The organism is Streptomyces sp. NBC_01233, from assembly GCF_035989305.1.
Lineage (GTDB): Bacteria > Actinomycetota > Actinomycetes > Streptomycetales > Streptomycetaceae > Streptomyces.
This window is the reverse complement of sequence record NZ_CP108514.1, coordinates 4,317,501-5,223,713: the sequence shown is the minus strand read 5'-3', so window position 1 is coordinate 5,223,713 and position 906,213 is coordinate 4,317,501. Positions and strand designations below refer to the sequence as shown.

Annotated in this window: 869 protein-coding genes, 20 tRNA genes, 1 other RNA gene and 32 pseudogenes (2 of these 922 running past the window's edge); 478 read left to right on the top strand and 444 right to left on the bottom strand. The window is 70.9% G+C overall.

Annotated features, from left to right (window positions below):
- Positions 1-369, bottom strand: the 5' end (the start) of a protein-coding gene (gene dacB / locus OG332_RS24865; RefSeq protein WP_327415558.1) for a D-alanyl-D-alanine carboxypeptidase/D-alanyl-D-alanine endopeptidase. The gene continues 1,116 nt to the left of window position 1, outside the view; the window shows 369 of its 1,485 coding nt (coding positions 1-369); the start codon lies at positions 367-369; the stop codon falls past the left edge of the window.
- Between the two features lie 180 nt (positions 370-549).
- Between dacB and OG332_RS24860 the strand changes: the two genes are divergently transcribed.
- Both OG332_RS24860 and OG332_RS24855 read left to right on the top strand, forming a co-directional pair.
- Positions 550-1,044: an inorganic diphosphatase gene (locus OG332_RS24860; RefSeq protein WP_215011464.1), complete on the top strand. Its 495-nt coding sequence runs from the start codon at positions 550-552 to the stop codon at positions 1,042-1,044.
- A gap of 248 nt (positions 1,045-1,292) precedes the next feature.
- A complete protein-coding gene (locus OG332_RS24855) occupies positions 1,293-2,933 on the top strand; it encodes a threonine/serine ThrE exporter family protein (protein ID WP_327415557.1) in 1,641 nt (546 codons plus the stop codon).
- Between the two features lie 184 nt (positions 2,934-3,117).
- Here the strand turns inward: OG332_RS24855 and OG332_RS24850 are convergent, their stop codons facing one another.
- The 9 genes and pseudogenes from OG332_RS24850 to OG332_RS24810 all read right to left on the bottom strand — a co-directional run bounded on the left by OG332_RS24850 (position 3,118) and on the right by OG332_RS24810 (position 12,443).
- Entirely contained in the window at positions 3,118-3,828 is a 711-nt protein-coding gene (locus tag OG332_RS24850; protein WP_327415556.1) for a DedA family protein, read from the bottom strand.
- Positions 3,829-3,969: 141 nt separating this feature from the next.
- Positions 3,970-4,728, bottom strand: a complete 759-nt coding sequence (locus tag OG332_RS24845) for a MerR family transcriptional regulator (protein WP_327415555.1) — start codon at positions 4,726-4,728, stop codon at positions 3,970-3,972.
- Between the two features lie 82 nt (positions 4,729-4,810).
- The gene (locus OG332_RS24840) at positions 4,811-5,611 is read right to left on the bottom strand and encodes an ABC transporter permease (protein WP_327415554.1); all 801 of its coding nucleotides are present in this window, start codon (positions 5,609-5,611) and stop codon (positions 4,811-4,813) included.
- Complete coding sequence (locus OG332_RS24835) at positions 5,608-6,549, bottom strand: ATP-binding cassette domain-containing protein (protein ID WP_327419359.1); 942 nt, start codon at positions 6,547-6,549, stop codon at positions 5,608-5,610. The genes OG332_RS24840 and OG332_RS24835 overlap by 4 nt, the downstream gene beginning before the upstream one ends.
- An 87-nt stretch (positions 6,550-6,636) precedes the next feature.
- On the bottom strand, positions 6,637-7,251 hold the full coding sequence (locus OG332_RS24830) for a PadR family transcriptional regulator (RefSeq protein WP_327415553.1): 615 nt from the start codon (positions 7,249-7,251) through the stop codon (positions 6,637-6,639).
- A gap of 24 nt (positions 7,252-7,275) precedes the next feature.
- Positions 7,276-7,788: a DinB family protein gene (locus OG332_RS24825; RefSeq protein WP_327415552.1), complete on the bottom strand. Its 513-nt coding sequence runs from the start codon at positions 7,786-7,788 to the stop codon at positions 7,276-7,278.
- 111 nt (positions 7,789-7,899) lie between these two features.
- Positions 7,900-9,975, bottom strand: a pseudogene (gene mrdA / locus OG332_RS24820) (penicillin-binding protein 2); the annotation flags it as partial.
- A gap of 42 nt (positions 9,976-10,017) precedes the next feature.
- A complete protein-coding gene (locus OG332_RS24815) occupies positions 10,018-11,475 on the bottom strand; it encodes an aldehyde dehydrogenase family protein (protein WP_327415551.1) in 1,458 nt (485 codons plus the stop codon).
- Positions 11,476-11,564: 89 nt separating this feature from the next.
- On the bottom strand, positions 11,565-12,443 hold the full coding sequence (locus tag OG332_RS24810) for a helix-turn-helix domain-containing protein (protein WP_327415550.1): 879 nt from the start codon (positions 12,441-12,443) through the stop codon (positions 11,565-11,567).
- A gap of 361 nt (positions 12,444-12,804) precedes the next feature.
- Here OG332_RS24810 and OG332_RS24805 point away from each other — a divergent pair, with 361 nt between their 5' ends.
- Positions 12,805-13,293, top strand: a complete 489-nt coding sequence (locus tag OG332_RS24805; RefSeq protein WP_401257332.1) for an ATP-binding protein — start codon at positions 12,805-12,807, stop codon at positions 13,291-13,293.
- A 94-nt stretch (positions 13,294-13,387) separates the two neighbouring features.
- On the opposite strand, the gene OG332_RS24800 is transcribed toward OG332_RS24805, so the two are convergent.
- The 3 genes from OG332_RS24800 to OG332_RS24790 all read right to left on the bottom strand — a co-directional run bounded on the left by OG332_RS24800 (position 13,388) and on the right by OG332_RS24790 (position 15,644).
- Entirely contained in the window at positions 13,388-13,633 is a 246-nt protein-coding gene (locus tag OG332_RS24800; protein WP_030656519.1) for a DUF397 domain-containing protein, read from the bottom strand.
- Positions 13,634-13,752: 119 nt separating this feature from the next.
- On the bottom strand, positions 13,753-14,076 hold the full coding sequence (locus tag OG332_RS24795) for a hypothetical protein (protein WP_327415548.1): 324 nt from the start codon (positions 14,074-14,076) through the stop codon (positions 13,753-13,755).
- Positions 14,077-14,465: 389 nt separating this feature from the next.
- A complete protein-coding gene (locus OG332_RS24790) occupies positions 14,466-15,644 on the bottom strand; it encodes a DUF2786 domain-containing protein (RefSeq protein WP_327415547.1) in 1,179 nt (392 codons plus the stop codon).
- A 346-nt stretch (positions 15,645-15,990) separates the two neighbouring features.
- Here OG332_RS24790 and OG332_RS24785 point away from each other — a divergent pair, with 346 nt between their 5' ends.
- Positions 15,991-17,634: a bifunctional 3'-5' exonuclease/DNA polymerase gene (locus OG332_RS24785; protein ID WP_327415546.1), complete on the top strand. Its 1,644-nt coding sequence runs from the start codon at positions 15,991-15,993 to the stop codon at positions 17,632-17,634.
- A 35-nt stretch (positions 17,635-17,669) separates the two neighbouring features.
- Here OG332_RS24785 and OG332_RS24780 read toward each other — a convergent pair whose 3' ends face one another.
- The 4 genes from OG332_RS24780 to OG332_RS24765 form a co-directional block, all read right to left on the bottom strand.
- Positions 17,670-18,926: a hypothetical protein gene (locus tag OG332_RS24780; RefSeq protein WP_327415545.1), complete on the bottom strand. Its 1,257-nt coding sequence runs from the start codon at positions 18,924-18,926 to the stop codon at positions 17,670-17,672.
- A gap of 147 nt (positions 18,927-19,073) precedes the next feature.
- Complete coding sequence (locus OG332_RS24775) at positions 19,074-19,592, bottom strand: SigE family RNA polymerase sigma factor (protein WP_327415544.1); 519 nt, start codon at positions 19,590-19,592, stop codon at positions 19,074-19,076.
- Between the two features lie 77 nt (positions 19,593-19,669).
- Entirely contained in the window at positions 19,670-20,179 is a 510-nt protein-coding gene (locus OG332_RS24770) for a GNAT family N-acetyltransferase (RefSeq protein ID WP_327415543.1), read from the bottom strand.
- A gap of 94 nt (positions 20,180-20,273) precedes the next feature.
- Positions 20,274-21,539 (bottom strand): serine hydrolase domain-containing protein, encoded by a 1,266-nt coding sequence (locus tag OG332_RS24765; protein WP_327415542.1) that lies wholly within the window; start codon positions 21,537-21,539, stop codon positions 20,274-20,276.
- Positions 21,540-21,681: 142 nt separating this feature from the next.
- On the opposite strand from OG332_RS24765, the gene OG332_RS24760 reads away from it, so the two are divergent.
- Complete coding sequence (locus OG332_RS24760; protein ID WP_327415541.1) at positions 21,682-23,244, top strand: outer membrane protein assembly factor BamB family protein; 1,563 nt, start codon at positions 21,682-21,684, stop codon at positions 23,242-23,244.
- A 24-nt stretch (positions 23,245-23,268) separates the two neighbouring features.
- Positions 23,269-24,588 carry a hypothetical protein gene (locus OG332_RS24755; RefSeq protein ID WP_327415540.1) on the top strand — a complete coding sequence of 440 codons (1,320 nt, stop codon included), beginning with the start codon at positions 23,269-23,271 and terminating at the stop codon, positions 24,586-24,588.
- Here OG332_RS24755 and OG332_RS24750 read toward each other — a convergent pair.
- Positions 24,576-25,154 carry a restriction endonuclease fold toxin-2 domain-containing protein gene (locus OG332_RS24750; RefSeq protein WP_327415539.1) on the bottom strand — a complete coding sequence of 193 codons (579 nt, stop codon included), beginning with the start codon at positions 25,152-25,154 and terminating at the stop codon, positions 24,576-24,578. The genes OG332_RS24755 and OG332_RS24750 overlap by 13 nt on opposite strands.
- Positions 25,155-25,379: 225 nt before the next feature.
- Between OG332_RS24750 and OG332_RS24745 the strand changes: the two genes are divergently transcribed.
- From OG332_RS24745 to OG332_RS24730, 4 genes are all read left to right on the top strand, one after another.
- Positions 25,380-25,844 (top strand): hypothetical protein, encoded by a 465-nt coding sequence (locus OG332_RS24745; protein ID WP_327415538.1) that lies wholly within the window; start codon positions 25,380-25,382, stop codon positions 25,842-25,844.
- 7 nt (positions 25,845-25,851) lie between these two features.
- A complete protein-coding gene (locus tag OG332_RS24740) occupies positions 25,852-26,070 on the top strand; it encodes a hypothetical protein (protein ID WP_327415537.1) in 219 nt (72 codons plus the stop codon).
- A gap of 200 nt (positions 26,071-26,270) precedes the next feature.
- Positions 26,271-26,726: a helix-turn-helix domain-containing protein gene (locus OG332_RS24735; RefSeq protein WP_327415536.1), complete on the top strand. Its 456-nt coding sequence runs from the start codon at positions 26,271-26,273 to the stop codon at positions 26,724-26,726.
- Between the two features lie 4 nt (positions 26,727-26,730).
- Positions 26,731-26,853: a hypothetical protein gene (locus tag OG332_RS24730; RefSeq protein ID WP_327415535.1), complete on the top strand. Its 123-nt coding sequence runs from the start codon at positions 26,731-26,733 to the stop codon at positions 26,851-26,853.
- A 136-nt stretch (positions 26,854-26,989) separates the two neighbouring features.
- Here OG332_RS24730 and OG332_RS24725 read toward each other — a convergent pair whose 3' ends face one another.
- The gene (locus OG332_RS24725) at positions 26,990-28,387 is read right to left on the bottom strand and encodes an IS1380 family transposase (RefSeq protein WP_327415534.1); all 1,398 of its coding nucleotides are present in this window, start codon (positions 28,385-28,387) and stop codon (positions 26,990-26,992) included.
- On the opposite strand from OG332_RS24725, the gene OG332_RS24720 reads away from it, so the two are divergent.
- Both OG332_RS24720 and OG332_RS24715 read left to right on the top strand, forming a co-directional pair.
- Entirely contained in the window at positions 28,322-28,969 is a 648-nt protein-coding gene (locus OG332_RS24720; protein ID WP_327415533.1) for a PIN domain-containing protein, read from the top strand. The two genes, OG332_RS24725 and OG332_RS24720, sit on opposite strands and share 66 nt — an antisense overlap.
- Positions 28,970-29,368: 399 nt before the next feature.
- Positions 29,369-30,295 (top strand): glycosyltransferase family 2 protein, encoded by a 927-nt coding sequence (locus OG332_RS24715; protein WP_327415532.1) that lies wholly within the window; start codon positions 29,369-29,371, stop codon positions 30,293-30,295.
- A gap of 101 nt (positions 30,296-30,396) precedes the next feature.
- Here the strand turns inward: OG332_RS24715 and OG332_RS24710 are convergent, their stop codons facing one another.
- Positions 30,397-33,030, bottom strand: coding sequence for a valine--tRNA ligase (locus OG332_RS24710; protein ID WP_442816200.1), 2,634 nt, complete (start codon positions 33,028-33,030; stop codon positions 30,397-30,399).
- Positions 33,031-33,215: 185 nt separating this feature from the next.
- Here OG332_RS24710 and OG332_RS24705 point away from each other — a divergent pair, with 185 nt between their 5' ends.
- From OG332_RS24705 to OG332_RS24695, 3 genes are all read left to right on the top strand, one after another.
- Complete coding sequence (locus OG332_RS24705; protein WP_327415530.1) at positions 33,216-33,389, top strand: hypothetical protein; 174 nt, start codon at positions 33,216-33,218, stop codon at positions 33,387-33,389.
- A gap of 539 nt (positions 33,390-33,928) precedes the next feature.
- On the top strand, positions 33,929-34,183 hold the full coding sequence (locus OG332_RS24700; protein ID WP_327415529.1) for a type II toxin-antitoxin system VapB family antitoxin: 255 nt from the start codon (positions 33,929-33,931) through the stop codon (positions 34,181-34,183).
- The gene (locus OG332_RS24695; protein ID WP_013001762.1) at positions 34,183-34,602 is read left to right on the top strand and encodes a PIN domain nuclease; all 420 of its coding nucleotides are present in this window, start codon (positions 34,183-34,185) and stop codon (positions 34,600-34,602) included. The genes OG332_RS24700 and OG332_RS24695 overlap by 1 nt, the downstream gene beginning before the upstream one ends.
- 497 nt (positions 34,603-35,099) lie before the next feature.
- Here the strand turns inward: OG332_RS24695 and OG332_RS24690 are convergent, their stop codons facing one another.
- Together OG332_RS24690 and OG332_RS24685 are read right to left on the bottom strand one after the other, a co-directional pair.
- Positions 35,100-39,710, bottom strand: a complete 4,611-nt coding sequence (locus tag OG332_RS24690) for an AAA domain-containing protein (protein WP_327415528.1) — start codon at positions 39,708-39,710, stop codon at positions 35,100-35,102.
- A gap of 66 nt (positions 39,711-39,776) precedes the next feature.
- Positions 39,777-40,640, bottom strand: coding sequence for a hypothetical protein (locus tag OG332_RS24685; RefSeq protein ID WP_327415527.1), 864 nt, complete (start codon positions 40,638-40,640; stop codon positions 39,777-39,779).
- A 555-nt stretch (positions 40,641-41,195) separates the two neighbouring features.
- Between OG332_RS24685 and OG332_RS24680 the strand changes: the two genes are divergently transcribed.
- Positions 41,196-42,014, top strand: a complete 819-nt coding sequence (locus OG332_RS24680) for a hypothetical protein (RefSeq protein ID WP_327415526.1) — start codon at positions 41,196-41,198, stop codon at positions 42,012-42,014.
- Between the two features lie 138 nt (positions 42,015-42,152).
- Here OG332_RS24680 and OG332_RS24675 read toward each other — a convergent pair.
- From OG332_RS24675 to OG332_RS24660, 4 genes and pseudogenes are all read right to left on the bottom strand, one after another.
- Positions 42,153-42,344 (bottom strand): annotated as a pseudogene (locus OG332_RS24675) (8-oxoguanine DNA glycosylase OGG fold protein); the annotation flags it as partial.
- Positions 42,345-42,426: 82 nt separating this feature from the next.
- On the bottom strand, positions 42,427-43,764 hold the full coding sequence (locus tag OG332_RS24670) for an endonuclease domain-containing protein (protein ID WP_327415525.1): 1,338 nt from the start codon (positions 43,762-43,764) through the stop codon (positions 42,427-42,429).
- A 136-nt stretch (positions 43,765-43,900) separates the two neighbouring features.
- Complete coding sequence (locus OG332_RS24665; RefSeq protein ID WP_327415524.1) at positions 43,901-44,221, bottom strand: 8-oxoguanine DNA glycosylase OGG fold protein; 321 nt, start codon at positions 44,219-44,221, stop codon at positions 43,901-43,903.
- Positions 44,222-44,276: 55 nt separating this feature from the next.
- Positions 44,277-44,552 carry a hypothetical protein gene (locus tag OG332_RS24660; protein WP_327415523.1) on the bottom strand — a complete coding sequence of 92 codons (276 nt, stop codon included), beginning with the start codon at positions 44,550-44,552 and terminating at the stop codon, positions 44,277-44,279.
- A 139-nt stretch (positions 44,553-44,691) separates the two neighbouring features.
- Here OG332_RS24660 and OG332_RS24655 point away from each other — a divergent pair, with 139 nt between their 5' ends.
- A complete protein-coding gene (locus tag OG332_RS24655; protein ID WP_327414171.1) occupies positions 44,692-46,311 on the top strand; it encodes an IS1634 family transposase in 1,620 nt (539 codons plus the stop codon).
- Positions 46,312-46,858: 547 nt separating this feature from the next.
- Here the strand turns inward: OG332_RS24655 and OG332_RS24650 are convergent.
- Positions 46,859-46,932, bottom strand: a tRNA-Thr gene (locus tag OG332_RS24650).
- A gap of 175 nt (positions 46,933-47,107) precedes the next feature.
- On the opposite strand from OG332_RS24650, the pseudogene OG332_RS24645 reads away from it, so the two are divergent.
- Positions 47,108-47,392: pseudogene (locus OG332_RS24645) on the top strand (MFS transporter); the annotation flags it as partial.
- Between the two features lie 270 nt (positions 47,393-47,662).
- On the opposite strand, the gene OG332_RS24640 reads toward OG332_RS24645, so the two are convergent.
- From OG332_RS24640 to bldG, 12 genes are all read right to left on the bottom strand, one after another.
- The gene (locus OG332_RS24640; RefSeq protein ID WP_327415522.1) at positions 47,663-47,917 is read right to left on the bottom strand and encodes a hypothetical protein; all 255 of its coding nucleotides are present in this window, start codon (positions 47,915-47,917) and stop codon (positions 47,663-47,665) included.
- 128 nt (positions 47,918-48,045) lie between these two features.
- Positions 48,046-48,486, bottom strand: coding sequence for a hypothetical protein (locus OG332_RS24635; RefSeq protein ID WP_327415521.1), 441 nt, complete (start codon positions 48,484-48,486; stop codon positions 48,046-48,048).
- Positions 48,487-48,544: 58 nt separating this feature from the next.
- On the bottom strand, positions 48,545-50,146 hold the full coding sequence (locus OG332_RS24630) for an alpha/beta hydrolase (RefSeq protein WP_327415520.1): 1,602 nt from the start codon (positions 50,144-50,146) through the stop codon (positions 48,545-48,547).
- A 203-nt stretch (positions 50,147-50,349) separates the two neighbouring features.
- On the bottom strand, positions 50,350-51,561 hold the full coding sequence (locus tag OG332_RS24625) for a DNA polymerase III subunit delta' (protein ID WP_327415519.1): 1,212 nt from the start codon (positions 51,559-51,561) through the stop codon (positions 50,350-50,352).
- A gap of 72 nt (positions 51,562-51,633) precedes the next feature.
- Positions 51,634-54,828: a dTMP kinase gene (gene tmk / locus OG332_RS24620; RefSeq protein WP_327415518.1), complete on the bottom strand. Its 3,195-nt coding sequence runs from the start codon at positions 54,826-54,828 to the stop codon at positions 51,634-51,636.
- A 316-nt stretch (positions 54,829-55,144) separates the two neighbouring features.
- A complete protein-coding gene (gene topA, locus OG332_RS24615; RefSeq protein ID WP_327415517.1) occupies positions 55,145-57,958 on the bottom strand; it encodes a type I DNA topoisomerase in 2,814 nt (937 codons plus the stop codon).
- Positions 57,959-58,246: 288 nt separating this feature from the next.
- Positions 58,247-58,444 carry a hypothetical protein gene (locus OG332_RS24610; protein ID WP_327415516.1) on the bottom strand — a complete coding sequence of 66 codons (198 nt, stop codon included), beginning with the start codon at positions 58,442-58,444 and terminating at the stop codon, positions 58,247-58,249.
- Positions 58,445-58,557: 113 nt separating this feature from the next.
- Positions 58,558-60,072, bottom strand: a complete 1,515-nt coding sequence (locus OG332_RS24605) for a DUF7059 domain-containing protein (RefSeq protein WP_327415515.1) — start codon at positions 60,070-60,072, stop codon at positions 58,558-58,560.
- Between the two features lie 108 nt (positions 60,073-60,180).
- Positions 60,181-60,747, bottom strand: a complete 567-nt coding sequence (locus OG332_RS24600) for a small secreted protein (RefSeq protein WP_327415514.1) — start codon at positions 60,745-60,747, stop codon at positions 60,181-60,183.
- A 163-nt stretch (positions 60,748-60,910) separates the two neighbouring features.
- Complete coding sequence (locus tag OG332_RS24595) at positions 60,911-63,313, bottom strand: sodium-translocating pyrophosphatase (RefSeq protein WP_327415513.1); 2,403 nt, start codon at positions 63,311-63,313, stop codon at positions 60,911-60,913.
- A gap of 257 nt (positions 63,314-63,570) precedes the next feature.
- The gene (locus tag OG332_RS24590) at positions 63,571-64,008 is read right to left on the bottom strand and encodes an ATP-binding protein (protein ID WP_327415512.1); all 438 of its coding nucleotides are present in this window, start codon (positions 64,006-64,008) and stop codon (positions 63,571-63,573) included.
- A 122-nt stretch (positions 64,009-64,130) separates the two neighbouring features.
- Entirely contained in the window at positions 64,131-64,472 is a 342-nt protein-coding gene (gene bldG, locus OG332_RS24585; RefSeq protein ID WP_008743037.1) for an anti-sigma factor antagonist BldG, read from the bottom strand.
- An 81-nt stretch (positions 64,473-64,553) separates the two neighbouring features.
- On the opposite strand from bldG, the gene OG332_RS24580 reads away from it, so the two are divergent.
- Entirely contained in the window at positions 64,554-67,046 is a 2,493-nt protein-coding gene (locus OG332_RS24580) for a DEAD/DEAH box helicase (protein ID WP_327415511.1), read from the top strand.
- A 27-nt stretch (positions 67,047-67,073) separates the two neighbouring features.
- On the opposite strand, the gene OG332_RS24575 is transcribed toward OG332_RS24580, so the two are convergent.
- The 7 genes from OG332_RS24575 to ssd form a co-directional block, all read right to left on the bottom strand.
- Positions 67,074-67,415 carry an Rv3654c family TadE-like protein gene (locus tag OG332_RS24575; RefSeq protein WP_327415510.1) on the bottom strand — a complete coding sequence of 114 codons (342 nt, stop codon included), beginning with the start codon at positions 67,413-67,415 and terminating at the stop codon, positions 67,074-67,076.
- Positions 67,412-67,759: a TadE family type IV pilus minor pilin gene (locus OG332_RS24570; protein ID WP_442816199.1), complete on the bottom strand. Its 348-nt coding sequence runs from the start codon at positions 67,757-67,759 to the stop codon at positions 67,412-67,414. The genes OG332_RS24575 and OG332_RS24570 overlap by 4 nt, the downstream gene beginning before the upstream one ends.
- A gap of 25 nt (positions 67,760-67,784) precedes the next feature.
- Positions 67,785-67,982 carry a DUF4244 domain-containing protein gene (locus OG332_RS24565; RefSeq protein WP_319729372.1) on the bottom strand — a complete coding sequence of 66 codons (198 nt, stop codon included), beginning with the start codon at positions 67,980-67,982 and terminating at the stop codon, positions 67,785-67,787.
- 50 nt (positions 67,983-68,032) lie between these two features.
- Positions 68,033-68,809, bottom strand: a complete 777-nt coding sequence (locus OG332_RS24560; RefSeq protein WP_327415508.1) for a type II secretion system F family protein — start codon at positions 68,807-68,809, stop codon at positions 68,033-68,035.
- The gene (locus OG332_RS24555) at positions 68,809-69,603 is read right to left on the bottom strand and encodes a type II secretion system F family protein (protein WP_327419358.1); all 795 of its coding nucleotides are present in this window, start codon (positions 69,601-69,603) and stop codon (positions 68,809-68,811) included. Before OG332_RS24555 ends, OG332_RS24560 begins: the two co-directional genes overlap by 1 nt.
- Positions 69,604-69,689: 86 nt before the next feature.
- Positions 69,690-70,838 carry a TadA family conjugal transfer-associated ATPase gene (locus tag OG332_RS24550; RefSeq protein ID WP_327415507.1) on the bottom strand — a complete coding sequence of 383 codons (1,149 nt, stop codon included), beginning with the start codon at positions 70,836-70,838 and terminating at the stop codon, positions 69,690-69,692.
- Positions 70,835-71,995, bottom strand: coding sequence for a septum site-determining protein Ssd (ssd, locus tag OG332_RS24545; protein ID WP_442816370.1), 1,161 nt, complete (start codon positions 71,993-71,995; stop codon positions 70,835-70,837). The genes OG332_RS24550 and ssd overlap by 4 nt, the downstream gene beginning before the upstream one ends.
- Positions 71,996-72,484: 489 nt before the next feature.
- Here ssd and OG332_RS24540 point away from each other — a divergent pair, with 489 nt between their 5' ends.
- Positions 72,485-73,360: an HAD family hydrolase gene (locus OG332_RS24540; protein ID WP_327415506.1), complete on the top strand. Its 876-nt coding sequence runs from the start codon at positions 72,485-72,487 to the stop codon at positions 73,358-73,360.
- A 406-nt stretch (positions 73,361-73,766) separates the two neighbouring features.
- Here OG332_RS24540 and OG332_RS24535 read toward each other — a convergent pair whose 3' ends face one another.
- Entirely contained in the window at positions 73,767-74,588 is an 822-nt protein-coding gene (locus tag OG332_RS24535; RefSeq protein WP_327415505.1) for an oxidoreductase, read from the bottom strand.
- A 109-nt stretch (positions 74,589-74,697) separates the two neighbouring features.
- Between OG332_RS24535 and OG332_RS24530 the strand changes: the two genes are divergently transcribed.
- Entirely contained in the window at positions 74,698-75,738 is a 1,041-nt protein-coding gene (locus OG332_RS24530; RefSeq protein WP_327415504.1) for an ATP-binding protein, read from the top strand.
- Here the strand turns inward: OG332_RS24530 and OG332_RS24525 are convergent.
- Positions 75,692-76,996 (bottom strand): hypothetical protein, encoded by a 1,305-nt coding sequence (locus tag OG332_RS24525; RefSeq protein WP_327415503.1) that lies wholly within the window; start codon positions 76,994-76,996, stop codon positions 75,692-75,694. The genes OG332_RS24530 and OG332_RS24525 overlap by 47 nt on opposite strands.
- A gap of 236 nt (positions 76,997-77,232) precedes the next feature.
- On the opposite strand from OG332_RS24525, the gene OG332_RS24520 reads away from it, so the two are divergent.
- The 6 genes from OG332_RS24520 (at position 77,233) to OG332_RS24495 (ending at position 85,418) form a co-directional block, all read left to right on the top strand.
- On the top strand, positions 77,233-79,650 hold the full coding sequence (locus OG332_RS24520; RefSeq protein ID WP_327415502.1) for a SulP family inorganic anion transporter: 2,418 nt from the start codon (positions 77,233-77,235) through the stop codon (positions 79,648-79,650).
- A gap of 238 nt (positions 79,651-79,888) precedes the next feature.
- Positions 79,889-81,889, top strand: a complete 2,001-nt coding sequence (gene acs, locus OG332_RS24515; protein ID WP_327415501.1) for an acetate--CoA ligase — start codon at positions 79,889-79,891, stop codon at positions 81,887-81,889.
- A gap of 231 nt (positions 81,890-82,120) precedes the next feature.
- Positions 82,121-83,554 carry a Na+/H+ antiporter NhaA gene (gene nhaA, locus OG332_RS24510; RefSeq protein WP_327415500.1) on the top strand — a complete coding sequence of 478 codons (1,434 nt, stop codon included), beginning with the start codon at positions 82,121-82,123 and terminating at the stop codon, positions 83,552-83,554.
- 55 nt (positions 83,555-83,609) lie between these two features.
- Positions 83,610-84,068 carry a phage holin family protein gene (locus OG332_RS24505; RefSeq protein WP_327415499.1) on the top strand — a complete coding sequence of 153 codons (459 nt, stop codon included), beginning with the start codon at positions 83,610-83,612 and terminating at the stop codon, positions 84,066-84,068.
- Positions 84,065-85,024, top strand: a complete 960-nt coding sequence (locus tag OG332_RS24500) for an alpha/beta fold hydrolase (RefSeq protein WP_327415498.1) — start codon at positions 84,065-84,067, stop codon at positions 85,022-85,024. The genes OG332_RS24505 and OG332_RS24500 overlap by 4 nt, the downstream gene beginning before the upstream one ends.
- 220 nt (positions 85,025-85,244) lie before the next feature.
- A complete protein-coding gene (locus OG332_RS24495; protein WP_327415497.1) occupies positions 85,245-85,418 on the top strand; it encodes a hypothetical protein in 174 nt (57 codons plus the stop codon).
- Between the two features lie 21 nt (positions 85,419-85,439).
- On the opposite strand, the gene OG332_RS24490 is transcribed toward OG332_RS24495, so the two are convergent.
- The 3 genes from OG332_RS24490 to nth all read right to left on the bottom strand — a co-directional run bounded on the left by OG332_RS24490 (position 85,440) and on the right by nth (position 88,348).
- Complete coding sequence (locus OG332_RS24490; protein ID WP_327415496.1) at positions 85,440-86,642, bottom strand: MarP family serine protease; 1,203 nt, start codon at positions 86,640-86,642, stop codon at positions 85,440-85,442.
- A 13-nt stretch (positions 86,643-86,655) separates the two neighbouring features.
- The gene (locus OG332_RS24485) at positions 86,656-87,390 is read right to left on the bottom strand and encodes an NUDIX hydrolase (RefSeq protein ID WP_442816198.1); all 735 of its coding nucleotides are present in this window, start codon (positions 87,388-87,390) and stop codon (positions 86,656-86,658) included.
- Between the two features lie 91 nt (positions 87,391-87,481).
- Positions 87,482-88,348 (bottom strand): endonuclease III, encoded by an 867-nt coding sequence (nth, locus tag OG332_RS24480; RefSeq protein WP_442816197.1) that lies wholly within the window; start codon positions 88,346-88,348, stop codon positions 87,482-87,484.
- Between the two features lie 252 nt (positions 88,349-88,600).
- Here nth and OG332_RS24475 point away from each other — a divergent pair, with 252 nt between their 5' ends.
- Together OG332_RS24475 and OG332_RS24470 are read left to right on the top strand one after the other, a co-directional pair.
- Positions 88,601-89,275, top strand: coding sequence for a Crp/Fnr family transcriptional regulator (locus OG332_RS24475; protein ID WP_003981529.1), 675 nt, complete (start codon positions 88,601-88,603; stop codon positions 89,273-89,275).
- 118 nt (positions 89,276-89,393) lie between these two features.
- Complete coding sequence (locus OG332_RS24470) at positions 89,394-90,203, top strand: nucleotidyltransferase domain-containing protein (protein WP_327415493.1); 810 nt, start codon at positions 89,394-89,396, stop codon at positions 90,201-90,203.
- Here the strand turns inward: OG332_RS24470 and OG332_RS24465 are convergent.
- The 5 genes from OG332_RS24465 to OG332_RS24445 form a co-directional block, all read right to left on the bottom strand.
- The gene (locus tag OG332_RS24465; protein ID WP_327415492.1) at positions 90,200-90,499 is read right to left on the bottom strand and encodes a hypothetical protein; all 300 of its coding nucleotides are present in this window, start codon (positions 90,497-90,499) and stop codon (positions 90,200-90,202) included. The two genes, OG332_RS24470 and OG332_RS24465, sit on opposite strands and share 4 nt — an antisense overlap.
- Positions 90,496-91,341, bottom strand: coding sequence for an MBL fold metallo-hydrolase (locus OG332_RS24460; protein ID WP_327415491.1), 846 nt, complete (start codon positions 91,339-91,341; stop codon positions 90,496-90,498). The genes OG332_RS24465 and OG332_RS24460 overlap by 4 nt, the downstream gene beginning before the upstream one ends.
- The gene (locus tag OG332_RS24455; protein WP_327415490.1) at positions 91,338-92,246 is read right to left on the bottom strand and encodes an NUDIX hydrolase; all 909 of its coding nucleotides are present in this window, start codon (positions 92,244-92,246) and stop codon (positions 91,338-91,340) included. Before OG332_RS24455 ends, OG332_RS24460 begins: the two co-directional genes overlap by 4 nt.
- A 233-nt stretch (positions 92,247-92,479) precedes the next feature.
- A complete protein-coding gene (locus OG332_RS24450) occupies positions 92,480-92,953 on the bottom strand; it encodes a RidA family protein (protein ID WP_327415489.1) in 474 nt (157 codons plus the stop codon).
- On the bottom strand, positions 92,950-93,111 hold the full coding sequence (locus OG332_RS24445; RefSeq protein ID WP_007264966.1) for a DUF4177 domain-containing protein: 162 nt from the start codon (positions 93,109-93,111) through the stop codon (positions 92,950-92,952). The genes OG332_RS24450 and OG332_RS24445 overlap by 4 nt, the downstream gene beginning before the upstream one ends.
- Positions 93,112-93,212: 101 nt before the next feature.
- Between OG332_RS24445 and OG332_RS24440 the strand changes: the two genes are divergently transcribed.
- Both OG332_RS24440 and OG332_RS24435 read left to right on the top strand, forming a co-directional pair.
- Complete coding sequence (locus OG332_RS24440) at positions 93,213-94,196, top strand: ArsA family ATPase (RefSeq protein WP_327415488.1); 984 nt, start codon at positions 93,213-93,215, stop codon at positions 94,194-94,196.
- On the top strand, positions 94,193-95,554 hold the full coding sequence (locus tag OG332_RS24435; protein WP_327415487.1) for an ArsA family ATPase: 1,362 nt from the start codon (positions 94,193-94,195) through the stop codon (positions 95,552-95,554). The genes OG332_RS24440 and OG332_RS24435 overlap by 4 nt, the downstream gene beginning before the upstream one ends.
- Before the next feature lie 29 nt (positions 95,555-95,583).
- On the opposite strand, the gene OG332_RS24430 is transcribed toward OG332_RS24435, so the two are convergent.
- Positions 95,584-95,934 carry a WhiB family transcriptional regulator gene (locus tag OG332_RS24430; RefSeq protein ID WP_319722166.1) on the bottom strand — a complete coding sequence of 117 codons (351 nt, stop codon included), beginning with the start codon at positions 95,932-95,934 and terminating at the stop codon, positions 95,584-95,586.
- 385 nt (positions 95,935-96,319) lie between these two features.
- On the opposite strand from OG332_RS24430, the gene OG332_RS24425 reads away from it, so the two are divergent.
- Positions 96,320-98,611: a transglycosylase domain-containing protein gene (locus OG332_RS24425; RefSeq protein WP_327415486.1), complete on the top strand. Its 2,292-nt coding sequence runs from the start codon at positions 96,320-96,322 to the stop codon at positions 98,609-98,611.
- A gap of 83 nt (positions 98,612-98,694) precedes the next feature.
- On the opposite strand, the gene OG332_RS24420 is transcribed toward OG332_RS24425, so the two are convergent.
- On the bottom strand, positions 98,695-99,156 hold the full coding sequence (locus OG332_RS24420; protein WP_319722136.1) for a GatB/YqeY domain-containing protein: 462 nt from the start codon (positions 99,154-99,156) through the stop codon (positions 98,695-98,697).
- A gap of 68 nt (positions 99,157-99,224) precedes the next feature.
- On the opposite strand from OG332_RS24420, the gene OG332_RS24415 reads away from it, so the two are divergent.
- Together OG332_RS24415 and OG332_RS24410 are read left to right on the top strand one after the other, a co-directional pair.
- Positions 99,225-100,163 (top strand): metallophosphoesterase, encoded by a 939-nt coding sequence (locus tag OG332_RS24415; RefSeq protein ID WP_327415485.1) that lies wholly within the window; start codon positions 99,225-99,227, stop codon positions 100,161-100,163.
- Positions 100,164-100,264: 101 nt separating this feature from the next.
- Positions 100,265-100,338: transfer RNA gene (locus OG332_RS24410), tRNA-Pro, on the top strand.
- A gap of 106 nt (positions 100,339-100,444) precedes the next feature.
- On the opposite strand, the gene OG332_RS24405 is transcribed toward OG332_RS24410, so the two are convergent.
- Together OG332_RS24405 and OG332_RS24400 are read right to left on the bottom strand one after the other, a co-directional pair.
- Complete coding sequence (locus tag OG332_RS24405; RefSeq protein ID WP_327415484.1) at positions 100,445-101,998, bottom strand: LacI family DNA-binding transcriptional regulator; 1,554 nt, start codon at positions 101,996-101,998, stop codon at positions 100,445-100,447.
- 370 nt (positions 101,999-102,368) lie between these two features.
- On the bottom strand, positions 102,369-102,926 hold the full coding sequence (locus OG332_RS24400; protein ID WP_327415483.1) for a helix-turn-helix transcriptional regulator: 558 nt from the start codon (positions 102,924-102,926) through the stop codon (positions 102,369-102,371).
- Positions 102,927-103,041: 115 nt separating this feature from the next.
- Between OG332_RS24400 and OG332_RS24395 the strand changes: the two genes are divergently transcribed.
- The 34 genes from OG332_RS24395 (at position 103,042) to OG332_RS24230 (ending at position 120,058) form a co-directional block, all read left to right on the top strand.
- Positions 103,042-103,563 (top strand): helix-turn-helix domain-containing protein, encoded by a 522-nt coding sequence (locus OG332_RS24395; RefSeq protein ID WP_327415482.1) that lies wholly within the window; start codon positions 103,042-103,044, stop codon positions 103,561-103,563.
- Positions 103,564-103,660: 97 nt separating this feature from the next.
- On the top strand, positions 103,661-103,807 hold the full coding sequence (locus OG332_RS24390; RefSeq protein WP_327415481.1) for a hypothetical protein: 147 nt from the start codon (positions 103,661-103,663) through the stop codon (positions 103,805-103,807).
- Entirely contained in the window at positions 103,804-104,022 is a 219-nt protein-coding gene (locus tag OG332_RS24385) for a hypothetical protein (protein ID WP_327415480.1), read from the top strand. The genes OG332_RS24390 and OG332_RS24385 overlap by 4 nt, the downstream gene beginning before the upstream one ends.
- A 77-nt stretch (positions 104,023-104,099) precedes the next feature.
- Entirely contained in the window at positions 104,100-104,783 is a 684-nt protein-coding gene (locus tag OG332_RS24380; RefSeq protein ID WP_327415479.1) for a hypothetical protein, read from the top strand.
- Positions 104,780-105,073, top strand: coding sequence for a hypothetical protein (locus OG332_RS24375; protein ID WP_327415478.1), 294 nt, complete (start codon positions 104,780-104,782; stop codon positions 105,071-105,073). Before OG332_RS24380 ends, OG332_RS24375 begins: the two co-directional genes overlap by 4 nt.
- A complete protein-coding gene (locus OG332_RS24370; protein WP_327415477.1) occupies positions 105,070-106,152 on the top strand; it encodes a YqaJ viral recombinase family nuclease in 1,083 nt (360 codons plus the stop codon). Before OG332_RS24375 ends, OG332_RS24370 begins: the two co-directional genes overlap by 4 nt.
- A 2-nt stretch (positions 106,153-106,154) precedes the next feature.
- Positions 106,155-107,153: a recombinase RecT gene (locus OG332_RS24365; RefSeq protein WP_327415476.1), complete on the top strand. Its 999-nt coding sequence runs from the start codon at positions 106,155-106,157 to the stop codon at positions 107,151-107,153.
- Between the two features lie 85 nt (positions 107,154-107,238).
- Positions 107,239-107,958 carry an exonuclease domain-containing protein gene (locus tag OG332_RS24360; RefSeq protein WP_327415475.1) on the top strand — a complete coding sequence of 240 codons (720 nt, stop codon included), beginning with the start codon at positions 107,239-107,241 and terminating at the stop codon, positions 107,956-107,958.
- A complete protein-coding gene (locus OG332_RS24355) occupies positions 107,955-108,197 on the top strand; it encodes a hypothetical protein (protein ID WP_327415474.1) in 243 nt (80 codons plus the stop codon). The genes OG332_RS24360 and OG332_RS24355 overlap by 4 nt, the downstream gene beginning before the upstream one ends.
- Positions 108,194-109,054, top strand: coding sequence for a hypothetical protein (locus OG332_RS24350; RefSeq protein WP_327415473.1), 861 nt, complete (start codon positions 108,194-108,196; stop codon positions 109,052-109,054). The genes OG332_RS24355 and OG332_RS24350 overlap by 4 nt, the downstream gene beginning before the upstream one ends.
- Entirely contained in the window at positions 109,051-109,677 is a 627-nt protein-coding gene (locus OG332_RS24345) for a RusA family crossover junction endodeoxyribonuclease (RefSeq protein ID WP_327415472.1), read from the top strand. The genes OG332_RS24350 and OG332_RS24345 overlap by 4 nt, the downstream gene beginning before the upstream one ends.
- On the top strand, positions 109,674-110,321 hold the full coding sequence (locus OG332_RS24340) for a hypothetical protein (protein WP_327415471.1): 648 nt from the start codon (positions 109,674-109,676) through the stop codon (positions 110,319-110,321). The genes OG332_RS24345 and OG332_RS24340 overlap by 4 nt, the downstream gene beginning before the upstream one ends.
- A complete protein-coding gene (locus OG332_RS24335; RefSeq protein ID WP_327415470.1) occupies positions 110,308-110,631 on the top strand; it encodes a hypothetical protein in 324 nt (107 codons plus the stop codon). The genes OG332_RS24340 and OG332_RS24335 overlap by 14 nt, the downstream gene beginning before the upstream one ends.
- Positions 110,631-110,978 carry a WhiB family transcriptional regulator gene (locus tag OG332_RS24330; protein ID WP_327415469.1) on the top strand — a complete coding sequence of 116 codons (348 nt, stop codon included), beginning with the start codon at positions 110,631-110,633 and terminating at the stop codon, positions 110,976-110,978. Before OG332_RS24335 ends, OG332_RS24330 begins: the two co-directional genes overlap by 1 nt.
- The gene (locus tag OG332_RS24325) at positions 110,947-111,177 is read left to right on the top strand and encodes a hypothetical protein (RefSeq protein ID WP_327415468.1); all 231 of its coding nucleotides are present in this window, start codon (positions 110,947-110,949) and stop codon (positions 111,175-111,177) included. The genes OG332_RS24330 and OG332_RS24325 overlap by 32 nt, the downstream gene beginning before the upstream one ends.
- A 17-nt stretch (positions 111,178-111,194) precedes the next feature.
- Positions 111,195-111,428, top strand: coding sequence for a helix-turn-helix domain-containing protein (locus tag OG332_RS24320; protein ID WP_327415467.1), 234 nt, complete (start codon positions 111,195-111,197; stop codon positions 111,426-111,428).
- A complete protein-coding gene (locus OG332_RS24315) occupies positions 111,425-111,751 on the top strand; it encodes a hypothetical protein (RefSeq protein WP_327415466.1) in 327 nt (108 codons plus the stop codon). The genes OG332_RS24320 and OG332_RS24315 overlap by 4 nt, the downstream gene beginning before the upstream one ends.
- Positions 111,752-111,810: 59 nt before the next feature.
- The gene (locus OG332_RS24310) at positions 111,811-112,281 is read left to right on the top strand and encodes a hypothetical protein (protein WP_327415465.1); all 471 of its coding nucleotides are present in this window, start codon (positions 111,811-111,813) and stop codon (positions 112,279-112,281) included.
- 53 nt (positions 112,282-112,334) lie between these two features.
- Positions 112,335-112,502 carry a hypothetical protein gene (locus OG332_RS24305; RefSeq protein ID WP_327415464.1) on the top strand — a complete coding sequence of 56 codons (168 nt, stop codon included), beginning with the start codon at positions 112,335-112,337 and terminating at the stop codon, positions 112,500-112,502.
- Between the two features lie 188 nt (positions 112,503-112,690).
- Positions 112,691-114,295, top strand: coding sequence for a hypothetical protein (locus tag OG332_RS24300; RefSeq protein WP_327415463.1), 1,605 nt, complete (start codon positions 112,691-112,693; stop codon positions 114,293-114,295).
- Positions 114,292-114,717 (top strand): hypothetical protein, encoded by a 426-nt coding sequence (locus tag OG332_RS24295; RefSeq protein ID WP_327415462.1) that lies wholly within the window; start codon positions 114,292-114,294, stop codon positions 114,715-114,717. The genes OG332_RS24300 and OG332_RS24295 overlap by 4 nt, the downstream gene beginning before the upstream one ends.
- Complete coding sequence (locus OG332_RS24290) at positions 114,714-114,929, top strand: hypothetical protein (protein WP_327415461.1); 216 nt, start codon at positions 114,714-114,716, stop codon at positions 114,927-114,929. Before OG332_RS24295 ends, OG332_RS24290 begins: the two co-directional genes overlap by 4 nt.
- Positions 114,926-115,159: a hypothetical protein gene (locus OG332_RS24285; RefSeq protein ID WP_327415460.1), complete on the top strand. Its 234-nt coding sequence runs from the start codon at positions 114,926-114,928 to the stop codon at positions 115,157-115,159. The genes OG332_RS24290 and OG332_RS24285 overlap by 4 nt, the downstream gene beginning before the upstream one ends.
- Positions 115,156-115,344, top strand: a complete 189-nt coding sequence (locus OG332_RS24280) for a hypothetical protein (protein ID WP_327415459.1) — start codon at positions 115,156-115,158, stop codon at positions 115,342-115,344. The genes OG332_RS24285 and OG332_RS24280 overlap by 4 nt, the downstream gene beginning before the upstream one ends.
- A gap of 15 nt (positions 115,345-115,359) precedes the next feature.
- A complete protein-coding gene (locus OG332_RS24275; RefSeq protein ID WP_327415458.1) occupies positions 115,360-115,632 on the top strand; it encodes a hypothetical protein in 273 nt (90 codons plus the stop codon).
- Entirely contained in the window at positions 115,629-116,075 is a 447-nt protein-coding gene (locus OG332_RS24270) for a hypothetical protein (protein WP_327415457.1), read from the top strand. The genes OG332_RS24275 and OG332_RS24270 overlap by 4 nt, the downstream gene beginning before the upstream one ends.
- Positions 116,072-116,431: a hypothetical protein gene (locus OG332_RS24265; protein WP_327415456.1), complete on the top strand. Its 360-nt coding sequence runs from the start codon at positions 116,072-116,074 to the stop codon at positions 116,429-116,431. The genes OG332_RS24270 and OG332_RS24265 overlap by 4 nt, the downstream gene beginning before the upstream one ends.
- 3 nt (positions 116,432-116,434) lie before the next feature.
- Positions 116,435-116,662, top strand: a complete 228-nt coding sequence (locus OG332_RS24260; RefSeq protein WP_327415455.1) for a hypothetical protein — start codon at positions 116,435-116,437, stop codon at positions 116,660-116,662.
- A 109-nt stretch (positions 116,663-116,771) separates the two neighbouring features.
- The gene (locus tag OG332_RS24255) at positions 116,772-117,074 is read left to right on the top strand and encodes a hypothetical protein (protein WP_327415454.1); all 303 of its coding nucleotides are present in this window, start codon (positions 116,772-116,774) and stop codon (positions 117,072-117,074) included.
- Positions 117,067-117,699, top strand: a complete 633-nt coding sequence (locus OG332_RS24250) for a hypothetical protein (RefSeq protein ID WP_327415453.1) — start codon at positions 117,067-117,069, stop codon at positions 117,697-117,699. The genes OG332_RS24255 and OG332_RS24250 overlap by 8 nt, the downstream gene beginning before the upstream one ends.
- Positions 117,696-118,109, top strand: a complete 414-nt coding sequence (locus tag OG332_RS24245) for a hypothetical protein (protein WP_327415452.1) — start codon at positions 117,696-117,698, stop codon at positions 118,107-118,109. The genes OG332_RS24250 and OG332_RS24245 overlap by 4 nt, the downstream gene beginning before the upstream one ends.
- Positions 118,099-119,094: a hypothetical protein gene (locus OG332_RS24240; RefSeq protein WP_327415451.1), complete on the top strand. Its 996-nt coding sequence runs from the start codon at positions 118,099-118,101 to the stop codon at positions 119,092-119,094. The genes OG332_RS24245 and OG332_RS24240 overlap by 11 nt, the downstream gene beginning before the upstream one ends.
- Entirely contained in the window at positions 119,091-119,693 is a 603-nt protein-coding gene (locus tag OG332_RS24235; RefSeq protein WP_327415450.1) for a hypothetical protein, read from the top strand. The genes OG332_RS24240 and OG332_RS24235 overlap by 4 nt, the downstream gene beginning before the upstream one ends.
- Positions 119,690-120,058 carry a hypothetical protein gene (locus OG332_RS24230; protein ID WP_327415449.1) on the top strand — a complete coding sequence of 123 codons (369 nt, stop codon included), beginning with the start codon at positions 119,690-119,692 and terminating at the stop codon, positions 120,056-120,058. The genes OG332_RS24235 and OG332_RS24230 overlap by 4 nt, the downstream gene beginning before the upstream one ends.
- Positions 120,059-120,298: 240 nt before the next feature.
- Here the strand turns inward: OG332_RS24230 and OG332_RS24225 are convergent, their stop codons facing one another.
- The gene (locus OG332_RS24225) at positions 120,299-120,652 is read right to left on the bottom strand and encodes a hypothetical protein (protein WP_327415448.1); all 354 of its coding nucleotides are present in this window, start codon (positions 120,650-120,652) and stop codon (positions 120,299-120,301) included.
- A 153-nt stretch (positions 120,653-120,805) separates the two neighbouring features.
- Between OG332_RS24225 and OG332_RS24220 the strand changes: the two genes are divergently transcribed.
- From OG332_RS24220 to OG332_RS24180, 9 genes are all read left to right on the top strand, one after another.
- The gene (locus tag OG332_RS24220) at positions 120,806-121,360 is read left to right on the top strand and encodes a hypothetical protein (RefSeq protein WP_327415447.1); all 555 of its coding nucleotides are present in this window, start codon (positions 120,806-120,808) and stop codon (positions 121,358-121,360) included.
- Between the two features lie 115 nt (positions 121,361-121,475).
- Positions 121,476-121,673 carry a hypothetical protein gene (locus OG332_RS24215; protein ID WP_327415446.1) on the top strand — a complete coding sequence of 66 codons (198 nt, stop codon included), beginning with the start codon at positions 121,476-121,478 and terminating at the stop codon, positions 121,671-121,673.
- A gap of 79 nt (positions 121,674-121,752) precedes the next feature.
- On the top strand, positions 121,753-122,931 hold the full coding sequence (locus tag OG332_RS24210; RefSeq protein WP_327415445.1) for a hypothetical protein: 1,179 nt from the start codon (positions 121,753-121,755) through the stop codon (positions 122,929-122,931).
- Positions 122,928-123,068, top strand: a complete 141-nt coding sequence (locus tag OG332_RS24205) for a hypothetical protein (protein ID WP_327415444.1) — start codon at positions 122,928-122,930, stop codon at positions 123,066-123,068. The genes OG332_RS24210 and OG332_RS24205 overlap by 4 nt, the downstream gene beginning before the upstream one ends.
- Positions 123,065-124,141, top strand: a complete 1,077-nt coding sequence (locus tag OG332_RS24200; protein ID WP_327415443.1) for a hypothetical protein — start codon at positions 123,065-123,067, stop codon at positions 124,139-124,141. The genes OG332_RS24205 and OG332_RS24200 overlap by 4 nt, the downstream gene beginning before the upstream one ends.
- Positions 124,142-124,168: 27 nt before the next feature.
- Positions 124,169-124,576, top strand: a complete 408-nt coding sequence (locus OG332_RS24195) for a hypothetical protein (RefSeq protein WP_327415442.1) — start codon at positions 124,169-124,171, stop codon at positions 124,574-124,576.
- On the top strand, positions 124,576-126,021 hold the full coding sequence (locus tag OG332_RS24190) for a hypothetical protein (protein WP_327415441.1): 1,446 nt from the start codon (positions 124,576-124,578) through the stop codon (positions 126,019-126,021). The genes OG332_RS24195 and OG332_RS24190 overlap by 1 nt, the downstream gene beginning before the upstream one ends.
- Before the next feature lie 89 nt (positions 126,022-126,110).
- On the top strand, positions 126,111-126,293 hold the full coding sequence (locus tag OG332_RS24185; RefSeq protein WP_327415440.1) for a hypothetical protein: 183 nt from the start codon (positions 126,111-126,113) through the stop codon (positions 126,291-126,293).
- A gap of 107 nt (positions 126,294-126,400) precedes the next feature.
- Positions 126,401-126,553, top strand: a complete 153-nt coding sequence (locus tag OG332_RS24180) for a hypothetical protein (protein ID WP_327415439.1) — start codon at positions 126,401-126,403, stop codon at positions 126,551-126,553.
- A 70-nt stretch (positions 126,554-126,623) separates the two neighbouring features.
- On the opposite strand, the gene OG332_RS24175 is transcribed toward OG332_RS24180, so the two are convergent.
- The gene (locus OG332_RS24175; protein WP_327415438.1) at positions 126,624-127,136 is read right to left on the bottom strand and encodes a hypothetical protein; all 513 of its coding nucleotides are present in this window, start codon (positions 127,134-127,136) and stop codon (positions 126,624-126,626) included.
- 150 nt (positions 127,137-127,286) lie between these two features.
- On the opposite strand from OG332_RS24175, the gene OG332_RS24170 reads away from it, so the two are divergent.
- The 28 genes from OG332_RS24170 to OG332_RS24035 all read left to right on the top strand — a co-directional run bounded on the left by OG332_RS24170 (position 127,287) and on the right by OG332_RS24035 (position 152,625).
- Entirely contained in the window at positions 127,287-129,941 is a 2,655-nt protein-coding gene (locus tag OG332_RS24170) for a hypothetical protein (RefSeq protein WP_327415437.1), read from the top strand.
- 203 nt (positions 129,942-130,144) lie between these two features.
- A complete protein-coding gene (locus OG332_RS24165) occupies positions 130,145-131,323 on the top strand; it encodes a hypothetical protein (protein WP_327415436.1) in 1,179 nt (392 codons plus the stop codon).
- A 305-nt stretch (positions 131,324-131,628) separates the two neighbouring features.
- Positions 131,629-132,372 (top strand): hypothetical protein, encoded by a 744-nt coding sequence (locus tag OG332_RS24160; protein ID WP_327415435.1) that lies wholly within the window; start codon positions 131,629-131,631, stop codon positions 132,370-132,372.
- A 66-nt stretch (positions 132,373-132,438) separates the two neighbouring features.
- The gene (locus tag OG332_RS24155; protein WP_327415434.1) at positions 132,439-132,795 is read left to right on the top strand and encodes a hypothetical protein; all 357 of its coding nucleotides are present in this window, start codon (positions 132,439-132,441) and stop codon (positions 132,793-132,795) included.
- A 70-nt stretch (positions 132,796-132,865) separates the two neighbouring features.
- Positions 132,866-133,426 (top strand): hypothetical protein, encoded by a 561-nt coding sequence (locus OG332_RS24150; RefSeq protein ID WP_327415433.1) that lies wholly within the window; start codon positions 132,866-132,868, stop codon positions 133,424-133,426.
- Positions 133,427-133,469: 43 nt separating this feature from the next.
- Positions 133,470-133,652, top strand: coding sequence for a hypothetical protein (locus OG332_RS24145; protein ID WP_327415432.1), 183 nt, complete (start codon positions 133,470-133,472; stop codon positions 133,650-133,652).
- A gap of 137 nt (positions 133,653-133,789) precedes the next feature.
- Positions 133,790-135,220 carry an LPD29 domain-containing protein gene (locus tag OG332_RS24140; RefSeq protein ID WP_327415431.1) on the top strand — a complete coding sequence of 477 codons (1,431 nt, stop codon included), beginning with the start codon at positions 133,790-133,792 and terminating at the stop codon, positions 135,218-135,220.
- 122 nt (positions 135,221-135,342) lie between these two features.
- Positions 135,343-138,057 carry a DUF6884 domain-containing protein gene (locus tag OG332_RS24135; RefSeq protein WP_327419356.1) on the top strand — a complete coding sequence of 905 codons (2,715 nt, stop codon included), beginning with the start codon at positions 135,343-135,345 and terminating at the stop codon, positions 138,055-138,057.
- Positions 137,997-138,506, top strand: a complete 510-nt coding sequence (locus OG332_RS24130; RefSeq protein ID WP_327415430.1) for a hypothetical protein — start codon at positions 137,997-137,999, stop codon at positions 138,504-138,506. The genes OG332_RS24135 and OG332_RS24130 overlap by 61 nt, the downstream gene beginning before the upstream one ends.
- Before the next feature lie 74 nt (positions 138,507-138,580).
- A complete protein-coding gene (locus OG332_RS24125) occupies positions 138,581-139,288 on the top strand; it encodes a hypothetical protein (RefSeq protein ID WP_327415429.1) in 708 nt (235 codons plus the stop codon).
- Between the two features lie 139 nt (positions 139,289-139,427).
- Entirely contained in the window at positions 139,428-139,964 is a 537-nt protein-coding gene (locus OG332_RS24120; protein ID WP_327415428.1) for a hypothetical protein, read from the top strand.
- Positions 139,965-140,038: 74 nt separating this feature from the next.
- Positions 140,039-140,773, top strand: coding sequence for a mucin-2 (locus OG332_RS24115; protein WP_327415427.1), 735 nt, complete (start codon positions 140,039-140,041; stop codon positions 140,771-140,773).
- Positions 140,774-140,870: 97 nt separating this feature from the next.
- Positions 140,871-141,806, top strand: coding sequence for a DUF3560 domain-containing protein (locus OG332_RS24110; RefSeq protein WP_327415426.1), 936 nt, complete (start codon positions 140,871-140,873; stop codon positions 141,804-141,806).
- A 203-nt stretch (positions 141,807-142,009) separates the two neighbouring features.
- Entirely contained in the window at positions 142,010-142,705 is a 696-nt protein-coding gene (locus OG332_RS24105) for a nuclease-related domain-containing protein (protein ID WP_327415425.1), read from the top strand.
- Positions 142,706-142,728: 23 nt separating this feature from the next.
- Positions 142,729-142,911: a hypothetical protein gene (locus OG332_RS24100; protein ID WP_327415424.1), complete on the top strand. Its 183-nt coding sequence runs from the start codon at positions 142,729-142,731 to the stop codon at positions 142,909-142,911.
- A 151-nt stretch (positions 142,912-143,062) separates the two neighbouring features.
- The gene (locus OG332_RS24095) at positions 143,063-143,632 is read left to right on the top strand and encodes a hypothetical protein (protein WP_327415423.1); all 570 of its coding nucleotides are present in this window, start codon (positions 143,063-143,065) and stop codon (positions 143,630-143,632) included.
- Between the two features lie 159 nt (positions 143,633-143,791).
- Complete coding sequence (locus OG332_RS24090) at positions 143,792-143,947, top strand: hypothetical protein (RefSeq protein ID WP_327415422.1); 156 nt, start codon at positions 143,792-143,794, stop codon at positions 143,945-143,947.
- A 159-nt stretch (positions 143,948-144,106) separates the two neighbouring features.
- Complete coding sequence (locus OG332_RS24085) at positions 144,107-144,955, top strand: ParB/Srx family N-terminal domain-containing protein (RefSeq protein ID WP_327415421.1); 849 nt, start codon at positions 144,107-144,109, stop codon at positions 144,953-144,955.
- Positions 144,952-145,704: a GP88 family protein gene (locus OG332_RS24080; RefSeq protein ID WP_327415420.1), complete on the top strand. Its 753-nt coding sequence runs from the start codon at positions 144,952-144,954 to the stop codon at positions 145,702-145,704. Before OG332_RS24085 ends, OG332_RS24080 begins: the two co-directional genes overlap by 4 nt.
- Before the next feature lie 162 nt (positions 145,705-145,866).
- Complete coding sequence (locus tag OG332_RS24075; protein ID WP_327415419.1) at positions 145,867-146,556, top strand: hypothetical protein; 690 nt, start codon at positions 145,867-145,869, stop codon at positions 146,554-146,556.
- Entirely contained in the window at positions 146,553-147,254 is a 702-nt protein-coding gene (locus tag OG332_RS24070) for a ParB/Srx family N-terminal domain-containing protein (protein ID WP_327415418.1), read from the top strand. Before OG332_RS24075 ends, OG332_RS24070 begins: the two co-directional genes overlap by 4 nt.
- Positions 147,251-148,192 (top strand): hypothetical protein, encoded by a 942-nt coding sequence (locus tag OG332_RS24065; RefSeq protein ID WP_327415417.1) that lies wholly within the window; start codon positions 147,251-147,253, stop codon positions 148,190-148,192. Before OG332_RS24070 ends, OG332_RS24065 begins: the two co-directional genes overlap by 4 nt.
- Positions 148,189-148,632, top strand: coding sequence for a hypothetical protein (locus OG332_RS24060; protein ID WP_327415416.1), 444 nt, complete (start codon positions 148,189-148,191; stop codon positions 148,630-148,632). Before OG332_RS24065 ends, OG332_RS24060 begins: the two co-directional genes overlap by 4 nt.
- A complete protein-coding gene (locus OG332_RS24055) occupies positions 148,629-149,057 on the top strand; it encodes a 6-pyruvoyl trahydropterin synthase family protein (RefSeq protein ID WP_327415415.1) in 429 nt (142 codons plus the stop codon). Before OG332_RS24060 ends, OG332_RS24055 begins: the two co-directional genes overlap by 4 nt.
- Positions 149,054-149,779: a 7-carboxy-7-deazaguanine synthase QueE gene (locus tag OG332_RS24050; protein ID WP_327415414.1), complete on the top strand. Its 726-nt coding sequence runs from the start codon at positions 149,054-149,056 to the stop codon at positions 149,777-149,779. The genes OG332_RS24055 and OG332_RS24050 overlap by 4 nt, the downstream gene beginning before the upstream one ends.
- Positions 149,780-149,781: 2 nt before the next feature.
- Positions 149,782-150,483 (top strand): GTP cyclohydrolase I, encoded by a 702-nt coding sequence (folE, locus tag OG332_RS24045; protein WP_327415413.1) that lies wholly within the window; start codon positions 149,782-149,784, stop codon positions 150,481-150,483.
- A 47-nt stretch (positions 150,484-150,530) separates the two neighbouring features.
- Positions 150,531-150,965 carry a hypothetical protein gene (locus OG332_RS24040; RefSeq protein WP_327415412.1) on the top strand — a complete coding sequence of 145 codons (435 nt, stop codon included), beginning with the start codon at positions 150,531-150,533 and terminating at the stop codon, positions 150,963-150,965.
- A complete protein-coding gene (locus tag OG332_RS24035) occupies positions 150,952-152,625 on the top strand; it encodes a hypothetical protein (RefSeq protein ID WP_327415411.1) in 1,674 nt (557 codons plus the stop codon). The genes OG332_RS24040 and OG332_RS24035 overlap by 14 nt, the downstream gene beginning before the upstream one ends.
- On the opposite strand, the gene OG332_RS24030 is transcribed toward OG332_RS24035, so the two are convergent.
- Entirely contained in the window at positions 152,622-152,780 is a 159-nt protein-coding gene (locus tag OG332_RS24030) for a hypothetical protein (RefSeq protein ID WP_327415410.1), read from the bottom strand. The genes OG332_RS24035 and OG332_RS24030 overlap by 4 nt on opposite strands.
- A gap of 368 nt (positions 152,781-153,148) precedes the next feature.
- Between OG332_RS24030 and OG332_RS24025 the strand changes: the two genes are divergently transcribed.
- Positions 153,149-153,487, top strand: coding sequence for a DUF1360 domain-containing protein (locus OG332_RS24025; protein WP_327415409.1), 339 nt, complete (start codon positions 153,149-153,151; stop codon positions 153,485-153,487).
- A complete protein-coding gene (locus OG332_RS24020) occupies positions 153,487-155,211 on the top strand; it encodes a hypothetical protein (protein ID WP_327415408.1) in 1,725 nt (574 codons plus the stop codon). The genes OG332_RS24025 and OG332_RS24020 overlap by 1 nt, the downstream gene beginning before the upstream one ends.
- Before the next feature lie 480 nt (positions 155,212-155,691).
- Here the strand turns inward: OG332_RS24020 and istB (OG332_RS24015) are convergent, their stop codons facing one another.
- Entirely contained in the window at positions 155,692-156,507 is an 816-nt protein-coding gene (istB, locus tag OG332_RS24015; protein WP_327411501.1) for an IS21-like element helper ATPase IstB, read from the bottom strand.
- Positions 156,504-158,134: pseudogene (gene istA, locus OG332_RS24010) on the bottom strand (IS21 family transposase). Before istA (OG332_RS24010) ends, istB (OG332_RS24015) begins: the two are co-directional and overlap by 4 nt.
- Before the next feature lie 338 nt (positions 158,135-158,472).
- On the opposite strand from istA (OG332_RS24010), the gene OG332_RS24005 reads away from it, so the two are divergent.
- The 26 genes from OG332_RS24005 (at position 158,473) to OG332_RS23880 (ending at position 186,029) form a co-directional block, all read left to right on the top strand.
- A complete protein-coding gene (locus tag OG332_RS24005) occupies positions 158,473-158,664 on the top strand; it encodes a hypothetical protein (protein WP_327415407.1) in 192 nt (63 codons plus the stop codon).
- Entirely contained in the window at positions 158,657-158,860 is a 204-nt protein-coding gene (locus OG332_RS24000; protein ID WP_327415406.1) for a hypothetical protein, read from the top strand. Before OG332_RS24005 ends, OG332_RS24000 begins: the two co-directional genes overlap by 8 nt.
- Positions 158,861-159,072: 212 nt before the next feature.
- Positions 159,073-160,704 carry an IS21 family transposase gene (gene istA, locus OG332_RS23995; protein WP_327419057.1) on the top strand — a complete coding sequence of 544 codons (1,632 nt, stop codon included), beginning with the start codon at positions 159,073-159,075 and terminating at the stop codon, positions 160,702-160,704.
- Positions 160,701-161,516, top strand: a complete 816-nt coding sequence (gene istB / locus OG332_RS23990; protein WP_327411501.1) for an IS21-like element helper ATPase IstB — start codon at positions 160,701-160,703, stop codon at positions 161,514-161,516. The genes istA (OG332_RS23995) and istB (OG332_RS23990) overlap by 4 nt, the downstream gene beginning before the upstream one ends.
- 602 nt (positions 161,517-162,118) lie before the next feature.
- Positions 162,119-163,750 (top strand): IS21 family transposase, encoded by a 1,632-nt coding sequence (istA, locus tag OG332_RS23985; protein WP_327419057.1) that lies wholly within the window; start codon positions 162,119-162,121, stop codon positions 163,748-163,750.
- Positions 163,747-164,562, top strand: coding sequence for an IS21-like element helper ATPase IstB (gene istB / locus OG332_RS23980; RefSeq protein ID WP_327411501.1), 816 nt, complete (start codon positions 163,747-163,749; stop codon positions 164,560-164,562). The genes istA (OG332_RS23985) and istB (OG332_RS23980) overlap by 4 nt, the downstream gene beginning before the upstream one ends.
- Before the next feature lie 388 nt (positions 164,563-164,950).
- On the top strand, positions 164,951-168,343 hold the full coding sequence (locus tag OG332_RS23975; protein WP_327415405.1) for a phage minor head protein: 3,393 nt from the start codon (positions 164,951-164,953) through the stop codon (positions 168,341-168,343).
- Positions 168,343-168,510 (top strand): hypothetical protein, encoded by a 168-nt coding sequence (locus OG332_RS23970; protein WP_327415404.1) that lies wholly within the window; start codon positions 168,343-168,345, stop codon positions 168,508-168,510. Before OG332_RS23975 ends, OG332_RS23970 begins: the two co-directional genes overlap by 1 nt.
- 110 nt (positions 168,511-168,620) lie before the next feature.
- A complete protein-coding gene (locus OG332_RS23965) occupies positions 168,621-170,264 on the top strand; it encodes a major capsid protein (RefSeq protein WP_327415403.1) in 1,644 nt (547 codons plus the stop codon).
- Positions 170,265-170,346: 82 nt separating this feature from the next.
- Positions 170,347-171,198 (top strand): cupin, encoded by an 852-nt coding sequence (locus tag OG332_RS23960; protein WP_327415402.1) that lies wholly within the window; start codon positions 170,347-170,349, stop codon positions 171,196-171,198.
- Positions 171,191-171,718, top strand: coding sequence for a hypothetical protein (locus OG332_RS23955; protein ID WP_327415401.1), 528 nt, complete (start codon positions 171,191-171,193; stop codon positions 171,716-171,718). Before OG332_RS23960 ends, OG332_RS23955 begins: the two co-directional genes overlap by 8 nt.
- Positions 171,719-171,721: 3 nt before the next feature.
- Positions 171,722-174,769, top strand: a complete 3,048-nt coding sequence (locus tag OG332_RS23950) for a hypothetical protein (RefSeq protein WP_327415400.1) — start codon at positions 171,722-171,724, stop codon at positions 174,767-174,769.
- Positions 174,766-177,699, top strand: a complete 2,934-nt coding sequence (locus OG332_RS23945; RefSeq protein WP_327415399.1) for a hypothetical protein — start codon at positions 174,766-174,768, stop codon at positions 177,697-177,699. Before OG332_RS23950 ends, OG332_RS23945 begins: the two co-directional genes overlap by 4 nt.
- A 65-nt stretch (positions 177,700-177,764) precedes the next feature.
- Positions 177,765-177,941, top strand: coding sequence for a hypothetical protein (locus OG332_RS23940; RefSeq protein ID WP_327415398.1), 177 nt, complete (start codon positions 177,765-177,767; stop codon positions 177,939-177,941).
- Positions 177,941-178,624: a hypothetical protein gene (locus tag OG332_RS23935; protein WP_327415397.1), complete on the top strand. Its 684-nt coding sequence runs from the start codon at positions 177,941-177,943 to the stop codon at positions 178,622-178,624. The genes OG332_RS23940 and OG332_RS23935 overlap by 1 nt, the downstream gene beginning before the upstream one ends.
- Positions 178,624-179,100: a hypothetical protein gene (locus OG332_RS23930; RefSeq protein ID WP_327415396.1), complete on the top strand. Its 477-nt coding sequence runs from the start codon at positions 178,624-178,626 to the stop codon at positions 179,098-179,100. The genes OG332_RS23935 and OG332_RS23930 overlap by 1 nt, the downstream gene beginning before the upstream one ends.
- A complete protein-coding gene (locus OG332_RS23925) occupies positions 179,100-179,564 on the top strand; it encodes a hypothetical protein (RefSeq protein ID WP_327415395.1) in 465 nt (154 codons plus the stop codon). The genes OG332_RS23930 and OG332_RS23925 overlap by 1 nt, the downstream gene beginning before the upstream one ends.
- 15 nt (positions 179,565-179,579) lie before the next feature.
- Entirely contained in the window at positions 179,580-180,047 is a 468-nt protein-coding gene (locus tag OG332_RS23920; RefSeq protein WP_327415394.1) for a hypothetical protein, read from the top strand.
- 21 nt (positions 180,048-180,068) lie between these two features.
- Positions 180,069-180,374 (top strand): hypothetical protein, encoded by a 306-nt coding sequence (locus tag OG332_RS23915; protein WP_327415393.1) that lies wholly within the window; start codon positions 180,069-180,071, stop codon positions 180,372-180,374.
- A 79-nt stretch (positions 180,375-180,453) separates the two neighbouring features.
- Positions 180,454-182,457 carry a hypothetical protein gene (locus OG332_RS23910; protein ID WP_327415392.1) on the top strand — a complete coding sequence of 668 codons (2,004 nt, stop codon included), beginning with the start codon at positions 180,454-180,456 and terminating at the stop codon, positions 182,455-182,457.
- 11 nt (positions 182,458-182,468) lie between these two features.
- On the top strand, positions 182,469-182,666 hold the full coding sequence (locus tag OG332_RS23905; protein ID WP_327415391.1) for a hypothetical protein: 198 nt from the start codon (positions 182,469-182,471) through the stop codon (positions 182,664-182,666).
- Positions 182,667-182,832: 166 nt separating this feature from the next.
- Entirely contained in the window at positions 182,833-183,534 is a 702-nt protein-coding gene (locus OG332_RS23900; RefSeq protein WP_327415390.1) for a hypothetical protein, read from the top strand.
- On the top strand, positions 183,519-184,250 hold the full coding sequence (locus tag OG332_RS23895; protein WP_327415389.1) for a hypothetical protein: 732 nt from the start codon (positions 183,519-183,521) through the stop codon (positions 184,248-184,250). Before OG332_RS23900 ends, OG332_RS23895 begins: the two co-directional genes overlap by 16 nt.
- Complete coding sequence (locus OG332_RS23890) at positions 184,250-185,071, top strand: hypothetical protein (protein WP_327415388.1); 822 nt, start codon at positions 184,250-184,252, stop codon at positions 185,069-185,071. Before OG332_RS23895 ends, OG332_RS23890 begins: the two co-directional genes overlap by 1 nt.
- On the top strand, positions 185,062-185,655 hold the full coding sequence (locus OG332_RS23885) for a hypothetical protein (RefSeq protein WP_327415387.1): 594 nt from the start codon (positions 185,062-185,064) through the stop codon (positions 185,653-185,655). Before OG332_RS23890 ends, OG332_RS23885 begins: the two co-directional genes overlap by 10 nt.
- Positions 185,652-186,029, top strand: a complete 378-nt coding sequence (locus tag OG332_RS23880) for a hypothetical protein (RefSeq protein WP_327415386.1) — start codon at positions 185,652-185,654, stop codon at positions 186,027-186,029. Before OG332_RS23885 ends, OG332_RS23880 begins: the two co-directional genes overlap by 4 nt.
- Before the next feature lie 61 nt (positions 186,030-186,090).
- Here the strand turns inward: OG332_RS23880 and OG332_RS23875 are convergent, their stop codons facing one another.
- Positions 186,091-186,309, bottom strand: coding sequence for a hypothetical protein (locus tag OG332_RS23875; RefSeq protein ID WP_327415385.1), 219 nt, complete (start codon positions 186,307-186,309; stop codon positions 186,091-186,093).
- A 139-nt stretch (positions 186,310-186,448) separates the two neighbouring features.
- Between OG332_RS23875 and OG332_RS23870 the strand changes: the two genes are divergently transcribed.
- From OG332_RS23870 to OG332_RS23820, 11 genes are all read left to right on the top strand, one after another.
- Entirely contained in the window at positions 186,449-187,000 is a 552-nt protein-coding gene (locus OG332_RS23870) for a hypothetical protein (protein WP_327415384.1), read from the top strand.
- Between the two features lie 5 nt (positions 187,001-187,005).
- Positions 187,006-187,227: a hypothetical protein gene (locus OG332_RS23865; RefSeq protein WP_327415383.1), complete on the top strand. Its 222-nt coding sequence runs from the start codon at positions 187,006-187,008 to the stop codon at positions 187,225-187,227.
- Positions 187,228-187,284: 57 nt separating this feature from the next.
- A complete protein-coding gene (locus OG332_RS23860; protein ID WP_327415382.1) occupies positions 187,285-191,289 on the top strand; it encodes a hypothetical protein in 4,005 nt (1,334 codons plus the stop codon).
- 4 nt (positions 191,290-191,293) lie between these two features.
- A complete protein-coding gene (locus OG332_RS23855; protein WP_327415381.1) occupies positions 191,294-192,535 on the top strand; it encodes a hypothetical protein in 1,242 nt (413 codons plus the stop codon).
- Position 192,536: 1 nt separating this feature from the next.
- Positions 192,537-193,688 (top strand): hypothetical protein, encoded by a 1,152-nt coding sequence (locus tag OG332_RS23850; RefSeq protein WP_327415380.1) that lies wholly within the window; start codon positions 192,537-192,539, stop codon positions 193,686-193,688.
- On the top strand, positions 193,685-194,011 hold the full coding sequence (locus OG332_RS23845) for a hypothetical protein (RefSeq protein WP_327415379.1): 327 nt from the start codon (positions 193,685-193,687) through the stop codon (positions 194,009-194,011). The genes OG332_RS23850 and OG332_RS23845 overlap by 4 nt, the downstream gene beginning before the upstream one ends.
- A gap of 101 nt (positions 194,012-194,112) precedes the next feature.
- Positions 194,113-194,991 (top strand): hypothetical protein, encoded by an 879-nt coding sequence (locus tag OG332_RS23840; RefSeq protein WP_327415378.1) that lies wholly within the window; start codon positions 194,113-194,115, stop codon positions 194,989-194,991.
- 257 nt (positions 194,992-195,248) lie between these two features.
- Complete coding sequence (locus OG332_RS23835) at positions 195,249-195,515, top strand: hypothetical protein (RefSeq protein ID WP_327415377.1); 267 nt, start codon at positions 195,249-195,251, stop codon at positions 195,513-195,515.
- Positions 195,515-196,435 (top strand): N-acetylmuramoyl-L-alanine amidase, encoded by a 921-nt coding sequence (locus tag OG332_RS23830; RefSeq protein WP_327415376.1) that lies wholly within the window; start codon positions 195,515-195,517, stop codon positions 196,433-196,435. The genes OG332_RS23835 and OG332_RS23830 overlap by 1 nt, the downstream gene beginning before the upstream one ends.
- Positions 196,436-196,448: 13 nt before the next feature.
- Entirely contained in the window at positions 196,449-196,817 is a 369-nt protein-coding gene (locus OG332_RS23825; protein WP_327415375.1) for a hypothetical protein, read from the top strand.
- 403 nt (positions 196,818-197,220) lie between these two features.
- Entirely contained in the window at positions 197,221-198,414 is a 1,194-nt protein-coding gene (locus OG332_RS23820; protein WP_327419355.1) for an IS30 family transposase, read from the top strand.
- 66 nt (positions 198,415-198,480) lie between these two features.
- Here the strand turns inward: OG332_RS23820 and OG332_RS23815 are convergent, their stop codons facing one another.
- Positions 198,481-199,878, bottom strand: coding sequence for a helix-turn-helix domain-containing protein (locus OG332_RS23815; RefSeq protein WP_327415374.1), 1,398 nt, complete (start codon positions 199,876-199,878; stop codon positions 198,481-198,483).
- Positions 199,879-200,015: 137 nt separating this feature from the next.
- Here OG332_RS23815 and OG332_RS23810 point away from each other — a divergent pair, with 137 nt between their 5' ends.
- The 8 genes from OG332_RS23810 (at position 200,016) to OG332_RS23775 (ending at position 206,449) form a co-directional block, all read left to right on the top strand.
- Positions 200,016-200,573, top strand: coding sequence for a hypothetical protein (locus OG332_RS23810; protein WP_327415373.1), 558 nt, complete (start codon positions 200,016-200,018; stop codon positions 200,571-200,573).
- A gap of 85 nt (positions 200,574-200,658) precedes the next feature.
- Positions 200,659-201,087 carry an ATP-binding protein gene (locus OG332_RS23805; protein ID WP_327415372.1) on the top strand — a complete coding sequence of 143 codons (429 nt, stop codon included), beginning with the start codon at positions 200,659-200,661 and terminating at the stop codon, positions 201,085-201,087.
- A 75-nt stretch (positions 201,088-201,162) separates the two neighbouring features.
- Positions 201,163-201,357, top strand: coding sequence for a hypothetical protein (locus OG332_RS23800; RefSeq protein ID WP_327415371.1), 195 nt, complete (start codon positions 201,163-201,165; stop codon positions 201,355-201,357).
- A 78-nt stretch (positions 201,358-201,435) separates the two neighbouring features.
- Positions 201,436-202,551: a radical SAM protein gene (locus tag OG332_RS23795; protein ID WP_327415370.1), complete on the top strand. Its 1,116-nt coding sequence runs from the start codon at positions 201,436-201,438 to the stop codon at positions 202,549-202,551.
- Entirely contained in the window at positions 202,548-203,162 is a 615-nt protein-coding gene (gene tmk / locus OG332_RS23790; protein WP_327415369.1) for a dTMP kinase, read from the top strand. The genes OG332_RS23795 and tmk (OG332_RS23790) overlap by 4 nt, the downstream gene beginning before the upstream one ends.
- Entirely contained in the window at positions 203,159-203,986 is an 828-nt protein-coding gene (locus OG332_RS23785) for an endonuclease/exonuclease/phosphatase family protein (protein WP_327415368.1), read from the top strand. Before tmk (OG332_RS23790) ends, OG332_RS23785 begins: the two co-directional genes overlap by 4 nt.
- A 30-nt stretch (positions 203,987-204,016) precedes the next feature.
- On the top strand, positions 204,017-204,358 hold the full coding sequence (locus OG332_RS23780; protein WP_327415367.1) for a MazG-like family protein: 342 nt from the start codon (positions 204,017-204,019) through the stop codon (positions 204,356-204,358).
- A 576-nt stretch (positions 204,359-204,934) separates the two neighbouring features.
- Positions 204,935-206,449 (top strand): SulP family inorganic anion transporter, encoded by a 1,515-nt coding sequence (locus OG332_RS23775; protein WP_327415366.1) that lies wholly within the window; start codon positions 204,935-204,937, stop codon positions 206,447-206,449.
- Here the strand turns inward: OG332_RS23775 and OG332_RS23770 are convergent.
- A complete protein-coding gene (locus OG332_RS23770) occupies positions 206,421-206,663 on the bottom strand; it encodes a hypothetical protein (protein WP_327415365.1) in 243 nt (80 codons plus the stop codon). The genes OG332_RS23775 and OG332_RS23770 overlap by 29 nt on opposite strands.
- Positions 206,664-206,723: 60 nt before the next feature.
- On the opposite strand from OG332_RS23770, the gene OG332_RS23765 reads away from it, so the two are divergent.
- A complete protein-coding gene (locus OG332_RS23765) occupies positions 206,724-206,927 on the top strand; it encodes a hypothetical protein (protein ID WP_327415364.1) in 204 nt (67 codons plus the stop codon).
- A 376-nt stretch (positions 206,928-207,303) separates the two neighbouring features.
- On the opposite strand, the gene OG332_RS23760 is transcribed toward OG332_RS23765, so the two are convergent.
- The 6 genes and pseudogenes from OG332_RS23760 to OG332_RS23735 form a co-directional block, all read right to left on the bottom strand.
- Positions 207,304-207,579: a hypothetical protein gene (locus OG332_RS23760; RefSeq protein ID WP_327415363.1), complete on the bottom strand. Its 276-nt coding sequence runs from the start codon at positions 207,577-207,579 to the stop codon at positions 207,304-207,306.
- Between the two features lie 147 nt (positions 207,580-207,726).
- Positions 207,727-209,307: pseudogene (locus tag OG332_RS23755) on the bottom strand (IS1182 family transposase).
- Between the two features lie 62 nt (positions 209,308-209,369).
- Positions 209,370-209,885, bottom strand: a complete 516-nt coding sequence (locus OG332_RS23750) for a DUF5956 family protein (RefSeq protein WP_327415362.1) — start codon at positions 209,883-209,885, stop codon at positions 209,370-209,372.
- A gap of 118 nt (positions 209,886-210,003) precedes the next feature.
- Positions 210,004-210,588, bottom strand: coding sequence for an HD domain-containing protein (locus tag OG332_RS23745; RefSeq protein ID WP_327415361.1), 585 nt, complete (start codon positions 210,586-210,588; stop codon positions 210,004-210,006).
- A gap of 6 nt (positions 210,589-210,594) precedes the next feature.
- Positions 210,595-211,896 (bottom strand): cytosine deaminase, encoded by a 1,302-nt coding sequence (gene codA, locus OG332_RS23740; RefSeq protein WP_327415360.1) that lies wholly within the window; start codon positions 211,894-211,896, stop codon positions 210,595-210,597.
- Positions 211,897-211,931: 35 nt separating this feature from the next.
- A complete protein-coding gene (locus OG332_RS23735) occupies positions 211,932-212,099 on the bottom strand; it encodes a hypothetical protein (RefSeq protein ID WP_327415359.1) in 168 nt (55 codons plus the stop codon).
- An 88-nt stretch (positions 212,100-212,187) separates the two neighbouring features.
- On the opposite strand from OG332_RS23735, the gene OG332_RS23730 reads away from it, so the two are divergent.
- From OG332_RS23730 to OG332_RS23720, 3 genes are all read left to right on the top strand, one after another.
- Positions 212,188-213,993, top strand: a complete 1,806-nt coding sequence (locus OG332_RS23730; RefSeq protein ID WP_327415358.1) for a S9 family peptidase — start codon at positions 212,188-212,190, stop codon at positions 213,991-213,993.
- Between the two features lie 34 nt (positions 213,994-214,027).
- Positions 214,028-214,843: an SURF1 family protein gene (locus OG332_RS23725; protein ID WP_327415357.1), complete on the top strand. Its 816-nt coding sequence runs from the start codon at positions 214,028-214,030 to the stop codon at positions 214,841-214,843.
- A 162-nt stretch (positions 214,844-215,005) separates the two neighbouring features.
- Positions 215,006-215,482 carry a hypothetical protein gene (locus OG332_RS23720; RefSeq protein ID WP_327415356.1) on the top strand — a complete coding sequence of 159 codons (477 nt, stop codon included), beginning with the start codon at positions 215,006-215,008 and terminating at the stop codon, positions 215,480-215,482.
- Between the two features lie 81 nt (positions 215,483-215,563).
- Here OG332_RS23720 and OG332_RS23715 read toward each other — a convergent pair whose 3' ends face one another.
- From OG332_RS23715 to OG332_RS23685, 7 genes are all read right to left on the bottom strand, one after another.
- Complete coding sequence (locus OG332_RS23715; protein ID WP_327415355.1) at positions 215,564-216,658, bottom strand: hypothetical protein; 1,095 nt, start codon at positions 216,656-216,658, stop codon at positions 215,564-215,566.
- Entirely contained in the window at positions 216,655-217,197 is a 543-nt protein-coding gene (locus OG332_RS23710) for a SigE family RNA polymerase sigma factor (protein WP_327419354.1), read from the bottom strand. Before OG332_RS23710 ends, OG332_RS23715 begins: the two co-directional genes overlap by 4 nt.
- A 423-nt stretch (positions 217,198-217,620) precedes the next feature.
- Positions 217,621-218,694: an aspartate-semialdehyde dehydrogenase gene (locus OG332_RS23705; protein WP_327415354.1), complete on the bottom strand. Its 1,074-nt coding sequence runs from the start codon at positions 218,692-218,694 to the stop codon at positions 217,621-217,623.
- A complete protein-coding gene (locus OG332_RS23700) occupies positions 218,691-219,965 on the bottom strand; it encodes an aspartate kinase (RefSeq protein WP_319722162.1) in 1,275 nt (424 codons plus the stop codon). Before OG332_RS23700 ends, OG332_RS23705 begins: the two co-directional genes overlap by 4 nt.
- 120 nt (positions 219,966-220,085) lie before the next feature.
- On the bottom strand, positions 220,086-220,733 hold the full coding sequence (locus OG332_RS23695; RefSeq protein WP_327415353.1) for a DUF5063 domain-containing protein: 648 nt from the start codon (positions 220,731-220,733) through the stop codon (positions 220,086-220,088).
- Positions 220,726-221,325 (bottom strand): recombination mediator RecR, encoded by a 600-nt coding sequence (recR, locus tag OG332_RS23690; RefSeq protein ID WP_030709293.1) that lies wholly within the window; start codon positions 221,323-221,325, stop codon positions 220,726-220,728. The genes OG332_RS23695 and recR overlap by 8 nt, the downstream gene beginning before the upstream one ends.
- 45 nt (positions 221,326-221,370) lie before the next feature.
- On the bottom strand, positions 221,371-221,715 hold the full coding sequence (locus OG332_RS23685) for a YbaB/EbfC family nucleoid-associated protein (protein ID WP_327415352.1): 345 nt from the start codon (positions 221,713-221,715) through the stop codon (positions 221,371-221,373).
- A 279-nt stretch (positions 221,716-221,994) separates the two neighbouring features.
- Here OG332_RS23685 and OG332_RS23680 point away from each other — a divergent pair, with 279 nt between their 5' ends.
- Entirely contained in the window at positions 221,995-222,741 is a 747-nt protein-coding gene (locus OG332_RS23680; RefSeq protein WP_327415351.1) for an SLATT domain-containing protein, read from the top strand.
- 140 nt (positions 222,742-222,881) lie between these two features.
- Here OG332_RS23680 and OG332_RS23675 read toward each other — a convergent pair whose 3' ends face one another.
- From OG332_RS23675 to OG332_RS23665, 3 genes are all read right to left on the bottom strand, one after another.
- The gene (locus tag OG332_RS23675; RefSeq protein WP_327415350.1) at positions 222,882-223,532 is read right to left on the bottom strand and encodes a hypothetical protein; all 651 of its coding nucleotides are present in this window, start codon (positions 223,530-223,532) and stop codon (positions 222,882-222,884) included.
- A 108-nt stretch (positions 223,533-223,640) separates the two neighbouring features.
- Entirely contained in the window at positions 223,641-224,306 is a 666-nt protein-coding gene (locus OG332_RS23670) for a GntR family transcriptional regulator (RefSeq protein WP_327415349.1), read from the bottom strand.
- A 97-nt stretch (positions 224,307-224,403) separates the two neighbouring features.
- Positions 224,404-225,759 carry an aspartate aminotransferase family protein gene (locus tag OG332_RS23665; RefSeq protein ID WP_327415348.1) on the bottom strand — a complete coding sequence of 452 codons (1,356 nt, stop codon included), beginning with the start codon at positions 225,757-225,759 and terminating at the stop codon, positions 224,404-224,406.
- A gap of 212 nt (positions 225,760-225,971) precedes the next feature.
- On the opposite strand from OG332_RS23665, the gene OG332_RS23660 reads away from it, so the two are divergent.
- Together OG332_RS23660 and OG332_RS23655 are read left to right on the top strand one after the other, a co-directional pair.
- Positions 225,972-226,601, top strand: coding sequence for a DJ-1/PfpI family protein (locus OG332_RS23660; protein WP_327415347.1), 630 nt, complete (start codon positions 225,972-225,974; stop codon positions 226,599-226,601).
- Positions 226,594-227,076 (top strand): MarR family winged helix-turn-helix transcriptional regulator, encoded by a 483-nt coding sequence (locus OG332_RS23655; RefSeq protein WP_327415346.1) that lies wholly within the window; start codon positions 226,594-226,596, stop codon positions 227,074-227,076. The genes OG332_RS23660 and OG332_RS23655 overlap by 8 nt, the downstream gene beginning before the upstream one ends.
- A gap of 34 nt (positions 227,077-227,110) precedes the next feature.
- Here OG332_RS23655 and OG332_RS23650 read toward each other — a convergent pair whose 3' ends face one another.
- On the bottom strand, positions 227,111-228,172 hold the full coding sequence (locus OG332_RS23650; protein WP_327411887.1) for an IS630 family transposase: 1,062 nt from the start codon (positions 228,170-228,172) through the stop codon (positions 227,111-227,113).
- A gap of 65 nt (positions 228,173-228,237) precedes the next feature.
- Between OG332_RS23650 and OG332_RS23645 the strand changes: the two genes are divergently transcribed.
- From OG332_RS23645 to OG332_RS23635, 3 genes are all read left to right on the top strand, one after another.
- On the top strand, positions 228,238-228,564 hold the full coding sequence (locus OG332_RS23645) for a hypothetical protein (RefSeq protein WP_327411886.1): 327 nt from the start codon (positions 228,238-228,240) through the stop codon (positions 228,562-228,564).
- Positions 228,565-228,876: 312 nt separating this feature from the next.
- Positions 228,877-230,433, top strand: a complete 1,557-nt coding sequence (locus OG332_RS23640; RefSeq protein ID WP_327415345.1) for a serine/threonine-protein kinase — start codon at positions 228,877-228,879, stop codon at positions 230,431-230,433.
- 82 nt (positions 230,434-230,515) lie between these two features.
- Complete coding sequence (locus OG332_RS23635) at positions 230,516-230,839, top strand: nuclear transport factor 2 family protein (protein ID WP_327415344.1); 324 nt, start codon at positions 230,516-230,518, stop codon at positions 230,837-230,839.
- Positions 230,840-230,844: 5 nt separating this feature from the next.
- On the opposite strand, the gene OG332_RS23630 is transcribed toward OG332_RS23635, so the two are convergent.
- Positions 230,845-231,177 (bottom strand): hypothetical protein, encoded by a 333-nt coding sequence (locus OG332_RS23630; RefSeq protein WP_327415343.1) that lies wholly within the window; start codon positions 231,175-231,177, stop codon positions 230,845-230,847.
- Positions 231,178-231,327: 150 nt separating this feature from the next.
- Between OG332_RS23630 and OG332_RS23625 the strand changes: the two genes are divergently transcribed.
- The 4 genes from OG332_RS23625 to OG332_RS23610 all read left to right on the top strand — a co-directional run bounded on the left by OG332_RS23625 (position 231,328) and on the right by OG332_RS23610 (position 233,221).
- Complete coding sequence (locus OG332_RS23625; protein WP_327415342.1) at positions 231,328-231,456, top strand: hypothetical protein; 129 nt, start codon at positions 231,328-231,330, stop codon at positions 231,454-231,456.
- 78 nt (positions 231,457-231,534) lie between these two features.
- Positions 231,535-232,416, top strand: coding sequence for a hypothetical protein (locus OG332_RS23620; RefSeq protein ID WP_327415341.1), 882 nt, complete (start codon positions 231,535-231,537; stop codon positions 232,414-232,416).
- Positions 232,417-232,520: 104 nt separating this feature from the next.
- Positions 232,521-232,895, top strand: coding sequence for a hypothetical protein (locus OG332_RS23615; protein WP_327415340.1), 375 nt, complete (start codon positions 232,521-232,523; stop codon positions 232,893-232,895).
- Positions 232,892-233,221, top strand: coding sequence for a hypothetical protein (locus OG332_RS23610; protein ID WP_327415339.1), 330 nt, complete (start codon positions 232,892-232,894; stop codon positions 233,219-233,221). The genes OG332_RS23615 and OG332_RS23610 overlap by 4 nt, the downstream gene beginning before the upstream one ends.
- Before the next feature lie 349 nt (positions 233,222-233,570).
- Here the strand turns inward: OG332_RS23610 and OG332_RS23605 are convergent, their stop codons facing one another.
- From OG332_RS23605 to OG332_RS23585, 4 genes and pseudogenes are all read right to left on the bottom strand, one after another.
- Positions 233,571-234,710, bottom strand: coding sequence for a site-specific integrase (locus OG332_RS23605; RefSeq protein ID WP_327415338.1), 1,140 nt, complete (start codon positions 234,708-234,710; stop codon positions 233,571-233,573).
- A gap of 170 nt (positions 234,711-234,880) precedes the next feature.
- On the bottom strand, positions 234,881-235,213 hold the full coding sequence (locus OG332_RS23600) for a helix-turn-helix domain-containing protein (protein WP_327415337.1): 333 nt from the start codon (positions 235,211-235,213) through the stop codon (positions 234,881-234,883).
- Positions 235,210-236,235, bottom strand: coding sequence for a tyrosine-type recombinase/integrase (locus OG332_RS23595; protein ID WP_327415336.1), 1,026 nt, complete (start codon positions 236,233-236,235; stop codon positions 235,210-235,212). Before OG332_RS23595 ends, OG332_RS23600 begins: the two co-directional genes overlap by 4 nt.
- A gap of 441 nt (positions 236,236-236,676) precedes the next feature.
- Positions 236,677-237,154 (bottom strand): annotated as a pseudogene (locus tag OG332_RS23585) (HIT family protein).
- Between the two features lie 194 nt (positions 237,155-237,348).
- Between OG332_RS23585 and OG332_RS23580 the strand changes: the two are divergent.
- From OG332_RS23580 to OG332_RS23550, 7 genes and pseudogenes are all read left to right on the top strand, one after another.
- Positions 237,349-238,371: an alpha/beta hydrolase gene (locus OG332_RS23580; protein WP_327415335.1), complete on the top strand. Its 1,023-nt coding sequence runs from the start codon at positions 237,349-237,351 to the stop codon at positions 238,369-238,371.
- Entirely contained in the window at positions 238,364-239,560 is a 1,197-nt protein-coding gene (locus tag OG332_RS23575; RefSeq protein WP_327415334.1) for an acyltransferase family protein, read from the top strand. The genes OG332_RS23580 and OG332_RS23575 overlap by 8 nt, the downstream gene beginning before the upstream one ends.
- Positions 239,561-239,570: 10 nt before the next feature.
- On the top strand, positions 239,571-240,905 hold the full coding sequence (locus OG332_RS23570) for a sensor histidine kinase (protein ID WP_327415333.1): 1,335 nt from the start codon (positions 239,571-239,573) through the stop codon (positions 240,903-240,905).
- Positions 240,902-241,573: a response regulator transcription factor gene (locus tag OG332_RS23565; protein WP_327415332.1), complete on the top strand. Its 672-nt coding sequence runs from the start codon at positions 240,902-240,904 to the stop codon at positions 241,571-241,573. The genes OG332_RS23570 and OG332_RS23565 overlap by 4 nt, the downstream gene beginning before the upstream one ends.
- A 106-nt stretch (positions 241,574-241,679) precedes the next feature.
- Complete coding sequence (locus OG332_RS23560) at positions 241,680-243,017, top strand: sensor histidine kinase (protein WP_327415331.1); 1,338 nt, start codon at positions 241,680-241,682, stop codon at positions 243,015-243,017.
- Entirely contained in the window at positions 243,014-243,673 is a 660-nt protein-coding gene (locus OG332_RS23555) for a response regulator transcription factor (protein WP_327415330.1), read from the top strand. Before OG332_RS23560 ends, OG332_RS23555 begins: the two co-directional genes overlap by 4 nt.
- Before the next feature lie 53 nt (positions 243,674-243,726).
- Positions 243,727-244,941: pseudogene (locus OG332_RS23550) on the top strand (cytochrome P450).
- Positions 244,942-244,950: 9 nt separating this feature from the next.
- Here the strand turns inward: OG332_RS23550 and OG332_RS23545 are convergent.
- Together OG332_RS23545 and OG332_RS23540 are read right to left on the bottom strand one after the other, a co-directional pair.
- Positions 244,951-246,555, bottom strand: a complete 1,605-nt coding sequence (locus tag OG332_RS23545) for an ABC transporter permease (protein ID WP_327415329.1) — start codon at positions 246,553-246,555, stop codon at positions 244,951-244,953.
- On the bottom strand, positions 246,552-247,448 hold the full coding sequence (locus tag OG332_RS23540; RefSeq protein ID WP_327415328.1) for an ABC transporter ATP-binding protein: 897 nt from the start codon (positions 247,446-247,448) through the stop codon (positions 246,552-246,554). Before OG332_RS23540 ends, OG332_RS23545 begins: the two co-directional genes overlap by 4 nt.
- 84 nt (positions 247,449-247,532) lie before the next feature.
- On the opposite strand from OG332_RS23540, the gene OG332_RS23535 reads away from it, so the two are divergent.
- Positions 247,533-248,057 (top strand): GbsR/MarR family transcriptional regulator, encoded by a 525-nt coding sequence (locus OG332_RS23535; RefSeq protein WP_327419353.1) that lies wholly within the window; start codon positions 247,533-247,535, stop codon positions 248,055-248,057.
- Here the strand turns inward: OG332_RS23535 and OG332_RS23530 are convergent.
- Together OG332_RS23530 and OG332_RS23525 are read right to left on the bottom strand one after the other, a co-directional pair.
- Positions 248,054-248,605 (bottom strand): hypothetical protein, encoded by a 552-nt coding sequence (locus OG332_RS23530; protein WP_327415327.1) that lies wholly within the window; start codon positions 248,603-248,605, stop codon positions 248,054-248,056. The two genes, OG332_RS23535 and OG332_RS23530, sit on opposite strands and share 4 nt — an antisense overlap.
- Complete coding sequence (locus OG332_RS23525) at positions 248,602-249,444, bottom strand: diacylglycerol kinase (RefSeq protein WP_327419352.1); 843 nt, start codon at positions 249,442-249,444, stop codon at positions 248,602-248,604. Before OG332_RS23525 ends, OG332_RS23530 begins: the two co-directional genes overlap by 4 nt.
- A 182-nt stretch (positions 249,445-249,626) precedes the next feature.
- On the opposite strand from OG332_RS23525, the gene OG332_RS23520 reads away from it, so the two are divergent.
- The 5 genes from OG332_RS23520 (at position 249,627) to OG332_RS23500 (ending at position 257,156) form a co-directional block, all read left to right on the top strand.
- Positions 249,627-250,910, top strand: coding sequence for an adenylosuccinate synthase (locus tag OG332_RS23520; RefSeq protein ID WP_327415326.1), 1,284 nt, complete (start codon positions 249,627-249,629; stop codon positions 250,908-250,910).
- A gap of 140 nt (positions 250,911-251,050) precedes the next feature.
- Positions 251,051-255,001: a hypothetical protein gene (locus OG332_RS23515; RefSeq protein WP_327415325.1), complete on the top strand. Its 3,951-nt coding sequence runs from the start codon at positions 251,051-251,053 to the stop codon at positions 254,999-255,001.
- Between the two features lie 7 nt (positions 255,002-255,008).
- The gene (locus OG332_RS23510) at positions 255,009-255,212 is read left to right on the top strand and encodes a hypothetical protein (RefSeq protein ID WP_327415324.1); all 204 of its coding nucleotides are present in this window, start codon (positions 255,009-255,011) and stop codon (positions 255,210-255,212) included.
- Between the two features lie 134 nt (positions 255,213-255,346).
- Complete coding sequence (locus tag OG332_RS23505; RefSeq protein WP_327415323.1) at positions 255,347-256,195, top strand: PP2C family protein-serine/threonine phosphatase; 849 nt, start codon at positions 255,347-255,349, stop codon at positions 256,193-256,195.
- Between the two features lie 4 nt (positions 256,196-256,199).
- On the top strand, positions 256,200-257,156 hold the full coding sequence (locus OG332_RS23500) for an MASE1 domain-containing protein (RefSeq protein ID WP_327419351.1): 957 nt from the start codon (positions 256,200-256,202) through the stop codon (positions 257,154-257,156).
- Between the two features lie 54 nt (positions 257,157-257,210).
- Here OG332_RS23500 and OG332_RS23495 read toward each other — a convergent pair whose 3' ends face one another.
- The 12 genes from OG332_RS23495 to OG332_RS23440 all read right to left on the bottom strand — a co-directional run bounded on the left by OG332_RS23495 (position 257,211) and on the right by OG332_RS23440 (position 269,404).
- On the bottom strand, positions 257,211-258,890 hold the full coding sequence (locus tag OG332_RS23495) for a PKD domain-containing protein (protein ID WP_327415322.1): 1,680 nt from the start codon (positions 258,888-258,890) through the stop codon (positions 257,211-257,213).
- A 122-nt stretch (positions 258,891-259,012) separates the two neighbouring features.
- Positions 259,013-259,291, bottom strand: coding sequence for a hypothetical protein (locus OG332_RS23490; protein ID WP_327415321.1), 279 nt, complete (start codon positions 259,289-259,291; stop codon positions 259,013-259,015).
- A 175-nt stretch (positions 259,292-259,466) separates the two neighbouring features.
- Positions 259,467-260,348, bottom strand: coding sequence for an alpha/beta hydrolase (locus tag OG332_RS23485; protein WP_327415320.1), 882 nt, complete (start codon positions 260,346-260,348; stop codon positions 259,467-259,469).
- Positions 260,349-260,519: 171 nt separating this feature from the next.
- A complete protein-coding gene (gene kynU / locus OG332_RS23480; RefSeq protein WP_327415319.1) occupies positions 260,520-261,725 on the bottom strand; it encodes a kynureninase in 1,206 nt (401 codons plus the stop codon).
- Positions 261,718-262,566 (bottom strand): tryptophan 2,3-dioxygenase family protein, encoded by an 849-nt coding sequence (locus tag OG332_RS23475; protein WP_327415318.1) that lies wholly within the window; start codon positions 262,564-262,566, stop codon positions 261,718-261,720. The genes kynU and OG332_RS23475 overlap by 8 nt, the downstream gene beginning before the upstream one ends.
- Before the next feature lie 166 nt (positions 262,567-262,732).
- A complete protein-coding gene (locus tag OG332_RS23470) occupies positions 262,733-263,146 on the bottom strand; it encodes a DUF3151 domain-containing protein (protein ID WP_150258495.1) in 414 nt (137 codons plus the stop codon).
- Positions 263,147-263,454: 308 nt separating this feature from the next.
- The gene (gene fbaA / locus OG332_RS23465) at positions 263,455-264,477 is read right to left on the bottom strand and encodes a class II fructose-bisphosphate aldolase (RefSeq protein ID WP_327415317.1); all 1,023 of its coding nucleotides are present in this window, start codon (positions 264,475-264,477) and stop codon (positions 263,455-263,457) included.
- Positions 264,478-264,822: 345 nt separating this feature from the next.
- Complete coding sequence (pyrE, locus tag OG332_RS23460; RefSeq protein ID WP_327415316.1) at positions 264,823-265,362, bottom strand: orotate phosphoribosyltransferase; 540 nt, start codon at positions 265,360-265,362, stop codon at positions 264,823-264,825.
- Between the two features lie 21 nt (positions 265,363-265,383).
- Positions 265,384-266,172 (bottom strand): aldose epimerase family protein, encoded by a 789-nt coding sequence (locus OG332_RS23455; protein ID WP_327415315.1) that lies wholly within the window; start codon positions 266,170-266,172, stop codon positions 265,384-265,386.
- Between the two features lie 33 nt (positions 266,173-266,205).
- Entirely contained in the window at positions 266,206-267,018 is an 813-nt protein-coding gene (locus OG332_RS23450; RefSeq protein ID WP_327415314.1) for an SRPBCC family protein, read from the bottom strand.
- A 32-nt stretch (positions 267,019-267,050) separates the two neighbouring features.
- Positions 267,051-268,694, bottom strand: coding sequence for a polyamine aminopropyltransferase (locus tag OG332_RS23445; protein WP_327415313.1), 1,644 nt, complete (start codon positions 268,692-268,694; stop codon positions 267,051-267,053).
- A 161-nt stretch (positions 268,695-268,855) separates the two neighbouring features.
- Complete coding sequence (locus OG332_RS23440) at positions 268,856-269,404, bottom strand: DUF2617 family protein (RefSeq protein WP_327415312.1); 549 nt, start codon at positions 269,402-269,404, stop codon at positions 268,856-268,858.
- A 697-nt stretch (positions 269,405-270,101) separates the two neighbouring features.
- Here OG332_RS23440 and OG332_RS23435 point away from each other — a divergent pair.
- Positions 270,102-270,872 (top strand): annotated as a pseudogene (locus OG332_RS23435) (aminotransferase class I/II-fold pyridoxal phosphate-dependent enzyme); the annotation flags it as partial.
- A 110-nt stretch (positions 270,873-270,982) separates the two neighbouring features.
- Positions 270,983-272,152: a pyridoxal phosphate-dependent aminotransferase gene (locus OG332_RS23430; RefSeq protein WP_327415311.1), complete on the top strand. Its 1,170-nt coding sequence runs from the start codon at positions 270,983-270,985 to the stop codon at positions 272,150-272,152.
- Positions 272,153-272,322: 170 nt separating this feature from the next.
- Here the strand turns inward: OG332_RS23430 and OG332_RS23425 are convergent, their stop codons facing one another.
- On the bottom strand, positions 272,323-273,579 hold the full coding sequence (locus OG332_RS23425) for a phospholipase D family protein (protein WP_327415310.1): 1,257 nt from the start codon (positions 273,577-273,579) through the stop codon (positions 272,323-272,325).
- 89 nt (positions 273,580-273,668) lie between these two features.
- Between OG332_RS23425 and OG332_RS23420 the strand changes: the two genes are divergently transcribed.
- The 3 genes from OG332_RS23420 (at position 273,669) to OG332_RS23410 (ending at position 278,231) form a co-directional block, all read left to right on the top strand.
- Positions 273,669-275,300: an Eco57I restriction-modification methylase domain-containing protein gene (locus OG332_RS23420; RefSeq protein WP_327415309.1), complete on the top strand. Its 1,632-nt coding sequence runs from the start codon at positions 273,669-273,671 to the stop codon at positions 275,298-275,300.
- A gap of 988 nt (positions 275,301-276,288) precedes the next feature.
- Entirely contained in the window at positions 276,289-277,479 is a 1,191-nt protein-coding gene (locus tag OG332_RS23415; protein WP_327415308.1) for an IS110 family transposase, read from the top strand.
- 98 nt (positions 277,480-277,577) lie between these two features.
- Positions 277,578-278,231, top strand: a complete 654-nt coding sequence (locus OG332_RS23410; protein WP_327415307.1) for a hypothetical protein — start codon at positions 277,578-277,580, stop codon at positions 278,229-278,231.
- Positions 278,232-278,456: 225 nt separating this feature from the next.
- On the opposite strand, the gene OG332_RS23405 is transcribed toward OG332_RS23410, so the two are convergent.
- The 4 genes from OG332_RS23405 to OG332_RS23390 form a co-directional block, all read right to left on the bottom strand.
- Entirely contained in the window at positions 278,457-279,413 is a 957-nt protein-coding gene (locus OG332_RS23405; RefSeq protein ID WP_327415306.1) for a recombination directionality factor, read from the bottom strand.
- Positions 279,414-279,489: 76 nt separating this feature from the next.
- Positions 279,490-279,915 (bottom strand): hypothetical protein, encoded by a 426-nt coding sequence (locus OG332_RS23400; RefSeq protein WP_327415305.1) that lies wholly within the window; start codon positions 279,913-279,915, stop codon positions 279,490-279,492.
- A 932-nt stretch (positions 279,916-280,847) separates the two neighbouring features.
- Positions 280,848-281,075 (bottom strand): YozE family protein, encoded by a 228-nt coding sequence (locus tag OG332_RS23395; protein ID WP_327415304.1) that lies wholly within the window; start codon positions 281,073-281,075, stop codon positions 280,848-280,850.
- Positions 281,076-281,276: 201 nt separating this feature from the next.
- Positions 281,277-281,990 carry a creatininase family protein gene (locus OG332_RS23390; protein WP_327415303.1) on the bottom strand — a complete coding sequence of 238 codons (714 nt, stop codon included), beginning with the start codon at positions 281,988-281,990 and terminating at the stop codon, positions 281,277-281,279.
- Between the two features lie 181 nt (positions 281,991-282,171).
- On the opposite strand from OG332_RS23390, the gene OG332_RS23385 reads away from it, so the two are divergent.
- Positions 282,172-282,876 carry a restriction endonuclease gene (locus tag OG332_RS23385; RefSeq protein ID WP_327415302.1) on the top strand — a complete coding sequence of 235 codons (705 nt, stop codon included), beginning with the start codon at positions 282,172-282,174 and terminating at the stop codon, positions 282,874-282,876.
- Positions 282,877-282,915: 39 nt separating this feature from the next.
- Here the strand turns inward: OG332_RS23385 and OG332_RS23380 are convergent, their stop codons facing one another.
- Genes OG332_RS23380 through OG332_RS23345 form a run of 8 tightly spaced genes read right to left on the bottom strand, consistent with a single transcriptional unit; the run spans position 282,916 to position 290,066 of the window.
- Entirely contained in the window at positions 282,916-283,509 is a 594-nt protein-coding gene (locus OG332_RS23380) for a histidine phosphatase family protein (protein ID WP_327415301.1), read from the bottom strand.
- A complete protein-coding gene (locus OG332_RS23375) occupies positions 283,502-284,263 on the bottom strand; it encodes an SDR family NAD(P)-dependent oxidoreductase (protein ID WP_327415300.1) in 762 nt (253 codons plus the stop codon). The genes OG332_RS23380 and OG332_RS23375 overlap by 8 nt, the downstream gene beginning before the upstream one ends.
- Positions 284,248-285,384, bottom strand: a complete 1,137-nt coding sequence (locus tag OG332_RS23370; protein ID WP_327415299.1) for a hypothetical protein — start codon at positions 285,382-285,384, stop codon at positions 284,248-284,250. Before OG332_RS23370 ends, OG332_RS23375 begins: the two co-directional genes overlap by 16 nt.
- Positions 285,381-286,538 (bottom strand): glycosyltransferase family 9 protein, encoded by a 1,158-nt coding sequence (locus OG332_RS23365; RefSeq protein ID WP_327415298.1) that lies wholly within the window; start codon positions 286,536-286,538, stop codon positions 285,381-285,383. The genes OG332_RS23370 and OG332_RS23365 overlap by 4 nt, the downstream gene beginning before the upstream one ends.
- Entirely contained in the window at positions 286,535-287,110 is a 576-nt protein-coding gene (locus tag OG332_RS23360; protein WP_327415297.1) for a phosphoribosyltransferase family protein, read from the bottom strand. Before OG332_RS23360 ends, OG332_RS23365 begins: the two co-directional genes overlap by 4 nt.
- Positions 287,111-287,151: 41 nt before the next feature.
- Positions 287,152-288,951 carry a DUF4254 domain-containing protein gene (locus tag OG332_RS23355; RefSeq protein WP_327415296.1) on the bottom strand — a complete coding sequence of 600 codons (1,800 nt, stop codon included), beginning with the start codon at positions 288,949-288,951 and terminating at the stop codon, positions 287,152-287,154.
- Positions 288,948-289,595: a hypothetical protein gene (locus tag OG332_RS23350; protein WP_327415295.1), complete on the bottom strand. Its 648-nt coding sequence runs from the start codon at positions 289,593-289,595 to the stop codon at positions 288,948-288,950. The genes OG332_RS23355 and OG332_RS23350 overlap by 4 nt, the downstream gene beginning before the upstream one ends.
- Before the next feature lie 3 nt (positions 289,596-289,598).
- Positions 289,599-290,066: an NUDIX hydrolase gene (locus OG332_RS23345; protein WP_327415294.1), complete on the bottom strand. Its 468-nt coding sequence runs from the start codon at positions 290,064-290,066 to the stop codon at positions 289,599-289,601.
- 215 nt (positions 290,067-290,281) lie between these two features.
- Between OG332_RS23345 and OG332_RS23340 the strand changes: the two genes are divergently transcribed.
- From OG332_RS23340 to OG332_RS23320, 5 genes are all read left to right on the top strand, one after another.
- Positions 290,282-291,415: a helix-turn-helix domain-containing protein gene (locus OG332_RS23340; protein WP_327415293.1), complete on the top strand. Its 1,134-nt coding sequence runs from the start codon at positions 290,282-290,284 to the stop codon at positions 291,413-291,415.
- Positions 291,416-291,440: 25 nt separating this feature from the next.
- A complete protein-coding gene (locus tag OG332_RS23335) occupies positions 291,441-292,010 on the top strand; it encodes an isochorismatase family cysteine hydrolase (RefSeq protein ID WP_327415292.1) in 570 nt (189 codons plus the stop codon).
- A 4-nt stretch (positions 292,011-292,014) separates the two neighbouring features.
- A complete protein-coding gene (locus OG332_RS23330) occupies positions 292,015-292,917 on the top strand; it encodes an FAD-dependent oxidoreductase (RefSeq protein WP_327415291.1) in 903 nt (300 codons plus the stop codon).
- Between the two features lie 39 nt (positions 292,918-292,956).
- Positions 292,957-293,361, top strand: a complete 405-nt coding sequence (locus OG332_RS23325; protein ID WP_327415290.1) for an NUDIX hydrolase — start codon at positions 292,957-292,959, stop codon at positions 293,359-293,361.
- Positions 293,362-293,561: 200 nt separating this feature from the next.
- Positions 293,562-294,131: a DUF4240 domain-containing protein gene (locus OG332_RS23320; protein ID WP_327415289.1), complete on the top strand. Its 570-nt coding sequence runs from the start codon at positions 293,562-293,564 to the stop codon at positions 294,129-294,131.
- Here OG332_RS23320 and OG332_RS23315 read toward each other — a convergent pair.
- From OG332_RS23315 to OG332_RS23275, 9 genes are all read right to left on the bottom strand, one after another.
- Entirely contained in the window at positions 294,128-294,628 is a 501-nt protein-coding gene (locus tag OG332_RS23315; RefSeq protein ID WP_327415288.1) for a hypothetical protein, read from the bottom strand. The genes OG332_RS23320 and OG332_RS23315 overlap by 4 nt on opposite strands.
- 125 nt (positions 294,629-294,753) lie before the next feature.
- A complete protein-coding gene (locus OG332_RS23310; protein ID WP_327415287.1) occupies positions 294,754-295,107 on the bottom strand; it encodes a hypothetical protein in 354 nt (117 codons plus the stop codon).
- A gap of 114 nt (positions 295,108-295,221) precedes the next feature.
- Positions 295,222-296,940 carry a relaxase/mobilization nuclease domain-containing protein gene (locus OG332_RS23305; protein ID WP_327415286.1) on the bottom strand — a complete coding sequence of 573 codons (1,719 nt, stop codon included), beginning with the start codon at positions 296,938-296,940 and terminating at the stop codon, positions 295,222-295,224.
- The gene (locus OG332_RS23300; protein ID WP_327419350.1) at positions 296,937-297,278 is read right to left on the bottom strand and encodes a plasmid mobilization relaxosome protein MobC; all 342 of its coding nucleotides are present in this window, start codon (positions 297,276-297,278) and stop codon (positions 296,937-296,939) included. The genes OG332_RS23305 and OG332_RS23300 overlap by 4 nt, the downstream gene beginning before the upstream one ends.
- Before the next feature lie 336 nt (positions 297,279-297,614).
- On the bottom strand, positions 297,615-298,925 hold the full coding sequence (locus OG332_RS23295) for a hypothetical protein (protein ID WP_327415285.1): 1,311 nt from the start codon (positions 298,923-298,925) through the stop codon (positions 297,615-297,617).
- The gene (locus OG332_RS23290; RefSeq protein ID WP_327415284.1) at positions 298,922-299,611 is read right to left on the bottom strand and encodes a zinc finger domain-containing protein; all 690 of its coding nucleotides are present in this window, start codon (positions 299,609-299,611) and stop codon (positions 298,922-298,924) included. The genes OG332_RS23295 and OG332_RS23290 overlap by 4 nt, the downstream gene beginning before the upstream one ends.
- Before the next feature lie 9 nt (positions 299,612-299,620).
- Positions 299,621-300,463, bottom strand: a complete 843-nt coding sequence (locus OG332_RS23285) for a helix-turn-helix domain-containing protein (RefSeq protein WP_327415283.1) — start codon at positions 300,461-300,463, stop codon at positions 299,621-299,623.
- A gap of 412 nt (positions 300,464-300,875) precedes the next feature.
- Positions 300,876-301,073 (bottom strand): hypothetical protein, encoded by a 198-nt coding sequence (locus OG332_RS23280; protein ID WP_327415282.1) that lies wholly within the window; start codon positions 301,071-301,073, stop codon positions 300,876-300,878.
- Positions 301,074-301,248: 175 nt separating this feature from the next.
- The gene (locus OG332_RS23275; protein ID WP_327415281.1) at positions 301,249-302,697 is read right to left on the bottom strand and encodes a recombinase family protein; all 1,449 of its coding nucleotides are present in this window, start codon (positions 302,695-302,697) and stop codon (positions 301,249-301,251) included.
- Between the two features lie 23 nt (positions 302,698-302,720).
- Between OG332_RS23275 and OG332_RS23270 the strand changes: the two are divergent.
- Positions 302,721-303,158: pseudogene (locus tag OG332_RS23270) on the top strand (aminotransferase class I/II-fold pyridoxal phosphate-dependent enzyme); the annotation flags it as partial.
- 73 nt (positions 303,159-303,231) lie between these two features.
- On the opposite strand, the gene OG332_RS23265 reads toward OG332_RS23270, so the two are convergent.
- Complete coding sequence (locus OG332_RS23265) at positions 303,232-303,582, bottom strand: hypothetical protein (RefSeq protein ID WP_327415280.1); 351 nt, start codon at positions 303,580-303,582, stop codon at positions 303,232-303,234.
- The gene (locus OG332_RS23260; RefSeq protein WP_266499082.1) at positions 303,579-304,064 is read right to left on the bottom strand and encodes a prevent-host-death family protein; all 486 of its coding nucleotides are present in this window, start codon (positions 304,062-304,064) and stop codon (positions 303,579-303,581) included. Before OG332_RS23260 ends, OG332_RS23265 begins: the two co-directional genes overlap by 4 nt.
- A 325-nt stretch (positions 304,065-304,389) precedes the next feature.
- Between OG332_RS23260 and OG332_RS23255 the strand changes: the two genes are divergently transcribed.
- A complete protein-coding gene (locus OG332_RS23255) occupies positions 304,390-305,580 on the top strand; it encodes a hypothetical protein (RefSeq protein ID WP_327415279.1) in 1,191 nt (396 codons plus the stop codon).
- Here OG332_RS23255 and OG332_RS23250 read toward each other — a convergent pair whose 3' ends face one another.
- Together OG332_RS23250 and clpB are read right to left on the bottom strand one after the other, a co-directional pair.
- Positions 305,581-306,126: a YbjN domain-containing protein gene (locus OG332_RS23250; protein ID WP_327415278.1), complete on the bottom strand. Its 546-nt coding sequence runs from the start codon at positions 306,124-306,126 to the stop codon at positions 305,581-305,583.
- Positions 306,127-306,237: 111 nt separating this feature from the next.
- On the bottom strand, positions 306,238-308,823 hold the full coding sequence (clpB, locus tag OG332_RS23245) for an ATP-dependent chaperone ClpB (RefSeq protein ID WP_327415277.1): 2,586 nt from the start codon (positions 308,821-308,823) through the stop codon (positions 306,238-306,240).
- A 120-nt stretch (positions 308,824-308,943) separates the two neighbouring features.
- On the opposite strand from clpB, the gene OG332_RS23240 reads away from it, so the two are divergent.
- Positions 308,944-309,357, top strand: a complete 414-nt coding sequence (locus OG332_RS23240) for a pyridoxamine 5'-phosphate oxidase family protein (protein ID WP_327415276.1) — start codon at positions 308,944-308,946, stop codon at positions 309,355-309,357.
- 134 nt (positions 309,358-309,491) lie between these two features.
- Here OG332_RS23240 and OG332_RS23235 read toward each other — a convergent pair whose 3' ends face one another.
- Both OG332_RS23235 and OG332_RS23230 read right to left on the bottom strand, forming a co-directional pair.
- Positions 309,492-309,773: a (2Fe-2S)-binding protein gene (locus OG332_RS23235; protein ID WP_327419349.1), complete on the bottom strand. Its 282-nt coding sequence runs from the start codon at positions 309,771-309,773 to the stop codon at positions 309,492-309,494.
- A 29-nt stretch (positions 309,774-309,802) separates the two neighbouring features.
- On the bottom strand, positions 309,803-310,063 hold the full coding sequence (locus OG332_RS23230) for a hypothetical protein (RefSeq protein WP_327415275.1): 261 nt from the start codon (positions 310,061-310,063) through the stop codon (positions 309,803-309,805).
- A gap of 102 nt (positions 310,064-310,165) precedes the next feature.
- Between OG332_RS23230 and OG332_RS23225 the strand changes: the two genes are divergently transcribed.
- Complete coding sequence (locus OG332_RS23225) at positions 310,166-311,212, top strand: helix-turn-helix transcriptional regulator (RefSeq protein WP_327415274.1); 1,047 nt, start codon at positions 310,166-310,168, stop codon at positions 311,210-311,212.
- Positions 311,213-311,300: 88 nt separating this feature from the next.
- On the opposite strand, the gene OG332_RS23220 is transcribed toward OG332_RS23225, so the two are convergent.
- From OG332_RS23220 to dnaK, 4 genes are read right to left on the bottom strand one after another with little or no spacing between them, the layout of a single operon-like run.
- On the bottom strand, positions 311,301-311,771 hold the full coding sequence (locus tag OG332_RS23220) for a heat shock protein transcriptional repressor HspR (RefSeq protein ID WP_319725175.1): 471 nt from the start codon (positions 311,769-311,771) through the stop codon (positions 311,301-311,303).
- An 8-nt stretch (positions 311,772-311,779) separates the two neighbouring features.
- The gene (gene dnaJ / locus OG332_RS23215) at positions 311,780-312,964 is read right to left on the bottom strand and encodes a molecular chaperone DnaJ (protein ID WP_327415273.1); all 1,185 of its coding nucleotides are present in this window, start codon (positions 312,962-312,964) and stop codon (positions 311,780-311,782) included.
- Positions 312,965-313,003: 39 nt separating this feature from the next.
- A complete protein-coding gene (gene grpE, locus OG332_RS23210) occupies positions 313,004-313,666 on the bottom strand; it encodes a nucleotide exchange factor GrpE (protein WP_327415272.1) in 663 nt (220 codons plus the stop codon).
- Positions 313,666-315,513 (bottom strand): molecular chaperone DnaK, encoded by a 1,848-nt coding sequence (gene dnaK / locus OG332_RS23205; protein WP_327415271.1) that lies wholly within the window; start codon positions 315,511-315,513, stop codon positions 313,666-313,668. Before dnaK ends, grpE begins: the two co-directional genes overlap by 1 nt.
- A 274-nt stretch (positions 315,514-315,787) precedes the next feature.
- On the opposite strand from dnaK, the gene OG332_RS23200 reads away from it, so the two are divergent.
- Positions 315,788-316,324 carry a sugar transferase gene (locus tag OG332_RS23200; protein ID WP_327415270.1) on the top strand — a complete coding sequence of 179 codons (537 nt, stop codon included), beginning with the start codon at positions 315,788-315,790 and terminating at the stop codon, positions 316,322-316,324.
- Positions 316,325-316,434: 110 nt separating this feature from the next.
- Positions 316,435-318,642: pseudogene (locus OG332_RS23195) on the top strand ((Fe-S)-binding protein); the annotation flags it as partial.
- A 646-nt stretch (positions 318,643-319,288) separates the two neighbouring features.
- Here the strand turns inward: OG332_RS23195 and OG332_RS23190 are convergent.
- Complete coding sequence (locus OG332_RS23190) at positions 319,289-320,302, bottom strand: hypothetical protein (RefSeq protein ID WP_327415269.1); 1,014 nt, start codon at positions 320,300-320,302, stop codon at positions 319,289-319,291.
- 246 nt (positions 320,303-320,548) lie between these two features.
- On the opposite strand from OG332_RS23190, the gene OG332_RS23185 reads away from it, so the two are divergent.
- Together OG332_RS23185 and OG332_RS23180 are read left to right on the top strand one after the other, a co-directional pair.
- On the top strand, positions 320,549-321,478 hold the full coding sequence (locus tag OG332_RS23185; RefSeq protein ID WP_327415268.1) for a Yip1 family protein: 930 nt from the start codon (positions 320,549-320,551) through the stop codon (positions 321,476-321,478).
- 215 nt (positions 321,479-321,693) lie between these two features.
- Positions 321,694-323,127, top strand: coding sequence for a recombinase family protein (locus OG332_RS23180; RefSeq protein WP_327415267.1), 1,434 nt, complete (start codon positions 321,694-321,696; stop codon positions 323,125-323,127).
- A gap of 72 nt (positions 323,128-323,199) precedes the next feature.
- On the opposite strand, the gene OG332_RS23175 is transcribed toward OG332_RS23180, so the two are convergent.
- From OG332_RS23175 to OG332_RS23145, 7 genes are all read right to left on the bottom strand, one after another.
- A complete protein-coding gene (locus tag OG332_RS23175; RefSeq protein WP_327415266.1) occupies positions 323,200-323,820 on the bottom strand; it encodes a hypothetical protein in 621 nt (206 codons plus the stop codon).
- Between the two features lie 215 nt (positions 323,821-324,035).
- Entirely contained in the window at positions 324,036-325,583 is a 1,548-nt protein-coding gene (locus tag OG332_RS23170) for an AAA family ATPase (RefSeq protein WP_327415265.1), read from the bottom strand.
- 613 nt (positions 325,584-326,196) lie between these two features.
- Positions 326,197-327,066 carry a GNAT family N-acetyltransferase gene (locus OG332_RS23165; protein WP_327415264.1) on the bottom strand — a complete coding sequence of 290 codons (870 nt, stop codon included), beginning with the start codon at positions 327,064-327,066 and terminating at the stop codon, positions 326,197-326,199.
- A gap of 88 nt (positions 327,067-327,154) precedes the next feature.
- Positions 327,155-327,301 carry a hypothetical protein gene (locus OG332_RS23160; RefSeq protein WP_327415263.1) on the bottom strand — a complete coding sequence of 49 codons (147 nt, stop codon included), beginning with the start codon at positions 327,299-327,301 and terminating at the stop codon, positions 327,155-327,157.
- Positions 327,298-328,440 (bottom strand): radical SAM protein, encoded by a 1,143-nt coding sequence (locus OG332_RS23155; protein ID WP_327415262.1) that lies wholly within the window; start codon positions 328,438-328,440, stop codon positions 327,298-327,300. The genes OG332_RS23160 and OG332_RS23155 overlap by 4 nt, the downstream gene beginning before the upstream one ends.
- Positions 328,441-328,670: 230 nt before the next feature.
- On the bottom strand, positions 328,671-328,928 hold the full coding sequence (locus tag OG332_RS23150; protein WP_327415261.1) for a hypothetical protein: 258 nt from the start codon (positions 328,926-328,928) through the stop codon (positions 328,671-328,673).
- A 186-nt stretch (positions 328,929-329,114) separates the two neighbouring features.
- Complete coding sequence (locus OG332_RS23145) at positions 329,115-329,357, bottom strand: hypothetical protein (protein ID WP_327419348.1); 243 nt, start codon at positions 329,355-329,357, stop codon at positions 329,115-329,117.
- A gap of 105 nt (positions 329,358-329,462) precedes the next feature.
- Here OG332_RS23145 and OG332_RS23140 point away from each other — a divergent pair, with 105 nt between their 5' ends.
- The 3 genes from OG332_RS23140 to OG332_RS23130 all read left to right on the top strand — a co-directional run bounded on the left by OG332_RS23140 (position 329,463) and on the right by OG332_RS23130 (position 332,413).
- Positions 329,463-330,209, top strand: a complete 747-nt coding sequence (locus tag OG332_RS23140; protein ID WP_327415260.1) for an XRE family transcriptional regulator — start codon at positions 329,463-329,465, stop codon at positions 330,207-330,209.
- Between the two features lie 2 nt (positions 330,210-330,211).
- On the top strand, positions 330,212-330,682 hold the full coding sequence (locus OG332_RS23135) for an NUDIX domain-containing protein (protein WP_327415259.1): 471 nt from the start codon (positions 330,212-330,214) through the stop codon (positions 330,680-330,682).
- A gap of 486 nt (positions 330,683-331,168) precedes the next feature.
- The gene (locus tag OG332_RS23130) at positions 331,169-332,413 is read left to right on the top strand and encodes an IS110 family transposase (RefSeq protein ID WP_327415029.1); all 1,245 of its coding nucleotides are present in this window, start codon (positions 331,169-331,171) and stop codon (positions 332,411-332,413) included.
- 659 nt (positions 332,414-333,072) lie between these two features.
- Here OG332_RS23130 and OG332_RS23125 read toward each other — a convergent pair.
- Together OG332_RS23125 and dcd are read right to left on the bottom strand one after the other, a co-directional pair.
- Complete coding sequence (locus tag OG332_RS23125) at positions 333,073-333,585, bottom strand: phosphoribosyltransferase (RefSeq protein WP_327415258.1); 513 nt, start codon at positions 333,583-333,585, stop codon at positions 333,073-333,075.
- Positions 333,582-334,169, bottom strand: coding sequence for a dCTP deaminase (gene dcd / locus OG332_RS23120; RefSeq protein ID WP_327415257.1), 588 nt, complete (start codon positions 334,167-334,169; stop codon positions 333,582-333,584). The genes OG332_RS23125 and dcd overlap by 4 nt, the downstream gene beginning before the upstream one ends.
- A 454-nt stretch (positions 334,170-334,623) precedes the next feature.
- On the opposite strand from dcd, the gene OG332_RS23115 reads away from it, so the two are divergent.
- The 5 genes and pseudogenes from OG332_RS23115 to OG332_RS23100 all read left to right on the top strand — a co-directional run bounded on the left by OG332_RS23115 (position 334,624) and on the right by OG332_RS23100 (position 337,817).
- A tRNA-Gly gene (locus tag OG332_RS23115) sits at positions 334,624-334,694 on the top strand.
- A gap of 220 nt (positions 334,695-334,914) precedes the next feature.
- Positions 334,915-335,640 carry a hypothetical protein gene (locus tag OG332_RS23110; protein ID WP_327415256.1) on the top strand — a complete coding sequence of 242 codons (726 nt, stop codon included), beginning with the start codon at positions 334,915-334,917 and terminating at the stop codon, positions 335,638-335,640.
- Positions 335,641-335,817: 177 nt separating this feature from the next.
- Complete coding sequence (locus OG332_RS23105) at positions 335,818-336,462, top strand: uracil-DNA glycosylase (protein ID WP_327415255.1); 645 nt, start codon at positions 335,818-335,820, stop codon at positions 336,460-336,462.
- Between the two features lie 154 nt (positions 336,463-336,616).
- Positions 336,617-336,838, top strand: a pseudogene (locus OG332_RS47880) (transposase); the annotation flags it as partial.
- 82 nt (positions 336,839-336,920) lie between these two features.
- Positions 336,921-337,817, top strand: a complete 897-nt coding sequence (locus OG332_RS23100; protein ID WP_327411458.1) for an IS3 family transposase — start codon at positions 336,921-336,923, stop codon at positions 337,815-337,817.
- On the opposite strand, the gene OG332_RS23095 is transcribed toward OG332_RS23100, so the two are convergent.
- The 3 genes from OG332_RS23095 to OG332_RS23085 form a co-directional block, all read right to left on the bottom strand.
- Positions 337,762-339,126 (bottom strand): IS4 family transposase, encoded by a 1,365-nt coding sequence (locus OG332_RS23095; protein ID WP_327415254.1) that lies wholly within the window; start codon positions 339,124-339,126, stop codon positions 337,762-337,764. The genes OG332_RS23100 and OG332_RS23095 overlap by 56 nt on opposite strands.
- Before the next feature lie 102 nt (positions 339,127-339,228).
- Positions 339,229-340,071, bottom strand: coding sequence for a hypothetical protein (locus OG332_RS23090; protein ID WP_327415253.1), 843 nt, complete (start codon positions 340,069-340,071; stop codon positions 339,229-339,231).
- Between the two features lie 2 nt (positions 340,072-340,073).
- On the bottom strand, positions 340,074-341,975 hold the full coding sequence (locus OG332_RS23085) for a nucleotidyltransferase domain-containing protein (protein WP_327415252.1): 1,902 nt from the start codon (positions 341,973-341,975) through the stop codon (positions 340,074-340,076).
- Between the two features lie 860 nt (positions 341,976-342,835).
- On the opposite strand from OG332_RS23085, the gene OG332_RS23080 reads away from it, so the two are divergent.
- Positions 342,836-343,861, top strand: coding sequence for a tetratricopeptide repeat protein (locus OG332_RS23080; RefSeq protein ID WP_327415251.1), 1,026 nt, complete (start codon positions 342,836-342,838; stop codon positions 343,859-343,861).
- A 121-nt stretch (positions 343,862-343,982) separates the two neighbouring features.
- Here OG332_RS23080 and OG332_RS23075 read toward each other — a convergent pair whose 3' ends face one another.
- Positions 343,983-345,206, bottom strand: coding sequence for a HEPN-associated N-terminal domain-containing protein (locus OG332_RS23075; RefSeq protein ID WP_327415250.1), 1,224 nt, complete (start codon positions 345,204-345,206; stop codon positions 343,983-343,985).
- Between the two features lie 27 nt (positions 345,207-345,233).
- Positions 345,234-345,851, bottom strand: a complete 618-nt coding sequence (locus OG332_RS23070) for a hypothetical protein (protein ID WP_327415249.1) — start codon at positions 345,849-345,851, stop codon at positions 345,234-345,236.
- A gap of 292 nt (positions 345,852-346,143) precedes the next feature.
- On the opposite strand from OG332_RS23070, the gene OG332_RS23065 reads away from it, so the two are divergent.
- Both OG332_RS23065 and OG332_RS23060 read left to right on the top strand, forming a co-directional pair.
- Positions 346,144-346,479, top strand: a complete 336-nt coding sequence (locus OG332_RS23065; protein WP_327415248.1) for a hypothetical protein — start codon at positions 346,144-346,146, stop codon at positions 346,477-346,479.
- 313 nt (positions 346,480-346,792) lie between these two features.
- Entirely contained in the window at positions 346,793-347,212 is a 420-nt protein-coding gene (locus OG332_RS23060) for an SAV_6107 family HEPN domain-containing protein (protein ID WP_327415247.1), read from the top strand.
- Between the two features lie 315 nt (positions 347,213-347,527).
- Here the strand turns inward: OG332_RS23060 and OG332_RS23055 are convergent, their stop codons facing one another.
- From OG332_RS23055 to OG332_RS23040, 4 genes are all read right to left on the bottom strand, one after another.
- On the bottom strand, positions 347,528-348,103 hold the full coding sequence (locus tag OG332_RS23055) for a PIN domain-containing protein (RefSeq protein WP_327415246.1): 576 nt from the start codon (positions 348,101-348,103) through the stop codon (positions 347,528-347,530).
- A gap of 42 nt (positions 348,104-348,145) precedes the next feature.
- Entirely contained in the window at positions 348,146-348,595 is a 450-nt protein-coding gene (locus OG332_RS23050) for a helix-turn-helix domain-containing protein (protein WP_327415245.1), read from the bottom strand.
- A gap of 575 nt (positions 348,596-349,170) precedes the next feature.
- Positions 349,171-349,710 (bottom strand): SixA phosphatase family protein, encoded by a 540-nt coding sequence (locus OG332_RS23045; RefSeq protein WP_327415244.1) that lies wholly within the window; start codon positions 349,708-349,710, stop codon positions 349,171-349,173.
- Positions 349,707-350,537, bottom strand: coding sequence for a hypothetical protein (locus tag OG332_RS23040; RefSeq protein ID WP_327415243.1), 831 nt, complete (start codon positions 350,535-350,537; stop codon positions 349,707-349,709). The genes OG332_RS23045 and OG332_RS23040 overlap by 4 nt, the downstream gene beginning before the upstream one ends.
- Positions 350,538-350,870: 333 nt before the next feature.
- Here OG332_RS23040 and OG332_RS23035 point away from each other — a divergent pair, with 333 nt between their 5' ends.
- Positions 350,871-351,227, top strand: coding sequence for a PRC-barrel domain-containing protein (locus OG332_RS23035; RefSeq protein WP_327415242.1), 357 nt, complete (start codon positions 350,871-350,873; stop codon positions 351,225-351,227).
- Positions 351,228-351,262: 35 nt separating this feature from the next.
- Positions 351,263-351,433 carry a hypothetical protein gene (locus OG332_RS23030; protein WP_327415241.1) on the top strand — a complete coding sequence of 57 codons (171 nt, stop codon included), beginning with the start codon at positions 351,263-351,265 and terminating at the stop codon, positions 351,431-351,433.
- A gap of 385 nt (positions 351,434-351,818) precedes the next feature.
- On the opposite strand, the gene istB (OG332_RS23025) is transcribed toward OG332_RS23030, so the two are convergent.
- Positions 351,819-352,655: an IS21-like element helper ATPase IstB gene (gene istB, locus OG332_RS23025; protein ID WP_327415240.1), complete on the bottom strand. Its 837-nt coding sequence runs from the start codon at positions 352,653-352,655 to the stop codon at positions 351,819-351,821.
- Entirely contained in the window at positions 352,655-353,923 is a 1,269-nt protein-coding gene (istA, locus tag OG332_RS23020) for an IS21 family transposase (RefSeq protein ID WP_327414335.1), read from the bottom strand. Before istA (OG332_RS23020) ends, istB (OG332_RS23025) begins: the two co-directional genes overlap by 1 nt.
- Before the next feature lie 211 nt (positions 353,924-354,134).
- Between istA (OG332_RS23020) and OG332_RS23015 the strand changes: the two genes are divergently transcribed.
- A complete protein-coding gene (locus OG332_RS23015; RefSeq protein ID WP_327415239.1) occupies positions 354,135-355,379 on the top strand; it encodes an IS110 family transposase in 1,245 nt (414 codons plus the stop codon).
- Between the two features lie 285 nt (positions 355,380-355,664).
- Here OG332_RS23015 and OG332_RS23010 read toward each other — a convergent pair whose 3' ends face one another.
- The 8 genes from OG332_RS23010 to OG332_RS22980 all read right to left on the bottom strand — a co-directional run bounded on the left by OG332_RS23010 (position 355,665) and on the right by OG332_RS22980 (position 363,864).
- Positions 355,665-356,435: a hypothetical protein gene (locus OG332_RS23010; protein WP_327415238.1), complete on the bottom strand. Its 771-nt coding sequence runs from the start codon at positions 356,433-356,435 to the stop codon at positions 355,665-355,667.
- A 2-nt stretch (positions 356,436-356,437) separates the two neighbouring features.
- The gene (locus tag OG332_RS23005; RefSeq protein WP_327415237.1) at positions 356,438-357,178 is read right to left on the bottom strand and encodes a helix-turn-helix domain-containing protein; all 741 of its coding nucleotides are present in this window, start codon (positions 357,176-357,178) and stop codon (positions 356,438-356,440) included.
- 1,143 nt (positions 357,179-358,321) lie between these two features.
- Entirely contained in the window at positions 358,322-359,032 is a 711-nt protein-coding gene (locus tag OG332_RS23000) for a hypothetical protein (RefSeq protein ID WP_327415236.1), read from the bottom strand.
- Between the two features lie 75 nt (positions 359,033-359,107).
- Entirely contained in the window at positions 359,108-360,649 is a 1,542-nt protein-coding gene (locus OG332_RS22995; RefSeq protein ID WP_327415235.1) for a DUF1254 domain-containing protein, read from the bottom strand.
- 229 nt (positions 360,650-360,878) lie between these two features.
- Positions 360,879-361,232 (bottom strand): hypothetical protein, encoded by a 354-nt coding sequence (locus OG332_RS22990; protein ID WP_327415234.1) that lies wholly within the window; start codon positions 361,230-361,232, stop codon positions 360,879-360,881.
- A gap of 119 nt (positions 361,233-361,351) precedes the next feature.
- The gene (locus tag OG332_RS22985) at positions 361,352-362,272 is read right to left on the bottom strand and encodes a hypothetical protein (RefSeq protein ID WP_327415233.1); all 921 of its coding nucleotides are present in this window, start codon (positions 362,270-362,272) and stop codon (positions 361,352-361,354) included.
- Between the two features lie 288 nt (positions 362,273-362,560).
- Positions 362,561-362,896 carry a transposase gene (locus OG332_RS47875; protein ID WP_442816369.1) on the bottom strand — a complete coding sequence of 112 codons (336 nt, stop codon included), beginning with the start codon at positions 362,894-362,896 and terminating at the stop codon, positions 362,561-362,563.
- Between the two features lie 698 nt (positions 362,897-363,594).
- A complete protein-coding gene (locus tag OG332_RS22980; RefSeq protein ID WP_327415232.1) occupies positions 363,595-363,864 on the bottom strand; it encodes a hypothetical protein in 270 nt (89 codons plus the stop codon).
- 133 nt (positions 363,865-363,997) lie between these two features.
- Between OG332_RS22980 and OG332_RS22975 the strand changes: the two genes are divergently transcribed.
- The 7 genes from OG332_RS22975 to OG332_RS22950 all read left to right on the top strand — a co-directional run bounded on the left by OG332_RS22975 (position 363,998) and on the right by OG332_RS22950 (position 368,664).
- The gene (locus OG332_RS22975; protein WP_327415231.1) at positions 363,998-364,345 is read left to right on the top strand and encodes a GntR family transcriptional regulator; all 348 of its coding nucleotides are present in this window, start codon (positions 363,998-364,000) and stop codon (positions 364,343-364,345) included.
- A complete protein-coding gene (locus tag OG332_RS22970) occupies positions 364,342-365,319 on the top strand; it encodes a DUF1648 domain-containing protein (RefSeq protein WP_327415230.1) in 978 nt (325 codons plus the stop codon). The genes OG332_RS22975 and OG332_RS22970 overlap by 4 nt, the downstream gene beginning before the upstream one ends.
- Positions 365,258-365,716, top strand: coding sequence for a hypothetical protein (locus OG332_RS47870; protein WP_442816196.1), 459 nt, complete (start codon positions 365,258-365,260; stop codon positions 365,714-365,716). Before OG332_RS22970 ends, OG332_RS47870 begins: the two co-directional genes overlap by 62 nt.
- Complete coding sequence (locus OG332_RS22965) at positions 365,716-365,979, top strand: hypothetical protein (RefSeq protein WP_327415229.1); 264 nt, start codon at positions 365,716-365,718, stop codon at positions 365,977-365,979. Before OG332_RS47870 ends, OG332_RS22965 begins: the two co-directional genes overlap by 1 nt.
- Positions 365,980-366,072: 93 nt before the next feature.
- Entirely contained in the window at positions 366,073-367,491 is a 1,419-nt protein-coding gene (gene istA, locus OG332_RS22960; RefSeq protein WP_327411910.1) for an IS21 family transposase, read from the top strand.
- Positions 367,488-368,261, top strand: a complete 774-nt coding sequence (istB, locus tag OG332_RS22955; RefSeq protein WP_327411911.1) for an IS21-like element helper ATPase IstB — start codon at positions 367,488-367,490, stop codon at positions 368,259-368,261. Before istA (OG332_RS22960) ends, istB (OG332_RS22955) begins: the two co-directional genes overlap by 4 nt.
- A 160-nt stretch (positions 368,262-368,421) precedes the next feature.
- Positions 368,422-368,664, top strand: coding sequence for a hypothetical protein (locus OG332_RS22950; RefSeq protein WP_327415228.1), 243 nt, complete (start codon positions 368,422-368,424; stop codon positions 368,662-368,664).
- Positions 368,665-368,698: 34 nt separating this feature from the next.
- Here the strand turns inward: OG332_RS22950 and OG332_RS22945 are convergent, their stop codons facing one another.
- The 9 genes and pseudogenes from OG332_RS22945 to OG332_RS22905 all read right to left on the bottom strand — a co-directional run bounded on the left by OG332_RS22945 (position 368,699) and on the right by OG332_RS22905 (position 375,979).
- The gene (locus OG332_RS22945; protein WP_327415227.1) at positions 368,699-369,535 is read right to left on the bottom strand and encodes a transposase family protein; all 837 of its coding nucleotides are present in this window, start codon (positions 369,533-369,535) and stop codon (positions 368,699-368,701) included.
- Between the two features lie 72 nt (positions 369,536-369,607).
- Positions 369,608-369,778, bottom strand: a complete 171-nt coding sequence (locus OG332_RS22940; protein ID WP_327415226.1) for a hypothetical protein — start codon at positions 369,776-369,778, stop codon at positions 369,608-369,610.
- Between the two features lie 222 nt (positions 369,779-370,000).
- A pseudogene (locus OG332_RS22935) lies at positions 370,001-370,204 on the bottom strand (tyrosine-type recombinase/integrase); the annotation flags it as partial.
- A gap of 114 nt (positions 370,205-370,318) precedes the next feature.
- Complete coding sequence (locus OG332_RS22930; protein WP_327415225.1) at positions 370,319-372,121, bottom strand: multicopper oxidase family protein; 1,803 nt, start codon at positions 372,119-372,121, stop codon at positions 370,319-370,321.
- 834 nt (positions 372,122-372,955) lie between these two features.
- Positions 372,956-373,234: a hypothetical protein gene (locus OG332_RS22925; RefSeq protein WP_327415224.1), complete on the bottom strand. Its 279-nt coding sequence runs from the start codon at positions 373,232-373,234 to the stop codon at positions 372,956-372,958.
- Positions 373,231-373,599, bottom strand: a complete 369-nt coding sequence (locus OG332_RS22920) for a hypothetical protein (protein WP_327415223.1) — start codon at positions 373,597-373,599, stop codon at positions 373,231-373,233. Before OG332_RS22920 ends, OG332_RS22925 begins: the two co-directional genes overlap by 4 nt.
- Positions 373,596-373,862 (bottom strand): hypothetical protein, encoded by a 267-nt coding sequence (locus OG332_RS22915; protein ID WP_327415222.1) that lies wholly within the window; start codon positions 373,860-373,862, stop codon positions 373,596-373,598. Before OG332_RS22915 ends, OG332_RS22920 begins: the two co-directional genes overlap by 4 nt.
- Positions 373,863-374,324: 462 nt before the next feature.
- A pseudogene (locus tag OG332_RS22910) lies at positions 374,325-375,322 on the bottom strand (IS5 family transposase).
- Between the two features lie 393 nt (positions 375,323-375,715).
- Complete coding sequence (locus tag OG332_RS22905) at positions 375,716-375,979, bottom strand: hypothetical protein (RefSeq protein ID WP_327415221.1); 264 nt, start codon at positions 375,977-375,979, stop codon at positions 375,716-375,718.
- 520 nt (positions 375,980-376,499) lie between these two features.
- Between OG332_RS22905 and OG332_RS22900 the strand changes: the two genes are divergently transcribed.
- The 3 genes and pseudogenes from OG332_RS22900 to OG332_RS22890 all read left to right on the top strand — a co-directional run.
- A complete protein-coding gene (locus tag OG332_RS22900) occupies positions 376,500-376,703 on the top strand; it encodes a cold-shock protein (protein WP_030647895.1) in 204 nt (67 codons plus the stop codon).
- A gap of 312 nt (positions 376,704-377,015) precedes the next feature.
- Positions 377,016-378,529 (top strand): annotated as a pseudogene (locus OG332_RS22895) (DEAD/DEAH box helicase).
- Between the two features lie 46 nt (positions 378,530-378,575).
- Positions 378,576-378,734, top strand: a pseudogene (locus tag OG332_RS22890) (CBS domain-containing protein); the annotation flags it as partial.
- Positions 378,735-378,764: 30 nt separating this feature from the next.
- Here the strand turns inward: OG332_RS22890 and OG332_RS22885 are convergent.
- The 3 genes and pseudogenes from OG332_RS22885 to OG332_RS22875 form a co-directional block, all read right to left on the bottom strand.
- Positions 378,765-379,685 carry an IS3 family transposase gene (locus OG332_RS22885; RefSeq protein WP_327411594.1) on the bottom strand — a complete coding sequence of 307 codons (921 nt, stop codon included), beginning with the start codon at positions 379,683-379,685 and terminating at the stop codon, positions 378,765-378,767.
- On the bottom strand, positions 379,682-379,966 hold the full coding sequence (locus tag OG332_RS22880) for a transposase (RefSeq protein ID WP_327419347.1): 285 nt from the start codon (positions 379,964-379,966) through the stop codon (positions 379,682-379,684). Before OG332_RS22880 ends, OG332_RS22885 begins: the two co-directional genes overlap by 4 nt.
- 23 nt (positions 379,967-379,989) lie before the next feature.
- A pseudogene (locus tag OG332_RS22875) lies at positions 379,990-381,617 on the bottom strand (IS4 family transposase).
- A gap of 227 nt (positions 381,618-381,844) precedes the next feature.
- Here OG332_RS22875 and OG332_RS22870 point away from each other — a divergent pair.
- Both OG332_RS22870 and OG332_RS22865 read left to right on the top strand, forming a co-directional pair.
- Positions 381,845-382,093 (top strand): annotated as a pseudogene (locus tag OG332_RS22870) (CBS domain-containing protein); the annotation flags it as partial.
- Between the two features lie 51 nt (positions 382,094-382,144).
- Positions 382,145-382,456, top strand: a complete 312-nt coding sequence (locus tag OG332_RS22865; RefSeq protein ID WP_327415220.1) for an SCO5918 family protein — start codon at positions 382,145-382,147, stop codon at positions 382,454-382,456.
- Between the two features lie 108 nt (positions 382,457-382,564).
- Here the strand turns inward: OG332_RS22865 and OG332_RS22860 are convergent, their stop codons facing one another.
- The 3 genes from OG332_RS22860 to OG332_RS22850 are packed head-to-tail and all read right to left on the bottom strand — an operon-like array spanning position 382,565 to position 383,541.
- Complete coding sequence (locus OG332_RS22860) at positions 382,565-382,924, bottom strand: hypothetical protein (protein ID WP_327415219.1); 360 nt, start codon at positions 382,922-382,924, stop codon at positions 382,565-382,567.
- A 58-nt stretch (positions 382,925-382,982) separates the two neighbouring features.
- Positions 382,983-383,156, bottom strand: coding sequence for a hypothetical protein (locus OG332_RS22855; protein WP_327415218.1), 174 nt, complete (start codon positions 383,154-383,156; stop codon positions 382,983-382,985).
- Positions 383,157-383,184: 28 nt separating this feature from the next.
- Complete coding sequence (locus OG332_RS22850; protein WP_327415217.1) at positions 383,185-383,541, bottom strand: PRC-barrel domain-containing protein; 357 nt, start codon at positions 383,539-383,541, stop codon at positions 383,185-383,187.
- Between the two features lie 997 nt (positions 383,542-384,538).
- Here OG332_RS22850 and OG332_RS22845 point away from each other — a divergent pair.
- Positions 384,539-384,877 carry a MerR family transcriptional regulator gene (locus OG332_RS22845; protein WP_189738544.1) on the top strand — a complete coding sequence of 113 codons (339 nt, stop codon included), beginning with the start codon at positions 384,539-384,541 and terminating at the stop codon, positions 384,875-384,877.
- Positions 384,878-384,995: 118 nt separating this feature from the next.
- Here OG332_RS22845 and OG332_RS22840 read toward each other — a convergent pair whose 3' ends face one another.
- Positions 384,996-386,132, bottom strand: a complete 1,137-nt coding sequence (locus OG332_RS22840; RefSeq protein ID WP_442816195.1) for a PP2C family protein-serine/threonine phosphatase — start codon at positions 386,130-386,132, stop codon at positions 384,996-384,998.
- An 18-nt stretch (positions 386,133-386,150) separates the two neighbouring features.
- On the opposite strand from OG332_RS22840, the gene OG332_RS47865 reads away from it, so the two are divergent.
- The 4 genes from OG332_RS47865 (at position 386,151) to OG332_RS22820 (ending at position 390,057) form a co-directional block, all read left to right on the top strand.
- Positions 386,151-386,306 carry a hypothetical protein gene (locus OG332_RS47865; RefSeq protein WP_442816194.1) on the top strand — a complete coding sequence of 52 codons (156 nt, stop codon included), beginning with the start codon at positions 386,151-386,153 and terminating at the stop codon, positions 386,304-386,306.
- A 425-nt stretch (positions 386,307-386,731) separates the two neighbouring features.
- Complete coding sequence (locus tag OG332_RS22830; RefSeq protein ID WP_327415215.1) at positions 386,732-387,991, top strand: ice-binding family protein; 1,260 nt, start codon at positions 386,732-386,734, stop codon at positions 387,989-387,991.
- A gap of 241 nt (positions 387,992-388,232) precedes the next feature.
- A complete protein-coding gene (locus tag OG332_RS22825; RefSeq protein WP_327415214.1) occupies positions 388,233-388,844 on the top strand; it encodes a DUF5819 family protein in 612 nt (203 codons plus the stop codon).
- Entirely contained in the window at positions 388,834-390,057 is a 1,224-nt protein-coding gene (locus OG332_RS22820; RefSeq protein WP_327415213.1) for an HTTM domain-containing protein, read from the top strand. Before OG332_RS22825 ends, OG332_RS22820 begins: the two co-directional genes overlap by 11 nt.
- A gap of 199 nt (positions 390,058-390,256) precedes the next feature.
- On the opposite strand, the gene OG332_RS22815 is transcribed toward OG332_RS22820, so the two are convergent.
- Both OG332_RS22815 and OG332_RS22810 read right to left on the bottom strand, forming a co-directional pair.
- Complete coding sequence (locus OG332_RS22815; RefSeq protein WP_327411594.1) at positions 390,257-391,177, bottom strand: IS3 family transposase; 921 nt, start codon at positions 391,175-391,177, stop codon at positions 390,257-390,259.
- Positions 391,174-391,677, bottom strand: a complete 504-nt coding sequence (locus OG332_RS22810; protein WP_327411595.1) for a transposase — start codon at positions 391,675-391,677, stop codon at positions 391,174-391,176. The genes OG332_RS22815 and OG332_RS22810 overlap by 4 nt, the downstream gene beginning before the upstream one ends.
- Between OG332_RS22810 and OG332_RS22805 the strand changes: the two are divergent.
- Positions 391,603-393,230, top strand: a pseudogene (locus OG332_RS22805) (IS4 family transposase). The gene OG332_RS22810 and the pseudogene OG332_RS22805 overlap by 75 nt on opposite strands.
- A gap of 860 nt (positions 393,231-394,090) precedes the next feature.
- Complete coding sequence (locus OG332_RS22800; protein ID WP_327415212.1) at positions 394,091-395,686, top strand: ice-binding family protein; 1,596 nt, start codon at positions 394,091-394,093, stop codon at positions 395,684-395,686.
- Between the two features lie 193 nt (positions 395,687-395,879).
- On the opposite strand, the gene OG332_RS22795 is transcribed toward OG332_RS22800, so the two are convergent.
- Together OG332_RS22795 and OG332_RS22790 are read right to left on the bottom strand one after the other, a co-directional pair.
- Complete coding sequence (locus tag OG332_RS22795) at positions 395,880-396,782, bottom strand: helix-turn-helix domain-containing protein (protein ID WP_327415211.1); 903 nt, start codon at positions 396,780-396,782, stop codon at positions 395,880-395,882.
- 827 nt (positions 396,783-397,609) lie between these two features.
- Positions 397,610-398,119 carry a DUF5994 family protein gene (locus tag OG332_RS22790; protein WP_327415210.1) on the bottom strand — a complete coding sequence of 170 codons (510 nt, stop codon included), beginning with the start codon at positions 398,117-398,119 and terminating at the stop codon, positions 397,610-397,612.
- A gap of 293 nt (positions 398,120-398,412) precedes the next feature.
- Here OG332_RS22790 and OG332_RS22785 point away from each other — a divergent pair, with 293 nt between their 5' ends.
- The 5 genes from OG332_RS22785 (at position 398,413) to OG332_RS22765 (ending at position 400,985) form a co-directional block, all read left to right on the top strand.
- Entirely contained in the window at positions 398,413-398,982 is a 570-nt protein-coding gene (locus OG332_RS22785) for a DUF5994 family protein (protein WP_327415209.1), read from the top strand.
- 5 nt (positions 398,983-398,987) lie between these two features.
- The gene (locus OG332_RS22780; RefSeq protein ID WP_327415208.1) at positions 398,988-399,176 is read left to right on the top strand and encodes a hypothetical protein; all 189 of its coding nucleotides are present in this window, start codon (positions 398,988-398,990) and stop codon (positions 399,174-399,176) included.
- A 95-nt stretch (positions 399,177-399,271) separates the two neighbouring features.
- On the top strand, positions 399,272-399,538 hold the full coding sequence (locus tag OG332_RS22775; protein WP_327415207.1) for a hypothetical protein: 267 nt from the start codon (positions 399,272-399,274) through the stop codon (positions 399,536-399,538).
- Between the two features lie 40 nt (positions 399,539-399,578).
- The gene (locus OG332_RS22770; protein ID WP_327415206.1) at positions 399,579-399,851 is read left to right on the top strand and encodes a hypothetical protein; all 273 of its coding nucleotides are present in this window, start codon (positions 399,579-399,581) and stop codon (positions 399,849-399,851) included.
- 264 nt (positions 399,852-400,115) lie between these two features.
- Complete coding sequence (locus OG332_RS22765; protein WP_327415205.1) at positions 400,116-400,985, top strand: efflux RND transporter periplasmic adaptor subunit; 870 nt, start codon at positions 400,116-400,118, stop codon at positions 400,983-400,985.
- A gap of 449 nt (positions 400,986-401,434) precedes the next feature.
- Here the strand turns inward: OG332_RS22765 and OG332_RS22760 are convergent, their stop codons facing one another.
- The 3 genes from OG332_RS22760 to OG332_RS22750 form a co-directional block, all read right to left on the bottom strand.
- A complete protein-coding gene (locus tag OG332_RS22760) occupies positions 401,435-401,782 on the bottom strand; it encodes a hypothetical protein (RefSeq protein ID WP_327415204.1) in 348 nt (115 codons plus the stop codon).
- 336 nt (positions 401,783-402,118) lie between these two features.
- Positions 402,119-402,322: a DUF397 domain-containing protein gene (locus OG332_RS22755; RefSeq protein WP_327415203.1), complete on the bottom strand. Its 204-nt coding sequence runs from the start codon at positions 402,320-402,322 to the stop codon at positions 402,119-402,121.
- On the bottom strand, positions 402,319-403,188 hold the full coding sequence (locus OG332_RS22750) for a helix-turn-helix domain-containing protein (protein ID WP_327419346.1): 870 nt from the start codon (positions 403,186-403,188) through the stop codon (positions 402,319-402,321). The genes OG332_RS22755 and OG332_RS22750 overlap by 4 nt, the downstream gene beginning before the upstream one ends.
- Before the next feature lie 314 nt (positions 403,189-403,502).
- On the opposite strand from OG332_RS22750, the gene OG332_RS22745 reads away from it, so the two are divergent.
- The 9 genes from OG332_RS22745 (at position 403,503) to OG332_RS22705 (ending at position 409,680) form a co-directional block, all read left to right on the top strand.
- Positions 403,503-403,871 carry a hypothetical protein gene (locus OG332_RS22745; RefSeq protein WP_327415202.1) on the top strand — a complete coding sequence of 123 codons (369 nt, stop codon included), beginning with the start codon at positions 403,503-403,505 and terminating at the stop codon, positions 403,869-403,871.
- Positions 403,868-404,434 (top strand): ATP-binding protein, encoded by a 567-nt coding sequence (locus tag OG332_RS22740; RefSeq protein WP_327415201.1) that lies wholly within the window; start codon positions 403,868-403,870, stop codon positions 404,432-404,434. Before OG332_RS22745 ends, OG332_RS22740 begins: the two co-directional genes overlap by 4 nt.
- A 737-nt stretch (positions 404,435-405,171) precedes the next feature.
- Positions 405,172-405,468 carry a hypothetical protein gene (locus tag OG332_RS22735; RefSeq protein ID WP_327415200.1) on the top strand — a complete coding sequence of 99 codons (297 nt, stop codon included), beginning with the start codon at positions 405,172-405,174 and terminating at the stop codon, positions 405,466-405,468.
- Positions 405,465-406,151, top strand: coding sequence for an ABC transporter ATP-binding protein (locus OG332_RS22730; protein WP_327415199.1), 687 nt, complete (start codon positions 405,465-405,467; stop codon positions 406,149-406,151). Before OG332_RS22735 ends, OG332_RS22730 begins: the two co-directional genes overlap by 4 nt.
- Positions 406,148-407,404 carry an ABC transporter permease gene (locus OG332_RS22725; protein ID WP_327415198.1) on the top strand — a complete coding sequence of 419 codons (1,257 nt, stop codon included), beginning with the start codon at positions 406,148-406,150 and terminating at the stop codon, positions 407,402-407,404. The genes OG332_RS22730 and OG332_RS22725 overlap by 4 nt, the downstream gene beginning before the upstream one ends.
- Before the next feature lie 10 nt (positions 407,405-407,414).
- Entirely contained in the window at positions 407,415-407,864 is a 450-nt protein-coding gene (locus OG332_RS22720; RefSeq protein ID WP_327415197.1) for a hypothetical protein, read from the top strand.
- On the top strand, positions 407,861-408,271 hold the full coding sequence (locus OG332_RS22715) for a hypothetical protein (RefSeq protein WP_327415196.1): 411 nt from the start codon (positions 407,861-407,863) through the stop codon (positions 408,269-408,271). The genes OG332_RS22720 and OG332_RS22715 overlap by 4 nt, the downstream gene beginning before the upstream one ends.
- 3 nt (positions 408,272-408,274) lie before the next feature.
- Positions 408,275-409,147 (top strand): efflux RND transporter periplasmic adaptor subunit, encoded by an 873-nt coding sequence (locus tag OG332_RS22710; protein ID WP_327415195.1) that lies wholly within the window; start codon positions 408,275-408,277, stop codon positions 409,145-409,147.
- Positions 409,148-409,200: 53 nt separating this feature from the next.
- Positions 409,201-409,680, top strand: coding sequence for a hypothetical protein (locus tag OG332_RS22705; protein WP_327415194.1), 480 nt, complete (start codon positions 409,201-409,203; stop codon positions 409,678-409,680).
- 522 nt (positions 409,681-410,202) lie between these two features.
- On the opposite strand, the gene OG332_RS22700 is transcribed toward OG332_RS22705, so the two are convergent.
- From OG332_RS22700 to OG332_RS22685, 4 genes and pseudogenes are all read right to left on the bottom strand, one after another.
- Positions 410,203-410,679: a cupin domain-containing protein gene (locus OG332_RS22700; protein WP_327415193.1), complete on the bottom strand. Its 477-nt coding sequence runs from the start codon at positions 410,677-410,679 to the stop codon at positions 410,203-410,205.
- A gap of 357 nt (positions 410,680-411,036) precedes the next feature.
- Positions 411,037-411,192: pseudogene (locus OG332_RS22695) on the bottom strand (fluoride efflux transporter FluC); the annotation flags it as partial.
- Between the two features lie 205 nt (positions 411,193-411,397).
- Positions 411,398-412,060, bottom strand: a complete 663-nt coding sequence (locus OG332_RS22690) for a response regulator transcription factor (RefSeq protein ID WP_327415192.1) — start codon at positions 412,058-412,060, stop codon at positions 411,398-411,400.
- Positions 412,057-413,184 (bottom strand): sensor histidine kinase, encoded by a 1,128-nt coding sequence (locus OG332_RS22685; RefSeq protein WP_327415191.1) that lies wholly within the window; start codon positions 413,182-413,184, stop codon positions 412,057-412,059. The genes OG332_RS22690 and OG332_RS22685 overlap by 4 nt, the downstream gene beginning before the upstream one ends.
- A 196-nt stretch (positions 413,185-413,380) precedes the next feature.
- Here OG332_RS22685 and OG332_RS22680 point away from each other — a divergent pair, with 196 nt between their 5' ends.
- Positions 413,381-413,803 (top strand): DUF6223 family protein, encoded by a 423-nt coding sequence (locus OG332_RS22680; protein ID WP_327415190.1) that lies wholly within the window; start codon positions 413,381-413,383, stop codon positions 413,801-413,803.
- A gap of 36 nt (positions 413,804-413,839) precedes the next feature.
- Here the strand turns inward: OG332_RS22680 and OG332_RS22675 are convergent, their stop codons facing one another.
- The 6 genes from OG332_RS22675 to OG332_RS22650 all read right to left on the bottom strand — a co-directional run bounded on the left by OG332_RS22675 (position 413,840) and on the right by OG332_RS22650 (position 421,872).
- Complete coding sequence (locus OG332_RS22675) at positions 413,840-415,111, bottom strand: APC family permease (RefSeq protein WP_327415189.1); 1,272 nt, start codon at positions 415,109-415,111, stop codon at positions 413,840-413,842.
- Positions 415,112-415,277: 166 nt separating this feature from the next.
- Positions 415,278-415,919 carry a DUF305 domain-containing protein gene (locus OG332_RS22670; RefSeq protein WP_327415188.1) on the bottom strand — a complete coding sequence of 214 codons (642 nt, stop codon included), beginning with the start codon at positions 415,917-415,919 and terminating at the stop codon, positions 415,278-415,280.
- Between the two features lie 88 nt (positions 415,920-416,007).
- The gene (locus OG332_RS22665; RefSeq protein WP_327415187.1) at positions 416,008-416,502 is read right to left on the bottom strand and encodes a DUF6153 family protein; all 495 of its coding nucleotides are present in this window, start codon (positions 416,500-416,502) and stop codon (positions 416,008-416,010) included.
- The gene (locus OG332_RS22660) at positions 416,492-418,885 is read right to left on the bottom strand and encodes a heavy metal translocating P-type ATPase (protein WP_327415186.1); all 2,394 of its coding nucleotides are present in this window, start codon (positions 418,883-418,885) and stop codon (positions 416,492-416,494) included. The genes OG332_RS22665 and OG332_RS22660 overlap by 11 nt, the downstream gene beginning before the upstream one ends.
- Before the next feature lie 545 nt (positions 418,886-419,430).
- A complete protein-coding gene (locus OG332_RS22655; protein ID WP_327415185.1) occupies positions 419,431-420,699 on the bottom strand; it encodes an ATP-binding protein in 1,269 nt (422 codons plus the stop codon).
- Between the two features lie 237 nt (positions 420,700-420,936).
- Positions 420,937-421,872, bottom strand: coding sequence for an alcohol dehydrogenase catalytic domain-containing protein (locus OG332_RS22650; protein WP_327415184.1), 936 nt, complete (start codon positions 421,870-421,872; stop codon positions 420,937-420,939).
- Here OG332_RS22650 and OG332_RS22645 point away from each other — a divergent pair.
- Entirely contained in the window at positions 421,837-422,013 is a 177-nt protein-coding gene (locus tag OG332_RS22645; RefSeq protein WP_327415183.1) for a hypothetical protein, read from the top strand. The genes OG332_RS22650 and OG332_RS22645 overlap by 36 nt on opposite strands.
- Before the next feature lie 101 nt (positions 422,014-422,114).
- Here OG332_RS22645 and OG332_RS22640 read toward each other — a convergent pair whose 3' ends face one another.
- Positions 422,115-422,522, bottom strand: coding sequence for a hypothetical protein (locus OG332_RS22640; RefSeq protein ID WP_327415182.1), 408 nt, complete (start codon positions 422,520-422,522; stop codon positions 422,115-422,117).
- A 224-nt stretch (positions 422,523-422,746) separates the two neighbouring features.
- On the opposite strand from OG332_RS22640, the gene OG332_RS22635 reads away from it, so the two are divergent.
- Positions 422,747-423,274 carry a hypothetical protein gene (locus tag OG332_RS22635; RefSeq protein WP_327415181.1) on the top strand — a complete coding sequence of 176 codons (528 nt, stop codon included), beginning with the start codon at positions 422,747-422,749 and terminating at the stop codon, positions 423,272-423,274.
- Between the two features lie 180 nt (positions 423,275-423,454).
- Here the strand turns inward: OG332_RS22635 and OG332_RS22630 are convergent, their stop codons facing one another.
- Both OG332_RS22630 and OG332_RS22625 read right to left on the bottom strand, forming a co-directional pair.
- Entirely contained in the window at positions 423,455-423,730 is a 276-nt protein-coding gene (locus tag OG332_RS22630; protein WP_327415180.1) for a hypothetical protein, read from the bottom strand.
- A 5-nt stretch (positions 423,731-423,735) separates the two neighbouring features.
- The gene (locus tag OG332_RS22625; protein WP_327415179.1) at positions 423,736-423,918 is read right to left on the bottom strand and encodes a hypothetical protein; all 183 of its coding nucleotides are present in this window, start codon (positions 423,916-423,918) and stop codon (positions 423,736-423,738) included.
- 264 nt (positions 423,919-424,182) lie between these two features.
- Between OG332_RS22625 and OG332_RS22620 the strand changes: the two are divergent.
- Positions 424,183-425,169: pseudogene (locus OG332_RS22620) on the top strand (helix-turn-helix transcriptional regulator).
- Between the two features lie 89 nt (positions 425,170-425,258).
- Here OG332_RS22620 and OG332_RS22615 read toward each other — a convergent pair.
- Positions 425,259-426,182: a LysR family transcriptional regulator gene (locus OG332_RS22615; protein ID WP_327415178.1), complete on the bottom strand. Its 924-nt coding sequence runs from the start codon at positions 426,180-426,182 to the stop codon at positions 425,259-425,261.
- A 71-nt stretch (positions 426,183-426,253) separates the two neighbouring features.
- Here OG332_RS22615 and OG332_RS22610 point away from each other — a divergent pair, with 71 nt between their 5' ends.
- The gene (locus OG332_RS22610) at positions 426,254-426,907 is read left to right on the top strand and encodes a maleylpyruvate isomerase family mycothiol-dependent enzyme (RefSeq protein WP_327415177.1); all 654 of its coding nucleotides are present in this window, start codon (positions 426,254-426,256) and stop codon (positions 426,905-426,907) included.
- Between the two features lie 160 nt (positions 426,908-427,067).
- Positions 427,068-427,265, top strand: a complete 198-nt coding sequence (locus OG332_RS22605) for a hypothetical protein (protein ID WP_327415176.1) — start codon at positions 427,068-427,070, stop codon at positions 427,263-427,265.
- 138 nt (positions 427,266-427,403) lie between these two features.
- On the opposite strand, the gene OG332_RS22600 is transcribed toward OG332_RS22605, so the two are convergent.
- The gene (locus OG332_RS22600; RefSeq protein ID WP_327415175.1) at positions 427,404-428,609 is read right to left on the bottom strand and encodes an NAD(P)/FAD-dependent oxidoreductase; all 1,206 of its coding nucleotides are present in this window, start codon (positions 428,607-428,609) and stop codon (positions 427,404-427,406) included.
- Between the two features lie 109 nt (positions 428,610-428,718).
- Entirely contained in the window at positions 428,719-429,354 is a 636-nt protein-coding gene (locus OG332_RS22595; protein WP_327415174.1) for a TetR/AcrR family transcriptional regulator, read from the bottom strand.
- Positions 429,355-429,480: 126 nt separating this feature from the next.
- Here OG332_RS22595 and OG332_RS22590 point away from each other — a divergent pair, with 126 nt between their 5' ends.
- From OG332_RS22590 to OG332_RS22580, 3 genes and pseudogenes are all read left to right on the top strand, one after another.
- The gene (locus tag OG332_RS22590) at positions 429,481-430,506 is read left to right on the top strand and encodes an alpha/beta fold hydrolase (protein ID WP_327415173.1); all 1,026 of its coding nucleotides are present in this window, start codon (positions 429,481-429,483) and stop codon (positions 430,504-430,506) included.
- A gap of 147 nt (positions 430,507-430,653) precedes the next feature.
- Positions 430,654-431,136 (top strand): annotated as a pseudogene (locus tag OG332_RS22585) (serine hydrolase); the annotation flags it as partial.
- Positions 431,137-431,375: 239 nt separating this feature from the next.
- Entirely contained in the window at positions 431,376-432,134 is a 759-nt protein-coding gene (locus OG332_RS22580; RefSeq protein ID WP_327419345.1) for a VOC family protein, read from the top strand.
- Positions 432,135-432,184: 50 nt separating this feature from the next.
- Here OG332_RS22580 and OG332_RS22575 read toward each other — a convergent pair whose 3' ends face one another.
- Positions 432,185-432,790: an MmyB family transcriptional regulator gene (locus tag OG332_RS22575; RefSeq protein ID WP_327415172.1), complete on the bottom strand. Its 606-nt coding sequence runs from the start codon at positions 432,788-432,790 to the stop codon at positions 432,185-432,187.
- 65 nt (positions 432,791-432,855) lie between these two features.
- Positions 432,856-433,752, bottom strand: a complete 897-nt coding sequence (locus tag OG332_RS22570; RefSeq protein WP_327415171.1) for a YhjD/YihY/BrkB family envelope integrity protein — start codon at positions 433,750-433,752, stop codon at positions 432,856-432,858.
- Positions 433,753-433,917: 165 nt separating this feature from the next.
- On the opposite strand from OG332_RS22570, the gene OG332_RS22565 reads away from it, so the two are divergent.
- Positions 433,918-435,114, top strand: a complete 1,197-nt coding sequence (locus OG332_RS22565; RefSeq protein ID WP_327415170.1) for a DUF2254 family protein — start codon at positions 433,918-433,920, stop codon at positions 435,112-435,114.
- Positions 435,115-435,263: 149 nt separating this feature from the next.
- A complete protein-coding gene (locus tag OG332_RS22560; protein WP_327415169.1) occupies positions 435,264-435,869 on the top strand; it encodes a potassium channel family protein in 606 nt (201 codons plus the stop codon).
- A 218-nt stretch (positions 435,870-436,087) separates the two neighbouring features.
- Here the strand turns inward: OG332_RS22560 and OG332_RS22555 are convergent, their stop codons facing one another.
- Positions 436,088-437,458 carry an FAD-binding oxidoreductase gene (locus tag OG332_RS22555; RefSeq protein WP_327415168.1) on the bottom strand — a complete coding sequence of 457 codons (1,371 nt, stop codon included), beginning with the start codon at positions 437,456-437,458 and terminating at the stop codon, positions 436,088-436,090.
- A 67-nt stretch (positions 437,459-437,525) separates the two neighbouring features.
- Positions 437,526-437,771 carry a hypothetical protein gene (locus OG332_RS22550; protein ID WP_327415167.1) on the bottom strand — a complete coding sequence of 82 codons (246 nt, stop codon included), beginning with the start codon at positions 437,769-437,771 and terminating at the stop codon, positions 437,526-437,528.
- Positions 437,772-437,978: 207 nt separating this feature from the next.
- Between OG332_RS22550 and OG332_RS22545 the strand changes: the two genes are divergently transcribed.
- Positions 437,979-438,719, top strand: a complete 741-nt coding sequence (locus OG332_RS22545; protein ID WP_327415166.1) for a PP2C family protein-serine/threonine phosphatase — start codon at positions 437,979-437,981, stop codon at positions 438,717-438,719.
- 27 nt (positions 438,720-438,746) lie between these two features.
- Here OG332_RS22545 and OG332_RS22540 read toward each other — a convergent pair whose 3' ends face one another.
- The 3 genes from OG332_RS22540 to OG332_RS22530 are packed head-to-tail and all read right to left on the bottom strand — an operon-like array spanning position 438,747 to position 440,028.
- A complete protein-coding gene (locus tag OG332_RS22540) occupies positions 438,747-439,235 on the bottom strand; it encodes a hypothetical protein (protein ID WP_327415165.1) in 489 nt (162 codons plus the stop codon).
- The gene (locus tag OG332_RS22535; protein ID WP_327415164.1) at positions 439,223-439,732 is read right to left on the bottom strand and encodes an RNA polymerase sigma factor; all 510 of its coding nucleotides are present in this window, start codon (positions 439,730-439,732) and stop codon (positions 439,223-439,225) included. The genes OG332_RS22540 and OG332_RS22535 overlap by 13 nt, the downstream gene beginning before the upstream one ends.
- Positions 439,729-440,028, bottom strand: coding sequence for a hypothetical protein (locus OG332_RS22530; protein ID WP_327415163.1), 300 nt, complete (start codon positions 440,026-440,028; stop codon positions 439,729-439,731). The genes OG332_RS22535 and OG332_RS22530 overlap by 4 nt, the downstream gene beginning before the upstream one ends.
- Before the next feature lie 397 nt (positions 440,029-440,425).
- On the opposite strand from OG332_RS22530, the gene OG332_RS22525 reads away from it, so the two are divergent.
- From OG332_RS22525 to OG332_RS22510, 4 genes are all read left to right on the top strand, one after another.
- A complete protein-coding gene (locus OG332_RS22525) occupies positions 440,426-440,629 on the top strand; it encodes a cold-shock protein (RefSeq protein ID WP_030011983.1) in 204 nt (67 codons plus the stop codon).
- A gap of 367 nt (positions 440,630-440,996) precedes the next feature.
- On the top strand, positions 440,997-442,532 hold the full coding sequence (locus OG332_RS22520) for a DEAD/DEAH box helicase (protein ID WP_327415162.1): 1,536 nt from the start codon (positions 440,997-440,999) through the stop codon (positions 442,530-442,532).
- Between the two features lie 82 nt (positions 442,533-442,614).
- On the top strand, positions 442,615-442,923 hold the full coding sequence (locus OG332_RS22515) for an SCO5918 family protein (RefSeq protein WP_319723949.1): 309 nt from the start codon (positions 442,615-442,617) through the stop codon (positions 442,921-442,923).
- A 24-nt stretch (positions 442,924-442,947) separates the two neighbouring features.
- Positions 442,948-443,319: a hypothetical protein gene (locus tag OG332_RS22510; RefSeq protein WP_327415161.1), complete on the top strand. Its 372-nt coding sequence runs from the start codon at positions 442,948-442,950 to the stop codon at positions 443,317-443,319.
- A gap of 89 nt (positions 443,320-443,408) precedes the next feature.
- On the opposite strand, the gene OG332_RS22505 is transcribed toward OG332_RS22510, so the two are convergent.
- Positions 443,409-443,945 carry a hypothetical protein gene (locus tag OG332_RS22505; protein ID WP_327415160.1) on the bottom strand — a complete coding sequence of 179 codons (537 nt, stop codon included), beginning with the start codon at positions 443,943-443,945 and terminating at the stop codon, positions 443,409-443,411.
- 285 nt (positions 443,946-444,230) lie between these two features.
- The gene (locus OG332_RS22500; protein WP_327415159.1) at positions 444,231-445,259 is read right to left on the bottom strand and encodes an alpha/beta hydrolase family protein; all 1,029 of its coding nucleotides are present in this window, start codon (positions 445,257-445,259) and stop codon (positions 444,231-444,233) included.
- Positions 445,260-445,327: 68 nt separating this feature from the next.
- Here OG332_RS22500 and OG332_RS22495 point away from each other — a divergent pair, with 68 nt between their 5' ends.
- The 4 genes from OG332_RS22495 (at position 445,328) to pucL (ending at position 449,610) form a co-directional block, all read left to right on the top strand.
- Positions 445,328-445,918 (top strand): GNAT family N-acetyltransferase, encoded by a 591-nt coding sequence (locus OG332_RS22495; RefSeq protein ID WP_327415158.1) that lies wholly within the window; start codon positions 445,328-445,330, stop codon positions 445,916-445,918.
- Positions 445,919-445,950: 32 nt separating this feature from the next.
- Positions 445,951-446,919, top strand: a complete 969-nt coding sequence (locus OG332_RS22490) for a PaaX family transcriptional regulator C-terminal domain-containing protein (RefSeq protein ID WP_327419344.1) — start codon at positions 445,951-445,953, stop codon at positions 446,917-446,919.
- Positions 446,920-447,083: 164 nt separating this feature from the next.
- Positions 447,084-448,433 carry an aspartate aminotransferase family protein gene (locus tag OG332_RS22485; RefSeq protein ID WP_327415157.1) on the top strand — a complete coding sequence of 450 codons (1,350 nt, stop codon included), beginning with the start codon at positions 447,084-447,086 and terminating at the stop codon, positions 448,431-448,433.
- Positions 448,434-448,665: 232 nt separating this feature from the next.
- The gene (pucL, locus tag OG332_RS22480; protein ID WP_327415156.1) at positions 448,666-449,610 is read left to right on the top strand and encodes a factor-independent urate hydroxylase; all 945 of its coding nucleotides are present in this window, start codon (positions 448,666-448,668) and stop codon (positions 449,608-449,610) included.
- A gap of 94 nt (positions 449,611-449,704) precedes the next feature.
- On the opposite strand, the gene OG332_RS22475 is transcribed toward pucL, so the two are convergent.
- Positions 449,705-450,055 carry a histidine phosphatase family protein gene (locus tag OG332_RS22475; protein ID WP_327415155.1) on the bottom strand — a complete coding sequence of 117 codons (351 nt, stop codon included), beginning with the start codon at positions 450,053-450,055 and terminating at the stop codon, positions 449,705-449,707.
- Positions 450,056-450,348: 293 nt separating this feature from the next.
- On the opposite strand from OG332_RS22475, the gene OG332_RS22470 reads away from it, so the two are divergent.
- From OG332_RS22470 to OG332_RS22445, 6 genes are all read left to right on the top strand, one after another.
- Positions 450,349-450,564 (top strand): CbtB domain-containing protein, encoded by a 216-nt coding sequence (locus OG332_RS22470; protein ID WP_327415154.1) that lies wholly within the window; start codon positions 450,349-450,351, stop codon positions 450,562-450,564.
- Between the two features lie 57 nt (positions 450,565-450,621).
- Positions 450,622-451,371 (top strand): CbtA family protein, encoded by a 750-nt coding sequence (locus OG332_RS22465; protein WP_327415153.1) that lies wholly within the window; start codon positions 450,622-450,624, stop codon positions 451,369-451,371.
- Between the two features lie 21 nt (positions 451,372-451,392).
- Positions 451,393-451,635 (top strand): hypothetical protein, encoded by a 243-nt coding sequence (locus OG332_RS22460; RefSeq protein ID WP_327415152.1) that lies wholly within the window; start codon positions 451,393-451,395, stop codon positions 451,633-451,635.
- Between the two features lie 242 nt (positions 451,636-451,877).
- Positions 451,878-452,477 carry a class F sortase gene (locus OG332_RS22455; protein ID WP_327415151.1) on the top strand — a complete coding sequence of 200 codons (600 nt, stop codon included), beginning with the start codon at positions 451,878-451,880 and terminating at the stop codon, positions 452,475-452,477.
- Between the two features lie 156 nt (positions 452,478-452,633).
- The gene (locus OG332_RS22450; protein WP_327415150.1) at positions 452,634-452,993 is read left to right on the top strand and encodes a hypothetical protein; all 360 of its coding nucleotides are present in this window, start codon (positions 452,634-452,636) and stop codon (positions 452,991-452,993) included.
- A 100-nt stretch (positions 452,994-453,093) separates the two neighbouring features.
- Positions 453,094-453,282: a hypothetical protein gene (locus OG332_RS22445; protein ID WP_327415149.1), complete on the top strand. Its 189-nt coding sequence runs from the start codon at positions 453,094-453,096 to the stop codon at positions 453,280-453,282.
- 73 nt (positions 453,283-453,355) lie between these two features.
- Here the strand turns inward: OG332_RS22445 and OG332_RS22440 are convergent, their stop codons facing one another.
- From OG332_RS22440 to OG332_RS22430, 3 genes are all read right to left on the bottom strand, one after another.
- On the bottom strand, positions 453,356-453,763 hold the full coding sequence (locus tag OG332_RS22440; protein ID WP_327415148.1) for a hypothetical protein: 408 nt from the start codon (positions 453,761-453,763) through the stop codon (positions 453,356-453,358).
- Positions 453,764-453,829: 66 nt separating this feature from the next.
- Positions 453,830-454,228 carry a RidA family protein gene (locus tag OG332_RS22435; RefSeq protein WP_327415147.1) on the bottom strand — a complete coding sequence of 133 codons (399 nt, stop codon included), beginning with the start codon at positions 454,226-454,228 and terminating at the stop codon, positions 453,830-453,832.
- Between the two features lie 69 nt (positions 454,229-454,297).
- The gene (locus tag OG332_RS22430; protein WP_327415146.1) at positions 454,298-454,771 is read right to left on the bottom strand and encodes an RrF2 family transcriptional regulator; all 474 of its coding nucleotides are present in this window, start codon (positions 454,769-454,771) and stop codon (positions 454,298-454,300) included.
- A 128-nt stretch (positions 454,772-454,899) separates the two neighbouring features.
- On the opposite strand from OG332_RS22430, the gene OG332_RS22425 reads away from it, so the two are divergent.
- The 4 genes from OG332_RS22425 (at position 454,900) to OG332_RS22410 (ending at position 459,865) form a co-directional block, all read left to right on the top strand.
- Positions 454,900-455,727, top strand: coding sequence for a hypothetical protein (locus OG332_RS22425; protein ID WP_327415145.1), 828 nt, complete (start codon positions 454,900-454,902; stop codon positions 455,725-455,727).
- A gap of 81 nt (positions 455,728-455,808) precedes the next feature.
- On the top strand, positions 455,809-457,803 hold the full coding sequence (locus tag OG332_RS22420; protein ID WP_327415144.1) for an FUSC family protein: 1,995 nt from the start codon (positions 455,809-455,811) through the stop codon (positions 457,801-457,803).
- 104 nt (positions 457,804-457,907) lie between these two features.
- Positions 457,908-458,609: a hypothetical protein gene (locus tag OG332_RS22415; RefSeq protein ID WP_327415143.1), complete on the top strand. Its 702-nt coding sequence runs from the start codon at positions 457,908-457,910 to the stop codon at positions 458,607-458,609.
- Positions 458,597-459,865, top strand: coding sequence for a sensor histidine kinase (locus tag OG332_RS22410; RefSeq protein ID WP_327415142.1), 1,269 nt, complete (start codon positions 458,597-458,599; stop codon positions 459,863-459,865). Before OG332_RS22415 ends, OG332_RS22410 begins: the two co-directional genes overlap by 13 nt.
- 74 nt (positions 459,866-459,939) lie before the next feature.
- Here OG332_RS22410 and OG332_RS22405 read toward each other — a convergent pair whose 3' ends face one another.
- On the bottom strand, positions 459,940-462,027 hold the full coding sequence (locus OG332_RS22405) for a PhoX family protein (RefSeq protein WP_327415141.1): 2,088 nt from the start codon (positions 462,025-462,027) through the stop codon (positions 459,940-459,942).
- Positions 462,028-462,438: 411 nt separating this feature from the next.
- On the opposite strand from OG332_RS22405, the gene OG332_RS22400 reads away from it, so the two are divergent.
- Positions 462,439-464,136 carry a VWA domain-containing protein gene (locus OG332_RS22400; RefSeq protein WP_327415140.1) on the top strand — a complete coding sequence of 566 codons (1,698 nt, stop codon included), beginning with the start codon at positions 462,439-462,441 and terminating at the stop codon, positions 464,134-464,136.
- Between the two features lie 107 nt (positions 464,137-464,243).
- Here OG332_RS22400 and aspS read toward each other — a convergent pair whose 3' ends face one another.
- A complete protein-coding gene (gene aspS, locus OG332_RS22395; RefSeq protein ID WP_327415139.1) occupies positions 464,244-466,067 on the bottom strand; it encodes an aspartate--tRNA ligase in 1,824 nt (607 codons plus the stop codon).
- Between the two features lie 158 nt (positions 466,068-466,225).
- On the opposite strand from aspS, the gene OG332_RS22390 reads away from it, so the two are divergent.
- Together OG332_RS22390 and OG332_RS22385 are read left to right on the top strand one after the other, a co-directional pair.
- On the top strand, positions 466,226-468,472 hold the full coding sequence (locus OG332_RS22390; protein ID WP_327415138.1) for a SpoIIE family protein phosphatase: 2,247 nt from the start codon (positions 466,226-466,228) through the stop codon (positions 468,470-468,472).
- 23 nt (positions 468,473-468,495) lie between these two features.
- Positions 468,496-469,593 (top strand): AI-2E family transporter, encoded by a 1,098-nt coding sequence (locus OG332_RS22385; RefSeq protein ID WP_442816193.1) that lies wholly within the window; start codon positions 468,496-468,498, stop codon positions 469,591-469,593.
- 39 nt (positions 469,594-469,632) lie between these two features.
- Here OG332_RS22385 and OG332_RS22380 read toward each other — a convergent pair whose 3' ends face one another.
- The 4 genes from OG332_RS22380 to OG332_RS22365 form a co-directional block, all read right to left on the bottom strand.
- Entirely contained in the window at positions 469,633-470,625 is a 993-nt protein-coding gene (locus tag OG332_RS22380) for a pirin family protein (protein ID WP_327415137.1), read from the bottom strand.
- A 138-nt stretch (positions 470,626-470,763) separates the two neighbouring features.
- Entirely contained in the window at positions 470,764-471,210 is a 447-nt protein-coding gene (locus OG332_RS22375) for a hypothetical protein (RefSeq protein ID WP_327415136.1), read from the bottom strand.
- A 23-nt stretch (positions 471,211-471,233) separates the two neighbouring features.
- Entirely contained in the window at positions 471,234-471,614 is a 381-nt protein-coding gene (locus tag OG332_RS22370; RefSeq protein WP_327415135.1) for a hypothetical protein, read from the bottom strand.
- 130 nt (positions 471,615-471,744) lie between these two features.
- Entirely contained in the window at positions 471,745-472,164 is a 420-nt protein-coding gene (locus OG332_RS22365) for a hypothetical protein (protein WP_327415134.1), read from the bottom strand.
- Between the two features lie 286 nt (positions 472,165-472,450).
- Here OG332_RS22365 and OG332_RS22360 point away from each other — a divergent pair, with 286 nt between their 5' ends.
- Positions 472,451-474,058, top strand: a complete 1,608-nt coding sequence (locus OG332_RS22360; RefSeq protein WP_442816368.1) for a helix-turn-helix domain-containing protein — start codon at positions 472,451-472,453, stop codon at positions 474,056-474,058.
- Between the two features lie 63 nt (positions 474,059-474,121).
- On the opposite strand, the gene OG332_RS22355 is transcribed toward OG332_RS22360, so the two are convergent.
- From OG332_RS22355 to OG332_RS22340, 4 genes are read right to left on the bottom strand one after another with little or no spacing between them, the layout of a single operon-like run.
- Positions 474,122-475,081 carry a helix-turn-helix domain-containing protein gene (locus OG332_RS22355; protein ID WP_327415132.1) on the bottom strand — a complete coding sequence of 320 codons (960 nt, stop codon included), beginning with the start codon at positions 475,079-475,081 and terminating at the stop codon, positions 474,122-474,124.
- A 31-nt stretch (positions 475,082-475,112) separates the two neighbouring features.
- Complete coding sequence (locus OG332_RS22350) at positions 475,113-475,571, bottom strand: SseB family protein (protein WP_327415131.1); 459 nt, start codon at positions 475,569-475,571, stop codon at positions 475,113-475,115.
- 49 nt (positions 475,572-475,620) lie between these two features.
- Entirely contained in the window at positions 475,621-475,902 is a 282-nt protein-coding gene (locus tag OG332_RS22345; RefSeq protein WP_327415130.1) for a DUF397 domain-containing protein, read from the bottom strand.
- On the bottom strand, positions 475,883-476,734 hold the full coding sequence (locus OG332_RS22340) for a helix-turn-helix domain-containing protein (protein WP_327415129.1): 852 nt from the start codon (positions 476,732-476,734) through the stop codon (positions 475,883-475,885). Before OG332_RS22340 ends, OG332_RS22345 begins: the two co-directional genes overlap by 20 nt.
- A gap of 124 nt (positions 476,735-476,858) precedes the next feature.
- On the opposite strand from OG332_RS22340, the gene OG332_RS22335 reads away from it, so the two are divergent.
- The 5 genes from OG332_RS22335 (at position 476,859) to OG332_RS22315 (ending at position 481,654) form a co-directional block, all read left to right on the top strand.
- The gene (locus tag OG332_RS22335; protein WP_327415128.1) at positions 476,859-477,065 is read left to right on the top strand and encodes a hypothetical protein; all 207 of its coding nucleotides are present in this window, start codon (positions 476,859-476,861) and stop codon (positions 477,063-477,065) included.
- Positions 477,062-477,421, top strand: a complete 360-nt coding sequence (locus OG332_RS22330; RefSeq protein ID WP_327415127.1) for an ATP-binding protein — start codon at positions 477,062-477,064, stop codon at positions 477,419-477,421. Before OG332_RS22335 ends, OG332_RS22330 begins: the two co-directional genes overlap by 4 nt.
- A gap of 116 nt (positions 477,422-477,537) precedes the next feature.
- The gene (locus OG332_RS22325) at positions 477,538-479,364 is read left to right on the top strand and encodes an acyl-CoA dehydrogenase (RefSeq protein ID WP_327419342.1); all 1,827 of its coding nucleotides are present in this window, start codon (positions 477,538-477,540) and stop codon (positions 479,362-479,364) included.
- Positions 479,365-479,532: 168 nt separating this feature from the next.
- Complete coding sequence (locus tag OG332_RS22320) at positions 479,533-480,261, top strand: hypothetical protein (RefSeq protein WP_327415126.1); 729 nt, start codon at positions 479,533-479,535, stop codon at positions 480,259-480,261.
- A 100-nt stretch (positions 480,262-480,361) separates the two neighbouring features.
- On the top strand, positions 480,362-481,654 hold the full coding sequence (locus OG332_RS22315) for a M18 family aminopeptidase (RefSeq protein WP_327415125.1): 1,293 nt from the start codon (positions 480,362-480,364) through the stop codon (positions 481,652-481,654).
- A 23-nt stretch (positions 481,655-481,677) separates the two neighbouring features.
- On the opposite strand, the gene OG332_RS22310 is transcribed toward OG332_RS22315, so the two are convergent.
- Positions 481,678-483,522: an NHL domain-containing thioredoxin family protein gene (locus OG332_RS22310; protein WP_327415124.1), complete on the bottom strand. Its 1,845-nt coding sequence runs from the start codon at positions 483,520-483,522 to the stop codon at positions 481,678-481,680.
- A 123-nt stretch (positions 483,523-483,645) separates the two neighbouring features.
- On the opposite strand from OG332_RS22310, the gene OG332_RS22305 reads away from it, so the two are divergent.
- Positions 483,646-484,200 (top strand): Uma2 family endonuclease, encoded by a 555-nt coding sequence (locus tag OG332_RS22305; RefSeq protein ID WP_327415123.1) that lies wholly within the window; start codon positions 483,646-483,648, stop codon positions 484,198-484,200.
- A 29-nt stretch (positions 484,201-484,229) separates the two neighbouring features.
- Positions 484,230-484,871, top strand: a complete 642-nt coding sequence (locus OG332_RS22300; protein WP_327415122.1) for an MSMEG_1061 family FMN-dependent PPOX-type flavoprotein — start codon at positions 484,230-484,232, stop codon at positions 484,869-484,871.
- Here the strand turns inward: OG332_RS22300 and OG332_RS22295 are convergent.
- Both OG332_RS22295 and OG332_RS22290 read right to left on the bottom strand, forming a co-directional pair.
- On the bottom strand, positions 484,862-485,389 hold the full coding sequence (locus OG332_RS22295; protein WP_327415121.1) for a DUF4240 domain-containing protein: 528 nt from the start codon (positions 485,387-485,389) through the stop codon (positions 484,862-484,864). The genes OG332_RS22300 and OG332_RS22295 overlap by 10 nt on opposite strands.
- A 28-nt stretch (positions 485,390-485,417) precedes the next feature.
- Positions 485,418-486,221, bottom strand: a complete 804-nt coding sequence (locus OG332_RS22290; protein ID WP_327415120.1) for a hypothetical protein — start codon at positions 486,219-486,221, stop codon at positions 485,418-485,420.
- Between the two features lie 32 nt (positions 486,222-486,253).
- Between OG332_RS22290 and OG332_RS22285 the strand changes: the two genes are divergently transcribed.
- Positions 486,254-486,661, top strand: coding sequence for an LURP-one-related family protein (locus OG332_RS22285; protein ID WP_442816192.1), 408 nt, complete (start codon positions 486,254-486,256; stop codon positions 486,659-486,661).
- Positions 486,662-486,839: 178 nt separating this feature from the next.
- Positions 486,840-487,205, top strand: a complete 366-nt coding sequence (locus OG332_RS22280; protein WP_327415119.1) for a hypothetical protein — start codon at positions 486,840-486,842, stop codon at positions 487,203-487,205.
- 5 nt (positions 487,206-487,210) lie between these two features.
- On the opposite strand, the gene OG332_RS22275 is transcribed toward OG332_RS22280, so the two are convergent.
- Entirely contained in the window at positions 487,211-487,990 is a 780-nt protein-coding gene (locus tag OG332_RS22275) for a carbon-nitrogen family hydrolase (RefSeq protein WP_327415118.1), read from the bottom strand.
- A 150-nt stretch (positions 487,991-488,140) separates the two neighbouring features.
- Between OG332_RS22275 and OG332_RS22270 the strand changes: the two genes are divergently transcribed.
- Positions 488,141-488,965: a maleylpyruvate isomerase family mycothiol-dependent enzyme gene (locus tag OG332_RS22270; RefSeq protein ID WP_327415117.1), complete on the top strand. Its 825-nt coding sequence runs from the start codon at positions 488,141-488,143 to the stop codon at positions 488,963-488,965.
- Here OG332_RS22270 and OG332_RS22265 read toward each other — a convergent pair.
- The 3 genes from OG332_RS22265 to OG332_RS22255 form a co-directional block, all read right to left on the bottom strand.
- Positions 488,962-489,957, bottom strand: a complete 996-nt coding sequence (locus OG332_RS22265) for a helix-turn-helix domain-containing protein (RefSeq protein WP_327415116.1) — start codon at positions 489,955-489,957, stop codon at positions 488,962-488,964. The two genes, OG332_RS22270 and OG332_RS22265, sit on opposite strands and share 4 nt — an antisense overlap.
- Positions 489,958-490,076: 119 nt before the next feature.
- A complete protein-coding gene (locus OG332_RS22260) occupies positions 490,077-491,468 on the bottom strand; it encodes an MFS transporter (protein ID WP_327415115.1) in 1,392 nt (463 codons plus the stop codon).
- Positions 491,465-492,139: a GntR family transcriptional regulator gene (locus OG332_RS22255; protein WP_327415114.1), complete on the bottom strand. Its 675-nt coding sequence runs from the start codon at positions 492,137-492,139 to the stop codon at positions 491,465-491,467. Before OG332_RS22255 ends, OG332_RS22260 begins: the two co-directional genes overlap by 4 nt.
- Positions 492,140-492,300: 161 nt before the next feature.
- Here OG332_RS22255 and OG332_RS22250 point away from each other — a divergent pair, with 161 nt between their 5' ends.
- Entirely contained in the window at positions 492,301-493,485 is a 1,185-nt protein-coding gene (locus OG332_RS22250) for a DUF418 domain-containing protein (protein WP_327415113.1), read from the top strand.
- On the opposite strand, the gene OG332_RS22245 is transcribed toward OG332_RS22250, so the two are convergent.
- Both OG332_RS22245 and OG332_RS22240 read right to left on the bottom strand, forming a co-directional pair.
- Positions 493,457-493,774, bottom strand: coding sequence for a protease inhibitor I42 family protein (locus OG332_RS22245; protein ID WP_327419341.1), 318 nt, complete (start codon positions 493,772-493,774; stop codon positions 493,457-493,459). The two genes, OG332_RS22250 and OG332_RS22245, sit on opposite strands and share 29 nt — an antisense overlap.
- 35 nt (positions 493,775-493,809) lie before the next feature.
- A complete protein-coding gene (locus OG332_RS22240; RefSeq protein WP_327415112.1) occupies positions 493,810-495,732 on the bottom strand; it encodes a C1 family peptidase in 1,923 nt (640 codons plus the stop codon).
- A gap of 175 nt (positions 495,733-495,907) precedes the next feature.
- Here OG332_RS22240 and OG332_RS22235 point away from each other — a divergent pair, with 175 nt between their 5' ends.
- A complete protein-coding gene (locus tag OG332_RS22235; protein ID WP_327415111.1) occupies positions 495,908-496,159 on the top strand; it encodes a hypothetical protein in 252 nt (83 codons plus the stop codon).
- A gap of 34 nt (positions 496,160-496,193) precedes the next feature.
- On the opposite strand, the gene OG332_RS22230 is transcribed toward OG332_RS22235, so the two are convergent.
- A complete protein-coding gene (locus OG332_RS22230) occupies positions 496,194-496,433 on the bottom strand; it encodes a mycoredoxin (protein WP_327415110.1) in 240 nt (79 codons plus the stop codon).
- Between the two features lie 131 nt (positions 496,434-496,564).
- On the opposite strand from OG332_RS22230, the gene OG332_RS22225 reads away from it, so the two are divergent.
- Together OG332_RS22225 and OG332_RS22220 are read left to right on the top strand one after the other, a co-directional pair.
- Positions 496,565-497,770, top strand: coding sequence for a DUF1266 domain-containing protein (locus OG332_RS22225; protein WP_327415109.1), 1,206 nt, complete (start codon positions 496,565-496,567; stop codon positions 497,768-497,770).
- A 75-nt stretch (positions 497,771-497,845) separates the two neighbouring features.
- The gene (locus OG332_RS22220) at positions 497,846-498,265 is read left to right on the top strand and encodes a PPOX class F420-dependent oxidoreductase (RefSeq protein WP_327415108.1); all 420 of its coding nucleotides are present in this window, start codon (positions 497,846-497,848) and stop codon (positions 498,263-498,265) included.
- A 48-nt stretch (positions 498,266-498,313) separates the two neighbouring features.
- On the opposite strand, the gene OG332_RS22215 is transcribed toward OG332_RS22220, so the two are convergent.
- From OG332_RS22215 to pdhA (OG332_RS22180), 8 genes are all read right to left on the bottom strand, one after another.
- Positions 498,314-499,078: a hypothetical protein gene (locus tag OG332_RS22215; protein WP_327415107.1), complete on the bottom strand. Its 765-nt coding sequence runs from the start codon at positions 499,076-499,078 to the stop codon at positions 498,314-498,316.
- 25 nt (positions 499,079-499,103) lie between these two features.
- Positions 499,104-499,538: a hypothetical protein gene (locus OG332_RS22210; RefSeq protein WP_327415106.1), complete on the bottom strand. Its 435-nt coding sequence runs from the start codon at positions 499,536-499,538 to the stop codon at positions 499,104-499,106.
- 214 nt (positions 499,539-499,752) lie between these two features.
- A complete protein-coding gene (locus tag OG332_RS22205; RefSeq protein ID WP_327415105.1) occupies positions 499,753-500,478 on the bottom strand; it encodes a hypothetical protein in 726 nt (241 codons plus the stop codon).
- 162 nt (positions 500,479-500,640) lie between these two features.
- Positions 500,641-501,036, bottom strand: coding sequence for an SseB family protein (locus OG332_RS22200; protein ID WP_327415104.1), 396 nt, complete (start codon positions 501,034-501,036; stop codon positions 500,641-500,643).
- Between the two features lie 49 nt (positions 501,037-501,085).
- Complete coding sequence (locus OG332_RS22195) at positions 501,086-502,024, bottom strand: GNAT family N-acetyltransferase (RefSeq protein ID WP_327415103.1); 939 nt, start codon at positions 502,022-502,024, stop codon at positions 501,086-501,088.
- Positions 502,025-502,247: 223 nt separating this feature from the next.
- Complete coding sequence (locus OG332_RS22190) at positions 502,248-503,675, bottom strand: dihydrolipoamide acetyltransferase family protein (protein ID WP_327415102.1); 1,428 nt, start codon at positions 503,673-503,675, stop codon at positions 502,248-502,250.
- 12 nt (positions 503,676-503,687) lie between these two features.
- The gene (locus tag OG332_RS22185; RefSeq protein ID WP_327415101.1) at positions 503,688-504,668 is read right to left on the bottom strand and encodes an alpha-ketoacid dehydrogenase subunit beta; all 981 of its coding nucleotides are present in this window, start codon (positions 504,666-504,668) and stop codon (positions 503,688-503,690) included.
- Positions 504,668-505,879, bottom strand: coding sequence for a pyruvate dehydrogenase (acetyl-transferring) E1 component subunit alpha (gene pdhA / locus OG332_RS22180; protein WP_327415100.1), 1,212 nt, complete (start codon positions 505,877-505,879; stop codon positions 504,668-504,670). Before pdhA (OG332_RS22180) ends, OG332_RS22185 begins: the two co-directional genes overlap by 1 nt.
- Positions 505,880-506,203: 324 nt before the next feature.
- On the opposite strand from pdhA (OG332_RS22180), the gene OG332_RS22175 reads away from it, so the two are divergent.
- A complete protein-coding gene (locus OG332_RS22175; protein WP_327415099.1) occupies positions 506,204-506,863 on the top strand; it encodes a response regulator transcription factor in 660 nt (219 codons plus the stop codon).
- A 173-nt stretch (positions 506,864-507,036) separates the two neighbouring features.
- On the top strand, positions 507,037-507,453 hold the full coding sequence (locus OG332_RS22170) for a pyridoxamine 5'-phosphate oxidase family protein (RefSeq protein ID WP_327415098.1): 417 nt from the start codon (positions 507,037-507,039) through the stop codon (positions 507,451-507,453).
- A 76-nt stretch (positions 507,454-507,529) separates the two neighbouring features.
- On the opposite strand, the gene OG332_RS22165 is transcribed toward OG332_RS22170, so the two are convergent.
- Positions 507,530-509,098: a protein kinase domain-containing protein gene (locus OG332_RS22165; RefSeq protein WP_327415097.1), complete on the bottom strand. Its 1,569-nt coding sequence runs from the start codon at positions 509,096-509,098 to the stop codon at positions 507,530-507,532.
- A 230-nt stretch (positions 509,099-509,328) separates the two neighbouring features.
- Between OG332_RS22165 and OG332_RS22160 the strand changes: the two genes are divergently transcribed.
- The 10 genes from OG332_RS22160 to OG332_RS22115 all read left to right on the top strand — a co-directional run bounded on the left by OG332_RS22160 (position 509,329) and on the right by OG332_RS22115 (position 521,088).
- The gene (locus OG332_RS22160; protein WP_327415096.1) at positions 509,329-510,996 is read left to right on the top strand and encodes a protein kinase domain-containing protein; all 1,668 of its coding nucleotides are present in this window, start codon (positions 509,329-509,331) and stop codon (positions 510,994-510,996) included.
- Positions 510,997-511,204: 208 nt separating this feature from the next.
- Positions 511,205-511,690 carry a hypothetical protein gene (locus tag OG332_RS22155; protein ID WP_327415095.1) on the top strand — a complete coding sequence of 162 codons (486 nt, stop codon included), beginning with the start codon at positions 511,205-511,207 and terminating at the stop codon, positions 511,688-511,690.
- Between the two features lie 84 nt (positions 511,691-511,774).
- Positions 511,775-512,428 carry a PadR family transcriptional regulator gene (locus tag OG332_RS22150; RefSeq protein WP_327415094.1) on the top strand — a complete coding sequence of 218 codons (654 nt, stop codon included), beginning with the start codon at positions 511,775-511,777 and terminating at the stop codon, positions 512,426-512,428.
- A gap of 25 nt (positions 512,429-512,453) precedes the next feature.
- Positions 512,454-513,206: an ABC transporter ATP-binding protein gene (locus tag OG332_RS22145; protein WP_327415093.1), complete on the top strand. Its 753-nt coding sequence runs from the start codon at positions 512,454-512,456 to the stop codon at positions 513,204-513,206.
- 101 nt (positions 513,207-513,307) lie between these two features.
- Positions 513,308-516,067: an ABC transporter permease gene (locus OG332_RS22140; RefSeq protein ID WP_327419340.1), complete on the top strand. Its 2,760-nt coding sequence runs from the start codon at positions 513,308-513,310 to the stop codon at positions 516,065-516,067.
- An 82-nt stretch (positions 516,068-516,149) separates the two neighbouring features.
- Complete coding sequence (locus tag OG332_RS22135) at positions 516,150-516,689, top strand: bacterial proteasome activator family protein (protein ID WP_327415092.1); 540 nt, start codon at positions 516,150-516,152, stop codon at positions 516,687-516,689.
- 124 nt (positions 516,690-516,813) lie between these two features.
- Positions 516,814-517,704 (top strand): NTP transferase domain-containing protein, encoded by an 891-nt coding sequence (locus OG332_RS22130; RefSeq protein ID WP_327415091.1) that lies wholly within the window; start codon positions 516,814-516,816, stop codon positions 517,702-517,704.
- Positions 517,701-518,996 (top strand): molybdopterin molybdotransferase MoeA, encoded by a 1,296-nt coding sequence (locus OG332_RS22125; RefSeq protein ID WP_327415090.1) that lies wholly within the window; start codon positions 517,701-517,703, stop codon positions 518,994-518,996. The genes OG332_RS22130 and OG332_RS22125 overlap by 4 nt, the downstream gene beginning before the upstream one ends.
- Positions 518,984-520,084 (top strand): potassium channel family protein, encoded by a 1,101-nt coding sequence (locus OG332_RS22120; protein WP_327415089.1) that lies wholly within the window; start codon positions 518,984-518,986, stop codon positions 520,082-520,084. Before OG332_RS22125 ends, OG332_RS22120 begins: the two co-directional genes overlap by 13 nt.
- A gap of 26 nt (positions 520,085-520,110) precedes the next feature.
- Complete coding sequence (locus tag OG332_RS22115) at positions 520,111-521,088, top strand: NAD(P)H-quinone oxidoreductase (RefSeq protein WP_327415088.1); 978 nt, start codon at positions 520,111-520,113, stop codon at positions 521,086-521,088.
- Positions 521,089-521,182: 94 nt separating this feature from the next.
- Here OG332_RS22115 and OG332_RS22110 read toward each other — a convergent pair whose 3' ends face one another.
- Genes OG332_RS22110 through pdhA (OG332_RS22100) form a run of 3 tightly spaced genes read right to left on the bottom strand, consistent with a single transcriptional unit; the run spans position 521,183 to position 524,654 of the window.
- Positions 521,183-522,499 carry a dihydrolipoamide acetyltransferase family protein gene (locus OG332_RS22110; protein ID WP_327415087.1) on the bottom strand — a complete coding sequence of 439 codons (1,317 nt, stop codon included), beginning with the start codon at positions 522,497-522,499 and terminating at the stop codon, positions 521,183-521,185.
- Complete coding sequence (locus OG332_RS22105; protein ID WP_327419339.1) at positions 522,499-523,467, bottom strand: alpha-ketoacid dehydrogenase subunit beta; 969 nt, start codon at positions 523,465-523,467, stop codon at positions 522,499-522,501. The genes OG332_RS22110 and OG332_RS22105 overlap by 1 nt, the downstream gene beginning before the upstream one ends.
- 50 nt (positions 523,468-523,517) lie before the next feature.
- Positions 523,518-524,654 carry a pyruvate dehydrogenase (acetyl-transferring) E1 component subunit alpha gene (pdhA, locus tag OG332_RS22100; RefSeq protein WP_327415086.1) on the bottom strand — a complete coding sequence of 379 codons (1,137 nt, stop codon included), beginning with the start codon at positions 524,652-524,654 and terminating at the stop codon, positions 523,518-523,520.
- Between the two features lie 206 nt (positions 524,655-524,860).
- Here pdhA (OG332_RS22100) and OG332_RS22095 point away from each other — a divergent pair, with 206 nt between their 5' ends.
- On the top strand, positions 524,861-525,442 hold the full coding sequence (locus OG332_RS22095) for an Lrp/AsnC family transcriptional regulator (protein ID WP_327415085.1): 582 nt from the start codon (positions 524,861-524,863) through the stop codon (positions 525,440-525,442).
- Between the two features lie 65 nt (positions 525,443-525,507).
- Here OG332_RS22095 and OG332_RS22090 read toward each other — a convergent pair whose 3' ends face one another.
- The 3 genes from OG332_RS22090 to OG332_RS22080 form a co-directional block, all read right to left on the bottom strand.
- Positions 525,508-527,202 carry a hypothetical protein gene (locus OG332_RS22090; protein WP_327415084.1) on the bottom strand — a complete coding sequence of 565 codons (1,695 nt, stop codon included), beginning with the start codon at positions 527,200-527,202 and terminating at the stop codon, positions 525,508-525,510.
- A gap of 113 nt (positions 527,203-527,315) precedes the next feature.
- Positions 527,316-527,903, bottom strand: coding sequence for a TetR/AcrR family transcriptional regulator (locus tag OG332_RS22085; protein ID WP_030718777.1), 588 nt, complete (start codon positions 527,901-527,903; stop codon positions 527,316-527,318).
- Positions 527,900-529,411: a 3-hydroxyacyl-CoA dehydrogenase gene (locus OG332_RS22080; protein ID WP_327415083.1), complete on the bottom strand. Its 1,512-nt coding sequence runs from the start codon at positions 529,409-529,411 to the stop codon at positions 527,900-527,902. The genes OG332_RS22085 and OG332_RS22080 overlap by 4 nt, the downstream gene beginning before the upstream one ends.
- A gap of 124 nt (positions 529,412-529,535) precedes the next feature.
- On the opposite strand from OG332_RS22080, the gene paaN reads away from it, so the two are divergent.
- Positions 529,536-531,218, top strand: a complete 1,683-nt coding sequence (gene paaN, locus OG332_RS22075; RefSeq protein ID WP_327415082.1) for a phenylacetic acid degradation protein PaaN — start codon at positions 529,536-529,538, stop codon at positions 531,216-531,218.
- Between the two features lie 12 nt (positions 531,219-531,230).
- Here the strand turns inward: paaN and OG332_RS22070 are convergent, their stop codons facing one another.
- Positions 531,231-531,890 (bottom strand): MerR family transcriptional regulator, encoded by a 660-nt coding sequence (locus OG332_RS22070; protein WP_327415081.1) that lies wholly within the window; start codon positions 531,888-531,890, stop codon positions 531,231-531,233.
- 108 nt (positions 531,891-531,998) lie between these two features.
- Between OG332_RS22070 and OG332_RS22065 the strand changes: the two are divergent.
- A pseudogene (locus OG332_RS22065) lies at positions 531,999-532,943 on the top strand (hypothetical protein); the annotation flags it as partial.
- Here OG332_RS22065 and OG332_RS22060 read toward each other — a convergent pair.
- The 3 genes from OG332_RS22060 to OG332_RS22050 all read right to left on the bottom strand — a co-directional run bounded on the left by OG332_RS22060 (position 532,899) and on the right by OG332_RS22050 (position 535,764).
- The gene (locus OG332_RS22060; RefSeq protein WP_327415080.1) at positions 532,899-533,678 is read right to left on the bottom strand and encodes a TrmH family RNA methyltransferase; all 780 of its coding nucleotides are present in this window, start codon (positions 533,676-533,678) and stop codon (positions 532,899-532,901) included. The pseudogene OG332_RS22065 and the gene OG332_RS22060 overlap by 45 nt on opposite strands.
- A gap of 263 nt (positions 533,679-533,941) precedes the next feature.
- Positions 533,942-535,114 carry an HTTM domain-containing protein gene (locus tag OG332_RS22055; protein ID WP_442816191.1) on the bottom strand — a complete coding sequence of 391 codons (1,173 nt, stop codon included), beginning with the start codon at positions 535,112-535,114 and terminating at the stop codon, positions 533,942-533,944.
- A complete protein-coding gene (locus OG332_RS22050) occupies positions 535,102-535,764 on the bottom strand; it encodes a DUF5819 family protein (protein ID WP_327415079.1) in 663 nt (220 codons plus the stop codon). Before OG332_RS22050 ends, OG332_RS22055 begins: the two co-directional genes overlap by 13 nt.
- Positions 535,765-535,899: 135 nt before the next feature.
- Between OG332_RS22050 and paaA the strand changes: the two genes are divergently transcribed.
- From paaA to OG332_RS22020, 6 genes are all read left to right on the top strand, one after another.
- Positions 535,900-536,949, top strand: coding sequence for a 1,2-phenylacetyl-CoA epoxidase subunit PaaA (gene paaA / locus OG332_RS22045; RefSeq protein ID WP_442816190.1), 1,050 nt, complete (start codon positions 535,900-535,902; stop codon positions 536,947-536,949).
- Entirely contained in the window at positions 536,946-537,230 is a 285-nt protein-coding gene (paaB, locus tag OG332_RS22040; RefSeq protein WP_030009045.1) for a 1,2-phenylacetyl-CoA epoxidase subunit PaaB, read from the top strand. Before paaA ends, paaB begins: the two co-directional genes overlap by 4 nt.
- Positions 537,227-537,982 (top strand): 1,2-phenylacetyl-CoA epoxidase subunit PaaC, encoded by a 756-nt coding sequence (paaC, locus tag OG332_RS22035; RefSeq protein ID WP_327415077.1) that lies wholly within the window; start codon positions 537,227-537,229, stop codon positions 537,980-537,982. The genes paaB and paaC overlap by 4 nt, the downstream gene beginning before the upstream one ends.
- The gene (gene paaD, locus OG332_RS22030) at positions 537,976-538,482 is read left to right on the top strand and encodes a 1,2-phenylacetyl-CoA epoxidase subunit PaaD (protein WP_327415076.1); all 507 of its coding nucleotides are present in this window, start codon (positions 537,976-537,978) and stop codon (positions 538,480-538,482) included. The genes paaC and paaD overlap by 7 nt, the downstream gene beginning before the upstream one ends.
- Entirely contained in the window at positions 538,483-539,586 is a 1,104-nt protein-coding gene (locus OG332_RS22025) for a 2Fe-2S iron-sulfur cluster-binding protein (RefSeq protein ID WP_327415075.1), read from the top strand.
- A gap of 79 nt (positions 539,587-539,665) precedes the next feature.
- Positions 539,666-540,808, top strand: coding sequence for an acyl-CoA dehydrogenase family protein (locus OG332_RS22020; protein ID WP_327415074.1), 1,143 nt, complete (start codon positions 539,666-539,668; stop codon positions 540,806-540,808).
- A gap of 7 nt (positions 540,809-540,815) precedes the next feature.
- On the opposite strand, the gene OG332_RS22015 is transcribed toward OG332_RS22020, so the two are convergent.
- From OG332_RS22015 to OG332_RS21990, 6 genes are all read right to left on the bottom strand, one after another.
- On the bottom strand, positions 540,816-541,160 hold the full coding sequence (locus OG332_RS22015) for a rhodanese-like domain-containing protein (protein WP_327415073.1): 345 nt from the start codon (positions 541,158-541,160) through the stop codon (positions 540,816-540,818).
- Positions 541,161-541,271: 111 nt separating this feature from the next.
- Positions 541,272-542,033 carry a hypothetical protein gene (locus OG332_RS22010; RefSeq protein ID WP_327419337.1) on the bottom strand — a complete coding sequence of 254 codons (762 nt, stop codon included), beginning with the start codon at positions 542,031-542,033 and terminating at the stop codon, positions 541,272-541,274.
- Between the two features lie 259 nt (positions 542,034-542,292).
- Complete coding sequence (locus tag OG332_RS22005; RefSeq protein ID WP_327415072.1) at positions 542,293-543,693, bottom strand: DUF2252 domain-containing protein; 1,401 nt, start codon at positions 543,691-543,693, stop codon at positions 542,293-542,295.
- A 54-nt stretch (positions 543,694-543,747) separates the two neighbouring features.
- Complete coding sequence (locus OG332_RS22000) at positions 543,748-544,407, bottom strand: response regulator transcription factor (RefSeq protein WP_327415071.1); 660 nt, start codon at positions 544,405-544,407, stop codon at positions 543,748-543,750.
- Between the two features lie 8 nt (positions 544,408-544,415).
- Positions 544,416-546,122 (bottom strand): sensor histidine kinase, encoded by a 1,707-nt coding sequence (locus OG332_RS21995; RefSeq protein ID WP_327415070.1) that lies wholly within the window; start codon positions 546,120-546,122, stop codon positions 544,416-544,418.
- Between the two features lie 262 nt (positions 546,123-546,384).
- A tRNA-Leu gene (locus tag OG332_RS21990) sits at positions 546,385-546,467 on the bottom strand.
- Between the two features lie 294 nt (positions 546,468-546,761).
- On the opposite strand from OG332_RS21990, the gene OG332_RS21985 reads away from it, so the two are divergent.
- The 6 genes from OG332_RS21985 (at position 546,762) to pknB (ending at position 554,855) form a co-directional block, all read left to right on the top strand.
- Entirely contained in the window at positions 546,762-547,619 is an 858-nt protein-coding gene (locus OG332_RS21985; RefSeq protein WP_327415069.1) for a DUF3662 and FHA domain-containing protein, read from the top strand.
- A 10-nt stretch (positions 547,620-547,629) separates the two neighbouring features.
- Positions 547,630-548,127 carry an FHA domain-containing protein FhaB/FipA gene (locus OG332_RS21980; protein ID WP_327415068.1) on the top strand — a complete coding sequence of 166 codons (498 nt, stop codon included), beginning with the start codon at positions 547,630-547,632 and terminating at the stop codon, positions 548,125-548,127.
- A 138-nt stretch (positions 548,128-548,265) separates the two neighbouring features.
- Positions 548,266-549,726, top strand: a complete 1,461-nt coding sequence (locus OG332_RS21975; protein WP_327415067.1) for a PP2C family protein-serine/threonine phosphatase — start codon at positions 548,266-548,268, stop codon at positions 549,724-549,726.
- A 34-nt stretch (positions 549,727-549,760) separates the two neighbouring features.
- On the top strand, positions 549,761-551,185 hold the full coding sequence (locus tag OG332_RS21970; RefSeq protein WP_327415066.1) for an FtsW/RodA/SpoVE family cell cycle protein: 1,425 nt from the start codon (positions 549,761-549,763) through the stop codon (positions 551,183-551,185).
- Entirely contained in the window at positions 551,182-552,639 is a 1,458-nt protein-coding gene (locus tag OG332_RS21965; RefSeq protein WP_327415065.1) for a peptidoglycan D,D-transpeptidase FtsI family protein, read from the top strand. The genes OG332_RS21970 and OG332_RS21965 overlap by 4 nt, the downstream gene beginning before the upstream one ends.
- Positions 552,640-552,839: 200 nt before the next feature.
- Entirely contained in the window at positions 552,840-554,855 is a 2,016-nt protein-coding gene (gene pknB, locus OG332_RS21960) for a Stk1 family PASTA domain-containing Ser/Thr kinase (protein WP_327415064.1), read from the top strand.
- Between the two features lie 181 nt (positions 554,856-555,036).
- Here pknB and OG332_RS21955 read toward each other — a convergent pair whose 3' ends face one another.
- The 6 genes and pseudogenes from OG332_RS21955 to OG332_RS21930 all read right to left on the bottom strand — a co-directional run bounded on the left by OG332_RS21955 (position 555,037) and on the right by OG332_RS21930 (position 559,008).
- A complete protein-coding gene (locus tag OG332_RS21955; RefSeq protein ID WP_327415063.1) occupies positions 555,037-555,759 on the bottom strand; it encodes a class E sortase in 723 nt (240 codons plus the stop codon).
- A 14-nt stretch (positions 555,760-555,773) separates the two neighbouring features.
- Positions 555,774-556,451, bottom strand: a pseudogene (locus OG332_RS21950) (class E sortase); the annotation flags it as partial.
- Positions 556,452-556,594: 143 nt separating this feature from the next.
- A complete protein-coding gene (locus tag OG332_RS21945) occupies positions 556,595-557,233 on the bottom strand; it encodes an aminodeoxychorismate/anthranilate synthase component II (RefSeq protein ID WP_319721982.1) in 639 nt (212 codons plus the stop codon).
- Positions 557,230-557,406 carry a hypothetical protein gene (locus tag OG332_RS21940; RefSeq protein ID WP_030011120.1) on the bottom strand — a complete coding sequence of 59 codons (177 nt, stop codon included), beginning with the start codon at positions 557,404-557,406 and terminating at the stop codon, positions 557,230-557,232. The genes OG332_RS21945 and OG332_RS21940 overlap by 4 nt, the downstream gene beginning before the upstream one ends.
- An 89-nt stretch (positions 557,407-557,495) precedes the next feature.
- Positions 557,496-558,263 (bottom strand): class E sortase, encoded by a 768-nt coding sequence (locus OG332_RS21935; protein ID WP_327415062.1) that lies wholly within the window; start codon positions 558,261-558,263, stop codon positions 557,496-557,498.
- Positions 558,235-559,008: a DUF881 domain-containing protein gene (locus OG332_RS21930; RefSeq protein ID WP_327415061.1), complete on the bottom strand. Its 774-nt coding sequence runs from the start codon at positions 559,006-559,008 to the stop codon at positions 558,235-558,237. Before OG332_RS21930 ends, OG332_RS21935 begins: the two co-directional genes overlap by 29 nt.
- A gap of 91 nt (positions 559,009-559,099) precedes the next feature.
- On the opposite strand from OG332_RS21930, the gene crgA reads away from it, so the two are divergent.
- Positions 559,100-559,354, top strand: a complete 255-nt coding sequence (crgA, locus tag OG332_RS21925) for a cell division protein CrgA (RefSeq protein ID WP_030383881.1) — start codon at positions 559,100-559,102, stop codon at positions 559,352-559,354.
- A 115-nt stretch (positions 559,355-559,469) separates the two neighbouring features.
- On the opposite strand, the gene OG332_RS21920 is transcribed toward crgA, so the two are convergent.
- The gene (locus OG332_RS21920; RefSeq protein WP_327415060.1) at positions 559,470-560,348 is read right to left on the bottom strand and encodes a rhomboid family intramembrane serine protease; all 879 of its coding nucleotides are present in this window, start codon (positions 560,346-560,348) and stop codon (positions 559,470-559,472) included.
- 139 nt (positions 560,349-560,487) lie between these two features.
- On the bottom strand, positions 560,488-561,015 hold the full coding sequence (locus OG332_RS21915; protein WP_327419336.1) for a peptidylprolyl isomerase: 528 nt from the start codon (positions 561,013-561,015) through the stop codon (positions 560,488-560,490).
- Positions 561,016-561,189: 174 nt separating this feature from the next.
- On the opposite strand from OG332_RS21915, the gene OG332_RS21910 reads away from it, so the two are divergent.
- On the top strand, positions 561,190-561,882 hold the full coding sequence (locus tag OG332_RS21910) for a DUF5324 family protein (RefSeq protein ID WP_327419335.1): 693 nt from the start codon (positions 561,190-561,192) through the stop codon (positions 561,880-561,882).
- 62 nt (positions 561,883-561,944) lie between these two features.
- On the opposite strand, the gene OG332_RS21905 is transcribed toward OG332_RS21910, so the two are convergent.
- A complete protein-coding gene (locus tag OG332_RS21905) occupies positions 561,945-562,496 on the bottom strand; it encodes a LysM peptidoglycan-binding domain-containing protein (protein ID WP_327415059.1) in 552 nt (183 codons plus the stop codon).
- Between the two features lie 207 nt (positions 562,497-562,703).
- Here OG332_RS21905 and OG332_RS21900 point away from each other — a divergent pair, with 207 nt between their 5' ends.
- Together OG332_RS21900 and OG332_RS21895 are read left to right on the top strand one after the other, a co-directional pair.
- On the top strand, positions 562,704-563,609 hold the full coding sequence (locus OG332_RS21900) for a hypothetical protein (RefSeq protein WP_327415058.1): 906 nt from the start codon (positions 562,704-562,706) through the stop codon (positions 563,607-563,609).
- A gap of 88 nt (positions 563,610-563,697) precedes the next feature.
- Positions 563,698-563,862 carry a hypothetical protein gene (locus OG332_RS21895; RefSeq protein WP_327415057.1) on the top strand — a complete coding sequence of 55 codons (165 nt, stop codon included), beginning with the start codon at positions 563,698-563,700 and terminating at the stop codon, positions 563,860-563,862.
- Positions 563,863-563,951: 89 nt separating this feature from the next.
- Here OG332_RS21895 and OG332_RS21890 read toward each other — a convergent pair whose 3' ends face one another.
- Both OG332_RS21890 and OG332_RS21885 read right to left on the bottom strand, forming a co-directional pair.
- On the bottom strand, positions 563,952-565,145 hold the full coding sequence (locus tag OG332_RS21890) for an IS30 family transposase (RefSeq protein ID WP_327419148.1): 1,194 nt from the start codon (positions 565,143-565,145) through the stop codon (positions 563,952-563,954).
- Between the two features lie 273 nt (positions 565,146-565,418).
- Positions 565,419-568,649 carry an AfsR/SARP family transcriptional regulator gene (locus OG332_RS21885; RefSeq protein ID WP_327415056.1) on the bottom strand — a complete coding sequence of 1,077 codons (3,231 nt, stop codon included), beginning with the start codon at positions 568,647-568,649 and terminating at the stop codon, positions 565,419-565,421.
- Between the two features lie 176 nt (positions 568,650-568,825).
- Here OG332_RS21885 and OG332_RS21880 point away from each other — a divergent pair, with 176 nt between their 5' ends.
- A complete protein-coding gene (locus OG332_RS21880) occupies positions 568,826-570,268 on the top strand; it encodes an NB-ARC domain-containing protein (protein ID WP_327415055.1) in 1,443 nt (480 codons plus the stop codon).
- Positions 570,269-570,334: 66 nt separating this feature from the next.
- Here OG332_RS21880 and OG332_RS21875 read toward each other — a convergent pair whose 3' ends face one another.
- From OG332_RS21875 to OG332_RS21820, 12 genes are read right to left on the bottom strand one after another with little or no spacing between them, the layout of a single operon-like run.
- Positions 570,335-571,336, bottom strand: coding sequence for an MmcQ/YjbR family DNA-binding protein (locus tag OG332_RS21875; RefSeq protein WP_327415054.1), 1,002 nt, complete (start codon positions 571,334-571,336; stop codon positions 570,335-570,337).
- Between the two features lie 29 nt (positions 571,337-571,365).
- Positions 571,366-572,511 (bottom strand): NAD(P)/FAD-dependent oxidoreductase, encoded by a 1,146-nt coding sequence (locus OG332_RS21870; RefSeq protein ID WP_327415053.1) that lies wholly within the window; start codon positions 572,509-572,511, stop codon positions 571,366-571,368.
- A gap of 35 nt (positions 572,512-572,546) precedes the next feature.
- Positions 572,547-573,809, bottom strand: coding sequence for an ATP-grasp domain-containing protein (locus OG332_RS21865; RefSeq protein WP_327415052.1), 1,263 nt, complete (start codon positions 573,807-573,809; stop codon positions 572,547-572,549).
- A 5-nt stretch (positions 573,810-573,814) separates the two neighbouring features.
- Complete coding sequence (locus OG332_RS21860; protein WP_327415051.1) at positions 573,815-574,318, bottom strand: YbaK/EbsC family protein; 504 nt, start codon at positions 574,316-574,318, stop codon at positions 573,815-573,817.
- Complete coding sequence (locus tag OG332_RS21855; RefSeq protein WP_327415050.1) at positions 574,318-576,096, bottom strand: ABC transporter substrate-binding protein; 1,779 nt, start codon at positions 576,094-576,096, stop codon at positions 574,318-574,320. The genes OG332_RS21860 and OG332_RS21855 overlap by 1 nt, the downstream gene beginning before the upstream one ends.
- A complete protein-coding gene (locus tag OG332_RS21850) occupies positions 576,093-576,428 on the bottom strand; it encodes a hypothetical protein (protein WP_327415049.1) in 336 nt (111 codons plus the stop codon). The genes OG332_RS21855 and OG332_RS21850 overlap by 4 nt, the downstream gene beginning before the upstream one ends.
- On the bottom strand, positions 576,425-577,249 hold the full coding sequence (ddaH, locus tag OG332_RS21845; protein ID WP_327415048.1) for a dimethylargininase: 825 nt from the start codon (positions 577,247-577,249) through the stop codon (positions 576,425-576,427). The genes OG332_RS21850 and ddaH (OG332_RS21845) overlap by 4 nt, the downstream gene beginning before the upstream one ends.
- Positions 577,242-578,489: an ATP-grasp domain-containing protein gene (locus OG332_RS21840; protein WP_327415047.1), complete on the bottom strand. Its 1,248-nt coding sequence runs from the start codon at positions 578,487-578,489 to the stop codon at positions 577,242-577,244. The genes ddaH (OG332_RS21845) and OG332_RS21840 overlap by 8 nt, the downstream gene beginning before the upstream one ends.
- 14 nt (positions 578,490-578,503) lie before the next feature.
- Entirely contained in the window at positions 578,504-579,832 is a 1,329-nt protein-coding gene (locus OG332_RS21835; RefSeq protein ID WP_327415046.1) for an MFS transporter, read from the bottom strand.
- Between the two features lie 15 nt (positions 579,833-579,847).
- Positions 579,848-581,467 carry a class I tRNA ligase family protein gene (locus tag OG332_RS21830; RefSeq protein ID WP_327415045.1) on the bottom strand — a complete coding sequence of 540 codons (1,620 nt, stop codon included), beginning with the start codon at positions 581,465-581,467 and terminating at the stop codon, positions 579,848-579,850.
- On the bottom strand, positions 581,464-581,832 hold the full coding sequence (locus OG332_RS21825; protein ID WP_327415044.1) for a cupin domain-containing protein: 369 nt from the start codon (positions 581,830-581,832) through the stop codon (positions 581,464-581,466). Before OG332_RS21825 ends, OG332_RS21830 begins: the two co-directional genes overlap by 4 nt.
- A gap of 54 nt (positions 581,833-581,886) precedes the next feature.
- Positions 581,887-583,200 carry a SidA/IucD/PvdA family monooxygenase gene (locus tag OG332_RS21820; RefSeq protein ID WP_327415043.1) on the bottom strand — a complete coding sequence of 438 codons (1,314 nt, stop codon included), beginning with the start codon at positions 583,198-583,200 and terminating at the stop codon, positions 581,887-581,889.
- A 336-nt stretch (positions 583,201-583,536) separates the two neighbouring features.
- On the opposite strand from OG332_RS21820, the gene ddaH (OG332_RS21815) reads away from it, so the two are divergent.
- The gene (ddaH, locus tag OG332_RS21815; protein ID WP_442816189.1) at positions 583,537-584,403 is read left to right on the top strand and encodes a dimethylargininase; all 867 of its coding nucleotides are present in this window, start codon (positions 583,537-583,539) and stop codon (positions 584,401-584,403) included.
- A gap of 94 nt (positions 584,404-584,497) precedes the next feature.
- Here ddaH (OG332_RS21815) and OG332_RS21810 read toward each other — a convergent pair whose 3' ends face one another.
- Both OG332_RS21810 and OG332_RS21805 read right to left on the bottom strand, forming a co-directional pair.
- On the bottom strand, positions 584,498-585,274 hold the full coding sequence (locus OG332_RS21810; RefSeq protein ID WP_327415042.1) for an MGMT family protein: 777 nt from the start codon (positions 585,272-585,274) through the stop codon (positions 584,498-584,500).
- Entirely contained in the window at positions 585,271-585,876 is a 606-nt protein-coding gene (locus tag OG332_RS21805) for an RNA polymerase sigma factor (protein WP_327415041.1), read from the bottom strand. Before OG332_RS21805 ends, OG332_RS21810 begins: the two co-directional genes overlap by 4 nt.
- Positions 585,877-586,307: 431 nt before the next feature.
- Here OG332_RS21805 and OG332_RS21800 point away from each other — a divergent pair, with 431 nt between their 5' ends.
- Complete coding sequence (locus OG332_RS21800) at positions 586,308-588,494, top strand: BTAD domain-containing putative transcriptional regulator (protein ID WP_327415040.1); 2,187 nt, start codon at positions 586,308-586,310, stop codon at positions 588,492-588,494.
- 17 nt (positions 588,495-588,511) lie between these two features.
- Here the strand turns inward: OG332_RS21800 and OG332_RS21795 are convergent, their stop codons facing one another.
- The 10 genes from OG332_RS21795 to OG332_RS21750 form a co-directional block, all read right to left on the bottom strand.
- Entirely contained in the window at positions 588,512-589,147 is a 636-nt protein-coding gene (locus tag OG332_RS21795) for a LysE family translocator (RefSeq protein ID WP_327415039.1), read from the bottom strand.
- Positions 589,148-589,170: 23 nt separating this feature from the next.
- Entirely contained in the window at positions 589,171-590,448 is a 1,278-nt protein-coding gene (locus OG332_RS21790) for an ATP-grasp domain-containing protein (protein WP_327415038.1), read from the bottom strand.
- A complete protein-coding gene (locus OG332_RS21785) occupies positions 590,435-591,391 on the bottom strand; it encodes an alpha/beta hydrolase (protein ID WP_327415037.1) in 957 nt (318 codons plus the stop codon). The genes OG332_RS21790 and OG332_RS21785 overlap by 14 nt, the downstream gene beginning before the upstream one ends.
- A gap of 42 nt (positions 591,392-591,433) precedes the next feature.
- Positions 591,434-592,762, bottom strand: coding sequence for an MFS transporter (locus OG332_RS21780; protein WP_327415036.1), 1,329 nt, complete (start codon positions 592,760-592,762; stop codon positions 591,434-591,436).
- Positions 592,759-594,009, bottom strand: a complete 1,251-nt coding sequence (locus tag OG332_RS21775; protein ID WP_327415035.1) for an ATP-grasp domain-containing protein — start codon at positions 594,007-594,009, stop codon at positions 592,759-592,761. Before OG332_RS21775 ends, OG332_RS21780 begins: the two co-directional genes overlap by 4 nt.
- A gap of 141 nt (positions 594,010-594,150) precedes the next feature.
- Entirely contained in the window at positions 594,151-594,528 is a 378-nt protein-coding gene (locus tag OG332_RS21770; RefSeq protein WP_327415034.1) for a Rieske 2Fe-2S domain-containing protein, read from the bottom strand.
- The gene (locus OG332_RS21765) at positions 594,519-595,934 is read right to left on the bottom strand and encodes an iron-containing redox enzyme family protein (RefSeq protein WP_327415033.1); all 1,416 of its coding nucleotides are present in this window, start codon (positions 595,932-595,934) and stop codon (positions 594,519-594,521) included. Before OG332_RS21765 ends, OG332_RS21770 begins: the two co-directional genes overlap by 10 nt.
- Positions 595,935-595,998: 64 nt before the next feature.
- The gene (locus OG332_RS21760; RefSeq protein ID WP_327415032.1) at positions 595,999-597,087 is read right to left on the bottom strand and encodes a 50S ribosomal protein L11 methyltransferase; all 1,089 of its coding nucleotides are present in this window, start codon (positions 597,085-597,087) and stop codon (positions 595,999-596,001) included.
- Positions 597,088-597,337: 250 nt separating this feature from the next.
- Positions 597,338-598,141, bottom strand: coding sequence for a 2OG-Fe(II) oxygenase (locus OG332_RS21755; protein WP_327415031.1), 804 nt, complete (start codon positions 598,139-598,141; stop codon positions 597,338-597,340).
- Positions 598,142-598,169: 28 nt separating this feature from the next.
- The gene (locus OG332_RS21750) at positions 598,170-598,724 is read right to left on the bottom strand and encodes a methylated-DNA--[protein]-cysteine S-methyltransferase (protein WP_327415030.1); all 555 of its coding nucleotides are present in this window, start codon (positions 598,722-598,724) and stop codon (positions 598,170-598,172) included.
- 720 nt (positions 598,725-599,444) lie between these two features.
- Here OG332_RS21750 and OG332_RS21745 point away from each other — a divergent pair.
- Positions 599,445-600,689 (top strand): IS110 family transposase, encoded by a 1,245-nt coding sequence (locus OG332_RS21745; RefSeq protein ID WP_327415029.1) that lies wholly within the window; start codon positions 599,445-599,447, stop codon positions 600,687-600,689.
- A gap of 106 nt (positions 600,690-600,795) precedes the next feature.
- Here OG332_RS21745 and OG332_RS21740 read toward each other — a convergent pair.
- A tRNA-Ala gene (locus OG332_RS21740) sits at positions 600,796-600,868 on the bottom strand.
- Between the two features lie 162 nt (positions 600,869-601,030).
- On the opposite strand from OG332_RS21740, the gene OG332_RS21735 reads away from it, so the two are divergent.
- Positions 601,031-601,579 (top strand): helix-turn-helix domain-containing protein, encoded by a 549-nt coding sequence (locus tag OG332_RS21735; protein WP_030707692.1) that lies wholly within the window; start codon positions 601,031-601,033, stop codon positions 601,577-601,579.
- A 50-nt stretch (positions 601,580-601,629) separates the two neighbouring features.
- Positions 601,630-602,925, top strand: coding sequence for a serine/threonine-protein kinase (locus OG332_RS21730; protein ID WP_327415028.1), 1,296 nt, complete (start codon positions 601,630-601,632; stop codon positions 602,923-602,925).
- Here OG332_RS21730 and OG332_RS21725 read toward each other — a convergent pair.
- The 11 genes from OG332_RS21725 to dnaA all read right to left on the bottom strand — a co-directional run bounded on the left by OG332_RS21725 (position 602,912) and on the right by dnaA (position 617,240).
- A complete protein-coding gene (locus OG332_RS21725) occupies positions 602,912-604,243 on the bottom strand; it encodes a hypothetical protein (RefSeq protein WP_327419333.1) in 1,332 nt (443 codons plus the stop codon). The two genes, OG332_RS21730 and OG332_RS21725, sit on opposite strands and share 14 nt — an antisense overlap.
- Before the next feature lie 122 nt (positions 604,244-604,365).
- A complete protein-coding gene (locus OG332_RS21720; RefSeq protein ID WP_208809277.1) occupies positions 604,366-604,500 on the bottom strand; it encodes a DLW-39 family protein in 135 nt (44 codons plus the stop codon).
- Between the two features lie 144 nt (positions 604,501-604,644).
- Positions 604,645-604,718: transfer RNA gene (locus tag OG332_RS21715), tRNA-Ile, on the bottom strand.
- A 117-nt stretch (positions 604,719-604,835) separates the two neighbouring features.
- Positions 604,836-605,498 carry a DUF3566 domain-containing protein gene (locus tag OG332_RS21710; protein ID WP_327415027.1) on the bottom strand — a complete coding sequence of 221 codons (663 nt, stop codon included), beginning with the start codon at positions 605,496-605,498 and terminating at the stop codon, positions 604,836-604,838.
- 3 nt (positions 605,499-605,501) lie between these two features.
- Positions 605,502-608,117 carry a DNA gyrase subunit A gene (gyrA, locus tag OG332_RS21705; RefSeq protein ID WP_327415026.1) on the bottom strand — a complete coding sequence of 872 codons (2,616 nt, stop codon included), beginning with the start codon at positions 608,115-608,117 and terminating at the stop codon, positions 605,502-605,504.
- A gap of 43 nt (positions 608,118-608,160) precedes the next feature.
- Entirely contained in the window at positions 608,161-610,182 is a 2,022-nt protein-coding gene (gene gyrB, locus OG332_RS21700) for a DNA topoisomerase (ATP-hydrolyzing) subunit B (RefSeq protein ID WP_327419332.1), read from the bottom strand.
- Between the two features lie 399 nt (positions 610,183-610,581).
- A complete protein-coding gene (locus OG332_RS21695; RefSeq protein WP_327415025.1) occupies positions 610,582-611,115 on the bottom strand; it encodes a DUF721 domain-containing protein in 534 nt (177 codons plus the stop codon).
- Positions 611,112-612,248: a DNA replication/repair protein RecF gene (gene recF, locus OG332_RS21690; protein ID WP_327415024.1), complete on the bottom strand. Its 1,137-nt coding sequence runs from the start codon at positions 612,246-612,248 to the stop codon at positions 611,112-611,114. Before recF ends, OG332_RS21695 begins: the two co-directional genes overlap by 4 nt.
- 79 nt (positions 612,249-612,327) lie before the next feature.
- Positions 612,328-613,203 (bottom strand): phosphogluconate dehydrogenase (NAD(+)-dependent, decarboxylating), encoded by an 876-nt coding sequence (gene gnd, locus OG332_RS21685; protein WP_442816188.1) that lies wholly within the window; start codon positions 613,201-613,203, stop codon positions 612,328-612,330.
- Positions 613,204-613,446: 243 nt separating this feature from the next.
- Positions 613,447-614,577, bottom strand: coding sequence for a DNA polymerase III subunit beta (gene dnaN / locus OG332_RS21680; protein WP_327415023.1), 1,131 nt, complete (start codon positions 614,575-614,577; stop codon positions 613,447-613,449).
- Between the two features lie 875 nt (positions 614,578-615,452).
- Entirely contained in the window at positions 615,453-617,240 is a 1,788-nt protein-coding gene (gene dnaA, locus OG332_RS21675) for a chromosomal replication initiator protein DnaA (RefSeq protein WP_327415022.1), read from the bottom strand.
- 356 nt (positions 617,241-617,596) lie between these two features.
- Between dnaA and rpmH the strand changes: the two genes are divergently transcribed.
- The 9 genes from rpmH to OG332_RS21630 all read left to right on the top strand — a co-directional run bounded on the left by rpmH (position 617,597) and on the right by OG332_RS21630 (position 624,063).
- Positions 617,597-617,734, top strand: a complete 138-nt coding sequence (gene rpmH, locus OG332_RS21670) for a 50S ribosomal protein L34 (RefSeq protein ID WP_008741645.1) — start codon at positions 617,597-617,599, stop codon at positions 617,732-617,734.
- Between the two features lie 21 nt (positions 617,735-617,755).
- Positions 617,756-618,130: a ribonuclease P protein component gene (gene rnpA / locus OG332_RS21665; protein ID WP_078848045.1), complete on the top strand. Its 375-nt coding sequence runs from the start codon at positions 617,756-617,758 to the stop codon at positions 618,128-618,130.
- Positions 618,127-618,408 (top strand): membrane protein insertion efficiency factor YidD, encoded by a 282-nt coding sequence (gene yidD, locus OG332_RS21660; protein WP_076043740.1) that lies wholly within the window; start codon positions 618,127-618,129, stop codon positions 618,406-618,408. Before rnpA ends, yidD begins: the two co-directional genes overlap by 4 nt.
- A gap of 3 nt (positions 618,409-618,411) precedes the next feature.
- Entirely contained in the window at positions 618,412-619,515 is a 1,104-nt protein-coding gene (gene yidC / locus OG332_RS21655) for a membrane protein insertase YidC (RefSeq protein ID WP_327415021.1), read from the top strand.
- A 15-nt stretch (positions 619,516-619,530) separates the two neighbouring features.
- A complete protein-coding gene (locus tag OG332_RS21650; protein WP_030008408.1) occupies positions 619,531-620,043 on the top strand; it encodes a Jag family protein in 513 nt (170 codons plus the stop codon).
- 131 nt (positions 620,044-620,174) lie between these two features.
- Complete coding sequence (rsmG, locus tag OG332_RS21645) at positions 620,175-620,891, top strand: 16S rRNA (guanine(527)-N(7))-methyltransferase RsmG (RefSeq protein WP_030707721.1); 717 nt, start codon at positions 620,175-620,177, stop codon at positions 620,889-620,891.
- Between the two features lie 275 nt (positions 620,892-621,166).
- Positions 621,167-622,255, top strand: a complete 1,089-nt coding sequence (locus OG332_RS21640; RefSeq protein ID WP_327415020.1) for a ParA family protein — start codon at positions 621,167-621,169, stop codon at positions 622,253-622,255.
- A complete protein-coding gene (locus tag OG332_RS21635; RefSeq protein ID WP_327415019.1) occupies positions 622,252-623,343 on the top strand; it encodes a ParB/RepB/Spo0J family partition protein in 1,092 nt (363 codons plus the stop codon). Before OG332_RS21640 ends, OG332_RS21635 begins: the two co-directional genes overlap by 4 nt.
- A gap of 102 nt (positions 623,344-623,445) precedes the next feature.
- A complete protein-coding gene (locus OG332_RS21630; RefSeq protein ID WP_327415018.1) occupies positions 623,446-624,063 on the top strand; it encodes a GNAT family N-acetyltransferase in 618 nt (205 codons plus the stop codon).
- Positions 624,064-624,125: 62 nt separating this feature from the next.
- Here OG332_RS21630 and trxA read toward each other — a convergent pair whose 3' ends face one another.
- The 7 genes from trxA to OG332_RS21595 form a co-directional block, all read right to left on the bottom strand.
- Positions 624,126-624,467: a thioredoxin gene (trxA, locus tag OG332_RS21625; RefSeq protein ID WP_327415017.1), complete on the bottom strand. Its 342-nt coding sequence runs from the start codon at positions 624,465-624,467 to the stop codon at positions 624,126-624,128.
- 51 nt (positions 624,468-624,518) lie between these two features.
- On the bottom strand, positions 624,519-625,478 hold the full coding sequence (gene trxB / locus OG332_RS21620) for a thioredoxin-disulfide reductase (protein ID WP_327415016.1): 960 nt from the start codon (positions 625,476-625,478) through the stop codon (positions 624,519-624,521).
- A gap of 124 nt (positions 625,479-625,602) precedes the next feature.
- Positions 625,603-626,538: an anti-sigma factor family protein gene (locus tag OG332_RS21615; protein WP_327415015.1), complete on the bottom strand. Its 936-nt coding sequence runs from the start codon at positions 626,536-626,538 to the stop codon at positions 625,603-625,605.
- On the bottom strand, positions 626,535-627,230 hold the full coding sequence (gene sigM, locus OG332_RS21610; RefSeq protein ID WP_327415014.1) for an RNA polymerase sigma factor SigM: 696 nt from the start codon (positions 627,228-627,230) through the stop codon (positions 626,535-626,537). The genes OG332_RS21615 and sigM overlap by 4 nt, the downstream gene beginning before the upstream one ends.
- Positions 627,231-627,338: 108 nt before the next feature.
- Positions 627,339-629,054, bottom strand: a complete 1,716-nt coding sequence (locus OG332_RS21605; RefSeq protein ID WP_327415013.1) for a protein kinase family protein — start codon at positions 629,052-629,054, stop codon at positions 627,339-627,341.
- Positions 629,055-629,171: 117 nt separating this feature from the next.
- On the bottom strand, positions 629,172-631,346 hold the full coding sequence (gene murJ / locus OG332_RS21600; protein ID WP_327415012.1) for a murein biosynthesis integral membrane protein MurJ: 2,175 nt from the start codon (positions 631,344-631,346) through the stop codon (positions 629,172-629,174).
- A gap of 46 nt (positions 631,347-631,392) precedes the next feature.
- Positions 631,393-633,657, bottom strand: coding sequence for a DUF6049 family protein (locus OG332_RS21595; protein ID WP_327415011.1), 2,265 nt, complete (start codon positions 633,655-633,657; stop codon positions 631,393-631,395).
- Positions 633,658-633,842: 185 nt separating this feature from the next.
- Between OG332_RS21595 and OG332_RS21590 the strand changes: the two genes are divergently transcribed.
- Positions 633,843-635,309 (top strand): CCA tRNA nucleotidyltransferase, encoded by a 1,467-nt coding sequence (locus OG332_RS21590; RefSeq protein WP_327415010.1) that lies wholly within the window; start codon positions 633,843-633,845, stop codon positions 635,307-635,309.
- A 66-nt stretch (positions 635,310-635,375) separates the two neighbouring features.
- On the opposite strand, the gene OG332_RS21585 is transcribed toward OG332_RS21590, so the two are convergent.
- The 3 genes from OG332_RS21585 to OG332_RS21575 all read right to left on the bottom strand — a co-directional run bounded on the left by OG332_RS21585 (position 635,376) and on the right by OG332_RS21575 (position 638,485).
- A complete protein-coding gene (locus OG332_RS21585; protein ID WP_327415009.1) occupies positions 635,376-636,644 on the bottom strand; it encodes an MFS transporter in 1,269 nt (422 codons plus the stop codon).
- 106 nt (positions 636,645-636,750) lie between these two features.
- The gene (locus OG332_RS21580; RefSeq protein WP_327415008.1) at positions 636,751-637,833 is read right to left on the bottom strand and encodes an inositol-3-phosphate synthase; all 1,083 of its coding nucleotides are present in this window, start codon (positions 637,831-637,833) and stop codon (positions 636,751-636,753) included.
- A gap of 49 nt (positions 637,834-637,882) precedes the next feature.
- Positions 637,883-638,485: a PadR family transcriptional regulator gene (locus OG332_RS21575; protein ID WP_327415007.1), complete on the bottom strand. Its 603-nt coding sequence runs from the start codon at positions 638,483-638,485 to the stop codon at positions 637,883-637,885.
- Between the two features lie 274 nt (positions 638,486-638,759).
- Between OG332_RS21575 and OG332_RS21570 the strand changes: the two genes are divergently transcribed.
- Together OG332_RS21570 and OG332_RS21565 are read left to right on the top strand one after the other, a co-directional pair.
- Positions 638,760-641,363 carry a transglycosylase domain-containing protein gene (locus OG332_RS21570; protein ID WP_327415006.1) on the top strand — a complete coding sequence of 868 codons (2,604 nt, stop codon included), beginning with the start codon at positions 638,760-638,762 and terminating at the stop codon, positions 641,361-641,363.
- Positions 641,364-641,455: 92 nt separating this feature from the next.
- Positions 641,456-642,895: a glycosyltransferase family 87 protein gene (locus tag OG332_RS21565; protein WP_327415005.1), complete on the top strand. Its 1,440-nt coding sequence runs from the start codon at positions 641,456-641,458 to the stop codon at positions 642,893-642,895.
- A gap of 9 nt (positions 642,896-642,904) precedes the next feature.
- Here OG332_RS21565 and OG332_RS21560 read toward each other — a convergent pair whose 3' ends face one another.
- From OG332_RS21560 to OG332_RS21550, 3 genes are all read right to left on the bottom strand, one after another.
- Entirely contained in the window at positions 642,905-643,936 is a 1,032-nt protein-coding gene (locus OG332_RS21560) for an alanine racemase (RefSeq protein ID WP_327415004.1), read from the bottom strand.
- Between the two features lie 43 nt (positions 643,937-643,979).
- Positions 643,980-645,098: a lipid II:glycine glycyltransferase FemX gene (locus OG332_RS21555; protein WP_319721201.1), complete on the bottom strand. Its 1,119-nt coding sequence runs from the start codon at positions 645,096-645,098 to the stop codon at positions 643,980-643,982.
- A 142-nt stretch (positions 645,099-645,240) separates the two neighbouring features.
- Positions 645,241-645,546, bottom strand: a complete 306-nt coding sequence (locus OG332_RS21550) for a hypothetical protein (protein WP_327415003.1) — start codon at positions 645,544-645,546, stop codon at positions 645,241-645,243.
- Between the two features lie 248 nt (positions 645,547-645,794).
- On the opposite strand from OG332_RS21550, the gene rpsF reads away from it, so the two are divergent.
- The 4 genes from rpsF to rplI all read left to right on the top strand — a co-directional run bounded on the left by rpsF (position 645,795) and on the right by rplI (position 647,511).
- Complete coding sequence (rpsF, locus tag OG332_RS21545) at positions 645,795-646,085, top strand: 30S ribosomal protein S6 (RefSeq protein WP_004950685.1); 291 nt, start codon at positions 645,795-645,797, stop codon at positions 646,083-646,085.
- A gap of 72 nt (positions 646,086-646,157) precedes the next feature.
- Positions 646,158-646,766, top strand: coding sequence for a single-stranded DNA-binding protein (locus OG332_RS21540; protein ID WP_327415002.1), 609 nt, complete (start codon positions 646,158-646,160; stop codon positions 646,764-646,766).
- A 43-nt stretch (positions 646,767-646,809) separates the two neighbouring features.
- A complete protein-coding gene (gene rpsR, locus OG332_RS21535) occupies positions 646,810-647,046 on the top strand; it encodes a 30S ribosomal protein S18 (RefSeq protein WP_005315025.1) in 237 nt (78 codons plus the stop codon).
- Positions 647,047-647,064: 18 nt separating this feature from the next.
- Complete coding sequence (gene rplI, locus OG332_RS21530; RefSeq protein ID WP_327415001.1) at positions 647,065-647,511, top strand: 50S ribosomal protein L9; 447 nt, start codon at positions 647,065-647,067, stop codon at positions 647,509-647,511.
- 107 nt (positions 647,512-647,618) lie between these two features.
- Here rplI and OG332_RS21525 read toward each other — a convergent pair whose 3' ends face one another.
- On the bottom strand, positions 647,619-648,956 hold the full coding sequence (locus OG332_RS21525) for an MATE family efflux transporter (protein ID WP_327415000.1): 1,338 nt from the start codon (positions 648,954-648,956) through the stop codon (positions 647,619-647,621).
- Positions 648,957-649,408: 452 nt separating this feature from the next.
- On the opposite strand from OG332_RS21525, the gene dnaB reads away from it, so the two are divergent.
- A complete protein-coding gene (gene dnaB, locus OG332_RS21520) occupies positions 649,409-650,878 on the top strand; it encodes a replicative DNA helicase (RefSeq protein ID WP_327419330.1) in 1,470 nt (489 codons plus the stop codon).
- Positions 650,879-650,887: 9 nt separating this feature from the next.
- Positions 650,888-652,273 carry a serine hydrolase domain-containing protein gene (locus OG332_RS21515; protein WP_327414999.1) on the top strand — a complete coding sequence of 462 codons (1,386 nt, stop codon included), beginning with the start codon at positions 650,888-650,890 and terminating at the stop codon, positions 652,271-652,273.
- A gap of 39 nt (positions 652,274-652,312) precedes the next feature.
- Here the strand turns inward: OG332_RS21515 and OG332_RS21510 are convergent, their stop codons facing one another.
- Genes OG332_RS21510 through OG332_RS21500 form a run of 3 tightly spaced genes read right to left on the bottom strand, consistent with a single transcriptional unit; the run spans position 652,313 to position 654,936 of the window.
- Positions 652,313-653,488, bottom strand: a complete 1,176-nt coding sequence (locus OG332_RS21510; RefSeq protein ID WP_327414998.1) for a winged helix DNA-binding domain-containing protein — start codon at positions 653,486-653,488, stop codon at positions 652,313-652,315.
- Positions 653,489-653,545: 57 nt separating this feature from the next.
- Positions 653,546-654,007 (bottom strand): GNAT family N-acetyltransferase, encoded by a 462-nt coding sequence (locus tag OG332_RS21505; RefSeq protein ID WP_327414997.1) that lies wholly within the window; start codon positions 654,005-654,007, stop codon positions 653,546-653,548.
- A gap of 17 nt (positions 654,008-654,024) precedes the next feature.
- Positions 654,025-654,936 (bottom strand): GNAT family N-acetyltransferase, encoded by a 912-nt coding sequence (locus OG332_RS21500; RefSeq protein WP_442816187.1) that lies wholly within the window; start codon positions 654,934-654,936, stop codon positions 654,025-654,027.
- A 169-nt stretch (positions 654,937-655,105) separates the two neighbouring features.
- On the opposite strand from OG332_RS21500, the gene OG332_RS21495 reads away from it, so the two are divergent.
- Positions 655,106-655,756, top strand: a complete 651-nt coding sequence (locus OG332_RS21495) for an HAD family hydrolase (RefSeq protein WP_327414995.1) — start codon at positions 655,106-655,108, stop codon at positions 655,754-655,756.
- Between the two features lie 121 nt (positions 655,757-655,877).
- Positions 655,878-657,086, top strand: a complete 1,209-nt coding sequence (locus OG332_RS21490; RefSeq protein ID WP_327419329.1) for a globin domain-containing protein — start codon at positions 655,878-655,880, stop codon at positions 657,084-657,086.
- Between the two features lie 34 nt (positions 657,087-657,120).
- Here the strand turns inward: OG332_RS21490 and OG332_RS21485 are convergent, their stop codons facing one another.
- The 5 genes from OG332_RS21485 to OG332_RS21465 form a co-directional block, all read right to left on the bottom strand.
- Complete coding sequence (locus OG332_RS21485) at positions 657,121-657,600, bottom strand: NUDIX hydrolase (RefSeq protein ID WP_327414994.1); 480 nt, start codon at positions 657,598-657,600, stop codon at positions 657,121-657,123.
- A 60-nt stretch (positions 657,601-657,660) separates the two neighbouring features.
- A complete protein-coding gene (locus OG332_RS21480) occupies positions 657,661-658,566 on the bottom strand; it encodes a LysR family transcriptional regulator (protein ID WP_327414993.1) in 906 nt (301 codons plus the stop codon).
- A 175-nt stretch (positions 658,567-658,741) separates the two neighbouring features.
- Positions 658,742-659,899 (bottom strand): cystathionine gamma-lyase, encoded by a 1,158-nt coding sequence (locus tag OG332_RS21475; protein ID WP_327414992.1) that lies wholly within the window; start codon positions 659,897-659,899, stop codon positions 658,742-658,744.
- Positions 659,896-660,384 carry a low molecular weight protein-tyrosine-phosphatase gene (locus OG332_RS21470; RefSeq protein ID WP_442816367.1) on the bottom strand — a complete coding sequence of 163 codons (489 nt, stop codon included), beginning with the start codon at positions 660,382-660,384 and terminating at the stop codon, positions 659,896-659,898. Before OG332_RS21470 ends, OG332_RS21475 begins: the two co-directional genes overlap by 4 nt.
- A gap of 20 nt (positions 660,385-660,404) precedes the next feature.
- Positions 660,405-660,785, bottom strand: a complete 381-nt coding sequence (locus OG332_RS21465) for a phage holin family protein (RefSeq protein WP_327414990.1) — start codon at positions 660,783-660,785, stop codon at positions 660,405-660,407.
- An 89-nt stretch (positions 660,786-660,874) separates the two neighbouring features.
- Here OG332_RS21465 and OG332_RS21460 point away from each other — a divergent pair, with 89 nt between their 5' ends.
- From OG332_RS21460 to OG332_RS21445, 4 genes are all read left to right on the top strand, one after another.
- Positions 660,875-661,192 (top strand): cupin domain-containing protein, encoded by a 318-nt coding sequence (locus OG332_RS21460; protein WP_319721218.1) that lies wholly within the window; start codon positions 660,875-660,877, stop codon positions 661,190-661,192.
- Between the two features lie 152 nt (positions 661,193-661,344).
- Complete coding sequence (locus OG332_RS21455; RefSeq protein WP_327419328.1) at positions 661,345-661,563, top strand: DUF5326 family protein; 219 nt, start codon at positions 661,345-661,347, stop codon at positions 661,561-661,563.
- 297 nt (positions 661,564-661,860) lie between these two features.
- Positions 661,861-662,598, top strand: coding sequence for an IclR family transcriptional regulator (locus OG332_RS21450; RefSeq protein ID WP_442816366.1), 738 nt, complete (start codon positions 661,861-661,863; stop codon positions 662,596-662,598).
- A gap of 97 nt (positions 662,599-662,695) precedes the next feature.
- Complete coding sequence (locus tag OG332_RS21445) at positions 662,696-663,145, top strand: SsgA family sporulation/cell division regulator (protein ID WP_319721220.1); 450 nt, start codon at positions 662,696-662,698, stop codon at positions 663,143-663,145.
- Between the two features lie 105 nt (positions 663,146-663,250).
- On the opposite strand, the gene OG332_RS21440 is transcribed toward OG332_RS21445, so the two are convergent.
- Positions 663,251-664,663, bottom strand: coding sequence for a YibE/F family protein (locus OG332_RS21440; RefSeq protein WP_442816365.1), 1,413 nt, complete (start codon positions 664,661-664,663; stop codon positions 663,251-663,253).
- Positions 664,664-664,872: 209 nt separating this feature from the next.
- Here OG332_RS21440 and thiC point away from each other — a divergent pair, with 209 nt between their 5' ends.
- Positions 664,873-666,666, top strand: a complete 1,794-nt coding sequence (gene thiC / locus OG332_RS21435; RefSeq protein WP_327414987.1) for a phosphomethylpyrimidine synthase ThiC — start codon at positions 664,873-664,875, stop codon at positions 666,664-666,666.
- Positions 666,667-666,912: 246 nt separating this feature from the next.
- Here thiC and OG332_RS21430 read toward each other — a convergent pair whose 3' ends face one another.
- On the bottom strand, positions 666,913-667,077 hold the full coding sequence (locus OG332_RS21430) for a hypothetical protein (RefSeq protein ID WP_327414986.1): 165 nt from the start codon (positions 667,075-667,077) through the stop codon (positions 666,913-666,915).
- A gap of 525 nt (positions 667,078-667,602) precedes the next feature.
- On the opposite strand from OG332_RS21430, the gene OG332_RS21425 reads away from it, so the two are divergent.
- The 3 genes from OG332_RS21425 to OG332_RS21415 all read left to right on the top strand — a co-directional run bounded on the left by OG332_RS21425 (position 667,603) and on the right by OG332_RS21415 (position 670,466).
- Positions 667,603-668,412: a hypothetical protein gene (locus OG332_RS21425; protein WP_327414985.1), complete on the top strand. Its 810-nt coding sequence runs from the start codon at positions 667,603-667,605 to the stop codon at positions 668,410-668,412.
- 311 nt (positions 668,413-668,723) lie between these two features.
- Positions 668,724-669,566 (top strand): IS5 family transposase, encoded by an 843-nt coding sequence (locus tag OG332_RS21420; protein ID WP_327414200.1) that lies wholly within the window; start codon positions 668,724-668,726, stop codon positions 669,564-669,566.
- A gap of 117 nt (positions 669,567-669,683) precedes the next feature.
- Positions 669,684-670,466 carry a hypothetical protein gene (locus OG332_RS21415; RefSeq protein WP_327414984.1) on the top strand — a complete coding sequence of 261 codons (783 nt, stop codon included), beginning with the start codon at positions 669,684-669,686 and terminating at the stop codon, positions 670,464-670,466.
- A 20-nt stretch (positions 670,467-670,486) separates the two neighbouring features.
- Here the strand turns inward: OG332_RS21415 and OG332_RS21410 are convergent, their stop codons facing one another.
- From OG332_RS21410 to OG332_RS21400, 3 genes are all read right to left on the bottom strand, one after another.
- Positions 670,487-671,305 carry a hypothetical protein gene (locus tag OG332_RS21410; protein ID WP_327414983.1) on the bottom strand — a complete coding sequence of 273 codons (819 nt, stop codon included), beginning with the start codon at positions 671,303-671,305 and terminating at the stop codon, positions 670,487-670,489.
- Between the two features lie 149 nt (positions 671,306-671,454).
- Positions 671,455-672,693: a metallophosphoesterase gene (locus OG332_RS21405; protein WP_442816364.1), complete on the bottom strand. Its 1,239-nt coding sequence runs from the start codon at positions 672,691-672,693 to the stop codon at positions 671,455-671,457.
- 215 nt (positions 672,694-672,908) lie between these two features.
- Positions 672,909-674,024, bottom strand: a complete 1,116-nt coding sequence (locus OG332_RS21400; protein ID WP_327414982.1) for a LacI family DNA-binding transcriptional regulator — start codon at positions 674,022-674,024, stop codon at positions 672,909-672,911.
- 361 nt (positions 674,025-674,385) lie between these two features.
- Here OG332_RS21400 and hisC point away from each other — a divergent pair, with 361 nt between their 5' ends.
- On the top strand, positions 674,386-675,465 hold the full coding sequence (hisC, locus tag OG332_RS21395; protein ID WP_327414981.1) for a histidinol-phosphate transaminase: 1,080 nt from the start codon (positions 674,386-674,388) through the stop codon (positions 675,463-675,465).
- 42 nt (positions 675,466-675,507) lie between these two features.
- Here the strand turns inward: hisC and OG332_RS21390 are convergent, their stop codons facing one another.
- Positions 675,508-675,876 carry a cyclophilin-like fold protein gene (locus tag OG332_RS21390; RefSeq protein ID WP_327414980.1) on the bottom strand — a complete coding sequence of 123 codons (369 nt, stop codon included), beginning with the start codon at positions 675,874-675,876 and terminating at the stop codon, positions 675,508-675,510.
- Between the two features lie 167 nt (positions 675,877-676,043).
- Here OG332_RS21390 and OG332_RS21385 point away from each other — a divergent pair, with 167 nt between their 5' ends.
- From OG332_RS21385 to OG332_RS21360, 6 genes and pseudogenes are all read left to right on the top strand, one after another.
- Positions 676,044-677,663 carry an IS1634 family transposase gene (locus OG332_RS21385; RefSeq protein WP_327414171.1) on the top strand — a complete coding sequence of 540 codons (1,620 nt, stop codon included), beginning with the start codon at positions 676,044-676,046 and terminating at the stop codon, positions 677,661-677,663.
- 182 nt (positions 677,664-677,845) lie between these two features.
- Positions 677,846-679,351, top strand: coding sequence for a cytochrome ubiquinol oxidase subunit I (locus OG332_RS21380; RefSeq protein ID WP_327414979.1), 1,506 nt, complete (start codon positions 677,846-677,848; stop codon positions 679,349-679,351).
- Positions 679,352-679,369: 18 nt separating this feature from the next.
- Positions 679,370-680,371 (top strand): cytochrome d ubiquinol oxidase subunit II, encoded by a 1,002-nt coding sequence (gene cydB / locus OG332_RS21375; RefSeq protein ID WP_327414978.1) that lies wholly within the window; start codon positions 679,370-679,372, stop codon positions 680,369-680,371.
- 57 nt (positions 680,372-680,428) lie between these two features.
- On the top strand, positions 680,429-684,082 hold the full coding sequence (gene cydD / locus OG332_RS21370) for a thiol reductant ABC exporter subunit CydD (RefSeq protein WP_327414977.1): 3,654 nt from the start codon (positions 680,429-680,431) through the stop codon (positions 684,080-684,082).
- A gap of 54 nt (positions 684,083-684,136) precedes the next feature.
- Positions 684,137-685,823 (top strand): annotated as a pseudogene (locus OG332_RS21365) (ISAzo13 family transposase).
- 125 nt (positions 685,824-685,948) lie between these two features.
- Entirely contained in the window at positions 685,949-687,640 is a 1,692-nt protein-coding gene (locus OG332_RS21360; protein WP_327419326.1) for a sensor histidine kinase, read from the top strand.
- Here OG332_RS21360 and OG332_RS21355 read toward each other — a convergent pair whose 3' ends face one another.
- On the bottom strand, positions 687,641-688,528 hold the full coding sequence (locus OG332_RS21355) for a Cof-type HAD-IIB family hydrolase (protein WP_327419325.1): 888 nt from the start codon (positions 688,526-688,528) through the stop codon (positions 687,641-687,643). It lies immediately after the preceding gene.
- Positions 688,529-688,616: 88 nt separating this feature from the next.
- Here OG332_RS21355 and OG332_RS21350 point away from each other — a divergent pair, with 88 nt between their 5' ends.
- Complete coding sequence (locus OG332_RS21350) at positions 688,617-689,522, top strand: LLM class flavin-dependent oxidoreductase (protein WP_327414976.1); 906 nt, start codon at positions 688,617-688,619, stop codon at positions 689,520-689,522.
- A 54-nt stretch (positions 689,523-689,576) separates the two neighbouring features.
- On the opposite strand, the gene OG332_RS21345 is transcribed toward OG332_RS21350, so the two are convergent.
- The 3 genes from OG332_RS21345 to OG332_RS21335 all read right to left on the bottom strand — a co-directional run bounded on the left by OG332_RS21345 (position 689,577) and on the right by OG332_RS21335 (position 695,174).
- Entirely contained in the window at positions 689,577-692,615 is a 3,039-nt protein-coding gene (locus OG332_RS21345; protein WP_327414975.1) for a tetratricopeptide repeat protein, read from the bottom strand.
- Positions 692,612-694,468 (bottom strand): HSP90 family protein, encoded by a 1,857-nt coding sequence (locus tag OG332_RS21340; RefSeq protein ID WP_327414973.1) that lies wholly within the window; start codon positions 694,466-694,468, stop codon positions 692,612-692,614. Before OG332_RS21340 ends, OG332_RS21345 begins: the two co-directional genes overlap by 4 nt.
- A gap of 166 nt (positions 694,469-694,634) precedes the next feature.
- A complete protein-coding gene (locus OG332_RS21335; RefSeq protein ID WP_327414972.1) occupies positions 694,635-695,174 on the bottom strand; it encodes an RNA 2'-phosphotransferase in 540 nt (179 codons plus the stop codon).
- A 131-nt stretch (positions 695,175-695,305) separates the two neighbouring features.
- Here OG332_RS21335 and OG332_RS21330 point away from each other — a divergent pair, with 131 nt between their 5' ends.
- On the top strand, positions 695,306-696,157 hold the full coding sequence (locus OG332_RS21330; protein WP_327414971.1) for an aquaporin: 852 nt from the start codon (positions 695,306-695,308) through the stop codon (positions 696,155-696,157).
- 90 nt (positions 696,158-696,247) lie between these two features.
- On the opposite strand, the gene OG332_RS21325 is transcribed toward OG332_RS21330, so the two are convergent.
- The 3 genes from OG332_RS21325 to OG332_RS21315 form a co-directional block, all read right to left on the bottom strand.
- On the bottom strand, positions 696,248-697,168 hold the full coding sequence (locus OG332_RS21325; RefSeq protein ID WP_327414969.1) for a MerR family transcriptional regulator: 921 nt from the start codon (positions 697,166-697,168) through the stop codon (positions 696,248-696,250).
- 210 nt (positions 697,169-697,378) lie between these two features.
- Positions 697,379-699,160 (bottom strand): SDR family oxidoreductase, encoded by a 1,782-nt coding sequence (locus OG332_RS21320; RefSeq protein ID WP_327419324.1) that lies wholly within the window; start codon positions 699,158-699,160, stop codon positions 697,379-697,381.
- Between the two features lie 5 nt (positions 699,161-699,165).
- Complete coding sequence (locus tag OG332_RS21315; RefSeq protein ID WP_319725750.1) at positions 699,166-700,035, bottom strand: M24 family metallopeptidase; 870 nt, start codon at positions 700,033-700,035, stop codon at positions 699,166-699,168.
- A 217-nt stretch (positions 700,036-700,252) separates the two neighbouring features.
- On the opposite strand from OG332_RS21315, the gene OG332_RS21310 reads away from it, so the two are divergent.
- From OG332_RS21310 to OG332_RS21290, 5 genes are all read left to right on the top strand, one after another.
- Complete coding sequence (locus tag OG332_RS21310; RefSeq protein ID WP_327414968.1) at positions 700,253-701,242, top strand: ABC transporter ATP-binding protein; 990 nt, start codon at positions 700,253-700,255, stop codon at positions 701,240-701,242.
- Entirely contained in the window at positions 701,232-702,119 is an 888-nt protein-coding gene (locus OG332_RS21305) for an ABC transporter permease (RefSeq protein WP_327414967.1), read from the top strand. Before OG332_RS21310 ends, OG332_RS21305 begins: the two co-directional genes overlap by 11 nt.
- A complete protein-coding gene (locus OG332_RS21300; RefSeq protein WP_327414966.1) occupies positions 702,116-703,027 on the top strand; it encodes an ABC transporter ATP-binding protein in 912 nt (303 codons plus the stop codon). Before OG332_RS21305 ends, OG332_RS21300 begins: the two co-directional genes overlap by 4 nt.
- Positions 703,028-703,042: 15 nt before the next feature.
- Positions 703,043-703,762 (top strand): ABC transporter permease, encoded by a 720-nt coding sequence (locus tag OG332_RS21295; protein WP_327414965.1) that lies wholly within the window; start codon positions 703,043-703,045, stop codon positions 703,760-703,762.
- A gap of 287 nt (positions 703,763-704,049) precedes the next feature.
- Positions 704,050-705,276 carry an IS30 family transposase gene (locus OG332_RS21290; RefSeq protein ID WP_327419323.1) on the top strand — a complete coding sequence of 409 codons (1,227 nt, stop codon included), beginning with the start codon at positions 704,050-704,052 and terminating at the stop codon, positions 705,274-705,276.
- Here OG332_RS21290 and OG332_RS21285 read toward each other — a convergent pair.
- On the bottom strand, positions 705,221-706,117 hold the full coding sequence (locus OG332_RS21285) for an IS3 family transposase (protein WP_327414964.1): 897 nt from the start codon (positions 706,115-706,117) through the stop codon (positions 705,221-705,223). The genes OG332_RS21290 and OG332_RS21285 overlap by 56 nt on opposite strands.
- A gap of 82 nt (positions 706,118-706,199) precedes the next feature.
- Positions 706,200-706,421: pseudogene (locus OG332_RS47860) on the bottom strand (transposase); the annotation flags it as partial.
- A gap of 204 nt (positions 706,422-706,625) precedes the next feature.
- Here OG332_RS47860 and OG332_RS21280 point away from each other — a divergent pair.
- Both OG332_RS21280 and OG332_RS21275 read left to right on the top strand, forming a co-directional pair.
- Positions 706,626-707,276 carry a rhomboid-like protein gene (locus OG332_RS21280; RefSeq protein WP_327414963.1) on the top strand — a complete coding sequence of 217 codons (651 nt, stop codon included), beginning with the start codon at positions 706,626-706,628 and terminating at the stop codon, positions 707,274-707,276.
- A 108-nt stretch (positions 707,277-707,384) separates the two neighbouring features.
- Positions 707,385-708,382, top strand: a pseudogene (locus tag OG332_RS21275) (IS5 family transposase).
- A 19-nt stretch (positions 708,383-708,401) separates the two neighbouring features.
- On the opposite strand, the gene OG332_RS21270 reads toward OG332_RS21275, so the two are convergent.
- Both OG332_RS21270 and OG332_RS21265 read right to left on the bottom strand, forming a co-directional pair.
- Positions 708,402-709,043: a response regulator transcription factor gene (locus OG332_RS21270; RefSeq protein WP_327414962.1), complete on the bottom strand. Its 642-nt coding sequence runs from the start codon at positions 709,041-709,043 to the stop codon at positions 708,402-708,404.
- Between the two features lie 10 nt (positions 709,044-709,053).
- Positions 709,054-710,043, bottom strand: a complete 990-nt coding sequence (locus tag OG332_RS21265) for a sensor histidine kinase (RefSeq protein ID WP_327414961.1) — start codon at positions 710,041-710,043, stop codon at positions 709,054-709,056.
- A gap of 162 nt (positions 710,044-710,205) precedes the next feature.
- Between OG332_RS21265 and OG332_RS21260 the strand changes: the two genes are divergently transcribed.
- Complete coding sequence (locus OG332_RS21260) at positions 710,206-710,748, top strand: hypothetical protein (protein ID WP_327414960.1); 543 nt, start codon at positions 710,206-710,208, stop codon at positions 710,746-710,748.
- Between the two features lie 138 nt (positions 710,749-710,886).
- On the opposite strand, the gene OG332_RS21255 is transcribed toward OG332_RS21260, so the two are convergent.
- The 9 genes from OG332_RS21255 to OG332_RS21215 form a co-directional block, all read right to left on the bottom strand.
- Complete coding sequence (locus OG332_RS21255) at positions 710,887-711,699, bottom strand: HAD family hydrolase (RefSeq protein ID WP_327414959.1); 813 nt, start codon at positions 711,697-711,699, stop codon at positions 710,887-710,889.
- A complete protein-coding gene (gene serS / locus OG332_RS21250; RefSeq protein WP_327414958.1) occupies positions 711,696-712,973 on the bottom strand; it encodes a serine--tRNA ligase in 1,278 nt (425 codons plus the stop codon). Before serS ends, OG332_RS21255 begins: the two co-directional genes overlap by 4 nt.
- Positions 712,974-713,510: 537 nt before the next feature.
- Complete coding sequence (pheA, locus tag OG332_RS21245; protein ID WP_327414957.1) at positions 713,511-714,446, bottom strand: prephenate dehydratase; 936 nt, start codon at positions 714,444-714,446, stop codon at positions 713,511-713,513.
- Between the two features lie 42 nt (positions 714,447-714,488).
- Positions 714,489-715,766, bottom strand: a complete 1,278-nt coding sequence (gene efeB, locus OG332_RS21240; RefSeq protein ID WP_327414956.1) for an iron uptake transporter deferrochelatase/peroxidase subunit — start codon at positions 715,764-715,766, stop codon at positions 714,489-714,491.
- A 4-nt stretch (positions 715,767-715,770) separates the two neighbouring features.
- Positions 715,771-717,795, bottom strand: coding sequence for a copper resistance CopC/CopD family protein (locus tag OG332_RS21235; protein ID WP_327414954.1), 2,025 nt, complete (start codon positions 717,793-717,795; stop codon positions 715,771-715,773).
- A 22-nt stretch (positions 717,796-717,817) separates the two neighbouring features.
- The gene (locus OG332_RS21230; RefSeq protein WP_327414953.1) at positions 717,818-718,297 is read right to left on the bottom strand and encodes a copper chaperone PCu(A)C; all 480 of its coding nucleotides are present in this window, start codon (positions 718,295-718,297) and stop codon (positions 717,818-717,820) included.
- Entirely contained in the window at positions 718,294-718,947 is a 654-nt protein-coding gene (locus OG332_RS21225) for an SCO family protein (protein WP_327414952.1), read from the bottom strand. The genes OG332_RS21230 and OG332_RS21225 overlap by 4 nt, the downstream gene beginning before the upstream one ends.
- A 66-nt stretch (positions 718,948-719,013) precedes the next feature.
- The gene (locus OG332_RS21220; protein ID WP_327414951.1) at positions 719,014-719,736 is read right to left on the bottom strand and encodes a YcnI family copper-binding membrane protein; all 723 of its coding nucleotides are present in this window, start codon (positions 719,734-719,736) and stop codon (positions 719,014-719,016) included.
- Positions 719,737-719,844: 108 nt separating this feature from the next.
- A complete protein-coding gene (locus OG332_RS21215; RefSeq protein WP_327414949.1) occupies positions 719,845-720,687 on the bottom strand; it encodes a hypothetical protein in 843 nt (280 codons plus the stop codon).
- Positions 720,688-720,912: 225 nt separating this feature from the next.
- On the opposite strand from OG332_RS21215, the gene OG332_RS21210 reads away from it, so the two are divergent.
- On the top strand, positions 720,913-721,356 hold the full coding sequence (locus OG332_RS21210; protein WP_327414948.1) for an ATP-binding protein: 444 nt from the start codon (positions 720,913-720,915) through the stop codon (positions 721,354-721,356).
- Positions 721,357-721,418: 62 nt separating this feature from the next.
- Entirely contained in the window at positions 721,419-722,999 is a 1,581-nt protein-coding gene (locus OG332_RS21205) for an IS1182 family transposase (RefSeq protein WP_327412293.1), read from the top strand.
- A gap of 125 nt (positions 723,000-723,124) precedes the next feature.
- Here OG332_RS21205 and OG332_RS21200 read toward each other — a convergent pair whose 3' ends face one another.
- Positions 723,125-724,591: an aminopeptidase P family protein gene (locus OG332_RS21200; RefSeq protein ID WP_327414947.1), complete on the bottom strand. Its 1,467-nt coding sequence runs from the start codon at positions 724,589-724,591 to the stop codon at positions 723,125-723,127.
- A 153-nt stretch (positions 724,592-724,744) separates the two neighbouring features.
- Entirely contained in the window at positions 724,745-726,298 is a 1,554-nt protein-coding gene (locus tag OG332_RS21195; RefSeq protein ID WP_327414946.1) for a PP2C family protein-serine/threonine phosphatase, read from the bottom strand.
- Positions 726,299-726,698: 400 nt separating this feature from the next.
- Between OG332_RS21195 and OG332_RS21190 the strand changes: the two genes are divergently transcribed.
- Together OG332_RS21190 and OG332_RS21185 are read left to right on the top strand one after the other, a co-directional pair.
- The gene (locus tag OG332_RS21190) at positions 726,699-727,472 is read left to right on the top strand and encodes a bifunctional DNA primase/polymerase (protein WP_327414945.1); all 774 of its coding nucleotides are present in this window, start codon (positions 726,699-726,701) and stop codon (positions 727,470-727,472) included.
- Positions 727,473-727,581: 109 nt separating this feature from the next.
- The gene (locus OG332_RS21185) at positions 727,582-728,151 is read left to right on the top strand and encodes a hypothetical protein (protein WP_327414944.1); all 570 of its coding nucleotides are present in this window, start codon (positions 727,582-727,584) and stop codon (positions 728,149-728,151) included.
- Positions 728,152-728,331: 180 nt separating this feature from the next.
- Here OG332_RS21185 and OG332_RS21180 read toward each other — a convergent pair whose 3' ends face one another.
- The 3 genes from OG332_RS21180 to OG332_RS21170 form a co-directional block, all read right to left on the bottom strand.
- Positions 728,332-729,306, bottom strand: a complete 975-nt coding sequence (locus tag OG332_RS21180) for a DUF5926 family protein (protein ID WP_327414943.1) — start codon at positions 729,304-729,306, stop codon at positions 728,332-728,334.
- A gap of 215 nt (positions 729,307-729,521) precedes the next feature.
- A complete protein-coding gene (locus OG332_RS21175) occupies positions 729,522-729,995 on the bottom strand; it encodes an ATP-binding protein (protein WP_442816186.1) in 474 nt (157 codons plus the stop codon).
- Positions 729,996-730,208: 213 nt separating this feature from the next.
- Positions 730,209-730,997: a glycerophosphodiester phosphodiesterase gene (locus tag OG332_RS21170; protein ID WP_327419322.1), complete on the bottom strand. Its 789-nt coding sequence runs from the start codon at positions 730,995-730,997 to the stop codon at positions 730,209-730,211.
- A 237-nt stretch (positions 730,998-731,234) separates the two neighbouring features.
- Here OG332_RS21170 and OG332_RS21165 point away from each other — a divergent pair, with 237 nt between their 5' ends.
- The 5 genes from OG332_RS21165 (at position 731,235) to OG332_RS21145 (ending at position 736,676) form a co-directional block, all read left to right on the top strand.
- Positions 731,235-732,737 (top strand): S1C family serine protease, encoded by a 1,503-nt coding sequence (locus tag OG332_RS21165; RefSeq protein ID WP_327414942.1) that lies wholly within the window; start codon positions 731,235-731,237, stop codon positions 732,735-732,737.
- Positions 732,738-732,827: 90 nt separating this feature from the next.
- Positions 732,828-733,733, top strand: coding sequence for a LysR family transcriptional regulator (locus OG332_RS21160; RefSeq protein WP_327414941.1), 906 nt, complete (start codon positions 732,828-732,830; stop codon positions 733,731-733,733).
- Positions 733,734-733,834: 101 nt separating this feature from the next.
- Positions 733,835-734,383, top strand: coding sequence for a cysteine dioxygenase family protein (locus tag OG332_RS21155; protein WP_327414940.1), 549 nt, complete (start codon positions 733,835-733,837; stop codon positions 734,381-734,383).
- On the top strand, positions 734,383-735,429 hold the full coding sequence (locus tag OG332_RS21150; RefSeq protein WP_442816185.1) for a YeiH family protein: 1,047 nt from the start codon (positions 734,383-734,385) through the stop codon (positions 735,427-735,429). The genes OG332_RS21155 and OG332_RS21150 overlap by 1 nt, the downstream gene beginning before the upstream one ends.
- Before the next feature lie 299 nt (positions 735,430-735,728).
- Positions 735,729-736,676, top strand: coding sequence for a trypsin-like serine peptidase (locus OG332_RS21145; protein WP_327414938.1), 948 nt, complete (start codon positions 735,729-735,731; stop codon positions 736,674-736,676).
- A 29-nt stretch (positions 736,677-736,705) separates the two neighbouring features.
- Here OG332_RS21145 and OG332_RS21140 read toward each other — a convergent pair whose 3' ends face one another.
- A complete protein-coding gene (locus tag OG332_RS21140; protein WP_327414937.1) occupies positions 736,706-737,719 on the bottom strand; it encodes a hypothetical protein in 1,014 nt (337 codons plus the stop codon).
- Positions 737,720-737,883: 164 nt separating this feature from the next.
- On the opposite strand from OG332_RS21140, the gene OG332_RS21135 reads away from it, so the two are divergent.
- The 14 genes from OG332_RS21135 to OG332_RS21070 all read left to right on the top strand — a co-directional run bounded on the left by OG332_RS21135 (position 737,884) and on the right by OG332_RS21070 (position 750,478).
- A tRNA-Ser gene (locus OG332_RS21135) sits at positions 737,884-737,968 on the top strand.
- Positions 737,969-738,292: 324 nt separating this feature from the next.
- Positions 738,293-738,580, top strand: coding sequence for a lactococcin 972 family bacteriocin (locus OG332_RS21130; protein WP_327414936.1), 288 nt, complete (start codon positions 738,293-738,295; stop codon positions 738,578-738,580).
- Between the two features lie 116 nt (positions 738,581-738,696).
- On the top strand, positions 738,697-740,787 hold the full coding sequence (locus OG332_RS21125) for a bacteriocin-associated integral membrane family protein (RefSeq protein WP_327414935.1): 2,091 nt from the start codon (positions 738,697-738,699) through the stop codon (positions 740,785-740,787).
- A gap of 28 nt (positions 740,788-740,815) precedes the next feature.
- On the top strand, positions 740,816-741,484 hold the full coding sequence (locus tag OG332_RS21120; protein WP_327414934.1) for an ABC transporter ATP-binding protein: 669 nt from the start codon (positions 740,816-740,818) through the stop codon (positions 741,482-741,484).
- Positions 741,481-741,606, top strand: a complete 126-nt coding sequence (locus OG332_RS21115; RefSeq protein WP_327414933.1) for a hypothetical protein — start codon at positions 741,481-741,483, stop codon at positions 741,604-741,606. Before OG332_RS21120 ends, OG332_RS21115 begins: the two co-directional genes overlap by 4 nt.
- Before the next feature lie 213 nt (positions 741,607-741,819).
- Positions 741,820-742,272: a DUF6344 domain-containing protein gene (locus tag OG332_RS21110; RefSeq protein WP_327414932.1), complete on the top strand. Its 453-nt coding sequence runs from the start codon at positions 741,820-741,822 to the stop codon at positions 742,270-742,272.
- A gap of 496 nt (positions 742,273-742,768) precedes the next feature.
- Positions 742,769-743,080, top strand: coding sequence for a hypothetical protein (locus OG332_RS21105; RefSeq protein ID WP_327414931.1), 312 nt, complete (start codon positions 742,769-742,771; stop codon positions 743,078-743,080).
- A gap of 201 nt (positions 743,081-743,281) precedes the next feature.
- A complete protein-coding gene (locus OG332_RS21100) occupies positions 743,282-744,439 on the top strand; it encodes an acyl-CoA dehydrogenase family protein (RefSeq protein WP_327414930.1) in 1,158 nt (385 codons plus the stop codon).
- Positions 744,436-745,419: a bifunctional MaoC family dehydratase N-terminal/OB-fold nucleic acid binding domain-containing protein gene (locus OG332_RS21095; RefSeq protein WP_327414929.1), complete on the top strand. Its 984-nt coding sequence runs from the start codon at positions 744,436-744,438 to the stop codon at positions 745,417-745,419. Before OG332_RS21100 ends, OG332_RS21095 begins: the two co-directional genes overlap by 4 nt.
- Positions 745,419-746,462, top strand: a complete 1,044-nt coding sequence (locus tag OG332_RS21090) for an acyl-CoA dehydrogenase family protein (RefSeq protein ID WP_327414928.1) — start codon at positions 745,419-745,421, stop codon at positions 746,460-746,462. Before OG332_RS21095 ends, OG332_RS21090 begins: the two co-directional genes overlap by 1 nt.
- Positions 746,459-746,842 carry a MaoC family dehydratase gene (locus OG332_RS21085; RefSeq protein WP_327414927.1) on the top strand — a complete coding sequence of 128 codons (384 nt, stop codon included), beginning with the start codon at positions 746,459-746,461 and terminating at the stop codon, positions 746,840-746,842. The genes OG332_RS21090 and OG332_RS21085 overlap by 4 nt, the downstream gene beginning before the upstream one ends.
- On the top strand, positions 746,839-748,005 hold the full coding sequence (locus OG332_RS21080; protein ID WP_327414926.1) for a lipid-transfer protein: 1,167 nt from the start codon (positions 746,839-746,841) through the stop codon (positions 748,003-748,005). Before OG332_RS21085 ends, OG332_RS21080 begins: the two co-directional genes overlap by 4 nt.
- Positions 748,006-748,139: 134 nt before the next feature.
- A complete protein-coding gene (locus OG332_RS21075; protein ID WP_327414925.1) occupies positions 748,140-748,673 on the top strand; it encodes a SigE family RNA polymerase sigma factor in 534 nt (177 codons plus the stop codon).
- 152 nt (positions 748,674-748,825) lie between these two features.
- Complete coding sequence (locus OG332_RS21070; protein WP_327414924.1) at positions 748,826-750,478, top strand: long-chain fatty acid--CoA ligase; 1,653 nt, start codon at positions 748,826-748,828, stop codon at positions 750,476-750,478.
- Between the two features lie 14 nt (positions 750,479-750,492).
- On the opposite strand, the gene OG332_RS21065 is transcribed toward OG332_RS21070, so the two are convergent.
- The 3 genes from OG332_RS21065 to OG332_RS21055 all read right to left on the bottom strand — a co-directional run bounded on the left by OG332_RS21065 (position 750,493) and on the right by OG332_RS21055 (position 755,028).
- Positions 750,493-751,068 (bottom strand): antibiotic biosynthesis monooxygenase, encoded by a 576-nt coding sequence (locus OG332_RS21065; protein WP_327414923.1) that lies wholly within the window; start codon positions 751,066-751,068, stop codon positions 750,493-750,495.
- 13 nt (positions 751,069-751,081) lie between these two features.
- Positions 751,082-754,477 (bottom strand): PAS domain-containing protein, encoded by a 3,396-nt coding sequence (locus tag OG332_RS21060; RefSeq protein WP_327414922.1) that lies wholly within the window; start codon positions 754,475-754,477, stop codon positions 751,082-751,084.
- 119 nt (positions 754,478-754,596) lie between these two features.
- Complete coding sequence (locus tag OG332_RS21055; protein ID WP_327414921.1) at positions 754,597-755,028, bottom strand: SSI family serine proteinase inhibitor; 432 nt, start codon at positions 755,026-755,028, stop codon at positions 754,597-754,599.
- 187 nt (positions 755,029-755,215) lie between these two features.
- Here OG332_RS21055 and OG332_RS21050 point away from each other — a divergent pair.
- The 3 genes from OG332_RS21050 to OG332_RS21040 all read left to right on the top strand — a co-directional run bounded on the left by OG332_RS21050 (position 755,216) and on the right by OG332_RS21040 (position 756,156).
- A tRNA-Ser gene (locus tag OG332_RS21050) sits at positions 755,216-755,306 on the top strand.
- A 218-nt stretch (positions 755,307-755,524) separates the two neighbouring features.
- Positions 755,525-755,597: transfer RNA gene (locus tag OG332_RS21045), tRNA-Arg, on the top strand.
- A 193-nt stretch (positions 755,598-755,790) separates the two neighbouring features.
- Positions 755,791-756,156, top strand: coding sequence for a PH domain-containing protein (locus OG332_RS21040; RefSeq protein WP_327414920.1), 366 nt, complete (start codon positions 755,791-755,793; stop codon positions 756,154-756,156).
- Positions 756,157-756,209: 53 nt separating this feature from the next.
- Here OG332_RS21040 and OG332_RS21035 read toward each other — a convergent pair whose 3' ends face one another.
- Complete coding sequence (locus tag OG332_RS21035) at positions 756,210-757,121, bottom strand: SMP-30/gluconolactonase/LRE family protein (RefSeq protein WP_327414919.1); 912 nt, start codon at positions 757,119-757,121, stop codon at positions 756,210-756,212.
- Positions 757,122-757,228: 107 nt separating this feature from the next.
- Here OG332_RS21035 and OG332_RS21030 point away from each other — a divergent pair, with 107 nt between their 5' ends.
- The 9 genes from OG332_RS21030 (at position 757,229) to OG332_RS20990 (ending at position 766,636) form a co-directional block, all read left to right on the top strand.
- Entirely contained in the window at positions 757,229-757,663 is a 435-nt protein-coding gene (locus tag OG332_RS21030; RefSeq protein WP_327414918.1) for an Lrp/AsnC family transcriptional regulator, read from the top strand.
- Positions 757,660-758,544, top strand: coding sequence for a DUF2797 domain-containing protein (locus tag OG332_RS21025; protein ID WP_327414917.1), 885 nt, complete (start codon positions 757,660-757,662; stop codon positions 758,542-758,544). The genes OG332_RS21030 and OG332_RS21025 overlap by 4 nt, the downstream gene beginning before the upstream one ends.
- Positions 758,545-758,682: 138 nt before the next feature.
- Positions 758,683-759,021, top strand: coding sequence for an antibiotic biosynthesis monooxygenase family protein (locus tag OG332_RS21020; RefSeq protein ID WP_327414916.1), 339 nt, complete (start codon positions 758,683-758,685; stop codon positions 759,019-759,021).
- Positions 759,005-759,886 carry an amidohydrolase family protein gene (locus OG332_RS21015; protein ID WP_327414915.1) on the top strand — a complete coding sequence of 294 codons (882 nt, stop codon included), beginning with the start codon at positions 759,005-759,007 and terminating at the stop codon, positions 759,884-759,886. The genes OG332_RS21020 and OG332_RS21015 overlap by 17 nt, the downstream gene beginning before the upstream one ends.
- Positions 759,887-759,963: 77 nt before the next feature.
- Positions 759,964-760,731 carry a response regulator transcription factor gene (locus OG332_RS21010; RefSeq protein WP_327414914.1) on the top strand — a complete coding sequence of 256 codons (768 nt, stop codon included), beginning with the start codon at positions 759,964-759,966 and terminating at the stop codon, positions 760,729-760,731.
- A 23-nt stretch (positions 760,732-760,754) separates the two neighbouring features.
- The gene (locus OG332_RS21005; protein ID WP_327414913.1) at positions 760,755-762,347 is read left to right on the top strand and encodes a sensor histidine kinase; all 1,593 of its coding nucleotides are present in this window, start codon (positions 760,755-760,757) and stop codon (positions 762,345-762,347) included.
- A 25-nt stretch (positions 762,348-762,372) separates the two neighbouring features.
- On the top strand, positions 762,373-763,641 hold the full coding sequence (locus tag OG332_RS21000) for a bifunctional glycosyltransferase family 2/GtrA family protein (RefSeq protein ID WP_327414912.1): 1,269 nt from the start codon (positions 762,373-762,375) through the stop codon (positions 763,639-763,641).
- Positions 763,638-765,878, top strand: a complete 2,241-nt coding sequence (locus tag OG332_RS20995; RefSeq protein ID WP_327414911.1) for a glycosyltransferase family 39 protein — start codon at positions 763,638-763,640, stop codon at positions 765,876-765,878. Before OG332_RS21000 ends, OG332_RS20995 begins: the two co-directional genes overlap by 4 nt.
- Before the next feature lie 119 nt (positions 765,879-765,997).
- Positions 765,998-766,636 carry a TetR/AcrR family transcriptional regulator gene (locus OG332_RS20990; RefSeq protein ID WP_327414910.1) on the top strand — a complete coding sequence of 213 codons (639 nt, stop codon included), beginning with the start codon at positions 765,998-766,000 and terminating at the stop codon, positions 766,634-766,636.
- Positions 766,637-766,711: 75 nt separating this feature from the next.
- Here the strand turns inward: OG332_RS20990 and OG332_RS20985 are convergent, their stop codons facing one another.
- Both OG332_RS20985 and OG332_RS20980 read right to left on the bottom strand, forming a co-directional pair.
- Positions 766,712-768,274, bottom strand: coding sequence for an MDR family MFS transporter (locus OG332_RS20985; RefSeq protein WP_327419321.1), 1,563 nt, complete (start codon positions 768,272-768,274; stop codon positions 766,712-766,714).
- Between the two features lie 91 nt (positions 768,275-768,365).
- Positions 768,366-768,815: a MarR family winged helix-turn-helix transcriptional regulator gene (locus OG332_RS20980; RefSeq protein WP_327419320.1), complete on the bottom strand. Its 450-nt coding sequence runs from the start codon at positions 768,813-768,815 to the stop codon at positions 768,366-768,368.
- A gap of 122 nt (positions 768,816-768,937) precedes the next feature.
- Here OG332_RS20980 and OG332_RS20975 point away from each other — a divergent pair, with 122 nt between their 5' ends.
- Positions 768,938-769,180: a hypothetical protein gene (locus OG332_RS20975; RefSeq protein ID WP_327414909.1), complete on the top strand. Its 243-nt coding sequence runs from the start codon at positions 768,938-768,940 to the stop codon at positions 769,178-769,180.
- Positions 769,181-769,210: 30 nt separating this feature from the next.
- Here OG332_RS20975 and OG332_RS20970 read toward each other — a convergent pair whose 3' ends face one another.
- The 11 genes from OG332_RS20970 to OG332_RS20920 all read right to left on the bottom strand — a co-directional run bounded on the left by OG332_RS20970 (position 769,211) and on the right by OG332_RS20920 (position 777,501).
- On the bottom strand, positions 769,211-769,975 hold the full coding sequence (locus OG332_RS20970; protein ID WP_327414908.1) for a hypothetical protein: 765 nt from the start codon (positions 769,973-769,975) through the stop codon (positions 769,211-769,213).
- 50 nt (positions 769,976-770,025) lie between these two features.
- Complete coding sequence (locus OG332_RS20965) at positions 770,026-770,868, bottom strand: RNA polymerase sigma factor SigF (RefSeq protein WP_327414907.1); 843 nt, start codon at positions 770,866-770,868, stop codon at positions 770,026-770,028.
- A gap of 230 nt (positions 770,869-771,098) precedes the next feature.
- Positions 771,099-772,037, bottom strand: a complete 939-nt coding sequence (locus OG332_RS20960) for an RNA polymerase sigma factor SigF (protein WP_327414906.1) — start codon at positions 772,035-772,037, stop codon at positions 771,099-771,101.
- Positions 772,038-772,291: 254 nt separating this feature from the next.
- A complete protein-coding gene (locus OG332_RS20955) occupies positions 772,292-772,453 on the bottom strand; it encodes a hypothetical protein (RefSeq protein ID WP_199808029.1) in 162 nt (53 codons plus the stop codon).
- A 398-nt stretch (positions 772,454-772,851) separates the two neighbouring features.
- Positions 772,852-773,142: a hypothetical protein gene (locus tag OG332_RS20950; RefSeq protein WP_327414905.1), complete on the bottom strand. Its 291-nt coding sequence runs from the start codon at positions 773,140-773,142 to the stop codon at positions 772,852-772,854.
- A 108-nt stretch (positions 773,143-773,250) separates the two neighbouring features.
- Positions 773,251-773,337 (bottom strand) — tRNA-Ser (locus OG332_RS20945).
- 59 nt (positions 773,338-773,396) lie between these two features.
- Positions 773,397-773,876 carry a tRNA adenosine(34) deaminase TadA gene (tadA, locus tag OG332_RS20940; RefSeq protein WP_327414904.1) on the bottom strand — a complete coding sequence of 160 codons (480 nt, stop codon included), beginning with the start codon at positions 773,874-773,876 and terminating at the stop codon, positions 773,397-773,399.
- Between the two features lie 8 nt (positions 773,877-773,884).
- Positions 773,885-774,433: a tRNA adenosine deaminase-associated protein gene (locus OG332_RS20935; protein WP_327414903.1), complete on the bottom strand. Its 549-nt coding sequence runs from the start codon at positions 774,431-774,433 to the stop codon at positions 773,885-773,887.
- Positions 774,434-774,802: 369 nt separating this feature from the next.
- Positions 774,803-774,982 (bottom strand): hypothetical protein, encoded by a 180-nt coding sequence (locus OG332_RS20930; RefSeq protein WP_030027564.1) that lies wholly within the window; start codon positions 774,980-774,982, stop codon positions 774,803-774,805.
- A 108-nt stretch (positions 774,983-775,090) separates the two neighbouring features.
- Positions 775,091-776,317, bottom strand: a complete 1,227-nt coding sequence (locus OG332_RS20925; RefSeq protein WP_327419279.1) for an IS110 family transposase — start codon at positions 776,315-776,317, stop codon at positions 775,091-775,093.
- Positions 776,318-776,556: 239 nt separating this feature from the next.
- Positions 776,557-777,501 carry a universal stress protein gene (locus OG332_RS20920; protein ID WP_327414902.1) on the bottom strand — a complete coding sequence of 315 codons (945 nt, stop codon included), beginning with the start codon at positions 777,499-777,501 and terminating at the stop codon, positions 776,557-776,559.
- Between the two features lie 163 nt (positions 777,502-777,664).
- Here OG332_RS20920 and upp point away from each other — a divergent pair, with 163 nt between their 5' ends.
- Positions 777,665-778,300 carry a uracil phosphoribosyltransferase gene (gene upp, locus OG332_RS20915; protein ID WP_030010426.1) on the top strand — a complete coding sequence of 212 codons (636 nt, stop codon included), beginning with the start codon at positions 777,665-777,667 and terminating at the stop codon, positions 778,298-778,300.
- 77 nt (positions 778,301-778,377) lie between these two features.
- On the opposite strand, the gene OG332_RS20910 is transcribed toward upp, so the two are convergent.
- Both OG332_RS20910 and OG332_RS20905 read right to left on the bottom strand, forming a co-directional pair.
- Positions 778,378-779,049, bottom strand: a complete 672-nt coding sequence (locus OG332_RS20910) for a LytR C-terminal domain-containing protein (RefSeq protein ID WP_327414901.1) — start codon at positions 779,047-779,049, stop codon at positions 778,378-778,380.
- A 93-nt stretch (positions 779,050-779,142) separates the two neighbouring features.
- On the bottom strand, positions 779,143-779,439 hold the full coding sequence (locus OG332_RS20905) for a type II toxin-antitoxin system VapB family antitoxin (RefSeq protein WP_030010424.1): 297 nt from the start codon (positions 779,437-779,439) through the stop codon (positions 779,143-779,145).
- 88 nt (positions 779,440-779,527) lie between these two features.
- On the opposite strand from OG332_RS20905, the gene OG332_RS20900 reads away from it, so the two are divergent.
- Positions 779,528-780,001 carry a helicase HerA-like domain-containing protein gene (locus OG332_RS20900; RefSeq protein ID WP_327414900.1) on the top strand — a complete coding sequence of 158 codons (474 nt, stop codon included), beginning with the start codon at positions 779,528-779,530 and terminating at the stop codon, positions 779,999-780,001.
- A 21-nt stretch (positions 780,002-780,022) separates the two neighbouring features.
- The gene (gene opcA, locus OG332_RS20895; protein WP_327414899.1) at positions 780,023-780,955 is read left to right on the top strand and encodes a glucose-6-phosphate dehydrogenase assembly protein OpcA; all 933 of its coding nucleotides are present in this window, start codon (positions 780,023-780,025) and stop codon (positions 780,953-780,955) included.
- Here opcA and OG332_RS20890 read toward each other — a convergent pair.
- Positions 780,904-781,377, bottom strand: a complete 474-nt coding sequence (locus OG332_RS20890; protein WP_327414898.1) for a cupin domain-containing protein — start codon at positions 781,375-781,377, stop codon at positions 780,904-780,906. The two genes, opcA and OG332_RS20890, sit on opposite strands and share 52 nt — an antisense overlap.
- A gap of 145 nt (positions 781,378-781,522) precedes the next feature.
- Entirely contained in the window at positions 781,523-782,125 is a 603-nt protein-coding gene (locus tag OG332_RS20885; RefSeq protein WP_327414897.1) for an HhH-GPD-type base excision DNA repair protein, read from the bottom strand.
- Positions 782,126-782,239: 114 nt separating this feature from the next.
- Between OG332_RS20885 and OG332_RS20880 the strand changes: the two genes are divergently transcribed.
- From OG332_RS20880 to OG332_RS20865, 4 genes are all read left to right on the top strand, one after another.
- On the top strand, positions 782,240-783,052 hold the full coding sequence (locus tag OG332_RS20880) for a VOC family protein (protein WP_327414896.1): 813 nt from the start codon (positions 782,240-782,242) through the stop codon (positions 783,050-783,052).
- A gap of 784 nt (positions 783,053-783,836) precedes the next feature.
- Positions 783,837-784,943, top strand: a complete 1,107-nt coding sequence (locus OG332_RS20875) for an endonuclease NucS domain-containing protein (protein WP_327414895.1) — start codon at positions 783,837-783,839, stop codon at positions 784,941-784,943.
- A 160-nt stretch (positions 784,944-785,103) separates the two neighbouring features.
- The gene (locus tag OG332_RS20870) at positions 785,104-785,520 is read left to right on the top strand and encodes a prevent-host-death protein (RefSeq protein WP_327414894.1); all 417 of its coding nucleotides are present in this window, start codon (positions 785,104-785,106) and stop codon (positions 785,518-785,520) included.
- Between the two features lie 185 nt (positions 785,521-785,705).
- Complete coding sequence (locus OG332_RS20865; protein WP_327414893.1) at positions 785,706-785,942, top strand: hypothetical protein; 237 nt, start codon at positions 785,706-785,708, stop codon at positions 785,940-785,942.
- 464 nt (positions 785,943-786,406) lie between these two features.
- Here the strand turns inward: OG332_RS20865 and OG332_RS20860 are convergent.
- The 4 genes from OG332_RS20860 to OG332_RS20845 form a co-directional block, all read right to left on the bottom strand.
- Positions 786,407-787,611, bottom strand: a protein-coding gene (locus OG332_RS20860; RefSeq protein WP_327414892.1) for an IS3 family transposase whose coding sequence is annotated in 2 segments (ribosomal slippage) — positions 786,407-787,371 and positions 787,371-787,611 — 1,206 coding nt in all. Because the reading frame shifts where the segments join, the coding sequence is not laid out codon by codon here.
- 66 nt (positions 787,612-787,677) lie between these two features.
- Positions 787,678-788,682, bottom strand: coding sequence for a hypothetical protein (locus OG332_RS20855; RefSeq protein ID WP_327414891.1), 1,005 nt, complete (start codon positions 788,680-788,682; stop codon positions 787,678-787,680).
- A gap of 524 nt (positions 788,683-789,206) precedes the next feature.
- Positions 789,207-789,911, bottom strand: a complete 705-nt coding sequence (locus tag OG332_RS20850) for a hypothetical protein (protein WP_327414890.1) — start codon at positions 789,909-789,911, stop codon at positions 789,207-789,209.
- A gap of 248 nt (positions 789,912-790,159) precedes the next feature.
- Positions 790,160-790,933 (bottom strand): hypothetical protein, encoded by a 774-nt coding sequence (locus OG332_RS20845; protein WP_327414889.1) that lies wholly within the window; start codon positions 790,931-790,933, stop codon positions 790,160-790,162.
- A gap of 868 nt (positions 790,934-791,801) precedes the next feature.
- On the opposite strand from OG332_RS20845, the gene OG332_RS20840 reads away from it, so the two are divergent.
- The 4 genes from OG332_RS20840 (at position 791,802) to OG332_RS20825 (ending at position 795,317) form a co-directional block, all read left to right on the top strand.
- Complete coding sequence (locus OG332_RS20840) at positions 791,802-792,443, top strand: reverse transcriptase domain-containing protein (protein ID WP_327414888.1); 642 nt, start codon at positions 791,802-791,804, stop codon at positions 792,441-792,443.
- Positions 792,444-792,520: 77 nt separating this feature from the next.
- Complete coding sequence (locus tag OG332_RS20835; protein ID WP_327411920.1) at positions 792,521-792,868, top strand: hypothetical protein; 348 nt, start codon at positions 792,521-792,523, stop codon at positions 792,866-792,868.
- A 132-nt stretch (positions 792,869-793,000) separates the two neighbouring features.
- The gene (locus tag OG332_RS20830; RefSeq protein ID WP_327411919.1) at positions 793,001-794,755 is read left to right on the top strand and encodes a recombinase family protein; all 1,755 of its coding nucleotides are present in this window, start codon (positions 793,001-793,003) and stop codon (positions 794,753-794,755) included.
- Positions 794,655-795,317: a group II intron maturase-specific domain-containing protein gene (locus tag OG332_RS20825; protein WP_327411918.1), complete on the top strand. Its 663-nt coding sequence runs from the start codon at positions 794,655-794,657 to the stop codon at positions 795,315-795,317. The genes OG332_RS20830 and OG332_RS20825 overlap by 101 nt, the downstream gene beginning before the upstream one ends.
- A gap of 80 nt (positions 795,318-795,397) precedes the next feature.
- Here the strand turns inward: OG332_RS20825 and OG332_RS20820 are convergent, their stop codons facing one another.
- The 7 genes from OG332_RS20820 to OG332_RS20790 form a co-directional block, all read right to left on the bottom strand.
- On the bottom strand, positions 795,398-796,042 hold the full coding sequence (locus OG332_RS20820) for a creatininase family protein (protein ID WP_327414887.1): 645 nt from the start codon (positions 796,040-796,042) through the stop codon (positions 795,398-795,400).
- A 152-nt stretch (positions 796,043-796,194) separates the two neighbouring features.
- A complete protein-coding gene (locus OG332_RS20815) occupies positions 796,195-797,376 on the bottom strand; it encodes a serine hydrolase domain-containing protein (protein WP_327414886.1) in 1,182 nt (393 codons plus the stop codon).
- 54 nt (positions 797,377-797,430) lie between these two features.
- Positions 797,431-798,000 carry a 2OG-Fe(II) oxygenase gene (locus OG332_RS20810; RefSeq protein ID WP_327414885.1) on the bottom strand — a complete coding sequence of 190 codons (570 nt, stop codon included), beginning with the start codon at positions 797,998-798,000 and terminating at the stop codon, positions 797,431-797,433.
- Positions 797,997-799,376, bottom strand: a complete 1,380-nt coding sequence (cysS, locus tag OG332_RS20805; RefSeq protein ID WP_327414884.1) for a cysteine--tRNA ligase — start codon at positions 799,374-799,376, stop codon at positions 797,997-797,999. Before cysS ends, OG332_RS20810 begins: the two co-directional genes overlap by 4 nt.
- A 51-nt stretch (positions 799,377-799,427) precedes the next feature.
- Positions 799,428-800,357: a hypothetical protein gene (locus OG332_RS20800; RefSeq protein ID WP_327414883.1), complete on the bottom strand. Its 930-nt coding sequence runs from the start codon at positions 800,355-800,357 to the stop codon at positions 799,428-799,430.
- A gap of 12 nt (positions 800,358-800,369) precedes the next feature.
- Positions 800,370-801,491 (bottom strand): sugar-transfer associated ATP-grasp domain-containing protein, encoded by a 1,122-nt coding sequence (locus tag OG332_RS20795; protein ID WP_327414882.1) that lies wholly within the window; start codon positions 801,489-801,491, stop codon positions 800,370-800,372.
- A 106-nt stretch (positions 801,492-801,597) separates the two neighbouring features.
- Entirely contained in the window at positions 801,598-801,798 is a 201-nt protein-coding gene (locus OG332_RS20790) for a hypothetical protein (protein WP_327414881.1), read from the bottom strand.
- A 416-nt stretch (positions 801,799-802,214) separates the two neighbouring features.
- Between OG332_RS20790 and OG332_RS20785 the strand changes: the two genes are divergently transcribed.
- Complete coding sequence (locus tag OG332_RS20785; RefSeq protein ID WP_327414880.1) at positions 802,215-803,555, top strand: transcriptional regulator; 1,341 nt, start codon at positions 802,215-802,217, stop codon at positions 803,553-803,555.
- A 76-nt stretch (positions 803,556-803,631) separates the two neighbouring features.
- Here OG332_RS20785 and OG332_RS20780 read toward each other — a convergent pair whose 3' ends face one another.
- The 6 genes and pseudogenes from OG332_RS20780 to OG332_RS20755 all read right to left on the bottom strand — a co-directional run bounded on the left by OG332_RS20780 (position 803,632) and on the right by OG332_RS20755 (position 811,970).
- Entirely contained in the window at positions 803,632-805,359 is a 1,728-nt protein-coding gene (locus OG332_RS20780; RefSeq protein WP_327414879.1) for a relaxase/mobilization nuclease domain-containing protein, read from the bottom strand.
- The gene (locus OG332_RS20775) at positions 805,356-806,015 is read right to left on the bottom strand and encodes a plasmid mobilization protein (RefSeq protein ID WP_327414878.1); all 660 of its coding nucleotides are present in this window, start codon (positions 806,013-806,015) and stop codon (positions 805,356-805,358) included. Before OG332_RS20775 ends, OG332_RS20780 begins: the two co-directional genes overlap by 4 nt.
- A gap of 116 nt (positions 806,016-806,131) precedes the next feature.
- Positions 806,132-807,097: a DUF2637 domain-containing protein gene (locus OG332_RS20770; RefSeq protein WP_327414877.1), complete on the bottom strand. Its 966-nt coding sequence runs from the start codon at positions 807,095-807,097 to the stop codon at positions 806,132-806,134.
- Positions 807,098-807,497: 400 nt separating this feature from the next.
- On the bottom strand, positions 807,498-808,661 hold the full coding sequence (locus tag OG332_RS20765; RefSeq protein WP_327419319.1) for an IS701 family transposase: 1,164 nt from the start codon (positions 808,659-808,661) through the stop codon (positions 807,498-807,500).
- A gap of 347 nt (positions 808,662-809,008) precedes the next feature.
- Positions 809,009-810,214, bottom strand: a pseudogene (locus OG332_RS20760) (IS4 family transposase); the annotation flags it as partial.
- A 235-nt stretch (positions 810,215-810,449) separates the two neighbouring features.
- The gene (locus OG332_RS20755) at positions 810,450-811,970 is read right to left on the bottom strand and encodes a DnaB-like helicase N-terminal domain-containing protein (RefSeq protein ID WP_327414876.1); all 1,521 of its coding nucleotides are present in this window, start codon (positions 811,968-811,970) and stop codon (positions 810,450-810,452) included.
- A 283-nt stretch (positions 811,971-812,253) separates the two neighbouring features.
- On the opposite strand from OG332_RS20755, the gene OG332_RS20750 reads away from it, so the two are divergent.
- From OG332_RS20750 to OG332_RS20735, 4 genes and pseudogenes are all read left to right on the top strand, one after another.
- Positions 812,254-812,748: a helix-turn-helix transcriptional regulator gene (locus tag OG332_RS20750; RefSeq protein ID WP_327414875.1), complete on the top strand. Its 495-nt coding sequence runs from the start codon at positions 812,254-812,256 to the stop codon at positions 812,746-812,748.
- Positions 812,749-812,903: 155 nt separating this feature from the next.
- Positions 812,904-813,901: pseudogene (locus tag OG332_RS20745) on the top strand (IS5 family transposase).
- A gap of 145 nt (positions 813,902-814,046) precedes the next feature.
- Positions 814,047-814,346, top strand: a complete 300-nt coding sequence (locus OG332_RS20740; protein ID WP_327414874.1) for a helix-turn-helix domain-containing protein — start codon at positions 814,047-814,049, stop codon at positions 814,344-814,346.
- Positions 814,343-816,106 carry a tyrosine-type recombinase/integrase gene (locus OG332_RS20735; RefSeq protein ID WP_327414873.1) on the top strand — a complete coding sequence of 588 codons (1,764 nt, stop codon included), beginning with the start codon at positions 814,343-814,345 and terminating at the stop codon, positions 816,104-816,106. The genes OG332_RS20740 and OG332_RS20735 overlap by 4 nt, the downstream gene beginning before the upstream one ends.
- Positions 816,107-816,338: 232 nt before the next feature.
- Here OG332_RS20735 and OG332_RS20730 read toward each other — a convergent pair whose 3' ends face one another.
- The 3 genes from OG332_RS20730 to OG332_RS20720 all read right to left on the bottom strand — a co-directional run bounded on the left by OG332_RS20730 (position 816,339) and on the right by OG332_RS20720 (position 819,182).
- On the bottom strand, positions 816,339-817,088 hold the full coding sequence (locus tag OG332_RS20730; protein WP_327414872.1) for a PaeR7I family type II restriction endonuclease: 750 nt from the start codon (positions 817,086-817,088) through the stop codon (positions 816,339-816,341).
- 25 nt (positions 817,089-817,113) lie between these two features.
- On the bottom strand, positions 817,114-818,745 hold the full coding sequence (locus OG332_RS20725; RefSeq protein WP_327414871.1) for an Eco57I restriction-modification methylase domain-containing protein: 1,632 nt from the start codon (positions 818,743-818,745) through the stop codon (positions 817,114-817,116).
- A gap of 352 nt (positions 818,746-819,097) precedes the next feature.
- Positions 819,098-819,182, bottom strand: a tRNA-Ser gene (locus OG332_RS20720).
- 107 nt (positions 819,183-819,289) lie between these two features.
- Here OG332_RS20720 and ffs point away from each other — a divergent pair.
- The 6 genes from ffs (at position 819,290) to OG332_RS20690 (ending at position 827,855) form a co-directional block, all read left to right on the top strand.
- An RNA gene (gene ffs, locus OG332_RS20715) (signal recognition particle sRNA small type) lies at positions 819,290-819,388 on the top strand.
- Positions 819,389-819,451: 63 nt separating this feature from the next.
- Positions 819,452-821,650 (top strand): DNA polymerase III subunit gamma and tau, encoded by a 2,199-nt coding sequence (locus OG332_RS20710; protein ID WP_327414870.1) that lies wholly within the window; start codon positions 819,452-819,454, stop codon positions 821,648-821,650.
- A 60-nt stretch (positions 821,651-821,710) separates the two neighbouring features.
- Entirely contained in the window at positions 821,711-822,964 is a 1,254-nt protein-coding gene (gene purD, locus OG332_RS20705) for a phosphoribosylamine--glycine ligase (RefSeq protein ID WP_327414869.1), read from the top strand.
- A gap of 309 nt (positions 822,965-823,273) precedes the next feature.
- Positions 823,274-825,100, top strand: coding sequence for a hypothetical protein (locus OG332_RS20700; RefSeq protein WP_327414868.1), 1,827 nt, complete (start codon positions 823,274-823,276; stop codon positions 825,098-825,100).
- A gap of 263 nt (positions 825,101-825,363) precedes the next feature.
- Positions 825,364-826,851 (top strand): N,N-dimethylformamidase beta subunit family domain-containing protein, encoded by a 1,488-nt coding sequence (locus OG332_RS20695; RefSeq protein ID WP_327414867.1) that lies wholly within the window; start codon positions 825,364-825,366, stop codon positions 826,849-826,851.
- Between the two features lie 98 nt (positions 826,852-826,949).
- Complete coding sequence (locus tag OG332_RS20690; RefSeq protein ID WP_327414866.1) at positions 826,950-827,855, top strand: phosphoribosylaminoimidazolesuccinocarboxamide synthase; 906 nt, start codon at positions 826,950-826,952, stop codon at positions 827,853-827,855.
- Positions 827,856-827,903: 48 nt separating this feature from the next.
- On the opposite strand, the gene OG332_RS20685 is transcribed toward OG332_RS20690, so the two are convergent.
- The 8 genes from OG332_RS20685 to OG332_RS20650 all read right to left on the bottom strand — a co-directional run bounded on the left by OG332_RS20685 (position 827,904) and on the right by OG332_RS20650 (position 832,361).
- Positions 827,904-827,976: transfer RNA gene (locus OG332_RS20685), tRNA-Gly, on the bottom strand.
- Between the two features lie 24 nt (positions 827,977-828,000).
- A complete protein-coding gene (locus tag OG332_RS20680) occupies positions 828,001-828,612 on the bottom strand; it encodes a response regulator transcription factor (RefSeq protein WP_327414865.1) in 612 nt (203 codons plus the stop codon).
- Positions 828,609-829,847 (bottom strand): sensor histidine kinase, encoded by a 1,239-nt coding sequence (locus tag OG332_RS20675; protein ID WP_327414864.1) that lies wholly within the window; start codon positions 829,845-829,847, stop codon positions 828,609-828,611. The genes OG332_RS20680 and OG332_RS20675 overlap by 4 nt, the downstream gene beginning before the upstream one ends.
- 20 nt (positions 829,848-829,867) lie before the next feature.
- Positions 829,868-830,632 carry an ABC transporter permease gene (locus OG332_RS20670; protein ID WP_327414863.1) on the bottom strand — a complete coding sequence of 255 codons (765 nt, stop codon included), beginning with the start codon at positions 830,630-830,632 and terminating at the stop codon, positions 829,868-829,870.
- The gene (locus OG332_RS20665) at positions 830,629-831,573 is read right to left on the bottom strand and encodes an ABC transporter ATP-binding protein (protein WP_327414862.1); all 945 of its coding nucleotides are present in this window, start codon (positions 831,571-831,573) and stop codon (positions 830,629-830,631) included. The genes OG332_RS20670 and OG332_RS20665 overlap by 4 nt, the downstream gene beginning before the upstream one ends.
- 165 nt (positions 831,574-831,738) lie before the next feature.
- Positions 831,739-831,811: transfer RNA gene (locus OG332_RS20660), tRNA-Gly, on the bottom strand.
- 72 nt (positions 831,812-831,883) lie between these two features.
- Positions 831,884-831,955 (bottom strand) — tRNA-Gly (locus tag OG332_RS20655).
- An 88-nt stretch (positions 831,956-832,043) separates the two neighbouring features.
- Positions 832,044-832,361 carry a histone-like nucleoid-structuring protein Lsr2 gene (locus tag OG332_RS20650; protein ID WP_327414861.1) on the bottom strand — a complete coding sequence of 106 codons (318 nt, stop codon included), beginning with the start codon at positions 832,359-832,361 and terminating at the stop codon, positions 832,044-832,046.
- A gap of 351 nt (positions 832,362-832,712) precedes the next feature.
- On the opposite strand from OG332_RS20650, the gene purS reads away from it, so the two are divergent.
- The 6 genes from purS to OG332_RS20620 all read left to right on the top strand — a co-directional run bounded on the left by purS (position 832,713) and on the right by OG332_RS20620 (position 838,046).
- The gene (purS, locus tag OG332_RS20645) at positions 832,713-832,958 is read left to right on the top strand and encodes a phosphoribosylformylglycinamidine synthase subunit PurS (protein ID WP_030009438.1); all 246 of its coding nucleotides are present in this window, start codon (positions 832,713-832,715) and stop codon (positions 832,956-832,958) included.
- A 2-nt stretch (positions 832,959-832,960) separates the two neighbouring features.
- Complete coding sequence (purQ, locus tag OG332_RS20640; RefSeq protein ID WP_327414860.1) at positions 832,961-833,641, top strand: phosphoribosylformylglycinamidine synthase subunit PurQ; 681 nt, start codon at positions 832,961-832,963, stop codon at positions 833,639-833,641.
- On the top strand, positions 833,638-835,887 hold the full coding sequence (gene purL, locus OG332_RS20635; RefSeq protein ID WP_327414859.1) for a phosphoribosylformylglycinamidine synthase subunit PurL: 2,250 nt from the start codon (positions 833,638-833,640) through the stop codon (positions 835,885-835,887). The genes purQ and purL overlap by 4 nt, the downstream gene beginning before the upstream one ends.
- 81 nt (positions 835,888-835,968) lie before the next feature.
- A complete protein-coding gene (locus OG332_RS20630) occupies positions 835,969-836,391 on the top strand; it encodes a hypothetical protein (RefSeq protein WP_327414858.1) in 423 nt (140 codons plus the stop codon).
- A 9-nt stretch (positions 836,392-836,400) separates the two neighbouring features.
- Entirely contained in the window at positions 836,401-837,192 is a 792-nt protein-coding gene (locus tag OG332_RS20625; RefSeq protein WP_327414857.1) for a maleylpyruvate isomerase family mycothiol-dependent enzyme, read from the top strand.
- A gap of 47 nt (positions 837,193-837,239) precedes the next feature.
- Positions 837,240-838,046 carry an META domain-containing protein gene (locus OG332_RS20620; protein WP_327414856.1) on the top strand — a complete coding sequence of 269 codons (807 nt, stop codon included), beginning with the start codon at positions 837,240-837,242 and terminating at the stop codon, positions 838,044-838,046.
- Positions 838,047-838,139: 93 nt separating this feature from the next.
- On the opposite strand, the pseudogene OG332_RS20615 reads toward OG332_RS20620, so the two are convergent.
- Together OG332_RS20615 and OG332_RS47855 are read right to left on the bottom strand one after the other, a co-directional pair.
- A pseudogene (locus tag OG332_RS20615) lies at positions 838,140-838,424 on the bottom strand (twin-arginine translocation pathway signal protein); the annotation flags it as partial.
- Positions 838,425-838,481: 57 nt separating this feature from the next.
- The gene (locus OG332_RS47855) at positions 838,482-838,577 is read right to left on the bottom strand and encodes a putative leader peptide (RefSeq protein ID WP_324617183.1); all 96 of its coding nucleotides are present in this window, start codon (positions 838,575-838,577) and stop codon (positions 838,482-838,484) included.
- 148 nt (positions 838,578-838,725) lie between these two features.
- Between OG332_RS47855 and purF the strand changes: the two genes are divergently transcribed.
- Positions 838,726-840,243 (top strand): amidophosphoribosyltransferase, encoded by a 1,518-nt coding sequence (purF, locus tag OG332_RS20610; RefSeq protein WP_319723735.1) that lies wholly within the window; start codon positions 838,726-838,728, stop codon positions 840,241-840,243.
- Positions 840,244-840,348: 105 nt separating this feature from the next.
- Positions 840,349-841,419 carry a phosphoribosylformylglycinamidine cyclo-ligase gene (purM, locus tag OG332_RS20605; RefSeq protein ID WP_327414855.1) on the top strand — a complete coding sequence of 357 codons (1,071 nt, stop codon included), beginning with the start codon at positions 840,349-840,351 and terminating at the stop codon, positions 841,417-841,419.
- A gap of 94 nt (positions 841,420-841,513) precedes the next feature.
- On the opposite strand, the gene OG332_RS20600 is transcribed toward purM, so the two are convergent.
- Together OG332_RS20600 and OG332_RS20595 are read right to left on the bottom strand one after the other, a co-directional pair.
- Entirely contained in the window at positions 841,514-841,825 is a 312-nt protein-coding gene (locus OG332_RS20600) for a DUF3073 family protein (protein ID WP_405830890.1), read from the bottom strand.
- Between the two features lie 243 nt (positions 841,826-842,068).
- The gene (locus OG332_RS20595) at positions 842,069-843,163 is read right to left on the bottom strand and encodes a Leu/Phe/Val dehydrogenase (RefSeq protein ID WP_327414854.1); all 1,095 of its coding nucleotides are present in this window, start codon (positions 843,161-843,163) and stop codon (positions 842,069-842,071) included.
- Positions 843,164-843,369: 206 nt separating this feature from the next.
- On the opposite strand from OG332_RS20595, the gene OG332_RS20590 reads away from it, so the two are divergent.
- Positions 843,370-844,224 carry a hypothetical protein gene (locus OG332_RS20590; RefSeq protein WP_327414853.1) on the top strand — a complete coding sequence of 285 codons (855 nt, stop codon included), beginning with the start codon at positions 843,370-843,372 and terminating at the stop codon, positions 844,222-844,224.
- A gap of 567 nt (positions 844,225-844,791) precedes the next feature.
- Positions 844,792-844,998, top strand: a complete 207-nt coding sequence (gene bldC, locus OG332_RS20585) for a developmental transcriptional regulator BldC (protein ID WP_003949541.1) — start codon at positions 844,792-844,794, stop codon at positions 844,996-844,998.
- Positions 844,999-845,667: 669 nt separating this feature from the next.
- On the opposite strand, the gene OG332_RS20580 is transcribed toward bldC, so the two are convergent.
- Both OG332_RS20580 and hrpA read right to left on the bottom strand, forming a co-directional pair.
- Positions 845,668-845,741: transfer RNA gene (locus tag OG332_RS20580), tRNA-Asp, on the bottom strand.
- Positions 845,742-845,822: 81 nt separating this feature from the next.
- Complete coding sequence (hrpA, locus tag OG332_RS20575; RefSeq protein ID WP_327414852.1) at positions 845,823-849,746, bottom strand: ATP-dependent RNA helicase HrpA; 3,924 nt, start codon at positions 849,744-849,746, stop codon at positions 845,823-845,825.
- Between the two features lie 129 nt (positions 849,747-849,875).
- On the opposite strand from hrpA, the gene OG332_RS20570 reads away from it, so the two are divergent.
- Genes OG332_RS20570 through OG332_RS20560 form a run of 3 tightly spaced genes read left to right on the top strand, consistent with a single transcriptional unit; the run spans position 849,876 to position 851,953 of the window.
- A complete protein-coding gene (locus OG332_RS20570; protein WP_327414851.1) occupies positions 849,876-850,331 on the top strand; it encodes a hypothetical protein in 456 nt (151 codons plus the stop codon).
- Positions 850,332-850,385: 54 nt separating this feature from the next.
- Positions 850,386-851,117, top strand: a complete 732-nt coding sequence (locus OG332_RS20565) for a DsbA family protein (protein WP_327414850.1) — start codon at positions 850,386-850,388, stop codon at positions 851,115-851,117.
- A 26-nt stretch (positions 851,118-851,143) separates the two neighbouring features.
- Complete coding sequence (locus tag OG332_RS20560) at positions 851,144-851,953, top strand: cytochrome c biogenesis CcdA family protein (protein ID WP_442816363.1); 810 nt, start codon at positions 851,144-851,146, stop codon at positions 851,951-851,953.
- Between the two features lie 38 nt (positions 851,954-851,991).
- Here OG332_RS20560 and OG332_RS20555 read toward each other — a convergent pair.
- The 3 genes from OG332_RS20555 to OG332_RS20545 form a co-directional block, all read right to left on the bottom strand.
- A tRNA-Phe gene (locus tag OG332_RS20555) sits at positions 851,992-852,068 on the bottom strand.
- Between the two features lie 22 nt (positions 852,069-852,090).
- Positions 852,091-852,164 (bottom strand) — tRNA-Asp (locus tag OG332_RS20550).
- A gap of 39 nt (positions 852,165-852,203) precedes the next feature.
- A tRNA-Glu gene (locus OG332_RS20545) sits at positions 852,204-852,276 on the bottom strand.
- A 128-nt stretch (positions 852,277-852,404) separates the two neighbouring features.
- Here OG332_RS20545 and OG332_RS20540 point away from each other — a divergent pair.
- The 6 genes from OG332_RS20540 (at position 852,405) to OG332_RS20515 (ending at position 857,348) form a co-directional block, all read left to right on the top strand.
- Complete coding sequence (locus tag OG332_RS20540) at positions 852,405-852,755, top strand: metallopeptidase family protein (RefSeq protein WP_319723715.1); 351 nt, start codon at positions 852,405-852,407, stop codon at positions 852,753-852,755.
- Positions 852,752-853,258, top strand: coding sequence for a FluC/FEX family fluoride channel (locus OG332_RS20535; protein WP_327414848.1), 507 nt, complete (start codon positions 852,752-852,754; stop codon positions 853,256-853,258). The genes OG332_RS20540 and OG332_RS20535 overlap by 4 nt, the downstream gene beginning before the upstream one ends.
- Complete coding sequence (locus OG332_RS20530) at positions 853,255-853,629, top strand: fluoride efflux transporter FluC (RefSeq protein WP_327414847.1); 375 nt, start codon at positions 853,255-853,257, stop codon at positions 853,627-853,629. Before OG332_RS20535 ends, OG332_RS20530 begins: the two co-directional genes overlap by 4 nt.
- Before the next feature lie 85 nt (positions 853,630-853,714).
- Positions 853,715-854,281 (top strand): hypothetical protein, encoded by a 567-nt coding sequence (locus tag OG332_RS20525; protein ID WP_327414846.1) that lies wholly within the window; start codon positions 853,715-853,717, stop codon positions 854,279-854,281.
- A gap of 267 nt (positions 854,282-854,548) precedes the next feature.
- Positions 854,549-856,918 (top strand): DEAD/DEAH box helicase, encoded by a 2,370-nt coding sequence (locus tag OG332_RS20520; protein WP_327414845.1) that lies wholly within the window; start codon positions 854,549-854,551, stop codon positions 856,916-856,918.
- Positions 856,919-857,275: 357 nt separating this feature from the next.
- A tRNA-Lys gene (locus OG332_RS20515) sits at positions 857,276-857,348 on the top strand.
- Positions 857,349-857,490: 142 nt separating this feature from the next.
- Here the strand turns inward: OG332_RS20515 and OG332_RS20510 are convergent.
- A pseudogene (locus OG332_RS20510) lies at positions 857,491-858,984 on the bottom strand (tyrosine-type recombinase/integrase); the annotation flags it as partial.
- Positions 858,981-859,484: a helix-turn-helix domain-containing protein gene (locus OG332_RS20505; RefSeq protein ID WP_327414844.1), complete on the bottom strand. Its 504-nt coding sequence runs from the start codon at positions 859,482-859,484 to the stop codon at positions 858,981-858,983. The gene OG332_RS20505 and the pseudogene OG332_RS20510, both read right to left, overlap by 4 nt.
- A gap of 128 nt (positions 859,485-859,612) precedes the next feature.
- Between OG332_RS20505 and OG332_RS20500 the strand changes: the two genes are divergently transcribed.
- The 4 genes from OG332_RS20500 to OG332_RS20485 are packed head-to-tail and all read left to right on the top strand — an operon-like array spanning position 859,613 to position 862,749.
- Positions 859,613-859,834 (top strand): integrase, encoded by a 222-nt coding sequence (locus OG332_RS20500; RefSeq protein WP_327419318.1) that lies wholly within the window; start codon positions 859,613-859,615, stop codon positions 859,832-859,834.
- A complete protein-coding gene (locus OG332_RS20495; RefSeq protein WP_079428917.1) occupies positions 859,831-860,133 on the top strand; it encodes a hypothetical protein in 303 nt (100 codons plus the stop codon). Before OG332_RS20500 ends, OG332_RS20495 begins: the two co-directional genes overlap by 4 nt.
- 4 nt (positions 860,134-860,137) lie before the next feature.
- On the top strand, positions 860,138-861,184 hold the full coding sequence (locus tag OG332_RS20490; protein ID WP_327414843.1) for a bifunctional DNA primase/polymerase: 1,047 nt from the start codon (positions 860,138-860,140) through the stop codon (positions 861,182-861,184).
- On the top strand, positions 861,181-862,749 hold the full coding sequence (locus OG332_RS20485) for a hypothetical protein (RefSeq protein WP_327414842.1): 1,569 nt from the start codon (positions 861,181-861,183) through the stop codon (positions 862,747-862,749). The genes OG332_RS20490 and OG332_RS20485 overlap by 4 nt, the downstream gene beginning before the upstream one ends.
- 1,006 nt (positions 862,750-863,755) lie before the next feature.
- Here the strand turns inward: OG332_RS20485 and OG332_RS20480 are convergent.
- Both OG332_RS20480 and OG332_RS20475 read right to left on the bottom strand, forming a co-directional pair.
- On the bottom strand, positions 863,756-864,328 hold the full coding sequence (locus OG332_RS20480; protein WP_327414841.1) for a GNAT family N-acetyltransferase: 573 nt from the start codon (positions 864,326-864,328) through the stop codon (positions 863,756-863,758).
- 12 nt (positions 864,329-864,340) lie between these two features.
- Positions 864,341-865,603: a hypothetical protein gene (locus OG332_RS20475; RefSeq protein WP_327414840.1), complete on the bottom strand. Its 1,263-nt coding sequence runs from the start codon at positions 865,601-865,603 to the stop codon at positions 864,341-864,343.
- Positions 865,604-865,780: 177 nt separating this feature from the next.
- On the opposite strand from OG332_RS20475, the gene OG332_RS20470 reads away from it, so the two are divergent.
- From OG332_RS20470 to OG332_RS20460, 3 genes are read left to right on the top strand one after another with little or no spacing between them, the layout of a single operon-like run.
- Positions 865,781-865,942, top strand: coding sequence for a hypothetical protein (locus tag OG332_RS20470; RefSeq protein WP_327414839.1), 162 nt, complete (start codon positions 865,781-865,783; stop codon positions 865,940-865,942).
- On the top strand, positions 865,942-866,649 hold the full coding sequence (locus OG332_RS20465; RefSeq protein WP_327414838.1) for a phytanoyl-CoA dioxygenase family protein: 708 nt from the start codon (positions 865,942-865,944) through the stop codon (positions 866,647-866,649). Before OG332_RS20470 ends, OG332_RS20465 begins: the two co-directional genes overlap by 1 nt.
- Before the next feature lie 47 nt (positions 866,650-866,696).
- Positions 866,697-867,149, top strand: coding sequence for a hypothetical protein (locus OG332_RS20460; RefSeq protein WP_327414837.1), 453 nt, complete (start codon positions 866,697-866,699; stop codon positions 867,147-867,149).
- 673 nt (positions 867,150-867,822) lie between these two features.
- Here OG332_RS20460 and OG332_RS20455 read toward each other — a convergent pair.
- From OG332_RS20455 to OG332_RS20430, 6 genes and pseudogenes are all read right to left on the bottom strand, one after another.
- Entirely contained in the window at positions 867,823-869,082 is a 1,260-nt protein-coding gene (locus OG332_RS20455; protein ID WP_327414836.1) for an MFS transporter, read from the bottom strand.
- 670 nt (positions 869,083-869,752) lie between these two features.
- Entirely contained in the window at positions 869,753-869,914 is a 162-nt protein-coding gene (locus tag OG332_RS20450) for a DUF6126 family protein (RefSeq protein WP_327414835.1), read from the bottom strand.
- A complete protein-coding gene (locus OG332_RS20445) occupies positions 869,911-870,117 on the bottom strand; it encodes a hypothetical protein (RefSeq protein ID WP_327414834.1) in 207 nt (68 codons plus the stop codon). Before OG332_RS20445 ends, OG332_RS20450 begins: the two co-directional genes overlap by 4 nt.
- Positions 870,114-870,482, bottom strand: coding sequence for an ATP-binding protein (locus tag OG332_RS20440; protein WP_442816362.1), 369 nt, complete (start codon positions 870,480-870,482; stop codon positions 870,114-870,116). The genes OG332_RS20445 and OG332_RS20440 overlap by 4 nt, the downstream gene beginning before the upstream one ends.
- A gap of 109 nt (positions 870,483-870,591) precedes the next feature.
- Positions 870,592-870,780 (bottom strand): hypothetical protein, encoded by a 189-nt coding sequence (locus OG332_RS20435; protein WP_327414832.1) that lies wholly within the window; start codon positions 870,778-870,780, stop codon positions 870,592-870,594.
- Positions 870,781-870,875: 95 nt separating this feature from the next.
- Positions 870,876-871,546: pseudogene (locus OG332_RS20430) on the bottom strand (carbonic anhydrase).
- Between the two features lie 420 nt (positions 871,547-871,966).
- On the opposite strand from OG332_RS20430, the gene OG332_RS20425 reads away from it, so the two are divergent.
- From OG332_RS20425 to OG332_RS20395, 7 genes are all read left to right on the top strand, one after another.
- Complete coding sequence (locus tag OG332_RS20425) at positions 871,967-872,308, top strand: ArsR/SmtB family transcription factor (RefSeq protein WP_327414831.1); 342 nt, start codon at positions 871,967-871,969, stop codon at positions 872,306-872,308.
- A 74-nt stretch (positions 872,309-872,382) separates the two neighbouring features.
- Complete coding sequence (locus tag OG332_RS20420; RefSeq protein ID WP_327419317.1) at positions 872,383-874,035, top strand: SulP family inorganic anion transporter; 1,653 nt, start codon at positions 872,383-872,385, stop codon at positions 874,033-874,035.
- The gene (locus tag OG332_RS20415) at positions 874,032-874,454 is read left to right on the top strand and encodes a pyridoxamine 5'-phosphate oxidase family protein (RefSeq protein WP_327414830.1); all 423 of its coding nucleotides are present in this window, start codon (positions 874,032-874,034) and stop codon (positions 874,452-874,454) included. The genes OG332_RS20420 and OG332_RS20415 overlap by 4 nt, the downstream gene beginning before the upstream one ends.
- Before the next feature lie 17 nt (positions 874,455-874,471).
- Positions 874,472-874,876 carry an ATP-binding protein gene (locus OG332_RS20410; RefSeq protein WP_442816361.1) on the top strand — a complete coding sequence of 135 codons (405 nt, stop codon included), beginning with the start codon at positions 874,472-874,474 and terminating at the stop codon, positions 874,874-874,876.
- Between the two features lie 22 nt (positions 874,877-874,898).
- The gene (locus OG332_RS20405) at positions 874,899-875,309 is read left to right on the top strand and encodes an STAS domain-containing protein (RefSeq protein ID WP_327414828.1); all 411 of its coding nucleotides are present in this window, start codon (positions 874,899-874,901) and stop codon (positions 875,307-875,309) included.
- A gap of 53 nt (positions 875,310-875,362) precedes the next feature.
- Positions 875,363-875,584, top strand: a complete 222-nt coding sequence (locus OG332_RS20400; RefSeq protein WP_327414827.1) for an alkylphosphonate utilization protein — start codon at positions 875,363-875,365, stop codon at positions 875,582-875,584.
- Positions 875,585-875,782: 198 nt separating this feature from the next.
- Positions 875,783-876,118 carry an ArsR/SmtB family transcription factor gene (locus tag OG332_RS20395; RefSeq protein WP_327414826.1) on the top strand — a complete coding sequence of 112 codons (336 nt, stop codon included), beginning with the start codon at positions 875,783-875,785 and terminating at the stop codon, positions 876,116-876,118.
- 195 nt (positions 876,119-876,313) lie between these two features.
- Here the strand turns inward: OG332_RS20395 and OG332_RS20390 are convergent, their stop codons facing one another.
- Positions 876,314-877,723 (bottom strand): IS4 family transposase, encoded by a 1,410-nt coding sequence (locus tag OG332_RS20390; RefSeq protein ID WP_327411459.1) that lies wholly within the window; start codon positions 877,721-877,723, stop codon positions 876,314-876,316.
- Positions 877,724-877,973: 250 nt separating this feature from the next.
- Here OG332_RS20390 and OG332_RS20385 point away from each other — a divergent pair, with 250 nt between their 5' ends.
- Both OG332_RS20385 and OG332_RS20380 read left to right on the top strand, forming a co-directional pair.
- Positions 877,974-879,095 carry a lipid II:glycine glycyltransferase FemX gene (locus OG332_RS20385; protein WP_327414825.1) on the top strand — a complete coding sequence of 374 codons (1,122 nt, stop codon included), beginning with the start codon at positions 877,974-877,976 and terminating at the stop codon, positions 879,093-879,095.
- Positions 879,096-879,326: 231 nt separating this feature from the next.
- Positions 879,327-879,842, top strand: coding sequence for a GNAT family N-acetyltransferase (locus OG332_RS20380; RefSeq protein WP_327414824.1), 516 nt, complete (start codon positions 879,327-879,329; stop codon positions 879,840-879,842).
- 83 nt (positions 879,843-879,925) lie between these two features.
- On the opposite strand, the gene OG332_RS20375 is transcribed toward OG332_RS20380, so the two are convergent.
- The gene (locus OG332_RS20375) at positions 879,926-881,197 is read right to left on the bottom strand and encodes a hypothetical protein (protein WP_327414823.1); all 1,272 of its coding nucleotides are present in this window, start codon (positions 881,195-881,197) and stop codon (positions 879,926-879,928) included.
- 334 nt (positions 881,198-881,531) lie between these two features.
- On the opposite strand from OG332_RS20375, the gene OG332_RS20370 reads away from it, so the two are divergent.
- From OG332_RS20370 to OG332_RS20360, 3 genes are all read left to right on the top strand, one after another.
- A tRNA-Met gene (locus tag OG332_RS20370) sits at positions 881,532-881,605 on the top strand.
- Positions 881,606-881,835: 230 nt separating this feature from the next.
- Entirely contained in the window at positions 881,836-882,333 is a 498-nt protein-coding gene (locus OG332_RS20365) for a hypothetical protein (protein ID WP_327414822.1), read from the top strand.
- 203 nt (positions 882,334-882,536) lie between these two features.
- The gene (locus OG332_RS20360; RefSeq protein WP_327414821.1) at positions 882,537-883,574 is read left to right on the top strand and encodes a M23 family metallopeptidase; all 1,038 of its coding nucleotides are present in this window, start codon (positions 882,537-882,539) and stop codon (positions 883,572-883,574) included.
- Here OG332_RS20360 and OG332_RS20355 read toward each other — a convergent pair.
- From OG332_RS20355 to OG332_RS20340, 4 genes are all read right to left on the bottom strand, one after another.
- Positions 883,483-884,850, bottom strand: a complete 1,368-nt coding sequence (locus OG332_RS20355) for a PrsW family intramembrane metalloprotease (protein ID WP_327414820.1) — start codon at positions 884,848-884,850, stop codon at positions 883,483-883,485. The two genes, OG332_RS20360 and OG332_RS20355, sit on opposite strands and share 92 nt — an antisense overlap.
- A 43-nt stretch (positions 884,851-884,893) precedes the next feature.
- A complete protein-coding gene (gene trmB / locus OG332_RS20350) occupies positions 884,894-885,706 on the bottom strand; it encodes a tRNA (guanosine(46)-N7)-methyltransferase TrmB (protein ID WP_327414819.1) in 813 nt (270 codons plus the stop codon).
- A 218-nt stretch (positions 885,707-885,924) separates the two neighbouring features.
- On the bottom strand, positions 885,925-887,163 hold the full coding sequence (gene lhgO / locus OG332_RS20345) for an L-2-hydroxyglutarate oxidase (RefSeq protein ID WP_327414818.1): 1,239 nt from the start codon (positions 887,161-887,163) through the stop codon (positions 885,925-885,927).
- 55 nt (positions 887,164-887,218) lie between these two features.
- Positions 887,219-888,901: a sporulation protein gene (locus OG332_RS20340; protein ID WP_327414817.1), complete on the bottom strand. Its 1,683-nt coding sequence runs from the start codon at positions 888,899-888,901 to the stop codon at positions 887,219-887,221.
- Between the two features lie 629 nt (positions 888,902-889,530).
- Here OG332_RS20340 and OG332_RS20335 point away from each other — a divergent pair.
- Positions 889,531-891,768: an asparagine synthase-related protein gene (locus OG332_RS20335; RefSeq protein WP_327414816.1), complete on the top strand. Its 2,238-nt coding sequence runs from the start codon at positions 889,531-889,533 to the stop codon at positions 891,766-891,768.
- Between the two features lie 37 nt (positions 891,769-891,805).
- On the opposite strand, the gene OG332_RS20330 is transcribed toward OG332_RS20335, so the two are convergent.
- Positions 891,806-892,972: an MFS transporter gene (locus OG332_RS20330; RefSeq protein ID WP_327419316.1), complete on the bottom strand. Its 1,167-nt coding sequence runs from the start codon at positions 892,970-892,972 to the stop codon at positions 891,806-891,808.
- On the opposite strand from OG332_RS20330, the gene OG332_RS20325 reads away from it, so the two are divergent.
- From OG332_RS20325 to OG332_RS20315, 3 genes are all read left to right on the top strand, one after another.
- Positions 892,890-893,141, top strand: a complete 252-nt coding sequence (locus OG332_RS20325) for a hypothetical protein (RefSeq protein ID WP_327414815.1) — start codon at positions 892,890-892,892, stop codon at positions 893,139-893,141. The two genes, OG332_RS20330 and OG332_RS20325, sit on opposite strands and share 83 nt — an antisense overlap.
- Positions 893,142-893,246: 105 nt before the next feature.
- On the top strand, positions 893,247-893,753 hold the full coding sequence (locus tag OG332_RS20320) for a MarR family winged helix-turn-helix transcriptional regulator (protein WP_327414814.1): 507 nt from the start codon (positions 893,247-893,249) through the stop codon (positions 893,751-893,753).
- A gap of 30 nt (positions 893,754-893,783) precedes the next feature.
- Positions 893,784-897,401: an AfsR/SARP family transcriptional regulator gene (locus OG332_RS20315; protein ID WP_327414813.1), complete on the top strand. Its 3,618-nt coding sequence runs from the start codon at positions 893,784-893,786 to the stop codon at positions 897,399-897,401.
- On the opposite strand, the gene OG332_RS20310 is transcribed toward OG332_RS20315, so the two are convergent.
- Positions 897,402-898,547 (bottom strand): NPCBM/NEW2 domain-containing protein, encoded by a 1,146-nt coding sequence (locus OG332_RS20310; protein WP_327414812.1) that lies wholly within the window; start codon positions 898,545-898,547, stop codon positions 897,402-897,404.
- A 133-nt stretch (positions 898,548-898,680) separates the two neighbouring features.
- On the opposite strand from OG332_RS20310, the gene OG332_RS20305 reads away from it, so the two are divergent.
- Complete coding sequence (locus OG332_RS20305; RefSeq protein WP_327411459.1) at positions 898,681-900,090, top strand: IS4 family transposase; 1,410 nt, start codon at positions 898,681-898,683, stop codon at positions 900,088-900,090.
- Between the two features lie 12 nt (positions 900,091-900,102).
- Here the strand turns inward: OG332_RS20305 and OG332_RS20300 are convergent.
- Both OG332_RS20300 and OG332_RS20295 read right to left on the bottom strand, forming a co-directional pair.
- A pseudogene (locus OG332_RS20300) lies at positions 900,103-900,975 on the bottom strand (RNA polymerase sigma factor); the annotation flags it as partial.
- Positions 900,976-901,290: 315 nt separating this feature from the next.
- The gene (locus OG332_RS20295) at positions 901,291-902,064 is read right to left on the bottom strand and encodes a TetR/AcrR family transcriptional regulator (protein WP_327414811.1); all 774 of its coding nucleotides are present in this window, start codon (positions 902,062-902,064) and stop codon (positions 901,291-901,293) included.
- A gap of 342 nt (positions 902,065-902,406) precedes the next feature.
- Here OG332_RS20295 and OG332_RS20290 point away from each other — a divergent pair, with 342 nt between their 5' ends.
- Together OG332_RS20290 and OG332_RS20285 are read left to right on the top strand one after the other, a co-directional pair.
- Positions 902,407-903,825 carry an NAD(P)/FAD-dependent oxidoreductase gene (locus tag OG332_RS20290; RefSeq protein WP_327414810.1) on the top strand — a complete coding sequence of 473 codons (1,419 nt, stop codon included), beginning with the start codon at positions 902,407-902,409 and terminating at the stop codon, positions 903,823-903,825.
- A gap of 135 nt (positions 903,826-903,960) precedes the next feature.
- Positions 903,961-905,808 carry an ATP-binding SpoIIE family protein phosphatase gene (locus OG332_RS20285; protein ID WP_327419315.1) on the top strand — a complete coding sequence of 616 codons (1,848 nt, stop codon included), beginning with the start codon at positions 903,961-903,963 and terminating at the stop codon, positions 905,806-905,808.
- A gap of 97 nt (positions 905,809-905,905) precedes the next feature.
- Here OG332_RS20285 and OG332_RS20280 read toward each other — a convergent pair whose 3' ends face one another.
- Positions 905,906-906,213: the 3' end of an MFS transporter gene (locus tag OG332_RS20280; protein WP_327419314.1), read on the bottom strand. Its footprint extends 988 nt past the window's final position; the window shows 308 of its 1,296 coding nt (coding positions 989-1,296); its start codon lies beyond the right edge, outside the window — the gene reads right to left on this strand; the stop codon is at positions 905,906-905,908.

The following is a 906,213-nucleotide window of genomic DNA, read 5'->3' as shown; positions in this document are numbered from 1 at the left end:
GGTGCGTACGGTGCCGAGGGCGGGGTCGGCGAGCAGCGGTCCCAGCGCGGCGGCGAGCTTCCCGGAGGCGGCGGGGGCGGCCGCCTGGCCCCGCGCGACGCCGGGGCCGATCGCGCCGAGCACTCCGGGGGCGCTGGGCGCGGCCTGCGGCAGGAGCCCGGAGCCGGGCCCTCCACCGTGATCTGCGCCACCCGTAGGGCCCCAGGAGGCGGCCCTGTCCCGCTCGGCCTTACGCTGGCCGGAGTCCCATGGACCGGCAGCGGCCACCGCTGCCACCGACAGGGCGAGGCCGGCGACGGCCGCACCCGCGATGAGCTGCCACGACTTGACCAATGGCACCTCGGACCAGCCCCTTTCGCGATCACACATATGCGTGAGGGACACTTAACCACTGCGTCTTGCCGCGAGCATGGCACCCCACCGGCCGGGGCACCTCTGGGGGTCCCTCCGGACGGAGTCTGCGGGAGGCTGGGCCGGACGCGCGCGTATCGAATCAAATGCGGTCTCGAAGCATTCAGGCTGCTGAAGCTGATCATGGAGGAGCAGGACGTGGAGTTCGACGTCACCATCGAGATCCCCAAGGGTTCGCGGAACAAGTACGAGGTGGACCACGAGACCGGCCGGATCCGTCTGGACCGTCGCCTCTTCACCTCGACCAGCTACCCGGCCGACTACGGCTTCGTCGAGAACACCCTCGGCGAGGACGGCGACCCGCTGGACGCGCTGGTCATCCTGGACGAGCCGACCTTCCCCGGCTGCCTGATCAAGTGCCGCGCCATCGGCATGTTCCGCATGACGGACGAGGCGGGCGGAGACGACAAGCTGCTCTGCGTGCCGGCCTCCGACCCGCGTGTCGAGCACCTGCGCGACATCCACCACGTCTCCGAGTTCGACCGCCTGGAGATCCAGCACTTCTTCGAGGTCTACAAGGACCTGGAGCCGGGCAAGTCCGTCGAGGGCGCGGACTGGGTCGGCCGTGCCGAGGCCGAGGCCGAGATCGAGGCCTCGTACAAGCGCCTCGAGGCGCAGGGCGGCCACCACTGAGCTCGCGCTCGGCGGTAACGGGCCGGGGGACTCCCCCGTGCTCCTTGTGACATGGCGGGCGGTACCCCGGAGGGGGTGCCGCCCGTTGTCGCGTGCGGAGCCGGGCTGCGCCCCGACCGGGGGCTGCGCCCCCCGACCCCGCGCCTCGAAGGCCGGCGAGGCCGGATCCGGCGCCGGCGGCCCGCCTTCGCCATGGAGGAAGCGGTTCCGCATACTGATACGGCAGGTGATCACGGACTGGAGGACGCGTGGCGGAGGCCGACGGGGCAGAGGACAGGAAGCCCCAGTCCGACGAGGCGCACAGCGCCTTCACGCCGCCGCCCGGGATGGAGCCGGAGGCCCTCGACGAGGACCAGCCCACCTCGGAGTTCGCCCGTCCGGCCGGCGCCGAGCCGGTGCAGCCCGAGCCCGGGGGATCGGCCTTCGCCACCCCGGCCACCTACAGCGCCGCGCACTCCCCGCCCGCCTACACCCCCGGCCAGGACTTCCCCCTGGCCCAGCTGAAGGAATCGCCCTGGCAGGACCGCATGCGCACGATGCTGCGCATGCCGGTCGACGTGCGTCCCGTACCGGATCTCGTACACCGGCCGAGCGAGGCCGGGCCCGCCGTGGGCCGCGTGCTCGACCTGACCCTGCGCATCGGCGAGCTGCTGCTCGCGGGCGGCGAGGGCGCCGAGGACGTGGAGGCCGCCATGTTCGCGGTGACCCGCTCCTACGGGCTGGACCGCTGCGAGCCCACCGTCACCTTCACCCTGCTGTCGATCACCCACCAGCCCTCGCTGGTGGACCACCCGGTATCGGCGAACCGGACCGTGCGCCGCCGCGGCACCGACTACAACCGGCTCTCGGCCGTCTACCGGCTGGTGGACGACATCAGCGCCCCCGAGATCGAGATCTCGCTGGAGGAGGCCTACCGGCGCCTCGCCGAGATCCGCCGCAACCGGCACCCGTACCCCGGCTGGATGCTCACGGCGGCCGCCGGGCTGCTCGCCGGCGCCGCCTCCACCCTGGTCGGCGGCGGGGTGCTGGTCTTCATCGCGGCGGCGCTCGGCGCGGTCCTCGGTGACCGGCTGGCCTGGCTGTGCGCCGGCCGCGGGCTGCCGGAGTTCTACCAGTTCGTGGTCGCGGCGATGCCGCCGGCCGCGATCGGGGTGGCGCTGAGCATGACCGGGATCGACGTCAAGGCCTCCGCCGTGATCACCGGCGGGCTCTTCGCGCTGCTGCCCGGGCGGGCCCTGGTCGCGGCCGTGCAGGACGGTCTGACCGGCTTCTACATCACCGCCTCCGCCCGGCTGCTGGAGGTCATGTACCTCTTCATCGGCATCATCATGGGCGTGCTGGTCGTGCTCTACGTCGGCCTGCAGTTCGACGCCTCCCCCCGGCCGGAGGAGGTCCTGGAGATCCAGCAGCGACCGCTGATCCAGATCGCGGCTTCGATGGTGCTGGTCTTCACCTTCGCGATCCTGCTCCAGCAGGAACGTTCCACCGTGTGGATCGTGACCCTCAACGGCGGGGTCGCCTGGATCACCTTCGGCGCCCTGCACTACGCGGGCGGCATCCCGCCCGTGCCGTCCACCGCCATCGCCGCCGGGCTCGTGGGCCTCTTCGGGCAGCTCTTCTCCCGTTACCGCTTCGCTTCCGCCCTGCCGTACGTGACGGCCGCCATCGGCCCACTGCTGCCCGGCTCGGCGACGTACTACGGGCTGCTGCTGATCGCCGAGAACCGGCTGAACGAGGGGCTGGGCTCCCTGGTGAACGCGGCGGCCATCGCACTGGCCATCGCCATCGGGGTCAACCTCGGGTCGGAGACCTCCCGGCTGTTCATGCGCATCCCGGGGGCCGCGAGCGCCGCCAAGCGCCGTGCGGCGAAGCGGACCCGAGGCTTCTAGCCGGCTGGGTACACGTACGCCCCCGCGGGCTCTGGCTGCCCGCGGGGGCGTACGCGGTGGCTGATGCGATGTGCCTCGCGCGGCCCACCGATCGGGGCTCCGCCCCGGACCCTCCCCCAGACTCCGTCCGGGGGGACCCCCACGCCTCGAACGCCGGCGGGGCCGGATACGGGGGCCGAACCGGCTAGCGCTTGGCGTGGCGGCCGCGGGTGCCCGGGGTCTGGGGGCCCTGGCCGTCCACCACGACGGCCTCGGCCTGCGCCTCGACGGCGTTCGCCTTGTTCTCCTTGCGGGCCTTGAGCACCTCGAAGATCACCGGGATGACCGAGATGAGGACGATGCCCACCAGGATCGGCTCGACGTTCGTCTTGATGAACTCGATCTGACCGAGCCAGTAGCCCGCGACCGTGACGCCCGCGCCCCAGCCGATGCCGCCGATGACGTTGTACGTCAGGAACGTGCGGTACTTCATCGAGCCGGCGCCGGCGACCATCGGCGCGAAGGTGCGGATGATCGGCACGAAGCGGGCGAGCACGATGGCCTTCGGGCCGTGCCGGTCCATGAACTCGTGCGCCTTGTCGAGGTTCTCCCGCTTGAAGAGCTTGGAGTTCGGCCGGTTGAAGAGCTTCGGGCCGAAGAACTTGCCGATCATGTAGCCGACCTGGTCGCCGATGATGGCGGCGGCCACGATCAGGGTGCAGACCAGCCACAGCGGCTGCTTGATGTACTGCCCGTCCGCGACCAGCAGACCCGCCGTGAACAGCAGGGAGTCGCCGGGCAGGAACGCGAAGAGTCCCGACTCGGCGAAGACGATGACGAGAATGCCGATCAGGCCGAAGTGCGAGATCAGGTAGTCCGGGGACAGCCACTGAGGGCCGAGCGCAATCGTGTACACGGTTTCCGGACTCTCCTGGATCGGGGGGCGTGCCGGGGGCAGCAGGCGGTTGCGGGCAAGGTAAAGGCGGTTTCAATTATCAACGCACACGACCCCCTCCCGGTTCCAGTCCCGGAGGGGGTCGGATGCGTGACGTTCCGCTTACGCCTTGCGCACCGCGTTCGCCAGGATCGCGTCCCTCAGGTGCTCGGCGAGACCGGGCTTCATGGAGTCGTGGAACTCCTTGAAACGCTCGTCCGCCACGTACATCTCACCGAGGCCCGTGTGGATCTCGTACGAGCAGTCGTAGTACCAGGTGCCGATGTGCCGGCGGTGCTCCTCGGCCATGTCCATCGCCGCCTCGCCGTCGGCGGACTCGCCGGCGTCCATCAGGGCCGCGTACCGGACGCTCCACTCGGCGACCTCGTCCTGGATCCGCCGCCAGTCCTCCTTGGTGTAGGTGGCGACCCGCCGCTGCGACTCCGCGTGCGCGTCGGTGCCGCCCCAGCGCTGCTCCGCCTCCTCCGCGTACTGCTCCGGGTCCTTGTCCCCGAAGACCTCGAAGCGCTCCTCGGGCGTGAGGTTGATGCCCATCTTCTTCGCCTCCATGGCGTGCTCAACGGCCTTGGCCATCTGCTGGAGCCGGGCGATCCGGTCGGTCAGCAGGACGTGCTGCCGGCGCAGGTGCTCCCGCGGATCCGATTCCGGGTCGTCCAGCAGGACCGCGACCTCGTCGAGGGGGAAGCCGAGCTCCCGGTAGAACAGGATCCGCTGCAGCCGGTCCAGGTCGGCGTCGTCGTACCGCCGGTGACCCGCGTGGCTGCGGCCGCTCGGGGAGAGCAGACCGATCTCGTCGTAGTGGTGCAGGGTGCGCACCGCGACTCCGGCGAATCCGGCGACCTGGCCCACGGAGTAGCCCATCTTCCCGTCCCTCTCCTCTGGTTGGGTACGCCCTTCACTGTGGTCCCTCACGCGGCGTGAGGTGCAAGTCCCCGCCCCGGGCCTACCTGCTCAGGCCGCGGAACCTCGCCACCGCCAGCGGGAAGAAGACCGCCAGCAGCAGGAGCGGCCAGCCGACCGCGAGCAGCGCGGCGTGGTCGCAGGCCCAGGACGGGGACGCCGCCGCCGGGTTGCCGAACAGGTCGCGGACCGCCGTCGCCGTCGCCGACATCGGGTTCCATTCCACCACCGTCCCCAGCCAGCCCGGCATGGCCTCCGGCGTGGCGAAGGCGTTGGAGAGGAAGCCCACCGGCCACACCAGGATCTGCACCGCCTGCACCAGCTCGGGCCGGCCCGCGACCATGCCCAGGAAGATCCCGATCCACAGCATCGCGAAGCGCAGCAGCAGGAGCAGTGCGAAGGCCGACAGCGCGGCCGCCGGCGAGCCGTGCCAGCGCCAGCCGAGCAGCAGGCCGACGCCCGCCAGGACCGCCAGCCCCACGGCCGACTGGAGCATGTCCGCCGCGCTGCGGCCGACCAGGACCGCCGAGGAGGACATCGGCATGGCGCGGAACCGGTCGATCACCCCTTTGCCCAGGTCCCGGGTGACCGCCGTCATGGTCGCCTCCAGCCCGAAGGCCATGGTCAGCGCGAGCATGCCGGGCACGAGGAACTCGACGTACTCGCCGTCGATCCCGCGTCCGCCGCCGACCAGGAAGCCGAACATCAGCAGCATCATCACGGGGAAGACCAGGCCGACGACCATCTGGACCGGCTGGCGCGCCCAGTGCGCGAGCTCGCGCCGGGTCATCGTCCAGGAGTCCACGGCCACCCAGCGAGCCGCGGACGTCGTGTGCTGCGTCATGCGGCCACCTCCGTGGCGTCCGTGCGGTCGGTCAGGTGCAGGAAGACCTCGTCGAGCGTGGGCCGCCGGACCGAGAGGTCCGCCGCCTCGATGCCCGCCCCCTCCAGCGCGCGCAGGGTCAGGGCCAGGCCGGCCATGCGGTCCTCCACCGGGAAGCCCAGGGTGAGGGTGTCCGCGTCCACGGCCGGGTCCGGCAGCAGCGCCGCCGCCTGCGCGAGCCGGGCCGCGTCCCGCAGGACGACGACGATCCGGTCCGGCCCGACGCGGGACTTCAGCTCGTCGGCCGTGCCTTCGGCCGCCACCCGGCCGGCGTCGATCAGCGCGATGCGGTCGGCCAGCTGGTCCGCCTCCTCCAGGTACTGCGTGGTCAGCAGGACGGTCGTGCCGCCGCCCACCAGGGAGCGGACCGCGCTCCACACCTCGGCGCGGCCGCGCGGGTCGAGCCCGGTGGTCGGCTCGTCGAGGAAGAGCACCTCGGGCTCGGTGATCAGGGACGCCGCGAGGTCCAGCCGGCGCCGCATGCCGCCGCTGTACTGCTTCACGGGCCCCCGGCCGGTGTCCGCGAGGCCGAACCGGTCCAGCAGTGCATCGGCCCGCAGCCCGGCCCGCCGCGCGCCCAGGTGGTGGAGGCGGCCGAACAGCTCCAGGTTCTGGCGCCCGGACAGTTCCTCGTCGAGCGCCGCGTGCTGGCCGAGCAGCCCGATCCGGGCGCGGACGGCCGCCGGGTCCTTCCGTACGTCGTGGCCCGCCACCCGGACCACGCCCTCGTCGTGCCGCAGCAGGGTGGTCATGATGCGGACCGCCGTGGTCTTCCCGGCTCCGTTGGGGCCGAGCACGGCGTGCACCGTGCCCCGGGTGACCTCCAGGTCGAGTCCGGCCAGGGCGGGCCGGTGCGCGTACCGCTTGTGGACACCTTCGACGAAGATCGCCAACGCGATTCCAACTCCTCACACCCAGCACATTAATCAAATTTGAGTAGCAGGGTGCGCCAAGGTACCGCCCGGAGCCAGGCTAGTCAAATTTGATTAGCTGTAGGGGTTCTCCTGGCCGTCCGCCAGGACCCCCACGAAGGGGTCGCCGCCCTCGCCCGCGAAGGAGTACGCGCCCGCCTCGATCCGGGCGACCAGCCCACGGGTCCACTCGGCCTCGGCGTCCGCGGAGTGGACCCAGCGGTGCATGATCTCGCCGATGTGGCCCAGCGCCTGCGGGCCCTCCTCGGGCGTGTAGTAGTCCGTCACCGACGTCCGCCAGGCCGCCAGCTTCGCCAGCCGCTCCCGCAGCAGGGCCAGGACCTCCGCCCGGGGCAGGTCGACCATGAAGCCGATCGCCGCCGAGAGGAGGTCCGTCTTCTGGTCGAACGCCGCCAGGGCCTCGCGGAGCAGCTTGAAGTACTCCTCGCGGCCCGCGTCCGTCACCTCGTACTCCGTGCGCGGCGGACCGCCCGCCGCGCTCGGCGCCACCTCGTGGGCGTGCAGGACGCCCTGCTTCGCCATCTGCTTGAGCGCGTGGTAGATCGAGCCGGGCTTGGTGTTGGACCACTCGTGGGCGCCCCAGTACTCCAGGTCGTTGCGCACCTGGTACCCGTGCGCCCGCCCGTGCTGGCGGACCGCGCCGAGGACGAGAAGCCTGATCGCTGACATGCGGCCAGGCTAGTGGCCGGACCCTCAGCCCATGGCGCGGGTGCCGTCCAGGGACTCCCGGACGATGTCGGCGTGGCCCGCGTGCCGGGCGAACTCCTCCACCAGGTGCAGGAGCATCCAGCGCATCGAGACCTTGCCGTCCTTCGGGAACCAGGGCGCCGGGGGGAGCGGGAAGGTCTCGTCCAGGCTCGGGAGGGCGGTGACGAAGGCCTCCGTCTCCTGCGCGACCTCGCCCCAGAAGGCCAGGACGGACGCGATGGACTCGCCCTCGACCAGCCGGAAGGCCTCGCCCCAGGACTCCTCGCTGCGCTGCCGCTCGTTCGGCGCCTGCTGGGCCATCCGCAGCCAGGCCAGTTCGCACTCGGCCACGTGCTTGAGCACCCCGGACAGGGTGAGCTCGCTGACGGTGGTGCGGCTCGCCGCCTGCTCCTCGCCGAGCCCGAGGAGCGATTCGCGGATCGCCGTGCGCTGGGCCTCGACGAAGGCGAGGAGCGTGCCGCGCTCGTCGCCGAGGACCTCGGTGGAAATCTGGGCCATGGCCAACCGCCTTCTGCATCGGGTTCGTCGGGGAGCCCGTCCCCCCGACACCTCACACGCTACGGAGCCTTGCGGTCAGACCCTGTCCTAGATGCCCGCTCAGTTCGGGGAGATCTCCCCGTCCGGCCGAATCGCCGGCAGCGCGGTGGCGGGCTGCGGGAGCAGGGCCTTGGTGAGGTCCTGCTTGCCCGTCGGGTCCAGCCCGTACATCGCCTCGTAGATCTTGCGGACCGCCGGTCCCGACGCACCGGAGCCGGTGCCGCCCTGGGAGATCGTCATGACGATCGCGTAGTCCTCGGTGTAGGAGGCGAACCACGAGGTGGTCTGCTTGCCCTGGACCTCGGCCGTACCCGTCTTGGCGTGCATCGGGATCTGCTTCTGCGGCCAGCCGCCGAAGCGCCAGGCGGCGCTGCCGTTGGTGGCCACGCCGGCGAGTGCCTCGTCGATGTTGTCGCGGGTCTTGCGGTCCATCGGCAGCTTGCCCTGCTCCTTCGGCGCGATCTCCTGGACCGACTTCCCGTCGGCGCTGACGACCGCCTTGCCGACGCTGGGCTGGTGGAGGGTGCCGCCGTTGGCGATGGCCGCGTAGACGGAGGCCATCTGGACCGGGGTGACGAGCGTGTCGCCCTGCCCGATCGAGTAGTTGATGGCGTCACCCTCGCGCAGCTGGTTGCCCTGGCGGCAGTTCTCGTAGGCGATCTTCTCGGCGAAGCTGCCGTTCTTCTTGCCGTCCCGGCACCAGGCGTCCTTGTTCGCCTCGAAGAAGTCCTGCTTCCACTTCCGGTCGGGGATCCGGCCGGGGACCTCGTTCGGCAGGTCGATGCCGGTGCGCTTGCCCAGCCCGAACTCGTGGGCGGTCTTGAGGAACCAGTCGTTCGGGTCCTTCTTCGGCTTGATGCCGCCGTCCTTCTTCCACTCCTGGTCCGCGATGGCGTAGTAGACCGTGTCGCAGGAGACCTCCAGGGCCCGGCCGATGGTGATGTCACCGTGGCCCTGCGACTCGAAGTTCGTGAAGGTCTGGCTGCCGACCGAGTACGAGCTGGGGCAGGGGTAGCGGTTGTTGAACGGGTACCCGGCGTTGACCGCGGCGGTCGAGGTGACCACCTTGAAGATGGAGCCCGGCGCCGCCTGGGCCTGGATCGCCCGGTTCAGCAGCGGGTAGTTGGACTCCTTGTCGGTGAGGCCGGCGTAGTCCTTGGCGGAGATCCCGCCCACCCAGGCGTTCGGGTCGTAGGTCGGGTTCGAGGCCATCGCGACGATGCGGCCGGTCTTGGTCTCCATCACCACGACGGATCCGGAGTCGGCCTCGTAGTTGCGGCCGGTGTTCTTGTCGTTGACCTTGCGGGCTTCGATCATCGCGTCGTTCAGCTCCCGCTCGGCCACCGCCTGCACCCGCGAGTCGATCGAGGTCACGATGTTCGAGCCGGGCTGCGCCGGATCGGTCTCGCCCTGCCCGATGACCCGGCCGAGGTTGTCCACCTCGTAGCGGGTGATGCCCGCCCTCCCGCGCAGCTCCTTGTCGTACGTGCGCTCCAGGCCGGAGCGGCCCACCTGGTCGGAGCGCAGGTACGGGGAGTCCGACTTCTTCGCCTTCGCGATCTCCTCGTCGGTGACCGGCGAGAGGTAGCCCAGCACCTGGGAGGTGTTGGCCTCGTCGGGGGCCGCGTAGCGCCGCAGGGCGGTCGCCTGGGCCGTGATGCCCGGGAAGTCCTCGGGGTGCTCACGGATCTGCAGGGCCTGCTCGGCGGCCGCCCGGTTGCTGACCGGGATCGGCTGGTACGGGGACCCGTTCCAGCAGGGCTGCTTGGTCTTGGCGTCGCAGAGCCGGACCTTGTCGATGACCTCCTGGGCGTCCACGCCCAGCACCCCGGCGAGGCGGGTCAGCACGGACTTGCCCTTGTCCTTCATGGTCAGCAGCTCGGTGCGGCTGGCGGAGACCACGAGGTGGGTGGCGTTGTCGGCGAGCGGAACCCCGCGCGAGTCGAGGATCGAGCCGCGCACGGCGGGCTGGACCACCTGCTGGACGTGGTTGTTCTTCGCCTCGTCCGTGTACTCCTGGCCATTGCGTATCTGGAGGTACCAGAGCCGTCCGCCCAGGGTGAGCAGCAGCGAAAAGACCACGATCTGGATGACGACGAGCCGGTTCTGGACCCGAGAGGTCCGTCCGGTCTCCGGTATGTTGCTCAACGCTTGATCTCCCCCGGACGCATGCCGTACGCCCGGCTGAGTCTAGAACGGGAAGCGGCTCCGCCCGTGCTGTACCGAGATCCACTTTTGGGTGGTGAAGGCCTCGACGGTCGCCTCGCCGTTCAGTCGGCCCAGGCCGGAGGCCTTCTCGCCGCCGAAGGCGGCCAGCGGCTCGTCCCCGATCGTGGAGTCGTTGACGTGCATCATGCCCGTCTCGATGCGCTGCGCGAAGCGGACGCCGCGCTCCACGTCCCGGGTGTGCACGGCGCCGCTCAGGCCGTACGGGGTCGCGTTGGTCAGCCGCACGGCCTCGTCCTCGCCGTCGAAGACCACCAGCAGGGCCACCGGGCCGAAGATCTCCTGGCCCAGCAGCGGGGAGTCCTCGGGGAGCCCGGCGAGCACCGTCGGTTCGACGAGGTTGCCGCGCGTAGACCCCCGTACGAGCGCCTGGGCGCCGGCTTCCACGGCCTGGTCCACGAGCGCGGTCAGGGCGTCGGCCTGGAAGGAGTTGATCAGCGGGCCGATGTGGGTGTCGGCGTCGTGCGGGTCACCGGTCTTCAGTCCCCGCACGCGGGCGGTGAACTTCTCGGTGAACTCCTCCGCGACGGCCGCGTCGACGAGGATCCTGCTGGCGGCCATGCAGACCTGGCCCTGGTAGACGAAGCGGCTGAAGACGGCCGCGTCCACCGCGTAGTCGAGGTCGGCGTCGTCGAGGACGACGAGCGCGCTGTTGCCGCTGGGCTCCAGGACCGTGCGCTTGAAGTGGCGGGCGGCGACCGCGCCGACGTGCCGGCCGACCCGGTCCGATCCCGCGAAGGAGATGACCTTGGGGACGGGGTGCGTCAGGAGCGCGTCGCCTATCTCGGCTATGTCGGTGACCAGGACGTTCAGCAGACCGGCCGGCAGTCCCGCGTCCTCGAAGATCTTGGCGATCAGCCCGCCGCCCACGACCGGCGCGTTCTGGTTGGGCTTGATGACGACCGCGTTGCCCAGCGCCAGGGCCGGGCCGATCGACTTCAGGGTGACCAGGAAGGGGAAGTTGAAGGGGCTGATCACGGTGACGACGCCGACGGGGAGCCGCTGGACCCGGTTCTCCTTGCCCTCGACGGGCGAGGCGAGGATCCTCCCCTCGGGGCGGACGGCCAGCTGGATCGACTCGCGGATGAACTCCTTGGCGAGGTACACCTCGTACTCGGCCTTGGGACGCGTCCCGCCGAGCTCGTCGATCATCGCCTCGACGATCTCCTTCTCGCGCTCCTCGGTGATCCGCAGGGCGCGCTCCAGGACCGCGCGTCTGACGTAAGGGCTCGTGGCCGCCCACTCCGGCTGGGCGCGCTCGGCGCCGCGGTAGGCCTGGTCCACCTGCTCGACGGTGGCCACGGTGATGGCCGCGAGCTTCTCCCCGTTGTACGGGTTGACGTCGATGATGTCCCACGAACCGGTGCCGGCCAGCCATTCGCCGTCGATGTACTGGTGAGCCAGGTCGCTGAATATGGACATGCCATCCCTTACTGCGAGCGCGCACCCGTGCGCTGCACCGGAGACCGATCGGTCATCATGCACTGATCAGACGTCATACTACGTGCGAATCAAGACAGTTGAAGCAGGCCACGAAGAAGATCCCTGGTCCGGTCGGGGTCGGGGCAGTCGGCCTGGAGCCGCTCCATCGCCCGCTCGTACTGCCCCACTTCCTCGTCTTTGTCGAGGTAGAGGGCACTGGTGAGCTGTTCCAGATAGACGATGTCCTGGAGGTCCGACTCCGGGAAGCGCAGCAGGGTGAAGGCTCCGCTCTCGCCCGCGTGGCCGCCGAAGGAGAAGGGCATCACCTGGAGCTGCACGTTGGGCCGCTGGGAGACCTCGATGAGGTGCTCCAGCTGGCCGCGCATCACGTTGCGGTCGCCGTACGGGCGGCGCAGCGCGGCCTCGTCGAGGACGGCGTGGAAGACCGGGGCGCTCTCGGAGACGAGGACCTTCTGCCGTTCCAGGCGCAGGGCGACGCGGCGGTCGATCTCGGCGGTGGCGGCACCGGGCATGCCGCGGCTGACGACGGCGTGGGCGTAGGCCTCCGTCTGCAACAGGCCGTGGACGAACTGGACTTCGTAGATCCGGATGAGCGAGGCGGCGCCCTCCAGGCCGATGTACGTCTGGAACCACCCGGGCAGCACGTCGCCGTAACTGTGCCACCAGCCGGTCGCGTTGGCCTCGCGCACCAGCCCCAGGAGGGACTCGCGCTCGGAGGTGTCCGTGACCCCGTAGAGCGTCAGGAGGTCCTCGACGTCCCTTGCCTTGAAGCTCACCCTTCCCAACTCCAAGCGGCTGATCTTCGATTCGGATGCGCGGATCGAGTAGCCGGCCGCCTCACGGGTGATGCCGCGGGATTCTCGGAGTCGCCTGAGCTGGGAGCCCAGGAGGATGCGGCGCACCACAGAACCGCTTGCTTCTGCGGTCACTAGTACTGCCCTCCCCATCGCATTGGCGTGCGCGTGGTGTGCGCGTGCGTCGCGGGGCTCCCGTACCCCAGGGCCCGCAGTCTGCCACCAAAACGCATCGGGTCGTACTCGTTCTGTAACGGAATCCCGCCTCCGGGAAAAGAAGTCCGTAAGTATGCGTAGGAAGAAATGAGCAAGAACCGTCACGTGAGGGGACAGGTCCGGCGCGTGCACGTGCATCTGCCCTTGCATCCGGCTCGCGCATTCGGAACGATGGTCCCCGCGCACCTGCGTGCTCTTCGCGCCGGCGCCGGACCCACCCCGCAGTTCTCTTTGGACAAAGCCGCCGCTTCGTCCGCGAATCCCGGGAGTGCCTCGCATGGGGACGAATGGATCGACCATGCTCGAGCCGTTACGGCAGGGGCTTCCCCCGGTCGACCCCACGGCTGTCTCCGGGTCCGCCTCCTGCGCTCTGCCCGCCCGGTTCGACGCGGTGCGGGGCGCACGCACTTTCACCCGGTCGACGCTCTCCCAGTGGGGCCTCGACGACCGCTTCGACGATGTGGCCCTGGTCGTCTCCGAGCTCGTCACCAACGCGTTGCGCCATGCCCTGCCCGAGGATTCGCGGGGCCCGGACGCCGAGCCGGAGCCGCCGGTACGCCTGCACCTGATGCGGTGGAGCACCCGGTTGGTGTGCGCGGTGCGCGATCCCAGCGAGGACCGGCCCGGCGGGGCCTTCTCACCGGAGCGCACGGAGGAGAACTTCGACCTGGAGTCCGGGCGCGGGCTGTTCCTGGTGGATTCGTACAGCGACAGCTGGGGCTGGCACCCGCTCGCGGGGCGCCTCACCGGCAAGGTGGTCTGGGCGCTGTTCCTGCTCCAGGACTGACGCAAGAGCGAAGATCAAGACAACTGGCCGGGACCGATCACTGCGATCGGTCCCGGCCAGTGCACGTGCATGGCTTGATGGGTGCGCCGTTCCGTCAGCCGATCAAGTGATCGAACTCGCCGTCCTTGACGCCCAGGAGCAGGGCCTCTATCTCGGCCGGCGTGTAGACGAGTGCCGGTCCGTCCGGAAAGCGCGAGTTGCGCATGGCGACGTCGCCTCCGGGCAGCTTCGCGAACTCCACGCAGGAACCCTGCGAGTTGCTGTGTCTGCTCTTCTGCCACGTCAGCTCAAACAAGGAAGCGAGTTCTGCGGCTGCCATCCCGTTGTACGCGTGGTCCACAGGAAGCCCCCGATAGTGCAGATGTCAACTCCTCCGGATCATAGCTGTGTTCATAGGCGGCTGCACGGGCAGATGCACGTGCACGCGGGGTGGTCCCTTGATCACAGACAGGTCCGCCCTCACGGCCGAAGGGCCTCGGACACCTCGTCCAGCGAGTCCAGCAGCTGTTCGGCGGCCCCCCGCAGCACCCCCGGCTCCGGGGCGTCCCGGTCCGCCAGCACCGCCCTGCCCCCCTCCCACTCCGGTACGCGGCGCTCCCGCACCGCCTTGGCGCCCGCCTCGGTCGCGCTGCTCAGTGCCCGGGCCAGGGCCGCCGCACCCGGCACCGGATCGTGCCCGCGGTCCGGGAGGTGGGCCCCCAGGAGCATCGCGCCCCGGCCCAGCGCGGCCAGGGCGTCGCCCGCCTGCTCGGCGGCGGCGCGGGACAGCCCCCGGTGGCGCACCGGCTCCCCCGCGGCCCGGCCCACCGCCTCGCGCCAGGCGGCCAGCGGCCGTTTCGCCCCGGTTCGCCCGGTGATACGCGTTCCGGCTGCGGCACCCCTGCCGGGGCTCCACCCCGGTCTTCGAGCCGTGGGGGCGCGGGGGCCGTGGACCCCCGGGGTGCGGGGCCGCTGCCGGGGGCTCCGACCCGGTCTTCGAGCCGCGGGGACCGCGGAGACCCGCGGAGACCCGCCGGTCGCGGAGACCCGCCGGTCGCGGGGCCGGGGGCCGCGGGGCCGGGGGTCGCGGGGCCGGGGGTCGCGGGGCCGCTGCACAGCCCGGCCTCGCCGGCGATTGAGGCGCGGGGGGCCGCCGGACGGAGTCCGGGTGAGGGTCCGGGGCGGAGCCCCGGCTACCGCGGGAGCGGCTTGCGTCGGCCCCCCACGTGGGCGGCGTCGGCGGCGGCCGTGCCGTCCTCCCAGCCCGCGTGGTCGGTGGCTCCGCGCAGCCGGGTGGTCGTGGTGCGCGGGAACATCTCGTCCGCCCGCGAGGTGACGGCGACATCGCGGGCCACCAGCGCAGGCAGGTTGTCGGGGGCCTCCGTGGCCGTGTGCTCGGCCGTCTCGGCGAGCCGGTGGCCGAGCCTGCTCGCGTAGGCCAGCAGGAAGGACTGCCTGAAGGTCTTCGTCCGTTTGCGTCCGCCCGAACGCTGCGCGGCCTCGGCGCGGGTCATCGCCGCCGTGCCCTGGACGAGCAGCGAGGTGTAGAGCAGCTCGACCGCCTCCAGGTCGCTCTCGAAGCCGACCACCGTGGAGAACTCGAAGCCGCTGTTCCACACCGCCCGGCAGCGGTTGGCGGTGGCCACCGCGTCGAGCAGCACCGCCTTGGCCTCCTCGTACGGCGGCTCGACCCCGATCCGGCAGGCCCCCGGCACCTGCGCCGGAGCGCCGCCGCGCGCGGCCAGCAGCGCCTCGTCCACGGTGTGCCGTGCCATCAACTCCTGGGCCTTGGCGCTGAGCGCCTCCGCCTCCTCCGGGAAGGTGGTCGCCTCGGCCTTGGCGAGCAGCGCCCGGATCCGTCCCAGCATGCGCGGCTCGATGTGCGCGTGCTCCAGGGCGTCGGCGGCCGGGTCGCCGGGAACCGGACCCACCGGTTCGATGGAGGGCAGCCGGATCAGCAGCCGCAGCACCTCCAGGAAGGCGGTGGCCAGCGTGAACCGGTCCGCCCGTTCCCTCTGCGCGAGCTGTTCGGCGTACGTGTCGTCGCCCGTCCACCAGACCTCGGCGTCGGTCCACCGCTCGGGAAGCCGGGCGTAGCGGCGCGCCTCGGCGGCGATCAGGTCCCCGGTGATCCGCAGGTGCCGCTCGTCGAGGTCCCGCCGGACCAGCCGCAGCACATCGGCCGGCTGCCACCCGCGCTCCCACCCCTGCCGTACGTACGCCTCCCCGCGCGCCAGCAACTCCCGCCCGACCCCGCCCCACCGCGCCTGATCGGCAACGAGCAACGAGGCCCCGGTGTCCAGCCCGGCATCGTCCTGGGCATAGAGGGCGGCGGCAAAGGCCCGGTCAACGGTCTCGGCAAGGTCTCTCACACCTCCCAGCTTGGCATGTCCCCACCCTCAGCCCTCCTGGCGCTCGAAGCACGGGGCCCGGGGCCCGATCTTCCTGCAACCTCCACACCACTCCAGCCCCGCCGGCGTTCGAGGCACGGGGCCCGGGGCGGAGCCCCGATCTTTCACCCCACCGCACCACCTCCAGCCCCGCCGCACCGCCTCCACCCCCGCCGGCGTTCGAGGCGCGGGCTCCGGGGCGGAGCCCCCGCAACGGCGCGCCGTCCGCCCGGCCCGGCGGCCCACCCCTGTCAGACCCCGGTGGGACACTCGCACCCATGAGCGACCGCACCCCCCGCTGGGCCCTCGCCGAGGACGCCGACGGCTGGTGGCACGCCACCCCGTACCCCCCACGGGCGGCGTCCGGCTCCGCGTCCGCGACCCCGCCGACGCGGTCCGCTCCGCCCCACCCGGCACCCGCTGGGTCTGGCGGTCCACCGCCGCCGTGTACCCCCGCCTGCTCGCGGCCGGCGCCCGCGTCGAGCGGTGCCACGACATCGAGGACGCCGAGCTGCTGCTCCTCGGCCACGAGGGCCGCTTCGGCGAGCCCCGCTCGGCGGCGGCCGCCTGGGCCCGGCTCACCAACGCCCCCGTACCGCCCGATCCACGCCCGCGCGCCGCGGAGCCCCGCGCCCAGGACTCCCTCTTCGACCCGCAGCCGACCCCCCTCCCCCTGGACGCCCTCCTCGCCGTCCACGCCGACCAGGCGAAACGACTCGCGGCCACCGCCCACCCCGACCGGATGCGGCTGCTCACCGCCGCCGAGTCCGCGGCCTTCCTCGTCGCCGCCGAGATGAACCGCGCGGGCCTGCCCTGGCGGGCCGACGTGCACCGCGCCCTGCTGACCGAACTGCTCGGCGAGCGGTACGCGGGCGGCGGGGAGCCCCGGCGCCTCGCCGAGCTGGCCGACCGCGTCTCGGCCGCCTTCGGCCGACGCGTGCGCCCCGAGCTGCCGGCCGACGTCATCAAGGCCTTCGCCGAGGCCGGGTTCAAGCTCAAGTCCACCCGCCGCTGGGAGATCCAGGAGCTGGACCACCCCGCCGTGGAGCCGTTGCTCGCCTACAAGAAGCTGTACCGGATCTACACCGCCCACGGCTGGGGCTGGCTCGCGGACTGGGTCCACGACGGCCGCTTCCGCCCGGAGTTCATCCCCGGCGGCACCCTGACCGGCCGCTGGGTCACCAACGGCGGCGGGGCCCTGCAGATCCCCAAGGTGATCCGCCGGGCCGTGGTCGCCGACCCCGGCTGGCGGCTCGTCGTGGCCGACGCCGACCAGATGGAACCGCGCGTGCTGGCCGCGATCTCCCGCGACCCCGCCTTCATGGAGGTGGCCGGGCGCCCGGAGGACCTCTACACCGCCGTCTCCCGCCAGGGCTTCTCCGGCGACCGGGACAAGGCCAAGATCGCCGTCCTCGGCGCCGTCTACGGCCAGACCTCGGGGGACGGCCTGAAGAACCTGGCCGCGCTCCGCCGCCGTTTCCCCCGGGCCGTGGCGTACGTGGACGACGCGGCCAAGGCCGGCGAGGAGGGCCGGCTCGTACGGACCTGGCTCGGCCGCACCTGCCCGCCGCCCGTCTCCGCCCGCGACGCGGACGGGGACGGCGACCCGGGCGAGGGCGAGGCCGGGATCCCGCAGGACGGCGACGGCGACGGCTGGACCCCGAGCTACGCCTCCACCAACCACCGGGCCCGCGGCCGGTTCACCCGTAACTTCGTGGTCCAGGGCAGCGCCGCCGACTGGGCCCTGCTGCTGCTCGCGGCCCTGCGGCAGGCGACCGCCGGGATGCGGGCCGAGCTGGTGTTCTTCCAGCACGACGAGGTGATCGTGCACTGCCCCGCGGAGGAGGCCGAGGCCGTCGTGGAGGCGATCCGCGCCGCCGGCGACCGGGCCGGCCGGATCGCCTTCGGCGACACCCCGGTCCGGTTCCCGTTCACCACGGCGGTCGTGGAGTGCTACGCCGACGCCAAATAGAGGCCGGTCGCAGCGGCCGGGTCCTCTCCTTCGACCTAGTTCCGGGTCCGGTTCCACCCCGGGGCGAGCGCGATCTCCTTCAGCTGGTCCAGTGTCAGCGCGGGCTGCTCGCGGGTGGCCGTGCCGTTCTGATTGGCGGTGTTGAAGGCGGAGACCACCACGCGCAGCCCGTCCGTGCGCAGCGTGTCCACCGTCCATTCGATCACGCCCTTGCCCTTCTCGGCGGGGCCCTGCTTGACGTGCACCAAGGTGCCGTCGGGCAGCGGGGGCTGATTGAGGCCCGGGAAGCCGGAGACGTCCTGGTCCTTGCTCACGTTGAGCCGGACCACGGACTTGCCCTTGCCGTCGTCGAACACGATGTAGCCGTAATCGCCCTCCCCGCCCTTGGAGATGATCGGGATCTCGATCCCGATCCCTGCCGCCAGGTCTTCCAGTGCCACCGCGGCCTCCTGGTCCCGCAGGGCGGTCGACGACCCGGGGCGGGCCGACGGCTCCGGGTCGGGCTCGGGCGCCGGCAGGTCGTTCAGCGCCGGCTGCCAGACGGCCGAGGTGACCACGGTCTTCAACTGGTCCGTAGTCAGCGGCGGGTTGCTCCGCGAAACGGGGACGCCCTTCTCGGCGGGGGCGTTCCACTCGGACAGCTCGACCATGAAGCCCTGCCGGGTCGCGAGCACGGCCCGCCAGACCTTGGTGTCCTCCCGCCGGTCGGGGTACTCGTACCCCTTGAAGAGCAGCAGCCTGGAACCGTCCGCCAGCTGCTCGGTCAGGCAGTAGTCGTACTCCTGCTGGTTCTTGTCCCCGCACTCGGTCATCGTGCGGGCCTGGCTTCCGTCCGGGTCCACCCGGCTGAGGCCGATACTGACGGCCGCCCTGCCCTTCCCGTCGTCGTACACGCCAGAGGCCAACGGCACCTGGTCGTCCGAGCCCCGCCCCACGGGCTCGGTCAGCTGCCCGCCGGGCAGGAGCGCCCGCAGGTTCGCGATCATCTGCTCCGCGGTGACGGCGCCGGAGCCGGCCAGCGGACCCTTGTCGCCGCCGGGCGGGGTCGGCGGCGCCGCGACGTTGACCGCACTGGCCCCTCCGGTGCCGTCGAGCAGGCCGCCGGAGTAGGCGCCCGCCGTTGCGATCAGGGCCAGGGCCAGCACGGATCCGCCGGCCGCAGCGGCCTGGCGGCGACGTGCCACCAGCCGTCGGCCGCGCTGCTCGCCGGCGTCCACGAGGGCGTCCCGGTCGGCCGTGAAACCGTCCCCCGCACGCCGGAGGGCTGCGCCGAGGTCATCTTCAAAGGGCATGGGGAAGCAGACCTTCCGTTTCAAGGGTGGGGTGAGGAAAGAGAAGGAACGCGAAAGAACCGCCCGGACGAAACCGGACCGGATCTGACCGAATCTGACCGGACCGGACCGGATCAGATCAGGCCCGACCGGGCCCGTCCGCCCCCCTCAGAGATCGGCGAACGCGGCCAGGCTCCCGCCCAGTTGCTCCCGCAGCCGCGCCAGCGCCCGCGAGGTCCGGGTACGGACCGCCGCCGAGCTGGAGTTCATCGCGTCGGCGGTCTCCTCGACGCTCCGGTCCTCCCAGTAGCGCAGCACCAGCACCGCCCGGTCCTTGGGCGCAAGCCGCCCCAGTGCCTGCAGCAGCGTCAGCCGCAGCTCCGGGTCGGCGCCGCCGGCCACGGCCGGCGCGCCCGAGTCGGGGAACTCCCCGACCGGGCGCTCCCCCGCAGACCGGCGGCGCTGGTGCGTGAGGAAGGCCCGCACCAGCACCGTCTGCGCGTAGGCCGCCGGATTGTCGATGCGGGAGATCCGCCCCCAGCGCAGGTACATCCGGCCCAGGGTCTCCTGCACCAGGTCCTCCGCGAGGTGGGTGTCCCCGCTCGCCAGCAGACATGCCGACCGGTACAGGTGGCCCGACCGGCCCGCCGCGAACTCACGGAACCCGTCTCTGCGGCCCTGCGCCATGTGCTCTCCCTCGCGTCCGTCTCACTCCATTGACGCGACGGCGGTGCGGCAATGTTTCATCCCCCGACCGGAGTTGGTCAGCCCAGGTCGTGGAAGTACACGTGGAACTCCTCGCGGACGAAGCCCTCCGCCTCGTAGAGCCCCTGCGCGACGGTGTTGTCGTACGCGGTCTCCAGCTGCACGCCGGACACCCCGGCCTCGCGGGCCCGGCGCAGCACCTCGCGCAGCAGCGCCCGGCCGGCGCCGGTGCGGCGGCCGGCAGGGGCGACGTAGAGGTCGTTGAGCACCCAGGCGGTGCTCAGGGAGAGGGACGAGAAGGCGCGGTAGACCTGCGCGAAGCCGACCGTCCCGAGCTCCGGGACCTCGGCGAGCAGGACGAGCGACTCGTCCTTCGCGATCCGTTCCGCGAGGAAGGCCCGCGGGCCTTCCGGGTCTTCGAGGTCCACCTCGTAGAAGTCGAGGTAACCCCGGAACAGCGCGGCCGCCGTGTCGAGGTCCGCCTCGCCCGCCGCCCGGACCGCCACCGCGCCCGCGCCCTCCCCGTGCGGGGACTGGATGTCCTGCTGTGCTGCTGCCTGACCGCTCATGTACGTCTCACATCTCCCTGGAGGGTGTCTCGCGCGCCGCAACCATGGTGCACGGGCGGCGCGGATCCGCACCAGCGGTCGTGAGAAGGCCTGTTCAGTGCCCGGCGACGGGCTGGGCGGGCAGCGTGAAGACGTGCTCGGGGGTCACGATCTCGGTGATCGCCCGACCGAACAGGGTGCTCGGCTCGCTGCCCTGGTGGGCGGTGTCCGTGTTGAGCAGCACGACCAGCGTGGCCTGCGCCTGCGGCAGGTAGACGGTCAGCGACTCGTAGCCGGGCAGTGAGCCGTTGTGCCCGATCCAGCCCTGGACGTTGAAGATGCCCAGGCCGTAGCCCGTGCCCGGGAGCGCGTCGATCACCTTCAGCCGCTCGGCCTGGGTGGCGGCGGTCAGCAGCGTTCCGGTCGCCAGGGTCTTCGCCCAGCTCCGCAGGTCGGTGAGGTCGGAGATCATCGCGCCGGCCGCCCAGCCCCAGGAGGGGTTCCAGTCGGTGGCGTCCTCGGTCTTGCCGGTCGCCGTCTGGTCCGTGTAGCCGTGGGCGTGCGGACTGGGGAACTCCGCGCCCGTGGGGAACAGCGTGTGCCTCAGCCCGGCCGGTTTGACGACCTCCCGGTCGATGTACTCGGCGAGGGGGATCCCGCTGACCTTCTCCACCACCAGCCCGAGCAGGATCAGGTTGGTGTTGCAGTAGTAGAACTTCGCGCCCGGCTCGAAGAGGACCGGGTGCTTGAAGGAGTACGCGAGCAGTTCCTGCGGGGTGAAGGGACGCCGGGGATCGCTGGTCAGCGCCTTGAAGAAGCCTTCGTCCTCGGAGTAGTTGAACAGTCCGCTCCGCATCTCGGCCAGCTGGCGCAGGGTGACCCGGTCGCCGTTCGGGACCCCCTCCACGTACGTGCCGATCGGGTCGTCCAGCCCGACCTCGCCCTCGTCCACCAGCTCCAGCAGGGCGGTCACGGTGAAGGTCTTCGTCTCGCTGCCGATCCGCATGTTCAGGCCGGGCGTCATCGGCGCGCCCGTCGCCTTGTCGGCGACGCCGAAGGACCGTACGTACTCGCCCTTGCCCGGCGCCGACAGGGCCACGATCACCCCGGGCACCTTCGCCTCGGTCATGACCTTCCGGATCGCGTCGTCCAACTGCCGGGCCACGGCGGGAGTCAGCTGCGGAAACGCGTCGGAGGCGGGGGTCGGGGCGGGCGTCGGGGCCGGAGCCGGGACCGTCACGGCCGGCACGTTCGGCACGTTCGGCACGGTCGCCGCCGCGTCCCGGGCGCAGGCCGTCCCCGCGCCGGTTGCGAGGGGCAGCGCCAAGAGGCCGGCCGCAGCCGCCGCCATGGCTGCTGACCTGCGCCGATGTGTAGTCATGCCCGGCCTCCTCACACGGCGGGACAAGCACCCACAGTCACCAACGTAGCCCTGCGCCTCCGGCCCGGCGACCCGAACGGTCGTGCCGAAGTAGTCTAAAAATCTATTCTAGAAAGAGTGCTCCACCGGCCACACTCTCCCCATGACCGATGAGCAGTGGCGCGGCGGTTTCGGACCCCCGCCCGACCCGTTCGAACCGGAGCCACAGCCACGAACGCAGCCGCAGCCGCAACCGGTCCCCGCGCCCGCCGGCCGGTTCGCGAACCTCCCCGCCGGCCGGTTCACGGGCCGGACGGCGCGCGTGACGGCACTGGCCGTCGCCGTCCTGCTCGCCGTCGGCGGCGGCACGTACCTCGTGGTCGGCGGCGACCGCGACGAGCCGTCCGCGGCCCGGCCCTCCGCCTCGCCCACGATCGACCGGGGCGACGGCAGGGGCCCCGGCGTCGGCCCCAGCACCTACGACGCCAACGCCGGCATCCAGCCCGGCGAGGCCCGGGTCTGGCTGCGCGACAACCAGGCCGAACTCCCCGGCTCGGGCACCTCCCAGTACGGCCCGTGGCGGGTGGGCGACGTGGTGGTCAAGGCGATCTCCAACGAGCTCATCGGCTACGCGGTGGCCGACGGCCAGGACAAGTGGAAGCTGTCGCTGCCGACCCCGGTGTGCGGGGTTCCGCCGGCCCCGTCCGCGGACGGCAAGCTGGTCCTCGGTCTGAAGGAGAGCCCCTCGGAGACCTCGCACTGCACGCACCTGCAGCAGGTCGACCTCGCCACGGGCAAGGCGGGGTGGAAGGTACCGGTGCCGCCGGAGAACTCCGCGGACACCTCGCTGCAGTTCGAGATGGCGATCAGCGGTGACACCGTGGCCGTGGCCCGGTCCGCGGTCATGAGCGGCTTCTCGGTCACCGACGGCAGGAAGCTCTTCGGCACGTCGAACACGGAAGGCTGCAGCCCGTCCGCGTTCGCCGGGGGATCCCGGCTGATCGGCATACGCAACTGCTTCGACCGGAGCGACGCCCTCGCGCGCGGGCAGTCGATGGTCGAGGAGCTGGATCCGGCCACGGGCACCCCCAAGTGGAGCCACAAGTACGAGAAGGGCTGGACGGTCGGCCGGGTGCTCTCCGTGGACCCGCTGGTGGTCGCCGCGCACCACCAGGACCGCAAGACGTGGAACCTCACGGCGTTCGCGGCCGACGGCAAGGTCCGCTCGCAGAGCGCCGCAGGGTTCGGGGTCAGCGGCCGGTGCAACGGCTTCGGCAACGCAAGCGGGTTCCAGGAGTGCTACGCCGCCGTGGCCGACGCCGACACCCTCTACATCGGCGCGGGCAAACCCGGCACCAGCCTCGGCATCGACGACACCAACCAGGTCGTCGCCGTCGACCTGAACACGGGCAAGGAGCGGTGGCGCACCGCGGAGCAGCCCAAGGGCCGCACCATGTGGCCGCTCGCCCTTGAGGACGGCAGGCTCCTCGTGTACGTCGCTCCCGGCAGCGGCGCGGCGGGCTCGGTCGTCTCGCTGGCACCGGCGGACGGCTCCTCGCAGCCCGTCCTGCAGAGCCCGGCCGTGGCCGCTGGAGCCGAGGCCGTCTTCTACCCCCACGGCATCCGCATCAGCTGGGCGGGCGGACGGCTGTTCCTGCTCAACGGCCGGGTCTACAGCCCGGAACCCAAGAAGAAGAGCCGCGCGATCCTCTCGTTCGGCAAGTAGCGTCGCGCAACCCGGGAGGGGCACGTGCAGAACCCGTACCAACAGCCGAGCCGGCCGGATGGCTTGTACCAGCCGCCGCCCTTCCAGCAGCCGCCGAAACCTCCGCGCAAGCCCAACCGAAAGCTCACGGCAGCACTGACGGCACTGATGGCCGTGGCGGCCACCGCTGCCGTGACCGCCGTCATCATGGCCAGGGACGAGCCCGACAGCCCCCCGGACCCCTCCAAGCCGCTCATCGCGGGCTGGAAGACGGTGGTCAACCCCAAGCACGGCGCCGCGTTCGACGTCCCGCCGGACTGGGAGGTCCTCTCCCCCGACGTCTTCAGCGGCTACGCGGACGACAAGGACTCGGAAAAGATCCTCATCGGACACACGGCGCCCGCCTTCTACAAGTCCCAGTGGTGCAGCATCGACGCCGACGGCGACGGCCAGATGTCCGACGTCGCGCTCGGCAACGTCGGCACCAAGGGGGCCGAAGGCGCCAAGGACACCGCCGAGGTCGCCGAGAAGAACCCCCCGACCTGGGTCTACGCCGCCTACACCCAGCCGGACAAGAGCGTCGTGAAGTGGGACAAGCCCGTGGAGTACACGACGAAGTCCGGAGTGAAGGGCACCTACGTCAAAGCCCGCTCCCAGGGCGCCGAACAACCCAACCGCTGCGCCGGCGACGGCCAGTCGATCGTCTTCGGCTTCAAGAACGCCCAGGGCGCCTTCGTGGCCTGGGACTTCTACGGCCGCACCGCCGTCCCCGGCGCCGTCCGACACCCTGATCATGCGCATCCTGAGCACAGTCCGCCTCTCCCCCACCTCCCCCACACCCACGCCCACCCCATAACCCTGGGCAGCCGGCAGACAAGGCCACTACGTGTCGTCGATGGAGGCGAGGTGTCGCCTCAGTGCGGTGACGATCTCCTCGTCACCGCCTTCCGCCGGCAGCGGCCACGGCTCCTGCTCCCCGTTGGCCATGGCGAGGCTGCTGGCGAAGCGCACCAGATGCGGTGCCGAGGTGAAGGAGTCCCGCAGCCACCGGGCGAAGACCGCGGCTTCGTCAGCGGTCACGTTGGTCAGGGTGATGAAGGCGTAGTCGGACGTGGGCATCGCCGCTGTCCCGTCGATCCAGACACCGGGCGCCAGCTCGATCTCGAAGTCGAGGACCGTGATGCCGTGGACCCCCGAGACCCGGTACTCGACCCCAGGTTCCGGGAACCCCTGCCGCAGGGCCCCTTCCAGGGACGCCAGGTCGGCACCCCATGCCGCCTCGTCAGCTTCGGGCGGGTAGAAGGCGAAGTTGGTCCGGATGTTCCGTTCGGTAGGCACTGTCTTCCCTTGTCTTACGGCACGTAGCGTGTCGAGCCGGCCGTGCCCGTGATCGCCATCATGGACTGCCAGTAGGCCGCGTTGTCCTTACCGTTCGTCACAACCTCCAGTCCACGGATCTCTTTGTTCGCCGGGTTGTCCATAGCCTGCTTGTACCGCAGGAGTTCGCTCTCGTCACCTGCGTACATGGAGTCGATCACAGGGTCATAGGCAAGCTGCCCCTTGGAGTTCACCTTGACCGGCTTGGCCAGGGTTTCTTCCAGACGCTCCAGCGACCGGAAACTCTTCTTCGTGCAGTCGGGGTCTCGGACGTGCTTGGCCTCCACCAGGTATCCGTCGGAGGGGCGGATACCGTCGACCATCAGTCCGCGCTTCCTGCCGGGCAATGGAACCTCTCGCTCCGGATACCCTGATACACGCAGCTGGTACGCGTTGTCCGGGTCACCGGGGCCGCCTCCGCCCGCAAACCCTCCGGTCCCAAGTGAGTCGGCAGAGCCGCCTTCGGGATTCGAACCCGAGACCTGCGCATTACGAGGCCCCACAAGATCATCCCGGCTGATGTCGGGCCCCAGAATCCTGTTTCCCCAGGTCATGAAGGTACGGCCCGGCCTCCGAGTGCCGCCCAATCCACCCTGTGCCACCCCGTCCGCTCACGCACCGCACACGCATGAGACCGGCTTCCGGGGGTGCCGGTTACGGGTGGTCAGCATGCCAATCTGCTGATCACTCTTCGTAGTGGACTGCCTCTCGGGAGCAGCAGCCTGCGCCGACGACAGGAGTTCCGATCTGCAGACACACTTCGCCAGAAGGGGACACCGATGGGCAAGCGCTCCACAGCACGGATCATCGCCGCTCTCGCCACAACGGCCGCGCTGGCCGTCTTACCTCCCACCGAGGCGCACGCCGGCGCCATCGGCTCGACGCCCGTGGCCACCTTCGACTGCCAAGTCGGCGGCGTCACCATGAAGATCCCCACAGGCTGCATGTTCACCCACATCATCCGCGGCGACGGCAAGAACATCACCTACCAGAACGCCGGCGTCGACTGCGGCTTCGTCGGAGCCCTCAACGCAGGCTTCTGCAACTGGCGCATCGACTTCACCTACTCGGACACCGACAACAAGATCTACCGCACCTCCCGCGGCAAGACCCACACCGAGTGCACGATCAACCCGATGCGCGACAACGCACCCCAGAAACTCCCCCGCTACGGAAAGGCGTGCGCGTACATCCACGTCAACGGTGTTCGCCGAGCCGGCCAGTGCCACCACATCACGAAGTGAGCCGCGCATGACCACCCAGCCCACGCCTGAAGGCCCCGCCCGGGAAGCCAAGCGCCGTCGCACCGGCATCACCGCCTTCCTCACCGGCGCCGCCGCGGCCTTCGCCTTCTTCGCCTTCTTCCCCGGCCTCCCCCACGTGATCGACTGGGGCGCGATCCTCGTCTCGCTCGCCGTCGGGGGGCTGGTCCGCTGGGCATGGCATGCCCGCATCACGAAAGCACCCTGATCTGGGCTGAAGCTCGACCGGGTACGCACTCCCTCACGCCGTGGCGGGCCAGGCGGTCAGCCACCTCAGAGCTGCACGGCCCCCCTCCATAGCCACGACACCAGAACGAATTCTGTTGCGGTTATTGCGAATGCTGCAGATAATGCGCTTAAGGGTTGTCTCATCGCGACTCAGACGCCACACGAAGGGACGGTCACACAATGAGCACGTCGACCGCTCGGCCCACGCCCCCGTCCGGGGCGAATGCCGACTTCGCGGCGCGGGCACTCAGGCCGGTGAAGCGGTCCCTCGCCCGCTCCCCGCACGCCGAACGGATCCGGTTCCGGATCGAGGACGGAAACGCCGATCTTGAGCTGCCCCGCGAGGCCGTGGAGCTGCTGGCCGCGGTGCTCAGCCACATGGCCGCCGGCCGCACCGTCTCCATCGTTCCCGAGCACGCAGAGCTGACCACCCAGCAGGCCGCCGACATGCTGAACGTGTCCCGGCCTTTCCTGATCGGGCTACTGGAGGCAGGAGAGATCGACTACCGGAAGGTCGGTACACACCGCCGGATCAGGGCACAGTCCCTGCTCGAATATCAGCGGCAAGACGACCGGAAGCGACGGGCGGCTGCGGATGAACTCACGGCTCTGAACCAGGAGATGGGACTGATCTGATCCCGTGGCATTCACCGTCGTCTACGACGCCTGCGTCCTGTACCCGAGCACGCTGCGCGACCTGCTGATCCGGATAGCCCAAGCCGGGCTCGTGCAGGCTAAGCCTCGATCCACCGATGTGGTCTGAGGGTGATCTTCTGGCGGGCGTCTGTGCCGGTTTTGGGGCGGTGGTTGGGCATGGGCAGGTTGTAGCCGCTGGTCTGCCCAGCTTTTCCACGACTTGGTTCCGGTTGGGCCCTGGCGGGCGGGGTGGGCAGGGGGCGTCAGGCCGGGCCGGGTGGGCCGTGGACCGTGTCGAACAGGTGCGTCCAGGCGTGCTGCCAGGGCCAGTTGTGCGGTAGGTGCAGGGTGATACGGCGGGCTGAGCGGGCGATCCTGGCGGGCACGTGGATCAGGTGGGCGCGGAGGGTGGCGGTGGTGGCCTTGGCGTGGAAGGCGGAGGTCAGAGCACCGGTGGCCCGCAGCAGGTTGTAGGTCATGGCCCACAGGGTGAGCCAGGCCGCGTTGGCGTTGAACTGTCCGGAGGGCAGGTGGGCGAGGGCGGAGGCTTTGCTGTCGGCGATGACCTGCTCGACGACGGCGTGGTGACGGTGTTCCCGCTCGGCCTGGAGCGTGGGGGCGGGCTGGTCGGTGAAGAACGGGTGGTAGCGCCAGACGGGGAACAGCTCGCCCTGCTCACCGACGCCGGCGGGTTTGGCCAGGTCCCGGACCCGGCGCACGATCAGCCGGGCCGTGACCCGCTCGCTCTTCTTGCGGCCGGCGAACGCGGTGTATGCGGGTATCTCGGCGACTTCGGCGCCGGAGATGAGCTCCCCGGTGTCGGGGTCGGGCACCGCGGTCGGGTAGCTGATCTGCTGCCACGTGCCGTCCGGGATGGCCAGGACGGCCCGTTTGATGGAGGGGTTCATGCCGGTCGTGATGGAGAAGTGGGCTCCGGCCCGGCGGCAGGCGGCGATCACACCGGCGTTGTAGAACTGCGAGTCCGCCCGCAGGATCCGCAGGCCGGTGCAGCCGGCCTCCCGGGCGGTGGCCAGAGCCTCGCTGACGAACTTGGGGGCACCGCGGGAGTCGGCCGCCTTGCCCCGCCGCATCCGTGCCCCGGCGATCACCGGCCGCGCGGCGGGGGTGCAGATCGTGGCGAGCAGGGGGTGCAGGGTGCGGACACCCTTGAACCGGCCGTACTCGCCACCCTGCTTGGTCCGGCCGTAGACCCGTTTGTGGGTGGAGTCGACATCGATGAACGCCTTCTCGCCCGCGCCGGGCAGCAGCGGGGTGTGCGAGGCCAGAGCGGCCAGGAACCCGCGGTGCACCGCGTGGAGCTGGAGCGCGTGACCATGGGTGAACGAGCGCAGAAACGTGCCCAGCGTGGACGGCGCACGGACGCCTGCGAACAACACGGGCATCGCACCGTGCCGCAGCACATCCAGATCGTCGATGCTGTCCGCGCCAGCGACCATCCCGGCCACGATGCTGGTCACCTTGGCGTCCGCCGACGCGCCCGCGCCGTTCTTCGCGCCGGTCAGCTTCACCTTCTCGGCCACCAGCCGGGCAAGCCCGCACCGCTCGGCCAGCCGCATCACCGGGACCAGCCCGGCATGCGCGACCAGATTCGCGTCATCGAACGCGGCAAACACCGCCGAAGCAGCATGGGAAGATTGCATCTCGCGGATGTTCTCTTGCTCTGTGGAAATGGAACCGTAGGAAGTCCCATCATCCCAGCTCAGAGGGCATCCGCGTCTTCATGTCCAAGCCCTGGACCGGCTATTGCTCGGTGGATCGAGGCTAAGTGGACCGAAAGGATCTTGGACGAAGTCTTCACGAATCTCCAGGCCAACAGGCCAGAGCTCGACCCCTCGAAACTGACCCGGACCCGAGAGTTGATGATGCGGGCCGTGCGGGACTGCCTCGTCAAGGACTACGAACCGCTCGAGTCGGCCCTCCAACTGCCTGACGCCGACGACCGCCACGTCCTTGCCGCCGCCATCAAGTCCCGAGCCCAACTCATCGTCACCAACAACCTCGAGGACTTCCCGGACGAGACCCTCTCACAGTGGAACGTCGAAGCCGTAGGTGCGGACGATTTCGTCCTCGCTCAGATCGACCTCGATCGCCAACGGGTCTTCGCCGCCGTCCAGCAGATCGCCGACTCCTGGCGAAGGCCGCCCGGCAGCACGGGGGACGTTCTCAACCGGTTGGAACGGGATGGCCTTGTGGAGTCGGCAGCGGCCCTTCGCGCAGGGTGAGGAAACAGCCCCAGCGCTCACGCATCGGCCGTCAGCACCTCCGCAGAGCGCTGAACCCCTAGCCCGGAAACGAAGAAAGTGCAGATCACCTGGGGTGACCTGCACTCTTCGATGGAGCCGCCTTCGGGATTCGAACCCGAGACCTACGCATTACGAGGCCCCACAAGATCATTCTGACTGATGCCGAACGATGCCACAGAATCCCGTTTCCCCAGGCCAGAGGCATCCGACCGTGATCACCATGACGCCGGGTCCACCCTAGTGCCACCCAGTCCGCTCACGCAGCGCTCACGCACACGAGCTGCGCACCTACTTCAAAGCGGCTCGCGCGACCGTCATAGCGGCGCGCAGGTGCCCGGCTCCCTTCGGCACCGCGGCCATGAGCGGACGGGAGACAGCGTGACCATCGCGGATTCTGGAGGCATCAGCTTCGTCGTTCCCTGCCACAACGCGGGCGACTACCTCATCGAAGCCGTGGAGTCTCTCGCCGAGCAGCCGCTTCAACGTCCGTACGAGGTAGTGATCGTGGACGACGAGTCGGACGACGACGCGACCTTCAAGGCCATCGACACCTGCGCCGATCTGCCCGGCGTACGCGTCGTCCGGCTCGAACAGCGCCAAGGGCACCACGTGGCCAGGAACGCCGGCGTAGCAGCCGCACGGATGGAGTACGTGATGCAGGTGGACGCCGACGACCGGCTGGCCACCGACCCGCATCTCCTCAGGGAAGGGTCCTACCCGGACAGGGCGGTGGAGGCCCTCGAGTCCGATGCCGATACGGCCTTCGTGCACACGATGTCGTGGGTGATCGGTGCCTTCGAGGGGTTCACCATCTCCTCGTACCCGTGCCGCGAGGATCTGGTGGCGCGCAAGCACCACGTTCCGACGTCGATAGTCTGCCGGCGGGCAGACGCTCTCGGATGCGGGCTGTACGACCCGAGGGTGCTCAAGTGGGGTGACTGGGCTTTCGCGGTCAACCTGCTGGCCAGCCGGTACAGACGAGGGGCGGGCAACAACATCCACTGCGTCGCCGGTCCCTTCTACGAGTACCGAGTGCACTCTCGGTGCGATCGAGTGTCCGATGCGGAGATCTCGGAGCTCGACATGACTCTCCTCGTCGTCCAGAAGAACCTGGACTTCTTCCAGGACCGACTGGACCGGAGAGACGGGGCTGCCGAGATCGCCCTCGACCTGCTGGGTCAGAAGCCGACGCGCCTCGACGACCTCCTGCACATGGCGAAGTTCGATCTCCACCAGGCCCAGATCGTCGCCGAGCAAAGCGAGTTCTCTCTGTCGAGCCCGTACGAGACGCTGCGCATTCCGTAGGCCTCACCGCCGAGAGCCCGAGTCAGAGGGTGTCCGAGGCCGAAGAACGCGAAGGGGGCCCAGACCACGTGGCCTGGGCCCCCTTCGGCGTGTTCCGACGCCTACTGCGGCGGCAGCTTGTCCAGCTGGGCCTGGAGCCGGGCGATGTCCGCCTCGGCCTTGGCGAGCCGGCCCTTGATCTTGTCCACGACGTTGTCGGGGGCCTTGGCGATGAACGCCTCGTTCCCGAGCTTGGCCTCGGCCTGCTGCTTCTCCTTCTCGGCGGCGGCCAGGTCCTTGCTCAGCCGCTTGCGCTCGGCCGCCACGTCGATGGTGCCCGACAGGTCGAGCGAGACCGTGGCGCCGGCCACCGGCAGGGAGGCGGTGGCGGCGAAGCCCTCGCCCTCCGGCTGGAGGCGCAGCACCTGGCGGATGGCCGCCTCGTGCGGGGCCAGCGCCGTGCCGTCCAGCTCCAGGCGGGCCGGGACCTTCTGGCCCGGCTGCAGGCCCTGGTCCGAGCGGAACCGACGGACCTCCGTGACGACCTGCTGGACCAGCTCGATCTCCTGCTCCGCGGCCTCGTCGCGGAACCCGGAGTCCTTCGGCCACTCGGCGATGACGACCGACTCGCCGCCCGTGAGCGTGGTCCACAGGGTGTCCGTGACGAACGGGACGATCGGGTGGAGCAGCCGCAAGGTGACGTCGAGGACTTCGCCCAGGACGCGCGCAGAGACCTTGGCCTGGTCGCCCTCCTCGAAGAACGTCGTCTTCGACAGCTCGACGTACCAGTCGAAGACCTCGTCCCACGCGAAGTGGTACAGGGCGTCCGCGAGCTTGGCGAACTGGTAGTCCTCGTAGTACGCATCCGCCTCGGCGACGACCTTGTTCAGCCGCGACAGGATCCAGCGGTCGGCAGCCGACAGCTGCTCGACCGGCGGCAGGTCACCCTCGACCGTGGCGCCGTTCATGAGCGCGAAGCGCGTCGCGTTCCAGATCTTGTTGGCGAAGTTGCGGGACGCCTGCACCCAGTCCTCGCCGATCGGGACGTCGACACCCGGGTTGGCGCCCTTGGCCAGGGTGAACCGCAGGGCGTCGGAGCCGTACTTGTCCATCCAGTCCAGCGGGTCGACCGTGTTCCCGAACGACTTCGACATCTTCTTGCCGAACTCGTCGCGGACCATGCCGTGGAAGGCGATCGTGCGGAACGGCGGCTGGCCGTCCATCGCGTACAGGCCGAACATCATCATCCGGGCGACCCAGAAGAACATCAGGTCGTAGCCGGTGACCAGGACGGAGTTCGGGTAGAACTTCTCCAGGTCCGGCGTCTGCTCGGGCCAGCCGAGCGTGGAGAACGGCCACAGGCCGGACGAGAACCACGTGTCGAGGACGTCGGTGTCCTGCGTCCAGCCTTCGCCGGTCGGCGGCTCGTCGTCGGGTCCGACGCAGACCAGTTCGCCGTTCGGGCCGTGCCAGACCGGGATGCGGTGGCCCCACCACAGCTGGCGCGAGATGCACCAGTCGTTGAGGTTGTCGACCCAGTCGAAGTACCGCTGCGACATGTCGGCCGGGTGGATGTCGACCCGGCCGTCGCGGACCGCGTCGCCGGCGGCCTTGGCGAGGGTCTCGACCTTGACCCACCACTGCAGCGACAGGCGGGGTTCCAGCGTCGTCTTGCAGCGTGAGCAGTGGCCCACGGAGTGGACGTAGGGGCGCTTCTCGGCGACGATCCGGCCCTCGGCGCGCAGGGCGGCGACGATCGCGGAGCGCGCCTCGAAGCGGTCCAGGCCCTGGAAGGGGCCGTGGACGGTGATGATGCCGCGCTCGTCGAGGACCTCGATGGATTCGAGGTCGTGGCGCTGGCCGATGGCAAAGTCGTTCGGGTCGTGCGCCGGGGTCACCTTGACGGCGCCGGTGCCGAACTCCGGGTCGACGTGCGTGTCGGCGACGACCGGAATGCTCCGGTCGGTCAGCGGCAGCTTGATCTGCTTCCCGATCAGACGGGCGTAGCGCTCGTCGTCGGGGTGGACGGCGACGGCCGTGTCGCCGAGCATCGTCTCCGCGCGGGTCGTGGCGACGACGATGGTGTCCTCGCCCTCGCCGTACTTCATGGAGACGAGCTCGCCGTCGTCGTCCTGGTAGTCGACCTCGATGTCGGAGATGGCCGTCAGACAGCGGGGGCACCAGTTGATGATGCGTTCGGCGCGGTAGATCAGCCCGTCATCGAACATCTTTTTGAAGACGGTCTGGACGGCTCGGGACAGGCCCTCGTCCATGGTGAAGCGGTCCCGGCTCCACGCCAGTCCCTCGCCGAGGCGCTGCATCTGGCCGGCGATCTGCCCGCCGGACTCGGCCTTCCACTCCCAGACGCGCTCGACGAAGGCTTCGCGGCCCAGGTCGTGGCGGGACTTGCCCTCCTTGGCGAGCTCGCGCTCGACGACGTTCTGGGTGGCGATACCGGCGTGGTCCATGCCGGGCTGCCACAGCGTCTCGAAGCCCTGCATGCGCTTGCGGCGGGTCAGGGCGTCAATCAGCGTGTGCTCGAAGGCGTGGCCCAGGTGAAGCGAGCCCGTGACGTTCGGCGGCGGGATGACGATCGTGTACGCCGGCTTCTCGCTCTTCGCGTCCGCCTCGAAGTACCCGCGCTCTACCCAACGCTCGTACAGCGCCCCCTCTACCTCGGCCGGCGCGTACTGGGTCGGCAGCTCATGGGTAGGCGTCGGCCCGCTATCGGGGCTCTGTGGAGTGTTGTCGGTCACGACGGTCATTCTAGGCCCGTAGCCCTCTGCCCTCGCCTGACTTTCCTCGGCCGAGCGGGCTGTCACCGGGACGCAAAGGTGGCCGCACGGAGGAGATTCAAGTGTGACCAAGAACACTTCCGTGCGGCCGGTGTTCATCGTACCCGCTCGATCGATGGTCTCGTACGGGAAGGCGGCCCCACCCCATGGGACGGCAGCGGCCCGCGACCTGTCGTGCGCGCTGGGGTGGGTCCGCATGTGCGCGTCGTCCGGTCCCCCTCCAGCGGAAGGCCGAGCAAGAGGAGCAGGCTCGCAAGGCCGCCAAGAAGGCCAAGCGGATGAAGAAGGGCAAGGCCAAGAAGGCCGCGGAGAAAGGCTGACAACCCCTCCGCTCACGCATCACTCACGCACGGGGCCTCGGGCCCCAGCCGACGCATGCGCCGACCGGCCCCGGAAATAGCAAAAGCCCCAGGTCACGGCGAGTGAGTCCTGGGGCTTCTACAGAGCCGCCTTCGGGATTCGAACCCGAGACCTACGCATTACGAGACCATGAGCGTTCGTGTTGCGCGGTGCCTCGTCGTGCTGTCCAGTGACGTTTTGCCTGATCAGAGCATGTGCAGCAGGTTGACCCGTGCTACCCCGTGATGCACCGTCCAAAGGCGTCTGTCCACCGGCTGTCCACCGACAGGGCTGCTTGGCCGGCCGCCTCTCGCCGCCCCATCGCTTCTGGCGAAACCCCCGACAGGGGCGGAGCCTGACATGAGGACGACCGTCCATTTCCCACAAGGAGCGACCGCGCGACACGTCACCATGAACGCCGCAGCCTCCATCCATGGACCCTTTGATCAAAACGATATCTGTCACAGTCGACGAATGGTATCGTTTCGCTGACGGAAGCATATCCGAAGGGATCACCCACATGGCCAGAACCGTCATCGACCTCGATGAAGGCATGGTCACCGAGGCCATGCGCATCTTCGGGACCAAAACGAAGGCCAAAGCCGTCCGCCTCGCCATGGAAGACGCCGTCAAGAGGCACCTGCGGCAGGAGGGCTTCGACGCCATGGAGGCCGGCGAGCTCGACTTCAGTGAGATCGTCGAGAACACCGGGCCCCGCAACGCAGACGGCTCCCTCAAGCACAACGGCGACCGCGACGGAGGCCGGGCCGCCTGATGCAGGACCGCTATCTGATCGACAAGTCCGCCCTCGCCCGCTGGACGAAGCCGAGCGTCAAGGAGGTGCTCAAGCCTCTGCACGAGCGCTACCTCCTCGCCGTATGCCAGCCCACCGAGTTCGAGATGATCCACTCCGCACGGGACAGCTCGGAAGCAACACGGATCAGCACCTGGCTCCACGCCTTCGACTACCTCCGCACCGACGACGACACCTTCACCCGCGCTCTCGAGATCCAACGCCATGCCCTCAACGCAGGCTTCCACCGCGCTCTGTCCCTCCCCGACCTGCTGATCGCCGCTACAGCGGAACTGAACCGGCGAACGGTCCTCCACTACGACGGAGACTTCGACATGATCGCCTCCCTCACCGGCCAACCCACCGAATGGGTCGTCCCGCCCGGCAGTGCCGACCGATGAGCATGCCGGCCTTCCCCACCTCCGATGAGTTGTCCGGTGTCACTCATCGAATGGTCGCTGGGGAGCGCGGCAGCCGGCCTGCGTCAGCGCACTGGTCACCCTGCACAGCCTGGCTCTGCGCGGATCCCTGCGGTTTCCGGGCTGGACCGCCGGGGTAAGCCTCGTCGAACTGGCCCTCGCCATCTTCTTCCTGGCGCCGATCGCAAACGCCCCTCTCGGCCTGTTCTACCTGCTCGGGACGGCGACCAAGGCCGTCGCCACCGGCCTGACGCTCCGTATCCGCCGGATGTACCTGACGGCGCTGGAGGACCGGGCCGCGCGCCTGGCGATAGAGCGCGTCCGGCTCGCCGCGGCTGCGGAGCGCTCCCGGGTCGCGCACGCCAGCAAACTGGCCTCGCGGGACGCGGGGCTGTATCGAGATGCGGTTCCGCCTCGTGGGCACGACCAGCTACGGACCGCCCCGCAGCCGCCGCGCAGCCCCGCTCCGCTGGGGTCTCTCAGTCCTGGATGTACCGGACGATGACGCGCATGTGGGTGCCCAGCTCCGTCTGCCAGCTCACCTCGTCCCCGACCTCTCGCCACATCAGCGCCTTCCCCTGTGGGGTGTCGGGGCTCAGCCGCTCCGCCTCGTCACCCGCGAGCATCGCGATCTCGTACGTCATGATGCCTGGCTCGTCCGGATCCTCAACTCCGACGAGGCATCCAGGGACGACCATTGCCCCGCCCGTCAGAGAGGAGTCAGGGACCACTTGGTCGAGCACGGCACGCAGGTGGCTGCGCCGCTCCTGCAGGGCCTGGCGTCGCCTGTCGTGGTCGGCCAGCTGGGCCCTCCTGGACGACGAGTCCACGGCCACGATCTCCGGAAGCGGCTGGTCCAGCGCGTCCTGCACGCGCTGGATTTCGCGCTGCACCCGTCGATGGGCGGCGACGCTGAGCCGGTCGACCGGGAGGCTGAGGGAGGATCGGGCACCGCCGGGCACTGCGGATCCCGTCACGGGGGTGGGTTCGTCGCCGCGGGTCGGCTGCCGCGGCACGGCCGGAAGACTCTTCACCGGGGCCCGGTCAGCTGTCGGTCGTGCACGCAGCAGTTCCGTCGTACGGCCGTCGGAAACGCCGGAGGAGCCGGGTACGTGGTGCCGCGCCAGCCCCACCTGACCGTCGTCTCCCAGTACCGGTACGTCTGCGTGGGCGATCGCGGCGCGGATCATGGCCTGTACCTCGGGGTGGGCGACCCGCACGACGGCATGCCCCTCGCGCAGGATGTCCACGGCGTCGGCCCCTGGGAGGCCCGGCGCACCCGCTCCCCCGAGAAACCGTGCCGTCCCGGGCACGGTCGCCCGCATGCTGAACGCGTGCTGGGCTGCATTGACCTCGTCGCGGTGCAGCCGTGCCACGGTCACGAATCGGGGCTGTGCCTCGTCAGTGCCGTGCGGGGGCTCGGGCTGGATGTCCTGTCGCCCGGCGGATGGGGCAGCAGAGGGGGCGGGCTCTGCGTTGCCGGTGGGTACGACGTCGCCGTCGCCTGTCGGGACCGTGCCGCCTTCGCCGGTCGGGCCTATGCGGCCGTCCTTGGCGGCTCGGTGTGCGGGTGGGTACGCCGCCGACTCGATGCAGAGTCGGTCGAGTTCCGCCCACAGCGGTTCGAGTGCCCGTTCCGGGTCGAGGAAGAAGCGGCTGCCCCGGATGCGGACGAATGTCCAGCCCACTCGCTCCAGTTCGCGCTGGCGTGCCGCGTCCGCGTCCGCGTTCTCCTCCGTGTGAAACGCGTCGCCGTCGCACTCCACGGCAAGGCGTCTGGTGCCGCCCTCGACGACCAGGTCGATGCGGTAGCGGCCAGCCGGATACTGCGGACGCACCCGGTAGCCCCGGGCCCGCAGGGCCAGGTAGACACGCTGCTCGAAAAGGCTGTCGAAGGCCTCGTGCGGAACGTCCGGCCGGACCTCGCCGAGTCCGAGGCCGTCCTGCTCCTCGGCCGGGCGGGAGAACCAGTCCAGATAGGCACGCCGCAGATCGGTCTCGCCGAGTTCCGTGAGAGCGAAGCTGTGGAACAACCACACCTGGTCGCGGGCCCGGGACGCGGCCACGTTGAGGTGCTGCCGGTACAGGGAGCTGCTGAAGGAGCCGATGCGGCGCGGCCCGTCGGGGCCGGTAAGCGACACGACCGTACTGACGAAGACGATGTCGCGCTCGTCGCCCTGGAACTCCTCGGCGTTGCCCACGCGCAGGCGTCGGCGCTGTCGCTCATCCAGCGGGATCCGGTCGGCCAGCAGGTCTTCGATGAGGTACTTCTGCCCCGCGCCGAGCAGGGTGATCACACCCATGGTGCGCCCCGCGTAGGCGGGGTCGGCGATGCACCGGGCGACCTCATCCACCAGCCGCACCGCCTCGGACCGGTTGACCTGCTTCAGTCCGCTGCCTTCGACGTAGCCATCGGGAACATGCACCGGGCGCAAGGGCCGCAGCCGGTCGGCACCGTACTGTCGCAACGGCTGGAGCCGGCCGCCATAGCAGAGCTCGTTGGAGAATCCGATGATCTCCGGCATGCACCGGAAGTGTTCCTGGAGCATCAGCCTGCCGCGGCCTCCGGCCAGACCGGAAGCGATGTCGAAAAGGCTGGCGGTCGGTGTGAACAGGTTGCGGCGGGCGGCAGGCAGCTCGGCGAGGAGCCGTCGCTGGAGTGCGAACTGCTCGTCGTGGTCCACGCCCACCTGGGCGGGGCTGACCTGTTGGTCGTCGCCGACGACGATCACCTTCGCGCCCAGCCAGGCGAGCAGCAGCGCCTCGGGGCCGGATTGGCTGGCCTCGTCGACGATCACGACGTCGAAGCGCCCGGCTCGGTCCATCGGCACGGTTTCGGTCACCTGGTGCAGCGGCATGATCCAGGCGGGCACCGCCGCCTGGCTGGCCTGCAGGCTCTCCCGGGCCTGTCTGCGGTAGGTGGCCGCGTACTTGCCGGTGCCCTTGCCCAGCTTGCGGACGTTCTGCTGGTACGAGGTGAGGGCCACGGCCTGGTCGTCCGTGAGCCGGGACAGACAGCTGAACCAGGCCTTGTCGGCCGCCAGCCGTTCCAGGCCGATGCGGATCTCGACGTCCGCCTCGGCGAGCAGCCGCAGCTGCCGGGCCTCGGCCTCCGGGTCCGTCAGCTCCGTCATACGGTCGTACCAGACCGACCATGCCCACGCGGCCTCGAAGTCCGCGAGCCGGGTGTCCCACGCGTCATCCTCAGGTGTGGATTCCAGGCTGTCTGCGAGGTCCGGGAGTTCGGCCGCGACCAGCCGGTAAGCGTCGTCGCACGCCTTCTTGCGCGCCAGTGCCTCCCGCAGGTCATCCACGTCGTTCACCGCCGCGCTGTAGGCCGCCGCGTCGCGGGACTCGACCGCGGCGCGGGCCCGTTCGAGGGCCACCGAGGCGCCCCTGCGGTGCGCTGCGGCACGCAGTACACGCAGGGCCTCGTCGATCAGAGCGCGGGCAGGGTCGGCGGCCCGGCGTGCCGCTCTGGCCCGCAGGACGCTCCGGACTGTGTCGGCCTGGTCCCGGTTGCCCCAGCCGAGGCCTGCCAGCCCCGGCGCGGCCCGGCCGGCGCCAACCACCGCGTGGCGCAGGTCGGCGAGGCTGATCAGGGCGGTGAGGGTGGCGATGTCCTGGCGCAGGCGGGCGGTGCGCCGAGCTGTGGCCTCCCATGCGTCGGGGCCGTCGCCCCACTCCCGCTCGATGTCCTGGAGGTGCCGCTCCAGCGTGACGCGGTGCAGCACGGCGGACGCGGCGACCGCTGTCTCCACAGCCCGGCCGTCGACCCGCACGGTCTCGGGGAAGGTGCCGACCGCTTTGCGCAGCCGGGTCTTCAGGCCCATGGCCCCGCGCAGTTTCTGGCCGGACGCGAGCCCGTCCCGCAGGGTGGCGGCCAGCCCGAGCGCCGTCGGTACGTCGTACGCCTCCAGCCCAGTGACCAGCGTGGAGCCGAGGGCACCCTCCGCCTCCTCGATTGCGGTCAGTGCCGCGGTGGTGCGCTCGTGGCGGCTGCGCGCGGCGAGATCCTGCCCGGCGAGGATCTCGTCGCGCAGCTCGGCGGCCCAGACGGCCGGCATCGAGGTGGCTGCCCTGGCCGCGGCGGTGAAGTGGTCGAGCGCGGTGGCCAGTTGGTTCTGCTGTGCCGTGGTGAGGGCGGACACGGCGTCGTCGAGGCGGGAGACGGAGCCGTCCTGCCGGAGCGCGGCGAGGTCGGCCTCCGCCGCCTTGACCGTCTCGACCGCCTCGGCGAAGGCGGGCACCGTGGGCAGCTGTCCCGGCTCGGGCAGCGCGGCACTCACCGATGCGGCGAGAGCACGGTGCCGGTCGGTGAAGGCGAGCGCCGCACGGCGCAGGCGCGTGAGAACCTCGGCGTCCAGCGTCGGGGCATCAGCGGGGACGGCGCCGATCCAGCCGAACCGCGGGTGTTCCTCGGCGAGCCGCTGGGCGATCCGGGCCAGGGTCCCCTCATAGTCGCCGATCTCGGCAGGATGGCGGTATGTCTCCTGCTCCCGCAGCGCGCGCAATGCCTTCAGGGCGAGCGCCTGCGCGGACCGGGCGGATCTGAGGCGCTCTTCGTGCTCCTGGATGCGTCGTCGGTACGCCCGTGAGGAGAAGTCTCCCTGCCGGTCGAGGATGGCCTTGACAGAGTGCTCCAGTTCCAGTTGCCCGGCTCCGTCGTCGGTACGGCTCACGCACAGCGCGCGGATGCCTACGGGGAGTTTGTCCTTCAGGACCTTCAGGGCACGTGCCGTATGGCTGGTGATCAGTACGCGGTTGCCGTGCGCGAGAAGGTCGGTGACCAGGTTGGCGATGGTGTGCGTCTTACCAGTGCCCGGCGGCCCCTGGACCACGACGAGATCCCGGTCCCGCAGCCGCTCGGCGATGGTGCGCTGTTCGTCGTTGGAGGGCAGCGCGAAGTACAGCTCCCGTGGAGGTCCCGCGGCGTCACCGCTGTCTGGTTCTCCCAGTGGCCGGTCACCGCCCGCACCGGCGATCGCCCGCAGCAGAACGGTGGGCTCAGCGCCCTGCTCGATGGACAGGGCGACGGCGCGCAGCGCTTCGAGCATGCTGCGCCGGGTGCGCTCTCTGAGCAGCAGCACCGGCGCGAAGCTGACGACCGGTACGGCGGGGTCTCCCGCTGCCCGGTGCCGATTCGGTGCGCTGTCCTAGCGTCCTGCTTCGTGGGCCGCGATGATCCAGGTGGTGAGAGCCCGGTGCAGGTGGTCGGCCAGCTGCGGATCCGTGGTGTCGCCGGCGGCTTCCAGCTCCTGCCGTACGAGGGCGCGGATGTCCGCCCGCGCCTTCTGCCCTGCGTCGAGCATGGACTCCTCCAGCACCGGGCTGCCGTGCTCGGGATCGGGTCCGACGGTGATGGCTCCGGTGTCGGGGTCGATGGTGATGACGGCCCGGCAGGTGACGAGATGGCGGCGGATCGGCTCGCTCTGCGCCGACCAGGTGAGGTAGCCGAATCCGACGACCAGTTCGAAGGTCTCGCCGAGTTCGGAGGCGTCCACGCACAGGCGGTAGAGGCGGTCGTAGGCGCGTACGACGGGCTTCATGGCGCGGTCGAGACGTGCCCACCCTTCCCATTCACGGGACCAGGCGCGGTACTGGGCGTACACGGTGTCACGCTGGGGCGAGTCGGCCAGGGACACGGTGATGTGCCGGATGCGTGCGCTTCCCTCGGCGGAGATCTCGTCCGCCGGTATGTCCGTCTCGGCCCGCGGCTCGGGGGGCGTTCCCCTTGCCGAGTCGTGGATCTCCCGGTCGTCCAGCCAGTGGGCGAGCGGCAGCGGCGGAGCCGGCGGTTCGTGCCGTACGGGGCGGTCGGCCCGCAGCCACAACGGCATGTCGCGGGGGACGGCGTCGGTGAGGAAGGAGCCGAACTGCGCAGGCAGGTCGGCGAACCACACCTGGTGCCTCGCGTCGTCGTGCGTCCGCACCGGCTTGGTGCGGCTCTCACCCACCTCCGCGAGGTAACGGAAGACGTGGCGGACAACATCGTCGGGCGTCACGGCGGATGCGGGCACGAGCCACCTCGCTGAACTGGTGGAACCAAAGTATGAAGAGTGTGCGCATCCTATCTGCGTGGCTCGTCTGAGAGGGCGGGTACCGCCCTCTGCTGAGCTGCGATGCGCGTGATGGTCCGGACGTCGTCTTCGAGCAGATGCGCCTGCATGCCCGCGGCCTGGGCGGCCTCGACGGTGACGGCAACATCATCGATGAAGACAATGGACGCAATAGCGCCACCTCCCAGGCACCAAGGAAGCTGTTGCTCAGGATGCCCAGCATGGCCCTGCGAGGCGCTCCTGTTCTCGTAGGGAGAGACACCCCGCTCGGATCCGTTGTCCGACGGCAGGGCTGCGCGCTGCCCAGGCTGCCATGGGGCGCCGAGGGCCGGTATGAGCCGTAGCAGGGGATAGGCGGATCCGACGGACAGGAAGTCCCCGACCCCGGTCTCGCCGGATGGCCCCACATCCCGGCCGCCTTTGCCGAATGCAAGAATGCGGTGCTTGGGCGGAGAAGTGCATCGGCTCGGGGCGGGCACGAGCACTGTTGGAACGGGGGTAGCCATGGCGTTGGTTATGTGTCCACTGTGCAGCGACGACGAGGACATCGAGGTGATCCGCACGCTCGACGGCGGACGTCGTCTCGTGACGCACCGGTGCGGCTATGAATGGGAGCACAAGGAGCCCACTCTCCCGAAGGGGAATCCGCCCCGATCGTTCGACGACCTCAAGGCCCGTTTCCCGAAAGCCGAGGACGTCGATCCCGGGCGGCTGGAGCGCGCGGCCCTGCTGAAGGAGCGGTACCTCGCGATCAAGCCGGGCTTCGACCCCGACGTGGCGGCCTACTGGGCAAAGTACCAGCGGATCTTCTCTCCCGACGGGCTGTGGACGTGCGACCCCAGAGTCCTCAAGGACTTCGCCAACTCCGAGGTCGGAGCCCGGCCCGGCAATCAGGCCACGTTCAACTCCGCGTGGAACGACATGGGCGATGCTGCGGCCGGGGAGGCGACCCGCAGGACGATCGAGTACCTCCTACACGAACCTGACGACGTGCCGCTCGAAGACCGGCTCCAGCACCTGCTGTCCGGCACCAAGCCGTTCGCCATGACCGGTTTCAAGGAGGCCCTCCTCACAAGGGTTCTCTGCGTGATGTACCCCGACGACTTCCTGACGATCCTCAAGTACACGACCGAGGCGGGCGGCAAGCGCGAGATCGCGCGGATGGTCTACGGACTGGAGCTGCCAGCCCCCGAGTCGGTGAACTGGACCCTCGGCCGACTCATCCTCTGGAGCAACGACCTCCTGCACACCCTCGTCGGCCAGGGCTTCGCCAACCAGCAGCACTCCGCCGCGTTCCTGTGGTGGGCCAAGGATCAGGTCGAGGGACTTCAGTAGGTTGCCGTACATCGCCTGTGGGCCCTCGTAGCCCTCGATGGGCTCGGCATGGCTGAACGCGAGAACGCCACCAGGGTTCAGCCGCTTCGCGATGAGCTCGCCGTGCCCGCGAAGTACAGTGCCTGCCTTGGTGAAGAACGCCGCACCCAGATAGGGGATGCGTTGATCGTTATTTAATGCCCGGTACGCCTGAACGGCGCCCTCTTCGCCCAACACGCCGAGTGCCGCGTTCAGGCAGGCGTCGAGTCCTACCGGGAACGTGTTCGCGGAGATCTTTCCCCGCCTGTGTACGGACTGTGCTTTGGTACCTGTGCCGACTCTGCTGCGCATTTCGCTGGGGCGTGCGGGGTGACCGCGTCGGGGGCCAGCAGCTGCGAGGTGACGGTGGGGTGTCAGGTCTCCCGGTGCCCGCTCAAAACAGTTCTAGGTCCTCGCCGCTGGTGTCCGCGATGACTGGCCGGAACTGGGCAGGGAGGCCGTCCAAGCGGTCAGGACCGGCCGCGGCGGCCACGGCAGGGGCCGTCTCGGCCAACCAGACACGAAACCGCTCGGCGGCTTCGCGGTAGGGGACTCGCGCCAGGACACGGTGCTCGCCGGAGGGGCAGAAGTCGACGGCGACAGTGAGCAGGCAGGAACGGGGCGCGTTCTGACTGCCCGTCCAGGACACGCGCAGGACACCGCAGGGCTTGCGCCCGCGGGGGGCGCGGTGGGTCGGGCGCAGCGATCGGCAGGCTATGTGGGCGGTCCATGCGGCGAGGTGCGGCAGGGGCAGGGTGGTGCGTGCGCGGCAGCCAGGGCAGCGGTGCCAGTGGCGGAGCCAGTCGTCGGTGTCGGTCTGGAAGAGGCGCGTGTAGCGGTTCGCCACGCGGATGTCGTTGCTGTACAGGTGGTCAGGGCGTTCCTGTGTGTTGCAGGACTGGCAGACGGGGGCCCGGACGTAGCCGTGTTCGTGGCAGTGGTCGAGCACGGTGGCGGGCGCAGTGCGGCAGACGGCGCACGCCCACCCAGCCACCCTGCGGGAGGTACCGGGCTTCCTGCTGAGCACCGAGTACAGCTGGCCTTCCAGCTCTTTGTTGTACGGGCGCAGTGAGGCGGTGGGGCCCTCGGGGCCCGTCTTCTGCCGACCGCCGGCGTCTCGGGCCCGCCGGGGGTGGGAGGGCGGCTCGGTGACGGCTGCGCTTGCCTGGCGGGTCCGCGCGGCTTGCACCCACTGCGTTTCGGCGTGCTCGGCCGCGTCCAGCAGCCTGACCACAGCGCGCGGCAGCCACCACGTGCGCTGCGTCCCGTCGCGGGTCTGCTCCACGAGCATCTGTCGCCAGTCGATCCCCGCCAGATGGTACGGCCGACCGACTTCACGTCGCGCTGCCCGCTCGGGGCCGCCCAGCTCCTGCAGTTCCCCCGTGATGCGCCGGCGCCAACGCAGCGGCGTTTCCTCGTTGCACTCCTGCCTCGGCGCCCCACGAAACGGACCGATGCGGACCAGGTCCTGCCGATCCATCCCCACCGCGTTCAGTTCCGCGGCCGCCCGGCGCACCTCAACCTCCGAGACACTCCTCTGACCGCCGCTCGCCCTCACCGTCGCCACCACATGGCCGCCGAGCAGGACGTACCCCACCCGGGTAGGAGAGCAGGTGAATGCCCCAGAAGCCGTCGGCACAGCACTGTCGGCCGTCAAATCGACCCACAGAGCGTCCGCGGCAACCAGGGTGATCAGGCCGTCTGTGCGACCGGGCATGACACGCTCTGACATACCCACAGGCTAACGGCGCCAACGCGGCAACGGGTCTCCAAGCGCCCCGGTCAGCCGGTCCGCCGCCCGCAACTCCATATTCCTGAGCATCTGGTTCGTCAGCACCTCCCGTGCTCGTAGCGTCACCACCAGAACGTCAAGAACCGGGCAAGTCGCCCTCGCGCATCAGCGGTCCCCGAGCCCAAACGAATTGAGCAACAGAGTCTGTGCCCCACACGAGCGCCTCGACCAGGAGGTGCCGGTTGCCCGTGGTGGTTCCGGTCTCGCGGGCGATGGTGAACACCGTTCGGCGGTCCACTCGGGGCCACCGCTCCGGCGTAGGGCAGGCGTCGAGTTCGGCGGGCCACCACATGGCGTCGGGCAACAGGAGCATCCAGCGCACCTTGTCGAAGGGGATGGCCTGGTCGAGCACCGAGTCGTGGTCTGGCAAGGGGAGTTTGTCCGTCAGGTCGGTCATTCAGGCTCTGATGCGGATCAGCTCGGTGACGTGTTCGTCTTCTCGGAGGTGGGCGTCAGGTCGGCAGCGCCGACGAACCCAGAGGTGCCCCAAGGTTCGTGGCGATCCCGGAGACTTCCGCGAGCAGTCGCTCCGGTGGCTGGTCAAGGTCGAGGGCCTGCCGGTGGATGCGGATGCCGGCATTGCGGATGACGTGTGCGGCATGCGGAGCGTTGCCTCTGGCGCAGACGAGATGTCCGGTCGGCAGCCCCAACCTGGTACAGGGCGAGGAGTTGGTAGAGGTTGGCGTCCGGGAAGCCTCCGGGGCGTTCGCCTTGTACTTGGCGTCCACGACCGCTAGATCCGTACTTCGCGGGTGGCTGAGTCAGGTGGAGTTGGTGTCTGGCCGTGTCCGGTCCGGGGGTGGCTGTGTTGATCCGGGTGTGACGAAGTCTTCCCGGTCCCCACGGCTGCGGACGGTGCGCCCGCGCATGGAATGTGTGGTCACCTCCGTGGTGGAGAAGCGTCTGGGCGCTCTGCCTGTCGCTGCCGAGTTTCTGCGCCGGCTTGATGTGGCCGGGACCGTCGACCGGCTGTGCCCGGGCCGCGACATCGCCCATGTGACGCACGGCCAGGTCATCGAGGTGCTGGTGGCCAACCGGCTGACCGCACCCGCACCCCTGTGGCGGGTGGACCGCTGGGCCCGGGAGTGGGCGGTGGAAGAAGTATTCGGAATTGAGGCGGAACTGCTCAACGACGACCGTCTGGGCCGGGCCCTGGACGCCATCGCCCCGCGGCTGAGAGAGCTCACCGACAGCATCGGGGCCCAGGCGATCGGCGAGTTCGGCATCGATGTGTCCACGTTCCACTGGGACATGACATCCATGTCGCTCTACGGCGCCTACCCGGCCGATGACCAGGACGAGGAGTATCCCCGCATCAGACACGGCCATCCCAAGGACCGCCGCTACGACCTCAAGCAGATCCAGACCGGCCTGGCGGTGACCGGCGACGGCGGTATCCCCCTGCTGTCCCGCGTCATCGACGGCGGAGCCGCGGAGATCTCCCAGATCACCGGCACCATGAACGCTCTGCGCGCGATGGCCGGACCGAAGAAGTTCCTGCTGATCGCCGACTCCAAGCTGATCTCATACGGCAACGTCACCGCCCTGATCGGGGCCGGGACCGATTTCATCGCCCCGGCCCCCGCTTCCAGGGTCGACGACGCCGTCTACGCCGCCCTCGACCTCGAGACGGCCACCGTCGTGGACTACACCCCCGCCCGCGACGAGAACACCCCCGCCGCAGCGCGTGAGACCTACCGGGTCCTGGAAGACATCCACCTTGTGACCGGGCCCCGCAAGAGCGATCCCCCGCTCCAGGTACGCCGGATCCTGGTGCACTCCACCGGCAACGCCAAAGGCCAGCAGCGGGCCCGCGAGAAACGCCTGGCCAAGGCCCGCGAAGACCTCGACAAGCTCCAGCACTCTGCCGGCGGCCGCTACTACAGCACCGCAGAGAAGATCGCCGCACGCCTCGGCGTGATCACCCGCACCCGCCGGGTCTCCGGCTGCCTGCACACCGAGATCACCACCGACGAAACCGGACGGCCCGCCCTGTCCTGGCACTTCGATCAGGACGTGCTCCAGGCCGAAGCCGCCGTCGACGGCTGGTACGCGCTGCTGACCACCCTCACCCCCGAACAGGCCGATCCCGGCGAAGTACTACGCCGCCACAAAGGCCAGGGCACCGTCGAGCGCCGATACAGCGACTTCAAGGGCCCCCTGGCCGTCACCCCTGTCTTCGTGCAGGACAACAAACGCGTCGCCGCACTGATCACAGTGATCTGCCTGGCCCTGCTGCTGTTCTGCCTGATCGAACGCCAGGTCCGCCGAGCCCTCGGCGGCGACCAGAAGATGCAGGGGCTCTACCCCGGCAACCAGAGGGTGCGGCCCACCGGCCGGATGATCCTCTACCACCTGTCCGACCTGCGGCTACGGGTCGGCAGCGCCACCGACCCACCCGTCATCGCCATCACCCGGGGCATCCAGCTCCACCTCCTCGACCTCCTCGGCCTGGAACCCACACATCCCCGCTGGCCAGAGACCTGAACGAACTACCCGCGAAGTACAGAGCTAGAGGCTGTCCGAGTCGCCCTACCAGACGAAGTCCGGCTCACCTTCGCGCAAGTCTCCCTGCTCCAGTCTGCGCGACGGCTCCGCGCCATGAACGCGGAGGGCGAGGTCGTCGCCCTCCGACGCTGAGCGCCACCCCGAGGCCGTTCCCCCATGCGTATCGCGGGAGCGCTGATTCCGCCTACGGCTGTCGGAACGACACAAGACCGAGACCGCTGATCGCAGCACCCGGACCGCCCGACCGGCGCCAGAACCCGGACTCGGCGAGAGAATTCCTGACTGTCCATCACGCACAGCTGTCCACCGGCTGTCCACCGAAGATATCGAGATCTTGACGGGGCTCCGTGGTTCAGCTGAGCAAAGCAGCAGGTCACAGCCCTGCGGCAGCCTATCGACAACAGCATGTGAAACTGCGACCTACGCATTGCGATACGCAAACCGCCAGTGCCCGTTTTACCCGAATTCCAAGGTCACTCTATACAAGAAACCCCAGGTCAAAGGCTTGACCTGGGGTTCACCACAGAGCCGCCTTCGGGATTCGAACCCGAGACCTACGCATTACGAGTGCGTTGCTCTGGCCAACTGAGCTAAGGCGGCACCGCTGGTCAGACAAGTATTCCCTCGAAGAGGGGCGCTCATCAGCAGCGGCGCCAAGTCTACAGGGTGTGGACGGGTGCCCTGAACCGGGTTCTGCGGGGGTGAGGTGGAGGTCACATACTGGGGCAGATGCGCCGTATTCGGTGCATCGTTCTGCTGTGCGTCCCCCCGAAGGATGAGATGTCCCGTGGCCCGAGCCGTAACGGGAACGTCCGGGCGTTGGGCGATGCTCGCCGTGCTGTGTGCCAGCCTGCTGCTCGTCGCGATGGACGCCACCATCCTGCACGTCGCACTCCCCTCCCTCATCGACGATCTCCAGCCCAGCGCCGTGCAGCAGCTGTGGATCACCGACATCTACGGGCTGGTCCTCGGCGGGCTGCTCGTCACCACCGCCGCCGTCGGCGACCGGTTCGGGCGGCGGAAGCTGTTCCTCATCGGCTTCGTGCTCTTCGGCGTCGCCTCCGTGGTCACCGCGACCTCCGAGACCTCGGCGCAGCGACGCCTTCGACGGCGCCCTGGCCACGACCTCGTACGTCTCGATCGGGATCACGGCCGCCGTCCTGGTGCTCGTGGTGTGGATGGTGCCCGGCTCCTTCAAGACCACCGGGTCCGCCCACTAGGCCGCTGCGTTCCTGTCGGACCTCGGCGCACCGCCCTTTTCGGGAGCGGAAACGCCGCGGGGGCGGCCGACGTCTGCGCCGGTCCGCCCCCGCGGCGCGAGCCGCCCGGGTCAGGCGCCCAGGTGGTGCCCCTTCGCCCACTCCTTCTCGCCGTCCGTGATGCAGTTCGAGCTGTAGACGGGGCCGGTGAACGCCGGGCGGTTGCTGGGCACCGCGGCGAACGTCGAGCAGTTCGACGAGAAGCCCGCGCGACCGCCGGAGAAGTAGTCGATGTCGACGCCGTCGTTGGCCAGGGCGGCGCCGGCCCCGCCCAGCAGGATGCCGGCGGCCAGGACGGATGCGGTGACAGCAGAGCGAATACGCATGACTCCCCTAGGGATGTATGGAAGGACGCGCTGGTCGATGTACGCGTCGGCCGGTCCAACCGCCCGAAGGCGGCGACAGGAACGGCAGTTCACTCCAATGCCCGCAGCAGTATCGTTTCGACACCCTGCTACCAGGACAGCCGCGGGTCCTGCGCGTGCTCCGGAGAGTGCTCCAGGTCGGTGCGGCCCAGGTCGGTCCGGAACAGGACGCCGGGATGCGGGCTCGTGCGCCACGACGGCGGAGCGTCGTGGAACCGCTCCGTGCCCGGTACCCCCACCTCCACCAGCGCGCCGTCCCGGAACATCCACAGGCCGAAGCAGTCGTCCTCCTCGTCGTGGAGCATGACCTGCACGCACTCCGGGTTGTTCCACGGCAGCGACTCCAGGTCCTTCAGCACTCCGCGGCGCTGGCCCTCCCGGTAGAACTCGATGTACCAGCCGCCGACGAACCAGTCGGGTATCTGCTCGAACCGGCCGCGCCAGGTGCGCGTCTCGTCGTACCGGGTCAGCGGCTCCATCACCTCGTCCTCGTACCGCGCCAGCACGATGATCTGCGCCATTCTGCTCATGGCCGCATGTCATCAAGCGCGGACGCCCACGGGCAAGCCGTTTACTCCGCCGGCGGCCTCAGCACTTCTTGCCGTCCTGCGGTGCCCTGCCCTCCAACAGGTAACGGTTGATCGCGGTGTCGATGCAGTCGCTGCCGCGCCCGTACGCCGTGTGGCCGTCGCCGTCGTAGGTGAGGAGGGTGCCCGATTCGAGCTGGCCGGCCAGCGCCTGCGCCCACTTGTACGGGGTCGCCGGGTCCCGCGTGGTGCCCACCACCACGATCGGCGCGGCGCCCTTCGCGGTCAGCTTCTCCGCCTTGCCCGTGGCCTCCTGCGGCCAGTACGCGCAGTTCAGCGAGGCCCAGGCCAGACCCGCGCCGAAGACCGGGGAGGCCTTCTCGAAGGAGGGCAGAGCGGCATCGACCGCTGCCGGGTCCTTGAAGGCCGGGGGCTGGTCGAGGCAGTTGACGGCGGCGTTCGCGAACATCAGGTTGGCGTACTTGCCGTCCTCGCCGCGCTCGTAGTAGCTGTCGGCCAGGCTCAGCAGGCCCGCTCCGTCGCCGTTCATCGCCGAGGCGAGCGCCTCGCGCAGCTGCGGCCAGGCGCTCTCGTCGTAGAGCGCCGCGATCACCCCGGTCGTGGCGAGGGACTCGCCGAGCGGGCGTTCCGCCTCCCCGGTGGGCACGGGCTGGGCGTCGACCTTGCGGAAGAACTCCTTCAGGCGCGCCGCCACCGCGTCCGGGCCGCCCTTGCCGAGCGGGCAGTCGGGCTGCTTCGCGCAGTCCACGGCGAAGGAGGTGAAGGCCGTCTCGAAACCGGCCGTCTGATCCCGGTTCAGATCGATCGCGGAACGGGTGGGGTCCATCGCACCGTCCAGGACCAGTCGGCCGACCCGGTCCGGGAAGAGGTCCGCGTACGTGGCTCCGAGGAAGGTGCCGTACGAGGCCCCGACGTACGTGAGCTTCTCGTCGCCGAGCACGGCGCGCAGCAGGTCCATGTCGCGGGCGGCGTCGACGGTGGAGACGTGCGGCAGGACCCGCTGCGAGCGCTCCTGGCAGCCGGCCGCGAACTTCTTGAACGCGGCCACCAGCTCGGCCCGCTCGGCCGGGTCGTCCGGCGTCTGGTCCACCTGCGTGTACGCGTCCATGGCCGGGCCGGTCAGGCACTCGACGGGGCTGCTGCGGTCCACCCCGCGCGGGTCGAAAGAGACCATGTCGTACCGGGCACGGACCGGCGCGGGGTAGCCGATGCCCGCGTACGCCTGCAGGTAGCCGATGCCGGAGCCGCCCGGGCCGCCCGGGTTGACCACGAGCGAGCCCAGCCGCTTGCCGGGACCGGTGGCCGCGCGGCGCGCCACCGCGATGTCGACGTCCTGGCCGGAACCGGGGTTCGCGTAGTCCAGGGGGGCCTTCATGGTGGAGCACTGGAATCCGGGGACTCCGCAGTCGCGCCAGGTCAGCTTCTGCTTGTAGTACGGGCGCAGCGCCGCCGCGTCGGGTGACGGCGGGGGCGACGGCTTGCCGGACGCCGCCGCCCCGGAGGACTCGGCGGCGCGTGGGGCGTCCGATCCGCCCGCGGCGGCGCGGGGGCCGTCCAGGCCGCCCGAGGTGCACCCGGAGAGCAGCAGCCCGGCGGCTGCGATCACGGTCCCGGTGGTACGCAGCAGGCGACTGGTGTCCATCCCCGGAGCGTACGGCTGCCGGAGCGGGCCGGGAGGCTCTTCTGCGGCGGACGGCCGCGGGCCTTCCGTGGCCCGCGCCGGGCAGGGCACGGACCGGGCCCGACCCGGCCCCGGCGGCCGGTCCGCCCGTACGGGTGAGTCCGTCAACCCGGTGTGGACCCCGGCGGCGGCCGTGCACCGGACGGGCGGCGGCCCGGCGGTGGTCAGCCCGCGCGCAGCGACATCGTCATCGCCTCGACCGCGAGGAGGGGGGCCACGTTGCGGTCGAGGGCTTCCCGGCAGGCGATGATCGCCTCGATCCGGCGCAGGGTCCGCTCCGGGCCCGAGGCCCGCGCGATCCGGTCGAGGTCCTGCCGTATCTCCTCATTGGCGATGGCCAGGGACGAGCCGAGCTGCAGGGCCAGGACGTCCCGGTAGAAGCCGGTGAGGTCGGTCAGCGCCAGGTCGAGGGTGTCGCGCTGGGTGCGGGTGCGACGGCGCTTCTGCCGGTCCTCCAGCTCCTTCATCACGCCCGCCGTGCCGCGCGGCATCCGGCTGCCGGCCCCCGCTCCGGCGCCGAGAGCGGCCCGCAGCTCCTCGGTCTCCTTGGTGTCGACCTCTTCCGCGACCTGCTTGGCGTCCTCGGCCGCGGCGTCGACGAGCTCCTGCGCGGCCTTGAGGCAGGCTCCGATGTCGTCCACCCGGAGCGGGAGCTTCAGGACCGTCGCCCTGCGCTCGCGAGCCGCCTCGTCGGTGGCCAGCCGACGGGCGCGGTCGACGTGCCCCTGGGTGGCCCTGGCGGCGGCCAGGGCAACCGACGGCTCGACGCCGTCCCGCCGCACCAGCATGTCGGCCACGGCCGCGACCGTGGGGGTGCTGAGGTTGAGGTGGCGGCAGCGGGAGCGGATGGTGGGCAGCACGTCCTCCACGGAAGGCGAGCACAACAGCCAGACCGTGCGGGGCGCGGGCTCCTCCACGGCCTTGAGGACCGCGTTGGCCGACTTCTCGTTCAGCCGCTCGGCGTCCTCGACCAGGATGACCTGCCAGCGGCCCGTGGCGGGGGACGTGTAGGACTTGCGGACGGTGTCCCGCATGTCGGCGACGAGGATCTGGCTGCCGTCGGCGACGACGGTGGAGACGTCCGCGTGCGTGCCGACCATCGTGGTGTGGCAGCCGTCACAGAACCCGCAGCCCGGCTCGCCACCGAGGGCACGGTCCGGGCTGGTGCACTGCAGGGCGGCCGCGAAGGCCCGGGCGGCGGTGGCCCGCCCGGATCCGGGCGGGCCGGTGAACAGCCAGGCGTGGGTCATCTTGGACGCCGCGGGCGGCGCGGTCCCGTCCGCGACGGCCGTGACCAGGGCGTCGGCGTCACGGGCGGCGGCGGCCAGCTGCGTCTGGACCCGCTCCTGTCCCACCAGGTCGTCCCATACGGGCATCCCGCCCACCACCTTTCACTCTCCGTACACCCATTGTGGCGGGCGCCACCGACAATCCCGTCCCCGCCGGGGTCAGCGGCGGCGGCGCGGTCCTCGTTCGCCCTCGTCGCCGTCCTCGTCGTCCCGGTGGCGGCCCAGCAGTTCGTCCGCCAGCGTCGGCAGGTCGTCCAGCGGGGTCTCCTCGGCCCAGTCCGGGCGCGGCCGCTGCGGCCGGCCGTCCTCGCCGACCATGGGGAGCTCCCGCGTCCGGTCGTTGGCCGAGTCCCGGAAGATGCCGGACGGCACCCGGTCGGCCGGGTTCTCCTCGGGGCGCTGCGCCGTCGGCCGCGAAGCGGACCGGGCCCGACCGGTACCAGTACCGGTACCCGAGCCGGTGCCGCCGCCCTGGGGGGCGGCCGCCGGGCGGACCGGCGGCAGCACGGCCGTTTCGTCGGTCGGGCGGACCGGCGGCATCACCGCCGTCTCCGCGGCGGAGGCCGGGTCGGCCTTCGGCACCGGGACGGTCTGGGTGACGTCGTCCGGCTGGACGACCCGCTTGACCACCGGGGTCTCGACCGTCACGGCGTCGTCCGGGTGCGGTTCCTTCGTCATGCCCACCTTGGGCACGGGAGCGGAGGTAGGCGCCGGAGCAGCCGAAGCCGCAGCGGCCTCCGCCGCGGCAGCAGCGGCCGCGGCCTTCGCCGCCGCCTCGGCCGACGCGGCCTCCACCAGTCGGCGCGCCTCCTCGGCCTTCAGCAGGGCCTCCTCGGCCCGCCGCTGCTTCTCCAGCCGCCGCTCCTCGGCCTCGGCCCGCAGCCGGGCCTCCTCCTCGGCCTGCCGGCGCAGTCGCTCGGCCTCCGCCGCACGCGCCTTCTCCTCGGCCTCCACGCGCAGCCGCTCGGCCTCGGCCCTGGCCCGGGCCTCCTCCTCGGCGCGCCGGCGCTCCTCGGCGGCCAGGCGCGCGGCCTCCGCCTCGGCCTTGATCCGCGCCTCCTCGGCCTCGCGGGCCAGCCGGGCCTCTTCCTCGGCCCGGAGCCGCGCTTCCTCCGCCTTGCGGGCCGCCTCTTCCTCGGCCTTGCGCCGTGCCTCTTCCTCGGCGAGGCGCCGGGCCTCCACCTGGGCGGCCACCTCGGCCTCGGAGAGCGGGAGCATCCGGTCCAGGCGGTGCCGTACGACGGTGGTCACCGAGTCCGGGTCCTGACCCGCGTCGACCACGAGGTAGCGCCCGGGGTCGGACGCGGCGAGCGTCAGGAATCCGGACCGCACCCGCTGGTGGAACTCCGCCGGCTCCGACTCCAGCCGGTCCGGCGCCTCCGTGAACCGCTCGCGCGCCGCCTCCGGCGACACGTCGAGCAGCACGGTCAGGTTCGGGACGAGCCCGTCGGTCGCCCAGCGCGAGATCCGGGCGATCTCGGTCGGGGAGAGGTCCCGGCCGGCGCCCTGGTAGGCCACCGACGAGTCGATGTAGCGGTCCGAGATGACGACCGCGCCGCGCTCCAGGGCCGGGCGCACCACGGTGTCCACGTGCTCCGCCCGGTCGGCGGCGTACAGCAGCGCCTCGGCGCGGTTCGAGAGTCCGGCGGAGGACACGTCGAGCAGGATCGAGCGGAGCCGCTTGCCCACGGGGGTCGCCCCCGGCTCGCGGGTCACGACGACCTCGTGGCCCTTGCCCCGTATCCAGGAGGCCAGCGCCTCGACCTGGGTGGACTTGCCGGCTCCGTCGCCGCCTTCCAGGGCGATGAAGAATCCGGTGGCGGACGCGGCCTGCACCGGTTCCCCGCCGCGCAGCGCCTCGCGCAGGTCGCGCCGCAGGGGTACGCCGCTGCGGTCGTCGGCCTTGATGAGCACCACGACGGCGACCGGCAGCAGCAGGGCGCCGACGAGCATCAGGGTGAAGGCGGCGCCGCCGTGCGCGAAGACGACCTCGGCGCCGGTCAGCCGGTGCGGGCCGATGACCGCGGCCAGGACCGGGGCGGCGACCGCGCCGATGGCCACGGCCACCCGCACGACCGCCTGGAGGTGCTCGGTGGCCCGGGCCCGGCGGAACTCCTCGGTCTCCTGGTCCAGCAGCGTGTGGCCGGCATGGGCGGCGACGCCCGCGGAGGTGCCGGCGAGCAGCGAGAGGAACAGCACGGTCGCCGTGTCCGGGACGAGACCGCTCAGCAGCAGTGCCAGCCCGGTCAGCGCTATGGCGAGGGCCAGCAGCCGGCGCCGGGACAGCCCGGGCAGCACCTTGCCGGCCTGGGTGGCGCGGATGCCGGCGGCGGTGCCGCCGACCAGCGCGAGGACGAACAGCGCGAAGGCGGCCGGGCCGCCGCCCAGGTCGAAGGCGTGCAGGACGGCCACGGCGACGGCGCTGGACACCGCTCCGGCGACCGCGGCGCAGCTCAGGACCAGCAGCGGGATGGCGCCCGTACGGCCCTTGTCGGGCCGGTCGCCCGCCTTGGGGGCGCGCAGGCCCTCCAGCGGGGAGCGCGGGCGCGGGGTCGCCGCGGTGGGCAGCACCAGCGGGAGCAGCAGCGAGACCGACGCCGCGAAGAGGCCGGAGGCCACGTACGAGCCGAGGGCGGCCTGGTTGGCGGCGAACCAGTCCACGCCGAGGCCGAGCGCCTTGCCGACCAGGGTCGCGGCGAGCAGCGCGGCCGCGGCGATGGGGAGCGCCGCGAAGGCCGTACGCAGGGTCAGCCGGCGCAGCGCGTCCAGGTGGTCCGGGAGCGGCCGTACGGTCGCCCCCTCCGGCGGCGGCGCGGGCAGCAGGGCGGGCGCCGCGCTCTCCTTGGCCAGGGTCCACAGCCGCTCGGCGGCGCCGGAGACGAAGACGGTGGCCAGCAGCGCGGTGAGCGCGTGGGCCTGGATCCAGTCGAGCCAGAGCGGGGCGACGACGAAGAGCCCGAGGCGGACCCCGTCGGCCCCGATCATCGTCCAGCGGCGGTCCAGCTTGCCGCCCGAGCCGACGAGCCCGGCGAGCGGCCCGAGGAGGACCGCGCCGAAGAGCAGGGTGGCGAGGATCCGGACCCCGAAGACGGCGGCGACGGCGAGGGCCGCACCGCGGTATCCGCCGCCGAAGGCCCCTTCCGAGGCCGCGGCCTGAAGGGCCAGCAGCACCAGCACCAGCAGGGCGAGGGCGTCTCCGATGCCGCTCACCAGCTGGGCGCTCCACAGCCGGCGCAGCCTGGGGGTGCGCAGCAGTGCGCGCACCGCACGCTCGCGGGAATCCGCGGCTAGGGCTTCGTCGTAGGTGGGGTTCGCCGGGGCGGTCACGACCGTTGGCTGCTCGGCTCGCGTCATCCGCCCAGCCTATCCGCTGCGCTTGGCGGTTGCGGAGGCCTGTGGACGAGGTCCGGTGTGACCCCGGACCCACCTTCCGGGGCCGCGCCCCTCGACCCGGCGCGGTGCACGGCTGCGGCGCCGCTGTGCGAGCGGCCCGGGATGCGCCCGGCTTCCGGGGCTCCGCCCCGGACCCCTCGCCTCAAACCTCGGCGAGGCCGAATGTGCCCGGCCCTGTGCGACAACGGCGCAGGGCCCCGCGCTCATCGCACGGGGCCCTGCGCCGAAGTCGGCCGAAGGCCGGGGCCGGCCGGGCCGGGAGCCGGGCTCCCCCCGACTACTCGTCCGCGGGGGCCGCGGCCGTCTTCTTGGCCACCGTCTTCTTCGCCACCGTCTTCTTGGCGGTCGTCTTCTTGGCCGCCGTCGCCTTCTTCGCGGCAGCGGTCTTGGTCGCCGTCGCCTTCTTCGCCGGGGCCTTCTTGGCGGGGGCCTTCTTCGCCGTCTTCTTGGCCGGGCCCTTCGCGCGCTTCTCCGCGAGCAGCTCGTAGCCCCGCTCCGGCGTGATCGTCTCGACGTCGTCGTCACGCCGCAGCGTCGCGTTCGTCTCGCCGTCCGTGACGTACGGCCCGAAGCGGCCGTCCTTGACGACCACCGGCTTCTCGCTCACCGGGTCCGTGCCCAGTTCCTTCAGCGGCGGCTTGGCCGCGGCGCGGCCCCGCTGCTTCGGCTGCGCGTAGATCGCGAGCGCCTCGTCGAGCGTGATCGAGAAGAGCTGGTCCTCGGTCTCCAGGGACCGCGAGTCCGTGCCCTTCTTCAGGTACGGGCCGTAGCGACCGTTCTGGGCCGTGATCTCCACGCCCTCCGCGTCCGCGCCGACCACGCGCGGCAGCGACATCAGCTTCAGCGCGTCGTCCAGGGTCACCGTGTCCAGGGACATCGACTGGAAGAGCGAGGCCGTGCGCGGCTTGACCGCGTTCTTGCCCGTCTTCGGCGTGCCCTCGGGCAGGATCTCCGTCACGTACGGCCCGTAGCGGCCGTCCTTGGCGACGATCTGGTTCCCGCTGACCGGGTCCTTGCCGAGCTCGAACTCGCCGCTCGGCTTGGCGAACAGCTCCTCCGCGTACTCGACCGTCAGCTCGTCCGGAGCCATGTCGTCCGGTACGTCGGCCCGCTGGTGGCCCTCCGCGTCCTTCTCGCCCCGCTCCACGTACGGCCCGTAGCGGCCGACCCGCAGCACGATGCCCTCGCCGACCGGGAAGGAGGAGATCTCCCGGGCGTCGATCGCGCCCAGGTCCGTGACCAGCTCCTTCAGACCGCCGAGGTGGTCCCCGTCGGCCGGAACGACCTCGGTCGCGTCCTCCGAGCCGAAGTAGAACCGCTTCAGCCACGGCACGGACTGGGCCTCGCCCCGCGCGATGCGGTCGAGGTCGTCCTCCATCTTCGCGGTGAAGTCGTAGTCGACGAGCCGGCCGAAGTGCGTCTCCAGCAGGTTCACCACGGCGAACGACAGGAAGGACGGCACGAGCGCCGTGCCCTTCTTGAAGACGTAGCCGCGGTCGAGGATCGTGCCGATGATCGACGCGTACGTCGACGGGCGGCCGATCTCGCGCTCTTCGAGCTCCTTGACCAGCGAGGCCTCGGTGTAGCGGGCCGGCGGCTTGGTCGAGTGCCCGTCCGCCGTGATCTCCTCGGCGGCGAGCGCGTCGCCCTCCGCGACCTGCGGCAGCCGCTTCTCGCGGTCGTCGAGCTCGGCGTTCGGGTCGTCCGCGCCCTCGACGTACGCCTTCATGAAGCCGTGGAAGGTGATCGTCTTGCCGGAGGCGGAGAACTCGGCGTCGCGCCCGTCCGAGGCGCGGCCGCCGATCTTCACGGTGACGCTGTTGCCGACCGCGTCCTTCATCTGGGAGGCGACGGTCCGCTTCCAGATCAGCTCGTACAGGCGGAACTGGTCGCCGGTCAGACCCGTCTCGGCCGGCGTGCGGAAACGATCACCCGACGGCCGGATCGCCTCGTGCGCCTCCTGCGCGTTCTTGACCTTGCCGGCGTAGACGCGCGGCTTCTCCGGCAGGTAGTCGGCCCCGTAGAGCTGGGTGACCTGCGCCCGCGCCGCCGACACCGCGGTGTCGGACAGCGTGGTGGAGTCGGTACGCATGTAGGTGATGAAGCCGTTCTCGTACAGCTTCTGCGCCACCTGCATCGTCGCCTTCGCACCGAAGCCCAGCTTGCGCGAGGCCTCCTGCTGGAGCGTCGTCGTGCGGAAGGGGGCGTACGGGGAACGGCGGTACGGCTTGGACTCGACCGAGCGGACGGCGAACGAGGTGTCCGCCAGCGCGGCGGCGAGCGCCCGGGCGCCTCCCTCGTCGAGGTGCAGCACCTCGCTCTTGAGCTGCCCGTTCGAGCCGAAGTCGCGGCCCTGCGCGACGCGCTTGCCGTCCACCGTGTTCAGGCGGGCGACCAGCGTCGAGGGGTCGGAGGCGTCACCGGCACGCCCGGTGGAGAAGGTTCCGGTCAGGTCCCAGTACTCGGCGGAGCGGAAGGCGATGCGCTCGCGCTCCCGCTCGACGACGAGGCGGGTGGCCACGGACTGGACGCGGCCGGCCGACAGCCGCGGCATGACCTTCTTCCACAGGACCGGCGAGACCTCGTAGCCGTAGAGGCGGTCGAGGATGCGCCGGGTCTCCTGGGCGTCCACCATGCGCTGGTTCAGCTCGCGCGGGTTGGCGACGGCGTCGCGGATCGCGTCCTTGGTGATCTCGTGGAAGACCATCCGGTGGACGGGGACCTTCGGCTTGAGGACTTCCTGCAGGTGCCACGCGATGGCTTCGCCCTCGCGGTCCTCATCGGTGGCGAGGAAGAGTTCGTCGGACTCGGCCAGCAGCTCCTTGAGCTTCCTGACCTGGGCCTTCTTGTCGGCGTTGACGACGTAGATGGGCGCGAAGTCGTGCTCGACGTCCACGCCGAGACGGCGGACCTCGCCGGTGTACTTGTCGGGAACCTCGGCCGCGCCGTTCGGGAGGTCGCGGATGTGCCCGACGCTCGCCTCGACGACGTATCCCGGGCCGAGGTAGCCCTTGATCGTCTTCGCCTTGGCTGGGGACTCGACGATGACGAGTCGGCGGCCGCCCTTTGCGGTCTCGCTAGTCGGGGACAACTTGGCTCTTCTCTCCGGTCGGCACTCGGTCGCAGTACGGCGACGCTGCGGAGTGTGACGGTACAACCCGCCCCCGTGTCAAACGGCAGAAGCCCGCAACGGCCACTCGAACGGTAACCCGACAAGTGCCGTTTCTGCCGCCCGGATGCCGCGCCGGAGCGTTCCCGATCACCGGGCAGGGTGGCCGCGGGGCCGTCTGGCCCCGCTCCCGCACCCCGTCCCACGTCGGCTTTCGCGGCCGGATCGGGGCCGGACCGAGCGCTCGTACGGGGCCCTCGCACTCCGGTGTCAGAGCCGGGCGAGGCACCACGCCCCGAGGGCCAGCGAACCTCCGCCGGCGAGCAGGAGCAGTGGTACGGCCACGACGGGGCGCACGCCCTCGGCCACCGGCGCACGGTGCAGGGCGCGCGCCCCCGTCCAGGCCAGCAGAGCGGCCCCGAACAGCAGGAACACGGCCGCCGCGAAGATCGCCGGTCCGTTTTCCACGCTGCTCCCCTTACCCCCGGGCCACCCTCGGGATTCCCCCCGGAACCCGCTGCGCAGGACACTGCCAGCCCGGGGGGTACAGCGGGCGAACCCCGGGTTACATCCCGGTGCCGCTACTGCGCGGGACCCTGCGCAGGCTCCAGGAAGCCCTGCTCGACCAGCACCCGGATCGCCTCCGGAGTCCGGTCCCGCAGCACCACCGGGTCCTCCTGCACCAGCTGTGCGATCGCGTCCAGGATCCGGCCCGCGGTCAGTGAGCCGTCACACACTCCGGCGAAGCCCGCGCCGACCGTGTCGACCTTGGTGGCGCGCCGCATCCCGCGGTTCTGCCGGAGCACGACGTGCTCCGGGTCCTCCGCGCCGGGCGCGCCGACCTGCTCCTGCACGACTTCCTCGGCCAGCACGAAGTAGGCCTCCAGAAGGGCGGCGTCGTCGTGCTCCCGCAGGTAGTCCTGGCGGGCGAAGTGGGCGAGCACCGACTCGCCGAGCGGCTGCTCCACCGTGTGCGGCCACTCCTCGACCACGATCGAGGGCTCGGCGGCGTCCGACCGGCGCAAGGTGATCCAGCCGAAGCCGACGGACCTGGTCTTGCGGGCCTCGAACTCGTCCAGCCAGTCCTCGTACCGCCGCGCGTACTCCCCGGGGTCGCTCCGGTGGTCGCCCGCGTCGCGCAGCCACAGCTCCGCGTACTGCGTCACGTCCTGCACGTCACGCTGCACGATCCAGGCGTCGCAGCCGCGCGGCACCCAGGAGCGCAGCCGGTCGCGCCAGTCCTCGCCCTCCACGTGCTGCCAGTTGCCGAGGAACTGCGCGTACCCGCCCGGGTTGAGCCGTGCTCCGGCCTCCTGGACCAGGGTCCGGCACAGGTCGTCGCCGCCCATGCCGCCGTCCCGGTACGTCAGCCGGGCGCCGGGGGAGATCACGAACGGCGGGTTCGACACGATCAGGTCGTACGTCGCCTCGCCCACCGGTTCGAAGAGGGACCCGGTGAGCAGCTCGGCCTCCGGGGCGCCGGACAGGGCGAGCGTCAGACGGGTGAAGTCCAGGGCCCGGGGGTTGACGTCGGTGGCGGTGACCCGGGTGGCGTGCCGGGAGGCGTGCAGCGCCTGGATGCCCGATCCGGTGCCGACGTCGAGGGCGGAGCCGACCGGGGTGCGGACGGTGATCCCGGCCAGGGTGGTGGAGGCACCGCCGACGCCGAGGACCACGCCCTGCTCGCGGCTGCCGATCCCGCCGGCCCCGCCGACGGCGCAGCCGAGGTCGGACACGATGAACCAGTCCTCGCCGTCCGGGCCGCCGTACGGACGTACGTCGACGGTGGCGTGCACCTCGTCGCCCTCCATCCGGAGCCAGCCGTCGGCCAGGGCCACGTCGACGGGCAGCGCGGCCGCGGCGTGCACGTACGCCTCGGGCTGCTGGAGGAGGAACAGCCGGACCAGGCTCGCGAGCGGGCCGTCGCCGCGGCCACGGGTGGCGCGCAGGGCGGGGACCGTCTCGCTGCGGGCCAGCGCGGCGTAGGCGGGGGCGCCGAGCAGGTCGAGCAGCCCGTCGGCGGTGAAGCCGGCGGCCAGCAGGGCGCTGCGGAGTTCGGCGGCGTGGTCGGACGTGGGAAGGCTGGTGGTACTCACACGTCCATTGTGTCCGCTGGGACCCGTCCTGCCGATCAGCCAGGGCCCGTACGTACGAAAGGGCGGCCGCGGCCCCTTCCGGGACCACGGCCGCCCTGATCGGACGCCCTACTTGGGCGAGGCCGAGGCCGCCGCGACCTGGCAGCCCTTCTGGCCGTTGATCGCCTTGTCCAGGCCTCCCGCGTTGAGCGTGGCGAGCGCGTCCTGACCGCCCTTCGTCGCCTCCTGGAGACCGCCCGCGACCTCCTTGAGGCCGTCGGCGAACTTCGTCTGGTCCTGCGGGTCGAGGGCGTCCATCTTCGCCTTCAGGTCGGCGTAGCCCTTGGCTGTCGCCTCGAAGCCCTTGGCAGCCGCCTCCTGGGTCGCCGCGCCGTCCTTGACCGGCGGAACCCCCGCCGACTGCAGGGCGGCCCCCATGGTCTTGTACGACTCCGACATGGTCGCGAACGCCGCCGCGTCCGTCTGCTTGACCTCGTCGGGCTTACTGCTCTCCGTCGCCACACGCTTGATGTCGGCGTTGGCTGTCTCGATCTTCTTGAGTTCGGCCTGCCACTGGTCGCAGACCTTCTTGGCCCATGCGTTGGCCTTCTCGTCGCCGTCGTCCCCGCCGCAGCCGGACAGGACGAGCATCAGCACCGCACCGCCCGACAACGCGGCCGCAAGCTTCTTGTTCACCGGATTGGTCCCTTCGAAGGCTCTCGGCCCGGAAGATACACGCCTCCCATCCGGGCACGCACAAAGGCGGACAGACGGCGCGTCAGTCCGCGCTGCCTGTCCGCCCTTCGGGCGTATGACCGGCCCTGCCCGGCCCTGCCCGTCCTGCTGCCGGGACCTCGGGTCAGGAGACCGTCGCGGGGTCGGCCGGCTGGGCCACCCGCTCGGCGGCTCCGCCCTCGGTCTCGTCGCCGACGGCGATGCCGCGACGCTTGGAGACGTACACCGCGCCGACGATGACGGCGATCGCGACGACCGCGACGATCGCCCGCACGGTCGGGTTGGTGTCCGGGCCGTAGCTGAACTGCACGACGGCCGGGGCGATCAGCAGCGCCACCAGGTTCATGACCTTGAGCAGCGGGTTGATCGCGGGACCGGCGGTGTCCTTGAACGGGTCACCGACCGTGTCGCCGATGACGACCGCGGCGTGGGCCTCGCTGCCCTTGCCGCCGTGGTGGCCGTCCTCGACGAGCTTCTTCGCGTTGTCCCACGCGCCACCGGAATTGGCGAGGAAGACCGCCATCAGCGTGCCCGTGCCGATGGCGCCGGCGAGGAAGGAGCCGAGCGCGCCCACGCCGAGGGAGAAGCCGACGGCGATCGGGGTGAGGACGGCGAGCAGGCCGGGCGTGGCGAGCTCGCGCAGCGCGTCCTTGGTGCAGATGTCGACGACGCGCCCGTACTCGGGCTTCTCGCTGTAGTCCATGATCCCGGGGTGCTCGCGGAACTGGCGGCGCACCTCGTAGACCACGGCGCCCGCGGAGCGGGAGACCGCGTTGATGGCGAGGCCGGAGAACAGGAACACGACCGCCGCGCCCAGGATCAGCCCGACCAGGTTGTTGGGCTGTGCGATGTCCAGGCTGAGGTTCATCTCCCCGGCCTTGGCACCGACTTCCCTGACCGCGGTGGCGATCGCGTCGTTGTACGAGCCGAAGAGCGCGGCCGCGGCGAGCACGGCCGTGGCGATCGCGATGCCCTTCGTGATGGCCTTCGTGGTGTTGCCCACGGCGTCGAGGTCGGTCAGGACCTGCGCACCGGCTCCTTCGACGTCGCCGGACATCTCGGCGATGCCCTGGGCGTTGTCGGAGACGGGCCCGAAGGTGTCCATGGCGACGATGACGCCGACGGTGGTGAGCAGGCCGGTGCCGGCCAGGGCCACCGCGAAGAGCGCGAGCATGATCGACGTACCGCCGAGCAGGAACGCGCCGTAGACGCCGAGACCGATGAGCAGCGCCGTGTAGACGGCGGACTCCAGGCCGACCGAGATGCCGGCGAGGACGACGGTGGCCGCGCCGGTCAGGGAGGACTTGCCGATGTCCCGGACGGGACGGCGGTTGGTCTCGGTGAAGTAGCCGGTCAGCTGCTGGATCAGGGCCGCCAGCACGATGCCGATGGCGACGGCGACGACCGCCAGGATCCGCGGGTCGCCGGGGTGGTTGGAGATCGCCGGGTCCTCGACGCCGACGAGCTCCTTGTAGGTGGCCGGCAGGTAGGCGTAGACGGCGATCGCGACCAGCACCAGGGAGATCACGGCGGAGATGAAGAAGCCGCGGTTGATGGCGGTCATGCCGCTGCGGTCGGTGCGCCGCGGGGAGACCGCGAAGATGCCGATCATCGCGGTGACGACGCCGATCGCGGGGACGATCAGCGGGAAGGCGAGGCCCAGGTCGCCGAAGGCGGCCTTGCCGAGGATGAGCGCGGCCACCAGGGTGACGGCGTAGGACTCGAAGAGGTCCGCCGCCATTCCGGCGCAGTCTCCGACGTTGTCGCCCACGTTGTCGGCGATGGTCGCGGCATTGCGCGGGTCGTCCTCCGGAATGCCCTGCTCGACCTTGCCGACCAGGTCGGCGCCGACGTCGGCGGCCTTGGTGAAGATGCCGCCGCCCACGCGCATGAACATCGCGATCAGGGCGGCGCCGAGGCCGAAGCCCTCCAGGACCTTGGGGGCGTCGGCGGCGTAGACCAGCACGACGCAGGAGGCGCCGAAGAGGCCGAGGCCGACGGTGAACATGCCGACCACGCCGCCCGTGCGGAAGGCGATCTTCATCGCCTTGTGGGAGACCTCGGTCAGGTCCTTGGCGGGCTCTCCCTCGGCGGGGGTGGCTTCGCGTGCGGCGGCGGCGACGCGGACGTTGGCGCGGACCGCGAGGCGCATGCCGATGTAGCCGGTGGCCGCCGAGAAGAGGGCGCCCACGAGGAAGAAGGCGGAACGTCCCGCCCGCTGCGTCCAGTCGTCTGCGGGGAGCAGGAAGAGCAGGAAGAAGACCACGACGGCGAAGACGCCGAGGGTGCGCAGCTGCCGGCCGAGGTAGGCGTTGGCGCCTTCCTGGACGGCCGCGGCGATCTCCTTCATGCTGTCGGTTCCCTCGTCGGCCGCGAGGACCTGGCGGACCAGGATCTGCGCGACGACGAGTGCGGCGAGTGCCACGGCCGCAATGACGATCACGATGAGCCGATTGTCATCGGTGAGTACTGCGGATGCCAGATCCGTGGTGCGATCCGGCGCGATAGGGGTGAAGAGCCCCGTCATTCGTCCTCCTTGACGTGATGAGCTCAAGATGTGGACGGATTGTAGGGAGCGCGCCCCGATCAAAACAGTGCGCAGGAAACGCAATTGGCGTGCTCTTGCTCCTCAGCAATAGATCGCGTCACTCCATTACCCTCGAAAGTGGTAATGGGGCAAAGGCATTGACGCCCGGTCGTTGATCTAGGGAAATGCAAAAGGCCCTGCTCAGCAGGGCCTTGATAAAGATCGGAAGATATGAAGGGCAGGGCGCCCGGTGGATCTCAGGGAAGGTCGGAGGACCCGGAGACGGGCCAGCTCATCCGGATGGTCCCGCCCGATTCCCCACTGGTCACCTCGACGTCGTCGACGAGCCCGCTGATCACGGCGAGCCCCATCTCGTCCTCGGTGTCGGCGTCGGGGTCCAGGGCGGCCTCGAGGCCGGGCACGGCATCGGCGCCGCCGGCCGGTCCCGGAACCTCGTCGCCGACCTCGATGGAGAACGTCTTGTCCTCCTCGGTCAAGACCACCCGGACGGGCGCGGTCAGGCCGTTGCTGCGATGGAGTCCGACGGCACGCGAGCAGGCCTCGCCCACGGCGAGGCGGACCTCGTCGAGGACGGCTTCCTCGACACCGGCCCGGCGCGCCACGGCGGCCGCGACCAGGCGGGCCGTCCGGACGTGTTCGGGCTGGGCGCTGAAGCGCAGTTCAACGGTGGCCATGCGCGTCCCCCTCGGACTACGGGCGTGCCTTGACAGGGGCCCGGGCCATCCATGGCCCGGTACCCCCGCTCTCCTTGCCGGCTCCCGACCGCCCGAAGGCTGCCGGGGGCCGGCTGGAGCCGTCAGTCGGTGGCGTTGACGGCGTCTTCCACCGTGGTGTGGATCGGGAACACCTTGGTCAGACCGGTGATGCGGAAGATCTTCAGGATGCGCTCCTGGTTGCACACCAGGCGCAGCGAACCCTCGTGCGCACGGACGCGCTTGAGACCTCCCACGAGCACACCAAGTCCGGTGGAGTCGAGGAAGTCCACTCGCTCCATGTCGACAACCAGGTGGTAGCTGCCGTCGTTCACCAACTCGACCAACTGCTCGCGCAGCTTGGGCGCGGTATACACATCAATCTCGCCACCGACCTCCACGACCGTACGGTCGCCGACAGTGCGAGTCGACAGGGACAGGTCCACGGATCCTCCAGCACCTTGCTATCGAGCGGCGCCCCCTAGGGGCCTCCCCACCCGAAGGTAGGCGAGGGATTGGCTGCCGCGATGGCATTCAATCACTTACCGGCAGGCGCGCACGACGCCTTCGGACCATTGTCCCGCACGCCGGTGACACACTCGGTTCCAATGGCCAATACTCACGGTCCCGGACGGCCCAAGCCACCCGTGGACCCAAGACCCACTCCCGGCACGGTCCTGGACCGCCTGTCACGGGGGCCTTCCCGAGCTGCGCGCATCACCCATACGGAGCACTTGCCCCCTCGGGCGGGTCGTCATGCAGTCTGGCCCGATCGCATCCGAACGGATGTCGTAGCCGCCATCCAGGCCGCCGGCATCGACCATCCGTGGGAACACCAGGCCGCGGCGGCCGAGCACGCCCTGGACGGCGAGTCCGTGGTCGTCGCCACCGGCACCGCCTCGGGCAAGTCCCTGGCCTACCTCGCGCCCGTGCTCTCCGCCCTGGCCGACGGCGCCGAGGCCCCGAACGGCAGGGGCGCCACGGCCCTGTACCTGGCCCCCACCAAGGCCCTGGCGGCCGATCAGCGGCGCGCCGTACGGGAACTGGCCGCCCCGCTGGGCAACGCCGTCCGCCCCGCCGTCTACGACGGGGACACGCCCGTCGAGGAACGCGAGTGGGTGCGCCAGTACGCGAACTACGTCCTGACCAACCCCGACATGCTGCACCGCGGGATCCTCCCGGCCCACCCGCGCTGGTCCTCCTTCCTGCGGGCCCTGCGCTACGTCGTGATCGACGAGTGCCACACCTACCGCGGAGTGTTCGGCTCCCACGTGGCGCAGGTCCTGCGCCGGCTACGGCGGCTGTGCGCCCGCTACGGCTCCGAACCGGTCTTCCTGCTGGCCTCCGCCACGGCCAGCGATCCCGCGGCCGCCGCGTCCCGGCTGACCGGCGTACGGGTGATCGAGATCACCGACGACGCCTCCCCGCGCGGCGAGGTGGTCTTCGCCCTGTGGGAGCCGCCGCTGCTCACCGAGCTGCGGGGCGAGAAGGGTGCCCCCGTGCGCCGTACGGCCACCGCGGAGACCGCCGACCTGCTGACCGACCTGGTCGTCCAGGGGGTCCGCACGGTCGCCTTCGTCCGCTCCCGGCGCGGCGCCGAGCTGATCTCGGTGATCGCCCAGGAGCGGCTCGCCGAGGTGGACCGCTCACTGGCCCGGCGGGTCGCGGCCTACCGGGGCGGATACCTGCCCGAGGAGCGCAGGGCCCTGGAGCGGGCCCTGCACTCCGGCGAGCTGCTGGGACTGGCCGCCACGACCGCCCTGGAGCTGGGCGTGGACGTCTCTGGGCTGGACGCCGTACTGATCACCGGGTACCCGGGCACGAGGGCCTCCCTGTGGCAGCAGGCCGGCCGCGCCGGGCGCGCCGGCCAGGGCGCCCTGGCCGTGCTGATCGCCCGCGACGACCCGCTGGACACCTACCTCGTCCACCACCCCGAGGCGCTGTTCCGCCAGCCGGTGGAGGCCACCGTCCTGGACCCCGACAACCCGTACGTCCTCGCCCCCCACCTGTGCGCGGCGGCGGCCGAGCTGCCGCTGACGGACTCCGACCTCGACCTCTTCGGCCCGGCGACCAAGGACCTCCTCCCCCAGCTCGAAGCGGCGAAGCTGCTGCGCCGCCGGGCGACCGCCTGGCACTGGACCCGCCGCGAGCGCGCCTCGGACCTGACCGACATCCGGGGCGGCGGCGGACGCCCGGTGCAGATCGTCGAGGCCGCCACCGGCCGGCTGCTGGGCACGGTCGACGAATCGGCCGCCCACACCGCCGTCCACGACGGGGCCGTCCACCTCCACCAGGGCCGCACATATCTCGTGAAACACCTGGACCTGGAGGATTCGGCGGCCCTCGTGGAGGAGGCGAACCCGCCCTTCTCCACGACCGCCCGCGACACCACCTCCATCTCCATCCTGGAGACCGAGACCGAGATCCCGTGGGGCTCGGCCCGGCTCTGCTTCGGCTCCGTCGAGGTCACCAACCAGGTCGTCTCCTATCTGCGCCGCAAACTGATCACCGGCGAGGTCCTGGGCGAGGCCAAACTCGACCTGCCGCCCCGCACCCTGCGCACCCGGGCCGTGTGGTGGACGGTCACCGAGGACCAGCTCGACGAGGCCCGGATCAACCCGGAGATCCTCGGCGGAGCCCTGCACGCCGCCGAACACGCCTCCATCGGCATACTGCCGCTGTTCGCCACCTGCGACCGCTGGGACATCGGCGGCGTCTCCGTGCCGCTGCATCCCGACACCCTCCTCCCCACAGTCTTCGTCTACGACGGCCACCCCGGCGGCGCCGGCTTCGCGGAGCGCGCCTTCCACACCGCCGCCGCCTGGCTGACGGCGACCCGCGACGCGATCGCCGCCTGCGAGTGCGAGGCCGGCTGCCCTTCCTGCATCCAGTCCCCCAAGTGCGGCAACGGCAACGACCCCCTCCACAAACGCGGCGCCATCCGCCTCCTCACCCGCCTCCTCTCCGAATCCCCACCGACCCCGCCCTCCGGCCCTGACCAGGTCCCTGACAGCCCCTGAGACCCCTCCCGGGCCCTTGTGCCCGGCTCAGTCCGGCGACGCCCGAGGCGGGCCCGCACGGGCCGCGACGGCCGGGGTGAAGGGGCCCGCCGCGACCCGGGCCGTCACCTCGGCGACCTCGCCGTGCAGACGGCACCCGGCAAGCACCACCCCCTGCGCCCGGGCCACCCGCAGTGCCGTGGCACAGGCGGTCTCCGGTCCGTGGGCCCAGGTGGCCGCCGCAGCGAGCGCCGCCAGATCGGCGGCCGAAGCCGCCCTGTGCCGGGCCACGACGGCCTGGCCGAGCAGCAGCACCCCGCCGAACACCGCCCCCAGCACCGTGGCCACCAGCGCCGCCCAGACCGTGGCCGAGCCCCGGTCCCGGCTCACGGCGGCGGCCCCACGCTGTCCTCCGCCAGGGCCACCGCCTGCGCCCCGAGCCGTACGGGCAGCCCGCCCGGCCCCGGCGCCGGCGCCGCCACCCGGACCCGCCAGAGGTCGCCCACCCGCTCCAGCTCCACCCGCGCCCCCTGCGGCGCGGCCGCCCGCGCCGCCGCTACGGCCACCTCCGCGGGCTCCGACCGGGACGCGGCCCTGGCTCCGGCCCGGGCCGCGTCCACGCACCGGATCTGCGCGGCCGCCGCCATCAGCGCCCACACCAGCAGCGCCGCGAACAGCACCAGCGCCGGGATCACCAGGGCCGCCTCCGCCGTCACATATCCCCGGTCCCCCATTCCCCGGCGCGCCGCGGACTTCCCCTCAGAACGGCACATCGAGCGCCTTCCCGATGGTCGACTGAAGGGCCGTCGCGACGACTTCACTCGTCACCACCTTGTAGAGGACGGCGGCGAATGCGCAGGCCGCGATCGTGCCCATGGCGTATTCCGAGGTGGACATCCCCGCGTCGCTCCCGCGACCGCGCAGCGCCGTCCGCACCCGAAACCAGATGATCCTCATGGCAAACCTCCTGTGGATTTCCGTTGTTGATGTTTGTGATCAATGCGACGTCAGGTGTTCGAGAGAAGTCCCGAGGCCATTCCGATCACCACCGGCGCCACCCCGATCGCAAGAAATGCGGGGAGGAAACACAGCCCCACCGGCGCGGTGACGAGTACCGCCGCCCGCTGCGCCCTGGCTCCCGCCAGCCGGGCCCGGTCCTCCCGCAGGCCCGTCGCGAGCCGGGAGACCGGTTCCGCTGCGGGCGCCCCCGTCCGGGCGGCCCGTTCCAGGCATTCCGCGAGCGCCCGAGCGCCCGGTATCTCCGCCAACCTCCCCCACCCGGCGCCCGGTTCGCCGCCGAGCCGCAGCTCCGCCCCGGCTCGCGCCAGACGCTCGCCCACCGGACCGCCCAGGGACTCCCCCACCACCTCCGCGGCCTCCACCGGACCCGCCCCGGCTGCCAGACACGCGGCCAACAGGTCGGCTGCGAACGGCAGCTGACGCTCCGCCTCCCTCGCATCCAACCCGGCCGGCGGCCGCGCCCTCGCCTGCCACCGCCGCACCCCGACTGCGGCCAGCACGCCGACCACCGCACCCGTCGTCCCGCCAACGAGCAACCAGCCCGCGAGCAGCGCCCCGGCCGGCCCGACCCACGCCGCCACCACACCCCGAGCCGCGGAAGAGAACACCGGTCCGCGAAGGCCCTGTTCCACCCCGAGCAGGGCCGTGATCCTGCGCCGGGCCGTCCGCTCCCGGACCCGTGCCACCACCGCCCACCCCACCCAGAGGGCCGCGACGGCAAGGCACAGCGCGATCCCCAGCCTGTGGACGAGGAAACCGCTCATCACTGCTCCCCCGCCCGTACGATCCGCCGGCACCACAGCAGCCCCAGCGCCTCCAGCAACGCGCCCGCCAGCAGGCAGCCCCACCCCATCGGGGTGTGCAGCAGCACCCGCAGCGGATCCGCCCCCAGCCCGGTGCCGATCAGCAGGCCCACCAGCGGCAGCAGGGCGAGCACCAGCACCGTCGAGCGCGCCCCCGCCAACTGGGCCCGCAGCGACTCCTGCCGGTCCCGCTCCGCCCGCAGGGCGCCCTCCAGCCGGTCCAGCCCGGCGGCCAGTCCCGCACCGCTGTCCACCGACACCCGCCAGCAGGCGGCCATCCCGGCCAGCCCTTGCGCACCGGGCTCCTTCGCCGCCTGGCGCAGCGCCCCCGGCACGTCCCCGCCGAACGCCGCGGCGGCCAGCACCCCCGTCTCCGCCGCACCCGGCCCGCCGGGGCCCGCAGCGGTGCGCCGCATCGCGGCCGTCAGTGCCTGCCCAGGCTGGGCTCCCGCGCGCAGCTCGCCCACCACGGCTTCGCACAGGGCCACCACTTCGGCGGCCCGGGCCGCCCGGGCCCGCTCGCGCGCCCGTAGCCGGAGCCACCGTCGCAGCAGCGGCAGCGCGGCTGCGCCCGCCAGCAGCGGGATCACCGACCCACCGACCACCGCGACCAGGAGGCCGGCCCCGACACAGGCCCACTCCCGCCACTGCGCCGCCCGCACCCGTACGGCGATCAGCAGCCGGTCCCGGTGCCGCGGTCCGCCGGGAACCGCCGGAGCGCCCGCCGCCAGCACCACCCGCGCCCGCCGGACCATGGAGTCGCCCCCGGAGAGCCCCCAGGCGGCCGCCCCGGCGCACAGCACCCCGGCGAACACCGGCACCGGAAGCCCCGCCGCGGCGCTCACCGGACACCTCGCAGCAACGGACGCAGCCGGTCCCAGCCCCGCTCCCGTACGAAACCCCGGGCGGCCCAGCGCAGCGCCGGTACGGTGACCACCAGTCCGGCGGCGTCCCGCTCCAGCACGTGCACCTCTGCCAGCCGGCGCCGCCCCTCACGGTCCCGGACCAGGTGGAGCACCAGGGTCAGCGCGGCGGCCAACTGGCTGTGCAGGGCGGCCCGGTCAAGCCCTGCGGCCGTCCCGAGCGCCTCCAGCCGGGCCGGGACATGGGCGGCGGCATTGGCATGGACGGTGCCGCACCCGCCCTCGTGGCCGGTGTTCAGGGCGGCGAGCAGATCCGCTACCTCGGCACCCCGCACCTCGCCGACCACCAGCCGGTCGGGCCGCATCCGCAGCGCCTGCCGGACCAGGTCCGCCAGCGTGACCAGGCCCGCCCCCTCCTGATTAGCCGGCCGGGTCTCCAGCCGCACCACATGCGGATGATCGGGACGCAGCTCGGCCGAATCCTCGGCCAGCACGATCCGCTCGCCGGGCCCGACCAGCCCCAACAGGGCGCTGAGCAGGGTCGTTTTGCCGGTTCCCGTGCCACCGGAGACGAGGAACGACAGCCGGGCCTCGACCATGTCCCGCAGCAGCCGGTGCCCGCCGGGCGGCAGTGTCCCCGCCGCGACGAGCTCCTCCAGCGTGAACGCCCGTGGCCGCACCACCCGCAGCGAGAGGCAGGCCGAGCCGACGGCCACCGGCGGCAGCACGGCATGCAGCCGGGTGCCGTCCGGCATGCGGGCGTCCACCCAGGGCCGGGCGTCGTCGAGGCGCCGCCCTGCCACGGCGGCCAGCCGCTGGGCGAGCCTGCGCACGGCCGCGGCATCGGCGAAGGTCACCCCGGTCAGCTCCAGGCCGCCACCGCGGTCCACCCACACCCGGTCGGGGGCGGCCACCAGCACATCGGTGACCTCGGGGTCGGTCAGCAGCGGCTCCAGCGGGCCCGCGCCGACCAGCTCGGACCGTAACTCGGCGGCCACACCCAGCACTTCGGCATCCCCGAGGAGCCGGCCCTGGGCCCGCAGGGCCGCCGCCACCCGGGCCGGGGTCGGTTCCGCCCCGCTCTCGGCGAGCCGCCGGCGCACCGCGTCCAGGAGTACCGCGCTCATGCCGGCACCCCCTGGGCCGGACCAAGCGCCCGCTGCCAGAAACCGTCGCAGAAACGGGCCAGTGCGCCCCGCGCCTGCGCCCCCGGCGGCTCCCCCTCGGCCACCCGCCCCGGCAGGCCCACCTCGACCGGCACCTCGCCGGCCAGCGGCGCCCCCAGCAGCCCCGCCACGGCCTCCGGATCCAGACCGCCCGGGCAGCGGCCCCGCACGACGACGCGCACGTCCCGGGCCACCATCCGCACCCCGGCCGCCACCCGGCCCGCGGCGGCCACCGACCGCAGCTCGCCCGGCACCACCATCAGCACCAGGTCGAGCTGGGCCAGCACCTCGGCCACGGCTTCGTCCACCCGCCGCGGGAGGTCGACCACCACGACCCCGCCCCGGCGGCGCGCGGCGGCCACCACCGACCGCATCGCGGCGGGCGGCACCACCACCCGGTCCCCGCGGTCCCAGCTGAGCACCCGCAGGGCGTGCAGCTCGGGCAGGGACTCCTCCAGCGCTCCGGCCCCGACCCGCCCCCGCGACGCCGCGAAGTCCGGCCAGCGCAGCCCTTCGGCGCTCTCGCCGCCGAGCAGCACGTCCATGCCCCCGCCCAGCGGATCGCCGTCGATGAGGATGGTCCGCTCCCCGGCGCGGGCTGCCCGGACGGCGAGCGCGCAGGCGAGGGTGGAGGCTCCGGCCCCGCCGGCGCCTCCGATCACCCCGACGGCGAGAGCGGGCTGCCCGGCCCCTTCCACGACGTCGGCGATGCGGTCGACGAGCAGGCTCTCCGCGTCGGGCAGGCGCAGCACCTCCTCGGCGCCGATTTCCACGGCGCGCTGCCACACGAGGGGGTCCTCCAGGTCCCGGCCGACGAGGAACACCCCGGTCCTGCGCGGCGCCCCTCGCACCCGCCTCGCGGCGTCGTCCCCGACGAGCACGAGCGGCGCGGAGTCCCATCCAACGCCCCCGGCGTTTCCGTCACTTGCGCCGGACACACCGCCCGCACCGCTCGGCTCGGGCACCGCGTGGCGCACATGCGGCTCGGCACCCGCGGCGGCGCACAGCCTCAGCAGATCGTCGAGGAGCACGGGATCCTCTGTGATGATCAGCGGCCGCCCGCCGCCGGGCGCGGCCCCGGCCCCCGCTCCGACCCCTGCTCCCGTGCCCGCCACCACGGACTCCGGCGTTTCACACGACTTCGATCGAGCCACGATCTCCGCCCCCTTCTCACTGCAAATCCAGCACCGCGGACTTCGCGACTGGAATCACCGTGCAGCGATCAGGAAAAGGAAGTGGATCTTGCTCGATAACTGTGGACAACCCGTCGGGTGTGAATAACCCGGTCACCCTCGCAGGTGAGTTCCGGAGCGCGGCGGAACCACTACGCACCGTCACGAGTCTGATGTGGTGAGGGCCTTCGCCGCGTCGGCCCCGCACAAGAGGAGGGCCGGAGAGATGGTCGCTTGGGGCCGAAGGCAGGGACGCGAACCGCGTCCGGACATGCGACGACCCCCGCCGGGGGGGAGAGCGGGGGTCGTCCCCACGGTCCGACTCGGGGGGGGGGAGGAGCCAGACCGGGTTAGCACGGTCGCGAACGATCCGTGACTTCCATGGTGTACCCGAGAGCCTTCTCAGGCAAACCCACGCGCCACACCTTACGCCGAATGGTGGGCGCATATGCTCGGGGCGTGGAAAATCAGCCCTTGCCGCGCTCCTCGCCTCGCACCGCAGCCTTCTTCGACCTGGACAAGACGGTCATTGCGAAGTCGAGCACCCTGACGTTCAGCAAGTCCTTCTACCAAGGCGGCCTGATCAACCGGCGAGCCGTGTTGCGCACCGCGTACACGCAGTTCATCTTCCTGGCCGGCGGCGCCGACCACGATCAGATGGAACGGATGCGGGAGTACCTGTCCGGCCTCTGCAAGGGGTGGAACGTGCAGCAGGTGCGGGAGATCGTCGCGGAGACCCTGCACGACCTCATCGACCCGATCATCTACGACGAGGCCGCCTCACTGATCGAGGCCCACCACACGGCAGGCCGCGACGTGGTGATCGTGTCGACCTCCGGCGCGGAAGTCGTCGAGCCCATCGGAGAGATGCTCGGCGCGGACCGGGTCGTCGCCACGCGCATGGTCGTGGGCGAGGACGGCTGCTTCACCGGCGAGATCGAGTACTACGCCTACGGGCCCACCAAGGCGGAAGCGGTCCGCGAGCTCGCGGAGTCCGAGGGGTACGACCTCGCCCGGTGCTACGCCTACAGCGACTCGGCCACCGACATCCCGATGCTGGAGGCCGTGGGACACCCGCACGCGGTCAATCCCGACCGGGCGCTGCGGCGGGAAGCGGTGGCCCGCGAGTGGCCGGTCCTGGTGTTCAACCGGCCCGTGCGGCTCAAGCAGCGGCTCCCCGGGCTGTCGATGCCGGCGCGCCCGGCCCTGGTCGCAGCGGCCGCCGTGGGCGCGGCAGCCGCCACAGCCGGGCTGGTCTGGTACGCGAGCCGCCGCCGGGCCAGCGCGCTGGCCGCCGCCAGGTCTGCCTGATTTTCCTGACCTGCGCGGATGCGGGCTGTCCGGTTCACCCGAACTCGTCCCGGAAAGTAAAAAGTGGAGCCAGGGGTTTCGCATGGCACCGAAGCGGAGTACAAATAAAGCAACGGCCCGCGAGACCAAAGAACATCCGAGAGGATCATCTTTAAAACGCAGTAAGGCCCACGGACCGAAGCATGAGCGCCGAGCACCCACGCGACGTCGACCCGTCGATTACGGGCCAGCCGCACCAGGTAACGGGCAAAGTCCCCGACCTGATGGGCAAATATCGAGGACGCTTGGTAACTGGGCGTAAGTGCCAGCGGCGACACCAAAGCAGTACGGTGTCGCCGCAACCCACGTCCGGGGACGATCCGAACCCCCCGGCCACCCGCGTCCGCCCCGGCCTTCCGCCCCCGGGTCAGGCCGCGCCGCGCTGCAGGGCCTCACAGACCGCCGTCGACTCGCGCACCCCGAGTTCGATCGCCCGCCCGCAGTGGGCGATCCAGGCGGACATCCCCTCCGCGGCGCCGGAGACGTAGCCCTCGAAGGCGGCCAGGTATGCCTCGCGCCCCTGCTCCGCGTGGCCGACCTCCGCCGGGCAGATCGCCTTCGGGTCCAGACCGCTGTTGATCAGGACGATGCGCTCGGCCGCCCGCGCGACCAGCCCGTTGTACGAGGCGAAGGGGCGCAGTGCCAGCAGTTCGCCGTGCACCACCGCCGCCGTGACCAGGGCCGGGGCGGATCCGCCCGCGATGATCAGTCGGGACAGGCCGTCCAGCCGGCCCGCGACCTCCACGGCGCTCGGCAGCGGGAGGTCCACCAGGGGCTCCACCACCTGCTCGCCCGCCAGGCGGGGGCGGCCGACCACGTCCCCCTCGGCCGTCGACCCCGACGCCACCAGGTGCAGCCGCGCGAGGACCCGCAGCGGCGACTGGCGCCAGATGCTCAGCAGCTGCCCGGCCTCCGCGGTGAGCCGCAGGGCCGCGCCCACAGTGAGCGCCTCCGGCTCCGACCCGAAGTCGGTGCGGCGGCGCACCTCCTCCAGCGCCCAGTCCACACCGGACAGCGCCGCGCTTCCGCGGGCTCCGCGCAGGGCGGCCTCCGAGGTGATCTCACCGCTGCGGCGGCGCATCACCCGGTGCCCGTAGACCCGGTCCACGGCCTTGCGTACGGAATCCACGGACTCGGCGACACCCGGAAGCCCGGTCAGGGCGACCAACGGGTCAGAAGCGCTACTCATAAGTAGGGAGCCTACGCACTGCGCACCCATAGCACCGACCCCTCCTTGGAGTGGTCTTCTTCACTCACCTTGACAACAGTGTGCAACCGATCCACTACACTTGGTGAACATGAAGATCGCTTTCGTGGGAAAGGGCGGCAGCGGCAAGACGACGCTGTCCTCCCTCTTCATCCGCCACCTCGCCGCCAATGAGGCCCCCGTCGTCGCGGTGGACGCCGACATCAACCAGCACCTGGGCGCCGCGCTCGGACTCGGCGAGGACGAGGCCGCCGGACTGCCCGCCCTGGGCGCGCACCTGCCCCTGATCAAGGAGTACCTGCGGGGCTCCAACCCGCGCATCGCGTCCGCCGACACGATGATCAAGACCACGCCGCCCGGCCGGGGCTCGCGCCTGCTGCGGGTCACCGAGGACAACCCGGTGTACGAGGCCTGCGCGCGCACGCTCCTGCTGGACGGGGAACCCGTACGGCTCATGGCCACCGGGCCGTTCACCGAGGCCGACCTGGGTGTGGCCTGCTACCACTCCAAGGTCGGGGCGGTCGAGCTGTGCCTCAACCACCTGGTCGACGGCCCGGACGAGTACGTGGTCGTCGACATGACGGCCGGCTCCGACTCCTTCGCCTCGGGCATGTTCACCCGCTTCGACATGACCTTCCTGGTGGCCGAGCCGACCCGCAAGGGCATCTCCGTCTACCGCCAGTACAAGGAGTACGCGCGGGACTTCGGGGTCGCACTGAAGGTCGTCGGCAACAAGGTGCAGGGCCCCGAGGACATCGAGTTCCTCCAGGACGAGGTGGGCGAGGACCTGCTGGTCACCGTCGGGCACTCCGACTGGGTACGGGCGATGGAGAAGGGCCGCCCGGCCGCCTTCGAACTGCTGGAGGCGACCAACCGGTTCGCGCTCCAGGCGCTCCAGGACGCCGCCGACGACTCGTACGCGCACCGCGACTGGGACCGGTACACCGAGCAGATGGTGCGATTCCACCTCAAGAACGCGGAGAGCTGGGGCAACGCCAAGACCGGGGTCGACCTGGCGGACCAGATCGACCCCGGTTTCACCCTGCGCGAGGGCGTCGCGAGCACCGCCGGAGGCGAGTCCTTCGTCAGCCCTCGTCCGCACTCTCATCAGCCGGCTCCGCAGCCGGCTTGACGCCCGCGGGGGCCGCCGGCGCCGGCGGCGGCCCCGCGGTCAGGAACTTCGCCCAGCCCTGCTTCGGCGCCTCGCCGACGTCGAGGGTGCGCATCCACTCCAGGGCCCTCGGGTCCTGGGCGTCCAGCCAGTCCACCAGCTCGCGGAACGGCACGCAGCGGACCTCCGGCTTGGTGCACATGGTCTTGATGGACTCCTCGACGGCGCGCATGTAGGTGCCGCCGTTCCAGGACTCGAAGTGGTTGCCGATGATCAGCGGCGCACGGTTGCCCTGGTAGACGCGGTCGAAGGCCTCCCGCAGGCCGTCGCGCATCTGGTCGCCCCAGTACGCGTGCTGCGAGGGGTCTCCCTGCGAGGTCGTCCCGGACTGGTTGACCATGTAGTTGTAGTCCATGCTCAGGGTGTCGAAGGCGCGGCCCGGCATGGGCACCAGCTGGAGCGGGACGTCCCAGAGTCCGTCCGTCTTCTTGGGCCAGATCTGCTTGCTGATGCCGCTGGAGTCGTAGCGGAAGCCCATGTCCTTCGCCGCCAGCATGAAGTTCTTCTGGCCTTCGAGGCAGGGGGTGCGGGCGCCGATGAGCTCCTTTTCGTAGTCGAAGGGGAGCGCCTCCATGGTCTTCAGGCCCGCGTTGGTCTTCCAGTTCTTGACGAAGGACTTGGCCTGGTTGATCTCGCTCTTCCACTCGTCAACGGACCAGGTGCCGACGCCGCCGTCCGGCCCGCAGAAGTGCCCGTTGAAGTGGGTGCCGATCTCGTTGCCCTCGAGCCATGCGGCGCGCACCTGGGTGGCGGTGTCCTTGATGCCCTGGAGGTCGCCGAAGCCGATGTCGGAGCGGCCGGGCGAGTGCTGCGGCGCGGTGTAGAGGGAACGCTTCTCCTCGGGGAGCATGTAGACGCCGCTGAGGAAATAGGTCATGCGGGCGTTGTACTGCTTGCCGACCTCGCGGAAGTGCGAGAAGAGCTTCTGGCTGTCCTCACCGGCCCCGTCCCAGGAGAACACCACGAACTGCGGGGGCTTTTCGCCGGGCTTCAGCTTCTGCGCCTTCTGCACGTTCGGCTGGGGGCCGGTGTACGCGGTCGAACCGTCGCCGATGGGCCGGTTGACGCTGCCGGGGGCTTCGGGGGCGTTGCCCTTCCGCGCGTTCGGGGCCCCCGGGCTCGGGGACTTGGCGGGTCCCGAGGCACTGCACCCGGCGACTCCCAGGACCAGCGCCGTGGCGACCAGGCCGCCGGCGATCTTCTTCGTGGCGGCGATCATCCGCCCCACCTCTCCCTCGCAGTTCCATCGCAGGACTTCCGTTCCGCAACGTCCCACGCGGTCAACTTTGAAGAAGGTATGACAAGCCGGACAAAATGCTTAATCACTCTTGAGTGCTAATTCATGGGCCATTTGCCCGAATTATTCACCGCTTGCCTTTACTCTCCATTACCATCCATTTACCGAGTGTTGAGACTCCCGCCGCTTCATCCCTCCCCCAGAGGAGACGGGAACCTATGACAGCCACCTCCCCCATGCGCACGACCGAACAGATCCGCAAAGATCTCCCCGCGGACCTCTCCGCCTCCATCGCCGTCTTTCTGATCGCCCTGCCGCTCTCGCTCGGCATCGCTCTGGCCACCGGCGCCCCGCTCCAGGCCGGGCTGGTCGCCGCGGCGGCCGGCGGGATCGTCGCCGGGCGGCTCGGCGGCGCCCCGCTCCAGGTCAGCGGCCCCGCCGCCGGACTCACCGTGGTCACCGCCGAGTTGATCCAGCATTACGGGTGGCGCACCACATGTGCCATCACCGTGCTCGCCGGCCTCTGCCAGCTCGGCCTCGCCGCACTGCGCACCGCCCGGTCGGCACTCATGGTCAGCCCGGCCATCGTGCACGGCATGCTCGCCGGCATCGGCGTGACCATCGCCCTGGCCCAGCTGCACATCGTGCTCGGCGGCACACCGCAGAGCTCCGCCGTCGCCAACGTCCAGGGCCTGCCCGGCCAGTTGGCAGACCTGCACCCGGTCGCACTCGGGGTCAGCGTGCTGACCCTGATCGTCCTGCTCAGCTGGCCGCGGCTGCCCGGGCGGGCGGGCCGGGCCCTGCGCAGGGTGCCGGCAGCGCTCGCCGCCGTCGCCACGGCCACCGTCTTCGCCGCGCTGGCCGGACTCAGCCTGCCCCGGGTGGACCTGCCGTCCTGGAGCAGCCACGCCCTGCCCGAGCTGCCCGAGGGGCCAGTCCTCGGGATCATCGCGGCCGTACTGACCATCACCCTGGTCGGCAGCGTCGAGTCCCTGCTCTCCGCGGTCGCGACCGACAAGCTGATCGCGTCCGAGCGGCGTACGGGGTACCGCCCGCCGCGCGCGGACCTCAACCGGGAACTGCGGGGGCAGGGCGCGGCGAACATCGTCTCCGGGGCCCTGGGCGGACTGCCCATCACGGGCGTGGCCGTCCGCAGCGTGGCGAACGTCAAGTCCGGTGCGGTCAGCCGTAAATCGGCCATGATGCACGGGTTCTGGGTGCTGCTCGCGGCCGGGCTGCTGGTCCCGGTCCTCGACCTGATCCCGCTGGCCGCACTGGCCGCACTGGTGATGGCCGTGGGCGTGCAGATGGTCAGCATCACCCACCTGCGCAGCGTCACCCGGCACCGGGAGGTCCTGGTCTACGCCACGACCATCGTGGCCGTGGTGCTCGGTGGGGTCCTGGAGGGCGTGGCCATCGGCATCGCGGTGGCCGTAGCCCTGGCCCTGCACCGGCTCGCCCGGACCCGGATCACCATGGAACGGCTGGACAGCGGGATCCACCGGGTACGGGCGCGCGGGCAGTTGACCTTCCTCGCGGTGCCGCGGCTGAGCCGGGTGCTGAACCAGATTCCGCACGACGGGCACGCGGTGATCGAGCTGGACGGCTCCTTCATGGACCACGCGGCCTACGAGACGCTGCACGACTGGCAGGAGTCCCACCTGGCGCACGGCGGCTCGTTGGAGGTCACCGGCCGCTCCGGCTCGGCGATCCGGACCTCCGGCGACGCCGACCCGGCCGATGGCATCGGTCCGGCCGCGGACGGGATCCACGCGGCCCACGGCGCCGACCGCTCCCGGCGCGCGGCCCAGCGCGGGGTGCACCAGTGCTGCCGGCCCTGGACCCCCTGGCAGAACCACTGCGACCACCGCCCCACGGGGACCCGTACGCCGACGGCCGCGGCCAGGGCGGCAGCGGCCGCCGGGACCGCCGCGGCCGAAACCGCCACGCCGCCCCCCCGGCGGCGCGGCGCCGGCCAACTGGCCAGCGGGATCAGCGCCTTCCAACGCGACACCGCCCCCCACGTACGGGACGAGCTGGCCCGGCTGGCCCGCGAGGGGCAGCGGCCCTCGCAGCTCTTCCTCACCTGCGCGGACTCCCGCCTGGTGACCAGCATGATCACGGCCAGCGGCCCGGGCGACCTGTTCACGGTCCGCAACGTCGGCAATCTGGTCCCGCTGCCCGGCGCGGAATCCACGGACGACTCCGTGGCGGCGGCGATCGAGTACGCCGTGGACGTGCTGAAGGTGGACAGCATCACCGTGTGCGGGCACTCGGGCTGCGGAGCCATGCAGGCCCTGCTCAGCTCCCCGCCCGGGGTTCCGATGACCCCGCTGCGCCGCTGGCTGCGGCACGGGCTGCCCAGCCTGGAGCGGATGGCCAGCCGCCACCACGCCTGGGCCCGGATCTCGGGCCGACTCCCGGCGGACGCGGTGGAGCAGCTGTGCCTGACCAATGTGGTCCAGCAGCTGGAGCACCTGCGAGCGCACGAATCGGTGGCCAGGCGGCTCGCCGAGGGCACCCTGGAGCTGCACGGGATGTACTTCCACGTGGGCGAGGCCCAGGCCTACCTGCTGTCCGATGGCGAGGACTTCTTCGACTGCCGCGTCTTCGACACCGTGGGCCAGCACGCCTGAACCGCGGCACACCTGAACCGCGGAACGCCTGAACCGCGGCACGCCTGCACCGCGGCACGCCTGAACTGCGGCGCCCGTGAACCGATAGCCTCCCGTATCCGTGCAATCGTGTGGCCTCTTCCCGCCCCCTGCAGCGGGAAGAGGCCTTCGCGCGTCGTTCACGTGCGGGCCGATTGTGATATAGGTCTAAACCAATTCTCGGCTACCCCTTGTCACCTGGGCCGCTGACTGATGAGCTATGCCCGGGGACACAACGGACACCCTGGGAAAGGGAGATGTCGTGAGCAATGAGAGCCTGGCCAATCTGCTCAAGGAGGAGCGGCGGTTCGCACCGCCTGCCGATCTGGCCGCCGCCGCCAATGTGACAGAGGCTGCGTACACACGGGCCGACGCGGACCGGCTGGGCTTCTGGGCCGAGCAGGCCCGGCGGCTGACCTGGGCCACCGAGCCGACCGAGACGCTCGACTGGACGAATCCGCCCTTCGCGAAGTGGTTCGCGGACGGCAAGCTGAACGTCGCCTACAACTGCGTGGACCGCCACGTCGAGGCCGGCAACGGCGACCGCGTCGCCATCCACTTCGAGGGCGAGCCCGGCGACAGCCGCGCGATCACCTACGCAGAGCTCAAGGACGAGGTCTCCAAGGCTGCCAACGCCCTGACCGAGCTCGGTGTCGAGGCGGGCGACCGCGTCGCCGTCTACCTGCCGATGATCCCCGAGGCGGTCGTCGCGATGCTCGCGTGCGCCCGCGTCGGCGCCGCGCACTCCGTCGTCTTCGGCGGCTTCTCCGCCGACGCCGTCGCCTCCCGCATCCAGGACGCCGACGCCAAGCTGGTCATCACCGCCGACGGCGGCTACCGACGCGGCAAGCCCAGCGCCCTGAAACCCGCCATCGACGAGGCCGTCGCCAAGTGCCCGCAGGTCGAGCACGTGCTCGTCGTGCGCCGCACCGGCCAGGACACCGCCTTCACCGAGGGCCGCGACGTGTGGTGGCACGACGTGGTTGGCCGCCAGTCCGCCGAGCACACCCCGCAGCCCTTCGACGCCGAGCACCCGCTCTTCATCCTCTACACCTCGGGCACCACGGGTAAGCCGAAGGGCATCCTGCACACCTCCGGCGGCTACCTCACGCAGGCCGCGTACACCCACCACGCGGTCTTCGACCTCAAGCCGGAGACCGACGTCTACTGGTGCACCGCCGACATCGGCTGGGTGACCGGGCACTCCTACATCGTCTACGGGCCGCTCGCGAACGGCGCCACCCAGGTGATGTACGAGGGCACGCCGGACACCCCGCACCAGGGCCGGTTCTGGGAGGTCGTGCAGAAGTACGGCGTCACCATCCTCTACACGGCGCCCACGGCCATCCGTACGTTCATGAAGTGGGGCGACGACATCCCCGCGAAGTTCGACCTGTCGAGCCTGCGCGTGCTGGGCTCGGTCGGCGAGCCGATCAACCCCGAGGCCTGGATCTGGTACCGCAAGCACATCGGCGGCGACCGCTGTCCGATCGTGGACACCTGGTGGCAGACCGAGACCGGCGCGATGATGATCTCCCCGCTGCCGGGCGTCACGGCCACCAAGCCGGGCTCCGCGCAGCGCGCGCTGCCCGGAATCTCCGCCACCGTCGTGGACGACGAGGCGCACGAGGTCCCGAACGGCGGAGGCGGCTACCTGGTCCTCACCGAGCCGTGGCCGTCGATGCTGCGCACCATCTGGGGTGACGACCAGCGGTTCATCGACACCTACTGGTCGCGCTTCGAGGGCAAGTACTTCGCCGGCGACGGTGCCAAGAAGGACAACGACGGGGACATCTGGCTGCTCGGCCGGGTGGACGACGTGATGCTGGTGTCCGGCCACAACATCTCGACCACCGAGGTCGAGTCGGCGCTCGTCTCGCACCCCTCGGTCGCCGAGGCGGCCGTGGTCGGCGCCAACGACGAGACCACCGGCCAGGCCATCGTGGCCTTCGTCATCCTGCGCGGCAGCGCGTCCGAGACCGAGAGCCTGGTCGCGGACCTGCGCAACCACGTGGGCACCACGCTCGGCCCGATCGCCAAGCCGAAGCGGATCCTGCCGGTCCAGGAGCTGCCGAAGACCCGTTCGGGCAAGATCATGCGCCGTCTGCTGCGCGACGTGGCGGAGAACCGTGCGGTCGGTGACGTCACCACGCTCGCCGACTCCTCGGTCATGGACCTGATCCAGAGCAAGCTCCCGGCCGCCGCCGGCAGCGAGGACTGACGCCGAGGCACCAGGGCGCCAAGGCATCGAACCGCCAAGGCTCACCGAAAGGGGCATCCGGCGCGACGCGCCGGGTGCCCCTTTCGCACCTAAAGTGACGATCACCGGATACGTCCTCGCGTACACCCTGTAAAATATTGAATGCATAAAGAAAGACCACAGGGTGCGCCGGGAAGTCTGGTCGGCAATGAGCTTCGCCATGCCGTCCAACCGACCCGGAGGTTTCCCCTCGTGGCAGCGCCCAGCCCCACCGACCGTCAGAGCCGCAAGCTGCTCGGCCGGCTCTCGCTGCCCGAGCGCCGCTTCGTCGCCGACGCCCTGCGCACCGAGACCGTCGGCGGCGTACTCCTGCTCGCGGCCGCCGTCGCCGCCCTGATCTGGGCGAACACCCCACCGCTGGCGGACAGCTACAAGGCGGTCCAGGAATTCCACATCGGTCCCGCCTCCCTCGGGCTGGACCTCTCGATCCAGCACTGGGCGGCCGACGGGCTCCTCGCCATCTTCTTCTTCGTCGCCGGCATTGAGCTCAAGCGCGAGCTCGTCGCGGGCGATCTGCGCGACGCCAAGGCGGCCGCCCTCCCGGTGATCGCCGCCGTCTGCGGCATGGCCGCGCCCGCACTGGTCTACATACTGGTCAACCTCCTCGGCAACGGCGCGATGGACGGCTGGGCGGTGCCGACCGCCACCGACATCGCCTTCGCGCTCGGCGTCCTCGCCGTCATCGGCACCTCCCTGCCGTCGGCCCTGCGCGCCTTCCTGCTGACCCTCGCGGTCGTCGACGACCTCTTCGCCATCGTGATCATCGCGGTGTTCTTCACCAGCGAGATCGACTTCTTGGCGCTCGGCGGCGCGCTCGTGGGCCTGGCCCTCTTCTGGTTCCTGCTGCGCCGGGGCGTTCACGGCTGGTACATCTACGTCCCGCTCGCGCTGGTCATCTGGGGCCTGATGTACAACAGCGGCGTCCACTCCACCATCGCCGGCGTCGCCATGGGCCTGATGCTCCGCTGCACCCGCAGGGAGGGCGAGGAGCACTCCCCCGGCGAGCACATCGAACACCTGGTCCGGCCCATCTCGGCCGGTCTCGCCGTGCCCCTCTTCGCGCTGTTCTCCGCCGGGGTCTCGCTCTCCGACGAGGCCATCGCTCAGGTGTTCACCCGGCCCGAGACCCTCGGCGTGGTCCTCGGCCTCGTCGTCGGCAAGACCGTGGGCATCTTCGGCGGCACCTGGCTGGCCGCCCGCTTCACCAAGGCCGAACTGAACGAGGACCTCGCCTGGCCCGACGTGCTCGCCGTGGCCTCGCTCGCCGGCATCGGCTTCACCGTCTCCCTCCTGATCGGCGAGCTCGCCTTCACCGACGACCCGGTCCTCACCGACGAGGTCAAGGCGGCCGTGCTGATCGGCTCGCTCATCGCCGCCGTGATCGCGTGCATCATGCTCAAGCTCCGCAACCGCAAGTACGAGGCGCTCACCGACGCCGAGAACCGCGACGAGGACCAGGACGGCATCCCGGACATCTACGAGGAGGACAAGCCCGAGTACCACCTGCGGATGGCCAAGATCTACGAAGACAGGGCCGCGGAGCACCGTCGCAGGGCCGAGAGCGCGGCTGCCGCGGCGCTCCAAAGCGCGGCCGGGTCCACCACCGAGGGCGACCGTCCGGCATGATCTGACTGACGACGCAGGACAGCCGCACGGCAGCAGACGACAGAGGGAGAGAGCGATGAGCGCAGTGGACCAAGAGGCGCAGGGAGCCGAGCGCACACTCGGCCAGCTGGTCGCCTCGGCCACCGCCGAGATGTCCGCCCTGGTTCACGACGAGATCGCCCTCGCCAAGGCGGAGATCCGCGAGGACGTCAAGCGCGTGGGCAGCGGCTCCGCCTCCCTCGCCGCCGCAGGTATGCTCGCGGTCTTCTCGCTTCCGGCCCTGACCTTCGCCGCCGCGTACGGGATCCACAACCTCGGGCTCGGGCTCGCCTGGTCCTTCCTCATCGTCGGCAGTGCGTTCCTGCTCATCGCGGGTGTGCTGGTGCTGATCGCGGTGCGGAAGTTCAAGAAGATCACGCCGCCGGAGAGGTCCATCGCCTCCGTCAAGCAGACCGCCGCACTGGTCGGGACCGTCAAGCCGCACCCGCGGCCGGTGAGTGACAACGTTGTGGGTGTGGCACGCTCGTCCTCATGACAGCGCCCACCCCGGATTCCAGCATTCCCCCCACGGCTGCCACGGCGGTACGGCTCGACCTCCCCGGCGGGCAGGCGGTGACGCACCGGGACGTCGCCGCGAACGGCGCCCGCTTCCACGTCGCCGAACTCGGCGACGGGCCGCTGGTGCTGCTGCTCCACGGGTTCCCGCAGTTCTGGTGGACCTGGCGGCACCAGCTGACCGCGCTCGCCGACGCCGGGTACCGGGCGGTCGCGATGGACCTGCGCGGAGTGGGCGGCAGCGACCGCACCCCGCGCGGCTACGACCCGGCCAATCTGGCCCTCGACATCACCGGGGTCGTACGGTCGCTCGGCGAGCCGGACGCAGCCCTCGTCGGGCACGACCTGGGCGGGTACCTCGCCTGGACGGCGGCCGTGATGCGGCCCAAGCTGGTGCGCCGGCTCGTCGTCTCCTCCATGCCGCACCCGCGCCGCTGGCGTTCGGCGATGCTGTCGGACTTCGGGCAGACGCGGGCCAGTTCGCACATCTGGGGCTTCCAGCGGCCGTTCGTGCCGGAGCGTCAACTCGTCGCCGACGGCGGGGCCCTCGTAGGGGACCTGATCCGGGACTGGTCGGGGCCGCGGCCGCCCGAGGAGGAGGACCTCGCCGTGTACCGGCGGGCCATGTGCATCCCGTCCACCGCGCACTGCTCGATCGAGCCGTACCGCTGGATGATGCGGTCGATGGCGCGGCCCGACGGGCTGCAGTTCAACCGGCGGATGAAGCGGCCGCTGCGGGTGCCGACACTGCATCTGCACGGATCGCTCGACCCGGTGATGCGGACGCGCAGTGCGGCCGGGTCCGGGGAGTACGTCGAAGCCCCGTACCGGTGGCGGCTGTTCGACGGGCTCGGACACTTCCCGCACGAGGAGGACCCCGTGGCCTTCTCGACGGAGCTGGTGAACTGGCTCAAGGATCCCGAGCCGGACCGCTGAGCCGGACCTCCGCGCCGCCCTCCGGCCGCCCCCCTCAGGTCCTGCGCCAGGGTCTCGGTCCGGACCTCCGGTCGGACCTCCGGTCGGACCCGACCACCCTGTGAAAGTCGGACAGTTCGCTCACATGCTCGTCTTACGAGCATTCAATTGCCTGGCGCATAGGCCAATTGGCCGCCCCTGACGGGGTTACCGACCTTGGGGCACGGGCACAGCTCGGAGTATGAGCTGGACGCACGACTACGGTGACACCGCGCACAAACACCGCTCGGCGGCTACGCCGAGCACCCACGAGAGGGCCGGCCGCCACGGCCACGACCTCCGCCTCGGGATTCCGCGCATCCTGCGCCGCCGGGCCCGCTGGGTCTCGGCGCGCCTGCGCCATCCACGGACGTAGGAGCCCGGCGGGGGCGGTGCCTCAGAGGGCGCACCCCTGGCTGTGGACCCGCCGGTCGGCGACCTTGCCGTTCTGGATGTCGTCGCGGATCTCGTCCACCGTCAGCGCGTAGCCGGTGTTCGGGTCGTCGAGGGACTTCGCGAAGACGACCCCGTACACCTTGCCTTCGGGGGTCAGCAGCGGGCCGCCGGAGTTGCCCTGGCGGACGGTCGCGAACAGCGAGTAGACGTCCCGTCGGACAGTACCGCGGTGGTAGATGTCCGGTCCGTTGGCATTGATCCGGCCGCGGACGCGGGCGGCGCGGACGTCGTACGCGCCGTTCTCCGGGAAGCCGGCGACGATCGCGTCGCTGCCGCTCGTCGCGTCCTTGTCGGTGAACTCCAGCGCCGGCGCCTTCAGCTTGGGCACGTCCAGTACGGCGATGTCGCGCTCCCAGTCGTAGAGCACGACCTTGCCGTCGTAGAGCTTGCCCTCGCCGCCGATCTGGACGGTCGGCTCGCCGACCCCGCCGACGACGTGCGCGTTGGTCATCACCTTGCCGGGCGCGAAGACGAAGCCCGTGCCCTCCAGCACCTTGCTGCAGCTGGGCGCGGTGCCGACGACCTTCACGATCGAGCGCTTGGCCTGCTCGGCGACGGGGCTGATCGCGAGCGCCGGATCGGGTGCCCTGACCTCGGTGATCGGCTCGTTGGAGAACGGGGTGAACACCTGCGGGAAGCCGTTGCGCGCGAGGGTGGAGCTGAAGTCCATGAACCAGGTGTTCGCCTGGTCGGGCAGCACCCGCGACACGCCGAGGAGCACCTTGGAGTTGCGGACCTCCTTGCCCAGGGTGGGCAGGGATGTCCCGGCGAGCAGCAGTCCGATCAGCCAGGCCACCAGCAGCATCGCGACCACGTTGACCAGGGCGCCGCCGGTCGCGTCGAGGGCGCGCGCCGGTGACCAGGTGATCTGGCGGCGGACCCGGTTGCCGAGGTGGGTGGTCAGGGCCTGGCCGATCGAGGCGCAGACGATGATCACGACGACGGCGATGACGACGACGGTGGTGGACACCTGGGTGCCGTTGTCCGTCACCCGGTCCCAGACCAGCGGGATCAGGGACACGGCGATGAGGCCACCGCCGAGGAATCCGATCACCGACAGGATGCCGACGACGAACCCCTGGCGGTAGCCGACGATCGCGAACCACACGGCGGCGAGCAGCAACAGGATGTCCAGCACGTTCACGTGGGCCACCGTCTCATGCGCGCCAGTCGAGCGGGACCTGGCGCGTGCGGTCCCAGGGGCGCTCCCAGCCAGCGAAGTGCAGGATGCGGTCGATCACTCCGGCGGTGAAACCCCAGACCAGAGCCGATTCGACGGTGAATCCCGGCCCTTGGTGGCCGGCCGGGTGGACGGCCATGACCCGGTGTTCGGGATCCGTGAGATCTGCCACGGGGACCGTGAAGACCCGGGCCGTCTCGGCCGGGTCCACGGCGCCGACCGGGCTGGGGGCGCGCCACCAGCCGAGGACCGGGGTCACGACGAACTCGCTGACCGGGATGTAGAGCCGGGGCAGCACACCGAAGAGCTGGACGCCGGAAGGATCGAGTCCGGTTTCCTCCTCGGCCTCGCGCAGCGCGGCGCGGAGCGGGCCGGTGGTGTGCGGATCTCCGTCCTCCGGATCCAGCGCACCACCGGGGAAGGACGGCTGCCCCGCGTGCGAGCGCAGGGTGCCGGCGCGCTCCATGAGGAGCAGCTCGGGGCCGCGGGGGCCCTCCCCGAAGAGGACGAGCACGGCGGACTGCCGCCCGCGGCCGTCCTCGGGCGGCAGGAACCGGCTCAGCTGCCGCGGCTGCACGTTCCGGGCGGCCTCGACGACGGGGTCGAGCCAGGCGGGCAGGCCGTGCGTGCTGAGCGCGATGCCGTCGCCCTCGCGGGCTCCCGCCGCAGTCTCGTCCCGTGTACCGCTACCGCTACCGCGCGTCATAGGCATCCCCGTCCGTGATCTCCCACACCGCCAAACGCAGTGCGGGTACCGATTGGTTCCTCAGGTGCAGCGCCACTGCAGGTCCGCCCGGGACCGCTCAGGACGGCGCCGGAGCACCCCCCAGCGGCAGCGCGGGGAGGCCCGGGTAGTCCGGGGGCGGGGTCAGCCGCTGGCCCGGCTGGCCGCCCTTCTCGTACTTGAGCAGCTTCGCCGCCTTCTCCGGGTCCGTCTCGCCCTCCCCGTACGCCGGGCAGAGCGGGGCGATCGGGCAGGCCCCGCAGGCCGGCCGCTGCGCGTGGCAGATCCGGCGGCCGTGGAAGACGACGCGGTGCGAGAGCATCGTCCACTCGCTCTTCGGGAAGATCGCGCAGATCTCGGCCTCGACCTTCTCCGGGTCCTGCTGCCCGGTCCACTTCCAGCGGCGCACCAGTCGGCCGAAGTGGGTGTCGACGGTGATCCCGGGGACGCCGAACGCGTTGCCGAGGACCACGTTCGCGGTCTTGCGGCCCACTCCGGGCAGGGTCACCAGGTCTTCGAGCCGGCCCGGCACCTCCCCGCCGAAGTCGTCCCGCAGAGCCTGCGAGAGGCCGAGCAGGGACTTGGCCTTCATCCGGAAGAACCCGGTCGGCCGGATCAGCTCCTCCAGGTGCTCGGGAGCGGCCGCGGCCATGTCCTCGGGCGTCGGGTAGGCGGCGAACAGGGCCGGGGTCGTCTGGTTCACCCGCAGGTCGGTCGTCTGCGCGGAGAGCACCGTCGCGACGAGCAGTTCGAAGGGATTGCGGAAGTCGAGCTCCGGATGGGCGTATGGATAGATCTCGGCCAGCTCACGGTTGATGCGCCGCGCCCTGCGCACCATGGCCAGCCGCGATTCCGGCTTGGCCGCCTTCGATTTCTTGGCCGAAACTTTGCCCTGAGGGGTGGCCGCCGCCCCCGCGGACGCGTTCACTGGGGCATGTTCGCCCACGGCTGAATTTTGGGGCGCCGTCACTCCTGCGGACCCCTTGGCCTGTGCTCTCACCGGCTTATTGGACACCCGGCCAGCCTAAGGCCGGCCGCTGACACCCGCCCGGACCTCAGGTAACACCACTCCGATTGGCCTCTCGCCGCACAGCACGCCCGTCCGTCCGGCATCCTTGTGATTGATCGCACTGTTTGAGCCGTCCGGCAAAATGGGGAGCACGGTCCCCGTGAGCTGGTCGACATAGGAGAGAGACTCGTGGACGACGTTCTGCGGCGCGCCCCGCTCTTCGCGGCGCTCGATGACGAGCAGGCCGCGGAGCTCCGCGCCTCCATGGGCGAGGTGACCCTCGCACGCGGTGACGCCCTGTTCCACGAGGGCGACCCCGGCGACCGGCTGTATGTCGTGACCGAGGGCAAGGTGAAGCTGCACCGCACCTCCCCCGACGGCCGCGAGAACATGCTGGCCGTCCTCGGCCCCGGCGAGCTGATCGGCGAGCTGTCGCTCTTCGACCCGGGCCCGCGTACCGCCACCGCCACCGCCCTGACCGAGGTCAAGCTGCTCGGCCTCGGCCACGGCGACCTCCAGCCCTGGCTCAACGCCCGGCCCGAGGTCGCGACCGCGCTGCTGCGCGCCGTCGCCCGGCGCCTGCGCAAGACCAACGACCAGATGTCCGATCTGGTCTTCTCCGACGTTCCCGGCCGTGTGGCGCGGGCGCTCCTCGACCTGTCGCGCCGCTTCGGCGTGCAGTCGGAGGAGGGCATCCACGTGGTGCACGACCTCACGCAGGAGGAGCTCGCACAGCTCGTCGGCGCCTCCCGCGAGACGGTGAACAAGGCCCTGGCCGACTTCGCGGGCCGCGGCTGGCTCCGCCTGGAGGCGCGTGCGGTCATCCTGCTGGACGTGGAGCGCCTGGCGAAGCGCTCGCGCTGACGCCGGGTCCCAGCGGTTCGAGGGGGTCCTGCCCGAGGGGCGGGGCCCCCTTCCGCATGTCCAGGACAAGGCCCCGCGCCTCGACCGCCGGCGGGGCTGGTCCGTGCACAGTGGAGGCATGGGGCACAGAGGGCTGGACACGTACGAGTACTTCGAGCGCGAGGGCTCCCTCGGGCAGGTCCAGGGGGAGTTCGCCGGCGTCGTCGCGGCCGCCCGCGGACGGCTCCGCGACGCGTACGGCCGGCGGCTGCACAGCGCGTACCTGTACGGGTCCGTGCCGCGCGGGACGGCCCGGCCCGGGCGGTCCGACCTCGACCTCCTGCTGGCCCTGCACCACGAGCCCGCCGACGAGGACCGCGACGCCGCAGAGGTGCTGGCGCGCGGGCTCGACGAGGACTTCCCGGAGATCGAGGGCGCCGGCATCCTGCTGTACGGCAAGGACACCCTGCTGAGCGAGGCGGAACGATTCGACCTGGGCTGGTTCCTCGCCTGCCTGTGCACGCCGCTGCTCGGCGCGGACCTGGCCGAGCACCTGCCGCGCTACCGTCCGGACAGCCTGCTCGCCCGCGAGACCAACGGCGACCTGGCCGACGTACTGCCCGGGTGGCGCAGGCGGGTGCGGGAGGCGTCGACCGAGGACGAATGCCGGAGGCTGTGCCGGTTCTTCTCACGGCACCTGGTCCGCACCGGGTTCACGCTGGTGATGCCGCGGTGGGGCGGCTGGACCAGCGACCTCGCCGAGTCCGCGGAGATCTTCGGCGGCTACTACCCGGAGCGCGCGGCCCAGATGCGCGCCGCCGCCGTCTTGGCACTGAATCCGGTCGCCGACCCGGCCGTGCTGCGCGCGTACGTCGAGGACCTCGGGCCGTGGCTCGCGGACGAGTACACGGCCCGGCACGGCACGAAGACCCCGCGGGACGCGGGCTAGGACTTCCGGGTGTCGGCGAGGGCCTCGACGGCCAGCTTGGCCTCGGCCAGGCCCGCGCCGGTGATCTGGCGGTAGGCCTTGATCGCCGAGATCTGCCGGTCGGCCGCGATCAGGGCGCGTACCTCGTCCATGCCGGCCGGCTCCGGCTCCTCTATGCCGAAGTGGTCCAGCACGAGGGCCAGGCGGCGCTCCATCAGGTCCGCCTTGAGCTGGAGGCTCTTCACGCGCAGCGACACCGCCGAGGTGATCCATCCGGCGGTGCCGATCAGCATGACGAGCAGGAACACGGTGTTCATTCGGGCCCTCCAGGGATCAGTCCGTGATCTTGAAGGTACTCGAGCTGCGCCCGGACGGACCATTCCGCCGCCGGCCACAGGGAGCGGTCCACGTCCGCGTAGACCCGGGCCACGACCGCCTCGGGGGTGACGAACCCGTTCTCGACGGCGGTCTCGACCTGGGCGAGCCGGTGCGCGCGGTGGGCCAGGTAGTACTCGACGGCTCCCTGTGCGTCCTCCAGGACCGGCCCGTGGCCCGGAAGGACGGTGTGCACCCCGTCGTCCACGGTGAGCGAGCGCAGGCGGCGCAGGGAGTCCAGGTAGTCGCCGAGGCGGCCGTCGGGGTGGGCGACGACCGTGGTGCCGCGGCCGAGGATGGTGTCGCCGGTCAGCACGGCCCGGTCGGCGGGCAGGTGGAAACAGAGCGAGTCGCTGGTGTGGCCCGGGGTCGGGACCACGCGCAGCTCCAGCCCGCCGGTCCGGATCACCTCCCCGGCGGCCAGGCCCTCGTCGCCGAGGCGCAGGGCCGGGTCCAGGGCGCGGACCTTGGTACCGGTGAGCTCGGCGAAACGGCCCGCGCCCTCGGCGTGGTCGGGGTGGCCGTGGGTGAGCAGGGTGAGGGCGATCCGCTTGCCGGCCTGCTCGGCGGTGGCGATGACCGCCCGCAGGTGTACCTCGTCCAGCGGGCCGGGATCGATCACGACGGCCAGGTCGGAGCCGGGCTCGGAGAGGAGCCAGGTGTTGGTGCCGTCCAGGGTCATCGCGGAGGCGTTGGGGGCCAGGACGTTCACCGCGCGGGCGGTCGCCGGCCCGGAGGTGACCACTCCGCGGGGCTGTCCGGGCAGTGCGGCGGCGTCGCTCATGCGGTGCCTCCCGGACGGCCGAGGCGGACCCGCTTGGTGAACTCGTCGTGGCCCGGCCAGCTGAGCACCACCTCGCCGTCCTCCAGCACGGCCTCGGCCAGCACCGGGGTGAGGTCCTGGCCGGCGGCCGCGGTGAGCGCGTCGACGGCGCTCCCGTACGGCTCCAGGGAGCGCAGGGTGGAGATGGTCGGCGGCATCATCAGCAGCTCGCCCTTGTCGTAGCCGGCGGCCGCGTCGGCCGGGCGGATCCAGACGGTCCGGTCGGCCTCGGTGGAGGCGTTGCGGGTGCGCTGGCCCTCGGGGAGGGCCGCGACGAAGAACCAGGTGTCGTAGCGGCGCGGCTCGAACTCGGGGGTGATCCAGCGGGCCCACGCCCCGAGCAGGTCGGAGCGCAGCCGCAGGCCGCGGCGGTCGAGGAACTCCGCGAAGGACAGCTCGCGGGCGACCAGGGCCTGCCGGTCGGCCTCCCAGTCGTCACCCGTGGTGTCACCGACGACGGTGTCCGGGGTCTCCCCGGCGAGCAGGACACCCGCCTCCTCGAAGGTCTCCCGTACGGCGCCGCAGACGATGGCCTGGGCGGTCCGGGCGTCCGTACCGAGCCGGGCGGCCCAGTCCTGCTGCGAGGGCCCCGCCCAGCCCACCTGGTGCTCCTCGTCGCGGGGATCGACCCCGCCGCCCGGATAGGCGTACGCGCCCCCGGCGAAGGCCATGGAAGCCCGTCTGCGCAGCATGTGCACGGCGGGACCGGCGGGGGTGTCGCGCAGGAGCATCACGGTGGCGGCGCGTCGCGGTGGCACCGGGACGAGGGAGCCGTCCGCGAGCGCGCGGATGCGGTCGGGCCACTCCGGCGGGTACCACTGGCCTCCGGCGGGGGGCTGCTGCTGACCATGCTGACCATTCGGCATGGCCGGATGCTACGGCCATCCGGCCCGATGTTCGAGGGTCCCCTGCCGCGGCCGGCGGCTCGGCAGGTCTGCGCCCGGCCTCGAAGACCCGGGGCTCCGCCCCGTACCCTCCCCCAGACTTCGTCCGGGGGGACCCCCACTCCTCGAACGCCGGAGGGGCTGGATTCGGCAGAGCCCGGCCGCCGCCGCGCGGGGCGGCCGGGGCCGGGCTCGTGGCCCCCTCCCGGGAGGGGTCAGGCTCCGGGGACCAGTTCGACCTGGATCTCGATCTCGACCGGGGCGTCCAGCGGCAGGACCGCCACGCCAACCGCGCTGCGGGCGTGGACGCCCTTGTCGCCGAGGACGGCGCCCAGGAGCTCACTCGCACCGTTGAGCACACCCGGCTGGGCCGTGAAGTCGGGGGCCGAGGCGATGAAGCCGACGACCTTCACGACACGCGCGATCTTGTCGAGGTCGCCGACGACCGACTTCACGGCGGCCAGGGCGTTCAGCGCGCACGTGGCGGCAAGCTCCTTGGCCTGCTCCGGCGAGACCTCCGCACCGACCTTGCCGGTGACCGGCAGGTTGCCCTTCACCATCGGGAGCTGGCCCGCGGTGTAGACGTACACGCCCGAGCGGACGGCCGGCTGGTACGTGGCCAGCGGCGGGACGACCTCGGGCAGGGTCAGGCCGAGGTCGGCCAGCTTCGCCTCGACAAGCCCGCTCATGCCTTCTCCCGCTTGAGGTAGGCCACGAGCTGCTCGGGGTTGTTCGGGCCGGGCACGACCTGGACGAGCTCCCAGCCGTCCTCGCCCCAGGTGTCCAGGATCTGCTTGGTGGCGTGAACCAGCAGCGGGACCGTCGCGTATTCGAACTTCTTGGTCATGGGAGCGAGGGTAGTGCCTGTGGTGCCGAGCCTCCCCCCGGGCCGAGTCCGGGGGGAGGCTCATGCATGTTCCGGGAGACGAGTGGTTAGGCTCGGACGCTGTGAGCAGGCTCCAGGTGGTCAGCGGCAAGGGCGGCACCGGCAAGACCACGGTCGCCGCGGCACTCGCGCTTGCCCTCGCACGCGAGGGCAAGCGGACTCTTCTGGTGGAGGTCGAGGGCAGGCAGGGGCTCGCGCAGCTCTTCGGTGCCGAGGCGCTCCCGTACGAGGAGCGGAAGATCGCCGTCGCGCCCGGCGGGGGCGGTGAGGTCTTCGCGCTCGCCATCGACGCCGAACGGGCGTTGCTGGACTACCTCCAGATGTTCTACAAGCTCGGCTCGGCCGGCCGCGCGCTCAAGAAGCTCGGCGCGATCGACTTCGCGACGACCATCGCCCCGGGACTGCGTGACGTCCTGCTGACCGGCAAGGCGTGCGAGGCGGTGCGGCGCAAGGACAAGGCCGGCCGGTACGTCTACGACCACGTGATCATGGACGCGCCGCCGACCGGGCGGATCACCCGGTTCCTGAACGTCAACGACGAGGTGGCGGGCCTGGCCCGGTTCGGGCCGATCCACAACCAGGCGCAGGCCGTCATGAAGGTGCTCAAGTCCCCCGAGACGTCCGTCCACCTGGTCACCCTCCTGGAGGAGATGCCCGTCCAGGAGACCGCCGACGGCATCGAGGAACTGCGCGAGGCCGGGCTGCCCGTCGGCCGGGTCGTCGTCAACATGGTGCGGCCGCACCATGTTGACGAGGACACCCTGCGCACCGCGGCCGGCGACCACCGCGCCGAGGTGGCCAGGGCGTTGTCCCGGGCGGGCCTCGGCGGCGCGCGCCGCGGCGGGCTGGCCGAGCGGCTGGTGGACCCGCTGCTCACGCAGGCCGCCGAGCACGCGAGCCGGGTGGAGCTGGAGCGCGCGCAGCGCACCGTACTGGCGGGGCTGGACCTGCCGACGTACGAACTGCCCCTGCTCGGCGCCGGGGTGGATCTGGCCGGGTTGTACGAGCTGGCCAAGGAACTGCGGAAGCAGACGGTGGCCGAATGAGCGAGGGGGTGGACACCGTGGGACTGGACACTCCGCCGCGGCTGGCGGTCGACCGGCTGCTGGACGACCCGGAGACCCGGATCGTCGTGTGCTGCGGGGCGGGCGGGGTCGGCAAGACCACCACGGCCGCGGCGCTGGGCGTACGGGCGGCCGGGCGCGGGCGGAAGGCGGTCGTGCTCACCATCGACCCGGCGCGCCGGCTCGCGCAGTCGATGGGCATCGACTCGCTGGACAACACCCCGCGCAAGGTCGCGGGCGTGGGCGCCGACGGCGGTGAACTGCACGCCATGATGCTGGACATGAAGCGGACCTTCGACGAGATCGTCGAGGCGCACGCAGACGGCGAGCGGGCCCGGGCCATCCTCGCCAACCCCTTCTACCAGTCGCTGTCGGCCGGCTTCGCGGGCACGCAGGAGTACATGGCGATGGAGAAGCTGGGACAGCTGCGGGCCAGGGACGACTGGGACCTCATCATCGTGGACACCCCGCCGAGCCGGTCCGCGCTGGACTTCCTGGACGCGCCCAAGCGCCTCGGGTCCTTCCTGGACGGGAAGTTCATCCGGGTGCTCATGGCTCCGGCGAAGGTGGGCGGCCGGGCGGGGATGAAGTTCCTCAATGTCGGCATGTCGATGATGACCGGCACCCTCAGCAAGCTGATGGGGGCCTCGCTGCTGAAGGACGTGCAGACCTTCGTGGCCGCGATGGACACGATGTTCGGCGGCTTCCGCACGCGCGCCGACGCGACCTTCCGGCTGCTCCAGGCTCCCGGCACGGCCTTCCTGGTGGTGGCGGCGCCCGAAGCGGACGCCCTGCGCGAGGCGGCGTATTTCGTGGAGCGGCTGGCCGCGGAGAGCATGCCGCTGGCCGGGCTGGTACTGAACCGGGTGCACGGCAGCGGCGCCGACCAGCTGTCCGCCGAACGGGCGTTGGCCGCCGCAGAGAATCTTGAAGAAGGCGGCATTGTCGATCAGGAGTCCGGGAAAGCTGGACTTCGTGACCCGGCCGCAGGACCGACCGAGACGGCCGGGACCACACGGACGGCGACCGCACAAACGGCGACCGCGCCGACAGCAGAGACGGCACGGACCGCAAAGACCGCGAACCCTCCCGAGACAGGCTCCCCCGGCACCGAAGGCGATACCGCGGTCGTCGACCGGATCACGGCAGGACTGCTGCGCCTGCATGCCGAACGGATGCAGGTGATCGCGCGTGAGCAGCGCACACGCGATCGCTTCACCTCACTGCACCCCGAGGTGGCGGTGGCCGAAGTGGCCGCCCTGCCCGGCGATGTGCACGACCTCGCCGGGCTACGGGCCATCGGAGAGCGACTCGCGGCCGGGGTTCCGGCCGGAGCGTAGGCGTTCGTACGTCGTGGCGTCCGCGTGGTCTACCCGGCTGCCGCGTAAGTCTCGTACGGAACGTCGATCTCCGTGTCTGCATCCATGGTGAGGATGCCCGTACTGCGCTCGTACTCCGTACGGGCGGTTTCGAGCAGCCGTCGCCACGAGGTGACGGTGGGACGCCGGCGCAGCAGCGCACGTCGTTCCCGCTCGGTCATTCCGCCCCACACGCCGAACTCGACGCGATTGTCGAGCGCATCGGCCAGGCATTCGGTCCGCACCGGACATCCGGTGCACACCGCCTTGGCCCTGTTCTGTGCCGCTCCTTGAACGAACAGTTCATCCGGATCGGTAGTGCGGCAGGCTGCCTGCGCACTCCAGTCGGTAACCCAGCCCATCCCGGCGCCGTCCTCTCCCGAATCGAGGCTCCCCCACGGCGGTAGCGGCATATTCACCGCTGCCAGTTGAGGACGTTACGGAAGGCGGGCACAGTGCAACACCCCCGACGGGCCCAATCTTGAATGGTCCGAACGGACTATGGGTAAGCGGCAGATCACCCGACGGAGTGATCCGGCGACATGCCCGGCCATTCCGGCAATTCGGGTGGAATCGGCGGATCAGCTTCAGCAGAGGGGCGAGATTCGGACATACGTCCACCCCATTCGGGAAGGGTGAAAATCAAGCCGAGGGGTTGATGTCGCACCGCACTGCTGTGACAGTTGGGGACAGCTTAGGCCAAGGCATTCGCGCGTGTCCGGCGAATCAGAACGTAGGCTGCCCCCTATGGGAAAGAAGCGCTCGGGCGGCGGGCTCACGGGGAGCCAGCAGGCCGCCAAGTTCCTCGGGGTGTCCGTTCTCTCCGGAGTTGTGCTGGCCGGCATGGCGATTCCGGCTGCAGGCGCCCTGGGGCTGGCAGCCAAGGGCACGGTCGAGGGATTCGATGAGATCCCGGCCAATCTCAAGACTCCGCCACTGAGCCAGCGGACCACGATTCTGGACGCCGAGGGTGGCTTGATCGCCACCGTCTATTCGCGCGACCGGCAAGTGGTCCCGCTCACGGCGATCTCCCCGTACATGCAGAAGGCGATCGTCGCCATCGAGGACTCCCGTTTCTACGAACACGGAGCCGTCGACCTCAAGGGCATCCTGCGCGCGGTCAACCGCAACGCGCAGGAGGGCGGCGCCGCACAGGGCGCCTCCACGCTCACCCAGCAGTACGTGAAGAACGTGTTCGTCGAAGAGGCCGGCGACGACGAGACCAAGGTGCGCGAGGCCCAGGAGAAGAGCCTCGGCCGCAAGATCCGCGAGCTGAAGTACGCGATCCAGGTCGAGGAGGAACTCGGGAAGAAGAAGATCCTCGAGAACTACCTCAACATCACGTACTTCGGCCAGCAGGCGTACGGAATCGAATCCGCGGCCCAGCGCTACTTCAGCAAGCCGGCCAAGGACCTGGCCCTGGAGGAGTCCGCGCTGCTGGCCGGCGTCGTGCAGTCGCCGAGCCGGTACGACCCGGTGAACGACACCCAGGAGGCGACGAAGCGCCGCAACATCGTCCTGCAGCGGATGGCCGACACCAAGGACGTCTCGCAGGCGGAGGCGGACGCGGCCAAGGCGAAGCCGGTCACCCTGAAGGTGACCAGGCCGAAGAACGGCTGCATCACCGCGGTCAAGGGCGCGGGCTTCTTCTGCGACTACGTGCGCAACACCTTCCTGACCGACGCCGCCTTCGGCAAGACGCGCGAGGAGCGGGCGAAGGTCTGGAACCAGGGCGGCCTGACCGTCCGCACGACCCTGGACCCGCAGTCGCAGGACGCGGCCAACGAGTCGATCAAGGACCACGTCTACCAGGACGACGCGATCGCGACGGCCGTGACCATGGTCCAGCCGGGCACCGGACGGGTGCTGGCGATGGGTCAGTCCAAGCCGTACGGCTTCGGGAAGAACGAGACGCAGATCAACTACTCCGTGGACAAGCGGATGGGCGGCTCGAACTTCGGCTTCCAGGTCGGCTCGACCTTCAAGCCCTTCATCGCGGCCGCCGCGCTGGAGCGGGGCCTGCCGCCGACGAAGGTCTACCCGGCGCCGAACAAGATGGACTACCCGAGCGGGATCTCCCGCTGCGACGGGTCCCAGTACGTCAACGTCAGCAAGGAATCGGCGGAGAACGAGACCGAGGACGAGATCGGCCCCTACGCGCTGCGGACGGCGATGGAGAAGTCGATCAACACCTACTTCGTCGAAATGATCTCCGAGATCGGCCTGTGCCCGGTGTCGGAGATGGCGCAGAAGCTCGGCGTGGTCCCGGCGAGCGGGGCGAAGCTGGCCGACGGCCCGGCCATCGCGCTCGGCTCGGAGGAGATGTCCCCGCTGACGATGGCCAACGCGTACGCGACCTTCGCCAACCGCGGCGTCTACTGCACCCCCGTCGCCATCGAGTCGATCACCGACGCGCACAACAAGGCCCTCTCGGTGCCGAAGAGCAAGTGCGAGCGGGCGATGTCGGAGACGACCGCCGACACCATCAACACCCTGCTGGGCGGAGTGATCGACTCCGGCACCGGTGAGCGGGCCGGTCTGACCGACCGCGACAGCGCGGGCAAGACGGGTACGACGGACAACCGCTACAACGCCTGGTTCGTGGGCTACACCCCGAACATCTCCGGCGCGGTGTGGGTCGGCTCGGGCGGGGCCAAGAAGGTCACGATGGAGAACATCGTGATCGGCGGCAAGCCCTACCTGAAGGTCTTCGGCGGCGGTCTGCCCGGCCCGATCTGGAAGGACGCGGTCACGGGCGCGCTGGACGGTCGTGAGGCCCTGCGCTTCGTCACGGTCAGCATCCCGGAATCGAACGTTCCGTCCGGCGGCTCCCGCGGCAACAAGCCGCCCACCACCACCCCGACCAGGCCCGGCAAGCCGGGCGGCGACGGAAAGCCCGGCGGGCGGCCCGGCGGTCAGACCGCCGGAGCCACCGGGGGCGCCACGGGCGGGGCAACGGGCGGTGTCAGTCCGCAACCCCCCTTCCCCGGGGTCACGATCGACCCGGGCGGCCTGATCGGCGGCCCCGACGACCAGTAACGGTCGGCGCACCACACGGGGGAGGGCCCCAGCCGGTTCCGGCTGGGGCCCTCCCCCGTCACTTCCCGGATCTGTTCCCGGCCCTACGAGAGCTGCTGCTTGACGACGGCGGCGACACGCCCGCCCTCCGCCAGCCCGGCGACCTTCGGGTTCACGATCTTCATGACGGCGCCCATGGCCCGCGGCCCCTCGGCACCCGCGGCCTTGGCCTCCTCGACCGCCTGCGCCACGATCGCGACGAGCTCGTCGTCGGTGAGCTGCTTGGGCAGGTACGTGTCGAGGAACTCGCCCTCCGCGGTCTCCCGCGCGGCCTGCTCGGCACGGCCGCCCTGGGCGAAGGCCTCCGCCGCCTCGCGGCGCTTCTTCGCCTCCTTGGCGATCACCTTGAGGACTTCCTCGTCGGAGAGCACACGTGCCTCCTTGCCGGCGACCTCCTCCTTGGTGATGGCGGAGAGGGTCAGGCGCAGCGTGGACGAGTGCAGCTCGTCACGTGCCTTGATGGCGGTCGTGAGGTCTTCCTGGAGCTTGGCCTTGAGCGTGGTCATGGATGTGAGTCTGCCAGGTGCGGGGGCAGTGGCGCTCACTGGTTTTCCGCGTCTGAGACGATGGGGCCATGCGTGCGCGTTACGGAGTACCCCTGAAAGCGGCTGCCGGAATCGCTGCGGTGGGGGCCGCGGGTGTGGCCTATGCCGCCGGTTTCGAGGCGAGGTCCTTCCGCCTGCGCCGGGTCACGGTGCCGGTCCTTCCCCGGGGGATGCGTCCGCTGCGCGTACTCCAGGTGTCCGACATCCACATGGTGGGCGGGCAGCGCAAGAAACGCGCCTGGCTGCAGTCCCTGGCCGGCCTGCGCCCCGACTTCGTCGTCAACACGGGCGACAACCTCTCCGACACCGAGGGCATCCCCGAGGTGCTCGACGCGCTGGGCCCCCTGATGTCCTTCCCGGGCGTGTACGTCTTCGGGTCGAACGACTACTACGGGCCGCGGCTGCGCAACCCCGGGCGCTACCTGCTGGAGAAGGCCCAGGGCCGGCACGGGCTGAACGGCAACAAGCCCGTCGTCGGCGCCGTCCACAACCCCTGGGAGGAGATGCGGGACGCCTTCGACGCGGCGGGCTGGCTGAACCTCACCAACACCCGGGGGCGGCTGAAGCTGGAAGGCCTGGAGCTGGCCTTCACCGGGCTCGACGACCCGCACATCAAGCGGGACCGCTACGAGATGGTCGCCGGCGGCCCGGAGAAGGACGCGGACTTCTCGATGGCCGTGGTGCACGCCCCGTACCTGCGCGTCCTGGAGTCCTTCACCGCCGACCGGTACCCGCTGATCCTCGCGGGGCACACCCACGGCGGGCAGCTGTGCATCCCCTTCTACGGGGCGCTCGTCACCAACTGCGACCTCGACACCAAGCGGGTGAAGGGCCTGTCCACGCACGAGGCGGCGGGTCGGCGGGCGTACCTCCACGTGTCGGCCGGCTGCGGCACCAACCGCTTCACCCCGGTCCGCTTCGCGTGTCCGCCGGAGGCGACCCTCCTGACGCTGACGCCGCAGGTGTAGCGCCTGCGCGACCGCTCCGCGATAACCGGATTTCGTCTCCGGCGAGAGGTCCGCTAAAGTAATCGATGTCGCCAGGACAGCAAGTGCTGCAAGGCGACGATCGGGGTGTAGCGCAGCTTGGCAGCGCGCTTCGTTCGGGACGAAGAGGTCGTGGGTTCAAATCCCGCCACCCCGACTTCGTAACAGCAGGTCAGGGCCGGTTTCCCCTCGGGGAGACCGGCCCTGACTGCGTTGTATCTGGGTGTCTGGGTGTCAACTGGGTGTGATCTTGAAACGGGGTGTCACCGCTCGGCGGCGCGCTCCTGCAACAAGCGGTCCAGGACCGGCACCGGGGAGCGGGGGGCGAGGGCCAGGCGGTCGTCCAGCGACTCGTGCCAGACCTCGGTGAGCTGCTCCATGAGGAGCGCGCGCATGGTGTCCGTCACGTGGGTGTACCGGGCGCCGACCGATCCGTCCTCGTGACCCATCCGCTCGTCCATGAGCACCTTCGGGGTGCCCAGCTCCTCCATGAGCGTGCGGTGCCCGTGGCGGAGCCCGTGGCGGGTCAGCCGGTCCTTGATCGGCATCCAGCACGCCTCTGCCCGTGCGGAGGCGCCACGGCCGCGCACAGGGACGCCAGGGAAGGGGCCGCCGGTGACCGGCACGGGGTGCGCCTCGGCCGGCGCCTTCCTCGGGTACCAGCCGGTGGCGGCCGGGGTGAAGATCCACTGTGCGTGGCCGGAGCGCCGCCAGTGCGCGGCCTCCCGGGCGGGGCCCGTCTGCCGGACGAACCCCACCTCCGCGATCGCCTTTTCCACCCGCTCGCGTGTCGCCTGCCGGACGGTGTCCGGGCGGTTGAGCACGTTGGACACCGTGCCGGTGGACACCCCGGCGAGCGTAGCGACCTCACGGAGGGTGGGCCCTGCCTGCCTCGTGCCGCCCTGGCCCCGGCCGCTGAACACGTACGTGAGCCCGTGGCAGGCGCAGGGCTGCGGCTGGGTGCGGGTGACGTGCTCCCCGACGAGGCGGGACAGCCACCCCGGGGAGTCGATCGTGCGGTAACTGTCGTCCTTCGGCGGGCAGCGGGTGAATTCCCCGGTGTCCAGTTCGTAGAGCTGCCACTCGACGCGGAACGCGCGGGAGTCCGGGCGGGCGTACTGGGTCTCCAGGCCGACCAGTTCCCCCCAGCGCTTGCCGGTGTACGTCTTGAGCACGTGGGCCACGAACTCGTCGTCGCGGCCGGACAGCAGGGAGGCGCGCTCCGCGATGAGGAGGGAGCCGGTCATGGACGTGATGGCTTTCTCCGGGCCGCGGCTCCGGCCGCGCCCGTGTCGCCGGCCTCGTCCTCGACGGCGCTCCGCGACGTTCTTCGGGGCGAGGTCGGCGTCCACGGCATCGGCCAGGATGAGGTGGAGGAGGGAGCGGTAGGTGCGCACGCTGCTGACGGCGAACTGCTTGCGCTGCTCCTTCTCCCAGGTGTCCACCATCGCCGTGGTGATGTCCTGGATCGCCTTGTCGCCGAAGGTCGGCAGTAAGTGGGCCAGGGAGCGCGGGTAGTTCTGCATCGTGGAGTCGGCGAGGCTCTGGCCCTCCAGCCACTCCTTCGCGAACTCCCCGAAGGTGACGCGCCGGGCGGCTGCCTCCTGCTCCGGTGGCACGTAGCGGCCGGCCTTCGCGGCCTCGAACGCTTCTACCTCGGCCTTGTCGGCGGCCTTCTGCGCGGTGGTCTTCGTCGGGTACCGGACGGCTCGACCGTCCGCGTCCACGACTACGCCCTGTGCCTTGCGGTCTGGCCGCTGGTAGCAGGCCCGGTAATAGGTCTTCCCCCGGGCCGTTCGCTTCTCGGCGTACGCCACGCCCCTCACCCTCCCTCTGCATGAGACACGAAGGCGTCCAGCACCTGGCGGGTTGTGTATCTCCCCTCCGCCAGGAGTGCGGTGATCGCCTCTTCCTCTTGAGCCGTGAAGTGGTCTGCGTTCAGGCAAAGGATGTTGTCGCTGTGGTCGTGATCGACCCAGGCGACGACCCCCCCAGGGGCTCCTGAAACGCGGCGCGCACGACGGCATGGCTGTATGGCCATACGAACTCCCGAACGGGAATCGGTGCATCCGTCACCCGTTCACGGTATTTAACCCGCCAATGTGAAACAGGTGTAAAAAGTCTGTGACAAGTGACTGATATGCACTCGTAAGTGCACCAATCCGTCCACCCGTTCGAGGAAAGCGCCTACTCCTCGGTGGTCACATCGATCCGCAGCGACCGGAGCGCGGCGAGCAGTTCCTCGTCCGTCGCCCCGTCCTCGCCGCGGATCACGATCGTTGCGCGCACCTTGCCGGACGGCGTACGCACCTCCGCCACCCGCGCGTCCAGCAGCGGGCCCTCTCTGAGCGACTGCTGAACGAGCACGGACAGGTCCGAGGCCGGCGCCTCGGGTGCCGTTTCCGTCCGGGCCGGGTTCGCTTCCTCGTCCTCGCGGAGGACAGGGTCGCCCCCGCACAGGACAGCTTCCACGGACGGGTCGGTCCAGCCGACAAGGCGGGCGTACGCGAGAACCGTGGGGGTCACCCGGGCAATCGCGCCTTTCTCGATGTTGTGGAGCGCGCCACGCTTCACGCCGATGGCCTCGGCGACGTCTTGCTGCTCCATGCCGCGTTCTGCGCGAGCGGCCTTTAGCGCCTCGCCCAACCGGCGCCAGTCTCTGGTCATGGCCCCCATGATGCCGCACGCACGTGCAACGGCAAGGGCGCGCAGCCAGCGCAAATGGGCGCACGCGTTGCAGAACATGTCTGAAAAGTGTGCATCTGGCATAGACCACCAGACGGGTGAATGTTCAGAGACTGCACTCAGAAGTACCCCATACGTCTTGCAAGCACGTTGATCACATGTCTAGTGTCTGAACGTGACACCGAACGGCACGGCAATCAAGGCGTTGCGGCAGGTCCAGTCTCTGAGCCTGCGCGCTCTGGCGGACATGGCCGGTACGTCGGCCAGTCAGCTCTCCCGGATCGAGAACAACAAGGCCGGGGCTGGCGATGACCTGATCCACCGCCTCGCGGAAGCGCTTGACGTGCCGGTGGACGACATCACCCGAGGAGAAGTCATGTCGACCAAGGAAGCGGCCCCCGAGGGGACCGTCGACATTCCGGCCCAGGGGCCGAAGAAGAGGCCGGCGCCCGAGCGGGAGGTGCCGTACCCCGGCACCGACGAGGGCGCGGTCTTCCACTACACCCCGGAGGAGGCGGCCCGGTTCCTGCCGTGGTCCGCGCTCCAGCTCCGGCGGAAGGCGTACGCCCGCGAGATCCCGTTCAACGACGGCGGGGCCCGGGTGTCCTTCACCGGCCTGGACATCCGCGAGATCAGCGCGATGACCGCCGTACGCCCGCTGATCGAGACCGCTCCGGTCCAGCAGCGCAGCGCCTGAACAACGGCGACGCCACCGGGGACGACGGGCCATGCCGGGCCTTGATCGCCGCCCCCAGCGCCGCCGGTACCTCAACCACGAAGCGAATCGAGGAACCGTGAAGCAGCACCCTAGCGCCTCACACGACCCCCGTAACTGCGCCCACTGCGCCCCGCTCCGGCACCCGTCCGGCGCGAAGACCCGCCGACAGCTCGCCGTGATCGGCCGCCCGCGCCCCGCGCAGGACGGGCAGGTGGGCAAGTGAGCAACGTCGTTCTGGCCCTGATGCTCGCCTGCGGGATGGCCGTCCCGGTGAGCGTGCTCCTGTCGCGTACGGAGACCGCCCCGGCCCTCGCCGACGTCGACCCGGAGAGCACCCCGCACGAGGACGGCGACTGCCCGCACTGCGCGGACCTCGCCATCCCGCCCGGTCTCACCGGCCGCGTGTCCGTCCCCCGTCAGCGGGGTGAGCAGGCGTGAAGTCCCGCAGCATCTACCGCTCTAAGCCCGACCACGCCGGTGCCGCTGCCGCTGCGCGCGCGCAGCGGGGTGTGTGGGTGGCTGCCGCCCTGTACCCGGCCCGGGAGTCCGCGACGAAGGCCGCCGTCCGCGTGCCGTCCGCACAGGGATTCAAGGCGTACGAGCCCGCCGGGGAGTTCGAGGCGTACGCCGCCCAGCACGCCAACGGGTGGGCTTTGTGGGTGCGCTGGGTCGCCGGCGACGAGCCGGTGCCCGCGCTCCCGGAGACCATGACGGTCCGGGTCACCAACCGTGGCGAGGGGCCCGGGTACTCCGGGGTCGGCATCGTCACGGTGACCGTGGCCGCCCGCTGCCCGCAGTGCGGCGGGCCCCGTGGCTGGGACACCGTCAAGACCAGCCGGATCACCGAGGACGGTGAGCACTACTACGCCGACGCGTGGTCCAACCCGTGCGGTCACCTGGACCTGTACGCGGACGTCCTGCGCGAGTCCCGGCTGCGGCCGGTGCCGACCACGGCGCTGCTGGAGCTGCCCGCCCCGGTGCCGGAGGTCGAGCCGCCGACACCGGACAGCGCGGCCGGTCTCGTCCTGGCCGCCGCGAAGGAGCGGCGCGGGATGCACGCCGCCCAGGCCGCGAACCTCCTGGTCGAGCACGGCATGACCGATGAGGCCGAGCTGATCCGTACGGAGATGCGCGCCCGCCGGGGGCACCTGTCCGCGAAGGCCGCCGCTCACCTCCTGCACAGCGGGGGTGCCCAGTGAGCAGCCTCACCGCCGTTACGCACGTCGCGTTCCTGCGCGTCGCCTCCTCCGAGGAGCCCGAGCGGTTCCAGCGGCTGGTCGGCGAGGTCGTCAGCGACGTCACCGCGCGGGGCCTGAACAACCGCGCCACGGCGGCCTGGACGGCGGCCGACCCGGTCGCCCTCGCCGCCGAGATCGAGGCCATGGCCGGCGCCCGCCGCCTCCGCGCCCTCCACCACCCCGACCGCTGCCGCTGCGAGCCCTGCAAGGTCACCGCTCGCGTCCGCGCCGTCAGTAAGGACCTGCTGTGACGACGACCATCGACACGATCCCGCTGTTCGACGCGGCGACCCCGGCCGCGGCTCCCATCCCGCCCCGGACCGACGCGCCGACCGCGCGCCTGCTGCTCCCCTCCTCCGCTACCGAGGAGGAGTGGCACCAGGTCCGCCGGTCCGGGATCGGTGGGTCCGACGTGGCCGCGATCCTCGGCCTGGACAAGTACAGGGGGCCCAGGCACGTCTACGAGGCCAAGCACGGCCGGGACGTGGAGGGCGACAACGAGGCGATGGAGTTCGGCCGGGAGCTGGAGGACGTCATCGCCCGGTCCTTCTCCCGCCGGTCCGGCATCGCGATCAGCACCCCGCCCGGCACCCTCGTCCACACCGAGCACGCGTGGATGCTCGCCAACGTCGACCGCTACGCCTTGGACGAGGGCGGCGCCGTGGTGGCCCCGGTCGAGTGCAAGAACAGGTCGGAGTACCAGGCCGACGACTGGGAGGACGGCGTCCCCGACTCCCCCGCGATCCAGGCGCATTGGTACATGGCCGTGGGCGGCTGGGACTACGCGTGGGTGGCCGCGCTCATCGGCGGTAACCGGCTGCGTTACCACCGGCTGGAGCGCGACGAGGAGCTGATCGGCTACCTGACGGAGACCTGCGGCGGCTGGTACCAGCGGCACGTCGTGGACGGGTTCCCGCCCCCGGCGGACGGCCTGGAGGCCACGAAGGATCTGCTGGGCCGCCTGTGGACGGCCAAGCCCGAGGACATCGTGGAAGTCGACCGCGACCGTGCCGAGGAGCTGCGCGCGGAGCGGCTGCGCCTCCGGGCACAGATCGAGGCCCTGGAGACCGCGCTGACCACGGTCGAGAACGAAATGCGCCTCCTCAACGGGGAGTCCGAGGTCGCGAAGGTCGGCAAGTCCGTGGCCTGGTCGTGGAAGCAGAACGGCAACTTCGCGCCGTCGCGGTTCCGGAAGGCGTACCCGGAGCTGGCCGCCGAGCTGACGACGCTCGTCGAGGCGCTGGACATGGACCGGCTCAAGGCCGAACACCCCGACATCTACACCGAGTTCCGCGCCCGTGTGCTGCGCGTGCCCGCGAAGGAGCTGTGACCATGACGACCAGTCTCAAGGACCGCGTAAGGGCTGCCGCCGAGCGGACCGCCGGGAAGGCCGGCCCCGCGCTGGAGGACCAGCACGAGCGGACGCCGGACGGCGTCGAGGAGGCCGCGGCCGGGCACGACGAGCCGGACACCTCCGAGGGCGAGATGTCGTGGCTGCGCCGGTACGAGGAGCACGTCACCGAGGCCCTGCCCGAGCACGTGGAGCCGGGCGCGTTCTTCGCCGCCGTCCGGGCCGCGCTGCCGACGCTCAAGCGGTGCTCACCGGCGAGCAAGCTCCAGGCCGTCCTGACGGCCGCCCGCTTCGGCCTGGCGCCGGACGGCAAGCTGTCCGTGATCCGGGCCGACGGGGCACAGGCGACGTTCATCCCGACGTACCGGGGTTACATCGACCTGATGCACCGGTCCGGCCGGGTGGAGTCGGTCCACGTGGGCGTGATCCACGCTAACGAGGAGTGGGCCTCCGAGCCGTCCGCACCGTACCCGCTGGACTTCACGCACAAGGCGCGGCCGGACCTGCCGCGCGAGCAGCGCGGGGCCGCGATCCTCGCGTACGCCTTCGCCCGGATGAAGGGTGGCGGCCGGTCCCACGTGGTCCTCCTGAACCGGGAGGACGCCGAGGAGATCCGCGACGAGTACAGCGAGGCATACCGGCGCGCGGAGGAGTCCGGCGCCCGGGATTCCTTCTGGCACACCCACTTCCTGGACATGTGGATCAAGTCCGCGATCCGGCGCCTGGAGAAGTACGTGCCGACCTCGGCCGCGCTGCGCGCGCTGGGTGACGTCGAGGACGCCGGCGAGGCCGGTCAGGTCCAGATCACCCTGGCCCCGGACCCGGAGGACGCGGCCCTCGTCGCGGACGCCGAGCGGGCGCACCGCGCGGCCGAGGCCACCCAGGACCCGGCCCGGCCCGGGTCTGTGGCCCTGCCGGTCAAGGCCAAGAAGCGCGGGCGGTCCAAGCCCAAGAAGCAGCGGGGCGGCCGTCGCCGCTGAGTGACCGGTCGTCGCCCCGGCGGTCCCCTCGTGGGCCGCCGGGGCGGCGGCCTCGCCCCCTCCCCTCCTGAACCCGGAGTACCGCATGACCAGTTGGCACCGGAAGCCGCTGTGTGGCTTCGACATCGAGAGCACGGGCGTAGACCCCGAGGAGGACCGGATCGTCACGGCGTCCGTCGTCCGCTACGGCGGCGGGGCGCCCAACGAGGGCAGTTCGTGGCTGGCTGACCCCGGGGTGGAGATCCCGGAGGAGGCAACCGGGGTCCACGGCGTGACGACCGAGCACGCCCGCGCGTACGGGCGTCCGGCCGCGTCCGTGGTCGAGGAGGTCACCACGGCGCTCGCCCTGGCGGTCGCGGCCGGTCAGCCGGTCGTCGCCATGAACGCGCAGTTCGACCTGACCATGCTCGACCGCGAGGCGCGCCGCTACGGCGTGCGCCCGCTGACGGAGCGGGTAACCCCTCACGTCCTGGACCCGCGCGTCCTGGACAAGCGGGTGGACCGGTACCGCAAGGGCGGGCGGACCCTGACGGACCTGTGCCGTCACTACGTGGTCCAGCTCGACAACGCGCACACCAGCGACGCCGACGCGACCGCCGCGTGCGCCGTGGTGTGGAAGATCGCCAACCGGTACCGCTGGATCGAGCGGACGCCCTTGGGCGACCTCCACGCCGCACAGGTGGAGTGGGCGCGCGAGCAGGCCGAGGGCCTGCGGGACTACTTCGCCCGGACCGAAGGCAAGGAGGAGTGGGCCCTCGGGGTGCGCCTGGAGTGGCCGCTCATCCCCTTCTGGAGCGCGGCGTGAGCGCGCTGGGCCGCTGGTGGCGGCACCTCGTCCACGGCCCGCAGGAGCCCGCGCACCGGCCCGGCCCGCTCGCCCTGACGGCCGAGCTGGGGGACTACCTCCTCGCCCAGGCCGACGCCTGCGACTTCTTCCCCTGCCCCGCCGAGCAGCGGCGCCGTCCCCACGCGATCCACGCGGACGGTTCCCGGGACTGCTGGAGCTGCGGGCACACAACGACCCCAGGAGTTGAACGATCATGACCGAGACCTTTGGTCCGGAGTACGTGAGGCCCGCACAGCGCGAGTGCCCCGACTGCCCTTGCTGCTCTGCCGACTTGTGCGCGAAGGGGCGGACCTCGCTCCAGGAGTGCCGGGGGCACACCCGGGAGGACGTCCGGGGCATCGTGGCGGACTGCCCGTGTTCGGCGGAGGTGACGCGGGGCACGGCGGCCTGGAGGGCGGCCCGTTACCGGGTGACCATGCAGGCCACCGTCCAGCCGATCCCGGTGGACGTCGAGGCGGCGCTGCGCGCGGTCGCGGCCGGCGAGGCCACCCAGCAGATGGCCGAGCAGATCCAGCACCTGACCGCCCGCCGGTACGTGCTGTTCCAGGAGTCCCGGCCGGTGCTCACCCACCTCGGCGCCCGGTACCTGGAGGCGCGGGGGGAGGCCCGGTTCCGTACGCCGGTCGAGGTGCTGTCCGTCGACGTCGTCACCCGGACCGCTCAGGTCGTCGTCGTCGGCTGGCACCTGGAGACCGGGGTGACCGTGCTCCTGGACCAACTCGTCGCGGAGACCAAGCTCCAGCCGTCCGAGCTGACCGGGAAGTTCCTGGAGGCGGACGCCAACTGCCGCGCGGTCGAGGCGGACGACCTGGTCCTGACCCGGGCGACGGTGGCCCCGCCGCTCCCGGACGGGTGGATGGACCCGGCCGGTCCGGTCGAGGAGGCCCCGGCCGTCGAGCCGGAGGCGCCGGCCGCCGTGGTCGAGGACCAGGCCCCGCCGGTCGTGGAACAGACCCTCACGTTCGTGCGCGTCGCGGACCAGGCCCCGCCGTTCCTGCCCGTCCAGGAGACGGGGCGCGTGGACGGCGCCCCGTCCGGAGGCGAGCCGACGTGATCGAGACCGTTCCCCTCTTCGACCTCACCGGCACGCCGGTCCCGGCCGGTCCCGTCGCGGTGCTCGACCTCCCGGCCGACGAGGAGCCGGAGGCGCCGGCCGTGGCCCCGGCGCCCGCGCTGGTGATCCCGCCGAAGCCCGTGTTCGAGGTGGTCGTCCGAGGACTGCCCGCCCCCCAGGGCAGTAAGAAGCACGTCGGGCGCGGCCGGATGATCGAGTCGTCGGCGGCCGTGAAGCCGTGGCGGGACAGCGTGACGACGTACGCGGTCCAGGCCCGTGCGAAGCGGCGCGGGTTCCACAAGCTGACCGGGCCGCTGCGCGCCGACATGGTGTTCTGCTTCGACCGGCCGAAGGGGCACATGGGCACCGGCCGGAACGCCGGCCTCGTGCGCCCCTCGGCGCCGCCGCGCCCGGACGTCACCCCGGACCTGGACAAGCTGGTCCGGTCGACGTCCGACGCGCTCAAGACCGCCGGGGTCTACCAGGACGACGCCCTGGTCGTGGAGTACGGGCGGGTCGGGAAGTGGTACACGAGCGACCACGGCCAGGACCCGGACGTCATGGACTCCCCGGGGTGCCTCATCCGCCTGTGGCGCGTCGGTTCCCCGGAGGTGTCCGGGTGATCACGGTCGAGGAGATCGCGGAGGCCCTGGACGCGGTCGGTGCGTCCGGGTCGTGTGTGGCCCTGGAGAGGCCGTGGCGGAGGTGCCCGGTCCCGGGCCGCCCCTTGCCCCGGCCTGTCCGCCAGAGCCCGTGTTTGTCGTGGGAGGACGCGTTCCTGGCGCGGACGGTGGCCGTCGAGGACGGTCACGTGGAGTGGACCGGGCCGCTGAACGAGCACGGGACGCCGCTCCTGCGGGTCGGGACGGCAGGGGAGACGGCCTACCGGTACGCGTTCCGGGTCCACCACGGGCGGGAGGCGGAAGGGCAGGCACGTCCCCGGTGCGGCTACCCCCGCTGTGTGGCCGGTGGCCACCTGGAGGACCGCGTCATCCGTGACGCCAGGGTCAAGGCCGAGCAGCGGGCCCAGTTCGTTCCGCCGGCCTGGGCGACGTGGCACCGGGGCGTGGACCTGGTGGCCGTCGAGCGGGTCAAGGCCGGGGACTACCCGCTGCCGGAGCTGACCGAGCAGGAGCAGCGGTACGCCGTGGTGGTGATGACCCAGGCCGGGATCGGCGCGGAGGTCATCGCGGAGCGGATCGGGACGACGGACCGGACGGTGACCCGGTGGCGCGACGAGGCCGGGCTGAGTGATGGACGCCCTTGAACTCCTGCTGTGCGCCGTGGACGTGGCGGATGACGTCGCGTCCTCGGCGCCGGTGTGGGGGCCGGTGCTCACGGCCGTGGGCGCGGTCGCCTCCTGGTGGCGGCTGCGCCCGACCGGCCGTCACCGGGGCGGGGGGACACCGTGGCGGACAGTCCTGCGGACAGGTGTCCGCGCGGTTGTCCGCCTCCTCGCGGACACCGGCCCGGAGCGGTCCGCGACCAATGACCTGACCTGCGAGGACACGTGTCCTGACGTGTCCGAGGACACCTGTCCGGGCGCCCCCGGACACGAGGAGAAAGGAGCGCGCTGATGCCCCGTCCCGGTCGCTACTGGCCCGACACCCGCCACAACTCCACCCCCCGCCCGGCGCACTGGGACCGGAACGCCGCCTGCCGTCATGAGGATCCGGCCCTGTTCTTCCCGGAGGGCGAGGAGACCGAGGTCCTGGAGCAGACGGCCGCGGCCAAGGAGATCTGCCGGTCCTGCCCTGTCGTCCACCCCTGCCTGGTCGACGCGCTCGACCGCGACGAGCGGTTCGGGGTGTGGGGCGGGCTCGACGAGGACGACCGCCTTCGCCTGCTGAGCCGGGAGGCGGAGACCGAGGCCGGCGACGAGGAGACGGCCGATGGCCGGGCGCCGGCGACGGCAGCGGCCTGACCCGCCGCCGACCGGGTTCCTGGACTGGACGGACTCCCGGCACTGGGCACAGCAGGCACGGCCGTGCCGGTACTGCGGCGGCCTGACCAACCTCCGCGACGGGTCGAGGAAGGCCGCGCACAAGACGTGCGCGGAGGCAGCGATCGCCGAGCAGATCGCGGAGCAGGCCGCCGCGTACGAGAACGAACGACTGAACTGACCGAAGGGACCTGACCCATGAGCACCGCCACACCCGCCCCCCGGCTGACGACGAGGTACCGCAAGCGCTTGAAGGGCGACAAGCGGGCCAAGGTACGGCAGGCCCTCGCGGAGGGGTACGTCGCCGGGGCCTCGATCCGGGCCGTGGCCGAGAGCGCGGACCTGTCGTACGGCACCGCGCGAAAGCTGCTGCTGGAGGCCGAGGTCAAGCTGCGCGGCCGTGGTGGCTCGCGCTCCGGCGGCTCCCGGTGAACCCGGAGCGGGACCGGATCTTCCACGCCGTGGCGGGCGCGCTGATCGTGGCCGCCTTCGTCGGGCTGCTCCTGGCGCTCCTCGGCGGTTGCATCCGCGTCGGGGGCGACGGGGACGGCGAGGGCGGGCCGTGCGACTGGTTCGCCCTCGCCGCGGCCCCGGCCGCCACGAAGACCAGCGGCACGACGACCAGGAAGACCGAGCCGTCCCGGCCGCGCGTCGAGGACCGGCCGCGGACCGGGGCGGCCCCCGCGCCGTCGGCGTCCGTGAGCAAGCGGCCGGCGCACCGCCACGGCGACGACTTCGACATCTGCGACGACTGACCTCTCCCCTGCCCGGGGCCTGCCAGCCCCGGGCCCCCACCCTGCACGGAGCCCTCCACATGAGCAGCACCCCGCCCGTCTTGCCCCGCCTGTTCCACGGCGGGGCCTCTGGGCTCAACCCTGGCGACCTCCTTGTCCCGCACCCGCCGAAGGTGCTCGACGGCTGCCCGATCTGCGTCGCCCGCGCGGCCGGGGAGTCCTACGAGGTGCCCGGGGTCGGCGTGATCGATCCGCCGACCGGGCGCCCGGAGCGCATCTACGTGACGTCGGACCGTGAGTACGCCCGGTTCTACGCGTCGCGGTACTGGCTCGGTGACCTCTACACGGTGGAGCCGGTGGGGGAGCTGGAGCCGTCCACCGAAGACTTCTTCCCGACCTGGAGCGTGCCGGAGGCGCGCGTCGTGGGCGTGGTGTCCAGGGCCGTGCGGCTGACGGACAAGCAGCGGCGGACCCTGGACCGCCGGTGGGGTGCGCTGGAGGACGAGCGGCGCCGGCAGCAGCTCCGCATCACGCCGGGGTCCGGCCGGTGAGCGGGACGGTTCCGCCGGTCGGCAGGTGCGGTCATTGCGGGCACCGGCGGGCGTTGAGCACCCACCGGTCCGTACGGGACGGGTTGCCTCGGCTGCTGTGCACCTCCTGCTACTCGGATGCCTGCCTGGCCGAGGAGGCCGGGCACTGCGCGGACTTCCGGCAGGCGTTCGAGCACGGGAGTGATGACGAACTCCTCGGGTGGCTTGCCCCCGGCCCGTAGTCCATCCCAGTGTTGCAACTTGACCATGCAACACGTACGTGCAACATTGTGTGTCGTGTGGGGTGATCGCAACCCCCCGTTGACCAGCAACGACCGAGAAGAGACACCATGAGCGAGGAAGCAGTGAACCGGGTTGCGCGCACCGCGCCCGCGCTGCTGGGTGTCCGTGGCCCCTGCGGGGGGCCCCGATGAACCGTCGGCCCTCGAACACCCACCGCCCCAGCGTGAGCCGCCCCGGCGCCTCCGGTCTGCGGTTCGGGATGTTCGCCGTGTGCGTGGTCCGCGACTCCGACCCCGGGCTCAACTCCGGGAAGGGCAAGCCGCTCTATGACCTGCTGGTGAGCTACGCGGACGTCAGCTCTCGCGACACCGGCCAGGGCTACCCGTACCGCGAGGCCCTGGCCTCGTGCCTGGACTGCTCGAAGCAGACCGTCGACCGGGCAACGGACTACCTGGAGAACGAGATCGGGCTGGTGACCGTCCACCGCAGGAAGGTGGAGGGCAAGCCCGACGAGAACGACGCCAACCTCTACGAGATCCACGACGCGTGGCTGATCCACGGCGTCACGCCGCCCGTGGGCACCCCGCCGCAGCTCGTCGCCCGGTACGGGGCCACCATCCCCGGCCTGGACGTCGAGGCGTGGATCACCGAGCACGCCCCCGACTTCGACCTGACTGGCTGGTCGGCCAAGCACGAGGCCACGGTCACCGCGCAGCAGGCCAAGCGGGAGGAAGCCCGCCGCAAGGAACGCGCTCGCCGGCGAAAGGCGCGCAAGGGGGGTGACTCCACCGGCGACGTCACCCCTACGGGTGGATCATCCGAGGGGGGTGGCGTCACCGATGACGCTTCCTGTGGCGTCACCGACGACGCGACCAGTGGCGTCGTGGATGACGCCCTATCTACAACCACCTCTCCAGAACCCTCTTCAACAGCTCAGGCCGTGGCTGACGCCGTAGGCAAAAGTGCAGGTGGTTGTGCGCGTGCGGGCGAGAGCGACGGCGCGGGCGAGGAAAGCGACGAGGCCGGGAGCGGCTGCGCCGCGTCGGAACCGAGCACCCTCCCCACCCAGCGCACCCAGTCGCCCCGACCGCCGACGGTGAAGACCCGCCCCCGGCAGGAGGTACCCGGGTTCGACGCGGTCCGGGCAGCGATCCCCGCCGCCGTTGCTGCGCCTGGAACCCGCCTGTTCCCCGGGCTGCACCGGGCGATCAACGACCTGCTGACCGGCGCACCGGGCATCCCGCGCCGTACGCCGGAACAGGTCATCGCCCGGGTTAACCGCCGCTGGTACGGCGAGCACGCCGAGGACCGGGCCGCGGCCGACTACCGGGGCTGCGAGCGGTGCACGGCCTCCGGGTGCGAGGCGCCCCGGCGCAGCGCGGAGGAGCCGGAGGGCTGCGACCGGATCAAGAACCGGAACTCCTGGCTCGCCGCCGCGATCCTCGCCCAGGACTGCCCGGACCCGAGCTGCGAGGACGGCGAACTCCTCGACGGTGGATCTTGCCGGAACTGCCAGGCACGCCGAGAGGAGGCCCGTGCTGCCGCTCAGGCCGCTGCGGAGACTCTGGCCAGGTGGGAGGCCGACCGGGAGGTTCACGGAGCGGCACAGGAGCGCCTGCGGGTTTGGGAGGAGAAGCGGGCCGCCGAGGAGGCCACCATCCGCGAGCGCCTCGGGTACGCCGGGGTGTGGGGGGTCAAGCTCGACCACCAGGTAGCCCAGCACATGGCCGGATGGCGCGACCGCAACCCGGCCCCTGCCGCCCCCGCTGCCGCCCGAGGCGGTGCCCGGTGAACCGCAACCACCTGCCGGAGCTGGTCCGGACGCTGCACGCCCTCGGCACCTTCGGTGACCGGCTCGACCCGGCCACCGCCACGGACGAGCAACTGGCCATCGTCGCCCGCGCCATCGAGGAGGCCCGCCGCCTGGTCGCCGCCGCGAAGGGCCCGGCCAACCGGTGCCCGCGCCACCCCGGCGCACCCGGCGACCCCACCGAAGGCGGCCGGTGCCTGTTCTGCGCCCGCCGACCGAACGCGGCCACCAGGACCGACACCCCGACCGCCGACGTCCTCGCCGCCATCCAGGCCCACGGCGAGGAGGAGGCCGCCCGCCGCCACGGCGCCCGCGCGGTGACCCTCGCCCTGGCCGTCGCCGGCCGCGGCTCCCACCTCAACCCGACGACCATCCGCCGACGCACCCAGGAGCTGACCCCGTGACCCTGGCCCCCGCCCGCCTGGACGAGATCCGCGACGTCCTCGCCGAGCTCGTCGCCAACCCGGACGGACCGCCCGAGCCGACCGAGCTGCGCGCCCTGCTGGACCGCTGCCGTTCCGCCCTGGCCGACACCCTGGTCGACCGCGACGCCCTCGCGGTCGCCAACGCGGAGGCCGGCGAGGAGCTGGCCCTGTGGACCGGGAGCCTCCGGTGAGCCGCAACGCCCGGCCGCTGCGAGGCGCCTACACCGCCACCCCGTGCCGCTCCTGCCGCACCCCGAAGCCTGCCCGCCTCTACCTGTGCACCCAGTGCTGGAACGCCCTCCCGGACAAGGCACGCGCCGCGCTGAACATCCGCGACGACCAGGCCCTCCGGCGACTGCGCGAACTCCACGCCCACATCGACAGCGAGCAGCCACTCGAAGAACTGGAGATCACCCCGTGACCCGCACGGACACCTCCAGCCCGACCGCCCCGGTCGCCCTGGACTCGGTGATCGCCGCGTTCCAGGCCGCGAACAAGCACGTCGGCGGGGGCTGCGCCGAGTGCTGGCCCGCAACGCGCCTGCCGGACATGTGCCACGAGGGCCGGGCCCTGGCCCTGGCCGCCGTCAACTCCCTCGCCCACTGACCCCCTGGACCCCTGATGCTCGAACTCCACACCGCCGCCCAGGCCCGCGCGTTCCTCGGCCTGTGCCTCGATCCCGGCCCCGGCCGCCACACCCGCACCCTGGACGACCTCGTGCGGATCATGCCCCCGTGGCTCCAGGACCAGGTGGACGGCCACGCCCCCCACCTCGCGGAGCTGCGCGCCGAGGCCGACCGCCTCCAGGCCGCCCTGACCGAAGCCCAGACCGTCTACGCGACCGCGCTCGGGGCCTGGATCAACGACTCCAGCGAGGAGACCCCCGCCCCGTGAGCACACACCCCGACACCATCACCACCGCCATCGCCCGGGGCTGCGCCGGCGACCGCACGGCCGGGCTCCTCATGATCCAGCCGCTCATCTCCGAGTCCGCCCGCCACATGGTGTCCACCCTGTCCGTGCTGGCCGAGGTCACGACCATGCCCTACCGCGACGAGCACCCGGACGCCGACTTCTTCGGCCTGTCCGTCACCGACGCCGAGACCGGCGACGAGCGGTCCGCCGAGGAGCTGCCCGCGCACGTACGGTTCGCCGCTCAGTTCGTCGTGGCCCACGCGAGCGGCGACTACCGCCAGTCCTACGCCCTGTTCGACGCCTTCGCGGAGCGCTGCATCCGCGAGGAGAACGACGACCTCGGCGCGGCCACGGCCGCGATGTACGACATGGCCGTGGCCTCCACCCTGCACATGGCCCGGCACGGGAGGCGCCCGAGGTGACCCGCCCCGCCCGCCTGCTGCTGCTGCTCTACCTGGTCGCGTTCGTCTGGCTGACCTATTGGGCCGCGCTCGACCTGGGCCGGGGCGACACCGGCCGCGGCCTGGCCGTGTACGCGGGGGCCGTCGTCCTCCTGGCCGCCGGGGGCCGGGAGGTCCACCACGGCGGGGCCGCCCAGGCCGCCGCCGTCCGGGACGGCCGGCCCCGCCCCCACACCTGGCCCAGCGACAGGAAGGCCGTCCTGCGCGCGGAGCTCGCGGAGAACTGCGACTGCCCCCTGTGGTGGACGTCCCTCGGCACCTTCCACAACTTCGACTGTCCACGCATCACCCACGACGTCCACCACGAGGAGAGCTGACCCATGGGATGGGGCTCCGCCGGAATCAAGATCTTCGACCCTGTCGCCCGCTCCCTGATCAAGGCAGGGACGCCCGAGGAGGAGCGAGAGGAAGTCCTCGCGGAACTGATCGAAACCCTCCAGGCCGAGGACTGGGACACCGAACAGGACTCCCTGGACCGGTTCATGAACGACCCGGCCACCGTCCGCGCCTTCGCCCGGCACGGCATCGTCCAGCCGGAGCGAACGTGAGCGCCCCCGCCGCGCCCGAGCCGACCGAGGACAACCCCCTCGCCGTCCTGGTCGTGGACAGCGACCGGGGCGAGTCCCCGTTCGGCTGGAGCGAGGAGGACACGTTCCGGTGACCCTGCTGTCCGCCGTCGCCCTGGCCGCCGCCCTCCTCGGGTACGCGGCCGGGCGGACCCGGCCCGCCGACCGCCTCACCTCCTGGGCCCAGGACGTCGTCACCGAGCGCACCCCGCGCTCCCTGGCGTTCTGGGCCGCGGCCCCCGTCATCGTCCTGGCCCTCGCCGCGATCTGGACGTTCCACCCGCGCCGCTCCGCCGCCAACCGCCGCTCCTGGCGCGAGGAACACCCCGCGCCCGCCCCCGTCCGTGACCCGCACTGGGCCACCCGCAACCGAACGGACACCCCCGATGCCTGAACCCGCCACCGACCAGGCCCGCCTGGTGCAGCTGACCGAGGCCCTGCTGACCACATGGCACCACCGCGTCGAGCACAACGTCGTCTCCGACCCGGCCGGGCACTGCGCCGCCCTGGCCGCGACCGCCCTGACCCTGCTGCCGACGCCCCCGCCCCCCGCGCCCGACGACGACCGGCTCCCGCCCTACAGCGGCGAGTACACCGTGTGCGCGAAGTGCTCCCACGACACCGCGATCACCCGCCACCGGGTCGCCGGCGAACACGGCACCAACGACCCGCACACCTGGGGCCGGTCCAGGAAGGGGGAGCGCCTGGAGCGGCAGTGCTGGCGCTGTGACTACACCTGGGACGAGGCCCTGGCCCCGCCCACCGGCCCGGCCCCGCACGACGTCACCGTGGACGACCTCGCCCGCCTCCTGGAGGGCGCCCACGAGGGGTGGGCCCTGGACCTCTCCCCGGAGTGCGCCGAGCACATGGCCCGCGCCCTCCTCGCCGCCCTGTCCGTCCGCTACCGGCACGACTACCACCCGGAGGACGGCCACCTCGAGGAACCGGAAACCCACCACGACGACCAGGCCGCCGCGCCTACCCTGACGGCCCCCGCCCACGAAAGGACCAGCCTGTGAAGCTCCACGAGATCCCGATCCTTGACCTCCACTGGGAGGGGTACGAACTCGGCGCCGACGACACCCACCGGTTCGTGTGGATCCACCAGGGCTTCAACCTGCGGCTGCTCGCCGTCCCGAAGGACGACAGCGGGGCCTGGGGCTACGACCATGCATGGTGCTACCCCCGCGACCCGGAGCTGATCGCCGCCGCCGTCGAGGCCTGGGACTCCGACCTCCAGGACGAGCCGACCGGCTGGCACAAGCGCGCCACCCACCCGGCCCGCCGTGCCCCGCGCCGCGACGAGGCACCGGACGGCAACCCGCTGCGCTGCCACCACGGCTCCCCCCTCGCGGAGCCCTGCCGGACCACCGTCTGCCACGACCCCGACCGCGTCCACTACGGCGAGGAGGCCGGCCGTGCGTCCTGACGAGATCGTCCACGGGGATCCCGCGTACCTGGTGTGCCAGGCCGTCCGCGTCACCCCGTACGCCGAAGGCAACTTCCCGGACCACGACCGCGCCCACACCTTCCGGTTCGAGGACCCGGTCACGCTGATCCACGTCCAGCGCGCCGAGCTCCAGGACATCACCCAGGAGACCCGGTACCGCCGGCAGCCGCCGGACGTCCTGGCGTTCTTCGCCGCCGACGACAACCCGCAGCCCTGGGACCTCGCCGCGCTCACCCACCTCACCCGCTGGAACTCCCCCGGGTACGTCGCCGTGGAGGTGTGGATGGAGCACCCGGGCGGCTGGGCGTACGCCCTGTTCCCGCACTGGCGCGAGGGCGATGTCGAGGACTGGCCGTCCAACCCGGCGCCCGGGGTGCCGGTCGTCGCCCTCGGCCGGGCCGAGCGCGCGGCCTCGCCCTGGGTGTGGCCGACACCGGACGGACCGGGGTACGGCGTCCACGCGGGCACGACCGCCGTCCTGGTCGACTCCGTCGCGCCCCCGCCCCCGGCCGGTCCGGCGACCCTGTCCCCGACCCGTGTCCGCGCGTCCGGGGGTGTCCTGCGGACACCTGTCCTCGTCGGGGAGGACATCGACTGCGGACCGCTGCCGACCAGGGCGGACAGTGTCCGGACAGGCCGTGTCCTCACCGGCCCGGACACCGCCCGTCCGCCTGTCTACGCGGACACCGAGGACACCCGCCGGACACCCCCGGACACGGACACCGGACAGGGTGTCCGGGTGGAGTACCGGGCACGTGTCCCCCGCCGCCTCCTCGGCGCCGCCGTCGTCGAAGCCTTTGCCCACATCGCCCGGGAGACAAGGGCGGACACCGGCCGGACACCCCCGGCGGACACCCCGCCCCCCACGCTGACACCCGGCGCCCGCCGCGAGGAGGCCGCGGCCGCGATCGCCGACGCCTTCGACGTCCCCCAGCACCTCGTCCGGAAGGACCCCCAGTCGTGAAGAAGATCCCCACCCTGTTCGTCCGCGACGACGACAACCGGAAGCACGTCACCCGCGAGATCAACCCCACCTGCGCGTGGGTCGCGGCCGGCGAGGGCATGGCCACCGTCAAGTGGGACGGCACCTGCGTGATGCTCGACGACGTCGGCGCCTGGTGGGCGCGGCGTGAGGTCAAGCCGGGCAAGCCCACACCCGCCGGCTTCCTGGAGGTCGATCACGACGAGGTCACCGATAAGCGCGTCGGCTGGGAGCCCATCGGACAGTCGTCCTTCGCCAAGTTCCACGCCGAGGCCCTGGCCATGACGGGGCCGGTTCTGATTGGAGTCGGCCCGATGACGCCCGGCACCTACGAACTTGTCGGCCCGAAGGTTCACGGCAACCCCGGAGGCTTCCTCAGCCACCTCCTGATCCGGCACGGGTGGGCGGCGTTCTCGGCCCGCGAAGATGCCAGGAAGGCGCCCCGGGATTACGACGGGCTTCGCGGATGGCTGCACACCCGACTGCACGAAGGACTGGTCTGGCACCACCCTGACGGCCGCATGGCGAAGATCAAGGCCCGGGACTTCCCCCGCCTCGCCGACCAGGAGGGCCAGTCATGACGATCCTCACCGTCCGCACCGAGCACGAGGCACGGGCCGCCGTCGTCCTGATGCTCCGCCTCGTCACCCGCCGCGGCCTCACCCCGCAGGAAGCGTCCACCGCCGTCGACCAGGTCCACCGGGGCGAGACCGGCCCGCACACCCACCTGGCCACCATGGAGGCCGCGCAGCTCCTCGCCGAGGCGACCGCACCCGTCCGCGCCATGCTGGAAGCCCTCCGGCCGATCGCGGAGAACGCCGCCCGCGCCATGGCCGAACTCGCCCGCGCCCTCGCCCCCATCACCAAGCAGCTCGCCACCGGCAACCGAGGCGACCGGCCGGCCTGGGTCAGCCCGTACGGACCGCCGCCCCGGCGCCGCCGCTGAACCGGCCGCCCGGCATTTCCGGAAACAGCCAACTGATCACCCCCCGGCGCTACGCTCCCCCTCGTGGGACAGCGCCCCCCGTGCCCCGCCCGACTCCCCCCCTCGGGCGGGGCACACCCATGTCCGGACAACACCGCAGCCCTCCACCGAACCCGGTAGAGGGCTGCTGCTGTACGCTCCCGCGCACGGTTGGGCCCGTAGCGGCCGGGCGGCCGTCCACACCGCCCGGCCGCGCCCCCGTCACACGGGCGGCTGGTCGTCAGGCGCCTCCTTCGGCTTCGCCCGCTTCGTGACGCCCGCGATGATCTCCCGCACCCGTCCGAAGCTGATCCCCGTCTCGGCGGAGATCTTGCGCAGCGACTTGCCGTCGTCCTGCATCTCCTGCATCGCGGCCTGACGCATAGCCCGTACTCGGCCGTGCGCAGCGGGCCACTCGTCCAGTAGCTGGGTCAGCCGCTTCACCCTCTCCGCGGCCGGCACGTCCGCCGAGTTGAGCCCCTCGATCGCATCGAGCACCCGCTGCACCTCCTCGTCTAGCTGAGGGTTTTCCTCGCCCACGTTCACCCCTTCGGAACCGGACGGCTCCGGTGACACGCCGTGCAGGGTACCCCCCACGCGAATTGTTGTGTAGGGTACCCCGCACAGGAGGTAAAGCGGAACCGCCTCCTGATGCAACACGGCCCCGGTCGGGGCATCTCACAACACCGACCGGGGCCTGCCAGACACCTGACCAACCAGGAGCTGACAGTGCACAACCTTACTGATCAGAACACGCAAGAGACCACGGTCCCCATGGACGCGTTCACCGCTGCCGTCCTCGTCGCCGTCGGCGAGCACTTCCGCACGGTGAACCCGACGGACGCCCTGGAGAACGCCAATCTGCTGGTGTGCGTGGGCGCCGAGGCGTACAACCTCGTGGACCGCCGCGTGGCGGGCAACGCCCCGGCCCTCGCGAAGGCCGCCCTGGCCCTCATGCCGGAGCGGCGCGAAGGCATCACGCGCGGCGAGTACGTCCTCCACATCCGGGACGCCGTCCTGGCCGCCGGTCACGACTGGCCGGACGGCGACAACGACCCGGCCATCCCGACCATCCCCGGCATCCCCGGCCCGCGCACCGAGCCGGTCCCCGCGAAGGTCCCGGTCCAGCCCGGCCCGGACTCCTCGACCGCCCCGACGTGCTGCGGGCGCGCCATGCGCCGCGACGGCACCCAGTGGGTGTGTGGGAAGTGCAAGGGCTGGACCGACACCGGCCGCACCGCCCTGGCCCTCGTCCCCGCGCTGGTCGAGGGGGTGACGGTCTGATGGCCAACACCACCCCGGTCACCGAGGACGCGAAGGCCACGGCCGCCGAACTCCTCCAGCGCGCCCAGGCCGACCGCGCGGCCCAGGTCGCCAAGGACAAGGCGAGGGGGAACCAGTGAAGGCCCTCGCCTGGATCAAGGGCGGCAATGACCGCGCCCTCGCCACCACCCGGTACGCGGGCCAGCAGTCCGCCACCGAGAAGGCCAACGCCAAGGCGAAGGCCAAGCAGCGCGCCCGCCAGCAGGCGGGCGTCAAGAAGGCCGCCCGCGCCGGTGAGGCGTGGGAGGCCGAGGAGCGCCGCCGCACCAGGTAGCGCCACCCGACCGCCGGCCCGCCCCCCTTCCTCCGGGGGCGGGTCGGCATCCCCGTGTCGCGACAGAGAGGCAACACCCATGGACGAGGCAACCGAGCAGCGCATCCCGGGCGTGAAGTACCGGAAGGTCCGGCTGCACCGGACGGAGACGACCGTCATCGACGGCGTCCCCTCCACCCGCCGCGTGCCGTACGACGGTTGGGAGCCGGTCCCCCCGCGCGAGTGGGACGACCTGATCCTCCGAGGCGTCACCGGCGTCGCGATCGGCTTCACCGCCGTCGCGGTCGCGGGCGGCACGGCCAGCCTCGGCGGCCTCCTCGACCCGCTGGTCCCCTCCCTTGTCGCGTACGGCATGGGCTCCGTGTTCGCGGTCGCCTGGATGTTCTGCCTTGCGATCGAGTGGCTGAACAGGACGGCCCCGGACCGGGCCCGCCCCGCGAGGATCGCGGGCTGGTTCTTCCTGCTGCTCAGCATGTGCGCCGTCGCGGCGTACGGGCACACGAAGGACGCCCTGTGGGCCGGCGCCTTCGGCGCGTGCGTCGACCTCGTGTCCAAGGGCTCGTGGTGGCTGCTGATGCGTGAGTACGCGGTCCCGCTCGACGCGGGTGTCGCGCACTGGGTCCAGGACCAGGAGCAGAAGCTCGCCGGCCGCGCGCTCCTCGGCGCCCGGGTCCGCCGCCTCAACCGCCGGGCCGCGTACCTGCGGGCCGTCGGCGGAGCGGAGTTCCAGGCCGCCGACGCGATCCTCAGCAGCGCCGAGGCCGCGCGCAGCAGCCTCCCCGCGCCCGCTGCAGAGCCCACCCCGGCGCCCGTCGCCGCCCCGGCCCCGGCTCCGGTAGTCGCCGAGGTCCCGGCCGCGCCCGTGGTCCAGCCCCCGGCGCCCGCGCCGGTCCCGGCCCCGGTAGTCGCCCCGGCACCGCCCGTCACCATCTCCGCGCCTTCGGTCCCTTCGGTCCCTCCGGTCGAGGAGCAGGGCGAGGAGCAGCAGGCCCCGGCCGCCGCTCCCGCAGCCCCGGCCGCGGCTCCCGTTCCGCCGGCGACCGCGCCCTCCGTCCAGCCCCCGGCCATCCACGCCGTGGGCGGCCCCTTCAAGTCCGACACCATCCGCGCCGCCCTGGCCCAGGACCCCGACATCACCGACGAGGCCCTGATCAAGCTCGTGGACGACACCCACGGCCAGGACGACGCCAACAAGACCACCGTGCCCCGGACGCGCCGCCGTATCGAGGCCAAGCTCAGGAAGAAGCAGGCGTCATGATCTACCTCGTCCTCTCCGGCGGCCTCGCCGGATGTGGTCTCGCCCTGTACGCGCGTCCCAGCGACATCCGGTTCCTCGGCGGACTGACCGCGTTCGTCGCCTTCGTCATCGCCCTTATCAACTGGGGGGCGTGGTGAGCGACACCACCGAGGAGCAGACCGGCGAGACCGAGGCCCCGGACACGGCGGAGGAGGCGCGCCCGTTCCGCGTGCGCGACGTCTTCCAGTTCCGCCGCCCGGCCACCCCGGAGACGGACGAGGACACCCCCGCCGACGAGGCCGCGCCCGAGGCGCCGCCCATGCCCACCGAGCCGCCGACCATCCCCGCCCAGTCCGCCACGACGGCGGACGGGGCGGGCCGGTCCAACGCGGCGCACCGCGTCCCGCACTGGTGGGAGCGCGACAAGGACATCACCGCCCCCAGCTCCTGCCAGCACCCCAACGTGCGGACCTTCCGCCTCTCCACCGGCGAACAGGTCCCCTTCTGGTGCCCGGACTGCAAGACCGAGGTCACCCCCGACCTCCCGGACCGCCTCGCAAAGCCCCCGGCCGCGGCCTCCACCGGCTCCATCAAGTGGATCAACGGCGTCCCCCATCACGTCCCCGCCCCCACCTGCAAGCACCCGGACCCCGAAGAGGTCCGGTCCTCCGTGAACGGGCAGCTCCTCGCCTACTGGTGCACCCAGTGCGAGACCAAGCTGGACCTGCCCGACGACTACGACGAACTCCAGGACGTCACGAAGGACGACGACGCGGACCCCGAGAACGAGGGGGACCAGGACGGCGAGGACGTCGACAAGGTCCCGCCCACGATCCGGCAGCGCTGGGGCCAGGGCATCCGGGGGACCGGCCAGAAGTCCTACAACCGCCCCGTCTACGGCAAGGACTCCACCGCCAAGAAGAAGGCCCTGATCGAGGTCTGGGGCCAGATGTCCGGCAAGACCCGGCACCTGCTCTACAACGGCACCGCCCTGGGGGCCGGGTTCTACATGGGCGTCCCCCAGTTCTTCACCGCTGAGGTCGCCTACCTCGTGGACACCTACAGCTCCTGGACCGACTTCTACGTCTGCGTCTGGTACGGCGTCGCGGCCGGCATCTGGGTCCTGGACTACCGCACGCGCGGCTGGTTCCCCGTCTTCTCCTGGCTCACCCGCATCCCCACCGTCTCCATGATCGTCGGCGCCCTGCTCTACGGCACCCCGGCCGCCTGACCACCCCACCCCTGAACGGAAAGCAGCATGAGCAGCAGCCTGATCCCCGCGTTCGGCGCCGCCGGCCTCGCCCTCGGCCTGACCGGCATCCTCATCTTCGGCACGTCCACCGGCGGCAAGGTCAAGCCCCTCGGCTGGTGGTGGACCCTCATCCTGGCCATGGTCGCCGGGGCCGCATACAAGGCCGCCGGGACGCCCTTCGACCTCGTGTCCAGCCTCGTCAACGACGGACTCGGCCTGTTCGGCGACGTCGTCCCCGGCACCACCATGGCGGGCATCGCCCTGTTCCTCACCGGCGTGATCCTCTACAAGAAGCTCACGACCCGGCAGGTGGCCGTCATCGGCATCATCTTCTGGTACGTCGCGTCCGGCGCGGGCGGGGGCTACTCCCTCCTCGCCGAGAAGATCGACACGATCATGCAGAGCTTCGCCTGATGGGCGCGCACCTGTTCGTCGTCCCCGACCCCGAGCCGGACGAGGCTCCGGGGCCGGGGGACCGGCCTGTCCTGGTCCCGGCCCCCGTCATCGGGCCGCGCACGGCGCCCGACCACGGCGCCGCCCCCGCCCCTCCCATCGACTTCCCCGCCGAACCCGCAGCTCCCGAGCCTGCCGACCCCGACGAGGACGACGACCAGGACCACGACGTCACCGGCGAGGAGCCGGGGGAGTGGGACGTCGAGGACCAGGACCCGCAGGACGTCGAGGACGACGCGGGGGAGTACGACGACGAGGCGCCGGCGAGGCGGGCCATGACCGTCCCGGACCTCCGCCCGTACGTCGACCCGCGCCCGCTCCGCGAGCTCGGCCCCCTCGCCGTCGAGGCCGGGAAGGTCGCCGGCCCCCCGCTGCTCCGCGCGACCGTCCGCCTGCTGCGCGACCTCGGCCAGATGCTCGCCTGGTACGGCCGCGGCCTCCGCGTGCTCCTGGTCCTCCTCGCCGGGTGGCTGTCCGGGAAGTACGGCAAGCACGGCAGCCTGGCGGCCCGCTTCGGCGTCGTCGCCTTCCTCGTGTACGCCGTCGCCAAGCTGTCCACCCAGTACGCCTACGCCCCCTGGATCGCCTTCGCCGTCGCGCTCGCCGCGACCGTCATGGCGGCCACGGGCGCGATCGAGATTCCCCCGAGCAAACCCACGAAGAAGGAGGCCGGGAAGGGCAAGGCCGCGAAGGGCAAGGGCGACCAGGCCCCCGCGAAGGGCAAGACCGCCCCGGCCGAGGACTCCCCGGAGGACGCCTACGAGGAGGCCGGCGAGGTGTCCAAGGAGGCCCCCGCCGAGGCTCCCCGCACGTCCTGGGCGACCCGCCTGTTCCGTCGCCCGGCACCCCCCGCCGAGACCCCCGCCGAGACCCCCGAAGGCACCCCCGACGAGGGCGAGGAGGAGGCCCCGGAAGAGTCCCCCGAGGACGTCGAGGAGGAGCCCCAGGCGGCCCCGCTGGAGGACCCCCTGACCGCTCTCCTGCGGACCGCGATCGGGGGCGAGAACGGGGTGCACCTGGAGGACCTGCGCCCCCTCATGCGGCAGGGCCTCCCCGGCCTCTCCCAGGCCACCGACAAGGAGCTGCGGGAGCACCTCCTCGCGGCCGGTTACGACCCCTCCCGTAAGTTCCGCGCGAGGGGGGTCGCCGGGCGGGCCGGAGTGCACCGCACAGACCTCCCTCCACTCCCCTCCCCAGAGGGGGCCCCAGGAGCGGCCGGTGACCACTCTCCGCCCACTCTCCACCCCTCCCGACCTGCGGACTCTCCGGGGAGCGGAGAGCAGCGGAGAGGGGCCGGAGAGGGGGCGGAGAGGTGGACGGCAGAGGAGATGGCGCGCGGGTTCCGGTCCGTCCCGGACCCCGAGCGGGGGCCGTCCGCGTCGAGGATCGAGCACTGGCGCGGCTGACTCAGGGTGTCCGGATGTGGACGGGGTGTAGCAGTGGATCACGGAGGTGGGTCATAGTGGGGGTGATCGGATTCAACGGAGGGACGGCCATGAGCCACGACCAGCACGCTCACCCGGCGCGCTGCTGCTGCTGCGCCCACGCTGCGCCGCAGCCCGAGGAGCGCGAGCCGTTCCGCCTGGCCGACCTCGCCGACATCCCCCGGAACCAGTGGATCGGCGGGGGGATCATGTTCCTCGTGATCGCCGTCCTGATCCTGTTCCGCCACGGGTAGACCCCGCCGTCCCGGGAGCCGCGCACGGTCCGCTGTGCGCGGCTCTCGCGCGTCCGGGGTCGGGTACGCTCCCGGCCCCCACGGTGGGTGGCAGAGAGGTGGACGGCATGGCAGGGACGACGGCTTTCGTGTGGGTGCTCCTCGGCGGGTGTGGGGTCGCGGTCGTCGCCCTCGTCGCGCGAGCAAAGGTGGACATCGCCCGGATCACCGCCCAGGGCGCGGCCCAGAGCGCGGCCCCGGACAAGCCGCGACGGAGCTGACTCCGGGGACGTCGAAGGGGCCGCGCACTCCCCGGTGCGCGGCCCCTCGTGGCTCCTCCCCCGCTGGTCCTCAGCCCCGGATGAGCGGGGCGCCGGCCGCCTTGACGATCCTGCCGACGTGGTTGCGGTCGTACGGCACGTGCTCCGCGATCACCCCGGGGCCCAGGGTCCGCGCGGCGTAGATCCGGGCGATCGCCTCGTGGAGCGGCTTGCGCGCGTCCTCGACCTTGCCCTCCGCCTTCCGGAACGCGGCCGTCAGCTTGTCCAGCTCGGCCAGGGCGGCGGCCTGGGTGGCGTCGTTGTACTCCGGGGCCGGCGCAGCGTTCGGCCCGCGCAGCGGGGGCACGCCTGCCGCCTTGCCGAGTCGGCCGACGTGGTTGCGGTCGTAGGGGGTGTGGTCCGCGAGCAGGCCGGGAGGTGCGCTGCGCGCGTGGAGGTGCCTGACGATCGCCTCGTGCACGGGCGTGCGCGCCTTTTCCAGGTCGTCCTCAGCCTTGCGGAACGCGGCCGTCAGCCGGTCCAGCTCGGCCACTGCGGCTTTCGCTGCCGCCTCGTCTGTGGGTGCGGGGTCGTGGGTCGCCATGCCCGCAGTGTGCCACATCAGGTTGCAACGCGGTACCGCTAGCGCGTGTCGCGCACCCCATCGTGTTGCAACTTGACATCGCAACATGGTGGTGCAACCCTATGGGTGTTGGACGGGTGGACAGCCCACCCCCGCACCGAGGAGGACCCCATGGCCCAGACGCTCGACCAGATCGCAGCCGGCATGACCCCCCGCATGACCGAGGCCCTGACCTTCTGGGGTGACCGCAACCCGCACGGCAGCACGGCCCGCATGAACCTGGGCAGGGGCGGCGGCACCCTGGGAGCCATCCACCGCCGCGGCCTGATCGGCGAGGGCCGCGACGAGCGGGGCCACGGCGGCTACTACCTGACCCCGCTCGGCTGGGCCCTTTACACCCACCTCACCGGCAAGCCGCGCCCCGCCGACCCCGGCCGCCTCGCCCTGGACGAAGCGCTCGCCGAGGCGTACGCCCCCGACACCGACGAGGCGCCGGCCGCCGCCCAGCACTACCGGCGCACCGAGAACGGCACGACCACGTACCTGACCCTGGCCGAGGGCGCGGCGGAGATCGCCCGACTCCGGCAGGCATACGCTCAGGGCGAGATCCCGGAGCTGTTCTCCGGGGCCACCGGCGCCACCTACACCAACCGCGACGGCCTGCGAATCCACCTGCGCCTGATGGACGGCCCGGCACCCGCTCCGGCCGCGCCCCGCTACCTCGCGGACTACGTGACCACCCTGGACGGCGAGCAGCGCGTCCAGCGCATCACGGTGACCGAGGAGGGCCAGACCACTCCGGTCCTGGACGAGGAGATGCCCTACGACCCGGAGCGCAACGCCGCCCGCGCGCTGGAGGCCCTGGGCTGGACGATCACCGGCATGGAGACGTACGGCGGCCCGTGCCTGTTCCGCGCCTGGGTCGAGCCCTCGCCCGTCCGTGACACCACGCTCCTGCTGCCGGACCAGGCGCGCGGCATCGTGAACCAGGTCCACACCACGGCCCAGGACTTCCAGACCGCCGAGGACCCGTCCGGCGCGCTCCTGGGGTACACCTTCCGCGCCGAGTCCCACGGCCGCACCCGGTACGGGTTCATCACCCTGGCCCGGACGTTCTCCATGGCCCTGGAGCCCACCCGGGAGGACGCCGCCGCCATGCTGCCGACCGCCGTCCTGTCCGACGAGCGGCAGGCGCAGCGCCCCTCCCCCGCCGTCCAGCGCGCCGCCGCCCTCGCCGCCCAGCGGGAGAAGACCACCGCCGACCGCGCCACCTACCGCGCGACCATGGACGACCGCAGCGCCGCCGAGGCGCACCGCCACGGCGCTCCCCTGCCCCCGGCGACCGTCGAGCGCATCGCGGAGCGCATGGCCGAGCCCGGACAGCCCGGCCCGTTCAAGCCCGGCGACCTGATCGTGTGCGCGGACGGCAAGACCCGCACGGTCGACGCCATGGCCCCGGAGTTCGCCGGCGAACCCCTGCGGGTGATCGTGGAGGGCGGCGCCCAGTGGATCGCCGCCGACTGCGAGCACGCCCGGGAACTGGAGCTGCACGCCCCCCAGGGCTACAAGGGCCCCCAGGCCCTGTGTGGCTACGCCGACCACCTGGCCCCGGCCCGCGCCGACGGCACCATGGACGTCCACGAGCGCACCCCCGGCACCATGGGCCACTGCCCCGGCAGCCTCCTGACCCCCCGCGCGCACCGCGAGGAGCTGACCCGCCGCCACACCACCGCGTTCAGCTACAACCCGCCGCGCCCGGACTTCCTCGCCGCCACGGCCAAGCCCGGCGACGTCGTGGAGCTGGACGGCGAGACGTTCACCGTGACGGACTGCCAGGCAGCGGAGAACCGGCACTTCGTGAACCTGGTCCTGGACGGCGCCGCCTACCCGGTCCAGTTCACGACGGAGGACCGCATCACCTACCGGCACCGCGTGCGCCGCCACGATGTCCGCTGCCAGGAGTGCGGGGTGTACGCGGTCGAGTCCAGCGACGAGGCAGCGGACGGCGTCCCGTTCCAGCGCCTGTGTGGGGTGTGCGACCACCCGGACGCCCTGAACCCCGATCACCGCGCCGCCGTCCTGGAGGAGGCCGTCGCCCGCCTCACCGCCCGCGCCGCGTACGCCTCCTCCGCCGTGTTCCAGCCCGTGGGCGCCGTCGACCAGGACCGGCCGGTCGGCTGGACGTTCCGCACCGGCTACGGCCCCCAGTCCGCTTACGGGTGGGTGACCGCCCACGGGCGCCTGATCTCCCAGGTGGGCACGGAGTATCGGTGGCAGTCCGAGCGCGCCGTCCTGGACCACCACGAGGCCGGCACCCTCGCCCCCACGAGCCACGACCTGATGCCCGCGCTCGCCGCCCGCCCGGTCGCCGAGATCCGCCGCGGCCTCGCCGCCCTGCGCGAGAGCGACAGCACCCCGCACGAGAACGCCCCGGCCCGGCGGGTCCTGGAGGGCACGATCGTCCAGCACGACGGCGCCACGGAGGGATGCGTGCCCCGCGACGCCGAGCACCCGGACGTCCTGGCCGCGCGCCGCGCGCTCGCCGGCCTCGCCGCCGCCCGCATGACCGACCACCACGACGTCAGCGAGCCGACCGAGCAGGAGCGCAACGTGCGCGGATACATGGTCAACCCGCGCGGACAGGGCCGGGTCGCGATCTACTGGCTGGAGGGCGGGGAGATCATCCGCCGTGACACGCCGCTGCACGGCGCCGCCCTGGACTGCCTGGAGGATCGGATGCGCCGGTCCGGGTGGGAGACGGAGCGCATGGGCCGGTCGGCACAGTGCCTGTTCGCCCACGTGCCGGACGCGCAGCGCCAGGGGTGACACCCCGGCCCCGGTAGCCGCACAGGACGCCCCGCCTCGCGAGAGGGCCGGGGCGTCCGGTCGTTGCGGCCGGCGCCCTCATGACCCGCAGGGGTGAAGCTGGTCCACGGACTCCCTTGCACCTTGACATTGCAACTTCATGTTGCAACACTATGGGTATCGGGACGGACGAACGGACCGCCCCACAAACCCCGGAGGACACCATGAACGCCACCACCACCGCCACCGCCCAGTACGCCCCGGCCCAGGTCGGCAAGGGCCGGACCGCCCACAAGACGGACGCCGAGGCGTTCAGCACCGACACCCTGTGCGAGCGCACGGTGTCCCGGGTCCTGACCCCCGCCGAGGCCGCCAAGATGAAGGACTGCGTCGCCTGCAACCGGATCGCCGAGGAGCGCGCCGCCGCCCCCGCCGAGCAGGTCGAGGAGACCCCCGCCGCCGAGGTCGAGGAGACCGAGGCGCCGGCCGTCGAGGACGCGCCCGCCGCCCCGGCCGCCGACGTCGAGGACGCCCCGCAGGTGGACGACATCGAGCCCGCCGCCGCCGAGCTGGTCCAGGACGAGGAGCCCGCCCAGGTGGAGGACGCCCCGGAGGTGGACGACGTCGAGCCCGCCCCGGCCGCGCTGGTCCAGGTGACCGCGTACACCGCCGCCGTGGAGGTGCTGCACGCCAACGGCAAGGACAACGACGAGCGGGTCCTGACCCTGGACGCGGACGCCGTGGTGGAGACCGTGGCCAAGATGCGCCGGATGCCCCGCTGGAACGCGGCCGAGGAGCGGTTCACGGTGAACAAGGTGGCCGTGATCGTCGCCCGCGACGCCCAGGGTGAGCGGGTGTGGGTGCGCGGAGAGGCCGCCCCGATCCGGGTGGACTTCACCGGCACCCCGGTCCAGGAGGACGCGCCCGCCGAGGCCGGCGCCGTGGACATGGCCGCCGTCCTGGCCGCCACGCGGGTCCTGCGCCGCCGCGCGGAGGTGCGCCGGGTGATCGACAACCGGGACGCCGCCCGCGCGATGAGCACCCCGGCCCCGGCCCCGGCCCCGGTCGAGGAGCCCGCCCCGGCCCCCGTGGTCGAGGAGGCCCCGGCCGCCGCGCCGGTGATCGAGGAGGCCCCGGCCCCGATGGTCGAGGAGACCGAGGCGCCGGCCGCCGCCCCGGAGTGGCGCACGCTCAAGGGCATGGATGCCCCGTTCCTCCTGTACGGCGAGGACACCGGCGAGGAGTTCCGCCCCGCCAACGACCGCAAGCAGTGCACCGGGGAGCCCCTGCTGATCACCCGGACCTGGATGAGCAGCGGCACCCGGTACGCCGAGGACGCGACCGGCCGGAAGTGCCACCTGTGGGGCGCGGCCACGAAGTACTGGGTGACCCCGGCCGCCTGAGTGCCCGCCGCACGACCCGCCACGGACGCCCCGCCCCCGCCCAGGGGGACCGGGGCGTCCGGCCGTTCAGGGGTGTTCAGCGCTGGACGGCCGCGCCGCTGAACATCCCTGGTCAGGGGGTGTTCAGAGGTGTTCAGCGGCCCCGCTGAACAGCGCTGAACACGTCGCCGGCCCCGGCCCGGATGACCCGCCCGGGTGAAAGGACCACGCACCCCCCCTTTGCAACTTGACGTTGCATCCTCGTGTTGCAACACTATGGGTATCGGGAAGGGCGAGGGGCCTGGACCAGACGGAAGGACGACGCGATGACCACCACCGTTAAGACCGCGCAGATGATGGCCCGCCTCGCCGACGCCGAGACCGCCGCAAAGGTCGCCGGCCGCGAGGAGACCCGCACCGCCACCCGCGCCACCCGCGCCGCCGCCCGCCTGACCGACGCCCGCACCGCCCTGGCCACCGCCCGCCGGGAGCTGCGCACCGCCACCCGCACCGGCAAGGGCCAGGCCGCCGCCGCCCGCCGCGTGGAGCGACTGACCGAGAAGGTCGCCACCCTGGCCGCCGCCGCGAAGGACGCCCGCGCGGAGGCCACCGCCGCCCGCCGCGCCGCCCGCACCGCCGACCGCCGCCTGGACCGCCTCGCCGGCCGCGCCGCCCGCAGCGCCGCCCGCACCGTCGGGGAGATCGCGGAGCGCCTGGGCCGCACCGCCCTGGCCCCGGCCGCGACCGCCGACCAGATCCTCCCCGCCGAGGAGCTGCCCGCCGTCGAGGAGATCGAGGAGCACGGCGACCGGTTCGCGGAGCTGGACGCGAAGGCCAAGCAGTACGCGAAGGCCGCCGAGGTCGAGAAGAAGTGGCTGCGACAGCTCCCGGTCGGGACCTTCGGCCGCGTGACTGTGGCCCGGGTGCCCGGCGGCAGCGTCCTGGACGGCGACCAGGTCGCCCTGGACTACGCGGACCAGGGCCTGATCCCGCCGCGTAAGGCCCGGAAGGACACGTTCAAGGCCGCTGTGACCGCCGCCCCGGTGCTGGTCCTCGCCCCCGCCGCCTGACCCACCCCGCCCGGCCGGGCCCCCCACCGGGGCCCGGCCCCCCACCCCCCGAGAGGAAGCACCGCCATGGACACCCAGACCTTCACCTTCCCGTCCGGCACCGCCGTGGAGCTGCCCCAGGGCATGACCACCTGCCAGACCCCGGAGGCCGTCACCTACGACTGCGCCCGCGTGGTGCCGGTGGGCCGCACCGCCGCCGGACGCCCCGTGGTGACCGCGTTCTCCTGCGCCGCCTACGCCCGCGCCGCCTCCGTCCTGGACCAGCGCAAGGAGGTGGCCGAGCGGGAGCGCTACGTCCAGCTCGCGGCGAGCAAGGGCCGGCGAACGGACCGGCTGGAGAGCTACCGCGACCACCACCGCCGGGTCCTTGACCGCGCCCTCGCGGAGTACGTGAGCGACCCGGCCCCCTGCACCTGCCCCTGACCCACCCCCGCCCGGCCGGGCGCCCCCTCGCGCCCGGCCCCCCGCACCCCGAGGAACGGAGACACCCGCCATGTCGCACCTGCCCCGCACGATCCCGGCCGCCGCGCTGGAGCCCCTCGCCGCCGCCCTGGCCGCTGCCGGTCTGGAGCTGGGCCCGATCAAGCCCGGTACCCGGGTCACCCGCACCGTCCAGCACGCGGGAGCCTGCTGGGAGCTGACCTACCTCGGCACCCGCTACGGGTGGCGCCTCACCGGTCCCGGCGCGGAGCACGGCGTCGGCGTGCTGGACGGCGAGGAAGCCGCGGAGCGCATCACCGCCCCGCCGGCCGTCGAGCCCCCGGCCCGCACGGTCCACGTGCGCATCGGCACCCACCGCACGGCCTACCACCCGGACTCCGCCTGCCCGGCCCTGAACGGCAAGCCCGAGACGTACCGGGGCCAGGAGGTCATGCCCGAGCACCAGGCCCAGGCGCGCGGCCTGGAGCTGTGCGGCCAGTGCGACGCCCTCCTGACCACCGTCCCCCAGACGTACGCCGGAGTGCCGGTGCCGGCGCTCGTGCGCGGGGCCTGGACCACCCCGCTCGGGGACGGGTGGCGCCTGGGCGTCCGCTCGACCCTCGCCGCCTCCTGACCGCCCCTCACCCGCCCCCGCACCACCACCGAGAGGACCCACCATGGTTGCCGCCCTGTACTCCGTGAGCGCCGTCCGGATCGAGAACGGCGAGCGCGCCGCCCTGCTGCGCTTCGACACCACCGCCGACCTGCTGGACGTGCCGGAGCTGCTGGCCGCGTACGCCGCCGACTACGCGGAGCAGGACGACGTCCTCGTGGACGTGTCCGCCGCCCCCGCCGCCTGACCGGCCCCGGGCCGGGCGTCCCCTCCGCCCGGTCCGCCCGACACGCACCCTCATGTAGCAACTTGACGTTGCAACATGAGGGTGCAACTATGTGTGTGGAGGGAGGCACCGAGCCCCCCGGAACGAGGAGCAGCGCCATGACGCAGTACATCGACGCCCGTTACGTGTCGGCCGAGCTCAAGCGCCGACTGACCGCCGAGTTCCCCGGCGCGAAGTTCTCCGTCCGCCGGGGCAAGGGCACCGGCTCCGCGAGCATTGACGTGACCTGGACCGACGGCCCGACCGACACCGACGTCGCCGCCATCGCCCGCCCCATGCAGGGGTCCTCCTGGAACGGCTACGAGGAGCGTTACGAGAGCACCGGCAACGAGGTCACCGTCACGATCGACGGCGAGCGCGTCACCGGGAAGCCCGTGGTGGACCACATCAGCCTCCACCACGAGGTGTCCGACGAGGTGCGCGCCGAGGCCCTGGCCCTGTGGAAGACCGCCAACGGCGAGGACACCGACACCCAGGCCACGAACGGCGGCTTCACCTGCGAAGGGGAGTTCATCGGAGGGTCCTGGGGCGTGAACCAGGTGCTGGACATCGCCCGGAAGGTCGTCCTGCCGCGCCGCTGGAAGGCCGCCCAGGAGGCCGCGGCCGTCGCCGCGCCGGAGCCGACCGCACCGGCCGAGCCCGCCCCGGCCGCCCTGTTCGGCCCCGGCATCGACGTCACGCACACCGAGGGGGAGGGCGTCGTCGCGCGCGGCACCCGCCGGGGCGACGGGTCCGCGCCCGTACTGCGCGAGCAGGGCCTGAAGTGGCACCGGAAGGAGGGTTACTGGTACCTCCCCGGCACCCGGGGCGCGGCCGGCGCCTCGCGCCTGGAGGACGTCCGCGCCGCACTGCGCGCCGCCGGACTGTTCCCCGCCCCGACGGGGGTCCTCGAGGCGGCACCCGCCGCCGACCCGGGCGAGGAGGCCCCGGCCGCCCCGGAGGTCGCCGACGACCAGCCGACCGAGACCGCGACCGAGGAGCCGCGCGGCCTGGAGTGCGGCGCCCACCGGGTGAGGAACACCGGCGAGGGCATCGACGGGCCGGACACCGCGTACGCGTTCCTGTGCCTGACGTGCGACCAGCGGGCCCGCCTCGTGGAGTTCGAGGCCCTGCGGTGCACCGACAAGGCGGAGGACGCCTACCTCCTGACGGTGGCCGCCCGCCTGCTGGACGACGTCGGCCTCCGGGACGCGGACGTGTTCCACATCGTGTGCAACCTCGGAGACTGGGCCCCGCTGCAGAGCCGCGCGGAGGCGACGAGGTTCCTGGCCGCGCAGCTCCAGACGGGGGCCGCGCACCACTGGTACGAGGGAGAGCTGAGGCTGTCCCGGGGCGGGAAGACGGCCGCCTACATCAAGCCCGCCCCCGCGCCGCAGCCCTGCGACCAGCGGGCGCCGGAGACATACCGGGGCGTGCCGGTGCCGGCGCACGTGGCCGCCGCGTGGGGCGAGCAGTCCACCGGCGCCGCGTGGCGTGAGGGAGTGGACGCCGCCCTGACGTTCGCGGTCCTGGCCCAGGCCGGGAGCTGACACCCCCGACACTCCGACGCACCACGTTGCAACTTGACGTTGCAACGTGGTGTCGTCATTATGTGGGTGTGAGGACGCCCCCCGCGCCCCACCCCACCAGCGAAGGAGCCCCCGTGGCACTGATGACCGCCCCCCGCACCCCGGCCGTCGCCGTCGCCCGCGAGCTGCGCCACCTCGGCCTGACCCAGGGCGCCGGGAAGGACTTCCGAGTCGCCGGCCACTACGCCAACGGCGAGCGCACGCACACCTACGTACTGCTGCTCACCCGCCACGCGAACGAGGTGGTGGCCGCGAACGCGGACCTGATCGAGGAGCGCACCGCCGAGGGTCCGTTCCCCTTCCGGGTGTCGGTCCGGTACTTCGGCACCGACCGCCCGACGGCGAGCGTCGCCAACGCCGGTGACCGCGTCCGGGAGACCCCGGCCACCGCTGAGGAGCCCGCCCCGGTCGTCGAGGAGGAGCCCGCCGAGGAGGCCGAGCTGTGGGACGGCGTGGACGGCATCGTGATGCGCCCCGGCGTCCTGGTGCCCGGGGTGCACGTCGAGTGCCTGCCGGAGCACCGGCCCGGCCCGCGCACCCGCTACGCCCACGGGGGCGTGGTCCAGTCCGTGGGCACGACGTGCGTCCGGTGGCGCCCGTACGGCTACGACCGCGACGTCCGCACCCCCCTGGAGCACATGCGCGTGGACGCCTGCGCCCACCTGAACATGCGCGAGGACGTGAAGCGGAACATCGCCGCCCTGAACGCCGACCGCCCGCTGCCGCGCCACCCGGAGTGGGTCTACTGGAACCTCGCGCAGCACGTCGAGCACGCCGCCGCCCTGGCCGCCGAGGAGCCGACCGAGGCCCCGGCCGTCGAGGACGCCCTGGCCGCTCCCGGCCCCGTGGTGGTCATCCCCTGCGGCGCGGCCAAGCTGGACCGCCCCGCCCCGGCCGGGCAGCTCTACACCGGCAGCTATCACCGGGCCTGCGCCCGCGCCGCCGCCGCCCTGACCGCCGACGGCGGGACGGTCCTGGTCCTGTCCGCCCTGTACGGGCTCACGCCCCTTGACCGAGTGATCGACCCCTACGACCTGCGCATGGGCGAGGCCGGGAGCATCACCCCCGAGCAGCTCCGCGAGCAGGCGCGCACCCTCGGCCTGGACCAGGCCGCCGAGGTCGTCATCCTGGCCGGAGCCACCTACACCGCCGCCGCCCTGGAGGTCTGGCCGCACGCCTCCACGCCCCTGGCCGGTCTGGGAGGCATGGGCTACCAACTCCAGCACCTCGCCGCCGTCGCGGCCGGCGACCGCCTGCCCGCGCCTGCCGCCCCCGCACCCCTCCCGGTGAGCGAGACCCCCCGGGAGGAGCTGCCGACCCCGCACGCCCCCGCCGAGCAGCTCCAGATCCCGGCCCCGGCCGTCGACTACCGGGAGCAGCACCGGCAGGAGCAGCAGGCGAAGGGCCTGGGGTGGTCCACCCGGCACGCGGACGCCGTCCGGTGGGCCGCGGCCGGTGAGCTGCTGCGCGCCGAGGACGGCAGCGCGCGCCGCGTGGCCCCCGGCAGGTCCGGCCGCCGGGTGGCCGCGGCCCTCCTGCCCCCGCTGGTCGCGGCCGGGTTCCTCGCCGACGTCGAGCGGGACGGGGTGACCCGCGTCGAGCCGACCGAGGACGGCCGCCGCGCGCTGCTGGTGTGGGACCTCCACCGGCCGGAGCCCGTCGAGCGGGCGCGCAAGAAGGAGGGCCTGCCGCTGCGCCCCCTCCTGGGAGGGCGGGAGGCCGCGCGCCGGTCGGCAGCGTTCCGGGCCGACGAGGAGCGGCGCGCGGTCGAGCGGGAGCGCTGGTACGCGGAGTTCGAGCAGCGGCAGGCGGCCGAGGCGTGGGAGGACCGGTTGTGGGACGCGTGGGCGCGGGTCGCCGGCATCACGTACCGCCTCGGCCGCAAGCGCCCCCAGGGGTGGGCCCCGACGGACGAGGAGGTCCGCCTCCACGGCCTGGACGCGGAGGTCGTCGCCGCGCTGCGCGCCGAGGCGCCGGCCGCCGTCGAGGAGGAGCACCCGGCCGACGGGGAGCGGCCCCGGAGCCACCCCGACACGCCCCACGCCTCGCCCCGTTGCAACTTGACGTTGCAACACGAGAGTGCAAGTATCGGGGTGTCAGGGAGGGCAGACAGCCCGACCAGGAAGGGGAACGGTCATGAGCCGCACGATCCGGATTACCTGCACCGAGGACGCCGTCGCGGAGATCGCCGCACTGACGACCCGCGTGATCGCGGAGGGCGAGCACCCGGGCCACGACCTGGAGACGGTCGGCCGGATCATCACCTCGGACGAGGTCCTGGACACCATCCGGACCGCGTACAACCGGCGGACCGGCAACGGCGAGACCCCGAAGGACGCCGTGATCGCCGTGGGACAGAGCCTGATCGCCCACTACTGCAACTCGGCCGGCATCCCGACCGCCGAGGCCGCGCCCGCCGACCCGGAGGCGACCACCGCCGACCCGAACGGCGTCCCGCACCGCACGCACGGCACGTGCGCCGCCACGTGGCGCCGGGTGCCCGTCAGCCGGATGCGCCCGGAGCTGGGCACCACCAGCGAGTTCGGGCACCGCGCGTGCGGCGAGCCCGCCACCGTCGACGACTTCGTCAAGGTCGCCCAGGCCACCTACTACCGCCCGGTCTACGCCTGCCCGGCCCACGCCCGCAGCTGACCGCCCCCGGGCCCCGCCGCTCCCCCACCGGGGAGGGCGACGGGGCCCGCCCCCCACCGCACCAGCACCCACCAGGAGGACCCCCGTGCGCACCGTCACCGCCCACACCCTGTCCCGCTTCACCGGCACCACCGCCACCGGCATGACGTTCCGCGACGTAACGGTTCTCCTGGTGCGCATGACCGCCGCCCAGGTCCAGGGCTGGAAGTGGCTCGGCGACGAGCGGATCGGCGAAGACCCCGTCCAGGGGTGGGAGGTCCGCGACACCACCGGCGCCCTCCTGGGCGTGGTCCTGCCGCTGGGCCACCGGGCGACCCGCCTGCACGCGGAGTTCTACGACCCGGAGGCCGGCGACTTCTTCCCGGCCGGGGAGACGAACGCCGCCGTCACCACCCAGGGCCTGGCCCTCGTGCTGGACGGCTACACCCGGCACGTCGACACCGTCCCGGCCGGGGAGGGCTTCGACCTGGACGAGCCCCGTTACGTGCCCCCGTGCTGGGTCGGCGCCTGCCCGGAGGACTGCGAACTGTGCGCCTGCGGCTGGTGGGAGCGGCAGGGCGCCCGGCCCCGCCGCCTCCAGCGCGCCAGGGGCTAACCTTCCCCGCCCTCCACGCCGGGCGCGCACCCCGCGCCCGGCCCCTCACCCACCGCACCGCCACAGGAGGACCCGTGTACCGAGAGACCATCCACCACGCCACCGGAGTCACCGAGGGCACCGCGAGCGAGGGGCACGCCACGATGCTCCTGACCACGGCCCTCCGCCGGGAGTACGCGGTCGAGTTCACCCCGGCCGGGGGCGCGCTCATCACGTGGACCCGCCGCCTGTTCGGCACCGGGGAGGGCAGCGTCGTCCGCGCGGAGCGGTCCATCAGCCTGGAGCCGGAGATGCCGGTCGGCAACCTGTCCGCGACGACCCGCCTGGACCTGGACCTGATCGCCGGGGACCGGCACGCCCGCTACGCGGAGAAGGACGGCCGCCGGGTGGTCACCGGCCTCACGTGGCAGATCCCCGCATTCACCACCGCACGGCTGCGGGCGCGGGGCCTGGTAGTCGAGGACGGGGACCGGCTCCGCCTGTCCCTGACGGCCCGCCTGGGGCTCCTGGCCCAGCTCCACCGCACCCGCACGACCGAGCCGAAAGGCTGGTACCGGCCGTCCGCCGGCGACCCTTACGGCGCTGCCGGGCTCAACCGCCCCGGCGGCCGGGCCGGGATGCTGCGGGACGGCACCAGCGCGGCCACCTGCGCGTGCGGCGCCCTGTCCGCGTGGGGCGGGGACCGCGACGAGGCCCGTCGGCTGACGCTCGCTCACCGGCGCGAGGTGGCCGCCGCGTTCATCGCCGAGCACCTCGCCCGCGTCGAGGCACCGGGCGCATGACCGGCTGACCCGGGCCCCCGCGCGACGTCCTCCGGAACGTCACCCGTGTGCCCACTGTTGCAACTTGACGTTGCAACACGAGGGTGCAAGTATCGAGACATGAGGGAGGGGCACAAAGCCCGCCCCGGAAGGGACTGCCATGACCACCACCACCGCCGCCCGCGACGCCGCTTCCCGAGCCCGCGCCCTGGCCTACGTGATCCTCAGCCGCGCCGCCCTCCACCCCGCCCAGGACGTCCTGATGCAGATGGTCGAGCACCTGGACACCGCCGCCGTCGCCTTCGAGACCGACCAGGCCCCCGTCATGGACGGAGTGACGGTCACCAACACCACCCCGATCGAGGCCGGGATGGCCCTCATGCAGTGCATGGCCCTGGCCGTCGACAACCCGCGCGCCGGCATCGCGGACCAGGTCTTCTACTACGTCACCGCCCCGATCAGCCGCCGCGCCGTGGAGCTGCCCCAGCTCAACCCCGTGAGCACCCAGCTCGCCCGCCAGGAGGGCCGCCTGCGGACCGCGATCGCCCTGGCCGCCCACGACCTGGACGCCAGCAGCCCCGCCGACGAGACCACCCGCATCGCGTACCTGGCCGTCCTGGTGGACCACCACCGCAACTTCGGCCGCGTGGCCGCCGCCGTCGAGGTGGACAACGCCCGCCCCTGCAACCGCCGCTGACCCACCCCCCACCGGGCCGCCCCACCCCGGGGCGGCCCGGCCCCGGCCCCACCACCACGAACGGAGCAGGACCAATGCGCAACTACGCCACCGCCCAGAACATCGGCGGACGCGACGAGCAGTGCGACGCCACCGCCGTCTACACCGCCCCCACCGGCGCCCGCGCGTACGTGCTGCTGGACGGCATCGGCTCAACCCCCTCCGTACGGGCCTGGACCCGGGAGACCGCCGCGCGCCTCGCCCGCACCGCCGCCCGACACGGCGACGCGGAGACCGGCCTGCGCGCCGTGCACACCCGCCTGCGCGCCGAACGGGAGGACGTCCACCCCTACTCCCGGCGGTACCTGCCGAAGGCCTGCGCCGTGGTGGCAGTCACCGCCCCCGGCAGCCCCCTCACCGTGGCCTGGTGCGGTGACCCCCGCGCGTACGTCCTGGTCCGGGGCACCGCCCGGCTCCTGACCAACGACCACAACCTCCGCCGCGTGTACCCGCCGTGCGACATGTACCCGGAGGGCGGCAGCCGCCACAGGGTGACCACCTGCCTCGGGTCCAGCGCCGACGACGCCCAGGTGGCCGCCGAGTACAGGCACCCCGCGATCGAGGCCGTGACCGTCCCGGCCGAGAACTGCCGCCTGCTGCTCGCCTCGGACGGCGCGTACGAGCCGATCGAGGACAACCGCGCCGACGTGGCGACGTACCTGGTCGGCGCCCCCCGGGAGGCAGCCCAGGACCTGGTGACCACCGCCGTGGCGTGGGCCGGTGACCGCCCGGACAACGCGACCGCCCTCGTGGCCGACCTGCGCCCCTGACCCCTTGTCCGGACAGTGTCCGGGCCTGTCCGCCCCGGCGGACGGACAGGCCCGGTCACCTGCCCGAGCACCCCAGCACCGACGAAAGGCGCCACCCATGGCAACCATCGTGATCAGCCACACCGCCCCCGACGGCACCCTCGTGGACGGCGACACCGAGAAGGGCGACGGCACCGGCGACATCCTCAAGCGGTACGGGTTCCGCTGGTTCCGCTCCCTCCGGCAGTACGGCATCCCCCAGTCCCGCGACCGCGCCCCGCGCGTCGTCGCCATGGAGGCCGCGGCCGACGAGCTGCGCGCCGCCGGGCACGAGGTGACCGTCGAGATCGACGGGGAGGTCCGCGACAACACCACGGTGCGCGCGGCCCAGCACGAGCGGCTGGAGGACCGCCGCGAGGCCCTGGGAGCGAAGCAGGAGAAGCTGACCCAGGAGGCCGAGGCCCTGCGCCGCCGCTCCGACGCCATGGTCGAGCACCTGCCGCTGGGACAGCCGGTCATGCCCGGCCCGCGCGGGCGAGCACACCGCAACCTGCTGGAGCGCTCGGTGGACACCTCGATCCGGTCGGCCCTGACCGCCCAGGAGGCCGAGCGGATGCCCGCCCGGATCGAGGGTTCCCGCCGCGCCGAGGCGTACAAGGAGCGCCCCGACGTCACCGCGCGCCGCGTCGACCGCCTGGAGACCGAGCTGCGCGCCCTGGACCGCCGCATGGCCGGACTGTCCGAGCACAACTCCCCCCGGCTGCTGCGCCAGTACCAGGGAGAGCGCGCCGTCCTGGTCGAGCGGATCGCCGGCGACCGCGCCGTCCTCGACGCCGCCCGGGAGGCCGGGACCTTCGGCCGGTACTCCAAGGACAACGTCCACCGCGACGACCAGGTGAAGATCCGGGGCCAGTGGCGCACGGTCGCCCGCGCCAACGGCAAGACCGTGAGCGTGACGACCGGCTACTCCTGGACGGACCGCTACGGCTGGGAAGAGGTCAGGGACCTCCGCTGCCAGCACGCCCCGGCCGCCGAGGACACCCCGGACAACTGACCGGACACCAGGGCGGACAGTGCCCGGACACTGTCCGCCCCGGTTGTCCAGGACAACCCCGAACAACCCGCCCCGGACACCCCCTGTCCGGGCACTGTCCGCCCTGTCCCACCTGCGACGACACCCCCGCGCGGACACCCCGTCCCCCTGGTGTCCGCCCCTGCCCGGACACCGTGTCCGGGCCCCCACGAAAGGACCCGATCGTGACCCTCCTGACCGTCCTCGCCCTGGTCGCCGCCTGGTGGATCTGGCACCGCTACGGCGCCCGCCCGAGGACCGGCGCCGGCGCCTCCGCGAGGGCCCGCGTCCGCGAGCTCCGGACCCCCCTCGTCCGTGTTGCCGACCTCCTGAACATCGAGACTCACGCGGGCCGTCAGGCCCGCAACTACGAGGCCGGAGCGGTCGGTGAGGAGCGCGCGGCCGCCCGCCTCGCCCCGCTCACCCTCCAGGGCTGGACGCTCCGCTACGACCTCGCCCTCCCGCCCGGGGAAGGCGACGCGAACGTGGACGGCCTCGCAATCTCCCCGAACGGCGCCGTGTTCCTCTTTGACCCGAAGATGATGAAGCGCCGCTTCCCCGTGACGGTCAGCAACGGCCGGCTGTGGCACGGCCGGTATGACGTCACCGACCGCGTCACGAGCACCCGGCACGAGGCCGCGGCCGTGTCCCGCGCGCTCGGCGTCCCCGTTACTGCTATCGCCGCGATCGAGGGCGCTCCCCTCCACGGCCCCGGCGGTCAGCCCGTCGCGGAGCTGACCGTCTGCGGCGTCCGCATCGTGCCGGCGGAAGTCCTCCCGGCCGTGCTGCGGGAAGCCGCGCGCATCCCCGGGCAGCGCCGTGCCGTCGACCTGGTGGCCGCCGCCGACCGCGTACTGCCCCCGTACACCCGCCGCCGCTAGTCCTCGACCCCCAGGAGACCGACATGCCGACGCAGACGATCCAGGCCGACGACCTCAAGACCGGTGACGTGATCACCAGCACCCCGGAGCCCGTCACCGTCCGGGAGATCAGCACCGGCCCGGCAGGCATGGTGATCACCAACCCGACGGCCCCGGACGAGCTGGTCGGGCGCGCGTGGGAGTGGGTGACCGTCGAGCGCCCCTGACCGCCCCTCGCCCGCACCGCGCCCCGCGCCCGGTGCGGGCTTCCCCGTGCCTGACCTGCCCGGACACCCCATCCATGCAACTTGACATTGCAACCTCATGTTGCAAGCATGTGGGTGTTGGAGCACGCACCACCAGGCAGGGAGCAGCGCCATGGACTACCGCGAGACCACGGTCACCGTGTACGGCACCCGCCGCACCGTGCGCACCGAGCGCACCGGCACCGTCCGCCAGATGGAGACCGCCCACACCCGCGCCGTCCGCGCCACCCTGGAGGAGCTGCACGCCACCGGCAAGGCCGGCGCCCTCGCCGCCGCGAAGCGCACCGCCCGCGCCGCCGACGCGAAGGCCCGCAACCACCACAGCGGCCCGGACCTCATCGCCGCCCAGGACGCCCATCGCGCCGTCAAGCGCATCGAGAAGCGCAAGTTCGAAGCCCCCACCTTCCCCAACTTCAAGGCCATGACCCGCCCCCACCCCCCGGTGAAGTTCGACCTGGAGCCGACCGACGCCCTGTTCGACGGCCTCCACGAGTTCATCGACCCCGACGCCCCCACCGAGGAGCCCCCGGCCGCCGAGGAGCCGCGCGCCCCGATGGGCGCCCAGAACTTCCTGGCCTCCCTGCTCGCCTCCGTCCAGCCCGCCCCCGTCGAGGAGCCGCCCGCCGACGAGGAGATGGACCTGGAGGCGTTCCTGAACGACTTCTTCGACCCCGCGAAGTAGCCCACCCCCGAGGGGCGGCCGACCGGCCGCCCCTTCCGTCTGTCCGGACGCCAGACCGAGTGATCACACTCCCCGGTGGACCTGGTGCCGTTCCGCCCCCGGACACCGGCACCGGGTGAGAGCCTTCCCGCGCCCACCCGCGACGAGGAGCCGCCCACCGTGCCGAAGATCAAGACCCGCCAGAAGATGGGATGCCTCGCGGCCGGGTTCCACTGGACCATGATCGTGTGCACGGTCGGCCTGTGGACCCCGATCTACCTCTCCGCCCGCCGTAAGCGCGTCACCGTCACGTACATGCCCGACGGCCCGCAGTAGCCCGACCCCCAGGGGCCCGCACGCACCCGCGTGCGGGCCCCTCGCCGTATGCCTGGACACCCACCCCCCTCACAGGCTGCCGATCCGGCCACGGCCCGCCTGCCCGCGCCTGCCCTATCCTTCTGCGCCGCTCATCCGCCGCGACCAGGGGATACGCCCATGACCCAGGCCACCTACGTCCGCACCGACACGATCCCGCTCGCCCAGCTCACCCCCTTCCCGGGCAACGCGAAACGGGGCGACGTCGGCGCGATCCTCACCAGCCTCACCAGGAACGGCCAGTACCGGGCCCTCGTGGTCCGGGAGACCGAGCCCGGCCGGTACGTCGTCCTCGCCGGGAACCACACCACCCAGGCCATCGCCGCCCACGGCCCCGGCGACTGCGGCATGACCGTCAAGGCCGGCGACGAGGAACGCCCCTGCGGGGTGTGCGGCAACCAGGAGTGGGAGCCGTCCGCCCGCTGCGAGGTCGTCCACTGCGACGACGACACCGCCACCCGCATCAACCTCGTGGACAACCGGGCCTCCGACCTGGGCACGTACGACGAACAGGCCCTCGCGGACCTCATCGGCGGCCTGGACGACCTCGGCGGAACCGGCTGGTCGGACGAGGACCTGGCCGACCTCGTCAACGCCATCGAGGAGGCCGCGGCCGAGGAGGAGCCGCCCGCCGAGGAGCAGCCGACCGCCACGGCGCCGGCCGCGACCCCCGGCGCCCCGGACACCACCGGCACCAGCACCACCACGGCCGCGGCCGGTGACTCCTCGCCCCCGCTGCCGCCCCCGCCCGGCCACGTGCTCATGACGCTGACCTACCTGCCCCCCGACCGCGACGAGGCCGCGCGCCTGGTGGCCGCCGCCCGGGAGCTGTTCCCGGCCGAGGGCGCCCCGGAGATCGTGCTCCGCGCGCTGCGTGCCCTGACCGCCCTGCTGGACTCCCGGCACTCCCATGACGGGGTGGTGACCGTCTCCGCGCTGCTCAAGGCCGCCGGGGTCGACCAGCCGTGAGCGCCAACGTCCTCGAGGCGCCGGCCCTGCGCCGACGCGTTCGCCGGCCGCCCCGGCTGCTCACCCAGAACACGGAGCTGCGGGAAGAGAACATCTGGAACTGGACGATCCCGGCCCTGGCCACGCGCTTGTGGGACGGACGGGTCGTCAAGACCTGTCCGGCCGCTGGGGTCTGCGCTCAGGCTTGTTACGCGAGGAACGGGACCTACAACTTCCCCGGGGTGGTCGAGCGCCACCAGCAGAACCTGGCCTACGTGCTGGACAACCCGGGCGGGTGGCAGCGGCAGATGGCCGCCGAGCTCGCGCACTCTCGCCACCGTGGCGGCTGGATCCGCATCCACGATGCCGGCGACTTCTTCAGCGACCGGTACCTGTCCATGTGGCTGCGCCTGATCGCGTTCCGGCCGGGGGTGAACTTCTACGCCTACACCAAGGAGGTGTCCAGGTTCCGGCGCCTGGTCGAGCCCGCCCCGCCCAGGAACTTCCGCTACGTCTTTTCGTACGGCGGGAACGAGGACCACCTGATCCGGCCGACCGACCGGGTCGCGGACGTCTTCCCGGACGAGGCGGCCATCCTGTCCGCCGGGTACCACTCCCAGGACGCGAGCGACCTCCTGGCCGTCCTCGGCCCCGCGCCGGTCGGCATCCCCGCGAACAACATCCCGCAGTTCCGGCGCCGCATGGCCGGGCGCACCTTCCGCGAGTGGCAGGCCGAGCGGGACGCCAAACGCGCGGCACGCCCCCGCTGAGCCCCGCCACGGGGAACCCGCCACCGCACCGGCGGGCCCGTTCCGCTTCACCCCCGACGCCCCGTCAACTCCCCTTCTGATCACTGCCGGAGGCTGTCCACCGGGCGCCCGCTGAGCCTCCGCTTATCCTCTTGCGCTGCCAACACGCGAGAGGGGACGGCATTGACCCAGGCCACCTACGTGCGGACCGCGCTCCTGCCGCTGTCCGACCTCACCCCGTTCCCCGGCAACGCCAAGCGCGGGGACGTCCGCGCGATCCTGGAGAGCCTGCGCCGGAACGGGCAGTACCGCTCCCTCGTCGTCCGGGAGCTGCCCGGCTCCCCCCTCGTCGTCCTCGCCGGGAACCACACCGCCCAGGCCCTGGACGCCCACGGCGCCGGCGACTGCGGGCACAAGCCGTGCGGGGTGTGCGGAAACGATCCGGCCTGGACCCTGGCCGCGCGCTGCGAGGTCGTCGTCTGCGACGAGGACACCGCCCGCCGCATCAACCTGGTGGACAACCGGGCCGCGGACCTCGGGTCCTACGACCCGGACGACCTCGCCGAGTTGCTGTCCTTCCTGGAGGAGGACTACGGCGGCACCGGCTACCAGGACGCCGACGTCGAGCGGCTGCTGGCCCCGCCCCCCTCCATGGAGGAGCTGGCCGACACCTACCGCGACCCGGAGGACGAGGGCATGTGGCCCGTCCTGCGGTTCACCGTGCCGCCGGAGGACCGGGATCGGTTCTACGACCTCACCGCCTCGTGCTCGAACCCGGGCGATGACGCCACCCGCTTCCGGTACCTCCTCGACCGGGTCACGCCCGCGTCCTCGAGTCCCCCCGACCACCAGCAAGGGAGCCCCCGCCCATGACCGACCAGGCCACCTACGTCCGCACGGCCGCCATCCCCCTGGACCAGCTCACCCCGTTCCCCGGCAACGCCAAGAGGGGCAACGTGGAGACCATCGTGGAGAGCCTGCGCCGGAACGGGCAGTACCGCTCCCTCGTGGTCCGGGAGATCGAGAACGGGCCGCTCATCGTCCTCGCGGGCAACCACACCATGCAGGCATTCGCCGCCCACGGCCCCGGCGACTGCGGCGTCAAGGTCAAGACCGGGCGCGGCAAGCGGCCGTGCGGCATCTGCGGCAACTCCCCGGACTGGGAGACCGCCCCCCGCTGCGAGGTCGTCACCTGCGACGAGGACACCGCCCGCCGCATCAACATCGTGGACAACCGCGCCGCCGACCTCGGCACGTACGACTACGAGGCGTTGTCCGAACTCCTCGCCGGCCTGGACGACCTGGAGGGCACCGGCTACACCCCCCGGGACGTCGAGGACATCACCGCGCTGCTCACCGCCCCGCCGGACGAGGTGGTCCAGCTCGCGGACCACCACGGCGAGCCCAACGAAGACGTGTTCCGCCCGAAGATCAACATGGCCGTGGACGCGGAGATGTTCGACCGGTGGCGCCTGGCCCTGGACGCCCACCCCGGCAAGGACGACGAGGTCAAGCTCGGCCACCTGCTGGACGAGATCGAGGCCGGCCGCGCGAAGGCGGCCACGGCATGAGCCCGGCCCCGGTCCACCTCGGCCTGGACCAGGACTTCAAGGCCCTGTGCTCCTTCGCGTTCTGGCGCCCGAAGGACATGCGCGACTTCACCAACAAGCTGGCCACCCCGGTCAACATGATCTTCGGGGACTCCGGCGCCCACTCCGCGCGCACCATGGGCATCCACCTGACCCTGGAGGACTACGCCGCCTGGTGCCAGAAGTGGGACCGTCAACTCACCCTGTACGCCAACCTGGACGTCATCGGCGGCCCGGAGGCCACGTGGCGCAACCAGAAGGAACTGGAGCTCGTCCACGGCCTGGAGCCGATCCCCGTCTTCCACACCGGCGACCCCTGGCACTGGCTGGAGCGGTACATCGACGAGGGATACACGTACATCGCCCTCGGCAAGCTCCTCGGCAACCCCGTCAAGGAGGTGCTGCCCTGGATCGCGAAAGCCTTCCGCATCGCTGACGGCCGCGCGGTCTTCCACGGGTTCGGGCTCACCGTCTGGCGCGCCCTGCGGGAGTTCCCGTTCTACTCCGTGGACTCCTCGACGTGGGGCTCCGGCTTCCGCTTCGGCGTGATCAAGCTGTTCGACGCGGCCACCGGCACGTGGACGAACCTGATGATGCGCGACCGGGAGGGCCTGCTCAAGCACCGGGACCTGGTGCGCGCGCACCACATCAACCCCATGTCCCTCGCCACCCGGGCCACCTACAACCGCACCGACGCCACCGTGCTCGCCGCCGTCGCATGGCGCCGCGCGGAGGAGTACATCCGGGCCCGTCACGGCCCGATCGAGATCCCGCCCGGCGCCCACAACCCCGTCACCCGGGGAGGGCCACGGCCGGCGCCCCCCGGCCTCCACCTGTACCTCGCGGAGGCCACCACCACCAACCTCTACCGGGCCGCGGCCGGCATCCAGGCCGCCCGACAGGAAGCGAGCAACCCGTGACCGAGCCATCCCCCGAGACCGTCCCCGTCCCCGCCGCCCCGCCGGGCCTGGTGCGCACCGTGGACGTCGGCCCGTTCGGCATCTACTTCACCAACGTCAACCGGGCCATGGGCTTGCGCGCCCACTCCCACACCGGCGCCGTCACCGTCGTCTACGACACCGTCGGCCGCCACGGCTACCCCTCCTTCGCGGAGACGAACGCCGCGCTGGAGACCCGCATCCACGAACTGACCCGCAAGGTCTTCAAGGACGCCACCAACGAGGACATCGCCGACCGCCTGTTCGCCCACCTGGACGGCTACGTGGCCCCCGCCTGGGAGCCCTGGGGCGGCGAGTACCGCCTCCGCGCCGTCCACCTGGACGTCATCGGCGTCCACGACGACATCGGCCACGACAACTCCACCACCCGCTACACCGTCGCCCGAGGGGGCCAGGCATGAGCCACGGCGTGATCGTCCGGCACAACTTCGAGACCGGGCACCGGCTCCCGCACCTGCCCGGGAAGTGCCAGTCCCTCCACGGCCACTCCTGGTGGGCCGAGGTCACCGTCGAGGCCCCGGCCCTGGACAGCGGCCTCGTCGTGGAGTTCGGGCCCTTCAAGCGGCAGCTCCGCCGCTGGATCGACGAGCACCTGGACCACGGCCTCATGCTCGGCCCGGCCGACCCGCTGCTGCCCGTCCTCGCCCCGTACGGCATGAAGATCCACCAGGTCCCCGGGTGGCCCACCGTCGAGAACGTGGCCGCCCTCATCGCCCGAGTCGCCGGCGACGCCCTGTTCGACCTCGTCCATGCCCCCGGCGCCCAGGTCACCCAGGTCAAGATCAGCGAGACGCACGTCAACGCCGCCACCTGGACCGCCCAGTGAGCACCGTGACGCTGGACCTCGCCCACACCCTCGTCGTCCGGGAGGTGTTCGGGCCCACCGTCCAGGGAGAGGGCCCGTCGACCGGCCGCCGCTGCGCGTTCATCCGCCTCGGCGGCTGCAACCTGACGTGCACCTGGTGCGACACCCCGGAGACCTGGGACGCCCGCCGCTTCGACCTCCGGGCCACCCTCACGCGCACGACCGTCGAGGACATCGTCACCCGGGCCCTGGACGGACTGCCGGACCTCATCGTCATCACGGGCGGGGAACCCCTCCTCCACCAGCAACAGGACGGATGGCGCTCCCTGCTGGGCACCCTGCGCGCCGCCGGGGTGGAGACCGAGGTCGAGACCAACGGCACCCAGGAGCCGGACGCCCTCACCGCCCAGTGGATCACCCGCTTCAACGTGTCGCCCAAGCTCGCCCATGCCGGCGACCCGGAGGCCAAGCGGATCCGCCCGGAGGCCCTGGCCGCGCTCCACGCCACCGGGAAGGCCGCGTTCAAGTTCGTGTGCCAGAACCCCGCCGACGTCGCCGAGGTCGTCACCTTCGCCGACACCCACGCCCTGGACCCCTCCCGGGTGTGGGTCATGCCCGAAGGCACCGACAGCCCCGCCCTGTGCAACCGCCTCGCGCAGATCGCCGACCCGGCCATCGCCGCCGGATTCAACCTGACCACCCGCCTCCACGTGCACGCGTGGGGGGACGAGAAGGGCCGATGATCATGACCAGCACCGACACCACCCCGGCCGCGGCCACCCTCCCCGGGGACCAGGACGACGCGCCCGCCGATGTCCTCGCCCCGGAGCCGGCCGAGGACACCACCGCGCGCGGCTACACCGTCCGCCCCGGCGACCACGCCCTGGCCGCCCAGGCACACGCCCAGGGCCTCCGGGCCTGGATGGTCGCTACCGGCCTGGACCCCGACAGCCCCGCCCTGCGCGACACCCCGGCCCGCGTGCTGCGCGCCCTCGCGGAGATGACCGCCGGGTACCGCGAGGACCCGGCCGTCCACCTCGCCCGCACCTTCCCCGTGGACCACGACGGCGGCCCCATCATCGTCACCGGCGTCCCCTTCGCGAGCCTCTGCGAGCACCACATGCTGGTCTTCACCGGCCACGCGGACATCGCGTACCAGCCTCGCCCCGGGGAGCCGGTCGCCGGCCTGTCCAAGCTCCCGCGCGTCCTGGACGTCTACGCCCGGCGCCTCCAGACACAGGAGCAGCTGACCCAGCAGGTCACGGCCGCCCTGGACCAGCACCTCAAGCCCGTCGGCTCCGCGTGCATCATCCGGTCCGAACACGGCTGCCTGACCCACCGGGGGGCGAGGAAGCCCGGGTCCGTGATGGTGACCAGCAGCTACACCGGCGCCTGGAGGGAGAGCGCGGAGGCACGCGCCGAGCTCCACCGCCTCATGGGCCGTTGACCGGCCGACGTGCGAACCAATAGCGACGTGCGAACGGAGGCCCCCGGATGAGCGCGAGCAAGGCGAAGAGGGCCGAGGTCGCGGAGCGCCGCAAGAACGCGATCCAGATGGTCCTGGCCGGACTGGACTACGAGACGATCGCGGAGCGCCTGGGCTACGCGTCCAGGGGCGCGGCGCACACCGACGTGACCCGGGCCCTGACCGCCAACCTCGCGGACCTCAAGAAGGAGGCCGGGACGCTGCGGGAGGTCCAGGCACGCCGCTACCAGCGGCTCCTGGCCGCCGTGTGGCCCAAGGCGTTGAAGGGCGACCTCAAGGCCGTGGAGACGGCCGCCCGGCTCACGGACCGCGTGGTCAAGCTGTACGGCCTCGCCGAGCCGGACCGCCTGGACCTGGACGTCACCGGGCAGGTCACCGCCGAGGACCTGATGGAGATCATCCGCAACGCCCCGGCGGGGGACGATCTCGATGCTGACGCGTGACGCGGAGGCGGCATACAGGCAGCTCTCCCGCGCGGACCGGCTCCGGCTCGCGCGGGGGGCGCCGGCTGAGCTGCGCCCCCACCTCGCCGCCCTGGAGCGCCGCGTCCAGGCACAGGAGCGGTACATGTACCGGCCGGACGCCTGGGCCCGGGAGGTCATCGACTGGCAGGGCCAGGAGGGCATCACCGCGTACCAGGGCGACATCATGGGCGCGCTCGCCCGGTACCGGCGCGTCGCTGCGCGCGGTCCTCACGGCCTGGGCAAGACCGGCATGGCGTCCATGGTGGTGCTGTGGTTCGCGACGACGAGGGACGCGGCCGGGGTGGACTGGAAGGTCCTCACCACCGCGTCCGCGTGGCGTCACCTGTCCGTCTACCTGTGGCCGGAGATCCACAAGTGGGCCCGCCGTATCCGCTGGGACGTCCTCGGGCGGGCGCCGTTCTCCGACCTGTCCGAGCTGCTGACCCAGAACCTCAAGCTGGAGCACGGCGCGGCCTCGCCGGTCGCCTCGAACAAGGCGGAGCTGATCGAGGGCGCGCACGCGGACTCCCTGCTGTACCTGATTGACGAGGCCAAGATCGTCCCGGACGCCACGTGGGACGCGATCGAGGGCGCGTTCTCCGGCGGACGCATGGAGGGCTTCCCCGAGGCGTTCGCCCTGGCCATCTCCACCCCCGGCCCCACGACGGGCCGGTTCTACGACATCCACCGCCGCGCCCCCGGCCTGGAGGACTGGTACACCCGGCACGTCACGCTGGAGGAGGCGATCGCCGCCGGCCGTATCAGCGAGGACTGGGCCCGGCAGCGCGCCCGCCAGTGGGGCCAGGACTCCGCCCTGTACGCGAACCGTGTGCTGGGGGAGTTCCGGGCGGCCGACGAGGACAGCGTCATCCCCCTCGCGTGGGTGGAGGCTGCCGTCGAGCGCTGGCAGGCATGGGACGCGGCCGGGCGCCCGCCCGTGGACGGCCGGCGCATCCTCAGCGTGGACGTCGCCCGCTCCGGTGGGGACTCCACCGTGTTCGCCCGCCGCACCGGCCTCCATATCGCGGAGCTGGTCGCGTACGACCGGCAGGACACCATGCAGACCACCGCCCGCGTCCAGGCCGCCCTGACCGGCCAGGGCCAGGACGCGGAAGGCGAGGAGGAGGCCGCGGCCGGGATGGTGCCGGTGGTCGACTCCATCGGCGTCGGCGGCGGCGTGGTGGACCGCCTCCGGGAACTCGGCTTGCCCGTCCTCGCCTACACCGGGGCCGCGAAGACGCGCCAAAGGACCCGTGATGGGGAGTGGGGGTTCACGAACGTGCGCAGCGCGGCGTACTGGCGGGTGAGGGAACTCCTCGACCCCGCGTTCGGCGCGGAGCTGATGCTGCCGCCGGACGACCTGCTGCTCTCCGACCTCACCACCCCCACATGGGACGTCACCACCGGAGTGCCGCCGAAGATCAAGGTGGAGCCGAAGGAGGACGTCGTCGCGCGCCTGGGCCGCTCCCCGGACCGGGGCGACACGGTCGTGATGGCCATGTGGGCCGAGAACCTCGCGTACTCCTCGATCCAGTCGCCCGCGCAGCGCACTGGCCGGACGACCTCGGCGTCCCGGTACGGGCGCAGCCTCGGCGGCGGGCAAGGCGCCGGCCGCCCCGGTGCCCCTGGTCGCCGCTAGGACTCCTCGTCCAGCAGCGCGGCCGGTATGAACACCACCCCGACCACCTCGAACCCGGGGCCGGGGCCGTAGATCACGGCCTCCCGGCCCTCGTCGGTCTCCAGCTCCACCGTGGACAGGTGCTCGCCGCTGTCCAGGTCCGGAAGATCAGACATACCGTCACGGTACGAGCGCCGGCCCCTGCGGGGACAGGGCTTTGGTCGGCGCACCGTGGCGCAAGGGGCGTGTTCGCGGGGGCTCCTGGACGTGGCAGGGCCCCCGGGGGGAGTCATCCCCGAGGGCCCGCGCACCCGGCCGCACCTCCGGGCCCGGGGAGCGCCGCGCCTACAGGTTGCGTGACCCTGCGCCGTCCGGACGCTGCATCGGCATAGCCGCGGCCTCCCCAGGAGCGGCACCCTACCGCCCGCCCATGATCTGAATTGCCGTGCTGACCAGCGTGTTTGAGCCCAGGGGCGCCCGTCGGCGCGTGCTCTATCATGCTCCGCCGACCATCCGGAGGCCCGTGTTCCGCCAGGGGGCGACCATGATCACTCTTACCGAACTCGCCCTACTCGGCTTCGCCGGGTACCGCGCGACACAGCTCGCCGTCCACGACACCATCCTCGACCCCGTCCGCGACCGCATCCACGCCTGGCACGAGCAGCGCCCCGACTCCTCGGTCCGCTCGGCCGTGGTGTCGCTGATCTCCTGCGTCTACTGCATGGGCTGGTGGATCTCCGGCGCGCTCCTGGCCGCCTACCTGCTGCTCACCGACCAGTTCGCCGGCCTGCCGCTGCTGCTCCACGGCGTCGAGTGGTTCGCGGTCGCCGGGGCCGCCGTGTTCCTCAACCGCGTGGACGACACCCTGGGCCGGGTGGGCTGATGGCCAAGCAGCACCGCGTCATCACGGCTGCCGCCGCCCGCTACACCCAGCGCACCGCGAAGACCAGCGCGCAGAACCCCTCACGGGCCCGCCAGGAGCAGGCGTGGTCCTTCTACCGCACCCCCGAGGTCCGGTCCTTCGCGAACTGGATCGGCAACGCGATGAGCGGCCTGCGCCTGTACGCGGGCCGCATCGGGCCGGGCGACAGCATCATCAAGGCCCCGGACAACCACCCGGCTGCGGGCATCGTCGCTGAGATCGCCGGGGGCCGGGACGGACAATCCCAGCTCCTTCGGGAGTACGGCCGGCACCTCGCCGTCGCGGGCGAGGGCTGGACCGTCATCCGGCCCCGTGAGAACGCCTTGCCCTCCTGGCATGTCGTGTCCGTCCTGGAGATGACCGGCAAGGGCAAGGGCATGGAGGCCCAGATCGACGGCCAGCCCGTCGCCATCCCCCCGGCCGAGGACGACGCCGCCCCGGACACCGCGAACTCCCTGGACCCCGTGGCGATCCGGGTATGGGATCCCAGCCCGGAAAAGCACCTGGAGGCCGACAGCCCCGTCCTGGGCAGCCTCAACGAGCTGGAGGAGCTGCGCCTCCTCGGCGCCGCCGTCCGCGCGGTCACCCTGTCCCGCCTCACCGGCCGCGGCATCCTCATCGTGCCGAAAGGCACGAGGTTCCCCAGCACGCCCGTCCAGGGGTCGGAAGAGGACGACCTGATCGACGTGTTCATGGAGGTCGCGGAGACCGCGATCCGTGACCCGTCCAGCGCCGCCGCCACGGTGCCGATCATCCTGGAGGTGCCGGCGGAGATGGTCGGCGCGATCCAGCGCCTCACCTTCGAGAGCGACTTCGACGAGTTGGCGATCAAGCTCCGCGAGGAGAACATCCGCCGCTTCGCCACGGCCGCCGACATCCCGGCGGAGTTCCTGCTCGGCCTGGGCGACGTCAACCACTGGGGCGTCTGGGGCCTCACCGAAGAAGCGATTCGCCTGGGCATCGAGCCCCGGGCCAAGGTCGTGACCCACGCCTACACCGAGGGCTGGCTACGCCCCCTGCTGGAGAACAAGGTCACCGACCCCGACGAGTGGTCCATCTTCGCGGACTCCTCGCCCCTGCGCGTACGCACCAACCGGTCTGAGACCGCGCTGCGCCTGTTCGACCTCGGCGCGATCAGCGCGAAGGCCCTGCGCCGGGAGACCGGGTTCGAGGAGTCCGACGCCCCCGACGCCACCGAACGCCGCGACCGCGACCAGGACCAGGACCAGGGAGGCGAGGACACGCCCAGCACCGACGACCTGCCCGTGGACGAGACGACCGACGAGCCGGACACCCTCCCGGCCGCTGCCACCCTCGCCCCCGTGCCGGACGGCATCGTGGCCGCCGCCGACGCCCTGATCTGGGCCGCGCTGTCGGCGGCAGGCCGGAAGATGAAGAACTCCCCGGCCTGCCCGCGCTCCAACCGGGCCCGCGTCCAGGGCATCGACCTGGACCGCATCCACACCCAGGTCCCCGTCACGAGCGAACAGGTCGACCAGTGGCGCCTGCTGGACGGGGCATGGTCCCGCGTCCCGGAGATCGCCACCCGCTACGGCCTGGACCCCGCCTGCCTGACCGCGAGCCTGGACGACTACTGCCGGGAGCTGATCGCGGCCGGCGTCGTCCACACCTTCGACGTGGTCCCGGCAGCGATCGGCCGGTGCACGCTCCAGGCAGCCGTATGAGCCCGCGTAAACCGGCAGGCGCCCCGTACACGGCCATGACCCTGGTCGTGTCCACCGGCACCCCCGCAGAGGAGTGGTGCACGGCGTGCAAGGCATACACCTGTTTGTAAGGACTTCTTTGGGGACCAGTGTTCGGAGTTCTTTTGGCCCCAGCGGTGGGTCGTAGGGGGCGTGCGGGAGGGTGCTTCACGCCCCTGCGGCAAGTTGTTTTGGCCCCACTTCGATCGGGTGGTTTCGCTAGCCGGGGGTGGGGTGGTGGGCGGTAGTTTTGGGGTCTCGGACAGGCTTCGAAATCGCGCCCCCGACAGGTGCGGGAGTCTGCCGACCCGACTCGGCTCAGGTCGTGGGCATCCCAGTGCTCGCGGCGTCTGGATGAGATCGGGCAATGGACCGGCCGGCACTGGGACCTCGCGGCCGGGCCCAATATGGCTGCGGCCGGCACCCCGAAGGGGTGCCGGCCGCAGTGTTGTGACGGTCAGGTCAGCGACGTCGCTTCTTCTGAGTCTGGGCGAACCGGTAGGAGTCCGTGCCGGTCTCGACGATGTGGGCGTTGAAGGTGACGCGGTCGACGATCGCGGTGCAGAGCCGGGGGTCGGTGAAGGTCTGCTTCCACTCCGAGAACGGGGCGTTGGAGGCGACGGCGATCGCGCCCCGTTCCTCACGCTCGGTGAAGATCTGGAACAACAGCTTCGCTCCGGCCTTGTCCAGGTCGAGGTAGCCGAACTCGTCCAGGCAGAGGAGATCGACGCGTCCGTAGCGGGCGATCGTGCGGGCGAGTTTCTTCTCGTCCGCTGCCTCGGCCAGCTCGTTGACCAGGTTCACCGTGGTCGTGTAGCGGACGCGCAGACCGGCTTCCGCGATGGCGGTGCCGATCCCGATCAGCAGGTGGGACTTGCCGGTGCCGCTGTCGCCGATCAGGCAGAGCGGCTGGCCGGCCTTGACCCAGGCGGGATCGGCGAGGGTGCCCAGCAACTCGGGGGTGACGTTCGGGTTCTCCGCGAAGTCGAAGTCCTCGAGCCGCTTGGGCCGGGGGAAGTTCGCGTCCCTGACCAGCCGCTGCTTGCGGCGTTCTTCCCGCTCCGCGCATTCAGCTTCCAACAGGTCCGCCAGGAAGTCTTTGTAACTGGCCCGCTCGCGGGCCGCGGCGGCGGTGATCTCCTCGACTCGGCTGCGGATGGTGGGCAGGTGCAGAGCCCGGCAGGCCTCGTCGATGACCGTTTCGACCGCCCCTTCGGCTGCGGCGTCTCTGCGGGCCGGGGGAACGAGCCCGTTCGTGGAAACGGTGGGAGTACTCATGCGGTGCCTTTCGGATGGCGGCGGGACAAGAGCTGGTCGTAGGGGGCCACCGAGGGCAGGGGACGCTTGTCCTCGGGAAGCTGTGCCCGGCGGGCGGTCAGGGAGACGACTCCGCTGGGCTCGGCCCAGGGCGGCGGATCATCGCTGTCGTCGGTCGAGTCCTCGTGCGGGGAGGCATCGGCGACGGCCCTGCGGGCCTCGACGGCCACCACCTCGGCGTTGATGGAGCCCGCTCTGATCGCGGCCGCCAGGCCCAGCTGGATGGCGGGGGCGGGCATCCGCCGGTGCAGCAGCAGGACCTCGATCAGAGCACGGGTCCCGGCGGCGTCCCCGTGGCTGGTGCGGGCCGCCGCCCAGAACGCTTCGTGGACCTCGGTGAACGTGCCGTTCTCCCGGGCGGCTGCCAGCGCGGTCGACCCGGCCATCGCGCCGGGCTTGACCATCAGGATCTCCAGGTAGTGGTCGAGCTCGTCGCGGAACTCGCCCCGCCGGGTCAGACGCGGGTGACGGGCGACGATCTTGCGGCGTTCGAAGACCAGCAGTTCGTTGCCCCGCAGCAGGACCCGCACGTTCTGGCCGATGAAGCGGGCCGGCACCGAGTAGTGGCACTGGCGGACGCTGATCCGGCTGGAACGGTCCACTTTCGGAGTCAGCGTGATGCCGCACTCGAACTCCCCCAGGGGAGCGGGGCCAGCGAGTCGGCCTCGCTCACGAAGTTGAAGCCGATCGTCGTCAGCCTGCCCTGGAGCATCCGGTCGTCCTCCGCCGCGTCGATCGCGGCGATCTTCTCGTTCAGCTCCTCGAGCGAGGCGACTTCCGGAACGGGGACCAAGTGGGTGCGGCGGAACCGCCCTCCCTCCTGTTCCACGCCGCCCTTCTCGTGGGCGCCGTCCTGGCCCGGGATGCAATAGAAGGCATCGAAGCCGTAGTGCGCCCGGAAGGTGACCCATCGCTCGGACTCCACCCGGCTGCGGCCCGTGCAGATGCGGTTCACGGCCGGTTTCAGGTTGTCGTAACGGATGTGCCGGACCGGGACGCCGCCCAGCGTGTTGAACGCCTCGACGTGGCCCTGCATGAACGACTCCTGGGCCTGCGAGGCGAACACGCGGTGGACGGCCTTGCCCGAGTACGACAGCCGCAGCGTGAACAGGTGGCACTTGGTCACGGTGCCCGCGAGCCGCACCCACACGTCCGCGAAGTCCACCTCGGCTTCCTCGCCGGGGAGATGGACCTGCGGGACCATCCCCGCCAGATGCCGGTGCCCTTCCCGGGCCTCGGTCTCGATCTCCGGCCGGCGGACCGCGACGTAGTCACTGACTGTCGAATACGACACCTCGTCGAAGCCGTGTTCCTGCGCGAGACGCTGGTGGATCCGCCGGGCCGTGTGCTTCTGCTTCCGCGGCGCGGTCAGATCCTCCCGCAGCATCTCGTCGATCCAGCCCTTGGCCGGGTCCAAGACCGATCTGCGGACCACGGGTTCCTTGCGCGGAGGCGGGACGGCCGACTCCAGCGCCTGCCGCACGGTCCTTCGGTGCACCCCGTACTTCTCCGCCAGAGCACGTTGCGACAGACCCGCATCGAGACGCCTGTCCCGACGGATCGCAGCGAACAGTTCAACGCGCGACAAACCCACCCCGGCCTCCCGACACGACCGTGACCACAACACGGCCTCCGACAGACCGTGATCGACGGACACACCCTGACGGCGGACAGCGGATGGAGCACCGCATTCACTCCAAAGAGGGCACGGCGCCACCAAGCACCGGCGAGTGGAGCCAGATCAACTTCTTACGTCAGTGGGGCCACTTCACCCTCCCGCGCTGGAGCCCAAAGAAGCCCTTACAAACACATACACCCGCCTCGCCGGCCCCCTGCTGCTCCTCGCCCCCGGCGGGGTGTCCACCATCGGCACCTGGTCCTGGTGCGAGATCTGCGAGGACCCGGCCGACCGGCCCGGGAGCGCCCGTGTTTGACCCCTCCGAGTTCATCCGCGAGTTCATGCTCCAGATCCAGCGGGACGCCGCCCAGGCCCTCGCCGCCGCCCCGGCCGACCAGGACGCCGGGGTGCTCGTCACCCCCGTCCTCGTCGTGGGAGACCGGCAGGTCGAGCTGGACCCGATCGGTTTCTACCGCCCTGCGGAGGTGCCCGGTGGCTGACTGCATCCACCACATCGACCTGTGCCCGGACTGCGAGGGACTGCGCACCGTGCGCCTGGACCGGGTGCCCGGCATCACGAGCGTGACGCTCAACGGCCCGCCCTCGCCCTTCACGACGCGAGGGCCGGCGACCGTCTACCTCGGCCCCGTCCCCGGCCCCTGCCCCAACCTGCCCCCGGAGGCTCCCTGTTTGTAAGGGCTTCTTTGGGCTCCAGCGCGGGAGGGTGAAGTGGCCCCACTGACGTAAGAAGTTGATCTGGCTCCACTCGCCGGTGCTTGGTGGCGCCGTGCCCTCTTTGGAGTGAATGCGGTGCTCCATCCGCTGTCCGCCGTCAGGGTGTGTCCGTCGATCACGGTCTGTCGGAGGCCGTGTTGTGGTCACGGTCGTGTCGGGAGGCCGGGGTGGGTTTGTCGCGCGTTGAACTGTTCGCTGCGATCCGTCGGGACAGGCGTCTCGATGCGGGTCTGTCGCAACGTGCTCTGGCGGAGAAGTACGGGGTGCACCGAAGGACCGTGCGGCAGGCGCTGGAGTCGGCCGTCCCGCCTCCGCGCAAGGAACCCGTGGTCCGCAGATCGGTCTTGGACCCGGCCAAGGGCTGGATCGACGAGATGCTGCGGGAGGATCTGACCGCGCCGCGGAAGCAGAAGCACACGGCCCGGCGGATCCACCAGCGTCTCGCGCAGGAACACGGCTTCGACGAGGTGTCGTATTCGACAGTCAGTGACTACGTCGCGGTCCGCCGGCCGGAGATCGAGACCGAGGCCCGGGAAGGGCACCGGCATCTGGCGGGGATGGTCCCGCAGGTCCATCTCCCCGGCGAGGAAGCCGAGGTGGACTTCGCGGACGTGTGGGTGCGGCTCGCGGGCACCGTGACCAAGTGCCACCTGTTCACGCTGCGGCTGTCGTACTCGGGCAAGGCCGTCCACCGCGTGTTCGCCTCGCAGGCCCAGGAGTCGTTCATGCAGGGCCACGTCGAGGCGTTCAACACGCTGGGCGGCGTCCCGGTCCGGCACATCCGTTACGACAACCTGAAACCGGCCGTGAACCGCATCTGCACGGGCCGCAGCCGGGTGGAGTCCGAGCGATGGGTCACCTTCCGGGCGCACTACGGCTTCGATGCCTTCTATTGCATCCCGGGCCAGGACGGCGCCCACGAGAAGGGCGGCGTGGAACAGGAGGGAGGGCGGTTCCGCCGCACCCACTTGGTCCCCGTTCCGGAAGTCGCCTCGCTCGAGGAGCTGAACGAGAAGATCGCCGCGATCGACGCGGCGGAGGACGACCGGATGCTCCAGGGCAGGCTGACGACGATCGGCTTCAACTTCGTGAGCGAGGCCGACTCGCTGGCCCCGCTCCCCTGGGGGGAGTTCGAGTGCGGCATCACGCTGACTCCGAAAGTGGACCGTTCCAGCCGGATCAGCGTCCGCCAGTGCCACTACTCGGTGCCGGCCCGCTTCATCGGCCAGAACGTGCGGGTCCTGCTGCGGGGCAACGAACTGCTGGTCTTCGAACGCCGCAAGATCGTCGCCCGTCACCCGCGTCTGACCCGGCGGGGCGAGTTCCGCGACGAGCTCGACCACTACCTGGAGATCCTGATGGTCAAGCCCGGCGCGATGGCCGGGTCGACCGCGCTGGCAGCCGCCCGGGAGAACGGCACGTTCACCGAGGTCCACGAAGCGTTCTGGGCGGCGGCCCGCACCAGCCACGGGGACGCCGCCGGGACCCGTGCTCTGATCGAGGTCCTGCTGCTGCACCGGCGGATGCCCGCCCCCGCCATCCAGCTGGGCCTGGCGGCCGCGATCAGAGCGGGCTCCATCAACGCCGAGGTGGTGGCCGTCGAGGCCCGCAGGGCCGTCGCCGATGCCTCCCCGCACGAGGACTCGACCGACGACAGCGATGATCCGCCGCCCTGGGCCGAGCCCAGCGGAGTCGTCTCCCTGACCGCCCGCCGGGCACAGCTTCCCGAGGACAAGCGTCCCCTGCCCTCGGTGGCCCCCTACGACCAGCTCTTGTCCCGCCGCCATCCGAAAGGCACCGCATGAGTACTCCCACCGTTTCCACGAACGGGCTCGTTCCCCCGGCCCGCAGAGACGCCGCAGCCGAAGGGGCGGTCGAAACGGTCATCGACGAGGCCTGCCGGGCTCTGCACCTGCCCACCATCCGCAGCCGAGTCGAGGAGATCACCGCCGCCGCGGCCCGCGAGCGGGCCAGTTACAAAGACTTCCTGGCGGACCTGTTGGAAGCTGAATGCGCGGAGCGGGAAGAACGCCGCAAGCAGCGGCTGGTCAGGGACGCGAACTTCCCCCGGCCCAAGCGGCTCGAGGACTTCGACTTCGCGGAGAACCCGAACGTCACCCCCGAGTTGCTGGGCACCCTCGCCGATCCCGCCTGGGTCAAGGCCGGCCAGCCGCTCTGCCTGATCGGCGACAGCGGCACCGGCAAGTCCCACCTGCTGATCGGGATCGGCACCGCCATCGCGGAAGCCGGTCTGCGCGTCCGCTACACGACCACGGTGAACCTGGTCAACGAGCTGGCCGAGGCAGCGGACGAGAAGAAACTCGCCCGCACGATCGCCCGCTACGGACGCGTCGATCTCCTCTGCCTGGACGAGTTCGGCTACCTCGACCTGGACAAGGCCGGAGCGAAGCTGTTGTTCCAGATCTTCACCGAGCGTGAGGAACGGGGCGCGATCGCCGTCGCCTCCAACGCCCCGTTCTCGGAGTGGAAGCAGACCTTCACCGACCCCCGGCTCTGCACCGCGATCGTCGACCGCGTCACCTTCAACGCCCACATCGTCGAGACCGGCACGGACTCCTACCGGTTCGCCCAGACTCAGAAGAAGCGACGTCGCTGACCTGACCGTCACAACACTGCGGCCGGCACCCCTTCGGGGTGCCGGCCGCAGCCATATTGGGCCCGGCCGCGAGGTCCCAGTGCCGGCCGGTCCATTGCCCGATCTCATCCAGACGCCGCGAGCACTGGGATGCCCACGACCTGAGCCGAGTCGGGTCGGCAGACTCCCGCACCTGTCGGGGGCGCGATTTCGAAGCCTGTCCGAGACCCCAAAACTACCGCCCACCACCCCACCCCCGGCTAGCGAAACCACCCGATCGAAGTGGGGCCAAAACAACTTGCCGCAGGGGCGTGAAGCACCCTCCCGCACGCCCCCTACGACCCACCGCTGGGGCCAAAAGAACTCCGAACACTGGTCCCCAAAGAAGTCCTTACAAACAGGTGTTTGTAAGGGCTTCTTTGGGCTCCAGCGCGGGAGGGTGAAGTGGCCCCACTGACGTAAGAAGTTGATCTGGCTCCACTCGCCGGTGCTTGGTGGCGCCGTGCCCTCTTTGGAGTGAATGCGGTGCTCCATCCGCTGTCCGCCGTCAGGGTGTGTCCGTCGATCACGGTCTGTCGGAGGCCGTGTTGTGGTCACGGTCGTGTCGGGAGGCCGGGGTGGGTTTGTCGCGCGTTGAACTGTTCGCTGCGATCCGTCGGGACAGGCGTCTCGATGCGGGTCTGTCGCAACGTGCTCTGGCGGAGAAGTACGGGGTGCACCGAAGGACCGTGCGGCAGGCGCTGGAGTCGGCCGTCCCGCCTCCGCGCAAGGAACCCGTGGTCCGCAGATCGGTCTTGGACCCGGCCAAGGGCTGGATCGACGAGATGCTGCGGGAGGATCTGACCGCGCCGCGGAAGCAGAAGCACACGGCCCGGCGGATCCACCAGCGTCTCGCGCAGGAACACGGCTTCGACGAGGTGTCGTATTCGACAGTCAGTGACTACGTCGCGGTCCGCCGGCCGGAGATCGAGACCGAGGCCCGGGAAGGGCACCGGCATCTGGCGGGGATGGTCCCGCAGGTCCATCTCCCCGGCGAGGAAGCCGAGGTGGACTTCGCGGACGTGTGGGTGCGGCTCGCGGGCACCGTGACCAAGTGCCACCTGTTCACGCTGCGGCTGTCGTACTCGGGCAAGGCCGTCCACCGCGTGTTCGCCTCGCAGGCCCAGGAGTCGTTCATGCAGGGCCACGTCGAGGCGTTCAACACGCTGGGCGGCGTCCCGGTCCGGCACATCCGTTACGACAACCTGAAACCGGCCGTGAACCGCATCTGCACGGGCCGCAGCCGGGTGGAGTCCGAGCGATGGGTCACCTTCCGGGCGCACTACGGCTTCGATGCCTTCTATTGCATCCCGGGCCAGGACGGCGCCCACGAGAAGGGCGGCGTGGAACAGGAGGGAGGGCGGTTCCGCCGCACCCACTTGGTCCCCGTTCCGGAAGTCGCCTCGCTCGAGGAGCTGAACGAGAAGATCGCCGCGATCGACGCGGCGGAGGACGACCGGATGCTCCAGGGCAGGCTGACGACGATCGGCTTCAACTTCGTGAGCGAGGCCGACTCGCTGGCCCCGCTCCCCTGGGGGGAGTTCGAGTGCGGCATCACGCTGACTCCGAAAGTGGACCGTTCCAGCCGGATCAGCGTCCGCCAGTGCCACTACTCGGTGCCGGCCCGCTTCATCGGCCAGAACGTGCGGGTCCTGCTGCGGGGCAACGAACTGCTGGTCTTCGAACGCCGCAAGATCGTCGCCCGTCACCCGCGTCTGACCCGGCGGGGCGAGTTCCGCGACGAGCTCGACCACTACCTGGAGATCCTGATGGTCAAGCCCGGCGCGATGGCCGGGTCGACCGCGCTGGCAGCCGCCCGGGAGAACGGCACGTTCACCGAGGTCCACGAAGCGTTCTGGGCGGCGGCCCGCACCAGCCACGGGGACGCCGCCGGGACCCGTGCTCTGATCGAGGTCCTGCTGCTGCACCGGCGGATGCCCGCCCCCGCCATCCAGCTGGGCCTGGCGGCCGCGATCAGAGCGGGCTCCATCAACGCCGAGGTGGTGGCCGTCGAGGCCCGCAGGGCCGTCGCCGATGCCTCCCCGCACGAGGACTCGACCGACGACAGCGATGATCCGCCGCCCTGGGCCGAGCCCAGCGGAGTCGTCTCCCTGACCGCCCGCCGGGCACAGCTTCCCGAGGACAAGCGTCCCCTGCCCTCGGTGGCCCCCTACGACCAGCTCTTGTCCCGCCGCCATCCGAAAGGCACCGCATGAGTACTCCCACCGTTTCCACGAACGGGCTCGTTCCCCCGGCCCGCAGAGACGCCGCAGCCGAAGGGGCGGTCGAAACGGTCATCGACGAGGCCTGCCGGGCTCTGCACCTGCCCACCATCCGCAGCCGAGTCGAGGAGATCACCGCCGCCGCGGCCCGCGAGCGGGCCAGTTACAAAGACTTCCTGGCGGACCTGTTGGAAGCTGAATGCGCGGAGCGGGAAGAACGCCGCAAGCAGCGGCTGGTCAGGGACGCGAACTTCCCCCGGCCCAAGCGGCTCGAGGACTTCGACTTCGCGGAGAACCCGAACGTCACCCCCGAGTTGCTGGGCACCCTCGCCGATCCCGCCTGGGTCAAGGCCGGCCAGCCGCTCTGCCTGATCGGCGACAGCGGCACCGGCAAGTCCCACCTGCTGATCGGGATCGGCACCGCCATCGCGGAAGCCGGTCTGCGCGTCCGCTACACGACCACGGTGAACCTGGTCAACGAGCTGGCCGAGGCAGCGGACGAGAAGAAACTCGCCCGCACGATCGCCCGCTACGGACGCGTCGATCTCCTCTGCCTGGACGAGTTCGGCTACCTCGACCTGGACAAGGCCGGAGCGAAGCTGTTGTTCCAGATCTTCACCGAGCGTGAGGAACGGGGCGCGATCGCCGTCGCCTCCAACGCCCCGTTCTCGGAGTGGAAGCAGACCTTCACCGACCCCCGGCTCTGCACCGCGATCGTCGACCGCGTCACCTTCAACGCCCACATCGTCGAGACCGGCACGGACTCCTACCGGTTCGCCCAGACTCAGAAGAAGCGACGTCGCTGACCTGACCGTCACAACACTGCGGCCGGCGACCCCTTCGGGGTGCCGGCCGCAGCCATATTGGGCCCGGCCGCGAGGTCCCAGTGCCGGCCGGTCCATTGCCCGATCTCATCCAGACGCCGCGAGCACTGGGATGCCCACGACCTGAGCCGAGTCGGGTCGGCAGACTCCCGCACCTGTCGGGGGCGCGATTTCGAAGCCTGTCCGAGACCCCAAAACTACCGCCCACCACCCCACCCCCGGCTAGCGAAACCACCCGATCGAAGTGGGGCCAAAACAACTTGCCGCAGGGGCGTGAAGCACCCTCCCGCACGCCCCCTACGACCCACCGCTGGGGCCAAAAGAACTCCGAACACTGGTCCCCAAAGAAGTCCTTACAAACAGGCTCCCCGTGGATGAGGCCCTGCAGCGCGCCCTGGAAGCCGCGGAGGAGGACGTCGCCCAGGAGGTGGCCGACGTCCTCGCCGAGGTGGCCACGGAGTACGCGACCGCCCTGGACGCCGCGACCGAGCTGGTGGCCGCGCGGTTCTCCGTCTCCCGTATCGCCTCCATGTGGTCCGCGCGGGTGCCGCGCCTGGTGCGCCGCCTCCTCGGCGTCGCGGAGACCGCAGCGACCCGGGCGGCCGAGGACGTCGACGTGCCCCTGCCGGACGGCTGGGACGACCTCCCCGCCCGGTACGAGGACGACACCCTCCCGGCGCAGCTCGGGGACTACGTGGAGTCCACGGAGCACCTGTTGCGCGCCGTCGGGGAGCGCCTGGCCGCCGTGGCGGTCGAGGAACTGGCCGCCGGGGTGACCGACGGCGAGGACGTCGAGCAGCTCCGCGCGCGGCTGCGGGCCGCGTTCGCCCGCGAAGGGGCGCAGCTCGGGGAGGCACGCGAGGAGCGCATCGCCCGTACGGAGAGCGCACGGGCCTGGAACATGGCCACCCTCGCCGCCGCCCAGGCCCTCACCGGCCCGGACCGGCCGCTGGTCAAGCAGTGGCTGACCCGCCGTGACCCCCGCGTACGGGACGCCCACGACGACGTCAACGGACAGCTCCGCCTGCTGGATGAGCCGTTCACCGTCGCCGGGGTGTCCATGGCCGCCCCCGGCGACCCGACCGCCCCGCCGGAACTGGTCATCAACTGCCGCTGTGCCCTCGCACTCGCAAGAGCAGACCGGGCCGCAGCCTACGAACCGTCAGACCCCCAGCGGGGCCAAGCCTTCGATTCCGAGGAGAGCACCGTGCAGCCTGTGACGGCAGCAGCCGACGGCAGCCACCACACCGGCGCCATGATCGCGCTCATGCCCACCGAGGAGGACGCCGCGCGCCTGGCCCTCGATGGCGGGGAGGAGGCCGGCGAGCTGCACCTGACGCTGTACTTCCTCGGCGAGGGCGCCGACTGGACCGAGGACCAGCGCGCGGAGCTGATCGCCAACGTCCGCACCCGGGTCCAGGAACACGGCCTCGCGGACGGCCTGATCCACGCCCGCGCGTTCGGCGCCAACCACTGGAACGCCGGCAGCGACAGCCCCTCATGGGTGTGGGCCGTGGGCGACGACCGCGACGCCCCGGACGGTACTCCTCGCCTGGAGTCCGCCCGCTGGGCCGCCACGTACGCCCTGGAGGACCGGCACGGCCCGGACATCCCCGTCCAGCACTCCCCATGGCAGCCGCACGTGTGCGCCGCATACAGCGACGACCCCGCGCTCCTGGCCGCCCTGGAGGACCGCCTCGGCCCCATCACCTTCGACCGGGTGCGCGTTGCGTTCGCCGGCGAACACACCGATATCCCCATCGGCCCCACGGAGGCCCCCATGGAACCCGCCGAGACCACGGCCGCCGGGATGCCGACGCGCTCCTGGTCCACCCCCGATGACGCCGCCCTCGCCTTCGAGAACGAGGAGACCGGCGACGGCCGGATCTTCTCCCCCGGCTCCCTGTACTGGGAGTCCGGCCCCTGGCCCCTCCAGTACGCGGACGAAATGCTCCTCGGCCACGAGGGCGCGGAACTCGCCGGGTCCATCGACACCTTCGGCCGCGACGGCGACCGCATCACCGGCGCCGGGGTGCTCTACACCAACCGCGCGGCCGGAGCGGATGCCGCGATGCTCCTGGAGGAAGGCGCCCCGCTGGGGGTGTCCGTCGACCTGGACGCGGTCGACGTGGAGTTCGTGGACCGCACCATGTCCGAGGACGAGGACGGGTTCCTCGTGCTCGCCGCGTCCCTGTCGTCCATGAGCGTGATGCGCCTCCAGGACGACGCGTGGATGATCACCGCCTCCACCGCCCCGGAGTGGACGGCCTCGGCCGGTTCCCTGTCCCGCGCCCAGCACGCCGTCCAGCTCATCACCGGCCCCGGCGGCGTGGTGTCCGCCGACGCGCTGCGCGCCGCGTTCACCACCACCGGCGTCCTGCGCGCTGCGGCCGGCGACCCGGACGACCCGGACGGCGGGGTCGTCGTCCACAGCGAGCGCAGCGGGGACTTCCTGCTGCGCATCACGAAGGGCCGGGTACGCGGGGCCACCCTCGTCGCGATGCCCGCCTACGACCGCGCCCGCATCGTCCTGGACCCCCTGGAGGACGAGGAGGACCAGGCCGCGGCCGCCGTCACCGCCGCTGCGCCGAGCGAGGCACACCAGCGGGTCCTGGACTACGTGTCCGCCTCCCCCGTGCCGGTCGGCGCCCGGGAGGTCGCGACCGCCCTGGGCATCAGCATGGAGTCCGCGCGCGGCCACCTGTCCCGGGCCGTGGAGGCCGGGCGCCTCGTGCGCCTCGCCCCCGGCCTGTACGTCGGCTCCTCGACCATCCCGGAAGGCCCCGAGGCCACGGCTGCCGCCCTCGCAGCAGACGGAGAGGACCCAGGGCTCACCCAGCTCGTCGCGTCCGCCTGGACCGCGATGCAGGACCTTCCGCCCATGCCCTACGGCTGGTTCCAGGAGCCGACCGAGGAGGAGCTGCCCCCCGACAGCGGCGGCGTGCACTACGCGGCCGGCCGCATCTACGGATGGGTGGCCCAGGCCGGCGAACCGCACGCGGGTATGCCCGGCCAGAACCTGACGATCGAGAGCCTGGGCGAGATCGACACCACCCACTTCCTGCGGGCCCGCTTCAAGCTGGACGACGGCAGCATGGTGCGCGCGGGCGCCTTCACGATGAACGTGGGGCACCACCGCGACGGCGCCGAGTGCGAGACCAGTAGCTGCCAGTTCGACGACACGAGGACCGTCGCCGGCATCGTCACCGTCGGCATGAACGAGCGGGGCCTGTGGTTCAGCGGCGCCGCCGCCCCGTGGCTCGCGGAGTGGGACCGCACCGTGTTCACCGGCTGCCAGCCGAGCTACCACATGCGGCAGGGCTCCGGGGGTAAGTGGCAGCTCCGCGCGGTGCTGTCCGTCCCCGTCCCCGGGCACTCCTCGCGGCTCCTGGCGTCCGTCGCGGAGCGCTCGAACCTGGCCCTTGCAGCGTCGGCCGCCCCCGTCGCGGACACCCCTGCGGACACTGTCCCCGGACACCCGGACACCCTGTCCGCCCCTGCCGTGCCCGCCCCTGCTGACCAGCACGGACACCGCCCGGACACCCTGTCCGGACAGGACGGCGGGGAAGTCGTGGAAGCCGTGGCCGCGCTCCTCGTGAGCCCCGTGTTCCTGGACCGGTTCGCCGGCGCCCTCGCGGACCGTGAGGCCGTCCGCGCCGAGGAAGCCCAGGCCGAGCTGGAGCGGCTGACGGCCGCCCTCGCCCCGGCCCGTGAAGAGATCGCCGCCGGTGCCGCCGGCACCACCACGAAGGGACAGAGCTGATGGCGTGCGCGTGCCAGAAGAAAAAGCAGCAGTACGAGGTCGTGAGCAGCGCGGGGAAGGTCGTGTTCACCACGGCCTCCAAGCCCACGGCCGACACCGTCGCCAAGCGCTACCCGGACAGCACCGTCCGGGAGAAGGCCAAGGCCGCGCCCGCGACCGTGAAGTAGGGCGCGCCGCTTGACACCTGCCCGCCGGATCCTCGGCGGGCTAAGATTCCTCGCAGACGACTGCTGGTTTTGGGCCGGGTCTCAGTGACACACCACTGGAGATCCGGCCCATGGACCCGTTCGAGCTTCCCGAAGACATCACCGCACTCAACGACGAGGAGCTGGGCGAGCTCCTGGAGGGGGCGGTCGCTGCCTTCGACGCCCGGTCCACGTCGAGCGTCGTCACCCCCCGCGATCTGGAGCAGCTCCGCACGCTGGCCGCTGGTGTGGAGAGCATCCGCGCCGAGCAGGCCGCCCGCCACGAGGCAGCCACCCAGGCCGCGGCCGAGATCGACGCCCTGGCCGCCCAGGTCCGCGGAGGCGAGCCGGAGGCAGAGCCCGCCGCCGTCGAGCCGACGGAGCCGACCGAGCCCGCCGCCGTCGAGCCGGCCGCCGTCGAGCCCGCCCCGGAGCCGGAGCCCGTCACCGCGTCCGGTTCCCTCGTCACCCGGCCCGCGCTGGACCTCTCCGGTGTCCGTCGCCGGCAGCCCCGGGTCCTCCCGCCGCCGCCCGCGCCGACCACGCACATCACGGCCGCCGTGGACGTCCCCGGCTACACCCCGGGCAGTGACCTCAACTTCGACGACGTCGTGCGCGGCATCAACTCCCGCGCGACCGCGCTCAAGACCGCCGGGGGCGGCGTCGGACAGGTCATCTCCTACCGGCACCCGTACCCCCAGGAGACCATCGTCACGGACTCCTCCTCGGCGCCCGAGGGCACCACCGTGGCCATGACCGCCTCGGCGCAGAACCGGCTGCCGAAGGGCGACCTGGTCGCGTCTGGCGGCTGGTGCGCCCCGTCGGAGACGCTGTACGAGCTGACGGACACGAGCTGCCCGGACATGCTGTGGGACGCCCCGGAGATCCAGCTCGCGCGCGGCGGCCTGCGCTACTACAAGCCGCTCAGCCTGGACGTGTCCGCGATGACGTGGGTGCACACCGAGGCCGACGACATCGCCGGGAACACCAAGCCGTGTTTCCGGATCCCCTGCCCGGACCCGGTGGAGGTCCGCTGTGACGCGGTCGGCGTCTGCCTGGAGGCGGGCATCCTCACCGCCAGGCACTTCCCGGAGCTCATCGGCTGGTACCTGCGCAACGCCATGGTGGCGCACGAGATCCGCATCCGGCAGGTGCTGTTCCAGCAGGCCCTGAACGCCGCGACCCCGGTCGTCATCCCCGCGTCCATGGGCGCCCTGTCGGCGGTCTACGCCGCCGTCGCGCTCCAGGCCGCCGACATGATCGAGCGTCACAGCCTGTGTGAGAGCACGGCCCTGGAGGTCGTGTTCCCCTGGTGGAGCCGGAACCTCTTCCTGGCGGACATCGCGCGCCGGAACGGCTGCTGCCCCTCGGACCTGTCCACCCAGGACATTCAGGACCTGTTCACGCCGCTCGGGGTGCGCATCCAGTGGGCGCGCGGCCTGTCCCCGGCCGTCCCGACGGACATCGGTGCCCCGACCCCGGCGACGGACTGGCCGGCCACGCTCAACTTCCTCATCTACCCGGCCGGATCGCTGGTCATCGGCCGTGGCGAGGAGGTCAACCTGGGCGTGATCCACGACTCCAGCAAGTTCGTGACGAACGATTACACGGCCCTCTTCGCCGAGGAATGCATCGCCCTGGTGGACCGCTCCGTGGACACCCGCGTCGTCACCGTCCCGGTCTGCCCGACCGGCGAGACCGGCGGCCAGACCGTCCTGGCCTGCCCGATCGCCTGACGCCTCCGGCCCCCTACGGCGTGCCGGGCCCCTGTACCTGACTTGGGCCCGGCACTGCCCCTGACCACACTGGAGGTGCGCGATGCCGGCAGGGCTGCGCAGATACGTCGAGGCCATCCCGGGCACGCCTCTGCCGCACGGCATCCTCGGCGCCTCATGTACGACCGTCAACGACGTCACCGAGGACCGCATCCACGAACTCAACGGCGTGGAGTGGCTCGCGATGGGCTGCTGTCCGGTCCAGGACTGGCCGGACCCCTGCGAGGAGGAGTCCCCGGGCGAGGAGTCCCCGGGCTCCCCGCCGCAGAAGGAGTTCTGTCGGCCCGTCACCGAGCACGCGTCCCCGATCACCGTCTACGCGGGGGCGGAATGCTCGACCCTCGGCTGGACGTACGCGGAGGCACGGGAGCACGCGGAGGCCTCCCTTGCCCTGGGGGAGCAGCAGGGCCTGGAGGCCGCGTTCTGGCGCACGAAGCTGGCCATGGACGCGGTCGACCTGACGCCGGCCGCCGGGCCCGTGAGCGTGGCCCAGGGCGTGGCCGCGCTGGAGGGGTGCCTCGCGGAGACGTACGGCGGCGTGGGCACCCTCCACGTCCCGGCCGGTGTCGCCGCCCTCCTCGGGTGCTGCAACGTGCTGCGGGAGGACCCGGAGACCGGTGCGCTGCGCACCCTCGCCGGGAACTGCGCGATCATCGGCGCCGGTTACTCCGCGCTGAACACGGGGCCGGGGAACATCCCGGCCGAGCCCGGTACTGCGTGGCTCTACATCACGGGGCCGCTGGTCATCCGCCGCGGCCCGGTGGACACCGTCCCGGACACGGCCGGCGCCTCGGTGAACTACCGCACCAACGACCGGCGCGTGCTGGTCGAGCGGACGTTCGTGGTCGGCACGACGTGCACCGTGTGCGCGATCCAGGTGGTGACCTGTGACTGACCTCATCCGTATCCAGCCCACCCGGGCGCAGCGGCGTGCCTTCGCCCAGTGGGCGACCGCCCAGGAGCCGAAGGTGCGCACGGTCGGCATCAACACCTTCGCCGTCCCGGCCGCCCTGTTCGTCCACGCCCCGGAACACATCCTCGTCGGTGCCCTGGTCGACGGTCACCGCTACGTCTCCCCCACAGAGGACGCCCAGGAGGGGAGGGCGGCCCCGGGGGAGCTGCTGGGGGTCGCTACCCCGGAGGGTCTGGCCCAGCCCGGCACGCACCCGTACAGGGACGCCGTGCCTGGTGAGGCGCTGCCGGAGGTCCCCGCCGAGGCGTACGGGCCGGATGCCGTGCCCCTGGCCCTCGTCGGCGAGGAGGGGCCGGAGACCGTCGTCCCCCTCGCCGGCAGCGACTCAAGCGACCAGGCACCCGGTCATACCGGCATGTACGGGTGCGACCTGTGCCCGCGCGAGTTCACCACCGAGCGCGGCCGGGACAGCCACCGCCGCCAGGCACACCCGGAGGACTGAGGAATGCCGGTCGAGCCCCTTCCCTGTGCCGACGGCGGCGGCACCACGCCCGTGGAGGTGGTGACGTGCTGCGCGCCGTCGATCGCCTCCGCCCCGCTGTGCCGCGCCGACGGCACCACCGTGCTCCTGGTCGTGCGCTCCGGCTGTGTCGAGTGCGGGGAGGCAGCACCGGACCCCGTCGCGGTCGGCTGGATCGACGCCACGACCGGAGTGTTCACTCCCGGGCTGCTCCCGGCCGACGCCGGCCCCTGTGACGCCGGGTGCCTCGACACGGTCTGTCGGCAGCTCTGCGACGACACCGACGGCGACGGCCAGGCGGACGCCACGTACACAGAGCTGTGGTGCATCCGTCTCGACGGCACTGCCGAGCTGGTCCTCACCTACCAGGACGACCCGTCCGTCCCCTACACGCCGGTCTCCCCGGTGGAGTGCACGTACGGCTGCCCCGAGTCGGAGACGGTGACGCTATGCGACGAGACCGGGCCGTTCCTGCGCCGGTACACCTGGCTCCAGGGCACCGCGACGTTCGAGGACTTCGATCTCGACGGCGCCACCCCGCACGTCGTCACCGGCACCGTCGGAATCTGCGCCGGTAGCGGGGAGGCCGCGGCCTGCTGCGCCCCGTCCACCGCGACGACGCCCCTGTGCCGCGCGGACGGCTCCACGATCCTCCTCGTCGTCCGCTCCGCGTGCGGGGACTGCGGCGAGGAGCCTACGGACCCGCAGGTCGTGGGCTGGCTCGACACGGCAGGCGTCTTCACCCCGGGACCGGCCCCGGACGATGCAGACCTGTGCACCTCCGGGTGCGTGGACACCGTCTGCCGGACCCGCTGCGACGACACCGACGGCGACGGCGCGGCCGATGCCACGTACTCGGAGCTGTGGTGCGTCCAGGCCGACGGCACGGCCACCCTGGTCCTCACCTACCAGGACGACCCGTCCGTCCCGTACACGCCGGTCGCCCCGGTGGACTGCGAGTACGGCTCCACGTCCTCCGAGGTCGTGCCCCTGTGCGATGAGGTCGGGCCGTTCCTGCGCCGCTACTTCTGGCTCGGGGACGCGGCCTCGTTCGAGGACGTCGCCCTGGACGGCACCACCCCGTGGGTCGTCACCGGTGACGTCGGTGTGTGCTCCCCGGCCCAGGAGTGCGAGGCCCCGACTACCCCGGCTGCGACGCTCGGCCTGTGCCTCGCCGACGGAACCCCGATCGCGGTCCTGGTCACCCGAGACTGCGAGGGCACCGTCACCCAGGACGGATGGCTCAACCTCACCACAGGCACCTACGCGGCCGGCGACCCGCCTGTCGGCACCATGGCGTGCGGCAACCCCCGCTCGATCTCGACCACGGGAACGTTCTGCGACGTTGACCCGGGCACCGGCGACGTCCTCGGCCTGGTGCTGATCGAGTACACCTACGGCGCGGACGGCGCGGTCACCGCCGTGCGCCTGGTGGACGCGACCACCGGCACCAACTACGTCCCCCAGGGTGAGGTGACCACCTGCCCGGCCGGGGTCGCCCAGCCGGAGCGGGACATCGTCCAGCTCTGCGACGTCGCCGGGGACGGCACGGTCACGGAGTTCGTGCGGGACTACGCCCGTGACGAGAACGGCGCGATCGTCGGGCACACGGATTACCTCCTCGACGGCACGCCGTACGCGGTCGCCGGAACGGTCGGCGTGTGCTCCGCCCAGTCGACGTGCCTGGACTGCACCAGCCAGGTCCTTTGCGACAGCGCGGAGATTCCGGCAGCCACGATCACCGGCGCCGCTGCGTCCGGGACGCTGTCCAACGGCGTCGCCTACGCGGTCACCGGCCCCAGCGCCTTCCCTCCGACCACGCAGAACGATGGCGCGGCCTGGTGGGGTGTGGCCCTCTTCCCGAACCCCAGCGTGCCCCTGACGACGTACACGTTCGACCAGCCGGTCACGGCGGAGTTCAGCGTCGTCATCGTTCACACGACGAGCGGCGCCACGACCGGACGGAACCAGGTCCAGATCCCGGCTGGCGCGGTCCCGATCAGCCTGCCGACCGGCTACTCGTACAACGCGGTCACCCGCGTCCTGACCGGGGACGCCTCGCTCGTCGCCTGCCCCCCGCTCCAGACCCCCACCCGGGCGAACAGCGCCCGGTTCCGCATCAGCGGAGTGTCGACCTTCGCGCTCCAGTACATGGGCCCGCGCGTGCTGCTCCTCCAGTGCCAGCGGTTCGGCAACTGGGTGTTCGGCGCCGTGGACGTCACCCTCGGCGGTCAGTTCCTCCGCACGGTGTGCCGGGACTGCACCGGCGCGGTCACGTCGACCACGGACACGCTCCTGGACGGCAGCACGCCGTACACGCCCGTGGGCGCGGTCGGGGTGTGCCCCATCGAGGAGGAGGGCGCGGAGCCGGTCGAGCCGGACACCGAAGTCGTGCAGCTCTGCGACCTGGTGGATGGCGTTGACCCGGTGCCGTTCCTGCGCCGCCTCACCTTCCCGGCCGGAGGGGGCACCCCCACGGTCACGGACACCACCCTGAACGGCACCACCCCGTACGCCCTCACCGGAACCGCCGGCCTGTGCACGGCCGCCGAGGACTGCCCGGCGCACACCGTGATCCAGATGTGCCGCTGCGACGACGCGGACGGCGACGGCATCGCAGACACCGACTACGTCGAGCTGCTGGCCCTCGACTGCGAAGGCGTCCTCACCAGCATCGGTACGTACACGGCCGAGCTGGACGCCCCATACGTCCCGGTCGCTCCGATCGACTGCGCGGAGACCGACGAGGGCGCCGAGTCGGTCATCGGCGTCCAGGCCCGCCGGATCGAACTCGCCGTCGGGGCCAACCCGTGGGACGCCGAGGTGTACCCGACGCTCCAGTCGGTGACGGCAGTCGCGCACGGCGGCACCGGCACGGTCACCACCACGGACGGGCCGAGCACCCTGCACTCCGGCGAGGCCGCCACCTGGAGCGTCGGCCGGGACGTCGACGCGGCCCTCACCGGCCCGCTCACCATCACCGCGAACAGCGGAACCGTCACGATCACCTGGACCCAAGGAGTAACGCTGTGAGTGGATGCTGCGGGCAGGGGCCCGTCATCGTGTCCGGGGCCGCCGCGACGCCCCGTGTCGACGTGGAGGCCGTGCTGCTGTGCGATGTCCTCCCGGACGGCACGGTCGCCGGCGTCGCCCTGGTCGAGCCGATCTACGACACCATCAGCGGCGACCGGGTCGGCACCCGGACCGTGAACCCGGCCACCGGCGCCGCGTACGTGCCGACCGGCACGCTCGGCCCGTGCTCGCCTGACGGCTGCAACGCCACCACCACCGCCCTGGTGCTCTGCGACGTCGCCGGGGACGGCACGGCCACCGCGTTCGTGCGGACGACCACCTACGACTGCGAGGGCGAAGTCCTCGGCACCCTCGACCGCGACCTGGCCGGGGCCGAGTACACCCCGACCGGCACCGTCGGCGTCTGCCCGGCCGCCCCCGACTGCGAGTCCCCGACCACCCCGACCGCGACGATCGGCCTGTGCCTGGCCGACGGAACCCCGATCGCAGTCACCGTGATCCGGGACTGCGAAGGCGTCGTCACCTCCGAGGGCTGGATCAACCTGACGACCGGCACGTTCAGCGCGGGCGCGCCGCCGGTCGGAACAGCGGCGTGCGGCGGCGACTCCCAGTCCGTGCAGGTCTCCGGGACGTTCTGCGACGTCGACGGGGCGGGTGAGGTCGTCGGCCTGGTCCTCATCGAGTACAGCTACGCCGCCGACGGCACGATCGACTCCGTCCGCCTGGTCGACGCCACCACCGGCGACACCTACGTGCCCGTCGGTGAGATCACCACCTGCCCGGCCGGGACCAGCCAGCCGGAGCAGGACGTCATCCAGCTCTGCGACGTCGCCGCCGACGGTACGAGCACGCCGTTCGTTCGGGACTACCGGCGCGACGAACTCGGCGCGATCAGCGGCCACTCCGACTACCTTCTCGACGGCACCGCGTACGTCCCGACCGGCACCGTCGGCATCTGCGGGCCGGAGCTGTGCCGGAACAGCTCCACGATCCTCGTGTGCGACGTTCCGGCGGACGATTCCACGGAGATCACGCCGACGATCGTTGACGGGGTCGCGGCCGACATCGCGCAGACCCAGTTCACGAACCTCCCCGGCCCGTACACGTCCCTGTGGACCGGCGGCTCCCTGGTCTACCCGGCTGGCGCCGGTCCGGCCCAGGAGCACCGGATCGCCGTGGGGCAGGTCACCGGCGACACCACCGGCTGTGACGGCGCCACGGGCACGGTGACGGTGTCCGTCCGCGTCACCCAGAACGGGCCGGGGACCGGGCAGCTCTGGGACGGCGCGCTGCGCCTGTTCCGGGGAACGACGCTCCTCGCGGACGATCCGGTCGAGCTGTACGCCCCGCCGGGGCACGTGCAGACCCTCACCGTGTCCGCGCCGATCACGGCGGCCGACGTCGCCGCCGGCGACATCCGGTTCGGCCTCGCCCTGGAGACCTTCCACGGCACCGCCAAGGCATGGACGGCCGACCAGTTCACGGCGACGGTCGAGCTGGAGGGCTGCGAGGCGACCGCGTCCACGCAGTTCCTCCGGACCCTCGTCACGGACTGCGCGACCGGGGAGACCGTCACCACCGTCGACACGACCCTGGACGGCGACCCGTACACGGTCACCGGCACCGTGGCCCAGTGCGCCCCCGCCGAGACGCCCGCCGAGTGCCGGGACTGCGAACAGCTCGTCCTGTGCGACGTCGTGGACAACGTCTCGACGTCCTTCCTGCGCACCGTGTGCCGCGACTGCACCGGCGCGGTCATCAGCACCCTGGACACCGCCCTCGACGGCACCACCCCGTACGCGGTGGCCGGCACCGTCGGTCAGTGCTGCGCCTGGACGGTCCTGGACGAGTGCACCTACAGCCTGCCGGACAGCTCGGTCGGATTCAGCTTCACGAACCCGGCCTACCCGGGCTGCTGGGTGGGTGTGGCCGGCGCACCGAACTACACCTTCGGGGATCGGGTCACGTCCTGGGAGGGCGTGTACCAGTCCGACACGGGCAGCGCCTCACTCGTCCGGTTCTCCAGCCCTGACCTGGGGGGCTTGCTCGACTTCTCGGGTCTCGCCCCGGTGCTGGCCCTCCAGCCTGCCAACTCCTCGCCGACCTACGTCGGGACCATGGTCGTCGGCGGGGTCACGGTCACGCTGACCGCGACGGCTGGTGACGGCCTGTCCCGCTGGACCGGCGGAGGGACCGCTATCGCCCTGGGGGGCGGTGACGGGCTCCGGATCGAGTTCTCGGAGCCGGTGCGACTCACTGTCCTCACGGCCGCGTTCGCTGACCCGCCGTCGACCAACGAGCGGTTCTGTGCCGTCACGTACACCACCGTGCCGTGGCCGGTGGTCCGCCTCTCCGACTGCAACGGCAACGTCGTCGCCCTGGACCCCGACACCAGGGAGCCGATCCCGGACGGGGTGACGCTGGACTGCACCCCCCTGTCCTCGACGTCGGACGCGTGCGGGAAGCAGATCATCGAGCGGTGCGGCTGCGACGACACCGACGGCGACGGGATCGGTGACGCCTTCTACACCGAGCTGTGGGCCATCGACCCGTGCGGCGGCGAGGCCCCCGTCCTCGTCGGCACGTACGAGGACGGCGACCCGTCCCTCCCTTACACCCCGGTCGCCCCGGTCCTGTGCTCCGTCGAGGAAGACGACACCGACACGCCACTGAACACCGGCGTGCGGGCCGTGACGGGCACGGCGGCACAGGACCTCGCCGCCGCCTTCCCCGGCCTCCAGAGCGTCACCCTGACCGTCCTGGCGGGCACGGTGAACGCGACGATGACCGACGGCGCCGCAGTGCCGATCCCGGCCGGGGTCACCATGACCTGGTCCATCGCCGCGTGCGAGGACACGGCGCTCGCCGCGGCCTCCTTCGCCGGGGCCGCAGCCGGCTCCCAGTACCTCCTGAACTACACCTACCACTGACCCGCCCCGGGGCCGCCGCCTGCACCCGGGCGGCGGCCCCTCCAGCAACAAGGAGGCTCCCCGTCATGAGCGACGAGGCCAAGAACCCCCGCTACTTCACGAAGGAGGGCGAGGGCGTCCAGGTCGTCTACAACCTGCGGGACGCCGCGCCCTACGCCGAACTCGGATACGAGGAAGTGGACGAGGCCGCCTACCTGGCGTCTCTGCCCGCCTCCGACGCTCTCACTGTGGAAGGTGCCTGATGGCTGGCAAGTGCTGCGGCGGGCCGATGATCGTCCGCTCCGGTTCCTCGGCGGAGGTCACCGTCGACCCCGCCTCCTGCAACGCCCTGACGGAGTCTGCGGCCGGTCTCCTCGTCCCGACCGTCACCGTTGCGGGCCTGGCCCCCGGCGGTGCGGTCTCGACGGAGCGGTCCGTCGACGTGGACGTGACCGCCCCTGCGGCCGACGCCTGCCCGGCCGCCTATACGGTCGGGGCGCGACTGACCCCGGTGTTCGGGGAGACGCTCCTCGCCGCGTTCGTGGACCTGGTGGCCACGCCGAGCGGCACCTGGGTCACCAGCACCATGTCCGTCGTCCTCCCGGAGTCGGGCGTCTACGACGTCACCGCGACCCTGCACACCGTGATCGCGACGAACCCGTCCAGCGGCAACTACAACATCGCCATCGCGGGCCGGTTCTTCAACGTGACCAACGGGAACGCGGTCGGCGGCTCGCAGTACACGATCCAGCAGAACGCCGACAACAACCCCGGGAGCTTCATGTCCGACTCGGACATGGGGACCTTCCACCGGTTCATCACGGCCGTCGGGCCGACGACGATCCGCGTGGAGGTCATGCGCCTCGACGCCAGCGGTAGCCCGGTCGCCACCACGGGACTCCAGACCGCGAACTCTCGCCTGGCCTTCCAGAAGATCAGCGACTGATGACCGGTACCGCTGCCACGCTGCGCCCGCAGCACCCGTCTGTGGAGACCTATGCCACCTCCACGGACTTGCTGCCCCTGGCGGACGACACGTACGGGCCGGTCGCCGGGTCCACGCTCGTGCTGCCGTCCGCCGGGCTGTGGGCGGTGACCATGGTCGCCCGGGGCGTCTTCAGCTTCACCGGGGTCGCCGGCACGTTCATGGTGGCCCGGATGTTCAACGTCACCGCCGGGGCCGCCGTCGCTGGCACAGAGACCTTCGTCGTCCAGGTGCGGCAGAACGTCGCCGGGGCCGGGCAGACGACCGGCGACAACGACACCGCGACCATGCTCAAGTACCTGCGGGTCACGGGGCCGACGACCCTGCGCATGGAGGCCAAGACCACGTTCCAGCTCGGAACGCAGCCGACCCAGGCCAACCTCGTTTCCGACTCGAACGGGCGTAGCGGCCTGTTCGCCCACCGCGTGGGGGACTGATGACCGGAACCAGCGCCAGCGTGCGCCTGGTCGAGCGCGGGTTCGCCGGCCTCCCCGCCGTCGTCAACCTCCAGCCGACGGCCTCCGGAGCCTGGACGGACACCGGGCTCCAGGTGGTGCTACCGGCCGCCGGGACGTACCAACTCGACGCGACCGTACGGGCGTCCCTGGCGGGGACCTCGCCCGTCAACACCTTCGTCTCGGTCCGCCTGTTCGACGTCACGGCCGGGGCCGCCGTCCCGGACAGTGAAGTCCTCGTCCACCAGGTCAACGTGTCCAGCGCGACCGCCGTGAACGTCGGCAACAACGTCTCCGGCCCGATCCAAGTCGAGTACGCGATCCCCGGGGCGCGCACCGTCCGCCTCCAGGGCCGCCGGACCAACGTCACCGGCGCCAGCACCACGGCGCAGATCAACGACAACACCGACGGCCGCACGACCCTCCGCTTCGCGCGGATCGCCTGATCAAGGAGATAGCCCATGTCCGGTACGAACGGGTCCGTAGCGATTGCGCGCCCCGACAACGAGTACGACGTCCTCTGTGACGACGTCGGCCAGTTCCTCCGCCGGTACACCACCGAGGACGGCGCCCCGGTCACGACGGACACGGCCCTGGACGGGACCACGCCGTACGTGCCGACCGGCGTCGTCCACCGCTGCGAGGACGCGGCCACCGCGAACCCGGTGATCGACTCCACGATCCAGCGGCAGACCGGCGTCGGGAACATCACGATCACGGCCGGGGCGAGGTCCGTCACGGTCAACGTCTACGCGGGCGCTCCGACGGTCGCGATCGGCGGCGGGACTGCGGTCGCGCTCCCGGCTGGGACGTCGCTCACCTGGTCCGTCGACCGGGGCGGGGACACCGGGGAGACGTTGCAGGACGCGTTCGTCTTCACGGGCGCGGCCGGCCACGACTTCATCGTCACCTCGACCAGGGAAATCTGACCGGAAGCGACGGCCTGACCGATGCCCACCAGAGGCCACTACACGCCGATCTCCGGCCGCGTGGAGCGCGCGACCGGGGTCACCGATGCCAACGGCAACGTGACCTTCAACTGGCCGGCCGGGACGTTCTCGGTCCCGCCGGTCGTGACCGTCGCGCTTCAAGCGGCGGCCGGGTTCCGGTCGGCCACGGTCACGGCCAACTCGGCCACGGCCACGACGGTCAACGTGCTCGGCGCGCCGGTCGTGTCGCTCCTCGGTATCCAGATCCTCGCGGCGTCCATTCCGGCCCCGAGCATCACCGTGCACGTCCACGCCACGGCCCCGTAGCGGGCAGGCGCACACCTAGACTCGATCACGCCGCTGGTTGTGGGCCGGGCGACATCCTCCACCCCTGGAGATAAGGCTCATGGCTGCATGTTGCGGAGTCCCGCGCTGCTCCTGCTCCGTCATCGCCGGCCCCGGCGTCACCGTGGACGGCAACGGGTCCGCAGCGGCGCCCTACACCATCACGGTCGACCCGGTCCCTACCGCGATCCAGGCCGGGGACACGGCCACCGTGGACAACACGGTCACGGGCACGGGAACGGCCGGTGACCCGTACGTCCTCACGTCGGACGTCATCCTCGACCCGGCCCCGCCCGGCGGGGGAACGAACCTCCTGGCGTCCGGTCCTGACGGCCTGTACGTCGAGTGCGCCCAGGTGCGTACCTGCTTCACCGGCGGGGACGGCATCGCGTACGACGAGGCCACCGGCGAGATCGCCGCGCTGCTCTCGGCGGACGCGGGCAACACCACCGTGTTCGGGACGGACGGCGGGCTCTACACCCCGGCCGCGTCCACCGCCCTCCAGGCCGCGGACTCCCCGAGCGTGGACGTCACCGTGTCCGGCACGGGTGCGGCCGGCGACCCCTACGAGGTGTCGGCCGTCGTCATCCTCGACCCCGCTCCGCCTGGTGGCGGGTCCAACCTGCTGGAGAGCGGGCCGGACGGGCTGTACGTCGAGTGCGCTGACGTCCGTACGTGCTTCACGGCCGGGGACGGCATCGCGTACGACCCGGCCACCGGCGAGATCGCCGCCCAGCTCTCGGCGGACGCGGGCAACACCACCGTGTTCGGCACGGACGGCGGGCTCTACACCCCTGCTGCCTCGACCGCCCTCCAGGCCGCCGACTCCCCCACCGTGGACGTCACCGTGACGGGTACGGGCGCGGCCGGTGACCCGTACGAGGTGGCCGCGGCCGTCATCCTCGACCCGGCCCCGCCTGGTGGCGGGAGCAACCTCCTCGAGGCGGGAGCGGATGGCCTGTACGTCGAGTGCGCCGACGTCCGGACCTGCTTCACGGCCGGCGACGGCATCGACTACGACCCCGCCACCGGGGAGATCGCCGCCCAGCTCTCCACGGACGCCGGGAACACGGTCGCCTTCGGTACGGACGGCGGGCTGTACGTCCCGCCCGGCAGCGGCACCGCGCTCCAGGGCGGGGACACCCCGACCGCGAGCAACACCGTCACCGGCACCGGGGCGGCCGGCGACCCGTACGTGGTGAGCACGGACGTCGTCCTCGACCCCGCACCTCCTGGAGGCGGTTCCAACCTGCTGGAGGCCGGGCCGGACGGCCTGTACGTCGAGTGCGCCGACGTCCGCACCTGCTTCACGGCCGGCGACGGAGCGGCCTACACGGCAGGCACCGGCGAGATCGAGGCGCGTCTGTCCACCGACGCCGGGAACCTGGTGGAGTTCGGTACGGACGGCGGCCTGTTCGTCCCGCCGACAGAGGTCGGCTGCGGCCTCCAGGGCGCGGGTACGACGGCCTCCCCGTTCTCCGTGTTCCCGGTCGCCGGGGAACGGCCCTGGGCGGACGACTGGGCCTGTGACGCCACGCTGTACTCCACGCTGCACTGTGACCCGGACACGGGCGCCCTGTGGACGCCGCCGGACCACTACAGCGCCATGGATCAGATCTACGTCGAGCACTTCGCCGGGGGCTTCCTCACCCCGATCGGTCCGACCGGCGGCTGGGTCATCATCGACCCGGGCGCGAACCAGCAGTTCAACATCCCGGCGAACTTCCTGGGGAACCAGTGCCGGACGTGGGGCTACGAGATCACGAACTCCGGTACGTGGGACATCGAGCACAACGCGACCGCTGTGTTCGAGGTCGGCCTCGTCGTGCAGCAGGACGGCGGCCCGCTTCAGGTCCGCCCGCTGTGGGGCCACCTCACCGCTGTGGGCCAGGCGCACCGGGAGCGCGGCAACGGCACGGCGAACGAGGCCCTGTGGAACATCCCGGCCGCCTCCGGTGCCTCCTGCATCATGTGGCCGGCCATCAACGTGTCGGCCGGGCAGGTCACGGCCATCCACTCGTGGATCTCCGACGCCACGATCGACACCCAGACGAACACCCCGTAAGGAGAGCCCTGGTGTCCAGCTACTACGCCTCGCCGTCCGGTACGTCGCTCATGCGCACCGGGGGCGTGCTGCCGCCTCCGGAGGACTGGACGGAGATCACCGAGGAGGAGTTCCACGAGCGTCTCGCGGAGCACGGCCAGGACTACGAGCGGCAGCCCGTGAGGAACCTGTCCGACGTCCAGCCCCCGGCCGAGGAGCCGACCGGCTGAGCGGACGCCTGCCGCCCTGCCAGCGCGCGGTGCTCCCGGGACCCCTCCGGAGGGCACCGCGCGCTGCTGTACCCCCGTGGCTCCGCGCCTGCCGCCGCTATGCTGATTACGTCGCCGCTGGTTCTGGGCCGGGCCGACCAACACGCGAGACTGTTGGAGGCCCCCAGTGCCCTGTCCCCTCATCGCGAACGCCGACACCATCCGCGTCACCCGGGTCGACGGCTGTGGCCGTCCGGTCTGTGGCGAGGACAACGGCTTCGTGTTCGACTGCTTCGCCACCCTCGCCATGAACCCGAACACGGAGGAGGGCGAGGACGTCGAGTACCGCGCGGCCAACGGGCGCGTGTGTGGCTTCAAGCGCGGGTGTCCCTCGTTCCGGGGCTTCGACGTGGAGCTGTCGTTCTTCTCCGTGAGCCCGGAGTTCATCGAGATCACGACGGGCAACCCGGTGGTCTACGGCTTCGACGGCACCCCCATCGGCTACGACGACTGCTCGGTGCAGTGCAACAGCGGTTTCGCGATCGAGCTGTGGGCCGAGGTGCTGGGCGACGACGTCTGTGAGGCAACGGGCGGTGACGGCGCCTGGATCTACTTCCTGATGCCGTGGGTCACCAACGGGCAGCTCGGCAACATGGAGATCGGCAGCGAGGCCGTGTCCCTCACCCTCACCGGCGCCACCCGCGCCGGGGGCGGCTGGGGTGTCGGCCCGTACGACGTCATGCCGGTGGACCTCGCCGGTACCGCTGGTCCGCTGCTCACCCCGCTCGGCTCCGCGTGCCACCGGCGGACCTTCGTCACCAACGTGGCGCCGCCGGAGGCCACCTGCGAGTACACCGCCGTCACCGGCGACCTGTGCCTCGCGAGCTGACCGTGGACGCGCCGGACCTCGTCGTTCCGGTGCGGGAGGGGGCCGTCAACGAGCCGTTGCGCTACGCGCTGCGGTCGTGGGCGGCCAACCTTCCGCACGGCCGGGTGTGGCTGGTGGGCCACCGGCCGCGCTGGGCCGTCGGCGTCGAGCACATCCCGACCGTCCAGGGCGGGACGAAGTACAAGAACACGACGGCCGCCGTGGAGGCGGCCTGCCAGCACCCCGGGGTGTCCTCGACGTTCCTGCTGGCCAACGACGACATGTTCGTCATGCACCCCGTGGTCGGCGGGATGCCCGTCCTCCACAGGGGCACCGTGCGCAGCGTGGAGACCTACTACGCCGCCCGCTCGTCCGGGGCCTACCTGCGGGGGATGCGGGAGACCCGTGACCTGCTGGAAAGCCTCGGGATCGCCAACCCGCTGTCCTACGAGCTCCACGTGCCGATGCCTGTGGACAAGCTGGGGATGATCACCGTCCTGGAGTACGGCCGCCACCTGGACGTGCTGCACAAGCGGACGGCGTACGGCAACGTCGCCGGCCTCGGGGGCGAGGAGATCCGGGACGTGAAGATCCTGCACCGCGCCCCCCAGGGCTACGGCCCGAACTCCCGGTTCCTGTCGACCATGCCGGACTCCTTCGCGTTCGGGCACGTCGGCCAGTTCATCCGCCGGTCCTTCCCCTCCCCGTCCCCGTACGAGCGTCCCGGGAGTCGCTGATGCCGCTGCAAGTCGGGCCGTGTGACCCGTGGGAGGTGGAGCTGTGCTGCACCCTGCCCGAGGACCTGGACGAGGCGGTCATCGACCGGTGGACGCGGGTTGCATCCCAGACTCTTTGGCGGCTGTCCGGGATGCGCTGGGGGCCGTGCCCGGTGACCGTACGGCCGTGCCGCCGGGCGTGCCTCGACGCGGCGCCGATCTCGTTCCAGGCCGGGGTGGGTACCGGGCCGTGGGTGCCGTACATCGGGACGGACGGGGCGTGGCGCAACGCGAGCGTCTGCGGCTGCGGCTCCTCGTCGGACTGCTCCTGCGGGGAGCTGTGCGAGGTGAAGCTCCCCGGGCCCGTCTACGACGTCGTCAGCGTCAACGTGGACGGCGTGGACCTGGTGCCGGAGGCATACCGCGTGGACGCGCCGGGCCTGCTGGTGCGCACCGACGGGGAGTGCTGGCCCACCTGCCAGGACATGGCCGCGCCGGAGGGCTCCCCGGGCACCTTCACCGTGACGTACCGCTGGGGGTTGCCCCTGGACGAGGCCGCGATCGCCGCTGTGTCGGAGCTGACCTGCCAGCTCATCCTGGCCTGCCTGCCCGCCGGGACGAAGGGGTGCGGGGAGTGCCGCCTGCCGGGCAACGTGACGCGGGTGGTGCGCCGGGGCGTTGAGATCGAGATGGCCGATCCCACGGTGATCTTCGCGGAGGGACGGACCGGGCTTCCCCTGGTGGACCTGTGGCTGTCCACCGTGAACCCGCACCGCCTTGCCTCGCCGTCGCGCGTCTTCTCCCCGGACTACCGGCGGCCCCGGGTGACGACATGGCCATGAACCCGCTCGCCATCCACGAGATGGCCGAGACCGTGCTGGCCTGTGTGTGCCAGTCCCTGGACGAGACGGCCGCGACGGTCGAGGACCACCCGGGTTGTCCGTGCCGCGCGTGCGTCGTCCCCGGCCCGCCCGCGTGGGACGGCTGCAACGACCCGTGCGGCGTCGACGGCAAGGGCGCCGGCGGTCAGCTGACCGTCCATGTGGCCCGGACGTACGCGACGTCCTCGTTCCCGGTGGATGACCGGGTGGTCCAGGGCGTGAGGAACTGCCAGCCGCCGGCCGCGATCGCCGTGGAGCTCGTCGTCACGCTGCTGCGCTGCGCCCCGGTGATGGACAGCGGCGGGTGCCCGCCGACGTGCGAGGAGTTGGCAGCCGCGGCCCGGACGGTGCACGTCGACGGGGCCGCGATCACGAACGCGCTGCTGTGCTGCCTGCCGACGACCGGCACCAGGCGCCGGGGCCCGGTGTTCTTCCTCGGCGCGCAGCGGGTCCTGGAGCAGGAAGGCGGTTGCATGGGGGTCGAGCAGCGGGTGACCGTTGCCCTGTCCGCGTCGTGCCCGTGTCCGAGTGAGGAGAGCCCGTGAGCGTTGAGGTGAGGATCGATCAGGGGCGGATCGCCCGTGCGCTGCGGGCGCGCGGCGGGATCGCGGAGCGTGCGCTGCGCCGCAAGACGCGGAGGGTCGCCGGCATCGCGGAGCGGCGGGCGCCGGGCTCGATGGGGGACTACGTGTCCTGGACGATCGAGGAGGGGCCGCGCGGGCTCCAGGGCGTCATCACGTGCGACCACCCGGCCGTGCTCTACGTGCTGGACGGCACGAGGCCACACGTCATCCGGCCGCGCCGGGCGAAGGCGCTGCGGTTCGACATGGGCGGGCGGACCGTGTTCGCGAAGAAGGTCAACCACCCCGGGACCAGGGCGAACAACTTCCTCGGGGACGCGCTGCGCGAAGGCCGCTGACCCCGGACAGCAGGACGGGCCCCCGCCGACGGTCGGCGGGGGCCCGGTCGCGTGCTGGGGGTCAGTCGCATCCGCCCCCGCCGCCGCTGTCCGACGAGGAGGAGCAGGACGACGACGAGGAGCTGGAGGAGCTGGAGGAGTCGCACGAGCCGTACGAGGGGGCCGGGCTGGTGTCGTAGTAGACGGTGCTGTCGGTCGCGCGGGGCGCCGGGGCCGGGGCGGTCGAGGAGCTGCCGGTGGACTGGGTACGGCGCCGGTTGCGCCTGGGGAAGATGCTCATGCCGGGAGCATGGCCCCACTGTGGGCCGGTCCAACCGCATTTGAGGTAGATCAGCGGTTTCGCCCGTGCTCTACCCTTCCCCCCTGACGCCGCTGGTTCTGGGCCGGGCGACCGCACGGGAGGGGAGAAGGGCACCACCGTGGCCACTAAGAAATTCGCGATCAACACGCGACCGCACGAGGCCGAGATCGGCGACGACACGACGCTGCTGTTCCAGCCGGAAGTCCTCGGGGATGACTTCCTGGACTCCTACGGGCGGCTCCAGGAGACCACCAAGAAGCTGAACGTGGACCTGTCCGACGCCGCGAACGTCGACCTGTCCCAGGTCCGGGAGGCGAACGTCGCGCTACGCGTGTTCCTCGCGTCCCTCATGCTGCCGGAGTCCGCCGAGGAGTTCGCCCGCTGGGAGGTCCGCGCGGGCGGCAAGACGGTCAGCTCCCACTCCACGCCGGATGAGGCGAAGGAGGCCGCGGAGGGCCGTAAGGGCGGCAAGGTCGTGGACGCCGGTCTCCGACTGCCGGACCGCGTCCTCGTGGAGCTGATGGAGTGGGTCGTCGAGCTGTACGGAGGTGCCGGCGGGCAGCGCCCTCCTACGTCGTCCAACGACTCTGCGACAGCATCGCAGCGTCCTACACCGCGTGGGAGGGGCGCCTCGCCCTCCAGGGGGTCGACATCCACGCGTGGCCGCTGAGGGTCATGCTCGCCGCCGCCGAGGCCGCGATCGAGGACTCCGCCGAGGACCAGGCCGAGCGGGACCGCAACCGCGCGAAGCTCTACGCCCCGCCTCGACCGGCCGGTCCCGGGGGCCGGCGGATGCGTCCGCCCCCGGCCGCCGGGCTTGACCGGTCCGGGGCTCAAGCCCTGATGGCGCAGCTCGCCGCCGAGGACGCAAAGCTCGCCGGACGGCCCACCGGCTAACCTGGGTCCTGCCGCTGGTTTTGGGCCGGGCAATCCACCGCACTGCGTGGGGTTGCCTTGGCCGAGGAAGAGGATTACGGCGTCGGCCGCATCCGTATCGAGCTGGACGATACGGACGCGGTCGCCGACGCTCGTGCTCTCGGTCAGCGGATCCAGACGGCACTGGACCGCAGTACGCGCACCGTCGGCGCGACCATCCGGCGGAACATCCAGCGGAGCCTGACGGCGGCCGGGGCCGTCAGCGTCCAGGTCGAGCCGGACACGCGCCGGTTCAGCCGACTCCTCACCACCGGGCTGCGCGGGCTGTCGGCCACCGTCGCGGTCGCCCCAGACGTCACCCGCTTCCGCACCCTCCTGGCCGCCGGGCTGCGCGGCCTGGACGCCGTCCCCGTGGCGGTCACCCCGGACGTCACCCGCTTCCGGCCGCTCCTCGTCGCCGGCCTCCGGGGCCTGGACGCCGTCCCCGTGGCGGTCACCCCGAACCTGTCCCGGTTCCGGCCCCTGCTGGCCACCGGGCTCCGCGGCCTGGACGCCGTCCCCGTCCCTGTGACGCCGGACCTCACCCGGTTCCGGACGCTCCTCGCCGCCGGGCTGCGCGGGCTCACGGCCGTCCCGGTCCCCGTCACCCCGGACGTCTCCCGCTTCCGGACCCTCCTCGCCGCTGGGTTGCGCGGCCTGGACGCCGTCACGGTCGCGGTCGCCCCGGACGTCTCCCGGTTCCGTACGCTCCTGGCCGCCGGGCTGCGCAGCCTGGACGCGGTCCAGGTGGCGGTCACCCCCAACGTCACCCGGTTCCGTACGCTCCTCGCCGCCGGGCTGCGCGGGCTGGACGCCGTGGCGGTCGCGGTGACCCCCAACGTCACCCGGTTCCGCACGCTCCTCGCGGCCGGGCTGCGCGGGCTGCCGGACGTCGCGGTCCGCGTGGCCCCGGACCTGTCCCGGTTCGAGTCACGCCTCGTCGCTGGCCTCCGAGGACTGGACGGGATCAACATCCCGATCCTGCCGGACCTCTCCCGCTTCGACCGCGCGCTGGTCCGGGGGCTGCGGGACCTGGACGGGATCAACATCCCGATCCTCCCGGACCTCGACCAGTTCGCGGAGCGGCTCCGGGCGGCCCTGGCGGGCCAGGAGTTCGAGGTCACCGTCGTCCCGGACCTGGACGGCCTGGACGCTCGTATCCGGGCGCACAACCCGCCGGACATCAACGTCAACGCGGACGTTGACACCAACCGGTTCAGCCGCGCCCTGGGCGCCCTGGGCGGGATCGCCGGCAGGGTCGCGGGCGCCCTCGGAGGGCTGCTGCGGATCGGCGCCATCGGCATCGCGGCGGCCGGCGCAGCGTCGGCGGTCGGCGGACTGGCCGCGGCCCTTGCCCCGGCGGCCGGGATCATCGCCGCGTACCCCGCGCTGATCCTCGGTTTCCAGGCCGCCGCAGGAACGCTGCGCCTGGCCCTGGTCGGCGTCGGTGACGCCCTGTCGGCCGCCTTCGGGGACAGCGCGGAGAAGTACCAGGAGGCCCTGGAGAAGCTGGCACCAGCCGCCCGGGAGGCCGTCACGGCGGTCCGCGACCTGGCACCCCAGCTCAAGGAAGTCCAGCAGGCCGTACAGCAGGCGTTCTTCGAGCAGTTCGCGGGCCAGATCGACGGCGCGATCCGCAACCTGCTGCCGCTGAAGGCCAACCTCCAGAACATCGCGGCGGCTTTCGGCGCGGCGGCCGACGAGGGGCTCAAGTTCGTCCAGTCCCAGCGGTTCCTGGACAACGCCCGGACGATCCTCCAGGGCACCCAGGAGGCGGCCGGCGGCCTGGTCCGGGGTATCCAGCCGCTGATCCAGGGCTTCACCGATGTCGGCGCGGCCGTCGCGAAGGCCTTCGGCGCGGAGCTGGGCTCCGGCATCGCCGGGGTGATGGAGCGGCTCGGCGGCTTCCTCACCCGCATCTCTGAGAGCGGGCAGGCGGTCGCCTGGGTGGACGGGGCGCTCACCGCGTTCGCCCGCCTCGGGGACCTGCTGGGCAACGTCGGCTCGATCATCGCCGGGGTGTTCCGGGCCGGTGAGCAGTCCGGGGGCGGGTTCCTGGGCAACCTCCAGGAGATCACCCGCCAGATGGCGGCCTTCGTCAACTCCGCGCGGGGCCAGGAGGCGATCAGCAACCTGTTCCGCACGGTGGCCACCGTCGCGGCCCAGGTAGGCCCGATCCTGGCCGCGCTGATCACGCAGGTCGGCGCCATCGCTCCGGCCCTCGCCCCCATCTTCACGGCGCTCGGTCCCGCGATCGTCGGGCTGGTCAACGCCCTCGGTCCCGCGCTCGCGCAGATCGCCCCCGCGCTCGCCGTGGTCGGCTCCGCCCTGGCCGAGGCGTTCGCGGCCATCGGCCCATCACTGGGCCCCGTCGGCGCTGCCATCGCCTCGGTGCTGACGGCCTTGACGCCGCTGCTGCCGCTCGCCGGTCAGCTCGTAGCCACCCTGGCCGGAGCCCTGGCCCCCGTCCTCCAGGCCCTGGCCGCAGCCTTCGCCCCGATCATCTCCGCCCTGGTCGGCGCGCTGATGCCGATCCTGCCGCCCATCACCCAGGCGTTCGTGGCCCTGGTCCAGGCGATCACCCCGCTCGCGGTCGCCCTGGGTCAGCAACTGGCCGCGCAGATCGGGGTGTTGGCGCCACTGCTGGCGTCCGTCGCGGACGTGCTGCTCCAGGTGGCCCTGGCCCTCGTCCCGGTCATCTCGGCCCTGACGGACGCCCTGCTGCCCGTCCTGCCGCCGATCATCGAGGCGTTCACCGCCGTAGTCGCGGCGGTCATGCCGCTGCTGCCGCCGATCGTGCAGCTCGTCGCGGCCCTGGCCCCGCTGGTGGTCCTGGCCGTGCGGCTCCTGGCCCCGCTGCTGGCCATCGCCGCCGGGTTCGCCTCCTGGCTCGCGATCAACCTGGTGGTGCCGATCCTCGCCGGGGTGGTCGGCGCGCTCGCCGGCCTCGTGTCCGGGCTCGCGTCCGCGATCACCTTCGTGGTCGAGCTGCCGGGCCGCATCATCGCGGCCCTGGGCTCCCTGGCGTCCACGATCGGCACGTTCTTCACCAACCTGTTCGTGTCCCTGGGCACGACCCTGACCAACGGCTTCAACACGGTCGTCACGTTCTTCACCCAGCTCCCCGGGATGATCCTCGCCGGGCTGGCCGCGCTGCCTGGGCTGCTGGTCGACCTGTTCGTCAACGCCGTCGCGGCCGTGGGCATCGCCCTGCTGACGGCGGTAGCGGCCGTGATCTTCATCTTCACTGAGCTGCCCGGACGGGTCTACAACGCGCTCGCGTCCCTGGGCTCCCGGATCCTCGCCGCCTTCACCAACGCGTTCAACTCCGCGCGGTCGGCGATCTCCTCGTTCCTGTCCCAGGCCGCGACGTTCTTCTCCCAGCTCCCCGGCCGGATCGCCTCCGCGCTCGCCGCGCTCCCCGGGCGGGTGCGGTCCGCGTTCACGTCGGCCGGCTCCTCGGCGCTGTCCGCTGCCCGGTCGGTCGGCTCCTCGGTCGTCAGCTTCTTCTCGCAGCTCCCCGGCCGGATCGGGTCCGCGCTGTCCTCGGTCGGCTCCCGGATCGCGTCCGCGTTCCGCCGGGCGATCGGGTCCGCCCGCAGCGCCGTGTCCTCGCTCATCTCCTCCGTGGTCAGCCTGTTCTCGACGCTGCCCGGACGGATCGTCAACAGCCTGGGGAACATCGGCTCGCGGATCGTCTCGAAGATCAAGTCCGGGCTGCCCAGCGCGGTCCGCAACCTGCTGCCCTTCGCGAACGGCGGCATCGTGAACCAGCCCACTGCCGCGCTGATCGGTGAGGCCGGTAAGGAGGTCGTCCTGCCGCTCACGAGGCCGGCCCGGACGGTGGAGCTCGCGGAGAAGTCCGGGCTGCTGGACCTCCTCGCCGCCCGTGGCGCCATCGGGCCGCGCGGAGGCGGCGGCGGGGGCTCCTCGGGTGGGGAGCGGCACATCACCCACAACTGGAACATCAGCACGCCGGCCCAGGACTCCCGGGTGTTGGCGGAGCACCTGTACGGCCAGATGGCCCGAGCGGCGGGGGTGTGACGACGTGATCGTGGATTACGCCGACTTCGGGTGTACGGAGATCATCAACTCCGCGCGGGCCGCGGCCTACGCGGAGCCGGTGTGCCTGCTCACGAGCTGTGACCCGTGCCCGGACATCGCGACCGCGCTGAACGATGCCCCGTACGCGGACCCGGTGAGCGACCCTGCGCCCTGGTACGACTCGGCCGTCCCGGAGTCCGCGGACTTCCTCGGCGTCATGGGGTTGAGCGTCTCCGGGTTCTCGCGGTCCACCCTGTCCCGTGACCCGGTGCAGCTCGTCGGGGACGGCGCCGCGCTGGGGGTCGCGCGCCGCTCCCACCGGGAGATCTCGTACACCGTGCTCCTGCTGGCGCTGGACGAGTGCGCCCTGGCCTACGCGCTGGAGTGGCTCGCCTCTGCGCTGCGCGGTGCCCCGTGTGAGGGGAGCTGCGCGGGCGAGGAGCTGGGGGTGTTCGCGTGCTGCCCGACCGGTACCGGCCTGGGGGAGCTGCGGCACCTGTTCGGCGTCGGGCTGCTGTCCGGGCCGGAGATCACCACCACCCGGTACTACCCGGAGGGGATCATCGCGGAGGCGACGTTCACCCTGGCCGCCGGGGTGCCGTACATCTTCCGGGAGCCGCTGCAGACCCTCACGGACTGGGTGGACCTCGCGGACGGCGCGCTGATCACGTTCGACCCGGATGAGATCTATGGGGACTGCGTGGAGGCAGACCCCTGCCTCGAGGACCCGCTGTGTCCTCTGCCGCCGCTGCCGATCCGGGCGCCGGTGCCGGTGGACGCCTGTTACCCGACGGGGCCGGCGGAGTTCCGGCGGTCCGTGGTGGCACTGTCCCCGCAGGATCAGCCGGAGTGGCTGGAGGCAGTGCCGGTCCTGGAGCTGGAGACCGGCGCCACGGCGCTGCGTCGCCTCGTGGTGCGTTTCTGGGCGAACCCCCTGGGCGGGGACTGCATGGACGTCGCGGACCCCTGTAGCGCGTGCACAGACATCCAGATCCCTTACCTGCCTGCCGGGGCGAAGCTCATCGTGGACGGCCGGACGCAGACGGCGGAGGTCGAGTGCTCGTCCGGGTCGCTGGACTCCTCGACCAGCGCGCCGATCCTTTACGGGCCGCTGGGCCAGTCCTTCGAGTGGCCGGTGTTTTCGTGCCCGACCGGTGTGTGCATCGAGATCCTGTCCACCTCCGCGACGACGGCCGCTGACGCGCGTGCCCGGGTGCTCCTCGTTCCGCGATCGGATGTGGGCTGACGTGGCTGTCCTCGGGTGCCCGCAGGAGTACCGGGCCGTCATCCACTGGCGCGGCGGGTCGCTGCCGTTCACCTCCCCCGGGGTGTCGTCGCTGACGGCCGTCTCCTGGAACCGGACGCTGAACGACACGAGCGAGGCGTCCATCACGATCGCCAAGGGAGCGGCGGGGGCGGAGTGCTGCGGCCTGCTGGGCAAGGTCGAGCCGTTCGCCCATGAGCTGTCCATCTACCGGGACGCGGAGCTGGTGTGGCAGGGGCCGGTGTTCCGGGTGACGGAGAACCGGACGCGGTTCGTGATCGAGGCCCGGGACGTCACGGAGTGGCTGGCGCGCACGGTCAACACCACGCTGCTGCGGTACGTGTCCGCCAACCAGGCCGACCCGAAGCACCAGGGCCCGATCCAGGAGATCGCGGAGGCCATCATCACGGAGAACCTGGCCGGTGGACTGTTCGCGTCCCAACCGGACTGGCCGGAGATGCTGCCCTACATCGTCCGCCAGGACGACACCGTGAACGCGCGGTTCGAGAAGGACGGCAGCCTCGATAACGAGATCTGGATCGTCCCCATCCTGCGCATCCTGGACGACGAGCTCGTGCCTCGTGGCCTGGAGTACACCACCGTGGGGCGCGCGCTGATCCTCGGCCGGCCGCAGACGACCGCCGACCCGGCCCAGGCCCGGCTGACGCTCGACTCGTTCGCCGGCGACGTCGAGATCGTGCGGGACGGCACGAACGCGGCCTCCCTGGTGTGGGTGTCCAACCAAGAGGACCAGGACATCACGGGCTCCCAGTTCGGGGTGTCCGGTGTCGTGTCCTCGGTGTACGGGCGGCTGGACGTGCTGATCCGCACCACGGCCGAGGGCCTGACGGCCTATGACCTGTGGCAGATCGCGCGCGGCTCCTACACCGGCCGCAACCCCGTGCCGACGTCGCTGCGTATCCCGGACGGCGCCGGCCTGGCCGTGACCGCCCCGGTGTCCATGAGGCAGCTCGTGCCGGGGGTGCGGATCGACGTCGCCGCGACCGGCATGTGCATGGGGGCGTCCCAGCCGTACCGCCTGTCCGACGTGGATGTCGACTGGGGCGACAACGGCGAGAACGTCGGAATCAGCCTCATCCCGCTCGGCGACCCGTTCGTAGGAGACCCCCCGTGAGCGCCCTTCCTGGACAGCGTGCAGCGCAGCGCACCGTGCGCGCGATCACCTCCACCCAGCGGGCCCTGGGCCGCTCCGCGCAGGCCTCGCCCGGCGGCCTGAGCGCCTTCACCGGGTGGGGGTGGATCGACGGTCAGCAGGTCGACGTGGACCTCTCCGCGCCCCCAGGGCAGCAGGTCCGCCCGTCGCGGCTGCCGTGCGGGTGCCTGGGCCGTTGCCGGGGGCAGTGCCCGCCCCTGGACGAGGTCGACGAGGACCAGGACGACGAGGGCCAGGACCAGGACCAGGGCGACGAGACCGAGACACCGGAGAGGCAGGGATAGGCGTGGCCAGATGTGGATGCCAGGGGGGATGCTCCTGCGCGCTTGAGGGCGCGGGGGCGGTCAACGTCTCGGGGAACGGGTCGGCGTCCTCGCCGTTCGTGGTGAGCGTGGACCTGGAGGAGCTGATCCAGGCCGGGCCCGGGATCACCTTCGACCCGGCGAGCGGGACGATCAGCATCAACCTGTCGCTGGACGGGGGCAACGCGGCGACCTTCGGGTCCGACAACGGGCTGTTCGTGTTCAGCGGCGGCGGTGACCCGATCGCCCTGTGCACCGAATACTTCACGACCAACGACGAGGGCGACATCTGCCTCAAGCCCGGGACGATGGGGCTGCGGGAGGTCGTCACGTACGGCACGCCGGGGACGTACCAGTTCGATCCGGCGGCGTACCCGTGGCTGGCCCGGGTCCGGGCGAAGGTGCAGGCAGGCGGGGGCGGGTCGGCCGGGGCCGCTGCTGCGGCGAACCAGTCGATTTGGCGGGCAGGCGGCGCGGGCGGCGGCTACGGGGAGGGCCTGTACGAGGTGGCCGCGCTCGGGGGCCCGGTGACCGTGACGGTGGGGGCGGGCGGTGCCGCTGCCGGTGCCGTGAACGGTGGTGGCGGGGCGGGCGGTAACTCCAGCTTCGGGGCGCTCTTGAACGCCCTCGGCGGTGCCGGGTCTCCGGCGTCGATGCCCTCGGGTTCGACCGGGACGACCGCGACCGGGACGGCTGGCCCTGCGGCCGGGTCCGGCGGCTACTACAACTCGGGCGGCGGGTCCGGGACGGGCGCCATCCGGCTGACCGGCAGCGCCGGTATCGGCGGCGCCGGTGGGGAGTCCCACCTCGGCCACGGCGGTGCGTCGCGGTCGACTGCCGGTGTGGGCATCGTGCCGCGCGGCTTCGGCGGAGGCGCGGGAGGCAGCAACTCGGCAAACGGCGTCGCCCAGGCGGGCCGTGCTGGGGGCGGCGGCATCGTGATCCTGGAGCTGTACGGATGAGCCGGCTGACCTGTCCCCGGACACCGGAGGACACCCCCGGACACCCCTGTCCGTGCAGTGTCCTGCCGGGCGTCGAGGACACCCCAGCGGGGACACCCTGCGGACACCCCTGCGCGGACAGTGTCCGCCCGGTGTCCGTGCAGGTCACCGGCCTCGTGTCCGGGCCTGAGACCACCAGGGCGGACACCTGTCCTCCCTGTCCTAACCCAGTGTCCGGACAGTGCCCGGACACCCCTGTCCGCACCCTGGAGATGCCCATGTCCCAACCAACCGCGTCCGTAGGGCGGACCGTCCACTACGTGTCCCACGGCACCCCCGTGCGTAGCGACGGCTCCCAGGCGTTCCCGCCCGCGTGCCGGGCCGCGACCGTGACCGAGGTCGACCAGGAGGACCCCGGTCGCGTCGGCCTGGTCGTGCTCAACCCCACCGGGCAGTTCTTCCACCCGCTCGCCGCCGGGGGCTCCGTGTACGCCGACGAGGCCGGGATGCTCGCCGGGTCCTGGCACTGGCCGGAGCGCGTCTGATGGCCCCGCCGATCGGAGCGGACCAGCTCCTGCGCGCGCTGCGCGGCGAGGGCCTGCACGTCGTGGAGGTCGGGGCCTGGCGCTCCCGGAACCGGAACCACATGGGTCCGTGGGGCGCGGTCCACGGCGTGATGATCCACCACACCGTGACGCGGGGCACCGCGCACACCGTGGCGATGTGCCGGGACGGGTACTCAGGTCTTCCCGGGCCGCTGTGCCACGGGGTCATCGCGAAGGACGGCACGGTCCACCTGGTGGGCCACGGGCGCGCGAATCACGCCGGACTCGGTGACCCGGACGTGCTGCGGGCGGTGATCGCTGAGACGCGCCTGCCGAAGGACGACGAGGCCACTGTCGACGGCAACAGGGCGTTCTACGGGTTCGAGTGCGAGAACTACGGGGACGGCGAGGACCCGTGGCCGGACGTGCAACTGGACGCGATCGAGCGGGTGTCTGCCGCACTGTGCCGGTTCCACGACTGGGGCGCCGGGTCCGTCCTGGGTCACCTGGAGTGGCAGCCCGGGAAGCCGGACCCCAAGGGATTCGGCATGGACTGGATGCGGGAGCGGGTCGCCGGCCGCCTCGGCACGGCTGTGCCTGGCCCTCTGCCGGTCCCGCAGCGTCCCAGGGTGGACCTGTCCCTCCTCGTCGCTGCGGCCCTGGCAGACCGCTACAGGCCGGGTGCCCCGGTGTCCTACGCCGGGACGCGGATCGTGGAGACCGCCCTCGTGGACGAGGGGCTGCTGTCCAAGAGGTGGAGCGACGGGCATTACGGCTGGGAGACCGTGGCCGCCTACAGCCGGTGGCAGGAGCGCCTGGGGTACAAGGGGCGGGCGCCGGGTCAGGCGGCCGACGGCACCCCGGGCATGACCAGCCTCAAGCGCCTCGGCGACCGCCGCGGCTTCGACGTGGCCGCGTAAGGGAGGTGACGAGGTGGGCACAGGAATCGGGTGGCTGGACACCGTCCTGGTCTGGGGCGGGGCGGTGACGCTCCTCGCCGGCCTGGGCGGCATAGCGTGGCGGGCCGGGCGAGGGGTCGCCCGGATCGGGCGCCGCGTGGACCAGTTCATGGACGACTGGTACGGGGAGCCGGAGCGCCCCGGAGTCCCGGCCCGGCCCGGAGTGATGGAGAGGGTCAGCGGGATCGAGACCCGGCTGAACGGCGTGGTGCACGAGCTCCACCCCAACGACGGCGGCAGCCTCCGGGACGCCGTGGACCAGGCGAACACGCGGCTGCGGCGGCTGTGCCCGGACCACACGGAGCCGGACTGCCCGCCCCCGGACCCCGGCGCCCCGTCCTGAGACCGGGCGTCCCGCTCCACGGCTCCGGGAGCGGGGCGCCCTCTGCCTCGTGTCGCAGGAACGTCCCTGCACACGCGGCGTACTGTGGGCCCGTCAGTTACCGAAGCTGATGCTGCTGAAGTGCTACGCGCCCCGACGGAGACGCCCCGCTCACCGGAACGGCGGGTTCTAATGATCCACGCAACACCCTGGAGTTCAGGGAGTTGCGGGGATCGTGGATTTCGAGGTGCTGAAGGCGAGGTTCTTCGAGGCGCTGGACAGGGAGAACGGCAGCATCACTGCTGCGGCTCGTGCAGTCGGAGTGAACCGCAACACGGCGTTCGGGTGGGCACGCCGGGCCGGAGTCCGTGGTCGCGGCAAGCCTCGCAGGCCCGGCCACCCCGGTCGGGCGGAGTACGAGCGGCTGCGTGCTGCGGGAGTCCGGCGCCGTGATGCCGCCGCGCAGGCCGGCGTCCATGAGCGCACCGCTGAGGACTGGGACCGCGGTATCCGGCAGATCGGCCACTCGCGCCTGCATCCTGACGGGCGCCGCATCGACTACAAGACCGGTGTGACCACCATCGCCGCCACCTCTTCAAGGTCGTCCCTCGCAACGGTCGAGGCCGAACTGCACCCCAGGTTTCTCACGGTGACCGAGCGAGAGCTGATCGCTGATCTGCACCGTGAAGGCCGGTCGCTGCGCGCGATCGGACGGGCACTGGGCCGACCGGCGTCCACGATCAAGCGCGAGATCGACGCCCGGTCGGTCGATGGCGTCTACCGGCCGCACCGGGCCCAGCGGGCATGGGCGAGGAGCCGGTCGCGCCCCAAGGACTCCAAGCTCGCCCAGGACGGCCCGCTCCGCCGGTTCGTCGCGGAAAAGCTGCAGGAACAGTGGTCACCCGAGCAGATCTGCCACGCTCTGGTCATCGAGTTCCCCGACGACGAGAGCATGCGCGTGAGCCCGGAAACGATCTACCAGGCGGTCTACGTCCAGGCCCGTGGCGGACTGCGCCGCGAAGTCGCGGCCGCGCTGCGCACCGGGCGCACTCGCCGCAAGCCGCACCGCAGCCCGGACCAGCGCACGCGCCGGTTCGTCGACGAGATGGTGATGATCTCCGAGCGTCCTGCCGAGGTCGAGGACCGGGCAGTGCCCGGTCACTGGGAGGGCGATCTGATCGTCGGCCCCCGCAGCGAGAGCGCGATCGTCACCCTGGTCGAGCGCTCCACCCGCTACGTCATGCTGGGGCATCTGCCCGGCGGGCATACGGCCGAGGAGGTCCGCGACGTGCTGGTGCCCTTGATCCAGACCCTGCCCGGGCACCTGCGCGGCTCGCTGACCTGGGACCAGGGCTGCGAGATGGCCGCGCACAAGCAGTTCACCGTGGCCACAGGCGTGCCGGTCTACTTCTGCGACCCGCACTCACCCTGGCAGCGCGGATCGAACGAGAACACCAACGGCCTGCTACGGCAGTACTTCCCCAAGAGCACCGACCTGTCCGTGCACAGCCCCGAAGACCTCGAACACGTCGCCCAGCAACTCAACGGCCGGCCCCGCAAAACGCTCGGCTGGAAAACCCCAGCCGAGCGCCTGCGTGATCTACTGACGAGCACGTAGACCGTCAGGTGTTGCGAGGACCCCAAGAATCCGCCAACCCGAGCGGGGCGTTTTCGTGTGCCTGGGTCAGGCGTGGGCGAGTTGCCAGGAGCGGGCCCGCTCATCGAGGAGCGAGGCCGCGCCGACTCCTCGCCGCCCGAACACGGTGAGCTGCCGGCGGATGGAGCCGACCTGCTTGACCGCGCGGTCGGAGTACACCCCGGTGAAGTGCGTGAGGGCCTGGTCCCACGTGCCGCACGCCTGCTCCAGGTGGCCCTGGGCAGCCTGCTCCTTGCCGAGAGAGGCGAGGGACAGGGCCGTGATGCGGGACAGGCCGCCCTGTGCTGCGGCGCCGTAGCTGCGGCCGGCGGACGCGTACTGCTTGGCCGCGTTGGGGTGGTCCTTGAGCGCGCGGAACACCTTCGCGGCGTGGGAGGCCACGGCCGCGCGGGGGGAGCCGGACAGGGTGAGCCAGTACGGCAGAACGTCGTCCTCGCCCCGGATGGCGAGGTCTTGGGCCCGGCGGACCTCTGCGACGGATTCCGCGCCCCGGCCCGCGACGGCGAGCGCGCGGGCCCGGCAGACGACGAACATGGACAGCATCCCGGGCTCGGCGCGGCCGGTGGCCAGGGACAGGGCGGCGTCCGCGAGGTCCAGCGTGTGCTCGGGGCGGGCGATGTCCATGCCGTTGTGGGCCATGATCCGCAGCACCCACGCCTCGTGGAGCGGGTTGTCGGCCTCCCGGGTCAGGCCCAGGCTCTGGAGGTAGTAGCGCTGGGCGAGGCCGTGTTCGCCGGCGTCGTATGCCTTCCATCCGGCGAGGAACGCGAAGGCGGCCGCGGCCGTGAGGGCGTCCCCGCGTACGGACTCCTTCGGGAACCGTGCCCGGGTGAGGTCGGCGACGTCGCTCCGGAGGTACTGGACGACGGCGGACCGGCCATGCAGTCCGCCTTGGCGCTCGTCGATCGCGGTGAACGCCTTGAGCATGGAGCGGACGGCGTCGATGTCGCCCTCCCCAACCATGCGCCCCTTGGCGCCTGTTGCGCGCTCCTGTGCTTCCGCTGCCTGGACGAGGCCAAGGGGCAAGGCAGCGGCGGCGACGCTGTACGCGGCTCCCGTAAGGATCTTGCGGCGGTTGATGTCGGCCTCCCCGATTCGCCGTACGATGTCCACTGGATCGGGTCCGATGCCCAACCCAAGCCGGGCGTCGGACCCGTTGCCATGTCCGGGCACCTGCCAGCCGAGATCGGCCGGGGTGAGGTGCCGCGCGAGGCGGCGGGACAGGGCTTCCGCAATGTAGGCGGCGGTCTCAGGGGACGGTGGTCGCCCGGCGACCCAGTGGGCCACGGCGGACCGGTTTGTGCGGAGAGTTTCGCCGGCCTCGGCCGCGATGTGGCGGACGTCGGCGGCGAGCTGGTCGTACGTCAGGCCCGTCTGCTGCAAGGCGAGTCGGAGACGTTCATTGCGCGCGCGAGAAATCGTCACGGTGTGTGCACCCTCCCAAGCAGGGCGTTAAACCCGGTAAACGCATCGGGCGCTGACCGGTGCTGTCCCTGCCACGGTAGCGCCGGTTCCATGACGTAGGTCACAACGATCCAGATAAATGCCGCTTGGGGGCATCCATGGAACAGAGCGCGGAGGGGTCGATCACTTCGCTGACGACCTCCGGCGAGAGAGCGTTCGCGGGAGGGACGTGGCTCCTGCCGTCCGCCCCGTCCGTTCAGCAGGCCGTCGCGGAGTGGAGGAACGCGGGCGCGGCGTGGCTGCGGCCGGGCGTCCTGTTCGGGGCAGTCGTCATCCGTGAGGACCTGGTCCACGCCGCGCTCGCCCTGGACGACCCGGAGTTGTGCGCGGCCCCGCTCGCGGAGGGCCTGGAGAACGGCCCCGTCTTCTACAGCCGCGAGGGGTTCGGCAACCAGGGCTCCTACACCGCCCTCGTGCCGGCGTCTGTGGCGTTGACGTGGCGGGTGGGCGGCTCGATGGGCCACCACTACCGCGCGCTGCTCCTCGTTCCGGCGCCGGACGTGGTCAAGCCCCCGGACGACGGCGGCCCGTGGTGGGTGGTGCCCATGGACGGCCCCGGCCTGCTGTGCCCGCCGGACCGTCTCGCCGCCCTGGTGCGCATGGGCCGGGCTGCCGTCCAGCCCGCCGAGGGCGAGGCCGGTGACGCGGATGCCTGAGACCCTGACCGGCCCGGCCCCCTGGAGATCCCGAGCCCTGGAGGGCGGCGGTGCTGCGCGCCGCGCGAGGAACGGAGCGCGCTGGGTGAGCGAGACCCTTATCGGCGGGAAGCCCGCGTTCACCCAGTGCCTGCCGCGCGTCGCGGAATCCGCGCGTGCCGGTCGGCTCCTGGTCGACCGCGCGCTCGTGCACTGGGGCCTGGGGGACCTGACCGACTCCGCGCACCTCGTCGTCTCCGAGCTGGTGACGAACGCGGTCGAGCACGGGCGCCGGGAGACGATGCGGGTGACCGTGACGCGCCTGGACCGGACCGTGGTGCAGGTGGCCGTGGTGGACCTGTCCCGGCTGCTGCCCTCGATCCGCCGGCGCCCCGTCGCGGACCTCGCAGAGTCCGGCCGCGGCCTGTTCATCGTGGATGCCTTGTGTCCCGGCCGGTGGGGCGTCGAGCCCCTGCGGTGGGGGAAACGCGTGTGGGCCGACCTGGACGCGGCAGCGGAGGCGCCCGGTGAATGAGTTGGCGAGGCAAGTCCTCTACGTCGTGATCCTGGCCGCGTTACTCGGGGCCCTCGTCCTCGGGATCAACACGAGGTGAGCGCCGAGGAACGCGCCTGGGTCATCGGCCTGTGCTGGCGCTGCGACGCCGACGGCGTCCCCGTGATGTGGCTCGGCCCGGTCCAGAGCCTGGACGTCGGGCACGGGCCTTTCCACGCGTGCGAGCCGTGCGTGCGTCGCCTGGAGGCCCTGGTGCTGGCCTACAACGGCCGCGGCGCGGTCTCCGCTTGAGACTCCCGCCCCGGTCGCGCTGCCCGTGCGCGCCCGGCCGGGGCGGGTCACCACACCCCTTCGACCGTGGAGGTCTTCGTGACCGGACGCGCCATCATCACCGGGGAGCAGGCCGCATCCTGCTACTTCCGGACGACCGTGGACGCCCCCAACCGGAAAGCCCTCGTCCAGATCTGCGAGCCCTGCAACGCCTTGTGTGACCACTGCTTCGTGGTGGCGACGAAGCGCGGGAAGTACATGGCCGTGGACGACGTCCGCGACCGCCTGGTCCCCCAGCTCGCCCAGGCCCGGGTCACGAAGGTGACGATCACGGGCGGGGAGCCGTTCATGCACCCGGACCTCCTGGAGGTCATCGCCCTGTTCCGCGCGGCCGGCATGTCGGTGGGCGTGTGCACCAACGGCACCATGTGCAGCGACGAGCAGATCGCGGCCCTGGTGGAGCTGGACGCGCACATGAACGTGTCGCTGGACGGCTTCGCCGAGGAGTCGCACAGCGTGTTCCGTAAGCTCCCCGGGTGCTTCGCGGAGACCGTCGACACGATCAAGCGGTTCGCGGCGGCCGGCATCCTCCAGGGCCTGCTGTGCACGCCGAACAACCTCGCGGAGGACGAGGAGTACCGCAAGCTCACGGAGTTCGCCCGGGACCAGGGCGCCACGTACGTCCTGATGAACCCGCTCGGCTCGATGGGCCGGGGCGCGTCGAGGAAGGCACAGGGCAAGCTGCGCACCCCGGACGACCAGATGCGGCACATCGCGGCCATGACCGCCCCGTTCGAGGCGGACGGCCTGGAGATGGTCAACATCCGGTTCCCCAACGAGGACAAGCCGCTCGCGGGCTGCGAGGCCGGGAACATCATCTACGTCTTCACGGACGGCGCGGTCGCGATCTGCCCGTACCTGGTGTTCGCGGCCAGGACGAACGTCTCCCAGCACCCGGACACCGACTTCCTTGTCGGCAACGTGTGGGAGCACGACGACATCGCGGCGAGGCTGGACGCGTACGGCAAGTTCTCGGACCGGTGGGACCTGGGCGGTAACCCCACGTGCGGTGGCTGCTCCATGTCCGCCTCGTGCGGCAAGGGGTGCCCTGCTGCCGTGGTCGCGGCCGGCGAGCGGATCGGGGCCGTGGACAGCGAGCAGTGCCCGGTGGTGCCCCGGCAGTCCCGCGTGCTGCCCGTGGTGGCCGTCTCATGACCGGCCTGTTCGTCACCATCGACGGCCCCGGCGGGGTGGGCAAGTCCACCGTGACCGCCCTCGTCGCGGAGCTGCTCCGCGCGGACGGGGTGGAGGTGTGCCAGACACGGGAGCCCAGTGACACCCCGCTGGGGAACATGGCCCGGCACGGCACGGAGGAGTTCCGCGGCCTGTCCATGGCGTGCCTGATCGCCGCCGACCGGTACGCGCACCTGGACCACGAGATCCGTCCGGCCCTGGCCCGGGGCGAGACCGTGGTGTGTGACCGGTACGTGGCCTCCTCCCTCGTGCTCCAGGTCCTCGACGGTGTGGGCCGGGACGTGGTGTGGGAGCTGAACCGGCACGCCGACATGCCGGACCTGGCCGTGTTCGTCAACGCGCGGGCGGACGTGATCGAAAAGAGGCTCACCGACCGAGGAGCCCACAGCCGCTACGAACGGGAGCCCGGCAGCACCCAGCGGGAATGCGCCGGGTTCCTGGAGGCCGCTAGGTTCCTCATGGCTGCCGGTGTGCGCGTCCTCCAGCTCGACGCGAGCGAGGTCGGCCCGGACGAGGTCGCCCGCGCTGTGGTGGCGGCCGTCAAGGACTCATGGATGAGGGGCGTTGGATGACCAGGGGTGGCACGGTGGACGTGCTGACGTTCAACCTGAACAACCCAGGGCGGGAGCGGGCGGCGCGTCAGCTCGCCTACCTGGCCGCGCGCCCGGAGCCGGTGCTCGTGCTCACGGAGACGGCGAACAGCGCGGGGTGCAGCTACCTCGAGGAGCGGTTCACGGCGGCCGGGTACTCCGTGACGTTCCCCCGGCCCGAGCAGCGCGGCGAGCGCGGCGCGATGATCGTGAGCCGCCTGGCCACCAGGCCGCTGCCGACCGGGGTGGACTACCTGCCGCACCGCGCGGTCGGCGTCACCGTGGACAGCGACGAGGGGCCGGTGGAGGTCATCGGCCTGTACGTGCCGTCCCGCGACGCGACGGAGGTGAAGACGGACCGGAAACGGGCCTTCCTCCAGCAGTGCCGGCTGAACCTCCCGGGCTCGGAGAGGGACGGGCACCGCGTCGTGCTGGGGGACTTCAACGTCCTGGAGCCGACGCACGTCCCGCGCTACCGGTTCTTCGCGCCGTTCGAGTACGAGTTTTACAACTGGTTCGAGGAGGCCGGATACGTGGACGCATTCCGGCACCTCCACCCGGACGTGCTGGACTACTCGTGGGTCGGGCGGACCGGGGACGGTTACCGGTACGACCACGCCCACGTCACCAGCGGCCTGGCCGACCACCACCTTCGCGGGTGCGCGTACGTCCATGAGCCGCGCACCATGGCGGACCGGCTGACCGATCACTCCGGGCTGGTGGTGGAGCTCGGCGTGCGGGCGACGGCGCCCCTGACGGTGACCGACCCCGTCCAGGCCGCGGAGCCCGTGGCCGCTCTGTTCTGACCCGACCCGTACGACCAGCAGGAGCGCTAGATGAGCAGTGAGCAGTGGGACCAGGTCGACCGCATCCGCCGGTGGCTGGACGAGAACGCCGGCGAGCTGAGCGAGCGGGAGCGCGTGATGATGCGCGTGCTCAAGATCGGCGAGGAGTTCGGGGAGGTCTCGGAGGCCCTGCATGGGGTGTACTCCGCGAACCCGAGGAAGGGGGCGTCCCACTCCTGGGAGGACGTGCGGAAGGAGCTGGTGGACGTGGCGGTGACGACGCTCGTCGCGCTCGCCACGCTCGACCCGGAGGGCGGGGGCAAGGAGTTCGAAGCGCGGCTCCAGTTCCTCGTGGACCGGGTCATGCCCCCGGCTGAGGGGGCCGGCGACTAGCCGCCCCGCCGGACCGGCGCGGCCACCTTCCCAAGGGGTGGCCGCGCCTTCGCGTTCCGGGTGTGGCACCCAGTTCTGGGGGCGACACCCGGGGTGTGGGCGGTAGCGTTGCACGCGCTCCGACCTGGGGATACGTCTGCGGTACCTCTGCCGATTCTGGGTGCGAACTGGGTGTGATCTTGAAGAACCGAGGGGTGTGCGAGAGGTGTCCCAGACGTACGCGAGGCGCAGCGTCACGAGGTGTCCGGGTTGAACTCGCGCCGCTGACCTGCGCGTTTGTCTGGTAAAGGTGCAGGTCATAGGGTCAGGGCTCGCGGACAGGCTTCACAGCGTCCCTAATTCGGGACGAAGAGGTCGTGGGTTCAAATCCCGCCACCCCGACTTCGTAAGACCAGGTCAGGGGCCTGATCCACTCAGTGGATCAGGCCCTTCCTGCGTCTCCGGAGACCGCTCGGGAGAACCTGGGAGACGGGCTTGGCCGGCTTCTCCGGGAGCCTCGGGCGACCTCGCCCTTCGTGTCTTCTCCGCGCGCCCGCCTGCCGGTTCGGGTGTGCCCGAGCCCGAGGTCTGTGCCCCGTGTCTGCTTCCCCCGCGCCCCTGTCCGCGCGGCTGCGCGCCCTCCTTCGTCCGACGCGGCCGGCCTGGCTCTCGCCGAAGGTGTTCCGGACCGAGGTCCTCGCCGGTCTGGTCGTCGCGCTGGCGCTGATCCCCGAGGCGATCTCGTTCTCGATCATCGCCGGAGTGGATCCGGCGATCGGGCTGTTCGCCTCGTTCACGATGGCCGTGGTCATCTCCGTGGTCGGCGGCCGACCCGCGATGATCTCCGCCGCGACGGGCGCCGTGGCTCTCGTGATCGCCCCGCTGAACCGGGAGCACGGGCTGGGCTACCTGGTCGCAGCGGTGATCCTGGCCGGCTTCTTCCAGATCCTGCTCGGCGCGCTCGGCGTGGCGAAGCTGATGCGGTTCATCCCGCGCTCGGTGATGGTCGGCTTCGTCAACTCGCTGGCCATCCTGGTCTTCATGGCCCAGGTCCCCGAGCTGCTCGGCGTTCCCTGGGCCGTCTACCCGCTGATGGCGGCCGGGCTGGCACTGATGGTGTTCTTCCCGAAGGTCACGAAGACGGTCCCGGCACCGCTCGTGTCCATCGTCATCCTCACCACGATCACCGTGGCCGCGGGCATCGCCGTCCCGACCGTCGGCGACAAGGGCGCCCTGCCGTCCGCGCTGCCGGTGCCCGGCCTGCCGGAGGTTCCGTTCACCCTGGACACGCTGACCCTCATCGCGCCGTACGCGCTGGCCATGGCACTCGTCGGGCTGATGGAGTCGCTGATGACCGCGAAGCTGGTCGACGAGATCACCGACACCCGGTCCTCCAAGACCCGGGAGTCCGTCGGCCAGGGCGTCGCGAACATCGTCACCGGATTCTTCGGCGGCATGGGCGGCTGCGCGATGATCGGCCAGACGATGATCAACGTGAAGGTGTCGGGCGCCCGGACGAGGTTGTCGACCTTCCTCGCCGGCGCCTTCCTGATGGTGCTGTGCATCGCCTTCGGGCCGGTCGTCTCCGACATCCCGATGGCCGCCCTCGTAGCCGTCATGGTCATGGTCTGCTTCGCGACCTTCGACTGGCACTCCGTCACGCCGAAGACCCTCAAGCGGATGCCCGCCGGTGAGATCACCGTCATGGTCGTCACCGTGGTCTGCGTGGTCGTCAGCCACAACCTCGCCGTGGGCGTCGTCGTGGGCTCCGTCTGCGCGATGGTCATCTTCGCCCGGCGCGTCGCGCACCTGGCGAACGTCACCTCCGTGCTCGACCCGGACGGCGGACAGGTCGTCTACTGCGTGACCGGCGAGCTGTTCTTCGCCTCCTCCAACGACCTCGTCGGGCAGTTCGACTACGTCGGCGACCCGGACAGGGTGGTCATCGACCTCTCGGCGGCCCACGTCTGGGACGCCTCCTCCGTGGCCGCGCTCGACGCCATCGAGCACCGGTACGCCCAGCGCGGCAAGAGCGTGGAGATCAGCGGCCTGAACGGCCCCAGCGCCCGCCTGCACGGAACGCTCAGCGGCGAGCTCTCCGCGGGGCAGTGACCCCGGTGCCGTCGGCGAGGAGGGAGAGGGCGGCGGTGCGGGGGAGGAACCGGGTCGCCGCGACGGGGAGGGCGTTGGCCCGGCCGGGGACGACGGTGGGGCGGCGGCGTCGGCGCAGGGCGGTGACGGCGGTGACGGTGCGGCCCTCGGCGGCCAGCGCGAGGACGAAGGCGCGGCCGATGCCCTCGGTGGCGCCGGTGATCATGGCGGTCACCTCTCCGCCTTGGGGGCCATGGCGGGCGAGTAGAGGAAGGAGAAGCGCTCCATCAAGGTCGTGGTCGAGGCGGTGCCGGACGCGCTGGCGGGCGTCGAGGCGGCCGTGGGCCCGGCCCGCAAGCGGATCGGCGAGGTACTCGCCGGATACACGCCGGACCAACTGGACCTGCTCTTCGACTACTTCTCCCACGCGGCCCCCGCGTTCCGCGAGGCGACGGAGGAGATCCGGGCGGCGACGCAGGAGCGCAAGGGCGGCCGGTAGGAGGGGAAGGCGGAGCGCGCGGACGCGGCTTCGGCGGCCGGCAGGAGGGGCGGCCGGGCGCGGGGGCTGCCGGGCGCGGGGGCGACCGCGGCGGCCGGGTTTACGACGCGGCGCGCGGCGCGACCGCGACGGCCGGCTCCGGCGGAGCGCACGGGGGGTGACCGCGGCGGCCTGCTTTCGACGCGTCGCGCGGGGCGTTGCTGCGGTCGGCGGAGCGCCCCGGCGCGACCGCGGCGGCCGGACCTCGACGCAGCGCCCCGGTGCAACCGCGACGGCCGCACTTCGACGCAGCGCGCGGGGCGGCGGCCGGAGCGGCGGCAGCGCGACCGCGGCGGCCGGATTTCGCGGGGCGGGGCGCAGGGGCGGCGGCCGGTCGTCAGAAGGGGCGGGGCTGCATGGGCTGCGGGTCGGCGGCCGGGCTCTCGAAGACGCACGCGGGCACCGGACCGGCGGTCGCGCGCACCGACACGGGCGTCGGCGGCTCCGTCGGCAGCTCGACGTGGACGGTCACGGGGTGGTCGGCGTGCGTCGTGGCATGGCCCGTCTCCTTGCCGTCGACGAGCACCTCGACGACGGTGGTGTGGCCCGTCTGGACCGTGGCACTGACCGAGTGCCCGGCGTGGTCGATGTGGAAGTGATGGCGCCGCCTCATGAGACCGCCTCCCGCCGTGCCCCCCTCACGACAAGCGTAGCCAGCAGAGCCGGACACGGCCTGGGAAGGCCCGGTACCGCGGTCTAGAACGCTCCTGAAAATCTTGTCTGAGGGGCCGTCCGGTGTTGGGCTGGGTGGCTCCTCGCGTTATGCGGTGGCCGGGGTGATCGTCCAGGTGCCGCCTGTGCGGGTGAGTCCGAGGTTGATCAGGCGGCGGAGGTTGAGGGCGGCGGCGCGGTTGTGGAGCCAGGTGTTGTTCTTGATGACGCCTCGGTAGGGGACGCGGCGGTTGCCTTTGGCGACGAGCCAGGCGATGGCACGCTCGACCGGTGGTCGCCATCGGCGGTACTCGGCCTGCCAGTGGGGGTCGGTGGCGGCCTGGTCGCGGGCGGCTTTGAGCAGGTCGTACTGGGCGTGGACGCTGAAGACACGGCCGGTCTTGGAGCGGGTGCAGCGGTCCTTGAGCGGGCAGGTGGCGCACAGTTTCTTGAACTGGGCCTGGCGTGCGCCGTTGGCCAGTGGCCGGCCGAGCCGTGCGGTGTGTCCGGCGGGGCAGGTGACGTGTCCCTGTTCGGTGTCGACGGTGAACTCATCGGCGGTGAACCCGCCGGGGACCGCCGGTTTGAGCGGTGGGGGCTTCAGGACCAGGTCGTGGCCCAGGTCCTGGAGGTGTTCGCGCAGGTCGCCGGTGCCGTAGGCGGCATCGCCCAGGGCGGTGACCGGCGCGTCCTCGTCGGCGAGGAGGTCGCGGGCGACGGCTGCCTCGTGGTTGCCGGCCCCGCTGCCGGCGGTCAGCGCGACCTCGGTGAACACTCCCGCCTCGGGCTAGAAGGCCACGTGGGCGCGGAATCCTTCCTGGTGGCGGGTCCGGTTCTTGTGGATGTGACGGGCTTCGGGGTCGACCGTGGACACGGTGCGGTCGCGGACGGTGCCCCGGGCGATGCGCCAGCGCCCGTCGCGGCCGTCGGAGTCGTCGGCGGGCTCCACGTCCTGGCCCGCGACCAGGGCCAGCAGCCCGACGGCGTTCGCCGCGGCTTCCCCGAGTTCCTGCTCGGGCAGGCGGCCCAGCAGGTTCAGTGCGTCGGTGACCAGGGCGTCGACCAGGCGGGTGCGGGCCTGCTCGTCGTTCCACGCGATCTTCGGCTTGCCGGGGTCGGTGTAGTCGTGGGCGGTGCACCAGGTCGCGGCGGTCCGCTCGGCGTGGGGGACCTCGCGGATGACCCTGCGGATCGCGGCGATGAGCTGGGTGACGGTGTCCTGGGTGGCGACCGCGTCATCCAACACGGTGGAGTCCAGGGCACGGCGCTGCTTGCCTTTGAGGACGCCGGTGGCCGCGATGACCTCTCTGACCTTGTGGAACAGCCGGTTCGGGTCACTGGAGCGCTGCAGGCGGCGGCGGAAGTAGGTCAGAAGGGACGGATCGAACGCAGTGTCGTGCAAGCCGAGCCCGCAGGCGGCCTTCCACCGCAGGTCACAGCGCAGTTCCTGAACGACCTCGAAGTCGGAGAGCCCGTGCAGGCTCTGCAGCACCACCGTCACGGCCAGGACCTGCGGCGGCAGCGACGGCCGCCCGTTCGTGGACGGGTACATGTCCGCGAACATCGACCCGGGGAACAGCACCCCGCGGTGCTCGGCCAGGAACGCGAACACACCCCCGGCCGGGATCAACTCCCGGCAGGTCTCCCACACGTCCTCGCCGACGCTCTCGCCATCCCATTCCCCCTGCATACACAGCAGTCTGGCCCCGCGTCAGCACACGCGAGGCCAGAACCCAGATTTTCAGTGATCTTCTAGGGGGTGTCGGGTGCGGAGAGTGCGGCGAGTTCGGTGCGCGCCAGGGCGAGGAGGGCCGTGGACGGGCCGGCCTCCACGGCGTGCTGCGCGGCCAGTGCGTCGAGGTGGTCCAGGACCGCGCCGACGGTGGCGAAGGGGCCGACCGGGCGGAGCAGCCAGAGGCGGCCCCGGGGGCGGGGCGGGAGCCCGAGGCCGGCGAGGGCCGCGTCGGTCTCCTGGTCGAGGTCGTGCAGGTCGGGCTCGGCGAGCGGGGCGCACTCCACGCCGGTGATGTGGCCGTGGCCGTCGAGCGAGGTGTCCACCGCCCAGTGGGTGGAACGGTCGGGGATCCAGGTACGGGCCGCCGGGGGCCACATGTACGGGAGGAACACCCAGCGCAGGTCCTCGGGCGCGGGCTCCCAGCCGAGCACCTCCAGCTCCCGGATCTCGGGCAGCCGGTCCGGCTCCAGTTCGCTGCGGCCGGTGCGGCGCAGTGCGAGCGGGTGCGGCGTTCCGTCCTCGTCCCACGACATGCGGGCACGCTATCCGACGCGGTGGCGGATGTGCGTGACCTCCGCGGTGGCGGCCGTACGGTCCGGGGTGAGGCGCAGAACGCCGCCGTCACCTCGGCCGGGGCCCTGACGCCGGCCTTCACGCCCCCAGAGGGTTGGCCGCGATGCGGGCCGCGGCGCCGCCCGCGACGTAGGCGGCCGCCGCGCAGTCGGGCTTGCGCTTCGCCTGGTCCTCGACCAGGGCGGTGAAGGCGGCGCCGAAGCCGGCCCGTGGGTGGTCGGCGAGCAGGGCGGCCGTGAAGGCCGGGTCGAACTCGGAGAGGCGCAGGCCCGAGACGTCGGCGCTCGTGCCGACCTGCAGGAGGTGGCTCTCGACGTCCTCGGCCGACGTCACGTCGTCCCGCATGTGCAGGACGATCACCTCTTCGGCGCGGGCCCGGCGGTCCGCCGGCCAGCCCAGGCCCGCCGTCAGGACCCGCGCGACGTGGCCGCCGGCCTCCTCGAAGGGGAGGGTGTGGCTGTCGAAGGGCACGGTCAGGCCCAGATCGTGGAGGAGGGCCGCCACGTAGAAGAGCTCCTCGTCGTACGCGAGGCCGTGCTGGTCCGCGTACTGCGCGCCGAAGGCGTAGGAGCGTACGGAGTGGTTCAGCAGCGCCGGGTCCGCGTACTCCGACGCGATCTGCAGGGCGGTTCGGGCCGAGTTGGTGTCGAGGGTCCACGTCATGGGGCGTCAGCGTAGGCGGCGGCTGAAGTCCACCTCGGACGGGGGCTCCCCCGGCCAGTTCAGCCGGGCCGGGGCGGGCGGGGTCTCGGCGAGGACGGAGCCGCGCGAGACGACGTACCGGGGCCGGACCTGACGGCGGATCGCCTCCTCGGGCGACGGCGCCGGGAGCAGGACGAAGGAGGCGGGGGCGCCCTCCGTGATGCCGTACTCCGCGTCCGACAGGCCCAGGACGCGCGCCGCACGGTCCGTCACCATCGAGAAGGCCACCGGGATCTCGTCCGCGCCGGTGAGCTGGGCGGCGTACAGCCCGACGAGGGCGGTCTGGAGCGGGTTGGCGGTGCCGAGCGCGTTCCAGGGGTCCATCACGTCGTCGTGGCCGAACGCCACGTTGACCCCGGCCGCCAGCATCTCCTTGACCTGGGTGAGGCCTCGCCGCTTGGGGTAGGCGTCGAAGCGGCCCTGGAGGTTGAGGTTGGCGAAGGGGTTGGCGACCAGGTTGATGCCCGAACGGGACAGCAGCCGCTGGAGTTTGAAGCTGTACGCGCCGTTGTAGGAGCCCATGGCCGTCGTGTGCGAGGCGGTGGCGCGTTCGCGCAGCCCCGAGCGCAGGGCCAGCGTGGCCAGCACCTCCACGAAACGGGACTGCTCGTCGTCGATCTCGTCACAGTGCGCGTCCACCCGCAGCCCGTGCTCCTCTGCGAGCGCGAAGGCCGTCTTCAAGGAGGCCACCCCGTCCTCACGGGTGTCCTCGAAGTGCGGGATCGCCCCGACGACGTCCGCCCCGCGGGCCACCGCCTCGCGCAGCAGCGCCTCGCCGTCCGGGAAGGAGGCGATGCCCTCCTGCGGGAAGGCCACGATCTGCAGGGTCATGACCTCCCGCACCCGGTCGCGCACTTCGAGCAGCGCGTCGAGGGCGGTGAGGTCCGGGTCGGTGATGTCGCAGTGGGTGCGCACGTGCAGCACGCCCTGGGCCGCCTGCCAGCGCAGCACCTCGGTCGCCCGCCCGATCACGTCCTCACGGGTCAGCGTCCGCTTGCGCTCGCTCCAGCAGGCGATGCCCTCCCAGAGGGTGCCGGAGGCGTTGGGACGCGGCTCCCCGGCGGTCAGCGCCGTGTCGAGGTGGATGTGCGGCTCGACGAAGGGCGGGCTGAGCAGGGCGCCGTGGGCCTCGACGAGGATGCCGGTGGCCGGTGGTTCCTTCTGGTCGTCGTGCGGGATCACGCGTGCGATCCGGCCGTCCTCCGCGACCTCGACGTCGGACAGGCCAGAGGTGTGCAGCAGCCGGGCGCCCCGGACGATCATCCGCATGGCGCCAGCCTACGGGCCTGCCCGGACCTGCGGACTCAGCCGCGCTTGGCCTGGGCCTTCTGCTGCATGCCGCGCGTCTTCGCGGCGGACGACTGCATGTCCCTGGCCGCGGCCTTCGCGCGGGCCTCGGCGGCCGTGTTCTTCGCCAGCGCGCGCTCGGAGTCCTGGTGGATGTGGTGGCCGCTGTGCGCCTTCTTGGCCATGATCGTTCCTCCTTGGGCTACGGGTTCCACTCTGCGCCCGTTCGGAGCAGTCGGCATCCCGGGGACCACTGCGGCCACAATGGGGCGCATGACCAGCGACAGCGAGATCACCCCCGAGACGCCCGAGTGGGAGAAGCGGTTCCGGGCACCGCGCGTCGGGCTGCCCGACTGGGCCGAGGACGCCCCGGACCGCTCGCTCTTCGTCTCGAACGCGACCGGAACCTTCGAGCTCTACGCCTGGGACCGCGCCACCGGCGCCCAGCGGCAGGCCACCGACCGCCCGAACGGCACCACCGACGGCGCCCTCTCCCCCGACGGCGAGTGGATCTGGTGGTTCTCCGACACGGACGGCGACGAGTTCGGCACCTGGGTGCGCCAGCACTTCGGGGGCGGCCCGGACGAGCCGGCCACCCCCGGCCTGGAGCCCTCGTACCCCGCCGGTCTGGCCATCGGCCGCGACGGCACCGCGGTCGTCGGGCGCTCCACGGACGAGGACGGCTCGACGGTCCACGTGGTCCGCCCGGACGGATCCGCGCCCACCGTGATCTACCGGCACCGGGAGTCGGCCGGCGTCGGCGACCTGTCCCACGACGGGACGCTCGTGGCCGTCGAGCACACCGAGCACGGTGACGCGATGCACTCCTCCCTGCGCGTGCTGACCCTCGACGGGTCCACCGTCGCCGAGCTGGACGACTCCTGCGGCGGCACGCAGGAGCTCGGCCTGGAGGTCCTCGGCTTCGCGCCGGTTCCGGGCGACACCCGCCTCCTCGTCGGCCACCAGCGGCGCGGCCGCTGGGAGCCGATGGTGTGGGACGTGGCCACCGGCGCCGAGGAGGAGCTCGCGATCGACCTGCCGGGCGACGTCAGCGCCGAGTGGTACCCGGACGGATCCGCGCTGCTGGTCGCTCACAGCCACGAGGCGCGCAGCGAGCTGTGGCGCTACGACCTGGCCGGGCGGGAGCTCGTACGGGTGGACACGCCGCCGGGGACGGTGTCGGGGGCCGGCGCGCGGCCCGACGGGACCGTGGAGTACCTGTGGTCCTCGGCCGCCGAGCCCTCGACCGTACGGTCCACCGCGGGCGGGGTCGTCCTGGACCCTCCCGGCTTCAAGGCCCCCGGGTCGGTGCCGGCGGAGGACGTCTGGGTGGAGGGCCCGGGCGGGCGGATCCACGCCCTCGCGCAGCGTCCCGCCGGCCACGGCGAGGGCCCCTTCCCGACGGTCTTCGAGATCCACGGCGGTCCGACCTGGCACGACAGCGACGTCTTCGCGGCGACCCCGGCGGCCTGGCTGGACCACGGCTTCGCGGTCGTGCGGGTCAACTACCGCGGCTCGACGGGCTACGGCCGCGAGTGGACGGACGCCCTCAAGCACCGGGTCGGCCTGATCGAGCTGGAGGACATCGCGGCGGTCCGGGAGTGGGCGGTGGCCTCGGGTCTCGCGGACCCGGCGCGCCTCGTGCTGTCGGGCGGGTCCTGGGGCGGGTACCTGACGCTGCTGGGCCTGGGCACGCAGCCCGACGCGTGGGCGGTGGGCCTGGCCGCCGTACCGGTCGCGGACTACGTGACGGCCTACCACGACGAGATGGAGGCGCTGAAGGCCCTGGACCGCACCCTCTTCGGAGGCACCCCGGAGGAGGTCCCGGACCGCTTCGAGGCCTCCTCGCCGCTCACCTACGTCGACGCGGTGAAGGCTCCCGTCCACATCGCGGCGGGCGTCAACGACCCGCGCTGCCCGATCCGGCAGATCGACAACTACGTGGACCGGCTCGTGGCCCGCGGCGCGGAGCACGAGGTGTACCGGTACGACGCCGGGCACGGCTCGCTGGTCGTGGAGGAGCGGATCAAGCAGGTCCGGATGGAGCTGGAGTTCGCGCTGAAGCACCTGCCCCGCTAGTCCCGCTCCGGTGCACCCCCCGTACGGTGGTGGGGTGCACCGGTTTCTCCTGACCCCGCGCTGGTGGGGGATCAACGTCTTCGTCGCGCTCGCCGTCCCCTTCTGCCTGTTCATGGGGTCCTGGCAGCTCGGCCGGTTCGAGGACCGTGTCGACAGCCACCGGGAGGCGACGGCCGAGCGGCCCGACGAGCAGGTGGCCGCACCGCTGGACTCGCTGCTTCCGGTGGACACGAAGACCTCCGGCCGACTGGCTTCCACGGCCGGGGAGTACGCCGATCAGATGCTGGTGCCGGAGCGGCGGCTCGACGGCGAGTCCGGTTTCTACGTGCTGACGCTGCTGAAGACCGACTCCGGCAAGGCCGTCCCGGTGGTCCGTGGCTGGCTGCCGGGAGCGGCGGACCCGGCGAAGGCCCCGGCCCCGCCGACCGGCCGGGTCGAGGTCACCGGCGCCCTGCAGTCCTCGGAGAACTCCGGCACGAAGGGGGTCCACTCCCGGGGCGGCCTGCCGGCCGGGCAGCTCGGGGTGATCGGGGCGGCCTCGCTGGTCAACATCGTCCCGTACGACCTGTACAACGCCTGGCTGACCGTGCAGACCCCGGCGGACGGGATGATTCCGGTGCCCGCGCAGGCGCCGACCAACACCGGGCTCGACCTGAAGGCCTTCCAGAACCTCGGCTACACCGGCGAGTGGTTCGTCTTCGTCGCCTTCGTGCTCTTCATGTGGTTCCGGCTCTACCGCCGCGAGGTGGAGACCCTGCGCGACGCGGAAGCCGGGCTGGTGCCGGAGGCGGCTCCCGCCGCCCCCGCGCCGGAACCCGAGCCCTCGGGCGGCGCGGCCTCACGCGCGTAGGGCGCGGGGCGGCCGTGTCAAGTCCCGGCTTTCCGGGCCATGACCGCGACCCCCTGCCCGGGGCCCAATGGAGTCACGGCCGCATCCGCGGCTGGCCCTCCAAGACCCGGTAAGGACCGCCTCCCCACGGCCATCACCAGGACCCGCCGCCTCGCCCCCCTCATGATCGCCACCACGCTGGCCGTCGGAGGCGTCTCGCTCGCCTCCACGTCCGCGTTCGCCGCCCCCGCCACCACCGCGAGCGTCACGACCGACGGCGACACCCCCGGTGCCAACAGGTTCGTCGGAATGCTCGGCAAAGTAGGCAAGCTCAGCAAGATCGGCTCGAACGACGCCAGGGGCGGCGACACCGAGCCGCCCGGCGGCGGCAGCGCCGAGACCCGGCAGCCCCCGCAAACCCCGCAGACGCCCAAGTGGAAGCTCCCCGTCATGACCGACGAGCCCCAGGGCAGTGGGGGTTGGATCAGCGGTGGGGTCGGCGGCAAGGGCGGTAACGGCGGCAAGGGCGGTGACGGCTTGCTCGCAGGTGGGGGAGGCGGCAACGGCGGCTACAGCGGCAGCGACGTCGGCCCCCGCCAGGACAGCGACTACGCCATCTGGACCGACCCGGGCCGCCCCTCGGGCCCCGTCGTCAACTGAACCCGCGAACCCCGGGGTATCCGGCCCCGGGGCCGCCTTCGGCACGGAACGCATCCGAACCCGCCACCCCGTCCGGGAGGGCTACGGCGCGGCGTCCACCGGGATCGCACCCGTCCGGTAGACCGTTCCGCCGCAGGCCTCGGGGAGCGTCGTCCGCGTGGTCGAGGACCCCGGCTGCGGGGTGTGCGAGACCGAGACGCCCGCCGTCACCGGGGGCGCTCCCGTCTGCGGCTCGGTGACCGCCCCGTGCGCCGGGGCGCCCGAGCCGCCCGCGGAGTCGGTCTGCGGCGGCGTCCCTCCCGCGTCCGGGTTCGTCGGCGTACAGGCCTCCCCCGACGGCACCCACGCGAAGCGGACCTCGTACGCCGTGTTCGGCGGCAGCACCAGCGCCGGAGCCTCCGCCGACGGATCGGGCAGCAGCCCGCTCGCCGGGTCCCCCGCCGTGTGGCCTACCACCGCGACCGAGGAGCCCTGGCCGGCCGGCGCACCGGCAGCCGGGGCCGCCGAGACGGCGTCCTGGCCGGTGACGGCGCAGCCCTGCGCCGAGACGTTGGTGACCCGGAAACTGCCGTACACCTTGCCGTCGGTCTCCGGGGCGCGGGCCGAGCCCACCACCCCGAGCTGGTCGGCGCCGCACCCGGGCACGCCCGGCGCGGCCACCGGGGGCATCGGGCCCGAGCCCGCCACCGAACCGGCCGTGCCGGCGGACGCGCCCGCGCTGCCGGTGCCCGAGGGGCCCGCCGTCAGACCACCCAAGGGGGAACCGCCCAGCGTGGCGTCCGGCTGCCCGGTGGCGCGGCCCACGGCCGGGGCGCCGCCGGAGGAGCGGTTGGACCTGGGCTGGTTCCCGGATCCGTTCTGGTGCGGGTCGGACCCGACCGCGCCCGGCTTGTCGCCGGTGTGCTCGCCGTGCCCGGCCATGGCCGCGTGGTCCGTGGCCGCGCCCTCGCGGCCCGCCAGGTGCATGAGGGCCGGGATCGCCGTCCCGGCGAGCAGGGCCACCGCGGCGGCCCCGAGCAGGGCCTGGCGCTTGCGGGCCCGGCGCGCGGGAACGGCGTGCCGCAGCCGCTCCAGGGCGCCCGCGGAGGGCTGAAGGCCCTCGACGGCACCGTGCAGCAGGCCCCGCAGCGCCTCTTCCTCGCTCGCTGCGCCCGGCTGAGTGTGATCGTCCATCATGACTGCGCAGCCTCCATCGCCACCCGCAGCGCGGCAATCCCCCGCGATCCGTACGCCTTGACCGAGCCGAGCGATATCCCGAGCGTCTCGGCGACCTGGGCCTCCGTCATGTCCGCGAAATAGCGCAGCACCAGCACCTCGCGCTGACGGCGCTGGAGTCCGCGCATCGCCTTGATCAGATCGTCCCGCTCCAGTTGGTCGTACGCGCCCTCTTCCGCGCTCGCCATGTCCGGCATCGGCTTCGACAGCAGCTTGAGGCCGAGGATGCGCCGGCGCAGGGCGGAGCGCGAGAGGTTCACGACGGTCTGGCGCAGGTACGCCAGGGTCTTCTCCCGGTCGCGCACCCGGTTCCGCGCCGAGTGCACGCGGATGAACGCCTCCTGGACCACGTCCTCGCAGGAGGCGGTGTCGTCGAGGAGCAGGGCGGCCAGGCCGAGCAGGGAGCGGTAGTGCGCCTGGTAGGTCGCCGTGAGGTGGTCGACGGTGGTCCCGGCCACCACTTCGACCGTCACCTCGGCCGTCGCCTCCAGCGCCACCACGGCCGTCGTTTCCGACGCCACCTCGGCCGGCTCGCTCCGGTTGCTCCCCGCCGCCTCAGCGCTGTCGCGCGGCGGGGGCACGAGACCGCCCGGGATCGGTACGGCAGTCAGTACGGGCGCCTCGGAGGGCCCCGCCGGCGGGACGGGCACGATCACGGGTGGACCGCCGCCGGACGCACGGAAACCCCGGCGCGCCGGGATGATCCCGAGGTGCGCCGGGAGGAGGGTCGATTCGAGCAGTGCCTCTGCCACGCCTGTAGGACACGCGTCCCCCCGTCAGGGTTGTACGCGCGAGGCGGCCTCACCAGCCATATCCCCATTGCCCTCATGCGTACCCGCTCTTCCCGATTTGCCCCGTCTTATCGAGACGGCAGTCGGGCCATCACCTTGATCAAGGGATCAGCACCGATCCTACAAAGCGAATTACGCAAATTCACCTGCGATCAGTTCCGCGATCAGCGTGGCATTCAGAGCGGCGCCCCTGCGGAGGTTGTCGGCGCACACGAAGAACTCCAGGGCGCGGGGGTCGTCGAGCGAGGCCCGCACCCGCCCCACCCAGGCCGGATCCGTCCCGGCGGCGTCCGCGGGGGTGGGGAACTCCCCCGCCGCGGGATCGTCCACGAGCACCACGCCGGGCGCGGCGTCCAGGATCTCCCGGGCGTACGGGGCCTCCACCTCATTCTCGAACCGGGCCCGCACGGTCAGCGAATGCCCGGTGAGCACCGGCACCTGGACGCAGGTCACCGACACCGGGAGCCGCTCCAGCTGCAGGATCCGGCGCGTCTCCGCCCGTACCGCCAGCTCGTGCGAGGACCAGCCGTCCTCGCGCAGCTCTCCGGACCAGGGCACGACGTTGAGCGCGAGGGGACCGGCGAAGGGACCGGTGTCCTCGCCCACGGCACGGCGGACGTCCCCGGTCTGCTCCCCGAGGGAGGTCCCGGCGACCAGCGACAGCTGGCGGCGCAGCGCCTCGGAGCCGGGGCGGCCCGCGGCGCTCGCGGCCTGGTACGAGGAGACCACCAGCTCGGTGAGGGCGTACTCGGCGTGCAGCGCGCCCAGGGCCGCGATCATGGCGGCGGTCACGCAGTCCGGGCCTGCGACGATCCCGCGCGGGCGGATCCGTACGGCGTGCCCGTTGACCTCGGGGACCACGAGCGGGACCTCGGGGTCCGCCCGGAAGGCGGCGGACTGGTCGACGACGACCGCGCCGCGCGCGGTGACGACGGGCGCCCACCGGGCCGAGACCTCGGCCGGGGTCAGGAAGAGTGCGACGTCGCCCGGACCGAAGCCGTCGAAGGCGTCCTCGGTGAGGGCGAGCACCTCAATCTCCTCCGCGCGGACGGCCAGCGTGCGGCCGGCCGAGCGCGCGGAGGCGATCAGGCGGATGTCGCCCCAGACGTCCGCCCGCTGGGACAGGATCTGGAGCAGGACGGAACCGACTGCTCCGGTCGCCCCGACCACGGCGAGTGCCGGGGCGGAGGACCGGGTCGCGGTCATCGTCCGGTGCCTCCGTAGACGACTGCTTCGTCGCTGTCGGAGTCGAGGCCGAAGGCCGTGTGCACGGCGCGGACGGCCTCGTTGACGTCGTCCTGGCGGGTGACGACCGAGATGCGGATCTCGGAGGTGGAGATCAGCTCGATGTTGACGCCCGCGTCGGACAGCGCCTGGAAGAAGGAGGCGGTGACGCCCGGGTTCGTCTTCATGCCGGCGCCGACCAGGGAGATCTTGCCGATCTGGTCGTCGTAGCGCAGGGAGTCGAAGCCGATCGCGCCCTTCGCCTTCTCCAGGGCGTCGATGGCCTTGTGGCCCTCGGTCTTGGGGAGCGTGAAGGAGATGTCGGTGAGGCCCGTCGAGGCCGCCGAGACGTTCTGCACGATCATGTCGATGTTGATCTCGGCGTCCGCGATGGCGCGGAAGATCGCCGCGGCCTCACCCGGCTTGTCCGGGACGCCGACGACCGTGATCTTGGCTTCGGAGACGTCGTGAGCGACTCCGGAGATGATGGCGTGCTCCACCTGCTCGTCCCCTTGCGGATTCTCGTTGCTGACCCAGGTGCCCGGCAGTCCCGAGAAGGACGACCGGACGTGGATCGGGATGTTGTATCGGCGTGCGTACTCGACACAGCGGTGCAGCAGCACCTTGGAACCGGAAGCGGCGAGCTCCAGCATGTCCTCGGAGGAGATCCAGTCGATCTTCTTCGCCTTCTTCACGACACGGGGGTCCGCGGTGAAGACGCCGTCGACGTCGGTGTAGATCTCGCAGACCTCGGCGTCCAGCGCCGCCGCGAGCGCGACGGCCGTGGTGTCCGAGCCGCCCCGGCCGAGGGTGGTGATGTCCTTGGAGTCCGCGGACACGCCCTGGAAGCCGGCGACGATCGCGATGTTGCCCTCGTCCAGCGCGGTGCGGATACGGCCCGGCGTGACATCGATGATGCGCGCTTTGTTGTGGACCGAGTCGGTGATCACACCTGCCTGGCTGCCGGTGAACGACTGGGCCTCGTGGCCCAGGTTTTTGATCGCCATGGCCAGCAGGGCCATGGAGATCCGCTCTCCGGCGGTCAGCAGCATGTCGAACTCACGCCCGGCAGGCATCGGCGACACCTGCTCGGCGAGATCGATCAGCTCGTCCGTCGTGTCGCCCATCGCGGAAACCACGACGACCACCTGGTGGCCGTTCTTCTTGGCATCCACGATCCGCTTGGCGACACGCTTGATGCCCTCGGCATCGGCTACGGAGGAGCCTCCGTACTTCTGCACGACAAGGCCCACGTGCGCTCCTCGCTCAGTCCGTCTCATTGCTGGTGCAGTCTAACGAGCGACCGGGATCCGACCGCTTCGTACCACATCATGAGACGAAAAGATCAAAGAATGGGTTCCCGCGCCGGGCGCTCACTTACGGCCGAGGCCGCCGAGCTCCTCCGCCATCACCCGTCCCGCCTGCTCCGCGAGGTCGTCCTCGGTCATGTCCTCGTCCGTGTCCAGGCCGTCGAGGGCCTCCAGCGGCTGGTTCAGCCGGACGTGCGAGATCAGCGACTGGAGGGCGCGCAGGGTGGCCGAGGCCGTCGGGCCCCAGTTGGTGAAGTACGAGAACTGCCACCACCACAGGGCCTCCGTGATGCGGCCCGACTGGTGGTGGATGAGCCCGTGCCGCAGGTCGGCGACCACGTCGGCCAGATCGTCGGAGATCCGGTGGGCCACCGGGGCCTTGCGCGGCTCGTACGGGTCGAAGACCTCGGAGTAGACGTCGACCGGCTCCAGCATGACCGCGAACCGCTCGCGCAGGTCGTCCACGTCCGGCTCCGGGCCGAGATCGGGCTCGTAGCGCTCGTCCGGCAGCACGTCCTGGTACGCGCCCAGCCGGCCGCCCGCCAGCAACAGCTGGGACACCTCCAGGAGGAGGAAGGGCACCGCGCTGTCCGGGTCCTCACCCTTGGCGACCTCGGTGACCGCAACGATGAACGACTCGATCTGGTCCGCGATCGAGGCGGCGAAGTCGTCCGGATCCTGGCCGAGAGCGTGCAGCATTGCGTCAGACATCGAGAAGTCGCCTTCCTTCAAAGGCCCGCCCGAGCGTGACCTCGTCCGCGTACTCCAGATCTCCCCCGACGGGGAGCCCGCTGGCCAGGCGGGTGACCTTGAGGCCCATGGGCTTGATCATGCGGGCGAGGTAGGTGGCGGTCGCCTCGCCCTCCAGGTTCGGGTCGGTGGCGAGGATCAGCTCGGTCACCTCGCCGTCCGCCAGGCGCGCCAGCAGCTCGCGGATGCGCAGGTCGTCCGGACCGACGCCCTCGATCGGGCTGATCGCTCCGCCGAGGACGTGGTACTTGCCCCGGAACTCGCGCGTCCGCTCGATCGCGACGACGTCCTTCGGCTCTTCCACGACACAGATGACCGTGAGGTCGCGGCGCGGATCGCGGCAGATGTTGCACCGCTCCTCCTGCGCCACGTTCCCGCATACCGCGCAGAACCGGACCTTGTCCTTGACCTCCAGCAGTGCGTGCGCGAGGCGGCGGACGTCGGTGGGCTCGGCCTGCAGGATGTGGAAGGCGATCCGCTGCGCGCTCTTGGGCCCGACGCCGGGCAGCCTGCCCAGTTCGTCGATCAGGTCCTGAACCACGCCTTCGTACAACGGACTGCCTTCTCTCTCTGTGTGTATCTGTGGGGTACTGCGGGACTAGAACGGAAGGCCGGGGATGCCGTTGCCGCCGCCCAGCCCCTGGGCCAGGGGGCCCAGCTTCTGCTGCTGGAGCGCCTGGGCATTCTCGTTGGCCGCTTGGACCGCCGCGACCACCAGGTCGGCCAGCGTCTCCGTGTCCTCGGGATCCACGGCCTTCGGGTCGATCACCAGTGCCCGCAGCTCGCCGGAACCGGTGACGGTCGCCTTCACCAGGCCCCCGCCGGCCTGGCCCTCGACCTCGGCCTGCGCGAGCTGCTCCTGGGCAGCCGCGAGATCCTGCTGCATCTTCTGTGCCTGCTGGAGCAGCTGCTGCATGTTGGGCTGGCCACCACCGGGAATCACAGGGCACTCACTCCGTTCGTCGGGACCATCGGGCCGTCGGGACCTCGCAACGCTTGGTCAATCTGAGCCTACGTGCTCCCCGCGCGCTGCGCCCTACGCCGTGAGGACCAACTCTTTCGAGTGAGAGACGGGGCGTACGCGTACCTGATGGAGACCTCCTTGCGGGCGGAAATCCCGGGATTCGGCGCCCACCGCCCGTCAATCGAAGGTAGGAAGAGCATGCGCATCATTGCGCACACGCGCACCACCACACGTCAGCGCAGGCAGAGGGAGTGCCGGGTGAGCCAGCCGGAGATGCAGCCCGAGGGGCCACCCCGGGATCCCCGGGAGGAAGGCGGCGGACCGATGGCGGCGGGCGATCTGACCGGCCGGCCGTTCCCCCTCGGGGACTGGGGCGAACCCGCGGAGCGGCTCGACGAGCTCTACCGGCGGGTCGAGGCCGATGCGCTGCGCACCGCCGAGTGGTACCTCTCGGACCGGGCGTGGAAGCGCCGGGGCGCGCGGGTGCTGCGCGTCGGCGCGGCCGTGGGCGCCGTCACCGGCGCCGCGATGCCTCTGCTGGAGCTGACGGGCTCGGCGCCGGGCGCCTCGACGTACGGGTACCTGGCGCTGCTGCTGGGCGCGGCCGCGCTGGCCTGCGACCGGTTCTTCGGACTGACGTCCGGCTGGATGCGGGACGTGGCCACGGCGCAGGCGGTGCAGCGCCGGCTCCAGACCCTCCAGTTCGACTGGGCGTCGGAGAACGTGCGCGAGGTGCTCGGGCCCACCGAGGGCACGGCCAGCGAGGCCGCCGAGCGCTGTTTGACCGTGCTGCGGCGGTTCTCGGAGGACGTGACGGAGCTGGTCCGCTCCGAGACGGCGGAGTGGATGGTCGAGTTCAGCTCCGGCCCCGCTCCCCTGGTGATGCAGTCCCTGGGCGCCTCCGGGGCCCGCGCGGACGCGAACATCCCCCCGGCCCGCTTCCCCCTCCCGCCGGGCACCCGCCCGAACATGCCCCGCCAACGCCCCCCGGAACAACCCCGCTGAGGACCGCACCATCCAGCCCCGCCGGCGTTTGAGGCGGGGGGTTCGGGGCGGAGCCGCGAGAAACGGAGAAAGGGCGGGGCGGGGACCGGCTCCGCGCAGCGGCACCCGCACCCACCCCACCCGCCCGACCCGGCCCGGCGTCAGCTGAAGATGATCATCGAGCCCTGCCCCAGACTGCGGGTCGCCGCCGCGTGCAACCCGAGCCACACGTGCCGCTCACGCGCAAAGGGACTGTCGTCGTACGGAATCGGCCCCGCCGGCTCCTCCAGCGAGGTCGGCCGCCCTGGCGGAGCCGGCGCGGCGGGCGGGTTCCCCGGGTTTATCCCGATCGCGGGAGCCACGAACGCCAGCTCCCGCAGCAACCCCTGCGCGGACCCCAGCGGACCACCCCCGGCCAGCAGCTCCTCGTTCGCCAGCGGAGCCGCGAAGTCCACCGGCACGTACGCCCCCGCGTGGTCGTAGTGCCACACAAGGTGCGACTGCTGCGCCGTGGGCTCGAACATCTCCAGCAGCTGCTCGTAGTCCCCGCCCAGTTCGTCCACCGGGGTCACCGGCAGCCCGCAGAGCTGGAGCAGGTACGCCCGCCTGAGGAAATGCAGGGCGTCGTAGTCGAAGCCGGCGACCGGGGCGACGTCCCCGCTCAGGCCCGGCATGTAGGCGAACACGGGCACGGACGGCAGCCCGGCCTCGCCCAGCGCCTTGTCGTACGAGGCGATCTCTTCCGCGAAGGGGTTGTCGGGGCTGTGGCACAGCACGTCGACAAGGGGGACCAGCCACAGGTCACAGGCCACACGGCCTCCGATCAGTCGTTGCCGCCGATCCGGTCAGCGTAGTGCGCCGAACACCCTCCGCGAAGGGGTGCGCAGAACCTGTGAGCACGTGCGGGCTCCTCCGCGCACTCAGATCCGGGCGGCCCAGTCCAGCGCGTGCTGGTTGTAGCCCTGCACGATGCGGCGCACGGCGTCGGCGTCCGCCAGCGTCACCGCGTCCACCAGATCGCCGTGCCCGTCCCACAGCGCCTCCCGCAGCTGCGGCTCGCGCTGGAGGTGGGGGACGGCGAAGACCCAGCACTGCACGCGGATGCGGTGCAGGAACTCGGAGATGTAGGTGTTGGCGACCAGCTCGCTGAGCTCCCTCCAGAAGCGCAGGTCGTAGCCGATCAGCACTTCGAGCGAGCCGCTCTGCGCGGCCCGCCGCGCTTCCTCGCCCCGGCGGCGCACCGACACCAGCATCTCGCCGGAGCCGGGCGCGGTACCGCGCTCGGCGAGCCGGCGGAAGATGCCGTCCACGACCAGCGAGCGGGCCTCGATCATTCCCCTGAAGTCGTCCACGGTGAGGATCCGGACCCGGAAGCCCCGGTGCTGGACCAGTTCGAGCAGCCCCTGGGCCGAGAGGTCCACGAGCGCCTCGCGCACCGGGGTCGCGGAGACCTCGTACTGCTCGGCTATCTGCTTGACGGTGAACTCGGTTCCCGGAGGCAGGCGTCCCGCGAGCACCTCGTCACGCAGCGCGTCCGCGATCTGCTGGCGAAGTGTGTTGCGGGTGACAGCTCCGCTGCCTGGCATAGGGGTCCGTCTCCTGTCGTAGGACTCCGGACACCATAGGCCAGACAGCGCGGCCGAAACCGAACGGTTGATGGTCGGTATGCGGATTTACAACCCGTTATACGGTGTGGCGGTCGGCGACCGTCAGCGCCTCGTCCAGCAGGGCCAGCCCCTCCTTCGCCTCCGCCTCCGTGATGGTGCACGGGGGGACGACGTGGGTGCGGTTCATGTTGACGAACGGCCACAGGCCGGACGCCTTGCAGGCCGCCGCGAATTCGGCCATCGGCGCGTTGTCCGCACCTGCCGCGTTGTACGGGACGAGCGGCTCACGGGTCTCCTTGTCCCGTACGAGTTCCAGGGCCCAGAAGGCGCCCAGGCCGCGGACCTCGCCGACCGAGGGGTGCCGCTCGGCGATCTCGGCGAGCGCCGGTCCGATCACGTTCTCGCCGAGGTGGGCGGCGTGCTCGACGATGCCCTCCTCCTCCATGACGTTGATCGTCGCGACGGCCGCGGCGCAGGCCAGGGGGTGGCCGGAGTACGTCAGTCCGCCCGGGTAGGGGCGCGTGGCGAAGGTCTCGGCGATGGCGGCCGAGATGGCCACTCCGCCGAGCGGCACGTACCCGCTGTTCACGCCCTTGGCGAAGGTGATCAGGTCGGGGGTGACGTCCCAGTGCTCGGCCGCGAACCACTTGCCGGTGCGGCCGAAGCCCGCCATCACCTCGTCCAGGATGAAGACGATGCCGTGGCGGTCGCAGAGCTCGCGCACGCCCGCGAGGTAGCCGGGCGGCGGGGTCATGATCCCGGCGGTGCCGGGCACGCTCTCCAGGATGATCGCCGCGATGGTCTGCGGACCCTCGAAGGCGATGGTGTCGGCGAGGTGGGCGAGGGCGCGGGCGCACTCCTCGGCCTCGGTGGTGGCGTGGAAGGCGGAGCGGTAGAGGTACGGGCCCCAGAAGTGCACGACGCCGGCGGCGGCGGTGTCGGAGGGCCAGCGGCGCGGGTCGCCGGTCAGGTTGATCGCGGCGGCGGTGGCCCCGTGGTACGAGCGGTAGGTGGACAGCACCTTCTGCCGGCCCGTGTGCAGACGGGCCATGCGGACGGCGTTCTCGACGGCCTCGGCGCCGCCGTTGGTGAAGAAGATCTTGTCCAGGTCGCCGGGGGTCCGCTCGGCGATGAGGCGTGCGGCCTCGGAGCGGACGTCGACGGCGAAACCGGGGGCGAGGGTGCAGAGCCGGCCGGCCTGTTCCTGGATCGCGGCGACGACCTTGGGGTGCTGGTGGCCGATGTTGGTGTTGACCAGCTGGGAGGAGAAGTCGAGGAAGCGCTTGCCGTCGTAGTCCCAGAAGTGCGACCCCTCGGCTCCGGCGACGGCGAGCGGGTCGATCAGGGCCTGGGCGGACCAGGAATGGAAGACGTGCTTCCGGTCTGCGTCCTTCACGGCGGCAAGGGTGGGCGAGGTGACATGAGGGGTCATGGCGTCACGCTAGAAGTGCGCAGGTGGGGAGGGATATCGGCGGACTGTATGCGGGTGGGGGGCCGGTCTCGGCAGTCTGTCGGCCCGCCCGCTCGCGCGGGCATGCCGGCGAAACAATTGACAGCATTCTGTCGACATGACAGTCTCTTGTCATAAGGGCCCGTCGGACGAGCCCGACAGAGCAGCCGGATTCGACGCTGGAGGCGACCACCATGAGCGAGACCCCGCGCAAGCCCGTCCACCTCGCGGTCTACGACACGTACGCGGACTGGGAGACCGGACACACCACCGCGCACCTCACCCAGCGCGGCCACGTCGTCCAGACGGTCGGCCTCGCCGCCGACCAGCCGGTCACCACCATGGGCGGCGTCCGCATCCTGCCCGACCAGGCCCTGGCCGACCTGCGGCCGGAGGACTCCTCGCTGCTGATCCTCACCGGCGCCTCGCTGTGGGACACGAGCGAGGAGCTGGCGCCGTTCGCGGCGAAGGCGAAGGAGTTCCTGGCGGCCGGGGTGCCGGTCGCGGCCATCTGCGGAGCCACCGCGGGCCTCGCCCGCGCCGGCTTGCTGGACGGCCGGGCCCACACCAGCGGAGCCTCCTTCTACCTGGCCCCGCAGCCGGGCTACGGGGGCGCCGAGAACTACGTCGAGGCCGACGCGGTGACCGACGGCGACCTGATCACGGCGGGGCCGACGGAACCGGTGGCCTTCGCCCGCGAGGTCTTCGCCCGCCTCGACGCCTACAAGCCGGACGTCCTCGACGCGTGGTACCGGCTCTTCCACGACTCGGACGCGAGCGCGTTCCCGGTCCTGATGGCGGCGGCGGAGGCCGGCGATGCCTGAGTCGCAGCCGCCCGGCTCCACCCGGGCCCGCCAGGACCTGCTGAGCCGCACGGCGCTCGGGGTGTTCCGGCTGAACGGCCAGTTCCTCTCCGTCTCGGAGGAGCTGGCCCGCCCGGCCGGGCTGACGGCCGCCTGGTGGCAGGTACTGGGGGCGGTGCTGCGGGAGCCGCAGTCCGTCGCGGGCATCGCCCGGACCATGGGGATCACCCGGCAGAGCGTGCAGCGCATCGCGGACCTGCTGGTCGCCAAGGGCCTGGCCGAATACGCCCCGAACCCCGCGCACCGCCGGGCGAAGCTGCTCCGCCCGACGCAGGAGGGACACGCGGCGGTGGCCCGCATCGGCCCGGGCCACGCCTCCCTGGCCACCCGCCTCGCCGCAGAACTGGGCGACACCGCCTTCGCGGAAACGGTCCACGTCCTGGAACGCCTGACCCGGGCCCTGGACACCCTGTCCGCATCCCCGGACAGCAACTAGTGCTGCTCCGCGGAAGTTCGTGGAGGGGTGTTGATCAGGCCGCCTTGAGTGGGGTGCCCTCGTAGGTCCAGCGGTAAGGCTTGGCCGTGTCGTTGTGCTTGATCACGTAGGTCTCCAGCTTGTTGATCAGGTCGTCGCGGCTGGCGAAGTCGCCGTTCCGCAGGACCCGGCGGGTCAGGGCGGAGAAGAACAGCTCGGCCTGGTTGAGCCAGGAGGCGTGCGGTGGGGTCCAGTGAACGTGCCAGCGCGGATGCGCGGCCAGCCATGCCTTGGTGTGCTTGGCGGTGTGGGAGGAGCCGTTGTCGAGCACTACGTGGATCTCCTTGTCGGGGGCAATGGCCCGGTCCAGCTGGTCCAGGAACGCGGTGAAGGTCGCCGCGTCATTGCGGGCGATCACCTCGGTGAGCACTTCGCCACTGGTCACCTCCAAGGCGGCGACCAGGGAAGCGGTGCCGTGGCGCCGGTACTCGAACTCCTGGCGGGCGAACTCGCCAGGAGCGGCGGGGCGCCCGGGATACCGGCGCGAGCGGGCGGCGATCGCGGTCTTCTCGTCGATCGAGAGCACCACCACGCCCTCGGGCGGGTCGAGGTAGAGGGCGCACACGTCCGCCGCGCGTTCCCAGAAGTCGGGGGTGTCGCGGCGGGTGAGCCAGCCGCGGACCTTGTGCGGCTTCAGGTCCAGGTCCGCCAGGATCCGCCCGACCTGCGACGCGGAGACCGGCGCGAAGCAGGTGCCCGCAATCTGTGCGGCGATGGTCCGGTGCGACCAGGTCGCCTCCGGGTGCGGCGGAGCACTGGTCGCCGTGGCCACGATCGCCACCCGCACGTGGGGCCCGTAGATCTTCGGCCGTCCGGACCGCCCGGCGTCCCGCAGCCCGTCCAGCCCGCTGGCGGCGAACCGGCCCCGCCACTTGCGTACCGTGTTCACGCTGACCTCCAGCTCCCGCGCTATCGCGCCGTTGGCTCGCCCGTCCGCCGCCGCGAGCACGATCTTGGCCCGCAGCGCTGCCCGCACCTGCGACTTCGGCGAGCAGACCGTTCGTGCCAGCCGCTCACGAACCTCCGGCCCGAGCACCACCGCAACCGCCGTCCCCACCCGTCCTTCACACTGCACGGCAGACGATCATGGCGGACCGGTGCCACACCCGGCAGGATGGGCCCGTGCCGAAGAACCCCCCGGAATCGATGCAGCACCACCTGCGCCAGCGCCTGAACACCCACGCCCAGGCCCGCTGGCCGCAGCTGGCCCGGGTCCACGTCCGCTTCCGCGCCGGATTCGCCTGCGTAGCAGCCGAGCTGAAGGACGGGGAGGAACTACCCCTGTGCCGCCTGCGCTTCACCGGCGTCCTGCACACCTGGGGCTTCGCCCTCTACCTCGCCAGCCGCGGCGGATACCAGGACAACTACCTGCCCACAGGGTTGCCCATCGGCAGTCCCGAAGACTGCCTCGACTGCGCCGGCGGCCTTTACCTCGACACCCCCGCCTGACCGACCCCAACACCCCTCCACGAACTTCCGCGGAGCAGCACTAGGGCCCGGAATCCAAGCCGGAGCCCCGCTCTTCCAACCCCGCCACACCATCCAGCGCCGCCGCGGGCAAAACCAGCCCCGCCGGCGTTTGAGGCGCGGGGCGCGGGGCGGAGCCCCGATCTTTGAGCCCAGCCGGCTGAGGCGCGGGCCGCGGCGCCGGGGCGGACCCCAGAGGCGGCGGCGCCGCGCCGGGAGCAACCGCCCGGCACGCCCAACCGTCCTTCCCTGCGGAGCCGTTCGGCCAGTGCTCGGCACGGGAGGGACCCCGGCATGGAACATCTGCATCCGCACGATCCCCACCACATCGGCCCCTACCGCCTGCTCTCCCGCCTGGGCGCCGGCGGCATGGGCCAGGTCTACCTCGCCCGCTCCGACCGCGGCCGCACCGTCGCCGTGAAACTGGTCCACCACGACCTCGCCACCCGCGAGGAGTTCCGCATCCGCTTCCGCCACGAGGTCGCCGCCGCCAGGCGGGTCGGTGGCGAATGGACCGCCCCGGTCCTCGACGCCGACACCGAGGCCGCGACCCCCTGGGTGGCCACCGGTTACGTCGCCGGGCCGAGCCTGCGCGCGGTCGTGGCCCGCGACTTCGGCCCGCTGCCCGGCCGTTCCGTACGGATCCTGGCCGCGGGCCTCGCGTACGCCCTCCAGGACATCCACCGGGCCGGCATCGTCCACCGCGACCTGAAACCCTCGAACGTCCTGATCACCCTCGACGGCCCGCGCGTCATCGACTTCGGCATCGCCCGCGCCCCGGCGGAGCCCGGCGACGAGGCCGGCGGCGGCCTGACCCGCGTCGGCGAACTCATCGACTCCCCCGGTTTCATGGCGCCCGAACAGATCCGCGGCGAGCCCGTGACCGCCGCCTGCGACATCTTCTGCCTCGGCGTGGTCCTGGTGTACGCGGCCACCGGCCGGCTGCCCTTCGGCGACGCGGAGCAGCCCGGCGGCCTGGCGGGACTCCTGCTCCGCAGCACGGAGTCGCAGCCGGACCTGGCCGGCGTACCGACCGAGCTGCACGACCTCGTACGGGACTGCCTGCACCGGGATCCCGCCGCGCGGCCGGGGCCGGCCGAGGTGCTGGCGCGGGTCGGCGCGGGTGACACCGTGGCCGACGGGAGGGCCCTGGAGCCCTGGCTTCCGGCCCCCCTGGTGGCCCGGCTCGGGCGGCACGCCGTACGGCTGCTGGACCGCGAGGACGCCGGTCCGGACCGGCCGCCCGCCGCCGCCCCTGCGCCGATGCCCATGCCGTCCGCGTACTCCTCGTACGCACCGGCGGGGGCGGAGCCGGCGTCCCGCCCCCGGACCGCCTCGACCGCCCTGCTCCTGGCGGTGGCCACGGTCGTCGCCGCCCTGTCCGCAGGCACGGTGTACGCGGTGATGAGCGGGGCAGAGGATCCCCGACCGCCCGTCGCCGGCACCCGTACGCCGCCCGCGCCGTTGCCCGCGTCCCCCTCCGGCTCCACATCCACTTCCGCTTCCGGCTCCGGCTCCGTCGCCTCGGCCGCCGGACTGCCCGAGGCGTACCTCGGGACCTGGCACGCCACCCACGGCAGCCAGACCTGGCGGCTCACCCTCACCCGCGGCGCGGTCGGCGACCCGGTGATGTCCCTCGCCGTCGAGGCCCCCGGCCTCGCCTGCGCCTGGACTGCGCCCCTGCGCCACGCCCCTGATCCCGTGGAGCTCGACGCCTCCACCGTCACCTCCGGCACCCCGACGACCTGCACCCCGGGCGGCTGGAGCCGGCTCCGGCTGCTGCCCGACGGGACCCTGCGGCGGGAGCTGGTGGGCAGCGACAACCCACCGCTCGGTTACCGCAGGCAGTGACGGAACAGCCGATTGTGTCGAGGTCAATAAGCCTGCAAGCAAAGCTTGTTGCGCATAACGGGGCTGTCGGACACTGCGGCGCATGGAGCCGTTGACGGTAGTGGCACAACTGTGGGAGCGGATCGAGGCACGCGACTGGGACGGTGTGGCCGGACTCATCGCCGAGGACGCGGTCATCGAATGGCCCGTGAGCGGTGAACGCATCGTGGGGCGCGCCAACTTCATAGCCGTGAACAGCGACGACGGCTACGCGGACGAGAGGTCGGTGGAACTGCTGCGGATCCTGGCCGACGGCGACCTCGTCGTCAACGAGGTGGAGATACCTCAGGACCACGAAGTTCGTGGGTTCAAGATTTCTGAGGGTTCTTCGGCGAGAACCCTGGGTTGTTACTGTCGTCTGCCATGAGAACGTCAGTGGGTTCTGCCACTGGACGTCAGTGGTTCTGCCATGAGACGTGTCAGTAGCCAGAGGTGTGGTCGGGCTCGGTGGCCCGGAGACCGTACTGAACGTCGGGGGGCCAGGGTGGCAGCGTCGTCGCCGACGCGGATCAGGAGCCCGGCGTCGATGAGCCCGACGACGGTGGAGCCTTCGATGCCGGTGTAGAGAACCTCACCGTCGCGGCACGCCTCGTAGAGCACGCGGGCGTCGGCCTCGCTGAGGACATCGCGTTGGAGCGGCCGGCGGTCGGGGTCTTCGGGGCGGCGCCACAGGTCGGTGTGGTCGACGGGATGGAGCCGGTTCATCTGCCGGTCGGTGAGAACGTCCAGGCACGGGCTGGCTTTGTACGCGAGAACGGGTTTCTGGCGTACAAAGCCACACGGGCCGAGCGTGAAGTCGGCGGGGGCGGCCCGGCGCAGGGCGTAGGGGCCGCCGAGCTTGGGGTGGGCCCAGGCGTGTTCGAGGGCGTCGACGGTGCGGTCGGTGTCCCAGCCGATGGACTCGGCGAGGAAGTCCGTGCTGAGCGGGCGACCGGCATGGGCGAGGAGGACGTCGCGCGGAGAGGTCTGTACGACGGCACCTGATGTGCGGTCAAACTCCGTCCGCGAGAATCGACTCCGCCACTACGATGGAGGCGTAGTAACACACGGGGGGCGGATTAGATGTCTGACAACTGGGATGAAGCGCGAGCCGGTTGGGACGCCGCGGTCCGCGCGGCCGACGCCACGGGGCGGCGCCGTTCCTCGTCGGGTGAGTTCCAAGCGGGCAGGGCTGGGCCGGGGCTCGTCCGGCACACCCTCGCGTTCACAGGTGAGTCCGGCGCGGGTAAGACGATGCTGTTCGGGGCGCTGTCCGAAGGCGGCGCCCGGCTGGGCGGCCAGGAGACGACGAAGAGCCTCACCGCGGAGTTAGGACACCGCAGCCTCATCCTCGGGTCTCTGCGCATCCGGGTGTCCGCGCTGGTGGTGCCGGGTCAGGTGGCACAGGAGCGCGACCGCGCCATGAACCGGATCCTGAGCGAGCACACGTCGCCAAAGGGCATCGTCCATGTTGTCTGCTGGGGACACAACAAGGTCTGGAACCGCTCGAATCAGAACGTGCTGGAGAGGGCGGCACGTGACAGCTCCGGTGCCCTCACCCCGGAAAGCATCCGCGCCTGGCACCTGGAGAAAGAACTCGCCGACTTCGAGCAGCTGTGTGACCGCATCAACGAAACACGCGCGGCGGAGCGGAGCCTGCGCTGGTTGGTCGTCGCGGTGTCCAAGGCCGACCTGTACTGGGACCGCATCGAAGAGGTCCGGGACTACTACATTCCCGGCTCGGATGCCTCGACGCAGCCGCCCGCCGGGGAGTCCGGCTTCTGCACGGCGTTGCGGGACCTGGCCGACCAGACCGGCATACAGATCGCCGTGGTCCCAATCAGCTCGCAGCTACTGCGGCACACCTTCAGCGACTCCCTTCGCCCAGAGTTCAGCCAGCTCGACAGCACAGGAGTGGGGGCGCTACTGGGACACTTCTACCGAACGCTGAAGGAGTTGCTGTGACGTGGCTGTTCCGAGGTGGGCGGAAGGAGAACAGCGAAGTCCCAGCCCCTGCGACGAACTCTTCCTCCGGTAGGCGCACAGCCGATTCAGGTCAGGACTTCGAGATGTTGCTCCAACAGGCAGAGGCACTGTTGGACGCCCTGGGCCGCGGCCTTCGTCGCCGGTTGATGCTGCGCGGTTTCCAGGGCGTGGTCGCGCTGGCCCCGGTGCTGACGCTCCTCGCCGCTGGCGCACCGCTCGCCGTCGTAGTCGCCCTGGTGTCGGCGGCGGTCCTCGTCCTGCTGACGGAGGTGCACGCGGTACGTCCGGCCGCCCGGAGGCGCGACCAGCAACAGACGGAGATCACCGAGCTGGTGGACGAGTTGAGAGAAGTGCTCGTCCACCTGTCGAAGAAGGAGCACTGGCCGACGCACCGGGTGCAAGACGCCCGTGGCCGCTTGACCCGGTTCTCCGTCGAAGAACGAGGAGGCCTTTGGTGAACCACCTGTTGTCGCTGGTGCGGCGGTGGCTGCTGTTCACGGCCATTGCCGGGATAGCCAGCCTCATCCTGCCGCAGATCGGCGTGGTGATCGCCCGAAACCCCTCGTACGAGACGGCACTCAACAGCAGCTGGGACGCCGCAGCCGCGGCCTCCGGCCTGCTGGCGTTCGGTGCCCTGGAGATGTACTGGGGCTCCTGGCTGTGCTTCACCGTGCCCGGTGGCATGGTGGACAACAACCTCGTCAAGGGCTCGGTGAGCCTGGTGACTGGGGTGACCCTCATAGCTGTCGCAGTCGTCGTGCTGACCACCTTGGTGCTTCCGTAGAGCTTTCCCGGTGCCAGTCCTCGCACGGACACCTCCTCGCCCCATCCCCAGTTGCCGACCCCGATCCGTTGTCCCCAGGCCCGCAGCAGTGCCGACCGCGCGGAAACCGTGTGCGGCTGGCACCCGCACGGGGTGCTAGCCGTCGTCCCACACGGTCAGGGCGGATCAGGCGACCAGCTCCGGCTTGCCCTCCATGGTCCGCTGCGGGCCCCGCCTGCCGTCCTGCATCATCACGGTGGCCAGCAGCGCCGCCGCCAGGACTCTAACCGCGCTCAGTAGTGACCTCAACGGCAACGGCTGGTAGATCGGCGCGGCACGCCCGACCTGGCGTTCTCGTGGCAGACGACAGTTACCGCTGGCTGCGAGGGGGTCGGTCCTTGGGTTCGGCTTCGTGGTTGGCGGGGGTGAGGAGGCGGCGGGCGAGGGTTGCGTACTTCACGGCGGTCGTCTCGGAGAGGTTGAAGATCGCGGTCAGGCGCAGAGGGTCGGCTCCGGTGGCGAGGGCCTCGCCCAGGACACGGTCGACGCGAACACGGTCCAGGCTGACGCCGTGCAGCGTGAGCTGCCGCTTGAGGAAGTAGGCGCTGACCGGGTCGGTGCCGTTGGCGGTCTGTCGGGAGACCAGAACGTGCCGGTTGAGGGTGCGGGGCCAGCGGGTTTGCCGCTCGGCGAGCCAGGTCCGGAGTGCGGCGCGGGTGAGGTCACCCATCGGCTGGAGATTGCCGTCGATGGTGATGCGGTCCTGGTGGAAGTCCAGGTCGTCCAGCAGGAGAGCCCGGATCGCCTCGCCTCGGGCGGCGTGGACGGCGGCCAGGGCGACGGCCAAGCAGGCGGCCGGCGCCTGGGCGATCGTCTGGATGCGACTGATCCCGTCGTCGCTCATCGGCATGACCGGGCCCGGCGGGCGGCGGCCGACACGGATGCCCCGCAGGGGGTTGATGAAGATCCGCCTGTTCCTCTTGGCGTAGCGGAAGAGGGACCGCAGGGACGCGAGGGCTGCGGTGTACTGGCTGCCGCGGAGGTCGGCGATCGCGTCGGTGACGTCCTGGCGGGTGATCTCCCGCAGTTGGGTCCGGTGCTCGGCCCATTTCTCCACGATGGGGCGGACGGAGCCGAAGTAGGAGTGCAGGGTGCCCAGGGCCCGGGGCCGGGTGCGGGCGTCGCCGTCCAGAAGCCACAGCAGCCAGCCCCGAACGTCCGCAGCGAAGCCGTCGGGTAGTTCGGCGGTGCGGCGCTCGATCCACTCCCGGGCGGCCGATGCACGGTCCTCGTCCAGCAGGTCCAGAGCGGCGAGGATCTCGGCGGTGCGGCGCATCGGCAGGTTCGTCCCGGCGAGTTGCTGGCGCAGTGCAGTGTGGCTGATGCGCCCGCCATCCGGCAGGCCGGTCAGGAGGCGGCCCAGGGCCTTGTGGACCTGGCGGTGCAAGTAGACCGTCCAGCCCCGCTCTTCACCGAGCCTGATGGCGTACTTCCGGGCAGTGCCCAACACCCCCTCCCCTGTGGGCCTGGGGATCTTCAACTCGGTCGGGCGTTGCTGGGACCGAGACCTCCCGGGGTGGCGCTGCCGGTAGGCCCGGCTCCTGCACGCTCCCAAACAGTAGACGCGCTGGCGTCTGGGTCCGGGGCGGACCGGGACCGGCTCCGCGCAGACCGGGCAGGTCATCGCGGCGGCAGGGATCGGGCGCCGCGCGAGCGCGGGACGACTGCCGGGGACGGCGCCGAGTGTCCGGCGGCCTTGCCGACCGGCGTCTCGGTCGCCGTGCTGCGGGTGACGTTCTCCGGCTCGGGGGTCATGATCTCGGTGATCTCGCAGCCCAGGGCCACGCAGATGACTTCGAGGTCGGACAGTTTGATGCTGGCCGGGGTGCTCGACCACAAGCCGGACATCTTTCCCGCGCTGATCACCAGGCCGTGTTCGGCGAGGAGTCGCTGAATCTCGCTCGCCTTCCAGATCCCGCGGTGGGCCGCGGCCAGTCGCAGGTTCCACTTCATCGGGTCAGTCCCTTCCACCGGGACTCGGCGCGCTGGTGGGCGGCCGTCCAGGTGTCTTCGATGTGCGTGCGGTGCACGTGGATGTAGCGCATCGTCGTGGCGATCCAGGTGTGTCCCAACAACTCCTGCACAGCGATCAGATCCATCCCGGACAGGTAGAGCTGGGAGGCACAAAAGTGCCGCAGGACGTGCGGAGTGAGCTTCCCGGCCCAGGCCGGAAGATGGCGGGCGGTCGCTTCTGCCAGCGCGGTGCGGAACACCTCGGCGCCCGCGCGGCCGGAGCCCGTGCGCCGCTCGGACGGGAACAGCGCCGCCCCCGGAATCATGGGGTCGGCACCGAACTGGCCCCAGACGTCCTCGACGTACCAACGTAGGCTGCGGTCCGCGCTGTTGATCAGTGGCACCATCCGCTGCTTCGGGCCAGAACGGCGTGAGCCCTTGCCGAAGCGCACGTTCAGCTTCCCGAACCGCCCCAGGTCCCAGCGGACATCGTCTAGGTCGAGCATCCGGGCCTCGTTGATCCGCAGCCCGACATCGGCGGACAGGCGGGCAACGGTGTAGTTGCGGGCGACGGGAGCGAACTTGCGGCAGGTCGCGAGATCGTCGCGCCACCCGGTGAAGAGCTGCTCGATCTCATCGCCGCTGGGCGGAATCCGCAGCTGCGGCGTGACGGTCGCCCGCGGGCGGCTCATCTCGTCGAGCGGGCACTCCACCAGCCGCCCCGTCAGCTGGTGGAGTGCCGCGCGGTGCCGCATCTCCAGGAAGTCGAAGAAGACACTGATGGCTCCGGCCCGGCCCGCCCGGAGCGAGGGGGACGCGGCGCGAATCACCTTGCCGAAATACGCGTCGGCGTCTGGAGGCTCCATCTCCCACAGCGGCCGGCCAAACCAGTCGCGCACCTTCTCCAGGTGCCCGATGTCACCCTGGACCGTCCCGTCGGTCAGACCGGCTGACGCACGAGCCAGGACGAAGCCCGCCAACACGTCGGTCTCGAAGTCCTCCAGCTCCTCCGGTGTCGGCACACCGCGCGCCTGCCGGAGGGCTTGGACAACAGCTAGGGCCAACCTGCACCTCCCCCACTTCAGCGCCGCTGAACGACGGCACGAGGGAATGAAACAGCTTCATGAATCCCGAAGAGCCCTCATCCGGCCCACCTCCACACGATCGGGTGAGGAACACCCTGGCCAGCCCCTGGAGCAACACCTCCGGGAGGAGTACCCCGGGAACGAACATCAGGCTTGTTGCACAGTCGTCTACCGGGCCGTCTCCCTGTGGACCGTGCGCGACGGCGAGATCGTGGAGGCGAGGGAGTACTGGACCAGCCCCGGCCAGGACCCCGCGCCACGCTGGCGGGCGGGCTACGTCGAACCCCTGGCCGCCGACTGAGCGCCCCTTTCACCGGTGCGGGCGAGGGGTGAGGGGTGTGGGGTGAGCGGTTAGGGGTGACTGGTGAAGGGAAGCCCTCAGGCCTCTCCCAGCCGGTCCAGCTCCGCCCCGATGGCAGCCCGCAGGACGTCGTGGCGGGGGCCCAGCTCGTGCTGTTCGCCGCGCCAGCACTCCCCCTCGTACAGCCACACGGGCAGCCGGACGCGGTCGGCGGGCTCCCAGTCGTAGCGGGGCCAGATGTGGGCGTGGAGATACGGGTCGGTGTTGCCGAGGATCTCGATGTTCACGCGGCGGAAGGCCGGGTCGAGCCGCGCGCAGGCCCGCTCGACGGCCTCGGCGAGCCGCTCCAGGTCGCCGAGGTACGCGGCCCTGCGCGCCCGGGGCAGGTCGGAGAGCCGGGTCACGGCCGGGTCGTCGGTCAGGAGCACCGAGTACCCGGGCAGGAACTGCCGGTCGCCGATGACGGCGAAGCCGGAGTCGAGGCGGCGCAGGACGGTGGGGTTCGCCCCCCCGGTGCGCGCTGCCGATGCGGTCGTTTCGCCAGTCGTTGTCGATCACGCCTGAACCCTAACGGTACGCCTTTTCACGGGTGTTCGCCGTTCTCCATGGCTCTCAAGTAGCCCCTGTCATACCTGAGAGCTACGTGCGGAGACGGCTCCCCAGCGGGACGCCGACCACGGGCTTGGATTTCTAACTTCGGTAGCAGAGAAGAGCGCTGACGGCTCTTCCGGACGACCGGGGGGCACACCATGGCGACGGGGACTGCGGACACTGCGGGTACGACCGGGGTGGCGGGGACGGCTCTCGCCACCGGGGCGGCCGGGGCGGGGGCCTCGGGCGGCCGGATGCGCCGCACCCTGCTGGCCGCCCTGGTCGCGGCGGCCGTGGTGTTCCCCGTATCCGCGGCCGCCTCCGCCGATGCCCCCGCCCCCGCGCCCGCCTCGTTCGCGCAGGACGCCGCGCCCCGGATCCGGTACGCCGCCAACCGCGCCAATCTCGCCGAGGCGGCCCGTATGGCCCAGGAAGGCGACCGCACCGGGCGGGCAGCCAGGCTTCGCGCCATGGACGCGGCCGGAGCCACACAGTTCCTCGCCTTCGACGGGCGCGGCAAGGGCCGGGCGGTCGAGGTGTTCGGCGAGCTGGAGACCGCAGACCGGGTCACCGTCCTCGTGCCCGGCTCCGACACCACGCTCGACACCTACGAAAGGTTCCGTGCCGGGGCCGTCGCCCTCCAGCAGCGCCTCCAGGCCGAGCATCCGCGCTCCGCCGTGGTCGCCTGGCTCGGGTACGACACCCCCGGCACGGTCAGCACCACCGTCCTGACCGCCGCCCGCGCCGACGTGGCCGCGACCGAACTGGCGCCCTTCCTCGACCGGTTGGCAGATCTGGCGGCTCCGGGCGCCCGGCTCTCCCTGCTCTGCCACTCCTACGGTTCCGTGGTCTGCGCCCGGACCTCGACCGGGCCCGCGGTCGGCGACATGGCTCTCTTCGGCAGTCCGGGCACGGGGGCCGCGGCCGCCCGGGGCCTTCCGACCGGCGCCCGGGTCTGGGCCGGGCGGGGCAGCGGCGACTGGGTGGGGCACGTCCCGCACGTCCGGCTCGGCGGGCTCGGCTTCGGCACCGACCCCGTCGACCCCGCCTTCGGAGCACGGGCCTTCACCGCCGGCGCCGCCGGCCACAGCGACTACCTCAAGCCGGGCACCGAGTCCCTGGAGAGCCTGGCCGCCATCGCCCTCGGCACCACCCCCGCCTCGGAGGCACCCCATGCATAAGCTCCGCGCCCGCTGGTCCGCCCTCGCCACGGGCATCGACGCGGCCACCCCGGCCGGCCGGGACCGGAGCGTGGACGCGCTGCGCGCCTTCGCGATCCTCGGTGTGGTCCTCGGGCATTGGCTGGTCACCGCCCTCACCGCCACCGACGGCCGGCTGAGCACCACCAGCCCGCTGGCGCACATGCCCTGGCTGGCACCGGTCTCCTGGGTGTTCCAGACCCTGGCCGTCTTCTTCCTCGTCGGGGGCCACGTCGCCGCCCGCGGGTACGCCGCGGCGCGCGAGCGGCAGGTCTCGTACGGCACGTGGGTCGGGCAGCGGCTGGGCCGGCTGTTCCGGCCGGTCGCCGCGGTGCTCGTCCTGTGGACCGTCGTGGCGGGCGGGATGCTGGTCGGCGGGGCGGAGCTGGACACCGTCCAGACGCTGGTCAAGCTGGTGTTGTCACCGCTGTGGTTCCTGTTGGTGTTCGCCGTGCTGACCGCCGCGACCCCGCTCGTGGCCCGGATCAACCCGCTGTGGCCGCTGGCCGTGGTGGCCGGCGTCGACGTGTGGCGCTTCGGCCTCGGCGGGCCGGAGTGGATCGGCTGGGTCAATGTGGCCGCCGGCTGGCTCGTCCCCTTCACCCTGGGCGCCGCCTGGTCCCGCGGGGCGTTCGCCCGGCGCCGGGCAGCGCTGCTCCTGCTCGGGGCGGGGACCGTGGGCACGGTCGCGCTGGTCCTGTGGGGCGGGTACCCGGCGTCCATGGTGGGCGTCCCCGGAGCCGCGGTGTCGAATCTGAACCCGCCGACGCTCGCCGCGGCCGCGTTCGGACTGGCCCAGTGCGGGCTGGCCCTGCTGGTGCGCGAACCTCTGGCCCGGGCGATGCGTCGGCCTTCGGCCTGGGCGAAGGTGGCCCTGGTGAACCTCTCCGCCATGACGGTCTTCCTGTGGCACCAGACCGCCATGATGGCCGTCACCGCTCTCGGGCTGCTGCTGTCGGCCGATCTGCCCGGTCTGCACACCGTGCCCGACTCGGTGGACTGGATAGCAGCCCGGCTGCTGTGGCTGCCGGTGTTCGCCGCCGCCCTGACGGTGTGTTGGGCAGCGTTCCGCGCGTACGAGCGGGGCGGCCGTCCGAAGCCGGAGGGCCCCACTCGCGTCGTCGGCTCCCACCGGGCGACGGCCCCCGACAAGGAAATCACCCATGCCTAGGCTTGAGCCCGTGATCAATCCGAGCGAGTCCCCGGTACCCGACGCCCGCAGAATCCGTAGCGGCCGTACCGCACCGCGCGGCCTGGCCCGGGAGCTGTTCACCCTGAGGCGGGACCCCCTCCCGAAGATGTCCCGGCCGCGCTGGCTGGCCTGGCTGCCGCATGTGGTCCTCGGCTACGCGGCCATTCCCTGCGGCGTCCTGACGGGAATGCAGCTGAACGACCACTACGGGGTCTTCGGCGCCGCCGTGCTGGGGCTGTCGCTGCTGACGTCCGCGTCCGTCCTGCTCAGCATGTTCCGGCCGATCGCCGCCTGGTGGCTCGGCCTCGTCACGACGGCTCTCATCGCCTGGGTCATCCACGACCACGTCGGTCCGGGACAGTCCTGGCACTGGACGGCCGCCGGGCCGTTCACGTTCGCGCCCCTCATCCTGATGGTCGCCCTGCGGGTGCCGCCCCGGGTGACCGTCTGGGTCATCGGCATCACGCTCGCCCTCTCCGGACTGGCCGACGCCGTCCTCAGACCGCCCCAGAGCCAGACGATCACCGCCGGCGTGGCCATCCTCTTCGCGTTCGTGGGAATCCTCGGCTACGCGCTCCGCGCGACGCGCCTGGCCCGCGGCAAACTCGTCGAGCAGGAGTCGCTCACCGAGGAGGAGCGGGCCCGGCGCACGCTGCTGGAGGAGCGCAGCCGGATAGCCCGCGAGCTGCACGACGTGGTCGCGCACCACATGTCGGTGATCTCCATCCAGGCGCAGGTCGCCCCGCACCTCGTGGAGAACCCGTCCGAGGAGCTCAAGGAGAACCTGGCGGGCATCCGGGAGAACGCGTTGGAGGCCCTGACCGAGCTGCGACGCGTCCTGGGAGTGCTGCGCTCCGAGAACCCCGACGATCCGGCGAACCCGCACCATCCGCAGCCGACCCTCGCCGAGCTGGACGGCCTCGTCGACAACGTCCGGGGGGCCGGGCTGGACGTCACCACCGCGATCGCCGGGATACGCCGGCCGCTGACGCCCGGCGTTGAGCTCACCGCGTACCGGATCGTGCAGGAGGCACTGAGCAACTGCCTGCGGCATGCGCCCGGTTCGCAGGTGGAGGTCGGCATCGCGTACGGGCCGCGCGAGCTGCACCTGTGCATCGCCAACACCGTGCCGGCCCGCCCCGCCCCGCCCTCCCAAGGGGCGGGGCACGGGCTGCTGGGGATGCGCGAGCGGGCAGGCATGCTGGGAGGCGAACTGGCCGCCGGCCCGCGCCCCGACGGCGGGTACGAGGTCAGCGCCGTACTGCCGATGGACCCTCAGGACCCGCCCGCCGGCACCGCCCCCGAGACGAAGAAGGCCCCATGAGCACCCCGATCAAGGTGTTGATCGCCGACGACCAGATGATGGTGCGGCAGGGCTTCACCGTGCTTCTCAACGCGCAGCCCGACATAGAGGTCGTGGGACAGGCGGTGGACGGGGCCGACGCCGTGGCGAAGGTCGCCGAGCTGGCCCCGGACGTGGTGCTGATGGACATCCGCATGCCGGGGATGGGTGGCATCGAGGCCACGTCCGTCATCACCGGGGTTCCCGATGCCACCGTGAAGGTGCTGGTGCTGACCACCTTCGATCTCGACGAGTACGTGTACGAGGCGCTGCGGGCCGGGGCCTCCGGGTTCCTGCTCAAGGACGCCTCGGCCGACCAGCTCGCCGAGGCGGTGAGGGTGGTGGCGGCCGGCGAGGCGCTGCTCTCGCCGAACATCACGAAGCGGCTGATCACGGAGTTCTCCCGGATGGGGGCGCCGCGGGCGCCGTCGCGGGCCCGGATCGACGAACTGACCGAGCGGGAGACCGAGGTGCTGTCGCTCGTGGCGCAGGGCCTGTCGAATGCGGAGATCGCGGCCCACCTGACGGTGGCCGAGCAGACGGTGAAGACGCATGTCGGACGGATCCTGGTGAAGCTGGGCCTGCGGGACCGCACGCAGGCGGCGGTGTTCGCGTACGAGACGGGGCTGGTCCGGCCGGCCGGATACTGAGGCGGCCCGGGAGGTCCTCGCGGCCCTCGTAGTACTTGAGGGGGATGCCGGGATATCCCCTTCAACGGCGACGCGGACGACGGGCGCGCCACCCTACGGTGGGGGTATGACCGAGACGACCACCGGGGGGACAGCCCGGCCACCTGAGTTCCGACTCGCTTCGGGCCTGTTCCGGAGCCTCCGCGACGACCTGATCACCGATGCGTTCGCCTTCCGGCCGCTGCCTCCGATCCGCACGGACGGGCGGCTCGCCCGGTTGGTTCCGCGGGCGCTGCGCCCCAGGGCGGCGTTCCTGCCGCATTCCGTGGTGGTCCTGCTGTCCCTGGTCACGGTGCTCGTCACCGTCGTCAACAACAGGACGCTCCATTCCGGGCTGTCGCTGCTGATGGGGCTGATGGCCGCGACGCCGGTGCTGATGACGCTGGTGCGGCCGGTGGGGGCCGTGTGGGTGCTGCTCGGCGTGACCCTCCCGCTGGCCATGGTGGAGAGCACGAGCACGAGCATGACCTGGCCGTGGTCTCCGGGCACGTTCTTCGCCCACCTCGTCGTGGTCACCATCGTGGCGTTGCGGAGCCGGCCACGGGTGGCCGGGTGGTTGTGGCTGATCACCGTGGCGATCGGGTCGTTGCTGCCCTCGGCGATAGGCCGGCCCCTCGAGCCCGGACCGATGGCCTTCCTGTGCGCGGTCTCCCTCCTCGCGGTCACCGTCCGCAACACCCGCAAGGAGGCGCAGCAGGAGGTCACGGCGCAGCAGGAGGTCACGGCCGTCGAGCGGGACAAGCGGACGCTGCTGGAGGAGCGGACGACGATCGCGCGGGAGCTGCACGACGTGGTGGCGCACCACATGTCGGTGGTGGCGATCCAGGCGGAGGCCGCGCCGTACCGGGTGAAGAACCCGCCGCCGGAGCTGGAGGCGGCGTTCGTCACCATCCGGGAGAACGCGGTGGCGGCCCTGACGGAGCTGCGGCGGGTGCTGGGTGTGGTGCGCTCCTCCGACTACGAGGCTCCGGACGCCCCGCAGCCGACGCTGGCCTCGCTGGACGTGCTGCTGGCCAACGTGCGGGAGGCCGGGCTGAACGTGGAGAAGACGATCACGGGCGCGGTGCGGGAGCTGCCGCAGGGCGTGGAGCTGTCGGCGTACCGGATCATCCAGGAGGCCCTGAGCAACACGCTGCGGCACGCGCCGGGAGCGGCGGCCGAGGTGGAGGTCTCGTACGTGCTGGGTGGTCTGGGGATACAGATCGTCAATCAGGCGGCGACCGCGGATGCGCGGCCTTCGGCGGGGGCCGGGCACGGGATCACCGGAATGCGGGAGCGGGTGGCCATGCTGGAGGGGGAGATGACCGCCGGACAGACGGCCGCCGGCGGGTACGAGGTGGCGGTGTTCATACCGGTGCGCAATCGCCAGGAGCCGGATCCGGTGCTGGAGGCGGAGACCATATGACGATCAGAGTGCTGATCGTCGACGACCAGATGATGGTGCGGGAGGGGTTCTCCGTCCTGCTGAACGCCATGGACGGCATCGAGGTGGTGGGCGAGGCGGTCGATGGCCGGGAGGCCATCGCGCAGGTGGCGGCGCTGCGGCCGGATGTGGTGCTGATGGACATCCGGATGCCGCAGATGAACGGGCTGGAGGCGACGCGGGAGATCGTCGCCGCGGACACGGACGCGAAGGTGCTGGTCCTGACGACCTTCGACCTCGACGAGTACGTGTACCAGGCGCTGCGGGCCGGGGCCTCCGGGTTCCTGCTCAAGGACGCGTCGGCCCGTCAGCTGGCGGACGGGGTCCGGGTGGTGGCGGCCGGGGAGGCCCTCTTGGCGCCTTCGGTGACCAAGCGGCTGATCGCGGAGTTCTCGAAGATCTCCGAGACGCGCAAGCTCGCGGATCCGGCGGGAGTGGGTGAGCTGACGGAGCGGGAGACGGAGGTGCTGGTGCTGATCGCTCAGGGGCTGTCCAATGCGGAGATAGCGGCCCAACTGATCGTCGCGGAGTCCACGATCAAGACCCATGTGAGCCGGATCCTGGTGAAGCTGGGCCTGCGCGACCGCACGCAGGCAGCGGTGTTCGCCTACGAGACCCGGTTGGTGACACCGGGGTAGGGCCTGATCCGGAAGGCAGGCCCTGGGGTGCGGAGAAGGCCTAGGGTGCGGGGATGGGCTTTGATCCGTGGGATGCCGCGTTCGTCGCCGATCCGTATCCGGCGTACCGGGAGTTGCGGGAGCAGGGGCGGGCCGTGTGGTGGGAGGCCACCGGGCAGTGGCTGGTGCCGCATTACGCCGATGTGAGCGCGCTGCTGCGGGACCGGCGGCTTGGGCGGACCTACCTGCACCGGTTCTCGCACGAGGAGTTCGGGCGCGAGGCGCCGCCGCCGGAGCACGAGCCCTTCCACGTGCTCAACGGCAACGGCCTACTGGACCTGGAGGATCCCGCGCACGCGCGGGTGCGCAGGCTGGTGGCGAAGGCCTTCACCCCCCGCACGGTGGAGCGGCTCGTGCCCGCCGTGCAGCGGCTGGCCCGCGGGCTGGTGGAGCAGCTGCTCGCGGAGGGGGGCGGGGATCTGCTCGCGACCGTCGCCGAACCGCTGCCAGTGGCCGTGATCGCGGAGCTGCTGGGCGTGCCGGAGTCGGACCGGGGCCTCCTGCGGCCGTGGTCGGCGGACATCTGCGGGATGTTCGAGCTCCGGCCGGACGAGGAGACGGCGCGGCGCGCGGTGCGGGCGAGCGTCGAGTTCAGCACCTACCTGCGGGGGCTGATCGCCGAGCGCCGCACCCGCCCCGGCGAGGATCTGATCTCCGGCCTGATCGCCGCCCACGACGAGGAGGGCCGGCTCGGCGAGCAGGAGATGATCTCCACCTGTGTGCTCCTGCTGAATGCCGGACACGAGGCCACCGTCAACACCACCGTGAACGGGTGGTGAGCGCTCTTCCGCAACCCCGCGCAGCTCGCCGCGCTCCGCGGAAGCCGCGATCCCGAAAAGTTGTCCACAGCTGTGGATGAACTCATGCGGTACGACACTCCCCTGCAGATGTTCGAGCGCTGGGTGCTCGACGACATCCGGATCGGGGACACCGAGATCCCGCGCGGAGCCGAGGTCGCGCTGCTCTTCGGGTCCGCGAACCGGGACCCCGCGCGCTTCGAGGAGCCCGACGCGCTGGACCTCGTACGGGCCGACAATCCGCACCTGAGCTTCGGGGCGGGCATCCACTACTGCCTGGGGGCTCCGCTGGCGCGGCGGGAGCTGGAGGCCTCGTTCGGGGCGCTGCTGGCGGACGGAGTCCCGCCACTGCGGCTCGTCGAGGAGCCGCGGTGGCGGGACGGGTACGTCATCCGGGGGCTGGAGCGGCTGCTCGTGGAGTTCCAGCCCTGAGAGCGCCGCTCATGCGGTCATGTCGCGGCGGCGCAGGGCTGCGAGGCCGGCTGCGGTCAGGGCCGCCGCCAGGGCGGTCAGGGTCAGCAGCGGGGACCAGGCCCATGCCTGCGCGCCCGGGAGCTTGGGCAGGTGGGCGAAGGGCGAGAGGTCCAGGACGGCCTGCGGGAGGTTCAGCGCCGGGCCGACCCAGCCCAGGGCCAGCGCGGTCCCGGCCACCGCCCAGGCGGCCGTCGCGTACCTGGGGGCCGCGCCGTACAGCAGCGCCGCCAGCGCCCCGATCAGCCACACCGCCGGGAGCTGCGCGAGCGTGGCGCCGATCGCCGCCCCCACCTCGCGGCCGTGCCCGATGCCGAGGCCCAGCCCCGCCAGCAGCAGGATCAGCGCCGAGCCGCCGAAGGCCACGGCCAGGTGGCCGCCGGCCCAGCGCAGCCGGCCGACCGCGTTCGCGAGCAGCGGCTCCGCGCGCTGCCCCGCCTCCTCACCGGCCTGGCGCAGCACCGACGAGACCACGTACAGGGCGGCGATCAGGCCGAACATCCCGGCCAGGGTGGCGAGGAAGGCGTCGGTGAGCCCGCTCTGACCGCCCATCCGCTCGATGATCTCGCGGGTCTTCTCGTTGCCGCCGACCAGGTCCGCGGCGCCGTCCGCCATCCCGCCGAAGACGACACCGGCGAGCAGGAATCCGGCGCTCCAGCCGGCCACGCTGCCGCGCTGCAGCCGCCAGGCCAGCGCGCCCGCCGTGCCCAGGCGCCCCTCGGCCGGCCCCGGCCGGGACGGCAGGAAGCTCATGCCCAGGTCACGCCGTCCGGCGAGGGCGTACGCCGCGCCCGCCTGCACTGCGACGGCGGCGGCGAACAGGAGGAGCACCCACCAGCGTTCGGCGGCGAAGGCCCGTACGTTCTCGACCCAGCCGAGCGGCGAGGCCCAGGTCAGGGCCGAACTCCCGCCCCCTGGGCCTCCGGCCCGGGAGGTACCCCCGGCAGACCCGGAGTCGCCCGCGGCCTTCAGGACGAAGGCTGCGCCGAGCGCCGCGGCCGCGATCCCCTTGGCGGCGCGGGCGCTCTCGGTGAGCTGGGCGGCGATGGCCGCCAGGGAGGCGAAGAACATGCCGCTGCCGGCCATGGCCAGGCCCAGGGCGAGCGCTCCCGGCGCGCCCTGCCCCGCGAGGCCGCCCGCGACGAGCAGGGCGACGCACGCGTTGGCCACGAGGGCGGCCAGCAGAGCGGCCGTCAGCGGGGCGCGCCGCCCCACCACCCCGGCGGAGAGCAGTTCCTGACGGCCCGTTTCCTCCTCCTCGCGGGTGTGCCGGATGACGATGACCAGGCTCATCACGGCCGCGAGCACGGCGCCGTAGACGCCGGCCCGCCAGGCGGTCAGGCCACCGAGGGAGTCGCTGAAGACGGGCCCGTACAGGGCGCGCATCGAGCTGTTGGCGTTCATCGAGGCGGCGGTCCGGGCGCGTTCGGCCGCGGTGCCGTACACGCCGGCCAGCGAGCCGGGCATGCTCACGACCAGGAGCGAGGTGACCAGGATCCAGACCGGCATCGTCACGCGGTCGCGGCGCAGGGCCAGCCGGAGCAGGGCGCCGGTGCCCGCCAGTCGTCGCTTCATCGGCCGTTCGCCTCGCCCGTGTAGTGGCGCAGGAAGAGCTCTTCGAGGGTGGGCGGTGTCGAGGTCAGCGACCGCACCCCCGATGCGGCGAGGGAGCGCAGTACGGCGTCCAGCCGGTCGGTGTCGGCCTGCAGCCGGACCTTGAGGCCCTGCACCTCCACGTCGTGGACACCCGGCAGGTGGGCGATCCCGTTCGGCGGTCCGGCGAGCTCGGCGCTGATCGACGTGCGGGTGAGGTGGCGGAGTTCGGCGAGGGTGCCCGTCTCCACGGTGCGGCCCTTGCGGATGATGCTGACCCGGTCGCAGAGGGCCTCGACCTCGCTCAGGATGTGCGAGCTGAGCAGGATGGTGCGTCCGGCCGCGCGGGCCTCGGCGACGCAGCTCTGGAAGACCTCCTCCATCAGCGGGTCGAGGCCGGAGGTGGGCTCGTCGAGGATGAGCAGTTCGACGTCGGAGGCGAAGGCGGCGACGAGCGCGACCTTCTGCCGGTTGCCCTTGGAGTACGTGCGCCCCTTCTTGGTGGGGTCGAGCTCGAAGCGCTCGAGGAGCTCGGCGCGGCGGGCCCGGTCGAGGCCGCCGCGCAGCCGCCCGTAGAGGTCGATGACCTCGCCGCCGGAGAGGTTGCGCCACAGGGTGACGTCTCCGGGGACGTAGGCGACCCGGCGGTGCAGGGAGACCGCGTCGGCCCACGGGTCGCCGCCGAGCAGTTCGGTGGCGCCGGAGTCGGCGCGCAGCAGGCCCAGCAGGACCCGGATGGTGGTGGACTTGCCGGCTCCGTTGGGGCCGAGGAAGCCGTGGACCTCGCCAGTGGTGACCGAGAGGTCGAGTCCGTCCAGTGCGCGGGTGCGGCCGAACGCCTTGTGGAGCCCGGCGACGCTGATTGCCTTCGTCATACTTCCGAACGTACGCGACTTTCACAAAATTGTGAAGATTGGGAATCTCAAGAATCGCGTAAAGTCGAGCAGGTGGCGGACGACATGGTGGACACGGGCTTGGACGCGGGCACGGACGAGCGGGACCGGCTGGACGAGAGGGACGGCGAAGCGGTCTCGCGCTTCGTGGAGCGGTTCGCCGCGCAGCTCACCGACGCGGGTATGCAGCGGATGGCCGCGCGGGTCTTCGCGCAGCTGCTGGCGAGCGACGGGGGCGCGATGACCTCGGCCGAGCTGGGCGAGGCGCTGCAGATCAGCCCGGCGGCGGTGTCGGGGGCCGTGTCCTACCTGACCCAGGTCAACATGGTCAGCCGCGAACGCGAGCCGGGCTCACGGCGCGACCGGTACGTCCTGCACAACGAGCTCTGGTACGAGACCTTCACCCGGCGCGACCAGGTCCTGAGCCTGTGGGAGAAGACCCTGCGCGAGGGCGCCGCCACCCTCGGCACCGGCTCGCCGGCCGGCGAGCGGGTCGCGGAGACGGCGGCCTTCTTCGAGTTCCTGCAGGGCGAGACGCTGGCCATGATGGACCGCTGGCGGGACCACCGGAAGAAGCTGGGCCTCGGCTAGCGCGACCCCGGCGCGGCGCGGCGGACGGGCCGGACGCGGCGCGCGGGCCGGGCCCGGCCCAGACCGCCGGCGTACGGGGCCCACAGCACTCCGCCCACAACCGGGTCCCCCGCGAGCTGCACCACCTGCACCGCCGGCACCACCGGCAGCACATCCCCCGACGCGGCCGGCGGGGACGGCGAGGACGGCGCGCCCGGCGCCGTACGGGGCCACGGGCGCGGCGGCAGCACCCGCCGGCCCAGCAGGCCCAGGGTCAGCGCGTGCCGTCCGTCCGCCAGGACCAGCACCGGCGGGCGCCATCGCCCCCGGACCACCACGGCCTCGTACGGGGTCCAGCGCACCGCCGGGTCCCGCAGCGCGCGCCGGGCCCGCCGGACGGCGTACAGCTCCCGCGCCCCCAGCACCACCGGGCTCAGCAGCACCACCAGCACCAGCGGCCGGGTGAGCACGGCCGCGACCACCGCCGGCCACCAGAACACCGGCAGCAGGCAGAGCAGCAGCCCGTCCCGACGCCAGTCGCCCAGCGCATCGTCCACCGCCTCCGTCACCGGGGCAGCGTGAGCGTCCATGCCCCGGGCCGCAGGGTCCACGTACGGCGGCGGACCGGCCCGGTCATCGCCGCGTCGGCCCGGTAGCGGAAGTCCGCGCCCGACACCGTCACCGTCTTGGCCCGGGCCGTCACCGTGGAGCCCGCCGGGCCGCCACTCGTGCGGACCACGACCTCGGCCGGACCTCCGTCGTCGCACGTGCGCACCGAGACGTCCTCCACGGGCTGGTCCACGTCCGCCAACAGCACCCCGTCGGCCTCGACCCGCAGCCGGTGGTGACCACCGCTCCCGCCCGCGCCACCGCCGACGTCCGCCGCCACCGGGCGGACCAGCGTCCGGACCAGCGAGCGGTACGCGCTCCACACCGACGGCCCGGCCGGCCGCGGAATCCCCCGCACCGGCGGGATCCGCAGCGCACCCAGCACCACCCCGTCGCTGTCGTCGACCAGCAGGTCGCACATCCGCGCCGCCCCGTCGAGCACCGCCCGGGCCGCGGAAACGGCCGAAAGCGGAACCCCGAGGGAACCCGCCAGACCGAGGGACCCCACAGGCCCCACCGGGACCAGCGCCAGGGCGCCCTCGCCCAGCGCCCGCTCCCGGTACAGCAGCCCCACGGCCCGGACCAGGGCCCGGTCGTCGCCCACGATCACCGGCTGCCGATGACCGCGGCGGGCAAGAGCCCGCGCAAATTCCTCCTGTGAATCCGGGAGGCAGATTTTCGCTGCCGCGCCCGCTGACAACACATCCTTCGCAATCCGCACGGACTCGCCGTCAAGACGGCGGGCGACCGGGTCGACGAGCACGAGCAGGCCGCCTACCGGCGCGCCCGCTTGGCTCATGGTGGGCTCTGGAGCCGACACCTCGGTCCTTCCTCGGGTAGCATCTTTGTGCAAGAGGCCCTTGCGCTATTGCGCCAGGGCCTTCGTCTATTCCGGGGTACCGGTCCGACGGCTCAGTCTGCGTACATCGTCGTACGCCCCCCTGACCTTGGACATGCCCCATCCGGAAGAGGTGTACGCCTGTGCCCGCTCTTGTGCTGCTCGGAGCTCAGTGGGGTGACGAGGGCAAGGGAAAGGCCACCGACCTGCTCGGTGGATCCGTTGACTATGTAGTGCGCTACCAGGGTGGCAACAACGCCGGCCACACGGTCGTCGTAGGCGACCAGAAGTACGCGCTGCACCTTCTCCCCTCCGGCATCCTCTCCCCCGGATGCACCCCGGTCATCGGTAACGGCGTCGTCGTCGACCCGGCCGTCCTGCTCTCCGAGCTGCGCGGCCTGAACGAGCGCGGCATCGACACCTCCAAGCTGCTCCTCAGCGGCAACGCGCACCTGATCACGCCGTACAACGTCACCCTCGACAAGGTCGGCGAGCGCTTCCTCGGCAAGCGCAAGATCGGTACCACCGGTCGCGGCATCGGCCCGACGTACGCGGACAAGATCAACCGCATCGGCATCCGGGTCCAGGACCTCTACGACGAGTCGATCCTCACCCAGAAGGTCGAAGCGGCGCTGGAGGGCAAGAACCAGCTCCTGGCGAAGCTCTACAACCGCCGGGCGATCGACGCCGCGCAGATCGTCGAAGAGATGCTCCAGTACGCGGAGCAGATCAAGCCGTACGTCGCCGACACCACCCTGATCCTCAACAACGCGCTGGACGAGGACAAGGTCGTGCTCTTCGAGGGCGGTCAGGGCACCCTGCTCGACGTCGACCACGGCACCTACCCCTTCGTCACCTCGTCGAACCCGACCGCGGGCGGCGCCTGCACCGGCACCGGCGTGGGCCCGACGAAGATCAGCCGCGTCATCGGCATCCTCAAGGCCTACACGACCCGCGTCGGCGCGGGCCCGTTCCCGACCGAGCTGTTCGACCAGGACGGCGAGGACCTGCGCCGCATCGGCGGCGAGCGCGGTGTGACCACCGGCCGTGACCGTCGCTGCGGCTGGTTCGACGCGCCGATCGCACGGTACGCCACCCGGGTGAACGGCCTCACCGACTTCTTCCTCACCAAGCTGGACGTGCTGACCGGCTGGGAGCAGATCCCGGTGTGCGTCGCGTACGAGATCGACGGCAAGCGCGTCGAGGAGCTCCCCTACTCGCAGAGCGACTTCCACCACGCGAAGCCGATCTACGAATACCTCCCCGGCTGGTCCGAGGACATCACCAAGGCCAAGACCTTCGAGGACCTGCCGGCGAACGCGCAGGCGTACGTCAAGGCCCTGGAGGAGATGTCGGGCGCCCCGATCTCCGCGATCGGCGTCGGCCCCGGCCGCACCGAGACGATCGAGATCAACTCCTTCCTGTAAGCAGGAGAGGCACCACCGGAAGGGCGGAACGCGCGTACGGCGTCCCGCCCTTCGGGCTGTCCGGGGCGGGCGCTACACTCCGGCTGCCCAGAACTCCGGAGCAGCTCACGGAGGTCGGGCCCATCCGAACTGGGGGGTTCATGAGTTTGCTGCCTATCGGCAGAAGAGAACGGAGCAGACGGGGGCGGGGCGGCGCGATCGCCGCCTCGGGCACCCTGCTGCTCGCACTGCTGGCCTCACTCGCAGGCCAGAGCGGCACCGCCGCCGCGGCCCCCGCGCCGCCCGTCACCACCACGGCCACCCCGGTCACGGCCCAGCCGAAGGCCGCGGACCCGCAGGCCGCGCCGACGCCGGACCGGAAGGCCGCGCGCGAAGCGGCACAGAAAGCCTCCGTACAAGCGCTGCAGGCGACCGGGGTTTCGGGCACCTGCCCGGCGGCACTGGCGCCGCACACCGTGGTCGGCTGCACCCTCGAGGCGAACAAGACCGCTTCCTTCTCCCTCACCCTGCCCCAGCAGAAGGACGTGGTGCTGCTGGAGATCTCCGGCCAGACCGTCCACAAGCTGGTCGGTCCGGGTGGCGCCGCCGTGGCGTGCGAGAGCGTCTACGGCGCCGCCGAGAAGTACCCGCCGTTCCAGTGCCCCACCAGTCAGGCGGGGACGTACACGCTGGAGGTGAAGAGCAGCGACGGAAGCCAGACCGACATCGGCGTCTCGTACGTTCCGCTGCTCTCCTCCACCTCGTGCAGGGCGGTGGGCGCCGCCGATCACAAGCTCGGTGCACCCACCGTGCTCCACGGCTCGCTGTCGGCCTCCTCCGCGGGCGCCTGCTTCACGCTCGACCTTGCTTCGGGCGACGTTCTGCGCAGCCACGTCGTCTCGGACGGATCGCCGTGGCCGCCCCTGAGGCTGGTCCACGACGCCACCGGCAAGCAGGTCTGCACCTCGCTGAACCAGAGGCACGCACCGAACGACTGCAAGCTCACCGGCACCGCGCCGTTCCGCGCGTCCCTGGTGGACGGGGACGGTGCCTACGACCTCACTCTGGCGGAGCTCTCCAGGCCCGAGGGCTGCACGGTGGTGGAGCCCCAGGCGTACGGAGCCTCCCCCGAGCCGGGTTCTTCGCGCTGCCGCACCCTGCGGGTGCCGCAGGCCGGCGACTACACCATCGCCCCGGCCTTCTCCGGCGCCAACCTGCCCGGTGGTCTGTACCTGCAGGACGGCACCCCGAGCAACTGCTGGTACCGCAACGGGCCCTGCGCCCTGGCTACCGGTGACTACACCTGGGTCGTCAACGGGGACGTGGTCGACGCCGGCGCGTTCGGCATCGCCTTCCGCTCCACCAAGGAGACCCGCGGCTGCACCGCGGGCAACGACAACGGTCTGGTGGCCGGCGCGTCGACCGGAACCTTCTCCGGGGCGGGGCAGGAGTTCTGCCTGACCCTGCCGACGTCCACCGGCAAGGGCCTCTACCTGCTCAACCGCCCGCCCGCCGGCGGTACCGACGTCGTGGCAGCGGTCTACGACGCCTCGGGAGCACGGCAGTGCACGGTCGAGGGGTACGTGAACCCCGTCTGCCGGCTGACCGGAACCGCCCCGTTCCGCGCCGTCCTGACCGGCACGCCCGCCAAGGCGTACGGGCTGGTGGTCCACCGGACCGGTGAAGCCGCGGGATGCGCCCCCTGGCGGCAGACCGGCTTCGACAGCACCTCGGGCGCCAGGGTCTCGGTGTCCGAGACCGTGCGCCAGGCCTGCCTGAGCGTGCCCGCGGACCAGCACTCCACCGTGGAGATGATCGGTCAGGCCGCCCTCTCGACCGGCACGGTGACGACGGTCTACCTGAGCGACCCCACCGGTGCCGTGTGTGCGGCCGACACCTGCGTGCTCTCCGCCGGGGTGCCGTACACGGCGATGGTGGTCGGACACCGTGCGGAAACGTACGACCTGGTCCGGCGTGACGTCTCGCCGAGTGCGACCTGCGCGGCTCCGGCCTCGACCAAGGTCGGCGGACCGTCGCTGTCCTTCGACCTCACGTCCGCCCTGGACGCCCGCTGCGTCCGGGTCGGCGCCGCCGCCACGGACAAGCTGTGGTTCGGTGCGCGGACGCCCGTCGACCGCTACACCCCGGCCGTCACCACGGTGACGGCCGTCGACGCCGCCGGCAAGATCGCCTGCCGGCAGGAGCAGGGGCCCTCGTGCCGGGCCTCCGGCTCGACCTCGTACGTCGCCGTCGTGAGCGTCTCCCGGTACCAGGGCAAGCCCCTGCGCACCTCCGTGGACTCCTGGAAGGTCGGTACGGCGGCGGGATGGGTGCCGGAGTGCACGGCCGACCGCGTGTCGGACGACCCTTCGGTCATCCGGAGCGGTGTGCTCACCGAGCAGTCCACGGCCCGCTGCGCCGTGGTGGCCATGAAGCCCTCCCACTCCTTCGGGCTCAGCCTGCCCACCACGGCGGGCGACCTGCGCGAGGAGACCGGGTCCGTGGACGTGAGCCTGCACAACGGCCCCGGCTGGACCAAGTCCGCCGCCGAATCCGGATACGGGTGCCCGGACGTCTGCTCGGCTTCCAGCACCGCCGAACCCGGCGACGCCGTGCTGCTGCTGACCGCCGGGAAGGCCGCCACACCCGTCGAGTACAGCATGCAGGGGGCCTGCGCCGCCGGCTGCAAGTCCCTGCCCGGTTCCTGGATCAGTGGGATCAGCCCGGCGACCGGCCCCGCCGGTACACGCAACCAGGCCGTCGTCCACGGCGTCGGACTGCGCCTGAGCACCGAGCTCCGGCTGATGCCCAGCGACGACCCGTTCGCGGAGGGCACCGCCCTGAAGCCGCTCTCCGTCAGCCCTGACGGCACGTCGATGAAGGTGCTCGTCGACACCAACGGCCTCAAGCCGGGCCTGTACGACGTCGGGCCCTACATCGGGGGGCACCGGATCACCAAGGCGTACACCGTCACGGCCCCCGCGCCCGTCCCGACGGGCAGCCGGTTCGTGCCGGCCGGGCCGTCACGGTTCCTGGACACGCGGGACGGCACCGGTGCCAAGAAGGAGCGCGTCGGTCCCGGCGGGGTCGTCACCCTCCAGGTCGCCGGCGTGAAGGGCATCCCGGCGACGGGCGTCACGGCCGTGGTCATGAACGTGACCGCCGTCGACCCGACCGAGGCCGGACACGTGATGGTCTACCCGAACGGGCAGGCCACACCCACGGTGTCGAACCTCAACTTCGCGCCCGGGCAGATCGTGCCCAACCTGGTGACCGTGCCCGTCGTCAACGGCAAGGTCGACCTGCGCAACAACGCCGGATCGGTGGACCTCATCGCCGACGTCACCGGCTACTACACCGACAAGGCCGGGGCCGGCTCCGCGCTGAACTCGATCACGCCCTCGCGGTTCCTGGACACGCGGGACGGCACCGGTGCCAAGAAGGAGCGCGTCGGTCCCGGCGGGGTCGTCACCCTCCAGGTCACCGGCGTGAAGGGGGTCCCGGCCACCGGGGTGACCGCGGTCGTCATGAACGTGACCGCCGTGTACCCGACCCAGGCCGGGCACGTCACCGTCTACCCCAACGGGCAGGCGGCGCCGGACGTGTCGAACCTCAACTTCACGGCCGGGCAGATCGTGCCCAACCTGGTGACCGTGCCCGTCGTCAACGGCAAGGTCGACCTGCGCAACAACGCCGGATCGGTGGACCTCATCGCCGACGTGACCGGCTACTACGCGGCCACCGGTTCCGCCTTCTCCGCGGCGGGTCCGGTCCGGCTGCTCGACACCCGTGACGGCACCGGCGCCCGGGCGGGCGCCGTGGGTGGGGGCAGCCTCGTGAGCCTCCAGGTGGCCGGGGTCGCGGGAGTGCCCGCGCAGGGGGTGACCGCCGTCGTCCTGAACGTCACGGTCACCAATCCCACCGAGGCCGGTCACCTGATCGTCCACCCGCACGGGGTCGCACGTCCCAACGTGTCGAACCTCAACTACACCGCCGGGCAGACGGTCGCCAACCTGGTGGTCGTCCCGGTCGTGGACGGACGGGTGACGTTCTTCAACAACACGGGCTCCGTGGACGTGATCGCCGATCTGAGCGGCTACTTCACGTCCTGACGTCCCGGTGACGCGAGCGAGGGTCCTGTCCGATCGGGAGATCGGGCGGGGCCCTCCGCGTTTTCGGGGAAAGGAGGCCACCCTCACCACCGCGATCGGCCAGATCGACTTCTTCATCGCCCTGGCCGTCATCGGCAAGCTCCGGGTCGGTCGCCTCGCCGGCCGACGAGCAGGGGGACCGAAACTCGAACGAATGTGCGAGCTGATGTGAAGATGCGTTCCGGTGCAGATCGGCCGGGCCGGGGCCGTCTCGGGGGGCGCGTTCCGGGTGGCCGGAAATATGATGTGCACGGGCTCGCGAACGGAGCGGAAGCAGGGACGAATGGGTGCACCTCGGAGCGTTCCATGAGTCCGCGCCGCCCCCCGCGCGTGGCGAGCGCCGACCTGCTCAGCATGCTCGGACGGCTCACCGCCCAGGCGCGGCAAGGGGTCGAGCTGCAGCAGGCCCGGGTCGAGCTGGCCGAGGCACTGCAGCGCGAGATGCTGCCCACCTCACTGCCCGTGCTGCCGGGGCTGCGCGCCGCGGCCCGGTACGCGCCCGCCCGGCACGGCCTGGACATCGGCGGCGACTGGTACGACGGCTTCCAGCTGCCCGAGGGCGCCCTCGCCTTCTGCATCGGCGACGTCCAGGGACACGACGTGGACGCGGCCGCCTTCATGGGACAGATCCGGATCTGCCTGCGCGCCATCTCGGCCGTCGTCGCCGATCCGGGCGAGGTGCTCGGCCGGGCCAACGAGGTGCTGCTCTCCATGGACCGCGATCTCTTCGCGACCTGCAGCCTGCTCCGCTTCGATCCGCAGACGTGGGAGCTGGAGAGCGCCCGGGCCGGCCACGTGCCCTCGATCTGGGCCACCGTCGACGGCCAGTACGGCATCACCGACGACGACGGCGGGCTGCCGCTGAACCTGCAGACCGGATCGGGGTACGCCGTGACCCGGCGCCGGCTGACGAAGGCCGGATCGATCGTCCTGCTCACCGACGGCGTGGTCGAAGGCCCCAGGTTCCCGATCGAGGTGGGGCTGGAGCGCGTCGCCCGCGTCGTCAGGGAAGCGGCGGGCACCGATCCCGACGAGCTGGCCGCCGCGGTGATGAAGGTGGCCGACTCCACCGGCCACGCCGATGACGCCGCAGTACTCGTCCTCACCCACGACGCGGCGCGTCACGCCCCGCCCGGACGCGGGCCTGTTGTCTGATGCTGTGGTGCGCACCGAGGAATGGCGACGTCTGCCCGCAGCTGTCCTGCTGATCCTCGCCGTCGCCCTCGCCTACTACGCGGGCGGACGGATCGGCCTGCACCAGTCCGTGGTCGTCAACGGCGCCGAGGTCACGCCCCTGTGGCCGCCCACCGGCATCGCCCTCGCCGCCCTGCTCTGGCTGGGCCTGCGGGCATGGCCGGGGATCGCGCTCGGCACGTACCTCGCCATCGAACGGATCGGCGACTTCAACCTCTCCGGCCTCGGCATCGTCGCGGGGAACACCCTGGCGCCCGTGTGCGCGTACCTGATGCTCCGCAAGGCGGGCTTCCGCAGCGAGGTCGACCGGCTGCGGGACGCCCTGGCGCTGGTCTTCCTGGGCGGTCTGCTGCCGATGCTGATCAGCGCGACCATCGGGACCTGGACGCTGGTGCTCAGCGGCGACCTGCCCGCGTCCCGGTTCTGGCCGGTGTGGTCGGCCTGGTGGGCCGGGGACGCGATGGGCGTGCTCGTGGTGACGCCCGTCCTGCTCGTCCTGCGCCGGGTCCGCCGCCCCGAGGCGGGCGGCTACCGCGTGGCCGAGGTGACGGCCCTGGCGCTCTCGTCCGTCGTCGTCACCGTCGTGGCCACCCGGAGCTCCCTGTCCCTGCTGTTCCTCGTCTTCCCGCTGATCATCTGGGCGGCCGTACGCTTCCAGCTCGCCGGGAGCGCCCCGTGCACCCTGCTCGTGTCCGTCCTCGCGATCTCGGCGGCGAGCGACCGCGCCGGACCGTTCGACGGGCAGAGCCTCCTGCAAATCATGATCAACCTGCAGGCCCTCAACGGGGCAGCGGCCCTGACCGGGCTGCTGCTGTCGGCGATGGTCACCGAGCAGAACAACGTCCGCCTGAAGATCGAGCAGGTCTGCGAGGACCTGGCCGAACTGGTGGAACACCTCGCCCGGGGCAGACCCGAGCGCTAGACGGCCGGGGCGCCGCGGGGACGGCGGACCGTCCCCGCGGCGCCCGGCGGTGGATCACTTGGACTCGTAGTAACCGAAGAGGTCGACGACGAGGTCCACGTCTTCCCAGCCCTGGTTCCAGTAGTCGACGATGCCGTTCTTGCCGGAGCTCGCCTGGACCAGGTTCGGGACGGTGTTGCCGGCCGTCCAGTTCAGGGTCGAGGACGCGGGACGCTCCGGGAAGACCGCGGTCTTGTCCCTGTACTGCTGCAGCGAGTTCGGGTCCGGCGCGACCGACAGGAAGCCGGTGCCGGTCGTGTTGGTCACGGTGGTGTTCAGCACGTACCCGGCGATGCCCGCCTCGTCGGGCGAGATCCCGTTGTAGATGTAGCCACGGGCCCGCAGCGGCCCGTGGGGCCAGCGCGGGTCACGGGTGTCGATCATCCGGCCCGGCTTGAGCGGCATGAAGGACGCCTTGCTGTCGGTGCTGTAGTAGCCGACGACGTCGACGATCACGTCGGTCCCGGCCCAGGCGCCGTTGAAGACGCTGATCCTGCCGTCCGCGCCGACGGGCACGATCACCGAGTTGGCGACCGTCTGACCGGGGGTGAAGTTCAGGTTCGACGCGGTCGGGGTGGCCCCGCCGCCCGGGAAGACCGACAGGTGACCGGCCTCCTTCGGGTTGGTGACCGTCACGTTCAGCGCGACGGCGGTGATGCCCTCGGGCACGCCGCGCAGGCCGCCGATCTGGGTGGAGAAGGTCTTCCGGCCGCCGAGCCGGCCCCGGTTCGCGCCGAGGCCCTCACGGGTGTCGACGAAACGGGCCGGGGTCATCGGCGTGTAGCCGCTCGCCTCGGTCCGGGTGAAGTAGCCGGTCACGTCCGCGATCAGGTCGACCGACTCCGAGCCGCGGTTGGCGAGCTCGACGTAGCCGTTCTTGCCGACCGGCACGATCACCAGGTTCGGGACGGTCTGGCCCGCCTCGAAGTTGACGTTCGACGTGGTCGGACGCTCGGTTTCCTCGGCGAAGGCCGTGATGTGCCCACCGCTGGTGGCGTTGGTGACGGTCAGGTTGAGGACCACGGCGGTGACCCCGGCCGGGATCGCCCCGTTGCCGCCGACCTTCACGCGGGTGGAGCCGAGCGGAGCGACCTTGCCCTTGACCGCGCCGGTGCCGTCGCGGGTGTCCAGGAGGCGGGTGGGCGCGTACGGGACGAAGTCCGAGCCCGCGGTCATGACCGGGAACGTGTTGACGACCTCGGCCTGGTTCGCCGGGTCCGTCACGGTGACCTTGACCGCGTACTCGCCGAGCTCAGCGTACGTGTGGCTGCTCTTGAGGACGGTCGAGCCGTAGGCGTCCATTCCGTCGGTGTTCCCGTCGCCCCAGTCGACGGTGACCTTCAGTGTGGAGTCCGCGCTGATGACGGTGGTCTCCAGGTCCAGCGCGTGCGCGGAGGTGCTCGCCGCGTTCAGCACGATGGCCAGGTCCGGGTTCCCGGCGGCCTGCGAGGCGCCGGCCCCGGCCTTCCCGCCGGGCAGGCCCTTGCGGACCGAGCGCTCGGCGGGGCTCTTGAAGGTCTTGAAGTTCGGCGCCGCGGCCTTCCCCAGATCCACGGCGGGAGCGGCCACACCCTGCGCGCTCGGAGCGACCGGCGCGACGGGAGCCACCGGATCGGCCGCGTGGGCCATCCCCGGGACGAGACCGACCGTGGCCGCGATGACGGCAACGGAAATTACGAGACGGCGACTGCGCACCGTTCCCCCCATTTTTTTGAACACGCTCAGGAACTGTCGGGGTCACAGTACATAGATCCTCGTCGCGTGATCAGCCGATATCACTGCAGGGAGGGGGAGTTGGCGCGATTCTGCCCCGCGCCTCAGCCCGCGCTGTCGGAGAGCTGCTCCGCCACCGTGAACCGGCAGTGGAAGGCCTGCCAGCGCCCGTCCAGGACCAGCAGGAAGGAATCGCCGTCCCGGTACAGGACCCGTCGCTTCGGCCTGTACGGATGCTGGGGCTTGTACTGTTCGGCGTGTTCCCGCAGTGCGGCGACCGCCTCCTCGCGCGTCCCGTCGACGTGCCCGAGGACCTTGATGGACCACTCCCGGCCCTCGCCGCTGCCCATGTGCTGCTCGACGAGCAACCCCCACCGGGCCATTACGCGTGCCCCTCGAACCACCGCAGGGTGCTGCTGCCCATGTCCGCTCTCCCGCCAACCGCTCGATGAGACACCGGGATCCACGGGGCCCCGGTGCCCGTGCGCGGATCCTCGCACACCGTCGGAGCAGCCATGACGGGCGCCCCGGCCCGGTCGGCGGCCGGGACACCGGCCGCTACCAGGCCAGTTGCGCGATCTCCTCCGAGACCACCGCGCAGGCGTCCGCGGCCGGGTCGATGAGCGGGAAGTGGCCGACGCCGTCGAGGAGCGTCAGACCGACCATCTCGCCCGCCTTCGCCGCCGCCGCCACGTACGCCTCGGCCACCTGCTGCGGGACCACGATGTCGTCCCGCCCCTGCACCACCGCCGTGGCGATCCCCGTCGGCAGCAGGGCCGCCGGGTCCGCGTACGGGAGGCGGTCCGCGAAGTACTCCTCGCCGCCCAGCAGCTGCGCGCTCGCGCCGCCGCACACGCCCAGTTCCTCCGCCACCGCGAAGTCCGCGATCGGGGCCAGTGCCACCACGCCGCGCAGCATCGGCGGGGAAGGCAGCCTCCACGGGGAGTCGTGCGGGAGCACGTGCCGGGCCGCGGCCCACAGCGCGAGGTGTCCGCCCGCCGAGTGGCCGGTGACGACCACGCGGCGGAGGTCGGCCTGCGGGAGCGCCGCGGCGGCCAGCCCCGGGAGGGCGTCCATCGCGGCGGCGACGTCGTCGAAGGTCTCCGGCCAGCGGCCGGCGACCGGCCCGTCGGCGTTCTGGTGCGGGAGGGAACTCCCGCGCCGGTACTCGACGTTCGCCACGGCGAAACCCCTCCGGGCCAGGAAGTCCGCGAGCGGGGTGATGTGCTGTCTGTCGTACGGCGCCCGCCACGCGCCGCCGTGCAGGATGACCACCAGCGGGACCGGGCCGCCCGGGGGCTCGGCGCGCGGGGCGTAGAAGTCGACGACATGGTCGGGGTGTTCCCCGTACGCGGCGGTCGCGTCCGGCGCCACGGCCGGATGGGAGAAGGCCGAGGCGGCCTCGGCGGCGTCCCGTTCCACGGCGGCGGGGTCCGTCATCGGCTCAACCTCTCGGTAACGCGTGGGACAGCGGGGACAGATGTTCCGGTGTTCCGGCAGAGCGGGACCGTATCAGTCTGGAACGGGAGGTTCCGTGCGGGGTCCGGGATGTGACCGGGCGGACGGAGCCGTAGCCCCGCCCGCCCGGTGATGTGACGTTTCGCTACCAAGTCACCCGAAGATGTGACCCAGCGTGCGCGCGGCGCGCTCGGCGTCGGCGAACCCGACGTAGAGCGGGGTGAAGCCGAAGCGCAGGACGTCGGGTGCGCGGAAGTCGCCGATGACGCCCCGGGAGACGAGTTCCCGCATGACCTCACGGGCGTTCTCGGTGCGCAGCGAGATCTGGCTGCCGCGGTGCTCGTGCTCGTCCGGGGTGACCGACTCGACGCGGCCCTGCGGGACGTACGCCGCCACGCATTCGAGGAAGAAGTCGGTCAGGGCGAGCGACTTGGCCCGTACGGCCTCGACGCAGACCCCGTCCCAGGCGTCGAGCGCCGACTCCAGGGCCAGCATGGACAGGATGTCCGGGGTGCCGACGCGGCCGCGGGTCGCGCCCGGGGCCGCCTCGAAGGCCGGGGTCATCGCGAAGGGATCCGCGTGGCCGTTCCAGCCGGGGAGCGGGGAGTCGAAGCCGGCCTGGTGGCGTGCGGCGATGTACAGGTACGCGGGCGCGCCCGGGCCGCCGTTGAGGTACTTGTACGTGCAGCCGACCGCGAGGTCGACGGCGTGCTCGTCGAGGCCGACGGGGAGGGCCCCGGCGGAGTGGCACAGGTCCCAGACCGTGATCGCCCCGGCGGCGCGGGCCGCCGTGGTGAGGGCGGGCAGGTCGTGGAGCCGCCCGGTGCGGTAGTCGACGTGGTTGAGGAGGACCACGGCGGTGTCCGCGTCCATCGCCTCCGCCGCGTGCGAGGGATCCACCGGGGTGACGGTCAGGCCCGTCATCCGGGCCGCCGACTCGGCTATGTAGCCGTCGGTCGGGAAGGTGGCCGCGTCGACCAGCATCCGGGTCCGGCCGGGGGCCGCGAGGCGTGCGGCGCCGACCAGGGCCTTGAAGAGGTTGACGCTGGTGGAGTCGCCCACGACGACCTGGCCGGGGGCCGCGCCGACGAGGGGGGCGAGCTTGTCGCCGATCCGCTCGGGGGCGGTCCACCAGCCGCTCTCCTCCCAGGAGCGGATGAGGAGCTCGCCCCACTGCCGGGAGACGACGTCGGCGGTGGTGCCGGCGACACCGGCCGGGAGCGCGCCGAGGGAGTTGCCGTCCAGGTAGACGACTCCGTCGGGGAGGACGAAGCGACCGCGGAGCTTGGCCAGCTCGTCGGCGGCGTCCAGGGATTCCGCGCGGGCCGCCAGATCGGCGGGGCTGGAGGTCTCAGACATGGCTGCGGGCCGTCCAGAGCTCCGGGAAGACGTTCTTCGTGGCGCGCTTCTCCAGCCAGGTCACGCCGGCCGAGCCGCCCGTGCCCGTCTTCGCGCCCATCGCACGGCGGGTGGCGACCAGGTGGTCGTTGCGCCAGCGCCAGACGAGCTCGGCGACGTCGGTGAGGACCTCGCCGAGGCGGTGGAGGTCCAGGTGCTCGTCCGGGGTGGCGTAGAGGCCGGTCCAGACGGCCTCCACCTCGGCCGAGGGCTCGTAGCGCAGCGAGAGGTCGCGGTCGAGGACGGCGGCCGGGACCGGGAAGCCCCGGCGGGCGAGGAGGCGCAGGACCTCGTCGTAGAGGCTCGGCTCGTGGAGGGCCTTCTCCAGCTCCGCGTGGACGCGGGGCGCGCCCCGGTGCGGGACGAGCATGGAGGAGGACTTCTCGCCGAGCAGGAACTCCATCCGGCGGTACATCGCGGACTGGAAACCGGAACCTTCGCCGAGCGCGGAGCGGTAGGCGTTGAACTGTCCCGGGGTGAGCTGGGCGAGCGGGCGCCAGGAGGCGTTGAGGGCTTCGAGTTCGCGGAGGGAACGTTTCAGCGCATCCATCGCGACCGGGATGCGGTCCTCGCGCAGGGCCTTCGCGGCGGTTTCCCACTCGTAGACGATGACCGTGAACCACAGCTCCATGACCTGGGTCGTGACCAGGAAGACCATCTCGCCGGGGTCGTCCGAGCGGAGGTGCTGGAGGTGGGTGAGAACGTCCGCCTGGACGTAGTCCTCGTACGGGGTGGTGCCGTCGAAGTCGAGGTTCGGGGTGTCCGACCCGCCGACTCCGGAGGCATCAAGGTTGTTCGACATTTCTGTCTCCTCGACACGTGCTTCCGGGTAGCGGTCCGCTCCTTCCGTGAGGTGAGTGGAGCCCCGGTCCCCTGCCCGCAGCATAGGACACCGGCGCGCCGGCGCTCCAGCGGGGAGTGACGCAGACCACACAAATGGGGTGTGCGTCACTCCGCGCTGTACGGCCTCAGGCGCTCAGCGTGTCCGCCGCCGTCGGGGACGAGTCGCGCAGGAAGGTCGAGCAGCGCTCGTACTCCTCCTTCTCGCCGATCGCCTCGGCCGCGCGGGCCAGGGCGTGCAGGGCCCGCAGGAAACCGCGGTTCGGCTCGTGCTCCCACGGGACCGGGCCGTGGCCCTTCCAGCCGGCGCGGCGCAGGGCGTCGAGGCCGCGGTGGTAGCCCGTGCGGGCGTAGGCGTACGACTCGACGGTGCTGCCGGCGGCGAAGGCCTCGTCGGCGAGGACCGCCCAGGCGAGGGAGGACGTCGGGTGCGCGGCGGCCACCTCGACGGCGGGGGTGCCGGCGGCGATGGCCTCGCGGCCCGGCTCGTCGGGAAGGTGGGTGGGGGCGGGGCCCCCGAGCAGGTTCTGGTGAATGGACATGCCCCCAGTCTGCCGGGCCGCTGCCGCCGGGCCGAGCAGTGGTGGCCGTGCTCCGGTGCGGGAGTTGCGGATCCGCGGTCCGCGCCCGCCCCCGGCGTCGGCGATGCACGCCATGGCGTCCGGCACCCGACTGCCACCGCCCGGCCGGGGCGGGGGCCGACGCGCTCGGACAGTCGCACAGGTCCGCCTCGTTCGGGCCCTGCAGCGTCCGGGCACGTGCACGAAGGGCCCGGTCTCCGTCAGGGGACGGGGACCGGGCCCTTCGGTGAAGCGGTGGAGCGGTGAAGCGGTGTGGCCGGCTGGGCCGACTACTTCAGCTTGGTACCGGTGGAGCGCAGGTTCGCGCACGCCTCGGCGACACGCGCGGCCATACCGGCCTCGGCGGCCTTGCCCCAGGTGCGGGGGTCGTACTTGGACTTCGTGCCGACCTCGCCGTCGACCTTCAGCACACCGGCGTAGTTGCTGAACATGTGGTCCACGACCGGGCGGGTGAAGGCGTACTGGGTGTCGGTGTCGAGGTTCATCTTCACGACGCCGTTCTCCAGCGCGGTGGCGATCTCCTCGGCCGTGGAGCCCGAGCCGCCGTGGAAGACGAAGTCGAACGGCGAGGCCTTGCCGTACTTCTCGGCGACACCGGCCTGGAGGTCCTTGAGGAGCTCGGGGCGCAGGACGACGTTGCCCGGCTTGTAGACGCCGTGGACGTTGCCGAAGGAGGCGGCCAGCAGGTAGCGGCCCTTCTCGCCCAGGCCGAGGGCCTCGGCGGTGCGGATCGCGTCGTCGACGGTGGTGTACAGCTCGTCGTTGATCTCGTGGCTGACGCCGTCCTCCTCACCGCCGGTCGGGGTGATCTCGACCTCAAGGATGATCTTGGCGGCGACGGCCTTGGCGAGCAGCTCCTGGCCGATGGCCAGGTTGTCGGCCAGGGTCTCGGCGGAGCCGTCCCACATGTGCGACTGGAAGAGCGGGTTCAGACCGCGGGCCACGCGCTCGGCGGAGATGTCGAGCAGCGGACGTACGTAGCCGTCCAGCTTGTCCTTCGGGCAGTGGTCCGTGTGCAGGGCCACCGTGATGTCGTACTTGGCGGCCACGATGTGCGCGAACTCGGCCAGGGCGACCGCGCCGGTGACCATGTCCTTGTTGTACTGGCCACCCAGGAACTCCGCACCACCGGTGGAGATCTGGATGATGCCGTCGCTCTCGGCCTCCGCGAAGCCGCGCAGTGCAGCGTGCAGGGTCTGGGAGGAGGTCACGTTGATGGCCGGGTAGGCGAACTTGCCTGCCTTCGCCCGGTCGAGCATCTCGTTGTAGACCTCGGGGGTTGCGATGGGCATCTGCCGGCTCCTTGGATGTGCGGGAGTGTGCTTATTGCGGGCCCTGACCTGGGGGCGACGTCATCGTCGCGCCTATCTTTCCAGACTCAGCGCGGGGGTCCAGCCTGCCGGTCTCACGTGCTGGGCTAACGGCCCGGGATGTTTCACGTGAAACACCCCGGGCTCCAACGAAAGGGCAGGTCAGAGCCGCCTCAGGCGTCACCGAGGACCTTCGTCACCAGTTGTCGCGGTGGCCGGTCCGGCACCCCGGGCCCCTAAAGGAGACCCGGAAGGAGACCGGGAAAGAGACCCGGAAGCACGGGGCAGGGCCGCAAGGCAGACCCTGGGACAGCCCTGGTGGACGACCTAGGACAGGCCCAGGTCCTCGAGGTGGTAGCCGGTGAGGTACGGGAGACCCGCCTCGGCAATGGCCTCGGCCGCACCGCGGTCGACGATCGTGGCGACGGCGACGACCTCGCCGCCGGCCTCGCGGACCGCCTCGACGGCGGTCAGCGGGGAACCGCCGGTGGTCGAGGTGTCCTCGACGACCAGGCAGCGCTTGCCCTTCACGTCGGTGCCCTCGATGCGGCGCTGCATGCCGTGGGCCTTCTGCGCCTTGCGGACCACGAAGGCGTCGAGACGCTGGCCGCGCGCGGCGGAGGCGTGCAGCATCGAGGTCGCGACCGGGTCGGCGCCCAGGGTCAGACCGCCGACGCAGTCGAATTCGAGCTCGGCGGTCAGGTCGAGCATGACCTGACCGACCAGCGGGGCCGCCTCGCCGTCGAGGGTGATCCGGCGGAGGTCGATGTAGTAGTCGGCCTCCCGGCCGGAGGAAAGGATCACCTTGCCGTGCACGACGGCCTTGTCCTTGATCTGCTGCAGAAGCGCATCCCGTACGTCACTCATGGCCCTGAGCTTAATTGCGCCCTAGCGCAGCCGCCGCCACGTCCACGTCGTGGAGACCTCCAGCGGGTCCACGGGGGTGACCAGGCGCGGCAGGGTGTTCAGCCCGTTCGGCGGACCGGTCTGCGGCTCCACGCAGACGGCCTCGGACTCCTCGTCGTAGACGACCACCCATTCGGCCCGGCTGGTGAGCCGCAGCTCCAGGGCGCCGGGCCAGGTGAGGGTGACGTCGACCCCGTGCGGCATCCCGAAGCAGTCGTCCCAGGGGCCGGGCTTCGGGTCGATGCGGTGGCCGGTCGGGAGGTGGTCGGCGCCGCGCTCCTCCTGCCAGGCGGGCTCGAAGGAGAGCTCCGCCGCCCCGCCGCCGGTCCCGAGGTCGCGCCGGAACCAGGGGTGCCAGCCGGCCTGGGCCGGGAAGGAGTCCCCGTACGTCTCGACGCCCATGGTGAGGGTCAGCGCGTCCTCGGTGAGCGCGAACACCTGGGTCACCCGGCCCGGGTACGGCCACGGCTCGCCGAGGTCGTAGGTGAACGCCGCCTCGGTGGCGGTGGCTCCCGCCGGGCGCCAGGGGGCGTCGCGGCCGAAGCCGTGGAGCGCGTGCGGCGGGTGGTTGACCGGCATCTGGTGGACGGTGCCGCCGTCGCGGAACCGGCCGTCCTCGATCCGGCCGCACCACGGGACCATCGGGAACACCCCGTACTTCGGGCCCTGGCGCAGCAGCTCCGTCCCGTCGATGCGCAGGCTGCTGATGCGGCAGCCGTTCTCCTGGTCGACCGTCACCTCGGCGCCGCCGGCGCTCAGTTGCGTACTCATGCCGCCGACCCTAATGGGGCCGCGAACCGCAGGTCAGCGACGGCGGCGCAGGGCCCGGCCGATGACGACCGCCGAGGCCAGCGCGAGGGCGGCGGCCGGGGCGATCCAGCGCAGGCTGTCGCCGGCGGTGGTGGCGGGCGCGGGGACCGGAGCGTACCGGCCGCGCGGAGGCGCGTGGTCCACCTCCTCCGCGCTGCGGCCGATCATGGTGCGGCGGGCGTGGGCGGCCTCGGCCGGAGGCCGCGGGGCCCCGTCGAGCTCCTCGAACCCGCCGGCCAGGAACGGGTCCAGCGACGGGGGCGGCACCTCGGTGTCGAAGAGGGAGGCGGTGACCTCGGTGACGTCGTCCCCGAGGACCCCGGAGCCGGTGTCGCCGGTCTCCTCCGCCTCCTCGGCCTCGGCCACGGGGTCGCCGAGGGCGGACCCGGCGGTCAGCTGGCCGGCGGCCCGGTCCAGCAGTCGCTGTACGGCGGCGGCCGCGGCCTCGGGGGTGAACGCGGCGGCGCGCCCGTCGGCGGTGGCCCCGGCGGTGAAGTCCAGCCGGGTGCCGTCCTCGGCCGGGGACAGCCGCAGGTCCACGGAGAACTTCACGGTCCCGCTGCCGCGGACCTCCGTGCCCTCACCCTCGAAGGTGAAGTGTCCGGGGTCCCGCTCGATGACGGCCAGGGCTCCCCGGTAGGTGACGGTGCTCCCGCCGACGCGGACCTTCAGCCGGCCGGCGACCGGCCCGGCCTCGGTGCCGGCGTCCTGCTGGAGTCCCGGTACGCACCGGGCCACCCGGGCGGGGTCGCGCAGCACGGCGCGGAGATCGTCTGCCGGTACCGGGACGAACACCTGATGCTCCATGCGGTCGAGCCTACCGATGACAGCGCACCGGGTCACGAATACCGCGGGTGCGGCAGGGTCGACGGCGGGAGTCCGGGCACCCGGGTGCGTTCCGCGTCGCGCGCGGCGTCCTGCAGCGAGCGGGTCGACAGCGAGTGCAGGGCGGGCGTGTCGCGGTCCACGTGCAGCGGGGGGACCCCGTCGCGGGCGGCCAGGACGAAGCCCCAGTCCTGCGGCGGTGCGCCGGCGACACCGAGGGGGGTGCGGTCGGGTCCGGCGGCGAAGCCCGAGAGGCGGCCGCCCGCGCTGTAGGGGGAGGTCAGCAGGCCGGCCGCGCGGAGGGTGGAGTCGACGGTCCAGTACGTCCGCGGGCGCGTGGCAAGCGGCCCGGCGTGCACGGCGATCCGGCCCCCGGGGCGCAGGGCCCGCGCGGCCAGCCCGTAGAACTCCTGCGAGTACAGCTTCGTGCTGGGGGTGATGCCCGGGTCCGGGAGGTCGGAGACGATGACGTCGAACCGGCCGGTGGCGGCCGGCCCCCGCAGCCAGCGGAAGGCGTCCTGCGTCACGACGGCCGTGCGCGGGTCCTCGTACGCCCGGGCGTTGAGTGCGGAGAGCATCGGATCGGTGCGGGCGAGCCCGACCACGCCGGGGTCGAGCTCGACGACGGTGACCGAAGCGACGTCCCGGTATCGGAGGACCTCGCGGGCGGCGAGACCGTCGCCGCCGCCGAGGACCAGGACGCTGGCGTGCGGGCCGGTCATCGCGGGGTGGACCAGGGCCTCGTGGTAGCGGTACTCGTCGTAGCCGCTGACCCGCAGCCGCCCGTCGAGGTACAGGTCGAGGGAGCGCGGAGAGCCGGTCGGGGGGCCGGTGAGCACCAGTTCCTGCACGCCGGTCCGGACGGCGACCCGCACCTCCGCACCGTAGACGGCGCGCCGGGCGACCCGCTCGAAGTCGTCGGCGAGGACGGTCGCCGAGGCGAGCACGGCCAGCACGGTCACGTTCGCGGCGATCAGCAGCCAGCGGCAGCGCCGGCTCAGGTCGCGGCGGAACAGCCACAGGACCAGCCCGCCGCCGACGGCCGCGTTGACGGTGCCGGTGAGCATGGCGCCGGTGAGCTGGCCGAGCCTCGGGAGCAGCAGGAACGGGAAGGCGAGGCCGCCGACGAGGGCGCCCACGTAGTCGGCGGCGAACAGGTCGGCGACGGCTCCGCCCGCGTCCTGTCTGCGGATGCGCTGGATGAGGACCATCAGCAGCGGGATCTCCGCGCCGATGAGCACCCCGATGACGAAGGAGAAGGCGACGAGGGCGGGGCGGGACTCCCCCAGCCAGGCGAAGCTCGCGTAGAGCGCCATGGCCGAGAGCCCGCCGAGGAGGGCGAGCCCGGCCTCGATGGCGCCGAAGCCGAAGGCGGGCCGGTGGCGCAGGCGCTTGGCGAGCAGGGAGCCGACGCCCATGGCGAAGACCATGACGGACAGCACGACCGACGCCTGGGTGACGGAGTCGCCGACGAGGTAGCTGCCCAGGGCGAGCAGCTCCAGTTCGTACACGAGCCCGCAGGCGGCGCAGACGAACACGGTGGCCAGGACGAGGAGTCGGCCGGTCCGGGGCCGTACGGGCAGGGCGGCCGGGACGGTCGCGGCGCCCCGCGGCTCCGGAGCCGGGAGCACACGGCGCGGGACGGAACGGTCGATCATGAAGCGAACCGTACGTCACCACCCACCTACATCCGGTCACCCACATGGGTGCAAGTGGCGCATCGATCCAGCCAGTTGGCGTAACGGCGGCGGGCCGTCCGCACCCCGGAGGCGCCCGCCGACCCCGCGCCCGATCCACGCCTCCCGCCGCCCGCCGCCCGCTACAGCAGCGCGGGCGATTCCGGCGCCGCGGCGGCCGGGGCCCCCGTCCGTACGCCCACCCGGGTCCGGGTGGCCACCAGCTGCCCCTCCTGCGGGTACGCGTGCCAGGTCCGCCAGCGCACCTGGCCCTCGTAGTGCTGCGCGAGCATGGCGGTGAAGGCGTGCGGACTTCCGGGAAAGGTCCCCGCTAGCCCGTTCGGGTGGTCAGCCACCAGTGCGAGCAGCTCCTGTGCCCGCCCCGCGAAGGACCCGCGGGACAGGGTCTCGACCCGCGCGGCGAACTCGTACTCCCAGTCGCCCACCCGCTTGGCCACGCCGAGCGGCAGCGGCGTACTGCTGCCGGGCATGCAGGCGACCGTCTCCGAGCAGAGCACCTCGGCCTCCTCCAGAAGAACCTGATGGGAGGCCCCGAGCAGGCGCAACTCCACCTTGGCGCCCGACAGTTCGAGGTTCAGTACGGCCAGGGCGGGCAGCCGGTCCCGACCCAGGGCCCAGGCGAGATCGGCGGCACGCGTGTCGGTGTAAGAGGTCTGGAGGGTCGTGAGCATGAGTCGGCTCCGCAAACGCGCGAGGGAGATGGGCCGGGGGCCCGCCAGCGGTAGTCAACGGGTGGGGGGACACCGGCACGGGTCCACAGGAAGTCCAGGGAGGTCCGAGGACTGGTCTACTCAACCGAGGGAATCATGAAAGGCACGGCACTCACAGCGTTTTTACCCAACTTGAAGGGGTTTACATCCCCCCGGGGGCTCCACAGTTCACGTGTTCAACGAGTTGCGTCCCGCGCGTCGTCATGCATCGGCGAACGAGTCGTCACGCAGGGACGAACGACGAGGACGCCCGACCGAAAAACGACCGCCGGGCGCCCTCGTCCACACGGTGCCCGCTGCCCCGTGTCAGCTGGAACCGCCGCACCCGCCCCCGCCGCCGCACGAAGACGACGAGCCGCAGGACGAAGACGAACCACAGGACGAGGACGAGCCGCCCCCGTCACCCCCGTCCACCCACCAGCTGCTGCGCTTGCGACGGCCGCTGGTGTGCCGCCCGCTCCTGGACGAACGGGCTGCGATCGTCACGACGAAAGCGACGACCATGATGGCGATAACGATGAAGACGAACATGCGGTCCGCCCTTCTCTCACCCCGGTCTGCCCGGGGAGCGGGATCCCCGCGTCCCGCGTGAAGGGGGGATGCCCCCGGGCCGCACGGCCCAAAGCACACTTGAGGAAGTCCAGAGGTTGACCCCAGGATGACGCCCATGAGCGCACCCGTGAGCAGCGACCGCCCCTTCCTGAACCGCCGTCTGGCGGCCTTCGGCACGACGATCTTCGCGGAGATGTCGGCGCTGGCCGCCCGCACCGGTTCGATCAACCTCGGCCAGGGCTTCCCCGACACCGACGGCCCGGCGGAGATCGCCGAGGCGGCCTCCCGCGCGGTCCTCACGGGCCGGGGCAACCAGTACCCGCCGGGCCCCGGCGTCCCGGAGCTGCGCTCGGCGATCGCCGCGCACCAGCAGCGCTTCTACGGCCTGTCCTACGACCCCGACACCGAGGTCCTGGTCACGGCGGGCGCCACGGAGGCCATCGCGGCCTCCCTCCTCGCCCTGCTGGAGCCGGGGGACGAGGTCATCGCCCTGGAGCCGTACTACGACTCGTACGCGGCCTGCATCGCGATGGCCGGCGCGGTACGCGTCCCGGTCACCCTGCGCCCGCACGCCGGCGCCTTCGCCCTCGACCTGGACGAACTGCGTGCCGCCGTCACCCCGCGCACCCGGCTGCTCCTGCTGAACACGCCGCACAACCCGACGGGCACCGTCCTCACCGCGGCCGAGCTCGCCGCGATCGCCGAGCTGGCGGTCGAGCGCGACCTCCTGGTCGTCACGGACGAGGTGTACGAGCACCTGGTCTTCGAGGGCGCGCACATCCCCCTGGCGGGCCTCCCGGGCATGCGCGAGCGCACGGTCACCATCTCCTCGGCGGGCAAGACCTTCTCCTTCACGGGCTGGAAGGTCGGCTGGGTCAATCCCTATTCGCCCACCTATTGGGTCCTGGCCTCGTGACCGCCCGCCCGGGCATCGGCCAGGATGGCGCTCGAAGCATCGACAGACACACGAGTGAGGACGGTGGAGAGATGAGCGGCAGGCCGCTGCTGAACCGCAGGCTGGACGGGCTCGGGACGACGATCTTCGCGGAGATGTCGGCACTGGCGACAGCGACGGGCGCGATCAACCTGGGCCAGGGCTTCCCGGACACGGACGGCCCGGAATCAGTGCGTGAGGCCGCCGTACGAGCGCTGCGCGACGGCCGCGGCAACCAGTACCCGCCGGGCCCCGGCATCCCGGAGCTCCGCCAGGCGATCGCCGATCACCAGAGCCGCTTCTACGGCCTGAGCCTTGACCCGGACACGGAGGTCCTGGTCACCGCGGGGGCGACGGAGGCGATCGCGGCGACCATGCTCGCGTTGTTGGAGCCCGGTGACGAGGTGATCGCCTTCGAACCCTTCTATGACTCCTACGCCGCCTGCATCGCCATGGCCGGCGCGAAGCGCGTACCGCTCACCTTGCGCGCCCCGTCCTTCCGCCCCGACCTGGACGAGCTGCGGTCCAAGATCACCCCGCAGACCCGCCTCCTTCTCCTCAACACCCCGCACAACCCCACCGGGATGGTCCTCACCGCCGAGGAGCAGAGCGCCATCGCCGCGCTCGCCGTCGAACACGACCTACTCGTCGTCACCGACGAGGTGTACGAGCACCTGGCCTTCGACGGAGCCACCCACGTCCCGATGGCGACGTTCCCCGGCATGCGCGAGCGCACCGTCTCCATCTCCTCCGCCGGCAAGACCTTCTCCTTCACCGGATGGAAGGTTGGCTGGGTCATGGCGGACGGCCCGCTCGTCTCCGCGGTCCGGACCGCCAAGCAGTACCTGACGTACGTCAGCGCCGGCCCGTTCCAGTACGCGATCGCCGAGGCGCTCCGCCTGCCGGACGCGTACTTCGACGCCTTCCGCACCGACCTGCAACGCAAGCGCGACCTGCTCGGCGACGGCCTGCGCGCGGCCGGGTTCGAGGTCTACCAACCCCAGGGCACGTACTTCATCACCACCGACATCACCCCTTTCGGTGAGAAGGACGCCTACGCCTTCTGCCGCGCCCTCCCCGAACGCTGCGGGGTCGTCGCCATCCCCAACTCCGTCTTCTACGACGACCCCGACGCCGGCCGCAGCCAGGTCCGCTTCACGTTCTGCAAGAGGGACGACGTCCTCCATGAGGCCATCAGCCGCCTGCAGCGCTTGGCATCCTGAACTCAAGCCCTCCTGGTCCGGTCGGCATCTGTGCAGATCAGGCGATTGGTGTCGGTTGGTCTGGCGTGGTCTGGGGCCCCGGGAGAAGATCTCCTCCCAGGGTTCTCCCAAGTGGGAGCGTTACGGATTCCGGGCGCCGGGGTACCTCGGTGCCGGGTGCTCCAGGCTGATCAGATCTGGTAGTCCCCGCGAGGCGCTTGCGAGATCACCAGGTTGTACTCGCCGCCGGTCGTGCATTCGAGGCTTATGTACAGCCCGACGTAGTTGGTCTCCCGCATCTCCGATGCCAGCGCGCCCCAATGGAGCACCGTGGGCACGTTTCCTTGCCCGGAGATCCTTTTCGGGTCGTGGCTGAGCCTGAGCTCTTGGATTCCGAGGTCCGTGCCGTCGATCCACGTGCGGAACCCGACGACGACCTCCTGCTCCGTGTCCTTGCCCTCGGTCGGCGTCCACGGCAGGCCGCCGAAGAAGTCGTCGCGGAAGTAGTGCTTGTGGTCTATGGAAGCGTCCTCCTGGCTCAGGCGCAGATTGCCGGTCGGATTACTCGCCGCGGACTTCACCTGCTGCGCCGCGGTGTTGTCGAGATGCTTGAACCAACGCCGATGAACGTCTGCGGTCGGGAAGGGAGCGGGTCCCGCCAGTGCCGGCTTCTTCACCGTCGCGGGCGTCCCGGATGCGCCTGTCGCCTTGATTGCAGGCTTCTTCGTGACTGTTGTTCCGGGAGCGGATGTGATCGGGGCGATCTTGGAGCTCAGGCCCGGCAGCTTCCTCAGGCCGGCCAGCACTGGCTTGAACAGGCCGCTGATTGTCGCCACGATCGCGCTGTCGTTGTCTTCCGGTGTGTCCGACTTCTTCTTCTGAACGCGCCGTGCTCGGGACTCGGAACCGATGACGATGTCCCCGCTCTTCTCCAGGTCCGTGATGAGCTCCGCCGTCAGGGGACTGCATGACTCCGTCTTGGCGATGAGGCTGTCGAACCATGCCGACACCTCGTCCGTCACGTCCTCGCCTTCGCCAGCGTCCCAGTCCACCCACATCGAAGCCTCGTAGTTCCAGCTGAGTCCGCCAGCCGTGAGGTTGCTCGAACCGACGAGCAGCGAGCGCTGGCCAGACGAGCAGGCGAAGTAGACCTTGGGGTGGAAGGTTCGTCGCGGGTCGTGGAAGACGTAACCCTCGTCGGCGACCTGGAGGGCGAGCTCCAGTCCCTCCCTGGTGGCGCCGCCCTCGCTGACTCCCAGGATCAACAGCACCTTGCCGCCCTGGGCCCGGAACTCCTCGAGCACGTCCCAGACGCGCCCGAGGCCGGACCGTTTGGCCCAGGCCACCGCGATCTTGAGCTCGTCGAACCCGTCGTCCCTCGCGTGCTCGATGAAGTCGACAAGGTTTGGGTGGTCGGCGAAGGGCTGGCCGGCGAAGCGAAGTTTCATGCCTTTGAGGATTCCACAAGGGGTACTGCGCGACGCGGAAACGGTAAGGTAGACTTGTTACTTCAGTAACTGAAGCGAAAGAAGATTCGATGCGGACACGGGACGAAGTAAGCGATGACAAGCTGCGTGGGGGGTTCTACTCGCCTGATGTCCTCGTCGAGCTCTGCATTCGCCGGTCCGCCGAACTGCTCGACGGTCGATCGGATCTCCGAGTGCTCGAGCCGTCCGCTGGAGACGGTGCCTTCCTCCGGGGAATCGGGCGCAGCGACATTGCTCGCCGCATCCAGACGGTCGAAGCCGTCGAGATCTTCGCCGAGGAGGCCGCCAAGGCGGCCGACGCGTTGGATTCAACAGGCATGCAGGGGCGAGTGGTCAACCAGAACGTGCTCCAGTGGTCGCAGGGACGAGACTCCGACTTCGACTGGGTACTTGCCAATCCGCCCTACGTGCGGTTCCAGTTCATCTCGGACGAGGACAAGCAGCGCGCCAAGGAGATCAGCTCCGGGCTGGGCGCAGCGGGGACATCCGTATCGAACCTCTGGATCCCCGTCTTCCTTCTGTCTCTCTCGAAGCTGCGTGACGGCGGCGTCTTCTCCGTCATTCTCCCGACCGAGTTCCTGACCGGCATCTCGGCGAACGCTGTCCGCAACTGGCTCCTGGCCAACACGACCGACCTCACCATCGATCTCTTCGAGCCGGGCTCGTTCCCCTCGGTCCTGCAGGAGGTCCTGATTCTCAGCGGCCGTGCATCGAAGGGGGCCACCGCTCCTTCGACCATCCAGTTCCACGACCACAACGGCGACACCCGATCCTGGTCGCACATGGTTGCGCCGGCTGCAGGCACCTGGACCAACTACCTACTATTGCCTGATCAGAACGACGCTCTGACTGCCGTCCAGTCGATCTCCGCAGTGAAGTCGCTCAGCAGCGTCGCACGGTTCAGTGTCTCGACCGTCACGGGCGCGAACGGCTACTTCTGCGTCGATTCCGCGAAGGTCAAGGAGTACGATCTTGAGGAGTGGGCGATCCCGCTGCTGCCGCGGTCGCGCCACGCGGGGGGTCTGGTCTACACCAGCGAGGAGCAGCAAGCTCTGGCCGACGCCAGCCAGCCTGCCTGGCTCCTGAGCTTCGCAGCGACCAAGTCCTCGCCGGAGGCTCACGAGCTGGCGCAGCAGTACCTCGACGGCGGCGTTCGCCTGGAGATCGACCAACGTTTCAAGTGCCGCGTGCGCGCGCCCTGGTACAGGGTCCCGGTTGTGCCAGCCGGCGACCTGCTGCTGTCCAAGCGGTCCAACCGCTACCCACGCGTGATCTCCAACCACGCGAAGGTCGTGACGACCGACACCATCTATAAGGGGCAGATCCTCGCGGGTTCGCCGATCACGGCAGACGACTTCACCGCGGCGTTCCACAATTCGCTCACGATGCTCTCTGCGGAAGTCGAGGGGCGAAGCTTCGGCGGCGGCGTTCTCGAGCTCGTGCCCAGCGAGGTCAACGCGCTGCAGGTTCCGATCGTCCCCGGCGCTGCTTCCGAGCTGGCGAAGCTCGATAAGATTTCCCGCGCCTCTGATGACCCGGAGGCCCTGATCGAAGCTACCGACGAGGCGCTCACTCGACTCATCCCGGCGCTCAACGCGCAGACGATGAGCGCCTTGAGCGATGCACGCCACACGTTGATGAACCGCCGGCTGCAGCGCACCCATTCGAAGTTCTACGGCTGAGACCGCGTTTGAGCCCGAGACCACGCGACGAAGAGGGCCCCGACCAGGAACCGGTCGGGGCCTTCAACTGCGTTGCTAGGAAAAGGCGGAGGATACGAGACTCGAACTCGTGAGGGGTTGCCCCCAACACGCTTTCCAAATGTTCGTACGGGGGTCCGGCGGGGGTCGCGCCCGTCCTGACCTGGTGCGGAGTGTTCGGGATGGCCTCGTCCGGACGGGGCCGAACGGCGGTGAATGAGACCAGAACTGAGACCACGAAGCTGGGTCGTCTGTCAGGTCGGCAGCCCGATCCTGTAGCTGGTCAGGGGCCTGCGGTGGCCAGATCGACGGTACTCGGCTCGCACAGGGTTTCGTACTGACAGTGAGGCGTTGGTGAACCTCCCCAGGGCATAGGGACTTGTGATGGGGCTGAGCCCCTCGATGTTCCGGAGGGGGAGGACGTGTCGAAAGCCGAGTTTGGGGCGCTCATCTTCGCCGCTTGGACAATGTCGATATGGGCCCTGACCATGACGGCAACGTCGCAGCGCCGACGTAGCAGAACGCTCCTGGAACGGATCTGCTGGGCTCACGCGCGGGCACACGCGAGACGGCGCCGCGCTCACCTAGTGCGCCAGGTTCGCGACAGCTCCTTGGCGACGCGTCCAGACCGTCCGACGCTGGACTACTTGCAGCGCGAAGACGTCCTGTATCAGGCGTCCCGGAGGGCACTCGCCCTCAAGATGGTCGTCCCCGTCGCCATGTCCGTCTCAGCGGGTCCTACGTTGTTGTGCGGGTTGGACGGGCCAGTCGTAAGGTCCAGAGATCCAGAGACGCCGGGTATGGCTTTCAGCGGGTTGCACTCGATGGTTACCGCCACCTGGCCGCCCGGCGTCTCACGACGACTCGGCCGCTGATTAGGAGCTGCGAGCCCTGCGGGGCATCGCTCAGTAGGACCACGCTGGCGAGGTCGTCCGGACCATAAGCGCACATCGAGCGACCGGAGGAACCCGTGGCCCGGATCTGGGCAGGAACGGACATCGGCAAGAGCCACCACCATTGCGTGGTCCTGAACGCCGAAGGCGAGCGACTGCTGTCGCGGCGCGTGCTGAACGACGAGCCGGAGCTTCTCTCTCTCCTCGGGGACGTCCTGGCTCTGGACGAAGACGTGGTCTGGGCCGTCGATGTCGCCGACAGCACGGCCGCTTTGTGGATCAGCGTGCTGCTCAACCACGGCCAGCGGCTCGTCTACATTCCGGGCCTCGCGGTCAACCGTGCGTCCGCCGGCTACCGGGGCATGGGCAAGACCGACGCCAAGGACGCCACCGTTATCGCCGACCAGGCCCGAATGCGCAGGGACCTGGCTGTCCTGCGGTCGGAAGACGAACTCACCATCGAGCTGAAGATACTCACCAACCGGCGAGCCGACCTGAACGCCGACCGCACCCGCCGGATCAACCGTCTGCGTGGTCAACTCAACACCATCTTCCCGGCATTGGAACGCGTCCTTGATCTGGGCAACGTCGGCCCGCTGATCCTGCTGACCGGCTACCAGACCCCGGCTGCCCTGCGGCGCGTCGGCCGCAAACGGCTGGAGACCTGGCTGCGCAATCGCAAGGTCCGCAGCCCCGAAACCCTTGCCGCAGCCGCTCTGGAGGCTGCCGAGCGCCAGGCCACCGCCGTCCCCGGGGAGAAGATCGCCTCGCAGGTGATCCACACCCTGGCGAAGGAGGTGATGAGCCTCAATGAGCAGATCGCCGAGATCGACAAGCTCATTGCGGCCCGGTTTCGCGAACACGACCTGGCCGAAGTGATCGAGAGCATGCCCGGCATCGGCCCCTTGCTGGGTGCCGAGTTCCTGGCCGCCACGGGCGGCGACATGAGCCGCTACGCAGACTCCGGCCGTCTGGCCAGCCTGGCCGGGGTCGCTCCGGTCCCACGCGATTCCGGCAACGTCAGCGGCAACCTGCACCGGCCCCGGCGTTACCACCGCGGCCTGCAACGCGTCTTCTACACCTCCGCGCTCATCAGCATCCGCAACTGCGACGCGTCGCGGCGCTTCTACGAACGCAAGCGCGGCGAAGGCAAACGGCACACCCAGGCCGTCCTCGCGTTGGCGAGGCGACGGGTCAACGTCCTCTGGGCCTTGATCCGTGACGGACGGTGCTACGAGCATGGACTCTCCGCTCCTGCTGCCGCTTGACAACCTCATTAGGAGGTGGCGCCCTTGCCGCAGCCATCCAACACACAAGCTGGCACGTCTGGCGCGACGCCGTCGCCATGGGGGTCTTGGTGACGCCCATGTTGATCACTGCTGTGATCGCCTCGCTTGTCGCGAACCAAGGCATGCAACGGTGGACAACCGAGGCCATGACGGTCACGGTGCGTAGGGCCTATGAGGCACTTCTCCAGCCTCTGGAGGTAACGGGGAAGGAGCCTCCGACGGCATCGCCCTTCAACTCTCCGCACGTTGCGGCAGTGCAAGCGTTGGAAGACTTCGCCATCGCGCTGGAGAGGTATGCCGTGCAACGTGCGCTTCCTGATGGCCGTAACCCCATGCCCCAGGTCGTGGCTCGGTTCGCAGCAGCCGCTGCCCTCGTGCGTGAACTCCGGGACGGGGTTGAGCTTGATCGGATCGACGGTGCGAAGCGTGCTCTGCTCGAAGTGGAGCGAATCCTGAAAGTGCTCGCCAGCGGCCGGCTGCAAGATCTCGCACCTGGGGACGTATCCGCCGACGGGCTGTTGCACAGTCACCGCGAGCGCAGAGCATGGCGGCAGCAGGTGCTGCGGGGATCTGCGTTCACCTTGTGTCTCGCCGGCATCGTCTTTGCCCTGGCTTCGTCAGCTGTGGGCGTCGCCCTGGCCACGGCCGCCGCGGCGGGGCTAGTGGTCACCTGGGACAAGATCCTTCGTCTCTCCACCAGCTCGGACGCGAATAGGCCAGCGAGCACCTGACCGCTGATGGCCGACTCGGATCGGGGAAAGCCAGTTTTTGCGTCCACTTCGCCTGTCACTCGGCGCGGTGAACGGCCTGGGGAAGGGCAATCAGCGGCATCGGGAGCGTTGGACGGAGACCTACGAGTCAGGGTGCCTCCCGGTGGACTTAGCGGCTGGCCAGCGGCCGTCTTGAGACCAGCCTGTGCCAGCTGCTGTTGATCACTGCGAGACGGTCGGGGCCGATCAGGTGAGTGCCGAATCCCTGCCTTGGAGTGCTCGCCCCGCGATGGCGGCGATCTGTCCGACCTGCTCTCGCAGCCGGAAGAGTTCTGCGGTCTGCTGCCGTCCCGCCACGATCTCGGACAGGGCGGCGATGACCGTTTCCTCGTGAACGGTGGTGCCGAGCACCTCGGCGGCCTGGCGGAGCAGAGCGGCGCTCACGCTGACCGAGTGGCTCGACTCCATCGCGGACGGGATGGTGGGCTCAGGGGCCGGCCTGGCCTTGCGGCGGAGTGGGGGTGGCGCCGGAGTGGGCGTGAGTTCGGCCACCTGCGGGGGTTCGATCATCACCGTATCGGGGCTGCCGAGCACTGTGACCACCGGCTTTCGATAGCAGACACCTCTACCCATCTTGGTGGTGTAGACGACGAGCTCCAGCGTGAGGTCGCAGATGGCCGGGCCGTTGACTCGCTTCAGCGCGTCTGTCAGGTCGGAGAGCTGCGCGGCCATCTGCCATGAGCTGGTCATGAAGTGGAACTCGCCGAGCGCGGGTTCTGCCGCGATCCGGAAGGTGAGGCTGATGGACGGCGTCGGGCCGCGGCCCTCTTTCGCGGCCACCTTCCGATCCTCGAATACTGGAGGGCAGCCGCATGGCTGGCCCTTCTTCTCTTCTGGCGACAGGAACTCCAAGCCGTCACATTGGTGGGTGATCCCCTTACTGCCCCAGAGGATCATGTGAGCCGCCACTGCGTCAGGCCCATCAATGAGTACGCGTACTGTCTCAACCTTTGTCAGGACTTCGTGGGCAAGATTTCCTCCCCCCTCGTTTGGCTGAGGCTGACCGCCCAGAAGGTTGGCGATGCGGGCGGCCACCTCTGCGTCGTCGGTCGTGACACGCCAGGCGTCCAGGGCCTGAGGGCGACCCTCAGCCAGACGTCCTGTACGGAAGCTACCGACTGGGACGGTTGTGCTCTGCGTCATTCGGGTTCCTCGGTGGAGCGGAGTGTGGACACGGCAGCCGGGACGGACGGGGGTAGTGAGGGCACCCGGGCGCTCTCTAGCGGTGCAACGTTGGGGGTACGGTCGGCACGATTCGCCTGCCGAGGGACTCACCGGCGCCCTCAAGCACCTTGCTCCAGTCCGTGTGCGCTAGCCACGACTTGCCCATGAGGTGCGAGGTCCAGACGACGAGGTCTGCCCAGCTACGGCAGCGGTGGACCTCGATCGCGTACGCGTTGGCGTCGGGCGCCGGGTCGCAGGCAGCATGGTGAACACGCCAGGGAGCTGGTTCTGGGTATGAGAGGAGGCTTGAAAAGGAGTAGGTCTGCAGCCTGTCTGTCGCTGGCTTGGCCTCCAGCTGCTTCCATGCGCGGACGTTGATCGTGTGCTGGTCAACCTCCGCCATGTCAACCCAGAGGCTTCCCTCACCGTCGGCGACGGCTTGCTTGCATTCGTCGCAGATGGCGATCAGTTCATGCGCCATGTTTCGTCCTTGAGGTCCATGCCATCGAGGGCGGCCGTACGCGAGCACCATGCCTGCTGAAGGGGTCCCGCCCCACGATCCGGCGGTGTTCGCGATCGACTTCCACGCTGCCGGCGCCTGGGCGCCATAGCGGCGACGGTGCTGTTGACCAGTCTGGCACTTCGGGACGAAGAGCCTGGACGGTCTCTTTACCCATTCCGTGGTTCGCGCCTCCGCAAGAGCAGTCGCATGGTGCCCCCGGTGATGCTCCTGCGCAGCTCATCGAGCCGCAGAACGGCGTGCCGTCCTCGGCAGAATGCTCTCGGCAGAGCCTGGGTGAGCATGAGGTCTGCAGGTACCAGTCGAGGCACGCTATGCCGCCGGTGAGCTCGCGGTCGAGGACAGCGAGCATGACGGGAACCATGTCGTCGAGTGTCGTGAGCGCGCTCCAGTAGGACACGGGTGCGGCGTTCCCGATGATGAAGTCCCGGTATCCAGATCCGAAGGTGCGTGCCGTGGAATGGTCGCTCACGGCGCACATATCTGTGCTGAGACCGAGCGGGCGGTAGTTGCCGATCGCCAGGGAGTCGTCGGACAGACGAGCCCACCTACTGCCGACCAGTCTGCACTCGAATGTGCCGCCACGAATCTCCTCCCACTCGTGGATCATGCCGAGGAGGACGGTCTTCGTGTCGCGGCCATCCGTAAGTCGCCGCTGGTTGGTGGGGGCCTTGGACAGGGCGCGAGTGGCCGCGTCCTCGGCCTGGTGGGCTTGCCCTTTCCGGGAATTCACCCTGTTGCGCGACAAGTTCAACTGGCTCCTCTCGGCCTCACGCAGGTTGTCGGATCGCACCGGAGATTTCAGTCAACGTGGCTGTGACTTGGGTGGCTGGAGTCTCCGTGCGGTGGCCCAGATAAATGGCACTGCACGGAAGACTTCAGCCCGCCGAGGTTCACGTCCGGATCTCGTCGTAGTGGTTCCACGCCTTCTCAAGGGCATCCAGCGCACCGTCGGAAGCGTTCATGGAGTCGAGATACTCGTTGTAGAGCTCGAACGACTCCGGTTCGCCCGTGGGCCATCCGTCGTCGTCTCGTGCGTCGCGGGCGAGGTCGCCGATGGCCGACTGCTCGCTGACGTGGTGCATGAGCCAGGCTCGGAAATCGCTCGGCCCGTTAGACATGCGTGCCCCCTGAGGCTTCGTGATGCCGGCCCTTGAACGGCATCCCTTGCTCAACGCCTATCACGCACCGACGTGTTTGGTGCAGTAACTGAAATATCGATGAAATCCTTCGTGCGTGACTGAGGTCTTCCGTGCGGACCGACGAAGGCAGTAGCGCTGCTCGTACGCCCGACTCCCGAAAGTACCTCCGGCTGCGTCGGTTCAATCAGACGCGTGGAGCACGCCGAGGTGGTTCGCGAAGCTCTCGCGAAGGCTCTCCAGGACGGCTTTGCCCTTGTCCGCAGAAGCAAGCGAAGGGAATCCGATCACACCTGTCTCCGTGTAGTTGCTCGTCCCGTGCACGAGGAGAAAGGGACGTCCTCCGCCGTCGTGGTCCGCGTCGCTATATCCCTCACGGACAAGATCGGGAGCGGCATGGAGCAGGATCGACGTCTCGATCTCGCCAGCGTGCATGTCCGCGTGCCTGTCGGATTCCAGGCCGCCGTACTCACGGGCTCGGTCCCAGTCGAGGCCGAGGGGGAAGAGGGATGCTGCAGGGCCGTTGACGTTTGCTTCCTGAACTACGTTCGACAGAACGTAGTTCCCGCCGTGGCCGTTGACGATCACCAGCTTGTGGATGCCGGATCGGGCGAGGGAGGTGCGGATGTCGTCGATCACGGCGTAGAGGGTCCGGGCGCTGATGCTGACGGTTCCGGGGAAGGCCGCGTGCTCGTGGCTGCAGGAGATGGTGATGGGCGGGAGCAGGTGGACGGGGTAGGCGGCGGCGATCTCCTGGGCGATGACGCACGCGATCGCTGTGTCAGTGATCAACGGGAGGTATGTGCCGTGCTGCTCGAAGGAGCCGACTGGGAGCACGGCGACGCGGGGCTGTAGCTCCTGGACATCGGTGCTTGTGGCGGTCGGCAGCAGGTTCATGGTGTTCCCCCTTGGCGGCCCGGTGGGCGTAAGAACCGATTGTGCTGTGCCCCAGTCAGAGCGCTATGCGGTATCCACCGATTGGGAGCCCAGGCAACGAGACCGGCCATTGGCCGAACTGCGCCCTACTCGGATACCTCGCCCTTTCCGAGACTGCTGCTTTGGAGGAGGAAGGGGCGCCATGGCAGCGGCACGGAAGCGGCGAGGAGCAGCGGCTCGGAAGCGTCGAGAGAGGCGACTCCGGGTCGGTGTCATCGCCGGGGTCGTAGGCGGCGTTGTGCTGGTGGCCTTCTGGAGCGTGATCTGGCCCTACCTCGTGAGTGCGCTCGTTCTCGGAGGCGTTGCCGGCAGTGGGTGGTGGTTGTGGCGCACCGATCGGTTCATCAGGGGCGGGGATCGGCAGTGGCGGCATGACGAGGCTGTGAAGGCAGGGCACCGGACGCTTGCCGAGGTCGACGCGATGACAGGGACGGAGTTCGAGCACTTCGTCGTGGAGCTGTGCCGGCGCGATGGATGCACGGACGTGCGGAAGGTCGGCGGCTCTCACGACAACGGGGCTGACGTCCTGGGGATCCTTCCCGATGGGCGGAGCATGGTGATCCAGTGCAAGCGGTACACCCCCAAGAGCAAGATCCCCAGCCGGGAGGTCCGGGACCTGCTCGGTGCGAAGGTGCACTTCAAGGTCGACGTGGCGATCTTCGTAGCCACCACGTACTTCAGCGGGCCCGCTGAGAAGTTCGCCACGGAGAACGACATCCTCGCCGTCCATCGCGATCACCTCGGGCTGTGGAACAACGGCGCCTCGTTGCTGTCGCTCGGCGCGGTGAACGGGCTAGGGCAAGGGGATCGACAGCATCGGGCGCGCTGGAAGGAGACGTACGAATAGGAGGGCCTCCCGGCAGGCGTAGTGGCGGGGGGCAGCCACTTACTGGGCAGGCCGCTGAAGGCCGGGTGCGGCTCGTTGATGGGCGGGCAGAAGGCGGAGTTCGGCGAAGTGCCAGGGCGTCTTCGCGGCGGTGGTGAAGGCAGCGGGGCCATCTGGGAGGTGTGTGAGGACGCCCAGGAGGAGGGTGTGGGAGACGGCCAGGAGGGGGCCGTGGCGGCTGGCGGTGTGGTGGAGGAATGCGGCGCAGTGGCGGGCGCGGGTGTGGAGGTCGGTGAGGCTTTCGCCGTCTTCGCAGCGTAGGAAGGGGTTTGCAAGGCGCCGGGCTCGCCAGGCGCGGTAAGCGGGCGGGTAGGTCTCGGCGGTGCGGCCGAGGACGATGCTGGGCGCGCGCCATTCGGCGAGGAGGCCGGAGGTGGCGACGATGGGCAGGCCCGTGAGGTGCGAGACGAGGGTGGCGGTCTGGCGGGCACGGGGGATCGGGCTGGTGACGATCGCGGTAATGCCCTCGGGGAGGGGGAGGGACCGGCGTACCTGCTCGCGGCCCTCCTGCGTGAGGGCGGCCTCGTGCGGGGCATGGTAGCCGGGGCGGTGGCCTTCGTAGGTGCCGTGGCGCATGAGCCAGATGTCAGCCAAGGATCCAGCCTCCGTCGATGCGTAGGGTCTGGCCGGTGATGAAACCGGCGTCGTCGGTGGCGAGGAAGGCGACGGCCGCGGCGACGTCGTCCGGGCGGCCCCGGCGCTTGACGCACTGGCGGGCGAGCTGTCGGACGGTCATGGCCTCCGCGTCGTCGACGACGGTGTCCTCGGCGGGGACGCGGATGGAGCCGGGGGCGACGCAGTTCGCTGTGATGCCGACGGGGCCGAGTTCGCGGGAGAGGGCGCGGGTGAGTCCTTCGAGGCCGGCCTTGGCGCTGATGTAGCCGGCGAGGTCATGGCGGCCCGCCGCGGAGAGGACGGAACCGATCGTGATGATCCGGCCCCAGCCGGCGGCCGTCATGGCGGGGGTGAGCTCGTGGGTGAGGAGGTAGTGGCTGGTCAGGTTGGTGGCCAGGGCCTCGTCCCAGTGGGCCGGTGTCGTCTCCATCCACGGCTGGCGGGGGTAGGCGCCGGCATTGCTGACCAGGATGTCGATCGGGCCGAGCCGGTCGTGGGCCTGGTGGGAGAGGGTACGCACGGCCTCGGCGTTGCGGACGTCGGCTGCCAGGGGGATCGCGGTGCCGCCGCCGTCGGTGATGTGGGTGGCGAGCTCGGCTGCGGCCTTGTCGTCGTGGAGGTGAGCGAGGGCGACGGTGGCGCCGTCGGCGGCGAGTCGGCGGACGATGGCCGAGCCGAGGCCGCCGGTGGCTCCAGTGACGAGGGCGGTACGGCCGTTCAGGGGGCCAGACATGGCGACTCCAGCGGGTAGAAGTAGGTGGTCGGGTCGAAGGTGGGGCTCATGGCCTCGGCGAGCCGGGCGAAGAGGACAAGCCGGTCCTCGGGTGCCAGGTCGGCCAGGTTGTAGACGCCGAGGATGCGCATGGCCAGGTAGGGCCGGAGCAGGTTCGCCAGATCCGTGCCGGGCCAGAGGCGGTCGGCGACCGGCCGTACGAGCTGGTTCCAGTACGCGGTCACGGCAGCTCGCCGGCGAGCCGAGAGGCGCGGGGTGTAGTCGATGTGGATGGTGCTGGTGGTGTGGTCGACGGCCGCTCGTCGGATCTCGGGGGTGTTGGCCGGGACGTGGGCGAAGGCGGCGGGGTGGTCGGCGAAGGCGGTCGGGTTGTACGTGGGTACGAGCCAGCCGCCGAGGGCGGAGGCGTACCAGAGGAAGTTGGCGAACTCGCCCGGGATGCTGTTCATTCCGGCGGTGTCGTAGTCGAACCAGGCGAGCGGGTGGGCGAGGTTGACGTCGGTGGGGTCGCCCTGGGTGAGGGCCGCCCAGACCGGCTCGCTCGTGGCGAAGTGGGCTCGGAGCCAGCGGAGGGTGGCGGCCCAGTCCAGGTGGTGCCGAAGGCCATTGATGGTCAGGGTGTAGGTGCCGAGGCGAGAGACTGGGATGTCGATGAGGCCATCGGCGATCAGGAAATCCTTGCCGGCGTAGTACGTGTCGAGTCGGCCGCCGGGGGCCGCACGGTCCCAGTACAGCTTGCGGACGACGTGCACCGGATCGGCCGGCCATGCCGTCCCGAGGATGACCTCGCGATACGCGGCCGTGAGCCGGTCCATGTAGGTGTGGAGGTCGCTGCTCGGCTCGTCCGCGTTGAGGAGGTCGAGCAGGAGGCCCTGGTCCGTGCCGCCGGGCAGGCGTTCGTACGCGAGGAGGTGCCCGCCGGGCACGCGCAGGTGGGCGTGGCAGGCGGGGACGCGGTAGTGCCGGGCCAGACGAGCGTGGCCACGGATCTCCTCGCGGGCTTCGGCCGCATCGCGGGTGTACTTCAGGAGCAGCGGGCGGCCGAGGAGGTCGACGGGGCAGAGCAGGTTGCGGGTGAAGCGCCGTACCGGACCGAACCGAAGGAGAGGCCGGATGGTCATGGCCTTACCCCGTCGAGGAGTTCCAGGCCGATCTGGGCCAGCGCTGTGGGCGGGAAGGCGTCCATGTGCACGTCCGTGTCCGGGGCGATGGAGTCGCGGACGGGGCAGAGGTCGCCCTGGTGCATGCGGTCGGACAAGTCAGTAGCGACGGCGTGGTGGTGCGGCAGGCCGGCGCGCCACTTGCTGTGGCTGTGGCGCGCGTACAGACCGATGACCGGCCGGCCGCTGTACTCCCTGCCGCGCGCCATCGCAGCGAGGTGGGTGAGACCGGTGTCGTTGCCGACGATGAGGTGGCAGTGCGGGAAGAGGTCGGCGAGGTGGTCGGCCGGCATCCCGTCTAGGCGGAGGACCTGCACATGGCGTCGAGGGGCCTCTGCGGTGATGCGGAGGCCCTCGCCCGGGTTACCGCCGATGAGCAGCAGCCGGGCCTGGGTCTGCTGGGCCTCGGCGATGTGCTTGGCGAGCTCGACGTAGCGCTGGGTCGTGTAGTCCTTGCGCTCCGGCCAACTGGTGGCGGTGATGGCCCCGATGGTCAGGCCGCCCAGCCAGCCCACCGAGCGCAGTTCCTCCACGAGGTTGGTCGGACCGGTCGCGAAGGTGGGAGCGAAGGGTGCCGTGCCGGGCAGACGGATGCCGAGGCGGCGCTCTAGCGCCAGGTAGTGGCGGGCGGGCAGGTCCGGGTGGGCACGGCCGTCGGTCGACCAGCACGGTGGGGCAGCCGGGTCCAGCACCAGGCACACCGCCGCTTCCGAGCCGTGGGACTCGATTCCCGTCCGGTCTCCGATCACTGCACGCCAGCCGCTGGGCGTGGCGGCCTCGGGCGTCGTGATCAGCCCGGCGCGGGCGATCAGCCCCGCGTACGGACCCACCGCCCGAACGGCCACGCGAACCGACCGCAGCCGCAGCCAGTCGAGGACCGCGCGGACCCCAGACAGCGCGAGGAGAGAGTCGCCGAGCTTCCCCTCGAAGGCCACCACGACCTCACCGCACCCGCTCAGGCGGTGGACGAGCTCGGCGGAGGCGGCCAGCGGGAGCGGTGCGCCGATGGGAACGCTGTCACGGTCGTACCCGAGCGGGGTGGTGTGCACGGCCCCGGCGGGGATGACCAGGGAGCCGTGGTGGAATCGGATCCCCGCCGGGGCGACTGCTGTCACGCCGTGCCCTCGATTGTGGTGAGCGAGACCAGCGGCAGACCGAGGTCGGCGAGCAGGTCGCGGGCTCCGCGGGTGGTGTCCTCCACCAGGCAGGCCGCCGCCAGCGGGACGGCGCCAGCCTCGCGGAGGCGGCGGGTGAGGTCGGCCAGGGTCCGGCCGGTGGTGATCTCGTCGTCCACGATGACGATGCGCTGTCCGGGGGCGATGCCGTACGCGAAGACGTCGGTGCGCATCGCGTGGGGCTCGCTGAAACGGACCGCGCCGTCGAGCGGGAGGTGCAGCTTCCAGGCGATCTTGTACGGGAGGTGGGCGGCGCCGGCGAGGGAGACGGTCGGCAGGATGCCGCCGGCGTCCAGGCCGAGGAGGAAGTCCACGGAGTCGAGTCCGTCCGGCACCTGCTCCTGGAGCAGACGCCACAGGTCGGCTCCGGTGTTGGCGAGGGTGTCGGGGTGGACCGGGTCCTCCAGGCCGTCGAGGGAGTGGACGACGCGCTCGCGGCGACTCGTGGCTCCGACGCTGAGCCGTTCGACGATCCGGGCGGAGAAGGCGGGCACGGCGATGGTTTCGGGCATGGCGAAGCTCCTGTCGGATGGAGAAGGGGGAAGAGGGCTGTTCAGGCCGCGAGCTGGGCGGCGTACCAGGCGAGGAGCTGATCGACTGCCGCGGTGACGGGTTTCAGGACGAGCTCGGTGTCGTTGTCGCGCCAGGCACTGGCGATCTCGGCCAGGGAGGGCGCCGGCACGGCGGGCAGGCCCGGCATGCGGGAGGCCGCGGCGAGGATCCGGTCGGGCCCGCACTCCCACTGGTTGTGCTCACGCAGGAGGAGGCGGCAGGCCAGCACGAGGTGCTTGTAGAGCTGCCGCAGAGTCGTCGGACCCGCGTCGGCGCGCAGGCGGCGCATGGTCAGGATGACCTGGGGGAGTTCGCGGACGGCGGCGAGCGCGAGCTCGTCTCGGCTGATCGTCGGCAGTTCGAGGTCGGGTGCGGCGTGCAGGACGGGGCTGCCCTGCTGGAGCTGGTGGAGGACGAACGCCAGGCGCGGGGTGAGGCGCCGGCCGGTCAGTTCGCCGGGGGTGACGAGGGTGGGGCCGAGGGAGGCCACACCGCCCAGGGCGGTCCGGTACTGCTCCAGGGCCTCGTGGACCCGGCCGATGGTCTCGTGTTCGGCGATCACGAGGAGGTCCAGGTCGGACCAGCCGGCGATCCAGCTGCCCTCGCCGGGGCTGCCGGTCAGGGCGGCGAGCCTTACGCCGGGGCCGTAGGCCCGTACCGCGTCGGTGAAGTCGGCCGTCGCCGAGGCGATGGCAGCCGGCAGTCCCAGTCCGTACGGGGTGGCCACGCGCAGTGGAGTGGCGGTGGGCGGGGCGGCGATGCGCCGGAGGCGGGCGCGAAGGGCGGCGATGCTGCCGGTGTTGTCGATGACGTGGTCGGCGAGCGCGGCGACCTGGTGGGCGCCACGGCTCATCTTGATCTCGTCCTTCGCGGCGACGGCCTGGGCCGGCGTCCCGGACCGCTCGACGCGTACGGCGAAGGAGGCGTCCAGGTAGACGATCTGGAGCGTGTCGCCCATGAGTTGCTTGAGCTCGGCGATCGAGGCGTCGTCGTGGACGGACTCGATGGTGAACAGTCTCGTGTCGACGTGGGCGTCCGCGAAGCGGTTCAGCTCGCCGAGCAGCAGTTCGGCCTGCCGACGGGCCGACAGCGCATACGGGTCCGCGAGGCCCCCCCGGTGGGCCGCCTGCCGCAGCAGGAAGCCGATCTTGAGGCGCTGGGCACCGCACGTGCGCTGGACGAACTCGGCGCTGGTGCTCTTGCCGCACTCGCTCAACCCACCGAAGGCGAGGACCCGGCGCAGGTGCCGACTCGGCTTGATCTCCGCGGGGGCGGCGTCGTTCCGGCCGTACAGCTTGAACCGGGCCGGTACGGGAAGCCGGCGGCGGCCGGCGACGACGTCGGAGATCAGCGCATCGAGGGCGGCGCACAGCTCCTCTCGCTGGCCGTGGAGGGCGGGGACGCGCCGACGGGCCAGCTCGTCCCGGGTCGCCGCCCGCTCGCTGTGCCAGATCCGCAAGGTCAGCACCGACAGGCGGTCGACGACGGAGGCGAGCGTCTCGGTGTGCGGCGGCGCGTCGGCGCGGCCCGCGTCCGCCAGCGAACCGAGGACCTCGTCGGCCCGCTCGGCGAGCACGTTGCGTTCGGCGTTGAGCTGGTCGATCTCCCGCTTGCAGTCGGCGACCTGGGCGGCGGAGAGTAAGGGGCCGCGCACCCGGTCCTCGGTGTCCCACAGGCGTCCGTTGACGGTGTGGAGCCGGGTGACGGTGTCGTCCAGGCGGTGCAGGTCCTTGTCCTGGAGCGTGGCTATGGCGCGGGCGAGGCCGGGCGGCAGGACCAGGGGCGGGGAGTTCTGGGTCATCGGGGACTCCCATCAGTGAGCGGGCTGAGGCCAAGGCGATCGACTACGTCGCTGTGTACGTCGTCCAGGAAGCGGTCCTCGCAGTCCACGACCGCGGTGTACGCGCCGTGGTCGGCCTGGTGGAGCAGGACCGCGTGCAGCGTCTTCTGGTAGGCCGGGTAGATCCCGGTCCACGGGCGGCCCTCGCGGGCGCTGGTTATGGCGTAGCTGCGCTCGGCGTCGAGGGACGGGAGCAGGAGGATCGAGGTCTCCGGTGCGGTGGCTCGCGCACCGGCGATGCCCGTTACGGTCTTGAACGCCTCGCCAACCGTCAGCCCGTCCTTGACCACGCAGGTCGCGGTGGCCACGGCGAGGAGCATGGGCAGGCCCCGGTCGAGCAGCCCCGTGTGCCCGGCCTCGCGTGCGACGGCCCGCTTGGCGTGGCCGACGAGCAGCATCTCGGTCAGCTCGACGGTCGTGGACGTCTCGAACCACCACCGGGCGTAGTCGCCGGCGACCACCCGAGCCCACGGCTCGGGGTCGTGCTCGTGGACTGCGCCCAGCGGCTGGAAGCCGTCCCAGCGCTTGGCCAGCCGCACCAGGTGGGTCGTCTTGCCCACGTTGTCAGGGCCGTTGAGGCTGACGAAGTCGGGGACCTGCGCCATCGCTCACGCCTCGCGGATCGGGGTGTCGAGGACGGAGGCGATCGCGTCCGCGTTCGCGGCGATGAAGTCGGCGAGCTCCGGTGGCATCAGGTTCAGCTCGCGGACGGCCTCGGCAGTGAACGGCACCCGGACCACCTCGTACCCGCCCCGCTCCGGCTTGGCGAACTCCGTCCCCGTCCGCGCGGCCAGGTCCATCGACTCCAGGCGCGCGGCGAAGATGTGCTGCACGCCGACGCCGCCCTCCAGCTCGTCGGTGATCAGGTGGACCATTTCGGCGCGCTCCAGTTTGCCGCCCAGCTCCTCGAACACCTCGCGGTGCAGGGCCGCCTCGATGGTCGCGTCGTCCGCCTCGACCCCTCCGCCGACGGTCACCCAGTACGGGTCCCTTCCGGGCTTGGTGCGCTTGATGAGGATGAGCTCGTCGCCGTCGAGGAGGATCGCGCGGGCGTTGCGCTTGACGATGTCGGTCATGCCGTTTGCTCCTTCTGGTGGTGGTGCAGGGAAGAACGGGCGGAGGGCTGTCTCGTCGCGGCCGGCGCCTCCCCGAACCGATGAACTCAGCATGGTGCAGGTAGGTGACGGCGTGTGACGTACACGTGCTGCAGCAATGCCGCACCACTGCTGAAGGAGGCTGACTACGCTGGCCGTTTCGGCGTTCCACCGGGTGACGGACAGGGGGTACGACGGTGGTCACGGTGCAGCGATGGTCCGGCCGGGAAGCCCGGCTGTTACGCGAGGCCCTGCGCATGAGCCTGCGGGACTTCGCCGCCTACCTGGGTGTAAGCGACCGGACCGTGTCGAACTGGGAAGGCGGCGGCGCGAGTTATCAGCCTCGTGGTGAATCCCAGGCCGTTCTCGACACCGCGCTCGGCCGCGCGTCGGACGACGTGAAGGCCCGGTTCGCGGCAGCACTGGGAACGAACGGCGCTGCTCCACCCGTGACAGGCCGGATCGGAGTCGACTCCCACAAGTTCCTGCCGGTGTTCATCGGTGCCGAGCGCGCCGACCGGCTCCGCGCACACATGACGCCGAGCGCGGGCGACCAGTGGCTAGAGTCCTCTTCGGTCCGCGTGAACCACCCCGAAGCGCAGGACTGCGTCCTGCACGTCTTCGCATGCGGGGCCGCCGTCTTCCACCTCGTCCAACCGCACGAGCCTCCCGCGCTCACCGACCTTGCCGTCTGGCGCTACCGCTCGTACGCCTCCGACCTGCCCTGGGCACGGAACAAGCTCCGCGACCTCCTGGACGAAGACCACGACCGCGTCCCCAACCCCGAGTACGTCCTCTCCCTGTACTGGCTCACCTCCGCACCCTGGGCCGGAGACGCCTACGACACCGCCCTGCGCCTGCTATCCACGCCCTCGGTCTTGGTCGACCGCGGTGCTCCGGGCGGGCCCACGCCGCTGGACGGCACGGTCGAGACATCGCTCCTCGCCACCGGCTTCGACCACCCGGACATCGTGTCCTTCGGCGTACGGGGAGTCTCCACCGGATACGCCGGCTGGTCCGGCGTCGCCTACGCCTCCCACTCCCGCGAGCGCGGCCTCACCGTCGACGAGCTGGTCGCCTGCGAGCTGACCGTCCAGGCCCTGTGGTGCTTCACCCGCCAGGTCCAGCAGATGATCGAGGACGGCCAGGATCCCTCCATGCCGGAGCAGTACGGCTGGCGCTTCCTGCGCGCCGCCTCCTCCCGGCTCACCACCGCCCGCGCCCAGGAGACCGCGCAGCACGTCCTCATGCGGGAGGCCATCATGAAGACCAGCGGTCTGGCTGAAAGGCTGCGCGCTGCACAGGACGCTCTGCGCGAGAGCGTCGGCTGAGAACACGGGGCAGGAGAGACAGCGGATGGACATCGACAGCGCCGCACTGGTCGTGATCGACATGCAGAACGGCTTCGTGAACCACCACAGCCGCCACGCCGTGCCCGCGGTCTCCGACCTGGTCGCCCAGTGGTCCGCCGCCGGCCGACCCGTGATCTTCACCCGGTACTTCAACTATCCGGACAGCCCCTACGAGCGCTTCTTTCAGTGGCGCCGACTCCAGGAAGCGCCCGAGACCGACATCGTCCCCGAGCTCGCCGAGGCTGCCGCCCGCGCACACGCGGTCGTCGACAAGACCGGGTACACGCTCCTCACTCCGGAGGCCGCCGAACTGATCCGCCGGGCCGGCTGGACCGACCTCGTCTTCTGTGGGATCGCCACCGAGAGCTGCGTCCTGAAGTCCGCCGCCGACGCCTTCGAGCACGGCTACGCGCCCTGGATCGTCACCGACGCCTCCGCGAGCGACGCCGGTCCGGACGTCCACGAGGCCGGCCTCGTCGTCGCACGCCGCCTGATCGGAACCGGCCAACTCGTCACCAGCGACCACGTGATGAGCCAACTCACTGCGTACGCAAGGACCCCGGTGCTGGAATAGCCCCATGGCCGACACGCTGTACGACACCGACCTGATCATCATTGGCGGCGGCCCGGCCGGCTGCGCCGCCGCTCGCATGGCCGCCAGTGTCGGCATGCGCTCGATCCTGATCGAGCCGGACCAGCTGTGCCGCAACCTCTACCGGATCCCGGCCCTGAACAACGTCCTCGGCGGCTACACCAGCGGCCCCGAGCTCGCCGACTCCATCGTCGCGGAACTGAAGAGCACGGAGCTGTGCCGTCTCGAACTCGGCCGGCACGTCACCGCACTCCACGCCGACGACGACCGGGTGACCGCCACGGTGGACACCGGCAGTCGTCTCACCGCCCCGTACGCCATCGTCGCCACCGGCGTCGGTCCCCTCCAGCCCCGCGATGCCGCCTGGATCACCGCCCCCGAGGGCCTGACCCTGCCCCCGCTCTGGCAGGCCGAGGCGGACGACGCCGAGGGCCGCACCCTCCTCGTCCTCGGCGGCGACCGCCCGATCGGCACCTTCCTGCGCGCCCACCCGACCACCGACACCCGCCTGCTCGTGGCGTACCCGGCGACCGACGCGTACAAGATCGAGGAGATCCGCGAGGACCCCCGCGTCACCCTCCTCCCCGTCGAGCACCTGATGCTGACCTGCGGGGAAGGCGCGGAAGCGGTGGACCAGGGCGGCGTCCGGCGGGCGATCACGGCGGACGCCGCCTACCTCAGCATCGGCAACGCGCCCACCGCCCCACCCGGAGACCTGACCCGCGGCACGGACGGATACTGCCCGCCCACCGACCAGCACCCCCGCGTCATCGTGGCCGGCGACCTCCGCTCCGCCCGCTTCCAACGGATCATGACCGCCCTGGGCTCCGGAAGCGAGGCCGCCCTCCACGCCTACTACGCGGCCAGGGAACTGCTCTCTGAGGGCTGAGGCATACGGGGCGGCGACGGCGTTCGGAAGGGAACCTCTATGACCAGTCGGGGCAAGGCGGCGGTCGCCGCAGCCGTCATCGTTCAGGAGGGGCGGGTTCTTCTCGTACGACGGCGTGTGGCGGAAGGCGCACTCTCGTGGCAGTTCCCGGCCGGGAAGATCGAACCGGAGGAGACCCCGGCAGAAGCCGCAGCACGTGAGACCGAGGAAGAGACCGGACTCCTCGTCACCCCGCAGAGAGCACTGGGACAACGGGTGCACCCCATGACGGGCAGGGAGATCCACTACGTCGCATGCCGTCCCGTCGGTGGCGAGGCGATCATCGCGAGCGAGGGCGAAGTGGCCGGCCTGACCTGGGCCGCGCACAGCGAGATTCCGCAGTACGTGCCGTACGGGCTGTTCGATCCGGTGCAGGACTACCTCGACGAGGCTCTGCTTGGTTGAACCCTGCAGGGCCGACGTTTCTTGAGACGTAAGGGGCGTGTTGCTGGTGCAGCAGGTTTCACCGCCGCCGTCACACTCACCGCAGTAGACGTCTGGCTTCCCGCCGCTGGCGGGCGGGAGAGATGCGAAGGACGTACCCGGCCGGGCGGAGAGGAGAACTCTCACCGGCGGTGTCATACAGAGATGGCAGAGTGCCGGCCATGGACATCGACCGGTTCTGGCAGCTCATCGAATCTGCTCGTTCTTCCGCGACCGTCGTCGGCAAGCCCCTCGACGAGGTGCTGGTGGGGCTGCTCGCCGAACGCTCACCCCAGGAGATCCTGGAGTATGCGGAGCGGTTCGACGAGGTACATGACGGTCTGTACCGATGGGGCATCTGGGCCGCCGCGTACCTCATCGGCGGAGGGTGCTCTGACGACAGCTTCATCGACTTCCGGGCCGGGGTGATCGCCCTGGGCCGCGAGTGGTACGAGCGGGTCGCCGCCGAGCCGGACAGCCTTGCCGGCCACCCTGCCGTGGTGGAAGCGATACAGGATCACCGCGACGAGGCCCTGTTCTACGAGGAGATGAACTACGTGGCCGGCGGCGCGTTCGAGCTCCTCACCGGAGACTCGGACGCCTTCTACGAAGCCTGGGCCGAGTACAAGCCGGCCGATGAACACGTAGGCACGGAAGCCGACATGGGCGAGGACTTCGACTTCGACGACACCGAGGAGATGCACCGACGGCTTCCCCACCTCGCACGGCTGTCTCTCGGGCCGAATGTTTAGATGTAGTCGAAGTACCGAATCCACCAGTCGACTCGCTCGCCGGGACGGTACGAGGTCAGGGGGCTCAGGCCGTCGTACGGTCGGGTGAGCAGGCGCTCGGGGACCGGTACGTAACCCAGGTCTGTGAGAGCGCGTTCGACTGTCCGTAGGTCGGTGATGTCGAGCGCGCCTGCTTCTACCGCCTCCTCGGTGTCGGAGTAGACGCCCGGGTTCTCTGCGGCCACGACCGCCATCGATCCGAAGTTGCTTACCGAGACGACGATCCGCTCCCCGCACACCGTGGCCTCCGCAGGCACCTCAACCCTGGCATGCAGGCTCGCGTCCTGCACCTGGCGATCGGCCGTGCAGCGGGTATCGAAGTCGGTGTCCAGCTTGGCTACCAGTTGTTCGAACAGCGCTCGCGTCGCCACGTGGTCGTAGCCAGGCGGATGCTCCACCAGCTCCGGATCGTCCAAGCGATGTAGGAGGGCGTTCAGGTCGGCATCGCTGTACGTCATCCGCCCATGATGCTGAAGCCGCCACAAGCAGTACAGCTCGGTCGCAGGCAGAGGGGTACGGCCGGTGGCAGGTAGCGCTCCCGGTCACCGGCCGTCGATTCTTTTATCTGGTGCCTTTTTCGTGATCAATCCTTCGTTTCGACACCCGCGACGGCGATGCTCTCCAACCGGCCGTACTCCAGCATGTCCTCGTGGGTCATGAAGGGGATGAGGACCTTGCGGTTCGGGATGACGTACTTGAACAGCAGCTCGGCCAGCTTCACTATGGCTTCATCTGCTTCGGCTTCGGTATCGGGGTTGTCGACGTGGGCGCCGGCGGCCTGGAGTTCTTCGATGGTTGCGCCACGGGCGATGGCCTGCTCCTCCTTGGTGAAGAGGCGTCCATCGAGATGGCGGAAGACCAGGGAATCCTTCGGACCCTTGAAGTCCATGTCGAAAAGCAGCGCCATGACGTGGGGGCGAGGGGTGGAATCGGGCATAGAGGTTCTCCTTCAAGAGGGACGAGACGAATACCGATGCGTCTATGGTCCGGAGAACCGCCGGTTAGGCTAACCGGCGATCGTCGGTTATATTCCCCGGCTCGGCTTTGCGGTTCAGCGCCGACGCGGGGAAATGTTCGCGGGCCTGGTTCCGATGTGGGCGGAGTGTCCTGGCGCGGGGGCGGCGAGGGCGCCGCCAGCTCGTCGGTCCTGGGAGTTCCGGGGATCGGCGGGGAGGTCGGCCATCCGTCGCAGCCGCCATACGAGTACGTCACTCGCCCGTTCCGCTGTGTCCAATTCCCGTCGGGCGGCTGCCCGGGTGAGCAGGGTGGTGGGGTCGTGGCCGGTGATTCGGGCTTCGTGGAGGGTGGCCGCGAGGGCGGGCCAGCCGGGTTCGGCGAGGATCCGGTCGGCTAGTGCGGGCAGGGCTTGGCGGACGGTGGTGGCGTGGTGGTGTTGCCATGAGGGGGCCAGGCGGCTGCCCTGCTGGTGGAGCAGGGCCATGGGGCGGTCGGCGGCGGCCGGGTAGGCGGCGCGTAGGTGTGTGGCGGCCCGGTGGGCGGCTTCGGCCTGCTGTGCGTGCTGTTTCCTGGCGTGCCAGTGGGCGGCGGCGGTGATCAGGAAGAACAGCATGTCGATGACCATGGCCGTGGTGGCGCCGTCCTCGCCTCGGCCGAGGGCCGGGCCGCTGTGGACGAGGTCACGGGCGGCTTGGCGCAGGGCGTGATCGTGGCCGCGTGCGGCGCGGACATGAGAGCGGGAGGCCCGTTCGAACACGGTGGCGGCTGCCTGTAGTTCGTGACGGGTGTGGGCGGCGGAGGTCTGGGCGAGGGCGTCGAGGACTTCCCCGGTGGCGGCGACCTGCGCGGCAATGACGCCGTCCTCGCCCTGGTCGACGACGAGCAGCGCCTGCCAGGCGGCGGTAGTGGCGCGCCGGCGTGCGGAGGCTGGCCCGGTGACCGACGGCAGGGCCGGCTGCTGGGTGGCGTCGTCCGAGGTTGGGGTCCAGCGTTCGCGGATGCGGGGCAGGGAGAGGTCCGGGGCGAGCTTCGAGCCGGAGTAGAAGATCGGCTCGCCCTTGGCATTGCGGTCGCCGGGCAGGGCGACGGTGTAGCCGAGAGTGTCGCCCGACGGCGCGATACGGCGCCGGACGAGCAGGCCGGCTGCGGTGAGGCGGTCGAAGAATTCCTCCTCGCCCGCCGTGCCGGCCGCCGAGCGACGGACCTCTTCCCGCAGCTCCTCGCGCGGGGTGCGCTGCCGACCGCGGCGTTCGGCCTTGTGGCGCTCGGCGCTGGTGGGCCGCTTGGCAGCGGTGCCATCGCCCGGCTTGATTCGGCGCAAGCCGTAGTCGGCCTCGATGGCGCGGGCCTCGGCTTGGGCGCGACGGGCCTCGTTGTGCAGGCGGGGCCGTCGGCCGTCGTCGCGGACCAGGGTGGCGATGATGTGGATGTGGTCGTCGGCGTGGCGGACGGCCGCCCACCGGCATGCGGCATCGTCGCCGTCGGAAGCAATGCCGGTGGCGGCGACCATGCGGCGGGCTATGGCGGCCCAGTCGTCGTCGGACAGGATCGGGTCTTCGGGGCTGGCACGTACGGACAGGTGCCACACATGCCTCTTGGGCCGCCGGCCTGCGGGCAGGGCGTTGACAGGCTGGTCGAGCAGCCGCTGGAGCTGCCCGTAGGTGGCCTGCGGGTCGCGGCCCGGGTCGGGGATGAGCGGGTCGAAGGCGGCCACCAGGTGCGGGTCGGTGTGCTCCTCGTGGGTGCCGGGGCCGTACAGGTAGCGGATCAGCCCGATCGTCTCGCTGCCCCGCTTGTGAATGCGGGGGATCACGCTGGGGCACCGCCGTCCCGATGGGCGAGCAGAGCATCGGTGGCATTCTCCATGCGACGGGCCGCGCGCAGGACGGCCTGGGCGGTGGCATCGAGGTGGGTTGCGTCGGCGCCGGAGTTGAGGGCCTTGGCGACCTGGTTGAACAGGCCGTGGATGCGACCCAGGTGTCGACGGGCGGCGAACAGCTCACCGATGACTTCCCGTTCGGTGGCGATCTCGGCGGCGGTGCGGGTCAGGTCGCGGGCGGCCTTGTCGACGGCGTAGGCGAGGAACGCGGCGTTGGTCATCTGGCACTGAGCGGCTGCGTCGGTGAAGCGCTTGTACTCGGCGTCGTTCATGCGGCAGCTGGGCTGGTGCAGGCGCTTGTGGGGCTTCGGCTGACGGGCGCGCTGACGCCGCTGCGAAAAGGGCTCGGCCTGCCGTCCCCCTCCAGGCTGCGGTCCGCCCTCGGTCGCAGCCTGCCGGTCCGGCGCCCCCTGGCGCAGGACCGTTCCCGCCACCCCCGGGGCGGGAACTCCGGGAGCATTGCTCCCGGTACAACTTGCTCCGCTGTGGGCTGGGGTGGCCTGTTCCTGCTGCTTGTCGGTGGGCGCGGGGGTGAGGTTCTCGTACATCAGGGACCTTTCTCATGGTGCGTGGGTGATGAGAGGTGCGGGCAGCCGACGTGGGCTCTCTCAGTGGGGATGGTTGGCGCGAGCGGTCTTCAGCTCGGCCTTGACGGCGCGGGTGACCTCGGCAGCGCGGTCGCTGGCGATGCTGTGACCGTCGGCGCGCACCGCGTCTTCCAGACGGTCGCGTGAGAGGCGCCCGGTCTCCTGATGGACGCGATGGGCGTAGGCGACGAGGACGTCCCACGGCAGTTCGGGCTTCCGTCCCTGCTGCTTCGGCTTCGTGGCCTTGCCCGGATCAGCTCCGGGTCCGCCGCCCGCTTCCGGTTCCGGGCTGGCGGGTGCGGGGGCGGGCTGTTGCGGGCGCTCCGCACTCGGGCCGGGACGGCTGCCTGGTTCCGGGCGAATGGATTCCGGGCGGGCTGCCCGGTGAGCGTCCTCGTCGCCCGAATCGGATGCGGGCAGCTCGCCCGTCACCTTCGCCCGCTTCGGAGAGCCTCCACGCGGACGCCTCTGCCCGGAACCGCCGGCGGTGTTCGAGGCCGGGGGGAGCCAGCGCGGGGGCAGCGTGATGGAGGCGAGGTCGAGAGCCTGCTTGCGGGTGGCGAGCTTGCGCAGCAGCAACTCGTCCTGGAGTTGATCCCCGTCGACGTCTGCCCGCTCCAGCGCCTCGTGCAGGCGTTGGGACAGGCGTCGGCCCCGCCGCGTGCCACGTTGCCCGTCGGTCATCGCTTCGGAGCGGAGGATCAGAGTGACGGCGTCGCTCAGGGCGCGCTCGCGGATGAGCCGGGCAGCGTCCGCGTCCTGGTCGGCGATGCTCAGCCGGGCCAGCAGCCGTTCTCGCGTCTGCCGGACGAGGACGGCGGTCAGACCGCGCGAGGCGGCCTGGGGTGTGCGGTGACGCAGCTCGATGCCCATGGCCAGGTGCCACAGCATCGCCGCCATGACCGGGCCTATGAAGGCGCGCACAGTGCCGCCGACGAGCCCGAACTCGGCGTAGGCGGGGATGATCTGCACTCCGGTGATCACCCACACCAGGACGCCGGGCACGCCCGGCGCGCGTGCGGGCCCGTTGAGGTTCTGGCGCGCCATCAGCGCGGTGGCGAACAGGGCCAGCTCGGCGGTGGCGAACATGAAGGCGCGCTCGACGGTGCTACCCATGTCCAGGTAGTCGGCGGCGAAGCGCCAACTCGTGTCCGCGCTGTACGCGGTGCAGCCGACCGCTGCCAGGGCCGCGACCTTGACTGCGGGAGTGCCGGGCCCCCTGCCACCCGTACGGGTCCAGCTTCGCCGGATGAACCATCCGGCCAGCAGCGTGGCGGCGAGCAACGGCGTGCCGATCGCCAGCAGGGACGAGGGTTCGAGGGGGAAGGTCATGCAGCTCCCTGTCGGGTGAGTTCCGCGGCGGCGAGGTCGAGGCGCGTCGGGTGGGGCGTGGGGCGGGGCGCGTTGCCTCGGGCTCGGCCGTCGGGGCCCACCCGTCGGCTTCGGCAGGGTTCGCCCTCGCGGGCGTGGCACCACTGGCACCGGACGCTCAAGGCGTCGGGCTGCCCCGCTGCGACGGCGGCCTCGCGTGCGGCACGGGCCGGACGGTAGGGGGCCAGCGCGGTGCTGATGGTCGGCGGGACGCATGACCCGATGGCGCGCAGGCGGTCCTCTACGCCGAGGTGCGGGCCGCCGCTGGTGAGCTGTCGGTGCGTCGAGGGCGCGGCCGTTCCGATGGCCACGGCCTGCCGGGTGCCGAGCAGCTCGGCCCGCCACGCGGCAGGGTCGTCCGGGTCGGCGGTTGGCGTGGGGTCGGTGTGCCGGTCGAGTCGATCGCGGCGGTACATGCGCCATTTACGTGCGACGTCCACGGGGAGGATCGAGTAGGGCGTGTCGAGGACGTGTGCCCGTATCGCGTCGCGGACGTCCCAGCCGTGGTCGGTGGCGAAGGGTACGTCGTGGAGCAGTTCGTGCCACTGGGCGAGCTGGTCGCGGGCCTCGCCTGGGTCGGTACGGATCGTGCGGGAGTCCAGGCGGCCGATGTAAGCGAGGACAGCGGCGACTTCGCGTCGTTCCAAGGGGGTGGGTTACTCCATTCCTGTCGGTTCGTCGAGGGCCGCGAGGAGGGCGGCGGTGTGCGCTTCGGCGCGGGTCATGCCGCCCGCGAGTGGGGCGGCGGCGCCGGGCAGGGCTCGCAGGTGCGGCCGTTCCGGGGTGGGGGTGCGTTCCCGGGCGATCCATGCGCGCCAGTCGGCACCCCACGCGGCGGCGGGGCGGGGCCCCCACGTCGCCCGGTAGGAGCGCCACTTCTCGTCGGCCGCCCGCAGGCCGTGCTCGCCGACTCGGGCGAGGTGCCCTTGGTGCCGCAGCCAGACACGGGTGGCGTCGTCGATCTCCCACTGGGCGGCGGTGATGAGGGAGGCAGAGCTGCTGCTCTTACCGTTCTCCTTCGGTTCACTACCGTTCTGGGGGTCGGAATCCGTGCTCCCAGAGGGCCGGAAACCGGTCCCCCCGGGGGTCGGAATCTGGTCCTCGGGGCCGTTGTCCGGTCCCCCTTCGAAGGCGTCGGCAGGGTCGGATTCCGGGCCACCGAGGGTCGGAATCCGATCCCCCTGAGGGGTCGGGTTCCAGTCCCCCTCGGCAGCTTGGTCGGTGAGGCAGGAGGCGGCCATCGGGAGGTGGTAGTACGTCTCTCCGCGCGGCCCCTTGCGGCCCACGAGCTGCGTCAGCTCCCCGCTGGCGATCAGATTCGTGAGGGCGTCGCGCACGGCCGTACGGGAGGCGTTCGCGCGCTTCATGAGTGTGGGCACGGATGCGTACGCGATGCAGCGGCGATCGAGGCACCGGTCGGCGATCAGGGCGAGGACCATGCGGGCGGTGCCCTTGCTGCTGCTGTGGTCCCACACCCATTCGCGGGCGTCGTAGCTCATCGGGTGGCGGCTCCTTCATCAGGGCAGGCGGGTGCGACGGGCCCTCTTCGGGCGGTGCACAGAGTGGGAGTGGGGCGCGGTCCCCGATGCCGGACGTGTCGGTGAGGGCCGCGAGGGCGCGGGGCGATTAGGCCCGGCCACGGGTGATTCCTTGGCCCGGGGCGCGCTGGGGTTTCTGTTCGCGCAGGTCAGCGCTCCGGGCGGAACACCAAGACAGCCACACCCGCGCGCGAAGATCCAGCATTCGACCGAGAAACCACACAGCTCACGGCGAACGCGTCCTTGACGGCGTATCCGAAGCCGCCAGCCGGTGCGCTGATGCCGGTTGATGGCGACTACAGGACCGCCCTGAGAGCTGGTGCCGGCCGTCCTCGGACCCGCCGACGGGGCGCGACCGTTCCTCCGGCTCCGGTCAGGCCGCCTGGACGTAGGTCGCGGTGGAGAGCAAGTCCGCGAGCCGCGCGGCGCTCTGTGGGCTGATCGTCGTCGTGAACCCCGCGCATACGCGCTGGAGAGCGGCAGCCCTGGCCGCCTTCTGATAGTGGCCGTGCGCTCCCTCAGGGGTGCTGACGGGCTGGATGGCGGCGGGTGCCGGCTGGTGTTGGGGCATGGACGTCCTCAGGGCGGCTTTCGGTCGGCGGCCCGCCTGCGCGGCGAGCGTCGGCGGGGTGGCTGGGGACGTCCATGGTCCGGAGAATCCCCGGTTTCCCTAACCGGGGATCGTCGGCTATGTTGCGCCCTGCATCGCCCCGGCCAGCAGGTCGGATTCCACCGACGCCGACCCCCTACAGCGGGTTCTGCTCGATGCCGATCCGGTCCCAGTCCATGTACCGGCCGAACTTCTTCGGCTGGTCGATGACGATCCCGGAGAAGAGGAACCGCAGCACCGCGTTGCGCCGCTCGTCCGTCATGTCCTCGGCGTCCCAGGCGGCCCGCGCGCCCGCGCCCGTGAGGCCGTCCAGGAGCACCATCGGGCGGACGACGACCTTGCGTTGGGCCTTGGCGATGCGGTCGGTGATCTCCTTGCGCATCTTGCGGTACTCCGCCGTGGAGATCTCCTTCGCGGTCCACATCTGGTTCAGCTCGTCGAGCTGCCGCTGGTCGTCCTCCAGCTCCTCGGCCACGCTCTCGGAGAGGTTGCTGCTGGCGAGCCGACCGTCCACCCGCAGCTTGCCGAGCAGCTCGACCGCCGCGTCCACGACGAAGTCCTCCAGCGTCTGGGCGGTGATCGACCGCGTGCACTTCTTGTCATCGTTCCGACCCCGGCGGTTGCACTGGTAGACCGGCCCGGTCCCCTTGGGGTTGCCGGACATCAGCGTCCCGCACCGTCCGCACATGACCAGCCCGCGCAGCAGGTAGTAGCGCTGTGCGGGCTTGCTGAGCGCCTCCCGGTGCACCGCCGACCGGTACTCGCGCCGCGTCCGCACCTCCGCCCACACGCCCGCGTCGATGATCGCGGGCCACGTGCCGGGGCCGATCTCCTCGCCCTGGTGCATGCGGATTCCGGCGACGTGCCGGGAGTCGAGCAGTGCGCGGACAGTGCCGCCCGTCCATGCCTTGCCGGAGGCCGTGTGGATGCCCCGGCTGTGCAGGTCCTTCGCGATCGGCGCCGGACCCTCCCCCTTCAGGTAGCGGTCGAACACCTCCCGGACGATCTCGGCCTCATCCTCGACGATCGTCATGCCGTCCTTGGCGTAGCCGAACCGCCGCACACCTCCCTGCGGCTTGCCCTCCCGCGCCCGGTCCTGCATCGCGGACTTCAGCCGCCGTGAGGTGTCGTCCGAGGAGCGGCAGGCGTGCGCGACCTCGATGCGAAGGATGAAGCGGTCGTCGGGGTCAGAGAGGTCCCGCCGGTTCGCCTCGCCGTGGAGCGTGATGGCGTGGTCGTCGGAGACCTGGAGCAGCTCCTCCAGGTCCCTGGGCTGCCTCATGAGCCGGTCGGGGTGGTAGGCGATGATGTGCCGGAAGGTGTGGTTCCGTGCGTCCTCCAGCAGCCGGTCCCAGCCGGGCCGCTTCCGCTTGCGACTCCAGGCCGAGCGGCTGTTGTCCACGAAGACGTGGGTGGGACCGATGACGAGGCCACGCCGCTCGGCGATCTCCCGGCAGATGCGCTCCTGGCGGTCGACGCCCGTCTGGTCGTCGTCGTCAGCCTGGGATATGCGGCAGTAGACCGCCGCCGGCTCACCGGCGACGTTGGTGCTGGGGTTGCCCCTGGTGGGCTTGTTGCGCGACACGCGAATGAGTGTACGAACGAGGAGTCGGCTGGGTCACCGCGCCGCCGGAGCTGGTCACGGCGGTCCGCTCGGCGAAGCAGTTCCTCACCTACGTCTCCTCGGGCCCCTTCCAGTACGCGATCGCCGAGGCCCTCGCCCTCCCCGACACGTACTACGACGCCTTCCGCGCCGACCTGGCCGCCAAGCGCGACATCCTCGCCGACGGCCTCGCGGCGGCCGGCTTCGAGGTCTTCCGCCCGCAGGGCACGTACTTCATCACCACCGACATCACCCCCCTCGGCGAGAAGGACGGCCTCGCCTTCTGCCGCGCCCTCCCCGAACGCTGCGGCGTGGTCGCCATCCCGAACCAGGTGTTCTACGACGACAAGTCCGCCGGCGCCGCCCAGGTCCGCTGGGCCTTCTGCAAGCGAACGGCTGTATTGCAGGAGGCGGTGGACCGCCTCGGTCGGCTGGCTCGCTGAGAGCGGCCAGGTGGACGTGTGGGCACAGGGCCCGGCATTTCAGCCGGGCCCCGTCCCGCACGGGAACGACGAGCTACTCGGTGTCCTTGGGGTGCTGAGTGGACGCGTAGACCAGAATGACGGTCGCCGTTTCCGGGCTGACCAGGTAGCGCACGCGGCCGCCGCTCGTGACCTCGAACTCCCACTGCTCCAGGGCGGATCCCTTCCATTCCTTCGTGGCGAGTTTTCCGCGGAGCTGATGCTGGCGATTCCAGTTGTCACGCGACAGCGGGTCGGTGCGCAGCGCTTCCAGGCATCGGTGGGCACTGGGCAGCGCCGCGCGGCGCAGTTCCTCCCAACCCGTCACCGCCTCCGTGGTCCCGAAGAGCACATTCCACCCGCTCAGGGGTGGGACGCTGACACGATCGCCCTTCTTCGGGCTCACCCGCTCACCTCGACCGAACCCAGGTCATCCCCGTCGAGCGGACGCAGCGCTTCCTTGAGCTGATCCGGATCAGAGTTGATGCGAGCCGTCGCCCGCCAGGAAACGAGCGCGCGGTGCACGGCTTCCCTGGCACCCAGTTCTGCCGCATCGGAAAGCGCTTCCAGAAGTTCCACGGTGAACGCGCGCATCTCTTCGTCGTCCAGATGCCGCACCCACGGGAAGACTTCCGGCAGCGCCAGCAGTAGCGACCGGGCTCCGTCATCGTGCTTCATGAGCGCGAGGAAGAGCCGAGACGCCGTCGTGAGGTTCTCCTCGGTGCGCTCCGCGTGCACGGCAGTCGTCAGCACCATGTCGGGTGCGTCCCGATGAGTGACGCGCAGAGCGCCGAGGGCGGCAGCCCGGGCAGCTACGGCCTTCGGGTTTCTCGACAGATCCGTGAACGAAACCGACTCGGGCTCGGCTCCCAGGTAAGCAAGGCTCATACTCAGACTGTACTCAGATTGCGTTCTGAGCGCCAGGGGTGCATGGGCGCTCCGTGCTCATATCTTGCCCTTCTGCAAGCGCGAGGACGTCCTGCGGGAGGCCGCCTCCCGGCTGCGCCGCCTCTGACCGCCGCGCGGGCCCCGGCCCGCCCCCGACCCTCCCGCGACCCGGCCCGCGACCCCGCCGCAACCGGCGTCCGGCGTCGGCCACCAGGCGTGCTTGCGGGGTGGCCGAGGCCGGTGTGAAGCTGTCGCCCGCACAAGCGCCCGAAGCCCTCACCCCCCTCGGTGAGCGGACCTCACCGAGAGACGGAAGTCGGGATTCATGGCAACGGGCAGAGCGACCGTGTCCGCGTCGCCCCTGGAGATGCGCGCGGTCCGGGCCGTACGGTCGGCCGCGCCGACGACGGTGATAGCGCTCGGCGTGTTCGCGGCCGTGCGCGGGGCCGGGGTGCTGGTGCTCGCCCTCGGGTCCTGGTGGGCCGGACGGGATCCGCTGCGGGTGTTCGGCCGGTCCTGGGACTCGGACTGGTACCTCCGGATAGCGGCCGACGGTTACGGGCGCACCCTGATGTGGCCCGACGCCGTCACCGGCACCGGGCCCGTCCAGAGCGACCAGGCCTTCTTCCCGCTCTACCCCGCGCTGATACGGGCCGTCTCCGGCATCCTGCCCGGCGGGCCCGTCCCCGCCGCGCTCCTCGTCGCCTGGACCGCCGCAGCCGTCGCCGCCGTCGGGATCTACCGGGTCGGGGAGCGGGTCATCGGGCCGCGCGCCGGGCTGCTGCTCGTGGGGCTGTGGGCGGCCCTGCCGCACTCCGTGGTCCTCACCCTCGCCTACACCGAGCCGCTCCTGGCCGCCTTCGCCGCCTGGGCGCTCCACGCCCTGCTGGGCGGCCGCTGGCTGTGGGCCGCGGGCCTCGCCGTGCTCGCCGGGCTGACCCGGCCCACCGGGCTCGCCGTCGCGGCCGCCGTGTCGGCCATGGCCCTGCACGCGATCCTCGTCCGCAGATCCCGGGCGCCCGAGGTGTGGGTGGCCGGGCTGGTGGCGCCGGCGGGCTGGGCGGCGTACGTCCTGGCCGTCGGGGTGAAGGTGCGCGACCCCTTCGGCGGCTACTTCGCCGTGCAGCGCAGCTGGGGCTCCCGCTTCGACTTCGGCGCCGGGGCGCTGCGCTCGGCGGAGCGGGTCCTGACCGGCGGGCACGTGCCCTTCGCGACCACCGTGACGGTGGTCCTGCTGGCTGCGGCCGGGCTGCTGGCGGTGCTGCTGGTTCTGGACCGCACCCCGCTCGCGCTGCTCGCGTACACGGCGGTCCTGCTGGTGATGGCCTTCGGCGGGGCCGGCTTCTTCGAGTCCAAGCCGCGGTTCCTGCTGCCGGCCTTCCCGCTGCTCCTGCCGCTGGCGGCCGTCATGGCGCGAGCCCGGCCCCGCACCGCGGTCGTGGTGACCGCGGTGGTGGCCGGGCTCGGTTACGGCTACGGGCTGTACCTGCTTCTGGTGGCCCGGGTACCGCTCTAGTCAGTTCGTGCCGTCGCCGTCGCCGTCGCTCTCGCCGTCGGTGGAGTCGATGTCGTTCTCCAGGCCGAGCTGCTCGACGAGCCACTTGTCGAATTCGATGGACGCGCGGACCCAGCTGACCGTGGAGGACACGAAGTGCTCCAGGTTGACGCCGGTGCCGATCAGCATCTGCGCCTCACCGATCAGGCGGACCGAGCCGTCGTCGTGCGTGTGGCTGTAGACCTTCGGCCACAGGGTGCGGCGGTTCCAGTCGTCGATCGACTCGAGAAGCTGCGGCTTCTCTTCGATCTTGTGCGGACGGTCGTAGAAGGTCCGCACCGAGAAAACCTGCTGCTCGTCCTCGCCGCGGAACATGAAGTACGTGCGGAACTCCTCCCACGGCGCCGCGAGGTCACCCTCGTCGTCGACGACGTACTTGAGCTCCATCTGCTCCAGCAGCTGCTTGACCAGATCCTGGTCGGGGACGACGGGGCCCGCCGGTCCTGTGGCCTGCGGATCGGGCTGCTGCCCTCCGAAGTTCGGAATCGAGGCCGGGTCGATGCTCACCGTGTTTTTCCCTTCGTGCGGATACATGCATCCTCCCCCATCCCGCCCACCCCGTGTCCAGCCCCGCAGCGCCGATCCGCTGCGGGCGGACACGGGGTCCGCCCGGCCGGGTCAGAGCGCCTTGCCGACCAGCAGGTCCTCGCCCGCCACGTCGACCCGTACGGTGTCGCCGTCGCGGACCTCGCCCGAGAGGATCTCCTTGGCCAGCCGGTCGCCGATCGCGGTCTGGATCAGGCGGCGCAGCGGCCGGGCGCCGTACGCCGGGTCGTTGCCCTTGACCGCCAGCCAGGCCAGGGCCTCGGGCGTGACGTCCAGGGTGAGGCGCCGGTCGGCCATGCGCTTGGCCAGGCGGCCGATCTGGAGCTCTGCGATGTGCGCGAGCTCGTCGCCGGTCAGGGCGGAGAAGACCACCAGGTCGTCCAGGCGGTTCAGGAACTCCGGCTTGAAGGAGCTCCGGACCACGTCCAGGACCTGCTGCTTCTTCTGTTCCGCGGGGGTGGTGGGGTCCATCAGGAACTGGCTGCCCAGGTTCGAGGTCAGGATCAGGATGGTGTTGCGGAAGTCCACGGTCCGGCCCTGGCCGTCCGTGAGGCGGCCATCGTCCAGGACCTGGAGCAGGATGTCGAAGACCTCGGGGTGGGCCTTCTCCACCTCGTCCAGGAGCACCACGCTGTAGGGGCGGCGGCGCACGGCTTCCGTGAGCTGGCCGCCCTCCTCGTAGCCGACGTAGCCGGGCGGGGCGCCGACGAGGCGGGCCACGCTGTGCTTCTCGCCGTATTCCGACATGTCGATGCGGATCATGGCCCGCTCGTCGTCGAAGAGGAAGTCGGCGAGGGCCTTGGCCAGCTCCGTCTTGCCCACGCCCGTCGGGCCGAGGAAGAGGAAGGAGCCGGTCGGGCGGTCGGGGTCGGCGATGCCGGCGCGGGTGCGGCGCACGGCGTCCGAGACGGCCCGTACGGCCTCGCCCTGGCCGATCAGGCGGCGGCCCAGCCCGTCCTCCATGCGCAGCAGCTTCTGGGTCTCGCCCTCCAGCAGGCGGCCCGCCGGGATGCCCGTCCAGGCGCCCACCACGTCCGCGATGTCGTCGGGGCCGACCTCGTCCTTGACCATCGTCCCCTTGGACGCCTCGGCCTCGGCCTCGGTGGCCTCCGCCAGCTCGCGCTCCAGGGTCGGGATCTCCCCGTAGAGCAGCTTGGAGGCGGTGTCGAAGTCTCCGTCGCGCTGGGCGCGCTCGGCCTGGCCGCGCAGGTCGTCCACGCGCTCCTTGAGCGCGCCGACGCGGTTGAGGGACTGCTTCTCCTTCTCCCAGCGGGCGGTCAGGCCCCGCAGGTCCTCCTCCTTGTCGGCGAGGTCCTTGCGGATCTTCTCCAGGCGCTCCAGCGAGGCCGGGTCGGACTCGTTCTTCAGCGCCAGCTCCTCCATGCGCAGCCGGTCCACGGAGCGCTGGAGCTCGTCGATCTCCAGGGGGGAGGAGTCGATCTCCATGCGCAGCCGGGACGCCGCCTCGTCGACGAGGTCGATGGCCTTGTCGGGGAGGAAGCGGGAGGTGATGTAGCGGTCGGAGAGGGTCGCGGCGGCGACGAGGGCGCTGTCGTTGATGACGACCTTGTGGTGGGCCTCGTAGCGGCCCTTGAGCCCGCGCAGGATGGCGATGGTGTCCTCGACGGACGGCTCGGCGACCAGCACCTGCTGGAAGCGCCGCTCCAGCGCCGGGTCCTTCTCGATGCGCTCGCGGTACTCGTCGAGGGTGGTCGCGCCGACCATCCGCAGTTCGCCGCGGGCCAGCATCGGCTTGAGCATGTTGCCCGCGTCCATGGCGGAGTCGCCGCCGGCGCCCGCGCCGACGACCGTGTGCAGCTCGTCGATGAAGGTGATGATCTGCCCGTCGCTGGACTTGATCTCCGCGAGTACGGTCTTCAGGCGCTCCTCGAACTCGCCGCGGTACTTGGCTCCGGCGACCATCGCGCCGAGGTCCAGGGAGACCAGGCGCTTGTTCTTCAGGGACTCGGGGACGTCGCCCTTGACGATGCGCTGGGCCAGGCCCTCGACGACGGCCGTCTTGCCGACGCCGGGCTCGCCGATGAGCACCGGGTTGTTCTTCGTGCGGCGCGAGAGCACCTGCACGACGCGGCGGATCTCGTGGTCGCGGCCGATGACCGGATCGAGCTTGCCCTCGCGCGCGGCCGCCGTGAAGTCGGTGCCGAACTTCTCCAGGGCCTTGTACTGACCCTCGGGGTCGGGGGTGGTCACCCGCCGTCCTCCTCGTGCGTTCTCGAAGGCGGCCAGCAGCTTCTTCGCGCTCGCGCCCTGGGCGGAAAGGACCTCACCCGCCGCGCCGCCCTTGGCGGCGATGGCGATGAGCAGGTGTTCGGTGGAGAGGTACTCGTCGCCGAGCTTGCCCGCCCGGGCGTCGGCCTCGGCGAGTACGGCCAGCAGGTCGCGGGTGGGCTGCGGGGGCGCGACCGTGGACCCGGTGACGCTGGGCAGGGCGGCCAGCAGCCGCTCCGCACCGGCCCGCACCTCGGCCTGGTCGGCATCGGTGGCGGCCAGCAGGTCGGTGACGTTCTCGTTGTCCTCGCCGGCGAGGAGGGCCAGCAGCAGGTGCGTGGGGGTCAGGTCGGCATGGCCGTCCTTGACGGCCCTGCCGGTGGCCGCGTTCAGCGCGTCCCGGCTCTTGTTGGTCAGCTCGGCGTCCACTGCGTCTTCTCCTCTCCCCGAGGGGTAATTCCGACGAATCTGACAGAGTCAACCTATGCAAAGTTGAGTCTATTCCACTCAAGGCAAGTGAGGACACCACCGGCCCGTACCCTTCGGCCCATGTCCCATGACGTACTCAACCCGACGACCGAGTACCTCGCCTTCTGGCGGGAGCGGCACGTCTGCACGCTGACCACCCCGCGCCCCGACGGCACGCCGCACGTGGTGCCGGTGGGCGTGACGTACGACCCGGAGGCCGGGCTGGCGCGGGTGATCAGCAACAAGCACAGCAAGAAGGTGCGCAACGTCCTCGCGGCGCAGGCGGAGCCGGCGGGCGGGGCACGGGTCGCGGTCTGCCAGATGGAGGGGCGCCGCTGGGCCACCCTCGAAGGGCGCGCGGTGATCCGTACGGACGAGGCGTCGGTCGCCGACGCCGTGGCGCGCTACGCGCAGCGGTACGGCCGGACGCCGTCGCCCAATCCCGACCGCGTGGTCATCGAGATCACCCTGGACCGGGCCATGGGGCGCGCGTGAGCCGTTGATTCTTCATCTTGTCCGGTTCAGGCACTGGACGCGGGCATCACAACGGCGCCATCGTGGTCAGGTCCACGATGGCGCCGTTGTGTGGGGGTAGCGCCTGAGCGATCTGCAACGACGGGGGAATCGCTTCAGGCACTGCGGGGGGTGGCGGTGGTGAGATCGGGTTCGAAGAGCTGGTGGTCGCGCTGATCGAGATTGACGAAGACCATTCCGTAGCGCACCTCGCAGCGGACGGGCTGCGGCGCGCCGCGCGGGCGGCGCAGGCACCGGTAGGCACGTACGTCCTCGTCCTCCTCGCGCACGACCACGATCGGTTGGCCGAACAGGGTGACCATCAACGAATCGCCAGCGTGGGGGATGGCCGTGGCGAGATCGATGAACTGCCATCCCGAGCGGTAGGCGGATGCCATCTCGCGGCGGAAACCGCGATCGTCGGGGGTCACGCGGACACCGTCACAGGAGCCTCGGTCCAGCCCGTATCGCCACCCTCTCCGCCCAGCCGGCCGCTGGTCCAGCCGGTGTCGGCGTACTTACCCACGGGAGCCGTGGTCCAGCCGGTGTCGAACTCCGTGCTCGTCAGGCTGGTGCCCTGACCGCCCCTAGCGCTCCCCGCGTCACTTTCGACGGCGCTGACTGCCCCAAAAACCGCAACGGCGGAGAAACCTATGGCAAGCACCGAGCGAAGCATTCTCTTGAACATGGTCGGCTTCGTCCTCACTTGATGGAATCCTCTCCCCCGTGTGTCAGACGATGGCTCATTCAGGCACGTCAATGCCACAGGGACGATGCATCATGTTCTTGCATGTTCAGGACCCTGGGGGGTGGAGATTTGACGCGAAACGAGACAATGGCGACACATCCCCACCCCGTGACGTCCATGTGTACCGAGGGAACGCGGCTCTACGCGACCGCACTGAGCACCGGCCGGATAGCCCGGGGCGAGATCCAGAACGCCCCCTGCCTGCTTGAATTCGCTCTTCTGCAGCCCGACCCGGATGACGCGAACCAACTGCGTCCGGTTCCCCCGTCCGTCGCTTTGGCTCAACGGCTCCATCCGATTGAACGTGAGATCCAAGACCGCCGGCGCAGCGCTGTAGATCTCACCGACACTTTCGAGCCTTTCCTGGCCATCAGCGCGCAGAGCCCGGCCAACACCCACGCCATCACCGTGCTGGAGGGCTTCGAGCGGATCAACGCCGCCCTCAACCTCGCGACCGCCGAATGCCACACCGAGGTGCTGACGGTACAGCCGGGCGGGGCCCGGCCCTCCGAGGCCCTCACCCAGGCCCTGGAGCGCGACCAGCCGCTGATCGACCGCGGGGTCAGCATACGGACCCTCTACCAGCACACCGCGCGGCACAGCCAGGGCACGCTCGCCTACGTGGACCGCATCTCCACGGGGAAGGTGGAGATCCGCACGCTCGAAGAGCTGATAGAGCGCCTCATCATCTTCGACCGCACGGTCGCCTTCATCCCGGTGAGCGACGACCGCCGGGTCGCGCTGGAACTGCGCCACCCCGGCCTCGTCGACTACCTCATCAAGGTGTTCGAGCAGCTGTGGCACCGCGCCGTGCCCCTCCAGGAGGAAGTGACCTACCGGAGGACCCCCGGCGGGATCTCCGGCGTGCAGCGGACCATCGCGCAGCTCCTCATCGAGGGTCACGTCGACGAGGCCATAGCCCGCCGCCTCGGCATGAACGTCCGCACCTGCCGGGCCCACATCGCCAAACTCGCCACGACCCTCGGCAGCGGCAGCCGCGCCCAGCTCGGCTACCTCATCGCCCAGTCGGGCATCCTGAGCCGTCCCTCCGCCCCTGACCGGAACTGCGACGGGGACCTGGGCCCATGACCCCGACGAGGACCGGGAAGGCCTCTAGAAAGCCGTCAGGCCCCGCCCTGGAGGGGCGGAGCCTGAACCTGCGCAAGAGGGACCGGGGTCAGTCCATCGGCCGCTTGGGGCTGGGCCGCCAGACGACCAGGGCACTGCCCGGCTGCGGGGGCTGGTACTTGACCAGGTCGCGCCGGTACGAGGCGTGCACCTGGGCCTCGCGGGCCTGGAGCGTGGCGGCCGCGCCGTCCACCGCCGCGGAGAGCTCGGCCACGCGCTGCTGGAGCGCGGCGACCTGGTTCTCCAGTTCGATGATCCGCTTGATGCCCGCCAGATTGATGCCCTCGTCCTGGGACAGCGCCTGCACCGTGCGGAGCAGTTCGATGTCGCGGGCCGAGTAGCGCCGGCCGCGGCCGGCCGTACGGTCCGGGGAGACCAGGCCGAGACGGTCGTACTGGCGCAGGGTCTGCGGATGCAGACCCGAGAGCTGGGCGGCCACCGAGATCACGTAGACCGGGGTCTCGTCGGTGAGTTGGTAGCCCCCGCCCAAGCGGGAGGACTGTCGTCGGCGGCCGTCCATGCTCATGCTCATGCTCCCTTCGCGGACTCGAACAGCGCGGAGCGGGGGTCCTCGGACTCCGTCGCCTCGCGGTACATCTCCAGCGCCTCACGGGCCTTGTCCGACAGCTCGGTCGGAACCGCGACCTCCACCGTCACCAGCAGGTCGCCACGGGTGCCGTCCTTGCGGACCGCCCCCTTGCCACGCGCCCGCATGGTCCGTCCGTTGGGGGTGCCCGGCGGCAGCTTCAGCGTCACCGAGGGGCCGTTCAAGGTCGGGACCCTGACGTCGGCACCCAGCGCCGCCTCCGCGAAGGTCACCGGCACGGTCACCGTCAGATTGTCGTCCTTACGGCCGAACACCGGGTGCGAATCGACGTGCACGACCACGTAGAGGTCACCGGCGGGACCGCCGCGCTCGCCCGGCGCGCCCTTGCCGCGCAGCCGGATCCGCTGGCCGTTGGAGACGCCCGCCGGGATCCGGACCTGCATGGTGCGCGAGGAACGGGCCCGGCCGCTGCCCTTGCAGACGTCGCAGGGGGTCTCCGCGATCAGGCCGCGGCCCTTGCAGTCCGCGCAGGGGTCGGTCAGCGAGAAGCCGCCGCCGCTGCCCCGCGAGACCTGGCCGGTGCCGACGCAGGTCGGGCACACGCGGGGCGTGCCGTTCTTGTCGCCGGTGCCCGAACAGGCCTTGCAGGGTGCCTGGGAGGACATCCGGAGCGGGACCGTGGCCCCGTCCACCGCCTCCGTGAAGGAGAGGGTGACCTCCGACTCGATGTCCTGGCCGCGGCGCGGCTGGGTACGGGTGCCCGCACCCGGGCCGGCGCCGCGGTTGAAGAGGCCGCCGAAGACGTCGCCCAGGCCGCCGCCGAAGCCGCCGGCCTGGCCGGCGCCCTGCTGCTGGCCCCCGAAGAGGTCGCCGAGGTCGAAGTTGAACGAGCCGCCGCCCCCGCCCGGCCCGGGGCGGAAGCCACCGTTGCCGAACAGGGCGCGCGCCTCGTCGTACTCCTTGCGCTTCTTGGCGTCCCCGAGGATGTCGTTCGCCTCGGAGATCTCCTTGAAGCGCTCCTCGGCGGAGGCGTCGCCCTTGTTGGCGTCCGGGTGGAACTCGCGCGCGAGCTTCCGGTACGCCTTCTTGATCTCGGCCTCGGTGGCGTCCTTCGGGACACCGAGGACCTTGTAGTAGTCCTTCTCGACGAAGTCCTTCGTGCTCATCCCCGGTGTCCCTCCTCTCGTGCCTCTACGTGTGGTGCATCAGCCCTCGTCGGGGGCATCCGCGTCCAAGCCTTCCGGCGCTTCGCCCTCCGCGACCGCCGCGTCGGAACCGGAGGACTTGGGGGCCGCGCCCGGCTGGGGCTCGGCCACCGCGACCCGCGCGGGACGGATCGTACGCTCGCCGATCCGGTACCCCGGCTGCAGGATCGCCACGCAGGTGTCCTCGGTGATGTCCGGCGCATACGAGTGCATCAGGGCCTCGTGGATCGTCGGGTCGAAGGGCTCGCCCTCCTTGCCGAACTGCTGCAGCCCCATCTTGGCGGCCACCGTCTCGAGCGATTCGGCCACCGACTTGAAGCCGCCGACCAGCTCGCCATGCTCCCGCGCCCGGCCGATGTCGTCCAGGGTCGGGAGGAGCTCCGTCAGGAGGGACGCGACCGCGATCTCCTTGACGGTGATCCGGTCCCGCTCCACCCGGCGGCGGTAGTTCTGGTACTCCGCCTGCAGCCGCTGGAGGTCCGCGGTGCGCTCGGAGAGCGCCGTACGGGCCTGGTCCAGCTGCGCCAGCAGCGCTACGTCCTGTGCTGCGTCCCCGGCCGGGGACGCCTCGTCCTTGGCGGAGTCGGCGGCCTTCGGCTCGTCGGGCGTGCCGTCGGCGGGGACTTCGGGCTTCTCGTCGAAACCCGGGGTCTCCTCCGACATCAGGCAGCGCCGCCCTTCGGCTTCTCGTCGTCGACGATCTCGGCGTCGACGACGTCGTCATCGGCCTTGGCCTGACCCGCGTCACCAGCGGCGCCGGCGGCACCCTGGGCGGCCTGGGCGTCGGCGTAGATGGCCTGGCCGAGCTTCTGGCTGACCGCGGCGAGCTTCTCCGTCGCGGTGCGGATCTCGGCCGTGTCGTCGCCCTTGAGCGTCTCCTTCAGCTCGGAGACGGCGGCCTCGACCTCGGTCTTGACGTCGGCCGGGACCTTGTCCTCGTTGTCCTTGACGAACTTCTCCGTCTGGTAGACGAGGCTCTCGCCCTGGTTGCGGGACTCCGCGGCCTCCTTGCGGCGCAGGTCCTCGTCCGCGTACTGCTCCGCCTCCTGGCGCATGCGGTCGACCTCGTCCTTGCCGAGCGAAGAGCCGCCGGTGACGGTCATCTTCTGCTCCTTGCCCGTGCCGAGGTCCTTCGCGGTCACGTGCATGATGCCGTTCGCGTCGATGTCGAAGGAGACCTCGATCTGCGGGACGCCACGCGGGGCCGGGGGCAGGCCGGTCAGCTCGAACATGCCGAGCTTCTTGTTGTACGCCGCGATCTCGCGCTCGCCCTGGTAGACCTGGATCTGCACGGACGGCTGGTTGTCCTCGGCCGTCGTGAAGATCTCCGACCGCTTGGTCGGGATCGTGGTGTTGCGCTCGATCAGCTTGGTCATGATGCCGCCCTTGGTCTCGATGCCCAGGGACAGCGGGGTCACGTCGAGGAGCAGGACGTCCTTGACCTCACCCTTGAGCACACCGGCCTGGAGGGTGGCGCCGATGGCGACGACCTCGTCCGGGTTGACGCCCTTGTTGGCGTCCTGACCGCCGGTGAGCTCCTTGACGAGCTCGGCGACGGCCGGCATGCGGGTGGAGCCGCCGACCAGGACCACGTGGTCGATCTCGGACAGCGCGATGCCGGCGTCCTTGATGACGTTGTGGAACGGGGTCTTGCAGCGGTCGAGCAGGTCCGCGGTCAGCTGCTGGAACTGGGAGCGCGTGAGCTTCTCGTCCAGGTGCAGCGGGCCCTCGGCGGAAGCCGTGATGTAGGGCAGGTTGATCGAGGTCTCCGTGGAGGAGGACAGCTCGATCTTCGCCTTCTCGGCCGCCTCGCGCAGACGCTGGAGCGCCATCTTGTCCTTGGACAGGTCGACGCCGTGGCCGTTGGCGAACTGCTTCACGAGGTACTCGACGACGCGCTGGTCCCAGTCGTCGCCACCGAGGTGGTTGTCACCGTTGGTGGCCTTGACCTCGACGACACCGTCGCCGATCTCCAGGAGCGACACGTCGAAGGTGCCGCCACCGAGGTCGAAGACGAGAATGGTCTGGTCGTCCTTGTCGAGACCGTAGGCCAGGGCGGCGGCGGTCGGCTCGTTGACGATGCGCAGGACGTTCAGGCCCGCGATCTCACCGGCCTCCTTGGTCGCCTGACGCTCGGAGTCGTTGAAGTAGGCCGGGACGGTGATGACCGCGTCCGTGACCTTCTCGCCCAGGTACGCCTCGGCGTCGCGCTTCAGCTTCTGCAGGATGAAGGCGCTCATCTGCTGCGGGTTGAAGTCCTTGCCATCCAGGTTGATCTTCCAGTCAGTGCCCATGTGGCGCTTGACGGAGCGGATGGTCCGGTCCACGTTCGTGACCGCCTGGCGCTTGGCCACCTCGCCGACGAGGACCTCACCGTTCTTGGCGAAGGCGACGACGGACGGCGTGGTCCTGGCGCCCTCGGCGTTGGTGATGACGGTGGGCTCGCCGCCTTCCAGAACGCTGACGACGGAGTTAGTGGTGCCCAGGTCGATGCCGACCGCACGTGCCATTTCAATTCCTCCAGCTGACTTGAGTGGAACAGACTCAACCATGCCGTATCGCCGCGCCGGCGTCAACAGAGCTGAGTCGAGTCGACTCAACCTTTAGCTGCCGCTTACGCGCAACCCTGGGTCCGGGGCCATTCCTCGGCCCAGCCGGGCCCCGCCGGCGCTTGAGGCGCGGGGCCTGGGGACAGGGCCCCCGGCAGCGGACCCGGGGGCCGAACGGGTCACCGCGGCCGCGCGCCACCGCAAGACCGCCGGAGGCATACGGCAGCGTGCTGACATGCCCCTGCTGCTGCCCCTCCCCGCCCTGCGAGGGCTCCGGCCGGCCCGGCCACCGGCCAAGCGGGTGGTGGACCTGCTCGGGGCGGCGATCCTGCTCACGGCACTCGGCCTGCCGCTCGCCGCCGTCACCGCGCTGCTGTACGCGACCCAGGGCGGCCGCCCCTTCGTACGGGAGCCCGCCGCCGGCCTGGCCGGGAGGCCGTTCCGCACGTGGCGGCTCCGCACCGCCGACACGGGCCGGCTCGGCGCGGCCCTGGACCGCTGCGCCCTCGACGGACTCCCCCAGCTGGTCAACGTGCTCCGCGGCGAGATGTCGCTGGTCGGGCCGCGCCCGGAAGCCCGTACGGACCGCCCCGACCGACTGCTCGTACGCCCCGGAATGACCGGCTTGTGGCAGGTGAGCGCGCGCTCGGACCTCCCCTGGGAGGAGATGCCCCTTCTGGACCGGCATTATGTGGAGAACCACTGGCTCGGGATGGACCTCGCGATCCTTGCGCAGACCCCGCGGGCGGCCTACAGACAAAGGCTCGCCTGAGCGACACAGATCACCGCACGCTCGGCTACATTGCGGCGTCGGGAATGGGTAACCTCAAGCCTTGACTTCATAAGTTACCGCTTAGTAAGTGCCGCCCGAGGAGCCCTCCCATGCAACTCGCCGCGATCATCGTGTCGCTGGTCCTGACCGTGGTCGGCGTCGCGCTGCTCGCCCGAGCCGTGGCGCAGATCTACCGTTTCGTGAAGCTCGGCCAGCCCGTGCCGGCCGGCAGCCGTACGGACGACCCGAAGGCCCGATCCCTCACCCTCGCAAGGGAGTTCCTCGGCCACAGCCGGATGAACCGCTGGGGCATCGTCGGCTTCGCGCACTGGTTCGTCGCGATCGGCTTCCTGACGCTGCCGCCCACCCTCGCGCAGGCGTACGGCCAGCTCTTCCAGGCCGACTGGACGCTGCCGATCGTCGGCGGCTTCCTGCCGTTCGAGCTCTACATCGAGTTCATCGGCCTGATGACGGTCCTCGGCATCGTCGTCCTGATGGCGATCCGACTGCTCAGCCTGCCCTCGCGGGCCGGCCGCAAGTCGCGCTTCACCGGCTCGAAGGCCTGGCAGGCGTACTTCGTCGAGTACATCATCCTCACCATCGGCCTCGCGATCCTGTGCCTGCGCGGCCTCGAGGGCGCGATCCACCACGTGGACTCGTACGAGCCGGCGTACTTCGTCTCGTACCCGCTGGTCCTGGCCTTCAAGGGACTCTCGGCGAGCGCCCTGCAGAACGCCATCTACTTCACCGCGATGATCAAGATCGGCACCTCGCTGATCTGGATGATCGTCGTCTCGCTCAACACCAACATGGGTGTCGCCTGGCACCGCTTCCTCGGCTTCCCGAACATCTGGTTCAAGCGGAACGCGGACGGCGCGACCGCGCTCGGCGCGCTCCAGCCGATGACCAGCGGCGGCAAGGTCATCGACTTCGAGGACCCGGACGAGGACGACGTCTTCGGCGTCTCCCAGGTCGAGCAGTTCTCCTGGAAGGGCATCCTCGACTTCTCCACGTGTACGGAGTGCGGTCGCTGCCAGTCGCAGTGCCCGGCCTGGAACACGGGCAAGCCGCTGTCCCCGAAGCTCCTCATCATGTCGCTGCGCGACCACGCGCACGCCAAGGCCCCGTACCTGCTCGCCGGCGGCGGCAAGGACATTGAGGGCAACGAGAAGGCCACGGCGGAGCAGCTGAAGGACGTCCCGGCCGCGGCCATCGCGGAGGCCGAGCGCCCGCTGATCGGCACCGTCGAGGAGAACGGCGTCATCGACCCGGACGTGCTGTGGTCCTGCACGACCTGCGGTGCGTGCGTGGAGCAGTGCCCGGTCGACATCGAGCACATCGACCACATCGTCGACATGCGCCGCTACCAGGTGATGATCGAGAGCGCGTTCCCGTCGGAGGCGGGCACGATGCTCAAGAACCTGGAGAAGAAGGGCAACCCCTGGGGCCTGGCGAAGAAGCAGCGCGTCGAGTGGACCAAGGAGGTGGACTTCGAGGTCCCGATCATCGGCAAGGACGCGGAGGACCTCTCCGAGTTCGACTACCTCTACTGGGTCGGCTGCGCCGGCGCGCTGGAGGACCGGGCCAAGAAGACCACGAAGGCCTTCGCGGAGCTGCTGAACATCGCGGGCGTCAAGTTCGCGATCATGGGCGGCGACGAGAAGTGCACGGGTGACTCGCCGCGCCGCCTGGGCAACGAGCCGCTGTTCCAGCAGCTGGGCCAGGAGAACGTGGCCATGCTGAACATGGCGTTCGGCGAGGACGACGACGACCCGTCGACGAAGAAGCCGAAGTCGGCGAAGCGGATCGTCTCGACCTGCCCGCACTGCTTCAACACCATCGCGAACGAGTACCCGCAGCTGGGCGGCGAGTACGAGGTCATCCACCACACGCAGCTGCTGCAGCACCTGATCGACGAGGGCCGGCTGACGCCGGTCACGCCGGTGGACGGCCTGATCACGTACCACGACCCGTGCTACCTGGGCCGGCACAACAAGGTCTACACGCCGCCGCGCGAGATCATGTCGGCCGTGCCGGGGCTGCGCCAGCAGGAGATGCACCGCCACAAGGAGCGGGGCTTCTGCTGTGGCGCCGGTGGCGCGCGGATGTGGATGGAGGAGCGGATCGGCAAGCGCATCAACAACGAGCGTGTCGACGAGGCCCTGTCCCTGAACCCGGACATCGTCTCCACCGCCTGCCCCTTCTGCCTCGTGATGCTCACCGACTCGGTGAACGGCAAGAAGAACGACGGCCAGGCGAAGGAACACGTCCAGGTCGTCGACGTGGCGCAGCTGCTGCTGGACTCGGTGAAGACGCCGGGCCCGACGGAGGCGGAGCTCGCGGCCGCGGCGACCGAGGCGGAGGCCGAGGCTGCTGCCGCCGCGGAGGCGAAGGCCGAGGCGGAAGCGAAGGCCAAGGCCGAGGCGGAAGCGAAGGCCAAGGCCGAGGCGGAAGCGAAGGCCAAGGCCGAGGCGGAAGCGAAGGCCAAGGCCAAGGCGGAAGCGAAGGCCAAGGCCGAGGCGGAAGCGAAGGCCAAGGCCAAGGCGGAAGCGAAGGCCAAGGCCAAGGCGGAAGCGAAGGCCAAGGCCGAGGCGGAACCGGAAGCGGAGGTTGAGGCGAAGGCCGAGGCCGAGGCGGAACCGGAAGCGGAGGTTGAGGCGAAGGCCGAGGCCGAGGCGGAACCGGAAGCGGAGGTTGAGGCGAAGGCCGAGGCTGAGGCTGAGGCTGACGCGAAGGCCAAGCCGGAGGGTGAGGCGGAAGCCGAGGCCGAGCCGGAGGCCGATGCCAAGGCCGAGGCGGAGCCCGTTGCGGAGCCCGAGGCAGAGGCAGCCGCAGAGGCCAAGCCCGAGGACGCCAAGTAGCGCCAGCCCGCACCCGCGGAACGGAACGCAGCGCAACGCAACGGCCGGTCCCCCACTCGGGGGACCGGCCGTTGCGGCGTTCAGGAAAGCGGAGCGGCGGGGCTCAGCCCTCGCCCCCCGCACGGCGGCGCCGTAGCAGCGCGAAGCCGAGCCCGGCCGCGCCCGCCGAGGCCATGCTGCCGCCCGCGGCGACCAGCACCGGCGCCCCGCTCTCCGACGGGGCGACCCCCTCCGCACCGGCCTTCACGCCGCCCTTCGGAACGACCTTGACGTCCCGCTTCACGTCCTTCTGCCCGTCCTTCTTCACCGGGTCGACCGTGTACGTCTCGATCAGCCGGCCGCCGAAGTCGTACACCCAGCTGTTCCCGCCGCCCTTGCCGTCGATGACGACGAACTTCACGCGCTTGCCGTCCTGGACGAGCTTGTACGTCCAGCCGTCGTTCTGCGTGCTCGGACGCTTCAGGTCGATCGTGCCCAGGGCACGGCCGTTCGGCATGGAGATCTCGACGCGCTTGCCGTTCGGGCCGTCGACCAGCTTCGCGATCCGCCCGTCGGGCATGGTGACGCGCACCGAGCTCTCCTTCCCGACCTCCGGCTTCACGTCCTTCTTCACGTCCTTCTCGACGTCCGGCTTCGGCTTCGGCGCGCCCTCGACCCACGAGGTCACGGTGCCGTTCGACTGGAGCACGACGTGCAGGCCGTTGTTCTGCCCGTACGCCGCGGCCCCGCCCTTGCTGACCAGCGTGTCCAGCCTGGTCGAGCCGGCGAAGACATCCGCCTCGAAGTGGTTGTCGCCGATCTTGTAGACCTTGGCGACGGAGCCGTCCGCCAGCTTCACGGTGGTGACGTACGCCCGGACGCCCGGCTTCGGCTCGACGGGCCGGGTCGTGGGCCGCGGCGTCGGCGGCACGTACGGGTCGACGGGCGGCGCCACAGGCGGCACGACGGGCGTTTCCACCGACGGGTCGACCGACGGCTGCTCGATGCCCGGCAATACCTCCGGCTCCGGGACGGCCGACGAGTCCGCGAAGGCGGAACCGACCGGGAGGGCCAGGACGGCGGCCGCGCCGGTGACGACGGCGGCGCTACGAAGGGTGGTTCGGCGGGTGCTGCGCATGGTGTGGGCTCTTCCTCGTGCTCGTTCGTGCTGCGGGGCGGCGACGAACACGAAGCTACGGGCCCGATATGCTCATATTCCGTCGGCAACGTAACGGAGAGCCGCAGACTGCGACGCAGCCACGTAAATCGGACACTAGACCAGGCCCTCGGGGTACCCCTAGGGGATGTCACAGGTCAGCCGCAAAGGGTGCGTTATCCGGGCGACCGTCCACCGGAGTCCGCGGGACCAGGTACGTTCGATCACGTGGCTGGATTCAGGATCGGACGCGGCCGGGACAACAACCGCACTCCGCAACAACCCCCGCAGCAGCAGCAGTCGTACGGTCGGCAGCAACCGCCGCCCTACGGCCAGCAGCCCTACCCACCCGCCGGAGGCCCACCTCCGCAGCAGCAGTGGCCGCAGCCGGGCGGCGGGGGCCAGGGCGAGCCGGAGTACTTCGACCCGTACGGACAGCAGCCGCCGCACCCGCAGCAGCAGCCCCCGTACGGCCACGGAGGCCCCGGTGGCGGCGGTGGCGGCGGTGGTTACACGAACGACAACCCGGGTCACACCCAGGTCTTCGCGGTCGGCGAGGACCCGTACGGCCAGGGCGCGACCTACCAGGCGGGTGCGGCCGCGGCCGTGCAGGCCGGGCCGCGGCTGCCGTGGAAGGAGCTCTTGCGCGGCATCGTCACGCGGCCGGGCCAGACCTTCCTGCAGATGCGCGACTACTCCGTCTGGGGTCCCGCGCTGATCGTGACCTTCCTCTACGGTCTCCTCGCGGTCTTCGGCCTCGACGACGCCCGCGAGGACGTGATCAAAGCGACCCTGTCGAAGGCCGTCCCGATCGTCCTCTCCGCAGGCGTGGCCTTCGTCATCTGCGGCCTGATCCTGGGCGCGGTCACCCACACGCTGGCCCGCCAGCTGGGCGGCGACGGCACGTGGCAGCCGACGGTGGGCCTGTCCATGCTGATCATGTCCATCACGGACGCGCCGCGCCTGCTGTTCGCGGTGTTCCTGGGCGGCGACAACATGGTCGTGCAGGTCCTCGGCTGGGCCACCTGGTTGGCGGCCGGAGCGCTCTTCACCTCGCTGATCAGCAAGTCGCACGACCTGCCGTGGCCGAAGGCGCTGGGCGCCTCCGCGATCCAGCTGATCGCACTCCTGTCGATCATCAAACTGGGCACCATCTAGCCCGCGTACGCAAAAGGGCCCGCCGCACAGTCCCCTTGGGCGGCGGGCCTTCGCGTACCCAGTACTCCGTACTCCGTCGACCGACTAGGCGTCGAGGACCTGACCCTCACGCTTCACGACGGGCGGTTCGACCGACCATGGCAAATGGACTGAATGACAGTAGTAACCTGCTGCGGTACAGACGGACCAGGTCGCAGGCAGGGGAGGCCCCGATCATGGCACGCAAGGTGGGCATCTACACCCGGATCTCGCGCGACGACGAGGGCGAGGCCCTGGGTGTCGCCCGCCAACGGACGGACTGCGAGCGCCTGGCAGACCTCCGCACCTGGCAGCCGGTGAAGGTCTACGAGGACAACGATGTGTCCGCGTTCAAGCGGAACATCGTCCGCGAAGAGTTCGAGCTGATGCTCAAGGACTTGAAGGCCGGCCTGATCGACGGAGTGGTGTCGTACGACCTCGACCGCCTGGCCCGCCAACCCCAAGACCTTGAGCGGTTGATCGAGATCTACGACGATCGCCCGCGGCTGGAGTTCGCGACGGTCACCAATGACGTGAACCTGGGCACGGCCGACGGCCGGACCATGGCCCGGATCATGGTGGCGTTCGCCAACAAGTCGTCGCACGACACGTCACGGCGACTCAAGCGCAAGCATCTGGAGCTGGCCCAGCAGGGCAAGAGCAACGGCGGTCCGGCGCCATACGGATGGCGGAAGGACGACCGCGACAAGGTGGACCCCGAAGCGGCACGGCACATCCGCGCGGCACAGAAGGAAGTCCTCGCCGGGGTCCGCATCGGCACCATCCGGACGACGTGGCAGGAAGAGGGGCTTGGGAACCCTCGCGCCGGCACCAAGCGCATGGCCCACCACCACGTGGAGCACATCCTGACCAACCCGCGGCTTGCCGGGTTCCGGATCTACCACGGAGAGATCCTCCACGGCGAGGACGGCAAGCCCGTCGTGGGCGAGTGGGAGCCCATCAACACCCCGGAGGAGTGGGAGGCGGTCTGCGCGGCCATCGCCGAGCGCAAGCACAACAAGGCCGGCCAGACCCTCGCGCGTAAGTACCTGCTCTCCGGCATCGCCCGCTGCGGCCTGTGCAAGAGCAAGATCCGAGGCCAGGTCAACCACAAGTGGAAGCCAGGGTCCAAGGGCGCGCAGTACACCTACCAGTGCTCCAAGGTGAACGGCGGCTGCGGCAAGGTCGGCCGCGTCGGCGAGCCCGTGGACAAGCTCATCGCGCGCCTCGTGCTCCAGGAGCAACGCGAGAAGGCCGCCACGACGGCCGTGCCGACCGAGGAACGCTGGCCCAAGGAAGAGGAGTTGGAATCCCTTCTCCTCGACGTCGCCCAGCTCATCGAGGCGGAGAAGGCCAAGACGATCACCGTCTCCACGCTCCTACAACTGCTGCCCGACAAGGAACGCGAGCGGGACGCCCTGAAACTGGAACGAGCCCGCTTCTACAAGGAACAGAAGCAGGCGGAGGCCAAGGGCAGCACGGCCGACCTGTCCGAAGCCGAGTTCTTCGACCTCCCCATCGAGCGACAGCGAGAGATCGTGCTGCACAGTCTCACGGCCGTGATCGTCCACCCCGCAGGACGAGGCAAGCGGAAGTTTGACCCCGACCTGATCGACCCAGTCTGGCGTTGAGCGAGAGACCCCCGGCCACACGCGGGTCTCCCGGTCTCCCTGCGCCACCTGGTCCTTCGTCAGCGTCAGCCACTAGCCGCCCCGGCAATAGTGGTCGTCTGCTGCCAGTGCCGCGTAGGTCACGCCTTCGATGCTATTGGGTTCTTGGGACAACCGGGTCTCAGCCTCGTCCTGGAGGTAGTCGCGGACGATAGCCGCGCCACCAGGGCGTGCCCGTAGTTGGTCTAGGCAGTGCGCCACGTCGCAGATGACGCGGTTCGCATCGACCGCGTAGCGATGGCCCAGATCGAAGAGCGTGAAGTGGTGCTCGACCCGTGCCCGGAGCGTACTGTCCCACGAGGTCGGGGGGCTGACGAAGAACTTCAGACGTACAGAACCGGAGTCGTGGACTACCTGGGCATCCAGCCACCGTTGGTGGGATATCCGGTCGAGGTAGGGATGCAGGAGCGTGTTCCCAGCGCGGTCTGGACTCTTGTTCCCTTTGATCAAGTTGCACTCGCCGCACACCGGGACAAGGTTGAGCGGGTCGACACACAGCGAGGGGAACAGGCTCTTGGGCATGAAATGGTCGAGCTGCCGGACGGCGCCCTGCCGACACAGTGGGCACCGGTCGTTTACCGGAGCCGTCATCAGCTCGTCGCGGATCTTCTGGCCAGCGACGGTCTGCATGCCGTTGCCGTATGCCCACTTCACGAAGTCCTCAGTAGGGATCTGAGGGACAGCGAAATCCGCTCTGTCGAGGTCATGCAGGGTCTTGGCGGCTGTGGCCTGACGAAGAGCCTGTCCGGCCTTCCGTACTGCGTTTGCAGCCCTCAGCAGTCGCTCACGGCGTTCGGCGTCGGCTGTTTTGATGACGCATGCCAGGTAGCTGCGATCTGCCTGACGGAGGGGTACCGGCAGTGGCCACATCAAAGGAGCCCGTCTCTTTTCTCCGAGAGGAGGATGCGCACCAGCCCCTTGGCCTCTCCGCCGAGATTTCCGCCAAAGTGGGCCAGAACCTCCTCGTAGGAGTCCCGCTGTGCCACCGCATCGGCGATCTCGGAGTAGAAGCCTGACCGCATGACCTCCAGCCCGAAGACCTCGTGGGTCAGTACGCCCACGTTCTCGCCGTACGTCTCGATCTGCGGCCGCTCAGCACGGCTGGCCTCGCCGTGCCGGATCAACTTGTAGACGCACGAGCGAGGGACCGTCTGGAGGACCACCGGCGAATGCGTAGCGATCACTGCGACGCCGTTGCGTTCAGTCAACAGGTCGGAAATCGTCTGAACGAAAGAAGCAAGTAGCGGTGGATGCAGGTGGGTCTCGGGCTCGTCCACGAGCACCAGAGACTGCTCAGCCACACGGCCTACAAGCTCTGTCATGGTGAGTACCACCATTGCGTGCCCCGAACTCAACCGCCCGAAGGCATCGCTCAAGTCATCCAGGTGGGAGTTCATGATCTTCATGCCAGCTCGCATGTTGCCGGCGTAGGAGGCAATAGCGGAACCGCCGAACTGTGGGTCCCGGCCGAGCGTCAGCACTGCGCGGCGCCAAGACGAGAAGTTGCGCGATTGGCGGACGTAAGCAATGGCGTCGCGAAAATCCGACCGGAGACGCTCATGCTGGGGTGTTTCCAGCCCCCCGGTGGTGCGCGCTGAGCGGTGAAGGCCGACGTAGGTGTAGGCAACCGCATTCGGAGGCAAGGGGGCACCAGGGCGGCCGAGTGTCTCAACGGTCGTGAACGGGTCGAATGCGCTGAAGGTCACCGAGACCACGTTGACGAAGCGCTCTCCCACTGGCGAAGTGGAGGTAGGGGACATCGTCACGCGCCCGAACTGTTCGTGCAGGTCCGGGCGTACGACGGCGGAGGCGAGTCGTCGCAAGAGGTGGGTTTTCCCCACTCCGTTGCGGCCGATGATTACATGGACATTGCTTGACGGTCGGGTGTCTGGGGTGACGTCAAAGCGGAGGCAGTCGTCAGAATCCTGGCTCGGTCCGACGTAACTGAATCGGTACTCGCTCAGGCGAACCCCGCCGCGCGCGATCCGGTTGAACTGAACCCTGACAGTCTGCTCCTCCACGACCCGCAGTAGCGACCTACGTACCACTTCGTGCGCCTTTGCCTCCTCGAAGCGGTCGAGATTGTAGGCCAGATCGCCGAGAATGTGGAGGATCTCGACGCGTTTCTCAGAGCCGAGTTTCCTGATGTTGTCGTAGTAGCCATCGCTCAGGCCGAGCGAGAATATTTGACCTGCCGGTGGGCCGTCGTAGGTCCCGTGCTGAAAAGGATGGGGGCCCCTCTCCTGTCCGGCGACAGCGACCTTGACGTATCCCAGATTCCTGAGATCGGTCGAGTTGCGGTACCAGAGGGTGAAGCTGGTCCGGAAGCCGAAATCGTCCCAATCGCCAGCTTCCAAGACCAGGGCCTCGGAACCGACGTGCACGGGCTGGCCGTCTGCCTGAACGATGAACTGCACGGCTTCTCCCTCGTCGCGGGAGAGTGAGCTGTCAGCTCCCACAGCATTGTCCCGCCTCCCGGATCCTATGCCGCGCCTCCGGGCTTCCAACCCCGGATCGGCAGACTCCAACAGGACGAGGCGCGGGGGGCCGCGGTGCTCGTGGCAGGTGATCCGCCGTTGCTCAGGGGCAGGGTGTTCGTTACATCCCCTGAGGTCACAATGTGAGTCGGTCATACTCGTCTACGAAGCGCCGCGCGATGTCGTTCATGGGGACGGCCGGTCGCCTCCGGCAGTTACGGGACAGTCCTTGGGGGCCCAGAAGGGGCGTTAGTCACTGCTTTCCCTGAAGCAGCAGTGCGCGGCGGATCCACTCCTCGTCACGTTCGGGGGCACGGGCCAGGTGTCTCTTCAGCCACACGGCCTCTCGCCCTACTTCGTCGTCGCTAGCCATTCTCCAACTCAACAAGTCAAAAGCGGGGTTGGGATCAGCCCGTCCCTGGGCACGACGACCACCCCGGTACCATCGGCACCGGGGTCCTGATTGGGGATTCCGCGACCGGACCACCCCGGATGCTGTCCAGGCCAAGGGGTGGTTCGGTCTTTCGTTGTGGTAGGTCAGGCCGCGATCCCGCTACACCCGTGTGGTGTGGCTGAAGCCGAGGGAGGTCAGTCCTTCGGACTGACAGAGCCTGTCGGAGGAGCCACCAACCTCGGTCTGTAGGAGCTGGTAAGCGGCGCCATGGGACTGACCCCAGTGCATCGCGGCCCGCCACAGGACACGCCCAAGCCCCCGCCCTCGGGCCTCGGGCAAGACGGCGAAGTACTGGGGCATGAGCTGGGGGCACCCGATCGCGTCGGGGCGTACTTCCATCGGGCCGATCGCCCCCACGATGCGACCATCCACGACGGCTGCGAGAACCGGGCCACACCGGCCAGCCTGCATCTGCCCGTGAAGGAAGGCCAGGCCATCGGCGGCCATCGCCGTGGCGAACGGGGCGAAGGTCTCCTGCACAGCAGCCGGCCAGTCAGTGACGGGGCGGACCGGGCCGCCGGAGTCGGGGCAGGGTCTGGCAGTGAAGTCCTGGAGCTGGATGCGGGTGCCGCGTGGGGAGCCGGTCTCGGGGCCGAGCGGGCGCACGACCCTCGCGTTGACTACGTCATGCACGACGGCGAGCTTCGCGGACAGTTCGGCCGCTTCGTCCACGACGCTGTCACGGTGCCCGTAGGCGAAGACCTTGACGGTGCCGCGTCCACGCCGGGTCAGGGTGGGGACGAGGGTGTGATCGGATTGATGGACCACGTCGCCACGAAGGACCGTCTCGTCCTTCTCGCTGCTCCAACGCCGGTCCTTGTCGTAGTGCAGGAAGGAACGGTCAGCGACGGCTGCTCGCAGCGTGTCCTCGAAGAGATCCACGGTGAGGACGTGGGGGTGGACGGGGCCGAGAGTCGGCACGATCGGCGCGGTCAATACGGGCCGGAGCCAGTCCCAGCGGAACAACATGAGCGGCACCTTAACGGTCGGCCGGCCAGGGCTCAGGCCCCGACGCGAAGACGCCAGGGCCTGAACGGAACCGACCGGATTCTGTCGGTTAGTGGGGGTTGTCGTCACCGGCGTCGCAGGAGCACTCCGCGCTCTCCACGACCATGTCCAGGTCCAGGACGGCGGTGACCGCCGAAGCGGCAACGGGCGGCGACGCGCGGCGCGCCGAGGCCGGCGGGCCGGGCAGGAGGTTCACCAGTACGGGCGGGGTCGTGATCCGTTCTCCTTGTCTCCGTGTTGGCAGTAGCTGTGCAGCGGCGCCTTCGCCTCCTGGTAGTGCTTGGCCAGGGGGCGGCAGACCCGACAGGTGCCGGACAGGGCGCAGCCCTCGCACCCTCCGGTGCGAAGCATGAGGTGGTCGGCGATGGCGCCGAGCCGGGTGAGGCCGTCAATGCCTTCGGCCATCAGGTCGATCTGGTCGTCGCGGCCGACCTTGCAGATCGAGACCTTGGCGTGCGGGTCGGCGTGGAAGAAGGTGTGTCCCGCGTTGCAGCCGGCGAACGGCTTGCGCTGCCGCAGGTGGGCGGCGGACTGGGCAAGCAGCGGCTCTCCGCCGCCGTAGATCGTGGGCGTCATATTCGTGTACGCGTGGTTCTCGACGTTCCACTCGTCGGCGAGGGCGGCCATCTCGTCGGCCTCGGAGGCGTTGTCCTCGGTCACCACGACGTTGATACGCAGTGGCAGGCCCGCCTCACGTGCGGCGTCCATGCCGCGCCGGAACGCCTTCCAGGCCCCGCGGCGCTGGGTGAGCGTGTCGAAGGACTCCTCACTCGCCCCGTACATGCTGACCACCAGGCGATACGGCGGAGAGTCCCGGAAGAGCTTCAGGAGGTCCGGCCGCCAGAGCAGCGAGCCGTTGGTGGAGATGGTGAGCATCATCCCGGCCTGCCAGGCGTACCGGTAGGCGCCCTGGAAGTCCGGGTCCATGGTGGGCTCGCCGCCGGTGATCTGGAGCCAGAGGACACCAGCCTCGCGCATGATGTCCAGCAGCCGCACCTTGTCCTCCCAGGCGAGCCCGAAGAAGGGCCGCTCGCCGAGGTAGCAGTGCTTGCAGCCGAAGTTGCAGCCGAGGTTGATCTCCCAGGAGGCCCGGCAGTAGCCGTACGGGGACGGCTCGTGCACCAGCACCGTGCCCTGTGCGGGCCGGCCGTCCAGGTCGATTCCCCACACATCGGACGCGGTCCGCACCGCCCAGGCGGGCAAAGCCTCACCATTGGCAGCAGCCTGCCGCAGGGCCTCGTAGTGGTCGGCGGGGATGCGAGCCCCAGCCCTGGCGCCGGGCTTGAGGAGGAGGTGCCCGTCAAGGAACGGGGAGGCGATCAGAGCCTGGGCCATCAGTGGTACTCCTTCCGGATCGAGTAGCGCGACATCACGCGTGCGCCCTGGCGGTCGGAGTTGCAGCAGTAGATCTCGCCGAGGCCGTTGCAGGCTCCGCAGCTCTTGCCGGACGAGTCGGCGCCGCTGCCGCCGCAGTCCCCGCAGCTCTCGTTGCGAGGGGGGCGAGGGCGCCGGGTCAGGGTGGATTATGCAGGTGCCACGCGGGAACCTCCGTGCAGAAGAAGGGGTCAGGACAGGGCCACGCGGGCAAGCCCGTCTCGTCCAGCCACGAGGCGCACTCGCGTCCGCGACGTCCGCATGACCTGGATGAGAAGCGAGGGGCCCAGCACGTAGACGTTGCCGTCGGCGAACTCCAGGACTTTTCGCCCGCCCGCGACCCGCCGCACGTTCGTCACGGTGTGCGGGTTGCCGCCGATCGTGATCACGTCTCCGAGGCGGACGCCGTCACCAACCGTCGTGAGGATCTGACTCGTCGAACCGTTCATAGCGCCTCCAGGCGTACGTCTCGGCCTCCTGCCGCGACATTTCACGGACGGGAAGCCGCGGATTCGGCAGCCGTCCAGGGCGGACCGGTCTAGTGCCAGTACCGAGGGCGGCCCCGATCACGAATCCGTACGAAGCGCTGATGCAGACGATGAGGGGGACGCCGGCGTACCGGCCGATGACCCGCATCACAGGCCGACCCGGCTGTTGTTGTTCTTCACGGCCAGGCGCGCGCTCAGTTCCTCCCGCGCCTTGGGGGCGACCACGTCGCCGGGCATGGCATCCCACTCGATGCCACCGCCGACCGGGCGCATCTGCACGCGGCCACCGATCTCGCCCATGACGATGCCGATGCGTCCGGTCTTCTGGTCCTTGGCCAGTTCACCGATTCCGGGGCTGGCCTGCTGGTTGCTCGCCATGGGCACGAGCATGCTGCCGTTCATAAGGACGTCGGAACCTCCACCAAACCCCACTTCGGGACGTCCCGCGTCCGGTAGAACGTCCCTAGTGCCGTCCCAAGGATCAGGGGGAGACTCATGCCGAACGAGAGGCTTCGTGCCGTCATGGCGGACGGAGGCTGGACGTACGCCACCCTCGCGGAAAAAGTCGACGTAGACCCCAAATCCGTTGAGCGGTGGGTCAATCTCGGCCGTACTCCACGCCGTGTCACAGCCATGCGGGCGGCAGAGACCCTAGGAGAAGACGTGCACGCACTCTGGCCGGCCCTCCGGCAGGCGCGCGCAGCGCGAGCGATCAGCCCGGAGCTCGTGGCGCTCTACGACCAGCGGGCGGAGATCCCCGTATCCGCCTTCGTGGACATGCTGACGCAGGCCCGTGAGCACATCGACGTGTTGGTGTACGCCGCCGTCTTCTTGCATGAGGCCTATCCCCGCCTCAACGAGCTCTTGCGGGAGCGAGCCGCAGACGGCTGCGCGATCCGGATCGCGGTGGGCGACGCCGAGAGCGAGAACGTTCGGGCGCGCGGCCAGGAGGAGAAGTTCGGCCACGGCATCGAGTCCCGTTGCCAACTGGCGCTCATGCATTACCGCCCCCTGATCGGCGTGCCCGGCATCGACATCCGGACCCACGGCACGACGCTCTACAACTCGCTCTACCGCGCCGATGATCAGTTGCTGGTCAATGCCCATGTCTGGGGCGTCAACGCGTACGGGGCCCCGGTGTGGCATCTTCGGCGAAGCGGCGAAGGCGGGATGTTCGACACCTACGCCGAGAGCTTCAACGCGGTGTGGTCCACGGCGACGCCCGTACGGCACGAGAGGTGACCATGGCACGGACCGAGTACTACGACGACGCGAACGCGCCCAAGCCGAACAGCATGGTTGTCGCAGCTTCAGCCGTCGTCACCGACGAGCAGGGGCGCATCCTGCTCCAGCGTCGACGTGACAACGATCTGTGGGCGCTCCCCGGCGGGGGCATGGACCTCACCGACTCGCTCCCCGGCACGGCCGTCCGTGAGGTCAAGGAAGAGACCGGCTTGGACGTGGAGGTCACGGGACTGGTCGGCACGTACACCGCCCCGAGGCACATCATCGCGTACACGGATGGCGAGGTGCGCCGACAGTTCAACGTCTGCTTCACCGCGCGGATCGTCGGCGGAGAACTGGCGATCTCCGACGAGTCGACGGAGCTACGTTTCGTCCGTCCAGACGAGCTGGACCAACTTCCGATGCACCACACGCAGCGACTCAGGATCCGCCACTTCATGGAGCACCGCGAGCATCCCTACCTCGGCTGACCCCATCGGCTGCGACTGTCTGACCGTCCCCAACATGCGCTGGCGGACGCTCCGACGCCAGAAGAATGATTGAGCCGGACAGCCCTGTTACTTTCACCCGTGAAAGTTAGGGAAATGTGAGGTACGCCCGATTGGAGCACGCACCGCGCTAGGCAACCTTGATCGTCAAGCGGACTGTTTCAGCAGGTCAGCGATCCAGCGCACCTTCGGTGCGCGCCGGGGGCGTGGTAAATCCCGGGTGCGCGCCGGGGGTGCTTCTGTCTGCCCTGCCGGGGGCTGGTACCGGTTCGGGAACCTTGGGGTGTTCGTTCCGGCCGAAACCGATGCCTCTGTGATGCCCGTGAGCTCGCAGGTCAGCGTGGTGCTGGGGGCCGTCCACGGGAACCGTGGAGTGTTGCTGTGAAGCACGTGCGTCAGAATTCCTGATTCACCCTGGCCCTCCCGGAACGGCATACCCGGTTGTCCGGCGAGGGAGGGAGCAAGACCGTGGACGTGCTGCACGAACGCTGCGCCGGCCTCGACATCAGCAAGAAGGACGCCAAGGTATGCGTCCGCACCCCCAGTACGAAGCGGCGGGGGTCCTTCACGGCCGAGACCACGACGTGGGGATCGACCTCGAACGCAGTCCTGGACCTGCGGGATCACCTGCTCGCCACCGAGGTCACCCTGGTGGTGATCGAGGCGACCTCGGACTATTGGAAGCCGTTCTACTACGTGCTGGCCGAGGGCTTGAACGTGATCCTCGTCAACGCGCGGCAGGTCAAGAACCTGCCCGGCCGCAAGACGGACGTCTCGGACGCGGCCTGGCTGGCCCAGCTCGGCGCCCATGGCCTGGTGAGGCCCTCCTTCGTCCCACCCCAGCCGATCCGCGAACTACGAGACCTCACCCGCGCCCGGACCACCGCCACCCGCGAACGCAGCCGTGTGGTCCAGCGGTTGGAGAAACTCCTGGAGGACACCGGAATCAAGCTGTCCGCGGTCGCCTCCGACATCATGGGCGTCTCCGGCCGGGCCATGCTCGAAGCCCTCATCCGCGGCGAAGCCGACCCGTACGTCCTCGCGGACCTGGCCAAACGCAAGCTCCGCAGCAAGATCCCCGAACTCACCGAGGCCCTGACCGGACGCTTCCGCGAACACCACGCCTTCCTGACCCGCCTGCATCTGGACCAGTACGACCAGCTCACCGGGATGATCGACCAGATCAGCGGACGGGTCGAGGAGGCGATGTCGCCCTTTCGTGGCGCCCTCGACCTGCTCGACACCATCCCCGGGATCAACCAGGCCACCGCCGAGGTGATCATCGCGGAGACCGGCGGGGACATGACACGGTTCGCCTCCGCCAAGCACCTCGCGTCCTGGGCCGGGGTCTGCCCCGGCCACCATGAATCCGCCGGCCGCACCAAGAACACCAAGGTCCGGCCCGGCAACCCCTACCTCAAAGGCGCCCCCGGGCTCGCCGCGTTCGGCGCGGTCAGAACCAAGGACACCTACCTCGCCGCCCGCTACAAACGCCTGACCGCCCGCCGCGGCCCGCTCAGGGCCCTGGTCGCCGTCGAGCACTCGATCATCACCGCGATCTGGCACATGCTCACCGACAACGCCGCCTACCAAGAACTCGGCGGCAGCTACTTCACCCAACGCGACCCCGAACGCGCCACCCGCCGGGCCATCGGCCAGCTCAACCAACTCGGCTACACCGTCACCCTCAACCCCAGGGAGACCGCCGCCTGACCGGCAGACCAGACACCCGGCGGCCCTCAACGGCCACCGGGCACCCAGCCCTGCCCACACCCACCCTGACCTGCTGCTATTTACGCATCAGAGGCATGCGATCGACGCTTGAGGGTCAGCCCCTCCAGGGTGCCCCTCGATTGCCGGTCCGTCTATAGTGAGCCTCAGCGACGTGTCCAATACTCTCAAGTTTCACGCGTGAAAGCTGAGCCTTCTGGACCACGAACCGGCTCCAAGCAGAGGAGCTCGGCCCCGGTTGCACCCAGGACCGAGCTCATGCGTGGAGTTCAAGCGAGCCCGGCCGACTATGCAACGGCCGGGCTCGCTTCTTGCTGCCCAACCTTCGTCCGGTACATCGCTCTCGTGGCGCTACCGCGCCAGCTGTTCCACACAGCTTGCGATCGCCACCAGCACGGCGAGGAGATCGACCAGGAGCTGAGCCTTCGCGAGGCCGCTACCTTGATCGTTTCCGTCCGGCTTGGACGTCCGCTTTCTTGCCATGTCTCACTTCCGATCCGGTTGTACTGCCCCGGAAAACCCGGGGTCCTCGACCTCCTGGCCGAGGCGCAGGATGGACCGGAAGTGGGCGGCAAGAGCATATATGTAGGCATCGACACCAGCCGGGGGCTGAGCCGTCGGCGCCTACCGCCGCTCCAGGACTACAGTGCTTCCAGGTTCGGCTTGGGCGGCTCGCCCGACTTACTTACTGGAGGCAAGACCGACCAGGGGAAATTGATCCACTCGTCGGTCTTCTTCCACACGTACTCGCACTTCACGAGCGAGTGGGACTTCTCGTAGATGACGGCGGAGCGCACCTCGGCGACGTGGCCCAGGCAGAAGTCGTGGACGAGCTTCAGCGTCTTGCCCGTGTCGGCCACGTCATCGGCGATGAGGACCTTCTTGTCGGTGAAGTCGATCGCCTCGGGCACGGGCGCCAGCATGACCGGCATCTCCAGCGTGGTCCCCACACCGGTGTAGAACTCGACGTTCACCAGGTGGATGTTCTTGCAGTCGAGCGCGTAGGCCAGCCCCCCGGCGACGAACACGCCGCCACGGGCGATGCTCAGGATGATGTCGGGCTCGTACCCGTCGTCGGCGATGGTCTGCGCGAGCTGCCGCACGGCCCGCCCGAAGCCCTCGTAGTCGAGGTTCTCGCGTACTACGTCACTCATGCTTCGCGCCTCACCTGGGTGCGGTGGAAGTTCTGGAAGGAGCGCGAGGCGGTCGGACCGCGCTGCCCCTGGTACCTGGACCCGTACCGCTCGCTGCCGTACGGGAACTCCGCGGGCGAGCTGAGCCGGAACATGCACAGCTGCCCGATCTTCATACCCGGCCAGAGCTTGATCGGCAGCGTGGCGAGGTTCGACAGCTCCAGGGTCACGTGGCCCGAGAACCCCGGGTCGATGAACCCGGCGGTCGAATGCGTCACCAGGCCGAGGCGGCCCAGACTGGACTTCCCCTCCAGTCTGGAGGCGATGTCGTCGGGCAGCGAGATGACCTCGTAGGTGGAGGCGAGCACGAACTCACCGGGGTGCAGGATGAAGGCCTCGTCACCCTCCGGCTCGACCATCCGGGTCAGGTCCGCCTGCTCGATCGCCGGATCGATGTGGGCGTACCGGTGATTCTCGAACACCCGGAAGAACCGGTCGAGACGTACATCGATGCTGGAGGGCTGCACCATCGACTCCTCGAACGGGTCGATGCGAACCCGTCCGCTGTCGATCTCGGCCCGGATGTCTTTGTCAGAGAGAAGCACGTCCCGAGGATACGCAGAGCGCGCGGGCCACCCCCAATCGAGAGCGGCGCCCGCGCGCCCGTCCGCTACCGCTTGACCGCCCCGACGGGCACGGCGTGCCGCAACCGCGCGCACCGCGGACACCGCAGCAGCCGCCCGGGCCCGATCCGGCCGGCACCGAGGTGCTGCAGCGGGAAGGAGGCGGTACTGAAAACGTGCCCTTCGGCACAACGGACGACGGTGTGCTCCATCGAGTCCCTTTCCCCAACGAGCCGTACTGCGACGAATCGCCACATTAGGGGATGATCGGCACCCGCTCCAGCCGACGCTCCGAACCCACACGGTACGCCCCAACTCCCGCACGCACACGCCTCGGTGCACACCACACACGACGACGACCCCGCGGCAAATTCACCGGGGGTCGATCATGAGGTAGAGTGGGCGAAGATGGAGCTCCAGGCAACTGGCCCATCGTGCGGATGTAGTTTAATGGTAGAACATGAGCTTCCCAAGCTTATAGCGCGGGTTCGATTCCCGTCATCCGCTCTTGCAAGAAGGCCCAGGTCAGCGACCTGGGCCTTCTTCATTGTCTAGACCTCTCAGAGCCCGCGTGCCATTCGCGTGCCATAACTGCCCCAACGGGGCGTCAGATTGAGCCCCCTCCTTCCCATGGAATGGCCTGCCGTACACCCTCCGGCGGCCGGTACGATCCACGGACCTACCCGGAGGTGCGGGCCGACCGGGCAGCCCAGTGAGGGGAAGCATCTTGAATCGCACTTCCGTCGCGACCGTCCTCGCCGCGGGCTTGGTTCTGGCCTTGGCCGCCTGCGACGGCGACAACAGCGACAAACCCAAGACCACTGCCGCTGGCAGCACGGCGCCGTCCCCGTCCGCCACGTACAACGACCGGCTGCTGGACGAGGGGCAGAAGCAATTCCTGGCCGTCGTGTGGAAGTACACGCCCAAGCGGGCCGAGATAACCGCGATGTCCGCACAAGACCTCAAGGCCATGACGGAGACGTACGCAACCGAGTGCTCGGGGCGCCGCAAGGACCGCGAGCGGTCGTTGAAGAGCTCCCCGACCGGGCAGAAGGCCACCCCGGAGCAGTTCGCTGAGGTCCTGGACGCCTGGGACAAGCTGTGCGGCATCGAGCCGGGCGCCCGCGAGGAGCTGCTGAAGCATGTCAAGATCTCCAACGGGCACGCCGACCCTGACTTCGGTGGCGGGCCGGTGTACCTGTACGATCTCTCGATCACCAATCTCGGCAAGGACGCGGCCGACTACCGCGTCACCATCGAGGCATACGACAAGGACGGCGACTTCCTCGGCGAGACCGAGGCCCACGCCGAACGCCTCGGCCCCGACAAGACCAACCGCCAGCCGGAGCAGCTGATCGTCCCGAACGGGGTGTCCAACGGCACCATCGCGGACATTGCCGAACTGAAGGTCACCGACGTGGAACGCGTGCCCGGCGGCACACTGTTCCAATAGGACCCGCCAGACGCGGCTTGCCCTCGTCGGCAGCCCGGACCTCCTGCGCCCTGCCTCCATGGAGCTGTGGCGCGCGGCGAGTAGTTCTCTCTGTCTGCGGGATCGGTCGAGCGATCCGTGCTGTTGTCAGAGGTTCCCGATTTCCCCGCGATCGTGCGAGTGGGTGCTGGAGGAGACATGGCGAGACGAATGCGGGACGAGGCGTTCCGAATAGAGCAGGAACAGGGGCGCTACGCCCCCCACGTACGGCCGATCAATGAGATGGTCGACGCATTGCGCGACCAGGACGGGCGTGGCTGGATGCCGCACGTCGCCCCCTGGCACGGGGGAGTGGACGCGCGCGCCCTGTCGATCCTGCGGGATCCGGGTCCCAAGACGCAGGAAGGGGTCGGCTCCGGATTCCTTTGTGTGGAGAACGACGACCCGACTGCGGAGCTGCAGGTCCAGCTCTTCGACGGGGCGGGGATCGCGCCGCGAGACGTCACTCCCTGGAACGCCTACCCCTGGTACATCAACCGCTCGCCGAAGGCGGCCGAGCTCAAAGCCGGCGTCGAGGTGCTGAATCAGCTGCTGGAGCTGATGCCGAAGATCGAGGTCGTGCTTCTGCAGGGCAGCGAAGCCCAGGACGCGTGGCGCCGGCTGCTCAAGACGCACCCCGGAGCGGTCCGTGAGCGGAGCGTGAAGGTCGTGAGTACATACCACCCAGGGCGCCAGGCGCTCTTCGTGCGAGACCCCGAGGAACGCGCGCGCCGCGCCCAGCACAGAGTCGACTCCTGCCAGAGCGTCGGTGACGTGCTCCGTGGCCTGGGCGGGCCGTCATAGAGCTCGGTCGCACTCGCGCGGCCTATGGTCGACGTCGCCCTTCTCGGTGCTCCACGATCGGCCGGTGTTCTGGGGGGAATTGATCTATGAAGCTTCCCCTTGATCGTGGACACCTGGAGACTGGGATCTGAGGTTCCAGAGGAAGTAGTGCCAGGTGGGAAGCAAGTACACGAAGCGGTACTCGGACGAGTACAAGCGGGACGCGATCGAGCTCGTGCGGTCGTCGGGCCGGACGGTGACCGAGGTCGCCCGGGAACTCGGGATCAGCTCGGAGTCCCTGCGGGGCTGGGTGAAGAAGGCCCGGGCCGCCCAGGACAACGGATCGGGACCCGGCGCCGTGCGGGCCGCCGACGACCGGGACGAGGAACTGAAGCGGCTGCGGAAGCTGACCGTAGAGCAGGCGAAGACGATCGAGATCCTGAAAAAGCGACCTCCTTCTTCGCGAAGGAGAGCGACCGGTGAGCACGATATGCCGGTTCATCCACGCGGAGAAGGCGAACTACACGATCGTGCTGCTGTGCACGGTGATGAAGACCGCCCGGTCCACGTACTACGCGTGGGTGGCCGGAGCCGAGGCCCGCGAAGCCAGGCGACGGGCGGATGAGACCCTGGCACACGAGATCACGGTGATCTACATCGCCTCCCGGCGGAACTACGGCGTCCCGCGCGTCACCGCCGAACTGCGCCGGCAGGGCCGGGTGGTCAACCGTAAGCGGGTGGCACGGGTCATGCGGGAGAACGGCATCGCCGGGAACAGCCGGCGCACCGGACGCCGCGGCCTGACCAAGGCCGACACCAAGGCCGCCCCGTCGCCGGACCTGATCGGCCGGGACTTCACCGCCATCCGTCCCGGAACGAAAATCGTCGGGGACATCACCTACATCCCCACCGCCGAGGGCTGGCTCTACCTCGCCTCGTGGCTGGACCTGGCCACGCGCGAGGTGATCGGGTACTCGATGGCCGACCACCACCGCGCCGACCTCGTCGTCGACGCGCTGGACATGGCAGCCGCGCTGGGCCGCCTGGAACCCGGCTGTGTGATCCACAGTGACCGCGGATCGGAATACACCTCCGGTCAACTCCGCACAAAAATCAGCAAGTTGGGGCACCGGCAAAGTATGGGCCGGACCGGGAGCTGCTTCGATAACGCCGCCGCGGAGAGCTTCTGGGCCGTCCTGAAAGAAGAGATCGGCACCCGCTTCTGGCCCGACCGGGCCACCGCCCGCGCCGACATCTTCGACTTCATCGAGACCTTCTACAACAGACGCCGCCTACGCAAGCACATCCACTGGGGCTACCTCACACCCCACGAAACCCGCCTGCGATACCGGCAAGACCAGGCCCTCGCAGCGTAACAACACCGTGTCCAAGATCACGGGGAAACTTCACTTTGATGCGTTGCCTGTGTTGGGACGGCAGCGGGGCTTCGAGGACGGCCTGACCGATCACGCCGACTCGGTCGACAGGGCCGAGTGGGGGCAGGATTCCGGTCGCGCTGATGACGGTGTCACCGGCGGTGCGGATCAGGACGGTGAAGCTGATCCGGCTCATGGTGAGGTCGGGGCGGGTCTCGATGCCGTCGGCGGCGGCGCGGAGGAGGGCCTGGTAGGTCGTGAGCAGGGCGTAGACCTCCTGGTCGAGGCCGGGCTGGGTGCGCGAGCGCAGGACGCGGCCCTCCAGGATGGTCGCCTTGATCGAGAAGTAGGTGGTTTCCACCTGCCACCTGCGGTGATAGAGCTCGGCCACTTCATCGGCGGGGTAGCGGACGGGGTCGAGGAGGCTGGTGAGCAGGCGCCACTGCTCGTGGCGGACAGTGCCGTCGTCCAGGCGGACTGTGAGGTGGGCCTCGATGACGCGGACGGTGATCAGGACGGGAATGACGCCGTAGCCGATCCGGGCCAGGTAGGAGCCGTCGGCCAGGTGCTCGGCGGGGGTGGGGATGCGTCGGGCGGAAGAGCGGATCAGGAATCGTGCCCCGCTGCCCTGGATGTCACGGAGGAATTCCACCGCATCGAAGCCGGCGTCGGCCAGCAGGAGCATCGTGTCGTCAAGAGCGCCCAACAGGCGGTTCGCGTAGGTGAGTTCACCGTCACTCTCGGGTCCGAAGGTGGCGGCGAGCAGGGCGCGGGTGCCACACTCGACCAGGACGACGAGCCGCAGCAGCGGGTAGCCGAACTCCAGCGTGTCACCGGCCCGTTTCGGGTACTTCCAGGTGAGCGTCTTCTCGTCCGGGACATGGAGGAGAGTGCCGTCGACGGCCACGCACCGCAGGCCCCGCCAGAACGTGCCCGACTGCCCGCGGACAGCGAGGGGCCCGGCCAGGATCTCGAACAGCCGCCGTAGCGGGGCGGCCCCTATCCGCCGCCTCGCCCGCGACAGCGAGGAAGCCGCCGGGACGGCCAGGGCCAGACTCGTCAGCGAGGCGGTCAGTTTGCCCCACACCGCCCGGTAGGAGCAGTTCTCGAACAGTGCGAGCGCGAGGACGAAGTACACCACCACCCGCGAGGGCAGCAGCCGCAGTCGCCGCTCGACCGTGCCGGTCTCCTCAAGCACCGCGTCCACCAGTTCGAAGTCCACCGTCTGCGTCAGCTCACCCAGCTGCCCCGGCGCGAACACACCCCCAGCGACCTCGATCGTGCGCGTGATGACAGACTTCTCCCGCAACGGGACTCCTGGACTCGACGATCACCTTGCTTCAGCACAAGTTGATCTACCAGGAGTCCCGTTCCTGCTACTCATGCGGGGGTTGCCAACGACTCAAGATCCCTAACGCAACGGTGTTGACTTCACGTCGATGTGCCGCCTGCCCGCGTGCAGCTCCAGATGATCGATGCGCGGGCAGGAGAGTGGCGGCAGTGCGAGGCGGAGGGTGCGGGCGTACACGTCGGGCTGGTAGCGGGGGACGAGCCAGCCGCCCAGGGCCATCAGGTACCAGAGCAGGTTGGCGGCCTCGCCCACGACAGTGTTGCGGCCGGCGAACTCGAAGTCGAGCCAGCACAGCGGATCGGCGATGTTGGGCTCCGTGGGGTCGCCCTGCGACAGCCCGGCCAGCCAGCGGCGGTCGGGGGCCAAGACGTGGCGGAGGTTGTCGATGATGTTCGCGACGTTCAGCGTCAGCTGCCGGCCGTTGGCAGTGAGGGTGAAGTCGGCCAGCTCGCGGAGGGTGAGGGTCGTACCGGTGTGGGGCAAGGCGATCGGCAGGTCACGGCGCAGGTACCAGCGGTCCAGCCGACCGCTGGGGCGGATCCGGTCGAGGTAGAGGTCGGGAACGCACTCCGCCAGTGGAACGCGCTTCCCGGTCTCATCGGCCGCCGCCCGCAGGTCGGCGCAGACGCCGTCCACGAGGCGGTCCAGGCGAGGCTGCACGGCGGGGTCTCGGTCGGCGAGGGCGATCACGTCGCCCATCAGCAGCTCACACCGGCCGGTGGCGAAGACGTCCTCGTAGGCGAGAAGCTGCCGGTCGGGTAACGCGATCTGCCCGTGAAGGGCCGGGACGGCGATGCGCGAGGCGAGCCCGGTCCATCCCTTCACCTCGGCTTCGGCCTGCTCGCGGGTCGCCACCGGCTTGTGGAAGGTGCCCGCTGCCGCCGGAGCCCGCCGGGCGCTCACGCTCACCGCCTTTCCCCGGGAAGGGTGTCCAGCCAGCTCTGAAGGACGAGGGTCGCTAGCGCTTCGGCGGCGGGGCGCTCGGTGCGGGCGGTGGTGACCGCGCTCGTGTCCTGCCGTTTGGCGTCGAGGAGGACGGTGAGGGCGTCGCTGTCGGAGGGGCACTCGATCCCGCTGAAGCGGAGCTGGATCTTCGCGAGCAGCGCGGTGACCTTGTAGAGGTCGCGGAGGTCGGGTGCTCCCTTGAGGAGCTGGCGGCGGATCTCGATGGCGGCCTGGATACCGTCGCGCAGGCTCACGTCGATATCGGTGGCGGCGTCCGGGGCCGGCAGGGCCAGGCCGGGGGCCGACCACAGCGGGACCAGCGCCCCGCTGCCGATGAGGGCGAGGACGTGGAGGAGCCGGGAGGTCACGGCGCCAGCCCGGCACTCGGCTCGAGTCAGCACGGTCATGCCGAGTTTGACCCCGCCGAGTTCGGCCTCCAGCTCCGCGAGAACCTGGCGGATCCCGCCGAGGGAGGAGGCATCGGCGACGACGAACACGTCGAGGTCGCTCCAGCCGTGCTGGTACTTGCCGCGGGCACCGCTACCAGTGACGGCCAGCAGGTCGACCAGCGGCTGCGGTCCGGTGGTGCGGTCGAGGAACTCGGCCAGGTAGGACTCCAGGTGGACCGGGAGTCCGAGCGCGTTGACCGGCATGGTGCTGGGTTGGTGCTCCGGCCAGCGCCGGTCGAGCGCGATGCGGTCCAGCCGGCGTTCCAGTTCCAGGCGCGGCCCGTCGTTGCCAATGATCTCGTGGGCGATGGAGGCGATCTTGTCCGCACCCCGCGCGCTCTTCACGACGTCGCGGTCGGCGACGTCCTGGGCCCCAGCGGTGCCCCGCCGTGTGCGCGTCGCCTCGGAAGCGTCCAGGTAGGCGATCGTGAGCTGGGAGCCGAGCATCCGAGCGAGTTCGGCGGTCGAGTCGAAGTCGTGCAGCGACTCGATGCTGACGGAGTCGAGGAAGTGGTGAGCCTGGCAGAACCGGTCCAGCGCGTCCACGATCAGCTCGGCCTGCACGACGGAGCCCAGCCTGTAGGGGTCGGGGATCCCCGCCCGGCTGGCCGCGTCCGCGATGAGGTGCCCGATCTTGAGGCGAGCGTGGCCGTGGTGCGTACGCAGGTACTCGCCGGCGGTGCTCTTGCCGCTCTCCGACATGCCGCCCAGCGCGGTGACGTGCACCCCTGCCAGGGCCCGGCTGGGCACGCTCGGGTGCAGGGGTGCCAGGAGCCGGCGAACCTCGTCCTGAATGGTGATGGTCGGGCGGTCGCCGATGCGGATCGACATAGGGAAACGGCCGTCGTTGACGAGCCGGTTGATCTGCTCGTGGAGGTGGCGCTGGTACGCCGCGTAGGTGTCGGTGACGGTCACCTCGTGGGTCAGGCTCCGGCGGGCGCCTTCCTCGGGGTCGTCGCAGTGCAGGAGGACGAGGGCGTACTCGTCCTCCTCGGCCGCCCGGAGGTCGGTCTCGTACGGGGACAGCAGGAGCCGGGCCCGGTCCGCGGCCTGCGCGGTGCCCAGGTTCTCCCGTACCGCAACCGTCGCCGCCACGGACGCCTCCAGCATGGGGATGCCCCGGTCCAGCAAGCGCACCGGCGCGGAGAAGGGGCGCCGGGAGCGTTCGAGGTAGGAGGTGGCGAGGACGTCGGTGACCTCCTCGACCGGGCCGGTCTCGAACCACCAGCCGGCCATGCCGTCGGCCTTGATGGTGGCCCAGCGCGGGTCGTAGTGGTCGAGCGGGCCGGCGGAGGTCGCGGTCGGGCCCATACGCCGGGCAAGGATTCCGATCTGCTTGGTCTTCCCGGTGTTGTCGGGGCCGCTGAACGCGACCGAGACCGGGTGCATGTCGCTGCTGTGCTGGATAGGCATCGGCTTCCCTTCATTCGCTGGTGAGGCGCAGTGCTTGCGCGGGCGGGGTGCGGCGCAGGACCTTTACGTCTCCGGCCCCGGCCGGGTAGGGCAGGCCGGGGCCGGAGGGTCTATCGGGCGCCGTCGGCCAAGGGAATGTCGTCGACGCTGAGCGGCGGATGCGCCAACGGCATCTCCGCGGACGACTGCTCGGCCTGGACCATGACTCCGAGGACCGCAAGTCCAGCAGCCGTGCCGAGCGCCCAGACCCAGCTCAGGACTGTCCCCAGCGGGTCGGATAACGGGACCCGGCTCACCGCCACACCCCCCGGAGGGCGGGGTAGCGGCAGACACCGACCACTAGGGAAGGCGGGATCGTACGGGTCCGTGCGCTGTCAGCGGGCATCGCCACCGTCGGTTCCTCTCACGTGTCCGGGCAGGCACCAACAGGCCCTGAACGGGGCCTGTTCGAGCCATTCGGAGATCTGCGGGGTGATGTTCAGTGAACGGCGGTCCGCCCTCTCGGGACAGGGCCCAGGATGTAGTCCTGCGTAATCCCGCGTAATCCAGGTGGGGAGGGTGACGGGGTGCCGAGGAACCCGGCCGTCGCGGATCTGATCAAGCGGGCCTGCCAGGAACGGGGCTGGGGGCCTTCGGAGTTGGCACGTGCTCTTGGCCTGGCCGAATGCGGCGATCCGCGGCGCCTGCAGCGCCAGCACGCCCGGCGTTGGATCGAGGGAGAACGGACTCCCGGCCACTGGTGGCCCTACATCGCGCAGGTGCTGGGGCTGGACCCCGAGGCGATCAACCTTCCGGAGCCCATGCCTGCGGCACCCCACGCAGATACCGTTGCATCAGTCCTGCACCTGGGAAGGAGCGACGTGGAACGTCGGGAGTTCATCCTCGCCTCCAGCGGATACGCCCTGTCCGCACTCGGCCTGCCCGACATGGACAGCATCACCCGCCGGACCAAGACCGCTTCCGTCGGCGCCGTCCGAGTCGGCCAGGGTGAGGTCGCGGCCGTGCGCCACATGGTCAAGGCCCTCGGCGACTCCGCCTCCGAACTCGGCGGCGGCCACGCCCGCCACCTGGCCGTCCGATACCTCACACAGGACGTCGCCCCCTGGCTGGAGGGACGCTTCACCGAGGCCACCGGCCGAGACCTGTTCGCCGCCACCTCCCAGCTCGTCCACCTCGCCGGCTGGATGGCCCAGGACGAAGGCGACACCCCCGAACTCCGCGGACTCGCCCAGCGCTACTACGCGCACTCATTCCGCCTGGCCGCCGAAGCCAGCGACCCAGAGCTGTCGGCGACCGCCCTCCGCGGCCTCGCCGTGCAGTGCGTCGACCTCGGTTACCGGGCCGAGGCAGTCCAGCTCGGCGAAGCCTGCGTGGACTACGGCCGCCACCTCGACAACCCGCGCGCCGTCGCCTACTACGAGGCCACCCTCGCCAACGCCGCCGCCCAGGACGACGACCGCCGCATGGCCACCAAGCACCTCGCCATGTCCGAGGCGGCCATCGGCAAGCCGGCAGCCGCGGGCGGAGACTCCTGGGCCGCGCACTACTCCCCCGGCCGCTGGGCCCACGAGTCCGGCATGATCCTCTCCCGCCTCGGCGACCTCGACGCCGCCGAGGAACACCTCCACCTCGCCCTGGACATCCACGGCCTCGACCGCCGCCGCACCCGAGCCATCGTCCTCGCCGACCTCGGAGGCGTCCGCCTCCGCCAAGGCGACGTCGACGGAGCCATGGCCACTTGGCGCGACTTCCTCGATTGCGCGGATGGCATCCGCTCAGTGAAGGTCCAGGCGGCCCTGCAGGACATGCGCGTCCGCCTGCGCCGATACAGCGGAGTCCCAGAGGCCCAGGAGCTCCGCGAGCGAGCAGCCCGTATCGCAGACTGACTGCCGATATGCCCATTCTGCACCAAGGCCCCTGTTGCCATTCCAGGCATACGGCGACAAAAGCGTTTGGCTTCACGCCCAAATCTCACATAGGCCGTCGTTGCCAGTTTGGCCGCAAGCATCATGGCTCGACAACAAAAGACGGGCCTGTGCAAAGTGACGCAGGATCAAGGATCATTCTAAGGCTTTCGACCTCCCCCTCTTGAACCTCGCCAGCAGAGTCCACACATCGATCGTGAGGCACATTCAGCACTGCAGCAACACCACCGGTGAGAGAAGACGAATAAAGAAGACCGGCCACCCTCGCGCTAGGGCGGAACACGTGGAGCAGATACTCGGTGACCACCTGGGTGGGCACATAGTCAATCTGCTCATACAGGGAGCGCGCAGGCTTACTCAGCGCCTCAATGAAAGAATGCAGGAAGATCAGAGTTCGTCGGTCCGCCGCATGGTCCGGGTCGAACATAGAGGGGACCGATGGCACACCCGTAAAGTCAACCACGAAGCATGAGTGAGAGATCTCAAATTCACCTGCAGTGGCCCAAGGCTCCCCACCCCGTACCGACGTCTCCCTGAGAGCCGTGTCGAAATCGAAGGCCCCGTAGAACATGGGAATACCAGCAGGGCTCATTCGATTAGCCTGTCGCGCAAGCTCCCGCGGTGCCGTACCCAGGCGTCTCGCATTCCAACTGACCTGAGGCTCCGGGTGCGTCAAGGCCCGCCAAACCCGAGTACCGGCAGGCAGCTCCGTAACCAAACCAAATCGATCTACAAATTCCCCGACATGTTCAAGAATTCGAGCTGGGGAAACTTCTCCATGCTCAAGCTCTTCCTCCGCCTGCAGCCAGAAAACGTACCGCGTGCGATGCTGAACCGCGTCACAGAACCGCTGCCAGCTGTTATATAGCGCCTCGTCGCGCCGTGGGGCGATGAAATCAACGGGAACCCAACACTGGTCCTCCATGGCCCCACATACTGCTTCCAGAAGGCCATCGCCGACCAGCACATCAGCACCGCACTCGTGCACCACATCCCACGTATCCAACACATCCCACTGATAGCCGCCCTCGCGGGTGACGTATGACACCCCCTCAGCGTCGGCTGAACCGTACTCACGGCATACGCCTTCCACGAACAACTCCAGCAGCACATCGAGCTCGGCCGCCGGTGATCCCCCGCAGAAGTCACACTCGACATCGATATCCTGAGCGGCGCTGATCGCAGCTTCAAGGGCATAGTCATCAACGCACCCAGCGCATACATGCTTACTGGTAAACGACCAGCCTTGATCTATTTGCTGCTGCATCCATCGCTTGGCGAGTCCCAAGTGCACCACCGGTTCCATCTAGGCCTGGCAAAACCATGAAGACGATCAGGCGCTAACATCAAGATCAGATGCGGCATCAACACCGAGGTCGTCACGCATAAGTTGCCGCATATGCGCGAGAAGGCTCCATGCGCCATCAACGCCATCCTCGAATCGGGACAGATCTTCAGAGGTAGGCACGCTAGAAGCCGCAATTCGTTTCAGTTCACCATAGGCAGCGTTGAGTCGGCGACTCGCGGCCCCAGCCCCTACCAGGACGGCAGCTGGGACAATCATCTGGGCCTCGGCGTAACTCTCCCTGTGCACCACACGGCGGGTTTCCAATCCCTCCATCGCGGCTTCGGCCCCCGTACGCTTTCGCAGGGCGTACAAGAGATCCACCTGGGCAGTCAGATACTGACGGGAAGCAGTATTGAGCGCGATATAGCAGGAGCGCTTCAATACCTCGTCAGCTTCAGTGCGCCTCTCCGTCCGCTCCGCCGCCCTCAGCGCCTCTGCGTGATCGCGCTCCTCACGCCTTTGGGTCGCTGCCGACTGCAACTCCATCCGTTTCGTGCGGTCAGCGCGAATCTGAGTCAGCAACGCCGCCCCCAACGTTCCTGCGACACCGACCACCGCCACGAGCAAGGCGGTCCCCCCAGCACCCACGGTCCACTCCTTCACTGGCTCAGCTCAGCTCAGCTCACCATACGGCGATCGGAATCAGATGGTTGCTGAAGGCTGACCAGTCACCAGCGACCCCGCCGAGGCCGCAGCCAAGGATGAGTTCTGCAGTCTCCCGTTGCTTCTCAGACAGATGTCCCCAAGTCCTACCGGTCCAGACCGGGGACCTGTCATTCTGAACAGTCGCCAGCGGGGAGATCACCTCCTCGGCGTCGGTGCGCACAGAGCTGGGGGGAGTCGTGGCCAGATGCCCGTAGTAGAGGCGTGCCTTTGGGGCCTCTTAGGTGCGGCCTTGATCGAGGGGCTGGATCTCTACACGGCCATCCACACCACCGATGGCTGGCCATGGAAGAAGAAGGGGCAGCCGGCCCTGGCCCCCTACCTCGTGGCGCTAGTGATCAGGCTGGGGGTAGGCACCGGCCTGACAGCAGCCTTCGCGGCATCCCAGCAGGTTGCTGGGGCACTGGCCGCAGTCACCGTAGGCATAGCTGCACCCAAGATCCTGCAGCAACTGGCCAAGCAGGGACTGTCTCACCAGGCTGTCGAAGCGCCCCCCGCAGTAGACCGCCTGGAACCGGGGGCAGGGGCCCTTCCAGACCCGCAAGGAGGACAGATCGGTGCGCTCTAAATCGTTCGCAGCTCAAGTGCTGACAAATATCGCGCGCACGTCCCCTCCCTTCGAAACACGTGAGTCGCACGTCGCTCAGCGCCCCATCGGAGACAGACAGGGAAATCGGTCATTCGGCTCGTGGCTGCTGCATGCCTTGGCGTTCTCACCCGTGCATGAAGATTCGTCTGGCTCTGACGAGATGCGTTCCTCGCCAAGACGTCTCGGGGGACCAGTCTTGGTGTACGCGCGGACGACAGACCGCGAGGACCAGCCTCCGTCGATCAGGAACCACCGGCCACGACCACTGCGCTCTTCACCAGGAGCGGCAACCATGCTCGCGAAGGCCCGCGAAGGTCTGGAAGTTGCAGGTGACCTTGATGACCCTCTTGAGCAGTACGCGGTACTTCATCTTTCGGCGCTACGCGCGGCAGCAGCGGTACTCGCGGCCATGGGGCGACCGGAGAGGATCCCCGGACGTCGTCCGCGTATTCGAAGCGCCTGGGAGATGTTGCCCGAGCTTGCTCCCGAGCTCGCCGAGTTCGCCGAGTACTTCGCAGCGGCAGCCCCCAAGCGGGCTCGCGCCGAGGCAGGTATCGCCGAGGCCGTCAACGCCCACGACGTCGCAGACTTGCGGCGAGTCACCACGCTGTTCTTGCGACAGGTAGCAACACTCGAAGCGGTCAAGGAGTCTCTCGCAACCCGGGACACGAGCAGTGGGAATGGCACTGCAAGCATGCCTCGGAGCAGCTAGGCGGTTCAGGCGACCTGCTCAACTCGGCCATGCGTGCCGAGAACCCCGGGCACGGAGACCGCGCGTGCCACTACGTGCCAGTCAGGGCGGTAAACAGCGGTCTCTAGGGGTCTTCCCGCAACCCGCCGAAGGATCACCTGTAGCAGCGTTCTCGCAGGTCAGGGGAATATTCGGGTGGGAGTGCCGGGTGATTCCCAAGCTTATAGCGCGGGTTCGATTCCCGTCATCCGCTCCACAACGAAGCCCCAGGTCAACAACCTGGGGCTTGTTCGTCGTCTAGACCTTTCTCGCCGTCGCCCACCACCTGCGCCCGCATCACCTCGTGCAATGTCCGAGGTAATGCGTCAGGAGGTCCGCGAAGCGCGGCAAGCCGGCTTTCGCAAGTCGGGCAACGGCATCGACAATCGTCACGGGCGGGTTGCGCTTCTCTCCGGCGAGCCTGACCACCGTCTGCGCCACCTCGTGCGGCAACTCGTCATACAGCCCGCACAGATAGGAATCCGGGTCGAGCACCCGCACTCCATGCTCAGCCAAGTCACCGGCAGGGAAGTCTGCGAGATTCCATGTGATCAGCGCGTCCGCTCCTGCAGCCACCGCTGCCGCAGCATGGTGCCGATCATCGGGGTCATCGCCCGGCATTTCATCCACAAGGTGCTCATACGCCGCCGCCGGGATCTCACAGTCGGCGAAGAAGCGTCGAACGGCTTGGACAACTGCGGCAGCCGACTCCGCCGAACGCCTTCCCTCCCGGACGATGACCCGCTCCCACTCCGCGAGCAGTCGTTCGGACCACACGATCTCGTGGATGGAGTCCTCCGTGAGGGCCAGCATCACGTCCATCACCGAGAACGGAAACAAGACGTTGGTGTCCACAAAGACCCGCGCTGCCACGCTTCCCCTCTTCCTCCTTAACAACTGCCGGTGACACCCACGTCAATACGGCAGGTCGGAGCCCTCCAAGGCGTCAGCGATCTGACGCCGCCCCTCCCTGCGGCGCTCACGCTGCCGCTGGAATGCCAGCACGTCCGCAAGGCGGACCACGCGGTGACTGCTGCCGGGAAGGTTCATCGAGGGGATGTCGCCGGCGTCAAGCAAGCGGGCGACGAACGGCCGAGACAGGCCCAGAAGCTCAGCCGCCTCAGCAGGCGACAACTGCACCTCGGACGCCAGGACCGTCACCGCATGCCCGCGCGCCAGCTCACCGGCCGAGGCCAGAAGGACGCGGACCAGCTCCCTCGGCAGTGTCAGTTCGCCGCCGTCCGGGGTGCGCACCAAGAGCTCGACCGAGTCCGGCGTCATCCGAGCAGCAGCAGCGAGCGCGCCCTGGTGCGAGGGGTTCGGTTCGACCTTCCCAGCATGGGCAAGAACGCTGGAACGAGCCATGGCCGCCTCCAATCACTGACCCCGGCGAGAATGCATCTGAAATAACTGTAACCGGGTGCTCCGCCGTGGGCAACCGTTGAGAGGACGCGTCCGTAGCCGCGCCCGTAGGAGTGATCCATCCCCGCTTTCTCGGTTCTGCCTGGCCGCCGGTCCGGCGAAGCCCTCGGAGCGGATGCGTAAACGGCGGCACGCCAAGCCGACACCCGCACGGCCGGGCACCCTCCCCAGCGGCGTCGCCCCTGACGTCACACAGGAGTCCGTGCCACAACATGCCAGCAGGGGCGGTAAACAGCGGTCAACAAGGGGGCCGCAGAAGCACCCACGACACAGCCACCAGCGACCGTTTCCGCAGGTCAGCAGCTATAGCTGGACCCAAGTGCCGAGTGATTCCCGCGCTTATAGCGCGGGTTCGATTCCCGTCATCCGCTCTTCCAAGAAGGCCCAGGTCAGCGACCTGGGCCTTCTTGATTGTTCAGACCTCTCAGGGCATGCCCGCCCTCTGCTTGCCCCAACTCCGCGAGACGCTCGGCGAGTTCCGCGGCACCTCTCCTTCGGCACCGGTCGGGACCGCCCCGTCAGGGGTTCGCACAGGGGTTCGCACCGCGGGGCACGACCATGTCGGTCAGCCGGGCGGCATCAGGTTCAAGGGACGACCAGGGCCCCGGCACGCGCAGCACGGCGATCGCGGATGTCGGGAACTTCGTACGGGTCTGCTCCAGCGCGTAGCCGTCCGTCTCACTGGCAAGCAGCAGGACCAGCTCCTGCACGCCGGGGTTGTGCCCGATCAGCATCAGCGTCCGTACTTGCGCGGGGATCTCTCGTACGACGTCGAGCAACTCCCCGGCGCTCGCCCGGTAGATGCGTTCCTCGTGGATCACCGCAGTGCCGGCGCCGAACTCGGCCGCGACGAGGTCCCACGTCTGGCGGGTGCGACGGGCAGGGGAACACACGACGAGGTCGGGAACACAGTCGGCTTCGCGCAGCCAGCGGCCGGCCGCCGGGGCGTCACGGCAGCCGCGCGGGGCGAGTGGCCGCTCGGAGTCGGCCACGTCCGGCGGCCAGGCCGACTTGGCGTGCCGCAGGACGACCAGCCGCCGCAAGGTGCCCGAAGTCATGGCGTCGCCGGGTGCTGGTGGCCGACCTGGCGCGCGAGGTCCAGCCCGAGTACGCGGTCGAGAAAGGCGAACGTCTCGAACTTGGCACCGGCCGGCACATCGGCGCGCTTCGCCACGCTGACCAGCATGTCCAGGACAGCTGGGACGCCGAGATCATCGGCGAGCGCGGCATGGGCCTGTCGCAGCACGTCGGCGGGGATCGGCTTGGACGGCTCCTGTGCCCAGTCGGCCACCTGCTGCCGCCAGTGCCTCAGCATCCGCCGAGCCTCGTCGAGCGCGGCGCTGGTGACCGTGACCGGCGTGCTGTGGGCGTGGCCGAGCAACAGCATCCTCACAGCCAGCGGGTCGGTCCCCTCCGGGGCGAATGCGTCCGGGAGATCCGAGGCGAGGAGGTGGCCACGGCCTGGGACGCCCCCGTCCGGGGGTGCCGGGCTGACCTGGCCCACGTCGATCCGGACCCCGCCGACGGCGTCCTGCACGGAGGTGCCGTACGCGAGCACGTGCACGTCGGCAGCGGCGCACATCGTCTCGGTCAGATGGTGAACGCCGACGGTGGCGGGCGGGTGGATGCCGAGAACGGCCATGGCCCGTTCGAGCGTCTGGGCCGGCTCAGGCGGCAGGTCCGGCGTAGCGAGGACCGTGACGGACTGCAGCCCATGCAGCTCCGCGGTGCGCGCCAGTACGTCGCCGACCAGGGGCGCCCGCAGGTGCACCGCGCCGATCCCGGTGTCGATGACCGGCAGGTGGACGCAGATGCGCAGCAGGTGGCGGTGTGCGGAGGGGATCTCCACGAGGCGGCCGGTGCGAGTGTCGGCGATACGCAGCATGATGCGGAGGCTAGCCGTGGAAACCTCCGGTACGGGGGAGGACCTGACCAGGACGCCAACGTTGTGGAATAACGCGCGTCGCACGGCCGTAGGGCGCGGGCCCCATCCGCGCCCTTGGGCGGAAGCGTCGCTCGGGCGCGCTGCTGCCAGGATTCTCACGGCGATAGGTGGCCTGTACCGCCGCGAAACATCACTGGTGCCGGAGAAGCACCAGGGGCATACCATGATGAATGGGTCGGTGCACTCTCACGTGCAGCGCCCGGAAGGGCGGCCCCGGCGTGTGAATGTGCCGGGGCCGTTGTGGCACCCTCGTCGCGCCGCAGGGAGCAGGGCATGATCCATTCAGCCGATATCCGCGAGTGGCGCGACTGCGACGTCGTCGACCCAAAAGGACACAGGATCGGCTCGCTGGAAGCGATCTACGTGCACACCGCTACCGACGAACCGGCCATGGCCACCGTCCTCACCGGCTTGCCCACCCGCCGGCGCCTGGTCTTCGTTCCTCTCGACGAGGCGATCGTGGGACCCGGCTACGTCAAGATCGCGCACGCCAAGGCAGTCGTGAAGAAGGCCCCGGCCATCGGCACTGATGACATCCTGCCCGCCGAGCAGGAAGAAGCGATCTTCAAGCACTACGAGATGGCCTACCAGCCCGGCGCCCACGGCGAACGGAAGCTCGCGCGCCGCTGACCGCCCCGAGCCCCGTGCCAGAGGAGGTGCTCGCAATGGCGATCTTCCTGTTCCTGCTTCTCGTGGCCGTCATCGTGGGACTCATCGGCGCGGTGGTGGAGGGCATGCTCTATCTCCTGATCATCGCCATCCTGCTCGTCGTGGCCGACGTGGCCTTCATCGCCATACGACGGTCACGACGCTCGCATCGCAGCCACCTTCGGTAGTACTCGCAGGGGCCTTCCACCCGTGCCCCATCCGTGCCCTTCGGAGGGGTGAACAGTGGTCGACAGGGGTACAGCGGCACCCTCGCAGCAGGCCACCCAGCAAACAATATTTGCAGGTCAGCGATCCAGCGCACCTTCGGTGCGCGCCGGGGGCGTGGTAAATCCCGGGCGCGCGCCGGGGGTGCTTCTGTCTGCCCTGCCGGGGGCTGGTACCGGTTCGGGAACCTTGGGGTGTTCGTTCCGGCCGAAACCGATGCCTCTGTGATGCCCGTGAGCTCGCAGGTCAGCGTGGTGCTGGGGGCCGTCCACGGGAATGTCGGCGGCGGCTGAACCGTGACCCAGTTTGGGCGGTTGAGTTCTGACCCTCGCGTCGTCGGTGGTCTTGTCAGTCGTTGTCGGTGGCGGTGGGGATGCGGCCAAGTTCGCGGCCCCGCATGCGGTAGGAATCGCCTTTGAGGGAGTGGACCTCGGCGTGGTGGACGAGTCGGTCGATCATGGCGGCGGCGACGGTCTCGTCGCCGAAGGTCTCTCCCCAGCGTCCGAAGGGCTTGTTCGAGGTGACGATCACGCTGGCCCTCTCGTAGCGGTTCGAGACGAGCTGGAAGAACAGGTTCGCGGCCTCGGCCTCGAAGGGGATGTAGCCGACCTCATCCACCACGATCAGCGGATAGCGGCCGAGCTTGACCAGCTCGTCCTGGAGGCGGCCGGTCTGGTGGGCGGCGGCGAGGCGGTCGACCCACTGGGCGGCGGTGGCGAACGCGACGCGGTGGCCGGCCTGGCAGGCCCGGACCGCGAGGCCGGTGGCGAGGTGGGTCTTGCCGGTGCCCGGCGGGCCGAGGAAGACGGCGTTCTCCTTGGCCGCTATGAAGTCCAATGTTCCCAGGTGGGCGAGTTGTTGGCGCGTCAGGCCGCGCAGATGGGTGAGATCGAGTTCCTCGATGGTCTTGATGGCGGGGAAGCGGGCGGCGCGGATGCGGCCCTCGCCGCCGTGGCTGTCGCGGGCCGAGACCTCGCGTTGCAGGCAGGCGACCAGGTACTCGGTGTGGGTCCAGGACTCGGCCTGGGCACGTTCGGCCAGGCGCTCGGCGGCGTCCAGGAGGGCGGGTGCCTTCAGGGCGCGGGCGAGGAAGGCGAGGTCGGCGGCGGTCTGCCGGCCGGTTCGGGTCGCCTGGCCGTCCGTCCTCGCCCTGTCGGCCGTGGTCTTCGTGGCGGTGCGGGTCATCAGGTGTCCTCCTTTCCGGCGCCGCCCTCGATGAGGGTGAACATGCGGTCGTAGGTGCCCAGTTCGCGTTGCTCGACCTCGATGCCGAGGCTGTCCGGGGCCAGGACCGCGGCCCGGGCGGCGGCCGCGCGGGCCGCCCGCTGGTGGATCACTTCGCCGCGCAGAACTTGGGCCGCGGCGGCGTGGTCGGGGTCGGTGATCGACTGGTGTTTGGCCCAGCAGCGGGCGTGTCGGGCCACGATGTCGCTGCCGGCGATGACGGTGACCTCCTCGTTGTCGGCGCGGACCATGACCCTCTTGCCGATGGCGCCGGGGTGGACGGAGTAGTCGTTGGTGTCGACGCGGATGTAGTGGTCTCGGCCGATACGGGTGTGGAAACGCCACCAGTGCGGCGGGGTGACCGGCGGGATGGCGAGCATCGCCGCGCGGTCGGCCTCCCAGCGGTCCACCGGCCGGGCGGCGATGACGCGGTGCTGGCGCCGGTTGGCGATCTGCAGCCAGGCGGTCAACTGGGTGTTGAAGCCGTCCGGGCCGGTGAAGGTCCGCCCGGGCAGAAAGCTGGTCTCCAGGTAGCCGTTCGCCCGCTCGACCAGGCCCTTCGCCTCCGGGTCGCGGGGCCGGCAGAGGTGAACCTTCACGGCGAGAAGTCCGGCGAACGCGGCGAACTCGCTGGTCAGCCTGCCCTTGCCGATCCCGGCTTCGTTGTCCCAGACCAGCATCTTCGGGACGGCTCCCCAGCCGTCGGCCAGCAGGCGCCAGTGTCCATCGATCAGGTCGCCGGTCTGCCGGGAGGGCAGCATCCGGGCCGTGATCACCCGCGAATACCCCGAGACGATGACCAGGACCGGAGGCCGGCCGGACTGACCGTAGCCGAGCGGGATGTCCACCGGTGGGAACCACAGGTCGCACTGGGCGAGCTCGCCGGGCTGGTAGACCGTCCGCGAGACCGGGTCGACCGGCAGGCAGGACGGCCGGAGCTCGCGCACGCGCTCCTTGAGGATCGTCAGCCCGCGCTCCCAGCCGATCCGCTCGGCGATGACGGTGGCGGGCATCGTCGGGGTCTGTTTCAGCAGCTCGCGGATGGCGGGCTCGAACGCGTCCACCGCCGAGCCCTTCAGCGGACGCTGGTAGACGGGCGGCCGGTCGGTGGCCAGGGCGCGTTTCACCGTGTTCTTCGAGATGCCCAGATGCCGGGCGATCGCCCGGATCGGCATGTGCTCGGCCCGGTGCAGTCGCCGGATCTCAGCCCAGTCCTCCACGGAAATCACCCTCTCCTCCTGACCCTCAATGAAGATCAGGATGATCAGACGATCGCGAGGTGGGTCACCGTTGATCCGCCGTTCAGCGGTCAGTTTTCACCCGTCGCCGAGACGGGAACCGTGGAGTGTTGCTGTGAAGCACGTGCGTCAGAATTCCTGATTCACCCTGGCCCTCCCGGAACGGCATACCCGGTTGTCCGGCGAGGGAGGGAGCAAGACCGTGGACGTGCTGCACGAACGCTGCGCCGGCCTCGACATCAGCAAGAAGGACGCCAAGGTATGCGTCCGCACCCCCAGTACGAAGCGGCGGGGGTCCTTCACGGCCGAGACCACGACGTGGGGATCGACCTCGAACGCAGTCCTGGACCTGCGGGATCACCTGCTCGCCACCGAGGTCACCCTGGTGGTGATCGAGGCGACCTCGGACTATTGGAAGCCGTTCTACTACGTGCTGGCCGAGGGCTTGAACGTGATCCTCGTCAACGCGCGGCAGGTCAAGAACCTGCCCGGCCGCAAGACGGACGTCTCGGACGCGGCCTGGCTGGCCCAGCTCGGCGCCCATGGCCTGGTGAGGCCCTCCTTCGTCCCACCCCAGCCGATCCGCGAACTACGAGACCTCACCCGCGCCCGGACCACCGCCACCCGCGAACGCAGCCGTGTGGACCAGCGGTTGGAGAAACTCCTGGAGGACACCGGAATCAAGCTGTCCGCGGTCGCCTCCGACATCATGGGCGTCTCCGGCCGGGCCATGCTCGAAGCCCTCATCCGCGGCGAAGCCGACCCGCACGTCCTCGCGGACCTGGCCAAACGCAAGCTCCGCAGCAAGATCCCCGAACTCACCGAGGCCCTGACCGGACGCTTCCGCGAACACCACGCCTTCCTGACCCGCCTGCATCTGGACCAGTACGACCAGCTCACCGGGATGATCGACCAGATCAGCGGACGGGTCGAGGAGGCGATGTCGCCCTTTCGTGGCGCCCTCGACCTGCTCGACACCATCCCCGGGATCAACCAGGCCACCGCCGAGGTGATCATCGCGGAGACCGGCGGGGACATGACACGGTTCGCCTCCGCCAAGCACCTCGCGTCCTGGGCCGGGGTCTGCCCCGGCCACCATGAATCCGCCGGCCGCACCAAGAACACCAAGGTCCGGCCCGGCAACCCCTACCTCAAAGGCGCCCCCGGGCTCGCCGCGTTCGGCGCGGTCAGAACCAAGGACACCTACCTCGCCGCCCGCTACAAACGCCTGACCGCCCGCCGCGGCCCGCTCAGGGCCCTGGTCGCCGTCGAGCACTCGATCATCACCGCGATCTGGCACATGCTCACCGACAACGCCGCCTACCAAGAACTCGGCGGCAGCTACTTCACCCAACGCGACCCCGAACGCGCCACCCGCCGGGCCATCGGCCAGCTCAACCAACTCGGCTACACCGTCACCCTCAACCCCAGGGAGACCGCCGCCTGACCGGCAGACCAGACACCCGGCGGCCCTCAACGGCCACCGGGCACCCAGCCCTGCCCACACCCACCCTGACCTGCTGCTATTTACGCGTCAGAGGCCATACCGGCACTCTGAGCGCCATAGATTCCCAAGCTTATAGCGCGGGTTCGATTCCCGTCATCCGCTCTTGAATGAAGGCCCAGGTCAGCGACCTGGGCCTTCATTGTTGTCTAGACCGGTTCAGGAGTCCGCACAGCTTGCGCACCACCTCGACGGCGACGAGGTCACGGGCGCTCGGCCGCCCTCACGTCACGCAGACGGAGACAAGAATGCGTACATGGCCTGGCCGTCAGCCCTCACACTCTCGTCGGGCAGTTGACGCCACGCGGCATGCTGCGAATCATGCAGAGCTTTCGCGAACGCGAGCTTCTTACGGTCGCCCTTGTCGAGTTGATCTCTGAGTTGCAGCGGATTGGCGGGCAACGAGAGCAAGAACGCCAGATCGCGGTAGTGGCGCTCCGGTGAAGCGGTCTTGATGCTCACCGCCGCAGCCTTCGCCACGATCGCCCCCAACAGGCTGGGGCGACGGATCCGGCCGGTCCGCGGCCCCAGTTGCACACTCACAGCCTCGGTTCTCTGCGCGGCCTGCCGGCCGCCCGGCACCTCCAGTGTGCGGCCGGGCGGCGTCGTCGTGAGGTCTGCACGGGGGCCGAGGTTGTCAGGCGCCAGCAGATCCACCACCAACCGTCGCTGCGGCTCCACACCACGCTGATAGCGGTGCAACAGGTTGCCCTGCGGCGACATGCCGGCGGGGGAGAACCCGAGCCGTTCCAGCGCCGCGACCAAACGGCGCAAGCTCTGCTGGTCCGACTGCACGTCAGCCAGGACATCCAGGTCGGCGCTCGCCGCCGGTGGGGTCCGACCGTGCTCCAGGCCGTGCAGGAGCACCATCTGCCCACCGATCAGCGACCAGGCATCCGGTACCTGCTCCGAAAGGTCGAACAGCACGCCCCACAACTCCACCAGCGGACCGGTGAACAGGTCCGACTCCAGTCGCACGTCGGGCAAATCAGCTGCCATGATCACACCCTCCGAGGCTGTGCGTAGCGAGTCAGCAGAGGCTCAAGCAACCCAGCTGCAGCAGCGTCGGCTCGGCCCTCGTGGCAGTCCAGCAAGTCGGCCGCCACTACTGAGGCGGGGGCGTCATGGCCCTGCCCAGGCGTCTCAGACCTTGAGGTCAGGAACGACCACATCTCCGCCGGGGGAATTCGGACCGAGACATTGCCCCGCTCTTCATCACGGACCATGCCGAACTCAGCTTCCAGCTTGTCGACCCTGTCGGGATGTGCGTAGATCTCCGCACGGCCGAGAGCGATGTAGTCCGCCCCCGCCTGCGCCGCGGCGCTCACTCCCCCCCTCACCACATCCTGAGCGGCGAGCAGAACCGGCAGTACGCCTGAATGAACGCGGTACGAGCGAACCTCGGCGCGGGCGGCAAGAAGCTCCTGGAGCAGGGCCGGAGCTGGCTGCCCGTGGGCAAGGAGGTTCCGCAACCGCGTCCTCACCCGGGACTTCTCGGCATCGGACAGGCTCACCGGCTGATGGCCGTCCAGCACCGCCAGAACGCCCCATGCATTGCGGGCCGACAGCGGTCTCCGCGAACGAGGGCCCCGGTCCTTGCGATCCCGGACGCTGTCCCCGGCAACCAGCCAACGACCACCGACTCGCTGCCCTTGCAGCTTCCCGTCATGCAGCAACTGACGGACACGGGAATCATCCACCCCGAGCAGGGCCGCAGCCTCTTTCACCGACAGCAGTTCCATGACCATCTCCTTGCGCCTCCCCTCACGAAATCAGGAGGGAACACGCAAGCAGTCTCCTACCCAGATCCCCTTGCGTCAAGCCTCACGCTTTCAGGAGGCAAGGCGCAACCACCGAGGCTGGGGATGTGCCGCACGACCCAGACCAACGGACGCGTACCCTATCCGTGCCCTTCGGAGCGGCGAACAGCGGTCAATACCGGTATGGGCGGACCCTCGAGGCAGCTCTTTCGGTAGACTGTTTCCGCAGGTCAGATGCCGTATGGATGCCCTGCACGTCGTAGATTCCCAAGCTTATGGCGCGGGTTCGATTCCCGTCATCCGCTCCACGACAAAGCCCCGGGTCAGCGACCTGGGGCTTGTTCATTGTCTAGACCTCTCAGGGCCCGCGCGCCAGTCCACAGGGGTGCGGGCCCGTCTGGTCCCGGCGGACACCGGCCACCTTCTCGTTCGGCTCGCGCCGGCGGGGAGGCCCGGATCAGCGCCGGTCCCGGCGGTCTTCGCGGTCGTCCCGGCGGTCCTCGCGCCGGTCACTGCGGCGACCGACCCCGTGGGCGACGACAGCTGCCGTGCCCACGACAGTCCGCTCCTCGCACGTCGGAGCGGGTCCCTCAACGGACTCCGACCACCAGCCTTGCACAGTCGCTGGGCACGCATCCTGGCCGAAGTTGGGCAACCCAGAAGGTGAGACAAGCCGAGGCCGACGCGGAACGGCTCATGAATGGCAGCATCACCGATGAGGCCGAAGCCCACGCGACCTTGCATGCCCGGAAAGCCATGGCCTACAAACCCTTCTCGCTCTGGGCCCGGCGGCACGGTAAGAGCTTCCCTATTCGTCAAGGCACCCGCCGCGCACGCGCGGCGAGCGCGGCCCGACGGCGCGGACGTGTGCTCCTGTCTGCCCCCACTCCAGCCCGGGGTGCCGGCCGCAGGCCTCTCGGCTCTGCGTTGATGGGAGAGCCCGCGGTGGTTCAGGGCAGCGGATCAGCTCACGCCACGGCGATGCCTCCGGCGGGAGCGCCCCGACTCCGGGATGGCGAGGTGCCGTTCGCGGGTGCTGGTTCTGATCTACGGCCTCGGCAACGACGGGAATCGCCTGACGCTCCTCGCCCGACGCCAGTAGGGATCCTTGGGACGAGAGAGGGGTTACGGCGTGTAGTTGCTGTACGGGCCGCCGACCCGGTCGTAGGTGTTGCCGAGTTCGTCCTGGGTGATTTTGACGGCGCCGTCGTCGGAGGTGAGGACCAGGTCCTCTTCGAGGGCCACGGTCCGGAAGGCCCAGCCCGAGGGCGGCTGCAGACGGCTGCCGAGGTCCTTGAGGCTGCCGTAGGTCTGGTGAGGGTCCACGATGAGGCCGGCCGATTTCATCACCCAGGAGTCGCCTTGCGGATCGTCGAGGATGAAGGCCGGGGAGCCCTTGCGGATCCCGAGCTGTGTGTCCCGCTTCCCGCTGATCTGCTTGTAGGCGACGTCCTGGTGTTTGCGCATTTCCTTGGGCACGTCCAGCCACATGACCCAGCGGGCTTTCAGCCCGTTGAAGTCGCGTTCCGCGCCGGCCAGGACCTCGACCCAGTCCAGGCACCAGAGTCTCGGGCCGTTCTTGAAGGCGCTGATGAGCTCGTACTGCTCTTTGAGAGCCGCTACGTCGACCCTGTCCAGCAGTGCCTGGGGGCAGGAGTCTCCCGTGCCCGTCGGGCTGTTCAGGCCCACGGTGTTGTAGATCCCGGCGACCAGATGTCCGGTGATCGCGTGGCCGCCGATCAGGAAGATTTCGGCGTAGCGCTCACCGCGGGTCTCATCGAAGTGCGTGAGAGTGGCGTTGGCGTCGTCCGGGGGCAGCTTCGCTGACAGCTTCATCGCACGCTCTTCCCGCTGTGTGTGGCGGTGCCACTGACTTTGTTCGACCGGTTGCGGTGTCGCTGGTGGGGGCGCTCAGGCGACCTTGATGATGCCCGGGCAGCGCCATGAGGCGGTGATCACATCCGGGTGGGGGCAGTACAGGCGAAGGATCACGAACCACCTGTCCGATCCGGAGGTGGGGAGCCAGTTCGACTCCCTGTCGCTACCGGGGGACTCTGCCTGCAGGTGGATGGTCAGTCCGCCTCCGGCGTCTCGCTGGAGACCGGGGGTGCGGTCACCTATCGAATAGCGGCCCGCCGGGTTTGCGATGAGGTTGAGGTCTTCCGCGGTGTACGCGGCGAGCGACCAGAAGGCGTCCACCGGCGGCACGTCGCCGGCTTCGAAGTGGAGCTCGTATCGGCCGTCGGGATCGAACTCGTTCCCCTCGGAATCTTCGAAGTTGAGCAGGTAGACGGCCTCCTCGGGGAAGTTGGCGGTGATGCCGGCCAGGGACTGGTCGGCGGCCCGCTGCAGGAAGTCGTCCCGGAAGCGGCCTTCCTCGGCCGGAGGGTAGCGCCAGCCGTTGACGCGCGTCGTCCAGTCGCCGCTGACGAACTGTGCACGCAGGAGTCCCATGCCGATCGCCGCGGCCCGGATCAGGCCCTGCTTCACCTGGGCGGGTTGCGCTTCGACATCGAGGCCCGGCCCGATTCCGATTCTGGCGAACTGGTCGAGGACCAGCGAGTGATGGGGTGGCGGCGGGTTCTCGGTGAGCATCGCGTTCAGCGTCTTCCACGGGGCCAGCGGGTCCTTGGAGGTATCCGCAGGCGCGTAGACCTCGCGGCGCTCGCCCGTCCCCGCTCCGCCCGTTCCCCACAGACCGAGCGGGGTCAATCGGTAGTCCTCCTGCAGAGCCCGGGCGGCGGGCACGTCCGCAGGACCGTCCACCAGTGTGCGGCCCAGCAAGAGGACCCACGGCGTCGGGGACGGCGCAACCGCCCTGACGCCCGACGGGAGCTCGCCGTGCCAGCCTGGTCCGGCGATCGCGAAGCTTCCCGCCTTGCTGCCGGTGGTGCGCTGCCCGACGTAGCCGTAGGTGTCGGAGGTGAAGGCCATGAGCTCGAAGGTGAAGTACCGCTCGCCCATGTCCGGGTGGGAGAGGATGATCGGCTCTTTCGTGAGGTCCAGCCAGGCCAGGGAGTACAGGGTGTCGTTGTTGGGGCAGCCGCCGTCCCTGTAGGTGGCGTCCATCAGGTGCGATGCGTGCCAGAAGTGGTTCACGGCGGCGTAGGGGACCACGCTGACGTCGCGCTTGTTGGTCACCCAGTCATGGCGGAGCTGGGCGTTGTAGATGTAGGGGAATCCGTAGATGAAGGCCTGGACGCCCGCGGTGTAGGCGTACTCGGCCCGCCAGTCGACGTGCCCGGTCAGCAGGGGCTTCACCGCCTGGCGCAGCATGGGGCCCGCCATGCGCATCTTCCGCGCGCGGTCGGCAAGAGCGTCCGGATGCCGCACGGCGTGGAAAGCCCGTCCGGCTCTCGTCGCCACCTTCGTGGTGAGCACCGACAGGTCGTGGGGGAGATGTCCCGCAGACTCCAGTACGGTGCCGGTGGAACGCGCGCCGTCCCGCTTCATTACCGCCACCCCTGTCGTGTCTTTGCCGTGGTGTGGGAGCCCCACATGGTGCTCACCTCTCGTTCGAGTCCTGACCCGGGGGAAGCCCAATGCGGGCGAGAATGCCGAGCGCCGTGCAGCCGGCCCTTGGCGCGTTGCCTCTGTGCCGGTCCTCGCCCATCCGCAGTCGGTCAGCCACCTGCTGAACCTCGGACCGGCCGGTCCAGGACAGCACCCGTGAAGCACGGGCCTACCCGCTTGTTCCTTCGGGGCGTGCCTTACGTGCCTCTTTGATGACTTTCACCAGAGCCGCTACGGCGTGGAAGAGCGTCGTCGTCCCCAGTACGACGGCGCCGAGGACGATCCACCCGTCGAGTTGGGGTTCAGCCCTGTGGTGCCGGGCCGGCTCGGTACCCGGTTCGGGCGCGGCCGGCAGCTCGTCTCCCAGCATCTCTCTGACGATCTCCACAGCGCCCGCAATGGCGTGGAAGAACGCTCCCGCCGCCATCGTCGCGGCGCCGATGAAGAGCCAGCCCGCCCGGCCGATCTCCTCCGGGGGCTGCGCCGACGTGGCCATCGCCTTGCCGTGTCCGATGTGGGGCATTCGGTCCGCCTCCTTCGCCTTGACCATCTACACCTGCGCGTACTCCGCCAAGAGGCGCGTCCGTTCTGTCGGCGGTGGCTGGTTACGACAGGGCATTTCCGTTCACACCAGTGCAGGATCTACTGGCCGGTCAGCGGGTTGTAGCTGCAAGCTGCGGTGGAGGGAGAGGTGCAGGAGTCGTAGGTGTTGGCCAGATAGTCGGTCGTGACGGTTGCCTTTCCGTCAATGGCCTGAATCGTCAGTGGCTTCGTGATCGTGATGACTTTGTACTGCCAGCCGCTCGGCAGGTGAAGCTTGCTCGCGAAGTCCGGCTGCTCAAGGCTCTGGATGGTCTCACTGGTGTCGAATTGCGAGGATCCTGCCTGCATGACGTAGGGATTGTTGTCGGGGTCAACGAGAACGAAGATCTTCGTGCCCGCGTTGAATCCGATGACCGAATCGCGCTGGATGGTGGTCTGCTTGTACGCACCCTTCGGGTTTCCGAAAATGTTGGAGATGTCCGGCGGGTATTGCGGGTAGGCGAACCAGCGGGCATAGGTGCCGCCGAAGTTCAGTGTCGGACCGACGGGCAGCTTGAGCGTGTCACTGACCCAGAAGCGGGGGCCGTTCTTGAGCACGCTCGGCACGCTGTAGTCCTGAGCAAGAGAGTCCTGCGAGGACTTGTTCCAGAGGGCGAGGGGTGCGGAGTCCGGGGTGTTCGGGTTCGGAACACCGGGATTCTCCGGGTTGTTCATGGACGTCGTGTTGTACATGCTTGCGACGCCGGGGCCACAGATGAGGCTGAACTCGCCGTACTTGACCCCACGGGTGTTGGTGATCGTTGTCATCTTGGCGGTATCGCCGTCATGCAGGTGGGCGTTGCAGCCCGGATACTTCTTCGCCACTTCCGGGTTCGGCGACGGCGGGGATGGGGCGGACTGAGACGTCGCAACCGATAGCGAGCCGCCCTGCGATGACGCGCCCGTCGCCATCAGAGCGGCGGACAGCAGCGCCGCCGAGACGGCCAGCTGCTTCTTTGCGTTCCGTGCAAGCATGTTCACAACTGCCTCCACCTGGCCACCTGAAGTGGGTGAAAGAACGTCAGCCCGCGCGGCCGGGGTCTCAGTTTCGAACCCAGGCCGGGGAATCGCGGTCTCCCCGGGGGGCGTGCCGGTTCGCAAGGGGGGCGCTGTAGCCCTCTGGATACGGGGCCCGGCAGCGCCGAAAGAAGCCCGCCTTAAGCACCGCCGAATAGTGCGGCACAATCGAATGGCCAGCTTTCAGCAGCTTACTGCCGTCCGACGGCGCCCGCATTTTTGGTGCCTGCCTTTTCGGTACCGGGCCGCACCTCAGTGGCAGCAGCGCCTCCTTGTGGCAGCACCCTCGTCTGGGGCTGGCGAAGGCCTGCTCGTGGGCGCCCGTCCCTGGCCCTGTTGGCCGCCCGCATGCAGCGCATGGCCGGCGACGGCCGGCAGCCCGCGCGGCATCTGGCCCGACTCGCAGAAGACGAGGTCTGACGTCAGGGCCCGCCTCGGCTCAAGTCGCCCGTCGGCGGCCCGGATCCAGTACCGCAGCGTCTCGGTGTTCACCCCGAGATCGGTCGCGACCGACCCGATCGTCGCACCCGGACTCGACCGGTACAGCGCGACCGCATCGCAGATCCAAATCTCGCCGGTGTGCAAAATCCTGCGTCGTTCACCGACCGCGGCCCTACGCACAAAGCACCTGCCACTCGTGATCCGACAGCACCACCAGGGCGACTTCGGCCCGGTACGCCCCATGCGGTGCATAATGGCCGGTTCGACGGCCGAGGACACTGAGCCATTTCGGAGTGGCCAGGGATGTGGCCTGACCCGCACCTTGCGCGAGGCGGATGCCGAGTGGTCGACGGCAACCTCGCGGAGTGCGACCGCAGGGGCGACGGTCGGCCGCGTGAGCGAGGGTGCCACCCACGCGCCAGGCGCGCGCCCGCAGAGCCACAACACCCGTCGCACCTCCTCAGGTGCTCTGGGGGTCGTGCCACAACGTGCCAGTAGGGGCGGTAAGCAGCGGTCGACAGAGGTTGACCACGACCCCTGAGCGCAAGGCCCTCCACGGACGTTCCCGCAGGTCAGAGGCCACCTGGATGCCCAAGTGCCGGGTGATTCCCAAGCCGGACGGTGGCGTCGATGTCGGCGGCTAGCCTGCGCCGGTGCTCCATGGTGGAGTGCTGGTAAACAGCGGGGCACGCTCCGAAGACTGCCCCGCGCGGAGGTCCTTCAGTCCGTACGCGCGCGCCTGGATGCTCTCCAGCCTGATCTGCGCGGTACCCGACTCGGGCGTGAAGGCCGAGCCGACTCGGCGAGTCGTACGGCGTCGGCCAGGCGCCCGTCCCGGTAGGAGATCAGCATCCGGAGCCCCCGGACCCAGGCCCGGAGGCCGCTGTGGCCGGCCGGCTCATTGAAGAGGAAAGCGGTGCGGCCCGGGTCTCGACGGCGCCGTGGCGGCCGAGGTCGAAGCCGGCGTTCGCCAATACGCCGCGTAGCGCGCCGGCGCCGGCGTACAGGTCCGGGATGTACTGCGGCGGCTGGCGCCTTTTGAGGAGTTCGAAGGCGTGGTCGCGCAGGGCACGCACCTCGCGGAAGAACGGCCCTACGGGCCGGTTGGGGCACACCGACGCGCTCCTCCGCCAAAGACAGCAGTCGCTACCCAAGGCCCGTTCCCCGACGCGAATGCCGCACCGAGTCTCCGAAGTCCACGGCGCACCCATACGACATGACATCTATAGTGCTATCGTCATTAGCATCATGTTGCTGAGACTGGACACCACGGACAGTCGCCCCCTTCACGAGCAGGTAGCGGGGGCGATCCGACGGGCCATTGCCGAGGGCGAGTGCGCGCCGGGGGACCGGCTGCCTCCGGCGCGAGACCTGTCCCGGGCGCTGGGCGTGAACGCGAACACCGTTCTTCGCGGCCTGCGCGCCCTGCGCGACGAGGGAGTGCTGGAGTTCCGGCGCGGTCGCGGCGTCACCGTTGCCGAGGCCGCCGACCAGCGGGCGCAGCTGCTCGAACGGGCACGGCAGTTGGTGGCCGACGCGGCACACCTCGGATACAGCAAGAACGATCTCATCGAGATGTTCAGGGGGCTTTCGTGACTGACCGTATGAAGAAGAACGGCGCCCGATGGGGGGCGGCGGCATGGGTGGCCGGGGTGTTGGCCGTCTTGGCCGCCCTTCCGTTCGCCGCGAGCGGGCGCCTGCCGGACCGGCTCGCCACGCACTGGGGCGGCGCGACTCCGGACGGCTCGATGCCCCTGTGGGCAGCGGCGCTGTTACCGGCGCTGGTCTGGGTCGTTCTGGCGCTGTCCATCGCCTTCGCCGGCCGGCGTGGAGGATCTCCCTCGGAAGCCTGGATGGGCACTTCGCTGCTGACCGGCGGGGTGTTCCTGGCAGGTGCCCAGGCGTCAATCGTGCGGGCCAACCTGGACCGGACCGACTGGAAGGATGCTGCGTCGGTTGGCGCGGGAGTGGCGATCACGGCTCTCGTTGCGGTGGCGGCGGGCGCGCTCGGCTGGCTGGCCGGTCGGCGGGCAGAGCTGCCGACTGAGCCGATCCGGCTCCCTGAGGGTGACGTCATGGAGATCCCTGCGGGTGAGCGCCGCGTCTGGCTCTCCCGCATGTCGAACCCCTGGCTCCACCTCATCGGCGTGCTCACGGGCCTGGTGGCCGCGGCCGGCACTGTGGCAGCCGCGGGCGGCCTGATCGGCGTGGAGTGGGCCCTGATCACTCCGTTCGCATTCGCCTCGCTCGGGATGTTCGCCTTTGCCTCGGTGCAAGCACGCGTGACGGAGGCCGGGCTGGAGGTTTCCTTCGGACCCCTGGGCTGGCCGGCGCGCCGTTGGACGGCCGGCAACATCGTCTCGGCGCGCGTGGAGAACCGCAGGCCGGCGCAGGTGGGCGGCTGGGGCTACCGGCTCAGCGGGCTGGGAACCACCGTCATGCTCCGGTCCGGTGAATGCCTGGTCATCCACCCCCGCAAGGGCCCCGAGTTCGCCGTGAGCATTGACGATGCCGAACGCGGCGCCGCGCTCCTCAACGCTCTCGCCGCGAAGCAGCAAGCGGGCGCATGAGCCGGACTTTCGTGTCCCTCGGCCTCGCCGTTCAAACCTGGCCCGGCGCCTTCTCAAATCTTGCCGTTCGAGCACTCGGCGCCCCGGATGGCCGGAAATACACGAGGGGCTACCGGAAGGTTTCTATCCATTTGACCGTGCGTCACGCGGACAAGGCGTGGAGGTCGCCCTGCTGCTGTCCACCGCGCAGAAATCCGACTGGCGCGACTGCACGGACAGCAGCGACACCTGCCGACGAACGCGGGCGGGGCCAGCCGTCGGCTCGCGAACGACACGCCCCGTCCAACGCTGCGCGGGACCATCGGCCTGCTTCAGGAGCGCCCCCTACGCATGGCGAGACCTGGTGACAACGTCGCACACCACGGAGCGCGTGATGATCCTGGAGGTGACCTGCTGATGCGGCAGCGCACCATCAGTCTCCCCTGGGGAGCCGGCTACGGCCTGGCCCGCACTCTCCTCGCCCTCGGCACCCTGGGCGCCCTCGCCCTCACCGACAGCACGCCCCTGTTCCAGGAAGTCACCACCGTGGGCCAGTACCCACTGTGCAGGGGAGTCACCGCAGCAGGCGCGTTCTGCCTGGTGTCCCCCGACCACTTCGAGACCATGCGGTGGGCATGCTGTCGGCGTACGGGCTCTGATGCAGAGGTGCGTACGGGTTGATCTACAGAGGTGACTCGGCGTGTCGGGGTGGGGCCCGGCTCGATGAGAGGAGCCTGACGCTGATCTTGTGAAGCGTCGAGGAGGGCCTGTCGGATGTTGCTGGAACCGGGGCGGTGGCTGGAGCTGCGGCGTTTCCGGGCTCTGCATGAGGCGGGCGCGAGCATCTCGGAGATCGCTCGGGAGACCGGTCTGAACTGGCGTACGGTCAAGAAGTATCTGGAGAGCGACGGTCCTCCGGTTCCGCCGGCTCCGGCGCCGCGCTCGGATCTCGGCAACCAGGTGATCAAGCCGTGGGCGCATGTGATTGATGCGTGGCTACGGGCTGAGGTGCTGCTGAAGGCCGCGGTCATCCATGAGCGTCTGGTCGAGCAGTATGCCTTCCCGCACCACTACCAGCGCGTCAAGATGTACGTGCAGCAGGCCCGACCCCGCATCGCCGAGGAGTTGGGATATACCCCGCGCGAGCTGGCGAAGTTGCACCGCCGCTTCGAGGTGGTGCCCGGCGCCCAGGCCCAGGTCGACTGGGGCGACGAGGGCAACATCCTGGCCCATGTCGGCATCCCGAAGGTCTACTCCTTCCACATGACCTTGTCCTACTCCCGAGATCCGTTCTGCTGCTTCACCACCAGCCAGAATCTGGCATCGTTCTTCGAGTGCCACCGGCGGGCGTTCGCGCACTTCGGCGGGGCGCCCGGGGTGATCGTCTACGACCGGACCAAGACTGTCGTGCGCCGTCACGTCGCCCCGGGCGAGGCGGTCCCGTTGCATCCGGAGGCCGTGGCGTTCGCCGGGCACTACGACTTCGACATCGACGTCTTGGCCGCCTACCGGCCGACGGGGAAGGGCCGCGTCGAGCGCCAGGTCCTCATCGTCCGCGATCATGTGCTCGCGGGGCGGTCCTTCTCCAGCCTGGATGACATGGACGGGGCGTTCATGGCCTGGGTGCCCCAGCGCCGGGCGCGTACGCACCGCACCCACGGCGAGGTGATCGGCGTGCGGGCCAAGCGGGATCACGCCGCGCTGCGGGCGCTGCCCGCCAAGCCCTACATCGTGGCCGATCGGCACCTGCGACACGTGGCCAAGGACTGCCTGGTCGCCTTCGACGCCAACCTCTACTCGGTGCCCGCCACCAAGGTCCGCCACCGCCAGCTCGTCGAGGTCAGAGCCTCCGCAGGCACCGTGGCCCTGCATTCCACCGTGCCCGACGCGCAGGGCATCACGCTGCTGGCCGTGCACTCCCGCGCGGTCGGACGCAGCGCGAGGATCGTGGATGAGGCCCACTGGAAGGCCCTGCCCGACGGACACACCCGCGCCACCACCACCGACCTTCCGCCACCCGTGAGCAGGCCGGCCCGCTCCGGCGCCGAGGAACCGGGCGGTCTGATCTCGCTGCTGACCCGGGCCAGAGCCGCGCAAGTCCACGTCGGCACCCGTCCGCTGGCCCTCTACGACCAGATCGCCGGCACCCGCCCGTTCAACCCCGCCCCCATCGACCCCAAGGACATGCGTTGAGCGAGCTGGTCACCGCCCGGATCCGCACCACCGCCACCAAACTCGGCCTGCCCCACCTCACCGAGGCCCTGGCCGAGCACGTCGGCCGGGCCGACGCCGCGTCGATGGCCTACCTCGACTTCCTCGACCTGGTCTTGGAAGAAGAACTTGCCGTCCGTGAAGAACGCCGCTTCCGCCACGCGCTACGGGTCTCCCGCCTGCCACACCACAAGACGATTGAGGAGTACGACTTCTCCTACCAGCCCGAACTCGACCCCAGGAAGGTCAAGGACCTGGCCACCCTCGCGTTCGTCGAGGCCAAGTCCAACGTCGCGCTGCTGGGCCCGCCCGGGGTCGGCAAGACACATATCGCCGTCGCGCTGGCTGTCGCCGCCTGCCGGGCCGGCTACTCGATCTACTTCACCACCCTCGACGACATGGTCCGCCAGCTCAAGGCCGCCGACTCCATCGGCCGCCTGGCCAGCAAACTCCGCACCTACCTGCGGCCTCACGTTCTCGTGGTGGACGAGGTCGGCTACCTCCCGCTGGAGCGTGACGAGGCAAACCTCGTCTTCCAGATGCTCTCCAAGCGCTACGAGAAGGGCTCCACCCTGCTGACCTCGAACAAGAGTTTCAGTGAGTGGGGTCAGGTCTTCGGCGACGACGTCCTGGCCACTGCCATCATCGACCGCCTACTCCACCACTGCGAGATCCTCGCCATCAACGGCGCCAGCTACCGCCTGAAGAACCGCCTCACAGCCATCGAAGGCGGCATCACTGCGGCCAGCTGACACAGGATCAAGCTCTGCACATCAGCCCGTACACACCTCTGCACTACAGCCCGTACGCCGACACATGCTGCCTCATCCTGGTCTTACCGCTGTCCACTGCCACTGAGGTGACCCCCGGAGTGTGGGCACAGGGGGTCACCTCACAACATCCTTGTCTTACATGGTGCTTGAGCGAACCGGTTGTTCGGGGCGGTCGGTGATGGCACCATCGATCCAAACTGCATTCGGGGGGCACACCATCATTCTCATCGTCTTGGGCGGCCTGTGCTTGGCTGCAATCTGTCTGGCGTTGCTAGGCCCGGCCGTGATTCGTGAGCGGTTCGGCTGCTCAGGCTGTCTGGTTGTCACGATTGTCGCCTGTCTGATCGGTGCAGGCATCACGATCGCGATCATGCAGAACTAGCCTCGAACGGTGATCGTGGCGGGGAGATCGTCCGTCACCGGGCCACCTGGTGGTGGGTCAGCACGAGCAGGGCCCGTACCAGCGCGGTCGCATGCCGCGGGTGCATGCGCACCTTGGTCAGGATCCGGAAGGTCTTCAGGCTCGCGAAGCCGTGCTCGACCGGGGCCCGCAGGCTGCTGATCAGCCGGTTCACGACCTTCTTCGGCGAGGAGAGGCGCTTGCCGCCGCTCGCCTTGAACCCGGTGATGACCGCCGGCCGTTCCCCGTCGCCGTCGTCCAGGCCGACGAAGCCCAGGTCGGCGACCGCTCCCAGCTCCAGCTCGCGCAGCCGCGCGCACAGCTTTTCGTAGCGGGCGGCCGTGATCTCGCTGCAGGCGCCGCGACGGGCTGAGGAGATCCACAGCAGCCGCCCCTTCGCATCGGTCAGGGCGAGGAAGAGCAGGCCGTGCGCCTTGTGCTTGCCCGAGTAGTTCTTCCGGTTCGCCTGACCGGTCCGTCGCCGGGTACGGATCAGCGTGCCGTCCAGCAGCACCACGCACCCGCTGTCCTTGGCCACCTTGGCCAGCGCGCGGTCCAGACGCGGGGAGCGGGCGGCCAGGAGGCCGATCACCTCCAGCACCCAGCGCCGCACCGTGGAGGCCGACACCGAGGCGCCGTCGGCCAGGTCGGCCAGCCGCTCGTCGTTGCGCAGGTGGGCGAGCACGATCACGGCGATCCGCCCGTCGTTCAGCGTGCGCCACCGCGAGCGGATGTTCTCGCGGTGGGTGCGGATCAAAGAGGCCACATGGTTGACGGTGGCAGTGGACAGCGGTAGGCGGACGGAGTAGACAAGGCTGATGTCGCCCCCGGCGGGGCTGGACTTGGTCTTCACACACCTCCCAACCCCCGCCGGAGGCAGGCGCGTTACGGCCCGGACCGGCCGTTGCGCAGGGCCGGTCGCGGGCTACCGGGGCAGGTAGCGTCCGGCGGGGGTTCGGGTGATCCAGCCGCGCTCGGCCAGCTTGCGCAGCTTGCCGCGCACCGGCTCCACCTTCGTCGGCACCGGATCCAGCCCCAGCGCGCGGGCCACATCCTTGGCCTGCAGCGGGCCGTCGCCGCCCGCGACGATCTCCATGATCGTCCGGTAATCGGCGGGCAGGTCCTCGATCCGGCTCTCGGGGCCGCGCGGGCCGAACAGCAGCTGGCCCGCGGCACCCAGCGTGGCACCGGCACTCTAGCGCGGGTTCGATTCCCGTCATCCGCTCTGACAAGAAGGCCCAGGTCAGCGACCTGGGCCTTCGTCGTTGTCCAGCCCTGACTGGTAGGCGCGCACCACTTGCGCACCACATCCTCCCCGTCAGGCCCGCTCGGCGGCCTTCTGGCGAGCCGCTTGCACCATCCCGTCAAGGCCGGCCGCCACCTCCTTCTGCCGCTCGTGATCAGAGTGTTGGTAGATCAACGCGGCCTTCTCGGAGGACCGGCCGGCCCGCACCATCGTGTCCTTCACCGTCGCCCCGGACCTGGTGGAGAGGGTGTGCCCGGTGTGACGAAGGTCGCAGAACCCACGAAGAGCAGGCCATCCGACCGTTGACGCGGGCACCCACGACGAGGCCCACGCACTCCATGCTCGCCTTGGCCGTCGCGGGCCGCCGAAGACACCTCGGGTGCTGACCTGTCAGTGGTCCTTCTTGCGCATGCCTCCGATTTGGTAGGGCCGCATCATCTCGTTGTCCTCGTGCTCGACGATGTGGCAGTGCCAGACGAAGCGACCAGGGTGGTCGAACCGGGCCTTCACCCGGGTGATTTCTCCCGGGTAGGCGATCACGGTGTCCTTGAAGCCACGCTCCCAGCTCTCCGGCGGAACGGGTGACCCGTTGAACGGTTGCCGGTCAACCACCTCGAACGCCACCTCGTGGATGTGGATCGGGTGGGCGTCCACAGTGAAGTTGTGCAGCTCCCATGTTTCGGTCGCGTTCAGCCTCGGGTTCTCCGTGACCGGGTCGGCCCAGCCGAGCAACACCGGATTCCCGGCGGAGTCGACCGTCCCGAGCATGGCCTGGACCGGCGTGTCCGGCGGAACCAGGGGATCGCTGGAGTTCACCTCGTTGAGGGAGAGCCGTCGGGTGACGCTCGCCGAGCCGAGCGGCCTGATCCTGGGCAGCCGGAGCCGATCCGGCAGGACGCTCGCGTCTTCGCCCACCAGCGGGCCGACCACGAATTTCATCACCTGCCCGGTGGTGGCCGGATCCGCCACAGGGAAGTCCACGCCCGGTTCGCCCCGGCCGAAGGGTTCGTCCGCGCCCTCGTTGATGAGGTACAGCTCGGTACCTTCAGCGATCCCGGTGAAGTCGACGATCACGTCGGCCCGCTCCGCGTTGGCCAACAGCAGCCGTTCCAGCTGAACCGGTTCGGGCAGGAATCCGCCTTCGTTGCCGATCTGCCAGAACGGTACGGCCGACCGGGCCGGCCGGACGGTCGGACTGTCCGCGATCTTCAGGATCAGGAACCGGGCATTGCATCCGTTGAGGAAGCGCAGCCGGTAGCGGCGCGGTTCGACCTCGAACTTCGGCCATGTCCGGCCGTTGACCACCATCGTGTTGGCGAAGAATTCGGGGTTCCAGATGGGAGGTACATCGGTGGTGGGAACGTACGGGCCCGCGAACCCGTCGAAGAATTCCCGGCTCGTGGGGTAGAACAGCGAGCCGTCCGAGTTGAACGACCGGTCCTGGATGGCCAGGGGGATCTCGTGGTACCGGGTGCCCGGCGCATCACCGAAAGCGGGCGCCGGTCCGGGCAGAACCCCCTCGGGCAGGTCGCACTCGCCGCCGCGCAGCAGGTAGAACCCGGCGGGTCCGGCGTAGACGTTGAGCCGGGTCATCCCCAGGGTGTGGTCGTGGAACCAGAGGGCCGACGCCCGCTGGTCGTTGGCGTACTGGAAGGTCGCGGTACCCGGCTCCCACTTCAGGTCGTACGCTTCGGCGAACTTCTCCCGGAACTCGTCGTAGAACGAGCCCACGGTGGCGAATCCAGCGGGAATGTTGTTCGCGCGCGGCAAGTACCACGCCTCGGTGTAGCCGTCGCTCTCCTCGGTGGAATGCCCACCGTGCAGGTGAGTGACGATCGGCACGGGTCCGGTATACGGACCGGGCGTCGACGTGAACGTCGGCCGGGAATCGCGCCCGGTCTTGCCACCCGGCGGATTCGCCCAGTGCAGGGTGGGATCGACCGCCAGCAAGTGCGGGAGGAAACGGCCTTGGCTGTCGACGAGATCGTTCACCCAGGTGACCCGGACAGGCCGGTCGACCTTGGCCTCGATGGTGAACGAGGGGTAGTTGAACGTGGTTTTGTCCCCGAGCGAGCCGTATCCCCACACGGTGGTGGACGGCAGAGTAGGAGGCAATACCTGCTGGCTGAACTGCCGGACGCCGATGACGTACGTGTCGATGCCGTGCCGCTGCGGGTGGCGAGCCTTCGGCATCACCGGCGGGATCACCAGATTGGTGACGTATTTCGGAATGGTCGTTGGGTCCAGGGTGGGGACTGGGAATGTGCGGGCAGACCCGGCCCCCGGGGCCACTGCGGTCCCGTTCGGGAGTGCCATCGCCCCATTGGGTGCCGGAAGGACCAGGGCTGCCCCACCAGCGGCCCCGGCTACGAGCAGGTCTCTTCGCGCAATCATTTCTCCCGCTTTCCACAGCCCGAGGGCACCGGTCGTTCGTCACTGAATGTTAAGAGTCATGAACAGTGTGTGATCGCATGATGCCCGGCGTGTTCCCGGGTCGTCGGAACCGGCGGCGCGCGGGCTACGAATCGGCGCGGTGACGGGCAAGATCCGTTGGCGGCAAATGACCTCGTCCGGCGATCAGGACAGCCGACGGGGCGTGAAGCCCAGGGCTCCAGGTTCGGTGCATCTCGCATTCGGGACGAAGTGGTCGCGCCAGAGGCGTGCCAGGTCACGCAGAAACACCGGGTACCGAATTCGACGCGCGCCAAGGGTCCTCTCGCGCCAGACAGGAGCCGTGTCGAGTCGGCGGCCGTGCCACAACGCGCCAGTACAGGCGGTAGACAGCGGTCAGCACGGGATCCGACGCGACAACGCGAGCGAGCCTTCGCAGCTATTTCCGCAGGTCAGCAGCCATACTGACCCGCAAGTGCCGAGTGATTCCCAAGCTTATGGCGCGGGTTCGATTCCCGTCATCCGCTCTTGAACGACGGCCCAGGTCAGCGACCTGGGCCTTGTGTGTTGTCCAGACCTATTCAAGAGTCCCGCACCACTTGCGCACCATCTCCGTACCACCCGCCCCTTCTCGCGTCAGAGCAGGTGCGGCGGCGGTACGACCAGGACCACGGCCAGGAGGCGCGGCCTCATCCGCGGGAGCGCCTGGGTCTCGAACCACCCGCCGGAGGAGAGCATGTGACGGCGAGCCGTACCGGGGGTGGGGTCGCCGAGTTCGGACGGGTCGATGCCAAGGTTGGCCAGTTCGATGATCTGGTCGGCGACAGCCTTCACTTCGTCGCGCACAATTTTCGGGTAGCCCGCCTCGTCCTCGGCGTGGAAGGCGTACTCCCACACCCAACGGTCATCGGTCACCGGGCGGCCTCGCCGGCGGTACGGAGGCCGGCCTCGGCGGCGGCGGAGTTGCGGATGCGGCTGATCTCGGCGGCGATGTCCCGAGCCTCGCCAAGGTCGGTGACCTCTCCGGCGCGGGCCTCAAGCGCGCGGAGCCGGGCGGCGGTCTCCGGGTGTCGGGCAATGGCCACCTCGACGGCCCATGCCTCCGTGAAGGTGCGGAGGGGAATGGCGGAAACGTCGGCACGCGCGCGGGCGGTGCTGGCCGCGCGGTCGCGGTCGAAGTCGGCGAGCAGCTGCGGGGCAACCTGGGCGAGGGCGGCGCGGATCGCCTCGGGCTGGGCGGGCGGCTGCGGGATGGCGGACGGCTGGGGCGCGGTGCTCATGCGGCTTCGGTCCTCTCCTCCTGGTCAAGTTCGCCCGCACGGTAGGCGTTGGCAAGGGTGGTGACGTGCTGGCGGGACCAGCCGACGCGGCGGCCTGCCGCAGCTTTCTGCCCGTAGCGGCCGGCGGAGCCGATCCGGCCCACCGTGCGATTGAGGTGCGCCTGCGCCCGCGCAAGGGCCTGCTCGGCCCGGCGGACGGCCTTGAGGGCATCGTCCAGGTCGGCCTTCTCGTCGTCGGTCAGGGGGTCGCTCGCAGCTCGCACAGCCCGAGCATAAACCGTCGTCGGCGTTTGACGCTATGGCGCCACTCGGAAGAGCGATCGCGACAGGAACGGGTACCGCCGGCGCCGATGGACAAGGGCCGCTGGGCAGCAGCCCGCCAATACCGCGGTCACCAGGACGGCCCGAGTGCACGACGTCAGCCCTGCGGAAGGCCGTGCCACAACGTGCCGGTAGAGGCGGTAAACAGCGGTCACCAAGGGGTTCACCGAAGCAGTCAGGACGGGGCGATCGGCGCGCGTTCCCGCAGGTCAGAGGCTATACACGGGACCAAGTACCGGGAGATTCCCAAGCTTATAGCGCGGGTTCGGTTCCCGTCATCCGCTCTTGAACGAAGGCCCAGGTCACAGACCTTGGCCTTCGTCATTTCTAGACCTGTTAGACACTCCCGTGCCCTCCGCGTGCCCCAACTGGCGGGACTACCTAGGGCCTGTTCTGAGTTGAGATCACGGGAGGGCTGGCAGGCTGCGTAACCAGAGGATGGATCCGCGCAGGTGGAGCCCGGCGGCATAGCTCTCAGGTGTCTTGTCGTAGCGGGTGGCCAGCCCCCGCCATTCCTTGAACTTGTTGATGGCGCGCTCGACGGTGTTGCGATCTTTGTAGAGCGTGCCGTCGTGGCTGACCGGGCGGCCGCCGGAGCGTCCCTTCTTCTTGCGATTGGCAGCCTGGTCGGCCTTTTCCGGGATCACCGCCTTGATGTTGCGTCTGCGCAGGTGGGCGCGGTTGGCTCGGGAGGAGTACGCCTTGTCGCCGGCCACTGCGTCCGGCCGGGTCCTGGGGCGGCCGATCCGGCCGCGCACCTTGATCTTCTTGAGGACAGGGATGAAGTGCGGGCTGTCCGCGGCCTGCCCGGGGGTAAGGATGATGGACAGCGGGCGGCAGCGCCGCTCGACGGCAAGGTGGATCTTGCTGGTGAGCCCGCCCCGGGAGCGGCCCAGTTCGGCGGCCCGCAGTCGGGCCCTGCGGCGCCGGCGCACGGCTCGGCGCTGTTCCCGCTCGGGGTCCTCCCTGTCCGCGGATCCCTCGCCTACGGGGTCGTTTTGTCCCTTTGTTGCAGCCCCTTTTCCTCCGCCACGGCCTTCTCCAGATCCTCAAGGAGCTCCGGGGCGACCGCCATGCCCGCCGCGTGGTGATGCGCCCGAGCAACGGTCGAGTCCACGCTCACCAGGCTGAGATCGACATCGTCGCGAGCCTCCGCCTCGGCGATCATCGCGTCCATGAGGGTCTGGAAGACCTCGTCACGCGCCCACATCCGGAACCGGTCGTAGATCGTCGACCAGGAGCCGTAGCTCTCCGGCACATCCCGCCAGGGACTGCCGGTCCGGAACCTCCACATCACCGCGCTGAAGTAGCGGCGCAGGTCAGGGATCGGTCCGAACGCCCCCAGCGGCAGGTGCGGCTCGATCAACTCCCACTCGGCATCGGTCAGATCATCACGAGTCATGCGACCGGTCTACCCCGGCCAGCACCCTCCTGAAGCGAGAATGACCGATCCCGTGATCTCAACTCAGAACAGGCCCTAGTCCTCTTTCCCGGCCAACACGCGATCGGCGGCGTAGTGCGGGCAGGAAGGGAGATGCCACGTCACCGTCACCCGGCGCCGGTCGGCGGCGATGGTACGGGCCTGCCCAGTGGCCGGGCAGGCCGAACAGTGCGGGCACCCGACGGTTTCGAACTTCAACTCAGCCATCACCTGCGCCACCTTCCCCGCCAATGGTGCTCGTGACGAGAGTGCCACGCCTCGCAGCGGGACAGTCTCGGAGAAAGCTGCACACCGGGACTCGGGGGGCGGCTCATGGTCCGGCCGTGCCAGTGAGATGGCCACGGGGATCACCGTTCAGCTGACCATTTCGTCAGGAGGTTCCCGCGGGTGCCGGTGGATGAAGGCAGTGACCCCGAGCAGGACGCTCCGGCAGAGCGGCCGGGCACGGATGATCCTGCCGTTCACGTGTGGGCCACGGCCGGCCCACCATTCCTTCCCGCTGAGGCGGCCGCCACCGTCGAGGCCATCGTGCGGGCTGTGCACGATGGCGATGATGTTCGCATCCGGATCCTTTTGGCAGCCTTGGTCAACGTCGCCGACACCGAGGTTCTCCTCCACCTGCGAGAGCGGCTCCGCGAACGACCGCAGTGACGGTCAGGCGCTGCGGAACAGACGTGTAGCGAATGCGGGGCCGCGGCCGCCTTGCCGCGGGCACCCCCGAGACCGCCATGGAGCACCTGCGAGCTGCGGATCCCTTCGGGAGGGCGCCGCGGACCCACCCCGCCGGCTCACGTCCCGATGGACTGCACGTCGCAACTGGCGGACACCCTTGCTCCCGAAACACTGCACTCGGGGGGAATCAATATCTGTCCCCGCGGTCAGAGAGTTTAATGGACCCCGCAGGGAGAGTTTTTCCGCGCCGCACACGATGGAGATATTTCACGCACACAAACAGCTGCGGCGTGCTACTGTCGATCTCGGTTGCAGTTTTGGTACCCAAAAACTTCAAGCGCCCCAGTCGGCTTTCGCCACATTCGAGCGCTTCATATTTCCGGTCATTTTCCGGCGGGGCATCATCGCGGCGACACGGTGTCCGTACAGTGCGGACGCTGGTGTACAGCCCCAAAGGAGATATGACATGGCATCCGGCACCGTGAAGTGGTTCAACGCGGCAAAGGGCTTCGGCTTCATCGAGCAGGACGGTGGCGGCGACGACGTCTTCGCCCACTTCTCGAACATCGCAGCCCAGGGCTTCCGCGAGCTGCTGGAAGGCCAGAAGGTCACCTTCGACATCGCGCAGGGCCAGAAGGGCCCGACGGCCGAGAACATCGTTCCCGCCTGACGCTGACGCGCATTTCGTAGCTGGGGCCCGCATCCCTCGGGGTGCGGGCCCCAGCTGCACACATTTCCCGCAGTGGTGTCACCTGCGGGACGAAACACTCAGGGTGACAGCCTCCTCGGGGCTTCCACCCCACTCGATTTTTCTGGATTTCGCGTCCACATGACGCCACCCCATCTCAGCGCCTGCGACCGTACAGAATCTCTGTAGCCCAGAGCCGCTTTCGCATTTCATTCGGCCCGTTCTTGTGATTCCCTGCGCTTCGTTTCCGCTGCGGGAATTCCTTGATACGTGCCGCATCAAGGAAGGTTCTGAATGAACCGCACTCGTACGAATGACCGTTCCTCCCGCACCCGCAGCCGCACCGGCGGCCCCGCTTTCGGCGCTGCCGCCGATTCGGAGCGGGGCACGCGGTTCGGACCGTCGACCCCGAGCCGTTCCGGAGGTCCGAGCCGCTCGGGCGGCTACGGCCGCCGACCCGCCGCGGTACAGGGCGAGTTCGCCCTGCCGAAGACCATCACTCCCGCGCTGCCCGCCGTCGAGGCCTTCGCCGACCTGGCCATGCCGGCCGAGCTGTTGGCCGCCCTCGCCGCGCAGGGCGTGACCGTGCCCTTCCCGATCCAGGGCGCCACCCTGCCCAACACCCTTGCGGGCCGTGACGTGCTCGGCCGCGGACGCACCGGCTCCGGCAAGACCCTCGCCTTCGGCCTCGCGCTGCTGGCCCGCACCGCCGGACAGCGCGCCGAGCCCCGCCAGCCGCTCGCCCTGGTCCTCGTCCCCACCCGCGAGCTGGCCCAGCAGGTGACCGACGCCCTCACGCCGTACGCCCGCGCCGTGAAGCTGCGCCTGACCACCGTCGTCGGCGGCATGTCGATCGGCAGGCAGGCCGGAGCGCTGCGCGGAGGCACGGAGGTCGTCGTAGCCACGCCCGGCCGGTTGAAGGACCTCATCGACCGCGGCGACTGCCGGCTGAACCAGGTCGCGATCACCGTCCTGGACGAAGCCGACCAGATGGCCGACATGGGCTTCATGCCGCAGGTCACCGCTCTCCTGGACCAGGTGCGTCCCGAGGGGCAGCGGATGCTCTTCTCCGCCACCCTGGACCGCAACGTCGACCTGCTGGTCCGTCGCTACCTGACCGACCCGGTCGTGCACTCGGTGGATCCCTCGGCCGGTGCGGTGACCACGATGGAGCACCACGTGCTGCACGTCCACGGCGCCGACAAGCACCGCACCACGACGGAGATCGCGGCGCGCGAGGGCCGGGTGATGATGTTCCTCGACACCAAGCACGCCGTCGACCGGCTGACCCAGGACCTGCTGAACAGTGGTGTCCGGGCCGCGGCGCTGCACGGCGGGAAGTCGCAGCCGCAGCGCACCCGGACCCTGGCCCAGTTCAAGACCGGGCACGTGACGGTGCTGGTGGCGACCAACGTCGCGGCGCGCGGGATCCACGTCGACAACCTCGACCTCGTCGTGAATGTGGACCCGCCCACCGACCCCAAGGACTACCTGCACCGCGGCGGCCGTACCGCCCGCGCGGCGAGTCCGGCAGCGTCGTCACCCTGGTCACCCCCAACCAGCGCCGCGAGATGACCCGTCTGATGGCGGCCGCCGGCATCGTCCCGCAGACCACCCAGGTCCGTTCGGGCGAGGAGGCGCTGAGCCGGATCACCGGCGCCCAGGCCCCCTCCGGCATCCCCGTCGTCATCACCGCACCTGTCGTCGAACGCGCCAAGCGCAGCACGGCCTCCCGCGGCAGGCGACGGCCCGCTTCGACGGTCCGACGTGTGAGCGTGCGGCAGTCCGCCTTCGATGCGGCGGCCTGAGAACCACGTGATCAGGAAACTGACCCATCTCTGCAGGAGGCACGTTGTGACGCTGGTCCAGATGCAGCCCCGCTCGGCGAACGCCAACCCTGTGCACCGGACGGTGGAGGACGCGATGGAGGCGGCCGGTCCACAGGTCTGTGACGACATGACGGTCGAGGTGGCCCTGGCTGTCATGGCCAGTGCCCGCGCGGGTCATCTGCTTGAGGTTCCCCCGCACTGCGGGAGGGGCTGACTAGCTGGTCAGGGTGGGTTGACGTGGTTTCAGGTTCACTTGTTCGGTCGCTGCCTGGTTGGCGTAGTGCTTCTCCTCGTACTCGATGGGGCTGAGGTAGCCGAGCCGTTTCTGGATGCGGCGGGGGTTGTAGAAGCCGTCGATGTACTCGAAGAGCGCGAGGTTCGCCTCGGCCCTGGTGGCGAAGACGCGGCCGCGGATGCACTCGGTCTTGATGACCATCCACAGGTTCTCCGCGAGGGCGTTGTCGTACGAGTCGCCGACCGAGCCCATGGAAGCCTGGATCCCGGCCCTGACCAGGCGTGTTGTGAGCTTCACGGACGTGTATTGACAGCCGTGGTCGGCGTGGTGAATAAGCTCTCCGGGGGCGACCTCGCGGCTGGCCAGGGCGTATTCCAGCGAGGTCAGGACCAGATCGGCGTCGGCGCGGGCGGAGGTCTCCCAGGCCACCACCCGGCGGGAGAACGCGTCGCGGATCGCGGACAGCCACAACGGCCCCTCCCCGGTGGGGATCATGGTCAGGTCGGTAACCCACAGCCGGTTCGGCCCGGCCGCGGTGAAGTCGCGTTGCACCAGGTCAGGGGCCAGATCGGCGTCCGGGTCACGGCGAGTGAAACCCTTGCCCCGGCGGGGACTGATCCCGGCCAGGCCGGCCTGGCGCATGAGCCGCTCGACGCGCTTCCTGCCGACGTGGACGCCCTCACGCTTGAGGACGGCGTGCACGCGGGGTGAGCCGTAGATCCCGCCGGACTCCTCGTGGACCTGCCGGATCCTGCTGGTCAGCTCGGCATCCCGGCGGCGCCGTTCGCACGGTTCGGTCTCGGCCTGGCGCCACCGGTAGTAGGTGGAGGAGGGGATGTTCAGTTCCCGGAGTACGGGCTCGACCCCCAGATACGGGTGCTCGTCAACGAGCGCCGTCACCTGGGCCGGGTCGGGTCGAGCTGGGCCGCGAAAAAAGCCGAGGCCGTCCGCAGGACCTCATTCGCACGCTTGAGCTGTGCATTCTCCTTCCGCAGGGCGGCAAGCTCCTCCCGCTCGCCAGTGGTGAGCACGTCGTCGCGTTCGCCGGCGTCGGCCTCTGCCTGCCGGATCCAGTTGCGCAGAGCCTCGTGGTGCACGCCGAGTTCCTCGGCCATGCGGCGGATCACGGGCTTCGGCTCGGCGGTCCGGTACATCCGTACCGCACGCTCACGCAACTCCAGCGGATACTTCCAAGACCACGGAGTTATGGCTTGTCCGGCGCTGTCAACAGGGGCGGGGACAGGGGCTTGTGGAGGTTGGGGTGGTCCACTCGGGGTCGAGGGTGTAGAGGCCCCGGCCGGTGCGGCGGAGGATTCCTTCGCGGACCCAGCGTCCCAGTTCTGCGCGTAGTCCTTGGGGATCCTCCAGTCCGATACCGCGGGCGATTTCACATGCGCGCCAGGTGCGGTGGGGATCGGTTCGCAGGAGTTGCAGTGTGCGGTCGCGGCGTCCGTCGGGGCCTGGGCCAGCGGAGGGGTTCACGGTGACACTGATGCTGGTGATCCTGGATGCGCCCAGGACTTGTGCCTGGTGGGGCGGGGCGGCGTAGCGGGAGATCGGGCATTTGACGCGGCGTGGGTTGACGCGGGCCCGGCGGGGTGGGAGCAGATCGTGCAGCAGGGCCGGTGTGATTCGTCCCGGTCCGGTGTCGGGCAGTACGTCGGCTGCGGCGATGAGCTGGTCTTTTGCGGTCTCCAGGGCGACGGTGAAGGAGGCGCGGTCCGGGTCGGTGCCGGGGAGGGTCTCGACGGCCTCGGCCATCGCGCGGCGCAGTGCCTGGTAGACGGTCAGGTGAGCCCAGAGTTCTTGTTGGATCCCGGTCGCGTCCTGGGATCGCAGCACCAGGCCGTGCTGCAGGGTGTGCCGAAGCGAGTAGAACGCGGACTCGATCTCCCATCGCTCGTGGTAGAGCTCCACCAGCTCTGCGGCGGGGTAGCGACGGTGATCGGTCAGCGTGGTGGCCAGTCGGTAGTGGCCTTCCAGCCTCAGCCCTTTGGCGGTCGTCACCGCGATGTGCGCATCGATGATCCTCAGCCGGGTCCCGTTGATCCTGGTCAGGAATGACCCGTCCGGCAGTAGTGCCCAGCGTGCGGGTGTCCGGGTTCCCTTGAGGCGTACCAGCAGCTGGGCGCCGGTGGCCGCGGCCTTCGCGAGGAAGTCGTCGGAGTCGAAGCCCCGGTCGTTGAGCAGCAGCATCCTGTTGTCCAGCAGTGGTAGCAGCTGCTCGGCGTAGCCGGTCTCCTTCTCGGGCGTCGGTCCGAAGACCGCACCGAGCAGGGCCCGGGTTCCGGTCTCGCACAGCACCATGATCTTCAGCATCGGATATCCGTCCGTGCCGTAACGATGCTTGTGTTTGCCCAGCCAGGCGCAGACTCGCGGCCGGTCAGGGGCCTTGGTGGAGCTGCAGCCGTCGAAGGCGACTGTGCGCCAGCACCTGTATCGCACCCCTGGTGTGATCGGCTGTGCCACGGGACCGGCCAGTGTCTCGAAGAGCAGCCGCAGCGGCGCGGCGCCCAGCCGCCGGCGCACCTCTCGCAGCGCCTTCTCCGACGGACGCGGTGGAAGGAGCCCGCGCAGGCCGCAGGTGAGTTTGTCCCACACCCGCATGTAGCCCAGCTGCGGGAAGAGAACCAGTGCCAGCACGAAGTAGACACCCACCCTCGACGGCAGCAGCCTCAGCCTCCGCTGGGTTCCGCCAGTACGTTCCAGCACGTCATCGACCAGTTCAAAGGGCAGGTGCCGGGTCAGCTCGCCCAGATGCCCCGGAGCGAAGACCCCGTCGGCGACGGTGATGGACGACGTGAGCGTGACGGTGGAACACTGAACGGGCAACGGGGCTCCTTCAGGCGGGAAGACCTTGGTCGGCTTCCTCGCTCTACCAGGAGTCCCGTTGCCCTGACCGGCACTTCTCCCAAATACCTCGCCCCTGTTGACAGCGGCCGACAAGCCATAACTCCGTGGTCTTGGGATACTTCCTCGGCGCAGGCATCGTCTGGGCTCCTCTCATGAGACCCATCTGACCCTCTGTCACCCATCCCCGCATCTCGGGGGAAGCTCAGCTCGTCTGCGACGAGGACGGCCTGTGCACCGGGCTGGTCACCCAGGCCAGGCTCGCCACGCTCCGCGACAGCGCGGCGTACACGGACCAGGTCCGTCTCCGCGACCTTCTGGGAGACCGCGGGCCGGTCACCTCGCCCTTGACCACGATGGCCGAAGCCGAGCACGCGATGCGCTACCGCAGGCTCGATGCCCTGCCAGTCGTCGACGAGCAGGGCAGCGCTCTGGGCGTCCTCGCCCTTGCCCGCTGAACCGCCTCAGCGCGGAACGACCGTCCCCCTTTCTTCTTCCTGTGAGGCAACATGCGCTGTGTCATCGCCCGTTTCCCGTTCGACCTGACCAAGAGCGGTGTCCTGGAGTCGATGAAGGGCGTCAAGCCCGAGCAGGTCGTCGGCGAGTCCGTGACCATCGGGCGCCGCACCTACCCCGTCAAGCAGGTCGGTCAGGTCATCACCCGCCAGGACCGGCGTGACTTCAGCGCCGGTGAAGTCCTCCGGGCCATGACCCAGCTCGGGTTCACCTGCCGCGGCCTCCCCCGGGCCGCCGTGCCCACGCGTGTCCTCAGCCCGCTCCAGCAGGCTTCCGCGATGCTCGGCATCCCGGTGACCGTCTGACGGACAGGACCGGCGCAAGCCGACACCCGAACAGCGAAGAGGGCCCGACCGGCAAGCACGCTGGTCGGGCCTTCCCGCGTACCCAGGGGTTTACTACGCGACGCCGGGTCAGTGGTCGGAGTAGCTGAAGTCGCCCATGCTCCAGGCGCTGACGTCCGCGATCGAGACGCGGTACATCCCGCCCGTCTCCGGGATCCCCACCGTGCCCTGCAGGATGCGGGCCACATGGAAGTGCAGATGGGTGGGCGGCCCCTCCCGGGGTGTCGTGGCGGTGAAGACGGCGGCGAACTCGCCCAGGCGGGCCGAGTCCGTCAGGACCTCCGACACCCGCTGCCTCCACACGGCTTCGGGAGCCAGCCGACCGGTGATGACAGCGCCACCGGTGACCACGGTCAGGGACATCTGATTGCTCCGCCCGGACTCCACCAGGGTGGCGACGTCAACGAGCAGCTCGTCAGGCTTCGACATGAAAGCGGATTCTATTCACCGGCCGTCCCGCCTGCTCGGGCGGTCGCGCTGCCGGCTCTCAGCGCAGTGTGCGGTGATGCCGGCCGGAGCGTCGGATGTGCACGACCAGGTACACCAGGGCGGCGACGAACACCACGATGCCGATGATCAGCAGGTAGAACAGCCCTTCGGCGACGGCGCCGATGATGCCCAGCACGATCGCCACGATGACGAGGATCAGGAAGAGCACCATGCCGTAAGGCACCTCCTCGATAGGCCGGTCAGCGGCGGGCGAGCTGCCGCTCACCGTTCGCGCCCGGCTGGTAGGGCAGGCCGTAGTGCGCGAACACCGCGGCCTCGTCCTCGACGGGCAGGACATCGTCCGTCCCGATCGCCGGGCACTTTTTCACCAGTGACCGGTCGTAGTCGACCTTGATGTAGCCCGGCCCGACGATCGCGCCGTTCAGCGGGACAAAGACCAGGTGGCGGCGGGTGGGCAGCCCTACCTGGACGGTGGCCATGGCCGGCTCGTCGGTGCTGGTGTCCACGTAGATGGCCTCCAGCGTGCCGATCTTATGGCCGCCGGCGTCGACGACGTCGTGGGTCCGCCACTCACGGACATCCGCGCTCTGGATCATCCCCGGCGTCCCTTCGCACGGCGGTGCACCCGATCCGGTGCACTTCCAGCCTGCCCCGCGAAGCCCGCCCACACCAGCCTGGCCGCCCGCGGCTCCATCCCGGGCGGCCGGCCACGACGTCACCGACCGGTTTCCTCGTGCTCTCCGGCTCATCACGCGCGGAGCCCTAGCGGCATCGCTCCGAGCCGTGGCGGGTGTCCCGTGCCCGGTGTGGCCTCACTCCCTGTCCCGTTGCCGTTCGAGGTCGATTACCTCACCGTCGAACACGCGGAAATCTATGACGGCCGGAGTAGACATTGGGCGGTGGCGTGGTTATGGTTTCTCTCGTAGCCCAGAGAGACAGCAGGGCCCGGCAGAGACGAACTGCCGGGCAGCAGTACCCGCAGTTGCAGTGCGCAGGACGGTGCGGTGGTGGAGTTCCGAAGCCAGGGATGTTGCAGGACGGCGACGGGACTGACGACCGGACCGGGTGGCCCGCAGTGATCAGGGGCCGCCGTCAGAAGTACCGCAGTTGACGCAGTGGCAGTACCCGTAAGTGCAGTACCCAGCAGTGAAGACAGTGAGCAGCACCTCGGTGAAGGCGTCGGCTGCGGACGCGCGCACCGGGAAGTTCGGCAGTGGGGTTCCAAGCCAGAGCAGACGCACGATGGGCGACGGGGCTGGCTGCCGAAGAGTGGCGCTGGGTCAGGCCACCAGCAGTACGAAGTAGAGCAGTACCAGCAGTAGGCAATTGACAACCGAGGGAAGAACGGAGGAGCCGAGCGCCATCAGGATCGCCCGGGCGGAAGTCTGAGCCCGGGTACCGCAGGACATCGATAGTGAGGTGGTCTCCGGTCAAGCAACCGCGATCCCCGCAATCCCGGCAGCGTGTCGGCCGGGTCGGCGGAAACACAGGGTCGGCGCAGTATCAGGGCCGACAGATGGTGTAGTAGTTCCTTCGGGGCCCTGGTGCCGTACGGCGCCAGGGCCCCTCCACGCGTTCCATGAGAGAGGTTCAATGACAGCAGACGACTCGTTCGGCCGTCTCGACGACGACGACTACCCCGCCTACACCATGGGCCGGGCCGCCGAGATGCTCGGCACCACCCAGGGCTTCCTCCGCGCCATCGGCGAAGCCCGCCTCATCACCCCGCTCCGCTCCGAGGGCGGCCACCGCCGCTACTCCCGCTACCAGCTGCGCATCGCCGCCCGCGCGCGGGAACTCGTCGACCAGGGCACGCCCATCGAGGCCGCCTGCCGCATCATCATCCTCGAGGACCAGCTCGAGGAAGCCCAGCGCATCAACGCCGAATACCGCCGCGCCGCCGAATCATCCGCGCCGCCGTCCTCGGCCTGAGATGAGAGTGCCCGCCGGCGTCGGCGGGCCGCACGCCCCCAGGGCGGCGTTCGCGCGACCGCCCCGCTTCGGTCGTCATCGTCGGGTCGTGGCTGCAAGCCGGGTGGTGGGCGGAGTGCTATTCAGGCGCTGATGCTTCTGTGAGGTCCGCCCCGGCGTCTGCGCTGCGCGTGGCCTGATGGGTGCCGTGCCAGTCCAGACACATGACCGTGGCGTCGTCCTGGAGGCGGCCACCGTGAGCGTGCAGCACCGCTGCGACCAGGGCCCGGGAGGCCTCGCGGGGGTGGAGATCGCATGTGTCCACGATCAGAGAGGGCAGGTCCGCCTCGACAGCACGGCGCTCCAGCATGCCGTCGGTGAGCATCACCAGCCGGTCACCCGACTGCAGGTCCAGCCGCTGCACCCGGTAGGCGGCACGGGGACGGACCCCGAATGGTGGATCCACTTCGGGAACGATCTCCTCGACCCTTCCGTGTCTCAGGCGCAGCGGCCAGGGATGCCCCGCATTGACGAACTGAGTCATCCCGTCGAGCAGGCTGATGCGCAGCAGCTGCCCGGTGACGAAGCCCCGCCCGCCGTGGTCGATGACGGCCCGGTTGGCCTCCAAGGCCTGTACTTCGAGCTCGGCGCCGGCACGTCTGGCCCTACGGAGGGCGCCCACGGCCAGAGTGGCGAGGAGCGCGGCTTCCACGTCGTGGCCCATGGCATCGGTGACGGAGAGCTGCATGGTGTCGCGGTCGACGACGTAGTCGAAGGTGTCACCGCCGACGTGCGTCGCCGGTTCCAGCGCTCCGGCGACCGTGAACTGGGCCGCCTCACATGCCAGTGTGGTGGGAAGGAGCCGGTGCTGGATCTCGGCCGCCAGGTTCAGGGGCCGCGTACGGCGGCCCCACTGGTAGACATCGGTGAAGGACCGGTTCGCGGTGACGATGTAGGCCAAGGCATGTGCGGTCGCACCGATCTGCCCCATCGCGTCCTCACCGGGGTGATCAGGGAGGAAGAGCTGCTTCCCGAGTTCCACTCCCACGCATCCGCCCCCCTTTTCACCGACCCCTTGTCCCGGGCAGCGCGCACCCGGGCGTCGATGCCTCCGGCGACCTCCCGCCGGCGTTCGTCGTCGGAGTGCCTCTCCCGTCGCGGCGACCTCGACGCCGCCGAGGAACACTTCCACCTCGCCCTCGACATCCATGGTCTCGACCGCCGCCGCACCCGAGCCATCGTCCTGGCCGACCTGGGCGGCGTACGCCTGCGCCAAGGCGACGTGGACGGTGCCATGGCCACCTGGTGCGACTTCCTGGACTGCGCCGACGGCATCCGCTCCGTGGAGATCCAGGCCGCCCTCCAGGACATGCGCGTACGCCTGCGCCGATACAGCGGAGTCCCGGAGGCCCAAGATCTCCGCGAGCAGGCGGCCCGCGCCGCTGACTGATCCCGCACCCACGACAGCCACGGCTGCGGGCCGACGGGACGCTACTGCGTGTCCACGGGTGGACTGAGAAGTGGGGACGAACCGGCCGCCACGCCCGCCCCTGCGGGTTCGCGAGATCACCTGACCGGCGGTACATCTCCGTGTTCGGCGGTTGGATCTATTTGGGCAGGTGTGCGGCGCTGCCCCTTGCGAGTTAACCGAGCTCTGCCCATTCGGGGGCAATATCGGATGATCGACAATGTGAGTCTGATTATTTTCAGCGCGATTTCAGCCGTGGAATGCGTTTATATTAATCCCCCTCCGCACCTTGCTCATTGCTGGTGCGCGAAATTTCCTGCGTAATATGCCGCAGCGACACACCAGGGCTTCCCGGGCGAACGGCAGGGCCCGGTACGCCACGGCCCCCCACAGGAAATGGCCTCTTGATGAAGCTGAAAATCCAGGCGGCTCGGCGCCGCACTCTGTCCGGCTGGCTGTCCTCGGCCGTCGCCGTCACGGTTGCCGCTGTCATGGTCGCCGGATTGCCGACGCAGGCAATGGCCATCGCGACACCCGTACCGCTGGGCACCACCGCCAGCTACTCCGTCCTGGCAGGTCAGGGAGTCACGAACACCGGCCCCTCCGTGATCAGTCACGACCTCGGGACGCACCCGAACCCTGCCATCTCCGGGTTCCCCCCCGGCTTGGTGCTCGGCGCCGTGCACGCTGCGGACGCTGTAGCGCTTCAGGCCAAGTCCGACCTGGTCCAGGCCTACAACAACGCTGCCGGCCAGGCCACGGACTTCGCGCTCGCGGCGGGAATCGGCGCCGGCCAGACGCTGCTTCCGGGCGTTCACACGGCTACCAGTGGTGTCGGACTCACCGGCGACCTGATCCTGGACGCGGGGGGAAACCCCAACGCCGTCTGGGTGTTCCAGATCCCAGAAGCCCTGACGACTGCCTCCAATAGCCGGGTGCTCCTCACAAACGGTGCTTCGGCGTGCAACGTGTACTGGCAGATCGGGAGTTCGGCCACCCTAGGCACCACCTCCACCTTCGTGGGCACCATCATGGCTCTGACCTCGATCAGCGTTACCACGGGGACGAACATCGAAGGTCGAGCGTTGGCCCGTAACGGTGCCGTGACGCTCGACACCAACAGAATCTTCCTCGGCGGGTGCGCCACCGGTGGCACGACCACCGGCACCACCACCGGCACGACCACCGGCACGACGACGGGAACCACCGGAACGCCGACCGCCGGATCGACGACCGGTACGACCGTGGGTCTGATCGGTGGTGGCCTCCTGGGCGGACCGATCGTCGACCTCGTGTCGGGCGGCACCTCGGGGAACATCGCCGGCAACACCTCCGGAAACACCGCGGGCAACACGGCCGGCAACACGACCGGTGGGAACACCACCGGGGGGAACACCACCGGGGGGAACACCACCGGCGGGACCATCACCGGTGGAAACGTCACCGGCGGGCACGGCGGTCAGCCCGGCGGACCGGACCACGGCGGTCCGGGCCATGACGGTCCGGACCACGGTGGCCTGGAGCACCACGGGCCGGAGCACGGCGGCCCGGACAACGGGCACGACGAGGGACCCGGTAAGCCGGGCCACGACCACGACCACGGCCACGACGGGAAGCCCGGCGACCACTACGGCTACAGCAACAAGCCCGCGGGCCACGAGGGCTAGGCAGCAGGCTGCACGAAGCCCGTTCATCGAATGACGGCGCGCGGCGGAATCCTCATCGAATCCGCCGCGCGCCGTCGGTGAGAGTCGCAGAGACCTCAGGCGATCAGCAGACATGAGAAAGACCGGGTGGGCGGTGTCGAGCGGAATTGAATCTGCGGACGTGAAGGAACTCCATCAGTCCGATTCCGGTCCGGTCCCCCCGCAGCGCCATGACGAAGCGGTCAGACCGGATAAGCCGCCCATGGGCGTTCGTACGGTGAAAGCAGGGCTGCACACCGCCGTAGTCCTCTGCCTGGTGACGGCTCTGGTCCACGTCGTCCTGGTGTTCCTTCATGTGGCCCCCTCCAACCCCGTATCGAAGCGGTACAGCTCGCAGGTCAATGGATGGGTGTTCCCGCTCTTCGAACAGAACTGGCGGCTCTTCGCCCCGGACCCCGACTCCTTCAACCGAAAGATCCTGGCGAGAACCGCACACACCGACTCCAAAGGATCGGTGCAGGTGACACCCTGGTTCGACCTGGCTGCCGTGGACCATTCCGCAGTCGACCACAATGTATTTCCGAGCCACACGTCCCAGAACCTTCTGCGCCGCGCCTGGACCTCCTACGTCGAGACACACGGAGGAAGCGACACGGCACGCTCGGAACGGGCCGTGATGTTGCAGACGTACCTGCGCAACATCGCCGCGGACCGCGTCGCCGCCCACAACGACGGCGGCGCTTTCGACTTCATTCAGCTCCGGGTCGTCACACTGCCCGTCGCTGCGCCCGGCACTCCGGCCGGAAACCGCCCGCCGGCACCCACCGAGGACCGGCTCCTGCCCTGGTGGAAGGTGACCTCCCATGGGAAATGAGCAGATCCCCCAGCTCCCCTCCACGGCAGCCACGCCGCACGGACCCGCGGCCCAGGAGGCTTCGTTCGCCGGCACGGCCCACCGCTGGCTCCTCGACCGGATCGGCGATCTGTGGGTGCTTCTCACCGACCGGCCGGTCTCCCTGTACGCCGCGTCGGTTCTGCGCATCGGCTACGGGCTGCTCTACCTGATCTTCCTGCTGCGCGAGTTCCCGCACCGTGACGAGATCTGGGGCCCCGGCTCCCCCTGGACACCCGCGCTGGCGCAACAGCTCTTCGACCAGACCGGCTGGAACAGCATCCTGATCCTGTCCGACAGCCGCGCCTACTTCGAGCTCTGCTACGTGACGGCCCTCGTCACGTCCGCGCTGTTCATGCTGGGCTGGCGGACCCGCGCCCTGTCCGTCCTCTTCGCCGTCGTGGTGACCTCCTTCCATGCCAGATCGATCTTCATGACGGACGGGGGCGACAACCTGATCCTGCTGATGGCCCTCTACCTCGTCCTCACCGCGTGCGGTCGGCACTGGTCCCTGGACGCACGCCGAGAGCGGCTCAAGACAGCCCGCGCGGGCAACGCGCCGGAGCCCGTGAGGAGCTTGTACGCACAGCAACTTCGGGACGCTCGCATCACCTTGACGACGGTGGTGCACAACTGCGGCATCCTCGTCATCGCGGCACAGGTCTGCTTCCTGTACGGATCGGCCGGCCTGTACAAGATCCAGGGCCCGACCTGGGGCGGCGGCACCGCTCTCCACTACGCCCTGAACCTCGACCTCTTCCAGCCCTGGCCCGCACTCTCCCACCTCGTGGACGAGTACCCGATGGTGATCGCGATCGCCAGCTACGTGACGGTGCTCTTGCAGGTCGCCTTCCCGTTCGTGCTCTTCGGCAGGCTCAAGTATCCCGTTCTGACCGTGCTGCTGGGCATGCACATCGGCATCGCAGTGCTCCTGGGGCTGCCCCTCTTCTCCGGCGCAATGATCGTTGCGGACGCCGTCTTCCTTCCCGACCGCTTCTACGCCTTCCTGCCTCACCTGTGGCGACGCACAGCACGGCGCACAGGGATGCGGCGACCGGCACCCGGCCGAGCAGCGGGATTCGGAACCGTACCTCCACAGGGCAGGGCCTGCGTCGTACCCGGCACCAAGCATCGAGCCGCTCCTGCGCAGAAGGACACCACGCCGGCTACCGGGCTCGCGTCCGACCAGAGCTGAGCAGCAGCGCGGATCGCAGCGCGAACCGGGGCTGACCGATCCAGCTGGAGGTACGGATCAGAGTTTGACGCTCCCGGCCACTGATAACGACCTGTGGCCGCCAGCCGTACGCGTGCCGAACCCATGCCAGGTCGGGCGGGGAGAAACGGTCAACGGCACGTGCCAGGGTGAGGTTCCCCCGCACTGCGGGAGGGGCTGACTAGCTGGTCAGGGTGGGTTGACGTGGTTTCAGGTTCACTTGTTCGGTCGCTGCCTGGTTGGCGTAGTGCTTCTCCTCGTACTCGATGGGGCTGAGGTAGCCGAGCCGTTTCTGGATGCGGCGGGGGTTGTAGAAGCCGTCGATGTACTCGAAGAGCGCGAGGTTCGCCTCGGCCCTGGTGGCGAAGACGCGGCCGCGGATGCACTCGGTCTTGATGACCATCCACAGGTTCTCCGCGAGGGCGTTGTCGTACGAGTCGCCGACCGAGCCCATGGAAGCCTGGATCCCGGCCCTGACCAGGCGTGTTGTGAGCTTCACGGACGTGTATTGACAGCCGTGGTCGGCGTGGTGAATAAGCTCTCCGGGGGCGACCTCGCGGCTGGCCAGGGCGTATTCCAGCGAGGTCAGGACCAGATCGGCGTCGGCGCGGGCGGAGGTCTCCCAGGCCACCACCCGGCGGGAGAACGCGTCGCGGATCGCGGACAGCCACAACGGCCCCTCCCCGGTGGGGATCATGGTCAGGTCGGTAACCCACAGCCGGTTCGGCCCGGCCGCGGTGAAGTCGCGTTGCACCAGGTCAGGGGCCAGATCGGCGTCCGGGTCACGGCGAGTGAAACCCTTGCCCCGGCGGGGACTGATCCCGGCCAGGCCGGCCTGGCGCATGAGCCGCTCGACGCGCTTCCTGCCGACGTGGACGCCCTCACGCTTGAGGACGGCGTGCACGCGGGGTGAGCCGTAGATCCCGCCGGACTCCTCGTGGACCTGCCGGATCCTGCTGGTCAGCTCGGCATCCCGGCGGCGCCGTTCGCACGGTTCGGTCTCGGCCTGGCGCCACCGGTAGTAGGTGGAGGAGGGGATGTTCAGTTCCCGGAGTACGGGCTCGACCCCCAGATACGGGTGCTCGTCAACGAGCGCCGTCACCTGGGCCGGGTCGGGTCGAGCTGGGCCGCGAAAAAAGCCGAGGCCGTCCGCAGGACCTCATTCGCACGCTTGAGCTGTGCATTCTCCTTCCGCAGGGCGGCAAGCTCCTCCCGCTCGCCAGTGGTGAGCACGTCGTCGCGTTCGCCGGCGTCGGCCTCTGCCTGCCGGATCCAGTTGCGCAGAGCCTCGTGGTGCACGCCGAGTTCCTCGGCCATGCGGCGGATCACGGGCTTCGGCTCGGCGGTCCGGTACATCCGTACCGCACGCTCACGCAACTCCAGCGGATACTTCCAAGACCACGGAGTTATGGCTTGTCGGCCGCTGTCAACAGGGGCGAGGTATTTGGGAGAAGTGCCGGTCAGGGCAACGGGACTCCTGGTAGAGCGAGGAAGCCGACCAAGGTCTTCCCGCCTGAAGGAGCCCCGTTGCCCGTTCAGTGTTCCACCGTCACGCTCACGTCGTCCATCACCGTCGCCGACGGGGTCTTCGCTCCGGGGCATCTGGGCGAGCTGACCCGGCACCTGCCCTTTGAACTGGTCGATGACGTGCTGGAACGTACTGGCGGAACCCAGCGGAGGCTGAGGCTGCTGCCGTCGAGGGTGGGTGTCTACTTCGTGCTGGCACTGGTTCTCTTCCCGCAGCTGGGCTACATGCGGGTGTGGGACAAACTCACCTGCGGCCTGCGCGGGCTCCTTCCACCGCGTCCGTCGGAGAAGGCGCTGCGAGAGGTGCGCCGGCGGCTGGGCGCCGCGCCGCTGCGGCTGCTCTTCGAGACACTGGCCGGTCCCGTGGCACAGCCGATCACACCAGGGGTGCGATACAGGTGCTGGCGCACAGTCGCCTTCGACGGCTGCAGCTCCACCAAGGCCCCTGACCGGCCGCGAGTCTGCGCCTGGCTGGGCAAACACAAGCATCGTTACGGCACGGACGGATATCCGATGCTGAAGATCATGGTGCTGTGCGAGACCGGAACCCGGGCCCTGCTCGGTGCGGTCTTCGGACCGACGCCCGAGAAGGAGACCGGCTACGCCGAGCAGCTGCTACCACTGCTGGACAACAGGATGCTGCTGCTCAACGACCGGGGCTTCGACTCCGACGACTTCCTCGCGAAGGCCGCGGCCACCGGCGCCCAGCTGCTGGTACGCCTCAAGGGAACCCGGACACCCGCACGCTGGGCACTACTGCCGGACGGGTCATTCCTGACCAGGATCAACGGGACCCGGCTGAGGATCATCGATGCGCACATCGCGGTGACGACCGCCAAAGGGCTGAGGCTGGAAGGCCACTACCGACTGGCCACCACGCTGACCGATCACCGTCGCTACCCCGCCGCAGAGCTGGTGGAGCTCTACCACGAGCGATGGGAGATCGAGTCCGCGTTCTACTCGCTTCGGCACACCCTGCAGCACGGCCTGGTGCTGCGATCCCAGGACGCGACCGGGATCCAACAAGAACTCTGGGCTCACCTGACCGTCTACCAGGCACTGCGCCGCGCGATGGCCGAGGCCGTCGAGACCCTCCCCGGCACCGACCCGGACCGCGCCTCCTTCACCGTCGCCCTGGAGACCGCAAAAGACCAGCTCATCGCCGCAGCCGACGTACTGCCCGACACCGGACCGGGACGAATCACACCGGCCCTGCTGCACGATCTGCTCCCACCCCGCCGGGCCCGCGTCAACCCACGCCGCGTCAAATGCCCGATCTCCCGCTACGCCGCCCCGCCCCACCAGGCACAAGTCCTGGGCGCATCCAGGATCACCAGCATCAGTGTCACCGTGAACCCCTCCGCTGGCCCAGGCCCCGACGGACGCCGCGACCGCACACTGCAACTCCTGCGAACCGATCCCCACCGCACCTGGCGCGCATGTGAAATCGCCCGCGGTATCGGACTGGAGGATCCCCAAGGACTACGCGCAGAACTGGGACGCTGGGTCCGCGAAGGAATCCTCCGCCGCACCGGCCGGGGCCTCTACACCCTCGACCCCGAGTGGACCACCCCAACCTCCACAAGCCCCTGTCCCCGCCCCTGTTGACAGCGCCGGACAAGCCATAACTCCGTGGTCTTGGGATACTTCCTCGGCGCAGGCATCGTCTGGGCTCCTCTCATGAGACCCATCTGACCCTCTGTCACCCATCCCCGCATCTCGGGGGAAGCTCAGGGCGAGCCTCAGGGTTCTTCCTGGCAACCGTTTGCGCTGGTCACGGGCCAGATGACACAGTCAGGTGACCTCCGTGCGGTCCTTGCGCAGCGTGCGCTCCAGCATGAAACGGGCTCCTGACAGCAGGGGGCGGGTGGGAATCGCGCCCCTCCTCGACGCTGAACGGCTGACCCGCCTTCCGACGCCGCCACATCGGGAACGGGCGTCACCCGCGCGCCTCGCTTCGCAGTCGAAATGTTGCAGACAGTAACTGCGCATGTCGGCGTCATCCGAGAGGAATCCGCACCCCGCGCATCAAGAGGAGTTGCGGTCATGGGCGGTACGCGGGACAAGCCCAAGGAGCCGGGCAAGGGCAGCGAGGCGCAGGAGCACCATCGCTCAGGAGACCCTGCTCACCCCCAGCCGGGCAAGTCGTCCCGCGAGCAGGGGCAGAAGCAGCATGCGGCGGTTCCTGACGTTACGTCACTCACATAGGCCATTTTTTCCGATTTACTGCTGATTTCAGTGAAATGTGCGTGACTACTCCCGCATGACGGCGTATCACTACCTCGGGCGGGAAGTCGCTCTCGGTTCCCGCTCACGGGGAGCCTGCACGCCGGCGCAGGCAGGGGGGCTTGCGGCCTTGAGCCGCCATCGTCGCGGGCGCTCGGGATCCTCCTGCAGGAGGACTGAGACCCGAAGCAACAAGAAAGGTCCTGCTATGGCATTGGATGTCATCCGGTCGGTTCCACCCGACAGGCGACCTCAACGCAATATGCTCAAACGGGCAGCCTTCGCCATGCTCCCCGCAGCGCTGCTGGCGGCGTCGGCCACCCTGCCTTCGAGCCTCGCTTACGCCGCCGAAGCCCCCGTGGGGCTGGGTACCGCTACCAACTACGCGGTTCTGGCCGGTTCGACGGTCACCAACACGAACACCCCCACCATCATCAACGGCGACCTGGGGCTCGCTCCGGGCACATCGGTGACCAACTTTCCGCCCGGCATCGTCAACGGTGTGCAGCGCATTGCCCCCGACCCCGCTGCCTTCCAGGCGAAGACCGACCTCGTCACGGCCTACAACGACGCGGCAGGCCGAGGACCCGGGACCGTGCTCGCTTCGGCCGAGATCGGCGGACTCACGCTGCAGCCCGGCGTCTACACGGCTCCGTCGACAGTGGGAATCACCGGGACGGTGACTCTCGACGGCGCGAACGACCCCGCCTCCGTCTTCATCTTCCGGATCCCCTCGACCCTGATCACGGCTCCGGCGAGTGTCGTGGCCTTCATCAACGGAGCAAACGCCTGCAACGTGTTCTGGCAGGTGGGCAGCTCCGCCACCATCGACACGACCTCACAGTTCAAGGGCAACATCCTGGCCCTGGAATCCATCACGGTGAACACCGGCGCCGTGATCGAAGGCCGCGCCCTGGCGCGCAATGGCGCCGTCACGCTGGACAACAACACCATCACGAGGGCGGCCTGCGCCGTCGGCCCGCCCGGGCCTCCCGGACCGACCGGGCCTCCCGGGCCGACGGGCTCGCCTGGCCCGACCGGCGCCCCCGGCCCGACGGGTGAGCCCGGCCCGACCGGCTCTCCCGGCCCGACCGGCTCTCCCGGCCCGACGGGTGCCCCCGGCCCGACAGGTGAGCCCGGTCCCACCGGCGCCCCCGGCCCGAGCGGCAGCCCCGGCGCCCCCGGCCCCGACGGAGCCCCCGGCCCGAGCGGCAGCCCCGGCCCCGACGGGGCCCCCGGCCCGACCGGTTCCCCCGGACCCGCCGGACCCGCAGGGCCTGCCGGTCCTGCCGGTCCTGCCGGTCCTGCCGGTCCTGCCGGACCCGTAGGACCTGCCGGACCCGCTGGACCTGCCGGACCCGCCGGACCCAAGGGGCCTCGCGGTGACAAGGGCGAGAAGGGTGACTCGGGCGATCACGACCACGGTCACGGTCACGACGACGAGGGCGACGAGGGCGACGAGGGCGACGAGGGCGACGAGGGCGAGCACGGTCGCGACGACGACCACGGAAAGCCCGGCCACGGTCACGACGGCCCCGACCACGGACAGCCTCCCGGCCACGGTCACGACGGCCCCGACCAGGGCAAGCCCCCGTGGGCCGACTTCCTGCCCGGCGGCCTCGACGACGCTCTGGGCCAATTCCGCCCCGGCCACACAGCCAAGAGCGTCAACTTCGCCCCCGTGAGCGCCGCCACCGACCGGCAGCCGAAGGTGGCGTCGTCGGACCTCGCCACGACCGGCTCAAGCAGCGAGGCCGGCATCATGGCCGCCACTGCAGCCGCGCTGGCCTTCATCGGAGGCTCGGCATTCTTCGCCATGAAGCGGACCCGGCGAGGTACGGCAACCCGGCAGGACTAGCCCATGGCAGGCAGGGGCTGAAGCTCGATCAACCCCATAGGCCGTCCGGTCCGCCGTTCGGCGGCTGAGCCCCTGGACACATCGTCCGGGGGCTCAGTGGCGCTCGCGCGTGGTCACAGACGCACTCGCTGGCGGGTCCGGCTTGCGCAGGGCAGCCGACTCGGCACCCGGACGGGCTTGTATCGCGTGGCACTCACGGGCTCGGCAGGGACAGCGCGCGGGCATCTGGCCACGGTTCTGGGCCGGGGTACGCCTTGATGACTTCCTCGACGAAACTCCGGGTAGCGTCCGGGCTCAGAGCCTGGGCCTGCAAATGCGCGTACATGTCGCTGTAGCGTCGCACGTCGGATCGTTTCTCCAGATAGAGGTCGCTGGTGAACCTCTCCAGATACACCACGTTCACATCGGTGGCCTCGGCGAACTCGAGCAGCGTGAACTGTCCCGAGACACCCGGGTGCGCACCCACATCGTGAGGGAGAACCTGCACGGTGATATGTGGCTGGGCGCTGAGGTGGGTCAGATGCTCCAGCTGTTCGCGCATGACCTCGCGGCTGCCCACGACGCGCCACAGCGCCGATGCGTCCAGCACGACCCATAGGCGCAGCAGGTCGCCCGGGGCGCGCAGCCGGTCCTGGCGCCGCATCCGTACCTCGAGGCGTGTGGCGGCCTGTTCGGCAGTGGCGTGAGGGATCGTTCCTGCGATGACCGCCCGGGCGTAGGCGGAGGTCTGCAGCAGGCCGGGGATCACCAGGGGCTCATAGATGCGGAGTGCGGCGGCCTCGGCTTCCAGGCCGATGTAGGCGCCGTACGGGATGTCGTCGTAGGCGTCCCACCAGCCCTGCTGACCCGATTCCCTGGCCATCTGCATCAGATGGCCAACACGCCGCTGATCCCGGACTCCGTACAGCCCGCAGAGATCTCGCACATCGCGTGGCTTGATGAGCCGGCGGCCGTTCTCCAGCAGACTGATCTTGGGCTGGGAAATCAGCAGGCGTGACGCCACCTGCTGCGTCGTCACACCGCTGATCTCCCGGAGCCGACGTAGCTCCGACCCCAGTCGGCGCCTGCTGACGGTGGGATTGACAGTGATACCCACGGGCCGCATACCTCCGCTCCACTCTCTCGCTCTCCCGGCCATGACAGCGGCAGCCTCCCAGCAAGGCGCCCCTATGCCTACGGCGCACGGGGCTCAAGCACTTCGACTGCTCGGGCCTGGTGCTCTACGCCTTCCGGGCCGGCCGACGGCTACCGCGCACCGCCGGGCAAGCAGTACGAGCACACCCCCCACATCCCGTGGAGTCCTCGCGTGCCGGGCGATCCGATCTTCTGAGGCATCCACAGTCTGGAGCGGGAGTGTCGCTACGGGCGCACCACCTGATCTCCCAAGCGGCGGAGGCCCCGCTTCGGCCTTGCCCTTGTCACAATCGTCGTCACGGCCGCATCGCCGGCAGAAGTCCCTCATCCCGGAGATGCGCCCCAGGCGTAGCATGATGAAAGGGTCAATGCACTCTCACGTGCGGCGGCCTGGAAGGGCGGCCCCGGCGTGTGAATGCGCCGGGGCCGTTGTGCAGTGTGTTCCCGGCGCCGAGAGCGGCGGATGATCCATTCAGCCGATACCTGCGAGTTGTGCGACAGCGACGTTGTCGAAGTGAAGGCCACGGGATCGGCGTGCTGAAAGCGATCTACGTGAACACCGCCCCCGATCGCCGCCACCTTCGCCGGCGCCCGCCGCGGCGTTCTTGGCCCACATCCTTTCCGGCGGCGGGCACTTCGACGTGCGAAGCGGGCGCTGCGGGTTCGAGTGGACCTTGGCGACAGACGACAGGCCAGTTGGAGGTCCTGCCGGACACGGCCACTACGCCCCGGAGGAATCGCCAGCCGCCCTCGCCACGGCTGTCCAACGGTTCCTCGGCCGCTGAGGCTTCAGGATCCGACTGCCGGGTCGGCGGCGCCGCCGACCTCGGGTCCGGGTGTGGTGGCGATGAGGATCTGAGCGGCCTGCGTGACGTTGTCGGCGCGGACGGCGCGGGCCATCGCTTCGCGGGCGGCGTCGGCGGTGGTGTCCGGGGGGACCACCAGCAGGGCGAAGTGGTCGTTGTGTCCGCGGGTGATGAGGACGGTGTCGTCACCGACCGGGTCGGAGTCCAGGTGCACGACCTGGTCGTCGATGACCAAGCGGGTGGGGAGGACGTTCCAGGCGGATGCGTCCACGCCGACCCGGGTGATGGGCCCGAGGTACTCGGTCAACGCGCTGATCAGCGCGGGCAGCTCGGCCTCGATGTCGCGTGTGTGCGGCCACCAAGCACCGTCCAGGAGCCCCTCCCGGGACTGCGTGGTCTCCAGCCGCAACAGCGCCGTACCGGGTTTGATCGCCTGGTGGATCGCATCCGGCAGGAGCAGTGGGGGCCTGCGGGGGGTGTCGGAGTCAGCCATGGGGGTCCGCCCGTCTACGGGGTGCGGCCGTGCCTCATCGCAGGGCGGCACCGGTGCCGACCTGCGACGTACGCGAGCCCGCCGTCGTTTCACGGTACTCCCGCCGTCCTCACCACCGCTCTCCACAGCGTCTCCGCCGGAAAACGCCTGATCAAAACGGCCATACGTCATCGAACGGGCGTACAGTGAAAACACCGGAAGTACTTCGCACACCGGCTTTCACGCGGGTGTCATTTCCGGCGATCGCCTAAAATCCGGACTGCCGACGGGCAGTCCGGGGGCAGGTCCGCATCATGACCACGAACCTCGACCGGACTGCGCCCCGCGACCTCGCCGCAGAGCTCCCGGCACGCTTGTCCCTCACCCCGAAGACCACGCTCGCCGGCCGGCTGGACGGTGCCTGGTGGCCCCGCTCCCGCGACCTCGAAGCCGAGCTCCCACCGCTCGCCGCCGCCCTGGAGGAGCCCTGGGGGCGCGTCACCCGCGTCACCGTGAACCCCACCCGCTGGCCGGTCGTACCGCACACCGTGCCCATGGACGGGCGCCTCCTGCACGTGGGCTGGTTCACCGAACAGGACCCCGACAAACTGATCCTGCTCTCCTACACCGTCGGCCGCTGGGACCTTCTCGTGATCCCGCCCGAGACCGAGCCCGCGGCCGCGGCCCGGCTGATGGCCGCCGCCGCGATCCCGGGCAGCGTCCTCACCGCAGGCGTCCTGATGACCAACGAAGCCGCCATCGGACGCGGCATCCGCGACGCCCAGCGCCAGGAAGCCGGCTGGGAGAGCGAAGGCGGGGCCTGCCTGTCCCCCTTCGGGAGCCCGATGGACCGACGCGCCGTGCCCGGAAACGGCTGGAGGTGAGCGACATGGAGACCATCGTCCTCATCGCCATGACCATCCTCATGATCGGCATCGGAATACGCCTGATCCACCTGCTCAACGCCCAGCACGACGCACGGATCGAGGCCTACCGCTTCAGCGACCCCCTGCCGAGGCCTCCCGGCCTGCCGGACGACACCGGTCGTCGAGCCCACCACACAGGTGCCGACCGGTGAGGAACAGACCTTCCTCCGCCCGGGGGCAACGGTCGGGGCGCCTCGGCGTCCCGACCCGTCGGCCTCTCACCCACTCCGAAAGGGAACACGCCTACGTGAAGTACATCGAGACCCAGACACTGCCCTCGCTCGGGCACGCCGAGGTCCGGATCATCGCGCACACTCCCGAAGCCGCCCGAGCGGTCGCGGAGGCGCTCCGGTGCTGTTTCGCAGGCGCGGAACAGCGCAGCTACCCCGCCCTCGACGGGAACACCCGCCTCCACCTCACCGTGGACACGGCAGCACCCGCCGGCCCCGCCCGCTCGTGGCTGGCCACCAGCAGGACCCCCGCCGGCACCGGCGCACACTCCGACGAGACCTGAGAGCCCCGAAACACACTCCCGTACACGAGAGGACGCGGTCATGGCCACACTGCGCGAACGCAAGACCTACCGCGACCAGGTGCTCCGGGTCCTGTACGAAGCCGTCGAAGGCAACCGCCTCCTCGGCATCACCGGAGCACAGCTGCGGCGCGACCTCCACGTACCGGAACAGGACCTCGCCGCCGCCTGCACCTACCTGGCCGGCGAAGGGCTGATCACCGTCGACTGGGAACCCGGCAACACCCCCGCGATGGTCACCCTCACCCACCAGGGAATCCGGCGCATGGAGGCCGAGGAGGAGGAGCACGGCTGAATGCCCTTGCACACGTGCCCTTGCGCACGTGAAGGGCACGGCACGTGGGTACCCAGTGGTCGAGTTCCACGGCGAGCGCCATGACGACAAGGAAAGCCGCGTAGAACGGGATGACGGCCGCGGCATCGGTGAGGATGTCGGACATGCCCCATTGAGGCAGTGGCACGGCAGGGGTGCACAGCACGTGCCTCATGGCAGATTCACATGTAACCGCTATTGAGGCCACAGGTGCCCGGGCCAGCCTTGCGACCCATGGGATCTGTGATGAGAGGCCGGGCTCTCCTGGTCAACGGCACGCTGGCCGTGCTGCTGGCCGGGGGCATCGGCTTCGCGTACGTGTCGCTCGGCGACGACGGGGCCACGGCCTCGGCCACCACCAGGACCACGGCTGTGATGCGGGGTGATCTGACCGCTTCGGTGGCGGCGTCCGGTGCGGTGGAGAGCGCGACGAAGCGGGCGCTGGCCTTCAGCGGCTCGGGCACCGTGTCGAAGGTCCACGTCGCGGTCGGTGCCACGGTGAAGAAGGGGCAGAGGCTGGCCGAGCTGGACCGGACCGAGGCGCAGGAGGAGCTCGATTCCGCCAAGGCGCAGTTGGCCGTGGCCGCCGACGGCGACACCAGTACCGCGCAGGGCAACGCGAGCTACGTGCAGGCCAAAAACGCGGTGAGCGCGGCCCAGCGGGCCCTCGACGGGACCGTCCTGCACGCGCCGTTCGACGGGACGGTCACCGCCGTCAACGGCAGCGTCGGGGAATCAGCCTCGGGGTCCTCTGCGTCTTCGGGTTCCTCGGGGTCCGCCAACTCCTCGTCGAGCGGCTTCATCGAGCTCGCCGATCCGGGAGCGGTCCAGGTCACGGGCAAGTTCACCGAGGCGGACGCCACCAAGCTCAAGGTGGGGCAGGCGGCGACGGTCACCTTCGCGGCGCTGTCGGGCGTCACGACCCAGGGCGAGGTCGCTGCGATCGACAGCGCGCCGACGACCGAGAACAACGTCGTGACCTTCGCCGTGACGGTCACCTTGAAGGAGAAGCCGGCCCAGGTGCGGATCGGGCAGACCGCCAGGGCGTGTCCCGACATCTGCACGCCACGGCCGCTGACCGCGACTCGTGACGGTCCGAGCCGCGCCGCGCCTTAGCGCGCACCGCGCGGCGGGCGTCCCCGCGCGGGGCGCGGAGCCGCCCGCCGCGCGGTGGTCCGTGGTTGCGCCCGCGTCCGCGTCCGGTGGCCCCGCGCGGGGCGCGGACCCACCGGCCACGGCCGCTCTGTGCCCCACCGGTCCGGTCAGAGCGCCGCCGCGCCGCGCGTCGGGCTACCGCCCGACGCGCGGCAGCGCGCCCACCGTGGGTTTCTGCGGCAGGCGCGCTGTTCTTGACGCAGATCAAGCTATGCCCGTCCGTGCCCTAGCGGGCACGGACGGGCGCTTGGCCGCGCTGACGCGCGGCGGCTCCGCGCGGAGCGCGGAGAGTCACGCGCTAGCGCGCGTGACTGGGCTGCGCTGACGCGCAGCGGCGGGGCGGGCCAGCTTGGCCCCGCCCCGCCGTGTCTTCCTGACAGTCGTGACCTGTCGGGTGTGGGCGGCGTGGGTCAGTTGGCGATCCGGAAGTACTGCCGCTCCGTCTCCCCGAAGTCCACGATGGTGTCGTTCGCCGGGACCGTCAGGCCCTGGGTGTCACTGATGCAGTTCCCGAGGTTCCTGAACCACTCGATGGGGTCGCCACCCGAGTCGGTGCGCGCCGAGAGGTTCGGGAGTGCGGTCGCCGCGCAGACCGCCGTGGCCACGACGGTCTGCGGGGTGCCGCCGCCGTTGTTGCCGGTGAATCCGGTCCCGGTTCCGACCTGAGCGGGCGCGGCGGTCGCGGCCGGAGCCGCGAACCCGAGTGCGAGCGCGGCGGCGGAACCGGCCGCGAGCATCGCGATCTTCTTTCGCATCATGCCTTTCGTTCCCTTCAGTGGGTCGAGTCGGCCGCGCGCCATCGGGCTGGATCGGCGCATATATCTACGGCCGTTTCGGTGCCGTTCGAACGTAACGCCGATGTTTCCCCGTTGCTACGCCGTGCGCACGGTCAGTTGCGGTATGTCCTATTCCGCGTGGGGCATATGCCGACTGATCTTGCTCCGTGCCAGGTGGGGCGATCGGATGTGACCGTTATGGCTTGCTGTTGGCCGTTGGGCGGGGGTGTTTCGGCCAAGGTCGCCGTTGTATGCCCTTGGGATATGCCGGACGCCCCCGCTCCGGAGGGGAGAACGGGGGCGTCGTGGGAGTGTGGGCTACGGGCGGAAGTCGCCCGCGTCGAGCCCGTCGAGGAAGTCTGTCCAGCCTTGGGGCGTGAACTCCAGGACCGGGCCGTTCATGTCCTTGCTGTCTCGGGCCGCGACCGTGCGCGCCCTGAATGCGACCTCTACGCACTCGCCTTGTGCCTGGCTATATGTGCTCTTGAACCAGGCGTCGGGCGCGGGGTTGGGCGTGTTCATCGGGTTTCTCCTTGTGCGGTCAGTTCGCGCTCTACCGAGTCGATCAGGCTGAGCGAAGCGTCGGGGCTGAGCGCCTTTTCTTTCCGCAGGTTCTCGAAGGTGCTGGTGTAGCGGTTGACGTCGGGTTTGTTATGAAGGAACTGGTCTTTGCCCATCTGCTCGATGTATACGAACTCGGCGTGGTCGGCGTCGTCGAAGCTGAGGATGGCGAAGTTGCCGTGCATCCCGCCGTGGACGCCGACGGAGAACGGGATCACTTGCAGGCTGACGTGCGGCAGTTCGGCCAAGGCTTGCAGGCGGCGTAGCTGCTCGGCCATGACCATGGGGCCGCCGACGCAGCGCCGTAGTGCCGCCTCATCGACAACCACGTCGAGGTGCAGCGGGTCATCCTTGGTCAGGAGCGCTTGGCGGTTCAGGCGCACCTTGACGTGCTCTTGCACGTCGGCCGGTTTGGCGTCGGGCCAGAGTTCTCCGATCACCGCGCGGGCGTACGGCTCGGTCTGCATCAGGCCGGGGATGAACAGCGACTGATAGTTGCGCAGCCCGCGCGCCACACGCTCGTTTTCGACGTACACGCGGTAGGGCTCGCGCAGGTTCGGATACTCCGCCGTGAAGCCTTCCGATCCCGCCCCCTCCCACAGCGACATGATGTAGGCGCGCTTTCCGGCTGGGGCATCGAGCGCCTTGAGCAGAGCGAGCATGTTGGAGCGGTTGGGCCGGTGTCCCCTGGCCTTCTCGACGCGGCGGATCGTGGTCTCACTGACGCCGGTCTGCTCGACAAGCCATTTCAGCGTGCGCTTGCCCCGCAACTGCACCATCTCTGCCGCGAGGCGATGGCGCAGCCCTGCGGGTGACCGTTCGGTCATGCTCACGTCCCTTCCGTGCGTGTGAGCGACAACGCCGAGTGTGGCCTATGACCCGCCCTCCGGCCAAGTCAGACCATCAAGTGGCGGGCGGTCACTTGGAGGGCTTGCACTCGATCATGAACTACCGCCATGCTGAGTACCGCACGGCACCCGCTGTAACGGCGCGGACGCCCAGAGCTGACCTGTCCTCGCGCAGTTGGCGAGGTCCTTTTGCGGGCTCATCTCGGCGGAGTTTGCGCCGCCGCCGTGCGCATGTCGCAGCAGGTGGCCCGCGCCCCTTCGGTGTGGCCCTGAACGACCGGGAGGACTACCCGATGACCCCCACCATCTACGGTTACGCGCGCTTGCTGCCCGGCACGGATGCCGCTTCGGAGTTAGCGCGTGTGCGGCGCAAGCTCGGCGGCTTCGCGGGTGGGCGCGGGTTCATGCTCATGGACGTGTTTGCGCTGGAGCGTCCCGGTCAGCGGTTGGCGGTCTGGCGCGAACTGCTCGCCCACTGCGAGCTGTTCGGCGTGCGCGACATCGTGGTGCCCTCGCTCGCGCACCTCCACGACAGCGAGTCACTGGCGCGTTGGATGTGCTCGGACGTGGCGAGTTTCATCGGCGGGCGGGTGTGGGTCGTCGGCGAATCGGCCCCGGTGGGCGGGGACTTGACGCAAGGGTTCGAGGTGATGGCAGCGTGAACGAGTATGAGGCGGCGCTCGGGGCGACATCGGTGAAGCTGCACGCGACACCCGACGCGGCGCATTACGCGCGGTTGTTCGTGTCCCATGCACTGCTCGCGTGGGAACTGGATTACCTGGGCGACGACGCGCAGTCGATCGTCTCCGAGCTGGTGACCAACGCCGTCAAGCTCGGCCCCGGACCGGTGCGCGACCGCAGCGGTTCAGGACTGGTTGCGGTGCAGGTGCGCGTGCAGGGCGGCGCACTCGTGTTGGAAGTCTGGGACTGTCACGCGACGCTACCGGCACCGCGCGCGGCGGTCGATGACGACGAGAACGGCCGAGGGCTGCAACTGGTCGAGGCGTTCAGTAGCCGCTGGGGCGTATGGGAGTCCGACAGCGGCGGCAAGGTCGTCTATGCCGACCTTGACCTCCACAAGCCCCCGGCTGTCTCGCTTGAGGGGAAACCGATCGAGCTGCCCGACGAGGTACTAGCGGCCCACGTCATCGGCAGCGACCGTCTACATGCCATGGCCGACGCCGCACTCATGCACCGCTTTGCCGACGGCTTGGCGTTGCTGTGACGGGTTCGCCCCCGCAGCTACTTCGGAGGCGGGGGCGGCGCGCGGTTTTGCGCGGTTGCGGACAACAGGGTTTTTGGCCCTGGGGCGGGTGGGCCGTCCCCAGGGTTTTTGTACCGATCAGCTAGCGAGGAGCTGACAGCACATGCAGCAGGTTATCGGGCTCATGCGGCGCGCGGGAAGGCGGCTCGGGATTTTGGGCAGGAAGCGGGGGCGGCACACGGCCGCCTATCTGGCCGAGGTGCGCGAGCAGCGGCAGCCACCAGCGCCCGAGCTGCCGGAGCGGCGACGGCGCGCGGCAGCGGTCGCACCGGGGGAGTCTCGGCCGCAGGCGGCAGCGGCAGCAGCAGCGCCGGGGGTGTCGCGGGCGCGTGGTGTGCTTTCGGAGTTGCGGCGTGAGACGGCGCTAGGAGCGCGGGCGCGACGGCTGAGGACGGCGCGCGGTGCGGAGCTTCACGTGTTGCCACGGGTGGCGTTGCCGGATGGCGTGTCCGGGCTCGCAGAGCAGCGGCGGGAAGTGGTGCCAGCATCGGCGCTACCGACCCGTTGGGCGACCGGTGACGAGGCGTTGTTTCGGGCGTTGCTGGATGGCTTGGCGCGGTTGTAGGAGTCACCCGCCCGTCCCGTCAAGGACAGGTCCCGGTCGGTGTGCTTGCTCCCCACCGGCCGGGGCCGCGATCATTGCCCGCGTAGGTTTCGGGACACTCCCGACCGCCAGTGCGACGGTCACGGTCTCCGAGGTGAAGGACGCCCTGTACGTGCCGAGCGCCGCGGTCACGAGCGCCGGCGGGCAGACCACCGTGACCGTACTGGAGAACGGCAAGCCGGTCGTGAAGACGGTGACGGTCGGGATCGCCGGCAGCTCCGGTACCGAGATCAAGTCCGGCCTGGAGGAAGGCGAGCAGGTCCGCATCACGGTCGCCACCGGCACGGGCGGCAGCGATGCGCAGGTGCCGGGCGGTGGCGGGCTCGGCGGTGGCGGTATGGCGCCCGGCGGCAGTGGCGGTCGCGCCCCGGGCGGCGGTGGCGGCCGATGAGCACCCCCGTCATCGAGGTCCGCGGCCTCACCAAGGTCTACGGGCAGGGCGAGACCACCGTCCACGCGCTGCGCGGCACCCACCTGACCGTGCAGCAGGGCGACTATGTGGCGATCATGGGCCAGTCCGGCTCCGGGAAGTCCACTCTGATGAACATCCTGGGCTGCCTCGACGTGCCCACGGACGGCCAGTACTTCCTGGACGGCACGGACGTCAGCGGGCTCAGCGAGCAGCAGCTGTCGATCCTGCGGAACAGGAAGATCGGCTTCATCTTCCAGAGCTTCAACCTCATCCCCCGGATGACGGCCCTCGCCAACGTCGAGCTCCCGCTGGCCTACGGCGGGGTCAAGCCGGCCGAGCGGCGCCGACGGGCGCTCGCGGCACTGGCGATGGTCGGGCTGTCCGACCGGACCGGCCACGAGCCGAACGAGCTCTCCGGCGGACAGCAGCAGCGCGTGGCCGTCGCGAGGGCCCTGGCCACCGCTCCCGCCCTGCTGCTGGCCGACGAGCCGACCGGCAACCTCGACAGCAAATCGACCCTCGATGTCCTCGACATCCTCGACCAGCTCTCGGCATCCGGCCGGACGATCGTCCTGATCACCCACGAGGACGAGGTCGCCAAACGCACCAAGCGCGTCATCCGCCTGGTCGACGGCGACATCGTGGAGGACCGCAGACAATGAACCCCTTCGAAATCCTGCGGTTCGCCCTGCGCGGCCTGGGCGCCAACAAGCTCCGCAGCGGCCTGACCACACTGGGCATCCTCATCGGCGTCGGCGCCGTCATCCTCCTGGTCGCGGTCGGCAACGGCTCCTCCCAGCAGATCCAGGACAGCATCAGCCGCCTCGGCGCGGGCGCGCTGACCGTCTCCACCTCGACCACCGGACAGGGCGGCGGCTCCCGCCAGGCCGGCGGCCCGGGCGGATCACAGCAGCAGGGCGGTACGGGACCGCGTACCCAGGCGAAGAAGCTCACGGTGGAAGACGCCAAGGCGCTGGTCGACCCGGTGAGTACGCCGTCGGTCGAGAGCGCCTCACCGGTGGTCAACGCCAGCTCCCAGACCACCACCTACCTGACGACCAGCCACAGCATCGGCCAGTTCGTCGGCAGCGACCCCGCGTACTTCAAGGCGAGCAACAAGACGATCCGGCGCGGATCGCTCTTCACCGCCGAGCAAGTGGCCGCCGGCTCGAAGGTCGCGGTCATCGGCCAGACCGTGGCCGAGGAGCTCTTCGGCCGGGTCGACCCGATCGGCAAGAAGATGAACGTCAACGGCGCCTTCTTCACCGTGACCGGGGTGCTGGCGGAGTCCGGCTCGTCGTCGAGCGGCTTCCAGGACGCCGACGACATCGCCGTCGCCCCCTACACCGCGGTCCAGGGCACGCTCACCAGCTACGGCGCGCTCAGCCAGATCGTCGTACAGGCCAAGACTCCTGGCGCGGTCGACGCGGCGCAGGCCGAGGTCACCACCCTCTTGAACCAGCGGCACGGCAGCACCGACTTCCAGGTCTTCAACCAGGCCAGCCTGCAATCGGCCGTCGCCGAATCGAGCGAGACCTTCACCGTCCTGCTCGGCGCGGTCGCGGCGATCAGCCTCCTGGTCGGCGGCATCGGCGTCACCAACATCATGCTGGTCACCGTCACCGAACGGACCCGCGAGATCGGCATCCGCAAGGCCATCGGCGCACCCCGCGGAGCCATCCTCGGCCAGTTCATCACCGAGGCCACGATCCTGTCGCTGATCGGCGGAGTACTCGGGGTCGTCGCGGGAGTCGTCGGCGGCCAGTTCAAGATCGTCGGCGTACAGCCGGTGATCGCCCCCTGGTCGATCGGCCTCGCGCTCGGCGTCTCGGTCGCCATCGGCCTCTTCTTCGGCAGCTACCCGGCCAACCGTGCCGCAGGCCTGCGGCCCATCGAGGCGCTGCGCCATGAGTGAGGACAGAGCAGTGAACCCAAACACCGACGTGCTGGCCGACTCCCCGTTCGCCGGGGACCTCGACGCCGAGCTCAAGGCCGCACCGGCGCGGCGGCGCCTGCCGGGGGTGGCGCTGTGCCTGGCCGCGGGCATCGTGGCCGTCGGCGGATTCGTCGTCGGCGTGTACGTGGAGAAGGGTGCCGGGGACACGTCAGGCACCCGGCCGTCCGGGGGCCAGATGCCAGGCGGCGGCCAGATGGCCGGTGGCCGGCCGCAGGGCGAGATGCCGGGCATGCCCGGCGGGGGCGGCCAGTCACCCCAAGGGATGTCCTCCGGAACCATCAGCAAGATCAAGGACGGGGTGGTGGAGCTCACGACCCAGGACGGCAAGACCGTCGAGATCAAAACCGGTGACTCCGTCATGCTCCGGTCCCAGACCCAGCCCCAGACCCCTGCCCCGACGGACGGAGCACAGCAATGACCCTGGTCAAGCGGATGCTGGGCGGGGCGGCGGTGGCGGCGATGCTGCTGACCACCATGGCCTGCGGCAGCGCCAAGTCCGAGCAGCGGCCCTCCTCCGACCCCATGCAGGCGTTTCAGGAATGCCTCCAGGAGCACGGGGTGACCATGCCCGCTCGGGGCGGCCAGCGCCCCGAGGGCGCCCCGAGCGGACGACCCGAAGGCGCGCCCAGTGGCCGTCCCGAAGGCGTCCCGAGCGAACGACCCGAAGGTGCGCCCAGCGGGCTGCCCGAAGGTGCGCCGTCGGGGCGGCCCTCGGGCATGCCGAGCATGTCGGCCGAGCGGCAGGAGGCCATGCAGGCCTGCGCGTCGCTGCGCCCCCAGCAGGGCGGCGGCCCCGGCGGCAACGGCCGGCAGAACGGAGGCTGACCCATGGCAACAGGCAGAAGGCGCCGAACGTCGGCAGCGGGGGGCGGCCGCCGGACGGCCGCCATGTACGGCGTGCTCGGGGCCGTCCTCATGGGCAGTGCGGTGATACCCGCCCACGCCGACGGGAGCACCCCCTCCCCGTCGGCCAAGAACCCGTCCCCGACCGTTCCGGACGTGGAGGTCGGCACGGGCCCGTCCGCGTCGGGCAAGATCGAGAGCCTCAACTCCCGCTCGCTGTCGTTCGCGACCGAGGGCACGATCACGACACTCGAGGTGAAGGCCGGTCAGAAGGTCGAGAAGGGCGATGTCCTGGCCCAGGTCGACTCCACCGAGGCCGTCGAGAGCCGCAGTGCGGCCTACGCCTCCTACCTCGCCGCCTCCGAGACCCTGGAAGAGGCCGAAAGCGGCAGCGAGGGCTACCGGAAGGCGTACGCGTCCTACGTCAAGGCCCGCAACACCTACCGCAAGGCCCAGCGCGCGGTGGACGGGACGAAGATCGTCGCCCCGTTCGCCGGGACGGTCACCGCGCTCGACGCCGAGGCCGGCCGGACCGTGTCCCGGGGAGCGACGGTCCTCACCCTCACCGACCTGTCCGCGCTGCAGGTCAGCGCCGACTTCACCGAGGCCGACATCGTCAAGCTGGACAACGGCCAGAAGGCCACGGTCGCCTTCGGGGCCCTGAACACCACCGTCCAGGGCAGCGTTTCCTCCGTGTCGCCGGTGCCCGTCGCGTCGGAGAGCTCGGGCAGCGGTACAGGGGGAGGGATGCAGCAGTCCTCGACGCAGGTCGTCCGCTACACCGTCCTCATCTCCCTGGCGGACCTTCCGGCGACGGTCCGGGCGGGTCAGGCGGTGACCGTCGAGGTGCAGGTCTGAGTCTCTCAGCGAATTCACAGCTCCTGACCACGTGATCCACAGGGAGCCCGGCGATGCTCACGCCCATGCCGGAGCAGACCGACCCCCACGACATCCTCAGGACCTCGCCGTTCGCGGGCAGCCTCGAGGAGGCGCTGGCCGCCCATCCGCCCCGGCCCGGGCTGCCCCTGCTCACCACGTTCCTGGCCGTCGGCGTCCTGGGCGTCGGCGGCCTCGTCGGCGGCATCCACGCCGACCGCCACTGGGGCCGGGAGAACACCGAAGCCGGGCCCGGAGCGTCCACCGAACGCTTCGGGCAGGGGCCGCAGCCCCCTGCCGGCGCGGGGCAGGGCCGGTTCCCGGGCCGGGGCGGCGGCCAGGGCCGGCCCTCCGGGCAGCAAGTCCCGGGCGGGGCTCGGCAGAACCCCGGACTCGTCCAGGGCGCCATCACCGAGGTGACCGGCGAATCCGTCACCGTGAAGACGTCCGACGGCAGGACCCTCACTCTGAAGACCGGGGACGAGCTGCGGACGGTCCCGTCACCGGCTCGCTAGGGCCCGTGCCCGCCAGGGCCATGCCGGTCTCCTGCGACGTCTGGCCGTCGCACAGCACGGCCAGCAGGACGGTGTGTCCGGCCACTTCCACCCGGCCGATGCTGTTGGTCACCCACAGGCCGGGCGGTCAGCGCCCGCCCGTCGTCGGCGGCCTGCAGCAGCAGGGCGGCGAGAATATCGACCTTGACGATGCCGGCGGTGTCGAACTCGTGGTCGGCGGACGCGCTCGCGCCGGTGGGCAGGTCCAGCACAGCCACGGCCGCGTTCCCCTCGGCCCCCGCCACAGCCTCCCGTACCGCGGCCTCGACGTCCGCCGCGCTTCCGGGCGGCGTCCCGGTCGTCCTCGGCCGCGGTCACGCTCAAGAAGTCCGTCACCAGCAACGCCGCATAAGTGCCGGCGCCGATCAGGACCTCGGATTCCATGAACCGGCGTTAGCCCGGGCGTACGGGCGGGAGGGAAGATCGTGATTCTCTCGGCTCGCCTCGGGGCCAGGAACCACTGTCGCGATAAGCCCTCGCCGGTCAGGCGTGCTCGTCCAACGGCTGCTGGGCAGGCTGGACCGACCAGCTTGCCGGCTCGTCAGCGCCTGAGTCCTCGTCGCGCTCCGCGTCGGCGGCTGTCGCTTGGATCTTGCCCGACGCGTGGTGGACCGGCGCGTATACGGCGTAGAGCTGCAGGGTTTCGCCACCGATGTTGGTGACGTTGTGCCAAGTGCCGGCGGGTACGAAGATGGCCCAGCCATCCTCGACCTCCCGGTCGAAGTCGAGTCGATCCTTCGTACGGCCCATCTGGACGCGGCCCCGGCCCGCGTCGAGTCGCAGGAATTGGTCAGTTTCCGGGTGCGCCTCCAAGCCGATGTCCTCACCCACCGGGATCGACATGAGGGTCAACTGAAGGTACTTGCCGGACCAGGCGACCGCGCGATAGTTCGTGTTCTCCAGCGTCGCCTTTTCGAGGTCGAAACTTTGAGGTTCCGGCCCGATGTCCTTGATGGTCATACTTCTCTCCCGGTCAACGAAGGTCTGTCACAAGCACGTCAGCCGCTACCACACAGCGAGAGCCACCCGTTGCCGCATTCCGCCGTTCGTCCGGTCGTGCAGGCGAACAGAACGATGGCAGACCAATCAGGGCCCCGGCCGCAGGCCGCTGCACGCTCATGCCCGCCATGAGCGTGCAGCCAGGGCCACGAAGAGACGCTACCGGCCAGGTCGTTTCCCAGAAGAAAGCGCCGCGCCCGCCCTGCTGACGCACCGCGCCAAACCACCCGAGGCGCCTGCGGACCGACACACCCGGCGGTACCGCCACCGCCGCCCTCGCCGTCTCGGCCCGGCACCTGCGGTGAGCGCGGCCAGGCGTCACGCCCAGAGAGCCTCGGCGACGGTCACTCCCACGAAGACCGCGCCGAGGCCGGCCACCACACTGGCGATCACGTTGACGGCCGCGTAGAACTTGGCGCCGTCCTCGACCAGCCGCAGCGTCTCGTAGGAGGAGGTCGAGTACGTCGTCAGCGCAGGAATGCCCTGCCCAGAGCGCCTTTCGCGCACCACTTGCACCACCTGGGCGCCAGAGCGTCTCGGATTGCGAGACGTCTTTCATATGACCTGCGCCGCTCATTCCGCTGGTAGAGCGAATTCGCCTGCGCCAAGAAGCAGTTGATCGGTCCGCTCCGCAGGCACCGCACCGGGTGCCTGCCAGGTACCACCCGGACCGTGGTGGTCAGGAGGTGCGCGGGACTACCAGACCGGATTCGTAGGCCAGGACCACGAGCTGGGCGCGGTCACGGGCATGGAGCTTCGCCATAGCGCGGTTGACATGGGTTTTCGCGGTCAGCGGGCTGATCACCATGCGGTCCGCGATCTCGTCGTTGGACAGGCCCCGCGCGACCAGTACGACGGCTTCACGTTCGCGGCTGGTCAGCTCCTCCAGCGCCGTGCCGGTGTCGGTGGGGGGCGGCTGGGTGACGTACCGGTTGATCAGCTTGCGGGTGATCGAGGGTGCGAGGAGGGCGTCGCCGCGCGCGGCCACGCGTACGGCGTGCAGGAAGTCCTCCGGCACGATGTCCTTGACGAGGAATCCGGCTGCGCCGGCGCGCAGGGCGTTGAAGACGTGTTCGTCCAGGCCGTAGTTGGTCAGGATGACGACGTGCACCCCGGCGAGGGCCGGGTCGGCTGCGATGCGCCGGGTCGTCTCGATGCCGTCGAGGACCGGCATCTGGATGTCGATGAGTGCGATGTCGGGGAGGTGCTCCCTGGCGAGCTCCAGGCCCTCTTGCCCGTTGGCGGCCTCGGCCACGACCTCGATGTCGTCTTCGAGGTCCAGGAACGCGCGGAATCCGCTGCGGATGAGCGGCTGGTCGTCGATCAGCAGGACACGGATCATGAGGCTCGTTCCACGGGAAGTTCGGCCTGGACGGTGAAGCCGCCCTCGCTTCTCGGTTCGGCGCGGAGCCGGCCGCCGAGGGCGGTGACGCGTTCGCGCATCCCCAGGAGCCCGATGCCGGGCTCCGGCGCACTGTCCGGTGTGGCTTTGCCGTCGTCGTCGATGCGGATCGCGAGGGTGTCCGGCCGGTAGTCGATGTGGACCGATGCCGTGCCGGCGTCCGCGTGACGGGCGATGTTGGTCAGCGATTCCTGAACGACCCGGTAGGCGGTCCTGCCCACTGCGGTCGGCACGTCGTGTCGCCGGCCCTCGATCGTCAGCGTCGCCTCCAGGCCGCTCCTGCCGGCCCGCTCGACGAGTTCGGTGACGTGATCGAGCCCGTGCGGCGGAGTGGTGTCGTCGTCGCGCAGCGCCTCCAGGGTCGCGCGGAGCTCCCGAGACGCCTCCCGGCCGGCCTCCCGGATCGCCAGGAGGGCCTCCGGTACCTCTTCGCCGCGCTTGCGGGCCACGTGGACGGCGGCTTCGGACTGCACCTTGATGACCGAGATCTGGTGGGTGAGCGAATCGTGCAGCTCCCGCGCGATGTGCAGCCGCTCCTCGTCGGCGCGGCGCCGCGCGGTCTCCTCGCGGGTGCGCTCGGCTTCGTCGGCCCGCTGTTCGGCCTGGCGCAGGGCTTCACCGGCGGCGCCGGCGGCGATGAGCCAGGCGATTTGGAGGGCGCCCCGGGCCTGCGCGAACGCCTCGCCCGTGTCGTGCAGGCCCGAGGCCAGGGCGGCCAGGGGGAGAGAGGCCAGCACGGCCACGCTGGTCACCACCGTGACGATGCGGTGTCCCGCCCGCATGGCCGCGTACACCGCGAAGAGGAACGCGACGGCAGCCACGTCGAACCCTGCCGCCTGGTACCCCACCGCGCACAGCCCGGTGACGGCGAGGACGGCAACCGGAGCCCGGCGGCCTGCGGCCAGCGCCAGGCCGCCCACCGCCAACAGCACGTAGCCGAGCAGGCCGAGGCCCGTTGCGGAGTGCTGCCCCGAAAGACCGGTGACCAGCAGTGCCGCCGCCACGCCTACGGCTATCAGCCAATCCCTGGCACCGGCCCGAACACGGAACCGTCCTTTGTTCATGCGCGCACCGTAGCCCGTGGCCGCCGCGCCCGGATCCCGCTCGCGGACGAGCGGTCGACTACCACGCACGCTGTAGTTCCGCGGCACCTGCCGCGACCGCGGTAGCGCGAAGTGCCTGCGCCTGCTGGACGACCGGCGGCGGGTCCGGCCGACATGCTCAGACGAGATCAGTCGTGGGAAGAGAAGGAGCACTTCGATGTCCGCTCGTCGCCTGTTTGCCGCCGCCACCGCGGCCGCCCTGCTCGGAGTTCTCGGTCTTGCCGGACCGGCGGCCGCGCACGACCTGGCCCAGTCCGCCGATGTCGAGGCATACACCCTGACCACCGCCCGATTCTGGGCCACCGCGGCCGCGCTGCTGGGGCTGGTCGGCGCGGTCATCGGCGGGCTGGCGCGGGCCCGCTCCGTCCGCCCTCTCGGCAACGGCGGGAAAAAGAGGGCCATCGTGGCCCTGGTGGCGGGGCTGACCGCCTTGGTCGGCGGCGCGCTCAATCTGGCCGTCGCCGACGGTGGTCCCGGCACCGGCAACGGAGTAGTCGCCGGCGCCTTGGCCCTGCTGCTGGGGCTGACCGCCACGGTCCTCGGCGGGCTGGCCCTGTCCCGCTCCCGCCGCACCGGCTGACCGCCGCGGATACGCGCGCCTCCAGCTCCGCCGCGGTCACGCCCTGCGGGCGGTCACCACGCGACGCACCCCGTAGGCAGCGGCTCCGGCGGCCAGGACTGCGGCGCCGCTGATCACCGAGGAGGCGGGGAGGGCGAAGGCGAGGACGAGGCAGCCCGCCAGCCCGACGACCGGGATGATTCGTGCCGGTCGGCCCTCGTCCGGGGTGAGCGTCCAGGCGGAGGCGTTGGCGATGGCGTAGTAGGCGAGCACCCCGAAGGACGAGAAGCCGATCGCCCCGCGTACGTCAGTGGTCGCGGCGAGTACGGCGACGACGGCGCCGACCACGAGTTCGGCGCGGTGCGGCACCTGGAACTTCGGGTGGACGGCGGCCAGGGCATGCGGGAGGTGGTGGTCGCGGGCCATGGCCAGGGTCGTACGCGAGACCCCGAGGATCAGGGCGAGCAGCGAGCCGAGCGCGGCCACCGCGGCGCCCACCCGTACGACCGGCGCCAGCCAGTCCGCGCCTGCGGCGCGCGCGGCATCCGACAGCGGAGCCGTGGCATCCGCGAGTCCCTGCGGACCCAGCACGAGCAGGACGGCGACAGCTACGGCCGCGTAGACGACCAGTGCGATGCCGAGCGCGAGCGGGATGGCCCGCGGGATCGTGCGGGCGGGGTCGCGGACCTCCTCCCCGAGAGTGGCGATGCGGGCATAGCCGGCGAAGGCGAAGAACAGCAGGCCCGCCGCCTGGAGCACCCCGCCGAAGGTCGCGTCGTCACCGATGTCGAGCCGGGCCGCGTCCGCGTCGCCGGAGGTGACCGTGGCGACCACCACTGCGGCCAGCACGGCCAGGACCACGGCGACGATGACGCGGGTGAGCCAGGCGGACTTCTGCACCCCTGCGTAGTTGACGGCGGTCAGGGCCACCACGGCGGCGACCGCGACGGCGTGCGCCTGACCGGGCCACACGTAGGAACCGACGGTCAGCGCCATGGCCGCACAGGAGGCGGTCTTGCCGACCACGAACGCCCATCCGGCGAGGTAGCCCCAGAACTCGCCCAGCCGCTCCCGCCCGTAGACGTAGGTGCCTCCGGACGCGGGGTAGCGGGCAGCCAGACGTGCTGAGGACATCGCGTTGCAGTACGCCACCACCGCGGCCAGCGCCAGGCCGAGCAGCAACCCCGACCCGGCCGCACCGGCCGCCGGAGCCAGGGCCGCGAAGATCCCCGCCCCGATCATCGACCCCAGGCCGATCACCACGGCATCGAACACACCCAGGTGCCGCTTCAACTCGCCCGTGCCCGCAGGCCCCGACACCGCACCCATCACTCACTCCCCGACCACAACCCGGCAGACGTACCGGCGCACCATAGAGGAACAAGATGACGAGTCGGGGACAGCACCCGGATGGGCGAGGGCGGCAACGAGCCGTCCTCGCTCGTCAAGGATCAAGCTTCGAGCGCCGCAGCGGCTCGGTCCCGGGCTGGGTCCCCTACGGTCGTTCGGCGTTGAGCATCTGCCGCATCTGGGCGATCTCGGCGGTCTGGGAGGTGATGATGTCGTCGGCCAGGTCCTTGGCGGGGCCGTAGGCTCCCTGCTGCTTCTCCGTCTTGGCCATGTCGATCGCGCCTTCGTGGTGCTCGATCATCATGGTGAGGAACATGGCGTCGAAGGCGTTGCCCCTGGCGTTGCCGAGCCGGTTGATGTCCTGGTCGTCCATCATCCCGGGCATGCCGGAGTCGTCATCGTCGTGGCCCATGCCGTCCATGCTGACACCGCTGGGGACCTTCTCGCCCCACGCCTTGAGCCAGCCGGACATGGTCTCGATCTCCGGAGCCTGCGCCTTCTTGATCTTTTCTGCGAGTGCCTTGACCTCGGCGGAGGCGCCGTGGGCGGCGACCATGTCGGACATCAGGATGGCCTGACGGTGGTGGGGGATCATCCCCTGCGCGAAGGTGACGTCCGCCTGGTTGTGCCGGTCGGCCTCCGACGACGCCGGGGCGGTCGTGGTGGCGGGAGTGGTGCCGGCCGTGTTCGTGCTGTCGCCGCTGCCGCAGGCGGCAAGGACCAGGCCGGCGGCGACCGCAGTGGCTGCCAGGGCCGCGCGGCGCGGCAGGGATCGGTTCGTGTTCATTTCGCTGAGCTCCAGTGATCGATACGAGAGAAGAAGGGCTGGTCTGCCCGTGGTCGGCGCCTTCGGGCGCGTGTCACAGGAGGAGCCGCTATATCCGCAGGATCTGGAGGTCGGCGAGCAAGGGCGGTGCCCGCCCTCCGGCGGGCTCGTAGGCCAGCGCGAGCGCCAACGCGGCCGGGGCGTGAGCAATGCCGCCCGTCAGGCCTGTGAGGGGCGCGGTATCAGGCGCGGCGATGCCGGGGGCACCGGGCGGGGCCGCAGATGTGCACATCTGGTCCGCGTGACCGGCGTCCCGGGTCGGACCTTGGTCCTCGTCATCGGGGCACGGATGACGCGGGTCGGCCTGCGCTGCCGCCACGTGGTGGGACATGTGCTCGATGGCGCCCGTCGATGGCAGCGCGGCGGCAGTTCCCAGAGCATGCATGCCGAGCAGCCCGAAGACGAGTGCGAGAACGAGCAGCAGTCCGAGCCGCGGTACCGGCAGGGACTGCGACCGCGTGCGGGGCTTGTGGCCGGTCACATGTCCCACCGTATGACGCACCCGTACCCGGCGCAGCGCGACCTGGGCCCGGCTACCCGCCATTGCCATCGCCTCCGTCCACTGGGGCTGCGGGGGCGGTGCCGGGCAGGCGGAGGCGTTTGAGGGCGAGGGCGTTGACGGCGACGATGACGCTGGATCCGGACATGGACAGGGCGGCGATCTCGGGTCGGAGGACCAGTCCGGTGGCGGGTTCGAAGACTCCGGCGGCGATGGGCAGGGCGATGGCGTTGTAGCCGATGGCCCAGCCGAGGTTCTGACGCATCTTGCGCACGGTGCCCCGGCCGATGCGCAGGGCGGTGGGGACGTCGAGGGGGTCGGAGCGCATGAGGACGAGGTCGGCGGTCTCGATGGCGACGTCGGTGCCGGCGCCGATGGCGATGCCCAGGTCGGCCCGGGCGAGGGCGGGGGCGTCGTTGACGCCGTCGCCGACCATGGCGACCTTGCGGCCGCCGCGCTGGAGCTCGGCGATGGTGGCGGCCTTGTCGCCCGGGAGGACCTCGGCGATGACGGTGTCGATGCCCAGGCGCTGCGCGATGCGTTCGGCGGTGGCCCGGTTGTCGCCGGTGAGCATGACGACCTCGACGCCCAGGGCGTGCAGTTCGCGTACGGCGGCTTGTGAGGTCTCCCGCGGCGCGTCGGCGATGCCGATGAGGGCGGCGGCCAGGCCGTCGACAGCGGCGATGACGACGGTACGGCCGGTGGCTGCGAGCTCGTCCCGCCGGGCGGCCAGCGGACCGAGGTCCACGCCTTCGCGTTCGGCCAGCCGACGGTTGCCCACGGCGACCCGGTGGCCGTCCACCACGGCGGTCGCCCCGTGGCCGGGCACGTTCTCGAAATGCCGGGCCTGCGCACTCCCCACGCTGCGAGATTCGGCGTAGTGCACGACCGCCTCTGCCAGCGGGTGCTCGGATTCCCGCTCGACCGCCGCGACCAGCCGCAGGACCTCGTCCTCGTCCCGGCCGGGTGTGGTGATCACCTCGGTGACCTCTGGTTCGCCCTTGGTGAGGGTGCCGGTCTTGTCCATCACCACGGTCTGGATCCCGGCGGACGCTTCCAGGGCCATCGCGTTCTTGAACAGGACGCCCCGCTTGGCCCCCAGCCCGGTGCCGACCATGATCGCGGTGGGCGTGGCCAGGCCCAGCGCGTCCGGGCAGGTGATGACGACCACGGTGATCGCGAACAACATCGCACTGCTGAAGGGCCGATCGGTGGCCAGCAGCCAGACGGCCAGCGTGAGTGCGCCGCCGACGAGGGCGACGAAGACCAGCCAGAACGCGGCGCGGTCGGCGAGCCGCTGACCGGGGGCCTTGGAGTTCTGGGCCTCCTGGACCAGCTTGACGATCTGGGCCAGCGCCGTGTCCGCGCCCACCCTGGTCGCCCGTACCCGCAAGGTGCCGTTGGCGTTGACGGTGGCACCGACCACGGCGGAGCCAGGGTCCTTGTGCACCGGCAGGCTCTCCCCCGTCACGGTCGACTCGTCGACCTCGCTCTCCCCCTCCTCCACGACCCCGTCCGCGGCGATCTTCGTCCCCGGGCGTACGAGCAGCAGGTCGCCGACGGCCACCTCGGCGGTGGCGATCTCGACCGGTTCGCCGTCCCGCAGAACGACGGCCTTGGGCGGGGCGAGGTCCAGCAGGGCGCGGATCGCGTCGTTGGCGCCGCCGCGGGCGCGCATCTCGAACCAGTGGCCGAGCAGGACGAAGGACGCCAGCACGGTGGCGGCCTCGTAGAAGACTTCCCCGCCGCCGGTGAGCGTGACGATCAGCGAGTACAGCCAGCCCGCGCCGACGGCGACCGCGACCAGCACCATCATGTCCAGCGTCCGGGCACGCAGGGCCCGGACGGCGCCGACGAAGAAGATCGAGCACGAGTAGAAGATCACCGGCAGGCTCAGCAGGAGCGCCCACACGTCCTGACGGAGCCCGAACGGCACGGGCACGTGCCAGCCGAAGACCTCCTCGCCGATCGGGGACCAGATCACGATCGGAATGGAGAAGATCACCGCGACGAGGAAGCGGTTGCGCATGTCGGCGGCCATCGCCGCCATCGACATCCCCGCATGGCCGCCATGGCCGTGATGGCCGTCATCGTCCACCGTCGCCTCGTGGGGCGAGCGCATGACCTCTGGCTCGTGCCCCGTGTGCGCGGGCCGCACGGCTTCGGGCGCTCGCGCGGGACCGGGCGGGTCAGGCTCGTCCATCGGGTCGCAGATGTGCGACGGCACCGACTGGCCGGCGCAGTGGTAGCCGCACTCGGTCACCCAGCCCCGCAGCTCGGCCAGGGAGGTCCGCGTCGGGTCGAAGACGACGGTGGCCGACTGCGCCACGGGGTTGACCTCGACGTCCAGAACACCCGGCCGGCGGCCCAGAACGGCGGCGACGGTGCTCTGCTGGCTGGCGCGCAGCATGCCCCGCACGTCCAGCACCGCCGTGCTCCGATCCTTTCGCGGATCGCTTGGCTCAAGGTCTGGCGGGTGCCTCATGCGCGTTCACCTCCCCGGCGCGTACGTGGCGACTCGTGCATGCAAAGCGGTTCGCCTGCCAGCAGCCTGCGGCGGTCGCAGCCGCGCCGCAACGGCTGATACGGCACGCGGGCGCATGACGGCCCTGAAGGGGAGCAGAGGCGACGTTCGTGACAGAGGTGTCCATCGGGGAGGTGGCCGCCTCCCGCCCCGCTGCCAGGCGGTCGGTCGACGACTCGTGGACACGCCGACACGGTCTACTCCACCTCCGACGGCAGCGCCTCCGTGCTGCCGGCCGCCAAAGAAGAGTGGGCACGCTGTTTCCCGCGCCGGGAACTCACCGCCGGCGAGAAGCAGGAACTGTTTGCGAGATGACCGCCCACGGCGAGGAAGCGGTGCCGCACCGGCCCGGATACAGCGGGCTCGGCCCCCGCCCGCTGCCCCGCTACCGCACCCGGCCTGCCGACAACCCACCAGACAGCCCTACGACAGCACGTAACAAAGCACTGCTAGATGCGGGCGAACTTCTCGGTCTGGTGGGCGAACTCCTGGGCCATGGCCGCGCTGACCGTGGGCCTGGTGTCGCCGATGGTGCCCAGGTAGTCCTCGGTGGTGGGGCGGGCCCGCGTTCCGGTGTCGAAGGTGCGCTCGAACTGGACTTGGGAGACGGTACGCGCCACATGGGCGATGTCGGCAGGGGTGAACCCCTCGCTGGCGGTCGCCAGCACCGCGCTGTCGGCCTCCGCGCCCGCTCGGGCCAGGTAGCTCTCCCACAGCGCGGTCCTCGCGCGGTCGTCGGGCGGGCCGATCGGCAGCACGTAGTCGAAACGGCCGTGCCGCAGGAAAGCGGAGTCGAGCGTGGTCACGTCGTTCGTGGCGCAGACGAGCAGCCGACCGTCCTGGCCCCGGAACCGGACGATCGCCTTGAGCAGTTCGTTGACGACGCCGACCGCGGTCGCGTCCGCGCCGCTCCGGGCCCCCGCGATCTCCTCGACCTCGTCGATGAAGACCAGGACGTGGTCGAGCCGGGCGATCTCGTCGAAGCGCCGGTTCAGCCCGCTCGCCAGCCCGTGCTCGGCGGCCAGCCGGGCGGGGAACAGTTCGAGGAAGGGCCATCCCAGACGGCTGGCGATCGCGTGCGCGAACGTGCTCTTGCCGGTCCCGGGCGGCCCGAACAGCATCACCGCCCGCGGCGGCTCCACTCCGTGCTGGGCGGCCATTTCCGGATGGGCCAGCGGCAGGACCAGGCGCCGCTCGATGAGCTCCTTCTCCCTCTGCATGCCCGCGACCTTCTGCCACAGCCCCCCGGGCGGCAGCTCCGCTCCGAGCGAGGAGAGCATGCCGACCGCCTGAGGGGTGACCCGCCCGCGCTTCTCGAAGAAGACCAGGCCGGGTCGGGCGCCGAAGCCGCAGTTGTGCAGGGCGGCGGCGCCGGTCTCGCCGTCGGGCAGGACGGCGTTCACCGTTCGGACGCCACCGGCGAACAGCCGGTGCTCCAGGGCCGTGATCAGGTCGCTGCCCAGCCCCCGGTGCCTCCAGGAAGGCGCCATGCAGATGCGCAGGATCCACGCCCGGTCGCCCTCCACCCTGCTCACCGCGGCGCCGACCACCACCTCGTCCGCCGTGGCCACCACCGCCGGCTGGAGGGCCTGGAGGGCCGCCACGGCGTCCGAGAGCGGAAAGAGAGGCGACTCTTCTGCCGTGCCGCTCTCCGCATCGACTCGGATCACCGCTTCGAGATCGTCCTGGGTGTAGTCCCTGACACGCCAACCCGTCATGATCAGCTCCGCGCGTTCGGCCGTACTCCCATCATCAGCCGATGTGCGCGGGACGCGCACGGCAGGAGCCGCGTGCCCCCGGTCGGATTCGATTCCCGTCCTCTGCTCTCCCAGGCAGGCCCAGGTCAGCGCCCCGGGCCTGCCTCGTCGGGCGAGTTCCCATGCACGGTGGGGCTTCTGGTCACCGGGGACGGGATCGCCCCTCAGGCGGCGGGAGCCTTCGCAGGGCGGCTGCCGTCAGGGCGTGATGACCAGACGTCCCGTGACGTTGCCGGCGGCGAGCCTGGTGAGGGCCTCATTGACCCGTTCCAGGGGGTACTCGGCCTCCACGTGCCCGCGGAGGAGGCCCGCCGCGGCCATCTCCATCACGGTGTGGGCGTCGGCGAGGGTGGCGCCGACGGAGCCGCGGATCTCGGTCTCCCGTACGACCACGTCGAGCACGTCGAGGGCGGACCGCTCGCCCGTGCAGCCGACGAGGACGACTCGGCCACGGGTCCCGGTCATCCGTACCGCCTGGCCGGGGGTGTGCGTGTTGCCGACCGTGTCGACCACCACGTGGCAGCCCTCCCCCGCGGTCGCCGCGTGGACGGCCGCGACCGGGTCGCCTTGCAGGGGGTCGATCACGCCGTGTGCCCCGTACCGCCGCGCCTGTTCCCTGCTCGGCGCGTGCGGGTCGACTGCGATGACGCGGGCGCCTTCGGTGACGGCCTCCTGGACGACGGCGAGGCCGACCCCGCCCGCGCCGATGACCACGACGGTCTCGTCCGGGGCCGTGCGGGCGACGGACCGGACGACGCGGACCGCAGTCGTCCCCGAGCAGCCGAGTACGGCTGCCTCGGCGAAGGAGACCGTGTCCGCGATCGGCACGAGGGAGCGGGCGTCGGCCAGGTGGTACTCGCACAGCCCGCCGTCGGAGTCGAAGCCGACCTTCGCCGCCGGATCCGGGCAGAGGTTCTCCGAGCCGTCCCTGCACCAGGTGCAGCGCCCACAGCCTTCGTAGTAGTACGCGAGGACCCGGTCTCCCGGCGCGAAGCCGGCTCCGTCACCCGCCTCGGCGACCTCCCCGGCGATCTCGTGCCCGAGCACGATGGGCAGGGGCGGGGTGACGGCGGAGCCGTCGGCCAGGTGGAGGTCGGTGTGGCAGAGCCCGGCCGCCCGGACCCGGACCAGCACCTGTCCCGGCCCTGGAACGGGGCGGGGGTCGGGGACACCGAGTCCCTCGTCGCCGAGGTCATCGACACCGTCGACCGACTGGCCGACCGGGCCGACCGGGCCGACCGGGCCGACCGGGCCGACCGGGCCGACCGCACCTGACGTCCGCGCTGAGGGCGCAGGTTCGCTTCCCGTCCTCCGCTCCACGACCAAGCCCCAGGTCACAGACCTGGGGCTTGGTTCGTTGTCCAGACCTCTCGGCGTCACGGGGTCCGTCGTAGCGGGGCGACGCCGAGTACGCCGGACAGCACCCGGCCCAGGTCCAGCACGCTCAGGCCGAACATCAGGACGCCCAGGGGGACGTGCAGCGCCGGCATGTGAGCGATGCCGAGCACCACCTGCACCGAGGCGAGCACGAGGAAGCCGGACGAGTACAGGACGGGGCGCGGCGAGCCGCCGCCCGGCTTCCACGCCAGGATCGCGGCGAGCACGTACAGCATCGACGCGCCGTACATCACGCGCGCCCCCACGCCGTGCAGCGCCTCGCCGTAGGACGTGGACAGCAGCAGGCCGGCGGAGGTCGCCTGCAAGAAGAGGGTCAAGGTCTGCAAGGCGACCGAGACCTGCAGAAACGTGAATCTGCCCGGAGCTGTCGTCGTCTGTACGGCCATGATGTGGTCCTCTCTTCAGCCTCGCGGCGGTGGATCGGCGGTGTCTCGGCAGTCCGACGACGCAGGCCCGCGAAATGTGAGGCGAGGTACCGGCCTCACAGTCCGGTGCCGTGTTTCGTCGAAGGGCTGAGAGCCGATGCGGGCGAGAAGAACCAGGGAGTCGTCGCGGGCATGTCAGTCCGTACTGCTTCTGCCGCGCCCGGCTGGTCTGGGCGCAGGAGTTCATGCCGTCGAGGACCTTCTGGTACGCCGACTTCGCCGCCGCCTCGTCCTTGAAGGAGAGCGAATTCTGGATCGCCGGGGTCTTGTGCGAGCTGATGAAGCCCTGCTGCCGCCAGTTGGCGGCGCCCGGCACCGATACGCACTCGTTGAGCTGGAAGTCCTGGGTCAGTGGCTGGGTGATGGCCGGTGCCAGTTCCTTCCACTTCTGCTGGGCGTTGTCAGGGAGCTGGGCGGGCTCCACCCGCTCGGCCTCCAGTGCCTCGACGACGACACCGCCGCCCTTGGCGCCGCCCTTCGAGCCCTTGTCCGCGCTCCTGGGCGTGCTCTTGTCCGTGCTCTTGGTCCCGCCCTTGCCGACCGCCGTCGAAGGGCTGGGGGCTGCACCGGTCGGGGGCTGCGCCGAGGGCGTCTGTCCTGCGGGGGTGTTCCCCGCCGCGCCGGCAGCCGGCGCTCCCTCGTTGCTCGCCGCGCTGCTTGCCGCCGGGGGCATCGGGGCGTCGGAGGCGTCGGTGTGCTGGGCCAGCCCGTAGACGGTGGCGGCGGCGAGGACGCCCGCACTGGCGAGCACGGCGGTACGGACGCGACGGGGCGCGGCGGTGCGGGACATGGCGGGACTCCTGGAAGTGGGCAGGCCGAAGAGGGCCTCGATGCGGGCAAGTCGGGGTGCGCTGAGGGGAGAAGCTGAGGGGCGAAGCTGAGCGGAGAAGGCGTCAGCGGTGCGTCGCGGTGGCGCGGTAGCCGTGCCGGACGAGGGGCGACCGGGCACTGGTCAGGATGGCGTGCGCCTGGTCGAGGGCTGCGGCCTCGGATGCGGCACGCAGGAAGAGGTAGACGTCCATGCCTTCGTCGGAGGCCTTGGCCCGCAGGTGCTCCAGGCCGTGGGACGGGGCGGTGTGCGCCCAGATCAGATCGGATACGAGGGCGAGCGCGCTGTCCTGGGCGGGACCTTGGGGAATCCCGGCGAGCGAGGCGCGGATGACGCGCATCGGGGTTAGTCCCAGTTGATGCTGCTGGCGCCGGCCTTCGGGGCGGTGTCCCAGTTGATGCTGCCCGGACCGACTGCGCTGATCTTGGTGCTTCCGTCGGAGACGGCGGCCGAGGCCGTGGTGGCGGATGCGGCGCAGAGCAGGGCGGAAAGGGTGGCGGCAGCGGCGATGCGGGCGGTGCGGGACATGGGATCCCCCTGGATCGAAGGTCTTGGAGCGGGTTCGGGTGGTGTGCTGCTGCGCGCTGCTCCGGATCGTCCTTGCGGCTCTGGCCCGAGTCGGGGACTCTCGCCCCCGCCGTTCCGGTGATCACTATGTTGCTGCCCTCCCGACCTGCACAGAAGGGTTTCCAGCTGGCACCAAGACGCCTGTCACCTTGGTGCCACTCGTGGCTTACGATCACGGAAACCGGCCGCCGGTACGAGCGGTCGATGTCGGCTGGGGGGCTGGGGATGCTGCAATCGTTGGGGCTGGGACCGGACGTGGAAGCCGTGTACCGGGGGATGCTGGCCGACGCGTCCGGCGGCGTCGCGGAGCTGTGCGCGAGCCTCGGACTCACCGAGGCACAGGTGCGGCACGGCCTGGACCGGCTCGTCGACCTCGACCTGCTGAGACCGTCACGGGACAGCCCGGGTGCGCTGCGCGCGGTGAGCCCCGAACCGGGACTGGAGCTGCTGCTGCGCCGACAGGAGCAGGAACTGGCTCGCCAGCAGGAGGAGTTGGCGCGCAGCAAGGCTGCTGCCGCGCGGGTCGTCTCCGAGTTCGCCGACCTCCGCCCGAACACCGAGGTCGACGGTGCGGAACGGCTCGTGGGCATGGACGCCATCCAGAGCCGGCTCGAAGAGCTCGCCCACGGGCTGACGCGGGAGTGCACGGCGATCCTGCCCGGCGGCTCCCTGTCCGAGGCCAGCCTGGAGGCGTCGCGTCCGCTCGACCGGCGGGCCCTGGCCCGCGGCATCGAAATGCGCTCGATCTACCAGGACAGCGCCCGCAACGATCCGACGACGCTGGCCTACGCCCGGTGACTGACGGAAGAGGGCGGCCAGGTGCGCACCAGCCCGCTGCTGCCGCCCCGTCTGCTGATCTTCGACCGCAGGGTGGCGGTCGTCCCGATCGACCCCGCCAACTCGCGTCTGGGTGCGCTGTGCACCAGCGCACCCGGCATCGTGGCGTCACTCCTGACCCTGTTCGAGCAGACCTGGGTCTCCGCCGTCCCCCTCGGCGCGGACCGCCCCCGCCCCACCGACTCCAGCCCTTCCGCGGGCGAACTCGAACTCCTCAGACTGCTGGCCTCGGGCATGACGGACGAAGCGGCCGGCAAACGCCTCGGGGTGTCCCTGCGTACCGTCCGCCGCCAGATGTCCGCGCTGATGGAACGACTCCACGCCACCAGCCGCTTCGAGGCCGGTCTGAAGGCGGCCCAACAGGGCTGGCTCTGAGCGGGCCTCGTGCCCGGGGCCGGCCCGCCGCGGCCTGCAGCGATCGCGGCGATCGCGGCGGCCCGCGACGATCCACGGCGGCCTCGTGGTCAGTCGGTGCCGGGCACGGTGAGACCCGTACGCAGCCGGTCCAGGAAGGCGGTGGCCGCGGGGCCGGAGGGGCCGTTCGTCCGCCAGGCCAGGGCGACCCGGCCGCGCAGGCGCGGCTCGGTGATCTCCAGCGTCCGCAGGCCGCAGGCCGAAGCCGCTCCGGCGCCGGGGGCCGGAACCACCGCCACGCCCAGACCGCGGGCGGCGAGCTGCGCCAGGAACGGCGGAGCGGCTGCCTCGAAGGCGATGCGGGGCTGGAACCCCGACCGCGCGCAGGCGCGGTCGAGTACCCCGCGCAGCCCCGTGCCCCGCGGCAGGCTGATCAGCGGACGGTCGCGGAGCTCGGCCAGCGGAATGCTCGTGCGGTCCGGGGACGTGAGGGCGGGGTCGTCCGGGGCGAAGGCCGCGACCAGGGGTTCGTCGACCAGGACTTGGAGGGAGATCCCGGGTGGGGCCTCCTCGTCCGCGAGTCCGATCACGGCGATGTCGAGTTCTCCCCGGTGCAGCCCGGCGAGCATCCGCTCGGAGGTGTCCTCGGTCACGGCGATCTCCACTTGGGGGTGGTCCTCGTGGAAGCCGACCAGAACGGCCGCCAGGTCGAACGCATCGGCTGCCGCGGCCGCGCCCGACACGTGGCCGAGGGTGACGTGTCCGCGCAGCAGTCCGGTGAACTCGTCCGCGGTCTGCCGTACCGCTTCGACGGCTGCGAGCGCGGCCCGCGCGTACGGCAGTACGGCCTCGCCCACCTCGGTCAGGGTCACCGATCGGCCGGAGCGGTCGAGGAGCGGGTGCCCGAGTTCCCTCTCGAGCTGGCGGACTTGGGCACTCACCCCCGGCTGCGCCAGGTGCAGACGGGCGGCGGCGCGGGTGAAGTTGGCTTCCTCCGCGACCGTGACGAAGTACCGCAGCTGCCGGATTTCCATAACTGATCATGCTAGTTGCGAGACATGCAAACTCTTGGACTTATGGCAGACGGGCCGAGAGCCTTGAAGCCATGGGGAACACGACGGAACGTAGGCCGGCAGCGGACGTCAAAGCCGCGATCGCGGCCGAACGCCGGGAGCTGGCGGCCGTGCTGGACGGCTTGTCGGCCGAGGAGTGGGACGCGCCGACCCTGTGCGGGGGGTGGCGGGTACGGGAGGTCGCGGCCCACATGACGATGGGGTTCCGGTACTCGCTCTCCAAGACGGCGTGGGAACTGATCCGAGCGCGGGGCAGCCTCCACCGGATGACCGACCGGTGCGCCCACAAGGACGCGGCCGCCCATTCGACGCGTGAACTGGCCGCCTTCCTCGGTGACAACGCGGCTCACCCCTGGAGGCCGCCGGTCGGCGGGATCGAGGCGGCGCTGGGCCACGATGTGATCCACGGCCTGGACATCACGGTCGCGCTGGGCCTCGGCCGGCGGGTGCCCGAAGATCGTGTGCGCATCCTCCTGGGGACCGTCGACGCCAGGACCGTCACGTTCTTCCGAGCCGACCTGGGCGGCGTCGAACTCCGCGCCGACGACCTCATCTGGTCCTTCGGTACGGGAACGCCGTTGTCCGGCGCCGCACAGGACCTCCTCCTGCTCGCCTACGGCCGACGGCTCCCCCCGGGCCACCTCCGCGGCGAATCGAGCGACCGCTTCCTCGGTGCGCGGACGTGAGGCGGGGCCGGGTCGGCGGAGGGTCGTCATGGCACGGCCGCGCCGGGGTCGGCTCACCCGTGCGCCTCGCGCCCTCGCCGAAATGGTGCAGACCGCTGGTGCGCGTGTCAGCGTGATGGGTGAGGAAGCCGTACCCCACGCATCAAGAGGAGTCGCCGTCATGGACGGTAGGCAGGACAAGCGCCAGGAGCCGGGCAAGGGGCGCGAGGCGCAGGAACACCATCGCCCCGGAGACCCCGCGCAGCCCCGGCCGGGCAAGTCCCGCGAGAAGGGACACAAGCCCGGCCAGAAGGAGACCTCGCGCCACCGCGAGGACGACCTGCTGCGCGAAGAGGACCTGCACGACGAGGGACTCTGACCGGCGCAGCGTTCGCCGGCACACGCAGAGCCCGCCAGGTCCACGGCAACCCCGGCCGGGCTCTGTCGCGCCCCCGCTGAATACGTGCTGGTCACAAGGGGCTCCAGGACCGCGCCGTTCGCACACGGTCCGGGGAGCCTAGGCCGCCCGGTCGGCGGTGGCCGGCGCGTCGGCGCGCCTGGCCTCCAGCCGCTGCTGGCGGCCGGGGCCGCCCGAGATGCGGTGCAGCCGGTACCCACCGGGCTTCTGCGCCTCTCCGGCCAGGTGCTTGACGACGCCCTTGCACACGGCCTCCTTGAGCTTGGCGCCGAGGCGCCCGTCGATGTTGAACCACACCGCGACGTCGGACCGGTTGGCGAACTGGAAGATGCCGTCCGCCCGGCCCAGGCTGATGCACTGGGCGCCGAACGCCTGGTTGAGGGTCTCGGGCCGCTCACCGGCGATCCGGCTGAGCACCGTGTCGGCGGCCCGCGCACCCATGGGCATCGCCGCCTGGCAGCTCATCCGCAGCGGCAGGTCCGACGGAGCCGCCGAGTCCCCGGCCGCGACGATGCGTACGTCGTCCACGCTGGTCAGCGTCTCGTCCGTGAGCAGACGGCCCTCGGCATCGGTGGCCAGCCCGCTGCGCACGGCCAGGTCCGGGACGCAGAAGCCGGCGGTCCAGATGGTCACCTCGCTGCGGACCTCGCGGCCGTCGGCGAGCCGTACGGCCTCGCGCGTCACCGCCGTCGCCTTGCTGCCGGGGCCGTCGAGCACGGTCACCCCGAGCCCGGCCAGCCGCCCGGCCACCGAGCGCCGGCCCCGCGGGTGCAGGTACGGACCGAGCACCCCGCCGCAGACCAGGGTCACGGCGCGGCCCTGCTCGGCCAGTTCCGCGGCGGTCTCGATGCCGGTCGGGCCCGCTCCGACCACCGTCACCGCGGCCGACACGGGGCCGGCGTCCAGGACCGGCCGCAGCCGCTCCGCCTCCTCGAAGGTGCCGATCGGGTACGCGAACTCCGCGGCCCCGGGCACACCCGGATCGGCGCTGCCGCTGCCCACCGCGTACAGCAGGTAGTCGTAGCCGACCGCCCCGCCCGATGCCAGCGCCACGCGGCGCCCGGCCGCGTCGATCCGGGTCACGGTGTCGACCACCAGCCGCACGCCGTCGGCCAGGACCTCCCGGTAGTCGACGACCGCGCTGTCGGACCCGCCCACCAGCTGGTGCAGGCGGATCCGGTGGACGAAGGTCGCCCGCGGGTTGATGAGCGTCACTCGCACGTCACCGCGCCGCGTCAGGCGGTTGGCCGCCATGACGCCCGCGTAACCGCCACCGATGACGACGACATCGAAGTTCTCGGCCATGGTGTGTCCTCCGCTTCTTGGGGCTTCGACCTCAAGACACCGGCCGACCGGCCGCTGTGACAGCGTGTGAGGCAGGTCACTTCACGGGGCCGCGTAACCGCCGCCCGGGTCAGGTCGAGCCCTCCCCGGCCGGCCGGCTCGCAGCAGGCGTGAAGATCCGGTCCAGGTGGTGGCGGAGGACCGCGAGGGCCGACTCCGGGCCCCGCTGGCCCACGAGGATGCTGGTGCCCATGGTCGCCGTCATCGCGAGCAGGCTGATCGCCTCCGTGCGCGCGTCGATGCCGGGGTCGGCCAGGCCCGACGCCACGGCCTGTTCGAGCAGGCCGGTCAGGGCGTTCTCGGCGGCGTCGGGGTTGTCGATGAAGGGCTGGGCGGCCAGCGCCTCGTCGGTCACGGACAGGATCGAGTACGAGCTGTAGAGGAGGTGGAAGGTGCGGCCCTCCTCGTCGGTCGGCAGGGAGGCCAGCAGCAGCGCCTCGATCGTCGCGCGCGGGCCCGGATCCGGACCTGCGGCGGCCAGGCGGGCGCCCACCCGCGCGGTGAAGCGGGCGGTCAGGTGCTGGAGCCCGTAGAAGAGCAGCTTCTCCTTGGTCTCGAAGTAGTACTGCACGAGGCGGAGGGACACCCCGGCCTCCGCGGCCACGTCCCGCATGCCGACCGCATGCAGCCCTCGCCGCCCCGCGACCTGGATGAGCGCCTCGGCGATCTGGGCGCGCCGTTCCTCGTGGTCCACGCGCTTCGGCATCTGCCGGTGTCTCCGCCCCGTCGGTCGAATTCGCGGTCCGGGCTCCCCGGACGCCTTCATGGTACCGCCGTACCATGATCGTGGTGCGGTCGTATCACGAAGAACGATTCTTCCCGGAGGTGCCCCGTGCCCGAGAACACGACCCGCGTGCGCCGTGACGTCGGCCGCTACGTGAACGACGAGCTGCGCGACCGCTACTTCGCCGCGAGCGACGCCGTCTACGCCATGGGTGCGCCCGCCCGCTCCGAGACGGACGTCGAGACCAGCTTCGGCACCACGCACGTCTACCGGTACGGCCCCACGGACCCGGCGGCCGAGTCCCGCACGCCGGTCGTGCTGATCCACGGCGCCGGCTACTGCTCCGCCATGTGGTACCCCAACACCCCCGCACTCAGCGCCGAACGGCCCGTGTACGCGCTCGACACCCCCGGCGACGCCGGCCGCAGCGTCCACCGCGAGCCCATGTGGCAGCCGGAGCGTGCCGCCCAGTGGCTCGACGAGGCGCTCGACGGCCTCGGCCTCGACCAGGTCCACCTCGTCGGCTCCTCCTACGGCGGCTGGCTGGTCCTGAACATGGCGCACCGCCGGCCCGGGCGGCTCGCGTCGGTCACCGCCCTCGACCCCGGCGGCCTGGAGAAGGTGGGCCTGCGCTTCTTCGCCTGGGTCTTCGTCAGCCTCTTCGCCAGCTTCGCCCCCAAGGCGCTGCGCCCGCGCCTCGCCTCCTGGCTGGAACAGCCGGTCATCGCCGTTCCCGAACTGCGGAAGTGGATCCATGCGGGCGCCCGGGCCTTCCGGATCCGCCGCCCGGCACCGCTGCCCCTCGCCGAGGACGCACTGCGCTCCATCCGGACCCCGCTCTACCTGATCATGGGCAGGCGCAGCCTCCTCGTACACCCGCAGCGGCAGCTGGAGCGCGTACCGCGGCTGGTCCCCGGGGCCCGCGCCGAGATCATCGCCGCGACGGGGCACGGCCCGCAGATCGACCACCCCGACGTGGTCAACGCCCGGATGCTGGGCTTCATGGAGGACGTCGACTCCCCCGACCCGGCCGAGGTGCAGGGCCAGAACCCGAGACCCCGAACCCCGGCGGCAGGCCCCGGCCTCCTGCCCGGGCCTGCCGCCGACACGGTGCCCCCGGCATCCCGACGGTAAAATGCGACGGGAAGTCCGTTTCACCCCTTCGGCTTCACCCCTTCGGCCCTGAGCTTCCCGCTCCCCCTGGCCGCGAAGCCGGACCGCCGAGCACGAGGGCTGTGATGCCCGCATGAGGAACGCGCGCACCGCCCGCCGCACGGCCCTGCTGGCACCGTGCGCGGCCCTGCTGATCGCGGGCTGCGTCCTGCCGCCCGGGGCGGGCGCCGCGGCGCTCCCCGATCCGTCGGCCGCGCCCACGCCCTCGCCGCCGGCGGCGCCGTCTCCACCGCGGACGAGCTGGCCGCCTGGATCCGTGCCCTGGTGACGGGAAAGGTCCTGAACCCCTCGTTCCAGCAGCAGTGGCGGAGCAGCCCGCAGGCCGAGGACCCGGCCGCGCCCGACGGACAGAAGTACGGGTACGGCATCGCCTACCAGCGCTTCGGTCCGAACTCCGCGATGTACTACCACGGCGGTGAACTCCCCGGCTTCAACTCCTTCATCGGCCACGACCCGGACAACGACGTCACGCTCGTGATCTGGACGAACCTGACCCTGTCGCCCGAAGGCCGCACCACCGCCCAGGCCCTGCTGCCCACCGTCCTCAACCAGATCTACGCCGGCCTCTCCCTCCCCACCGGCACCGGGTAGACCGGGGGTCCGGCCCGGGCGGGGGCCGTCCGGGTGCCCGTACGCCGTGTCGCCCCGGGGGCGGCGGGAGACGGTACGAGGATGTAGCCCGACGGAATGCGCCCACGCACCTACGCACCGTCTCCGGGGCGGCCACGACCACGTGGGAGGGGCTCCTGGGGGCGCACCAGCGGATGGGGTGGACAGCCGTGTCGACATCGAGTCACGAAACCTTCGGCGCGCCCTGCTGGGTCAGTCTGATGGCCCGCGACCCCGGCGCGTCGCAGGCGTTCTACGGTGCGGTCCTCGGCTGGAAGTTCGGATCGGCCCGGCTCGGAGAGGGGTTCACCGTCGGCTTCAGCGACGGGGTCCCGGTGGCCGGCATCGGCGCCCTGCCCCCGACAGTCGCGGCCCCCGTCGCCTGGACCCCGTACTTCGCCGTGGACGACGCCGACGTCACGGCCGCACGCATCCTCGAACGCAGCGGAACCGTCGCCGTCGGCCCCCTGGCCTTCGGCACCGGACGGGCGGCGCTCGCCTCCGACCGCGACGGGGCGGTCTTCGGGATCTGGCAGGGGGATGCCATTCCCGACTGGGGCATGGGCGGGGAAGCCGCTCCGGCCTGGCTCGAACTGCGCACCCGGGACGCCTTCGACGCCGCCATCTTCTACGGCGAGGTCCTGGAGTGGGCCTGCGGGCACACCGGCTGCTGCGAGGTCGCCTACGTGGAGGAGAACAACCGCATCCAGCTCCGCCACGCGGGCCAGACGGTGGCCCGGCTGCACGGCGGAACCCTCGCGGCGGCCCCCGACCCGCACCTGCGGCCCCACTGGCACGTCCACTTCCGGGTGCCCGACGTCGAGACCGCGGTGAAGGCCGCCACCGGACTGGGCGGCAGCACGGTCCCCGCCACCGACGCCGGGACCGGCTCCGGCCTCTTCCCCCACGAGATCACCCTGCGCGACCCCGACGGCGCCCTGTTCGGGATCGTCGGCCCGGACGGCCGCGGCCGCTCCTGAGCGGCCGCCGCACGGTCCCGGCGGCGCCGCAGGGCCTCGGCGCGGGCCGGTCAGCCGGCCGGCGTGAACTGCTCCGTGCCCACGACCCGGAGGAGGGCGAGGCGGTCGGCCGTGTCCGTGCCGGGCGGGGGCGTGAGCAGGACGAGCCGCTGCTCGCCCTCCGGGGCGAGAAGCACCTGGCAGTCGAGGTCGACGGGGCCGACGACCGGGTGGATCACACGCATGCGGCTGTGGCGGCGGACGGCGACCTCGTGCAGCTCCCCCAGGGCGGTGAACTCCTCGCCGGCGTCCCGCAGGCGCTCCACCAGACGGGTGGCGGCCGGGTCCGCGGCCCGGCGGCCGACGGCCGCCCGCAGGTCCGCGACGTGCACCCGGCCGTACTGCTCGTGTTCCTCGACCGGGTACGCGTCCCGCGCGGCCGGATCGGCGAACCAGCGCCAGACCACGTTGCGGCCGTGCTCGGACACCGTGCACACGCCGCCCAGCAGGGAGCGGGCCATGTCGTTCTGGGCCAGGACGTCGCCCGGGTCGCCGAGGACCTGCGCGGGCGTGCCGGGCAGCTGGTCCAGCAGGTGCAGCAGGTGCAGCAGGTGCAGCAGGTGCAGCAGGAACAGCAGGAACAGCCGCGCCCTGCACCGCGCGATCGCGCACAGCACGTACGCCGAGATCGACGCCGGGCACGTCGCGTTCTTCGAGAAGGAGGACGCATTCGTCGGGCTGGTCAGCGAGTTCGCCCTCGCCCCGTGATCGCGTCTCCCCCGGAGGCCCCGGCGTCGCGGTCCGGCAGCGGGGTACGGAGCCAGTGGGCCGGCACGGGCTCGCGGGCGACCACGTACCCGACGGCGATGGAGAGCGTGAGGACGATGAACAGCACGATCAGCCAGGACATCAGGGCGAAGACCGACCCGAGGCTGCCGAACTGCCGCATGCTGCGCTCGACGGCGTGCGGCATGTAGATCCTCGACACCATGGACAGCAGCTGCTCCCCCGTCCCGGCCAGCACCGCACCGGGCAGCAGCGGCAGCCACGGGATCCGGGCGCCGAGCAGCAGGTGCTGGGTCCACCACCACAGCAGCGTGCCGCTGACCACGGCGAGCAGGAAGCCGCCGACCGGGCCGGCGCCGAAGGCGCTCTGGACCGGCCCCTGGAAGAGCAGTGCGCTCAGCCAGACGAGGAGCCAGGCCAGCCACCGCCAGGCCGCGAGCCGGGCCTTGGCCTTGGGCAGGTGCCAGGAGCGCTCGCACGTCATCTGCAGGGCTCGGCTGCAGGCGGTGGCCGACACCAGCGTCACCACGACGCCCACCGCGCCGGTGCTCGCGGTGGCGGTGGAATCGGTGGCGGAGTACACCTGCCGCACCTGGTCCAGGGCGGCGTCCTGGAGCCCGAGCGTGGCGCGGATGGACGAGACCAGCTCCTGCTGGAGCCAGTCGGGTGCGAGGGCGCCGATGACGAACAGGGCCGGCACCGCGCCGAGGAAGGCCTGCGCGGCCAGCCTGAACGCGCAGTCCAGGACCTTGACGCTGGCGAGCTGTTCGAGAAGCCGGGTCAGCAGCGGTGTGTGCTTGCGCATCCAGGGGGGCAGGCGGAGCCGGCGCCCGGTGGCCTCCGGATCGGACACGGTGCACTCCTCACGGGGACGGTTGCCGACGTCGGTGACCACCCTTCCACGAGAGAACACCGAACAGCGCATATCCGGCATTTCACCGCCCGGCCCCGTCACTCCCGTGATTGCATCCCTCCCGTACCCGCAACACGTGACCGTGACCGCGAGGGGGCGAGCCGCATGTTCCAACGGCCGACGCGCGCGATGCGCCGGGACCTGACCCAGCTGATCTGCGCGCTCGGCGGTCTGGCGCTGGGGCTGGTGGCCCCCATGGCCGACGTGGGACCGCTGGTGGAGGCCTCGCGCGTGGCGAGCATGCTCTTCACCGTGGGGTTCGGCGTCATCAGCCTGGTGAGCATCATCTACTCGATGCTGTTCCTGGTCGTGCAGTTCTCCGCCAGCACGTTCACCCCGCGCCTCGCGTTCTTCCGCGACGAACCGATCGTGTGGCGCGCCTTCGCCTTCGCCGTCGGGGTCTTCGTGTTCTGCGTCGTCGCGGGCCTCGCCATCGGCGCCCGCGACCAGGTCTCGGCCCTCCTCCCCTGCGTGGCCATGATCCTCACCCTGGTCGCCCTCACCCTGATGAGGTCGCTGCAGACGAAGGCGTTCGACTCGATCCAGCTCGCCCACTCGCTCACCGCGATCGCCACCCGTGCGCACCTGTCCTACGACGGCCTGTACGTGCGGCCGTACGATCCCGGCCGCACGGCCGCGGCGCCGCCGCCCCCGGGGACCGCAACCAGCTCCACCGTGCGCTGGTCCGGGCCGGCGACCGTGGTCCAGCAGATCGACGTACCCGCCCTGGTGGCGGTGGCCCGGCGGCACGACTGCGCGATCGACTTCCGGGTCACCCCCGGCCGGACCGTCTCGCGGGGCATGGCCCTGGCCGAGGTGACGGGCGCCGAACTGCCCGAGGAGGTCCTGCGCGAGGCCGTGGTCACCGGCGTGGAACGCACCTTCGACCAGGATCCCGAACTGGCGTTCAGGCTCCTGGTCGACATCGCGCTGCGCGCGCTCTCCCCAGCCGTCCACGACCCGGCGACGGCGGTGGAGAGCATGGACCGCCTGGAGGACCTGCTCACCCGGCTCGCCGATCGGGAGTTGGACTTCGGCCGGTTCACCGACGGGGCGGGCCGGGTGCGGGTGACGGTCCCCGTCCCCGACTGGGAGCAGTACGTCCGGACGGCCTGCGACGACCTCGCCGTCGCCGCCGCCGCCTCCCCGATGGCCCTGCGCCGGCTGCGCGACCTCCTCGGCCGGCTGCTGGAACGGAGCCCCGAGGGCCGGCGGGCCGTCGTACGGGAGCGGCTCGAATGGGCCGAGCGCACGGGGAGCACCGCGTACCCGCTCATCTGGACGCCCCGCGAGCCCGACTGAGGGCGGCTCAGGCCACGATCTCGGCGGCCTCGGCCCGGCCGCCCTCCCCCGGGGTGGTGCCGCCCTTCTCCTTGAGCGCGGAGATGCGCGGCCTGGCAGCGGATGCTGCAATGGCTGTGGAGCTCCGCCCGCCTGCGCGAGGAGTGCTGATGAGCGACGAGCGCCGGGACGCTGCCGCCCACGACCGCCCGAGCACCACGGACGGCACCGCAACCGCGAAACCCCGGGAGCGCCGGCGCGCCCTGCTGAACTGTCTGCTCCGCTCCACCGCCTCGGCCGTCCTGATCACGGCGCTGTTCTACCTGGCCCCCCTGGACGGCGTGTTCGGCGTTCGCACCGTCGTGACGCTCGTACTGGGCCTGGGCCTCTTCGGCCTGCTGGTGGTCTGGCAGGTCGCCGCCGTCACCCGTGCGCAGCACCCGCGGCTGCGCGCCCTGGAGGTGCTGGCCACCGCCGTACCGGTGTTCCTGGTGCTCTTCTCCGCGACGTACTTCCTGCTCGCCGAGGCGGTCCCGGGATCGTTCACGGAGTCACTGAACCGGACGGACGCCCTCTACTTCACGGTCACGGTGTTCGCGACCGTGGGCTTCGGCGACATCGCACCCGTCACGCAGACCGCCCGTGTGCTGACCACCGTGCAGATGCTGTCCGACCTGCTCCTGGTGGGTGTGATCGCGAAGGCGCTCTTCGGCGCGGTCAGGGTCGGGATGCGTCGGCAGGGGAAGGGTCCCGTCGCTCCGGACGACGAAGCGTGAGCCCGGACGACGACGCGTGAGCGTACGGCGCGGGACCCCGGCCGGGGAGCCGGCCGGGGTCCCTCCCGGTCACCCCGTCAGCAGCGGAGGCCCTTGGCGGCCGCCGTCGTGGCCTCGGGCTGCCGCCTCGGTGGCCTGCTCCTCGGGCGAGGGGTCGTCGGAGGATTCCATGACGTTCCGCATCTGCATGACTCCCGACCGCTGCCACCGCCGGAGCGCTACGGCTTGATGTTCTGGTTCAGGTGGAACAGGTTCCCCGGGTCGTAGGTCCGCTTGACCTGGACCAGCCGGTCGTAGTTGCCCTTGTAGTTGACCCGGATGCGGTCCTGGTCGTCGTCGGCCATGAAGTTGATGTAGCCGCCCTCCTCCGAGTGCGGGGCGATGGCCTCGTAGTAGTCGCGGACCCAGGCGGTGTTGGCCTCGTTGCCGGCGGGGTCGGGCCACATGCCGGCGATGACGGTGGCGAACGAGGCGTCGCGGTAGGCGTAGGCCGTCGCGTCCGGGGCGACGCGGTGACAGGCCCCGTTGACGGGGTAGATGTGGACCGTCGAGTTCACGGCGGGCAGGCCCGGGGCGTGCTCCACGTGCGCCGCGATCGCCTCGTCGGTGAGCTCGGTCACGAAGTTGGCCTTCCAGTAGTGCTGGAGGCCGGGCGGCACGAGAGCGTCGAAGGCGCTGTTGAGCGCCGGGTACGGCATGGGACCCACGTGCTCCGCGACCACCGGCGCGAAGTCGTGGAAGGCCTGCAGGGCGCGCGGCCCCTCGTCCAGCGGCCCGGACCAGCACGCGACGATCAGCGCGAAGGTGTCGCCGTGCCGGTCCTCCGGGATGAACGGGAGCGGCGGGGCGATCTGGAAGGCCGGGAACCCGCCCAGCTCCTCCGGGGCGTCGGCGATGTGATCGGCGAAGGAACGCAGGACGGTGGCGGCGTCCGCCAGCTCGAAGAGCATCGGCCCGCCGTAGATGTCCTTGACCGGGCCGAGCCGGTACTCGAAGGAGGTCACCGCGCCGAAGTTGCCACTGCCGCCGCGCAGCGCCCAGAAGAGGTCGGCGTTCTCCTCCTCGCTCGCCACGAGCAGCCGGCCGTCCGCGGTCACCACATCGGCCGAGATCAGGTTGTCGCAGCTCAGGCCCATTCCACGGCACAGATAGCCGATGCCGCCGCCGAGGGTGAGCCCGCCGATCCCGGTCGTCGAGATGATCCCGCCGGTGGTGGCCAGCCCGAAGGCGTGCGTCGCCGCGTTGAAATCGCCCCAGGTCGCGCCGCCCTCCGCGCGCGCCGTCCGGCGCGCCGCGTCCACGCGGACCCCGCGCATCCCGGACAGGTCGGCGACCACGCCGTCGTCGCAGGTGCCGAAGCCGGGCACGCTGTGCCCGCCGCCGCGTACCGCCAGGTCGAGCTCGTTCTCGCGGGCGAAGTCGACCGTGGCCATGACGTCGCCCGCGTTGGCGCAGCGCACGACGGCGGCCGGCCTCCGGTCGATCATGGCGTTGTGGACCTTGCGTGCCTCGTCGTAGGCCGCGTCGTCGGGCGTGACGACCGCCCCGCGGACCCGTTCGCGCAACTGGTCGATCGAGAGCTTGCCCATGGCCGTCGCTCCTCGTACCTGATGGCTTGAAGCTGGTCCCGTAGCCGGTCCTCGCGACCGGTCCGCGCTACGGCTGGAGGTGGCTGAAGCCCACCTCGAAGTGTTCGACGGAGACGATCCGCTGGCCCTCCCGCTGCGCCGTCTCCTCGCGGATGCGGGCGGCCTGCTCCTCGCTGTCCCGCATGGTCCGCTCGTCCTCCCACAAGGTCAGCGACTTGGCCTCCCCCGTGGCCCGGTCGACGAGGTAGTAGACGCCCCGGAATCCGGGAACGTCCGTGACCTGCCTGACGACCGCCTCCGAACTCGCGGTCACGTCTCCCTCCGCGGGGACCGGTGATCCCTGGTAGGTGCTCAGCCTCGCGAACATCTCCAGTCCTTCCTGACCGGGCCACCGGTCGGGGAACAGGCGGCTCCACGACCAGGGTGCTCCGGCGGGACGCGCCCCGCATGCCGGGACGGCGCGACAATGGTGGTGAGGTACACGTCTGCCGTTGCCGTTGCGGAGAGGCGGGTCATCGACGTGCCCTACATAGCTGTGACCGCCCTGAGTCATGTGGGGCTGGTACGCGAACACAACGAGGACAGCCTGGTCGTCGGCCCGTGGACGCTGTGCGGGACCGTGACCCAGAACCCCCAGACCCTGCTGTTCCCCTTCGGCAGACCGCTCGTCGTCGCCGTCGCCGACGGGCTCGGCGGGCAGCCGGCCGGCGAAGTGGCCAGCGAGCTGGTCGTGCGCCACCTCTCCTCGCTCGGCCCCGAACTGGACGGCGAGGACGCCCTCGGTGACGCACTGCGCCGCTGCAACCACGCCGTGCACTCGGCCACCGACGGACGGCCGGACCTGACCTCCATGGGGACCACCATCGCCGGGGCCCTCGTCCTGGCGGAGTCGCTGGTGGTGTTCAACGTGGGCGACAGCAAGGTGTTCCGCGCGGCGCCGGACGGCCTGCACCAGGTCAGCGTGGACGACAGCCCGCCGCCGGCCCCCGGGCACCGCACCACGTCGGCCGTGACCCAGACCCTCGGCGGCAGCCGCGGCTACCACTCGATCGCGCCCCACATGGCGGCCTTCGAGCTGACCGAGGGCGACCGCTACCTGGTGTGCAGCGACGGGCTGACCGACCCGGTGCCCGACGAGGAGATCGAGGACCTGCTGCGGGTGCACGACGACGGCAGGGCCGCCTTCGAGCTGTGGCGGGCCGCCATCGACGCCGGCGGCCCCGACAACATCACGCTCGCGCTGGTCCGCATCGGCGCGTAGCACCCGCCGCGGCGCGGCGCGTACGTGTCACCCGCCCCCCGGGGCGGCCAGCCGGTCCGTGAACCGCTGGAGCGCCCTGGCACCCAGCGAGGACATCAGCGGGTGCAGCGCGCGGTCGGCCAGCCGGATGCCCGGCAGGCGCAGCCCGCCGAAGAAGGCGAACCGGGTGCCGTCCCCCTCCGCCACCGCGGCCATGCCGCCCAGCACGAACCGGCTCTGCATGAGGCACCAGCCCGGCCGCAGCACGACGTCGTAGCGCGCCCGCAGGCCCAGCGGGCTGCGGGCCCGGGCTTCGAGGCGCCCGCCGGCCGCCGAGGTCACGGTGAAGGAGCTGATGTCGGTGATCATCACGGGCAGCTGGTTCTCCAGGTCGGAGGCGAGCGCCCAGACCTGGTCGAAGGGAGCGTCGATCAGGTGCTCCGCGAAGCCCGTGCCCGGTGTGCTGCGCGCGATGACGCGCAGCCTGCGGACGGCGTCGAGTTCGGCGACCGGCCAGGAGTCCTTCAACGTCCCCACGCCTTCAGGAAGTTGCGGCGGGCCCGGAAGAGCCGGGTCCGCACGGTGGGTTCGGGCACGCCGAGGAGCGCGCTGACGGAGTGCTCGTCCAGCCCTTCCAGGTCCCGCAGGACCAGGACGGCGCGGTGCGCCGGGGAGAGCCGCTCCAGGACGTCGCGCACGTCGGCGGCGAGCTGCGGATCGTCGCGCGCGGGCACGTCCTCCAGCGGGTCCGGGACCGCCCGGGCCGCCGCCCGGGCGATGCGGACCGCCTCCCGTACGGCGATCACCCGAGCCCACCCGAACAGGGCGGCGGGCTCCCGGAGTTGGCCGATGCTGCGGAAGATCACGATCAGCGCCTCCTGCGTGGCGTCCGGCCCGTCCTGCAGGGCGATGGGGCCGCACAGCCGCCCGACGCAGGGCGTCAGCAGGTCCAGCAGCCCCTGGGTGGCCATCCGGTCCCCGCGCTGGGCGGCGCGTACGAGGGCGGCCGGCTCGGCGCTCGTGGCCGCGGTCACCGTTCGCCGAGTCGGGTGAGGAACGGCACCACCGTGTCCGGGAAGGTGTTCTTCCCCGCCCCGGCGAACAACAGGTCCTGCCGGGCCCGCGCGTCGCCGACCTTCAGGACCCGGACACGGTCGTGGGCCGCCGGGCCGGGCGCGTCGGCGCCCGCCATCGACACGTAGGCCTCGCGCACGCGCCGGTCGGGCGGTGCGGCCTGGGCGGCCGCGGCGGGCACGGTCGTGGCGAGGATCAGCCCGGCCGTCACCGCGCGGCACAGCCGGGCTGTCGGACCGGTCCACGGGATTCTCACGGCTTCCTCCTGTTCGACGGCGTTCCGGGAGGGAAGAGGGGGCCGACCGGCCGAACATTCCGCATGACCTGCGTCACATCGCGCGCGGATCCGGCCAGGGACACACGCGTTTATATGATTTTCAGGCGCGGATTTCTGTTCCTGCAGGTGCGGAATTTCGACAGACCTGCTACGGGAGAAAATTTACGCCCCCGATGCCACCCCCCGTGCTACTGTGATGTCAGTTGCAGTTGTGGTTCCCAAAAACTTACAAGTGCTCTCACCTGATTTACGGTGGGCGCACTTTGCATTTCCGGTGCATGCAGTGAAATTTGCACATTCCGGTTCGGGGCAATCATCGCGGCGACGCCGGGCTCGCACAGTGCGGTCCCGGGCTCTGCCCCAAAGGAGAATTCATATGGCATCTGGCACCGTGAAGTGGTTCAACGCGGAAAAGGGCTTCGGCTTCATCGAGCAGGAGGGCGGCGGCGCTGACGTCTTCGCCCACTACTCGAACATCGCCTCTTCTGGCTTCCGTGAGCTTCAGGAAGGCCAGAAGGTTACCTTCGACGTCACGCAGGGCCAGAAGGGCCCGCAGGCCGAGAACATCGTTCCCGCCTGACGCTGACGCGTACACGCAGCTGAGGCCCGCACCTTGGGGTGCGGGCCTCGGCGCGTTGCTTTTTCCCCGCTCAGGCCCCGTCGGTCCCCGACGGCCCAGTGAGCGGCGGGTCACGGCGCTCGGCGCCGGCCCGCCTCACGTCCGGCCGGGCGGCAGTGTCTCCCACGACGCACCGCCCCGCCTCCGCCCCGCACAGCGTCCGCCGCACCCCGGCTCTCCGACGCGCAGCGCGGCACCCTCTCCACGACGAACCGGCCCGCCCTTTTCCGGCGCGGCACGGCCCCGTCCCGTCTTTTCTTCGGCTCGTTCTCGCGAATCCCCCTGCCCGGGAATTCCTCGATACGCGCCGCATCGAGGAAGGTTCTGCATGAACCGCACCACTCGCACGAACGACCGCTCCTCCCGCGCCCCCCGCAAGGGCGGCTCCGCAGGCTTCGGCGGATCCGGCGGCTCCGGCGGCTCCGGCCGCGGCAGCCGTTTCGGCTCCTCTGCCCCCAGCCGCTCCGGCGGCTCCGGATACGGCGGCTCCGGCCGCTCCGGCTACGGCGGCGGCAGTCGCCGCCCCGCCGCCCTCCAGGGTGAATTCGCCCTCCCCGAGACGATCACTCCGGCGCTCCCCGCCGCCGAGTCCTTCGCCGACCTCGACATGCCCGAGCAGCTGCTGGCCGCGCTCGCCACCGAGGGCGTGACCGTGCCGTTCCCGATCCAGGCCGCCACCCTGCCGAACTCCCTCGCGGGCCGTGACGTGCTCGGCCGCGGGCGCACCGGCTCCGGCAAGACCCTCGCCTTCGGCCTCGCCCTGCTGGCCCGCACCGCCGGACAGCGTGCCGAGGCCCGCCAGCCGCTGGCCCTGGTCCTCGTCCCCACGCGCGAGCTGGCGCAGCAGGTCACGGACGCCCTCGCCCCCTACGCCCGCGCCATGAAGCTGCGTACGGCCACCGTCGTGGGCGGCATGCCCATCGGGCGGCAGGCGAGCGCGCTGCGCGGCGGCGCCGAGGTCGTCGTCGCGACGCCCGGACGGCTCAAGGACCTCATCGACCGCGGCGACTGCCGGCTGAACCAGGTCGCGATCACCGTCCTGGACGAAGCCGACCAGATGGCCGACATGGGCTTCATGCCCCAGGTCACCGCCCTGCTCGACCAGGTGCGTCCCGAGGGCCAGCGGATGCTGTTCTCCGCCACCCTCGACCGCAACGTCGACCGGCTCGTGCGCCGCTACCTGACCGACCCCGTGGTCCACTCGGTGGACCCCTCGGCCGGCGCGGTCACCACGATGGAGCACCACGTGCTGCACGTCCACGGCGCCGACAAGCACCGCACCACGACGGAGATCGCGGCGCGCGAGGGCCGGGTGATGATGTTCCTCGACACCAAGCACGCCGTCGACCGGCTGACCCAGGACCTGCTGAACAGTGGTGTCCGGGCCGCGGCGCTGCACGGCGGGAAGTCGCAGCCGCAGCGCACCCGGACCCTGGCCCAGTTCAAGACCGGGCACGTGACGGTGCTGGTGGCGACCAACGTCGCGGCGCGCGGGATCCACGTCGACAACCTCGACCTCGTCGTGAATGTGGACCCGCCCACCGACCCCAAGGACTACCTGCACCGCGGCGGCCGTACCGCCCGCGCCGGCGAGTCCGGCAGCGTCGTCACCCTGGTCACCCCCAACCAGCGCCGCGACATGACCCGCCTCATGCAGGCCGCCGGCATCGTCCCGCAGACCACCCAGGTCCGTTCGGGCGAGGAGGCGCTGAGCCGGATCACCGGCGCCCAGGCCCCCTCCGGCATCCCCGTCACCATCACCGCGCCGCAGGCCGAGCGGACCGGACGCAGCCCGCGCTCCTCCCGCGGACGGCGCAGCCGCCCCGCCCAGGAGCGGCGCCGCTCCATGGGCATGGCCGCCTGACCCAGGCCCCGTACCGCCCCCGTACCGCCCGTACCGCCCGTACCGCCCGCTCCGCTCCGTTCCGTCACGTCTGTGAGGCATCATGCGCTTCGTCATCGCCCGATACCCCTTCGACCTCGAGAAGAGCGAGGTGGAGGAGAAGATGAAGGGCGTCAAGGCCGAGCCCGTCACGGGAGCGTCCGTGATCATCAGCCGACGCACCTACCCCGTCAAGCAGGTCGGTGAGGTCATCACCCGGCAGGACCGGCGCGACTTCACGGCGGCCGAGGTGACCCGGGCGCTGACCCGCCTCGGGTTCACCTGCCGCGACCTTTCGGTACCCGTGCCGGCGCCCGCGCTCACCCCGCTCCAGGAGGCCTCGGCACTCCTCGGAAGCCCGGCCGACGCCTGACGGCGCTTGCTAGAGTCGCTGTCCATGTCGATCCCTGACGACCTGCTCCTCGATCTCGCCGCCATGGTCGAGTCGGAGCAGACCAATCAGATGTCCCTGACCGTCGTGGTCCACGGTGCCGTCATCACGGGCCGGCTCGCCCCCGAGAGTGTCTGGCGTCAGCGGGTGGCCGAGGTCCTTCGGGACTCCGACCAGCTGGGCCCGTTCGCCGAGATCTTCAGTTCCGCCGGCCGCGATGACAGACAGGGCGCCGCGGCCCCCTCGCACCTGCACTTCCACGTGGCGCGCATCCTTCAGGGCGCCCTGGGCATCCCCGAGACGGGCGGGATGTACCGGATCGCGGTGAAGGACGTCAGCGCGTGGACCGTCGGAGATTTCAGCTACTCCGACAAGTAAGCCCTTTCACGGCGCGTTCCGGCACGTGCCGGAACGCCGGAAGACGGCCCTCGCGTTCGTTCGCGGGGGCCGTCTTCCGGTGAATGCGTCTACTTGCAGGGCGGCACGAGGCGCACGCGGTCGATGATCGCGACGTTGTCCTGCTTCATGATCGCGGTGACCTCTCCGCACACGTCATTGACGCGCACCGGACCCGCGTACTGGCTGAAGTTCCCCTCGTCCGTCTGGCACGGACGCGGCGTGCCCGCGGGGCGCGGCTTGGAGGTCTCGCAGATCTTGAGCTTCATGTACTTCGCCGTGCCGAGGTTGTTGTCGAACACTGCGCAGGACCCCACACCCTCCTTGCGGTAGGTGAAGAGGGTGCCGAAACGGCGGGAGTCCGGAAGCTGCTCGGCGAAGGTCAGCACGTAGCCGGCGCCGCACAGGTTGGCCGTCGCGGCGGCCGCCACCGGCTGGGCCTTGACGACGGCGCGCGTGGCCTCGTCCGCCGCGGCGGAGATCTGCACGCCGCCGGCGGCCGGTACGGCCTCCACCGCGGACGCCTGCGGCGCCGTCAGGGCGAAGGACGCCATGGCGACCGCGGCGACGGTCACGCGCATGGCGGATTTCTTGGAAACGAAAGACATGTTCTCCCCCAGATATCTGATTCCGCGGTCCCCGATTGCACTGCCGGAGAGCCGCGGACTAAAGTGCCGCTAAAGCGGCCGCACTTCACCCTGGTTTGGTCGTGCCAGGCCGAAGCGACATCCAGTAGATCATCACCAACTGCCGTCATTTCGGGCCTATCCGACAGTCGCCGATAACGAAATGGCAATATCGGCGGGCCGAGTTCGCACCACGCCGGCACGCGGAACCCGATGCCGGGGCCCCTGGACGTCGGGGCGCGGCCGAGGGCGGGCGGCCGAGCTGCTTCAGCTCCCCGGCAGTTCCCGGAGGAAGCGCTCCTGGTCGGCGAGGAGGCCCGGCGGGAAGAGGGCGCGCGGGGCGAACACGGCCGTCAGGGCCAGCCGCCAGGAAGAGCGCTCGACCGGGGTCCGGAGCAGGGAGTGGGCCGCCCCGGGATAGCGGCGGACCGTGAGCGTGCCGGGCTCGAGCAGGCTGCGGTACGCGGCCTCGGTCTCGGCCCCGTCCACGTTCAGGTCGTCGGCGCCGGAGACCAGCAGCACCGGGACGGCTCCCCTGGCCCGCATCGCCCGCAGGTCCGCGGTCGCGTCCGCGGTGTGGTTGCGGCTGATGAACGACCAGCGCTCCGCCGTGAGTTCGCGGTCGGCGCCCGGACTCGCGCGGTACTCCTCGTACGCGGCTCCGCGCCGCAGCAGCGCCAGGGTCTCCTCCCGGGTGCGCAGGGCGGCCGCCGTGCGCTCGGCGCCGGCACCGGCCGCGCGGAGTTCGGCGCGCAGGTTGTACTCGCCCTGCCGCTCCCAGTTCACGGCGGTGCCGACCGCGATGACGAAGCGCACCCCGGGCTCCGGGGCCCGCGCGACCACCTTGGGCAGCACCCAACCGGCCTGGCTGGCCCCCCACAGGCCGATGCGGGTGGCGTCGATCTCCGGCCGGGTTCGGACCGCCCAGGCGAGGGCGTCGGCGGTCTCGCGGGCCCGGTCGTCCATGCTCTGGCCGAGCCAGTCGGCGGGTTTGTCGAGGGAGAGCGAGGCGTATCCGGCCCGGGCGAAGGCCTCCCAGTAGGGGCGGTAGAAGCCGTCGTGGGTGGCGTCGACCTCGCCGTCGCCGTGCACGAGGACGACGAGCGGGAAGGGGCCGGGCCCCTTGCCGGCGGGGGTGGCGAGCACGCCGGGCAGGTCGTGGCCGGCGGCGGGGACGGTGACGCGCTCCTCGTGCAGGCCGTAGTCGTGCTGCCAGAGGACGAGGCCGGTGAGACCAGCCGCGAGGAGGGCGGTGGTCAGCAGGAGGAGCAGGACGGTGCGGCGCGTGCGGGACATGAGGCCCCTCTCTGATCCATCGAACCTAAAACGATCGTAGCGTGCATGAACGTATTAGACTCGTACGCATGACGACATTGCTGCGCGAGGTGCCCGAGGGCACCGAGGAGCGGGTGGCCGAGCTGCACTGGGAGGCCTTCGGCGGAAAGCTGGGCACCGCCCTCGGCCCCCCGGAGGCAGGGCGGCGGTTCATCACGGGCCACCTGCACCGGGACCGGGGCGTGACGGCCCTGTCGGAGGACGGCGGCCGAGTGGTCGGCGTGGCGGGCTACCAGCTGGCCGGGCGCGGCCTGATCGGCGGCGACGCGGCCGCGGTCAGAGCGGCGTACGGGCCCGTCCGGGGCCTGTGGCGGGTCTTCCTGCTGGCCCTGCTGGAGCGCACCCCGGCCCGCGGCGAGCTGGTCATGGACGGCATCGCCGTGGACCCCGCCGAGCGGGGCCGGGGCATCGGCGGCCTGCTGCTGCGGGAGGTCGAGGCGATCGCGGCGGAACAGGGGTGCCGGCGGATCCGGCTGGACGTGGTCGCGGAGAACCCGCGGGCGCGGGCACTGTACGAACGGCACGGGTTCCGGGCGGTCCGGGTGCAGCGGACGCCCTGGCTGCGCGACGTGCTGGGCTTCGGGGGCGTGACGACGATGCACAAGGCGGTGACGCGGTGAGCGCTACGGGTGGTGCGGCGGGCGGGACGGACATGGCGGGCGGGACGGGCGGGACGGGCGGGACGGGCGCGGTGGGCGGGATCCCCACGCGGATGGTCGTGCACGCGCTGGTCCGGGAGGACGGGACGGTCGAGGGCGGCGAGCTGTACGAGGTCGCAGGGCTGCTCGGGATGACCGACCAGCAGGTGCGGCTGTGCGTGAAGCGGCTGGTGACCGAGGGGCGGTTCACGGTGGCGGGGCGCGGCCGGCGGGCCGTGCTTCACCTGGCGGGGGCCGCGGGGCCGACGGGCGCGGCGGGGCCGGGGCTGCCGCTCGTACCGGAGGTGGAGTTCGTCCGGCACGCGTACCGGCAGGACCGGGGGCTGGAGCCGTGGGACGGGGTCTGGCACGCCTTCGCCTTCGCCGTACCGGAATCCGCACGGGCCGCACGGGACGCCCTGCGGGACGCGCTGACCGGCCTGGGGGCGGCGCCGGTGCAGGGCGGCCTGTACGTCACGCCCCACGCCATCGGCCCGTACGTGCGGGCCCGGGCGGCGGAACTGGGCCTCCCGGAGGCGCTGAGCTGCCTGAGCACGCGCGATCTGGTGGTGGGCGCCGCCACGGACCCGCGGGCCCTGGCGGCCCGCCTGTGGCCCCTGCCGGAGATCGCCGCCCGCTACGAGGCCCTGCACGCCCTGGCCACCGGCGCCCGGTCGGCCGAGGACGCGGCGCCGGGGTCGGCGCGGGCCGACACCGTGCGGCCGGCGGACGGGGCCGGGTCGGCGAACGGGGCCGGGCCGGCGGACGGGGCGGTGGCAGGGCTGGCGCGGGCCATCGCGCTGGCCGCGGCCTTTTCCGCCGCGATGGTTCCGGATCCGCTGCTCCCGCCGGAGCTGCTGCCGCAGCCGTGGGCGGGGGCGACGGCCCGGGCGGCGGCGGCCGCGGCCTGGGACCGGCTCGCTGCCGCCGCTCCGGCCGAAGGGCCACGCCTGTTCCGCCTGTACGGCGAGGCCCTGGCCTGACGCCGGACCCGTCTACGGCCCCGCCCTGGCCCGCCCCTCGCCGGGCCAGGCAGTGGCCCGGCGAGGCCACGGCCCGGCCTCGCCCGGCCTTCGCCGAGCGCCACGCAGTGGACACGGTGGGCGACCCCCGCCATGTCCACATCCTGGACAACTACGCTCGTTTCATGAACGCAGAAGCCGACGCCCTCGCCACCGTGAAAGACGCTGACCGGAAGCACGTCTTCCACTCCTGGTCTGCACAGGAGCTCATCGACCCGCTCGCCGTCGCCGGTGCCGAGGGGTCGTACTTCTGGGACTACGAGGGCAACCGCTTCCTCGACTTCTCCAGCGCCCTCGTCTACACGAACATCGGCTACCAGCACCCGAAGGTCACCGCGGCCATCCAGGAGCAGGCGGCCAAGCTGTGCACCGTCGCGCCCGGCTTCGCCGTCGACGTGCGCTCCGAGGCGGCCCGGCTGATCGCCGAGCGCACCCCGGGCGACCTCGACAAGATCTTCTTCACCAACGCCGGGGCCGAGGCCGTGGAGAACGCCGTCCGCATGGCCCGGCTGCACACCGGCCGGCCCAAGGTGCTGTCCGCGTACCGCTCGTACCACGGCGCCACCTCCACCGCGATCAACCTGACCGGCGACGCCCGCCGCTTCGGCAACGACTCCGCGACCGCCGGCGTCGTGCACTTCTGGGGGCCCTTCGCCTACCGCTCGCCCTTCTACGCGGCCACGGAGGCCGAGGAGTGCGAGCGGGCCCTGCGGCACCTGGAGGACACCATCGTCTTCGAGGGCCCGCAGTCGATCGCCGCGGTCATCCTGGAGACCGTCGGCGGCGCCCCGGGCGTCCTCGTACACCCCGACGGCTACCTGGCCGGCGTGCGCGCGCTCTGCGACCGCTTCGGCATCGTCTTCATCCTCGACGAGATCATGGTCGGCTTCGGGCGCACCGGCCGGTGGTTCGCCTCCGAGCACTGGGACATGCGCCCCGACCTGATCTGCTTCGCCAAGGGCGTGACCAGCGGCTACGTACCGCTCGGCGGGGTCGCGATCTCCGCCGCGATCGCCGAGACCTTCGCCCGCCGGCCCTACCCGGGCGGGCTGACCTACTCCGGGCACGTGCTCGCCTGCGCCGCCGCCGTCGCGACGATCAACGTCATGGAGGAGGAGGGCATCGTCGAGCAGTCCGCCCGCACCGGCGCGGACCTGCTCGGCCCCGGCATGCGTGCGCTGGCCGAGCGGCACCCGTCGGTGGGCGAGGTCCGCGGCCTCGGCACGTTCTGGGCCCTGGAGCTCGTACGGAACCGGGAGACGCGCGAGCCGCTGGTCCCGTACAACGCCGCCGGGGCGGACAACGCGCCGATGGCCGAGTTCGCCGCCGCGTGCAAGAAGGGCGGGCTCTGGCCGCTCGTCGCCGGCAACCGCATCCACGTCGCGCCGGCCTGCAACATCGCGCCGCAGGACGTGGCCAAGGGGCTGGAGATCCTCGACGAGGCCCTCTCGGTGGCCGACGCGCACACGGCCTGACCTGCCGAACCATACGGTCCCCCAATCCGTGGGTGCCCGTCTTGGATGTTCCGCGCCATTACGAACACCACGTGAACGTGCTGAAATCCGAACAGAGCACCTACGGACCGGGATGCACGTCAGTCCCGGGGCGGTCCTCCGTGACCGAACGGCGGGGAGCGGGCCTTCCGCTGGACGCCGGGCGTACGGGATCCAGTCAGCCGGACTCCGTGTACCCGTAAGGAAGTCAGCCATGAGCAAGCACGTCCTGGCACAGAACCAGTACGGCAAGGCCGAGAACCGCATCGTCAAGGTCACCCGCAAGGGCAATGGGGGCACCTCCCAGACGGAGTCTGGGGGAGGTTCCTGGCACGAGATCCGCGACCTCAACGTCTCGGTCGCGCTCCGGGGCGAGTTCCGTGACGTCCACCTCACCGGCGACAACGCCAACTGCCTGCCGACCGACACCACCAAGAACACGGTGTACGCCTTCGGCAAGGAGCACGGCATCGACTCCCCAGAGGCCTTCGGCATCCTGCTCGCCAAGCACTTCGTCTCCTCGCAGCAGCCGATCCGCGAGGCGCAGATCCGCATCGAGGAGTACGTGTGGGACCGCATCCCGGTCCCGACGCGCAAGGAGCAGCACTCCTTCGTCCGCAAGGGCCAGGAGGTGCGCACCGCGCAGATCACCTACAGCGAGACGACGGGCCTGCAGGTCATCTCGGGTCTGAAGGACCTCACGGTGATGAACTCGACCAACTCCGAGTTCCACGGCTACATCAAGGACAAGTACACGACCCTCCAGGAGGCGTACGACCGCATCCTGGCGACCAAGGTCACCGCGCGCTGGGCGCACTCGGCGCTGGCCGCCGACGACTCCTCGTACGACTGGGACCAGGCGTACAAGAAGGTCCGCAAGAACATGCTGGAAGCCTTCGCGGAGACGTACTCGTACTCGCTGCAGCAGACCCTGAACCAGATGGCCGAGCGTGTGCTCGACAACTGCCCCAAGGTCAACGAGGTGCGCCTCAACCTCCCCAACAAGCACCACTTCCTCGTCGACCTGGAGCCCTTCGGCCTCAAGAACGACAACGAGGTCTACTTCGCGGCGGACCGGATGTACGGCCTGATCGAGGGCACCGTGCACCGCGACGGCGTGCAGCCGGTGATCGCCACGTCCGACTGGATCGTCGCGTAACGCACCACGCGCAACGTGCAACGCCCTTCACCCAAGGCCCGATCGGCCCGGACGGCGTCGCGGGGTCCGGGCCGAGGCGCTGCGGCAGCAGCCCCTAATCGGCTTCCTCCGGCCGGCCCACCAGGAGGTTCCAGCGCCCCGCCCGCCCGGTGAGGGTGGTCACCGACTCCGGTCGCACGTCCAGCCGCCAGAAGGCCGCCGCGGGCAGCTCCAGGGCGTACACCACGGCCGCCCGTACGACGGCCTGCTCGACCGCCATCCGGTGGGTGCCCGCGGCCAGCCCGGCCAGCTCCGCCCCGACCCGGGCGATCAGCGCGTCCACGGACTCGCCGCCCGGTGGCGCGTACCCGGGGTCCGTCATCCAGGCCTGCAGGGCCGCCGGGTCCTCGGCCGCCACCCCGTCCAGGGTGCGCCCCGCCCACTCCCCCGCGTCCAGGCCGCGCAAGCCTGCGTACCCGTGGCACGGCCGGGCGTGACCGAAGCGGCCTTGGCGGGCGGCCGTGTCCAGTGGGAGCCTGGAAAGACGGACACGTATCAACGGGGTCTTCATAAGGGGAGCGTAAGCGCGGTACGGTCCGGACGAGACAACTGCATGACGACGGAACGACGGAAGCACCGGTGAGAATCCGGCACGGTCGCGCCACTGTGAAACCTCCCGGAGGGGGAGGCAAGTCAGACCCGTCACCGTCGTCGCGAGCACCACTGACCGGGACGCGTGTTCCCTCTGGAGGTTCTGCCATGGCCCACTCCGCCGTGCCTACGACGAACGCCCCCGCCGTTGCCCCGATCTCGCTCTCCGCGCTGGCCCCCTGGGCCGTGTTCGTCGGGATCCTGATGCTGGTCCTGCTCTACTTCGTCGGCGCCGAGCAGGGCGCCACCGCGGTCTTCGAAGGCGAGACGATCCACGAGTGGCTGCACGACGGCCGCCACCTCCTCGGTTTCCCCTGCCACTGATTCCCCTGCCACTGATTCCCCTGCCACTGACCTCCGTCTCCGCAAGGGAACCGAACCATGAACGTTTCCCCCCGCACACTGCTCGTCAGGGGCATGCTCGCCGGTCTGCTGGCCGGTGTGGCCGCCTTCCTCGTCGCGTACCTCCTCGGTGAATCCAAGGTGGACGCGGCGATCGCGATCGAAGAGGCCGCCGCGGCCGGACACGACCACGGTGAGGAGGCCCCGGTCAGCCGGGCCCTCCAGGCCACGGCCGGGCTCGGCACCGGCGTCCTGCTCTACGCGGTGGCGCTCGGCGGCATCGCCGCACTCGTCTACTGCTACGCACTGGGCCGCATCGGCCGCTTCGGCCCGCGGGCCACGGCCGCGCTGGTCACCGCGGCCCTGTTCGTCACCGTGACCCTGATGCCGTTCTTCAAGTACCCCGCCAATCCCCCCGCCGTCGGCGACCCGGAGACCGCCGCTCGGCGGACCGCCCTCCACCTCCTGATGATCGCCCTGAGCGCGCTGCTGGCGGCGGGCGCGCTGATCCTCGGCCGGCGGCTCGCGCCGAAGCTCGGCAACGGGAACGCGTCGATCGTCGCCGGCGGCGCCTTCGTCCTGGTCATCGGCGTCTCGTACGCCGTCCTGCCCGGGATCAACGAGGTCCCGGCAGGATTCCCGGCCGCGCTGATCTGGGACTTCCGCCTCGCGTCCCTGGCCATCCAGACCGCACTGTGGACGACTTTCGGCCTGGCCTTCGGCTATCTAGCCGAACGGGCCCTTGCGCCCGCCTCCCCACCCAAGGAGGCTGTGCAGCCGACGAGTTGACCACGAGGGGGCCGGTAGTACATGCCGACGGCGATCAGGGAATGGCGAGGCTGGACGGGCGCCGCCCCGTTCTGGCTGAACTCGTTCCTGCTGCTCCTGGCCCCCTGCTGCGCGATCACACTGTTCGGCCAGATCGGCATCATCGCCGCACTGGCCGCCCTCGGCGGCCTGGCCCGCCACCTCTGGTACGGCGACTACGGCCACCCGGCCGTGCACCTCGCCGCCGTCCTGATGGGCGCGGGCACGGCCGCCGTCGTCATGTGAGACCTCGGCCGGCGGCGCCGGCTGCGGGACCCACGCTTGCCGTCTCACCCGTTCGGGGGCATCCCTCCCGCTTCCGGCGCAGGGCGGGCGCATCCGCCGCGAACTGGGGAAACGCCCGGATCTCGGGACGACACGCCCGTGACGCATCGTCAGTCCACCGTGTTTCACCGGGTGCCGATGGGCAGAGGAGGTGTCCACTGCTCACATGACCCGGCCGCACGCGCCGGACAGGAGGGATTCCCATGCCCCGCGCCCAGTGGGTCGTCGCCTCGCTGACGGTGGCTCTGTTGTCCACCGGCATCGTGGTGTTGCAACGGACCGAGGGCGCCAAGCCCGCAGCCGTGACCACCGACGACGCGCTTCCCTCGCGGGCGCTGGGACTGTCCGGACACCGCCGGCTCGTGCGGGAGCTGGAGCAGTCCGGGCAGCACGCCCCCGGCCGGGGGGAGCGGTCGCCGAGAACCGCCGCCGGGCCGCTGCGGACGGTCACGGGCCCCCTGCGGGCCGCACGGCCGCTGCGGTTGAGGATCCCGAGCCTGGGCGTCGACGTGCCTTTGACCGGCGAGCGCGACGAGGTCTCCTGGGACACCGACGGTCCCGCACCCGGGGCGGCGGGAACCGCCGTGGTCACCGGAGAAGGGCTGCGCCTCGGCGAGCTGCGGCGGGGCCGGACCATCGAGATCCCCCGCGCGGACAGCCGTACGGCCGTGTTCACCGTCGTACGGGTCTCCCCCGGCGGGACCTCCGCCCGCGAGGATCCGGCCGGCCGGCCCCAACTGCGGCTGCTCGGCGGCGAGACCGCCGTGCTGGCCCGGCTGACCGGGCAGCGCCGCACCCGCTGACCGGCCCCGGCGAGGCGGCTGCGCCGCGCCCGGCCCGCAGCTCCAGCCCGCCCCCTACGGCCGTCCGTCAGCCGTGGGGGGTGTCTTCGTCCCCCGGTCGGGGGCTTCTTGGGGCCGGTCCGGGGGACGCCCGGCGTGTCGGGGCACACCCCTCGCATGAGTGGGAGGCGACGCACACGTTCGGCACTGACCAGGGCCCTGACCGCGGCCTGTGTCGTGCTGCTGTGCGTGTTCGGCGCCGGTCCGGCCGGCGCCGCGGCCGCGGAATCCCGTCCCGCCTCCACCGCGCCCTCCGAGCCCGGCGAACCCGGCGAAGGCCCGTCCGACCCGGCCGCCGCCCCCGAGGCACGGGCGGCCGTACGGACCATCGCGCGCGGGCTGCCCGGCGTACGGCGGACACCGCTTGCGGTGTTTCACGTGAAACACCCGGATGCGCCACCGTGCGGGCCGATCGCGGATACGGCCGAACCGGCCCTGTCCCTGCGGACGGTGCGGAGTGTGGTCCTGCGCTGCTGAGCGGACCGAGGAGCTGTCCGGCCCCACCGGCAGGACATCCCCGCGACACCCCCAGTGACAGCGCAGCCCCCACACCCCCTGAGCACCGTGAGGTTCCGCCATGCCCATCGACCCGTACGCCGCACTGAACGCCATGCTCCGCGCCGAGGTCACGCGGTTCACCCCGCCGGCCCGTCAGACCGAGCCGGCCGAGCCGGCCGAGCCACCGAAGGCCCAGGCCATGGCCGTCGTTGTCGCCGTCGAGTCCGAGAGTGAACCGCAGCAGAAGGCCGCCGACTCGGCCGCGTAGGAGCGCCCGGAGGCGCCCGCAGGGCCGCGTGGCCCTGCGGGCGCCTCGGGCACCGCCCCGCTCGTCCCGCGCGTCAGTCCTCGCGCGTGTAGTAGCGGTAGAAGGCCGCCAGGCCCACGCCCAGCCCGACGAAGAGGCCGATGACGGCCGAGCTGAGCACGGACGCGTCGGTGAGGCTGTGCAGGTAGCCCGCGGCGATGCCCGTGAAGACGCCGTACGAGGTGGCGTGGACCTCCCGCATGAGGCGGGGGCCGATCCGGGCCAGGGCGAACATGATCCCGGCGAAGATCACGCCGCACAGGATCCCGTAGAAGACGTTGGCCGCGTCGACCGGACCCATCTGGCGCTCGAGATCGGCGGCCCATACGCCGTACCCGAGTCCGGCGAGCAGGGGTCGCACGTAGGCGCCCGTGCTCAGGTGGGCCTTGTCCGCCGACTGCCAGGTGGGCCGCCGGTGGGCGGTGGGTGCCGCATGTGCCATGACGGGCTCCTCTCATCCATCATCCAGAGCACACCCGCCACCCCGGACCGGCAAGTGGATCAACGGTCAGGGCGTGCGCACCGCCACGGCGTCGATCTCGAAGAGCATGCCGGGCAGGGCGAGCGAGGCCACCCCGATCAGGGTCTGGGCGGGCAGTTCGGTGCCCCAGGTGGCGTGCAGCTGCTTGAGGAGGACCTCCAGCTTCCGCTGGTCGTGGCCGACGATGTACGTGCCGATGCGCACGACGTCGGCGGGACCGAGGCCGACGGCCGCGAGGGCCGTCCGGAGGTTCGCGAAGGCCCGCTCCACCTGGTCGGCGAAGTCCCCGGAGACGACGTGGCCGCTCTCGTCACAGCCGTACTGGCCGGCTATGAAGACCTGCTCGCCGGGGGCGGAGACGATGTGGCTGTAGCCGTAGTCGGTCGGGGTGTGGAGTCCTGCCGGATTGATGATGCTGCGCGTCATGCCGAGCTCCCTGTTTCGCTTCACGTTGCCGTTTCCGATTCCGTACGTGCCGTGGTGCCGCCGCAGGTGCTACCGCGTGGCGAGCCAGGCGCGGAGCCGCGCCGGGGCCTCGGGGGCCTGCCGTTCGGCCTGCTGCCGGATCTCGTCGAGGTTCTGTGCGGCCAGCGCCCTGCGCCAGGCCAGTTCGGCCCGGGTCATGGCGCGCGCGATGGCGCAGTCGGCGGCATCGGCCGCCGGTTCGCCGGCGCCGGGGCCCTGCCGGCGGATCTCCGCGCACCGGAAGGCCTCCTCGGGCCCCTCGACGGCGGCGACCACGTCCATGAGCGAGATGGCGGCGAGCGGGCGGGCCAGCTTGAAGCCGCCCCGGGGACCGGGGGCGGAGGTGACGATGCCCGCCCGGGCCAGCGCCTGCAGCTGCTTGTTGAGGTAGGCGGCGGGCAGGTCGTGCCACGCGGCCAGCCGCGCCGCCGACACGGCCCGGTCCGGGCCGCTCCAGGCCAGGTTGACGCAGCTGTGCAGCGCCCACTCGACGCCCTCGCTCATCCTCATATTATGGATGTTAGATGTCCAGAATAGGGAAGGCAAGGGTGCCGCGCCGTCGGACGGTCCACCCCCCCCCAACCGCAGCAACACCGCTCGCGCCCGGACCCGCGCCCGCATTCCCTGGTGACGTGCGCACCATCCTGTCGGCGGTACTCATCGCGCTCGTGGCCCTCCTGGTGCCCGCGAGCGCCATCGCGTACTGGGCGGACCACGAGCTCGGCAACGCCGACCGGTACACCGCCTCCATGTCCCCCCTCGCCGCGAACCCCGCCGTCCAGGAAGTCGTCGTCACCCAGGTCACCCGCGCCCTGCACGGGCAGATCGACGCGGGCCCCTTCCAGATGGGCGTGGACGCGCTGCTGGGCGAGGCCCTGCACTCCTTCGCCGGCACCCCCGCCTACCAGACGGCCTGGGACGCGGCCAACCGCGCCGCCCACGCAGCCTTCCTCGACGCGCTCACCACCGGATACGGCGACGCCCTCACGATCGACCTCGCGCCCGTCATAGCCGAAGTCAAGGGCGAACTCGTCGAGGGCGACGTGCCCTTCGCCGACCGCATCCCGGTGACGCACCTGTCCGTGAAGGTCATGGAGTACGACAACCTCGGCGCGCTCCGGGAGGGTTTCCACATGCTCCAGATCGCCGGCGTCTGGCTCCCCGTCCTGACCCTGGTCCTGGCCGCTGCGGCCATCGCGGTCGCCGTCCACCGGCGGCGCGCCGTGATGGCCACCGGGCTCGGGCTCGCGGTCGGGGCGGGGCTGCTGTGGCTCGCCGTGGAGGTGTGCCGCCGGCTCACCCTGGACGATCTGCCCGCCGACATCGACCGACCCGCCGCCGGAGCCGTGTACGACGCCCTCACCGCATTCCTGCGCACCACCGCCTGGGTGGTGCTCGTGATCGGGCTCACCGCCGCACTGGCCGCATGGGTGACGGGCCGACTGCGCCGCACCCCATAAGCTCGGAAGGTACCCATCACGCGCAGAACGACGCAGAAGAGCCCAGAAGAACCGATTCGCGAGCGGCGGCACGGAAGCGGGATGAGCACCGAACGCACCGAACACATATCGTCGCGGCGAGCCCGGCACCATCCGCTGGCTCCCCCCGCCTGGCTCCTCCAGGGGCTGAAGCCGAGCACCGCGCCGATCCCCTGGGCCGCCGTGGCCCGGGCGGCGGTCGCCCTGTCCGTCCCGCTCGCCGTGGGCTTCGCCCTGGACGAGCCCGAATACGGCGCGCTCGTCTCCATGGGGGCCCTCTCCGGGGTCATCGGCGACACCGCCGACGCCTACCGGATGCGGGTCCTCAACATCGCCGTCCCGCAACTCTTCGGCGCCGTCGGCGTGGCCCTGGGCACCCTGGTCTACGGCCACGGCTGGCTGGCCGTCGGCGTGCTCACCCTCATCGCCCTGGTCTCCGGGATGATCTCCTCCATCGGCACGGTCGCCTCCGTGTCCGGGCTGCTGCTCCTGCTCAACGCCGTGATCGGCGCCGGAATCCCGATGCCGGAGCCCTGGTGGACGGCCCCGCTGCTGCTGAGCGCGGGCGGACTGTTCGTGCTGGCGCTCAGCCTGCTGGGCTGGCCGCTGCGCGGCAGGCAGCCCGAGCGGGCCGCGGTCGCCGCCACCTACCGGGCCCTGGCCGACGCCCTGGAGGCCGCCGGACGCCCCGGCTCCGCCTACGACGAGCGCCGCCTGGAGGTCACCCAAACCCTCAACCAGGCCTACGACCTGGTGCTGGGCCGCCGGGCCCGGGTACACGGGCGCAGCCCCTCGCTGGTGCGGATGCTGGCCCAGCTCAACGTGGTGATCCCGCTCGTGGAGGCCGCGCCCGCCGCACACCTGCGCGGCAGGCCGCTGCCGCCCGAGATCCCGGCGACCGTACGGTCCCTCGCCACCGCCGTCGAGGAGGGCCGCACCGGAACCCCCGTACTGGATCTGCCCGCCGCGCACACCCCGGCCGAGCGGGCCGTCGACGGGGCCCTGCGCCATGCGGCCAGGATCGTGTACCTCGCCGAACCGGATCCGTACAACGTGGACGACCGCCTCGGCCGGCCCGCGGCGCTGCGGGTGCGGGCCCGGCGGGCCGTGCGCGACATGGTGCTCTCCAGGGCCTCCTGGCGGTACGGGCTGCGGCTCGCGCTGTGCATCGGGCTCGCGCAGGTGCTCGTATCGGTGATCGAGTTCGAACGCTCCTACTGGGTCGCGCTGACCGTCACCTTCGTCCTCAAGCCCGACTTCGGGTCGGTGTTCTCCCGGGCCGTACTGCGCGCGCTCGGCACCGCCGGAGGGCTGGTCATCGCGGCCGCCGTACTCGCCGAGGTACCGCGCGGCTGGGCGGTCGTGCCGGTGATGATGGTGCTCGCCGGGCTGATCCCGGCCTTCTCGGTCAAGGGGTACGCCTTCCAGACCGCCGCGATCACCCCGGTGATCCTGCTGCTCTCGGACATGCTCAACCACCAGGGCTTCGACCTGATCCGGCCCCGGCTGCTGGACAGCCTGATCGGCTGCGCCATCACCCTCGTCGCGGGATACCTGCTGTGGCCCGAGAGCTGGCACACCCGGATCGGGGACCGGCTCGCCGACACCGTGTACGACGCAGCCCGCTACGTGGAACGGGCCTTCGCGCCGGCCGCCGACGAGGCCGCGCACGCGGCGGCGCGCACCGCCCGCCTCCAGGCCCGGCGGCGCATCTACCGCGACCTGTCGGGCGTACGCAGCGAGTTCCAGCGGGCCCTGACCGAGCCGCCGCCGACGGGGGCGCGGGCCGCCGCCTGGTGGCCGCTGGTGGTCGCCGTCGAGCGGATCGTGGACGCGACCACCGCCGCGCGGGTCCGGGTCAACCACGGCGCAACGCCGCCGGACCCGGACGAGGTGGAGGGGATCGCACGCCAGCTGCGCGAACTGGCCGGGCGGGTCCGCAGCAGCACCATCCCGGTACGCGTCGAGGCGGAGCCCCCGGGCGACATGTCGAGCGTCCTGGCCCCCGTCCACCAGGAGGTCGCGGCGGCCCGCGCCATCGCCCGGCCGGAGCCCTGACTCCGGGTCCCGCCGAGCCCCACCGAGCCCCACCGAGTCCCCCGCAGTCGCCCGGATGGGCCCAAGGCCGGGCCGGGAGCCGCCCGGCGGGAGAGCATCGGAACATGCACCGCGCGCCGGCCGTGATCGCCCTCGCCGTCCTCCTGGCGGGGTGCGCCGACGTGGAGGGCCTGAAGAACGAGGGCAACCTCGGCACGGTGCACGCCCCGCAGAGCCTGTGGAAGGACATCCGCCCCGACCCGCCCGAACCCGACCAGAAGCCGGGCACGGCCGCCGTGGTGCCCGGGCTCCCCAAGGTGGGGGACCTGAGCATGCGCGGGGTGAACGCGCTGTCCGTCGTACGAGCCGACATCGGCTCGGCAACGCAACAGGACGGCGGGACGGGCCGGCTCGTCGACCCCCGGGCCGTGCAACGGCTCGCGCTCTGCACACAGGCTGTGGACGGGGGGCCCGACTGCCCGGTGCGCCCCGCGGTCCTGCACGACCTGACCGGCAACGGCCGGGAGGAGCTGATCACCGCACTGGACATCGACGGCCGGCTCAGCGAACTGCGCGTCTACACCGTCCAGGACGACGGGAGGATCGCCCGGATCCTGTCCCGGCGGGCGGTGCTGGAGGGGGTGGAAGTGGCCGCGGAACACCTGACGGTCCGCGAACCGACGTCGAACCCCGCGTACGTCGCCGTCTCCGACTACGTGTGGGACCCGAAGGCCCGGACCATGAACCTCACCCAGCTCACGCTGGACGACTGCCCGACCCTCACCGGTGTCCCGCTCAGCCCGGACGCACAGCGATGCACGCGCTGAGCAGCCTCCGCTGGAAGATCGCCCTGACCACCACGGCGGTGTGCTGCATGGTCGCCGCGGTGCTCGGGATCCTGGTGCACAACGTGGTCTCCGAGCAGATCGTCGGCGCGGTCCGCAAGGACGCGGACACGGCACTGGAGCACGCCCTCAGCCACTACGAGTACGGCACCACGCACGGCGACGTGAACATCGTCCTCGACCCGCCCCAGCTGCCCGGCCTGCTGCGTGAACTCGTCGCCCGCGGCGACACCGGCAGCATGGTCGGCTCGTACGACGGCAAGCCCGTCATGTGGGCCGCCGCCCCCGCCGACGAACAGGCACTCGCCGTCTGGATCCCGTTCCAGGGCACCCGCAGCCGACTGCGGGACATCGACACCGCGATCCTCGCCTCCGCGGCGCTCGCCGCCGGTGTGGTGGCGCTGGCCGGCCTCTTCCTCGCCGACCGGATCAGCCGGCGGCTCGCGACCACCGCCGCCGTGGCCCGCAGGATCAGCGCCGGGGACCTGGACGCCCGGGTGGGCTTTCCCTCCCGCGTGGACGACCAGCGCCCGGGACGCCGCTCCCGGGACCGGGACGAGGTACGGGACGTGGCGCACGCACTGGACTCGATGGCCGGGTCCCTCCAGGACCGGCTGGAGGCGGAGAAGCGCTTCACGGCGGACGTCGCACACGAGCTGCGGACCCCGCTCACCGGCTCACTGGCCGCGGCGGCGCTGCTGCCCGAGGGCCGCCCCAAGGAAATGATCAACGACCGGCTGAAGGCCCTGCACCTGCTGACCGAGGACCTGCTGGAGATCTCCCGGCTGGACTCGGGCGTGGAGCGGGCCGATCTGGCCCGCGTGGAACTCGGCCGGGCCGTGGAGCGGGCCGTCGCGGGGGCCGGGCCGGCCGCCTCGGTACGGGTGGTCCGGGACGCGGTGGTCCTCACCGACCGGCGGCGCCTCGACCGGATCCTGGCGAACCTGCTGGTCAACGCCCACAAACACGGCCGGCCGCCGATCGAGGTGAACGTGGAGGGCCCGGTGGTGACGGTCCGCGACCACGGACCCGGCTATCCGCCCGAACTGATCGAGCAGGGCCCCCAGCGGTTCCGCACCGGAGACCCGGGGCGCGGACGCGGTCACGGGCTGGGGCTCACGATCGTGGTGGGGCAGGCGGCGGTGCTGGAGATCGCGCTGAGCTTCGCCAACGCGCCCGACGGGGGCGCGCTGACGACGCTCAGGCTTCCGGTCGGGCGGTTGCCGGACGGAAGTTGACGGCGACGGGCCGACGTTGGGCCGACGCTCCACGTGAGCTGTGTTTCACGTGAAACACCGGCCCGACAACCGGATCAGACGCCGATGTTCTTGCCGTCCTTGCGCCAGACCGAGACGACGGCCGGGCGGACGATCTTGCCGGGGCCGTCGGGCCACACCGACTGCGGCTTCTCGACGGACGCGCCGTCGATCTCGCCCGGGTGCTGGACGGCGACCAGGACGCGCTTGTCCTGGATGAGCGGGCCGCAGGTCTCGGCGCCGCGCGGGACGGTCAGGAACTGCTTCAGCTCACCGCGGCGCTCACCGGCCGTCGCGACGCCGAACAGGCCGTCGTGGGAGCCGAGCTGGTTGCCGTCCGTGGAGATCCACAGGTTGCCGTGCGGGTCGAAGGCCACGTTGTCCGGGCAGGAGATCGGGCTGACCTTGTCTTTCGGGAAGCCCGCGAAGTACGTCGCCGGGTCGTTCGGGTCACCGGCGACCAGGAAGAGCCGCCAGGCGAAGCCGTCGCCGGCCGGGGCGTCGAAGTTTTCGGCGAGCTCCAGGATCTGGCCGTGCTTGTTCAGGTTGCGCGGGTTGGCCTCGGTCGCGCCTTCCTTGCCCGGCTTGCCACGGTCGGTGTTGTTGGTCAGCGCGATGTAGACGCGGCCGGTGCGCGGGGAGGGCTCGACGTCCTCGGGGCGGTCCATCTTGGTGGCGCCCACCTTGTCGGCGGCCTGGCGCGTGAAGACGTACACCTCGTCGGCGGTCATGCCCTCGACGTGCGAGACGTTGCCGGTGGCCAGCTTGATCCAGACGCCGGAACCGTCGAACTCGCCGTCGGAGGGGAGCTTGCCGGTGCCGTCGAGCTCGGCGGCCGGGGAGTCGCCGGTGAGCTTGGCGACGTAGAGGGTGCCCTCGTCGAGCAGCGTGAGGTTGTGCTCCTTCGCCGCGCGCGAGTTGCCCTTCTTCATCTGCTTCGACGAGACGAACTTGTAGAAGTAGTCGAAGCGCTCGTCGTCGCCCATGTAGACGACCGGGCGGCCGTCCTCGGTCAGGCGGGGCTGCGCGGCCTCGTGCTTGAAGCGGCCCAGCGCGGTGCGCTTGCGCGGGACGGAGTTCGGGTCGTACGGGTCCAGCTCGACGACCCAGCCGAAGCGGTGCGACTCGTTGGGCTCCTGCGCCACGTCGAAGCGCTTGTCGAACAGCTCCCACTTGCGCTCGGTGGCGCCGGCGCTCACGCCGTAGCGCTTCAGGCGGGCGGCCGCGGTCGGGTCGGTGACCTGGCCGGCGTTGCCGAAGTACTGGTTGAAGTTCTCCTCGCCGTGGAGGGTGGTGCCCCACGGGGTGGTGCCGCCGGCGCAGTTGTTGAGGGTGCCGAGCACCTTGGTGCCGGTGGCGTCGACGGAGGTCTTCAGCAGGGCGCTGCCCGCGGCCGGGCCGGTGAGCTTGAACTCGCTGGTGGCGGTCAGGCGGCGGTTGAGCCGGTGGCGCGTGACGGCGGTCAGCTTGCCGCTGCGGTGGTCCTCCTGGACGACGACCACGGACAGGCCGTGCGCGGCCCAGGCGATCTCGACCTGCTCGCGGGTCGGCTTGGCCGGGTCGTAGCCCTTGAACATGAGGACCTCGTCCGTGTACTCGTGGTTGGCCACGAGCAGCTGCTGGCGCTCGTAGTCGCCGCCGAGCGGGAGGAGGCTCAGGAAGTCGTTGTTGTAGCCGAACTGACCGGCTTGCGCGGCGGCGGTCTGCTTGTCGGGGTTGAAGCCCGGAGCGCCCTTGATGATCGGCTCGCCCCAGCGGATGACCACGTTCTGCTCGTGGCCCTCGGGGACGGTGACCTTGTCGTCGGTGTTGGGCGCGACGGCCTTGAAGCGGAGGCCGCGGGCGGCCTCGCCGCCCTTGCCGGCGCCGGCGGCCACGGCCTCACCGGAGGGGCTGGCGTTCGCGGTCTGACCGGGGCCGCTGAGCGCCACGGCGGTACCGGCGGCGGTGGCGACCGTCACGACGGCGGCGGAGCGCAGCATCGACCGCCGGGAGTACGCCCGGGCTATGACGTCGCCGGCGTACTCGTTGTCGCTGGTGTTCGGCACCTCGTGGAAGCAGGCGTCGCCACAGCGGTAACGACAGGTGAGAGCGGACCGGCCGCTCCCATGCGGGTTGCCGATGAGCGGCAGAAGCTTGCGCACGAGTGTCCTCCGAGTAGCTGCGTGGGCGCCGACAACGTGTCGGAACAATCCAGCCGTGACGCTAGGCCCGGGTTGCGCCGAAGCGGCGGCGCGGGGATGAACGGTCGGTGAACCCGGCACGTCGGAGCGGCAGTTCGAGGGCGGTCTGAGGGTGTTTGGAAGCCGGACGCCACGAAAGGCGACCCTGCCGAAGATCCAGCCGGGCGGCCGATAACCTTACGTGTCCACTCTGGGCAGGGATCATCCGCGCAGCACGGACAAATGACGCACGCACTCATGCGAAAGGCCTGGCCCATGGGTATTCGGAGCTTGTTGCGCAAGGTGTTCGGACGGACTGAAGAACCCGTTCCGGAGACTACGGACGCCCCCTCGGCCGCTGTCCCCAACCAGGCGGAACGTACCCCCCTGGACGTGGCCGCCGATCTGGTGGCGGCGTCCTTCGACAACCCCACTGTTCCTCCTCAGTCCGCCCCGCGGGACCGCGAGCCCGGCACGGTCCTCACGGCCCCCGCGCCGGCCGCGGACCCCACGGTCCCCGAAGCCCGCCGCGCGCCCTCCCCTGCCGATCCGCCTGCGGCGACGCCCGGCCCGGAGGCCGCCCCGCCCGCAGCGGAGCAGCCCGAGGCTCCCGCCGCTGCGGAGCCCGCCCCGGCTGCCGCCGAGGCCACCGCCCCGGAGGCGGAGCCCCTGGCCGCCGCTGCGGAGCCCGACACCGCGCCCCAGGCGCAGGACGAGCCGGCCGCCGCCGAGGCCGCTGCACCCGCGCCGGAGGCGGACACCGCCGCCACTGCGGAGCCGGAGGCCGAGGCCGCACCGGCTGCTGAGCCGGAGCCGCAGATTGCCGAAGCCGCCGAGCCGGAGCCCCTGGCCGCGGAGGCGGACACCGCAGCCGCGCCGGAGCAGCCCGAGGCCGAGGCCGAGCCGGCAGCAGCCGAGGCCCCCACGCCGGAGACGGACGTCCCCGCCGCTGCGGAGCAGCCCGAGGCCGAGCCGCCGGCGGCAGAGGCCGACGTAGCCACGCCGGAGGCGGAGACCGCCACGGCCGCGGTACCGGAGGCCGAGCCTCTGGTCGCCGCCGCGGAGCAGGCGCAGGCGCAGGCGCAGGACGAGCCGGCGGCAGCCGAGGCCACCACGCCGGAGGCTGAGCCCCTGGCCGAGGTCGCCGCGGAGCCCGAATCCGCGCCGCAGGCGCAGGACGAGCCCCTGGGCTCCGAAGCCACCGCACCGGAGGCCGAGGCCGAGGCCGAGGCGGATCCCGACACCGCGCCCCAGGCGCAGGACGAGCCGGCGGCAGCCGAGGCCACCACGCCGGAGGCCGACGCCGCGCCGGAGGCCGTGCCGCTGGCCACCGAGGCCGCTGCGGAGCAGCCCGACGGCGACGCCGCGCCGCAGGCCGCCGAGGCCGGCGTGCCCGCGCCCGAGGCGGACGAGGTCGAGGGGGCCACCCCGGAGGCCGCGCATGCGCTGGCCGCCGTACGGCGTCGCGCGCCCGAGGTCGTCGGTGCGTACAAGGCCGCCGGCCAGGTGCTCCGCAGCAAGGGGAAGGCCGGGGCGCGGGCCAAGGTGTACCTCGTCCTGGACCGGTCCGGGTCGATGCGCGGCTTCTACAAGGACGGCAGCGCGCAGTACCTCGCCGACCACGCCCTCGCCCTCGCCGCGCACCTCGACGACGAGGCGACCGTGCACACCGTGTTCTTCTCCACGGAGGTGGACGGCACCGCCGACCTGGCCCTCGACACCCACGACGCGGCCTGGGTCGAGGCCCGCCACGCGGAGCTCGGCCGGATGGGCCGCACCAGCTACCACGTGGCCGTCGAGGCCGTCGTCGAGCGCTACCAGAAGGACGGCGGCGAGGGCCCGGCCCTGGTCGTCTTCCAGACCGACGGCGCCCCCGACAACCGTCAGCCCGCCCGTCAGGCGATCACCGACGCCGCCGCCACCGCGCCCGGCATCCACTGGCAGTTCGTCGCGTTCGGCGACCACGAGAACAAGGCCTTCGACTTCCTGCGCAAGCTGGACGCCGAGAACGCCGGCTTCTTCCACGCCGGCCCGGCCCCCACGGAGCTGACCTCCGCGGCCCTGCTCAAGGGCGTCCTCGACCGGTTCTAGGCCCCGGCCCGCCCGGTACACCGCGCACACCGCGCACACCGCGTACGCAAAGGGCGGCGCCCCCTCCCGCAAGGAGAGGGGGCGCCGCCCTCGGCGTGTCAGCGGGTTCAGCCCCGCGGGGACCCGGCGTCCGGGACGACCGCGTCGGAGACCGGCCGCTCCGCCGCCTTCGTCTCGACCGGCTTGCGCAGCGCGATGTTCAGCTCGCGCAGACGGACCTCCTCCAGCACCGTCGGCGCGCCCATCATCAGGTCCTGCGCGTTGCCGTTCAGCGGGAAGGCGATCGTCTCGCGGATGTTCGGCTCGTCGGCCAGCAGCATCACGATGCGGTCCACGCCCGGGGCGATGCCGCCGTGCGGCGGGGCGCCGAGGCGGAACGCGCGCAGCATGCCGGCGAACTCGCGCTCGACGGTCTCCGCCTCGTAACCGGCGATCTCGAAGGCCTTCAGCATGACCTCGGGCTCGTGGTTGCGGATGGCGCCGGAGGACAGCTCGATGCCGTTGCAGACGATGTCGTACTGCCACGCCAGGATGTCGAGCGGGTCCTTCTCCTCCAGGTCCTTCATGCCGCCCTGCGGCATGGAGAAGGGGTTGTGCGAGAAGTCGATCTTGCCGGTCTCCTCGTCCTTCTCGTACATCGGGAAGTCGACGATCCAGCAGAAGCGGAAGACGTTCTCCTCGAACTGGCCCGCGCGCTTGGCCGCCTCGACGCGAACGCCGGACATGATCTTGGAGACCTCGTCGAAGTCGCCCGCGCCGAAGAACACCGCGTGGCCGGGGACCAGGCCCAGGCGCTCGGTGAGGACCTTGACGTTCTCCTCGGTGAGGAACTTGGCGATCGGGCCGGTCAGGGCACCGTCCTCGCCCACGCGCACCCAGGCCAGGCCCTTCGCGCCCAGCGAGATCGCGTACTCGCCGAGGCCGTCGAAGAACTTGCGCGGCTGGGCGGCGGTGTCCGGGACGGCCAGCGCGCGCACGTGCTTGCCGGCGAACGCCTTGAACTCCGAGCCCTCGAACACGTCGGTGATGTCGACGAGCTCCAGCTTGGCGCGCAGGTCGGGCTTGTCGTTGCCGTACTTCAGCATCGACTCGCGGAAGGGGATCCGCGGGAAGGGCGAGGTGACGTGGCGGCCGTTGCCGAACTCCTCGAAGAGCTCGGTCATGAGCGTCTCGATCGGCTGGAAGACGTCCTCCTGCTCGACGAAGGACATCTCCACGTCGAGCTGGTAGAACTCGCCCGGCGAGCGGTCGGCGCGGGCGTCCTCGTCGCGGAAGCAGGGCGCGATCTGGAAGTACCGGTCGAAGCCGGAGATCATCAGCAGCTGCTTGAACTGCTGCGGGGCCTGCGGCAGGGCGTAGAACTTGCCCGGGTTCAGGCGGGACGGCACCACGAAGTCACGGGCGCCCTCGGGGGAGGTCGCGGTGAGGATCGGGGTCGCCATCTCGTTGAAGCCGAGGGCCACCATCTTGGAGCGGATCGAGGCAATGACCGCCGAGCGCAGCATGATGTTGCGGTGCATGCGCTCGCGGCGCAGGTCGAGGAAGCGGTACTCCAGGCGCCGCTCCTCGTTCACACCGTCGTCGGTGTTGATCGTGAAGGGCAGCGGGGCGGCCGCGCCGAGCACCTCGACCTCGGCGACCTCGATCTCGATCTCGCCGGTCGGCAGCTCGGGGTTGACGTTGTCCGCGCCGCGGGAGACGACCTTGCCGTCGATGCGGACGACGGTCTCCTTGGTGACGCTGCTGAGCGCCTCGTTCGCGGCGGTGCCGGGCCGGGCGACGAGCTGCGTGATGCCGTAGTGGTCCCGCAGATCGATGAAGAGGATGCCGCCCAGGTCTCGACGGTTGTGCAGCCAGCCGCTCAGCCGGACGTCGGCGGCGACGTCAGAAGCGCGGAGCTCGCCGCAGGTGTGGGACCTGTACCGATGCATCAGTCATCCAGTTCTACGCGATACCAGGGTGGATTCAACCGTCCCAAGGTTACCGTCCGGGAGGGTGACGGGTCGGGCACTCCCTCCAGCCTGCGCAAATGCGTCCGGCGGTCCCTCCTGACAGGCACCTGACGGATATGACCTGTAAAGATGGCCGGGTGCGCACCGAGGACGTCCTGGCCGCCATCGCGACGGGCCTGTGGCGGTGGGACAACGCCTCCGGGACGGTCACCCTCGACGGTGAGGCCGCCCGGCTCCTCGGGCTGCCCGCGGAGCCCGTGGTGCTGCCGGAGGTCTCCGTACGGTCCCGGTTCCACCCGGTGGACTGGAACGAGATCAACGGGATCGTGAACCTGGCCGTCGCCGAGGGCACCCTCGCCGAGGCCCGGCTGCGGATCATGGACGTGGACGGACGGGTCCTGCGGACCGTGCGCAGCCGCTCCAAACCGCTGGAGAGCCGGTCCGCCGACGGCCGCGTGGACTACGAGCTGATCGGCACCATCCAGGAGATCGCCGAGCCGCAGCCCGGCACCACCGCCGCCCACACCCGCATCACCGGCGACTGGCGGCGCTCCCGCGAGGCCTTCCTGCTGGACGCGGGCCGCGCGCTGGCGGAGGCCCGGTCCACGGCCGAGGTGCTGCGGGTCGCGGCCTCGCTGTCCATGCCGGGCTTCAGCCCGGACGGGCTGGCCGTCTTCGGTGTGGCCGGGGAGCGGCTGTCGATCATCGGTCACCACGGGCACGATCCGGGGGACGAGGAGCCCTTCACGGACATGCTGCTGGAGACGGACTACCCGGCCGCCGAGGTCGTCCGTACCGGCCGGGCGATCTACCTGGCCACCCCGGAGGACTACAAACGGCGGTTCCCGGCCACCTGGCCGCTCGCCCAGCGCTTCGACCGGGTGTCCTGGGCCTTCCTGCCGCTGACCGTGGCCGGGAGGACCATGGGCGCCTGGATGGCCGCCTTCAAGCTCCCGGCGTCCTTCTCCCCCGACGAGCGGTCCGTCCTGACGACCGTGGCCCGGATGCTGGCCCAGGCGCTCCAGCGCGCCGGGGTGGCCGAATCCGAGCGGGAACTCACCACCGGCCTGCAGCGGTCGATGATGCCGCAGCTCGGCCCGGAGATCCCCGGCATGCGGATCGCGGCGCGGTACGTCCCGACCGGTGGCGGGCTCCAGGTGGGCGGCGACTGGTACGACATGATCCCGCTGCCCTCGGGGAGGTTCGCGCTGGTCATCGGCGACGTGCAGGGCCACGACGTCCGGGCGGCCGGGCTGATGGGCCAGCTGCGGATCGCCGTACGGGCGTACGCGTCCGAGGGCCACCGGCCCGACGCGGTGCTCTCCCGGGCCTCCCGCTTCCTGGCCGGGCTGTGCGCCTCGCAGGATTCCGACCCTTACGAGGACGCGGGCACCGGCATGGGCGCGGGGTCGGGCGCCGACCTGGACGCGGACTTCCAGAGCCCGCGGTTCGCGACCTGCCTGTACGTGGAGTGCGACCCGAAGACCGGAATGCTGGAGGTGGCCCGCGCCGGCCACCCCGACCCCGCGATCCGGATGAGCGACGGCACCGTCCTGATGCGCACCACCGCTGGTGGGCTCCCCCTCGGGATCGTGCCCGACACCGACTACCCCACCACCCGGTTCACCCTGGAGCCCGGCGAGACGATGATGCTGTGCACCGACGGGCTCATCGAGACCGGCGGGCACGACCTGGACACGGGCTGGGCGCGGCTGCGCGCGGTCCTGGAGTCCGACACCCACGGGTCGGGGGGCGCGCACGAGCCGGAGGGCGCGGGGGCCGGCCACTTCCAGCCCCCGCACCTCGAAAGGCTGGCCGACCTGCTGGTCCAGGCCGTGCACGGCCCGTCCTCGCACCACACCACGGGTCCGCTGGCCGACCGCCGCGAGGACGACATAGCCGTGGTGCTGCTGTGCCGCGAGGGCGAGGCCTGCGGGTGCGGCACCCCGCTGGCGCACCCGGCCCGCCCGGCGCGCCGTACGGTGCTGACGGTGGCCCAGGCCGAACCGGAGCGGATCGCCGGCGCCCGCCGGCAGGTTCGCGACCTGCTGCACGACTGGGCCGACGCCGACCAGGTGGACTCGGCCGTGCTGATGGTCTCCGAGATGGTGACGAACGTTCTGACGCACACCGACGGCGACGCGCTGCTGGTGGCGGAGGCGGTCGGCGAACTGGGCGCGCGCCGGCTGCGCGTGGAGGTCGCGGACGGGAGCGACGAGCTCCCGCACAAGCGGCACCCCGGCGAGATGTCCTCCAGCGGCCGCGGGGTGCTGCTGATGGAGATGCTCGCCGACACCTGGGGCGTGGACCCGCAGGGCGAGGGCAAGTCGATCTGGTTCGAGCTGCATGAGCAGTCGAAGACGGACGCCGACCCCGTGTTGTGAGCTCCGGGCGGCCGGAGCGCGCCGTGGTTGGATACACCGTGCCCAATGCCCCCGTTCCCCTTCTGCCGGAGCCCGTTCGGCGGCTCGCCGCCTGGAGCGGGGTCGTCCTGCTCGTCACGGCGGTCCTCGCCGTCGCCATCTGGCTGTGCGTGGTCTTCGAGACCGTGGTCACGCCCGTCCTGCTGGCCGTGCTCGGCACGGCCCTGCTCGGGCCGATGCACCGGCGCCTGGTCCGCATGAAGATGAACCGCTCCCTCGCCGCGGCCCTGACCTGCCTCGCGGTGGTCTGCGTCGTCGGCGGGGCCGCGTACATCGTCGTCCTCGCGCTCATCGAGACCGGCGACGAGATCGTCGACGCGCTGCGGCGGGCCGGCCAGACGCTCGCCGAGCACTTCGGGGCGGTGGGGACCTCCCTGGAGGACGTCACCTCGCACTCCAAGGACCTGCTGGAGAAGTTCGGCGGCACGGCCGCCTCGGGCGTGGTCGCCGGACTCAGCGTGGTCGGCTCGGTGATCGCGATGGCGCTGCTCGCGATGGTGCTGATCTTCTTCTTCCTGCGCGACTCCGACCGTGCGGTGGGCACGCTGCGCTCGCTGGTGCCGAGCCGTTCGGGCGATCTGATGGAGGCCATGGGCCGGCGCGCCTTCGAGGCGGTCGAGGGCTTCATGCGCGGGACCACCTTCGTGGCCCTGGTCGACGCCGTGCTGATCGGCGTGGGTCTGCTGGTCCTCGACGTGCCGGGGGCGCTGGGGCTGGCCGCGCTGGTCTTCGTGACCGCCTACATCCCGTACCTCGGCGCCATCCTCTCGGGCGCGGTGGCGGTCCTCGTCGCCTTCGCCGACCGGGGCTGGGTCATCGGGCTGTGGGCGCTGGGCCTGGTGCTGCTGGTCCAGATGATCGAGGGGTACGTGCTGCAGCCCGTGGTGCAGAGCCGCACGGTGCAGATGCATCCGGCCGTCGTGATGCTCGCCATCACCGCCGGGGCGAGCGTCGCCGGGATCCTCGGCATGCTCCTCGCGGTGCCGGTGACCGCAGCCCTCTTCGGGGTGGTCTCGGAGCTGCGGGCCCGGTACGCCGACGCGGCGCCCCCCGGACCCGTGGATCCGGCGGACGCCGCGTAGAGCGGGACGGGCTCCCGGCCGGGAGCCCGTCGGGGCGGGTCAGTCCTCCGCGTCGCCGGCGCCGCGGTGGCCGAGCCCGGTGCGCGCGGTGGTGGGGATGCGGCCCAGCCGGCCGGCCTGGAAGTCGTCGAAGGCCTGCTGGAGTTCGTGCTTGCTGTTCATGACGAACGGACCGTAGTGCGCCATCGGCTCCCGGATCGGACGGCCGCCGAGGAGCACGACCTCCAGGTCCGGGGCGTTGGAGTCCTGGGACTCGTCCGCCCGCACCGTGAGCGAGCCGCCCTCGCCGAAGACGGCCGTCTGCCCGGTCTGGACGGGCCGGCGGTCCTCGCCGACCGACCCGCGTCCGGCCAGTACGTACGCCAGCGCGTTGAAGTCCTCGCGCCACGGCAGGGTGATCTGCGCGCCCGGAGTGACGGTCGCGTGGATCATCGTGATCGGGGTGTGCGTGATGCCCGGGCCCTGGTGGCCGTCGAGCTCGCCGGCGATCACGCGGAGCAGGGCGCCGCCGTCCGGGGTGGTCAGCAGCTGGACCTGGCCGCCGCCGATGTCCTGGTAGCGCGGGGGCATCATCTTGTCGGAGGCCGGGAGGTTCACCCACAGCTGGAGCCCGTGGAAGAGCCCGCCGCTGACGACGAGGGACTCCGGCGGAGCCTCGATGTGCAGCAGTCCGGACCCCGCGGTCATCCACTGCGTGTCACCGCCGTTGATGACTCCGCCGCCGCCGTTGCTGTCCTGGTGGACGAAGGTTCCGTCGATCAGGTACGTGACGGTCTCGAAGCCGCGGTGCGGGTGCCAGGGCGTGCCCTTGGGCTCGCCCGGCGCGTACTCCACCTCGCCCATCTGGTCCATCATGATGAACGGGTCGAGGTACTGGTAGTTGATCCCGGCGAACGCGCGGCGCACCGGGAATCCCTCACCCTCGAACCCACCGGGAGCGGAGACGACGGCCAGCACCTTGCGCGGGACGGCGGCCTGCGGCTCGGCCACTCGCGGAAGCGTCAACGGGTTCTCAACAGTCACTGCGGGCATGGTCAGGACCTCCTTCTGCTTCGAGTTTAGTTGAAACTCGAACTTTCTGCCACACCCGACAGAACAGAAGGAGCCCCGGGGGAAATTCCCCCGGGGCCTTCAGGCCCGACAAGGACTGTCGGGGACCACTGTCCGGACTCAGGGACAAGAGCTGGACGACTGCCCCACGATGTACGCCGTCCCCCAGTTCTCGACCTTCACGTACACCGGAGTCGACGAGCCCCGCCGGTCGTAGGTCACTTCCCACGTCTTGCCGGGTACTTCCAGCACGACCCGGTAGCACCATCCCGCGTCGACGCGGAACACGTCCCAGTCCTGGTTATCGGGCGTCTTGTACCCGTTGGGCAGGCCGTACGTCGCGCCGCCCGCGCATCCCGTGGACCACGAGCCCGTGGTGCCCCATCCGCACGTCCAGTTCTGCAGGGCCGTCGCGTACGTCCCCGAGTAGTTGTACGTCTCCGAGCAGCCTGCCAACGTGCACGCTCCGCCCGCGTATGCGGGCGACGGCGACAGCAGCGCCAGACCCGCACTCACCGCGAGTACCGCCGCCGCTTTCGATGTCCATCCCCTGATCTTGCTGAGCATTGCTCCCCCTCCGTGGGTTACACCTAGCGCGGGCCGAGCTTGATCGAGTTCATCGGCGAGAGGTTCACCCACCAGGTGGTGCCGGGGGGCTGGACGTACGAGTCGCAGTTGTTGCCCCAGGAGTCGAAGCAGAGGCGGTCGACCCAGCCCAGGGTCTGGTTGTTGACCACGAAGTGCATCCCCTCCTGGTTGTAGAGCTGGTAGACCCCGTCCCAGTAGATGTCCGACGGGACGTTGTTGTTCCAGCCCGCGTCGCGCGGGTAGATGCAAACGGCCCCGGACGGACACCCGTGCCACGAGTCCGCGGCCTGCGCGGGCGACGCCGCCAAGACCCCCGTACCCAGCGCCATCACACTCGCCGCCGCCACGGCGGCGAGCTTCGTGCGGATCGTCATACGGCTCATTGCCTTGTCTCCCTTGTCGAATGAGGCAGGGGGCAGTTCCCCCGTGATCGCCCCCTGCGGCACCGATGCTCCGCCGAAGGGGACAGGACTGGCGATGCTTTCGGGCGTGGCCGAAAGGTCGGTGCGGCCGTCAGCAGTAGACGCCGACGAGGTTCGCGTTCTGATCGCCCTGGATCTTGTGCCACCCGCCGCCCCACACCACGGGGATGACGTAGCCGAAGCCGTATACGTTTCCGAACGCCGTGCATCCGCCGGGAATGTAGACCCCGTCGACGTCGACGCCGCTGGCGTTTCCACCCATGGACGAGTGGGCGAACACCCAGCGCTCCCACTGCCAGCGCTGCGCATCCGAGGTGCCCCATTCCAACGTGACGCTGACGCCGTGGTCGGTCGAATTCGTCAGCTTGCCGCACGCCGCCCAGCAGTCCATGCCGGTGGTTCCCTCAGTCGCCGCCGCAGCGGGCTGGGCACCCATGAGGGAAATACCCGCGAAAGCGACCGCGGTGACCATTGAGGCTTTCGCCGCGCGGCGCAGATTGAGCAGAGACATGTCTCGCATTCCTCCGATGTAGCTGTTTGTCCGCGGCGGCTCCGACCTCCGCTGCGACACAGCCTGCAGAAAGCCACAGCCGCCCCGCAACGCTGTGGTCTAAGCTGGGACGCTGGGATGGTTCACCCACCCTGACCTGCGGATATGCCGGGCTCTGGGACAGACACCCGGCACTGAGGGGGGAATTTTCTTGAGCGAGTCCACCGAAACGCATCCAGAAGGCAGACAGCCGGGGCCGGCCGGATCGGCCAGGGCCCGGCAGCAATTCGCAGACCTCCTCACCGAGCTGAAAGACCAACGGGGTTACAGCTACGAAACACTCGCCCGTAAAGCACATATGAGCCGCTCGTCGGTGCACCGCTATTGCCGGGGAATCGTGATTCCCGTCGAATTCGGCACCGCGGAGCGAATCGCCAGATTATGTGGCGCGCATACCCGTCAGTTGTCCGAGCTGTACCGTTTTTGGGTCGCAGCCTCCATTCCGGAAACGGACACGGACACGGACACGGAAACCGAACGGGAAGCCCCCCTTGCGCCGGTGGCCGTGACACAGGAATCGGCCCCCGCCCCGGCCCCCGTGACACCCCGCCCGCCGGCCGGGAGCACCCGCGGCGCCGTCGCCTCGCTGGCATTCATCCTGCTGTGCGTCGTCTCGCTCAGCGGCTCCGCGCACTCCACCACTCCGGCACCGGCCGCCGCGCACTCGGCGCCCGCCCCGAACGCGGCCGCGCCCTGGACCCAGGCACCCACCCCCGTGCCGAACGGCCTCTTCGGCATGACGCTCAACTCCTCGACCGGCGCCATGCCCACCTTCCAGATCGACACGGTCCGCCTGTGGGACAGCCGGACCCGGTGGTCGAACATCCAGCCGCGGCGCGGCGAATTCGACTGGTCGATCCTCGACCGGCTGGTGGCGGGCGCGAACGGTGCCGGTCTGCCCGTGGTCTTCACGATGGGGGGAACCCCGGAGTGGGCCAGCCCCAACGGGCCGCGCACGGCGTACGACGACGGATCGCGCACCAGCCCGCCCGACGACCTGGCCGACTGGAAGACCTTCGTCGCCGCGGTGGCCGACCGCTACCGGGGCCGCATCGACGCCTATGAACTCTGGGTCATGGGCAACGACCCCCGCTACTTCAGCGGGAGCCTGGAAACCCTGGTCGAGATGACCCGGGAAGCGAAGGCCGTGCTCGACGCCGTCGACCCGGACGCGACCGTCGTCTGCCCCTCCATGGGCCGGCTCTGGGACGCGGCGGGCATGCGCGGGCTTGAGCGCTTCTCCGAGCTGCGCGGGTACGACTCCTGCGACGTCGCGGGGGTCAAGCTGCACCAGCGCACCGCCTCGGACCCGCCCGAGCAGTTGCTCGGCCTGGTCGGCGAGATCGACCGCGCGTTCCACCGGGGCGGCTCGCACCCGAAGCTGTGGAACACGGGCACCACGTACGACATCCCGCTCCAGAAGCCGCTGGAGGAGCCGGCGGCCTCCGCGAACGCCGTCCGCTTCTTCCTCGTCGGCCTGTACGCGCGCTACCAGCGCATGTACTTCTACAACTGGGGCGGCAGCAAGATCCCCATCGTCATGCAGCCCGACGGGCAGCCGCCGACCCAGGCCGCCCTGTACGTCGAGGAACTGCGCCGCTGGGTGCACGGGACGCGGATCCGCTCGTGCGGGAACGGTGTGGCGGCGGGGCTGCCGGTCGGCGTATGGCAGTGCCGGTTCGACCGGGAAGGGTCCGAACTGGCGGTCGTCTGGCACGAGACGGGCACCGCCCGCGTCCTGGCGCCTCAGAAGCTGACGGCGGTACACCACCTCGACGGCACGGTCGTGGCCGTTCCTGCCGAGCGGACGGTCGAGGTCACCACCCTTCCGGTTCTGCTCACCCCGGCTCCCTGACACCTCGGACCTGCGGCAGGGGCGCCCACGGCGCCCCCGCCCGGGGCCCGCCGCCCCGTGTGCTCAGCCGCCGCTGTGCAGCAGGTCCACGCCCAGGCCGGTGGCCGAGTGGAGGACCGCCTTGCCGTCGCGCTGGGTGGTGATCAGGCCGGCCGCGCGCAGGGTGCGGGTGTGTTCGGAGACCGAGGGCAGGCTGATGTCGAGGTCGCGGGCCAGTTCGCTCGTCGTGCGCTGCCGGATCAGCAGCTGGAGCACGGCCGCCCTGGTCCGGCCCAGCAGCGCGTCCAGCGCGCCCTCCGCCGGGCCCGGTCCGACCAGCGGGAGCGGGGTCAGCGCCGGGTACATCAGCACGCGCCTGCCGTCCTGGCCTTCCGGGCCCTCGGCGAGCAGCGGGCGCCCCGTCCAGAACGGCGAGGGCATCAGCAGCAGGCCCCGGCCGCCGAGGGTGGTCGCGTAGTCCGGCGGCAGCCCGACCTCGAAGACCGAACCCGTCCAGGCAGCCAGCGGATGCGTACTGGCCAGGCACGCCTTGATGCCGTGCGCGGCCAGCAGCCGGCTGCGCCAGGCCACGTCCGCCTGGAAGGACTGCCGGATGCGCGGCCACTGCGGGGCGATGAGCACCTCGTACGCGGACCTGATCGCGCCGTCGAGCTGCTCCCAGGCCTCGCGGTCCCGGCCCCACAGCGCGCGCAGCCACGAGGCCGGGCCGGGGGCCCGGGCGGCGATGCGGCCGAGCTCGTCGGCGGTGAGCAGCGGGCCCGCGTCCCGTACGGCCACCAGCCCCTCGTCCAGGGTGCGCGAGTACGGCTCGACGAACTGCGGGTTGTCGCCGTCGGGCCTCAGCAGGTCCAGGAGAGGCCGGACCCGGCCCGGTATCTCCTGGCTGACGCGGCTCCGCCAGCGGCCGAAAACCGCCTGCTCGTCCCGGCGCTGCCAGGCGACCAGGGCCATCGCCATCTCCACCATCGGGAGCGGCTCGCTCGCAAAGGTGACGTTGAGCAGGTCCTCGGTGGTGAACTGCACCCTCAGCAACGAGCCCCCCGTCAGGCGTCAGCTAGCCATACATGCGGCGCATCGCGAAGTCGACCATCTGCTCGACCGCCTTCGCGTCGAAGACCATCCGGTGGTCGCCCTCCATGTCGAGGACGAAGCCGTACCCGGTCGGCAGCAGGTCGATCACCTCGGCGCCCGTGATCACGAAGTACTTGGACTCCTTGCCGGCGTACCGGCGCAGCTCCTTGAGCGTGGTGAACATGGGGATGACCGGCTGCTGCGTGTTGTGCAGCGCCAGGAACCCGGGGGTCTCGCCGCGCGGGCAGTAGACCTTCGAGGTGGCGAATATCTGCTGGAAATCCTCGGCGGACAGCGACCCGGTCGTGAAGGCCCGTACCGCGTCCGCGAGGGAGGGCGGCGAGGGCTCGGGGTACAGCGGCGGCGCCTGCTGCGCGTAGCCCTGCGGGGGCTGCGCGTACTGCTGCTGCCCCGCGCTCACGTTCTGGTCGTAGCCGTACATGGGCCGAAGCCTACCGAGGCGGCGGCCCGCCGGGGGCGTCGAGATCCGGTCAGCGGGCCTTCAGCTCGGCGACGAAGGGGTCCCAGGCGTCGGCCGAGACCACGAGGACGGGCCCGTCCTGGACCTTGGAGTCCCGGACGGGAACGATCCCGGCCAGGCCATCGCCGACCTCGACGCATTCACCACCAGTGCCGTTGCTGTAGCTGCTCTTGCGCCAGCGGGCGGCTCCGGGGAACGCCTCAGCCACCTCGACGCATTCGCCGCCGCTGCCGTTGCTGTAGCTGCTCTTGCGCCAGCAGGCGGACGTCAAGTCAATGTTCGTGCTTGCCATGTCGGAAGTCCTCTGCAGCTGCGTCGATCCTCGCCAGGGACGCCTCAGGTGACAGCGCGGCAGCCCTGAGCAGATCGTACGACCTGCGGTAGTTCTTCACGAGGGTCGGAAAGTCGATGAGCTGGCCACTGTGGAGACCCTCCGTGTACACCACAGGCGGCGCATCCGGGAACGTCATGACCCTGATCATGCCCATCATCATCGGATGGGCAGCCGCTGTTTCCGGAAGGAGCTGCAGAACGCTCTGCGTAGAACGGACCACGTTCGCGATGTGATCCAGTTGATCCGCCATCTCCTCGGGTGAGAGCAGCGAATTGCGAATCAGCGACCCGTTCAGGATCGCCCAGAAGGCCGGGCGCTCCTCTCGCTCCCAGAGCTTCGCACGCTCCATGCGGGCCTTGACCTGCTTCTCGACGACTCCTGGCCGCAGCCACGGCAGCGAGGTGCGCACGACCGCCTTGGCGTACGGCTCTGTCTGCAACAGTCCCGGGATGATCATCGGTGCCCAGTCCTCGATCGTCTCGGCGTACGGCTCCATCTCCGCGACGTCCGCGAAGTACTCCGCATGCCCGGACTGCTTCGCCTTGCGCGCGTCTTCACAGCGGCGCTCGAAAAAGCCGTCCGTCCCCAGCTTCGCGTCCACATGCCGGGCCAGATCCTGCGGCATCCGGCGTTCGCCGCGCTCGATCTGGCTCAGGAACGGGACGCCCCTGAAGCTGCCGTCCGCCAACTGCTCCAGCGTGAGTCCGGCGGCCTCCCGTTTGTAGCGCAGCTCGGCGCCGTAGAAGGAGGGGACATTCGCCGACGCGTCGGTGTCCTTACGAGGGGGCACAACAGACCACCGCCATTTGCCACTTGCCCAGCGCAATCCGAAACCCTTCCCACGCTACGCCGGGACACGCCAGCCTGTGAGCAGTTCGTCACAGTCCGCACAGGGCGAAACAGGAAGGCCCCCCATGAGCGACCACGTCCCCGACCGCGAGGCCATCGAGGCCCTCACGCAGCTCCGCGCCGCCCTCGCAGCGCACGGCATCACGCTGCCCTCGCTCGACCTCCACCTCCCCTCCTACGCCGGCAGCTACCGCACCCCTCCCCTCATCTCCCTCGGCAACTGCAACACCGCCACCGCGCAGCGACTGGCCGCCGCCCTGGCCGACCGGTGAACGCCCTCACCATCCGGCTGCTCGCCGTCCCCGGGGCCGTACCCCTCCTCCGCCACGCCGTGCGCGAGCACCTCGGCGACGGCGCCTGCCCCGACGCGGAGCTCTGCGTCAGCGAGCTGCTGACCAACGCGATCACCCACCTCGGCGAAGGCACGCCCGTCACCCTGCGGATCACCGGAAGGGCAACCCGTACGCGGGTCGAGCTCACCGATCCCGAGCCGCGGGTGTGGCCCGTACCGCGGCAGGCGACCGACGGCGACGAGTCCGGGCGGGGGCTGGCCCTGCTCGACGCCGTAGCCCTGAGCTGGGGCGTCGTCCGGGGCCCGGACACCAAGACCGTCTGGTGCGAGCTTTGACGCTGGTCACATTGCCCGCCAAGGGTTGCGCCTTATTACCGACGGGTAGCATCATTACGTTACCGATTGGTATGTACGAGGAACCTCTCTCCCCGAGCCTTAACGGAGCCGTCGCCATGGGGCACTACAAGTCGAATCTCCGCGACATCGAGTTCAACCTCTTCGAGGTGCTCGGCCGCGACAAGCAGTACGGCACCGGTCCGTTCGAGGAGATGGACACCGAGACCGCCAAGAGCGTCCTGTCCGAGCTCACCCGCCTCGCGGAGAACGAGCTGGCCGAGTCCTTCGCGGACGCCGACCGCAACCCGCCGGTCTTCGACCCGGCCACCAACACCGCGCCGGTCCCGGCCTCCTTCAAGAAGAGCTACGAAGCCTTCATGGACTCGGAGTACTGGCGCCTGGGCCTGCCCGAGGAGATCGGCGGCACCACCTCGCCCCGCTCCCTGATCTGGGCCTACGCGGAGCTGCTGCTCGGCTCGAACCCGGCCATCTGGATGTACTCCTCCGGCCCGGCGTTCGCCGGCATCCTCTTCGAAGAGGGCAACGAGGCGCAGAAGAAGGTCGCGCGGATAGCCGTCGAGAAGCGCTGGGGCTCCACCATGGTCCTCACCGAGCCGGACGCCGGCTCGGACGTGGGCGCCGGCCGCACCAAGGCCGTCCAGCAGGCCGACGGCTCCTGGCACATCGAGGGCGTGAAGCGCTTCATCACCTCCGGTGAGCACGACATGGAGGAGAACATCCTCCACTACGTCCTCGCGCGCCCCGAGGGCCACGGCCCGGGCACCAAGGGCCTGTCGCTCTTCCTCGTCCCGAAGTTCCACTTCGACTGGGAGACCGGCGAGCTGGGCGAGCGCAACGGCGTCTACGCCACGAACGTCGAGCACAAGATGGGCCTCAAGGCCTCCAACACGTGCGAGATGACCTTCGGCGACCAGCACCCCGCCAAGGGCTGGCTGATCGGCGACAAGCACGACGGCATCCGCCAGATGTTCATGATCATCGAGTTCGCCCGCATGATGGTCGGCACGAAGGCCATCGCGACCCTGTCGACGGGCTACCTGAACGCGCTGGAGTACGCCAAGGAGCGCGTGCAGGGCCCGGACCTGGCGAACTTCATGGACAAGACCGCGCCCAAGGTCACCATCACGCACCACCCCGACGTGCGCCGCTCGCTCATGACCCAGAAGGCGTACGCCGAGGGCATGCGCGCCCTCGTCCTGCACACCGCGACCGTCCAGGACGAGATCCAGGTCAAGCAGGCCGCGGGCGAGGACGCCTCCGCCCTCATCGGCCTGAACGACCTGCTCCTGCCGATCGTCAAGGGCTACGGCTCCGAGAAGTCGTACGAGCAGCTCGCGCAGTCCCTGCAGACCTTCGGCGGCTCCGGCTACCTGCAGGAGTACCCGATCGAGCAGTACATCCGCGACGCCAAGATCGACACCCTCTACGAAGGCACCACGGCCATCCAGGGCCAGGACTTCTTCTTCCGGAAGATCGTCCGTGACCAGGGCGCCTCGCTGAACCTCCTCTCCGAGACGATCAAGAAGTTCCTGGCCGAGGCCGTCGGCGGCGAGGAGCTGGCCGGCGCCCGCGACGCGCTCGCCAAGGCCGCCGTGGACCTGGAGGCCATCGTCGGCCAGATGATCGTCGACCTCACCGCCACCGGCGAGGACGTCAAGAACATCTACAAGGTCGGCCAGAACACCACCCGCCTGCTGATGGCCTCCGGCGACGTGGTCGTCGGATACCTGCTGCTCAGGGGCGCCGCCGTGGCCGCCGAGAAGCTGGCAGGCGCCTCCGCGAAGGACGTCCCCTTCTACACCGGCAAGATCGCCGCCGCGAAGTTCTTCGCGGCCGAGGTCCTCCCGGGCGTCTCGGTCCAGCGCGCGCTGGCCGAGGCCGTCGACAACTCCCTCATGGAGCTCGACGAAGCCGCCTTCTAGGCTGCGCGCGGGCCGCGCAGGCCCGCAGCACCAGTACGCCGTGTACGCACAGCGGCCGGGTCCTCCGCAAGGGGTCCCGGCCGCTGGCGCATGCGCTGCCTGGTCCGCCCCGGGGCCCTGTCCTGCGGCTTTCCCCCGATGTCAGTCGTTCATGGGACGCTCGTACGCATGAGTCCACAGGATCAGCACGGCAGCAGGGGGTACTCCGTCCCCACCGGGCGCCCGTACGCCCTCAAGGAGCTGCAGGCGAGCCTGGGCAGTCTCGGCGACCACCTGCGCGAGCTGTACGAAGGCGCCCACCCCGCCGAGTACGACACCATCGCCGACGCGCTGTACGTGGCCTTCCAGACGGCCGCCGGACTCGCCCCCGCCAAGAGCTACACCGGCTGCTCCGAGCACCCCAACGGCGCCCTCGACCCCGAGGCGCCCGACGGCTGGGGCCGCTGCCTCATCTGCAACGACCGGCGACGGCTCGGACAGCGCCGGCACGGCGCCCCGCCCGCCGCCCCCGCCGGGGAACAGCGCCGCCTCGGGTACCCCGTACCGGAGGGCCCGTACACGCTCCAGGCACTGCGCGCGTGCGTGCGCACCGTCGAGGACCAGCGGTTCCACCTGGGCCTGTCCTCCCCCGCCGAGGACTTCGTCCGCATCGCCGACGACCTCCACCGCGCCTTCATCGTCGCCCGCGAGCTGTCCCGGCCGCGCAACGCCTCCGGCTGCTCCGAGCACCCGGGTGCGCCCATCGACCCCGATGCACCCCCCGGTGAGGCCTGTATCTTCTGCGCCGGACGCAAGAGACGCGCGCAGCGCTCCCCGCAGACCCCGGAGATGCTCCCGCGCATCCGCCGGGGCGAGCGCAGACAACTGCAGCGCCGATTCGAGCGACCGCCGGGCTGAGAACCGACGGGACCGCAGATCACCCACCCTGCGGACCCTGACCTCGGCTATCCGTCGCAGTCCGGCCATGGCGAACACGACCGTCGTTAAGGTGAACCACATGAGCTCTCCCGCCCGCTTCGACCGCGGCCACACCGACGACCTGATGACCTTCCTGACGGCCAGTCCGTCGCCGTACCACGCCGTGGCCAATGCGGCCGAGCGGCTGGAGAAGGCAGGCTTCAGGCAGTTGTCGGAAACGGACGCCTGGGATGCGGGCACCAGGGGCAAGTTCGTGCTCCGCGGCGGTGCGCTCATCGCCTGGTACGTCCCCGAAGGCGCGGCCGCGCACACCCCGTTCAGGATCGTCGGCGCACACACCGACTCCCCGAACCTGCGGGTCAAGCCGCAGCCGGACACGGGCTCCCAGGGCTGGCGGCAGATCGCCGTCGAGATCTACGGCGGCACCCTCCTCAACACCTGGCTGGACCGGGACCTGGGCCTCGCCGGCCGGCTGACCCTGCGCGACGGCAGCGAGCGCCTGGTCAACGTGGACCGCGCACTGCTGCGCGTCCCCCAACTCGCCGTACATCTGGACCGGTCGGTGAACACCGACGGCCTCAAGCTCGACAAGCAGCGGCACATGCAGCCGATCTGGGGCCTGGGCGACGTGCACGAGGGCGACCTGATCTCCTTCCTGGAGGAGGAAGAGGGCCTGGAGCAGGGCTCGGTGGCCGGCTGGGACCTGATGGTCCACTCCATCGAGCCGCCCGCCTACCTGGGCCGCGACCGCGAACTGGTGGCCGGTCCGCGCATGGACAACCTGCTGTCGGTGCACGCGGGCGTCGCGGCGCTGGCGGCGGTGTCGGGCGCCGAGAAGCTCGACCACATCCCGGTGCTGGCCGCCTTCGACCACGAGGAGAACGGCTCGCAGTCGGACACGGGCGCGGACGGCCCGCTGCTGGGGAACGTGCTGGAACGTTCAGTCTTCGCACGCGGAGGCTCGTACGAGGACCGCGCGCGGGCCTTCGCGGGCACCATCTGCCTGTCCTCGGACACCGGGCACGCCGTCCACCCCAACTACGGGGAACGGCACGACCCGACGCACCACCCGCGCGCCAACGGCGGCCCGATCCTGAAGGTCAACGTCAACCAGCGGTACGCGACGGACGGCAGCGGGCGCGCGGTGTTCGCGAGCGCGTGCGAGCGGGCCGGCGTGCCGTGGCAGACCTTCGTCTCCAACAACTCCATGCCGTGCGGCACGACGATCGGCCCGATCACGGCCGCCCGCCACGGCATCCAGACCGTGGACATCGGCGTCGCGATCCTGTCGATGCACAGCGCGCGCGAACTGTGCGGCGCGGACGACCCGTACCTCCTCGCCAACGCCCTGGTGGCCTTCCTGGAGGGCTGACCCCCCGGGAAGGCCTCAGGGGGTCACTCCTGCTCGTCCATCCCGGCCAGGACGAGGGGCAGCCGGGAGGCGCCGTCGGCGGTGACGCGGACGGGCACCCCCCAGTCCTGCTGGTGGACGTGGCAGGCCGGGTACTCGTTGGCGGGGTCGTCGTCGCACGACGCCGCCATCGCGGAGACGTGCAGCACGCCCTCGGTGACCTCCGGGTTCAGCGCCAGCTCCCGGAACAGGTCGGTCCCGGCGCCCTCGCCCCCGGCGAGGAGCTCGGGCGGGGTCGAGGAGACGAGCAGCCGGGTGGACGGCCCGTAGCGGGTGTCGAGCTTCTGCCCGCCCGGCGCCCGGAACACCACGTCGAGCCGGAGCGCGCCGGCCGCCACCTCGGTGGCGGCCCGCTGCGTACGGTGGGCCACGGACTCGACCCGTACGGCCTCCTCCGGGAGCCGCAGCCGGGTCAGCCGGTGCCGGGCCGACTCGACGACCACGATGTCTTCGCCGACCAGCACGGCGTCGCTGGGCTCGCGCAGATCGGTGGCGAGCGTGGACACCTGCCCGGTGGCGGGGTCGTAGCGCCTCAGCGCGTGGTTGTACGTGTCGGACACGGCGACCGAGCCGTCGGGCAGGGCGGTCACCCCGAGCGGGTGCTGGAGCAGGGCCTGGCCCGCGTCCCCGTCCCGGTGTCCGAAGTCGAACAGGCCGGTCCCGACGGCGGACGTGACGGCGTAGCCGGTCTCGGTGGGGTGGACGTACCTCAGGGCGCTGGTCTCGGAGTCGGCGATCCACAGCCGGTCCCCGGCGGCCGCGAGCCCCGACGGCTGGGCGAACCAGGCCTCGGCGGCCGGCCCGTCGAGCAGCCCCTCGTTGGTGGTACCGGCGGCGACGGCGACGGTGCCGCTCTCCGGATCCCAGGTCCACAGCTGGTGCACACCGGCCATGGCGATCCACACCCTGCCCTGCCACCAGGCCACGTCCCACGGCGAGGACAGGTCGACCTCCAGGGCGGGCCCCGAGGTGGGCGAGCCCTGCCACCACTGGCGTCCGGTCCCGGCGACCGTCTCCACGTGCCCGGTGGCCGGGTCGTAGGTCCGCAGGGCGTGGTTGACGGTATCGGCGACCACGACCCTCCCGTCGGGCAGCAGCGCCAGCCCCTGCGGCTCGCTGAAGGCGTCGCCGCCGAAGCCGCGCTCGCCGCTGCCGATGCGGCGGACGACGCTCTCCCCGTCCGCGTCCAGCTCGACGAGCTGGTGCCGCGTGGTGTCCGACACCAGCAGGTTCCCGCTCGGCAGCAGCAGCGCCTTCCCGGGGAACCGCAGGTCGCTCGCGACCGGCTCGGGCGCCACGTACGGCCCGTCCCCGCGCCGCAGCGTCCCCTTGGCCTCGTGCTCGGCCTCCAGCTCCTCGACCAGCTTCGCGATGGCGTGCGCGTGCCCCTCACCGGCGTGCTGGGCGACGATGTAGCCCTCGGGGTCGATCACGACGAGCGTGGGCCAGGCGCGTACGGCGTACTGCTTCCAGGTCGCGAGCTCGGGATCGTCCAGCACGGGGTGGTGCACCTCGTACCGCTCGACGGCGTCGACGACGGCGGCGTGCTCGGCCTCGTGCACGAACTTCGGCGAATGCACCCCGATGATCACGACGGTGTCGCGGTGCTTCTCCTCCAGCTCGCGCAGCTCGTCGAGGACGTGCAGGCAGTTGATGCAGCAGAAGGTCCAAAAATCGAGGATCAATGTGCGACCTCGGAAGTCGGCGAGCTTCAGGTCCTTCCCGCCGGTATTGATCCAGCCGCCCTTGCCGATCAGCTCGGGGGCACGGACACGGGCACGGCGGCGGGGCGCGGGCGCGGGGGTGGGCGCCGGGGCGACATCGTTCATCCTTCAAGCTTGCCATCCGGGCGTGAACACCGGGTCACAGGTCCAGGTGCACCCGCAGGGGTGACGACGGGTGGCGGCCGTCCGTGCGAGTCTGGACGCAGGCAGCGAAGGAGTCGTCCGCAAATGACCACCGCGCACAACTACGGCGAGGGCATCGATCCCGAGCACGCCCTCAAGTACGCCATCCAGCACCACAGCGGGGACCGCACCGAGATCGTCGAAGGGGTCATCAGCAACGTGACGCCGAGCTGGGACCACGAGAACGCGGCCGACGAGATCCGTGATCAGATCCGCCCCCGGGTCAAGGAGCTGGGCTGCGTCACCGGCTCGGGAAACCTGGACCTTCCAGGTTCGTCGAACTGGTACATCCCCGACCTCGCCGTCGTCCCCAAGGCGCTGGCGAAGGGCGGGAGTGCTCTGCTGCCGGACCAGGTGCTGCTCGTCGTCGAGATCACTTCCGAGTCCAACGCCGAGACCGACCGGGTCGTCAAGCGGAAGCGGTACGCGGAATACGGCGCGCCCTTGTACCTGCTGGTCGACCGGATGGAGAAGACGGTCACGCTGTTCGCCGAGCCCGGGCGGCTCGGCTACACCAAGGTGGACGGGCCGCATCCGTTCGGGACGCCGGTGCGGCTGCCCGAGCCGTTCGGGATCGAGCTCGACACCAGCGGGCTCTAGTCGGTGATCACCCGGTAGCGTGCGGGGGCGTGACGATATTCGACGCCGTGAACGCCACCGCCGTGCGGAGCGCGGACCAGTTGCGCGAGCTGTACGAGGAGCCCGGTGAGATGGCCCGGCGCAAGGCCGTGGACCGGATCCACGAGGCCGCCCGGGCTGTCATCGGGCGGTCGTCGCTGGTGTTCGTCGCCAGCGCCGGCGCCGACGGGAGCTGCGACGTGACGCCCCGGGGCGGGCCGCCCGGATTCGTGGCCGTCCTCGACGAGTTCACCCTCGCCGTCCCCGACGCCACCGGCAACAAGCGGCTCGACACCGTCCACAACATCGTGGAGACGGGCCGGGCCGGGCTGATCTTCGTCATCCCCGGCCGGGCCACCACGCTGCGCGTGAACGGACGCGCCTGCGTCTGCGCCGACCCCCGGCTGCTGGAGCAGCTGACCGCCGTCGGCAAGCCGCCGCGCAGCGCGATCGTCGTGGGGGTCGAGGAGGCGTACCAGCACTGCCCAAAGGCGTTCCTGCGCAGCGGCGCGTGGAAGCCCGGGCAGTGGCTCGCCGAGGACGCCGCCCCGAGCTCCGCCGAGGTCACCCTCTCCCACCTGGACCTGCCCGGTCTGACGATCGAGGACGTCCGCCGGCAGGAGCGCGAGTCGCTGCAGTACCGCTACGAGTGATCGAAGAGGGCGCTCAGGCGCGGCAGGCGCGGCGAGAGTTCGGCCGTGTCGTCGAAGTCGAAGTCCCAGGACGGGTCCAGGGGCGGGTAGCTGATCGTGAAGGAGTCCGCCGGGAGTTCGCGGCCGGTGGCGGACTCGTAGGCGGTCCAGGCGATCGACAGGGCCTCCTCGTCCCACAGTTCGTGGCCGTCGGCCGCGGCCTCGCGGACCGCCGGGTGGGCAGCCAGGGAGTCCGGGTCGGCCAGGGCCGCTTCGAAGGCGTCCCGGCCCTGGGTGAGGAGCCAGCCGCGGAAGTAGTCGAAGCCGTCGTCCGAGCAGCCGCCGTTGATCACGTAGGCCGCGGCCCAGAGCGGGCTGCGGTAGGACTCCGCCAGCAGGTCCCACAGCACCTGCTGGGCCGCGGCTATCTCCGCCGCCGGACGGGCGGCCAGCAGCTCCGCCGCCCGCCCCGCCACCTCGTCCGCCGCATCGCCCGCGCGGGCCGTCTCGATCAACTGCCAGAACGTCTGCTTGTCCATGGGAAAAGCCTGGCACCCGGCACTGACATCAGCCGAGGAAGGAGTGGAGAGATCTCGTGAGCGATGTGATGAAGGTGTTCTGGACCTCCGCCGGGAGGAGGTCCAGGGAGAGGTACGGGTTCAGGTCCTCCAGCTCGACGAGGAGCAGTTCGCCCGAGGGGGCCCGGCAGGCGTCGACGCGCTGGATGCCGTGGTCGAGGGTGTTCCACGCGATGAAGGCACGGGCGAAGTCCAGGTCCGCCTCGGTCGGGGCGTAGGGCTCCAGCTCCCAGCGGCGGGCCGGATCCGGGGCGTACAGCGCGTACTGGAAGGCGTCGTCGACGAAGTAGAAGGACACCTCGTACGTGAAGTCGATGCGCGGCTGGATCAGCACGGCCCCGGCCGGGCCGTCCGGTGTGGCGGTGAAGGCGAGGCCGATGGAGTCGGCGCCCTGCTTCGGCTTGACCGCGTACGTGGGGACCTGCGGCAGCTCCGCGAGGCGCGCCGGGTCGTCGATCGTCGGGATGACCGGGTAGCCGGCGGCCGTCAGGTCGAGGAGGTACTGCTTGCCCGCCATGTCGGCGCGGCCGGTGAGGGGGTTGTAGACCGGCGTGCCGGCGGCGAGGGCGGCGGCGCGGAAGGAGTCGTAGGCCTCCTGGTAGTGCAGGACCGGGCCGCTGTTGCGGACGATCACCGCGTCGAAGCCCAGGGGGAGGAGCGCCTCCGCGTCCGCAGGGTGGCACAGGGCCAGGTCGAAGTGGGCGCGCACCCGGGACGTGAGGAATATGTCCTCGTCGCAGTAGCGGCGGCCGCGGGCCGGGTACGCCAGGTCGGTCACGTAGAGGAGGGGCATGGCGGCAATCTATCGCGGGCACTGATCAGCGCATGAAATACCTCGTACGGGACAAAATGCCGGCCGTCGGGGACGACTACCGGATCGAGGACGAGGACGGGCGCCACGCCTTCCTCGTCGACGGGAAGGCGCTGCGGTTCCGGGACACGCTGGAGCTGAAGGATCCGGACGGGCGGATCCTGATCACCTTGCGGGAGAAGCTGCTCGTGCTGCGCGACGCGATGACGCTGGAGCGTGGGGGCCACCTCCCAGCGGTAGCCGGGGGAGAGCGGCGGCTCGCGGTGATCCGCAGGAAGCGGTTCACCGGGAGTTCAAGGTCGAGTACGACGGGGAGCTGCTCGCGCTGGTCTCACGGCAGTGGCACCGGGTCCGCGAGACGTACGCGGTGGACGTGGTCCGCGAGGACGCGGCGCTGCTGGTCGCGGTCGCGGTGTGCGTGATCCGGATGGCGGAGAAGGAGCGGGAGGACGGGCCGTGGGCAAGGTCCGGCTCGCCGCCGGGCCCGCGTGAGTACGGGCCCGCGGCGAAGTGAGCATGCGCACTCATGCCGTGGCGGCGCGCCGGAGGCGAGGATCGTCCACGTCCCCACGGAAGGAACCCCACGGAAGGAACCCCACGGTGAACCCCAGCACGTACGCCGCCTTGTACGGCCCGTGGCAGCCGACGAAGCCCGCCCCCGAGGAGCGGCCCGTCGTCGTCGTGCTCGCGGTCCTGCTGTGGACGGCCACCTTCCTGTCGTTCGCCTGGCTGGCCAGCCTCTTCGCCATCGCCGTCGTCTGGGGTGCGGCGGCCGGGGCCCCGGTCGGAGGTCTCGTCCTGCGCGTCGCCCTGGTCCTGGCGGGCGCCGCCGCGGCGCTCACCGCTCTGGCCTTCGCTCCCGGAATCCGCCGGCTGGCCGTTTCGAGCCGCATGCTCCTCCTGGGTGCCCTGGCGTGCCCGGTTCCCACCGTGCTCGCGATCTGGTCCTGGCTCCGGACCGGCTGACCGGGTCAGCGGCCGAGGCGGCGGTCCTTCAGGGCCGGGAACTGGGCGCGGGTGTCGGGCACCTTGGCCGGGTCCAGGTCCACGGTGAGGACCGCCTCGCCGGGGCCCGCCTCCGCCAGGACCTCGCCCCACGGGTCCACCACCAGGCTGTGCCCGGCCTGCTCCACGCCCGCGTGGGTGCCGGCCAGCCCGCACGCCAGGACGTACGACTGGTCCTCGACGGCGCGTGCCCGGTTGAGCAGGGTCCAGTGCGACCGGCGGCGCGCGGGCCAGCCCGCCGCGACGACCATCGTGGTGGCCCCGGCGTCGACCAGGCCGCGGAACAGCTCCGGGAAGCGCAGGTCGTAGCAGGTGGCGATGCCGAGGGTCTGCTCCGGCAGCACCACCGTGGTCAGGGAGTCGCCCGGCGACATGAGCACCGCCTCGCCCTGGTCGAAGCCGAAGCGGTGGATCTTCCGGTAGGTGGCGGCCAGCTCGCCGGCCGGGGAGAGGACGAGGGCCGTGTTGTAGAGGGAGCCGTCGCCCGCGCGCTCCACGATCGAGCCGGCGTGCAGCCAGACCCCGGCGTCGCGGGCGGCCTTGGACATGGCTTCGTAGGTCGGGCCGTCCAGTGGTTCGGCCTCGGTCTCGAACTGCTCGTAGGCGAAGGCGCCGACGGGCCACAGTTCCGGCAGCACGACGAGGTCGGAGTCCGCCTGCTCGCGTACGAGCTCGGCCACGCGGGCACGTCGGGAAGTCACCGACTCGCCCTCGTTCACTGCGATTTGGATCAGCGAGGCGCGCACACTACCACCGTCCTGGCGTTCAAGCCGTCAACTCGGGCCTACGATCGTCACACGAAAGCACTGCCGGGGTGCTCACCGGCAGCGTAGTTTTGGAAACTGAGTCCACTGCTTCCGAAAACGCGCCACTGAACAGCACCGCGAGGGGTCCCGTTGACCGTCCATCCCAGCCTTCAGCCCTATGCCGACGCGTGGACGCACTCCATCGAGGCAATATCCGAGCTGGTCCTCCCCCTGACGGAGGGCGAGTGGAACCGGGCGACGCCGTGTCCCGGCTGGTCGGTCCGCGACGTCGTGTCACACATCATCGGCATCGAATGCGAGCAGCTCGGGGACCCGCGGCCGATCCACACCGTGGCGCGGGACCTGCGGCACGTGGTGGACGAGTTCAGCCGGTACATGGAGGTGCAGGTCGACGTGCGGCGTCACCACACCGCGCCGGAGATGACCTCGGAGCTGGAGTACACCGTCATCCGGCGCTCGCGGCAGCTGCGCAACGAGAAGCGGGATCCGGACACGATGGTGCGGGGTCCGCTGGGCGACCAGGTGACGCTGGAGCACGCGCTGCGGCTGCGCGCGTTCGACGTGTGGATCCACGAGCAGGACCTGCGGGCGGCGCTGGGCGTGCCGGGGAACTGGGACGCGCCGGGTGCGTACGTGGCGCGGGACCTCCTGCTGGCCGGGCTGCCGAAGGTGGTGGCGAAGCGGGCCGGGGCGCCGGTGAACTCGGCGGTGGTCATCGACGTGCACGGTGCGCTGGAGTTCATGCGGACGGTACGCGTGGACGCCGACGGCCGCGGCACGGTGGACAAGTCGCCGTCGCTGGGCCCGGCCGTGACGCTGACCCTGGACTGGGAGACGTACGTCCGGCTGGCGGCGGGGCGGGTGCGGGCGCACGTCGTCGCCGACCGGGTGAAGGTGGAGGGCGACGCGGAGCTGGCGGAGGCCATCCTCACGCAGTTCGCCGTGACGCCCTAGGGCTGCTGGGACTGCTGGGGCTGCCCGGCGCGCGCTGCGGCGCGGCGCAATGCGGTGGGGCTGATTCCGTACGCCTCGCGGAAGGCACGGCTGAAGGCCGCGGCGTTGCCGAAGCACCAGCGGGCGGCGATGTCGTGGACGGGGCGGCCGGCCAGCTCCGGGCGGGCCAGATCGTCGCGGCAGCGTTCCAGGCGGCGGCGCCGGACGGTGGCCGAGACGCTCTCCGATCCGTCGCGGAACAGCAGGTGGAGGCGGCGTACGGAGATCCCGTGCGCGGCGGCGATCAGGCCCGGGGCCAGTTCGGGGTCCCCGAGGTGGTGCTCGATGAAGACGTCGATCCGCTCGCGCAGGGCGCGGGTGCGGGCCTCGGCGGGGAGTTCCCCGTAGGCGTCGACGCGCTGGGCGAGGCAGGCGGCGGACAGTTCGACGGCCACCGTGCCGAGCCGCTGGAGCTCCTGGGGCGAGCATTCGGAGCCGTGCGTTTCGAGCGAGGTGAGGAACTGCGCCAGGATCGCGGCCATCCCGCTCTCCGCACCGATGCGGCGGCCGAGCAGCGGGTCGATCCGGCCGGCGCGCAGGGGCAGCGCGGTCCTCGGGAGCTGGACGACCAGCGCCCCGAGCGTGCCCTTCCCGGGGCGGCAGTCGGCCTCGAAGGGGTGCGAGGTGTCCCAGAGGATCATGTCGCCGGGGGCGAGTTCCGCTTCGCCGCCGCACTGGGACATCCACATCCGGCCGCGGGTCAGCAGCGACAGCTGGTACTGCTCGGGGTCCCCGCGCCGGATGAGTGCGGGCGTGCGCCGCGACCGTACGTGCGAGTACTCGAAGGACGACACCTGTACGGCTCCGAGGTCCAGCACCGCCGCCGCCGCATGAAAATCGGCGGACCGCTCACTGGCGAGGGCGGTCGGCATCAGCGAGCTGGAGACGACGTCGTTGAACCACTCGAACCGCTCCGCCTCCGGCACGGTGTCGGCGGACAGCTTCGTCCACATTCCTGCGGTTCCCCCTCCCGACGCCGCTCCCTCCCGGGACGGCGGCCCTACGGTCCCTCGCGCCCTGCGGCGTCCGGCAGGGGACACGCGCGGGAGACCCGGTCCGGTTCCGGGCCCGGTTACGCACCCCGTCCCGCACCCGGTTCCGCGCCGCCGCGTACGGCCCCACCTGCGGGTACGGACGCGGGTGCGGGGATCGTGATGCGGTGGCGGCCCGCCTCCCGGGCCGCCTCCCGGGCCAGTGCGCCGCGGCGCAGCCGGAGGATCTGGGAGACGCCCAGCGCTTCGAGGATGAACACCGTCGAGAAGGCGATGCGGTAGTTGTCGCCGGTGGCGTCGAGCAGGACGCCCACGGTCAGCAGCGTGGTCATCGACGCGATGAAGCCGCCCATGTTCGTGATCCCGGAGGCGGTGCCCTGGCGCTCCGCCGGGTTGGCCGGGCGGGCGAAGTCGAAGCCGATCATCGACGCCGGACCGCAGCCGCCGAGGACCAGGCACAGGGCGATCAGCAGCCCCATCGGCGCCCTGTCCCCCGGGTGGGCGAGGACGGCCGCCCAGAGGAGGGCCGTGAGGCCGACCGTGCCCAGTGCGAGCGGGATCCGCGCGGACTGGCGGCGGCCGACGATCTGGCCGTAGACCAGCCCGAGCGCCATGTTGGAGGCGACCACCAGCGTCAGCAGTCCGCCCGCGGTGGTCCGCGACAGCCCCTGCGCCTCGACCAGGAACGGCATCCCCCACAGCAGCAGGAACACCATCGCCGGGAACTGCGTCGTGAAGTGCACCCACAGGCCGAGGCGGGTGCCCGGTTCGCTCCAGGACTCCCTGATCTGGCGGCGGACGAACCCCCCGGAAGCCCCCGCGGAAGCCCCCGCGGCCCGGACCCCGGCCGGCGCCGGCTCGTGCCCCTCCGGGTGGTCCCGCAGGAACAGCACCAGCGGCACCAGCACCACCAGGCCGGCCGCCGCGCTCCCCGCGAAGGCCGCGGTCCAGCCGACCCCGTGCAGGACGGGGGCGAGGACGAGCGTGGAGACGAGGTTGCCCGCCATGCCGACCAGCCCGGCGAGCTGCGCCATCAGCGGCCCACGGCGGGCCGGGAACCACCGGGTGCCGAGCCGCAGCACCGAGATGAAGGTCATCGCGTCGCCGCAGCCGAGCAGCGCCCGTGCGGCGAGCGCCATCCCGTAGGAGGGCGAGAGCGCGAAGCCGAGCTGGCCGACGGTGAAGAGCACCGCGCCCAGCGTCAGCACCTTCTTGGTGCCGAGCCGGTCGACCATCAGGCCCACGGGTATCTGCATGCCCGCGTAGACGAGCAGCTGGAGGAGGGAGAAGGCGGCCAGCGCCGAGGCGTTGACGTGGAAGCGGTCGGCGGCGTCGAGACCGGCCACGCCCAGGCTGGTACGGAAGATCACCGCCACGAAGTAGACGGCGACGCCGATGGACCAGACGGCGACGGCCCGTCCGCCGCCGGGCGGGTCCTTGACCGGCTGCGGCGCACTCCCCCGGGCGGTCACCGGCCCGGCCCCCGGACCAGTTCCCCGACCCGCCCGATGTGGCCGCGGACCACCGCGGCGGCCGTGTCCGCGTCCCCGGCGCGCAGCGCGTCCAGGATCTCGGTGTGCTCGGCCAGGGTCCGCTCCAGCCGGTCGGGGTGGGCGTGCAGCAGGGCCACGCCCATCCGCAGCTGCCGGTCGCGGAGTTGGTCGTAGAGGCGGCACAGGATCTGATTGCCGGCGCTGCGCACGATCTCGGCGTGGAAGCCCCGGTCGGCGGCCATCATCGCGGCGAGGTCTCCCTCGGCGGCGTGCCGGCGCTGTTCCTCCAGCAGGGCGGCGAGCCGGTCCAGCAGGCCGGGTGGCGCCGGTACGGCTCTGCGGACGGTGAACTCCTCGACCAGCAGCCGGGTTTCGAGCACGTCCGTGATCTCCTGCGCGGAGACCGGCAGCACCAGCGCGCCCTTCTTCGGGTACAGCTTCAGCAGCCCCTCGGTCTCCAGACGCAGCAGCGCCTCGCGGACCGGCGTGCGGGACACTCCGACGGCCTCGGCGAGTTCGCCCTCGGTGAGGAGGGTGCCGCCTTCGTAACGGCGGTCGAGCACACCGTGCTTGACGTGCTGGTAGACGCGTTCGGCGGCGGTCGCGGTGCTGGTGGCGGTGCTGGTGGCGGCGGGGGTGGCGGCGGACATGCGCACAGCATAGATACAACAGAGGTGCAAGCCGGGGCCCGTTCCAGGATGCGGACCGCCCCGCCTCCGACCCGTTCGCGCCCCACCTGCATCGAAGGATGTACGGCGCCTTCGTCCGCCCGCAGGACGTACGCGGCCCCGCGCGCCGGGAGCCTGGAGTCATGGCCGACACCCTCGCCCCGGTGGTCCGCACGACCACCCGGCTCCCCCTGTTGGACGTCCTGCGCGGCGCCGCCGTCCTCGGCACCCTCATGACCAACGTCTGGATCTTCGCCTCCCCCGGCTCGGAGTGGAGCGTGCTCCAGGGCGGTCTGGACCTGCCCGACCCGGTCGCCGAGCCAAGCGCCGCCGTGATCGCCGAGAGCGTGTTCCGGTTCCTCGCGGACGGGAAGTTCCTGTCCCTGCTGACGATCCTGTTCGGGGTCGGCCTGGCCATCCAGTACGACTCCGCCGCGCGCCGCGGCGAGCCCTGGCCCGGCCGCTACCCGCGGCGGGCCGCGTTCCTCTTCCTGGAGGGCACGGTCCACTTCGTCCTCGTCTTCGCCTGGGACGTGCTGATGGGCTACGCCGTAACCGCCCTGCTGGTGGCCTGGCTGCTGGCCCGCTCCGAGAAGGTGCGGCGGGTGGCGATGTGGACCGCGGGCGGGCTGCACCTGGCCCTGGTCGGCCTCGTGACGCTCGGGGACCTCGCCGGTCCGGCCTCCGGACCCGAGGCCCCCGACCCACAGGCCGTCCGCCTCTACGCCCACGGCAGCTGGTCCGACCAGATCGCCTTCCGGTTCGACCACGCCCTCGCGCTGCGCATCGAGCCCGTCTTCTCCTTCGGACTGCTGGTCTTCCTCTTCCTCCTCGGCGTCAGGCTGCACCGCGCCGGCGCCTTCGCCCCGACCGCCGACGGGCGCCGGATCCGGGTCCGGTTGGCCGCCTGGGGCCTCGGCGCCGGTCTGCCGCTGGGCGCCGCCGCCGCGCTCGGCGGATCCGACTTCTTCTTCCTGGGCCGCTACGGCACCGCTCCGCTGATCGCCGTCGGGTACATCGGCCTGATCGGCTGCGCCCTCGACCGGTTCCGGGTCCCCGGCGCCGACGCCCTCGGCTCCGTCGGCCGCACCGCCCTGTCCTGCTACGTCGCCCAGAACCTGCTCTGCATGCTGCTCTGCTACGGCCTCGGGCTGGGCCTCGCCGACCGGCTGGGCGGCAGCGGCCCCTGGTGGGTGATGGGCCTGTGGGCCGGAGTGAGCCTGGCCCTGACGGCCGGGTCGCGGCTGTGGCTGCGCCGCTTCGAGCGCGGCCCCCTGGAGGCCGTGCAGCACGCGGCCCTCAGGCCGCGCCGCCCGTCCGCGGGGTGACCTCCACGTCCAGCACGAACTCGTCGTACGGGGCCTCCTGCGGGTAGGGCGGCCGGACCTGGGCGAAGCGGATCCGGGCCCGGCCACCGCCCGGGGGAAGGCCCCGTACGACGTACGTCCGCTCGACCGGGGCCCCGGGGAGGCCGTCACCGGAGGCCGTCGGCCCCTCCGTCACCGCCACCACGTCCGCGTCCCCCGTGACCTGCCAGGTCCACACGTACCCGCGCGCGCCGCGGCCGGTGAGCCGCAGCTCGTACGGTTCACCGGGGCTCAGCACGACGCTCCGCATCTCCACGCCCGCCAGGTCCTCTCAGCTGTCGGATCTCAGCCGACGGGGCCGATGACCGCCCCCTCGTGCCAGCCCACCCCTCCCCCGGACCCCGTCCGGGAGGCGCCCCCACGCCAGTAGTGCTGGAGGAGGCCGTCGGTGCGCAGGACGACGACTTCCAGGTTGAACCCGAAACTGCCCTGGAGCATCCCGGTGACCGCGGCGACGTCGTGCCCGAAGACCGCGCTGCGGCTCCAGGCCGAGCCGCCCGCGTTGCCGCGCCACCAGTGCTCCACGCGCCCGCCGGCGACGGCCACGCACAGCTCGTAGTTCCCGGCGGTGTCCTCGTCGGCTGCCCCGTACTGCCCCTCGATCAGGCAGGGCGCGGAGACGGCCGGCGTACCGCTGCCGAAGACCTCGCCGGCGCGCCAGGCGAAACCGTTCGGGTCGTCGCGCCACCACAGCTGCATGCGGCCGTCGGTCCGGGCGGCGACCACGTCGAGGTGGCGGCTGCGGGTCTGGACGAGGGCGGGGCCGTAGTGGGCGATGCCGGAGGCGAAGCGGCCGCCGTCGTTCCAGTTCCAGGGAGCGCCGTTGATGCGCCGCCAGTGGTGGAGGCGGCCGTCGGCGGTCCGCACGACGACCTCGAAGTTGCCGGGCTTGCCATAGTCGCTCTGGATGAAGGCCGGGGTCGAGCCGACGGCCGCGTCGCCCGGGCCGAAGGCGCCGCCGTCGCGCCAGACGCGCACGGACTGCTCGAAGTACCAGTGGCGCAGCCGGCCGCCGGTGGTCACGTGCAGGGACTCCATGTTGCGGTTGTAGGTGGTCCCGGTGAAGGCGGGCTGGCCGGAGACGTCGTTCGCGAAGGCGTCCGCGCGGGCCCACGCGAAGGGGGCGTCGCCCTCGCGCCACCAGTGCTGGAGACGGCCGCCGGTGGTGGTGGCGAGGAGCTCGAAGTTGCGGTGGGCGCGGCCGTTGCCGCTCTCGTAGACGTTGCCGGTGTGCAGGCGGCGCTTGGCCCACGGGTCGATGTTGGTGCCGCGCAGGCCGCACTTGGCCCAGTGGTCGATGTCGACCTCGCCGTAGGCGATCCGGCCGTAGCCGCCGACGTGGTAGCCGGTCCCCCAGGAGTTCTTGAACAGCCAGCAGCCGGCCGCGTCGTCGTAGCCGACGATCAGCACGCAGTGGCCGCCCGCGAGGTGGTCGCTGGTGCGGTGGTAGACGCCGGAGCCCAGGCCGAAGAAGTCGTCGTACACGTCGAAGCAGGCGGTCAGCGGGCCGACCGTGTCCAGCCAGACCTTCTGCTGCTCGACGTCGCCGAGCCGCACGTAGTCGGTGATCCGGACGGTGCGCCCGGACCGGTCCCAGCTGGGCGTGTACTCGGCGCGCCAGGCGTCGCGGCGGGCGGCGGGCAGACCGGCGGGCGGGGTGCTGTACGGCCAGCAGTCCGGGTCGGCGAGCCCCCCGTTGCCCTTGATCCAGTCGAGCGCGGTCTCCGGATTGGAACCCTGCCCGCAGGTGAAGCGCAGACCGTCGTGCACGTCCCCCTCGGAACGCTCCGCCCATACGCAGTGCTCGATGCGGGCCATGGACTCCACCAGGCCGGCGGCGCCGAAGGCCCAGCAGGAACCGCACGGGTTCTGGTCCTTCACCTTGGTGATCCACGGCCATCCCCAGCGGCTGCGCCAGTCCACGGCGGCGGGCCGGGCCGCTCCGGTCGTCGCCGGGCCCGGCAGGAACCCGTGGGCGGCCCGGCGCCGGGTCAGGTGGGGATTCCCGCTCTCGTGCCCGATCATCCCCCGCAGATCGACGAGCCCCACGTCCTCGGCGGGCGTCAGGTTCGCCCCGGGCTCCAGACCAAGCGAGGGCCGCGGCACCGGCTCCTCGTCGGCCAGGTGCTCCATGACGGACCAGCGCGCCCCCCGCGCCGCGAGCCGCGCCCGCAGCTCCCCCACCGCCTGGACAGACTCCTCCGGCATACCGGCCCCCCAGTGTGCAACCGCTCGGATGCGAGACCCGCGAGCGTCCCTCCCCCACCAGGGGGCGTCAAGGGGGTCCGCACGGTCGCGCGGTGGCACGGGGGGGGCGTCACGCGGCACGGATGATGTCCGATCGTGATCCACGAGCAATTCGATCGTGCATACGATGCGGTTCATGATCGCCCTGTCCGTGGACCCCACCTCGCAGAACTACGCCGCCGGGCAGGTGGTCGCAACCTTGGCCGTGGCGGCCCTCGCCGTCACGTTCCTCTGGCGCGCCACCAAGCCCTGGCGCAACGCCGCGGACAAGAGCGGCATTGCGCCCGCCGAGCGCAAGCGCCTGCAAGGGAAGCGGAACCAGGTCGTCGTCCTGGCCACGGTCTTGATCACCGTCCTCGCGGCGATGAAGGCGGCCTCGGGCCGGTAGGACCCGGCCACCGAACGCCGGGTCCGGGACGGGTTCAGCCGTGCAGGGCCTCGCGGATCCGGCGTACGGAGGGGTTCACCATGGCCGGGTGGTCGCCGACGACCACCGTCGGGACGGTCTCGTTGCCGTCGGCCACGCTGCGGACGAAGGCCGCCGCCTCGGGGTCCCGCCAGATGTCGACCTTCCGGTACGGGATCCGGGCCAGGCGCAGCTGCGTGCGGAGCTTGACGCAGAACGGGCACCCCGGCCGCCAGTACACCGTGACGTCGTTCATCGCGCCGCCGAGTGGACGGCCTTCGCGCACGGGAGTCGGGTCATGCCCGAAGCCTATGCCGGAAGCCGCCGGTCAGGGAGAGGTCCGTACGGGCCGGGTGGCCCGTGGAGGGGCCCGTATAAGGTCCCCGTATGGGGACCTGGATCGCGCCGAGCGTCATCGAGAGAGAGCTGTACGAGGCCAAGACCGCCGGCGACTGGGCCGCGTACTTCGACGTACTCGCCCGCGCCCAGCTCTACCTGGTCCAGCACCGCGTCCAGTCCGACGCGCATCCCGACTCCGTCTTCTTCCACGCCACCCCGGACCGCATGCTCGTCGTCCACACCGCCGGCATGCTGCCCGCGCCCGCCCCCGAGACGGTCTTCGAGTCCCGGAGCCTGGGCTGGTTCTCCAAAGTCTGGGGCCCCGGCGATCCCGCCTTCCTCGCCGTGAACCCGGGCTCCCCCACCGAGGCCTACCTCACCACCACCCCCGCCGACCTGGCCCGCTGGCGCGCGCACGCGGACGCGGCGCCCGCGTACGGCCTGCCCGAAGGGAAGGTCCACGCCCTCTTCACCGGCGGGCCGCTGCACGGGCCCATCGCCCACGGCCTCGCCGTAGGCAGCCATCTCGCCGTGACGAACGGCGAGTTCTGGAACGCCCTCGCCTACCACGGCAGCGGCTACCAGCACGAGCGCCGCCGCGTCGCGAAGAGCTGGAGCATCACCGACCGCGCCGGCTGGCTCTCCGCCCTGGAGCAGCTCCTGACCGTGGACGTGGTCAGCCCCGTCTGGGAGTTCGCGCTCCGCGTCCGCCGCGTCCTCGCCTCCGACTTCGCGGGGCCGGTCGACATCGAGCACTGGCGGCACGCCGCCGAGGCCAGCCTGCGCCGCAGCGCCGAGCGTTCCGCCGAGCCGCAGCTCACCCCCGACGGGGTCACCGTCGCCCAGCCGCGCCCCACCGCCGAGGTGGAGGGCGAGATCACCGGCGTCAAGCGCCTCATCGGCCGGATCACCCGCTACGAGCAGCGCTTCCGCGCCGACGGGCTGCTCCCCGAGGACGGCTGGGTCCGCTCGGTGGAGGCCTGGGACCTCGGCCGGGCCTCACAGATGGCCCGCTGGGGCATCGGGTGCCGCTACGGCACCCTCCACGAGGCCGAGAAGGCCGTACTGCGCGCCGGGGACGCCGCCCGCCAGACGTACCGCTCGTGGGAGGAGTTCTCGGCCGGGTACGTCCTCGGCCGGTGCCTGCACTTCGACGAGGAGGAGTTCGGCACCTGGTACACGACGGCCCTCGCCGCCCACGTCGCGCTGACCACCGACCAGGCCAGCCCGTGGCTCAACATCCCCTGGAACTGACCGACTTCGGTTAGTGACCGCGGGCGGGCCGGAAACCGGCGGCGGCCCGCCCGCGCCCCGGTTAGCCTCGCCGTCATGACTGTTGAGCTGAATGAGACCGTGCGCGGGCTGCTCGACTCCCCGCACCCCGCCGTCCTGTCGACCATCAACCCCGACGGCAGTCCGCAGAGTTCGGTGATCTGGGTGACCCGCGACGGGGGCGACCTGCTGATCTCCACCGAGCAGGGACGCCGCAAGGAGCGCAACATCGTCCGGGACGGGCGGGTCGGCGTCACCGTCTTCGACCTGGCCAACCCCTTCCTCTACGCCGAGATCCGCGGCACGGCCACCGTCACCGAGGACGTCGGCCGCGCGGTGGCCGTCCGCATCGCCGAGGAGTACCTCGGCCCGGGCGCCGGCAAGGAGTACCGGGACGCCCCGGCGCAGGACGTCCGCGTGGTCGTCCGCATCACCCCGACCAGGGTCCTGGGCAACGCCGCGCGCGCCGCGGGCTAGTTGTATTGCCCCGGGAGGCCGGATACGGGCCCGTCACGGCCGGACCGGTCACGGCAGTCCGGGCCGGACCGCCGACCAGGCGTCGACCGCCTCCGCCAAGGAGCCGCCGTCCGGCAGGTGCGGGCGTACGGCGGTCAGCCAGGGGATCAGGCTCTTGATGCGGCGCAGGTGCCGGATGCGGTGGTGCGGGAGGTCGCGCCAGCCGCGGCCCTGCGCCGCGGCCTGCGCCGGGGTCAGGTCGATCAGCGCCAGCAGATCCCGGCACAGGGCCGCCGGGTCGCCGCCGCGGGCCGGGCCGAACTGCTGGATCAAGTAGCCCTGTACGTAGGCCAGTTCGGGTGCTGCGGCCAGTGCGGGCGTGCCCTCGGCCTGCGCGCACCGGCGGGTGGCCGCCAGCGCGACCCGTCCCCAGCGCAGCCGGACCTCGTCGGGAAGTCGTTCGTCGCGCATCCGCACGCCGGCGAGGACGCGCAGGGTCCGCGGGTGGGGTTCGTCCCGCAGCGGCGGCCCGGTGGCCAGCCAGGCCTCCAGGTCCTCCAGCGAGTGCCCGTCGGGCGGCACCGAGGTCAGCACCTGCCCGCGGGTGAGCAGGGCGACCATGGCGCCCGTGAAGTGGACCTTCGCGACGTGTCCGGCGTCGAAGGAGGCGACGGGCCGCCCGTACCGTTCGATGTGGCGCAGGCCCATCCTCGACTCCCCGACGGCGTAGACCTGCCCGGCCCGGGCCACCCCGCCGACGCACCGGACCACGCACACGCCGCCCGTGACATCAGCCTCCTCGACGGAGTACACCTGCAATTCGGCGATGGACACCCGACCCCCTTCCCCGGGCGGGAGATTACCGTCCGGGGCCCTCCCCCTGCCCTTCCAGGGCGTGCGCGTAGGCCCGGAATCCGCGCCGGATCCCCTCCGGGGAGCCGGAGGAGGGCAGCAGGACGCCGGGCAGGAACGCGACCCGCCACATCAGATGGACCTCGTGCACGGAGCGCTCGTACCCGGGGCCCGCCACCAGGGCGCACGCGTCCTCCAGCACGTCCAGTACGGCGACGACGGCCTGAGCCGCCGCCCGGGGCGACCGCTGTACGCCGGTGCCCACCAGTGCCTGCATCAGGTGCGCCAGCTGGAGGTCGGCGCCCATCCGGGCCATGCGCCGCATCGGCCCCGGGCGGCCGAGCTCCGGGGTGAGGGCCTCGAAGCCGCCGGACCGGAGCAGCAGGCCGGCCGGGACGATCTCGTGGTCGCGCAGCCAGCCGAGCTCGTCGGCGATCGCCATCACCTCCGGGGCGAAGCCGCCCAGGTCCCGGATCCCGGCCAGGATCCGCTCCAGCCGGGCCGCGTGGCGTACGACGAACTCCCCTGCCGGCAGCCCGGCGAGGGTCGCCCCGCACTCGACGATCCCGCCGAGGGGCCCGAAGGCGGCGCGCGCGAGGCCTTCGCCGCTCGCGTCCCCGGTCAGATCGAGCCCTGCAGGTACACGCGGGCCCGGGTCACGAGGCTGCCCCCGGACCCGGCTCGATGCGGTCCAGCAGGGGCGCCGCCCACTTCGGGAGGACGGACGCCGCCGGCCGGGGCGGGCGGGGGTCGGAGGTGACCCCGATGCCTCCCGCCGGGTCGCCGTACACGAACCGCTGGGACCACCCCAGCCAGGAGCGGACGAACAGGTTCGCGCTCCACGCCAGGGCCAGCGCGCCGCGCAGCCCGGGGACCTCGTACCAGTAGCTGGTGAGCACCACGGCGCGGGAGACCGCCTCGTCCGGGTGCCCCGGCCGGGAATCGGCGGTGAGCCCGGCGGCCAGCACCGATGCCGCGAACCGGTTGTCGGCGAGCAGCCCGCCGCTGTCGCAGACGACCGCGTCCAGCAGGTCCGCCGGGAGGCCGGCTGCGGCCTGCTCCAGCCTCGCCAGCAGCTCGGGCAGGCCCGGATCGCCGGCCGCCTCCGGGCCGGGCACCACCCTCAGGTCGACCGGCAGGCGGTCGTCCCCCGTGCGGGCGGCCAGCAGGTGCACGTACGCCAGCGCGCGCAGGGTCTGCCAGCGGCAGAGCGTGTCGAGCAGCGCGGTCCGGGAGCTGCGGAAGGCGAGCCGCACCGGCCAGTCGGCGGCCCGGACGTCGTTGCCGAGCGCCCGCAGCTCCGCCGGCACCGGGGCCGGGTAGACCCGGCTCTGGCCGGGGTCGTAGGACGGCTCGGCGCGGTAGCCCGGCCAGTCGGGCACGGGATTGCGGGGGGGGGGGTACCGCTGCGGCTACTCATTCACTTCGTCGTCCTTCGGGGTCCGCCACTTCGCCGGCCCCGCAGGTACCTCTGGCACCGCGCAGCCCCTTCCGGATGCCGGCGACCGCTGCGGGCGAGACCTCCAGGTCCCCGTCGCCCGCCATCAGACGGCGTCCGTACGGTCGACGGCGCAGGCCTCGGGCACGATGCCCACGACCGGCGGGAAGAGCATCGAGCCGTCCTCGTCGGCCACGTTCACCGCGACCCCCGCGGGACCGTCGACCATCGGGACGATCGCGTCGACCAAACGCGCGCCGAGGACGGAGAGGTACTCCCACTCCCGGTCCCCGGCTCCGCGCGCCTGCGCGAAACGGGCGAGGGCCGCCTCGTCCGTGAACGCGTACAGCCAGCGGACACCGCCCTGGACGACGGACATCAGACCTCCGTCGGCCCCGTCCGTCAGCGGTGCGAGCAGCACCGCACGCCTGAACTCACCCACCAGGCGGCCTGGTTCTCCTCTGCCGTCGCGGTACGCGGAGATTTCCTCGGTCAGTTCCATGGCCGTTTCCCCTCCCGTGCGAGCGGTGGCCCGAAAGGAGAAACGTCCCTCAGACCCCGGACGGTTCCTCCCACACCAGCCGGATCTCGGTGACCTCGTAGCCCGCGCGGTCGAAGGCGGCGGCCATCGGGGTGTTGACGGTGTCGGTGGTCGCGGTGATGCGCTCGGCACCTTCGGCGGCGTGGAAGCGGGTGATCTCGCCCAGGATCTCGTCGATCAGGCCCCGGCCGCGCTGTTCCGGTACGACGCCCAGGTAGCCGACGTTGCGGTGGTACGGGGTGGCCGACGGGATGGCCATGCCGGCGAGCGTGCCGTCCGGGAGGTGGGCGAGGCGCCACCAGGAGCGCTCGCCGGGGCAGTCGAGGTAGAACTCGACGTCCTCGCGGGCCAGTTGTTCCGCGTCCATCGACTGGAGCTCGGTCTGCGTGTGCAGGTCGAGGCTGCCGGCGGACAGCCGGGTGAAGGCGTCCAGGAACTCCTCGTCGGTGCCGTCGCGGAAGACGATCCGTCCGGTGGGCTCGGGCGTCCCGGCGGCCGGGGTCCACTCGTAGCGCAGCCGCTCGATCTCGCGCGTCAGGCCGGTCCTGTACGCGGCCTCCTGGCGCCAGGCGACCGCGGCGGCCGTCTCCGGGTCCTCGCGCCAGCCGCGGGGCAGGGAGATGTTGTAGACCGGCGGCTTGCCGAAGGCGGCGTGCCCGGCCGCGAGCAGCCCGGCGGCCACGGCGGCCGGGTCGGCCACGCAGGCCCGTACCTGCAGGCAGTCGAGCGCGATGGGCTGCCCGCTGTCGGAACGGCCCCACCACAGGGCGCGGGCCAGGATCTCCCCGTCCTCGTCCTCGGCGAACCAGGTCCACTCGGGCCGCAACCGGTTCCCGGCCAGCTCCTCCCGGATCTTGTCGGCGGTCAGGGCGGGGACGGGACCGTCGGCCGGGTAGGCGACGGCGCGGTCCAGGTCTGCGGGGTCTGCGGTGGCAGCGCGAAAGAACATCCGGCGATGATCACACGGGTCCGAATCCCCCGGCCAGGGGTTTCCTGCGGATCAGCGCCGGGTGCCGGTGTCCACGATCTCGCCGGTCTCCGGGTCATGCGGCCGTGGAGATCGCCCGCGTTGTCGGGCGCCGGGCATCGCGTCCCGCGTGCGCGCACCGACAACGGCCGATGGCCGGCCTCCTCGGGGAGACCGGCCATCGGGTGGGGCGTGGTGCGTGCCGCTACGCCCAGGTGATCAGGCGGCGGGGGTGTTCCAGGACCGCCGCGATGTCGGCCAGGAAGCGGGAGCCGAGCTCGCCGTCGATGAGACGGTGGTCGAACGACAGCGCCAGGGTCGTGACCTGGCGCGGCTTCACCTTGCCCTTGTGGACCCACGGCTGGAGCTTGATCGCGCCGATCGCGAGGATCGCGGACTCGCCCGGGTTCAGGATGGGCGTACCGGTGTCGACGCCGAAGACGCCGACGTTGGTGATGGTGAGGGTGCCGTTCTGCATGTCGGCCGGGGACGTCTTGCCGTCGCGGGCCGTGGCGACCAGCTCGGACAGGGCCGTCGACAGCTCGCCGAGCGTCTTGGTGTGGGCGTCCTTGATGTTCGGGACGATCAGCCCGCGGGGGGTGGCCGCCGCGATGCCCAGGTTCACGTAGTGCTTGAGCACGATCTCCTGGGCCGCCTCGTCCCAGGACGCGTTGACGTCCGGGTTGCGGCGGATGGCCACCAGGACGGCCTTCGCGATGAGGAGCAGCGGGTTGACGCGCAGCCCCGCGAGGTCCGGGTCGTCCTTGAGCTCCTGGATCAGCTTCATCGTGCGGGTCACGTCGAGCGTGATGAACTCGGTGACGTGCGGTGCGGTGAAGGCCGAGCCGACCATGGCCTGGGCGCTGACCTTGCGGACGCCCTTGACCGGGATGCGGGTCTCCCGCGCGGAGGCCGGTACCTCGGCCGCCTGGACGGCCTGAGCCGCCGCCGGAGCCGCCACCGGGACCTCGGCGGGCGCAGCCTGCGGGGCGATCGCCGCGGCGGCCGCCGCGTGGACGTCCTCCCGGGTCACGACCCCGCCGTCACCGGTGGGGACCACCGAGGACAGGTCGATGCCGAGGTCCTTGGCGAGCTTGCGCACCGGCGGCTTGGCCAGCGGCCGCTCGCCGGTCGGCTGCGCCGGGACCGCGGGGAGCACCGGCGCGGCCGGAGCGGCCGGCGCCGCCGGAGCGGTGCCGTTCTGCGCGGGTGCACCGACGGCCGCCTTGCGCGGGCGGCGCTTCGTGGAGGCGGTGGAGACCCCGTAGCCGACCAGGACGGGCTGGCGGGCCGCGGCGGCCGGCTCCTCCGGCTCGGTGGCGACGGGTGCGGGGACGGCTGCGGCGACGGCCGGGGCCGCCTCCTGCACCGGGGCCTCCGCAGCGGCGCCGTCCTCCGTCTGCACCGAGATGATGACCTGGCCGACGTCGACCGTGGTGCCCTCCTCGAAGAGGAGCGCGTGCACGACACCGTCGAACGGGATCGGCAGTTCCACGGCGGCCTTGGCCGTCTCGACCTCGCAGACGACCTGACCGTCGGTGACCGTGTCACCCGGCTGGACGTACCACTTGAGGATCTCGGCCTCGGTGAGGCCCTCGCCCACGTCGGGCATCTTGAATTCGCGGATCGTCATGAACGTGGCTCCTCAGTACGCCAGCGAGCGGTCGACGGCGTCGAGCACCCGGTCCAGGCCCGGCAGGTACTCGTCCTCCAGGCGGGCCGGCGGGTACGGGGCGTGGAATCCGCCCACGCGCAGCACCGGCGCCTCCAGGTGGTAGAAGCACCGCTCCGTGATGCGAGCGGCGATCTCCGAGCCGACGCCCAGGAAGACCGGGGCCTCGTGCACGACGACCAGCCGGCGGGTCTTCTCGACCGAGGCCTGCAGACCGTCGAAGTCGACCGGGGACATCGAGCGCAGGTCGACGACCTCCACCGACTTGCCCTCCTCGGCGGCCGCGGCCGCCGCCTCCAGGCAGACCTTCACCATCGGGCCGTAGGCGGCCAGGGTGATGTCCGAGCCCTCGCGGGCCACGCGCGCCTTGTGCAGCGGGTAGGGGATGGCGTCGACGTCGACGTCGCCCTTGTCCCAGTAGCGCCGCTTCGGCTCGAAGAAGATCACCGGGTCGTCGCTGAGGATCGCCTGCTGGAGCATCCAGTACGCGTCGCTCGCGTTCGACGGGGAGACCACCTTGAGGCCCGGGACGTGCGCGAAGAGCGCCTCCGGGGACTCGCTGTGGTGCTCGACCGCGCCGATGCCGCCCGCGTACGGGATGCGGATGACGACCGGCATCTTGATCTTGCCCAGGGAGCGCGCGTGCATCTTCGCGAGCTGCGTGACGATCTGGTCGTACGCGGGGAAGACGAAACCGTCGAACTGGATCTCCACGACCGGCCGGTACCCGCGCAGGGCCAGGCCGATGGCGGTGCCGACGATGCCCGACTCGGCGAGCGGGGTGTCGATGACCCGCTCCTCGCCGAAGTCCTTCTGCAGGCCGTCGGTGATCCGGAAGACACCGCCCAGCTTGCCGACGTCCTCACCCATGATCAGGACCTTCGGGTCCTGCTCCAGGGCCTTGCGCAGCGACTCGTTGAGCGCCTTCGCGATCGACATCTTCAGGGCAGCCATCAGTGACCCTCCTCGGTCGCCTCGAAGGACGCGAGGTAGGCGGCGAACTGCGCGCGCTCCTCGTCGACGAGCGCGTGCCCGTCCGCGTAGACGTTCTCGAAGATCGCCATGGTGTCCGGGTCGGGCATGGAGCGCACGGCCTCGCGCACGCGCTTGCCCATGGCCTCGCTCTCGGCCTCCAGCTCGGCGAAGTACGCCTCGTCGGCGCCGCCCGTGGCCAGCAGGTGGGCCTTCAGGCGCAGGATCGGGTCCTTGGACTCCCAGGCCGCCGTCTCCTCGTCCCGACGGTACTTCGTCGGGTCGTCGGAGGTGGTGTGCGCGCCCATGCGGTACGTGAACGCCTCGATCAGCGTCGGGCCCTCGCCGCGGCGCGCCCGGTCCAGGGCCCAGCGGGTCACGGCCAGGCAGGCCAGCACGTCGTTGCCGTCGACGCGGACGCCCGGGAAGCCGAAGCCCTGCGCGCGCTGGTAGAGCGGCACGCGCATCTGGCGCTCGGTCGGCTCGGAGATCGCCCACTGGTTGTTCTGGCAGAAGAACACCACGGGGGAGTTGTAGACGGCGGAGAAGTTGAAGGCCTCCATCACGTCGCCCTGGCTGGAGGCGCCGTCGCCGAAGTAGGCGATGACGGCCGCGTCCGCGCCGTCCTTGGCCACGCCCATCGCGTAACCGGTCGCGTGGAGCGTCTGCGAGCCGATGACGATCGTGTAGAGGTGGAAGTTGTTGGTGTTCGGGTCCCAGCCGCCGTGGTTCACGCCGCGGAACATCCCGAGCAGGTTGGTCGGGTCGACGCCGCGGCACCAGGCGACGCCGTGCTCGCGGTAGGTCGGGAAGACGTAGTCCTCGTCGTTCAGGGCCCGGCCGGAGCCGATCTGCGCGGCCTCCTGGCCGAGGAGCGAGGCCCACAGGCCCAGCTCTCCCTGGCGCTGCAGGGCGGTCGCCTCACCGTCGAAGCGGCGGGTCATGACCATGTCGCGGTACAGCCCGCGCAGGTCCTCGGTGGTGATGTCGGCGACGAAGGGGGCGAATTCCGCGTTGTCCGCGTTTTCCACCCGGTCCCCTTCGGGCGTCAGCATCTGTACGAGCTGAGGTACGGCGTCCTGCGTCTGCGCGGTGGCAGCGGCGGCGGGCTTGGCGGCGCTCGCCGCGCCTGCCGCCCGCTTGGTGCCGCTGCTGCGTCGCGGCTTGCGCGCGGCAGTGCTCTCCACGGTCACGTGTGCTCCTCCGTCGGTCCGGCACCCGGGTTCTCCGGGGTCCAGTGCGGCTCACCTGCATCCGTAACGAGCGCACGGGGTGTGTGCGTCGCGTTCGGGATTCAGGCGTGACAGGTGCCCCGGCGAGTGCCCTGCGCAATGCACGTTACCCAGTGCGCCGCATAACTGCGAAACCCCGTTTGACCTGCGTTTTTGCTTGGATTTCCAAGTAAATCCGCGGCAGCGGGAACAACCACTGGTCACAGCCTTGCAGGGGCCGGGAACAACGGCACGTTATCCCGGGTAACTCCGGCAGGGAAGGGGTGAGTGTGTGAAACTGACTTCGTGCGCGAAGACGGAAAAATCAAGGTATTCCTCCTGGACGACCACGAAGTGGTACGTCGGGGCGTCCACGAGCTCTTGTCGGTCGAAGAGGACATCGAGATCGTCGGCGAGGCCGGTACGGCCGCGGATGCCCTGGTCCGCATTCCCGCCACCCGCCCCGACGTGGCGGTCCTCGACGTCCGGCTGCCCGACGGCAGCGGTGTGGAGGTGTGCCGCGAGGTGCGCTCCCAGGACGAGGACGTCAAGTGCCTGATGCTGACCTCCTTCGCCGACGACGAGGCGCTGTTCGACGCGATCATGGCCGGCGCCTCCGGCTACGTGCTCAAGGCGATCCGCGGCAATGAGCTGCTCAGCGCGGTGCGCGATGTCGCCGCCGGCAAGTCCCTGCTGGACCCGGTCGCCACCGCCCGCGTGCTGGAGCGGCTGCGGGACGGCAAGAACGGCAAGCGCGACGACCGGCTCTCCCACCTCACCGAGCAGGAGCGGAAGATCCTCGACCTGATCGGCGAGGGCCTGACCAACCGCGTCATCGGCGAGCGGCTGCACCTGGCCGAGAAGACCATCAAGAACTACGTTTCCAGCCTGCTGTCCAAGCTGGGCATGGAGCGCCGCTCCCAGGCCGCCGCCTACGTGGCCCGCCTGCAGGCCGAGAGGCGCTAGCCGGCCCCGCCGCCCCGGGCGCGGGCCGCTCCGGGAGCCCTCCGTCACGGGCCGTGACACCCCGTCGCCGCGTGGTTCCCCGGTGCGCGCCGTGCCATTCGGGACCAACGTCCCCGATCATCGGGGCGGGCTCCTCTTTCCCGGTGGGATGCCGGTGGCGGACAGTGGACGGCATGTCCCCCGAGGAACTCCACGCCATCGAACTCCTGCGGCGGGTGCCGTACGGCCGAGTGGCCACCAGCATGCGCGCGCTGCCGTTCCTCGCCCTCGCCCGCCACGTCGTGGTGGACGGCAGGGTCGTCCTGAGAATGCACTCCGGTTTCGGCTACCACCGGGCGTGCAACGGCAGCGTGGTGGCCTACGGGGCGGACAACTTCCATTCCGGGGACCCCCGGCTCTGGTCGGTGCAGTTCACCGGAACGGCGCAGCTCGTCGAGCCGACCACCGCAGAACTGGAACTATTCGGTCCGGGTCCGCATTTCGTGGACGGCGCCCTCTTCGACCCCGTCTACCTACACATCGAACCCCAGTTCGTCACCGTGCACGCGCTCGCCGGGAATCCGGAACGGCAGTGCCAGCACGCGCTCTGAGCACCTCTGACCAGCCCGTACGCGGAAAGGGGAACGGGCCCGGCGGAATTGATTCCGCCGGGCCCGTCCTCGTACGTCACTCCTGGGAGTTCGGGCCCGGCGGCTCCACGGGCTTCGTCGCCGTAGCCGTAGCCGTCGGTGACTTCGACGGCGTGGGGGACGCCGACGTGCTCTTGGACGCCGACGCGGACGCGGAGGCGGAAGCCGAGGCCGAAGCCGACGGCGACGGGCTGAAGGTCTGCGTCCGGGAGCGGGTCGCCGTGGGCTGGGTTTCGGTGGTCGGGGTCGGGTTGTCCGCGGTCTGGTGCGAAGGCTGGGCGTCCGGGGACTTGGACGCGCTCGGCGCGGCGCTGGAGCTCTGCTTGGTGCCCGGCGTCGGCTTCTCGTCGCTCTTGCCGCCCACGCTGTTGACGGCGAAGGCCACGCCGCCCGCGATCGCGACGATCGCGAGCACCGCGAACAGCCACATCTTCCAGCGGCTGCCGCTGCCGCCGCGGTCGTCGTAGCCGTCGTAGCCGCCGGGACCGCGGCCGCCGGGGAACGCCGAACCGTCGTCCGGGTTCAGCGGCGGCACCATCGGCTGCTGGAACTGCGAGGTCGAGGCGTGCGAGGGGTACGGCTGCTGCCCGCCGGTCCCGGCCACCGGCATGACCGTGGTGGCGCTGGCTCCACCACGGTCATGCGGCAGGGCCATGGTGACCGGACCGGTGTTCCAGGTGCCGGTGTTCGGCCCCTGGTCGTGCAGCATCCGCAGCGCGTACTGGACCAGCCCGCGCATCTCCTCGGCGCTCTGGAACCGGTCGTCCGGGTCCTTGGCGAGGGAGCGCATGACGAGCCCGTCGAGCTCCTGCGGGATGTGGTGGCCCTCCGGCAGCTGCGAGGGCGGCACGGGCACGTCCTGGACGTGCTGGTAGACCACCGACAGCGGGGTCTCGCCGGTGAACGGGGGCCGTAGCGCGAGCAGTTCGTAGAGGAGACAGCCGGTCGCGTACAGGTCGGAGCGGTGGTCCACGGCCTTGCCGAGGGCCTGCTCGGGCGACAGGTACTGCGGGGTGCCCATGACCATGCCGGTCTGGGTCATCGTCGACTGGACGCCGTGCAGGGCGCGGGCGATGCCGAAGTCCATCACCTTCACCGCGCCGGCGTCGGTGATGATGACGTTCGCCGGCTTGATGTCGCGGTGCACGATGCCGTGCTGGTGCGAGTACGCGAGGGCTTCGAGCACGCCCGAGGTGATGATGAGCGCCTGCTCGGGGCCCGGCGCCTCGGCGCTGACCAGCAGGTCGCGGATGGTGCGGCCCTCGACCAGCTCCATCACGATGTACGGGACGGTGTTGGGGCCGACCCGGTCCTCGCCCGAGTCGTACACGGCGACGACGGCGTGGTGGTTGAGCCCGGCGACGGACTGTGCCTCGCGGGTGAAGCGGGCCTTGGACACCGGGTCCTCGGCCAGGTCGGCGCGCAGCAGCTTCACGGCGACGGTACGGCCCAGCCGTACGTCCTCGGCCGCGAAGACCTCGGCCATGCCGCCCCGGCCCAGCCGGTGCGTCAGCCGGTAACGGCCGTCTCCCACCAGGCCGCCTGCGCCCCAGTGCTCAGGACCATCGGTCATCCCGGCGCCGTTTCCCTCGGGTTCGGGTGCCATCAGTCCTCGCCGTCGTCTCTCTCGGCCGCCGCTCAGCGGTAGTCCTCTGCCATGGTGCTCCGACGAACGCTACAGCCTCGGAACCGGTCACCGTTCGGACAAGACCACCCTGTGCCCATGTGGTCACGGAACGGGCACCTGGCTTGACGTGTGCTTGCCCTCGGGCAGACTGGGCGCCATATGCGCCCGGCCAACGGCGTAGGGACACATCCCGAGGGGAAGCAACAGTCATGAGCCAGGACGGCACTCAGGGCCAGTACGCGGGCGGCTCTCTGGCCGGTGGCCGTTACCAGCTAAGGGACTTGCTGGGCGCGGGCGGCATGGCCTCCGTGTACCTGGCGTACGACTCGGCGCTCGACCGGCAGGTCGCCATCAAGACCCTGCACAGCGACCTCGGCCGCGAGCAGTCCTTCCGCGAGCGGTTCCGCCGCGAGGCCCAGGCTGTAGCGAAACTGTCGCACACGAACATCGTCTCGGTATTCGACACCGGTGAAGGCGAAGTGACGTTCGGCGGCTCCGGCGCGGGCGACGGCGCCGTGATGCCCTACATCGTCATGGAATACGTGGAAGGCCGGCCCCTCGGCTCGGTTCTGGAGGCGGACATCCGCCAGTACGGGGCCATGCCGGCGGACAAGGCCCTGAAGGTGACGGCCGATGTGCTGGCCGCCCTGGAGACCAGCCACGAGATGGGGCTCGTCCACCGCGACATCAAGCCCGGCAACGTCATGGTGAACAAGCGCGGCGTGGTCAAGGTGATGGACTTCGGCATCGCCCGCGCCATGCAGTCGGGGGTCACCTCGATGACGCAGACCGGCATGGTCGTCGGCACCCCGCAGTACCTCTCGCCCGAGCAGGCGCTGGGGCGCGGGGTCGACGCCCGCTCCGACCTGTACTCGGTCGGCATCATGCTGTTCCAGCTGCTGACCGGGCGGATCCCCTTCGACGCGGACTCGCCGCTGGCCATCGCGTACGCCCACGTGCAGGAGGAGCCGGTCGCCCCGTCCTCCGTCAACCGGTCGCTGACCCCGGCGATGGACGCGCTGGTGGCGCGGGCCCTGAAGAAGAACCCGAACGAGCGCTTCCCCACGGCCGCGGCCATGGGCGACGAGGTGGCGCGCGTGCTGGGCTCCGGGCAGACCGGGGCACCGGTCATCGTGCAGGGCCAGGGGCCGCTGAGCAGCGGTGCGGGCGTGAGCTCGGCCGTGTTCCCGCCGGTGGACTCCGGGTTCCAGGCGCCGCCGCAGTCGGTGCAGCAGCCGTACCAGGCTCCGCACACCCCGACGCCCGCCCCGTACGCGCCGACGCCGGCCCCGCAGGCGCACGCCCAGGGCGGCTACGCCTACCCGCACACGCCCCCGCCGCAGCAGTACGCGCCGCAGACCCCGCCGCCGTACACGATCTCCCCGGCGAGCACGGCGAGCCAGTCCGGGGCGGCCGGCGCCGGCAAGCGGAACGTGCCGGTGGTCGCGGGCGCGATCGCGGTGGCGCTGCTGGCCATCGGCGGTCTGATCGCGGCGATCGCGATGAACGGCGACGAGGACAAGGGGGACCCCACGGCGAACCCGGGGAGCTCCACGGGCGCCTCCGCCTCCGCCTCGGCCAAACCCGGGTTCAAGGGGCCCGACACCACACGCACGATCGACCCGAAGAAGTGCTCGGAGCCGGTGAAGCACTACAGCGAGGCCGGCAAGTACTCGGCGCCGGACCTCAAGTACAAGAACCTGCTCTCCGTGAAGGAGTGCATCCAGGCTGCGGGCGGCAAGTACACCATCGAATGGAAGGACGAGGCGGTCTACGGCAAGGACACCGTGCTGGTCCAGTCGCCGGCCGTCGGCGAAAAGATCAACAAGGAAGGCACGGAGTGGACGCTGACCGTGTCGACCGGCAATCCGGAGTAGTCCCCGGCCATGCGGCGATTCGGCGCAATCCGGAGCGCTTCCGAGTGCTTCGGAGTGGTCCGCAGCAGAGGCGCTTCACGGCACACCCGCATCCCGGGCACCCTGATGGGGCGCCCGGGATGCCAGTTTTGCCCCGCTATGTAAATCTGAGCGCATATCTCTGACGCCGAGCGAGCGTCTCGGCCGCTCGGGACGGGAGGGGCTCCCCGTGATCCAAGGATTCCGTCCGCCCCGCTGGCTGGCCTGTGCCGCCCTAGTCGCCGCCGCGCTCGCCCCCGCCGCCTCCGCGTACGCGGGCCCCTTCGCCCTGGCCTCCGGCTCCGCCTCGCGCACCTCACCCGCCTCACCCACCCCGTCGAACGACGGCTACCGGGAGCTCGCCGGCAGCGCCGCCGGAGTCGGGCGGGAGCGGCCCGGCCGCCCGGCCGGCGAGCCCGCCAACCCGGAGCTGGTCGTGGCCGCCCGGCCGCTGCCGGTCCGCCCGCAGACCCGGCCCACACCCCCGGTTCCGTCACCGACCCCGCCACCGCCGGTCGTGGCGCCGAGCCCGCCCGGAAGGGTCACCGCGCTCGGCACCGAACCGAACGACCGGGCCGCCGACCTGGCCGCGCACATACTGCCCCTCGGCACCGGATTCGCCCTGATGGGACTGGGTCTGGGCTACCTCGGCGTGCGCCTGCGCCGGAGCATCTAGCCGAACACCGCGCGGGGATCCCCCTTGCGGCGTGCGCCTGAGGATGGTTGCCGAGAGTGAACATACTCGGTATACATACTCGGTATGTCGATCCGTCACGGGCTTCTCGCCCTGCTGGAACGGGGTCCTCGGTACGGCTCCCAGCTGCGCACCGAGTTCGAATCCCGCACCGGCTCCACCTGGCCGCTCAACGTCGGGCAGGTGTACACCACCCTCGCCCGCCTCGAACGCGACGGTCTCGTCGCCCCCGACGGCGAGGACAGCGCCGGGCACACCCTGTACGCCATCACCGACACCGGGCGCACCGAGCTGCGCGAGTGGTACGAGCGTCCCGTCGACCGGGCCAACCCGCCCCGCGACGAGCTCTCCATCAAGCTCGCGATGGCCGTGGGCGCGTCCGGAGTGGACATCCGCGCCGTCATCCAGTCCCAGCGCCACGCCACGATCAAGGCGATGCAGGACTACACCCGGCTCAAGGCCACGGCACTCGCCGCGGTCGAGAGCGGGCAGTCCCGCGAACGCGACGACGTGGCCTGGCTGCTCGTCCTGGAACAGCTGATCTTCCAGACCGAGGCCGAGGCCCGCTGGCTCGACCACTGCGAAGCCCGGCTCGTACGGCTCTCCCTGCCGGCCGACCGGAGGGCCGGCGAACCCGAACCGCCCCAGGCCGCCACTGCCGAGACCTCGGCCCCGACCACCACCGCCCGGCCCCGTACCGCCCGTACGCGGCGAGGCTGAACCACCGTCCCAGGGGGGACCCTTCATGCCTGATCAGCCCCAGCCCCAGCCCCAGCAGCCCGTACTGCAGTTGGACCAGCTCGTCCGCACCCACGGCAGCGGCGCCACCGAGGTGCACGCCCTGCGCGGGATCAACCTCTCGGTCCACCCTGGCGAACTCGTGGCCGTCATGGGCCCGTCCGGCTCCGGCAAGTCCACGCTGCTGACCCTCGCGGGCGGCCTCGACACCCCGAGCAGCGGCCGGGTCATGGTCGAGGGCACCGACATCACCACGGCGAGCCGCAAGCAGCTGGCCGCCCTGCGCCGCCGCAGCATCGGGTACGTATTCCAGGACTACAACCTGATCCCGGCCCTCACCGCCGCCGAGAACGTGGCCCTGCCCCGGGAACTCGACGGGACCTCCGCCCGCAAGGCGCGGGTGTCCGCGCTCGCCGCGCTGGAGGAGATAGGCCTCGGCGCACTCGCCGACCGCTTCCCCGACGAGATGTCCGGCGGCCAGCAGCAGCGCGTGGCCATCGCCCGCGCCCTCGTGGGCGACCGCCGCCTGGTCCTCGCCGACGAGCCCACCGGCGCCCTCGACTCCGAGACCGGCGAGTCCGTCCTCTCCCTGCTGCGCTCCCGCTGCGACGCGGGCGCGGCCGGGATCCTCGTCACGCACGAGCCCCGGTTCGCCGCCTGGGCCGACCGCGTGATCTTCCTGCGCGACGGCAGCGTGGTCGACGAGACCCTGCGCAGCCGGCCCGACTCGCTCCTCTCCGGGCAGGCGGCCGGCCGGTGACCTTCTCGCTCCAAGGCCGGTACCACGCGTGGGTCGCGGCCCTGCGCATCGCCCGCCGCGACGCCTGGCGCGCCAAGGGCCGCAGCTCCCTGGTCCTCGCGATGATCGCCCTGCCGATCATCGGCGTGAGCGCCGCCGACCTCACCCTGCGCAGCGCCGAGCTCTCTCCCGAGCAGACCCTCTCGCGCCAGCTCGGGACCGCCGACGCCCAGGTGCACTACTCGCGCATGAACATGCCGATCTACCAGCTGCCCAACGGCTCCAACTACGCACCCGTCGGCGGCTTCGAGAAGGTCGACGGTGCGGCGATGTCGCAGGAGCCCCCGGAGGAGCTGGACACCTCCGTGCTCCCGGCCGGGACCCAGGTCATCAAGGACTCCGTGGGCTACGGCAAGGTCCGCACCAAGCACGGGCTGCTCGGCACCGATCTGCGCGAACTCGACACGCAGAGCCCGCTGGTGGACGGCATCTTCACGCTCGACCGCGGCCGGCTGCCCGAGCGCGCCGGCGAGGTCGTCGCCACCACCGCCTTCCTGAAGCACTCCGGCCTGTTCGTCGGCTCTGCGGTCACCCCGCGCGGCGCGACCACCTCGTACAAGATCGTCGGGGCGTACGAGCTTCCGAGCAAGCTCGGCAAGGACGAGATCCTCGCCCCGCCGGGAACCCTGATCGCCCCGCTCGACCGGGCGCTCGAATCCTCCGGCGCCTTCGGGCTCCGGCCCAACGTCAGCTACCTGGTCAAGGTCGGCGGCGATGGTTTCACGTGGAACATGGTCAAGGCGGCCAACACCAAGTCCCTGGTGGTCGTCTCCCGCGCCGTCCACCTGAACCCGCCCGTCGATGCCGACGTGCCGCTCTACCAGCAGGAACCCAAGGAGCAGTACGAGCAGGACGCGGGCAGCGCCTCCGAAATGGCCGTCCTCGCCACCGTCGTGGGCCTCGCCATGCTGGAGATCTGCCTGCTCGCCGGACCGGCCTTCGCGGTCGGCGCCCGGCGCTCGCGCCGCCAGCTCGGCCTGGTCGGCGCCAATGGCGGCGACCGGCGCCACATCCGCTCCATCGTGCTCTCCGGCGGCCTGGTCATCGGCGCCGTGTCCGCCGTCATCGGCACCGTCGTCGGCGCGGCACTCACCATCGCGCTCCGCCCCGTGCTGGAGGACCAGCTCGGCGTCCGCTTCGGCGGCCTCGACTTCCGCCCGCTGGAACTGGCCGGCATCGCCCTGCTCGCCGTGGTGACCGGCCTGCTGTCCGCGATCGTCCCCGCAGTCACCGCGTCCCGGCAGACCGTGCTGGCCTCGCTGACCGGCCGCCGCGGGGTGCGCCGCGCCAACCGGGTGCTGCCGATCGTCGGCCTGCTCGCCGTCGCCGGCGGCGCCGTGATCGCCCTGTACGGCACCGCGTCGAAGATGGGCTCCACCGTCGTCGCGGGCGGCAGCGCCCTCGCCGAACTCGGCATCGTCGCCCTCACCCCGGTCCTGGTGGGCCTGTTCGGCCGGCTCGGACGCTGGCTGCCGCTGTCGCCGCGGCTCGCGCTGCGCGACGCCGTCCGCAACCGGGGGCGTACGGCGCCCGCCGTGGCCGCGGTCCTGGCCGCCGTCGCCGGCACCGTCGCGGTGGCCACGTACGAACACAGCCGGGACCTGCAGATGCGGCACGAGTACTCCGCCGACCTGCCGCACGGCACCGGGCTGCTGCAGGCGAGTGAGAGCAGCGCCCACAAGGAGGTGCCGGCCCTGCGCGAGGCCCTCTCCAAGGACCTTCCCGTGGCGGTCCGGGCGGACTTCGACCGCCTCGTCGTCGGCATGCCGGGCTGCGAGCCGTACTCCAGGGAACCCGGCTGCGGCCGCGTCGAGATCATCAGACCCAAGGACCAGCGCTGCCCGCTCTACGACACCCCCGGAGGACCTCAAGCCTTCACCGACGAGCAGGCCCGGGTACTGCGCCAGGACTGGCGCTGCGCAAAGAGCAAGCGCGGGATGCAGAGCACGCTGGTCGTCGCCGACGAGAAGCTGCTGAGCGTGCTGGCGGTCACCGACCCGGGCTCCGTGGCCGCCCTCAAGGAGGGCCGCGCCGTCTCCTTCGACAGGCGCCAGGTCAAGGACGGCAGGATCAACCTCCGGGTGGTCATCGTCAAGGAGGGCGCCAGCACCCACTCCGCGCTCGGCGAGGATCCGGCCGGTGAGGACAAGATCCTGCCCGTCCACCTGGCACCCGAGACCGCCGACGGCTGGGGCATCGAACTGGTCCTGCCGCCCGCCGCGGCCAAGGCCGCCGGGCTGACCACCGCGCCGTCCGGTTCGTACTTCACCCTCGACGGGACGGCGAGCAGCGAGCAGCGGCAGAAGATCGCCGGGGAGATCGACCAGATGGGCGTGGAGGCCACCATGCGCATCGAAGAGGGCTACCAGGGCAACGACAGCCTGGGCCTGCTCGCCCTGACCGTCTTCGCCGGCCTGGTCACCATCGGCGCGGCCGGCATCGCCACCGGGCTCGCCCAGGCCGACGCCGAGGCCGATCTGAAGACCCTGGCGGCCGTGGGCGCGGCGCCGCGGGTGCGGCGAACGCTGAGCGGCTTCCAGTGCGGGGTGGTCGCCCTGATGGGCGTCGTCCTGGGCTCGGCGGCCGGGATCCTGCCCGCGGTCGGCCTGCGCATGGTGCAGCGACGGGAACTGGACGCGCTCTACCAGCACTCCCTCAACAGGGGCTACATCTCGACGACGGAGGCCGTGCCCTACGTGCCGATCTCCGTGCCGTGGGAGACCCTTGCCCAGCTGATCGTCGTGGTCCCGCTGGGCGCGGCCCTGCTCGCGGCGCTGGTCACCCGCTCCACCGGCGCCCTGGCCCGCCGGACCGCGGGGTAATCCCGGTGCCCCCGTACAGGGTGGATCACGACTGTACGGGGGCACACCGTGTGAGAACGAAGGTGTGCGAGAGAATGACGGCATGGAGATGCCGAGGAGTGAACGGTCGCAGGACAACCCCCCGCACGTCCTGATCGTGGGACAGGACGGGACGGCGGTCGGCGACGCCGATGACGAGTCGCGCGAGGTCCCGGTGACGGAGATGGTCGAACAGCCCGCCAAGGTCATGCGGATCGGCAGCATGATCAAGCAACTCCTGGAAGAGGTACGCGCCGCGCCTCTCGACGAGGCGAGCCGGGTCCGGCTCAAGGACATCCATGCCGCCTCGGTGAAGGAGCTGGAGGACGGTCTGGCCCCGGAGCTCGTGGAGGAACTGGAGCGCCTGTCCCTCCCGTTCACCGAGGAGGCCATTCCTTCCGAGGCCGAACTGCGCATCGCGCAGGCACAGTTGGTGGGATGGCTGGAGGGCCTCTTCCACGGCATCCAGACGGCTCTGTTCGCGCAGCAGATGGCGGCGCGGGCCCAGCTGGAGCAGATGCGGCGCGCCCTCCCGCCGGGCGGCCCCCACGACGACGACGATGACGGCGGCCACGGCGCAATCCGCTCGGGCCCGTACCTGTAGTTCGCAGACAAGGCGGGTCCGGATGCACCACGCATCCGGACCCGCTTCTCTTTCAGGCCCGCCGGATAAGCCCGGAGTAAGTGCGGCTCCCCTCAGGGGACATGGTCGACGCATACTCTGGGGCATGAGCTACGACGCGATCGTGCTGGCCGGCGGCGCCGCGCAGCGACTCGGCGGGGCGGACAAGCCCGCGCTGAGCGTCGGCGGCCGCGCCCTCCTCGACCGCGTCCTCGACGCCTGCCCCGACGCCCGCACCACGGTCGTGGTCGGCGGCCGCCGACCCACCGCACGCCCGGTCCGCTGGACCCGGGAGGACCCGCCCGGCGGCGGCCCCGTGGCCGCGCTGGACGCCGGGCTGCGCGGGACCACCGCCGAGCTGGTCCTCGTACTCTCCGCGGACCTGCCGTTCCTGGACCGGGAGACCGTACGGGCCCTGCTCGACGCGCCCGGCCCGGACGGCGCGATGCTGCGCGACCCCGACGGCCGGGACCAGCCGCTGGTCGCCGCCTACCGCGCCGAGCCCCTGCGCCGCGAGATCGCCCTGCTGGCCACCGAGCACGGCGGCCTGACGGGGCTCCCGCTGCGCGCGCTCACCTCCGAACTGGACCTCGCCCGCGTCACGGCGCAGCCACTCGCCTCCTTCGACTGCGACACCTGGGACGATCTCGCCGCCGCCCGCGCCCGGATCAGGGAGCATGGAACCGTGCTGGACCAATGGATCACCGCCGCCAAGAACGAGCTGGGCCTCGACCTCGACGTCGACGTCAAGACCCTGCTCGATCTCGCCAGGGACGCCGCCCACGGTGTCGCCCGGCCCGCCGCCCCCCTGACCACCTTCCTGGTCGGTTACGCGGCCGCCCAAGCCGCCACCACCGGCGCCGACCCCGCCCAGGCCGTCGCCGAAGCCTCCCGCAAGGCCGCCGACCTGGCGCTGCGCTGGGCGGCCGAGGCCGAGGCCGACGCGGGTACCGGCGCAGGCGGCGACGCCGCCGCCGAACAGAACGGCTCCGGATGACCCCCGCGAACTCCGCCGAAGAGGCCCTCGACGAGGCCCTGGCCCTGGTCAGTCGCGCCCCCGAGGGCGGCGGGGCGGGCGGGCACCGGGCGATCTCCTGGCCGCGCGCCCGGGAGGCCGCCGTCCACGCCGGGGCCGGGGTGCGGGCCCGTACGCACCGGGTTCCGCTCGCCGACGCCCTCGGCGAGGTCCTGGCCGCGCCCCTGGACGCGCTGACCGACCTGCCGTCCTTCGACACCTCCGCCATGGACGGCTGGGCCGTCGCCGGTCCCGGCCCCTGGAGCGTCCGTACGGGCGCCGGGGTCCTGGCCGGTTCCGACCGGCCCGAGCCCCTCGCGGACGGCGAGGCCGTACGGATCGCCACGGGCGCCCGGATCCCCGCCGACACCACCGCCGTCATCCGCAGCGAGCACAGTCGCGAAGCCGGCACCCAGCTCTTCCCGGACCGGCCCGTCCTCACCGGCCAGGACATCCGCCCGCGCGGCCAGGAGTGCCGCTCCGGAGACCTGCTGCTGCCCGCCGGTTCCCTGGTCACCCCGGCCGTCCTCGGGCTCGCCGCGGCCGCCGGGTACGACGAGCTGACCACCCGGCCCCGGCCCCGCGTGGAGGTCCTGGTCCTCGGCGACGAACTGCTCACCGAGGGCCGCCCGCACGACGGGCTGATCCGCGACGCCCTCAGCCCGATGCTCGGCCCCTGGCTCGCCCGGCTGGGCGCCGAGGTCATCGGCACGCGAAGGCTCGGCGACGATCCCGCGGGGGCCGCGGCCCTGCTGGAGGCCGTCACCACCTCCACCGCCGACGTGCTGGTGACCACCGGCGGCACCGCTTCCGGGCCCGTCGACCACGTCCACCCCGTCCTGCGGAAGGCGGGCGCCGAGCTGCTGGTCGACGGGGTGGCGGTACGCCCCGGGCACCCGATGCTGCTGGCCCGCCTCGGCGACCGGGCCGACGGGCGGCACCTGGTCGGGCTGCCCGGGAACCCCCTGGCCGCCGTCTCCGGGCTGCTGACCCTCGCCGAGCCCCTGCTGCGCGCCCTCGCCGGCCGTCGCAACCGCCCCCGCTACACGGCGCCGGTCCAGGGCGACGTACCGGGCCACCCGTACGACACGCGGCTGGTCCCGGTCCTGCTGAGCGACGAGCACGCGGTGCCGCTGCGCTACCACGGCCCCGCGATGCTGCGCGGGGTGGCCGCCGCCGACGCGCTGGCCGTCGTACCGCCGAAGGGCGCGCGCTCCGGGCAGGACCTGGAGATCCTCGATCTGCCGTGGGCTTCCGGAGGATGTTTCACGTGAAACTTCACGGTCAGGACGCGATGGCCCGCGAAGCCGACGAGAAGCTCGTCTCGCGGCGCATCAAACTGCCCAAGCGCATCGTCGAACAGCCGCTCAGGCAGGTCACCAAGCGCCTGCTGATGGCCCTCTCCGTGCTCTTCCTGACGGTCTTCATCGTGTGGCTGGACCGCGACGGCTACCACGACAACGCCAACGAGCAGGTCGACCTCCTCGACTGCTTCTACTACGCCACCGTGACGCTGTCGACGACCGGTTACGGCGACATCGTCCCGTACAGCGACAGCGCGCGGCTGATCAACATCCTGCTGATCACGCCGCTGCGGGTGCTGTTCCTGATCATCCTGGTCGGCACCACCCTGGAAGTCCTGACGGAACGGACGCGGGAAGAGTGGCGGCTGAAGCGCTGGAGGAAGAGCTTGCGTGAGCACACGGTCGTCGTCGGCTTCGGCACCAAGGGCCGCTCGGCCCTGCAGACGCTGCTGGCCACCGGCCTTTCCAAGGAGCAGGTCGTCATCGTCGATCCGAGCGCCAAGGTGATCGACACGGCCAACGCGGAGGGGTTCACCGGTGTGGTCGGCGACGCCACCCGCTCCGAGGTGCTGCTGCGCGCCGAGTTGCAGAAGGCCCGTCAGATCGTCATCGCCACCCAGCGGGACGACACGGCGGTCCTGGTCACGCTGACGGCCCGGCAGCTCAACCGCGGGGCGAAGATCGTCGCGGCGGTGCGCGAGGAGGAGAACGCCCCGCTGCTGCGCCAGTCCGGCGCCGACGCCGTCATCACGAGCGCGAGCGCGGCCGGCCGGCTGCTGGGCCTCTCGGTGCTCAGCCCGAGCGCGGGTGCCGTGATGGAGGACCTGATCCAGCAGGGCAGCGGCCTCGACCTGATCGAACGGCCCGCCCGCAAGTCCGAGGTCGGCAAGTCGGTACGGGACACCGACGACCTGGTGGTGAACGTGCTGCGCGGGCACCGGCTGCTCGCCTACGACGATCCGCACGCGAGCCCGATCCAGCTGACGGACCGTCTCATCACCATCGTCCGGGCGACGCCGCCGTTCTCGCCCCCCATGACACGGGCCGCTGCCGGGTAAGGACGAGTTGGCGTAGCCTCCGGGCCATGCATGCGATCACCATCGAGCAGCCCGGCGGCCCCGAGGCCCTCGTCTGGACCGACGTACCCGATCCGGTGGCGGGCGACGGCGAGGTCCTCGTCGAGGTCACGGCGAGCGCCGTGAACCGCGCCGACCTCCTCCAGCGGCAGGGGTACTACGACCCGCCTCCCGGCACCTCGCCCTATCCGGGGCTGGAGTGCTCCGGGCGGATCGCCTCGATCGGGCCGGGAGTGTCCGGCTGGTCGGTGGGCGACGAGGTGTGCGCCCTGCTGGCGGGCGGCGGGTACGCGCAGCGGGTGGCCGTTCCGGCGGGCCAGCTGCTGCCGGTCCCGGCGGGCGTGGACCTGGTGACGGCGGCCGCGCTGCCCGAGGCCGTCACGACGGTGTGGTCCAACGTGTTCATGGTGGCCGGACTGCGCCCCGGCGAGACGCTGCTCGTGCACGGCGGGTCCAGCGGGATCGGGACGATGGCGATCCAGCTGGCGAAGGCGGTGGGCGCGACGGTCGCCGTGACGGCGGGCGGCCCGGAGAAACTGGCGCGCTGCAAGGAGCTGGGCGCGGACATCCTGATCGACTACCGCGAGCAGGACTTCGTGTCGGAGCTCAAGGCGGCGACGGGCGGGGCCGGCGCGGACGTGATCCTGGACATCATGGGCGCGAAGTACCTCTCCCGGAACGTGGACGCCCTGGCCGTGAACGGCCGCCTCGCGGTGATCGGACTCCAGGGCGGCGTGAAGGCCGAACTGAACCTCGGCGCGCTGCTCTCCAAGCGGGCGGCGATCACCGCCACCACGCTGCGGGCCCGCCCGCTGGAGGAGAAGGCGGCCATCGTCGCGGCCGTACGGGAGCACGTGTGGCCTCTGGTCTCGGCGGGCCGGATCCGCCCGGTGGTCCATGCGTCGTACCCCATGACGGCCGCCGCCGAGGCCCACCGGGTCATGGAGTCGAGCACCCACGTCGGCAAGCTCCTGCTGACGGTCTGAGCGCGGCTCACGACACGGCGCCCCGCGCCCGCGCCTCAAAGGCCGGCGAGGCTGAAGGATTCAGCCTCGCCGGCCTTTGAGGGTCCGCGCTGAGCTACAGGCTGCGCAGCAGGACCGCCGGGGATTCCACACAGTCGGCGACGTAGCGGAGGAAGCCGCCCGCCGTGCCGCCGTCGCAGACCCGGTGGTCGAACGTCAGCGACAACTGGACGACCTGGCGGACCGCCAGCTCGCCCCCGTGCACCCACGGCTTCGGCATGATCCGGCCCACCCCGAGCATCGCCGCCTCCGGGTGGTTGATGATCGGCGTGGAGCCGTCGACCCCGAACACCCCGTAGTTGTTCAGGGTGAAGGTCCCGCCCGTCAGGTCGGCCGGGGCCAGCTTCCCGGCCCGCGCCAGCTCCGTCAGCCGGGCGAACTCCGCAGACAGGGACTCCGGGTTCCGGTTCTGCGCGTCCCGGACCACCGGGACCATCAGGCCCCGCTCGGTCTGTGCGGCGAAGCCCAGGTGCACGGACGGGAGCCGGACGATCTCGCCCGCCGCCAGGTCCACCGTGGAGTTGAGCTCCGGATAGCGGGCCAGCGCCGCCGTGCAGATGCGGGCCAGCAGCGCCAGCACCGAGATCTTGGGGCCGCCCACCGCATTCATCGCGGCGCGGGCCGCCATCAGCTCGGTGGCGTCCGCGTCGACCCAGCAGGTGGCGTCCGGGATCTCCCGGCGGCTGCGCGACAGCTTCTCTGCGACGGCACCGCGCACGCCCTTGAGCGGGATCCGCTCGCCCTGCGCCGCCACGGCCGCGACGGGGGCCGCAGCCGGAGCCGGCGCCCGCAGCGCGGCCAGCGCCGCCTCGACGTCCGCCCGCAGGATCAGCCCCTCAGGGCCCGACCCGCGCAGCGCGCGCAGGTCGACGCCGTTGTCCTTGGCCAGCTTCCGCACCAGCGGCGAGATCACCGCGACGGGGGCGGCGACGGCAGCCGCGGGGGCGGCGGTGGCGGTGGCGGCAGTCGCGGCAGGGACGACCAGCGCCGTGACCTCGGCGGTGACGGGTCGCACCCGTCGCCGACGCGCCGGGCGCGAGTGGTCCGAGCCGTAGCCGATCAGGGGCCGGGGCGCGTTGCCGGAGCCTTCGGCCTCCGGGACCTCCCCGGCCTCCGGGAGCGTCTGCGCACCCACCGCAACGGTGATCAGCGGAGCCCCGACCGGCAGCTCCTGCCCCTCCTCGCCGAAGCGGGCGGTGACCACTCCGCCGTACGGGCAGGGCACCTCCACCATCGCCTTGGCCGTCTCGACCTCGACGACCGGCTGGTCGATGGCGACGACGTCGCCCACCACCACCAGCCAGCGCACGATCTCGGCCTCGGTGAGGCCCTCACCGAGGTCCGGCAGCTTGAATTCCATGACCTGCGGCATCAGTTCTCCCACTGCAGGCGTGCCACGGTGTCCAGGATCCGGTCCACTCCCGGCAGGTGGTGCTTCTCCAGCATCGGCGGCGGATACGGGATGTCGAAGCCCGTCACCCGCAGCACCGGCGCCTCCAGGTGGTGGAAGCAGCGCTCCGTGACGCGGGCGGCGATCTCCGCGCCCGGTCCGCCGAAGCCGTTCGCCTCGTGGACGACCACCGCGCGCCCGGTGCGGCGTACGGACTGCACCACCGTCTCCTCGTCGAAGGGGACCAGCGAGCGCAGGTCCACGACCTCCAGGTCCCAGCCCTCCTCGCGGGCCGCCTCGGCGGCCTCCAGGCAGAGCGGCAGCGAGGGACCGTAGGTGATCAGCGTCGCGCTCGTGCCCGTCCGGCGGACCAGGGCCTTGCCGATGCCCGGCACGGCCGCCGGCGCCTCGGGGGACCAGTCGGCCTTCGACCAGTAGAGCCGCTTCGGCTCCAGGAAGACCACCGGGTCGTCGCTCGCGATGGATGCGCGCAGCAGCCCGTACGCGTCCTCGACCGTCGCCGGGGTCACCACGTGCAGGCCGGGCGTCGCCACGTAGTACGCCTCGGAGGAGTCGCAGTGGTGCTCCACGCCGCCGATCCCGCCGCCGTACGGCACGCGGATGGTGATCGGCAGCGGCATCGCGCCGCGCGTCCGGTTGCGCATCTTCGCCACGTGCGAGATCAGCTGCTCGAACGCCGGGTACGCGAAGGCGTCGAACTGCATCTCCACCACCGGCCGCAGCCCGTACATGGCCATGCCGACCGCCGCGCCCAGGATCCCGGCCTCCGCGAGCGGGGTGTCCGTGCAGCGGTCCTCGCCGAACTCCTTGGCGAGCCCGTCCGTGATCCGGAAGACCCCGCCGAGCGTCCCGACGTCCTCGCCCATGACGTGGACCGTCGGGTCCTCGGCCATCGCGTCGCGCATGGCCCGGGTCAGGGCCTGCGCCATCGTCGAGGGCTTGGCCCCCGGCTTCGCGGACTTCGCCGCCGCCACCGTCGTCACGCCTGGTCCTCGGCTTCCAGCTCGGAGCGGAGCACGGCCGCCTGCTCGCGCAGCCGGTCCGTCTGCTCCGCGTACACGTGCGCGAACAGGTCCATCGGGTCCAGCACCGGGTCCGCGTTCATCCCCTCGCGGAGCGCCGCCGCCATCACCTCGGCCTCGTCGCGCGCCGCCTGGATGCCCGCCTCGTCGATGATCCCGCGCGCGGTCAGCTCGCGCTCGAGCAGCTCGATCGGGTCGTGCGCCTTCCAGGCCTCGACCTCGGCGTCACCGCGGTAGCGGGTCGCGTCGTCGGCGTTCGTGTGGGCCTCCATCCGGTACGTCACCGCCTCGATCAGCGTCGGACCGCCGCCGGCCCGGGCCCGCCGGACCGCCTCGGCCAGCACCTCGTGCACCGCCGCGATGTCGTTGCCGTCGACCAGCCGGCCGGGCATCCCGTACCCGACGGCCTTGTGGGCCAGCGTCGGGGCCGCGGTCTGCTTGGCGAGCGGGACGGAGATCGCGAAGCCGTTGTTCTGCACGAGGAAGACCACGGGGGCCTGCCAGACGGCCGCGAAGTTCAGCGCCTCGTGGAAGTCGCCCTCGCTGGTGCCGCCGTCGCCGACCATGGCGAGGGCGACGACGTCGTCCCCGCGCAGCCGGGCCGCGTGCGCCAGGCCCACCGCGTGCGGCAGCTGGGTGGCGAGCGGGGTGCACAGCGGGGCTATGCGGTGCTCCCGCGGGTCGTAGCCGGTGTGCCAGTCGCCGCGCAGCAGGGTCAGCGCCTGTACGGGGTCCAGGCCGCGCGCCACGGCCGCCAGGGTGTCGCGATAGCTCGGGAACAGCCAGTCCTGGTCCTCCAGGACCATCGCGGCCGCGATCTCGCAGGCCTCCTGGCCGACGGTGGAGGGGTAGACGGCGAGCCGGCCCTGCTTGGTGAGCGCCGTGGCCTGGGCGTTGTAGCGGCGGCCGCGCACCAGCTCGGCGTAGCAGCGCCGCATCAGCGCGGGGTCCAGCCGGTCGGCCGCCTCGGTGCCCAGGACCCGGTAGGGCTCGGGGTCCGGGAGCAGCGGAGCGGCGTCCGTACGGGGCCTCCAGGCGGGCGGCGGGGTGGGACGGTGGGACGCACCGGCACCGGGCAGCTCTTGGACCGTCATGGCGGCGTACACCTCCTCGTGGGAAGCGGGCTGGGGGCACCCCCAGCGGTAGCTGGGGGAGGCGACGGCTCGGGTGTGAGGCGCCTCACCTACCGATTGTTCGGTTGTCCGCGCAATTTGGCTACAGGCGACTCCAGGCTGTGGACAAACGGGCGCCGGGGCCCTGGGATGGATGCAGGACGTCCAGGAGAGGGAGGCATCGGGCAATGCCGGATGAACAAATGGCCGGAGCTGGTTCCGCACCCCTTCCGCCGGGGGGCGCACCGGGCGCACCCGGTGCCCCGGGAGTCCCGCCGGCCGCACCCCGTCCCCTGGACCCGATCGACCGGTCGATCATGCGGCTGCTGCAAGCGGACGGCCGCGCATCGATACGGTCGGTGGCGGAGCAGGTGCACGTCTCGCGCGCGAACGCCTACGCCCGCATCAACCGGCTCATCGACGACGGGGTGATCCGCGGTTTCACGGCCCGCGTCAACCACGAACGCGCGGGCCAGGGCGCATCCGCCTACATCACCCTGAAAATCGTCCAGAACTCCTGGCGGACGGTCCGCGAGCAGCTGCGCGGGCTTCCGGGGGCCGCCCACATCGCCCTGGTCAGCGGGGACTTCGACGTCCTGCTGCTGGTGCACACGCCGGACAACCGGACGCTGCGCGAGCTGGTCCTGACCCGCCTCCAGGCCATCCCCGAGGTCCTCTCCACGCGCACCCTGCTGGTCTTCGAGGAAACGGATCTCCTGGACACGGGGCGGGCTCCGGGCGGTGGCGCCCCGGCGATCACCGAGGAGTAGGCCGTACGTGCGACAGCGCCCCGGGAAGGGCCCGGAGGCCGTTCCCGGGGCGCTGTGCGCGGCACCTACGGGTGGATCACCGGGTTCTCGTAGTAGCCGGAGATGTCGACCACGAGGTCGGTCTTCTCCCAGCCCTGGTTCCAGAAGTCGACGATGCCGTTCTGGCCCCCGCTCGCCTGGACCAGGTTCGGGACGGTCTTGCCCTTCGTCCAGTTCAGGGTCGAGGCGCTGGGCCGCGCCGGCGTGACCGCGGTGCCCTTCTCGTACTGCTCGACCGAGTTCGGGTCCGGGGCGACCGAGAGGAAGCCCCCGCCCGCCGTGTTGGTGACGGTGGTGTTCAGCACGTACGCGGTGACGGCGCCGTCCTCGGGGAAGAACGGCACGGCCAGGTAGTCGCGACCGGCGATCGGTCCGTAGGCCCCGCTGATCGCGCCCTCGGGGTCGCGCGTGTCGAGCCAGCGCATCGGCGAGAGCGGCATGAAGGCACCCTGGCCAGCCGGGCTGTAGTAGCCGACGACGTCCACCACGACATCGGCTCCGGCCCAGGCGTTGTTGCGGATGTTGATGCTGCCGTCGGGGCCGACCGGCACGATCACCGAGTTGGCGACGGTCTGGCCGGCGGTGAAGTTCACGTTGGACGCGAGCGGGATCTTGCCTCCGCCCGGGTAGACGATCAGGTGGCCGGCCTCCTTCGGGCCGGTCACCGTCACGTTGAGCGCCACGGCCTTGACGCCCTGGGGCACCCCGCGCAGGCCGGCGATCTGCGTGCCGAAGCTCGTCTGGCCGGGGACCTGGCCCTTGTTCGTGCCGAGGCCCTCGCGGGTGTCGACGAAGCGGGTCGGGGCCATGGGGGTGTAGCCGTTGGATGCCGTCTGCGTGAAGTAGCCGGTGATGTCGGCGATCAGGTCGACCGACTCCCAACCGCCGTTGTAGAGGTCCACGGAGCCGTCGTTGCCGACCGGTACGACGACCAGGTTCGGAACCGTCTGGCCGGCCTCGAAGTTGATGTCCGACGAGTTCGGCCGCCGGTTGCCCGTGTCGTAGGCCGTGATGTGCCCGCCGCTGGTGGTGTTGGTGACGGTGACGTTGAGTACCACGGCCCGCACGCCGGCCGGGATCGTGCCGTAGCCGCCGACCTTCACACGGGCGCTGGTGTACGGGGCGACCTTGGCCTTCGGCGCGCGGAACCCCTCCCGGGTGTCCAGCAGACGCGTGGGCTCGTACGGCGTGAACTCGGAACCCGACGTCACGACCGTGAGCTCGTTCTCGACGTACACCTTGTTGGCGACGTCGTTCACGCCGACCTTGATCTTGTACTCGCCGACCTCGGCGTAGGTGTGCTCCGGCATCAGCAGGGTGGAGCCGGAGGCGGCGAGCAGTTCCACCGGGCTCCCGTCGCCCCAGGAGACGCTGACTTCGAGTGCGGCATCGGCACTCGTGACGTCCGCCTCCAGCTGGAGGGAGTGCGCGCCGGTGTTCGTGGCGCTCAGGGCGACCTTCAGGTACGGATTCCCGGCGGCGACGACGTCCGCCCGCGCGGCGGCGGAGGTCACCTTCCGGGTGGACTTGTCGGCACCGCTGGTGAAGGTCCTGAAGTTGGACGCTCCGACCTTCTTCGGGTCAGAGGGCTTGGTGACCTGCTGAACGGCCGGCGCGGACGGATCCGCGGCCTGGGCCGTGCCCGGCAGAAACCCGACGACGGCCGCGACGATCGCGACGGATGAAACTACGAGACGGCGACTGCGTACCGGTCCCCTCATTTTCGTTCGGTGCGATGGTCCCGAACGCGAGTTTTTGAACGCGCTCAAGACTGAAATCCCGCTCAGGGTACAGAATCGCCCGACCGTTCGTCAGAGGGGGTTGCACCCGCTGGTCAGCGGGCGGTGCGCAGGCCGTCCAGGGCCATGCTGACCACCGCGTCGGCGAGTTGGTCCTGGCTGGTTCCCGGATGCGGGCGGTACCACTCGACGAGGGAGTTCACCATGCCGAACAGCAGGCGGGTGGCCAGCCGGATGTCCACGTCCGCCCGGAGGTCGCCGTCCGCCGCGGCGGCCTTGAGCAGGTCGGCCACCTGGTGGTCGAACTCGCGGCGGCGTTCCAGCGCCCAGCGCTCGGTCCGGGTGTTGCCGCGCACCCGCAGCAGCAGCGTCACGTACGGCAGCTCGGAGACCAGCACCTCGACCGTGCGGCGCGTGACGTACTCGACGCGCTCGACCGCCCGGCCGCGGACCGCCCCCGGCTCCTCCAGCACCGCGAAGAGCCCGTCGAGGGCGCGGCTGACGGCGCGCCGCAGCAGCTCCTCCTTGCCCGTGACGTGGTGGTAGATCGAGGACTTCGAGATGCCCGCGGCCTTGGAGAGGTGCTCCATCGAGGTGCCGTCGTAGCCGCGCTCGTTGAAGACCTGGACGGCGACGGACAGCAGCGTCTCGGGGGTGTACGTGTCCCGCTTGACCGTGGTCATTCGGCCTCCTCCTCGTCGCCTGCCGCGTAGCCCAGCTTGAACAGCGCCAGTGAGGGCGCGTACCGGCCTCCGGGACAGCGCTCGTCGAGGTGGTGGAGCAGGTCGTAGGCCCAGTCGCGGCCGAGCCGGTCGTGCCATTCGGCGGGGCCCGCCGGGTAGTTGACGCCGAGCCGCATCGCCGTGTCGATGTCCTCGGCGCAGGCCACGCCGCGGGCCACGGCGTCCGCCGTGAGGTCGATCAGCATCGCCACGGTCCGGGCGACGATCATGCCGGGGACGTCGCCGATGACGGAGACCTGCTTGCCCAGCTTCTGGAAGAGGCCGATCGCCTCGGCGAGGGTCCGCTCGCTGGTGTCCTCGCTGGCGGAGAGCGCGATCCGGGTGGCGCCGCGGTAGTCGAGCGCGAGGTCGAAGTACACGACGTCCGCGAACTCGACCGAGGTCTTCCCGTCCGCCAGCACCAGCTGGCCCTCCCCGGGCAGCTGGATGTACGGGCCCCCGTGCTCGGTGGCCGTCACCGCGATCCCGGCCTCCTCCAGCAGGTCGGCCAGCTCCGCCGCGGGCCCGAGGTCGCCCACCACGGTGACCTTGGCCGGGGCCTCCTCGGGTCCGGCGGTGTGCGGCTGCGCGGCGACGGCCTCCGGGCCGTACGGGAACCAGCCGTGGCCCGACTTGCGGCCGAGGCGGCCCGACTGGACCAGCCGGCGCTGCGCGAGGGAGGGGGTGAACTTGGGGCTGCGGAAGAAGGACTCCCACACGGAGCGGGTCACGGCCTCGTTGACATCCTGGCCGATCAGGTCGGTCAGCTGGAACGGGCCCATCTTGAAGCCGCCGCTCTCGCGGAGCACGGCGTCGATGGTGGCCGGGTCGGCGCCCTGCTCCTCGTACACCGCGAAGGCCTCGGCGTAGAAGGGGCGGGCGATCCGGTTGACGATGAACCCGGGGGTGTCCGCGCAGCGGACCGGCGTCTTCCCCCAGCCGAGGACGGTGCGGTACGCGCGCTCGGCGGCTTCCGGGTCGGTCGCGAAACCGCTGACCACCTCGACGAGCGGGAGCAGCGGTGCCGGGTTGAAGAAGTGCAGGCCGAGGAAGCGGCCTGGGTGCGCGAGCCCGGCGGCGAGCTCGGTGACGGAGAGCGAGGAGGTGTTCGTGGCCAGCAGCGCGTCCGGCGAAACCACCTCTTCGAGCGCAGCGAAGAGCGCCTGCTTGACGGTGACGTTCTCGACCACCGCCTCGATGACGAGGGCGGCCCCGGCGAGGTCCCCGAGGGCGGTCGCCGAACCGATTCGGCCGATCGCGTCCTCGGCCTCGGCACGGTCGAGACGGCCCTTGGCGGCCATCCGCTCGACGCGGTCCTGCACGAAACCGACGCCGTCCGCGGCGAGGGTCGCGTCGATGTCGTAGATCAGCACGCGGTGACCTGCGAGAAGGGCGACCTGGGCGATGCCCTGGCCCATGGTGCCCGCGCCGACGACCGCCACAGTGCGGGACCGCTCGATTGCTGTCATGTCCTGATCCTCCCGCACCGACTTATCCACAGGCCCGCCGGGCCCTCTTGTCCCGACCGATCGTTCGGTTACTCTAACTCCAGTCTGCTCTTCTTCGCCCGGCTCAACGAGGAGTTGGTCCCTGATGGCCGCCGAGCTCACCGTCCCCCAGTTGTCCGCCAAGCACCGGCCCACCCTGGACCAGGCCCTGTCGGCGATCCGCAGCCGCGCCTACTGGTCCCCGCATCCCGAGCACCCCAAGGCCTACGGCGAGACCGCGCCGGCCGACGGGCTCGCCGCCTTCGAGGCCCTGCGCGGCTCTCGGCTGGACCTCGGCCAGCCCGGCACCGACGGCTGGACGGGTGCCGAGGTGTCCCCGTACGGCCCGGAGCTCGGCGTCGAGTACCCGCACGCCGACCCGGACGTGCTGCTGCCCGCTATGAAGGCCGGCATGGCCGCCTGGCGCGATGCGGGTCCCGAGGCACGCGCCCTGGTCTGCATCGAGATCCTGGCCCGCATCTCCGCCCGCACCCACGAGTTCGCGCACGCGGTCATGCACACCAGCGGCCAGGCGTTCATGATGGCGTTCCAGGCGGGCGGCCCGCACGCGCAGGACCGCGGTCTGGAGGCGGTGGCGTACGCGTACGAGGAGCAGACCCGGGTCCCGGGGCAGGCCGACTGGTCGAAGCCCCAGGGCAAGAAGGACCCGCTGAATCTCGGCAAGAGCTTCACGGCGGTCCCGCGCGGCATCGCCCTCATGATCGGCTGCAACACCTTCCCGACCTGGAACGGCTACCCCGGCCTGTTCGCCTCCCTCGCCACCGGCAACGCGGTGCTGGTCAAGCCGCACCCGCGGGCCGTGCTGCCGCTCGCGCTCACCGTCCAGGTGGCGCGCGAGGTCCTCACCGAGGCGGGCTTCGACCCGAACCTGGTCGCGCTCGCGGTCGAGCGCCCGGGCGAGGGCATCGCCAAGACCCTCGCGGTCCGCCCCGAGATCAAGCTGATCGACTACACGGGGTCGACGGAGTTCGGCGACTGGCTCGAGACCAATGCCCGTCAGGCGCAGGTCTACACGGAGAAGGCCGGCGTCAACACCGTCGTCCTGGACTCCACGGACAACTACAAGGGCATGCTGGCGAACCTCGCGTTCTCCCTGTCCCTCTACAGCGGCCAGATGTGCACCACCCCGCAGAACCTGCTGATCCCGCGCGACGGCATCGCCACGGACGCCGGCCACAAGACGTACGACGAGGTCGTCGCCGACCTCGCGGCATCGGTCGGCGGCCTGCTGGGCGACGACGCCCGGGCCAACGCGCTGCTCGGCGCGCTGGTCAACCCGGACGTCAAGGCCCGGCTGGAGGCGGCGGCCGCACTGGGCGAGGTCGCGCTGGCCTCCCGGGAGGTCGTGAACCCCGAGTTCCCGGACGCCGTGGTCCGCACCCCCGTCCTGGTCAAGCTGGACGCGGCCAAGCCGGACCCGGACGCGCCCTACCTCTCGGAGTGCTTCGGCCCGGTCTCCTTCGCCGTGGCCGTGGACACCACCGCCGACGCCCTCGACCTGCTGCGCCGCACGGTGCGGGAGAAGGGCGCCATGACGGTGGGCGCGTACACGACGTCCGCGGACACCGAGCGGGCGATCGAGGAGGTCTGCCTGGAGGAGTCCGCGCAGCTCTCGCTGAACCTGACCGGCGGGGTGTACGTCAACCAGACCGCCGCGTTCTCGGACTTCCACGGCTCGGGCGGCAACCCCGCGGCCAATGCCGCGCTGTGCGACGGCGCCTTCGTCGCGAACCGCTTCCGAGTGGTGGAGGTCCGCCGCCAGGCGTAGTCCCCCTCCCGATCAGGCCCTGGACGCCTCCTCTCCGAAGGTTCGGACGGAGGCGTCCACCTGGGCCATCCTGCGCAGGGCGGCGAAGACCGCGTCGCCCAGCACCGTGCCGACGACCACCGCCTCCACGAGGTCCTCCCGGGCCACCCGGCGGGCGGTGTAGTCCAGGTCTGCGCGGCCCACCCGCTCGGCCGCCTCCGCGTAGTCGTCGAGCACGTCCACGAAGCCGCCGTGCCCCACCCGGTCGAGCGAGGCGAGCGCGGCCACCAGCGCCTCGACGGCCTTGTTGGCGGGATCGACGCGCCAGCCGCGCGCCTCGACCAGCCGCGCCACCCGCTCCCGGGCCAGTACGGTCTCCGCGTCCTCCGCACCGCCGCTGCCGCCGCCTTCGCCGTATCCGGGCACCAGGCTCTGCGCCGCCGCGCCCAGCATCTCGTGCACCGGCCGCTCCTTGTCGTCGACGGCCGCGAGCACCTCGCCGATGGCCGCCACCGAGAGTCCGCCGACTTCCAGCAGTGCACGGACCAGCCGGAGCCGACGCTCGTGCACGTCCCCGTAGCTGGCCTGGTTGGGGCTCGTCAGCTCCCCTGCCGGGAGCAGGCCCTCCCGTAGGTAGTACTTGATCGTCGGTACCGGCACCCCGGTCCGCCGGCTCAACTCACCGATGCGCACGTGCGTTCACCCTGTCTTCGCTTGCCCTGGCCACCCCCATCATAGATAGTGGCACTATCAGATAGCGGAGAGCGCCGCTATCCATTCATCACGGGGGTATGAATGCCGATGTCCTCCTGGCGTACCCGGCACCGTCCGCTGGTGCTGTTCGCCCTGGTCATGGCCGTGTGGGCGCTCGGCTCCGCGGTCGGACTCCTGGTCGACGACCGCGTGCTGACGGGGGCGCCGATCTGGGCCAAGCCCTTCAAGTTCTCGGTCTCGTTGGTCGCCTACTGCCTCAGCCTGGCCTGGATGATCTCGCTGCTGGGCGAGGACCGGCGGCGGCTGCGCCGGGCCGCCTGGTGGGCCGGCACGGTCGTGGTCGCCGCGGGCGCCGGCGAAATGGTGCTGATCACCCTGCAGGCCCTGCGCGGGGTGCGCAGCCATTTCAACGGCGCGACGCCCTTCGACACCCAGGTCTACTCGCTCATGCGCGACACCGTGGTCGTACTGTGGCTCGCCACGCTCGTCATCGCCGTCCTGCTCTGGCGCGCCGGGACCGCCGACCGCGCCACGACCTGGTCGATCCGGATCTCCACGGTCCTCGCGCTGACCGGTGCCGGACTCGCCGTCCTGATGACCCTGCCCACCGCCGAGCAGCAGCGCCTCGACGCGGCCGGCCTCGAGGCCCCGGAGACCGGCGGGCACAGCGTGGGCGTGCCCGACGGCGGCCCCGGAATGTTCCTCACCGGCTGGTCCACCACCGGCGGAGACCTGCGCATCCCGCACTTCTTCGGAATGCACGCCCTGCAGCTGCTCCCGCTCCTCGTGCTCGTCCTGGCCGCGCTCGCCCCGCGCTTCGCCCGGCTGCGCGACGAACGGGTGCGGGTGCGGCTGGTCTTCGTGGCCGGTGCGGTCTACACGGCCGTGCTCGCCCTGCTGACCTGGCAGGCACTGCGCGGCCACTCGCTGGTCCACCCGGACGGTGCGACGCTCGGCGCGTCCGCACTGATCCTGGCCGGGGGCGCGCTAGGCGTCCTCGCCGCCCTCTTCGCCGGCCGGCGGTCCGCCCCAGTGGAAGAGGGTCATGGCCACGCTGGTGGCGAGGTTGTAGCTGGAGACCTGCGGGCGCATGGGCAGGGAGACGAGGTGGTCGGCCCGGTCTCGGAGCTCCGGTGAGATCCCGTGGCGTTCCGAGCCGAAGGCGAGCAGGGCGTCGTCCGGGAGGGTGAGGGTACGGATGTCCACGCCCTCCGGGTCGAGCGCGTAGAGCGGCCCGGGCGGCAGCTCGTCCAGTGCGAGGCGCTCGACGGTGGTGGCGTAGTGCAGGCCGGCCCCGGCCCGGACCACGTTCGGGTGCCAGGGGTCGAGGTCGCCGCGGGTCACGACGCCGGTGGCGCCGAACCCGGCGGCGAGGCGGACGACGGCGCCGACGTTGCCGAGGTTGCGGGGGTTGTCGAGCACGACGACGGGCGCGGGCCTGGGCAACCGCCCGAGCGCGGCGAGGCCCGCCGCCCGGTCGGGACGTACGGCGAGGGCCGCGACCCCGGTGGGGTGCACGCGGGGGAGCAGCTCCTTGAGCGTGGCCCGGCGCACCAGCCGGGCCACCTCGGGCTCGACGTCCGGAGCCAGCTCGGCGGCCAGGGCCCGTACGGCGGCGGGGTCCTCGGCGACGACCATCCGCACGTCCGCGCCGAAGCGCAGGGCGTGCTTCAGCGCGTGGAACCCGTCGAGCAGGACAAGATCCGCCCGCCCGGCGGCCTCCCGCCACTCCCGCACCGTCTCGTCTGCGCCCGCCCGCTCACTCATGCCCCGACCCTACGGTCCACCGGGACCCCCGCCGCTCCGCGGGCCTCACCCGGCCGCTCGCATCGCTCCGCGGGCCTCCGCCGCCGTGCCTTGTGCCGCTGCGCGGAGCTCTCCCCGCCCCGCCCTTCCACCGTTCCCCGGGCTCTGCCCGAACCCGCGCCTCAAACGCCGGAGGGGCTGAAAGACAGCCTCGCCGGCGTTTGAGGAGCGGGGCGGTTCGGGGCGGAGCCCCGGTCCTTCAGCCGCGCCGCCGCGGGGCGGGCTCAGCGGGGGACCGGCTCGGGTTCCGCCGCCACCGGGACCGGCTCGGCGGCGGCTGCGCGGCGGCTCGGTCGCAGGGCGGTGCAGCGGGCGCCGAGCCACACCAGGAACACCGTCGGCAAGAAGACCGCGTCGGCGGCGATCATCGCCAAAGAGAAGAACGGCAGCCCCAGCAGCACCGCGATCCCCACGTGCTCCAGCATCATCACGGCCAGCAGCACGTTCTTGATCCGCCGGTTGAACAGCGTGAACGGAAACGCCACCTGCACCGCCACCGTCCCGTACGACAGCAGCATCACCAGCGTCCCGCTCCCCGCCACCAGCGCCGAAAGCCCCGGCCACGGGGTGAAGTAGTCCAGCCCCAGGGGGTAGTACAGGGCCGTCCCGTCCTGCCACCGCGACCCCTGGATCTTGTACCAGCCCGCCGTCGCGTAGATCAGGCAGACCTCCGCCATGATCACCAGCAGGCCCGCGTTGTGCAGCAGGTTGGCCAGGACGTCCAGGACCGCCCGCCCCTCCCCCTCCGGCTCGTAGCGGTCCACCAGCCACCACAGCCCGCAGACCACCCACACCGCCGCGAAGACCGCCAGCCAGCCGTAGCCGAAGCCCCCGGTCGCGGTCCCGTACGCGAACACGACCCCCAGTACGCCCCACAGCACCGGCCCGGCGGCTCCCGCGGAGGCGGTCCCCCGCAGCCGGGCCCGCCGCGCGTCCAGCGACCACACCTGCGCGCACCGGGTCAGCACCAGGTAGATCGCCATCAGGTGGATGACGTTGTCCCCGCCGTCGCCCATGAACACGCTGCGGTTCTGCAGCGACAGCACCCCGACCATGAACACCACGGACGTCGCCCGCGTGCGCCAGCCCAGCAGCAGTCCCACGCTCGCCAGCACCGAGACCGCGTAGACGATCTCGAACCACAGCGTCGAGTCGGACCACATCAGCACCGTGAAGGCACCGTTGGAGTCGGTCAGCCGCTCCGCGAGGCGCCAGCTCCACGGCCCGTCCGGCCCGTACAGCTCCGCGCGGACGGGGAACTCGCACAGCAGGAAGAAGAGCCAGGTCCCGGCGAAGCCGATGCGCACCACGGCGCTCTGGTACGGGCCGAGCGCCTGCCCGGTGACCTGCGCGGCCGCACGCCCGAGGGCCGCCCGGGCCCGCGTCACACCGTCCACCACGGCAGCTCCCGGTAGTAGGTCTGGGTGTCGGTGGTCTCGGTGCTCCACTTCGGCGCGGGCACCGCCGTCGTCGCCGATCGCATCTGGATCCGCAGGATGTGCCCGCCCGGGTGCTGCGGGGAGAGCCGGTTCACCGCGATCCGCCGCAGGTACTCCTCGGAGAGCTCGCCGCGCTCTCCGGTCGGCTTGTCGTCCTCGTCGTGGGAGCCGGTGAAGAAGTCCCAGGCCCGGCGGAGCTCGTTCTGCCGGGTGTGGCTCGGCAGCAGGCTGTGCCGGATGGCGGCGGTGTCCTCGGCGCTCAGGTCGCGCCAGTCGGTGGTGATCAGCTCGCCGGCGGCGGTCCGCACCTGCGCGCGCGCCTCCACGGCGATGTTCTGCTGGAGCGGATTGGGGGCGAAGAGCTTCCAGTTCTGTTCGAACTCGGGATAGATCCAGCCGTCGATCGTCCGCGCGTGCTGCTTGCTGACCGTGTTGGACGGCGCCACGTGCAGGAAGACGAACGCGAGGTGCGCACAGGCGGCCACGGCGACCGCCCCCAGGGCCAGGGCCGTCACGACGCGGTACGGGGTGGACAGACCGGCTATTCCGGGCGCCCGGGACGGTGGCGGAGCGGCCTCTTCGGCGAGCTCGTGCCCGTTCGAATCCATCCCGCCCCGATCGTCCGGCGTCCACAGGGTTGACCACAGAGGTTGACACCCTACGGGCCGCCGTCTCACCATTGAAGCGGATGAACCGAACGATCGGTCGGTCGGGCGGACGGCAGACACTGACAAGGGGCCGGAATGGTGGCAGTGACCCCGGAGACGGGACCGGACACGGCCCTCGGGGCAGACAGGACGGACGGGACGGACATGACTGCTGACCTGGGCACACAGCTCGCGGCGGCGTTCGACGCGGCCGTGGCGGCGGACGAGCGCGTGGAGCCGCGCGACTGGATGCCCGACGAGTACCGCGCCTCACTGGTCCGTCAGATGGCACAGCACGCCCACTCCGAGATCATCGGCATGCAGCCCGAGGCCAACTGGATCACGCGCGCGCCCTCGCTGCGCCGCAAGGCGATCCTGATGGCCAAGGTGCAGGACGAGGCCGGCCACGGGCTGTACCTCTACAGCGCGGCCGAGACGCTCGGCACCAGCCGCGACGAGCTGCTCGACAAGCTGCACTCGGGGAAGCAGAAGTACTCCTCGATCTTCAACTACCCCACCCTGACCTGGGCGGACGTCGGCGCGATCGGCTGGCTCGTGGACGGCGCGGCGATCACCAACCAGGTGCCGATCTGCCGCTGCTCCTACGGGCCCTACGCACGCGCCATGGTCCGGATCTGCAAGGAGGAGTCCTTCCACCAGCGCCAGGGGTACGAGCTGCTCCTCGCCCTCTCGCAGGGCACCGAGGCCCAGCACGCGATGGCGCAGGACGCGGTGAACCGCTGGTGGTGGCCCTCGCTGATGATGTTCGGCCCGCCGGACGACGAGTCGGCGCACTCGGCGCAGTCGATGGCCTGGCGGATCAAGCGCCACTCGAACGACGAGCTGCGCCAGCGGTTCGTGGACATCGCCGTCCCGCAGGCCGAGTCCCTCGGCCTGACCCTGCCCGACCCGGACCTGAAGTGGAACGAGGAGCGCGGGCACCACGACTTCGGCGCCATCGACTGGGCCGAGTTCTGGGACGTGCTCAAGGGCAACGGCCCCTGCAACGAGCAGCGGATCGGCCAGCGGCGCACGGCCCACGAGGAAGGCGCCTGGGTGCGCGACGCGGCCGCGGCGTATGCGGACAAGCAGGCGGCAAGGCAAGCGGCGGCGAACGCCGAACAGAACGAGGAGGCACGGGTATGACGCAGAACTGGCCCCTGTGGGAGGTCTTCGTGCGCTCGCGCCGCGGCCTCTCGCACACGCACGCGGGAAGCCTGCACGCCCCCGACGCGGAGATGGCCCTGCGCAACGCCCGCGACCTCTACACGCGGCGCGGTGAGGGAATCTCGATCTGGGTGGTGCCCTCCACCGAGATCACCGCCTCCTCGCCGGACGAGCGGGACCCGTTCTTCGCCCCGTCCGCCGACAAGCCGTACCGGCACCCGACCTTCTACGACATCCCGGAGGGGGTGAGCCACCTGTGACCAGCACGGACACCGGCACCGGCACGACCAGCACCACCGGCACCACCGCCGCGGCGGCTCTGGCGCTCGGCGACGACGCGCTGGTCCTCTCCCACCGCCTCGCCGAGTGGGCGGGGCACGCCCCCGTCCTGGAGGAGGAGGTCGCCCTGGCGAACATCGCCCTCGACCTGCTCGGCCAGGCCCGCATCCTGCTGTCCATGGCAGGCGACGAGGACGAGCTGGCCTACCTGCGCGAGGAGCGTTCCTTCCGCAACCTCCAGCTGGTCGAGCAGCCGAACGGCGACTTCGCCCACACCATCGCCCGCCAGCTCTACTTCTCCTTCCACCAGCACGAGCTCTACGGGGAGCTGGCCCGCGGGGACGGCCCGTTCGCCCCGCTCGCGGCCAAGGCCGTCAAGGAGACCGCGTACCACCGCGACCACGCCGAGCAGTGGACCCTGCGGCTCGGCGACGGCACCGAGGAGAGCCGGCTCCGCATGCGGACCGCCCTGGACTCCCTGTGGAAGTACACCGGGGAGATGTTCCAGCCGGTCGAGGGGATCGACGGCGTGGACTGGGCCGCCCTGGAAGAGCGCTGGCTGACCGCGCTGACCGGCGTACTGGAGCGGGCCGGTCTCGCCCTGCCCGAGGGGCCGCGCACCGGCGCCTGGGCGGCCGGAGCCGGCCGGCAGGGCCTGCACACCGAACCGTTCGGGCGGATGCTCGCCGAAATGCAGCACCTGCACCGCAGCCACCCGGGGGCGTCATGGTGACCACCGACGCCGGAGTGACCCGCCTGGAGGCGGAGCTGGCCGAGCTGGCCGGTTCCGTCCCGGACCCCGAGCTGCCCGTGCTCACCCTCGGCGAGCTCGGCGTGGTGCGCGGCGTGCGGATGCACGAGGACGGCCATGCCGAGGTCACCCTCACGCCCACCTACACCGGCTGCCCGGCCATCGAGGCCATGTCGGCGGACATCGAGCGGGTCCTGACCGGCCACGGCATCCCCGAGGTGCGGGTGACCACCGTGCTCGCCCCCGCCTGGTCGACCGACGACATCAGCGCCGAGGGCCGCCGCAAGCTCGCCGAGTTCGGCATCGCCCCGCCCCGCCCGCACGCGGCCGGCGGACCGGTCCCGCTCACCCTGTCGGTCCGCTGCCCGAACTGCGGATCGACCGACACCGAACTGCTCAGCCGGTTCTCCTCCACCGCATGCAAGGCGCTGCGCCGCTGCACCGCCTGCCGCGAACCGTTCGACCACTTCAAGGAGCTCTAGATGGCCGCCCCCCGCCACGGCGCGTTCCACCCGCTGACGGTGGCGGCTGTCGACCGGCTCACCGACGACTCGGTGGCGCTGACCCTCCGGGTTCCCGCGGAACTGCGCGAGGAGTACCGGCACGCCCCCGGCCAGCACCTGACCCTGCGCCGCGCCGCCCCCGAGGGCGGCACCGAGGTCCGCCGCACCTACTCGATCTGCTCCACCGCCCCGGTGCCGGACGGCCCGGGCCCGGCGGAGCTGCGGGTCGGGGTGCGGCTGGTGGAGGGCGGGGAGTTCTCCACCTTCGCCCACAAGGAGATCGCGGCCGGGGACGTCCTCGACGTGATGGTCCCGGCCGGCCGGTTCGTGCTGGAGCCCGCCGCCGCCCCGGCCTCGGGGCACTATGCGGCGATCGTCGGCGGCAGCGGCATCACGCCCGTGCTCTCCATCGCCGCGAGCCTGCTGGCCGCCCGGCCCGACGCCCGCTTCTGCCTCGTGCGCAGCGACCGTACGGCGGCCTCGACGATGTTCCTGGAGGAGGTCGCCGACCTCAAGGACCGGTACCCGGCGCGGTTCCAGCTGGTGACGGTCCTCTCCCGGGAGGAGCAGGAGTCGGGGCTGCCCTCCGGGCGGCTGGACGAGGAGCGGCTGGCGGCCTTGCTGCCCGCGCTGCTTCCGGTGGCGGAGGTGACGGGCTGGTTCCTGTGCGGCCCCTACGGTCTGGTGCAGGGCGCGGAGCGGGCCCTGAGCGTGCTCGGCGTCGTCCGGACCCGGGTGCACGAGGAGATCTTCCACGTCGAGGAGCCCACGGCGCCGGCCCGTACGGCGGCCTCGGCGGCCGCCCCGCAGGGGCGGGTCACCGCGCGGCTCGACGGGCGCTCCGGCACCTGGCCCGTCCAGGACGGGGAATCCCTGCTGGACGCGGTGCTGCGCAACCGCGCGGACGCCCCGTACGCGTGCAAGGGCGGGGTCTGCGGCACCTGCCGGGCGTTCCTGGTGTCGGGCGAGGTCCGGATGGACCGGAACTTCGCACTGGAATCCGAGGAGACGGAGGCCGGGTTCGTGCTGGCCTGCCAGTCGCACCCGCTGACGGAGGAAGTGGAGATCGACTTCGACCGCTAGGGAGTTCCTCTGTCCAATTTCCAGAGCGTGTTCTATCTTGACGCACCGTCAGACCTGAACGCGCGCGGGAGGACAGGCAGTGGACTTCACCTTCACCGAGGAGCAGCAGGCCGCCGTCGAGGCGGCCAGGGCCGTGTTCGCGGACGTCGCACCCGACGGCGTGCCCAGCCCCGCGCTCACCCCGGGCGCCGTCGCCGACGACTTCGACCGGCCACTGTGGGCCAGGCTCGCCGGCTCCGACCTGCTGAGCCTGGTCCTCGCCGAGGAGCACGGCGGCGCCGGCCTGGACGCCATCGCCCTGTGCCTGGTGCTGCGCGAGGCGGGCCGGGTGCTGGCACGGGTACCGCTGCTGGAGCACTGCGCCGCCGCCATGGCCGTCCAGGCCCACGGCAGCCGCGAACTGGCCGACGCCCTGCTGCCCGCCGCCGGACGCGGCACGCTCGTGCTCACCGCCGCCGCACACGGCCGCTCCGGCCACGACCCGGCCGAACTCGCCGTCACCGCCCGCCGCGAAGGCGCCGACTGGATCCTGGACGGCACGCAGACCGCCGTCCCCTGGGCGCAGAGCGCCGACTGGATCGCCGTACCGGCCCACACCGGCGAGGGCGACGCCGTCCTCGCGCTCGTCCCGCGCACCGCCGAGGGCCTCGCCCTGGCCGAGCAGGTCTCCACCAGCGGCGAGCGGCTCGCCGAACTCGCCCTGGACGGCGTACGGGTGGACGCCGCCCACCTCATCGACGCCCCGGAAGCCTGGGAGCGGCTCCGCCGGCTCCTCGCCACCGGCACCTGCGCACTGGCCCTCGGGCTCGGCGAGGGCGTCCTCACCATGACCAGCCAGTACACCGGCAAGCGCGAGCAGTTCGGCTTCCCGGTGGCCACCTTCCAGGCCGTCGCCGTCCAGGCCGCCGACCGCTACATCGACCTGCGCGCCATGGAGGTCACCCTGTGGCAGGCCGCCTGGCGGCTCGACGCCTCGACCGGCGGCGCCGGCGGTCCACTGCCGAGCTCCGGTGACGTCGCGGTCGCCAAGATCTGGGCCTCGGAGGGCGTACGCCGGGTCGTGCAGACCGCCCAGCACCTGCACGGCGGCTTCGGCGCCGACACCGACTACCCGCTGCACCGCTACCACGCCTGGGCCAAGCAGCTGGAACTCCAGCTCGGCCCGGCCGCCGCGCACGAGGAGGCCCTGGGCGACCTGCTGGCCGCCCACCCCCTCGGCTGAGCAGGGGCTACAGCACGAAGGCCGGGCTCCCGCTGTCCGTCACCATCGGGCGTCCGGCACCGTCCCAGGCCTGCATCCCGCCGTCGATGTTCACGGCGTCGATCTCCTGGCGCACCAGGTACTGGGTGACCTGCGCGGAACGCCCGCCGACCCGGCACATCACGTACACCCGGCGGCCGTCGTCGACGGCCTCCGTCAGCTCACCGAAGCGGGCGACGAAGTCGCTCATCGGGATGTGCAGGGCGCCCTCGACGTGACCGGCCGCCCATTCGTCGTCCTCACGGACGTCGAGGACAAAGCCTTCGGAGGGCACCGCGGCGGCGTCCACCGAGGGAAGCGGTCCGAAGTTCATACGTCGCCTTCTCTCATCGCAGATGGTCCTTCCAACCTATCCGACGGGCGCATTCAGCCCCGCCGGCACCAGCCGGCACCAGCCGGCACCAGCCGACACCAGCCGGCCCGCTCACTCCGCGGCGAGCGCGGCCGCCAGTTCCGCCTCGCGCTCGGAAACCTGCGCCAGCAGCTGCTCCGCGATCTCCTCCAGCAGCCGGTCCGGATCATCGGGCGCCATCCTCAGCATCGACCCGATCGCACTGTCCTCCAGCTCCCGGGCCACCAGCGCCAGCAGCTCCTTGCGCTGCGCCAGCCACTCCAGCCGGGCGTACAGCTCCTCGCTCTCGCTCGGGGCAGCCGCCTCCGGGGCCGGGCCGGCCGCCCACTCCTCGGCCAGTTCGCGCAGCAGCCCCTCGTCGCCCCGCCCGTACGCGGCGTTGACCCGCGCGATGAACGCGTCGCGCCGTTCCCGCTCCGCCTCCTCCTGGGCGAGGTCGGGATGCGCCTGGCGGACCAGCTCGCGGTACAGGCGGCGCACCTCCTCCGAGGGCCGCACCCGCTCCGGCGGCCGCACGGGCCGGTCGGTGAGCATCGCGGAGGCGTCGTCGGAGATCCCGTCCGAGCTCAGCCAGTCGTGGAACAGCTCGTCCACCCCCGGCATCGGCATGACCAGTGCGCGCGCTTCCTTGGCCCGGCGCAGATCGTCGCGATCCCCGCTGCGGGCCGCCTTCGCCTCGGCGATCAGCGCGTCCAGCTCGTCGAGCCTCGAGTACATGGGGCCGAGCTTCTGGTGGTGCAGGCGGGAGAAGTTCTCCACCTCCACGCGGAAGGTCTCCACCGCGATCTCGAACTCGATCAGCGCCTGCTCGGCGGCCCGTACGGCCCGCTCCAGGCGCGCCTCGGGGCGCTCCTCACCGGTGGAGGAGTCGCCGGAACCACCGGGGACTGTCTGCTCGGGCTGCTCGGTCTGCTCGCTCACCCGGCCAGCCTACGGCCCGCCCGCGCGGGCGACGTCTTCACCGGGGGCACTTCCCGGCGGTGGCCGGGGAAGGGACATCGCCCGCGCGGGCCGCGGTCCGGCACGGTCCTGCGCCGTCCCTTCGGGAGGGACGACCGGCACGGTCCCGGGCCGTCCCTTCCGAAGAGACGACCTAAACCCCGGCTTCCGCGGCGATCCGCCCGCACCGCACGGCCGCCACCAGGTCGGCGTGGTCGGCCTCGGTCCGGTCGGCGTAGGCCACCGCGAAGGCCGCCACCGCCTCGTCCAGCTCCTCGTTCTTGCCGCAGTAGCCGGCCAGCAGCCTCGGGTCGGCGCTGTGCGCGTGCGCCCGGGCCAGCAGGGCGCCGGTCATCCGCCCGTAGTCGTCGATCTGGTCGACGGCCAGCGCCGCCGGGTCCACGCTGCCCTTGCGGTTGCGGAACTGCCGCACCTGGAACGGCCGGCCCTCCACCGTGGTCCAGCCCAGCATGATGTCGGAGACCACCTGCATCCGCTTCTGCCCGGCGACCACCCGGCGGCCCTCGTGCTCCTCGGGCGGCGAGGTGAAGCCCAGTGCGGGCAGGTGCGGCAGCAGCACCGAGGGCCGTGCCTCCTTCACCTGGAGCACCAGCGCTTCGCCCCGGTGGTCCAGCAGCAGCACCACGTACGAGCGGGTGCCGACGCTCCCGGTCCCGACCACGCGGAAGGCCACGTCCTGGATCGCGTACCGGGCCAGCAGCGGCAGCCGGTCGCCCTGCAGCGTCCGGAGGTAGGAGCCGAGCGAGGCCGCCACGGCCGCCGCCTCCCCGTCACCGACGCGGCGCAGCACGGGCAGCGCGTCGACGAAGCGCAGAGCGCCGTCCGGCCCGGTCACCGTCGACTTGGCGGCGAACCGGGCGGAGGTGTTGTTGCGGGCCTTCACCGAGACCCGCTCCAGCGTGCCCAGCAGATCGCGGGCGTCGGTGTGCGAGACGAGCTCCTCGTCCGCGATGGCGTTCCACGCGTCGAGGGCGGGCAGCCTGGCCAGCAGCCGCATGGTCCGCCGGTAGGCGCCCACCGCGTCGAGGGCGGCCGCCCGGCAGGTGTCCTCGTCCGCGCCGGCCACCCGGCCGGCCAGCACCAGCGAGGTCGCCAGCCGCTTGACGTCCCATTCCCACGGGCCGAACACGGTCTCGTCGAAGTCGTTCAGGTCGATCACGAGCCGCCCCCGGGCGTCCCCGTACAGGCCGAAGTTCGCCGCGTGGGCGTCACCGCAGATCTGCGCGCCGACCCCGGTCACGGGGCCGCCCGACAGGTCGTGGGCCATCAGCCCGGCCGCCCCGCGCAGGAACGCGAAGGGGTTCGCGGCCATCCGGCCCACCCGTATGGGAGTCAGCTCGGCGACCCGCCCCGCATTGGACTCCTCCACCGCCCGGACCGCGTCCGGCCGCCCGGCGGGCGCCACGAAGGCGGCGTGCGCCGACCGCGGCACGCGCACGCGCAGCGCCTTGCCCTCCTCCTTGGGCGAACCCGCAGCCACCCGCGGCGCGAAGCCCGCCACGTCCGGAATCCGCTGCCCCGCTACCGCCGCCATCGGCGCCGCCCCCACCCGTTCAATCGATCGCTGTTTCGAACGGGCTGACCGTATCTACAGCCCGGCGTCCCTGGCCAGCAAGGCGGCCTGGACCCGGTTCTCACAGCCCAGCTTCGCCAGGATCCGGCTCACGTAGGTCTTCACGGTCGCCTCGCTCATGTGCAGCCGCCGGCCCGCGTCCGCGTTGGAGAGTCCCTCGCCGAGCAGCGCCAGCACACCGCGCTCCCGCTCGCTCAGCGCCGCCACCTGACGCCGGGCCTCCTCGCCGCGCACGGCGGCCTTCCCCGACGCCAGCTGGTCCACCACGTGCCGGGTGGCCCCCGGCGAGAGGTACGCGTCCCCCGACGCGGCGGCCCGGACGGCCCCGATCAGCTCGCCCGGCGCCGAGTCCTTCAGCAGGAATCCCGCGCCGCCCTGGCCCAGCGCCCGCAGCACGTTCTCCTTCTCACCGAAGGTGGTCAGGATCAGCGCGCGCACCTGCGGCACGGCCCGCCGCAGCTCCCCCAGTGCGGTCAGCCCGTCCATCACCGGCATCTGGATGTCGAGGAGCATCACGTCGGGCGCGTGCGAGCGGGCCAGTTCCACCGCCTCCCGGCCGTTCGCCGCCTCCGCGACGACCTCGATGTCCGGCGCCGAGGTCAGGATCATCCTGATCCCGGCCCGGATCAGCGGCTCGTCGTCGGCGATCACCACTCTGATCACTTCGGCTGTCACCCGTGCTCCTACTGCTTGACCTCGTAGACCTGCTTGTCGACGAGCTTGCCGTCCTTGAAGCAGAACCGGAAAACCAGGTCCGTGCTCCAGCTTCCCGACGGTTCCTCGGCCAGCAGGGCCAGGCACTCCGAGCCCGGCGGCCTGGCCGGCCCCTTGCGCACCGCCCCCGCCGTCATGAAGCTCTCGCCGCTCGGCAGCCGGTCGCGGACGGACGCCTCCGGCTCGCCCACGTGCACGGCGTCGAACTCGTCCCGGCCGATCATCGCGTCGCCCGCCGAGTCCGCCAGCAGCACCGCCCCGGCGCCGAGCACGATCACCAGCAGCACCACCGCCGCGAAGGCGATCCCGCAGCCCACCGCGATGCCGCCGGTCCGGCTGCGCACCCGTACGGCCAGCTCCCGGTCCACCGCCGCCCAGTCCATCGGCTGCTCCCCGGCCGGCCCCCGCCCCCCGGCCTGCGCGTGCGTCTGTGCATGGGCCCGCTGCCCGAAGTCGTCGGCCACGTCCTCGACCCCGGCCGGCTCGGTCCCGTACGGGAGCACCCCGGCCACCCGGAACCCGCCGCCCTCGGTGGCGCCCGCGTGCACCATCCCGCCGACCAGCCGCGCCCGCTCGCGCAGCCCCGTCAGGCCCTGCCCGCCCGAGACCACCTCGACGTCCGCCGGACCGGCCGCCGGCCCGTTGGCGATCTCCACCACCAGCGAGTCGTCCTCGTACCGCAGCTCGACGGCGATCGGCGCCCCCGGAGCGTGCTTGTACGCGTTCGTCAGGGCCTCCTGGACGATCCGGTACGCGGCGTGGTCGCACGCCGCGACCAGCGGCCTCGGCTGCCCCGACGTGGTCAGCCGTACGTCGGTGCCCGAGCCCCGCGCCGCCTCCACGACCCCCGGGATCCCGGCCACGCCGCGCGCCGCGGGCTGGGCCTCCTCGACCGGTGCGGGCGCCTCCACGCCGTCGCGCAGGATGCCGACGACCTCGCGCAGTTCGTGCATCGCGGACACCGAGGCCTGCCGCAGCACGCCCACCGCCTCGCGCTGACGGCCGGTCAGTTCCGGATCCACCTCCAGCGCCCCGGTGTGCACGGAGATCAGGGCCAGCTGGTGCCCCAGGCTGTCGTGCATGTCCTGGGCGATGCGCTGCCGCTCGCGCAGCCTCGCCTGCCCGGCGACCATGGCCCGCTCGCGCAGCAGCTGTCCGTTGCGCTCGTGGAGCGCCCGCAGCAGGGTGCGCCGCTGCGACCAGTACCGGCTGGCCAGACCGGGCATCACGATCATGGCCAGGAACATCAGCGTGGAGAACACGATCACCAGCAGCGGCCGCATCTGCGCCGACTGGTCCGCCACGCTGGCGCCGACCGCCGCGACGAAGGCCAGCGCGAAGGCGGCCACGGCCCGGCCCACCCCGACGATCCGCCGCCCCGCCGACCAGGCCAGCAGGGGCGTGATGAAGAACGTCCCCGGGAGGAGGGCGCCCACCGCCGAGGCGAGCACGAGCGCGGTCCCCGGCAGCCGCCGGCGCATCAGCGTCAGCGCCACCACGACCACGGAGCCCACGAGCATCCGCCGACCGGACCCGCCGCTGAGCTCGTCGACGCCCAGGCCGAGGATGGCCAGCACACCGCCGACCGCCAGGTCCGCCACCAGCATCCGCCGGGTCCACGGCTCCGGCCCCCTCAGCCAGTCCCAGCCCGCACGCGTCTTCGCCGTCACATCCACCCGACCGACCCTAGACAGCCGACGCCCCGCCCGACCGCCCTCTTTCGTCGCACCCGCCGCGACGAAAGTCGTCCGCCCGTCCGCGCGGCTCCGCCGGCCGCAACTGGTCTCGCCATGCGGACAGTTGATCAAGTCGATCGGGTCGGCCGGCAAGGCCGCACGTCAGGCGCGTTCGGGAGGGACGTACGTCACACATGCCGCAGGGGCGGGGAAACACGAAACGGCCGCCACCGCTTTCGCAGTGACGACCGTCTCGTCGATGTGGGCGAGGGGGGATTTGAACCCCCACGTCCCGAAGGACACTGGCACCTGAAGCCAGCGCGTCTGCCGTTCCGCCACTCGCCCGAGCAGCGTCCCAGTGGTTCTTCCCTTTCGGGCCGTTCCCCTGGCGACGTCGAAACATTAGCACGGTGGGCGGGGTGGTTTCACATCGCTTTCCCGGCACCCCCGCACCCCTCGTCGGACGGGCCCCTCCCGCACTCCGGTCCCGGTGCGGGACACTGTTCCTGCGGCGCCCCTACGATCCCTTGTGAGGACCAACACTCGTCCTCACAGGAGCGATGGGGAACCACCCGAATCCGCCACGCGTGGATACGATCAGTAAGCAGTACAGGGCGACAACGACGGAGGAGGTGCCCCATGGGAGTTCTGAAGCGGTTCGAGCAGCGACTCGAAGGTCTGGTGAACGGCACCTTCGCCAAGGTGTTCAAGTCGGAGGTCCAGCCGGTGGAGATCGCCGGAGCCCTCCAGCGGGAGTGCGACAACAACGCCACCATCTGGAACCGCGAGCGGACCGTCGTCCCCAACGACTTCATCGTCGAGCTCAGCGCCGGTGACTACGACCGTCTGAGCCCCTACTCCGGGCAGCTCGGCGACGAGCTCGCGGGCCTCGTCCGCGACTACGCCAAGCAGCAGCGCTACAGCTTCATGGGCCCCATCAAGGTCCATCTGGAGAAGGCCGACGACCTCGACACCGGGCTCTACCGGGTCCGCAGCCGCACCCTCGCCTCCAGCACCTCCCAGCCGCAGGCAGGGCCGCCGTCACCGCAGGGCGGCTACGGCTACCCGCCGGAGAACCAGCCGCAGGGCGGTTACGGCTACCCGCCGGTCGCCGCCCCGCCCATGCCCAGTGCGCCGCCCCCCGGCGGCGCGGGCACGCGGCGTCCCGCCCCCGGCGGACCCGCCGGAGCGGCCCCCGCGGCCGGCCCGGGCGGTCCCCGGCGGCACTGGATCGAGATCAACGGCACCCGCCACCAGATCTCGCGCCCCACGCTCGTACTCGGCCGAAGCACGGAAGCCGACGTGCGGATCGACGACCCCGGCGTATCCCGCCGGCACTGTGAGATCCGGACCGGAACGCCCTCGACGATCCAGGATCTCGGGTCCACCAACGGCATCGTGGTGGACGGGCAGCACACCACCCGCGCTACGCTCCGCGACGGCTCGCGGATCGTCGTGGGCAGTACCACCATCATTTACCGGCAAGCCGAAGGGTGAAGCGGGGGCAATGTCAGAGCTGACCCTGACGGTCATGCGGTTGGGTTTCCTAGCCGTTCTGTGGCTGTTCGTCATCGTGGCCGTCCAGGTCATCCGCAGCGACCTCTTCGGAACGAGAGTGACGCAGCGCGGCTCCCGCCGCGGCGGCGCCACCGGCGCCCCGCAGCAGGCGGGCCGCCAGGCCGCGCCTCCGCAGCAGCGCCAGCGCCGCGGTGCGCCCACCAAGCTCGTCGTGTCCGAGGGCACCCTCACGGGAACCACGGTGGCCCTCGCCGGCCAGACGATCACGCTGGGCCGCGCCCACGACTCCACGATCGTGCTGGACGACGACTACGCGTCCAGCCGCCATGCCAGGATCTATCCCGACCGTGACGGCCAGTGGATCGTCGAGGATCTCGGGTCCACCAACGGCACGTATCTCGACCGGACCCGGTTGACCACCCCGACGCCCATTCCGCCGGGCGCACCGATCCGCATCGGCAAGACCGTCATCGAGCTGCGGAAGTAGTACGAGAATGAGCGAGCGGAGCGAGCGCGCGGCGGTGATCCGTCCCACCGAGGACACGGACACGTGCGCGCTCCCGACCGGAGGGTGGGCAGTGTGGCTCGAGACCGGTTGTACCCGGAGCCGACCGGCGAGGTGCGCATGAGTCTGTCCCTGCGGTTCGCCGCCGGATCACACAAGGGCATGATCCGCGAGGGGAACGAGGACTCCGGCTACGCCGGCCCCCGTCTCCTCGCGATCGCCGACGGCATGGGAGGCCAGGCCGCCGGCGAGGTCGCGAGCTCCGAGGTGATCTCCACCCTCGTGCAGCTCGACGACGACGTCCCGGGCTCCGACATCCTCACTTCGCTCGCCACCGCCGTGCAGCGCGCCAACGACCAGCTGCGCGTCATGGTCGAGGAGGACCCCCAGCTCGAGGGCATGGGCACCACCCTGACCGCCCTGCTGTGGACCGGCCAGCGCCTCGGGCTCGTCCACGTCGGCGACTCCCGCGCCTACCTGCTGCGCGACGGCGTCCTCACCCAGATCACCCAGGACCACACCTGGGTGCAGCGCCTCGTCGACGAGGGCCGCATCACGGAAGAGGAAGCCACCACCCACCCGCAGCGCTCGCTGCTGATGCGCGCGCTCGGCAGCGGCGACATCGTCGAACCCGACCTCTCCATCCGTGAGGTCCGCGCCGGCGACCGCTACCTGATCTGCTCCGACGGGCTCTCCGGCGTCGTCTCGCACCAGACCCTGGAAGAGACCCTCGCCGACTACCACGGCCCCCGCGAGACCGTGCAGTCCCTGATCCAGCTCGCGCTGCGCGGCGGCGGACCCGACAACATCACCTGCATCGTCGCCGACGTCCTCGACACCGACAGCGGCGACACCCTCGCCGCCCAGGTCAGCGACACCCCGGTGGTCGTCGGCGCGGTCGCCGAGAACCAGCACCAGCTCTTCGACGGCGGCAACGCCATGCAGACCCCGGCCGGCCGGGCCTCGGGCCTCGGCCGCCAGTCCCCGCCGCCCGCCGGTGCCTTCGGCCCCCCCGGCAGCGGCGACGCCCCCGGCTACGGGTACTCCGAGCAGGGCCAGGGCGGCGGCGGTTACGGCAGCTTCGGCGAAGCCGAACGCTACGACGCCGACTCCGGCTACGAGGACACGTACGACCACCCCCGCAGGCGCCGCAGCAAAGGGCGCAAGTGGACCACGCGTACGCTGACCCTGCTCATCGTCGTCGGTGTCATCGGCGGCGGCCTGTACGCCGGCTGGCGCTGGACCCAGACCCAGTTCTACGTCGGCAAGAACGGCGAGCACGTCGCGCTCTTCCGCGGCATCAGCCCGAAGCTCGGCCCGCTGAAGCTCTCCAAGGTGGAGACCGACCGCCCCGACATCGAACTGAAGTACCTGCCGCCCTTCAAGCGCAAGCTGGTCGAGGCCACCATCAGCGAAGGCAGCCTCGACGTCGCCAAGAGGAAGCTCGACGACCTCGGCGTCCAGACCTCCGCCTGCAAGAAGGACGAAGAGCGCCGCAACGCCGAGGCGCAGAACACTCCGACACCCGGTCCCAGCCTGACTCCCGAGGAGCAGCAGCTGGTCGGCCTGTGCGGGAAGTAGCAGTCACACGCGGGCGCAGGGGGCCTGCCACACCATGAGCGTAGTCACCAACACGACCACCATCGGCGCCATCGAGCTGCCGAGCCGGCGGAACACCGAGCTCCTGCTGCTCGCCTTCGCCGTGGTCATCCCGATGTTCGCCTACGCCAACGTGGGCCTCGCGATCAACGGCACCCTGCCGCCCGGCATGCTGCTCTACGGCCTCGGCCTCGGCGCCCTCGCCGGGATCGCGCACTTCGTCGTGCGCCGGTACGCCAAGTACGCCGACCCGCTGCTGCTGCCGCTGGCCACGCTCCTCAACGGGCTGGGCCTCGTGCTGATCTGGCGCCTGGACCAGTCCGAGCGGCTGCAGAACCTCGCGAAGAAGTCCTTCGGCACCTTCTCCCCGTCGGCGCCCCGCCAGATGATGTACACGGCGGTGGCCATCGCCCTGTTCGCCGCCGTGCTCCTGATCCTCAAGGACCACCGCGTCCTGCAGCGGTTCACGTACATCTCCATGGCCGGCGCCCTGATCCTGCTGATCCTTCCGGTCATCCCGGGCCTCGGCGCCGACGTCTTCGGCGCCAAGATCTGGATCAGCGTCGGCGGGTTCTCGATCCAGCCCGGTGAGTTCGCGAAGATCGTCATCGCGATCTTCTTCGCCGGCTACCTCATGGTGAAGCGCGACGCGCTCGCGCTGGCCAGCCGCCGCTTCATGGGCCTCTACCTGCCGCGCGGCCGCGACCTCGGCCCGATCCTGATGATCTGGGCGATGAGCCTGCTCGTCCTCGTCTTCGAGAACGACCTCGGCACCTCGCTGCTCTTCTTCGGCATGTTCGTGATCATGCTGTACGTGGCCACCGAGCGCACCAGCTGGATCGTCATCGGCCTGCTGATGTCGGTCGGCGGTGCCACCGTCGTCGGGGCCACCGCCAGCCACGTCAAGGCCCGCGTCACCGCCTGGCTCGACCCCTTCGCCTGCTACGTCACCTCCGGCGCCTGCGAGCAGGTCGGCCAGTCGATCATGAGCTTCGGCTCGGGCGGCGTCCTCGGCGCCGGGTGGGGCCAGGGCAACTCCGACCTCATCGGCTTCGCCGCCAACTCCGACTTCATCTTCTCCACCGTCGGCGAAGAGCTCGGGCTCGCCGGTGTGATGGCCTTCCTCCTGATCTACGGCCTCATCATCGAGCGGGGCGTCCGCACCGCCCTCGCGGCCCGCGACCCGTTCGGCAAGCTGTTCGCCATCGGTCTCTCCGGCGCCTTCGCGCTCCAGATCTTCGTGGTCGCCGGCGGGGTCATGGGCCTCATCCCCCTCACCGGCATGACGATGCCCTTCCTCGCGTCCGGCGGTTCCTCCGTCCTGGCCAACTGGATCCTCATCGCCATCCTCATCCGGATCAGCGACACCGCACGCCGCCCGGCCCCGGCCCCCGCCCCGTCCCCCGACTCCGAGATGACCCAGGTGGTCCGCCCGTCATGAACAAGCCCCTGCGCCGCATCTCGCTGTTCTGCGGGCTGCTCGTCCTCGCCCTGCTGATCCGCACGAACTGGCTGCAGTACGTCCAGGCCGAGGAACTCAGCACGCGCAAGGAGAACCGCCGGGTCCAGATCGCCCAGTACGCGACCGAGCGCGGCAACATCATCGTCAACGGCGCGCCGATCACGGGCTCCGCGGTCACCGACGGCAGCGACTACAGGTTCAAGCGCACCTACATGGAAGGCGAGCTGTGGGCGCCGGTCACCGGCTACGCCTCGCAGGCCTTCGGCTCCACCCAGCTCGAATCGCTCGAGGACGGCATCCTCACCGGCAACGACGACCGGCTGTTCTTCGACCGCACCATCGGCATGTTCACCGGGGAGAAGAAGCAGGGCGGCAACGTCGTCACCACGCTCAACCCCGCGGCCCAGAAGGCCGCCTTCGAGGCGCTCGGCAAGAACAAGGGCGCGGTCGCCGCCATCGATCCGCGCACGGGTGCCATCCTCGCCCTGGTCTCCACCCCCTCGTACGACCCCTCCAGCTTCGCGGGCAACTCCAAGGCCGACGAGAAGGCCTGGGTCGAGCTGAAGGACAGCGAGGACAAGAAGCTCGTCAACCGCGCACTGCGCGAGACCTATCCGCCGGGCTCCACGTTCAAGGTGGTCACCGCGGCCGCGGCCCTGGAGAACAACGTCGTCAAGAACATCGACGACCCGACGGACACCCCCGAGCCGTACATCCTGCCCGGCACCCAGACCCCGATGGAGAACCACGCCAAGGGCTGCGAGAAGGCCAGCCTGAACAAGGCCATGGAGGTCTCCTGCAACTCCGTCTTCGCGAACCTGGGCGACAAGGTCACCCGCGACAAGATGGTGGAGACGGCCGAGAAGTTCGGCTTCAACAACGACAAGGTCGATATTCCGGTCCGCGCGTTCGCCAGCATCTACGACAAGAAGATGACCAGGGACGGCAATGCCCTGAGCTCCATCGGGCAGTTCAACACCGCGGCCACCCCGCTCCAGATGGCGATGGTCACCGCCGCGATCGCCAACGACGGCAAGCTGATGAAGCCTTACATGGTCGACCATCTCACGGCCCCGAACCTGGACGTCATCGAGAAGCACGAGCCGCAGGAGATGAGCCGGCCGCTGTCCGCCGCCAACGCTCAGAAGATCCAGCAGATGATGGTCAACGTCGTCCAGAACGGCACCGGCCCCAAGGCCAAGATCTCGGGCGTGACGGTCGGCGGCAAGACCGGCACCGCCCAGCACGGCGAGGGCAACAAGAAGCGGCCGTACGCCTGGTTCATCTCCTACGCCGAGAACGCGGACAAGTCCTCGCCCGTCGCCGTCGCCGTCGTCATCGAGGACAGCGGCGCGGAGCGCGAGGACATCAGCGGTGGCGGCCTGGCCGCCCCCGTCGCCAAGGCCGTCATGGAAGCGGTGCTCAACGGCTAGGGGTGACCAAGCAGTGACGGGCCGGAACGGAGTGACCCACATCACTGAATTCCGCCCGGATCCGAGCGTACGGTACCGGTCCAGTATCAGCCTGTGGCCACGAACCGATCACGGACGATCGGCCGGTAGCCTTTGCGCGAACAGCACACCGCCGGACCACACACAGGTGCGGTCGGGATGACGGAGAGGGCTGCAACGTTATGGAAGAGCCGCGTCGCCTCGGCGGCCGGTACGAGCTGAGCCACGTGCTCGGCCGTGGTGGCATGGCCGAGGTCTACCTCGCCCACGACACCCGGCTCGGCCGTACCGTCGCCGTCAAGACCCTGCGTGCCGACCTCGCCCGTGACCCGTCCTTCCAGGCCCGGTTCCGGCGCGAGGCCCAGTCGGCCGCGTCGCTGAACCATCCCGCGATCGTGGCCGTCTACGACACCGGCGAGGACTACGTTGACAACATCTCCATCCCGTACATCGTGATGGAGTACGTCGACGGCTCCACCCTGCGCGAACTCCTGCACTCCGGCCGCAAGCTGCTGCCCGAGCGCACCCTGGAGATGTGCATCGGCATCCTCCAGGCCCTGGAGTACTCGCACCGGGCCGGCATCGTGCACCGCGACATCAAGCCCGCGAACGTGATGCTGACGCGCACCGGCCAGGTCAAGGTCATGGACTTCGGCATCGCCCGCGCCATGGGCGACTCCGGCATGACCATGACGCAGACGGCCGCCGTCATCGGCACCGCCCAGTACCTCTCCCCGGAGCAGGCCAAGGGCGAGCAGGTCGACGCGCGCTCCGACCTCTACTCCGCGGGCTGCCTGCTCTACGAGCTGCTCAGCGTGCGGCCCCCGTTCGTCGGCGACTCCCCCGTGGCCGTCGCCTACCAGCACGTACGGGAAGAGCCGCAGCCTCCGTCGAACTTCGACCCCGAGATCACGCCCGAGATGGACGCCATCGTCCTCAAGGCCCTGGTCAAGGACCCCGATTACCGCTACCAGTCGGCCGACGAGATGCGCGCCGACATCGAGGCCTGCCTCGACGGCCAGCCCGTCGCCGCCACCGCCTCCATGGGCGCGGCCGGCTACGGCTACCCCGACCAGGGCCACGGATACGGGCAGCCGGGCTACGACCAGCCCACCACCGCCCTGCGCGCCACCGAAGGCGGCCAGACCGCGATGATGCCCCCGATGCCCCCGGGCGACGGCGGCTACGGATACGGCGACCAGGGCCACGGCGGATACGACCAGGGCCAGGGCCGCCGCCAGCAGAAGAAGAGCAAGGCCTCCACGGTCCTGCTCGTGACGGCCGGCATCCTCGTCCTCGTCGGCGCGATCCTCATCGGCCGCTCGCTCTTCAGCGAGACCGCCGACAACCGGCCCGCCGTGCCCAAGCTCGTCGGCCAGACCCTCGAACGGGCGCAGAAGAGCGGCGACGCCGTCGGCCTCAAGGTGGTCAAGGGCGCCGACGCACCCTGCGACGACCAGCCCAAGGGCAACGTCTGCAAGCAGGACCCGGCGGCCGACACCAAGGTCGACGAGGGTTCCACGGTCACGGTGACGGTCTCCTCGGGCGCGCCCAGGGTGCAGGTCCCCAACGTGACGCGGCTCTCGTTCGAAGAGGCCGAGAAGACCCTGAAGGAAAGGGGCTTCCAGGTCGAGCGCAAGACCGAGGAGTCCGACCAGACCCCCGGGATCGTGCTGGAGCAGGACCCGAAGAGCGGTGAGGCGGAGAAGAACTCCGTCATCAAGCTGACGGTCGCCAAGGAACTGGCCAAGGCCGTGGTCCCGGAGCTCAAGGGCAAGAGCAAGGACGACGCGGAGAAGGCGCTCAAGGAGGTCAGGCTCAAGCTCGGCAGCGTGACGGAGGCCGACCAGCCCGGAGTCGCTCCGGGCACGGTGATCCTCCAGCAGTTCGCGGCGGGGCAGCAGCTCGACGTGGGCAAGACGGTGAACATCACCATCGCCAAGGCCTCGACGGCGACCGTGGTGCCGAACTTCGCCAACCGGACCCTGGGCCAGTACAAGGACGAGCTGCAGCGCGCCAACCTGAGGGTCGGCGTCGTCGCCGGCCCGACGGACGACAACGCGATCGTGATCGGCACCAGCCCGCCGCCCGGCACCCCGGTGAACTCGGGCCAGGCCGTCAACGTCTTCACCCAGCAGGGCCAGCAGGACGGCGGTGGCATCATCTCCGGCCTGACCGGAGGCAACGGCCGCCGCTAGCGCACCGGCCGAACACGAAGAGGTCCGGCCCTTCCCCGTCGACCGGGGGAAGGGCCGGACCTTTTCCGTACCCGCCGCTGTGCGGCCTCCTGAGCCCCGCCCTGGACCGCCCGTGACCCGAGTGACCCCGTGGGGCCCCGCGGGGCTCAGGAGGCGCCTCAGGAGCCCCCAGGGGCCTTCCTCAGCGCAGCTCCGCCGGCGGCGTCCGCTTCGCGTCCACCTTCTCCGTTCGGACGAGCTCGCCCCACACGATGTACCGGTACTTCGAGGTGTAGACCGGCGTGCAGGTCGTGAGCGTGATGTAGCGGCCCGGGGCGGTCTTGCCCGACTCCTTCGGGACCGGGTTGATCACGTCGGTGTTGTACTTCGACGTCTGGCGCAGCTCCGCGAAGACCTTGTAGACGTACCAGGCGTCCCGGGTCTCGAAGACGATCGCGTCGCCGTTCTTCACCTTGTCGATGTTGTGGAACTTCGCCCCGTGTCCGTCGCGGTGCGCGGCGAGCGAGAAGTTCCCCTTCTCGTCCCACGGCAGTGCCGACTTCACCGGCTCCGTGTAGTACCCGGCCACGCCGTCGTCGAGGACGTCCGGCGCCGTGCCCGGCTTGACGAGCACCTCGCCGTTCTTCATCGCCGGTACGTGCAGGAAGCCGACGCCGTCCTTGGTGTCGAGCGCCCCGGGCCCCGCCGGCTGCGAGGGCGTCTGCCACTGCTGACGGACCTCGTCGCCCTTCGCGGAGGCCTGCCGGTCCGCGAGCACGTTCGTCCACCACAGCGAGTAGGCCACGAACAGGCCCAGCACCAGGCCCACCGTGATCAGGACCTCGCCCAGCAGGCTCAGGAATCCCGCGAGCACACTGCGGTTGCCGGCGGGCGGGGCCGCGGCGCGGCGGCGGGCTCGAGACACTGCTTGATTCGTCCTTAACTGGTCAGCGCGGGCGGCGGGCCCTGGCTGCGGGGCCGTTCCCCGGTCATCCTGCCCCATACGATCATCCGGTAGGTGCTGGTGAACTCCGGGGTGCAGGTGGTCAGCGTGATGTACCGGCCCTCGGCGGTGAAACCGGACCCTTCCGGCACGGCCTTGAGGACCGCCACGTTCGTCGGCGGTGTCTGCGCCAGCGCCGAGGTCATCTCGTACGTGTAGTACGCGTCCCGGGTCTCGACCACGACGGGATCCCCGGGCACCAGCCGGTTGATGTAGCGGAAGGGCTCGCCGTGCGTGTTGCGGTGGCCGGCCACCGCGAAGTTGCCCTGCTTGTCCGAGGGCATCGCCGTCTTCAGCGCACCCTCGCCGTAGTGCCCGACCATGCCCCGGTCCAGCACCTTGGGCTTGCTGATGCCCTCCGCCACCGGGACCTTCACGTCGAGCTTCGGGATGTGGAGGACGGCGAAGCCCTGGCCGGGCTCGAAGGCCGTCACCGGCGGTGCCGCGGCCCCGTCGCCGCCCGGCGGGTGCTCCCAGGTCTGGCGCAGCGAGCCGGCGGCCCCGTTCGCCGCCCGCTCCGCCACGACGTTCGTGTACCAGAGCTGGTAGGCGACGAACAGCAGCATCACCAGCCCCGTCGTGATGAACAGCTCTCCGCCCAGCCGGCTCGCGATGACCACCGGGCCGCCCGACGCCGGCCGCCTGCGCCGCCGTCCGCCCCGCCTCCGGGTGTGTCTGGCGGCCCGTTTCGCGGCCTCCTGAGCTGCCCTGCGTCGCGCGGCCCGGCCCTCCGTGGGCGCGGACGGCGCGACCGTCGTCACGCGACGGCCTTGCCCACCACCGGGGCCAGCCCCACCGAGCGCTCCACGGCGCCCGCGTCACCGCACCGCACCAGCCAGTTCGCGAGCATCCGGTGGCCCCACTCGGTCAGCACGGACTCGGGGTGGAACTGCACGCCCTCGACGTCGTGCTCCCGGTGGCGCAGGCCCATGATGATCCCGTCCTCGGTGCGCGCCGTGACCTCCAGCGCGTCGGGCAGGGTGCCGGGCTCGGCGGCGAGGGAGTGGTAGCGGGTCGCGGTGAACGGCGACGGCAGTCCCTCGAAGACCCCCAGCCCTTCGTGGATCACGGGCGAGGTCTTGCCGTGGAGCAGCTCGGGCGCCCGGCCCACGACCCCTCCGTAGGCGACCGCCATCGACTGCATGCCGAGGCACACGCCGAAGACGGGAACGCCCGTCCGCGCGCAGTGCCGGACCATGTCGATGCAGACGCCCGCTTCCTCGGGCGTGCCCGGCCCGGGGGACAGCAGGACGCCGTCGAAACCGTCCTGCGCGTGCGCGAGCTCGACCTCGTCGTTGCGCAGCACCTCGCATTCGGCGCCGAGCTGGTAGAGGTACTGGACCAGGTTGAAGACGAAGCTGTCGTAGTTGTCGACAACCAGAATGCGCGCGCTCACGGAGTGGCTCCCGATCCCTCGTCCACCGTCACATCGTTGAACGGCAGGAGCGGCTCGGCCCACGGGAAGACGTACTGGAACAGTACGAAGACCACCGCGAGGACCAGTACAAGTGAGATCAGCGCGCGGACCCACGCGTTGCCCGGCAGGTGCCGCCAGATCCAGCCGTACATGCCGCCTGTTTCCTTTTCGTCCATATTCGTTCAACGCACCGCGGGGGCGGTACGCGAACAGACTAAAGGCAGCGGCCCGACGGGGTGGGTCACCCGGACAAACCCTCCGGCCGGCCCTGCCCCACGGGGCGGGTGCCGGTCAGCTCGGCCCAGACGACCAGCCGGTGGCTGTGGCCCCACTCCGGATCGCAGGTCGTGAGGGTCAGGTACCGGCCGGGCGTGGTGAACGGCGACTTCTCCGGGACGGGGGAGACCACCCCCACCTCGGTCGGCAGTGTGCGCAGGGGCCCGCCCCGCACGGTGTACGTGTACCAGGTGCTCTCGTCCTTGAGGATCACCTCGTCCCCCTTGCGCAGCTCGGGGAGGTCCTTGAAGGGGTCGCCGTAGGTGCGCCGGTGTCCGGCCACCGAGAAGTTCCCGGTGGCGCCGAGGCGGGCGGTGGCGGCGTAGTGGCCCAGCCCCTTCTTCAGCAGCTCGGGGTCCGTGCCCTCCAGGACGGGCTTGACCCAGTCCGGGCCGAAGCGCGGAACGTACATCTCGGCGAAGGCCCGGCCGGCGGGATGGGGCGCCGGTTCGGCGGGGGGCGCCGGCTGCGCGGACGGCGTGGGCCGTGCGGGCTGCGGCGCGGCCCCGGGCGCCGCCGCAGGGGCTGCCGCCGCCCAGCGGTCGCGCAGCCCGGCCATCTCGCCGTCCATGGCCCGGTCGGCCTTGACCCCGGTCCACAGCAGGACGTAGGCCACGAAGAGCACGATCAGCGTTCCCGCCGTCAGGCACACCTCGCTGAACGTCCGTACCACCAGGCGCAGTACGACGTCGGGACGGACCCGCTCACGGGGTGGGAGCCACCGGCTTCGCATAGTGGAGGTCCACTGTGCCGGAGTAGCCGGGAAGTGTCAGCGCCTTGCGCTCGTCCACTTTCCAGCCGAGCCCGTACGCGTTCACGTACAGCTGGTAGTTCTGCAGGGCCGGCGAGGCGGCGAGGGCCTTCTTCAGCGCGCCCGGGTCGCCGACCGCCGAGATCTTGTACGGGGGCGAGTAGACGCGGCCCTGGAGGATCAGGGTGTTGCCCACGCAGCGCACCGCGCTCGTGGAGATGAGCCGCTGGTCCATGACCTGGATGCCCTCGGCGCCACCCTGCCAGAGGGCGTTCACCACGGCCTGCAGGTCCTGCTGGTGGATCACCAGGTCGTTGGGCTGCGGCTCGGGCACGTTGGGGATGCGGGCGGTGGCGTTCGGCGGGGCGTCGTTGAGGGTGACCGTCAGGCCCTTGCCGGACAGCTCCTCGGTGCCCGAGGCCGCGCGCAGGGCGGCCAGCTTCGCGTCCTCGGCCTTGGTGCTGCCGTCGTCGCGGTCGGCGAGGGCGTCCACCCGGTGGCGGGCCACCGCGGTGCTCTGCTCCAGCTCCGCGTTGTCCTGGCTGCGCTCCTTGATGAGGTCCGACAGCTTGAGGAGCGAGGCGTCCGTCCGGATGTTCGTACCCTTGGAAGTGTTGAAACTGGTGACGAAGAGCAGCCCGGCCAGGGCGAAGACGGCGGCTGTCAGCAGCCGGGCCGGTCTGGCCAGGCGACGGGGACCCGCGGAGGAGTCGTCGGAATTGCTCAACGTACCCTTCTCCTTCAACGCCACAGGTCCACTACGCTAACGGACGCCCGGGGCAGGCAAGGTCCCCAGCGCATCGACAGGAGAGCCCCTCGTGCCGAAGTCACGTATCCGCAAGAAGGACGACTACACGCCGCCGCCGACCCGGCAGCCGCAGAGCATCCGGCTGACGAACCGCAGCTGGGTCGCCCCGGTCATGCTGGCGTTCTTCCTGATCGGACTCGCGTGGATCGTCGTCTTCTACGTGACCGAGACCCAGCTGCCGATCGAGGCGCTGGGCAATTGGAACATCGTGGTCGGTTTCGGCTTCATCGCCGCGGGATTCGGTGTGTCCACGCAGTGGAAGTAGCACCTCCCGGCCTCTGACGGAAGCTCTCCCCATGAGTTATCCACAGCGTCATCCACACCTGAGGAAAAGACAGAAGATCTGTGGATAACTCTGTGGAGAGTTGACGCCGGTGTGATCAGGTGAGTTCCGCCGTACGGAGCAGGACAAGGGCCGTGGCCAGCAGGAACACCCCCGCACAGGTCCCCCACTGGACGAGTGTGCGCGTCCTGCCCGTGGTGGGCGTGAGCATGCCCAGCCCCACCAGGGCGCCGGTCACCAGCCCGCCCACGTGGGCCGGCCACGACACGCTGATGCCGCCGAGCGGAACGAAGGTCAGCACCAGCATCAGCACGACCATGACGATGACCGGCCGCATCTCGTACCGCAGCCGGCGGACCAGGACGACCGTGGCGCCCAGCAGGCCGAAGACGGCGCCGGACGCGCCGAGGGTCGGCGTGTTCGGCGCGGACATCAGATAGACGAGGGCGCTGCCGCCCAGGCCCGACAGCAGGTAGACCGCCAGATAGCGGGCCCGGCCCAGCGCCGCCTCCAGCGGGCCTCCGATGACCCACAGGGCGATCATGTTGCCGGCGATGTGCCACAGCTCGGTGTGCAGGAACACCGAGGTCAGCAGCCGGTGGTACTCACCGGTGGACACGCCCTCGATGGGGCCGACGAGGTAGGCGAACTCCCGGTACCGGGCGATCAGCTCCAGCTGGACCACCAGGGCCGGGTTGATCGCGCCCACCAGGAACACCAGGACGTTGATCCCGATGAGGATCTTGGTGACGAGGTGGGGGTCGGCGGCGACCACCCCGCCCGCGAGGGTGCGCGGCGCGTTCGCGGTCGGCCGGTGCCCGGTGCCGGAACCCTCGCGGACGCATTCGGGGCACTGGAAGCCGACCGAGGCGCTGATCATGCACTCGGGGCAGATGGGGCGCTCGCAGCGGGTGCAGCTGATCCCCGTGTCGCGGTCCGGGTGGCGGTAGCAGCCAGGCAGACGGTCGGTGTCCATCGGTTCCCTCGATCAGCGGCGAGGCAGGGGTGTGCCCCGCCGGTCCGGTATGCCCCATCACTTCATACGCATGCAGGACGGACGGGCGGGGCGGAAAGGTTCCCGGGGCCGGGCCGGGGCCGGCCGGCGCGCGGGGCCGTCAGCGCTTCTCGACGACCACGGACTGGATGATCACGTCGTCGAGGGGGCGCTCGGTGCGCGGGTTGGTGGCGCTGCCTGCGATGGCGTCCACGACCTTCTGGCCGGCCGGGTCGGTGACCTCGCCGAAGATGGTGTGCTTGCGCGTCAGCCAGGCGGTGGGCGCCACGGTGATGAAGAACTGCGAGCCGTTGGTGCCCGGGCCCGCGTTGGCCATGGCGAGCAGGTACGGCTTGGTGAAGGCCAGGTCGGGGTGGAACTCGTCGGCGAACTGGTAGCCGGGGCCGCCGGTGCCGTTCCCGAGCGGGTCGCCGCCCTGGATCATGAAGCCCTTGATGACGCGGTGGAAGACGGTGCCGTCGTACAGCGGGTCCGTGGTCTTCTGGCCGTCGGTGGGCCGGGTCCATTCGCGGGCTCCCGTGGCGAGCTCCACGAAGTTCCGGACGGTCTTCGGAGCGAAGTTCTCCAGCAGCTCGATCTCGATGTCGCCGTGGGTGGTCTTCAGGGTGGCGTAGAGCTTCTCGGCCACGGATCTGCCTTCCATAGTCATCACTGTCGGTCCAGATGGTCGCACGGAGCGCTCCGCAGCACTGAAATCCTCCACCCGTATGCCCTGTCACGCATGCCTGTCGCCGATAGGAGAGGCATGATCCGACAAAGGGTGGAAAGGTGAACTGTGTCCGCCACCGAGGAGGAGGATCCCGTGACCCGCAAGGACAGCGTGCGCCTGGCAGCCGAGAGCGCCAGGGAGAGTTTCCTGCACGCGGCGGAAGTGGTGGCACCGTACGCGGAATCCGCCAGGGACGCCGCGGTGCACTACGCCCAAGAGGCCAACGAACTGCTGGCGCCCAAGGTGTCGTACGCGGCCGACGCGGCCGCCCGGCAAGCGCGCACGACCTACGACTGCCATCTGCAGCCCCGGCTCAAGGCGGCGCGCGCACACGTGCCGCCGAACGTGGACCGGGCGGCGACGAAGGCGGTGCACCAGACCCGGATCGCGGCGCGGCAGGCCGCCGACTACACCCAGCCGCGGATCGAGAGTGCGATCGCGGCCGCCACTCCGGTGGCCGAGGAGGCCGCTTCGCGGTCGGCGGCGGCGTTCGCGGCGCTGCGCGGCCAGGTGTCGGCCAAGGAAGTGCAGAAGCTGGTGCGGCGCCACGAGCGGCGGGAGCGCTACAAGGGGCTGGTCAAGGGTGCGGTGGTCGTCGGCGTGCTGGCCGGCGTCGCCTTCGCGGCGTGGAAGTGGTGGGACCAGCAGTCGAACCCGGACTGGCTCGTCGAGCCGCCGGCCGCCACGGAGCTGTCGTCGCAGGACGCCGCTCCGGCGAGCTTCGACGACGAGCTCGCGGCCAAGGAGCGCGAGACCGGCTCGGCTTCGGACGACACGCAGGGCTGAGACACGCGGAAGGGGCCCGGATCCTGCTGGATCCGGGCCCCTTCCGCGTGTGCGTGCGGGTCTCAGCCGGGGAGGGTGAGGACCATGCCCGGGCGGATCAGGTCGGGGTTGGAGCCGACGACGCCCCTGTTCATGGCGTAGAGCTCACGCCAGCGGGCCTCGTTGCCCAGCTCGCGGCGGGCGATCGCGGAGAGCGAGTCGCCGGGCCTGACGGTGTAGGTGCGCTTCTTCGAGGTGGCCGCCGCCTTGGGCATCGGGGCCGCGGGCACGGCCTTGTGCGCGGCCGACGCGGGGGAAGGGGTGTGCGCGGCGCCCCGCGCGGCGGCCGTGGGCCCGGGCTTCGGCATCGCGTGCGGCTGGGGAGGGGCCGGCACCGCCTTGTGGGCGGCGGACGTCGGGCTCGGGGTCGCGGGGGCGGGCCCCGGCTTGGGCTTGGGCGGTGCGGAGGCCGCCATGCGCTCGGCGGCGGCCCTGGTGGCCGCGGCGGCGTCGGCCGCCGAGCTCGCGGGAGGTGTCGCCCGCGCGGCCGACTGCTGCTCCACCTGCTCCTTCGCCTTCTCGGCGGCCTCGTCTGCCTTCTTCTTGTCGGACTTCAGGAAGTCGAAGAGTCCCATGTGCGTACGCCTCCGGCGTGATGGTGCCCCCCTGGGCTCGGTGCCTTCCTCCACTGTCGGACACGGGGCGCCGGGTGGCCCTGTGACAGGGCCGTCCGGGGGACCCGCGGCGCCCGTGGAACGCCGCCCCCGGCGGCCGGGAACGTGACGGGAGGGGACCGGGAACGCACGGCGGCAGCATCGTGGGACACGATGGAGGAGAATTCTGTGATCATCAGACAGTCCGCGGAGCGGGTCGTCCTGGTCAGGCCCGGACCAGGGCTCGTACGCGCTGCGGTCGTGGCGGGTCTGGACGTGTGGGTGGTGTCGGATCCGGGCCCGTGGCCACCGGACGCACGACTTCCCCCCGAGCTGCCCCCGCAACGTCTCCTCCGGGTGGACTTCGGCGACACGGCCGCGCTGCGCACCCTGTTGACGGACACGGTCCTCACGCACGGGATCGGGCACGTCCTGTACCTCGCGAGCGATCTCGAAAGGGGTCTCGACAGCGGGGCGGCGGCCGCCGCCGGGGAAGTCCTGCGGGAACTGTCCGCGGGGCGGGAGACCCCCTCGGGCCCGCTGCCGGACGCGGTGACGATCCGGCGCATCCTCAACGAGAGCCGGACCTCGGACGTACGCGCCGAGGAGGCGAGGTCCGTCGCCGAGGCGCGTTCACTGGCCGAGCACTTCCCCCTGCCGGTGGTCATCAAGTCGGCCGACAAGGCGGGCTGTTGGTGGACCGTTCCGGTGCACGACCGGCCCGGACTCGACCGGTGGGCCGAACAGGCGGTCACCGCCCGGCATTCGGCCCCCTATCTCGTCGAAGAGCTCTTGACGGGAGCCAAGTTCCATGTGGAGACGCTGACCGTGGACGGCATGCACCTCGTCGCCGGCATCACCCCCGAGGGGAACGCCGTACCGCTGCACGAGACGGAGCAGGCCGGGATCCGCGCGACGGTGCGGGCCCTGCTGGATCTGGCCGGGTACGAATCGGGCGCCACGCGGACGGACGTGCTGGTCAGCGCACGGGGATCGCGGATCGCGGCGGCCATGGAGCCGGGGCGGGAACGGGCCGGGAACGGCCCTTCCCGGCCCGTTCCCGCGAGCGGTATCGAGAGGGGAACGGACCGGTAAGGGCCTCGGCCAGTCTGTGTCTTGTCGAGAGCGGCCACCGCACCACACGGGAACCGCACACCGGGTACGCAACCAGGGGGATCAACACATGCGCAGCAAGCTGGCTGGACTGGTCGGGATCTTCGCGGCGGCTCTGGTGATCGGCGTCGGTGTGACGGTCCAGTCGGCGGACGCCGGTCAGCCCTCCGGGTACGAGGTCCTCGCGGACGACCGCGGCCCGGGCGCCCCCTCCCCGGGCCCCTCCACCCGCTGAGCCGGCCGCCGGCCGCCGGCCGCGCACGACATGGATGTGCCCCGCACCGGATTCGGCGGATTCTTGGGGTCCTCGCAACACCTGACGGTCTACGTGCTCGTCAGTAGATCACGCAGGCGCTCGGCTGGGGTTTTCCAGCCGAGCGTTTTGCGGGGCCGGCCGTTGAGTTGCTGGGCGACGTGTTCGAGGTCTTCGGGGCTGTGCACGGACAGGTCGGTGCTCTTGGGGAAGTACTGCCGTAGCAGGCCGTTGGTGTTCTCGTTCGATCCGCGCTGCCAGGGTGAGTGCGGGTCGCAGAAGTAGACCGGCACGCCTGTGGCCACGGTGAACTGCTTGTGCGCGGCCATCTCGCAGCCCTGGTCCCAGGTCAGCGAGCCGCGCAGGTGCCCGGGCAGGGTCTGGATCAAGGGCACCAGCACGTCGCGGACCTCCTCGGCCGTATGCCCGCCGGGCAGATGCCCCAGCATGACGTAGCGGGTGGAGCGCTCGACCAGGGTGACGATCGCGCTCTCGCTGCGGGGGCCGACGATCAGATCGCCCTCCCAGTGACCGGGCACTGCCCGGTCCTCGACCTCGGCAGGACGCTCGGAGATCATCACCATCTCGTCGACGAACCGGCGCGTGCGCTGGTCCGGGCTGCGGTGCGGCTTGCGGCGAGTGCGCCCGGTGCGCAGCGCGGCCGCGACTTCGCGGCGCAGTCCGCCACGGGCCTGGACGTAGACCGCCTGGTAGATCGTTTCCGGGCTCACGCGCATGCTCTCGTCGTCGGGGAACTCGATGACCAGAGCGTGGCAGATCTGCTCGGGTGACCACTGTTCCTGCAGCTTTTCCGCGACGAACCGGCGGAGCGGGCTGTCCTGGGCGAGCTTGGAGTCCTTGGGGCGCGACCGGCTCCTCGCCCATGCCCGCTGGGCCCGGTGCGGCCGGTAGACGCCATCGACCGACCGGGCGTCGATCTCGCGCTTGATCGTGGACGCCGGTCGGCCCAGTGCCCGTCCGATCGCGCGCAGCGACCGGCCTTCACGGTGCAGATCAGCGATCAGCTCTCGCTCGGTCACCGTGAGAAACCTGGGGTGCAGTTCGGCCTCGACCGTTGCGAGGGACGACCTTGAAGAGGTGGCGGCGATGGTGGTCACACCGGTCTTGTAGTCGATGCGGCGCCCGTCAGGATGCAGGCGCGAGTGGCCGATCTGCCGGATACCGCGGTCCCAGTCCTCAGCGGTGCGCTCATGGACGCCGGCCTGCGCGGCGGCATCACGGCGCCGGACTCCCGCAGCACGCAGCCGCTCGTACTCCGCCCGACCGGGGTGGCCGGGCCTGCGAGGCTTGCCGCGACCACGGACTCCGGCCCGGCGTGCCCACCCGAACGCCGTGTTGCGGTTCACTCCGACTGCACGAGCCGCAGCAGTGATGCTGCCGTTCTCCCTGTCCAGCGCCTCGAAGAACCTCGCCTTCAGCACCTCGAAATCCACGATCCCCGCAACTCCCTGAACTCCAGGGTGTTGCGTGGATCATTAGAACCCGCCTTCCGGTGCGGGGCACATCCGCGTACGGGGTCAGTACGTCCGGCGGTGCGCCGGCAGGCCCATGAACTCGAATAAGTCCTCCGCGGCCGCACGGTGTCCGGCCGCCGCCGGGGAGTCCCCGAGGGCCTCGGCCGCACGGGCGAGGCCCACCAGCGCGGACGCCTCCTCGGCCCGGAAGCTCATCGGCGCCGCGATCCTGTGGGCGTGGGCGTGCAGGGCCAGCGCCTCCTCGTGCTCCCCCCACGTCATGTGGAGCCGGCCGAGGACGTTCTCGACCTTGGCGAGCCGGATCGGGGCGCCGCTCGTACGGCCGAGGAGCAGGGCCCGCTCGGCGAACGCACGCGCCTGCGTGCCGTCCCCCCGCTCCTGCGCCACCTGGGCGGACACCGCGAACACCAGGGCGACGTCACCCGGCGACCTGGTCTCGTCGCACAGGTCGCGGGCGCGTTTGAGGGTCTCGTGCGCGTCCGTGTACTCGCCGAGGCCCACCTGGGCGAAGGCCAGATCGGCCAGGGCCATGATCTCGTTGCTGCGGTAGCCGAGGTCGCGGTCGATCGCGAGCGCCCTGCGGGCGGAGGCGGCCGCTTCCGGATAGCGGCCCCACCGCTCGTACAACGTACTGAGCATGGTGAGGCTTTCGGCCTCCTCGCGCGGGTTGCCCAGTTCCCCCGCCATCGTGAGGGACCGCTCCAGCAGGGGCAGGGCCTCCTCGTACCTCCCGAGCATCGACATCAGCAGCCCGATGGTCGCTTCGCTGTGCGCCTCGGTGTGCAGGTCCCCGGCGCGGACCGCCGTGTCGCGCGCCTCCGTGGCCACCTCCAGCCCTTCCTCGAAACGGCCGAGCTTCCAGCAGGCCGCGCCCAGATTGGCCAGGCTGATGCCGAGGAGCGCCGGGTCGTCGAGCCGGCGGGCGGCGGCGACCGCGAGGTGCCCGACGCTCCAGAACTCGTCGAGCTGTCCGTGCGTGTGCAGGTGGAAGCCGACGTTGCGGCTCAGACAGGCCGCGTACCGGTCGTGGCCGGACCGCTCGGCGAGGGACACGGCCGCCAGCAGCCCCGCCTGCTCCCGGTCGAACCACCGCACGGCCTGGTCGGCCAGCGTGAAGGTCGGCCGTTCGCCCTGGTAGACCGGGAGACCGGTGGGCCGGCGCTCGCGGCCGGGGAAGAGCACCTCGCAGGCGGCGTCGGAGGTCGTCAGGTAGTAGCCGAGCAGCCGCTCGACCGCTGCCGCGTCGTCCTCCGCCGTCGCCGGCCCCCGCAGGCTCTGCGCGTAGCTGCGCACCAGGTCGTGGAAGGTGTAGAGGCCGATGTCGGGCTGCTGCACCAGGTGGACGTCGAGCAGGAACTCCAGGGCGTCCTCGGCGTCCCGGACGGCCGTGCCGAGCAGGGCCGCCGCCGAGTGGACGTCGGTTCCGGCGCACGGGTACAGGCTCAGGATGCGGAACGCCGTGCGGTACTCCTCGTCCATCGCCAGGTAGGACAGGCGCAGGGTCGCCGCGACGCTGCGCTCGCCCGAACTCAGCTCGTCCATCCGGCGCTTCTCGTCCCGCAGCCGCTCGACCAGGTAACGCACCGTCCAGCGCGGCCTGTTGCGCAGCCGGGCGGTCGCGATCCGCAGGGCCAGCGGCAGGTGGCCGCACAGCTCGGCCAGTTCGGCGGAGGCCTCCGGCTCGGCGGCCACCCGGGTCGTGCCGAGCGTCTCGGTCATCAGGCTGGTGCTGTCCTCGGGCTCCATCATCCCGATGGACACCCACTCGACGCCGTCGAGGTCGAGCAACCGTCCCCGGCTCGTGATCAGCACCAGACAGCCGGGCGAGGCCGGCAGCAGGGGCCGGATCTGCGCGGCGTCGACCGCGTTGTCGAACAGCAGCAGCATCCGCCGGCCGTCCAGCTTCGAGCGCCACAGGGCGGTGCGGCCCTCCAGGTCCTCGGGGATGCGGTCGCCGGGCGTGCCGACGGTCCGCAGCAGGCTGTCGAGTGCGCTGGCGGGCGACACGGGCTTCCCGCCCGGTGTGAATCCGTGCAGGTCGATGTGGAGCTGCCCGTCGGGATACCCCCCGGCCAGGCGGTGGGCGGCGCGTACGGCCAGGGTGGTCTTGCCCATGCCGCCCATGCCGTCGATGGCCACGATCCGGGAGTACCGCTCGGCGCCCCGGCCCTCGTCCTGTACGTAGTCGAAGAGTTCGGCCAGTTCCTTGGCGCGGCCGGTGAAGTCGGGCAGGTCGTACGGCAGGGTGCACGGCGCGTCGGCCGGTGCGGGCGCCCCGGCCTGCGTCCGCGGCTCCCCGGCAACCGGTTCCGCGAGGCCCGGCGGCCCGGGGGCCGCGGCCTCGGGCACCGTGCGTACGGGACCGGCCGGCTCGGGCACCGGCGGTACGGGGGCCGCCTGCCCGGCCGGTTCCGGACGCACGGGCGCGGCCGGTACGGGCGCCACGGGTACGGGCGCCGGGCGCTCGGGCGCGGCCAGCTCGGGGCTGTCCCGCAGGATCGCCTCGTACAGCCGGGCCAGCCGCGGTCCCGGGTCGATCCCGAGCTCGTCGACGAGGAGCTCCCGGACCTCCCCGTACTCCTTGAGCGCCTCGGCCTGCCGCCCCGAGCGGTACAGGGCGAGCATCAGCTGGCCGCGCAGCGTCTCCCGCAGCGGGTGCTGGGTGATCAGGGCGCGCAGCCCGGAGATGAGCTCGCCGCTCTCGCCCAGGGCGAGGCACAGGTCGAAACGCTGCTCGGCGGCGGCCAGCCGGCGCTCTTCCAGCGCGGTCGCCGCGGCCTCGATCACCGGTCCGCCCGCGCCGGACAGCACCGATCCCCGCCAGAGCGCGAGAGCCTCCCTCAGGGTTTCGGCGGCCGCGGACTTCCGGCCTTCCCGCAGGGCCTGGCCCGCCGCCTTGGTCAGTGCGTCGAACTCCAGCAGGTCAACCTGGTCGTCCGACACCACCACGCGGTATCCGGGCCCGTCGGTCGCGATCACCTCGTTGCCTGCCGGTATGCGTCGCCGCAGATCGGCGACGGCCTTGCGGACCTGGTGCGCCGCGGTCACCGGCGGGTCCTTCTCCCAGGTCGCCTCGACGAGACGCGCAACGGGCACCACCCGGCCGGCTTCGAGAAGGAGCGTGCACAGGACCCGTTCCTGGATCGCTCCCCCCAGTCTCAGCCGTACTTCCCCTATCCATCCCTCGAGCGATCCGAGGACGTTGAAGCGTGGTCTTCCCCCCACGGGTACCGCGCTTCGTCTCTCCCCGGATTCCTCGTCCGCCCCCGGCATCGGCTATCCACCCCCAATGAACACAGCCCCTGGCCGGGCCATGTGAACCAGATCATAGGGGTTCCCCCTAGCGCGCGGTAAGCATCCGGTAGCAGATCGGGAAGGGCGGCACAGACAGTTCATGGGCAGGCCGGAGGAGCTGGCAGCACGCAGAACGAGTGCCAAAGGAGCATGGTGTGGGAAGACTGGAGCGACCACTGGCCCCCGATGCCGGACCAGTCACCGCGTTCGCCCGGGAGTTGCGCAGGCTGAGGACGGCGGCCGGCAGTCCCGGTTACCGCGACATGGCCACGCGGGCCATGTTCTCCGCCTCGGTGCTCTCCGACGCGGCCGCCGGCTACCGCCTTCCGACCCTTCAGGTGGCCCTCGCCTTCGCGGAGGCCTGCGGCGGTGACCGCGCCACCTGGGAGCGCCGCTGGCACGAGGCGGCGCGCGCCGAGGGTGACGAAGGCGCGGCCCGCCCGGCCGCCAAGGCCGTGCAGCAGCACCAGGAGAACGAGCTGCGCGCCGCCGACGTGCGCGCCGTTCTGCCGCCGCCCGCCCAGTTGCCGATGGAGCCCCATCCCCTGGTGGGGCGGGCCGAACTGCTCCGGCGGGCCCGGGCCATGACGGCTCCCTGCTACGGCGAACAGCGCCCGCCGGGTCCGCTGCTCATCAGCGGTCAGGTCGGTGCGGGCAAGTCCGTCTTCGCCCTGCGGCTCGCCCACGAGCTCGCGACGGGCCTGCCGGACGGACAGCTCTACGCGAACCTGGACCCGGCCGCCGACGGACGCAAGGACGCGGCGGGTATCGCGGGCGGTTTCCTGGAGGCGCTCGGCATCCCCGCCGACCGCATCCCGAACGACCCCGGACAGCGGATCGGCCTGTACCGGTCGCTGCTCCACAGGCGTCGGCTGCTCGTGGTGCTCGACGGCGTGACGCACGAGCGCCAGATACGGGAACTGCTCACCGCGGCGCCCGAGAGCCGCATTCTCATCACCAGCCGGTCGCGGCTCCTCGGCCTCGACGGAATTGGCCGAATAAGGCTGCCCTCACTGGACCGCGACGAGTCCATGGAGCTGCTCGCCCAGCTGATCGGCGGGGACCGGGTCGGCACCGAGCCGCGCGCCTGCCTGCGGCTCGCCGACGCGTGCGGGGACCTGCCGCTCGCGCTGAACCTGGCCGGCCGGCGGATCGCGGCCCGGCCCGAGTGGATGCTTCAGGACTCCGTGTCCGAACTGCTCGGCGAGGGGCGGCGGGAACCCGGCCGCTTCCTGCGCCGGCTGCAGATCGGGGACGAAGGCCTGGGCAGCCGCCTGGACAGCGCCTACCGGCTGCTGACCCCGTGGGCCCGCCTGATGCTGCGCCAGTTCGCCGGCTCCGAGAACCCGCCCTCCGTGGACAACGTGGTGTACGAGTCCACGGACGCGCTGGCCGTCCTGGTCGAGCGGTCCGCCCAGCCGGTGGAGGACCTCCTCGAACGCCTCCTCGACGCGGGCCTGCTCGAACACTCCGACCTGCCGGGGCAGTACGGGCTGACGCCGATGGCCAGGGCCTTCGCACTGGCCCAGCCCGACCCGACGGAGGAGGAGCAGGCGCCCTCGGCGCGCTCCGAGGCGCTCGCGCGGGTCGCCCGCTAGGCGGCGGCCGCCCACCAGGAGGCGCCCTGCGGCTCCCGCTGCGGGGCGCCTTCGCGCGTCGTTTCCTCAGCCGCCGGACCGCCCGGGGCCCTGCCTGCCCGCCGCGTACGTGATCGTGAGGTAGAGGTGTTCGTCGAGGATCTTGGCGAGGGAGACCCCGGCCCGGCCGATGTCGGCGCACAGGGTCCGCTCGTCCATGCCGCCGCCCTCGGCGAGCGCCGCCCGCGCCCAGGTCCGGCCCGTCTCCAGGTGGCGGGCGAAGGCGGCCCCGTCCCGTACGCCGTAGAGCCGGTCGGCGATGGCCGCGTCCCACGGCATGACCGAGTCGGGCCGCAGGGCGTACAGCGCCTTGGACGCGGCGGTCGGGCCGAGGCTGCGGCGGCCGATCGGCAGCGCGGCCAGTTCCTCGTAGGCCCGCGCGAAGCGGGAGATCTCGCGGGGGGTGAGCCGGGACAGCGGCGCCTGCGGCAGGGGGTGGCGCCCCCACCAGGCGGCGATCCCCGCGCCGAACAGGTCGGGCTCCCCCTCCCGCGGGTAGCGGATCCGGCAGCCCCAGGAGTTCAGCCAGCGGTGCAGGGCGGCGCGATGCCCGGCGACGGAGAGGTCGAGTCCGGGGGCGGTCTCCTCGCGCAGCGCCAGCCAGCTCCGGTCCACCGCCGCGAAACCGTTGAACACCTCGGCCGAGGCCCGCAGTTCGGACAGGGAGGGAGCGGGCGGCGGGGGCGCGGCGGGAGCCGGGTGGTCGCGCGCCACCCGGGCCGGCACCACCATCCGCCAAGCCTCGGTGACCAGTTCCGTCAGCTCCTGCAGGTCGAGGGCGGCCATCCTGGCCTCGGCCCAGTTGAAGCGCAGATCGGACTCACGGGGCATGAAGAACTTCGCCGGTTCGGCGGCGACGAGCGCCGCCCGCTCCTCCTTGGGGAAGGCGAAGCCCAGCTCGGTCTCGTCCCGGGAGAGGGCGAGATAGACGATCTTCCCGATCCGGAACTTCACCCGGTCCCGGATCAGGTGTTCCTCGGTCCTCGGCAGGCTGAGCGCGAGCCTGCGTACGTCGTCCGTCGTGACCACCGTTTCCTCCTTCACCCTCGGCCGCCGGCTCACCGGCCCGCGAGCTGCGGGGCGAGGGCGTCCAGCGGCGGCCCGTCGAGCGCGCCGAGCCCGATCAGCGACGGGACCCGGCCGGTCAGCCGGTCCGCCAGCGACCGCGCGATGAGCGGCGCGAACTTGAAGGATGTGCCACCGCAGGCCGCGTACGCGTACGCGTCGCCGCCCAGGGCGACCACCAGCGGCCCGCCGGTCTCGGAGAAGGAGGAGTAGTAGGCGTCCTTGGCAGCGGTGACCCAGGCCGGGCCGAAGCCGGGCAGCAGGTCCCCGAACTCCTTCTCCAGCCGGCGCTGCCAGTACGGATCGGTGGCCTGGTCGGTGATCTCGTCCACGACCCGGCAGGCGGTGGCCGAGGTCAGCTTGAGGGCCGTGCCCGCCACCGGCGGGATCAGCCAGGCTCCCCCCTTGGTGCCGAGCGCGGGGATGGCCGGGGTGGAGGCCCAGGCCTGGGCCTGGTTCCGGGGCACCCTGCAGTAGAGGAGGGACTGGCGGAACAGCGTCAGCCGCTCGGCGATGCCGTCCGGCATCAGTCCGCGGGACCAGGGGCCCACCGCGACCAGTACCGCGTCGCCGTGCAGCACCCGCCCGTCCACCAGCCGTACGTTGCCGTCCTCGCCGTCGACGGCGGTCACGGCCCGGTGCTCGATGAGCTCGATGCCGGGCTGCCACTTCAGCCAGCCGACGCACGCGGCGAGGACCCGTTCGGCGAGCAGGACCCCCGCCTCGTCCTCGAGTACCGCGCCGAGACCGCCGTCCACGTACAGGTGCGGATAGCGGTCGGAAAGGCCGGCCGCGGTCAGTTCCCTGACGCTGCCTCCGGCGTTGCCGAGCATCGCCGCCGCTTCCGACGCCGCCGCGGGCGGCAGCACGGTGAGGGCGCCGACCTGCTCGTAGAAGCGGGTCAGGAAGAGCTCTTCCAGTTCGACCCAGCGGTGGTGCGCGCGCAGCGCGGCCGCCGTGGCCTGCGGATCCGAGGGGTGCAGGGCCCGCAGGATCCGGTGCTGGTCGAAAGAGGTGGCTCTGCTGTGCGGGATGGGGCCTTGGTCCACGACCGTGACCTTGTGTCCGTCGAGCACGCATTCGATTGCCGTGAGCAGGGCGATCACACCGCCGCCCACTACCGTCACCCTCGCCGCCATCACACACCTCCTTTCAGTGTTCCGGTGCCGACGTGTCAGCTGTCGAGGACGATCGTGGTCAGTGCGGCGGCCTTGGCGAGGTGCTCCTCGCAGCCCGGCCGGTCTTCGCCGGCGCAGATCACGTTGGCGTACCTGCTGAGGTAGCCGTCCGGGGGGAGCAGCAGCGTCGTCCCCGGCCGGACCATGACGTTCGCCTCCAGCAGTCCCGGGGTGTCCGCTGCGGTGGGCACGTCGACCGAGCGGGCGGTGCCGTTCTGGTGCGGGTAGAGGAAGCGGATGCCCACGGTGCGGGCCTTGGTCGGCGTCCACTCGGGGCGGGTGCCGGTCGCCACTTCCGCGGCCACCTCGCCCGGCTCGATCCCGGTGGCGAGACTGCCGAGGTACGGGATGAGGTCGCCGCCCAGCCGGGCGTTCACCTCGATGATCACCGGCCCGCGGGAGGTCAGCTTCACCTCGGTGTGGGTGATCCCGTAGCCGACTCCCAGTTCCCGGTGGGCGTCGCGGAGGATGCCCAGCAGTTCCTCGTCGGCCAGCAGCGGGTCGGTGGCGCTGACCACGTGCCCGGTCTCCTCGAAGTAGGGCTCCAGGCCCACTTCCTTGTGCGCGAGGAAGAGCGGGGTGTAGCCGCCGTCGAAGACCACGCCGTCGATGCTGATCTCGGGCCCGATCACGCACTCCTCGACCAGCGCCCCGCCCTCGTAGTCGCTGTTCCCGCCGTGGCCGGCGGCGTCGGCGACCTCGAAGGCCGGGCGGACCCCCTCGGGGCCGTCGACGCGGATGACGCCGATGCTCGCCCCCATGCCGCGGGGCTTGAGCACGACCGGGTAGCCGAAGGAGTCGGCCGCCGCGAGCGCCTGCTCGGCGTCGGTCACGTAGGCGAAGTGCGGCTGGGGCAGTCCGGCGGCGGTCAGCAGCTGCCGCGTGTTGTGCTTGTTGCGGCAGTTGTCGGCGCCCCGCGAGGTCAGTCCGGGCAGGCCCAGCCGCTCGGCTATGAGCGCGGCGGTCACCACGAGCGTCTCGTCGTAGCTGAACACCCCCACCACCCGGTGCTCGGCGGCCACCGCCTCGGCGGCCCTGAGGAGCCCGTCCCGGTCGGGCACCAGGCGTTCCCGGTCGAGCAGCTCGACGGTGGTCGAGCCGATGACGTACTCCTTCTGCCAGGTCGGATCCACCGCGTCCAGGATCCAGATCGGGCGCCGGCGGGCGGCGCCCGCGAGCAGGTACTCGCGGTAGGCGCGCTGTCCGCTGCCGACCAGGATCACCACGCCGCCATCGGTCGTGTTGGCGTCATCAGTCATGTCGTTCACCTCGCGGAGTGGGTCAGGACCCGGTCGCCGGCCGTCGCGATCGCCGCCAGCTGGGGCTGCGCGATGGCCAGGTAGTCGGGGGTGGACAGGGCCACGGAGCGGTCCAGGCGGGCCGCGTTGAAGTAGATCTCTTCGGTGAGGATCAGGCCCTCGTCGACGACGAGGTGCAGATCGGGGTGGAAGCTCAGCGGCATCACCGTGCCGCAGACGCTGCCGGCCAGCCGCTCGGCCATCTCCGGCGTGGCGAAGGCCGTCCGGCCGCCGCCGAACAGCGAGCCGACCGCCTCCAGGTCGACCTGCCGGTCACCGGGCACCACCGCGAGCACGTACTTGCCGACCCGTTTGGTGATGCTCACCCGGACGACGATGCACTTCGCGGCCTGCTCCAGCGGGTGGCCGCGCAGCACGCTCGCCAGGTCCGTGCGGCCCTCGGCCGGGTGGTCGATCAGCCGGTAGCGGGCCCGGTGCCCGTCGAGGTGGTCGATCAGCCTCTGGTACATCACAGCACCTCGCCGACGTAGTGCCAGTCCTCGGGATTGATCAGCCCGAAGGGGTTGATCGGGGCCACGCCCCGGAGGTCCTTCGCGACCTCCAGCAGACGGAAGGGGAAGTTGGGCATCCAGATGACCGGGACCTGCTGCGCGATGTAGTCCTGGTAGGCGTAGAGGTCCTCCAGGTCGTCGCTGACCACCGTGCGCGCGATGAGTTCGTCGGCCTTCGGGTCGCTGTAGCTGCCGAAGTTGACCGAGGAGCCGGTCGAGTAGAGGGCCTCTCCGGTCGGGTAGAAGCCGGGGCCGTAACCCCAGCCGCCGTTCCAGTCGCTGAACTCCCACAGGCACGGGCTGTCGGGGCCCGGGGTGCAGGTGGTGTCCTCCAGGACCAGGACGCTCGCCTCGACCTCGGTCAGCTCGATCTCGATGCCGGCCTGTGCGGCGTCGGCGGCGAACTTGCGCATGACCGCGGTCAGGGTCTCGTGCCCCTTGGCGTACCGCATCGAGAAGCGCAGCGGGGTGCCGGCCGGGATGCCCTCTCCCGCCTCGCCGGGGCCGGTGCCCTCGCGGACGCACGTACCCGGGGTGGTGCTGGTGTCCCAGCCGTTCTCGGTCAGGAGGCGCCGGGCCGCGTCGATGTCGAAGGGGTACGGGTCCTCGTGCGCGGCGGGCGAGAGCAGCGGGCTGTCGGGCAGGACCGGGATGGGCCCGGTGGTCGGGTAGCCGTAGCCCTTGTAGACGTCGCGGACGGCGCCCCGGGAGTCGAGGCTGGACTGCAGTGCCTGGCGGAAGTAGAGCTGCTTGAAGATCTTTCCGGCGACCGTCGGGTTGTTGAAGTTGATCGGGAAGTAATGGATCTTGTAAGTGAGCTGGGGCACGAGGTCGTAGTGCTCGCCGAGCGGGTTGGGCCCGCCGAGCTGCGGGTCCTCGGCCGGCTCGGTGACCTCGTCGAAGGGAAGGAAGCCGATCTGCACGCCGTCGACGGCCTCGGGGCCCCGGCGGAGCATCTCGTACTGGTCGGTGTCCGAGTCGGTGGGCACCAGCCGGAACTCGTCCAGGTAGGGCTTGTTGGGGCCGGAGTAGCTCTCGTTGGGCACCAGGACGCATTCGCCCGAGGTGCCGTCGATGGTGTAACTGCTCAGCCTCCAGGGCCCGTTGACCACGCTCCAGACGGGGCTGGTGTCCCAGCCCTTGCGCTCGTCGTTACAGGCCCGCAGATAGGCGTAGACCGCGGAGGCCTGGGCCGGGTCGTGCGTGGCGTCGGCCGGCCGGTCGTCGCCGGTGCGGTCCCAGGCCCTGGGCAGCGGGGTGATGGTGCTGAACTGGTTCATCAGCACCCAGTTGTGCGAGTAGGCGCGGTCGAAGGTGAAGCTGACCTTGTCCTCGGCGACCTTCTCGTAGCCGGTCAGGTTGTCCGGGAAGAAGCCCGGCGTGTAGCCGCCGAAGCTGTCCTTCTCGGCCTCCAGGAGGTGCATCCACAGCATCACGTTGTCGGCGTCGACCGTCTCGCCGTTCGACCACTTGTACGGCTTGACGGTGATCGTCGCCGTGCGGCCGTCCTCGCTCCACTCGGGGGGCTCGGCGAGGCTGCGCTCGTAGTCGACGGTCGGCTGCCCGCCGGTGCCGTACCAGTACAGCGGGCGGTACATGAGCGTCTGGAACTCGTGCAGGTTGGCCACCCCGTAGTACTCGCCCGGGGTGAACGGGAAGATGAAGACCGGGCTGAAGCCGCTGGTGCAGGCCCAGGTCACGCTGCCCCCGCGGAGCGGGGTGGCGGGCGGGGTCATGTCCTTACCTCCTCCAGTGCGGATTCACCGCTGTCCGAGTGGGCTCCGTAGCGCTCCCAGCGCTCGTTGAGCCGGATCCGTCCGTCGTCCAGGAATTCGGGGGTGCTCCAGCACCGCCCGGCGACCACCTCGCCGTCGGCGAGGACCATCGTGTAGGCGAATTCGAGGTTCCCGTCGGACTCCACGCGCCCGTTCAGCGAACCCCTGCGGACGGGCCCTCCGTCGAAGTCGGCCCAGAGCAGGTCGCCTTCCTGGTGGTAGTGGCCGACGGGGGCGTCCTCGCCCGCCGGGTAACCGGTGTTGCGGAAACTTCTGCCGTCGTAATCGATCACGGGCGTCGTATCTCCTGAGTGATGCATTTGACCGCGCCACCGGCCTTCAGCAGTTCGGACATGTCCACGCCGTGCACCTCGAAGCCGCGCTCGCGCAGCTCACCGATCAGGTGGGTGGCGGTCTCCGTCACGACCACGTTCAGTCCGTCGCTCACCGCGTTCAGGCCAAAGGCATCGGCATCCTCCCGGGTGGCGAGGACCGCGTCCGGGTACAGCTCCCGCAGCACGTCCCGGCTCTCCTCGGAGAAGGCGGCGGGGTAGTACGCCACCAGGTCGTCGTCGAGGACGCACAGCGCGGTGTCCAGGTGGTAGAACCGGGGGTCGGTCAGGGCCAGGCCGACCACCGGCAGGCCGAAGAAGTCACGGAGTTCCCCGTGCGCGCCGGGGTCGCTGCGGAAACCCGCGCCGGCCAGGATCCGCCGGCCGGCGGGGGCGAAGTCGCCCTCGCCCTCGTTGATGTACTCCGGGACCTTGATGTCGGGGTAGCCGTGGTCCTCGAACCAGGCCCGGTAGGCGTCGGCCTCGGCCGCCCGCTCCTGGTGGCGGAACTTCGCGATCAGCACCTTGCCGTCGACCACGGTGGCCCCGTTCGCGGAGAACACCATGTCCGGCAGGCCCGGGACGGGGTCGATGGCGGAGACCTCGTGGCCGAGGCCGAGGTAGAGGTCCCGGATCCGCTCCCACTGGGTCAGGGCCAGCCCGGCGTCCATCGGCTTGTCCGGGTTCATCCACGGGTTGATTGCGTAGCTCACCTCGAAGTGGGTGGGCCGGCACATCAGGTAGTGCCGCTTCGTGGCCGTGCGCCGCGGGGACTCAGCCATGTTCGGGCCTCATCTCCGTACGGATGCGGCTGGCCACGATGTGGGCCGTGCTCAGCGCCTCCTCCAGCGATTCGCCCGTGGCGCCCAGGAAGCCGAGGATGTTGTTGCCCGCCGGCGGACGCTTGATGACGGTCCCCGGAGTGGCCGTGATCTTGAGGAAGAAGACGGAGGACGGGACGTCCTGCGGCACCTCGATCGACTCGACCGTGCCCGCCCCGCTGATCAGGCACATCGCGGCGGTGTGCACCGAGGTCGGCGAGTAGTGCGAGACGTCGGGCCGGGTGCCCCGGGCCACGTCCACCACGCACCGGATGGGGTCGTGGCCCGCGCTGATCCGCGCCATGTGGTCGAGCCCGCCGCCGCCGGGGCGGATCGCGATCTCCAGGATGAAGGGCTTGCCCTGGTGGAACCTCACCTCCGCGTGCAGCACGGACCGGCGCAGTCCCTGGGCGTGGGCGGCGTCCCGGACCACCTCGTGGACCGCGGCCACCTGCTCGGGGGTCAGGGAGCTCGGCGCGTGGTGGACGTCGTCGTCGAAGGTCCCGCTCTCGACGGTGATCCGGTCCACGATGGAGCCGAGGTACACCTCGTCGTCCCAGGCCAGCGCCTCGATGAGGTGCTCGTGGCCGTCGAGGTAGCCCTCGACGATGATCCCGTTCGGGCCGAGGTCCAGGCCGTCCGCCTCCATCAGCGCCCAGGTCATGGTCTCGATGCCCAGGGTGGCGTCCGCGAAGCGGGCCTTCATCTCCTCGGCGTCGTCGACCTTGAAGACGAAGTTGCTGGCCGCACCCAGGGTCGGCTTGAGGATCAGCGGGTAGCCCAGCTCTTCGCCGGCGGCCAGCGCGGCCTCGATGTCGGGGGCGTGGCGGAAGCCGGGGTGCGCCGCGCTGCCGCGCTCGTGCGCCTGGCGCATCAGCAGCTTGTTGCGGCTGGTCCGGGCCGCTTCGAACCCGATGCTCGGCAGTCCGAGCGCCTCGGCGACGACCGCCACCGTGACGACCCCGGACTCCGAGAAGGTCAGGACCCCCTCGAACTCCTCCTCCCCGTGCCAGACCTTGGCGGCCGTGACGATGTCCTCGATGTGCTTGGATCCGGCGATCCGGTAGCGCTCCGCGTCCCAGAAGTCCTCGGTGCCCAGTCCGTTGAGGACGTAGACCTCTGCTCCGAGGTCCTGGACCTGCTGGTAGCGGGAGATGTAGTAGGTGGCGTTCTGGCTGGCCTCGATGGCGAGCAGCTTCATCTCTGCTTCCCCCCTCAGACCTTGGCCGGGACGGACTCGCGGGCCTCGGCGGCGCGCTCGGTGACCTCGGCGGCGGGCTCGACGGCCTCGGCGGCCTCGGCGACGGCCTCGGACTTCTCGGCGGCAGCGGCGGCGGCGACCTCACGGTCGTGCTTGCTGAGCGAGATGACGGTGATGGTGGCGATGGCGACGACCAGGGCGGAGAGGGCGTAGAAGCCGTTCTTCACGTTGGTGGAGTCGACCAGGAGCGAGATCAGGACGACGGCGGTGGTGCCGGCGGCGAGGCCGAAGGCGTTGGTGGCACCGAAGACGAAGCCCGTGCGCTCCTCGGGCGCCGCGCTCATCAGGGCGGTACGGGCCGAGATGCGGGCCACGCAGAAGGCGATGGCGGCGAACGGGATGACGGCCATCATCGCGTAGAGGTGGACGGACTCCAAGGACAGGAGCACCGCGAAGGCGAGGTAGCCGATCAGGGCCGTCTTCAGCACGGTCGCCTTGGAACTGATCTTCTTGAAGGCCCAGGCCGCGAACAGCGCACCGATGCCGAACAGGGCGTCGACGATGCCGAGGTAGCCGGCGTTGGACTTGAAGCCCTCGATGACCAGGACCAGCATGATGCTGTTGCCGACGATGATGACGATGTTGCCGATGATGTAGAGCACCGCGAGACGGGCCAGCGGCGGGCGGGAACCGGTCAGACGGGCGGCGGCAGCGGCAGCGGCCTTGGCCACGGCCTCCGGGGCGCTGGTGCCCTCGCCGGCCGGACGACGGCCGATGAAGAACAGCAGGACGGCGGAGAGCAGGAACGTGATCGCGTTGAAGTAGAAGAGCGACGTGGTGCCGACCCAGACGATCACCCAGCCGCCGAGGGCCGCCGAGGCGAGCGTGCCGCCCTGGATGGCGATTTCGGCGTTGCCGTTGAACTGGGCCAGCCGGGACTCGGGGATGCGCTCCTTGATCAGGGCGTTGCTGGCCGGGAAGAAGAGGGCCGCGGAGATCGACAGGACGAAGCTGGCGACGTAGCTGACGGTCGAGGGGTTGCCGCCGAGGGCCAGCCAGACCGGCAGGGCGATCGCGGCGGCGGCGCTGGCCAGGTCGGAGACCATGGCCAGGGTCCGGCGGTCGAAGCGGTCGGCGAGCTTGCCGAAGAACAGCGAGAGCGCCACCTGCGGGATGGTGACGGCGATCATCAGCCAGCTGACCGCGAGCATGGTGTTGGCCTCGGTGAAGACCAGGTACGAGGCGGCGGTGAGCTGGATGCCGTTGCCCAGGTTGGTGATGAAGGTCGCGGGGATGAGCAGTCGTTCTGCCCGATTGGGACGGGGCGGGGCGATCGTGGACACAGTGCTCCTCGGAGGTCAGGCTCGGATGTCGACCGGCTCGGCCAGGGACTCGAAGGCCCCGACCGCGGTGGACAGGAGGGGGAGTCGCAGGGGAGCGACGGGGGCGGCTGCGAAGGGGCCGGCCGGAAGGGCCAGATCGGCCCCGGCCCGCTCGGCACGGGCGGCGAGGTCGACGAGCAGCGGAGCGGCGCACGCCGTCAGCGTCCGGACGGCGAGGACCAGGTCCCCGAGGTCGGTCGGCACGTCCGCCGCCACCCGGTCCGCCTGCCCCAGCAGCCGGTCGAGGTGGACGACGACCAGGTCGGCGGCCCGGTGGAGGCTGAAGCTCTCCAGCTCGTAGTGGGAGCGGAAGCGCTCGACGACGATGCCCGCGTGATCGGCGCCGGTCCGCGACACCGGGAGCGGCGCGTCCGCCGGGACGGCCGCGAGCAGCTCCTCCAGGCGGCCGGCGAGCCGGTTCCACGGCTGGACCAGCCGGGAGCTCGCCAGGGTGTCGAGCGCCTCGCGGCTGAAGTTCGTCCGGGAGTGCTCCGGCGCGGTGAGCGCCAGGTAGAAGCGCACGAGGTCGCGCGGCACCTCGGCGACCAGATCTGCGGCCCAGACCACGTGGCCTTTACTCGTTGAGAACTTCTGGTTCTCCAGTTCGTAGAACTCGTTCGACACGATGGCGTGGGGCTCGACGTACCGGTCGCCGTGCGCCATCAGCAGGGCCAGGTGCGTCATTCCCCAGAAGTAGACGTTGTCGAATCCGAGGAAGTACACGAGGTCGATGCCGTGCTCGGACAGCCAGTGCTCGTCGTAGCGGTCGGTGTGCTCACCGAGCTGCTCGGCCGCGTACCAGGTGCAGTACATCGAGGCGGCCATGCCCTCGGCCCAGGCGTTGAGGACCTGGCCCGGCGTCTCCACGAACGGCGCCGGGATGCCCCAGCCGGTGGGGTAGGTGATCGGGAAGTCCGGCAGCGGACGCTCCAGCGCCTCGCGGACCAGCTGCGCGGTGTGCGGCCGCAGCACGTCCCGGTGCCGGACGTAGTAGTCGGCGAGGCGGTCGCGGTACTCCTCCATCGGCAGCACGAGGATCTGCGCCTCGCGGTGCGTGACCACGGCGCCCGGGTCGACGGTGGAGCGCGGACGCAGCAGCTCGTCGAAGTTGTTGGGGTGTCCGCAGGACTCGCAGAGTCCGCCGCGGCTCTCCACCAGGCACACCGGGCAGTCGCCGGCGACCAGGCCTTCCATGAGGTACTCGCCGGTGGCCTCGACGTACGGCAGGCGGACGGTCTTCAGCCGGAACGCGCCGTCGTTGTGGAGGTCGGTGACGAAGTCGATGACGGTCTGCCGGTACCCCTTGTCGAAGGGGGCGAAGCCGTCCACGGAGATGCCCGCCGCCTCCAGGGTGGCGCGGATCTGCGTCGCGGAGCGCAGGGCCAGCTCCTCCGGCGTCAGGCTCGCCTTCGCCGCGCTGGACACCACGTAGGTCTGGCTGTCGTCGGTGCCGCTGGTGAAGATCACCGGGCGGCCGGACGCCCGCAGGTAGCGGGCGTGCACGTCACCGGCCAGGTACGGGCCCGCCAGGTGCCCGGTGTGCAGGTCCCCGTTGGGGGTCGGCGGCGGCGCGATGATGACCGTACGGCGTGTCATGTCCGGGCTCCTTCGTGGCGTGCTGCGAACCGCTGCGTCATGTCGAGGTCCCACCAGACCGAATACATCTCGAAGTCCTCGGCGGACTCGTTGATCACCCGGTGGTCCGAGCCGGGGGTGAAGTAGACGATGTCCCCGGTCACGAGGGGCTTGCGGACGCCCTGCGACTCCAGGACCGCGGTGCCGGAGACGGCGATGAAGATCTCGTACTCGTGGTGGGCGTGCGCCGTCGACGCGGTGCCGGGCCGGATCACGCACCAGGACCCCTCGAAGGGGGCGTTGAGCTCGGGCCAGGGCAGCAGGCGCTGGGCGTCCAGCCCGTTCTCGTGCGTCAGTCCGTCGCGGTCGAGTTGCTTGGTGAGCATGTGGGTCGTTCTCTCCTCGTCAGGCGGGTACGGCTCGTGAGGGGCGCGCGGGACTCAGACCGCGCCGGCGAGCGCGAGCTCGCGCTCCTGGGCCGGGATCTCCACCGATCTCGTCCGGCGGTGCGCCACGATGTCCCGGGTGATCTCGGCGGAGCGGCCGGCGAGCACGCTGAGCAGCGAGTCGGCGATGCCGTGGGTGGCCTCGTTGACGCCCTGCAGGTAGCAGGCGGCCGTCGCCGGGCGGCCCAGGTCGAGCCGGTAGTTCCGGCTCACGTTGATCTCGTCGAGTCCGATCGACTGCGCGAGGGCCTTGACCGCCCACGGCATCTCGCGGACGAAACCGGTGCCGAGGAGCACGAGGTCCGTGCGCATCTCCCGCTCGGCACCCGACTTGCGGTCGACGAGGGTCAGGACGATCTCCTCGCCGTCCATCCGTGCGGCGCTCACGTCGGTCATGGGGTGGAGCGCCAGGCGCTCCTGGCCGCTGCGGCGGTCCTGGTAGAACTGCCGGTACAGACCGTCGAGGGTGGCCGGGGACAGACCGCCGTAGTTGGAGCGGTACATCTCGGCGAGCAGCTGCTGGCGGGCCTCGGGCGAGGACTCGTAGAACTCGTCGATGAAGGACGTGTAGTACAGCTCGTTGGTGAACTTGCTGCTCTCGTAGCCGTTCAGGCCGATGGAACGCATGATCATGGTCGGCTTGCACTCGGGCAGGTCCCGCAGGGCCGCGCCGAACAGCTCGGCCGCGCTCTGCGCACCGCCGATGACCGCGACCCGGTGCGGCAGGTCCGCGCGCACCCCGGCGATGCGCTGCGTGTACTGCGTGCTGTGGATGACGCGCTCGGCCGGCAGGCCGTCGAACACGGCGGGGACGTGGGCGTCGCGGCCGGCGCCGATCACCAGGTAGCGGCAGCCGATGGTGTCACCGTTGGCCAGGGTGACCAGCCAGCCGGAGAGTTCGCCGTCGTCGCCGTTCACCGCTTCGACGGAAGTGCACTCGCGGCCGTATTCGACCTTCACCGTGTCGAGTTCGTCGGCCACCCACTGCAAGTACTCGGATATCTCGCTGCGGTACGGAACGAAGCTGGCCAGGTTGACGAAAGCGTCGAGCCGCTCCTGCGAGTGAAGGAAGTTGACGAAGGAAAAGCGGCTGCACGGATTGCGCATGGTGACCAGGTCCTTGAGGAAGGAGACCTGGCTGAGCGCGTCGGGCAGCAGCATGCCGCGCTGCCACACGATGTCCTGCTCGCGCTCGATGAGCAGGGTGTCGCCGACCAGCTCGGGAGCGAGCTCCTCGACGGCGACCGCCAGCGCGAGGTTCGCCGGTCCTGCACCGACTGCGAGCAGTTCGACGTTGCGATGCGCCATGGAAGTACCTCCAGATGGAACAGGTGGACAGGTTCGTACGGTCGGGCAGGACGGTTCGGGATCTCTTTCCCGTCCTTGCGTCGCCTCCCGAAACCGGGTGACGTCCACATTCCACGGGAGCCCACGATTGCCCGGAAGCGAAGTCGGACACGGACAATCAACTCGGCCGAGGGCCTGGTCAGAGGGTTGATTGGCCGGTGTCCCGGACTGCTTCCGGTCAACGCGGAGCGCCTTTTCCATTGGCCCCAGTGATCAGTTGCGTTCGCGCTTCCGGCCGGCCCGAAACATCCCTCGGGCGGCCGGGCTTCCATCCCCACCCCATGAGAAGGAGCCCTCGTGCCGCTCACCGAGCCCATCACCCCCGCCGGCGCTCTCTACCGTTCGGAAAGCCCCACCCGGGTCGCCACCCGGCGCCGTCTGCTGATGTGCCGGCCCCGGCACTACGACGTCACGTATTCGATCAACCCGTGGATGAACCCGCAGCACGCCACGGACAACGCGCTCGCGGTCAAGCAGTGGGAGGGGCTGCGCGCGCTGTACCTCGAACTCGGCCACGTGGTCGAGGAGATAGACCCCATCGAGGGCCTGCCCGACATGGTGTTCGCGGCCAACGGCGCCACCGTGGTCGACGGCAAGGTCTACGGGGCCCGCTTCCGGCACGCGGAGCGCACCGCGGAGGGGCCCGCGTACCTGAGATGGCTGGAAGGCCGCGGTTACACGGACACGCTGTGGCCCGAGTTCGTCAACGAGGGCGAGGGCGACATCCTCACCGTCGGGCGGCGCCTGCTGGCCGGCACGGGCTTCCGCACCGACCCGCGCTCACACGCGGAGGCGCAGGAGTTCTTCGGTCTCCCGGTCACCTCGCTGACGCTGGTGAACCCGGAGTTCTACCACCTGGACACGGCGCTGTCCGTCCTGTCGGACGACGAGGTCATGTACTACCCGGCCGCCTTCTCCCAGGGCAGCCAGGCGGTGCTGCGCGCCATGTTCCCGAGCGCGGTCCTGGCCGACGCCGAGGACGCCGCCGTGTTCGGGCTCAACGCCTTCTCCGACGGCCGCCACGTCCTGCTGCCCGCCGCGGCCACCGGCCTGCACGCCAAGCTGCGCGCGCGGGGCTTCGAGCCGATCGGGGTGGAGCTCTCCGAGCTGCTCAAGGCAGGCGGCAGCGTCAAGTGCTGCACGCTCGAACTCCGCGACCGCTGAGCGGGACGGGCCGGACGGGGCGCGGGCGCGGCCGGCGGACGCCCGCACCTTCCGTGCCGGCGCGGCAGCACGGAAGGTGGCACGGGCGCTCCCGTCACACGGTGGCCGGCCGGCAGCTGCGGCAGCCCCGGAACCCGGCGGCGGCGGCCTCGTCGGCCGAGGTGAACGGCACCTCGTGCCGGGCGGTGATGCGGCGCGCGTGCGCGCACGTCGGGTAGCAGAAGATCCGCGTGGTCCCGCTGCCCAGGAAGCGGGCCCCCATGCGTACGAACCGCTCCACCCGCTCGGCGTCCACGCCCTCCCCTTCCCGCAGCCGCCCTTCGAACGCGGCCGGCAGGCCGCAGTCCGCCGGCAGCCCGTCGTCCCGGCACACCCGGTGCGCCGGCACGAGTACGGGCACGGGATTGGCCCGGACCGCCGCCATCACCTCCGCGGGGGCGAGGGCGGGCAGTCCGGCCTCGCGGGCCAGCCAGCCCGTCGGACGCAGCTGCCCGAACGGGATGAGCCGGGTGGCCTGCAGGACCGCGCTCTGCTCGTCGGGCAGCGGGCCGAAGTCGTAACGCAGGGTCCGGTCCCGGCCCCGCAGGGCCCGCGCCAGACCCGGCGGGGGCTTGGTCCCGCAGAGCACCGACCGCCGGGTCCGGGCCCGGTAGGCCTCCTCGAACGCCGCGTCGTCCGCGTACCAGTCCGTGGCGGCGGCGCCGGTCACCGCTCCCCGCCCGTGAGCCACGTAGAGGGGGCCGACCGGTGAGTCGGTGCGCACGTAGCAGTCGTAGCGGTGCGCCGGAACACCGGCGCGCTCCAGCACGCGTACCGCGAACCCTGCGGGTGCCACCTGGCGCAGGGTGCTCAACTCGTCCGGCAGTCTCATCCCGCCGCCTCCTTCCGTTTCTCTCGGGCCGGCCCGTGCCGCGTGCGGTCGGCGGCTAAGACGGGCTCGGCGCGCAGAGTGGCCAGACCCCGCGACACCTGCGCCTTCACCGTTCCGACCGGGCAGTCCAGGACCGCGGCCATTTCCTGGTAGGTCAGCTCGCCGATGTACCTCAGGACCACGGGCAGCCGGTGGTGGTCCGGCAGACCCGACAGTGCGGTCACCAGCCGGGCCCGCCGTGCCCCGTCGAGCGCGCGTTGTTCCGGCCCCGGAGCGTCGTCCAGGGTCTCGGCACACGTGACTTCGACGCCGTCGGCCACACCGGGCCGGCGGCTCAGGGTACGGAGGTGGTTGCGCCACACGTTCGCCGCGATGGTGAGCAGCCAGGCACGCGGCTGGAGCTGCCTGCGGCGCTCGGCGGAGTACTCGCGCAAGGCCGAATAGGCGCGCAGGAAGGTTTCCTGACCCAGGTCGTCGGCTTCTCGCGCGGAGCCCGAGAGGCGCAGCAGAACGGACCGCACGGCACCGGCCTGGGTGCGTACGAGTTCGGTGAACCCGTCGTCCAGGTCGGTCGCGAGCAGTTCCGTCAGCGGCAGAGCCATCTCGTCCATCGTCCTGGTAAACACCGGACCGCGCGAGACCGTTGCACCGGACGCGGGACCGCACACTCGATTTTTCGCTTCTGGCCGAAACCACGGTGTTCTTGGCCAGAAGCGACACCTGATGATCAAGGTTTTGCAGTTACGGTCGGATCGTGGGCGCTGAGCCGCCCCCACGGTTCGAATTTTCATGGTCCTGCGGGATTTCGGGGGCACGATGTCGACCCTTGTACATGGAGAATTAGGGAAACCTTTTTCCAGGCGTTGTCCTCTCGCCCTCTTTCCTGTCGTGCCGCGCCGTCCGGCACCGCACAGTGACCCGATATCCAAAGATCCCGACGGGCTGCGCCTCACGCGTTCCGTCGCCGCGCACCTTCCGCTCGCAGCCGCTGGAAAGGCGCCACCGAGCTGCACCTCAGCCACCAGGGGGAACGTTGGAGAACCGCGTATTCGGGACGAGATCCGCGGAGGACTGCAGCTGGTCCTTCGGTGAGCGGATCCGCTCGTTCCGGGGGCGGGCCGGCCTGCCCCAGCACGAGCTCGCGGAACGCGCCGGAGTGAGCGTGCGGACGCTGCGCGACATCGAGCAGGGCCGGGTGCGCCGGCCGCAGACACGGACGCTGCAGCTGCTGGCCGATGCGCTGGGCCTCGACGCGGACGCGGCGCGGCAGCTTTCGCCGCCCGCGCGCGATGCCGTGCGCCCCGGTGACGGGCGCCCCGCCGACGGACGTCTGCAGATCGGCATTCTCGGGCCGCTGTCCGTCCGGTACCGGGGCATCGAGACGCCCGTGCAAGCGACCAAGGTGCGGCGGTTGCTCGCCCTGCTGGCACTCCAGCACCCGGAGCCGGCCAGCCTGGGGGAGATCACCCACACCCTGTGGCCGAACGACCCCCCGCGCTCCTACCAGAGCCTGGTCCACACGTACGTCAGCCAGGCGCGCCGGCTGCTGCTCCCCTCCGACTCCGCCACGGGGGTGCCGGCCGACTCGTTCCTGACGCGCACGCACACGGGCTACGCACTGGCCCTGGACCGCGACCAGGTCGACCTGACCCGTTTCCAGGACCTGTCGCTGCGGGCGCGGCAGGCGCACGGGGCCGGTGACGCGGCGGCCGCCCACGAGCTGGCCGGACGCGCCTACAAGTGCTGGCGCGGACCTCTCCTGGCGGGCGAACCGCTGCTGCCGCACCATCCCGCCGCCACGGCGGCCGCCCGGCAGCGGGTGGAGAGCCTCCTGCTGTACGCGGACCTCGCCCTGCAGCTGCACCGGCCCGGGCAAGTGGTGCAGGCGCTGCGCAGCGCCAGCGAGGAGGAGCCGCTGCACGAGGGGCTCCAGGCGTCGCTGATGCTGGCACTGGCGAGCTGCGGGGAGCAGCAGGAGGCGCTGAGGGTCTTCTCCGGGGTGACGCGCAGACTCGACCAGGAGCTGGGCGTCCAGCCGGGCGACGAACTGCGGCGCGCCCATCTGCGGATCCTGCACCAGGAGCTTCCGTGGCCGAGGACGGGACCGGTGGCCGAACGGGCGGCGTCCGGCGCGGGAGCACCGCTCGTACGGCGGCCGGCCACCGCGCCGCCGCCGAGGCCCCGGCCGTCCCAGATGCCGGCCGCGAGCACGGGCTTCGTCGGGCGCGGCGCCGAGCTGGACCAGCTGGACCGGCTGCTCCTGCCCACCTGCGAGCGCGGCGGGCAGGTCCCGGCGGCGCTGATCACGGGTTTCCCCGGGGTGGGCAAGACGGCACTCGCCGTGCGCTGGGCACACCTGGTCCGAGAGCGCTTTCCGGACGGCCAGCTGTACGGCGACCTGCACGGCTACGGCGACCGGCGTCCCCTGCGCCCCGAGGAGGTACTCGCCTCCTTTCTACGGGCGTTGGGCGTCCCGGACGGGGAGATCCCCGACACTCTCGACGAAGCCGCGAACCTGTACCGCACCCTGCTGTCGGACCGGAGGATGCTGATCGTCCTGGACAACGCGCGCGAGGAGAGCCAGATCCGGCCGCTCGTCCCGGGGACGGCGAGGTGCGCGGTCCTGGTCACGAGCCGCAACACCCTGCCGGGGCTGGTGGCCCGGGACGGTGTGCCCCGGCTCGACCTCAACGTGCTCGACCGGGACGAGGCGCTGGCGCTGCTGGGCCGGCTGTTGCGCAGCGGCCGGGTGGAGGCCGAGCCGCTGGCCGCGATGGCGCTGGTCCGGCACTGCGGCGGTCTCCCGCTGGCGATCCGGCTCCTCGCGGCCCGGCTCGCGGAGTACCCCGGGAGCGGGATCGCCCAGCTCTGCGTCGAGTTGCAGGAGGCCGGGGCGTTCTCGGACCTGCCGGTCGCGAGCGACGACCTGTTCGCCGCGGCCCACGCGGCGTTCGAACTCTCCTACGTGTCCCTGCTGGAACCCGTGCGGCGCTGCTTCAGGCTGCTCGCGCAGACCGAGGGGCGGCTCGCCAACGCTTACACCATGGCGGAACTGGCCGGCACGACCCCGATGGAGGCGACGCACATGCTGCGGCGCCTGGTCGGTGCGAGCCTGCTCCGCGAGTGCGTGCCCGGCCGGTTCTCGCTCCCCGCTCCGCTCCTGCGCTACGCGCGCAGACTGGCGCTGCAGGGCGACACGGAGCGCTTGCATGCCGTGTGACGCGGGCGGCGGCCACGTCAGCCGCCGAGTGCCAGCCGGCCGGCGAACACACCGAACACGACGGCGGTGAGCCCGTCGGCGATCCGCAGCGTGCGCGGGGACCGCAGGTGCCGGGCGAGCCGGTGGACCAGTCTCATCCAGGTGAGGAGCCAGATCAGCCCCAGGGCCAGGTAGCAGGCGGCCAGCAGGGGGACGCCCGCCTCGGGAGCCATGCCCGCGGGCACGAACTGGGGCAGGAAGGCCATCAGGAAGATGCCCACCTTGGGGTTGGACCCGGTGCACAGCAGGCCCTGCACGAAGGCCTGCCGGTCGCGGGGCCCGGCCGAGGCGGCGACCCGGACCGCGGCGGCCCCGGCCGCCGGGGCCTGCGCCGCCGGGGCCTCGGCGCCGGCCGGCCGGGAGAACCGCCGCAGGGCGAGCGCGGCCCATCCGAGCAGGACGAGCGCGCCGGCCCACCGGAACGCCGCGAACAGCTCCGGGCTGGCGGCGAGCAACGCGGCCAGCCCGGCCGCACCGAGCCCGGCCTGGGCGGCCCCGGCCGTGATCATGCCGAGGGCGGCGGCGGTGGCCACCCTCAGGGACCCGTTCAGCACCAGACCGGTGATCAGGACGAGGTCGGGGCCGGGCATCATGATCACGATCAGGGAACTCACCAGGAACGCGGCGGTGTTGATCTCTACTCCTCGATGGACAGGAGGCGTTCCGCGGCTCGGACGGCCTCGTAGTCGCGCCGGATCTGTTCCTCGTCGGGGTGGGCGAGGATCACGAACCCGAAGTTGAGGCTGTCGACCAGGTCCCGGGTGGCGCGGACGTGGTCGCCGTCCTTCAGGCTCTGGACCGAGAAGTGGTGGCTCGGGAGGTCGCGGAGGGCCTCCAGGGCCGCCGTTCCGGAGACGGTGCCGGTGCGGGGCGCGATGTGGAAGACGCACATCTGGTGCAGCAGCAGCTCGTACCCCTGGGGAAGTTCGCCCCCGGTCAGCCAGCGCACCGTCCGGTCGATCTGGCTGTCGGCGGTGGCGTTGCGGTTGAAGCGCGGCTGGCCGCCGCCGTGGGGGCGGGCGCCGAGCTCGATGAGCAGCGGCCCGTCCGCGGTGCCCATCACCTCGACGTGGGCCGAACCGAAGCGCAGGCCCACCGCGTCCAGGACGCCGAAGACGTACTCGGCGAGGCCCGGGATGGCCGGGTCGTCCGGGGAGAGCCACCGCATGGTGTCGTAGACCGCCATGTGCGGACCGTTGTCGACCTTGCGGTAGGCGCACACGTCGACCACGGCGTGCTTCCCGTCGTGGCTGAAGGTGTCGATCACGTACTCGGTGCCGGTGACGAACTTCTGCACGATGAGCCGGTCGTCGGTCTCGCCGAACTGGTTGGTCCGGCCGAGCTGGCGGCCGAAGACCGCCCTCCAGTCCTTCCCGCCCGCCAGTTTGATCACGCCGTCGGTGCTGGCGCTCTTGGGCGGCTTGACCACCAGGTCCGCCCCGGCCAGGCCCTCGCGCTCCAGCCAGGCCGCGACCTCCTCGGCGTCGTCGGTGCAGATCTGCGGGATGACCGGCAGGCCGGCCGCCGCGACGGCGGCCGCCATGCTGCTCTTGTCCCGCCGGGCCGCCGCGAGTTCGGGCACGTTGCTGCGCCCGGGCACCACCCGGGGGGCGAGGCGCTCGGCCAGTTCCACCCCGGACTCGCAGCCGGCCAGGACGGCTCGCGGGTCCAGCTCCCGCAACCGCTCCACGACCGGCTCCAGGTCCCCCTCGTACACGATGATCTCGGCGAAGTCCTGCGGCCGGTAGGAGGAGGCGTAGGCCTCCGGCGGGCGGGGGCCCGTCACCACCGCCACCACCGGCACGCCGTGCTCGGTCAGCGGCTCCGCGAAGAGGGCTCCCGAGGAGTAGGGGTCGACGATCACGCAGGGCCCGCTGCCCCGCGGTGCGCCCGCCGCGCGTTCAGCGTCCGTCACGGCCGGCCGCCTTTCCGGCCAGAGCGGTCACGGCGTCGCAGTAGCGCGCGAAGAACTCACCAGCGGGTTCGCTGATGCGGCGGGCGCGCACCGGAGCGTGCACCATGCCCTCCTCCATCACGTACGTCACCGGCGTCCCGTTCTGCTCCAGCCGGGCGGTGTACTTCTCGGCGTCGACGCGCAGCGAGTCCATCTCGCAGCCCACCACGTAGGCGGGCGGCAGGTCGTGGAACTCGCCGGTCAGCAGCGGCGAGACGTACGGGTTCTCCGCCTGTTCGGGCTCGGGGCAGTAGCAGGCGGTGTAGAACTCCATCTCGCCACCGGACAGCAGGGGGGCGTCCTCGCCGCCGTGCCGCCAGCGGGTGAAGTCCAGCACGGGGCTGATCACCGCCTGGCCGCGCAGCCGGGGGCCGCCCCGGTCGCGCGCCATCATCGAGAGGACCACGGCCATGTTGGCCCCCGAGCTCTCCCCGCAGAGCACCGCGGCTTCGGGGCCGATGCCGTCGAGCCCGAGCGCGGGCAGGTCGGCCAGGGTTCCGCACAGTCCGGCGTAGCAGTCCTCCAGCGGCCCGGGGTACGGGTTCTCCGGGGCCATGCCGAAGTCCAGGGCGATCGCCACCAGACCGGTACGGTCGGCGAGTTCGGCGACCAGGCTGTGGTGGCTGTGGAGCGAGCCGATGACGAAGCCGCCGCCGCGTATGTAGAACAGCACGGCGTCGCCCGCGCGCCGGGCCGGTTCGTAGATGCGGATCCGGGCGGTGCGGCCCCCGTGGGTGACGCTCGCGTCCCGGTGGCTGACCCCCTCGGGCACCGGGATCGGCAGCACCTCGGTCAGCGCGTCGTACAGGGCGCGCTGTCGTTCGACGGGATAGGTGTAGAAGTCGGGTGGCAGGGCGCCGTCGACGGTCTCCACGAACTTCTCGATGCCGTCTGCGTAGGGCATGGGCAGCTTCGCTCACTTCCGGATACGGGGCGGGGAGGGGGCTCAGGGGGTTTCTGCGGTTGCCGGTGCGACCGGGCCGGAGGTCGCCCCGGTCGGCTCGGCGGGACGGGCGCCGGCCGGATCGGACCCGGCGGCCCGCTCCTTCTCGGCGGCGGGCGGTTCGGCCATGCCGAAGAGGATGGCGACGACCGCCACCGCGGTCAGGCCGCCGCACAGCCACCACACGGAGGCCGCCGACGCCTGCCAGGCGGCGATGCCGATCACCGGGCCGACCGCGTAGCCGATCTGCATCGGGAACGCGCAGGCGGCGATGTACCGGCCCCGCAGGTGTGCGGGGGCGACCCGGCCGGGCCAGGCGGAGGCGGTCGGGGTGCCGACGATCTCGCCGATCGTCCACACCACCGTCGCGACGACGAACATGGCCATGCCGGGGCCGGCCACGTACAGGTTCATGCCGACACCCACCAGACCGATGCCCAGGGCGACCGCGAACCGGGCCGGGAGGTGCTGCACGTACTTGGTGAACAGCAGCTCCAGGCAGATGACCATGGCCGCGTTCAGCGACAGCAGGACCGAGTAGAAGGTCGGGCCGTGGCCGTCGGCCTTGAGCTGGAGCGGCAGGGCGGAGGTGTGCTGGATGTAGACGACGGCGTTGAGGAACAGCGCCAGCAGGAACAGCAGGTAGCGCTTGTCCTGCAGCACGGCCAGGTACGACCGGCTGCCCTCCTCCGGCTTCGGCCCGGCGGAACCGGCGGTCGTGCCGGTGCGGACCAGGACCAGCGCCAGCAGGGCGAAGCCCGCCTGCGCGCCCGCCTCGGCGTAGAACATCAGGTTGTACGAGTAGGTGATGAGCAGGGCGCCGATCAGCGGGCCCGCGGTGGTGCCGAGGTTGAACGCCATCCGGTAGACGGCGAACACCATCACGTGGTGCTCCTCGGGGGTGGCTTCCACCAGCAGCGCCGAGGAGGCGGGCCGGTAGGCCTGGGCCACCACACCGATCACCGCGGCCACCGCGATCACCAGGGGCAGGGTGTCGAGGTAGACCAGGCTGAGGGTGAGCAGGCTGGCGAACGCCATGGAACCGACGATGGTCCGCGCGTAGCCGATCCGGTCCGAGACCGAACCGCCGACCAGGACTCCGACGACCGAGCCCACTCCGTACGCACCGAGCGCGAAGGCGGCCGCGGAGGTGCTGAAGCCCTTGTCGGTGAGGTAGAGCACCAGATAGATCTGGAGGAAGGTGCCCAGCCGGTTGATCAGCATGCCGACCAGGACCAGCCAGATCGGGCCGGGGATCCCCCTCAGTGTCTCGGTGACGGAAGGCCGGACGGCCTTGCGTCCCTCCGGGGAGCCTTGTCCGGTGGTGCTCACGGAGCCGGCACCTCCACCGGCCGGGAGGCGACTTCCACGATCTCCGGGGTGCGCAGCAGCGCGGCGCGCGCCTGCTCGACGGAGTCGGCCAGGGCGATCACGCGGGCGTAGCGGGAGATGTAGCCGCGGGGCGGCAGGCGCAGCACCGCACCCGGGTCGACCATGGCCTCGGCGCTGTGCACATCGGGACCGAAGCGGTCCTCGTGGACGGTCACGGCCTCGATCTCGACGTCCTCGTCGGGGTAGAGGAACGTGATCGCGGCGGCCTTGCGGTGCTGCGCCGTGGTGTCCGGCGTGCGGCCCGCGGCGGTGTCGGCCGCCGCCATCGCGACGTCGACGCCGGTGGCCAGGTGCCCGAGGTAGGGGATCATGTCGCCGCCGAGACGGGCGTTGACCTCCATCAGGCGCAGACCGCCGGCGGTGATGCGGAACTCGGTGTGGCTGACTCCCGTGTGGAAGTCGAGCGCGGCATGCGCGGCGCGCAGTGCCTCCAGCAGTTCGGGGTCGGTCAGCAGCGGATCGGCCCCGTCGACCTCGTGGCCCGTCTCCTCGAAGAAGGGCGCCAGGCCGACCTGCTTGCGGGCCACGACGAGCGGCACGCACTCGCCGCCGAAGAAGACCGCGTCGACGCTGATCTCCGGGCCGTCGGCGTACTCCTCCACCAGGACCGACACGTCGAAGACGGGCACTCCGGGGTAGGAGGCGCCGGAGGCGGCCCGGTAGGCGTTCTCCATGTCCTCGGGGCCGTCGGCCTTGCGCACGCCCATCCCGCCGGCCAGGCCGCGCGGCTTCACCACGACGGGGAAGCCGATCTTCTCCGCCGCGGCCCGCGCCTCGCCCAGGGAGCGGACGCCGATCGAGACCGGCTGTGCGACCCGGGCCGCGTCCAGCGCGATGCGGGTGGCGTTCTTGTCCCGGCAGGCGGTGACCGCCTCGGGGGAGTTGCCCGGCAGCCCCAGCGCCTGCGCCACATGGGCGGCGGGCGTGACCAGTCCCTCGTCGTAGCAGAACACCCCGGCCACCTCGTGGGTGGCGGCCACCTGACGGGCGGCCTCGACCAGGGCGTGCGGGTCGGTGTTGTCGACGACCGTGCTCCCCACCACGTACGGGTCCTCCCAGCTCACCGGTGCGGGCTGGAGGAGCCACAACGCGTAGCGCCGGCTCACCGTCCGCAGGATGAACTCCCTGCTGCGCCGGCCGCTGCTCCCGATCAACAGCAGAAGGGGCTTCTCCCCGTCCCACGCCATGGTCCACTCTCCTCGTTCGTCGTCATGCGTCCGGCGGGTGCGGTGCGGGCCCCTCACGGCCCCGCCCCGCACCCGCCATCACCTGTAGAACACCGGCCGGGTCCGGGGCGTTGCACCGGCCCCGGACTTGGCCGGAAGGGGTCAGACCGCCGCGCCCGGGCGGGCGAGTTCGGGCGACAGGGGCCGGTACTCGCGGCTCGTGACGCCGCACGGCCGGCCGGAAACCGCCGGCCGTCCGGCCGGCCGGCTGTCGGGGAAGACCGCCGTGACCCGGCTGCCGGCCCGTACCGCCGGGATCTCGGCGCGCAGCCGCGCCGCGGACGTCTTGCGGTCGTGCCAGGGGCAGACGAGCCGGGAGGCGTCCGGCGTCACGCCGGCCAGGTGCAGCGGGCCGCCCCGGTGGGGGCACTCGGCGTTCATCACGAAGCCCCGGCCGTCGACCGTCGCGTACACGTACGAGGTGCCCGCGACGACCACGCAGTTCTCCCGCCCGGCGACGGGGAAGCTCACTACAGGCATGTGCGGTAGTCCCCCACCGAGTGGATCTCGTAGACGCACTCCTCGGACAGGATGTCGGCGCCGTGCAGCCGGTTGCGCCGGATGACGACGCCCTCGCCGGCCTCCAGGGTCAGCGAGGAGCCCAGTCCGCTCTCGAAGCGCATGGTGCCCGAGACGATGTGGCAGAGCTCGTCGCCCTCGTGGCAGTGGGTGTTCGACAGCTCGTTGAAGGGCTCGACCAGGTGCGCCACCGGCGCCTCCACCCGTCCCTCCCGGATGGCCTCGTAGACGGGGCCGTGCAGCTTCTTGAGCTCCGGCTGGTCGTCCATCCAGGCGATCTGCGCGCAGAAGTCCTGGTCGGCGACCTCCAGGAGCACCCGGTACTCCTCGATGCCGCGGACGATCTCGGGGATGATCCCCTCGCCGTGGGCCTCGATCAGCGGCGCGATGATCTTCTCGCGGGCCATGCGGCCGTGGTGCTGGTCGATGTGGACGTGCTCGGTGAAGTAGGTGGTGTCGACGGAGTCGCCGAAGACGCCGTGCAGCAGCCGGTCGGCGCGCTGGCAGAAGTCGACCAGCGAGCTCTCCGTGTAGAACAGCGCGCCCACGTAGCGGAAGAACAGCTCGTGGTTCTTGCCGAGGTAGTGGAAGTAATTGTTCAGCAGCAGGCTGCTGTTGAGGTAGTACTGCCAGTACCGGTGGAGGTCGGCCTGGAGACCGACGGACTCCAGCGTCCGCTCGAACAGGGTGCTGTGCTTGGTGTCGTGCACGCCGTAGCCGTACTCGTCGATGACGACCTTGAACCACTCGGACTGGACGGGACCGTAGTAGCCGAGCACGTTGCGGATCATCGGCGACGCCTCGGAGAAGAAGTCCGCGGCGAACTGCACCAGCCACATGCGCGCCGCGCGCTCGGGGTCGCCGGAGCCGGTGATGGCCTGCTCCACCGGCGTCCGCTCCTCGCCGCCGCCCATGTCGAGGGAGTCCAGGTAGCTGTCGAGGCTGGCCTTGGTCCACTTGCCCGAGGTCTCGACCTCGTCGTCGAGGAAGCCGAAGGCGTACCGCTCCAGGGCGGGGCGGACCCGCTCGCCGAGCGCCCGGTTGGCGGGGCTGTAGAACGCCCGGAAGTCCTCCTCCTTGCCCTTGAGCCCGGACTTGGGGAAGAACACCAGGTCGGCCTCGTATATGGAGGTGAGCAGGCGCTGCGTGGCCAGGCTGGTGTAGTCGAGGATGTTCTCCCGGCCCGGCACCTTGTCGAAGTCGAGGTACGGGAGCACCTGCGGCCGCAGCTGGCGCCGGTACGGGTTGTCGTGGTTCTGCCAGTCCGTGTTGTCGAGGAAGATCGGATTCGTGGCGTACTGCACGATGGCGTCGCGCAGGGCGGTGCCGCTGAGCTCGAACGGGATGTGCTCGGGTACGTGACTCATTGCGTGCTCCTTGGTCCGGATCGCAAGACGTGCGGCCGCGTGCCTGGTGGGCGGGCCGGGTGGGTCAGATGTGCGCGCTGAGGGAGAAATCGCTCCAGCGGAGGCGGAGGGGGACCGTCTCACCCGCCTTCACCTGCACCGGCTTCTCCAGGGGGACCCATCCCTGCATCCAGTGCGAGCGGGTGTTCTCCGGGGAGTTGCACAGCGTGGTGCCGTTCCCCATGTCCAGTTCGAACCAGACGACCAGGGCGTGCGCCTCTCCGTCGGCGCTCGGGACCAGGTCGACCGGGCGTTCACCCGGCTCCAGGTCGTCCTCGGCCAGGTCGAACGCCAGCACCTCCGCGGTGTCGGACAGGAACCGGTGGGGCCAGGTGTTGAGCCGCACCGGGAGGTGCCCGCGGGTGGCCAGGACGTTCATGAGGGAGACGTCGAAACCCTCGGCCGTCGTGACCTGGTTGAGCCGCAGGATGTCCTCGCTGCTGACGAGGCGGCCGTAGAGCCGGCCCGCGGAGGGGAGCATGATCCCGTCGGGTTTCAGCAGGTGCCGGCGCGCGTGCCGGATCGACGGCAGGAGGCCCTCGCCGATGAGACCGCAGTCGACGATCTCCGAGATCAGCACGTCCACCGGGCCGTCGAGGTCCTGGCCGATCTCCAGCAGGTTGGAAGGCTTCCCGATCACCGTGATGACATCGCTGAACCCGTGGGCGTCGACCACCTGGCGGGCCACCTCGGCGAGCATCGGGTTCATCTCGCAGGTGATCACGCGGGCCGCGCCGGCCCGCGCCGCGGCCATGGCCAGCAGCCCGCTCCCCGAACCGATGTCCAGGACCGTCGCCCCGGCCGGTATGCCCCGCTCCAGGGCGCCGACCAGGGCCTCGTTGCGCTCGACGTCGTTCAGCATCGCGAAGTGCCAGCGGGGCACGGTTCTGCGGGCGATCCGCCCGAAGACCTCGGAGTCGGTGGCCGCGCCGCCGGCCGGCGTCGTGAGCAGCGCGGACGCCTGCTCGGCGATCTCGTTCATCTGCTGCGCCAGCGTCTGCAGCGAGGCCGTGATCAGGCGGTGCTGCGAGCTGGTGGGCGACGGACCCGGACCGCCCGGTCCCGGATCGTGCCCCGTTGTCGCGCCGCCCCCTGCGACCTGGACCTGCTGCATGTTCGCTCCTCCCGTTGAACCGCCGGATCAACCGTGGTGCACGAGCGGCCGGCAAGATCCCCGCGCCGTCGCAGAGTCGACCGTACGGAAGGTCGGTGGTGCGACACTCCAGCGATCCTCCAGTCGTACCGGCGGTTCTGCCAGGCATTGACTCCCGGTGGGTAGGGGTTGACCTGCGAACGTGTCAGTGCTGCCGCTTCACTGGAAGCAGGCGGCAGAAACCGGGTCCCCGCGCCGGTTGATTCCGCCGCTATCGGGCGTCGTGGAAGATGACGCCCAGCACGTGGCGCTGCCCGCTGGTCACGGAGCTCACCCCGTGCCTCAGGGTCACCCGGCTCCAGCCGCGCACCGAGCGCACGGGACGGTGGCTGACCGTGAAGATCATTCCCTGGCCCTGTGCGGGCCTCTTGACGAGCGGGCGGGACTGGGCGCGCGGGCGCTGCTCGACGAAGACGCTCTCTCCACCGGTGAAGTCCTCGTCCGGCCGGTCGAGCATGATCGCCACCTGGAGCGGGAAGGTCAGATCGCCGTAGACGTCCTGGTGCAGGCAGTTGTAGCCGCCCCGCTCGTACCGGAGCAGGAGCGGTGTCGGGCGGTGCTGCCCGGCAGCCGCGCACGCCGCGATCAGTCCGTCGAACTCGGGGGCGAACGCCGGCTGCCCCAGCCGCCGCGCCCAGTCGTTGGCGATCCGGGCGAGCGGCGGATACAGCTGCTCCCGCAGGTTCTGGACGAGCTCGGGCAGCGGGTGGGAGAAGTAGCGGTAGAGGCCCTCGCCGAAGCGGTGCCGCGCCATCGTCACCGTACTGCGGAACGCGGTGGGATCGTCGAAGAGCTCCCGCAGGTTCGCGCACTGCCCGGCCGTCAGCAGCGGCGGGGTCAACGCCACTCCCTCCTTGTCCAGTTCGGCGGCCAGCGCCCGCCAGCCGAGGTTCTCCAGGGCCGGCGCGCCACCCGTCGCCGGCGCGCCTTCCGGTGCGTACGCGGTGAAGGACGTGGTGGAGGCCGGACCGGGCAGGTCGAAGCCCGGAAGCTGAGGTGGCTCGTAGGCGCTCACGTGCTCTGCTTTCTGTGGCGGGGGAGGGTCAGTGCGCGGGCCGTGCGCCGGCCGCTTCGAGGGCGAGCAGATCGCGCTTGGCCTCCGGCCCTCCCGCGTACCCGCTGAAACTGCCCGTCGCGCCGACGATCCGGTGGCAGGGCAGGACCACGCACAGCGGGTTCGCGCCCAGCGCCGTACCGACGGCCCGCGCGGCGCGGGGCCGGTCGAGCGCCTGGGCCAGCTGCCCGTAGGTCGCGGTCCGCCCGTACGGGACGAATTCCGCGAGCCTCATGTTGGTGAGCCGGCTGAAGGGGGTGGCGAGCCGCAGGTCCACCGGAACGGTGAATGCGCGGCGCCCGCCGCTCAGGTAGGCGTCGATCTGCTCCCGGGCCTCGTCCAGCACCTTGAGCCCCGGCGCTCCCGCTTCTCCGGGCTCCACCGGGCTCAGTCCCGCCCGGCTCAGCCGCTCCGCCGCCGTCTCTGCCGTGCCGTAGCAGCACAGCACGAGCGCGTCGTCCGTCGCTGCCAGCACGAGCGACCCCACGCGCGTGGCATGGAACACCACCGTGGCGACGCCGGTGGCAGGGCTGGTGGTCGGCATGGCACGACTCCTTCGTTCGTCATGAATTTCGTTCAGCACGCTCGCGTCCCGCTCGGGAAACCCACGATGCGGCCGACGGTAGAAACACCGTCTCCGTGCGAACAGTTGCGAAACGATGCGCACCACCGCCGCCGGGTTCGTCCGCGCCGCCTCTGAAGAGTCTGAAGAGGTAGAGCCATGACCGCCGCAGCCGGTGCGGGCACCCTGCCGCAGCAGCTCGGCGGGTCACGAGCCCGCTGCTCACCGTGGCGCCGGCCCAGGGCAAGCCGGCCGACGCGGCGGACGCGAGCGGCGTGATGACGACCGCGGCGCAGATCGCGCAGGTCGGTGATCCACCTGGGGCCGCTCGCCGGCACAGCCGAGGGCAAGAACCATGCCAGTCAGCACACGAAAAGGCCCCTCTGATCCGCGTTACCGCAGGTCAGCGATCCAGCGCACCTTCGGTGCGCGCCGGGGGCGTGGTAAATCCCGGGCGCGCGCCGGGGGTGCTTCTGTCTGCCCTGCCGGGGGCTGGTACCGGTTCGGGAACCTTGGGGTGTTCGTTCCGGCCGAAACCGATGCCTCTGTGATGCCCGTGAGCTCGCAGGTCAGCGTGGTGCTGGGGGCCGTCCACGGGAACCGTGGAGTGTTGCTGTGAAGCACGTGCGTCAGAATTCCTGATTCACCCTGGCCCTCCCGGAACGGCATACCCGGTTGTCCGGCGAGGGAGGGAGCAAGACCGTGGACGTGCTGCACGAACGCTGCGCCGGCCTCGACATCAGCAAGAAGGACGCCAAGGTATGCGTCCGCACCCCCAGTACGAAGCGGCGGGGGTCCTTCACGGCCGAGACCACGACGTGGGGATCGACCTCGAACGCAGTCCTGGACCTGCGGGATCACCTGCTCGCCACCGAGGTCACCCTGGTGGTGATCGAGGCGACCTCGGACTATTGGAAGCCGTTCTACTACGTGCTGGCCGAGGGCTTGAACGTGATCCTCGTCAACGCGCGGCAGGTCAAGAACCTGCCCGGCCGCAAGACGGACGTCTCGGACGCGGCCTGGCTGGCCCAGCTCGGCGCCCATGGCCTGGTGAGGCCCTCCTTCGTCCCACCCCAGCCGATCCGCGAACTACGAGACCTCACCCGCGCCCGGACCACCGCCACCCGCGAACGCAGCCGTGTGGTCCAGCGGTTGGAGAAACTCCTGGAGGACACCGGAATCAAGCTGTCCGCGGTCGCCTCCGACATCATGGGCGTCTCCGGCCGGGCCATGCTCGAAGCCCTCATCCGCGGCGAAGCCGACCCGTACGTCCTCGCGGACCTGGCCAAACGCAAGCTCCGCAGCAAGATCCCCGAACTCACCGAGGCCCTGACCGGACGCTTCCGCGAACACCACGCCTTCCTGACCCGCCTGCATCTGGACCAGTACGACCAGCTCACCGGGATGATCGACCAGATCAGCGGACGGGTCGAGGAGGCGATGTCGCCCTTTCGTGGCGCCCTCGACCTGCTCGACACCATCCCCGGGATCAACCAGGCCACCGCCGAGGTGATCATCGCGGAGACCGGCGGGGACATGACACGGTTCGCCTCCGCCAAGCACCTCGCGTCCTGGGCCGGGGTCTGCCCCGGCCACCATGAATCCGCCGGCCGCACCAAGAACACCAAGGTCCGGCCCGGCAACCCCTACCTCAAAGGCGCCCCCGGGCTCGCCGCGTTCGGCGCGGTCAGAACCAAGGACACCTACCTCGCCGCCCGCTACAAACGCCTGACCGCCCGCCGCGGCCCGCTCAGGGCCCTGGTCGCCGTCGAGCACTCGATCATCACCGCGATCTGGCACATGCTCACCGACAACGCCGCCTACCAAGAACTCGGCGGCAGCTACTTCACCCAACGCGACCCCGAACGCGCCACCCGCCGGGCCATCGGCCAGCTCAACCAACTCGGCTACACCGTCACCCTCAACCCCAGGGAGACCGCCGCCTGACCGGCAGACCAGACACCCGGCGGCCCTCAACGGCCACCGGGCACCCAGCCCTGCCCACACCCACCCTGACCTGCTGCTATTTACGCATCAGAGGGGCTAAAGAGAGTGGAGCCTAGGAGATTCGAACTCCTGACATCTGCCTTGCAAAGGCAGCGCTCTACCAACTGAGCTAAGGCCCCATGGAACTGGACGCACCCGTCCCACGCGAGAGAGGGGGTCGTTCCGCAGAACAGAGTACCGGGTGTACCCCCTCATCTCGCAAAATGATAGGGACTCCCGCCGTGCGACCACTCTCCGTAAGATGCTCGCGAGGTTCGCACCAGCGAAGGGGAGTAGTAAGAGTGGACGCAGTACAGCAAGAGGCCACGGCCAGAGCCAGAGAGCTTCAGCGCAGTTGGTACGGGGAGCCGCTGGGAGCGCTCTTCCGCCGGCTCATAGATGACCTCGGCTTGAACCAGGCCCGCCTCGCTGCCGTCCTCGGTCTGTCGGCGCCCATGCTGTCCCAGCTGATGAGCGGCCAGCGCGCCAAGATCGGGAACCCGGCCGTGGTGCAGCGCGTCCAGGCCCTCCAGGATCTCGCCGGCCAGGTTGCCGACGGAAGCGTCAGCGCCGGGGAGGCCACCGACCGGATGGACGAGATCAAGAAGACGCAGGGAGGATCCGTCCTGAGCAACAGCGGCCAGACCACCATCAGCTCCGGCGCGCCCACGGTCAAGCGGGTCGTCCGCGAGATCCAGTCGCTGCTGCGCTCGGTCTCCGCGGCCGGCGACATCATCGACGCGGCGAACACCCTCGCCCCCAGCCACCCGGAACTGGCAGAGTTCCTCCGGGTGTACGGCGCGGGCCGCACCGCGGACGCGGTCGCCCACTACGAGGCCCACCAGAACTGACGGCACGAGGGCGGACGACGGGTGACGGGGGACGGGGGACGGGCGCAGCGATGGGTGAGATCTTCGCCGGTCGGTACGAGCTGATCGATCCGATCGGGCGCGGTGGCGCGGGTGCCGTGTGGCGCGCCTGGGACCACCGCCGTCGCCGCTACGTCGCCGCGAAGGTCCTCCTTCAGAGCGACGCCCACACCCTGCTGCGCTTCGTGCGGGAACAGGCCCTGCGGATCGACCACCCGCACGTGCTCGCTCCCGCCAGCTGGGCGGCCGACGACGACAAGGTCCTCTTCACCATGGACCTGGTCGGCGGGGGCTCCCTCGGTCACGTGATCGGGGACTACGGCCCGCTGCCGCCCCGCTTCGTGTGCCTGCTGCTCGACCAGCTCCTGTCGGGGCTGGCCGCGGTGCACGCGGAAGGCGTGGTCCACCGCGACATCAAACCGGCCAACATCCTGATGGGGGCCACCGGAACCGGGCGGCCGCACCTGCGGCTGTCCGACTTCGGCATCTCCATGCGCAAGGGCGAGCCCCGGCTGACCGAGACCAACTACGTGGTCGGCACCCCGGGCTATTTCGCCCCCGAGCAACTGCTCGGCGCCGAGCCCGACTTCCCCGCCGACCTCTTCGCCGTCGGGCTGGTCGCCCTGTACCTCCTCCGGGGCGCCAAGCCCGATTCCCAGGGCCTCGTGGAGCGCTTCCTGGCCCATGGCACCCCGGGCGCCCCGCAGGGCGTTCCCGCCCCGCTCTGGGACGTCCTCGCCGGCCTCCTGCAGCCGGACCCCCAGAGCCGGTTCCGTACGGCCACAGGGGCGCGCAAGGCCCTTGCCGAGGCCGTGGAACTGCTGCCGCCGCCCGCCCCGGACGAGGATCCGGTGGAGGTGTTCGACCAACTCGGCCCGCTCCCGCCCGGTTTCGGCCCGCAGGGCCCCCTCGCCACGACGGCGGTGACCCCGCACGCGCCCACGGCCGGCGTGGTGCCGGCCGGCGCCTCGGCCTCCGTGACGCAGGCCGCGGAGCCCGCCCCCACCGATCCGCGCGGAACGGCGGCGACGGCAGGAGCCCCGCCGACGGCCTCGACCGCCCCGATCGCGCCGACGGCCCCCTACCCGGCCGTCCCGGCCCAGGTGCCCGCGTACGGGCCCTCGGAGACGGGCAGCTTCCACCTGCCGCCGCCCACCCCGGCGGGCCCGCCGTCACCGGCGACCGTGCCGGCGCCGACGGCCTCGGGCGCCCCGCCCGTCCGGGCGGCCGGCGCCGTCGCCCCGCCTCCGGCGAAGGCGGTGGCCTCGCTCCTCGCCGCGGCCCTGCTCTGCTTCGCCGTCGGCGTCTGGGCCCTCACGCAGCTGTAGGACCGCGCCCGCGCCCGCGCCGCCCGAGCAGGGTCCAGCCGCCCAGCACGAGCAGCAGCACCGTCCCGGTGCCGAAGCCGGCCCCGGCCACGACGCGCATCACGGAGCGCTTGTCGGCGGCCTCCGCGGCCTCCGGGGCGGTCAGCCCCTCCTCGGCGGCGGTCCGGTCCTCCTCGCCCACCCCGAAGCCGCCCGCGGCCGGACTCCCCTTGTACGCGGGCGCCTCGGCCGGGGTCCCGCCGACCTCCAGCCGCAGGGTCAGCGGCACGGGCACCGCGTCCTCGGTGAAGTCGGCGACCTTCGAGCCCATCGTCACCGCGACGTAGTACCAGCCCGCGACGGCCACGGACCGCACGGCCGGGTCGCTGGCGAAGCGGTTCTCGTAGACGACGGGAGGGGTCTTCCCCAGGGTGATCCCGGCCTGCTTGCCGTCGTACGAGACGTCCTTGTCGGAGATCAGGCCCCGGTACGGGGTGTAGAGCGCGACCGTGAGCCCGCCCGAGGCGGAGCCGTACGTCTTGGTCATCCGGGCGGCGGCGAGTTCGGCGCCGACCCCCAGCTGCTGTCCCCAGTCCAGCGGGACCCGGTAGTAGCGGGTCTGGCCGGGCCTCATCTCGTCGCGCCACACCCCGGCGCCCAGGGCGCGCGCGTCGTTGAAGCCGGTGCCCCCGGTGCGGCCCACCGCCTCGGTACCGGGCAGGGCGGGGGCCCCGGAGGGCCAGCTGCCGGGCGCGGTGGTGGGAGCGCCCGCGCCGCGCCCCGGTTCCCGCTGGACCTTGATCTCCAGCGGCCAGGGGCTCTGGTCGTAACCCTTGGCCGAGGTGCGGGTGATCTTGGCGTAGTACACGCCGGCGGGCGCGCAGTCCTCGTCCTCCCCGCCCCACCGGACGCCGGCCGCGCTGATGGGGTAGGGGTCGTAGCCGAAGTTCGCCCGGCCGGTGCCGGCCCGGCAGGAGCTCCCGGCGGTGGTCATGATCTCCACCTCGATGCCGTCGCCGCCGGACACCTTCGCGCCCGCCCCGGGCCGGACCACGGCGGAGACGTAGACGTTCGAGTCGTCCTTCTCCAGGACGAGCCGGTACACGCGGTCCCCGGGGCCGAGGGTGTCCTTGTAGACGCTCCCGGGCTCGATCTGCGGGGCGTCCGCGGTGGAGGGCTTTCCCTCAACCGCCTTCGCGCCGTCCGCGGCCCGGTACGTCGGGACCGGCTGCGGCTGCGTCCCCTCCGCGCGGGCGGCCGCCGGCAGGGCGGCCGTCAGGCCCAGGGCCGCCGCCCCCACCACGGCTCCCAGCCGCACCGTCGTCCGTACCCGACCCATCACGTCCACCCCGAGTTTGCTAGCGCAAGCCAAATCTTTGCATAACGTAAGTTTTCGTCACAGAACAGCACAAAGCCCCGGCCGCAGCGGCAGCCGGGGCTTCATGGGATCAGCCTTGGGTCTCACACACCGGAACCAGAAGGCACGGAGTCGGTTGCCTCCGTCCACAGGTCCTGCTCGGCGCGGTCCGCCTGGATCTGGCGGTACACGAGGAGCCCGCCGATGGCGGCCAGTGCGACCAGGAGCAGCTTCTTCACCGCGCGACCTCGTCTTTCGTTGACGTAGGGGACTTCTGGCAGCCAACAATACACACCGACCGATACCGATCGGTGACCTGCCAACCCACCAACTGGCCCTACGACAAAGACCCCCAGGCCTTGGCCTGGGGGTCTTCGACACTGTGGGGCTAACAGGATTTGAACCTGTGGCCTCATCCTTATCAGGGATGCGCTCTAACCAACTGAGCTATAGCCCCATCCGCGCTGCGCGCTGACTCCTGAAGATTAGCGCACAGACCCGGTCAGGCCAAAATCCGTTCCGACCGGGCGTCTGCGCAGGTCATCCGACCCCTTGCAGGCCCTCCTGCGAAGGCCTACTCGTCCTCGGCGAGCGTCAGCTCCACACCGCCGACGAAGCCCGCCGACAGGTTGTAGATGAAGGCGCCCAGCGTGGCCAGTGCCGTCGCCAGCACCACGTCGATCACCGCGATCACCGACGTGAAGGTCAGCACGCGCGGCAGCGACAGGAACGACTGGAGGTCGAAGCCGTTGCTCTCGTTCGAGCCGGTCGCCTCGCTGATCGTGCCGCCGACGGTCGAGAAGACGCCCATCGCGTCCATGACCATCCACAGCACCGCCGCCGCCACGATCGTGCAGATGCCCAGCGCGATCGACAGCAGGAAGCTGACCTTCATCACCGACCACGGGTCGGCCTTGGCCACCCGCAGCCGCGCCTTGCGCGTCCTGGGCGCCGTACGGATCCCCGGACGCGGCTTGCGCTGTGCGGCGGCGCCGCCGTTCGCCCGCGGCGCGCCCGCGCCCGGGGGCGCCGTGTAGGCCTGCGGCGGCTGGTACGGCGGCGGCGCGGGCCGGTCCTGGCCGGCTTCCGCGCCGGCCGTCGACTGCGGCCCTCGGGTGTCCGTCACGGCGATCCCCCTGCCCTCGGCGGTGGCGTCGCCACCTTGGGAGTCCGCGGCGGGGCCACGGGCACCGTTCGCCCCAGTCTTGGCCGGTCCGGCGCCCGTGGCTCCACTCACGACTTACTCCTCGTGCTCCCCGGCCGAAGGCTGCGTGCCCTCGGCGGCCTCGGCGGCCTGTCCGTCGGCCACCTCGGTCTCGTTCTCGTCGGCCTCGACCTCGTCAGCTTCCTGACCGGCCTCGGCGTTACGGGCGATGCCGACCACGGCATCGCGCTTGCCCAGGTTGATCAGCTGGACGCCCATGGTGTCACGGCCGGTCTCCCTGACTTCGTTGACGCGCGTACGAATCACACCACCGCCGAGCGTGATGGCGAGAATCTCGTCCGTTTCGTCCACCACGAGCGCCCCTACGAGCGACCCGCGGTCCTCCACGATCTTCGCGGCCTTGATGCCCAGACCACCACGACCCTGGACGCGGTACTCGTCGACCGGCGTCCGCTTGGCGTAGCCGCCGTCGGTCGCGGTGAAGACGAACGTACCCGGCCTCACCACGCTCATGGAGAGCAGTTCGTCACCTTCGCGGAAACTCATGCCCTTCACGCCCGAAGTGGCGCGGCCCATCGGGCGCAGCGCGTCGTCGGTCGCCGTGAAGCGGATCGACTGCGCCTTCTTGCTGATCAGCAGCAGGTCGTCCTCGGCGGACACCAGCTCCGCGCCGATCAGCTCGTCGTCGCTGCCGTCCCCGGTCTCCCGCAGGTTGATCGCGATCACACCACCCGAACGGGGCGAGTCGTAGTCCTTGAGCGCCGTCTTCTTCACCAGGCCGCCCTTGGTGGCCAGGATCAGGTAGGGCGCCGCCTCGTAGTCGCGGATGGCGAGGATCTGGGCGATCTTCTCGTCCGGCTGGAAGGCCAGCAGGTTCGCGACGTGCTGCCCGCGGGCGTCGCGGCCGGCGTCCGGCAGCTCGTACGCCTTGGAGCGGTAGACGCGGCCCTTGTTCGTGAAGAACAGCAGCCAGTGGTGCGTGGTGGAGACGAAGAAGTGGTCGACCAGGTCGTCCTGCTTCAGCTTCGTGCCGCGCACGCCCTTGCCGCCGCGCTTCTGCGAGCGGTAGTCCTCGGTCTTGGTGCGCTTGACGTAGCCGCCGTGCGTGATCGTGACGACGATGTCCTCTTCGGCGATCAGGTCCTCGATGGACATGTCACCGTCGAAGGGCACCAGCTTGGAACGCCGGTCGTCGCCGAACTTCTCGACGATGGCCGCCAGTTCCTCGCTCACGATGGAGCGCTGACGCTCCTGCGAGGCCAGGATCGCGTTGTACTCGTTGATCTTGGCCTGGAGTTCGTCGTGCTCGGCGACGATCTTCTGGCGCTCCAGCGCCGCGAGGCGGCGCAGCTGCATCTCCAGGATCGCGTTCGCCTGGATCTCGTCGATCTCCAGGAGGCCCATCAGGCCCTCGCGCGCGATCTCGACCGTGTTGCTGCGCCGGATCAGCGCGATGACCTCGTCGATCGCGTCCAGCGCCTTGAGCAGACCGCGCAGGATGTGGGCGCGCTCCTCCGCCTTGCGCAGGCGGAACTTCGTGCGCCGGACGATGACCTCGATCTGGTGCGTCACCCAGTGGCGGATGAAGGCGTCGATCGACAGCGTGCGCGGCACGCCGTCCACCAGCGCCAGCATGTTCGCACCGAAGTTCGTCTGCAGATCGGTGTGCTTGTAGAGGTTGTTCAGCACGACCTTGGCGACGGCGTCCCGCTTCAGGACGATCACCAGGCGCTGGCCGGTCCGCGACGAGGTCTCGTCACGGACGTCGGCGATGCCGCCGACCTTGCCGTCCTTCACCAGGTCCGCGATCTTCTGCGCGAGGTTGTCGGGGTTGGTCTGGTACGGGAGCTCCGTGACCACCAGGCACTGGCGGTTCTGGATCTCCTCGACCTCCACCACCGCGCGCATCGTGATGGAGCCGCGACCGGTCCGGTACGCCTCCTCGATGCCCTTGCGGCCCACGACGAGGGCGCCCGACGGGAAGTCCGGGCCCTTGATCCGCTCGATCAGCGCGTCCTGGAGCTCCTCGTGCGAGGCCTCCGGGTGCTCCAGCGCCCACTGCGCACCGGCCGCGACCTCGCGCAGGTTGTGCGGCGGGATGTTGGTCGCCATGCCGACCGCGATGCCCGCGCTGCCGTTGACCAGCAGGTTCGGGAAGCGCGCCGGCAGGACCGTCGGCTCCTGGTTGCGGCCGTCGTAGTTGTCCTGGAAGTCGACGGTCTCCTCGTCGATGTCCCGGAGCATCTCCATGGCCTGCGGCATGAGCTTGCACTCGGTGTAGCGCATCGCGGCCGCCGGGTCGTTGCCCGGGGAGCCGAAGTTGCCGTTGCTGTCCACCAGCGGCATGCGCATCGACCACGGCTGGGCCAGGCGGACCAGGGCGTCGTAGATCGAGCTGTCACCGTGCGGGTGGTAGGTACCCATGACGTCGCCGACGACACGGGCGCACTTGTAGAAGCCCTTCTCGGGCCGGTAGCCGCCGTCGTACATCGCGTACAGAACGCGGCGGTGCACCGGCTTGAGGCCGTCCCGCACGTCCGGCAGGGCGCGCGAGACGATGACGGACATCGCGTAGTCGAGGTAGGAGCGCTGCATCTCCGTCTCGAGCCCGACGGGCTCGATGCGCAGCACGGGCTGCTCCTCCGCGGCGTTCTCGGCGTTCTCTGCGGTGGGGGTGGTTTCGTCGGCCATTGCTGGTCAGAAGTCCTTTCAGGCGGCGGTCAGCGGAGCCGACTCAGATGTCGAGGAAGCGGACGTCCTTGGCGTTGCGCTGGATGAAGGAGCGCCGCGCCTCGACGTCCTCGCCCATCAGCACCGAGAACAGGTCGTCGGCCTGCGCCGCGTCGTCCAGCGTGACCTGGCCGAGGACGCGGTGGTCCACGTCCATCGTGGTGACGCGCAGCTCCTCGGCGTTCATCTCGCCCAGACCCTTGAAGCGCTGGATCGAGTCTTCCCTGATCCGCTTGCCGTTCTGCTTGCCGAGCTCCACCAGCGCGTCGCGCTCGCGGTCCGAGTACGCGTACTCGAAGTCGTCCCGGCCCCACTTGATCTTGTAGAGCGGCGGGCGGGACAGGTACACGTGACCGGCCTCGACCAGCGGCCGCATGAAGCGGAAGAGGAAGGTCAGCAGCAGGGTGTTGATGTGCTGGCCGTCGACGTCGGCGTCCGCCATCAGGATGATCTTGTGATAGCGGAGCTTCTCGATGTCGAAGTCCTCGTGCACACCGGTGCCGAAGGCGCTGATCAGCGCCTGGACCTCGGTGTTCTGGAGGATCTTGTCGATACGGGCCTTCTCGACGTTCAGGATCTTGCCGCGGATCGGCAGGATGGCCTGGTACATCGGGTTGCGGCCGGACTTCGCGGAACCACCGGCCGAGTCGCCCTCGACGATGAAGATCTCGCACTTGGTCGGGTCGTTCGACTGGCAGTCGGACAGCTTGCCCGGCAGCGAGGCGCTCTCCAGCAGGCCCTTGCGCCGGGTGAGGTCACGGGCCTTGCGGGCCGCGACGCGCGCCGTGGCCGCCTGGATCGACTTGCGGATGATGTCCGCGGCCTCGACCGGGTTGCGGTCGAACCAGTCGTTCAGGTGCTCGTGGACGACCTTCTGCACGAAGGTCTTGGCCTCCGTGTTGCCCAGCTTGGTCTTGGTCTGGCCCTCGAACTGCGGCTCGCCCAGCTTCACCGAGATGATCGCCGTCAGACCCTCGCGGACGTCCTCGCCGGCGAGGTTGTCGTCCTTCTCGCGCAGCAGCTTCTTCTCGCGCGCGTAACGGTTCACCAGACCCGTCAGCGCCGCACGGAAGCCCTCCTCGTGCGTACCGCCCTCGTGCGTGTGGATCGTGTTCGCGAAGGAGTAGACGCCCTCCGTGTACTGCGAGTTCCACTGCATCGCGATCTCGACCGAGAGCATGCGCTCCTTGTCCTCGGCCTCGACGTCGATGACGGTCGGGTGGATCAGCTCGCCCTTGCGCGAGTTGAGGTACTTCACGAAGTCGACGATGCCGCCCTCGTAGTAGTACTTCACCGTGCGCGCGGTGGGCTCGGCGGTGTCCGCATCGGGGTCGTCCGCGCCGACCGTGGCCTTCGCCGACTCGCGCTCGTCGGTCAGCGACAGCGTGAGGCCCTTGTTGAGGAAGGCCATCTCCTGGAAGCGGCGCGAGAGCGTCTCGAAGGAGTACTCGGTCGTCTCGAAGATGTCGCCGTCGGCCCAGAAGGTGACCGTGGTGCCGGTCTCGGCGGTCTCCTCGTTCTTGGCCAGCGGAGCCGTCGGCACGCCCAGCTTGTAGTCCTGGGTCCAGCGGTGGCCGTCCGTCTTGACCTCGACCGCGACCTTGGCCGACAGGGCGTTCACGACGGACACACCGACGCCGTGCAGACCGCCGGAAACGGCGTAGCCGCCGCCGCCGAACTTGCCGCCCGCGTGCAGGACCGTCAGGACGACCTCGACGGCCGGCTTGCCCTCGGACGGAACGATGCCGACCGGGATACCGCGACCGTTGTCGACCACGCGCACCCCACCGTCGGCGAGGATCGTCACGTCGATGGTGTCGGCGTGCCCGGCCAGCGCCTCGTCGACCGAGTTGTCGACGACCTCGTAGACGAGGTGGTGCAGACCACGCTCACCCGTCGAGCCGATGTACATACCCGGCCGCTTGCGGACCGCGTCCAGGCCCTCGAGGACCTGGATCGCACTGGCGTCGTAATTCTTCTCGTTGGAGTCGCCGGAATCGGCCACGAAGCGCCCTTTCTGGCACAGCGCAGCCCGTACCCCGGACCAGCAAGTGCGCCGGCGGGAGCGGCCGCGTCGTTCTGCGTTGTCTGCGTGATCCCGCGGACGGGCGGGATTTGCTTCAGTCTACCGGTACCACCGACACGAATGGGGGTTTGCCGGTACCTGAGTCCGCATGTGCCGCCCTGAACCTCCTCTCTCCGACTCCCCACATCCGGGAAGGGGCTCAAAGAGGCTCACGCGGGCATCCAGCGCTTCGGCCTGTCAACCTCCGGCTACCGTGAGGGACGCCACCCGAAACAGCCGATCTCCACCCCGCCGGGCCACTCCAGCCCCGCCGGCGTTTGAGGCCCGGGGTCCGGGGCGGCGCCCCGGGTCCCGCGGGGCGGGCTGCGTCCACCCACTCAGGCGGCCCGCACGGGACCGTCACCCGTAGGTGTCCCCGGGACCCTTGCTGCCCGGCGCCCGCCACGGCCCGTAGCCCTTCGGCCGTCCGCCGGGCCCCTGCACCTTGATCAGGCGTACGGTGCCCTGCCCCAGATCCGCGTTCAGCCGTGCCACCAGCTGCGGCGCGAGCAGCTTCAGCTGCGCCGCCCACGCCGAGGAGTCGCACCGCACGACAAGCTCACGGTCCTCGTACCGCTCCGGTTCACAGTGCGCCGCGATCTCCGGGCCGACGATCTCCGGCCAGCGCTCCATCACGCCCGCCACCGCCATCGGCATCTCCCAGCCGCGTTCGGTGCGCAGCCGGTCCAGCGCCGCCATCAGCGGCATCGGGTCCCGGCCGTCCGCGCGGGCACCCGAGCGGAGCCCCGGCTGCCGGCCCTTCTTGGCGCTGGCCGCGTTCCCCCGGGCCCGCGCCTGCTCCCGCGCCGCCGCGAGGGCCTGGCGGGCGAGGTCCACCCCGGAGACCTCCGGGGGCTTGCGGCCCTCCTGCGGGTTCTTGCCGTTCTCGCTCACAGCCGGGTCACCTCACCGCCGGACACCCCGAACCGCGTTCCCACCAGCACCCCCGGGACGTCGTCGTCCACCGCCGCCGTCACCAGCACCTGCTCACCCGGCGCCACCAGCTCCGCCAGCCGTTCCCGGCGCCGCGCGTCCAGCTCCGCGAACACGTCGTCCAGGATCAGCACCGGCTCGCTGCCCTCCGAGCGCAGCAGCTCGTACGAGGCCAGCCGCAGCGCCAGCGCGTACGACCACGACTCCCCGTGGCTCGCGTACCCCTTCGCGGGCAACTCCCCGAGCCGCAGCACGACGTCGTCGCGGTGCGGGCCCACCAGGGTCACACCGCGCTCGATCTCCTGCTTGCGCACGTCCACCAGCGCGGCCAGCAGCACCTCGTAGAGCGCCTCGCGGCTGCGCGCCGCGCCGCTGTCCACCGGTTCGCCGGCCGAGGACTTGTACGCCAGCCCGAGCGGGCCGCCGCCGGGCGCGAGCTGTTCGTACGCCTTGTCCGCCAGCGGCAGCAGCGTCGCGATCAGATCCAGCCGCTGGGCCAGGAGCTCCGCGCCCGCGCGCGCGAGGTGCTGGTCCCACACGTCGAGGGTGGAGAGGTCCATCGAGCGGCCGCCGTGCCGCCGGGCCATCGCCGCCGACTTCAGCAGGGTGTTGCGCTGCTTGAGCACCCGCTCGTAGTCGGAGCGGACCACTGCCATCCGCGGCGAGCGCGCGGTGACGAGCTCGTCCAGGAACTTCCGCCGCTCCCCGGGGTCGCCCTTGACCAGGGCCAGGTCCTCCGGCGCGAACAGCACCGTCCGTACGATCCCCAGCACGTCCCGCGGCCTGACCTGCGAGGACCGGTTGATGCGGGCCCGGTTCGCCCGCCCCGGATTCAGCTCCAGCTCCACCAGCTGCTGGCGCTCGCCCTGGGTGACGGCCGCGCGGATGATCGCCCGGTCCGCGCCCATCCGTACGAGCGGGGCGTCCGCGGAGACCCGGTGGCTGCCCAGCGTCGAGAGGTAGCCGATCGCCTCGACGAGGTTGGTCTTCCCCTGGCCGTTGGGCCCCACGAAAGCGGTGACGCCCGGGTCGAGGGGAACCTCGGCCCGGGCGTACGAGCGGAAGTCGGCCAATGAGAGATGCGAAACATGCATACGGCGCCGACCTCCCCCGGCTTCCCACTACTCGCTGTGGTGCTGTGCTGCTGGTGATCCTTTGCAGCCCTGTGAGCTGCTACTTCTTCTCGACCGCGTGGCCGCCGAACTGGTTGCGCAGCGCGGCGATCATCTTCATCTGCGGGGAGTCGTCCTGCCGCGAGGCGAACCGCGCGAACAGCGACGCGGTGATCGCGGGCAGCGGTACGGCGTTGTCGATCGCCGCCTCCACCGTCCAGCGGCCCTCGCCCGAGTCCTGCGCGAAGCCGCGCAGCTGCTCCAGGTGCTCGTCCTGGTCGAGGGCGTTCACGGCCAGGTCCAGCAGCCAGGAGCGGATGACGGTGCCCTCCTGCCAGGAGCGGAAGACCTCGCGGACGTCGGTGACCGAGTCCACCTTCTCCAGGAGCTCCCAGCCCTCGGCGTAGGCCTGCATCATGGCGTACTCGATGCCGTTGTGGACCATCTTCGCGAAGTGGCCCGCACCGACCTTGCCGGCGTGCACGGCGCCGAACTCGCCCTCGGGCTTGAGGGCGTCGAAGATCTGCTGGACCCGTGCGACGTGGTCCTTGGCGCCGCCGTACATCAGCGCGTAGCCGTTCTCCAGACCCCACACGCCGCCGGAGACGCCGCAGTCGACGAAGCCGATGCCCTTGGCCGCCAGCTCCCCGGCGTGCTTCTCGTCGTCGGTCCAGCGGGAGTTGCCGCCGTCGACGACGATGTCGCCGATCGAGAGCAGCTCGGCGAGCTCGTCGACGGTGGACTGCGTCGCCGCGCCGGCGGGGACCATCACCCACACGACGCGGGGGGCCTGCAGGCTGTCCACAAGTTCCCGCAGGCTGTGGACGTCCGCGAGGTCCGGGTTGCGGTCGTATCCGATGACGGTGTGGCCTGCGCGGCGGATGCGCTCGCGCATGTTGCCGCCCATCTTGCCGAGACCGACGAGACCAAGCTCCATCAGGTGGTTCCTTAAGCGTTGTGGCCGTCTTTGCCGGGGCTTCCCCGGCCGTGTCCTCGCCGGACGCGCAGGGGGTCGCCCACCGGATCCGAGCCTACGCCGGGCCGCGGCGGCGGGCCCTGCGGGCGCTCCATGCCGGCCGGTCGGGCTGCGGGGTTTCCCGGCGCCTTCCCCAGGCTGTGGACGACGTCGGGCCCGGTCCCGCAGCGCGCGAGACCGGGCCCGACGTCGACAGGTGGAGCGTCAGCCGGACAGGCGCACCGGCATGATCAGGTACTTGTAGGCCTCGTCGGCCTCCGCGTCGACCGCCGGGCGGCCGCTGAGCAGAGCGGGCTTGGTGGACGTGGTGAAGCTCAGCTGGGCCACCGGGGAGGCGATCGCGCTGAGGCCGTCCAGCAGGAAGGTCGGGTTGAAGGCGATCGAGATGTCGTCGCCGTCGAGCTGCGCGTCGACCCTCTCCACAGCCTGTGCATCGTCGGAGGAGCCGGCCTCCAGGATCAGCACCCCCTGCTCGAAGCTGAGGCGGACCGGGGTGTTGCGCTCGGCCACCAGGGCCACGCGCTTGACGGCCTCGACGAAGGGCGCGGTCTCGATCACGGCGACGGAGTTGAACTCGGTCGGGAAGAGCGTCCGGTACTTGGGCAGGTCGCCCTCGAGCAGCCGGGTGGTGGTGCGGCGGCCGGCGCCCTCGAAACCGATCAGGCCTTCGCCCGCGCCCGAGCCGGACAGCGCCAGGGTCACGGTGTCACCGCTGGTCAGGGAGTTGGCGATCTCCTGGAGCGTCTTGGCGGGCACCAGGGCGACGGCCGACGCGTCCGGGTTCTCCGGCTTCCACAGGAACTCGCGGACCGCGAAGCGGTAGCGGTCGGTGGAGGCCAGGGTGACGCGGTCGCCCTCGATCTCGATGCGGACACCGGTCAGCACGGGCAGCGTGTCGTCACGGCCGGCGGCGGTGGCCACCTGCTTGGCGGCGGAGGCGAAGACCTCGCCGGGCACGGTGCCGGTCGCGGTGGGCATCTGCGGCAGGGCCGGGTACTCCTCCACAGGCAGGGTGTGGAGTGTGAACCGCGAGGAGCCGCAGACCACGGTCGCCCGTACACCGTCTGTGGAAATCTCGACCGGGCGGTTGGGGAGGGCGCGGCAGATGTCGGCGAGCAGCCGGCCGGAGACCAGGACGGTGCCGTCCTCCTCGACGTCCGCCTCGACGGAGACGCGGGCCGAGACCTCGTAGTCGAAGCCGGAGAGGCTCAGCGTGCCTTCCTCGGCCTTCAGCAGCAGGCCCGCGAGAACGGGCACCGGCGGCCGGGCCGGGAGGCTACGGGCAGCCCAGGCCACCGCCTCCGCGAGTACGTCGCGCTCCACCCGGATCTTCACCGGAACCGCCTCCTGCTGTTGCTCGCTCGTCTGCCGGCCTTCGTCGTCGGCTCGTCGATGCCTCGACCGATGCCGGGGACCAGTCTGACGTACGGCGCCGACAGTCGGTGCGGCTGGCGGTCAAGTCGGGAGCGAGGCGGCGGAGCGGGCTCTCGACGAGTTGTGCACAGGACCTGCTTGAAAACCGAAACCGGACTCACTCTCTATGGGGGTAGTAGTAGGGCCTGTGGAAACGGTGGATAAGCCCGTTCTCGCAGGTCACACCGCGTTTTTTATCCACCGACCCTGTGGGCGACACCGGTGGACAACCCTGTGTCTCTGTGGAGAACGAAAAGTTCTGCACAGGCCGTCCCCAGGGGACCCCGACTACTCCACAGGTGTGTCCCCAGCTTTCCCCCGGTACTCCACAACCCAAACGTCTACATCCGTGTGACCGCTTTCACTCCGGGCGGTGAGAGGGGGTGGTGCGTTGCCGAACAGTGGACAAGGGTGTGGAGAAGAGACCGGATCCTGTGCACAGGGTGCGCGAACCTGTGGGGGGACGGTGGACAACGTCGTGGACAGGCCTGTGGACGAAATGTTTGTCCACACCCTGTGGATGACGCTTGCGCACAATTCCACAGGGTGCTGACCTGCTCTGATGGAGCCTCACCCCGTATGCCTGTGGACAGATTGTGGGCGACGGAACCCGTCCCCAGGGTGTGGACGGAAGAAAGTCACGGAATCTGTGGATGACTTGCTCCCCAGGGGGCGTATTCGAACAGGTCAGGGGCGCGCGGACGAAGAAGGGCGCCCCCGTTGTCGTCCGGGAGCGCCCTCTGTAAGCGTTTGAAGGGGCCCTTGCGCGGCCCCGGGCGAGCGGTACGGGGCCGCTCTCAGCCGTTCTTGATGCGGTTGGTGAGCTCGGTGACCTGGTTGTAGATGGACCGCCGTTCGGCCATCAGGGCGCGGATCTTGCGGTCCGCGTGCATCACGGTGGTGTGGTCGCGGCCGCCGAACTGCGCCCCGATCTTGGGCAGCGACAGGTCGGTGAGCTCCCGGCACAGGTACATGGCGATCTGCCGGGCGGTCACCAGGACCCTGCTGCGCGAGGAGCCGCACAGGTCGTCCACGGTCAGGCCGAAGTAGTCGGCGGTGGCCGCCATGATGTCGGAGGCGGTGATCTCGGGGGCGCTGTCCTCCCCGCCCGGGATCAGGTTCTTCAGGACGTCCTCGGTGAGGCCCAGGTCGACCGGCTGCCGGTTGAGGCTCGCGAAGGCCGTGACCCGGATCAGCGCCCCCTCCAGCTCGCGGATGTTGCGCGAGATGCGGGAGGCGATGAACTCCAGTACCTCCGGCGGGGCGTTGAGCTGCTCCTGGACGGCCTTCTTGCGCAGGATCGCGATCCGGGTCTCCAGCTCGGGCGGCTGGACGTCGGTGATCAGGCCCCACTCGAAGCGGTTGCGGAGCCTGTCCTCCAGGGTGACGAGCTGCTTGGGCGGCCGGTCGGAGGAGAGCACGATCTGCTTGTTGGCGTTGTGGAGGGTGTTGAAGGTGTGGAAGAACTCCTCCTGCGTCGACTCCTTGCTCGCGAGGAACTGGATGTCGTCGACGAGCAGGATGTCCATCTCGCGGTAGCGCTTGCGGAACGCGTCGCCCTTGCCGTCGCGGATGGAGTTGATGAACTCGTTGGTGAACTCCTCGGAGCTCACGTACCGCACGCGGGTGCCGGGGTAGAGGCTCCGCGCGTAGTGCCCGATGGCGTGCAGCAGGTGGGTCTTGCCGAGGCCCGACTCCCCATAGATGAAGAGGGGGTTGTAGGCCTTCGCCGGCGCTTCGGCGACGGCCACCGCGGCGGCGTGCGCGAAGCGGTTGGAGGCTCCGATGACGAAGGTGTCGAACAGGTACTTGGGGTTCAGCCGGGCGGTCGGCTCCAGCGGGCCCGAGGTGGAGCCGCCGGACGGGGCCGGGGGCGCGGCCGGCCGGCCGGGGGCCTGGCGCGGCGCGGGCTGCTCGTACTGCTGCTGTTCGTACTTCTGTTGCTCGTACTGGTGCGACTGATGGGGCTGCTGGGATTCGTACGGGGACTGCTCGTACTTCTGCTGCTCGTAGGAGCCCTGGTCGTAGCCGGAGGGCTCGGGCTGCTGGAGGTAGCCCGGCTGCGGGGAGGCGTAGGGGTCGCGCTCGGGGAAACCGCCGAGGCGGGGCTGCTGCCAGCCGTAGTCGTCCTGCTGGCCGCCGCGGGGCCAGGCGCCGGGCTCGGGGCGCGGCTGCTGGTAGTCCGGGTAGGCGGGGCGGGCGGTGGGGAGCTGGTCGTCGCCGTTGCCGGGGCCGCCGCCGGGGCGCTGGCCGCCGTACGGCTCGTACGGGCCGGGCTGCTGCGCGGGCGGGGAGGGCGGCGCGGGCTCGCCGGCGGAGTCGTCCACGGTGATGGCGATCCGGATGGGGCGGCCGCATTCGCGGCTCAGCGCGTCGCTGATCAGCGGGGCGAGCCGGCCCTCGAGGACGCGCTTGCCCCATTCGTTGGGGACGGCGAGCAGTGCGGTGTCGGCGACGAGTGCCAGGGGCTGGCACCTCTCGACCCACTGCTTGTCTTTTGGCTCGATCCCCGGCTGTCCCTCCCCGAGGAGCTTTTCGAGCACCCTTGGCCACACTGCGGCAAGATCGGCAGGTACGTCAGCCACAGAGCACGCTCTCTCACAGGGGGTCCCACGAATGTGTGGTTCTTTGGGACGGTCGGGACAAAAAATCCGGGGTCAGGCAACGGTAGTCAGGCCAACGGGTACGGTTCAAGTCGTTGTCCACAGCCTGTGCACAGTGTGGGGCCACGTCGACTCGGTTTGACCGGATGGCGTAGCCGCGCGTACCGTAACGAGGTCGAGTTGTCGATGGCTGCTGCCGCCTGCCTACCGATGGGCGAAGGTCACTGATAGTGATCATTTAGCGGTGCCACTCGGGCGAACACGCGAGTTTCCTCGTGGGCGCACGGTGACAGCCAGGCGATGTCCCGCCACAACGATTCATTCTCTGGAGCCCCCGAGTGAGCAAGCGCACCTTCCAGCCGAACAACCGCCGTCGTGCCAAGACCCACGGCTTCCGTCTCCGGATGCGTACCCGTGCCGGTCGCGCCATCCTCGCGAACCGTCGTGGCAAGGGCCGCGCCGCCCTTTCCGCGTAACCACACGCAGGTCGTGACGTCGTGCTGTCTCCCGAAAATCGGCTGAGGCGGCGCGAGGACTTCGCGAGCGCGGTACGTCGAGGTCGTCGGGCTGGTCGCCCGCTCCTCGTCGTCCACCTACGTACAAGCGGTGCAACGGACCCGCACGAGTCGGGGGAGATCGATCCCTCGTCGCGTGCGGGTTTCGTCGTCAGCAAGGCTGTCGGCAACGCCGTCATACGTAACCGGGTGAAGCGCCGTCTTCGGCATCTGGTCCGGGAGCGGCTGTCTCAGCTGCCCGCCGGTAGCCTGGTGGTGGTACGTGCGTTGCCCGGAGCGGGCGATGCCGGCCCCGACGAACTGGCCCGGGACCTGGATGCCGCTCTGGTGCGGCTCCTGGGAGGCGTGGCTCGATGAAGTACCCGCTGCTCGCTTTGATCAAGCTGTACCAGTGGACGATCAGTCCGCTGCTCGGCCCGGTGTGCCGGTACTACCCGTCGTGTTCGCACTACGGGTACACCGCCATCGACCGGCATGGTGCGGTGAAGGGGACGGCCCTGACCGCCTGGCGGATCCTGCGGTGCAATCCGTGGTCCCCGGGTGGTGTGGACCACGTCCCACCCCGTAAACGCCCGCGTTGGCACGAGCAGCTGCGCAGTGCGTTGCGTAGATCTCGCAATGCTCAAGGAGCCTGATTAGTGGACACGATTGCCAGTCTGTTCAGCTTTATCACCACACCCGTGTCGTGGATCATCGTCCAGTTCCACAGCTTGTACGGGGCGGTCTTCGGGCCGGACAGCGGGTGGGCCTGGGGCCTGTCCATCGTGTCCCTGGTGGTCCTGATCCGTATCTGCCTGATCCCGCTCTTCGTGAAGCAGATCAAGGCGACGCGGGGCATGCAGGCGCTCCAGCCGAAGATGAAGGCGATCCAGGAGCGCTACAAGAACGACAAGCAGCGCCAGTCCGAAGAGATGATGAAGCTCTACAAGGAGACGGGCACCAACCCGCTCTCCTCGTGCCTTCCCATCCTGGCGCAGTCCCCGTTCTTCTTCGCGCTCTACAGCGTGCTCGCGAGCATCGCCAGCGGCAAAGAGATCGGTTACATCGACGGTCCGCTGCTGGCCAGTGCGCGTCAGGCACACATTTTCGGCGCCCCGCTGGCGGCGAAGTTCACGGACAGCGCCGCGAAGGCCGCCAGCCTGGACGCCTCGATCACCGATGTGCGCATCGTCACCGCCATCATGATCATCCTGATGTCGCTGTCGCAGTTCTACACCCAGCGCCAGCTGATGCAGAAGAACGTCGACCTGTCGGTCAAGACGCCGTTCATGCAGCAGCAGAAGATGCTGATGTACATCTTCCCCGTGATCTTCGCGGTCATGGGCATCAACTTCCCCGTCGGTGTTCTCGTCTACTGGCTGACCACGAACGTGTGGACCATGGGTCAGCAGATGTACGTGATCAACCAGAACCCGACGCCGGGCAGCAAGGCGCAGGACCAGTACCTGACCCGCCTGCTGAAGCAAATCGGCTCGCACGGCGACGTCAAGGGCCGGAGCAAGAAGAAGATCGTCGCGGCGATCGTGGCCAAGGGCCCGGACCGCAACGACAACGAGCGGAAGTTCATCACGGCTCTGACGAAGCAGGGCTTGGCCGCCCAGCCGGACGGCTCCGTGATCAAGAGTTCCGAGGCCACGGCGGATTCGGATGCGGCGAGCGGCGGTGTCGCGAAGCGGCAGCAGCCGAAGCGGCAGTCGAAGTCGCAGCGTCAGACGCCCAGCAAGCCCTCTCCCAAGAAGTAAGAAGGAGTCCCTCCCGTGACGGAAGGCACCACCACCGCCGCCGCTGAGAGTGGCGACACCCTGACCCGCCTCGAGCAGGAGGGTGAGATCGCGGCCGATTACCTCGAGGGTCTGCTGGACATCGCCGACCTGGACGGCGACATCGACATGGACGTCGAGGCCGACCGGGCCGCGGTGTCGATTGTCAGTGACTCCGCCAGCCGTGATCTGCAGAAGCTCGTGGGCCGCGACGGTGAGGTTCTGGAGGCTCTGCAGGAGCTGACCCGCCTCGCCGTGCACCGGGAGACCGGGGACCGCAGCCGGCTGATGCTGGACATCGCCGGGTTCCGTGCGAAGAAGCGCGAGGAGCTGGCGGCGCTGGGCGCCCAGGCGGCGGCGGACGTGAAGGCCTCGGGCGAGCCGCTGAAGCTGGCCCCGATGACCCCGTTCGAGCGGAAGGTCGTCCACGACGCCGTGGCGGCCGCCGGTCTGCGGAGCGAGTCCGAGGGCGAGGAGCCGCAGCGCTTCGTCGTTGTGCTCCCGGCCTGACCCCTGGCGCGAGTATTCGGCCCCGTCTGTGTCGCAGGCGGGGCCGATGTTTGTCAGCCTGGCATGTGAATGACGCGGCATCTTGAAGACGTGGTTTTTCCAGAACCATGCGGTACGGAAGGACGGTCCCCGTGACGGAGGCAGCTGAGCTTCCCCCGGCGCCTGAAGAGGCGCGCGCGGTGTTCGGTGAGTTTTTCCCGGAAGCTGTGCGGTATGCGGAGCTGCTGGCGGACGCGGGAGTCAAGCGGGGCCTGATCGGGCCGCGCGAGGTGCCGCGGCTGTGGGAGCGGCACCTGCTGAACTGCGCTGTGCTGTCGGAGGTGGTGCCCCAGGGCGTCACCGTGTGCGACGTGGGTTCGGGCGCCGGTCTGCCCGGCATCCCGCTGGCGCTGGTGCGCCGGGATCTCAAGATTACTCTGCTCGAACCGCTGCTGCGGCGGACGACCTTCCTCCAGGAGGCCGTGGAGCTGCTGGGCCTGGACCACGTCACGGTGGTGCGCGGGCGGGCCGAGGAGGTTCTCGGCAAGGTGCAGCCCGTGCACGTGGTGACGGCGCGTGCCGTGGCTCCGCTGGACCGGCTGGCCGGCTGGGGCGTGCCCCTGCTGCGTCCGTACGGGGAGATGCTGGCGCTCAAGGGCGACACCGCCGAAGAGGAGCTGGTGTCGGCCAAGACCGCACTGGCGAAGCTCGGTGTGGTGAAGACCTCGGTGCTGCACGTGGGCGAGGGTCTGGTGGACCCGTTGTCGACGGTGGTCCGGGTCGAGGTCGGAGAGAGCCCCGGTGGGGTGAGGTTCGCGGCCAAGCGGGCTAAGGCGGCCCGGGTGGGACGCACCCGTCGGCGCCGTTGATTGTCTGAGGTGTGGGGGCCCGGCGGAGATTTTGTCTCTGTTGGGCCCTATAGGTATGGATTTCGGAGTGTCGTAGCGGTCTGAAGACCCTGTCTGGGCACTGTCCGGGCATCGTGTTTCACGTGAAACGTCGCTCTCTGCTGCACGGAATCATCAGCCGCGGTCGTGCGGCTGCGTCGCCCCTTCACCGCAAGGACGCAAGGGGGACGGAGTTGTCCACATCGGTGGATTCATCCACAGGAGTACGGGCCCCGCTGGTTCGCGACCCGGGTGACATGGCAGGCTCTGTTCATCGCGAGCCTGATGTCGAGGAGAGTGACACCGTGCGGTCCGACGCCAACCTCGCGGGGCCGATGGCCGATCCGGTCCCCGGTCCCCGCTCTGAATCGGCGGGTGAGGATGTTTCACGTGAAACATTGCCTCCCCCGCTTGTAGACAACGACACCCCCATCGGCCGAGCCGCCCAGCTGGCGGTCGAGGCGCTGGGGCGCACCGGCGAACGGCTGCCCCGGCCGGAGCAGACCCGGGTCATCGTGGTCGCCAACCAGAAGGGCGGCGTGGGCAAGACCACGACGACCGTGAACCTGGCGGCCTCGCTGGCCCTGCACGGGGCGCGGGTCCTGGTGGTCGACCTCGACCCGCAGGGCAATGCCTCCACGGCCCTGGGCATCGACCACCATGCGGATGTGCCGTCGATCTACGACGTGCTCGTGGACAGCCGGCCTCTCCTGGAGGTCGTCCAGCCGGTCGTGGATGTGGAGGGGCTGTTCTGTGCTCCGGCCACGATCGATCTGGCGGGCGCGGAGATCGAGCTGGTGTCGCTCGTGGCGCGGGAAAGCCGGCTGCAGCGGGCGATCCAGGCGTACCACCAGCCCCTCGACTACATCCTGATCGACTGTCCTCCCTCGCTCGGGCTGCTCACGGTGAACGCGCTGGTGGCCGGCGCGGAGGTGCTGATCCCGATCCAGTGTGAGTACTACGCGCTGGAGGGCTTGGGCCAGCTGCTGCGCAATGTCGATCTGGTGAGGGCCCACCTCAACCCGACGCTGCATGTGTCGACCATCCTGCTGACGATGTACGACGGCAGGACCCGGCTGGCCTCGCAGGTGGCGGAGGAGGTGCGCAGCCACTTCGGCAAGGAGGTGCTGCGGACGAGCATCCCCAGGTCGGTGCGCATTTCCGAGGCGCCGAGCTATGGCCAGACGGTGCTCACCTACGACCCGGGTTCCAGTGGTTCCCTCTCCTATCTGGAGGCGGCGCGAGAGATCGCGTATCGAGGGGTCGGAATGCAGTACGACGCCCAGCAGGCCCATCTGGGCCCGGGCATGAACAGCACGCAGAGTGTGGCGGAGGGGATCCAGTGAGTGAGCGACGTAGAGGTCTGGGGCGGGGGCTCGGTGCGCTGATCCCCGCGGCCCCGCAGGAGAAGACGCCGCCGGTGATCAGTTCCGGTTCGACGTCTCCGTCGGCGGTGCCGGTCATGACTTCGGAGCGTGGGATCGCGGCGGCGAAGCTCGCCTCCCTGGCGCAGGCGGATGTTTCACGTGAAACATCGCTGGCGGTCGTCCCGGCACAAGAGCCGGAACCGGTGGCGGCCGAGACCAATGTGGTGGCGGGAGCGACGTTCGCGGAGCTCCCGATGGACGCGATCACGCCGAACCCGCGCCAGCCGCGTGACGTGTTCGACGAGGACGCGCTCGCCGAGCTGGTGACCTCCATCCAGGAGGTGGGCCTGCTCCAGCCGGTGGTGGTGCGGCAGTCGGCTCCGGGCCGCTATGAGCTGATCATGGGTGAGCGGCGCTGGCGTGCCTGCCGGGAGGCCGGGCTGGACGCCATCCCGGCGATCATCCGGGCGACGGACGACGAGAAGCTGCTGCTGGACGCGCTGCTGGAGAACCTGCACCGGGCCCAGCTGAACCCGCTGGAAGAGGCTGCGGCCTATGACCAGCTGCTCAAGGACTTCAACTGCACCCACGACCAGCTGGCCGACCGGATCGGGCGCTCGCGCCCCCAGGTGTCGAACACGCTGCGGCTGCTGAAGCTGTCGCCGTCGGTGCAGCGCCGGGTGGCCGCGGGTGTGCTGTCGGCCGGGCATGCACGGGCGCTGCTTTCGGTCGACGACTCAGAGGAGCAGGACCGGCTGGCGCACCGGATCGTGGCCGAGGGCCTGTCGGTGCGTGCGGTCGAGGAGATCGTGACGCTGATGGCCTCGGAGCCTTCGAGTGCGGTGAAGCCGAAGGGCCCGCGCGCGGGTACCCGGGTGGCTCCGGCGCTCAGCGAACTGGCGACGCGGCTGTCGGACCGGTTCGAGACGCGGGTGAAGGTGGACCTGGGCCAGAAGAAGGGCAAGATCACCGTCGAGTTCGCGTCGATGGAGGATCTGGAGCGGATTCTGGGAACGCTGGCGCCGGGCGAGGGCCGGGTGCTGGAGCAGGGTCTTTCCGGGGAGTGATCCCAGGGCTGCCGAGGGGCGGGTCGTGCCGGTGTGAACCGGCGCGGTCCGCCCCTTCGCTTTGCTGTCGAAGAACGAAGGGCCAGTGGATACGATGCGGTCATGGGTCGTCGGCTGGTACCGCTCACGCTGGACAACCTCCAGGACTTGCCGCGTCGTTGCCGGTCCTGCGTGTTCTGGGAACTGGATCCGGTCAGTGGTGAGGCCGCCGTGAAGGCGGGGACTCCGGCACTGGAGAAGGAGGCGTGGATCTCCGCTGTCCTTCTGGAGTGGGGATCCTGCGGCCGCGTGGTCTATGTGGACGAGGTTCCGGTGGGGTTCGTGCTGTACGCGCCGCCGGCGTACGTGCCCCGGGCCACCGCGTTTCCGACCAGTCCGGTCTCGCCGGATGCGGTGCAGCTGATCACCGCGTGGATCATGCCGGGGTATCAGGGGCAGGGCCTGGGGCGGGTCATGGTGCAGACGGTGGCGAAGGATCTGCTGCGGCGCGGATTCCGGGCGATCGAGGCCTTCGGGGATGCGGGGTGGGATGGTCCGGCCTGTCTGCTGCCCGCGGACCATCTGCTGGCGGTGGGCTTCAAGACCGTGCGACCGCACCCGGTGCATCCGCGGCTGCGCCTCGAACTGCGGTCGACGCTGTCCTGGAAGGAAGACGTGGAGCTGGCGCTGGACCGGCTGTTGGGCGCGGCGCGCAAGGAGCCGGCCTTGCGTCCCCTCTGAGCGGGAGGGGATGTGCGAAACGGGGCCGCCCCAGGAGGGGCGGCCCCGTTTCACGTGGAACGTCAGGCGGTCTTGACCTCGACGAAGTCCGAGAGGTCACGCAGGATGGCGGCCTTCGGCTTGGCACCGACGATCGTCTTGGCGACCTCGCCGCCCTGGTAGACGTTCAGCGTCGGGATGGACATGACGCCGTACTTGGCAGCCGTGGCCGGGTTCTGGTCGATGTTGAGCTTGACGATCTCGATCTGGTCGCCGTACTCGGCGGCGATGGCCTCGAGGGACGGCGCGATCTGGCGGCACGGTCCGCACCATTCGGCCCAGAAGTCGACCAGTACGGGCTTGTCGCTCCTGAGGACCTCGGCATCGAAGTCAGCGTCGGTCACGTTCTTGAGGGTGCCGGCCACAGCGGCCTCCTTCTTCATTCCTGCGGGGTGTGTGGGGTGGGGGCGTGGGGGTCAGACCGTCGCGTGGGCCTTCTCGGCGTCCGCGAGGACGGCGAGGAAGCGCTCGGCGTCGAGGGCGGCGGAGCAACCGGTGCCCGCAGCGGTGATGGCCTGACGGTACGTGTGGTCCACGACGTCGCCGGCGCCGAACACGCCGGTGATGCTGGTCCGGGTGGAGGGCGCGTCGACCTTGAGGTAGCCCTCGTCGTCGAGGTCCAGCTGGTCCTTGAACAGCTCGGTGCGCGGGTCGTGGCCGACGGCGATGAACAGGCCGGTCACGGGCAGCGCGGAGGTCTCACCGGTCTTGGTGTTGCGCAGGGTGAGGCTGGAGAGCTTCTGCTCGCCGTGGATCTCGGCGACCTCGCTGTCCCAGGCGAACTTGATCTTCGGGTCGGCAAAGGCGCGGTCCTGCATGGCCTTCGAGGCGCGCAGGCTGTCGCGGCGGTGGACGATCGTGACGGACTTGGCGAAGCGCGAGAGGAAGGTTGCCTCCTCGATCGCGGTGTCGCCGCCGCCGACGACGGCGATGTCGTGGTCCTTGAAGAAGAACCCGTCGCACGTGGCGCACCAGGAGACGCCGCGGCCGGAGAGGGCGTCCTCGTTGGGCAGGCCGAGCTTGCGGTGCTGGGAGCCGGTGGTGACGATGACGGCCTTGGCGCGGTGCACGGTGCCGGCGGTGTCGGTGACGGTCTTGATCTCACCGGTGAGGTCCACGGCCACGATGTCGTCCGGGACGAGCTCGGCGCCGAACCGCTCGGCCTGACCCCGCATGTTGTCCATGAGGTCCGGGCCCATGATCCCGTCCTGGAAGCCCGGGAAGTTCTCCACCTCGGTGGTGTTCATCAGGGCGCCACCGGCGGTGACGGCACCTTCGAAGACCAGGGGCTTGAGCGAAGCGCGTGCGGTGTACAGGGCGGCGGTGTAACCGGCCGGCCCGGATCCGATGATGATCACGTTTCGTACGTCGCTCACGGGTTTCTTCCTCGTCTCTGCGGACTGCGTGCTGCCTACCGGGGGCCGGTGCGGACTCTCACCCCACCCAACGGATCCTACGGCGCATGCATTCCCCACCCGCCCCACCGTGGACCTGAACGTGTCAGCCCCTGGGGTAGGTACGCGTCAAGAGGACCTTTCCCGGGGTGGCCGAACCGGTGTTCTCGCAGCCCGTGTCGACGAGGTAGGCGTCCACACGCGAGGAGTCGGCCGGGTGCGGCAGGACGAGGAGGTACACCGCGGTGCCCTGATAGGTGCCCCGCTCGGCGGCGAGCAGGGAGTCGGCGCGGCCGGTGGCGTTCTGGACGCAGGCGGGGACGGGAGGTGCTGCCCGCTTGTCACCGGGCGCGACTCCCGGGGCGGGAGCGGTGTTCTCCATGCCGTAGGTGTTGTTCTGCTCCCCCGGAGTGGTCTTGGCACCCGGGGCGGGGGTCATGAGCTGTCGCACGCTGTCCTGGAGCCCCTGTGCGGTGTACGCGCCGTCGGCCGAGGCGGCCGCAGGCGGCTGGGCCGCGGAGTCCGAGGCCTCGGTGCGGGCGGAGGTGTCGCTGGTGGGGGCGCCGGAGAAGTCGCCGAACAGGAAGAGGCCGAGGGCGCAGGCGGCGGCTCCGGCCAGGCCCGAGAGCACGGCGATCCGGCGGCGGGCACGGCGTCTGCCCGGGCCGGTTGGGCCGGTCGGGTGACCGGCGGGCGATGTTTCACGTGAAACATCGCGGTCCGGCGTGCGCGGCCGGACGGCCGGTGCGGCCTGGACCCGGGGCTGGGTCGAGTCGAGGAGGGCCTCGGCGGCGAGGGCCGCGTCGATGCGGCCGGCGATGTCGGCGGGCATCCGGGCCGGCCCCGGGAGGGTGCCGAGAAGCCCGCGGATCTCCTCCAGGGAGGCATGGACGTCGGCGCACAGGGCGCAGTCACCGAGGTGACGGCGGACTTCGGCGGTACGGGACGGGGAGAGGAGACCTTCGGTCAGGTCGGAGATCTCCGAGACGTCCGGGTGCCGGATCGTGCCGGTCGTGCCAGTCGTGCCGGTTGTGGGGCTCACGGTCGTCCACCTCCGCCCTTCACAGCGTCTGGGTCTGGATGCCTGGGTTCTGCCGCTGGTGGGACGGGTGGACCCGGCGTCCGGTTCCTTCCCCGCTCGGTGGCGGTGTTATCCCCGGCATTCGTGCGCAGATGAGTGAGGAGGGGGACGAGTTTCGCCCGGCCGCGGGCGCACCGGCTCTTCACGGTGCCGGTGGGGACCTCCAGGATGCGGGCGGCTTCCGCGACGGGGTATCCCTGCATGTCGACGAGGACGAGCGCGGCCCGCTGGTCGGCCGGGAGGGTGCCCAGGGCGGCCAGGAGCTGGCGGTGGAGGTCCTGGCGCTCCGCGGGGGCCTCGGCGGATTCGTGGGGCTCCAGGAGCCGCTCCAGGCGCTCCGTGTCGTCGAGGGGCGAGGTTCTGCGGGTGGCGGCCTTGCGGGCACGGTCGAGGCAGGCGTTCACGGTGATGCGGTGCAGCCAGGTGGTGACGGCGGATTCCCCGCGGAAGGTGTGGGCGGCCCGGTAGGCGGAGACCAGGGCGTCCTGCACGGCGTCCGCGGCCTCCTCGCGGTCGCCGAGGGTCCGCAGGGCCACGGCCCACAACCGGTCCCGGTGCCGCCGCACGAGTTCCCCGAACGCATCGGGGTCGCCGGCCACGTGCGCGGCCAGGAGTTCCTGGTCGTCGCTGCCTTCCGTGGTTCCTTCTCGCATCACACCCTGCTTCCTCCCCGGATGGAGACTAGGTGCGTCGGCCGGGCGCGTAAAGAATCACGCGGCCCGGCCGCAGCGGGCCGCGCGCAGCCGAGACGGGCGTGCTCACTAGGCCGGTCCGAGCACCTTGATCTCGCTGATTCCACCCCGGTAGCCCCCGCCGGAAGGGGGCAGTTCGGTGACGTGGATCAGCACGTAGCGCGTACGGACCGGAGTGTCGAACGTGGCCTGGAGCTTCTTCTCCGCGCGCTTCAGCTCGGTGAGCCTCTGGGTGAAGGCGCCGACGGTGCCGGGATGGGTGGCATCCGCGGCGGCGGCGAGGACCTCGACCGTCTGCCCGGGCGCGTACATGTCGATGTCGAGCCCGGTCACGTTCTTCAGTTCGCCCAGGTCGACGATGATGCCGCTGCCGTTGTTCTCCTGCTCCAGACGGCCGAAGTCGGGGTAGTTGTAGTACTCCTTGGTGATCCAGGCGGTTTCGGGGTTGTTGTCGATGGTCCTCGGGGCCTGGAGGGGCTGCACCGAGCCCCCGAGGACGGAGACGTCCTGGATCGGCAGGGCCTTTCCGGGCTCGCTCTGCTTCGGGTTGTCCTGGGTGCCCGTCTTGGTGTTGTTGGTGCCGCTGTTGCCCTTCTGGGTGCCGTGCTCCAGGAGAGCGTCGGCCAGTTGCCAGCTGCCCAGGCCGAGGGCGGCGATGAGCAGGGCGGCGACACCCCACTTGAGGGCCCGGCCCGTACGGCTCTGCAGAGGGGGAGGCGGCGGCGGGACGGGCCGCACCTGGGCGGTGGCCGATCCGGGAGGCGTGGGACGGCCGTAGCTGCCCTGCTGGTAGGTCGTGTGCTGGTACTCCGGCGGGGCCGTGAAGGCGGGCTCCGGCGGCCGGATGCGGGGCATCGCGGCGACGGCCTTGGCCAGCTCCTCCGGGCTGGTGCAGGCGGGCTCCTGGCGAGAGGCGGTGGCCCCGTCGTTGGCGAGTGCCCGCATGGCGAGTTCGCCCAGGCCCCGGTGGACGCCGGCGCGCACCTGGTCGGGGGCGATCAGGCCCACGCCCTTGGGCAGGCCGGTGAGGCCGTAGGCGTCGCTCTCGTACGGCCAGCGCTGGGTGAGGGCGGCGTACAGGAGGGCGCCGATGGCCTCGGTGTCGGCGCGCTGCGGGGTCTCGCTGGTGATGCCGCGCAGGGCGGCGTTCACGGCGAGGCCGCGGATGCGGTACTGGCCCGTGGAGGTGCGCAGTATCGCGCTGGGCGTCAGCCGCAGATGGGCCAGTCCTTCGCGGTGCGCGGCGGCCATGGCCTGGGAGACCTGGCTGACGAGCTGATAGGCCTCGTGGGGCTCCAGGGGGCCTGCGGCGAGGACCGCGGTGAGCTCGGTCGCGTCGGGCAGCCACTCGTGGACGACGTAGACGAGGTCGTTCTCCTCCACGGCGTCGAGGACCTGGACGAACCGGGGGTCGCCGAGGAGGGCGGAGGAGCGCGCGGCAGCCAGGACGGACCGTGCCCGCGCGTGGTCGGCGGGCATCAGGTGGACGCCCACGGCACGCCGCAGTTTCTCGTCCATCGCGCGCCAGCTGCTGAATCCGTCCACACGGGTGACGCACTCTTCCAGCCGGTAGCGTCTGGCGAGTTTGTGGCCGCTGTGGGGTTCGGGTGCGGCCGCGGGGGCCGCCTTCGTGCGTTCGCCGTCCTTGTCGGGCATGGGTCCGTCCGCGGCTCGTCCGTTCTGGGTGTCCACCCCGTCGGACGTGGCCTTTGCCGCTTGCGCGGCCAGCGGCTCATCGCCGCCGTTGTCGGCCACGTCGACGGCAGCCGTGCTACGTTCCGCCACCGTCGTTCCTGCCTCCCCATCCGTTGCGCGCTGTAGGCCACTCTGCGAAGCCATGCCAATTGTGCCCACAGTCCGACGCTATGCACGACACACGAACGGGGGCGACGGTTGTGCGCATCAGCGCCCCAAACGTCCGCGGACCATTCCGACCATCGCGTTGAGCTCTTCGATCCGCATCCGCTTGGCGGCGATGAGGAACACGGCCGCCAGGGCGATGCCTCCGGCCACGAGGGCGGCGGCGGAACCGGCGACTCCACTGCCCAGCCACTGGGTGACCGCGTAGGCGGCGGCGCCCGCCACCGCGGCGGCGGGGACGCAGGCCCCCGTGAGGCGCGCGTAGGTGCGCATCACATGGGCGCCGTCGAGGTCGCCGCCGAGGCGGGTCTTGAGACGGCGCCAGGCGACGCCCACGCCGACGGTGTAGCCGAGGCCGTAGGCGGCGGCCATGCCGACGACCGCCCAGCGGGCGGGGAGCACGAAGAACGAGGCCGCGGAGACCGCCGCGTTGACGGCGGCGACGATGACGGTGTTGTAGAAGGGCGTCCGGGTGTCCTCGTAGGCGTAGAAGCCGCGCAGGACGACGTACTGGACGGAGTACGGGATCAGGCCGAGGCCGAAGGCCATCAGGATGTAGCCGATGTTCTGGGCGCCGGAGCCCGAGCCGGCGTAGAGCAGGGTGGCCATCGGCACGCCGAGCGCGAGGAACGCGAAGGCACACGGCACGATCGCGACGGCGGAGGTGCGCAGCCCGTAGGAGATGTCGTCGCGGACCGCGGCGGCGTCCCCGTCGTGAGCGGAGCGGGAGATGCGGGGCAGCACGGCCGTCATGACGGAGACGGTGATGATCGCCTGCGGCATCTGCCACAGCAGCAGCGCGTAGTTGTAGGCGGTGATGCCGGTACCGGGGTGGCCCTGCTTCTCGGCGACGGATCCGGCCCAGGTGGCGAACTGGGTGACGACGACGAGGCCGATCTGGTTGGCGAGGACGAAGAAGAACGTCCACTTGGCCAGGCGGGCGGCCTTGCCGAGGCCGTGGCCCTTCCAGTCGAAGCGCAGGCGCGGCCGGAAGCCGGCGTCGCGCAGGTAGGGCAGCATCGCGAGGGCCTGGACGGTGAGGCCGAGCAGCGTGCCCACGCCGAGCAGGCGCACACCGTCGGCGGTGACGGTGGTGGCGTTGACGCCGGAGGTGGTGAAGCCGCCGAAGGCCCAGATGAAGGCGCCGAAGGTGGCGATGACCACGATGTTGTTGAGGACCGGGGTCCACATCATCGCGCCGAACCGGCCGCGGGCGTTGAGGATCTGACCCAGGACCACGTGGATGCCCATGAAGAACATGGTGGGCAGGCAGTAGCGGGCGAAGGCGACCGCGACGTCCATCTGCTGCGGGTCCGAGGCGATCTTCGGCGACATCATCGTGATGAACACCGGTGCCGCCAGGACACAGATGGTGGTGATGCCGGCCAGCAGGACCACGACGAGGGTCAGCAGCCGGTTGGCGTAGGCCTCTCCTCCGTCGCTGTCGTTCTTCATGGCCCGGACCAGCTGCGGGATGAAGACGGCGTTGAGGGCGCCGCCGCCGACCAGCACGTAGATCATCGTGGGCAGGGTGTTGGCGATCTGGTACGTGTCGTTGAAGGTGCCGACGCCGATGGCGCCGGCGATGACCAGGGTCCGCAGGAAGCCGGTGATGCGGGAGACGATCGTGCCCGCGGCCATGAGCGCGCTGGACTTCAGGAGGCTGGAGGCGCGTCCGGCGGGCTTGCTCGGTGCCGGTGCCGCGACGGGGGCGTCCTCGGCGGGGGGGCGGGGGGCCGCCTCCTGGTCCCGGTAGAGGTGCGCGAAGGCATCGGGTTCCGGCTGGTCCTCCGAGGCCTGGGTGACGAGGGAGTCGACGCCGACGAACTGGGTCGTGGCGGCGTGGTCGCCGTACGGCAGGTGGCGGGAGGGACCGTCCGGCTCGGGCGGCGGGGTCTGGGCCCAGACGCGCGGGTCGGGAGAGTACGAGGGCGCGGTCGGCGCCGCGTAGAGCGGGCCGGGCTCCTGGTAGGTGCCGGGCGGCGGCGGGGGGTGCGAGGCGCGGTCGTAGAGGACCTCGGCGACGGGGTCCTGGGCGGACAGGTCCTGGGACCGGTACGGGTCGTAGTCGTAGGCATCCTGGACATACGGGTCGCGGTCCGGCGCGGGCGCAGGCGCGGGGACCTGCCCGGGCACCGGGGTGCCCGGGGCAGTGCCCTGGGAGGGCGCAGGCCCACCAGTGCCCTGCGCGCGGTCACCGTCGTACGGCGCGTTCATCGAAACCCCACCTCATCGTCCCCAGGCCGACCGGCCACGGCATCGCTCAACGGTCCACTGTCTCACCCGTGCCGGACCCCTCGGTGCTTTGCGGTCCGGTGTCCGGGGACTCGTCACTCGGCTGCGTGCTCTCCTCGGCGGCCGCGCGGGCCGCGACGCGCTTGCGGCTGGCGTACATCTTGATGCCTGCCAGGACCAGGAGGAGCACACCGCCGGCGATGACCAGCATGACGGTGGGGGTGATCTCGGTGGCCTCGACGGTGAACCGTCGTTCCTTGCCGTAGGGGACGCCGTCCTTGGTGAAGAGCTGCGCCGTGACCTCGACGGGACCGCTCGCGGTGGCGTTGGCGGGGAACTTCAACGTCTGGGTGTGGTCGCCCTGGACGGTCACCTGCTGCTCGGCCTGGCCGCTGTCGCCGAACATCAGGCGGGTCGGGTTGCCGGACTTCACCTGCAGGACCAGGTTGTGGACGTCCTGGACGAGGCTGTTCTGGACGCTGACCGGGATGGTGGCGCTGTGTCCGGACAGGGTGGCGTCGGACTTGGGGATGACCTTGACCTTCTCGGTGAGCCCGAGCAGGTACTCCTGCGCCTGGTCCCGGTAGAGGCGGGCCTCCTCGGGACGCCCGCGCCAGGAGGTGGACATCTCCCGGTTGGTGGTGTTGCCGAAGGGGATCTCCACGCGGTCGGGCGCGGCCAGGATCACCTTGAAGTGGTCGAGGGTGTTCTGCGTGGTGCGGATCTTCTCGAAGGCCGACACCGGCAGCTCTTGCTTGCGCAGGGCCTCGGGGTACTGTCCGGCGCCCGGCACCTGGGTGGCGGCGCCGGGATCGGGCTTGGCGGCGGCCGCGGCTTCGAGGTCTCCGGGCTGCGTCCAGCGGCCCGCCTGGAGCCCGCGTACGGCCGCGGCCATCGTCTGCACCTGGCTGACGGTGGGCGTCCGCTGCGGGGCGACGACGAAGCTGCGCTGCTCGTCGGTCTTCTGCAGGTTGAGGGCGAGGCTGTGGGCGAGGAACCGCTGGACGGCCAGGGTGGCGGACCCGGCGTTCAGCATGTCGCCCTCGAAGGCGGTGGACAGATCGGCGTCCGCGACGACGGCGGTGGTGCCGGCGCCGATGGGGCGGGCGGCCGAGGGCGTGTAGCCGAGGGCTCCGCTCTCCACGAGGCTGTCGCTGCGGGTCAGGACGTTGTGGGCACCGGCCGAGGTGGCCACGTTCACGATCGAGGGGTCGATGGCGCCGTTCACGGGCCAGGAGAAGTCGGTGGACGCGGGGACGTGCAGGACGGTCTGCACGGCGTTCTTCGCCTTGTCGGTGGCCGGGCGCAGCTGTCCCAGGGTGCCCGAGACGTCCTTGCCGTGGTGGGCGAGGGAGGCGAGGTCGGGGTCGGCGAAGGGCAGCGCGACGACCTTCTTGCCCTGGACGGCCGCTTCCAGGGAGCTCAGCCACTGCTCGGCGACAGCCTTGTTCTTCCCCTGGACGGGCTTGCCGCCCGGGGTGCGGACCCGGTAGCCCTTGGTCATCGCGTCGACCGTGTAGAGAAGGTCGGGGTCGATGACCCAGGTGATCGGCAGGTCCTTGCCGAGAGAGACCATCTGCTCCAGGCGACCGCCGGCCTTGAGCTCGTCGGCGAGCGAATCGTCGAGGAAGACGGGGGTCTGCAGCTCGTCGGAGCCGGTCTCCGCGGTCACGCGGGTGGTGGAGATCAGCGGCCACGCGTAGGTGATCTGGGAGCGCTTGGAGGCGGCGTCCGGCTGCCAGGGCAGGAAGGTCCGCTTGATCCCCAGGACCTGTTCGGACGGGCGGCTCTCGGTCGCCCCGGACAGGGAGACGCCGAGCTGGTAGACCCCGTCCTTGTCCAGTTCGAGCTTGTTCACCGGGACGGTCAGGGTGAACTCGTGGCGGACCTTCGACGGCAGCGAGGCGATCTTCACGGCGTAGGCCGGATCGATCTCGCCCGGGTCGGCGCCGGCCCGGAAGCCGTTGCGTTCCGCCGCCTCGTCGATGGAGGACCGGTCCGCGAGCGCGGGTCCGACCCGCAGGCCGACGTGCGCGTCGTTGATCGTCTCGGAGCCGGTGTTCACCACGGTCCCGGAGATGGTCAGGGTGTCCCCCTTGACCGGGGCGGCGGGGGTCATGGAGGTCAGCTGGACATCCACGCCGGTCGCCTGCACGGCCTGGGCCTCGGGGGCCGGAGAGTAGACCAGGGCGGCCATCACGGGCGTCCCGGCGAGCAGGACGATCGTGCGCCGCAGCCAGCGGCGCCGGACAGGAGCGGGGGACGCCCCCTGGATGTCTGCCGCCTCGGCCACGCGCTAGCCCGTTCCTCGAAGTGATCAGTGGTCGTCTTTTGTGCGTCCACGCATGGTAACGAGGCCCGCTGTGTGCGAGTGCCGCGCCTTGCCCCACGCGATCGGCTCAGCCCCGGGGTGGCCGGGTACCAGGGTCGCGCAAACGAGGCGGCCCCTGGCGGGCCGGGCACGTACCCTTTTCTGTTGTGCCGAACGCCAACGAAGACACCCCCAGTGCCCTGAGTCAGGTGCAGCGCCGCGCGGTCAGTGAACTGCTGCGGGTCGCCCCTGTCGCCGACGAGCTCGGCCGCCGATTCCAGGAGGCGGGCTTCCGCCTCGCCCTGGTCGGCGGGTCCGTCCGCGACGCGCTGCTCGGGCGTCTCGGCAACGATCTCGACTTCACCACCGATGCCCGCCCCGAGGACGTGCTGAAGATCGTTCGGCCGTGGGCCGACTCGGTGTGGGACGTGGGCATCGCCTTCGGCACCGTCGGGGCGCAGAAGAGCGCCCGCGTCGGGGACGTCGTGCGGAACTTCCAGATCGAGGTGACGACGTACCGCTCGGAGGCCTACGACCGCACGTCGCGCAAGCCGGAGGTCTCCTACGGCGACTCGATCGACGAGGACCTGGTCCGGCGTGACTTCACGGTCAACGCCATGGCCCTGGCCCTGCCCGAGCAGGAGTTCATCGACCCGCACGGGGGCCTGGAGGACCTGGCCGCCGGTGTGCTGCACACCCCCGGGACTCCGGAGGACTCCTTCTCCGACGATCCGCTGCGGATGCTTCGGGCGGCGCGGTTCTCGGCGCAGCTGGACTTCGAGGTGGCCCCGGAGGTCGTGGCGGCCATGAAGGCGATGTCCGACCGCATCGAGATCGTCTCGGCGGAGCGGGTCCAGGGCGAGCTGAACAAGCTGATCCTGTCGGCCAACCCGCGCCGGGGCCTGGGACTGCTGGTGGACACGGGTCTGGCGGACCGGGTCCTTCCCGAGCTGCCCGCGCTCCGGCTGGAGAGTGACGAACACCACCGGCACAAGGACGTCTACGACCACTCGCTGATCGTGCTGGAGCAGGCGATCGCCCTCGAGGAGGACGGCCCGGACCTGGTGCTGCGGCTCGCGGCCCTGCTGCACGACATCGGCAAGCCCCGCACCCGCCGCTTCGAGAGCGACGGCCGCGTCTCCTTCCACCACCACGAGGTGGTGGGCGCGAAGATGACCAAGAAGCGGCTGACCGCGCTGAAGTACTCCAACGACATGATCAAGGACGTGTCCCGGCTGGTGGAGCTGCACCTGCGCTTCCACGGCTACGGAGACGGCGAGTGGACCGACTCCGCGGTGCGGCGCTACGTCCGCGACGCCGGTCCGCTGCTGGAGCGCCTGCACAAGCTGACCCGCTCCGACTGCACCACGCGCAACAAGCGCAAGGCCAACGCCCTCTCCCGGACCTACGACGGGCTGGAGGAGCGCATCGGGCAGCTGCAGGAGCAGGAGGAGCTGGACGCGATCCGGCCCGACCTGGACGGCAACGAGATCATGCAGGTGCTGGACGTCGGCCCCGGCCCGGTGATCGGCAAGGCCTACGCCTTCCTGCTGGAGCTGCGTCTGGAGAACGGCCCGATGGGGCGTGACGCCGCCGTCGTCGCGCTCAAGGAGTGGTGGGCCGCGCAGGCCTGAGGGACGAGCGCCGGCGTCGATGTTTCACGTGAAACATCGACGCCGGCGCTCGGTCGGGGGGGCACCTCACACGAGACGTCGCTCCTGCCGGCCCAGCAGCACCGCGGTCAGGGCGTAGAGGGCGGACACGCAGAGGATCAGGGTCGCGGACTGTCCATCGGCGGGGAGCATGAGGGCGGCCACCGCCGCCGCTCCGACGAAGGCCACGTTGAAGAGCACGTCGTAGACGGAGAAGACCCGGCCGCGGTAGTCGTCGTCCACCCGAGACTGCACTTCCGTGTCGGTGGCGATCTTTGCGCCCTGGGTGGCGAGGCCGAGAACGAAGGCGGCGACCAGCATCGGCCCCGGGGCGAAGAACAGGCCGAGGGCCGGCACCAGGACCGCGGCCCCCGCCGAGCAGGCCGTGATCCAGCCGAGGGTGCCCAGCCGGCCCGCCAGCCAGGGGGTCACGACGGCGGCCGCGAAGAATCCCGCTCCGGAGGCTCCGACCGCGGCGCCGAGCAGGGCCAGCCCGTCGGCCTCGTTGTCCGACCAGGAGTAGCGGCAGAGCATCAGCAGCATGACGAACAGCGCCCCGTAGCAGAACCGCATCGCGGTCATCGCGGCGAGAGCCCGGGCCGCCTCGCGCCGGCCGGCCAGGTGCCTGAGGCCTTCGGCCATGCCCCGCACGGTGAGGGCGACCCCTTCGGCGACGGAGGGGTGCACCCGGCCAGGGGGGTGGTCGGGCCCGAGGAGGCCGATGGCGAGGTGAAGGGAGACGAGGGCCGCACACAGGTAGAGACCAGCCCCGAGCAGGACGACGAGGGCGTTGGAGTCCGAGGCCAGCAGCCGGACGAGGAAGGCCAGCCCTCCGCCGGCGACCGCCGCCAGGGTTCCGGCGGTGGGGGAGAGCGCGTTCGCGGTGACCAGCTGATCGGGGTCGACGACGCGGGGCAGCGAGGCGGCGAGCCCGGCCAGTACGAAGCGGTTGACGGCGGTCACGGACAGCGCCGAGGCGTAGAACAGCCAGTCGGGTACCTCCGCGACGATCAGCATTCCGGTGACGCAGGCGAGGAAGGCCCGCAGCAGATTGCCGTAGAGGAAGACCTGACGGCGGCGCCAGCGGTCGAGCAGCACTCCGGCGAAGGGGCCGATCACCGAATAGGGCAGCAGCAGTACCGCCATGGCCGAGGCGATGGCCGCCGGCGAGGTCTGTTTCTCCGGGGAGAAGACCACGTAGGTGGCGAGTGCGACCTGGTAGACGCCGTCCGCCGCCTGGGAGAGCAGCCGTACGGCGAGCAGGTTGCGGAAGTCCCTCAGGCGCAGGAGTACGCGCAGATCACGTACGACAGGCATGAGGGCAAGGGTCACATACGCGGAGGGTCCCCGGGCATATTGCCCGGGGACCCTCCGCGGAAGAACAGCCGAAGTCCAGGTGTCCTTGCGGACCCTTGGGGTTCGACTAGCGCTCGACCTCGCCCTTGATGAACTTCTCGACGTTGGCGTAGGCCTCGTCGTCGAAGTACTGCACCGGCGGGGACTTCATGAAGTAGCTGGACGCCGACAGGATCGGGCCGCCGACACCGCGGTCCTTGGCGATCTTCGCAGCGCGCAGGGCGTCGATGATGACACCGGCGGAGTTCGGGGAGTCCCACACCTCGAGCTTGTACTCGAGGTTCAGCGGGACGTCGCCGAAGGCACGGCCTTCGAGGCGGACGTAGGCCCACTTGCGGTCGTCGAGCCACGCGACGTAGTCGGACGGGCCGATGTGGACGTTCTTCTCGCCGAGGTCACGGTCGGGGATCTGCGAGGTGACGGCCTGCGTCTTGGAGATCTTCTTCGACTCGAGGCGGTCGCGCTCGAGCATGTTCTTGAAGTCCATGTTGCCGCCGACGTTGAGCTGCATGGTGCGCTCAAGACGGACACCGCGGTCCTCGAACAGCTTCGCCATCACGCGGTGCGTGATGGTGGCGCCGACCTGGGACTTGATGTCGTCGCCGACGATCGGGACACCGGCCTCGGTGAACTTGTCGGCCCACTCCTTGGTGCCGGCGATGAAGACCGGGAGGGCGTTGACGAAGGCGACCTTGGCGTCGATGGCGCACTGGGCGTAGAACTTCGCCGCGTCCTCGGAGCCGACCGGCAGGTAGCAGATCAGGACGTCGACTTCGCGGTCCTTGAGGACCTGGACCACGTCGACCGGAGCCTCGGCGGACTCCTCGATCGTCATGCGGTAGTACTTGCCCAGGCCGTCCAGGGTGTGGCCGCGCTGAACGGTCACACCGGCGTTCGGGACGTCGCAGATCTTGATGGTGTTGTTCTCGCTGGCGCCGATGGCGTCCGAAAGGTCGAGGCCGACCTTCTTCGCGTCGACGTCGAACGCGGCGACGAACTCGATGTCACGCACGTGGTAGTCGCCGAACTGGACGTGCATCAGACCGGGGACCTTGGCCGCCGGGTCGGCGTCCTTGTAGTACTCGACGCCCTGCACCAGCGAGGCGGCGCAGTTGCCTACGCCGACGATGGCTACGCGAACCGAACCCATTCCGGTTGCTCCCTGTTTGTTCTCGGACGAGGTCTGCGAGATGCAGGCCTCATTTTTCAGTTTCGTCGGACGGACCGGGTCTTCTCCGATCCCGTCCCGCCCGCTCACTCTCGATGAGCTCGTTCAGCCAGCGCACTTCGCGCTCCACGGACTCCATGCCGTGCCGTTGCAGCTCGAGCGTGTAGTCGTCGAGGCGCTCCCGCGTTCGGACGATGGAGGCGCGCATCTTCTCCAGACGCTCCTCCAGCCGGCTGCGGCGGCCCTCCAGTACCCGCATGCGCACATCTCGTTCGGTCTGGCCGAAGAAGGCGAAGCGGGCGGCGAAGGACTCGTCTTCCCAGGTGTCGGGGCCCGTGTGGGACAGGAGCTCCTCGAAGTGCTCCTTACCCGCGGCCGTCAACCGGTAGACGATCTTGGCGCGGCGCCCTGCGAGTGAAGCGGCGAGAGCGTCCTCCGGGGCGTTGCCCGGTTCTTCGATCAACCAGCCGTTGGCGACGAGCGTCTTGAGGCAGGGGTAGAGCGTCCCGTAGCTGAAGGCTCGGAACACCCCCAGTGAGGTGTTGAGCCGCTTGCGCAGCTCGTAGCCGTGCATGGGGGACTCGCGCAGCAGGCCGAGGACGGCGAACTCGAGGATGCCTGAGCGTCTGCTCATCCGCCTGCCTCTCCTCCGCCCCTGAGTCTTTATACCGAGCTGATGTATCGACTCGATACATCCAGACGATAGAACGGGGCGCCCTGATCGACAAGGGGTGATCTGGTGACCGGTGTCACATCACTAATTCGCACCAGGAGAGATGCCTGATTTGGGGTGAACTTCGGCACTGGTCGGGTTTTGAGCGTGCGTAGTCTGTGCGCCATGACACCGGGGGAACCGGAATTCATCTGCCGCTTCCAGGCCACTCGCCTGCCCGAGGAGTAGTCGTTCGATGAGCGAGCACCGCCGCAAACCGCCGCAGCCCCAGGGTGGCGGGCGGGCCTCAGCCCGCCGCGCCGCTCCGCAGCGCCCCGGCAGGGGCGCCCCTGCCGGACGTGACGTCCCCACCGCGTCGCACAGCGGCCCGTACGAGCAGCCCGTGCCGGGCAGCCGTGCCGGGGCCCGCCGTGCCGCCCAGAGAGGGGCCGGGGGCCGCGGCCGGGGCGCCGCGACCGCCGCTCGCGGCACGGGCCGCCCGGACAAGCGGCTGATCAACTATCCGCGGTCCGACCGGGACGGCTGGAAGCGCTTCGTGCCCTCCTGGAAGTTCGTCTCGGGCACCGCCCTCGGCTTCTTCGCGGTCATCATCGCCGGTGCCGGCATCGGCATCGCCATGGTGAGCACGCCGGACCCGAACAAGGCGGCCAAGGCGCAGAACAACGTCTTCTACTGGGCCGACGGCAGCCAGATGGTGGCGACGGGCGGTTCGATGAACCGGCAGATCGTGCCCATCTCGAGCATTCCCCGGTCGATGAGGGACGCCGTGATCGCGGCGGAGAACGAGTCCTTCGAGACGGACAAGGGCGTCGACCCGATGGGTGCCGGCCGTGCCGTGTGGAACATGGCCACGGGCGGTTCCACCCAGGGCGGCTCGACCATCACCCAGCAGTACGTGAAGAACATGTACCTGGACTCCGACCAGACGCTCAAGCGGAAGGTCACGGAGCTCTTCATCGCGATAAGGCTGGGCGTCTCCGAGGAGAAGGACACCGTCCTCGCGGGCTACCTCAACACCGCCTACTACGGGCGGGACGCCTACGGAATCCAGGCCGCGGCCCGCGCCTACTTCGGCAAGGACAGCCAGGACCTGAACCCTTCCGAGTGCGCCTTCCTCGCCGCCGTGCTCAAGGGCCCGAACCTGTACAATCCGGACGGCGGCATCGGCGCCGCGGCCACCCCCGAACTCAACGAGGACCGGGCGCGCAAGCGCTGGGCCTGGGTGCTGGACCGCGAGGTCGAGGTCGGCCGGATGGACAAGACCGAGCGGGCGAAGTACAAGGACTCGGACTTCCCCGCACGGGTCGAGTCGGAACAGGCCCGCGGTATGACCGGCCAGATCGGCTACCTGGTCGACACGGCCAAGGCGTACGTGATGAAGACCAAGGGCATCACCGCCGAGCAGATGGCCCTGGGCGGCTACCGGATCAAGACCACCTTCCAGAAGCCGAGGGTGGACGCCCTGGTCAAGGCCGTGGAAGACACCCGCAACGGCTTCATCGACGAGAAGAAGCGGCCCGACACCGACACCTTCGTCCAGTTCGGCGGGGCCTCCGTGGACGTGAAGACCGGGGAGCTCGTGGCCCTGTACGGCGGCCCGGGCTGGGACCAGAAGTACTTCAGCAACAACGCCAACACCAGCGGTGTCCCGGTCGGCTCGACCTGGAAGCCGTACGTGCTCGCGGCGGCCATGCAGTACGGCACCCAGAACTCCAAGGGCCAGGGCATCTCGGCCGACAGCAAGTACCAGGCCAACGACCTCACCGTGATCAACAACCGTGAGGGCAGTCCGCTGCGCGACGCCAAGGGCAGCCCGTTCAAGCAGAAGAACGAGAGCCCGACCGCCTTCGGATACGTCACCCTCAACGAGGCGATGGAGAAGTCCATCAACGTCCCGTTCGCCCAGCTGATCTTCGACGTCGGCCACAGCAAGGTGCGGGAGCTGGCCAAGTCCACGGGCATCCTCGAGGAGTCGATCAACCCGAACACGGACGCCTCCTCCGCCCTCGGCACCTCGACCCCCAGCGCCATCCGGATGGCCGACTCGTACGCCACGTTCGCCGCCTCCGGCACGCACCACGAGCCCTACTCGGTGATCGAGGTCGAGAAGGACGGCGAGAAGCTGTCCGGCTTCGAGCCCCCCAAGGCCCAGCGGGCCATGGACAACTCCGTCGCGGACAACATCACCAAGGTCCTCGAGAACGTCGTCCAGAACGGCACCGGCAAGAAGGCCAAGAAGCTGGGACGGCCCGCCGCGGGCAAGACCGGTACCACGGACGAGAACAAGTCGGCGTGGTTCGTCGGCTACACCCCGGAGCTGTCCACCTCCGTCGTCCTCTTCCGCACCGACCCCAACTCGCAGGACCGCAAGCTCCAGTCCATGAACGGCGTGGGCGGCATCCCGTCCATCCACGGTGGTGACATCCCGGCCGAGATCTGGACCGAGTACATGCGCGAGGCGCTCAAGGACACTCCGGAATCGCAGTTCCCGGAGGCCGAGGACGTCGGCGTCACCGCCGACTCCGCCGGTGCCCCCTCTCCCACGCCGTCGGCACCCGCCTTGCCGTCCACGTCCCCGTCGACGACCCCGCCGACCTCCCCGGCGCCGTCCCCGAGCCCGTCCAAGGGCGTGAAGCCGTCCTGCAGGCCGTGGGAGCTGTACTGCGACCCGGACCCCACGAGCGGGACGACCAACGGAGGCACGGACACCGGCACCACTTCGGGGGTCATCGCCGGCACCCAGGGCGGGACCAGCGGATCACCGTCCCCGTCGGGCAGCGGCAAACCCGGCCGCCCGGGCGGCACCACCGGAGACACCACAAGCACCCTGCCGGACTGACCCCCCACCGCCCCGTGAACAGAGGAAGGCCGTCGCACCCGTCGTGCGGCGGCCTTCCCCCGTGTCCGGCCCCGTACGGCAGGATGACCCCCATGACCCAGGTGCACGAGGACCGTCCCGTCCTGCCGACGCAGCAGGACGAGGTCGCCGCAGCCGGCAGTGAGCTCATCGGAGGCCCGCTCGGCCGCTACGCCCGGCTCGGCGGCCACTGGCTGGGGCCGGTCCGCGTCGTGGCGCTCCTCGCCATCGGCATGTTCGCGCTCGGCATGGTGCAGAAGCTGCCCTGCTACGACTGGGCGTGGTTCCGGGGAGCGGGCTCGCAGTACACCCACGCCTGCTACTCCGACATCCCGCACCTGTACGCGGTACGCGGCTTCGCCGACAACCTGACGCCCTACTTCGACCGGCTGCCCGGCGACATGCAGTACCTGGAGTACCCGGTGCTCACCGGGCTCTTCATGGAGATCGCCTCCTGGCTGACCCCCGGCAGCGGCTCCATGCAGCACCGCGAGCAGATGTACTGGATGGTCAACGCGGGCATGCTGATGGCCTGCGCGGCGGTCATCGCCGTGTGCGTCGCGCGCACCCACCGCCGCCGGCCCTGGGACGCCCTGCTCTTCGCCCTCGCGCCCGCCTTCGCACTGACGGCGACGATCAACTGGGACCTGCTGGCCATCGCCCTGACCGCGGCCGGGATGCTCATGTGGTCCCGCGGGCGGACGGTCCTCTTCGGTGTCTTCATCGGCCTGGCGACCGCGGCCAAGCTCTATCCCGTCCTGTTGCTCGGGGTGCTGTTCGTGCTCTGCTGGCGGGCCGGGAAGTGGCGCGAATTCGGCTTGGCCGCCTTCGGCGCGGCCCAGGCCTGGTTCACCGTGAACCTGCCCGTCATGCTCTTCGCCTGGGAAGGCTGGACGAAGTTCTACACCTTCAGCCAGGAGCGGCCCATCGACTTCGGCTCCGTGTGGCTGCTGATCTCCCAGCGCTCGGGCAACCCCCTGGAAGGCGCCAACACGTACGCGACCGGGCTGACGCTCCTGCTGTGCGGGGCCATCGGACTGCTCACCCTGACCGCCCCCCGCCGCCCCCGGTTCGCGCAGCTGGCCTTCCTGGTCGTCGCCGCCTTCATCCTGTGCAACAAGGTCTACTCGCCGCAGTACGTGCTGTGGCTCATCCCGCTCGCCGCGCTGGCCCGGCCGCGCTGGCGCGACTTCCTGATCTGGCAGGCCGGCGAGGTCGCCTACTTCCTCGGGATCTGGTTCTACCTCGCCTACACGACCAGCGGGGACAAGCACCAGGGCCTGCCCGTGGAGGGCTACCAGCTGGCGATCGCCGCCCACCTGCTGGCCACCCTGTACCTGTGCGCGGTCATCGTCCGGGACGTCCTGCTGCCCGAGCGGGACGTCGTACGCCGCGACGGCTCGGACGACCCCTCGGGCGGCGTCCTGGACGGGGCCGAGGACGTGTTCGTGCTGTCGGACGCGGCGCCCTCGGGGGGACAGCGGGTCGACTGGGGCCCGGGCCCCAAGGACTGACGGGCCTGCTCAGGCGTCGAGCACCCGGTCGAACTGCGTGGTGGTGTGGCGCAGGTGGGCCACGAGCTCGTCGCCGACCTTCGGCTCGGTCGCGTCCGAGGGCACGAACAGGATCGACACCTGCATGTGCGGCGGCTCCGCGAACCAGCGCTGCTTGCCCGCCCACACGAAGGGCGACAGGTTCCGGTTGACGGTGGCCAGGCCCGCCCGGGCGACGCCCTTGGCGCGCGGCATCACTCCGTGGAGCGCCTTGGGGGCCTCCAGGCCGACGCCGTGCGAGGTACCGCCGGCGACCACGACCAGCCAGCCGTCGGAGGCGGCCTTCTGCTGGCGGTAGCCGAACCGGTCGCCCTTGGCCACGCGCGTGACGTCGAGGACCGCACCGCGGTACTCGGTCGCCTCGTGGTCGCCCAGCCACAGCCGGGTGCCGATGCGGGCCCGGAACCGGGTCTGCGGGAACTGCTGCTGGAGCCGTGCCAGCTCCTCGGCCCGCAGGTGGCTGACGAACATGGTGTGCAGCGGCAGCCGGGCCGCGCGCAGCCGGTCCATCCAGCCGATGACCTCCTCGACGGCGTCCGAGCCGTCCGGACGGTCCAGCGGCAGGTGCAGGGCGAAGCCCTCCAGCCGGACGTCCTCGATGGCCGCGTGCAGCTGGCCCAGATCCTGTTCGGAGATGCCGTGGCGGCGCATCGAGCTCATGCACTCGATGACCACGCGGGCGCCGACCAGACCGCGGACCCCGTCCAGCGAGGACACGGAGCGGATGACCCGGTCCGGCAGCGGCACCGGTTCCTCTCCCCGCCGGAACGGGGTGAGGACGAGCAGGTCGCCGCCGAACCAGTCCTTGATGCTCGCGGCCTCGTACGTCGTGCCGACGGCGAGTACGTCGGCGCCCATCCGGGTCGCCTCCTCGCACAGCCGCTCGTGGCCGAAGCCGTAACCGTTGCCCTTGCAGACCGGGATCATTCCGGGGAACTGGTCCTGGATGTGCTTCTGGTGCGCACGCCAGCGCGCGGTGTCGACGTAGAGCGTGAGCGCCATGGCCCGTCCGGCACCTTTCTCGATAACAGCGGGGGTCAGGGGATCAGCGGCGCGACATGTAGATGTCGAGCGCCTTGTGCAGCACCTTGTTGAGCGGGAAGTCCCACTCGCCTACGTACTCGACGGCTTCGCCGCCCGTGCCGACCTTGAACTGGATCAGCCCGAACAGGTGGTCGTTCTCGTCCAGCGTGTCAGAGATGCCGCGCAGGTCGTAGACGCTGGCGCCGAGTGCGTACGAGTCGCGCAGCATGCGCCACTGCATCGCGTTGGAGGGCCGGACCTCGCGCTTGTGGTTGGCGGAGGCGCCGTAGGAGTACCAGACGTGCTGGCCGACGGTGAGCATCGTGGCGGCGGCCAGCGGCTCCCCCTCGTGCGTGGCGATGTACAGGCGCATCCGGTTCGGGTCCTCGGCGTTGAGGGCCGTCCACTGGCGCTGGAAGTAGCTGAGCGGGCGCGGGCGGAACTTGTCGCGCTCGGCCGTGATCTCGTACAGGTGCTGCCAGGTCGGCAGGTCGTCGTAGCCGCCCTGGACCACCTCGACGCCGGCCTTCTCGGCCTTCTTGATGTTGCGGCGCCACAGCTGGTTGAAGCCCTTGAGGACGTCGTCCAGCGAGCGGTTGGCCAGGGGCACCTGGAAGACGTAGCGGGGCTGTACGTCGCCGAATCCGGCGCCGCCGTCCTCGGCCTGCTGCCAGCCCATGCGGCGCAGCTTGTCGGACACCTCGAAGGCGCGGGGCTCGATGACCGAGGCCTCCACGTCGCGCAGGCGCTTCACGCCCGGGTCCTGGATGCCGGCCTTGATGGCGGTCGCGTTCCAGCGGCGGATGACGACGGGCGGGCCCATCTTCACGGTGAAGGCGCCCTGCTGCTTGAGGTGGGCCAGCATCGGCTGGAGCCACTCCTCCAGGTTCGGGGCGTACCAGTTGATGACCGGGCCCTCGGGGAGGTAGGCGAGGTACCGCTTCACCTTGGGCAGCTGTCGGTACAGCACGAGGGCGGCACCGACGAGTTCATTGGACTCGTTGAACCATCCGAGGTTCTCGGAACGCCACTCGTTCTTCACGTCGGCCCACGCCGGGACCTGGCAGTGGCTAGCCGAGGGCAGGCTCTGGAGGTAACCCAGATGCTGCTCTCGGCTGATGGTCCTCAGGGACAGGCTCATGCGGGGCGTCTCCTCCGGCGGCTTCGCTGGCTATGGCGCGAAGCCTACTGCGACAAGGGCGCCACCCATCTGGGGGACGGGCCGCAGGCCCGGGCCGGTGCGGAGCCGGCGCCCTGCCGCGGAGGAGCCCGGGCCGGCCCCGTCAGCCGCCGAAGAGGCCGCCGTGGAACATGCCGATGAAGAAGCCGATGGCAGACGCGCCAAGGCCGATGATCAGGGCGAAGCGCTCGCGTGTCGTGACGGAGATGAACTGTCCGTACGCGCCGGTCAGGATCCCGATCAGGCCTGCCCACGTGGTGAGCAGGTGCAGGCCGTGGAAGAAGGCCGTGACGAACGCCACGGCTCCGAGGATCAGGGTGGCCGCCATCAGGGTGTCCTGCAGCGGGTGGGACTTGCCGTCGGTCGCGAGGAGCGAGATCTGGGACTGCGGTCGCATGGCCTGTGCCATCGGAAGGCACCTCCTGGCTGAAGCAGAACGGTGCTGGGAGCCGCCTCCGGCAAGGGCCGGGGCGTAGCACCGAGCACACCCGATGGATACAGATTGAGGCCCCCTCCCGTCGGATTTCAACCGGAAGGAGTCGAGGAGGTAGTCTGTACAGCTGCGCGGTGTCTGCTCTCGGACACCGTGCGCACGCATCACGACCCTCCTGCCACGGAACGACCGTGGCCGCTGAGTCCAAAGGAGGTGGGTTCCACATGCGTCACTACGAAGTGATGGTCATCCTCGACCCCGATCTCGAGGAGCGCGCTGTCTCCCCGCTGATCGAGAACTTCCTCTCCGTCGTCCGTGAGGGCAACGGAAAGGTCGAGAAGGTCGACACCTGGGGCCGTCGTCGTCTCGCTTACGAGATCAAGAAGAAGCCCGAGGGCATCTACTCGGTCATCGACCTTCAGGCCGAGCCTGCGGTCGTCAAGGAGCTTGACCGACAGATGAACCTGAACGAGTCGGTTCTCCGGACCAAGGTCCTTCGCCCCGAGACCCACTGAACTTCGGTTCAGCGGTAATCGGGACCGAGTAGCACAGCAGCCCAGCAGCAATCCCCGCCGAGAGGTTCATCCATGGCAGGCGAGACCGTCATCACGGTCGTCGGCAATCTCGTCGACGACCCCGAGCTGCGCTTCACCCCCTCGGGTGCGGCGGTCGCGAAGTTCCGTGTCGCGTCCACTCCCCGCATCTTCGACAAGCAGACCAATGAGTGGAAGGACGGCGAAGGCCTGTTCCTGACCTGCTCGGTCTGGCGTCAGGCGGCGGAGAACGTCGCCGAGTCCCTTCAGCGGGGCATGCGCGTCATCGTGCAGGGCCGGCTGAAGCAGCGGTCGTACGAGGACCGTGAGGGTGTCAAGCGCACGGTCTACGAGCTGGACGTCGAGGAAGTCGGCCCCAGCCTGAAGAGCGCCACGGCCAAGGTCGCCAAGACCAGCGGTCGCGGTGGCCAGGGTGGGTACGGCGGCGGTGGCGGCCAGCAGCAGGGTGGCGGCGGTGGCTGGGGTGGAGCCCCCAGCGGCGGCGGCGCCCCGCAGGGCGGCGGAGGTCCCTCCGACGACCCGTGGTCGTCCAGCGCGCCGGCCGGTGGCCAGCAGCAGGGCGGCGGCGGGGGCGGTTGGGGCGGAAGCTCCGGCGGCTCCGGCGGCTCCGGCGGTGGCTACTCGGACGAGCCGCCCTTCTAGGGCAGCTCGCATCCCCACTTCTTGATCACACAGGAGAGACACAATGGCGAAGCCGCCTGTGCGCAAGCCTAAGAAGAAGGTCTGCGCATTCTGCAAGGACAAGACCGCGTACGTGGACTACAAGGACACGAACATGCTGCGGAAGTTCATTTCCGACCGCGGCAAGATCCGTGCCCGCCGCGTTACCGGCAACTGCACGCAGCACCAGCGTGACGTCGCCACGGCCGTGAAGAACAGCCGTGAGATGGCGCTGCTGCCCTACACGTCCACCGCGCGATAAGGAAAGGGTGACCGACTAATGAAGATCATCCTGACCCACGAGGTCTCTGGCCTCGGCACCGCCGGCGATGTCGTCGACGTCAAGGACGGTTACGCTCGCAACTACCTGGTCCCGCGTGGTTTCGCGATCCGCTGGACCAAGGGTGGCGAGAAGGACGTGGCGCAGATCCGCCGCGCCCGCAAGATCCACGAGATCGCGACCATCGAGCAGGCCAACGAGTTCAAGGCCAAGCTCGAGGGCGTGAAGGTGCGTCTGGCCACCCGTGCGGGTGACGCCGGCCGTCTCTTCGGCTCCGTGACCCCGTCCGACATCGCCACGGCGATCGAGGCTTCCGGTGGTCCGAAGGTCGACAAGCGCCGCGTTGAGCTGGGCGCCCCGATCAAGACCCTCGGTTCGTACCAGGTCTCCGTGCGTCTGCACGCCGAGGTCGCCGCGAACGTGGGCATCGAGGTCGTTGCCGCCTAAGGGCTGCACGTGAAGGGCCGCACCCCTCGGGGTGCGGCCCTTCGTCGTTCTCCGCTGCTTCCTGGTGCTTCCACGGTGTTTCACGTGAAACACCGTGGAAGCACCGGCTAGCGGGAGGCTCCCGCGATCAGCCAGCGGCCCGAGCGGGCGCGCACCCTGAGGGTGACCATCCGGACCAGCATCATCAGGGTCATGGCCCACCAGAGCGTCGTGATGCCGCCGCCGACGACCGGGACGAGGAGGGCGGCCGGGACGAACGCGGCAAGGGTCAGGAGCATGGCCCGGGCCAGGTAGCGGCCGTCGCCCGCGCCCATGAGGACGCCGTCGAGCACGAAGACGATGCCCGAGACCGGCTGGGAGAGGGCCACGACCAGCAGGGCGGGCAGCAGGGCCGCCTCGACCGCCGGATCGCTGGTGAACAGCGGAATGAACACCGGGCGGGCCAGGACCACCAGCAGGCCGAGCACGACGCCCGAGGCGATGCCCCACTGCACCATGCGGCGGCAGACGGCCCTGGCGCCCTCCGTGTCCCCCGCGCCCAGGTAGCGGCCGATGATGGCCTGCCCGGCGATCGCTATGGCGTCGAGGGCGAAGGCGAGCAGGCTCCACAGGGCGAGCAGGATCTGGTGGGCGGCGATGTCGGCGTCGCCGAGCCTGGCGGCGACGGCGGTCGCGATCATCAGAATGGCCCGCAGGGACAGGGTGCGGACCAGCAGGGGCGCTCCGGCCTGGGCGCAGGCCCGTATGCCGACAGGGTCCGGGCGCAGGGAGGCGCCGTGCCGCCGGGCTCCGCGGACGACCACGACGAGATAGGCGGCTGCCATCGCGCACTGGGCGATGACCGTGCCCCAGGCGGAGCCGGCGATGCCGAGGCCCGCACCGTAGACGAGGGCGGCGTTCAGGCCCAGGTTGAGGGTGAAGCCGCCGATGGCCACGTAGAGCGGGGTGCGGGTGTCCTGGAGGCCGCGGATGACCCCGGTGGCGGCCAGGACCATGAGCATCGGCGGGATGCCGAAGGCGGAGATCTGCAGATAGGTGGTGGCGTACGGGGCGACGGTGTCGGAGGCTCCGAAGAGGGAGATCAGCGACGGCGCCGCGGGCAGCACCACGGCGACGACGGCCGCGCCGAGCAGGAGGGCGAGCCAGATGCCGTCCATGCCCTGCCGGATGGCCGCTTGCAGGTCGCCCGCGCCGACCCGGCGGGAGACGGCCGCGGTGGTGGCGTACGCGAGGAAGACGAAGACGCTCACGGCGGTGGTGAGCAGTGCGGCGGCGATGCCGAGGCCGGCGAGCTGGGGAGTGCCGAGGTGGCCCACGATGGCGCTGTCGGCCATCACGAAGAGGGGCTCGGCGACGAGCGCGCCGAAGGCGGGGACAGCGAGCGCGAAGATCTCTCGGTCGTGCCGTCTCGGCCCAGCCTTGGGTGCTGTGAGGGCCTGTGTCATGCGCTCAATCTAATCTTCCACAGGTAATGGATGCAACCTATCTGCGATCCTTACTGCGGTGCCGATGTGAGCCTTCTCCGCGACTCGTTGGAGGCGATCTCGAGACAGTGGCCAAGATTTTTCTTCCCCACCGTCTCCAGGGAGAGAAATCCCAGGTCAAGTGAGGTAACGGGGTGGTGCGGGTGATTTTGTCCACAGCGTCGTCCCCCGGTCCGTGCACAGCTTCCGGCGAGTTACCCACAGCATTGGCGCCGTCATCCACATCTCATCCACACAGCCTGTGGATAACAAGATTGGCTGACGCCGCTCCCGGCCCTACCGTGGTGCGTTGCCCGACTCGCCGACAGCCGATTCGGGTGCCCCAAATGTCAGAGCCGTGTCGTAGAAAGAGTGGCACGGCAAGGTCCGCGTTGCGGACGGGAGGAGGCGGCCCGGTGAGCATGCCCGAGGCCATGGACGACCCCTGGGCCGACAGCGGTCCAGGTGACCGTCTGCCCGCCCGTCCGCGCCGTAACAGCGAAGGCCGTGGCCGCGGGGACGAACAGCACGACCGGGGCCGCGAGGGCGGCTCCTGGGACGGCGGCGGCAGCGGTGGCGGCTTCGAGCGCGTCCCTCCGCAGGACCTCGACGCCGAGCAGTCGGTGCTCGGCGGCATGCTGCTGTCGAAGGACGCCATCGCCGACGTCGTCGAGGTCATCAAGGGCCACGACTTCTACCGGCCCTCGCACGAGACGATCTACCAGGCGATCCTCGACCTGTACGCCAAGGGCGAGCCCGCCGACCCGATCACGGTCGGCGCCGAGCTGACCCGGCGCGGGGAGATCAGCAAGGTCGGCGGGGCCTCGTACCTGCACACGCTGGTGCAGTCCGTGCCGACGGCGGCGAACGCCGAGTACTACGCGGAGATCGTCCACGAGCGGGCCGTCCTGCGCCGGCTGGTCGCCGCCGGTACGAAGATCACGCAGATGGGATACGCGGCCGACGGCGACGTCGACGAGATCGTCAACAGTGCCCAGGCCGAGATCTACGCCGTCACCGAGCAGCGGACCTCCGAGGACTACCTGCCGTTGGGCGACATCATGGAGGGCGCGCTCGACGAGATCGAGGCGATCGGTTCCCGCAGCGGCCAGATGTCGGGCGTCCCGACCGGCTTCACGGACCTCGACTCGCTCACCAACGGCCTGCACCCCGGCCAGATGATCGTCATCGCCGCCCGTCCCGCCATGGGCAAGTCCACGCTCGCGCTGGACTTCGCCCGCGCCTGCTCCATCAAGGCCAACCTGCCGAGCGTGATCTTCTCCCTCGAAATGGGGCGCAACGAGATCGCGATGCGCCTGCTGTCGGCGGAGGCCCGGGTGGCCCTGCACCACATGCGCTCGGGCACGATGACGGACGACGACTGGACCCGGCTGGCACGCCGGATGCCGGACGTCTCCGCCGCCCCGCTCTACATCGACGACTCCCCCAACCTGTCGATGATGGAGATCCGGGCCAAGTGCCGCCGGCTCAAGCAGCGCAACGACCTCTCGCTCGTGGTCATCGACTACCTCCAGCTGATGCAGTCGGGCGGCTCGCGCCGTCCCGAGAGCCGTCAACAGGAGGTCTCGGACATGTCCCGAAACCTCAAGCTGCTGGCGAAGGAGCTCGAGGTCCCCGTGATCGCGCTCTCCCAGCTGAACCGTGGTCCGGAACAGCGCACCGACAAGAAGCCGATGGTCTCCGACCTGCGTGAGTCCGGCTCGATCGAGCAGGACGCGGACATGGTGATCCTGCTGCACCGCGAGGACGCGTACGAGAAGGAGTCTCCCCGCGCGGGTGAGGCGGACCTGATCGTGGCCAAGCACCGTAACGGCCCCACGGCCACGATCACCGTGGCGTTCCAGGGCCATTATTCGCGCTTCGTGGACATGGCCAACACGTAGCATCCGATCATGGATGATCTTTCTGAGGACCTGGAACTTCTCCCTGCCACCCGGCGTGCCCTCAGACACCGGATCGCCGTCGCGCAGAGCGCCGGGCGGGCGCCGTCCGTCGTGGCGGCCGTCGTGCGCGGCGGGGAGGTGGTCTGGGAGGGATCTCGGACCTCGGTCGAGGGGCACGGTCCGGACGGGAACGTTCAGTACCGGATCGGCTCGATCACCAAGACCTTCACGGCTGTTCTGGTGATGCGCCTGCGGGACGAGGGACTCCTGCGGCTCTCGGATCCGCTGGAGAGGCACCTGCCGGCGACGGGCGCCGGTGAGGTGACCATCGCTCAGTTGCTGGCCCACACCGGCGGACTGGCGGCCGAGACCCCCGGCGAGTGGTGGGAGCGCACCCCCGGCGAACTGCGGCCCGAGCTCGCCGACGTCCTGGGCGACGAGCCGTTCGCCCACTCGCCGGGAAGCCGCCACCACTACTCCAACCCGGGCTACACCCTGCTGGGTTCGCTGGTGGAGGCGCTGCGCGGGCAGCCCTGGGAAGAGGTACTGCGGGCCGAGGTGCTGGAGCCCCTGGGGCTGGACCGCACGGGCGGGCAGCCGCAGGCCCCGCACGCGGGCGGCTGGGCGGTGCACCCGTGGGCGGACGTGATGATGCCCGAGCCGCTGGAGGACCTGGGGCTGATGGCCCCGGCGGGACAACTGTGGTCCACGACCAGGGACCTGGCCCGGTTCGCAGACTTTCTGCTGCACGGTGACGAGCGGGTCCTGAGCGCGGATTCCGTACGGGAGATGCGCACACCGGCGGCGCCTGCGGAGCCCGGTTTCGCCGACCTCGGCTACGGGCTGGGGATGCAGCTGACGGCCGACGGCGAGCGGAGGCTCGCGGGTCACAGCGGATCTCTGCCCGGTTTCGTCGCGGGGCTGTGGCTGAGCGAGGCGGACGACGTGGCGGCGGTGGTGTTGGCGAACTGCACCTCGGGGCTCCCGGCCGCGACGGTGGCCGCGGAACTCGTCGGGATCGTGGCGGACGCCGAACCCCGGTTCCCGAGGCCGTGGCGGCCCTTCCTGGAGTCGGACCGGGTGCCGCTGGAGCTGTGCGGCCCCTGGTACTGGGGGACTTCGGCGCAGGTGGTGCGGCTGACGGCGGAGGGGCTGCTGGAGCTGGGCCCGGTGGGCGCGACCGGGCGCACGGCCCGCTTCCGGGCCGAGCCGGACGGCACCTGGACCGGACTGTCCGGCTACTACGCGGGTGAGACGTTGCGGGCGGTGCGCCGCGGGGACGGCTCGGTGAGCCACCTCGATCTGGCGTCCTTCGTGTTCACGCGCGAGCCGTACGACCCCGAGGCTCCGGTGCCCGGCGGGGTGGACCCGCGGGGCTGGCGGGGCATCGGCTGACGGGCCGGGTCCGAACCGGCGTCGGGGCGGGGGCCGGGCTCAGGCGACGAGTTCGCGTTCCAGCGGGGTACGGAAGCGCGGGGTGATGCGGGAGTCGCCCACCCATGCGGCAAGGCGGTCGGCCTCGGCGGTGATCGCCTCCTCGGCGGCGCGGCCGGGGCTGCCCAGCAGCCGCCAGACGATCTCGCCGTCGGAGCGCTGGGCCCAGCCGCCGACGATCTCGCCGTTCCACCACACGGTGGGGCCGATGTTGCCGGCGTAGTCGAAGAGCGCGGGCTTGTGGGCGGGGTCGAGGTGGAAACCGCGGTCGGCCCAGCCCATTCCGGTGGGGTCGAGACCGGGCAGCAGCGCGGCCCAGGGCTCCGGGGCAGGTTCGGGCACGGTGTCCCCGGGGCCGACGAGGGCGGTGCTGCCGTCCTCGAGGCGGACCTGCTCCGGGCCCACGGCGGCCAGTGCCCTGCGGACGTCCGTGAGGGTCCAGCCGGTCCACCACTTGAGGTCGGCCTCGGTGGCCGGGCCGTAGGCACGGAGCCAGCGGCGGGCGATCTCCGCGCGGGCCTCGACGGCGGGTACCGCGGGCCACGGCTCGGTGTGCACCCAGCGGTACTGGCTGGAGGTCCACGACCCGCGCGGCCGGTCGCGCCGGATCCGGCCGTCGGCGGCCAGCAGCCGGATGACACGGGTCGCGACGCCGGTCAGGGTCTCGTACTTCTTGCCCCGGCCGATGGTGATCTTCTGGCGCAGGGCGGGCACGGCGGCCGACAACTGGCTTCCGGTGGCCGGCCCGTGGATGTCGAGGGCGTCGAGGGCGGCGGCCTCCGCCTGGGCCAGCCACTCGGCGTCGAGCCCCTGACCGTCCTCGTCGAGGTGCTTGAGGAAAGTGCGGCGCTCCTTCACGGCGATGGCCCGGGCGGTCGAGGCGTCGACGTAGGGGGCGAGTTCCGTTGAGACGGCGAAGAGCGTGTTGCGCATGCTGAGCAGCCGCACGAGGCTGACGTCCTCGTAGAGTGCCCGCTCGACCACACCGGGACCGCCTTCGGCGAGCCGGGCCCGGGCGGAGAGGAAGATCGTCGCGGCGTCGGTGGCGTGCAGGGCGACCACGGAGTCCGCCGCCTCCGCCACCGTGGCGGCGCGGGCCGAGGGAACGAGGCGGTGCCGCCGTCCGAGCCGGTGGCGGCGCTCGGCGGTGGTGACCAGGGGGAGGCTGGGGCTCATCCTCCCGATCGTAGGCCGGGCCGCCGACACGACGGCCCGGCCTGCCGGTCGGCGTGCTCAGAGCTGCAGCTTGAACCCGACGTGGGACGCGGTGAATCCGAGCCGCTCGTAGAAGCGGTGGGCGTCGGTCCGGGTCACGTCGGAAGTCAGCTGCACGAGGCTGCAGTTCTCGGCGCGGGACTTCTCCACGGCCCATTCGATGAACCGGGTGCCCAGCCCGCCGCCGCGCTCGCCCGCGTGGACACGGACGCCCTCGATGAGGGAGCGGGTCGCTCCCTTGCGGGAGAGGCCCGGGACGATCGTCAGCTGGAGGGTGCCCACGACACGGTCCGCGCGGACGGCGACGACAAGGTGCTGGTTCGGGTCGTCGGCGAGGCGGGCGAGGGCCGCGCGGTACGGGGCGAGGTCCTCAGGAGACTCACGGGTGGCGCCCAGCGGGTCGTCGGCCAGCATGGCGACGATGGCCGGCAGATCGGCTTCGGTCGCGGGCCGGATGGCCAACTCGGGGGTGTCGGTCATGAGCGGTGTCTCCCTTCTCAGCCCGCGGCCACGGTGAGCGGAGCCCAGCGGCGGGTCCAGTCACCGGGCAGGTCGGGGATGTCCCGGGTCATGACGGCGTTGAAGGCCACGGAGTCGAGACCGCGGCCCTTGAGCCAGGTGACGAGCTCCTCGTGCCGTACGTCGACATCAGTGCGCAGCGCCCGGTCCGTACCCGCGGCGAGTGCGGTGACCAGCGACTGGGCGGTGCCGGTGTCCTTGGCGATCAGCGGGCCGATGACATGGGTGTCCATGTTGGGCCAGGCCGCCGCGTAGCCGGTGAGGGTGCCGTCTGCGCGGCTGTCCTCGGCGACGAGCAGCCGGTCGGCGAAGGCGGGCAGCCTGGTGATCATGTGGGTGCGGTCGGTGCCGAAGACTTCGGCGTCCAGACGCAGGATGCGCGGGAGGTCCGCGGCGGTGGCCGACCGGACCCGGGGGGCGCCGGGGGCGCCTGGGGTGGCTCCGGGCCGGAAGGTGCCCTTCAGCATCTCGGCTCGGCCCGTGGTCTTGAAACCGAGCTCCTCGTAGAGGGGGCGGCCGTACGGAGTGGCGTGCAGGGTGAGGGGAACACCCTTGAGCACGTCGTCGCAGATGTGGGTCATCAGGCGCCGGCCGAGGCCCTGACGGGCGTAGCGGTCGGCCACGAGGACCATGCCGATGGCGGCGAGCTCCGGGCCGGCGCCGGTCTGGCCGTATCTGGTGACGATGCACGCCGCCGCGAGTCCCCGGCCGTCCGGCGCATCGATGCCGTACCCCGTTCCGGCAGCGAGGAGCAGACCCCACTTGTGGTCCTCGCGGAGCCAGCCGCGATCTTCGGACAGGTCGGCGCAGCGGTGGAGATCGTCCACGGTCAGCGTCCGGATCGGCAGATCGGTGATGTGTGGTGGTGTCACCGCCTCAGACTGGATCATGGACTGGGAGCCGTCCAGGGGATTTGGGGGGAGATGTTTCACGTGAAACACCGCCCCTCCCGGTGGTGGTGGCGGCTGGGTGGTGTTTCTCCCCCCAGCTACCGCTGGGAGGTGCCTCCAGTGAAAACGCGCTGTTTCACGTGAAACGAACCCACTAACCTCGATGGTTATGACCCGCCTGCACCTCTTCGACCTCGACGGCACGCTGATGTACGGCTCGGCCGCGCCGGTCGAGATCTCCCGCCAACTCGGTCTGAGCGCCGAGATCGCCGCATTGGAACGGGCCTTCGGTGCGCGTGAGATCGGGCCGCACGAGTTCTCGGCGGCCGCCCACGCGCTCTGGGCCGAGCTCACGCCCGCGCATGTCCGGGCGGCGTTCGAGGGGTCTCCCTGGCTCGCGGGGATCCGGGACGTCTGGCAGGAGATCCGGGAGCGCGGGGACTACTGCGCGGTGATCTCCCTGTCGCCGTCCTTCTTCGTGGAGCTGCTGCTGGAGTGGGGTGCGCACGCCGCGCACGGTTCGGTCTTCCCGGAGGTGCCGTTCACCCGGCCGGTGGAGGCCGCCGGGATCCTCACGCCCGAGGGCAAGGTCACGGTGGCGGACCGGCTGTGCGAGCAGTTCGGTGTGAGCCGGGGCGACTGCGTCGCGTACGGGGATTCGGTGACCGACGCGGTGCTCTTCGAGGTCGTGCCGGTATCGGTGGCGGTCAACGCGCGGCCCTATCTGGCGGAGCGTGCGACCCATGTCTATGAGGGTCGGGACCTGCGGGACGCATACCAGCTCGTAGGGGTGCCGCGCCCGGGAGTTCAGGCATCTTAGGAGGAAAGTGGGTTCGAAACGCGGACTTTCCGCATTTCCCCACCGGCCTCTGAGTCGGCTGGCACGCTGTGAAACTCGGAACCACGGATTCACAGATCGTGGCGTGTGCAGACCGACCGAGATGCTCGAAGCGAGGCACCGCATGGACGCTCCGCCCACCAGATCGGCCAGACGCGAATCGGCCCGGATATCCGACGAGGGCGGTGCGGCCGAGCCCTCACCGGATGCCGTGCTCATCCGTCGGACCCTCGCGGAGATCGCCCCCATCGCCAACAAGGTGACCTCGTACTTCTATGCGCTGGTCTTCTCCGGGCACCCCGAAGTGCGGGGCATGTTCCCCGCCGCCATGGACACGCAGCGCGACCGGTTGCTGAAGGCCCTGCTGACCGCCGCCGAGCACATCGACAACCCGGACGTACTCGCCCCCTATCTGCGCCGGCTGGGTACGGGGCACCGCAAGTACGGCACCATGGCCGGCCATTACCCCGTGGTCGGCGAGGCCCTGGTCGGGGCGCTGGCCCGGTACGCCGCGGACAGCTGGGGGCCGGAGACGGAGGCCGCGTGGGTGCGGGCGTACACCGCGATCTCCCAGATCATGATCGACGCGGCGGCGGAGGACGAGGTGATGGCCCCGGCGTGGTGGCACGCGGAGGTGGTCTCCCACGATCTGCGCACCTCGGACATCGCTGTGCTGACGGTCCGCCCCGACCAGCCGTACGCCTTCCTGGCCGGCCAGTACGCGAGCCTGGAGACCCCGTGGTGGCCGCGGGTGTGGCGGCACTACTCCTTCGCCTCGGCGCCGCGCGCCGACGGGCTGCTGTCGTTCCACGTCAAGGCCGTCCCCGCGGGCTGGGTCTCCAACGCGCTGGTGCGCCACGCCCGCCCGGGGGACGTGCTGCGCCTCGGACCGCCGGCCGGGTCGATGGTGGTGGACCACACCACGGACAACGGGATGCTGTGCCTGGGCGGAGGCACCGGCATCGCCCCGATCAAGGCGCTGATCGAGGACGTGGCCGAGCACGGCGAGCGGCGGCCGGTGGAGGTGTTCTTCGGGGCGCGCAGCGACCATGACCTGTACGACAAGGACACGCTGCTCGGGCTGCAGCGCTCGCATCCGTGGCTGTCGGTGCGCCCGGTGGTGGGCGACGGGCTGGCCGGTCAACTCCCGCAGGCCGTGGGTGAACACGGGCCGTGGAGTTCGTACGACGCCTTCATCTCGGGGCCGCCCGCGATGATCCGGAGCGGAGTGGACGAGCTCCTTCGGATCGGCATCCCCGGCGAGCGGATCCGCCACGACGCGGTGGAAGAACTGGTCGGCATAGCCGGCTGAGACCGGCGGGCAGCCCGCCGGTCCCAGTCCGGGCTCAGCCCAGGTCGGGAGCGTGCATGGCGCGTACGCCCTCGATGTTGCCGTCGAGGTAGTGCCGCAGGGACAGCGGGACGAGATGGACGGCGGCGATCCCCACGCGGCTGAAGGGCACGCGGACGATCTCGTACTCGCCCTCGGGTTCGTCGATTTCGGGGCCGTGCCGCAGGCTCGGGTCCATCGATTCGAGGCGGCAGACGAAGAAGTGCTGCACCTTCACGCCGGTCACCCCCCTGTCGGCGATGTGCTCGACGGTGTCGACGAAGCAGGGAACCACGTCGGCGATCTTCGCGCCGAGTTCTTCGTGGACCTCTCGGTGGAGGGCGTCGACGACGGTGGCGTCCGAGGACTCCACTCCCCCGCCGGGGGTGAGCCAGTACGGATCGACGCCGGGCTTGGTGCGTTTGATGAGGATCAGGTCGTCACCGTCGAGCAGGATCGCGCGGGCGGTGCGTTTGACCACGGGGCGTTCGGTCATGGGAGAAGAGTGGCCCACCACTCCGCTTCTGAAACGCGCCACGGGCCGGAAAAGAGGGGCTCACCAGTGCACGGCGGCTTCCACCAGCCGGTCGTGCGCCCGCGCGAGGTGGGCGAGGGCGAGGCTCCCGGTCCGCACGACCAGGAACCAGGTGCGCAGTGGCGGTACGGAGGGCTCCGCCAGGGCCACCATCCGGCCGCTGTCGAGGGCCTCCTGGCACAGGTGGCGGGGCAGGACGGCGAGCCCGGCGCCGGCCCTGACGCATTCCAGTACGGCCCGCAGGTCGGGAGCCACCACGGTGGCGGCCAGCGACCGGGCCTCGGGCGGGGTGTCGAAGACGGCGGCCCAGTAGCGGGTGACGAGCGGCAGGGTCTCGTGGACCTCCACGACCGGGATGCCGTCGAGAGCGGCCGGACCCTTTTCGCGCAGCTGCTCCGTGTCGACGAGCGCGGCCCAATAGGGCGCGGCGACCAGGACGTGCTCCTCGTCGCACAGGGCGGTGGCGGTGAAGAGCCCGCCGCGCGGGTGGGCGGTGGTGACGACGAGGTCGTGGTGACCGGCGGCGAGTCCGTCGAGGGTCGCTTCGGCGCCGGTCTCCAGGGCTGCGCGCAGGGTGTGGCCCTGGCCGACGAGGGGTGCCAGGGCGGGCAGCACGCGCAGGCACAGGAACTCGGGCGGCCCCGCGACGTGGAGGGTGCGCAACGCACCGGCGGCCTCCCGCCCGGCCTCGGTGATCCGCAGCAGCGCGTCGAGGTGCGGGGCGGCCTGGTGGGCGAGTTCGTCGCCGACGGAGGTGGGGGTGACACCGCGGGCCCGGCGGTGGAAGAGGGGCCGCCCCAACTGGCGTTCCAGGGTGCGGATCTGCGAGGTCACGGCGGGCTGGGACAGGCCCAGGAGGGCGGCGGCCCGGGTGAACGAGCCGGCCCGGTGGACGGCGACGAAGGTGCGCAGCAGGGCCAGGTCCATCGCGGCACCTCTCGGTGGGGGCCTTCAACTATAAATATGCCGATAGGCCCCTGTCGTTACCGTGATTGGACTCTGACGCAAAGTCAATTAGCCTTGTCGCGTGGTTCCTCGCGCGCGGAACCCGGGCGGTCCGAGCCATGAGGGGGGAGGCTTGGACCGTCGTCCCGGGGACCGCTCAGCCGGCGCCGCCTGCGACGTCGAGGGCGCGCAGGACGTCCGCGACCAGGTCCTCGGTGTCCTCGGCCCCGGCGGAGAAGCGGATGAAGCCCTCCGGCACGGCGTCGCCGCCCCACCGTCCGCGCCGCTCGGCGGTGGACCGCACTCCACCGAAACTCGTGGCGTCCTCGACCAGGTGCAGGGCGGCCATGAAGCGTTCCGCGTGGGCGCGGTCGGGCAGGGTGAAGGAGACCACCGAGCCGAAGCCGCGCATCTGGCGGGCCGCCGTCTTGTGCGAGGGGTCCGTGGCCAGGCCGGGGTAGCGCAGCCCGGTGACGTGGGGGCGGCCGGTCAGCGCCTCGGCGACGGCCAGCGCGTTGGCCCACTGCCGGTGCGCGCGCAGCTGGATCGTGGCCAGGGAGCGGTGGGCGAGCCAGGCCTCCATCGGGCCCGGGATCGCGCCGACGATCTTGCGCCAGCGCCGGACGCCGGCGGCGAGCTCCGGGTCGCGGCAGACCACGTACCCCAGCAGCAGGTCGCCGTGGCCGGTGAGGCCCTTGGTGCCGCTCGCGACGGAGAAGTCCGCCCCGAGCTCCAGGGGACGCTGCCCGAGCGGGGTGGCGAGGGTGTTGTCGACGGCGACGAGGGTCCCGCCGGCGTGCGCCGCGTCCGCGAGGCGCCGTACGTCGCATACGTCGAGCCCGGGGTTGGACGGGGTCTCGATCCACAGCAGCCGGGCTCCGTCGAGGACCGCGAGCTGGGCGTCGGCGCCGGTCGGGGCGGTGCGCACGCGGATCCCGTACGCCTCCAGCTGCTCCCGCAGCAGGGGCAGCGCCTGGTAGCCGTCGTCGGGCAGGACCACGGTGTCGCCGGTGCGCGCCTGGGAGAGGAGGACGGCGGAGACCGCCGCCATGCCGGAGGCGAAGACGATGGTCTGCACTTCCTCGCCGGGGGCCTCCAGTTCCCCGATCGCCCGCTCCAGCAGGGTCCAGGTGGGGTTGGTGTCGCGGCCGTAGGCGTACGGGCCTTCGACGTCGCCCGGGAGGTGGAAGTGGGCGGCGAAGACCGGTCCGGGCAGGGTCGGCTCGTTCTTCACGGGCTCCGGCAGTCCGGCGCGGACGGCGCGGGTGCCGTCGCCGGTCGCCTCGGCTGTTCTTTCGGGGGCGTACTCGTTCACGCGGTGTGCTCCTTCAGGGCCTCGCGTACGGCGTCCAGCAGACCGGGGCTCGCCGCCTCGACCAGCTCCAGGCACTCCTCGAACCCGTCGAGGGACCCGTAGTAGGGATCCGGTACGTCGCTCTCCGCGGCTGCGGCCGGATCGTAGGACCGCAGCAGCCGGATCTTGGCGGCGTCCTGCGGAGTGGGTGCGAGTGCCCGCAGGTCCCGCAGGTGTCCGGCGTCGAGCGCGATGACGAGGTCCAGGCGTTCGAACCAGGCGGAGCGGAACTGCCGGGCCCTGTGGTCCTGCTCGTAGCCCGCGGCTCCCAGGACGGAGACGGTGCGGGGGTCGGCGCCGTCGCCCTCGTGCCAGCCGCCGGTCCCGGCGCTGTCCACCTCGACCAAGTCCTCGAGGCCGGCCCGGGCCACGTGGGCACGGAAGACGGACTCGGCCATGGGGGAGCGGCATATGTTGCCCGTGCAGACGAAGCAGACGCGGTACATGGGCGTCATGGGCGGTCCGTTCAGTTCTTGTCGGGAAGGACCATGTTCATGGCCCAGGAGACGATGGAGATGATCAGGCCGCCGAGGACCGCGGTCCAGAACCCGTCGACGTGGAAGCTGAGCTCGAGCTGCGAGGCCAGCCACGAGGTCAGGAGCAGCATCAGGGCGTTCACGACGAGGGTGAACAGGCCCAGGGTGAGGACGAACAGCGGCAGCGAGAGCAACTTCACCAACGGCTTGACGATCAAGTTCACCAGGCCGAAGACCAGCGCGACCAGGATCAGGGTGAGCGTCCGGCGGCCCAGACTGGTGCCGTCGTCGAGGGTGATGCCGGCGAGCAGCCAGATGGCGACGGCCAGGGCCGCCGCGTTGGCGAGCGTCTTGACTACGAAATTCATCATGTGTCTGATCGTGGCAGAGAAGATCCCGGTGGGACATCCGCAGATCAGCGGATGCGACGGCGCTACCGAGCACAAGGGGCACAACCACGATGAAAGCCTTCCGGCTTGACGAGCTCGAAGCGGAGCGGGCCGCCAACGACGGCGCCTATCTGCAGTTCCTGCGCGAGCGGAACATGTCGGTCGGGCTGTACGCGCTCGACGCCGGGCAGGTCGATCCGCAGCAGCCGCACCGCCAGGACGAGGTGTACTTCGTCGTGAGCGGGCGCGCCTCGATCACCGTCGGGGAGGAGACGACCACCGTGGCGCGCGGCAGCGTGGTCTACGTCCCGGCGGGCGTCCCGCACAAGTTCCACCACATCACCGAGGACTTGAAGGTGATGGTGGTCTTCTCCCCGCCGGAGAGCTGAGCGCACCGGGCGGCTGAGGGTCGGGGCCCTGATTCCCCTAAGGGGCGGGTCAGGGGAGTCCGGGGGCTCGCGGGCCCCGATACGGGGCCGTGGACTCCTAGCATCGAGAGCAGGAAGTCAAGGACGAGGAAGAGGTCGAGGACATGGACGGCATCCGAGAGACATTCGCAGGCATGCCCTGGTGGGTTAAGTGGGTCGCCGTTCCGCTGCTGGCGCTGTTCGTCTTCGGCGGCGTGATCACCAGCATCCTGACCGTGCTGATCGGGGTCGTCTTCAAGGTGCTCCTCTTCGTCGGCCTCGTCGCCGGCCTGGTGTTCGTCGTGAAGAAGGTCGGTGGCGGCCGTACGAAGTCCTCCTCCGGCGACTGGTAGAACGCGACGGGGACGAGCCCGGCGGGTCCGGGATTGAGCCAGGTGAGGGAACGTGAGGCACTCAACCGCACACACCCCCGGAATCGGCGGATAGAGTGGCAATCTGCGCCGGTCCCTGGGCATCGAAAGCCGGTACTGCCGCTCTGACCTGCGGTGATGCTAACGAGCCGCCGAGTACGACCCCCAGGAGTCACGGCATGCGCGGGGGCGGCCCCCGCAGGGCGGGCCTCCCCGAAGGCCCGCCGCCACGCCTGGGGGTGAGCTTTGTCTCCGGTTCACAACGCCGGTGTGCCGACGCTGATCGGCTCGGTCCAGAGGGCGCTGAGACTGCTCGAAGCAGTGGGGTCCCATAGTCAGGGAGCCCCGGCGAAACAGCTCGCGCGCGAGGCCGGGCTCCCGCTTCCCACCGCGTACCACCTGCTGCGCACCCTCACTCACGAGGGCTATCTGCGCAGGGAGGGCGGAGTCTTCGTCCTCGGCGACGCCGCGGGTCGGCTCGCCGGTGGGGGGCTCCAGCAGAAACGTCGCAGCATGATCCTCGACTCCCTCGCGCACTTCCGCGACGCGGTCGGGGCCCCCGTCTACTTCGCGGTCTACCGCGAGGGTGAGATCGAGGTCGTGGGAGTTTCGGACACTCAGGCCAGCCCGGCCTGCGAGGAGTGGGCCGACTTCCGTGCGACCGGCCATGCGCACGCCATCGGGCAGTGCCTGCTCGGACAACTCGACGAGAAAACGCGCAAGGACCATTACGACCGATATCCGGTCGAGCCGATCACCGCCTATACCGTGCGGGATCTCCGGTCGCTCGAGCACCGGATCGGCACCCTCGGGCGAATGCAGCCAGTAACCGAACGCCAGGAATATGCCCTCGGCACGGTCTGTGCGGCCATCCCCATCACAGCGGGCGATACCGCCGCAACCATGGCTATTTCTCTCCCCCTGCACCAGGAAGATCGATTGCGTTGTGTAGTCGATCGACTACGGAGTGAAGTGGGCGCGCTGTTGAGCACCCTCTCGTTCTCTATCAGTATCTGAAAACTCACTCCTTGTGATCTGCTAGCGCTTCCACCACTCTTGTCAAGAGGAGCCTGGGGGATCATTCCTGGCCACTTCCACTACAGCGGGGTAGGCAATGCGCGAGTCGGTACAGGCAGAGGTCATGATGAGTTTCCTCGTTTCCGAGGAGCTCTCGTTCAGGATTCCGGTGGAACTCCGGTACGACGCCCGTGATCCCTACGCAGTCCGCCTGACCTTCCACCTTCCCGGGGATGCGCCCGTGACCTGGGCGTTCGGCCGGGAGCTCCTCCTCGACGGCATCAACAAGCCGTGCGGTGACGGCGATGTGCACATCGCCCCCACCGATCCGGAGGAGCTGTCCGACGTCCACATCCGGCTGCAGGTCGGCGGCGACCGGGCCCTGTTCCGCGCCAGCGCCGCGCCGTTGGTGGCGTTCCTCGACCGGACCGACCGGATCGTTCCGCTCGGACAGGAGCGGAACCTGGGCGACTTCGAGGAGAACCTCGACGAGGCGCTCGGCAAGATCCTGGCGGAGTCGAAGCAGAACGAGCAGAACGCCGGCTGACGCGCGAGCTCGCGCTCACCCGCGCCTGCCCGCCCCTCCCCTCGGGCGCCCCCCTTCGGGCTCCGCTTTCGGGCACCGCCTTCGGGCGCCCCCGGGAGGACCCCTTCAGCGCTTGCGCCGCCGGCCCCGGCCGCCGCGGACCGGCCCCGCGGCCGGCGCGACGTCCGGGGATCCCGGCCGGTCGGCGGAAACCACCAGTGAGGCCAGTGCCGTCGTGACGGGGACCGAGGCCACGAGTCCGATCGAGCCCACGAGGGTCCGTACGATTTCCACCGCGACCAGCTCGCTGTTCGCCACCGAGCCCATGCTGCTGTTCGCGATCGAGAACAGCAGGAGCAGAGGCAGTGCGGCACCTGCGTAGGCCAGCACCAGCGTGTTGACCACCGACGCGATGTGGTCGCGGCCGATCCTGATGGCCGCCCGGTACAGGGCGCGCGACCCCATCGAGGGGTCCGCCTGGTGCAGCTCCCAGACGGCCGAGGTCTGGGTGACCGTCACATCGTCGAGCACACCCAGCGATCCGATGATGATGCTTGCGAGCAGCAAACCGCTCATGTCGATGTCCGGGTACAGCCCGTGGATCAGCCCGGTGTTGTCGTCCGTGTTGCCGCTGAGGGACGCCCAGTCGATGAACACCGAGCCCAGCAGGCCGATCAGCACCAGCGAGACGAGGGTGCCGAGGACGGCGACCGAGGTGCGGGCGGTCAGGCCGTGGCACATGTAGAGCGCGATCAGCATGATGGCGCTCGCCCCGACCACCGCGACCACCAGCGGGTTCGAACCCTGCAGGATGGCCGGGAGGATGAAGAGCATCAGGATGCCGAAGCTGACGATCAGCGCGATCAGGGCGAACAGCCCGCGCATCCGCCCGACGAGGACGACCGCGACCGCGAAGATGCTGGCCAGCACCGCCAGCGGCATCTTGCGGTTCACGTCGATCACCGAGTACTGGAGGTCGCGGGGGGCGTCGGGCGCGTACGCCACGACCACCTCCTGGCCGTCCGTCAACTGCCGCGGCGCACCCGGCTGGACGATTTCCACGAAGGTGCGGCCCTTGTCCGGGCCGGTGCCGATCTCGACGGTGGCCTTCTTGCACTCGCCGGTCTGCGCGGCCTGGGCCTCACGACCCTCGGGGGTCGAGGGGTCCGCGGTCGGCGGTACCTGTGCGGCGTTCACCGATTTGCAGTCGACGTGTTCCAGGGAGACGACCACCGCCTGCTGGGTCTGCCGGTCGAAGCCCACCCCCGTGCGCTCGTGGGCGGGGGCGCCGCCCGGCCAGAGCACCACCATGCCGATGAAGACGGCGGTGGCGAAGGGGATCAGTACGGCCGCGATGACCTTGCGCAGGTGCTTCGAGACGGGGGCCGCCGGGCCGTGCCCGTGGCTGTGGCCGTGGGAATGACCGGCGGAGGGCTCGGACGAGTGCCCGGCGGAGTGCCCCGGGCCGTCGTGCGCGTGGCCGCTGTGGCCATGGTGCCCAGTGGGCTCGGTGGGGGGCTGCGGCGAGGACGTCACCAGCAGATCATCGCAAGAGATGAGGGGGCCCACTGTTCAGCACGCCATGGATGACGCTAGCGTGGGGGCTACTTTGCACAACGCGGGAGCTCGGAGCACCGGGCTGAGAGGACGCTGATCACCGTACGCGCATCACAGATGCGTACGGGAAGAGGCTGCGTCGACCGCCGAACCTGTTACCGGGTAATGCCGGCGTAGGGAGATCAGGTCTCATGACCATTCAGGACGCACGCACGCCTGCCGTCAGCCAGGACGCCGACGGCCAGACCGAGCGCCAGCCCGGCTGGCACAAGGGCTACGTGGCGGGCTCCCGCCCCGACATCCGGGTGCCGGTCCGCCAGGTCCACCTCACCAACGGCAAGGACGTGACGCTCTACGACACGTCCGGTCCGTACACCGACCCGCAGATCGAGACCGACGTCCGCCGGGGCCTCGCCCCGCTGCGCGAGAACTGGATCATCGGCCGCGGCGACACCGAGGAGTACGCGGGCCGTCCCGTGCGCCCCGAGGACGACGGCATCAAGCACACCTCGCCGCGCGGTGGCCTCAAGAACCTCGACGCGGTCTTCCCGGGCCGCCCGCGCCAGCCCCGCCGGGGCCGCGGCGGCCAGGCCGTCACGCAGCTCGCGTACGCCCGCCGGGGCGAGATCACCCCGGAGATGGAGTACGTCGCGATCCGCGAGAACGTCTCCCCCGAGGTCGTCCGCGAGGAGATCGCCGCAGGTCGTGCGGTGCTTCCGGCGAACGTGAACCACCCCGAGATCGAGCCGATGATCATCGGCAAGCGGTTCCTGGTGAAGGTCAACGCCAACATCGGCAACTCCGCGGTCACCTCCTCCATCGAGGAGGAGGTCGACAAGATGACCTGGGCGACCAAGTGGGGCGCCGACACGGTCATGGACCTCTCGACCGGCCGCAACATCCACACCACCCGCGAGTGGGTGCTGCGCAACTCCCCCGTCCCGATCGGCACCGTGCCGCTCTACCAGGCGCTGGAGAAGGTCGACGGCCGTGCCGAGGACCTGACCTGGGAGATCTACAAGGACACGGTCATCGAGCAGGCCGAGCAGGGCGTCGACTACATGACGGTCCACGCCGGCGTGCTGCTGCCCTACGTGCCGCTGACCGCCCGCCGCAAGACCGGCATCGTCTCGCGCGGCGGCTCGATCATGGCCGCGTGGTGCCTCGCGCACCACAAGGAGAACTTCCTCTACACGAACTTCGAGGAGCTCTGCGAGATCCTCGCGGCGTACGACGTCACGTACTCGCTGGGCGACGGCCTGCGCCCCGGTTCCATCGCGGACGCCAACGACGCCGCGCAGTTCGCGGAGCTGAAGACGCTGGGCGAGCTGAACACGATCGCCAAGCGGCACAACGTCCAGACCATGATCGAGGGCCCGGGCCACGTCCCGATGCACAAGATCAAGGAGAACATCGACCTCCAGCAGGAGATCTGCGAGGAGGCGCCGTTCTACACGCTCGGCCCGCTGACCACGGACGTCGCACCCGCGTACGACCACATCACCTCGGGCATCGGCGCCGCGATGATCGCCTGGTGGGGCACCGCGATGCTCTGCTACGTCACGCCCAAGGAGCACCTGGGCCTGCCCAACCGCGACGACGTGAAGACCGGCGTCATCACGTACAAGATCGCGGCGCACGCCGCCGACCTGGCGAAGGGGCACCCCGGCGCCCAGGAGTGGGACGACGCCCTGTCGGACGCGCGGTTCGAGTTCCGCTGGGAGGACCAGTTCAACCTGGCCCTCGACCCGGACACGGCACGCGAGTTCCACGACGAGACCCTTCCCGCCGAGCCGGCCAAGACCGCGCACTTCTGCTCCATGTGCGGTCCGAAGTTCTGCTCGATGAAGATCAGCAGAAGCATCACAGAGCAGTTCGGTGGTGACGACTCGGCCACGGATGAGGAGATCCAGGCGGGGATGCTCAGCAAGTCGGCGGAGTTCGCGGCCACGGGCAACCGGCTGTACCTCCCTCTGGCTGACTGACCTGCGGAAACGCGCCTTGCCGACTACACCTTGGGGGGAGTAGTCGGCTGGGCGTCTCTACCTGGGGGCTGATGCTCTGACGCCAGATCTTCCCCGTGCACAAGGGCAGTGCTGGGCATCGACGGCGGCCGGAAGCCTCAGGCGGCTTCGCGGGTGGCGGTGGCTATGCGGTAGGAGAGCTTCAAGGGTGCTTTTCCTTCTTGATCACGGATAACGGGCGGTTGTTGCTCGCACGGATCGCGACCATCAGCGCTTGCGGATAAGTGTGAGGAAGACGAGCACGGAAGTCGCGGCAGCGGCCGCCCATGGAGTGGGGCCGTCGTCCCAAGTGACGACGGCTGCTGCCATGGTCAGGGCCGCGTTGAAGCCCGCAAGTCCCAGGACTGCCCCGGCCGTTCGCCTGTCTTCCATCTGAGTCCCCTGCTGTGGTCGTTCACCGCTGCGGTCGGAAATGACCATATGAGCGAGATAGGGCCCACTCAAGGGATCATCGGGTCGCAGTCATGGTTTCCGGACAGCCCGAGGTGGCGTCGCGGTATCCGGAGCACTCGCTTACATCCCCGCCTCTGGGCTCGTAACGGAGCCCGGATCGTGAGCAGTTGATCACGGGGTGGCATTCCTGCGGGCTGCCGGTGCGCTGCGACCGACCGTTCGTGCGGGCCTCGACGAGATGTCCTGATTGCGCGACAGAGCCTTGTCGCCGTGGAGGGATACGGACGGCTTCTCAGTCGGCACAAGGCGGGGATGGGTGCGGGGGCAGTTCCTGACCGAACGGTTTTCAAGAGAGTGCTGCGGGGTGCATCTCCACCCGAGATGACCTGCGTGTTCCTCGCCCTCAGGGCCATGCTCGACCTGTCGTGGTCCACACCTGGTCCACGCGGCCAAGGTGATTGGTTTCGAGCCCGGTTGTCGATCCCAGCTGTCAGACTCTTCCACATGGGTGAAGACTTGCGGTCGCTTGACGCCATGCTCGCAGCTTCGAAGAACTTGCCCGCTGACGACGTCGACCGGCTGCGAGGCGAACACGTACTCGGTGCGGCGGCCATCCCGCTCCATCGTCAGGGTGACCTGGCGACAGCAGACATCGCCGCCGACGTGACCACAGCCCGGCTGATTCTGTGGAACACCGGATTCGACGAGGCTGGCTATAAAGCCATCCTGGAGGTCGAGCCACGTCTGCTCTCCCGGTTCACAGAAGCTGTGGTGTCGCAGCTGGAGACGGCCATGAACGCGATCATGGCGCGCGATCCGGGAGAGTGCATCGATCACATTCAGATCGCCCCATCGATCCCGGAAGTGAGCGTGGACTGGCGACGCCAGTTGCGCACTGCAAGCGGGCCCGGTCCAACGAACCAGGCGCGGAAACCGCGTCTGGAGCCACAGCATCCGATCGAGGACGGGCTCCACTTCACCAACCAGTGGGAACACGACGTCTACAAGATCCTCAAGGAACGTCAGGCTCAGCTACCTGACAACGAAACGATCGGCATCATGCCACTTGGGGCCATGCGCGTACGGGGACACACCTTCGAGCCGGACCTCGTCGTCACCTACCGAGGACGAGCCGGCGTCATTGAAGTCGACGGACCGCACGATAAGGGACGCGCTTCCGACGACAAGAGCCGCGAGCGCCTCTTGCGCCACGCCGGCATCCACTATGTGGATCGACTCGATGTGCGGGATGTCGAGGGCAGGGAACAGGTAGAGAAGTTCGTGACCGACTTCCTCAAGCAGTTGGGGCGCTAAGACTTCCAGAGCTCAACATGTCGTCACAGTGACGTTTATTTGCCTGAACCGAGCTGTAGTTCAGGGCGTCTCTGCGATGCTGGAGGCCGATCGAGAGGGGCCGCAGCGATGCAGTGGAAGATCCACGGGGTGCAGGACGCCATTGCGGGCGCAGCGTTAGCCCGACTTGGCTTATCCGCTAGTCCGACAAGTTGACTTAGACCGACCGGCAGTAGGGCCGTGGGTGTCGGTGATCGGCGGCCCGAGCGCAAGGCAGGCACGAGCCTGAGTGATCATGGAGTTCTCTACGCTCAGTGATCACCGGAGGGCTCGTGCCTGTCCTGCCATCATGCCTGCTCGAACCCCTGTGGGACCAGTTCGCGGCGCTGCTGCCCGCGCACGTGGACGGCCATCCGCTTGGCTGCCACAATCCGCGCCTCCCCGACCGGATCGTCTTCGAGCACGTGATCGCTGCCCTCGTGCACGGCTCCGGCTACGAACGCATCGCCAGTCCCGGCTGCTCCGACCGCACTATCCGACGCCGCGTCAGACACTGGGCCGACCTGGGGATATGTCAGCAACTGCACGCCTTGGCCCTGGAGGCGTACGACCGCATGATCGGCCTGGAACTCGACGAACTGTCGGTCGACGGCTGCATCACCAAGGCGCCCTGCGGCGGCGAGAAGGCCGGCCGCTCCCCGGTCGACCGCGGCAAGCAGGGCCTGAAACGCTCGGTAGCAGCCGAGGCCCGCGGTGTTCCGCTCGGCCTGGTCTCCGCCGGAGCCAACCGGCACGACTCGCCCCTGCTCATCCCCACCCTCGACGCCGTGAAAACCCAGGTCGGACCACTCCCCGAGCAGGTCAACGTCAACCTGGACCGCGGCTACGACAGCGCGAAGACCCGGACCGCGCTGGAGGAGTTCGGCTTCACCGTCGAGATCGCCCGCAAGGGTGTGCCCGCCCCAATCCAAGCCGGGAAACGCTGGGTGGTGGAGCGCGCACACTCGTGGATGAACGGCTTCGGCAAACTGCGGCGCTGCACCGAGAAGAACGGCAACGTCGTGGACTTCTACCTGCACCTCACCGCCACGATCGTCACGCTCCGCATGCTCATCCGCCGCGCGACGCTCCAATACCGCTGGGACACCCGCCCCACCACCCGACGACTCAAGTGACGCCTACTGCCGGTCGGTCTTATCTGCATGGCGCCCCGCCACTTGCGACCGCGATACCCACGATGACCGAGGGGGCCCGACCGGGCCCCCTCGCGTTTTCGAGAAGGAGCGGCGTATATGAGCCCCGAAAACAGGACCAGGTCAGTTCCAGGTCCGCTGCCGAGACGGCGCACCTGGCGCAAGGGCGGCACCCTGGCGTCGCTGGCCCTGGTCATGGTGGGCATCACCAGCCCCGCGTTCGCCGCAGCGCAGGGCATGCAGGTGGCCGACACGGTCAGCTCGGCGAGCCCGACGGGCGGTGACGAGTGCAAGTCGAAGCCGAACAAAAAGAAGAAGGGTCTGCAGGCGGCCGGGAACATGGCCGGCCCGCGCGGTGGCGGCGGGTGCGAGGAGGGCAAGCAGGGCCCGCCCGGACCGCCCGGACCGCGCGGCCCGAGGGGCCCGCAGGGCGAACCGGGCCCGGCCCTCTGCAGGTCCATCGACTCCGTCCGCGACCAGGGGAGCCGCGAATTCACGGCGGTGATCCCGGGAGGCACCAACACCTACGTCGGGGTCCGCGACCTCACGGGCAACACGGTCGGTGATTGGACCTGGTACGACCTCACGCTCAATGCCGACAACAGCTACCCGGCCGATGCCTGTGGCGTCTCCGTCGCGCATCAGGGCGGCAACCTCGTGATCCAGGTGGTGACCGAGGGCGGTGCCATCCACGAGACCTTCTGCACCGTGGATACGGGCAACGGCCAGGACCCGACCGAACTCGTGTGCAACGGGGTGTGGAGGCTGGCGGAGCCCCAGCCCGATCCGGGTGACCCGGACGTCCGCCGCCGGGCCGCTTCCGGAACGGCCGCGCCGATCCGCCCCGCCGACCCCAACCACCTGCCGCGGCAGATGAAGTAGGGCGCGAGGCCGGTCGGAGGTTACTGCGGCCGGTTCTCCGGGCCGCCGAAGTCCGGGCTGGTGAAGTCCGGGGGCGTGTAGCCGGGCCGGGGGCCCTCCGAGGGCGATCCAGGGCTGGTGAAGTCGGGCCGGGTGTATCCGAGGTGGGGGATGCGCCCGGCCGCCGGCGTCCTGGGGGTCGGGAAGCCCGGCCCCGCAGTCGGGTCGGCCAGCGCGTCCCGCAGGAACGGCATGATGCCCCGCTCCAGCAGCGCGTGCCGCCAGGCCTCGCGGGCCCGCGCCACCTCGTCGGGTACCGCCTCGGTCTCGTCCGCCACCACCTCGGTCGCGCTGTTGCGGACGGCCGTCACCAGCAGCCCGATCACCGCGAAGAGCAGCGCGGCCACGGTGAGCGCGCCGAACAGCCAGCCCGCCGTCAGCATGGTCTCGGCGAAGGCGGGTTCGGGCTCGATCAGCTTGAGGCTGTAGCCGACGAGCAGGAAGATCAGCATGGCGGTGCCCGCCAGGACGGGCGCGAGGACCGCGACCACGGCGCTGACTCCCGCGCCGCCGCCCATGCCCTGCCCGCCGTCCTCGTCCCCCGTGGTGCCGGGTGTGGACAGCGCCTCGTCGCGTCGTTCCTCGCGGACCTTCACGTAGTGGCCGTACTCGGCGGCGGCCGCGGCCGCCAGCAGCGCACTGGCCCCCTGGGCCATGGTGCGCAGCTGTTCGGCGTTCAGCCGTTCGCCGAGGGTGGCGAGCTCGGGCCGTTCGCTCGCGGTGCGCAGCGCCTCGTCGAGGAGACGATCGAACTCCGGTCGGTCTTCGGTCAGCAGGTGCGGAGCGCTGGTCATGTGCATCCCCCGATGCTCCGTAGAAGCCGGTATCCCCGCGTAGAACGGGGCACCGGCACAAACGGAGGAGAGCCTGCTACGGATAGTGCGATGGTAGAGCGCCCGAACCACGCCGTGACAGGGGCTTTCCGGAAATACCCCCTTGGTTACAAACCTCAGTCGTTCAAGGGAAGTTGCACGACGAGCAGTTTGCCCGCCATCGTCACCCCGCCGTCCATCGCGATGGCGAGCCCTTCCGCGTACACGTGCGGGCCGTCCACGGCCTCCGGGCCTCGCGTCTCGTCCCCGTCCTCGGTGCCCACCTCGCCGAGCAGGTACGGGATGGGACTGTGTCCGTGCACGACGCGGCTGCCGCCGTAGGTGCCGAGCAGTTCGCGCACGGCCTGCGGGCCGGTCCCCTCGTCGCGGAAGGCGAACCGCTTGGTGAACTTGCGGAAGAGGTCCCAAGTGATGTCGGCGTCGCCCCGGTTGAGGAGCTCGTGGATGGTGTCGTTGACGTCCTCGATGGAGTCGCCGTAGTCGAGGTAGGCCGTGGTGTCGGAGTGCAGCAGCAGGTGGCCCTCCTCCAGGACGGCCGCGTCCAGCCGCGACATCCATTGCAGGTGTACGTCCTGCAGGCGCTCCATGTCGGAGCGCTGGCCGCCGTTGAGGAGCCACGCGGCCTGGAAGGTGGCGGTGCCGGCGCCGGAGACGACGGGGGTGTCGCCGAACCGCTTGGCGCCGATGAGCAGCAGCTCGTGGTTGCCCATCAGGGCCTTGCAGTAGCCGCCGGCGGCCGCGGCCTCGGCGGACAGCCGCATGACGAGGTCGATGACGCCGATGCCGTCGGGGCCGCGGTCGGTGAAGTCGCCGAGGAACCAGAGCCGGGCGTTGCCGGCGGACCAGCGGCGTTCCGTGTCGATGAGGCCCTGGGCGTGGAGTTCGGTGACCAGTTCGTCGAGGTAGCCGTGGACGTCGCCGACGACGTAGAGCGGGCCGGGGCCGTCGGACGCGGCCTCCGGCGGGACGTACTGGACCTGCACGGTGTCGCCGGGGCCGCCGAGGGCGCCGCGGCCGATGATCGGCAGGTCGCGGTGGGTCGGGGTGTAGCCCTCGAAGTCGTCTTCCTCGGGGGTGTGGCTCGTCGCGTGCACGGGACGCGAGGCCGGCGGTGCGGCCGACGGCGGGGCGGGCGGTGCGGCGGGCGCCGGCGCGTAGCCGGGCTGCGGGGGCACGGCCGGTGCGTCGTCGTCGTAGTACGCCGGGTACTCGCCGTACACGGGAGCCTCGCCGGGATGCCCGGCGGATACGGCGTACGCGGCGGGTTCGGTGACTGGAACCCGGAAGTCCCGCAGCGTGTCCGTCCGCATCGCGGGTCCCTGACCGGCCCCCTGAGTCATCGACCCCTCCACCACCGTCGCGCTGCCGTACACCTGCGGACCCTCCTGACCTCCGGGGAGGAGGGTCCGTGATGTCGTGCGCCCATCATAGGAATGCGGCTCGCGCTCTGTGACGCACCAGGGGTGGTGAATCCTTTGCGGAGCCGATTGTTCCTACCGCTTTCTACCGATATCGGTGTTGCTGAAATGCTGGGCCCGGTCGTCGGCAGGCCGACCGGACGGTCTGGCGGTCAGTCCTTGGCCGGGGAACGGGGTGGGCTGACGGTCGTTCGGGGCTGCCTGCGCTGCGACGACGTACGGATGATGAGCTCGGTCGGGACGACCTGTTCGACGGGGCGTCCGGTGTCCACTCCCTCGATCGCGTCGATGAGCAATTGCACGACGGCGGTGCCGATGCGGCGCGGTTTGAGGGAGAGGGTGGTGATGGGCGGTTCGGTGTTGGCGTAGACGGTGGACTCGCTGCAGCACACGAGCAGCAGGTCCTCGGGGACGCGCAGGCCGTAGCGCCGGGCGGCGGCGAGCAGATCGGTGCCGTTGGGGTCGAAGAGCCCGTAGACGGCGTCGGGCCGGTCGGGTCGGGCGAGGAGCCGGTCGGCGGCGACGGCGCCCGCGCACGGGTCGTGGGCGGGGTAGGACTCGTAGACGGGGTCCTGGCCGACGCGCTCGCACCAGTTGAGGTAGGCGGTGGTGGAGAGCCGGGTGTACGTGTCGGTGGTGGTGCCGGTCAGCAGCCCGATCCGGCGGGCGCCGGCGGCGGCGAGGTGGTCGAGCAGGCCGAGTACGGCGGCCTCGTGGTCGTTGTCGACCCAGGCGGTGACGGGGAGGGAGCCTGCGGGGCGGCCGTCGGAGACCACGGGCAGACCTTGGCGGACCAGTTCGGTGACGACGGGATCGTGGTCGGAGGGGTCGATGACGACGGTGCCGTCGAGGGCGACGTTGGACCACACGTCGTGGCGGGAGGTGGCGGGGAGGATGACGAGGGCGTAGCCGCGGGCGAGCGCGGCGGAGGTGGCGGCCCTGGCCATCTCGGCGAAGTAGGCGAATTCGGTGAAGGTGAAAGGTTCATCCCCGTACGTCGTCACGGTCAGGCCGATGAGGCCCGACTTGCCGGTACGGAGGGTGCGGGCGGCGGCCGACGGGCGGTAGCCCAGCCGGTCGGCCACCTCGCGAACGTGGCGGCGGGTGGCGTCGGGCAGCCGTCCCTTGCCATTGAGCGCGTCGGAGACGGTTGTGATGGAGACGCCCGCCGCGGCGGCCACGTCCCTGATGCCTGCCCGGCCCTGTCGGCCGGCGGCCCGCCGGGTGGTCTCGGTCCGGCTCACCTGATGCTTCCCTGCTGCTGTCATGGCGAGCCGATAGTAGGGCTCGGTGGGGTGGGTGGTCCGGGTGCATATGCACCCGTTGACAGGCACGATTCTGCATGGTTCGCCACCCCCAATGACCTTGGAAATGAAGGTATTTGATCGCTTAGAGTGAGGGTGGGGCTTGTTGGCGGGTCCGGGCATGCCAAAACGGTGTGGTCTCGGGACGGTCTCAACTCACCTGCACGAGGGACGCGCGCCACGGCGCAGGCCACCGGCGCGCGCATATATGCGCGCGCTCCCCCGCATTCCAGGCGCCCCCATTCTCGGAACGGCGGAATCCTCATAAGGTGAGCAGTATTGAGTCGACGGCGACGTCGTACGGGACGGTCGAGGAGGACCTGCGGTGAGCGAGAAGAGCCCGAAGCTGCGCGCCGAGCTGGATGGCATTCCGACGTACAAGCCCGGGAAGCCGGCTGCCGCGGGAGGGCCCGTCGCGTACAAGCTGTCATCGAACGAGAACCCGTACCCGCCGCTGCCGGGGGTGCTGGAGACCGCGGTCTCGGCGGCCGGCAGCTTCAACCGGTACCCCGACATGGCCTGCACCGGCCTCGTGAACGAGCTCGCCGAGCGCTTCGGGGTGCCGGTCGAGCACATCGCCACGGGCACCGGCTCGGTGGGTGTGGCCCAGTCCCTGATCCAGGCGGCGGCCGGCCCGGGCGACGAGGTGATCTACGCCTGGCGCTCCTTCGAGGCGTACCCGATCCTCACGCAGATCTCGGGCGCGACCTCGGTGCAGGTCCCGCTGACCGACGGCGACGTGCACGACCTGGACGCGATGGCTGCGGCGATCACCGACCGGACCCGGCTGATCTTCGTCTGCAACCCGAACAACCCCACCGGCACGGCCGTGCGCCGCGCCGAGCTGGAGCGGTTCCTGGACCGGGTGCCGTCGGACGTCCTGGTGGTCCTGGACGAGGCGTACCGCGAGTTCGTGCGCGACACCGACGTCCCGGACGGCGTCGCGCTCTACCGCGACCGGCCGAACGTGGCCGTGCTGCGTACGTTCTCCAAGGCGTACGGCCTGGCCGGCCTGCGGGTCGGCTTCGCCATCGCGCACGAGCCGGTGGCCGCGGCGCTGCGCAAGACGGCGATGCCGTTCGGCGTCAGCCAGCTCGCGCAGGACGCGGCGGTGGCCTCGCTGCGCGCCGAGGACGAGCTGATGGGCCGCGTCGGGGCGCTGGTGGGCGAGCGTGCGCGGGTGCACGAGACGCTGCTCGCCCAGGGCTGGTCCGTGCCGGACACCCAGGCGAACTTCGTGTGGATGCGGCTGGGGGAGCGGACCGCCGAGTTCGCGGCGGCCTGCGAGAAGGCCGGTGTGGTGGTCCGGCCCTTCGCGGGCGAGGGCCTGCGGGTCACGATCGGTGAGACCGAGGCGAACGACCTCTTCCTGCACACGGCGGAGGCCTTCTTCAAGGAGCTGTAGGCGGCCGCGGCTGTCCTGGCGGCCGGACCCCGTCGGGGCCGGTCAGGCCAGTTCCACGCGGATGGGATCGCCGTCGCGGACGGTGGAGAGCAGGCGGGGGTCGCCGTCGAACGAGCCGAGCACGTTGCACGGGCTCGCCAGGCGGCTCTCGCCTCCGCGCGAGATGGGCGTGGGGCCGTAGGGCAGCGCGAGCGCGTCGCCCTCGGTCCAGAACGCGACCGTGCCCGGCTCGACGACCTGCCGGGCTTCGTGTTCCAGGGCCACGGAGACGCCGGTGCCGAAGTAGACCTCCTCGCCCCAGGTGTTCGCGGAGGCGGAGATCGGAAGGGCCTCGGCCAGCGCCTTGCTGGTCGGGGTCTCGTCAAGGGTCGCGGTGAGCTGGCCCGCAGGCCAGGAAATCCGTATCTGCATGAGCCGCATTCAACAATCTGTTGAATGGATTGGCTAGATCCGTACTTCGCGGGTGGCTGAGTCAGGTGGAGTTGGTGTCTGGCCGTGTCCGGTCCGGGGGTGGCTGTGTTGATCCGGGTGTGACGAAGTCTTCCCGGTCCCCACGGCTGCGGACGGTGCGCCCGCGCATGGAATGTGTGGTCACCTCCGTGGTGGAGAAGCGTCTGGGCGCTCTGCCTGTCGCTGCCGAGTTTCTGCGCCGGCTTGATGTGGCCGGGACCGTCGACCGGCTGTGCCCGGGCCGCGACATCGCCCATGTGACGCACGGCCAGGTCATCGAGGTGCTGGTGGCCAACCGGCTGACCGCACCCGCACCCCTGTGGCGGGTGGACCGCTGGGCCCGGGAGTGGGCGGTGGAAGAAGTATTCGGAATTGAGGCGGAACTGCTCAACGACGACCGTCTGGGCCGGGCCCTGGACGCCATCGCCCCGCGGCTGAGAGAGCTCACCGACAGCATCGGGGCCCAGGCGATCGGCGAGTTCGGCATCGATGTGTCCACGTTCCACTGGGACATGACATCCATGTCGCTCTACGGCGCCTACCCGGCCGATGACCAGGACGAGGAGTATCCCCGCATCAGACACGGCCATCCCAAGGACCGCCGCTACGACCTCAAGCAGATCCAGACCGGCCTGGCGGTGACCGGCGACGGCGGTATCCCCCTGCTGTCCCGCGTCATCGACGGCGGAGCCGCGGAGATCTCCCAGATCACCGGCACCATGAACGCTCTGCGCGCGATGGCCGGACCGAAGAAGTTCCTGCTGATCGCCGACTCCAAGCTGATCTCATACGGCAACGTCACCGCCCTGATCGGGGCCGGGACCGATTTCATCGCCCCGGCCCCCGCTTCCAGGGTCGACGACGCCGTCTACGCCGCCCTCGACCTCGAGACGGCCACCGTCGTGGACTACACCCCCGCCCGCGACGAGAACACCCCCGCCGCAGCGCGTGAGACCTACCGGGTCCTGGAAGACATCCACCTTGTGACCGGGCCCCGCAAGAGCGATCCCCCGCTCCAGGTACGCCGGATCCTGGTGCACTCCACCGGCAACGCCAAAGGCCAGCAGCGGGCCCGCGAGAAACGCCTGGCCAAGGCCCGCGAAGACCTCGACAAGCTCCAGCACTCTGCCGGCGGCCGCTACTACAGCACCGCAGAGAAGATCGCCGCACGCCTCGGCGTGATCACCCGCACCCGCCGGGTCTCCGGCTGCCTGCACACCGAGATCACCACCGACGAAACCGGACGGCCCGCCCTGTCCTGGCACTTCGATCAGGACGTGCTCCAGGCCGAAGCCGCCGTCGACGGCTGGTACGCGCTGCTGACCACCCTCACCCCCGAACAGGCCGATCCCGGCGAAGTACTACGCCGCCACAAAGGCCAGGGCACCGTCGAGCGCCGATACAGCGACTTCAAGGGCCCCCTGGCCGTCACCCCTGTCTTCGTGCAGGACAACAAACGCGTCGCCGCACTGATCACAGTGATCTGCCTGGCCCTGCTGCTGTTCTGCCTGATCGAACGCCAGGTCCGCCGAGCCCTCGGCGGCGACCAGAAGATGCAGGGGCTCTACCCCGGCAACCAGAGGGTGCGGCCCACCGGCCGGATGATCCTCTACCACCTGTCCGACCTGCGGCTACGGGTCGGCAGCGCCACCGACCCACCCGTCATCGCCATCACCCGGGGCATCCAGCTCCACCTCCTCGACCTCCTCGGCCTGGAACCCACACATCCCCGCTGGCCAGAGACCTGAACGAACTACCCGCGAAGTACAGAGCTAGAGGGGCACCCCGCCTGAAGGCTGCCGACAGTGGTGCGACATAATGCTTGTGAATGTGAACGCGTTCACAAGCGTGTCCTGCTTTCTCCCGGATTGAGTGGGACGCAAGAGGCAGACTGCCGCTGTGATCACGGCGACACGAAGGAGACGAGGACGTGGACCTAGCTCTGGCGCCAGAGACTCTGGCGCGATGGCAGTTCGGCATCACCACCGTCTATCACTTCCTCTTCGTACCCCTGACGATCTCGCTCGCCGCGCTCACGGCCGGCCTGCAGACCGCATGGGTGCGCACCGAGAAGGAGAAGTACCTCAGAGCCACGAAGTTCTGGGGAAAGCTTTTCTTGATCAATATCGCGATGGGCGTCGTCACCGGCATCGTCCAGGAGTTCCAGTTCGGCATGAACTGGTCCGACTACTCGCGCTTCGTCGGCGACATCTTCGGGGCCCCCCTGGCCTTCGAGGCGCTGATCGCCTTCTTCTTCGAGTCGACCTTCATCGGCCTGTGGATCTTCGGCTGGGACAAGCTGCCGAAGAAGATCCACCTGGCCTGCATCTGGATGGTGTCCATGGGCACCGTCCTCTCCGCCTACTTCATCCTGGCGGCGAATTCCTGGATGCAGCACCCGGTCGGGTACCGCATCAACGAGGAGCGGGGCCGGGCCGAGCTCACCGACTTCTGGCTCGTGCTCACCCAGAACACCGCGCTCACCCAGTTCTTTCACACCATCACGGCCGCCTTCCTGGTGGGCGGTGCGTTCATGGCCGGCATCGCCGCCTTCCACCTGGCGCGCAAGAGGCACATCCCCGTGATGCGGAGCTCGCTGCGGCTCGGCCTGGTCGTCATGATCATCGCCGGCATGGGCACGGCCCTGAGCGGTGACCTGCTCGGCAAGGTGATGTTCAAGCAGCAGCCCATGAAGATGGCCGCCGCCGAGGCGCTCTGGGACGGCGAGGCGCCGGCTCCCTTCTCGGTCTTCGCCTACGGCGACGTCGAGAAGGGCCACAACAAGGTCGCGATAGAGATCCCGGGCCTGCTGTCCTTCCTGGCCAACGACGACTTCACCTCCTTCGTCCCGGGCATCAACGACGTCAACAAGGCGGAGCAGGAGAAGTTCGGCCCCGGCGACTACCGGCCCAACATCCCGGTCGCCTACTGGGGCTTCCGCTGGATGATCGGCTTCGGCATGGCCTCCCTCGGCGTCGGCGTGCTGGGCCTGTGGCTCACCCGCAAGAAGTTCATGCTGCCGCGGGGTCTGCGTACCGGGGAGGACGAGGTCCCGAACCTGGTCCTCTTCAAGAAGGCGCTGAGCCCGAAGTTCGCCAACCTGTACTGGATCGTCGCGCTCTGGACGATGGGCTTCCCGCTCATCGCCAACTCGTGGGGCTGGATCTTCACCGAGATGGGCCGCCAGCCCTGGGTGGTCTACGGAGTCCTGCGCACCCGGGACGCGGTCTCGCCGAACGTCTCCCAGGCGGAGGTGCTCACCTCGATGATCGGCTTCACCCTCCTCTACGCGGTGCTCGCCGTCATCGAGGTCAGGCTCCTGGTCAAGTACGTCAAGGCCGGACCGCCCGAGCTCACCGAGGCCGATCTCAACCCGCCCACCAAGATCGGCGGGGACGACAAGAACCCCGACCGGCCGATGGCCTTCTCGTACTGAGGCTGAGGAGACCGCACCATGCAACTCCACGACGTCTGGTTCGTACTCATCGCCGTCCTGTGGACCGGCTACTTCTTCCTGGAGGGCTTCGACTTCGGAGTCGGCGTACTGACCAAGCTGCTCGCCCGCGACCGTACGGAGAAGCGGGTCCTGATCAACGCCATCGGGCCCGTGTGGGACGGCAACGAGGTCTGGCTGCTCACGGCGGGCGGTGCGACCTTCGCCGCCTTCCCCGAGTGGTACGCCACCCTCTTCTCCGGCTTCTACCTGCCGCTGCTGCTCATCCTGGTCTGCCTCATCATCCGCGGCGTCGCCTTCGAGTACCGGCACAAGCGCCCCGAGGACCGGTGGCAGACCAACTGGGAACACGCGATCTTCTGGACCTCGCTGATCCCGGCGTTCCTGTGGGGCGTGGCGTTCGCCAACATCGTGCGCGGCGTCAAGATCGACGAGAACATGGAGTACGTCGGCACCCTCTTCGACCTGCTCAACGTCTACTCGATCCTGGGCGGACTGGTCACCCTCACCCTCTTCACCTTCCACGGCGCGGTCTTCACCTCGCTCAAGACGGTCGGTGACATCCGGGACCGCTCACGGAAGCTGGCGACCGGCCTGGGCGTCGTCACCGCCGTGCTGGCACTGGTCTTCCTGATCTGGACCCAGGTCTCCCGCGGAGACGACAAGAGCCTGATCGCGATGGCCGTCGCCGTACTGGCACTGCTCGGGGCGCTCGGTACCAACCTGAAGGGCCGCGAGGGCTGGTCGTTCGCACTGTCCGGGGTCACCATCGCGGCGGCCGTCGCGATGCTCTTCCTGACGCTCTTCCCGAACGTCATGCCGTCCTCGTTGAACGATGCCTGGAACCTCACGGTCACCAACGCCTCGTCCAGCCCGTACACCTTGAAGATCATGACCTGGTGCGCGGCAGTGGCCACGCCGCTCGTCCTCCTCTACCAGGGCTGGACGTACTGGGTGTTCCGCAAGCGGATCGGTACGCAGCACATCGTCGACGTGCACTGATTTCCCGCGGCACCCGGCTCGTCCGCCCGACCGACCCTCCCCTGGGGGATGTTTCACGTGAAACCGATCGACCCGCGCCTGCTTCGGTACGCCCGCTCCACCCGCCTCTTCCTGGGCGCGGTGGTGGCCCTGGGGCTCGTCGGGGCGGGGCTGGTCGTCGGTCAGGCGATGCTGATCGCCGAGATCGTGGTCGGTGCCTTCGAGAAGGGGCTGGGCGGCGAAGCGCTCCGGACGCCGCTGCTGCTGCTCGCGGCGGTGGCGTTCGGACGCGGCCTGGTCGCCTGGCTGACCGAGCTGGCCGCGCACCGCGCCAGCGCGGCGGTCAAGTCGGAACTGCGGGGCCGGCTGCTGGACCGGGCTGCGGACCTCGGCCCCGGCCGGCTCACCGGGCAGAAGACCGGATCCCTGGTGTCCCTGGCCACCCGCGGTGTGGACGCGCTCGACGACTACTTCTCCCGCTACCTGCCCCAGCTGGGGCTCGCGGTGGTCGTGCCGGTGGCGGTGCTCGCCCGCATCGTCACCGAGGACTGGGTGTCGGCGGCCATCATCGTGGTCACGCTCCCGCTGATCCCCGTGTTCATGGTGCTCATCGGCATGGCCACCCAGTCCCGGATGGACCGCCAGTGGCGGCTGCTGTCCCGGCTGTCGGGGCACTTCCTCGACGTGGTGGCCGGCCTTCCCACGCTGAAGGTATTCGGCCGGGCCAAGGCGCAGGCCGAATCCATCCGCAAGATCACCGACGACTACCGGCGCGCGACGATGCGGACCCTTCGCATCGCCTTCCTCTCCTCCTTCGCGCTGGAACTGCTGGCGACCCTGTCGGTCGCACTGGTCGCCGTGACCATCGGCATGCGACTGGTCCACGGTGAACTGGATCTCTACACCGGCCTGGTCATCCTGATCCTGGCGCCCGAGGCGTACCTGCCGCTCAGGCAGGTGGGGGCGCAGTACCACGCGGCCGCAGAAGGACTGGCGGCCGCGGAGGAGATCTTCGAGATCCTGGAGACCCCCGCCACGGGGCGGGCCGGGACGGCGGAGCTGCCCGGCGGCGCCCCCCTGCGGATCGAGATCGACGGGATGGCCGTCCGCTACGAGGGCCGGGGCGAGGACTCGCCCGGGCCGGTCTCGTTGACGGTCGCGCCGGGGGAGTGCGTTGCCCTCACCGGTCCGAGCGGCGCGGGCAAGTCCACGCTGCTCCAGGTGCTGCTGGGGTTCGTGACGCCGACCGCGGGGCGGGTACGGATCGCGGGGGTGGACCTGGCCGAGCTGTCGCCGGAGCACTGGCGGGAGCGGATCGCGTGGGTGCCGCAGCGGCCGCACCTGTTCGCCGGGACGATCGCCGAGAACGTACGGCTGGCCCGCGCGGGCGCCTCCGACAGCGAAGTTGCCGCGGCTCTGAAGGACGCCGGAGCCTGGGAGTTCGTGACGGCGCTGCCGCGCGGGGCGCAGACCCTGCTCGGCGAGGGCGGTGTGGGACTGTCCGCCGGGCAGCGGCAGCGGCTGGCCCTGGCCCGGGCCTTCCTGGCGGACCGGCCCGTGCTGCTGCTGGACGAGCCGACGGCGGCCCTGGACGGGGAGACCGAGGCGGGGATCGTGGACGCGGTCCGGCGGCTTTCCGCGGGGCGGACCGTACTGCTGGTCGTGCACCGGCCGGCACTGCTGGCGGTCGCGGACCGGGTGGTCCCGATGGCGGCGGGGGGCGGGCCCGCGCAGCTCCTCGCCGACGGGCACCGCCTTGAGGGGCCTCCTCCCGCGGGGCTGCTCCCCGAGGGGCCGGACTCTGAAGGGCCGGACCTCGATGGGCCGGATCTTGAAGGGCTGCTCCCCCACCGCGGCGCCTTCCGGGACGGGGCCGAGGGCCGGTCCCCCGGCGACCGCGCCCCGGATGCCGGGGAGTGGATCCTCGGTGCCGCACCCGAGCGGGCGCGGGCCGGCGGCGGGACCGACACAGGCGGGGCCGATCCGCTGCGCCGGGTGCGGGCGGTGGCCAAGGCCTGGCAGGGACGGTTCAGGCTCGGGCTGTTGCTCGGCGCGCTGGCCGTCGGGTGCAGCGTCGGCCTGATGGCCGTGTCCGGCTGGCTGATCTCGCGGGCCTCCGAACAGCCCCCCGTGCTCTATCTGATGGTGGCCGTCACCGCCACCCGGACCTTCGGTCTGGGCCGCGCCGTCTTCCGGTACGCGGAGCGGCTCGTCTCCCACGACGCCGTGCTGCGGATGCTCGCCGACCTGCGGGTATCGGTCTACCGGCGGCTGGAGCGCATCGCGCCCGCCGGGCTGCGCGAGCACCGGCGCGGGGACCTGCTGGCCCGGCTCGTGGCCGACGCGGACGCCCTGCAGGACTACTGGCTCCGCTGGCTGCTGCCGGTCGGCACCGCGGTGCTCGTCGGAACTGGTTCGGTCGCCTTCACCACCTGGCTGCTCCCCGAGGCCGGAGCCGTGCTCGCCGCCGGGCTGCTCGCTGCCGGTATGGGGGTGCCGCTGGTCAGCGGGGCCTGCGCCCGCCGGGCGGAGCACAGGCTCGCACCCGCCCGGGGAGAGCTCGCCACCAGGGTGGCCGATCTGCTCACCGGCACCGCGGAACTGACCGTGGCCGGTGCGCTGGAGGACCGCAAGGGGCGGGCGCGGGAGAGCGACGGCCTGCTGACCCGCATCGCCGCGCGGGGCGCCGCCGCGAGCGGGCTGGGCGGCGGGCTGTCCGCCCTCGTGTGCGGGCTCACCGTGGTGGCCGCCGCGGCCGTCGCCGCGAACGCCGTCCACGACGGACGGCTGTCCGGGGTGGCCATGGCCGTCGCGGTCCTGACTCCGCTCGCCGCCTTCGAGGCGGTGAACGGACTGCCGCTCGCCGTCCAGTACCGCCAGCGGGTGCGCCGTAGCGCCGAGCGGGTCTACGAGGTCATCGATGCTCCGGTCCCGGTCGCCGAGCCGGAGCGGCCCGCCGCGGCCCCCGCTTCGCCCTTCCCGCTGCGCCTGACGGGGCTCGCCGCCCGCCACCCCGGCCAGGACCGTGACGCCCTGCGCGGGCTGGACCTGACCCTGGAGGCCGGCCGCCGCATCGCGGTCGTCGGCTCCTCGGGCTCCGGCAAGACGACGCTGGCCCAGGTCATGCTCCGGTTCCTGGACCCGAGCCAGGGCGCCTACACCCTGGACGGGACCGACGCGCGCACCCTCGACGGAGACGACGTACGCGCGCTCGTGGGCCTGTGCGCCCAGGACGCGCACATCTTCGACAGCTCGGTGCGGGAGAACCTGCGCCTCGCCCGGACCGGGGCGAGCGAGGAGCAACTGCGGGACGTGCTGGCCGCGGCCCGGCTGCTGGAGTGGGCCGACGGCCTTCCGGACGGTCTGGACACCCTGGTCGGTGAACACGGCGAGCGGATCTCGGGCGGTCAGCGCCAGCGCCTCGCCCTGGCCCGGGCGCTGCTCGCGGACTTCCCCGTACTGGTCCTGGACGAGCCGGCCGAGCACCTGGACCTGGCCACGGCCGACGCCCTGACGGCGGACCTGCTGGCCGCGACCGAGGGCCGGACCACCGTTCTGATCACGCACCGGCTGGCCGGACTGGAGGCGGTTGACGAGGTGCTCGTGCTGGACCGCGGCGAGGTCGTGCAGCGCGGCGCGTACGCGGAGCTGGCCTCGGCCGAGGGACCGCTGCGGCGCCTGCTGGAGCGGGAACGGGCCGCGGAGGGGGCTTTGGCCAACTTTCCCCACTAAGGGCTCGCAGAGGATTAACCCGTAGCTTCCCGATCTGGCGGTCGTTGGCGTGGTATGGAAGCGGCGGAAGAGATAGCGGCGGCCTTGGTGGCGAAGTTCACGGTGCTGTTCCCGCATCTGGACGAACGTCAGCGTCGTCTCCTGCTGGCGGCCGAGGCCCGGGTACTGGGCCATGGCGGGATCAGGCTGGTCGCCCGGGCGGCTGGAGTGCGAGAGGCCACGGTGTCGCTTGGTGTCACTGAACTGGACTCCGGTGAAGCCCCGTTGGGGCGGGCGCGCCGGGTCGGTGGTGGCCGCAAGCGGGTAGTGGACCTGGACCCGGGACTGCGTCCGGCACTGTTGGCCCTGGTCGAGCCGGACATGCGCGGGGACCCGATGTCGCCCCTGCGGTGGACGACGAAGTCCACCCGCCACCTCGCCGCCGAGCTCACGCGCCAAGGCCACCGGATATCCGCCGACACCGTCGCCGACGTGCTGCGCGAGGAAGGCTTCAGCCTCCAGGGCAACGCCAAAGTCATCGAAGGCCGAGCAGCACCCGGACCGGGACGGCCAGTTCCGCTATATCAACGAGCAGGCCAAGGCCCACCAGGTGGCCGGCGACCCGGTGATCAGCGTCGATACGAAAAAGAAGGAAGTGGTGGGGCCGTTCAAGAACGGCGGCCGGGAATGGCGGCCCGCAGGCAACCCCGAGCGGGTCAGCACCCACGACTTCCCGGACAAGGAACTCGGGAAGGCCGTGCCCTACGGCATCTACGACCTGGCTGCGAACACCGGCTGGGTCAGCGTCGGCACCGACCACGACACCGCCGCCTTCGCCGTCGAATCCATCCGCCGCTGGTGGAATGCCCGCGGCAAGGAGGACTACCCGCAGGCCAGGCGGCTGCTGATCACCGCCGATGCCGGCGGCTCCAACGGCTACCGCACCCGCGCCTGGAAGGCCGAACTCGCCGCCCTGGCCCTGGAAACAGGCATGGAGGTCACTGTCTGTCACTTTCCTCCGGGCGCATCGAAATGGAATCGGATCGAGCACCGGCTGTTCTCACACATCACCATGAACTGGCGCGGCAGGCCGCTGACCAGCCACGAAGTCATCGTGCAGAGCATCGCCGCGACCACCACCCGCACCGGGCTGAAAGTCCACGCCGAACTCGGCACCGCTACCTACGAGACCGGGGTCCGCATCGGTGACGGGCAGATGGACGTCCTCCCCGTCACACGCCACGACTGGCACGGCGACTGGAACTACACACTCCGCCCCGAGGCATACACCCAGGTCAACGACGCACCAGACCCGTTCGATCAGCCGAGCCCCGACCTCGCCTGGCTATGCCACCCCGCCCTGACCGGACTGCCGCCCGCCGAGTGGGACACCCTCATCACCGCGCTGACCATCCTCCACGACGCCCAGCGCGAGACTCACCTGGACCAACGACGCGGCCACCGACCTCGCGTCAAGGGCGACGGCACCACCGGCCGACGCCCCGTCCTCACCCTCGCCGACCGGCTCCTAGCCACACTCCTCCACTACCGGCTCGCCCTGCCCCAAGTCGCCGTCGCCGCCCTGCTCACCGTCCACCCCGGAACAATCAACAGACGCATCCGCGACATCCGGCAGCTCCTGGAAACAGCCGGGCACCCCATCCAGCCCGCCGACGACCGACTCGCCACCCTCGACGACCTCTACGACTTCGCCAGCACCCGTGGAATCACCCTCCCAGCAGAGATCAAACCAGCGAGTTAATGATCTGCGAGCCCTAATGGGGACTAACTAGTCTCAAGAGCATGTCAGCGCAGCAGTCGCAACAGTCGCCGGATTCGTCGGATCCCCTGCCGGATCCCTCGCCGGCCACACCGGTCGTGCCCGTGATGTCGGACCCGCTGGTGGCCGCCACCGAGGCCACCAGAAGCCTGCAGGGCCTGTCCACCGAGCTCACGGCCCGGGTACCGCAACTGCTGGAGGCGATGCGGTCGGTCGGGACCGGCCTCGAACTGCACTCCACGCTGGACCGCATCTGCGAGACCGCGGCCGAGCTCGCGGGCGCCCGCTACGCGGCGATCGGCGTCGTCGACACGGAGGGCCGCGGGCTCTCGGACTTCGTGACCCACGGGGTCAGCTCCGAGCTGGCCCGGAAGATCGGACACCGGCCGGACGGCAAGCGGGGCCTGCTCGGAGCATTGATCTCGCACTCCGACACCGTGCGGCTCGCCGATCTGACGAAGGATCCGCGCTCCGCGGGGTTCCCGGCGCACCACCCGCCCATGAAGACCTTCCTCGGCGTCCCGATCCGGGTGCAGGGGGAGATCTTCGGCAATCTGTACCTCGCCGAGAAGAACGGCGGCGGCGAGTTCAACGACTACGACGTCCACATGGTCCGGGTGCTGGCCACCGAGGCGGGCATCGCCATCGGCAACGCCCGGCTGTACGAGGCCGCCACCCAGCGTGAGCGCTGGATCGACGGCTCGGTGGCCGTCACCACCGCCCTCCTGTCCGGTGGGGACGCGGACGATGCCCTCGTGGTGGTGGCGGAGCAGGCCCGCCGGCTGGCCGACTCCTCCGCGGGGATCGTCATGCTGCCGGCCGAGGAGGGCGGGATGGAGATCGTCGCCGTCTCGGCCGAGGACCCGGCCACCTCGCTCGGTGTGGTGATCCCGGCCGAGAGTCCGGTCGTGGACAAGCTGTTGCACGGCGAGCCGGTGTTCGTGGACGATGCCGCGTCCGACCCCCGCACGGCCGGCAAGCTGACCAGCCAGTACGGGCCCTGCATGATGCTGCCCCTGCACAGCGGCGGGCGGGTGCTGGGCGCGCTGGTCACCCCCAGGGCGCGCGGCAAGCGGCCGTTCAGCGAGGCCGAGCGGACCCTGGCCACCCAGTTCGCCTCGCAGGCTGCGCTCGCCCTGATGATGGCCGAGGCACAGCGCGACCGCGAGCGGCTGGCCGTGTTCGAGGACCGCGACCGGATCGCACGCGACCTGCACGACCTGGTCATCCAGCGGCTGTTCGCCACCGGGTTGATGCTGGAGGGCGCCCAGCGCCGGTCCATCGTTCCCGAGGTCCGCGACGGCGTCGGCAAGGCCGTGGACGAACTGGACGTGACGATCCAGGAGATCCGCACCGCGATCTTCGCTCTCCAGCAGGGCCCGGCGCAGGCCCCGTCCGGATTGCGCACCCGGGTGCTGCGGGAGATCAACATGGCTGCCGTACCCCTGGGCTTCAAGCCCGCGCACCGCTTCCTCGGCCCGATCGACACCGTCGTCGACGAGCTGGTCGTCAAGAACCTGATCGCTGCGCTGCGCGAGGCCCTGTCCAATGCCTTCCGCCATGCCGACGCGTCCCGGATCGAGGTGGTCCTCGACTCCACCGTCACGCTCGCCGACGGCCGTCCCGGGGTCCGGCTGGAGGTCGCCGACGACGGGGTGGGCATCTCCGAAGGGGGTCGGCGCAGCGGGCTGCGCAATCTGCGCCGACGGGCCGAGTCGCTGGGCGGCGCGAGCTCGTACGGCCCGGGCATCGGCGAGGACGGCGGCGGGACCACCCTGGTGTGGGAGGCCCCGCTCTGATCAGGCCTGCTGCCGGGCTATGAGTTCGGCCAGGATCCGCTCGATGACGAGGGCGACCCCGTCCTCGTTGTTGGCGACCGTACGGCCGGAGGCGGCCGCGATCACATCCGGGTGGGCGTTGCCCATCGCGTACGAGGTGCCGGCCCAGCTGAGCATCTCCACGTCGTTCGGCATGTCCCCGAAGGCGACGACCTCGGCGGGCGAGATGCCCCGCTCGGCGCAGCACAGGGCCAGCGTGCTGGCCTTGGAGACGCCGTGCCCGCTGATCTCCAGCAGGGCGGTCGGACTGGAGCGGGTGATCGACGCGTATGCGCCGGCGGCGGAGCGGGCCAGCGTCAGGAACTCGTCCGGGGCGATCTCGGAGTGGTGCGCCAGCAGCTTGAGCACGGGCGCCGCGCTTGCGTCCATCTCCTCGCGCAGCAGCTCCTCGGCCGTGGCGACCCTGGCGGCCGGGTCCTTGAAGAAGGGCGGGTACGCCGGCTCGTAGTTGATGCCGGTGGTCAGCTCGACCGCGAAGGACGTAGCGGGTGCGGCGGTCCGCAGGGCATCGACGACGGCGATTGCGGCGGCCCGCGGGAGAGACCTGACCTGCACGAACTCCCGTCCGGAATGGAGGTCGACGACCGCCGCGCCATTGGCGCAGATCGCGAGGCCGTGCCCGTGGACATGGTCGCTGACCACGTCCATCCAGCGGGCCGGGCGTCCGGTGACGAAGAAGACCTCGATCCCGGCCTCCTCGGCGGCGGCGAGCGCGGCGACGGTGCGCGGCGAGACGGATTTGTCGTCGCGCAGCAGGGTGCCGTCGAGGTCGGTGGCGATGAGCCGGGGCATGGGGGTTGGCCCGTCCGGGCGCTGGGGAGCCGAGGTCACGGCTCCATCTTCGCCCATGGCCGGGTACGACCGGACCATGATCGGGTCCGGCTGTCGCACGAGGCGATGTTTCACGTGAAACATCGCCTCGCCGTAGGCTCGACGCATGAGTCTGCGTCTGAGCACGGTGATCCTTCCGGTACGTCGATGGCACGAGGGAGGCCGCGATCAGTGGCTCCGGGCTGAGCAGCTCGGATTCCACACGGCCTACACCTATGACCACCTGTCCTGGCGGACCTTCCGCGACGGTCCGTGGTTCGGTGCGCTGCCCACCCTGACCGCTGCGGCCACCGCCACCGAGCGGCTGCGCCTGGGCACGCTCGTCACCTCGCCGAACTTCCGCCACCCGGTGACCCTCGCCAAGGAGCTCATCTCCCTGGACGACATCTCCGGCGGGCGCATCACCCTCGGCATCGGAGCCGGCGGCAACGGCTTCGACGCGACCGTGCTGGGCCAGGAGGCATGGTCCCCGCGTGAGCGCGCCGACCGCTTCGCCGAGTTCGTGCCGCTCCTGGACCGGTTGCTGACCGAGGGCTCGGTGAGTCACGAGGGCACCTTCTACTCCGCCGAGGAGGCCCGCAACCTCCCCGGCTGCGTACAGGGGCCGCGGCTGCCGTTCGCGGTCGCCGCGACCGGACCGCGGGGTCTGCGGCTCGCTGCCCGGCACGGCCAGGCCTGGGTGACCACGGGCGACCCGAAGCTCTTCGAGGAGGGCACGCCCGAGCAGTCGCTGGAGGCCCTGCGCGGGCAGCTCGAACGGCTCGGCAAGGCCTTCGTGGAGATCGGGAGGGATCCCGAGCCCATGGAGAAGGTCCTGCTGACCGGCTTCACGCCCGAGGCCAACACCGTGCTGGAGTCCCTGGACGCGTTCGTGGACTTCGCCGGCCGCCACCGCGAGCTCGGCTTCACCGAGCTGGTGATCCACGCGCCGATCCCGGACTCCGACTTCGCCGCCGACGAAGCCGTCTTCGAGAAGATCGCCACCGAGGCCCTGGCCCAGCTCGACGGCTGACCCGCCGGTCGTCGCCGCTCCGCAGCGGAGCGGCGACGACCCACGACCCACGCCCTACGCGCCGTCGTTCAGCTGTGCGAGGAGGCGCTCCGCGGAGGGCAGGAGCCAGTCGGGCAGCTCGCTCTCGGGCAGCGCCCGGGCCTCGTCGACCAGCGTGGAGACACGCGCGGCGCCCGCTTTCGCGTCGCCCCGCTCGTGTTCCGTCCAGGCCGCGTTGTTCAGGCACTGGAACCGGTCCCGGAGGTGGTCGGGGCCGAGCGCGGCGTAGGCCCGGGCGGCCCGGTCCCACAGCTCGATCTCCTCCAGGCGAAGCGCATCGGCCTCGGCGTGGCTCAGCCGGTCCGCCGGCGCCTCGGCCGGGCCGGCGTCGGCAGGGGCCCCGTCCTCGGCCGTCTCCCCGTTCGTGCTGACGTGCCGGTCGAGCACCTGCGCCAGCTGGTGCCAGGTCTGGGCGAGTTCGGAGCGCAGCTCAGGGGCTCCGGGATCCGCGGCCAAGGCGGCCTCCAGGACCTCGGCGGCCTCTGCCATCCGGCCCCGGGCCCGCTCCACCGCCGTGGCCGTGACCTCCTCGCGCAGACCCAGCCAGGCCAGGGAGCGCAGCACCCGCACCTCGGCGACCGGGGCCTCGCCCGTCAGCCGGTGCAGCTCCAGGGCCCGTTCGTAGGCGGCGACCGCCTCCGCGGCCAGCCCCGCGTCGGACAGGGTGTCGGCGGCCGACTGCGCGAGGCTCGCCTGCGGGCGCGGATCCTCCCAGCCCTTGGTCACCTCCGCCGCCAGCAGGTACTGCTCCGCGGCCGGCCGCGGCTCGTTCAGCCGGCGCAGCAGGTCGCCCAGGAACTCCCGTACGAACACCGCCTGCTGGTCGCCGTGCTCCAGCAGATCCGGCAGTGCCGATTGCAGGACCTCCGCGGCCTCGGCGGCCCTTTCCTCCCGCGCGTAGGCCCGGGCCAGCAGCAGCCGGGCCTGCGCCCCGCCGTCCGCGGTGAGACCGGCCCGGTCGAACCAGTGGGCTCCCGCCAGCGCGAGCGCAGCGGCCTCCTGCGCCGTGTCGCCCCGCCGCAGCAGGATGTCCGCGAGGGTCAGCCGTACGACGCCCTGGGCCTCGGCGTCGGTCAGCTCGGCTGCGTGCTCCAGCCCGGCTCGCGCGGCCTCCTCCGCCTCCTCGGGCCGGTCCAGGGACGTCAGCACCCCGGCCCGCAGCACCAGCGGGTCCACGGCCTGCCACGGCCGGCCGGCTGCGACCGCCCGCGCGGCGGACGTCGCGAGCAGCGGCACGGCCCGCTCCGTGTCGCCCTGTGCGAGGGCCACCCGGCCCAGCATCTCCTCGGCTTCCGCGACCAGGTCCGCCGCACCGTCCTCGTAGGCGGAGATGAAAGCGGTCAACTCGGCGGCGAGCTCGCCGTGGGCGTGCTCCTGGTCCCCGCCGTGGTGGTGGTCCTGGTGGTGGTCGTCCGGGCCGGCCGCCTCGACCGAGCGCAGGTAGGACTCCACGCGGATCGCCGACAGTTCCGCGAGCGCGATCCGCCGGACCCGCAACGGTTCGGCGGCGTCCAGTGCCTCGGCGGACCGCAGGGCGATCCGCAGCAGGTCCCGGATCTGCGCGGGCGCGGCCCCCGACTGCGCGGCCACGCTGGCCAGCCGCAGCTCGGCGAGCGCCGCGCGCTCCGCCCGGCCCAGGGCCCGGTAGCCGTCGCGGACCGCGGCCAGGAGCTGCGGGGCCTCCTCGGCCCCGCGCCGCGCGGCGGCCAGGGCCTGCTGGTCCGCGAGGTCGGTGCGGACCAGCGGATCGGGATCCGGTTGCGCGTCCACCCGTGCGGCCACTTCGGCCCACAGCGCGTCCGCGCCCGGATGGCCCATGTCGCGGGCGCCGCGGGCCCGCTCCACGAGCTCCGTGAACCCGGTGGGCGCCACGACCGGCGTGGGGACGGCGGAGGCAGAGGCGGTGGTGGCAGCGGCACGGGCCGCGTCGGTCCGGGGCAGTTCCGCACTGCGCACTCCCAGTGGCAGGGTGCCCACCAGCGGCTCCCGGCCCACCCGCGCGAGGAACCGGTCCGAGACCCGGGTGGTGCGGTTGCGCGCGTCGAACTGCCGGGCGATGTCGAGGCAGCCCGCGTGGAGCACCTCGTACAGCTCGGAGACCGTACGCGGGGTTCCCTCGTAGGGGACGGCCGGGCTCCGGCCGTGCCCCAGCTCCTCCAGACGGCGCAGCAGCACGAGGATGCCGCCGTGGAAGGACAGCCGGTCGTCGAGGTTGGCGAGCGGCGCCACATGGGCGGCGTGCTCGGCCAGGATCTCCAGACCGCGTGACTCGTTGCCGGTGAGCGCGCAGAACTCGATGTGCCTGCCGACCGACGGCAGCAGGCTCTCGTTGCCGCGGGCCATGCGGTAGCCGCGCAGGTGGTTCGAGCGCGCCTCGTCGGCCCGGCCGAGCCGCAGCAGCGGCAGGAGCGACGTGGCCAGGACGCGGTGCGGCTCTTCGGCGCAGACCAGCTCACCCGTGAGCACCGGCTTCCACAGCTCCAGTGCCTCCGCGTCGTCGCCCTGCACGACGGCGTACTGGCCCTGGCCGTTGAGCTCGCAGGCCTGGCAGTCGCTCATGTCGTCGCGCTCCGCGGCCAGCCAGCGCCGGAAGGCCCGCTCGGCGCGCTCGTCCTCGCCGGTCACATGGGCGAGCCACAGCTCGGCCTCGCGGACGGGCCGCTCGCTGTAGCCCGCGATCCGGTAGCGGCGCTCCATCTCGTCCAGCCAGCCGGCGGCCGATTCCAGCGGGATCCCGGGGGAGTCGGAGATGGCCGAGGCCACCCACTTGAACTGCCAGAACAGCGAGTGGGCGTCCCATTCGGAGAAGGCGCCCGGGTCCTTGTCGTACTCCTGGAGGAGCCGCGCGAAGGGCACCAGCATCTTCGACGACTCGGAGCTGTAGAGATACGCGGTGATCAGGTTGTCGAGGGCTTCACGGAACAGCGCGCGGTCGCCGTTCGTCTCCGCCGCACCGGCCAGGGCCTCGGCGTGCGCGTTGCGCGCGGCGCCGTTCGGCGCTTCGCGGTTTTCCGCCAGACCCCGCACGATCTCCTCGCGCGTCAGCGTCGTCACTTCTGGTCCTCCTGGGCATCGCGGGCATCGGTGGAGTGCGTCGCCCATTCCAGGAGGCCGAGGAAGGCCCGGTTGAGCAGGGTGGAGTCGGCGGGGCGCAGCGGCCGCTGCGACATCAGCAGGGCCTGCCCGTACAGCGATTCGACGGCGGTCCCGGTCAGCGCCTCGTCGGGAAGGGCGGCGATCCGCCGGATCAGCGGATTGTTGTGGTTGAGGACCAGCCGGGCGCGCGGCGCCGAGCCCCGCAGCGCGCCGAGGATGCCGCTCCACAGGGAGTCGGCGCTCTCCAGTGCGGCGGTGCGGTCGCGCTCCTGGCGGGCCTGGCGGTCGTCGAGGTAGAGCGCGGGGACGGCGACGGGCTGGAAGGCGCGCAGCACCACGTCGCAGCCCTGCGGTTCCAGGCGGGTGCGCGCGGTGGCCAGGAAGGCGGCGAGCTCCAGTTCGGCGGAGGTCGGCACCGGGTCCAGCCGCTCGGTGACGGCTCCGGCGTCCAGCTCGGTGACCTTGAGCTCGGGCCGTACGGCGGGCAGCAGGGCCAGCAGGTCCGCGTCGTAGGTGTAGCCGGCGTTGATGACGCCGAGCCCGTGGGCCGCGGCGATCGGTGCGATCTGGCGGAACTCCTCGACGGTGCGCGTGAAGTGGATGTCCGTGTGGGCGGCCGCGAACTCCTGCAGGCTCATCGAACCGTCGCTGGTCTCGAAGGGCAGCCACGGCAGCATCAGCCCGAGCAGTTCGGAGTCGTACCGGGCCATGGACTTCACACCGAGGTGGTGGACGTGCAGGAAGGCGGCCAGGCGCTCCGGGTCGCTCGCCGCGAGCTCGGCGAGCCAGCCGCGGACGCGGGCGCCGAGGGCCTCCCGTACGGCGGCCAGGGTCTCGTCGTCGTAGAGGTTCTCCCGGGAGGCGGTGGGCCGCAGGGTGTCCGTGTCGAGGACGGCGCGGACGAAGAAGGCCCAGTCCGGCAGCAGGTTGTCGGCCCGGTCGGTCAGCAGCATGCCCTTGAGGTGGACGCGGTGTCCGGCCCGGTGGGCGGGGCTGGTCGGCTCGGGAAGGACGTACGCCACCCCGCGTACGCCGGCGACCGGCAGGTCGAGGTCGATGCTGTCGAGCGGGGTGAAGCCGAAGAGCTCCGCGCAGTGCCCGGCGAGCGCGACGCGGCGGGCGGCGGGGGTGGGGAACGGCCGGTCCCAGACGGCGGGCCTGTCGGTGACGGGGCGGGGTTCGCCGCCCTCGCCGTCGTCGAAGGTGATGGCGTACGGCAGCAGGGAGCCGTAGTCGCGGGCCAGTTGTTCGACCGTGGCCGGGACGGTCCATTCCGCGGCGCCCGGGCGTGCTTCGAGGACGACGGTGGTGCCGGGCGCCAGGCGCGCCTCGTGGGGCAGTTCGCGGACGGTGTACGAACCGTCGTCGGTGGCGAGCCATTCGACGGGCGCGGCATCGGGGTCGCGGGCGGAGCGGGTGACGACGCGGATCTGGCGGGCCACGACGAAGCAGGCGAGCAGTCCGATGCCGAACTGGCCGAGGAATTCCCGGCGGGTTGCCTCCAGGCCGTGCGCGGCGATGGAGCCGTCGCCGCCGCGCTTGGAGCTGCGGCCGATGGTGGCGAGCAGGGAGTGGGCCTCGTCGGCGGTCAGGCCGATTCCGCTGTCCTCGATGGTCACGCGGCCGCCGGACGCCGACAGTCGGATGCGGACCTCGGCGTCGGGGTCGAGGGCGTGGCGGGCGGTGACGGCGTCCACCGCGTTCTGGAGGAGCTCGCGGACGTAGACGCGCGGGCTGGAGTACAGGTGGTGGGAGAGGAGATCCACCAGACCGCGCAGATCGACCTGGAAATTGTGGGGTGCGGACGTCATAGGGCGTCACCTCGCGTACATGCAGGGATGGTTCGGTGATCGCGAGGTGCCCCCCTCACGGATCCCGGAGTGGGACACACATTAGGGGGATGGTCCGACAATCTCTGCGTGAATTCCCGCGCTGGAAGCGCTCCTGGAAGCGCCCCCGGAAACGATGCTGAAAGCACTATGGGAAGCGCAGGAACTGCGGTGGCACGGCGTCCGCCAGCCACACCCCGTTGGCGCTGATCCGGAAGACGTGCCCGGCCGCGCGCATCGCACCGGCGTCCACGGCGAGCACGACGGGCCGGCCGCGCCGCGCGCCGACCCGGGTCGCGGTCTCCCGGTCCGGGGACAGGTGCACGTGGTGGCGGGCCATCGGGCGCAGGCCCTCGGCGCGGATCGAGTCCAGGGCGGCGGCCACGGTGCCGTGGTAGAGGTATGCGGGCGGTTCGGCCTCCGGGAGGTCCAGGTCCACGGCGACGGTGTGCCCCTGGTTCGCCCGGATCCGGGTGCCGTCGACGGCGAACCGCTGCTTGTCGTTGGCGGCGACGACGTGGTCGAGCTCGGCGCGGGTGAAGTGGAATCCGTGGGCGGCGGCCGCCCGCAGCAGGTCGTCGATCTCCACCCAGCCTTGGGGGTCGAGCACCAGTCCGATCCGTTCCGGCTGGTGTCGCAGGTGTTTCGAGACGTACTTCGACACCTTCACGGTGCGTCTTTCATCCATGGCCCCAGCGTGCCCGCTCGTGCGGTCTTCCGGCAGGGATTTTCGGGGGAGCCCCGTGGTGGACACTCCCTATCGTTCTTCCAGTATGCGGAATATATTTTCCGCTGTCACTTCTGCCCAGGGGAGAAACCATGACAGCCCATGCCTCTCTGTCACGCCGTGCGGCTGCCGAGCTGATCGGAACCGCGGGCCTGCTCGTGGTCGTGATCGGCTCCGGACTCCAGGCCGCCGAGCTCAGCCGCGACACCGGTGTCGCCCTCATCGCCAACTCGCTCGCCTCGGCCATCGGCCTCGGCCTGATCATCACCCTCTTCGGGCCGCTGTCCGGAGCCCACCTCAACCCGGTGGTCACCCTCACCTCCTGGTGGGCCCGGCGCACCGGCGGCGAGGGGCTCGGCGGCAAGGAGGCGTTCGTCTACACCGTGGCCCAGACCGCAGGCGCGATCGGCGGCGCCCTGCTCGCGGAGGCCATGTTCGGCCGCACCCCGGGCACCTTCTCCACCCAGGTGCGCGACGGCGGGCACCTGCTCATCGGAGAGGTGGTCGCCACCGCCGGTCTCGTCCTCGTGATCCAGGGCCTCGGGCGGATCGGGCGCCCCCGGCTCATCCCGGCCGCGGTCGCGGCGTACATCGCCGCCGCGATCTGGTTCACCTCCTCCGGCTCCTTCGCCAACCCGGCCGGCACCATCGGGCGCAGCTTCAGCGATTCCTTCACCGGCATAGCCCCCGAGTCGCTGCCCGGATTCGTCGCGGCCCAGCTGGCCGGCGGGATCCTCGGGCTGGGTCTGGCCGCCCTGCTGTACGGGAGGGGGAAGGGGACCGGGGCGGGGGCCGGTGCCTCGCGGACCGCCAAGCCGGTGGCGGTGCCGGTACCGGTGCCGGTGGCGGTGCCGGTCGAGAGGGTCGTGCCGACGTCCCTTTCCGAGACCGGGCCGGGGGACGGCGCGAGCCCCGATAAGGCGGCGTACGAGCCCGTCGGCTGAGACGCCGCCTCAGTTGCCCACAGGGAAAGGGGACTTGTCCACAGCCGTTTGGGTGGGTTTTGACGGCAAACGCGTGATCCGCCCTGTGGACTACCGGCCGGGCTCCGCCCGGCGCGCCAGATCGTTCATGGTCCGGGCCTGCAGCTCCCGCTCCGTTGCGGCCCGGACGAACTCCGCCACGTGGTCGGGGCCCACCAGGTCCTGCACCGCCCGTACCGTCCCGGCCGGCAGTGCCACCGGCGAGGCACCCGACGGCTGGGGCGTTCCCGCCGCCCCCAGGTGCCGCTGCAGGTGTCGGGTCGCGAAGAGCCGCATCGCCCGCGCCAGCTCCGCGTCCACGGTCTGCTGGGCCAGCGGGCGCAGCCGCCGCACCATCGTCGCCGCCTCCGCCGCGTCGGCATCCGTGGGCGGCACCTGCCCGAGGTAGCGCGCGAAGACGTGCTCGGTGGTGAACTCCAGGAACCGCGAGGCGATGTGCTCCACCTGCCCGCGCAGTTCCCGCAGGTGCCCGGTGATCGCCGGCAGCGGCACCCCGGCCGCGTACAGCTCGGCGGCCACCGCCAGCTCCTGGGGGGAGGGCACCAGGAACTGGTCCGGGCGCCCCGGGATCCGCTCCAGGACCCCCAGCTCGCACGCCTCGTCCACCGCTTCGTCGTCCGGCCGGCCGCCGAACCGTTTGTTCAGCTCCTCCCGGCTGATCCGCGCGGCCTCCTCGTCGGTCCAGGGCCCGTGCACCTCGGCGACCAGCCCCAGTACGCCGCCCAGTCCGCGTCCCGCGTCCCAGGCCTCCAGCAACTCCTTGATGGAGGCCAGGGTGTAGCCGCGGTCCAGCAGGTCCGCGATCTGGCGCAGCCGCGCCAGATGCGTGTCCCGGTAGACGTTGGAACGGCCGCGCCGCTCCGGCTTGGGCAGCAGCCCGCGGTCCTGGTACGCCCGGATCGTGCGCACCGTCGCCCCGCTGTGGTGCGCCAGATCCTCGATCCGGTACTCGGCTACCGCCTGATCGGACAATCCCGGCTCCCTACGACATCGCGGCTCGGCCGACCGCGCCCACCGGGGCCCGGACGGCAGATGAAGCCGCAAGGTACTCGACCGCCCTGCGCAGCGAGCCCTCCTGCGAGGGATGGTACGACCGCCGGAAGTAGGGGGATATGGCCGTGCCGGGCTCTCTCCACATGGTCGCCACGCCCCGGAGCGGGGCGATCGGGTACGAGCCCGCGCTCACAGCCTGGGCTCCAGCCGTGCGATGCGCCGCAGGGCGCGCGGGGCGTAGCGGGACATCCACAGGGCGCCCTTGGACTCGGGCGTGACCGGGACGACGGCCTCGTTGCGGACCACGGCGCGCAGGATGGCGTCGGCGACCTTCTCCGGCGGGAAGTTGCGCAGCCCGTACAGCCGCGAGGAGCGTTCCTGGCGGCGCTTCTCCTCGGCCTCGTCCACCCCGGCGAAGCGCGAGGTGGCGGTGATGTTGGTGTTGACGATGCCGGGGCAGATCGCGGAGACGCCGATCGACTTCGACGCCAGTTCCGCGCGCAGGCACTCCGACAGCATCAGCACCGCGGCCTTCGAGGTGCTGTAGGCGGGCAGGGTCCTGGAGGGCAGGTAGGCCGCGGCGGAGGCGGTGTTGACGATGTGTCCGCCCTGGCCGCGCTCGGCCATCTGCCTGCCGAAGATCCGGCAGCCGTGGATGACCCCCCACAGATTGACGTCCAGGACCTTCTTCCAGTCTTCGGCCGTGGTGTCGAGGAAGGCTCCGGACAGGCCGATCCCGGCGTTGTTGACCAGGACGTCCACGATCCCGTACTCGGCGGCGACCTTCGCCGCGAGCTTCTCCATCGCCTGCTCGTCGCTGACGTCCACACACTCGGCCCAGGCCTCCGCGGCGCCCACGAGGCGGGCCATGTCGGCCGTGCGCGCCGCGCCTTCGGCGTCGCGGTCGACGGCCACCACCCGGGCCCCGGCCTCGGCGAACGCGAAGGCGGTGGCCCGCCCGATGCCGCTGGCCGCGCCGGTGACCAGGACCAGCTGGCCGCCGAACCGGTCGGCGTACCGGCCCGGGGCCTTGCGCTCCGGTGCCCGGGTGGCCGGTTCCTCCCGGGCGTTGACGAACTCGGTGATCCAGGCGGCCAGCTGGTCCGGCCGGGTTCGGGGCACCCAGTGCTTGGCGGGCAGGGTGCGCCGCAGCAGGTCCGGGGCCCAGTGCTCCAGGCCGTCGTAGAGCCGCTCGGACAGGAAGGAGTCCCCGGTCGGGGTGATCAGCTGTACGGGTGCGTGGGCGTACGCGTCGGTGCGCGGCCGGCGCAGCCGGGACCGCACGTTGTCGCGGTAGAGCCAGGCGCCGTGCGCCGCGTCCGAGGGCAGCGACGCCGTCGGGTACGAGCCTGCCGGAACGTTCTCGACGCGCTGGAGGATCGACGGCCACCGCCTGCCCAGCGGCCCGCGCCAGGCGAGCTCCGGGAGCACGGGGGTGTGCAGCATGTAGACGTACCAGGACTTGGCGCCCTGGCCGAGGAGCTGCGCGGCGGCGCGCGGGGTGGGCCGCGCCATCCGCTTCTTGATCCAGTGGCCGAAGTGGTCGAGGGAAGGCCCCGACATCGAGGTGAAGGAGGCGATCCGGCCCTCGGTGCGGCCGACCGTCGCGAACTCCCAGCCCTGTACGGAGCCCCAGTCGTGGCCGACCAGGTGCACGGGCCGGTCCGGGCTGACCGCGTCCGCCACCGCCAGGAAGTCGTCGGTCAGCTTCTCCAGGGTGAAGCCGCCGCGCAGCGGCTGCGGCGCGGTGGAGCGCCCGTGGCCGCGTACGTCGTAGAGCACCACGTGGAAACGGGCAGCGAGCCGCTCGGCGACCTCCGACCAGACCTCCTTGCTGTCCGGGTAGCCGTGTACCAGCAGCACGGTCGGGCGGTCCGCCTCGCCGATCTCGACGACGGACAGCTCGACCCCGCCGGTGCTCACCCGGCGCTCGCGGGCACCCGCAAGCCCTGCCACTCCTGCTCCGCTCATGTCGCTCATGCTGCCTTCTCCTCGGCCCAGCGCCGCACGTGCGGCAGGTCGTCGTCCAGCCAGAACGCGCTCTCCTCGGGATCCCGGGAGTCGGTGACGACCAGGATCTCCTCGAACTTCGCGCCGGTGCCCCGGAACCCCAGATGCGGCTCCACCGCCCACAGTCCGGGCTGCGGCGGGTGGTCGGAGAAGTGGTACGGGCTCCACAGCGGGGACCAGCCCTCACGGTGCCCGTGCAGGGCGTCACCGGCCAGGCCCTTGAGGGACTGGGTGCCGAACCCGAAGGCGGTCGGCGACCAGCGCCGCTCCTTGACCCGGTCGATCTTGTGCGCGATCACGCCGAACGGATAGGCCCGGTGCCGGTTGGCGTACCCCTGCCGGGTCATCAGCCGCTCGACGTTCTCGTAGATCTCGCGCAGGGAGCGGCGCTCCCGCACCTGCTCCAGGATCAGTACACGGTGGGCCTGGAGGTCGGACATGAGCCGGTCCTGCACCGGATTGAGCCCGAGGCTCCCCGAATACCCGATGTCGGCCGCGTAGCCCTTGAAGACCGGTGCCATGTCGAGGATGAACGGCATCCCCGGCTCCAGCTTCCGGTTGGTCGGGAAGAACTGCAGCGGGATCTTGAAGTTCGCGAAGGCGGTGCGGTCCCCGAACCAGGCGAAGGGCAGGTGGAACCAGTCCCGCACGCCGCGATCGCGCAACCACTGGCGCTGCATGCGCGCCGCCTCGCGCTCGGTTACGCCGGGCCGCAGCTGGGCCGCGACGGCTTCGGCGCACTCGTACGAGAGGCGCTGCACCTCTCTGAACCCGCCCAGATCGGCGGAGAGTCGTCCGGAGAGTCGCGCGGTGCGTTGCTTGGTGTCCCCAGCCATGTCAGCCCGTCCATCCGTCTAGCCGTACGCGCCCGTAACTTGACACTGATGAATGTGACAATGACTGGAGATCACGTCAAGGCCCGTGCACGGACCTGTGGATAAAGTTGTCCGGTCCACATCAGCCTTCAGTACGGGTACGTACGACTCAAGGCGGAGACGGGATGCCACTCAAGGTCTGACGCTTCGCGAGAGCTCCGCCACTAACGTCGAACCCGTGACTGTCATCGCGACCGAAAGCCTGAGCAAGCGGTACCCCCGAGTGACCGCCCTCGACCGGCTCTCCCTGGACATCGGGCCTGGTGTGACCGGCCTCGTGGGTGCCAATGGAGCCGGCAAGTCCACGCTGATCAAAATTCTGCTGGGACTGTCCCCCGCCACCGAGGGCAGCGCCGCCGTGCTCGGCCTCGACGTCAAAACGCATGGCAGTGCCATCCGTGAACGCGTCGGCTACATGCCCGAGCACGACTGCCTGCCACCCGACGTCTCGGCCACCGAGTTCGTCGTCCACATGGCCCGCATGTCCGGGCTGCCGCCCACCGCGGCCCGCGAGCGCACGGCCGACACCCTGCGCCACGTCGGGCTGTACGAGGAGCGCTACCGCCCCATCGGCGGCTACTCCACCGGCATGAAGCAGCGCGTCAAGCTCGCCCAGGCCCTCGTCCACGACCCCCAGCTGGTGCTCCTCGACGAGCCGACCAACGGCCTGGACCCGGTCGGGCGAGACGAGATGCTCGGCCTGATCCGCCGCGTCTACACGGACTTCGGCATCTCCGTCCTGGTCACCTCCCACCTCCTCGGTGAGCTGGAGCGGACCTGCGACCACGTGGTGGTGGTCGACGGCGGCAAGCTGCTGCGTTCCAGCTCCACCAGCGACTTCACCCAGATCACCACGACCCTTGCGGTCGAGGTCACCGACTCGGACACCCACCCGGACGGCACCGCCGCCCTGCGCAAGGCGCTCACCGAGGCAGGCGTCTCCCTGCACGAGGGCAGCGAGCAGGGCCTGCCCGGCGCCGGCCACATCCTCCTCGTCGAGGCTTCCGGCGAGCACACCTACGACACCGTCCGCGACACGGTCGCCGAGCTGGGTATCGGCCTGGTCCGCATGGAGCAGCGCCGCCACCACATCGCGGAGGTCTTCCGCGACAGCGACCAGCCCGCGTACTCCGTCCAGCAGAAGGGAGCCGGTTCCGATGGCGCCTGAGACGTCGACCCAGATCCACAACATCGGCTACCGGTCCTACGACGGACCCCGGCTCGGCCGTGCCTACGCCCGCAAGTCGCTGTTCTCGCAGTCCCTGCGCGGCGCCTACGGACTCGGCCGCTCCGCCAAGTCCAAGGTCCTGCCGATGCTCCTCTTCGCGGTGATGTGCGTCCCCGCGCTGATCATCGTCGCAGTGGCCATCGCGGTGCCCGGCTCCACCGACCTGCCGATCAAGTACACGACGTACGCCCTGACGACCCAGGTGATCATCGGCCTCTACCTCGCGTCGCAGGCGCCTCAGTCCGTCTCCCGGGACCTGCGCTTCAAGACGGTGCCGCTCTACTTCTCGCGGCCCATCGAACGCGTCGACTACGTCGTGGCCAAGTACGCGGCCATGGCATCTGCGCTGTTCATCCTGACCGCGACCCCGCTGCTGATCATGTGGATCGGGTCGCTCCTGGCGAAGTTCGACTTCGCCCACCAGACCAAGGGATTCGGGCAGGGACTCGTGTCGGTTCTGTTGCTTTCGCTGCTCTTCTCCGGGCTCGGCCTGGTCATGGCCGCCCTCACCCCGCGCCGCGGGTTCGGCGTCGCCGCGATCATCGCCGTACTGCTGATCCCCTACGGCGCGGTGACCGCAGTGCAGGGGATCGCCTACAACACCGGGAACGCCGCAGCCATCGACTGGATGGGCCTGTTCTCCCCGATCACCCTGATCGACGGCGTGCAGACCGCGTTCCTGGGCGCGACCTCCGCCTTCCCCGGCGGCGAGGGCCCCGCCGCGGGCACCGGCTTCGTCTACCTGCTCGTCGTCCTCGGCCTCATCGCCGGCTCCTACGCCGCCCTGATGGCCCGCTACCGGAAGGCCGGGCTGTGACCACCATCGACATCGACCACGCCTCGCGCTGGTTCGGCAACGTCGTCGCCGTCAACGACGTGACGATGCGCATCGGCCCCGGCGTCACCGGGCTGCTGGGCCCCAACGGCGCGGGCAAGTCCACGCTCATCAACATGATGGGCGGCTTCCTGGCCCCCTCCACGGGCACCGTCACCCTCGACGGCGCTCCGATCTGGCGCAACGAGCAGATCTACAAGCAGGTCGGCGTCGTGCCCGAGCGCGAGGCGATGTACGACTTCCTCACCGGCCGGGAGTTCGTCGTCGCCAACGCCGAGCTGCACGGCCTCGACGACGCGGACGCCCAGCGGGCGCTCGCCACCGTCGAGATGGAGTACGCCCAGGACCGCAAGATCTCCACCTACTCCAAGGGCATGCGCCAGCGCGTGAAGATGGCGTCCGCCCTCGTCCACAACCCGTCCGTACTGCTCCTGGACGAGCCGTTCAACGGGATGGACCCGCGCCAGCGCATGCAGCTGATGGACCTGCTGCGACGCATGGGCGACGAGGGACGCACCGTCCTGTTCTCCTCCCACATCCTGGAGGAGGTCGAGCAGCTCGCCTCGCACATCGAGGTGGTCGTCGCGGGCCGGCACGCCGCTTCCGGCGACTTCCGCAAGATCCGGCGCCTGATGACGGACCGCCCGCACCGCTACCTCGTCCGTTCCTCCGACGACCGGGCTCTCGCCGCGGCGCTGATCGCCGACCCCTCCACGGCCGGTATCGAGGTCGACCTGAAGGAAGGCGCGCTGCGCATCCAGGCCGTCGACTTCGGCCGCTTCACGGAGCTGCTGCCCCGCGTGGCCCGCGCGCACGACATCCGGCTGCTGACGGTCTCGCCCTCCGACGAGTCCCTCGAGTCGGTCTTCTCCTACCTCGTCTCGGCCTGAAAGGAGCTGGCACCCATGTACGACCCCACCGTTGCCCGGCTTACCTACCGGGCCCTGCTCGGCCGGCGGCGCGCGCTGATCCTCTTCGCGCTGCCCGCCCTGCTGATCGTCATCGCCCTCGCCGTCCGCGCCTTCGCGGGTGTGGACGACAAGGTCGCCGCGGACCTCCTCGGGGGCTTCGCCCTCGCCACCATGGTTCCGCTGATCGGTGTCATCGCCGGCACCGGTGCCATCGGCCCGGAGATCGACGACGGCTCGATCGTCTACCTGCTCTCCAAGCCGCTGAAGCGCCCGACGATCATCATGACCAAGCTGATCGTGGCGATCGCCGTCACCATGGCCTTCTCCGCGATCCCGACCCTGATCGCCGGGTTCATCCTCAACGGCAACGGCCAGCAGATCGCCGTCGCCTACACGATCGCCGCCCTCGTGGCCTCGATCGCCTACAGCGCGCTGTTCCTGCTGCTCGGCACCATCAGCCGGCACGCGGTCGTCTTCGGTCTGGTCTACGCCCTGATCTGGGAGTCGCTCTTCGGCAGCCTGGTCTCCGGAGCCAAGACCCTCAGCGTCCAGCAGTGGGCCCTGGCCCTTGCCGAGAAGGTCGCCGGGAACGGGTACGTCGACGCCACCGTGGGCCTTCCCACCGCCGCGATCCTGCTGACCGTGGTCACCGTCGGCGCCACCGTCTACGCGGGCCAGAAGCTGCGCCGCCTCACCCTGGCCGGCGAAGAGTAAGTCCCGCCGCAGCGCCTGCGAAACAGTGCCCCGCCCGGCCCACCGGCGGGTTCTAATGATCCACGCAACACCCTGGAGTTCAGGGAGTTGCGGGGATCGTGGATTTCGAGGTGCTGAAGGCGAGGTTCTTCGAGGCGCTGGACAGGGAGAACGGCAGCATCACTGCTGCGGCTCGTGCAGTCGGAGTGAACCGCAACACGGCGTTCGGGTGGGCACGCCGGGCCGGAGTCCGTGGTCGCGGCAAGCCTCGCAGGCCCGGCCACCCCGGTCGGGCGGAGTACGAGCGGCTGCGTGCTGCGGGAGTCCGGCGCCGTGATGCCGCCGCGCAGGCCGGCGTCCATGAGCGCACCGCTGAGGACTGGGACCGCGGTATCCGGCAGATCGGCCACTCGCGCCTGCATCCTGACGGGCGCCGCATCGACTACAAGACCGGTGTGACCACCATCGCCGCCACCTCTTCAAGGTCGTCCCTCGCAACGGTCGAGGCCGAACTGCACCCCAGGTTTCTCACGGTGACCGAGCGAGAGCTGATCGCTGATCTGCACCGTGAAGGCCGGTCGCTGCGCGCGATCGGACGGGCACTGGGCCGACCGGCGTCCACGATCAAGCGCGAGATCGACGCCCGGTCGGTCGATGGCGTCTACCGGCCGCACCGGGCCCAGCGGGCATGGGCGAGGAGCCGGTCGCGCCCCAAGGACTCCAAGCTCGCCCAGGACGGCCCGCTCCGCCGGTTCGTCGCGGAAAAGCTGCAGGAACAGTGGTCACCCGAGCAGATCTGCCACGCTCTGGTCATCGAGTTCCCCGACGACGAGAGCATGCGCGTGAGCCCGGAAACGATCTACCAGGCGGTCTACGTCCAGGCCCGTGGCGGACTGCGCCGCGAAGTCGCGGCCGCGCTGCGCACCGGGCGCACTCGCCGCAAGCCGCACCGCAGCCCGGACCAGCGCACGCGCCGGTTCGTCGACGAGATGGTGATGATCTCCGAGCGTCCTGCCGAGGTCGAGGACCGGGCAGTGCCCGGTCACTGGGAGGGCGATCTGATCGTCGGCCCCCGCAGCGAGAGCGCGATCGTCACCCTGGTCGAGCGCTCCACCCGCTACGTCATGCTGGGGCATCTGCCCGGCGGGCATACGGCCGAGGAGGTCCGCGACGTGCTGGTGCCCTTGATCCAGACCCTGCCCGGGCACCTGCGCGGCTCGCTGACCTGGGACCAGGGCTGCGAGATGGCCGCGCACAAGCAGTTCACCGTGGCCACAGGCGTGCCGGTCTACTTCTGCGACCCGCACTCACCCTGGCAGCGCGGATCGAACGAGAACACCAACGGCCTGCTACGGCAGTACTTCCCCAAGAGCACCGACCTGTCCGTGCACAGCCCCGAAGACCTCGAACACGTCGCCCAGCAACTCAACGGCCGGCCCCGCAAAATGAAGTTTCCCCGTGATCTTGGACACGGTGTTGTTACGCTGCGAGGGCCTGGTCTTGCCGGTATCGCAGGCGGGTTTCGTGGGGTGTGAGGTAGCCCCAGTGGATGTGCTTGCGTAGGCGGCGTCTGTTGTAGAAGGTCTCGATGAAGTCGAAGATGTCGGCGCGGGCGGTGGCCCGGTCGGGCCAGAAGCGGGTGCCGATCTCTTCTTTCAGGACGGCCCAGAAGCTCTCCGCGGCGGCGTTATCGAAGCAGCTCCCGGTCCGGCCCATACTTTGCCGGTGCCCCAACTTGCTGATTTTTGTGCGGAGTTGACCGGAGGTGTATTCCGATCCGCGGTCACTGTGGATCACACAGCCGGGTTCCAGGCGGCCCAGCGCGGCTGCCATGTCCAGCGCGTCGACGACGAGGTCGGCGCGGTGGTGGTCGGCCATCGAGTACCCGATCACCTCGCGCGTGGCCAGGTCCAGCCACGAGGCGAGGTAGAGCCAGCCCTCGGCGGTGGGGATGTAGGTGATGTCCCCGACGATTTTCGTTCCGGGACGGATGGCGGTGAAGTCCCGGCCGATCAGGTCCGGCGACGGGGCGGCCTTGGTGTCGGCCTTGGTCAGGCCGCGGCGTCCGGTGCGCCGGCTGTTCCCGGCGATGCCGTTCTCCCGCATGACCCGTGCCACCCGCTTACGGTTGACCACCCGGCCCTGCCGGCGCAGTTCGGCGGTGACGCGCGGGACGCCGTAGTTCCGCCGGGAGGCGATGTAGATCACCGTGATCTCGTGTGCCAGGGTCTCATCCGCCCGTTGCCTGGCTTCGCGGGCCTCGGCTCCGGCCACCCACGCGTAGTACGTGGACCGGGCGGTCTTCATCACCGTGCACAGCAGCACGATCGTGTAGTTCGCCTTCTCCGCGTGGATGAACCGGCATATCGTGCTCACCGGTCGCTCTCCTTCGCGAAGAAGGCGGTCGCTTTTTCAGGATCTCGATCGTCTTCGCCTGCTCTACGGTCAGCTTCCGCAGCCGCTTCAGTTCCTCGTCCCGGTCGTCGGCGGCCCGCACGGCGCCGGGTCCCGATCCGTTGTCCTGGGCGGCCCGGGCCTTCTTCACCCAGCCCCGCAGGGACTCCGAGCTGATCCCGAGTTCCCGGGCGACCTCGGTCACCGTCCGGCCCGACGACCGCACGAGCTCGATCGCGTCCCGCTTGTACTCGTCCGAGTACCGCTTCGTGTACTTGCTTCCCACCTGGCACTACTTCCTCTGGAACCTCAGATCCCAGTCTCCAGGTGTCCACGATCAAGGGGAAGCTTCAAAACGCTCGGCTGGAAAACCCCAGCCGAGCGCCTGCGTGATCTACTGACGAGCACGTAGACCGTCAGGTGTTGCGAGGACCCCAAGAATCCGCCCACCGGCCAGGCGGGGCACAGCTTTGCGGGTCATCATCAGTGCATGATCGAGCACACCGAGCCGGAGCCGTCCAGGCCCCTGCGGTCCTGGATACGCTCCTCACCCGGGACGCACATCTGGCTGCTGATCATCGCCGTCACCAGCATCGTCGTCGTGATCGCGCCCGACCGGGTCGAGCACGTTCTGCTCCACCGCAACAGCAGCAACATCCATCAGCTCGTCCAACACCCCGTACGGGCGCTCCTCAGCAGCGCGTTCTGGATCGAGAACCCGGCCTCGCTCGCCCTCTACGCCGTTCTCTTCGAGCTCTTCTACGCGCCCGTCGAACGCTGGCTCGGCACGCAGCGCTGGCTCCTGATCGTGGCGAGCGCCCATATCATCGCCACCCTGGTCAGCCAGAGGATCCTGCTGATGGCCATCGAGGACCACCGAGCCCCGCGCAGCATGACCCATGTCGTCGACATCGGCGTCAGCTACGGTCTCGCGGCTGCCGTCGGTGTCCTCACCTACCGGCTCCCCGGCCCCTGGCGATGGCTCTACCTGGCCGGAGCAGTCGCCTTCTTCGGGCTCCCCCTCGCCACCGGCGGTACGTTCACCGATCTTGGCCACGCCATCGCGCTATCTGTCGGACTGCTCGCCTGGCCGCTCACCCGCCACGATGTTTCACGTGAAACACGACCTCCTTTTTCGTGAAACGAGGTCGTGTTTCACGTGAAACGTGACTAGGGCCTGTTCTGAGTTGAGATCACGGGATCGGTCATTCTCGCTTCAGGAGGGTGCTGGCCGGGGTAGACCGGTCGCATGACTCGTGATGATCTGACCGATGCCGAGTGGGAGTTGATCGAGCCGCACCTGCCGCTGGGGGCGTTCGGACCGATCCCTGACCTGCGCCGCTACTTCAGCGCGGTGATGTGGAGGTTCCGGACCGGCAGTCCCTGGCGGGATGTGCCGGAGAGCTACGGCTCCTGGTCGACGATCTACGACCGGTTCCGGATGTGGGCGCGTGACGAGGTCTTCCAGACCCTCATGGACGCGATGATCGCCGAGGCGGAGGCTCGCGACGATGTCGATCTCAGCCTGGTGAGCGTGGACTCGACCGTTGCTCGGGCGCATCACCACGCGGCGGGCATGGCGGTCGCCCCGGAGCTCCTTGAGGATCTGGAGAAGGCCGTGGCGGAGGAAAAGGGGCTGCAACAAAGGGACAAAACGACCCCGTAGGCGAGGGATCCGCGGACAGGGAGGACCCCGAGCGGGAACAGCGCCGAGCCGTGCGCCGGCGCCGCAGGGCCCGACTGCGGGCCGCCGAACTGGGCCGCTCCCGGGGCGGGCTCACCAGCAAGATCCACCTTGCCGTCGAGCGGCGCTGCCGCCCGCTGTCCATCATCCTTACCCCCGGGCAGGCCGCGGACAGCCCGCACTTCATCCCTGTCCTCAAGAAGATCAAGGTGCGCGGCCGGATCGGCCGCCCCAGGACCCGGCCGGACGCAGTGGCCGGCGACAAGGCGTACTCCTCCCGAGCCAACCGCGCCCACCTGCGCAGACGCAACATCAAGGCGGTGATCCCGGAAAAGGCCGACCAGGCTGCCAATCGCAAGAAGAAGGGACGCTCCGGCGGCCGCCCGGTCAGCCACGACGGCACGCTCTACAAAGATCGCAACACCGTCGAGCGCGCCATCAACAAGTTCAAGGAATGGCGGGGGCTGGCCACCCGCTACGACAAGACACCTGAGAGCTATGCCGCCGGGCTCCACCTGCGCGGATCCATCCTCTGGTTACGCAGCCTGCCAGCCCTCCCGTGATCTCAACTCAGAACAGGCCCTAGTCGGTCTCCGCTTTCGCCACGCCGTGCTCCCACGCCCACGCGGCGATCCCCACCCGGTTCCTGGCCCCGACCTTGGCCTGGATGTTCGCGATGTGGGTTTTGGCCGTCCCCGCGCTGATGAACAGTTCCGCCCCGATCTCGGCGTTGGTCAGCCCCCGTGCCACCAGGCGCACGATGTCCAGCTCCCGTTCCGTCAGTGGATGCGGCGCGCGGCGGGCGACGGGATCCGCCTCCGTCAGCCGGCTCAGCAGCCGCACCGTGATCTGGGGACTGATCAGCGTGTCCCCGGCCATCGCCGCCCGGATCCCCTCGATCAGCAGGGCCGGCCCGGACCGCTTGAGCAGGAAGCCGCAGGCCCCGTTGCGCAGGGCGGTGTGCACGTACTCGTCCAGGTCGAAGGTGGTCACCACCACCCGGGTCTCGGGGGCCAGCAGCCGGGTCACCTCCAGCCCGTCCAGCCGTGGCATCCGGATGTCCGCCAGCACCACGTCGGGCCGCAGTTCCCGGGCCAGCGCCACCGCGCGCTCCCCGTCCGCCGCCTCCCCCACGACGGTCATGTCCGGCTGTGAATCGAGGATCAGCCGGAAACCGCTGCGAATGTCCTCTTGGTCATCGGCTATCAGGATGCGTGTGGTCACGCCGCCATGATCACCCGGGAGGCTGCCCCTCCGCCGGGAAGACGGCGCGAACCCGCCACCCGCCGTCCGCGTCCGCCCCGGCCCACAGGTGTCCGCCCGCCGCTTCCACACGCCCGCACAGGCCGGCCAGCCCGGTGCCGCCCCGCCTCCGGCGGGTCAGCAGCCCGCCCGAGCCCCGGGGCGCCGCGGAATTGACCACGCTGAGCTCTATGCCCGCCCCGGCCCGGCGTACGGCGACCTGCACCACGGCAGCTCCGGGCGCGTGCCGGCGTACGTTCGTCAGCGCCTCGACGGCCACCCGGTACGCCGTGGTGTCCGCCTCCCGCGACAGCTCCCGTACGGCCTCCGGGTCCGCGTCCAGTGCCCCACCCTCGAACCGGTCCACCAGCTCCGGCAGTCGGGCCAGGCCCGGAACCGGGGTCGTCGGCCCGCCCGCGGCCTCCTGCAGCGCGTGCACCGTCCGGTCCATCGAGGCGAGCGCACTCAGCCCCGCCGTCTCGATCCGCTCCAGCGCGCGGACCGCCTGGCCGGGGTCCTGCGCCGCCACGAACCGGGCCGCCTGGGCCTGCACCACGATGGCGCTCACGTCGTGCGCCACGAAGTCGTGCAGATCCCGGGCCAGTTCCACCTGCTGATCGCGCCGCGCGTCCCGTACGGCCTGCCGCATCAGGCCCGCCTGGCGGCGCAGGTAGCCGCCGGCCAGCACCGCCCCGAAGGCGGGCAGTGCCCAGAACGCCGCCGCCCCGCAGGCTTCCAGCCACGATCCGCTCTCCCACACCAGGGGGACGGGCCACAGCGCGACGGCCGCCATGCCGAGGGCGCCCGCGACGGCCGCGGAGCGCACCGGAGACCAGCGGGCCACCAGAGCCAGCAGGAGAAGCAGAGGACCCTCCCAGAGCAGCAGCCATGTCGGGGGCACCCGCAGGACGGCGGCGACGATGCCGACCATCGCGGCCGCGGTCAGCAACGGGGCATACGTGGCACGGAGGTTGGCGGTCATGAGCCGACCCTACGAGCGCACCCGCTGTCCGGCCATCTGCCGATCGGCACAGACGCGCCGACCGGGCCGGGCCGCCGACCTGCTGATCGGCGGATGGTCGCGAAGGCCTCGGCCGACGAGGCTTGAGTCATCAACCATCCCCTCCCCGACAGGACTTGGACCATGACCGCCAACGCCGCCGTACACCCTTCGGACACCGTGCCGGGAGTCTCGCCCCGGGTTCGCCGGCTCGCCGGACTCGCCTCGCTGACGGTGCTCCCGAGCTGCGTCTGGCGGCTCGTGGTCGCGGCCGGCGTGCCCATGGGCTGGGGCCCGGGCAGCGATCTGCACCACGCGTACTACCCGGGCCGGGAATCCCTGGTGCTGATCTTCGTCACTGTCTTGCAGGAGTTCCTGGGCCTGCTGAGCCTCGGGCTGGTCCAGCGCTGGGGCGAGGAGCTGCCCCGCTGGATCCCGTGGGCGGGCGGACGCCGGTTCCATCCCCTGGTGGCGGTGGTTCCCGCGGCGCTGGGCGCGATCGCGCTCACCGGCATCACGGTCCTCGGTGCCTCGACCTGGAACGAGGTCAACGCCGCGAATCCCGACGCGCCCACCGGGCCGGCCCTGTGGATCTTCAACCTGTCCTACGTGCCCCTACTGCTCTGGGGTCCGCTGCTGGGCGTCCTCACCGTCGCCTACTGGCGGCGCCGCCGGATTCACGGCTGATGCACGGAAATTCACTGGTACGGGACTTCCGCCCGGGGCACAGTGAGTCGTGCGGGGAGCAACAAAAGGTCCGGGACAGCCACTTCGAGCGCGCCTCACGGCGCGGGCTGTCCCGGACCTCTCGTACGTCCGTACCGGCTACGCGGCGCCCAGCAGACGCTCCAGCACCACCGCGATGCCGTCCTCCTCGTTGGAGGTCGTCACCTCGTCTGCCACCGCCTTGAGCTCCGCGTGGGCATTGGCCATCGCCACCCCGTGCGCGGCCCAGCCGAACATCGGGATGTCGTTGGGCATGTCACCGAAGGCGATCGTCTCCGCCGCCTTCACCTTCAGCCGGCGCGCGGCCAGCGACAGGCCGGTGGCCTTGGTCAGGCCGAGCGGCAGTATCTCGACGATGCCCGGACCCGCCATGACGATGTCGACCAGGCTGCCGACGGTCTCCCGGGCCGTCTTGACGAGCGCGTCGTCGTCGAGCTCCCGGTGCTGGATGTAGAGCTTGTTCAGAGGAGCCGTCCACACCGCGGCGGTGTCCTCCAGGTAGATGGCCGGGAGGCCCTCCTGCACCTGGTACCCGGGCCCGAACAGGACCTCGCCGTCCACCCCGTCCCGGCTGGCCGCCAGGGCCAGCGGACCGATCTCGGCCTCCAGCTTCGACAGCGCCAGACCGGCCAGCTGCCGGTCCAGCGTCACCGAGGTCAGCAGCCGGTGCGCACCCGCGTCGTAGACCTGCGCGCCCTGCCCGCAGACGGCGATCCCCTTGTAGCCGAGATCGTCCAGCACGTGCCGGGTCCACGGCACGGCACGGCCGGTGACGATGATGTGCGCCGCGCCCGCCGCGGTGGCCGCGACGAGCGCTGCACGGGTACGTTCCGAGACGGTGTCGTCACCACGCAGCAGCGTGCCGTCGAGATCGGTGGCGACGAGCTTGTACGGGAACGGGGCCGGGCTCACTTTTTGATCGGCTCCAGGACCTCGCGGCCGCCGAGGTAGGGACGGAGCGCCTGGGGCACCCGTACCGAACCGTCGGCCTGCTGGTGGTTCTCGAGGATCGCGACGATCGTGCGCGGAACGGCGCACAGGGTGCCGTTCAGCGTGGACAGCGGCTGCGTCTTCTTGCCGTCGCGGTAGCGGATCGACAGACGGCGGGCCTGGAAGCTGTTGCAGTTCGAGGCGGAGGTCAGCTCGCGGTACTTGCCCTGGGTCGGGATCCACGCCTCGCAGTCGAACTTGCGCGAGGCGGAGGCACCCAGGTCACCGGTGGCGACGTCGATCACCTGGAACGGCAGCTCCAGGCTGGTCAGCCACTGCTTCTCCCACTCCAGGAGCCGCTGGTGCTCGGCCTCGGCCTCCTCCGGTGCGACGTACGAGAACATCTCGACCTTGTCGAACTGGTGGACGCGGAAGATGCCGCGGGTGTCCTTGCCGTACGTACCGGCCTCGCGGCGGAAGCACGGCGAGAAGCCGGCGTACCGCAGCGGCAGCTTGTCGGCGTCGATGATCTCGTCCATGTGGTACGCGGCGAGCGGGACCTCGGAGGTGCCGACGAGGTAGTAGTCGTCCTTCTCCAGGTGGTAGACGTTCTCCGCGGCCTGGCCGAGGAAGCCGGTGCCCTCCATCGCGCGCGGGCGGACCAGCGCGGGGGTCAGCATCGGGATGAAGCCGGCCTCGGTGGCCTGCGCGATGGCCGCGTTGACCAGCGCCAGCTCCAGCAGGGCGCCCACACCGGTCAGGTAGTAGAAGCGCGAGCCCGAGACCTTGGCACCGCGCTCGACGTCGATGGCGCCGAGCGATTCGCCGAGCTCCAGGTGGTCCTTGGGCTCGAAGCCCTCGGCGGCGAAGTCGCGGATGGTGCCGTGCGTCTCCAGGACGGTGAAGTCCTCCTCGCCGCCGACCGGGACGTCCTCGTGGACGATGTTGCCGAGCTGCAGGAGGAGCTGCTTGGCGGCCTCGTCGGCCTCGTTCTGCTCGGCCTCGGCGGCCTTGACGTCCTGCTTGAGCTGCTCGGCCTTCTTCAGCAGCTCGGCCCGCTCCTCCGGGGAGGCCTTCGGAATGAGCTTGCCGAGGGACTTCTGCTCATTGCGCAGTTCGTCGAAGCGCATGCCTGAGGACCTGCGGCGCTCATCGGCGGAGAGCAGTGCGTCGACGAGGTCGACGTCCTCTCCACGGGCGCGCTGTGAGGCGCGGACACGGTCAGGGTCTTCACGGAGCAGCCGGAGGTCAATCACCCCTCCAGGCTACCGGGCTGGGCTTCCTGGGGTCACACCGATATCACGCTGCGTGTCGCTATGTCCTAATTGCAACGAATGGATAAGTCTTGATCGGTGACCGGAAGTGACCCTTCTTGGATCGTCAATAAAACCCGCCCCATTCCCCGAAAAGGGGCACAATGCCGACGGCCGGGCGGGCCCTGAGCAGGGCCGGAGGCTGTTCTTGTCCACAGGAATTGCAGCGGCCCGCATCTTATCCACAGGCTGTGTGCTGCATCTGTGGATACAGGAATAGATCATTCCTGATCGGTGGATGGCCGAGGCGAATCAGGGTTCAAACCACCCTCACACACTCATTCGGGTGGGAATGGCTCGCCCCAAAGAGTTGATCGGTGATACGGGGGTGACACCGTTCACCTCCCGCTCCTCAGCGCGAAACCTGAGCCCCCAACCGATTTGTCGACCTTGTCATGCCGCTCTGTCGACTTGTCCCCAGGCTGCCGTCCCACCCTGTGGATAACTCTGTGGACAGCGGGCGGGGCGGTGGACGACGCCCTACGCCCGGCCGTCGAGGCAACGAGTCAGCCAGTCGGAAGCATCCGTGAAGTCGCCGTCGGAGGTTCCGGCCCGAGGCGCCCTGACATCACTCTGAGCGACGCCGGCACGCGGATAGGACCCGAGGAAGCGGACCTGCGGGCAGGTCCGCTTGAGGCCCATGAGCGCCTCGCTGACCCGTCGGTCCGAGATGTGGCCCTCGGCGTCGACGGCGAAGCAGTAGTTGCCGATGCCCTGTCCCGTTGGACGGGACTGGATCAGCATCAGGTTGACCCCGCGGACCGCGAACTCCTGCAGGAGCTCCAGCAGCGCACCCGGGTGGTCGTCGCCGAGCCACAGCACGACGGAGGTCTTGTCCGCGCCGGTCGGCGCGGCGGGCCGTGCGGGGCGTCCCACGAGCACGAACCGGGTCTCGGCGTTCTCAGCGTCATGGATCTCGGTGACCAGCGGGACGAGCCCGTACGTGGCCGCGGCGAATTCGCCCGCGAAGGCGGCGTCGAAGCGGCCCTCCTGGACCAGCCGGGCGCCGTCGGCGTTCGAGGCGGCCGACTCCCACACCGCGTCGGGCAGGTTCGCCCGCAGCCAGTTGCGCACCTGGGGCTGGGCGACCGGGTGACCCGTGACGGTCTTGACGTCCGACAGCGACGTCCCGGGCCGCACGAGCAGCGCGAAGGCGATGGGCAGCAGCACCTCGCGGTAGATCATCAGCGGTTCGCCCGAGGCCAGCTCGTCGAGGGTGGCGGTGACCCCGCCCTCGACCGAGTTCTCGATCGGGACGAGTGCGGCGGCCGCCTCGCCGTTGCGCACGGCGTCCAGGGCGGCCGGAACCGACACCATCGGGATGAGCTCCCGGGTCGCGGCTTCCGGCAGGGTGCGCAGGGCGGCCTCGGTGAAAGTGCCCTCGGGACCGAGATACGTGAAGCGGGTGGCTGACATGCGATCAGCGTAATGCCGGGGTCACGCCCACCGGGGTCCTGTTCACCCTTCGAGCAGCCGCTGCCCCACGTATTCGCCGCTGCGGGGGCCGGGCGGAACCGCGTACAAGCCACTGGACTCGTGCCGGATGAACTCCGACAGCGCGTCCCCGCGGTCGAGCTTGCGCTGTACGGGTACGAACCCGCGCAGCGGATCGGCCTGCCAGCAGACGAAGAGGAGTCCGGCGTCCGGGGCGCCGTCGGAGCCGATCCCGTCGTGGAAGGAGAAGGGGCGGCGCAGCATGGCCGCCCCGCCGTTCTGCTCGGGGGCCGAGATCCGGGCATGCGCGTTGGACGGGATGACCGGCTTGCCGTCGGCGCCGAACTTGTCGAGCGCCATCTTGGTGGTCTCCGTGCCGCCGGTCAGTGGGGCACCGGTGGCCTTGGTGCGGCCTATGACCTGCTCCTGCTGGGCGAGCGACTGCTTGTCCCAGTCGTCGAGCAGCATCCGGATGCGACGTACGACGGCGTACGAGCCCCCGGCCATCCAGGCGTGCTCGGCCGGCCCGGGGCCCGCCGAGGGGACGAAGATCCGCTTGTCGAAGTCGGGCTGCGAGGGCTTCGGGTTGCCGGTGCCGTCGATCTGGCCCATGAGGTTGCGGGCGGTCATCGGGGTGCCGGTGGCTCCGGGGGACCGGTTGAAGCCGTTCATCTGCCAGCGGACGCGGGCGGCGTCCCCGGCGTCCTTCTGCAGGGCGCGCAGGGCGTGGAAGGCGACGAGTCCGTCGTCGGAGCCGATCTGGACCCACAGGTCGCCGTTGCTGCGCTGGGCGTCGAGCCGGTCGGAGGAGAAGTCCGGCAGCGGGTCGAGGGCGGAGGGGCGGCGGGCGGTGAGGCCGGTGCGCTCGAAGAAGGAGTGGCCGAAGCCGAAGGTGACGGTGAGCGAGGACGGGCCGGCATCCAGGGCGATACCGCTGTCGGAGGTCGCGGAAGGCTCGCCCGCCATGAGCCGCCGTGCGGTGTCCGACCACCGTCGCAGCAGTGCGGAGGCCTCGGTACGGCCCGCCCCGGGGGTGAGGTCGAAGGCGACGAGGTGCCCCTTGGCCTGCAGGGGTGTGGTGATGCCGGCTTGGTGATCCCCGTGGAAGGCGACCTGGGTGGCGCCGAGGGAGGACAGGCTTCCGGTGGCGCCCGTGGTGGAGCCGCTCCCGGAGTCAGCGAGCGCGGAGTGCGCGAGGGCGCCGCCGGCGGCGCCGAGCGCGAGTCCGGCGGCGCCCGCGGCGCCGACGGTGCCCAGCAGCCTGCGCCGGGAGATCTCGATGTCGGGGTTGCTGTCGGTCACGCTGTCAGCCGATCTTCACAGTCTTCTGCACGGTGGTCTGGTCGATGTCGGAGGTACGGACGGTCACGTCGATGCGCCATTCGCCGGCGAGCGGCAGCTGGACACCGGATGCGGTCCAGTGCCCGGGGGCGGCCTGGTCGGGGACGAGCGGCAGGGGGCCGATGTCCTTGGCCGGCAGGGTGAAGGCGACCTTGATCTCGGGGAGGTCGAGGGGCCTGCCGTCGCTGGATTCGGCCCAGAGGTGAAGGGTGTTCGCACCGACCCGGCCGGGGTCGAGCTCGAGTCGGACGGACCCCTTGCCGTTCTGGCCGCCGGTGTCGAACGGCAGGGTGATCTTGACGGCGCGGTCGGGGACGGCGGTGGCGCTGGAACCGCCGCGGCCGACCTCCTGCTCCACGGTGCGCCCGGGCTCGGTGCTGGTGAGAACCGTGGTGACGGCGAGCAGGATCACGGCGATGCCCGCTTCGGCGAGGACGGAGCGGCGCAGGCCGGTGCGGTTGGGGTCGGCGTCTCGGACCTGCTTCTCGCGCGCGCTCTCACGGGCGGCGCGCTGCCGGGCGAGCTGCGCGGCACGCTCCGGGTCCGCCGGGACGGTGACGGGTTCTGTTTCACGTGAAACGTCGGAGCCGTCGAGGTCTTCGGAGACCGCGGAGCCTGTTTCACGTGAAACATCGCCCGGCCCGGCCGCCTCTGCGGCCGATGCGGCGGCGGCAACGGCTGCCTCGGGGGCGTCGGCGAGCCGTGCGGTCCACTTCCGGGACAGGCAGGCGACGCCCAGGAGGACGGCGACCAGGCCGACCTTCAGGAGCAGCAGCCGGCCGTAGTCGGTGCCGGTGAGGGCGGACCAACTGCCGAGCTGGCGCCAGGACTGGTACACGCCGGTGACGGCGAGCACCAGGACGCTGACGAAGGCGACCGTGGAGAAGCGCCGGACAGCCGCGCGTTCGATCCCCGGGACCTTGTGGAGGGCGACGAGTAGCGCGGTGAGACCGCCGAGCCAGGTGGCGACGGCCAGCAGGTGCAGGATGTCGGCCGGCATGGCGATCCCGGGCTGGACGCCCGTGGAGGCGTGTTCCGAGAGGGCCCACGTGGCCGCGATGCCGCCGGCAACCACGGCGCCGCCGATGGCCAGGCCGAAGGTGAGGTCGTTGGTGTCCTTGGCCACCTCGGACGCCTCGGCGCTCGCCTCCTCCTCGGGGCCGGCGCTCTGCAGGCGGCGCGCGTAGACACCGAAGAGGACAGCGACGAAGAGGGCGGCGGCACCCAGCAGGAGCAGCCGGGAGACGAGCGAGGCACCGGTCTTGGTCTCCAGGACGGCCCTGAGCCCGTCGAGGTCGAAGGCGTCGGCGAACTTCCCGGAGCCCGTGTACGGAGTCCGGAGCACCAGCATCACGAGGGTGGCGACGGTCAGCGTGACCCAGGCGCGCACGACGAGCTTCTGGAGCGGCCGTTCGGCGGCGCCCCGGCGCCAGCACAGCAGGATGAAGGCGGCGCCGCCCACGAGGACGGTGAAGCCGGCGTAGGCGGCGTAGCGGGCGATCCCGTACGCGATGCCCACGGGTCCGCCGCCCGCCTGCGCGGTGGGCAGCGTGACATCGGTGGCCGAGGGCGCGCCGATGGAGAAGGTGAAGGCCCCGGAGATCGGATGGCTGTCGGCCGAGACCGCCTGCCAGGCGACGGTGTAGGTGCCGTCGGGCAGGCCGGTGTGCAGGGCGGTGCCGTAGCGCACGGTGTTCCCGCTGCACATGTCGCGCAGCTCGCCGGTGTCCACGCGCCTGCCCTGGGGGTCGAGGACGCGGATGGAGTCGTCGCCCATCGCGACCTGCTCCGAGAAGGAGAGCGTGACCTGGGCGGGGGCCGTGGCGACCACCGCCCCGTCCTTGGGGTCGCTCGCGGTGAGTGCGGCGTGCGCCGTGGCCGGTGAGGCCGCGGTGAACAGGGTTGCCAGCAGGGCTGCGAGGACCAGCGCGAGCCGTGGCAGGAATGCCGTGGCAGGGGCGCGGGCCGCGGAGGGGGCGGTGGCCGTCATGGCGTGTCGGTTCCTCGGTCCGTCAGTGGCCGTTGCCAGCCGTGGATTTCGGAGTCTGCGCGTCGTACGTCCGTTCCTTCACGTCCAGCTCGACCTTGACGGGGCCGGCCTTTTCGAAGTGGAGCTCGACGGTGACCTTGTCCCCGACCTTCGGGGTGCTCTTGAGCCCCATGAACATGATGTGGCTGCCGCCGCGCTCCAGTCGGAGTTCACCGTTCGCCGGCACGTCCATCGACTGGACCTGCTGCATCTTCTGGTCCTTGGTCTCGTGGACCTGGAGATCGTCGGAGAGCGGGGAGGTGGCGCCGGTGAGCTTGTCGGCGGTCTCGGTGCTGTTCTTGATGACCATGAAGGCGCCGGCCATCTTGTCGTTCACGGGCTGGGGCATGAACGCGCCGCTGACCGCCATCTTCGGCTCGCTGTCGCCGGAGCAGCCGGACAGGGCGAGGGCCGCCGTCAGGGCGAGGGCGGCGGCGAGGGTGCGGGTGGTGCGGGCGTTCACGGGTTCTCTCCCTTGATGAGCTTCGGCAGGTCCTTGGTGTAGTCGTCGACGGTGGTGCCCTCGCCGTAGAGCACGTAGCCCTCGTCGGTCTTGGGCGAGAACGCGATGACCTGCGCGCCGTGCATGGAGACGACGTTGCCGTTGGCGTCCTTCTTGGCCGCCTCTATACCGATGCCGAGCGTGCGTGCGGCGGCCTGGATGGCGGCGAAGTCCCCGGTGAGTCCGATGAAGGACGGGTCCTGCCCCTTGAGCCACGAGGCGAGGGACTCGGGAGTGTCCCGTTCGGGGTCGGTGGTGACGAAGACGATCCGCAGGTTGTCCTGGTCGGCCTTGGGGAGTGCCATCTTGGCGACGGCGATGTTGCTCATCGTCAGCGGGCACACGTCGGGGCAGCTGGTGTAGCCGAAGTAGATCAGCGTCGGCTTGCCCTTGGTCTGCTCACGCAGGTTCCACGGCTTGCCGGTGGTGTCCGTGAGGACGAGCTCCGGCTTGTCGAAGGGGCGGTCCAGGACGGTCGCGGCCTTGGCGTTGCTCTGGCCGCCGGAGATCTGGGTGACCGAGCCGGTCTTGGCGGGCTCACCGCCGCAGGCGGTGAGGGTGAGGGCGGCCGCTGCGAGGAGAGCGGCGGCCGTCACACGTGTGGTGCGCATGGAGAGGAGTCCCTGGGATCGGGGATGGTTCGGATACGGAGCGGTGGCGCCGACGGGCGCCGCAGGTCAGGCGGAGCGGCGACGCGAGGCGACGCCGAAGGCGACCCCGCCGAGTCCGATGACGATGCCGGCGATGCCGAGGACGCGCGCGGTGGTGTCCGAGCCGTGCTCGGCGGCGGCCTCGTCGTGGCCGTGCCCGGCGTCCTTTTCGGTGTTCTTCGCCTCGTCGGTCTTTGCGGCGCCGTGGTGGGCGTCGCCCTTCGCGGCGGTCAGCTTCAGGACGGGCGCCGGGCTCTGCGGTTCCGCGGCGCCTTCCTTGGCCTCCTCGATCCAGCGGACGACCTCGCCGTTGTCGTAGGTCTGGATGGACTTGAAGACCATCTGCTCGGCGTTCTCGGGCAGCTTGCCGACGGAGACCGGGAACTGCTGGAACTTCCCGGCCTCGATCTTGCCGCCGGTCCAGGTCACCTTGGTGACGACCTCGTTGACCTGCTTGCCGTGCACGGTCAGCGGCTTGTCGAGCTTGGTCTTCTCGACGCTGGACGTCCAGCCGGGGATGTCCTGCGGCATGACGGACGTGAGCGGCTGGTCGACCGGGAAGTTGACCTCGACCTGGGTAGTCGAAGCGTTGTCGCGCTCGTTGGGGACCTTGAAGTTGAGCGTCGCGTAGCCACCCTTGGCGGCCTCTCCGACGGGCTGCACGCCGACGTGCGCGAAGGCGGTACCGGACAGAACGAGGACGGTGCCGGCGGCGAGGGCGGCGGCGAAGGAGACGCGAGAGGTCTTCATGGCAGAAACACTCCACGGAAGCGGTGACGGTGGATCCGCGCACGGGCGCGCGCGGAGTTCGCGGCACCGGTGCTCCCACCGTGTGTCCCTGGGGAGGAGGGTGCCGCGTCAGGCTGCGAGGGCGAGGGCCGTGGGCGGCCCGCGCCTGATCACCGTGTGCTGGAGTGCTTCCCGGCCGGTGCAGGCGGCCGGGTCGGCCCCGGTGCGCAGGGCCTGCGGGAGCCGGGCGGGCGCGCCCGGCAGGCCGGCGCCGAGGGCCCGTACGAGGGCCAGTGCGGCGCGCAGCGGGCGTACCGGGACGGCTTCGGCGGAGAGCCGGGACAGTTCCACGAGCCGGAAGAGAGCGGCGTCGCCGCGGCCGAGCAGCCAGCCGGCGGCGAGCGCGGCCAGCAGGTGGCCGAGCAGCATGGCCGGGCTGAACAGGCCGGTCGCGGGCGCTGCGGTGGCGGCCTGGGCCACGTGCGCGTGGGCGCTGTGTCCCTGCGCAGCGGCCTGTCCTGCCTGCGCGACCTGCCCGGCCTGTTGGGCCAGGGCGGCCGGGTCCAGACCCGCGGCTTCCAGGATCTGCCGGGCGTCGGCCTGGCTGAGCGGTACGGAGTTGCCCCCGCAGACCAGCCGGGCGGCGAGTGCCGCGAGCGAAGCGTCGGAGGTGCCGGCCGGTACCGGCGCGGCCACGGCGTTGTGCTGGCCGAGGCCGAAGAGCGCGTGCAGGGCCAGTTGGCCGGCGGTGAGCCCGGCGGCGATGCCGGGCAGCGTGCGCCGGCGGCCCGCGAGCGTGGCCGCGACGGCGAAGACGGCGAGGAAGCCGGTGCACAGCGACCACCAGGGCACGGCGGCGCAGGACGCCAGGGCGTGCCCGGCCGCGGACAGCACGACGCAGACCGCGGTGAACACCGCGGCCCGGATGAGCCGGAGGCCGGCTCCGGCGTGCGTCGCGTGGGGGTCAGACATGGCCGGGCCATCATCGCACTGCGCTTAGGGCGTCCATACGGCAGGTCCGGAAGGTCCGTATGAGCCCTCTCTGCGCACACCGTCCCGGCTCGGCCCGGGCGGGTGCGTGCCTCCGGGAGGCATACACCGCTCCCCGGGAGAGCCGCATCGGCCGAACGAGGGCAATGCGGTCTCGGACGGCCGCAGGGCGCTTACGGCCCCCTGCGGGCGGCAATAGGTAAGCGTATGAGCATCTGGTGGTCTCTCCACTTGAGGCGCGAAGCCGCGAGCGTGCCGCTCGCCAGGCGACTGCTGCTGGGGACCATGGAGACCGCGGGGGTGGACCCGGACATCTCCTTCGACCTCTCGGTGGCCCTGAGCGAGGCGTGTGCGAACGCCGTGGAGCACGGCGGAGGCGGTGACCTTCCGGACGAGACCGCGGCCTACCACGTCACGGCCTACCTGGACGGGGACTGCTGCCGCATCGAGGTGACCGATTCCGGTCCGGGGTTCCCGCCCGCGACGGAGGCCCGCCGTAGACCCGCCCTGGCCGAACACGGCCGGGGCCTCGATCTGATCGCCGAACTGGCCGACCACGTCCGCTTCCGCAACCGGCCCGGCCGGGGCGCGGTGGTGAGCTTCGACAAGATGCTCAAGTGGCGCGACGACGCGCTGCTGAAGGTGTCCTAGAAGATCACTGAAAATCTGGGTTCTGGCCTCGCGTGTGCTGACGCGGGGCCAGACTGCTGTGTATGCAGGGGGAATGGGATGGCGAGAGCGTCGGCGAGGACGTGTGGGAGACCTGCCGGGAGTTGATCCCGGCCGGGGGTGTGTTCGCGTTCCTGGCCGAGCACCGCGGGGTGCTGTTCCCCGGGTCGATGTTCGCGGACATGTACCCGTCCACGAACGGGCGGCCGTCGCTGCCGCCGCAGGTCCTGGCCGTGACGGTGGTGCTGCAGAGCCTGCACGGGCTCTCCGACTTCGAGGTCGTTCAGGAACTGCGCTGTGACCTGCGGTGGAAGGCCGCCTGCGGGCTCGGCTTGCACGACACTGCGTTCGATCCGTCCCTTCTGACCTACTTCCGCCGCCGCCTGCAGCGCTCCAGTGACCCGAACCGGCTGTTCCACAAGGTCAGAGAGGTCATCGCGGCCACCGGCGTCCTCAAAGGCAAGCAGCGCCGTGCCCTGGACTCCACCGTGTTGGATGACGCGGTCGCCACCCAGGACACCGTCACCCAGCTCATCGCCGCGATCCGCAGGGTCATCCGCGAGGTCCCCCACGCCGAGCGGACCGCCGCGACCTGGTGCACCGCCCACGACTACACCGACCCCGGCAAGCCGAAGATCGCGTGGAACGACGAGCAGGCCCGCACCCGCCTGGTCGACGCCCTGGTCACCGACGCACTGAACCTGCTGGGCCGCCTGCCCGAGCAGGAACTCGGGGAAGCCGCGGCGAACGCCGTCGGGCTGCTGGCCCTGGTCGCGGGCCAGGACGTGGAGCCCGCCGACGACTCCGACGGCCGCGACGGGCGCTGGCGCATCGCCCGGGGCACCGTCCGCGACCGCACCGTGTCCACGGTCGACCCCGAAGCCCGTCACATCCACAAGAACCGGACCCGCCACCAGGAAGGATTCCGCGCCCACGTGGCCTTCGAGCCCGAGGCGGGAGTGTTCACCGAGGTCGCGCTGACCGCCGGCAGCGGGGCCGGCAACCACGAGGCAGCCGTCGCCCGCGACCTCCTCGCCGACGAGGACGCGCCGGTCACCGCCCTGGGCGATGCCGCCTACGGCACCGGCGACCTGCGCGAACACCTCCAGGACCTGGGCCACGACCTGGTCCTGAAGCCCCCACCGCTCAAACCGGCGGTCCCCGGCGGGTTCACCGCCGATGAGTTCACCGTCGACACCGAACAGGGACACGTCACCTGCCCCGCCGGACACACCGCACGGCTCGGCCGGCCACTGGCCAACGGCGCACGCCAGGCCCAGTTCAAGAAACTGTGCGCCACCTGCCCGCTCAAGGACCGCTGCACCCGCTCCAAGACCGGCCGTGTCTTCAGCGTCCACGCCCAGTACGACCTGCTCAAAGCCGCCCGCGACCAGGCCGCCACCGACCCCCACTGGCAGGCCGAGTACCGCCGATGGCGACCACCGGTCGAGCGTGCCATCGCCTGGCTCGTCGCCAAAGGCAACCGCCGCGTCCCCTACCGAGGCGTCATCAAGAACAACACCTGGCTCCACAACCGCGCCGCCGCCCTCAACCTCCGCCGCCTGATCAACCTCGGACTCACCCGCACAGGCGGCACCTGGACGATCACCCCGGCCACCGCATAACGCGAGGAGCCACCCAGCCCAACACCGGACGGCCCCTCAGACAAGATTTTCAGGAGCGTTCTAGACACGGTGATGGGCGGGACCCCGCAGGGGATCCCGCCCATCGAAGCGAACCGGCGCGGGCGTCAGCCCTTGAGGCGCGCCATCCAGGCCTCGACCTCGGTCGAGGTGCGGGGCAGTCCGGCGGACAGGTTTCGGTTGCCGTCCTCCGTGACGAGGATGTCGTCCTCGATCCGGACGCCGATGCCGCGGTACTCCTCGGGCACGGTCAGGTCGTCGGCCTGGAAGTAGAGACCCGGCTCGACGGTGAGGCACATGCCCGGCTCCAGGGTGCCGTCGACGTACGCCTCGGTGCGCGCTGCGGCGCAGTCGTGCACGTCCATGCCGAGCATGTGGCCGGTGCCGTGCAGGGTCCAGCGGCGCTGCAGGCCCAGCTCCAGGACGCGCTCGACCGGGCCCTCCAGCAGACCCCACTCGACGAGCTTCTCGGCCAGCACGTGCTGCGAGGCGTCGTGGAAGTCGCGGAACTTCGCACCCGGCTTCACCGCGGCGATGCCGGCTTCCTGGGACGCGTAGACCGCGTCGTAGATCTTGCGCTGGATGTCGGTGTACGTGCCGTTGATCGGCAGCGTGCGCGTGACGTCGGCGGTGTAGAGGGAGTGCGTCTCCACACCGGCGTCGAGCAGCAGCAGGTCGCCGGAGCGGACGTCGCCGTCGTTGCGGACCCAGTGGAGGGTGCAGGCGTGCGGGCCGGCGGCGCAGATGGAGCCGTAGCCGACGTCGTTGCCCTCGACGCGGGCGCGCAGGAAGAAGGTGCCCTCGATGTAGCGCTCGGAGGTGGCCTCGGCCTTGTCCAGGACCTTCACGACGTCCTCGAAGCCGCGGACGGTGGAGTCGACGGCCTTCTGCAGCTCGCCGATCTCGAAGGCGTCCTTCACGGCGCGGGCCTCGGAGAGGTAGACGCGCAGCTCCTCGTCGCGCTCCTTGGTCACCTTGTCGGTGAGGGCGGACTCGATCACGGAGTCGTGGCCGCGGACGCACCGGACCGGGCCCTCGGCCTCGGCGAGGGCCTCGGCGAGCGCGCGCACGTCGCTGGCGGGAATGCCCAGGAGCTGCTCGGCCTCGGTGAGGGAGTGGCGGCGGCCGACCCACAGCTCGCCCTGGCCGGAGAGCCAGAACTCGCCGTTCTCCCGGTCGGAGCGCGGCAGCAGGTAGACGGTGGCGGTGTGCCCGGCCGCCCCCGTGGGCTCCAGGACCAGGACGCCGTTCTCGGTCTGGTCGCCGGTCAGGTACGCGTACTCGGTCGAGGCGCGGAAGGGGTACTCGGTGTCGTTCGAGCGGGTCTTCAGACGGCCGGCGGGGACGACGAGGCGCTCGCCGGGGAAGCGCGCGGACAGCGCGGCGCGCCGGTCGGCGGTGTGCCCGGCCTGGGCGATGGGCTCCAGGCCGTGCAGCTCGGTGTCGGCCCAGCCGGTGCGCATGCTCTCGGCGAGTTCGTCGCTGACGCCCGGGTACAGACCGTTCTTGCGCTGCTTGTGCGTCTTCTTGGGCTGCTCTTCTTCCGGGGTCTCCGGGGTGAGCTCGTCAGCCACGTCTTCTCCTCAGCTACGACGGTACGGACCTGGGTGTGGACCGCATCCATCGTATGCGTGTGCGGAGAGAGCCGGTCCGTATCGTGCCGTCCGTCACGATACGGACCGTGGACCGCGGCCCGGCCGAACTCGAAGCGGCCTACCCGGGACGGCTCACTCGAAACGGGCGGCGAGCAGCACGATGTCCTCGGGGGCGTCGGCCGGCTCCCCCTCGGGCAGCAGGGTCCGCAGGATGTGCTCGCACAGGGCCGCCGGGTCCTCCCGGACACTGCGGGGCACGCCCGCGGCCGCCGCGTGCAGCCGTGCGTAGGCCCGGTCCATCGGGTCTCCGGTGTGGTGCAGCAGCCCGTCGGTGTAGAGCAGCACCGTTTCTCCGGGTGCCGGTTCGATTTCCACGCTCGGCGCCTCCCAGCAGGACAGCATGCCCAGCGGCGCGGAGAGCGAGGTCTCCACGTACTCGGTGCGGTGCTCGCCGATGAGGAGCGGCGGGGTGTGTCCGGCGCCGGCCAGGATGATCTTGTGGCCCTGGCCGTCGGAGTGCGGGCCCCCGGCCGGTTCGCAGTAGGCGAAGAGCGCGGTGGCCGAACGCGCCGGCTCCGTGAGGCGCAGCAGCAGTTCCAGGTCGGACAGGACCGCCACCGGGTCCTCGCCCTCCATGACGGCATAGGCGCGCAGCGATGCCCGCAGCCTCCCCATGGCGGCGACGGCGCTCGGCCCCGATCCGGTGACGGAGCCGACGGCCAGGCCCAGGGCGCCCTCGGGTAGCGGCAGCGCGTCGTACCAGTCGCCGCCGCCGCGCGGCCCCGTGTGGTGGCGGGCGGCGAGCTGCACGCCGGGGATCCGGGGGAGCCGGCTGGGCAGCAGTTCCTCGGCGACGGTCGCCAGGCGCGAGCGGGAGCGCTCCACCTCCAGCATCCGGGCCAGGTGTTCGGCGGCGTGCCGGACGTACAGCCCGGCGAGGTCGCGCTGGCGGTCGTTCGGCTCGGCCTGCTCGTCGTAGAGCCAGACGGCCGCGCCGAGCCTGCCGGTGGCTTCGGCGGTCAGCGGGAGCGCGTAGCTGGCGGCGTAGCCGAGACGGGCCGCGACCTCGCGGTGACGGGGGTCGACGGGGGCGGCGAAACCCCCGGTGCCGGGGGGCTCGCCCGGTTCGGGGAGGACCTCGGAGCCGCCGTGGGCATCGGGCAGTCCGTCGAGGATCCGGCCGTACGAGGTCGCGCTGCGCGGCACGGTCTCGATGTGGCCGAGCTCGGCGTGGCCGAGACCGAGGCCGATCGTGCTGGTGGGGCCGAGCCCGTCGGAGGGCTCCAGGACGATCAGGCCGCGGCGGGCGCCGACGAGTGAGGCTCCGGCGCGCAGGAACTCGTGGAGGGAGGTGTCGAGGTCACTGGTGCGGGCCAGCCGCTCGGTGAGCTCGTGCAGGGTGGTGAGGTCCGAGACCATGCCCGCCAGCCGGTCCTGGATGACACTGCCCGGGCCGGGCGGTGGGACCGGTGCGGGGGCGGTTCGGGCGGGTGCGGGCGCCGCAGTGTGCGGTGACGCGGTAACTGCCGGATCGATTCCAGCCACTTTCGGCAGATGCGGGGCGCTCATGGCGTCCGCCTTTCCACCTGGTGCGATTCGCCATATAGCATCGCAAACCCCCAGATCGTGCTGCGCCGCCATCAAGGAATCCACATCTACACGCACACGTGGATGGATGTCCAGCATTGCCCAGGTGGGAATCCTGGTGTCCGTGGGACGGCAACTCACTGTCGAGCCAAGGCTAGAACTTGGCCGGAAAAAGCTGGAAGCAGTCGGTTTTTGAGGTCGACTGGGCGGGCGCCGCAGGGGGGTCGGGTACGTATTCGGTGGCACCCGGGGGCAGTTGGGGCCGCCGGGAACCGCTTGGAACCACCTGGCACGGGCCGTCGTCCTTAGCGGCGGCAGCCGGTCTCGGCCGCCGGCGCGGGTCGCGCTCCGCCCCCGCCGGACGTGTGATGGAAGAAACTGCACGAACCGTGTGAACCTGCTTCTGGCGGACAGTGACGCGAAACCTGTACGTGTGGTGAGACACCGGTTACCTGGTGTGATGTGGCCCTCGGCGTTCAACGGAAAGGAACGAGCGCTCATGCGCGAGATCCTCGGAAGGCGTCTCCAGCGGCTCCGCGATCGCTTTCAATCCCTGCGCCCCGACCCGGGACAGAGCGGCACCGCGTCCGCTCTCCTCGACGCGGCGCTCGTCTGCGCCACCACATGGCAGTGGCCCGTGCTGCCCGGTGTCGGCCGGTCCGCCACCGACGGCTCGCGGTGCGCCTGCCCCGATCCCGACTGCGTCGTCCCCGGCGCCCACCCCTTCGACCCGGGGCTGCTCGCCGCCACCACCGACCCCCGGATGGTGGTCTGGTGGTGGACCAACCGGCCCACCGCCCCCGTTCTGATGGCCACCGGCGGGACCGCCCCGTGCGCGGTGAGCCTGCCGGCGGGCGCGGCCGCGCGGGCCCTCGTACGACTGGACGCGCAGGGCATGCGGCTCGGGCCGGTCGTGGCCACTCCCACCCGCTGGTCGCTGCTGGTGGCGCCGTATTCGCTGGAGCGGCTCGGCGAACTCCTCTACGCGAAGGACCACGTGCCCTCCTCGCTGCGCTTCCACGGCGAGGGCGGCTACCTGTTGCTGCCGCCGTCCGCCGCGTCCAGCGGTGGCCAGGTGCGCTGGGAACGGGAGCCGCGGCCCCAGCCCCAGCAGCGGAAGCAACAACAGCGGCAGGCACAGCCGCAGTCGACGGCGGAGCCGGAACCGCAGGGTGGGGTGAACCTCTGGCTGCCCGAGGTCGAGGCGGTCGTGGACGCGCTGGTCGAAGCGAGCAGCGGCGCACCCGGCGGTGGCAGCAGGCTCGCGTACTGACCTGCAGGGCGTCGGCGGATCACTCGTACGGGTGCCAGCGGGACCAGTTTCGAGGGGAATTGGGCGCGGGGATCTCCGCGCCCCATTCCCGCGTCGCTATCTTCGGCGAATGAATCTCCGCCTGATCGGTATCGGCACCGGTGTGCTGATCATCTTGTCGCTCCCGCTCGCCGGAGCGATCGCCGGGCCGGATTTTGCCGGTCAGGGTGACGGAAAAGGCGGCGGCCTGTTCTCGGCGCTCGGGCTTTCGGACTCTTCTCGTACGTCCCCCGCGGCCCCGGCGCGGCCGGCGGCGGTGGAGCCTGGGAAGCCCGGTCCGGCCGAGCAGCCCCGGACCGATTCCCGCTGCGGTCCTGAACTGTCCTCGCCGCACGGAGTGGAGGCGCAGACCTGCGTGCTGGTGGGCGAGGGCCATACGTGGGGCCGGAGTTACTACAGGAACACGAGTGGTCGCGCGCTGGATGCCGTGCTGACGATGATGGGTCCGGCCGGGCGCACGGTGCAGATCCGCTGCGTGGTCGGCGCGGGCGACGAGCCGGGCCTGTGCGAGACGCCGAAGGAAGAGTCGGCCGGCGATCCGGACAGTTACTCGGCCGTAGCGGAGTTTGCAGTTCCGGATGATGAAGGGGAGCTGCTGCTGCGGTCCGGGAGCAACTCGTCGGGACCGCGTGACGGTTGAGTACCGCCGTAAATGGAAGGGCCCGGTCGCTGGCGACGGGGGATGCACCAGCGACCGGGCTACAAGAACGGTAACAAGAGATCGCCTGTTCGCAAATTCGATCTCTGATATTCAGACACCGATTTGCAGACGATTAGCGGGAGTTGTGACTCCGGTCACCGGCTCCACGCGTGCGCTCGGTCAGCTGAGGGTCACCTGGCGGTTGGTGAGTCCGCCGCGTGCCCGGCGCTCCTCCGTGGTCAGCGGGGCGTCCGTGGCCAGGGCCCCGGCCAGCCGCTCCGCGAACTCTGCCGCGGGCTTCTCGACGTCGTCGGCCGTCACCCCGGTGGGCAGGTCCCAGACGGGGACCACGAGGCCGTGCGCGCGGAAGGAACCGACGAGCTTCGTGCCCTCGCCGAGGGAGGTCGTGCCGGCCGCGTGCAGCCGCGCGAGGGCGTCGAGCAGCTTCTCCTCGGGGTGCGGCATGACCCAGCGCAGGTGGTTCTTCTCCGGGGTCTCGCACCAGTAGGCGGCGTCCACGCCGGTCAGCTTGACGGTGGGAATGGCGGCCGCGTTGGCGCGCTCCAGCGAGGCGGCGATCTCCGGGGAGGCGTTCTGCGCGCTCTCGGATTCCGGAATCCAGAATTCGAAGCCGCTGTGCACAACCGGCTCGAAACCGCCGTCCGCGTCCAGGAGATCCTGAAGTCGGGGGCCCTCGGCGGGAACCCGGCGGGCAGCGACCGGAGTACCGGGCTCCGCTACGAGCGCGCGCTCCAGCGTGTCGGCCATGTCGCGGCCGAGGTCCCCGCTGGACGAGTCGTTCTGCAGGCCGAGGAGGACGGACCCGTCCTCGCGGCGCAGCGCCGGCCAGGCCATGGGCAGTACGGTCACCAGCGTGACGGAGGGAACGCCCTCGGGCAGACCGCCCTTGAGGGTGAGCGGGACGGTGGCGGCGGGCACGAGCTCGCGCAGCGCGACCCAGTCGCACTCGCCCGGCAGGCCCTCGAACGGGCGCTGCACGTGCTCGGTGACGGCGTGGGCGGCGGCTGCGCCGTGGCAGGCCTTGTAGCGGCGCCCGGATCCGCAGGGGCAGGGCTCGCGCGCGCCCACAACGGGGATCTCACCGTTGTTGAGCTGCGGCTTTGCAGTCTTGGCTGCGGGGCGCTTCTTGGCCATCGTGCGTGTCTCCCGGTTGCGGCGGTACGGCGTCTTGTCTGGGCGCGAGCCTAGCCGTTCGTACCGCCGGAACCGGTGGGGTGCGGCCGGGAGCACGGTCGGCGTGCGCTCCCGGACGGCCGCCTGTGCGGATGACCGGTACTGCTGTTCTGTTGGTCGTGCGGATCACTGTGCTTCACGTGTGCTGCAGGGCTGTGCTGTCAGGGATCCCGCAGTCAGGGGTCCAGGTCGTCGAACGCCGTGCTGAAGTCGATCGCCGGGGGCGCAACGCGCGTAGCGAAATCCTCGTGCCGGGGCCCACAGGCAACGACCACCCACACGGTGACCTCACCCGCCGCTCCGTCCCGGACACCCCAGTCCTGGGCAAGGGCGCTGATGATGTTCAGCCCCCGGCCGCCGCGCGCGGTGACCGAGGGCGTTGCAGGAACAGGGCGGGTGGGACCGCCCCCGTCCGTGACCTCGACCGTCAGCCGCCCCGCTCTGTCGACGCGCCATGCGGCGCGTATCTCCCCGTCCCCGACTTCCCGCGTGCCCAGGGGCCTGCCGTGTCGGCAGGCGTTGCTGAGCAGTTCGGAAAGGATCAGTACGGCATCGTCCACGACCGATTCGGGCACACCGCTGATACGCAGTTGTTCGCGCATCCGGTGTCTCGCCTCGCCCACGCCCGCAGGACCATGGCGTACGTCCATGCACGACGACGTGGGCACTTCTTGTGCCACCACCAACGCCACCCCCGGAACCTCCTTAGCCCCACGCATGGTCTGGATGCCCCAATGGCCTGGACCGGAAACCGCCGAAGCGGGCCCCTCTGACGCATTCATGCCGAACGAATGCGGAGCGGATGCGCCGGAGCACACCCTGTTACTGGAGAGTCAGGGGTGACGGGTGCGCAAATCGGGACGTCAGCGCCCCAGTTGGGACAGAACTTGGCGGGGTCTGTTCGTGATGATCGCTTCCACACCCAGATCAGCGCAGAGCTGAACGTCTTCGGGCTCGTTCACTGTCCATACGTGTACGGAGTGGCCCGCGTCCTGGAGCCTGCGGATGTAGCCGGGGTGGTTGCGCACGATCCGCATCCCGGGGCCGGCGATCGTCACCCCGGCCGGCAGCCGCCCGTCCCGCATCCGGGGCGAGATGAACTGCATCAGGTACACGGTCGGGATCGTCGGGGCGGCCGCCTGCACCCGGTGCAGGGAGCGCGCGGAGAAGCTCATGACCCGGACCGGGTGCGGCCCCGCGGCGGGCGGGGTGTCCAGGCCGAAGCGCTTGAGGAGGAAGAGGAGGCGTTCTTCCACCTGTCCGGCCCAGCGGGTCGGGTGCTTCGTCTCGATCGCGAGCTGTACGGGACGTCCGGCGTCGGAGACGAGCTCCAGCAGGCGCTCCAGGGTGAGGACGGAGGTCCGTTCGGGGTCCGCGTCCCAGTCGGGGGACTCCTCGCGGTCCTTCCAGGAGCCGAAGTCGAGAGCGGCGAGATCGGCCAGCTCCAGGGCCGATACGGCGCCGCGGCCGTTCGAGGTTCGGTTCACCCGGCGGTCGTGGACCAGCACCAGGTGGCCGTCGGCGGTGAGCCGGACATCGCATTCGAGGCCGTCGGCGCCGTCCTCGATCGCCTTGCGGTAGGCGGCCAGGGTGTGCTCGGGGGCGTCCTCCGAGGCGCCGCGGTGGGCGACGACCTGGATGGTGCGCGGCATTGCGTGGGTCACCGGGTCATCGTGCCACCGAGGGGGCCCCCGGCGTCGAGGTCCATCCTGTGGATCCGTCCGAAATGTCGGATATAAAGAATGGGGAGAGATGCACAGGTCCGGCTTACAGTGCTCTGACGGGTCATGGGAAAGGCTTTGCCCAGGAACTTGTGCGGCACGTCGAACGTTCAGTCGGACCGATCGCCAGAGATTTTTCGAAGCCGTGTGTGACGAGGAGAGAGCGCTGTGAGCAACGAGAACGAGGGCACCGCGGCCCCCACACCCCCCGCGGCCCCGTCCGTACCCCCTGCTCCGGCCTCCGAGACGCAGGCGGGACACGAGCTTGCTCCGCAGCCGGCCGACGCCGCACCGCAGGCCGCGGCGCACGTCCCGGCCGCTCCGGCGACCGGGCCCGTGGCCGCCGAGCCGGTGACCCAGCAGCTGCCGCCGACGCCCGCTACCGAGCCCACCCAGCACATCCCGCCCGCGCCGGCCTACGGTCAGGCTCTCGCGCCGGCCGCACACGGAGCCGAGGGCTGGCCGCCCCCGCCGCCCACCGTGCCGGCGTACGGTGGTCACGGCGGCGGTGCCTGGGGTGCTCCCCTGACCACCGACGGCGCCCCCGCGCCCAAGCCGAAGGGCAAGGGCGGCCTCATCGCGGGCGTGCTCGTGGCGGCCCTCCTCGCGGGCGGCATCGGCGGCGGCGTCGGCTACTGGGCCGCCGAGCGCAGCAACAACGGCACCGGCTCGACCACGATCAGCGCGGCCATCCCCAAGGACATCAAGCGCGAAGCGGGCTCCATCGCCGGCCTGGCCGCGGGCGCACTGCCCAGCGTGGTCACCATCGAGGCCTCGGCAGGCGACGGCGAGGGCGGCACCGGCACCGGGTTCGTCTACGACCAGCAGGGCCACATCCTCACCAACAACCACGTGGTGGCCTCCGCCGCGAACGGCGGCAAGCTCTTCGCGATCTTCTCCGACGGCAAGAAGTACGACGCCGAGGTGGTGGGCCGAGCCCAGGGCTACGACGTCGCCGTCCTCAAGCTGAAGAACCCGCCGGCCGGCCTCAAGCCGCTGCCGCTCGGCGACTCCGACAAGGTCGCGGTCGGCGACTCGACCATCGCGATCGGCGCCCCCTTCGGCCTGTCCAACACGGTCACCACCGGCATCGTCAGCGCCAAGAACCGCCCGGTCGCCTCCGGAGACGGCAGCGGCAGCAAGAACTCCTACATGAGCGCGCTCCAGACCGACGCCTCGATCAACCCGGGCAACTCCGGCGGCCCGCTGCTCGACGGCCGCGGCGCGGTCATCGGCATCAACTCCGCCATCCAGTCGGCCGGCAACGGCGGCTTCGGCGGCGGCCAGGCCGGTTCCATCGGCCTCGGCTTCGCCATCCCGATCAACCAGGCGAAGAACGTCGCCGAATCGCTGATCAAGACGGGCAAGCCGGTCTACCCGGTGATCTCGGTCTCCGTGGACCTCCAGGCCAAGGCGGAGGGCGCGAAGATCTCCGAGCAGGGTGCGGCGGCCAACGAGCTGGTAGACCCGAACGGCCCGGCGGGCAAGGCCGGCCTGAAGCCCGGCGACGTCATCACCGAGTTCGGCGGCAGGCCGGTCGACAGCGGCCCGACCCTGATCAGCATGATCTGGACGTACAAGCCCGGCGACACCGTGAAGCTGACCTACCTGCGCAGCGGCAAGCCGACCACGGTCGACATCACGCTTGGCTCGCGGGTCGGCGACAAGTAGCGGTAACGGCCACGGCGGTGGCCCGATGACGAGGGGGCCGTAGGCGGGATTCTGCCTACGGCCCCTCCAACGTCCGCTTATGCTTCGTTGGTGTTCGATTCCCGGCACATACGGACCTTTCACGCGGTGGTCGCCTCCGGGTCGTACTCGGCGGCCGCCCGCGTGCTGGGGTACACCCAGCCCGCCATCACCCAGCAGATGAAGGCGCTCGAACGCGCCGTCGGCACCCCGCTGTTCACCCGCGTGGGCCGCAAGATGCAGCTCACCGAGGCCGGGGAGTCGCTCTCCCGGCACGCCGAGACCATCCTCGGCAACCTCTCCGCCGCCGAGGCGCAGCTGAGGGCGTACGCCCGCCTGCGCACCGGGCGGGTCAGGTTGTGCGGTTTCCCCAGCGCCAACGTCACCCTCGTACCGGAGGCCCTGAGCGGCCTGGCCAAAGACCATCCGGGCGTCCAGGTGGAGCTGCTGGAGGGCGAGCCGCCGGAATCGCTGCGCCGGCTGGAGCGCGGCGAGTGCGACATCACCCTGGCCTTCACCTATCCCGGCCTGCACGAGGAGATCCCGGAGGAGGTCGCCGAGGTCAGGCTGCTGGAGGACCAGCTGACGGTGCTGCTCCCGACCGGGCACCCCCTGGCCCGGCGCCGCGCCGTGCACCTGGCCGACCTCGCCGAGGAACGCTGGATCGCCGGCTGTCCGCGCTGCCGGGCGAACCTGCTGCACGAGTGCGCGGAGCTGGGCTTCGTACCCGACATCCGCTTCGCCACCGACGACAACCTGGTGGTGCAGAGCCTGGTCGCACAGGGGCTGGGGGTGGCGATGATGCCCGCCTTGGTGCTGCCTTCCCTCTCGCTGAGCCGGGTCTGCGGGCGGGCGCTCCAGCCCGCCGCGCGCCGGCACATCGCCGCCTACGTCTACCGGGACCACCTGCGGATTCCGGCGACGGCCGTGGTCCTCGACGCACTGAAGCAGGCGGCGGCGAACCGGGTCGGCTGCTGATCAACCCAGGGTCAGCTGCGGGTCAACCCATAAGCAGTGCTTGGGATTTCAGGTCATAACTGTCGTTGGACGTGATGGAACGACGGCAGCACGCTGCCGATATGACCACCACCACGCCGGCCCGCACCACCACGAGGATGGCCGCCCTCGTCAGTGAGATCCGCACCGTCGTGGAGCGGGGGCTGGCTCCCGACCTCACCGCGTATCTGGTGGGTGAACGGCTCGCCCCGCACCTGGGCGCGCCCGACCTCCTGGCGCCGGCGCAGCAGGAGGGCGACCCGGAGCGGTACCGCCAGCACATCCTGCACGCCGAGTCGGACGGCAGCTTCTCGGTGGTGGCCCTGGTCTGGCTGCCCGGGCAGGAGACCTGCATCCACGACCACGTGTCGTGGTGCGTGGCCGGAGTGCACCAGGGCGAGGAGAGCGAACGCCGCTTCCGGCTCGCGCCGGGCGTCGGCCCGGCCCGCCTGGTGGCCACCGAGGACGTGGTCAACGCACAGGGTGAGGTCTGCGGCTTCGCCCCGCCCGGCGACATCCACAAGGTGCGCAACTCCTGTGGCACCAAGGCGATATCCGTGCACGTGTACGGGGCCGACGTGTCCCGGCTGGGCACCAGCATCCGCCGCGTCTATACGCTCCCCGTCGACTGATGGCCCTCCTCCACCGCCCGCACGGCGCGGCGGTCCGGCATGTTTCACGTGAAACATCCACTCCCTGGACCGGGTTGGCGATGGCCGTGGGCGGGGCGCTGACCGCCTGGTGCATCCACCGTCTCGTGTCCGCCGTACCCATGCTGACGGCCTCGGTGGTGCTGGGCATCGCGGTGGCGCATCTCCCCGGTCTGCGGACCTTCGTACGCGGAACCGCGCGCCCGGGCCTTTCCCTGGCCGGCCGGCGGCTCATGCGGATCGGCATCGTGCTGCTGGGCCTCGGCCTGGGGCTGGACCAGGTGCTCCGGCTCGGCTGGGCCACGGTGGCGATGGTGGTGGGGGTGGTCGCGGCCACCTTCCTCGGAACCGTCTGGCTCGGGCGGCGTCTCGGCCTCCCCGGCGACCAGCCGCTGCTGATCGCCACCGGCTACTCGATCTGCGGGGCCTCGGCGATCGGCGCGGTGAGCGAGGTGTCGGGCAGCGACGAGGAGGACGTGGCTGCCTCCGTGGCGCTGGTCACCCTCTGCGGAACCCTCGCCATCGCGGTACTCCCTCTCCTCCAAGGCCCGTTGGGACTCTCCGACCCGGCTTTCGGACGGTGGGTCGGCGCCGGCGTCCACGACGTCGGCCAGGTGGTGGCGACCGCGCAGACCGCAGGCCCGGACGCCTTGGGTGAGGCGGTGCTGGTCAAGCTCATGAGGGTGGCGCTACTCGCCCCGCTGGTGGCGGTCGTGGCCTTCTCCGTGCGGGCCCGGCGACGCGGGGTGCGCACGGCCTCGGGGCGCCGGCCGGCCCCGGTTCCGCTGTTCGTCGCCGGCTTCCTGGCCGCGGCCGCGCTGCGCGCCACCGGCGCACTGCCCGACGTAGCGCTGGAGTGGGCACACACCGCGCAGGAGGCACTCCTGGCAGCGGCCCTGTTCGGCCTGGGGAGCGCGGTGCACCTGCCGACGCTGGCCCGGACCGGGGGGCGGGCGGCGGCGCTGGGGCTCGGGGCGTGGGTGGTGGTGGCCGGCGTTTCGTACGCGGGCGTGGTGCTCACCGTATGACGGTGCAACGGCGAGGAGTTGGCCAATTCCTGGCCGGAACCGACCGAACGTTCTGACTGCCCGCTGACATTGACGCGCGGCCGTGCCACTCTGCCCCGACAAGGCCGCACCAGGCACAAGCCACCACGCACGCGCACCACGCACGCGCACCACGCACGCGCACCACGCACGCGCACCACGCACGCGCACCACGCACGCGCACCACGCACGCGCACCACGCACGGCCGATCCGCACCGACCGTTCTTCACCCCCACCCTGCCCGGCTTCACCGGACCGGGCACGGCAGAAGGAGTCATGCGTGAATCGTCATCGCACGGCCTTATCCGTCCTGCTCTCGGCGGGAGCCCTGGTCGCGGGCGTCCTGACGGCGGCCGGTCCCTCGGTCGCGGCGGACGCCCCCGCGTCCTTCCGGCAGCAGCACACCTCCGGCTTCTGGACCGCCGAGCGGATGCGGAGCGCCACCCCGCTCGACGTGACGGCGGTCCCCGGCACGTCCCGCACCCCGGCCGCCTCCTCGCCGGCGGCCACCAGGATCCCCCCGACGGCGGCCGCGTCCCCCACCGCCTTCCCGCAGGCGGGCGGCGCGTGGACGGGCGGCGGCGCGGTCGTGAAGACCTCGGGCCGGGTCTTATTCACGATGGGTGACCGGACCGCCTCCTGCTCGGGCGACTCGGTGACCAGCGCCAACGGCAGCACGGTCATCACGGCCGGCCACTGCGTGAAGTACCAGGGCGCCTGGCACACGAACTGGGTCTTCGTGCCGGCCTACAACAACGGGTCCGCGCCCTACGGCCAGTGGTCGGCCACCAAGACCTTCGCCACCGACCAGTGGGCGGCGAGCGAGGACATGAACATGGACGTCGGCCTGGCCGTCGTCGCCCCGCTGAACGGCCAGACCCTCAGCCAGGCCGTCGGCGCCCAGGGCATCCTGTTCAACGGCGGCTACAACAAGAAGATGTACTCCTTCGGCTTCCCGGCCGCGGCCCCGTACGACGGAACGAAGCTGGTCTACTGCAGCGGCAACAGCGGCAAGGACTTCCTGCTGACCCGCGACCACAGCCTGGCCTGCAACATGACCGGCGGTTCCAGCGGCGGCCCCTGGTTCCAGGACTTCAACGAGGCCACGGGCCTGGGCACCCAGGTCTCGGTGAACAGCTTCGGCTACACCTTCCTGCCGAACCGGATGTACGGCCCCTACTTCGGCAACGAGGCGAAGGCGGCCTACGACAAGGCCCAGGTCTCCTGACCCGATGTGGGGAGCCCGGCAGGCCTCGCTCACCCGCGGGTGAGCAGGGCTCCCCACATGGCCCGCGTGCGGTGGGCACGGTAGGACAGCTTCTTCCACGGCCGGTACCGCCAGGGGAACGCTTCCGCGTAGCCGTCGACGTGGCGGAACTGCTCCACCGCTGCCCGGTAGCGGCCCTGGCGGAGCAGGAAGTACGCGAGCGCGTGCCGTGCCGAGGGCAGGTTCGGGTGGCCTTCGGCTGCGGCCACGTCGTCGAGAGCGGCGTCGACGAGCGCGGTGAGCACCGGGGTCCGGAAGAAATCGGCGGGCACGCGCCCCTCGGCACTGAGGACGTGGTGCTCGTACCAGGAGACCAGCGGCAGCACGGTCAGCAGGCTGCCCCTCGGCGCCCGTCGAGCGGCCTCGGCTGCGAACTGCTCGGCCTCCTGGGCGGAACCGCGCCACTTGCGGCACTTGTACTGCAGGGCGGCGGAGTGGGCCTGGTAGTGGTCGGGCGCCCGCTTGGTGACCTCGGTCCACAGAGATCGCATCTGCTCCTTGGAGTACCCCAGTCCGAGGGCGACCCAGATCTCCTTGGCGAGCGGGGTGGGGTCATCGGGGTTCAGTGCGGCGATGTGCGCGAGATCCTGCTGAGCCCCGACCAACTCACGGTGGAAGCCCTGGAACTGCTCGGTGGAGGTCGCGCTCGCGTAGGCGGCTCCTCGCAGCTTCCAGGCGTACTCGACGCGCGCGCACGCGCTGACCAGCATGGCGTCCGGGTCCTCGGGGCGGGCGGCGTGCCACTTTCCGAGCCAGGCGTCGTCGTCGTAGACGGCCGTGTACGCGAGGTGCTGCACGTAGTGCGCGCGCAGGTTCCAGTCGCTCCCGGCAGAGCCCACGAGGAGGGCCGCCGGCTCCCACTCCCCCGTGCGGACGGCCTTGAGGACGGGCTGGAGTTGCGGATCGGGCCCGGGCAGCCGGCCGTTCTGGGGCCGAAGGGGGAGCAGCCCGTACCGCAGCCAGTACGCGGCCACGAGAGAACCTATGAGGATGATTGCGGCCATGGATGTCCCTGATGCCTTGAAAGTCGCCCGGTTGTTCGAGCGCTGAGCGCAGCGGAGTATGCGCACCCACCGGCGGAAATCGCAACGGCGATTCGAGGGAGCCCCGAGCAGTGGCGCCAGCCGGTACTCTGTACCCCGCTCCGCCGCTGGTCGGCCGGGGCGAGGGTGGGTTGCCCGAGCGGCCTAAGGGAACGGTCTTGAAAACCGTCGTGGCGCGAGTCACCGTGGGTTCAAATCCCACACCCACCGCACATGAACGGCCCCCGACCGGGAGACCTGGTCGGGGGCCGTTGTGTCGTGCGGGCCGTCCGCCGCTGCCGACGTCCGTGGTTTCCCTCTGCGAATTCAGCGCCTGCGCCAGCCGCCGGGGACGCGTGCCACCCACTGGCTTCTGCTGACGTGGCCGGCCCCCCTGACCTCGGCGAATGTGAGTATCGCCACGCAACCGCGGAGGGCCGGGCGTACCAACGCCTTTGAGCCATATGGCCGGTTGACATGCCCCCGATGGATTTGGCACCCTCCGCAAAGATCATTTCCAGATGATCATCAGCACGTGAATGAAGGAAGTCAGCAGTGCAGATCAAGCGCAGCATGAAGGTCGCAGTCGCCACCGGCGCACTCATCATCGCCGGTGCCGCTCCGGCCCTGGCGACCACCGCCTACGTCGGTGGCGGCGAGTGGAGCTACGGCGCCGGTACCGCCACGGTGTGGTCGGACTACTACCACGGCTCCAAGTGCCACGGTTCGACCTCCGTCGGTGCCTACATCGACAGCGACGAGGCCTCCGCGGGCTCCTGGTCCATCACCCAGGCCAAGGTGAAGCTGAGCGGCAACAAGTCGTACTACAACACCTCCTGCTGATCTGAGCCGGGTCCCACGCCCCGGCCTTTCAGTGCTGAGCCGTCCGGCCCTCCGGGGCCGGGCGGCTCGCTCCCCCCACGCGCTGCGCTCCAGAAGTGCCCCTAGCTAGGCAATAGATGCTGCATCGAGGTATCAAGTTCGCCCACGCCGTCGTCCTGGCGTTCTCCGCGACCCTCTCTTTCCTGTTCCTCCGGAGCCTCGACGAGGACTGGGCCCTCGGGCACTCCGCCGTCGTCTGGGTGACGGACGCCGACGGCGCGGCCAGCGGCTCGCAAGTCGCCGCCGTGGTCGCCGATTTCGCCGCGAAGAACCACGCGACGGTCGCACGCGAGGTCCCCGACCTCAAGGACCCGTCCCACCGCCGTCATCTCTACCTCGCACCCGGTGGCCCCCACTCCGACTGGCTGCGCGAGGGCTATCCCGCGTTCAGCCGCGGATATCAGACCGAGGTGCACCCCGTCGCCGAGCTGGGCCAGCGCGACCCGCGCGGTTTCTACTACGTCTTCGGCCCGGACGCCGCCGCCACGTCGCTGACCCGGACCCTCAACGACCTCGGGCTGGTCGCCTCCGTCAACCAGCCCTTCTCCCTGGCGCAGCTGACCACCGTCTACGCCGACAGCGCGCTGTACCGCTCGTTCTTCGTGGTCGCGCTCGCCGTCGTCACGATGACCGGCGCGAGCGTCCTGCTCAACGCCAAGGCCTACGGGGTGCAGCGGCTCCAGGGCAGATCGTTCGGCCGGATCCTCCTGCGGGACATGCGGCAGCTGGCGGCGTTCTGGACGGTCGCCTGCGCCGCGGTCTCCGCCCTCACCCTGCTGATCCTCGGCCTCTACAACGGACTGGCGTGGATCCGCCAGTTCGCCGCGATCGCCCTGGGCGTCACCTTCGCGCTCAGCCTGATCGCCCTCGTCACCCACTCGGCCATGCTCTGGCTGACGTTCCAGACCGACGTCCTGCGCGCCCTCAAGGGCGAACTGCCCGCGCGCGCCGCGTCGATCAGCGCCTACGTCGTACGGATACCCGCGCTGCTCCTCGCCCTCAGCATCGCCACGGCCGTCGTGCTCGGCGCCCAGGACGTCCTGGCCCGGCAGGAGAGCCGGGAGGCGTACGCGAAGATCGGCGACGCCACCTCGATCCGGTTCAACGGCAGCCTGGCGACCGACACGGCGCTGCGCAGCCTGGACGAGAACGTCGGCCCCTGGCTCCGCCAGGCCGACCGGGACGGCCAGATCATCGTGGCCGGGCACCGGGACCTGCGGCTGTCGGCCGGCATACCGGGTCTGACCAAGGGCGACCTGCTGGTCGTCAACGAGTCCTTCCTCGGGAAGCAGCCCCTCCTCGACCCGGCGGGACGACGGATCGAACCGACCGCCGCCGCCCCCGACCAGGTCCGGCTCCTCGTCCCCGAGAACCTCGCGCAGCACACCGCCCGGCTCAAGGAGCTCACGCCGACGTGGCTGAGCCCGAGCGACCCGAGCAAGATCGCTCCGGCGCAGGTGAAGACCATGCCGACGAAGGACGGGCAGCGCGTCTTCACCTACAACCCGCGCGGCAAATCGCGCGCCTCGGACAACCCCGGCGCGGACGACTCCCTGGTGACGGACCCCGTCATCATCGTCTTCCCCAACGGCGCGCCCTACCTGAGCGACAAGGGCTACACGAGCTACGCCTCCCAGCGCAGCATCGTCTTCCACAACCCGGACGACGTCACGGCCGGTGTCCAGCAGCGGCACCTGGAGTCGTACGTCACCGCCGTGACCCCCGTGGGGCAGGACGCCGCGCTCGAGCTGCGCAAGGTGGTCGGAGACTTCCGGCTCCAGCTGTTCAACCTGGTGGTGGCCGTGGCGGTGCTGCTCATCACCGGGATCGGCGTCTGCATCGTCCACTCCCGCAAGAACGCCCAGGCGATCTTCGCCCGCCACATCAGCGGCTGGACCTTCACGGCCACCCACCGTCCCGTCCTGCTGCTCGAAGGCCTGCTGGCCGTGCTGCTCGCCGGATGGGTGCCCTTCCAGGTGTGGCAGCAGAACCAGGACGCCGCCCGCTACGAAAGCCTCGGCATCCCCGCCCCCACCCCGCCCGCCGAATTCACCGGGCTCGACTTCGGCGTCACCGGTGTGCTCGTCGCCGTAGAGGTCGCGGCGGTGCTCGTGGCCCTCGTCGTCTTCCACCGCCGGATCGTCAAGGAAGGGGCGACCGAGTCGTGATCCCCCACCTTTCTGCAGGAGTTTCCACATGATCGAGATCGAGAGCCTGTCCAAGTCCTTTGGCCCGCGAACCCTCTGGTCCGATCTCTCCTTCACCGTGGCGCGCCGCGAGATGCTGGCCCTGACCGGCCGGAGCGGCTCCGGCAAGTCGACGCTGCTCAACTGCCTCGGCCTCCTCGACGCACCAAGCTCAGGGGCGATCCGGCACGAGGGCCGCGACATCACCGGCTTCGGCCCGCGCGCCACACGGCACTACCGGCGTGACGTTCTCGGCTACCTGTTCCAGAACTACGCGCTGATCGAGAACGCGAGCGTCGCCGCCAACCTCGAAGTCGCCATGAAGCCGCGACGGGCGAGGAAGGACGCTCCGACCGTCGCCGAGGCCCTGGAGCGGGTCGGGCTGGCCGGACGGGAGAAGGAGCAGGTCCACCGGCTCAGCGGCGGTGAGCAGCAGCGCGTCGCGCTGGCCCGCCTGATCGTCAAGCAGCCCGCCCTCGTCCTCGCCGACGAACCGACGGGCGCCCTCGACCACGACAACACCACCATGGTCGTCGACATCCTCCGCACGATGTGCGAAGAGGGCTGCGCCGTCGTGATCGCCACCCATGACGATGCCGTCCGTGACCGTTGCGACACGGTCCTGACCGTCGGCGACGCCACCCATCCCGTTCCTGTGAACGAAAGGCAGCACGCATGAACGCCTGCATCGTCCGCCGCACCCTCCTCGGCGCGGTGCTCCTCGCCGGCATCGCGGTCCTGGCCGTCTACGGCACGCACGCCGGCACCATCCTCGGCCGGATCGGCCTCCGGATCTTCTGACGGCCCGCCTTTCTCCCCTCCGCTCCTCCGTCTCCGCTCTTCCGAAGCAGGCCCAGGTCCCCGACCCGGGCCTGCTTCGGCGTTCATACGTCCTTCCGGGTGGTGTTTGTCGGAAGATCGGCGCGGAGGGTGGGGGCGGTGCGGTTGCGAACACATCATGACGAATGTATGCAGATCCGCCCGTCGGAACATCGCGAATCGAGGCACCCCGTCATGGCTCACCGCAGCGCCCTCTCATCGATCTGGACCACCCTCCTCACCGCCCTCGTGGCCCTCCTCTCCTCCCTCGGCCTCGGCGGGAAGGCGGCTCTGGCCGGCGCCACCGCCCCGGCGGGCGACGCTCCGGCTGCCGGCGTTGCGGCCTCCGCAGCCGCGGTCCCCGTCGCCCGACCGGCCGTCGCGGCCCGGCGGACCTGGCGGGCGATGATGCGGGGCGGTTCGCTGCCGCCGACCATCAAGCAGCGGATCCGCGCCGAGGCCCACGGCAAGAACCCCTCCGTCCGCCGCTCGACCACCGCCGCGGCCATGGGCGCCGGACCGGGAACCGCCGATCGGCTCCTGCCCTCGGCCGCATCCCCTGTCGGAGTCGGAGTCGGAGTCGGAGTCCGAGGCGGAGTCGGAGCCCCCGCGGTCCCCGCCCGAGGAGCGCTCGCGCTCGCCGCGTGACCCCGTACCCGTACCCGCAGTTGCAGATGGAGACGTAGACGTACGGCGCTGGAGCCCGGTCGGTCGTGACCGTGGATCGCGCCGCGTGGCGCCCCGGAGCGGGGCGCGGATGAATCACCCCGGCGTGCGCCGGGGGGTGTGCAGGGGGCGTGAAGCTTGGCATTGCAGGGCCGCAGGCCCGGGAGACGGTGGGGTTCCCGGACGGCGCGGCCCTTTTCGGCATGTCCGGGGCCGGGCGGTCTGGCGGAACGCTTCCTCGCTTGCCCGTCGCGGGCTGCGGCCGGTCCCAGGGTGCTGACCTGGGGCTTCAGGGGGCGCGAATGAGGTTTATCCGGTGTTGGTCATACTTGCGGGGGAATCGGGGACTCCGGGGTGGTTCGCCGGGGATTCGGTGGGCAACTCTGGTCTCGCGACGTCGTCACCACACGGAACGACCGAGGCGGTCGGCCAACTGCCTTGGAACAATTCCCACTTCGGTTTTCTGGAGGATAAAGACATGGCAAGCATCCGTACCGCCCGCGTCATTGCCGCCGTCGCCGCTCTCCCCCTCGCCGCCGCGCTCTTCGGCGGGGTGGCATCGGCTGACAACGGCTCCTTCGCGAACGACGGATCGAATGCGAGCGTCGCCAGCATCATCGGAAGCGGCGTGGGTGGTTCCAACAGCGGCAACTCGTCCACCTCGCAGCAGGTGGCCACCGGTTCCGGTGCCTCCAACCAGAACAACACCGCCCAGGTCAACGGCTCGGCCTTCACGGCGATCCACCAGGCCAACTCGAACGTAGAGGTCGACTTCTTCCCCTGGTGGTAGCCGCGGCCTGAGCCGCTCCGCATCCTGAGGGCGCCTGTGCGACCGGACCGGCTGGGGTCCGGTAGCGCAGGCGCCCTCGCGCGTGCCCGCCCTCTCCGGGCGCATCCTCCGCCCTCGCCTCCCCTCCCGACCTTGACACCACGGGTGAATCTGACGGACAGTCAGGTTCCCTCGTTGATGTGATGCCGGGAGGCCAGCGCCGTGCACCTCGCCCCGACCGAAGGCCAGTTGCGGCTCCGCGCCGAACTGCGCGAGTACTTCCAGGATCTGCTGCCGGACGGAGCCCCCGAGGACCCGGCCCGCCAGCGCGAACTGCTGCGCCGCATCGGCGCCGACGGACTGCTCGGCCTCGGTTGGCCCGTCGAGTACGGCGGCCAAGACCGCGGTGCAGACGAGCAGTTCGTCTTTTTCGACGAGGCCTACCGGGCCGGCGCCCCCGTCTCCATGGTCACGCTCAACACCGTCGGCCCGACCCTGATGAAGTACGGGACCCAGGAGCAGAAGGACTACTTCCTGCCCCGGATCCTCACGGGCGACATCGTCTTCGCCATCGGCTACTCCGAACCCGAGGCCGGCACCGACCTGGCCTCCTTGCGCACCCGCGCGGTCCGGGACGGCGCGGACTGGCTGATCGACGGGCAGAAAATCTTCACTTCCAACGCCCAGAACGCGGACTGGATCTGGCTCGCCTGCCGCACCGACCCCGAGGCCCCCAAACACAAGGGCATATCGATCATCCTGGTGCCCACCGACGACCCCGGCTTCGCGTGGACCCCGATCGAGACGGTCGGCGGCCTCACGACCACCGCGACGTACTACGACTCCGTCCGCGTGCCCGTCGGCAACCTCGTCGGCCCCGAGCACGGCGGCTGGGGCCTGATCACCAACCAGCTCAACCACGAACGCGTGGCGCTCGCCGCCATCGGCATGCAGGCCGAGGACTTCTACGGGTACGCGCTCAGCCACGCCCGTACCCCCGACCCGGTCACCGGCGACCGGCCCGCCGACCTCCCCTGGGTGCAGTCCCGGCTCGCCGAGGCGCACGCGCGACTGGCCGCCGTGCGTCTCCTCAACTGGCGCCTCGTCCAGGACGTGGGCGGCGGAAGCCTGGCCCCGGGCGACGCCAGCGGCGTGAAGTTCCTCGGCACCGAGTCCACCGTCGAGGTGTACCGGATGTGCCAGGAGGTGGTGGGCGAGGAGGCCCTGATCCGGGGGCCGGGGCCCGGAGTCTTCGCGGGCGGCGAGCTGGAGCGGATGAATCGGGCCGCGCAGATCAACACCTTCGGGGGCGGGGTCGGCGAGGTCCAGAGGGAGATCGTCGCCATGATGCGGCTCGGCATGAAGGGAAGGAAGCGATGACCGCGGATGCCACCGGTACGGGCACCGGCTCCGGCACGGATACCGGCTCCGGCACGGATACCGGCTCCGGCACGGTCGAGGAGGCAGCCCGGTTCCACGCGCTGCTGGCGGCCTTCGAGGGACAGCCGGCCGCCACGGCGGGCCGGGGCAAGGACGCGGTCAACGAGCCGATGATCCGCCATTGGTGCGAGGCGATGGGCGATGCGAACCCCGCCTACACCGGGCCGGACGCCATCGCTCCGCCCACCATGCTCCAGGCCTGGACGATGGGCGGTCTCTCCGGCCACTCCGACCGCTCCTCCGCCTACGACGGGCTGTTCGCGCTCCTCGACGGCGCCGGCTTCACCTCCGTGGTCGCCACCGACTGCGAGCAGGAGTACCTCCGCCCGCTGCGCCCCGGCGACGCGGTCACCTTCGACGCCGTCATCGAATCCGTGTCACCGCGCAAGACGACCAAGCTGGGCACCGGCCACTTCGTGACCACCCGCATGGACGTCCAGGTGGACGGGGAGCTCGCCGGTACCCACCGCTTCCGGATCCTCAAGTACGCCCCCGCGGCCAAGCGGGAGAAGAAGACCGAGGCCCGGCGCCCCCGTCCGGTGGTCAACCGCGACAACCAGGGCTTCTGGGACGGGGTGCGGGACCACAAACTGCTGATCCAGCGCTGCACCTCCTGCGCCGCCCTGCGCTTCCCGTGGCTGCCCGGCTGCAACGCCTGTGCCAGCCCCGACTGGGACACCGTCGAGGCCTCCGGAGCCGGCACGGTGTTCAGCTACGTCGTCATGCACCACCCGCCCTTCCCGGCGTTCGACCCGCCCTACGCCGTCGCACTCGTCGAACTCGCCGAGGGGGTCAGGATGATCAGCAACATCACCGGCGTCCCGTACGACAAGGTGCGCATCGGCCTGCCCGTCCAGCTGGAGTTCCTGCGCGTCGACGAAGACCTCGAACTCCCCGTCTTCCGCGGGAGCGAGGGCTGATGGACTTCCACCCCACCGAGGAACAGGCCGCCGCAGCCGGTCTCGCCGCCCGGATCTTCGCCGATCTCGCCACCCCCGAACGCCTCGCCGCCGCCGGCACCGGGAGCGACGCCGAGCTGTGGAAGGCCCTCACCACGGCCGGACTGACCGCCGCCGTCGAGGAGATCGGCCTGCTCGGGCTGGTCCTGCTGCTGGAGGAACAGGGCCGCACCACCGCGCAGGTCCCCTACGCCGCCACCTGCGCCTACGGGATCCTCCCCGTCGCCGCGCACGGCAGCCCCGAGCAGCGCGCCCGGCTGCTGCCGGCCCTCGGCGCGGGCGAGGCCGTCGCCACCGGGGCCTTCCCGGCGCGCGGCCGGATCACCGCCTCGTCCGAAGGCCGCCTCACCGGCACGGCCCCCGCCGTGCCCTGGCTGCGCGACGCCACGCACGTCCTGGTCCCGGACGCGGACCGGGCGCTGTGGCTCGTACGGACGGATGCGCCCGGAGTGGAGACGGCGGCGGTGGAGACCACGGCCCCTTGGGCGGCGGGCCGGCTGACCCTGACCGGAGCCGAGGCCGAGCGCATCGGGAGCGACGGCGCCTACGAGGACACCCTCGCCGCCGCACGGACCGCCTTCGCCGGGCTCCAGGCGGGCGTCTGCGCGGGCTCGCTCGCCCGGGCGGTGGAACACACCTCCACCCGTGAACAGTTCGGCCGGCCGCTCTCCACCAACCAGGGCGTCATGCTCCGCGCGGCCGACGCCCACATGGACACCGAGGCGATCCGGGTCACCGCGTACGAGGCGGCCTGGCGCATCGACCAGGGCCTGCCGGCCCGCGAGCACGCGCTGACGGCGGCGTGGTGGGCCTCGGAGGCGGGCAAACGGGTCGTGCACGCGGGCCAGCACCTGCACGGCGGCATGGGCGCCGACCTGGACCATCCCGTCCACCGGCACTTCCTGTGGGGACGCCAGCTGGACGCGTACCTGGGCTGCGGCAGCGAGCTGCTTGCCGAACTGGGAGCCTCGATCACTTCGAAAGCCGAGGGAGAACACGCATGAACATCGGCGACACGCTGCCCCCGCTGGAGATACCGGTCACCCGCACGCTGATCGTCGCGGGCGCGATCGCCTCCCGCGACTACCAGGACGTGCACCACGACGCGGCGCTCGCGCAGGAGAAGGGCTCCCCGGACATCTTCATGAACATCCTGACCACGAACGGCCTGGTCGGCCGGTACGTCACCGACCACCTGGGGCCGCAGGCCGTCCTGCGCAAGGTGGCCATCCGCCTCGGCGCCCCCAACTACCCGGGCGACACCATGACCCTCACCGGGACGGTCACCGCCGTGTCCGGGAACACCGTCGAGATCCGGGTCGTCGGTGCCAACGGCATCGGCCACCACGTGGCGGGGACGGTCACCGCGGAGGTGTCGGCATGAGCGTCCGCACCCGGGACGAGCTCGGCGGCCGGGCAGCCATCGCCGGCATCGGCGCGACCGAGTTCTCCAAGAACTCCGGCCGCAGCGAGCTCAAGCTGGCCGTCGAGGCCGTGCACACCGCCCTCGACGACGCCGGGCTCACCCCCGCCGACGTCGACGGCATGGTCACCTTCACGATGGACGCCAACCCCGAGATCACCGTCGCCCAGGCGGCCGGCATCGGGGACCTGTCCTTCTTCTCCCGCATCCACTACGGCGGCGGCGCGGCCTGTGCCACCGTCCAGCAGGCCGCCCTCGCCGTCGCCACCGGGGTCGCGGAGGTCGTGGTCTGCTACCGCGCCTTCAACGAGCGCTCCGGGCGCCGCTTCGGCTCCGGCGTCCAGCAGCGGGAGCCCTCGGCGGAGGGGGCGGCGCTCGGCTGGTCGCTGCCCTGGGGGTTGCTGACCCCCGCCTCCTGGGTGGCCATGACCGCCCAGCGCTACCTGCACACCTATCACCTCACCCCCGAGGCCTTCGGGCACGTCGCGGTCACCGACCGCCGCCACGCCGCGAACAATCCGGCCGCCTACTTCCACGGCAAGCCCATCACCCTTGCCGACCACGCCGCCTCGCGCTGGATCGTGGAGCCGCTGCGACTGCTGGACTGCTGCCAGGAGACCGACGGCGGCCAGGCCCTCGTCGTCACCACGGCCGAGCGGGCCCGGGACCTGCGGCACGCGCCCGCCGTGATCACCGCGGCCGCGCAGGGCGCCGGTCGCCGCCAGGAGGGCATGACCTCCTTCTACCGCGACGACCTCACGGGGCTGCCCGAGATGGACGTGGTCGCGCGCCAGCTCTGGCGGACCAGCGGGCTGCGGCCCTCGGACATCGACGTGGGCATCCTCTACGACCACTTCACCCCCTTCGTGCTGATGCAGCTGGAGGAGTTCGGCTTCTGCAAGCCCGGCGAGGCCGCCGATTTCGTGGCAGCGGACGCACTGCCGATCAACACGCACGGGGGACAGCTCGGGGAGGCGTACCTGCACGGCATGAACGGCATCGCCGAGGCCGTCCGCCAGCTGCGCGGCACCTCCGTCAACCAGGTGGAGGGCGCGGCGCACGCCCTCGTCACGGCGGGGACCGGGGTGCCGACCTCCGGGCTGATCCTCGGCGCCGACGGCTGAGACCCGGTCCCTCGGGCCCCCGCCCCCTCCACCTTCAGGGGGTAGGGGACGCCCTACTCCTACAACCTGAGACGGATCCACCATCGGCACCTGCGGCCGATTGCAGGGCGGGCGGGTGCTCCTAGCGTGGAGACATGACCACGCCTGTGTGCACGCTCGCCTCGAATCCGACGCCGTACCCGTCGTTCTCGGCGTACGTCCGGACCCGCGGCACGGTCCTGATGCGCACCGCGCGCTCCCTCACCGCCAACCCGTGCGACGCGGAGGACCTGCTCCAGACGGCCCTCGCCAAGACGTACGTGGCCTGGGACCGCATCGAGGACCACCGCGCCCTGGACGGCTACGTCCGGCGGACCCTCGTCAACACCCGCACTTCCCAGTGGCGCAAGCGCAAGGTCGACGAGTTCGTATGCGACGAGCTCCCGGAGACCGAGGAGGTGCCGGCCTCCGACCCCGCGGAGGCACAGGCCCTGCGCGACGCGATGTGGCGCGCCGTGACCCGGCTGCCGGACCGGCAGCGGGCGATGGTCGTCCTGCGCTACTACGAGGACCTGAGCGAGGCACAGACCGCAGAGCTGCTGGGCGTCTCGGTCGGTACGGTCAAGAGCGCGGTCTCCCGCGCGCTGGGCAAGCTCCGCGAGGACCCGGAGCTCACGCCGGTCCGCTGAGACGGGGAACGTTTCACGTGAAACCAGAGGATGTTTCACGTGAAACACGAACGGGTTTCTACCCCCGGGTAGTGACATGCCGAGCGGTATGTGCGCAGAATCGGCAGCATCCGTAGCCGCCGCAGCGCCGCAGCGCTCATCGGGAGGACGCTTTGCTCAGCACCATGCAGGACGTACCGCTCCTCGTCACCCGCATACTTCGCCACGGGATGACCATCCACGGGAAGTCCCAGGTCACCACCTGGACCGGGGAAGCTGAGCCGCACCGCCGCAGCTTCGCCGAGATCGGCACCCGCGCCACCCGCCTCGCAAGCGCCCTGCGCGACGAGCTCGGAGTGCAGCAGGACGACCGGGTCGCCACCCTCATGTGGAACAACGCCGAGCACGTCGAGGCGTACTTCGCGATCCCCTCCATGGGCGCGGTCCTGCACACGCTCAACCTGCGGCTCCCTCCCGAGCAGCTGGTCTTCATCGTCAACCACGCCGCCGACCGGGTCGTGCTGGTCAACGGCACCCTGCTGCCGCTGCTCGCGCCCCTGCTGCCGCACCTGCCGACCATCGAGCACGTGGTCGTCTCCGGCATCGGCGACCGCTCGGCGCTCGACGGCCTGAACGTGCGCGTACACGAGTACGAGGAGCTCCTGGAGGGCCGCCCCGACAGCTACGACTGGCCCGAGCTGGACGAGCGCCAGGCCGCGGCCATGTGCTACACCTCCGGTACGACCGGGGACCCCAAGGGCGTCGTCTTCTCCCACCGTTCGCTCTACCTGCACTCCATGCAGGTCAACATGACCGAGTCGATGGGGCTGACCGGCCGGGACACCACCCTCGTCGTGGTCCCGCAGTTCCACGTGAACGCGTGGGGGCTGCCGCACGCCACCTTCATGACCGGCGTCAACATGCTGATGCCGGACCGCTTCCTGCAGCCCGCCCCCCTCGCCGAGATGATCGAGCGGGAGAAGCCCACGCACGCCGCGGCCGTTCCCACCATCTGGCAGGGTCTGCTGGCCGAGGTCACCGCCAACCCGCGCGATCTGACCTCGATGAAGCACGTCACCATCGGCGGCTCGGCCTGTCCGCCCTCCCTGATGGAGGCCTACGACAAGCTCGGCGTCCGCCTCTGCCACGCCTGGGGCATGACCGAGACCTCCCCGCTGGGCACGATGGCCCACCCGCCGGCCGGACTGACCGCCGAGGAGGAGTGGCCCTACCGGATCACCCAGGGCCGCTTCCCCGCGGGCGTCGAGGCCCGTCTGGTCGGTCCCGGCGGCGGCGACTTCCTGCCCTGGGACGGCGAGTCGGCGGGCGAGCTGGAGGTGCGCGGCAACTGGATCGCGAGCTCCTACTACGGCGGCGCGTCCGGCGAACCCTTCCGGCCCGAGGACAAGTTCAGCGCCGACGGCTGGCTCAAGACCGGGGACGTCGGCGTCATCAGCCCCGACGGCTTCCTCACCCTCACCGACCGCGCCAAGGACGTCATCAAGTCCGGCGGTGAGTGGATCTCCAGCGTGGAGCTGGAGAACGCGCTGATGGCGCACCCCGAGGTCGCCGAGGCCGCGGTCGTCGCCGTCCCGGACGAGAAGTGGGGCGAGCGTCCGCTGGCCACCGTCGTCCTCAGGGAGGGCGCGACCGTGAACTACACGGGACTGCGGGAGTTCCTCGCGCAGTCCATCGCCAAGTGGCAGCTGCCGGAGCGCTGGACGGCCATCGAGGCCGTACCGAAGACCAGTGTCGGCAAGTTCGACAAGAAGGTGATCCGCCAGCAGTACGCGGACGGCGCGCTGGACGTCACCAAGCTCGACTGACGCGGCGACGGGCGCTAACCCCGGGTGAGCCATGGCCGCAGCAGCTTGCTGACGGCGGGCATGGCCACGTAGGTCATCAGGGTGCTGAAGACGACGGCGAAGGCGGCCGTCCGCAGCACGAAGTGCAGATCCACCAGGTACGGCCCGAGCACCGCGTTGCCGGCGAGCGAGATCGGGAAGATGGCCAGCCCCGAGCTGATCGCCATCTTCCACCGCGGCGGCGCGGGCCGGGTCGTACCCGGCTTGGCGAACCAGGTCTCCATGCCGTGCAGTTCCCGGCGGGCTATCTCCGTGTGGTGGTGGCCGAGGCAGTTGGAGAACCACTGGGCCCGCTCCGGGGAGTCCTGCCAGCGCTGGAACGCCGCCTGGTTGCGGAACCGGTGGACCAGGAACCACGGCCCGCCCTCCGCCGCCGGGCGGAAGAGCCCGTACCCGAGGTGGTCCGGGAAGCCGGCCGCCGTCTCCAGGATCCCGTGGGCCCAGGCCTCGAAGGTCTCCTCGTGCCCCGGCTCCACCTGGCGCGCGATCAGCAGGTTCACCTCCCCGTTGTCGGCGGGGACGGTGTGCTCGGTCGTGTGGGTGATGGCCATCGGGCCAGGATTGCTAGTTGGTGCCGATCTTGGCCAGCAGGTCCACGATGCGGCCCTGTACGTCCGCCGTGGTGGCCCGCTCGGCGAGGAAGAGCACGCTCTCGCCGGAGGCCAGCCGCGGCAGGTCCGCCGGGTCGATGGCCGTCGTCGTGTAGACGACCAGCGGGGTGCGGTTCAGCTGCCCGTTGGCACGCAGCCAGTCCACGATCCCCGCCCGGCGGCGGCGTACCTGCATCAGGTCCATCACCACCAGGTTGGGGCGCATCCGCGTCGCCAGCTCCACGGCGTCGGTGTCGGCGCCCGCCCGGGCGACCTGCAGGCCGCGCCGTTCCAAGGCCGCCGTCAGCGCGGTCGCGATCTCGTCGTGCTCCTCGATCAGCAGGACCCGGGAGGGGTGCTGCTCGCTGTCGCGGGGCGCCAGCGCCTTGAGGAGGACGGCCGGATCGGCGCCGTACGCCGCTTCGCGCGTGGCGTGCCCCAGCCCGGCCGTGACCAGCACGGGCACCTCGGCGGCCACCGCGGCCTGGCGCAGCGACTGCAGAGCCGTCCGGGTGATCGGCCCGGTCAGCGGGTCGACGAACAGCGCGGCGGGGAACGCGGCGATCTGCGCGTCGACCTCCTCGCGGGAGTGCACGATCACCGGGCGGTAGCCGCGGTCGCTGAGGGCCTGCTGCGTCTGCACATCGGGCGCGGGCCACACCAGGAGCCGGCGCGGGTTGTCCAGGGGCTCCGGCGGAAGCTCGTCGTCCACGGGCCGGGGCACGGGCCGGTTGACCACCTCGACGGCGCCGCCCGGGCCGTCGAGCGGCTCGGGACCCTCGTCGGAGCCCGCCTCGGGGGCCCCTATGGCGAAGGCCCTTCCCTGCGCGGCGGGCTCGGCGAGCCGGCGGCGGCGGCCGGATCCGGAGGTGGCACCCGGGCCGGAGCCCGCACCGGTGGCGGTGGGGTCCACGGAGATGCCCTGGCCGAGGGTGCCGAGGGCGCGCACGCTGATCGGCTGCGCGGCCTGACCCTCCGCAGGGGTGTCCTGCGGCCGGCGCGCGCCGGGCACGGCGGCCGGGCCGGGGGCCTCCTCGTCCTCGGAAGCGGTACGGGCCGCCGGCACCGGCCAGGCCGGGGTGCCGGGAAGCGCCCGGCGCCGCCCGGTCGGATTCTCGGCGGACTCGGCCGGCTCGGCGGGCTGCGCGGCGGGGACTTCGGGCTCGGCGGCGGGAGCGCCCAGCACGCGGCGCCCGCGCCGCCCGGCGGGGGCGTCGGCGTCCCCTTCGGCGGCAGCGGAGGCCGGGCCGGCCATCGCGGGGGCCTGGGGAGCGGAGGGAGCCGGGGTCGGCCCGGCGGGCAGTGCGAAGCCGCCCTCGGGGGCGATGGGCCGGGCGGGAGCGGGCGTCGGCCCGAGCCCGGTCGCCGGAACCGGGCCGCCGGGCTGCGCCGGACCGGCCGGACCGAGCGCCCGCCGTCGCCCGGCGGGATGCTCGGTCAGCGGAACCGGGGGCACCGCGGGCACGGGCGGGAGCGCGGGTACGGCGGTGCCCTGCGGGGGCACGGGCCGCCCGGGTCCGCCCGGACCGCCGGGGCCTTCGAGACCGCCGGGGCCCCCGATGCCGCCCGGACCACTGGTGCCGTCTGCCTCGCCGCTGCCGTCACCGGCCCGGCCGCGCCGGCGCCCGGTACCGAGTCCGGCCGGGTTCACCGGGGACTGGGCGAGCTCCGGGCCCGCGTCGGGAACGCCCGCCTCTCCTGCCCGCCGCCGTCCGGACGGCAGCGCCAGCGCGCCCCCGCCCTGGCCGGCCGGCGCGGCGGCCGGGCCCGTGGCCTCGTCGTCAAGGAAGGCGTCCACTCCGCGCCGGGCCCGCCGGCCGCCGGAGACCTTGCCGGCGGCGCCGCCGGCCGTCCCGGCGCCGTCCGTGGTCGGACCGGCCGGGGGCTCCTCCGTCGGCTCCGGCAGGGTGACCGTCCCGGCACCCGCACCGAGCGGAAGCTCCAGCACGTACGCCCCACCGGGCGCGCCCGGAACCTCCACCGTCTGCAGCACGCCGCCGTGCGCGGCCACGATCCCCCGCACGATCGGCTCGTGGACCGGGTTCCCGCCCTCGTAGGGCCCGCGCACCTCGATCCGTACGACTTTGCCGCGCTGGGCGGCGGCCACCACGATCGTCGAGTCGCCGTACCCGCTGCCCTGGGCGGTCTTGCCGGTGGCGTCCACCCCGGCGACGTCCGCGACGAGGTGGGCGAGCGCGGTCGCGATCCGGGCCGCGTCCACCTCGGCCTCGATCGTCGGCGCGTGGACGGCGAACTGCGCGCGTCCCGGACCGATCAGTTCGACCGCGCCGTCGACGCCCGCCGCGACGACAGTGTTGATCAGGACCTTCTTCTTCGCGAGCCGGTCACGGCCGGAGTCCAGGCGCTGGTAGCCGAGGACGTTGTCCACCAGGGTGGTCATCCGCGAGTACCCGGCGGCCAGGTGGTGCAGCAGCTGGTTGGCCTCGGGCCACAGCTGCCCGGCGTCGTCGGCGGCCAGGGTCGCCAGCTCACCGCGCAGCTCGTCCAGCGGCCCGCGCAGGGAGTCGCCGAGGACGGCCAGCAGCTGCGCGTGCCGCGCGGCCAGGGCGTCGTAGGGCCGCCGGTCGGTGAAGGTCATGACGGCGCCGACGAGCTGCTCCCCGTCCCGTACGGGCGAGGTCGTCAGGTCGACGGCGACGGGCTGGCCGGCCTTGTTCCACAGCACCTGTCCGCGTACGCGGTGCTTGCGTCCGCTGCGCAGGGTGTCGGCGAGCGGGGACTCCTCGAAGGGGAACGGCGAGCCGTCGGCGCGGGAGTGCTGGACCAGGCCGTGCAGTTCGCGGTTGCCGAGGTCGGTGGCGCGGTAGCCGAGGATCTGGGCGGCGGCCGGATTGACCAGCACCACCCGTCCGTCGGTGTCGGTGCCCACGACGCCCTCGGCGGCGGCGCGCAGGATCATCTCGGTCTGCCGCTGGGAGCGGGCCAGCTCGGCCTCGGTGTCCACGGTCTGCGAGAGGTCCCGGACCACGAGCATGAGCAGCTCGTCACCGGTGTACGAGGGTTGCGGCTCGCGATAGGCGTCACGGCCGTCGAGATGGGCGCTGGTGATCTCGACGGGGAACTCGGAGCCGTCGGTGCGGCGCGCGATCATCCGCTTCGGCTTGGTGCGGCCGCCGTCGTCCTCGCCGGGCCGGCGCATGGAGCCGGGGATCAGTTTGGAGTCGAACTCGGGCAGGAGGTCGAGCACGCCGCGGCCGACGAGCCCCGTGCCGGGGCTCTCCATGACCTCGAGGGCGATCGAATTCGCGTTGACGACCGTGCCGTTGGCGTTGACGAGCAACAGCGCGTCCGGAAGAGCGTCGAGTATTGCTGCGAGGCGAGCAGCGCCTCGGGATGGCCTGCTGCTCACGACGAGCTTCCTCCCTGACCACAACTACCGGCAAGTCACGGGAGGAGTCTAAGGCCACAGCTCCGCGGCGGGGTGGCCGAAGTGTGGTGGATACCGCCCATCCCGCGCATCGTCCCAGGTCAGGAACGCCCACTCGGAAGCAGAGGTTCCATTGCGTTCCAGCGGCTGATTTCGCATCCGTTCGTCCGCCGAAACGTGGCGTCCACTGTGCGTCCGTTCCAGGTTCCGCTGATGCGGGCAGTGGCGGGGCCCCCGTACAGCGTGGTGCACATCTGCCGCTTGGAGACGGGGGCGAAGGGGTCCGTGCCCTCCTGGGCGAGCCGGTCCAGCCGTGCGCAGGCGCCCGCGGCCTGGGGGTGGTCGCCGCCGACGGGGTCGCATTCGAGCCGGTACTCCCGGTCCAACTGACGGTTCCCGGTGTCGGCCATGGCGATGGTGAGGCGGTCGGGCGGCGCCAGCAGCCCGCCCAGGGGCGCGGGCAGCGGGGGGAGGGGCCCCGCGGCCGCGGCGGCCAGGGCGGAGGTGACGGCGAAGGCGGCGAGACGCAGCATGGGGCACTCCAGGTCGTCCGTTACGTCGTACGCCTGACCAACGACGGGGGCCCGCCGACGTTGCGTGCTGCGGCTGCTTTAAGGCTTTGCTCTCCGCCCGTCCCTCCTAGTACCGTGGGAGCGGATTGGTGAGGGGCCCTGCGCCTGTGTCATCATCTGCACGCACCCTCGTATGCGGGGGTGTGCTGGAGGCGTCGCCTAGTCCGGTCTATGGCGCCGCACTGCTAATGCGGTTTGGGGCTTACCCCCCATCGAGGGTTCAAATCCCTCCGCCTCCGCACCTCATCGAAGCCCCGGTCCTGACGGACCGGGGCTTCGATGTTTTCCGGGGTAATCCGGTCCGCTCCGACCTCTGCGCGAACCCATCCGGACGATCTTCGTCCGGGGCGTTTCCGCAGGTCAGCGCGGGTTTGGGTAATGGATTTCGCGTCCCGGCGAGGTCCATGTATTGTTGTTCTCGCAAGGCCGACGGGGCGCAAAACCCCGGGAAGCCCAAGCACTCGTAGCTTAACGGATAGAGCATCTGACTACGGATCAGAAGGTTGCAGGTTCGAATCCTGCCGAGTGCACAGCAGGGCAGAGGCCCCGGACGAAAGTCCGGGGCCTCTGTCGTATGTCCTGACGCTCGTGTCTCCTCCTTGATGGGGAGGGGGTCCCCCGGAGGTTGTCAGGGGTGGGATGGCTCTGGCGGGTGACGCGGACTACCCGCCGGCCTCGGTACGGTTTTTGAAGATCGTCCGAAGCTGGAAAACGGGGGCACTCATGGGACTGTTCGGGAATGCGCACACCGTCGACCCCGTGTCGGCGCAGCGGGACTACGCGCGGCTGCTGGGGCAGGGGGAGCAGGTGCACGCCGCCTTCCTGTTGATCCGGGACACGATCCTGTTCACCGACCGGCGGCTGGTGCTCGTCGACAAGCAGGGGATCACGGGGAAGAAGGTGGAGTACCACTCCGTCCCGTACCGGAGCATCACGCACTTCTCCGTGGAGACCGCCGGCCACTTCGATCTCGACGCCGAGCTCAAGATCTGGATATCCGGGAGCCCGGCGCCGATCGAGAAGACCTTCACCAAGGGTGTCGACATCTACGAGGTGCAGGCGATCCTGACGCAGTTCGTCGCCCGGTAGCCGGACGCACGTGGCCGGCCCTCGGGGGCGGCAGGGCGCAGAGGGGGCCGCCCTCAGAGAACGCGGGGGAGGCCGGTCACCGACATCACCAGGGAGTAGAGGGAGGTGGTGGCGGTGATGAAGAGGCGGTTGTTCTTGGCGCCGCCGAAGGTGATGTTCGAGACCGGCTCGGGGATGCGGACGCGGCCGATCAGGGTGCCGTCCGGGGCGTGGCACTGGACGCCGTTCTCCATCGCGGCCGCCCACAGCCGGCCCTCGTCGTCGAAGCGGATGTTGTCGACCCTGGGGCAGGCGGTGAAGACCCGGTCGTCCGTGAGGGTGCCGCCGTCGGTGACCTTGAAGGCGCGGATGTGGCCCGCGCGGGTGTCCGCGGCGTACAGCTCGCTCTCGTCGGGGGAGAAGACGAGGCCGTTGGGGCCGAGGAAGCCGTCAGCGGCCATGCGGACCTCGCCGGTCGAGGGGTCGGCCCGGTAGAGGTTGCAGGCGCCGATCTCGCTGGGCGCGCGGTGGCCCTCGTAGTCGCTGGTGATGCCGAAGTCCGGGTCGGAGAACCAGATGGTGCCGTCGGAGCGGACCACCGCGTCGTTCGGGCTGTTGAGCCGCTTGCCGTCGAAGCGGTCGGCGATGACGGTGAGGCTGCCGTCCGGCTCGGTGCGGGTGACGCGCCGGTTGCCCTGCTCACAGGTGATCAGGCGGCCTTCCCGGTCCAGGGTGTTGCCGTTGGAGTGCCCGGCTCGGGAGCGGAAGACCGAGACCGCGCCGGTCGCCTCGTCCCAGCGGAGCATCCGGTCGTTGGGGATGTCGCTCCACACCAGCTGCCGCCAGGCAGGGAGGTACAGCGGGCCCTCCGCCCAACGGCAGTCGTCGTAGAGGCGTTCCAGCCGGGCGTCGCCGTTGGCGCAGCGGCCGGTCCGGAAGCGCTCGTCCAGGATCTCGTACAAGGTGAGGTCGGCTATGGCAGACATGATTCCCCCTGAGAGAGTTTCTCCGAATTTTGTTCGGTCCGATGGTGAGATTGCAGGATCAGGTACCGTCTTCGCAAGGGTCGACAGGCCCAAGAGAGGAAGATTGCGTGGACGACATCGACCGTGCGCTCGTCCTGCGCCTGCAGCAGGACGCCGGCCAGTCGTACGCCGCTCTCGGCACGGCCGTCGGGCTCTCGGCCGGGGCCACCCACGAGCGCGTACGCAAACTGCGCGAGCGCGGGGTGATCCGGCGGACCACCATCGACGTCGACCCGGCCGCCGTCGGCAGTGGGGTCCTCGCCTACGTGATGGTCGACTCCAACGCCTGGATGGGCGAGTCCGGCGCCGACTTCGCCGCGATCCCCGAGATCCAGGAGGCGCACATCATCGCGGGCAGCTCCTCCGTGCTGGTCAAGGTGCGCACGCCCTCGACCGAGCAGCTGCAGGACGTCCTGCGCCGCCTCTACGCCATCAAGGGCGTCAGCGGTACGCATGCCACGGTCGTGCTGGACACCTTCTTCGAACGGCCGCTCCCGCTGTGACCTGGTGGTGCACCGGGATCCGGTGGAAGGACGGCCGACCGGCCATCGGGTGGTACGGGGAGGGGCGCGGCGAACGGACGAGCGTGCTGGCTTACGGGCAGCGGCTGGCCTTCGCCGTGAGCGGCGAGCGGCACTGCCTCGGCGTGTGGCGGGCCGGGAGGCGGACGCCCTGTCCGACCGCCGCCCTCGTGCCCGGCCGCGCCGGCAACGCGCAGTGCCCCGAATGCGCCCGCCTCGACCGGTCGTTCTCCGTGGCAGCCGACACCAACGCCGCCGATCCGCGCACCTATCGGGTCTACCTGGCCTGGTTCGGGCCCGGCATGGTCAAGGTCGGGATCACCGCCGAGGAGCGCGGCTCCGCCCGGCTGCTGGAGCAGGGCGCGGTGGCCTGGGCGTGGCTGGGCCGCGGTCCGCTGATGGCCACCCGGCGCACCGAGGAGCTGCTGCGGGCCGCGCTCGGGGTGCCCGACCGGATCGCGTACGCCCGCAAGCGCGCCGTACGGGCCCAGCTGCCGCCGGGGCCGGACCGGGCCCGGGAGGTGGCCGAGCTGCATGCCCGGGCCGCCGCGCTGCCCGGATGGCCGGAGTCGCTGGAGCGGGTGACGTGCGAAGTCACCGACCATGCCGGGGCGTTCGGGCTGGACGGTTTGCCGGCGCCCGCGCGGGTGCTCACCGGGATGGTTCCCGGCGGGGCCGTCGTGGGGAGGCTGGTGGGCGCGGCCGGTCCCGATCTGCACTTCGCGGACGGGCTCGTCGTGGACACCCGGCTGCTGGCCGGCTGGGAGCTCACCGCCCCGGGGGACGAGGCGGTGACGGCGGTCCCGGTGGCGGAGGTCCCGTCGACCGCACCCGCTCCGGCCGAGCAGGACGGGCTGTTCTGAGGAGTGGCCTCGGCCCCGGCCAGCCCCCGGTCGGGGCCTGTTCCGCTCCGGGCGGCCAAGGTCAAAATTTGGATCCCTTCGGCCTTCCCGAGCCGTTTTCGGTGGACACGCCGGGGCGGTCCGCAGAGGGTGGAGGGCATGAGCATTCAGCCGGTACCGGCCTTCGAACCGCCTTATGTCATGGCCGTTTTCAGCAATGTCCGGACCGCCGACGACAGCGGATATCCCGACACCCTCACCCGGATGAAGGAGATCGTCCAGGGGAATCCCGGGTACCTCGGATACGAGTCCGCCCGCACCCCCGACGGTCTCGGCATCACCGTCGCCTACTTCCGCAACCACGAGTCCCTCACCGCGTGGCGGGAGGACCTGGAGCACCAGGCGGCCATGAAGCAGGGCCGCAACGACTGGTACGAGAGCTACACCCTGCACGTCGCGACCGTCGAGCGGAGCCACGGCTTTGTCCGCAACGGCTGAGGCGGTCCGCGCCTTCCGGGAGCGGCTCGGGCTGCCGGGACTGGTCGACGTCCACACGCACTTCATGCCCGAGCGGGTCCTGGACAAGGTCTGGCAGTACTTCGACGCGGTCGGCCGGCTGACCGGCGTCGAGTGGCCGATCACCTACCGGCACGAGGAGGAGCGGCGGGTCGCGCTGCTGCGGGAGTTCGGGGTCCGGGCCTTCACCGCCATGCTCTACCCGCACAAACCGGAGATGGCCGCCTGGCTCAACTCCTGGTCCGCCGATTTTGCCGCCCGCACCCCCGACTGCCTGCACACCGCGACCTTCTTCCCGGAGGAGGGCGTCGCCACCTACGTCCGCCGGGCCGTCGAGTCCGGGGCCCGGATCTTCAAGGCACACCTCCAGGTCGGCGGCTACGACCCCAATGACGACCGGCTGGATCCGGTGTGGGGGCTGCTCGCCGAGGCCGGCATCCCGATCGTGATCCACTGCGGGTCGGGTCCCGTCCCGGCCAAGTACACCGGACCCGAGCCGGTCGGCCGGCTGCTGGCCCGCCACCCGCGGCTGCCGCTGGTCATCGCCCACATGGGCATGCCCGAGTACGCCGACTTCCTCGACCTCGCCGACCGGTACGCCGCGGTGCGCCTGGACACCACCATGGTCTTCACCGACTTCTCGGAGCGGCTCAGCGGCTTCCCGCCCGGTGAGCTCGGACGGCTCGCGGACCTCGGCGACCGGATCCTGCTCGGCACCGACTTCCCGAACATCCCCTACCCCTACGAGCACCAGCTCGTCGCCCTCGAACGGCTCGGCCTCGGCGACGACTGGCTCCGTGCGGTCTGCCACGACAACGGCGCCCGGCTCTTCCGGCTCGACGGCTGAGAGCCGTCTCCCGTTTCTCAGGAAATTCACAGGCAGGCACAAGAACGCTCTCAGAGGTCCCGGAGAGCGTGTTCGGTATGACTGTGACGACCACCTCCCAAGCGTCCACGTCCACCAGCAACCACACGGCCCTCGTGCGGCCCGACGGCGGGCCCTGCCGGGTGCTCGTCGTCGACGACGAGGCCTCGCTCTCCGAGCTGCTGTCCATGGCCCTGCGGTACGAGGGCTGCGAGGTACGCAGCGCCGGCGACGGGGCCGGTGCGGTGCGGGCGGCGCGGGAGTTCCGGCCGGACGTGGTGATCCTCGACATCATGCTTCCCGACATGGACGGCCTCGCCGTCCTCGGGCGGCTGCGCCGGGAGATCCCCCAGGTCCCCGTGCTGTTCCTGACCGCCCGGGACTCCGTGGAGGACCGGATCGCCGGCCTCACCGCGGGCGGCGACGACTACGTCACCAAGCCCTTCAGCCTGGAGGAGGTCGTCGCCCGGCTGCGCGGCCTGGTCCGGCGCTCGGGCGCGGCGCAGGCGGCACGCGGCGGTTCGGTGCTGGCCGTCGGTGATCTGCGCCTCGACGAGGACAGCCACGAGGTGGTGCGGGGCGGCCGGGAGATCCACCTGACCGCCACCGAGTTCGAGCTGCTGCGCTACCTCATGCGCAATCCGCGACGCGTGCTGAGCAAGGCGCAGATCCTGGACCGGGTGTGGTCGTACGACTTCGGCGGCCAGGCCAATGTGGTCGAGCTCTACATCTCCTACCTGCGCAGGAAGCTGGAGAGCGGCCCCGGCCTGGCTCCGATGATCCACACCCGGCGAGGCGCCGGATACCTGATCAAGCCGGCCGAGTAGTGCGCTTCGGCTTCCCCGCCCGTGTGGGGCCCCGACCGCGCGGCCGTCGGCCCTGGTCGCTGCGGACCCGGCTCGTCGTCTCGGCGGTGGCGCTGATCGCCGTGGTGGGCGCGGCCATCGGAACCGTCACCACCCTCGCCCTGCGCTCGTACCTGGTCGGTCAGCTCGACGAGCAGCTGACCACCTCCGTCGGGATGGCCGTCCGGATACCCGCCGGGAAGCCGGCCCGGCAGAACAGCACCGGCTTCGTCACGGCCCCCGGCAGTCCGCTGGACGCCACCGGGGTACGCCTGGATCCCGACGGCACGGTGCGCGGGACCGCCCGCAACGTCCGTGTCGAGGGGGCTCCCGAGGATGCACCGCCCCTCACCGAGCCCCAGAGCAGGATCCTCGCCGCGGCAGCCCGGAAGGCGGCACAGGCCGCACAGGCGGCACAGGCCGCACAGGCCGCGTCGAGCGGACAGGGCGGGCAGGGCACGCGGGCCGAGCCCCGGCCGGTGGACGCCGACCTCCCGGGCCTCGGTGCCTACCGGGTTCTGGCCGCGCCCGACGGGAGCCTGGCCCTCGCTTTCCCCCTGAGCGAGGTCGACTCCATCGTGCGCACCCTGGTCGGGGTCGAGGTCTGCGTCACCCTCGCCGGGCTGGTCGCGGCCTCCCTCGCCGGGCAGGCCCTGGTCGGGGTCGCCCTGCGCCCGCTGCGCCGGGTGGCCGCCACCGCCACCCGGGTCTCCGAACTCCCCCTGCACAAGGGCGAGCCCGCCCTCCACGAGCGGGTCCCCGACGCCGAGGCCGACCCCCGCACCGAAGTGGGCCAGGTCGGGGCGGCCATCAACCGGATGCTGGGCCACGTCTCCTCCGCCCTCACGGCCCGCCAGCAGAGCGAGATGCGTGTCCGGCAGTTCGTCGCCGACGCCAGCCACGAACTGCGCACCCCACTGGCCTCCATCCGCGGTTACGCCGAACTGACCCGACGGGGACGGGAGGAGCCCGGCCCCGACACCCGGCACGCCCTGGGCCGGATCGAGTCCGAGGCCACCCGGATGACCGGCCTCGTCGAGGACCTGCTGCTGCTCGCCCGGCTCGACGCGGGCCGCCCGCTCTCCAGCGCCGATGCCGACACCGACCTGGCCCCGCTCGTCGTCGACGCCGTCAGCGACGCCAGAGCCGCAGGGCCCGGGCACCACTGGCGCCTGAGCCTGCCCGAAGAGCCCGCGCCCGTCCGCGCGGACCCGGCCCGACTCCAGCAGGTCCTGGTGAACCTGCTCGCCAACGCCCGTACGCACACCCCGCCCGGCACGACCGTCACCGCGCATGTTTCACGTGAAACATCAGCGGTCCGGCTGCTGATCGAGGACGACGGGCCCGGTATTCCGCCCGAGCTGCTCCCCCACGTCTTCGAGCGCTTCGCACGCGGTGACGCCTCCCGCTCCCGCACGGCCGGCTCCACCGGGCTCGGGCTCGCCATCGTCCAGGCCGTGGTCACCGCGCACGGCGGGCGGGTCGGCGTACGGAGCGAGCCCGGGCGGACCCGGTTCGAGGTCGTGCTGCCGCTCGGCCGACCGACGGCCACGGAGCCGGAATCACAGACAGGGCACAGGCTCACCACACGGCGGTGACAGGCCGCTCCACGAGGGTCGGAGCATGCCAACCGACACCTCTCCCGGGGCCCTTCCGGCACGGGCGCCCCTCGCGCCCGTGCCGGGTGAGCCCGTCCTCGACGTGGTGATCCCGGTCTTCAACGAGGAGAAGGACCTCGGCCCGTGCGTACGCCGGCTGCACGAGCACCTCACCCGGACCTTCCCCTATCCCTTCCGGATCACCGTCGCCGACAACGCGAGCACCGACCGCACCCCCGAGGTCGCGGCCGGGCTCGCCGCCGCACTGGACGGCGTACGCAGCACCCGGCTGGAGGAGAAGGGCCGGGGCAGGGCGCTGCGCACCGTCTGGTCCGACTCCGAAGCCCCCGTCCTCGCCTACATGGACGTGGACCTCTCCACCGACCTCAACGCCCTGCTGCCGCTGGTCGCACCGCTGATCTCCGGTCACTCCGACCTGGCGATCGGCACCCGGCTGGCGCGTTCCTCACGGGTGGTGCGGGGAGCCAAGCGGGAGTTCGTCTCCCGGGCCTACAACCTCCTGCTGCGGTCCTCGCTCGCCGCCCGGTTCAGCGATGCCCAGTGCGGTTTCAAGGCCATCCGGCGCGAGGTCGCCGAGCGGCTGCTGCCGCTGGTGGAGGACACGGGCTGGTTCTTCGACACCGAACTGCTCGTGCTCGCCGAGCGGGCCGGGCTGCGGATCCACGAGGTGCCGGTGGACTGGGTGGACGACCCCGACTCCACCGTCCACATCGTCAGGACCGCCACCGAGGACCTGAAGGGGGTCTGGCGCGTGGGCCGGGCGCTGGCCGTCGGAGCGCTCCCGCTGGACCGGCTCGCCCGCCCCTTCGGCGACGATCCGCGCGACCGCACCGCGCTGCCCGGAGTGGACGGCGGACTGGCCCGCCAGCTCCTCGGCTTCTGCGCCGTCGGAGCCCTGTCCACCCTGCTCTACCTGCTGCTGTACTCCGCCTTCCGCGGCGGTACCGGCCCGCAGACGGCCAACGGCGCGGCCCTGCTGCTCTCCGCCGTCGCGAACACCGCGGCCAACCGCCGACTCACCTTCGGCGTCCGCGGCCGGGACCGGGCCGTGCGCCACCAGGCCCAGGGGCTGGTGGTCTTCGGCATCGGGCTGGCCCTGACGAGCGGTTCGCTCGCAGCCCTCGGAGCGGCCACCGCCGATCCCGCGCACGGCACCGAACTGGCCGTCCTGATCACCGCCAACCTCGCCGCCACCGTGCTGCGGTTCCTGCTCTTCCGCGCCTGGGTCTTCCCCGACCGGCGCGACACTCCCGCGAAGGACGACATTCGATGACCACCGCGGCAACTCCGCTCTTCCCGGCCCCCGAGGCCCGGGCCCGTACCGGCCGCCGTGCCGCCGACCGGCCCCGCTGGGAACGGCCCGCGCTCGCCGGGCTGCTGATCGCCACCGCCGCCCTGCTGCTGTGGGACCTGGGCTCCTCCGGCTACGCCAACTCCTTCTACTCCGCCGCCGTGCAGGCGGGCAGCGAGAGCTGGAAGGCCTTCTTCTTCGGCTCCTCCGACGCTGGGAACTCCATCACCGTCGACAAGCCCCCGGCCGCCCTGTGGCCGATGATGCTGTCGGTCCGCCTGTTCGGGCTCGGCTCCTGGCAGATCCTCGTCCCGCAGGCGCTGATGGGCGTCGGCACGACGGCCGTGCTCTACGCCGCCGTACGCCGCCAGTTCGGGCCCGGGGCGGCGCTGCTGAGCGGTGCGGCCTTCGCGCTCACGCCCGTCGCCGCGCTGATGTTCCGCTTCAACAATCCCGACGCGCTGCTGACGCTGCTGCTGACCGTCACCGTGTACTGCGTGCTGCGCGCCCTCGACGGGGCCCGCACCAAGTGGCTGGTCTGGGCCGGTGTCGCCGTCGGTTTCGCCTTCCTCACCAAGACCCTGCAGGCCTTCGTCATCCTGCCGCCGCTCGCGCTGCTGTACGCGGTCTGCGCGCCGACCCGGCTGCGCAGGCGCCTGGGCCAGCTGCTGCTGGCCGGGCTCGCGATGGTGGCGGCCGGCGGCTGGTGGGTGGCGATCGTGGAGCTGTGGCCCGCGTCCTCCCGCCCGTACATCGGCGGTTCGCAGAACAACTCCTTCCTGGAGCTGACCCTGGGCTACAACGGCCTGGGCCGCATCAACGGCAACGAGACCGGCAGCGTCGGCGGCGGTGCCCGGACCGGCGGGGCCGCGGCCTACGGCCTGCCCGAGGGCGGCCCGGGCGGCAGGGCCGGGGGAGGCGGCTGGGGGGAGACCGGCTTCGACCGGCTGTTCTCGGGGAACATCGGCGGGCAGATCTCCTGGCTGCTGCCCGCGGCCCTGGTGCTGCTGGTGGCCGGGCTGGTGGTGACCTGGCGGGCCCGCCGGTCCACCGACTCGCTGGACGGCATGGCCCGGGCAGCCTTCCTGGCCTGGGGCGGCTCGCTGCTGATCACCGCGATCGTCTTCAGCTACATGCAGGGCATCTTCCACGAGTACTACACCGTGGCCCTGGCTCCGTTCGTGGCCGCGCTGATCGGCATGGGCGTCGCCGTCCTGTGGGAGGAGCGGGGCACCGCGGCCGGCGCGATCGCCCTCTCCGGCACGCTGGCCCTGACGGCCGTCTGGTCGTACGTGCTGCTGGGCCGCGCCACCGGCTATCTGCCCTGGCTGCGCTGGGCGGTGCTGGTGGGCGGGCTGCTCGCCGCGGCCGCGCTGCCCTTCGCCGCGCGGGCGGGCCGCCGGATGCTGCCGGCCGTGGCGGCGCTGGGAGTGGCCGCGGCCCTGGCCGGGCCGTTCGCGTACTGCCTGACCACCGTGAGCACCGGGCACACCGGTTCCATCGTGACCGCCGGACCGGCGGTCGCGGGCGGCCGGGGCGGCCCCGGCGGCATGGTGGGCGGCTTCCGGGGCCCCGCCGGCGAGATGCCGCAGGGCGGGCCGGGCGGCCCGGGCGGCCAGGGCACTCAGGGTGGGCAGCCGGGCGGTGGCCTGCCGGACGGCGGCCTGCCGGACGGCTCTCAGCAGGGTGGAGCTCAGCCGGGTGGCGCGCTGCCGCAAGGAGGCATGCCGCCGGGCCAGGGCGCTGCGGGCGGACGCGGCGGAATGCGCGCGGGCGGCGGGCCGGGCGGAGCGGGCGGCCTGTTGAACGGGGCCCAGGTCGGCGCCGAGGCCAAGGCGGCCCTCACCACCGACGCCGACGCGTACACCTGGGCGGCGGCCGCCATCGGCTCGCAGAACGCGGCCAGTTACCAGCTGGCCTCGGGCGCCCCCGTGATGGCGATCGGAGGATTCAACGGCAGCGACCCCTCGCCGACCCTGGAGCAGTTCAAGGCGTACGTGCGGGAAGGGAAGATCCACTGGTTCATCGGCCAGGGAAGCGCTGCCGCGGGCACCACGGGCACCATGGGCGGCCCCGGCGCCACCGAGGGCGGCGTGCGGGGCGGCGGCGGTCCGGGCGGCGGCACCGGCAGCGAAATCGAGAGCTGGGTCAAGGCCGGCTTCAAGGCGTCCACGATCGGCGGAGCCACCTTCTACGACCTGACCGCTCCGACGTCGTGATCCGGTCGGATCCGGTCCGATCGGGTCTCATCCGGCCCGATCGACAGGACACCCCCTAGCATCAAGAGGGCGGACCGGGCATTCCGGGCTGATCCACCTGTCATGAGGAGGGGGCCTGCATGGTGACCGCGGCCGATCCGGGCGGGGCCCGGACCAGTGTGTGGCTGACCGCCAGGCCCGCCGCCCCCGCCAGACGGCGCACCGAGGCACCCTCCGGGCTCGACCGGGAGCGGATCACCGCCGCGACCGTACGGCTGCTCGACGCCGAGGGGCTGGCCCGGTTCTCGATGCGGCGGCTCGCCGCCGGCCTCGGGGTCACCGCGATGTCCCTGTACTGGTACGTGGACACCAAGCATGATCTGCTCGAACTCGCCCTGGACGGCGCCCTGGGCGAGCTCGGGCTGCCGGCCGGACCGCCCGGGACCGGCGAGGCGGGCTGGCCGGGCCGGCTGCAGGCGCTGGCCCGCGGCTACCGGCGGGTGCTGGCGGACCATCCGTGGGTGGCCCCGCTCACCGCCGCCTACCCGAACATCGGCCCGCACGCGCGGGCCTTCGACGCCGCCCTCCAGCGGCTGCTGGACGCCGCCGGTCTGGCGGACGCCGCCCGGACCGGCGCTCACCTGGCCGTGTCGCAGTTCCTGCAGGGCTGCGGGGGCGCGGTCCGGCGGGCGCCCGAGGGCGACTTCTGCCTCGCTCTCGACGTCCTGATCGCGGGCATCGAGGCCAAGGCCAAGGCCAAAGCCACGGCCAGGGCCTGAGCCCAAGACGCAGGGCCCGAGCCCCAGGCCCGAGGCCGCGACCCGGGCCCCGCCGCCGCCGGGTCCCGGAGTGGCTCAGGCCTTGACCACGGCCTCGGCGGAGGCCGCCGGCTCGGGTGCGGCCGCCGGGGCGTGTGCCGCCGGCTTCGACTTCAGCGCCACCTCCCTGATGAACACCACCAGCACCAGGCCGAGGAGCGCGAACGGAGCGGCGTAGAGGAAGACGTCGCCGACGCCGTGCCCGTACGCGGACTCGATGACCTCGCGGACCGGCGCGGGCAGCTTGTCGAGGTCGGGGATCCCGCCCCCGGCGGTGCCGCTGCCCAGGGCCGCGGCCTTCGGCCCGAGTGCGGCCAGCCCGTCCTGGACGTAGTGGGTGACCCGGTTGGCCATGACCGCGCCGAGTGCGGAGACGCCCATGGCGCCGCCGAGGGAGCGGAAGAAGGTGACGACCGAGCTGGCCGCGCCCAGGTCCTCGGGGGCCACCTGGTTCTGGGTGGCGAGGACCAGGTTCTGCATCATCATGCCGAGACCGAGGCCGGTCAGCGCCATGTAGAGCGCGATGTGCCAGTACGGGGTGTCGTAGCGCAGGGTGCCCAGCAGGCCCAGACCGGCGGTCAGCAGCACGCCGCCGGAGACGAGCCAGGCCTTCCACTTACCGGTCTTGGTGATCACCTGACCGGAAACGGTGGAGGAGACGAAGAGCCCGGCGATCATCGGAATCGTGAGGATTCCGGACATCGTGGGGGACTCGCCACGGGCCAACTGGAAGAACTGGCTGAAAAACACGGTCCCCGAGAACATCGCGATGCCCACGAACAGCGAGGCCGCCGAGGCCAGGCTGATCGTCTTGTTGCGGAAGAGCCGCAGCGGGATGATCGGGTCGCTCGCGCGGGACTCGACGAGGACGAAGAGCAGGCCGAGCAGGACCGTGCCGCCCGTCATGGCCCAGGTCTGCCAGGAGATCCACTCGTAGGAGTCGCCGGCCTGCGTGACCCAGATCAGCAGCAGCGAGACGGCACCGCTGATCAGGAAGGCGCCCAGCCAGTCGACCTTGACGTCGCGGCGGACGACCGGGAGGTGCAGGGTCCGCTGGAGCACGATCAGGGCGATGATCGCGAACGGCACGCCGACGTAGAAGCACCAGCGCCAGCCCAGCCACTCGGTGTCGGTGATGACGCCGCCCAGCAGCGGGCCGCCGACGGTGGCGACGGCGAAGACCGCGCCGAGGTAGCCGCTGTACCGGCCGCGCTCGCGCGGGGAGATCATCGCGGCCATGACGATCTGGGCGAGGGCCGACAGGCCGCCGACGCCTATGCCCTGGACCACGCGGCAGGCGATCAGCGTGCCGGTGTTCTGGGACAGGCCCGCGACCACGGAACCGAGGACGTAGATCACGAGGGAGACCTGGACCAGCAGCTTCTTGCTGAAGAGGTCGGACAGCTTGCCCCACAGCGGGGTGGCCGCCGTCATCGACAGCAGGGCGGCGGTGACCACCCAGGTGTACGAGGACTGGGTGCCGCCGAGGTCGCTGATGATCTGGGGCAGGGCGTTGGAGACGATCGTGGAGGACAGGATCGCCACGAACATGCCGAGCATCAGCCCGGACAGCGCCTTCATGATCTGCGGGTGGGTCATGGTCACGGCCGCGGAAGTGGATGCTCCCGCGGCCGCGGAGGTGGGTGTGTTGTCGGTCGTCGTCTCCGACGGGGCCATGTCTTTCCTTCGTCTAGAAGCTCGATCGGAGTCGGGCCAGCAGGGTGTTGAGCACGTCGATGTCCTGGGCGGACCAGCCGTGGAGTGCTCTCTCCAGTGCGGCCGTGTAGCGGGCGCCCAGCTGGGCGAGCAGCGCCCGGCCGGCCGGGGTGAGCCGCAGGATCCGGCAGCGTCCGTCGCCCGGGTCGGTCTCGCGCTCGATCCAGCCGCGGTCGGCGACGTGCGTGACGTGCCGGCTGGTCACCGAGATGTCCACGGCCATGAACTCGGCCAGCCGGCTCAGCCGCATCTCTCCGTGCCGGTCGAGCACGGTGAGGACGGCGGCTGCGCCGGGCGGGCAGTCCGGGGGCAGGCTGCGGGCGAGCTCGCGCTTGACCGCGCCGATTCCGGTGAGCTGGCGGGCCAGCTCCTCGTGCGGAGTGGGCGGAGCGGCCGGAGCCGGCGGAGTCGGCGGAGCGGTCATCGTCACCGGGTTCCTCCATCTTGTTGCTTTAGGCAACCATAGAAGCGAATGGTTGCTACAGGCAAACGAATCTGGGGGGTGGGGCGGTAAAGGAATCGGAAAACCGGCTAGGGTCCTGCTCCATGGCTGAGAACCACAACTCACAGGTCCCCGAGGGCAACTACGACCCCGCGGGCAGCACGCAGATGTTCCGGGCCTTCGTCGAGGAGGCCGCACCAGCCCGCCCGGCGGGACCCGGCTCCCGCCAGCAGCGCCGCGCCGCGGAGCAGGAGCGGTCCGGGTCCTCGGGCTCGACCGCCAAGGTGGCGCTGATCATCGCGCTCGTCCTCATGATCGGCGCGGCCGCCTGGGTGGTCCTGCACTGACGGACCCGGCGGGGGCCGGACGCGCCGGCCTCAGCTCCAGGTGGCGGTGACGCTCCGGGTGTCCACGTGCATGCCCAGCGGCACCCGCCAGGCCTCCACGCACACGGTGTAGGTCTGCGTCTTCGAGGCTCCGCCCGCGAGGGGCGTCGGCAGCGGCTGGGCCGTGGTGATCGTGGCCCAGTCGATGCCGAGGGCGCCGATGATGTGCGTCGCGAAGCTGACCGTGCCCGCACGGGCCGCCGTCGTGCCCGTGTTGGTGAAGGTCACCGTGACCCGCTCGCACCAGCGGTCGGCCGCGGCCGCCCTCGTCGGCGTGGACAGCGTCAGCTTCGCCGGGGTCGCGGGCGGGGCCGGGGGTGTGGTGCCGGGCTTGGTGGACGGGGAGCCCGGGCTCGCGGGTGAGCCCGACGGCGTGCCGGGAGCGTTCGGCGTGCCCGCTGCCGGTGTGGTCTGCCCGGGGCCGGCCGGGGTGCCGGGGGTGCCCGCGGAGCCGCCGGGGGCGGTGGCCGTGGCTCCGCCCGGAGTGGAGCCGCCCGGGGGCCGGGATCCCGGAGCGTCGGCCGACGTACCGGACGACGCGGAGGAGCCGCCCGCCGCGGACGGGCCGCCGAGCTGCTGGAACTCCACCTGACCCTGGGGCGCCACGTTCTCCCCCGCGCCCCGTTCGGGGCCCGGGGCCGCGGCGCCCACGGCGACGTAGCCGTCCCGTGCCGGCCCGCCGCAGCCGGTGAGGCCGGCGGCCGCCGTGCAGCACAGGACGAGGAGGGTGGTGGCCGCCCGCGATCCCTTTCGCATCGCGCCAGTTTTCCTGACGGATCGTCAATTGGGAAGCGGGCGGAGCCCGGTCACTCTCCGATGAGGCCTACGCGCAGCTGCGCGAGGGTGCGGGTCAGCAGCCGGGAGACGTGCATCTGGGAGATGCCGACCTCCTCGCCGATCTGCGACTGCGTCATGTTCGCGAAGAAGCGCAGCATGATGATCTGCCGTTCCCTGGGCGGGAGTTTGGCGAGCAGCGGCTTCAAGGACTCGCGGTACTCGACGCCTTCGAGCGCGGTGTCCTCGTAGCCGAGGCGGTCCGCGAGCGAGCCCTCGCCGCCCTCGTCCTCAGGAGAGGGCGAGTCGAGCGAGGAGGCGGTGTAGGCGTTGCCGACGGCGAGACCGTCGACCACGTCCTCCTCCGAGACCCCTAGCACCGCGGCGAGCTCCGGCACGGTCGGCGAGCGGTCCAGCTTCTGGGCGAGCTCGTCGCTGGCCTTGGTCAGCGCCAGGCGCAGCTCCTGGAGCCGGCGCGGGACGCGGACGGACCAGGAGGTGTCCCTAAAGAATCGTTTGATCTCGCCCACGACGGTCGGCATCGCGAACGTCGGGAACTCCACGCCGCGTTCGCAGTCGAAGCGGTCGATCGCCTTGATCAGGCCGATGGTGCCGACCTGGACGATGTCCTCCATCGGCTCGTTGCGGCTGCGGAACCGGGCCGCGGCGTACCGCACGAGGGGCAGGTTCAGCTCGATCAGGGTGTCGCGTACGTACGCCCGTTCGGGGCTGTCCGCGTCCAGGGCGGCGAGTCGCTGGAAGAGGGAGCGGGAGAGGGTGCGGGTGTCGATGGCTTCCGAGCGGTCGGACACTGCCGACGGCGTCACACTCTTGACGAGCGTGAGCACCTTGGAGCTGCCCTGGTCTACGGACATGCCACCCCCTTGAGGTCGCGGACGGTCGCGTACGGCGCGCCCGTCGGAGGAACGCAGCCTCCACCTGAATACCGGAGGCGGGGCTGCGGCAAACGCGGTTCAAGCAGAATGTCACATGTCGGCAACACGCTGTAGCGCCAAGTCGACATATATCTCCAGCGACAGGAGCGGCCGGAGGGCGATCAGCCCGATCTGTCGGGAAACATGCGGATGATCTCCACTCGTTACGGTTACGCCTCGATCCTGTTTGCGGATCTCAGTCGGGCGAAGCTCCGGGCGAGCAGCCGCGAGACGTGCATCTGGGAGACCCCGAGCTCGGCACTGATCTGCGACTGCGTCAGGTTGTTGTAGTACCGCAGGAGCAGGATCCGCTGTTCGCGCTCGGGCAGTTGTACGAGGAGGTGGCGGACCAGGTCGCGGTGCTCGACCCCGGCCAGCTCCGGGTCCTCGTAGCCGAGGCGGTCCAGCAGCCCGGGCATGCCGTCGCCCTCCTGGGCGGCCTCCAGCGAGGTCGCGTGGTAGCTGCGCCCGGCCTCGATGCAGGACAGCACCTCGTCCTCGGTGATGCGCAGCCGTTCGGCGATCTCCGGGGTGGTCGGGGTGCGCCCGTGGAGCGTCGTGAGGTCCTCGGTGGCGGCGTTGACCTGGACCCACAGCTCGTGGAGGCGGCGCGGTACGTGGACGGTGCGGACGTTGTCGCGGAAGTATCGTTTGATCTCGCCCACGACGGTCGGCATCGCGAAGGTCGGGAACTGCACGCCGCGGTCCGGGTCGAACCGGTCGATGGCGTTGATCAGGCCGATGGTGCCGACCTGGACCACGTCCTCCATCGGCTCGTTGCGGCTGCGGAAGCGAGCGGCCGCGTACCGGACGAGCGGGAGGTTGGCCTCGATGAGGGCCCCGCGCACCCGGGTGTGTTCGGTTGTGCCCGGCTCCAGGCCCTTCAGCTGGCCGAAGAGGACCTGGGTGAGGGCCCGGGTGTCCGCGCCCCGGCTCGGGGGTCTCGGCGGGGCCGGAGGCTCCTCGGGCGGCTCCGGGCGGGGCTCCTGAAGGGGCTCCGGGCGGGATTCCGGGCGGGATTCCGGAAGGGACTCCTGGCGCGGGTCCTGACGGGACTCCTGACGGCACTCCTGGTGGGGCTCTTGGCGGGGCTCTTGCTGGGTCGGCACCTGGGGGTCCTGTCGGGGTGGCACCTGAGGCGCAGTACTGGCCGGCACGGTCACGCCACCCCTTCAGTCAACTCATCCGTCAAAAGCGGTCATAGCATCACAAGAGATGTGCACTGTGTGCAAGCACCGTATAACGCCGTGTTGAGGGCAAGTTGGGCATATCAGGGCAATATGCCCAGTGATGGGTATGCAAAAAGCCCCCCACCCGTCGGAGTGGGGGGCCGGAATTCCGGGAACCGCTTCAGCGTACGGGGTCAGCGCACCAGTTCGGTCATGAACTCGCCGATGCCGGATGCGGCATCCGATATCCCCTGGAAGCCTATTTCCACCATCTCGGCCGCCCTCTTCGGCTGGGTGATGATCACGAAGAGGACGAACACGGTGAGGGCACCCGTGATGAGTTTCCTGGTGTCCACGAGCGGGCGGCCTCCCCAACCGGTCCTTGCAAGTCGGGTGAGTCTAACCGGTCAAGATTGGACACTGACGTGTCCTTTAAGGACCAATGGCCCGGTGCTCCGGGTCCTTTGCCGCTGGGTCCGGGGTTGCGGCGGGCGCAGGATTGGTGTGAGCCCACCGGTTCTGGCAGGAAATCGGTGGGCGAGGGACAGGACCTCACTGCGGGGTCCGGGCCGCGAGCTTCCCCCTGATTGCGGCTCGGACCGGCAGGTCCGTCCTCGTCGGGGGAAGTGGCTTTGTCCCCCCGACGCCACTTCCCCCGTCCCACACGTCGAAGGCCCCGACCCCGGTCGGGGCCTTCTTCGCGTCGTCCCGCGCCGTTCGGTGCGTACGGGGGTCGTACGGGGGCTGTACGGGGCTATTGAAGGCCGCCGGCCAGGCCCAGCACGGGCTCCACGGGGGCGATCACGGGGGACAGCTGGTCCGGCAGCTCCATGAGGGCGTTGAGCTGGTTGGCGCCCTCGCTGAGCTTCGACCCGATCTCCTGGACGGAAGCGGGCTGGGCCCCCGCCGGCATCCCGGGTGCGGCCGACGGCAGGTCCGGGAGGGTGAGGGGGGCGATCGGGGCGGCCGAGGCGGCGGGTGCGGCGAGGCCCGCGGCGGCCCCCGCGAGGGCGATGGCGGCGAGCATGCGCTGGGTCTTGGTCATGCCGTGACAACGGCCGAAGGGTCCGGCGGTCACGCGGCTGTCCGCCGGACGGGAGTGCCACGAACGCCGAGAGCCCCGACCCTTGCGGGGCGGGGCTCTCGATCAGAGCGGTAGCGGTGGGATTTGAACCCACGGATAGCTTGCACCATCACACGCTTTCGAGGCGTGCTCCTTCGGCCGCTCGGACACGCTACCGAGAGAGAGTTTAGCCCAAGGTGGCCCGTGCGCCGAAATCCGTATCCGCGAGCCCGCCGTCACAGCTCACGGAAGAAGTCCGTCAGCTGTCGGGCGCACTCCTCGGCGAGGACGCCTCGGACCACTTCGGGGCGGTGGTTGAGCCGGCGGTCCCGTACGAGGTCCCACAGGGACCCGGCCGCGCCCGCCTTTTCGTCGTCCGCGCCGTAGACGACCCGGGCGACGCGCGACTGCACGAGCGCGCCCGCGCACATCACGCACGGCTCCAGGGTCACCACGAGGGTGCACCCCGGAAGCCGCCATTCCCCGAGCGCGGCGGCCGCCCGGCGCAGCGCCACCACTTCGGCGTGCGCCGTGGGGTCGCCGGTCGCCTCGCGTTCGTTGTACCCGGTGGCGAGGATTCCCCCGTCCGGGCCCAGCACGACGGCGCCGACCGGCACATCGCCGGCCGGCACCGCCCGGGCGGCCTCCTGGAGCGCCAGGCGCATGGAGTCCCGCCACGGGTCCCGTACGGGATCGGTGGTGCTCGTGTCGTGCATGCGGATCACTAGCGGACGGCCTCCAGGACCTCGGTGGCGCCGAGGGAGTCGGCGATCTCCGAGAGGGCGTCCCCGTCCAGGGTCATCAGTTGTTTGTTGGTCACCCCGAGGTCGTCCAGCAGCCGGGGATCGCCGAGCGGACCGGCAGGCACCGGCTCCGCGCCGGTCCCGCCCGCCCCGTCCTCGTCGGCGTCCTCGTCCGTGTAGGCGGCGATGGCATCCTCCTCGCCGTCCTCGGTGCCGTCCAGGTCCAGCTCGTCGAGTTCGTCGTCCTCCTCGTCGCTGCCCAGCAGCTCTTTGGTCAGCATCGAGCCGTAGGAGCTGCGGGCGGCCGCGGCGGCGTTCGATACGAAGTACCGCGGGTCCTCCTCGCCGTCCACGCGGACGACGCCGAACCAGGCGTCCTCCTCCTCGATGAGGGCGACCACCGTGTCGTCGTCGACAGCGGCGGAACGGGCGAGATCGATCAGATCACTGAGGGACTCGACGTCGTCGAGTTCCATGTCGCTCGCTTCCCACCCGTCTTCGGTGCGCGCGAGCAGTGCGGCGAAATACACCGTGACTCTCCCACTGGTCTTAGGCGTGCCGGTTGGAGGTCCCCCCGGCCGGAGGTTGGGGCGGAACGGCCGTGTGCTCGCCGCCCGTGCCCCGCCCAATCGGCATCGTGGCAGAAACAGCGGCTTTGCGAGAGGTCTTCGGCGCTTGCGTCGTGCCGTGCCGTGCCCCTGCGGGGGGCTCGGGGGGTTGTGGGGCCGGGGTGGTGGGGCCGTGGCGGGGGGTGCGCGGCGGGTGGTACGGCTTGGCCGTGTCGCGGCGTGCCGGGCCTGCGGCCGCCTTCCCGGGGCTCCCGCCCCGGACCCCGCGCCTCGAACGCCGGCGGGGCCGGATCGGGGCGGCCGGGCGTGGACGGGGCGGTCGGGTCTCGGTTACCAGCGGAAGGTGCGCATGCGCATTTGTTGGCGCATGCGGGCTGCGCGGGCGCGGCGGGGCTGGACTCGGTCGCGCAGGGCGCGGGCCTCCATGAGGTCGCGCAGGAACTGCGCGCGGCGTGCTCGGCGCTGCGCCGCCGTCTCCGGCGCGTCGTCGCTCGGCTGCGTGTCGGGCATCGGCCACCACCCTGGGCTGGTCGGTCGTCCCCCCTGCACCCACCTTGCCCCGGAGGGGCCGTTTGATGCCACCCCGCTGCGAGGTCAGACACCCCATGTCGTTTGGTGTCAAGCGGCATGGGGGTGGGTGTGGTGGGACCAAGCGGTCGCTTCGTCGTAGCGGGTGCGGGTTTTGAGGCAGCCGTGGAGGATGCCGACGAGCCGGTTCCCGAGCTGGCGGAGGGCGGGGTTGTAGCCGGCCTCACGGGCGCGTTGCTTGTCGTAGTAGCCGCGGGCGCCGGGTGAGGACCGCAGAGCGGAGAACGCCTGGGTCTGAAGCGCGTCGGCGAGCCGGTTGTTGCGGACGTAGCGGGCCTGGACGGTGTGGCTCTTGCCGGAGGCCCTGGTGATGGGGCTCGTGCCGGCGTAGTTCTTGCGGGCCTTCGCGGACGTGTATCGGGTGGGGTCGTCTCCGAACTCGGCGAGCACCCGGGCGCCGACGATCTCACCGATGCCGGGCATCGAGAGGTAGATCTCAGCGTCCGGGTGCGCCAGAAAATGTGCCCTCACCTGCTCTTCCATCACGGCGATCTGCTCGTTCAACGCGATGATCAGACGGGCGTGAGCGGTGGCGGCGGCCGCGTAGGCGGCGGTGACCGGCTCGGGCAGGCCGAGCTGCCGCTCACGCAGCGCGCTCTGGACGGTGGCCGCTTTCGCGTCCCGGTTGTGGCGGCGGTGGCGGGTCAGGACGGCGGTGATCTGGGTGCGGGTCAGCTTCGCCGCCGTGGCCGGGGTGGGTGCCTTGATCAGCAGTTCCAGCGCGTCGGTGCTGGTCAGGGTCAGGTCCGAGTAGGCGTTCAGGGCGGCGGGGAAGTACTCGCGCAGTGTGGTGCGCAGCCGCTGGAAGGTGCGGGTGCGTTCCCAGATGAGGGTCTGGTGGGCGCGGGCGACGACCTTGACGGCCTGGGCCGCCTCGCTGTCGCCGGCCACCGGCCGCAGCTGGGCCCGGTCGATGCGGACCATGTCGGCGAGCGCGTGCGCGTCGCCCTTGTCGCTCTTGGCTCCGGAGGAGCCATACCGTTCCTTGAAGCGGTTGACCTGCCGGGGGTTGACCGCGAACACCTGGTAGCCGGAGGCGATCAGGGCCTGCACCCAAGAGCCGCGGTCGGTCTCGATTGCGACCACGACGCCGGCCGGGTCCAGGTCCTCACCGCCGTGGCGGGCGACGAGTTCGTGCAGTTTCGCGATGCCCGCCACTCCTTCGGGCAGGTTCGCGGCGGCCAGTTTCCGGCCGGTCTCGTCCTGGACCTCGACATCATGGTGGTCCTCGGCCCAGTCATCACCGATCAGCAGCAACAGACCCTCCCCGGTCACGTACTTCACCCAGCGGTGCAGCCTGCGGAAGGCACGGCACGCGGCCTAATGGATCCAGTGCTCACGCCCCGTGGGGCGGGCACGCCACCCCATCAGCGGTCTGGCCTCCCGGCCGACCAGCAAGGGCACGGTCTGACCTCAGAGCTCGAAGGCTCCGGCGTCGAAAGTGCTCACCAGCTGGCGGCTACGGAACCGAGCATTCCCCGGTTCCGTAGCTCCCATTAGGCGTCGTCCTTGAGGGTCGGGACCACTGCTACCGGGCCCTGCGCGTGCTGCAGCACCGCATGCGCCACCGAGCCCATGAAGAGCGACCTGGGGCGGCGCCTCGGGTGGTGGCGGCCGACCACGACCAGCGCCGCCGACGCGGAGGCGGTGACCAGCCGGCCCGCCGCGTCGCCGGGGACCGCGGCCTGCTCGACCCGGACGTCCGGGTAGCGGGGGCGGAACGGCGCCAGCCGGTCCGTCTGGGACCGCAGCATCTCCCGCTCGGCCGGCACGGCGTCCCCGTCGTCCGCCAGCCCCTCCGGCGGGATCACCTCGAAGGGGGCGTCGATGATCAGGTTCGGCGCGGGCGGGACGGCGTACGCGGAGACCACCTGGACGGTGGTCCCCCGCGCGGCGGCCTCCGCGAAGGCGAAGGTCACCACGTCGTCGGGCGTCTCGGCGGCGTGCAGCCCGAGCACCACCCGCCCGGCGGACTCCTGCGCGGCCTCCGAGGCCCCGGCGGTGCGCTCCGCGTGCGGGACCACCACCACCGGGCAGGGCGCCGTGGCCGCCACGGCCCGGCTGTTGGAGCCGAGCAGGAGGGTGGCGAAGCCGCCGCGGCCCCGGGAGCCCATCACCAGCATCAAAGCCTCCGCCCCGATCACCCGCAGCGCCTCGGGGACGGAGCCTTCCAGCGCCTCGTACTGGACCCCCTCGGGCAGCTCGGAGCCGCCGCCGAGCAGGGCCCGAACCCAGTCCTTCACGGGGTCGGCGAACTCCTTCGGCTGCGAGGCGTCGTGCAGCGCCGACCGGCGGCCCGCATACAACTGGGCGTGGTCGGGCAGAACATGGGCGATCATCAGCCCGGTACCGTGCCGGACGGCTGCGGCCCTCGCCCACTCCAGGGCCCTGAGGCTGTGTTCGGATCCGTCGACGGCTGCGATCACCGGTGTGTTGCTCATCCGTCCAGCGTGCTGGGCGTCCGGGCGGGTCGCATCCGCAGGCCGCTGCGGGCGTGGCCGCCGCTCCGGACGCGAACGGGCCGCGCCACCGCGTAGCCTTTTGGGTGCAGGTCGCGTCGTGCGGCCGTTTTTGCTGGTCGCAGGCTGAGTTTTGGAGGATGTTGTGCGTTTGCAGGTCGTCGATCACCCCTTGGTGGCGCACAAACTCACCACCCTGCGCGACAAGCGCACCGACTCCGCCACCTTCCGGCGGCTCGCCGACGAGCTGGTCACCCTGCTCGCGTACGAGGCCACCCGCGACGTGCGCACCGAGCAGGCCGACATCGAGACGCCGGTCGCCCCGACCACCGGCGTGAAGCTCTCCCACCCGCGCCCGCTGGTCGTGCCGATCCTGCGCGCCGGCCTCGGCATGCTCGACGGCATGGTGCGGCTGCTGCCGACCGCCGAGGTGGGCTTCCTGGGCATGGTCCGCAACGAGGAGACCCTGGAGGCCTCCACGTACGCGACGCGCATGCCGGAGGACCTCTCCGGACGGCAGGTCTACGTCGTCGACCCGATGCTCGCCACCGGCGGCACGCTCGTCGCGGCGATCCAGGAGCTGATCAAGCGCGGCGCCGACGACGTCACGGCCGTGGTGCTGCTCGCGGCGCCCGAGGGCGTCGAGATCATGGAGCGCGAGCTGGCGGGCACGCCGGTGACCGTGGTGACGGCCGCCGTGGACGAGCGGCTCAACGAGCACGGCTACATCGTGCCGGGCCTGGGCGACGCGGGCGACCGGATGTACGGCTCGGCCGAATAGGCCGCCCCGGCGGCCGGCCGCCACCGCGCTTCAGCGGTGGAGCGGCGGGCCGGTACGCCGGTACGCGGTTCAGGCGTTCAGCACTTGGCGGGCGCGGGCACGGGGTTGGCCAGGACGGCCAGCGCCTTGTCCGCGTCCTCCTTCGTGCTCAGCTCCTTGAAGGCGTCGCCCAGGATCAGGTCGATGTCCGCGCCCTCGCGGGTATCGGTCTGCTGGGTGGTGCCGGCGAGCTGAGTGCCCAGGACGGAGAAGGCGGCCTTGTCCGTCGTGGGGGAGCCGAGCAGTATCCCGGTGCCGGGGACCTTCTTGTCGAAGTCGGCCGGGGCGTTGCCGACGTGGCCGATGACGAAGCCGCGTTTGGCCAGTTCGTCGCCGACGGCCTTCGCCAGGCCCGCGCGCGGGGTCGCGTTGTAGACGTTGACCGTGATCTCGCCGGGCGGCGGGAGCACGATCGCGGGTTTCGCGGCGGCCGAGGCGGTGGAGGCGGCGGCGGGGCCGCCCTTGGCCGCGTTCTCGGGAGGCGTCGTCGGGCAGTCCTTGGCACCCGCAGCCGTGTTCCGCTTGGGGCTGTCCCCGCGGAACACGTCGATGAGCTGCAGTGCCCCGTAGCCGACCAGGGCAAGCGCGAGGACCGAGCCGAGGATGGCGAGGACGATCCGAGGACGGCTCCGCTTACGGCTCATACGGGGGTAGGCGGCTCCCGTGACGCGGTACTTTCCGCCCATGCCGGGGGGAGTGAGCATGCTCATGGGCGCAGCGTAGTGCGGCCCGGGGGCGATGCCTACTAAATGATCTGCTGATAGGTCAATGGCGACCCGAAAGGCGCAATCTACGCGAACGCGTCAGTCCATCTCGAGGACTCGGGCGTGCAGCACCTGACGCTGCTGCAGGGCGGCGCGCACGGCGCGGTGCAGCCCGTCCTCCAGGTAGAGGTCGCCCCGCCACTTCACGACGTGGGCGAACAGGTCGCCGTAGAAGGTGGAGTCCTCGGCGAGCAGCGTTTCGAGGTCCAGCTGTCCCTTGGTCGTCACGAGCTGGTCGAGCCGGACCGGGCGCGGCGCGACGTCCGCCCACTGCCGGGTGGTTTCCCTGCCGTGGTCGGGGTACGGCCGCCCGCTTCCGATGCGCTTGAAGATCACACGGAAAGCCTACCGGGCCCGTGCCTGCGGGCGCAGCCTCGAAGTGGTGGTGTAAAAGCGGCGAACAGCGCTATTTGGGGAGCGATCCATGAGCGAGAGCACCGACCCCGCCGTCCCGGCGGACCAGACGGGCCCGGCCGAGAAGATCGCCGCCGGGTACGCGTTCACCGGACCCGCGCTCGATCTCGGGGCCCTGCTCCGGGACGGCGGCTGCCTGCCCGACCGCCAGATCCGCATCCCGCTGTCGATGCTCAACCGCCACGGACTGGTCGCCGGGGCCACCGGTACCGGCAAGACCAAGACGCTCCAGCTCATCGCCGGGCAGGCCGCCGCGGAGGCGCGGGCGGAGACCGCAGCGGCCGCCGCCGAGGCCGAGAAACAGGCCGAGCAAGCGGAGAAGGAGGCCGCGCGGGCCGCGCGCAGCGCCCCGAAGCCGGATCCCTCACTGGCCGGGCAGGTGGTGGGGAGCGGGCTGTTCCGCTCGCTGGCCCGGTCGATCGGGACGCAACTGGGCCGGGAGATCTCGCGCTCCATTTTCGGTACGGCGCGCAAGCGCAGGTGACGCGGTGACAGACTCGGGTGCATGCGGACCGAACTCACCGACACCACGTCCAGCAAGGTCAACCGGGCCCTGCTCGATGCCCGCCGGGCCATAGGCAGCCCGACCATGGGGTTGGTGCTGACCCTTGTCATCGTCACCGACGAGGAAAACGCCTACGACGCCGTACGCGCGGCCTCCGAGGCCTCGCGCGAACACCCCTGCCGCATCATCGCGGTGATCAGGCGGACCTCGCGCGGCCCGCTCAAGCTCCGAGCGAACCGGGTCGACGCCGAGCTGCGGGTCGGCTCGGACGCCGGGACCGGCGAGATCGTGCTGCTGCGCCTGCACGGGGCGCTGACCGAGCACGCCGGCTCGGTCGTCCTGCCGCTGCTCCTGCCGGACGCGCCCGTGGTGGCCTGGTGGCCGGCCGACGCCCCCGTCGACCTGGCGGGTGACGCGCTGGGCGCGCTCGCGCAGCGCCGGATCACGGACGCGGCGGCCGCCTTCGACACCGTCGGCGTGCTCGACGAGCGGGCCGCCGGCTACCAGCCCGGCGACACCGACCTGGCCTGGACCCGCCTCACCCCGTGGCGGTCCCTGCTGGCCGCCGCCCTGGACCAGAAGCCGCTTCCGGTGACCGCCGCGGCGGTGGAGAGCGAGCCCGACAACGTGAGCGCGGAACTGCTGGCGCGCTGGCTGGAGGACCGGCTGGGGGTGCCGGTGTCCCGGCTGGCGAGCGACGGCCCAGTGATCACCAGGGTCAGTCTGCAGACCACGGGCGGGGAGATCCGGGTGGACCGGCCCGCGGGCGTGCTGGCCACCTTGAGCCTGCCGGGGAGCCCGGACCGCAAGGTGGCCCTGAAGATCCGCAGCGGCGCCGAACTGATCGCGGAGGAACTGCGCCGCCTCGATGCGGACGTGGTCTACGGCTCCGCGCTGCGGCGGCGGCCACTCCAGACGGGGCTCTCCGCGTAGTGGTTGTCGTAGGTCGCCGAGCTGTCCTTGATGTCCTGCACGGTGGCCTCGCCCGCGTTGACCCGGCCGAGGAGCCGGTAGTAGTCGAAGCGGGCCATGCCGGGGGTGAAGCCGACGAAGACGCTGGCGGTGTGGCCGGCGGCGGGGGCGAAGGCGTGCTTGACGCCCGGCGGGACCGCGATGAAGTCGCCGGTGCCCAGGGTGTGGATCTCGTCGCCGACGAGGACGTCGAGCTGTCCGGCGGTGACGTGGAAGAACTCGGTCGCCTTGGTGTGGAAGTGCACCGGAGCTCCCGCCGCGCCCTCCTCGAAGGTGGCGGTGTTGCAGGTGAGTTCGGCGGTGTCGGTGAGCAGGGTGATGAGGCTGCCGGGGGCGTCGTAGATGGCTTCGGCAGTGGCGGCGCGGGTCGCGATCTCTGTCATGTCCCCCAATCTACGGTCCCGTTGGACCGGTTGCGGCAGTGAATTGGATCTCTTCCGCTGGTCGGTGCACTGCTCGGCCCGCCCGTCGACCTGCCGGTCGATCCGCTGGTCAGGAGCTTGACGGGCAGATCGACCGGCAGCCGGATCAGGACCCGCCGGCGGCCTTCGCGGCCTTGGCGGCAGCTTTCATCTCCTGCTTGTGCGCCCGCACTTTGGCCAGCGACTCCGGGCCTGTGATGTCGGCCGCCGAACGGTAGACGTTCGCCGGGCCGTACCCGCCCGCGGCCTCCCGCCACCCCGTCGGCCGTACCCCGAACCGCTTGCCCAGCAGGGCGAGGAAGACTTGCGCCTTCTGCTCCCCGAAGCCCGGCAGCGCCTTGAGCCGCTTCAGCAGTTCCCGGCCCGTTGCGGCATCGGCCCAGACCGCCTCGGCGTTCCCGCCGTAGTGCTCCACCAGGTACGTGCACAGCTGCTGGATCCGCGTCGCCATCGACCCCGGATACCGGTGCACGGCGGGCTTCTCGGAGAGCAGGGCGGCGAAGGCCTCCGGGTCGTACGCGGCGATGGCGTGGGCGTCCAGATCGTCGGCGCCCATCCGCTGGGCGATCGTCCAGGGCCCCGAGAACGCCCACTCCATCGGTACCTGCTGGTCCAGCAGCATCCCGACGAGCGCGGCGAGCGGGCTCCGGCCGAGCAGCGCGTCGGCCTCCGGCTGCTGCGCCAGCCGGATGGTGATGTCCTTGTCCATGGCACCAGCGTCCCGCGTGGCCGCGTTCCCCGCGCGGTCGGCACACCGCGCGCCTAGCGTGAGTACGAGACGACGGGTACGAGACGACGGGTACGAGCGAGGAGTCGATCGATCATGCTTGAGTTCTCCGAGGGCGCGCCGTGCTGGGTGGACGCGATGTTCACCGATGTGGAAGGTGCCAAGACCTTCTACGGCGACGTGCTGGGCTGGACCTTCGGTGAAGCCAGCAGCGAGTACGGCAACTACACGCAGGCCTATTCCGACGGCAAGGCCGTGGCGGCCGTCGTGCCGCCGATGCCGGGGCTCGACGCCCCCTCCCAGTGGTGTCTGTACTTCGCCTCTCCCGACGCGGCGGCCACGGCCGGGAAGATCACCTCGGCCGGCGGCGAGGTGCTGATGGGCCCGATGCAGGTGGGCACCTTCGGCACGATGCTGATCGCGAAGGAGCCGAGCGGCGCCGTTTTCGGCGTCTGGCAGCCGGGCGACCACAAGGGCTTCGAGAAGATGGGCGAGGCCGGCTCGTACGCCTGGGCGGAGGTCTTCACCCGGGAACCGGCCAAGCCGGACGCGTTCCTCCCGCAGGTCTTCCCGTACGGCGTCCAGCAGATGGACCCGGGCGACGACCCCGAGACGGCGGACATGGACTTCAAGGTCTTCAGCGTCGGCGGCGGTGGGAACCCGGTGCTCGGCCGGATGAAGATGGACGACGACTTCCCGGCGGACCTTCCGCCGTACATCCAGATCTACTTCGGGGTCCCGAACTGCGACGAGGCGGTCGAGAAGACGAAGAAGCACGGCGGAAAGCTGCACTTCGGCCCGATGGACAGCCCGTTCGGCCGCTTCGCGGCGGTCACCGACCCGCAGGGCGCCGCCTTCGCGGTGATCGACATGTCGACGACGTTCGGGGAGATGCCCTCCTTCGGCTGAGCCGAACACGCGTGGGCGCGGAGGCGGGTCGCGGATGGCGCGGCCCGCCGGTCCGCGCCGCCGCACGACCCGGCAAACCTCGCTCCCTATACGTACGTTCGAGCGGTGCGGGGGCGGAACTCATGAGACGTGGGACGGTCGTGGCGGCGGCGCGATGCGGGCCGGCGATGCTGGCGGCGGCCTCGTGCACGCTGCCCCCGGCGCCGCCGTTGTCGCCGAAGGCACTGCCCTCACCCGTGTCTTCGCCGATGCTCTCGCCCTCACCGGTGCCGTCGTCGCCCGTGCCCCCCCCGCCATGACGCCCGTGATCGCCGCAGGCGAGGAAGGTCTGACGCCGGAGGCCGGGATCAAGCCGGAGATCCGCGCGGCCCCGTGCCAAGGGCTGCCGCTCGAACACCGCCCCGTCCCGTGTGGGGACCCGACGACCCGGGGAACGCAGAAGGCCCCGGCCGGTTTCCCGGTCGGGGCCTTCAAGTGCCCGGTGAGGCACTGGCGGAGGATACGAGATTGAACTCGTGAGGGGTTGCCCCCAACACGCTTTCCAAATGTTCGTCCGGGGGTCCGGGGGTCCGGGTGGGGTCGGGGGCGTCCTGACCTGCGGCGGAACGGTTAGCGGAGGGGCCTCCGGACGCGGCTGAACGCTGGTGAATGCAACCGGAACTGCAACCATGGTCCGCCCGACTGGCCGTTGCCGCCTCCCTTTCGTGCCCACATTCAGGGCCTCGTTGTCTCAAGGATCTGCTTGACTCGTTCGGGTGTATCGGACCGTGTGGGGGAGCGCGTGATGCCGCTGGAGTTCGGGTTGTGGCGGGTGGACGACCGGCCGGTGCGGGTCGCTACGCGGACGATGCCTATGGAGTCGAGGCTGGAGGAGCTCATAGAGGCCGATCCGGAAATATTGGGGAGGCCGCTCCTGCTGATCGGTCGGCAGGTGCAGACGGACCACGGCAAGTACGTCGACTTGCTCGGCATGGACTCCGAGGGGGGCCTGCATGTTCTGGAGCTCAAACGGGACCGCACTCCGCGGGAGGTAGTTGCACAGGTTCTCGACTACGGCTCGTGGGTCCAGGAGCTCGCCAACGAGCAAGTGCGCGAGATCTACACGAGGTACGCCCGGAGCCGCGGGCTGGTGGAGGAGCTGGACGAGGCATTCGCGCTGCGATTCGGCGGCAGCCCGCCGGAGGTGCTGAACAGCAGCCACACCCTCACAGTGGTCGCGAGTGAGATCGACGCGGCGACCGAGCGGATCGTCACCTACCTGGCGTCCGGCTACCGGGTTCCCGTCAACGTGCTGTTCTTCCGTTACTTCGAGGACGAGGGTCGCTCCTATCTGGCGCGCACCTGGCTGATGGACGAGGCCGAGGCAGTGGCGCCGGTGGCGGGAACGAAGGGACGTGGGAAGCAGGAGCCATGGAACGGCACGGACTGGTACGTCTCCTTCGGTGATGAGCCCGGCGGGCGGAGCTGGGATGACGCGCTTCAGTACGGCTTCGTGTCGGCCGGCGGCGGGGACTGGTTCTCCCGAACGCTCCGTTCCCTGCCCTCAGGGGCGCGGGTATTCACCCACATTCCCAAGGTGGGGTACGTGGGTGTGGGCACGGTCTCCGGCGAGCCCAAGCCCTTCCAAGACGCCGTACTCACCGTTGCCGGCGAGAGTCGACGGATGGCCGACCTTTCACTCAAAGGAAGCTACCGACCGCACGGCGGTGCGGCAGAGGAGACTGACAGGGAGGATCGTCGCGAATGGGTCGTTCCGGTTGACTGGGAGCAGGCCGTGCCACGCGAGAAGGCGTTGTGGCGGACAGGCTTCTTCGCCAACCAGAACACCGCCTGCAAGCTCCGCGCCCACTTCACGATCGACGAGGTCTCCCGGCACTTCGGCATAGGTTGACGGCGATGTGAGCCGATGAGGTGCGTGAAACGGAGCGCGGCGAGGGGTTTGCTCCGACGCTGCTCATAGGTGTGAGCAGGGCAGGATAAGTACTCTACGTACTTGACGTACTTATCGCGTAGGAGCACTCTGGTCCTCTGGAGCCCCAACGGAGGTCGCCATGTCCGCAGTGCACTACGAGAACTACACCGAAGCGCGTACGCACCTGAAAGAGCTCCTCGACGCCGCGGGCGAGGGGCGGGTCGCGACCGTGCGTCGAGCGGCCGGGTGCGCTGCGGTCGTGGATGTTGAACGACTTCGCCGGTACCTGTCCTCGGTATGCCCATCCAAGGCTGAGGTCGTTGCGGAAGCGGACGGGTGGGCGATCTTCATCCCAGGGCTCCCTGTCGCGGCCGATGCATCCAGCTTCGACGGGGCCGTGAACGAGATGGTCGACGCTCTGCGGGAGTATGCCGACGACTGGCAGGAGCGGCTGCGGTTGGCCCCCAATCACCAGGACAACTGGGGCCTGGTGCAGCTGATTGCCTTGAGCGACGACCGTCAGCTGGCTGACTGGCTGGTGGGAGCGCAGCGGTGAGTCGACCGCAGCCAGACCGTGAGCGGCATGACCGGTTCTGTGTCGTCGAGGGGTGGGAGCGAGTGCGGGACGCTCGTGGGCGTACAGGTACGCATCACGTCACCTACGAGCTGACCCTGCACGACGGACGCATCCTGCGGACCCGCATCTCACACCCGGTCGATCGCACGGTCTACGGTGCCGCGATGTGGAGCCACATCCTTCGCGATCAGCTGGATGTCACCGAAAATGAGTTCTGGGGTTGCGTGATCGACGGCAGGCTCCCCGACCGGGGAGCACCGCCCGCGCCGAAGGAGTCACTGCCGGCGGATCTGGTCTATCTGCTGATCCGCCGGGTCGGTCTCTCGGAGGCGGCGGTCTCCGAGCTGACCAAGGAGGATGCCGTGGCCCGTCTTCAGCGGTACTGGATAGACGGCACGTGATGCGGCGAGCGGAGTCCGCACCTGCCCCGCACGGACCGCCGCGTCGTCTGTGGGGCTCGGGAGCGGGTCGGCCCCCCTGTGGCTCCCACGGGCTGGAGAGGCGCCGGGTACCTACGCCGGAGAGTCTGGGCGGGTGGCGTGCCACCCCAGAGACCAGCGTGCATCTAGGCGAAATGGGTGAAATGTCAGATACAAGTGCAACCAAAACTGCAACCAGGGAACGCAGAAGGCCCCGGCCGGTTTCCCGGTCGGGGCCTTCAAGTGCCCGGTGAGGCACTGGCGGAGGATACGAGATTGAACTCGTGAGGGGTTGCCCCCAACACGCTTTCCACATGTTCGTACGCCCGTCCGGCTGAGGTCGTACCCGTCCTGACCCGCTGTGGAGCGTCCGGGTCGCCCCCGTCCGAACAGCCCCGGACGGGGGCGAATGAGTGAGGTGACCCCCGGAGTGTGGACACAGGGGTTCATGCTGCGAGTTGGAGTTTACCTGTCCTGTGGTGCTGTTGTTCGAACTCCATTGGGGAGAGGTAGCCCAGCGCGCTATGACGGCGGCGGGCGTTGTAGTAGGTGAGCCACTGGAAGATCTCCAGCCTCGCCTGTTGCATCGTCAAGAACAGCTTCCCGTACATCGTTTCTCGCTTCAGTCCCTGCCAGAAACTCTCGGCCAGGGCGTTGTCATAGCTCGAGCCGACTCTGCCCATGCTCCTGCGGATGTCGTACCGGTCGCAGACCTGGGCGAACGCGGCCGACGTATATTGCGATCCGCGGTCCGCGTGGAAGATCACCCCGGTGACTTCGCCGCCGCGGGCCGTGACCGCGGCCTGGAGCGCGTCGATGACGAGGCCGGCCCGCATGTGTGGGGCCATCGAGTAGCCGAGCACCCGGCGCGAGCGGATGTCAATGACGCAGGCGAGGTAGAGCCACGTGGCGCCGACCTGCACGTATGTGATGTCACCGCACCACTTCTCGTCCAGCGCGCCAGCGGTGAAGTCCCGCTGGACCAGGTCCGACACCGGCGGGGCCAGACGGTCCGCGATGGTGGTGCGCTTCTTCTTGCGCAGGTGACGGCCGACGATGCCGTTCTTGCGCATCAGCCTGGCGACCCGCTTGCGGTTGACTGTATGGCCGAAGCCGCGCAGTTCGGCATGGACGCGAAGCGCGCCGTAGTTCCCGCGGTGTTCGGCATGGATCTCTCTGATCTCGGCGACCAGGGCGTCCTCCTCAGCCTGCCGTACGGTTCGAGCTTCCGCGTCGGCGGTCCACCGGTAGTAGCCGGAGCGGGAGACTTCCAGGACCCGGCATATCCGCTTGATGCCGAACCTCTCGGCGTGGGCGGAGATGAAGTCCCAAGCGGCGGTCTTCACTTCATCTCCCGGGCGAAATACGCCGCTGCCCGGCGCAGGATCTCCCGCTCGAGCTGCCATTCCTTCTCCGCCTTGGCCAGCCGGGCGTTCTCCGCCCGCAACCGGGCCAGCTCGGCCTCGGTGTCCTGCGACGTGCCGGCAGCGGCCGGAGACCTGTCGGCGTCACGCACCCAGGTCCGCAGTGTCTCGGGGTTGACATTCAGATCGACCGCGACGTCCTTGAACGTCCGCCTGCCAGCCGAGGCCCGCCACAACGCGATCGCGTCGGACCGGAACTCCGCACTGTACTTCGAGGGCCGTGCCATGTGGATCTACACCTTCCAGGATCACCAAGATCCATTGTCAGGTGTGTCCACACCACGGGAGTCGCCTCAGGTGATGCGTACGACAGCGCCGTCGGCCTGCGCCGCCTTGGCGATTCTGGCCAGTTCACGTGCGCCGATCCCACCGGACTTGAGCTTGGCCGGCGGAGCGGACGAGGAGGCGGACAGGACCGAGGCAGCCTGTGCCGCGAACGCCGCAGCCGCCGCCATCGACTCCCGATCCACCTCCACGGCGGTGACGGACACCGGCTCCGCGACGGGCGGGAAGGGCTCGAACGGGGCCGACCAGCCCGGCCCGCGCAGCGCGAGTGTCACCTCGGCGGGCATACGGGCCTGCCCGTACCCATGGCGGTTCCGGACCAGGAGCCCCCGGTCCAGGGCCCATCGCTCGCCCGGCGAGTCGGCCCCGGGGGCTCCGAACACGACGAACTCCGTGTGTCGCGGTGCGGACTTCGCCCGGCGCTCAAGCAGCCGGCGGGTGGCCGAAGGAGCCTTGGCGATCACTGCGGCGACGCGTTGCTGATCGCCATGGTGTTCCAGGACGGCGGTCGTGCGCTGTTGCCGCGTGCCGGGCGGCTTGATGCCCAGTGCCACGAGCATGCCGCGCAGCTCCTCGGAGGTCACACTCTCCAGCAGCTCGTCCAATGGAGCGTCAAGACCCAGTGGCGCGTCCCACGCCTGCCGCAGCGGTGCGGCCATGGCGAGCTTCCCATCGCCGTCCGGCCAGACCAGAGCGTGATCGGCCAGAGCCACCAGCACGCCGTCCAGCGCCCGAGCGACAGTGGGCGCCGTCGCTCCCAGCGCCCTCGCCAGGTCGCCGCGCGACAAGGGCGTTCCCAAGGCGGCCAGGGCCTCGGCCGCTTGGAGGTGCGGCAGGGCCAGCTGCGGCAGGACGAGCGCGACCGAGCCGGGCCGCAGAAGGCGTTCCGCCAACTCCTCCATGGAACGTGGCTCCGGTGGCGCCACGGCGTCCTTCCGTATCCCGAGTACGCGTGCCAGCCGCGGGGCGTCGAGTCCGGCCAGCCAGGCCGTCAGCGTGGATCGGGACGTCATGGGGAACACCTCGCGAGGCCGGGAACACGGCTCGGGCCGGAGCAGGCCCGGGCGGAGCCAAGGATGGCGCATTCGACGGGTTCTCCGTCGGCACTCGGTGGGGAGTTCACCCACGGAGACCGAGCTGCTGATGAGCCGGATCGCGCATGATCCCGGCACGGTGCGCGAAATGTCGCGAATGCCGGAGATGAACGAGACTGCAAATGAGACCAGGGCATGCCGAAGAACCCGGCCGCTGGAGCGGTCCGGGTTCTTCGTTTCGCCTGTTCAGGCGGCTGCGGAGGATACGAGATTCGAACTCGTGAGGGGTTGCCCCCAACACGCTTTCCAAATGTTCGTATGGCTGTCCGGAGGGGGTCAGGGGCGTCCTGACCTGCGGCGGAGCGTTCGGGGCGACCCCGTCCAGACGCCCCCGGACGGGGGTGAATGAGACCAGAACTGAGACCAGAGAACCGCCAGACGTTGCTGGTCAGCGCCCCGCGGGCGCCACGCGAAACCTTCGCCAGGACCGGCTGGCGGACCAGCTATGTCGTGCTCGGTGGGTCGGTGAAGGTCCGGAGGAGTTCGTTGAGGGCCAAGGCTCGCTCCTTGAGAGGAGCTGGCAGGTTGTCGAACGCTTGCTCGTCATCTGGATGGTTGCCATAGAGGGCGGCGAGTGCGGCTTCGAGCGCGTCCTCGCGCTCTGGACACGCCCACCCGGTGCCGTCGGCGATGGACGCGCCGACGTTGTGCCAGACACTGGGCCGGCCCTCCGTGGAGGTCTTGCCCGTCAGCCCGGCGAGGTGGGCCACAGCACTGGGCGTGATGAACGCCTGGACTGCGTTGTCGCTACTTACCTGCAGGTGGGACCGGATCTGTCCGGGGGCGACACGCTGTTCCTGCAGGTAGGCCGTAACCGTGCCGATGAGGAGGTTCAGGTGTTCCAGGGCGTCGGTCAGGTGGTACAGCGTCATGCGCTGCCACTCGTAGAACGGCAGGCTCGTGTAGCGGGCGCGATGGATCGCGTCGTTGAGGTAGCGGCAGATGACGTCTGCGTGGAAGCGGACGAGCCCTGACAGCTCGCTCGGTACGGGTCCGTCGCCGGCCGGCGCCCAGGGAGGCTGGCTGATCGCGCCTTCGCGGTGGGCGAGCCGCTCGTCGCGGAGGTCCTTTAGGGCGGCCTGGTAGGGCTGCCCCGTTGTCTCTTGGCGTGCACGTGTGGCGTTCTTCTCGGCTTGGCGGCGAGTCACGCGATTCCCGTCCGGCGGCGGCCCCGTGACCCGGCGCCCGCTGGGGTGTGGTCAGGCGAGTCGACTGAGTGATGCCGCGGGGCGTCTTCGGGTCGTGAGCGCTGGACGTGATCACGGGCCACGTCAGCTGGACCGAGGCCGTCACTAGGCGACCCGCCTTGATGAACGAGCCACCCCTTCGCCCGGTCACGCTGGCCAACCGATCCATGCGGAAGGCGCCAAGGTGGCGGAGCCGCTGGTGGCTACCTCTACTGCGATCCGAGCCGAGGCCGGAGACTGGTGCGGCGTCGAACGGGCTCGCCCAGCTGACTCCACAGCCGATCTCCTGAGCGGAGCAGGGTCCAGCCAAAAGTGCGATGCAACATCAGCTCCCCGACACCGAACCCACCCATCATTCGGACCAGGAACCCGGCCTGGTCCAGAAGGCGATGCTGTTCGCGGTGGGTAGCGCTGCTGAACCCTTCAGCGCGAGCGCCAGCTTCGATCGCCTCCAGTCGCTTCCTCGCCTTCCACCGCTCTGTCTGTGCCTCGGCGTCCAACTCGGCGTTAGTGAAAACTCGCCCTCTCGCACGCCAAAACGACGCCACCCGCTTGCTGTGGTACTCGATCGTGCCCTCCTCAGCAACGCGGTTCGTATGGCGAGCCATGACATCCTGAGCGCTCTGCAACTTCCCTAGGACTGGGGAGGGGCACAGAAATATCCCGAGGCGGCCATGGCCATCGAACTCGCAGTAGGTGTAGTCGGCAGCTTGACGGATCTGTGCGGCGTCGTCGCGGTACCCGTTGGAGCTGGCCGGGAGCTTGAACTCGACGCCGAACACCGGGTCGTCGTCGAACCAGGGCCCAGGGTCGCGGGGCCGGAGAACGGCGTCCAGACGCAGGGCCTTGCCGGTCGGGTGCCGTCCGGGGACTTCGCGCTGAATGTGGAAGTGCGGCATCAGCTGGCCGAGGACGGTATCGGCGAGCTGCTTCTCGTTGATGTACTGGCCGGGCTCAGGCAGAAGTAAGTCGGCGTAGTTCATGCCTTGTCGCGCCCGTCTGCGAGTTGTCGCTGGTTGGTGGGTGCCTTGGCAAGGGCGCGAGTGAGGGCGCTCTCAGCCTGCTGAGTCCGGTTCGCTCGGGAACGAAGTCTGTCGTACGACGGCTTCAACTGGCTCCTCTCGGCGGCGCGTAGGTGGTCTTACTGCTCGAAGGCTCGGATCCCCGAACTACCCGGGTTATGTCGCTTTAATCAGCTGTGCGCAGCATGTTGAGGTGATCGGCGAAGCTCTCGCGAAGGCTTTCCAGGACGGCTTTCCCCTTGCCGTGTGTCCTGAACATGAAAGGAAGTTGCATGTAGGAGCGATTTCCAGAAGTGATGCTGTGCGAGAGATGAAGGTTTCGTGGCCCTTCGGAGCCGCCCTGCGGGGGGAGGCTCCAAACCGCCTCATGCTGCGTTAGCTGAAGACTGTCGTGGTGAGCGATGAGGAAAAGGCGTCGTAGGAGGCGTCAGGTGGGGACCGGAAAGACGAACGCAAGTGAATCGCTGCTGACGTGTCGTAAGGAAACCAGACGACATCGAAACCGGGGTGTGTCAAGAACTCCGGGATGAGCCTGGCGGGTGCCCGTCTATTGGCCAGGTGGTGTCCGGCATGTAGGCGACGTGAGTCCGGTCTGCGGCTCTCGCATGGAACAGGAGAAGGCAGGTCCGATACGCCCTGACGCAAGGTCGGGGGAGAGGGAGTGCCCCAAGCGGAGGACACCGTAAGGGGTCGAGTACCGACGCGGAGCCTGCTGGCAGACCGGTCCGTAGTAGTGATGAAGCCCCTGTAGCGGGGGTGGAGCGAAGGGGCCGGGTCGTTTGTGACTGAGTTGATCACATCAACCGGGCGACAGCCCGGGAGGAGTGCGATGGGCCAGTTGAAGTCTCAGATCAAGCCGTTTGATATTTCGAAGTGGGAAGTCAAGGAGGCGTGGGAGGAAGTCAAGTCACATAGGGGCGCACCTGGCGTGGACGGACAGAGCATCGACGACTTCGAGAAGGACTTGAAGAGCAACCTCTATAAGGTCTGGAACCGGATGTCATCGGGCTCGTACTTTCCGCCGCCGATGCGTGCGGTGGAAATCCCCAAGCCGAATGGAGGCGGCACGAGAATGCTTGGCATTCCCGCTGTCGCCGACCGAGTGGCTCAGACCGTTGTGGCCCGGCATCTGGTGCGAAGGGTGGACCCTGTTTTCCACCCGGACAGCTACGGATACCGGCCAGGACGGTCCGCCTTGGACGCGGTGGAAAGGTGCCGGGAACGAAGTTGGAAGCGGGACTGGGTGGTGGAGTTCGACATCGCCAAGTTCTTCGACAGCGTGCCCTGGGACCTGCTGGTCAAGGCGGTGGAAGCGCACACCGACGCCGTCTGGGTGAACTTGTACGTGCGGCGGTGGCTCGCCGCCCCGCTCGCCATGCCCGATGGCTCCCTGCTGGAACGGGAACGCGGAACCCCACAAGGGGCCCCCGTCACGCTCCCAACGCAATGGGCAACTTCTGCTTCGAGGTGACGCTCGGCTACCGGCGCTTGGAACTCACTCCTCGAGCGGAGGGTAAGGGGTGTCACAATGGGTAGTAGGTTTGTGACATGGTGCGTGGTGATCGTGTCGATAGCGTCGAGTACGCCCGGCGGGTCAACGCCGCCGCGGATCTGGTCGGGGCGGGTGTGCCCGTGGCCGCAGCCGCCCGCACGTTGGCAAGTAGGTACGGGGTGTCGGTGCGTCAGGCACGCCGGTATCTGGAGCAGGCCATGGCCGCTGGACATCTCGAAGTCCCCGAGTCAAGCGTGGTGTTCACTGTCAAGCTGCCGGAATCGCTGGCAGGACAGATCCGCGCCCGTGCCCACGAGAGTGACCGGGCGATCTCCGCGGTGGTGGCCCAGGCCCTGGCCGAGTTCCTTGAGCGGGGTGCCCCGGAGGGGCGGCCAGGCAGGTGAGCGGCCGGCCGGTGGAGGTGGAGGCGGTCTTCGACCGTCATGCGGCGGCGGACTTGTCCGCGGCCTACGCGGCGTTGGTTCCGCAGCGGCGAGCCCGGATACGGGATCGCCTGGAGCAGGCAGGAGTGAGCGATGACCAGCGTGGCGATCTACGCCCGGGTGTCCTCGGCCCGGCAGAAGAAGGACCAGACGATCGGCTCGCAGACCGCGGCCCTGCGCGCGCACGCCGCCACCGCGCATCTTGAGCTGCCCGAGGAGTGGGTGTTCGAGGACGAGGGGCACTCCGGGGCGACCTTGGTGCGGCCCGCGCTGGAGCGGCTGCGCGACCTGGTCGCCCAGGTCGGCGTGGATGTGGTGCTGTGCTACGCGCCCGACCGCCTCGCCCGCAAGTTCGCTTACCAGGCCCTGCTGATCGAGGAGTTCGCCCGGGCCGGCACCCGGGTGGAGTTCGTGCGCGGCCCACGCGGCGACACTCCCGAGGACCAGCTGATGGTCCAGTTCCAGGGCATGTTCGCCGAGTACGAGAAGGCCCAGCTGATGGAACGCTACCGGCGCGGGAAGACCTACCGGGCGCGCTCGGGGGCAGTGAACGTGCTGGGCGGAGCCCCGTTCGGTTACCGCTACCTGCGCAAGACCCCCGAGTGCGGGGCCACCTACGAGATCGTCGAGTCCGAGGCGGCGCTGGTGGTCGAGCTGTTCCGCCGCTACACCGACGACGGGGCCTCCATCGCGGACCTGACCCGCTGGCTCACCGGCAGCGGCACTCCCACCCGCACCGGCAAGACCCGCTGGGACCGAAGCGTCATCTGGGGCATGCTCCGCAACCCCGCCTACGCAGGGCAGGCAGCCTTCGGCAAGACCCAGATCCTCCACGAGTCCCCGGGCCTCAACCGCCGGGCCCGCCTGGAGGGCCGCAGCACTCCGCGCGCCGTCAAGACCACCGACCGCCCCCGCGAGGAGTGGATCACCATCCCCGTTCCCGCGCTCGTCACCCCGGCCACCTTCGAACGCGCCGCCCAGCGGCTCGCCGACAACAAGCGCTTCGCTTCGCGCAACAGCAAGGTCCCCTCCCTGCTTCAGGGGTTGTCGGCCTGCGTGAGCTGCGGATACGGCTACTACCGCACCTCGACCACTACTTCCTCCGGCAAGAAGATCTACTACTACCGGTGCCTGGGCTCCGACGACTACCGCTACGCGGGCGGCCGGGTCTGCACCAACAAGCCCGTCCGCGCCGACTACCTCGACACCGTCGTCTGGGACCACATCATCGGCATGACCGCCGACCCGCACCTGATCCGTTCCGAGATCGACAAGCGGCTGGACCGCGCCCGCACCTCCGACCCCGCCACCCGTCAGCGCAGCCGTCTCGAACTGGCCCTGGCCAAGGCCACCGCAGCGATCACACGCATGATCGAAGCGTTCCAGGAACAGCTGGTCACCATCGACGAACTGCGGGCCCGGATGCCCGGCCTGCGGGCCCGGGAGAGCAACCTGCGCGGCCAACTCGACGCGCTGGACGCCCAGCTCGCCGACCGCGACGCCTACCTCAAGCTCGCTGACGACCTCGAAGGCTTCCTCGCCCAGCTCCGAGAGAACGCTGGGACAGCCGAGGTCCCCGAGCGCCAGCGCGTCCTGCGGCTCCTCGTCAAAGACGTCCTCGTCGGACCCGAGAAAATCACCATCCGGCACCGCATACCCGTGCGTGAGCGCACCGCCGACGACCAGCATCAAGATCAAGACGCTACGGAGGGTGACTCATGCCCGAGTTACCCATTGCGTTGGGGGCGTGGTGTCTCCCGTCCTGGCGAACCTGTTCCTGCACTACGCGTTCGACACCTGGATGGCCCGGGAGTTCCCGTCCGTCTGGTTCGAACGCTACGCGGATGACGCGGTGTTGCACTGCGTCACCGAGCGCCAGGCCCGCCACGTGTTGGCCGCGCTCAGGGACAGGTTGGTCGAAGTCGGGTTGCGGCTGCACCCGGACAAGACCCGGATCGTCTACTGCAAGGACTCGCACCGGCGCGGCTCCTACGAGCACACGTCGTTCACGTTCCTCGGGTACACGTTCCGTCCCAGAAAGAGCCGGAATCGGCACGGCAAGCAGTTCCTGTCGTTCGAGCCGGCCATCAGCAGGGAAGCCCTGACTCGGATCGGCCACGAGGTGCGTTCATGGCAACTGCACCTCCGCACCGGCACCTCCTTCGGAGACCTCGCCCGCACGATCAACCGTGTGGTCGGGGGGTGGATCAACTACTACGGACGTTTCCGGCCGTGGGAGCTGTTCCCCTTCGTGATGCGCATCAACGCCTACCTGGTGCGCTGGATCCGCAAGAAGTACAAACGGCTCGCAAGCCGTCGGAAGGCCCACGCGAAGCTCGTGGAGATCGCGCAGCGGTACCCACGGATGTTCGTGCACTGGCGCCTCACCACTGCTGCCTGCGAGATCTGATGATCAGAACGACAAGAGCCGTGTAACGGGAGACTGTTAAGCACGGTTCTGTGAGGGCCGAGGGGTGAGATCCCCCTCGGCTACTCGATAGCAGAAGCAAGCGAGGGGAATCCGATCACTCCGGTTTCTGTGTATGCACTCATTCCGTGTACGAGTAGGAAGGGACGTGCTCCGCCGTCGTGGTCTGCGCCGTCGGAGCCCTCGCGGACTAGCTCGGGAGCTGCGTGGAGCAGGATGGACGTCTCGACCTCGCCGGCGTGCATATCCGCGTGCCTGTCGGACTCGAGTCCGCCGTACTCGCGGGCGCGGTCCCAGTCGGGGCCGAGGGGGAACAGGGAGACCGCCGGGCCGTCGACGTTGGCTTCCTGGACCACGTTCGACAGGACGTAGTTCCCGCCGTGACCGTTGACGATCACCAACTTGTGGATGCCCGAGCGGGCGAGGGACGCGCGGATGTCGTCGATCACGGCGTAGAGGGTCTTCGCGCTGATGCTGACCGTGCCAGGGAAAGCGGCGTGCTCGTGGCTGCACGACATCGTGATCGGCGGCAGCAGGTGAACGAGGTAGGCATCGGCTATGTCCCGGCTGATGATGCACGCGATGGCCGTGTCGGTGATCAGTGGGAGATGGTGGCCGTGCTGCTCGAAGGAGCCGACGGGTGGGACCGCGATGCGGGGTTGCTGTTCCTGGACGTCGGTGCTCGTGGCGGTCGGCAGCAGGCTCACGACACTCCCTCTCCTCGGGTTACAGGGGCGACGCTCCTCATGATCCGTGACTGGGCACTTGAATTGACTGCTGTTTACCGCGCTGAAGGGGCCCGGCGGGGGCGAGCCAGGAACGTGTCAGCCGGTCAGCCGCGTGCCCGTATAGCCCGTGATCACCCGGATGCAGCCAGCGACTCCCGGACTGCTTCGGTCAGCAAAGCCGCGCGCGCATCGTCCGAGCCGCTGACGATGTGGTTCATGACGTAGCCGAAGGCGATGCCATGTGTGGGGTCGGCGAAGCCGAGCGAGCCGCCGCGGCCGGTGTGGCCGAAGGCGTTCGGGCCGGTCATGAGGTTACCCTCCGTGGGCAGCATGAATCCGGTGCTGAATCGGCTCGGGATCACCATGACCTGGTCCTGGCCGTTGGCCTGCTCCTGGATCGCCGAGGACAGGGTCTCCTCGGCGAGCAGGCGTACGCCGTCTACCTCGCCGATCAGCGCGGCGTACATGCGCGCGAGTGCCCGTGCGGTGCCGATGCCGTTGGAGGATGGGAGTTCTGCGGCCTGTACCTCGGGGGAGTCGAAGTCGATCGCGGCCGGGTCGGTGACGGCGAACGCCCGGTTGCTGAAGGAGTTCGGGTCCCGCCAGGCGGCGACCTGTTCGCGGAGCTCCTCGGGGACCGACTCGGCCGGCACCGCCGTAAGGTCTACCGCCGGTCGCCGGTACACCATGCGGCTGACCCGGTCGCGCTTGCTCGCCGGCAGGCCGATGAAGAAGTCCAGTCCGAGCGGGCGCGCGATCTCGTCGGCGAAGAAGCGGCCTGGTGAGCGGCCGGAGGCCCGGCGGATCACTTCGCCGACCAGCCAGCCCCAGGTTCGGCCGTGGTACCCGTGTGCGGTGCCTGGAGTCCACTGGGGACGCTGCGCCGCCAGCGCTACTGCCATGGGCTCCCAGGACAGTGCCTCTGCCAGCGGCAGCGGTTGGTCCAGGGCGACCAGGCCGGCCTGGTGGGACAGGAGCCAGCGGACGGGGATGTCCGCCTTGCCGTTCGCCGCGAACTCCGGCCAGTACTTCGCCACCGGCGCGTCAAGGTCCAGCAGTCCGCGCTCGACCAGCATGTGCGCCGCGGTCGCCGTGGCTCCCTTGGTCGCCGAGTAGACCAGTTGCAGGGTGTCCCGTGTCCACGGACGGCCGGTCTCGGGGTCTGCGACGCCACCCCACAGGTCGACCACCGGCCGACCGTGCCAGTAGACGCACACGGCCGCGCCGATGTCCCCGTGCTGGGTGAAGTTCTCCATGAACGCCTCGCGGACCGGCTCGAACCCGGGCGCTACCTCACCGTCGATCGTCGTCATGCCGCTCATCCTGGCATCTTGGCTGTCCGCTCTGGCAGGGCAAGTGAGCTGTTCTCAAAGGCGTTCGGCATCGATGCGTACGACGAGGGTGACGCGTTCGCCGCTCGTGATCGGCCGTACGCCGTGGATGTGGTCGCGGGTGGCCGGGAAGGCGACCAGGGTGCCGCAGGGCGGCTTGATCTCCTGGGCGGGGTTCTCGAAGAACAGCTCGCCGCCGCCGTAGGAGTCAGGGGTGTTGAGCCAGATCACGAGGGTGAGGTCGCCGCCGACGACGGGTTGTCCGTTGGTACGGGCCCGCTCGCGTTCGATGTCGGTGACCTCGTCGTGGTGGGCGACGAAGCCGACGCCGGGGCCGTAGCGGTAGACGACCGCCGGCTGGGTGGGTATCCGTTGCGGGGCGATCTCGAAGTGGCCACGCAATTGGGCGGCGCAGTGCGAGATGACCGCCTCTTCGAGGTGCGTCGGGATCTCGACGTACTCGCTCTTGCGCAGCGATTCGTCGATGACGCCCTGGTAGGTACGCGGGCGGGCGGTGTGGTTCTTCACGTGGTCCATCAGCGCTCCGCAGAGGCTGAGGGGGATCGCGCTCTCTACGACGAGCGGTAAGCGGCTCTTCCAGGTCATGAGGTGTGCTCCTTCCACCAACGGGTTCCTTCGGGCGAGTCCTCGAGGATCACGCCCTGCTGGGTGAGCTGGTCTCGGATCGCGTCGGCCTCGGCGAACTTCTTCGCCGCACGGAGCCGGTCGCGCTCCTTCACGAGTTCGTCGACGGCGGCGTCGCTCTGGGCGGGGCCGCTGATGTCGAAGGTGCCGAAGAGGTTGTTCACGTCCTCGATCAGCCGCATAGCGGCCGGGCCGGCCGGCTCCTCCATGCGGTTCTGCTCGCGGATGTACTGGAACAGGACGGCGAGGGCGCCGGGGGTGTCGAAGTCGTCGTCCAGGCGCTCACGCATCTCCTTCCAGGCATCGGCGGCGCGTGCGGCGTTCGCCTGGCTGTCCGTGTGCGCGGGGTCGATGGTCCGGGCGAAGTTCTCGATCCGGCGGCGTGCCCCTCGGGCCTGCTCCAGCGTGGAGTCGCTCAGCTCCATGGAGGAGCGGTAGTGCTGGGAGAGGAAAGCGTGCCGCAGCGTACGGAAGTCCGTCCGGGCGAGGGCGTCGCGGATGGTGAGGAAGTTCCCGGTGCTCTTCGACATTTTCTCGCCGTCGACGCGCAGCAGACCGGTGTGCATCCAGTAGCGGGCCAGCGGCTCGATCCCGGAGGCGGCTTCCATCTGGGCCACCTCAGCCTCGTGGTGCGGGAAGATGAGGTCCACGGCCCCACCGTGCAGGTCGTACGAGGGTCCGAAGAACGTCTCCGTGATCGCGGTGTCCTCGATGTGCCACCCCGGCCGGCCCGGTCCCAGCTCGGTCTCCCAGAACGGCTCGCCGTCCTTGCGGCCCTTCCACAGCGCGAAGTCGCCCGGGTTGCGCTTCTTCGAGTTGTCGTCGATCCGCGACACCGAGTCCTCGGGTCGCAGGTCGGTGCGGCCGGAGAGCTTGCCGTACGCGGGGAACGAGGCCAGGTCGAAGTACCAGCCGTCGTCGAGCTGGTAGGCGTGGCCTCGCTCGATCAGCCGCTTGATCTGGTCCACGATCCCGTCAATGTGGTCGTGGGCTCGCGCGTGGACGTCGACGCGAGTGTTCCCCAGCGCGGCCATGTCCTCCAGGTACTGCTTCTCGAAGAGCGCCGCGATCTCCTCCGGCGGGACGCCCTCCTCGGCCGACCGCCGGATGATCTTGTCATCGACGTCGGTGATGTTCTGGAGGTACGTGACCCTGTACCCGCTCACTTCCAGGTACCGGGCGATGAAGTCGAACTGCGTGTACGTCTTCGCGTGCCCGACGTGGCTCGGGCCGTAGACGGTGGGTCCGCACACGAACATCCGCACCTCGGCCTCCCGCTCGGGGCGGAACTCCTCCGACTGGTTGGTGAGCGTGTTGTGGACCTTGATCGACATCATGCCTCCTGTGTAAGCGGATCACGCAGCGTACTGACGCCCGGACATAAGCGTCTAACTGGAACCGCCGCGCCCGCCGAAGGGTACGAATCCCGGGGATGGCAGGGTGGCGAAAGCCGCTGCCTCGTCCCCGAGAAGGTGGTGGTTGGCCTGCTGGTAAGCCTTCCGCACGGTCGCGATCGCGCCGGTGCTTAGGTCCATCCCGGCGGACTGGCAGAACTCCCCCAGGGCTTCGCATCGCCGCTCCAGGTCGACCATCGACAGCGGGTCGCACTGCTGGGCCTCGATCAGCAGGTTCTCCTGCTCGCCGCTGATCAGGCCGAGGGCGCCGAGGGAGTACAGCTTCCACTTCATGTTCGGCAGCAGCCGGCCCGAGCGGGCGTACATCCAGTCGACGACCTCGTCCAGCGCGCCCGACAGGACGAAGTGGCCCGTGGGCACGCCGACCCGCCGAGCCATGCGCAGCGGGATCTCACGCACGTCCCAGGTGATCCGGTTGTACAGCCGGTGGGTCTCGCCCTCCAGCCGTTCAAGCTGCTCCCGCGTCTTGTGGGAGATCAGCGTCTCGAAGGCGTTCTCGCGGTCGAACAGCGGCTCGCCCTTGTTCCCGTAGGCGTCGCACTTGTCGCTGTTCCACGTCGTGCGCGGGTCGGCCTCGTACTGGAAGAGGAGCTGATGGACGTTGACCTCCATGCGCCCCCAGGGGACCGGCAGGTGGAAGCTGAACTCCGGGACCCAGGCAGGGAGCCGGTCGCGGACCAGGGCGTACGTGTCCGCCGGCCGCGGCCTCCACTCGTCCTCCTTGATCGGGACGTCGAGGACGACGGCCAGGTCGAAGTCGGAGTCCGTGCTGAACCGGGTGACGTTGCGCGGCGCGACGGCCGAGGAGGAAAGGACGTAGAGCGCCTGGACCTCGGGCATCGCTTTGAGCGTGTTGAGCAGACCCCCGGCTGCGGCACGGGCCTGCATTTTCAGGTTTTCCACGAGAACTCCTGGTCAGATGATCGGGCGATCCATCACGGAGCGGAGCGCGGGGACGAGCTCCAGCGCGACACCGCCGTGGGTGCGCTGGATGTGTGCGAGGGAAGGGCTGCTGTTGCCCTCGATGACCACGGGTCCGCTGGGCGTGAGTGCGATGTCCCAGCCGATGAAGGGCACCTGCGGGAACAGGCGGGCACAACGCTCGGCCAGCTCTCGGACCTCCGTCATGCGGGAGATCCGGTGGTCGGCGAACGGCACCGAACTGACCCCGTGGCGGGTGTGGGCGTTCAGGTACCGGTCATAGCCGTGGCGGTCGAGTCGCCCGTCTGGGTGGACTCGGATCTGCATGCCGCCGGCGGCCGAGTTGTCTGTCGTGCTGTCGGTGCCGCCGAGCTTCAACATCACGTACCGGACCTCGGCGGCGCCGTCACGAAGCAGGGTGATCACGCGGAACGTGTTGAGGGCGTACGGGTTCAACACGTCCAGGTCGGGATGCTGTGGCACGTGCTGCTCCACCAGCCACGTACCCCACCGCTCCGCGTAGGCCGACAGGTCGAAGCCGTCCTCGCCAGGGCACACGATCACGACGCCGGATCCACCACTGGAGTAGCGGGAGGGCTTGACCACCACGCGCCCGAAGCCGGAAGCGCGATCGAGGACGTCCGGCAGCGACACCGCCTCACCGTCGGACGTCACACCGCCGCGGTGGTCGCCGCTCGCGATCAGTGTGGGCTGCGGGATGCCAGCCGCGGAGAGGATCTTCTTGCAGGACGCCTTGTCGTCCAGGTCGATCGTGTCCCGGTTCACGCGGGGAAGGAGCCGGTGGAACAGGGCCGTCTCCGGCAGGTACGAGCAGGCTCGTTCGGCGGACACCTCGCGCCGGTATCCGCCGTAGCGGAAGTAGTGGAAGGGCAGGCACTGCCACCGCTTGGTGACCTTCACCAGGTCCCCCGCGATCCGGGCCATGCTCTTCCGGTCTTCATCGCGCAGCATTGCGGGAAGGTGCTCGCTCCGCAGCTGCCGCACCTGGTAGGGGAGGAACCGCACTCCGGATACGCGGGGAAGAACCCGAGTGCGGAACCACTCCTCGGTCACGGCCTGGCGGTGGTTGAACCCGCGGTTCGCGGTACGTCTCATGGTGCTCCTCCCATTTCTCAGTGGTCCGGGGTTCCGGCGATGGCCAACGTGACGACGAGCGCGGTAACAGCGATTACGTACGCCAGGACAGCGAGGCGCTGCCTCATCAGGCGGGCCCGATGTTGTCGGCGGCGGTCGACCAGCCGATGCCGTTCGCGGGCTGGATGTAGGCGATGCGGATGAGCCGGCCGCCGTGCCTCTCGTGGACGACTTCGGTCAGCTCCCCTTCGCCCCGGCTCGCGATGTCGCGGACCCGGCGGTGAAGGAGGGGGTGGTCCTCCCGGCCTTCGGAGTCGACCGGATTCACCGATCGGACTCCTCGCGGTCGCTCGCTCCGCGACGGAAAAATCTCGCCCAGCCGGATTCGGCGCGGGCACGGAGGACCGGGCTCGGACCGGTCGGCCGCTCGGGAACGGTGTGCTGGCGTCCGCTGGCGCCGGGCGGGCGTACGGGCAGAGGCTGGCTCATCACGATCTCCTCGGAGGTGGTGCAGCCCGTCACCCACGTGAGGGGCGCCGATGACGGGCTGCGGTCCTGGGAGCCGTCCGGAGCGGGGCGGGGGAGCCGGTTGCCCGGGTGCTGAGCTCCGAACGGCGTGGGGCCCAGTGAACGGCCGTGGACCACGGGCCCGGAACGTTTCCCGGGGGTTTCTCCAGCGAGAGAAACCCCCGTTTCTCACACGGGGAGTAACCTCCTGACTACCGACCTGAGGGGAGAGGTGGGATGTCTGACCCGATGGCTCTGCACCCGCTGACCTACGTGCGAGAAGGCAAGGGCTGGGGCAAGGCCGAGTTAGCCCGGCTCATGTGCGAACGAGGGAGCGCGCTGGGCGTGCCGCTGGCCACCAACCGGACGACGGTCTGGAAGTGGGAGCAAGGGCAGGAACCTGACTTGGACGCGCAACTGGTGCTCGCCGACCTCCTGGGCATCCCTGAGGAGCACGTGCGCACGACGGCGTGGCCCCGATGGCTGCCAGCCTGGGAGTCGACAGCACTGGCGGCCCCGTGGACTCCGGCGGGTACCGTGAAGGTGTTCGCTGATCTAGTCAGGAGCGGCCACATGGATCGTCGGGGGTTCTTGTCCATCACTGGTGCCGCGCTGACGGGGGTCGCGGCCAACTGGGCGGCCGCTCCAGAGGCGTTCGCCTCGGCATTCGATGGCGACCGCGTCACCGACGCGATGGTGACCACCATCGAGGCACGGGTGGACACCCTCCGCGTACTCGACGACCAGATGGGCGGCGCCCGCCTCCTGGACCAGGCCACCGGCGACCTCTCACTGATCGCAGGCCTCCTCGACCACGGGCGCTACACCGACGCCGTCGAACACCGCCTGTACGCCACGGCTGCCCGGGTGTCGTACCTCGCTGGCTGGATGGCCTACGACAAGGGCCTTCGCTCCCTCGGCCAGCGCTACTACGTTGGCGCACTCCGCAGCGCACACAGTGCGAAGGACGACGGCTTCGGCGCCTTCATCCTGGCCGAGATGGGCATCCACATCTCCGACTCAGGTGACACAGCCGCGCGCGTGAAGCTCATCGACACCGCCATCGGCAACGCCCCGACGGCCCTCCCGTCGGCGGCGGCCTCCTACCTCTACCTCCATCAAGCCGAAGCCCTGTCCCGAGACACCCAGCACGAGGCGGCCGGCAAGTCGCTCAACCGGGCCTACGACCTGTGGGGCGGCCACCGCGAAGGCGACCGCCCTGACTGGCTGGGCTGGTACGGGGAAGCTCAGCTCAAGTCCACCGAGGGCAAGATCATGCTCCGCTCCGGCTTCCCCGAGCGCGCCACCAGCGCCCTCGCGATCGCGGTGGACCAAGCGGTCCCTCGCGACCGTGCCGTACGCTCCGGCCGCCTGGCGACGGCTCGCCTGGCTGCCCGGGACCTGGACGGGGCCTTGGACGCCGCCAATCTCGGCCTGGAGCTGCTGGAGAACCGCGTCCGCTCCGACCGGGCGTACGTCCGGCTGGCGAAGTTCAGCAACTACCTGGAGCCGCACGGCGCGGTGCCGTCCGTCCGTGAGTTCAGGGACAGGCTGCGGGCTCTTCCTGCTGTCGCCTGACAGCGCTCGGTGGCGCCCCCGGCGTCGGCGCAACCCTCCAGCGTCACGACGAGGCCGCAAGCCCGCCCAACCGAGGTCAGCGCCGTCGGGTTGAGTCGCTTGCTGCCTTAACTGCCGGCGGTGCGGCGGGTGCCGCAGGCGGTGTGCGCCTGTCGCCGCGGGCAGGTGGCTTGTGCCGAGCCTCGGGTGCGGCGGGCAGGTGGGCGCTGCGGCGTAGGCGCCAGACGAGGACATCGCTGATCGAGGTGGCGGTGTCGAGCTCGCGCCGTTGGGTGGCTTCGGCGAGCAGGGCGGCCGGGTCGTGTCCGGCCTTCTGTGCGTCGGTGAGGGTGGCGGCCAGGGCGGGCCAGCTGGGCTCGGTCAGGATCCGTTCGGCCAGCTCTGGCAGCGCCTGGCGGACGAATGCAGCCTGTCGTTGCTGAACATGCAGGGCCATGCGCTGGCCTCGCTGCCGGAGGGCGCCCATGGGCTGGGTGGCGGCTGCCTCGTAGGCGGCGCGTAGGTGTTCGGCGGCTTGCCGTGCGGCTGCTGCTTGTTGGACGTGGTGCTTCTTGGCGTGCCAGTTCGCCGCGGTGATGGCGAGGAAGAACGCCATGTCGATGAGCATGGCGGTGGTGGCGCTGTCCTCGCCTCGGCCGAGGGCGGGTCCGCTGTGGACGAGGTCGCGGGCGGCCTGCCGAAGAGCATGATCGTGTCCTCGGACTGCCTTCACATGGGAGCGCCTGGCGCGTTCGAACGAGAAGGCCGCGTCGCGGAGTTCCTTGCGGGTGTGGGCGGCGGAGGTCTTGGCCAGCGCGTCGAGGACTTCTGTGGCGGCGGCGATCTGGGCTGCTGCCGTGCCGTCGTCGCCTTGGTCGATGATCAGCAGTGCCTGCCAGGTGGCGGCGGCCCTCCGCCGCGCGAACGCGGGGCCGGTCACCGGCGGCAGGACGGGCTGCCCGGGCCCGCTGTCGCCTTCCGAGGCTTCTGCGAGCGTGGTGAAGCGTTCGCGGATGCGGGGCAGGGAGAGGTCTGGGGCGAGCTTCGATCCGGAGTAGAAGACGGGTTCGCCGTGCCTGTTGCGGTCGTCGGGGAGGGCGACGGTGTAGCCGAGGAGGTCCCCGGACGGCGCCTTCCGCTGCCCTACGAGGAGGCCGGAGGTGGCGAGTCGGCCGAAGAACTCCTCCTCGCTCTGGGCGCCGGCAACCGCGTGGCGGACGGTTTCGCGCAGTTCCTCCCTCGGGGTGCGTTGCCTGTTGTGGCGGTTGGCTTTGTGGCGTTCGGCGCTGGTGGGGCGTTGGGCGGCGGTGCCGTCGCCGGTGTTGAGGCGGCGCAGGCCGTAGTCGGCTTCGACGTGGCGGGCTTCGGCCTGGGCGCGTTTGGCTTCGTTGTGGCGGCGGGGGCGGCGGCCGTCTTCGCGGACGGTGGTGGCCATGATGTGGATGTGGTCGTCGGCGTGGCGGACGGCTGCCCAGCGGCAGCCCGCGCCGTCGCCGGGGTCGATGCCGGTGGCGGCGACCATGCGGCGGGCGATGTCGCCCCACTGCTCATCCGACAGGGTCGGGTCCTCGGGTGCGGCGCGTACGGACAGGTGCCACACGTGCTCGGTGGGGCGCCTCGACTTGGGCAGGGCTTCGACGGGCTGGTCGAGGAGCTGTTGCAGGTCTTCGTAGGTGGCGGCCGGGTCGCGGCCGGGGTCGGGGGCCAGGGCGTCCCAGGCGGCGACGAGGTGGGGGTCGGTGTGTTCCTTGTGGGTGCCCGGGCCGTAGAGGTAGCGGATCAGCCCGATGGTGCGGGTGCCCATCTTGTGAATGGAGGGGATCATCCGGTGGGGGTCTCGCTTTCCAGGTAGCGCCGGGTGAAGGCGTCCACGCGTTCGGCGGTCCGCTGGACGGCGTCGAGGACCGCCTTGGCGTGCGGGGCGTCGGAGCCGGAGTTCAGGACGGTGGCGACCTGGTTGAGGTTGTTGCCGATCGGGCCGAGGGCCCGGCGCAGGGCGAACAGCTCGCTGACGATCTCCCGGCGGGTGGCGATCTCGGCTTCGGTGCGGTCGAGGTCGCGTGCGGCCTTCAGGGCGGCCTTGGCGAGGAAGCTGGCGACGCTCATGTGGCAGACGGAAGCCGCGCGGACGAGGAGCTGGTACTCGTCGTCGTTCATGCGGCAGCTGGGCTGGTGCATGCGCTTGCTCTCGGCGCGCAGGCGCTCACGCTGGCGGACGTGCGGCTTCGTCGGCGCGGCATGCGTGCAGCGGGCGGTATGGCAGGAGTGCTGCTCCTCCCTGCCCGGATGTGGTCTGCCCTCGGCCGCACCCCGAAGGACCGGCGCCTCCTGGTGCCGGTCCTCCCCCGCCACCCCTGGGGCGGGGGAGCCCAGAGCATTGCTCCCGACGGGAGCAATGCTCTGGGTACAACTTGCTGCGCTCTTGAGGCCGGCGGTCATGTGCTGCTGGGAGGTGGGGAGTTCGTGGTTCGGGTCGTGCATGGATCGGTTCTCCGTGGGGTGCTGGTGCCGGGTGCTTGGCTGTGTGCTGCCCTGTGCTCGGCTGAATGGGGACACGGGATGCGCCGGAAGGGCAGGGTCGGTGCCTTTGTGGGGGGTCAGACGGTGCCGGCGGGGGTGGCGGCTTCGTCGATTGGCCCGACCTTGAAGCCGCCGTCCGCGACGGGCTGGGTCTGGCCGGTGCGCTCGGCCTGCAGTTTGTTGCGCAGGAGGCGGGCGGGTTTCTGGCCGATCCGTAGTGTGGTGCGCAGACGCTCGGCGGTCAGCTGGTCGTCGCTCCAGTCGGCGGTCAGGAATCGGGCCTCGTGGAGGACTTCGGCGTCGGTGCGGTTGCGGTGGGCGGTCGGCTTGGTGGCGGCGGGGACCCGACCGGTCGCCCGACGCGGCGCCGATCCCGTCGACTCCGCCACGGCGGCCGACCGGGGTGGTCGGGCAGCAGGAGCGGGGGACGGTGTATAGCGCTCGGTCGGCCTCGTCACGGGTGGCTCGGTGACCTTCAGGGGGGTCGACTCGGTCGGCTGCGCGGGGTCCGGTTTGGCCTGGTCAGACCTCGACTGTGGGGCCTCCTCGCCAGCCGACTGGTCGGCTTGCCGGTCGCCCGACTGGTCGGAGGCCATTTCTGCGGGGCCGGCCGACTCGGGGTTGTGGTGCAGCACCTTGGCCACGAGGTCCGACCCGAAGTAGATCGACCCGACCGGGAGCGAGGTCGCCAGCAGTACGAGGGCCCAGTTCGCGGGGTCCCAGTCGGTCAGTCGACCCCACTGGACCGACGTGGTGTGCAGGGCGGGAACGAGGCCGTGCACGTAGTTCAGCAGGAGGCTGGCGATCGTGTAGGCGGCCAAGACCCGCAGCGCGAACGTGCGGTCGGTGCCGGTCAGGAAGAGCGCGGAGACCAGCGCGAGGGCCATCAGCCCGTCGACCACGATCGGGTAGAGCAGGGCGGCGGTGGAGTCTGCGCCGATGGCGCGGGCCACGTCGGACAGCGCGTTCCACGAGACCCGGAAGGCCATGAGGACGACGGCCACCAAGCCGAGGACGAGGGCGATGCGTCCGCTGCGGTTCACGTGACGGCCCCCGGCGGGTGAGGCTGTTCGGCGGGCGCCGGCAGCATCGTCACTTTGGTGAGGGTCTCGTCCTTGGCGGCCGGGGTGGGTGGGGAGCGGGGTGATGCCGGCGCGGATGCTGCGTTTGCCGTGTGTCGCTGCCGGGGTGCTTGGGGCAGGGGAGTGCAAGGCGGGGGGCTCCAGGGTAGAGAAGCGGGTCTTGTGTTGGGGTCGTTCACGGCGTTCACGCGGGGGGCGTTCACGCGAGCCCCCTTCTAATACTGCAACCGCATGTGTGGGTCGTGGCCTCGGCGTTGGTAATGGCAGCGGCGGGCTCGGGCCTGGCTGCGGCGCCGGAAGTGTGACCAGTGCAGACGGTGCTCGTTGCTGTGGCAGCGGGGCGTGACGACGACGTGCCCGATCATCCGGCGGATCTCCGGGACGCTGAGGGGTATGAGGTCTTGCTCGTCATCTCCGCTGCCCCTTTTGCGGCTTCTGCGGCACGGATGGCCGTGAGGTAGGCCAGGACGGCCATGGCGAGGGTGATGTGCCGGTACCAGGCCCGGTAGAGCCGCACCTGGTAGTGATCGAGCCCGCATTCACCCTTCGCGGTCTGGAAGCATTCCTCCACCGCCCACCTGGCTCCGGCGGTCCTGACCAGGTCTTTCAGCCGGGAAGTGACGGGGCCGTAGCAGACGTAGTAGGCGATGTCGGTGGGGTCGGACAGGTTGCGGCGGGCGAGCACCCAGTGCCCGGATCCGCCCTCCCAGGTGGGCCGGATCGCGACGCGGGCCCAGTGGTAGATCCGCTGGCCGTGGGCGCCGGCTCCGGCGGAGATCCGTTTCCATGCCTGCTTCGGCAGGGCCGCGATCAGCTCGTCGACGCGGGCGTCCCGGCCGTCGGCGGTGATCACGGTGTCGTTGACCTTGGTGGCCAGCACATACGCGGCCTGGCGTTCTTCCAGCCAGGCGCGGAAGTGCTTGACCTGCCCGTATGCCTCGTCCGCGGTCACCCAGGCGAAGGGAACAGCCGCGTCGATGGCGCGTTGCAGCATCCACTTGAGGTGCTCGATCTTCGTGGCGAACGGCACGGTGTCGTCGATCCCGGCTGCCCGGCAGCGGTCGCGGTCGTCCGTCCAGGACTTCGGGACGTAGAGTTCCCGGTCGATCAGCGCCCGCCCTTTGGCGGATGCGTAGGCGAGGAAGGTGCCGATCTGGCAGTTCTCGGTGCGGCCAGCGGTGCCGGAATACTGCCGCTGGACCCCTGCTGACCTGGTGCCCTTCTTCAGGAACCCGGTGTCGTCCCCGATGAGCACGCCATCCTTGGCGCCGATGGTCTCCACGACGAAGTCCCGGACATCGTCCCGGACCGCGTTCTCGTCCCATTCGGAGTGGTTGAGCAGGCGTTGCACACCGTCCGGGCGGAGCTGGCCGACCTGCTCGGCCAGCGTCCACCCGTTCTTCTTCTCCAGCGGAGCAAGCAGGCCCCTGAGGTAGTCCAGAGCCCGATCACGTGGCTCCGACCTGCCAAAACGATGCCCGAACCGGGCATGCAACCCCGCTACACCCTCGGACCACGACTCGATCTGCTCAACCGTCAGCGATTCATCACACAGTCACAACAACGAGCAACCTCACCGACCGTCACGCCACATGCGGTTGCAGTACTAAAGGCAATACCAGTGATTTAAGGGTCCGGGGTGCCTGGGGTCTTCGGTGGGTTGGTCGGGGCCGTTTTGTGGTGTGGGGCGATGGCCACGGCTCGGGCTGGGTCGAGTGTCGGCTGTGGCCAGAGCCGGTGTGCGGTGCGCTTGACGCCGAAGTTGGACATCTTGCGTTTGACGACGCGGGCGTTCGACCGCTGTCGTCGCGGTGGCAGGAGGTGACGGGCTATCTCTCGTATCCCGTCGGTGAGGGCTGTGGCCAGGCGGTCAGGGGAAAAGGCCGCCTGCGCGGTGACCTGGCGTAGGGCGAGGCGGAGGGTGCGGGTGAAGGAAAGCCGGTCGGTATCGGTGTCGGTGTCCCGGGCGGCGGTGTGCATGAGCTGGCGGATCGCGTGATGGACGAGGAGGTGGGCCCAGACCTCCTGTTCGACGCCGTCGGGCGATCGGGAGCGCAGGACCTGGGCGGGGCCGCGTTGGTGGGTCTTCAGCTCGTCCAGTGTGGTCTCGATCTCCCATCGCTCGTTGTAGAGGGCCGCCAACTCCGCCGCGGGTGCGGCTTCGTGGTCGAGGATGGTGGTGATCAGCCGGTACGGGGCGTCGTGCTGCGGGCGTCCGGGGTCGTCCAGGGTGTACTCGATGACCCGCACCACGGTGGGATCGGTGCGTTTGCGGTGGTCCTTGGCCGCCACGATGTCGGAGAGGTAGGACCCGTCGGGGAGCTCGCGCCGCACGGGCAGGACGGCGTTGGACTTGATGCGCCAGAGCAGGTCCGCACCGCCGGCCGATGCCGCTCGCCACTGCTCCAGCCCGGCGAAGCCCCGGTCGGCCATCAGCAGGTCATCCGGTCCAAGGGCGTCGAACAGCTCCCGCGCGATCACGGACTCCGCGGTGGTGAACGGCCCCAGAGCCGCGCGGGTGATGGCGTGCGTGCCGCACTCCGCCAGCGCCACCACCCGCACCTGCGGGAACGCGGTCCGCTCGCCCCGGTGGGTGGCGGGACGACCGAACCGGGCGTCGTTCTCCTCACTGTCCGGCACGTCGAACGTGGTCCCGTCGACCGCCATCAGACGCCAACACCCGTACCACGCACCGGGAGTGGACTCGGTCGCCACAGGCCCGGCGGACTGCTCGAAGAGAGCCTTGAGCGGCTCGGGCCCGAGCCTGGCCCGGGCCCGGGAAACCGCACCGGGCGTAGGCACCTGCCACGAACCCGACCAGTGCTTGGCCCAGGCCAGACCCTGAGTGAGCAGCCGTGCGACCTCTTCGTAGCCCTGACCGGAGAACAAGCACATCGCCAGCACGAAGTAGACGACCACCCGTGGAGGCAGCAGCCGGTTGCGCTGCCCGGCCTTCCCGGATTCCTCCACGACCCGGTCCACCAGCTCCGGCGGGAACGTCCGCGTCAGCAGTCCGATCGCGATCCGATCCGACAACCGCTCGTCCGTCTCCGGCTTGACCTGTCCAGGGCGTGGCATCCAGACACCTCCTGGCCAACACCCTACCAGCCGGGATCCTTAAGTCACTGGTATTGGTACTAAAGGGGGGCTCGCGCGTGTACGCCTGGGTGCGTGTACGGCGTGTACGCCTCCGTGATCGTGTGACCTGCAGTTTTGTGGTGAGCGTGCACGCCTGCGGCGGGTTGTGGGCCTGTGCGTGCGGGAGGGGCGCGTGTACGCCTGCGTGAACGCTCCGCAGGGGCCAGCGCGGGGGTTAGCCGACGGCGGTGAGGTGGCGGGCAGAGGGGTAGTAGCGGGCCTGCTGGCCGCCTCCGGTCCCTCCGGCGATGCCGTCGGCCTTCGTTGCCAGGCCACTGTCGACGAGCCGACCGAGGTGGCGTCGTGCCTTTTCGATGTCGGCGCGGTCGGGGTCGCCGCCGCCGATGAGGATGGTTGCCAGGTCGCGTGCGGACAGCCCGCCCGGGGCGTTGCGCAACAGAACGGCGGGGTCCTTGGTGGGGTCGACGATTGTGGTGCCGCGCACGTGGTCGTGGGTGACGTCCAAGGGGCCGACCTCGCCGGTGGAGGTCTTGAGGTGGTGCAGGGTGACGGCGGGGTCGCCGGCCTTTCCGGTGACGAACAGGACACTGCCCGCGCCGGAGACGTACCAGGTGGAGCCGTAGACCTGGTCCAGGCTGGGGCGCTGGCCGCGCGGCGCGTCGGCGCTGGCCTTGCGCTGGTGGTGCAGCTCCATGATTTCCACGCCGCCGCGCAGGGCCCGGTTTCGGGCGTTGTGGAAGGCGACCGCGAGGCTATCGTCGACCATCGTGCTGACCGCGTCCTTGAGGCTGTCGATCACGATGGTGTCGGCCTGGTGGGCGGCGGCGAGGTCGGCGAGGAGGTCGGGCTCCTTGTCGAGGGTGGCGGGCAGTGGGCCCTCCCAGACCACGAGCCGCTCCCGAAGGATCTTCTCGTCGGTCTGGAAGACGCGGCGGGCCATGGCCTTGGCGATCTGCTTGGGACGGTCCATCGCCAGGTACAGCACCCGTCGGCTGGGCGCGACGGGCATCTCCAGGACGGTCTCCTGCAACCCGAGGCGGGCGAAGACCACCTGATGGGCCAGCGTGGTCTTGCCGACGCCCGGAGCGCCGACGATCATCAGGCTCTCGCCGGAGGCCCAGACGGTCTTCTCGCGCGTGCCCCACAAGGGCTCCGTGTCGGCGCCGGTCTCCTTGACGAACGACCATCCGTCTTTGGCGAAGCGGGACAGCCGCCCCTGCCCCGAGGCCAGTGCGCGCTCCCGTTCGGCGCGTACTTCCGCCTCGACCTCGCTGCGTATCGCCTCGGGATCCGCGCCGGGCTCCTGGGCCCGCTGGAGAGTGCGCACGGCGGAGGTCACCAGGCGGCGCAGCTCGGCCTTCTCGCGGACGATCTCCGCGTGGTGCTCCGCGCTGCCGGTGCCGTAGGGCGCGTCGGCGAGCTGGAACACGTAGGCGGGTCCGCCGACCCGCTGCAGGTCGCCTTGCTGCTGGAGCAGCTCGGTAAGGACGATCGGGTCGGTGGGATTGTCCTCGCGGCGCTGGGCGAGGAGCGCGCGCCAGATCGTCTCGTGGGCGGGCCGGTAGAAGGCGTCGTCGCCCAGGAGGGGCCGGACCGCGTCGATGACGTCGGCTTTGTGCATGCAGGCGCCGAGGACCGCGCGCTCGGCGTCGATATTGAAGGGCGGCTCCAGCGGCGAGGCGTCCTCGTCGAAGTGGGATGGCGTCTGGGGAGGCAGGGTCGTACCCTGGGGCATAGAGCTCCTCACCCGGCAGGCCATATGGGGCGGCAACCCCGGCCGGACCGGTTCGATCGTTCAGGGATGGGCGGTTTCGAGGGTTCATGCTTTGCCCCCGGTGCTTCGCAGCATCGGGGGCTTTTCCATGTCCGTCTGCGTTCCCCGGTGTTCGGGGGTGGACGGACAGCATACCCAGGAGTTTCGATAATGCAATGACTTGCATTCGGCTCCGCAACGGTGTTCACTTCTGACCCTGGCCGCAGTGGACCCCCTGGGGTCACCCTGAAGGGAGGAGGTGGGTATGAGCAGCAACGACGGCGCGGCACGCACAGCGGGCCCGGAGCGGCCTGTGCCCGAGGACTACGTCGCTGATCGCATCAAGCAGGAACGTGAGGCGCGCGGCTGGAGTACGGTCGCCCTGGCCGAGAAGATGGCTGAGGCCGGTCACCCGGTCAACCAGGCCGCGATCTGGCGCATTGAGAGCGGCAAGCCGCGACGTCGGGTCAATCTCGACGAGGCGCTCGGCTTCTGTCAGGTATTCGGCCTCACCATGGACGAGCTGACCGCGCCGCCCATGAAGCATGCCGACCCGATCATTCGCGGCATCGTCCGCGAATGGATCGAAAACAAGGCTGCACTCGCGCGGGCGAAGCGCGACGTGGAGATCCTGGAGAGCCAGATCGATCGTGAGGACTTCGAGCTGAAGCACTTCGCTAGCTACAGCGACGAGCACGAGGCCGAACTCGAACAGCTGATCCGACGCGAAGAAGACGCGTGGAAGCGCCAGCACCCCTGAACGAACGCAGGTCACGAGTCCGAGTGCGCAGGTTGGGCCGGCGACGTCCGGCCATCGGCAGGACACTTCGGGGCTGCTAGGGCCTGTTCTGAGTTGAGATCACGGGATCGGTCATTCTCGCTTCAGGAGGGTGCTGGCCGGGGTAGACCGGTCGCATGACTCGTGATGATCTGACCGATGCCGAGTGGGAGTTGATCGAGCCGCACCTGCCGCTGGGGGCGTTCGGACCGATCCCTGACCTGCGCCGCTACTTCAGCGCGGTGATGTGGAGGTTCCGGACCGGCAGTCCCTGGCGGGATGTGCCGGAGAGCTACGGCTCCTGGTCGACGATCTACGACCGGTTCCGGATGTGGGCGCGTGACGAGGTCTTCCAGACCCTCATGGACGCGATGATCGCCGAGGCGGAGGCTCGCGACGATGTCGATCTCAGCCTGGTGAGCGTGGACTCGACCGTTGCTCGGGCGCATCACCACGCGGCGGGCATGGCGGTCGCCCCGGAGCTCCTTGAGGATCTGGAGAAGGCCGTGGCGGAGGAAAAGGGGCTGCAATAAAGGGACAAAACGACCCCGTAGGCGAGGGATCCGCGGACAGGGAGGACCCCGAGCGGGAACAGCGCCGAGCCGTGCGCCGGCGCCGCAGGGCCCGACTGCGGGCCGCCGAACTGGGCCGCTCCCGGGGCGGGCTCACCAGCAAGATCCACCTTGCCGTCGAGCGGCGCTGCCGCCCGCTGTCCATCATCCTTACCCCCGGGCAGGCCGCGGACAGCCCGCACTTCATCCCTGTCCTCAAGAAGATCAAGGTGCGCGGCCGGATCGGCCGCCCCAGGACCCGGCCGGACGCAGTGGCCGGCGACAAGGCGTACTCCTCCCGAGCCAACCGCGCCCACCTGCGCAGACGCAACATCAAGGCGGTGATCCCGGAAAAGGCCGACCAGGCTGCCAATCGCAAGAAGAAGGGACGCTCCGGCGGCCGCCCGGTCAGCCACGACGGCACGCTCTACAAAGATCGCAACACCGTCGAGCGCGCCATCAACAAGTTCAAGGAATGGCGGGGGCTGGCCACCCGCTACGACAAGACACCTGAGAGCTATGCCGCCGGGCTCCACCTGCGCGGATCCATCCTCTGGTTACGCAGCCTGCCAGCCCTCCCGTGATCTCAACTCAGAACAGGCCCTAGCGCCGAGAAACGTGCCCCATGCCCTACTGCATCAGCACCGCCCATCCCTGAACATCACCACCGGCCTGGTCCGCGAGGGTTGCCGCCCCTGCTACCGCGTGCGCCGGAGGAGGAGCACACCCTTGCCCCAGCACTCCCTGCCCCTTGCCCAGATCGCCCAGCTGCTCGACGTCCCCGAGGACTCGCTCCGCGCGCTCATAGCCGCACGCAGCAGTGACCAGGGCGACACCACCCTCGTCGGCCTTACTGTCACCGAAGCCGCCCGCCGGATCGGCATCGGCCGCACCAAGCTGTACGAGTACGTGTCGTCTGGCGAGATCGCCTCCGTCAAGATCGGCAGCTTGCGCCGCATCCCAGCAGAGGCGGTGAACGACTTCCTGGCCCGCCGCCTGTCGGCGAGCGACTTCGGGGCCGCCGCGTGACGCGAGCCTCCGTACCGAAGCCCCGCCAGCCCAACGGCGCCTCCACGATCTACCTCGGCAAGGACGGCAGATGGCACGGCCGCGTCACCGTCGGCGTCAAGGACGACGGCACGCCCGACCGGCGCCACGTCGGCCGCAAGACCCGCGCCGAGGTCACCAAGGTCGTCCGCGAGCTGGAGCGCCAACGCGACAAGGGCACGGTCCGCAAGGTCGGCCGGAGCTGGACGCTGGAGACCTGGCTCACCCACTGGGTCGAGAACATCGCCGCAGCCCATGTCTCCGAGAACACCATCGACGGATACCGCGTCGCGGTGAACCACCACCTCATCCCCAGCCTCGGCGCCCACCGCCTGGAGAAGCTCCAACCCGAGCACCTGGAGCGCTTCTACAAGAAGATGCAGGACTCCGGCAGCGCCGCCGGCACCGCCCACCAAGTCCACCGCACCGTCCGCACCGCCCTTAACGAGGCGGTCCGCCGCGCCCACCTCACCGTCAACCCGGCCACGATCGCCAAAGCCCCGCGCCTGGAAGAGGAAGAGGTCGAGCCGTACACGGTCGAAGAGGTCCAGCGCCTGCTCGCCGAGGCAGCCAAGCACCGCAACACCGCCCGCTGGGTCATCGCCCTGGCCCTGGGTCTGCGGCAGGGCGAAGTCCTCGGCATGCAGTGGGACGACGTCGACTTCGACCTCGGCGTCATCCGTGTACGCCGTGGCCGGCTGCGGCCCCGCTACAAGCACGGCTGCGGCGACCGCTGCGGGCGCAAGCCCGGCTACTGCCCCCAGAAGATCAACACCCGGCGCGAGACGAAGAACGCGAAGTCCCGCGCGGGCCAGCGCCCCATTGGCGCCCCAGACGAGCTGCTCCATCTCCTGCGGCAGCACCGCGAGGAGCAGGCCCACGAGCGGGCCCAAGCCCGTGACCTGTGGACGGAGAAGGGGTACGTGTTCACCTCACCCACCGGCGAGCCCCTGAATCCGAACACGGACTATCACAAGTGGAAGGAGCTGTTGAAGGCCGCCGGCGTCCGCGATGCCCGCCTCCACGACGCCCGCCACACCGCGGCGACCGTCCTGCTGATCCTCGGCGTTTCCGACGCGGTCGTCGACGCCATCATGGGCTGGGAACCCGGCAAGTCCGCCCGGATGCGCCGCCGCTACCAGCACCTCACTAGCCGCGTCCTCAAGGACACCGCGGATAAGGTCGGCGGCCTGCTGTGGGGCACAGCCCAGACCGTGCGAAGTGCGCCGGGGGCTGGCCAGAGCCCCGTCCCCGCCGAGCTGGTGGTGCACGTCGCCCGCCTTGGTGAGCGGCGGGTTCCCTTCCTCCACCGCGAGCACGCCGACGAGGTCCTCGCGCAGTGGAGTGAGGACTGGCCGGACCACACCGCAGAGCTCGAGCAGTGGGACCGGCGGCGCTGGGAACGCGATGGCTCTGGCGGCCTGCGGGCCATCCGGGATCAGATGCCAGTAAGAGCGGTGGTCTTCCACGCCCGCGCGGTCTTCCTTCCCGGTGGCGCGCGTGAGACAAGCGACCTGCCCGAGACCTGGTCCGTGCCGGCGTGGGAGTTCGAGGTCGACGCCTACACCGCCCGCCCGTCAGCTTGGCGCACAGCCCGCCGCCCAGCCCCCGGACAGGAGGTCGAAGCGCAGGTGCGCGGTACGAGTAAGGATGCCGTAGAGGCGGCGTTCGCCGAGGCGTGTGCGCAGGCTGTGGACCGTGCCCAGCACCCGGGCAAGTACGGCGATGTCGACGACTGGTGACGACTGATACACGGTTGGGTCAACGCCGCCGCAGCTTACTGTCAGGTACGACCCAGGGGATGGATCAGGACGCGAGCAGCGCGACGCGGCCTGGCACCGCCACCGGTTGTCGGGCCTCCGTGCGTCAGTCGACGAGGTAGTGGGGTGTCCCCCGCCCGTTTCCCTTGCATGCCAATAAGACTGGGCCCAGCTCTGACGAGCTGGGCTCAGAACCCGAGATTCCAACAGACTTCTAGTGCGTCAATTCGTCGAACACATCGTCCGGCAGCGTCTTGATGTACGCGATGCGTGCACGGATGGCTGCCTCAAGATTGGCCAACGACAAGCTCACCGAAGGTTCGGTGAAGTTTTCGCTGCCTGCCTCGGCGGTGAGTAGAGCGACTGCGTCGTAGTTGCCTTCCTTGACCATGCGATCGAAGAAGATCTTGTAGCGCCCTATGTACGACGCCCCCTCGAAGATCGGGTCAGCCGGGAACGGCATGTTCTTGGGTACCTTGATCGCGCTCAACGATCCCGGCGCGCTTTCCACGAACATGATGAAACCGAACCAGGGCTTCAACTGGCCAAACAGGCCGCGCTCCGCGGCCATCTGGGAGTCGGCCGCGAGTCCGAGGGCTTCCTCCGTCCGGTTGTTGAAGTTGTTGCCGAACGAGGGGCCTCGCTGGGACTTGAACTCCATCGCCGCGATCAGGGAGCCGCGGTAGAGCACCAGGAGGTCCCAGTTCTTCGACGGTCGAAAGTACGCCGGGAGATTGTTGTGACCGGTCGTTCGCACCTCAAGGGTGATGTCCGGATCGGCGCGCCATATTTTCGCCACGACTTCCTGCAGCGCGTCCATCTGCTTGCCGCCCGTGACGGCTGCTCGGTTGCCAGTGTCCTTGACCCCGGTCGCCTGCCCCTGCTTGGCGGCCTGTAGGTCCAGGCCAGTCCAGTAGCCGAGAACGGCGGCGCGCCACGTCTCGACAGGTGTCAGGTCGCTCATGACCCCTCTTCTTCTATTCGGATACTCAGATGCTGCCAGCAGGCAGCCCGTACGCTTCTTCGGCCGCACGCGTCGCAGCCACCCTGTCGCCGGCGCGGAACGCGTCACGGAGCCTGGAGGCGATGTCGTCGGGGATCGCTTCGGGACGCGGAACGGTGATTTTCCGCAAATACTGCGCCTGGAATCGCAGCGTGCCGCCGCGCATCTTTACGCCGTAGGCACTCACGAAGGCTTCTGCGATCCGGGAAAGCAGCAACCCGCCGAGCACTTCCATGTCCCACGACGACGAGACGATGTAGTACAGGTTGTGGTGCGGGTAGTAGCCACCCGGCTCCAGCACCGGCGTGATCTGGGCTTTCATGTCCTGAAGAAGTAGCTTCGGCCGTTCGGCGAGGCCCGGGTAGACCTTGTCGATCGTGCGGTGCCAGGTGTTCGGGTTCTTCCTCGCGACGAAGCGCATCTTGACGTTCGGGTGCGACGCAAGCGCGTCCGCGAACTTCGGGTAGTCCGCGAGATCCACGAGCCTGCCTTCGTCATCCCACGGGTTCAGCAGCATTTTCGAAGGCGTCGTGAGACGACCTGCGCGAATGTCGTCGGCCATGACGATGGGTGTCAGCCGATCTTGCTCCACGTCGATGCCAGCGTCTGGGCTGATGATGTAGGCCTTGTCGGCACCGGTCGCGACCCCAATGCTGATCTTCGTCTTGCCGTCGGCTTCCAGCGTCGGGAAATTCTCCTGCAGATGCTCCAGCAGCTTGATGGTGTGAGGGGATCCTGCGGGCCAGAAGTCGTCGGTCTCGAACCAGCTGGGCAGGCGTGCACCCTCCCATCCCTGGCCTGAAGCCTCCTCCGCCGTGCCCCGCACGAACGCCATGGCCTCACTCGCGGAGGCCACTCCGAATGCGGCAGTAGTGTCGATGAACGTGGAGCTGCCCTGCTCGGAGTTGGCCAGTACCGTGATCGCCGGATAGGCCGAGACCTCTGCTTCGAATGCGTCCACGTCATGCATCTGCCACACGGACTCGACCGCGTAGCGTGAGGTCACGAGACCCCGCAGGTGCTTCCCGTAGGCGTTCCGCATCCAACGGTCCGCGCAGATGAACCCGACCTTCCCGTCGCTTGCGAGCATGGACAGCGAACGCTCATAGAAGCCGACGTAGATGTCCGCCCGCCCACGCATCGTCCGCCATGTCTTGCGGTAGGCAGCCTCGGTCTCATCATGGAGATCCTCGGTGCGGATGTACGGCGGGTTGCCGATCACGAAATCGACATCCGTCGGTACCTCGTCGAGAAGGAAGTCGCCGTGACGCAGCCAGCCTGCAGACAGGGCTCGGGCCTCTTTGGGACTTGCCCCAGCGGCTTGGAGCATGTCTGCCGACTTCTTCCGGCAGGTCGCGACATGCTCGTGCTGGAGATCGAGACCGTACAGACAGTCAGCCAGCGCTGACAGCTTCGTGCCATGGACCTTTGCAGACTCGAGCAGTCGCTCCAGTACGGGGACGAAAAACGCTCCGGACCCGATGGACGGCTCAACGAGCTTCATCTGGGTGAGGTCCCTGTCTGCCGTATAGCCGACCAGATCAAGAATCGTCTCGACGACCCATCGACGGGTGAAGACCTCGCCGTACTCGACCTCGTCGGGGGCAGCTGCGGCCATGGGTCCCTCTCGTCATGGCTCACTGCATGAGCCCTCACCTCAAGGCTATCGGTGGGCACGACCGCCATAGGAATTCCCGCAACTACTCGGATTCGTGGCTCCACGGCGGCTCGTCGAAGCTCTCCTCCATGAGCAGCGGAGTCCAGCCTCCTGTGCACCTCCGGCAACAGGCACGTGACGCAGCAGGGCAGCCGCCGGCTGATCAACCTCGGCCTCACCCGCACCACAGGCGCGGTGGCGCAGGTTCATGATCGTCCGTTCGCGCCAACTGAGACCAAAACTGAGACCACGGAACGACGAAGAACCCGGCCGCGATGCGGTCGGGTCCTTCGTTTGCCCTGGTGGGCGAGTGCGGAGGATACGAGATTCGAACTCGTGAGGGGTTGCCCCCAACACGCTTTCCAAGCGTGCGCCCTAGGCCACTAGGCGAATCCTCCGCCGCAAACAATACAAGACGTTGAGGGGTGCTCGCGAACGTGATCGTCGGCGGGAGGGCAGGTCGGGGTCCGGCTCGATTCCGGGGGCCTCCATCCGCTAGGGTGGGGCCAGCCCCTCACGTGGCGCTATCTCACCCAACTCCCCCAGGGCCGGAAGGCAGCAAGGGTAAGTGGGCTCTGGCGGGTGCGTGGGGGGCGCTTTGCGTTCCCGGAGGGTTCGTGACGTCGGCGGGCCGCCGTTGTCGGTGGGCCCGGATAACCTCGTATACGTGTCGTCCCTTGCGCTGTACCGCCGCTATCGCCCCGAGTCGTTCGCCGAGGTCATCGGGCAGGAGCATGTCACTGCACCGCTGATGCAGGCCCTGCGGAACAACCGGGTCAATCACGCGTACCTGTTCAGCGGGCCGCGCGGGTGTGGAAAGACCACCAGCGCGCGCATCCTCGCCCGGTGCCTGAACTGTGAGCAGGGTCCCACTCCGACCCCCTGCGGGGAGTGCCAGTCCTGCCGGGACCTCGCCAGGAACGGGCCGGGGTCCATCGACGTCATCGAGATCGACGCCGCCTCGCACGGTGGTGTGGACGACGCCCGTGACCTGCGTGAGAAGGCTTTTTTCGGGCCGGCGTCCAGCCGCTACAAGATCTACATCATCGACGAGGCCCACATGGTCACCCCGCAGGGCTTCAACGCCCTGCTGAAGGTGGTCGAGGAGCCGCCGGAGCACCTCAAGTTCATCTTCGCCACCACCGAGCCGGAGAAGGTGATCGGGACCATCCGGTCCAGGACGCACCACTACCCCTTCCGGCTGGTGCCGCCCGGCACCCTGCGGGACTACCTGAGCGAGGTCTGCGGGCGGGAGGGCGCCACGGTCGAGGACGGCGTGCTGCCGCTCGTCGTGCGCGCCGGCGCCGGGTCCGTGCGTGACTCGATGTCCGTCATGGACCAGCTGCTCGCCGGTGCGGGTGATGACGGTGTGACGTATGCCATGGCGACCTCGCTGCTCGGGTACACCGAGGGGTCCCTGCTCGACTCCGTCATCGACGCCTTCGCGGCCGGGGACGGGGCCGCCGCCTTCGAGGTCGTCGACCGGGTGGTCGAGGGCGGGAACGACCCGCGCCGGTTCGTCGCCGACCTGCTGGAGCGCCTGCGCGACCTGGTCATCCTGGCCGCCGTGCCCGAAGCCGGGGAGAAGGGACTGATCGACGCCCCGGCCGATGTCGTGGAGCGGATGCAGGCCCAGGCGTCCGTGTTCGGGGCCGCCGAGCTGTCTCGCGCCGCCGATCTGGTCAACGCCGGGCTCACGGAGATGCGCGGCGCGACCTCGCCGCGGCTGCAGCTGGAGCTGATCTGCGCCCGCGTGCTGCTGCCCGCCGCCTTCGACGACGAGCGGTCCTTCCAGGCCCGGCTCGACCGGCTGGAGCGCAGCGGGGCCGCAGCCTTCGCGGCCGCGCCCGCCATGGGTTACGTACCCGGGCCCGAGGCGCACGCCATGGCGCCCGCCGGCCCCGGCGGGGGTGTGGCCGCCGCGCGCGCCGCCGCTGCCGCCGTCCAGCCGCCCGCGCAGGTGCCGGCTCCCGCGCCGGTACGGGCTCCCGCGCAGCCGGAGGCTCCGGTGCAGGCCGCGCCCGCCGCCCAGGCTCCCGCTGCCCCCGCGCCTGCCGCAGCCCCCGCCCCGGCCCCCGGGGCATGGCCCGGAGCCGCACAGCCCGGCAGCGGCGCCCCCGGCGCCTGGCCCGGAGCCGCGGCCCCGGCGGCACCCGCGGCACCGGCCGCTCCCGTGGCCCCGGCCGCCGGTGCCTGGCCCAGCGCGGCCGCCCCCGGCCAGGGCGCGCCCGCGCCCGTCGCCCCGGTCGCGGCCTCCGCTCCGGCTCCGGCCCCGGCCGCGGCCCCCGCCCCCTCTCCCGGCATGGCCGCCGGTGTGGGGCAGGTCCAGGCGATGTGGCCCGGCGTCCTGGAGGCCGTGAAGAACCGCCGCCGCTTCACCTGGATCCTGCTCAGCCAGAACGCCCAGGTCACCGGCTTCGACGGCACCACCCTCCAGCTCGGCTTCCCCAATGCCGGAGCCCGCGACAACTTCGCCAGCAGCGGCAGCGAGGACGTGCTCAAGGCGGTCCTGGCCGAGCAGTTCCAGGTCAACTGGAAGATCGACGCCGTGGTGGGCGGCGGAGGCCCGGCCCCCGTGGCCCAGGGCTCCTCGTACGCCGCCCCGGCGGCGCCCGCCTACAGCCCGCCGCCCCCGGTGCAGCAGTCCGCCCCGGCGGCCCCCACGCCCCAGTACCCGCAGCAGCCGCCCCAGCAGTCGGCTCCCGCCCCGCAGCCCCCCGTACATCAGGCGCCCCCGCCGGTCGCCCCCGAGGACGACTTCGCCGAGGAGGACGATCCCGACCTTGTGGAGAGCGCCCTGACCGGACACGACCTGATCGTGCGCGAGCTGGGAGCCACCGTTGTGGAGGAATACACGAACGAGTAGCGCCTCCCGATTGGGTGGCCGCACGAAACGGGCCACTGCGGCCGGGCTACCCTGGGCGGCGTGAAGGTCCTCGTCATCGGCGGCGGCGCCCGCGAACATGCCCTGTGCCGCTCTCTGTCCCTCGACCCCGCCGTCTCCGCCTTGTACTGCGCTCCCGGCAACGCCGGGATCGCGGACGTGGCCACGCTGCGCCCGGTCGACGCCCTCGACGGTGCAGCCGTCGCCACTCTCGCCACCGAACTCGCCGCCGACCTGGTCGTCGTCGGCCCTGAGGCCCCGCTGGTCGCCGGCGTCGCCGACGCCGTGCGCGCCGCCGGGATCCCCGTATTCGGACCGTCCGCCGAGGCGGCGCAGCTCGAGGGCTCCAAGGCCTTCGCCAAGGACGTGATGGCCGCGGCCGGGGTCCCGACCGCGCGCAGCTACGTCTGCACCACCCCGGAAGAGGTGGACGCGGCCCTCGACGCCTTCGGCGCCCCGTACGTCGTCAAGGACGACGGCCTCGCGGCCGGCAAGGGCGTCGTGGTCACCGAGGACCTGGCGGCCGCCCGCGCCCACGCGCTCGGCTGCGACCGCGTGGTCATCGAGGAGTACCTCGACGGCCCCGAGGTCTCCCTCTTCGCCATCACCGACGGCGTCACCGTGGTCCCGCTCCAGCCCGCGCAGGACTTCAAGCGCGCCCTGGACGGCGACCAGGGCCCGAACACCGGCGGCATGGGCGCCTACTCCCCGCTGCCCTGGGCCGACCCGAAGCTGGTCGACGAGGTCATGGAGCTGGTCCTCCAGCCCACGGTCGACGAGCTCCGCCGCCGCGGCACCCCCTTCTCGGGGCTGCTCTACGCCGGCCTCGCGATCACCAGTCGCGGCACCCGGGTCATCGAGTTCAACGCCCGCTTCGGCGATCCCGAGACCCAGGTGGTCCTGGCCCGGCTGCGCACCCCGCTCGCGGGCGTGCTGCTGAACGCCGCCAACGGCACCCTGGATGCCCTGCCCCCGCTCGTCTGGTGCGAGGACGCGGCCGTCACGGTGGTCATCGCCTCCCACAACTACCCCGAGACCCCCCGCACCGGGGACCCGATCGAGGGCCTGCTCGAGGTGGCCGCCGAGGACGAGCCCGATGCCTACGTGCTGCACGCCGGGACCCGGCGCGAGGGCGACGCGATCGTCAGCGCGGGCGGCCGCGTGCTGTCGGTGACGGCGACCGGTTCCGATCTGGCACAGGCCCGTGAGAAGGCGTATAAGGCGGTGGCGCGCATCCGGCTGGACGGATCGCAGCACCGTACGGACATCGCGGCGAAGGCCGCCGGGCACAGCTGACCAGCGGCTCCGCAGACCCGCGGGCCCGGTGCGCAGATCCTGCGCCCGGGCCCGCGGGCGTCTTCGCGTGCGAGTGCATCCGGCCGCGTTCGAACGCACCCACCTTTACCCAAAGCCATTCCATCGGGTGATCGTCACCCCGTCTGCCTGACGACCGGGCGTGCCCCAACTAGGGTGCGATGCCAAGCATTCCGGCACTTGGCCCACCGGCATTGCGATGTCAGTGGCGGGTGTCACAGTGGGGGAGTGAGCAACGTCGCCGCAGGGCAGAGGGGGTGAGGTCCGGCCGTGTCCGGAACAGGTTCGACCATGGAAGCGGGCGTGCCGTCCGCACGTTCCCGCGCTCTCGCCGTGCTGCGCGTACGCAGCAGGGCCCTGGCCGTCGGGCTGCTGCCCGCCGCCCTCGCGGTGGTGCTGGTCGCCGCCCGGATGACGGGCCGGCTGGCCGGTGAGCCCTGGCCCTCGGTGACCCTCGTCGTGTGCCTGGTCGCGGCCGTGATGCTGCTCGTCGGCGGGATCTTCGCCGCCGTGGTGCTGCGGGCGAGCCCCGCCGTGACGCCGACGGTGCCGTTGTCGGAGGCCGCCGCCCCCGATCTCTACCGGCTGGTGCGGGACCTGGCCGACCGGATGGACGTGCCGCCGCCCTCCGCGATAGCCCTCACGCCGGACTGCGACAGCTGGCTGGAGGACCGCACCCACGCGGCCCACCGCCGGAGCGCCATATCCGCCGGTCCGGAGTCCGAGCAGGGCGCGGCCCCCGTGCTGGTGATCGGTTCGCCGTTCCTGTGGTGGATGCGGGTCGCGGAACTACGGGCGGTCCTCGCGCCGGTCGTCGCCGGTACGGGCCCTTCCGCGCACCCGGACATAGCCGACGCGCGCGGCTTCGTACGGGGCCTGGACGCTGCCGTGGACGTCGGCAACCGGCGCGGGCTCGGCTGGATCGCCGCCCCGGCCCGGCTGCTGCTGCGGCTGTGCCGCACGGACGCCACCGAGATGGAGCGCGGGGTGGCCGCGGCCGCCTCGGAGCGTGCACAGGGTGTGGACTACGGGCTGCGCATCGTCGCCCAGGAGCAGGTCGGCCTCGCCTACGCGGGCTGGGACCGGCTGCTGACCCGGGTCGCGCTGCCCGCCTGGCGGATGGGCCGCTGGCCGGCGCACCTCGACGCCGGAGTTGTCTCCGCGCTGACCGAGCTCTCCCGGCGGGACCGGCTGGCCGAGGGGTTCACCTCGCGGCTCGGCGAGCGCCCCGCCTGTGACCTGCTGGAGCAGCCCGGGGTGGTCGACGAGGCGACGTCGCTGCTGGCCGCGCGCCTCTTCCACGGCGGTCCGGCCGAGCCCGGGCCGGACTGGTCCCCGGTGGACTGGACGGCGTATCCGGAGGAGGTCGTGGACCGCAAGTGGCGTGCGGAGGCGGCCCGGCTGCACGCGGCGCTGGACGCCCTGGCCGTCCCGGTGGGACCGCCCGCCGGCCCCGCCGGACCGAACGCTGCCACCGGGCCTGCCGGGCCTGCCGGGCCTGCCGGGCCTGCCGGGCCTGCCGGGCCTGCCGGGCTCGCCGGACCCGGAGCCCTGCCCGGCTCGTCATCGGCCGCGGCCTCGTCGGGCTCGTCCGGGGCGACGGGACCGGCCGGTCCCGCCGCGGCGGGACCGGCCACGATCGAGGTCACCGGCTCCGCCCCGCCCACCGCGGACGGCCTCGCCGGGCCCACGCTGGAGCGGGTGCTGGGCTACCTCACGGACCCCGCCGGCGAGGGCGCGGCCGGTGAGGCCCTGGCCGGCCGCCTCAGCGGGGACCTGGCCCGCGAGGAGCGGGCCGCCGGTGCCGCGCAGCCCTCGGCTGGGAATGCGCGCGGCGCGGACGCCGTCCCGCTGTTCCCGCTCCAGCCGCCGCGCAGCGGCCGGGACCTGCTGGCCGACCACGTGACGGCGATGGTGTGCTGCGCGGCCGTGGACTCGGCCGGGGCCGCCCCGGGGCTGGACTGGCTCGACGGGCCGGTCCTGCTGGTCGGCGGCGACCGCCGCTCCGACCTGGCCCCACGCGTGCTGTGCCTGGTCGAGGACGGGAACCCGGAGCCCCTGCGGGACTGGCTCGTGGACCTCGGGGTCCGCCCGGAGAAGCCGGTCCGCCTGGTCTGAGCCGGGCCGGGACCCCGCCCCGACCGCGCCCGGCCCCCCGCCCCCGGAGGGCTACGGCTCGTACGCACAAGCGGATGTGAATGTTCCGATCCCGCCAATTCGCGACGAACGGTGACGTACTGAGTGCGTTATGTGATGTGCTGGGACCGGTCGCGGCTGGATGTCCTGAACCGGGGTGTCCGAGAACAGCCGTCTCAGCAGAGCGTCTGCCGCGCACCGACACGATGCACGCCCGTTCGGGGGAGCGAGGGAGGGGAGCCGTCATGGGTGCGGACCAGATCCGGCGTTGGGAGTCAGGTGCGCTCGCGCACGCGGTGACCGATCCCTTCGGACAGGGCCCCCTGCCCTGGTTCCGGGGGAGCGAGCTCTACTTCGACGACACCGGCCACGTCGTCCCCTGGTACGTGGACCCGGCCTCCGCGGCCGCCGGCACCGGCCAGATCCCCCGCGCCCGCGGCAACGGCGGTCCCCGCACCGCCGACGACGTGCACCGTCAGATCAAGGGCTTCGCCTCCACCGGCGCGGTCACTCCCGGCGAGGCCATCGACTTCCACATCACCGTCGACCCGCCCCAGCAGTTCTCCGTCGACGTCTACCGGATCGGCCACTACGGCGGCGACGGGGCCTCCAAGATCACCACCAGCCCCCGCCTCTCCGGCATCGTGCAGCCGGCCCCCCTGGCGGCCGACCGCACCGTCTCCTGCCACCACTGGTGGCAGTCCTGGCGCCTGCAGGTCCCGTCCTACTGGAGCGTCGGCGCCTACGTCGCCGTCCTCACCACCGCCGACGGATACCGCTCCCACATCCCCTTCACGGTCCGCGACGACCACCCCGCCGACCTCCTGCTCCTGCTCCCCGACATCACCTGGCAGGCCTACAACCTCTACCCGGAGGACGGCCGTACCGGCGCCAGCCTCTACCACGCCTGGGACGAGGACGGCCGGCTGCTCGGCGAGCAGGACGCGGCCCACACCGTCTCCTTCGACCGCCCCTACGCGGGCGCCGGCCTGCCCCTGCACGTCGGCCACGCCTACGACTTCATCCGCTGGGCCGAGCGCTACGGCTACGACATCGCCTACGCCGACACCCGCGACCTGCACGCCGGCCGCGTCGACCCCACCCGCTACCGCGGCCTGGTCTTCCCCGGCCACGACGAGTACTGGTCGGCCCCCATGCGCCGCACCGTCGAGCGCGCCCGCCTGCACGGCACCTCGCTCGTCTTCCTCTCCGCCAACACCATGTACTGGCAGGTCGAGCTCTCCCCCTCCCCCTCCGGGGTCGCGGACCGGCTCCTCACCTGCCGAAAACGGCGCGGTCCGGGCCGCCCCAGCCTGTGGCGCGAGGTCGACCGCCCGGAGCAGCAGCTGCTCGGCATCCAGTACGCCGGCCGGGTCCCCGAGCCCGCGCCGCTGATCGTGCGCAACGCCACGCACTGGCTCTGGGACTCCACCGGCGCCGGCGAGAACGACGAGTTGCCCGGCCTGGTCGCGGGCGAGGCCGACCGCTACTTCCCGCGCACCCAGCTCCCCGAGCACCACGACCGGATCCTGCTGGCGCACTCCCCGTACCTCGACAGCGAGGGCCACCGGCGCCACCAGGAGACCTCCCTCTACCGGGCGCCCAGCGGGGCGCTGGTCTTCGCCTCCGGCACCTTCGCGTGGTCCCCGGCCCTCGACCGGCCGGGCCATGTCGACGAGCGGGTGCAGCGGGCCACAGCCAACCTCCTCGACCGGATCTGCAAGCACGACTGACGCGCGGCCGACCCGCGACCGACCCACCCCTGTCCGCAGGAGTGGACGAAGGTGCGCGAGAATCGGGGTGCGCTCATACAGAACCACAGGGAGACCCCGTGTCCGGATTCGTCGAAAAGCCCGAGCCGGTTCAGGTTCCGGGCCTCGTCCACCTCCACACCGGCAAGGTGCGCGACCTCTACCGCGACGAGGACGACCGCCTCGTCATGGTCGCCAGCGACCGCATGTCCGCGTTCGACTGGGTCCTGCCCACCGAGATCCCGGACAAGGGCCGCGTCCTGACCCAGCTCTCCCTGTGGTGGTTCGACCAGCTCGCCGACCTCGTCCCGAACCACGTCATCTCCACCGACCTGCCCGCGGGCGCCCCCGCCGACTGGGCCGGCCGCACGCTGATCTGCCGCAACCTGGACATGGTCCCGGTCGAGTGCGTGGCCCGTGGCTACCTCACCGGCTCCGGCCTGGCCGAGTACAAGCAGACCCGTACGGTGTGCGGGCTCGGGCTCCCCGAGGGGCTCGTGGACGGCTCCGAGCTGCCCGGCCCGATCTTCACCCCGGCCGCCAAGGCCGAGGTCGGCGAGCACGACGAGAACGTCTCCTACGAGGAGGTCGCGCGCACCACCGGCGCCGAGACGGCGGCGCTGCTGCGCCAGACCACCCTGGCCGTGTACGGCCGTGCCCGGGACATCGCGCGCGAGCGCGGCATCATCCTCGCCGACACCAAGTTCGAGTTCGGTTTCGACCCGAAGGACGGCACCCTGGTCGCCGCCGACGAGGTGCTCACCCCGGACTCCTCCCGCTTCTGGCCGGCCGACCAGTGGGAGCCGGGCCGCACGCAGCCCTCCTTCGACAAGCAGTACGTCCGCGACTGGCTGGCCTCCCCGGCCTCCGGCTGGGACCCCAAGGGCGAGCTCCCGCCGCCGGCCCTCCCCACGCAGGTCGTCGCGCAGACCCGCGCCAAGTACATCGAGGCGTACGAGCGGCTCACCGGCCTGACCTGGTCCTGAGACACGAAGAAGCCCCCGGTCCGAGGACCGGGGGCTTCTTCACTGCAGAGCGGACAACGCGACTCGAACGCGCGACATCCACCTTGGCAAGGTGGTGCTCTACCAACTGAGCTATGTCCGCAGGTGCGCCGTAACGCGAGAACTACTATACCCAACCTCGCTCGCGTGCGAGACGCACTGCCGTGTGCCGGTTCTCGGCGCCCAGCTTCGTCGCCGCCGAGGACAGGTAGTTCCGTACGGTCCCCTGCGACAGTGCGGCCCGCTCGGCGATCTCCGCGACCGGCGCCCCGTCCGCCGCCAGTTCGAGCACCTCGGCCTCCCGCGCGGTCAGCGGCGAGTCCCCCGCGCTGATCGCGTCGGCCGCCAACTCCGGGTCCACGTAACGGCCTCCCGCGTGCACGGTCCGGATCAGTTCGGCCAGCCGCTGCGCCGAGACCGTCTTCGGCGCGAAGGCCCGCACCCCCGCGGCCAGCGCCCGCTTCAGGTGCCCCGGGCGGCCGTGACTGGTCACGATCATGGTCCTGCAGTCGGGGAGCTCGGCCCGCAGCGATGTGGCGACACTCACACCGTCGGCCCCCGGCATCTGCAGGTCCAGCACCGCCACGTCCGGCCGGTGCGCCCGCGCCATCGCCAGCGCCTCGGGGCCCGAGGCCGCCTCCGCGACGACGAGCAGGTCGTCCTCCAGGGCGAGCAGGGCCGCCAGTGCCCCGCGGATCAGGTGCTCGTCGTCGGCGAGCAGTACGCGTACGGGGCTCACGCCCGCACCTCCAGTCGTTGCGATTCCCGGTCCGGGATCTCCGCGAGCAGCCGGAACCGGCCGTCGCCCACCAGCCCTGCCTGCAGGGTCCCGTCCAATGCGGCGAGCCGCTCCCGCAGCCCGGCCAGCCCCGAGCCGGGCGGCCCGGCGGGGGCGTCGGGCGCCCCGTCGTTCTCGACCACCAGCGTCACGGAGCCGCTCGCCGGGGCGGTCAGCCGGATCAGGCAGCGGTGCGCGTCCCCGTGCCGCAGTATGTTCGTCGTCGCCTCGCGGACCACCCAGCCGAGGGCCGACTGGACCTCGGAGGGCAGCTCGCGCCCGGGCCGGAAGTCGACCCGGCAGTCCATTCCGGCCGAGCTCAGCACCCCGCGCGCGCCCTCCAGCTCCACCGCGAGATCCGCCTCCCGGTAGCCCCGCACCACGTCCCGCACCTCCCGCTGGGACTCCTGGGCTATCCGCTGCACCTCGATCATCTGCTCGACCGCCTCCGGCCGTTCGCGCCGCGCCAGCTGTACGGCCAGCTCGCTCTTGAGCGCGATCACGGCCAGATTGCGACCCATCACGTCGTGCAGATCGCGGCCGAACCGCAGCCGCTCCTCCGCCACCGCGAGGCGCGCCTGGACCTCCCGCGAGCGGTCCAGCTCGTAGACCGTGTTCAGCAGCCACGAGGAGAAACCGCTGGTGAAGCTGAAGAACAGGCTGCCCAGCAGGATCCCGACGAGATACCCCACGGCCTCGCCGGCGGGCAGCCCCAAGGCGAGTGCGGCCAGACTCGTCCCGGCCGCCGCGGCCGGGGGCACGTACCGCATCCTGCGCACCGACCGCAGGCACATCACCAGCGAGCCGGAGCCGAAGAAGGTCAGCCCCGACACCAGCGCCGGCGCCACCGAGGGGTCCCCGAGCCTTCCGGTGGCCTGCAGGGCGAGGACGGCCAAGGTGGCGGCGCCCGTCGCGACGGCCATGAACACCGCGAGCCGGACCGGGCGTTCGCGCCGCCCCACCACCCAGTCCAGCGCCCTGGAGTTGAGCACCCCGCACAGCACCGCGTGGGCGCACAGCATCACGGAGAGCGTCCCGGCCACCAGGACCGAGGACGTGCCGGCCGCGGCCATCACCGGAGCCAGTCCGAAGGAGACGATCTCGATGAGCACGAAGAGGTGGAACGACCACCGGGTGTAGATCTCCAGCTTCCCCGCACTGCTGCGGTTCTTCCACCACCCCGTCAGCTTCGACACGGTCCCGTCCCCCGGATCCTCTAGCGGCGCGGTTCCCAGCGGAACCACTTCTGCACAGCAAACACGGTGATCATGACCCAGGCCAGCGTGTTGAGTCCGGCCCCCAGCAGGTCATGGGCCTCGGCGCCGCCGGTCCAGCCGGCCCGCACCAGGGTCATCACCCCGCTCAGCGGCAGCAGTTCGCACAGGGAGGCCGCGAGGTCCGGCAGCGAGTCGGCCGGCATGAACAGCCCCGAGCCGAGCACGGTCATCAGGAACAGCGGCAGCGTGGTGAGGCCTGCGGTCTCCACGGTGCGGGTGAAGGAACTGGTCACCGCGGACATCCCGGCCAGCAGCACGACGCCGGCGAGGACGGCCGCCACGAGCAGCAGCGGGTTGCGGGGCATGCGCACGTCGAGCACGGCCGCGCCGGCCACCGCGAGCACCGTGATCTGGCCGAGCGCGAGGACGGCGGCGGGCAGCGCGGTCCCGGCGAGGATCTCCAGGTCGTTCGCCTCGCCGGTGCGCAGCCGCTTGAGGACGAGTTCCTCGCGCCGGGCGACGTAGGCGGAGACCAGGTTCATGTAGACGACGAGGACCAGCACCATGCCGATCCCGCCGGTCAGGGTGGCCTCGCCGACGGCCTCCGCGCCCTCGACCCCGCTGAGGGAGGAGCGCAGGACGAACACCATCAGCAGGGGCATCAGGACGGCCACGCCGAGCGCGGCCCGGTTGCGCACCAGCAGGGTGAGCTCGGAGCGGCCGAGCGCGGCGAGCCGGCCGGGGTTCAGGGCCAAGGTGTTCATCGGGTCCCCGCCATCGTGTCCTCGGTGCGGCCGCCGGCGCTGCGGCGGTTCTCCGCGATCTCCAGGAAGGCCTCCTCCAGGGAGGCGGACCGGGCGTCGAGCCCGTCCAGTTCCACGCCGTTCTCCCGGGCCCAGCCGAGCAGCTCGGTCAGGTCCGCCTGGAGCCGTTCGGTACGGATCTCCACGCGCCGCCCGTGGGCCGCCGCGTGCAGCGCCAGCGGGAGCCGGGCCGCGGGCATCCCGGCCGGCAGGGTGAAACGGATCCGGGCCGGCCGGGTGGCGGTCACCTCCGCCGGGGTGCCCGACAGGACGAGCTCCCCCTCGTGGAGGATCGCGAGGCGGTCCGCGAGCTCCTCGGCCTCCTCCAGGTAGTGCGTGGTCAGCAGCACCGTGGTCCCCTGCGCCCTCAGCTCCCGTACCAACGCCCAGGTGTCCCGTCGCCCTTCGGGATCCATTCCGGTGGTCGGCTCGTCCAGGAACAGCACCTCGGGGCGGCCGAGCAGGGCCAGCGCCAGGTCCAGGCGCCGCCGTTCACCGCCGGAGAGCTGTTTGACCCGTACGGAGGACCGGGCGCCCAGGCGGACCAGTTCCAGCACCTCCGCGGTCGGGCGGGCGCCGCTGGTGACTCCGGCCCACATCCGGACGGTCTCGGCGACGGACAGGTCGGAGGGGAAGCCGCCTTCCTGGAGCATGACCCCGGTGCGCGGGCGGACCTGGGCCCGGCGTGCGTACGGATCGAGCCCGAAGACGCGCACCCGGCCGTCGCTCGGCGCGGCCAGTCCCTCCAGCAGCTCGACGGTGGAGGTCTTGCCCGCGCCGTTGGTCCCGAGCAGGGCGAAGATCTCGCCCCGCGCCACGGAGAAGGAGACGCCCCGGACGGCTTCGAATCCGCCGGCGTAGCCGCGGCGCAGGCCCTGGGCTTCGATCACGGTGTCAGTCATGGCTCAAGCCTCGGGGCGGCCGGACCGGGTCGGCAGTGCGCGCTGTCATGACCCGCGATGACATTTGTCAGGGGCGTCCGCCGTCGCCCGTGGAGGACGGACGAGGGAAAGGGAGGGAATACGAAGAAGGCCCCGATCGCAATGATCGGGGCCTTCTGCATACAGAGCGGACGACGCGACTCGAACGCGCGACATCCACCTTGGCAAGGTGGTGCTCTACCAACTGAGCTACGTCCGCATGCAGTGCACCACCGGGGTGGTGCGTGCATCACTCTACCCGATCCACCGTGGTGGTCGGAAAGCGATGCAGAGCGGGTGACAGGAATCGCACACTGCGCCTTCCCTCTGGAAGAGGGATGTTCTGCTACTGAACTACACCCGCACGACCTCGGAGGCTCTGACCTGCGGCCTGGCCCCTTGGCGTGATCCACACACTAGCCGACGGATGGGGGTGGATGGCAAATCGGCCCTCAGTGAGCCGCGTTGTAGGCCTCGTAGATCTTCTTCGGGATGCGGCCGCGCGGGGGCACGTCGTACTGGTTGGACCGGGCCCAGGCCCGGACGACCGCCGGGTCGGGGGCGATGGAGGTGTGCTTGAAGGCCTTCCCCGAGCGCGACTGGCGGCGGCCGGCGGCCACGAAGGGGGCCAGGCCCGTCCGCAGTTTCTTTGCGTTGGCCACATTGAGGTCGATCTCGTACGACTTACCGTCCAGAGCGAACACGACCGTTTCCACCGCTTCTCCGCCATCGATGTCGTCGGAGAGCGTGACTACTACGCGCTGCGCCACGGATATCGGTCCCTTCGTGCGACGTCGCCACCTGCTGACGTGCGGTGATGTCGCCTGTGTGGATGTTTCGGGGCAATGCATCTTTCATCCCCCGTTGCGAAGCGAAAAATGACACTCGCTCGGAGTGATTCCTTTGTACCCCGATTCCCATTGCATTGCGAAGCCCAGTTAATTCTCTCCGCGTGTCCCGCCGCAATGCCGGGTACGTGGTTTTCCGGCGGATTTTGCGAAGCGTTGGTGAAGCCGAAACGGCCCGGTGATCACGCCCTCCGGATATCTACCCGCGTAGAAATTTTGGCCGGGTACGCTGATGGAACCGCCTTCGCACCAACCACCACACGGGAGTGCCCGATGGCACGCGTCGTAGTCGACGTCATGCTCAAGCCGGAGATCCTCGACCCCCAGGGCCAGGCGGTGCAGCGTGCACTGCCGCGCCTGGGCTTCGAGGGGATCGCCGACGTCCGCCAGGGGAAGCGCTTCGAACTGGAGGTGGAGGGACCGGTCGACCAGGCCGCCCTCGACCGCATCCACAAGATGGCCGAAACGTTCCTCGCCAACACCGTCATCGAAGACTTCACCGTGAAGGTCGAGGCCTGACGGTGACCACTCGCATCGGAGTCGTCACGTTCCCCGGAACGCTCGACGACCGTGACTCGCTGCGCGCCGTCCGCCTCGCGGGGGCCGAGCCGGTCTCGCTGTGGCACCGCGACAAGGACCTGCACCAGGTCGACGCGGTCGTCCTCGCGGGCGGCTTCTCCTACGGGGACTACCTGCGCGCCGGGGCCATCTCCCGCTTCTCGCCGGTGATGGAGACCATCATCGAGCAGGCCAAGGGCGGCATGCCCGTCCTGGGCATCTGCAACGGCTTCCAGGTCCTCACCGAGGCCCACCTGCTGCCGGGGGCGATGCTCCGGAACAACCACCTGCACTTCATCTGCCGCGACCAGAAGCTGCGGGTGGAGAACGCGGAGACCGCGTGGACCGGCGACTACACCGCCGGCCAGGAGATCTCCGTACCGCTGAAGAACATGGACGGCCGGTACGTCGCCGACGAGCGCGTGCTCGACGAAATGGAAGCCGAGGGCCGCGTGGCCTTCCGCTACCTCGACGTCAACCCGAACGGTTCGCTGCGCGACATCGCCGGCATCACCAACGCCGCGGGCAACGTCGTCGGCCTCATGCCGCACCCCGAGCACGCGGTCGAGCCGCTGATCGGGACCGGCCGCACCGACGGCCTCCCGTTCTTCACCTCGGTCCTGAAGAAGCTGGTCAGCGCATGAGCCTCGACACCGTCAAGAACGCCACCGAAACCCCGGACGCCTCCCAGCCGTGGAAGGAGCTCGGCCTCAAGGAGGACGAGTACGCCCGGATCCGGGAGATCCTCGACCGCCGCCCGACCGGCGCCGAGCTCGCCATGTACTCGGTCATGTGGTCCGAGCACTGCTCGTACAAGAGCAGCAAGGTCCACCTGGCCCAGTTCGGCAAGAAGGCCCCCAAGAACGACGCCATGCTCGTCGGCATCGGCGAGAACGCCGGCGTCGTCGACGTCGGCCAGGGGTACGCGGTCACCTTCAAGGTCGAGTCGCACAACCACCCCTCGTACATCGAGCCGTACCAGGGCGCGGCCACCGGCATCGGCGGCATCGTCCGCGACATCCTCGCCATGGGCGCCCGCCCGATCGCCGTCGTCGACCCGCTGCGCTTCGGCGCGGCCGACCACCCCGACACCAAGCGCGTCCTGCCGGGCGTGGTCGCGGGCATCGGCGGCTACGGCAACTGCCTCGGCCTGCCGAACATCGGCGGCGAGGTCGTCTTCGACGCCTGCTACCAGGGCAACCCGCTCGTCAACGCCGGCTGCATCGGCGTGATGAAGCACGAGGACATCCACCTGGCCAAGGCCTCCGGCCCCGGCAACAAGGTCATCCTCTACGGCGCCCGCACGGGCGGCGACGGCATCGGCGGCGTGTCCGTGCTGGCCTCGGAGACGTTCGACGACTCCAAGCCCACCAAGCGCCCCGCCGTCCAGGTCGGCGACCCCTTCCAGGAGAAGCTCCTCATCGAGTGCACCCTGGAGATCTTCAAGGAGAAGCTGGTCGCCGGCATCCAGGACCTCGGCGGCGCCGGGCTCTCCTGCGCGACCTCCGAGCTGGCCTCCGCCGGTACCGGCGGCATGCGCGTCGAGCTGGACACCGTCCCGCTGCGCGACGCGACGCTCTCGCCCGAGGAAATCCTCATGAGCGAGTCGCAGGAGCGCATGTGCGCGATCGTCGAGCCGCAGTACGTCGACCGCTTCATGGAGATCTGCGAGAAGTGGGACGTCATCGCCACCGTCATCGGTGAGGTGACCGACGGCGATCACCTGGAGATCTTCTGGCACGGCGAGCTCATCGTGGACGTGCCCCCGGGCACCGTCGCCCACGAGGGCCCGACCTACCACCGCCCGTACGCGCGCCCCTCCTGGCAGGACGCGCTCCAGGCGGACGACGCGGGCAAGCTGCCGCGGCCGCAGACCTCCGAGGAACTGCGCGCGCAGGTCCTCGCGCTGGTCTCGTCCCCGAACCAGGCCTCCAAGTCCTGGGTCACCGACCAGTACGACCGCTTCGTGCAGGGCAACACCGTCCTGTCGCAGCCCGAGGACGCGGGCATGGTCCGCATCGACGAGGAGTCGAACCTCGGCGTGGCCATGGCCACCGACGGCAACGGCCGCTTCGCCAAGCTCGACCCGTACACGGGCGCGCAGCTGGCGCTGGCCGAGTCGTACCGCAACGTGGCCGCGACCGGCGCCAAGCCGCTCGCGATCTCCGACTGCCTGAACTTCGGCTCCCCCGAGGACCCGGACGTCATGTGGCAGTTCGCCGAGGCCTGCCGCGGCCTGGCGGACGGCTGCCTGGAGCTGGGCACCCCGGTGACCGGCGGCAACGTCTCCCTCTACAACCAGACGGGCGACATCGCGATCCACCCGACCCCGGTCGTGGCGGTCCTCGGTGTGATCGACGACGTCAACCGCCGTACGCCGATGGCGTTCTCGGAGGCCGGCCAGCTGCTGTACCTGCTGGGCGACACCGCCGAGGAGTTCGGCGGCTCGGCCTGGTCCCAGGTCGTCCACGACCACCTCGGCGGCATGCCGCCCAAGGTGGACCTGGGCCGCGAGAAGCTGCTCGGCGAGATCCTGATCTCCGCCTCGCGCGACGGCATGATCGACGCCGCGCACGACCTGTCCGACGGCGGCGTGATCCAGGCGCTCACCGAGTCCTGCCTGCGCGGCGGCAACGGCGCGCGGATCGTGGTGCCCGAGGGCCTGGACGCCTTCACCTTCCTGTTCTCCGAGTCCGCGGGCCGCGCCATCGTGGCCGTCCCGCGCAGCGAGGAGCTCCGCTTCACCGACATGTGCGGTGCGCGGGGCCTGCCGGTCTCCCGCATCGGCGTGGTGGACGGCGAGGAGATCGAGGTCCAGGGCGAGTTCACCCTCCCGCTGGCCGAGCTCCGCGAGGCCCACGAGGCGACGATCCCGGCCCTGCTGGCCTGATCGAGCCGTAGCTCGTACGAGGCCCCGTCCACCCTGTGGGCGGGGCCTCGGCCGTGCTCGCGCCCGCTGCCCGACCGATCCGTGGGAGCACCCGTCGCCGCGCACACCCGGGGCGAGTCCTGCACGCCGGCCGTGGGCCCGCAGGAGGCGCAGCGGATCCACGACGGGCTGACCGGGCAGGAGCGTGCGGACGCCCCCGCGTCGAGCCGTATCCAGGACCACCCCTGGTGGATCCGGACGCAGACCTACGTCGGCGACGAGGCTCAGGGCACCTGCGTCAGCTCCCTCCCGGGCCGGATCTCGGCCGTCGAGCGCAGGGCCGGACGGCAGGGCGGCGTCCTCTTCGGATCCGCCGACTGCCAGGGCCGCCCGGCGGCCTTCACCCTGCAGGCGGCCGCCGGGTACGGCGAGCTGGTGGAGCCGCGCCTGGCCGAGCTGTTCAAGGCCTACGCCACCGATGCCGCCGCGCGGCGCGGCTGCACGGAGCTGACGCTGCCCGGATAGGGTCACCGCATGCCGCCCGCCAGGAAGAAGCCGCGCACCTACGACCCCGCCAGGATCCGTACGGCCGTCACCGCGCAGTTCGCGCATGTCTGCGCAGCCGTGGGGGAGTTGGGGCCCGAACAGCTGGCACGCCCCAGCGGGCTCGGGGCCTGGAGCGTCGCCGAACTCGCCGGGCACGTCGCCTGGATCGCGGACTCGCTGGCCGGCGGCCTCGCCCGGCCGCCCGCCGCCGTCGCCGAACTGTCCGCCGTGGAATGGCCCTTCGCGACCGCCTCCCTCGCCGGGAAGATCTCCGAAGCGGCCCGGGAGACCCTGACCGGTGCCCCGCTGCCCGAGCTGTACGAGCGGGCGGCGGCCCGCATGGCCGAGGCGCTCGCGGCGAATCCGGGCGCCCGCGTGCTGAACCTGTGGATCGGGGACATGACCCTGGCCGACTTCCTGGTGACCCGGACCGTGGAGCTGGTGGTCCACACCGACGACCTGAACCGGGCCGCCGGACTGGCCATCCCGATCGAACGGCAGGCGCTGGCCGCCAGTACCCGGCTGCTCGCCGACGCCCTCGCGCTCAAGGCCCCGGGGGGTGCGGTCGAGGTACGGGTGCCGCCCTTCGCGGTGGTCCAGTGCGTCGAGGGGCCGCGCCACACCCGCGGCACCCCGCCGAACGTGGTGGAGACCGACCCGCTGACCTGGATCCGGCTCGCGACCGGCCGTACGGGATGGGCCGAGGAACTCGACGCGGCGCGGGTCAGCGCCAGTGGCGAGCGGGCCGACCTGTCCGCGCTGCTCCCGCTGATGAGCTGAGCGCGGCCATGACGGAACCGTCCCGGCGCCCCGCCCGTCCCAGGGGCATGCGTACCTTCCGGCACGTCCACACCCCCGCGGGGCTGGCCCTCGTACTCGCCCTCGCCCTGGCCGGCTGCGGCAAGGCCGAGGAGGGCGGGGGCGTTTGGCTGCCCGATGTCGTGGGCTCCTGGGCCGTCGAGTCGCTGACCACCGGCGGCCGCACCCTGCACGCCCCCGAGGCCGCCCGGGTCGACATCGCGCAGGAATCGGCCACCGGCAGCTACGGCTGCAACGGCTTCAAGGCGGCGGTCGTCCTCGACGGCACCTCCGCCCTGACGGTCACCCCCGGCATGACGACCACCATGGCCTGCGCGGACATGGAATTCGAGACGGTCTTCGCCCGGCTGTTCACGGGTCGGCTGACGATCGACCGGGGGCCCGAGCGGCTCACCCTGAAGACCGCCGACGGGAGCACCATCGCGATGACCTCCAAGCCCCCGGCCGCAGCCGCCCCGCTCACCACGACCGAGTGGACCGTCGAGTCCCTGATCAGCGGCGGGAGCGTGTCCTCGGTGCCCGCCGAGGCGGCCGGCAAGGCACACTTCGCGATCGCCCCCGACTCCACCGCGGCCGGCAGCCTCGGCTGCAACCGGTTCAGCGCCAAGGCCACCGTCGAAGGCCCCGCGGTCACCTTCGGGCCGCTCACCACGACCCGGATGGCCTGCGAGGGCCCGGTGGGCGAGCTCGAGCGGACCCTGACCCTGCTGTTCGGCAGCGGGCCGCTCACCACGAAGATCGAGGGCCAGACGCTGACCCTCACCGCACAGGACGGCAAGGGCCTGACCGCCCGGGCGGCCTCGGCCGTGGAATGACCACCACCGGGGCCACCGCCGGGGCCACCGCCGGGGCCACCGCCGGGGCCACCGCCGGGGCCACTGGCGGGACTGCGCCCGGGCTCCGCCGGGTCAGCCCGGGTAGGGCAGCAGGCCGGCGTCCACCTTCTCCCAGGCCGCCCGCAGCTCCGCCGGCCGGGCCGGCTCCACGGCGGCCTTGTCGGCCTGTTCGCGGATGTCCCCGGCCAGGTCGACGAGCTGGTCCTTGCCCGCCTTGCCGCGGTGGTACTTCCAGTCCCCGCGGTGCAGCGCCCGCTCGCCCCGGACCCGCCAGAACAGGTCCCGCGCGGCTGCCTTCTCGCCGCGCAGCAGGTAGCCGGCCAGGCTCACCCCGTCGAGGGGGTGGACGGCGCGCGGCACGGGGGAGCAGGGCGGGGCAGAGCGGAGAGGGGAAAAGGCGAGGAAGAGTTGTGGCTACGCGGAACAGCGACAGATGGCGCTCGCGACACGGACCAGGTCTACGTGGCGGCGCTCGACGAGGGTGACGGTGCGGTCACCGAGAGGCTGCATGAACCGAGAGCCTGTACGAATGTCTTCGTACATGTCAACAAGGTGATCCGAATACCGAGACGGGGGCGTGTCGTCACCCTCTGTGCTGTGACATTTCCCGGCCGTCCCCAATTCGGACCAGTGGTCGATCTCGCCTACACTCGGAAGCGTGCCTCGTGGTGATGGACGACTCAACCACGACCTGCTCCCCGGCGAAAAGGGCCCCCAGGACGCTTGCGGCGTCTTCGGTGTCTGGGCTCCGGGTGAAGAGGTCGCCAAGCTCACCTACTTCGGACTGTATGCACTGCAGCACCGCGGACAAGAGTCCGCGGGAATCGCTGTGAGCAACGGTTCCCAGATCCTCGTCTTCAAGGACATGGGCCTCGTTTCCCAAGTCTTCGACGAAACCTCTCTCGGCTCGCTCCAAGGTCATATCGCGGTCGGTCACGCCCGCTATTCGACCACCGGGGCCTCCGTCTGGGAGAACGCGCAGCCCACTTTCCGCGCGACCGCCCACGGCTCGATCGCCCTGGGTCACAACGGCAACCTGGTGAACACCGCCGAGCTCGCCGAGATGGTCGCCGACCTTCCCCGTCAGGACGGCCGTGCCACCCAGGTGGCCGCCACCAATGACACCGACCTGGTCACCGCCCTGCTCGCAGGGCAGACCGACGAGGACGGCAAGCCCCTGACGATCGAGGAGTCGGCCACCAAGGTCCTCCCGAAGGTCAAGGGCGCCTTCTCGCTCGTCTTCATGGACGAGGGAACCCTCTACACCGCCCGTGACCCGCAGGGCATCCGCCCGCTGGTCCTCGGCCGCCTGGAGCGCGGCTGGGTGGTCGCGAGCGAGACCGCCGCCCTCGACATCTGCGGCGCCAGCTTCGTCCGCGAGGTCGAGCCGGGCGAGCTCATCGCGATCGACGAGAACGGTTTGCGAACCTCTCGATTCGCGGAAGCGAAGCCCAAGGGCTGTGTCTTCGAGTACGTCTACCTGGCGCGCCCGGACACCGACATCGCCGGCCGGAACGTCTACCTCTCGCGTGTCGAGATGGGCCGGCGCCTGGCCAAGGAAGCCCCGGTCGACGCCGATCTGGTGATAGCGACGCCGGAATCCGGCACGCCCGCCGCCGTCGGATACGCCGAGGCCAGCGGGATCCCGTACGGCTCCGGCCTGGTCAAGAACGCCTACGTCGGCCGGACCTTCATCCAGCCCTCGCAGACGATCCGCCAGCTCGGCATCCGTCTGAAGCTCAACCCCCTCAAGGAAGTCATCCGGGGCAAGCGCCTGGTGGTCGTCGACGACTCGATCGTCCGCGGCAACACCCAGCGCGCCCTGGTCAAGATGCTCCGCGAGGCCGGCGCGGCGGAGGTCCACATCCGGATCTCCTCGCCGCCGGTGAAGTGGCCGTGCTTCTTCGGCATCGACTTCGCCACCCGGGCCGAGCTGATCGCCAACGGCATGTCGGTCGACGAGATCGCCACGTCGCTCGGCGCGGACTCGCTCTCGTACATCTCGCTCGACGCGATGATCGAGGCGACCACCATCCAGAAGCCCAACCTCTGCCGTGCCTGCTTCGACGGCGAGTACCCGATGGAGCTGCCCGACCCGCAGCTCCTGGGCAAGCAGCTCCTGGAGACCGAGCTCGCGGGCGGCACCGACGCCGCCGACGCGCTCCGGCGGCCGTAAGCGTTTCTCGGTTTGGCCTGCTCAACCTGCGCTGGGCCCTCTCTTTGAGGCTTCTCCGGGGGCCCAGCACCACACGCAGTAACGACACGAAAGCTCTCTCCTGTCATGACAGAGAAGACCACCGGTGCCAGCTACGCAGCCGCAGGCGTGGACATCGAAGCGGGCGACCGCGCAGTCGAGCTGATGAAGGAGTGGGTGAAGAAGACGCAGCGCCCCGAGGTCCTCGGCGGCCTCGGCGGTTTCGCCGGCCTCTTCGACGCCTCCGCCCTCAAGCGCTACGAGCGCCCGCTGCTCGCCTCGGCCACCGACGGCGTCGGCACCAAGGTGGACATCGCCCGTCAGCTCGGCGTGTACGACACCATCGGCCACGACCTGGTCGCGATGGTCATGGACGACATCGTCGTCTGCGGCGCCGAGCCGCTCTTCATGACCGACTACATCTGCGTGGGCAAGGTCCACCCCGAGCGGGTCGCGGCCATCGTCAAGGGCATCGCCGAGGGCTGCGTCCTCGCCGGCTGCGCCCTGGTGGGCGGCGAGACCGCCGAGCACCCCGGCCTGCTGGGCCCGGACGACTTCGACGTGGCGGGCGCCGGCACCGGTGTCGTCGAGTACGACCGCCTCCTCGGCGCGGATCGCATCCGTACGGGTGACGCCGTCATCGCGATGGCATCGTCCGGCCTTCACTCGAACGGGTACTCGCTGGTCCGGCACGTCCTCTTCGACCGGGCCGGGATGTCCCTGGACCAGCACGTCGAGGAGCTCGGCCGCACCCTCGGCGAGGAGCTCCTGGAGCCCACCAAGATCTACTCGCTGGACTGCATGGCGTTCACCCGTACGGCCGAGGTGCACGCCTACTCGCACATCACCGGCGGCGGCCTCGCGGCGAACCTGGCCCGGGTCATCCCGGACCACCTGCACGCCACGGTCGACCGTTCGACCTGGACCCCCGGCGCGATCTTCGACCTGGTCGGCAAGGCCGGGCAGGTGGAGCAGCTGGAGCTGGAGAAGACCCTGAACATGGGCGTCGGCATGATGGCCGTCGTCCCGCAGGAGTCGGTGGACGTGGCCCTGACCGCGCTGGCCGACCGGGGCGTCGACGCCTGGGTCGCCGGCGAGATCCTGGACCGGGGCGACCACACCGAGGGCGCGACCCTGACCGGGTCCTACGCGGGCTGAGCAGCACGGAAACCCGGTCCGGGGCGAGGCCCTGGACCGGGTTTCGATGTTTCGTCAGCTGACGCAGATGCTTCTCTGCAGAAGGATCCGCGCGTCAAGCCCCGCGACGGTGCGCCGACGGACCGGACTCTTCGTCCTCGTCGTCGTCATCGCGGTTGTAGAGCTCCGCGTACCGAGCGTACGGGTCGTCCTCGTCCAGCTCGTCGTCGTCTACCTCGACCGGCTCGCTGACAGGCAGCGGTTCCGCGGTCGATGCGCCCAGCTCGTTGGCCAGACGCGACAAGTCAGTCCCGCCGCTGCTGTACTTCAGCTGGCGGGCGACCTTCGTCTGCTTGGCCTTTGCCCGGCCGCGCCCCATGGCTCGACCCCCTCGGTGACGGGGCTCGACGGCCCCAGAGTCTGACACGCGTTCATGGTTCGGAGCGGGCTCTCCGTGGAGAGACCGTCCGTAGGGGTTTAACGGTACCTGCTTCCGCGGCCATACGGTACGCCGCCCGCATGACGCGCCCCGGTGCAGAACCAACAAGGCGCCCCGTCCTCGCTGGTCAGCTGCGATTTTAACCTTTTCCTGGCGGGCGACCCGCCGAAGTGCAGTGAGTTCCGTCTCGCCGCACCCCGGCGGGCGCCATTCAGGGGTCCCGCCAGGGGCCTAGAGCGCGCGGGCGGCGCGGGCGTCCGCCATCCGCTGCTCGGCGATCCGGTCGGCCGCGGCGGCCGGCGGGATGCCATCCACCTTCGCGCGAGCAAAGATTTCGAGCGTGGTGTCGAAGATCTTCGTGGCCTTGGCCTTGCAGCGGTCGAAGTCGAAGCCGTGCAGCTCGTCGGCGACCTGGATGACGCCGCCGGCGTTGACCACGTAGTCGGGCGCGTAGAGGATGCCGCGGTCCGCGAGGTCCTTCTCGATGCCCGGGTGCGCGAGCTGGTTGTTCGCCGCACCGCAGACGACCTTGGCCGTGAGGGCGGGGACCGTCTCGTCGTTCAGGGCGCCGCCGAGCGCGCAGGGGGCGTAGATGTCCAGGCCCTCGACGCGGATGAGCGCGGCCGTGTCGGCGACCGCGGTGACCTTGCCCGGGTGCTTGTCGAGGATCCGGCGCACCGACTCCTCGCGCACGTCCGTGATCACGACCTCGGCGCCGTCCTCCAGCAGGTGCTCGACCAGGTAGTGGCCGACCTTGCCGACGCCGGCCACGGCGACCTTGCGGTCGCGCAGGGTCGGGTCGCCCCACTGGTGCTGGGCGCTGGCGCGCATGCCCTGGAAGACGCCGAAGGCGGTGAGGACCGAGGAGTCGCCCGCGCCGCCGTTCTCGGGGGAGCGGCCGGTCGCCCAGCGGGTCTCGCGGGCCACGACGTCCATGTCGGCCACATAGGTGCCGACGTCGCAGGCGGTCACGTAGCGACCGCCGAGGGACTCCACGAACCGGCCGTAGGCCTGGAGCAGTTCCTCGCTCTTGATGACGTCCGGGTCGCCGATGATGACGGCCTTGCCGCCGCCGAGGTCGAGACCGGCGAGGGCGTTCTTGTACGACATGCCGCGCGAGAGGTTCAGCGCGTCGAGGACGGCCTCCTCGTCCGAGGCGTACGCGTGGAAGCGCGTACCGCCGAGGGCCGGGCCCAGGGCGGTGGAGTGGATCGCGATGACGGCCTTCAGGCCGGAGGCTCGGTCCTGGCACAGCACGACTTGCTCGTGGCCGCCCTGTTCCGTACGGAACAGGGTGTGCAGGACGCCGTCGGTCATTTCGGTCACGGTGGTGACTCCCATGGAAGAGATGCGGCGGAAAGACGCCCGCCCTGCGGGTGGGGGAGGGCGTGCTGGGAGCAGCGTAAGACCTGCGGGCCCCGCGTAGGCGTCCTGTCCGGGGATCGGAACAGACTCGGAGTGCGAAGCCCCCCGAGCGGGGCCGGGAGCGCCCCGGAGGTGAACCGGACCCTCAAAGAGGGGAGTACGAGAGCGTGAGCGAATCCCCCGATCCCCTGCTGCCGTCCGCGCGCTCGACGCCGACCGTCCCGTACGCCTCCTACCTGCGCGTCTACGAGCCCCTGGCCGCCTTCGCGGAGCCGGAGCGCACCCACTGGGCCGCCTACGCCCGGCGCGGGGTGACCCCGACCGCCCAGGACGAACTGCGCAAGTCGCTCGCCGACTTGGTGCGGGTCCCCGTGGTGGGGGTGCCGGCGCACGAGAGCGCGGACGCCTTCACGGCCGAGGTGGACGGGGTGCTGCTGGTCTGCCCGTGGCGCACCCGGCTCCGCGGCTGGCTGGCGCTCGAGGAACTGGTCGCGTCCTTCCCGCTTCCCGTGCTGGACGCGGCGCTCCCGCCGGGGACCCGCCGGCGGGCGGCCGAGGAGTACGAGCGCTGGCGCGAGCGGAACCCGGAGGCGCGCCCCTGGATCCGGACGGGCGTGTGGCAGATTCCGCTGCGCTGGTTCGTACTGGTGGCCGACGAGGAGCGGGAGTACGTCCCGGGCGAGCGGCTGCGCTACCGGACGCCGATGGTGCAGGCCCGGCGGCGGCTGGCCCGGGCCCTGCGGACCCTGCGCGACGCGGAGGGGTACGGGATGCTCGCCGAGGGGCTGGTGGAGGTCGGGAGCTGGCTGGAGGAGTTCCACCCGAGGTCGATGGTCGAACTGGACTACGGGGGGCTGCTGCACGCGCTGCCGGCGGACCGGCTGGCGGTCGACCGGTCGGCCGGGGATCTGGCGGCGGGGATCGCGGCCCTGCGGGCCGGCGACATGGAGGGGGCTTCCGAGGCGTACGGGGAGCTGGCGGAGCGGTGGCGGGCGGTCCGGGAGCGACTTTTCGCGAATTAGGCCGAAAGTGGCCTGTGTGGCTCTTTTCGCCTCCGAGGGCCGCGTACGTACTGTGGCGTATCGGTCGATCAGCCAATACTGGCTGATCAGGGCCCTGATCGTAAGATTTGGGACGTAGTACCAGGACCTACGTCCCGATACGGGCCATTGGCCCAAGCGTGACGGACCGCACTAACTACACCCTTGCGCCCTTCCCCTACCCTCGTGCCAAAATAGGACAAGGAGTCCGGGGAGGGTTCCTTCCGCCCAACTAAGGGCGGAATGCTCGGCATTGCGCTCTATGGGGGGTCTGACGGCTCCTGATCGCTCTGTGACTGATCGTCACAGTGGGGTGACTGTCCGCTATGGGACGGTCCATCGGCTTCCGCCGCTGATGAACACCTCGGAGGGCAATTCCGTCGGTTTGGCCGTCGAGGCTGGACGGATGGTGTAGTTGTAGTGCCGAGGACAAGCCGTTCGTCCTATAACCGACTCGGCCCGCGTATGTCCATTTCGGGCAACGCGGGCCAAGGTGCAGAATTTAGAGGAAAGAACCGAGATGGTTCGGTTCTCCCGAGGAGGCCGCTCATGACCGCTCGCACCCCTGATGCCGAGCCGCTGCTGACCCCGGCTGAGGTTGCCACGATGTTCCGCGTGGACCCGAAGACGGTCACCCGCTGGGCCAAGGCTGGCAAGCTCACGTCCATCCGCACCCTGGGTGGACACCGCCGATACCGCGAGGCCGAGGTTCGCGCACTGCTCGCGGGAATTCCGCAGCAGCGCAGCGAGGCCTGAGGTCGCGTAAACACCCCGCTTTAACGGGTCTATATCGGGTCCCCCAATCCGATGAAACCCACATAGCTTCATGCGACGGAGCCTGCCCCAACAGGTTCTGCTCGTCTGATCGCGCTGGACTCCGCCGGGTCCAGCGCGATCTTTTTTATGCCCAGGTCAGGGCGGTGCCGGACGGCCGCGCGGGCCCCTGCGAGACGGGTGCCATTGCACATATTAAATCGAGCGGGCGTAGGGATGCGATAAAAGTAGGAGTCTCAAAAACTCGTGCGGTGACACCCGTCACAGATGATCACTCTTGTATATCCGGTAATGCACCCCGTAAAGGGGACGTGCCGTGCGGAGCGCATCATGCGAACGGGGGATTCTGTGCGGCCGCCGCACCGGCGGCGGCCGGGCGCATTCCACGGGACGCCCGACGGAGGTCCGGAGGCGTCGCGGTCGGGCATCGCGGGTGGGTGTCGGGGACGGGTATCGGGGACGGGCCACTGTGACCCGGGCGGGACCGGCGGGTGAAGCGGGCGGCCCACGGGCCTCGTACCGCCCTCGGACGGGCTCAGGCGGGCCTCGTAGGCCCTCGGGCGGGCCCCAACGCCCCCGGGCGGCCGGGTGTTGGCCCGCCAACGCGTCAGGGCCCGCATCCCCTGGGGGATACGGGCCCTGACGTTTCTGCGAACCTGACGGGACTTGAACCCGCGACCTCCACCTTGACAGGGTGGCGAGCTAACCAACTGCTCCACAGGTCCTTGATTTGCGGCCGCTCGGCGGCTGCGAATCAGACTGTACCGCAGCTCAGGGGGTGCAGTCGAACCGGAGCACCTGGCCGGTCACGGGGCCGCCGCGTCCACCGCCTTCACGATCCGCTTGTCGGAGATCGGATACGCCGTCCCGAGGGCGTGCGCGAAGTAACTGACCCGCAGCTCCTCGATCATCCAGCGGATGTCCGTGACCGTCGCCGGCACCGGCCGTCCCTTCGGCAGCTGCTCCAGGAGCCACGCGTACTCGTCCTGCATCTCGTGGACCTTCTCCATGCGCGTGGTGTCGCGCTGGACGCCCGTGGGCATCTGCTGGAGCCGCCGGTCCGCCGCCACCAGGTAGCGCATCAGGTCCGGCAGCCTGCGCAGCCCGGTGAGCGTGACGAACCCGGCCGGCACGAGGGCCGCCAGCTGCGCCTTGACGTCCTGGATGTTGGCGACCAGGGCGAGGCTGCCCGTGGCCTTCAGGCGGCGCTCACAGGCCTGCCAGGCGGCCAGCACCTGCTGGACCTGGCCCACCGTCCGCACGGTCGTGTCCACGAGGTCGGCGCGGACCGCCTCGTAGAGCCTGCGGAAGCCCGCCTCGTCCCACGCGGGACCGCCGTGGTCCGCGATCAGCTTGTCCGTCGCCGCGGTCGCGCAGTCGTCGAACAGCGCCTGGATGGAGCCGTGCGGGTTCCTGGACAGGGCCAGCTTCTGCTGGTTGCTCAGGTGGTCCGAGGCGAACTTCGCCGGGTTCACCGGGATGTTCAGCAGGATGAGGCGCCGGGTGCCCAGCCACATCGCCTGCTGCTGCTCGGCCTCGGTGTCGAAGAGCCGTACGGAGACGGTCGCGCCCTCGTCCACCAGCGCCGGGTAGGCCTTCACCGGCTGGCCGGCCCGCCGGGTCTCGAAGACCTTGCTCAGCGTGCCGATCGTCCAGTCGGTCAGCCCGGTCCGCTCCACCGACTCCCCGCCCGCCCGCTCGGCGGTGGCCGCGGCGGCCTTGGAGAGGGCCTGGCGGGCCTTCGGCTTCAGCTTCAGCCGCAGTGCCTCCAGATCCTTGTCCTCGGCGAGGTTCTTGCGCCGCTCGTCGATGATCCGGAAGGTGATCTTCAGGTGGTCCGGGATCCGGCCGAGGTCGAAGTCCTCTGCCGAGACCGGGACCCCGACCATCCGCTGGAGCTCGCGCGCCAGCGTGACGGGCAGCGGCTCCTGCAGGGGCACCGCCGTGTCCAGGAAGCGGGTCGCGAAGTTGGGCGCGGGCACGTAGTGCCGGCGGATCGGCTTCGGCAGCGAGCGGATCAGCTCGGTGACGACCTCCTCGCGCAGGCCCGGGATCTGCCAGTCGAAGCCCTCGTCGGTGACCTGGTTGAGCACGTGGAGCGGGATGTGGACGGTCACGCCGTCCGCGTCCGCGCCCGGCTCGAACTGGTAGGTCACCCGGAACTTCAGCTGCCCCTGCCGCCAGGAGTCCGGGTAGTCGGCCTTGGTGACCCCGGCCGCCTTCTCGGTGAGCAGCATCTCCCGCTCGAAGTCGAGGAGTTCGGGCTCCTCGCGCTTCTTGTGCTTCCACCAGGAGTCGAAGTGCGCCCCGGAGACCACGTGCGGCGGGATCTTCTGGTCGTAGAAGTCGAAGAGGCTCTCGTCGTCCACCACGATGTCGCGGCGCCGGGCCCGGTTCTCCAGCTCCTCCACCTCGGTGAGGAGCTTGCGGTTGTCGGCGTAGAACTTGTGGTGCGTGCGCCAGTCGCCCTCGACCAGCGCGTTGCGGATGAACAGCTCCCGCGAGACCTCGGGGTCGATCCGGCCGTAGTTGATCTTCCGCTGGGCGACGATCGGGACGCCGTACAGGGTGACCTTCTCGTACGCCATCACGGCCGCCTGGTCCTTCTCCCAGTGCGGCTCGCTGTAGGTGCGCTTGATCAGGTGCTGGGCCAGCGGCTCCACCCACTCGGGCTCCACCTTGGCGTTCACCCGGGCCCACAGCCGCGAGGTCTCCACCAGCTCGGCCGACATCACGAACTTCGGCTGCTTCTTGAAGAGCGAGGAGCCCGGGAAGACCGCGAACTTCGCCGACCGGGCCCCCAGGTACTCGTTCTTGTCGGTGTCCTTGAGCCCGATGTGGGACAGCAGGCCGGCCAGCAGCGAGACGTGGATGACCTGCTCGGGGGCATCGGCCTCGTTGACGTGGATGCCCATGGTCTTGGCGACCGTGCGCAGCTGCGAGTAGATGTCCTGCCACTCGCGGATCCGCAGGAAGTTCAGGTACTCCTGCTTGCACATCCGGCGGAAGGAGGAGGAGCCGCGCTCCTTCTGCTGCTCGCGGACGTAGCGCCACATGTTCAGGTACGAGAGGAAGTCGCTGGTCTCGTCCTTGAAGCGGGCGTGGTTCTGGTCGGCCTGGGTCTGCTTGTCCGAGGGCCGCTCGCGCGGGTCCTGGATGGACAGGGCCGCCGCGATGACCATGACCTCGCGGACGCAGTTGTTCTTGTCGGCCTCGATGACCATGCGGGCGAGGCGGGGGTCCACCGGGAGCTGGGACAGCTGGCGGCCCATCTGCGTGAGCCGCCTCGACGGATCCTTCTCCGCCGGGTCGAGCGCCCCGAGCTCCTGGAGGAGCTGCACGCCGTCGCGGATGTTGCGGTGGTCCGGCGGGTCGATGAAGGGGAACTTCTCGATCTCGCCGAGGCCGGCGGCGGTCATCTGGAGGATGACGGAGGCCAGGTTCGTGCGCAGGATCTCGGCGTCGGTGAACTCCGGGCGGGCGTTGAAGTCGTCCTCGGAGTACAGCCGGATGCAGATGCCGTCGGAGGTACGTCCGCAGCGGCCCTTGCGCTGGTTGGCGCTGGCCTGCGAGATCCGCTCGATCGGCAGGCGCTGGACCTTGGTGCGGTGGCTGTAGCGGGAGATGCGGGCGGTGCCCGGGTCGACCACGTACTTGATGCCCGGGACGGTCAGGGAGGTCTCGGCGACGTTGGTCGCGAGAACGATCCTTCGGCCCGTGTGCTGCTGGAAGACCCGGTGCTGCTCGGCGTGCGAGAGGCGCGCATAGAGGGGGAGCACTTCAGTGAAGCGAAGGTTCCGTTTGTTGAGCGCGTCCGCCGTGTCGCGGATCTCGCGCTCGCCGGAGAGGAAGACCAGGATGTCGCCCGCGCCCTCGGACTGGAGCTCGTCCACGGCCTCGCAGATCGCGGTGATCTGGTCGCGGTCGGAATCCTCGGAGTCCTCCTCCAGGAGGGGCCGGTAGCGGACCTCCACCGGGTACGTCCGCCCGCTGACCTCGACGATGGGCGCTTCGCCGAAGTGCCGGGAGAAGCGCTCGGGGTCGATGGTCGCCGAGGTGATGACGACCTTCAGGTCGGGGCGCTTCGGCAGCAGCGTGGCCAGGTAGCCGAGCAGGAAGTCGATGTTGAGCGACCGCTCGTGGGCCTCGTCGATGATGATCGTGTCGTAGGCGCGCAGCTCGCGGTCCGTCTGGATCTCGGCGAGCAGGATGCCGTCCGTCATCAGCTTCACGAAGGTCGCGTCCTGGTCCACCTGGTCGGTGAACCGGACCTTCCAGCCGACGGTCCGGCCGATCTCGGACTTCAGCTCCTCGGCGATCCGCTCCGCGACGGTGCGCGCCGCGATCCGGCGGGGCTGGGTGTGCCCGATCATGCCCCGGACGCCGCGGCCCAGCTCCATGCAGATCTTGGGGATCTGCGTGGTCTTGCCGGAACCGGTCTCACCGGCGACGATCACGACCTGGTGGTCGCGTATCGCCTCGGCGATCTCGTCCTTCTTCTGGCTGACGGGCAGGTTCTCGGGATACGTGACCTCCGGCATCCGCGAGGCGCGGCCGGCCAGTCGCGCGGCGGCCTTCGCGGCCTCCGCGGCGATCTCGTCGAGCACGGCCTGCTTGGCCTCGGGCTTGCGGATACGGCGGGCGCCTTCGAGGCGGCGGCCGAGGCGGTGCGCGTCACGGAGAGAGATCTCACCGAGAAGCGTCTGCAGGGCGGCGAAGGAAGTAGACATACCTGATCGAGGATGTCACCTGGGCCCTCCGGGTGGCGAACGCATTTGTCGGGTGGACCCGTACCATTTCGGGGCGACTCAGTCAGCCGTAACCATGAGAGGCAGCCCACCTTGTCCCGCCCGCACCGATTGGCATGCGCCGCTCTGACGGTGTGGGCCGGCCTGGTGGTGGCCGTTCTCGCGGTGGTGCTCCCGGCTGCGGCCGCTCCCGCCCCGGCCGGCCCGGCGGCGGCGGGCCCGGAGGCCGCCGTCTCCGTGAAGGCCGTGCCACGGGCCCCGGCATCGGCCCCGGCTTCCGCATCGGCCCCGGCCTCCGTCCCCGGGCCCGTCGGGCCCGGGGACCCGGGCCCGGCCCCGGCCGCCTTCTCCGGCGGCGGTGGCCCGGCCTGTGCCCCCGGGGCTGCCGATCACGGTGGGCTCCCCGCCGTGTCGGCCCGGGCCGGCGGCGAGCACGCGCACGTACCGCCGGCGCGGCCGGTGCCCGAGGGGGCGCGGGCGCACGTGGCGCTGCCCGTACGGGTCCTCGTACGCGGTCCCGACCGGCCGGCGCCCGGCCCGGTGGAGCTGTCCGTGATGCGGGTCTAGGAGGGCCGCTCCCCCACCGGTCCGCCTCACCACCCGCAGCACTGGAGCACCCGCATGTCCTCTTCCTCCTCCTCCCGTTCCTCCTCCCGCAAGCCCCTCCTGTACGCCGCCGGGGTCGCCGTCGCCGCGATCACCCTCGGCCTCGTCTCCTGGCAGGCCACCGCCCCCGCCGAGAAGAGCTCCGCCGGCTCCTCCGCCACGGCCGCGCCCCGGACCGACCCGGCCGCCGAACTCAGGGCGCTGGCCCGCCGCGAGGCCGGCGACAAGCTCGCCGTCGGCCGCGCCGACGCGCCCGTCGTGCTCATCGAGTACTCCGACTTCAAGTGCGGCTACTGCGGCAAGTTCGCCCGCGACACCGAACCCGAACTGGTGAAGAAGTACGTGGCGGACGGCACCCTGCGCATCGAGTGGCGCAACTTCCCGATCTTCGGCGCCGACTCCGAGGCCGCCGCCAAGGCCGCCTGGGCGGCCGGCCGGCAGGACCGGTTCGCAGCCTTCCACGCGGCCGCGTACGCCGACGGCGCGAAGGAGAAGGGCTTCGACGGGCCGCGGCTCGAGGAGCTGGCCCGCGAGGCCGGGGTCCCCGACCTGGAGCGCTTCAAGGCGGACATGGCCGGCGAGGAGGCCGCGGCGGCCCTGAGGAAGGACCAGGAGGAGGGCTACCGCATCGGCGTCACCTCCACCCCGTCCTTCCTGGTCAACGGCAAGCCGATCGCGGGCGCCCAGCCCCTCGGCGCCTTCACGGCCGCCATCGCCGAGGCCAAGGCCGCGGCGGCGAAGCAGTGACCGACGTCGGATACCTGGCCGCCCTGATGGGCGGCCTGCTCGCGCTGCTCAGCCCGTGCAGCGCACTGCTCCTGCCGGCCTTCTTCGCGTACTCGATCGACTCCACCTCCCGGCTGCTGGCACGCACCGGGATCTTCTACGCCGGCCTCGCGAGCACGCTCGTACCGCTGGGGGCGGCCGGCTCGTACGCCGGGCGGTTCTTCCACGGCAACCGCGACCAGCTCGTCCTCGCCGGCGGCTGGCTGATCATCGCGCTCGGGCTCGCGCAGATCCTGGGCCTGGGCTTCGCCTCGCAGCGGATCTCGGAGCTGTCGGGCCGGATCCGGCCGACCACCGCCCTGTCGGTGTACGCGCTCGGCGCGGTCTACGGGCTGGCCGGCTTCTGCGCCGGCCCGATCCTGGGCAGCGTCCTGACGGTCGCGGCGGTCAGCGGCAGCCCCGTCTACGGCGGCCTGCTGCTGGCGGTCTACGCACTGGGGATGGCCGTGCCCCTCTTCCTGCTGGCCCTGCTGTGGGAGCGGTTCGAGCTGGGCAGGCGGCGCTGGCTGCGCGGGCGGGCCTTCTCGGTGGGCCGCTTCGAGCTGCACACCACCTCGCTCCTGTCCGGGCTGTTCTTCATCACCCTGGGCGCGCTGTTCCTCGTCTACGACGGGGCGAGCGCGCTGCCGGGGCTGCTGGACGTGGACGACTCGTTCGCCGTGGAGCAGTGGGTCGGCTCCGTGGCGGACGCGGTTCCGGACTGGGCGCTGCTCGGGCTGGTCGCGGCGGGCGCGTCGGCCGTCGGCCTGGTGCAGTGGCGCCGCAGGGCGCGGACGGCGGAGGCCGAGGGGGAGTAACCACAGAAGGCCCCGTCCGATGGACGGGGCCTTCTTGATGGTGGCTGGGGCCGGGGTCGAACCGGCGACCTATCGCTTTTCAGGCGATCGCTCGTACCAACTGAGCTACCCAGCCACGAAACCGTTTCCGGCTTCAGCGATCCTGACGGGACTTGAACCCGCGACCTCCACCTTGACAGGGTGGCGAGCTAACCAACTGCTCCACAGGACCTTGCAGTGTGCGAGACCAAGTCTTGCACACGGTAATGCGTACCCCCAACGGGATTCGAACCCGTGCTACCGCCTTGAAAGGGCGGCGTCCTGGGCCACTAGACGATGAGGGCTAAAGGCCCGCCGGGCACTTCTTCAGCGCGTCGGGGACGTGAGAAGCATATGGGATCCGGGGAGCTATCGCCAAAACGGTTTCTCCCCCGCAAGCGGGGGGCGCCCCCACCGGAGGGACAATGACCGGGTGCTGGAGATGACGCGCGAGGAGTTCGAAGAGCTCGTCGCAGAGGCGCTGGACCGGATCCCGCCGGAGCTGACGCGGCTGATGGACAACGTGGCGGTGTTCGTCGAGGACGAACCGCCCGCCGACGACCCCGAGCTGCTGGGGCTGTACGAGGGGACTCCGCTGACGGACCGCGGCGAGTGGTACGCCGGGGTGCTGCCGGACCGGATCACCATCTACCGGAACCCCACGCTGCGGATGTGTGAGGACCGGGAGAGCGTGGTCGTGGAGACGGAGGTCACCGTGGTGCACGAGATCGCCCACCACTTCGGGATCGACGACGACCGGCTGCACGCGCTGGGGTACGGGTGACCCGGCCGGTCCCCGGGCCCGAGGCGATCGACCCGGACGTCGACCTGCACGTCCCCGCACAGCGCGGCGAACCGCAGGGCCGAGTGCTCGTGGCGGTGGCGGCGGGCGGGGCCGTGGGGGCCACGGCCCGGTACGGGATCGCCCTGCTGTGGCCGGCGGGGACCGGGGCCTTCCCGTGGGCGACCTTCTGGATCAACACGTCCGGGTGCGCGCTGATCGGCGTACTGATGGTGCTGATCAGCGAGGGCGGCCGGACCTCACCCCATCCGATGCTGCGCCCCTTCGCCGGGGTCGGCGTGCTGGGCGGCTTCACCACCTTCTCCACCTACGCGGTGGACGTCTCGCGGCTCCTCGACGAGGGGAGGGCGGGCACCGCGCTGGCCTACGCCGGGCTCACGGTGGCGGCGGCGCTGGGCGCGGTGTGGGCGGCGGCCTCGGCGACCCGGCTCGCGGTCCGGGACGGCGGCCGGCGGACCGGCAGGGCCGGCCGGTCCGCCCGGTGAACTGGCTGCTCGTGGTGGCGGGCGCGGTCGTCGGGGCGCCGCTGCGCTATCTGACGGACCGTGCGGTGCAGGCGCGGCACGATTCCGTCTTCCCGTGGGGCACCTTCGCGGTCAACGCGGCCGCCTGCCTGCTGCTCGGGTTCCTGACCGGCGCACTGCTGGCGGGGGCCCCCTCCTCGCGGCTGCAGCTGCTGCTGGGGACCGGGCTGTGCGGGGCGCTGAGCACGTACTCGACGTTCTCGTACGAGACGCTGCGGCTGGCCGAGCGCGGCTGGGGGTTACTGGCGGCGGCGAACGTGGTGATGTCGGTGCTGGTCGGGCTGGGCGCGCTGCGCCTCGGGTCGCAGGTGGCGGAGCAACTGTTCGGCTGAGGGCGTGTCCCTTGCGGGTCAAAGGGAGTTGGGCACATTGACCCGCTCATGCGGACTCTCACCCTCAGGCTCCGGAGGTGCCCCCGTGCGCCAGTTGTCCGCTTCCCTCCGACTGGCCGTCACCGCGCTCGCGGTCGCGGCGACGGCCGGCTGCATGAGTGTCGGCGAGGACGCGGCGCAGCCCGGCCCCTCCTCCGCGGCGGACCGCCGGGGCGGCGCCGAGGCGGGCGGGTCCGTCTCCGGGCGGGGCTCCGGGGTGCACGGCAACGGGCACGGCACGAAGGACGGCACGGGGAGCCAGGCCGGCAAGCCCAAGGAGGACGGCAAGGCGTCCGGCGCTACCGGGGCCTCGCCCAGCCCGGGCGCGCCGAGCGGCCAGCCGGGCGTCCCCGCGCCGTCGGCGGGGCCGGGCGGCGGAGCGGGCGGGCAGGGTCCGCAGGAACCCCCGGGGGGCGGTCCGGGCGGAGCCGCCGGATCCGGCGGCTCCGGGGCCTCCGGCGGCTCTGGCGGATCGGGCGGCTCCGCGGGTGGGCAGCAGCCGGCCAGCCCGACCCCGGAGCCGCCGGCGACGACTCCCCCTGTGACGGAACCCACGCCGGAGCCGCCGAGTCCGCAGCCCGAGCCCACGACCCAGCCGGTGCCGCTGCCGTAGGGCCCGTCGCGGGCTCCGGGGTCTGGCGGGCTGCGCCGGGACGAGACGTCTTCGCAGGTCAGAGGTGTTTCGGTCGGATTGACTTGCCAGACCCCGGGGAGGGTGCGTATGGTTATAGATCGTTTGATCCCATTGCCCGGCGCCGAATCCGAAGAGCGCCGTGTGGCGCGTACTCTCCCTAGCCGTGGCTGACCGCATTGAGGCGGTCGATTTGCGATTCACGGAGTTTGGGCGCGTGCCGAGACTCCGGAAGGTTTCGCATTTCGCATGTCCATTTCCAGTTCTGACCGTTCCGTCATGCCCGAGAACGACTCCAACGAGATCGTCGACGCCGAGGCCCTTGTGGTCACCGAGGCCATCGAGGCCGCAGAGGCCGACGAGATCATCGAGGCCCTTGAGGCCGACGTGACGAACGGTGAGTCCGTCGAGGACTCCATCGACTCCGACACCGACTTCGACGGTGACGACGACGCCGACGCCGAGCCCTCGATCACCTTCGGAGACCTCGGTCTGCCCGACGGCATCGTGCGCAAGCTCGCCCAGAACGGCGTCACCGCCCCCTTCCCGATCCAGGCCGCGACCATCCCGGACGCCCTGGCCGGCAAGGACATCCTCGGCCGTGGCCGCACCGGCTCCGGCAAGACCCTCTCCTTCGGTCTGCCGACCCTGGCCTCCCTGGCCGGCGGTCACACCGAGAAGAAGAAGCCCCGCGCGATCATCCTCACGCCGACCCGTGAGCTCGCGATGCAGGTCGCGGACGCCCTCCAGCCCTACGGCGACGTGCTCGGCCTGAAGATGAAGGTCGTCTGCGGCGGCACCTCCATGAGCAACCAGATCTACGCTCTGGAGCGCGGTGTCGACGTCCTCGTCGCCACCCCGGGCCGTCTGCGCGACATCATCAACCGTGGCGCCTGCTCCCTGGAGAACGTCCAGGTCGCGGTCCTCGACGAGGCCGACCAGATGGCCGACCTGGGCTTCCTGCCCGAGGTCACCGAGCTGCTCGACCAGATCCCCGGCGGCGGCCAGCGCATGCTCTTCTCCGCCACCATGGAGAACGAGATCGGCACCCTGGTCAAGCGCTACCTGTCCAACCCCGTCACGCACGAGGTCGACAGCGCCCAGGGCAACGTCACGACCATGACGCACCACGTCCTCGTCGTGAAGCCGAAGGACAAGGCGCCGGTCACGGCCGCCATCGCCGCCCGCAAGGGCCGCACCATCATCTTCGTCCGCACCCAGCTGGGCGCCGACCGCATCGCCGAGCAGCTCGTCGAGGCCGGCGTGAAGGCCGACGCGCTGCACGGCGGCATGACGCAGGGTGCCCGTACCCGCGTCCTCGCCGACTTCAAGGACGGCTACGTCAACGCGCTCGTCGCCACCGACGTCGCCGCCCGCGGCATCCACGTCGACGGCATCGACCTGGTCCTGAACGTGGACCCGGCCGGCGACCACAAGGACTACCTGCACCGCTCGGGCCGTACCGCCCGTGCCGGCAAGTCGGGTGTCGTGGTCTCCCTCGCCCTGCCGCACCAGCGCCGCCAGATCTTCCGCCTGATGGAGGACGCGGGCGTCGACGCCTCGCGTCACATCGTCCAGGGCGCCGGCGCCTTCGAGCCGGAGGTCGCCGAGATCACCGGTGCCCGTTCGCTGACCGAGGTCCAGGCCGACTCCGCGAACAACGCCGCGAAGCAGGCCGAGCGCGAGGTCGCCGAGCTCACCAAGCAGCTGGAGCGCCTGTCGCGCCGTGCCGTCGAGCTCCGCGAGGAGGCCGACCGCCTGGTCGCCCGCTCCGCCCGTGAGCGCGGCGAGGACCCGGAGGCCGCTGTCGCCGAGGTGGCCGAGGCTGCCGAGGCCGAGGTCGCGGCTGCTGCCGCCGCCGCTGCCGCCGAGCTGGCCGCGCAGGAGCGCCGCGAGGAGCAGCGCGCCCAGCGCGACGACCGTGGCAACTTCGAGCGTCGCGACAACCGCGGTGGCGACCGTGGCGGCTTCCGTGGTGGCGACCGCGGTGACCGCGGCGGCCGTCCGTCCGGTGGCTTCAACCGTGACGACCGTGGTGGCGAGCGTGGCGGCTTCCGCCGTGACGACCGTCCGTCGGGTGGCTTCCGCTCCGGTGGCGACCGTCCGGCCGGTGGTGGCTTCCGTCGTGACGACCGTCCGTCCGGTGGCTTCAACCGCGATGACCGTGGTGGCGAGCGTGGCGGCTTCCGCCGTGACGACCGTCCGTCGGGTGGCTTCCGCTCCGGTGGCGACCGTCCGGCCGGTGGTGGCTTCCGTCGTGACGACCGTCCGTCCGGTGGCTTCAACCGCGATGACCGTGGTGGCGAGCGTGGCGGCTTCCGCCGTGACGACCGTCCGTCGGGTGGCTTCCGCTCCGGTGGCGACCGTCCGGCCACGGGCAACGGCACGTACAACCGTGACGACCGCCCCTCCGGCGGCTTCCGCTCCGGTGGCGACCGTCCGTTCAACCGCGACCGTCGTGACGACCGTCCCTCCGGCGGCTTCCGCTCCGGCGCCGGCGCCGGCGACCGTCCGTACGGCCGCCGCGACGACCACCGCCCGTCCGGCTCCGGTTCCGGTTCCACCGGTGGCTTCGGCGGCCGCCGCGACGACAAGCCGCGCTGGAAGCGCAACGGCTGACCGCAGCTGAGCTGAACCCCTGAGAAGGGCCCGTACGACACCGCCGGGTGTCGTACGGGCCCTTCTCGTTTCGGAGGGGGCTCAAGACGGTGGCGAAGCAGCCGTGGACGGGCCGTGGTGGCCGTTCGAGCCCGCCGCGTCCCGGTAGCTGACGATCCGTGACATGGCGTCCGGCCGCCGCCGTGCCGGTCGACGGCCAGGCCGTCGCGTTCAGCACTCGGGCCCGCTCACCTTCACCGGCCCGACGGCCCGGGAACCCCCGGCCGAGGCCGTTGAACTGACGGCGACAGGCCGGTCGGTCGATACCCGATCGGCTGACCGGCGCTGTCCGGCTATGCTCTGGGGTGAGCACCTGGAGGGCCATTAGCTCAATTGGCAGAGCAGCGGACTTTTAATCCGTTGGTTGTCGGTTCGAGTCCGACATGGCCTACCGCTCGCGAGGCGGAGGAACCTTCCTCTGACCTGCGCCTTAGCGCCCCATCCGACTTCTTCGGGTGGGGCGCTTTGCCTTGCCCGGGGCGTCCGGTGACCTGATGTGAGCCCGAGGTGAGCCCGGCGGTACGAACGGCCTGCCGCGGGACCAGCCTTACCGCGGCCTCGGCAGCCTTTCGCGCGACCTCGGGCAGGACGCTGGTGTACGTGTCCGACGTGATCGTGATCGAGGAGTGGCCGAGCATCTCCTGTACGACCTTCATCTCGGCGCCGGCCGCGAGGGCGAGGGTTGCCGCGCCGTGGCGCAGGTCGTGCAGCCGGATCGGGGGCAGACCAGCCTCGGCAGCCAGCCGCCGGAACTGCTCGGTCACCCATGCCGGGTGGAGCCACTCGCCGTTTTCCTGCGTGAACACGCGGCCGGTGTCGACGTACGCCTCGCCCCACGCGAGGCGCTCCCGCATCTGCCGCTTGCGGTGCTTCGCGAGCACCTTCACCGTCTCGGAGTCGAGGGCGACCACGCGCTCGCCGCTGTCCGTCTTGGGCGCGGACTCCTCGACCTTCCAGCCGCGCTGTACGAGCTGAGTGGCGACGGTGAGCAGCCCCGCCCCGAGGTCGGTCTCGGTCCACTGCTGGCCGCATGCCTCGCCTCGGCGCAGGCCACGGAAGGCGATCAGGTGGTACAGCGCGTAGAGGCGGTGCTTCGCCGCGCGGTCGAGGAACGCGCCCGTCTGCTCGGGCGTCCAGACCATGACGGGCGACGGCTTGTCTCCCGTCCGCTTCCACTGGGCGATGCGCTCCTCGGTCCAGACGAGTGCCTTGGGCCGCTTACCGGTCTCCAGTTCGACATGTGATGCCGGGTTGAAGGTGATGAGCTGCTGCGCGATGGCATCGTTCAGGGCCGCACGCAAGGTCGCCCGAACGCGCTGTCGGGTCGCGGGCCCGGTGACCTTCCGGAACGGCTTCATCTCGGCGAGCTTTGCGCGCTCTGCGGCGATCCGCTCTCGCTCGGCGGGGAGCGGTCGCCCCGGTGTGGTCGGCTTGCTCAGCGCGACCTGCGCCCGGCGGTTGGCGTTCTCGACGAGGATCTCCTCGTTGTGCTCCTCGATCGCGTCGAACAACTCAACCAGGTGGCCCACGTTCAGCCGGTCGAGGCGGTGCTGCCCGATGTGCGGCTTCAAGTGGACGCGGATGTGCGACTCGTATCCGTCGAGGGTGGAGTCGCGGCGCCGCTTGCCAGCGAGCCACTGGTCGAGCCAGTCGCCGACGGTCAGCCGGGCGGTGAGGGACTGGCCGGTGCGGAACCGACGCTGCGTCTCCTCGTAGTCGGGTACGGCCTCCTTCTTGGAGGCGACCGTTTCGAGCAGGTCACCGATGAGCAGGCGGCCGTCGGGGTCGTCGTCACCTGGGATGCCGAGCAGTGCGCGCAGCCGGTCGAGGTCGCCCTGTGCCTCGTTCTTCGTGGCGTAGCCCGAGCGGCGGAAGGTGCGGCGCTTGCCGTCCTTGTCGTTCGGCAGCTCTTGGCGGACGTTCCACAGGCCGTGGCGCTTCTGTGTGAGCTTGGGGCACGACTGCCCGTACTGCTTGCCCGTCTCCGGGTTGCGGCAGGCGCACCGTTTGAAGGTCGAGCCGGTCAATCCTTCTCCTCCCCCTCGCCGGACGGTTCGAGGAATGCCTCCTCGAATGCCCGGCTTGCCTCTTCGTAGGACTGCTTCGTCTCGCGGAGCTGAGCGAGGGACTCCTCGTACTCGCGTTCTGCGGCTTGCTTCCGCCGGAGCGCTTCCTCGGTGCGGAGTCGAGTGCTCAGGTAGAGCGAGAACGACACCCGGTACGTCGATTCGATCAGCGACTGTTCCGGGCTGTCCGCCTGGTTGCCGAGCAGCTCGTTAACGGAGACGCCGAAGCACAGGGCCAGAGCGGCAGCCTCGTTGACGCGGACGGGGCGTGAACCGCCCTCCGTCTTCGCGACCGTTGTCTGACGCCAGGAGAAACCGCTCCGGCTCATCATCGTCGCCACGTCTTCCTGCGACATGCCGCGTGCCGTGCGGAGTGAGCGCAGGGCTTCGCCTAGCGCTTTCTCGGGCTCGTAGCCGTAGCCCCACATGGTGTCTGCCTGCCGGCCCTCTTCATTCTCCACGGGAATGGACGCTACACCCTGGGTGGGGTTGACGCCAGCCGATCCAGGGGATCATGCTCAGGGGGAATGATGCACCCAACCCTCTGGAGGATGATTTGCGCTCGCTCGAAGATCAGAACGTGAAGGGGATGGCGGCGGCCGAGTTGATGGCCCTGCCCGTCAGCTTCGACCTCGACACGGCGAACCGAGCCTTGGCCCTTGGCCGAACGACCGGGTACGCCCTGGCCAAGAACGGCGAGTACCCGGTGCGGGTCCTGCGCCTTGGGCGGCAGTACCGCGTCACTCGGTACGACCTGCTGCGCTTTCTCGGCTTTCAGAGCCAGGAGCAGACCGAGGCGGGTGCCGCGTGAGTAGCCCGGTCATCACTCCTCGCCGCTCGGCAGCCCTGCCGACGATGAGCTACCGCCTGCCCGTTTCGCACGGGTGGGCGGTGCTTCCTGACGCCACCCGGGAGTTGGGCGGACTGACCCCGACACCCAACGGGTTCCGTGCGCGCCTCTTCATCGGGGGTGCACGCGACATCGACGAGTACACCGCCCGGACACTCGCCGCCGTACTGGCTCGCAGCGCGGGGTATCAGGTGCACGGCACCGACCCGGACGGGCTCGCTGCTGTCGTGGCCACCCTCGCCGCACTGCTGGGGCGGTGACGGTTTGACGACCCCGACCCCTGACCCGCTCCGCGTAGCCCTGTGGCTGGCCGCTCAGGGCTACGCGGTGCACCCGCTTGCCCCGGGTGCCAAGCTGCCCGTGCGCGGCTGCGACCGCTGTGCAGCCGGGACCAAGGAGCGTCCCAACCCTCACCACGCCCCGCACGATGGGCACGGCTGCGAGTGCATCGCCGCCGGCCGCCCCTGTCACGGCGTACTCGCCGCGACCACCGACCCCGAGCGAATCGCCGCATGGTGGGCCCGGATGCCGTCCGCCGGTGTCGGCGTCGCCGCGGGTCCATCCGGCCTGGTGATACTCGATGTGGACTGCCACGGCGGACAGCCTCCCGAGGAGCAGTCCGAGCTGCTCCCGGGCGTCGACCTGCCCGAGGACGTCGCCCCCGGCAGCATCGCCGACGGCCGCGACACCCTCGCACTGCTCGTCGAGGCGCGACGTGCGACGCTGCCCGGCTGCGGTCCGCAGACACTGACCGTGCTCACCCCTTCCGGCGGACTGCACTACTGGTTCCGTGCCCCGGCCGGTACGACATGGCGCCCGCTTGCCGGAGCACTGGGCTGGCAGCTCGACGTGCGCGCCGGCGCCTCGTACGCCGTGGCCCCGGGCACGGTCACCCGCGCTGGCACGTACACCGCGCTCGGTGACTGCCGCGCGGTCGCCGATTTGCCCGTCTGGCTGGCGCGCGACCTCGACCGCACCGGGCACCGTGCACGCCCCGAGCGGCCCCGTACCGTGCTGCCTTGGCGCTCCCGCCCCATGGGCAACGGGTACGCCGCGGCTGCCGTCGAGGCCGAGCTGCGGACTGTCGCCGAGGCACAGCCCGGCACTCGGAACGCCACGCTCAACCGAGCCTCCTTCAACCTCGGCACCCTCTGCGCGGCCGGCCGACTCGACCGCGGGCAACTCGTCGACGTACTGCTCGACGCGGCCCGGCACGGTGGGCTGTCCGACCGCGAGGCCGAGGCTGCGATTCGCTCCGGCCTCACCGCAGGTGAGCGGAACCCGCGCACGCACACCGGGGCCGCCGCATGATCCCTCCGGCCTTTGACCCGATCGCCGCCGCCCGCTCCGTCGTCCCCTTTCCGCGGGCGGAACAGGGCGGGGAGCAGCCGCGCAGCGCGAAGCAGGGGAAGCAGCCCCCGCAGGCCGAGGTACTGCGGGTCCTCGGGCAGAACCGCTTCCGGTACCTGCACCACAACGGCGCCCCGTACGCAGTCCCGTACGACGGTCCGGCTGTCGCCGTGCCGTTGCGCGCAGCAGCGCACACCGGAACCGGCAGCCTGCGGCAGCACCTCACCCGTATCTACGTCACCGAGTACGACCGCACGCCCTCGCAGACCGCACTCGCGGATGCCGTTGCCACGCTCGACGCCCTCGCCATGCGCGTGCCCGAGACCGAGCTGCACCTGCGCGTCGGTGCAGATCCCGAGGACACGGCGGTGTCTTGGCTCGACCTCGGCCGCCCCGACGGGGAGTCGGTCCGTATCGCCCCGGACGGGTGGACCTTGACGTGCCCGGACCCCGAGGCGGGTCCGGTCTGGCGCCGCACCAAGCTGGTTCGGCCACTGCCCCGCCCCGACCGCCCGGCCGGCGGCTGGCGCGAGGGCATCGGCGAGCTCTCCGCCCTGCTGCCCTTCACCCCTGAGACGCTGCCGCTCGCGATCGGCTGGCTCCTGGCTGCGCTGCGCCCGGGGATGCCGCGCCCCATCGCGTACCTGACCGGCGAGCAGGGGACGGGCAAGAGCACCTCGGGCCAGATGCTCACCGGGATCATCGAAGGCGCCCGCGCGCCCCTGCGGCAGGCGCCCGAGAACCTGCGCGACCTCGGCCCGACCACGGCCGCCGGATGGGTGCTCGCCCTCGACAACCTTTCGGGGCTGCCCGGCTGGTTGTCCGATGCCCTGTGCCGCATCGTCACCGGCGACGCGCAGGTGACCCGCGCTCTCTACACCGACGACGACGTGAACGTGCTCACCTACCAGCGGCCCGTACTGCTGACCGGCATCGACCTCGGCGCGCTCCGCAACGACCTCGCCGAACGCATGATGCCGCTCGAACTCCAGCCCATCCGCCGAGACCAGCGCCGCACTGCGGGCGCCCTGTGGGCCGCGTACGAGCAGGCGCACCCTCGCATCCTCGGCGCCCTGCTCGACCTCGCCGCCGCGGTGTGGGCCGACCTCCCGCACGCCGCTGCCGACCTCACCGAACGGCCTCGGCTCGCCGATTTCGCCGAGCTGCTGCACGCACTCGACAGGGTCACCGGCTGGCGCAGCCTCGATGCGTTCAACGGGGCGCAGGACGCCTTGAACGACGCCGTCCTCGACGGTCATCCGGTAGCCGGCGCGCTGCGCGACTGGACAGCCTCTCCTGCCTTCCCGCTCGCCGGATGGCAGGGAACCATGGGCGAGCTGCACCGGCAGCTCAGCAGCGACGGCCGAGGCTTTGCCGATGGCTGGCCCAAGACCCCTGCCGTGCTGAGTGCCCGCATCCGACAGGTGGCCCCGGCACTCCGCGCCCGCGGCATCCACGTAGCGCGCACCTCGGGCAGCAACAAGCACGGCAAGGTCTACGCCGTCACCCACCGTCCCGTCTCATGACCCCGCACCCGACACGCGCCCCGGAACGGCAACAGCCGTCCGGGGCGCTTCCATCTGCGGGGGGACGCACAGGGGTCGATGGGGACGCGTCCTCACCTGCTGGTCGTCCCCCTAATACCTGGCAGGAGGGGCACCTCGCGGTCCATAGGGGACGCGGGGGACTACTCCGCCCCCTTACTCCTCTGTCTCACTCACAGAAGGAGGAGAGAAGTGGAGAGAAGCGCGCCAACAGCGTCCCCCGCGTCCCCGCCGTCTCCCGGCAGCAGGGCAATGCCTGCACCGCGACCGGTCGCGCCTTGTGCGCGGGCGCGCGCGAATACCGCAGGGCACTGACAACGTCTCGAACCCGCATGGAACCGGTTCCCCCCTGTCTCGCGCGCATGGGGGCTGACTCAGGCTCGCGACCGGTCGATGCGCCCTCCGCGCGCGGGAGGTAACCCGTTCGGCCTCGCTGCCGCTGCTACGATCCGGGCGCTCACGGGAGGGGAATCACGATGTCCAGACTCAAGGATCTCGCGATCATCGCGACGGCATGCGCAACCCTCGCAGCCGGTGCTGCCTGGTGGTACGACAAGCAGGAACGGCATGAAGCACAGTGTGCGCCCATCCGAGCAGATGCAAAGGCGGCAGGAAAGATAGACACCTCGCCCGTCGAGCCCCCTGATCCTGGCAACTTCGCAGACCTACAACGGTCCGCGGATGAACACGTGGGCCGAGTTAGGGCCTACATGGCCGCCAGCGCTGCACGCAACACTGTGATTGCAGCGCATGCGTCATGCTTCGAAGAGAAGCAAGTCACCAGGGCAAAGGTGTGGCTTCGTGAGAACGAACGTCGTGACGATGATGTTCAGCAGTTCTGGTACTGCTGGGACTCTGGAGCGCCTCGCCCACATCGGTTGGGTCACCCGGTCTCAGGCGACCACAAATGCACCTGGGGTGAACTGAGGCAGGCCGGGGTCGTGACCAACTGATTCGCTCACAGGCAGGGCAAGAGAGGGCGTTGGCATCACCGTGTCGTCGCGGTCGGTTCAAGGCTGAGCAACATCACGTTGTGCAGGTCGGCGCCGGCCCAGGGGCGAGCGTCGCCGACCTTCCGGTATCCCCATGCTCGGTACGCGGCCATGGCCGCCTTGCTGTCCGGGTGGACGTTGAGCAAGACCCGCTCGGCCTCGGTGCCATAGAGGACGGCATCGTGCAGGCGGCGGGCGATGCCCTGCCTGCGCCATGCGGCACGCACGGCGAGTTCCATCAGGCCGAACGTCCGGCGGCCGTCCTCGCGCCGCATCTCGTCTGGCACGGGCACGGTCAGTTGGTCCCACCAGCCCGTCTGCGGCCCGAGGGGGTAGCCGTACGCCATGCCGACGGGCTCGCCGTCCGAGGCGCTCGCCAGGGCGCCGCGGAAGGTGGCCTTGCGGGTCTGGGACCGGAAGCGGCGGAACGCGGCTGCGACGTCGGTCTCGGTCTCGTCGTAGGGCGGCTCGGCGAACGCCTCGGCGTAGACCAGGCGGAACCCTGCCTCGGCCCTGGCGGCGGCCGGCCCGTCGAACTGCTCGACGCTGACCTGTGCTGGCTGACTCATCCGGCGGCCCTCTCACACGGTTTCGCGGATACGCGCCACGCATTCGCGGGCGGTTGGGCTGTCGACTACCCCGGCCGCCCGCTGGAAATCGTGCACCTTGCCCAGCAGCCGGGGAGAGGCGATGCCTCCCCAGGTATCCAGCACGCCGCCCACCTCGGCGCACGCCTCGTCGACCTCCCCCGCAGCGAGGAGAACACCGGCGAGCTTGACGCGGTACGAGGCGCTGTTCCGGGCGAGCCCACCGCCAATGCCGCGCACGGCCGCCCGGAGGAACGGCACGGCGCGCTTGGGCTGATCTGCTCGTACGTACATGTCTGCCGTGGCGTAGTCGACCTCGAACGGCCCTACGAACTTCGCCCAGTTGGGCACGTCTGTATCCGCGTCCGCGCGGCCCTGGTAGCTGACGGCGCGGGACAGGGCGCGGCGTGCGCCCGACAGGTCCCCGGCGTGCGTGGCGACGTTGGCATCGCGCAGCGCGATCACGAGGTGCACCGTCGCACCCGCCCCTACTTGGGTTGCGAGGCGGTAGGCGTTCTCGACGGCACTCGCAGCCTCCCAGGACCGGCCGGCCTTGACCGCGAGGAGTACGAGCGTCTCCAGCACGGAGACCTGTAGCAGCGGGTTGTCGACGAGCTGCGCCGCGGCGAGGGCTTCCATGCAGGCGGCGCGGCCCTCCGCGATGCGTCCGCCGTCGTAGCCGTACCAGGCCCGGTGCCCGTGCAGCTCGGCGAGCATCGTCTGTAGCTCACGGCCCACGCCAGAGGTGTACGAGGCGCTGCTCAGGGCTCGCGTGATCTCCGCCTCGATGCGCTCGGCCTGCGTGCTCGCCGGCACGCTGCCCGCGGTGTGGTCTGTCTGGTAGAGCCCGTCGAGGCGCTCTCTCAGCCGCCCGAGATCGGCCGTGCCGATGCGTGGGCCCGGCGCGGCGGGCAGCAGGGCAGCGGCAGCGAGGGCGCCTGCGTCTGCGACGAACGTTCTCCTCTTCACCTCTCCAGCGTCGCTGATCGGTGCCGCAACCGTCACGCGATGACCGGGGACGTCGAACCCCATCTCGGCGAGGGGCATGCCGAACATGACTTCAAGTACGGCTTGCTGGCCCGGGTGCGGCAGGGGCGGGGGCGTCTCGCCCTCCCACCGTCGCAGTTGGCGGACACTGACCGCGGCGGCGATGCCGAGGCGGGCGGACTCCTGCCGGAACGCCTTGACGAACGTCTCCTGCGTGTGGCCGGCAGCCCGCCGTAACCGTGCCAGCCCGCCCGACTCCTGCACCGTCATGCGTTTCCCCCTCGCAGCTACGGGCCGTGCGCCCACCGTAGTGATCTGGCCCCGGACTCGGGCGCGGAAACGTCCGCCCAAACGTCCGGTGCACGCTCGCCCATGACGCCCTCTCAAGCGGTGCACTGGTGACACACCGAACCACAACGCCCCTGAGCAGCGGGAGTGCGCATGCCCATGACCATTCGTGTGTACGACGTCAACGGCCAGACGGGACAGGTCGTCCACGAGCGTGCCGAGGTGGTCGTCGGGCCCGGGGTCCGGGACAGCCCGCCCATGAACTCGCTCGCCTTCCCGCCCTGCCAGTGCACCCGGTGCCGGCCGAAGGGCGAAGCCTGATGAGCGCGCCCCTCACCATCAGCTACACGGGACCGAGTCCGCTCGGCGAGGACGGATACCGGACCGGGCTGGAATGGAACACCAACAGCCGAGCCCGCGCCCGAGCCACCGAGGTCATCGCCGAGCACCGCGCCGAGCGGACCGAGGTCGTGCTCGACGCGCACCTGCGCTTCGAGTGGGCCGCGCACGCGGTACGCGCCCCCGGACTGCTCGCCGCCGTGCAGGAGACGATCGGCGAGGCGGTCGCCGTCGAGAACACCTTTCTGATGATCAAGTGGCCCGGCCGTGAGTTCCGCGTGGCCTGGCACCAGGACGGCACCAACCGCCGGATGCAGCTCGACCCCGCCCGCTCGGTCGCGGCCTGGCTCGCCATCACCGACGCGACCACCGCCAACGGCTGCTTGCAGGTCATCCCCGGCTCACACGCCCGCGGCTACCTCGGCAACGACCGCGAGACCAGCAGCGCCCGCCGAGGCGCCCTCGGAGTGCAGGGCATGCCCAACGGACCGCACGACCACGGCCTATGGCTGCCGCTCGACTCCGGGCAGGCGTGCCTGATGGACGTCCGGCTCCTGCACCGCTCGGACAGCAACACGACCGCCGGCGCCCGGATCCGCCTGAACATCCGCTACGTCGCTCCCGGTGCCATCCGGTCGAGCGGCGCCCACAGCCCCAGCCTGTACCCGTTGACCGGGTCGTGCTGGTGATCATGCACCACCTGCAACGCACCATCGGTAACGAGAGGAGAACCACCGTGACCATCCTCGAAACCAGCGCTCCGCCGATCACCCGCGTCCGGGTGCTCACCGGCGAGGACGTCGACCCCGCCCGGCGCGGCAGCAAGAGCGTCGTGGCGTTCAGCGACTGCCGGTACTACTGCCCCGACACCGCGACGGTCGAGCGGTGCATCGAGCACCTGCGCGCCAGCGACGAGCGGCTGCGCTCCCGCCCCGACGAGCAGATGCTCTGGGACTGGGAGTGCACGTACTTCGAGGCCGACCCGGACAACGAGAACGGCGGCGGCACGGTCCTGCTGGGCGTCGCCTGGTACGACCGTGCGTTCTTCGACGACCGTCGGGGCGCCTGGTTCGGCGCCATGCACACCCGCATCTACCAGGAGATCGGCGTGCCGTTCGAGAACGTGACCGTCGAGCACTGGCTCGCGCTCGACGCGGCCGAGTGGAAGCCGGAAGCGCCCGCGGCGTAGGCGGGTCTCTGAAAGGCCCCGGTCCTCTGGCGCAGTCCCAGCGCCAGAGGACTGGGGCCACAGCCTGTAGCGCTCGGCTAAAGGTCGTGGCCGATCAGAACCCCCGGCCAGTCGCCGCTCTCCCATCGGGCAACTCGAAGCGTGGCCGCAACCGAGGAGCCCGGAGAAACGAAGGTTCCCGTCGTGGCGTTAAGGAACCCGCTGTCGGCTCTGCTCGCGGCAGCTGCGTCTCGCAGTAAGGCTTCCAAGCGCCGGGATTGAATAGCAAGGTCCTCATCGTGCATCTCGGTTAGTAGGGCGACGGAAACGGCTACCTCATCGCTGCCGTGCCCACATGGGCCGGACAGACGGGTGGGCACGGGCCGCATCGCTCCTCGAAGTGCTGCCCACGCCAAGACGGCGGCAGCGTCACCGCGCCCCATTGCCCTGGCCGTGCGCCACGTGGGAGCCATCCACGCAGTTACAAGCAACCCCACGGCCGCACCGAGGATCAGCCCCCAGGTTGCCCCGTCGTCCTCGTCACTGCCCTGAGTAGCGGCAACGAAGCTGCCAAGTACGGCCCCGCAAAGCGCGGATGACCCAAGAAACTTGAGAAGTTGAAACAATCGGTGCCTCTTCACATGCCAGAGCCCACTTGTGCCAGCAAGAGCCCAACGATCCTGGGGCGCTCTGGCTATTCAGATGCCATGGTTCGATCTCCTACCGCGGTGGGCACCGCAGGAGCTACATCGGGACGAAGCAGCCGCGAGGAGGCAATCAGCGAGGCGAGCGCTGAGCAGGCCACCGTGAGCCCGCCCGCGACGAACGCATTGCGCGGCGAGGCATCCACGAGGAACGGCAACACGAGCATTCCGGCGGTGCCGCCGGTCCTAATGATCGTCTGATCGACGGACATCAGGCGCAGCCGTTCCGCCGGGGCGAATGCGCCGAGGTGCGCGCGCAGAGTGACGCTCGTAGCCGGGGTGACGATGCCAGTCAGCAGGGCGAGCAGGAGCAGTGCAGGCAGATCGAGCACCAGGCCCATGCAGGCGGTCGCCGCTCCCTGTAGAGCCCACGCACCGCAGTAGACGGTCAGCCAGCCGCCCGAGCGCCGGTTGCTCGCGAGAGGGTTACCGAGCAGCGCCCCGACGCCCACGGCCGCCGTGACGAGTCCGTACACCGCGGCACCCGCCCCGTACCGGGTGGCGAGCAGGGCAGGCATACCGATGGCAGTCACGGCCGAGCAGAACAGGGCTACTCCGTGCAGGCCGATCGCCAATCCGACCCGCGGGTGCTCACGCAGCACCGGCCCCGCCGGGACGGAGGACCGCGCCCTGCTCGCAGGGCGCTCGGCAGCTTCGCCGGCCGAGGTCGCGTAGCGGCGAGCCAGCCAGCGCAGCGCCACGGCGGACACGGCGAACGTCGCGCCATTCAGGGCGAAGAGCTGCACCTCGGAGACGAAGAGCAGTAGTAGGCCGATGCTGGCCGGACCGGCGATACGGGCGATGCGGCCCGTGAGGTCGAGGAGACCAGTGATCTGCTGCACTCGCTCGGGCTCGACGAGATCGGGCACGAGGGCGCCGAGGTTGGGATCGAAGAGTGCCCCGAGCGTGCCGAGGAGCAGCACACCGGCGAGCAGCAGAGCGATGCCTCGCGCGTCGGGCGACCACAGGAACGGCAGCGCGACCGCGACCGCTGCCCGCGCCCCGTCGACCCATGCGAGTGCCCGGTACGAGGAGAAGCGGGAGACGAGACGCCGGCCCACGGTGCCGAGGACGATGTACGGCAGCGACTCGGCCACCGCGACGAGGCCCATGAGTGACGCCGAGCCCGTCGCGGCGTAGACGACCCACATGACCGCGAGGGCATAGAGGCGGTCCCCGAGGACCGAGAGGCTCTGTGCGAGCCACAGCACCAGTACGGGCCGCCGTCGCAGCAGCCGCAGGTGTTCCATGCGTCCTCCGGGCCGAGCTGTGCCAGACCGGGCGCAGCAGCCTCGGCCGAATCGCGGCCCACCCTAGGCCCGATCGGAGCAACCGGCGCAGTGTTCTCCTGCACCTCACACGAATGCGGCACAGCCGGTACCCGAGGCTGCGTAGAAGTCGTCACGGGCACCAGCGGCAGCAGCCAGACGGGCAGGTCAGAGGGTGTACGACGTGAGCCCGCTGTGAGCCCGGACGCCTGCGGACGGAGTGATACGGGCCGGTGGTCGGGTGGCCGGGGCCCCCGTTCTGACCAGCCGGAACGGCATGGACAGAAACGGGGCCCCAGCCGATATCACTCGGGCTCCTCGACTTTTAATCCGTTGGTTGTCGGTTCGAGTCCGACATGGCCTACCGCTCGCGGGCGGAGGGAAACCCTCTGACCTGGCACTTAGCGCCCCAACTGGTTTCAGCCAGGTGGGGCGCTAAGTCGTTTCCGGGCCCGTGCGTGAGCGATGCGTGAGCGGACGGCCCGTCATCCCCTGGTCAGGAGGCGGACGAACGGGCACGAGGTACCAGCTGGGCCGCCGCTTCTGCGGCTGCCTGGCCGACCTCGGGGAGCAGGCTCGTGTGGGTGTCCAAGGGGGCGGCGAGCGAGCCGGTCCGGGCGATGAAGGCCGGCCGCCGACCTGCTCGCTGATCTCACTTCTGGGCGTGCTGGCCCAGGTAGAACAGCAGCCACACGAACCCTGCGAACAAGTGCGTGCCGAAGATGTAGAAGAAGGCGCGTAGCGCGACGCCCCTCCCCAGCCACCTCTCGTGATCCGCCGCCGAAGAGGTCTTCTCGGGCTTGTCGTCCGTCATGACAGCTGGACTCCCTTTCTCGGGCCGGGTTCATCCTGGGGGTGCACGCACGGGCGGACGAGGACCTTCATGCCGTGACGACCTGCCTGTTCGATGACGGCCGCGACCTCCTCGGCCACCACCGTGCGGGTTTCGGGCTCGGCGCCCGTACCGAGGTACATGACCTGGTACAGCTGAGCGTCCTGTCTGTCACTGCTGGTCACGGTGTTCCTTCCGGCAGGATGAAGCGGACCACGACCGTCTTGCCGCGTCCCCCGGCGGCGGGCTCGACGCGGACGTCGCCACCGAAGGAGCGCGCCAGGTCGGCCACCGTGCGCAGCCCCTGCCCCGATGCCCGGTCGGCGTCGGCCAGAGTCATGGGGCGAGGGTCGAGGTCTCCGACGCCGACCACCAGCATGTGGTCGGTCATGTGGAGGGTGACCTCGGCGTCCGGTGACTGTTCGGCGTGCCGCACGGCGTTGGCGACGAGCTCGCTGACGACCAGAAGCGCGGCCCCGAAGAGGGAAGAGGCGCTCTCCAGGCCGAACAGCGTCAGCGACCGCTCCGTACGCTCCCGCACGGCCCGCACCGAACCCGGCACCAATGGCACCGTCCACGCGTCCTTGCGCGCCTGCGGCGCTGCGGGCTGCCTGCTGGGATGCCGGCCCACTACCGTGCACCCGGCCGAGAGGGCGCCGTCATTCGGCGCACCGGCCGTTCCCGTCGTCGTTGGTGGCCACGCCGTGATCGCGGGCCACCCGAAGCGCGTCCTCCAGCTCGTCGGCGGCCTGCGCCTCCTCGACGGCATCGTCAGCCTCCCGCGCAGCCGCAAGACGAGCCCGCGCCACCCGGACCCGTTCCAGCGCCGCTTCCGCGAATCCGGCCACACCGCAACCCCCGTCCAAAGAATACAGAACTAGTAAATTGCATAACTCTGCAAGTTTAGCTCCTGGGGGCTTGCCGGAGGCCGTGCAGTGGGCCATCAGTGGATTGGGTGCACTTGTTGACCGGTGAGCTCGTACCGGGCTCCGATGACAGCGAGTTCCGTGTGCCTGACCCTGGTGGCCGGGTCGGGTTCCGCGGCCGGCCGCGACCGCACCGGCCGCACGTTCGCGGTGATTGCCGCGTCCACGCGCGCCACCCCTTCAGCGTGCGGTCGGTCGCCGGGCGGATCTGATCGGCCAGGTACTGCATGTGACCGGGCAGCTGCGCGCCGCCCTCGCCGGCATGGACGACGGCGGCAACGGCCCCGCACGACTGGTGCCCCAGGACCACGACCAGCGGGATGCCCAACTCCAGGACCCCGTAGGCGATGCTCGCGAGCACCGCCTCGTCCGGGACCGCGCCCGCTGAGCGCACCGTCAGCAGATCACCCGGGCCCTGATCGAAGACCAGTTCCGGGGGAACGCGGGAATCGACGCAGCCCAGGACGACGGCGAAGGGATGCCGGCCGGAGACCAAGGTCTGCCGCATGGCCGGCGTCTGGTCGGGATGGCGCTCGCGGGACGTCCGCCAGCGCCGATTCCCCGCCGCCGGTTCCCGCAGGGCGGACTCGGGTGTGGCCGTGGGGGAACCGGCTGCCGGCCCGACGCCCAAGGCCGCCGCTCCGGTCAGCGCGGCCCGGATGAACCGGCGCCGCCCCAGGGGGGCCATGACGTTCGGTATCGACGGTCATGCGGGGACAGACCAGGCGCATCCCGGCGCGGGGTGGCGCATGCCGCTTCAGGCGCGGCGCGGCCTTGGGGAAGTCTTGAGCAACAGTCGGACGTACCCGTGGACGGCGCACCACGGGAAGGCGCGGCTTCACGGGGTGATCGGCCGATGGGGTCGATCGTGCCGGCATCCGCGGCGGGAGCAGTCTTCGGTCGACACGAAGGGGGCCCCGCCGACGGGGGATGCGGCGGGGCCCACGTTCTGACGCTACAGTCCGCGATCGGAGAACGGTCGCAGAATCCACAAATTGCAAAAGTCTGCAATTTCATAGATGCTGTGAGGGCTGTGTCCGTAGGTAGCCGCAGGCACAGCACCAGCCGTTCGCCCCGGCGCCCGGGGCGATGAGAAGGGTGCGCGATCGTGCCGGTTCCGCTGTATCAGGCCAAGGCCGAGTTCTTCCGGATGCTCGGGCACCCGGTGCGGATACGGGTTCTGGAGCTGTTGCAGGACGGTCCGATGCCGGTGCGGGACCTGCTGGCCGCGATCGAGGTCGAGCCTTCCGCCTTGTCCCAGCAGCTCGCGGTGCTGCGCCGCTCGGGGATCGTCACCTCGGTGCGTGACGGCTCGACCGTGGTGTACGAGCTGGCTGGCGGTGACGTCGCACAGCTGATGCGGGCGGCGCGGCGGATCCTGAACGAGGTGCTGACCGGGCAGAGCGAGCTCCTTGAGGAACTGCGCGAGTCCGAGGTCCCGGCGCCGTGACCGTGAACACCTTCCTGGCGCCCGTACTCGGCCGGATCCGCCCCTTGCTGCCGGCCCGGGCCGACTTCGCGGTCATGGGCCGCAACCCCCGCCGGGACCTGCTGGCCGGTCTGACCGTCGCGATCGTGGCTCTGCCGCTGGCGCTCGGGTTCGGCGTCTCCTCCGGGCTGGGTGCCGAGGCGGGCCTCGCCACCGCGGTTGTGGCGGGTGCCCTTGCGGCCGTGTTCGGCGGGTCGAACCTTCAGGTGTCCGGTCCGACGGGTGCGATGACGGTGGTCCTGGTGCCGATCGTCGCCCAGTACGGGCCCGGCGGCGTCCTTACGGTGGGGCTGATGGCGGGGGTTCTGCTGATCGGCCTCGCCCTGCTGCGGGCCGGGCAGTACATGCGGTACGTGCCAGCGCCGGTGGTGGAGGGCTTCACCCTCGGTATCGCGTGCGTGATCGGCCTCCAGCAGATACCCAACGCGCTTGGGGTCGACAAGCCCGAGGGCGAGAAGGTCCTGATCGTTGCCTGGCATACGCTCGTGGAGTTCGTGGCCTTCCCGAACTGGACGGCGATCGGCCTCTCGGTGGGTGTCGCCGCGGTGATGCTGGTCGGGGCTCGGTGGAAGCCGGCGATTCCGTTCTCGATCGTCGCGGTGATCGCCGCGACCGTGATCGGTCAGCTCTTCCATCTCGAGGCGGCGGCCCCGATCGGTGACCTGCCTTCCGGGCTTCCCGCGCCTTCCCTCGCCTTCCTGGACGCGTCGGCGTTCGGCTCGCTGCTGGCCCCGGCGGTTGCGGTCGCGGCGCTCGCCGCGCTGGAGTCGCTGCTGTCGGCCACCGTGGCGGACGGGATGACGGTGGGGCAGAAGCACGATCCGGACAAGGAACTGTTCGGGCAGGGCATCGCCAACCTGGCCGCCCCTCTGTTCGGCGGCGTCCCGGCCACCGCCGCGATCGCCCGTACGGCGGTGAACGTCCGAACCGGCGCCTCCTCCCGCCTGGCTGCGCTCACGCACGCCGCGGTGCTCGCGGTGGTCGTGTTCGCCGCCGCGCCCCTCGTCTCGAAGATCCCCCTCGCTGCCTTGGCCGGTGTTCTGTTGGCGACGGCGATCCGGATGGTGGAGGTCGGCTCGCTGCGGGCGATGGCGAAGGCGACCCGCTCGGACGCGGTCGTGCTGGTCCTGACCGCCGCCGCCACTCTGGTCCTCGACCTCGTCTACGCCGTCGTCATCGGCCTCGTCGTCGCCGGAGCCCTTGCCCTGAAAGCGGTCGCGAGCCAGGCACGGATGGATCAGGTCGATTTCCGCCCGGACCTGCCCGGTGAGCACAGCGATGAGGAGCACGCGCTGCTGGCCGAGCACATCGTCGCGTACCGCATCGACGGCCCGGTCTTCTTCGCCGGCGCGCACCGCTTCCTCCTGGAGCTGTCCGAGGTCGCCGACGTGAAGGTGGTGATCCTGCGCATGTCGAGGATCACGGCGATGGACGCCACCGGTGCCCTCGTCCTCAAAGACGCCGTGGAGAAGCTGAACAGGCGGGGCATCGCCGTCATGGCGTCCGGTATCCGGCCCGGGCAGCGCCAGGCCCTGGACGCGGTGGGTGCCCTGGACCTGCTCCGGCACGAGGGACGCGAGTACACCACCACCCCGGAGGCGATCGCCGGGGCCCGCAAACACCTGGAGCAGGCAGGGCTGCTGCCCGGGAGGCACCGACCGCACCGCACCCGGAAGGCCACACGATGACATCTCCCGCCGACCGCCGCATGATCGAGGTCTCCGGAACCGAGGCCCTGTGGCTCCTCGAAGGCTCCGCCCAAGGGCGCCTCGTCTACGTCCAGCGCGAGCTGGCCGTAGTCCGCCCCGCCGCGCACGTGATGGAGTACGGCCGCCTGGTCGTCCGGGCCCCCGTACAGGCCGCCACCATTCCCGGCCGTGCCTTGTTGACCTACCAGGTCGATGAGATCCGCACCCCGGCCGGCACCGGCTGGACCGTCAGCGCCCACGGCCCGGCGGAGGTCATCACCAACCCCGACGAGGCAGCCCACTACCGGCGCACCCTGCCCGGCTGGGCCCACGGCCCGCACGACACCCTGCTGCGCCTGCACCCGCAGCAGGTGTCCGGGTTCCGCCTTGCCCGCACCGTGACGGGGGCGGGCCGGTGAGTGTCCGGGCCGAGACGATGCCCTACCGGCATGTGTTGGACGTACCGGCCGCGGGCTCGGCCGTCCGTATCGCCCGCGAGACCACCGAGCTGGTCCTGGTGGAGTGTGGGGTCGGCCTTCGGCATCCGAGCGCGGGCCCGGCGCTGCTGATCCTGGCCGAGTTGGTCACCAACGCCGTCCGCCATGCCGCCGCGTCCTCGCCGACGATCACGGTCACCTATGCGCACGGGCCCGGTGCCTTCGCGTTCGCCGTACACGACCGCCACCCCTACCAGCCGGCCCTGTTCGGTGCGCTCGCCACTGCCCCGGGCAGCGGCCTGGCCATGGTGGTCGAACTGGCGATGGAGCTGGGCGGCACCGCCGCTGTGAGGCCGGACGCGGATGGGCGCGGCAAGGCCATCTGGATCACCCTCCCCCTGTGACGAGCGAACCGAGGAACGGACGATGACGATCGAATGGCGGTACACGACCCGCGAGGACCTGGGCGTGCTGTCCCTGGCCGGGTATCTCGGCGCGGACGCCGTGGACCGGTTCACCGGCGCCATCGGGTGGGCGCTCGCCCGGGGCACTGGCCCGGTCATCCTCGATCTGACCGGTCTGCTGGGCTGGTCGGCAGGCGGACAGATCGCCGTCGCCCAGGCCGCCCGCCGCCTCGCCGGCCACGGCCGGAGCCTGGAGCTCGCCGCGATCCCCGCGGACGGCTCCCTCGTCCCGGACGCCACCTGCCCGACCGTCACCGTCCACTGCGACCTCGCCGCCGCGCTCGCCGCGCACGGTGCACAGGACGAGATCCGGCAGTGGAGCACCGACGACTGGCCCGACCCGCGACACCCCACGGCTCCCGCCCTCACCTGAATCTCCACACCAGCAGCAGCACGATCTACGAGAACGGCAAGGACACCGGCACCATGAGCGACATCATCGTCAAGGACTCCAACGGCACCCAGCTCGCCGACGGAGACTCGGTCACCCTGATCAAGGACCTCAAGGTCAAGGGGACCTCCGAGACCCTCAAGCGCGGAACCCTGGTCAAGAACATCCGTCTCACCTCCAAGACGGACGAGGTCGAGTGCAACACGAAGAAGGTCAAGGGGCTGGTCCTGAGGACCGAGTTCCTGAAGAAGGCGTGACCCACTGGGCCGGTTACGGCCGGGGGCGTTCGGCCCGCCCCGTGCGTTCCGAACGTCACAAAGACGGGCCGCCGGGTCTCAGGAGTTGCAGGGATCTGCAATTGTGGAGGTCACAAGGTGTGAAGAGAGGCGCAAGGATGCCCCTTCGGCGAATGGTTCCGGGTGGATGAGATGGGCAGTCAAGGCAGGGGTACTCAGGTGAGCACACCGCTGTACCAGCTCAAGGCGGAGTTCTTCAAAACGCTCGGGCATCCGGTCCGCATCCGCGTCCTGGAACTCCTGGCCGAGCGCGAACACGCGGTCGCCGAGATGCTGCCCGAGGTCGGAGTGGAGGCCGCAAGCCTCTCCCAGCAGCTGGCCGTCTTGCGCAAGGCCAACCTGGTCGTCACCCGCCGCGAAGGCTCCAACGTGTACTACAAGCTCACCCACCCCCAGATCGCCGAACTGTTGCGGGTCGCCCGCGGCATCCTCTCAGGCGTCCTGGAAGGTCAGGCCGAACTGCTGGCCGACCTGCGCGCCTCACGCCACAGCTAGGCGGCGCGCACGGCGCGGGCCCTACGCGGCCACGCCCCGTGAACGGCGGCCGTCTCCCGTTAGTGCGGGTTCACCTGCGCTTCTGACACCGGGAGACGGTCGCTCCCCATTTCCTGGTCGGCGTTGGTCTGGATGTACTGACGCCCCAGCTGAGGCGGGGTTCGCGCCGTTCAGGTCGAACACAACACCGTTGCTTTAGCGCCGTGAGCGGCTGTTGAGGCCGTGCTCGAAGAACGTGATAGTGGTCTGGATGCTGTAGTTCTGGCTGGTCACGGGCTGTTGTCCGGCGTTCGGGCCGTACTTGCTGGTGGGGTTCTTGCGGGTGCGGGCTTTGATGCGTTGCCTGTGTTGGGACGGCAGCGGGGCTTCGAGGACGGCCTGACCGATCACGCCGACTCGGTCGACAGGGCCGAGTGGGGGCAGGATTCCGGTCGCGCTGATGACGGTGTCACCGGCGGTGCGGATCAGGACGGTGAAGCTGATCCGGCTCATGGTGAGGTCGGGGCGGGTCTCGATGCCGTCGGCGGCGGCGCGGAGGAGGGCCTGGTAGGTCGTGAGCAGGGCGTAGACCTCCTGGTCGAGGCCGGGCTGGGTGCGCGAGCGCAGGACGCGGCCCTCCAGGATGGTCGCCTTGATCGAGAAGTAGGTGGTTTCCACCTGCCACCTGCGGTGATAGAGCTCGGCCACTTCATCGGCGGGGTAGCGGACGGGGTCGAGGAGGCTGGTGAGCAGGCGCCACTGCTCGTGGCGGACAGTGCCGTCGTCCAGGCGGACTGTGAGGTGGGCCTCGATGACGCGGACGGTGATCAGGACGGGAATGACGCCGTAGCCGATCCGGGCCAGGTAGGAGCCGTCGGCCAGGTGCTCGGCGGGGGTGGGGATGCGTCGGGCGGAAGAGCGGATCAGGAATCGTGCCCCGCTGCCCTGGATGTCACGGAGGAATTCCACCGCATCGAAGCCGGCGTCGGCCAGCAGGAGCATCGTGTCGTCAAGAGCGCCCAACAGGCGGTTCGCGTAGGTGAGTTCACCGTCACTCTCGGGTCCGAAGGTGGCGGCGAGCAGGGCGCGGGTGCCACACTCGACCAGGACGACGAGCCGCAGCAGCGGGTAGCCGAACTCCAGCGTGTCACCGGCCCGTTTCGGGTACTTCCAGGTGAGCGTCTTCTCGTCCGGGACATGGAGGAGAGTGCCGTCGACGGCCACGCACCGCAGGCCCCGCCAGAACGTGCCCGACTGCCCGCGGACAGCGAGGGGCCCGGCCAGGATCTCGAACAGCCGCCGTAGCGGGGCGGCCCCTATCCGCCGCCTCGCCCGCGACAGCGAGGAAGCCGCCGGGACGGCCAGGGCCAGACTCGTCAGCGAGGCGGTCAGTTTGCCCCACACCGCCCGGTAGGAGCAGTTCTCGAACAGTGCGAGCGCGAGGACGAAGTACACCACCACCCGCGAGGGCAGCAGCCGCAGTCGCCGCTCGACCGTGCCGGTCTCCTCAAGCACCGCGTCCACCAGTTCGAAGTCCACCGTCTGCGTCAGCTCACCCAGCTGCCCCGGCGCGAACACACCCCCAGCGACCTCGATCGTGCGCGTGATGACAGACTTCTCCCGCAACGGGACTCCTGGACTCGACGATCACCTTGCTTCAGCACAAGTTGATCTACCAGGAGTCCCGTTCCTGCTACTCATGCGGGGGTTGCCAACGACTCAAGATCCCTAACGCAACGGTGTTGAGGTCGAACAGGATTGATGATCTTGCCGGGAAGGTTCGTGCCGGCTCGTATGCGACGACAGCGTGCACACGGCGAGGCGGGGCGTGAAGTCTGCGAAGTAGGCTGGCGCGTCGGACAGAGGAGCACTTCGCATGACCTTCCGCTTGAGAGCGATCAGCCGTGACGAGCATCTGGCCTTCATCAAGGGCCGGCCCTCCGCGAGTCACATGCAGGTGCCCTCGTGGGGGGATGTGAAGCCGGACTGGCGGGCGGAGAGCCTCGGATGGATCGATGAGACCGGCCGGATCGTCGGGGCGGCGCTCGTGCTCTTCCGGCCGCTGCCGAAGCTCAAGCGGTACCTCGCCTACCTTCCCGAAGGCCCGGTCATCGACTGGTACGCCCCGGATCTTGAACGGTGGCTCGAGCCGATGCTGGCGCATCTCAAGACCCGCGGCGCGTTCTCGGTGAAGATGGGTCCGCCTGTGATCGTGCGCCGCTGGGATGCGGGAACGGTCAAGGACGCCATTGCAGACCCGCGGGCAGGACGGTTGCGTGATGTCGAGGCCAGCTCGTGCGAGCCGCGGGCCTTCGATGTCGCCGACCGGCTGCGCCGCTTGGGGTGGCAGCAGGGCGAGGTGGGTGGTGAGGACGGGTTCAGCGCGGGGCAGCCGCGCTACGTCTTCCAGGTCCCGCTTGCGGGACGGTCGTTGGACGAGGTTCAGCGCGGGTTCAACCAGCAGTGGCGCCGCAACGTCAAGAAGGCCGAGAAGGCCGGCCTCGAGGTCGTCCAGGGCGGCTACGAGGACCTGCCCGCCTTCTACGAGATCTACAAGGAGACCGCGGAACGCGACCGGTTCATCCCCAGGCCGCTGGCCTACTTTCAGCGCATGTGGACCGCGCTCCGGGCCGAAGACGCCGACCGGATGCGGCTGTATCTGGCCCATCACGAGGGCGAGGTGCTGGCCGCGGCCACGATGCTGACCGTTGGTGAGCACGTCTGGTACTCCTACGGGGCCTCCACCAGCCGCAAGCGGGACGTCCAGCCGAACAACGCCATCCAGTGGCGGATGATGTCCGACGCCCACGGACTGGGCGCGAGCGTCTACGACCTGCGCGGCATCACCGACACCCTGGATCAGTCCAACCACCTGCTCGGCCTGCTCCGGTTCAAGGTCGGCACCGGCGGCCAGGCCGCCGAATACCTCGGCGAGTGGGACTTCCCGCTCAACAGACTCCTCCACAGGGCCCTCGGCCTTTACATGTCCCGCCGCTGAGCTGAGGGGCAGCGCCCACGTGCTGATCGTGTCGGTTCGAGTCCGACATGGCCTACCGCTCGCGGGTGGGGGGCGAAGCCTCCTGTCCGGCGCCGAGCGCCCCTTACCGTTCCGACGGGAGGGGGCGCTCGGTTGTTTCCGGGGGCCTGCGCGAACGGACGGTCCGTCATTCCCGGGGCGGGCCGGATAACCAGGTGAACCTCCCGGTCCGAGCGGGTAGCGTCGCCGCGCGTGACTCCAGTTCTGCGCACCGGACGCCTGCTCCTCGACCCGTACGTTCCCGAGGACGAGGAAGGCTTCGTGGCCCTCTTCCAGGACACCCGGGTGTCCCGGTGGATGGGGGACGGCCCCGGCACGGAGGCCGAGGACCGGGCCCTGTTCGGGCGGGTCTTCACGAAGGTCTACGCCGAGGACCTCTTCGACGTCTGGGCCGTGCGGCGCGGTGGCGAGCTGATCGGGCACGCCGAGATCAAGCGGACCGACGAGGTCGACGGCCACGAGATCATCTACGCCCTGGCCCCGGCGGCCTGGGGAGCGGGCCTCGGCACCGAGATCGCGGAGGCGATCGTCGCCTACGCCTTCGCCACCCTCGGTCTGGCCGAGGTGCACGCCACCGTGGCCGCCGCCAACACGGCCTCCCTGAGCCTGCTGAACCGCATCGGCTTCACGCACGTCCGGGACGTCCGGGAGGACGACGGCTCCACCACCCACGTGCTGACCCGCCGGCGCACGCCGGCCGACGGCTGACCGCCCGCCCCCGCCGCCGCCCCCAACGCGAAGCGCCCCGCCCGGTCGGACCGGGCGGGGCGCTTGTGCGTACGGGGTGTGGATCAGGCGGAGAGGCCGCGGCGGCGACCGAGCCAGGCGGCGGCCGTGCCGAGCACGACCAGGGCGGCGGCGAGGCCGGCGTACAGGCCGGTGGAGGAGCCGGCGCCGGTGTTGGCGAGGGAGCCGGTGGCCGTGGCCGTGGCTGTGGTCGTGCCCGTGGTCGTCACGTTGGTCTTGCCGGTGGAGGTGGCGACGGCCGGCTGCACCGAGGGAACGGTGGACGGGGCGGTGGACGGGGTGGTGGACGGGGTGGTCGACGGGGTGTCGGTGGGCGCCGTCTCCGCGAACGGGACGAGCGGGAACTGCACGGAGCTGGTCTTGAGCGCGTAGGAGTTGCCCACGGCCTGGCGGACCTCGGCCTCCATCGTGATCGTGGTCTTCTTCGTCAGCTTGGTGTGGTTGCCCAGGCTGACCCGCAGCGGCAGGGTGCGGACGCCGTCGGCGGCGCCGAAGCCCTTGGGGATCTGCGGCAGCTCGTAGCGGCTGTCCTCGACCTTCAGATCCTGCCAGCGGCCGTCGAACAGGGCCTGCACGTGGAAGTCGGCCTCCTGCTCGCCCGGGTGGGACAGGCTCAGGCTGGTCGCGAGGGCGGTGCCGAAGGTGCCGTCGCCGGTGGCCTGGTAGTTCAGGTCCAGGTACGCGCGCTGCTCCTGGCCGTCCTTGCCGGAACTGATCTGCTTGAACCAGGTCTTCAGCTCGCCGGTCTTGACCTGCGGGTCGACCTTGATGGTGTGGGAGTCCGCGCCGCCGGGAGCCACCGCGTTGTTGTAGCTGGAGGCGCTGAGGCTGAAGTCCCCGTCGTTGGTCGGGTAGTTCGCGCCGAGGCCGATGGTGACCTTCCAGGTCATCTTGCCGTTGGCGGGGATGTCGAAGCCGCCCTTCTCGCTGCCCGGCTCGCCGGAGGCGGGGAAGAAGGTGCCCTGCCACTCGCCGTCCTGCCGGCCGATCGAGGACTTGGTCGCCGGGGCGTCCACCGCCTCGACCTTGAAGAGGACGTCGCCCTCCTGCAGCCGGCTCGGGCCGGTCGGGTCCACGAGCATCCACGGGTTGTACGTGACGGCCTTGCCGGTCGGGTTCTTCACCGTCAGGTCGAAGGACTCGGTGGCGCCGCCGCGGGTCAGCGGGCCGCTCGGGACGGGAGCGCCCATCTCCGTACGCAGCACGGCGTGGTCGTCGGTGGCGGGTGCGGCGGACGCGGCGGTGGCCGAGAACGGCAGCAGAGTGGTGACAACGCCGGCGACGACTGCGATGGCGGCTGCGGTGCGAACGGACATGGTGGACTCCCCCCGGGAATCACAGGGGCATCGGCAGAGGGCCGAGCCGGTGGGTGTGGTGGTCGTCGCCCGGCCGGTTCTTGTTCCCCCTGGCCCTGGCGACAGGTGAATCATCGCCCGTGCCCGATCCCGGAACGATCCGCGAAGTGTCACCGGCGCGCAACAGAGATGATCTTCGTTCGCGGGGTGCCCGTCCGTGCCCGTCCGTGCCCGTTCGCGGACCGGTCTTGGGTCGGTTTCAGGGCTCTGACCTGCAGTGATGTCGATTCCAGGAGGGGTTGGGCGTTAATTGGCGGAGGGCTCCCCCCGGATGGCGTAGAGTTGTGTTTACCGACGCGGGGTGGAGCAGCTCGGTAGCTCGCTGGGCTCATAACCCAGAGGTCGTAGGTTCAAATCCTGCCCCCGCTACTCAGTACGAAGGCCCGGTTCCCCTTGGGGAGCCGGGCCTTCGTCGTGTTCCCGTCCGGCGTCTCGCGCGTCGCCACCCGTACGGCCGCCGCCAGGTCGCCGTACGGCGACCTGGCGGCGGCATTTTCGGACTGGTCTTCAACTTCCTGACCCCGCCCAGCTTCACCGGATCCCCCTTCTTCTCCGCGGCCCCGCTGATCGCCGCCCCGCTGTACACGTTCCGGGTCGCGGTGCTGACCGGCCTCCTGGCCTCGCTCGCGGTGTTCCTGCTGCAGCTCTCCAACGGCACCGGCCGGAAGGTCGGGGCACTGACCGAGCCGGCCACCGTCGTGACCGTGTCCGGGCTGGCGCTCCTGGTCAACCGGGTCGTGCGGCGCAGCGGCGAGCAGCTCGCCTCCGCACGCGGGATAGCAGAGGCCGCGCAACGGGCGGTGCCGCCGAAGCCTGCCGAACGCATCGGCGGGCTGCACGTATCCGCCTGGTACGAGGCCGCGCAGGCCGACGCCTTCGTCGGCGGGGACCTGTACGCCGTCCAGGACACCCCGTACGGAGTGCGGCTGGCCGTGGGCGACGTACGGGGCAAGGGGCTGGGGGCGGCGGCCGACCGTGCCGGTGGTACGCCGGGGCGACGACGTGTGACGCAGCGTGTTCGAAGTGGTGCTCTCCGCAAGTTTATTGACAAGGCCTCACGTTCCTGGCGTGGCCGAAGAGGTGAGGTAGTCACTTGATTTTTGCCCGAATTGGTCAGCGTCTGTGGTGAAAGGGCCTGGCGAGAGCCAGCCATTGCGTATCTGATTGGTGCGAACGATCAAGCGCAACAGCTTGGAATCACTCCCCTGCGTCTATTACCTTTCGATAACGCAGCGCGGTCGTCCCAGCCGTCGCAAGAGACGGCGCCGTGTGCGTGCGCGTCAATGAGGAGTGTGCCCCGGTGGCCTCCAACTTGCCTGCTCCTGAAGGCACCGAGATCCAGGAGCCGCCCACCGCGGGTGCCTGGGGCGAGTGGAACCCCACCGAGGACTCGGTCCGTCCGGTCCGCGGCAAGCACCGGGTCGCCAAGCCGCGCGGGGGACTTGCGCGCAGCTCCACGGTGCTCGGCGTCGGTGTCATCGCGGCGGTCGGCGCCGGCGGCATCGCCCATGCGCAGGACCGGCCCCAGGTCGCGATATCCATGCCGTCGATGCCCGATCTGCCTGATCTGCCCGACCTCATGCCCGGCGGCGACTCCCGGCAGTCGGACGGCGGTTCCGGGTCGGCGGCCCAGGCGGCCGCGCGGACGGGGATCATCGCGCAGCAGAGCGACCGCGGCACGGCCGACGCCGGCGAGGTGCTGCGCAACCGCATCCTCCAGCAGGCCGAGTCCCAGAAGGACGCCGCCGAGGCGAAGGTCCGGGCGGACGCCGAGCGCGCCGCGCAGGAGGCTGCCGCCCAGGAGGCCAAGGACAGTCTGGAGGAGGCCCGTCGGGCGGCCGAGGAGGCGAAGGCGCAGGCCGAGGCGAAGGCCGCGGAAGAGGCCGAGGCCGCGAGGAAGGCGGCCGAGGCCCAGGCCGAGCAGGAACGCGCCAAGGCGGCCGGCGGCTACTCCCTGCCGACCTCCGCCTACACCCTCACCTCGCACTACGGGGTCTCCGGCTCCATGTGGTCCTCCGGCTACCACACCGGCCTCGACTTCGCGGCCCCGACCGGCACCCCGGCCAAGGCGGTGGCCGCCGGAAAGATCACCTCGGCCGGCTGGTCCGGCGCGTACGGCTACCGGATCGTGCTGCAGCTCGAGGACGGCACGGAGATCTGGTACTGCCACCTCTCCTCGATGTCCGTGACCTCGGGCACGGTCGGCGCCGGCGAGACCATCGGCCGCGTCGGCGCCACCGGGAACGTCACCGGACCTCATCTCCACCTGGAAGTACGCAAGGGCGGTTCGACGATGGACCCGCTGGCGTGGCTGGAGTCCAAGGGCCTGAACGTCTGAGGTCCGGCTCCGCCCGCCGCGGCACGGTCACGGCGGACAGCGCGGCCTCGGGGGCGGGGACGGCCAAGGGGGCCCGCACGGGGTCGAACCGCGGCGGAAGCAGCTCCTCCATGACCGCCGCCCGGGCCAGCGCCGGGCCCGCCACCGCACGGCGCTGCCAGAGCCGGTGCAGCAACTCCCGTTCCCGGCCGGCGAAGTCCGGCTCCCACACCGGGCCGCCCCGGCGCGCCCGGTTCCGCAGCAGGGCCAGGGCGGCCGCGTCCGCCGCGTACCGGGCGACCGCGCGTCCGGCGGCCCGGCCCCCGTCGCGCCGGGCCAGGGCGCGGGCCAGTGACCGGGCCGGCATCGAAGCCAGCGCCGGCACCTCGGCGGGGCCGATCCAGCCGGCGGCCGCGTACACCGCCAGCTCCCCGGACACGACCTGCAGCCGGCCGCGCCGTATCCGCACCGCCAGCCACACGAGCAGCCCGAACGCAGGGACCATCACGAAGGCGTAGACCGTGTAGAAGCCGTGCTCCCCGAACCGCGAGGAGCCGTTCCACAGCGCGTGCATGCCCATGGCCGGCGCCAGGCCGAGCAGCGGCAGACAGATCCTGCGGGAACGGCGCACGCTGAGCGCGGCCGCGCCGAAACCGAGCCCGGTGAGCACCGTGAACAGCGGGTGCGCGAACGGCGACAGCACTATCCGGACGAAGAAGGTCGCCGCCGTCACCGACTCCAGCACGCCGGAGCCCTCGGCGAGGTCCTCACCGTAGGCGTTGCCGAGGTAGAGGATGTTCTCGGTGAAGGCGAAGCCGGTGGCGGTGAATCCGGCCACGACGAAACCGTCGGCGGGACCGGTGAAATGGCGTCTGCGGAACAGGAACACCAGCAGCAGGGCGGCGGCCTTGGCGCTCTCCTCCACCACCGGGGCGACGGCCACCGAGCCCAGGTGATCGGCGTCGGAGGAGTCGGCGGTGGCCGCGGCTATCCACTCGGTGGCGAAGTTGTTGGCCAGTATCGCGATCAGCGCCGCGGCGCAGGCACCCCAGCCGAAACAGAACAGCAGCTGCGGCCAGGGCGCGGGCGCGGCCCGGCCGAGCCACCGGAAGGCCGCCATGAGCGGCGGCACCGGTAACAGGGCCAGGCCGAGACCGACGAGGAAGCCGGGGGTGCCGGTCTGCTCCCGCACGAGTTCGAGGATCGCGATGCCGGTGACGGCGAGCAGGGCGAGGAGCACGCACGTGCGGACCGTGCCCGACGGACGTGTGAGCACAGGGCGGAGCGCTCGGAACACACCATGACCCTAGCGAGCCGCTCTGACACGCGCGGTGACGTTGTCAGTTCTCCCTGCGACGGAAGAGCAAGTCGTGTACGACGTGGCCCTTGTCGAGTCCCTGGCCCTCGAAGCGCGTGAGCGGCCGGAACGCGGGGCGCGGGGAGTAGCCGCCGTCGGCCTGCGTGTTCTCGAAGTCCGGGTGCGCGCTGAGGACTTCGAGCATCTGCTCGGCGTACGGCTCCCAGTCGGTCGCGCAGTGCAGCACGGCCCCGGGGGCCAGGCGGGTGGCGGCCAGCGTGAGGAACTCGGGCTGGATCAGCCGGCGCTTGTGGTGGCGCGCCTTGGGCCAGGGGTCCGGGAAGTACACGCGGATCCCGTCGAGGGAGTCGGGCGGCAGCATCTCGCGGAGCAGGATGATCGCGTCGCCGTTGGCCACGCGGACGTTGCTGAGCCCGCCCCGCTCGGCGAGGGCGAGGAGGTTGCCCTGCCCGGGGGTGTGCACGTCGGCGGCGAGGATCCCGGTGCCGGGGTCTTCGGCGGCCATCTGCGCGGTGGCCTCGCCCATGCCGAAGCCGATCTCCAGGACGACGGGGAGGCCGTCGAACATCGCCTTCAGGTCGATGACCTCGTGGCCGTCGATGTCCAGGCCCCAGGTGCCCCAGAGGCGCTTCAGGGCCTCGCCCTGACCGGTGGTGACCCGGCTGCGCCGGGGCTGGAAGCTCCGGATCCGCCGCTCGTGGTGCGAGCCGGCCGGATCCGGCGAGGGCCCGTCGGGGAAGCGGGGCTCGGTCCGCCACTTGGGCGGTACGTACGAACTCGCCTCCGGCGCGGCGTCCGGGAGGCTGGGCGGCTGGGGGTTCAGGGACTCAGACACAATTCCGTGATTCTACGACGGGGGCCCGATGCGCTGCCGCGCGAGCACCGGGCCAATCCGGGCCGCCCGGCGTTCGAGGGCACGGGCGCGGAGCGCACGTACGGGGTCCTGGGGCGGAGCCCCAGAGAAACGGGGAAACGGGGAAAGGGCGGGGCGGGGCGGGGACGGGCTCCGCGCAGCGGGACGTTGGCAGCCGCCGGCCCGGGCTTCGGCACCGCTCAGGTCGAGCCGAGGGTTCGAAGGGCTCGGGAGGCGATCTCCCGGCCGATCGGCAGCGAAGCGGTGGCCGTGGGCGAGGGCGCGTTCAGCACGTGGACCGTCCGCGGGGCGTCGCGGATCAGGAAGTCGTCCACCAGCGTCCCGTCCCGCAGGACGGCCTGCGCCCGGACCCCGGCCGCCGCCGGCCGGAGGTCCGCCGCGGTGACGGCCGGCAGCAGGCGCCGTACCGCCCGGGTGAAGGCCTGCTTCGACAGCGAGCGATGGATCTCGCCCGTGCCGTACCGCCAGTGCCGTGCGGCCATCCGCCAGGATCCCGGCCAGGCGAGCTCGTCCGCGATGTCGCGGGGCCGCACCGTCGACCAGTCGTAGCCCTCGCGGGCCAGTGCGGGCACGGCATTGGGCCCGACGTGGACCCCGCCGCCGATGCCGCGGGTGAGGTGGACCCCGAGGAAGGGGAACGCAGGGTCGGGCACCGGGTAGACCAGCCCGCGGACGAGGTCCGGACGGGCCAGGTCGTAGTACTCGCCCCGGAAGGGGATGATCCGCATGCCCGGATCGTCCCCGGCCAGGCGGGCGATCCGGTCGCACTGCAGACCCGCGCAGTTCACCAGCACCCGCGCCCGGACCACCAGCCCCGACGTGGTGCGGACCGCGACGGCCGACGCGCGGCGGGAGATCAGGTCGACCGCGCCGCCGTAGACGATCTCCGTGCCCGAGGACTCCGCCAGCTGGGCGCTCACCCGGCCGTAGTCGACGATCCCGGTGCTGCCGACGTGGATCGCGGCCAGGCCCCGGACCTCCGGCTCGTACTCGGTGATCTGCGCCGGGCCCAGCTCGCGCACCGGGATGCCGTTCTCCCGGCCGCGCTGGACCAGGGCGTGCAGCCGCGGCAGCTCCTCCCGCTCCGTGGCGACGATCAGCTTGCCCGTCACCTCGTGCGGAATCCCGTGCTCCGCACAGAACTTGACCATCTCGGCGGCGCCGCTCACCGCGAAGCGAGCCTTCAGCGATCCCGGGCGGTAGTAGATCCCGCTGTGGATCACGCCGCTGTTGCGGCCGGTCTGGTGCCGGGCCGGGCCCGGTTCCTTCTCCAGGACGACCACCTTGGTCCCCGGAGCCAGGCTCGACAAGGCGTGCGCCGTCGACAGGCCGACGATCCCGCCGCCGATCACCAGCACATCGCAGTCCACGCCCACGCCGCCGCCCACGCTGACACCTCCCACCCCTGCATACTGCACCCCGGCACCGACAACGAGGCCACGCGGGTCCCGGGCCCGCCTTCCGGATCAGGTCCTACGCCGGCGTCACCAGCAGCGGCCGGGCCCGCTCGCGCAGCTCCGCGACGCGCGGCTCGTCCCCGTACGGTTCCAGCCGGTGCAGCAGGTCCCGTACGTATTCGGTCGTCCGCGCCGAGGAGATCCTGCCCGCCACCTCCACCGCCCGGGTGCCCGCCGCGCACGCCGCGTCGAGATTGCCCGACTCCAGTTCGGCGACCGCGCTCACCACCAGCCGCAGCCCGTGCGAGCGTACGTACTCCTCGGTGGGCCGGGACAGCGCCTGCTCGGTGAAGCGCCGTACCTGACGGGGGAGTTTGAGGTCCCGGTAGCATTCTGCCGCATCCGCCGCGAAACGGTCGTACGAGTAGAAACCAAGCCAGGTCGGATCCGGATCGCCCTCCCGCGCCCGCTCCAGCCAGCCCTCCGCCGCCCGCAGCGCCGCTCCGGCGGCCGCCGAATCGCCCGCCTTCGCGTGCGCCCGCGCCTCGACCAGCCGGAAGAAGCTCATGGTGCGGGCGGTGGCCAGGCCGCGGTTGCGCTCGACGGCCGCCTGCGCGAGGTCCACGCCCTCGTCCGGGAAGTCCCGGTAGGTCGCCTGCAAGGACATCGAGGCCAGCACGTAGCCGCCGAGCGGTACGTCCGCGGCCGCGCGGGCGAGCCGCAGCGCCTGGATGTAGTAGCGCTGGGCGGCCTCCTGCTGACCGGTGTCGAAGGCCATCCACCCGGCCAGCCGCGTCAGTTCGGCGGTCGCGCCGAACAGGGCGCGGCCCACCTCATCGGTGTACGAGCCGAGCAGCAGCGGCGCCGCGTCCACCCGCAGGCACTCGGGCACCATCGACGAACGCCAGTCCCCGCCGCCGTACTTGGAGTCCCAGCGGCGCGCGTCCTCGGCGGCCTCGCGCAGCTTCGTCACATCGCTGTGGCCCACGCGCTGCCCGTGGTCGCGCGGCGTTTCGGCGCCGGGCTGCGCGGGCACAACGGTGGACGGCGGGCCCGACGCCGGGCCTGCCATCGGGCCTGTCGCCGGTCCGGTCGTGCGGCCTTCCGGGGAGGGCCTGGGACCTGGTGCCGACGCCTCGTGCGCCGGCGCCGGCATCTCGTGCGCCGCCACGTCTTGAGCCGAGAGGGTGGCAGCGGTTAAGGGGCTCTGCGCCGCGGGGCCGTGGGACGCCGGGCCGTGCGCGCCGGGGCCGTGGGCCGCCGGGCCGGGGCCCGTACCCGCCGGTTCCCGCGTCACCGAGCCGTCGGCGGGAGATATCAGCCAACGCGAGGCGGGCGTCGCGTACGCCGCCACCGAGAAGGAGCCCGCGAGCGACTGCCAGATCCCGCCGCCGCCGCGCCGTCCGGCGAGGTCGAGCCGGTAGAGGTCGGTGGCCGAGCGCACCGCCGCGCCCACGTCGCGCGGGAAGGCCAGGCCGACCTCGGGCGCGGGGTCCGCGTCCGCCAGCCCGATCTCGTGCAGCGGCACCGGCCGCCCCAGCTTCGCGCCGATGGCGGCCGCGATCAGATGCGGGGCGGCGCCCTGCGGCACCATCCCCTTCGACACCCACCGGGCCACCGACGTCTTGTCGTACCGAAGCGTCAGGCCGCGCTGTGCGCCGAGGTCGTTGACCCGCCGGGCCAGCCCGGCGTTGCTGATGCCCGCGAGGGCGAGGACGGCGCCGAGCTTCTCATTGGGCTCGCGGAGCTCCCTGGACATGCGCCACCCCTCGTCACACGCGGAACGCATACGCCGCCGGGGCATAGGCGCCCGGCATTTCGTAAACCCAGCGTAGTTCCCCGCCTCCCAAGGGTTAAGGCCCTTACTTCCGTATGGCGGGATTGTTGTCCGTTTGCACAGTCCGCCCGGGGCCGGTGTCGGGGCGCACGTGTCATCGCGTGCTCCGTCCGTGTGGCCGTGCGCCCGCCCGTGCGCTCTGGCCGGTCGGGAGGCCCGGCGATTCGATGTGCGGTGCGTGGGTCGGCCCACTGCGCGGATCGGGCGGGCCGGGGGATGCCGCTACCTCAATCCCCGCGGGTGGCGGAACGGTCCGGGGGGCGGATTCCGCCTCCCGGACCGCGCCCGCGCGCCGGGCTCCGGCGGCCCGGAACGGCTCCTCCAGCGGCCGAAGAATGGCTGAAAGCGACCTATGGGGCGGTGGGAACGGAACACCAAATACCGCGTGGCCGGGGCGTGTTCGTTTGCATGTGCGCCCCCTTTAACCACTCTCGCACGCCTGTCCCGTGGCAGCATGGACCCGAGCCATCCGGGGTCCCGCCGGCCGCGCCCTCAGCGCTGACCGTGCTGCCCGTGCCCCGGTCATGTGCCCACAGGCTGGGGAGGCGGCGGTGCGCTGGTTGGTGGGTTGGAGCAGTATCGCCGCGAGCTTCGGCACGGCCGGCCGGGTCACCGGCCACGGCTCGGGGCACGCCTCCGGCCAGGCCGGCTACGGCTCCGGTCACGGCGGATACGGCCCGGGCGGCTACGGCGACGCGGGCGCACCGCTGCGCGGCGGCCTCGCGGACGCGGCCCACGCGGACGACCCCGGCGCGGACGCCGAACGCACCGTCCACCCCGTGGGCGCACAGCTCCTCTGGGGCGACCCCGACCCCCTCTGGGCCGTCGGCGACTGGCGCCCCGACGAGATCCGCATGGTCACCGCGGACCCCGCCGACCCCTTCACCCGGCTCGCCGTCCTCGGCTGCTGCGGCGCGACCGACGCCGAGCTGAGGAGGGCCCTCTACGCCGCCCGCGGCGGAGCCCTGCGCCACCTCACCCAGTGGTCCGGCAGCTACACCGCCGTCGTGCAGGCCGGCCGCCGGATCACCGTCGTCGGCGACCTCGCCGGCGCGCGCCCCGTCTTCTACACCCCCTGGGCGAGCGGCACGGCGTACGCCACCGCCGCCCTCCCGCTCGCCGACCTCATCGAGGCGCAGCTCGACATCGGCCATCTCGCCGCCCTGCTGGCCTGCCCCGACAGCCCGGAGGCACTGGGCGACGGCACACCGTACGCCGGGGTGCGGCGCATCCCGCCCGGGCACGCGCTCATCCTGCGCGAGGGCTCCCGCGAGATCACCGGCTACGAACAGGTCGCCTCGCTCGCGGTGGCCGCCCCGGAGGCCGATCCCGAGCGCGCGGTGGAGGGCGTACGGGAAGCATTGGTGGACGCGGTGCGCGCCCGGCTCACGGCGCCCCGCCATGCTCCCGACACACTGCCGCCGTACGATCCCGGCCCCGTGCCCGGAATGGGCCCCGCCGACCGGCGCGCGGCCCGCGGCGCCCCGGCCCCCGGGGTGGGCGCCGACCTCTCCGGCGGCAGCGCCTCCGCGACCCTCGCCCTGCTGGCGGCCGGTCTGCCGGGGGCCCCGGGCACCCTGCTGAGCCCCGCCGGGGCGCGGCTGCTGGCGGTCACCTTCAACGACCTGGCCACCCCGCAGGGGCGCGAGGCCGAACTCGAACGGGCCCGGGCCATCGCCGCCGACCCGCGCCTGCACCACGTCGTGGTGGCCGCCGCCGGGGAAGCCCTCCCGTACGCCGAACTCGACGGCCCGCTCACCGACGAACCCGGCCCCTCCCTCGTCTTCGCCGCCCGCGAGCGGCGAAGACTGGCCGCCGGCTCGGCCGACCACTTCACCGGCCACGGCGCCCGCCAGGTCCTCGACGCCCACCCGGCCCGCATGGCCGACCTCCTGATGGACCGCCGCCGGCGCCACCTGCTGCGCCCGGTGGCGGCGCTGGCCCGTTCGGCATCCGCCTCCGGAGCTTCCGGGGAGTCGCTGCTGGTGCCGCTCACCGTGTACTCGGCGGCCCGCAGACTCGCCCGTACGACGTACCGCGCGGGCATGGAAGCCGCCGCGGCCCGGCTCCGCGAGGGCGGGGTCACCGAGCGCGCCTCCGGGCCGGTGGACGCTTCCCTCGCCGCCCTGACCTGGTCCCGGCCCGGCCCGGCGGCCGGCTGGCTCACGGGCGAGGCCCTGGCGGAAGTATCGATCCGGCTGACGGTCGCGGCCGGCCGGCCGCCGCTGTCGCTGCGGCCCGGGGAGGCCCGAGCGCGTTCGCTGCTGGCCCGGCACGCCGCCGACCACCGGGTGTTCGAACAGGCCGTGGAGGTCCGCAGCCAGCGCCTGCACGCCCCCTTCCTGGACAACCAGGTCGTACGGGCCGCCCGCGCCCTCCCCGAGTCCCTGCGCGTCCAGCCCGGGGCCCGGGCGGAGATCCTGCGCAGCGTCCTGGCCTCGGCCGGAGTGCGCGAGCTCCCGCCGGGCTGGGGCGCCACGGCCCACACCCCGAACGAGACGGCGACCCGGCTGGGGCTGCGCGCCGCCCTGGACGAACTGCTGTCGCTCTTCGCCTCCCCGCTGCTCGCGGACGCCGGCCTGATCGAGGCCCGGGTGGTGCGCCAGGCCCTGCTCGACGCGGCGGACGGCCGGCGGGTCCCGCTGGACGGGCTGGCGGAACTCGTCTCCATGGAGCTGTGGCTCCGCCGGCTGCTGGCCCGCCGAGGCACCTGCTGGACGGGGACCTCGACGGCGCGACGGCGGGCGGTGCCGGAGGGGGTCCCGGTGCACCGCCCGGCGCTGTCGTGACGCTGCCGGCCTCAGGTCCTGGCCCGGCCGCCGTGCTTCAGGAGCCGAGGACCAGGGCGGTCGCGATCGCCGGGCCGAAGGCGCCGCCGAGCTGGTAGCAGAGGGTGAACAGGCCGATGGCCGTGGGGCGCTGGGCGTCGGGGACGCTCGACGCGGCGTGCGTCGACAGCACGGCGTTGGCGCCGGTCGCGCCGAACACACCGCCCAGGGTGGCGAGCAGCAGCAGGGGACCGTGGCTCGCGAAGACCGCGATCAGCGCCGCCAGGGTGCCGATCCCGACCAGCACCGTGCGTACGGCCACCCGCCCCATGCGCGCCGAGCCCGCCGCCAGCAGCCAGGAGAGCACGGAGCCGGTGAGCAGCGCCACGAGCTGACCGGCCCCGGCCGCGCCGGTGTCCCAGCCCGCGCGGTCCGAGATCAGCCGGGGCACGGCGAACAGCAGCGTGAAGTACGAGGTCGACAGCGCGAGCGCCAGCAGCGCGGAGCCGAGGAAGAGGGGCCTGCGGATCAGCGCGGCCGGGACGAAGCCCTCGGGGCGCCGTCGTATGTGGAGCGCGAGCAGCACCGCGGCGAGGGCAGCGGAGCCCAGGGCGACGGCCGGTGCGTGGGGCAGCAGGACCAGGGCCGTGGCCAGCACCGTCAGCAGCACGGCGCCGCGGGCGTCGAACCTGCCCTGCGGGGCGGCCGCCGGGGCCTTCGCGTACGTGATCACCGCGGGCACGGCGAGCAGCGAGACCAGGGACACCGAGAGGGAGAGCCGCCACGACACGGCGTGCGAGAGCTGGGCGCCGAGGAGCGGGCCGGTCGCGCCGAGCATGCCGAAGCCCGCGCTGATCACACCCATGCGGCGGGCCGAGCCGGCCAGGCTCATCGCGGCCGCCACCAGGCCGGCGCCGCCGGCGGCCTGCGCGGCCCGCCCGAGGAGGGTCAGCGCAAGCCAGGGGGACGCGGCGACGAGGAGCGTTCCGCCGAGGAGGAGGCAGCTGGACAGCCGGAGCACCGGCGCCAGGCCGCGGCGGCGCAGCAGGCCGGCCAGCAGGGGGATGGAGACGGCCATGGCCCAGGCGAAGGCGGCGACGAGCCAGGCGGCGGTCGAGGTGCCCACCCCGAGGGAGCCTGCCATGTCGGGAAGGATCAGGACGGGTGCGTTGGCCGCGGCGGCGACGGGCGTGGCCAGCAGCGCCAGCCAGAGGACGGGGACCAGGCCGGGGCCGGGCCGGCCGGCGGCGCTGCCGGCGGTGGTCGTACTCGTACTCGTACTCGTACTCGTACTCGTACTCGTACTCGTACTCGTATTTGTGGTCGTGGTCGTGGTCGTGGTCGTGGTGGACGCCCACTCCGATCCATCTCAAGGTTCAGAATCTCAACGTTGAGATAAAAACAGAGCAGTCCTCTCAACGTCAAGTGTCTCAACGTTGAGATATCCTTCTCGGGGGCGTGAACAGAGCAATGAAGACGCACGAGGATGAGGACGCGACATGAGTGACGCAGTGGACGCGATCGTCGGCCAGTGGGCGGACGAGCGCCCCGAGCTGGCGGCCGGCCTGTGGCCCGTCGAGGTGCTGGCCCGCGTCCAGCGGATGAACCGGATCATCGACCGGCACCTCAAGGCCTTCGCGGCCGAACGGGACCTCGAGGTGGGCGAGCTCGACATCCTCTTCACCCTCCGCCGGTCCGGACCCCCGTACGCGCTCACCGCCGGCGCCCTCATCCCGGCCGCCATGGTGACCTCGGGGGCAATCACCAACCGCATCGACCGCATGGAGGCCAAGGGCCTGGTCGAGCGGGTCCGGGACGGACAGGACCGCCGCTCGGTCCGCATCCGCCTCACGGAGCAGAGCCTCGCGCTCACCGAGTCGCTGATCACCGATCACCTCAGTCGCTACGCCGAGCTGCTCGCCCCGCTCGACCCCGCCACGTGCGCCACGGTCGCCGAGGCCCTGCGCACCCTGCTGGAGGCGAACGGAGACACTTCGATCACCTGAGCCCGGCCGCGGGGCAGGCAGAATTGGCGGGTGCGGTATCTCATCCTTGGCGTCACCGAGGCGCGCGACGAGACCGGCGCCCCCCTCCCGATGGGCGGCGCCCGACTGCGCGCGCTCCTCGCCGCCCTCGCCCTGCGCGCGGGCCGTCGGGGCTCCGTCGCCGAACTCGTCGACGACGTCTGGGGCGACGACCCGCCCCAGGACGCGCCCGCCGCCCTCCAGGCCCTCGTCGCCCGGCTGCGCCGCGCGCTCGGCGGCCGGGACACCATCACCGCCGACCCGGCCGGCGGCTACCGCCTGGCCGCCGCCCCGGACGACATAGACCTGCACCGGTTCACCCGGCTGGCGGCCCGGGGCGGCCGGGAGCTGGCCACCGACCCGGCCGCCGCCGCCCGCACCCTCCGCACCGCCCTCTCCCTCTGGCGCGGGCCCGCCCTCGCAGACCTCCCCGAACCGGCCCGCCCGGGTCACGCCGCCGGGCCCGAGGCCCGCCGCTCCGCCGCCCTCCGCGACCGCATCGAGGCGGACCTGCGCAGCGGCGCCACCGCCCCGGCCGTACTCCTGCCGGAGATCGAGGCGCTGATCCACGCGTCCCCGTACGACGAACCGCTGCGCGCCCAGCAACTGCGCGCCCTACGCGCCGCCGGCCGCCCCGCCGACGCCCTGGCCGCATACGAACGCACCCGCCGCACCCTGGCCAACGGCCTGGGCACCACCCCCGGCCCCGAACTCACCACCCTCCACACCCAGCTCCTCAACCCCGCGCAGCCCCCGCAGCCCGAGCCCGTGCACTCCCAGTCCGCGCCTGCGCAGCCCGTGCACCCCGCGTCCGACCCTGCGCAGCCCGCGCACTCTGGGCCGGTCCAGGTGCAGTCCGGCTCGATCCTGTCGCGGCCGACGCCGCCCGGGCCGACGCCGCCCGGGCCGACGCCGCCCGGGCCCCCGCTGCCCGAGCCCGTGCACCCCGAGCCCGTGCACCCCGCGTCCGAGCCCGCGCAGCTTCCGCATTCCGGGCCCGCGCCCGCGCAGTCAGAGCTCGCACCGCCGCAGCCTGGGCTGCCCGGAGCCGCGTACCCTCAGCCCGCGCCTGCGCAGCCCGCGCCCGCACACCCGCAGCCAGCGCTCGGGCAGCCGCAGGCGCCGCGCCCGCAGACTCCTCCAGAGGCACCCCGTGGGAACCTTCGGCCCCGGCTGACCTCCTTCGTCGGTCGCGAGCCCGAACTCGCCGCCCTTCGCGAGGACCTGGCCCGGCTGCGCCTCGTCACCCTCACCGGCCCAGGCGGTTCCGGGAAGACCCGTCTCGCCGAACACGCGGCCGCCGCCCACCCCGAAGCCGGCTGGATCGTCGAACTCGCCCGTCTCGACCATCCCGCGGCCGTCCCCGGCGCCGTCCTCAGCGCGCTCGGCCTGCGCGAGAACTCCCTCGTCGCCCGCGAGAACACCGCCGCCGCCGACCCCACCACCCAGCTCGTCGAACACTGCGCGCACCGCAGTCTGCTCCTCGTCCTCGACAACTGCGAGCACGTCATCGGGGCGGCCGCCGAGCTGGCGGAGGAGCTCTTGGCGCGCTGCCCGGGTGTGCAGATCCTGGCGACGAGCCGTGAACCCCTGGGCGTGCCGGGGGAGTCGCTGCGCCCGGTGGAGCCGCTGCCCGATCCGGTGGCGCTGCGGCTGCTCGGTGACCGCGGGGCCGCCGCCCGGCCGGGGTTCCGTACCGACGACGACCCGGCCGCGGCGGCCGAGATCTGCCGGCGCCTGGACGGTCTGCCGCTCGCCATCGAGCTGGCCGCGGCCCGGTTGCGGCTGCTCACCCCGCGTCAGATCGCCGACCGCCTCGACGACCGTTTCCGGCTGCTGACCAGCGGGGCCCGTACGGTCCTGCCCCGGCAGCAGACCCTGCGTGCCGTCGTCGACTGGTCCTGGGACCTCCTCGACGAGCCCGAACGCACCGTCCTGCGACGTCTGTCCGTCTTCGCCGGCGGCTGCGACCTCGCCGCCGCCGAGGCCGTCTGCGCCGACCCGTCCTACGACACCGCCGACGTCCTCGGCTCCCTCGTCGACAAGTCCCTCGTCCTGGCCGAACCGGACGACGGTCACGGCATGCGCTACCGCATGCTCGAAACCATCCACGAGTACGCCGCCGAGCGCGCCGCCGCCCACCCGGCCGACGCCGGGGCCACCGCCCGCCGCCAGGCCGCCCACTACCTCGCCTTCGCGGAGGAGGCCGATCCCCTGATCCGCTCAGCCGCCCAGCTCCCCTGGATCCGGCGCGTCGAGACCGAGCTCGACAACCTCCGCACCGCCCTCCACACCGCAGTCGCCGAAGGCGCCGACACCGGTACCGGTACCAGTACCAGTACTGGGGCGGAGACCGGCGCGCAGACCGCCCAGCGCCTCGCCTTCGCCCTCGGCTGGTTCTGGTGGCTGCGCAACTACCGTGCCGAGGGGGCCGAGTGGACCGCCCGCATCCTCGCCCTCACCCCCGTCGAACCGCCCGAGGGCACGCCCGCGTACTGGCGCCACATGCGCCTGGAAGTCCTCGGCATGTTCCTCCTCGCGGAGAGCAACTCCGCGGAGAAGTTCCGCACCCCCGAGTACCGCGCCCTCGCCGTCCGCATCAGGAAGACCTTCCGCCAGGGATCCCCGGAGACGACGCTCTTCCCCGGGATGCTCTGGCCCTCCACCGCCTTCCTCACCGGCGACGCCCTCGAATTCCACGCAGACCTCGAAGAATCCGTCGCCAACTGCCGCCGCCACGCAAACGACTGGGAACTCGGCGTCGTCCTCATGCTCCGCACCCACGTCGCCATCGACGTCACCGGCGGCCTGCCCACCGTCGACGCCGACCTCGCCGAACTCCACGAGATCGCCCAACGCGTCGGCGACCGATGGACCCGCGCCCAGGTGGCGGGCGCCGCCGGAGAGGTCGCCCTCTCGCGCGGCCGGTACGCCGAGGCCCGCACCGAGTACGAGGAGTGCCTGCGCCTCGCCCGCGAGGTCGGGGCTCACATCGAGGCGCCCTTCGCCATCGCCCGGATCGCCGAGGCCGCCTACTGCGCGGGCGACTTCGACGAAGCCGAACACCTCCTCGCGGAGGCCGACAGGGAGTCCGGCCGCTACGGCGGGGTGTACGACGTCAGCAGCTTCGCCCGGCTCCTCTCGGCCCTGCTCGCCCGCCAGCGCGGCGACGCCGCAGCGGCCCGCAGGGAGTGCGAGCGGGCCCGCGCCGAAGCGGAACGGATCACCGTGCCCGCGCAACTCACCGCCGGACTCGACACCGTCGACGCCGTCCTCACGGCCCATGAACAGGGCCCGGCCGCCGGCCTGGCCAGGATCGGGCCCGCCCTCGCCGCCGCCGTCGCAGCCCGGTGCGCCGAGCGCTTCCTGGCCGGGATGGCCGAGGCCGCGGCCGTGATGCTGGCCGAAGACGGCAGGCCGGCCGAGGCCGTACGGGCCCTCTCGGCGGCCACCGCCTGGCGTGCGGGCCATCCGCGCTCGGTCCCCGAGAGCAGCGCCGTGGACGGCCTCCCGGAACGGACCCGCGCCCTGCTCGGCCCGGCCCGCTACGCACGGGAGGAGTCCGCCGGGGCCGCGCTCACCCCGGCCGAACTCGCCACGGCACTCGCCGCGACGCTCACCGGCAGCTGATCACCGGCAACTGATCACGGCGTCGGCCCAGCTCGCCAGTGTCGGCAGGCTGCCCGGCTTGGCCTTCTCCACCACCAGCCGCAGCGTCTTGTGCCCGGCGAGGGACACCTGCACGTCCACCGGCGGGTCCTCGTGGCCGAGGGCGGCGGACTGCCACAGCCGCTGCCCGTCGCCGTACACGGAGAACCGCACCGAACCGTCGGTGAAGATCGACAGGCCGTCCACCCCGGCCTGCGCCGAGAAGCCCGTGCACTGCCGGTTGAGGGCGATCTCCACCGAGGAACGCGAGTTCACGGTGATGCCCTGGGCGAACCGGTGGCCGCCCACCTCCAGCCCCCAGCGCTGCCACACCCAGCTGCTGCGCCAGGTCTGCAGCTCGGGACCGCTGTGGTCCCCGTAGGCCGAGTGTTCGAGCCGGGCCAGCTGGAACCCCTGCGGCGGCTTCGACGGCGGCGGGGTCGGCTTCGCGGAGGTCCTGCTCGGTGACGGCCCGGGCGAAGGCTTCTCCCGGCTCGGCGAGGGCGAGGGCGACGGGGACGAGGACGGCGAGGGGGCCGCAGGAGCAGCGGAGGCCGGAGCCGAAGGCGTCGGCGTCGGTCCCTGCGTCGGCCGTACGGAGCCCCGCGCGCGCGGCGGCTCCTCCCCGGGCGGGCTCGGCTCCGCCGAAGGCGAGGAGGGAGCCTCCGGCACCGCCGGCGCCGCCACACCCGGCGCGGGCTTCGCCCGGGCCTGCGGCTCGGGATCGTCCCCGGCGAGGGCGAACACCACCCCGGCGGCCGCGGCCACCGCGATCCCTGCCGCGATGGCGGCCTTGGCCGGCAGCCCGAGCCCCTCGGAAGCCAGCACACCCCCGGCCCCGCCACCGGCGCCCGTCCCGGCGGCCCCGCCACCGGCCCCCGCCGCGCCCGCGGCACCACCTGCGGCACCGCCCGAGGCTCCGGCCGCCGCCCCGGCCCCTGCGGTCGACCCACCGGAGGCGGCGGCCGCGGCCCCGGCCCCGCCCGCGGCAACGGCTCCACCCGCGACCACCCCGGCGGTCTTGGCCGCGTACCCGGCGGCGAACCACCCGATGACCGCCACCGGAAGCAGCGCGGGGATCCCCGCATTGACGTCCTTGAGCTCCCCGGCCGCCAGCCGGCACTTCACGCACTCCTCCAGGTCAACACCGTTGCGTTAGGGATCTTGAGTCGTTGGCAACCCCCGCATGAGTAGCAGGAACGGGACTCCTGGTAGATCAACTTGTGCTGAAGCAAGGTGATCGTCGAGTCCAGGAGTCCCGTTGCGGGAGAAGTCTGTCATCACGCGCACGATCGAGGTCGCTGGGGGTGTGTTCGCGCCGGGGCAGCTGGGTGAGCTGACGCAGACGGTGGACTTCGAACTGGTGGACGCGGTGCTTGAGGAGACCGGCACGGTCGAGCGGCGACTGCGGCTGCTGCCCTCGCGGGTGGTGGTGTACTTCGTCCTCGCGCTCGCACTGTTCGAGAACTGCTCCTACCGGGCGGTGTGGGGCAAACTGACCGCCTCGCTGACGAGTCTGGCCCTGGCCGTCCCGGCGGCTTCCTCGCTGTCGCGGGCGAGGCGGCGGATAGGGGCCGCCCCGCTACGGCGGCTGTTCGAGATCCTGGCCGGGCCCCTCGCTGTCCGCGGGCAGTCGGGCACGTTCTGGCGGGGCCTGCGGTGCGTGGCCGTCGACGGCACTCTCCTCCATGTCCCGGACGAGAAGACGCTCACCTGGAAGTACCCGAAACGGGCCGGTGACACGCTGGAGTTCGGCTACCCGCTGCTGCGGCTCGTCGTCCTGGTCGAGTGTGGCACCCGCGCCCTGCTCGCCGCCACCTTCGGACCCGAGAGTGACGGTGAACTCACCTACGCGAACCGCCTGTTGGGCGCTCTTGACGACACGATGCTCCTGCTGGCCGACGCCGGCTTCGATGCGGTGGAATTCCTCCGTGACATCCAGGGCAGCGGGGCACGATTCCTGATCCGCTCTTCCGCCCGACGCATCCCCACCCCCGCCGAGCACCTGGCCGACGGCTCCTACCTGGCCCGGATCGGCTACGGCGTCATTCCCGTCCTGATCACCGTCCGCGTCATCGAGGCCCACCTCACAGTCCGCCTGGACGACGGCACTGTCCGCCACGAGCAGTGGCGCCTGCTCACCAGCCTCCTCGACCCCGTCCGCTACCCCGCCGATGAAGTGGCCGAGCTCTATCACCGCAGGTGGCAGGTGGAAACCACCTACTTCTCGATCAAGGCGACCATCCTGGAGGGCCGCGTCCTGCGCTCGCGCACCCAGCCCGGCCTCGACCAGGAGGTCTACGCCCTGCTCACGACCTACCAGGCCCTCCTCCGCGCCGCCGCCGACGGCATCGAGACCCGCCCCGACCTCACCATGAGCCGGATCAGCTTCACCGTCCTGATCCGCACCGCCGGTGACACCGTCATCAGCGCGACCGGAATCCTGCCCCCACTCGGCCCTGTCGACCGAGTCGGCGTGATCGGTCAGGCCGTCCTCGAAGCCCCGCTGCCGTCCCAACACAGGCAACGCATCAAAGCCCGCACCCGCAAGAACCCCACCAGCAAGTACGGCCCGAACGCCGGACAACAGCCCGTGACCAGCCAGAACTACAGCATCCAGACCACTATCACGTTCTTCGAGCACGGCCTCAACAGCCGCTCACGGCGCTAAAGCAACGGTGTTGTCCTCCAGGTGCTTGCGCAGACCACGCTCGGCGCGCATCCGCAGCCCGCCCCGCGCGTAGGCGCCCAGCCGGTCCGAGTAGCGCGCGCAGTCGCCGCCCTGGCTCAGCGCCGTACTCACGTGGGCTTGCAGATAAGCCTGCTTGAGCCCTTCCCGGGCACGACTGGCCAGCACCGCGGTCGCGTTGGCGCTGAGCCCGAACAGCGGGGCGATCGAGCTCGGCGACGCCTCTTCGACGGTGGTGTGCCACAGCACGGCCTGCCACCGCTCGGGCAGGCTGCGGAAGGCCTGCATGGCCAGCGACTGCTCGGCCTCGTGCATGGCCCGTACGTCCGCACCCAGTTCGAGCGTGTCGTCCCCGGACAGCCCCGAGATCCCGGCTCCCCTCTCCGAGCCCGTGGCCGCCCGCTCCGCGAAGACGGCGAAGTCCTCGACGAGGTGCTCCCGCTTGGCGGTCTTGGCCCAGGCCGCGGCCACCCTCCGTACGGTCGTCAGCAGGTAGGCCCGCACCGACTGGTCCGGCCCGGCGCCGCCCCGTACCGCCTGCAGGGTCCGCGCGAACACCTCGGCGGTCAGGTCGTCGGCGGTGTGCCCGTCGCGGCAGCAGGTCCGCGCGTAGCGCCGTACGGCATCGGCGTGGCGACGGAACAGCTGCTCGTACGCACCGTCGTCTCCGCCCCGCATCCGGGCGATCAGGTCGGCGTCGGACGGAGGGACTTCACTCCCGATGCCACCGGGTCCGGAAGAGCCCGAGAGGCGAGCGTGGCGCCCGCCCGGTTCTCGCTGGGCCGGCACCTGCCGTGCGGGCAGGCTGCCCGACTCGACCTCGCTGCCGGCGCCACCGAGTGGCTCTTCCGGCCCGTCAACGCTCATCGCGGAAGCCCTCGCACGACACACTCAACCGGTACACCGATCAAGCGTGTCACACGGCGGACGCGCGTCGAAGTCCTCTGCGCGTCATCCACTCGTCCGGGCAAGACTCGGCGAATCGCCCTACTGTCGCCCCGACGTGCGAACGCCCCGACGATTCAAGAGCCCGACCATGAGAGGACCCGACGTCCGAGAGCGCGCCCTTCGAGAAGCCCGCCCGAACGCCCCCACCGGCCGTACTGCCCCGTCGCAGACCGGCCCCGGCCCGGCATCCGCCCGGCGCCGAAGGGGCACCGAGCCGATGTCGGCCCGCGGAGGTCACGCCGTCCGGGACCGCAGCCCTTCGAGCAGGATGTCGAGCAGCCGGGTCGAAGCCGCCGCCTGCTGCGCCGGGTCGGGCAGCGCGGGCGCCGCCGTCGCTATCACCAGCAGTACATCGGCCACCGTGACGTCGGCACGCAGCTCACCGGCCTCCCGCGCGCGGTGCACCAGCCGGCCGACGACCTCCAGCAGTGCACCCGCACCCGCGTCGTCCGAGGGCTCGTCCTCGGCCGCACTGCGCGCGCCCACGACCCGCAGCTCGGGGGAACCGGTGGCCGCGACGGCCTGGCGCTGCTGCGGAACCCGCGCGGCCTCCGCTTCCTCGGCCCCGTCCTCGCTCGCCGAACGGACCCGCAGCACCTGCGGCGGCAGCAGCCGCCCGGCGCCCGAGGCCACGGAGGTGCGCAGGAAGCGCGACAGCGCCTGCCACGGCTCCTCCTCCTGGCCCAGCGCGGTCCTGGCCTGCTCGGTCAGCCGGGCGGTCTCCTCCTCGGCTATCCGCCGGACGAGGACGTCCTTGCTCGGGAAGCGCCGGTACACGGTGCCGACACCGACCCGGGCGCGCCGCGCCACGTCCTCCATCGGAGCCCCGTAGCCCAGCTCGCCGAAGACCTCGCGGGCCGCCCGCAGCACGTGTTCCAGGTTGCGCTGGGCGTCGACGCGCAGCGGCGTGGACCGGCCTACGCCGTGCGTGGTGCCGCCCGCGAGCGCGCGACCGTTGCTCTCGACCGAGAGCGCGGTCGCGGAGCCATGGAAATCGGAAATGTTCATATGTTTCCCCCGGTAATCATTTGTCTCCCCCCCGGAGACACTCCCCGCCTTCACGTCGAGGGGGCCGCGGTCTCGGGCCCGGTCGTACTACTCCTCGACGAGATACGAACATAGTTGAGCCAGAGTCAATTCAGAAGAGGCAGCCCCGGACGGACCACCGCCCGATCGGAGCATTCACCCCCACTTTTCCGTTACATGCCCCCGGAATCTGCTGTTCCGCACGCCCTGACCTGCACATTTACGCCCACACCGAACGTCCTCTTCCGCCCCGCCCCACCACCACCTCCGGTCACACAATTTGTCGGGCCTGTGGACAAACTCCCGGCCACGTTGCGTCATGGGATGGTGAAGGCTGCTAACTCCCGGGGCACGGCCCCCGGTACCCCGCCCCGTACGCGCATCCTGATCGTCGGCGGCGGCTACGTCGGCATGTATACGGCGCTCCGGCTCCAGCGAAAGCTGAGAGCCGGCGAAGCCGAGGTCACGGTGGTCACCGCCGAGCCCTACATGACGTACCAGCCCTTCCTCCCGGAAGCGGCCGCGGGCGCCATCTCCCCCCGCCACGTCGTGGTCCCCCTGCGCCGCGTCCTCGGCAAGTGCCGCATCGTCATCGGCGAGGCCCAGCGCATCGACCACTCCAAACGGACCGTGACCGTCGCGACCCTCGCCACCGCCGACGAGGGCACCGGCCCCGTCGAGATGGAGTACGACGAACTCGTCCTCGCCCCGGGCTCCATCTCCCGCACCCTCCCCGTCCCGGGACTCGCCGACTACGGCATCGGGTTCAAGACCGTGGAAGAGGCCATCGGCCTGCGCAACCACGTCATCGAGCAGATGGACATCGCCTCCTCCACCCGCGATCCCGCCCTCCGCGACGCCGCCCTCACCTTCGTCTTCGTCGGCGGCGGCTTCGCGGGCGTCGAAGCGCTGGGCGAGCTGGAGGACATGGCCCGCTACGCGGCGCGGTACTACCACAACATCAAGCCCGAGGACATGAAGTGGGTCCTCGTCGAGGCGAGCGACCGGATCCTCCCCGAGGTCGGCCCCGAGATGGGCGTCTACACGGTCCGCGAACTGCGCCGCCGCAACATCGACGTCCGGCTGGAGACCCGGCTCGACTCCTGCGAGAACCGCGTCGCCGTCCTCAGCGACGGCGCCCGCTTCCCCACCCGCACCGTCGTGTGGACCGCCGGAGTCAAACCGCACCCCATCCTGGCCGCCTCCGACCTGCCCAAGAACGAGCGCGGCCGCCTGGCCTGCACCTCCTTCCTCACCGTCGAAGGGGTCGAGCACGCCTGGTCCGCAGGGGACGCCGCCGCCGTCCCCGACATCACGGCGGCCGAGAAGGGCCGCGAATGCGCCCCCAACGCGCAGCACGCCGTCCGCCAGGCCAAGGTCCTCGCCGACAACCTCCTCGCCGCCCTGCGCGGCGAGGTCCTGACCGAGTACGCCCACAAGTACGCCGGTTCGGTCGCCTCCCTCGGCCTCCACAAGGGCGTCGCCCACATCTACGGCCGCAAGCTCAAGGCCTACCCGGCCTGGTTCATGCACCGCGCCTACCACCTCAGCCGCGTCCCCAGCTTCAACCGCAAAATGCGCGTGCTCTCCGAATGGACCCTCTCCGGCCTCTTCAAGCGTGAGATCGTCTCCCTGGGGTCCCTCGAACACCCCAGGGCAGAATTCGAACTGGCCGCAGGTGGCGGCCCCAAGGACCCTCCCCCGCCCCCCGCCCCCAACCCCCCGAAGAACGGCCAGAGCTGACGTTGTCAGTGCGGTCGGCCACACTGGACGTGTGACCATAGGTGGGCTCACCCCTGCACAGAGTGACATCGTCCAGTCAGCGACCGCCCACGAGCGACACAGCGACCACTCGCGACACCACGAGGCTTGAACGCAGTGAACTTCACGCGCTGGAGCGCCCGGTTTCCCGGAACGCAGCGCCGCGCCGCCGCCCGGACCGAACACGCCGCCGCCCAGGCCAAGCGGGGTGAAGGCGCGGTCCCGGCAGCCCGCGGCGTCCGCGCCGACCCCGGAACCGAGCGGCCCACGCCCGCCTCCGACGGCGACCCCGCCGACTCCACGGTCTCCGGAACCGGAACCGGCACGGGCGCGGGCGGCGGATCGGGCAGCGGCGCGGGCACCGGCCCCGCAGGCGGCACGACCACGGCCCAGCGGACCGGCGTCCTCACCGCCGTGCCCTCCCTCGACGAGCTCTCCGCACGCGAGGTCCTCGGCCGGCTCCCCGCCCTGGTCGCCCTCGTCCACGGCCCCGAGCACCGCGTCGCCTACGTCAACGACGCCTACACCGCCGGCTTCGGCGCCCGCACCCCCGGCGCCCCCGCCCATGAAGCCCTTCCCGAACTCGGCGAGCTCGGCCTCCTCCCGCTCCTCGACCAGGTCCAGCGCAGCGGCACGTCCCGTACCGCCAAGAACCGCACCGCACCCGGCGGCGCCCACTCGTACACCGTCACCTGCACCCCGGTGGAGTTCCCGAAGGCCAAGACCCACGCCCACACGGAAGCCGAAGCCGGGAGCGGCGCGGAGGCCCACCACACCGGCGTCCTCATCCACCTCGCCGACGTCACCGACCACGCCGAGGCCGTCGAGCGGCTGCGCGCCAGCGAACGCCGCCAGCGCGAGGCCGCCGTCACCCTCCAGCGCTCCCTGCTCCCGCAGGAACTGGAACAGCCCGACGACCTCCGCATCGCCGCCACCTACCAGCCCGGCGGCACCGAGGCCGCCGTCGGCGGCGACTGGTACGACGTCATCACCCTCGGAGCCGGCCGCACCGCCCTCGTCATCGGCGACGTCATGGGCCGCGGAGTCCGCGCCGCCGCCGTCATGGGCCAGCTGCGCACCGCCGTCCGCGCCTACGCGCGCCTCGACCTGCCCCCGCACGAGGTGCTCCAGCTCCTCGACGGCCTCGCCGCCGAGATCGACGCCAGCCAGATCGCCACCTGCGTGTACGCCGTCCACGACCCCAACGAGGGCCTCCTCGCGTACGCCTCCGCCGGCCACCTCCCGATCCTGGTCCGCGACGAGGACGGCACCGTACGCAGAGCCGCCGACCCCACCGGCCCACCGCTCGGCACCGGCGGCTGGCTGCACACCTCCGGCACCATCGCCCTCGGCCCCGGCTCCACCGCCGTCCTCTACACCGACGGCCTGGTGGAACGCCGCGGCGAGGACATCGACGAGGGCGTCGCCGCCCTGGAACGCGCCCTCTCCGGCGCCCAGGGCACCCCGGCCGTCATCTGTGACCGCCTGATGCGCGCCCTCGGCGTGGACGCCGATCACGACGACGACGTCGCCGTGATGGTCCTCCAGCAGCCCGCCCGCACCGGCGCGGACGCCGAGCTCTTCCACAACGCCGCCCTGGAACTCCTCGGCGGCATCGAGGCGGCCCCGCGCGCCCGCGCCTTCGCCCAAGGGGTCCTCGCCTCCTGGCGCTTCCCGGTCGAGCTGTGCGACCTCGGCGTCCTGGCCGCCAGCGAGCTCGTCGCGAACTCCCTGCAGCACGGCACTCCGCCGATGCGCCTGCGCCTGCGGCGCACCGACCGCCGCCTGATCATCGAGGTCACCGACGGGGACGACCACCTCCCGCGCCGCCGCCGCGCCGAACCGGGCGACGAGACCGGCCGCGGCATCTCGATCGTCGCCACCATCGCCTCCTCGTGGGGTTCGCGCCGGACCCCGGGCGGCGGCAAGGCCGTCTGGTGCGAGTTCGCCCTGCCGGACAAGTAGCAGCCGAACGCACGGAAGGCCCCGGTCCACAAGGACCGGGGCCTTCCGCACATTCGTTCACTCACACGTACGTATATACGTGTCCACGCGTACGTGCCTACGCGCTCACGGGATCCGCGGAGGCGACGGCCTTCGCCGCCACGACCGGACCGCCCTGCGCCACGACCCGGCTCGCCAGCCACGGGTTGTCCTGCGCCGGGCTCAGCCGCCTGCCGAGCCGCAGCGCCAGACCGGCGATCCCGAGCGACACGAGCACGAAGACGCCGATGTAGAGCATCGGAACGCCCGCGCCGAGCGGCACCCCGAGCGGCCCCAGCGCCAGCGCCATCTGCTTGACCAGCGCGAAGGCTGAGTTGTACTGGCCCACCGAGCCCTCGGGAGCCAGGTCGGCCACCAGCGGCGCCA

What these genes read in the sequence shown, in the direction of transcription:
- OG332_RS24845 (WP_327415555.1), bottom strand. Translation starts at nt 4,728, where the DNA reads ATGGGCTACTCCGTGGGCCAGGTCGCCGGATTCGCCGGAGTCGCGGTG.
- OG332_RS24840 (WP_327415554.1), bottom strand. Translation starts at nt 5,611, where the DNA reads ATGACGCAGCACACGACGTCCGCGGCTCGCTGGGTGGCCGTGGACTCC.
- OG332_RS24830 (WP_327415553.1), bottom strand. Translation starts at nt 7,251, where the DNA reads ATGTCAGCGATCAGGCTTCTCGTCCTCGGCGCGGTCCGCCAGCACGGG.
- OG332_RS24825 (WP_327415552.1), bottom strand. Translation starts at nt 7,788, where the DNA reads ATGGCCCAGATTTCCACCGAGGTCCTCGGCGACGAGCGCGGCACGCTC.
- OG332_RS24815 (WP_327415551.1), bottom strand. Translation starts at nt 11,475, where the DNA reads ATGTCCATATTCAGCGACCTGGCTCACCAGTACATCGACGGCGAATGG.
- OG332_RS24810 (WP_327415550.1), bottom strand. Translation starts at nt 12,443, where the DNA reads ATGGGGAGGGCAGTACTAGTGACCGCAGAAGCAAGCGGTTCTGTGGTG.
- OG332_RS24805 (WP_401257332.1), top strand. Translation starts at nt 12,805, where the DNA reads ATGCTCGAGCCGTTACGGCAGGGGCTTCCCCCGGTCGACCCCACGGCT.
- OG332_RS24780 (WP_327415545.1), bottom strand. Translation starts at nt 18,926, where the DNA reads ATGCCCTTTGAAGATGACCTCGGCGCAGCCCTCCGGCGTGCGGGGGAC.
- OG332_RS24775 (WP_327415544.1), bottom strand. Translation starts at nt 19,592, where the DNA reads ATGGCGCAGGGCCGCAGAGACGGGTTCCGTGAGTTCGCGGCGGGCCGG.
- OG332_RS24770 (WP_327415543.1), bottom strand. Translation starts at nt 20,179, where the DNA reads ATGAGCGGTCAGGCAGCAGCACAGCAGGACATCCAGTCCCCGCACGGG.
- OG332_RS24765 (WP_327415542.1), bottom strand. Translation starts at nt 21,539, where the DNA reads ATGACTACACATCGGCGCAGGTCAGCAGCCATGGCGGCGGCTGCGGCC.
- OG332_RS24760 (WP_327415541.1), top strand. Translation starts at nt 21,682, where the DNA reads ATGACCGATGAGCAGTGGCGCGGCGGTTTCGGACCCCCGCCCGACCCG.
- OG332_RS24750 (WP_327415539.1), bottom strand. Translation starts at nt 25,154, where the DNA reads ATGACCTGGGGAAACAGGATTCTGGGGCCCGACATCAGCCGGGATGAT.
- OG332_RS24745 (WP_327415538.1), top strand. Translation starts at nt 25,380, where the DNA reads ATGGGCAAGCGCTCCACAGCACGGATCATCGCCGCTCTCGCCACAACG.
- OG332_RS24740 (WP_327415537.1), top strand. Translation starts at nt 25,852, where the DNA reads ATGACCACCCAGCCCACGCCTGAAGGCCCCGCCCGGGAAGCCAAGCGC.
- OG332_RS24735 (WP_327415536.1), top strand. Translation starts at nt 26,271, where the DNA reads ATGAGCACGTCGACCGCTCGGCCCACGCCCCCGTCCGGGGCGAATGCC.
- OG332_RS24720 (WP_327415533.1), top strand. Translation starts at nt 28,322, where the DNA reads ATGCGCGACCAGATTCGCGTCATCGAACGCGGCAAACACCGCCGAAGC.
- OG332_RS24725 (WP_327415534.1), bottom strand. Translation starts at nt 28,387, where the DNA reads ATGCAATCTTCCCATGCTGCTTCGGCGGTGTTTGCCGCGTTCGATGAC.
- OG332_RS24705 (WP_327415530.1), top strand. Translation starts at nt 33,216, where the DNA reads ATGGGACGGCAGCGGCCCGCGACCTGTCGTGCGCGCTGGGGTGGGTCC.
- OG332_RS24700 (WP_327415529.1), top strand. Translation starts at nt 33,929, where the DNA reads ATGGCCAGAACCGTCATCGACCTCGATGAAGGCATGGTCACCGAGGCC.
- OG332_RS24695 (WP_013001762.1), top strand. Translation starts at nt 34,183, where the DNA reads ATGCAGGACCGCTATCTGATCGACAAGTCCGCCCTCGCCCGCTGGACG.
- OG332_RS24680 (WP_327415526.1), top strand. Translation starts at nt 41,196, where the DNA reads ATGTGTCCACTGTGCAGCGACGACGAGGACATCGAGGTGATCCGCACG.
- OG332_RS24670 (WP_327415525.1), bottom strand. Translation starts at nt 43,764, where the DNA reads ATGTCAGAGCGTGTCATGCCCGGTCGCACAGACGGCCTGATCACCCTG.
- OG332_RS24665 (WP_327415524.1), bottom strand. Translation starts at nt 44,221, where the DNA reads ATGACCGACCTGACGGACAAACTCCCCTTGCCAGACCACGACTCGGTG.
- OG332_RS24655 (WP_327414171.1), top strand. Translation starts at nt 44,692, where the DNA reads ATGGAATGTGTGGTCACCTCCGTGGTGGAGAAGCGTCTGGGCGCTCTG.
- OG332_RS24640 (WP_327415522.1), bottom strand. Translation starts at nt 47,917, where the DNA reads ATGCGTATTCGCTCTGCTGTCACCGCATCCGTCCTGGCCGCCGGCATC.
- OG332_RS24635 (WP_327415521.1), bottom strand. Translation starts at nt 48,486, where the DNA reads ATGAGCAGAATGGCGCAGATCATCGTGCTGGCGCGGTACGAGGACGAG.
- OG332_RS24630 (WP_327415520.1), bottom strand. Translation starts at nt 50,146, where the DNA reads ATGGACACCAGTCGCCTGCTGCGTACCACCGGGACCGTGATCGCAGCC.
- OG332_RS24625 (WP_327415519.1), bottom strand. Translation starts at nt 51,561, where the DNA reads ATGCCCGTATGGGACGACCTGGTGGGACAGGAGCGGGTCCAGACGCAG.
- tmk (WP_327415518.1), bottom strand. Translation starts at nt 54,828, where the DNA reads ATGACGCGAGCCGAGCAGCCAACGGTCGTGACCGCCCCGGCGAACCCC.
- OG332_RS24595 (WP_327415513.1), bottom strand. Translation starts at nt 63,313, where the DNA reads ATGACGGGGCTCTTCACCCCTATCGCGCCGGATCGCACCACGGATCTG.
- OG332_RS24590 (WP_327415512.1), bottom strand. Translation starts at nt 64,008, where the DNA reads ATGGCCACCGTTGAACTGCGCTTCAGCGCCCAGCCCGAACACGTCCGG.
- OG332_RS24580 (WP_327415511.1), top strand. Translation starts at nt 64,554, where the DNA reads ATGGCATTCAATCACTTACCGGCAGGCGCGCACGACGCCTTCGGACCA.
- OG332_RS24570 (WP_442816199.1), bottom strand. Translation starts at nt 67,759, where the DNA reads ATGGGGGACCGGGGATATGTGACGGCGGAGGCGGCCCTGGTGATCCCG.
- OG332_RS24565 (WP_319729372.1), bottom strand. Translation starts at nt 67,982, where the DNA reads ATGAGGATCATCTGGTTTCGGGTGCGGACGGCGCTGCGCGGTCGCGGG.
- OG332_RS24560 (WP_327415508.1), bottom strand. Translation starts at nt 68,809, where the DNA reads ATGAGCGGTTTCCTCGTCCACAGGCTGGGGATCGCGCTGTGCCTTGCC.
- OG332_RS24555 (WP_327419358.1), bottom strand. Translation starts at nt 69,603, where the DNA reads ATGGTCCGGCGGGCGCGGGTGGTGCTGGCGGCGGGCGCTCCGGCGGTT.
- OG332_RS24550 (WP_327415507.1), bottom strand. Translation starts at nt 70,838, where the DNA reads ATGAGCGCGGTACTCCTGGACGCGGTGCGCCGGCGGCTCGCCGAGAGC.
- OG332_RS24540 (WP_327415506.1), top strand. Translation starts at nt 72,485, where the DNA reads ATGGTGGGCGCATATGCTCGGGGCGTGGAAAATCAGCCCTTGCCGCGC.
- OG332_RS24535 (WP_327415505.1), bottom strand. Translation starts at nt 74,588, where the DNA reads ATGAGTAGCGCTTCTGACCCGTTGGTCGCCCTGACCGGGCTTCCGGGT.
- OG332_RS24530 (WP_327415504.1), top strand. Translation starts at nt 74,698, where the DNA reads ATGAAGATCGCTTTCGTGGGAAAGGGCGGCAGCGGCAAGACGACGCTG.
- OG332_RS24525 (WP_327415503.1), bottom strand. Translation starts at nt 76,996, where the DNA reads ATGATCGCCGCCACGAAGAAGATCGCCGGCGGCCTGGTCGCCACGGCG.
- OG332_RS24520 (WP_327415502.1), top strand. Translation starts at nt 77,233, where the DNA reads ATGACAGCCACCTCCCCCATGCGCACGACCGAACAGATCCGCAAAGAT.
- acs (WP_327415501.1), top strand. Translation starts at nt 79,889, where the DNA reads ATGCCCGGGGACACAACGGACACCCTGGGAAAGGGAGATGTCGTGAGC.
- OG332_RS24505 (WP_327415499.1), top strand. Translation starts at nt 83,610, where the DNA reads ATGAGCGCAGTGGACCAAGAGGCGCAGGGAGCCGAGCGCACACTCGGC.
- OG332_RS24500 (WP_327415498.1), top strand. Translation starts at nt 84,065, where the DNA reads ATGACAGCGCCCACCCCGGATTCCAGCATTCCCCCCACGGCTGCCACG.
- OG332_RS24495 (WP_327415497.1), top strand. Translation starts at nt 85,245, where the DNA reads ATGAGCTGGACGCACGACTACGGTGACACCGCGCACAAACACCGCTCG.
- OG332_RS24485 (WP_442816198.1), bottom strand. Translation starts at nt 87,390, where the DNA reads ATGCCTATGACGCGCGGTAGCGGTAGCGGTACACGGGACGAGACTGCG.
- OG332_RS24470 (WP_327415493.1), top strand. Translation starts at nt 89,394, where the DNA reads ATGGGGCACAGAGGGCTGGACACGTACGAGTACTTCGAGCGCGAGGGC.
- OG332_RS24465 (WP_327415492.1), bottom strand. Translation starts at nt 90,499, where the DNA reads ATGAACACCGTGTTCCTGCTCGTCATGCTGATCGGCACCGCCGGATGG.
- OG332_RS24460 (WP_327415491.1), bottom strand. Translation starts at nt 91,341, where the DNA reads ATGAGCGACGCCGCCGCACTGCCCGGACAGCCCCGCGGAGTGGTCACC.
- OG332_RS24455 (WP_327415490.1), bottom strand. Translation starts at nt 92,246, where the DNA reads ATGCCGAATGGTCAGCATGGTCAGCAGCAGCCCCCCGCCGGAGGCCAG.
- OG332_RS24450 (WP_327415489.1), bottom strand. Translation starts at nt 92,953, where the DNA reads ATGAGCGGGCTTGTCGAGGCGAAGCTGGCCGACCTCGGCCTGACCCTG.
- OG332_RS24445 (WP_007264966.1), bottom strand. Translation starts at nt 93,111, where the DNA reads ATGACCAAGAAGTTCGAATACGCGACGGTCCCGCTGCTGGTTCACGCC.
- OG332_RS24435 (WP_327415487.1), top strand. Translation starts at nt 94,193, where the DNA reads ATGAGCGAGGGGGTGGACACCGTGGGACTGGACACTCCGCCGCGGCTG.
- OG332_RS24430 (WP_319722166.1), bottom strand. Translation starts at nt 95,934, where the DNA reads ATGGGCTGGGTTACCGACTGGAGTGCGCAGGCAGCCTGCCGCACTACC.
- OG332_RS24425 (WP_327415486.1), top strand. Translation starts at nt 96,320, where the DNA reads ATGGGAAAGAAGCGCTCGGGCGGCGGGCTCACGGGGAGCCAGCAGGCC.
- OG332_RS24420 (WP_319722136.1), bottom strand. Translation starts at nt 99,156, where the DNA reads ATGACCACGCTCAAGGCCAAGCTCCAGGAAGACCTCACGACCGCCATC.
- OG332_RS24415 (WP_327415485.1), top strand. Translation starts at nt 99,225, where the DNA reads ATGCGTGCGCGTTACGGAGTACCCCTGAAAGCGGCTGCCGGAATCGCT.
- OG332_RS24400 (WP_327415483.1), bottom strand. Translation starts at nt 102,926, where the DNA reads ATGTTCTGCAACGCGTGCGCCCATTTGCGCTGGCTGCGCGCCCTTGCC.
- OG332_RS24365 (WP_327415476.1), top strand. Translation starts at nt 106,155, where the DNA reads ATGACGACCAGTCTCAAGGACCGCGTAAGGGCTGCCGCCGAGCGGACC.
- OG332_RS24360 (WP_327415475.1), top strand. Translation starts at nt 107,239, where the DNA reads ATGACCAGTTGGCACCGGAAGCCGCTGTGTGGCTTCGACATCGAGAGC.
- OG332_RS24350 (WP_327415473.1), top strand. Translation starts at nt 108,194, where the DNA reads ATGACCGAGACCTTTGGTCCGGAGTACGTGAGGCCCGCACAGCGCGAG.
- OG332_RS24335 (WP_327415470.1), top strand. Translation starts at nt 110,308, where the DNA reads ATGGACGCCCTTGAACTCCTGCTGTGCGCCGTGGACGTGGCGGATGAC.
- OG332_RS24330 (WP_327415469.1), top strand. Translation starts at nt 110,631, where the DNA reads ATGCCCCGTCCCGGTCGCTACTGGCCCGACACCCGCCACAACTCCACC.
- OG332_RS24325 (WP_327415468.1), top strand. Translation starts at nt 110,947, where the DNA reads ATGGCCGGGCGCCGGCGACGGCAGCGGCCTGACCCGCCGCCGACCGGG.
- OG332_RS24320 (WP_327415467.1), top strand. Translation starts at nt 111,195, where the DNA reads ATGAGCACCGCCACACCCGCCCCCCGGCTGACGACGAGGTACCGCAAG.
- OG332_RS24310 (WP_327415465.1), top strand. Translation starts at nt 111,811, where the DNA reads ATGAGCAGCACCCCGCCCGTCTTGCCCCGCCTGTTCCACGGCGGGGCC.
- OG332_RS24300 (WP_327415463.1), top strand. Translation starts at nt 112,691, where the DNA reads ATGAACCGTCGGCCCTCGAACACCCACCGCCCCAGCGTGAGCCGCCCC.
- OG332_RS24275 (WP_327415458.1), top strand. Translation starts at nt 115,360, where the DNA reads ATGCTCGAACTCCACACCGCCGCCCAGGCCCGCGCGTTCCTCGGCCTG.
- OG332_RS24260 (WP_327415455.1), top strand. Translation starts at nt 116,435, where the DNA reads ATGGGATGGGGCTCCGCCGGAATCAAGATCTTCGACCCTGTCGCCCGC.
- OG332_RS24250 (WP_327415453.1), top strand. Translation starts at nt 117,067, where the DNA reads ATGCCTGAACCCGCCACCGACCAGGCCCGCCTGGTGCAGCTGACCGAG.
- OG332_RS24230 (WP_327415449.1), top strand. Translation starts at nt 119,690, where the DNA reads ATGACGATCCTCACCGTCCGCACCGAGCACGAGGCACGGGCCGCCGTC.
- OG332_RS24210 (WP_327415445.1), top strand. Translation starts at nt 121,753, where the DNA reads ATGGACGAGGCAACCGAGCAGCGCATCCCGGGCGTGAAGTACCGGAAG.
- OG332_RS24205 (WP_327415444.1), top strand. Translation starts at nt 122,928, where the DNA reads ATGATCTACCTCGTCCTCTCCGGCGGCCTCGCCGGATGTGGTCTCGCC.
- OG332_RS24195 (WP_327415442.1), top strand. Translation starts at nt 124,169, where the DNA reads ATGAGCAGCAGCCTGATCCCCGCGTTCGGCGCCGCCGGCCTCGCCCTC.
- OG332_RS24190 (WP_327415441.1), top strand. Translation starts at nt 124,576, where the DNA reads ATGGGCGCGCACCTGTTCGTCGTCCCCGACCCCGAGCCGGACGAGGCT.
- OG332_RS24185 (WP_327415440.1), top strand. Translation starts at nt 126,111, where the DNA reads ATGAGCCACGACCAGCACGCTCACCCGGCGCGCTGCTGCTGCTGCGCC.
- OG332_RS24180 (WP_327415439.1), top strand. Translation starts at nt 126,401, where the DNA reads ATGGCAGGGACGACGGCTTTCGTGTGGGTGCTCCTCGGCGGGTGTGGG.
- OG332_RS24175 (WP_327415438.1), bottom strand. Translation starts at nt 127,136, where the DNA reads ATGGCGACCCACGACCCCGCACCCACAGACGAGGCGGCAGCGAAAGCC.
- OG332_RS24170 (WP_327415437.1), top strand. Translation starts at nt 127,287, where the DNA reads ATGGCCCAGACGCTCGACCAGATCGCAGCCGGCATGACCCCCCGCATG.
- OG332_RS24165 (WP_327415436.1), top strand. Translation starts at nt 130,145, where the DNA reads ATGAACGCCACCACCACCGCCACCGCCCAGTACGCCCCGGCCCAGGTC.
- OG332_RS24160 (WP_327415435.1), top strand. Translation starts at nt 131,629, where the DNA reads ATGACCACCACCGTTAAGACCGCGCAGATGATGGCCCGCCTCGCCGAC.
- OG332_RS24155 (WP_327415434.1), top strand. Translation starts at nt 132,439, where the DNA reads ATGGACACCCAGACCTTCACCTTCCCGTCCGGCACCGCCGTGGAGCTG.
- OG332_RS24150 (WP_327415433.1), top strand. Translation starts at nt 132,866, where the DNA reads ATGTCGCACCTGCCCCGCACGATCCCGGCCGCCGCGCTGGAGCCCCTC.
- OG332_RS24145 (WP_327415432.1), top strand. Translation starts at nt 133,470, where the DNA reads ATGGTTGCCGCCCTGTACTCCGTGAGCGCCGTCCGGATCGAGAACGGC.
- OG332_RS24140 (WP_327415431.1), top strand. Translation starts at nt 133,790, where the DNA reads ATGACGCAGTACATCGACGCCCGTTACGTGTCGGCCGAGCTCAAGCGC.
- OG332_RS24135 (WP_327419356.1), top strand. Translation starts at nt 135,343, where the DNA reads ATGACCGCCCCCCGCACCCCGGCCGTCGCCGTCGCCCGCGAGCTGCGC.
- OG332_RS24120 (WP_327415428.1), top strand. Translation starts at nt 139,428, where the DNA reads ATGACCACCACCACCGCCGCCCGCGACGCCGCTTCCCGAGCCCGCGCC.
- OG332_RS24115 (WP_327415427.1), top strand. Translation starts at nt 140,039, where the DNA reads ATGCGCAACTACGCCACCGCCCAGAACATCGGCGGACGCGACGAGCAG.
- OG332_RS24110 (WP_327415426.1), top strand. Translation starts at nt 140,871, where the DNA reads ATGGCAACCATCGTGATCAGCCACACCGCCCCCGACGGCACCCTCGTG.
- OG332_RS24100 (WP_327415424.1), top strand. Translation starts at nt 142,729, where the DNA reads ATGCCGACGCAGACGATCCAGGCCGACGACCTCAAGACCGGTGACGTG.
- OG332_RS24095 (WP_327415423.1), top strand. Translation starts at nt 143,063, where the DNA reads ATGGACTACCGCGAGACCACGGTCACCGTGTACGGCACCCGCCGCACC.
- OG332_RS24085 (WP_327415421.1), top strand. Translation starts at nt 144,107, where the DNA reads ATGACCCAGGCCACCTACGTCCGCACCGACACGATCCCGCTCGCCCAG.
- OG332_RS24070 (WP_327415418.1), top strand. Translation starts at nt 146,553, where the DNA reads ATGACCGACCAGGCCACCTACGTCCGCACGGCCGCCATCCCCCTGGAC.
- OG332_RS24065 (WP_327415417.1), top strand. Translation starts at nt 147,251, where the DNA reads ATGAGCCCGGCCCCGGTCCACCTCGGCCTGGACCAGGACTTCAAGGCC.
- OG332_RS24055 (WP_327415415.1), top strand. Translation starts at nt 148,629, where the DNA reads ATGAGCCACGGCGTGATCGTCCGGCACAACTTCGAGACCGGGCACCGG.
- folE (WP_327415413.1), top strand. Translation starts at nt 149,782, where the DNA reads ATGACCAGCACCGACACCACCCCGGCCGCGGCCACCCTCCCCGGGGAC.
- OG332_RS24040 (WP_327415412.1), top strand. Translation starts at nt 150,531, where the DNA reads ATGAGCGCGAGCAAGGCGAAGAGGGCCGAGGTCGCGGAGCGCCGCAAG.
- OG332_RS24035 (WP_327415411.1), top strand. Translation starts at nt 150,952, where the DNA reads ATGCTGACGCGTGACGCGGAGGCGGCATACAGGCAGCTCTCCCGCGCG.
- OG332_RS24030 (WP_327415410.1), bottom strand. Translation starts at nt 152,780, where the DNA reads ATGTCTGATCTTCCGGACCTGGACAGCGGCGAGCACCTGTCCACGGTG.
- OG332_RS24025 (WP_327415409.1), top strand. Translation starts at nt 153,149, where the DNA reads ATGATCACTCTTACCGAACTCGCCCTACTCGGCTTCGCCGGGTACCGC.
- OG332_RS24020 (WP_327415408.1), top strand. Translation starts at nt 153,487, where the DNA reads ATGGCCAAGCAGCACCGCGTCATCACGGCTGCCGCCGCCCGCTACACC.
- istB (WP_327411501.1), bottom strand. Translation starts at nt 156,507, where the DNA reads ATGAGTACTCCCACCGTTTCCACGAACGGGCTCGTTCCCCCGGCCCGC.
- istB (WP_327411501.1), top strand. Translation starts at nt 160,701, where the DNA reads ATGAGTACTCCCACCGTTTCCACGAACGGGCTCGTTCCCCCGGCCCGC.
- istB (WP_327411501.1), top strand. Translation starts at nt 163,747, where the DNA reads ATGAGTACTCCCACCGTTTCCACGAACGGGCTCGTTCCCCCGGCCCGC.
- OG332_RS23970 (WP_327415404.1), top strand. Translation starts at nt 168,343, where the DNA reads ATGGCGTGCGCGTGCCAGAAGAAAAAGCAGCAGTACGAGGTCGTGAGC.
- OG332_RS23965 (WP_327415403.1), top strand. Translation starts at nt 168,621, where the DNA reads ATGGACCCGTTCGAGCTTCCCGAAGACATCACCGCACTCAACGACGAG.
- OG332_RS23960 (WP_327415402.1), top strand. Translation starts at nt 170,347, where the DNA reads ATGCCGGCAGGGCTGCGCAGATACGTCGAGGCCATCCCGGGCACGCCT.
- OG332_RS23950 (WP_327415400.1), top strand. Translation starts at nt 171,722, where the DNA reads ATGCCGGTCGAGCCCCTTCCCTGTGCCGACGGCGGCGGCACCACGCCC.
- OG332_RS23940 (WP_327415398.1), top strand. Translation starts at nt 177,765, where the DNA reads ATGAGCGACGAGGCCAAGAACCCCCGCTACTTCACGAAGGAGGGCGAG.
- OG332_RS23935 (WP_327415397.1), top strand. Translation starts at nt 177,941, where the DNA reads ATGGCTGGCAAGTGCTGCGGCGGGCCGATGATCGTCCGCTCCGGTTCC.
- OG332_RS23930 (WP_327415396.1), top strand. Translation starts at nt 178,624, where the DNA reads ATGACCGGTACCGCTGCCACGCTGCGCCCGCAGCACCCGTCTGTGGAG.
- OG332_RS23925 (WP_327415395.1), top strand. Translation starts at nt 179,100, where the DNA reads ATGACCGGAACCAGCGCCAGCGTGCGCCTGGTCGAGCGCGGGTTCGCC.
- OG332_RS23920 (WP_327415394.1), top strand. Translation starts at nt 179,580, where the DNA reads ATGTCCGGTACGAACGGGTCCGTAGCGATTGCGCGCCCCGACAACGAG.
- OG332_RS23915 (WP_327415393.1), top strand. Translation starts at nt 180,069, where the DNA reads ATGCCCACCAGAGGCCACTACACGCCGATCTCCGGCCGCGTGGAGCGC.
- OG332_RS23910 (WP_327415392.1), top strand. Translation starts at nt 180,454, where the DNA reads ATGGCTGCATGTTGCGGAGTCCCGCGCTGCTCCTGCTCCGTCATCGCC.
- OG332_RS23890 (WP_327415388.1), top strand. Translation starts at nt 184,250, where the DNA reads ATGCCGCTGCAAGTCGGGCCGTGTGACCCGTGGGAGGTGGAGCTGTGC.
- OG332_RS23885 (WP_327415387.1), top strand. Translation starts at nt 185,062, where the DNA reads ATGGCCATGAACCCGCTCGCCATCCACGAGATGGCCGAGACCGTGCTG.
- OG332_RS23875 (WP_327415385.1), bottom strand. Translation starts at nt 186,309, where the DNA reads ATGAGCATCTTCCCCAGGCGCAACCGGCGCCGTACCCAGTCCACCGGC.
- OG332_RS23865 (WP_327415383.1), top strand. Translation starts at nt 187,006, where the DNA reads ATGCTCGCCGCCGCCGAGGCCGCGATCGAGGACTCCGCCGAGGACCAG.
- OG332_RS23835 (WP_327415377.1), top strand. Translation starts at nt 195,249, where the DNA reads ATGTCCCAACCAACCGCGTCCGTAGGGCGGACCGTCCACTACGTGTCC.
- OG332_RS23830 (WP_327415376.1), top strand. Translation starts at nt 195,515, where the DNA reads ATGGCCCCGCCGATCGGAGCGGACCAGCTCCTGCGCGCGCTGCGCGGC.
- OG332_RS23810 (WP_327415373.1), top strand. Translation starts at nt 200,016, where the DNA reads ATGGAACAGAGCGCGGAGGGGTCGATCACTTCGCTGACGACCTCCGGC.
- tmk (WP_327415369.1), top strand. Translation starts at nt 202,548, where the DNA reads ATGACCGGCCTGTTCGTCACCATCGACGGCCCCGGCGGGGTGGGCAAG.
- OG332_RS23785 (WP_327415368.1), top strand. Translation starts at nt 203,159, where the DNA reads ATGACCAGGGGTGGCACGGTGGACGTGCTGACGTTCAACCTGAACAAC.
- OG332_RS23780 (WP_327415367.1), top strand. Translation starts at nt 204,017, where the DNA reads ATGAGCAGTGAGCAGTGGGACCAGGTCGACCGCATCCGCCGGTGGCTG.
- OG332_RS23760 (WP_327415363.1), bottom strand. Translation starts at nt 207,579, where the DNA reads ATGAGGCGGCGCCATCACTTCCACATCGACCACGCCGGGCACTCGGTC.
- OG332_RS23750 (WP_327415362.1), bottom strand. Translation starts at nt 209,885, where the DNA reads ATGTCGTGGGACGAGGACGGAACGCCGCACCCGCTCGCACTGCGCCGC.
- OG332_RS23745 (WP_327415361.1), bottom strand. Translation starts at nt 210,588, where the DNA reads ATGACGTGGACCCTCGACACCAACTCGGCCCGAACCGCCCTGCAGATC.
- codA (WP_327415360.1), bottom strand. Translation starts at nt 211,896, where the DNA reads ATGCGGATGATCGTCCGGGGCGCCCGGCTGCTGCACACCTCTGGCCTG.
- OG332_RS23735 (WP_327415359.1), bottom strand. Translation starts at nt 212,099, where the DNA reads ATGGCCAAGAAGGCGCACAGCGGCCACCACATCCACCAGGACTCCGAG.
- OG332_RS23730 (WP_327415358.1), top strand. Translation starts at nt 212,188, where the DNA reads ATGACCAGCGACAGCGAGATCACCCCCGAGACGCCCGAGTGGGAGAAG.
- OG332_RS23720 (WP_327415356.1), top strand. Translation starts at nt 215,006, where the DNA reads ATGATCGCCACCACGCTGGCCGTCGGAGGCGTCTCGCTCGCCTCCACG.
- OG332_RS23715 (WP_327415355.1), bottom strand. Translation starts at nt 216,658, where the DNA reads ATGATGGACGATCACACTCAGCCGGGCGCAGCGAGCGAGGAAGAGGCG.
- OG332_RS23705 (WP_327415354.1), bottom strand. Translation starts at nt 218,694, where the DNA reads ATGACCGCGACCCGGTCCTCCGCCCCGGCACTCGCCGTGGTCGGGGCG.
- OG332_RS23695 (WP_327415353.1), bottom strand. Translation starts at nt 220,733, where the DNA reads ATGTCTGACGCAATGCTGCACGCTCTCGGCCAGGATCCGGACGACTTC.
- OG332_RS23670 (WP_327415349.1), bottom strand. Translation starts at nt 224,306, where the DNA reads ATGCCAGGCAGCGGAGCTGTCACCCGCAACACACTTCGCCAGCAGATC.
- OG332_RS23665 (WP_327415348.1), bottom strand. Translation starts at nt 225,759, where the DNA reads ATGACCCCTCATGTCACCTCGCCCACCCTTGCCGCCGTGAAGGACGCA.
- OG332_RS23660 (WP_327415347.1), top strand. Translation starts at nt 225,972, where the DNA reads ATGAGCGAGACCCCGCGCAAGCCCGTCCACCTCGCGGTCTACGACACG.
- OG332_RS23655 (WP_327415346.1), top strand. Translation starts at nt 226,594, where the DNA reads ATGCCTGAGTCGCAGCCGCCCGGCTCCACCCGGGCCCGCCAGGACCTG.
- OG332_RS23640 (WP_327415345.1), top strand. Translation starts at nt 228,877, where the DNA reads ATGGAACATCTGCATCCGCACGATCCCCACCACATCGGCCCCTACCGC.
- OG332_RS23635 (WP_327415344.1), top strand. Translation starts at nt 230,516, where the DNA reads ATGGAGCCGTTGACGGTAGTGGCACAACTGTGGGAGCGGATCGAGGCA.
- OG332_RS23630 (WP_327415343.1), bottom strand. Translation starts at nt 231,177, where the DNA reads ATGAACCGGCTCCATCCCGTCGACCACACCGACCTGTGGCGCCGCCCC.
- OG332_RS23620 (WP_327415341.1), top strand. Translation starts at nt 231,535, where the DNA reads ATGTCTGACAACTGGGATGAAGCGCGAGCCGGTTGGGACGCCGCGGTC.
- OG332_RS23615 (WP_327415340.1), top strand. Translation starts at nt 232,521, where the DNA reads ATGTTGCTCCAACAGGCAGAGGCACTGTTGGACGCCCTGGGCCGCGGC.
- OG332_RS23600 (WP_327415337.1), bottom strand. Translation starts at nt 235,213, where the DNA reads ATGAAGTGGAACCTGCGACTGGCCGCGGCCCACCGCGGGATCTGGAAG.
- OG332_RS23580 (WP_327415335.1), top strand. Translation starts at nt 237,349, where the DNA reads ATGGCGACGGGGACTGCGGACACTGCGGGTACGACCGGGGTGGCGGGG.
- OG332_RS23575 (WP_327415334.1), top strand. Translation starts at nt 238,364, where the DNA reads ATGCATAAGCTCCGCGCCCGCTGGTCCGCCCTCGCCACGGGCATCGAC.
- OG332_RS23565 (WP_327415332.1), top strand. Translation starts at nt 240,902, where the DNA reads ATGAGCACCCCGATCAAGGTGTTGATCGCCGACGACCAGATGATGGTG.
- OG332_RS23560 (WP_327415331.1), top strand. Translation starts at nt 241,680, where the DNA reads ATGACCGAGACGACCACCGGGGGGACAGCCCGGCCACCTGAGTTCCGA.
- OG332_RS23555 (WP_327415330.1), top strand. Translation starts at nt 243,014, where the DNA reads ATGACGATCAGAGTGCTGATCGTCGACGACCAGATGATGGTGCGGGAG.
- OG332_RS23545 (WP_327415329.1), bottom strand. Translation starts at nt 246,555, where the DNA reads ATGAAGCGACGACTGGCGGGCACCGGCGCCCTGCTCCGGCTGGCCCTG.
- OG332_RS23540 (WP_327415328.1), bottom strand. Translation starts at nt 247,448, where the DNA reads ATGACGAAGGCAATCAGCGTCGCCGGGCTCCACAAGGCGTTCGGCCGC.
- OG332_RS23535 (WP_327419353.1), top strand. Translation starts at nt 247,533, where the DNA reads ATGGTGGACACGGGCTTGGACGCGGGCACGGACGAGCGGGACCGGCTG.
- OG332_RS23525 (WP_327419352.1), bottom strand. Translation starts at nt 249,444, where the DNA reads ATGAGCCAAGCGGGCGCGCCGGTAGGCGGCCTGCTCGTGCTCGTCGAC.
- OG332_RS23515 (WP_327415325.1), top strand. Translation starts at nt 251,051, where the DNA reads ATGAGTTTGCTGCCTATCGGCAGAAGAGAACGGAGCAGACGGGGGCGG.
- OG332_RS23505 (WP_327415323.1), top strand. Translation starts at nt 255,347, where the DNA reads ATGAGTCCGCGCCGCCCCCCGCGCGTGGCGAGCGCCGACCTGCTCAGC.
- OG332_RS23490 (WP_327415321.1), bottom strand. Translation starts at nt 259,291, where the DNA reads ATGGCCCGGTGGGGGTTGCTCGTCGAGCAGCACATGGGCAGCGGCGAG.
- OG332_RS23485 (WP_327415320.1), bottom strand. Translation starts at nt 260,348, where the DNA reads ATGACGGACCCCGCCGCCGTGGAACGGGACGCCGCCGAGGCCGCCTCG.
- kynU (WP_327415319.1), bottom strand. Translation starts at nt 261,725, where the DNA reads ATGTCTGAGACCTCCAGCCCCGCCGATCTGGCGGCCCGCGCGGAATCC.
- OG332_RS23475 (WP_327415318.1), bottom strand. Translation starts at nt 262,566, where the DNA reads ATGTCGAACAACCTTGATGCCTCCGGAGTCGGCGGGTCGGACACCCCG.
- OG332_RS23470 (WP_150258495.1), bottom strand. Translation starts at nt 263,146, where the DNA reads ATGTCCATTCACCAGAACCTGCTCGGGGGCCCCGCCCCCACCCACCTT.
- fbaA (WP_327415317.1), bottom strand. Translation starts at nt 264,477, where the DNA reads ATGCCCATCGCAACCCCCGAGGTCTACAACGAGATGCTCGACCGGGCG.
- pyrE (WP_327415316.1), bottom strand. Translation starts at nt 265,362, where the DNA reads ATGAGTGACGTACGGGATGCGCTTCTGCAGCAGATCAAGGACAAGGCC.
- OG332_RS23455 (WP_327415315.1), bottom strand. Translation starts at nt 266,172, where the DNA reads ATGAGTACGCAACTGAGCGCCGGCGGCGCCGAGGTGACGGTCGACCAG.
- OG332_RS23450 (WP_327415314.1), bottom strand. Translation starts at nt 267,018, where the DNA reads ATGGAGCATCAGGTGTTCGTCCCGGTACCGGCAGACGATCTCCGCGCC.
- OG332_RS23445 (WP_327415313.1), bottom strand. Translation starts at nt 268,694, where the DNA reads ATGATCGACCGTTCCGTCCCGCGCCGTGTGCTCCCGGCTCCGGAGCCG.
- OG332_RS23440 (WP_327415312.1), bottom strand. Translation starts at nt 269,404, where the DNA reads ATGCTCACGACCCTCCAGACCTCTTACACCGACACGCGTGCCGCCGAT.
- OG332_RS23430 (WP_327415311.1), top strand. Translation starts at nt 270,983, where the DNA reads ATGAGCGGCAGGCCGCTGCTGAACCGCAGGCTGGACGGGCTCGGGACG.
- OG332_RS23425 (WP_327415310.1), bottom strand. Translation starts at nt 273,579, where the DNA reads ATGAAACTTCGCTTCGCCGGCCAGCCCTTCGCCGACCACCCAAACCTT.
- OG332_RS23420 (WP_327415309.1), top strand. Translation starts at nt 273,669, where the DNA reads ATGCGGACACGGGACGAAGTAAGCGATGACAAGCTGCGTGGGGGGTTC.
- OG332_RS23410 (WP_327415307.1), top strand. Translation starts at nt 277,578, where the DNA reads ATGTTGATCACTGCTGTGATCGCCTCGCTTGTCGCGAACCAAGGCATG.
- OG332_RS23405 (WP_327415306.1), bottom strand. Translation starts at nt 279,413, where the DNA reads ATGACGCAGAGCACAACCGTCCCAGTCGGTAGCTTCCGTACAGGACGT.
- OG332_RS23400 (WP_327415305.1), bottom strand. Translation starts at nt 279,915, where the DNA reads ATGGCGCATGAACTGATCGCCATCTGCGACGAATGCAAGCAAGCCGTC.
- OG332_RS23395 (WP_327415304.1), bottom strand. Translation starts at nt 281,075, where the DNA reads ATGTCTAACGGGCCGAGCGATTTCCGAGCCTGGCTCATGCACCACGTC.
- OG332_RS23390 (WP_327415303.1), bottom strand. Translation starts at nt 281,990, where the DNA reads ATGAACCTGCTGCCGACCGCCACAAGCACCGATGTCCAGGAGCTACAG.
- OG332_RS23385 (WP_327415302.1), top strand. Translation starts at nt 282,172, where the DNA reads ATGGCAGCGGCACGGAAGCGGCGAGGAGCAGCGGCTCGGAAGCGTCGA.
- OG332_RS23375 (WP_327415300.1), bottom strand. Translation starts at nt 284,263, where the DNA reads ATGTCTGGCCCCCTGAACGGCCGTACCGCCCTCGTCACTGGAGCCACC.
- OG332_RS23370 (WP_327415299.1), bottom strand. Translation starts at nt 285,384, where the DNA reads ATGACCATCCGGCCTCTCCTTCGGTTCGGTCCGGTACGGCGCTTCACC.
- OG332_RS23360 (WP_327415297.1), bottom strand. Translation starts at nt 287,110, where the DNA reads ATGCCCGAAACCATCGCCGTGCCCGCCTTCTCCGCCCGGATCGTCGAA.
- OG332_RS23355 (WP_327415296.1), bottom strand. Translation starts at nt 288,951, where the DNA reads ATGACCCAGAACTCCCCGCCCCTGGTCCTGCCGCCCGGCCTCGCCCGC.
- OG332_RS23350 (WP_327415295.1), bottom strand. Translation starts at nt 289,595, where the DNA reads ATGGCGCAGGTCCCCGACTTCGTCAGCCTCAACGGCCCTGACAACGTG.
- OG332_RS23345 (WP_327415294.1), bottom strand. Translation starts at nt 290,066, where the DNA reads ATGACCGACATCGTCAAGCGCAACGCCCGCGCGATCCTCCTCGACGGC.
- OG332_RS23335 (WP_327415292.1), top strand. Translation starts at nt 291,441, where the DNA reads ATGGACATCGACAGCGCCGCACTGGTCGTGATCGACATGCAGAACGGC.
- OG332_RS23330 (WP_327415291.1), top strand. Translation starts at nt 292,015, where the DNA reads ATGGCCGACACGCTGTACGACACCGACCTGATCATCATTGGCGGCGGC.
- OG332_RS23325 (WP_327415290.1), top strand. Translation starts at nt 292,957, where the DNA reads ATGACCAGTCGGGGCAAGGCGGCGGTCGCCGCAGCCGTCATCGTTCAG.
- OG332_RS23320 (WP_327415289.1), top strand. Translation starts at nt 293,562, where the DNA reads ATGGACATCGACCGGTTCTGGCAGCTCATCGAATCTGCTCGTTCTTCC.
- OG332_RS23315 (WP_327415288.1), bottom strand. Translation starts at nt 294,628, where the DNA reads ATGACGTACAGCGATGCCGACCTGAACGCCCTCCTACATCGCTTGGAC.
- OG332_RS23310 (WP_327415287.1), bottom strand. Translation starts at nt 295,107, where the DNA reads ATGCCCGATTCCACCCCTCGCCCCCACGTCATGGCGCTGCTTTTCGAC.
- OG332_RS23300 (WP_327419350.1), bottom strand. Translation starts at nt 297,278, where the DNA reads ATGAACGACGCCGAGTACAAGCGCTTCACCGACGCAGCCGCTCAGTGC.
- OG332_RS23295 (WP_327415285.1), bottom strand. Translation starts at nt 298,925, where the DNA reads ATGACCTTCCCCCTCGAACCCTCGTCCCTGCTGGCGATCGGCACGCCG.
- OG332_RS23285 (WP_327415283.1), bottom strand. Translation starts at nt 300,463, where the DNA reads ATGAGCTACGACGCCCGCGAATGGGTGTGGGACCACAGCAGCAGCAAG.
- OG332_RS23280 (WP_327415282.1), bottom strand. Translation starts at nt 301,073, where the DNA reads ATGCCCCAACACCAGCCGGCACCCGCCGCCATCCAGCCCGTCAGCACC.
- OG332_RS23260 (WP_266499082.1), bottom strand. Translation starts at nt 304,064, where the DNA reads ATGAGCCTTGCTTACCTGGGAGCCGAGCCCGAGTCGGTTTCGTTCACG.
- OG332_RS23255 (WP_327415279.1), top strand. Translation starts at nt 304,390, where the DNA reads ATGGCAACGGGCAGAGCGACCGTGTCCGCGTCGCCCCTGGAGATGCGC.
- OG332_RS23240 (WP_327415276.1), top strand. Translation starts at nt 308,944, where the DNA reads ATGTCCCATGACGTACTCAACCCGACGACCGAGTACCTCGCCTTCTGG.
- OG332_RS23235 (WP_327419349.1), bottom strand. Translation starts at nt 309,773, where the DNA reads ATGGCATCCGCCTACCGCTCGGGATGGCAGTTCATCGATCTCGCCACG.
- OG332_RS23230 (WP_327415275.1), bottom strand. Translation starts at nt 310,063, where the DNA reads ATGTTCAAGAGAATGCTTCGCTCGGTGCTTGCCATAGGTTTCTCCGCC.
- OG332_RS23225 (WP_327415274.1), top strand. Translation starts at nt 310,166, where the DNA reads ATGTTCAGGACCCTGGGGGGTGGAGATTTGACGCGAAACGAGACAATG.
- OG332_RS23220 (WP_319725175.1), bottom strand. Translation starts at nt 311,771, where the DNA reads ATGGACGGCCGCCGACGACAGTCCTCCCGCTTGGGCGGGGGCTACCAA.
- dnaJ (WP_327415273.1), bottom strand. Translation starts at nt 312,964, where the DNA reads ATGAGCACGAAGGACTTCGTCGAGAAGGACTACTACAAGGTCCTCGGT.
- grpE (WP_327415272.1), bottom strand. Translation starts at nt 313,666, where the DNA reads ATGTCGGAGGAGACCCCGGGTTTCGACGAGAAGCCCGAAGTCCCCGCC.
- dnaK (WP_327415271.1), bottom strand. Translation starts at nt 315,513, where the DNA reads ATGGCACGTGCGGTCGGCATCGACCTGGGCACCACTAACTCCGTCGTC.
- OG332_RS23200 (WP_327415270.1), top strand. Translation starts at nt 315,788, where the DNA reads ATGCCCCTGCTGCTGCCCCTCCCCGCCCTGCGAGGGCTCCGGCCGGCC.
- OG332_RS23190 (WP_327415269.1), bottom strand. Translation starts at nt 320,302, where the DNA reads ATGCGCAGCACCCGCCGAACCACCCTTCGTAGCGCCGCCGTCGTCACC.
- OG332_RS23180 (WP_327415267.1), top strand. Translation starts at nt 321,694, where the DNA reads ATGGCACGCAAGGTGGGCATCTACACCCGGATCTCGCGCGACGACGAG.
- OG332_RS23165 (WP_327415264.1), bottom strand. Translation starts at nt 327,066, where the DNA reads ATGTTGTTCCGCTGGGACTGGCTCCGGCCCGTATTGACCGCGCCGATC.
- OG332_RS23155 (WP_327415262.1), bottom strand. Translation starts at nt 328,440, where the DNA reads ATGGCCCAGGCTCTGATCGCCTCCCCGTTCCTTGACGGGCACCTCCTC.
- OG332_RS23150 (WP_327415261.1), bottom strand. Translation starts at nt 328,928, where the DNA reads ATGAACGGTTCGACGAGTCAGATCCTCACGACGGTTGGTGACGGCGTC.
- OG332_RS23145 (WP_327419348.1), bottom strand. Translation starts at nt 329,357, where the DNA reads ATGCTCGTGCCCATGGCGAGCAACCAGCAGGCCAGCCCCGGAATCGGT.
- OG332_RS23140 (WP_327415260.1), top strand. Translation starts at nt 329,463, where the DNA reads ATGCCGAACGAGAGGCTTCGTGCCGTCATGGCGGACGGAGGCTGGACG.
- OG332_RS23135 (WP_327415259.1), top strand. Translation starts at nt 330,212, where the DNA reads ATGGCACGGACCGAGTACTACGACGACGCGAACGCGCCCAAGCCGAAC.
- OG332_RS23125 (WP_327415258.1), bottom strand. Translation starts at nt 333,585, where the DNA reads ATGAGTGACGTAGTACGCGAGAACCTCGACTACGAGGGCTTCGGGCGG.
- OG332_RS23105 (WP_327415255.1), top strand. Translation starts at nt 335,818, where the DNA reads ATGGCGAGACGAATGCGGGACGAGGCGTTCCGAATAGAGCAGGAACAG.
- OG332_RS23085 (WP_327415252.1), bottom strand. Translation starts at nt 341,975, where the DNA reads ATGCCTATCCAGCACAGCAGCGACATGCACCCGGTCTCGGTCGCGTTC.
- OG332_RS23075 (WP_327415250.1), bottom strand. Translation starts at nt 345,206, where the DNA reads ATGGAACCGGTGGTGCACTTGGGACTCGCCAAGCGATGGATGCAGCAG.
- OG332_RS23060 (WP_327415247.1), top strand. Translation starts at nt 346,793, where the DNA reads ATGCTCGCGAAGGCCCGCGAAGGTCTGGAAGTTGCAGGTGACCTTGAT.
- OG332_RS23050 (WP_327415245.1), bottom strand. Translation starts at nt 348,595, where the DNA reads ATGGCTCGTTCCAGCGTTCTTGCCCATGCTGGGAAGGTCGAACCGAAC.
- OG332_RS23045 (WP_327415244.1), bottom strand. Translation starts at nt 349,710, where the DNA reads ATGACTTCGGGCACCTTGCGGCGGCTGGTCGTCCTGCGGCACGCCAAG.
- OG332_RS23040 (WP_327415243.1), bottom strand. Translation starts at nt 350,537, where the DNA reads ATGCTGCGTATCGCCGACACTCGCACCGGCCGCCTCGTGGAGATCCCC.
- OG332_RS23035 (WP_327415242.1), top strand. Translation starts at nt 350,871, where the DNA reads ATGATCCATTCAGCCGATATCCGCGAGTGGCGCGACTGCGACGTCGTC.
- OG332_RS23030 (WP_327415241.1), top strand. Translation starts at nt 351,263, where the DNA reads ATGGCGATCTTCCTGTTCCTGCTTCTCGTGGCCGTCATCGTGGGACTC.
- istB (WP_327415240.1), bottom strand. Translation starts at nt 352,655, where the DNA reads ATGACCCGCACCGCCACGAAGACCACGGCCGACAGGGCGAGGACGGAC.
- OG332_RS23010 (WP_327415238.1), bottom strand. Translation starts at nt 356,435, where the DNA reads ATGGCAGCTGATTTGCCCGACGTGCGACTGGAGTCGGACCTGTTCACC.
- OG332_RS23005 (WP_327415237.1), bottom strand. Translation starts at nt 357,178, where the DNA reads ATGGAACTGCTGTCGGTGAAAGAGGCTGCGGCCCTGCTCGGGGTGGAT.
- OG332_RS23000 (WP_327415236.1), bottom strand. Translation starts at nt 359,032, where the DNA reads ATGAAGCTGTCAGCGAAGCTGCCCCCGGACGACGCCAACGCCACTCTC.
- OG332_RS22995 (WP_327415235.1), bottom strand. Translation starts at nt 360,649, where the DNA reads ATGAAGCGGGACGGCGCGCGTTCCACCGGCACCGTACTGGAGTCTGCG.
- OG332_RS22990 (WP_327415234.1), bottom strand. Translation starts at nt 361,232, where the DNA reads ATGCCCCACATCGGACACGGCAAGGCGATGGCCACGTCGGCGCAGCCC.
- OG332_RS22975 (WP_327415231.1), top strand. Translation starts at nt 363,998, where the DNA reads ATGTTGCTGAGACTGGACACCACGGACAGTCGCCCCCTTCACGAGCAG.
- OG332_RS47870 (WP_442816196.1), top strand. Translation starts at nt 365,258, where the DNA reads ATGCCGAACGCGGCGCCGCGCTCCTCAACGCTCTCGCCGCGAAGCAGC.
- OG332_RS22965 (WP_327415229.1), top strand. Translation starts at nt 365,716, where the DNA reads ATGCGGCAGCGCACCATCAGTCTCCCCTGGGGAGCCGGCTACGGCCTG.
- istA (WP_327411910.1), top strand. Translation starts at nt 366,073, where the DNA reads ATGTTGCTGGAACCGGGGCGGTGGCTGGAGCTGCGGCGTTTCCGGGCT.
- OG332_RS22950 (WP_327415228.1), top strand. Translation starts at nt 368,422, where the DNA reads ATGGTGCTTGAGCGAACCGGTTGTTCGGGGCGGTCGGTGATGGCACCA.
- OG332_RS22940 (WP_327415226.1), bottom strand. Translation starts at nt 369,778, where the DNA reads ATGGAGATCGTCGCGGGCGGCGACGGCCCGCTGCAGGCCAAGGATGTG.
- OG332_RS22930 (WP_327415225.1), bottom strand. Translation starts at nt 372,121, where the DNA reads ATGCCGAAGGCTCGCCACCCGCAGCGGCACGGCATCGACACGTACGTC.
- OG332_RS22920 (WP_327415223.1), bottom strand. Translation starts at nt 373,599, where the DNA reads ATGAGCACCGCGCCCCAGCCGTCCGCCATCCCGCAGCCGCCCGCCCAG.
- OG332_RS22900 (WP_030647895.1), top strand. Translation starts at nt 376,500, where the DNA reads ATGGCATCCGGCACCGTGAAGTGGTTCAACGCGGCAAAGGGCTTCGGC.
- OG332_RS22865 (WP_327415220.1), top strand. Translation starts at nt 382,145, where the DNA reads ATGCGCTGTGTCATCGCCCGTTTCCCGTTCGACCTGACCAAGAGCGGT.
- OG332_RS22860 (WP_327415219.1), bottom strand. Translation starts at nt 382,924, where the DNA reads ATGTCGAAGCCTGACGAGCTGCTCGTTGACGTCGCCACCCTGGTGGAG.
- OG332_RS22855 (WP_327415218.1), bottom strand. Translation starts at nt 383,156, where the DNA reads ATGGTGCTCTTCCTGATCCTCGTCATCGTGGCGATCGTGCTGGGCATC.
- OG332_RS22850 (WP_327415217.1), bottom strand. Translation starts at nt 383,541, where the DNA reads ATGATCCAGAGCGCGGATGTCCGTGAGTGGCGGACCCACGACGTCGTC.
- OG332_RS22845 (WP_189738544.1), top strand. Translation starts at nt 384,539, where the DNA reads ATGACAGCAGACGACTCGTTCGGCCGTCTCGACGACGACGACTACCCC.
- OG332_RS47865 (WP_442816194.1), top strand. Translation starts at nt 386,151, where the DNA reads ATGGCCACCTGGTGCGACTTCCTGGACTGCGCCGACGGCATCCGCTCC.
- OG332_RS22830 (WP_327415215.1), top strand. Translation starts at nt 386,732, where the DNA reads ATGAAGCTGAAAATCCAGGCGGCTCGGCGCCGCACTCTGTCCGGCTGG.
- OG332_RS22825 (WP_327415214.1), top strand. Translation starts at nt 388,233, where the DNA reads ATGGGCGTTCGTACGGTGAAAGCAGGGCTGCACACCGCCGTAGTCCTC.
- OG332_RS22820 (WP_327415213.1), top strand. Translation starts at nt 388,834, where the DNA reads ATGGGAAATGAGCAGATCCCCCAGCTCCCCTCCACGGCAGCCACGCCG.
- OG332_RS22810 (WP_327411595.1), bottom strand. Translation starts at nt 391,677, where the DNA reads ATGCCCCGGAGCGAAGACCCCGTCGGCGACGGTGATGGACGACGTGAG.
- OG332_RS22800 (WP_327415212.1), top strand. Translation starts at nt 394,091, where the DNA reads ATGCTCAAACGGGCAGCCTTCGCCATGCTCCCCGCAGCGCTGCTGGCG.
- OG332_RS22790 (WP_327415210.1), bottom strand. Translation starts at nt 398,119, where the DNA reads ATGGCTGACTCCGACACCCCCCGCAGGCCCCCACTGCTCCTGCCGGAT.
- OG332_RS22785 (WP_327415209.1), top strand. Translation starts at nt 398,413, where the DNA reads ATGACCACGAACCTCGACCGGACTGCGCCCCGCGACCTCGCCGCAGAG.
- OG332_RS22780 (WP_327415208.1), top strand. Translation starts at nt 398,988, where the DNA reads ATGGAGACCATCGTCCTCATCGCCATGACCATCCTCATGATCGGCATC.
- OG332_RS22770 (WP_327415206.1), top strand. Translation starts at nt 399,579, where the DNA reads ATGGCCACACTGCGCGAACGCAAGACCTACCGCGACCAGGTGCTCCGG.
- OG332_RS22765 (WP_327415205.1), top strand. Translation starts at nt 400,116, where the DNA reads ATGAGAGGCCGGGCTCTCCTGGTCAACGGCACGCTGGCCGTGCTGCTG.
- OG332_RS22760 (WP_327415204.1), bottom strand. Translation starts at nt 401,782, where the DNA reads ATGATGCGAAAGAAGATCGCGATGCTCGCGGCCGGTTCCGCCGCCGCG.
- OG332_RS22755 (WP_327415203.1), bottom strand. Translation starts at nt 402,322, where the DNA reads ATGAACACGCCCAACCCCGCGCCCGACGCCTGGTTCAAGAGCACATAT.
- OG332_RS22750 (WP_327419346.1), bottom strand. Translation starts at nt 403,188, where the DNA reads ATGACCGAACGGTCACCCGCAGGGCTGCGCCATCGCCTCGCGGCAGAG.
- OG332_RS22745 (WP_327415202.1), top strand. Translation starts at nt 403,503, where the DNA reads ATGACCCCCACCATCTACGGTTACGCGCGCTTGCTGCCCGGCACGGAT.
- OG332_RS22730 (WP_327415199.1), top strand. Translation starts at nt 405,465, where the DNA reads ATGAGCACCCCCGTCATCGAGGTCCGCGGCCTCACCAAGGTCTACGGG.
- OG332_RS22725 (WP_327415198.1), top strand. Translation starts at nt 406,148, where the DNA reads ATGAACCCCTTCGAAATCCTGCGGTTCGCCCTGCGCGGCCTGGGCGCC.
- OG332_RS22715 (WP_327415196.1), top strand. Translation starts at nt 407,861, where the DNA reads ATGACCCTGGTCAAGCGGATGCTGGGCGGGGCGGCGGTGGCGGCGATG.
- OG332_RS22710 (WP_327415195.1), top strand. Translation starts at nt 408,275, where the DNA reads ATGGCAACAGGCAGAAGGCGCCGAACGTCGGCAGCGGGGGGCGGCCGC.
- OG332_RS22705 (WP_327415194.1), top strand. Translation starts at nt 409,201, where the DNA reads ATGCTCACGCCCATGCCGGAGCAGACCGACCCCCACGACATCCTCAGG.
- OG332_RS22700 (WP_327415193.1), bottom strand. Translation starts at nt 410,679, where the DNA reads ATGACCATCAAGGACATCGGGCCGGAACCTCAAAGTTTCGACCTCGAA.
- OG332_RS22690 (WP_327415192.1), bottom strand. Translation starts at nt 412,060, where the DNA reads ATGATCCGTGTCCTGCTGATCGACGACCAGCCGCTCATCCGCAGCGGA.
- OG332_RS22685 (WP_327415191.1), bottom strand. Translation starts at nt 413,184, where the DNA reads ATGAACAAAGGACGGTTCCGTGTTCGGGCCGGTGCCAGGGATTGGCTG.
- OG332_RS22680 (WP_327415190.1), top strand. Translation starts at nt 413,381, where the DNA reads ATGTCCGCTCGTCGCCTGTTTGCCGCCGCCACCGCGGCCGCCCTGCTC.
- OG332_RS22675 (WP_327415189.1), bottom strand. Translation starts at nt 415,111, where the DNA reads ATGGGTGCGGTGTCGGGGCCTGCGGGCACGGGCGAGTTGAAGCGGCAC.
- OG332_RS22670 (WP_327415188.1), bottom strand. Translation starts at nt 415,919, where the DNA reads ATGAACACGAACCGATCCCTGCCGCGCCGCGCGGCCCTGGCAGCCACT.
- OG332_RS22665 (WP_327415187.1), bottom strand. Translation starts at nt 416,502, where the DNA reads ATGGCGGGTAGCCGGGCCCAGGTCGCGCTGCGCCGGGTACGGGTGCGT.
- OG332_RS22655 (WP_327415185.1), bottom strand. Translation starts at nt 420,699, where the DNA reads ATGACGGGTTGGCGTGTCAGGGACTACACCCAGGACGATCTCGAAGCG.
- OG332_RS22640 (WP_327415182.1), bottom strand. Translation starts at nt 422,522, where the DNA reads ATGGCCGTACAGACGACGACAGCTCCGGGCAGATTCACGTTTCTGCAG.
- OG332_RS22635 (WP_327415181.1), top strand. Translation starts at nt 422,747, where the DNA reads ATGCCGTCGAGGACCTTCTGGTACGCCGACTTCGCCGCCGCCTCGTCC.
- OG332_RS22630 (WP_327415180.1), bottom strand. Translation starts at nt 423,730, where the DNA reads ATGCGCGTCATCCGCGCCTCGCTCGCCGGGATTCCCCAAGGTCCCGCC.
- OG332_RS22625 (WP_327415179.1), bottom strand. Translation starts at nt 423,918, where the DNA reads ATGTCCCGCACCGCCCGCATCGCCGCTGCCGCCACCCTTTCCGCCCTG.
- OG332_RS22615 (WP_327415178.1), bottom strand. Translation starts at nt 426,182, where the DNA reads ATGGAAATCCGGCAGCTGCGGTACTTCGTCACGGTCGCGGAGGAAGCC.
- OG332_RS22610 (WP_327415177.1), top strand. Translation starts at nt 426,254, where the DNA reads ATGGGGAACACGACGGAACGTAGGCCGGCAGCGGACGTCAAAGCCGCG.
- OG332_RS22605 (WP_327415176.1), top strand. Translation starts at nt 427,068, where the DNA reads ATGGACGGTAGGCAGGACAAGCGCCAGGAGCCGGGCAAGGGGCGCGAG.
- OG332_RS22600 (WP_327415175.1), bottom strand. Translation starts at nt 428,609, where the DNA reads ATGGCCGAGAACTTCGATGTCGTCGTCATCGGTGGCGGTTACGCGGGC.
- OG332_RS22595 (WP_327415174.1), bottom strand. Translation starts at nt 429,354, where the DNA reads ATGCCGAAGCGCGTGGACCACGAGGAACGGCGCGCCCAGATCGCCGAG.
- OG332_RS22580 (WP_327419345.1), top strand. Translation starts at nt 431,376, where the DNA reads ATGGCCCGCGACCCCGGCGCGTCGCAGGCGTTCTACGGTGCGGTCCTC.
- OG332_RS22565 (WP_327415170.1), top strand. Translation starts at nt 433,918, where the DNA reads ATGTTCCAACGGCCGACGCGCGCGATGCGCCGGGACCTGACCCAGCTG.
- OG332_RS22560 (WP_327415169.1), top strand. Translation starts at nt 435,264, where the DNA reads ATGAGCGACGAGCGCCGGGACGCTGCCGCCCACGACCGCCCGAGCACC.
- OG332_RS22555 (WP_327415168.1), bottom strand. Translation starts at nt 437,458, where the DNA reads ATGGGCAAGCTCTCGATCGACCAGTTGCGCGAACGGGTCCGCGGGGCG.
- OG332_RS22525 (WP_030011983.1), top strand. Translation starts at nt 440,426, where the DNA reads ATGGCATCTGGCACCGTGAAGTGGTTCAACGCGGAAAAGGGCTTCGGC.
- OG332_RS22520 (WP_327415162.1), top strand. Translation starts at nt 440,997, where the DNA reads ATGAACCGCACCACTCGCACGAACGACCGCTCCTCCCGCGCCCCCCGC.
- OG332_RS22515 (WP_319723949.1), top strand. Translation starts at nt 442,615, where the DNA reads ATGCGCTTCGTCATCGCCCGATACCCCTTCGACCTCGAGAAGAGCGAG.
- OG332_RS22510 (WP_327415161.1), top strand. Translation starts at nt 442,948, where the DNA reads ATGTCGATCCCTGACGACCTGCTCCTCGATCTCGCCGCCATGGTCGAG.
- OG332_RS22505 (WP_327415160.1), bottom strand. Translation starts at nt 443,945, where the DNA reads ATGTCTTTCGTTTCCAAGAAATCCGCCATGCGCGTGACCGTCGCCGCG.
- OG332_RS22500 (WP_327415159.1), bottom strand. Translation starts at nt 445,259, where the DNA reads ATGTCCCGCACGCGCCGCACCGTCCTGCTCCTCCTGCTGACCACCGCC.
- OG332_RS22495 (WP_327415158.1), top strand. Translation starts at nt 445,328, where the DNA reads ATGACGACATTGCTGCGCGAGGTGCCCGAGGGCACCGAGGAGCGGGTG.
- OG332_RS22490 (WP_327419344.1), top strand. Translation starts at nt 445,951, where the DNA reads ATGGCGGGCGGGACGGGCGGGACGGGCGGGACGGGCGCGGTGGGCGGG.
- OG332_RS22485 (WP_327415157.1), top strand. Translation starts at nt 447,084, where the DNA reads ATGAACGCAGAAGCCGACGCCCTCGCCACCGTGAAAGACGCTGACCGG.
- pucL (WP_327415156.1), top strand. Translation starts at nt 448,666, where the DNA reads ATGAGCAAGCACGTCCTGGCACAGAACCAGTACGGCAAGGCCGAGAAC.
- OG332_RS22470 (WP_327415154.1), top strand. Translation starts at nt 450,349, where the DNA reads ATGGCCCACTCCGCCGTGCCTACGACGAACGCCCCCGCCGTTGCCCCG.
- OG332_RS22465 (WP_327415153.1), top strand. Translation starts at nt 450,622, where the DNA reads ATGAACGTTTCCCCCCGCACACTGCTCGTCAGGGGCATGCTCGCCGGT.
- OG332_RS22460 (WP_327415152.1), top strand. Translation starts at nt 451,393, where the DNA reads ATGCCGACGGCGATCAGGGAATGGCGAGGCTGGACGGGCGCCGCCCCG.
- OG332_RS22455 (WP_327415151.1), top strand. Translation starts at nt 451,878, where the DNA reads ATGCCCCGCGCCCAGTGGGTCGTCGCCTCGCTGACGGTGGCTCTGTTG.
- OG332_RS22450 (WP_327415150.1), top strand. Translation starts at nt 452,634, where the DNA reads ATGAGTGGGAGGCGACGCACACGTTCGGCACTGACCAGGGCCCTGACC.
- OG332_RS22445 (WP_327415149.1), top strand. Translation starts at nt 453,094, where the DNA reads ATGCCCATCGACCCGTACGCCGCACTGAACGCCATGCTCCGCGCCGAG.
- OG332_RS22440 (WP_327415148.1), bottom strand. Translation starts at nt 453,763, where the DNA reads ATGGCACATGCGGCACCCACCGCCCACCGGCGGCCCACCTGGCAGTCG.
- OG332_RS22435 (WP_327415147.1), bottom strand. Translation starts at nt 454,228, where the DNA reads ATGACGCGCAGCATCATCAATCCGGCAGGACTCCACACCCCGACCGAC.
- OG332_RS22430 (WP_327415146.1), bottom strand. Translation starts at nt 454,771, where the DNA reads ATGAGCGAGGGCGTCGAGTGGGCGCTGCACAGCTGCGTCAACCTGGCC.
- OG332_RS22420 (WP_327415144.1), top strand. Translation starts at nt 455,809, where the DNA reads ATGAGCACCGAACGCACCGAACACATATCGTCGCGGCGAGCCCGGCAC.
- OG332_RS22415 (WP_327415143.1), top strand. Translation starts at nt 457,908, where the DNA reads ATGCACCGCGCGCCGGCCGTGATCGCCCTCGCCGTCCTCCTGGCGGGG.
- OG332_RS22410 (WP_327415142.1), top strand. Translation starts at nt 458,597, where the DNA reads ATGCACGCGCTGAGCAGCCTCCGCTGGAAGATCGCCCTGACCACCACG.
- aspS (WP_327415139.1), bottom strand. Translation starts at nt 466,067, where the DNA reads ATGCATCGGTACAGGTCCCACACCTGCGGCGAGCTCCGCGCTTCTGAC.
- OG332_RS22380 (WP_327415137.1), bottom strand. Translation starts at nt 470,625, where the DNA reads ATGCCCGCAGTGACTGTTGAGAACCCGTTGACGCTTCCGCGAGTGGCC.
- OG332_RS22375 (WP_327415136.1), bottom strand. Translation starts at nt 471,210, where the DNA reads ATGCTCAGCAAGATCAGGGGATGGACATCGAAAGCGGCGGCGGTACTC.
- OG332_RS22370 (WP_327415135.1), bottom strand. Translation starts at nt 471,614, where the DNA reads ATGAGCCGTATGACGATCCGCACGAAGCTCGCCGCCGTGGCGGCGGCG.
- OG332_RS22365 (WP_327415134.1), bottom strand. Translation starts at nt 472,164, where the DNA reads ATGTCTCTGCTCAATCTGCGCCGCGCGGCGAAAGCCTCAATGGTCACC.
- OG332_RS22350 (WP_327415131.1), bottom strand. Translation starts at nt 475,571, where the DNA reads ATGTACGGCTACGACCAGAACGTGAGCGCGGGGCAGCAGCAGTACGCG.
- OG332_RS22345 (WP_327415130.1), bottom strand. Translation starts at nt 475,902, where the DNA reads ATGGCAAGCACGAACATTGACTTGACGTCCGCCTGCTGGCGCAAGAGC.
- OG332_RS22335 (WP_327415128.1), top strand. Translation starts at nt 476,859, where the DNA reads ATGAGCGACCACGTCCCCGACCGCGAGGCCATCGAGGCCCTCACGCAG.
- OG332_RS22325 (WP_327419342.1), top strand. Translation starts at nt 477,538, where the DNA reads ATGGGGCACTACAAGTCGAATCTCCGCGACATCGAGTTCAACCTCTTC.
- OG332_RS22320 (WP_327415126.1), top strand. Translation starts at nt 479,533, where the DNA reads ATGAGTCCACAGGATCAGCACGGCAGCAGGGGGTACTCCGTCCCCACC.
- OG332_RS22315 (WP_327415125.1), top strand. Translation starts at nt 480,362, where the DNA reads ATGAGCTCTCCCGCCCGCTTCGACCGCGGCCACACCGACGACCTGATG.
- OG332_RS22310 (WP_327415124.1), bottom strand. Translation starts at nt 483,522, where the DNA reads ATGAACGATGTCGCCCCGGCGCCCACCCCCGCGCCCGCGCCCCGCCGC.
- OG332_RS22305 (WP_327415123.1), top strand. Translation starts at nt 483,646, where the DNA reads ATGACCACCGCGCACAACTACGGCGAGGGCATCGATCCCGAGCACGCC.
- OG332_RS22295 (WP_327415121.1), bottom strand. Translation starts at nt 485,389, where the DNA reads ATGGACAAGCAGACGTTCTGGCAGTTGATCGAGACGGCCCGCGCGGGC.
- OG332_RS22290 (WP_327415120.1), bottom strand. Translation starts at nt 486,221, where the DNA reads ATGCCCCTCCTCTACGTGACCGACCTGGCGTACCCGGCCCGCGGCCGC.
- OG332_RS22285 (WP_442816192.1), top strand. Translation starts at nt 486,254, where the DNA reads ATGAAATACCTCGTACGGGACAAAATGCCGGCCGTCGGGGACGACTAC.
- OG332_RS22265 (WP_327415116.1), bottom strand. Translation starts at nt 489,957, where the DNA reads ATGTGGACGAAGCTGTCCGCCGACACCGTGCCGGAGGCGGAGCGGTTC.
- OG332_RS22255 (WP_327415114.1), bottom strand. Translation starts at nt 492,139, where the DNA reads ATGTCCGCCGCCACCCCCGCCGCCACCAGCACCGCCACCAGCACCGCG.
- OG332_RS22250 (WP_327415113.1), top strand. Translation starts at nt 492,301, where the DNA reads ATGGCCGACACCCTCGCCCCGGTGGTCCGCACGACCACCCGGCTCCCC.
- OG332_RS22245 (WP_327419341.1), bottom strand. Translation starts at nt 493,774, where the DNA reads ATGCGGAGCGTCGTGCTGAGCCCCGGTGAACCGTACGAGCTGCGGCTC.
- OG332_RS22240 (WP_327415112.1), bottom strand. Translation starts at nt 495,732, where the DNA reads ATGCCGGAGGAGTCTGTCCAGGCGGTGGGGGAGCTGCGGGCGCGGCTC.
- OG332_RS22235 (WP_327415111.1), top strand. Translation starts at nt 495,908, where the DNA reads ATGATCGCCCTGTCCGTGGACCCCACCTCGCAGAACTACGCCGCCGGG.
- OG332_RS22230 (WP_327415110.1), bottom strand. Translation starts at nt 496,433, where the DNA reads ATGAACGACGTCACGGTGTACTGGCGGCCGGGGTGCCCGTTCTGCGTC.
- OG332_RS22225 (WP_327415109.1), top strand. Translation starts at nt 496,565, where the DNA reads ATGGGGACCTGGATCGCGCCGAGCGTCATCGAGAGAGAGCTGTACGAG.
- OG332_RS22220 (WP_327415108.1), top strand. Translation starts at nt 497,846, where the DNA reads ATGACTGTTGAGCTGAATGAGACCGTGCGCGGGCTGCTCGACTCCCCG.
- OG332_RS22210 (WP_327415106.1), bottom strand. Translation starts at nt 499,538, where the DNA reads ATGGCGATCGCCGACGAGCTCGGCTGGCTGCGCGACCACGAGATCGTC.
- OG332_RS22200 (WP_327415104.1), bottom strand. Translation starts at nt 501,036, where the DNA reads ATGGAACTGACCGAGGAAATCTCCGCGTACCGCGACGGCAGAGGAGAA.
- OG332_RS22195 (WP_327415103.1), bottom strand. Translation starts at nt 502,024, where the DNA reads ATGTTCTTTCGCGCTGCCACCGCAGACCCCGCAGACCTGGACCGCGCC.
- OG332_RS22190 (WP_327415102.1), bottom strand. Translation starts at nt 503,675, where the DNA reads ATGACGATCCGCGAATTCAAGATGCCCGACGTGGGCGAGGGCCTCACC.
- OG332_RS22185 (WP_327415101.1), bottom strand. Translation starts at nt 504,668, where the DNA reads ATGGCTGCCCTGAAGATGTCGATCGCGAAGGCGCTCAACGAGTCGCTG.
- OG332_RS22170 (WP_327415098.1), top strand. Translation starts at nt 507,037, where the DNA reads ATGTCCCCCGAGGAACTCCACGCCATCGAACTCCTGCGGCGGGTGCCG.
- OG332_RS22165 (WP_327415097.1), bottom strand. Translation starts at nt 509,098, where the DNA reads ATGGCACCCGAACCCGAGGGAAACGGCGCCGGGATGACCGATGGTCCT.
- OG332_RS22160 (WP_327415096.1), top strand. Translation starts at nt 509,329, where the DNA reads ATGAGCCAGGACGGCACTCAGGGCCAGTACGCGGGCGGCTCTCTGGCC.
- OG332_RS22150 (WP_327415094.1), top strand. Translation starts at nt 511,775, where the DNA reads ATGTCGATCCGTCACGGGCTTCTCGCCCTGCTGGAACGGGGTCCTCGG.
- OG332_RS22145 (WP_327415093.1), top strand. Translation starts at nt 512,454, where the DNA reads ATGCCTGATCAGCCCCAGCCCCAGCCCCAGCAGCCCGTACTGCAGTTG.
- OG332_RS22140 (WP_327419340.1), top strand. Translation starts at nt 513,308, where the DNA reads ATGATCGCCCTGCCGATCATCGGCGTGAGCGCCGCCGACCTCACCCTG.
- OG332_RS22135 (WP_327415092.1), top strand. Translation starts at nt 516,150, where the DNA reads ATGGAGATGCCGAGGAGTGAACGGTCGCAGGACAACCCCCCGCACGTC.
- OG332_RS22130 (WP_327415091.1), top strand. Translation starts at nt 516,814, where the DNA reads ATGAGCTACGACGCGATCGTGCTGGCCGGCGGCGCCGCGCAGCGACTC.
- OG332_RS22125 (WP_327415090.1), top strand. Translation starts at nt 517,701, where the DNA reads ATGACCCCCGCGAACTCCGCCGAAGAGGCCCTCGACGAGGCCCTGGCC.
- OG332_RS22120 (WP_327415089.1), top strand. Translation starts at nt 518,984, where the DNA reads ATGTTTCACGTGAAACTTCACGGTCAGGACGCGATGGCCCGCGAAGCC.
- OG332_RS22115 (WP_327415088.1), top strand. Translation starts at nt 520,111, where the DNA reads ATGCATGCGATCACCATCGAGCAGCCCGGCGGCCCCGAGGCCCTCGTC.
- OG332_RS22110 (WP_327415087.1), bottom strand. Translation starts at nt 522,499, where the DNA reads ATGCCGCAGGTCATGGAATTCAAGCTGCCGGACCTCGGTGAGGGCCTC.
- OG332_RS22105 (WP_327419339.1), bottom strand. Translation starts at nt 523,467, where the DNA reads ATGGCGCAGGCCCTGACCCGGGCCATGCGCGACGCGATGGCCGAGGAC.
- pdhA (WP_327415086.1), bottom strand. Translation starts at nt 524,654, where the DNA reads ATGACGGTCCAAGAGCTGCCCGGTGCCGGTGCGTCCCACCGTCCCACC.
- OG332_RS22095 (WP_327415085.1), top strand. Translation starts at nt 524,861, where the DNA reads ATGCCGGATGAACAAATGGCCGGAGCTGGTTCCGCACCCCTTCCGCCG.
- OG332_RS22090 (WP_327415084.1), bottom strand. Translation starts at nt 527,202, where the DNA reads ATGAGGGGACCGGTACGCAGTCGCCGTCTCGTAGTTTCATCCGTCGCG.
- OG332_RS22085 (WP_030718777.1), bottom strand. Translation starts at nt 527,903, where the DNA reads ATGACCACGGTCAAGCGGGACACGTACACCCCCGAGACGCTGCTGTCC.
- OG332_RS22080 (WP_327415083.1), bottom strand. Translation starts at nt 529,411, where the DNA reads ATGACAGCAATCGAGCGGTCCCGCACTGTGGCGGTCGTCGGCGCGGGC.
- paaN (WP_327415082.1), top strand. Translation starts at nt 529,536, where the DNA reads ATGGCCGCCGAGCTCACCGTCCCCCAGTTGTCCGCCAAGCACCGGCCC.
- OG332_RS22060 (WP_327415080.1), bottom strand. Translation starts at nt 533,678, where the DNA reads ATGAGTGAGCGGGCGGGCGCAGACGAGACGGTGCGGGAGTGGCGGGAG.
- OG332_RS22050 (WP_327415079.1), bottom strand. Translation starts at nt 535,764, where the DNA reads ATGGATTCGAACGGGCACGAGCTCGCCGAAGAGGCCGCTCCGCCACCG.
- paaA (WP_442816190.1), top strand. Translation starts at nt 535,900, where the DNA reads ATGGTGGCAGTGACCCCGGAGACGGGACCGGACACGGCCCTCGGGGCA.
- paaB (WP_030009045.1), top strand. Translation starts at nt 536,946, where the DNA reads ATGACGCAGAACTGGCCCCTGTGGGAGGTCTTCGTGCGCTCGCGCCGC.
- paaD (WP_327415076.1), top strand. Translation starts at nt 537,976, where the DNA reads ATGGTGACCACCGACGCCGGAGTGACCCGCCTGGAGGCGGAGCTGGCC.
- OG332_RS22025 (WP_327415075.1), top strand. Translation starts at nt 538,483, where the DNA reads ATGGCCGCCCCCCGCCACGGCGCGTTCCACCCGCTGACGGTGGCGGCT.
- OG332_RS22015 (WP_327415073.1), bottom strand. Translation starts at nt 541,160, where the DNA reads ATGAACTTCGGACCGCTTCCCTCGGTGGACGCCGCCGCGGTGCCCTCC.
- OG332_RS22005 (WP_327415072.1), bottom strand. Translation starts at nt 543,693, where the DNA reads ATGGCGGCGGTAGCGGGGCAGCGGATTCCGGACGTGGCGGGCTTCGCG.
- OG332_RS21985 (WP_327415069.1), top strand. Translation starts at nt 546,762, where the DNA reads ATGGGAGTTCTGAAGCGGTTCGAGCAGCGACTCGAAGGTCTGGTGAAC.
- OG332_RS21980 (WP_327415068.1), top strand. Translation starts at nt 547,630, where the DNA reads ATGTCAGAGCTGACCCTGACGGTCATGCGGTTGGGTTTCCTAGCCGTT.
- OG332_RS21975 (WP_327415067.1), top strand. Translation starts at nt 548,266, where the DNA reads ATGAGTCTGTCCCTGCGGTTCGCCGCCGGATCACACAAGGGCATGATC.
- OG332_RS21970 (WP_327415066.1), top strand. Translation starts at nt 549,761, where the DNA reads ATGAGCGTAGTCACCAACACGACCACCATCGGCGCCATCGAGCTGCCG.
- OG332_RS21965 (WP_327415065.1), top strand. Translation starts at nt 551,182, where the DNA reads ATGAACAAGCCCCTGCGCCGCATCTCGCTGTTCTGCGGGCTGCTCGTC.
- pknB (WP_327415064.1), top strand. Translation starts at nt 552,840, where the DNA reads ATGGAAGAGCCGCGTCGCCTCGGCGGCCGGTACGAGCTGAGCCACGTG.
- OG332_RS21940 (WP_030011120.1), bottom strand. Translation starts at nt 557,406, where the DNA reads ATGTACGGCTGGATCTGGCGGCACCTGCCGGGCAACGCGTGGGTCCGC.
- OG332_RS21935 (WP_327415062.1), bottom strand. Translation starts at nt 558,263, where the DNA reads ATGCGAAGCCGGTGGCTCCCACCCCGTGAGCGGGTCCGTCCCGACGTC.
- OG332_RS21920 (WP_327415060.1), bottom strand. Translation starts at nt 560,348, where the DNA reads ATGGACACCGACCGTCTGCCTGGCTGCTACCGCCACCCGGACCGCGAC.
- OG332_RS21905 (WP_327415059.1), bottom strand. Translation starts at nt 562,496, where the DNA reads ATGGGACTCTTCGACTTCCTGAAGTCCGACAAGAAGAAGGCAGACGAG.
- OG332_RS21895 (WP_327415057.1), top strand. Translation starts at nt 563,698, where the DNA reads ATGCGCAGCAAGCTGGCTGGACTGGTCGGGATCTTCGCGGCGGCTCTG.
- OG332_RS21885 (WP_327415056.1), bottom strand. Translation starts at nt 568,649, where the DNA reads ATGCCGGGGGCGGACGAGGAATCCGGGGAGAGACGAAGCGCGGTACCC.
- OG332_RS21870 (WP_327415053.1), bottom strand. Translation starts at nt 572,511, where the DNA reads ATGGCGGCGAGGGTGACGGTAGTGGGCGGCGGTGTGATCGCCCTGCTC.
- OG332_RS21865 (WP_327415052.1), bottom strand. Translation starts at nt 573,809, where the DNA reads ATGACTGATGACGCCAACACGACCGATGGCGGCGTGGTGATCCTGGTC.
- OG332_RS21860 (WP_327415051.1), bottom strand. Translation starts at nt 574,318, where the DNA reads ATGTACCAGAGGCTGATCGACCACCTCGACGGGCACCGGGCCCGCTAC.
- OG332_RS21855 (WP_327415050.1), bottom strand. Translation starts at nt 576,096, where the DNA reads ATGACCCCGCCCGCCACCCCGCTCCGCGGGGGCAGCGTGACCTGGGCC.
- ddaH (WP_327415048.1), bottom strand. Translation starts at nt 577,249, where the DNA reads ATGGCTGAGTCCCCGCGGCGCACGGCCACGAAGCGGCACTACCTGATG.
- OG332_RS21840 (WP_327415047.1), bottom strand. Translation starts at nt 578,489, where the DNA reads ATGAAGCTGCTCGCCATCGAGGCCAGCCAGAACGCCACCTACTACATC.
- OG332_RS21830 (WP_327415045.1), bottom strand. Translation starts at nt 581,467, where the DNA reads ATGACACGCCGTACGGTCATCATCGCGCCGCCGCCGACCCCCAACGGG.
- OG332_RS21825 (WP_327415044.1), bottom strand. Translation starts at nt 581,832, where the DNA reads ATGCTCACCAAGCAACTCGACCGCGACGGACTGACGCACGAGAACGGG.
- OG332_RS21820 (WP_327415043.1), bottom strand. Translation starts at nt 583,200, where the DNA reads ATGGCGCATCGCAACGTCGAACTGCTCGCAGTCGGTGCAGGACCGGCG.
- OG332_RS21810 (WP_327415042.1), bottom strand. Translation starts at nt 585,274, where the DNA reads ATGAGACTGCCGGACGAGTTGAGCACCCTGCGCCAGGTGGCACCCGCA.
- OG332_RS21805 (WP_327415041.1), bottom strand. Translation starts at nt 585,876, where the DNA reads ATGGCTCTGCCGCTGACGGAACTGCTCGCGACCGACCTGGACGACGGG.
- OG332_RS21785 (WP_327415037.1), bottom strand. Translation starts at nt 591,391, where the DNA reads ATGCCCTACGCAGACGGCATCGAGAAGTTCGTGGAGACCGTCGACGGC.
- OG332_RS21775 (WP_327415035.1), bottom strand. Translation starts at nt 594,009, where the DNA reads ATGGCGTGGGACGGGGAGAAGCCCCTTCTGCTGTTGATCGGGAGCAGC.
- OG332_RS21770 (WP_327415034.1), bottom strand. Translation starts at nt 594,528, where the DNA reads ATGCCTGTAGTGAGCTTCCCCGTCGCCGGGCGGGAGAACTGCGTGGTC.
- OG332_RS21765 (WP_327415033.1), bottom strand. Translation starts at nt 595,934, where the DNA reads ATGAGTCACGTACCCGAGCACATCCCGTTCGAGCTCAGCGGCACCGCC.
- OG332_RS21760 (WP_327415032.1), bottom strand. Translation starts at nt 597,087, where the DNA reads ATGCAGCAGGTCCAGGTCGCAGGGGGCGGCGCGACAACGGGGCACGAT.
- OG332_RS21750 (WP_327415030.1), bottom strand. Translation starts at nt 598,724, where the DNA reads ATGCCGACCACCAGCCCTGCCACCGGCGTCGCCACGGTGGTGTTCCAT.
- OG332_RS21730 (WP_327415028.1), top strand. Translation starts at nt 601,630, where the DNA reads ATGGGTGAGATCTTCGCCGGTCGGTACGAGCTGATCGATCCGATCGGG.
- OG332_RS21725 (WP_327419333.1), bottom strand. Translation starts at nt 604,243, where the DNA reads ATGGGTCGGGTACGGACGACGGTGCGGCTGGGAGCCGTGGTGGGGGCG.
- gyrA (WP_327415026.1), bottom strand. Translation starts at nt 608,117, where the DNA reads ATGGCCGACGAAACCACCCCCACCGCAGAGAACGCCGAGAACGCCGCG.
- recF (WP_327415024.1), bottom strand. Translation starts at nt 612,248, where the DNA reads ATGCATGTTTCGCATCTCTCATTGGCCGACTTCCGCTCGTACGCCCGG.
- gnd (WP_442816188.1), bottom strand. Translation starts at nt 613,203, where the DNA reads ATGGAGCTTGGTCTCGTCGGTCTCGGCAAGATGGGCGGCAACATGCGC.
- yidD (WP_076043740.1), top strand. Translation starts at nt 618,127, where the DNA reads ATGAAGTACCCGCTGCTCGCTTTGATCAAGCTGTACCAGTGGACGATC.
- OG332_RS21640 (WP_327415020.1), top strand. Translation starts at nt 621,167, where the DNA reads ATGGCAGGCTCTGTTCATCGCGAGCCTGATGTCGAGGAGAGTGACACC.
- OG332_RS21630 (WP_327415018.1), top strand. Translation starts at nt 623,446, where the DNA reads ATGGGTCGTCGGCTGGTACCGCTCACGCTGGACAACCTCCAGGACTTG.
- sigM (WP_327415014.1), bottom strand. Translation starts at nt 627,230, where the DNA reads ATGCGAGAAGGAACCACGGAAGGCAGCGACGACCAGGAACTCCTGGCC.
- murJ (WP_327415012.1), bottom strand. Translation starts at nt 631,346, where the DNA reads ATGAACGCGCCGTACGACGGTGACCGCGCGCAGGGCACTGGTGGGCCT.
- OG332_RS21585 (WP_327415009.1), bottom strand. Translation starts at nt 636,644, where the DNA reads ATGCCTGTCGTACGTGATCTGCGCGTACTCCTGCGCCTGAGGGACTTC.
- OG332_RS21580 (WP_327415008.1), bottom strand. Translation starts at nt 637,833, where the DNA reads ATGGGTTCGGTTCGCGTAGCCATCGTCGGCGTAGGCAACTGCGCCGCC.
- OG332_RS21575 (WP_327415007.1), bottom strand. Translation starts at nt 638,485, where the DNA reads ATGAGCAGACGCTCAGGCATCCTCGAGTTCGCCGTCCTCGGCCTGCTG.
- OG332_RS21570 (WP_327415006.1), top strand. Translation starts at nt 638,760, where the DNA reads ATGAGCGAGCACCGCCGCAAACCGCCGCAGCCCCAGGGTGGCGGGCGG.
- OG332_RS21565 (WP_327415005.1), top strand. Translation starts at nt 641,456, where the DNA reads ATGACCCAGGTGCACGAGGACCGTCCCGTCCTGCCGACGCAGCAGGAC.
- OG332_RS21560 (WP_327415004.1), bottom strand. Translation starts at nt 643,936, where the DNA reads ATGGCGCTCACGCTCTACGTCGACACCGCGCGCTGGCGTGCGCACCAG.
- OG332_RS21555 (WP_319721201.1), bottom strand. Translation starts at nt 645,098, where the DNA reads ATGAGCCTGTCCCTGAGGACCATCAGCCGAGAGCAGCATCTGGGTTAC.
- OG332_RS21550 (WP_327415003.1), bottom strand. Translation starts at nt 645,546, where the DNA reads ATGGCACAGGCCATGCGACCGCAGTCCCAGATCTCGCTCCTCGCGACC.
- rpsF (WP_004950685.1), top strand. Translation starts at nt 645,795, where the DNA reads ATGCGTCACTACGAAGTGATGGTCATCCTCGACCCCGATCTCGAGGAG.
- OG332_RS21540 (WP_327415002.1), top strand. Translation starts at nt 646,158, where the DNA reads ATGGCAGGCGAGACCGTCATCACGGTCGTCGGCAATCTCGTCGACGAC.
- rpsR (WP_005315025.1), top strand. Translation starts at nt 646,810, where the DNA reads ATGGCGAAGCCGCCTGTGCGCAAGCCTAAGAAGAAGGTCTGCGCATTC.
- rplI (WP_327415001.1), top strand. Translation starts at nt 647,065, where the DNA reads ATGAAGATCATCCTGACCCACGAGGTCTCTGGCCTCGGCACCGCCGGC.
- OG332_RS21525 (WP_327415000.1), bottom strand. Translation starts at nt 648,956, where the DNA reads ATGACACAGGCCCTCACAGCACCCAAGGCTGGGCCGAGACGGCACGAC.
- dnaB (WP_327419330.1), top strand. Translation starts at nt 649,409, where the DNA reads ATGGACGACCCCTGGGCCGACAGCGGTCCAGGTGACCGTCTGCCCGCC.
- OG332_RS21515 (WP_327414999.1), top strand. Translation starts at nt 650,888, where the DNA reads ATGGATGATCTTTCTGAGGACCTGGAACTTCTCCCTGCCACCCGGCGT.
- OG332_RS21510 (WP_327414998.1), bottom strand. Translation starts at nt 653,488, where the DNA reads ATGAGCCCCAGCCTCCCCCTGGTCACCACCGCCGAGCGCCGCCACCGG.
- OG332_RS21505 (WP_327414997.1), bottom strand. Translation starts at nt 654,007, where the DNA reads ATGACCGACACCCCCGAGTTGGCCATCCGGCCCGCGACCGAAGCCGAT.
- OG332_RS21500 (WP_442816187.1), bottom strand. Translation starts at nt 654,936, where the DNA reads ATGATCCAGTCTGAGGCGGTGACACCACCACACATCACCGATCTGCCG.
- OG332_RS21495 (WP_327414995.1), top strand. Translation starts at nt 655,106, where the DNA reads ATGACCCGCCTGCACCTCTTCGACCTCGACGGCACGCTGATGTACGGC.
- OG332_RS21490 (WP_327419329.1), top strand. Translation starts at nt 655,878, where the DNA reads ATGCTCGAAGCGAGGCACCGCATGGACGCTCCGCCCACCAGATCGGCC.
- OG332_RS21485 (WP_327414994.1), bottom strand. Translation starts at nt 657,600, where the DNA reads ATGACCGAACGCCCCGTGGTCAAACGCACCGCCCGCGCGATCCTGCTC.
- OG332_RS21480 (WP_327414993.1), bottom strand. Translation starts at nt 658,566, where the DNA reads ATGGACCTGGCCCTGCTGCGCACCTTCGTCGCCGTCCACCGGGCCGGC.
- OG332_RS21470 (WP_442816367.1), bottom strand. Translation starts at nt 660,384, where the DNA reads ATGTACCGCGTCTGCTTCGTCTGCACGGGCAACATATGCCGCTCCCCC.
- OG332_RS21465 (WP_327414990.1), bottom strand. Translation starts at nt 660,785, where the DNA reads ATGATGAATTTCGTAGTCAAGACGCTCGCCAACGCGGCGGCCCTGGCC.
- OG332_RS21460 (WP_319721218.1), top strand. Translation starts at nt 660,875, where the DNA reads ATGAAAGCCTTCCGGCTTGACGAGCTCGAAGCGGAGCGGGCCGCCAAC.
- OG332_RS21445 (WP_319721220.1), top strand. Translation starts at nt 662,696, where the DNA reads ATGCGCGAGTCGGTACAGGCAGAGGTCATGATGAGTTTCCTCGTTTCC.
- thiC (WP_327414987.1), top strand. Translation starts at nt 664,873, where the DNA reads ATGACCATTCAGGACGCACGCACGCCTGCCGTCAGCCAGGACGCCGAC.
- OG332_RS21430 (WP_327414986.1), bottom strand. Translation starts at nt 667,077, where the DNA reads ATGGAAGACAGGCGAACGGCCGGGGCAGTCCTGGGACTTGCGGGCTTC.
- OG332_RS21425 (WP_327414985.1), top strand. Translation starts at nt 667,603, where the DNA reads ATGGGTGAAGACTTGCGGTCGCTTGACGCCATGCTCGCAGCTTCGAAG.
- OG332_RS21415 (WP_327414984.1), top strand. Translation starts at nt 669,684, where the DNA reads ATGAGCCCCGAAAACAGGACCAGGTCAGTTCCAGGTCCGCTGCCGAGA.
- OG332_RS21410 (WP_327414983.1), bottom strand. Translation starts at nt 671,305, where the DNA reads ATGCACATGACCAGCGCTCCGCACCTGCTGACCGAAGACCGACCGGAG.
- OG332_RS21400 (WP_327414982.1), bottom strand. Translation starts at nt 674,024, where the DNA reads ATGACAGCAGCAGGGAAGCATCAGGTGAGCCGGACCGAGACCACCCGG.
- OG332_RS21390 (WP_327414980.1), bottom strand. Translation starts at nt 675,876, where the DNA reads ATGCAGATACGGATTTCCTGGCCTGCGGGCCAGCTCACCGCGACCCTT.
- OG332_RS21385 (WP_327414171.1), top strand. Translation starts at nt 676,044, where the DNA reads ATGGAATGTGTGGTCACCTCCGTGGTGGAGAAGCGTCTGGGCGCTCTG.
- cydB (WP_327414978.1), top strand. Translation starts at nt 679,370, where the DNA reads ATGCAACTCCACGACGTCTGGTTCGTACTCATCGCCGTCCTGTGGACC.
- OG332_RS21360 (WP_327419326.1), top strand. Translation starts at nt 685,949, where the DNA reads ATGTCGGACCCGCTGGTGGCCGCCACCGAGGCCACCAGAAGCCTGCAG.
- OG332_RS21355 (WP_327419325.1), bottom strand. Translation starts at nt 688,528, where the DNA reads ATGGGCGAAGATGGAGCCGTGACCTCGGCTCCCCAGCGCCCGGACGGG.
- OG332_RS21350 (WP_327414976.1), top strand. Translation starts at nt 688,617, where the DNA reads ATGAGTCTGCGTCTGAGCACGGTGATCCTTCCGGTACGTCGATGGCAC.
- OG332_RS21340 (WP_327414973.1), bottom strand. Translation starts at nt 694,468, where the DNA reads ATGACGTCCGCACCCCACAATTTCCAGGTCGATCTGCGCGGTCTGGTG.
- OG332_RS21335 (WP_327414972.1), bottom strand. Translation starts at nt 695,174, where the DNA reads ATGGATGAAAGACGCACCGTGAAGGTGTCGAAGTACGTCTCGAAACAC.
- OG332_RS21330 (WP_327414971.1), top strand. Translation starts at nt 695,306, where the DNA reads ATGACAGCCCATGCCTCTCTGTCACGCCGTGCGGCTGCCGAGCTGATC.
- OG332_RS21320 (WP_327419324.1), bottom strand. Translation starts at nt 699,160, where the DNA reads ATGAGCGGAGCAGGAGTGGCAGGGCTTGCGGGTGCCCGCGAGCGCCGG.
- OG332_RS21315 (WP_319725750.1), bottom strand. Translation starts at nt 700,035, where the DNA reads ATGGCTGGGGACACCAAGCAACGCACCGCGCGACTCTCCGGACGACTC.
- OG332_RS21305 (WP_327414967.1), top strand. Translation starts at nt 701,232, where the DNA reads ATGGCGCCTGAGACGTCGACCCAGATCCACAACATCGGCTACCGGTCC.
- OG332_RS21295 (WP_327414965.1), top strand. Translation starts at nt 703,043, where the DNA reads ATGTACGACCCCACCGTTGCCCGGCTTACCTACCGGGCCCTGCTCGGC.
- OG332_RS21280 (WP_327414963.1), top strand. Translation starts at nt 706,626, where the DNA reads ATGATCGAGCACACCGAGCCGGAGCCGTCCAGGCCCCTGCGGTCCTGG.
- OG332_RS21265 (WP_327414961.1), bottom strand. Translation starts at nt 710,043, where the DNA reads ATGACCGCCAACCTCCGTGCCACGTATGCCCCGTTGCTGACCGCGGCC.
- OG332_RS21260 (WP_327414960.1), top strand. Translation starts at nt 710,206, where the DNA reads ATGACCGCCAACGCCGCCGTACACCCTTCGGACACCGTGCCGGGAGTC.
- pheA (WP_327414957.1), bottom strand. Translation starts at nt 714,446, where the DNA reads ATGTCAGCCACCCGCTTCACGTATCTCGGTCCCGAGGGCACTTTCACC.
- OG332_RS21235 (WP_327414954.1), bottom strand. Translation starts at nt 717,795, where the DNA reads ATGACGGCCACCGCCCCCTCCGCGGCCCGCGCCCCTGCCACGGCATTC.
- OG332_RS21225 (WP_327414952.1), bottom strand. Translation starts at nt 718,947, where the DNA reads ATGCGCACCACACGTGTGACGGCCGCCGCTCTCCTCGCAGCGGCCGCC.
- OG332_RS21220 (WP_327414951.1), bottom strand. Translation starts at nt 719,736, where the DNA reads ATGAAGACCTCTCGCGTCTCCTTCGCCGCCGCCCTCGCCGCCGGCACC.
- OG332_RS21215 (WP_327414949.1), bottom strand. Translation starts at nt 720,687, where the DNA reads ATGTCTGACCCCCACGCGACGCACGCCGGAGCCGGCCTCCGGCTCATC.
- OG332_RS21210 (WP_327414948.1), top strand. Translation starts at nt 720,913, where the DNA reads ATGAGCATCTGGTGGTCTCTCCACTTGAGGCGCGAAGCCGCGAGCGTG.
- OG332_RS21205 (WP_327412293.1), top strand. Translation starts at nt 721,419, where the DNA reads ATGCAGGGGGAATGGGATGGCGAGAGCGTCGGCGAGGACGTGTGGGAG.
- OG332_RS21195 (WP_327414946.1), bottom strand. Translation starts at nt 726,298, where the DNA reads ATGCTGGACATCCATCCACGTGTGCGTGTAGATGTGGATTCCTTGATG.
- OG332_RS21190 (WP_327414945.1), top strand. Translation starts at nt 726,699, where the DNA reads ATGCGCGAGATCCTCGGAAGGCGTCTCCAGCGGCTCCGCGATCGCTTT.
- OG332_RS21185 (WP_327414944.1), top strand. Translation starts at nt 727,582, where the DNA reads ATGAATCTCCGCCTGATCGGTATCGGCACCGGTGTGCTGATCATCTTG.
- OG332_RS21180 (WP_327414943.1), bottom strand. Translation starts at nt 729,306, where the DNA reads ATGGCCAAGAAGCGCCCCGCAGCCAAGACTGCAAAGCCGCAGCTCAAC.
- OG332_RS21175 (WP_442816186.1), bottom strand. Translation starts at nt 729,995, where the DNA reads ATGGACGTACGCCATGGTCCTGCGGGCGTGGGCGAGGCGAGACACCGG.
- OG332_RS21170 (WP_327419322.1), bottom strand. Translation starts at nt 730,997, where the DNA reads ATGCCGCGCACCATCCAGGTCGTCGCCCACCGCGGCGCCTCGGAGGAC.
- OG332_RS21155 (WP_327414940.1), top strand. Translation starts at nt 733,835, where the DNA reads ATGACCACCACCACGCCGGCCCGCACCACCACGAGGATGGCCGCCCTC.
- OG332_RS21150 (WP_442816185.1), top strand. Translation starts at nt 734,383, where the DNA reads ATGGCCCTCCTCCACCGCCCGCACGGCGCGGCGGTCCGGCATGTTTCA.
- OG332_RS21140 (WP_327414937.1), bottom strand. Translation starts at nt 737,719, where the DNA reads ATGGCCGCAATCATCCTCATAGGTTCTCTCGTGGCCGCGTACTGGCTG.
- OG332_RS21125 (WP_327414935.1), top strand. Translation starts at nt 738,697, where the DNA reads ATGCTGCATCGAGGTATCAAGTTCGCCCACGCCGTCGTCCTGGCGTTC.
- OG332_RS21120 (WP_327414934.1), top strand. Translation starts at nt 740,816, where the DNA reads ATGATCGAGATCGAGAGCCTGTCCAAGTCCTTTGGCCCGCGAACCCTC.
- OG332_RS21115 (WP_327414933.1), top strand. Translation starts at nt 741,481, where the DNA reads ATGAACGCCTGCATCGTCCGCCGCACCCTCCTCGGCGCGGTGCTCCTC.
- OG332_RS21110 (WP_327414932.1), top strand. Translation starts at nt 741,820, where the DNA reads ATGGCTCACCGCAGCGCCCTCTCATCGATCTGGACCACCCTCCTCACC.
- OG332_RS21105 (WP_327414931.1), top strand. Translation starts at nt 742,769, where the DNA reads ATGGCAAGCATCCGTACCGCCCGCGTCATTGCCGCCGTCGCCGCTCTC.
- OG332_RS21095 (WP_327414929.1), top strand. Translation starts at nt 744,436, where the DNA reads ATGACCGCGGATGCCACCGGTACGGGCACCGGCTCCGGCACGGATACC.
- OG332_RS21090 (WP_327414928.1), top strand. Translation starts at nt 745,419, where the DNA reads ATGGACTTCCACCCCACCGAGGAACAGGCCGCCGCAGCCGGTCTCGCC.
- OG332_RS21085 (WP_327414927.1), top strand. Translation starts at nt 746,459, where the DNA reads ATGAACATCGGCGACACGCTGCCCCCGCTGGAGATACCGGTCACCCGC.
- OG332_RS21080 (WP_327414926.1), top strand. Translation starts at nt 746,839, where the DNA reads ATGAGCGTCCGCACCCGGGACGAGCTCGGCGGCCGGGCAGCCATCGCC.
- OG332_RS21075 (WP_327414925.1), top strand. Translation starts at nt 748,140, where the DNA reads ATGACCACGCCTGTGTGCACGCTCGCCTCGAATCCGACGCCGTACCCG.
- OG332_RS21065 (WP_327414923.1), bottom strand. Translation starts at nt 751,068, where the DNA reads ATGGCCATCACCCACACGACCGAGCACACCGTCCCCGCCGACAACGGG.
- OG332_RS21055 (WP_327414921.1), bottom strand. Translation starts at nt 755,028, where the DNA reads ATGCTGCGTCTCGCCGCCTTCGCCGTCACCTCCGCCCTGGCCGCCGCG.
- OG332_RS21040 (WP_327414920.1), top strand. Translation starts at nt 755,791, where the DNA reads ATGGGACTGTTCGGGAATGCGCACACCGTCGACCCCGTGTCGGCGCAG.
- OG332_RS21035 (WP_327414919.1), bottom strand. Translation starts at nt 757,121, where the DNA reads ATGTCTGCCATAGCCGACCTCACCTTGTACGAGATCCTGGACGAGCGC.
- OG332_RS21020 (WP_327414916.1), top strand. Translation starts at nt 758,683, where the DNA reads ATGAGCATTCAGCCGGTACCGGCCTTCGAACCGCCTTATGTCATGGCC.
- OG332_RS21010 (WP_327414914.1), top strand. Translation starts at nt 759,964, where the DNA reads ATGACTGTGACGACCACCTCCCAAGCGTCCACGTCCACCAGCAACCAC.
- OG332_RS21000 (WP_327414912.1), top strand. Translation starts at nt 762,373, where the DNA reads ATGCCAACCGACACCTCTCCCGGGGCCCTTCCGGCACGGGCGCCCCTC.
- OG332_RS20995 (WP_327414911.1), top strand. Translation starts at nt 763,638, where the DNA reads ATGACCACCGCGGCAACTCCGCTCTTCCCGGCCCCCGAGGCCCGGGCC.
- OG332_RS20990 (WP_327414910.1), top strand. Translation starts at nt 765,998, where the DNA reads ATGGTGACCGCGGCCGATCCGGGCGGGGCCCGGACCAGTGTGTGGCTG.
- OG332_RS20985 (WP_327419321.1), bottom strand. Translation starts at nt 768,274, where the DNA reads ATGACCCACCCGCAGATCATGAAGGCGCTGTCCGGGCTGATGCTCGGC.
- OG332_RS20980 (WP_327419320.1), bottom strand. Translation starts at nt 768,815, where the DNA reads ATGACCGCTCCGCCGACTCCGCCGGCTCCGGCCGCTCCGCCCACTCCG.
- OG332_RS20975 (WP_327414909.1), top strand. Translation starts at nt 768,938, where the DNA reads ATGGCTGAGAACCACAACTCACAGGTCCCCGAGGGCAACTACGACCCC.
- OG332_RS20970 (WP_327414908.1), bottom strand. Translation starts at nt 769,975, where the DNA reads ATGCGAAAGGGATCGCGGGCGGCCACCACCCTCCTCGTCCTGTGCTGC.
- OG332_RS20965 (WP_327414907.1), bottom strand. Translation starts at nt 770,868, where the DNA reads ATGTCCGTAGACCAGGGCAGCTCCAAGGTGCTCACGCTCGTCAAGAGT.
- OG332_RS20950 (WP_327414905.1), bottom strand. Translation starts at nt 773,142, where the DNA reads ATGACCAAGACCCAGCGCATGCTCGCCGCCATCGCCCTCGCGGGGGCC.
- tadA (WP_327414904.1), bottom strand. Translation starts at nt 773,876, where the DNA reads ATGCACGACACGAGCACCACCGATCCCGTACGGGACCCGTGGCGGGAC.
- OG332_RS20930 (WP_030027564.1), bottom strand. Translation starts at nt 774,982, where the DNA reads ATGCCCGACACGCAGCCGAGCGACGACGCGCCGGAGACGGCGGCGCAG.
- OG332_RS20920 (WP_327414902.1), bottom strand. Translation starts at nt 777,501, where the DNA reads ATGAGCAACACACCGGTGATCGCAGCCGTCGACGGATCCGAACACAGC.
- OG332_RS20910 (WP_327414901.1), bottom strand. Translation starts at nt 779,049, where the DNA reads ATGAGCATGCTCACTCCCCCCGGCATGGGCGGAAAGTACCGCGTCACG.
- OG332_RS20900 (WP_327414900.1), top strand. Translation starts at nt 779,528, where the DNA reads ATGAGCGAGAGCACCGACCCCGCCGTCCCGGCGGACCAGACGGGCCCG.
- opcA (WP_327414899.1), top strand. Translation starts at nt 780,023, where the DNA reads ATGCGGACCGAACTCACCGACACCACGTCCAGCAAGGTCAACCGGGCC.
- OG332_RS20890 (WP_327414898.1), bottom strand. Translation starts at nt 781,377, where the DNA reads ATGACAGAGATCGCGACCCGCGCCGCCACTGCCGAAGCCATCTACGAC.
- OG332_RS20885 (WP_327414897.1), bottom strand. Translation starts at nt 782,125, where the DNA reads ATGGACAAGGACATCACCATCCGGCTGGCGCAGCAGCCGGAGGCCGAC.
- OG332_RS20880 (WP_327414896.1), top strand. Translation starts at nt 782,240, where the DNA reads ATGCTTGAGTTCTCCGAGGGCGCGCCGTGCTGGGTGGACGCGATGTTC.
- OG332_RS20875 (WP_327414895.1), top strand. Translation starts at nt 783,837, where the DNA reads ATGCCGCTGGAGTTCGGGTTGTGGCGGGTGGACGACCGGCCGGTGCGG.
- OG332_RS20870 (WP_327414894.1), top strand. Translation starts at nt 785,104, where the DNA reads ATGTCCGCAGTGCACTACGAGAACTACACCGAAGCGCGTACGCACCTG.
- OG332_RS20865 (WP_327414893.1), top strand. Translation starts at nt 785,706, where the DNA reads ATGTGGAGCCACATCCTTCGCGATCAGCTGGATGTCACCGAAAATGAG.
- OG332_RS20855 (WP_327414891.1), bottom strand. Translation starts at nt 788,682, where the DNA reads ATGACGTCCCGATCCACGCTGACGGCCTGGCTGGCCGGACTCGACGCC.
- OG332_RS20845 (WP_327414889.1), bottom strand. Translation starts at nt 790,933, where the DNA reads ATGAACTACGCCGACTTACTTCTGCCTGAGCCCGGCCAGTACATCAAC.
- OG332_RS20840 (WP_327414888.1), top strand. Translation starts at nt 791,802, where the DNA reads ATGGGCCAGTTGAAGTCTCAGATCAAGCCGTTTGATATTTCGAAGTGG.
- OG332_RS20835 (WP_327411920.1), top strand. Translation starts at nt 792,521, where the DNA reads ATGGTGCGTGGTGATCGTGTCGATAGCGTCGAGTACGCCCGGCGGGTC.
- OG332_RS20830 (WP_327411919.1), top strand. Translation starts at nt 793,001, where the DNA reads ATGACCAGCGTGGCGATCTACGCCCGGGTGTCCTCGGCCCGGCAGAAG.
- OG332_RS20815 (WP_327414886.1), bottom strand. Translation starts at nt 797,376, where the DNA reads ATGACGACGATCGACGGTGAGGTAGCGCCCGGGTTCGAGCCGGTCCGC.
- OG332_RS20810 (WP_327414885.1), bottom strand. Translation starts at nt 798,000, where the DNA reads ATGACCTGGAAGAGCCGCTTACCGCTCGTCGTAGAGAGCGCGATCCCC.
- cysS (WP_327414884.1), bottom strand. Translation starts at nt 799,376, where the DNA reads ATGATGTCGATCAAGGTCCACAACACGCTCACCAACCAGTCGGAGGAG.
- OG332_RS20795 (WP_327414882.1), bottom strand. Translation starts at nt 801,491, where the DNA reads ATGAGACGTACCGCGAACCGCGGGTTCAACCACCGCCAGGCCGTGACC.
- OG332_RS20785 (WP_327414880.1), top strand. Translation starts at nt 802,215, where the DNA reads ATGTCTGACCCGATGGCTCTGCACCCGCTGACCTACGTGCGAGAAGGC.
- OG332_RS20780 (WP_327414879.1), bottom strand. Translation starts at nt 805,359, where the DNA reads ATGATCCCCTCCATTCACAAGATGGGCACCCGCACCATCGGGCTGATC.
- OG332_RS20775 (WP_327414878.1), bottom strand. Translation starts at nt 806,015, where the DNA reads ATGCACGACCCGAACCACGAACTCCCCACCTCCCAGCAGCACATGACC.
- OG332_RS20755 (WP_327414876.1), bottom strand. Translation starts at nt 811,970, where the DNA reads ATGCCCCAGGGTACGACCCTGCCTCCCCAGACGCCATCCCACTTCGAC.
- OG332_RS20750 (WP_327414875.1), top strand. Translation starts at nt 812,254, where the DNA reads ATGAGCAGCAACGACGGCGCGGCACGCACAGCGGGCCCGGAGCGGCCT.
- OG332_RS20730 (WP_327414872.1), bottom strand. Translation starts at nt 817,088, where the DNA reads ATGAGCGACCTGACACCTGTCGAGACGTGGCGCGCCGCCGTTCTCGGC.
- OG332_RS20725 (WP_327414871.1), bottom strand. Translation starts at nt 818,745, where the DNA reads ATGGCCGCAGCTGCCCCCGACGAGGTCGAGTACGGCGAGGTCTTCACC.
- OG332_RS20700 (WP_327414868.1), top strand. Translation starts at nt 823,274, where the DNA reads ATGGAAGCGGGCGTGCCGTCCGCACGTTCCCGCGCTCTCGCCGTGCTG.
- OG332_RS20695 (WP_327414867.1), top strand. Translation starts at nt 825,364, where the DNA reads ATGGGTGCGGACCAGATCCGGCGTTGGGAGTCAGGTGCGCTCGCGCAC.
- OG332_RS20670 (WP_327414863.1), bottom strand. Translation starts at nt 830,632, where the DNA reads ATGAACACCTTGGCCCTGAACCCCGGCCGGCTCGCCGCGCTCGGCCGC.
- OG332_RS20665 (WP_327414862.1), bottom strand. Translation starts at nt 831,573, where the DNA reads ATGACTGACACCGTGATCGAAGCCCAGGGCCTGCGCCGCGGCTACGCC.
- purS (WP_030009438.1), top strand. Translation starts at nt 832,713, where the DNA reads ATGGCACGCGTCGTAGTCGACGTCATGCTCAAGCCGGAGATCCTCGAC.
- purL (WP_327414859.1), top strand. Translation starts at nt 833,638, where the DNA reads ATGAGCCTCGACACCGTCAAGAACGCCACCGAAACCCCGGACGCCTCC.
- OG332_RS20625 (WP_327414857.1), top strand. Translation starts at nt 836,401, where the DNA reads ATGCCGCCCGCCAGGAAGAAGCCGCGCACCTACGACCCCGCCAGGATC.
- OG332_RS20620 (WP_327414856.1), top strand. Translation starts at nt 837,240, where the DNA reads ATGCGTACCTTCCGGCACGTCCACACCCCCGCGGGGCTGGCCCTCGTA.
- OG332_RS47855 (WP_324617183.1), bottom strand. Translation starts at nt 838,577, where the DNA reads ATGCAGCCTCTCGGTGACCGCACCGTCACCCTCGTCGAGCGCCGCCAC.
- purM (WP_327414855.1), top strand. Translation starts at nt 840,349, where the DNA reads ATGACAGAGAAGACCACCGGTGCCAGCTACGCAGCCGCAGGCGTGGAC.
- bldC (WP_003949541.1), top strand. Translation starts at nt 844,792, where the DNA reads ATGACCGCTCGCACCCCTGATGCCGAGCCGCTGCTGACCCCGGCTGAG.
- hrpA (WP_327414852.1), bottom strand. Translation starts at nt 849,746, where the DNA reads ATGTCTACTTCCTTCGCCGCCCTGCAGACGCTTCTCGGTGAGATCTCT.
- OG332_RS20565 (WP_327414850.1), top strand. Translation starts at nt 850,386, where the DNA reads ATGTCCTCTTCCTCCTCCTCCCGTTCCTCCTCCCGCAAGCCCCTCCTG.
- OG332_RS20560 (WP_442816363.1), top strand. Translation starts at nt 851,144, where the DNA reads ATGGGCGGCCTGCTCGCGCTGCTCAGCCCGTGCAGCGCACTGCTCCTG.
- OG332_RS20520 (WP_327414845.1), top strand. Translation starts at nt 854,549, where the DNA reads ATGTCCATTTCCAGTTCTGACCGTTCCGTCATGCCCGAGAACGACTCC.
- OG332_RS20500 (WP_327419318.1), top strand. Translation starts at nt 859,613, where the DNA reads ATGGCGGCGGCCGAGTTGATGGCCCTGCCCGTCAGCTTCGACCTCGAC.
- OG332_RS20485 (WP_327414842.1), top strand. Translation starts at nt 861,181, where the DNA reads ATGATCCCTCCGGCCTTTGACCCGATCGCCGCCGCCCGCTCCGTCGTC.
- OG332_RS20480 (WP_327414841.1), bottom strand. Translation starts at nt 864,328, where the DNA reads ATGAGTCAGCCAGCACAGGTCAGCGTCGAGCAGTTCGACGGGCCGGCC.
- OG332_RS20475 (WP_327414840.1), bottom strand. Translation starts at nt 865,603, where the DNA reads ATGACGGTGCAGGAGTCGGGCGGGCTGGCACGGTTACGGCGGGCTGCC.
- OG332_RS20470 (WP_327414839.1), top strand. Translation starts at nt 865,781, where the DNA reads ATGACCATTCGTGTGTACGACGTCAACGGCCAGACGGGACAGGTCGTC.
- OG332_RS20465 (WP_327414838.1), top strand. Translation starts at nt 865,942, where the DNA reads ATGAGCGCGCCCCTCACCATCAGCTACACGGGACCGAGTCCGCTCGGC.
- OG332_RS20455 (WP_327414836.1), bottom strand. Translation starts at nt 869,082, where the DNA reads ATGGAACACCTGCGGCTGCTGCGACGGCGGCCCGTACTGGTGCTGTGG.
- OG332_RS20450 (WP_327414835.1), bottom strand. Translation starts at nt 869,914, where the DNA reads ATGACGGACGACAAGCCCGAGAAGACCTCTTCGGCGGCGGATCACGAG.
- OG332_RS20420 (WP_327419317.1), top strand. Translation starts at nt 872,383, where the DNA reads ATGGGCCGCAACCCCCGCCGGGACCTGCTGGCCGGTCTGACCGTCGCG.
- OG332_RS20415 (WP_327414830.1), top strand. Translation starts at nt 874,032, where the DNA reads ATGACATCTCCCGCCGACCGCCGCATGATCGAGGTCTCCGGAACCGAG.
- OG332_RS20410 (WP_442816361.1), top strand. Translation starts at nt 874,472, where the DNA reads ATGCCCTACCGGCATGTGTTGGACGTACCGGCCGCGGGCTCGGCCGTC.
- OG332_RS20405 (WP_327414828.1), top strand. Translation starts at nt 874,899, where the DNA reads ATGACGATCGAATGGCGGTACACGACCCGCGAGGACCTGGGCGTGCTG.
- OG332_RS20400 (WP_327414827.1), top strand. Translation starts at nt 875,363, where the DNA reads ATGAGCGACATCATCGTCAAGGACTCCAACGGCACCCAGCTCGCCGAC.
- OG332_RS20385 (WP_327414825.1), top strand. Translation starts at nt 877,974, where the DNA reads ATGACCTTCCGCTTGAGAGCGATCAGCCGTGACGAGCATCTGGCCTTC.
- OG332_RS20375 (WP_327414823.1), bottom strand. Translation starts at nt 881,197, where the DNA reads ATGTCCGTTCGCACCGCAGCCGCCATCGCAGTCGTCGCCGGCGTTGTC.
- OG332_RS20340 (WP_327414817.1), bottom strand. Translation starts at nt 888,901, where the DNA reads ATGTCCAGGGAGCTCCGCGAGCCCAATGAGAAGCTCGGCGCCGTCCTC.
- OG332_RS20325 (WP_327414815.1), top strand. Translation starts at nt 892,890, where the DNA reads ATGTCGGGAAGGATCAGGACGGGTGCGTTGGCCGCGGCGGCGACGGGC.
- OG332_RS20320 (WP_327414814.1), top strand. Translation starts at nt 893,247, where the DNA reads ATGAGTGACGCAGTGGACGCGATCGTCGGCCAGTGGGCGGACGAGCGC.
- OG332_RS20295 (WP_327414811.1), bottom strand. Translation starts at nt 902,064, where the DNA reads ATGAACATTTCCGATTTCCATGGCTCCGCGACCGCGCTCTCGGTCGAG.
- OG332_RS20290 (WP_327414810.1), top strand. Translation starts at nt 902,407, where the DNA reads ATGGTGAAGGCTGCTAACTCCCGGGGCACGGCCCCCGGTACCCCGCCC.